The organism is Aliikangiella marina (genome assembly GCF_007004765.1).
Lineage (GTDB): Bacteria > Pseudomonadota > Gammaproteobacteria > Enterobacterales > Kangiellaceae > Aliikangiella > Aliikangiella marina.
Window position 1 is genome coordinate 862,927 of sequence record NZ_VIKR01000001.1, and the last position, 698,733, is coordinate 1,561,659.

Consider the following 698,733-nt stretch of genomic DNA (forward strand, 5'->3'; position numbering starts at 1 on the left):
AACGTTTTTTATCAAAAGTCACAGGAAATGAAATCGCAAGGCAACAGTGTCGCTGCGATAGAACTTTTGGCAAATGCGATTGCCCTTGGGGAAAGTAAAGGGCAGGATGTCAGCGCATGGGTTGATGAAGTTAAAGCCTTGGCTTTGGACGTAAAATAGCAGTTTAAAAAGTTATCGATCGAGTACAGTAGTACAAAGGTTATGTAGTGCTGTATTCTTTGATGCTTTCTTGAGAGTTTAAATAATCAACAGCGTTGGTTTGGTTAAACTCGATTAAATGCTATTGGTAATATGGTTTGTGTTTTATTTCGTTAAGTATCAAAACTACGCATCTCTCGCGAGCATACTTTCAACGCAGTTTATCAGCTTTTTCGTTTTAGCCTGCAAATTGAGTTGCTGACCATTTTTGTTAATCAATTCTTCAATCGCCCAATTAATGTGCTCTAAAACCATATCGTTGGCATCTGGTTTTTTCTTCTCTAGTTGCGAAATAATGTCTGGCGCAAATGGACCATTTCCTATCCCCACTGCAAGATTTCTCAGCCAAGCTTGATAACCAATCCGCCTTATGGGACTGCCTTGCAAATTCGTATTAAAGTCTTCTTCCGTCCAATTCCAGAGTTCCAGCAAACGACTAGCGCCTAAATTTTGCATCGGCAAGAAGGCTGGTTCACTTGAAACAGAGGCATATCGATTCCAGGGGCAAGCCAATTGACAGTCATCGCACCCGTACACACGATTGCCAATTTTACTTCGCAGTTCCAACGGAATTGGACCTTTATTCTCAATCGTTAGATAAGAGATGCATCGAGTAGCATCAACTTTTTTATTGCCAATAATAGCGTCGGTTGGACAGAGTTTAATGCAGGCATTACAACTCCCGCATTTATCTTTAACGGGTTCATCTAAGGCTAACGGGAGGTTGATAAAAATTTCCGCGAGGAAAAACCAAGAGCCAGCGGCTTCGTTAATAATTAAAGAATGCTTTCCCTTCCAGCCAATACCACTCTTTTCAGCGAAAGCTGTTTCGAGCACCGGTGCGCTATCAACAAAAACTCGCGTATCGATATCTTCGATTTGATTAAAATGCGTGCGCAAGGCGTCACACAATCGACTGAGCTTTTTTCTCAGCAGTTTGTGATAGTCTTTGCCCAGTGCATACCGCGATATGTTAGCTAATGAGGTGTCTTTGAGTGGTTTTGTAAATGAAGCGTTGACCGGGAGGTAGTCGTACCTTAAAGAAATAACTCTGCAGGTATTAGGGTGTAGCTGAGGCGGAAATTCTCGCAAGTTTTGATTGCGTTCAAGAAAGCTCATATCACCATGAAAGCCGTCATCGACCCATTGCTTAAAGGCTTCAAAATAACCAGAGGTAGAAATATCACTCACGCGAGCACCCTGAAAACCGACTTTACAGGCTTTTTCGTAAATAAAGGTTTTTATTTGTTTGAGTTGATCCTGAGTAACTGGCATTAAACTAAGTGAATAATTTATTTACGTTGAATTATCGCTCATATTCTCAGTAACCACTAGTTTTCGTCTAAACCGGTTATTTATTGAGCGTTTCAAGGCCTCAACGAAAATATTCTCGCCAGCATCAACATTTCGTAAGGAAATCACTTGAGTCTTGGTGCTCATTCAGTTAGATTAGCGCCATGAAAACACGCGCCATTAGCTCAGCTGGATAGAGCATCAGGCTTCGAACCTGAGGGTCGGGCGTTCGAATCGCTCATGGCGCGCCAAATTAAAAAGGTCACCGAAAGGTGGCCTTTTTTGTTTAGTAAGGCATGAGTGTGAGAAGGCCAATCGTTCGACAAATTTGTCAGGAACAAATTTGAACATCGGAGGGACGACGATGGCCCCGCAGGGGTGAAGCGCAGGAAGCGCGAAATAATCGCTCATGGCGCGCCAAATTAGAAAGGTCACCGAAAGGCGGCCTTTTTTTGTTTATCGATTACACCGAAATAGAAGTATGCTATTTAATAACCTTATTGATCGCTCTGGTGAGGGTTTCGGAATCGAAGGGTTTCATGAGCCAGCCGGTCGCGCCTACTTGGCGGCCTTTTTCTTTCAGTTGCTCATCATCGATAGCCGTGAGTAGGATTATTGGGCGGTATTCATATCCGGGTAGCTCTCTTAACGCAGCGGTTAGTTCTAAGCCGTCTTTGTTGGGCATTTTAACGTCAGAAATAACCAAGTCATAACTGTCTTTTTCAGCCTTATCAATGCCATCAACTCCATCCACCGCTTCACCGACTTGGTGTCCTAGCGCTTGCAATGAAGTACTAATCAACTGTCGCATGCTGTTTGAGTCTTCTACGACTAAAATTCGAGCCATTATTCTTATACCTTAAAATATTTATGCTAGGTCCATTTTATTAAACTAGCCATACATCAGGAAAGATCCCCGTCAAAACCCGACATAAAAATGCCGTCAGGTATTGTGGCTAACTTGAATATAAGAAAACGCTTATATTTAAATTACGCATCGTATATAGTGAAGCATAATCAATATTTGCTACTTTGCCAAAGGTTTATAGTAGCTTTTTAGAATGATAGGTAATATTAAGTCAATGTTGATTGATTATTCGACAATTTCTCGGGAAGCCCTGGAGGGACTCGCTAAAGAGTACGTACTCAGTAAACTTTCTGAGACTGATAGTGAAATTGACCTTGCCACCTGGACTAAGCAAGTGTTGTCGATGATTAAAAGTGGCGAGTTGCTAGTGGAGTACTCTGAGGCGAATGAGTCGGTGTACCTGAAGACGCCAGAAGAGCTGTTGGAATCAAAAGCAAATGATTCATACAATGCATCTGGTCATCAAGATTTTACGTAATTAACCCCTATACTGAACTTAATATAAGTAGAATTTAGTGATGAGGAAAGCAATGAATATCAAAGTCTCTTTTAAACTCTTAGTACTATTACTGGCAACAGCCTTCGTGACAGTCGGCTGTATGACGACTCAAGTAGACTTAGGTGGGATAGAGTTGCGCAATGTTAAGCAGCCCGCTGAAAATCTAATTAGTAGCGGCCAACCAAGTCAGGAAAGTCTCAAAGCATTAAAGGAAAATGGCTTAAAAAACGTCATCAATCTAAGAACTGAAGGCGAGTCAGCTGGGTTTGATGAAAAACAAGTCGCTCAGGAGTTGGGGTTAAATTATTACTCGTTACCGATTAGTGGGCGCAGTGGAATTACTTTTGAGAATGCTAAGAAATTCTCGGATTTAATTTCCAAAGCCGAGGGGCCTACGCTTGCGCATTGCGGAAGCGGTAATCGAGTTGGTGCGCTAATGGCGCTCAATAGTTATTTAAAAAACGGCGATCTTGAGAAAGCGATTGCCGATGGTAAGGCATCAGGTTTGACAAGTCTTGAAGATACCGTAAGACGAACAATCGAAAGCAAGAAAACTGAAGAAGATTAGTCAGAGACAAGATAGCTTGTAAATCGTTTAGGGGAGAGCCTTATGTGACTCACCCCTTTTTTGTAGAGGAGTTAGAGCTGATCTTTATACTGTTTGACTAAATAGTTGGTATAAGCGACATCGCCACTGTAGCGAGCTAAGTGGGTAACATCGCTGAACATCTCCGGCGTGATTTCTGGAATTAGTTGGTGATTTCGAATGGTTATTCCTGTCGCCGCTTCTATTTGTTTAATCGTTGCATCTAATCGAGCTTGTGCCTCTGGAGAGTACTTAATCCATTGATGTCCTCGAGGCAACATGACGACCTCAACCTTGTCGGAGAACTGTTGAAAGTTTTTGACGATTTGAATAAAACTTTCAATCAGGAGAGGTTCGAAATTTAAGCCCTCAATATCAGCAGATGCAATCCGATTCTGTCGATAGTTTTCCTTCATGTTCTCATGCTGAAAGGTTGCATAATATTCCTTGAAAACCTCCAAAGTCCGTGCGGAACGCTCCTCAGGAATCGTTCCACCGCCTTGCCATGGATAGTACCAGTCAGAGTCATCGAAATCAGGATACTCTTTTGCAAAAAGCTCGGTGAGCTCGCGTCCTGCCTCTCGGCGCGCATCAATTAACGCTTTAGGCTCCTCAAGACGTTCTCTTCGCGCTCTTGGAAATAACCCCCGGCCATAATAGCTGGTAATCAATTGAGCTGAAATATGTCGACGCAGGTACTTAATATTGTATAAGAGAGCACCTCTTTCTGGTTCCGCTTTTGCAATCTCCCATAACTCCTCGTCGCTTGCTAGGATAGTAAGATATGAATCGATTGAACCAATCGCACCGGCCCAGCGGGTTTTTGTGGTCTGAAAAGGATTAAACTCAATAATAGCGAGCTTAAGTTGACGATCGTTAGCGATAAACTCATCGGCGATTCGACGAGAAAGGTAATCTTGAAAGAATGGATTCAGTCCGCCAAATCCATAGTTAAAGGATTTAATATTTTTCCCTTCCGCATTCACTAAACGATCAAACTGTCTCGGAGAAAAACCGGCTTGGGTCATCGATGAACCAAACATTAAAACGAGATCCTTTTCTTCCTTAACAATTTTCGGCAAGGCTGCTTTGGATTCAAAGACTCTACCTAAAAAATCACTTGCATTTGCGCCATGCAAGTAAACAATAAAATGTATTAGGCCCATTGCCGCGATAAATAAAGCGAGCAAGCCAAGACATATTTTTGAATATATTTTTCTAGAATTGGAAATAGATGAATTCATCACTTGGCTCCCCAATAAATAATGTTAACGTAATCCCAACAACCATCAGTAACCAGAATAACCACGGCCTTTTCTCAAGTTTTTCGGCACCTTTGATGACGTAAAAATCCATGATATGAGTGAGTAGCGTCCAAACCGTTACTAACGCAAATATTAATAAGGCATTATTTCCCATACTGACATCAGATAAGGTATGCATTTCGACTAAGATATGCCACGCATTATCGATACTAGATGCTCGAAAGAATACCCAACCGATTAATATCAAATAAAAGGTTAACGCCCATTTGAATAACTTAATCCCCTTACTGGTGGACTCATTAAATGATTTGAATGTTGCCAAATTACCAAGGTAATGAGTCGCGGTAATGATCGCTCCATGAAAGGCGCCCCAGGCAACAAAAGTCCATGCTGCGCCATGCCATAGTCCGCCAAGTAACATGGTAATAAAAACGTTGCGTGTTCGGTTGCCCGTGCGGTTGCCGCCGAGAGAAATATAGAGGTAGTCTCTCAACCAGCTGGATAGTGATATATGCCACCGGCGCCAAAAGTCGACTGGGGAAATGGCGAAGTAGGGTACTCGAAAATTAAGTGGAATTTTAAACCCGAGCAACAAAGCGATCCCAATTGCCATGTCGGTGTATCCCGAAAAATCACCATATATTTGGCCAGCAAAAGCGACCACTCCCGTCCACATCTCCAAGGTACTAATAGATTCCTGCGCTTCAAAGGCTTTTTGGGCAGGAATCGCCAAGAGGTCGGCACCAGTTTTTTTAATTAAACCAACGGTAATTAAGAGGATCCCATGTTTAGCAGACTCCCAGGTTGGTAGAGCAATAGCATGCATTTGAGGTAATATTTGTTTGGCGCGAAGGATTGGACCTGCCACTAATTGCGGAAAGAAAGATAATGCAGCAACAAAATGGACGAGGCCTTTGCGAGGTTTCATCTCACCACGATAAACGTCGATGGTGTAACTCAAACTTTGAAAAGTGTAAAAAGAGATACCGACGGGTAAAACCCATGATAAGGTTGGTAAAGAGGCTTGATAGCCAAACACGAGTAAAAACTCTGCTACAGACTCCAAAACAAAATCAGCATATTTAAATAGCCCGAGTATGCCGAGATTGAGACAAAGTGAAATAGAAACCCAAAGCTTCTTTTTGGCTTGGGTAGAAGCGGAATAGATGGCTTGTGCGATAAAATAATCCGCGATACCGCTGCCGACTAATAACGGGATAAACTTGTAGTTCCATGCGCCATAAAAAATCAAGCTTCCTACGATTATTAGGTAAACACGCGGTGTGTTGCGCAAAAATACAAAACCATAGCAAAGTATAAAAATGCTGAAAAATAAAAAGAAAAGGGGCGTATTAAAAATCATGATCGACTCCTTTTCTAACTTGATGTAACCCAAGTAATTGATTCATCGGTATTTCCTTTTTTATTAGATTACTTTTTACAAGGCATAGAAAGCCTAGGGCTATTAGTCATAGGACGAACGAGCCTTAAAAAAAGTTGGCAGTATGATAGTTTTTATTCGGTAGCGTTGTGCTCTAGCAAGAAGTCTTTAACCGCCCGAGTTCGAGCCATATTCAATGGTGAGCGTATTTCAAAGCCATCCCATGCCGAAGTTTTGACTTTTAAATTGACATCAGCGCCGTTTTCCACAAGCCACTTGGTCATCGCTAGCGAGCCACGACGTGTTGCATTAATTAATGGTGTTTCATCACCAGGAACCACAGCGTTGATATCTGCTCCGTTGGCTAATAATAATTTCGCAATATCGAGGTTATCGACCATAGCAGCGGTGATCAATGGGTTACCATCTCCGCGAGATGCTTGGTTTACATCAGCGCCAATGGCTATTAACTCTTCCACCAGAGTGATGTTTTGTTTCTTAACTGCAATGATCAATGCTGTTCCATCACCAACCACTGGTGTATTGATATCAATGCCGTCGGCAACTAATGTACGAATCATATTAATGTCGCCATAGTTTACGGCTGTGATTAAATATTCACTTTGAGCTTCAGTTAACTTAGAGAAAAATTTCGACTCTTTCTCGATAGAGGCCAAATTGATCTTGGGCGCATAGTTCTGTGCAGTAGCGATCGTAGCGGTCGTTAATATTAGACAGCTAGCAGCAATGATCAGTTTCTTCGGTTTTTGCAATAAATCAGAGGAGAGAACCTCTTCGACTCGATGCTGGAGATCTTTCTTTTGGCTAAATAAACCCATAGCGAGTATATCCTTCTGTTGAGTGAGCATGAGCTTTGCGCAGTCGACTAGAGACTGAGCGTACTTTTTACTACTTTTCAGTTGTTTTGCAGCACGAATATCACAAGCGATTTCGCGGTTGAGGTGTATTTTGTGATTAAATTTTCTGACAATTGGGCTCCACCAGAAAATAATAGCGATTATTTCTTGAAGTAAACCAAACCAGATATCGAAGCGCTGGATATGGGCTAATTCATGGAGCACGAGAGGCTCTAATTGTTGATTTGAAAAGTCATTTACCAGTGATTGGGGCACGATTATCACGGGGTTAAATAAACCGGCGGTCATCGGGCTATGTGCTTCCTGGCTTGTTAAAACAGGAATATCAGTTAGTTTTTCAATCGAAATATCTTTAGTAATCTTTGTCGCTCGCGAGAATATCTTACGAGTATTAATTAGTGATCGAGATTTCTGCAAGAAACGCCAAGTCGAGCCTATAAGCCAGAGGCCGAGAAAGCTCAAAAGTATGCTGCTCATATTGAATATAAACTCACCAGGCAGATTCCATTCTGGGGCACTATTAGCAGTATTTTGTTGTTCACTATTTGCAATGCTAATGATGTTGCGAATCTCTATCGTTTCATTAGAAACATCGTTTAAAATCCTTTCGCCGGTTGAGTTTAAATCAGCGACACGAACTAACGGTGACGGTTTACTGGTTTGTGGATCGTTGATCACCAAGCTAAGCGGAAACACAGTGGCAATTAACAGTGCGGTTAGCCAAAGCCAACTTTGCATTTCTGAGCTGATCTTGAACAACTTTACTGTGATAAACAGTAAGCTGAATAGTCCAGCGCCAATCAATACATGGTGTACGGCAACGGTTGAGAGCAATGTAAGTTCAGCTAACATCGTTTTTCATTTAATCCTTAATTCGCCGATGCAATCGTTATTCTTTTGCTGCATCTATCTTGTCCTGCAAAGCCTCGAGATCCTGTAAATCAAGATCGGTTTCTTTGATAAGATGTTGGGCGAGTATTTCGGGAGAACCGCCAAAAAATCGATTCAGTAATGCTTTTAAAGCACCTTGGCGTGCTTCTGATTGAGTGATTTTAGGGGAATAGATAAAAGCTCTTCCTTCCTTGCGAAAGTCAGCATAGCCTTTTTCTGCAATGATTTTACACATGGTCTGAACGGTGGTGTATGCGGTAGCTTTTTCTTGAGACAAGATTTCGGTGATATCTTTGACTGAAGCCTCACCTTTATCCCATAGAATTTGCATAATTTGTTGCTCAGTATCGGTCAGTTGTTGTGATTTCTTTCTAGCCATAGTTAAGATTATTAATTACTAATTAATTAGTTTTAAAGCTTACAGGGCGCCAATAGCAAGATCAACTAATTTATTAGTTTTTAAGTGCATAATTTATTGCTAAATATGTCGGGACGAAATTAATCTTTAATAAAATCATTAAATAACAATAAGATAGAGGGTTTTATTAAATACTACTTTAATTCTTTATGAGGCGGTTTCGCTCAATAAAAACCTGACTAATGCATAAGTTTTGGCTCGTGGCTCGTCATTAAGTTGGCGTTGCAGGTGACTCTTCGCTTTTTAAGGTTTACTCAAAAGCTTTGGCACTGTAGTTTGTCATCTAAATTGAAGTTTATCGTTTTAGAGATAGCTTCGCACTTCGTGCTCAGAACTTAGAATTTAGAACTTAAAAGAGGGCAGCGGAAAACACAATGCATACCATCCTTTGTTTTGGTGACAGTATCACATTTGGAGAAGCCGATAGTGTTCGTGGCGGCTGGTGTGATCGATTAAAACGATATTTTTTTAAGCCCGACAGTCAGGCGTATTTAACAACCAGAGTTTATAATCTGGGAGTCGCGGGTGACACCTCTGACGGTCTAGTAAATCGGTTTGAATCGGAGTTTATGGCTAGAGCCCTGCCAAAACAAAATACGACAGTGATTTTTCAATATGGCATAAACGATATTGTTTTTCATAAAAATAAGAACAGAGTTCCGCCAAAATACTTTCAGAGAAACTTAAGTGGTTGTTTCGAATTCTGCCGAGCTCGCAAAGCTTCAATTGTTGTATTGCCTATTTTATCCTTCGCAAAAGCTGACGACGGCGTTGAAAATTGCCATGGACATGTCAGATATATAGCAGATGTCAAACAATATAATGAATGCCTTAAATCACTGACAAGCGATTACTCTGGTCAATACATTGAATTGAATGATACCCTTGAGCGAGAAATAAAAAGACCGCTCGCCGCTGATGGACTGCATCCGAGTGACGAGGCTCATCAGTTGATTTATGATCAAATTAAAGAGGCGTTATTTGAGAAAAGCGAATAAAATGTTGACTTGGTTTTTGATTTCGTTGCTGATTATTTGTTGTGCAGGCTTTGCGGCTTTTTATCAAGGCGACTTACCTCAAAATTATTTGGAAGAGAAGTACGCAACCCAAGACTCAAAATTTATCAATGTCAGTGGTTTACGAACCCATTATCAAGTGACAGATCAACTTCACGACAAGCCCAATAAGTCGGTTTTACTCTTGTTACATGGAACAGGAGCTTCACTGCATACATGGGACGGTTGGGTTGAACACCTTGCTCAACACTTCGTTATCATCAGGCTCGACTTGCCGGCTTTTGGCCTCACCGGTCCGAACCAACAAAGAGATTATTCAATTGAGTACTATGTCGATTTTGTTGATACGTTTATTCAACAACTTAATATTGAAAAGTTTTCAATTGCTGGTAACTCGCTAGGCGGCGCAATTGCATGGAACTATGCTGCAACTCACCAAGAAAGAATCGAGAAGTTGATTTTACTCAACGCCTCAGGTGTTCCTAAAAATGATGCGCCGATGATATTTTCAATCGCAAGAAACCCAATAGGCGGTTATTTGTTAAGGCATATCTCGTCGAAAGCGTTTATCCGTCAGAATTTAGAGCAAGTGTATTCTGATCACAGCAAAATTTCAGATTCACTGGTGGAACGCTACTGGGAGTTGGGGCTTAGGCAAGGAAATCGACAAGCTTTTGTTGATCGAGCGCAGATGTCTTTTAATTACTCAATAGCGGATACCATTGAAAGACTCTCAAAAATAAAAAGCCCAACCCTAATAATCTGGGGAGAAGATGATAGCTGGATACCGGTAAAGGACGCTAAGTTTTTCGAGAGTAATATCATCAATAGCCAGACAATTGTTTACCCATTGACTGGTCATGTTCCGATGGAGGAAATTCCCGAACAAACAGCAACTGATAGTCTAGCGTTTTTACGCGCTGAATAGTTAGGTATGAAATGGTTTATGTGTGGAAGCAAGTATGTCACTGATTTCAATAGCCGCAGGTATTGTTCATCCATGGCTTTTAGTATATTTTTTACTAGGCAAAACGAAGAATGGTTAGAAACGCGCTGTTAAGCGGCTAGTTTCCCTTTAATCCTCTGATGTAGATACGTATGAACGCGACCCAACACTCTGAATATTCACTAACACTCACGCAAGCCATTCAATGGGGTGAAATGGATAGTTTTAACCATGTCAATAATACCGTCTATTTTAAGTATTTTGAGAACGCGCGAATCGCCTATTTCGACAAAACGGGGATTAACCAATTGATGCAATTGAAAAAGGTGGGGCCAATATTAGGCTCAACCGAATGCAAGTTTTTAGCCCCTTTGACTTACCCGGACACTATCGATATTTGCACTCGGATTACCGCCATAAAAAGTAAACGATTTACGATGCAGTATATGGTTTACAGTCAACAGCTCGAAAAAGCGGTCGCGATAGGCAGTGGGGAGATTATTTATTTTGATTATTTGAATAGCCAAACGGCTGAGATACCCCAAGAGATATTGGAGAATATTAATCATATTGAGTCAAAAAGGTTAGCGCTGTGAACCGTTCTATTCGCTTTCTCAGACGCAAAACAAAGGCTGTATTTGGGGGATGCGAGAAGCGTTTGATCATACTTTTGGTGACCCTTTTATCGACGTGTGTGAGCGCGAATGATTTTGCGATTTGGAGTGAGCTTACGCCATTTGAAGTTGCCACCTTAAACAGCCTCGAAAAAGCCAAGCGAGGTGATCCGGATGCACTACTTGCGCTTTATTTAGTCTCTTCTGGAGACGTACGCAACGAAAAACAATATCGGCAAATATTAAAGCAGATTAATCACTGGGTTAAGGAAATTGATCCGCTTATTGCTCGTGAACCCAACGACTGGCAACAAGGATTTCGTTTACATCATTTGATGCATCAATCGTTTTTTCTCGGCGGAAAGACGGATGACCAAGAAGGTGAAGGCTATGATTTTGAACAAAGTCAATTAAGTGAGGTATTCCGCAGTAAAAAGTATAACTGCGTAAGTGCCTCTTTGCTTTTCACTGTATTAGCTCATAAATTTAATTTCTCTACCCAAGGTGTTTTATTGCCGTCTCATGTTTTCATCGTCCTCGAGCTTAGCGGCGATCGTCAGGTTGAAATCGAGACAACTTCTGCGGAGGGGTACGACTGGGTTCACGATGAGGCGTTTTATGAGCAATCAGCGTCGCAAGCGTGGTTTGTTGAGCGGGGACTCACACCTTCGACCTACGCAGATTATCAGGCGAGGGAAATTATTTCTGCCTACCAGCTAGGCGTACAAAATATGAAGAATCAACATGTTCGCCCAGATAGGATGAACTATGCTGATCGTATGCGTTTAGTCGAGCTAGTGTCGGAACTCGATATTGATGATTTCACTAGCCATAAGGTTAGACTCGGATTTTATTCGAGAGAGTACAGTCGCCTAAAAGATCTGAAAGACTACGACGCGCTCGACAAAATGTACCAGCAAGTTAACCCTTTCCTAGAGCGTTTATCCGAACATCCGGAGCGAGATTTAGAAATTGATAATTTGCTTGCCTGGGTTAAGTCGCAAAGGGTTTATGCTGCTATCATGAACGGAAGAGGTGATATGGGGGCGCAATTAGCATTTCAATATATTGATCAGTTTGATCGCAATATTGAAGACTTTGATAAGGTGGTGAATAATTTATATGTTGCTTTATCAAGGTATATTGACGAGTTAATTGCGAACAAACAATTCACGGAAGCGCGTCAGGTTTTTGCAGGCAGAGAAAATGACTGTTTGCTAGAAGCTGCGTGCGTTAATTCATTTCGACATCTTTATTCTAAATGGGCAAGTATTTATTGGGAATCAAATGACTGGCCTCAAGTCATCAAAATGTATGCGGATTTTCTCAACTATGAATTTTCGGGAAAAGCCGCCGAATTGTTTAAAGAAAACATGCAAAGTGCTTATCTAAACTGGAGTATTGAATTTATCAAAAATGAAGATTGGCTTGGTGCAAGCGAAGTCCTCAAGCAATGCGTATCTGAGTCTCCGTCGGCAGCGCGATGCGAAGCACGTTTAGATAAACTTCAATCCCAACATCAATTGGACGGCTGACCGTCACCCTTTAATTTCGCTTATCGAAAACGACGATTTTTAAAGCTTAAATATATAACCAAAATCGAACTTAGATCCCTTGGTAATAATGACTTATCTTTAATTGTTTTTAGCTCAGAATAAAGCCATTTTAAAGCTAGATAAAGAATCTCACAGGTGAAAATCTGATGTTTTTGAAAGAGCGCGGGAGTGGCCATTTGGTCGAGGTCCTTGAGGTTGAACAACTGATTAACCCTCAATCAAAGCTCATTCTCGGTCGGTACTCGATCGGCGAAGCAGACCAAGATGATGATGAGTTTGATAAAAGTGACTTAATCTTTATGTCGGGTGAGGAATTACCGTCTTGTTGGGTTAATTAAAATTTTTGAAATGCTGTGGGCTGAAGTCCCTTGTTGCACCTTTGATTTTGAAATTCTGAGGAGAGAATTTATGTTTCTTAAGCAAAAGTCGACCGGTAATACTGTAGAAGTCCTATATTTGAGTGAGCTATTCAGCTTGTATGACAAAAAACTTCAAGGCCGATACAAAGCCGGGGATGAAGTTATGGTTGCCGAGAGTTTTGATAAATCCGACTTAATGTTCACTTCTGGCGAAGAGCTCCCTCGGTGTTGGGTGGATCCGGATTATCGACGCAGAGAATGATATAATTAAACACCACTTTCTTCAGCTTCGCTTTTAATCAGAGCCTTGGTTTGCAGTGCAGATCAAGGCTTTTTAATTAGCGAGAGAAAAGGTTATCATCGATTATTCTTCTCAGGATTTATCGTTTTTGGTAAAACATGGTTAAAAGCTTACTTACTAACCTCGTTATTATATATTTGATTGCTTGTCTCGGGTTATATTTGATGCAGCGCTCATTTCTATACTACCCACAGCCCAGTTATCCGCCAAATGGAGCCGATAAACTTACTTTTCAAAACCAGCAACAAAAACTCACTGGGTGGTTAGTTAATCCGGGTAAAGACAAGCTTTTGTTTTATTATGGTGGCAATGCTGAACCGGTTGAAATGAATGCGGAGTTCTTTGAAGCAATGCTTCCAGACTGGAGTGTATTATTAATGCCTTATCGCGGCTACGGCGTTAATCCCGGCTCTCCAACAGAGGAGGGACTCTATTCAGATGCACTATTTATTTACGACCAAATTGCTGATAACTATCAGAAAACGGCTTTAATGGGGCGGAGTTTAGGTTCAGGAGTGGCCACTTATGTGGCATCAAAAAGGGATAATAACGGCACAATTTTGATTACACCTTACGATAGTATTGTCAACGTCGCTAAAGAGCACTATCGATTTTTCCCGGTAAGCTGGCTTGTAAAGGATAAATATGACTCAATTTCAAGAGCGCCGCTCATCAACAAACCTGTGCTTATGTTAATTGCGGCAAACGATAACATCATTGCGCCGAGAAGAAGTGAAGCGCTTGCCGAGGCATTTCCGGCAGATAGACTCCTTAAAAAAGTCATAGTGAATACTGATCACAACAATATCGGGGCGAGCGCAGAGTACATTCAGTCCATTAAATCATTTCTCGATAACATTAAGTAGCCGGCTGTTCAAAAAATGAGCGATTAATAATGTTGTTAATATGTGAAACGAATCTTACAAAATATCTCAATCTATAAAGAGAACGTGGTACAATCTTCGCCCAACAAAAAGTCTACTATAATGAATAGCTTACAAAGGAATTGGGTGACACAGCGGTGATAGTTGTACTAATCAACAAAGACAATCAACAGGACCAAGCTTTTCAACATCTCAAAACACTTTCAGACCAGGTTTTGTTTTTTTATAGCGTTGTCGACGTTCAGCGTTGGTTAGAGCTAAACCCGTCTCCCTCCGGTATAGTCGTTGATTTCTCTACTACAACATTCCAAGACTTCCTTATTCGTTTTTCCTTGCGATATCCGCAGGTGTCGGTGCTAACTTTAAAACCAAGTTTGGAACATAATCTAAGTTTAGAGATCGATAAATTCATCGAAAGACTCTCAAGTCCTCAAGAAAAAGAAGGGATCGGTAAAGTCTTGTTGGTTGATGATTCGCGAACTGTTCAGGTGCAATACCGAAAACTTCTTGAGAGAGATGGTTATCGGGTTGATGTTGCGAGTGATGCCGAAGAAGGCCTAGAAATGGCCCTAAGCAACAAATATGATTTGGCTATTATTGATTATTTTATGCCAGGCGATAACGGTGCCCAGCTTTGCCGCAATCTACAAAAACACGAAACAACCTATGATCTCGTTTGCTCAATTCTTACTTCCCAATATAAACAGTCTGTGGTTGATGAATGCTTAACGGCAGGCGCGCGTGAATGCATGTTTAAAAATGAGTCCAGTGATTTGTTTTTAACTCGAGTTCGAGCCTTGTTGCGCAGTGTTGAACGAAAGCGACAAGTAGAGAAGGAACGAGCTCGTTTAATTGGTTTGTTATATTCTGTCGCAGAGGGAGTTTTTGGTGTTACCGCCGATGGCCGAATTCAGTTTGTGAATCCGGCAACCTTGACTTTACTCGGTCAGTCGATGGAAAACCTATTAGGGTATTTCCCACATGATTGTATTCATCCGATTGATAATATTGGTCGTAAAACCTCATTTGATCACTGCTTCCTGCAACAAGCCTACATGTTAGGCGATGAGTTAAGAGATTGGAGAACACTTTTTCAGCGCAGAGATGGCTCGTTATTTCCAGTTGAGTGCAGTGTTACTTTGCTCGGCGATGCAGAAAATAATCAGGGTTCGGTGGTTGTGTTCCGTGACATTTCTGAGCAATTACGTCTGGAGAAGAATTGGCAGTGGCAACTTGAGCATGATCATATGACCGGGTTGTTGAATAGAAATGCCTTTGAAAACTTGTTAAGTCGAGAGATAGCGAGGGTTCGACGTTCCAAAGATAATTGCGTCTTACTTTTTGTCGATTTAGATAATTTTAAACTCATTAATGATGAGTTAGGTCATGCCGCTGGCGATGAATTATTAGTGCTACTCGCTAAGCGGTTGTCAGAGCGAAGTCGTGATACTGACTATGTCGCGCGTTTAGCCGGAGACGAGTTTGTCGTCTTACTTACTCATGTTACCCTCGAAAACTTACCTGAATTAGCAGAACAATATCGCGAATTACTTCAAGAAACGACTTTAGTGTGGGAAGGTAAGCACCATCGAGTAACAGGGTCGATTGGTGCAACGATTATTGACCAATTTGCAGAGTCTATCGGCGAAGTGATCTCTCAAGCTGATCAAGCCTGTAAACAGGCGAAATTGAAAGGACGCAATCAATGGGATCTTTATAGTCATTCCGCTGAAAATCAGACAGAAGAGGGTAATTGGTATCAAAGGCTTACAAGTGCAATGCAAGAAAAGCAATTTACGCTGCTCCAACAACCCGTGTTTTGCGTTTCTGATGTCGAGAAGCAAGTTGGCGTCAATGGTTTATTAAGGCTCAAGGAGAATGGTTCACTAATATCGCCGGCACTATTTATGTCCAATGCAAGACGCTTTGGCGTGATTACTGATATCGACCGGTTGATGTTAGAAAAGCTGGCAGAATATTGTGCTGAACATGCCGATGAAAATTCAGGTTGGTTTGCTGTATCGCCATCATTGGAATCGATTTCTAACGAAACGTTTCGCCATGATATCGAAAATATTTGGAAAGGTTCTGGGCTAAATAATAATCAGTTAAGGTTTGAACTCGGTGAAGAATTATTGTATCAATTCCCCGAATGGAAAAAGCACTTAACCTACTTACAAGATCAGGGGTTCGGATTTATATTGAGTCACTTTGGTATGAATTCACAATCGATCTTGAGCTTGCCCCAATTGCCGATAAGTGCGGTAAAATTAGATACGTCGTTAACCAGAGAGTTAAACACGAGCATTCCTCGAGCGCATATGATTGATGCGATAGTGAAGATCGCTCGCGAGTCCAAAATTGATGTGATAGCGCCGCATATTGAGAGTGCCGTTGATCTTGAGTTACTCTCAGCAAGAAATGTCGACCAAGTGCAAGGATTTCATTTGGGTAAACCGATTCAATTTTAAATACGGTAATTCTAACCAATAGCAAAGTTAATTCATCAATGACCCAAAATAAATATACATTGGTTTTATTCGCGCTAGCGGTCGGCTCGATTATGAGCGCTTGCGCAACTTCTGAGAAAGAATCGCAAAAAACGCGAGTCAAAACGGAAAGTCAAATAGAAGGGCAGTGGTTTTTAACCAAAGTGGCATTTGATCGCTACAACGCTAAAGATAAAAATGTAAACTGGCAAACCGTGCTCAATACCGCACAGCAAGCATGTGAGCAAGTAGCGCTCAACGCGCCCATCAAGAAACCGAGGTGTCGCACAGTCGCACCGGTAAGGAATTGTCAGCCTTTTGGCCGCACTGTTGGTGGTGATTTTTGCGCGAAGCCGTTTAGCAATAACGCTTGCCCGATAGGAGAGGTTCAAAAGTATCAAGATGAACTCAAGCGAGCTTACAATGACTGTATGGCTGACAAGGGGTGGGAGTTTCAGCCTTATGGCGATGCGCCTCAACCTTTACAACCAATCATTGATACGATTCCCGAATTAGTCGAGTGGCAGCAAAAAGATTGGACAAAGTGGAAGTTAGTCGCAAAATTTGACGCTGAATTAGCGGCAAAACCAGAATATGAAAAAATACCAGTACGAGATCGGTTATTGAAGGTTGTCGAACTTGTTAAAGCACACTTTACTGACTCAAATCAACAGAGACCTTAAGCTAATTCCGTTCACGATTGTCAGTAACCTTGTTAATTCGCTCGATTAATTTCCATTATTCATTAGCGCTATCCAGTTACGCGCTTAACAAGTCGAGCCGTAATGACTAATTTTAGTTGGAGTGATGCGACTTAGCCCGTGATTGTTCAAGCCACCAGTCTTCCATGAGTTTTACGTTAGCGTTATTGGCTTTGTAGAAGAGATCGATAAAATCTCCGATAGCCGGAACGAAACCTAACAAAAAATCAATGACGCTATTACGAATCATTTTATTTCTTAAAGGTTTGGGTATGCCTATTTTGCGACCAAGTCTAATGATTCGATAAGCCACTAGAAACATGATGATATCTCCCGCGACTGGAATTAACCCGACTAAAAAATCAAGGCCAAACTTAATATTAATTATCGGAATACGAATTGCAGAGTCGGCTATATTGGCAAGTTTTTTCGCGCGTATTATTTCTTCAGGGAATTCTATTGCTTGATGAGACATTTTGTTCTTATAAATCGAGTCAACTAACTAATTTTTAGACTATACGATAGAAGGTTGTTGTTTTGAAATAATTTTTTAATTGTAATCATTGTGATAAAAAGCGCATTAAAATTGCTTTAATTCATGGACCGTACTTGCATGACGCGTTGCAAAGAATATCGCAGTTAACGAATTATTGTTAAGCAATCATGTACTAGTCAACAAAGCACCAAAAATCTAAATCGAAGTTGCTAAACGGCGACTATCGGTCAATCAACTAAGCGGAACTATTGGGTTAAGGGCTGTTGTGCCGAAATAGTTTGCCTATTTCAGTCATTCAATCTGGCTCAAGTACAACATTTTCAGTTATTATCGACCAAACGATTACTTTTAAACGCAAAATGAGTAAACTCGATACTAAAATTCCTCCCGTACTAGTCATGATTCTCATCGCCATTTTGATGTTTTTAACTAACCAGTATTTATTTCATAATGAGCTAAATTCTCTCGCAAGTTATGCGCTAGGGAGCTTTTTCTTGCTTTTGTCTGCTGTTACTGGAGTTTTGGCGGTTTATGAATTTTATAAATATCGGACAACGGTTGATCCGACAGATCCCGGAAAAGTGACTCGATTGGTTAAAACGGGAATTTTTACTGTGTCAAGAAACCCAATGTATTTAGCGCTGACTTTGCTTTTGGTATCGTTTGCTTTTTATATTCGAGCGCCGTTGACCATTCCGCTGATATTTTTATTTATTTTTTATATGAATAAATATCAAATTAAGCCTGAGGAGCGAGTTCTTCGGGAAAAGTTTGCGGATGAATTTTCACGCTATCAGCAAAAAGTTCGTCGCTGGATTTAAAGCGCTTTGATTTCTTTGCATAATCCCTTCACTGGTACAATCAGTGACGTTTAGCTGAATGTACTACTTCAAATTAGTTCACTGATTGACTATTATTCGCGCGTCGAAAATGGTCTAATAGCGCCCCAAGCATGCAAATTAAAATGCTTGTATTGCTTTAGTCCCTCAAATCACTAAAAGCAGGCTTGGTAATCTATGGACGCAATTTTAAGTTTTTTTGAATTATTCCTCAAAGGACTTCAAACGCCAACACTCGGCTTCTTGCTCGGCGGAATGCTTATGGCTGCCATGGGAAGTCGCCTCACTATTCCTGACCAAGTCTATAAATTTATTGTATTCGTTCTGTTAATGAAAATTGGCCTTCGCGGTGGCATGGAAATTCGTAATGCAAATCTCGAAGAGCTTCTGCTCCCAGCCTTGTTTGCTGTTCTGACCGGCGTTATTATTGTTTATCTGGGCAAAATTCTTTTAGCGAAACTTCCGGGTATTAATGTTGTCGACGCGATTGCAACAGCCGGACTTTTCGGCGCTGTGTCGGCCTCGACATTTGCAGCAGGTATGTTGCATCTAGATGATATTGGAATGGAATACGAAGCCTGGGTGTCGGCGCTCTATCCGTTTATGGATATTCCTGCGCTCGTTCTAGCGATTGTCTTGGGTCGATTGGCCATTGAGAAAAGCGGTTCAAAAGAGGAGGGCGCCTCTTTAAAGAAAAAACGAAAGCCCGTAAGTATTAATGAAATCGTTAAGGAAAGCTTACAAGGATCTGCACTCTCTGCGTTAATTCTGGGATTGATTCTCGGGTTGTTTACCCAGCCCGAGCCAGTTTACGAGAGTTTCTATTTGCCCTTATTTCGTGGGTTTTTATCAATATTAATGATCATTATGGGGATTGAAGCTTGGCAGCGGTTAAGTGAATTACGCCGTGTTGCTCACTGGTATGCGGTGTATGCGGTGATCGCGCCACTTCTTCACGGAGGAATTGCTTTTGGATTGGGGGCTATTGCTCATCATATGACAGGCTTCAGTCCAGGTGGAGTGGTGTTGCTGGCAATATTAGCTTCTTCTAGTTCTGATATATCTGGGCCACCAACCTTGCGTGCCGGGATTCCGTCAGCAAACCCATCAGCGTATATTGGTTCTTCAACTAGTATCGGAACGCCGATTTGTATCGCAATTGGCATTCCATTGTTCACCGAATTAGCAACGATTGTTTTTTAGCCGCAAACATCAGGAATTATCATTATGAAACATAAAGCCACACTTATTTCTGTTATGACTGAGAAAGTCTTTGAGGAAGAAGTGATCGAAGTGCTGTTGCAGGAAGGCGCTAAAGGTTACACGATTTTTGAGGGTGGAGGCAATGGACCGTTTCATATGCATCAATCAGGTCATATATCGGTCGCAGATGAGTTTAGAATAGTCAAGATTGAGGTTATTGTTCTAGACTCGGAAGTCGCTGATGGGATAGCGACCCGGTTGATGGAAGAATGCTTGACCGATAGACCCGGAATAGTCAGTTTAAGTGAAGTAGATATATTCAGGGCTCAGAAATTTTAAGCGGTTTTCTGTTTAAATTCGCATAGGTCGTAAATGGCACATGACCCGCACCGAGGCTTTCTCGCAACACAAGTGTAGCGACCATGTAAGATCAACCAATGATGAGCATCCATCAAAAATTCTTTAGGGACCAATCTTAACAATCGCTTTTCAACCTCAACGACATCTTTCCCTTTCGCAATACCGGTGCGGTTAGATACGCGAAAAATATGAGTATCGACCGCCATAGCAATCTGTCGAAAAGCAGTATTTAATACAACATTGGCTGTTTTTCGTCCAACGCCGGGTAGCGCTTCCAATTCTTCGCGGGTTTCGGGAACTTGCGAGTCATGTTTTTCCATCAGAATTTTGCAGGTTTTGATAACATTTTCTGCTTTTGAATTAAATAAACCGATGGTTTTTATATACGTTTTAACTCCATCGACACCCAGTGCATAGATTGTTTCTGGGGTATTAGCGACGGGATAGAGTTTTCGAGTAGCCTTATTGACACTCACATCAGTGGCTTGAGCGGAAAGTAATACCGCAATCAAAAGCTCAAATGGCGAGGTATATTCCAGCTCAGTTTCCGGATTTGGATTACCGTCCCTTAAAATTTCGAAAATTTGTTGTCGCTTTTCTTTGTTCATTGGGTATTTTTCTTGTCGTTTAATACTGGCAGGGACAGTTTAAGCATTTCTTCGATTTGATCAACAATTGCTTTGATCACTTTAGGGTCATGCGACTGAATTCTTGGTGTATGAATATGCCCTGTCGGAATATTCGATCCCATCAGATTGCGCAAACGAATGCTTCGATAAGAAATCTCATTCGAAAGGTAGCCACCACCACCGCCCTCGACAGCTATTTCGTTCTCAAGTTCTGCCAAGGTCTTAGGTTTAAACTTTTTAGTTAAAGTCGTCACCTGATGGTTGTCATTAATTTTGTACTTGCCTTTTGCTTGCTTCATTGCGTCAACGGGCAGACTAAATTCGACAAATTCTGGGCCGCTTATGGTTTCGCCTGCTAAAGTCATGAGTACCGGGTTTTCTTTCGAACCGCCAGAATATTGATTTAAGTTACCCGGCGCAGACGCGCTTCGCCTTTTACCTGGAAAGCGCTCTAAATCGAATTCACTGCGTCCCATACTCACCGTTGTGATGAGATTAACGGATTCATTAATGTAAAATGGGGCTAGCGCATTTTCAACAAACCCTCTGTCAAAATCGCCATATCTGACCGGAACCATCAAAGTATTAATTTCTGCAGTAATTCCTTGATATTCGATAATTAATCCATCGAACAATAAAGCAGTGACACCTGACGGATTACTTTGAGAAATATTACGATCGAGTAAAAAAGGATCAAAGCCAGTCAAAAGAATCTTTAAGTGAGTGTTTTCCCTAAAAGCTAAGTCGCTGATGCCTCGACTCGCTCGTTCTAACCGTTGCTGAAGTGCATTTAATTCTTCCGCTGTCGGATTAAACGACGATGAAAGGGTCCGAATGATTTTAGAAAGTTTGAGTCTCTGCCAGTAAATCGAGCGGTCATCATAGTTGTTTTTTTTCTTTATCGCGGCTTTGGCTTGTTGCCATAAAAGTCCACCGTAATAGTCCACTAAGGTTATCGCATCTTGATAAGTTTTAACCTTCGGCCAGGTATTAGCGAAGTATTGACTAATGTCATCAAGCGTTTTAATAACGTCAGGTATCGCTTTTTCGGCAGCTTTAATTCGTTTTTCTTCGACATTAGCAGAGGTCGCCATTACAGTGGAAGCTGAAACGATTGGAGGTGTCGCAATACACAGAGCCATTAAAAGTGTTTTTATATTTAACATGTTTAAAACCAGTTTTGATGAGTTGTTTCGATTTGAAAGCTAATCAGATTAAACCAATACTGCGCGTCTTTCATTGGCATGTATGGGATAGTAATCTTTTGAGAAGCAAAATAAATAACTAGGGTCGCTAAGTCTCGTTTTCTTTGAAGCGGTGATTGATTGATAGTGACTCTTTGCGCTTTAAATAAAGGAAATTCAGTTTTACGAAAACCAATGAACCCACTCTGAAAATAACCATACTTGTGACTAATTTTATAACGATACATTTTCCAACGTTGTCGAATTAAGGGATAAAACAGTAGCGCGGCAACTGGTATCATCAATAACGCATACCAAGTTAGTTGAGATCCAATAATTAGCGATAAAATAACGATTGGAATTAGCGACACTAAAAGGGTTTTTACTTGATAGCGGGAATGTATCCCTTTTTCTTCACCATAGGAACGTTTTTCTTGAAAAATGATATTGGCAAGCTCGGCTGACTCGTCCTTCGTGCGTGTCGGGATAACAAAAAGATTACGGCTAGTATTTTTTTGATTGACCTGACCGGATGCTTGTTTTAATACCATGTTCTCGACTTTGAGCCAGCGACCGATAAAATTAGTTTTGCGTTGAATAGCCTGAATTTTTCGACGTTTAGTCGATTCTTCGTGGGTGCTTAATAGTCCGCCTTTTCGCTTGATCGTTTTATTTGACTCGCTGAGTCGGTAGTTATGAAAACGAAAAATCGATCCCAAAATTGAGAATAAAATCGCCAGCCCGAGTGCGAGGAAAATCGTGATCACGATTAAGATAACACCGCCTTGGGTACCACCACCTAAAGCATTTATTGCCCAGTCTAGATTTTCTTGACCAATCCCTTTTTCCAATAGATCGTCAATTGCACCGGTAAAGGGTGCGATAAACACGAAAAACCAAATCATTCCATTATTAGTCAGTCCGTACTTGACTAAATCACTTGTTGTTGCAGTGGCTAAGAGAAGACTTTTCTGATTCGCTTCAGCAGCATCGCTTTGGATTACTTTGTCGACGTTGACTTTTTTGGTTTCGAGGGCAAGTGCTTTAAGTTCCTCTGCCAGGGTAATCGGAATTCCCGCGAGATTGGCCTCATTTCCACCCGAACCAGCTGTTTCGACTTGCAAGGTTACTAAAGAGAACCATTTAAAGTAAAAGGGTTCTACGATATTAATATTTTGTACTCGGTCAAAATTAATTGTCCGATGTTGCTTTTTAAAAACGCCTTCGTTGATGAGTATTTTGTCTTGATGAGTTTTAAATTTAAAAAACCAAAACTGGAGTAATGAAACGATGAGCAAAAGTGCCAGCAAGCCGCCGCCGAGTAGCAAGCTCATGGTTCCTTTTTCCTCAGAGTTAAAAATAATAACGGCAAGCGGGGCTAAACCTGCGGCGGCATCTTTGAGAAAGTGTCCTATGGTTTTGCCAATAAAGAAAATCACTGAGACAGGCGACAAGTGGTGCCATTGTTGATCGTCGATCGAGTCTTCGGCGAGATTTTGATTATCCATCTTGTTGACTGCCCACCTTATCCATAATTATTGCCCGCATTTTCTCGGCATATGATTTAGGTAAGCCAGAAATACTTAAGTCGGCTAAACTGCCACCTGCGGTGAAAAACTTGATAGTTGCTAGCTCAAATTTTCGCTCAATTGGGCCATGAGTAATATCAATATGTTGAATCCGCTTGAACGATACCCCAGTGCGTTTTTGCCACCAGATCCCTTGCTTGTACAGCACATCTCTGTCTCTGAGAACGTAGCCTTTTGCTTTGGCTGAAAAATACGCAAACAAGGCTGAAAGGATTGCGATCGCAGCGACGATAAGAAAGCTCCAGTAAGGCAATAGCTCTGGTTTGACGAATAGCTTGATAATCGTAAAAGGAACTAAAACGAATAACCAACCGAGTAAAGTTTCTACGCTAGACAGAAAGGCATACTTCGCTTCAAGTGGTTGAAATTCAAGCGATTCAAGCTTCGGAAGCGAATCTAGAGTGACTCGGTTGTTGAAGTATTCTTCCATTGTTATCTCTCTTTTCGAACCTAAGTTGTTTGCAATTGGAAAATGATTCAGACTGCCAATAGTAGCAATACGTTCTCCAACTGCATTAATTCCAAAGAGTTTGCCATAGAATTTAAACAAGATAAACTGGACTGAATGTTATGCATCGTTAATTTTAAGCCTGCATTTCACGGTAAAAGATGGCCAAACCAATTACATTGTAATAAGCTAGAAATGTTTAAGTACAAGCAATTAGCTTGAATTAAATTTAAGCAATCGAATATTTACCAAGCAGGGTGAGTAAAAATTGCTCAACTCTGCGGGGTTTCAAAAGATTTGTTCGAACAATAGTGTTTAACTACGCTATTCCAAAACGAGACCAACCCGACGCTCATTAATACCCAGGAATAAATATGAATATCAATAGTAATTTTGAAGGTGGAAACATCGTTTGTTTAAATTGTGAACAGGCAGATGATATTCAATTAGAAATAAAAAAAGATAATAACAGCGACTTCTTTCAGTGGTTTTATTTCCGTTTAACCGGTGCGCAAGGACAAAGCTGCAAAATGAAAATTGTTAATGCCAAAGATGCAGCCTACGCAGATGGTTGGCCGGATTATCAAGCGGTAGCGTCGTATGATAAAGATTTTTGGTTTCGCGTTCCAACTAAGTATGAGGACGGTGTTGTTCAGATTGATCATCAGCCTGAGTTCAATTCAGTTTATTACGCTTATTTCGCACCATACTCCACCGAGCGAGTGTCTGAACTCGTTGGATGGGCGCTTGATGATCCTAAAGTTCATTTGAAGGTGCTCGGCCAAACACTCGATGGCCAAGACTTAGATCAACTAATTATCGGTGAGCCGAAAGAAGGCAAGAAAAAAATATGGGTTCATGCACGACAACATCCAGGAGAAACCATGGCATCTTGGTGGATGGAAGGATTTATTCATCGGTTATTGGATGATGATGATGCGCTCGCAAGACGATTACTTGAGAAAGCGGTTTTTTATGTTGTACCTAATATGAATCCTGATGGCAGTCGACGGGGTCATTTACGTACAAATGCTTGCGGCGCGAACCTCAATCGCGAATGGTTAGAACCTACAATGGAACGCAGTCCAGAGGTTTATTTGTTAAGAGAACAAATGCAGCAGATAGGGGTAAACTTTTGCCTTGATGTGCATGGCGACGAGGCATTGCCATACAATTTTATTGCTGGCTCTCAAGGGGTACCGTGCTGGAACGAAACCTTAAACGATATAAACGACCGATTTGGTTATGCGATGATGAAGGTTAACCCTGACTTTCAAATGACACATGGATATCCACAGGATGAGCCAGGAAAAGCGGATTTGTCGATGTGTTCTAACTGGGTTTCAGAAGAGTTTAAGTGCGTTGCCATCACGCTAGAAATGCCATTTAAAGATACCGCTGATACGCCGCAACCAGTACAAGGCTGGTCTCCAGAGCGGAGTATTAAATTAGGTGCTTCGTTTGTTGACGCATTATATGAAATTATCGATGATATCTAGTCTCAGTCGTTCACAATGACTTGAATAACAAAAAGCCGCGGACCCGCGGCTTTTTTTTGCCCCAATATTCTATCCTTTGCGTTAAATGTAACAGTTTATTGATTAAGCCAACTTTTTCGCTGTTGGTTTCGTCATAAACCGATAAATCTATAATAATTTTTAGGAACTCTATGTTTATCCGGTTACTTGTTTGCGTGCCTGTTCTTCTGCTGTTGGCGTTAATCAGCCCCATTGGAAGGACGAAAGTTATTTATGACATGCCGAGAGTATCGGAAACGCCGCAGATCGATGGGAAGTTTTCAGCGAACGAGTGGGCCAAAGCAACGCGAGTCGAAGTCGCTTTTAATACAAATCCCGGCGATAGTACGCCTTCGCCCGTAAAAACCATAGCCTACATGATGGAAGACGGTGAAAATATTTATATCGCATTTGACGCACGTGATCCCGATCCTGAGGCGATACTCGCTTACGTTAGAGATAGAGATAGTATTTTTCAAGATGATTTCGTCGGCGTTATTTTAGATACATTTAATGATGAACGAAGAGGGTTTGAGTTTTTTGTGAATCCACTTGGTTCACAAGGTGACTTAACTCTTGACGATACTTTAAACAATGAAGATTCTTCTTGGGATACTGTTTGGGACAGTGCTGGTAGTGTCACTGAGAGTGGTTATGTCGTCGAAATGGCGATTCCTTACAGAGCGTTACGCTTTACACCTGACTTGAGCGAGCAAACCTGGGGCATTCGGTTTCTAAGAATCTATCCTCGAGACTCCCGTATGGTCATAACCGATAATAAAAATGATCGTTCGCTTGATTGTTCGCTTTGCCAAGCCAATAAGGTTAGAGGCATGCCACAATTAAAATCCTCGGGTGCGAACTTTGATGTCACACCGACGGTTACTTACGTTAATAGTGAAGATAGGGAAGTTGATCCCATTGGTCCTTGGAATCAAGTCACAGATGAGTTTGAAGTTGGTTTAGATTTGCGATGGGCAATGTCGGAAGATTGGATCTTAAATGCGACCATCAATCCAGACTTTTCACAAGTTGAAGCTGATGCCGGACAGTTAGATGTTAACACGACATTTTCATTATTTTTTCCCGAGGCTAGGCCATTTTTTTTAGATGGAGCGGAGTACTTTAAAAGTCGAAATCGGTTAGTGCATACGCGGAATATTGCCGATCCCGACATAGGTGTAAAGGTGACCGGTAAAACGAATGGATACTCTGGCGGGGTTATCGTTGCGCAAGATACGAGTACGACATTTTTGGCACCAGGGAGTACGGGTTCAGATATTGCTTTATTACCAGACTTGGCGTCGGATGTTTTTATTGCGCGCGGTCAAATGGATATCGGCAAGAAAAACAACATCGGCGCATTAATCACTCATCGAGCGGGTGGCGACTATGAAAATCAGGTCGCATCAATTGATGGTAAATATTACTTCACCGAAAAAGATATTCTCAACTATCAAGTCATGTATTCCTCATCGGATAATCCAGTTTGTGATGGGGCCGACGATGATTGTCCCGATTTTGATACAGATTCACCTTCCGATAGCGCGTTAAGTTTAAGTTATCGACACAATGAGGAGGATTGGAGTTATCGTGTTTCCTACAATGATTTCGGTAAGGATTTTAGAGCCGACTTAGGATTTATTACTCAGGTGGATTACAAGCGCTGGGTTGTTGGTGGTGACTATGTTTGGCGAGGCGAAGAGGGCAGCAAATGGACTCGTTGGGGTGTTTTTGGCGATATCGACCGCACAGAAGATCAATCCGGATTGTTACTTGAGGAAGAGGCTGAAATCCACATGTTTATCAACGGGCCTAACCAGTTTCGCACAAATTTTGGCGTCGTTGATCGAAATCGGTATTTTGATGGTCGCTACTTTGACGAAAAGCAATTTATGGCGTGGTTTATGATTAAGCCCTGGGCTGATTTCACTTTTGAAAACTTTATGAGAATAGGTGACCAAATTGACTTCACTCACGCACGCATTGGTGAAATAACTTTATTTGAGCCCGGCGTACGATGGCAAATAGGCAAGCACTTTAACATGAATCTTCGTTACACGTCGCAAAAGCTCGATGTAGAGGGGGGAGAGTTATTTAAGGCCGATTTATATGACTTACGCTTTGCTTATCAGTTTAGTGTGAGAAGTCGACTTTCTTTAACACTGCAGTCGATTGAAATTGATCGAAATCTTGCGCTTTATGACGATAATCAAGATAGTGATCCGGATAATGATTTTCTCGCGAAATCTAAGGACTTTGGAACACAGCTAATTTATTCTTACAAAGTGAATCCGCAGTCATTGTTCTACTTTGGGTACTCAGATAACGCGCTTGAAGACGATAATGTTACGTCGTTGCGTAAAACTGATCGTACTGTTTTTGCTAAGTTTAGTTATCTTTGGCAGCATTAGAAGTGCTAAGTGCTAAGTGCTAAGTGCTAAGTACTAGCCATTGAATGCCTAGTTGTTAAAGTTCTGTCAACGCGAGAAGCTAACCGCGTTGTCATTTGCATCTTTTAAACAGCTACGTTATAACAATAAAAAATTTATTGAGTAGGCTGGTCATGCAAGAACTAGAAATTGAAGAATCGCTAAACGTATTTAATGAACCGCTTATCCCCTGTAGTGAAGATCCGGTGACCGGTTTTTTTCGCGATGGCTGTTGTAATACCAGCGCGCAAGATCTTGGCTCTCACACTGTATGCGTGGAAATCACTCAAGAGTTTCTCGAGTTTTCGAGGTTTCGCGGCAATAATTTATCGACCCCGATACCAGAATTCGGATTTCCAGGTCTAAAACCGGGTGACAAGTGGTGTTTATGTGCCGCTCGATGGCTCGAGGCTTATGAAAACGGCATGGCGCCAAGAGTGTTTTTGCAAAGAACTCACAAAAAAGCCCTTGAAATTGTCCCGCTGAAATTAATGAAAGAATTCGCGAGTGATTTAAATTAACGTGCTATTCGGCTAATCGTTCGCATTAACAACTTCATGCGAGAGAATGATTTCACCTTTTTTAATGACCATAAAGCAAGGGTTACCGGCAATTCGATAGCTTAGCTCAGCCGGTGAGCTTACGTCCCACAAAACCATATCGGCTTGTTTACCTGGCTCGATGGAGCCCAGCGTGTCGTCTCGACGCAGTGCTTTTGCTGCGTTTATGGTTACACCTTTTAACGCTTCTAAGGGTGTCATCTTGAACAAGGTTGTTGCCATATTCATCATCAGCAGTAAAGAGAGGCAAGGAGAGCTACCCGGATTAGAGTCAGTCGCGATAGCAATCGGTACTGCGCTTTTTCTGAGAGCCTCGATAGGCGGAAGCTGAGTTTCATTAAGGAAGTAGAAAGCGCCTGGAAGCAAAGTTGCGACTGTTTTAGAACGCTTCAAGTCGTTAATAGTTGATTCGGACAAGAACTCTAGATGATCCACGGACCATGCACCGTATTGACTGGCCATAGCGGAGCCGCCCAAATCCGATAATTGCTCTGCATGCAGTTTTACCGGTAATCCAAGCGACTTCGCCTTAGCGAACACCTTTTCCGTTTGCGCTAAATTAAAGCCGATGTTTTCGCAAAACGCATCAACACAATCAATTAGACCTTGGCGATTTAACTCAGGCATTATAGTGTCACAAACCAGATCGATATATTCATCTGCTCGGCCTTTATATTCTTCAGGAACAGCATGAGCCCCTAAAAAGGTTTTGCTCACTTCAATTGGCGAGAATTGGTCGAGTTCGTGCGCGACTTCTAGCATTTTTTGTTCAGTTTCTAAATCAAGTCCGTAGCCTGATTTAATTTCGATGCAAGTAACGCCTTCTTCGATCAGATAACTTAAGCGTTTGGCTGCAGCTTTAAACAATTCATCTTTACTTGTTTCGCGCGTGGCCTTAACGGTTGACACGATTCCCCCGCCAGCTTTAGCAATTTCTTCGTAACTTGCGCCTTCGAGTCGCATTTCGTATTCATTTGCGCGATTACCACCATAAACAAGATGAGTATGGCAATCAATTAGGCCAGGAGTTAACAAGCGTCCCTGTCCGTCAATCACCGATTCTGTTTCAAGCTCACCAGATTGTCTACTGACCTGTGCTATCACTTTTTGAATTAAACCATCCTTAATACAAATAGCAGCATCTTCGATGAGCCCATAACTGTTCGACTCGGCCATGGTTGCTATTCTGACATTGTGAATAACGAGATCGTAGGTGAGGGACATGACGGTTCCTTTCAATCGACACTTATCTTATTTTAGATTGTGTTTTAGATGTTAATTATCTTGTAATTTGTGATTTGGCGCTTTAAGGTTCGCTGTTATACAACAGTTTGACATTGAGTGGACTAGCGCCGTGAAATTATACGCCGAATCGGTTTTACTTGGAAACCATTGGAACAGTAATAAACTGATTTTAATTAATGATAAAGGAATCATTGAAAGTATCCAAGATGGGACCAAAAGCGAAGCCGACGAGGTTGCGGGGACGGTTATTCCGGGTATGGTGAATTGTCATTCTCACGCCTTCCAACGTGCTTTCGCCGGCTTTTCAGAATACCGAGGCAATCAAGCTGATAGTTTTTGGAGTTGGCGCGACATCATGTATCGATTTGTAGCACAGATGACGCCAGAGGATGCTCATGTCGTTGCTAAGTTTCTTTATCTGGAAATGTTAAAAGCAGGTTATACCTGTGTCGCTGAGTTTCATTATTTACACCACCAAGTTGGCGGTAGGCTGTATGACGACCCGGCAGAAATGTCACTACAAATTGTTAATGCTGCAGAATCGATAGGGATTTCTATCACGCATTTACCGGTCCTGTATACTTATGCTGGATTTGGCTATCAAGCACCATCTCAGGCGCAAAAGCGGTTCATTCATCAAATCGATGAATATTGCCAACTACTCGAGTCGCTAAGCGTTTCACTAAAGAACAAGCCTACAGTTAATTTAGGCATTGCGCCTCATTCTTTGCGCGCAGTCAGTCAAGAGCAGCTTACTCAAATCGTTCCTTTTATTCGCAAACTGAATCCCAAAGCGCCGATTCACATTCATATTGCTGAGCAACTTCAAGAGGTTGAAGATTGCGTAGCTTACTACCAAAAGCGGCCCGTAGAATGGTTGTTGGATCATTGTGAGTTGGATGCAAACTGGTGCTTAATACACGCGACTCATTTGAGCAATCAAGAGACTAAGCGGCTCGCACAAAGTGAAGCGGTGGCTGGAATTTGCCCTACCACGGAAGCGAATCTAGGTGATGGCGTATTTCCCACTCAATCATTTATGGAGCAAGGCGGCAGAATCGCTTTAGGCTCTGATTCCCATATCGCCGTTAATGTCGCTGACGAGATCCGAACACTAGAATATGGACAACGGCTCACAACTCATCAAAGAGCCGTTCTATCTTCAGCAGAATGTCCTTCCGTTGGCCAGAACATTTTTGTCCACAGTGCTCAATCCGGCGCAGATAGTGTCGCGCAAAATGTCGGTGCGTTAGCCGTTGGTAAGCGGGCAGATTTAATCATACTCGACGATAAACATCCCAGTCTATTTGCAAAACATCCAAGGTTTATGCTCGATGCTGCGATTTTTGCTTGTCACTCAATGCCGATAGAGGGAGTGATGGTTGCCGGAAAGTGGGTGATCCAAGACGGTGTTCATCCAGAAGAAAACCAGATTACCAATGATTATCTGCAAGTCATCAAGCGACTAAGCCAATAGGCCACAGATAAATTTCCAAGCAAAAAGACTAACGCTTGGTGATCAAAACCAAGATATTGATCTATGCCAAGGTCTTCGAAGCAATAAAGCATAACAATAAATAATGTTGAGTTGGAATTACCCATCAAGAATGAAAAGTGGAATTATCTTATCGATAATAACCGCCGGTATTCACAAGTGATACTTTATCTCGATCTAAGCGTACTTTGGTCGATTTAATTCGCTATGCAAAAATTTTGTCAAGAAAGGGGAACTTGTCATGCCTCTGAAAGAAACGATTACCGGTTTAGATTCTCGCCTGGTAACTTTAAAATTAGCAGAATTTGGTGAGAACTGTCTACCTGAATCCCCACCGCCCGCGCTATTGATTTTATTTTTAAGGCAGTTTAAAAGTCCATTTATTTACGTCTTGTTGATCGCTGCGATTATCTCATTTGCGCTCGGTAAAAATCTCAATGGAATCTTTATTTTTGCGGTGCTTTTGATTAATGCGATTATCGGTAGTCTGCAAGAATTTTCAGCTGAGAAAGCCGCGAATGCTTTAAAAAAGATGGTCCCTCAGCTGAGCACGGTTATTCGAGATGGCCACACTCAATCTATTGATTCGACGTTAATTGTTCCCGGTGATATTGTTTTATTGGCCTCAGGTGATCGCGTTCCCGCGGATGGTATTTGTATACAAGCACAACAGTTGTTAATTGATGAGTCTTTGTTAACAGGAGAGTCTGCTGAAGTTTCAAAACAAGTGGCAGAAGCGTTTGAAGAGTCGCAGATTACGGATTTTGAAAATAACCAAAAGTGTTTTGCTGGTACTTTAGTGGCTCGTGGGCGAGGGATAATTGTCGTCACTCATACTGGAATAAATACCGAAATTGGAAAGATAGCGAAAGCGGTAAATACCAGCGAATCGGTCAAACCGCCTTTACTCACCCGTATTGAAAAATTTACCTACAATGTGACTATTGCAACGCTTATTGTGGTTGCATTTATTTTCTTAATCGCGATGCTTCGAGGCGACTCGTTAACACAGTTCTTTTTTCTTGGTGTTGCGCTCGCGGTTTCAGCGATCCCAGAAGGGTTACCTGCCGCGATTACTATTGCCTTAGCGATTGGCATGCGCAGAATGGCTAAGGTCAATGTCATTGTAAGAAATTTGATGGCAGTTGAAAGTTTAGGTTCCTGTACTTATATCGCGTCTGATAAAACCGGTACGCTTACGGTGAACGATATGACGGTGAGCCGAGTAATTCTTCCAAATGCCAGAACACTATCGGTGACTGGTGAAGGATTGAATCTTCACGGTGATATTATAGGAGAACAAGGCGAGCAAGACCAACAACAACTCAAACGCTTGTGTATGACGGGGGCATTGGCGAATGAAGCCGAGTTATATCTCGCCGAAGGAAACTTAATTGGTGAAGGGGATCAAGTCGACATCGCTCTACTTGTTTTGCTTAACAAATACGGCATTGAGCACAGAGTACTTCAGCAACGTCACCCCGAAATTATGAAAATACCCTATGAGTCGGAAAATGCTTTTAGTGCATCGCTCAATCGTCTAGATGGTCGGTTTTTATTGTCAGTAAAAGGTAGTTGGGAAACGATAAAGACTCAATGTGATAGTCAAGACGATGAACAATTATTGGCTGAAATTGAACAACAAGTTCTTACTCTCGCGGAAAAAGGTTATCGTGTATTAGCATTTGCAGGCAAAGAGATTCAAACATTACCGCATCAGGTAGAAGATGAGCTGAGTGGACTCGAGTTTATTGGATTGGTCGGCATTATTGACCCATTAAGGCATGAGGTTTTTGATGCAGTGAAAGCCTGCAAATCAGCAAGAATTGAGGTTGCCATGATTACCGGCGATCATCCGGCTACCGCGCTGGAAATTGCGCGTCAAGTTAAGATAGAAGGTAATGGTAATGTGTTAACCGGCGAACAAATACGCGATCTTAAAAGCAATAACCCTCAGGCGTTTGCCAAGGCTGTTAGCGAAACATCGGTTTTTGCGCGCGTTAAACCCTTAGAGAAACAATGCATTGTTGAAGAGTTACAACGGCAAGGCCATTACGTGGCCGTGACTGGTGATGGTGTTAATGACGCGCCCGCTTTAAAAAATTCTCATGTTGGTATTGCAATGGGTAAGCGGGGAACTGATGTTGCGCGGGAAAGTGCTGATTTAATTTTAACGGATGATAACTTCTCATCAATCGTTAATGGTATTCGAGAAGGCCGTGTAGTATACGCAAACATTCGCAAAGTGATATTTTTATTAATTTCAACGGGTGCCGCGGAAATTATCCTGTTCATTTTAAGTTTATTGGCGGGATTACCGTTGCCATTATTTCCGATTCAATTGCTCTGGTTAAATTTGGTGACCAATGGGGTCCAAGATGTTGCGCTGGCTTTTGAGCCTGCGGAAGGAAAAGAGTTAAACAATCCACCCAGAAAACCCAATGAACCGATATTTAACCGATTAATGTTAGAGCGAGTCATTGTTAATGCGATTGTTATGGGAGGAGTGGCTTTTGCTTTGTTTTATTTATGTCTCTCACAAGGTATACAAGAAACCAGTGCGCGAAACATGACTTTACTGTTAATGGTGTTGTTCGAAAATGTACATGCGTTGAATAGTCGTTCTGAATCGCAATCAATTTTTTCAATTCCGTTTTTAAGTAATAAGTTATTATTATTAGGAATATTGATTGCGCAATCGCTTCACATCGGCGCAATGTATTTGGATGGGCTGAGCGGAATTTTGGAAGTGGAGCCAGTTACATTACAACAATGGTTTTATCTTTTATTGACAGCCACAACGCTCATTTTAGTCGATACGGCTTATAAAAAATTTAAACAGCGTTAATTGTAGAGCTGACTAACGTATTGCTCGACACTGCTTTGCCAATCGAAACGCTGAGCTAGTGCATTACGCTTAATCTTCTGCCATTGCGACTTTTTGTTTTTATTCATGTCGAGCGCTAAGCTCAATGTGTCAATGAGTGCTTGAGATTGTGATGCAATATCATCACCTTTAAATGAAAAACCAGACTCTAGATGTTTTACAGTGTCGTGTAACCCACCAATATCATGGACTAGACAGGGCTGACCAAATCGCATGGCGATCATCTGGCTAATACCACAAGGTTCGAAAGAACTTGGCATGATAAAGAGATCGCCAAGCTGATAAAGCTGATCAGAAAGAGGCTGCCAATAACCATTTAAAAAGAGAAAGTTATTGTGGCGACTCATCACTTGGGTTAGTTGAGACTCTAGCTTACCGTCTCCGGAACCTAACAAAATGAAACGGCCATCGAAACGAGTAATTTCTTTAAGCAAACTATCTAACACCCATAAATCGTCTTTTGGTTCTACCAGCAAACTGACTTTTTGTGAAGTGACTCTACCAACGCTGGTTAACAGCGGACCATTATTAGGCAGAGTTTGCCAAAGCTTTATTTTTTCGAATGCTAGACGGTGTGTCTTCGATTTAATCGTATCTGTAGTCTTTGCTTTTAGTTCAACATCTTCAATATTCTCGCGAAGCGTATTTTCAACTTTTTTATAGAAAGTGCTTAAATCTAGCTTAGTTACCGCAGCAGTTGTGTAGTCACAACCATTAATGATTCCTTTGAGTCGATTGTCGATGCTGGCATTTCTTAAGTCATTTTCTAGACCTTCTCCGCCGATAAACCCGATTTCATGATTAGAAGGTTGGAGAATTTCTTTCGCATAAGTTGGAGAGACTACATGAACTTTATCGGATAAATTAATACCCGCTCTTACGGGGTTAAAGCAGTTTTGATAACGCGGATCTTGAATTTTTTCTAGTTGGTAATTGAGCGCAGGAAACCATGAGTTAAGCGAAGAAGGATCTTTTTCGAAAGGCCTTATTCCTTGTAACGCGAGATTGTGGATTGTGTATACGAAGGGTAGTTTTTTTAATCCATGGTACTTTGGTTCAAACTCTCGTAAAATGGCGAGAATTGCTGCGTGCCAATCGTGTAAATGTACAACCGAAAACCTATCTTGCCAATGAGTCACAAGTAGCTCTGCTAAAGCGGCACAAAAAAGCGCGAATTTAGTTGCATCGCTGGCAAATGGTCGTTGGTGACCATCATCAAAATAAATACCCGAGCCATAAAGTGCAAAAACATCGCTTTCGATAACCCAATGATTGACTTTTTGAGTGTTTTTTAAATTGAGCTTGTAAAGATCAATTTTTTCTATTTTGCCAGAAAACTCAATGTCAAAAGATAAGTTGAGAGTCGATGGATTGTCATTGGCGTGAAACCCATAGCTGGGCGTGATGACATCGACACAGTGTCCCTGATTGGCAAGCTCGAGAGGGACATCTCGCACAACATCACCGACGCCTCCAACTTTTCCATTGGGTAAGACGTCATTCTCGGCGGCGATCATCAGTACTTTGTGCAACTTAACTAATCCCAATTAATCTACTCAAACAGTTTGGTTTGCGCATCATAATTGTAGTATGAGATTAAAGCTACTGATTGTTTCTTTTTAGATAATCTGCGATCATTTCTCGAGTGACCAGGACAACGCCTTTATCAGTGACTCTGAAGCCATTTGCGCGGTCCTGTTCATTATTCAAACCAATTTGTAAACCATCGGGGACAACACAACTGCGATCGACGATTGCTTTGATCAAGGTAACATTACGGCCAATTTCAGCACCGGGTAAAATTACGGCTTGATCGATAGTACAGTATGAGTTTACGCGAACTTGGCTGAACAAGAGAGACCGCTTAACCATTGAGCCTGAAACGATAACCCCACCGGCAACGGTTGAGTCAATAGCGCAACCACGGCGATGATCTTCGTCGTGAACGAACTTGGCTGGCGCGTTTTGTTCTTGATAGGTCCAAATCGGCCAAGATTCATCATAGAGATCTAATTGCGGCTCTTTTGCCACCATTTCCATATTGGCTTCCCAAAAAGAGTCGAGCGTGCCCACATCTCGCCAATAAGGCTGGCGATCTTTGTCTGGATCGGTAAATGGATAAGCATATACATTATGCGAATCAATTATCTCAGGAATGATATCATGTCCAAAATCTCGGCTTGAATCGTCACGGTTTGCGTCCTTGCGCAGGGTTTCAAACAAGAATTCGGTATTAAATACATAGTTTCCCATTGAGGCCAAGGTGATCCCTGGTTTGCCAGGGACTTCGCTGGGTGTTTCCGGCTTTTCATCAAATCGACATACCCGATTCTTGTCGTTTACCGTCATCACGCCAAAAGATCCTGCAGCCTCTTCAGTGGGGACTTCAATACAACAAACAGTCATATCTGCGCCGTTCTCCACGTGGCTAGCGAGCAGGGCACCATAGTCCATGCGGTAAACGTGATCACCAGAGAGAATCATTACGTATTTAGGAAGTTCGTGGCGAATAATATCGATATTTTGGAACACCGCATCCGCGGTACCCATATACCACCCATCGCCATACCGTTGGGACGCGGGTAAAATCTCGACAGATTCGCCCAGTTCTTTTTTGAAATGTCCCCAAGCGCGATTAACATGTCTTATCAGTGAGTGAGATTTGTATTGGGTGGCAATCCCGACTCTTCGTATCCCCGAGTTGATACAGTTGGACAAAGGAAAGTCAATGATTCTAAATTTACCGCCAAAAAAGGTTGCAGGCTTAGCTCGCCAGTCGGTCAGTTCATGTAAACGTGAACCTTTGCCACCGGCTAAAATAAGGGCATAAGTGTCGCGAGTTAAAGCACTGATATATCGATTAACGTAACTAGGCATGGCTGCTCCCTTAAGCTAACTAAACTAATTTATTCATCACTGACTTACATTAAAAGTCGTGGGTAAGTTATTGGTGCCGAGAACGTCAAACAGACATTCAGTCCGCTATCATCGGATCTGCGCTCTAATTTGGTGCGCCCATAAAAAGTGCAAAGCACCAGATTGGAGCGCTTAAAGAGCCTAATTGAGACAGATTAAAGGCAAATGACAACATCTGGCTTGTGTTATCTGCATAAAGCGTTCCGAATATAAAAAATTACCGGATGTGATAATAATAAATAGGCTGATCGCTGAAAGTGTTGCTCAAAGTCAGTAGTTAGCAAAGTTTGTCGTGTTTTTAAGAAAATTTGTCGTTATTTGCCTATCTATGCCTGGGATTCTGAGGAAAGCTAAGGTAGCCAGTTTGGAACTTGCCGATCTGAGATCCATAAACTCCAAATTGGCGCTTTTGACCTAAAAAGATATCTTGAAGGCTGTTGTATCAAGTTGTTAAACGAATAGATGGATTCATCAAGCGACAAGAGCAAACTAGCGGGAGAAAGATAAAGCTTCATAAATCAGCAGGTTAAAATCCATTTCGTTGTAAGACCTTCAAAGATTAGTACTTTTCACAAGACAAAGGAAGGATCACAGCATGAAGAAACGCAAAACATTGAAAGTCTTGCTTGCGGGTTTATTGGCTGCACCGATGTGTTTGACTTTGGCTAACGCCGCACCCTCTGATAAAAATAAAAAGATTTTTGACTATTGGACGCCAGAACGGATAAATTCAGCGATTCCAAGAGATATGGTCAAAGACAATCAAGGTTATGGATACATTCGTCGAAAAGACGGCTCACTTATCCCACATGGCCATCAAAGACTGACTCAGATTTCAACCCCGCAACCATCGCCGAAAGCTAAACCAGGTGGAGGCGATAACGAAGGACCATCGATTTCTCAAATCGAGCCCGGTAACGGCGCGACCATAGGGGCAAGTCAGCGATTTGCGGCTAATGTCACTGATGCCAGTGGGGTTAAAACGGTTTCGATTGTTATCAACTTTCCTGACGGTAGCAATCAATCCTTTGCGGCTTCCAACTCAGGCGGCAGTGTCTGGGAGACGACGCTTTCGGGGTTTACCGAAGGTACCGGTTGGAGCTGGCAAGTCGAAGCTAAAGATAACACTAAAGGTAAGGGCAATACGACGACTTCTGCATCCTGGGACTTCACAGTTGATACTGGGGGCGGCGGAGACCCAGGCGGGAATGTGATTACCAATTCTCCCTGGACCGATGGCGGGCTGGTTCAACAAACCGCTGGTCGGCTGCTCTATGAAATGCCAAGTAATAATCGTCGAAAGCGCTGGAATGCCTATGTATGCTCCGGCACAGTGGCGACCGATGGTACTTCGGGGCGCTCGATAATTATCACTGCCGCGCACTGCGTTTATGATGATGCCAGTAAAGCGTTCGCGAGAAATGTGTTGTTTATTCCTAATCAAAATGACACCACAGGAACCGGCACAGATTCCAATTGCAGTAACGATCCCGTTGGTTGCTGGACTCCCTCTTTTGGAGTCGTCGACGTTAATTGGACGACCCGCACATTCCCGGACAATATTCCTTGGGATTATGCCTATTATGTCGTCAGTGATAATGGCGCGCATTCTGGAACCAATGTTGGCTCTGACTCGCTAGATACCGAGGTTGGCTCAATGAATGTCGATTTCAGTAACCCTAATCAAGGTAGCTTTACCCACGCTCTCGGTTACTCTTACAGTGATGATCCCAATTTTATGTACTGTGCTGAAGATATGGGAACTGAAGGGACAGATAACTGGTGGCTTCCTAATTGCGGTTTGTCGGGTGGTTCGTCAGGTGGTCCTTGGGTTCAACCGCTGAGCAATGGCAATGGACCGATCATTTCGGTCAATTCGTGGGGATATACCACTTCACCAGGAATGGCTGGACCGATTTTATCGGGTACAAGTGCGAGTTGTGTCTTTAATGCGGCTCAAGCAACCAGCTTTAACGCGGTTCCAAGTTCGGATGGCGATCAGGGCGTTGCTGTGAACTGCGGAAACTAAGTGTCTGTAGTCGATTCCTTTAAATCAGGATAAAAAAAGAGCGCTCTAAGCGCTCTTTTTAATTGGTAAGGCTTGCTATTTACTTTCAAAGTGTTCTTTGATGTAGCCATTTAATAATCTAATGCCAAAAGAGGTTGACCCCGGGGACGCTTTAACCGGAGTGGTATTATCTCCCCAAGCAACACCAGCGATATCGAAGTGTACCCAAGGTGTCGTGTCTCTGACAAATGTACCCACAAAAGCGGCGCCAGCGCTTGCGCCAGGGGCCTTAGGACCAGAGTTCATGATATCAGCAACATTATTTTTGATGGCTTTAAAGTGATTTTTGTTGAGCGGTAATCTCCAAACTTCATCCCCAGTTAACTTGCCTGCGGCAGAAAACTTCTCGGCAAGGTCGTCATGGCGCGAAAACATTGCTGCGTAGTCTTTCCCCAAAGCGCGACTGGCAGAGCCGGTCAAGGTCGCTAGGTCAACGAGTAGCGATGGGTTGTATTTAGTGTCTGCATAATACATTGCATCAGCGAGTACCAATCGACCTTCCGCATCCGTTGAACGAATTTGAATCGTCTTACCCGACATTGATGTCACGACATCACCAGGACGTTGTGCGCTGCCGCTCGGCATATTTTCAGCAAGCGCTGCAACGCCGACAACATTCACTTTCGCTTTGCGACCGGCTAGTGCGTAAAGTGTTCCCATTGTACTGGCGGCACCTGACATATCGAACTTCATATTCCACATGTTATTGGAACCCTTGATACTAATACCGCCAGTATCAAATGTAATTCCCTTGCCAACAATTGCGATCGGTGCATCGCCTTTGTTACCGCCCATGTACTCAACAATCATCATTCGTGGCGGGCGTTTACTGCCTTGACCCACGCCGTAAATCGCGCCCATGCCCATATCAAGCATGTCATCTTCATCAATCACGCGAATTTTGATATTTTTCATTCCCTTAAAATGTTGTTTCCATTGTGCGACAAAACTTTCCGGATAGATGACATTGGCCGGTTCATTCGACATATTTCTTGTATGCCAAATACCTTTCGCTACCGGCTCAAGCTCTGACTTGTAGCGCTTGGCTGCAGCGGTGGAATCACTATTGATAATCGTCAACGCCGCTTGGTGTTTTTTACGCTTTTCGTCAGTGTAGTATTTATCGAAATAGTAGCTTCCTAAGTTGGCGCCATAGGCTATATGCGCACTAGCGTCGCCTGAGACATCAAACAACATTGCCGGTGCTTGTTTAAATGCTTTGACCGCAGCTTGAACAGCGTTACCGCCGATTTTTTGCCATTCCAAATTAGTTTTATCTTCACCTCTTTTACCGAGACCGACGAGCAAAATTTGGTTATAGCCAGATCCCATGGGAGCGGTGATAGTCGTTGTTTTTTGTGATTGAGCTTCAAATTTTGAGGCTTTAATTGCGTGTTTTAACCCACCGTTAGTCTTATCATCAATGGCTTGTCCATACTGTCCAAGTTCGTTATCTTGATAAATTCCTAGTACCAGATTTCCTTCTGAGGGGACTGAGGTACTGAAGTTGATCCTTGTAATGGCGGTGTCACGATCTTTAGCGTACGACACCAGGCTAGCACTGGCTAAGACGAGACTTAACAGCAGGGTTGACCATCTTTTCATGTTGTTTTCCTATATTAGACGGATTAATGATTCAATAACGGTAACGCAGGTTATCAAATCACCGATCAATGATCGAATTCACCGCATTGAAATAATGTTTCTAAATTTAACAGTGCAACCACCGAGTTAGATCTTTATTAGATATTAATGACTAGCCGCAGGCATTTGGAACAGCATTGGCGTGCACCGACGAAGTAAGTGAGAGAAAAAAGGTCTATTTAGAGGTTAATGGGCGATAAATCGAAAATGTCGTCAGGCTGAACTTAATTGACGACATTTTTGAGGATTTTTTATCGGGTTATTTTTTGCGCTCTGGACACTTTTCACCGGGATTAATCCGAGTGCCGTCAGGACAAAGACGATAACCAATTTTTGCTGCTTTTTCCGGGCATTTTTCACCGGGATTAATTCGAGTGCCATCAGGGCACAAGCGATAACCGGCTCGGTTATTATTTTTAGTTAGCGGCTTATTCAATAGTGGGGATGCCTTATCAAGCGGCTTGGTAATACTGACCGGCTTGTGTTGGCGCTTTCCAGTAGCCATTCCCGAACCTTTTTCACGCTTGACCTGTGCTTTAGTTTGGTTTTGCGGATTTTCAACTTTTGACTTAGTGTCATCGGCGAACGCGGAGAATGATGTTAAGCAAAGGGTCAATGAAACTGCGCTAAGTAACGTTTTAACTTTCATGGTCTTTTCCTCTTAAAATGGTTTGGACACTGATGGGTCGCCCCATCTACCTAGTCGGTTTAAACTTTTTTAAAAGAATTTGGGATTAAGTTGATGAAATATGAAAGCGCCATGATTGATAAAAAGAGGAAAGCATAAAAAAGCCGCCAATAAATGGCGGCTTGCTGACCGTTTAGGTGTTACCCAATGGTTTAAGGTAACGCTTGTCCTTTAATCCAAGGAGCGCCCAATTCTCGCAAGGCCGCTTCGAGGGCAGGAATGCGCTCATTGACGATTTTTTTCAAGCGATCATTTTGTTCACCTAGCGCACGCTTGGCGCGGTCAAGACTTTGGCGGTGAGTTGCTGTCGGTCCATATGTGGAAAATGCCGTTCCAAGCATAGCAACACCGATTAAGTTTTCGACGGTTTTTCGGTTAGATAAATACACTTCGCCACGAGATTGATCGTCGTTAAGTATGTGGTTGATATCCAGTAGTTCCGCGCGGATAGCGTGAAGTTGTTGCTCTAAATCGCCTGGCGCCGACTGTGATTCACTGATGGCTCGGTAGAGCATTTTAACTCTTTCTATCGCTTGGTTAAGGGCATAATGGGTTGCATTTGAGTCGCGTGATACCGCATGCAATTCTAGCCAAAATTCTGCCACTTTTTCTGGAGCAGCACCTTTGAGCGCACCTTGAGTCATTGGTTCAACCATAAAAGATACAGGGCTTTGCAGTTGAGTCACTTCGCCATCAACTTCTTTCTCTAAACTTACACTGTATTCTCCCGGCGCCGCTAACAACCCAAACTGGATATAAGCGTTGCTTTCTTCAGCTTTGGGTTTATCGATAACGTCGGACGGTGGTAGGTCGAGCCCCCAGCTCACTCGATTGATACCGGCTTTGTTGATACCTTCAATTCGTCTAACAACCTTGTTATCACCGTTCCGGACGGTTAGCCATATTTTGGGATCGCGTTGTCTTCGCTCAGTTTCAACGGCCTCCCAACCTGGAAATGGAATTGGCTTTCCTTTTTCTTTTAATGCTTTTTCTGACTTTTGACGAACATCTTTATTGGTTTTGAGTTTATCTTTCAAATAATAAGTAAAAGTTGCGCCAAACGGTGGGTTATCGGCCGCATAATAACTGGCACCTTGATAACCGAGTTTGTCAAAGCGAGATAGCGGACCCTGCTCGATGTACCACCAAGCTTTTCTTGGTTTGAATAGTAGAGAATCTTGTTTGACCGAGTCAGCAGAGATATCGCGTAGTGCTGAATAGTCATCGAGAATATAAAAACTACGACCAAAGCTCGCTAATACTAAGTCATTTTCGCGGCGTTGAATGGCAATATCACGAAACGCAATAGTGGGTAAGCCGCCATTGAGTTCAATCCAGTCTTTACCGCCATCAACCGTAAAAAACACGCCAAATTCTGTTGCTGCAAAGATAAGGTCTTTGTTGATATGGTCTTGAACGAGACGCCATACAAGGTGTTTATCAGGAAGGTTGCTGGCGATCGAGCGCCAACTCTTACCGCGGTTGGTACTTTTTAAAAGGTAAGGCTTGTAATCGCCAAACTTGTGATTATCCAGGGCGATATAGACAGTGTCAGGGTCAAACAAATCAGCGCGAATATCATTAACGAACGCGCTGTCAGGTACCCCTGGTAAGTCTCCGACTTCCATTTTTCGCCAGTTTTTGCCGCCATTTTCGGTAACTTGAATTAATCCATCGTCGGTGCCGGCATAGATTAATCCGGGCTGTTTTGGGGATTCAGCTAACGAAGTGATCGTGCTGTAGTCGGACATAGCCCACATATCCCAAGCAGAATCCCAACCGGGTTGGCCGTCCATTATCGGCTGTTCAATTCGCTCGAGGTTTTTAGTGAGATCGCCCGAGATAGCGGTCCAGCTATCACCCCGATTCTCTGAGCGCCAGACCCGTTGCGAGGCATGATAGATTGTTTTCGGATCGTGAGGACTAACCAAAATTGGTGCATCCCAATTAAAGCGCTCTACCGGATCGCCTGGCGCGGGTTGTGGCTGAATGTAAACTAGCTCACCGGTTTTTCGATCGATACGCATTAAGTTACCTTGCTGCCACTCGCCATACATGATATCTGGGTTACCGGGCTCGGTTGCAGGTTGATGCCCGTCACCGAACAATACCATTTCCCAATCGGCATTGCGGATCCCATTTCGGTTGTCGGTACGAGACGGCCCGCCTTGAGTCCCATTGTCTTGCGTACCACCAAAAACATTGTAAAAGGGTTGTGCATCATCAACAGCAACCTTGTAAAACTGAGTTAAGGGTAAATTGTGGATGTATCGCCAGTTTTTGCCAGAATCGAAGGATTCATAAATGCCACCGTCGGTCCCCATGAGTAAATAGCCTTTGTCATCCGGTAAGAAGGTCAAAGAATGATTATCAGAATGTTTATGTTCCTCTTTCATTTGTTTGAAGGTTTTACCACCGTCGGTCGAGTGAAGCATGCGAACATTCGCTAAAAATATCTCGTCAAAATTGTGCGGGCTGGCGTACAGCTCTTGGTAATAATGGGGACCAGTTCCGCCAGCGACTGCGTCAGACATTTTTTTCCAAGACGCTCCACGATCTTCACTTCGATAAACCGCACCGGTTCGGCGATCAAGTTCGATTGCTGCATAAACCACATCCGGATTAATAGGAGAAATCGCTAACCCAATTTTCCCCATGTCGGATTTTGGTAATCCACTGTTAGTGGATAGTTTTTCAAGATCTTTTTGATTGTGTTTTGCGGGGTTTAACTGAATCCAAGTTTTACCGCCGTCTTCGGTTCTGTGGATTCCTGTTCCGGGTCCGCCATCGACCAACGCAGCCACTGTTCGATGTCTTTGCCAGGTCGCGGCATAGAGTCTATCAGGGTTGCGTGGATCGATTTGAACATCAGTGACGCCAACCCATTTATCATCGCCGAGAACTCGTGACCAAGTTTTGCCACCATCGGTGGTTTTATAGAGCCCGCGTTGGCCACCCTTTGACCAAAGCGGTCCCTGTGAGGCAACCCAAAGGGTGTTTGAGTCTTTTGGGTGAATAATGATCTCAGAGATGTGTTCAGAGTCTTTTAAGCCCATATTTTGCCAGGTTTTACCGGCATCATGGCTGACATAGATGCCATCACCAAAGCTAACATGGCGACCACTCACATTTTCACCCGTGCCAACCCAAATGGTAGACGCGTTGTTCGGATCAATTGTAATGGTTCCGATAGAATAGACAGGTTGGTCGTCGAACAATGGCTCCCAAGTTGTCCCGGCATTGATGGTTTTCCACACGCCACCAGAGCCGACAGCGACATACCAGATGTTACGATTATTGGGGTCAATGTCGATGTCGGCAATTCGACCAGACATGAGTGCTGGCCCAATACTGCGAAATGCTAGTCCATCAAAGGTTTTGCTGGACATGGGACCCTTCTCTTTGGCCTCTGTTTCCGATGAGGAAAACACCGTTACAAAGAGTGAACTAGCCACAATGATGGCCAGCAACCACTTAAAACCATTTGTCATTATCTTCTCCAGGTAATTGGTGATTCAAACTCAACCTAATTGGCAAGGTCGACTGCAATTTAAATCGAAGCAAACTTGTTAGACAGTTGTTAAAAGAAACGAAAACTTGGGATCTTTTATTATTTGTTATTACAGAGTTTTTATAACATATCGCTCTAACGCCTGTCTAAACAAAAAGTGTTTTTATCTAGCTTTTATACGAGCGTTATGGCGGCCGCTTAAGTAAGCAAACCTATCATTTTTCATGCGCCACTTTGATTCACTCATATTTCACTTAAGAAACTGCATACTGGTTATTCATCAAGTTTGAAACAATTTTGAAACAATAGAGTTGTCCATGAGAAATATGAAACTGATTTTGAAGAGAGTCTGCTGGGGCGTTGTTGGTTTAATCGGGATAGGACTCATTTACTATGTTTTGGTCGCGAGAATACCCGAAGATCATTTGAGCCAGGATGAGATTGTTGCTAAGTACCAATACTTCAAGGGCTTCCATGACTTTAAAGTGACGTCGAGAGCTAAGATGATGAGAGAGTTTAGCTTTAAATCTTTCGATGGTGAAAAAGTCTATGGCAAGGTTGTATTTCCAAATACTAACCAAGAATCTTTTCCAGTCCTAGTGGGTATTCATGCGATGGGGCGCAGTTATCCGCGGTGGTTTCAAAGTTCGCTCAAAGGACGCCCGACGGTAACTCATGTTGATAAAATCACGCAAGCGGCTTTGCAAAAAGGTTTCGCGGTTATTGCCATTGATGCCCGTTTTCATGGCAAACGTAAGGTTAAAGAGAAACCATTGCGCTCCATTTGGAACGACTTACATTTTTTTGGTAATAAAAGTGACTATGAGAATATGATCATCAATACCGTTATCGATAACCGATTACTGATTGACTGGATCGTAGAGCAACCTGAATTTAACTCGGAGGAAATACATCTTGCCGGCTACAGTATGGGAGGGCAAGTCAGCTTGATTCTCGCAGCGATAGACGGCCGTGTGGAAGATGTTGTTTCGATAGTGCCGCCATTCATCAGCAATAGCGTTGCGTCGGTGTCGCCGTTAAACTTAGCCAGTTTAATTAATGATAACCGAGTATTAATGATTGTTGGCGCTTACGACGATGTTGCTTCGCCGGAAGAAAACAGGCTCGTTTTTGATAAAATAGCGACGACTCAAAAGCAACTTATTACGTATCAGGCTGATCATATACTACCCGAGGAATATGTGGATCAAGTAGCGAGGTGGTTGTCGCCGTTTTGAGTATCATGATTAGCCACGGTGATCTTTGCGTAATCGGCATTTGACAACTAAACTCAAAGCAAAAGAACGGGTAAGTATAGTTATTGCTATTCTGGTAATCCTACCGTGACCAATGGTGAGTTGTTTAATGAGTCAAATTCGTCAGATCATTTACGTGAGTTCTTCTCTAGCAGAGTTGAATACAGACGCTCTAAATCAGATTTTAAGCGTAGCTCGATCGAATAATGAGAAAAATGACGTTACGGGAGTTTTGTTGTATCACCTGGGAATATTCTTGCAGGTTTTGGAAGGAGCAGAGTCGACGATTGATAAGCTTTTTTCAACGATATCAGCGGATAAACGACACAAACGCGTCATTGTCTTGTCTGACGAACTGATCGAAAGTCGAGATTTCGATAATTGGCGGATGGGCTATATCAACGTGAAAGATAATCCACCGAAGGGATTGGTTGATTTGCTCACTTTTTATAGTAACGAAGAACTTGCACTGATAAAAGATGGTAGGGCAAAATCATTACTGTTGAGTTTTAAAAACACTCACTCAAACTCGATTCTTTAAATGATATAATTTACAAATAAAGCTATTTTTTTTAGGGTTTTTTAAGATTGTTTTACGGTTCGATAAAGCGTTTAGCGCATTACCCACCATTAATGCGTATGACTTCGAATAAAGCAACCAAACTTTCTTTCCGTACCGAGCGCGGGCACGAGTTGTTCATCTTTAACTGCAAAATGCCCATTGATTATTACATGTTTAACTAAGCCTGGATTTCGATTAACCAGCCGTTGTAAATTAAAATTTTCCATTTCTGCCCACGTGACTGACTCTAAGTTTTGATTGAAGCCAGCAGGATCGATAATGACAATATCAGCTCGATTATTTTCTTTAATATAGCCTGCGTCGATGCCTAACCAATCGGCTTGATCACCGGTAACTCTGTGAATGGCGTGCTCTAGTGATATAAATTTTTCTTGTTTATCAATTGACTCTTTAGCCAGTTTCAAAAGCCTCAAAGGTAAATTGTAGAATGCCATATTTCTGATGTGGGCGCCGGCATCACTAAAGGTAATTAGAGAACGTTTGTCTTTTAACATTCTTTTCAAAACGGCGGGGCGATGATTTCCAATTGTTGTATACCAGCGGAGTTTTTTACCATACGCTACGACAAGATCTAAAAACAAGTCGACCACATGAATATTTTTAGCTTCGGCAATCTCACCAAAATTTTTTCCCACTAACGAGCCATCAGGACAGTCTAGAATGATCGCGTCACTGAAGTCTCTCTGCCAAACTCTTGGACTCAATTTGTCTCCATAAAATTGACGAAAATCGCGACGATACTTTTGGTCTTTCAGTAAGTTGTTTCTCTCAACGGCATCTTTTAAATCAAGCGCAAGTTCTCCTGCACCAAATTCTTCGAAAAACACAACATCAATTCCATCAGCATAAACGGTGAAAGGTGTCGGTAAAACTTGCCAACGAAAATCGCCACGAAACCAGTTGGTAATATTGGAAACGAGGCGGGTTAAAAAAGTGAGATAGGCGCTTCCTTTTAAATCCATTTGGCTAATCAAAGTTGTTTTAAGCCGGTTTCTAAACCAACCGATACTTTCCCTAATATACTGGGATATTTGCAAGGGCTCAGCAACATTTGGTGCGCCTTGATGAACTCTTCCATATTTTCTTAGGAGTCTATTGAGTCTTGAAACTTCATGCCATTTAGCATAGGTACTCGGTAAACTTTTTGACCATTCTCTTTCACCGTCAATCTTGTCCCACTTTAAACACATCGTAGAAAGTCCGATAAAGCCTTCATCCAAGGCTTCTTCCAAAAGCGACTCCATTTCTTGCATTTCTACTTCAGACGGTATTTGCTTAATGTCTGTTGCCCGTGATAATCCCATTACGGCCGTTCTTAAGTCACTGTGCCCAAGATAACTAATCAGATTAGGACCTAGCGGCAGTTGATTGACATGATTAACCCAGTCTTTAGGGCGACTCCAAGTTTTGTATTGTTTTAATATGGGCAGAACTTTTTCTCTCGGAACCGTTTCAACACGGGTAAAAATGTCCGATGCATCTTCATAGTCGCTGCAAATCATGCTTAAAGAGCAGCTACCAACGACGACGGTTGTTACACCGTGACGAACTGACTCAGATAAAGAAGGGCTAATTAATAATTCCGCATCATAGTGAGTATGCGAGTCAATAAATCCCGGCGTCGCCCAAAGTCCTTTGGCTTCGATGACTTCTGGGCAATTTGTTTCATCGATTAGTTCATCTGATACTCGTGCGATTTTGCCCGCCTTAATACCAATATTCTTGATCGATGAAGGTTTGTCACTACCATCAAAGTAGCGAGCATTGCGGATGATAATATCAAAATGACTCATATTATATTCTGTTACCACCAATTGATGATTTTTATTTTAGCGTGAGAACTGCGGTATTCTAGCGTCACCATTTCTAGCGTCACTATTTCGGTCGTCACAAAAATGCTCATCGCGCAGCGTATTTATTCGCAAACAAAAAGCGATATAAGTCGATATAAAGTGATTGACTGACTCATTAAAATTCAGTGTAACACAGTCAATAACTTTTAGAGAATCAGCGGGCATGGGGAACAGATACTTCCGTCAACCTAAGCGGAATGAATACTCAAATGGAAGCATCAAATTTTTCGGCTTTTGACACGGCCGTAGCAAAGTTTATTGTTCTCGATAGTTGTCGCCATCGTACCATCAGTAGGATCGCTGCGGTGGTTAAGCCGGCAATCAATCCCATCCAATAACCGTTGGCTTGATAACCCTGTGACTCAGCTAAATAGTAGCCGACAGGGAAGCCAACAAACCAATAAGCAACAGCTGTAATAACCATTGGCATCTTGGTATCTTTCATGCCGCGGAGTGCACCGGCACTTGATACTTGGACGCAATCGGAGAATTGGAATATGGCCGCATAAAACAATAAGCCACTCGCGATTGCAATCACGGCTGAATCTTCAGTGTAAAAGGACACCAAGGTCACCGGAAGCAATATCATGGCACTCGCCGTAAAAGTAGATATTCCTGCAGCGGTTGCGATACCAGTATAGCCTGCGAGTCTCATTCTATTGGGCGCTTGTTTTCCAGCAAAATAACCCACTCGCGCGGTAATGGCTTGAGAAATTCCCAGTGGAATCATAAAAGTCAACGAAGCGATGTTTACCGCAATTTGGTGAGCACCCATGACCTCAGTAGGATAACGACCAATCATTAGTGATACGGCAGCAAAAAGCGTCACTTCAAAACCAAGAGTAATTGCCATCGGAAAACCGAGGTGAAGCACTTCTCTCACTGCGTGCCAACCCGGTAGTTTAAACTGTTTAAAAATTTCAAAAGTTCGGTATTTTGGCGTTAACGCTGAATAAGTCAACAAACCAAGAAACATGATCGTCCAAACAAGTCCTGTTGCATAGCCAAGGCCAACTGCACCCATTTCTGGAACGCCATAACCTCCATACATAAACCAAAAATTAAAAAGAATATTAAACGGAATCGATACCAGCGTCGCTGTCAAAATTGCCGGTGTAGAGAACATTCCCTCGTTACAAAAACGTAGCGCTAAAAACAATAATAAGCCAGGCATTCCCCATACAGTCGCATGTAAATAACGGGTTGCCAAGTCGACTACAGCTGGGTTTACACCGAGTAAATCGAGAATAATTTGTGCATTGAGCAAGATAACTACCGCAAACGGCACCATAACAATTGCAAGCCCTATACTGAGACGAAAGGTCGCGCCTATTTCTTGATCTTTTTTGGCTCCCCTAAGATGCGCAATGATTGGGTTAAAAGCGAGGAATAACCCCATAAAGAAAACTAAAACAGGATGGAGTAGACTGGTTCCGATAGCGATAGCAGCTAAAGCATCGTTACTATAATGACCTGCCATAATAGTATCAATTACTCCCATAGCCATTTGAGCCAGCTGTGAAAACACCGCTGGCAAGGCTATCGGCATCAATTGTTTAAACTCTTTTAAAACCTTGGCTAACATCATTGCTGATTCAACTAAAAGCTTGCATTTGAATGCTTTTTAAAAATGGGAAGCCAATATACGTGAAATGACCATTTTTCTCTAGAAGAAAAGGTTATGATCATGAGCCTCATACATTGCACTGAAACTGAGTGGCAAGACGCTTTGCATGGCCTAATTTATTGTTGATGAAAATTTATTGTTAATGACCACGACGTTTTGGGCTGTTTCTGTTTTAATTGAGCCTTGTTATCACAGTTCGTATTAATAAGCGGGTGGTGCTCGAGTGAATTACTCAGATTACTGTTCGCTTATTTTGAGGTAGTAAAATCGCTTATTGGTTCGATTGTTGTTGGTGGTATAGTTTTTTCGATTAGATGATTGCGGAGTCGCGTTGATGGTTGCCATTAGCGCCCACTGATTTTTTTTGATGGTCAGTTGACTATTAAGTGCAGACGATCGTGTTTCTTGAGTATAGCGCCGCTGTCGATTTTGAGAGCGAGCAGTTAGCATCACATTAACCGTGTCATTGTTAGTCGCTCTGACAGCTAAATAGAATCCACTTGTGAGCTTTTTATTGGTTGTCTTGGGAATGAACTTGCCATAATGAGACACTAATTCATTGTGCTGAAAGGTCTCACCGGTTTCGATAAAACCCTCATAACCTTCCTGCATTTGTAAACGGAAGCTTTTGTCGCGGTTTTGACTAGAGCCTGTTTGGTATCGGGTCACCTTTTTGCCGGAATGGGAGCCGGGCGGTGAAACATTGTTTAACTCCCAATCGTCCAGTCGACGATTGAGTATTTTTAGTTCGACCAGATAATTTTTTAGCGCTTTATCAAGGACAGAAAGCATCTGCTTAATTTTTTCTAGTTCCGTCTCATTGGCCGAAACTAGCAGGGTATTTTGACTTATGCTCACCTGGGTATTTGGCGAGAGATGAGGTTTCATTGCTGCAACCAATTGGGCCGGCGCTTGGTGTTTTGCTTCGTATTGAAAAATAGCCGCGGTTGCGTCGAGATTAACCGTTAAAAAAATAATCAGTAATGTGGTTTCTAGGAGTCTTTTCATCTTACAAATGCAAAGCTCTTAAGTGACTGGCAGGGGAGGACTGTTGCCAGATCTCGTCGAAATACTTTGCTCGTTGTTTAATTAAGGTACTGGGAACTTCATGACATTCACTTTCAAACCGCTCAAAGTTCGAACGATATATAATTGAGCGCCCATCGACTAAATAGAAAGCAAAGTAGTTTTCGTGATAGTCCTTGGGAATTAGTCTGATTTGAACATAACTAGAGAAATTTTGGGCCAGACTCACTAACCGATGGTCAATTCCTTGCAGTTTTCTTTCTTCGGTTATTAATATTTCAACTCGTGCATATCGACTTGAGCGCACGAAACGAGTGAGAACTTGTTCAATATCGCGGTTGCTAAGAACTCGTGGATCGAGGTTCGGTGAATAGATTTGTACCTTTTGTTTGGCGCAGCGAAAAGCGGTTTTAGTTTGCTCGATTAATTCTTTTAAAGTCTTAATTTGGAAATGGGCTGTTGAGTTCTCTAGTTCGAGCGTCTCAAGCTGGTCAGAAGTCCGATTTGAATTAGAACCTGAGCCCGAAATAGAATCAGAGTCGCTATTTTGCTGGGATATATTTTTTTCTTCACTGGTCATAGACAAATTATGCGTTATCTTAATCGAAGAATCCAACCTCAAGGTTACTTTGTCTGAAGATTCGCGTGACTCAGACTGTCTTAGTTATCTCCAAGCGGTCTATAATCCAAGCAAATCCGTAAAACAACTTTATTTTTAATGAGTTAATAGAATGTCGATTTGGAAGAAAACACCTGACTTAGAACAACTGCAAAGAAGAAGAGAGAATACGCTTGTCGAACACCTTGGTATTGATGTCGTTGAAATCGGGGATGACTACCTAATTTGTAGCATGCCGGTCGATAAACGCACCCATCAACCGATGGGAATATTGCACGGTGGCGCGTCGATCGCGTTAGCAGAGACAGTGGGTAGTATTGCGGCGAATCTCGCACTTGACGCCTCGCATTATGCAGTTGGGCTGGAAATTAATGGCAATCATATGAGAAGCATTAGGCAGGGGACAGTGTTTGCAAAAGCAATGCCTGTACATCTTGGAAGAACGACTCAAATTTGGGACATCCGAATCTCTGACGAAAATGGCCATAAAGTCTGCATTTCTCGACTGACAATGGCGGTACTAAAACATCAAGATGGGTAATTAAATAGCAGTAGGTTAACGAGTTAACGACGAACTATGCCCTGAGAGGGGAAGTTACGCGAGACGCTTTACCAGTCGTTGGTGAGGAACGCCTTGCTTCATATAAACCGGTCCATCGACTGAAAATTTCTTCTGAAAGTAAAAATGAGTTAAATCAGTTTCTGCGTTTAGGGTGAGATTATTGATGTGACTTTGCTTAGCGAGGTGAATTAACTCACTTAAAATTTCGCTACCTACGCCATAGCCACGATGGTTTATTGTCACTGCGATTTTACTGACACGACCTGTTGGAGACAATCGTCCGCAGCCAATCGGTTGGTTATCTTGGTCTCGAACCAGAATGTGGAAGCATTTGTGGTCAACATGATCACAAACGATTTCCTTACTAAATCTTTGTTCAATAACAAATACTTTGCGACGAACTTCCATGATTTCGTCTGCAGCATTTAACCAACTCACTTTGTCATAGTGATATTTAATTTTGCCCGACATAGTATCATTTTGCCTTGATTACACTAACTGATTATTGCTAGTGAGTGTTCAAAAAATAACCTATATCTTTTATCCTAGCTAATGTTTCACAAAATGCAACTTCTGATTGATCCATCGATAACCCTTTAAAATCAATCTCTTCACCCGCTGCAAGTGCGGCTACTAGGTCGGTTCTGCGGGTTTTAAATGTAAAGGTTTCACCATCAATGGATAATATCACCTGACTGCCTTGTTGATACCAATTCCTTTTTAATCGCGGATTGAGTTGTAGATGAGAGGGGTTAGCGTTGGAAGTCGACGGCTCAACCTCGTCGAACTCTGGACTACCTAACTTTCCCTGACTTAAGAATTGGCTTAACAAACTGGCTATAAGTTCTTGATTTTCAGAAATATTTCTTAGTTTATTAGATGCCCAATCGATTAACTCTGTTTCGAGCTTTTGGCTAGAATTGGCTTTAACTCGATATCTGTCTGCAAAGAAGTCATCTGTTGATTCTGATTGGAAATGGTCGGCCAATAAGGCCAGCAAATCTTTGGTTTGCGGGGCTCGGTAGCCGATTGAATAACCTATCGATTCTCCGATGGATTCTCCCCAGTGAGGCGTGTCAGGTGGAATATACAGCATATCGCCTGGTTGCATAACAACATCAATCACCGGCGAAAAGTTGCTCAAGTGACGCAAGCCACCGACTATGTCGCACTGATGTTTCGTGTCGCCCAGCGCGCCAACCCGCCAGCGTCGTTCTCCGCTTCCTTGAATTAAAAATACGTCATAGTTATCAAAATGGGGGCCTACACCGCCTTGATCAGTCGCATAACTGACCATCACATCATCAAACCGCCAGTTGGGAATGAATTTGAATTGATCGACAAGTGCTTGTAATTCAGGAAGCCAATGGTCGAGGGTTTGTACCAGCAGTGTCCAATGGGATTCTGGTAAGTTTTGGAAATCTTTGGTTGAAAAAGGGCCGTGAGATAACCGCCAATCACCGTCGATATTGCTGATCACGCGTGACTCTATTTCATCTTCAAGTGAAAGACCGGCGAGTTCCTCTGCGGTTAAATAATTTGGCGTGCGAGAAAATGCTTGCTTAATTAAGCAGGGCGCTTTTTGCCAATGTTTGGCAAGAAACTCGTCAGGATCAAAGTTATGTAACATGAAGTTAGGTAATGAGTCTGATTTACACCGGGTCAAAAGGCATTTTTGACCCGGTGAATCATTTAGATGTTTTTAGCTTGTTGGACCGCGTTGCCAATGTAGTTGGCTGGGGTCATTGCTTTTAGCGCATCTTTCGCTTCTTGTGGTAAATCAAGCCCATCAACGAAAGCTTGCATACCGGCTTGGTCGACACGTTTACCGCGCGTAAGTTCTTTTAATTTCTCATACGGTTTCTCTATGCCATAACGCCGCATCACTGTTTGGATAGGCTCTGCGAGAACTTCCCAGTTTTGATCAAGTTCTTCAGCAAGCGACTGTTCATTGACTTCAAGCTTTGAAATGCCTTTCAACGTTGCTTGATAGGCAATTAATGAGTGAGCAACGCCCATACCCAACGCACGAAGCGCGGTAGAATCTGATAAATCTCGTTGCCAGCGAGATATCGGTAATTTTTGACCGAGATGAGTGAATAGAGCGTTGGCAATGCCCAAATTACCTTCGGAGTTTTCAAAGTCGATAGGATTTACTTTATGGGGCATCGTGGAAGAGCCGATCTCGCCAGCAACGGTTTTCTGTTTGAAGTGACCTAGGGCAATATAACCCCAAATGTCGCGATCAAAATCGATCAAAATGGTATTAAAACGCGTGATAACATCAAAGTATTCAGCAACATAATCATGGGGTTCAATTTGCGTTGTATAGGGGTTCCAGGTGAGTCCCAAGTCTTCGATAAAACCTTGAGCAAATGCCGGCCAGTCTACATCAGGGTATGCTGATATGTGAGCATTATAATTGCCGACCGCGCCGTTGATTTTACCCATAAGCTGAACTCGATCGAATTGTGCCTGTTGACGTTGTAAACGAGCCACAACGTTGGCCATTTCTTTCCCCAATGTGGTCGGCGATGCCGGTTGTCCATGCGTTCGAGACATTAACGGAATCTCAGCATATTGTTGCGCCAAATCAGCTATCGCATTAACAATATCATCTTGATATTTGCAAACAACTATCGCTGCGTCTTTTAACATCAGCGCATAAGATAGGTTATTGATATCTTCGGAGGTACACGCGAAGTGAATGAACTCACTGACTGTGCTGATTTCTGAATTTTCCGCAGTTTTCTCTTTTAAAAAGTATTCTACGGCTTTGACGTCATGGTTAGTGGTGCTTTCGATATCTTTGACACGTTGTGCATCGGCTTCGGAGAAGTTCGCTATGATTTGGTCGAGCATATTATTGGCGGTTTCGCTGAATTGCGGGACTTCGGCAATTTTTTCATGCGCGGCCAGTGCTTGTAACCATCGCACTTCAACGATTACACGGTATTTGATTAAACCGAATTCACTGAAAATTGAGCGCAGTTCAGAGGTTTTGTTGCCGTAGCGGCCATCTGCAGGTGATATTGCGGTTAACGCAGATAATTCCATGATTTCTCCTGTGGCGGAAAGACGATCGAAAATTTGGCGCGTATTTTAACCGAAAACATTCGCGGAGAGTACTACTAACTTAAGCTCGGCCGCTATATTTAGCGCTAATTTGGCAAGGATTATTTTGCCAAGGATTATTTAACTGAGCGAAAACGCCAGCTGCTCGATTGTTGTTGTAGGTGGTCTATAGTTATGGGGTAGTATTCAGAATTAGTTTGATATAGGTCAGCTTTAATGTGCTCAGCAGTTGGAGTTACCATGGCCGTGGTTTGTATTATAAAAAATTTCCTTTAATATGCAGTAAATGCATAGCGACAAACTTGAGCAGGTTTAGTTAATGAAAAACACGATTTTCCCGAGTGCTGATCACTATCAAGTTCCACGGGCACTTTATATCGGTGCTTGGAAAGTGTGGTTCAAACGATTCCACCAGCATCAAGAGTGGCGTGAGAGTCAAATGCCTCTAGAAGCGAGTGATCAAAAACTGAGCCTGTTAATACTAAACGACAAGCGGTTCAGCGTCGAAGTATTGAATCGACTCATCGTTCCCTGGTCCTATCGCGACACTTGCCAACTCGACAAAGCATTCTTTTTAATGAATCCCGATATTGTCAAGCCTATATCAGACGAGGAAGGCAATTTTGTTGCTGCAAGACTTACTGACCAAGCTTTAGATTATTGGGATGCATTGACCTTTCTAGAGCAAGATTTGTTTACCTCTTATGCCGAAGCAAGAATCCAAGCTGATATTGAAACACCGAGTAACGAGCCTGTCGTTATTGATGATGCTGGACTGGAAGTTATAGGAGAAGATATTTATCCACCGACCGTACCCACTAAAGAAGCTTCCGATGAGGATTTTGCCAGAGCTTTGGTCTGTTGGATTGATGAGGATCCCTTTACGCCCATGTATCAGCGCCAGCCGGTAGGCGAAGCGGTTAGTAGCTGGCATGACAGACTTCAATCCTTTTTTTGGCCGAAACCGAGAAACGGTTTAATGCAAGTTTCGCACACTGCCGATGCTTTAATGTATCGTGCGGCTTTGCTCGCTAAGGGAATTGAAGATAATCTCGATTGGTCATCGGAAGATAAGGTGCTGGCGGTTAAAACGGCTAATGAAGTGTTCCTTCAAGCGGGCGTACCTCAGCGTGATGTCACCTGGCAAAACGTCTACGAGGTAATGCAAGCGGCTATCAATGCTGATTCGCATGCCACGGCTAAAATGAATAGTGGTTGGAGTTTGCTCGCTTCATTCGCTTCTCATTGGCTTAATGGTATTAAAGGAAGAACGCCGATGATCTGTTGGAATAGTCGAGTATCGACTTCAATTATTTCACGGCTTGACTTTTTAATGGTTGAAGCGGGGTATCAATCACTGGAAGACCGGTTTGCGCACATCGGAACTATTCCAGGTATGGGCGGCACTCGTCCGCGAGAAATGAGTTTGCTATGGCCTGATGGCTATCGAAGTTGGCAGACGCAAGTTGCCGCTAGCCAATTTGTTAATAAGATGGTTCATTGCTTGAATAATGATAAAAATGAAGATGGTACCTTGAAGTATAAGCCGATGCCGATTCCGTCTGGCGGCAGTGCGCCTTGGTCTATGCAAGGCGTTCAGCTGGTGTTGTTTTCTGACGGGTATTGATACGCGGCGCGAAACTTAAGTCATCATTGCGGACTAACCGTTTTATCACTAAGTTTTGAATGATTATTGAAAGTTAAACATCGAGCAACAAAAAAAGCCCCTTAAACGGGGCTTTTTTAACTAGCTAATCGGCTAACTCGCCGTATCAGTTTTGGCTGATGGTTCTTTTGACCAGCCGCATGAGCGCTCTGCATTTTGCTCATCTAACCAGGTTTTCAATGGCGCGAAGTAATCGATAATTGCGGATGCATCCATATCTCTGGAACCAGTCATCGTTTGCAATGCTTCTTGCCAAGGTCGAGATGAGCCCATTTCTAACATTGCATTTAATTTGGCGCCAACTTCTTTATTACCATAAATTGAACAACGGTGAAGTGGGCCTTCAACTCCTGCCATTTTGCACAGCTCACGATGAAATTGGAATTGCAAAATATGTGCGAGGAAATAACGAGTGTAGGGCACGTTACCCGGTACATGGTACTTTGCACCCGGATCAAAATGAGCTTCGGTTCTTGCTACCGGCGCTTTAACCCCTTGGTATTTTTCGCGAAGCTCCCACCAACCTTGATTGTATTTATCTGCTGGAATTTCGCCATTAAAAACGCCCCAGCGCCACTTATCGACTAATAAACCAAAAGGCAAGAAAGCAACTTTATCGAGGGCCATTTTCATCAAATAGGGTAAGTCGCCAGAAGCCGCGGGTACTTCATCAATTAACCCAATTTCTTTTAAATAACTATCATTAATCGAAAGGGCAACAGTATCACCAATCGCTTCATGGAAACCATCATTTGCACTGCCGCGATACAACATAGGCTGTTTTAGGTTGTAGGCGCGTTGATAGTAGTTGTGACCTAACTCGTGATGAATGACGACAAAATCTTCGGCATTTTTCTTAATGCACATTTTGATACGATAGTCGTCCTTATTGAAGTCCCAAGCGCTCGCGTGGCATTGAACGTCTCTGTCTTGCGGTTTGGTGAATAACGAGCGAGTCCAAAAAGTATCCGGTAATGGTTGAAACCCGAGTGACGAGAAAAAGTTTTCGGCGGTGCGAACCATTTCAATTTCGCTGTAGTTTTTTGCAGCAAGCCTGGCTGTCAAATCAGTCGCAGGAACATCGGACTTCGGTGCCACGTCTTGATAGACGTTGCCCCAAGATTGCGCCCACATATTGCCGAGTAGGTGAGCTGGAATCGGCCCGGCTGGATCAACGATCTCGTCGCCGTACTTTTCATTCAGTTTGGCTCGTACATGACATTGCAAAGAATCATATAGTGGCTTGACCTGACCCCATACCCGGTCCATCTCTACTGCGAAATCATCCGCTTCCATGTCGTATTTAGAGCGCCAAAGTGCTCCCGTATCCGCATAGCCTAATTCTTTTGAACCTTCATTGGCGATTTCTACCATGCGTTGGTAGTCTAAGCGCATCTGTGGGGAAACTTTGCGCCAGTTGACCCATGCGTCCAGTTTTTGTTGAGCGCTCGTATCAGGGCTGGCCAAGGTGTCACTCAGTTGTCCAAGCACATAACACTCGTTCGGGTTTTCTGTGCAGCCTTTTGCATATGCCGCATCCATACCTGCGGAAATTTCGGCGAGCTCTTTAGTTTTAGCGTCGTCTTCAGGTGCTGGAATTGTTAGACCTGCTTTCAAAAACTCAAGTTTGCGTCGTGTATCGTAATCCACCTCAACATCGTTGAATTTTTTAGCACCCATCGCGAGCGCAACGCCTCGTTTGGTTGCTTCCTCACTGACTTTAGCGACCAGTGAGTTAGTGTCACTGGTGACGAAGTTGGCTTGTACCCAGTAGGTTTTTGCTAAATGCTCATAATTTTCTTCAAGAAGCGCTTCAGCTTCAGCGACAAAAGCCTTAGCTTCTGAGGCTGTTGGCGGTTTGGGTTGAGTTGGTTTTTGTTCTTTTTCTGTTTGGGGTTGGCAAGCAGCTAGCGCTCCTGCAACGCACAAACTTAGCGCTACTTTGCGAAAAGAATGACTAATTTTCATAGAGATACCTTAGTGATAATTTATTAATGAACCGCTGTATTTCATTCGAATTGGCTCTCTTTTTAGGCGGAGCCATTAATCAGAATTGAATCGATCGCACCATCGTGAAGGCAAGAGAATATACTTGAAACGCATTACCATCAACCTCTAACCCACATTTTTAGCGAAGGGGAGATGTTATTAAGGTAAGCCGTATGATGAAGGGGCAGAAAAAGCTGGTTTAATAAGGAAATTTTCAATTTGTGGAATCAATCGTGGAAGATTGTGATCTGGGTCTGAATTAGTGGTTAAAAAATGCGCTAATATAATTGCAACAGGATGTTTCTTGATGTAGTCTGACCACCTTGCATAAGGACTGTATACAAGAAAAGCCGCTCAGGGACTCGAGTTTTAGCCGTACAATTTCGGGGTAAAACATTGAAATCTAAAGTCTATTTAATTATTTGTAGTGTAGCCGCAGCATGGATTTCTGGGCAAGTTTTCGCAAAAGACCTTAAAGGGGTCAAAATTGAAGAGGTAGTTAACCTGTCAATCGGCGGAGAAGAGCTCCGTCTCAAAGGAACAGCTGTTAGAAACAGCTCACATCAGTCAGTTTATATTGGCGGACTCTATCTGCAAAACGATGCAGAAAACGTCGAAGATATCTTAGATAACGACGGCGCAAAGCGATTTGTCATATACTGCCAAAATTCGTCGATTAAGCCAGACGCGCTAATCCGCGCATTAAACCTTGGTATCACCGCTAATCACAGCGAAGCAGAACTCGACCAATTGCAACCAATGGTTGAGCAGTTTAACCAGTTATGGCGAACTGAAATTAAAGAAGGTGATAAGGTGTGGATCGATTTTGTACCCGAAACGGGGACTATCGTTTCGATAAACGGTAAAGAGAAAGGTACGATCCCGGGCAAAGCATTTTATGATGCATTTCTTAAGACTTGGTTGGGCGACAAACCCATCAACCCTTCGATGAAAAAACAGCTTCTCGGTAAAGGCTAATTTATCAGGGTAACCGAAAACGTCGAAAAAAGTGATTTACACACAAGAAATCCCGCGAAAGCGGGATTTTTTTTGACGATAAAAAAGAATTAATGACATCGAGATAGACCCTCAGCAGGATGCAAGTTATTATCGGGCAAATTTTGCAGCCTTCTCAAAGTGGCAACTAAGGAAGTTTTAAAATATGTCATCAATTGGTCCCGTTATGCTGGATGTACAAGGGACAGAACTGACCCAAGAAGATATTGAGATATTGAACTCACCAAGTTGTGGCGGGCTGATTTTGTTTGCCCGAAATTTCAAATCTGCGCAACAGGTGTTTGAGTTAACTCGGCATGTTAAGGCGATAAATTCAAATGTAATCATCGCGGTCGATCAAGAAGGTGGACGAGTTCAACGGTTTAAGCATGGATTTAGTGAACTACCGGCGCTTGCGAATTTGGGAGAACTCTATCAACAAGACCCGCAGACTGCTTGTCAACAAGCGAGCTATCAAGGGGAATTAATGGCTTTGGAAGTTCAGTCGGTTGGATGTGATATTAGTTTTGCACCGGTTTTAGATTTAGGCAACAAATTCAGTCGGGTTATCGGTGATCGAGGATTTTCAACAGAGCCTGATGTGGTTATAGCAATCGCAACGGCCTATATAAATGGCATGCAAAACGCCGGAATGGCCGCTACGGCAAAACATTTTCCTGGACATGGTTCTATCGAAGCCGACTCTCATGTTGAAATGCCAATCGATGATCGGCAACTTGACGAAATTATGGCGACCGATTTAAGGCCGTTTGAAGCGTTGAAAGATAATTACTCAGCAATCATGCCGGCACATATCGTTTTCCCAAAGATAGATTCAGAGTCAGCCGGATTTTCGACTTTTTGGATTAAAGAAGTCTTGCGCAAAAGAATCGGTTTTCAAGGCGCTGTCTTCTCAGACGATCTGTCAATGAAGGGTGCGGAAGTGGCGGGTGATTTTATTAATCGAGCTGAGAGAGCGCTCAAGGCGGGTTGCGACATGGTATTGGTTTGTAATGACCGTCAGGCAGTGGTAAGCGTTGTTGACTATTTAGATGCTAACCCAAATGCGCCGGTTGCGAGCCACGAGTCAAGCGAGCGATTAGCAAGCTTATTGATGAAACAACAACCCATTGGCTTAACAGCGCTTAAGCAAACTGAGCGCTGGCAGTTTCTCAACCAAGAATTAATTCAATTTAAACAGAACAGGGCAATATAGTGGACTTATCAAAAATCGAAGTGTGGTTTGACGATAACCTTGGTGATTCGACATTTTATTTTAAAGTTTTTGCAGTGGTATTCATTACGCTGTTATTGAATTTTATCTGGAGCCGAGTTTATAACCGACTTCACCAACAATTACTGAAGACAAAAAACACTTGGGATGATGCTTTAATCGTCTCTTTATCTGGCCCGATGGTACTGCTCATATGGGGAATCGGAGCTTGGGTAGTCGTTAACCATTTATTTGAATACCAGGTACAAGCAACTATTCGTGATATCGGTTTAGTTGTCTTACTCAGTTGGTTTTTAGTACGTTTTATTCGAGAGTCGGAACAAAACTTAATCGAGCACAACAAAAATAAAACCGATGAATCGAGGATTGATCACACAACAATTGAAGCAATCAGTAAACTTCTCAGAGTTTCCGTTTCAATAACGACGACTCTCGTCATCCTGCAAACGATGGGTGTGAGTATCAGTGCCGTGCTAGCATTTGGTGGTATTGGTGGCATAGCCGTTGGTTTTGCAGCAAAAGATTTGTTGGCCAATTTCTTCGGCGGCTTAATGATATATCTCGATCGGCCATTTTCAGTCGGTGACTGGATCCGCTCACCGGACCGCAATATCGAGGGAACGGTTGAGTACATTGGGTGGCGACAAACTCGCATCCGGACTTTCGACAAACGGCCGTTGTACGTACCTAATGCCATCTTTAACAGTATTACTGTCGAGAACCCATCGCGAATGAAGAATCGCCGAATCTATGAGACTATCGGCGTTCGTTATGATGATATTAACAATATGGAAGCGATAGTAGGTGATGTTAAGGAGATGTTGCGAGGGCACCCTGAAATCGATACCAAACAAACACTCATCGTCAATTTTAATGCGTTTTCTGATTCTTCTATCGACTTTTTTGTTTATACCTTTACCAAGACAACGGACTGGATTAAGTTTCATGAAATCAAACAAGACGTGTTACTAAAAATCGCTCAAATTATCGAAACTCATCAGTCTGAAATTGCCTATCCGACTCAACGATTACAAGTAGAACAAATCGAAAGCCAAGCCTAATTATTCAGTCAAACTCGCCCGGTTGAGCCGGGTTGAGAATATTAACTCATTTGACAAGATGACGTTCGGTGAGAATAGTCGCGCAGTCGAGAAGGTAGGAGGCGCTGGACCGTCGGCTCTGAACCGAGGGCTGAGCCATCGTTACTCAATAATTAGATGACGAGATGAAGAAGAAGACCACTTGAGTCCCCTAAGACGGGCTTAGGGGTACAGAATCTTTATAGATTCTCAACGGTAGACGCTTGCGAGAGTCCCGATAGAGTCGATTAACTGAGAAGTTTAAGAGCGGTGAACGACAGAATGAATGACTTTGTCATGCTCAAAGTAAACGGTGAAATCCGCATATCGCCAGCGAGTGATTGGCGGTTCGCCAACTGCGGGCACTGCCTCAATGGGTGTGCCGTAAGTTGTTTCCACCGTATCCATTGACTGACCTGTAGTAGGTTTGCTTACCGCTTGTTGTGATTGTTGGGTAACCGGTACTGGCGCATCTTGCGCAGAAGCAGTGTTGGCAAGTGCCACACCCAGCGTGCAGAAAGCAGCCGCAGCTAATCTCAAGGATTTTGGGCCAAGATGACAAGGGCTGGCGCTGTGCTTGTTCATGATGATTTCTCCTAATTAGAATTCTTATTAATATACTCCGCTAACTTACTGATTTGAAGTCATATTTTATAAAAAATAGAACTAGGTTGCATTTTCATCGGATTCACCGGAGTTTTCTTTGATTTCCCTGAGCTGCTTTGATTGTACTTGAAACACATGTTTGATAATGGCGTCTCGGTGGGCCTCATTAAGTTTCACAAAAATCAAGGCGATTTCGTGTCCTTCTCCTGATTCAGCCGGACGAGAGTCAACCACCCGAGCATAAGCGACGACACCCACACATTCTGGAACCAGAATAATCTCAATTTTCATTAACTGGTCAATTGGATACTTCTCGTCGCAGGTAAAACGGAGTCCTCCGCCACTAATATCAACCTCGGTGAGATGCTCCTCATCAGTGTGTAGCGATTCGACAGCAAACTGAGTTAACAACTCGAGCTTTTTGTTGAGGTTTAACAGGTAGTTGCCGAGTTGAGATTGTTTGTCAGTTAATGACCCCAGATAAGCTTGGTTCTCGTTTTCTAGTCGAGTGAGTTCCTGTAACAAGCGAATTTTAGGCGAACTGGTTTTGGCAACTTCATCAATCGGAGGAACGCTCTCTAGGGAATCGATTGGTTCATGATTGATGACGATCCAGTTTTTAATTCGAAAGTACTCTCGACGTTCGTCTGTTTGTTGGCTCATTAACTCGGTCCGTAATTATTGCTTCATTAATTTATAGCATAAATTCCGCTAAAAACGCATTTATGATTGGCCGGATGCCGTATTGTTCAGCGAATGAGCGAGACAATTCGATGAGCGTAAGAGAATTACTGAAATTAGTCCTTTAGTAAGCGTGACGGGGTTGTTAGAATCTGGTCACTCTCGGCAGTGGGTCAGCTATAACTCAGCTGCAACAGCGCTAATTTACCGGTGACAGCATCAGCTTATTCATCCACAAAAACAATTTATTGAGAAGTATATGAAAAAATCCGTCGCTTTGATGGTAGGACTTAGATACACAGGCGCGAGGAAGAGTAATCACTTTATCTCGTTTATTGCCTTAGTGAGTATGATGGGGATTGCATTAGGAACCATCGTTTTAATTACCGTAATGTCAGTAATGAACGGGTTTCAATCGGAATTGCGCGAGCGCATTCTCGGGATGGTTCCGCATGTCGTTGTCGGCCAAAGGGGCGATGGTGTTGAAAACTGGCGCGAATTAGCCGCGCAAGTGCAAGCTCATCCTGATGTGACAGCGACAGCACCGTTTATTGATGTGCAAGCGATGTTCAAGTCTGCCGGCAATACCCGCTTTGGATTGGTTCAAGGAGTGGTTCCAGAAGAAGAAGCTAAGGTCTCAATCATTGACGAGCATTTTATTGCTGGATCGTTGGATGAGCTGCAACCAAAGGGCTATGGAATAATACTCGGTATTGGGCTAGCACGAAGTTTGGGGGTGACTATAGGTGACAAAGTTAACATTTTGATAGCTGAAGGTGCAACGGTGTCGCCGGCAGGGATAGCGCCTAGAACAAAACGTTTTACAGTTGTCGGCTTATTCGAAGTTAGAGCCGAAGCGGATGGTCTCATGGCTTTAGTCCATATCCAAGACGCTGCGACCCTAACTCGAAAGGGCGATCTAATTTCAGCCTTGAGAATTTCTACCAACGATGTGTTAAATGCTCAATGGACTGCCTATGAGCTTCGTCAATCACTCGGAGATGACTATTTTGTTAGTGACTGGAATTATACGCACGGTACGTTGTTCCAAGCGATCAAAATGGAAAAAAGGATGATGGGGGTTTTACTCACTTTGATCGTTGCCGTCGCTGTTTTTAACATTGTAAGCACGTTGGTGATGGTTGTTACTGATAAGCAGGCCGATATTGCCATTTTGCGAACCCTCGGTGCTAGCCCTGGGACTATTATGCGAATATTCATCGTTCAGGGGAGCTTAAATGGCGTCATTGGAACGGTTATTGGTGTGATTGGCGGAGTGGCTCTGGCTCTCAATTTGCCGGAAGTAGTAGCCTTTCTCGAAAGTCTTTTCGGTTTCAGAGTATTACCCGGTGATGTATATTTCATTAGCTTCCTTCCCTCGGAACTTCAATGGCCAGACGTGTTTTTGATTACTTCGGTTGCGCTTTCTTTGACCGTTTTAGCGACCCTATATCCCGCTTGGAAAGCTTCAAGAACAAGACCTGCGGAGGCATTGCGATATGAGTAACCAATCTGAAAATGTGCTAGTTGCTCGCAATGTGAGTAAAACTTTCGTTGACGGCGCGAATAAGATCGAAGTGCTAAAAAGAGTGGATATCGAAATCGCTAAGGCAGAAATGGTGGCGATTATCGGCGCGTCTGGGTCTGGAAAGAGTACCTTACTGCATGTCTTAGGAGGGCTTGATCAGCCTGACGAAGGTGAAGTCATCATCAAAGGCAAGGACATTCACAAAGCCTCGGTTCGTCAACAGGGCGAAATCAGAAATAAATACTTGGGTTTTGTTTATCAATTCCACCATTTGCTTGCAGAATTTACCGCGCTTGAAAATGTCGCAATGCCATTATTGATCGGTGGTATTCCGCAAAATGATGCCTATGAAAAAGCCGAAGCGATGATAGGAAAAGTTGGGCTCGCCCAACGGTTAACACATCGACCGGCGAAGTTGAGTGGAGGAGAGCGCCAACGAATAGCTATTGCAAGAGCTATGGTGACTAACCCCGCCTGTATTCTCGCCGATGAACCAACTGGCAATTTGGATATGGGGACTGCGCAAGCAATAAACGAGTTAATGTTTGAGTTAAATCAGAGTGAAGAGACTAGCTTTCTGGTCGTTTCGCATGATCTTCGACTAGCGCAAAGTATGCAAAAAACTTACGAAATGACCGATGGTGAGTTATCTTTAGCCAGCACAAAATAACGTGATAAAAATTTATTAAAAAAAATAAAAATAGACTTTGACAATCTGAACAAGCCTCTATAGAATGGCGCGCTCTTGAGGGAGCAGTTACTAAAATCTCCTCAAGAAAGTTCTTAGTCCCCTTCGTCTAGAGGCCTAGGACACCGCCCTTTCACGGCGGTAACAGGGGTTCGAATCCCCTAGGGGACGCCATATTGAAAACCCAGCTTTTTAGCTGGGTTTTTTTATTGTCTGTCATTAATGAAATTATTCTTCGCAAAATCAGCAAGTGTAATATTACGTGTTATTACGTAATTTCTGCATGGAAACTAAACCTTGTTTTCAACAGTTGAATTTATTTCGCACATTCCTGTCACTAAGATTGGCAGTTAGGTAAAAGCTTGTTAGCATCGCAATTACTCAACCGCCCTAATTGAAACACTTAACCTCAAAGAAGCGATATTATGTCTAAGCCAATTGATATGCTCTTAAGTCGTAAGTCTCACAATAAACTCGTCGCACCTGCGCCAATTGACGAGCAGCTTGAAGTGATGTTTCGGGCAGCACTCCGCGCCCCAGACCATGCTTTACTAAAACCTTGGCGATATCGAGTATTTGAAGGCGAAGCGTTACATGAGCTTGCTACTCATATGGTGACCGCTGCTGCCCACGATGACCCAGAAATTAGTGAAGATAAATTAGCTAAGCTAAAAACCAAACCCTTTAGGGCACCCATGGTGATAGTGGCTTCTGTGGTTATCCAAGAGCACCCCAAAGTACCGGAAATCGAGCAAATCTTATCGGGTGGGGCGAGCGTGCAAAATTTGCTAATGGCTGCTCATTTTCAAGGAGTTGGTGCCATGTGGCGAACTGGGAGTTTAGCCTTCAGTCAAAAAATGATGGATTTGTTGGGCTTTGAAGACAAAGAGACTTTAATCGGATTCGTTTATTTAGGGACCGAGGAAGGGGATAAGCGACAAGCGCGTATTTCAGAAATTGAGGAGCATGTAACCCGGATCTGATTGATCCGGGTTTCATGCTCTCGTGCTAAAACTCGGCTGTACCAGCGGCACGCGGGAATGGAATCACATCACGGATGTTTTTCATTCCGGTTGCATAAAGAACCGCACGTTCAAATCCAAGACCAAAGCCTGAGTGTGGCACTGTACCGTAGCGTCGCAAGTCACGGTACCACCAATAGTTTTCCTTTGGCAGTCCCATTTCGTCAATACGCGAATCTAAGATATCCAAGCGCTCTTCACGCTGGCTGCCACCGATGATCTCACCAATGCCCGGCGCTAAAACATCCATAGCCGCAACGGTTTTGCCATCGTCATTCATGCGCATATAGAAAGCTTTGATATCTTTCGGATAGTTCATCAAGACAATCGGCTTGCCAACTTTTTCTTCGGCTAAGTAACGTTCATGCTCAGATTGCAGATCAGTACCCCATTCAACCGGGAACTCAAATTTCTTGCCACTGTTTTGCAGAATCTTAACCGCCTCAGTGTAATCCATGCGCTCGAACTCGCTATTCACAACACCCTCTAATCGTTCTATAACTGTCTTATCGATGCGCTGATTAAAGAAGGCTAGATCGTCGCCACGTTCATCGAGCACCGCTTTGAAAATATATTTGAGCATGTCTTCTGCTAGATCAGCATTTTGTGCCAAATCAGCGAATGCGATTTCTGGTTCTACCATCCAGAATTCAGCTAGATGTCGACTAGTATTTGAGTTCTCTGCTCGGAAAGTCGGTCCAAAGGTATACACCTTACTCATCGCTGAGACATAAGTTTCAACATTCAGCTGACCTGAAACGGTTAAAAACGCTTCTTTGCCGAAAAAGTCTTGTGAATAGTCGACTTCACCTTTGTCAGTCATCGGCATATGGGTTTGATCTAAGGTACTGACACGGAACATTTCTCCTGCACCTTCGCAATCACTGGCAGTAATTAAAGGCGTGTGAATCCAGTAGAATTGACGCTCATGCATAAAACGATGAATGGCTTGTGCGAGACAGTTTTGCACCCGAGTGACTGCGCCAATTGCATTGGTTCTAGGACGCAGGTGGGCGACGGTTCTTAAAAACTCCATCGTGTGGGGTTTTGGCTGAATCGGGTAACTCGCCGGGTCATCTACCAAACCAAGCACTTCAATCGCTGTTGCTTGAACCTCGAACGATTGACCTTTGCCTTGGCTGGCAACCAATTTGCCTTCGACGGCCATTGAGGCGCCAGTAGTCGCCTGTAGAATTTCAGAATTATAATTATCAAGCTCTGCAGGGGCGATTATTTGAATTGGATCAAAGCATGAGCCGTCGTGCAAATTAATGAACGAAAAGCCAGCTTTAGAGTCTTTGCGGGTTCTCACCCAGCCTTTGACGGTGACGGTTGTGTCAGCGTCCACTTTACCTGCAAGTAGGTCGGAAATAGACCAGTGCTTACTCATTGTGTTACTCCATTTTGGTTTTCTTGAGCTGATAATTTTCAGGACGGCAATCTTAACCCTGAATAAGCCTGAACTCCAGCTTAAATCAGCCGAAACAAGCGGAATGAGGGCTTTGCCATACGAATCCCAGTAATCTGGGGGAGTTATATAAGTAAACTTTATATGGAGATGCTGAAAAACAATTTAAAGTCCTGATGATTTTGGCTTAAACTGCGGCCCAAATACCGAGAAATTTAGAGCATCGTTTTGAGTAATAAAACAGACTTTTATCAATCGTTGGACAAGCAATTAGCTGCGTTGTTAACTGGGAATCGCAATGCGATTACTAATCTGAGTCAGTTTAGTGCGTTTTTAAATATGCACCTTGAGGATATTAACTGGGCGGGATTTTATTTAAACCAGCAGGATGAGGAATTATTACTCGGTCCATTCCAGGGAAAAGTTGCCTGTACCAATATTCCCTTCGGTAAAGGTGTCTGTGGAACTTCCGCCAGCGAACGGGCAACCCTTGTGGTTGAAGATGTTGATCAATTTGATGGACATATTGCGTGCGATGCAGCGTCACGTTCAGAGGTCGTTTGTCCGATAGTGGTCGAAGAGCGATTAATAGGTGTACTAGATATTGACAGCCCCAGCCTCAAACGTTTCGATAATGAAGACGCAAAAGGCTTAGAAAAATTAGTAGACACTTTGATTACTGCCACCGATTTCGATTAATAGATAGGTTGGCTAGAAGCCAACCTAAGCCTAGCACCTAGCACTTAGTACTTAATTTATAGCTCTTACTCTGATCTCAACCCCATCGCTTTTTTCAGCGACTCGGGTAAAGCGGGTAATGAAGAACGCGGGATTAAGAAGGTTGATAAATTAAACAGGTCTTTAAAAAAACGGTTATTTTGGGTCGTTTGACGCAGATAATCGTGGCCTGAACTTCCGCCGGTGCCGATTTTTGTTCCGAGCATGCGATGGACCATTACCGTATGTCGATAGCGCCATTGGGTAAACTCTTCGTCAATGTCGATTAATTTTTCCAACAATAGGTACGGCTGTTGAAACGCGGGCTCATCTCGATAAAGGTTGATAAAAATGGCGCCCATCAGGGCTTTTTGACTCATTCTAAATTGCCCATCTTTAGTCAGGTGGTCAAAGGTTTCGTTATCAAACACTGCTTCAAAAGTTTGTTTGGTTTTCTCTAAGTCTTTCTTTTGAAATTCGCGGTCTTTCTCTGATAAATATTCAACACCTTCAATGATCTCGAGATCATGTTGCAGCATTTCCGATACAGCAGTTTTATAGGCTTCAACAAATGAAAAGTTTGCTTGATCGAGGAAGGGCATTCTCTCTAACCATTCCTGAAGCCGGTCAAATAAACTGGGCTGTCCTTCTAAGTTCATCAAATGTTCGCGATCTTGGTCGTTGAGCCGGTTATAGAATGACTTTTTATCAAAGTTAATTCGATACTCCATTTTTAGGCCGAGCAAGATTTCAATCTCTTTAAACTGAATACTTTGAAAGCCACTCGCAGGCACTAAATAATCTCGAAAGTCCAGAAAGTCGAGCGGGGTCATGGTTTCCAATATACCGATCTGTTGGTTGAGGAGCTTTTGGATCTCGTTGATCCGGTTTAACCGCTGAATTATTTTTCCATAATTATTGGCATCAAGATTCGGTTGATGAAAGGCGCTGAGGACAGAATTTAGCTCGTGGAGTATTTGTTTAAACCAAAGCTCATAAGCTTGATGAACGATAATAAACAACATTTCGTCATGCGCTTCATGCGCTTGGTATTGGCCGCTAACAGGGTGTTGACTGTCAAGGAACTTATCGAGTTGTAGGTATTCACCATAGTAACAGGGCGATGTGTTTTTCTGCATAGCGCACATATTGTTCGGATCCTTAGATTGGCAAGATGATGCATTTGTTATACAAACTTCAAATTTGAAGGCATTCTAACACCCTTATAATCCTGCCTCTAGTAGCCAAAAGCAGTTACTTTAGCATTTGCTGATAAACCTTAAGCGGTCATTAAACCGTCAATTATTCAATGAAAAATGAGTACTACTTAAAAAATATAGCAATTATCAATATTGGGGTGTTTCAGCCAGTGAATTGCAGGTTATAATGGTAGTCGTTTATTATGGAAGACGAAATTCTTAATTAGGTTACTTGTTAGTAGATTCCGGTTTTGTGTTTTGCACGTCGGAAATCGTACCATGGAATGTCATTAACGGAATTAGGTAAGCTGGATCTAATCGTTAGCAATAACCTATAAATAAACAATAGTTTAAAAACAAAAGTTAGAATGTAGTTTCGTAGTTGACTGGCTATTGAAGACAGTGACTTGATAGCAGTTTCTATTAAGAACAGAATAACAAGGAAAAGGAATGTACGAATCATATTACAAGCTTTCAGGGAAGCCTTTCCAATTAGCCCCGGACCCATTTTTCTTTTTCGGTAGTAGCACCCATAAACGAGCACTGGCTTATCTAAAATACGGTTTATCCCAAGGAGAAGGATTCATCGTAGTAACCGGTGATGTTGGAACCGGTAAAAGTACCTTGGTTCGTACTTTGTTTGGCTCTTTAGAGGGTAAAGACGATGTGGTTGCCGCTGAATTAGTTAATACTCAGTTGGATTCTACTGAAATTTTAAGAATGGTTGCAGCGACTTTTGGGCTCGCTCACAAAGAGAACGAAAAGTCGTCAATTCTTAAAAATCTCGAAAACTTTTTCATCGCTCGCTGTAAAGAAGGTAAGCGGTGTATGCTGGTTATCGATGAAGCACAAAATTTACCTTTTGATACGATAGAAGAGTTGCGGATGTTGTCAAACCTCTATCATGACGGTAAAACGCTTTTACAAATCTTCTTGTTAGGACAGTCCGAATTCCGAGAGCACTTGCGAGATCCGGCGCTAGAGCAAGTCCGTCAGCGAGTTACGGCCTCTTATCATTTGGCGCATTTAGATGTTGAGGAAACCCAGGCATATATTGAGCATCGATTGAGAAAAGTCGACTGGGATAATCATCCGAGCTTTACAGCTGAATCGTTTCAATTGATTTACGATTACACTGAAGGCGTTCCGCGCCGCATTAACACCACATGCGATAGGTTATTACTTTACGGATTTCTTGAAGAAAAAGAGCGAATTGATGGTGAAATTGTCAAAATCGTTACTGCAGAAATCACCCAGGAAAATGACGCGGGTAAAGAAGCTGCGGCAAAATCAAAAGTGCCATTAAAAGTTGTCGAAACGCAATTGCCTTCAGATGCGTCTGCAATGGATATCCGTATTCATCAATTAGAAAAAGAGATGCAAGAACTAAAAGACAAATTTCGTAAAGAGCGAGAGTTTATGCGGAAAATCGTTCAGATATCGTTAAACTTCGATGATGATTAGCGACGAGTCCGAAATCAAATCAGGCTCAAGTTAACCAAAGCTTCAACAAAAAAGGCGCATTCAATGCGCCTTTTTTCGTTATCCATCTAAGCGTTGTGATCAACGTTGCTCAATTGGCTTAACCGGACGCTCACTTTCGCCAGTGTATAGCTGACGTGGACGACCAATTTTTTGCGTTGGCTCGGCAATCATTTCAGACCATTGCGCGACCCAGCCGACAGTTCTTGCTAGCGCAAAAATAACCGTAAACATATTAGTCGGTATACCGATCGCTTGAAGTATGATACCAGAATAGAAATCAACATTTGGATAGAGCTTCTTTTCGACAAAATAAGGGTCTTCAAGAGCAATTTTCTCAAGCTCCATAGCGACTTTTAAGATAGGGTCATCAGCCTTGCCAGTTGCACTGAGTACTTCATGAGCCGATTCACGCATGACTTTAGCGCGTGGATCAAAGTTTTTATAAACTCGGTGACCGAAGCCCATTAAACGGAATGGGTCGCTCTTGTCTTTCGCTTTTGAGATGAACTCAGGGATACGGCTGACGTCGCCGATTTCGTTGAGCATGCGCAAACAAGCTTCATTGGCACCACCATGTGCTGGTCCCCACAAGGATGCGATACCGGCTGCAATACAAGCGAACGGGTTAGCACCTGATGAACCGGCTAAACGGACGGTTGAAGTCGAACAGTTTTGTTCATGATCAGCATGCAATGTGAAGATACGATCCATCGCTTTAACGAGCACCGGATCTGGCTTGTCATCATGAGAAGGCATGCTAAACATTTGATGAAGGAAGTTTTCAGCGTAAGACATCTCATTTCTAGGATATACAAAAGGATGCCCCATCGAATAGCGATAACACATCGCCGCGATAGTCGGTACTTTCGCGATGAGTCGAGTCGCACTTCTTTCACGATGTTCCGGGTTATTAATATCTAAAGAGTCATGGTAGAACGCTGATAGTGCCCCAACAACACCAACCATAATGGCCATGGGGTGAGCGTCTCGTCTGAACCCACGGAAGAAGGTTGCTAATTGCTCGTGAACCATTGTGTGGTTGTTGATTTTGTCGACAAATTCAGTTTTTTGCGCCGCGTTTGGTAATTCACCGTTTAGTAGAAGGTAAGATACTTCCATGAAGTCACATTGGTCGGCTAGCTGGTCAATTGGGTACCCGCGGTATAAGAGAATACCCTTGCCACCATCGATATAAGTGATCTTTGATTCGCAGGAAGCGGTGGACATAAAACCTGGATCGTAGGTAAATACGCCGCTTTTTACGAGTTGTGTTACGTCGATAACATCGTTGCCTTCACTCGGTGAATACATTGGCAAGTCGAGGTTGTCTCCGCTTGGTAAGGTTAGCTTAGCGGACTTATCCGTCATGTTTTTAGCTCCCGTTTGTTTACAAGTTACCTGCAGTTTGTAACGACTTATACGCAAAAGCCGTCATTAAAGTTCGTTTTGTTTATTTTTATTAGAGCGCGCTACTATAAGGACTGAAAAATTTTTGTCAATTTAAAGTACCTATTGGACACATATAACTGAACATAAATTAGGCATCTATGATTTCGGTCATGTTGGGCCTTAATTCATTTGTAATCAGCCGGTTAGCCTTATATAATTCGCTCCCGGTGGGGTTGGCCTTTCAGCGGCAATTTAGAGCCGAGAGCTTCCTGACGCAGCTGAGTTTATAAAAAGCGCTAAAAAGCTGAGTTATACGCAAATGTCGTACTGATTATGTACCGATAATGCTTGATATTATAAATAAAGTATAACGCGTAGGGAGCAGCCGACTGATAAAGTTTAGCAGAATCTCAAATATCTGCGTAAAATTAAGTCAACACTCTTTCAATTTCAGATAACTGAGAAGAATCGGAATCGTGAACAAAAATAGACCAGTAAATCTTAATCTGGCGGCATTCAGTTTTCCTGTAACTTCGATTTCATCAATCGTACATCGAATTACTGGCGTGCTGCTATTCCTTTCCATTCCATTTTGCCTTTGGGCTCTCGATCAGAGTCTAACGCCAGACGGGTTCGTCAAAGTCAAAGCCGTGCTTTCAGGTGTATTTGCCAAGATAATTTTGTGGGCGATACTCTCGATGTTGGCTTATCACATCATTGCAGGTGTACGTCATTTACTGATGGACGCTGGTATCGGTGAAACCCTTGAGGGCGGACGAGCTGGCGCCTATGCGGTGATCGTTTTAGGTGTAGTCGTAGCAGCTTTAATAGGAGTATGGATATGGTAGCGTCAGCAACGAGTTTAGGCCGAAGCGGTCTTCACGACTGGATCATCCAGCGAGTAACCGCGGTTGTCTTGGCAGGCTATGTTATTTACTTAACTGCGTTTATCGTTTCAGCGGGCGGTTTAACCTTTGCGGTCTGGCAAACACTTTTTGCCCAGCTTTGGTTTAAGATTTTTTCGCTTTTAGCGGTCGCTTCGCTATGTTTTCACGCCTGGATCGGCATGTGGATCGTAACAACAGACTACATTAAGCCAACCGGTATGAGGATGATTGTTCAAGTGTTAATTATTTTAGCCTGTTTCGCGTTCTTAATTTGGGGCGCTCAAATTTTGTGGAGTGTTTAAATGAGCGTACCAGTATATAACTACGATGCAGTAATCGTTGGTGGTGGTGGCGCTGGTATGCGTGCCTCACTTCAATTAGCACAATCGGGTCAAAAAGTGGCCCTGATTTCAAAAGTTTTTCCAACTCGCTCGCACACTGTGTCGGCACAGGGTGGTATTACCGTTGCGTTAGGGAACTCGCACGACGACGATTGGCGCTGGCACATGTACGACACGGTCAAGGGCTCAGATTACATTGGTGATCAGGACGCGATTGAATATATGTGTCAAAACGGTCCCGATGCAATTTTAGAACTTGAGCATATGGGATTACCATTTTCTCGCTTCGATAATGGAAAAATCTATCAACGTCCTTTTGGCGGACAGTCAAAAGAATTTGGTGGCGAACAAGCCGCGCGAACCGCTGCTGCTGCGGACAGAACAGGACACGCGTTATTACATACGCTTTACCAGCAAAACTTAGCTGCCAAGACTCAGTTCTTCAACGAATGGTATGCCTTAGATCTTATCATGAATGATCAAGGCCAGTGTTGCGGTGTCGTCGCAATGTCAATCGAGTCAGGCGAAGTCGCTTTGTTTAAGTCGCGAGTGACTGTTTTTGCGACTGGTGGTGCGGGGCGCATTTACGCGTCAACGACTAACGCATTGATCAACTCAGGCGACGGAGTTGGTATGGGCGTTCGTGCTGGATTACCACTTCAAGATATGGAGATGTGGCAATTCCATCCAACGGGTATTTATGGTGCAGGAACGCTGGTAACTGAGGGTTGCCGAGGTGAGGGTGGATACTTAATCAACAAAGACGGCGAACGTTTCATGGAACGTTACGCACCAAATGCCAAGGATTTGGCTGGTCGAGACGTTGTTGCACGCTCAATGACGAAGGAAATTCTCGAAGGTCGAGGCTGTGGACCAAACGGTGACCACGTCATGTTGAAGCTTGACCACTTAGGAGCAGAAACGCTTAACGCGAAGTTACCTGGGGTTTGTGAGTTGTCTAAAACCTTTGCTCACGTTGACCCGGTTGATGCACCAATTCCAGTGGTACCGACTTGTCACTACATGATGGGCGGACTACCAACCAATAAATATGGACAAGTAATTGGCAAACGTGCGGGACAAGATGAATATATCGTCGATGGCTTGTATGCTGTAGGTGAGATAGCGTGTGTGTCAGTTCATGGGGCAAATCGCCTTGGCGGAAACTCGCTGCTTGACTTGGTTGTCTTTGGTCGCGCCGCTGGAATGCACTTAGAAAAAGCGCTTAAAGAAGGGATGCCGCAAAGCGAATACACTCCAGAAAACGTTGATGAGTCGATGGCTCGCTACAATCGCTGGGAAGCAAGCGAGAAGGGTGAAGACCCGGTTGCGATTAAAGCAGACATGCAACGAATCATGCAGAATTGCTTCGGAGTATTTAGAACCGGTGAGTTAATGGAAAAAGGCATGGTTGAGTTAGACGAAGTCGCTGAACGTTTAAAGAATGCGACTTTGGCTGATAAATCAAAAGCCTTTAACACCGCTCGTGTCGAGTGTTTAGAGCTAGAAAACTTAATGGCGACTGCTCGCGCAACGGCAAAAGCAGCGAATTTCAGAACTGAGAGTCGTGGGGCTCACAGTCGAGAAGATTATCTGGATCGAGATGACCAAAACTGGTTGGTTCATTCACTCTATTATCCTGAAACTGACGAGATGGATAAGCGTGATGTCAACATGACGCCAGAAACGGTTGAAGCTTTCCCGCCAAAAGAAAGAACTTACTAGGGTAGTAAAAGATGAAGATTAAATTTTCGATATATCGATACAATCCTGAAACCGATAAGAAGCCTCGCATGCAAGATTACGATCTTGAAGTAGAGGAAGGTTCAGACATGATGGTTCTCGAGGCTTTAATTAAGCTTAAGGAGCAGGATCCAACCCTGACTTTCCGTCGTAGTTGTCGTGAGGGAGTCTGCGGATCTGATGGCGTAAACATGAATGGTAAAAACGGCCTAGCTTGTATTACACCATTGTCTGCTGTTAAGGGGAGTAAAATCACCATCCGTCCGTTACCTGGTTTACCAGTTATCCGCGACCTAGTGGTCGATATGGCGCAGTTCTATCGTCAATATGAAAAGGTACGTCCTTACTTGATCAATAATGAAGAGCCGCCTGCGCGAGAAAGACTGCAGTCGCCAGAAGATCGAGCGAAATTAGATGGACTTTACGAGTGTATCCTGTGTGCCTGTTGTAGCACGGCTTGTCCTTCATTCTGGTGGAACCCAGACAAATTTGTCGGTCCATCGGGTCTATTGCAAGCCTATCGCTTCTTGATTGATAGCCGAGATACCGAGACCGATTCAAGACTGTCTGATTTAGATGATGCTTACAGTGTGTTCCGCTGCCGCGGAATTATGAACTGTGTTAGTGTTTGTCCGAAAGGACTAAACCCAACACAAGCGATTGGTCATATTCGCTCGATGCTATTGCAAAAGGGTGTTTAGACAGCAAAAATTCAAAAATAGTCTATTATTGAAACATATAAATCGTAACAACAGCTTTTAACGATAAGTTAAGAGCTGTTTTTCGTTGGGGCGACGAAACAGTAATGTTCTTCAGGGAGACTTTTTGGTTATCAATTCGTCTAAACCGCCCGTTGAATGCTAGAAAACCAATGGTTTACATTCTATAATACGCGCGTTTTTTGGCGGGTCTCGACACAACCCCGGCAAAGCTCTATTAACTTTTAAATTAACCTAAGTGGAAAATTAATCATGAATCTACATGAGTATCAGGGTAAGCAATTATTCCGTGAATACGGCTTACCAGTTTCAAACGGAATCGCAGTCGATTCACCCAAAGCTGCATTTGAAGCAGCCGGTCAAATTGGTGGTGATAAATGGGTCGTTAAAGCGCAGGTGCACGCTGGTGGCCGCGGTAAAGCGGGCGGTGTAAAATTAGTCGACACTAAAGAAGAAGTTAAAGAGTTTGCCAAGCAATGGTTGGGTAAAAACTTGGTCACCTACCAAACTGACGAGAATGGCCAGCCAGTTTCTAAAATTTTGGTAGAAGATTGTACTGATATCGACCAAGAATTATATCTCGGTGCGGTCGTTGATCGTTCAACTCGTCGCGTTGTATTTATGGCATCGACGGAAGGTGGTGTTGAAATCGAAAAAGTTGCCGAAGAAACACCTGAAAAAATTCATAAAGCGATCGTTGATCCGCTTGTTGGCGCACAGCCTTACCAAGGGCGTGAGCTTGCATTTAAGATGGGGTTGGAAGGTAAAAACGTTAAGCAATTTACCCATATTTTTATGCAGCTGTCCAAATTGTTCCACGACTTAGATTTAGCGCTTCTTGAAATCAATCCATTGGTAATTACCACTGCTGGTGATTTGCATTGTTTAGATTCAAAAATCAATATTGATGGCAACGCGGTTTATCGCCACGCTCAGTTACGTGACATGCACGATCCGAGTCAAGAAGATGAACGCGAGGCGCATGCTGCATCATTTGACTTAAACTACGTAGCGCTAGATGGCAACATTGGCTGTATGGTGAACGGTGCTGGCCTTGCAATGGGAACCATGGATATTGTTAATCTACATGGCGGCTCTCCTGCTAACTTCCTTGATGTTGGTGGTGGCGCGACTAAAGAGCGTGTTGTCGAAGCATTTAAAATCATTTTGACTGACGATAATGTTAAAGCCGTTCTTGTTAATATCTTCGGCGGAATCGTGCGCTGTGATTTAATCGCAGAAGGTATCATCGGTGCGGTTGAAGAAGTCGGTGTTGAAGTTCCGGTTGTTGTGCGCCTTGAAGGTAACAACGCTGAAAAAGGTCAGCAAGTTTTAGCTGATAGTGGTTTGAATATTATTGCTGCGACTGGTTTAGCAGATGCTGCGCAAAAAGTTGTTGCTGCAGCGGAGGGCAAGTAAATGAGCGTTTTAATCGATAAAAATACAAAAGTTATCTGCCAGGGCTTCACTGGCTCACAAGGTACTTTCCACTCTGAGCAAGCGATCGAGTACGGCACCCAAATGGTGGGAGGCGTTACTCCAGGTAAAGGTGGTCAAACTCACTTAGGTTTACCTGTTTTCAATACTGTTGCTGAAGCGGTTGAAGCGACGGGTGCTGATGCTTCGGTTATTTATGTTCCTGCACCATTTTGTAAGGACTCTATCCTTGAAGCTGCAAACGCTGGAATCAAGTTAATCGTTTGTATCACTGAAGGTATTCCGACACTGGATATGCTTGACGCGAAAGTAAAATGCGATGAGCTAGGTGTGCGTTTAATCGGGCCTAACTGTCCCGGCGTTATCACTCCGGGTGAGTGTAAAATCGGTATCATGCCAGGCCATATCCATTTGCCAGGTAAAGTTGGAATCGTTTCTCGTTCAGGAACCCTGACTTATGAAGCGGTCAAGCAAACGACAGACACTGGTTTTGGTCAATCGACATGTGTTGGTATCGGTGGGGATCCAATTCCCGGAACAAATTTCATCGATGTACTTGAAATGTTCCAAAATGACCCGGCGACAGAAGCAATCGTAATGATTGGTGAAATTGGTGGTACTGCTGAGGAAGAAGCTGCTGCTTACATTAAAGAAAATGTAACCAAGCCGGTTGTTTCATACATCGCAGGGGTAACTGCTCCTCCTGGAAAGCGTATGGGTCATGCGGGTGCGATCATTTCTGGCGGTAAAGGTACTGCAGATGAAAAGTTTGCGGCGCTAGAAGATGCTGGTGTGAAAACTGTTCGTAGTTTGGCTGACATCGGTAGTGCGCTGAAAGAAGTTACTGGTTGGTAAGTTTTTTCAAGATACGAAAAAGCCGGCTTTATGCCGGCTTTTTTATTGCCAACATAAAACCACGTTGTGAAGACGTGGTCATTTCTGGTCGGCTGCGACTATCAACGGCGAGCCTTGATGTAAGTTCGGGATGACAGCTGACGATCAGAAAGCGTAGAATAAGCTAAACGGTTTACTTAATTTTTAAATTTGTAAGAAACAAAAAATGAGCACAGCAAATTTCAAAGTAGAGTCTGTAACTTTAATAGGTACACATGTCGAATTAGTTCCTCTCGAAAAAAAACATCGAACCGAATTGTTAAAAGCAGCAGCTGACGGAGAACTTTGGAACTTGTGGTATACCAGTGTACCGAGTGAGGATTCCGTTGACGATTATATTGAGGCTGCTATCCTACAACGAGAAGCGAAGAGTCAGCTGCCTTTCGTTGTGATAGAAAAATCATCCGGTAGAGTCGTCGGCTGCACTCGTTTTTGCAATATTGATCATACGAATACCCGCTTGGAAATTGGTTATACGTTTTATGCTCAGTCGGTTCAGCGTAGTGCGGTCAATTCAGAAACTAAATTATTGTTATTAACGTATGCCTTCGAATCTTTAGGCTGTATCGCAGTAGAGTTTCGAACGAATTGGTTTAACTATGCGTCGAGAAATGCCATTGCTCGGTTAGGTGCAAAACAAGATGGCGTATTAAGAAACCACGTGATAATGCCTGATGGATCCTATAGAGATACGGTGGTTTTTTCAATTTTAAATACCGAGTGGTCTGGTGTAAAAACAAACTTAAAATTCAAATTAAGTCAGCATGCGAGCTGAAACATTTGTCGATCGATAACGATTTAGTAACACCTATTTAATTCAGCAGAGAAAGTTTCATGAAAGAGCCGGAAGCAAACAATACTCATTCAGATTTAGATGAGTTAAGAAAAGCAATCGATCGGATTGATGAAAAGTTGATTAATTTGTTAACCCAACGTTCAAATTGCGTCGAAAAAATTGCTGAAATCAAGTGTCATTCAAAAGTATCAATATACGATAGTGAAAGAGAAAACAAAATTCTTCAAGCGGTAACTGAAAATAATCCGACTAAATACCAATCAGTCGATATGGCTAATATTTTTCACGCGATCTTAAGGGCAGGGCTTAATCAACAATTGCTCTATCGATCAGAACACATCGATGATTAGCTTGGTGGTATCGGTATTAAATTGAAGAACCATATATTCTTTTAAGTAAGATAGGCGTGACTAAAGTTGTGATCACCGCCATTAAGACGATGGCTGAAAAAACGTTATCGACGACTAAGCTGTCTGCGCCATTATCGAACAATCCAGCGGTGAGGGCGATATCAGCTATAACTAATTCAACTGCGCCTCTAGCACTCATTCCAGCGCCCACTGCTGCAGACTCTTTGTTGTTTAACCCCGCGATCTTAGCAGCGATTCCTGCCCCAAGAAATTTGCCAACAAAGGCCAAAACGATTAGTACTGCTAAAAATAATGGAATGGCGCTCACTGCAGATAAATCTAAGTTAAGGCCGATAGACGCGAAAAAAATAGGTGCCAAGAAACCATAGGTCATTGCAGAGGTCGCATTTTTAACTTCAAAGTAAGCCTTTTCATCAATGGTTTTGCGACCGAAAAATAACCCCGCCATAAACGCACCGACAATAAAATGTAAGTCGAAAAACTCGGCGAGAACCGCAAAAAATAACGCGCCGATCAATAACGCGCTCATCTCAAATTCTTTTTCTTTGAAGTTGCGCATAAATTTACCACCTAACGGAAAGATGATTAGACCGATGAAAGTAGTAATTGCGAAAAAACCAAATATATTTAAGAGCAGATCGGTTAATGAAAAATGGTTGGCAGGATCGATACTAATGAGCGCTGTTAACCAGGTTAGCAGAATGAGACTGAGAACATCGTCGAAGACTGCTGCGGAGACAATCACCTGTCCAGAACGCGAATCGAGTTGATTGAGATCCATCAGAATTCTAACCGAGGCTGGGACAGCGGTTACTGCAAGGGCAGTTCCCAAAAAAATACATTGCGCAAAAAAATGATGAGATTCAGGTAGAAAAACATAGCCTAAACCAACGCCTAGAGCGAATGGAATGACCATTCCGGCGACGGCAACTGAAAAGGCACTTTTTGAATATCGAACCAGGTGGCTGGGTCGCAATTCAAGTCCTGCATAGAGCATAATGAAAAACATCCCGAGGTCGGTTATGGTTTGGAAAACAGGACTTTCATTGAGATGAGTGAATTCAGGATACGATTCTAGGTAGTTAGCAGCAATCGCGCCAAGTGCGATTCCAGCAATCAGTTCACCAACCAGTGCTGGTTGGTCGAGTCTTTCGGCTATTTCTCCAAATGCTCTGGTTGTGACTAGGAGTACTAGCAGGATAAAGAAAAGTTCCACGGATTTTTTATTCTCTTTTTACGTCAGAAGCGCAGTGTAAATTGAGAATAGTCAGATGCAATGTCCGGTGCAAGTCAGTTGTATGTTTGTGATAATTTAAAAGAAACAAACCTGATTTGCATCAAATCAGGCTTGTTTTATGTGGTTATCAGGTAACTGGAAGGGAGCTGAGATTATTTTTCCAAATGCTCAATTTTGTTTTTAACGCCATCCCATTTTTCGGCATCGGGTAGTGGGTCTTTTTTCTCAGTGATGTTTTCCCATTTTTGAGCCAACTCAGCGTTAAGTTCAACAAAATGCTTTTGATCTGCTGGTAGGTCATCTTCTTCAAATATCGCCTCAGCCGGGCATTCAGGTTCGCAAAGTGCGCAATCGATACATTCGTCTGGATCGATAACCAGAAAATTGGGACCCTCATAAAAGCAATCGACTGGACAGACTTCAACGCAGTCGGTGTATTTACACATAATACAATTGTCGGTTACAACAAATGCCATTGATAACTCCTGAAAGTATCTTTCTCTATAAATCGGGCGTATTTTAACGAATTAAATTCATAGGGTGAATCGAATTTGTTGGTTATTTATCAGAATTTTATACGTTTTTAGTCAGTTTATAGAGCAGATCAAGTGCTTGTTTAGGGGTTAGCTCGTCAGTATTAACCGATTCTAAAAGCTTAATGCGCGGGTCGACTGATTTAAATGCGTGATGAAGTTCAGCATTCGTTGTGTCCTCGTTGTCACTGATAGACGCTCTGTGATGTCCACCTTGCTCTAAATGGATTTGATAGTCCTTGGCCGCCTGAATGACGTTTTGCGGCACTCCAGCAAGCTTAGCAACGTGTATCCCATAACTTTTACTGGTTGGCCCAGGATGAATCTGGTGGTCGAGAATCAAATTTTCACCATGCTGAATTGCGCCAAAGTGAAGGTTTCTAATCTGTGGGTTAGCTTGACTGATTTGTGTCAACTCAAAATAGTGGGTTGCAAATAAAGTCAGCGGATTGATTTTATTGGTCAAATGATCAAGTGTTGCCCAAGCTAGTGCCAAGCCATCGTAGGTGCTGGTCCCTCGGCCGATTTCATCTAAAATAACTAGGCTGCGATCGGTCGCATTATTTAATATATTTGCAGTTTCACTCATTTCAACCATAAAAGTTGAACGACCGCCCGATAAATCATCACTGGCTCCAATTCGAGTATAAATCGCGTCTATTAATCCGATATTTGCTTCCGCGGCCGGGACAAAACTTCCACAATGAGCGAGTAGACAAATGATCGCTGTCATTCGCATGTAAGTCGATTTACCGCCCATATTGGGCCCTGTGATGATTAGGCTCTTTTGGTTTGACTCAATGTGAACGTCATTCGCGATAAAAGGATCTTGCTGAAATGCTTCAACAACAGGGTGACGACCTCCAGAAATGGCTAAGCCTTGTTCCTGTAACAACGTCGGTCTGGTGTAGTCGGCGACTAGCGCCATTTCTGCGAAACTTTGCAACACATCGAGTTGAGAAATTTCGCCTGCGGTAAACTGGAGCTCTGGTACCTGTGGTTGTAATTGTTCGATTAGCGCCTGGTAAAGCTGTTTTTCTAGCGCCAGCGCCTTGGCCTGGCTTGATAATACTTTCTCTTCAAGTGTTTTTAATTCGGGCGTGATAAAGCGCTCAGCATTTTTTAGCGTTTGGCGACGAGTGTAAGACACCGGTGCGCTTTCTGATTGCGCTTTTGATATTTCGATATAAAACCCATGGACCTTGTTATAACCAACTTTTAAGGTTGATATTCCGGTTGCTTCGCGTTCTCGTTCTTCCATATCCGCAAGTAAATCGCTTGCGTTATTTGAGAGATATCTGAGCTCATCCAGCTCTTCACTATATCCATCTCGGATCACGTTTCCATCACGCAGTACAACCGGCGGATTATCAAAAATTGCGCGTGCCAATAACTCATGGATATCTTGATGCAGTGGCATCTTTTCCGCCAGCTCAAATAGTAAAGGGGATCCTTGGTTTTTAAGCCAATTTGTTAAGTCTGGCAAAACTGCAAGACTCTCTCTTAAACCCGTCAAATCTCTTGGTCTTGCTGAGTTAAGTGCTATCCGCGTGAGCGTTCGCTGTATATCCCTGACGGGTTTTAGAATTTCACGTAAGGTATCTAAGTCTTGGGTATTCACTAGCTCGGTGACCACGTCTAATCGAGCTTGAATTTCAGCTTGGTTAACCAACGGTGCATGCAGCCAGCTTTTCAACAGACGAGTGCCCATTGCGGTTTTGGTTTTGTTAATCACATTAAATAGTGATTTGTCCGCTTCGCCGAATAGGTTTTCGGTGATTTCCAAATGTTTACGCGAATGCGAGTTTAAGTGCAGGATTTGCCGATTATCAAATGGCTTAAGTCGCGTCAGGTGGGCAAGGAGACTTTGTTGAGTTAATTTTGCGTAGTTCAGTGCTGCACCGGCTGCACAAATTGCGGCGGGCATGTCGTCACAACCATACCCATCGAGGTTTTTAACCTTAAAATGTTTAAGCAAAGCAGTATAATTTTGTTGATAGTCGAACTGCCAGTCTTCCTGAAGTTTTGTGATGTAGTTAAGCTTTGTTAACTTCTCACAAAAATCTCCATCAGCTAAGGTTTCTGCCGGTTTAAGGCGCGATAGTTCGCTAAAAAGCAGCGCTTCACTTGAAAATTGATTGCAATAGAATTGGCCGCCGGCGAGGTCTATCCAGGCGAGCCCATAGTCGTTGTTATTACTTTTAGATTTATGTTGATAGACTGCCGCTAAAAGGTTTTCTGAGTCGGCTTCAAGTAAGCTATCTTCGCTGAGAGTACCAGGAGTGATGACACGCACAACTTTTCGTTCAACCGGACCTTTGCTAGTGGCCGGATCGCCAACTTGCTCACAGATTGCAACGGATTTACCTTGTTTGACCAAACGCGCTAGATAATTATCAACTGCATGGTAAGGGACGCCCGCCATCGGAATTGGGTCGCCATTGCTCTTTCCGCGGTGAGTAAGCGTAATACCGAGCCAATCTGCGGCTTTGTGAGCGTCTTCATAGAAGAGTTCGTAGAAATCTCCCATTCTATAAAACAGCAGGATGTCTGGATGTTGTTCTTTTATTTCCAGATATTGCCTCATCATGGGCGTATGAGTTGTTGTATTCAAAATGTCCCTAAATTTCTTATTCTTCGACTATCATGATCAGAGCTGAAGATTTTACTAGATTTAACCATTAAACCAAATAAAATTGTCACAAACAAAGAAGGCAGCGCGTGATGCAAAAAATAGTTTCTCAACTCTCGGTTAGGTTGATTTTTAAGCAGTTAAAGGTTGCTACTGTAGAATCCTGTACAGGCGGTTTTATTGGTAAAGCTTTAACGGATCAAGCAGGGAGCTCTCAATGGTTTGCGGGCGGATTGATCACCTATACGAATGAAAGCAAAACTCAGCTAGCGGATGTAGCACCTGATTTAATCGAGAAATATGGTGCGGTATCTTTAGAGGTCGCTGATGCTATGGCGCGGGGTGCGCAAAGACACTTTCCTGGTTGTGTTAGTGTTGCTGTGACAGGCGTTGCGGGTCCCGATGGTGGAACCCCGGATAAGCCCGTGGGCACAGTTTGTATTGCGACATGTTTAAACGGTCGGGTCAATGCGAAGAAGTTTCTCTTTGAAGGTAATCGTGAACAAGTCAGAGAATCGACGGTTGATCAAGCCTTAGAAATGGTATTGGCGGACATAGAGAAAAAATAGCCTATAATCATGTGATAGTCGGGTTTAGGCCAAAATGGTGCTAGCCCATAGGGAAGTAGTAATTATTAACAAGAATAAGAGGAAAGGGTGATGCAACAAATTCGTTGGGTTTTATTGGTAGTAAGCGTTATGTTGGTTTCTGGTTGTCAAACCATGCAAGGATCGAATCCTGCTCAGAAGCGACAATCGGTGCAAGATATGCGTGAAGAAGTTTTGACGGAGTTATTTAAATTAAAACCGGACACGCGTGGTCAGCTCCAAGGCTCAAAAGGGTATGCTGTGTTCAGCAATGTGAACGTGAATGTGATTTTTGCGAGCTTTGGCGGTGGCTACGGGGTTGCAAAGAATATGGCGACTGGAAAATACACTTACATGAAAATGGGAGAAGTCGGACTTGGACTTGGCGCTGGCGTAAAAGATTTTAGAGCTGTTTTTGTATTCCACACCAATGAAGCGTATAACCGATTTATCACCAAAGGTTGGGCGTTTGGCGGACAGGCAGATGCTGCAGCCAAAGCAAGTGATAAGGGAGCAGCAGTTGCCGGTGAAGCAATCGTTGATGATGTCACTATCTATCAGCTAACCAAAAGTGGGCTGGCGTTGCAAGCAACCTTAAAAGGTACGAAGTATTGGAAAGATGATGAGCTGAACTAATAAAATTGTCATTCCGTCTGTTTTTCTAAATAAGCAGGCGGAAGCTCTCATTTCCCTCAAAAGCTCTACCCGCAACGTCTCCTTATTCTAGACAGTCACAATTTTATTTCCTCAATTAAGACAGCCACTAATAGGTTTAGTGCCCGCAAAGTTTTGTGTTGTTAACGCATCTGCTATCCGTATTCAGATAATCGAATGGTTGTCATCATGATGTTGCTGAATATCAGTCTTTGACAATCCTAAAGGCGAAATACTACCTGCCACTTTCTCTTCTAGTGTCAGAATTTCATCGATATTAGCTTATTCTAGACAGTCACAATTTTATTGCCTCAATTAAGACAGCCACTAATAGGTTTAGTGCCCGCAAAGTTTTGTGTTGTTAACGCATCTGCTATCCGTATTCAGATAATCGAATGGTTGTCACCATGATGTTGCTGAATATCGGTCTTTGACAATCCTAAAGGCGAAATACTATCTGCCACTTTCTCTTCTAGTGTCAGAATTTCATCGATATTAGCGCATGAATCATTTAGGTGGTTGCGAGATATTTAGGTGGTTGTGAGATACAAAGCTCGAATGTTCGATATCCCTTTAAGCCATTTAAGTTTGAGCCTTTCAGTGTATGCGCGAATCAGGTCAAGTGGCCCAACAGCTCGATAGAAATTACGCTCGTAGTGATTCACTTGATTAAGCCAGCTCGCTTGGTTGATATTCAGTTGTTGCAAAATCGGCAATAACCGAGAGGGGAGATGGGCTTTATTGGGATGGATAATTGTCTTACCGGTCCACTCAACCAGCTCGATATAATCCTTTAGCGGTATGACCATGGTTCTCTCGCGAACTTTGCCGGCGAGTGATTCGAGTGCTTTGTTTAATTTTGCTTCGCTTATCGAGTTTAACCGAGACTGGATACTGGTATAGTCCGAGGTTTCAAGGCTATCCGTTAAACCTGCCCGAACCGGATTGAGGTCGACATAAGCCATACAGGTCAATGCAGCGGCCTCATCGAGTAACGCTTGCGAGGTGAATCGAGACTCCCAAAAATGTCCTTTCACACAGTCTTCTTGATTACTTCGTTTAGCAATCGGCTCATTAATGCATCGCATTAGCCATGATATTGACCCGAGACGGTGTCGATATTCTGCCAATAGCGCTTTATCATCGGCAATTGCCTGTAATCTGAGCGCTCGTTGATGTTTAAGTTGAGGATTATTGAGTTTACCGGGAAAGAGTCGTAGCCAGCGATCAGCAACCTCTAAATCGGTCCATTGGCATGGTCCTAATGGATTTGAATAAACTACTAGGTGATAGTGATTATGCATAACGGCATAGCTATAGACTTCGATGGCGAAAATCTCGGCGAGTTGTACGATTCGTTGTTCAATCCATGCCCGGCGGTGCTCAAAGGAAATCCCTGTCGCTTCATCTACTCCACATAAGAAAGCACGGCGAACACAGCGTGACATCAAGTGGTAATACCCCGCATTTTCCGAGTCAATCTGTTCACTACGTTTAATAGCCATACTCACTACCTTGTTGAACTGAAACCGATTATGAAGGGGATGTAATTGGAAAAACAGGCGAGTTAAACGCACAACGATATAGGAGATTGTCAGAGGATGGCGTGAGTGATTGTCGATATTGTGACTGTCAGTTAGTTAGTGTCAAATAGTTAGTGTCGTGACTGTCTGTTAGTTAGGGTCAGACGAAAAAAAATACCGCCCGAATGGGCGGTATTTAAAAAGATTAAGCTTTTAGTTAAAACTTAATAATCAACCACACTCACTTAAGGTGTAGCAGTAACATTTAGAGTCACACCAGACGCCGCAGAATAACCGCGGATGTCAATGTGCCATGTACCTGCTTGTGGGTTGTTGAAACTACAAGTTTCATTGTTACCATTTCTGTATGGACGACAATCATAGTTAGAAGTGCTTGATTGTGAACCGAAGTTAACATACAAGTCTGCATCACCTGATCCACCAGAGATACTCACAGTAAGGTTTGAGTAACCTGCTGCTAAATCAAGGGTGTAACGTTGCCACGCACGACGTGCAACAGAAATGTTAGAGATGGTTTCGTTGATTGGCTCAAGACCACCACCGCCACCACCACCTGGTGCAGTATAGCTACCAGTTAGGGTAACACCTGAGAAGGTAGAGTAAGCTTTCACGCGAACATAGTAAGTTCCGCCAGATTGAGTACCTGTACAAGTTTCGTTGTTACCATTTCTGTATGGACGACAGTCATAAGTCGAATCAGTCGGTGCTGAACCGAAACGCGTGTATAGGTCTGCATCACCAGAACCACCACTAATAGTGAAGGTAATATCAGTTGCACCTGATGGTACTTCCATGGTGTAAACAATATCGTTACCTTGAGATGCAGCAAGACCAGTTACTGGAACGCCATTCTCCAATGAGTCACCGCCTGGTGGTGGTGGAGGTGGAGGAGGTGTAGAGTCAAATAGGCTGTAAAGTAACAAGTTAGGTGAACCAGAACCTACGCTTGATATTTTGCCAGTAGACGCTGTACTCTCAATTGCATTTTTAACTTGCGCTGGAGAAGCAGAAGGATTTGCAGCTAAGTAAAGCGCAGCAACACCTGCAACGTGTGGCGAAGCCATTGACGTACCACTGATAGTGTTTGTCGCACTGTTACTGGTATACCAAGCCGCAGTGATGCTTGAACCAGGTGCGAAAACGTCAACACAACTTCCGAAATTTGAGAAGGAAGAACGTGAATCAGAGCTAGTTGTAGAACCAACAGTAATCGCGTTGGAGACGCGAGCTGGAGAGTAGTTACAAGCGTTTGCGTTATCGTTACCAGCGGCAACCGCATAGGTAACACCTGCGTTGATAGAAGCATTAACCGCATTATCAAGTGCAGAAGAAGCGCCACCACCTAAACTCATGTTAGCAACAGCAGGAGAGATGTGATTGTTAGTAACCCACTCAACACCGTCGATAACACCCGCGTTAGTACCTGAGCCAGAGCAGCTTAATACTCTTACGCCATGTACTGTTGCGCCTTTCGCTACACCGTAAACGGTACCAGCAACAGTTCCTGCTACGTGAGTACCGTGACCGTTACAATCATTAGGATCGTTGTCGTTGTCTACGGTATCAATACCATTACCCATGCGTCCACTGAACTCGTTGTGAGAGGTGCGAACACCGGTATCGATGATGTAAACGTGAACGTTTGAAGCATCAGTATTGTAAGTGTAAGTTGTGTCTCTTGGTAAATCGCGTTGATCGATTCTGTCGAGACCCCAAGTTGCATTGTTTTGTGTCGCATTAGCAAAAACATATCGGTTAGGTTCAACCAATTTAACAGAAGGGTGGCTAGCCATCTTCTGTGCTTGTTTTTCGCTCATTTTTACCGCAAAGCCTTTAATAGCAGTTTGGTAAACTTTAAATACATCAGATGATGTCGCGCCGTAACTCCGTGCAAGTGATTGAGCAGTGCTGTGAGCGTTAACTTGAGCACCGAGTGCACTGACCGGATGTAGCTGAACGATGTACTCGCCAGGAACCTCCAAACCAGTTACTTGCGTGTCAAACTTTTCAACCGCAAAAGCCATTTGCGGTGTCAGTAAGACTGCACTTAGAGTAATTATTCTTTTAAAGAATTTCATACCTATTTAGCCTCCTAAAACTAGTAGTATTTTTTTGGTATAGATTAAACCTTAACCGACATCTGGCATTGCACCGACAACAATTGGTTAAAGCTGGAAGCAATTGAGACTACAAAGAAAAAACATTCTTCAAATGCTTTGCCTAAAATCTCAGGTTCTAGGTAGAAATAAACTGTCTGTCATTTGCTACGACATTGGGTAAGCGTTATTAGAATCAATTGATCGAAATCAAATTTTATTTTGTTGCTTGTTATAATATGCAAATGTGTGTTGTTAAATTTTCTTTTCAATTTATTAAAACGTAACCGAGAGATTTTTGTCCTATTTATTTAGGCCCTAAAATCCTAATGTACATTTTTTTACATTTCAAAATTATTTCTGCCGCAAATTACGAAAAAAAGATAGAAACAAATATATAACGCGCTATAAAATCGCTTTGCGATATAAGTGTGAATATTCACACTTTTTTCGTGTAAAAATTATCAAACACTTAATATTTGTTTCATGTAAAGCTGGTTAATTCGAATTTAATGTTAACGCGTTAACTAATAAATAACGGGTAGTTTCAATGAAAGGTATCTCTTTTTTCTATAGATAAAAATATTATTAGAGAACTTTTATTTAAAAATAAAAACGCGTGTTTATAAAGGCGGTAACATTAAAATTTGCAAATGGACTTTGTGTAATTAGGCTAAAGTTTTTTCGAGATTAAAATTTTCATTTAAGTTTTACTGTTAATAAAACCAATCTAAATAGATTAGTGCCTAGAAAGTTAAACGCTATCGTTGTGTGATAAAGCTTAATCATTATTTTTATAACATAGAAAAATATCAATAAAGCAGGCAGTTGGAATAGGGTAGTTAAAAAATCGTCCGTAAAAAGCTAAAACAGAAAGCTAAAGCAGAAAGATAAAAAGTGACTCAAAAAAAATGATTAAGTAAAAGCAAAATCCACAAATTTAGCGAAAATAAAAAAGAACGGTGTTCAATATATTCTCACAAGACTATGGGCAAGTTAAGATTTTAAGATAATAAAAAAGGCGCTATTAAAGCGCCTTTATTGCCATTCATTTTTAATTAAAACGAATTATGCTTTTGCTGCTGCGATTCGCTTACGAGCAAGTTCGTCCGCAACAACATTAGTTGTTTTACCTTCGCTCTCAGCATGGCCAAAAATTTCAAGTAGCGTGCCATAGATTTCATCAACTTTGTCTAGTGCTGCTTGCTTATTGTACTCACTACCATCTTTTTCGAATGAAACGTTGATGATTCCACCCGCATTAATGACGTAATCAGGCGTGTAAAGGATACCTTTTTGTTTCAGGATATCTCCGTGGCGATCTTCAGCAAGTTGATTGTTAGCTGCGCCTGCAACGACCGAGCATTTCAGTTGAGGGATAGTCACATCGTTGATGGTTGCACCCAATGCACATGGGGCGTATACGTCAACATCTTGTGAGTAGATTTCATCTTTATCGACTGCTGTTGCACCTAAGTTAGAAACAACGCGATCGATGGATTCTTTATTAATGTCAGTGACGAACAGCTCGGCACCTTCATTTTTAAGATGTTCACAAAGATAATAACCAACGTGACCGAGCCCTTGAACAGCAACTTTGACGCCATCCAAGCTTTCACGACCTAAGCGATGTTTTACCGCTGCTTTCATTCCCTTATAAACGCCATATGCAGTAACCGGAGAAGGATCGCCGCTGCGACCTTCAAGCCCTAAAACATAATCGGTTTTACGGTGTACGATTGCCATATCTGCTGGGTTAATACCAACATCTTCTGCAGTGTAGTATTGACCGTTTAAGTTGTTAACAAAACGTCCAAAGGCTTCGAATAACGCTTCTGACTTCATCGTTTTTGAGTTACCGATGATGACCGATTTACCGCCACCCATACTAAGACCGGCGAGTGCATTTTTGTAGCTCATTCCGCGAGATAAACGTAACGCGTCGATTAAGGCTCCTTCGTCTGAGTTGTATTCCCACATGCGACAGCCGCCAACAGCTGGGCCGAGTGCAGTTGAGTGAACACAGATGATGGCACTTAAACCAGACTCTTGGTCACGACAGAAAACTACCTGTTCGTGATCGTCATAAGCGCGTAAATTAAAAACAGCCATGCTTTTCTCCTAATGAGATTGTACTTTGTGGCGCATCACCTAAAAGTAATACGATGCGCCCCTTGGGTAATTTCAAATTGAAATTGGCTTAAGGGTTAACAAGGCATTAGCCAATGTTAAATGTGATCCCTTGAGCAAGAGTAGGGGTGTCACCCCAGAAAATCGTGTTGGTCTGACGACGCATGTAAGCTTTCCAAGAATCGGAACCCGCTTCGCGGCCACCGCCAGTATCTTTTTCACCACCGAAAGCACCGCCAATTTCAGCGCCAGAAGTGCCGATATTTACGTTGGCAATACCACAGTCGCTTCCAGCATAAGATAAAAACTTCTCAGCGTTACTCAGGTTTTGAGTGAAGATAGCTGATGATAAACCTTGACGAACGCCATTGTTTAACTCGATAGCTTCTTCAATTGTTTTGAAAGTCATAATGTAGAGAATTGGCGCAAAAGTTTCGTTTTGGACGACTTCCCAATTGTTTTCAGCGCGAATAATGGTCGGCTCAACATAATGACCAGGACGATCAATGCGATTGCCACCGAAGAGTATTTCGCCGCCTTGTTGTTTTGCTTTTTCGATTGTTGCTTCAAAGTTAGCAACTGCCGTTTCATCGATGAGTGGGCCCATCAAGTTATTAGTATCTAAAGGGTCACCAATAGTGACTTGCTTATAAGCATCGACAAGGATGTCGGTCACTTTATCTACAATTGACTCATGTACTATCAATCTACGTGTTGTCGTACAGCGTTGCCCCGCGGTCCCTACCGCGCCAAATGCAACAGCAGGAATGGCATGCTCTAAATTCGCTGATTCATCAACAATTAACGCATTGTTACCAGCTAGCTCAAGTAAACATTTGCCCATTCTTTCTGCGACTTTAACACCGACCATTTTGCCAACAACTGACGAACCGGTGAAAGACATCTTTTTAACGCGTTTGTCGGTTACAAATTTTTCAGCTAGTTTATTTTGCTCTGAATCGACAAACATATAGAAGATAGGTTTGTATCCTGACTCTGCTAGTACATCATTACAGATATTTTGTACTGCAACCGCAGTTAAAGGAGTTTTAGGACTTGGTTTCCAAATGGTAACGTTGCCACAAATTGCTGCGATAAAAGCATTCCAAGACCATACCGCAACAGGGAAGTTAAACGCTGAGATAACCCCAACCAAACCCAGTGGTTGCCACTGTTCATACATTCTGTGCTGAGGACGCTCAGAATGCATCATTTTGCCGTAAAGCATTCTCGATTGACCAACCGCAAAATCGGCCATATCGATCATTTCTTGTACCTCGCCGTCACCTTCCGCTTTACTTTTACCCATTTCCAAAGAGACTAGGCTGCCTAGAGCATCTTTCTTTTCGCGTAACGCTTCGCCCATTTTGCGCACAAGCTCGCCGCGGATAGGCGCTGGAATCGCTCGCCATTCGACAAAGGCTTCTTCTGCTTTTGCAACGATGGTGTCGTAATCAGATTCGCTTGCTGCGTAGACTTTGGCGATTTCTTCGCCATTAGCAGGGCTGAAAGAGGTGATAAGTTCGTCTTGTGACTCAGACCATTGGTTTACGCCCCAACAGGCGCCGGCGTTGACCGGTTTAATTCCTAAATCGGCGAGTATATTCATTGGGTTCCTCAAAATGTCGCTCGTGAACATGACTTGGGTCGCGCGGGTAAAGCGCGTTAAACGCCTGACTGAAACTTAATAGGTAAGCATCAGAGGTATTTAACTACCTGATTTTAAAAGTCTTTCAATGGGCTCGATTGGCTCAATAAAACACGTCAAAATCGTCATGCTCAGATATATATCTTTGCAGATGGAAAATGTGGCGCAAAGATACCACTGCTTTTAGGGAATAGCCAGTTTAAATGCGCCGAATTGACTAAAATTAAGCCTGTTTTCGCCGGAGATTACGGCATTTCGCGCTGTTTGAGGACATCTGACCAGTTATCAAAATTCTCGTAGATTGACGTTAGCGTAAACTAACCGGCAAAAATTCAGTAAATTTGCGGTCTGTAGCGGTAAAAAATTAAATAAATTTGGGAGAACTAAAGCCCCAATTTGGGGTCTGATACCCATCACAGTTTTATTAAATCGTGGGGATTTGCCTTGAACAATGGCAATAAATCCCTTAAGTTTATGGCCCTCAAGTTTGCAGCGCTGGGTTTCACTCACCGCTTTGCATGAAGTACTTCATCAACTAAAAAGGCGTAAGATTATGACGCAATCTCAAACTAATTCTGCCACTCCCAACCCAATGACTCCGGAAGAAAGAGAAGCGATGTCGCGGAAGTGGGGGCAGGAAGAAGTTGTTAAGATTCAAAAATTTTGTTTTTCAAACGGAATCGAATTCAAAAGTTTTAAGCAGGATCGTTGTCTGTGTATCCCGCCGGTTATCGGAATTTGGTATGTCACGAGCAAAACTAAGGAAGATTACTGGGTAGTCAGTGGTGAAATGCCGACTGATTTAGCGCCAGCATCCGTTGCCGCCAACGCGCGAGAAGCACTAAGATACTTTTCAATGTCGTGGCACTTAAAAGCAGCCAAAATGGAAGATTCATTGGCAGAGGGAAAAGTACAATTAGGTGATAAAGAAACGCAACAAAAAGCAATTGCTGAGTTAATTACTAAAGCCAATACGCTCGCAACGCTTCACCAAGACGATAAACTTTGGGCTGAGTCCGAACTGAAAATCGCTTAGGATTTTTAAAGGTCTCACAAAAAAAGAGCCTGAGGGCTCTTTTTTTATGTCTTGTATATTTACATTTACATTTTATTTCTTGTGTCGTTATGTGTAATGAAAATTTTTAAGCGGCAATTTTAGAAACTAGTATTCCCACCAGCAAGTTTGCCACCACTCAATAAATTCATTTAAATCGATGTGACCATCATTGTTTTCATCGACATAAGCGAAACCTTTTTCACCTTGTTCTTTGGTGCTATCAGGCGATATCACTTTCAGTAATTTAACAAACTCTTCTTGATCAATTTCACCATTGTTATCTTGATCAAAGAAATCAAAATTTTCTTTAATTTCTGCCAATTGTTTTTCTGGGATGGCTCTTATTTCTGACATTGTGAATCCTTGTTATTAAGCATTTAAAAATTAAACTAGAAATTTACTCGAGAGTAAACTCTTCAATTCGATATTCAACATCTCTTTGATTGAGGTAATCGAGAATAAACTGATAAGCACCGTCCATGGAACCGATTGATTCGGGTGCAAAAACGCCAGCTTCAATTTTATTTTGAGCAACAAAGTTAACCATCGCGGTGGCAGTATAACCGGTTGTTCTCGCCATTGAAGTTGTCTTAGTTGCTTCACTGCCTTTATCAAGTAAGCGATAAACATAGCGACGTTGTTTTCCGTTGCGATCACCTTCAATGGTAATTCGCATGACAGTAAACTCTTCATCGGAACTTTTAAGTTTCCAATTGTCGCGCAAAATACGCGCAGTCACATCAATCGGTCGAAAGGAAACGCCCTCCAGCTCCATTGATTCTTCAGAGAAAAAACCGGATTTTTGGAGCACTTGAATATACTCTGCATGACCAGGGTAGCGAAGCGTTTTTTCTTTCATATTTGGAATATGATCCATGGTATGAATCAAGGTTCGGAGACCATCGGTGTTGAACGCTTCTAAGGTGCCGACGCGTTGAATTTCCATCAATTCGCAATCGGATAGCGGCTCTCTTATAACGAGTTCACCATTTTCGACGTAACGAGCCGGCCTAGTGTATTCTTCGATAACATCAATAGGGGAAAATGGTGCTTTATAATTAAAAGGCCATTCGCGTTTGCTAGGAAGACCGCCGACTAAACATTCGTAATTTTTAATATCGATCTGATTGTCTAAGTGACCGAGAACAACGTTACTCATCCCTGGTGCGACACCACAGTCAACGATTGCAAAACAGTCGTTCTTTTTCGCGAGGTAATCGAGATCAAAACAATTTTCTGGGAAGAAAGAAATATCAACCACACTCGTTCCGGTATGAAGAATCTTTTTGAGTGTTTCAAATCCCATGAAGCCCGGAACGGCGCATACAGCAAGGTCAAACGGTTTTAATAATTCCTCGTAGGAATCATTTTCACTGAGGTCGAATACCTCAGTGTTAATTTTGTCGTTTACTTTCTGTAAATTTTGTAGCGAGCGCTTGTTTTTATCTACCGCTGTGACATCAAATTTATCGGCAAGATCAACAGCCATAGCATGACCGATCATTCCACTACCTAAAACCACAATTTTTGTCATTAAATTCTCCAACGTTCCTGTCGTTATTGCTGGTTTTTAATCGCTTTTTCTAAGACTACATTGAAAGAGGCATCAAGCCCTCTTGCTCGGTTAGTTCCTGGTCTTTCTCGTACGGTCTAATCATGATGATTACACCCATCATCGGATGATCGAAAAAGTGGAGCTCGCCACTTCTCACCCGACGTGATTGTTTGAGTGGGTAATTAAACAGTCTTTCTATATACATTTTTTCAGTTTCTGTCTCAAGAAAATTATCATCTATCTCCCAAGAAAACTGCGATTGAGATAAAGATTGACCACTTGCGTTCACAAATTGGTTATTAGACAAAAGAAAATTATTAATCGAACTTCCCGAGTCAGTTATTGCCGAGCCGTTAACATTCGATGTAGCTGCCGACATGGTAGAAGGGGAGTTTGTATCAGCAGCAGATATCGTTGGAATTTCAAGACCACTCATCAATGGATTGACATCGTTATTGTCAACCGATGAGTTCTGGTTAGCCGGAATCAAATCATTATTATCTGATACGCCGAGAATGCTAAGTCCAGATTGCGGTGTCTCACCGGAAATGATGCCTCCGGTAAGCGGGTTGCTGGCCAGTTGAATTTCTGTCATATCGACTTCTTCTTTATCTGGCATGCGTAAGTATAAATTGGTTTTTATATGTAAAAAGCGACTCAGGTAAACTTTAATATCTCCATCGACTTCTGGTACCCACGGTAGCGCCAGCGGAGTACCTTCAAGCGCTTGTGCTTGCATTAAAAGGTTGCCGCTTTCAAAAACGTCTTTGTTCTTTGCTTCGGTTGAACTATTGTTCGTTGGGTCGTCCAATTGTGTTGCTTGTTGAGACGACGCAGCCCCCGAACTATTTGCTTGAGCAGGCTCGGTGGTTGATTCATTGGTGGCAAATTGGGCATCCCCAAGCGTGTCCGACTGCGATGAGTCATAGCCAGGCTGTTGCGCGCCAATAATGTTTCCGTCTTCATCAAAAATTAATTCGGGCACATCATCATAAGACTGCTCCGCTAAAAGTTTTTTGGCACCATTAAATTCATATTCTTCACTAAAGTCTTTTCCACCTGCGATACGAATATGCGGGGCATCGCGATTACCTAAAACCGGTTGCCGCCATGCGTAATGAACCACGACTCGATATTCAGGATGTCGGTTAAGTGTTCTGGCCTCATTGGTCAGTTGTAGCAGCGACTTGTCGAGTAACTCAAAGGGTTTTTCCTCGATCATTTGACTGCTGTCTGAACCACCTGGATTTTGCGTTATTTCAGCACTTGGTGTCTCTGCAAAACGACCTTGGGCAAAAACGCCAGGCGAAGTTGTTCCTGCTAATGTATCGGCTTGGCTGAGTCCTGGCTGGTTGTTGAGTTGCGCATCGTCAAGTTGCGCCAGCGGATCATTGGATGAATGATCTAAGGCCGAAGCATCTTCTGATGCTACAGGCTCATTGACTAATTGAGCTTTAGGGTCTTCGTTGATCAGATACTCGCCAATTTGAGTCAGTAGGTCGTGTTCGTCAATTAGCTGTGCGGTCGGTTGTAAAAAGTCCACCAAGTTTTCGGGAAACTCAACTTGATAGTCGGTATCCCAAGATTCAGCAAACAAACCGTTTTGATTGGTTGATTTAAATACAATAACCTCAATTTCAAACCATCTTGGTTCGTCCTCTTCGGCAAATACCGTCGCCTCTGGGCAGAGCGCACCCAAAACGCACAAACTTGTACCTAATATCAGTTTCTTCATGAATTCGTTTTCTTAATGGTTAACGTTCCGTTTTACACTTTTGCTCGATATTTAACCGAGTTTGGCCCAATACTCGGCCAAACGGAGCTAAATTGAACCGAACCCGCATACTAACCTTTAGCTGGTCAGAGATTCAATCAAAGAATCAATCTGTTGCCTACGATGCTCTAGATTATTGTTTGGACTCGTTACTTTTAAGGTTGTTCCCTGTAATAATTTGTATTTTGATGGGTTGGTTTGAATAAGATTAATCAGCTTACTGGTGTCAATCGTCGGCGCCTGATTAAACTCCACAGTGATGACAGAATCATTGGCTTCCAGCTTAACAACGCCTAATTTTGATAAGCGCAGTTTCAGTTCGGTGGCACTAAATAGTACTTTGGCAGGCTCGGGTAGTAGCCCAAACCGGTCAATCAACTCAATTTGCAGGTCTTTGAGTGCTTTTTCATCTTTCGCATTAGCAATTCGTTTATAGAGAGACAAACGGATACCGACGTCTGGAACAAAGGTATCTGGGAGCAGGGAAGAGGCGCCCAAGTTAACTTCGGTCTGCTGCGACTGGGTCACTTTGAGGCTGGGCTCTTGTCCCGACTTCAGTGCCTTTACAGCCCCATCGAGCAGTTCCATATACATGCTAAAACCAATTGTCTGCATATGACCACTTTGCTCGTCGCCTAATAACTCGCCTGCGCCGCGGATTTCCAAATCATGCGTCGCGAGAATGAAACCAGCTCCTAAATCTTCAAGGTTTTCAATCGCTTCTAAGCGCTTGCGAGCATCTTTGGTAATCGTTTTAGGGGGCGGCGTCAGTAAATAGGCATAGGCTTGATGGTGCGAGCGTCCAACCCGGCCTCGCAATTGATGCAGTTGCGCCAAGCCCAGTTTATCAGCGCGATCCATAATGATCGTGTTAGCTGTCGGTACATCAATACCCGTCTCGATAATCGTGGTACACACCAGCACATGATATTGCTGGTGATAAAACTGTTTCATCACATCTTCAAGTTCACGTTCGCGCATTTGACCATGCGCGACCGCGACTTTTATTTCAGGCATTAAATCTTGGATCTCGCGGGCTGTACGCTCGATTGAGTCGACTGAATTATGCAGAAAGTAGACTTGACCGCCGCGTCGAATTTCTCGCTGAATCGCTTCTTTAATTAGCGGTGTATTATGCTGTCGGACGAAGGTTTTGATCGCCAAGCGTTTAGCCGGTGGCGTTGCAATAATTGATAAATCTCGCATGCCTGACATAGACATGTTTAAAGTCCGCGGAATAGGTGTTGCGGTTAAAGTTAGAATGTCAACTTTCGCTCGATAAGATTTTAAAACTTCTTTTTGACGCACGCCAAAGCGGTGTTCCTCATCAATCAACAATAAGCCGAGGTTTTTAAAGGTTGGTTTGCCCATTAGCAGACGATGCGTGCCAATCACGATATCAATCTGACCCGAGGCGAGCTGATTTAGGATGGCTTCTTGTTCTTTCTTGGTTTGAAACCGCGATAACACGCCGACATTAACCGGCCATTGTGAGAAGCGATCTTGAAATGAATTAAAGTGCTGCTGGGCGAGCAGTGTGGTTGGCACTAGCATGGCAACCTGCATCCCGCTCTGGATTGCGACAAATGCGGCACGCATAGCGACTTCTGTTTTACCAAAACCGACATCACCACAGACCAAACGATCCATTGGAGTTGAAGCCTTCATATCTTTGATGACGGCGGCAATCGCTTGCTCTTGATCGGGGGTTGCTTCAAACTCAAATTCAGACGCAAATTTCTCATAATCACTCGCACTGATTTTGTGCGATATACCTTTTTCTGCCGCTCTTTGAGCGTAAAGATCAAGCAACTCCGCCGCCGTATCGCGGGCTTTCTCCATTGCTTTAGTCTTAGCTTTACTCCAAGATTCTGCGCCTAATTTGTGCCACGGCGCGGTCTCTGGGTTACTCCCAGAGTATCGATGGATCAGATGCAAAGATTGCACAGGCACATAGAGCTTATCGCCACCTGAGTATTCGAGTGTCAAAAACTCACTGGTCATGCCGCCGGCGTCAATTGACTGCAGGCCCAAATATCGTCCAACACCTTGGTCAACGTGAACCACCGGATCACCGGTTTTCAATTCAGCAAGACTGTGAATCAGCTGGTCCGGGGAAATACCTTTATCTTGACGACGACGTGATTGCAATACTTGGCTGCCAAACATGTCAGCTTCACAAATCACGATGTAATGGGCATCGTCCGTGCTGGAAACGGATTCAACAAACCCTTGTTGCACGGGAGCAATGGTTAAGGCGATCCCTTGATTGAGTGATGAGAACTCCCGCCAGTCGGTAACAATTTCATGAGCAATGTGATGTTTAGCAAAAAGCTCTCGTAAGACTTCTTGGCGACCGGGAGATTCTGCACAAATCAGTGCTTTGCTCGGTTTCTCTAGGGCTGATTGGAGTGCACCAACCGGATTAGTGAGCTTGTGGTCAATGGTCACTTTAGGGCACGGCGCAAAGCCTAACTCAACAGATTGCTTGTTAGTTGGCTTTCGCGCAGTTAGCTGAATATCAGGGTATTGGCTCAAGGCTTGATTTAATTCTTCTGCCCGTAAATACAAACTTTGTGGTTCGACGATCGGTCGCTCTATATCGTAACGGTATTGCTCATAACGGTCGTTGAGCTCTGTCCAGAATTGCTTCACAGGCTCGCTAATATCGCCTTGGTGAATCATCAATAAGTTATCTGAGTCGATAAAGTCGAAAATTGTTGAGAGCTTGTTAAAGAAGATGGGCAAATAGTATTCAATGCCCGCAGGAAAAATGCCATTACTCACATCCCGATAAATATTAGACTCACGAATATTGCTATCAAACGTGCCGCGCCAATTTTGGCGAAAGGTTGCAATTGCACTCTCGTCAGTAGGATATTCTCGCGCTGGAAGTAAATTAATTTCACTGACTTTTTCTGTAGTGAGTTGGTTATCGGGGTCAAAGTAGCGGAGTGACTCGATTTCATCGTCGAACAACTCAATTCGAATGGGCTGTTCGGTCCCCATAGGGTACATATCAATGATTGATCCTCGTACTGCAAACTCCCCATGCTCCATGACATTGGCTGCACTACTGTAACCACTATTGGTGAGGTTAATCCGCAGCGATTCAATATCAATAGTTTGACCAACTTTTAATTGCAAACATTGGGTTTCAATATATTCCCGAGGTGGCAATTTCTGCAGTGCCGATGAAATCGGCATCAACACAATACCGCGCTTGAGTCGCGGTAAACGGTAGAGCGTTTGTAATCTTTCAGAGATGATATCTTGGTGCGGTGAAAAATAATCGTAAGGTAGCGTTTCCCAATCAGGTAAAGTTACAACTGGGATATCATCGATATCGGATGTTCGTTCGCCATATTCGTCAACCGTTTTACCTAAAAAATAACCAATCTCGCGCTTTAAGCTAAAACTACTTGCTGCATCGGGCAATAACACAACAATCAGGCCGCCATATTCCCTTGCTGCTTCAGCGACAGATAGGGCAAATGCGCTGCCATGGACACCGTTAACATAATGGGTGTACCCAGCTCTCAATTTGTTGTTCTCGATTAATTGAAACAGTGAGGTGTGCATAATGCTTTGGTCGATATTTGGCTAAACCGTAAAAGGCCGCGAATTATACCTGAGCAAGGTGACAAAATGTAGCTGGAAACGATTAAAGCACTTTCTGAAAATTAAAATAAGGCTCGACAAAGCTAACGTATCAAGGACCATAATTCGAAGTAAGCACCGAGAGCGAGTACTAGGACAAGTATTAAGAGAAGTCCAAGAGCGAATATTGAGACAAATTGAGGAGTAAGTACTAAGAGGAATCAAAAAGTGACTGGTGACTTCAGATTTCTCAAAACCGCAGTCAAGCAAATTACTAGCTAAAAAATACCGAGAATGTCGGTAAATTAACACATTTTCTTAAAAGTGTGCTCAATGCCTCGAAAGTGACCAAATCCTGCGAGTTTTTTTCAAACGCAAGGGATGATAGTTTAAAATTAGCGTCATTAAGCTATTGATTTATTGAGACAAATCGATCGTAATCGAATAGAAAAACGATTAGATTCAGACTGTCTATTAGTTTCGGTCTACTAGTTTCAGACTGTCTACTAGTTTCAGACCGTCTATTAGTTTTAGACTGTCTATTAGTTTTTCTAGTTTTCAGACTGTCTATTAGTTTTCAGACTGTCTGTTAGTTTCAGACCGTCTATTAGTTTTAGACTGTCTATTAGTTTTTAGACTGTCTACTCGCTTTAGAGTGTCTTTGAGCTTCAGCGAGGTTAATGCAGTGATGCGAGAAGCTAATTGAAATGGACGATGTCGAACCATTGGTTAAAATGTGAGCGGTTGCGCAAACCATTTGTTAGAGTGGAACTAATATTAAATCGCATGTATCTCATATAAAGATATATTGCTCGTAAGTGAGCTGTATTGACAGCTCATTCCTTGAAGATTGTGTTTAAATTCGCGAGAACAGTATTTGAAACTTTTTGGCAAAATACTACTGAACCACATCAATCTGATTTTAGTGATCAGTTTTGTAGTCGTTTTCGCCTGGCATTTGAGTAAAGTTGACAATTTTAGTGAACAACTCAAGCCACAGAGTGTTTATGCTCTGTCTCTAGAAATGAGTTTTGAGTCAGACGGAGATGCCGTTAACATTGAAGCTTATGTTCCGCAAGACAACGAGCGTCAGCAGTTAATTGAAGAATCGGTGGTGACCAACGGTTTAGATTTCCAAGTCGCGACTGATACTACAGGCAAAATCGGTAATTGGAGTGGTGAGGGAATCGATATCGGCTCGGTCTCGCAAGTGCAATACAATGCACTGATTGCCACCCGGGAAGTGAATTATTTAATTGATGACCAATTACGTATTCCCAAAAAATATCCCGAATCTTTATCAAGTTATTTAGCCGAGACGGATGCAATTCAAGTCAATCATCCGGAGATTGAAACCTTGTGGCAATTAATTAAACCACAAGACACGCGACGCGTTGCGCCCGTGGTTAAAGCCATTTATGACTATACCTATAATGAAATAGAGGGCGCACCCTTCAAAGGTTTCACCGACGCATTAACCGCACACCGATTAAAGCAGGCGAGTTGCAATGGCAAAAGTCGTTTATTTGTCGCCTTAGCAAGACTTAACAACATTCCCGCAAGGCTTGTTGGCGGAATCATTTTAAACCAAGGCAGTAAAAAAACTTCGCACCAGTGGCTAGAACTCTATATTAATGGTCATTGGGTGCCGTTTGGTCCAACTAATGGGCATTTTGCGACCTTGCCAGAAAATTATCTTCAGCTCTATCGAACAGACCAATATTTGTTTCGTCATACTGCGGATATCAACTTCGATTATTTATTTAGTATCGACAAAAGATTGGTTGCTTCCAGTCATTTTCAAATTGATATTAATCCGCAACAAACTACTTCAGAAATCAATGTCACGCAATTATTGCTAGTGATGGGATTAGAACCGGAAACCGTGGGATTGTTTTTATTATTTCCGCTCTGCACATTAATGATTACTTTTTTACGCAACATTATCGGGATAAAAACTTTTGGCATTTTTATGCCCATGCTCGTTGCCGCGGCTTGTGTGTTCACTGGATTTATTAAAGGGATAACGGCATTTATTGTCATTTTATTATTTAGTTATTTTTCGCACTTGTTACTGGACAAAAAGCGCTTACTAAAGATTCCTCGTTTAGCAGCTATCATTACTTTAAATACCGTATTCTTTATTGTGGGCTTGAGTATTATTGGAATCACTAATCGACTTGAGTTTGGGATGCTTTCTTTGTTTCCGGTGGTTATTATTAGCTTTATCGCCGAGAAAATTCATAATTTATCGAGTGATGATAATTGGTTTGAATTATTTAAGGTGTCAGTTGGAACCTTGTTATCCATCTGGTTGTGTTACTCGATTCTAAACTCATTTTTACTCGAGGGTGTTTTTGCTTTTTACCCAGAGTTTTACCTGTTAGTTTTGGCAGCATTAATCTACATCGGTCAATGGACAGGTTTACGCCTCACAGAGCTTCATCGATTCAAAGAAATATTACCGGATAAAGACAACCCGGTAATGGGAATAAATGTCCGAAACCGCGACTTAGTATACCGCCTCAATGAAAAAAGTCTGTTGCGATTGGCTGCTGATAAATTGCAAAGTAAACAGGTGTTGATTGCGCATGATGTACCGGTGCCAGACACAATTTTAGCGGTTGATAGTTTGGCCAAGATTGATCAAGTGGATGTTGCTTTAGCAAAGGTTGATAGTTTTGCGTTGAAACCCAATCAAGGATCGCAAGGTAATGGAATTCTTGTCATCGTCAACAGCAAAATAGATGAACAAGGTAATAAAGTTTTTATATCCGCTGGCGGCAAGCAGTATTCGATGCAAGCGATCAAAGATCACTGTTGCGATATTATTGGCGGTACCTATTCTCAATTAGGCGATAGTGATACCGCGTATTTTGAGCCGCTATTAATTCAACATCAGGCATTACAAAAACTCGCACCTTATGGTTTGAGTGATATAAGAGTGATCGTGAGCTTGGATAACCAGGCCGATGATAAAGCTGAGCACAATATTGAGAATAACGCTGAATATGATGCTGATGATTTAGCTAACGGTCATGCTGACCAGCACACTTCAGCGTCAGGCCAATTAGCGGAAAACTCTCATCAAGAACAAAACTTTCATCAACAAAAAAATTCTCATCAACAAAATGACCGGCCAAAACTTAAAGTAGTTAGCGCGATGCTGCGTATGCCGACTAAAGCATCTGATGGAAAAGCTAATCTTCATCAAGGCGCGGTCGGTGTCTCGATCAATATTGCCAGCGGTATTACTGAAACGGCTCGAATTAAAAAAGATAACGTGACTCATCACCCAGATAATCAGGAGTTGCTCGTTGGTGTTCAAATTCCATTTTGGTCACAAATTATCGAAATGTCACTGAAGTGTCCGCAAGCGATTAAACTCGGCTATATGGGGGTTGATATTTGTATCGACGAAAAGTTAGGGCCACTGGTGTTAGAAGTTAACGGTCGCCCAGGAATTGAAATTCAAAATGTCCAGCAAAAGGGGTTCTATCATGAATTTCAACCGGTCTAATTCGGCAGTTAATTCTGATATTCGCTCTAACGCTGGAAATCGTTCCAGCAGTCAGTCGACTCGTCAAACTAAAAGGTTAGCAAACGCCTTACCATTAACGTTTATATTCTCGCTTGTCGGTGTTTTGGTTGTTTACTATCAATTTAACCTCGCCAACTTACAGTCAAGTCCAATGGTGATTGAAGTTGGGGTTGAGTCAAATGAGTCACAGGAGGAGGGGGGAACCAGCGGCGGCTTTCAACCAGTCGCACCAATAGAACGTAGTCCAGAAATAATTAGCATTGCTGATCGGATGGAATCGCAATATGTCAGCGAGTCGATCGATGCGCAGCAAGCATTAACAGCCATCCAAATAAAAACCGCTTATCATTTGGAGAAAACACAATCTGTGCTGGTGTTAATGATTGAAAGCCTTATGATTCGCAAAGATTATGCGAAAGCTCTGGCGTTGTTAGAACTGATCAATGAAGCGGATCGCATTAAACTTAATCAAGATTTTTATTACGCTAAATGTCTATCCAAAGAACGAGAAAAAAGTACCGCCATAACGGCCTATCAAAATATTCTTGCACGCGATCCGAACCATCAACCGGCAACGATTAATTTGGGTTTGTTGTTACAAAGTGAAGATCGCTTAGCAGAAGCTAAAGCGCTGTATCTAGAAGCGATCGAGTACACCGCAGGAAGCCGAAAAGCGAAAGTCTTTGCCGGTTTGGGTGACGTAGAGTTAAAGCAAGGATTTCCAATTGCGGCTATCGATTACTATCAGCGTTCAATTGAATATCGACCAACGTCTGCACTAACTTGGCGAAAATTGGTGCGAGCCAAGGTTGCTGCGAAGCGACCCGCTGCGGAAATAATTACTAGTTTTGAGCGAGCATCGAGTTTAGCACCCAATAACGGGCGGCTTTTCAATGATTACGCCGACTACCTATTTCAACAAATGCAGTTTAAACAAGCCGTCAACATTCTCAGAAAAAGTGTGAGTTTGTCGCGTGAAGCGTTTGAGCAACGCTTGCATTTATTGGCGACCTATTTAGAGTTGAGACGGCCCATCAATGCCAAGAAACAAATTGGTTATTTTAGAAAATATATGTTGTTTGATCACCATAGCGAATGGGCTCAAGCCGCAGAGCAGTATATGGCGAAGAATTACCGCGAAAGTATCGATACATTGCGGGCGACGCTAAAAAAAGGCCGCAACAATAATTTTGCCTATTTTTTGTTAGGACGCGCTTATCGTCAGTTAGGGTTACCTAAAAATGCGGCGGTGTATTTAGAGAAAGTGAGCGAAGATGATTCGTTTTTCAACTTGGCTCAATTTCATTTAGCTCAGGTCTATACCGAAGCAAAAGAGTCGCAAAAGGCGATGCCAGTTCTTAAAGCGTTATTAGCGCGGATCCCAGATAATCACTCAATTGCCTACGAAGTCGCCGATTTGGCGTATGACCAGAGAAACTTCCCGGTAGCCTGGAGTACTATCGATTTAGCGATTGCCGCCGCGCCCCAAGAGAAAAAGTATCGCTTGCTCAAGTCTCGTATCGCATGGCGCACCGACCGCCAAGCAGAATCCATTCAACTGCTGCAAGACTTATTGGCGCAAAACCCGCGGTATAAAAGGGCGCTTTATCGACTGGCCGATTACCAAGAAAAATATGAGCAGCCGAAGGAAGCGCTGGAAACTTTTAATAAATTACTTGAAGTTAGCCGCGAATATAGTGACACTTTGTACCGCGTAGCACGGCTGCAAGTGGCTAATAATCAACCAGAATTGGTGACGCGCCTTCTACAAGAGTATCTTGAAGGTAAAAACAACGATATCCGGGCAAGATTGCTGTATGCGATAAACTTTTGTGATGCCAGTCTGATCAACGATTGTGATAAGCAGCTAGAATTAGTGCTAAAACTCGCGCCTGATAATGAAGAAGCGCTAGAATTAAGACAAAAATACTTCCCTCAACAGGCAACGCAAAGCCAGGAAGAGATTGCTGGGGCGGAGATTTGACTGAAGAGTGGCTATTCTCCGCTCGCTGATTTGCCAGTCATCAAGTTTGGCATCAGTGACGCTCAGCGGAAACCAGCCTGACAGTGATAAAGCTAGCAATAAATTAGCAATAAACCCAATTGGCGATAAAGAGAAGACGCTTTGAAATTAGAAGTTAACATGGATAAACAACAAAAAGTGGAAACGAATAAGCTGATCAAGTTAGCTGGTGCGGTTGCAGTCTCAGCGTCTTTGTTCGCTGCACCGGCTCAAGCTGGCATTAAATTTAACACCAAAGCGATTGCTGGTTTGGACGATAATCCCCATGAATTGTCGGAGCGTCTTGGTAGCGAACAGCAAGAATTCTACCAAGCGGATTTCAGGTTACGAGCCGATTATGACCGTACCCTCTACTTAATCGCGGGTGCTGAGAAGTCCCTGTATGTCAATGATGATCGCGCCGATCAGTTTAAGACTAACCTCGAACTTATGCTGCGTCACGACTTCACGATTTTTGATGAAAAGTTTAAATACCGGATCAATGCCCAGCAAAGGACCAACGATGAAACCTTTGTCAGTCGACGCTCCGGATTAGTAGGCACATTCAGCGGCCAGTCAATTGCCGATCGTTATGACTTTACCACGACGGATTATAGTGCCGAGTTGTCTTATGAAAATGAGCGCGATGCCGAGTTTACCTTGCGCTTCGAGCAGCGCGAGAAAGATTATGAAGACTTTGAAATTACCGGTTTGAGCGATTTAGATTACACTCAAAACCGCTATAGCTTTGAGGTTGAGTTTAATGTCGATGACACTGGGCGGTTCGTGCTGGAAACCGAGTATTTAGAGCGAGAATTTCTTGATCGCCGCGCAAGAGATGTACTGGGAAATGATATTGCCGATACGGATCTGCGTTTTTACTATGCTCAAGTGACCGCTGGGTACCTCTATCGTCCTGATCGCGATACTCGCTGGCGATATACCTTCCACTATCAAGCCAGAACCGATAATGGTGGTGGCTATTATGATTCTGATAATTCCTACCTACAAATCTACACCAAGTATGAAATGGCGACTTATCACACCTTACGTGCTCGTTTGAGAGTCGGGGTGTTCACTTATGATAATCGCACCGATCGAGATGAGCTGACGCTTGAAGACGATAATCGTGAAAGAGCCGGTGGCTCGCTGAAAATCGATTACGAGTGGGTGCTATGGACTTTGTTTGATTCAAACTTAGGGCTTTACTTCGAAGTCGAAGCGCGTAACTTTAATAGTACTGATGACGACTATACCTTCAGAAGACAACGAGCGGCCGTTGGTGTTCGTTGGGAGCTTTAATAAAAATTAAGTGCTAAGAGCTAAGAGCTAAGAGCTAAGGGCTAAGGGCTAAGGGCTAAGGGCTAAGGGCTAAGGGCTAAGGGCTAAGGGCTAAGGGCTAAGCGCTAAGGGCTAAGGGCTAAGGGCTAAGGGCTAAGGGCTAAGGGCTGAGGGTTAAGGGCTAAGGGCTCTACCTTTAAAACAAGGAATGTTTTATGAAGTTTGAAGATATGGATATCTGGCAGCGTGCTGTTGGTTTATCTACGGACATTTATCGGTTTTCTGGAACTATCAAGGATTTTGGGTTTCGCGATCAAATAACTCGAGCTGGTTTATCTATTCCCAGTAATATTGCCGAAAGTTTCGAAAGAGAGTCGATAAAAGAATGCACTCAATTTCTCACGTATGCTAAAGCATCCGGTGGAGAGTTATATACTCAAATTATTATTGGCAAAAACGTTGGATTTTTGGATAATGACACCGCAAAAGCTTGGTTGTCAGAGACAAAAGCAATTACAGCCATTCTAGGCGCAATAATAAAAAAACGAAGACAGTTTAACTAGAATAGCGTGTTAAAACGTTTTAATTAACATCATTACGTAAATTCTTACGCTTCTATTAAAATATTGACCAAGTTATAAGAGTTAGACTTACGGTCCTAGAACTTAGAACCTAGAACCTAGAACTTAGAACTTAAACACGCTTCGCGCATACGCGCCCGTAGCTCATTTGGATAGAGCGGCCCCCTCCTAAGGGGCAGGTAGCAGGTTCGACTCCTGCCGGGCGCGCCAAATTTAGATTTAAACAATGGAACTGAAACAAACCTCGCTTCTCCGTCTTTAGCTGAATTTTGTTAAGATAGACGATAACTGACTAACTAAAAAAGAGATAATTTTCTGTGATTAAAAGTGCTAAATTTTGGATATTTGTCGGTCTGATAATAGTCGTTGCGATAATCGTGAGAACTCAATTTAGGAACTTACCAGAAGAGCCCAGTGTCGTTCTAGACGTGAACAATCATTTTGATATTTACAAAGTTAACTCAAAAAAATTTCATACAACGCTACAGTCGTCTTATTCATATAACGGTGTAAATGGTCGAGAGGTAGGAGTATTGTTTATTCCCGAGTTTAATAATCCAGAAGACATTGTCAAAAGTGATTTTATGACATTGTTTAGTCGTATCAAGCCGGGAAACCACAAGGATGCATATTTCTATACTTCACCTTGCTATCAAATGACTGACTGTAATGCTTCTAAAATAGAAGTGAAGTTTGTCACTGTTAAAGACTATGAATATTACAAAAACAACGGGCTTAGTTTTGACGAGATACCATCGTTTTACGAGCGTACAATCGATATATCAATAAGCTGGCAAGCGTCTGAAAAGAATAATGACACTCTTATTCAAGAACAAACTAAAGAAGTCGATGAACTTAAACTGGCGATTTGGCTGCTAGATAGCGGGAAGCGAGGCCATCTAAGTCAAGCTAAGCGAGCTTTAGATCGAGTGATTTTAAAGGACCCAGACAATAATCAGGCTTATGTTGAGTTAGCGAGGTATCATATGAAGAGCACCGGTGGGGTGCTTGGATTCAAACGAGCCGAAGAACTCTTGAATGCGGTTCTAATCAAGGACGAAAACTTTGCTAATGCACTTGTTTTACGAGGTTATGTTCACACTCATCTCGGTAACATTGAAAAAGCAATGCTTGATTTTAGAAAAGCTGAATCACAAGGCACCGATAATTTGTGGTTAGAAACCAATTGGGGTCAGTTACACGAGATTCAGAAAAATATTGATAAAGCGGAGGAATATTATAACAAAGCTATTCGCGCGGAGAGGAAATCGCCTTTTTCGAATGACAGAGCTAAGTTAGCTGCCTATAGTTATTTAACTGCTATTTATAAAACTCAGGGGCATGTTGAAAAGGTTCGTGAGTTAATGGAGTTTAAAGTCAAACAATTTCCCAAAAACGGGTGTTTTGTTTCGCAACTGGCTAATTTCACACTCGTAGAATATTTAGATATTCAGAAAGTAAAAGCGTTAGCCGAACAAGCGATGAAGTTAAAGTGCGAAGAAGATCCAAGAAGCGCAAAGCGTGTGCTGGCAGACTCCTTAGTAGTTGAATGGTATTTGAGAGAGCGTGAAAATAAGAATGGGGCGAATTTGCTGATTCAAGCGATTGGTTTAGACGCGGAGTGGCCTGCGAGAATTTACCGGTTTGCTTCTAGTAAAAAACTTGAGCCAGTTTTAAAGAAAATTTTAAATGAAAGAGCTGGTATCAATGATACCGATGCTGAGGGATATACGGCCTTAGCTTATGCTGTAATCATGAACAACCATGAAGTTATCCCAGCGTTAATAAAGCATGGTGCAAACCCTAATAAAACAGTTAATAATGGTTTCTCGATCTTTTTGCAGTGTTTGATTTCTAGTGACAAGAATACGATATCGGCAATAATCGACTCTAGTAAAGAGCTTGAAACGGAGTTTATCGGTATTGGTACTGCCGAAGATATTTTAAAAAAGCGAGGATTTGACTCCTTAATTCCAAAACTGAAAAAACAAATATAGTGGAAGGTAGGATAAGGTTGCTTAGCATTAACCTACCTTCGAACTATTCGGTTTTTTCACTGATGACAAGTGATTAACCACCAGGCTAACTCCAAATAAAGTTTTGTTTGTTTAAGCTTAAAACTGGAAACATTAGTTGTCTTTCTAGCGTGTTTTTGAATTAACCCAAAGCGTCAAACCGGTCAGCATTCATCACCTTAACCCAGACCTTCACAAAGTCTTCAACAAACTGTTGTTGATTATCATCTTGTGCATAAAACTCTGCGTAAGCACGTAAAATTGAATTGGAACCAAAGACCAAATCAACTCGAGTCGCGGTAAACTTAACATCGCCAGAATCACGTTCGGTTATGTTGTATGAATTTCTTCCTGTTGGGATCCAGGCGTAATTCATATCAGTTAAGTTAACGAAAAAGTCATTGGTCAAAGCGCCGGGTTTGTCGGTAAAAACACCTTCTTTGGCGTTGGCGAAATTGGTATCTAATACGCGCATGCCACCGAGTAATACGGTCATTTCTGGCGCGGTTAATCCGAGCAGCTGCGCACGATCTAACAACATTTCTTCCGGTTTCACATCATAGTGCTGCTTTTGGAAATTTCTAAAACCATCAGCGAGTGGTTCAAGCACTGCATAGGAATCATTATCCGTTTGCTCTTCACTGGCATCACCACGACCACTTAAAAAGGGCACTTGAATATCTACACCAGCCGCAAGTGCTGCTTGCTCAATTCCGACATTACCCGCAAGCACGATAGTATCAGCAACACTTGCACCAAATTGTTCTGCGAGAGGTTCCAATACAGCAAGCACTTTATTTAAGCGCTCTGGTTCGTTAGCTACCCATTGACGTTGTGCTGATAGTCGAATACGTGCGCCATTTGCACCACCGCGACGATCGGAACCGCGATACGTTCTTGCGCTATCCCATGCCGTTGCGACTAATTCGCTGACACTTAAGCTACTGTCTTTAAAAGCACGGTCTTTAATAGCAGCTTTTAAACCGGCTTCATCATAGTCGCGATTACCTGCGGGGATTGGATCTTGCCAAATAAGATCTTCGGTTGGCGCATCGGGGCCCACATAACCAGAGCGTGGACCGAGATCACGATGCGTTAGTTTAAACCAAGCTTTGGCGAATGTTTCAGAAAAGAAGGCCGGATCTTTAGCAAATTGCTCCGAAATTTTGCGGTATTCGGGATCAACTTTTAACGCCATATCCGCATCAGTCATCATCGGGTTATGACGAATACTGTCATCTTCAACATCAACTGGTTTGCGATCGTCATCAATCGAAACGGGTTTATATTGCCAAGCGCCAGCGGGGCTTTTGGTGAGTTCCCATTCGTGATCAAAAAGCATTTCAAAATAACCGTTATCCCATTGCGTTGGGTTGGTTGTCCAAGCACCTTCAATGCCAGAAGTAACCGTATCGCGACCAATACCGCGATTGGTTTTATTCAGCCAGCCAAAACCTTGGTCTTCAATTTCTGCACCTTCGGGGCTTTCACCTAAGACGCTTGCATCGCCATTACCGTGCGCTTTACCCACAGTATGACCACCAGCAGTTAAGGCAACAGTTTCCAAGTCATTCATGCCCATTCTTTCAAAAGTAGTGCGCATGTCTTGGGCGGTTTTTAACGGATCAGGTTGGCCGTCGACGCCTTCTGGGTTAACGTAAATTAATCCCATCATTACCGCGGCAAGTGGGTTGTCTAATTCGCGCTCGCCGGAATAGCGGCTATTGTCGTTATCGGTGGGTTGTAACCAATCAGTTTCTGCACCCCAATAAGTGTCTTTTTCTGGGTGCCAAATGTCTTCGCGACCAAAAGAAAAGCCATAGGTTTTAAGGCCCATTGATTCATAAGCCATATTACCTGCGAGGATGATTAAATCTGCCCAGCTGATTTTGTTACCGTATTTCTTTTTGATTGGCCAAAGAAGGCGACGGGCTTTGTCGAGGTTGCCATTGTCTGGCCAGGAGTTCAGAGGGGCAAAGCGGATATTGCCGGTATTGGAGCCGCCGCGGCCATCGCCTGTACGATAGGAGCCAGCAGAGTGCCATGCTAAGCGAATCATTAAACCGCCATAGTGACCCCAGTCAGCAGGCCACCAAGATTGACTGTCTGTCATCAAGGCTTTCATGTCTGTTTTTAAGGCTTCAACATCAAGATCTTTGAGGGCTTCTCGGTAGTTATAGTTTGAGTTGAATGGTGTGGTTTTGTTGTCGTGTTGGTGCAAGATATCGAGGTTTAAAGTCTTCGGCCACCAAGCGACATTCGACTGGTCGGAAGCGGTGTTAGCACCATGCATCACGGGGCATTTTGAGGTTTGTTTTTCCATGGTTAGCTCCTAAGGTATTGTTTTCTGTTTAATTCGGTTGTTTGAATGGTTGTGTATAAAATTTAGTCTAATTTAGCATGCCCGTACACTGCGACAAGATAGTGACTTAATCTGGCTTTAAGGCGCGATTTTGATTTTGTTCCAAAGTTCTTTCTACATGCGTATGACGTGGTGTTACGAACGCCAGCAAGGCTTGCTAAAGGCTGTAGTGTTGGTTTAAAGCGCTTAAGGTTGTGCGATAAGTCTTTCCAGTATTCACCACTCATTAACATCAGTCTGTTGAATACAGGCTCAAGAGCAGCTGCAAGTACAGCCAAAGCAAGGCTACCAGTCAAAGCCCAAGTTACGCTAAACGCGACCAGCATCGGGGTGGATGCAAAGAACGTATTCTTTAACGCTTGTGACATGGTTATCTCCTGAGTGCGAATTCTTGTGTTTTAAACATAGAACCAGTCTATCGAAATTAAACAATAATAGAAATTGTCTTTAGAAATGGGTTTGATTGAATGAATATATAAATAGCCAATATTGATAGATTAAAAGAATGATTAAGGAGTGGCCGCCCTAAGCTGGACAATCGCGCTGTACGCTCGACTGACTAATGAGGATTAATAAAACTTGAAGTTAACTTTAAATCTCAAAACGAGTTTGTCGGTTTCTTGAACAATTAATAGTAGGTTGTTATTTTAATTCCCAGGAAAAAGGAATCGATAGTAAAAGGACTAGAGAAACAAAAGGAATTGATAAAGTAAAGGAATAAATAATAATCATAGGTTTAAGGGAAGGCCGTCTTTAACTACCTGCCAAGTTTTTATCCTTGCTTTGAAATTACTTACTTAAATAAATAAGTTTTATCCGCCAGCGAGTGATTCGATGTGAAGTGATGGATGATAAAAAAGTTTTTTACAAACAGTTAAGAGAGGACTTTTATCCCGTATTAAGAGCGCTTGGGTTTAAGGGGAGCGGACAAAATTTTCGCCGGATTAAAGGTGATGTTATTCATGCGATTAATATTCAGAATAATAAATATGGTGGTAGTTGTTGCGTGAATTTAGGACTGCATTTGTCATTTCTTCCCGTGGCGTGGCCTAAAGATCAAATTCCGGATTTAAGTACCATAAAAGAAATTGATTGTGTTTTTAGAACTCGATTAGCGCCTCAAGGAAAAAGTGATTATTGGTGGAAGTTTAAAAGTGGTTTAATTTATCCCAGTGTTGAGAAAAGAGTAGAGCATTTAATTAAGACCTATCGGGAAGAGGGTGAAACCAAGTTTGCGCAATTTGATACTGTTGAGAAAGTTGCCAATATGTTTTCTATTGAGCAGATTGAAAGAGGTGATTATCTCGAAGGCTTTGGTGGATGTGTTCCTGCGCATGGTGCGTTGATAATGGCGAAGGTTAATAAGCATTTGGGTCGGTTAGAGTTGAGTAAAAGTTTAGCTGGTGCTGGTTTGAAGGTTTTGGATGGTGCTGAGGGATTGAGGGATGAGCTTGATGGATTTGTGGGAAAGTAGATTTTCTGTTTTTTTCTGCTTTTATCTTAAAGCAGACAAACATCGAAAGGTCTATTAGACAATTACAAATAAACATAAAATATTTGATTAGGAGGTAGCTATGATAATTGCTTTGGGAGGAGATAATTCAAATGGAGAAAAAGACCCCTTTTGGCTGGTTCCTCCAAATGCTCTAGATGAGCAATTATTTAAAGCAGAGCTTACTCAAGTCAAGATAGAAAATCTCCAAATATTATCATTTCTAACCGCACTTAGTGCAAGCTTTAGAATAAATCATCCTATAGAGCTTATTCATGGAAACGATCCTCCTGATAAGTTTGTTCGAATAGATAAAAGAGAAATTGGAGTGGAGTTAACTGAGGCAGCAATAACAGATGTAAGGAGAGATTTAGCGCAAGCTAGATATTTAGGTAGACTCCTACTAAATAAGTTAAATGAAAATCTTACTGAATACCCACACCTTGATAAGAAAATTGTTAGTCTATCTGTTAATCAAGAGCAACCAGCAGGACAAAGAGAAAAAACTGTAGATGACATTTGTGAATTACTAAAAACGGACCAAGGTTACGTGGGGGAAAATGTTGATTTTTCAAAGGGATTTCCAAAGGTCTATCCAAATAGTAACGGTTTTTACGGTAGTGTTGATCAAATATCAGTGCAAGTTCATCTTAAACAGCAACAACAAGAACCAGGAATACAAGTTTCTTCGTCAACCCAAACAGAAATTAGGTTGAGCCAAATTGATGAGCTTTTAGAAGAACGAGTAAACGAAAAAGATAAAAGCTGCAATGAAATACTGATAATTTCATGTGGGCTACCTGATAAAAAAGGGTATAGTTGTCCTCTTGATACTTTCATGTTTGGTTTAATAGAGGAACATCTATCAAATTTTTGTTTTTCGCCATCTCACTTAAAGCTTATTTGCTTACATAATTTTCAACGAAATAAAGTAGTCGAACTCTACAGAAATAAAGATTTTACCGATTTTTAAGAGCTAATTCAAAGCTAGATAAGCTAGCTGATTACGTTGAAATATAGAACATGGCGTTCAGAACAAGTGAGGCAATGTCCGCTTTTGGCAGTTTAGAGAAAAGTACATTAGACAGTTACATCTAAAGCATTTAGCAACCTTTGGTTGACTGTTCCTGAACCTAACATGACAAATGTTAACAACTCCTTCAATTTAAAGAGAGTAGGACATATCAATTACAGTCACAGTCACAGCTTGCTTGTTACTAAAAGGAGATATCTCGATGGAATTCAAAGCTAGAAAAATTCTCATAGATCCAGCCAAACCATTTAAAAACGACTGCCTATCGCGAAGTGGTGATGTTGAAAACCTGTCTTTACTTCTAAGAAATATTGCATCTCCTATAGTAATCTCTGTTAATGCTCCATGGGGTCATGGAAAAACAACTTTTCTAGAAATGCTGCACGCAGATCTGAAGTTAAGTAATCGTAAGTCAGTTTTTTTTAGTGCGTGGGAAACAGACTTTGCTAGCGATCCACTATTGGCGTTTTTAGGGGAAATTAATCAAGAAATAAATAGCTTAATTACTGGTGATGAAGAAAAAAGTGAGGCATGGGAAACTGCAAAAAAAGCAGGGGGGCACATCCTCAAGAAGGGAATTCCTGCGCTAGTTAAGTTAGTTACGGCGGGCGTAATAGATGCGGAGAAAATGTTAGAAGATGAAGCTGCAAACCTATCAAAATCTTTATCAAAAGACCTAATTGATGAATACTCAAAGAATAAAGATGCCATTTTTGAGTTTAAAGAAAATCTTAAGAAAATACTTGTTACTCAATCTGGGGAATCAGAAAACCTATATATTTTTATAGACGAATTAGATAGATGTAGACCAACATATGCTATTGAGCTTTTAGAGCGAATAAAACACTTACTTGATATAGATGGCTTGGTATTCGTGCTTGCAATGGATAAAGAACAATTGTCACACAGTGTTAAAGCAATATATGGTAATGATTTTGAGTCTAAGGGGTATTTAAAGAGGTTTATCGACATTGAATATGTTCTGCCCAATTCAGAGTTAGATGACTTTATAGATAAGCTCTATAAAACATTTGGTTTCTATCGGTTTTTTGAAAAAAGGAAAAAATATAGAGCTTTTCAATATGATAAAGATCGCTTAAAAAATGTATTTAAGCTAGTAGCTAAGGCTAAAGATTACTCGCTAAGAGAGGTTGAGCAAATTATCGCTCGTATTAATCTAGTTATTCACTCTACAAATGAGAATACATACATATATCCCGCACTCCTAACGTTTTTAGTTACAACCAAGGATTCGAACCCAGACGTATATCTAGACTTCATTAATCCAAGCTCTACGCCAGAAAAAGCCGTTGAGTATTTATACTCTTTAGTACCCAAAAAGGAGCGATTTGAGTCGTTTGAATGCGCTTTGATCGAAGGTTTTTTGATTGCTGCGAAGAGTAATCACTATCAAGCTAATCTAGGGGACTGTTTAGATAGACATAAGCGGAATATAGAAAGTAAAGATTGTGATCCTAAAGTACGAGAATATTCTAATAGGGTGTTAAACATAGCACGACAGCCCGTCGAAATAGGGGGGGATGTTGTGCTGGATAGCCTAGTTTCAAGGATAGAGTTACTGGACAGATTTAAATTCGGCGAAGGCGAAAGCTAACAAAATGTAAGGGAACTAGTCACTCTTTTAACGAAAACTTAAAATTAAATAGAAAACTTGGACGAATGTCCGCTATTGGCCGTGAGCGGAAAGTGAAATGAAAGATATTGATATAATAAAGATGTTACCGACTCTGTATCAGAAATATATAAACACTCGGGGTGATTTCTGATTTTTCTCGAGGTTTAGTTTTAGCAATCAAAACAAAGCTTTTAATTGAGTTACTTAGGTATTAAATTATTTGAACGAGATTATGATAAACTTCGACAGACTATTCATAATAGAATAGCGAAATTTGGAGTAGAATATGCTTCATCAGAATAAGAATGTTATCAAAAACCTGCTCAGACTGGTATTGTCTGTATCAATCGCGGTTGCAGGCGTTAACGCATACAGCTCAACAACAGAGAGATGCGTTAAGAATTCCGACTGTGAATCTGGGGAATGTACATTTGGTAAATGCAAACCTGCGTCTAAGCCCACTTTACCCAAATCCAAAAAATGCATCAGTAACAAAGACTGTCCCTCAGGACGCTGTGTTAATGGTGTCTGCAAACCTGATCCGCTTCGCTGTCATAAAAATTCCGACTGCGCATCTGGCCAATGTGTTTCAGGGCGATGTAAAACCAAAGCTTCGCCAATTACGCCAAAACCAAAACGCTGCGTCAGCAATAAAGACTGTGCCCAAGGACGTTGTGTCAATGGCGTCTGTAAACCCGACCCTCTGCGTTGTCGCAAGGGAAGTGATTGCGCTTCTGGAAAATGCGACCGGGGTCAATGTAAACCCAAAGCCTCGCCAATTGCACCCAAACCGAAACGCTGTATCAGCAATAAAGACTGTGCCCAAGGACGTTGTGTTAATGGCGTCTGTAAACCCGACCCTCTGCGCTGTCGAAAGGGCAGTGATTGTGCCTCTGGAAAATGCGATCGGGGTCAATGTAAACCCAAAGCCTCTCCAGTTACACCGAAGCCGAAACGCTGTACCAGCAATAAAAACTGCGCCCAAGGACGTTGCGTCAACGGCGTCTGTAAACCTGACCCACTGCGCTGTCGTAAGGGCAGTGACTGTGCCTCTGGAAAATGCGATCGGGGTCAATGTAAGCCGAAAGTATAGCTAATTTGCGTACGTTGTAGGTTAACTACGAAATCGTGATTTTCTGGAGTAACGGGTCAGATTGATCTGATTATCAAAGGAGTATAGATAGGCATAAAAACTCAACAGGTGTCTGCTTACGGCCTTTGGCAGATTAATCATTAGTCAATTGTATCTCAAAAAGTTAATATGCCCATTGCTAAACTAAATGACTTTATCCTAAAATAGCGCGTTTTTTGTGCTGACCAGATAATCTAGCTCATGTATAGAGTCTTCAACCTTGTTCTAAGTCTAATCCTTTTTACTTTTTTGTTCGCTTGTGGCGGCGGAGGCGATTCAGCTCAGCCAAATACAGGTTCGGAACAGGTTGATGAAGGTCCACCAATTACCTTGAATTCGGAGCTTGTTAACACTAGTTATTTAGCTTATGAGCGGATCAAGCTCCATGATGGAGCGCTTTACGCTTACATGAATTTCGATAAACGTTTTGATCGATACGATTTTGATTCTGATCAAATCACTACCATTTATGAGTCCAATTATAATTCTGAGGGTTTTCATGATGCCTTGTTTTCGCCTGATCCATTAGCAGATTTCGATTTGTTTTCGTACCTCAATCGAGATTTTGTGTTATTCCAAGATAGGGTATTTAATTTAAATCACCCTAATGGCAGCTTCTCAGATGATTTTGGAATTAACTCCTTCAGTCTACACGACCGTTCTCCTTCAGTCGTTGGTGCATCTCCTTCTGGTGAGCGAGGAAATTTTTCTTCGGTGACTAGTTTTAGAGGCCATGTTTATTGGTTGAGTGATTCAAATAATGTGGATGAGCGGCATTTGTTTCGTGCTCCAAGTCAGTACCTAAAGTCAGGAGAAACGCCTCACCCATCTTTTCCTTTCGAATCATTGGTACCGACTTACAATCTAGGCTTTTCAACCCTTCATAATTTGACTAACGCTATTTTGATTTATGATCGAAGTGAAGGTTGCATTTATACATTTTATGAAGACACATTGAGTATAAACCTTATAAGGTGCGATAAAGAAGAGCTCTCGTTGCACGATATTCATATTGAAGGCGATCGGGTTTTTCTTAACAATTACGCTTCGGGTAATGGAGACAGGGCTCTTTTTCAGCTTGACCTGGCGGACGGATCTAAAAAATATATTAAGGATATTCAGGTTGAAGATGTAGTGACTACGTCTGAAGCGCTTTATTCGTTGAGTTATGCTGATTCCGCCTGGTCTATTGAGAAGTTTGATTTTTCTAGCGAGATATGTTCAACCTTTGTTGCTCTTCAAGAGCATCTCACTGATTCGAACAATAATTATCCGACAAGCTACGAATATTTTGTTCGCCTTTTTGTCGCGCCGGAGTTCAACCAGCTGATCGTTCTTGAGCGGTTTAACCGGCCTGAAGTTGGAGTGATGAAACATGTTTTTTCGTTAGATACCGGTGAATATCAATCATCAAATGACATTTCAAGCTATATATCTGACTTTAATCCAGACAATTTTACTGCTGTTTACAACCAGTATTTATACTTTCCTTATTCCAAGCTTGGTGAAATTTTTGCGCGAAGGGCTATCTTCGATTTGGTAAATGAATCGCAAGTTCAGCCAGATTCAATATATTGGGCACCGTTATCGAGGAATTCAAACTCTACCTATTTTAACTTTACTGAGCGTTCTTTGATACAGACGACCGATGACACCGTTATTAGTGTTGAGCTCGATCATTATCCCGCGCCAGTCGAGCTTCATTATTATCAATCAGAGGATGTAGAGCGCCTTGACTATAGGAGCTTACAAGTTACAGATGACAGTTTTTATTACCTAGAGTACGATGTCACGGCTAATAGCAACCTACAGTTTGATAAAACCAGAATTCAAAGACGTGATCGTGAAACCAATGTGCTTTCTACATTGGTAGAGTTTGATGGACATATCAGAGATCTGGTTAAACATAATGGATATCTTTATTATGTTCTTTCGGAAACTGATTCTCTTAACTACAGCGTACAGCGGTTAGACCTCCTAACCAATGAGATAGAACCTTTAGTTCAGATCACTAACGACATTATACCCGTTTTTGAATATTCTTACTCTACTCAAGATGTCATGTTGTTTTCTCGCGATCGCATAATATTTACAGTTTACATTGGAACTAATTCGCCAAAAAATGTTTATTCCTTTGACTTAGTGACTGGAGAGCTTAAAGCATTAATTGATGGTTTAGTCAGTAATATCACTGATATTGCCACAGATGGTGAATATCTTTACTACACGAACGATTCTTCTTTTAATAGCTCTCGTGTCTTAGCAGTTTCACTTGAGGGTGGAGAACCATTTGTTATTAGAGAAAGACAAGATGATTTTAGTTGTGTGACTCTAGAGTACCGCGAAGCTGATCGCTCTTTGTATGCTGGCTGTGGTCGTCAACTTCTCCGTTTATATCGTTAACAAAATAGATAGGGAGTCAAGTCGTTCTGTTAACAGCGGGCACACTAGGTATTGCCTGTCTATATTTTCTACAAAACGCTCATTACAAGTTATGTAGATAACGCTCGTCACAAGTTCTGTAGTTAAGGATGCCTGCTTTAAAATTGATACATATTGTTAAACATGGTTGACGCTGATCCCGATAGCACAATAACATCGTGAAAATTTAGTGGGGTAGGATACTCTTTTCATGACTGTATATGTGAGAGTCTTTTGCTAGTCATGCTTTGCCGAGAGGTTTTTTAAATTAGGAGTGCAGTGTGCTCAGAGTAATAACAACATTACTCCTATTAAGCATCGTCAATATTGCTGGCGCTGCGGACACTATAGACAGTGTTCTTAAACAGTACGTTCGACCAATTATACCGGCTACAGGATTACAGGATCCATCCAAACCGGGAGAGTATAAATTTAAAACGATGGAGTATGGCCAAAGTAAAACGTTTTCTTTTTCAAAGCCGGATATTCTCACACCAACGATTAGTCTGCCTGACTTTCTAGCGGACTATTCACGCAATCAAAAATACACAGATGACGCCTATCATAAATTTGATAGTTCTAGTTTAGGGCTAGATGCAAAGGTCTGGACGCCTATCGGCAAAGGGCCTTTTCCGCTGGCGTTTTTAGTCCATGGGAATTCAGATCCGGGGTTTGATTATCTCGCGGAGCTTTTAGTCAGCCGAGGATACATTGTTGCACAGATTGACCAAACTTATTTAAACGGTCTCTGGGGCGAAAACGGTGCACGTGGTTGGATTTTGCTAGAGCATTTAAAATTATGGCGAAACTGGAACCGGGAAGTCGATAGTGAGTTTTATCAAAAAGTCGATATGGAACGGATCGCATTGATTGGAATGTCTCGTGGGGGAGAGGCTGTTGCTCTAGCGGCTGCTTTTAATCAATGGCAAAAAATCCCTGGTCTTGATGAACCGACTAATTTCAACTTCTCAATTAAAGCTGTCGCTGCGCTCGCTCCTATGGATGGTCAATACATGCATGCAGGCGGGGCCAATGTTATTAAGAATGTCAATTACATGGTATTGCAAGGTGGGCACGATGCTGATGTTTATCAGTACCTCGGTAGCCGCCAATGGCAAAGAACCCACTTTGATGACGGCAAAGATCATATAAAACTGGCGATCTATATTTACCGAGCTAATCACATCAATTTTAATCAAGACATGTCAGGCGCTTTTAATTTCGGCCAACGGGGAGACTTTGATTTACATCTATTATCGCCTGCTCAACAAGAGCATTTGACTAAGGTTTTTGTCTCAGCTTTTCTTGAAGATTCGCTATTTGAACGTGTTGAACACCGGGCGTTATTACTACATCCATCAACCAGAGAATTCGGTTTGCCTGAAGATATCTATATCAGCCGCTATAAAACGTCAAACTTTGACGTGATAGAAGATTTTGAAAGTGGCTTCGATAAGGTGAGCGTTCCAACGAATAATTCAAATAACCCGCCAAAACCAATGCCGATTGAAGTTGTTGCCGAACGTCTTCGCAATGGTACAAAAACTGCTAATGATGTATTAGATATAAAACTTGAAAAAGGCGTAAAAACCCATGTTCGATTCAAGCTTTCTAAACCAAGCATCGATAAAAAAGTGAAAAGCGGACATTTTAATCTCCAATTTTCACTCGCACGCGCCGACTCAGGTGAAGCAACGATGAACCCATACAACTTGCTGAGCGATGCTAAAATAGCGTTATTGGCGGATTCTACTGTTATTCACAACCAAGCATTGGGCTCTGCTGGTACTGTTAGCCCATTACTACTCTCTGACTACTCTGAACTGGAAAGTGATGACTTTAAGTATCCGGTGACGGAACCAGTATTACAAACTTTTTCCGTACCTATAAAGCTAGAAAACTTTGATGAAAGGGCTATCAATATAGACAAGGATTTAGAGTTGGATTTGATATTTTTACCCAACCAAGATGTGCATATTATTTTGGATGATATCGGTGCTTTCTAATAAGTTGAAAAATTAGGGTCATAAAATCAGGGTCAAAGTTGAATTTAAAATAAAAAGTAAAGGTCGAGAGATTAAAAATGGTTGGATATATTACATTAGGTGTGAGTGATGTTTCTAAGTCTGGAAATTTCTACGAACAGTTATTTGCAATGCTTGGGGCAAAACGCGTATTTGACGAAACATCATGTATTGCATGGGCAAAAGATGAAAACTCCGTCATCTTCACGATACTAACGCCCGAAAATGGCCAGCCAGCTACTGCCGGTAATGGAACAATGATTGCACTTCAAGCAGAGTCAGAATTGCAGGTTGATTCACTTCATAAAAAAGCACTGGATTTGGGCGCTTCAGACGGAGGCGCTCCGGGACTTCGCGCTGGTGGTTATTATTGTGCTTACATTAGAGACTTTGATGGGAATAAAATTAACTTCCACTTCAATCCTAAAAAATAATTAAAGAAAGGCATTTTTGAGTAATTTCTTAATATAAAAATTCGGACCAGAGTCGAGTATTACAATTGGAATTTTGCTAAAAATCGTTTTACTTTAATATTTTTTACGAGATAAATATCCAGTAGTCATCACGAAGTAGTTAGATCTTCAAACTGATTAACTGTTGGAAAATAGATGATTAAATAATCATGTGACCCTATTTAATGACTAATCGTCTTATCATTAGATGTCTTGAAACTATTAAAAAGCCACACCGATTTTTATGCACAAAAATATAATCTTATTGTTTGTACTAATTTTGCTTTCTGGATGTGTGTCTGTTCCAAACCCGGGCGCGTGCGAGGACTTTCAGTCCCACTCATGGGGTTCAGTAAAAAAACCTCGTGGGGCCGAAAATATTGACAGTTATTGGCCTATTGATTTACGAGAACGACGTTATTGGTTTAGAAATACAGATAAAAGTAATAGGTTCGGCGTATGTGTACTTCCACCAGAAGGAAGTGATATATGCGGCTTTGAGGTGTCGAGGATTTTTGAATCTAATGGAGAGGAGCTTACAGAGGTTGACCATAAGATCACTGTTACTAGCTGTGGCAGATCTAAAAGAACGAGGGAGCTTTGAAATAAATCAGGACTGGTACCATACCGGTGCTCGCTTAATGATGATTAGGTCAATTGCTCACCTAACAAGCTCTCAACGGTTAAAAAAACTCTTTTTGTCGAATTTTAACAATAAAAAGAAACCAAATAGCGAAATATAGACAATTTATAAGCTATCTATTCTGATAGGTGTATTATAAAAATAGATAGTTCTTTCTGCTGATAATCAATGCCTATCGATCTTAGCGCTAAGAAAGTGCATCTTTTACTTCAATAAAGACAATAAGTTACGCTAGTTTAATGGTGGTAAATATGAAATTGGCATAGCTAATGCTCTATTACAATTGAGTGTCCGCTAAAGAGAACAATCAAATGAAACCAAACCAGCAAAAAGTACAAGAATACCTAGAGCTTGACGGATGGGAAATCGCGTCAAAAGTTGATCCTCATATTATCGATTGGTGGGCAGACGAAATCTGGAAGCTTACTTCGGTCTGGTCTCCGCATGGTGCTATTGCATACATCACATTTTTGGTCGACCCACAACATGATGGCAATAGACGAAAAGGTGAAGCTGTCTGGGGCGTCGGTTGTAGTAAAAAATTTCCCAAATCTCCGAGCGAAGCACAAAGTTGTGCTTCACTTGCCTTTGGGAAGAGTTTTAAAAAGGGAATAATGGATTTTCAGACAGATATGGAATCTTTAAGAGTCAAGTAGTTGATATAATAAATTCATTCGAGCAAGCTATGAAGTATTCAGCTGAAGATTATAATTTTTTAATTTATGTTTTAAAGAAAAATATCATTTCGTATAAAGAACTGATTGATTGGTCTTATACACAATATACAGACGAGGGAATCGACCCTTTCGTTGAAAAAATAGTACTTTCATCAGATTTAGGCGAGGTTGTAAAACTTATACAAGATTCCTTTTGTGTATATGGAGATATAGACGAAAAAACATTACTGGGTGAAATCAGTCACAAGTATTATCAAGGCGAACTGAATATGAGGAAAGCGGTACAAATTGTATTGTATGATTGGGATATAAAGTTATCAAAAGAAGATGAAAGCAATTTGTATATTGCTGATGACTACTTCGACTGGCATCCAAATCCTGAGAAAATGGCTGCTGAAATTGTGAATGATTTTTTTAATCCTTATCGACCTATATATGAAGCTTTATTGTTAAAATTTAAAGCGTGAAAATAATCCCAATGCTTGAAATGACTTCAGTTAATGGTCGAAATTATAATCCCTATAAAATTAGATATTTATGAAAGAATTAAAACTTAAATTAGAAGAATTAAAAAAAGAAGATAAACATTTCAAAAATTTTGGTTCAAGTTCGCACGAATATCAATTAAATGATACGTTGTCAGAAATTGAGTTCAGGGAAATTGAAAGCAAATACGGATGTGTTTTTCCAGATGAATACCGGGAGTTTATTACGCTTGTTGGAAACGGAGGGGCGGGTCCCTGTTACGGAGTATTTCCGGTCGAAATGGAAGATCACAATCATGGAATATGTTCTTGGTCAGAAGGGACTCTAGTAGGAGATTTGTCGAAAGAATTTCCCTATGAGTCAGATTGGAATTTACCAGATTCATTTTGGAGTAACGAGCCGCAAGACAACTATGAAAGCGAAGAAGAGGAAGATGCGGCTTGGGAAGCATGGGAAGAAAAGTTGAACGAAAAATATTGGTCGGAGGACGTTTTACCGGGTGCTATACCTATTTGCCACGAGGGGTGTGCCAGACGAATATGGCTGGTTGTAACTGGTCCAATGAAAGGAACCATTTGGAGAGATCTCAGGGCTGACTACGCGGGAATTGAATTACTCAGAGACGATGAGGGGAGAAGTCTTAGTTTCAATAGGTGGTACTTGGACTGGCTAAACCAGTCGCTGTCAGAGATTAGAGGTTCGAAGGATTAAAACGTTAAAAATAGGGGGACAGAGTCGAATTTAAAACTGGCAAGGCTAACAATAACTGACTCTGACCCTAATTTCTTATTTGTTTTGGCATTCGAATCTAGGATAAAAGCTTTGCCCAGATCGGACGTGAGATTTGGAGCACAAAAAATATAGCCGATAAAGCGTACTTTTGTTTACGCCAAAAGAATTTTGATTGTCCTTTTAAAAAGGGCTTTGCTAAAAAGGCATTTGCCAAGTTAATCGATTCTTGCGCGTTGACTGCTTTTAACTCACTTAACTCACTACCGCCTAAAAAGCTTCGAGTTTTCTCTTGCTGAATCCAGTCTTGCGCTATCTCATGTGCTTTATCTAAAAGCTTCTCCTCGTTAACTAGCCATTGCGCTAGTCCTATATCCAGTGCTTCAGCGCCAGTTGGCTTCCATCCTTCTTTACCTAACATTCTCTCGGTATTCTGTTGTCCAATTAAACGAGGCAGGTGAACACTTGAACAACCTTCTGGAGTGACACCTAACGCAGCAAACGGAGTTGAAAAGGTTGCATTTTCTGAAGCGATTATACCATCGCACAAGGTCGCTGAAGTCACACTCGCACCAATTGATGGACCATTAACCGCAGCTAAAATGGGTTTGGGAAACTCCAGGAACGATTCAAAAAGCTGCTGATTATAGTCAATAATTAAATCTCTAAGCTTTTTAGGGTGCATAAGTTTCAGCGAGCGACCTAAATTTACACCAGCAGAGTAGTAAGTTCCCTGTCCGGTTAATATGACCACTTTAACCTCGTCGTTTTTACTGGCGACCGCAAGCGCATCCTTAATAGCTTCCATCATCTCGGTTGTCCAACCGTTTAACGTTTTAGGTCGATTCATGATGATAGTCAGCACGCCGTTATCTAGCATTGTGTCAAGCTGCTCAGCTGTTTGATTATTAAGTTTTAGAGTTGTCATCAGTTTTAGGGGCTAGGTTCTTTGCTTTCTCAATCAGGATTTGTACCCAGATTATCTCTGATCCTCGTTTTACTAATCAATAGCAATAATTAACCTAATAATTAAAGACAATAATTAAAGACAGGCACTATTCAGCAATAATTAAAGACAGGCACTATTCAGTGATTTCTTACAATCACCTAAGCATATTTCCCATATATACCAATTAAATTACAGACATTGGCTACTTGCGTCGTAGGTTAACCATGAAATCGTGCCTGTCTATATTGGTTCCTGGTCTAAATTGGTTATGAAAACTTAGGCGAAAGAAGCATCAACATCACTCAGAGATTGACGATTGATAGCCTAAGTGATAGTCGATATAGTGACTGTCTGTATTTATGAGCCAGCAGCAATAATGATTTGAGAAGGGGGGGTGATATGTTGCAAGCAATTCAATCACGAATAAATGGACGGATCGTTTTGGTCCTGTTTGTTCTGACCAATGCAGTTTATCTTACTATGTTGACTTACAGCATCCCTGAGTTGATGAATGGTACTGATGGTTTGCCTATTTTTGACATGTCTCCATCCGGTTATAGTTATCAACAAGCGCTAGCGATTCTGAGTAGTCTCGGTGAAGAGGGTAGAAAATTTTACCTGTCAACGCAGCTCGTTTTAGATTTATTTTATCCCTTGCTGTTTGGGCTTTGTTATTCTTCGTTGCTTCTGTGGTTGATTAAACTCATTGATCTAAAAGGACGAGCGTGGCATGTTCTGTCTGTAGTACCATTTTTGGCCTGCGTTAGCGATTACGCAGAGAATGTTGGTATCTGGTTGATGCTTAGTCGCTACCCGGACTTATCGGAAGAACTAGTCACAATCAGTAGTGCGTTGACGGTGACTAAAAGTACTTTAACAATGGTGTACTTCATGGGGCTATTGGTTGTTCTAATTCTGGTTGCGGTTCATTACTACAAAGTCCGAATGGCCGAGGCGGTAGACTAACAAGGCTATCAAATTGACGTCTTTTTAGTCACTCGACTCTGTGCTTGAGCAGTACAGAAATTAAATCCAGACAGGTACTAAAATCCAGACAGGCACTATTAAGTGATTCAGATTTTGGTGATTGATAACGAAAGTAATTGTCGATAAAGTGACTGTCATTAATTTTTCGTGAGAGTATTCGGTATTCAAATTGATGAAAAGTGAAAATATGACGGTTAGCGAGCGAGAGCAGGTTAAGCTGCTAGCTGAATGCTTATTCGAGATGATTTCTCAAATGGGCTCCGAGTGGGATCAAGCTTATTGTTGGTTCTCAAGCCCTAATCGGGATAGGGGAAGTTCCCAATGCACTTTCAAACATAAAGAAAGTATAGAGTTTATATATTTTGAAGGGGTGAATAAATATTCATCTGCTATGCAAAAGCAGATGTTTGCATTGGTTGACGGAATAGAAGAAAGCAACAATAGTAGGCCTCTCGCGACACTAATAGAGATACAGCGAAGTGGTGATTATAAAATGTTTTTTGATTACGACAATCCTATTGCTCTTGACGTTAGCCCTGTTAAAGTTGGAACTGAAAACTCTTACTTTAGAAATGTGTGAACTTGGAATGCTAATGTTTCTTGGCACGAACCGTGTAGTCGCCGATGCCACCTAAGTCAGCTCGTCTTAAATAACTCCAACCAGGCTCCATATAGCTGATTTATTCACATTAGATGACAGGTCATAGAACAAAGAAACATTATTTATGTATGTATGTATGCTTAAAGCTGGTAGACCTCACAAATGCTAAAACCTGAAATATTAGTCAATACGCCAAGACTTCAGATGCGCGAATTCTGTGCCCAGGATGCTGAGGAAGTGCTCGAGTTTAGTTCGGATGAAAGTATGCTTAAGTTCATTCCAGGAGATCACAAGGTAAAATCTAAAAAAGAAGCCCTGTTCGTGATAGAGAACATATGGCTTAAAGAATACGAGCAGTATGGCTATGCTCGTTATGCATTAATTCATAAAGATGATAATAAAATAATTGGATTCTGTGGATTTAAATATGAACCTGCAAATAATTAAAGACAGGCACTATTAAGTGATTTCTTACAACCACCTTAGCTTATATCTCACATATACCAATTAAACTAGTGATATTAGCTACTGATATTGCAGGTTACTCATGGAATTCTGGATGTCTGTATCGGTTGGTCTGTATCTGTTTGTTTTGCCGAAAAATAGGGGAAGACAAGCATTAATAGTGGTGGAATATTTAAAGGAAACCGCCGCAATAAACCTCCGATAGTACCACCTGTCCTGGGTAGTGCCGGTCACAATGCTGGTTAAAGCAACTAATGCAAGATTGTCCATTAAAAGCAGCCACCGTCAAAAATTCTTAAAAAAAACCAAAATACAACGATTCTTCAAACGCTCATATACACGGTGACCCTATAGGATAACTGAGTCAGCTAGAAAGGATAATCAAAAGGAAGGTTAAACGCGAAGGCGTTTAATCATAATGCAATTAATGAAGATTAGGAGGTCTATATGCTTTCTCAAGAACAATTTATAAATCAATTATTTGAATTAAGAGCTCAGTATCGAACCGACAACGCTTGGGTCGGTAGTTGGGATGAAAGTTGGAATGATGATGAGGTCTTGGCTAAATTCATCCGCTGTGCATTTAATTTGTATGAAGCCACAGCGAGGAACAACTTGAAGCTTACCTTGTTGGGAGGAACTGAAATTCGTTTGGATGACCAGTACATTCGAAACTTCGGAGTCACAGGGGTGAATGGAATACAGGATGAGTCGACTCGGATTCATATCAGAAATGCAAGAGAGAGGTGGCTCAAAAATTATTTATATACAGGCAACAAGCCGCCTAAACCTTACGCCCCAGTCAATGGTACAGGCAGTATTCTGAGCGAAAAAAGCTGGACGCCAATTCTTAATGACGCGTTAATTATCGGCGCTATAACGGGTGGGCAAGATTTTGCTTTGGCGTTAACACCTGAGGAGCAAAATGCATGGAAATTAATGTTTCCGGAAGACCGCGATGATCCAAACACTGCTCGCCCACTTGGTGGAAAAATTAATCATTTGGTCGATCAGTTTGGACAAGGAAAGTCCAAATGGAAACGCTTTTTAAAAACTAGAAAGGACATGTTTATCGATCCCGGGTATCGAAATTTAAGAGTGTTTTCGCGAGAGTTGCTTGGTCTATACTTTGCTGGTTATGAGCCGGTTTTTACCTCTCAACAGCTTGGCTTTAGGCCCTCAAATAAGCCGAACCCTCTGGATTTTAAGATCTATCTCCACAAATTACGAAAGTTAGGTTTCCAAAATAGTGTTGCGAATAGGCGTGTTTTAATGCAAGAGATTTCTAAATTTTTATTTGATGATGCTCAAGCCTTGGGCCAGGATTGGACTGACTAGTGAAGCTAGCAAGTGCAAGGAGCTGACAGCTTTAAAACTGTCAGCTCTTAAATATCATACTTGGCTAAGGTTAAGTGTGTTTAAAATTACCGTAAGCTGAATGGCTCAACTCCACTATATCAATTCAAACAAGTGCCAATGAAATTAATACCCGTTAATGTTTGGCCTAGTAAAGAAGCGGAATCTAAAACAAAAAAGAGATTCGGTTTGCTCACAAAATATTGCGTATAGGACATACTGTCCAAGGAACCTTACAAAAAATATAGTGTCTATCAGCAAAACACAGAAAACAAAGGTAGAACACTAATATGAAAAAATTATTGCTCGTTGTATTTACAGTGGCTATTTCATCTGTTGCATTTTATGCGATTGCAGGCGATAAAAAATATTCAACTATCCAATCATGTACCGACTTGTTGCCAGAAGGGCATAAATTTACCATAACAATCAATGCCTCAGTTGATACGAATGAAAAAGAGCGAAAAATGACGGGCCAACTTAATATTAGTGATGAAGCAAAGTCGAATAATGCGGATTTAGACAGTAAGCTAGGACCCTTTAAAGCGTGTATTGTGAAGATTATTAAATAACCGTTCAATTAATTAACTCAACATTTTACAAAAGACTGATTCAAGCTGTTGTTTGCAATGAATCGATACGCTAGCAGCAAGCGCAAGAGAAAGAACAAGAATAAGAACAAGAATAAAAACAAGAACAAGAACAAGAACAAGAACAAGAACAAGAACAGCCCTTAGCGCTTTATGGACGAGTAGAGATCGGTGAAAAATCCGAGTTGAATCAGTCGATTACCCATCCAAATCGGAATATCAAGCCAAGTCGATGGAACTTGTCGCTTTCATTTTTGAAAAACGCTAAGATAGTCTTATTAAAATAATCATAAAACATTGTTTCTGGGATATTCTGCGCGTGGTAACAAGCTGTAAAAATTGTGGGAATACGCTAGCGGGTAAGTTTTGTAGCCATTGTGGCCAGAAAAACACCGTAGATCGAATCAACTTTAAATATCTTTCACAGCAGTTTACAACGGACGTTCTTCAGTTTGAACGCGGTTTCCTTTACACCATCGCTTCTTTATTTTATCGACCCGGACAGGTTATTAATGATTACATCAATGGGAAAAGAGCGCCTTACACCAAACCTTTTAGCTACCTTGTAGTCATCATTGCTATCTACATTTATTTATCAATTACTTTTGGTTTCGGAACGATCATGCAAGATCTTTTAACCGGTATTCAGAATGGACTAACCAATGAAGAAAGAGAGTCTCCGTCAACCATTGTGTCTGTTTTGAGCTGGTTTAACAGCCACTATATCGCATCGGTTCTGGTTTCGGTTCCCTTTTTTGCATTAGCGACACGATTAGCTTTTTATAAATCAGCGCTTAATCTTTATGAGCATTTCGTGCTCAATCTTTATCTGTCCTGTCAGCGCATGATCATTTACGCCATTTTGGGACCACTTTCACTGTTATGGAAAGGCTTTGAACCCATTCCTGTCGTATTTTCTTTGCTTTATACAATTTTCGCCTATTTTCAAATATTCAATCAGTTTTCATTGAAACGAAGAACGATTTCAATACTCGCGACTTATCTGATTTTTACCACATTAGCGTTATTATTGTTGGTAAGTATTACCGTGCTTCATATTGAATTTTTAGCAAGTGATTGATTCAAGGGTAGGGCTGACCGCTTGCTTGGTAAAAACGGGTAATTTTCTAGCAACATCGTCACGTTAGCGGAGTCAGAGACAAACTTATTCTCATTTTTTGTGATCATTCGACTGGATAATTGAACAACATGCTAGGGTTTCAAGTTTACTTTTCGATAAGAGAGTCATAATGTCTAAAGATAACTATCATGGTCAGCGATGCCTTAATTGCGGATCGCAATTAACCGGACCTTACTGTTCAGAGTGTGGTCAAAAGCATATTGCGGGCAATTTAACTAGCAGATATTTTATTGATGCTTTTTTAGAAGCGATTACCAACACGGATTCTCGGGCATTTCGAACCTTAAAAGACTTGATTTTATATCCAGGCTACGTTGCAAAACGCTATGTCACAGGAAGTCGTCAGTATTATGTAAACCCCTTAAGGCTTTGTTTTCTCATAATTGGTGCTTATTTGGCCATTCTTGCTTTAAATGGATGGATTTCGCCTGTGGTAGATAGTAGCTTGGCGCAACAAAACATGGCTGATAAAGAATCTAGCGTATTTAGTGTTAAATTTTATAAGGTTTGGTATGACTTGTATTCAAACCACCGGCTATTCATTTACTTGGGCGCAATGCCGGTTGCTGCCATTGCGATTCGATATGCGTTTTACCAGTCAGGCTACAACTATATCGCGACATTAACCATGCTACTTTATGCTGGGTCGCTTTATAGTTTGTATGGTATTTTGGTCGTTGTTACATTTCTAATTTTTAATGTTGATTTTTTCTCAATGAGTAGAAAGATGATCGAGATTATTATCGGTTTGATTGTTTATTATCAATCGGTAAAATTATTCTATAGTTTCGGATGGATAAAAAGCCTATTTTCTACTTTGTGGATATTTATTTTGCTGACTGTTGCTGCATATTTGGTCACGTTTGCAGCAAGTGGATTAATTGCCAATTGGCATTAAGGGTATTTTAAACGTTAGGTTATGAAGATGGTGCTGGTTAGAGTAGTTATATTATTAACAATACTATTTGTTTCGTTAAATTGTGGTTTAAAACTAAAAGCTGAGACTCCCTTAGATCTTGATGTTTCAGTCAGAAACACAACGATTTCTGAGCAGGATATATTCTTGTTTCTTGAAGGACATCTTTACCCTCATAAATTTCGAATTTCTGCCCATGTTCCCTTTCAGTACGAACAACTTAAGGGAGATTACACTTATTATGAATTACAAAAATTCACATTTTCCTCAAGAACAAACCAATGGACTAAAATTGACGCTAAAACCTATCATCAGAACGCTTCAATCACGAAAGCGAATAAAAATGTTATAGCGATCGTTAAGCCTGGATTAAATAAAGTGGTATATACCTATAAAGGCGATTATCAACAACCTTACCAATTAACGGCTAAAAAAATCTACAATGCAGAAGGTAAGGTGGTTACCAATGTTGACTATCATTTTGACGCAAACAACCATACTTTGACAATAATTGAAAAAAACAATAAGAATAAGGTGAACAAAAAAATTACTAATCAGTACAACAGTGACAAATTAGTACTCTCGACAGAGGAAGTCTATCCAAAAACCGAAAGAGTTATTAATGTTCAATATGATTACAATGATAAAGGTTTGGTAAGCAAAGTTATTATCGATGCTAACATTGAGGGAGTAGAACCTACGACTCGAAATATTCATTATGTTTTTAATGAAAATGATGATTGGATATCCGCTACAGTATTAACACAGCAAGGACCGAAATCAGTGAATCAGTTTAAAGTAAAAAGGGTACTCAGGTAGCTTTGAATAATTCAAAGTCTTGATTAAAAGATGAGTGTAAGTAACACAGACTAAAAAGCTGGTCACAGTGTCAACTTTCAGCTTAATCCGAGTGACGTCAAAGTAGAAACCGCTGATTTAAACATCATTCATAGAAAAAGGGTAAGTAAACAGCACTAGGTGTACGAGATTCAGTAAGGTATGAGACAGTATTGCCACTTCTATTCTTTGGGTTATTTGATAAGCTAAGCCATAACCAATGCCCGCCACAGTTGATGCGACAACGTAACCAATACCACCAGCAAAATGAACTAAGCCAAATAGCAATGATGCGACAATTAAGGGAATGGTTTTGTGCCACAAAGAATCTTTTTCGAAGAGGTAATACAGTCGCTGTTGGATAAAACCTCTAAAAAAAGTTTCCTCAGCCAAACAGACTGAAATATTTGTAAGGTTAAAAAAAGGACCAGAAACCGATAATCAAATAGATAGGTTAAATTTATCCCAATGAGGTTGAAAGCATAGCCCCCACCCAAGACGAATATAATAGTCGCGGTCGTAACCATTAGCGCACGCGATAATGTGCGGTATCTGAGTCGATTACTAGAAGGAACAACGGCCAAAAAAAAGATTAATCCCCCCAATGTCTTATCAAAATTGAAGTAAGTTGTATAGGTAGTTGATTGACCTTTAACGAATTGCGTATCCACAAGTATTTGGTTCTCGAAGCCAGGGAGAATTCGAAATCCTAATCCTAAAAAAAGCGTACCAGCCAGAATACCGGCGATTATCCGCATAGACTTCGGGCCAGTAGCGTTAATCGCTAACGAAGCAATCAGCATTAGGGCTAAAAATGCGACTCCAGTAAATGAAACAAAACCGAGACCAAATAGAGCGATAAAAGTAGCTATCAGGAAAATAGACCAAATAGGTAATTTTGTACCACCGAATTGATAGTACCCAAAGTATTTTGAGATAGCAGTTAGAACAACCATGACGATTGCGACCAATACTGAAGACTCAATCTCGCTAGAAAATTGCACTCAATGAATTCCTTTTGATTTTTTGATGAGACTAATTGAAATTGTCATGAAAAACAACGTTAAGGTAAGGAGTCCTATTAGTTATTGATCGAGTGCTCGACGTTCAGGAAAGAGAATAAATTGAGCTGCAATATTTAGCTATCGATCGAACCCTTGATTTTGATTATAACTGCTGAATTAAATATACTAACTTCACTATCTGTCATTAAAGCGTGATTTAAAAAAGCGGTTAATATATGACGACATACCTATTGAAAAATAACCAATTACTTAATGGAAAATAGTATGGATAAGAATAATTGTGTAACGTCTTTGATACGCCAAGCAATAGACTTCTCCGGTAACGGAGAATATTCAAAAGCCATTAACTTACTCACACAGGCGATTTTAATTGAACCGGACAATGAACAAGCCTTTTTTGAAAGAGGAATGGCTTATCTTGAATTAAATAATGAGCCTGATGCTTTGGCGGATTTTGATCGCGCGTTACAGATAAACCCGGAATACAGTGGAGCAAGAGATTGGCGCTCTCGAACATTAAGCGCTCTTGGTAAATATGACGCGGCTGCCGACGAGAAGTTGAGAAATTTAAGAAAGAATCCGAACGGAAAATATGGAATGGGGGTGAGCCCTCAATCATGGGCTGATTGTGCAACTGCATTTATTGCGGCTGGAAAACACACTAAAGCTAGGGAATTGTTAGAAGAATATTTTTTAGACTACGTAACAAAAGTAGAATCCTATGCGAATTATGAAACTGCACCGATGAGAATTTTATCTAAGTTGTTAATTCAATCTGGAGCGTTTGAACGCGCTTCTGAATATGCGAAAACAGCGTACCACAGTCAACATCAAGTTCCGGCCGACATATTAGCATACGCACTAGCATTAGAGGCATCTGGAGATATCGATGGCGCGAAAAAACTGTCTGCTGAAGCCATGAAAATTAATGATCAAATGCCAGGAGCAAAGCAGTTATATCAAAGACTGAGCAAATATTAGGTCGAGAGTCAAATATAGGAATGTCCGAGTCAATGTTAATTGTATCTAACGCTTGTACAGTTGCTCACATAAGCACTTTATGACTAAAGTCGCATTTGAAATAAGCGCGCATGTTGTGGCTTGCCGTATCTGTCCCCAAGAGTTTGCAGCAAACGGGTCGCTGATGCTTTATCAGTGGCTTTAAACTCACCAAAGTTCGGATCGAAGATATGATAATCATGATTAAATACGCCACCTGATACATAGGCTGCGATTGCATGTTGACCATTTTGAGTTTGAAAAACGATAGCGTAACAATGTTTCTCGTTGAGACTATTCGCTAAATTACCCCATCCAACTTGTGCCGGCGCTCCGACATTAGTACATCCAAATCGAGAGAGTATCTGCCGGGGAATATTATCACCTCTATGTTCGAGCTCTGGCACTGTGTCTGATACTGCATCGATTAAGGGTTGTCTTTCTTGCCCTAAGCCTTGTTGCCCCATAATTTTGGCAACCATTAACATCTTTTCTAAACCGTCAGTGGCTTCCTTCATTCGGTTGAGCCTTGCATTTGAAACTCGTTGCTCTTTTCCTAATGCGTCAATAAGCGCCGGAGAGTAGAAATTTTGAAATCGCATTGGCGCAGATGTGGTGGGATTACTCCATGTATCTAAAGTATCACTTAATATCAAATGACACCATTTAGCACATAATGTGACGCATAAGCCTTCTAGGCCACCACCAACTAATCCGACAGCTGTACGGTAGTCTTTTTGTACAAATTTTTGAGAACAACTAAAAGTCATGATGATCTCCTTCTCATTCTGCTGACTTAGTTAAATTAAGATAGCATAGCTTGGAACTTATGTGAGTATAATCACTCTTCAATATCTCAATTAGTTAACAGGCGCGCGCCGAAACTATTAAATTCAGTTCAAGCCATCACTAGCGGCCATGCCACTCTCCGTTATTTTCATATCGATTTTAAACAACATTAACACGATAAACAGATTTAATACCGCCGGTATTATTAGCTAGTGAGATATTTGTTCTAATTGGTTATAATCCGTGTCATTCAAAATCTTAGGACAATTACAATATGAGCGAGTTAGGTTCGGACCCAAACACAAATGCAGAAGATGGTTCACCAAAGGCGAGTGGCAACAAAAAGGGTGCAGTATTTAAAGCGTTATTAATTGGATTTGGTGTTGGCGTGATGTTTATTGTAGCTGCGAAACTGGTTAATTTTGCGATTAATGTTTGATTTATACCGGAAGGAATCGGTAAAAATCGATATCGCCCTGGCATGACCAATTAACTGAAATGCAATCTAAATAACCCGTTTATTCTAGAATGACTATTAAATCCTTGTCCAAGTGAAGAGACTGTATAAAAAGGCAATTGATTTAGGTGGTCGTTGTAAAGGCAAGCCGGATCAGCGTGGCCCTCGATTCTCAGCTTATGTAAGAGACCTAGACAATAATAAATTAGTTTTTGCTACGTGAAATGTTTGTGATAAAAAAGGGAGCGTAAGCTCCCTTAGTCATTTTTTAATCCAGCGACCATTTTGGTTAATGTAATTCCCCGGTTTGGTTTTTTCGAAGAATGTTGCCGCGGCAATTTTCGCGACTTGATCGACAGAGATATTTTGCTTTTTGGCTAATGCCTGAAATTTCGCTTTACGTTTAGCATTAGCAGTCGCGACGAGCTCTTTTACATCGTCAGGTACTTGGTTGGTGACAAAACCAATATAACCGGTACTCATTTCACCAATTAATCCTTGAGCTTTGGCACTTGATAAATCTGCTGCAGCAACGGGAAGCGCAAGCATTAAAACTAAAAAGGCTGTAGTTAACTTTGTTAAAATTTTCATAGCGGCTCCTAAAATATTTCGTCGTCTTCAGCCAGGGCATCGATTTCTTTCTCGATTTTGACCCGGATCTCGTGCTTAATGTTCAAGTTAATCTCTAAGGGCTTATCCCCAAGATCTAACCTTACTGTCGGGTTGCAAGCGCTGAGCAAGCTCAGGCATAACAACACACCGATTAGTCGTCGCATCATCTAAATTCTCCTAGTCGTTATGCGCATTGTCTATGGATTCGGCTGAACGCAAACTGAATCTTTCTGTTGGTTTTGTAACTCTTGGACAAAATCTTCACCAAATAATAACAGATAGTACAAGTTCACGTTAGAGGTTGGTTGATAGCCAATGTTTAAAATCTGATCAGCTCTTGCACCCAAATCAGGATTCTTGCCTTCCAAGCGAAATACGATATCGAAACCACAAGGACCGCCGTGATTAATCTTTGCGTTCATTAACTGATAATGAAAATTCTGCAATGTGATATTGGCAAGCTCGCCAATGGTCTCTTGAGTAAGGGCAATTTTTTTCCCTTGTGGCAGATATGCAATTCGTCCTTGCTCGGCGGTTAATTGGCCTTCGCCAAAAGTTAACTGTCCGTTGGTCAAGGTAAACGGGATCGCACCAGACAGTAATCCAGAGATAATGAGCTCGGCCTTGCCAAGATAATCGCTCAGTTTACTTAAATCAATTTTCTCCAATGTTGCGGTACCTTGATTGGTGTCAATAGCTTGCCAACCGTCGCTACCGGCGACAGACAGTTTGCCGCCGAATAGCGCAGTATCCAAGTGGAGGTCTCGCCACTGTATCGATTCGTCCAACCGAATATCAGCTCGCAAACCGGTCAACTCGCCTTGCGGTTGTTGTTTTAATACGAGTTGCGCCGCTTTTAAGTGAGTTGTGATATCACGCCAGTCACCGTGCCATTGCAGCTGCCAGTTTGCCTGATTAAGGCCGTTATCGGCTAAGCGAATTTCTGCTATGTTTGCCTCTAGTTTGCCGTGGACCTGCGGTGCTTGCTCGAAAGAGCCGTCAATTTCAAAATGTCCATTCAAGGCTAATTGGTCTTGGGTTGCATCACCCGTGACACTAAAGCGCTGCCATAAGTGCTTTTGTGCGGGAAATAGGTTAGTTAAAACGCTTTGTGACGCTTTGAGTGAGAAGTTGGGCGTCGCTGTGCCTTGGTAACTTTGATTCACCCAATCGATAGAGCCCGCGGTTTGTATCTTACCTTGGAGCCAATCGCCATTATTGGGTTGCAGCAGTCTAATATCGTTAAATTGACTCTGCCAAGTACCACTGCTTTCATCGCCTTGGTATGTTAGTTGACTATTGTTGAGCTGGATCCGGTTAGTCTCATCGAAACTTAAAGTGCCTTGTTCGATGAATACTTTTGCGCTCGTGAGTACCGGTTTGCTCAAATCACTTTCCGGTGCCAAATTAAATGTAAGGTCGAGGTTGCTATCTTTTAACGGACCTAGATGAACACCTTGTAATTGGAATTTTTGCTCATTCGATGTAACAACTTGATAGCTTTCAAGAGTCTTTGAGAAGATTAAAGCGCCTTGATAGTCTAACGACTTAGTTTGCCAGTTGGTCAAGTTGGGATTGATAGTTAGCATGAGACGCTCAAGGTTCTCATCAAAATAGGTCTCAACATTGGTCAGTTTGGCATCAATATTGGCATTAAATTGATCGTTGAGCTGGCCTTGCAAGGACAAATTAATCCGATCGGCATCGCGTTTGAGTGCTATGTCGAGCAAGATATCTTGGTCAAACTGGGCTGCCTTATTGCGAGCATTAAACAAAAACGCCTGAGGTTTGAGAGGGCTGACCGCTTCCGTAGTGATGATTTCCCCGGTTAAATCGCCGGGGTTTAAATACCAAAGTTGGTCGCGATAACTGAGATTAATGCGACCATTCAACTTGCTTATTTTAAATAAGGGTAACTCTGCCCCCATACTTTGAGGACTCATGCTAATCGCAATCTGTGGCTTTAACTCGTTGAAGTCTTGTAAAGAGAGGTTGGCAATAATCGTTGCAGTAATCTCTCCTTGAGGTTGAGTTAGGGTTAAATTTAAATCGGGTAACAATCGTTTTATTAATGTATCAATTTCTTCGAGTTGGGCTTTTCCTGTTAAGTTAGCTTTGAGTGCTTTTTCAGGGGTGAGAGTTGCCGTTAACTTGCCCGTCATTGATTCGTCACTATCAATCTCAGCAAATAGTTGGTGGTTTGGCTTTTCCATTTCGATACGCCCGCTCAGAGTGACAGGCATGTTAGGAAAGGGGAGTGTGAAGTCGAATTGCTCGATAGTCAGAGTGGGAAGCTTTTCTGGTAAGGAGGCGACTTCTTGACTGTTTAGCGTATGATTGATTTGAGTTTGGCCGTTTTGTGTTTGACTGCTTCGCGCTTTGTTCGGCAGGGGGATTAACCAATCACCAGACACTGATTCCACCTCGATGGCTTTTATCGTTCGGGTTGTCCAATTGATGGTTAGTTGAGCTTGTTTTAAGTTTAACTGTCCGACACTTTGTTTGTTTGCAAGTAAGTCAATGGTAAGTGCGTTAATCGTTACACCCTCTGGGCTAGGGTACCCAATGGACATGTCATTGATGCGCCAGTTAGGCGAACTGACAATGCCATTAATCGCTGCTGGCAACCACCAAGGCAACAATAGATATATCGCTACTAGAACGAGTATGCAGAGAGCGAGAGTGCGAAATAGAATGGACTTAATGGTCATTTCCTTGTGAACTGATTACCAAGCTTAACCAAATGCGATTTTCAAATAGTTTGACCTTGAGTGATAGCAAAGGTTGCATAATTCTAGCTTCGAATCAAGCGGTGCCGATACTTGGTATGAAGCTCGGTGTAAAAACTGGCCAATGTTGATAAACTTTGAAATACTAGTTGAGCAAAACTTCTGAATCAATGTTAACTGGGAAAGGGGACTAAATGAATAAGATAAACATCGGCGAAAAATTTGCGTTGTTTAATGAAGAGTGGACGCCCAAGGTGATAGCCGAGTCAAACGGTCAACTGGTTAAACTCGCCAAAGGAAGCGGTGAACTCGTTTGGCATCACCATGAACACGAGGACGAATTGTTTTTGGTGTTTAAAGGACAGCTTACTTTGCAATTGAGAGACGGCGATATTGTACTCAATCCCGGCGAAATGTATGTGGTACCAAAAGGTGTAGAGCATTGCCCTAAAGCAGCCCGCGATACCCATTTTCTGATGGTCGAGCCTGCATCAACTGCACACACAGGTGATACTGCTAGCGATCAAACAGTGCCTTTTGAAGCGCAGGAGTGGATTTAGTTTTTCATGAAAAAGTCGACTGAGATGCAGTGAGGAACAGAGCGCCTTCAATGAACCAGCTAATAATAAGCCAGCCAATCAAATTATAATTAAATTGTTCTTAGGCAAAACTGACTGCAGATCTAGTCTAAATTCCCAAGTGACAAACGATCGGATTAAGGGCGAATAAACGCTTTAACCGCATCAATAAATACTTTTGAAGCTGGCTCTCGACCAAGCAGTAAATGACCATCACTTTCAAGGCCGACAAACTCCGCATTTGGAATGGTCGCCGCGATGTTTCTCCCGGTATCGACTGGAATTCTTAAATCACCGAGTGAATGAATAACTAAAGTGGGAACTGAGACTTTCGCCAACTGATGCCGTACATCGATATCGCCAAATACTGACAAAAACCTCACGGCATTTTCAGGCGACGTGGTTAGTCGCTGGAACTCATTAAACCAATCTAATTCTTCAGGGTTTGCACTCGGCATAAATGTGGAAGAAAATATTTGGCGATAAGCTGGATTATCCTGACCCCAACCGGTCTCCGTCAGTGTCATTATCGCTTCGCGTTGTTTGATGATGTCTTTCGTTGCACCGATTCGCCAACCTGCCGCATAGCCCCCAAACAAAATCAAATGGCTAACCCGTTGTGGATGGCGAATAGCATACTCGATAGAAACCGAGGCGCCTTGAGAGATACCGAGTAGCGCAAATTTTTCAACGTTGCAGGTATCGACGACTGTTTCTAAGTCAGTGACAAACGAATCAAATGAAATATCATCAACATTCCAATCAGAAAGCCCATTACCTCGTTCATCGTATCGTATAAAGTGATGGTCGAGTGCCAGTTCTCGAAATAGCGGACTCCAAACTGGCGCACTCCAGTCATGCTCCAAATGACTAAACCAGTTTGCCGCTTTAACGATTGGTAAACCTTTACCGATCGTCGCGTAAGCTATTCGAGCGCCGTCTTTCGCCGTACAAAACTGGATTTTTTGTCTTGAGAGTGGCTCTCGGCCAGCAATTGCATCTTCAGTAATATTTTGAGTTGCCTCAGACACATGACCCGATTCTGAATTGGCTTTAACAGAATCATGATGCCAATCGATACCCGCAGCTTGGAAACGTTTGGTAAATTCAAGTTTAAGCGCTTCAGCCTCGCTAGTGCGCCCGACTAATTCCATTTGAGTCAACAACTGATCAGTCGCCTTTCTGCTGAATGGTTTGAGTGCTTCCCATTGCTGGGTAAAGATTAGCCTATCCGTTAGAGCGATGTTGGGATCAGACGACAAGCGGGCGAGTATTTGGCAATGAAGCGTTTCAATATCCTTTCGTTCATTGTAAAGCCATTGTTGAAAAATATCTCGCTCTGGTAAATCAATACCATCGAGAAAAGGCTCCTTTAAATGCTTATTAATACTCAAGAGCTCATTCAAAGAGGTACTTGGATCGTTAACTTGTGCAATCGCGGTTCGAATATCGATTTCAATGTCGCTGGATTGCAGCGTAACGCGCTCTCGGTCGGCGACCAACCGTTCGCTATTCACACTATTGATCAAAGGTCTGATTTTGCTTAAAGACCAACATAGCGCACCTTTTGGATCATCAGGGCCATCCCAGAATATTTCGCAAAGCCGATCGCGGCGGTGCGGTCTAGCCGTGAGTAACAAGTAGGCAAATAAAGCTCGGGTTAGCTTTGATGGAGGCAAGTCTGCAGGTTGACCATCTCTCAGGATAGTCAGTTCACCAAAGGTTTTAATTGAGATATCCATAATACCTTTTTTCTAACGATTGAGGGTTGGCTGTCGCACTGCTCACGGAGCATCATTTTGAAGAATTCAACAAAATAGCTCCAACAATTAGGGTAATACCACGCTCGTTACAACGGTCGTTTCAACGTTGACAAGATAAGATTTAAAGCATCGGTGGGCATTAGTCTTTTATATTGAGCGAAAGTTCCCACTCAAAATGCCACTTTGATTCAATGCAAGTATAAAGTGATCAATGTAAGAAGACCATATTGAAATGGGCAATGCCATCAATCTAAAACGAATAAAGGAGAGTTTCATGTTATCCAAGGAGACTTTTGAAAGACAGCTTCAAAATTTAAGACTCTTTTATAAAAATGATAATAGTTGGGTTTATTGGCTCGACTGGGACAATGACGTTGCTTATAGGAAGCACATTGATTGCGCTTATAAGTTATACACCGTTGTCTCATCAAACCGTTTAAAACTCACGGTACTGGGTGGTACAGAGATCCGCAAAAACAAGGAACTTATTAGTGCGTTTGGTATCACAGCTGCGACGGGTGTCCAGGATGGCATAACATCACTCTATGGCGCATCTGCCGCGATGGACCGATACCAGCAAGTTAACCGACCGAACGATGAAGCTGCGAACCCTGACACAACTTATACTCCGGTTGATGGTGGAAGTATTCTCAGTGAGCGAGAGTGGACACCCATTATGAATGATTCGCTGATCATTGGCGCTGCTGCAGCAAAACAATACCTGGCATTAAGTTTGACTCCGCTGGAACAATTAAAATGGGATCGGATGAACGCACACAAGATTACTAAGTACAAGGTCGCTGCAAGTCAGTTTAAAGGTGGTGAGGAGCCTGTCAAAGAAGCTTGGCGGGAATTTTTTAATGAAAACCACAGCATGTTCTTTGGCGCAAATGGCATTCCTCGAGTATTTACTCGAGAACTACTCGGCTTGATTTCATTTGGATATAAAGCCGAAATTAGCTATCACCAAATAGGCTTTCGGCCGCCAGAAGTTTCTAAAGAGCCTAATTTTGGAACCTATGTTTCAACATTGCGAGATGTTTACTTTGAAGCTAATACACTTACCAGTAGAAAGCTGATAACGGTAAAGTTGTCGAAGTTCTTTTTTGGTTCTCCTGATAAATTAGCCAAGGTTGAAAATCCGCTTGCTAGTTATAAAACCCTTAAGGATGATCCGCTTGCACCTTATCGAACCCTTGGGTGATTGGTCATCAGTGTTTTCAGTTTTAATGAGGCATGACTAGCGAAAACGTTCGATTATTGTTGCCGTTTTCCTTGTAAGACATCAACAATCGGTTTTAACAAATTGGCATATCAAAGACGTGTTGTGTCCGAAGCTTGTCGGTTAAATGAGATTTTTTATTTTACAACCTAACGTTGCATTGATAGTGCTGCCATGCGCTTCAGGTTAAACTTTACGACCACGAGTGCCACGGGCTTCATTTGCGGCCATTTTATCAATAATACATTGCTCCAAATCTATTCCTTGCGACTGAGCTAAGTCGGCCACCCTCAAAACAATATCAGCCAGCTCGCTACCAAATTCAGGGGTTGGTTGGTCGCCACGACACTCATTAACAGCTTCTCCAACCTCTGAAGCAACCAAAGCGAGTGATTCTAGAACACTTTTGTTATGCCATCCCATGCGTTCAACCCAGCCATATTGTTTTTCGCAAAGTGTTTTAATGTTCATTTTCTTAGTTACCTTTGGGGTTGTTAACGTTACTTCAGAATCATAGATTTTATATTACGTTACTAATGATATCTTACGATTGCTGGTGTTATCTTGTAATGACTGACGTTATCTTGTAATGACTGAAATTATCTTGTAATAACTGATGTTATTTTATCGCTTGTGATGTTAGCTTTTAGTTACTGATGTTATTTATATCTTATTCTTTTCGGCTAATTTACTGTGGTAAAATCTGGTATGATTTTCCAAATGAATTATCTTGAGAGTTTAATTATTCAATACCAGCAGCCTGCAATTTATCAGTATCAACACTATCGTTAAATCGCGTTAATAACAACCGTAATTTGGGATGAATATAGCTTTGACAGAAAGGTTTGTCGGGCGACTGATAAAAATAATTCAGATATTCATTTTTATTTAATTTAAATTCATTAAATTGTAAAACCCGGGTGACTAATGGTTGATCAAAACGCGTGGCCAATGATTCAAGAATATGTGTTGCTTGTTGCTGCTGATATTCATCATAAGTATAAACGGCCGAGCGATATCTATTTCGTAGGGAGTGATTTGCGGTACTCGCGTGAGTATACAAATGGATCTCGATTAACGTTGTCAAAGAGATAATTTTTGGATTAAAGTAGACCTCAATCGCTTCCGAAAAGCTAGGCTGAGTTGAGTCCGCTTTGTCTGACTCCAGTATTTTAAAGTTCGAGTTGGCTTCACGGAATTGACTTGATGGTTCGACGCTTAACCGAGGTTTTATCCATCCTTGATTAACTGCAGTGACTCCTAATAGCGACTGGAAGATACCCTCGGTACACCAATGACATTCTCCGCCAAGACCAACAACCAGCGTCATAATTCAAGCCGTTTAACTTTTGCTAGAAGGCAAAATCCAATCTGCTCGTGGAAAATGACAGGTATAGCCGTTCGGAAATTTTTCTAAGTAATCCTGATGTTCTGGTTCCGCTTCCCAAAAGTCGCCCACGGGTTCCAGTTCTGTAACGACTTTTCCGGGCCATAAACCCGACGCATTGACATCATCGATAGTTTGCTGCGCAACCTTTTTCTGCTCATCGGAAACGTAATAGATAGCAGAACGATATGACATGCCGCGATCATTTCCTTGTCGGTTCACGGTGGTCGGATCGTGGATTTGAAAAAAGTACTCGAGTATCTTTCGGTAGTTAGTTATCTCATTGTCAAAAATGATCTCAATACCTTCTGCATGGGTGCCATGATGGCGATAGGTCGCATTAGCAACATCACCCCCAGTGTAACCTACACGAGTGGAATTAACTCCGGGTAGTTTTCGGATCAAATCCTGCATTCCCCAGAAGCAGCCGCCGGCTAATACTGCGCGTTCTTCTGCCATAAATTTAGTCCTCTATTTGGTCAATATATTCGCCGTAACCTTCGCTTTCCATCTTGTCTCGATGGATAAAGCGCAAGGAGGCCGAGTTAATACAATATCGCAATCCACCACGGTCAACAGGACCATCAGTAAACACGTGTCCCAAATGACTGTCACCATGAGCGGAGCGAACTTCGGTGCGAATCATACCGTGAGACGTATCGCGGATTTCGTTAATATTGGTGGGTTGTACCGGCTTAGTGAAGCTCGGCCATCCACAGCCAGATTCGTACTTATCGGAAGAGACAAACAGCGGCTCACCCGACACAATATCAACGTAAATACCCGGTTGCTTATTATCGAGGAGTTCGCCGGTACCGGGCCGTTCTGTGCCATTTTGCTGAGTCACTCGAAATTGTTCAGGAGTTAAAGCGGCTAGCGCTTCTTCCGTTTTTTTGTATTCCATCGTGTCGCTCCTAATCCGTAATAGAAGGGTACTTGTTCTTGATGTAAGTGTTACTTATTCTCTGTCTAAGTTATAGGTATCTATACGAATGGTACCCCAGTATGGTTTATGAAGACCATCGTATTGTCTAAATACAAGACGTCGAAACTATTTGAAATGTTACATAGCGGTATCTCTGTATACAGTTCAAGCTTTGATTAAATCAAATCAAATCAAATCACGGCTTAGCGCTTCCAATACTCGTCGGTTTCATCTGAGTATTCTAGCGCTAATTCGTCTTCATTCTCCCAGTCGTAGGTTTTTTCAATCGGTTTTGGGTCCTGATTGCGAAATAGAATAGCGCTGAACGCACCGCCGACTGCGCCAAAGAAATGAGATTCAAACGAGATTTTCGGATCCCAAGGGAGTATCCCCAGTAACAAACCGCCATACATGAAAACAGCGATAAACATGATCGCAATTGAGACTCTGTCCCGGCGGATAATTGACGCTAAAAAGATAAAATAAAAAAGCCCTGAAACAATACCACTTGCGCCTAAGTGATAATTGGGTCGGCCAAATAACCACACGCCTAATCCGGAAACAACCCAAATAATCAAAAGGGTTTTCCATTTAGATACCGGATAGCCATACACCATTAAAGCCCCCAACAACAGAAGTGGTAAACTATTGGCGATTAAGTGCTCCCAGTCAGCATGCAGCATTGGTGCAAAAATTATCCCAACTAATCCATTAAAGTCCTGCGGGTGGACAGCTAAACTTGATAGTTCTAACCCAAACAGTACTTCAGCCGATTTAATAACCCATAACAAAAGAGTAAAGTAGACAACGTACCAAAGTGATTTTAAATTTCGATGCGGCTCAGTCATCAAAATAATATTGGGTTCGATTCTGAAAACACAAGGTAAATTATGGTGATGTCGCTAGTAATAGCCGCAAGCTAGCCAAAGTCACACCTTTTACTTAAAATAGCTGAAAAATAGGCGTCAAATAATAAGAGGGAAAGTTGTTGTCGGAACCAATCTATCAGGCACCTAATAAGTCAGCGCTCGCACAAATCGCCAAGCCCAAAAGCTTCGTTATTTTTGTTTTGGTCACTTTGTTGGTGGGGCCATTTTTAGGAATGTTGTATTTCGCTAAGCCTGTGAGAGCAGTTTTTTATCTTGTCGTTCATATCGGCGTGTTTTATATCACTTATAGCGGCCTCGGAAGCACTGTACATGATTTCTTTGCGGATGGATTATATCTTTCCCTGTTAGCTATCTGTGTTGGTGATGGTTGGTTAGTTAAAAAGCGTATGGCATTAGCAAAACCATACCCGCTGTACAGCAGGGCGTATGTGCTTTTACCTGCCACCTTTTTTGGTTTGCTCGTGCTTTTTTCAGTGCGGGGGTTGTTTATCGATTTTTATCATTTACCCGCGGCATCCATGATGCCCAACTATATGCCTGGCGACTATGTAATTGTTGATAAAACTAAGTCAGCGCAGACAACTTTTGCAGGGCAGTCGTTAAAAGTAAAGCCCAACCGAGCAATGTATGAAATGGTATGGCGTGGTAATGTGATTGTTTTTTATCGAGAGCAAGCGCCTGATTCACCATTTATTAAAAGAATTATTGGTATTCCGAATGATGTAGTAACCCTAAAGGACAGGGGGTATCTCATCGAAACCTGTATGGAGGCAGACTGCGCACCGGTAGCGGTCAATCATCGAGAGGTAAAGGCGTATCCAATTCCAAGTTCTGAATACAACCCCGTTTCTCGGCAATATATGCAGTATAAAGAGACGTTAGGCGAAAGCGAGTTTGATGTACTCTACTTGCATCCAACTGAAGCCCGTCACCCAATTCAAATCGAACAGAACAGATTTGTTGTCCCAGAAGGGTATATATTTGTTATGGGTGATCATCGCGATAATAGCTTTGATTCCCGCTATTTTGGTTTAGTAAAAATAGAAAATATTATTGGTGAAGTCATTGGCGCGAATTGATCGCCAAAATGCACTTTTAACACGCATCGCAGATTGATAATGATTGTTTGTTTTAGTGTCAAGGATAGTTTTAAAAGTTTCGCTTTTTGTGAACGATGGAGCTATTAAACGGATGGCGATTAGGTTATCGGTTATGAGTTTAAAGTTTTAGGTCACTGTTAAGTTATTTTTGTTTTCACTCAATCTAAAAATCAATTTAAACTCAGGATTAGCTAGCTTGCTTTGCAACTTCAATTTTAGGAAGTTGTTTATTCTGTTTAAATAATTTGCAGTTTACGATAACCGGAGCGAGGAAAAAGCGCTCAATTGTACCTGATATCAAAACAACATCACTACCTCTGATCGCAAGTAGGTGTCGCTTGTAGGATTTGTCAAAGACGGCGTGCGCAGAATCAATCTCTTGTTTCGGAGAGACAATCGTCACCCAAATCTTGTCATCTTTTTCTTCGGAAACTGACATTACTTTGACTTCCCATTTTACGCTTTTACCAATGTAATTGTCTTCGATTGTTTTGCGTTGGCGTTCGGTTAGGTTTTTATCATTCCAGGATTTTAGTAAAAACTCCAAGTCATTGGTGACTAATTTGACAGCCTTAACAGGGACATCCTGTGGCGTAATTGGTGTGAGCTCGATCGTATTTTGCTTTAGTTTGAGGCGCCTTTTTCTTTCTGAAATCAGTTGGGCCCGTTTGTGCTCGCGTTGCTGCAGTTCAAGCACTTCATCCATTAGGACATCGATGTGTTTCTCTAAATTTTCAATATTCATTTGTTGAGGTTGAATATATAACTTGAGCAATAAGCCGATAATGGCCAAAGTGGTTATTGCGCTAATCAGAAAAGCACTAATTATTGGGTATTCTAGGAACATGTTTGTAACGTAGTGAAGTCTTGTACTATTGGAATAATCCAAATACGCTTATATTTTTACGCATTTTGACGAATTATTGTCTGTTGATAAATCTAATACGTCACATAATTGGATGTTTTTCGAACTATGAGCAAATTAAGCTCGAGCGCTATTCTCAAGCAATTCTAAGTTTGTTGCCGCCGGCAGTATTTCATAACGCGTAAGAATATTGCTATTAAGTTTGTGAGCAAAAGGTGATATGGTGCCTGCCATGATTTGTTTTTTGGTTCCAGATTTAACCTATCAGGCTCGATAGGTTAAAAATTTAAACCCAGGTAGATGAATTGGTAATACAAAGATTAAAGCGTGCAAAACGGCGATGGAAAGGCTTGTTATTTTTCGTTGTCTTATTAAGCGCCTTAAATATCTATTACTTATCGACAACACCAACTAATCAGGGCCCTTGGCAAGTTCAGTATGAAAAGCTCGCTAAGGTTGAGTTTGACGACTCAAATAATTTGAGTAAAGCAAACGCGACTATCTATAATTTCAGACGTGCGCGATATGATGAAAAAGGGGGCCCGACAGCAATAGCGTGGACACAACGAGAAGTCAATCTGAATGATCTTAAGAGTGTTTGGTATGGCATTTCTGTATTCTCGTCCCCCGGTTTAGCCCACACCTTTCTCTCATTTGATTTTGGCAATGAAGATCCCGTTGTGATTTCTGTGGAAGCGCGAATGAGACCCGAGCAAAGCTACAGCCCTGTTCAGGGAATACTTGATCAATTTCATTTGATTTATGTTATTGCGGATGAGCGCGACATTATTGGCGTGAGGACCCATAAGCGCGCGGAAGAAGTTTATTTCTTTCCAATCAAAGCCAACAAAGTGCGGCGTCAAAAGATGTTTATCGATATGGTTAATCGAGCGAACAGCCTCAATGAAACCCCCGAGTTTTACAACACCTTTACCTCGAATTGTACTAACAGCATTATGAAAGAAACCCAGATTCCGGCCTGGCAATATTATCTCGATCCAAGAATCGTGTTACCTGCATTTTCCGATGAAATTGCCTATCAATATAAAGTACTTGATCAAAATTATGACTTGGAGTTGCTGAGGGAAGCTGCGCGTATCCCAACCCATCGATTCACTGATGACGACACGGATTTTTATCATAAAATCAGGGAAAATTATTTCCAAGTACTTGAAGGTGTCGCTAAAAAGTCACCATAAACTTAAAAGCACGATAGAATTTATCGAAAAAGAACCGTGCAATGAGTCCATTCGTGCTCCGTTTTCTGGGTTTGAATCTGTACTTTTATCTGGATCAGGATCTGGACCTAGATCCGGATTTGAATTTATCAAACAAGCCCTGACTGTTTCCGTCTTTAAGGCTTACTCGAATAATTGAGCGCGTGTTGTTAGTTGCCTAGCTGATTAAGCGCTAAGTAGCAAGAGGGTGTTTTATCCATAAACGGTTTAGGTTTCTGATGTATTTGCGATTAATACCGTCTTATCCACCCTATTTGACTTTCCTCGGCACACTCGCTGCGCTGATTTAAGATACATTTTGAAACACCTGTTCCCGCCAATAAATTGAAATCCTTTGATACAATCGGGCTAGTTTGGAGCCCTACGAGACAACAACAATGAAGAAAAATTACCCCTTGCAAGCGATATCGTTTTTTTGCGCTAGCCTTTTATTTACGGCAGAGATAGCGGCACAGAAGATTACCGCTAACGACAAACATCTCCTTAATTATAAAGATTTATTCAACATGGAATACGCGGCAAACCCTATGGTAATGCCTGACGGAGAGCATGTTGTTTACGAGCGTCGCAGCATGGATATTATGACGGATCGTATTCGCAGGAATTTATGGATGGTCGCGCTAGATGGCAGCAGTCATATGCCTCTCTTGTCAGATACCAAAAACCATTACAGTCCAATATTTTCTCGTGACGGCGCTAAAATGGCTTATCTGTCGAGTAAAGAGGGTAAGGTACAAATCTATGTAAGAGACGTTGCTAGCGGCAATACTGCCCGGGTGACCGACGTTGCAATGAGTCCGAGTAGTTTGAGCTTTTCCCCAGATGGTAAACAGATTGCTTTTGCGATGTTTACACCTGCTAAGACTCAACCTTTATTCAGTCTTCCGTTTAAGCCTAAGGGAGCTGAATGGGCGGATGATGCGCAATACATTGACAAGACTTTGTTTCAAAGAGATGGTGCAGGTATGAATAAACCGGGAAACTTGCAAGTCTATGTGGTTCCAACTATAGGCGGTACGCCAAGGCAAATTACCTCCAGTGCGCATAATTATGGGGGATCTTTGGCCTGGAGCAAGGATAGTAAACAGATAATTGTTTCCGCTAATACTCGAGAAGATTTTGAATTTGATGTTTTCAATAGCGACTTGCTAGCGGTTGATGTATTGAATGGTAAAGTGACTCAATTGACCAATGCGACCGGCCCAGAAAACTCGCCAAAAATGAGCCCGGATGGAAAACGTATTGCATTTACTGGCTTTGAGGATGATGGAAAGTCATTTCAGAATAGCGAACTGTATGTGATGAATGCCGATGGTAGTAATATCAAGCTGTTAACGCCAAAGCTCGATCGTTCGGTCCAAAATATACGTTGGGCAGACAACAGCAAAGGGATATATTTTAGCTATGACAATGATGGTAAGAAAAATGTCGCCCATGTCAGTTTATCTGGCAAGCTGAGCAACAAGACAAGTCAGCTTGGCGGAATGAGCCTTGGCCGCCCCTATACTTCTGGCCAATTTGATATCACTGACAATGGCAATATAGTTTACACACACTCGAGCGGCGACAGACCAGCGGACTTAGCCGTAGTTGATAAGCGCGGTAGAGTGACGATGTTAACCGACCTTAATGGTGATGTTTTTGACCATAAATCCGTGAATAAGCCTGAACTGCTAACGGTAAAAAGCTCAGTCGACCAACGCGAGTTGCAAGCATGGATTGTTACTCCACCGAATTTTGACCCGAGCAAAAAATACCCAATGATATTAGAAATTCATGGGGGACCTCATACTGCTTACGGGCCTGGGTTTTCATCTGAAGTGCAGCTATTCGCAGCAGCGGGTTATGTCGTCTTATATGGCAATCCTCGAGGCTCAACCTCGCAAGGCAGCGAGTTTGCCAATTTGATAAATAAGAATTATCCCTCTAATGATTATGATGATTTAATGGATATGGTCGATGGGCTGATTTCGAAAGGCTATGTCGACGAAAATAACCTATTCGTCACTGGTGGGTCAGGTGGGGGAGTCTTAACGGCATGGATTATCGGGAAAACTGACCGTTTTAAGGCGGCTGTTGTCGCTAAACCAGTGATTAATTGGATCAGCATGATTGGAACCTCCGATATCTATACCTTTATGACTCGTTATTGGTTTACTGACTTACCATGGAAAGATTACGAACAATATTGGAAACGTTCACCGCTAGCATTGGTTGGCAATGTGGAAACACCGACTATGGTATTAACGGGTGAATTAGATGTGCGAACACCGATGAGTGAAAGTGAGCAGTATTATGGAGCTTTGCGCTTGGAAGGTGTTGAAAGTTCATTGGTACGTATTCAAGGAGCTTATCATGGTATCGCCGCCAAACCTTCTAATTTGGCAAGAAAAATTGGTTACATTTTAGCTTGGTTTGATAAATATAAAGTCGCCGATGAAGCAAAGAAGAACTAGTCGTATTACTTTGACATTGAGTTAAGACTCGTTCAAGCAAGAGTCGCTGAAAGGTCAGGTGTTAGTTATTCACGCTGACCTTTTTTGTATTAGTTGAAACTAATTTTCTTTAACGACTTATTTTAAACTTACAAGGAAAAAAACGGTGTCCTCCAAACCCGACAAGCTAATGAAACACTACAAACTCGTATTACCTGAACATATGAATCACCAGCAATCGCTGTTTGGTGGCAATCTGCTAAGTTGGATTGATGAAGTTGCGTATATGACGGCAAACTTGCAGTTTCCTAATCACCGTTTTGTAACGGTTGCTCTAGATAATGTAGAGTTTAAACATCGTATCGATTGCGGAGAAATCATATGTTTCTGCGCTACGCTAGAAAAACAAGGTTCGACTTCACTAACCTATTTTATTTCTGTGAGTGGAACGCGCAAAAACGCGGAAATGATATTGTTTGAAACGCGCATTACATTTGTGAGTGTTGACGAACAAGGACTTAAAAAATCGATTTGCTAAAAATAAGAATCAGACAGGCACCTTTCAGGCACAAACGTACACAACATTAGGAAAATGTCTTATTAAATTAACGAATTTGTAAGACATATACCCTTGAGTTTGTCAGTTATAGTTGAATAGGTGCCTGTCAAGAAACATTTTCAAGAAAGATTCTCTTGAAAGAACGATAGCCCGTCTTGAAACCAGTTATCTAGCCAATATTAGGTTTGCCATACTCGCTGATAGGTCTTTCGAGTGTCTTACCCGTTAATCCTATGCTATCCTCATTCAGCGCAGAGCGCTTGGGTTTGAATGATTATCAAATTAAAGTAACGCTCAATAGGCGGATAGTAAAACAAACAATAAAAGACTCAATAATAAAAACTGAAGATTAAGAATAAAAAATTAATAATAAAAAATTAAGAGGGTTTCCTATGAACTTTGAACGTTTATTAAAGACTAGCTTATTGCTACATGTCTTAATACTGGTCTTAAGTTATTCTACTCATTTACTGGCGAGCGACCAACAACATCCCGGTATATTTCTGAGACATATTGTCTATTTCCAAGATGTCAATGTGGCACAAAAAGCATTTAAGGATGCCTTAAAAGGTTCGACATTTAAAAAAGTAGAGGAATTTCCAAAGACTGCAGAGTTGCCTATTTATAATCACTATTTAGTAGAGGATGTATCGCAAGATTTTCCTATGCCGAATCCTCGTTATTTATCGTATTTTGGTCGCGGTATGACGGATGAAGAGCGAGAAAAAGTGCAAGGTTTTCAATCGGCAGTTTTGTATGACTTTATGTTCCCCTTGTCAGCCCGCGAAAGCTCGCTCTATGAATTGAGTCAAGCGGCGTTAGCGATTGCAGAAAAACATGGTGGATATATTTGGGATTCAGAAACTCGCGAATTATTCAATATCGCTGAATGGCGTCGTTATCGAATTGATTCTTGGCGTAACAAAATACCTAACGTCAAATTAAATACAGTTATTCATGCTTATCAGGAAGGAGAAAGTTATCGAGCCATCACTTTAGGAATGGCGAAATTCGGTTTCCCTGATCTGGTTATTAACGGATTTGATTGGAATGATAGTCGTTCAATTTCTTCGCTGATTAATTTAACCGCGCAGCAAGTTGTTGAGCAAGGGCTAAACAGTTTTCAATTTGAGCTTGACGTAAATAGCTTAAAAGAATCTAGCTATAAGCTGTCGCTGCTCGACTCTTTATACGAAAACGCTTCTAAATCAGCACCGGTTAACTTAGTCGAATCAAAACCGCATCAGGGTGATCCCGATAACTTTTTATTAGAGTTTGAATTCAATCAATACGAAGGGAAAAATCGATACCAAAAACAATCATCTTTACTTAATAGACTATTTGGCTGGAAAGATGAAGTCACTTATGTCAAACATAACGCGATGATTGAGGCAGCAAGTCAAGCTGCTCGAGAAAAATTACCGGGTTTACAAAAGCGATTTAATGCCGGACTAGAAGTCGGAGAAGGGCTATCGTTAAAAGCTCCCTTTAAAACTACGTCCGGTGGCAATGAATGGATGTGGGTTCAAGTTGTTGCTTGGAAAGGAAACGAAATTAAAGGAATATTAAGAAATATTCCTCGCCAAGTCCCTGAGTTAAAAGAAGGGGATTCTGTGATAATTTTACAACAGGATGTCTTCGATTATATTTTTTATCATAAAGATGGTAGCAGCGAAGGCAATAAAACCGGAGAGCTGATAGAAAAATTTCAGCAGCGTTGATACTGAAAATTGGTTTTTCATGATTAATTAATAGATTAGGGTAATTTAAAGTCGCGAAATAAAGCCTGTTGCAGGCGGAAACACAATTTAGAGTCGCTCATTCAAAGAGCGACTATTAAAAACTAACGAATCACTTCAAAGAGGAACCAACTTGCTTAGTCGTGTGTTTCGTGAAAATGTTGGCCATGTTGATGGTGCCAGTGATCATCATGTTGATACTCAATTCGACCATTCTTAACTCTTTGTTTGTGCCCACATTTTAAACTATGAGCATGTTCATGCTTGCCGTGAACATTAACTAAAGCCTCATGGGTATTACCCGCGTGAGTGTGATGATCGTGTCCATCGTGGTTATAGTCGAAGTGATCGACATGCCATTCGGCGGCATGACCACAACTCGCGTTATGTTGGTGTTGATGATTTTTATGCGATGGATGATCGCCAGCGAAAACGCTGCTACTTGCTAATACGCTACTAGCTAATAACAATGTGGTTAAGGTCGAAGATTTCATAATAGCTCCCTTCTAAGCGGTGAAATGCTTAAACGACTCTGGTCGTTGATAAGTACCATCTTAGATAAGTACCATCTTAGATAAGTACCATCTAGGACAAGCACCATCGTAGACAAGTGTCGTGCTTAATAACTATAGCCTGATTCGCAAATTGTTAAAGCAAAGCCAGCCTGAAAGGCAAATTTCGGGACGGTTTTGTGCGGCCGGTCAACATTTTACCCGGATATGAATTTGTATCAGTTACCGCTTAGAGCTAGATGTCAGACCTCTTTAGCACTTAACTTCTGGTAATTGATAGAACGTGGCTGTACATTAGAGTGCAGCTAACAAAACCAACAATAAACAGGGAACATATATGCTTTGTATAAGAACTTCGATCGTTCTCATTTTAACGTTTTTTATCATTTTCAATTCTGAGCCAATCAAAGCTGCCGACAATATATCCGCCGCAGCAAAAGCATTTGAGGGACTTGAGTTTCGGTCTTTAGGGCCATATCGCGGCGGTCGCTCCGCGTCAGTTGAAGGTTTTGATAACGAACCTGGTACCTATTTAATGGGGGTAACTGGTGGTGGTGTCTGGCGGACCATCGATGATGGTCACAGTTGGCATAATATCTCTGATGGTTATTTTGGTGGTTCTATTGGCGACATTGCGATCGCACCTTCGGATACCAATGTTATCTACGTTGGCGGCGGAGAAAAAACGATACGCGGCAATGTATCCCATGGTGAAGGTGTTTGGAAAACTACCGATAAGGGTAAAACCTGGCTCAATGTCGGATTAACCGATTCAAGGCATGTTCCACAAATACAGGTCCATCCAAAAGATGCTAACCTGGTCTATGTTGCCGCTCTGGGGCATTTATATGGAGCGAATGAACAACGAGGTATTTTTCGCTCGAAAAATGGTGGTCAATCATGGGAAAAAATCCTTTTTGTTAATGATGAAGTGGGCGCAATTGATATAAAGCTGGATCCAACAAATCCAAGAATTATTTATGCATCAACGTGGAGAGTAAAAAGGACTCCTTATAACTTGTCCTCAGGGGGAGAGGGGTCAGGCCTTTGGAAATCTGTTGATGGTGGGGACACCTGGAACAATATATCAACCAATCAAGGACTACCGAGAGAAATATTAGGTATTAGTGGTTTCGCTGTTTCGCCAGTGGTACAAGGCGTCGTTTGGGCAATTATCGAAGCGAAAGACGGCGGTTTATTTCGCTCTGATGACGGCGGTGAAAATTGGCGTAAGGTCAATGAGGAAAATAAACTCAGACAACGTGCTTGGTATTACACAAGAGTTTATGCCGATCCTAAAAATGTCGATACGGTTTATGTGTTAAATGTTCGTTTCCACAAATCAACCGACGGCGGTAAGTCTTTCAAGTCGATTGCAACGCCGCATGGTGATCATCATGACTTGTGGATTGATCCAAAAAATCCGTCTCGTATGGCTGTAGCAGATGATGGCGGTGTTCAAATTTCTAATAATGGCGGCATAAGCTGGACAACTTATTTCAATCAACCGACAGCACAGTTCTATCGGGTGACTACCGATAATCATTTTCCTTATCGAATTTATGCGGCACAACAAGATAATTCCACGGTTCGTTTGAATCATCGCTCCGATGGCGGTGGGATTGATTTGTACGATTGGCAGCCCACAGCCGGCGGAGAAAGCGGGCATATCGCGCCGCACGCTGAAAAGCCAGACATCGTCTACGGTGGTTCGTATATGGGGTATTTAACGCGCTATGATCATCAACGAAAAAACATGCGTTCTATAAACGTCTGGCCAGAATCTTACATGGGGTCCGGTGCTGGCGACGTTAAGTATCGGTTTCAATGGAACTTTCCGATCTTTTTCTCGCCGCATGATTCCAACAAACTTTACACCGCAGGAAACCATTTATTCTTAAGTACTAATGAGGGCCAAAGTTGGGAAATAATTAGTCCTGATTTGACTCGAAATGATCCGGCAACATTAGGTCCTTCAGGAGGACCTATCACAAAAGATAATACTAGCGTTGAGTACTACGGTACGATTTTCGCTGCGCTGGAGTCGTATCATGAACCGGGGGTTTTGTGGACAGGATCAGATGATGGGCTTGTTTATATCTCAAGAGATGCCGGTAAAAACTGGAAAAATATCACGCCACGAAAGCTACCTAAATGGACTCAAATAAATAGTATTGAGATTGATCCATTTAATAAAGGAGGTCTTTTTATTGCTGCAACTCGTTACAAGTCTAATGATTTTCGACCTTATTTATTTCACACCAAAAATTATGGTAAATCCTGGCGTCGAATTGATGATGGGATAAAGCAAGATCATTTTACTCGAGTCATTCGCGCGGATAAAAAACGAAAAGGTTTGTTGTATGCTGGGACTGAAAGCGGCCTTTATATTTCATTTGATAACGGAGAAGAGTGGCAGCCTGTGCAATTAAACCTACCAATCTCTCCGATCACTGATTTAGCGCTCAAGAACGATGATTTAGTCGTTGCGACTCAAGGACGCTCCTTATGGATTATGGATGATCTTAATCCCATTCGTAATTTCGATATAAAAAATCTGCAACAGCCTAGTCTTATTAAACCGAGAGATACTTATCGATTTGATAACTATGAGCCATCAGCACCTGGTCCGCGAGCGGAGAACTTAAAAAATGGTGTAATGGTTAATTTTTATTTGCCCGTTGAGCCTTTGTTAAAATCAACTCATAAAAAAGATAAACAAGGTAAAGAGGCCTTAACTTTAATTTTTAAAGATGCATCTGGTACTGAGTTGAAACGTTTTGCTACCACCGCAAAAGAGAAGCATCAACTAATGACTGCGAAGCAAGGATTTAATCGCTTTTTCTGGAACTTGCGGACTGAACCGCCGAGAAGTTTTAAAGGCATGATGATGTGGGCGAGAAGAATGCAAGGTTATAAAGTTGTTCCGGGGGAGTATCAGGTCACGTTAAAGATGGGTGAGTACGAATCGACACAGGCCTTTACTATCCTCAAAGATCCAAGAACCATTGCAACTGAAGAAGACTTTAATTTGCAGTTGGCTTTTGCAAAAGAAGCGTGGCAATTGTTGGATGATACCCACAAGGCCATCGCTGACATACGTGCTTTGAAGTCGGAAATTAAACGTTTAAAAACTAGTTTAGCATCTGATGATAAGTACAAGCCTCTCATTGAAATGGGGGATAGTATTGTTGAGAAAATCGATAAAATTGAAAATACTTTGTATCAGACTAAAAGCAAAGCACCTCAAGATCCATTGGGCTTTCCCGTCAAGCTAAACGATAAACTTAATAGCGTATTTGGTTTAACTCAATGGGGTGATCGACGACCAACGGATCAAGCTGTTGAAGTTAAAGCGTTGTTGACCGAAAAAATCAATGAGCAATTGGCCGCCTTTGAAGCTGTCAAAGCAGAGGACTTGTCAAACTTTAATCAAAAGGTTCTTGAACTGAAAGTACCGATGTTGATGGTAAAATAATACACTGGGTGTCACCGGAGGATAACAATCATGTTGAGTCGTCGCGAAATCATTAAGCTTTCTATGCTAGCGGGTACGTCATTCAGTTTAACGGCTAGTTTACTTCATGCAGCGAGCACCCAAACATTGATAACGAGAAAAGTCCCTAAAACTGGAGAGAGTTTACCAGTGATCGGGCTTGGCACTTCAGCGACATTTCGACGCATCGCGGGCGGGGAGGATGTCAGTCAGTTGAAAAATGTGATTAAAACGCTATTGGACAATGGGGGAACTGTTTTCGATACTGCACCAAGTTATAGTGAGTCAGAGCGAGTCGCTGGAAAGATTGTCCAAACGATGGGGGCAGCTGACCGAGTTTTTTGGGCAACTAAGTTAAATGTCGTTCCGCGGGGAGAACTCAAGGCAAATCCGGATAAAGCTCGTCAGCAATTAGATAATTCGTTTCAGTACATCGGAAAAAAAACTATCGATTTAGTTCAAGTACATAACTTGAGAGATATCCCTACCCAAATGAGCCTTCTCAAAGCTTACAAAGACGCTGGTCGAATTCGCTATATCGGTACGACGTCAACCAATCACTCTCGGTTCTCGGACTTAGCTACGGTGATGCGAAATGAGCCGATAGATTTTATCGGTGTCAATTACGCGGTGGATGATCGTAAAGCGGCGGAAGAAATTTTTCCTATTGCGTTAGATCGCGGTATTGGTGTATTGGTCTATCTACCGTTTGGCCGGTCGCGATTATGGAAAAGAATTGGTCAACAAAAGGTTCCCGAATGGGCCGTTGAGATTGGCATACAGTCTTGGGGACAGTTCTTTTTAAAATTTGTTGTCGCTCATCCCGCGGTAACCGTAGTCACGCCGGCGACCAGTAAACCAAAACATATGCTTGACAATATCGGCGCGGCCTATGGTGAACTTCCAGACATAGCAATGCAAAAGCGAATGATCGAGTTCATTGATGCCTTGCCATCGACATAGGCGCGTCACTAGTCATTAGTTCTCATATTGAGTCGATTCAAAAGATCGGTAAAGATACTGTGTATCAGCCCTACATTAAGGCTGAGCTAGCCTTGATCCTGCGAAAAAGCCGACTATGCTTGAGGTAGTTGGGGTGACTATTGATTGCGAATAAATACACCGAATATAGGGTAGATGAATTGGAGTAAACATGGATAAGCAAGTCAGTTCTCGAAATACCAGAAATAAAGCGTTACGGATTAATCTGGATGAGAAAAAATATGGCACTATTGCTGAAATTGGCGCCGGACAAGAAGTTGCTCGGAATTTTTTTGTCGCGGGCGCTGCAGCAGGTACAGTTGCAAAAACGATTTCAGCTTATGATATGACATTTTCCAATGCGATTTATGGTGTGCAGAAAGATGGCCGTTATGTGAGCAAACCGCGCGTTCTCGCGATGATCGAACAAGAGTTTGCTTTAGTTTTAGAACGAGTAGGGGACAGTCGACCAAGGGCATCACGATTTTTCACTTATGCAGCAACAGTTGCTGCTAAAAGTTTTAATCGAAATAATGAGTGTCACGCTTGGTGCGCCGTTAGAGTACAAATGTATCCTGGCGCCGAACCGTCTGATATCGTTCTTCATGTACGAATGTTCGATGATAATGCCGAGGCCCAGCAACAAGCGTTAGGGGTTGTCGGGGTAAATCTTATTTATGCGGCTTTCTACTATTTTGAAAGCCCTCGTAAAATTATTGATTCCCTTACCGACGATCTGAAACCCGATAGAATAGAAATAGATTCAATCGAGTTTAAAGGGCCTTATTTTGAAGATCTTGATAACCGCGCAAAAAATATTCATTTGATACGTAGCTGGAAGACTCGCGCGATTATTTTCACACCCGATGGCAATGTCACCATTCCAGCTGATCTATTTTATAAAAAAAATGTATTGACGACTCGCGGCTCTTTCAAGCCTGTGACAAAACTGAATGTTGATATGATCAAGCAAGGCACCAAAAGTTTCTTTAAGATGGAGCATGTTAACAAAGACAATACCGTTTTAATTGCGGAAATTTCCATCAACGATGCACACGGTAATGATGCCAACGTTTCAGAAGAGGATTTGATCGAGCGAGTCAAACTGCTCAATTTGCTCGGTTATAATGTAATGGTATCAGACTATACTCGCTATTTTTCGCTACGAGCTTACTTTCGCCAATTCACTCAGTTAGAAATCGGAATTGTCGTCGGAATGGTCAACCTCAATCAAATTTTTAATGAAAACTTCTACAGCAACTTAGAAGGTGGCATCTTGGAGGGATTTGGTAAATTATTCCCCGATCATACTCGTTTATTTGTGTATCCAGAGTTAAACGAAGCTGGGGAATTAAATGACATTAAGCAAGTGACCGTTCCTAATAATGTTAGACATCTTTATCTCCATTTACTAGAGAATGATTTTATAAAAGGTATTGACAGTAGCGATCCGTCTTTGTTTTCAATTTATTCAAGAGAAATACTAAAGAAACTAAGTGCTGGAAGAGGGGATTGGGAAAAAATGTTACCGGAGGGAGTGGCCGACGAAATTATTAAACAGAAATTATTTGGCTATCGAGGTAAGTAGTTTCTATCGAGCGCTTTCTGCTGCTTAAAAAGCAAGGCCTGCTCGACAAAACTCGGCAGTTATCAATTCTCATTTAAAGCATGAATTCTAATGTTTTACACTACGCCCCTCAAAAAGGACTATTTAACCAACAGATAAGTTATGTTTTCTTGCTTTTGCCGCGCTCAATCGCGATTGATTGCATCGGGATTGGAACATGGATGTTAGCCGCTTTTAGCGCACTATCCACCTCCCACAGGTAGTGGCTTTCGACTCCGTCATTATCATGGAGTTTATTCGCGTTGACCCAAACTATTAGTTCAAATTCTAAACTAAACTCTCCGATACGTTTAAGCCACACATCAGGTTCGTGCTGCTTGTCTTTTTGCGTAAAATTAAGTTTGTAGGCAGCTTCAACTACGATCTCTTTTACACGCGCTTTATCGCAATTTAATGCTGCCCTAAACGGCACATGAATTCTTCTCAAAGGATCGGAAAACGTATAGTTGATAACTTTAAAGTTAACGAACTCGGAATTAGGGACCAAGAGGTCAATATTATCTCGGGTTTTTAACTGGGTCGAGCGAACATTGATCGCTTTGATTCGACCGCGAACACCAGACTCCAGTTCAACTAGATCGCCGACTTTTAATGGTCGCTCAAAAAGTAATATTAATCCTGAAACAAAGTTATTAAATATCGCTTGCAGACCAAAGCCGATACCAACAGAGAGCGCACCAGCAACTAATGCGATTTTAGATGAATCAATGCCGAGTATCGATAAGGCAACAATAATTGCGATGGTTATAATTAAATAATGAATTACCCGGGCAACATTAAATAAGGTTGATTCGCTAATTGCTCTTTTACGGCCAACGCGACTGAGAATCCGTTTAATAATCTTTGAAATAAATATTGCGATTATGATAATAAATAATGCATTGAGAACATTGCCCAAAGTAACAGGATATTCATTGACAGAAAAAAGCGTATAATTAACAACCGCGGCCCAGCCTGTTTGAGCCTCCTCTTTGAAAATTTGCCAATCAAGATTAAACTCTGATGTCCAACCTTTTTCAATGGCTAAAAATTGTCTGTAGGCATTAGCGTAGAATTCAGCTTTTTCTAGCTCCACTTTAAATTCATTTGCGAGCTTCTGATTTGACTCTAAATATTCCCAAACTGGGCGTTGGGTTCGCTCAAAAATCATTTCGTTTGCTGCTTCGCCACTTGCAATGACTCGTTCGCGATAGGCGTAGAATTGTGACATTAGTCGATCATATTCTTGGTTATATTCCTTGAGCTGATTGTGCCAATTTGGGTTTTCTTGTTCCGGTTCTTGACGAATCAGACGACTGATATTGAGCAAGATATCAATCGCTAGTAGCTCCGACCTTATTGACATACTTTTTAATTTTTCTTCATGAAAGGAGAGTTGATAGACGACTTCTTGATCGCCTGTTACCGAAGACCAAGCTTGTCGTTGGAGAGAGTTCATTAGATTCTGGATTCTATCAAGCTGTTCGTTGAGCGCTTTCTGCTGCTCTTGTAATTGACGATCGTAACGATTATTACTAACGAGCTGTGTTGAACTGCTCGTTAAGCGTAAAGCGGTAATCTTTAGCGCGGATTGGATTTCAGCTAATTGAAGATTAGCGACAGTTTGTTTTTCTTGGGAGTAAATCAGGCTAAGCTGCGAGCCATAAATATTAAGAACAATTTCAATTGACTGATTAGAGTAAGCTGTAAAGTTACGGTTTTTTACTGCCAACGCTTGAATATCTTGTTTAATCGCTTCAATTCCTTCTTTCCGTTGTTTAATCTCCGCTTGTAACCGCTTCTCTGTGTCACTAAGGGAGCGATATATGTCGTAATAGGATGCCCACTCTTTGAGGGTATATTCATTATGTTTGTCAATTTTGATCGCTTGATTTTCAAAAAGTACAATTTTGCGGAGTGCTCGAATTAACCCACGGGTCTCACGCACGTGCTCATTGGCCTTGTTCGATAATGGCATTTGACTAATCTGAGCATCATAACTTTGCTCAATTTGGTTTATCCAGAATTGTTTTTGGTCACTGTTCAGTTCGGACCATTGTTTCCACCATTGGTTGTTAATTGTTTCAAAATTAATCACAGCGGAATCAGAAAAATCGCTATTTTGTACTTTGGTTTCACTGGAAGGGAGTAGTTGAGTCAGCGAAGACTTTGGCGTAACGGCGCTAGCTTCAATTAACATGCCAGAGCAAAAGCATAGCCATAGACAAAAAATAGTGGCGATGGGGTTATTGGATTTATGTCTACTGCTCATGTTTTACTTCCGAATTTTTACCTAGTTAATTGAATTTACTCAGGTTTATTATAGCTAATTGATGAGATATTGTGTCAGCACCAGTCCACAGATTGAACGTATTTTTAATTCAAATTGGATATACGCGGATTTTGCTATACTTAAATTGCCCCTAAGTAGGTCGCCAAGGTCACCACTGCGTAGAAAGATATGCCTAAATCCAAAAAAACCAAGAAAGACAGCTCCTTCAGTGATTACTCGCCGGCACTGCAACGACTTTTGGGCCAAATGGAGCCAAAAGTTGTCGAATCATTCAGCCGTAAACAGCTAAAGTCACTCGATAGTGCCACTTCTGATCGCGGATGGCGGGCGCACAGTTTTGATTTTAGGCCAACGGTTGTTATTCCATTTTTACCCTGGAGTTTCTATTTTGTTTTTTTAATGGGACGCAACCAAAGAGCGCTTTCGTCGAACGAAGTGGGGGCTGCTGCAGGAATGTTTGTGCTGATGCTTTCTCTGTTTATACTTATCCTGTTTGGTCTTTTACTCGCAATACTATACATCATTAAATCGGCCTTAGGCATTGATCTATTTCCTGACGATTCTTTAGGATTGTGGGACGCTTTAAAAAGTATTTTTGGAGACTAGTTCGAAAAATCACAAGGAACTACTTAGTGAAAGTCGAAAACATAGCGCTCGTAGATTCGAGCGCTACGCTACCCAACACGTCTAATCAAGTCTGTTTAAGCCGGCTTAATTAAACTGTATCGGGCAGTATTTATTGCTTATTGGCGACAAATTTGAAGATTATCAATGCCTGCCTCGATGAGGTCTCCTGCACCTGCAGCGTCAGCTACTCTAACCCGAAACTGAACAGTATCTCCGGTGTTTGCGGTGAAGCTTTCTTGAGTCCAAACGGCGTTCGAGGTGACATCGCCAATAGAGACAAGCGAAGCATAACTTCCGCCATTGAGTGAAACCTCCAGATTAAAACCGTCGCCCGAATCGTCACCTGCATCCCGTTGTCCATGGAAGTAGTGTAAAGAGACATCAGACGTCGATGAGACGCTGTAAACTGGAGAGGTTGCGGTGCATTCACCGCCATCAACATCATCTCTTCCAGCACTCGAGTTAGGCTGAGTGAATAACGCATTTGAACCATTTTGTGCACCACCGACTTGCGTAGTAACCCCGCCATTGACGACTTCAGTTGGTGAACCAGAAATAAAAGTCCCCGTACTGCACGAACCGCCTGTCGTCCATCCGCCTAAGCCAGACTCGAAGCTTTCTTGAACATCACAGGCTGGTGGAGGAGGAGGGTTTCCATCAGAATAGCTGCCGACTAAGCTTACACCGGAGAAAGTACTATAGGCTTTTACTCGAACGTAATAAGTACCGCCAGTGTCAGTACCAGTGCAGGATTCTGAGTTGCCGTTTCGGTAAGGACGACAGTCATAAGTTGAGTCAGTCGGTGCCGCTCCGAACCGAACATATAAGTCAGCATCACCCGAACCACCACTGATTTGGAAACTAATATCGCTCGCACCAGCGGGCACTTCCATAGTGTAATTCACATCATTACCTTGAGTTGCACTTAAGTTTGTAACTGGGACATTATTTTCAAGCTCGGTAACGGGAGGAGGCGGAGGAGGGGTGCCGCCAGTATCAATCGCGTTCCACAGCGCAGTATTAAAGAAGCTGGTTCCGTTGTTATTGCCACCGCTGCTTGAACACCCTCCATGAGAATGTATACCAACTGCCTCGCCTGTTGCTTCATCGATTATCGGACTTCCAGAGTTTCCGCCAGTGGTGTCTGCGGTGTAGCGCATAGTGGTCCCGGAAGAGCCTGCGTTTGCACCGACATGAGTTTGATTGGTTTGGTTCGTCGAACCTGAGTCTACACCAAAACCGGTGATTCTGATGTTAGCTGGATTTAAATCTTGTTTGATTGAAAAAGAACCCTGAGCTTCGATCGGCTGTAGACCAGTTTGCGCATTGTTAAAGGCGCTAAGAACGCCCCAGTCGTTACCGACACCACCGTTACGGTAGTCAAAACTCGACTGATTAATCGAATATTGGTCTTCCGGTCCGGGGAATTGAACGGTGCCGTCTGGTAAAGAGGCTGGTGGGTTAAATGACAAGGTCGTGTTTCCTGAACCTGCAAGACAGTGACCTGCTGTAAGTATTTGGCCACCATCGATTATCCAAGCGGTACAGCCAATCGGGTCAATTCGCGCGACTCTTGGCTCTGTCGAAGCGATTCGATTATCGACCCCACAAATACTCAACGGACTCGGTTTTTGAGTCTTTTCACCGACGGTGACTTCGCTGACTTTTAATTCGACATTAGTGTCATTAGGATCAACCACTAATTTAATATGAACCGAGCCACCATTGAAGAATGCGGTTTGATAGTTCCATTGAGCAAGCGTTTGCGCGTTAATGATTTGTTTTGCCCCATCTTGTTTCGAGGTTAATTCTAAATAGCTGTTCTGTCCTAATTCAGTACCCTCTAAATTGAGTTTAAGCCAGGGGGCATCAGGAAAAGAAACGGTATGAGTGAGTCGCTTACTCATCAAAGATAGGCTTTTGCCACTGACAACTCCCGACTCAAATGTGTATTGAGTTTTATAAAAAGGAATTGTAGCAGGATTAGCGGCTAGACTATTGGCGTAGCTACCCGCAACAGCAGCGGTGAAAAAGAGTTGTGAAAGTAACCGATTAATTTTTTTGAGTTTCATTATTATTCTCTCGTTGGCCTAATTGAAAAAATGTGGTCACACACGTAGGCAAAGCGCGAGTACCACAACTACACGCAAGCGATTAACTTTCCAAATATGTGAAAGGAACTGTGGGTATGACAAGTATTGTTGTACGTTCAATTAGTACTGCTGAGTATTAAACTCTAACGGCAAATAGAGAATGTAAAGCGAGACAAAACTGCAAGCTGGCTTTATGGTTAACTCACAAATTGAGGCTGTCATTTCAAGTTATCGTTTTAACAACTAAAGCAATAACAAAACCCTCAAGTAGTCGCAGAGATGAGTATATTTTCTAAGGCTAGGTTTTGCTGAAGATGTAACCGTAATGGGTAATATTACATTAAAAATCATCGCTGTTTATCTATTTAAAGTAATAGTGCGAAAAAACTATCAGGGCTTAATAAAAAATGTGCGCGTTAGAATTTATTTGGTCGTGAATTGTGTCTCGAAAATTATTGAGTCGCAAAGCGTTATTTTAAAGTAATGACTAATCTCATTTCGAGTTAATTTCTAGGTTGAATAATTTATTCGTCACTGTTAGTTTTATTTAGGCAATTTGAAGAAAATAAAAATAATCATCAAAATTTTGCATTAATCGTTCAAACTACTAATCCTTGTTGAGAAAGCTTTAAATCTTTGAGTTTTAACAATATGCAATGTAATAAAGGGCTGTTTGCTTTGCGTTTGGTTATTTTAAAATTCTTAATTTGTATTACAGCCAGTAATAAAGTTATTAACTAGTTAACTTTGCTGTTTAATGGCTGACCAAAATTTAACGCATATTAAAATAACCATAAAGGGAAATGTCGTGAAGTTAAAAAACTTTGTTTTATTTATTCTATTTTGGAGCGTATTACCTGCTCAAGCAAGTGATCTCCTTATGGCTAGATTTAACGAGCCAGAAAGTGTATCTGATAAACGGTTAAAGCTAAAATCGCAACTCAGAGCGAACGAAGTCTGTACCCTGCGGGGAACTCCTGATTTAGAAAAACTAACTCTGCAGGCAGAGTGTCTCAGAGTGAGGATTGAGCAACAGAATGGTAGTTCGGCTTTCTGTGAAGCGCCGCCAACGCCCAGCGTGGAATTGTTAGAAGATAGCATTAATTGCTTGAAAGGTGCTTTACAAACTCAACTGCTTAGCAATGCAAAAGCAAGAGAGGAAGCCGGAGTACTATTTGAACCCAAAATAGGCATTGATGACAATAAGCTAACGCCCTCAATAAGCTTTTCAACGATGACAGACTTTAATTATGACTCAAATAAATCGCAATTTTATTTTGAGTTTAAAGCAAATGCACAGGCAGAGGTAGCGGAAGCGGAAGAATTGGCTAATACCATAGTAATAAATGATGCAAATTTGCATTTTGAACTTGGATATATGTTTAAGTATACTGGCAGCAACAACGAATCCATATTTTCTGACTGGACTTTATCGACTTCCTACACCTATGGTCTCGCAACAACCAATGAATTGTCTCAAAATGATACAACGCTTGATGTAGAGTCAGAAATATCTTCATTTCAATTAAAGTTGATGTATAGCTTTAAAGATGTACACATTCTGTATGAGTTAGATGATTATGAGGCACAGGGTGATGTTGATAATTCTGAATTTCTATCGCTAATTGATGGCAAGAAGTCAAAGAAAATAAAAGTCAGTATTCCATTTGAAAGCGAAGCTGATAAACAGAAATACTACTTAACTTTTACACGTTCGAAATTAGATGATACGAGTAAGCCAATCTTTCGGGCAGAGATAAGTACGAGCTTTTGACTAATAATAGTTTTAAAATTTATAAGCGATCATTTGCCAAAATATAGGATGAAAAAAAGGCGACCAAATGAAGTATTTAACTAAACCGTTGCTTATATCTTTGGTATTATCCATAGGTGTAATAGTTTCTGTTTCTAGCTTGAGTCTTTATCTTTTTGAGAGCAATGCGCTCGAAAGAAAAGTGATGGAGTGGAAGGCGAACAGTAGCGATAGTCACAAAATTCTAATAGACGCACTAAAAGATAATCATAAAACATACATTAATAATGTATGGTCGACAATGGGTTTTTTAATGCTCGCCATAGGGTGGGTAGTAACTTCAGACAAAGCAAGAAATTATTGGCAGAACTCTCATTTGGTGAGAAACATTTCACTGTTAGCCGTCTTAACCATTATGATTTTTCATATCACAATTCTTTATGATATCTCTAGGGAGTCGGGGCGATTAATGAGTTTGTTTGGAGAAGAGCATGAGCTTGTTGGCTTATCCTATTATAATGTCAATGCGCGCATGGTTTTAGGTAGTGCTATGGTTAATGGTAGCTTTTTTTTATTATTGTGGGCATTAATTACACTTCAGATACCCAATGCTAAAAGCCTAGAAGATAACCCACCATCATTAATTGAACCGGATATTAGTCAAAATCCATGATTAACTTAATGAGTTAGCAGGTTGAATAGGTAAAGAGCCATTAGAGTTAATCTTTATTCTCGCTGGCTCTGTTCTTTACAAATACAATTATTAATTTTGAACGTTCAAGGGAATATTGATTTTGGAATCACTAAACCACTTAATCTCTAAAGGTTCACCGGCATCTGCAATGGATTCTTCGCTAACATCTTTTCCGGTGCCCATATTAACTTGGGCGCCGCTATTTTTGTTAACGTTTAAAATTAATACTAACCGGCTTCCGACTTCAATCTGCTTGCCGATCATGCGACTATTAATTATCGGGATTTGGGTTTTGACACCCGGTACTAATAATTCACGCTTGCTCATATTTTTGGCATAACTGGCTCGGCTAATGTAACGCGTCAACTGATACGCGCTTCCATCAGGTTTTACTTCATAGAGTTTAAAACCAATATCAACGTCTCTTTTATTAATTGCAATAGAAAAATATCCACTGACTTCACCAGCGAGTTCAGTTACCGACTGAAATGGATCTGTTGTAAACACGAGTCCATTTGGGATATCCAATGTTTGATGGATAAACTGCCATGAGTAGACATTGTGTTGAGTTTCTCGGTCGCTTAAGTCGACTTCCAGTGCAAAATGCTCGAGTTCTTTTGGCATTTCTCTCGTCAATCGTAATTGACCTTGCTGCTTTAAATTGCTTGAAAGGTAAAAACCTACATGTTGATTATTGAGAGCGGCGTAAGATGGTTTGTGCTGCCAAGTATTACTACCGAGTAATTGATAATTAATTTTATCTTTAATCAGCTTTGGTTTTGGCTTTCCATGTAATACATGATCAAACCATTCAAATGTTATTTGCTTAGTATCTTTTTCTAATGCGACTGGATCGAGTTTGTAAGTCCCAACATGGGATCGAGGAATGCCTTGTGCGGTCCCATGTGTATAGGGACCCGTTAATAAATAATGCTCAGCATTTGGGTTATATTGATAATGTCGTTTAAGGAAGTCGATTGCAGAAATTGAAGCCCCGTCAAAGTAACCTGTGATACTTAAAACAGGAATATTGATTTTGGCAAAATCTTCTTCATAAGGCAGCATATCCTGATAGAACTCATCATAGCTTGGGTGCTTGAGTAGCTTTTGAAACCATGGGTTGGGTGTTCCTTCAATTTTGTCGATATCTTTAAATGGTCGACCGCTTTTGAATAGCTTAGTGTATACATCTTGCCAATATTGAGGATTTTCATACACCGAATGATCCATGGTTTTATTATTGGTGACATGAAATGACCACTGATAGTTTGGCGTGATGAAGATGTTATTTTCGACTGGTAATCCTGTAAATGGATGAGCCGCGGCATAAGGCACGATGGTTTTCAAAGCAGGGTGCATATATTTTGCAGCCGCCCACTGGGTAAAACCGAGATAACTCCCACCATACATGGCCACGCGACCGTCACTCCATGGCTGTTTGGTAATCCAGTCGATGACCGAGTGGGCATCTTTTCCATCATGCTCCCATGGGACAATTTCGTCTGGGCTACCGGCTTTCCCTCTTGTATAAGCGATTACACCGGTGTAACCACGCGAAGCCGCGTACATCGCCTCTAGAGTATTCCATTTTTTATCCGCATAAATCGTAAATTGAAACGCTGTGGGATGTTTCTGGTTATCATTTTTCTTACGGACTATGATCGCTGAAATTGTTGCACCGTCAGGTGTATTGATTAAAACGTTGGGTTGAACTTCAAAACGCTTATTCCGTTCGTGTTCAATCAAGCTTACTGTCTGTGGTAATACTTTTGCATACACTTGGTAAAGTTGGTAATTAGATATCAAGTTGAGTGCTTGACGCGGTGAAAGTTTGTCGAGCGTTTGATATTGCGTAAACAACCAAAGTAAGTAGTCTTGCCCTAAAGAAAGAGACCAACCTAGTGGGTTAACCATTTTAAGCAGTTCATCATCGGTTGCATTAGCAAAGGATTCGATGGCTATTTTCGAAAGTTGAGCATCGCAGTCTAATGTCTGACTCATGCAAGCTCGCGCATGGATTGAGTAATGAAACTGATTTAGCGGATATGAACTTTCTTCGATTAGGGTGAGCAACAGAGCCTTTTGACCTAATATCGAGCGCAGACCTAATTTATGGTCAAAAGCAATGTCAGTTAGCTTCATCCCGTCGAGTTGATTTGCGAGAAACCTTAGCTCATTGGCGAATTGATTTGAAGCTAAGAGCTTTACTACATCAGTTTGGTCAGTAATGCTGCTCTTAACGAGAGTCTTTGGTAACTCGAAATTGATGTTTTTGGTCTGCTCAGTATCTGATGCATATATTTCATTAAATGAATTGAGTAACAACACTAAGGTTACTAATATATGAAGCAAAAAATGAGACAGTCTATTGTGTAAATGGATAAATAACACGATCATTCCTTAAATTGGCTGATAGAAAGCCTCAAAGGTTATTTATTCCGTCTTGAGAAGTCGTGAGCCTTAGGTGATTTGTTGTGACTTTTGGTGACTGAAGCAAGAAATAATATATTTATCAATAAGATAGAGTCTAATCTATTTAGGGTTAATGCAGCTAGGCAAAAAGTATGCGCTGGAAGATTGAACAATTTGTTTTCTGTGAAAAGCAACAAAGTTTGCTGAACGAAGGAGGTAGACAGCAACTTGAACCAATGGTTGTCGAGTTATTAGCCTATTTTTGCCGAAATCCCAACAAAACGATTAGCCGAGACCAGCTGATAGAACACGTTTGGGCAGGTAGGATCATTACCGATAATGCCGTGACTAAGGTTATCACTAAGTTAAGGAAATACTTTGATGATGATCCGAAAGCGCCAAGGTTTATCGCTACTTTCCCTAAAAAGGGCTATCGTTTTATCGCTACTGCTTATGAGATCCGAGACGATATAGCAGGCAGTGCTACTGTGCATTCAGGTGTGCAGAACTCATCAATTGAACAAAATATGGGCAATGATCGCCAGCAAACGCAACAGCCGGAGCATAAGCAAAGCGTTTTAGAACGACTCGCCACGCCTCCCGTCATTGTTTTATCTCTGTTTGTGGCAGTTACCGTAATATTCGTGAGCCGTGTTTTATTGGTATCAAATTCGACCAGTAACAACCTACAACCGATCTTCACCCAGGTGAAAGCGGTGACCCGGGACCCAGGGAGAGAGTCTCGACCGCAAATATCACCTGATGGAAAGTACTTAGCTTATGTTGAAGTTCGTGATCGGAAAATGCGACTTTGGATAAAGTCACTGGAAGATGAAACTGCAATTGAAGTCAATCATGGAGAAGCCACTAATGTTTGGGTCGACTCGCTTAGTTGGAACAGTGATGGTAGTCAGTTTGTCTATTTAGTGACGACGCCAGAGAGTTGTCGATATTTTATTCGAGATTTTGATCAACTGTCGCTCGGTGAGCCCGAGTTGATTCATAATTGTCCGGTTGGCAGCTATGGCAAAATTGCATTCACTCACGATGACAATCGCGTTGTTTATTCGGAGGCTTCTAAACGAAGGGCACCCTTTGAACTATTTGAATTAAATTTAAGTTCTAGCAAAAAGCGGCGGGTAAACCAGCCTGAGTTATTCCTGGGTGGCAATAGCCAATTTGATGTACATCCTACGCAAAACCGTTTGCTTATTTCCTCACCGGACGAACAACAGTGGGAAGGTTTTTATTCGCTCGATTTAGAAACTGATGAACTCGAATTGTTGTTTAAGCAAGATGCGTTTATCTGTTGTGGGCGATGGGACCATACCGGAGAAAGAGTAATACTAATGGGGGAGCACCCTGCGACAGAATTAGTCAGCTTTGATTTAAAAGGTAAAGATGCTCAAGTGATTTATAGCGGTAGTGAACAGGTTCGTGTGCCAGAGCGTCATGTCAACGGTCAAGACTATTTATTTCCAATTGTCCAAGTGAATCAAAACGCCTATTTTTATTCCTTTGAAACCCAACAGTCAACGGCTATTGCCAATAGTTCTGTTGATGACAGCTTGGCGGTGTTGGCCCATCATGATGATCAGGTCGCGTATATCAGTTTAAGCTCTGGCGAAGAAGAGATTTGGCTGACTAATTACGAGGGAAGTTGGCGAAAAAAACTCACTAACTTTGAAGCGGGGTTACATTATCTTGAGTTGGGTTGGTCGCATGATGGTAAAAATATTTTTGGACTCACCTTTAATAAAATTCATGTCATCGATACAACCACTGGAAAAAAGAAAGTCTTAAAAATTCCTCAGGTTGAAATTCGTGGGGTTTCTTGGAAAGACAATGAAACAATTTCATACAGCATAAAAACAGTTAATGGCTGGCAGGTTCATTATTATAACCTTGAAACCAATGATGTAGTTGTTAACAACGAAGGATGGCAGTACGTGAGTTACGCGTCAAATCCTGACGATACTTTATGGCTAAATTCTGACAATAAACTACTGGTTGGCTCTGAAAGATTACACATACTCGATAGCGACATCGATTCTAAATATCTAGTTGACGGCCGGCAGTTTAACCTAAAGAAAAGAGAAAAGCTCTGGGCATGGAGTCAATTTAACAAAGGTCGTCATCAGTTAAGTCTTAAAAATGGCCTTGACAATAAAGCCGAATTGCTTTTAATGAGTGATAGCTACCACTTTGATCTCACTAAGAAAGGCGTTGTTTTCCATAGGATGGAAAGTGTTAAATCAGATATTTATCAAACAGCCAGTGATTAAGTGTTTTAATTGAGCATGTTTGAAATGAACGATTTTACTAGGTGTATTTTTTAGGTATTCGCACTTACTGCGATTTGATTTCTTCCTTGAGCTTTTGCTTGATAGAGCATTGTATCGGCAATCTGAATGGCTTGTTCTAATGATTGGTTGGCGGTTATTTTGCTAAGGCCACCACTGATGGTGCAACGAATCGTGGCCTGATCGATTTCCATAGTTGATTGTTCAACAGAAAGGCATAATCGTTCAGCGATAACTCTCGCGCTTTCAATGGGTGTTGCGGGTAGAAGTACCATAAACTCTTCTCCGCCCCAGCGAGATAAAGTGTCAGTTTCGCGTATTGCGCTTTGCATCGTTTTGGCGAGGTGAATTAAGGCGAGGTCACCAATTTGATGTCCATACTCATCATTAATTTTTTTAAAGTAATCGATATCTAAGAGAAGAATACAAAAACTGATATGATAGCGATAAAAGCGTTTCATTTCCTCTTCAAGTTTAGCGTTCATTGCTCGACGATTTAATAATCCTGTTAATTCGTCAGTTGAGGCGACTTGTTTTAATTGCTGCATTATCTTTTCGCGTTCTTGAGTCACACGCTCAATATTTTCGAAGGCGTGCTTTAATTGTCTTCGCTGACTATTTTCTCTGTCCGCCATATAGGCAACAAAAATACAAACAGGTATGTAGCTGATGAGTACCAATGCTTCAAATTCGATTGTACCTGGATGCTGAAAATAGTTAATGCCGATATAAGAAATGCTGAAATAGGTGGCTGAAATGACACAAACGAACAACAATGAAATTTTAAACTTCAAATAACTTAACGAAAACGTAAATGCCATAATGCTTGCAATCAACAGTAAGAACTTTAAATCCGCCATGAAAAAAAGTGTAATCGAAAAGCCAACAAACCAGATAATTAACTGGAAAATTAACATTCGTTTCGCAAATGTAATGGTGATTTCTGGCATTAGGTGAATAGTCACCAAGAAGACAAGATTAATACCGACCAGGGTATAAAAAATGATAAGAAATACGTCTTTGCCGTAGTAGCTTAAATTAAAAAACACACCTGCGAAAGCGATAACCGAAGCGATGGCGTAAGCTAAAATCGCCAATAGCGTATTCTTTAAAACTCTTGCACGTAGTTTGTTGGTGTATCGACTGTATATTGTAGGGCCTCAATCAACGATTGTTTTATAGGTTATTGTCATAAGTTGGTGTAATGAAGTTTAGTCGATATCGCTATAATTTCCAGTGTTCAAGTGCAGGGATTGTTGGTCATTGTATTGAGCGGACAAAGACGATGAAGTCAGCCTTGATGACATAAAGTCATACAAGGCTGACCTGAAATTGTCGGTAATCACCGTTAACGCTGTGATCCAGACCTATTCGCCACCATCAAATACGAAGAAAGTTATCGCGACCGTTTCAGAGTCGACTGTGCCATCATTCACTTTTATTAGCATTTCGTCTTCGCCGGTAAAGAAATCATCGGGTCGGTAAATATAATTTGGGCCGTTACCTTCAATGGTGCCGTTACTGGGCTGTTGCACAATAATATAAGTAAGTGGATCGTCGTCTGGGTCAAAGGCTTCCACCATAAATTCAATCTCAAAGAATTGCTCAACCCCATAATCTGCAGGCACGATTTGCGGTGGACTGTTGACCGCTTCAAGAACGAAGATAGTGACTGTCGCCAACTCAGAATCATCAATGCCATCACTCGCAATAAACGTAAAACTGTCTTCGCCGAAGAATCCTGGATTCGGTGTGTAAATGTAATCCGTGCCATTGCCCTCTAAAAGGCCATTTTGCGCATTGTCGACTATCTGATAAGTGAGGGGATCATTATCGGCATCAGTCGCAAGCAGGGTAATATTCGCGGTAGTTGATTCATCAGTTTCTACTGCCGTGTTTTGCGCCACAGGTGGGTTGTTAGCTGCAGGGTTTACTTGTATCGTGACGGTTGCCTCATTTGACGAATCTTGACCATCATCAACAATAAAACTAAATGAATCACTACCGACAAAGCCTGAGTTAGGGGTGTAAACATAGTTAGGACCATCACCGAGCAGTGTTCCGCTCATTGGCGGCTGAATAATCTGATAGGTTAAAGGATCATTATCGGCATCTTCAGCATTAACTAACACGTCAAACGCTATTGACTCAGTCGTTTCAAGATTAGCATCGAAAGCGACAGGTGGGTTGTTAGCAAAGGGGACAACCATAATCGAAACAGTGGCTATATTTGAGTCTGTTTTTCCATCGTTGGCTTTGAATTGAAAAGTGTCGGTTCCCAAAAATCCTGCATTGGGTGTATAGGTATAATTCGGACCGGTCCCAATGTCACTATTGCCAACCAGTAGTCCATTGTTAGTATCAGAAACGACAATGTAGTCTAATGGATCATTATCGGCGTCGGTCACATTAACCGTAAAAGTGAAGCTGGTTGACTCGGTTGTCTCTAATGAGGTGTTGAATGCGATTGGTGGAGCGTTCTGTTCAGGACTAACCGTTATGGTTACGGTTCCTATATTGGAATCGCTCGTACCATCATTTGCAATAAACTCGATGATTTCTGAGCCGGTAAAATCCGTAAAAGGGGTATAAGTATAAACAGGACCTTGACCGATTAGGTCACCGTTTTCAGGTGGGGTAACTATTACATAACTAAGTACATCATTGTCTGCATCGGTCGCTAAAAATTCGATAGTGATCTCTGTGTTTTCGATGCCTTCAATCGACGAGTTCTCTGCCACGGGTGGGCTATTGGCATCACACTCAGCTGGTCCGCGATAAATAAACGAAATCCAACCTTTGCCATTTAACTTATATTCTGTAAGTTCGATGGTTGCAAATGAGATTGTCTGGTAATTAAACTGGCTGCCTTGGCCTAATTTATTACTCCATATCGGAATCTGTATTGGTCGGTTAAGCAGCACATTTAAATTGCTACGTATCGTTGAACTATTTTTAACCCCAGGTCTACCTTGAACCCAATCGCCAGGAGAAAGTTCAGTGTCACCACTATCATAGGGGTTGATATAAAGATCGCTATTCCCTGGTATTAATAGGCTATCGGCTAACGAGGGGGCATCGTTCTTTCCATCCCAAGTAAGCCAACTATAATTTCCCGTACCAACGCCCACTGCGACCTGAGAAAAAATATCACCATCTAGACTATTCGAGACGAGTTGATTTGAAACGGTGATTGGATACAGCTCGCAACTTGCAGCGAGTAATTTATTCCCGTTCGTTGATATTATGGCAAAAAACAAATAGCAAAAAATAGCAATAAGTTTTGAAGTGATTTTAACTTTCATAATGGACCTCTAATGACTACAAACACTGAAACGACGTTGCTCAATGATTGAGATATCTCAAACTAACTTAGAGATGTCCTTATGTGCGCGAATTCTAATTAATGCTTACGCTGCGTTAAATGTCATATAAACGATATCTAAATAGAACAACTATCGTACCAGTTAGATTAGATGAGCATTTGAAGAAAAAACATATAGTTTTAGAGATGATTTTGTCGATTTGTAGAGTTTCATATTTAGGTCAAACGAAAGTGAATCTTAACCCGGGGTGTACATGACTCGACTAATAGAATATGGTAGTTGCCAATCACGCGATATCTGTATATCTCGTAAGAAGATAATCAAGCCATAAATCTAAGGATAGTAATATGTTAACAAGGACTTGTGCGATCGTACTTTTTTATATGTTGGGAGTTCTAAGTCTCAACACTCAAGCGATGCAACAACAAAAGTTGGGGTTTCTCGATTTAGACCGAGTTCTACTCGAAACTCCAGCTGGAAAAAGAGCAACGAAACAATTTGAAAAAGTCCTCAGGGAACGTCAAGCAGAATTAGATAAAGAACAAAAAAGATTACAACAAAAGATAGCTGACCTTCAAAACCAATCGGCTACGTTGCCGCCTAACATAAAAAAGCAACGAGAGGCTGAGTTACAAAAGCAATATACTGAGCTTCAGGAAACTTACCTCAGACTAGAGCGAGAACTTGCAGAACAAAGAGCGAATCTAATCCGTCAGATACTCAAGCAAGCTGAGCCGATTATTAAGTCGGTTTGCAAAGAACGGGGGATTACCATGTTAGTCGACAAAGCAGGTGTGATATTTGCCGAAGATTTTCATGATATTACTGAAGCGGTGAAAGAACAGATCAGGTAAAAGTTTCTTTCGTTTTACACAACATAAGATAAATACAAGGAGATGCGTATGAGTGTTCCAGTTAGTTCAGAGCGATTAAAGTGGATTAAACGTAAAGTACTAGTCGCTAATGAAGGCGAGTTTATTGTTAAATGTAATGAATTCAAGCAGAGTAAGAGAATATTAGCGGAAGGTGACTCTTGGTTTTCATATCCTTTAGGCGGCGGCGCTTCAAATATTATTTTACAACTCAACAGTCTTTATCGACCAAAAGACGCCACTATTTTAAGAAAGTCCAGTAACGGTGACGAAATTGCACAAATGTTTGCCGGTAACCAAAAGTTAGAAAACATCCAATTACTGCGTGATATCCATTTTGATTACTTTTTAGTGTCTGGCGGCGGCAATGATATTGTCGGTGTGATTGATTTTGAGCTAATCGTCAAAAAGAGTAATAAAGCTGAGCCACAGCCAGCAGATTTTTTTAATCAAGAACTACTTAATTTAAGGCTTGATACGATTATCATGAGCTACAGAAATATGCTCGCTTATGTTAGAAAGTTTTCAAAAAATAAAAAAATTCAAATCATTTCTCATACCTATGCTTATCCGAGGATAAAAAAAGGCGCTAAGGTTTTGGGGTTAATCGAAGTTGGTCCGTGGATAGCACCATTTACGAGTGGCATTATACCTGCGGCTCATCATTTCAAAGCGATCGACTATTTGATTGACCAAATGGCCGAACGGCTTTTAGCATTAGCTGATGCGGAGGATAATTTCCATGTTATCGATACACGGAAATTAGTCAAAGCCAATCAGTGGAACGATGAGATACACCCCACCGATAAAGGTTTTGAGACTATAGGTCAAAAATTTAAAGAAAAAATAGATAGTTTATGATTATTGATGCGCTGTAGTAATTGGCGCATCTAATTAGCGTTGTTACTTAAAAACAACAACGACACCACAAGATTTTAAAAAAAACAATCCAAGGGTAACGCATGTTGACTTTGGTGGTTGAAATGCAGCCAACTTTATAAAAATAAATTGAAGTAGGGGATTAATATGTCGAATGACCATTCAAACAAAACAGTAGTAAGCAATCATTGGCTCAGTGCATTGCCACAATGGGTTATTGCGTTTGCACTTTTCGCCTTAGTGATGTTTATGGGAGTAAGTCTGGTAACTGGAACGCCTTTTAAAGCATTTAGTTGGGAATTTGGTTTTGGTGATGAAACGAGTACTGAAAATTCAGGGGAAATCGAAACCGTAAAATCGAACATAGCTTCTCTTAGCAATAAACTCGCTATTCTAGAAAGCCGTTTTAAAAATATTCCAACCATTGAAACTGGTGAAAGTGTAACTAATAAACTAAAAGATTGGACTCAAGTCACTTTCAATACGCAATTTGATACTGTGCCGAGGGTATTTGTGACCACTAAGTCTGAGTTGATTTATGGTTATCCAGTGGTTTTTGATGTTAACCAGTATGGGTTTAAAATTAGAATAGAAGATGCGATCAGCACTAAGCTAAATACCAAAACTGAAGTGCCATTTGAGTATATGGCAGTTTTACAATAGATTTTTAAAGTCAATCTTGCTGTCACATTTAAAGCGACTATTACATAGTTTCTATTGCGCAACGCTCAATTCGACAACCTCTTTTTTTGCTGCGGCCTGGATTGTAATCAGATATTCCTTATCGTTAACATCGTTTAATGAATCGACATTTGAGTTGAGTTGCGCAAGAATATTAAATTTGTTTTGTAGCAAGTCATAGGCCCATATTTGGCTTTTTTTGTTCACTGAATAGATAACGTCGCCGACGATTAAAAACGACTTTGATTTGCTGGTCTGGTTCGCTAACGCCTCTATTCGTTTTGGTTCTACCGCCCCCGGACGCCAATATTGTCCAAAATAGTCTTTAACAATAACTTCTCCGCTATCGCTTTTTTGAGCCCATAATACGGGGGTGTCACTGAGTTCACGGTAACTATTATTCAGCAAATTATACTCCACCGCCTTTGGCTGGCCATTGATCCGTAATAATAGTAAGGCTGTGTCGTTGCGACTATCCCACTGATAGAGAAAAATAACCGGGTGCATCAGAGAGTAGACTTCTTGACGCGAATCGAGTGTTACTCGATGAAGTATGCCATTCCCATTAACTAAGACACTTTCACCATCGGCTGACCAATCAATCCCATTGATGTAGGTATCCATCGGGAAGTTGGTCAGTTTTTTCGAGTTTGTTCCGTTACTAACCCAAACTTGCTGTTCACCAGAGCGTTCTGACCAAAATGCGATTAAATTACCCCCGGGCTGAAAGAGCGAGTAGTCTTCACCCAAGTTTGTTCGCTCAAAGCTTGAATAATTTTCGATTTCTTGAGGCGTCGTTTGAGTTTCTGATTCTCGTGGTACTTTGACAATATCACTATCATAAGGACCTTTTATCATTAACATCCTTTTACCATTGGGATGAAATTCTGGAAGTGCCATCCGATCACTAAAAGGTAAATCGATTTTTGCCACCTTGCCTTGATACGACAAGCTGAACAACTGTCTCCCGGTGCTAAATACAAGCTGTCGATTAAGTGGATCGAAGTTTGGATAAAGTGGTCGGTATTCCGCGATTTCCTCGGGACGCTGAATGGGGTGACTGGACATCAGTTTACCGCTAGGCTCTACTAATTCAATGTATTGTTTTCCGTCACTATGGAATCTGGACACTGCAAAAATGTCGTCCGATCGAGAATAAACGTAGTCGATGATATTTCCCGCGCCTGGCTTGTAGAGTTCAGCGCTTTGATCGCGCTCAGGGGAGTAACGAATAATCTTCCATTTGTCTGCGTAACTTTGCATAAGTGCAATGTCGCCATCGTTTAACCATATCGGCTTTTTAACATTCGAGTTTTTACAGCTTAAAATTATTTTTGGTTGTTGTGGTGTTGTGAGCGCTTTATGAAAGTTTAAACTAACCAAATCATAACAATCTTTTTGGCTAACTTGTTGGTAAACCGGTTGGTTGTTGGGGGGGGGCACAAGGGCCTGTCGCTAGAAAAACCAGTTGACTGCCGTCAGGGGAAAAGCTGTGTTTTCCATAAGCCCCCCAATTTTCAGTGAGTAATATTTCTTGTTGGCTTTCAATATGTTTAGCCCAGATTTTATTGACGCATTGTTTGTCTAAATAACGGTGAAAAACAATATATTGGCCGTCGGGCGAATAAGTGGCGTCAAACTCCTTGTCATCAGTGGCTGTTAATAGGCTTAATTGGTTAAAGTTCAATTTAGCTACGCCCTCAGAATTTTGATAGTGGTAGCTCAATAGTCCTAAAGCGACAATTGCTGAAAAGATAACAGCAATTGCCAACCTAAAGTGTCTTGATTTAGTTGTATCGAGTGTCTGATAAGGAATACTTTGTTGGTTTCGCGCTTTGGATTGAGCCGACGCAGGCTCGGTAATACGTGTATCGTCGTATGATTGAATGGCCCCATTTTTACTGTCCCAGCGGACGTCACACTCTAAACTGTAGCCTTGTTTGGCATGAGTTTTGATATACACATTGCCGCTATCACCCAGGGCTTTGCGTAATTGGGCGATGCTTTTTTGAAGCGTATTCGGTGAAACGGTCGTATCTTGCCAAACTTTGTCGAGTAACGCATCTTGACTGACGACTTTACCTTGATTTTCTGCTAAGTGAGTCAGTACTGCCAAGGCCTTGGGGGCTAAGGTCTGTGATTGGTCGTTTTGAGTAATTTGGTTGCGGGATAAGTCGATAAAAAATCCACCTATCCAATACTGGACTGACATACTGCCTCTAATTTCTTTTAATGTTTTAGTGCTTTACTGAGTCTAAACGAGTCATTTTTAGTTTGCATCAGTGTTGATTGTAACTAATTATAAGCTTTTGATAAATATACGGTAATTGAACGTCAGTAAGAATTCAGCAAGACGTCAGGTGGACTTCATGCCTTTTGATGATCGGTCGTGTAAATTTTTAGCTTCGATTTATTTTCCTTGTAAACTTCACTAAGAGAGAGTTATGAAATTGCGCGTTACATTAAGTTTATTGCTCGGATTTATTTCAGTGACCCTTCACGCACTCGAACAAAAGCCAGTCAATTATCCGAAGTTTGAAATAGCCAATACCCAAGTTATTCCGATTAAGGACACACATTCAGATCGACAATACGAACTTTATATCAAGCTGCCTAAAGGTTATGCTGATAAGCCGGAAAAGCAGTATCCAGTCATTTATATGACTGATGCGAAATTTCATATGGAGATCTTGTCCTCTGCGACATTTTTTATGTTTGAAGAGGTTATCCTCGTTGGGGTTTCCTGGCAAAAAGATATTGATCCTAGCTTAAAGAAGGAAGTTGGCGAGTATGTAAGCCGATTTCGTGATTATTCGATTAAACCGTCAAACAAAGCTGACAGGCAGGCTAAATACCAATTTGGCGGAGCCAATAAGCACTTAGCGTTTATTCGAAATGACGTTTTTCGATTTGTCGAACACAATTATCGAACTCTCACTGACGAACGGACCTATTTTGGGTTTTCTCTAGGCGGATTATTTGGTACCTATGCGTTGATGACTCAACCCGGTTTGTTTAAGAATTATATTCTTGGTAGCCCGAGTATCTGGGAGTTTGGACCTTATTTATTCTCACTTGAAGCCGAAGAACTTAAAAACCAAAAGTTAGCGTTAAATCTTTATGTGACCTACGGACAACTAGAAGAAGAACTCATCCCTCATATTGATCAATTCTTAAATGATTTAAAAAATAAGAATTACCCCAGCATTGCTTCACTAAACTTCCAAGTGATTGATGCTTCCGGTCACAGCGATTCATTTCCGATAATGGGCGTTAAAAGTATTAAGTGGTTATCGTCACAACAAAATAAAGGGGATAAGCAATGAAAGTTTGCACTTTTTTATTCGTCTTTGCGTTTGCCATCACTAGTCTACCCGTGCATACACAACAGGAATTTCCACTGTTGAAAGGACCGTTGATGGGGCAAAAAACGCCAGGTTTAAAGGCTGAGCCTTTTGCGCCTGGTGTAATTTCAAAAGAGGGCTGGGAGCTGGAAGGTGTTTTCGCGCCAGGTATAAATGAATTTTACTTTACGGTAGATAGGGGGATTTACTCGGGACCCAATAAAACCGGCTTCCGACCCACGGTAATTGGGTTTAAGCAAACCGATCGTGGCTGGGAAAAGTTCACTGAGTTTTTGCGCCGAGGAGAAGTAACGTTTTCGACAGACGGAAATCGAATGTATATGGCGAAAGGCTATCGTGAGCGTGTTGCTGATGGGTGGTCTGAACGAAAGAGTCTAGGGCCTATGTTTGATCGTGATGATTGGGGAATCATGCGCTTATCCGCTTCGTCTAAGGGCACCTATGTATTTGATGATTATAAAAACAAAGACACTATTCGTATTTCAAAGCTAGTAGACGGTAAACGCCAACAGCCAGTCAAAATGGGTGATGTGGTTAATTCGGGCAAAATGACAGCCCACCCTTTTATTGCCGCCGACGAAAGTTACCTAATTTGGGATAGTGAACGTAAAGCGGGTTTTGGTGACTCGGACTTATACATTAGCTTTAAACAAAAGGATGGATCTTGGGGGCAGGCAATTAATATGGGGTCGGCTGTAAACTCACAATATTGGGAAGCTTATGCTAGCGTTACTCCTGATGGTAAATATATTTTATTTAACCGCGGAAGAGATGAGAAAAACCAAAACGTTGATGTCTTTTGGGTAGATGCAAAGATTATTGATACATTGCGAAAAAAGGCTAACCTTGTTAATTTGATGACCGAGTAAAGGGTTTAATAAATAGCAACAGATGACATTGGTTTTTACCGCTTGGTACAGTTTCGACCGTTTAATCTAGTCTAGCGAAGCGACACATTAGCAACACGTTAAATGCTACGTCTCATTTGTCATCGCTAGGCTAAAGCTATTGCGAAAATCTTAATAAAAAACTCGTCTTGTTATCCGGTATCTTTGATGGAGTAAGGTTGTTCTCTTTGGAATGTTTCTTTCGCAGATTCAAGTTTATCGGCTTCCTCGAGTAAGGCGACTTGCATTTTTCGATACATTCGTAAAGAGTAAAAACTAAAAGGAGAGAAAAATAACTTGATAATTACCGGCATAAGTTCAATGGCAATAAAAAAGATTTTAAGTAGCCAGCTAAACATCAATGCCGCTTCACCGATTTCTGGATCTTTGTGGATATTTTTAAGTGCCAAGTAACGTCGTAACATCCCCGTTTTGACTTCATAGAAGAGGCCATCTTTCTCTAGTTTTTCGCGATAAACATCCATTTTTTGCTGCTTTTCTTCAATAGCTCGATTAAGCATAGTTCGAGCGGTTAATAGACTATCTTCAAGTCGTACGATAGTTTCTTTGTTGTGTTCGTAGTTTGCCTCAGTCATTTGAAAGTCATTGATGCTTTTCTGAACCTGATTAAGATCATCTAGCGCAAGGTTAATATCTGGCTCTAATGATTTTAGTTTTTCCTGAGTATTAACTAGGCTAGCTTCGAGTTGTTCAATTTGCTGACTGAGATCCGTATAAGTCGCAACCGCGCGGCGATACTTTGGACCCTCTGTTGGTGGTCGACCATCCTGCCCAGTGCGTTCGAGTAAGGCTTCGTTAAACCAATAGTTATAGTCTTCACGGGCTTTAGCTAAACGATTATTGATATAAGCAATCTCTGTGTAAAGTGCTTGTTGCGAGGTTTGCAATGCTTCGGACTTTTTTTGTTTGACCGCAAGTGTGTTGTTGAGTGTGTCTGCATCGTTTGAGCTTGCTGCCAATTCATAACGATTGTTTTGATCACTCAAACGTTGGATTTCAGTCTGAATATCCTCGACTTTTTTACGGTCGACACTGATACTTGTTTCTAATTCCTGTTCATATTGATCTAATCGAGAAAAATACTCTTGATTTTTTATATTTGACTCTTTCTGAATCTGTTCATCTATTGCATTTGCTTGTAGGCTAATCTCAGCCAATGTTGCCAGGCCCACAGCAATAATTAACGAGTAGATAATTCGTGGAATTAACCCAATGAAACCGCGAAATGAAAGACCTCCCTTAAACGGATTTTTTAAAGCCCAGTCAGAACCAATAATCGCTTGGTCTAGGAAAAACAAGGTAAGCGAAAAAATAACGCCGATAACAACCGCAGTTTTAAACTGCAAGAATAAAGAGACACCATAAGTGAATAACATACAGGTAAACGCAAAGGTAACGATTTGTCGAAACACCATTGCGTAAACTAAGGTGCGGTCATATTTTCCACATTCCCTCAGGACTTCGTAATCAGTTAAGGACAGAAATGAGAAAAGCTTAAAGATTAACCCTTCTTTTTTGATTTTTTTCTCAAAATCATTGTTAACCGCCACGACCGGCTTATTCTCATTTATGGCGTTGTCCGACATTGAGCGTCTCCCTAGAGTTGTTTATCACCAGACCCGTAGCTGAGAGGATTTTTAGCTTATTCATTAAGTCCTTAAAATAGTATGACGATGGAATGTAAATTAAGTTGGTGGTTGTTTGTAAGAAATTATGTTTAACATTTGAGAATGTATTTATCGATTAAAATATGCGCCAAAACTATAGCTTCATAAACAGACTGTAATAACATAAACTAAAAATAGAACTTACAAGCAGCTAAAGAAATAATGGCGTAAGGCAAATAGGTGTTGCTGCCACAAGCTATCTTAAGAATAAATATTCGATGACTGTAAAGGAAGGAGGGGGGTTAAGTGCTAAGTAGGGTGCCTTAGCACTTAAATTTAGGTGTGTCTTATTAGTCAGAGTGGAAAGCAATTGGCGCTTAACGTCTGGTACTAAAGGTTTTGCTATTAAAAATAGGTAAGGAACTAGTAATAGTTACTTTTAATTAGTCGCTTTTCTCTTGATGTTACTCCGCGTTGTGGTACACATTTTGTACGTCGTCTAAGTCATTCAACATCTCTAAAAATCGATCAAACATTTCTTGGTCAGCTTCAGGGATAGCTACTGTGTTTTGTGGCACAAACTGAATTTCATCAACTTCAAACTCTATTCCATCAAAAGCGTCGGTTAGCGTTTGTTTCGCTTTAAAGTACTCGTTTTGCGGTGCAAACACAGTAATTTTATCGTTTTCACATTCGATATCGGTGACATCAACATCAGCCATCATTAATGCATCCAAAGCGGCTTCTTCGTCACTTCCAGGGAAGACGAAAATGGCACTGTGGTCAAACATGTGACTGACACTACCTTGGGTACCGATTTTGGCTTTTGTTTTGGTAAAACATACCCGGACATCGCCAAAAGTTCGATTCGGATTGTCTGTTAAGCAATCTACAATGACCATACAATTCCCTGGCCCAAAGCCCTCGTATCGAGCAACCGAAAAATCTTCGCCGCCGCCGCCCTCGGCCTTTTTAAGAGCCTTATCAATGACATGTGCCGGAACTTGGTTGCGCTTGGCTCGCTCAAGTAATGAGCGAAGTGCTAAGTTACCGTCGGGATCACTGCCGCCAGATTTGGCAGTAACATAGATTTCACGACTGAATTTACTGTAAACCTTAGCATTCGCATCAGAGGTTTTAGCCATTGATTCTTTTCGGTTTTGATAAGCGCGACCCATTGTAGCTTCTCTCTTAGTATTTTCTTAAATCGATTGGTTGCTAGTACGGCGCTAATTTTAACACCAACTCAGCTCAGGTTGGTATCTATAATCTAGACCCTCTTTCAGGCAAACTCATCGTATTGCCAGCTCGTAAGCGTTTATCATTCATAGTGGATACTTTCTGTTCGTTTTTTAATCAAATACAATCGTTGTTTTTATCGCTTAGCGCTTAGTAAGGCTGTCAGTCGTTATAGCCGTTTGATTTCAAAACCCTTAGCAGTCAAAAAAGCTTGTAGTGAGCCTTCGCCGGCTAGATGGCCAGACCCAACAGCAATAAATGTTTTTCCTGAACCTTTCATTATCTTAGCTATTTGTTTAGCCCAATCTTGATTGCGATTAACTAATAGTCGCTCTTTGAGGGTGGGGGTTTTATCCATTTCTTCATTTAATGTTTTCGCCACGGCTTCAACATCACCGCGCTGCCAGTTTTTGATAATTTCGTCGAGCATACTTTGATTTTCAAGTAAATCAGGAATTCCTGCTTCAAACATTGCAACTTCTTCGTTGGCTGACATAGTGCCAAAAAAACGAATTTGTTGTTCGATCGTCTCAAAATATCTGAGCGTTTTGCCAGACTGCTTGGCTTGAGTGTACAAAATACCATCAACACCGGATTCTGGATCATAACCATTAGCAACGAGGTGCTGAACTGAAAGGTTGACCGCAACAAACCAGGGACGCATTGGTTCAAGGCTAGCTAGTGCAGAGGAGGGCATTCCAAGACCTTCGACTGCGACCTTGAGATCCTCGTAGGCCTCTTTGCTAATCAGCGACGATAGCATCACGCCATTTGGGTTTTGAATATACGGAAGCATCACTTTAAACATCTCTTCTTGGGTGATTTCTTCCGTTGGCGCTTCTAGATAAACCGTATCAGCTTGCTCAAATGCATGCTTAATTTTATCGGTTTGCCATAGCGTTTCAGGTTTAAGAATGTGGATTGTTCCAAAAAGCCAAACTTCGCTATTTTCATCTGATATCTTCCATAGTGCAGGTCCTTTCGCAAAACAAACGGTGGAAGAAAAAATAAATGTAAGAAGAATGAGGGATAATGTTTTTTTCATTGACGAGTACTCAAGAATTATTTTCATGGTGTTTTTATCTGACTTTAAATAGCACAATAATCAGTATTAATGATATATCGACCTAATCAATAAGAGAGGGAATCGCTTGTGACCAAATCACATTTGCTAAGATAAGCTGTGGAAATTATCTAAAGCAAGCATAACATTTATGCTGAATAATGGTATCAAAAACTAATCAAAAAAACGAAGCTAAAAAGCAGCTATAAGAAAATAGCTAAATCAAATTCAGCGTAACTAAAGAAAACAAGACTCTCGCTTGGTTTTATGACGAATAATTGCTTAAACTTATCAATTCTATGCTGACTTGGCTGATATCGGCTTAACATTGTCAAAAGTTAAAGTGTCAAGTCGATCGTTTTCCTCACTGCCGGTTAAATTTCGTTCTCGGTGCCATTCAATATTGGATTTAACGATTTCAGCTGGCCGGCCGGCCAAAATAACATTTTCTTGGTCGAATGCTTTATTGACTAGAGAACTGTTAGCAACAACTGATCCGCTTGGGATAACACTGCCTTTTAAAAATACGCAGTGAGAGGCAACCCAAACATGCTCTCCAAAGGTAATGTCCTTTGCATAGTTTATACGTCTGCCGCTGTCTCTTGATATTATTGCATGAGAGTCTCCCGTTCTTACATCAACGTCATAGGAAAACATGCAATCATTACCAATCATGAGTTTAGAGCCTGACTCAGTTGCTGAGAGTAGGACGCCTTCAAAAGTTGAGTGTTCGCCGATAGAAATGAAACAATTGTCATCTTGCATCCAAATTTCTGACGGACCGTTGAATTGACAGTTTTGACTGACAATAACTTGGTTAAAATCGCCAAAAATATTAAATGAGACCTGATTGAATTTTACGCCTTCATGGATGATGATTGTATTATGGTTACCTTGTATATTGAAGACAACGGAGGTTAAATCAGAACCATTGTTTTGTACAAGGTTGTTTTCACCTGCGATATTTTGTTCACCTAAAAGCTTACGTTTTTTCTTCCTGGAAATAAAATAAAACATGATATTCTCTCCTATATTGAAGTGCATTGAGGAGAAGGTGAAGGGTCCATTTTTTCTTCACCAATTTCAGATGCCAGGACAGACTATCTGTAAAATGAATGAGTTTATCAACTTTATATTGCAATAAGAGATTATCAACTTGTTGAATTTTTAGCGTGTTGCTATGGAGAACTGTAGTCGGCAATAACCCAATAAGAAAAACGGTCTTTGTGACGTCGATCACTTCGATAGACTGTAAGTTAAATGCTGATCTGTTCACTCTTTAGTGGCGTAAATATCAATCAAACAATCGAAATGAATAGTAGAAAGCACTGATTGAAAGCACTAACCGAAAGCAACGGTAGAGAAATAAGCTTGCAGATATGCTGCTAAATATTTTAATAACTGAATTAGTAATGGAGAAATGGTTGTGAGTTTTATGGATTGGTATAACACATTGGAAAAGCCAAGCTGGACACCTGATCCGTCATTTATTGGGACGATGTGGTCGATACTCTATCCAATAATAATAGTCTCTTTTGCCTACGTATTTATTCAAGCATTTCGCGGTAAGTTTCCTAAAAAAGTGGCGATTCCTTTTGCGATAAACTTAGTCGCTAACGTAATATTTACGCCTATCCAGTTTGGCTTGCGCAATCTTACCTTGGCATCTATCGATATTCTAGTGATTTGGGGGACAATTGTTTGGATGATTCTAGCGATATGGAAACATAATCGGTACGTTGCTGTTGCTCAAATACCTTATTTGATGTGGGTCTCTGTAGCGACAGTTCTTCAGCTATCGATTAATATCATGAACTTTTAAATAGTCGTTACGCGGTTTGAAATAGAGTACCAGTACTAGCGAAAAAATAACCCGTTAAAGCGGCATAAAAAGAATAAGCAATAAAAGAATAAGCAAAAAAAAGCAGAGACTGATAGTGTCTCTGCTTTTTAAATTTCATTTTGCTGACTACAATTAGAAATTGTAAGTCCAGGTTAATGAAGTGGTTCTGCCAAGCGGCGAGTACATTCTTTGATCATAGTAAGGCCATGCACCCAATCGATTGGTTGGCGCTTCCTCATCAAGAAGGTTGCCTAACATAAAACTTAAGCGATGGTCACCGTGCTCATAGTTAAGCTGATAGTCAACTTTACTATAGGTTCCTAGCGCAAAGTTTTCATCACCGTGTGCTTCTACATAATATGAAGAAAGATAATGAGTGACGTCACCTTTTTTCCAAGTCAGTACCGTCGAGAAACGATTTTTCGGGAACAGGTATTCACCTTCGAAGTCGATGGTTTCACCAAGCGCTGCGTTAACTCGCTCTAATTTGTTTAAATGAGAGACATTAACTTTTAACTCTAAGTTGTCAGTGAACCCAAATCGAGCAGTGAAGTCCATACCTTGTGCAGTTTGACTCTCAAGGTTGAGAAATGGATCAATAACAAAATCAATCGTATCGTCCGGGTTTAAAATAATTAAGTCACCGTAGATAAGTTCATCGTTTTCGTCAACCGCAGTTAATATTGTGTTGACGCCAAGATTGGTGATCATATCTTCGACTTCAATTTGCCAGAAATCAAATGATGCCATTAGTCTTTCGTCAACGTCGAAAACAAAACCAATGTTGAAACTTTCTGATGTCTCTGCATCTAACTCAGCATTCGCTTGTTGAATAAAGGGCACGCTACCGACACTACCTGAAACTTCATCCGTGTAAAGCTCAAATAAGTTAGGCGCACGGAATCCAGTACCATAAGAAGCACGAATTAAAGTCGATTCGCTTGGTTTGTAGCTTAGTGATGCTTTTGGATTAACACTTGAGCCAAAGTCACTGTAGTCGTCATAACGCAACGCTAAGTTAAACTCGACTGTGTCACTTGCCGGAATGATAAATTCTCCGAACAACGCAGTAACTTCTCTATCACCTTCCGCTGCTGAACTTCCTAAACCGACGACATCGCCGTTGATAATTGCAGCATCTGACGTGTCTCGTATAAATTCTTTTCTAAACTCAATACCAGTCGCGAAGAGTACGGCACCGGCTTCAACCTCAGTTAATTCGCCAGAGAGTTTAGCGGCAAGTGCCGTTTGGTAACTTTTACCTTTGTGGTTGAAACTGCTGGTAAGATCGGCAATTTGAGCATTAGTCAAAGGTTGAAATGGATTAACCTGCTCATTCTCGATAGCATCAAAAAAGTTAATTGCGTCATCTCTTAAAATCCAACCATCAGCATATACTTCATCCACATTGGTTAAGCTGTGGCTTAATTTGATATCAAAATCCATCTCATTGATCAGACCTTCAAAACCGACAACAAAATTAGTGTTTTTTGCTTCTGTTTCAATAGATTGTAATCCAATCTCATTAAATCCACGGTAAAACAACATGTTTTCGCCTAATGGATTAAATGGATTAGTCGCTGAGATGAAAAAATCTGAGCCTAAAAAGCCGAATGGTACATCAGAAGTTGTATCGATTTGGCTTAAACTTAAGCCGGTGTAAAGTGAATTTTCACCGAAGTATCGAGACCATTTTAACGACAGAGACATACGTTCATTTTCAGGAATGAGTTGTCTTTGTGCTGCCCAGTCATTGACACAAAAATCGCCTGTGACGCTAACAAAAATATCGGCTGCGTCTTCAACTCGCGCACATTCGCCCGCAGGAGTAGATATCAAGTTACCCATTCCATCCAGAGTGATAAACGTTCCAGGGGAACTAAAGAGGCTGGTTTCAGATAAATTAAGCGAACTCGCTTCGTCAATATCACCACCGAGAAGCGAATCATACTTTTGGAACTCAGCAACAAATACTAAATCATTGTCATTATCTGAGAAGCCACTTAACAGAGAAACGCTGTTGCTTTGGTAATTCGAATCAGTTTGAACAGTATTTACTTTAAGCTCATTGCCAATGAAAGTGCGTTTTGTAATAACATTGACAACACCGGCAATAGCATCAGAACCATATACTGCAGACGCGCCGTCTTTTAAGATTTCAACACTTTCAACCTCTGCAAGAGGAATTGTGTTTAGGTCAACAAAAGCGACGCTGCCGTTTTGCCCGAAAGGATAACTGGCTAAACGACGACCATCAATAAGGACCAACGTACGATCAGAGCGCAATCCTCGGAGGTTATAGCTTGCAGCCCCGGGTGTAAAACCGCTCGTTTGCTGATTATTGAGTGCGCCACCATTGTTTAAGACGGTAGTTTCAAGCAAACCTGATAAAGTTGTTGCTCCAGAGCGATCGATGTCTTCTCTGTTGATGATAGTTAAGGGAGAAGAAGACTCGTTTTCAATTCGCTTAATATGCGAACCAGTAATAATGATCTTTTGGTTATCTTGGCTCGCTTCCGCAGCTAAAACTGACTGGCCGCTTGTTGCGAGACAAACAGATACCGCAAGAGCAATGGGGTTTAACTTACGCATAACTACTCCAAATTCTGTTTGGTGGCTTGAAAAAAGCGCGCAGTTTACGGATTGGTCATTTTTTGTCAATGGTACTATTCACTAAAGGTTGGACCTGTATTTCAAGTATTTCTACCATCGTTCAAAATATGCATCTCAAAACAAGATGTTAGTAGGGTTTTTAATGCCGGTGTCTAAATTTTGACATATGATAAAATATTGAAAAAAAAGCAAAAATATTAAAAATACGCGGAAAAATACATTAGAAAAAACTAATGCATGAACGATTTAAAATGTGCTAGTCATGCTCATTGGTCAGTCGTATTTTACGAATGGCCGTATTTTGAGGGGTAGAGCATTTTAGGGGAATGTAATAGCGACAAAAGTAAGCACAAATGGAAGGTATCGATATGAAGAGTTTGATTAATTGTTATTGGTTCACATTTAGTTGCTTTAAAAAAGTACTATTTATACCGATTTTAGTCTTTGCAGGTGGATGTAATACCATTGATATTAAACACATTAATGACTCAATTTCTCAGGCGCAATTGCCACTTGATGAAAAGACGGTGATTGCCGGTTTGAAGCAAGCTCTAGAAATTGGCACAGCCAATTCAACGGTTAAAACAAGTCGCAAGGATGGCTTTAACCGTAACGCATTGATCAGAATCGAAATCCCACAAGAGCTACAAAAAGTTGCTGATGCACTCAATAGATTGGGGCTAAGCCGATATGTTAACGACTTTGAAGTACAAATGAACCGTGCTGCTGAAAACGCTTCTGGTGCGACCAAAGATGTCTTTATTGAGAGTATTAGTCGGATGTCTCTGCAAGATGCTTGGTCAATTCTTAACGGTCCGGATGATGCCGCTACCCAGTATTTTCGACGAGATGCAGAGCAGCAGCTAAGAGGACGAGTAACGCCAATCGTTGAAAACTCGATGCGAAAAGTCGGGGTATATTCTGATTATCGCAAAGTCATGTCGGCCTATAACGCTATTCCATTTGTCAAAAAGCCGAAGATTAATTTAGAAGCTTATGTTACTCAAAAAACACTAGATGGCCTATTCAAAATGGTAGCAGAGGAAGAAGCAAAGATTCGACGTGACCCCGGCGCAAGAGTAACCAAGTTGTTACAGCGTGTTTTTAACTAATCGCTAGACTAATTTCGTCGAAGTGGTTTTCTCAATGACATTTTTAAGCCGAGTAGCGACAGAATTAGCACGGCAGCGAGGCCGATTACTCCAAGATACTTGTCGAGGGTTTTATTTCCGGTCCATTGTAAATAGTGTATTTTATACATTTGATCGATAAACTCAGTATCTGGGCCGATTTGTCTTAAGGACAATGAGTTCCAATCCAATGTAATTTTTATTTGCTTGTCTGTAGTGACAAGAAAGCGACCATTTTCCAGTGCTTCTATTGACACCGTATTACCGTAACGCTCGCTGTTCATTTGAGTTGCGTCATCGATCAGTTTTTTTATCGCTTGTTTCGTTGGCGACGCCAATCGCTCATAGCTGCTCGGATCGAGCTGTACCCAGCCCATGTCCTCTTTAATTAATAAATGTTTGCCTAATATCGTTTTGATGACTTTGATTTGTTGCCAATTTTTTTGAGGCGTATAGCTAATCGTCGCGACTAGTGGATAAGTTCGGACTGATAGGCTCTCATAGGCCGCCTGATAACCAGGTTTAATAAAGAAAAATAGACCCGTAATCACCCAACCTATAAAAGGCAGGAGCAATGTGATGCCAAGATATTTATGAAGTTTTCTCATCGGCTTTTTGTTTTTCTAAATGATGCGGTATTATCCAGTTAAATTTGGACGAAGTCATTATCAAGTTTTGTGAGTTGGTTTTTAGTGCTTGATAGTTTGATTAGTAGACCGTTATTTAGTGGGTTAAATCTTATATGTCAAAATCAATAAAAACGATACTAGCGCTATTAACCTTGGTTATTGTTACTTTTCTTATCTACTTGCTTTTTTGGCCAACGCCGCTACAACCCCAAGTCTGGCAACCATTAAAAAACGGCGGTTATACCGGGCACTTTCAACACAATCAGCGGTTAGCACTCGCAAAGCCTTTTTCAATCGGTAGTTTCCGTGGTCCTGAAGATATCGCGATCGATAATCAAGGGAATGTTTATCTCTCTAGTGATACTGGCGATATCTTGAGAATCGAAGCGGGAAGCAACCGAGTAGAGAGCTGGATTAGCACGAATGGTCGACCACTTGGAATTGATATTGCATCGGACGGCTCGCTGATTGTAGCGGATGCACATCGAGGTCTTTTATCGATTTCCCCTGAAAGAAATATTAAGTTGCTCAGTCAGTCGGCAGATGGGGTGGTATTTGGCTTTACCGATGACGTTGATATTGCTGAGAATGGTAAGATTTATTTTTCTGATGCGTCAAGTAAATTTAGCGCGAAAAACTTTGGCATTCACGATGCGACAATACTTGATTTATTGGAGCAAGGTGGAGACGGCCGAATTTTAGAATATGATCCAAAAACGGGTAACACTAAGACGTTAATCGATAACCTTTATTTCGCCAATGGTGTCGTCGTTAGTCCAGACCAAAGATTTATATTATTTACCGAAACCAGTCGTTACCGGATATCCAAATTTTGGTTAAAGGGAAAGAGGCGGGGAGAGCTGGAAGTTATATTAGATAATCTACCAGCGTTTCCGGATAATATTTCCGTCGGCGAAGACGGGCGGTTTTGGGTAGCGTTACATGCGCCACGTAATAAGATTGTTGATGCGCTCGCCGGCTCGCCATTTCTAAGAAAATTTGTTTATCGGTTACCAAAATTATTTCAACCCAAACCGATTCTTTATGGGCATCTGATTGCGATCGATGAAGATGGTAACGTTTTATTTGACCTTCAAGATCCGTCCGGAAAAGTTTCTAAGTTAACCAGCGTAATCGAAAAAGATGGCACGCTTTATCTAGGAAATTTACAGCACGAATACTTCCATACGATTCAATGGAAAAAGAGCCTCGATTAGGAGGCTCTTCATCGCTCTAACTAAAACAAAAACTAGCAACTAATCTAAAATTGCATCGACCAACTGTTAAGGGTTCCGCTGTCACCGTTGTAGTGGTCTCTTACGCGTAACGTCCAAACGCCAACAGTGTTGCCTGATAGTTGAACTGAGTAGGTTTCTTTGATGTCTTGGCCACCATCTCGGCCATTTTTCGATTTTAGATTGTAGTAGGTTCCATCAGGTGCATAAAGTCGCAAACTAATATCACCCCGATAGCTATGACTGATGTCGACTGATACCGAAGCTGTTGATTGTGTTGAACTGATTTGCACATCGATATCCCGATACACTGTTGTTCGATCAGGTAGCGCGATTGAGGCTATGTCTTGGTAGTAGGTTGGGGCACTAGTCGGTGCCGTAACCGTAACCAGTTGAGTGACCAAATCAGTCGTACCCTCTGCTGATGTAACCTCTAATGAAACAGAGTAGGTACCGGCGACACTGAACGCATGATTGGTTGTTACGCCATTGGCGATATTACTGTCTCCAAAACTCCAATGATAAGTAGTGATTGAAGAACCGGTTACGCTGCTGGTTGACCCATCAAAATTACAACTTAAATCATTGCATGAATAAGTAAAACTCGCTACTGGTATTGAAGGGGAAGAGCCACCACCCGTGAAGCTTTGGCCACTGTTAATACTGGCTGAAGTATTGGTGGATGGAGCTTGCCACGTAAAATCAGCGTACTTGCTACCGGTTCCAGCGAGTTGTAATGAATAACCAACGGGGGTTGAAGTTGTTTCAGAGACGCCAATATTGACTGAAGTCATACCTGAAGCTGGGCCGTTGGTCGCGGTCAGAGTACCTTCATAGCTAATAAACTGGACAACGTTTCCAGCGTTATCGACTAAAGCGAGACCATCAGGAGAACCATTTTGCATACCCGAGAACGCAAAACTTAAAGTGCCAAAACCGTTAGATTGATTAGGAATTACGCCTGAGAGACTAACGGTTTTGTAGCTAGAACCACCATTACCATTGTATCCGATTACACTCCATCCGGATAAATTAATGCCGGAGCTTCCAGCAATTTCAACAAACTCATTTGTGTCGGTGCTACTGTTATCGTAATGGAATTCGTTGATCCAAGCTTCATTAGCGCCGCTACCGCCGCCTGAATTAGTGACCGCTGAAGCGACTAAGCTAGCAGAAGATTCATTGAAACTGGTATCGATCGCAGTGACATAATAGTCATATGCGGTACTTGCTGGAAGTGACGAGTCAGTGTAACTATTTGTCGTTAAAGCCGCAGAAGTTTGCTTAATAAAGTTATTCGCGCCAGCATTGCTGCGATAGACATGGTAACCGGCGAGATCCGATTCTGAATTGCTGTTCCAACTTAAATTGACCTGAGCGTCACCGCCGTTCGCCGCGAGTCCAGTTGGTGTATTCGGGGCCGTCGTATCGCCGCTACCTCCTCCTAATCCAGAACAGTCATTGGCAAAAACACATGCGACATATTCGGGGTTATCAATAAACGGATTGCGGTTTCCTTGGTAACTATAAACGATGTCGTTTCTTCTTCGCTCCATATCATCGACTGGATCGTCATTATGCCACTGAAGGAGAACCGTTTTTAAACCCATATAAGCGACGGATATGTTTGAACCCGTATTAGATTGCTCAATCAAAGCACGATCATCAGTCAACCTTAAATCAGGTTCACTAAAGCCTGTTATCCCGTGGGTGCCGCCATCATAACGCACAGCCATGTACAATAGTGCTCTTGCAACCTCTCCTCGTCGTCCAGTCCAAGTTTCCCACTTTCCTTGGGTAAAAGACCCTGCAGTCCAGTTTGATTGGTTGGTAGTGCCGCCGCGGTTGTCATTGAATTCGGTGGTTTTTTCAGTACAGCCTGAATCACAATTATCGTAGGGCTTGTTACTCCTGCTTGAGTTGTAACTGCTATCAGAGATAAACAAGTGGTGAGCGTCTGTATAAGCATAGTTACTGCTGCCATCTGACGGAAAACCATAGGATTTTGGCCAGCTGTGTTCACGGTTATAAAAGGAATTGCCGCCGCCTTGTTTTGCGTAAGAAGCATTTTTGTAGATATCGAGAACGTTTGAACTGTTGTTAGGATCTTGGTCGGCTGATTCTAATATATCCCATGTATCTGTCGCAGAAGATGTATAAGGAAAGCGTTGATGGTCGTCGATGATTTGATGGAGGGAGTCGTGCAGAGCTTGAGGGGAGGAGGTGTTTACAGAGTTGTAATAACCAGGAGGGGCTGCAGCTTGGGCTATCGAACATACTCCTACTACTAGCCATATTGAACTAGACCTGACCCAGGTCTTGAAATAGTTAAATTTCATGTGAAGTACCTTTTTAGTTTTGTTGTTGTTTAAGTTACTGAAATCTCAATTAGTGAGTGGCCGAAATTCTTTATTTATTTTTAAGGGTAAAACCATCGGTCACCGCGCGGCTGTGAGTTTGCTCAGTCTATATGACTAAAAAGTGACAAGCCATATCTCCCTAATGCGATAAAGCTGACTGATTAGTTAAGTTAGTTGACCGATTGTTTAATTTTTAATAATTTGAAAGGTGTACAAATAAATAATTTAAAGAGTTAAGGTTTACTTATTGACCATTTGGACAGGATTCATACAAATGGCGCTTTTTTATACAAATTAATGGGGTGGGAATTGATCGGCTAAACGACCTGTAAATTCGCCAAATATTTAAAACGAAATCGATGAAATTTTGTGCATTGCGAAATTTATACTCACAAAATAAATTCTTATAGAAGCGTGGGAAAATTAAGATTAATTGAGATATTTGATTGCAACAACTGTCCAGTAAAACCCTTGTGTGACCGCATTGAATAAGACGCTTTTGGGAATTCACTATCAAGTCAAGTGTTGTTCGAGCAGGGATCTAAATTGTGTTATTGTTCAAACTGATAAAGTGCTCAAGATGGATATCTTTAAAAGTAGATGAATAAGGAAACAAATCACAATTAACTATCTTATAGATGATACGTCTTGATTAAACTGAGAGAATTAAGACGCCAAGACTAATAGCAGATACTGTAAAAGTAGAAACAGCAGAAATAGAAAAAGTAGAAATAGAAACAGTAAATGCCGAAAGGAAAGAGTGGTTTACGGATAATAAAAGCTAAATACTAAGAATTAACCAACTTATAATAAATAATACTCACTAAACGAGGGACGTTTTGCATGGCATATGTATCTTTAAATAAATTAGATATTCAAACGAAGGAAACCGTTATTGGTGCTGCAAATGAGCTACTGTCGGCTTCTGATAAGTTGTTTGATAAAGAACCTTTCTTCTCCAACTTTGATGGGAATGCTCAACTTGCAACATTACCCAATCAGTTTCACCATGCAAATGCAATTTGTTTAGTCAGAGCTGCAGTCATTGCGTATAAGGGTGAAAAGCTTCAGCAATACGAAACCGAACGGTCTCCGGAACAAGCGGACTACCATTTTTATGAAAACCAAAAGACCAACAGTCAAGCTTTTACGGCACTCTATCCTAACGACTTGATTGTTTCGTTCAGAGGCACTCAAACTGATGACTTCAGAGATCAAATCGGTGATATGCTAACTAACATACAAGTCAGTAAGGATAGCTTCGAGAATGGTAAGCAGACCATAGCCCACTATAAAGTCCATAGTGGATTCCAGAAAGCGCTGCTAAGTCTATGGGATGATGAAGGGCTCGGTAATTATATTGTTGACTGTTTACAAAAACATAGCACGATCAAGGTTTGGTTTACCGGGCATAGTTTAGGCGGAGCATTGGCCACGATAGCGAGTGCTCGATTGCTCAATTTAGGAGACGGGGAGCATTTTTATTCTAACCGTATTGGCGGTTTATATACTATCGGTCAACCGAGAGTAGGCGATGCCAATTTTGCAGAAGCATTAAGTAAGGAACTCGGAGAAAATAGAATTACCAGAATGGTAAACAATAATGACATAGTAACCATGATTCCTTTTTGGAAGTTTAGTCACATTCATGGACGACGTTATATTTCTAGTAACGGTGAGTTAAAACATAAATTCACCAATTCGGATATCAGAAATGACCGAATAAAAGGCATACTTATATTTATATTTTGGTATGGTATCAAATATGCCTTGAACCGATTTATAGGGCTTAAAATTAAATCTAAATCAATTATCGCTGACCACGACAAATATGGTTATCTTGCGGCGATACGTAAATCTTTAAACAAGTGAAAAAAGTCAAATAGAGTTTTGTTTTTCGTTTAAGACTATGCGCTAAATTGAATAATTTTTATTAGCGAGAAAGCGAATCTAAAACGAAAATAGCTAGTCTATTACGACTAAGGGTAAGCCCTTTACTACTAACATTAATTGAGGGAACAAGCGTGAAATTATTAATCTCAACAAGACTAACATTTGTATTTCTTATTGCATTATTGTTGATTTCAGGTTGTACAGTTAAGTATGTAGCAGAATACGACGCGGAAATTAAGAATGAAATTATCCAGGTCGCCAAAAAAGTCGATTTGTTTTGGGGGGACTTGTTGGATACCGATGTTGACAAGCGGCAATATGACAAATTTAAAACTAATTACAATGAAATAGAATCTGACATTCGGTCACTGGTGCTGAAAAACGAAATCCGTCCTTTGAATGAAGAGTCAACAGAGCAGGCTAAAATAGCGCTTAAGCTCTGGACTGATGATCGAGAGAAACACAAATCAGATGATGGATTTTCCAATGGTAGAGCGAAACTTCATCAACGCCAATTGAGTCGAGTTTTTGCGGCGATGGCAAAAGGTGAAGCGGTAAAGGATCCATCTAATTAGTTAACCAGTTAAGTGTGTATAATTAGCTAATCGATCCTGTCAAGAAATTGAACGTGAGCAAGGATTGAACAATCTGAATAATAAAAGGAGATTTATATGAGTTTTGATTTAGAAGAATTATTAAAAAGTATGGTCGCCGCCGCGGGCGAAGAGTTAGCGGATATTGGCGAGGATGTCAGTGCAGAATTAAAGCAGGTACTTGACAATGAGAAAGAATCGCTTGAAATGTTGAAGGAGGCTATCGTTAGCGGTGATATTGAGTTATCAGAGTTTGATGAAGAGGTTGAGCGGGAAAAGCTTGTTGTAAAAGCGGAACTTTTGACAATAAAAATCATGGTCGAAGCTGCTGCGGAGCGAGCGATCAATGCAGCCTTCGAAGTGTTCACTGATACAGTGAAAGAGTTGCTAAATTAAATAATACGTTTTTAAAAACTCATAAAGTTTACAAGGAACGGCAAACTATATGAAATTTTAAAAGTTGTAATGAGCATGGTAAATAATGTTCTTTTTCGCGATAAAGGGTTTCATCTACGATTGAGTTTTAGCTATTCTTCGATATCAAATAGACTGTCAGCATCATCCTCATAGGAGAAAGCACCTATAAATTGGGTGTACTCGTCTCTCATTACTCCTGACAGCTTTCCACTGTACTCATACTCGAATAGTAATATTATCCATGTTATCTCTGAGATTTTGTTTTTATTGGCTTTACTAAGCAAGGGCTGTATGAAGGATTTTGAGAAGGAGCACTCGCCGGCCGCACGCTTGACGGTAACTGTACCCGAATGTGAACCGTTTGTTTCCATTAACTCAGGTCTAAAAAATCGCATCAAATAGTTCTTTGACCATTGATTGGTTGCTCGAGTGTTTTTTTTGCTAAATGACTCCTCAAAGTAATCATCTGGAATGTCAGCATAGGGATGATTAGAGACCCATACGGATACCTTTGATTTCTTTGTAAAGTCGAAACCGTTGTCTGATCTTAATTGTTTAGCTGTCATGTTTGGGTTTAATACTCAACTAAAATTATTCTTAAAAGAAGAAATATCAATAGCCACAAAGCTGTTTAATTGTCTTCAGTGGCAAAATACTTGGCTATCCAGTCATAAAGGATTTGCTCGGTTAGCTCCTTAAAAGCCATAACTTCAAAGCTGTCAGCTGGATCTTTATCTCGATAGGCAAATTGATAGCTAAGTATGTCTGGTTGTTCATCACTGAGAAGAATAATGATTCTCCGCTGAGTTTTAAGACAATCTATAGTCATCATATCGGTTGGAAAACCTATATCTCTCATTCCTTGGTGTAAGCCAACTACAGGATTGATGTGTAAATAATCCTTTTGGATACGAGCATGAGCCGCCTCAGCAAAATCAGAAAGGCTTTCTAGTCTTGTCTTACCCAAAATATGTACTCTTTTGTCATCTGAAGATGTTGATTATAGCGGAAGAGTGCCCACTAGTCCCCAAAAAAGAACTATCTCTAAACCGACTCTTACTACTAATAAGCTCAGAAAGTATTTAATATCGTAAATATACCTAAAATTTCGGAGGGTTTTTTCAACAATTTTAAAAAACACGCGCAATCAATTTTTACTCTTGTCTTGTCGTTGAATAGCAGGTTGAAAATGGAACCCATAAAACTAGCTCTTAGAATTAGACAGTCTACTTGTTTAACTAAAATGAGACCGTAGAATTAGACAACCCTAAAATTAGACAGTCTACTTGTTTATCTAGAATGAAATCGCTCAACTGAGACCGTAGAATTAGACAGTCTACTTGTTTATATAGAAGAAGCTCGCAGAACTAGACCGCAGAACTAGACTGTCTATTTTCCTTCAGTCTATTTTCCTTCAAATAAAAGCAGCCGAAAGCACTTCAAGTTGAGGTTAAGAGTCAAATCTTGTCCGTTGAGTCTGTAATTATTAGATGAAATTGATTTAGTAAACCAAAGTTAAGAAGGTAATTTCTGCGAAGCGAAATTGGGTAGCGTTTTTTACTTCTTACGAAATATTAAGAAACGGCATAGTCGATATGATGGCATTAATCGACAGCTGAATATAGATTAAAAGCAGACGATATGCCATGCAAGTACTTCTTTGAAAGTTGCTGAGCTTTTCTTCTAATTAATTCTACAGGTCCGATATAATAAGTGAATTTCGATTCTAATACTTCGACTTGTTTCAGCCAGTGATAAGATTGTAGATTTAACCTTTCTAGGGTAGAAGCCACATGTAGTGGAATTCTTGATTTATTTGGATAAATAATACTTTTTCCAGCCCAATCTACTAGTTCAATGTAACTTTTTAAGGAGGTTGCTAAAGGTCGGCGTTTGATCTGGCCTGATGTGGGATTTATTTGAGTATCGAGATGGCTGTTATCTGACGTTTCTTGCAGCTCATTAAGTCTGGTCTTTATCGATGTGTGATTGGATTGTTCGAGTTTATCCGAAATTTTTGCACGAATCGGATTTAAATCAACGTAAGCCATGCAAGACAAAACCGCTGCTTCGTCTAAAAGTGCTTGTGAAGAGAATCGACCTTCCCAAAATTTTCCAGTACAATTATCTTCTTGGTTGCTTGCCTTAGCAAGAGGTTCATTGAGACGACGCATAAACCAAGACACACTACCAAGCCTTTCTCGATATTTATCTAATAGTTCCGCGCTATTCAATATGGCTTGAATTTTAAAAGCTCGTTGCTCTTTACATTGAGGGCTATCAAGGCGACTTGGAAAAACTTTAAGCCATCGCTCTACAACTTCCTCATCTGACCATGAATAAGGCGCCTTAGGATCGACATACATCACAATATGATAGTGGTTACTCATTACAGCATATGCGTATATATCGACCGCAAAAATTGAACTTAACGTTTTTATTCTTTGCTCTATATACGTTTTTCGATGCTCATAACTTTGTTGGTTTATTGGATCAAAGCCACATAAAAAAGCACGCCTCACACATCGATTCATGCAGTGATAAAAGCCAGGTGATTCTGGGTCGATTAAGTTTTTTCTTGGTATAGCCATCTAGTCATCCTTAACCTCCCTAACTAGCATCTTCTACTATTTTAAATTCATTAACAAGCGATAAATTCGCAATCGCGATAACGACTTTATACTATTTCAGCGTAAGCAAAACGACATAATAAAGTGATTTTAATTTAAATATTTTAGTACTAGACAGTCTAATTCGTTAGTTAGTGAAGGATTGTGACTTTTTATCCAATTTTCCTGACAGTAAATTGAATTCTAGCCCAGCCGGCTTAATGAATTTCAGATTGTGTGTGAGTTATTTTTGAAGATCTTTTTTGTATGGACGAATAGTTAGCTGTTTGGAGTGATTATTTCGTTTTAATTTATGAGTTTATTTTAGATTTGGTAACAAAAACTTGATCTAAACCAAGGTTCTCTTCCCTCATAGTGATATTGTTTTAGAAATTCGAGTTTTTTATGGTTTAAACCAAGCGCACTCGAGGTAGACAATAATAATGGACATATCCTCATTTTTACTTCAATTACTAGCAATTTTATTGAGTGCTAGAATCCTTGGCGAGCTCGCTGCCAGTGTTCAAATTCCATCAGTTATTGGCGAACTAGCGGCCGGGATAGTTATAGGGCCAAGCCTACTTGGGTGGATAGAAGCGGATCAAGTCATACGATTGATGGCTGAAATAGGGGTTATATTATTGTTGTTTCAAGTCGGACTAGAAACCGATATGGGAAAGCTTATCCGTACTGGTGTAAAGTCAACGATAGTTGCTTTCGGCGGTTTTATCGCACCTTTTGCCGCAGGATTTGTCACTTGTTTTTACTTTTTCAATCTAAATCTATTGGTTTCTCTGTTCGTTGGTGGGACTTTGACTGCTACAAGTATTGGAATTACGGTTCGGACTTTATCGGATATTCACAAACAAAACAGCGTTGAAGGACAAATAACGCTTGGGGCAGCAGTTCTCGACGATATTTTAGGGGTAGTGTTACTCGCGCTGCTTTATGAGTTTACTGTAACTGGTGATGTCAGTTGGATTAATACGACTAAAGTATTTTTATTTATTGGCGTTTTTTTCTTGTTAGCGCCTCCTTTAGCCAAGTTAATTTCTCATTTTATTCAATACCTGGATAAACGAATCGATAATCCAGGTCTTATCCCTTCAACGATTATATCGTTAGTATTATTCTTCGCTTGGTTGTCACACGCGGTTGGGGCACCAGAGCTGCTCGGCGGTTTTGCTGCTGGATTAGCGTTGTCAAGACGCTTCTTTTTGCCTTTTGGTCTTGCTATTAAAACAGAGGATGCGTTTTCTCAGCGAATTGATAAACAAATGACGCCTATTATTCATTTGTTCACACCGATATTTTTTGTCACAGTAGGGCTATCATTGGATTTGCGAGCAATCGATTGGTCTTCTCCATTTTTTTGGTGGTTTAGTTTGATTTTGCTCGCCGTAGCGATTGTGAGTAAATTTTTTGGGGCTTTTTTCATCAAGGAACCTTGGGCAAGGAAGGTTGTTGTTGGCATGGCAATGGTCCCAAGAGGTGAAGTGGGGTTAATATTTGCCGGTCTGGGGAGTGCTGCTGGCGTGTTCGATAAGGAGGTCTATACCTCGCTTATTATGGTAATTGCTTATACCACACTACTATCACCGTTCTGGATTAAGCTTTATTATAAACGGTTTAGAGTTCAGCTAGACGAGATTGAAACGCTAGTACCCCGTGAAGATAAGCATAGTCAAAAGATACGAAATCACTGATTCCTGGAAATTATTGAGTTAAACTACGCCTTATTAACAATCCGATAAATACCTAAATAATTTATCATTAATTTGTAAACGTTTTTGATTATGTTTCCGTCAAACTAGTTAAAAATTAAGTTATTCTCCTAGTTTTCATTGAGTTTCATGTTGTTTTCTTTATACGAAGTACTACTTTTAATCGGTATCACTCAGGGCGCTATAACAGCGATATTGCTCTGGAAATCGAAAAACAATCAGTTGAGTAATCGTTTTATTGCGCTCGGCTTAGTCGCTTTTTGTTTGATTTGCGCCAAGCAAGTCTTAATTAATTTGGGAATAACTCAGTCTCAATGGTTTGCATTTATACCGATAGCTTCGGAGCTTTCAGCTGGTCCATTCTTTTATTTCTACGTTATTTCACTCATTAATCCTAAATTTAGGCTGACAGCGGACCAATATTGGCACTTTTTACCGTTTATAATGATTCAACTGTATGTAACCTGGATCTATTTAAACGTTGTCGGAATACCCTCCTATGAAGAGAAAATTACTTTTGCTCGTTCACGACATTACAATACGATAAAGCTAATTGAAGATTGTTTGACTGTGGTATCCATATTTGGTTATGCAACAGTTGGTTATTTTAAATTAGCAGACTACCGAAAAAACGTATCAGATAACTTATCAGACAATAGCGTTAGCACGTTTTCCTGGATATTGAGGATCATACGACTGTCGGTTGCATTGGGTGTGTTCTTATTGGTTAATTTAATTATTGAGCATTTCGCTTACACCCAATATATGAGCTTGCTTTGGAAAGTCTTTATTCTCTGCAATGCTGGTCTCGTTTATTATTTTGGATTTTCAGCGTACGCCAATCGCGACCTTCTTTCTTTCGAAACTGAAAAACTAAGCAAAGTTAACCCAGCAGAGAGGATACCTGACGACGTTGTTCGGCAAATCATTAAGAAAATCGATAGGGCAATTAAAATTGATAAGGTATATCTTAATCCGCAGGTTAGTGCTCAGCAACTGGCAAAGAAAATCGACGTGAGTCAAACTAATTTATCTTATGTTATTAATAGCCACTATCAACAAAGCTTTCGGGATTTGATTAATCTTGCGCGAATCGAAGAGGTAAAGGAAAAACTTACGAATAATAGCCAATCTAAGTATTCGATACTTTCCATTGCATTAGACTCAGGGTTTAATTCGGAAGCGAGCTTTTATCGAGTGTTCAAAAAACAAACGGGGGTTAGTCCGAAGATTTTCATGGAAAATAATCGAGAAAATAGCGTTGAAAGTATTTCAAACTCTAAGGGAGAGCCGAGTAGTGATTTGCTAAAATCGGTTGAGTCTTAACTAAATGCATGATTCAAGTTCAGCTAAACTAAACCAAAGCTCAATGATTTATTCAACAGTGAGTAATAAAAACAACTTACTCAATTACGTCACGTGAAATTGAGTTGACTACCTAGATGCTCTTAGTCGTATCGTCAAAATTAAAATCTGAAATAATTCCAGATGCATTACATCTGTTCTAACATGAATTCACTCTGAAATAATAGGGGCTACGACTTTTAGAGGTTAAGATGTTTAAGCGCTGAAACAACAGGAATTTGAAAAAACTAGATTGCAGTCATTTCTCTTAGAATGCTCCTTTTTAGTCAGCAGTCATCAACTAATGAGTCAATGTGTAAATACGCAAATAATAAAGCTCCAACTAGCTAAATAACTAAAACTTTGTTAGTAAAAAATAGTGTTAAAAGCATTAAGATAAATAAATTTAAAGCATACTAATCAGAAAAATAACGACTCAATCTAACTATTTGATCGAATTTGATCATACAATTAAGTTTTCGGATACTAATCGAAATCGCCAATAACTTATGAACAAAACACTAAAAATATACAATCAATTAAAGAATTACCCTTTAGGCAAAAAACTCTTTTCAATAATCGTTTGTCGAACGGCACCATACTTTGGAACCATTAAACCGTTAATCACCCACCTTGAAGCAAATCATTGTGAGTGTCAGATAAGCAAGCGAAAGCGCGTCCATAACCACATCAATACAGTACATGTAATAGCAATATGTAACGGGCTTGAGATGGCGATGGGCGTAATGGCCGAAGCGACAGTACCTAAACACTTACGCTGGATTCCAAAAGGGATGAGCGTCGAATATACGGCAAAGGCTGGAACTGATATTCGTTGTGTCGCAAAAATGCAACCAGAGGATTGGCAGCCGGGTGAGCAAGAGGTAGTCGTAAAGGCTTATGACATCAACAATGTGGTGGTTGTCGAAGGAATCATTAGGCTCTGGATCAGTGAGAAAAAGAAGTGCTAGTTCTCAAGCTAAACCCAACAAAATTGGCGCGTTAGTAGACTAGCTAGGAATTGAACAACGCCAGATATTGTGCCGCTTGCTTTGTTTTAACTAAAGTTAATATCCGATAATGCTCACATAGCTTGCGTATCTCAGGAAGAAAGCTAAAATTATAGGTGTAAGTGGTATTTTTTAGGTCCTAGCTGTTAAAGATGTCTAAAAGTCTGTTTTCTCAATGCTTATTCTCAGTAGTTTTAATCTTTACTGCGTTAACAAGTGATGCTTCGTCGGTAAAACCGCAATCAAATAAAACCGATTGCCATCTTATTATGGGCGTTTCTAATTGGTTGCCTTATCAAAGCTATGCCAAAGGTCGAGGCGCATTTGGTTTACAGATTAATCTGATCGAAGACATTATGGAGGAGGCCAACTGTCTTCTAACCTACAAACCAATGACGTTTCCTATTGGACTTGAAGCACTCCAAATGGGTGAGATTGATTTTATGATGAATGCCACAGTCAATGAAAGTAGAAAATCCTTTGCCTATTTTTCAGTGCCATATCGCGACGAATTCTTATCGCTCTATTCTACAGACAAATACCTTGAACGTTGCCAAGAAATGTCGCTAAAAGAGTTGATTCGAGATGGCTTTAAATTGAGCGTTCAAGCTGGTTTAGTTTATGGCCCAGAACTTACCGAAATACAGAAAGATCCAGTCTTAAATAAGAAGCTAAGTTACAGTGAGAATAACATTCAACACGTTGACTTAGTTGAATCCCAACAATTAGATGGCGTTATCGACGATCCGGTGGTTGTTGCCTACCGATCGACCATTTATGCGACTGGCGACAAACTGAGTCCTTGCCCGATAGTCATTTCTTCTTCACCGGTCTCTCTAATTTTTAGCAAGAAGACAGTTAGCCAGGAAATCGTGGAGCGCGTTAATAATGCTATCGCCAAAGTAAAAGCGACTAAAGAATATCAAAAACGCTGGATGTTATAGTTGTTGTTAGTGATTTACTGAACAAGGCTTACGCGTAGAGGGCTCCTAAAAGGTTTAATTAGCTTTAGTCTGTTACTTTTTGCTTGGCGACCCAGGTCACATGTTTTTGAACGGCAGTATTTTGCTTCAATTTCTCCAACGTATTGAACTGTTTAGCTAAAGTCATTTCGTCAAAAAGCTTGTGTAGTCCACTGTGACATTTTCGACAGATCCAGATCCCCTGATTTAGCGCATCTCTCGTATGAGTCTTGCGAAAAAATGTTCTTCTATGCATCTTCTTGGGAATTAAATGATGAAAAGTTAGCGAAATTTTTCGCATACAGAGTTGGCAGTTAGTGGGCTTTGAATGGTATTTGCTGTGGTAACCAAGTATCGAGTTATTGTTGTTTGTCATTGTCAGTTAGTGATTGCAAGTCGGTTATCGCTCAAGCGGGAGTCGAGCAACTGTAGTGAAATTTTTACGCACTTTAGCAACGGGTTTAATCTCGAACAAGTCGCCATTAAACCCAGTGAGCTGCCTTGAGATACCAACCGTTTTGGCAATATCAGCATTTGCAATCAAATGCTCTGCTTCACCGTGTGTTGGAATAACTAGTCGCGGTTTTACCCATGAGTACAACTCCTCAAGGTCCTCTTGACTTGGGTGACCGCTGGCATGAATGGGAGCGTCGACATCCTTTTGCATAATAACATTGATGTTTTTGGCTTTAAGCTTGGTGACAAGCGTTTCTACAGCTTCCTCATTACCAGGTATTATGATGGAACTAAAAATCACCGTATCACCAGCATTTAAAGCGATATCTTTGTTTTTATCGTCAGATAACCTGGATAGTGCTGCTTTAGGTTCACCTTGGCTTCCTGTTGCAATAAGCAATACTTCTTTGTCTGGTAGATAAGCTAAATCATAGGGAGTAATTAGCTCAAAGTCGCTAGGCCAAAAGCCCGCTAAGCGCGCGTTAGCGACCATGTTCATTAAGGAGCGTCCAATCAAACCAGCATAACGTCTACATTGTTTGGCGATCTTGATCAGTGTGATTAATCGCGCAATGTTACTACCAAAACAACAAACCACAACCTTACCACTACACTGGTCGATTACGTGCTTTAAGCCCTTATAACAACTGCCTTCAGACACTGTTTTTCCGGGTCTATTGGCATTTGTTGAATCGCAAACCATCGCATCGATACTTTCTCTCGCGAGTTGTTTAAAAGGACTTTCACTGAAAGGTTCTCCAATAACCGGCGTGTTGTCAATCTTCCAGTCTCCCGTATGAAAGACCTTGGCAACTCGAGTGCGGATAACTATGGCATGTGGTTCGGGTAATGAATGAGTAAGTGCCAGCCATTGAACATTAAAAACGCCAATATCGACAAAGTCACCGCTAGCGACTTCTATGATTTTTACTTGATCGGCAATACCTTTTTCGTTGAGTTTGCGCCTTAAACAAATTGCAGTAAAAGGCGTTGTGTAAACAGGGCATTTTAAACGAGGCCATAGATGTGCAACCGCGCCGATATGGTCTTCATGGGCATGGGTAATGATCAGTCCGACGAGCCTTTCCTTCTGGTCGGCTATAAAACCAGGATCGGCGGATACAATGTCGAATAATGTATCAGAATTTTGTTCGGCGTTGCGCTGTTTATAGTTATTTGAAACAGCGGTTAGCGGCTCTTTAAAGCTCGCTCCACAATCGACCATCAACCACTGTTCATCATGTCCATAAAGGTTCATGTTCATTCCAATCTCACCAGTCCCACCTAATGGAAGGAACCAAAACTGATTGTGGGTTGCGAATAACGTGTTAGTGGAAATGACCGAGCACCTATTTATCTAAGGATGATTAAATTATTCTAGATTTTCTCGTATGTTGAAAGCTTAAATTGTTTAAGTCGAGCTTAAGTAAACCATAAATCTAAATAGGGGATTACGTTTGTGATCCCGTGACTCGATAAATACTTTGGTTTAGGCTTTCGCATTTAGACTGTCTAGTTTGTGAGTATGCTTTTAGACTGTCTAGTGTGTGAGCTCGTATGTTGAAAGCTGAAATTGGTTAAGTCGAGCTTAAGTACACCATAAATCTTAATAGGAAATTACAGTTGTGATCCCGTAACTCGATAAATACTTTGGTTTAGGCTTTCGCATCCAGACTGTCTAATTAGTATGCTATTAGACCGTCTAGTTTGTGAGTCAGAATGTTAAGGTTGGAGGTTAAGAAGGTGCTCTAAATATCTGAATTATAGGCATATACAGCTCGTTATGCTGACTTTCTTATTGATTTGTCTTTTTTGAATTCGCTGTTTTAATGTTGCCATTGCTTTTCGCGGTTAGTAGAAACACGGTTAATATCGCTTGGAATAAGACCTATTTTCTGAGTTTGGCGATATGGTCAGATATATCTAGAAAGAAGATTTCTGGCAGATTGTTTAATTGATTAATATTACATATCAGTGATATTTGGCTAAGATCATTGTGTGCTCCTTTGTATTCTCCATGCATCGTCTTACACTAACTCCATGCAGCCTTGAAAGGAAACTTGGCGCAGTCTATGAATTCCTCACATCATTTGCGAATGATGCATATTTTCTTCCAAGCTTGCTTAAGCGGGTCGAGCGCTTCTGATGCGCTTGTCAAATTTACTGTTAATTTTGCGCTACATGCAAAATCAAGCTAAACGACCCTTCTGTTTTCGTTAAAAGCGGAGCTTCAAATGAAAATTCTTACAGTGAAATCTATCTTGGTTGGCTTCTTCGCTCTAGTTTTCCTAATGACTGGTTGCGGTAGTAGCAAAGTAGAAACCACGCGAATCGATTGTGAACTGAACGATATCAAGATTACCCATGACCTAGTCGGCACCGTATCGACTATCGACACGGTCACTGGAACAATCACCATTAAATGCGACGACTCGCCTGTCGAAGGGGTAACTATCTCTGGCAGTGCTGGCTGGTGGAATTTAGTGTCTGTTGGGCCGTCTAATTCAGTTGGCGTTATACGAGTGGATAAACCGGCCGAATCACTCGGACATGATGACATTGGGACCAATAAAACGGTTTCGATTATCGTTAATGCTTACAGCTCTGGCAGTGAGAGTTCACGAGCATTTCCGATTACAATTCCGATTAGTTAAACGTTACTTGTCACGGGTTAATTAACAGTAAAAACAGTTAAGCTTCCCCCAACTTGGGGGACAAATAGCTGTTTAGAACCGATGTCGTAATGAATATCGATTCCTTCAATTGCATCCTGCGATAATGGTAAGGTAGTTCCTTGTGCGTTGATATGCCAAATACGAGAGTCGTCAATCACAGTTACAAAATAACCGCCTTTACCATCGTGCGTTATGCCATCAAAGTCGACAAGGTTTGCAGAAGGTCTTTGGGATTTATCGTTGTCAATTAAAGAGCCATCTTCGAGGGAGAAGCGATTCCAAAATTGACCACCGTGTATTAAGGTTTCCTTATCAACCAATAGCCCGTTTGCTTTCAACAATCGTTTTTGATCATCGATAAACACAACCAGCTTTTCGTCTCGCAATTGGTAAATCTTGCGACTCTGACTACCCGAAACAAAGATGTCACCCTTTTTCGAAATTGCCACATCATTCAAAACCGGTTTCAGGTCACTCTTTGGTGTAGTATACCGATTGATTATCTTTTCAGTTTGCAAGTCAATCTCAATCAGGCTGTCCATGTCCACGGCGTAGAGTTTATCCTGATAAATTGCTAGACCGGTAGGGCTGTTTAGTGCCGAAATCCACTTAAAATCTAAAATTTCTCCTTCGTGACTAACTTTAGAAATAAATCCACTGCCATCTTTTGCGTACTTAACGATATTTGAAACATAGATCGTTTTATCTTTGGGGTAGTAGGTCGCTGACTCTGGTAAAAGAAAAGCATTTTTGATAGTCCAAAGTTGATCTATTTTACTAGTCTCGAATGCATTTACCATGCTGTTCAGCACTGTGTTATTCAGCAGTAAAACTACTGACGTCAAAAGTACTCTTATTGGTCTTAAAAATAAAATCAATTTTGTTCTCTATTCAATAGCTCATAAGACAAATATACTCGAAAAAACAGCTTAAAAGGAGTGCAATTGCAACTCGCTTCAAAGTCGCGCTTGACCCAATCGTTTATTGAGATATTTTAAAACCTATCGTATCGCCTATTCAAATTTTGTTGAATTACATCTGATAACCAACAATAATCAATTAATACTAAAGATGGTACTAGCAAAATTCAAAGGAAGAATACTCATGCAATTGTCAGAAAAACTCTCTCCTCATTTTACATTACGCGAATTGATTCGATCTGATACTGCGGCAAGGAAAGGCATTGACAACTCGCCACCACCTGAACTTGTACCAAAATTAAAGCGCTTATGTGTTGAAGTCCTTGAGCCAATCCGCACACATTATAATGTTCCTTTTAGCCCTAATAGTGGTTATCGAAGTAAAGCGCTTAACGACGCTATCGGCGGTTCTGCGAGGTCTCAACATTGCCTGGCCGAAGCGGTTGATATTGAAGTTATCGGTATTAGCAATTATGAACTTGCCAATTGGATTCGTCGTAATCTAGCTTTTGACCAACTGATTCTCGAGTGTTATCAACCAGGTGATCCAGCTTCCGGTTGGGTACATGTGAGCATAAAAGACAATGATCAAGCGTATCGAGGTAAGGTATTAACTTATTCGGACAAGAAATATCATGACGGATTAATTGCATAAGATTTAGTTTTGCAATCCAAAAATTAAAATATTTTTGTGCTAAGCACCAAAAAACTAGACAACAATAATTTCCAATAGAGGGGCAAGCTTATGTCAAAGAAATATACCTATATCAAACAGGGGCTCAAGGACGATGGGTTTAACCCGAAAGTTTGGTGGTTTGTGTTAGTGGTTGTTTCTCTACTTGGATCATCGCTTTACGTAATTGATAACTTTACTGTGGTCGACGTAAATGCTGAACTTACCTCTGTCGGCGGCGATGTATTTCTAAAGTATTTTTTCATTGTCGTCGCAGTTGAGCGCGCCGCGGCAGTTTTTGTTGGAATCTCTCGTAGCCAAAATACAGTTGATTGGGCGTTACGCATCAAGCGGATCAGTGAAGTTTTAGCGAAAGAAAATCCGAGTAAATCGATTCTGCGCCAAGTATATACCCGAGAGCATCGACTTGTGGCTACGCTTGAACAAGCCGAAATAATCGGGCAAATTACTAGCGTATCAGAAGATGCAGATGAACAAGATTATTTAGGATACTTAACCTCTGCGAAACATGCTTATGAGTTTCAAAAAGGCAGTTTTGATTCAATTACAAAGCTTTATGTCAGCCGAATCGTTTTCTTTGCTGGGATTGTTCTTGCTACGCTAGGACTGAGTGTTTTTGGAGACTTATTTTCGACGATAGTCTTAGAGTCCAAAGTACAAACTTGGTTTTTGCGCGTTTCTGACATTTTAATCACCGGTGGACTACTTGGCGGTGGCAGTGCCGGACTCAATGCAATGGCAACAAAAATGTCAGATTTTCTCAACAAGAATTAACCAAATAAGTCAGTTTTAAGTTGCGAAAAATTAAATTACCTAGATGCAGGCAATGTCTAAATTGCACATTGCCTGACGTAAGGGGTTGCAAGGAGTAGTTATTTTAAGGGTTGATAATTATCAAGTATTTTATTGATATCAGTTTTATCGCCAGTCATTTGCCAGTGTCCTAAGGCAATTGGAATACTACCAACTCGGTTGAGCTCATCCATAAAATCTTTTAATACGAACGGATGACCTTGCTCTTCTTTTACTTTGCTATAATGAGCCATTGTTTTCTCCAACAAATATTTCCCTGTGATATAGCTGGTTCCGTAACCAGGTTGACGAAGATAAAGATGTTGCTCAAAAATAAGCAAGTCCGGTTCGGTTTTCATCCAGCCTCTTGGAGTCCAGTCTGAGTGAATTTTTCCAGCATTTTCCATAGTCATATCATTTGAATGAGCATAAAGTGAACCGAGTCCTCGAGCGGCTCTTTGTGCAAGCATAATCCAAACTAACTCTCTTACTCTTGGTGAATCGTCATACAACCCTGCGTGCATGAAAATTTCTTCAACAGCAGTTGCCGTACCTTCATTACGACTATCAAAAATATTGTAAAGCAGTGGTTCTCTGCGAATCTGACTTTTATTGGGCGACTTTTCCATTCTTGCTAATTCAAACCAATGATAAAAATGGGAGTAGAGCGGTCTTGGGTCATAATGAGATGCGATGTAAAAGAAATGTCGAGTCTTTTTAGGAACAAACTGGCCCATATGTTCTCGTAGTGCAGGCTCGAAGTAATCCGCGACTGTCACAATGTCTTGCTGAGATAAAAAATTCATAAATGACTGGACGCTTTTTTCTGCTAACGCATTATATTCTTCTGGCGACTCCGCGGATTTAAGGGGGGCAAGATTTCGATTTCGATGCTCTTCTAGTTTGAGTGATGACCAGCTGCGATCTAATTCTCGCTGCAATAACCGCACTTCATCTTGCCAGTTTAACGGCACTAGGTGAACATTATTCAGGTACCAGGTATAATGAGCTTTACCAAGTCCCGATGGACCTGTTTTATTTTTGGCTTGGGCTTCAAGCCAAGTCGCAAATTCTTGTGTTGATTGAATAGCTTTATCGATTGCACTACTAAGTGGTTTTGAAGACTGACCATTTAACTCTTTTTTTAGTTTCAGTAATACTTGATGCTGAGTCTTAATATCTCGAATCCCAGCAATCCAAAGCTCTTTTGCGTTGCCCACAAGATTTGTTTTTGCTTGTTCGTTCAATGCCGGAATAACTTTAAGGTCGTCAGTGAGCCTCTTTTGCTCACTTGAACCTAATGGAAATTGATAGGTCCATAACTCAGTTACAGCATGATGGGTAGGTCCCTCATGAGCAGGGACATCACTCTTATAGGTCCAAACCGATTTATAAAAAGCTGGATCTCGCGCCCAAGGTTTTAGTATTTTTTGATTAAACTCATAGCCGTTTAGCTCTGCCCATAGAATCATCCAGTCAACTTGCTGGGCAATAGTTAACGTCGATTGGTCGATTGCTTTAAGCCTTTTTCTCAAAGCTTTAAAGTTTGAAAGTCGCTGTCTAAAAGTTCTTTCTCGATAGTCCGGGGCGCCATTGTAAAGTGGTGGTGACTCAAACTCTCGCCAGTCCCTAAATAGGTTTTCAAGTGCAAGGTACTGTTCGTTAGCGCGCACTTGTATGCTAGAAACTAATAAATTGAACAGTAGTATCGTTAAAAGGCTAAAGGTGACTCGCGCGAACATTTTTAATCCTCTATACAAGGTTGTTTTTTGATTTTTATGTAGTTCTAATGGTAACTTTAACTAGTTGTCTTTTGAAGACGAACCTTCAACTAACATTTCTTCAATTTTATCTTCCCCAAGTGGCTCATGATATTTTACTGAAAGGCTCTTGTCCCACTCTTCGTCAAAGTTCTTTTGTAATCTTAAATTGATTATTAAAGTCACTAACATCGCAATTGCAGCCCCTAAACTAGCAAGCGCCATATCTTTATGTGCATCCCAAATATCGCCTTGCGTTCCCAAATAAGCGGCACCTAAGTCTCCACCGACAATTTCAGCTGCGGCCCATTCGAATAGTTCGAATACCATCGATGATGCCATGGTGAGTTCGAGGGGAAAAAAATACCCCCAAAATCCTTTTGTATCTGCAATTCGATAGTAGAGTTCTCTAATCGGGTATGCCAGGAATAACCCATAAATAAAATGAACAACACGATCATAGTTATTACGCTCCCAACCGAAAAGTTCATCAACGCTAAATCCGAAATAGGTTGAAAAGAATTTATCGTAAGGAACCATTGCATAGGTATAGTGAGCACCAATCTCATGAAGTACTAAGAAAAGAAAAATTAAAGTATAAGATACACGCGAAAATGGAAATCTACGGTAAGTTGTAGCGAGTATTAAGACGGCGACAAAAACAAGTAAATTTTCTAAGAGCCAATCCTGCCTATTGTGAGGCTCGATAGCTAATGCGATAAATAACGCAATAAAAATAACAGATAAAACTGCAAAAAAGCGACTGTGAACCATAATGCATCCCGCAAACAAAAATGGAAATCTAATTAATTGCCTTCAGTGACTATTATCCATGAATTTTTATGCACTGAAATATTTGTACTCTACTGCTTGTTGTAAATTGTTATAAAGTTGTAGTTAAAATTTTTCTTTAGAGTAGAGCAGAGCAGAAAAGCTCAGCTATGCGCCAATATTAGCATAGCTGTAGGTTTAATTGCAGCGAAGTTTAGGTAACCCAAGCGGCATACTATTGAGTTAAATTGACTTAGATTTCATCTTTCGATTTTCATCTACAGAAGGCTTTACGAAAGAAGTTTAATCGTCTAAATTAAGTTCGTGAATGCTATTGATTGCCAAATTAAAACTGCTAAGTTCAGCGGTTGTGGTCGCTATCGTTATTGGCTTACCCGACCAACAGATGACCTCTTTACAGCTTTACCTCCCGTTGCGTTCATCATGCTAAACCCCTCAACCGCTGATATAGAAAATGATGATCCGACTATTAGGCGTTGCATCAACTTCGCTACAAGCTGGGGGGCTTCGGGTCTTGTTGTAGCCAACCTCTACGCCTATAGAACACCAAAGCCAATCGCCTTACTAAAAGCACCGGACCCTGTGGGGCCGCGAAATTCTTTTTGGTTGAGCTACATATTGGATAATTTCAAAACGGTTGTTTGTGGATGGGGGGAACATGCAAAAATACAACAAGTTGACTCTTTTACTGAGATGTCGTGTCGTTCCAGGAGGAAGCTTATGTGCCTAGGAATCAATAAAAGTGGAATGCCTAAGCATCCTCTCTATGTAAAAGCGACTCAAAAACCAAGTCTATGGTTAAACATCAAGAAGGGTTAGAGTGATTTATAATGTAAATAAAAACGCGCAAAAAGAAGCAAAATAGCCAATAATGGTAATAATAATATACATAAAACAGTTTTATTGATATTTTCTATAAAGTATAGTAATTTGTACATTAGAGTACAATAATTTGATTATATGTATATTTATCTATACATAAATGATGTTTTGTTGATTCAAGTAGCTCTTTGACGTGGATTTTATCTAATGAATTATCAAAAAATGACAGATTTTGCGGTTGCAAAAGATTTGGGGAAACGTCTCGAGCAACTCCGACTCGAAAAAAATTTAACCCAGCAATACATGGCAGATCAAATAGGTTTGTCCCGATTGAGTTATCGTAAGTTAGAGTCTGGAGAAGCTAAACTCGTCAATTTTATCGCAGCTCTGCGTGTGTTAGGGAATGTCAGTGCTCTAGATGCTGTCATACCGGAATCTGTTTTTAGCCCAATGGAACTTTTAAAGCTAAAAGGAAAGCCGCGGAAACGGGCTAGTAAACCTAGAAGCAATGAAAAGTCGGCATCGCCCGACGAGCTCGAGTGGTGAAGCAGCTACCTACAAAAAACTTTTTACCAGAAGAACGAGAGTATCTTAAATGGAAAACATAGCAGAAGTTAAACTTTGGGGAGACCAAGTCGGCGCTTTAGCCTATGATCCTTCTTCTGGATTAACTACTTTTGAGTATTCTCCGGTTTGGCGCAAAAAAAGCATTCAAATTTCGCCAATTCACATGCCATTGTCAGCACAAAAATATCAATTTCCAGAGTTATCTTATGAGACTTACAAAGGGTTACCTGCAATATTCGCTGACGCGTTGCCTGATGATTTCGGCAACGCGGTAATAAACGCCTGGTTAGCCCGTCAAGGAAGAGATCCCGCGTCGTTTACATCGGTCGAAAGATTGCTTTATACCGGTTCTCGAGGGATGGGGGCGTTAGAGTTTGCCCCAGCAATAAGAGACCAAAAGAAAGATACGCCGCCTTTGGAAATTGATTCCTTGGTAAATGTGGCTCAACAAGTTCTCGATGAAAGGGCACAAGCTAATCAAAAAATAAACCAATTAGACAGTCAAGAAAACGACTTGAGCGCAATTTTACAAGTCGGCACATCAGCCGGCGGTGCTCGTGCAAAAGCTATTGTCGCTGTTAACGCCGACCGAACAGAAATTCGTTCGGGGCAAGTTGATGCTGGCCAGGGATTTGAGCATTATTTATTAAAACTAGATGGTGTCGAGGAACATAAGACTTCTAGCGAAACATTCGGCGATCCACAAGGATTTGGACGGATGGAATATGCTTATTATCTAATGGCAAAAGATGCCGGCCTCAATATGTCACATTGTGAACTGCTAGTTGAAGGCAAGCGAGCTCACTTTTTAACTAAGCGGTTCGACCGAATAGGTAACAAAAAACTTCACTATGCCTCCTTGTGCGCAATGGATCATGCTGATTATAAGAAGCCTGGAATCTATAGTTATGAGCAACTATTGATGGTCGCTCGTCAATTAAGCTTACCTCGACAGGATGCGGTGGAAATTTTTAGGCGCATGGTATTCAATATTGTTGCAAGAAATCACGACGACCACCCGAAAAACTTCGGTTTCTTGCTGGCTCCGGGCTCCTCACAGTGGCGATTATCACCTGCGTTTGACGTCGCTTTCAGTTACAAACCAGACTCACCTTGGGTCAATAGTCATCAACTCACGTTAAACGCAAAGCGAGATAACTTTAACCGAGACGATTTGATACAGTTTTCTAATTTAATCAATAACTTCCGTGAATCGCCTAAGGTGATTTCTCAGGTCGTTGAAGCTGTAGAAAATTGGCCATTCTATGCAAAAAAAGCCCAGGTCTTTCCCCAGTTAACAGATACAGTAGCTAGTAATCTGAGAGTCGGTAACGGCTTTCATTGGATTTAAAAGAGTCGTCGGATAGCAGTAAGCTCATCCATTTTATTAATCAGACTGTCTAGTAGCTTTATCCAATTAATCAGACTGTCTAATGAAACAGGAGGCAGAGTCGAATCTGAGAATGAGAAGTTACGAATTAGACTGTCTAATAAATTCGGTCTAATAAATTCAGTTTAAGAGATTTAAGGTTATCATGTGCATCTCCTGCTCCATTATTGACCCAGTTCGTAATACTAAGGGTAACTGCTTCTAGCGCTAGTTATACCAAGTCAAATAAACAGGATAGTAAACAACATGCTGAGACTACGAACCTCTTCTCAAGAGACTCACTCTATCGCTGCAGTGATCTTTGACCTGGATGGAACGCTTGTCGAATCCAAGCTGGATTTTCGGGCGATTAAGGATTATTTGGGGTGCCCAGAAGAAGTTGATTTACTGGATTTTGTAGAGCAATTACCGCCTTTGGAGAGGCAATCGGCAATAAACTATATCCAGTCCCAGGAATTAGCGGATGCTGAAGATGCACGCTGGCTACCTTGGGCTGAGAAACTGGTCGAAAATTTAACACTCACAAACCTGCCGCTGGCAATTGTTACTCGAAACTTTTCTCAAGCGGCCGCAATTAAGGTTGAATCAAATCAGATACCCATTAAACGAGTTGTCACTCGAGAGGATGCTCCGCCGAAACCTAATCCGAAAGCACTACTCGATTTAGCCGCCGAATGGTCAATTAACCCTTCAGAAATTCTCTATGTTGGTGATTTTCTCTACGATATACAAGCTGCTAATAATGCCAATATGCACTCTTGCTTGTATTCTCCAGACGAAGAACAAGACTATGCTGAGTTAGCCTCAATCAGCGTCAAATGCTTCAGTGAGTTGTGGCTGCATTTGTCAAATCAAGACAATTCATAGCGCTCTAATTTTAGTGCTCTCTATGTAACAAAATTGGATTCGCAAACTCATTAAGCTTGAGTATTTAAAGCTCCTACCAAATCCTCTGCTATATTTATTGATAGCTAGCAAATTCAAGGAAATTAGGACATGCTTAAATTGTTCAAGTCGATTAGTGGTCGGATCGCATCAGGTTACTTTATCGTTGCCGCATTGGGTGTTGTTTTAACCATCATTTTAATGTCGGTTAATGGCATCGTTGATCGGCAGCTGATGAAAGTCAAAGGCCAGTTATTGCCGCAACTCTCGGCGGTGAGTGAAGCAAGAGTGTCTTTAGAAAGATTACAAATTGCCGCATACGGGAGGTACGCTTTATCGATTGATCAAAATGAGTTTGAACGATTACGAAGGGAAGAATCTCAGCGACTAGACTCCGATTTGAGTACCCTCAATCTCGCCGGGAGTTCGCAACTTATTGTCACGCTTGATAAGTTCTCCAACATTATTAATCAAAGTGATGTCGATTGGGATGGCGCACGAGATAGCTTGGCCGAATTAGCGAGAGAAGCGGCAAAGATTCAAGGCTTGCTTGATAGAAAATCTGAAGATATCAGTCAAACTACCGTCAGGGAGTCGGAAGAAGCAGCCTCCTTATTAAATAGTGCCTCCAATTTTACTATCACCTTTGCGGTTATTTTGGTGGTAACCGCTGTCCTTGCCTATACACTCGTCAAAAGAACAATTGCCGCGCCAGTAGAGGTGTTTGCAGAACGAATTGAAGAAGCGGCCTTGAATAAAAATTTAGCAGTTGAGTTTGATGAGTCTTCCAGCTCTGAAGTAGGCATGGCGGCACGCGCACTGAATAAATTGTTCGCTTCCTTTAAAGCACTCCTCTCCACTACACTAAACGAGGCTCAAGCGCTAACCGCTGCAAGCGAATCGATGAACCAGGTAATGGAGTCCGCCGGGCACACAGTTGTTAAGCAGCAAGATGAAACTCGTTCTTTAACTGCGACCATCGATGAATTTAGTCATGGCATTGAAAACGTTACTGACCAGGCAAAAGATGCTGAATTAGGTGCCGAAGAGGGCGCGAAACAATCTGACGTTGGATATCATGAAGTTCAGAAAACAGTCGATAAAATACAATCCTTAGCAGGCGAAGTTGAAAATGTCGGAAATCTTATTACCAAGCTTGAAACTGAAAGTGCGCATATTAAAAGCCTTGTGGAAGTGATCAGGCAAATTGCGGACCAAACTAATTTGCTCGCATTAAATGCTGCTATTGAAGCGGCGAGAGCTGGGGATTCTGGTCGCGGTTTTGCGGTGGTCGCAGATGAAGTACGGCAGCTTGCCACTCGAACCCAAGAAGCAACTGAAGAAATTAATGGTGTGATCGAAACGTTGTCGCAAAACATGCATGATTCAGCGAATGCGATGGTTGTGACAAGAGAGACTGCCGATACTTCTGTTGAACAAGCGCAAGCAGCGGGCGAGTCGTTAATTCAAATTCAAAACGCGATAACAACCATATTAGAAGCCAATAAAAACATTGCTCGTACTACCGAAGAGCACAAGCAACAAATGGACAGTTTGAGATCCCGAGTGAGTGAAGTGAATGATTTATCGGAGTCGGTTGCGAGTGAGACAGAAAAAGTTACCCATGAAACACAAAACGTTTTCGAAACTGTTCGCACGTTACGCCAAGAAGTCACTCAATACACTGGCGTTTGATTTTCTCAGTGATGATTAGCTAGTGCTAAATGATTTGTCAATACAACCAGCAGCAGAGCTCTCCTTAAGTTTTTGTGACGGATTATTCTTATCGCAAATAGGTTCAAACTCGAATTCGTACTCTTCACCTACAGTGAATAAAACAAAAAACAAAATACTAAAAATAAAGAATGGAAAGAAGGTAATGGGGTAATACACGGTTAATTGATATTTTTTTTTCGCTCTCTGTTTTTTGGATTCGAAAATTGTGTCTGTAGTTCTATCATACGTTGGAAGGGTTTTAATAGCGCTTTGTAATTCGTTTCCGGTTCTAATTGTTCTAACGCGAGAGCGATACTTTCAATTGTTGAAAGGCTATCTTTAAATGAGGAGTGTCTAATCTGGTATTGCGATTCATACGCCGGACGTAAACTGAGTCTCGGCAGGTGCTGTAAAAACGGATTTAGATGCAATATTTTTTTCGATTTGCGCCAAGTAGCATCGATGACGATTAAATGTTTCGTGGCGGGGTCAAGGTGAAGCCCATCGCCACTTGCGTTATCATTAAAAGCCTTGGGCAACCAATCAAGTTCTGGGTAAAGTAAAAGCGTATTACTGTTATTAAGAACTCGCCGAACGTGATCGTTGAGCTTTTCTGCTACTGTGATACGGCAGTTTTCTAGACACAATTGAGCAATTCTACCCGTGTTAAAAGGATGATGTTGTTCACTCGGGTGTTGAATAATGTGAATAGGGATTTTGTTTTTTATGGTTATAAGTGAGTCGCAAAAGCATACATCAATAGGACGTTTACACTGCTCACAATAATTTCTAGACATTTTCAAGTACTTTTTGATAATGTTCTTTCGCCTCGATCGTATTAGCATTGTAACTTAACCTAGTCGGCAGTATAAGTGTAAGGAACTCAATAATGGCTTTAGAATATCACTTTTATGAACCGTCTAAGGGGCATCAACTCAAGCATGATCCATTTAACGCACTGGTTGCGCCTAGACCAATCGGTTGGGTTTCATCGCAAAGTAAAGCAGATGAAATTAATCTGGCTCCCTATAGCTTTTTCAATGCATTTAATTACACGCCACCGATTATTGGCTTCGCCAGCGTGGGTCACAAAGATTCGCTCAAGAATATCGAAGAAACAGGTGAATTTTGTTGGAATCTCGTTACTAAAGCTTTTGCTGAAAAAATGAACCTTACCAGTGCTTCGGTTGAGCATGATGTCGACGAGTTTAAGATCGCGGGGTTAGAAACAACAGCTTGTAACTGTATTAGCGTCCCTAGAGTCGCCGGTATCGCTGTTGCAATGGAGTGCCAGTTGACGCAAATACTGCGTTTAACGACCAAAGAAGGTCACGCGGTTGATACTTGGATGGTTTTCGGTGAAGTAGTCGGCGTCCACATCAATCAGGCTTTTATTAAAAATGGAATTTATGACACCGCGTCTGCTGAGCCAATTTTAAGAGGCGGTGGACCAGCCGATTATTTTCAAATTAATGCGGATATGCGGTTCGAAATGCATAGACCTAAGCTGTGACATGCAAGAATGTCTACTGTCTGTCTAGTTAGAATAAAGATTTCCTGCCTATCGCTTGACTAGGTTGCCTTGGGCCAATATCGGACGAATTAACTTTAATGTTATGCTTCTGGCTGGTTTAAATCCCGATAGACAGTGAGTAACCGATTGAATACCAAGAACTTAACCCGTGCTGATGTTAGTTTTATGGATGCCAAAGACCCTTTGGCAGCTAAGAGAGCTGAATTTTATTTACCGGAAAATACCATTTACTTAGACGGTAACTCACTTGGCCCTATGACACATGCTGCCAAAGACAGAGTTAACGCTGTTATGACGCAGCAATGGGGCGATGATTTAATTACTAGTTGGAACAAACATCAATGGATTGATTTACCTGAAATTGTTGGTGAGAAAATCGCACCAATAATTGGCGCGGGGCCTGGTCAAGTGATTTGCTGTGACAGCGTGTCAATTAATCTCTTTAAGGTGATTTCCGCAGCTTTATCGCTAAACCCGTCTCGTCATAAAGTCTTGTCGCAAAATGATAATTTTCCAACAGACTTGTACATGACGCAGGGATTAGAAAACCTTCTGGGGCGAGAAAAATGCCAACTTGTTACCACTAAAGAAGAAGACATTCTCGATTCTTTAGATGAATCAATCGCCGTCCTGATGCTAACTCAGGTGAACTTCCGAACGGGTCGTATCCATGACATTCAGTCAATCACAGAAAAAGCGCACCAACTCGGAATTTTGGTTATCTGGGACTTAGCGCACAGTGCCGGTGCAATCCCGGTTAAGGTTGACGAGTGGGGCGTTGATTTTGCGGTTGGTTGTGGCTACAAGTATTTTAATGGTGGACCTGGTGCGCCTGCATTTGTTTACGTCGCAGAGAAGCACTTAGCAGCATTGGAGCAACCTTTGAGTGGTTGGATGGGGCATGCGTCGCCGTTTGAGTTCAGCCCAGACTATGAAAAGCCACCAAGTATTAAGCAGTTTTTGTGTGGTACGCCTGGTGTGGTTTCAATGAGCGTTTTGGATGCAAGTTTGGACTTGTTTACAGATATTAATATCGAAATGATTCGAGAGAAATCGCTAGCGCTGACTGATTTATTTATTGAGCTAGTCAACCAAGAAGAAAGCCTCAACCAGTTAGAAATAATTACCCCGCTTGAACATGATGAACGCGGCAGTCAGATTGCTTATTGTCATGACGACGCTTACGCCATTTGCCAGGCATTAATCGCAGAGGGCGTTATCGCCGATTTTCGTGCACCCAATATCCTCCGATTTGGTTTTTCACCTTTGTTCTTGCGGTATGCCGATATCGAAAAAAGTGTCGAGCTGCTAATCGATGTTGTCAGCGAAAAACGCTACGACAGTGAACAGTTTAGATCACGTAAAGCGGTAACCTAAACCGACAAGTTAGATCATTTAGATTCGCGTTGACCCTCAGGCTTTAATTTGCTGAGAACACTTTTTTAGCAAGTTTAAAGCCTTTTTTAATCCCTAAAATTTTTACTGCCGTTAAAAAGCCAGCAATCATTGCCCCAGCGACACCGCAAGATAATATATCTTGTCCGGTAAGCCAAAGGCCTTTTATCTTAGTCTTGGGTTGTAGCCAAGCTTGTTTAAACCTTTGCGGATCATGTTCCAGTCCATAAATTTCGCCTTTATCATAAAAGCAGAAAAATTCAGTCGTCAGTGGCGTAGATACTTCATAATAGTCAATCTGACCTTTTAAATGGGGGAGCTTTTTATAGAGCGCATCCAACATTCTCTCCGCAAACTCATCGCTTAAATTTTCATAACTGTCACCACGCTTACCCCAAGTGGTTTCCTTCCATTGCGCAAATGCTTCATAGCTTGCTGGTGCGACAATTTCAATTGTGGCTCTACCGGGATAGCGCTCTTCAAAAGACGGATCTTTAGCGGAGGGAAAGGAAATATAAACCACCGGTAAAGGCGTTGACGAATCCTTAAAAAACGTTGCTATATTCTTGTCATGTTCTTGATCTAAATAAATCCAAAAATTGGTTCTTGGTAGTTGCAATTCTTCAGCTGTTTTCTTAAGGCCAATAAAAAGCCCCACATTAGCGCAAGAAGGTTTTACCGTTTTCAGTTTATCTTGATAACCCAGTTGATGGGATACAGTTTGTGGTAGCAGTTTATTATAGGTGTTGAACACGCCGGCGCTGCTAATGACTAGCGGCGCTTTAATTTCGTGACTGTCAGCCATCAATACACCCGTTACCTTTTCGCCTTCAACTAAAATCTGTTTGACTTGTGCGTAGGTAAAAACTTCGCCACCGGCTTTTTGAATTTGAGGAATAATGGTTTCCGCCATTTTAGACGCGCCACCGATGGGATAGAAACCACCATTCAAATAGTGTCTAGCGATCAAACTATGGATCAGAAAGCTTCCTTGTTTTGGAGGGACACCACTATCTCCCCATTGGCCGGTTAAAACCGCAATCAACTTTTCGTTCTTGGTAATTGTTCGTAATACCTCATAAGTATTTTGATTGAAGTAACTAGGCGTTAATAGTTTAAACAAAGGAAAGAATATTTTTTGCCAGAAGGGACTCAGTAGTTTGCTGAGAGAAAACCAACGCATACCCTTATTGACATTTCTAATCATGCGCAGATAACGAGATATCGCGGCTTTTTCTTCAGGGAAGTGAGTGACTAAATTCTTCTCAAAAGCTTTTGGTCCAGCGACCAGATCAAACGATTCTTCACCGAGGAATATTCTGTCGTAAGCGTCATCCATTGGCGCCCATTTCAAGTTATTGTTACTGATAAAATCAAACAGCTTTTTAGTGACGGTAGGATAACCAACATCACCAATATAATGGACCCCAACATCCCATTCATAACCTTCTCTGGAATACGCATGAGTAAAACCACCTGCAGTATAGTGTTGCTCAAGCACAATTACCTTCCAACCCTCGGCTGATAAGCTTGCAGCTGTCGTTAGCCCACCGATTCCAGAACCGATAATAATAGCGTCATAATCCTCGCTGATTCGACTGGATCGATAGCGTGTGCCAATGCGAATGGTACTGGGCTTTTTGGCTCTTTTACTCTTTGGTGAGGACTGCTCGGGGTTTACTTTAGCGGGCTTTGCTTCGGTAGAATCGCTCATGATTTATTAGCTTTGGCTTTTGTTGTGAAATCGATGAAGCCAGTATAAGAGAAATACTGTCAGGAGGCCAAACATTGAGTTTAATTAGATTTGACAGTTTTTTTTCGCTGAGTGATGCAAAAATAAAAAAGACAGATGCTCGTCTGGTAGAAAGCGATATCATCGAGAAGGGAAGGAAGTTCTGTTTGCTATCGTTTAAACAAGCATCTGTCTGTAAAATGAAAGATAAATGGCGATATATTAGTGCTAGTGGTTAGCAATTTTCGCTTTGATATTTGCCAAATTAGCCATAACGATTTTGTTATCATCAAGTGAAGCGGCCATTTTCAAATCATCGGAAGCCGCAGTCATGTCACCTTTCAGATAACGCGCTACTCCTCGATTGCTGTAAGCGATTGATTTAAAGTATTTGTAGTTTAAACTGCTTCGGTTTTTGTATTTTTCAATCGCCACAGTGCAGGCACCATCGGCCGATTGATAGTCATTGAGCATAATGTTAGCAGCACAACGCGTTAGGGAACGGTTAAAACTTGATTTAGCCGGGGTATCTCGTTTACTGAGCTTTTTTAATCCGGTTTCGTATTGTCCTTCAATAATTTCCTTGGCCCCAGTGGTATGCTCGACAACCGCTACTTGAAACCCTTTAGTGCTGGCAGCCGCATTACTGATGTTGAATAAGCTTGCGACTATACAAGCACTTAGCAATTTAAGAATAAGCTTCGATTTTGCGGTTAATGTGTTAAATGGTTTCATTGAAAACCTCCTCCAGATAAAAACAAAGGTTGTTGATAGTTCTGATCGTTAAGAGTCAGTTTGGATAAAATGTTTGCTCATTAACGACACTGCAAATTTTGCGTGAATCGAAATTTTTTACAAACGATAAGATTAAATCCGTGAGATGAAAAAATTTAACCTATGTTTTGATAGGTTGCTTTAATCCATTCGCTAATAGTTCTCATCGCATAAACGTTTTTCGAACCTTCGTGCTGAACGAGAAAATATCGATCATTGGTCACTAATGCATCTTTATAGATATTGAATAAAAGCTTTTCTTTAAACCAAGAAGCGCCAATCGGCATCGGGATCAACGCCAACCCCATGCCTTGTTGCGCCGCTCGGGCAATGGCAAACATACTATCAAGCTCGATAATTTGTTTAGGATTAAAGTCATCAATCATGGCTCGATCGGCCCACTGATGCCACGCCCAAGGACGCGCTCGATGAACAATAAGCGGAAGTTGGTTTAACCCGGCGTATCCCTGATCGGCATATTCATCGTATATGGTTTGGTTACAAGCAGGAACATAACTCAGTGAAAATAATTCATCTATTAATCCAGCCGAAGGCAAACTATTAGACAGGACGATCGACAGATCGCTAGTCTTACTACTAGTTTGTGACGGTTTTAAGGTCACCACTTGTAAATCAAAATCTTTGTGCAAATTGGTCCATTCACTGAGTCTAGGAATAAACAGCTCACTGGCGAAAAACTCTGGCATACTGATGGTAATCACCGTATTTTCTTGAGTGCTGGTAAACTCAGAGATCGTCGAGTCAAGTTCGTGCATTATCGGTTGGATTGCCTTATAAAATTGAATGCCTACTTTAGTTAATGCTAAGGCTCGCGTTTGCCGCTCAAACAAAGTCAAACTAAGATGTTCCTCAAGTTGTTTCACTTGATGGCTCACTGCAGAGGGTGTGATGTAAAGTTCTTCAGCGGCTTGTTTAAAACTTAAGCATTTAGCGGCTATGCAAAAAGTTCTCAGTCCACGGATTGATGCTAATCGGCGCATAACAAATTCCTTTAATATTCCTACAACAATTCTGAAATATGAAAATTGCCCGTGGCTCTGCAAATAGGATGCCGACATTTCACCAGTATTCTCAAGAAAGCTAGGCCGGTGGACGCGCGTTTATGCACCAAATCTATCAGCGAAAAAGCTGGGAATTGCTCAATTTGCACCAAGCTGGGCCGATTTCTTTATTTTCAATGAGATGAGATTTTTTTCACAATCGCCCATAGAGTGAACAACTTAATTGCTGCATACGTATGAATTCAGTGGGATAAACTATTTGGCTTGATAAGTATAGTTCTATTCAATTAGACAGTCTGTAATGGAATCACTCAAAGTGCATCTATAAACTATCGAAAAACAACTTGAACCAAATTGGAGCTTATAAATGACACAAGATGTTTATGAACCACCTAAAGTGTGGCAATGGGAACAAGGAAATGGCGGAAAATTCGCGAACATAAACCGTCCGGTTTCAGGTGCAACTCACGATAAGGAGTTGCCGGTCGGTGATCATCCTTTTCAGCTATATTCATTAGCTACGCCAAACGGCGTAAAAGTCACCATTTTGTTTGAAGAATTACTTGAAAAAGGAATCACAGAAGCTGAGTATGACGCTTTTTTAATTGATATCGGTGAGGGCGATCAGTTTAGCTCCGGTTTCGTTGCGGTAAACCCTAACTCTAAAATCCCGGCGCTCATTGACCGGTCAGATGGAAAAGAACAGAGAGTTTTTGAGTCGGGTGCGATACTGCTTTATTTAGCGGAAAAATTTAATGCGTTTATTCCAAAAGACAGTGCCGCAAGAACAGAGTGTTTATCTTGGTTATTCTGGCAAATGGGCAGCGCGCCTTTCCTAGGCGGTGGTTTCGGACATTTTTATTCCTATGCCCCGGAAAAATACGAATACCCCATTAATCGCTTTACGATGGAGGTCAAACGACAGTTAGATGTTCTCGATAAACAGTTAGCAGACAACCGGTACTTGTGTGGTGATGAATACACCATTGCTGACATAGCTATTTGGTCTTGGTATGGCCAGGTGGTATTGAACTTAGTTTATGATGCGGCGGAGTTTCTATCAGCTCACGAGTACAAAAATGTCAACCGTTGGGCAAAAGAAATTGCAGAACGACCTGCTGTTATTCGAGGAAAGCGCGTCAATAAAAGTTGGGGCGATGAGGCAGACCAAGTTAGAGAACGACATAGTGCTGCTGACTTTGAATAAAGGGTCGTTTATACGAAAGCTGTAAAAAGACAGCAAAAGTTTTCGTGTAAATCTTTGGATGCCTGCTAAAATCGAACTCAATAGGACAATACTATTTTAATATGAGCTGAGAGGGAACGAGAATGGCAGGTGATATTCCAGGTGACGAATCATTATGGCCAGTAGCAAAGTTTTACTTCCAGGTAGAATGGGGCGCTGAAGTATTTAGTTGTCAAGAAGTGACGGGGCTGGATATGGAGTCTCAACTTCCAGTATTTCGTCCTGGAGATAGTCTAGAGTTTTCTACAAACAATAGGCTGGACACTCATCTCACTTTGAAGAGAAGTTTCTTAGCTCCTGATAATCAGATTTTCAATATGCTCAACCCGATTGACGCTAATGACATCAAACCAATGCCGTTAGTCATAAGCTTGGTTGATGAGACTGGCGTCCCAGTAATGACATGGACACTGACAAATGCTTGGCCGACCAAAATTGTCAGTGCCGCTTCAGAACCTGAAACTAGTGAAGTGGCGGTTGAGTCAATTGAAATGGTCTATTCAACGCTTTCTCGAGGCAATGATTTATTGGATTAATTTAAGATGGGCAAAAATATTCAACTCACTCATCGAACTGCGACTCAAGAAGATGTTCCAGCACTCATCGCACTGATGCAAGCTTCGATCGAAGTCAACATGAAGCCATTTTTAAGCGAGTCGGAAATTGAAGCTGCTAAAGAAACCATGGGGGTTGATAAAACGCTATTGCAAGATAAAACCTATTTCGTTATCGAAACCAGAGTCGATGGTCAAACAGTAATCATAGGCTGCGGCGGCTGGGGTAAGCGACGCACGCTCTATGGGGGCGATCATACTAAGGGAAGGGATGATTCGCTTAGTGATCCCATCACAGAACCAGCCAGAATTCGAGCCATGTATACTCACCCTGATTGGACTCGCTGTGGCGTTGGGGCTTATTTAATCAACTTAGGAGAATCCGAAGCGCGCAAAGCAGGTTTTAAGTCAATAGAGTTGGGCTCAACATTGGCAGGTGAACCGCTCTATTTAAAGTGCGGATTTGAAGAAGTCAGTCGTGAGGTTCAAATTGGTGAGAATGGCTCGGATAACACCATTATTAAAATGAGAAAGTCGCTTTAATATCAAGCAAAAAACCAAATCACCATCAAGACGATTTATTCGATTTCGGCGCTAAACTCACAATGCCGATCCCAGTAATAATCATTCCTGCAGCAAAAACAAACGCGGTTGAGAGCGTTTCATTGACTAAGAAGACACCGCCTACAGCGGCAATGACCGGTACCGAAAGCTGACTTATTGCTGCAACGGTTATGCTGATACGCTTAACTGTAAAGTACCAAATGGTGTACCCCATACCTGAAGCGAGCGCACCTGAAGCCACCGCTAACCAAAAGCCTTTGCTGGTGAACGAAAGTGACTCAAAGTAAAATAGCATCACTGGCAAGCAAAGCGGAACACCGCGCAAAAAGTTTTCCGCGGTGTCTGATGTCGGCGACTTAGATTTCTTGCCTTGTAGGGTATAAAAAGCCCAGCCAATACCAGCGACAAACATTAACATAAAACCTATTAACGGCGGTGTGCTTGCGCTTGGAAGCATCAACCAAACAAACCCAGCGATTGATAACAATACGCCAAACCATTCTAATAAAGAGAGCCGTTGACCTTTAACGATTTGGAAACCAATCATGCAAAGTTGTACTGTCGCGAAAAGGATTAACGCACCAGTTGCGGTATCTAGTTGTAGATATGCGAAAGAGAAAAAGACGGCATAAACGAATAACATCAATGGCGCCACCCAGGTATTCCAACAAAAATCTGTCAACATGCGCCGCCACTGAATATCCGGGTTGCGACCCTGTAGTTGGACAATCAATGTCAGAGTCACTGCCCCAGAAACAACCCGAATAAGGGTAAAACTGCTTGGATCGATTTCGTTATTACCGAGTGCCAAGCGACATAATACTGAATTTGCTGCGAACGCAACTAACGCGGTTAGACAACTGACAGTGACTAATAATTGATTAGTCCTATTACTATTTGATTCACTCGTTAGGTTTGTCATTTGTTATGAACACTATTATTTATGTTTACGTTTATGTTAATCGTTATTGAAAAATTTTTTGGCAGATTTTATTTGCTTATTTTCTTTTGCGGTAGCTTGTCCTATTATGCCGGTTAACTCAAGTATTGGTTCGCCACAAAGCAACATAAATTAGGAATCGCGCTGATGAAAGATAATTATCGACCTGCTACCAAAATCGTTCATGCAGGTGCAGCAAAGGTCAAACAAGGTGAAGCTTTTAATCAAGGACCCGTGTTTGCAAGCGCATTCCATCTAAGCGGTGATGTTGATCCTAAAGCCTATCAATATGCTCGATTCCATAATCCAACGTGGGAAGCGATAGAAAGTGGCCTTGGTGATTTAGAAGGCGGCAGCGTACTTGTTTTTCCTTCGGGCATGGCTGCAGTTGCCGCTGTATTGACAAGTTTTGTTAAGTCGGGTGACAAGATCCTCGTGCAATCCGACGGTTATTATGCGACTCGAGCATATGCAGAAAATTTTTTGGTGAAGTTTGGCGTAGAAGTTATAGCAGTGCCGACGCTCTCAATACCTGACCAGGATTTCTCTGATTTTAAGCTGGTTTTTGTTGAATCGCCGAGCAATCCGCTACTCGATGTTTTGGATATCAAACGATTGGCTGAGAAAGTTCATGCCGCTGATGGCATTCTTGCAATCGATAACACAACGATGACGCCGATAGGCCAACAACCGCTGCGCCTAGGCGCCGATATTTCAATGTGTTCCGATACCAAAGCATTAAATGGCCATAGTGATGTATTATTCGGCCATGTTGCGACGAAGAACGAATCGATGCTTGAACAAATGCTGCTCTGGCGAAAGCTTTCAGGCAATATTCCTGGCCCAATGGAAACTTGGTTGGTACATCGGGGTATGGCCAGCTTGGATATGCGGCTCCAGAGAATGGTTAATAATGCACAAGTCATCGCAGAGTTTTTGCAGAACCTTTCATCGGTTAAATCGGTGAGATATCCGGGTTTAAAGGAGGATCCTTCTTATGTTATCGCGACAGAGCAAATGCAACATTATGGCTTTATCATTAGCTTTGATTTAGGTGAGAAAACTAACGCTGATCGGTTTTTAAAGAAAGCTAAGCTTATCATCGAAGCAACAAGCTTCGGCGGGATGCATACCATGGCCGAAAGGCGTGCCCGATGGGGGACGGATAATGTTTCTCCCGGTTTAATTCGCTTGAGCGTCGGTTGTGAAGCGGTTGAAGATATTATCGCGGATATAGCACTGGCGCTTGAAGGGTGATTTTTAAGATCAAGGAGCTAGAGGTTTAATGTCCGGTCTGTAGGTATCAGTATTTAATACCAAAGACAATCTTCGTTGATTAAAATGAGTCGGATGGTTAGTCTGTTGGGTATTAACCGTATGAAGACTTAATGATGACCCAAGAATACCAATATAAAAAACGCGAAGTGACCTTAGATAAAGATCGAGAATTTCGACTCGGTGAAGGGCGTATTAGTGGCTACAGTTCGCTAATTTTAGGGGTATTGAGTCTACTCGCGGTTTTAGCCTACTTATTTCCATCCTATTTAACGACCACTGAACTGCGACAAGCTTATGATGCCGAGCAGTTGCAGTCTTTGTTGAAATATGGAATGTATTTTTCGCTGTTCTTTGGCGTCTTGACATTTGTGCTTGGCAAATATCGTCGAATGGGTGCGGCTGGAATATCACTTACTTTAATTGCCTTCGCGCTTGGAGGTTACTCGATTCCGGTTCAGGATGTTGAGCCTCGAGCCCTTTCTCTGGGGGTTGACTGGCTAATACTTGCTTTTTTAGGCTCCGCGTTTGTTTTTATGACACTCGAAAAATTAATGCCAAAATACAAAAATCAAGTGATCCTGAGAAAAGAGTGGGGACTCGATCTATTCTATTTTTGTTTTAATCACTTAGCGATTTCAGCGATTCTTCTCTATGCCAATTACCATGTTAGTCATTTTGAATGGGCATTAAGTCCTGAATTTCAGAACTACATTCAATCAATTCCATTACTTTTACAGGTTGTCATTATCATCTTATGTGCAGACTTTGTGCTTTATTGGGAGCATCGGTTTTTTCACGAAGTAAAGGCTATTTGGCCTATTCATGCAGTTCACCACTCTGTTGAGACCATGGATTGGTTAGCAGGATCTCGTGGTCATTTTTTGCAAGTATTCTCTGAACGAGCAATGGTAATGATTCCACTTTATTTACTGGGTGCTGATAAAGCGGCTTTAGACATCTATGTCACATTCGCTGCACTGCAAGCGGTGCTCATTCATTGCAATACTAAAGTGAAATTTGGTTGGTTAAGGTATATTTTCGTTACACCGCAGTTTCATCACTGGCACCATAGTTCAGAGAAGCCGGCAATTGACACCAATTATTCGGCACATTTAGTCCTTTTTGATTGGCTTTTTGGTACTTATCATATGCCAAACGATCATTGGCCAGCAGATTATGGTACGACTCGTAAGCTTCCAACCAGCTTTATCGGACAGCTTTTTTACCCGCTAACATCTCATATCAGTGATAAAAAGTCGTAATATGGGCAGCTTGGTGTCGATCGGCGGATGATTCATCGTTTTAGGTCATCAATTCCAACCCGCTAATGGGACTAATCTCATCCTTTTTATGCTGCACTGCATAAGTTTAAGCACCAACCTAGAAAATTGGCTTTTTTTTAAGCTACGCCTATACTTAGGTAGGGACGTAGGGTTTAGTCGAACCTGAATTATTGGTATAAATTAAGTAGGTGCATTTGCGATGAAGAGTCGCAGATAGGGAGATTGAAGGATGCCTAGAGTAGCAAGAGCAGCCAGCGCAAAAAATAAAGAGAATGGCGACGGACGAACAAGCATAGACCTAACTGGCGCGGAAAAACAACTCAACGAAATTAGAAGTTTGTTGTTTTCAGAAACTGTTCAGGATTTACGTAAGGAAATGACGCGTAATTTTAGCGAGCATGATAAACGCATTGAAAAACTCTCCGCGCTTCATCAGAAAACCACAGAACAACTCAAACAACAGATTAAAGATCAAGTCAAACGCATTAATGATGCATTAAAGAAGCAAAACAAAGATCTCCTTAATTCAGAATCTCAACTAAAAAACGAACTTGATAATCTCCACGACCAGGTTGAACAAAATCGCGATTGGGTAGCCGCTGAACATGAAAATATTTACGGTGAAATAGCCGAAAAATACGAAGCTTCAATGGCTAAACTAGAGGCAGTAGCGAACGAACTCATTGATAACAAAGTTGAACGACGCAGTTTAGCACAAATGTTTTCGAATATAGCTTCATCACTAGATCCCGAGTTGGCGAAAAATGACAACAATTCTAAATCAAAGCGCAAGTAGCCAACAGACAGACGAATTAAAAAGGCTCAGAGAGCTTGTCCTTGGTGATGAATATCGAGATGCGATTGAACAAGTTGTTGATAAAGGCTTTTCTCGAAACGTCGCCGACGTTGTCAGCGAAGCGATCGAAATACGAAACCAACAAGATGATACGATCGGTCAAGCGCTCGCGCCAGTTGTCGATACCGCACTAAAAAAATCAATTGAAAAAAGTCCTCAAAGCATCGTCAATGTTATCTTTCCCATTATCGGTCCGAGTATTCGAAAAGCGGTTTCATCGGCAATCCTAGATTTACTTTTGTCAATAAACCAGCTTATTGAACGAAGCGTCGGAATACGCTCATTGAAGTGGCGGATTGAAGCTTGGCGGGAGGGAACCCCCTATGCGAAATATATTTTACTTAAAAACATCAAGTACCGTGTTGATCAAGTGTTTCTTATACAAAAAGAAACTGGCATCTTAATGGCTTCAATGAACAACCGCTTCTATCAAGATGCCGACAATGATCTCGTTAGCAGTATGTTGACGGCTATTAATGATTTTGTGATTGATTCATTCAACGCTACCGAAGAGGAAACATTGGAGCGTATTCGATTTGGCGATAGAGTTATTCAAATTAACGTTGGACAAAAAGTCATATTAGCCGTCGCAGTGACAGGACTAGTGAGCCACGAGGTTAAAGAGCGAGCCATTGAAACACTTGAAAGTATTGAGCTCAATCAACAAGACTTAATTGCTGAGTTTGATGGCGATACAGAAACGATGCATGCTGTTTTGCCCGCTTTAGAAAATTGCTTAGTCGAAAAAAAGCATATTCAAGCAGAAAAGAAATCACGCCCTTGGATTGCTTATTCATTAGTATTGGTTGGCGCCCTCTGGCTAACATTGATGGGTTATCAAAGTTGGGTGGTCAATCAAAAAATTGCACGTAGTATTAGCTTCATTAAAAGTCAGCAAGCCGTCGCGCTTCTCGGTCATAAACTTGAGAGTGAACAAGTCACTTTTGATCTATTACAGGACCCTTCGTCAGGCGATCTGAGTGCTCAACTTGAGGCGATTTTCGGCAATGATTATCGGGTTGTTGTCAATGCGACTTACGCTAATCTTGATCAAAATGAGGTCTGGCTCAACTATCTCAATAACCATTATCGATTTACCAATAAACCTCAAATGGATTTAGCTGAAGGTATTCTATTTATACGTGGTGAAATTGACGCCAATGACTTAGCTAAACTTAACCAGGATGATTTAGTCACTAGCAAGTTTACAACCATAGACGTATCGGATGCACGAGTTGTTTCACCTTTGACCGCTGAACAGCTACGAAACATTGAAATCAGCAAACTTAAAAATAAAATTAATGCTGTTCAACTATTCTTTGAAACGTCGAAAACAGCGCTAAACCCGAGTGAGCAGTCAAAACTGCGAGTGTTGGCGGAGGATTTATTGGAATTACAGCGAATGGCTAATGGTGATTTAAGCATTCTAGGTCAAGTTTTAATTCTCGGTTTTGCTGATAGCGCGGGTACGGCTCAAAAAAATCTTAACTTAAGTGAAGATAGGGCAAAATATGTCAGTGATTATTTTGTTGCTCAAGGAATTGATCAAAATTTAATCGTGATTCATCCTATGGGACACGTTGACGTTAAAAATCTCGATGCGAAACAGCAACGAAGAGTAACTGTATCAGTTATCAGCAGTCGGAGTGGGCGCGCTGAAAAAAATATTGAACAAGAAGGTCAGCTCGATAGAAGTAAAGCCAATCAAGAATCGGAACGAAGGTTGTTGAGTAAAGAGAGTGAAGAGGATAGCTCATGATCTCAAGAAAGATCTGTATGTTGGGCTCTTTTGCTGTCGGTAAAACGAGTCTAGTCAAGCGTTTCGTTGAAAGTATTTTTAGTGAAAAGTACAAGACAACAATCGGCGTACAAATTTCTAAGAAAGTGGTCACTTTAACCGCTGCGGACGTTCAGTTATTAATTTGGGACATCGAGGGGGCCGATGACTTTATCAAAATGAAAACACGATATCTTAGTGGTGCAGCTGGCTGTATTTTGGTTGTAGATGGGACTCGACCGAATACCGCAAAGACAGCCAATGAACTCGTTGAACTGATGCAACAAGAACTGGGTGATAAACCATTCGTATTTTTAATTAATAAGCATGATCTTCTTCACGAGTGGAGAATTGATGATGCACAACTCAAATTATGGCAAGCAAATGGGTGGGCGCCTATATTCACCAGTGCGAAGACCGGAGAAAACGTTGAATTAGCTTTTCATCAATTAGCGGAACGGACATTAAAGGAATCGGTAAAACCCACATGAACGGAAGCCAAGAGATATTAAACGCACTCGGCTTTCAAGGGTTTGTTCATTTAGGCGAGGGCAACTTTGAATTGATTAATCAAAGTACGGATTGGTTCGAAACCATCGTTACCCAAGCGATCCACGAAGCCAGTGGGTTAGATGATTCGTCTGCGCAATCAACGAACAATCAAGGTGCCGAAATACCTAGTAGTAGTCAAAGAAACGTTAGGATCGCAAATGGTAAAACTTTTGACGATAATGACCTCGCGCTTAACAAGCCATTTAAACTTGCCGTACTTTTTCCTTTTATTGAAAACTTCCTAATTGACGCGAACCGAATTTGGTTATCAAACACTGAAACGGTGGTCGATTCTGGCGTATGGACTGAACAAGGTGCTGACGGCAATGAGTATCAGCTTGTATTAAAAGCTTTTAGTGTCGCCCGTCAATCAATGCTTTTAATTGAAAATATTTCAGATCAATTTCCCGAGAAGCAAGGTGTCTATCAACGGATGCGTGAACTCGCATTGATTAATGAAAAACTGATCGTTGAACTCAACCGAAGGCAAAGAAGCTTACAAAAAGAAATTCTTAAAACAATTGAACAAAAAGCTAGCATGAGAGAACTTGAAAAAGAGTATCAACACCATGCGGCAGCAGTGATGATTTGTCAAAGTGATGGACATGTGGAAGTCGCTAACAACGCGCTCGTCAATATTTATCGTACCGAGTCCAATGGCGAAAACACCTACCAATCGTTACTTGAACACTGGGTGAATGAAGCGGAGCAAATTTATCCAGAAATTAAGACAAATATTGAAGCGGGTCGATACTGGGAAGGTAATTTTCAAACAACGAGCTTTGATGGTACTAAAAAGGTTATCCAGTTATCTATTTCGCCAGTATGGGGCGAGGACCTAAAAATTAATCATTATGTCTGCATCGCTTACGATCTATCTGACTTTAAAGTTGAAGACGAAGATAGTGATGAAAGTATTGAGTTTGATTTTACAACTAAACTACCCAATAGACGTTATTTTTGGCACAAGTTTGAACAGCGAAAAGCGAGCGCAGATTCTCGTCAAGTCGGCTTTGCTTTGGTGCTGATCGATCTTGATAATTTTAAACAAATTAACGATGAGTTTGGCCATATGTCTGCCGATAAAGTACTGGTTACAATCGGCGGGCGTATTTCTTCGAGTGTTAAGCACGACGATTTCGTCGCACACCTAGGTGGCGACGAATATGCCATTTTATTAGATTACCATGCGAATGAGCTGGATACCTCACTGATTACTGAGCGTTTATTAAGAGTCATCAATGAACCTCTCATGATTGAAGATTCGTTAATAAATATTAATTGTAGTATTGGCATCACTACTTATCGAGGGGAGGAGATAAGTAATAATGAGCTTTTTAAACAAGCCGATCTCGCACTGCATTACGCCAAACAACAAGGCAAAAACTGTGCACAGCGTTATCATAAAAAACTAGAGAAAAGGCCAGAGTCCCTCAAAAAGATACAGCACTTACGTGCCGCGATGATTCAACGTCAATTCGAGCTTTATTACCAACCACAAGTTCCCTGCGATGGTAGTGACAATTATCGCGCAGAAGCTCTCCTAAGATGGAATCATCCCACCAAAGGCTTGCTGTATCCAGGGGAATTTCTCGAGCTTCTCGAAAGCTCAGGTTTAATTGTTAGTTTAGGATATTGGATTATTCATCAAGCTTGTCGACAAATTAAAATTCTTCAGGACGAGGGGCTTTCGATTGTTGTTGCAGTCAACATTTCTGCGAAACAGTTACACCATGCCAGTTTTTATAAGGAACTCAAAAAGGCCATCAAAAAAGCCAACATAGCGCCCAGTTCACTTGAACTCGAAATTACCGAGCATTGCTTCGTCGGCGAAGAACAGTCAGTAATTAAACTACTCCAAAAAATTCGCGAACTCGGTGTGCTGGTTGCTATCGATGATTTTGGGTCGGGCTATTCGTCGCTAAGTTATCTTAAAAAGTTACCTGTCGATGTGCTTAAAATTGACCGTTCCTTTATTACTGAGCTACCAGGAGATACTGAGAGCAAAGCGATAATACAATCGATACTACAGTTGGCAGAAGCCTTAGACTTGAAAGTCGTTGCAGAAGGCGTAGAGACTGAACAACAATTTCGCTTTTTGCTTGACTATCACTGTCACTACATTCAAGGTTATATTTTCTCACCGGCGGTTAAGTTTAATCAATTAGCAGGTTTACTAAAACGACTTAAAGTCACTCAGACTAGAAAGTAACGACGCTTTGGTTTAATCCTAGGTCACATTTGAGTTCAAAATAAATAAGAGTCATATAACAGTAAGTTAAACTGTCAACGCTAAAATGAGATCTGTTACGAGTATATTGTAACGTTGCGTTTGAAGGTAAAAATTGAATGAGTCAGTACCAGACGACTAATAAGCTAAAACCGCTATGATTTGCTATTCAAGTCAAAATCAACCTTACAAAATCTAAATTAAAATTAAAATAAAGTTAAAATCAATATAAATATCAATAGGGCTTAATATGAAACCAATTATTCTAATCTGTATCTCCATATTGATGGTGTCACAGGCACACTCCAGTGAATACTTTCCCAGCAAAAATGACTGGCAAACGAAAAAGCCTGCAGAATTAGGTCTCAACCCGAAGTCAATCGAGCAAGCAATCAAGTTTGCAAAAGACAACGAATACTCAGGAGATAAAGACCTAAGAGTTGCTATTTTAAAGGGGTTTGCCAGAGAGCCATTCCACCAAATCCTAGGACCCACTAAAAAGCGCGGCGGTCCAGCCGGTATGATTGTTAAAAATGGGTATATTGTCGGTCAATGGGGAGATCTCGACCGAGTTGATATGACTTTTAGCGTTACCAAAAGCTATCTTTCAACCGTTGCTGGTCTAGCTGTGGATAAAGGACTGATTAGCAATATCGATGATCAAGTAAGCCACTACGTTTGGAGTGGCGAATATGACGGGAAACACAATAGCCAAATTACCTGGGAGCATTTGCTCAATCAATCTTCGGATTGGTCTGGTGAATTATTTGGTATTAAAGATTGGGCAGATAGACCACCTCAAGAGGGCGGTTTGGATGATTGGAAGTATCGCCAAATTAATAAGCCTGGAACCGTCATGGAATACAATGATGTTCGAGTTAATCTACTTGCTTATTCTTTGTTACATGTTTGGCGCAAACCGCTACCGCAAGTCTTAAAAGAACATTTAATGGATCCGATCGATGCCTCTCCCACGTGGCGCTGGTTTGGTTATAACGATGCTTGGGTAACCGTTGATGGATTAAAAATGAAATCAGTTACAGGCGGCGGGCATTCAGGCGGAGGTGTCTTCGTATCGACCTATGATCAAGCTCGTTTTGGTTTGCTTTTTTTGCGAGAAGGGCGTTGGCAAAGTAAACAAATTATTTCTACTGATTGGGTGAAAGCTGCAATAACACCGTCCGTGCCGAATGAAAGTTATGGATATATGTGGTGGATAAATGGCGGTGAGAGAAAATGGCCGCAAGTGGCTAATAGTGAACTGTATTACGCAGCGGGTTTTGGTGGTAATTTTATCATAAACGATACTAAAAACGACCTTATGATTGTCACTCGGTGGTTAGAGCCCTCTAAAGTGGGTGAACTCGTAAAAATGGTTCAATCAAGCTTGAAGTCACGATAAGGAAACAATTTTCTCGTTGTAATTAATAGTTTATTGAGAAAAATAATGAAAAGTTCAAACAAAGATTATAATCTAGAACGATTTAAAATAGCTCAGGATAAGTGTTACCACAAAGTCAAAGCGGAGCTTTCAACTGAACGTAAGTTAACTCATTGGATGTGGTATATATTTCCCCAAGTTTATGGATTAGGTCAGTCGGCAACAGCTCAGTTTTACTCAATAAAGTCACTCCCTGAAGCGAATGCATATTGGCGAGATCCACTACTTGCTGGCCGACTCAAAGAATGTTGCCAATTGTTGATTGACGCGCGAGAAACTAATATCACAAAGATAATGGGTTCACCTGATGATTTAAAACTTTGCTCAAGTATGACGTTGTTTGATCATGTGATCGATAATAATTCAGTGTTTAAATTAGTTTTAGAAAAATATTACAATGCCTCGGCCGATCCATTAACACTAGAAAAAATAGCATCATGGAACGCCGCATCGGAATAATCAGCGATCCTCATGCGACCTTTGCGCCACTCGAACAAGCGTTGCAAATATTTACGCAACAGTCAGTTGAAACGGTTTATTGTTTAGGTGATGTGGCTGGTTATGGACAAGAGCTCAGGCAAGCTCTCACGCTATTAATGGGATATAATGTTAACTGCATTTTAGGTAATCATGAGGCATGGTTACTAGAGGAAGGGAATGCTCAGCAACTATCTAAAGAAGCGCTTAGTTTTATTCAAACTTGGCCACGTTATCACGAATGTATCATTAATAATGTTGCTCTCCATTTGTCTCATTCAAGTCCTTATGGTGTGTTTGACAAAGGGATTAGGTTACTGAATAAAACGGGGACTCGCGATAACCGTGCGTGTGAGCATTGGCAAATGGAATTAAAGAAAATAAACTTACAAGCAAACGTTTTGCTGGTCGGACATACCCATCAAATTTTTGCTGAGAGACTAAACGATACATTAGTCGTTAATCCAGGAAGTTGTTTGTTTAATCACAGTTGTCTCATTCTCAATCTCCCTTCAATGGATATTGAGTGGATTAATTTATCCAATAAATCACTGATTAAAAATTGGCATTGGGGTCATCAAATTTAAAACCCAAACTGGAAAACACGATCTGTTCAATTTCGCGCTACGTATTCTATTATCAAATACTCAGGCTATAGTCGATTATTATAAGGAAAACTGATTATGTTACGTATGTTAAGCCTCGTTATGCTTCTGTTACTGACTGTGGGTTGTGCGTCTCAATATCCCAATCAAAACCCGTTAGGTAAGGTCTTTCCATCGGTAAGCGGTCAATCCCTTGAAAAACAACTAATCGACATGCCCGCTCATTTCGCCGATCGGCAAGTGTTGATTCTTTTGGGTTATGTTCAAGACTCACAGTTTGATATTGACCGTTGGTTGATAGGTCTGGATATGACACAGACTCAAGTCGATGTATATGAGCTCCCTACGATAGCCGGCATGTTTCCAAGAATGTTTAAAACTCAAATCGATAATGGTATGCGCAAGGGCATACCCAAAGAATTATGGAAGGGCGTTATCACAATTTACGCTGATGGGGACAAGGTACAGCAATTTACCGGCAATACTAATCCGAACAACGCGAGGGTAATGCTCCTCGACGAACAAAGCAAGATAATATACTTTTATGATGAGGGTTTCTCAGTGTCTGCACTAAACAAAGTGAGAGAACTCATAAAATAAACGACAAATTGTTTTACATATAATGGGCGATTGCCGGTGCTGTACGGCTTGCACATTTTAAACCGAGTCCCTATGATGAGGCTTGAAAATAACCTCTTAAAAGCAAAACGGGACTCAGTATGACGACTCAATCACCTTCCATTAAATCTCTCTTCGCTGTGGGTCTGGCGGCGACCTTGAGCTTAGGCGCAAGCTATTCAACTGAAGCAAAGGATAGTAAATCACTCGATGAGATACTTGCAGCACAACCCGAAAAGGTTCAAGCGAGATATACCGCACGAAAACCAAAACAAACGCTAGAGTTTTTTGGTATAAAACCGGGAATGACTGTTGTTGAAGCTCTGCCTGGCGGAGGCTGGTACTCTAAAATTATCATGCCTTATTTAGGCAAAAAGGGCCATCTCATTGGCGCTGATTATTCTGCAGACATGTTTCCATTATTTGGTTTCTTTTCTCAAGAGCGCTTGGACGCTAAGAAGACTTGGGTGCAGTCCTGGACTAAAGAGGCTGAGACATGGCGCAGTGATGACAGCGCAACCGTTGCCGCATTCCAACTTGGAAGCTTACCGAGCGCGATGCAAGAAAAAGCCGATGCGGTATTGTTTATTCGAGCTTTACACAACCTCGCAAGATTTGAGTCAAAAGGCGGTTATTTGACTCAAGCATTAGCGGACACGAAAAACGTTCTTAAAAAAGGGGGTATTGTCGGTATCGTACAGCATATGGCACCTTCTGACGCCAGTGACGAGTGGGCTGATGGTTCAAGAGGTTATTTAAAGAAAGACTTTGTTATCAGCAAAATGGAAGCTGCCGGTTTTGAACTTGTCGCGAGTTCCGATATTAATGAGAATCCAAAGGACAAACCAACAGGCGATGATATTGTTTGGCGACTGCCACCCTCTTTAGTGACCAGCCGTGAAGATGAAACACTAAAGAAAAAATATCAAGAGATTGGTGAATCCAATAGAATGACTTTGTTGTTCAGAAAGAAGTAGTCGCCCACGAGAAGCGCTCTTATTAGCCTCGCGTCTCCTTCAGTTATTAACATAAAATAGGAATTTTAAGCGGCACCTGTGCCGCTTTTTCATGGGGATTAACATGCTCAAATCTTTTATTTTAAACGTTAGTTTGCTTCAGCTTTTCATTCTGTGTCTTTCGCTCAGCCAACCGTCTTCAGCGAGTGATTTTGAACAAGGCAAGGTGATCGATTATTCTCCCAGTATTTTGTCGCAAAGAGACCGAGTGGAGCCAGCAAATCGAATCATTCTTGACCGCTTAAATAACTTATTACCTAAAGTCATGGCTGAAACAGACATCGATCTGTGGCTAGTTATCAACCGAGAATACGAAGAAGACCCATTATTTTATTCTTTAGTACCTCATACCACTTTCGCAGCGCGCCGCACCACCATGCTAGTGTTCAGTAAAGATGAGCAGGGAAACGTTGAACGTTTTACAGTAAGTCGTTATCCGATCACCGGGTTTTATGAGACTCGTTGGGAAGGTGGTTCACTGGACGAGCAATGGAAACGTTTAGGTGAAATTATCGCAGAGATTGATCCCAAGAAAATCGCTATCAATACCAGCGAGCATTGGCCCCTCGCGGACGGGCTCACACATGGTTTATATAGGCTGCTCTATGATGCGTTGGACGAAAAGTATCGCGAACGATTAGTTAGCGCTGAACCACTGGTAATCCGTTGGATGGAAACGCGTACTGCCGCGGAATTGGATATTTATCCGCATGTTGTCAATATCGCCAGGAGTGTCATCGCTGAAGCTTTTTCAAGCAAGGTCATTACGCCCGGTGCGACCACAACAGACGATGTTGCTTGGTATATTCGCGAACGATTTGAATCACTTCAATTGCGTCCTTGGTTTCAACCCTACGTAAATGTGCAGCGCAAAGGGGATAAAATCGACAAGGACTCGCCATTTTTCGGTGCATCAGGCGTGGTGATCAAGCCTGGTGACGTATTACATACTGATGTGGGAATATGTTATTTGAAGATGTGTACCGATACTCAAGAAATGGGGTATGTTCTTCGTTTAGGCGAGTCAGAAGTTCCTCAAGGCTTGGTAAAGGCTTTAGCAGTCGGTAATCAATGGCAAGATAAGTTTACGGATGAGTTTAAAACTGGTCGAACGGGCAATGAGATCCTGGCCAAAACTAAAAAAGCGATGAAAAGAGCTAAAATTTTGGCGAGCACTTATACCCATCCAATCGGATTTGTTGGCCACGCGATTGGCCCTACGATAGGTATGTGGGACAACCAAGGTAATACGCCTGTAAGAGGTGATTGGAAACTATTTCCCAACACAGCTTATGCGATCGAGGGCAATATCAAAACCCAGGTCAAGGAATGGGATAATCAATGGGTTCAGATTAAACTAGAGCAAACAGCTGTTTTTAATGGTAAAAAAGTTATCTATTTAGCTGGCCGACAAACCGAGTGGCATGTTGTGCGTTAACAGTGAGTAGTTTTGTCGACTAACGTGTTTATTCCTAATTTGTTGATTCAATCAATTCTTGAAAGGTCATCTAGCTGAGATACACCGTTAGTAACATGCGGTTAAAAGAGTAAATTTTAGACAAAAAAATAGGGAGCGGGGGGCTCCCTTAAATCTCGGGGTTACGATCACGAGTTGAAAAAGATTTGTTACTGATTAAAAGTCGCTAAAGCCAATATTAAGTTTTAGTGACTAAATCGAGCCCTTGTTCATCACCGTTAATCATCTCTTCGTAAGCACAGTGATAGATAAGTTCGACATCAGCGGCAACGCTACCAATATAGCTTTTTGCCTGAGCAACGTTTTTAAAGATATCACCGATACGTCGAGTTCTATCTTTGGTGGTGCGCTCAAAAAGTAAGTAACCGACGCCTTCTACGGATTCAATTTCATACTTTTTCATTCGCATTTCACTTGTTGCCCGTCGTTGGTTAAATATACGGGCAGGATTTATTTTTGGATCAGTGTTTTAGTATTTAGCAGGAAAATTTTTTATTGAGACCACACACGGGTCGATTATTTAAGAGACGCAAACGATTGAGTTGCAGTAGTTGAATTAAAACGCAACTCAAAATAAGGCATAAGTCTTTGTTTTATATGATTTATAATAGTCTCAAAATCTTTGCAGAAAACGCTGGGGTTGGCAAAACCGTTAGCGTCGGACCAGCGGGTGACCAATGGGCCACTACCACAAATTTTTTTAAATTCACAATCTTGACATTTTTGTACAAGATTTATCGAATTAGAGTAAACGGCTTGCCAGAGAGGATCTTCGGTGACTTGTTGAAGTTGATGCGTTTCAATATGTATTTTACTGATTGGTAGATTCTCAATCATTCGAAGGTCGTCAGTTGCTTCCAAATGGCCATCAGTTAATAGGGTAACGGTGGAAATGAAACCGTATCCTTGAATGCTACTCTTGCCGCCGACGAGTTGACACATCATCCCATCCAATAATCTGATATTAACCCCCAAATCAAGATATTTATCGAGATATTCATCAAATAGCCGGCAATAATAGTCAGCGATAGAGAGCTCCTTGTGACCATAATGTAAGTGTGGGATCAAGACATCAAAGTTATACACTTGCAGCTTATTCACAAATAAGTCGATCTGTTCGACAGGTGAAACTTCAGGGGAAGCGACACTCAGCAAATACACCGGTATACCATGGCGTTTGATGCGTCTTATCTGATTGATAGTTCGTTCAAAAGTACCTCGTCCTTTGTGATCGATACGGTATTGGTCATGGACTAACTGACTACCGTCTAGACTCACGCCCAGTAGAACTTTAAATTGCTTGATACTGGCCAACCATGCTTTATCTAACAACAGGGCGTTGGTTTGCATTGAAAGTTTAAGCTCACAGCCCGTTTCAGCTTGAATAGCAATAAGGCTTTCGCACAATCGATTGAATTTTTCCAACGGATAAAGTGTCGGTTCGCCACCATGAAAAGCGATAGATATTTTGTTTAGCTGATATTCTAGAAGGTGTTGGCGAAGTTTTTCTAGAAATAAGTCAATGTGTTTGTCGCTTATTATTTTGGGGGACTGGAGCACTAAGGGGTCTTCAAACCAGTAACAATAAGTACAGCGAATATTGCATCGACTTGCGAGTTTAATAATGAACTCGTTTACAACTGGGTATTCAATGTGCCCACTTGTACCGTCGAGACCGTTTAGAAAGTGTAAATGACTCACTTAGACTGGGTTAACTAAACTTTAATGGTATTTGCTAAACGATTAAGCAAAAGAGCGAACAATAACAAATTAAAACGGCGTTATTATCTGAGGTGCCACTGTTCGCTTTTTTCGCAGAATCTAGTTGCCTTTCTCGCGATGTTCTTTTTGATCGGGCTGTTCTCGATGTTCTTGCTGATGAGGTTGTTCTCTGTGCTCTTGTTGATCAGGTTGTTCTCGATGGGCTTTCATCAAATCGTCACTTTGCGTGTCGCGCATAGCATCGAGTTTTTTTATTAACTGCGGTGATAATTGTGCTTTTTGTTCCCCTGTTGACGTTGATTGCATCTTAATCTTCCTTTTAATTGTTGGGTCAGATAGATTATTAACCAAAGACCGGTTAAATTTCAATAGTTTAGTTGTTGTGGTTGTTTATTGAACAATCTTGTTTCAGTCTCGCTTCAATAATGATCAAATAGAAAATTTTTCAGCTAAATTAAAGCATTTATGTTTGACGGGGGAACGCGGCTCTGATTCAATAAATCCGCAGCACTTGCCAAACTGGGTCAGTATTGTCGCGAGAGAAAAACTAAGGCAAAGACGTCAGATAGACTTAATGCCAATAAAAAGAAAACCGGTATTCTATTGTGAATAAATATCTCATCAAGAAATCTGTGAAAAAAAGTGAACAGACGCGCACTCGTTAAATCTCAAAACAAGATTAAAACTTGTTTCTTCTCCTGCATTTTCAATTTGTCATTGTTGATTGCCGCGCTGATGATGTTCAGCGTTAATGGTGCTGGTTATGCACAGGATTTTCTTGACCAGATTTGGGCACCAAAATTTAAACTTTACACAGTGGATAATGGGCTTTCCCAATCACAAGCCAAGGTAATCATCCAAGATAGTGAAGAATATATTTGGTTTTTGACCCCAGTCGGCGTTGATCGGTTTAACGGTTATGAGTTTGAAAATATTACTTTCAGTAAAGATTGGGAGCGAAAACCTGATAGCAGTGTCGTTAATATTGTGCTCGATAACGATAATACCGTAATCGCTATTACCGACACAGGACATGTGTACAAATACTCCGAGTCAAAGCACCAATTTGTCGGTTTATTTAAAAGTGACACACAAGCGAAAGTCAATACTGCACTAATAAACGACGCGAATGAAATCTTACTGATGACAGAACAGGGGATTCAGGCGCGTCAACTAGAAACTGGCGCGATACTGGATGAAGGTTTTCAGGCACTGCAGACAATTCGCCAAGTGAACCACGCTCAAATTAATAAAAATATACTCTGGATGGCAACAAGTGAAGGACAGCTATTTTCGTTTCATTTCGCAACGCAGCGGCTTGTGGCGCACCAGCTAAGCCAATTGAACATTCTCCAGGGGGAAAATCACCTTGAACTAACGCCCTATCTTGATGGTGTCATCGCCGCTTCTCGAAATGGCCAGTTTTACGCTTTAAAACATACTCAGATAAGAGCGAATCGCTTACCGGATTTTATCGGGGTCGAAGAACAACCCAAGAAAATCATGAGCATGGTGGTCGATGCCCTCCAGAATTTATGGATCTCAACACGAGGACAGGGTATCTATCGCATCAATCTAAGTAACTATAACGGGCGTCAGTACGCGTTACAGACTAACCGGCAAGGCACAGTGAGCTCTAACAATCTCTACGACATGTTTATCGATAAACAAGGAGGGCTTTGGGTCGGTGCGGCTAACGCTGTCAATTACACGAATGCAGAGCAAGTCAGATTCTATGGTCTCGGTGGTACGAGTGCTTATCATATGCCACTAACCTCTACCTACGTGTCGGCGATACTTGAGGACTCCGACGGCAATTTGTTGGTAGGCTCACATGATTCTGGTTTTAGTGTTTTGTCGGCTATAGATAGTCATCAGAATAACACTAAATCTCTCGCTAAATCGCAACGGGCTAAGTTACCTTATCAATTAGAGAAGTATCCTAAACCTAAGTTTATTACCGGAATTGCTCAAGAAAGTAATGGCAATATTTGGATAGGAACCCGAGAAGAATTTTTTATTATCGATAGCTTAACACGGGCTCGCGTACCAATAGACGCTAAGTGGCAGGAGTATTCGAAAAATGGCGTGAACGCTTTACGTTTTGATGGCCCGCACAAATTAATGGTGACAGGCGATAATCAATTATTATACCAGCATGGCGATGATGAATTAGTGGCGCTAGATATCTTTTCAAATCCACAACCTTTCCAGTATTTCTCTGTCACAGGCCCCTTCGAAGAAAAGTATTGGTTATCCTCGGAGAGTAAAGGATTTGTTTTTGAGTTTGACGTGGCGACTCAAACTATTACTTTGCTAACCCCATTAACTCGCACGAGTGTGCCACCGACGGGCATAACAGCAACTTGGATAGCTTCAGATAATACGCTTTGGCTAGGCACTGATGGGGATGGCGTAATCAGTTTTAATCTGACCACGAAAGAAACAGAATGGTGGGATAAAACCAATGGACTGCCACACAATGATATTTTTGGAATCTTGGGAGATGGCAACGATAATGTTTGGATTATGGGTAATAAAGGTCTTACTCGGTTTGATGCGCTAACGCGCGTAATCCAAAATTATACCGTTTCCGACGGCCTGCAAAGCAATGAGTTTAATCACCAGGCAATGTATCGTAATCAACAAGGTTTGTTATTTTTTGGCGGTATCAATGGAATTACTATCGTCAACGAAAATACATTTAGCCTGAATGCTCACTTACCCAAGACGCATATCGAGGCGGCTTATTTGGTGACCAATAAAGGTCTTCAAAGGTTGACTACCATTGATGGTATCGTTCAAGAATTGGATTTCACCACGGATTCTTTAAGCTTTAAAATCGGTGCTATCGACTTGCTTAACCCAGATCGAAATACATTTAGTTATCGTCTCGTTGGCAAAAGTGATGAATGGATAGAATTAGGTCGAACGAGAGATATCACCTTACTAGAATTACCCCGAGGATCATATCGCCTTGAAGTAAAATCCTGTAATAATGAAGGTGTATGTAATCCGGAACCCGCGACGTTACGTTTTGAAATCCCTGCGGCGCCGTGGTTTAGTGTTTGGGCTTATGTACTTTACAGTCTTGCATTATTATCACTTTTCTTGGTCTTTATAAAAAGACAAAAAGCCAAATTAGAATATGAAAAAATGATGACTCAAAAAGAAAGAGTTGTCGCAGATGAACTACGTGAACTTAACCAATTAAAAGATCAATTTTTATCCAATACTTCGCATGAGCTTAGAACGCCATTGAATGGGATAATTGGTTTAAGTGAAGTGCTGATGATCGAAGCTGAAAATACCGGAAAAAAAGACACTTTGGAGTCACTAGAAGCAATCAATAATTGCGGAAAGCAGTTAAAACTACTCGTAGAGGATTTATTGGACTTCACACAATTACAAAGTGATCGATTGAGACTGCATATGAGCCGAGTTAATTTACTCGACATCGTTGAAGAAATAACATTGTTACTGAAGCCGCAAGCGGAGAGTAAGGGCTTGGAATTATTGGTCCAAATTCCTAACGACGATTGTTTAGTCAAAGCCGATCCTAACCGGATCCGTCAAGTGCTTTATAACCTTATCAGTAATGCAATAAAATTTTCGCATAAAGGGAAGGTTACGGTTGCGGTCAATCAGCAAGACTTTATCGTTACAATAGCTGTGAGTGATGAAGGTATTGGAATTCCTGAGAATATGCATGAGAAAGTCTTCGAGTCCTTTACTCAAGTTGACGGTAGTGATACTCGTGCAGAAGGCGGTGTTGGACTTGGACTTGCGATTAGTAAAAATATAGTGAAGTTACACGGTAGTCAATTAAGTTTATCTTCGCAAGAAGGTGTTGGCTCTGTATTTCAATTTGAACTTTTATGCGCATCTTTAGATGAGGTTGCAAGCGCCGATGTTTTAAATCGTAATAAAAATATAGCAAATGAAAAAATGGCCAATGACACTGAAATTAACACCATTTAAGAGAATTAATTATCCGAGAGTAAAATCAAAATGATTAGTCTTTATACGCACCATGAATTGCGGGTGATTGGTTGTTTAATCGAGAAATCAATTACCACGCCTGATCAATATCCACTTTCACTTAATAGCTTAACCAATGCTTGCAATCAGAAAAGTAATCGCGAGCCAGTTGTATCGATGAGCGAAATTGAAGTTCAGGATGCCGTTGACTCATTGATTGAAAAAAATGTCATTTACCAGCAATTTAGCACATCCTCTCGCGTACCCAAATATCTTCATCGTTTTTGTAATACCGAGTTTGGTGATCTGCAGCTTACCACTCAAGAACTTGGAATCATCTGTGTGTTATTTTTAAGAGGCCCACAGACGCCGGGTGAATTAAGAACACGAACTAATCGGCTATGTGAGTTTACTAACGTTACTGAAACCGAAGCCGTTCTAAATGAGTTAGTATCAAAGCAATATATTATCAAGTTGGCGAAAGAACCTGGTCGCAGAGAGTCAAGATATAAGCACTGTTTTGGATTAATTACTGATAGTGACTTAAACAGCGAAGATGATAGTAATGCGGATGAGGGCAGTGATATGCTGCAAAGCACTACCTCAGCAAAATCTGCAGAGAGCAATCATGAAACTGACAAATTTGCAATGCTTGAGGAACGTGTTTTAATGCTCGAGTTAGAGTTGGAGGAGCTCAAAAAAAGACTATCAATCTAAATACTTAGGCGTGCGTTGATATTATTCAAATTCCCAGACTTAACGCTGTTCAATACAAGAAACGATAAAATGAAATACTTAAAGATAACTAAATTAGTAAGTAAAGTTTTGCTACCGTTTGTCATCGCTTTTAATTTAGGGTGTGGATCTAATCCGCCGGTATTATCGGATTTTCAAGTATATAAGCAATCGATGAACCCCACTGAAGGTCAGCCCAACTATCAAGCGGCAAAAGATGCACTCGAAAAAATTATTTATTCGCCGCGTAGTAATTCGAAAATGCGCGAAAGCGCTACGCGGCTTATGGCACTGAACCTCTATAGTGGCAAGTTTGGTTATTATGGTGAAGCGGAATTTATTTATTGGGCTAACACGCTAGGGAGTAATAAGGGCTCAGACTTACAGTTTCGTATTGATCGGATTAAGAAAGTAAGAGAGGTTTTTCCAAATCAGAAAGAACTAATGAATAATTTATACTTGGAATCAATTGTTCATTGTGCACCGACAGTCAAGATTATTCCGCAATTATTAATCCAGGATAAGAACTTAGCCCTTTACTATTTAAATGGCGTGGAATGTATTTATCCGAAGCTAGTGAGTCAACCTCAACTACGTGAAATTTACTCAAAACATCTTGAATTAGTTGGCGTCCGTGAAACAAAGAATTTAATGACTCGAGGTTTTAATCTTTACGCTCGAAACCCAACGATGAGCCAATTTAACGCTCTAAAAGAAACTGAGCAATCGGCTTTGTTAATGGCAAAAATTCAAGCGTTTACTTATGCAGCAAAAACATCCCAGCCGAAATTTCCGGCGGGTGCATATTATCGTTCTGCTGAGGTAAAAAAAATATTTCAGTTTTTCCAGAGTGACAACGACTCTGACTGGTTTAAAGGCAACGCGTTATTAGAGGAAATATTAAGTGATAATAAATCGAGCGATTTAGAAAAAGCAAAGCTATTTCACTACATCGCCGTATCAGCCTATTTAAAGGATCGATTTGACACCTACAAAACCTATAAAGCCCGGCTAATGGAGTTAAACTACCTCAAACCAGCAGAGAAGCTCTATATGGATAGAATGACGATGCTTTTTATGCACAAACTAAAACGTTTTGTAAAAGGCAATGAGTTTGTTGAAGAGCGTCTAGTCCAGTTGAAATAATCGAAAATATGCAGAATAGAGAAGATGTTGCTTTATTTATTGCATAAGCAAGAAGTTACTTATGGTTGTTTTTTATAGTACCGGTGGATCTTAATATCCTCAAAAGAAATGAGATATTTTTGGTTAAAAATTAGGTAGCTTGCGCGTCTTTGTTTGGCTAATGAGATTAATATCTAATTAGCTTTATCACTCCCAACATAACTGTTTACATGATGCTGTGATGTGTGGCACAGTTTTCCGAGTTGAATGGATTCTTAACTACAAGTAAGTCTGAAAAAGGCAAAACCACTGAAAGGTGGTGACGCAAAGTTACCGGTCTAACGGGCAACCTATGACAGCGGGACTACCAGGTCGAATTACTGTGTGGGTAAAGACGCAACACCGCCTATCTGTATTGAAACCTCGATAGCCTCCCTCTGATAACCAATTTGCTGACCGTTATTCTTAAACAAAATTGTTACTGTTGATTTTAGTAAGCAATTTCAATTGTATGTTAAGTTGGAGTCAATTTATGAACTGTGAGGCGCTTTCAAAGAGCAAAACAACAATACTTTTACACGTTCACAAAGAACTTGTATCAGGTAAACTAATGTTACCTTCATTGCCATCAATTTGTGTCAAGATAAAACAAATTGCTGCGCGCCCAGAATCAGATGCTTCCAGTCTTGGTAAAGCAGCTAGAGTTGACCCTGCTTTTTGTGGGTATTTGTTAAAGGTGTCAAACTCGCCTCAGTATCGCGGTAATGTCAAAGTCACTAATATTAATTTAGCGATTGGTCGGCTTGGTATGGAAAACACCTGTAATCTCGCGCGCCTGTATGCTATTCGTTCATTATTTAAAAGTAAGAAACGCTCGATGCAAGCCTGGTTGCAGAGAAGCTGGGAAATCAGTACTCATACTGCCTCAGTAGCAAGTGTCATTGCAGAAAATATCGATACTGATGTTGATCCTGAACAAGCGCTACTGGCTGGGTTAGTGCAAGACATTGGCTGCCTTTCGCTTATCTCGGAAGCTAGCGACTATCCCGAACTCATCAATGATGACCAAGCAATGGAAGTCCTGTTTGACAGTCATGCGGCGACCTTGGGCGCAGGTATTGTAAAGGAATGGGGACTCGGTGAAGAGTTTATTGAAGTGGTTCGCAATAGAGACAATTGGTCTTATAACGATTCTTCCGAGGTTAATTTAGTCGATATCGTTCAAGTCGCTAAACTGCACACCTACCTTGCTTATAAAAAGGCGCTACAGTTACCGAAGCTAAGTAGTGTACCGTCGTTTCAAAAAGTAATGCTCAACCAGCATACTTCGCCTGAGCAAAGTCTTCAATTTGTTGCAGATGCCAAGCAAAGAATCACATCCATCATTAGAAATCTCGGAGGCTAAAGCGAGCCCCTATAGTCACCGCATGCTTTCTTGCATCGTTTAGAGATGCGAAATCCTGCAAAGGAAAACGCATCTCCACAAGAGGGGGAACTAAAGTTGCCAGTAATCAGATCATACGATTCTCATCAAGTAAGTAACTCATTGGATGGACAACAATCTTAGTAGTAATACTGCAACCTTAGTAGTGGTAACTATCTTCGGTGTTTATTTTAAAACCCGCGGACTCCCAAGCTTGTATACCGCCTGACAGCGAGAAGACGTTATTAAACCCCAATTTTTGTAAAGATTCAGCCGCCAGTGCTGAACGCCCGCCGCTCTTGCAATAGAGGTATATTGGTGTATCCGCGGGATTTTCTTGCATTGCCGGCTTAATTCTTGGGTGGTCAAAGATTGCAAATTCGATTAGCCCTCGCGGCGCGTTAATCGCATGAGCGATGTATCCTTGAGTATATTCATCGGGTTCTCTCACATCGATGACCAGCGATCGGTTGTCAATTGCTTGGCATAAATCTTGGTGATTGCATTCTTTGATAACTGATTTAGCTTGTTTTACAAGTTCAATTGGTGAAAGCATGTCTGTGTCCCTCATTTTGACTGTCAGATATAGCGCATCGTTTATCAAACTTACGCTTTTCCTAGAAACAATAGTTTGTTGAATTGCCTATTAATAGCATAGTTAAAAATAATATATTAGATATTGCTAATATATGGATAATAACCTAAACTAGACGCGAATGAAATAATTTTGCAGATTTTTAACTTAAAGAAGGGCTACCACCTTGTTCGCGAATCGTATCATTGCATTGTCGCTTAACAGACCTCTCATGATTTACTGGGGGCTCGTACTATTTACGCTCTCAATAGGCGCTTTAATCAGCTTAATAAAAGTCGACACTGACCCGGAGAATATGCTCTCTCGTGATGAACCAGCGAGAATTTATCACAATCAAATCAAGCAAGAATTTGCATTAAGTGACCTCATCGTTGTTGGTGCCGTCGCCAAAACTGGTGAGACAATCTTCAATCCACAGTCACTGGCAGATCTTAAAGTGTTGTCCGATGAGATCAAGCAGATCGAAGGGGTTATTGTTAAAGATGTTAACGCCATATCAACCATTGATAACATCGAGCAAGCAGGCGAGGGCGTGATTCGTTTTGAATGGTTAATGGCAAAAGCACCCACGGATGAACAAAGCGCCATAGAGTTACAACAGAAAACTCGACGACTGCCTTTCGTCGTCAATAGTCTCGTATCGGGAGACGAGAAAGCGGCGACAATTTACGTTCCTATTGAAAATAAAGATGAAAGCTACCGAATTAGTCAAGCAATACAGGTCCTCATTGAGCAACTCTCCAATGCAAATGAGTACCATATAACCGGGTTACCAGTGGCAGAAGATACCTTTGGTGTAGAAATGTTTATTCAAATGGGAATTTCAGCACCGGCTGCGGCGGCGGTTATCTACTTACTCATGCTCTATTTTTTTAGAAGTGCAAGTCTAGTCGTTGCTCCCATGATAGTGGCAATGGCGACAGTAATTATCGTGATGGGTGCGATGATTGGTATGGGCTTTACCGTACATATCATGAGCTCGATGATACCGATATTTTTGATGCCTATTGCTGTGGTCGATTCTGTCCATTTAATGTCTGAATTTGCTGATCGCTATAAACCAGGAAGTGATGCAAAAGCCGAAATTAAAAAAGTGACTCAGCACCTGTTTCAGCCCATGTTGTTTACATCGATAACGAGTGCAGCAGGTTTCTTCTCACTCGCATTAACGCCAATACCGCCAGTACAGATTTTTGGCGTCTACGTTGGGTTGGGTATATTGCTCGCTTTTTTGGTCACTATATTGTTTATTCCGGCTTACGTCTCTCGCATGAATGACATCGCGTTACGCAACATGCAGGAAAAACTTCACTCAGCGTCATCAGCGGATCGAAAGCCAAGTATCCTCGCGAGACTTTTACCGATTTGGGGTGGGTTTAGTATTGCGCAAAATAAACTCGTTATTATTGTTGCTTTAGTTGTAACGGCTATTTCAATCGTCGGTATTAGTAAAATTCAAATAAATGACAATCCGGTACGTTGGTTTAAGTCTGACCATCAAATACGAGTTGCAGACCGAGTTCTAAACCATCATTTCGCGGGGACTTATGATGCTCATCTGGTGTTAGAGTTTACCGGAAGGGAAGACTTAATTCGGGGCTTGTATGGCGAGGTGATCTCGATAGTCCAGCAAGCGAAGCTCAATCAAAGCCTATCACCAGAATCAATTAATGCGATTGAAACCATTCTCTCTAAAGGCGCACAATCATTGAGTATTCAAGAGTTGAATCAAGTTGTCGACGATCTACTGTTTGATGAATCAGATAGCGGTATATTAGTGCTCGAGCAAATTCAAAGCGTTGTTGATGAGTCAGAAGCGAATCTGAAACAGTTTACACTGCCAAGAAACTTGGCTTATATTGAAAAGCTACAAAGTTACTTGCTAGAAACGGCGTTAGTCGGAAAATCGAACTCAGTGGTTGATTTAGTAAAAACAGTCAACCGCGAACTACGCAGTGGATCTGACAGCGACTATGCGATCCCTGAAACACAAAATGCTGTCGCACAAACCTTGCTCCAATTTCAATCCTCTCATCGTCCTCAAGACTTATGGCATTTTGTCACCCCAGATTATACCAAGTCTCTTATTTGGTTGCAGATGACCAGTGGCGACAATCAAGACATGAAAGCTGTCATTGAGTCTGTAGAGGGTTTTGTGGCTAATAATCCATTACCTGAAAATATTGAACTGAATTGGGCCGGAAAAGCTTACTTAAATTTGATCTGGCAGGACAAAATGGTCGCAGGTATGTTTGATAGTCTAGTCAGCGCTTTTGCGATTGTTTTTATTATGATGGTTATATTATTTCGGTCGTTGCTGTTTGGTTTACTGGCGATGTTACCTTTATCGATCACAATCATTTTTATGTACGGTATGATTGGTTGGATGGGTAAGTATTATGATATGCCGATTGCTGTTTTATCCGCATTAACGCTCGGGCTCTCTGTTGATTTCGCGATTCATTTTATCGAACGGACTCGAGCTTACTTTAAGGAACACCAAGACTGGCAAACAACGATGAAACTGATGTTCGAAGAACCGGCAAGAGCTATTTCTCGAAATGCATTAGTCATTGCACTTGGATTCACGCCGTTACTCCTTGCTCCGTTAGTGCCTTATATAACCGTGGGTGCATTTTTGGCTGCGATTATGGCGGTTTCCGCATTAGTTACCATCTTGGTACTGCCCGCTAGTTTTACTCTGTTAAAAGGCATTCTTTTTAAGGTAGCCAAATAAAGTTAAACAACGTAAATCAATACAAGAGGATTGAATTACATGAACAAGTTTATGCATGTCACTTTAGCAAAAATGAAAGCATATTTGAAAACCTTCATCGCTTTGATCTTGGTTTCGATAGGCGGGACACTCTCTAATGGCAGTTATGCTTTGGAAGCAGAAAAATCAGCGGGAATCGATGTAAATACCATCGTCGCTAAATCGAGTTTAGCCGCCTACTATGGTGGTAGTGATGGTCGAACTATGGCAAGGATGAAAATATTTGATGCTAATGGTCGGCAACAGGTTCGACAATTTGCAATATTAAGAAAAGATATCGAAGAAGGCGGGCGCCAAAAGTTTCTGGTAATTTTTTCTCGTCCCAATGACGTCAAGGGGACTGTTTTTATGGTTCACAAAAAACCCCAAGGCGAGGATGATCGATGGCTTTATTTACCCGCGCTAGACTTGGTCAAACGTATATCAGCTGGGGATAAAAGAACGAGTTTTGTCGGTGCTCATTACTTTTATGAAGATGTTTCTGGGCGTTCAACCGAAGCAGATAATCATCAATTCATTGAAGAAACTGAATCGCAATATGTTTTGAGTCATACGCCGAAAGATCCTCAAAGCGTCGAATTTGCATCCTATAAAACCTGGATTGATAAACAAAATTTCTTACCCGTTAAAATTGAATATTATGATCAACAAGGTAAGGCCTTTCGTCTTATCGAAGCTCTCGACATTAAGACAGTACAAAACATACCTACGGTATTTAAAGCGAAGGTGACAGACTTGACTGATCAATCGTACACCACTTTAGAGTTTAGAAAAGCCGTTTACGACTTAGGTATTCCAGAGGATGTATTTTCTGAGCGCTCTTTACGTAAGCCGCCAGTCGAGTGGTTAAGAAAGAAAAAATAATAGGTACACGATGAGACACGTATCCTTATTAACTCTCTTTTTCGCCAGCGTTATCGGCAGCTCGCTTTCGGCACGAGCAACTCTAGAAGTTGATTCTTTAGCCACGCTTGAATCTAGCGCGTTATTGACAGAATCAGACCAAACGTTAGACGAAGAATTAGAGGAAGGATGGAGCGATGAATGGGTTGATGAATGGGCGGCCGACTCACCCCATAGCTTTTTACAGCAGATAGCGGTCGGATACGCTACTATCACACAATCAGATGCTATTAATATCAATGATGAAGTTCTCAACGAGTTTAGATATACCTTAGATTATCAATATCAAAATGATGATTATCGTTTTGATCTCGAATTCGACCTATTAGAGGATTGGTTACTCAATGAAACCGAAATTGTGACCCGAGACTTCAATCTATCGACGTCAATTGCATCACAAGTCGATCTAAAAATTGGGCGTCAAGTAATCACATGGGGGACTGGCGACTTATTGTTTTTAAATGATCTATTCGCCAAGGATTGGCAATCATTTTTTTCGGGAAGAGAAGATAAATATCTTAAACCTGCCGTTGATGCAATCAGATTAAGTGTCTATTCTGCAGTCAATTTTGAAGTAGCCTTACTACCAAACTTTACACCGGATAACGTTCCAAATGGTAATCGTTTATCTTTCTTTATTCCGGGTTTTGGTATTACGCAACCATCGCCACCTCTCTATTTTTTAGAGCCTCAAAAACCAGAAGTCGCATTACGATTATTTTCGACTGTGAACTCTTTGGAGTGGGGAGTTTATGCTTATTCAGGTTACTTTAAATCGCCTACTAAGGTTTTACCGGATAACCAGCTCAGCTTTGCTGAGATGACCGCTGTTGGTGCTAGTTTAAGCCTACCTGCGGCTGGTGGAATATTAAACTTTGAGACATCTTATTATCGTAGTGATGAAGATACAAGCGGCGATAATCCATTTATTGGCAATAGTCAGTTTCGATTGCTAGTTGGTTACGACACCGAGCTTGTTCCCAACCTAAAACTAGCAACCCAAGCCTATTTAGAGAGAATACTTGATTATCAAAGCCTAGTTGAAAATGCTTTGATGGGGCAGGTAATACCCGACGAAAATCGAACCATGTTGACCGCTCGGTTCACTTATTTAGCGCTTCAACAAACATTAACTAACTCATTAATGGTTTTTTACTCACCGAGTGATGATGATCACTATCTCAGGTACTCCAGTCGCTATTCCTACAGCGACAGTTTAAAACTGACTTTGGGACTTAATTTAATCGACGGTAAGGAAGACTCAACATTTTTAGCGCAAATGCAAGATAACTCGAATGCATTTGTCAGAATTAACTATTCATTTTAAAGCGAGGAGATTGATTATGGCTTTAGAAAATGCAGTGATGGCTTTTGCCGGATTTATGGTACTCGTGTCTGTCGCGTTAACACTGTGGGTCAACCCACTTTTTTATTGGTTTACGGTTTTCATTGGGGCTAACCTATTACAGAGCGCATTTACGGGTTTCTGCCCAGCCGCAATTATCTTTAAAAAAGTCTTCAAGCTGCAGAGTTTAAAAGATCTTCGCGCTTAATAAGGTAATCGATTGCTCAAGGAGCGAGCTATTTGTTGTCAACTGCTATCTGTCTAACAAAACATAATGTATTAGCCGAGGGTTGAAAGTTACGCGCAGTAAAAGTCGTGTAACACAGAAATGATGTTCTTCGCGACACCCGGTTTGATGGAATAATAGATCGTCTGCGATTCCCTTCGTGTTTCAACCAAATCATCGGCCCGTAACTTGGCTAAATGTTGAGATAGCGCCGATTGGGATAAATCGATAGTTGCATTCAGCTCAGTAACCGATAATTCACCTTCCGACAAAATACACAAAATCATCAATCGATTGACATTTGCAAGCGCCTTCAATTGGCGGGTTGCCTCATCTGCATGTTGACGAAGGTCTTGTGGGTCGCGCTCGCGACAAGATTGTGCTGCTTGATTCATACATCTTATACAGTAATTGATATACCGGTTAATGTAATAAAAAGTTAATTAGCTGTCTAGCAACAAAAGCGATTAAGGATTTAGTCTTGTCTAAAGCGCTAGGTTGAGGCCAATTAAATCGAAATAAAGGTCGGTATGAGTCGCTGTCGTGTTATTTTTAAGATAATTTTTGTTGGATGACGAAAAAAACTAAAAAATGTCTAAAAAAAATTTTTTTGAAGGGAGAGAGTCTAAAGCTTATCCGGAATCATTTTTATTGGTAAATCATATTGATTACCATTGAAATTAAGCCGGAACTAACTGAGGCGCTCCGCTTAGGTTAGGGACATATTTTTGCACGCCAACATGAGAGTCTAATATCTCTTTAGCCGTCTCTACACAACGTCCACAGCAATTTCCAACACCGAGCTGACGAGTGATGTCTTTGAGCTTGGTGTGGCCATTATTTTTAGCTTCGATTATGTCGCTGTCGGTTACAGCATTACAAATACAAACGTACATAACTACCTCAAATCTTGATGAGAGTGATTATAGGAATCATTCTCATTTAAGTCAACACTTTAGTCGGGTTTTTCGTCATTTTTTAATCTATCTTTAACTAAAAATATGCGTATAATCTTTTTCTATTCAACTAGTTAACCAATTTAGGTGGTCTTAAAATGAAAGGTGATAAATCGATAAACGCTGAGCTAAATGGAGTATTGACCTACCTTTTAACCGGGATCAATCAATATTTTCTCCATTCTCGAATGTGTGAGAATTGGGGATTTGAAACGCTTAAAAAGAAAGACTACGACTACTCGATCTATTTAATGAAAGCCGCTGATAAGTTAATGAAGCGGATTCTCTTTTTAGAGGGCTTACCGAATCTTCAGGCACTCGGAAAATTGTACATCGGCGAGGACGTACCACAAATCCTTGATTGTAATATGAAGTTTGAAAATGAAGTCAGGGAATCTCTCGTTTCGGCAATCACAAGCTGCGAAGCGAAAGCTGACTACATCAGTAGAGAGTGCTTAGAATCAATCTTACATGAAGTTGAAGAACAAATTGACTGGCTTGAAGCCCAAATCGATCAAGTTGATAAGATGGGACTTGAAAACTACCTTCAATCTGCATCTTAAATCAGCCTACCAAAGTAGTAAGGACTAAAAAATGAAAGGTAATCAAAAAGTTATCGAACAATTACAGAATTTACTTGAATCAGAGCTTAGCGCATTTGATCAGTATTTCGTTCATGCCCGAATGTATGGCGACTGGGGCTACACAAAGCTCGAAGAGCGAATTTCTCATGAAGCGGAAGAAGAGCGTGAACATGCGCAGTTTTTAATCGACCGAATTTTGTTTTTAGAGGGAATCCCTGATCTCTCTAAAAGGGTTCCATTAAGAATCGGTAAAAATGTGCCTGAGATGATTCAAAACGATTTAGACTACGAGTACGAAGTCGCCGCCAAACTTAAAACAGCGATTGCTGTCTGTGAGTCAGAGAAAGACTACGTTTCTCGCCAGATTTTACTGAAACTTCTGTCAGATACAGAGGAAGATCACATGTATTGGTTGGAGCAACAGTTAGGCTTAATCGACAAAACTGGCCTAGAAAACTACCTTCAGAGCCAAATTTAAGTGTTTTGACTATTCTTTATTTGTCTTCATCTGCCGCGATTTTTTCGCGGCGTTTGACTCTTTCCTGCCATGCGCTAAGCACGTGCAAGCGCCAAAACAAGCGGATTCCAGCGTAACCAAGTAGCGCTGCAACTGTTCCACATATCAAACAGCCCAACAAGAACGGTTCCCAAATTGCTGATAAATTACTGGATAGCCAATCCCAGCTTAGCTCAAACTGAAACTCCGTCGATTCTTCTCTGAGCGTCCATACGCCCACTAGGTACGCAAAGCCAAAAATAAATGGCATAGTCAATGGATTGGTAACCCACACCAATGCCACTGAGATTGCGATGTTAGCCCTGAAAATAACGGCGCCACCTGCTGCTAGTAGCATTTGAAAGGGAACCGGAATAAAGGCACAAAATAATCCGACTAAAAACGCATGACCGACCGAAAAGCGCGTGAGGTGCCAGAGTTGTGGGTCATGGATAAGCTTGCCGAATACCTTGAGGAATCGATTGTCTTTAATCGAATCAGGATCAGGCAAATAGCGTTTGATGATTTTTCTCGCCATGACTTTAACAGCTGATAAACGGTGGGTTTTAAAAGTGGGCCAATTGTAGCGGCACATTCACTGAAATGTAAGTCTTTTAATGTTAGGAAATTATTACGAGACCAACAAATCGCCTGTTTGAAGCGAACCAGCCTGTCTAGATCCAGGTTTTATCTTAGGTGTTAATTAAAAATCAAATCGGTTTTTAGTTCGGTGATCATGACAATCGTTAAATTGTTACTTAAAGGAATTGCAGTTGTTTTTCTATGGAATGGGGTTTCTATTGGGGTGCACGAGTCTCTGGTTTATTGATAGTCAAGGACAGGCGTTGTTATTGCTGAGTGCTAGTTTAGCTACTTTTGTGTTTTGCTATGTAAGACGATTTACTAATCGCTTATTCATTGCATTTTTACTAGGTCTGCTATGGTCGTCCTTAAATATTGTGATTTGGGCTGAGCAAACACAAGCAATAGTTGAACGACCTAAGTCGAGCAAATTAACAGGTTACATTTGCAGTATTCCTGTTTACCAGATTGAATCGTGGCAATTTGATTTTTGTGCAAAAACGATTGACTCGGAACCGCTGAGTCACTTAAGCAGAAACCGGGTAAAAGTCCGTTGGGGAAAGTATGCAGTTGATCCCAGTACAACACCCAAAGCGGGTCAATTTTGGCGTTTTAATGTCAAGTTAAGACCGGTCCACTCAAAACTTAATCCCGCAAGTTTTGATTATGAACGATGGTTAATCAGTAACGGATTTATTGCAACTGCCTCGGTAAAGACAGAAGCAAGTCTAATGGAAGGCACTAGTCTTGCGAGTCGTTTTCATCGATGGCGACAATCTGTTTTTGAGCATTTGGAAGGGGTGCTTCCGCAAAGCCCTCAAAGGCCACTAATGCTCGCTTTGCTGCTGGGCGAAAGAAATGAAATATCACCCAGTCAGTGGCAGTTACTTCAGCAAACCGGGACTTCGCATTTACTCGCTATTTCAGGTCTGCATGTTGGTATCGCGAGCTTATGGAGTTACTGGATAATCAATTTCCTTTGGAAACGTTCAGCAACCTTGTGCCGCATGCTTCCTGCTTATCAAGCAGCACAGATCGCTTCACTGTGCGGAGCGATAATGGTTGTTTTGTTGAGTGGTATGGGTCTGCCTGCGCAACGAGCACTATTGATGTTATTGTTGTTTATTGGCGCACGACAAACGGGAATATATCTTTCGTTATCCAGCACAATTGGACTCGCGTTAATCGGAATTTTAATTTTAGATCCCTTTGCGCCATTAGCAACGAGCTTTTGGTTATCGTTTGGTGCTGTTTTAGTGATTGCGATCGTCGTTAATCGAAGTATCAGTCCTCGCAACAAATTATGGTCGTGGCTATCGGTTAATTGGTACCTCTATTTGGCAATGATTCCGATAGGATTGTTATTTTTTGAGGTTATTAGTTGGGTCGCCTTGATAGCCAATATTTTATTAATTCCGCTCACTAGTTTTGCTACCACGCCATTACTTTATATTGGAGGAATGCTATCAATTTTTAGCGAGCAATTTGCAAAATTCATATTTGTTCTAGCAGACTATCTGTTAATTTTAACCACCTGGGTTCAATCTAAAACTGCACAGTTAAATCCCAAAAGCCTATCCTTCGTTTTTAACTCAGTTGTTCTGATGATTTTTTTTGTTTTGCTGCTCGTTTCAGCATTTCCAAAGAAAAGTTTATCAAAATCACCCCTATTTGCTGGCTTGGTGATCATTTTACTGTATCAGAATAAACCAAGCATCCCCCCGAAGTTTGAAATGTGGGTGTTTGATATCGGTCAAGGTCTAGCCATTTTTGTGAACACCGCCCAGGGAAGCCTGTTGTATGACACTGGATGGGGAAACAGCGCGCATGCAACTGCGCAGTCCAGTGTAATACCTTATTTGAACAAAATGCGGATTAATACAATCAATCGTTTAGTGGTCAGTCACGGAGATGCCGATCACGCCGGTGGGCTGGGCGCGATATTAAACTCGCTAGACACACAAACAATTATTAGCGGCGAACCACTTGATTCGTATTCAAGCGAAAACTGTCATCACAAACGGCCCTGGCAGTGGGGAGACGTTAAATTCAAATTCTTACAACATAACCCGAATAATCAATGGCAAGGCAATAATAGCTCCTGTGTTCTTTCAATCACGGTTAACGGTTTTCGTATCCTGTTGCCAGGGGATATTGAGAAAAGCGCGGAAAACCGTTTAATTGCTCGTGGAATAGAAGCTTACGATGTCGTCATTGCCCCTCATCATGGGAGTAAAACGAGCTCTACTTGGTGGTTTGTTCGACACACATCGCCCAAACATGTCATTTTTTCAACAGGCTACGACAATCAATGGGGATTTCCCAAACAGTCTGTTGTTGAGCGTTATTTGCAAGCGCGTAGTAAGGTTTGGATAACTCATCGAGACGGAGCGATAAAGGTTACTATCGACCAAGCAGGAGGCCTTGAAGTCAGCAGTATGCGAGAAGAACACCCTCATTTTTGGCGATAGCTGGTTAATATCTGCACGATGCTTGAATTTTCTGGATAAAGTGCGCATTTGAAGAGTTCATTTCTTGATTATATCTTCCGCCTAGTTACAATTCTCTTAGCTTAAACCTCAACGGGTAATACAATTAACATAAGGTAGTTTTTCTGTATGATCGCATTATTTAAAGCCGGTGGATGGATAATGTTTCCAATCCTTCTTTGTTCAATCGCAGCCTTAGCAATTTGCGTTGAAAGAGGGTGGAGTTTACGCCGTTCAAGAATTACGCCTAAACACCTAGTGGCACAGGTTTGGACGTGGATAAAAAACAATCAACTTGACAAAAATAGGCTGAAAACACTCAAAAGTAGTTCTCCGCTTGGCGAAATACTCGCTGCCGGCTTAGTCAACCACGTGCATGGCCGAGAGACAATGAAAGAAAGTATTCAAGAAGCGGGCAGGCACGCTATATTAAGTTTAGAAAAGTATCTCAACACACTCGGTACCATTGCGTTGATTACTCCGTTACTCGGACTTCTGGGGACCGTGTTAGGTATGATTGACGTATTTACCGTCATCACGGTCCAAGGAACGGGTGATGCAAACGCGTTAGCGTCTGGTATTTCAGAGGCGTTAATTACTACTGCAACCGGTCTGACGGTAGCGATACCTGCGTTAATGTTCCACCGTCATTTTGAACGACGCGTGGAAGAATTGGTGACAGAGATGGAGCAAGAAGCGCTCAAAATGGTTGAAGTGCTTCATGGTGAAAGAGAAACTTTGAAAAGTTAAGTTTACGTTAAACTTAGCTGAAGGAAACATAAGTGCTCAAAAAAATTAAAAAGAGTGAAATCACAATTAACTTAACACCGCTCATCGATGTGGTGTTTCTGTTATTGATATTTTTTATGGTGACTACGAGTTTTACTCGAGAAACTCAAATAAAACTCGAGTTACCAAAAGCTGATGTCGAGCAGATGGATTCAGATCCTGAAGTCATTGAAATTAGTATTGACAAGGAGGGACGAATGTTTGTGAACGGCAAAGGGTTAGTTAATTCGCAAATTGACACCATTCAAAAAGCAATTCGTCCAATCTATGAACGAAATAAAAATGTGCCAGTAATCATCAGCGCTGATGCAAATGCAGCCTATCAATCGGTTGTTACTGCGATGGATGCAACATCGCAAATGGGTATCACTAATTTTAAAATGGCGACCCAGAGAACCGAGCAATGAGCAAAGAAAAAATTGAACAAGGAACGTTCAAGCGACTAGTCAAATATTTCACGGTCAGTCATTTACGCCTTGTATTAATCATCGCTATCCTCGGTAATATTATTTATGCTGCGATGGACGCTTGGTTTATTGCCTTATTCGAACCTTTAACCGATGAAGGTTTAGTCAATAATAATCTCGATATTATGCGCATGGCGCCATTAGTTATTTTAGGACTATTCACGGTACGAGGATTTGCAGGCATTGTCTCTAATTACTGTATGGCATGGGCCGGACAGAAAGTCGTACAAAAACTCAGAAACCAATTAGTTGATTCTTATTTGTTTTTACCGAGTCGGTTTTATGATGAAACAACCGCAGGAAAACTAATTTCTAAAGTCACTTTTAACACTCAGCAAGTAGCTAATGCTAGCGCTGAAGCCATTACCAAGCTGGTAAGAGAAGGCGCTTCGATAATTTTTGCCATTGTTTATATGTTCTCGACAGACTGGCGATTGGCAAGTATCTACTTTGTCGGCGTACCGATCATTGCTGTGCTCGTTGCGGTTACTAGCAAGCGTTTTAAAAACGTCAGCAAAAACATTCAAGATGCGATGGGAGATGTTACGCAAACCTCTCAAGAGATCGTTGAAGGTTTTCAGGTGATTAAAACCTTTAATGGCGAAGACTATGAGAAAAAAAGATTTTATGCTGTGGTCAACCGCAATCGCCAGCAAAACTTAAAGTTTATGTTGACCAGAGCGATAAGTGTTCCGTTAATTCAGTTAATCGCAGCCATTGCAATGTCACTAGTAGTGTATTACTCGGTGTTTTTATTTGAAGATGGTTCACTCTCGTCGGGCGAATTTGTTGCAATGTTTTTGATGATGGGTTTCGTATTTAAACCTCTTAAAAATATTTCAAACTTAAATAGTGTCATTCAACAAGGCTTAGCAGCCGCTCAAGATATATTCGCGACAATTGATCTTGAAAAAGAAATTGACTCCGGATTAGCAGAGTTAACATCAATGCCAAAGAAAATCGAGTTTAGCCACGTATCTTTTAGTTACGAGTCTTCAGATCGAAAAGTTATTGATGATGTATCTTTTGATGTCAATCAGGGCGAGACTGTTGCGCTGGTGGGTCATTCTGGTTCTGGAAAATCCACCTTAACTAATTTGTTACTGCGGTTTTATTCGCCTGACTCCGGCCAAATTTTATTCGACGGCCAATCCATTGAAAACTTTACGCTAGACTCGCTTCGAAGCAATGTCGCATTGGTGTCACAGCAAGTGACCTTATTCAATACCTCTGTAAAGGACAACATTGCCTATGGCCAAGAAACCATTGATGAAGCACGACTGATTGATGCTGCAGAAAAAGCCCATGCTTCGGAATTTATCGATAAACTATCGAAAGGATTTGATAGTTTAGTCGGGGAGAATGGCTCTAAACTCTCAGGTGGGCAACGACAGAGGTTAGCGATTGCGAGGGCGATTTATAAGAACGCTCCCTTGATCATTATGGATGAAGCTACTTCGGCTTTAGATACTAAGTCTGAGCGTCATATTCAAGCCGCAATGGAAGCGCTGACAAAAGACCGAACAACTTTAGTTATCGCTCATCGTTTATCTACCATAGAAAATGCTGACAAAATTATTGTCATGGATGCAGGCAAAATCGTCGAACAAGGTCAACACCAGGCGCTTCTCGCACTCAATGGGACTTATGCTAAACTTCATTCCACCCAATTTAGCGATGAATAGTGGATGTCAGCAGCGTCATCAATAGAAAAATATTGGTACAGTAACCATTGGTCTAAATGGTTACTATGGCCACTATCGGCTTGTCTATTCTTACTCACGGTTTTAAAACGCCAACTCTATCAACTAGGCATCAAACCATCAAAACGCATGTCGGTACCGGTTATTATTGTTGGTAACATCACAGTCGGAGGTACCGGTAAGACTCCCGCTATCGCTTATTTAAGTCGATTACTAACCAATAACAACTACAAAGTCGGCATCGTTAGCAGAGGATATCGAGCCCAAGCCGCGCATTTTCCTTTCTGGGTTACGGATTCGGATACCGCAGAGACTGTCGGTGATGAAGTCTATATGCTTAAAAAGCAACTCGAGTTGCCGATAGTTATCGGGCCAGATCGCAGCAAAGCGGTCGAATTGCTAATCAAGAAATCCGCTCCCGATATAATTTTGAGCGATGATGGACTTCAACATTATAAGATGGCTCGAGACTTTGAGTTACTTCTTGTCGATGGTGAGCGGGGATTCGGCAATCAACTCTGTCTTCCTTTTGGGCCCTTGAGAGAAACTATCGGTCGATTAAATTCAGTTGACTACATTATTCAAAATGGGGGAGAGCAAGCGCTGTTTCAACTTGAACAATTCCAAGATAAATTTTCTCATATCAAATTAGAAGTGAGCGGATTAATACATTTAAAAACAGGTGAATCAGTTTCTTTGGCCAATATAAAAAACAAATCGGTTAATGCCGTTTGCGGTATCGGTAATCCACAGCGTTTTTTTAATACACTTAACCCGCTTTGCCAACAGCTAAAGCGCTATTCGTTTCAAGATCACCATACCTTTAAGATGCAAGACTTTGCGGAAATGAACGATGATATAATCATTATGACCGAAAAAGATGCCGGTAAATGTCAATCATTCGCAAAAGATAATTGGTATTATCTTACCGTCAGGATGAAGTTGGATGATCTACAAGCATCAAAATTACTTGCATCAATCAAACGGAAAATTAGGAGACAATGATGGACAAAAATCTATTCGATATTTTGGTTTGTCCTTTGTGTAACAGTAAACTCAGTTTAGCGAAAGACGAAAAACAATTAATTTGTAAGTTTGATCGTTTAAGCTTTCCTTTTGACGAAGAGATACCGGTGCTAATTCCCGATAGAGCGACCAGCTTAACTAAAGCGCAGTTGGATGAAATCAATGGCTGACTTTCATGTGATCATTCCTGCGAGGCTTCAATCAACACGCCTAGAAGCCAAAGCGCTTAAACTTATCGGTGACAAACCGATGATTCACCACGTTTGCGAACAGTCTCAACTCAGCGGTGCCAAAACTGTCACTGTGGCTACAGATGATCATACGATTTTAAAATCTGTTGAAAGCGCCGGTTATCAAGCGGTAATGACTCGGGCTGATCATGCATCTGGAAGTGACCGCGTATTTGAAGCTGCAGAAATTATCGGTTTAGCAAATGAAGACAGCATCGTTAATGTTCAAGGCGACGAACCATTTATTCCTCCAAGCAATATTAGACTGGTTGCTTCTTTGCTCGACACTAACGCTAATATGGCGACTCTATGTTGCCCAATAAAAACGGCTGATGAAGCGCTCGACCCAAATGCGGTTAAAGTGATATTTAATACTCAGGGCCAAGCGATTTATTTTTCACGTTCGTTGATTCCTTACAATCGAAATCAACAAGTAGAGAGGGGCAAGCCGTTAGCTAGCAGTTATTATCGTCACATTGGGATCTACGCCTATCGTAAGTCATTTTTAAAGTCATTTATTAATTGGCCACAAAGTAAATTAGAAAAGACGGAATCACTAGAACAACTGCGAGTACTAGAAAACGGTGCCAGCATAGCAATATCACCCTTAACTGAGATGCCACCTCCAGGAGTCGATACACCTGAAGATCTTGAAAAGGCCCGCGTTTATTATGCGTCTTTAACCTCAAATTAATTAAGGAATACAATGAATCACTCAGTATTATTTGTTTGTTTGGGGAATATTTGTCGCTCGCCGACTGCAGAAGGTGTGTTTAGAAAACTCGTTGAAGAAGCTCATCCGGATAATCAACTAATAATCGATTCTGCTGGAACCACGGGCTACCATGCCGGTGAGCATGCTGATAGTCGAGCAATATCTGCTGCTAAGAACAGAGGCTATGATCTTAGTAAGATTTTGTCGAGACAAGTGAGAGAAAGCGATTTTCACGAGTTTGACTTTATTATTGCAATGGATAGGGAAAATTATCGCAACTTGAAACATTTGGCGGTACAGACCGGCAATGAATGTTACATTGATAAAATTAGATTATTTTTAACGTATTCACAACAAGCGGCCTATCAAGAAGTTCCTGATCCTTACTATGGTGGTGCAAAAGGATTTGATTTAGTCATTGATTTAATTGAAGACGCTTCACATGGTTTAATTAAACAATTAAGCGTGAAATAGGTAACTCACTCATGTGCAATCGATCAATCTAATCGGAGTCCAGCAGTAACCACAAATCCTTTAAAAGAATTCAAAAAAAAAGCCTCGTTTAACGAGGCTTTTTTTTTGCTGATTAACTTAACTTTCTTCAGGCGCTGCAGGTTTTGCCATCGGGCTAAAACTTTTATTTTGCGTCTCAGGCTCTGCTACTGCTTGCGTAACCATTATTCCATCTTCAAACTTTGGTGCTTCAAAAGTTTTCTCTAATGCAGGGATCGGTTCGGCTGCAATCGGTTTAGTTGCCGGAGAAAAAGATTTATATTCAACCGGCTTCGCTACGGGTTGAGTGGGTGTATCCGGCTTAGCTTCAGCTTGTATTGAAGGTGTTACTATTTCTTGCTTTTCTTCTTCATTCACTGTGGCTTCTTTTGTATCACTATCCGGTTGAGATTCAGTTTCTACTTCCACTGTAGTGTCTGGTGCTGAATCAGTCGTTTCAACGACATCCGCTTGAGAAGTACTCGTTGAGTCTTGAAGCTCTGATTTATTGTCTTGCACACTCGCTTGTGCAGCTAGTTCTGTATTGACAGCTGATGCATCTACCTGTTCGCTCACGGGAGCGACAGCAGGCTTAGATTGGTCTCGCATAGTATCGGTTTGCTGTTCGCTTACCGGTTGAGATACAGCGACGTTTGCTTCTACTTTTTTCTCAGCAACACTCTCTGGTTTTGATTGAGTTTCTTTGGTTTGTTCGGCTTTTGCTACAGTGCTGTTTACTGCTTCATTTTTATCAATGGCTTGTCTCGCTACAGCAGTATCCGTCAAATTATGACTACTGACCGATTGAGATGACGCTTTAGCGACCGAAGACCGCTCAACAGAAACCGAATCATTTTTCGCTTCGACTGCTTTTTGATTGTTTCGCGGTTTTTGCGATCGTTGCGGTTTCTGATCGGTCGAACTGGAATCGTTAGCTTGCGAATTTTTTATATGTTCGGCGCGGTTTTGTGCCTGAACTTTCTGCCGTTCTTCGCGAGACTTTCGAGCTGGTCGCTCTTTGCGACGATTTTGTTGATCATTCTTCGCCGCATCTTTTTGTCTGTTATCTTGCTGTTTGTTGTCTTGTTGTCTGTTGTCCGGCTGTTTTTTGTCAGTTTGTTGAGCACGGCCTTTTTTCGGCTGACGCTTTTGACGTTTATCATCAGCTTGCTTGCGTTGTTGCGACGGCTTTTTATTATCCGTCTTTTCATTTTTATCGTCGCGCTTTTTACCTTGGTGTTGCTTACGACGATAATTGCGAGAGCGGTTGCGATCGTTTCGACCACCGCGACGTTTTTGATTGCGTCGCCCGCGTTTGTTTTTCTTCTCTTCTTTGCCAAAGAGCGATTGCCATAAACGGGCGAACAATCCAGGTTTCTTTTCTTCCTTCTTAACATGAGTTGGTGCTGAATCAGCGACAACACTTGTTACTGCTGGTTGCTCTGCGGGCTTAGTGGCTTGTACATCGCTGCTAGTCGTCACAAACTCTAGTTGTGGTTGAACTGGAACCTCATAGGTCGATCCTTCCAGCTTTTCGTCGCCACGCATCCGTACGATTTCATAATTTGGCGTATCCATATAGGGATTTGGGATTACGTATATCTGTACTTTTTGGCGTTTCTCGATGGCGTGAATTATTTTGCGCTTCTCGTTCAACAAGAAAGTTGCCACTTCAACTGGCAATTGCGCCTGAACTGAGGTGGTTAATTCTTTTGTCGCTTCTTCTTCTAATAACCTGAGTATCGAGAGTGCCATTGACTCGATACCACGAACGACTCCGGTTCCCGCACAGCGTGGACAGACATGATTGGCTGACTCACTTAAAGAGGGTTTAAGTCTTTGGCGCGACATTTCAAGTAACCCAAAGCGTGAAATCTTACCTACCTGCACTCGTGCGCGGTCTCGCGTAAGGGCTTCTTTAAGGACTGATTCTACTTCGCGCTGGTTTTTAACTGGCGACATATCGATGAAATCGATAACGATTAAGCCGCCCATATCGCGTAGGCGGAGTTGACGAGCAATCTCTTGTGCCGCTTCTTTATTAGTTTGTAGTGCAGTTTCTTCAATATCAGCACCTTTCGTGGCACGTGCCGAGTTAATATCGATGGAAACTAATGCCTCTGTTGGGTCGATGACGATAGAACCACCTGATGGAAGTCTCACTTCTCTTTGGTAAGCGGTTTCTATTTGAGTTTCAATTTGATAGCGATTGAAAAGCGGAATTTCACGATCTTCATTGAGTTTTACACGGTTTTCAAAAGCAGGGCGAATGAAGCGAATGCGATCTTTAACTTTGTCAAAAACTTCGCGTTTATCAACGATGATTTCGCCGATATCAGAGCGTAAGTAATCCCGTAACGCGCGCATGATAACATCGCTTTCTTGATGAATTAGGAATGGAGCAGGGCGCGCATCTGCAGCTTCTTTGATCGCTTTCCAAAGGTTCTGTAGAACATTCATATCCCACTCGAGCTCTTCGGCATTTCTGCCGACACCTGCAGTCCTGACGATGCATCCCATGCCTTTAGGAGTCTGAATATTGCGCATCGCGGCACGCAATTCTTCGCGTTCTTCACCTTCAATTCGGCGTGATATCCCACCGGCACGCGGATTGTTTGGCATCAGAACCAAATAGCATCCTGCGAGACTAATGAAGGTTGTTAGCGCTGCGCCTTTGTTACCTCTTTCTTCCTTGTCGATTTGAACAATAACTTCCTGACCTTCCTTAACGGCATCTTTAATATTGGGGCGACCACGAAAGTTCTTCTCAGCGAAGTATTCTCTAGAAATTTCTTTTAATGGCAGGAATCCATGTCTTTCAGCGCCGTAATCAACAAATGCTGCTTCGAGGCTAGGCTCTACACGGGTTATTTTTCCTTTATAGATGTTGGCCTTTTTTTGTTCTCTGCCAACCAGTTCAATGTCCAAATCAAACAGTCTTTGACCATCAACTAATGCAACACGAACCTCTTCTGGCTGAGTTGCGTTAATTAACATACGTTTCATATAGGTTTATCTCTCACGTTTTTTATTGAGGAGAAAGCAACAACGCGGAGAATTTACGAGAGGGACTGCCGAGATTAAGTTAAAAGTATAGATAGCTTTGTTTATTGTTTTTAATGCAATACTCGTTTCTGAGTCTATTAAATGCTTTTAAATCAATAAGTTAGTTGTGGCGCTTCAGGGACGCAATTGTCGGGTTGTTTCACCAGCCAGAAGGGCCGTACTAAAATCTATCGCTGCAAAATCTGCAGCCCATTGTTTAACTATTGTTCGTCCAGGTCTTATGACCTTCAAAATTCTTTTTGCGTGGCTTTCTGCCTAGTATGCCCATTCATTTTTCGTTGAATTTAACGAGTGTTTTAATTCAACAGCACAAATTGGGCGTTTAATTCACCGTTGTTTGATTGAACTTTACTAAAAGCGTTCTTACTTTCAAACAGCGATTATCATAATCTTGTCTACAGAGCATTAAACTCGCTAGTCTTAGACGTCAGTCTTTGGACTTGGTTATTAATAGTCGCTCTGTAAGAGGTAATCAGGTTCTTCAAGCTTGACTACGTGAATTTTTTAAACAATTCCGTCGCTTATAAGCTGGTTTGTTACCTCATATTTGCAGCGCCAAAAATGCGTCATAAACGACATAAATCAGCTATTCTGCTAGCGGTTGAACTATAGCAGTAATAATCTGTACCTTCAATTTTTAGCTAAAAAAATATTGAAAACTCAGTCAATTAGATGATTTTTGATTATAATTTAACCGTCCCGAGGTTATTTATTAAGCATTTTATAATTTAGCAACAATTAATATTCACCATCTGGTCCAATTGCACGCTATTTTGAATTTCCCTATAATCTGCGCAGGTTTTGCTTATGCGAGTAAAACCAAAGAAACCTACCCGATTTAAAAGCAGGCTTTAGCGTTGCTTTTACCCATCCATTTTCCGGAGCGAACAGTGAACTATACCGATACAGTCAACAGCCTTTCTCCTCATATGATCGAAAAGTTAAAAACAGCGATTGAACTCGGTCGTTGGGAAAACGGTGACAAGCTGACATCTGAACAGGTCGAGTCAGCGATGCAAGCTGTTATGTTGTGGGAAGCGCAAAACGTTGGCAATCAAAATGATGAGCCGTTTGTTGTTGGTAAGGATGGCGAGATGTATACCGGGAAGGGTGAAAGTCATAAAACGGCTCAATCGCCGAAAGTCGATGAGCAGGCAGTTATTATAAAAAATAAGGTTTAATGAATGTTAAAAACAGTTGTTCGCAAGGAGCACAAGAATGACTGGGAAAAGCGCACTGCGTTAATCCCTTCATGTGCCGCTGAATTGGTTGAAAAAGGTTTCCCAATCAGCATCGAGCCCAGTGAAATTAGAGTGTTTTCAGATTCTGACTACGCTGCAGCTGGCGTCCCAACCAACGGTTGTCCGGAAAATGGACAGTTTATTGTTGGTATCAAAGAACCCCCAGTGGATTCAATTCAACCGCAACAAGTTCACTTGGCTTTTTCGCATACTATCAAAGGCCAAGACTATAATATGCGCCTGTTGCAAAAATTCATCGACCAAAAAGCGACTTTGATAGACTATGAACCTATTGTCGATGAAAACGGCGAGCGAACCATTGCGTTTGGACGTTTCGCCGGTATTGCTGGTGCGATTGATAGTTTTATGGTCGCGGGTAAGAAGCTTCAAGCACGCAACCAAGAGACTTGCCTTTCGCAAGTGAAACAAACTTGGCAATATCGCTCAATCGATGAGATCAAAGCCTCATTTGCGCAAATAGATGTTAATCAGGGCAAACCAGTTCAGGTATTAATCGTTGGAACAGGCAAGGTGGGTAAAGGCTCAGAAGAGGTTTGTCAGTGGTTGGGACTCCCAAAAATCGATATCCAAACTTTACTCGACAATAAGCCACCTGCGGGGAGTTGGTACGCTGTCGCTAGCAGTCGCCATATTAACCGTCGCAAAGACGGGCAAGCATTTGATATGCAAGATTTTATTGAAAAAGGGGCTGAAGCTTATGAAAGCGCTTTTGATCAATTACTGGGAAAGTTTGACATTCTGCTACAGACACCTTACTGGACCGAAAAGTATCCTAAGCATTTAGATCGCAACCGCATGCTTGAACATCAAGCCAATCTTCCTATGGTCGTCGGTGATATCAGTTGCGATATTAACGGTTCACTGGAATGCACTACTAAAGCTTCAGATATTGACACTCCCGCATTTACCTATGATGTAGCTAGCGGGACTTCTCATGATGGTATCTCTGCTGAAGGAATCAGCGTGATGAGCATTGATAATTTGCCTTGTGAATTGTCACGCGACGCATCGGAGCATTTCTCAGATGTTCTCCGCGGGTATATGAATAATCTGATGTCAATCGAATTAGACAAGCCTTTCGAAGATTGCGGTTTGATTCCGGAGTTGTCTCGTGCGGTTATTGTGTATAATGGCCAGTTGACGCCTTCTTTTCAGTATTTACAAGCTTATCTTGACGAACATAACCAATAAGTTCTGTCGCTAAAACCATCAGGCACAACTCCTCACGTTTATTGGGGAGTTGAGCCAAGTGTCATTGAAGATTCTTGTCATAGACCGTTCACGACATCAATTAACTAATGCAATTTAGCGCTAAAAAAGTTTAAAATTGCTTTGAGTTGTTTATAAAAAGGAGTGACGGGGTTCACACTTTTTTCTAATGGCGTTATTTTAATCGGTGAGAGATAGTGTTTGATGGTTTTTTAAGCTACCATCATCTCAGGGAAAGATATTAAGAAGTTAATTAATATGAGTTACATAAGTCGTCGTTTTAGTATTGTAATTGTCATTGCTGGTTTGATTTCCATGGTTGCCTGTGGCGGAGGCAGCGGAGGAAGTGAGCAAGTCGATCAGAAAAGCTTCTTGATCTTAAATGTTACCGATGCGCCAGTAGACGATGCGACTGAGGTCGTTGTTGAATTTACTGGGGTCGAAATTAAGCCTGCTGCTGGCGATGCAATCAGTTTTGATTTCAATCAACCTCGACAAATCGATCTATTGGCCCTACAAGGCGATAACTCCGAACCGCTGTTAAACGGTGTTGAAGTTGACTCAGGCCAATACAATTGGATTAGACTGAAAGTTAATGCTCAGCGAAATACCCTAGACTCTTATATCACACTGAATGATGGCAGTACTTTTTCATTGTTTGTGCCAAGCGGCGATCAACGGGGACTACAGCTAAACGGCGGCTTTTTGGTACCATTAGGACAGTCTGTTTCTTTCACAATTGATTTTGATTTACGCAAATCGGTCATCAACCCGCCAGGTCAAAGCAACGACTATTTTCTTAAGCCTACGCTAAAGCTTATCGATAACACTCAAATCAGCACCATTCGTGGCACGGTAGATGCGAGCGTTATAAACGATGCCGCATGTAATGAAGGCGTTGCGGTTTATTTGTTTCAAGGTTTAGATTTCACACCTGATGATGAGGGCAGTGCTAACTCGCCATTTACTAGCAGCCTTGTTAGCCTAGACAATGGTACTTATCGCTTTGTTGTCGGTTTTCTTCCTCCGGGTGATTACACTTTAGCTTTAACCTGCGATGCTGATCTTGATGATCCTGAATCTGATGATGATATTACTTTTATCGCCACTCAAAATATTTCGACACTAGCGAACCAAGCCTATCAGGTAGCCTTCGAATAATTGGAACTGAATAATAGAAACCCCCAGAGATCGCTCTGGGAGTTTGTTTTAGGAAAGTTTTTTCTGTTTGTCATTTCATTTTTCTAGTATCAATTAACTTTCGTTTTACACTGCTTTCTATTGTTGATTGTTTCAGCTAATGAAAGTCTCTTGAATGTCTTCTAAACTCGGGTAATCGATCACTAATATCTTCAATATACCCTGCGATTACATGGACAACTTTTCTCTCTCTTTCTATTTTTCCTTTGATAAGCAATAGACGACTAGCCATTATCGGTTTACGAAATTTTTCTACCGTATTTTTCCAGACAATAATATTCATATTACCGGTTTCATCTTCTAAAGTTAAAAATAAAACACCGGCCGCAGTACCCGGTCTTTGTCGGCAAGTTACGACTCCCGCAACTTTGACAAACTGGCCTTGCTGCATACTCTTAAGTTGGTCTGCTTTTTTACATTTTTCTATCCAATGGTTACTGCGCAGTATCGCAAGCGGGTGTTGGTTGAGGGTTAACCCTAATGTTTGATAATCCGTCATGACATCTTCAACCAGAGTTGGAGGCTGAATTTGATCCTCTAACTCGTTGGATGGTTTGTCTTCAGCATCTAACTGAGTTAATAAGGGTTTGTTTTCTTCAATGGCTAGTGATTGCCACTGCGCTTGGTATCGATGTTCCGCTAGTCTAGGTAACGTATTCGCACGAACCAACGCGTCTCTTTCAGTCGCATTTAGCTTTCCTCTAAAGACAAGATCCTTAATGTTTGAAAACTGACGAACTTTACGTTCTGCGCATAGCCGATTAGCCGCATCTTGATTAAAGCCTTTGACTAAATGCATACCCAAGCGAATAGCTATGGGTTTGTCAGTAGGGTAGTTTTTTATTAATTGAGCATACTGATGGGTTTGTTGCTCAAACTCATCTTTGAAGATCACTAAAGAGTCCCATTGACTGTAATCAACATCCACTGCCAATACAATAATACGGTGACGTTTAGCATCTTGGATAAGTTGTGAAGGACTATAAAACCCCATTGGCTGACTATTCAATAAAGCGCAATAAAATGCTGCAGTATGATGACGTTTTAACCATGAAGAGAAGTAAGCTAGGATAGCAAAGCTTGCTGAGTGCGATTCGGGAAAACCATAGCTTCCAAACCCTTTCATCTGTTCAAAAACACGCTCGGCATATTGCCTTGAATAGCCTCTTGCTAGCATGCCATTAATTAATTTATCTTGAAACTGATAGAGATCACCATTGCGCCCCCAGGACGCCATTGCTCTTCGAAGTTGATCGGCTTGGCCACCACTAAACCCCGCTGCAACCATAGCCAACTTAATGACTTGCTCTTGAAAAATAGGGACACCCAAAGTTCGCTTTAAAACTTGTTTTATTTCTTCATTGGGGTATTCGGTTGGGATTTCACCATTACGACGTTTCAAATAAGGGTGAACCATATTCCCCTGAATAGGGCCGGGTCTAACAATGGCTATTTGAATAACCAAGTCATAAAAGCATTGGGGCTTTAACCTCGGGAGCATACTCATTTGCGCTCGCGATTCAATTTGAAAAACGCCGACAGTATCAGCGTTACATAGCATCTTATATGTTAGCGGATCTTCTTTTGGTATGTTTTGAAGATTTTTTATATCGGAGTAGTTCGCCGTCATCTGCAAACATTTTCTGATCATAGTTAACATGCCTAACCCAAGTACATCAATCTTTAACAAGCCGAGCGCTTCGATATCGTATTTGTCCCACTGAATAACTGTTCTATCTGCCATTGTTGCATTTTCAACGGGGACTAAATGTGACATGGGGCGTTGCGTAATAATAAAACCGCCAACATGCTGGGAGAGATGACGAGGAAACCTTAGTATACTCATAACCAATTCAAAAAAATGGTTTGCGAGTAGGCCATCTCGGGTAAGATTTATTTCGTCAAAGTATTTTTGCAAAGACTGCGGCTTGTCCCACCAGGCAAGTGATTTACTGAGATAATCGACGATAGGTTCATCAATTCCTAAAGCCTTACCGATATCACGAATAGCACTTTTTAGTCGATAGGTAACCACCGTTGCTGCTAAGGCAGCTCTTTCTCTTGAGTATTTTTTATAAATATACTGAATAACTTCTTCGCGACGTTGGTGTTCAAAGTCTACATCAATATCCGGTGGCTCATCACGTTCCTCAGAAATAAACCGTTCAAATAACAAATCACTTTGTGCCGGGTCTACCTCAGTAATAAATAAGCAGTAACAAACCGCGGAATTTGCCGCGGAACCACGTCCTTGGCATAGAATTCCTTTACTTCTTGCAAATTGCACAATATCAAAAACCGTCAGAAAATAATGTTCATATTTAAGCTTATTGATAACGGATAATTCATATTCAATTTGCAGGTTAACTTTTTCTAGTATTCCATTAGGCCAGCGTTTTTTTGCACCATCTTCAACTAACTGACGCAAATAGTCTGAAGGAGATATTTCCTTAGGAAGAATTTCATCGGGATATTCATAACGCAATTCATCAAGTGAAAAGTGGCATAAGTCTGCAACTTTCTGTGTTTCTATCAGCAAGTTTGATGGATAAAGCTTGCTCAAACGATGGAGACTTCTTAGATGTTGCTCGGCATTGGCGATTAGTTTTTTACCCAAGTTTTGTACCGAACAATTATTTCTGATAGCGGTCAAACAGTGTTGTAAGCGTAAGCGTTTTTTATCATGCATTAAGATGGCATTTTGAGCTACCACCGGTAGTTGAAATTGCTTTGCCAATTTAAAACAATGAGTATAATTAAAGTAATCTTCTGCGGTTAATAGTCTTTGATAACCAACCCATAGCCGGTTAGCAAAAATATCCTGTACTGCTTTTAACTGCTTGCATGAAATTTCGAAATTGTTCGTTGGTATCCAAATAGCTAAGCAACGCGAAATATGCAAAGCAAAATCTTTTAACTCAACTTGATAATCACCTTTTTCCGCTCTACGTCTCGCTAAAGTGATTAGTGAAGATAATTCAGCATAAGCTTCCCGACAAGGGCAAAGGAGGATAAGTTGAAGTTTGAAATTTTTGTTCCACGCAATTGTAAATCGAGAGCCTATAATTAAATGGAATAGTTTAGCGATATTAGATTGTTGATTATGTGCTTTAGTGGCGACATGCGCTCTTACTACCCCCGCCAACGAACACTCGTCAGTTATAGCTATCCCTGAGTAGCCTAACTTAATTGCTGTCTCAACAAGCTCTTCAGGATGAGATGCGCCGGTTAAGAAACTAAAATTGGTTGTTGTATTAAGTTCGTAGTATTGCAATGAATTTATCTCTTATCGTTCAATTTGTCTCTTATCGTTCAATTTGTCTGCGTTCTATTGGGCTGCCTGTTTTTTCCTTACAATAAGATAAGTAATATTACCTCACTTATAGAGAAAGAAGTCTGATATGCAACACTTTCGTCGGTAGACGAAGGGCAATATTATTAATTTCTATAATAAAACTTCGCGTTACTGAAGCGCTCAAATATTCACCCGTATATCCCATGTAAAAACCATTGCTGTTTGACTTGATCATAAAAGACCCAATAAATTATTCCATCTTCATGCTCTGCCAAATAATAATCTCGGGCAATTTTTTTCTTCCACCAATAGCTCGTAATTCTTTCTTGAGTAGAGATAATTGTTAACTCACCTTGCCAAATAAGTTTTTGCTGATTGAAATGTATCGGTTTAGGTTTCTCCAATAGCCAGCTGGGGCGGTTATGATTTTCCTCACCGAGTGCATATTGATTCATAGTGGTTTCTTGTTCATTTGATTTACTTTTACTCACATAGCTAGAGTTAGCAATTTCTTTGACTTGGCGATAAGCTAGCTCAGGAACATGTTCAGTTTGTTGCTGTAAGCTATAACAACTATCACTGCCTAATTTGGCGCGAATTTTATTAATAAATCCAGTGTCTTGTTTAAAGTCATAACTTTGTTCAAATAATTGAGCATTAGCCGCATTCAGTTGAGTAAGTTTATTGGCTGTTAGCGTTATCATCTCAATTGGAGCATGCAGTGTGTAACGTTCAAGGTTAAGTTGGGTGAGTTCAATATAGATTTTTTCATTAATTTTGCTATCAGAGACAAGAACATCAAAGCCAATAGTATTTTTTTCTGAGTCGAAAAGTTCCCAGTGAATGACTTGGCAGTTCTTCTGCTGCAAGGTTAGAAAGCGACATAGGTTTTTAATCAAACGTTTAATGGGAAATAACAAACCTTGGCGGTGATGAATTACATCGATAAACTCGAGTTTTTCAAAAAAGTTATCGGGCGGCACAAAGTAATCTTTAGGTTCAGCCAGTTGTGCATAAAGCTTGAGCAAATATTGACTGACAGTTTGGCCAAACCGTTTACGAATCGCCGCTGGTGGGAGTGCTTTTAGTTGAGACAATCGACGAATGCCAACGGAATGAATTTTATCAATCGTTTTATCTGATAAAGCCATTAGCTTTACCGGTAATTCACCAAGTTTTTCTTCAATGCTCTTTTTATCAATTAAATTTTCAGTATAGACCCAGCACTCAAGCGAATAGGCGAGAGGTTTAAATGACAATAATTCTGCACTAGTCGGCGTATGGCCAATCGCGAGCTGAAACATAACCGATTCTTTTTTAAGATCGGACTGAATATTTTTGAGTAAATTGTCGAGTCCTTGATAAAGTTTTAAGCTTCTGGCTATTTCAACTAAAAGTAGTCCCTTTTTATCAATTGCAATGTTTGGTGAATAACCATAAATGAGCATGGCTAAATTGTTCAATAGTTGCCACTCTTGCGGCTTGTTTCTTTCATAGAGTTGAATTTGATCACAAAGGGCATAAGCGCTGGCGATACTTTGTTCATTCTTTATGCCTTGCTGATAAGCCGACTGATTAGCGCACAGAATTCGATTATTTTCGATTACTCCTATAGGGATATCATGATTAGTTTGGCCGTTTAAATTAGCCTCATGATTAGAACCTTTGCAAGATAGATACAAAGTTTCCAGAGGCAATAAGGGTAGACGAATTGATAACCACATTTTGGAACCTAGTGATAAGACGGCAGTGATATTTCGTCATGGCTATTGTCTGACTGAGGGGATTGAATACCGATTTGACTAGTGCCACTGCTGCTCGGTTGATAGCTCGGCCAGTGATTCACTGAAAGGGCATTCCAATATTGACGCTCGGGAAATAGCTTCAAGGTAAGCTCTTGTCCGCTCCAACCTCCCGGTTGCTTGATGATAGAGAGCTTCTGGTGTCGTTGCTCTGATGCCATTAAAATGCGTAATGGTGCTGCAGAGGCTTGTTGATGAAACTGTTGTGAACGAAAAATGAATCCCCAACAATTCCCTGTTTTAGCGGCCAAATTGAGTTTACGGATCGCTTTATTCAGGTTGTTATTCGGTAACCATGTGAGTACCGCTGAGCAGGCGTTTGACGCTAACGCTTGCTGTGCGGCCCAAACCGTATCGACTACCTTTTGAGTTCTCACAACAATGATTCTGTTAAGATCTAGCTGGTGCTTCGCTAGCGCAGGAGGGTAAGGCTCATAGGGCGGATTTATCCAAGTGATGTAACCTGGTTGCCGGTTGAGCTTCGCTAACAATGGACTGAGCAGGCGTATTTCACCAATACCATTTTGACTGAGTAAAAGTTCAGAAACCGCACCTTGGGGCCAGCCGCCTAAATGTAATATTTCATCGAGTTGTTGATAACCAGTACTCAAGGTCCTAGTGCTGCTGGAGTTTGAACCAGCTTGCCAAATAGCCTGATTTTTGAGTAGCTGCGAAACTGCTGTTGAACGGGACATGATTGATAATTAACTCCAAAACTACTTATATAAGTAGCATTAAATTAAGTAGTGATCCAGTGTTTTTTTAAAGGAAAGTGCTAACTAATTGAATTCATTTGAAGTTTATTTTTGAGCACTTTGAAGCATTGGCTTTATCGATTAGTCGTATCACTGGGAGACAAAATTGGCGACTAATAATCAGACAAAAGTGCAACATAAAAACAGCAAAAATCATACAAAACATGAACTTACCTGCTAGGCTTAAAGTATTAAATCACTCACGGTAAGTACAAAATGAAGAAAAATCTCCCAGTAACCGACAAAGAGCAACGGTTGGGAAGCGACGATGAGCTGGTATCATCAACGGATTTGAAAGGCATTACGACCTACGCGAATCAAAAATTTTGTGAAATAGCTCAATTTAGCGAACAAGAATTGGTCGGTAAAAACCATAATGTTGTTCGCCACCCTGACGTACCTCCGGCTGCATTTGCCGATATGTGGAAAAGCCTTAAACAGAAGAAAGCTTGGCGTGGCGTTGTTAAAAACCGTTGTAAAAATGGTGATCACTACTGGGTTGACGCTTTTGTTATGCCAGTTTTTGAAGACGGTCAGGTGTGCTCTTATGAATCAGTAAGAGTCAAACCATCAGCGGGTCAAAAGCGTCGTGCTCAAAAACTCTATGATCATATTAATCATGGAAAAAGCGGGTTACCTCAAAAGTCTTTTCTTAACCTTTCACTGAATCAAAAAAGTATATTGGCGATTATATTAGCCTTATTGCCTGTAACAATAACAGCGGTTAATGAATCGACAATGATAGAGTCTTTGCTCGCTGTCGCGGTTGGCTTAATTGTCGGAATTGTGGGGATAATTTGGGCAAATTCGGGAATGAAAATTGTCTTAGATAAGGCCAGCAGCATTGTCGACAACCCACTTATTGAATACATGTATACCGGGGGATATAGCGAGTCACACAAGATAATGACTGCATTTGGCATGCAGGATACTTTGAATCATACGTTACTCGGCCGAATCAAAGAAGCAAGTGACAAAGTCGGTGGTAAAGTTGCTGCAAATTATCAGTCAGTAGAAGCGGTCCATAAGCAGATTAATGAGCAGCAGTTTGAACTCGAACAAATAGCATCTGCTATGACCGAAATGCACGCTGCAATTCAGGAAATAGCCAATAATACTGCCGAAGCTTCAGCCACAGCTGAAGAAGGTAACCAGGCGATACTTAAAGGTAAGAATTCAGCAAAAGCAGCGGTTAACGATACCAATCAATTAGTTTCAGATATTGACAAAGTCAGCAATGCGCTAGGAAGCCTCAAGGGCGCAGTAGATGGCATTAGTAATATGGTACAAGTCATTAATGACATTGCTGAACAAACGAATATGCTGGCACTTAATGCCGCAATAGAAGCGGCTAGGGCGGGTGATCAAGGGAGAGGTTTTGCCGTTGTTGCTGACGAAGTAAGAACATTAGCGAGTCGCACACAGTCTTCTACTGAAGAAATTCAAGCGCAAATTGAGCAGTTACAAGAGAGTTCAAATAAAGCTATTTCGGCTATGTCCATGGGAAGAGAAAAAGCCCAAGAAAACCTAGAAAACACAACTGATTTAGAGGCAGCTTTAAACGAAGTTATTGCTGCGGTAGGAAGAATACAGGAATCGAATTCTGCAACAGCAACGGCCGTTGATCAGCAAAGTGCAACAACCGATGAAATGAGCCGAAACGTAACAGCAATCAATGACAAAGCTTCTGAAACAATGGAGATAGCTAACGATTTGAGAGAGCAAGGAAATCAGCTATCTAACTTTGCTAATAACTTAATGGATCTCGTGACTCGGTTTAAATTAATCTAATGAGTTTCATTCTCAAAATTCGTATAACTTGATGAAAAATAAAGAAATGATTTTGTTAGTTTTTAGCTTAACCAAGCTATTCACTAGTTATTCATAAACTATCCACAGAATATCCACAAAACCTAGAAATTTATCACCTTTTTATGCTAACTGATTGAAAGCTGATACAAGTCAAATTAAGGGATTTTTTAAGATTGAACTGGTTGTTTTTTGAGCATATACTCGATTCATCCTCAGGGGATTAGAGACCAAAAAAATGACCATTCTAAAAAAAAGTGTATTGTTCTTGTGCAACGGAAACTCAGCTCGATCATTAATGGCTGAGGCTATTCTAAAAAAACAAGCAGGAAATTATTTTGATGTGTTTAGTGCGGGCAGCAAGCCAAATGATGTTGACCCTATTGCCATGAATGTTATCAAAAGGCACAACATGTCAACCGAGGGGTTATATTCAAAGCATATGAAAGAATTCAAAGCCCACGAGTTCGATTTCGTTATTTCTTTATGCAACAAAGCCAAGAAAAAGGGTGAAAAGAAGAATTATGGGTTTATGCAGGAAGTCATTGAGTGGAATTTTGAAGATCCCAAAACCAGGCAGACGGTCAATCCTTATGAAACGACTTTTAAAGAGCTCAACGAGAGAATTAAAATGTTTGTGTTAGTTCAAACCAAAGACATGAAAATAGCGGTTTAAATCTTACCTGAACACTTAATAAATCAATCAAAAAAGGATGGCTAAGCCATCCTTTTTTTTGTAAGGCTATAATGAATCTAAGGCCTTAAATGAGCTTAAGTCCTAAAATAAGCCTAGATAAAAGCCGCTATTTCTTGGGCTTCATAAATTTAAAAGTAAACCTATCGGTATTACCACTCACACTGCGACGGCCAACTTCGTAGCGCAACTCATCATCTGCACGATAATGCAAATCACTATACTCAACAAAAACAAAACCTGCTTCTTGAATTTCTTTAATCGCTAACACTGGATCAAAACGTCGACGATTTTCGGCATTAAGTGGCTCCATATGGCGCATAGTATGATCAACAACCGCATAGATGCCGCCTGGTTTTAAAGCTTTGAATACTGCTTCATTCATCGCCCGTCGGCCTTCTTCGGCAAAATTATGGTAATTACGGAAAGTAAAGACCATGTCAAAGTCTTTCTCGGAAAGGGTAAATGAATCCATTACATAAAAGCGGCTACCTTCTGGGCGACGAATATTAGTATTGGTTTCTAAAACATTAAACTTCATATCCTTTTGACCGGTGAGCCTCTCCTTGACTCGATTGGTTCCTATGGCGACATGGAAGTCACCTTTTTCAGCCAGAGTAGGTGCAAGTAATTTGGTATACCAGCCACCGCCCGGTAACAGTTCAAGTACTTTCATATCATCATTTAAGCCGAAGAACTTAAGTGTCTGAACTGGCCTGCGGTTTCGGTCGCGTTCGGTTTCAGCTTCGGTACGAATATCAGCTTTCATCGCCGCTCGAACTTTCTCCTCAGTCGCTTCTGACATCTTATGATCATTGGCGAAGACTGAAGTAGAAACGAAAAGACTGGCTAAGCTAAGGGTTAAGATTTTATTCATGAGGTCCTCAATTTTTCATTTTGAACGAGATTATAATGAGACTTATACATTTACGCTTGTGCAATACATTTAGATTACGTTGAGTAGATTACCGTTTTCACATTACAAAATTAAATCAGCGTATTTGAGTTCGGATTTAATCAATAACAGATATTCCTGGCAAAGCCCGCAAATTAATTTGATTTAATTAAAATAAGCTCTTGTTGTGGCGGAATTAAGTACTCAGCACCATCTTCTGTAATTACGGCCATTTCTTCTACCGATATAGTTTTTAGGGTACCGTCTGGTCTTTTCCACGCATGAAAGCCATCAAACGCAAACACCATACCGGTTTGTAACTTTCGTTTTGACGCGGGGCGGACTTCGGCGGCTTGACTACCTCCTAAATTGGGGCCGGTATCATGTGCCACGTAGCCAACAGGGTGACCAGTACTCCACATAACATATTCACTGCCGGCTTGTTTCATCAATTTACGCTGCGCTGCATCAACGTCAATTCCTCGTACGCCGGGTTGCATCGCCTTAAATGCCGCTGAACTGCCATTACGAGCACTGGTCCAGTAATATTGAATGTCCTCTGGCGCTTTTGTTTGGTTAGGGTGTAAAACATAAGCGAATCTTTGAATGTCGCTGACCCACTTATCATAGAGTTTAATTCCAAAATCAATTTGAATAACATCCCCTGAATTAATGATTTTGTTAGTCGCATGAGAGTGACCTCGGTCGGGACCAGAATTTACGTTTGGATTTTGATCAGGCGCCCACGCATCAGTTACGCCGTATTCAGCCATTTTGTCTTTCAAAAATTTTGCAATATCGGCATCTGTGGATTGTCCCGGGATTACTTGTTGGTATGCTTCAATCTGCCATTGTGCAGTTAATTTAGCTGCAAGCCGCATGATCTCAACTTCTTCCGGTAGTTTAATTGCTAACCATTGATAAATCAGTTCTTCCGATGAAACGAGTTTTGACGCAAGCGCTTCACCTAAAGCCGTTGTTAGTGTTTGCCGTTGGCTGTGACTAAGACCATCCGCTTGCGCATTATTAAAAGAAGAGTTGATCGCGATATTCTTGAAACCCTGCTGCTTAACAAAATCTGCCATCAAGGTTATTGCCGAGTCACCACGTGGAACTGAAACCACCTTATCATGGATTTTTAGATCAGCTAGTGCCGTTGCTTCTCCTACCGGCGAAAAAACCACTGAATGAAAGCCGTTTGCATCACGATAAAACAGATAAGCAGCGGTTGAGCCTGCGTTTTCGCCGCCAATATGTTCTGCGATAGGATCATTATTGTTTTCTCTACAGAGCGTCAACCAAGCGTCAATATTCGCTCGTTGCATCGCTAATGGTAGAAGTTGAGCAATTCGTTTTTTCCTGATTTCTGGCCAAGGATTTTGACTTAGTTTCGCTTTCAGTTTAGCGTTTGTAGGTTGGTGAATAGGCTGACTAGCATCAGCGCTATCTTCGACTTTCTTTTGAGCTGATGATGGATTACAGGCAACTAAAAATAATCCGGTAACTAGCAAACTGGTAAGACGTAAAAACATGTCGCTTTCCTTATTATTGTTTTTTCATTGGCTTTCAATCTTTATAATTCGATGGCAATTTAACCAATTGAAATATTGTCGTGTCTTATTCTTCGTGTTCTATTACACTTACTGATTATTCTTCAGAGAGATAAATGTGTATTGCATCGACATATAGGAATTGCAACGAATTACAGACGGCCAATATCTTAGCAGTACTTCAGGTTCAGTTGCAATCTTACGCTAGCGATAATGTCACTTAGCAATTTTTCGAGGCAAGTATTAAAAACGAACTGATTGAGGGCTAACCAAAGGAGATACAAGTTGGAACATGAAAATGAGGGCTTCACACCATCAAAAAAATTAAATTTTATTATTGGCATTTGTGCAATTTTAATTTCTTTAGCATCATTCTATGCAACTTACTTGCAAGCAAAATCAGCAGAGCAGCAAGTTAAAGCGATGACTTATCCTTTAATTCAAACGGTAACTAACAATTATGATCTTGAGAAGCAAGAGTCGGCAATAAGTTTAGTTTTGATCAATAGCGGAGTCGGTCCTGCGATTATTAAAAATGTGATTTATCAGTACGAGGGACAAGAATACAACACCGTTTTTGATTATTTAAAAGCATGCTGTAATGAAGAATACCAGAATTTTAAGTCTGCCCAATCATCTGATTCAGCAACAGTTCGAGCGCAAATAATTACTTCCAGGGATAGAGAAATAATTCTGGCTGCTAATGACTCAACTCAAACACTTTACTTACTAAAACATGAAACCAACAAAGAATTGTGGAATAAATTAAATAGCGAAAGAAGAAAATTAAATATGAGCGTATGTTATTGTTCGCTTTTAGAGAATTGTTATCAATCTATAAGTGTCGGCATGACACAAGAGGTAAAGTCTTGTTCACATTAAACCTTCCAGGGTAACAAAATGAGTCACATTCAGTTAAACAATAAATTATTGTTAGTTATGTGGCTTTTTTTTCTTAACGCAGAAGATAACCATTATTTTCATTAGACTCGTCCTCAAATGAGTTCTATGAATAAAGTATATCTTAAATAATAGTCTAAACTAATTATCAAAGCCATGATTCACTCGGCACCTCCGCAAATATTTGAGTCGTTATGTACAAATATGTATTTATATTTTCCTTAGTTATTGCGCCAGCATATTCCTTGGCACAAGAAACTTTGCAGGTTAGATTTATTCCTCCTTCAACTCCGGGTGATCCTGCCCATAGCTATTATATAAAGGTAATCGACGCTGTTTTGTCAGCAACAGAAACAACTGATGGGCCTTACCAACTTAAAGCGAATGACATTTATTTAGTCCAATCAAGAGCAATAGCGGAACTCAGTAAAAATCGTAAAATCGATGTTTATTGGACAATGACTTCAAAACAAAGAGAGTCTTTATTAAGGCCCATTAAGATACCTTTACTAAAAGGTTATCTAGGCTATCGAGTTTTTTTAATCCGCGCTGAAGATAAAGAGAAGTTTGCCAAGATTACAACAATAGAAGAACTTTCAAAGTTGGTTGCCGGTCGGGGACATGATTGGCCAGACCGAAAAATACTTGAATTTAATGGTCTTAATGTTCTACCAGTGTCAACTTATGATGCACTATTTACTATGTTAGAGAAAAAGCGGATTGATTATTTTCCGCGTGGTATCAATGAAGCTTGGCAAGAACTTGAAATTCACAGCGAGAAAAATTTTGTTGTTGATGAAAATATTCTATTTCGATATCCAGCGCCAGTATACTTTTTTGTTCATCCGGACAATGAGAGACTAGCCGCTCGAATACAGCGAGGTTTAGATATTATTATTAATAACGGTCAATTTGATGATCTGCTTAAACTTTACCCCGAGAGTCAGGAAGTTTTACAAAAAGCCAATATCGAAAATCGACGAATATTTGAATTAAAGACGCCTTAATTGGCTATTCACCTCGACGTTATTAGTGGCTGACTTGAAATTAATAATCATTGAGTTTTAGCGTAACAAACATACCACGGTTACTGATTAGGCTTTCGCTGATCTTTTATTAGACTTGATCCCATTAAGATGTCGTTTAATAAAGAATATGATGCATTTTGACAGATTTTTACAGTTCTCAGATTTATTTAAAGGTATGATTTATACTTATTTTTAGTCTATTGACTATCATAAAATCGACACTGGGCAGGTTAAACTAAATGAATAAGCATACTTTACTCGCGGCGATAACGCTGGTTTCATTGACGGGATGTGATTCAGGTTCTAATCGACAACAACCGGAATTAAGTGAGTTCTTAATAGCATCTAATAAAACCGTTTGTACTGGATTAGCACAGCGAAGCTGCTTACAAGTTAATATTGATGGTGGTACACAGGTTAACAACGTATTTGAGTCAATTGAGGGATTTGATTTTGAGTGGGGGGTTACGTCACGAATTCAGGTCGAGGTTAGTAACCTAGATAATCCTCCTCAGGATGCCTCTAGCGTGTCTTACGAGCTTTATTCAATCGACTCTCAAATTCAAGATCCCATCGGAACCGAATACCAATACCAGAATGTAGAGGTTTTTACTCAAACGATCAGCCTGGAAGAGGGGCAATATCGTTTTCTTGGCGATGATATCGACTGTCAACCAATTGACTGTGACACTATTATTCAAATGGCTGATATGGGCGCAATTATTAATTTAACCTTTACCTTTAATGGAGATGGCCAAATAGAGCTAACCGATTGGAATTAAAATTATCCCAGTATCGGGCTTTCATCATTGTTTTGATCATTGCTCTAATCACCGCTCAATCATTGAGGGTGTTAATTGTGCATAAGTCATATATCAATATTTGAGATTTTCGACTAGACTCATCTTAGAAGGTTTTGTCGGAGAAAACCTAGTTTTGGAAATTAATCTTGGTACTAGAGTTAAGATACTGCTATTGGTTATGGCATTACTTATGCCATGGTTTAATGAATCTTATGCATTCCAAGAAAGGGCCAGCTTTAGCGTCGGTTATATTCACTTTCCACCGCTAATTATCGTCGATGAGCCTGACAAGGGGCCGGAACAAGTCAAAGGCTTGTTGAGCGAATTGATGATAAAATCAGTATCTGAGTGTAATTTTGACGTCAATTTCAGTTATTTATCACTTAACCGGTTCTATGCCGCTGTCGCAAAGGGCGATAAATCACAAGTACAAATAATCCCAAAGGGAATTAAACAATTAGACGGGTTACTAATCTATAGCGATTTTCCAGTTGCAGTCACTGCCTTAAATATGTACTGGAACAAATCTCACGCCACCCAAAAGACTTACAATCTAAAGGACTTGTCCGACCAGACCGTCGTGGTGATCAGCGGATATCAATACGCGGGGCTGATACAAAAACTGCGAGAATACCCAAAGCTCGAAATTATCTCGGTTGATAACGTTAAAGCAGCAAAAACGTTGCTCCTTAAAGGCCGAGCTAAATTTGCGCTTATCTATCAAAGCATGTTTGAACAAGAAAAAGCGTTTAAAAACAGCTTTGCCTTTACCAATTTATCGACGATAGAATATTTCATTTCTGCTCATAAAGATTTAGCCAACAAGGAAGAAATTCTTGCCTGTTTAGCGGATGTCCATCAACGAATACTGAACAATAAAACGGTTAAAAAAACAAAAAGTTCGCACCCAATTAATCGATAGTAATCGATAAAAAGGTTAGAATGATCAAACCTTTTTACCATCGATATCAATCTTAAAACCGAATACCTCAATGACAAACTTTGCGTTATTAGAAAAGCTTGGATGGCAACCGTTTTATCAGCAACAACTATCGCTCGATGAATGGGAGAATGCCATTCCTGCGCGAGTCGTCGATCAACACAAGTCTATCTTAGCGGTGACAACCGAAACGGAGTCATTAACAATCAATATTCTGCCTAGCATGCCTAATTTTGTGGTTGGCGATTGGTTGCTGTTGAATAACGAAAATCAATTTCTCCGCCTGTTAGATAGAAAAACTTGCTTTAAGCGGAAAGCGGCCGGTACTCAAATCAAGGAACAACTGATCTCAGCCAATATCGATACTGCGTTTATTGTATGCTCCCTCAATGATGATTTTAATTTAAATCGCTTAGAACGCTATCTATCGCTTGTAAATGAAGCTGAAGTTGAACCGATTATTTTATTGAGTAAAAGCGATTTGGTCGACGATATTGAAACTTATACTCGCCAGATTTTAGGATTGGATTCTCATTTAATCGTCGCGCCAGTTAACTGCTTAGATTCGGCGAGCACAGAGCAATTGGCTCCATGGCTTAAACCAGGCAGTACCATTGTCGTATTAGGATCTTCAGGCGTGGGCAAATCAACTTTAATCAATACGCTTTTAGGGGAGTCAAAACAAAGTACAGCGAGTATCCGTCAAGATGATAGTAAGGGGCGCCATACAACAACAAGTCGTTCGCTGTTGCCACTGCAGTCAGGCGCGCTAATTCTTGATACTCCTGGTATGCGAGAAATCCAACTAACCGATTGTAAAGAGGGCATTGCTGCGACATTTTCTGATATCGAACAACTCGCGAATGACTGTCGTTATAAAGATTGCCAGCACCAGTCCGAACCAGGGTGCGCTGTTAATCAAGCAGTTTTAAACGGCAAATTGGAACAACGGCGGTTAGATAATTATTTAAAGCTACTGAAAGAAGATGCGATCAATTCTGCCAGTCTTGCGGAAAAACGGGCGCAAGATAAAGCTTTGGGTAAGTTTTATAAACGCAGTTTAAGCGAGTCTTATAAGTTTAAGGGACGAGATTCCAATAACTAACTATTCGAGATTCACGAGTTATTAAGCCCTTGATCATTTTGCACTCAGTTAGATTAATCCTTATTGCATTCTCATCAGTGGTGAATAAAAACTAACGCGTTATCGATCTCTTCTTCTAAATTGTCTAACGCTTCAATCGTTTCATCAATCGTTTTACCCAACCAAGACTCAATTGATTTTGGCACTGCACTACGTTCTCTCGAATCAGCATTAAGCCGGTGAAAGATTTGGCTGCCACAAAAAATCGCTTTGGCAATATCACTATCATTGCCACTGGCGATTGATTCTGCCGATAAAGCGTGATGATTTTTAATGGCTTCAACTAACCTAGGTGGTAACTGCCATTCCTCCGCTAACATGGCACCAAGTTCACTATGGTCGATTCCAAATAACTCTTGTTCAACCATGTGATCGGCTTTATCCATGAGCTTGGCTGTTTCTAAAACTTTTGCGTAGTTTTCTGGGTAGAAATGGGCAAAAACAATTTTGCCAATGTTATGGAGCAATCCAGCGACAAAGTAATCAGCACTTTCAAATTTGGAGATGCCTTTTTGTTCAGCTAGGAGTTTGGCAGCAACACCGACAGAAAGCGATTGCAACCAAAAGGCATCCATATCTAAACCGGCTGAATTAGTCTTTGGTAATGATCCTGAGGTTGCAATGCTGATAGCTAAATTCTTAATCACATCAATACCAACATATACAACAGCATGCTGAACTGAAGTCACTTCACGCACCAGCCCGAAAAGCGGCGAGTTGACGAGTTTTAAAACTCGCACCGTCATTACCATGTCTCTCTCGACAACCGCTACCAGCTCTTTGGCTGCAACGTCACTCTTGGCTGTCAATTCAAGTATTTTGCTCACGCTTTCGGGGAAGGCGGGTAACTTGTCAATGAGCTGCGCGAGTTCTGTATGATCAATTAACATGACGATATTCTTCAGTAACTTAACTCTTTCAAGCTTAGCATAGGCTCATTTTAATGCTGACTTTTAGTTAACCGTTACTCGCTTGGTGCTCGAAGGCGACTTAGGCGGTTTTCTGCGGAGAAAGAGGATTATTGGCTGAAGTTTGACTGAAGGAATGCAGCGTCGTGACATCAACATACAAAGAACTCATCTTAATAAAACCGATTTTCATCCTTTGGTTGTATATTTATTAACCAAAAACAAAGAAATCCGTAATATTTACCGCTCTCGCGTGCTCTTCGCTTTGAGACAAAACCTATTTTTATATACACTGTGGACGGTTTTTAATATCTCAAGGATTTGTTTTGTCTAATAATTCATCATCAAGTATGGCTGCCACCGCAAGAACGGGCTGGTTTAATCGCTTTTTAGCGACCGTTGAATGGCTTGGAAATCTATTACCGCATCCAGTCACCTTATTTGCAATGTTTGCATTAGGGATTATTTTTCTCAGCGGAATCCTCGGATATTTTGAAGTAAGCGTCGCGGACCCGAGACCTGAAGGGAGTTCAGGCAGGGCGGCTGACGGGATGATCAAAGTAGTTTCGCTGCTTACCGCTGAAGGATTACAAAAAATAGTCACTGGTTTAGTAACCAACTTCACCGGCTTTGCGCCATTAGGAACAGTGTTAGTGGCCATGCTTGGGGTTGCGGTAGCTGAGCATTCCGGCATGTTATCAGTTGCCATGCGTTCGCTCGTTATGAATGCTTCTAAAAGAATGGTAACGGTCACTGTGGTGTTTGCAGGGATTGTTTCCAATACCGCATCAGAGCTGGGTTACGTTGTCTTAATTCCGCTTGCAGCAATGATATTCCACTCGTTGGGCCGTCATCCGATCGCTGGTTTAGCGGCGGCTTTCGCTGGTGTTTCAGGTGGATATAGCGCCAACTTATTATTAGGTACGGTTGATCCATTGCTCTCCGGGATTACCGAAGCTGCAGCTCACTTGCTTGATCCAAGCTACACGGTAGGACCAGAGGTTAACTGGTATTTTATGTTCGTTAGTACTTTTGTTATCGCTGCCACTGGCGCTTTGGTGACTGAGAAAATCGTTGAACCACGTCTGGGAGAATATGATAACTCAGAAGCATCTATCGACCTTGGTGAGCAAAAAATGGACAAGCCAACGGCGCAAGAAATGAAAGCTTTAAAAGCCGCCGGGATCGCATTTTTAGTGCTCGTTGGGATCCTTGCGTTAACCATCGTTCCTGAAAATGGCGTATTACGTCATCCAGAAACCGGTAAAGTTGCAGGTTCTCCATTTTTAAAGGGTATTGTTGTATTTATCTTCATCACTTTTGCGATTCCAGGATTTGTATTTGGTAAAGTCGCTGGGACGATGAAAAATGACCGTGATGTAATCGATGCAATGGCTAAAAGTATTTCAAGTCTGGGTCTTTACATCACACTGGTATTTTTTGCCGCGCAATTTGTAGCTTTTTTCAAGTGGACCAATTTAGGGACTGTATTAGCCGTAAAAGGTGCAGCCTTGTTACAAGCGTTGGGGCTCGACGGTCCAGAAGTATTCGTTTTATTTATCATTATGTGTGCAATGATTAACTTGAGCCTAGGCAGCGCGTCAGCGCAATGGGCGGTTACTGCACCTATTTTTGTACCAATGTTAATGCTGATCGGGTTTGCCCCAGAGGCAATTCAAGCGGCATATCGTATCGGTGACTCCGTGTCGAACTTGATCACGCCGATGATGAGTTATTTTGGCCTGATACTCGCTATGGCAGCTCGATACCAGAAAAACTTGGGGATGGGGACTTTGATAGCCACCATGCTACCGTATTCAATGATTTTCTTTGTCGTATGGACGACGCTGTTCTATATTTGGGTCTTCTTGCTGGGCTTACCAGTAGGACCAGGGTCAGCGACATACTATACGCCTTAAGGGTTAAAATTTAATAGGGGCCAATAAATTTTGGACTTCCAGCCTATTAATCGCAAAGCGAAAATCAAAGCAGGTAATTAAGCCTGCTTTGTTTTTTAGTACAAATAAAAATTCGTAAGCGTAAAATTTCTAAATCATAAAACTTCGAACTCAATTTGCCTATGAAATTAACCAAATCGCTAACGACTGTGTCACTTAGTCTGTTTTTTATCGGTTGCTTTGAGACGACTTCAGTAAAAGGGGTATTTCTAAACAAAACCCAGAATTTACGAATAGATAATCTATAGATCCTTTATAAAACAAGCAGTTACACTTATTTTTATTTCTCAAAAATCCTTTGGTTTACATTAAATAAAACAAAAAAAGTGTAACCGGTCTAGATAAGTTCATTTATCTATTTAAGACTATCTCTCTTGACTTGGTGACCTGTAAACACAGTAACTATGTTTTTAATATCTTCGGGTCATGCATTTTTTCAAAATCAAATGCTCGCGAATCACGCAATTTATTCTCGGAAAAATCAAATACACCATGAAGTAATATATGTTCCCAAGTAACTGGTGATGAGAGTTTTATTTTGTTAATCAATGCTTCTTTCTCAGCCTTTGATCGAGCATTCATAACTTTCTGTGTAAGGTACATGTAATTCCAACAAACAATTGCGTTTTTAATGACACGTTTGCAACTTTCTACTGCTTCCTGATCTTCTTTTTCAACTTGAGCATATTCTGAGCGTCCAATTGCAAGGGCTCGGTCCAATTTATTTCCACTTTCTCCTTTATTCAGTTGTTTGTGTACTGCACTTCGTAACTCAGGATCATCAATGTAGCGCAGTATGTAGTGAGATTTAGGAATGCGACCAAACTCTTTAATAGCTTTATAAAGTGGATTATTATTAACAGAGTAAGAGTTTAGTCGTTTAAAAATTTGAGATGCAGTAGCCTCACCGAGCTTAATTGAAACACACAGCCTAAGAATGTCATCCCAATAAGGTTCAATACGATCTAAACGGATTTGTTTCCTGGGTAGAATAGGGTAATTTTTCGAAGTGTATGCTTTTTTCCCCTTTAAGGAGTAGATGTTTTGCCTGTGAATATTCTTGATCCGAGGCGCGAAAGAAATATCCAATAAATGAGAGATCCCAAAAACCATTTCAGTATAGCCATGTGTATCAGTCGAATGCATATCGGATTTAACAACGTCATTCTTCATAACACCATCAATCATATAATGGGCCTCGCGTTCTGCGCCACTAATTACATTCGAGTGATAAAAAAGATGTCGCGTATCAACAAAGTTGTATGCTGCTAATACCGGATCTTTACCACCGTATTTAAATGAATAGTTAGAATTAAAAGAATCTTTTGAAACAGTCCATTTCTGCCCGTCACTCGATGTTTGTAGGCCAAAATCTCCAATGTAAAGCCCAGCAAGTGGCATGGATTTTACATACTCAAGAATTTTATCGCTTGCTAAGCGTGAGTTTTCAACCGACATGTAGTTGTTAATCGTTGTGACTAAAGCTGAGTTATTCACGGATCGAGACAGTTTAGTAAATTGTTCTGGACTAAAATGTAAACCTAAACCTACGGTCGAAGCGATAAAAACATTGTCATCAGGTCTTTCTTTTAGGTACTCATCGTTATGATGCTGAAACTCGTCCAAAAAGCCCGTTGCTTGATGCACAGTGTTCAGTACTTCTGAAATGGTGACGTAAGAGTTTTTGGGAAATAATTCAATATCAACAGAGTCAAGCAATGACTCTTCTTGGTAAGTATTTCTTTGTGATGTTAGTCTGTATTCACCAAAACCTTTGGTTGTTACATAATCGTTCGAGTTTTCTAATATATGCTCATTCGTTTCTTGATATTGTTGGTGGAGTTCTAATCCTAATTCTTTAATAAGCGCTTTAAAGTCAATGTATTTTAGCATACCAGCTTGCTTTAATAACGCGCGCTTGTTTTTCTCCCAAACATTGAGTGAAATGAGATATTCATCAAGACAACGATATCGATAAGAATGTTCTAAAAATAGAGAATCGCCTTTTAAAGAGTCGCTGATATGTTTAAACAAAGCGACCTTATAAAGCTTTGATTTAAACTCATCGTCTGTATCGACATACTTCCGTTCTTCTTTGGATAAAAAGCGAATAGGGTAGCGATGATCGACTTTACCTTGATATTTCTTAAATCTGTTAATAGCTGACAGTAGCGGTTTATTGACTGATTGTTCGCTAAACTTGAGTCGTTTTACTATGTCATTGCATCTACGCTGAAGTTTTAATGAACCATCTTCCAAGTAGTAATACAAAAGTCCTTCGCCACTCAAGCGATCCAAATCACTTTTAACTTCTTCCATCGAATTTATGATTTGTTCGCTATTTAGACTTTTGGGAGTCAGCAGTTTCAACGCTTTAGCCACTTTTATTGCATCATCTAAGCTTTCATCCATTAATACGCCTTTGGCTTTTTCGATCGCCGCAAACATATCGCCTGATTGCTCTAGTAATGTTTTGGTTTTCTTTGACTGCTCGTTCCTTATCTTGTAGTAGTGCTCTTTGGCCTGTCGTTCGGCAATGTTATAAGCAGAAGTCACTGATGCGTTAAGAGTATCCACTAAAATGTCGTGCAACCGATAGAACTGATGAACGACAAATGTGATCAAGTGTAAGTAGCGATTTGGATCTTTTTTTCGTTGTATCTGAAAAATCTGACTCTTGTTAACTGATGTTGCATAGTGTCGTATTCCCTCACCATTCAGATCAAGTTTTTCGACAATTGGTGCCGAAATTAAAAATAAATCATAAAGTACGTCAAATCCCGCTATGTTTTTACTAATTTTGTTAGGCTTTAGCGATTGAGTGAACTTTTTTAATAGAGTCAAACGATATCTGATAGCCTGAGAGTCCTTAGGAAGATCATTATCAAAAAGTTGGTCAAGAATGGCTTTGTCGTATGATGTCAGTTCATTCTCTACGATTGAGAGAAGTTTCGCCTTATGATTTTTGTAGCACTTATCAATAAGAGACTTTAACAAATTGTATGAGGGAATTTCGATTTTTTCTCGTCTTAGCTCTGATGCCAGGTGACAAAAGCAATCTCTAAAATTCTTTTTGACTCTAGCGTATCGATTGATGATTTCTGTCGCTTTTGTGGTTGAATCTGGCGTGTTAAATGATTTGAAACCCATAAATTCGAGAATAATCGCTCGATGGTTGTTGCGAGTGTCGCGATGATATTCCTGCCAATTAAGTGTCTTCTGAATATCAAAGCGGCGAGCTAAATATTTTAAATCCTTAGCTTCGGCATCTTCAAAAAACTGATAGGTGACTTTAAAATAAGAATAAGCTAATGCGCAGAAAACTTTATTGGCGGCTCCTCGTACTTTTGACAGTACTTGCTCTTCAAATGCTGTGTCAATGTAAAGGTAGCGTTGGCGTTGAGGGGCATTAAATTTCGGTGGGGCATCATGAGATTGCTGACTAAGATATGGTTTTCGAGCCATAATCTTTCCTTCCTTTGGATTGTTGTTTATTTTTTGTTCATGTTACTTCCTGTAGTTGTAAATTACAATCGAGACAACTGATTCTCAAATTCCGCTTACCCCACACCAATATTTGACAGGATTTGCAACAGTATTTTACGCGGCCTGACTTTTGCGCAGGTTTAGTTGTAAAAGTAGATTGAAATTCAGAACTTTGTTCAGAATGATTCAAAACCTCGCCATTTATCTCATGACCAGATGGTACATCTTCAAAACTAAAACTTATTATCTCATTATCTGAACGGTGCTTTAGCTCAGCCGTTGCCAACTTTTTTTTCGGTTGGCAATTTTTATTTAACTCGATTGGCTCGTCTTCTGGTGAGAAAGCTAAAATGGGGACTTCTTGCCTAAAGGTTGGGTAACGATCCACCCATGGTATTTTAAATCCTTTATTAATCAATTTTTGGCAAGTTTTAAGAAATGGACCGTCAACCAAAATGTAATCCATCATATTTTCACCGGTTTCACTTCCACCAGGTTTACTGGTAGAAGAGGGCATTAAGCCAATGCTTTTCATCTTTCTTGCCCATTCAGCATTATGATAGCCACGTCGTCCGGGCTTACCGAAATGTGCTTGCCAAATATGAACCATTTCGTGACATAGTGTCTGGCAAATTTCTATTAAGGGATATTGTGCAAAGTATTCAGGATTTACCGCGAGTTCATCAACAAACTCTCGCTTGGCATTAACCCAGCGAGCAATTGAAGCGTATCCCATCACGCGACGTTGACGATGATAAGTGATGATAACTTTCGGTAGTTTGCCTGAAAATAGGGCTTGATTGAAGAAATCATACGCTTGTAGAATAGACTCGTAAGAGTCCTGAGTCGGCGTTTTCGTTTTCTTCATTTTCTTGTCCTTAAATTAAATTTTGGATTGTACAATCCAAAAAACAACCCTCAGTAAAAACACTAATCCCTTAATAAACAACAGGTTATTGCGAATAGTTGAAGTTGTTTATTAGTTCAAATTTAACGATTTTAAGTTTCCATACAATAAACCAATTTCTTCTTTTCTTAAAGACCGTAGTACTGTGTTTCTGAGAATAATTCATACACTAAACCAAATTATGAGCATTTCCGAGTTCGACTAGCTCATGGAAGTTCATTAATTACGTTAGATGTGTTGGATGATGTGGTCGCGATTATTAGACGCGTATTTAAGGTGGGTAATCACCGAAGGTTTTAGAAAGGAGAGTTATAGCTTTCAACCACTTTTTCTCTGAAGTCACCAGTAAAGTCTAATTTCGGTTCAATCTGCTGGTGGTAAGAGTCAAGATTGAGAGAATTACCTAAGAATGTATCTTCCATCTCAAATTCTGGTGGGGGGATCAATAGGTTGGAAGGAGAAGAGAGCTCCTGAATTTGATCTGATTCAACAAAATGCTCGCTGTCGTCAGATGGCCATAACTGTTCTTTTAACACGATGTTTGACTCGGGGACTTCTTGTTCCAAACGATGAGCGAACTTGCTCAAGTTCGCTTCGGCAAATGTATAAAGCCAAGCTTCTTGGTTTTGCGTATGATTACGGCGTAGAATTCGTCCAAGTACTTGTCGGAAATACAGCTCTGTTTTAACCCGACTTAAATGACAGCAAACTTGAAGTCTTGGAATATCAGTGCCTTCGCTGATCATACCGATACTAATAATCCATTTAACGTCATTAGATTTAAATGCTTCTATCGTTTTAGGCGCATCGGGACTTCGGTAAGTCACTAATTCTGCTGTTTCTCCAATCAACGACATTTGTTGCTGAATTAACTCGGCGTGGGCGATAGACGAAGCCACTACAAGTCCAGCAGCATTAACATTTTCGCATCGAATTCGGTTCAGCGTTTGATTTGCACGTTTTAATATTTGTTTTAGAGCAGATGGGGTATGTAGAATTGACTGATAGTTACAATCGGTCTCGTTTAATACTTCCTGTAAACTTCCATACCTTGATGTTTGCGAATCAGCGTCAGTAATACGGATCTCGTTGTTATCCATTAAAACTAATGTCGGTTGCCGGCAAACTTTATCTTCGATAGCTTTTCTGACGCCATATACATAGTCACATTCTAGTGTGAAATCGGGTTCAATATAACGTCCTAGCACGATAGGCGTTTGATTAGAACGCCAGGGCGTTCCTGAAAGTGATAACGTAAAAGCGGCTGAATCTCGTATTTTGGTAATGATTTCGGCTCCCCAACTGTTAGCGTTTTCTAGTGAATTTCCCGCGCAATGGTGAATTTCGTCAAAAACGACGAACACCCGAAAGTTAGCAAACAATTGCCAAAAACTGTCGCCGAAAAAAGCCATATTTTGATACGTCACAGATCGTCCAACCGCTCCCATCAAGCCGTCGAACTGAACACCTAAATATTGAGAAAATGTAGACTCAAGTGACAAACAAACAGTTTTAGAAGGTGAAAAACATAAGATAAAATCAATATCATTCCTTTCTCTTAATTGCTTTGCGACCTCCGCAGCCATAATCGATTTGCCTGCTCCTGGGGTCGCTAAGCAAAAGAAATGTTGATTTTTTGTATGATAATGATGTAGTGCACGTGTTGCACACTCTGATTGCCAGTGTCGTAGTTTCATATTGCCTTATTATTATTTTGAAAGATGGGATATGACTGTTTTTATCGCTTTAATTTGGCCTAGCAATTTAGAACTTTGATCACGAGCGTGGTGATATTGTGCCTCTAGTAACGTCTTTAATTCGGGATTCATCGTATAGAGTCGCTTATATTCTTCAGACTCCGCGATACTTGAGAGTAAATCTACTTGATATTGTCTCAATAGTTCTTCAAATGAACGGGGTTGTATGCCTTGACTAATCTTTGTACCAACTTTTTTTGGAAGGGACCGTTGGTGTGAAGGCGTTGTCGGTTTAAATTCTGCTTGCCTGAACTTGCTGGTAATTTCGTAAGTTGAGTGTTGAGGATTACTTTTGGGTCGCTTCAATAACACACCCGAGCCTACTAGCCTCAACAATTGACGATAAATAGCTTTACGTGCGATGTCCGGAGAAACCGCGATGGGTAGCCTCGCAAGGTAGCTATTTCTTAGCTGTACTACGGTGAGCGCCTTGTTTGCGTGTTCTTTTAGCACTTCATAAAGGTATTGATCAATCGTAATTCGAACAGCAGACATTAATAAAAGCCATATGAAGATGCATTAAAACGTCCCAAATATTCATATTTCATCTGTTTCAACTATAAAACCTCAAAAATACGGATTATAGTCCGTGGCTTTATATACCGCAACTTTAGATAGTTCTTGTCTTTATAAAGGGACAAGAAATGAAAGATATTGCAATTAATTTTGGTAAGAAAGTACGGGCTAGAAGAAAATCTCTTGGGATATCACAAGATAAACTAGCTCTAAAGGCAAACATCGATCGAAGTTATGCTGGCAGAGTTGAAAGGGGGGAGGTTAATATTACACTAGAAAAAGCTTACGCTTTAGCCGAAATTCTTGACTGCAACATTCGGGAGCTTCTTCCATAGCATACTTTCCAGCTCTATAAGTCCAGCCGACTGAATTGTATTCTCTGGGTGCAAGAGGATAAGTCATGCAAACTTGGTGTTTAACACTAGTTATGGGTATAGCCACCTATTAATCAAGTTAAGAATCTTTCGTAAGCTGTTTCAATATTCCACAATCCACAGCTTTGTTGTTTTCAGAACAAGCTTGTCTCAAACTAATCAGTTGTGCTCGTAGTTGCCTAAACTCGGCAATTTTGAATTCTACCCGTTCTAGGTGTCTTTCAATCAACCGGTTTACATCATCGCACTCTTGATTTGGCTCAGATTTAATACTCAATAATTTACGTATTTCATCCAGCGTTAAATCCAAGTCCTTACAACGCTTTATAAATTTAAGTTGTTCGAATATTTTTATGTCATACAGCCTAAAGTTACCCTCACTTCGGCTAGGTATCGGTAACAATTTTAGTTTTTCATAGTAACGGATAGTTTGTATAGAACACCCTGAGCGACGGGCTAATTCACCAATTTTCATACTTTATGATAAATCATCTTGACTCTATAGTTACTATAGAGTTTAAACTTGCTCTAGTATTTGATCAAGAGACTAATCATGAGTGATAACTACAGCGGAAGCTGTCAAAGTTGTAGTGGCAATGAAATTGGTGAACAACCATCGAGTGAGGGTTTTTTTGACAAACCCTATAGCAGTTTATTTAAGGTACCTAAGATGGACTGCCCTTCGGAAGAGCGGATAATTCGTTTGGCATTAGATTCAGTTGAGCCCGAAGTTGGACTCTCTTTTGATATTCCAAGCCGTGAACTCAGAGTCTTTCACGACGTTAATTTAGATGAAATCGAACAAAAATTAACCGCACTCGGATTTGGTGCAACCTTACAATCCACCAAAGAAAGCTGCCCTAAAGAAATTGAGAGCGCCCGAGATTTAGAAAGAATAAACCAGTCAAAGGAATCAGCAACACTCAAATGGTTACTGGTTATTAATGCTTTCATGTTTTTTACAGAGCTAAGCGTTGGCTGGATAGCACAATCAACGGGACTCATTGCAGATTCATTGGATATGTTTGCCGATGCTGCTGTTTACGGACTCGCTCTATACGCCGTTGGCCACAGTATTAAAATGAAGTTGAAAGCAGCGCAACTGTCAGGATGGTTACAGGTTATTCTCGCACTTGGGGCGCTAAGTGAAGTCGTTCGACGTTTTACTTATGGCAGCGAGCCCATTTCTGAACTGATGATGGCATTTGGCTTAGTAGCATTGCTTGCAAATAGCGCATGCTTAATGTTAATTCATAAACAGAAAGATTCGGGTGTTCATATGAAAGCAAGTTGGATTTTCTCTGCGAATGATGTCATTGCTAATTTAGGAGTAATCTTGGCGGGTATGCTTGTGATGTTGACTGGTTCTCGTTTTCCCGACTTAGTAATTGGTTTAATAATTGGGATTGTAGTACTCTACGGGGCAGGGCGCATATTAAGGCTCAAAGCCTGAAAATGGTTGGGACGACGTACCTAATTTTTACTATAATTGGTGAGCTAGCGAATGTCGCTAGAAGTAGCAATTCAATCAGGAATTAAATTAAGACATGATAAAACGGCTGTTATTAATAGTGATGATAGCACTGATTGCCTTGCAATCGGTGAATGCCTCTATTGATACACACCAGTTACATCAGACTGGTCAAGAGCATCTGTCTTTTGAACATGACCACGAAATTGGTTCAATAGCATTATCCGATGACGATTTGAAATCTCCAGAAAACTTTGAGAACTCCCCCTTCGACTGTCATCATTGTTGTCACTGTCATGGAACTTCAAACTTATATTTAGCAGGATTAGCTTCAGAAACCATTTTGTCTTTTCGAAGTGACTTGATATTTGAATACCAGCTAAATCTACCCTCAATCTTTCTATTCCCAGCCCTAAGACCCCCCATCCTTTAGATGTAAGTTCGATTAATTTAATCAATTTAATTTAGGAATAAATAGTACTTATATATTAGAGGATATCTAAATGTTTAGATGTTTAATTAAACGAATCCCGATGGGAGGCGTTTATCTGCTCGTATTTTGCACGAGCTTGTCAGCTGCACCAAAAAACGACTCTTGGCGTGTGTGGCTTCAAAATCAAATTGAAAATCATCCGCAGGTTGTAGCCGCAAAAGAAAAAATGGAGTCGTCGCTTTCCTGGGCTAACAACCAAGAACTGCCTTTGTACAATCCAGAACTTGAAACTGAGTATGAGCGTGAAGGCGATTCGAATAATTTCAAAATAGGCATTACTCAAACCATTGATTGGTGGGATAAGTCGAGTATTCGCAAGAAACAGGCTTCCATTAATCGCCAAACAGCTCATTTTGAGTTTAAAGCTATTTTGCAACGAAGAACTGCGGAAACTATTTCCGCTCTTATTGAATGGGACTCTGCAAAGCAACATGCAAAGCTAGCAAAAGAGCAAGAAGATCGTTTAAGCGCTTTACTTAAAGTCATAACTCAGCGCCAAGAAGCTGGTGACTTGGGCCAGTTAGATGCTGAACTGACCTATCTGGAATTATCGCAACAGCTTAACGAAACTGCAGAAACTCATGTCCAGTTTAAGATAGCAGAAGCAAGAGTTCGTGAATTATTGCCAGATTGGTCTGTCGAGATGTCCCAGGTCCCTAAATCATTTTGGCGATTTGACGCGAATAATTCTTTCAGCCAATCAATTGACCAAATCCCAAATGTTGCCGCAGCTCGAACTGCTTGGGAATCATTACGGCAAGAAGCTGAAGTTGCAAAGCTCGATGCCAAAAACGAACCTACTTTTGGTTTGAACGCAGGTCAAAATGGAGATGATGATGTTGTCGGTATTTCGTTTTCGATGCCACTTAATATAAGGAATGATTTTAGTGCTCAAGTTAAAGCGATCAACCAGCAAGTACTATCGGCTGAATCGCAATTTCTAGCAGCAAGGCGATCGCAACAATTTTCCATCGAAGCCGCGCAATCAACGCTAAACGAATACAAGAAGCATTATAAACGCTGGCAAGGTTTGATGAAGGGCCGCATAGAAAGTAGCGCAAAACTTCTCGAACAACAATGGCGCAGTAGTGATGTCAGCACATCAGAATATCTTTTGTCACTCCAGCAAAGAGCTGATGGCATCGTTTCGGGTATTGAATTACAAAAAAAATACCGAAAAGCCTACATAGACTGGCTTTTAAACACCGGCCAGGTGCTAACTGCGCTAAAGCAAGCTAATTAACGATTAAGAGATTTTTAAAATGAAAAAGATAACCTTTATTTTTCTGACATTGCTTGCTATTCAAGCGAGCAATGTCCCCGCAAGTGAAACACAAGAAGACGAGCAGGTTCATTCTTCACACAAAGACGATGGTAAGGAACATAAACATGGCGAAGATTCTCATGAAAAAGACGAACATAAACATAATGAAGATTCTCATGGTGAAGAAGAACATGAGGCAAAAGAAACTTCATTAACCAGCGAGCAAATTCAATTAGCAGGAATTAAAATCTCAACATTAGTTCCTAAATCTTTAAATTACCAAGTTTATGCGCCAGGAGAAATCAAGGCTAATGGCTATACTAGCTATCTGGTATCGCCACGAGTAGATTCTGTTGTATTAAAGAGGCACGCATCCCTAGGCGATCATATCGCTGTTGGGCAACCTTTGGTTACTTTATTTAGTGAATCTGTTGCAGAAGCTCAGGCTCAATACCAGATTGCAAATGGAGAATGGCTGCGCGTTAAGCGGCTTGGTAGAAAAGCAGTTGGAGACAAGCGATTTTTATCTGCCCAATCTGAAAACAGTGCAGCGCTTGCTCGATTAAAAGCTTATGGTTTGTCATCAAACGCAATTGAGCAATTACAAAAATCTAAAAATGTTTTTGGTGAATATACGCTAAGCGCAGATGTCAATGGCGTCGTTTTAACTGATGATTTTCATCAAGGGCAGCGAGTAAATGCAGGTGAAGCGCTCATGATTGTTGCTGACGAGAAAGAGTTATGGGTCGAAGCCAGACTGCCTGCGAATTCAAAGCTGGCGCTACCGAAGGGCACTATTGCTGTCGTTCAAACTTCAGCTGATCGTTTTGAAGCGACTGTTTCTCAAGAAGCTCATACCATAGAACCTACAACCCGAACTCGCATCGTTCGCCTCACCATTCAAAACAACGCACATCGATTACACTCTGGATTATTTGTGAATGTATTTTTTAAATTTAAAACAGATTCTGAGGTTATTGCCGTACCAGAAACCGCTTTAATGAGAAATAGTGACGGAGACTGGGTTGTTTTTATTGAAAAATCGCCCGGCCAATTTGAACCGCATGAAATCACTCTGGGACGTCCACTTGGAAAACTTCGCGAAGTTTTTGGTGTTGATGCTAGAACAAAAGTAGTGACGGAAGGTGCTTTTTTTGTTGCCTCGCAATTAGCCAAAGGCGGCTTTGATCCGCATAACCATTAATCGAGGGATAATCATATGTTTAATCGTATTGTAGATTGGGCTGTGACAAACCGTTTGTTGGTTGTGATCGCTTTAATGACCTTAATGGTATCGGCCTATTTTATCATTCCAAAACTCAATCTTGACGCCTTCCCTGACGTGACCAATGTCCAGGTATCTGTCAATACTGAAGCACCAGGTTTAGCAGCAGAAGAAGTCGAACAACTCATTACGTATCCGGTAGAGGCAGTTATGTACGCCTTACCGGATGTGGAAGAAGTTCGTTCTATTTCAAAAACGGGTTTGTCTGGTGTTACTGTTGTTTTTAATGAAGGCACAGATATTTATTTTGCAAGACAGTTGGTTTTTGAACGACTTCAAACCGCGAAAGAATTGATCCCAGATGGTGTCGGAACTCCTGAAATGGGACCTAACACTTCTGGCCTGGGCCAAGTGTTTCAATATCTATTAATTGCCGATCCAGGATCGGGATATGACGCGATGACACTCAGGAGCCTCAATGATTGGGTCATCAAATTATTGCTTATCCCTGCTGGTGGTGTCACTGATGTTTTATCGTTTGGCGGTGAGGTTCGACAATATCAGGTCAATCTCGACCCATCTAAATTACTTGCTTTCGAACTTTCTCAACAGGATGTCATGGAAGCACTGGAAAAAAACAATGAAAATGTTGGCGGCTGGTACATGAATCGCGGTCAAGAACAGCTTGTTATCCGTGGCACAGGTTGGTTATCACATGGCGAACAGGGACTGAATGAAATAGGTCAAGTTCCTTTAAAAACCTTGAACGGCACTACGGTTACTGTTGATGATGTCGCAACGGTAGTCCTTGGAAACGAAATTCGTCAAGGTGCGGTAACCATGACCCGACGTAATAAGGATGGTTCAGTTGAGAACATGGGGGAAGTTGTTTCTGGGATTGTTCTAAAAAGGATGGGCGCTAATACTAAAGAGACCATTGATAGCATTAATGCTCGAGCTGAACGAATAAATCAAGCGTTACCCAAAGGTGTAAAGTTTGAAGCCTTTTATGATCAAGCTGATTTAATAACACAAGCTGTCGATACTGTTGTGAATGCACTATCACTCGCATTTGTGTTAATTGTCGTTATCTTAGCGCTGTTTCTAATGAATATTCGTGCAACGCTGCTGGTGCTTATTTCTATTCCTATCTCGGTCGGGATCGCTTTGATGGTGATGTCCTGGTTTGGATTGTCTGCAAATTTGATGTCGCTTGGTGGCATTGCAGTTGCAATTGGCATGCTGGTTGACGGCTCTGTAGTGATGGTTGAAAACATGTTCAAACATTTGACGCATCCAGACTCATTACACGATGAAACCTCGCTGGCAAGTTCAAATAAAACGCTAAGCCCCCAAGGCTCAGCGGCGGGAAAAAGTGGAATCTCCTTGCGACTGCAGGAGGCTGGAAGAGAAGTTGCGAGACCAATATTTTTTGCTACTGCGATCATTCTTGTTGTCTTTATGCCGATGTTTACGTTTGAAGGGGTTGAAGCAAAACTTTTTCAACCAATGGCCGTGAGCATTATGCTAGCTATGATGGCAGCAGTTATGGTTGCTTTAATCATTGTTCCTGCACTAGCAACTTATCTTTTCAGACACAATTTAATACAACAAGAAAGTTTCGTTCTGAAACCCATCGATCATTTGTATCGGAAAACGCTTCAATGGGCCATTAAGAATACAAAAACAGTCATCGCATCGGCGGTGGTGCTTGTGGTCGCTGCAGCATTAATGATCCCACGATTAGGTACGGAGTTTGTTCCGGAATTAGAAGAAGGAACGATTAACTTGCGTGTCACCCTTGCTCCATCGTCTAGTTTGGATACCGCGCTAGAAGTGGCCCCAAAATTGGAATCCATTATTATGACCTTTCCAGAGGTTAACTACGCGTTATCGCGAATAGGTCGTGCAGAGATTGGCGGCGATCCGGAACCTGTCAATAATATTGAAATCTATATTGGTTTGAAACCGATATCTGAATGGACCAGCGCTAGCGATCGATACGAACTTCAGTCGCTTATGGAATTAAAACTAGAGCAGCATCCTGGGCTCGTATTTAATTTTTCTCAGCCAATTGCAACTCGCGTTGACGAACTCTTATCGGGTGTCAAAGCACAATTGGCAATTAAGTTGTTTGGCCCCGATTTAACTGTATTGGCAGAAAAGGGCCAGGAAATCGAAACTTTGATTAAATCGGTCAACGGGGCACGTGATGTTGCTATGGAGCAAATCGAAGGTGAATCTCAACTTGTCGTCAAACCTAACCGCCGAGCGCTTTCTCGATATGGTTTATCAGTTTCCGACGTAATGGGGCTGGTAAAAGATGGTTTAGGTGGAAATAGTGCGGGACAGATTATTAATGGTAATGAACGTTACGATATATACGTCCGACTCGATGCTCAATTTCGACAAGATCGAGAAATCATTTCGGAGTTAAGACTAAGGTCACCGTCGGGAGCATGGGTAAGGCTGGGAGATGTTGCAGAGGTGTCTATTGAATCCGGTCCGCCGCAAGTTCGTCGTGATGATGTTCAACGCCGAGTGGTAATTCAAGCGAACGTTCAAGGCAGAGACATGGGCAGCGTAGTAACTGACATCCAGTCTACAATAACAAAAAATGTATCCCTGCCTACAGGTTACTCAGTTGAAATTGGTGGACAATTTGAAAACCAACAGCGTGCCCAAAAGCGGCTCTCGTTAGTTGTTCCGATTTCGCTAGGACTAATTGCCTTGTTGCTCTACTTTGCATTTAATTCTGTCGGTCAGGCATTACTGATTTTGATTAACGTCCCACTCGCAATTATTGGCGGAGTTTTTTCCTTGTGGGCAACAGGACAATATCTATCGGTACCTAGTTCAGTGGGTTTTATCACGCTATTTGGCGTCGCTGTCCTTAATGGAGTCGTCATGGTCGAAAAGATTAATCAGCGCATCAATGATGGTCTTACCGTGAAAAATGCTGTTTTTAATGGTGCTGTTTCGAGGCTAAGGCCAGTTTTAATGACAGCGATTACCTCAACACTAGGACTCATTCCAATGTTGCTGTCTACTGGTGTTGGAGCCGAGATTCAAAAGCCCTTGGCGAGTGTTATTGTGGGTGGACTGGTAACTGCGACGTTTTTAACGCTTTATGTACTACCGGTCTTATTTTCCTGGTTTTCGAAAGGAAAATTATCTAAAGCGTATTAAATCTCAAAGCATCGAAGCGCTCTAGCTTCGATGCTGATTAAACTAATACAAGAAGACTTTAGTTGAAAGGAATTGAAGATGCATTCTCATGATAACAATAGTAGCAATCGAATTGGTTGGGCATTCTTTCTTAATTTAGGTTTTACCATTATTGAGTTTATCGGTGGCCTTCTGACTAACAGCACTGCAATAATGGCCGATGCTATACATGATTTAGGCGATAGTATATCCATCGGGATGTCTTGGTTGCTAAGTAAGCTTGCTGAAAAAGATCCCGACTCAACATTTACGTATGGTTATTTTCGTTTTTCTTTACTTGGTGCATTAATTAATGGGTTGGTGTTGATTTTAGGCTCTGCCTGGATCATGTTTGAGGCGATCCCTAGATTAAGTGAACCAGTTATGCCCAATGTTGAAGGGATGTTGGGACTAGCTATTTTCGGTGTTGTCGTTAATGGTTATGCAGCATACAAATTAAGCTCTGGAAAATCTTTAAATGAAAGAATATTAAACTGGCACCTCATAGAAGATGTACTTGGTTGGGTCGCAGTTCTTTTACTGTCAGTCATTCTCATGTTTATTGACGCACCAATTTTAGATCCGATCTTATCAATTCTATTTACATTGTTTATCTTATTTAATGTAGCCAAGAACTTAACAATTACTATTAAAACTTTTCTACAAGCGACACCCGATACGCATTTGTTGCAGGAAGTAAAATTAAAGTTAGAAGGATTGGAAAGTGTTCAAAGCGTCCATCATTTACATTTCTGGTCATTAGATGGCGAGAAACACGTTTTAACAGGTCATGTTGTGCTTGTTAAAACAGTCACCTTGGATTCATTACTCGGTCTGAAGAGAGAAATAAAAAAACGGTTGGAAACATACCAGTTCAAACATACAACTATAGAACTGGAATTTTCCGATGAGCATTGTAGGGATGAAGATAACAACTAATTACCTATTGGACGCGATTCCTTCGGACCGAATTCTATTTACATTTAAATTCATTAAGTGCCGTAACACATAACGAAATAGTATTTTTTTTACTCCAGATAAGTTACTTCCATATTTCGCATAAAAATCATCAGGTTGAGCATACACACCAAAATCATCAGCAATACCTTCACTTTGTATGTAGGTATCTTCACCTGTCCAATCGATTTCAGGCTCACTTAAGCATTTAGTCGAAATACCATATCCTGAGAATTGATTACATTGATTAGAAAAGTTACGTTGAACTTGTTTTAAATAGGGTTTATCAATGATGTAACCTTCCAAGTTGACCCAACGATCATTATGATAAATTTCTACCCAGCTGTGGATTATACGTTCAGGAGCAAAGAAAAATAGATAGTTTGGAATTGCGCCGCGTTGCAATTCATTATAAATAGTAAATCCATGGAATCTGGTTGGTATTCCAACTGCGCGCAGAAGAGCTATTAATAGAGTTCCTTTAGTGTTGCATTGCCCATATCCATCACTTAAAACTTGGCTTGCAGATAAACGGTCATCTGCATTATAGCCAAATAAGATCTCGTCTCTTACAAAATTGTATATTGCCCCAATAGCGTCAAATCGGTCCAAATCTCCCCACTTTCTTTGTTTAATCAAGTCTTGAACTTTCGGATCGCCAAAGTCCAACATAGGAGTTTCGATTAAAAAATCGCTATTTAGTTCTGCCATGGATATGTCTCTCTATTGAATATGATTAAAGAATATTCAAATAAATGATGGATAACTTGAATAAACTGGCTAACTTTGTAGTTTCAGCAACAATACGATTTGTTAACCGTTATCCATGACTAATTTCAGAGTTTTGTTTCTTTACGAAAGCAAATAATGAAATACCAGCCAGTAATATAAGTGGATGAATTACCATTCCGTGGAATATGGAAATATCAGCAATCATTCCATGAATTAGGGTAGCTAATATAGTCACCAAAGCAATAACAATTAAAATGAGAGTGATAAGTTTCTGTTTCATAGGCTATTCCTGCTAAATAATAGCAATTAGAATAACTCTTCCATCATTTTGATAATTGAATAAACTGGCTAACTTATTCAAAAAAGGGAAAGTGCCTGCCTTATAGACATCCCAAAGTTTTTTCGAAACGTTCTACTCAGATGTGCACTATCTGAAAAGCCTGCCAAATAAGCAGCTTCGGTAGCAGACTTATTGTTTACTAATGCCTGAATTGCACACATCATCCTACGCCATAGTAGATAAGGTCTCCATGAAATCCCCATTTCTTCACTAAATAAATGAAGAAAGCGACTTTCTGAGAGAGCTAGTTGTTTAGCCACTTCAGAAGCTCTCCAACTTGAAGGCTTAATACAATCCCCCTTTAAACATTGGTTGAGTTCAGTGAGTAATTGTTGAATACGCTTATCTTTTACTTTATTTTCGTTTAGAACCAAAAATTGTTGAGTTAAACCTAACTCACTAAACAATGGTTCTAAATAATCATTTATCTCTTCTGTTTCTTTTGATAATTCATTAATAGTGAAATTGGATATAGGAAATGATTTGTACAATTCTCCCGCAAGCTTGGCAGATAACTCCGCCCCCAAGTTACTATTTGGTTCAATAAGCAACACCCAGCCTTCTGACATCTCGAGTTGATGTTCAACCATGGAGTTTACTAGAGTTGTTCCTGCTATAGCTTTATTATTTAATTTACAATCTAAATCTTCTTTGCACCATATTACTTGTATGGAATGATGGCTATGAGAAGCGGCATCGATGCTTGAACCATAAATAGCAACAACCCCTGGATTAATCCAAATGGCAGGTTTAATCATAATATTCGACCATTAACGAAAACCAGTGTTTAAAAGTCGTCATGTAAAGTGAGATATGAATACATTTATTCTTTACCTGGTGTATACCGAGTTTTGTCATAAGTATACGATGAATAGTTTCCCCAAAACAAAACGAGAAATTATATCCGCAGCTTTAACATCATAAATCTATCTAACAATTAAAGGTGAAGGAAATAGATCCTTTTAAAACCAATAATCACTAAGATTTTGATATGGTTCAATACTAATCTATAGGCTCTATAATAAATAGCTTCAACTTCATTACATAACTCTGCAGGAAATTACATTGCTCGAATTAATAATCCTCGCTATCGCTTTAAGCCTGGACGCTTTCGCAGTATCTATAGGGCTGGGAGCGCGTCATCAAATTAACCCGCAGATACTAGCGATAAAATCCGGAGTTTACTTTGGTGTTTTTCAAGGGGGCATGCCGGTTATTGGTTATTTGGGCGGTCAAGGTACCTTGGCTTGGGTCGAGACTTATGCGCCCTGGGTGGCCGCCGGATTACTCTTTCTTATCGGAATGAAAATGATTTATGAGTCATATTCGGAAGGTATCGAGCAGGATATATCCCAAGTAACACCACGAGTCATGCTAATACTAGCCATTGCAACCAGTATTGATGCTATGGCAGCAGGATTCGCGCTAGCACTGCTCGGGATTAGCCTTACCATTGCATGCATATTAATTGGTTTAACTACTTTTGCATTTAGTTATGTCGGAGTTTTCATTGGTGTTAAAAGCGGTACCTATCTAGAAAGTAAAGCTGAAATTATAGGTGGAGTTATCTTGATAATGATTGGTGTTAAGCTCCTAATTTGGTAGAGCCACTAACAAATTTATTCTTCGATACGCCGATTCTCCCACTCATCAATATTTCGAATAAATCCCGGGCAATGGTGCTCATAAGAGTTTTTCCCAGTGAAGATAGTCCATAAATGAGGAATTGCCCTCATTTCACATCCAGGAGTTTTGTTAATGGCGGAAAGAACAAATGATATTCCAAGATGGCCGAATACGTAGGTCATCCAAAACATTAAAAAGGCTGTTAATACTTTGCCAAACATTGGCCCGCCAGATAGCCACTCATATATGAAAATCGCGAGTGTAGTGGTAAAAACAAAAACTTGAGCCCAATAATTGTTTTTCAGAGTAAATCCAAGATTTAACACTGGGCGGAGTAAATAGAATCCGAGGAAGATGGTACAAATAGCAACAGGATTAACCGGCCAGCCTCGTTCAATCATTCCGGGAATATCGTCAACAATTTGCCTGACTAAATCGAGGCAAATCACGCCTAGAGCGAGTCGGACAATACGCCCGATTATTCGTGGCGGCTCAATACTGCCATGTTCTTGATACGAATCGTTTACCGTGTCCATCATCAATCACCTCTTTTAGCACCAATCGACAAGAGGCAACTTTAGTTAAGAACCACTACAACAAGCGTTACCTTCTTGAATCGGTGGACATTTCACTGTTCCATATGAGCAATAAACACAACAGTCACCTTTCAACGGACTGAGTAGTGTTTTGCAAGATTCACATTCGTAATACCACTGACAGGCATTAGTCGGCATTTCTTCTTTTTTTTGAAACCCACATTCTGGACAAGTGATTGTGGAATGTAATTCTATGTTGCTCATTAAGTTATCCAAATATTTGATTTAAAACTGTATCGACGTTATTTCAGCTATCGGTCAGTTTTGCGGGAAAACCCGCATTAGTAACTGCTGTAGCCAAATCCGATGATTTTAATTTTTCATCATCAAATGTCACTTTAACTGTTTTATCTTTCATTGAAACTTTTACTTTATCAACCCCTTCAAGGTCATATAGTGCGGCTCGAACGACTACCGGACAAGTCGCGCAATCCATATGATCGACTTTAAGTGTCACTTCTTTGATTGCTGCCATCGTCGAAAACGAGGTTAAAGTAAAAGTTAATACAAAGAAGTATTTGCTTAATAATTTCATCTTATTCAGCTCCGTAAAGATAGTTAACTATGTAAGGAAAAATCGTAGCAATTAAAATCATCACTGCTGCCAGCCAAAAACATCTCTTAACCAATTTTTTAGGCAGCGGCTGACTACACAATTGATCTTCCTTACACTCTTTTTTAGGTTTAATGAAAATAAAGTAATAGCTTAATGCGAGGAGCGAGAAAGCGACTGCTGTAAACCAAGTGTGATAAGCAGCCATTGCCGTTAGGTTAGCAATCCAGGCACCTGAAATTCCAACCCAGATAAAAATTAAAGGTAAAACACAACAGGCAGATGCAGCTATTCCACCGGCGATAGCTCCGCTCACTGCCGTCCATCGCTTTTGATTTGGGGTCATTATTTATCACCCGATAGATTTGGAGCGCGTAATACTACCGAAAATAGTATGTAACTAATTGTTTTAATTAGATTTAACATTCACTAACTACCTAAATGTGAAATAGTCATACCTTTAATGCTAATATCTGTAGTAACTACAGATGCAAGTTTTGTTGAAATTTACTATGACGAGTAGCTTAAAAACCATCGGTCGTGTATCTAAGCAGACTGGTGTGAACATCGAAACCATTCGCTATTACGAAAAGATAGGTCTTGTTGATGCACCTTTAAGAAGCGAGGGTGGAAACAGGTTGTTCGATGGAGAAAATATTCGGCGACTCAATTTTATTAAGCGTTCACGCGAATTAGGCTTTAGTCTTGAAGAAATTCGTGCTTTATTGCAATTATCATCGAGTAATTCTAAAGACTGTCGAGCAGCCCAAAAAATCGCTAACGCTCATTTAGAAATAGTAAGGAGTAAAATAAGCGATCTACAACAGCTTGCCGAAGTTCTAGACAATCTTTCCGCAAAATGTGACCCGTCAGCGCCCGATGAATGTCCAATATTGCATTCATTAAACGAACATAACTAAGCGCTAGTCGAATAAGTGGTAAACATTTTAGGTGCGTAAAAAAGACTTATGCACCTTTTCCATCCTAACAACACAATCTAGACTATCGAAACCGCATTCAGCGGGCCAGTGCATCTAAAAAAATTAACTTTTAACTTAGCTGCGCCGCAGACTTCAAGTAGATCGAGGAAGACATTCATTTGAGTATTTTTAATGCTCTACATAAGCTCTATAAACTGGCTCTTTTGTATACTGTTGTCAATATATCTTAGTGCAGACTTTGGATCTTGCCATCCAACGTATTCCATCAGCGCTTTTAGGCTCCATCCATTTTCTGAGGCCCAAGACGCAAAACCTCTTCTTAATGAATGACTAGAGTATTGTTCAGGCATGGAAATTGATGCTTTCTTAAACAGAGAACGAAGCAAAGGAACAATACTATTGGGATTAAGTGCTTTATCACTGACTTGTCCCCAGCGATTAATCGCTCGAAACACTGGGCCTGCTTCTATTTTCGCTAGCCCTATCCAGTCTTGGTAAGCTTTGACAGGGCATAAATGTTTCAGCGCAGGCGCATAATAGGCACGTCCTACTGATTGTTTATCTCCCTTAGAGCGGGGGAGATACAGTTCTAATCCATTGTTTGGCGCCACGTTTATAAATTCAGTATTCAGCCGACATAACTCATCACTACGAAATCCTCGCCAAAACCCTAGTAAAACAAGCGCCTTATCGCGATAGCTTACCAATGAGAGGGGGTTGTCTGCGATTTCTTGTTCCAAATAATCAACAATTTGCGATAACGGCTCGAGTTGTAACGGCTTAGCTTGTTTAGGATTAACAGGGTGTAGCTCTCTGATCCCTTTTAAAACCTTTTTAACCAAGGAGGACTTAGTTGGATCAGGAAAGCCTTGATCGATATGCCATCGGGCAAGAGCAGCGGCTCGTTGCTTTAACGTAGTAAAGGCTAAAGTTTCAGCATGATCAGCTAAGTATTCAGCAATATTATTAGCCGTTGCCGGCAGGAAACCACCCCAGGTAACTTCATAGTGTTCGATCGCGCTTTGATAACTACGGCGCGTATTGTCACGCGTTGCTGCCTGGATGTACTGGTTGATTTTTGATGATTGACTCAATTTTGCCGTCCGGAGTAATAAGCGCTTATCGTACTGATTTACGTCCAATTATAACGATAAACCTCATTAACATGCGATAATTCTAGATTATCACATATTAATATCGTTTGATTTTGACGAAGTTTAAACACTGATATAGTATGTATATACATATTACGTATTACAGTATGAAATAATCTAGGAAAGCGACAATGGCACGTGCCGGTATCACAAAGTATTCAGTTGAAAAAGCTCGTAATTTATTGATTTCAAAGGGAGTTAACCCATCGATTGACGCAATTCGCGTAGAGCTGGGAAATACTGGATCTAAAACCACTATTTCTCGATACCTAAAAGAGTTAGAGGCGGATGAAAGCGTTCAACTAGAAGACGAGGCATTACTGAGTGAAGGAATTAAAGACATTATTGCAAAGCTGGCAAGTAAGTTACACCAGGAAGCGAAAGAAGTAATAGCTAAGTCCGAATCTAGACTTCAAGAGACAATCAAGAGTTTAGAAACAAAAAATAGGGCATTGATTGTTCAGTTAGATGAACAAAAAGCACAGCTCGAAAAAAGTTTGTTTGAGAGTGAACAGATATCCGAGTCTAACCAGTCCCTGAAATCTGATATAGAAACGTTGCGAACTCGTCTTATTGAATCAAACAGTCACAATAAAGAATTAGAAAGTATTCTCAAGGAAAAAGAAGAGCAGATCGACACTCTCAAGGAAAGCCACAAACACACCCGAGAAAGTTTAGAACATTACCGAGTGTCGGTAAAAGAACAACGTGAGCAGGGAGTTAGGCAGCACGAACAGCAACTTCAGCAATTACATGGTGAAATACGCCAGTTAAACCAAACATTAATCGTTAAACAAACGGATATTACTAGTCTCAATAAAGATAGTAGTCGGCTAGTTACAGAGCTCAAAGCTACTCAAAAAGAAAAACATAAGCTTGAAGACGCGACTAAAGTAATTACTCAAAAGTATGACAAGTTAGAACACGATCTATTCCAGGCTAAGTCGGCCGTTGAACGCCTAACAAACGAGAAAGAACGAAATACTAAGGAGATAACAGAATTAGTGCAGTACAACGACGCCCTAGCGAAAAGACTGCATGAATATGAGCTAATTAATGTCAAACTTGAAACAGAGCTGAGTATTCAAAAAGACTTTCTTAATCGGCAGGAGAGAAGTGGATAGAGTAAAGGAGTCTTTTTTGCATTTCTTGAAAAGGATTTGCTGTTTATGCCTACTTCTATAGCTTAGATATTTACTAATGAGATAAATAGGTTAATAGTCCAAATTTATAATATTGTGGATCGCTGTACATACAGGTACTATTTAACGTAATTAAAACAATAATTTAAGGAAGCTTCTTAAAATGGATTTAAAATCGCTAATTTTCCATAAAATCGTCACTGTTCAATACGATCCAAAAGTTTCAATTGACGCTCGCGAAGAGACAATCCCGCTTCCAGACCCTAAAGCTGATAAGCTAGTGAGTGAAATCATTAAGAGTTACCGTGAAGAAAGTCATCTAGCTTATGCTGGATTTTCTGAAAATGAGTGGTTTCCTACAAAATTATTAGAATACGAGAATGACAATATTGATTTTTACAAATTATCGGTAGATGGCCTAAAAAAACTAAGCGGATTAATGCGCCATACCCCAGCCTCTACTGGAGGTTACCTAACCTTCGCGCATTACAAAATTGATGGTAACAACTTTTTTATGATCATCTTGATCAAAGACAAAGAGGGGATTGGAATTACTAACAACTTAGAATTAGAAGATGTTCATAGTCTTGACTTAGACAAATTACACTTTGCCGCAAGAATCAACGTAGACCGATGGTTAGCTACAAAAGATGACAAGACAATCAGACACATTTCATTTCTCAAAGGTAAAGGTAGAAATGATGAAGTTGTTGGCTATTTTAAGTTATTCCTTGGAATTGATGAAGAAGGGTACATAGACCCTGCGCGCCACACTAATGAACTTGTAAATTCGATCAAGAATTACTGTAGTAAATTTGATAATGAAGAAGAGGCAATTAATGTAAGAAGACGAGCTCATGATTATACTCAATCACAGCTAGAAAAGGGCAAGGCAATAACACTTGCAGAAATCTCAAACTTACTTAACCCAGAAGATCCCAATGAGTTTATTAAATACATAGCAGACAATGAAATAGAAATACCAGGTGAATTTAAGCCTACAGAAAGAAATTTAAAGAAATTGGTTAAATATCGAATTAAAGGAGAGAATAGCGATTACACCTTGTCATTTGAACAAAGCGCAATAGAAGATCACAAAATATGGCTCACCGAAGATGATTGTATAATGATAAGTGATGTCCCAGCCTGGGTTAAAAAGGAAATTCCTCGAAGGTAGCAGAAATGGACGAGCTCGAATTTTCTCAACAACTATTACAGTTTTCAAAAGAGTTTAACTTTTTGCCGAAAAATTGGAAGTTGGTTGCAAATGTTAAATCTGATGAAAGACTTCGAAGTAAGCTAATATCACTCGATAACTATGATTCGTTCGAACTTGAGATAAAGGTCAATGAACAATATGTAAGTATTGAGAATTTTGAACTTGGCATTCAATTGGATATTGCCATTGCTCCACCTCGGAATAATAGCGTTTTTTTTGCAAACGACTTAAATGATCTAATTGAACATACAAGCTTAATAAATCCACCCAAAAATATTGTACTCATTAATGAAGGGTATGTTAGCTGGTTGAACGATAGTAAACCAAGTACCAAAGTTGAGGCCTTCTTTACCGCCCAGCGATTAATTCAAGATTTAATTGCAATCGAAGTCTTAGAGCTTGATCGTAAAGATGAACTTGTACTAACTTCATCTGGAAGCAAATTATCATTAGCTAAGAATTTGAGTGAAACTGTCTTTGTTCAAAATGCCAATGAAATCATTTTAGGTTCCTCTAATATTATTAAGATATTCAAGGATAAGTTACATGAAAATGACAAAAAACGTGTATTGCGAGCAGTTCTAAAAAATAGTCTTACAGGCTGTGACAAAGAGAAGCGTTTATCACATTTTTTCGCACACTGCTCAGAAATAGCTACTGTTTTTTCAAATAACTATGAGCTATTTGTATCAGAGTTTTCTTTTGATAATGAACTTGAGAAACTGATGGAGCAGAAAAGAAATTATAGTGCGAAGCTAAACTCATTGTTAGCCAGTATACAAGGGAAAATTCTCGCCATTCCACTCTCACTTATACTTGCTTTTGGGCAAATGAAATCAAAGCCAGAAGATAGTCCTTTACTAGTTAATACTGGAATATGGATAGCGGCAATAATCTTCTCAATAATTATGTTTTTTCTTTTAAGAAGTCACAATACAGCCCTAGAAGCGATAAGTAAGGAAATCTTAACCAAATCTAAAAGGTTCAAGGTTGAGTTAGCAAATTTGTATAGTGAAGTTCAGTCTGTTTTTGAAAGCTTAGCGAAACAGAGTAAGATTAACTTTATCATGATTCGATTTTTAACCGCTCTAATATTTATCGGTATTCTCTCAACCACAATTACGTACGCATATATCACACCTGAAATTAATGAAATCTTTGCGTCTTTAAAAACAAAAATCGTATCGTTTGTACTGTTCTTAGTATCCTCTTAATAAAAGGAGTTAAGTTTTGACTAGCATAACAGAAGGTATAGTAATCGGCGGGGCAGGTGGTGCAATCGCCGGGTTAACGGTCTACTTGATACAATATTTACATTGCAAAGTAAACGAGCACACAGAATCAAAAAGAATCTATGAATGGTTATCAAAGAATACTCTCGATCAGGATGGTAAGAGATATAGAACAAGTAGGGCGATTGCGAGCTGGACGAACCTTACAATTGATCGAGTTCGTTTCTTATGCAGTAAACATTCGAAAATATATCTCTCTACAGGTGAGCGAGAAGATCTATGGAGTATTTACGAACTTACTAGATCCTAGCTAATTGCTTGGACAAGATTCAACTAAACTATGAGTATATGGGATAGAGAATGTCTGAATACAAACTATCATCTGAGATCATAAAATTATCTGAAGCAGAGCTTTGGGACACAGCAAAACTTGAATGGAAACTTGAAGAAGTATATGAGTCAGAAACTCCGGACACTTGCCTATGTGGACATTTTCCAATAATTGAAATATGTGTATTATCAAATAAGTTTAATGGAAATACTGCCATAGTTGGAAACTGTTGTGTTAAAAAATTTTTGGGATTGCCATCAGATAAAATATTCCAAGCGATAAAACGTGTAAGAAAAGACAATGAAAAATCGCTTAACTCTGAAGCTATTAGTTATGCATTTGATAAAGGATGGTTGAATGATTGGGAAAAAAAATTCTATATCAATATTATGAGAAAGAGAAACCTAACCAGTAAACAAAAAATCAAAAAGATTCAGATTAATACTTTAATAAAAGAAAGGATGAAAAGAAGAGGTTAGCACTCGACTAAAGAGCCTAATATGAATAATAAAATACCGAACTCAGTAATAGGTGCAGTGTCTTCAGTTATTGCGGCTCACTATTATAGTCATTCAAAACTAAATACTTTATTTATGGAATCAGGTGCGCCGGGAGAACCTCCCGAAGGTAATTGTGAAACTAAGTGCAGTAATTGGTTAAAACGATGCAATGAAGATCCTTTGATAAATGCGTTTGAAGTATTGGGACATGTTATTCAAGGTTTTATGGACCAAGAAGAAACATCCGCACTTTTCGGGAGCAGAGACAATGACTTTACAGAGAAAGGAAAGGCTCGTATTAAAAATGCTTTGGCCAAGAATCAGTTATCCTATAAGACAAATGGTTTTATTGTTCTCGCTGGCTCTAATCCGACAACTAAAACTCTTAAGGATTACTTAAGAACTGGGGACTTTTCTTCTATCGAGAAAGAGTTTGAGCGTGCGTTAAAAAATATAGATACGGATCCACACGCATCTATTACAGCGGCAAGTTCAATTATTGAATCTGTTTGCAAGACTTACATCGAAACTTTTGGCTTAGAAATGCCCAACAAGAAAAATATTCTACCGCTTTGGAAGACAGTGCAAAAACACCTGGGCTTAAATATTGATCGTAACTTAGGAGAAGACGAGCAAAAGATTCTTTCTGGGTTATCTTCAATTGTAGACGGAATAGGCGCATTTCGAACTCATATCGGTTCAGCTCACGGGCGTGGTATTAAACCTCCAAGAATTACTGTCGCTGAGGCGCGTTTAGCGGTAAACGCATCTCATACTTTGACAATTTTTATTATGGAACGATGGCACACAAGAATATCTTAATGCTTTAGTTAACTGAACCAAAAAGTGCAGAAACCGTATTTCGGCTTAATCACTTTAATCAATAATCGCTATGTCCGATACTGTTTAGTATTGGACATAGTGTATAATGCTGATATATACTAGGTTCATGTTTTATTAATAGAATCAATCAGATGGCGACTCCTAAGCCGACACCACTATATCCAACATATAAAGAGCTGAAAGAGATTTCGCTATCGGATTATCCGCAGCTTAATAGTGTCTTTACTGATAATCCAGACTGGTGTGCTGTTCATTGGCAATGGGGAAAATCATTTTTAGAATACACCGGCCGAAATAAATCAGAACACACTTATGTGCGCTTTAGAAATGAAATCGAGCGCTTCCTATTGTGGGCTTTTTTTATCAAGCAAGTTCCTGTTGACGATTTCCGAAAAGCCGACATTTTGGAATATGTAGATTTTTGCTGGAAACCACCGATAAGTTGGATTGGTAATTCAAACCTTGACCGATTTGTATTGGAAAACGGCTACTTTCATTCTAATAAGCAATGGCGCCCATATAAAATCCAAGCACCAAAGAGCCAGCAAAATAAAGATATAGATAAGAAAAAGTACAGACCATCCCAGCAAACATTAACTTCAACATTTACAGCGATAATCGCTTTTTACAAATACTTAATGAACGAGGAGCTTTCCTATGGTAATCCGGCTCAAATTGCAAAGAAGGATTGCCGTCATTTCATAACTGACGCTCAAGTTAAAGAAGCTAAACGTCTAACTGAAATACAATGGCAGTTTTTACTTGATACTGCTGTAGAAATGGCTGACGCGAACCCCATTTATGAACGAAACCTTTTTGTTATAGCTTCGCTTAAGACTCTTTTCCTAAGAATATCAGAACTATCTGAGCGTAAGAACTGGTCACCAGTTATGGGGCACTTTTGGCAAGATGAGAACGAAAATTGGTGGCTTAAAATTTTTGGTAAAGGAAGAAAGCTTAGAGATACAACCGTACCACTTGATTTCATCCCTTTTTTAGAACGTTATCGTTTGTCACGATGTTTATCTCGTCTACCTTCAACTAGCGAAAACAATGTTTTAGTTGAAAAGATCCGTGGGCAAGGTGGTATGAGCTCTAGGCATTTAAGGCGTCTTGTTCAAGATATTTTTGATAATGCTTATCGAAAAATGAAAGAAGCTGACGGAGAGCAAAAAGCACTTAAACTAAAAGAAGCATCGACTCATTGGCTTAGACATACGGGAGCCAGCATGGAAGTTGAAAGAGGTAGAGCACTAAAGGACCTTTCCGAGGATTTGGGGCATGCAAGCATGGCTACGACAGACACGGTATACGTACAAACCGAGAATAAGAAAAGAGCAGAAAGTGGTAAGAATCGTAAAGTTAACTAAAAGATAATTTATTTAGGTACACCTTTTGCGCCGGCATTACGCAAGAAATGTTTCTCTTTATCAGTTAATGGTTTTGAATGCGGTTCTTGCTCAAATAGTCCGGCCTCTAAACAACTAAATAGAAATTCTATAGATTCTAAATTTTCATTTGGCGAGTAGAGTATTTGGTGGGCTGTTTTACCCAAAAGTTTATCGATCGGATGATTAAACCAACGATTTGCTGCTAGTCCTTCCTTTTCGAAAAACTCGCACAAGATTTCTTTTTTAGTAGGAATATTCATTGGGTTAGGGCTATTACAGGAAAGAGGTTATTGGACTTTAGGACCTACCATAGTTTGCTCCAGAACAAATATAATCAGCTGAATCAAGTTTACAGTAAAAACTCTCAAAATGCTCAATGCTTTTCATCGACAGAACCGATTTCACCCCTAGAATGCAAATGATTATCAAGTGCTATTCGTAAAATCAAGGTTTTGTTTAGAATTACCCAGTAAACCATGAGCCTTTTATTAAACATCATTGAAACATTTGCGATCATCAGTTTCGCATTAATGGCCGGGCTATACTTCATTTTTTCAAATACAATTATGAAAGCCTTGTCGCAAATGCCCACTGAACAAGGTGCTCAGGCGATGACGAAAATTAACGACGTTATCATCAATCCGCTTTTTTTCACTTTTTTCTTTGGTTCCGCTTTAAGTGCCATCTATTTAATCATTGAACCAATGTTATATGAATTTAATGGGTTAAAGCTAAGTGCGGGGCTTTTGTTTCTAGTGGGTTCTTTTATTTCTACCGTCGTATTTAATGTGCCACTCAATGAAAAGCTTAAAGCCGCGGTCATGAGTCCTGGAGACATTAGTCAGGTATGGTCTGAATATTTAAACCAGTGGACTAAATGGAATCATTCCAGAGCAATTTTCTCATTCGTCGCTGCTGTATTAACACTTTTAAGCTAAGCATGATGCTCGCAAATATAACGTGGCATTCAACTAGGCGCCTTCATCAAAAGAAGGCGTCTTGTGAATTTAAATAACTCATAAGCTTCAAGATAGTCGTAATCTAGAAGCATTTACTTGTAACGTGGCTGATCTGTTTTAACAGTTTTACGAGTCGTAAATGAGTGAACTTAAGCATCTGCTTCAGAAACACCTAATAATTTAATGCTAACGAAATTTATTTCAAAAAGACTTTATAAGTGTACACCAAGCGCAGATTGATACGAGTCGATCACTTCAAGATAATTTGTTCTTTCAAGTGCAGATGGGTTGATCGCATTTTTACATGATAAACTGCCTTTCATCTGTTCAATCGAATCGTATTCATTTTCGTCCAACCACTCATTCAGCTCTCTAATTAATCGTCCTAAATAGTAGGGACCATGTTGTAATAAAGCGCTACATAAATGGGTAACATCTGCGCCGGCAAGTAGCGCCTTAATAATATCTTCAGTCGTATGGAGCCCGCCGGTAGCCGCAATATCGATATCGACCTGACCTCGGGTAAAAGCGATCCAGCGAATACGTAAGAGACTTTCTGCAGAGGTTGACAAACTGATAGCGGGCTCAATTTTAAGCGACTCGAGGTTGATGTCAGGTACATAAAATCGATTAAACATCGAAACACCCATGGCACCGAACGTTTTAAGTCGACAGATAAAGTTGACTGGTGCACTGTGCTGCGAAGATAGCTTCACGGTAATTGGTAATAAAACCTGTTCTTTTAAATTTGTTAATATCTTGAAGTATCTTTCTTCTACTTCTGATGCGGTTTCTTCTTTACTCGCAGCAATATGATAGACGTTTAGTTCTAGTGCATTTGCCCCGGCTTGCTCGAGCGCTTTGCCGTATTCAATCCAACCATCAATCGAGGTACCGTTTAAACTTGCGATTATCGGAATATCCAGAGCGGATTTTAATTGTTGTAAACATTCTAGATAGTTATCGCGAGCATCCGGTATGGCTTCCGACATTGGTAGAAACGAGCTTGCCTCTTGAAAACCGGTATTTTGTTGTTCAACAAAACGATGGAGTTGTTCATGTTGGTGTTTAATTTCTTCTTCAAATAACGAGTGCATGACTAACCCTGAAGCACCCGCATCTTCAAGTTGTTTTGCTATATCAATGTCACGAGACATTGGCGAAGAAGAGGGTACAAAGGGATTAGCCAGTTCCAAGCCAAGATATTGAGTCGCAAGTTTATTGGTCATTTTTGTCTCCGGATTCACTCTTTTGAGAAGAAACATTCTCTTTATGTTCAGTCCAAGGAATATTGGCTAATTGATGATAATGCTCGTATTTGAGTAAAGCATCTGCTTCGGCTTCATTGAGTAACTGTTTTGCTCTTTCTGGTTCGGAGTGCCATAGCATGCTAAACCGAGTCTCACCTTGAGCAAATGCTTTAAAGGGGATCGACGGTGCTTTGCTATCGAGGTGTAAAGGATTTTCTAAGTTTTCAATTTTCCTCGGATCATAGCGAAGTAAAGACCAGTGACCTGAGTTGACTGCTTTTTGCTGTTGGAGATGATTGTTTGACAGGTCGACGCCGTGTGCAATGCAAGGTGAATAAGCAATAATAATCGAGGTCCCAGGATAGGATTCCGCTTCGATAAATGCACGGAGCGTTTGCATATCTTTAGCGCCATAGGCGACCTGCGCGACGTACACATTTTCATAACTCATAGCAAGCTTAGCAAGATCTTTTTTACGCGCGGGTTTTCCAGCCGCTGAAAATTTTGCTACTGCGCCTTTAGGCGTCGCTTTAGATGTTTGACCACCTGTATTGGAATAAACTTCAGTATCTAAAACCAATATATTAACGTTTCGACCCGAAGCTAATACATGATCTAATCCACCATAACCAATATCATATGCCCAACCATCTCCACCAACAATCCAAACACTCTTATGAACTAAATTGTCTGCAATACTAGCAAGATGTCGCGCTGCTTTGCTGTCGAGCTTTTCAAGAGCTGCTTGAAGGATCGCGATGCGCTCTCGTTGCTCAAAGATTTCTGCCTCAGTTGTTTGTGTGGCATTATTGATAGTATCGACCAAGTTCTCATCGAGATCTTTTCTCAGTTTAAATAATAATTCTTTCGCAAACTGCTGTTGTGAATCAATCGCAATCCGCATACCAAGGCCAAACTCGGCATTGTCCTCAAACAAAGAGTTGTTCCAAGCAGGTCCTCGACCTTCGACGTTTTTAGCCCAAGGCGTCGTAGGGAGGTTTCCTCCATAAATGGAAGAACAGCCAGTTGCATTAGCCACTAGCATACGGTCACCAAACAGCTGACTGGCCAATCTTAAGTAACTTGTTTCACCACAGCCAACACATGCTCCAGAAAATTCAAAGAGAGGTTCCATTAACATTGCGCCTTTCATTGTTGTCGGCTTAATCTGAGTTCGGTCATACTCAGGCAAACCAATGAAATACGACCAATTAATCGCTTCTTGTTTTACCGTAAGCTTTTTATCCTGCATATTAAGCGCTTTGCGATTGGCTTGTTTTTTGTCTCTGATTGGACAGATTTCGACACACAATCCACAACCGGTACAATCAAGCGGAGAGACTTGATAACTGATGTGGATATTGTCGGGATAATCTTTTCCTTTGATTTGAATATGTTTAAAAGATTCCGGTGCGCGTGTTAAATACTTTTTGTCAACGGCCTTACTGCGAATAACGCTATGTGGGCAAACGAAAACACACTTACCACAGTGAGTGCATAAATCAGTTTCCCAAACCGGCATTTCTAAGGCAATATCACGCTTTTCGTAGGCGGCTGTACCAAGAGGGAAGCTGCCATCATCCGGTAATAAGCTAACTGGAATTCTGTCACCGCGACCTGCAATGATTTCCTTTGTCACTTTTTCAACGAAATTCGATGCAGTTTTAGAGTCTGGACTATGAGCTTGTTGCTTGGTACATTTAGTTGACGAATTGACTTCTACTTTAACAAGATTTTCTAATGCATTATCTATCGCAGTGAGGTTTGCTTTGAGAATCATCTTGCTCTTACGCCCATAGGTTTTAGCGACCGCATCCTTGATTGCCTGTAACGCCACGCTGCGTTCCATCACATTTGAAATCGCAAAAAAACAGACTTGCATAATGGTGTTGATGCGTTTATTAAGGCCTGCTCGCTTTGCGATTTTATAGGCGTCGATAACGTAGAGCTGAATTGATTTTTCGAGAATTACTTCTTGGGTTTCGCTAGGTAAAGTATCCCATACTTTATCCGACGCCATATCAGAATTAATAAGAAAAGTAGCGCCCGGTTTCACTTTATCAAGCATTGGAAACTTTGATAAGAAAGTCGATTGATGACAAGCAATAAAATCCGCTTGACCATCTTCTATCAAATAAGCTGAGCGGATAGGTTGAGGTCCAAATCTCAAGTGAGAAACAGTAACGGCACCTGATTTTTTTGAATCATAAACAAAATACCCTTGTACATAGTTATCGCTCAATTCACCGATAATCTTTATCGAATTTTTATTCGCGCTAACGGTGCCATCCGATCCTAAACCATAAAAAATCGCTTGGTAGTTTTGCTTTGACTGTTCAGTACGATAAGCTTCGTCCCAATCTAAACTGAGATGAGAAACATCGTCATGAATACCAATAGTAAACTCTTGCTTAGGTTGCTTTTGGTTGAGTTCGTCAAACAGTGACTTAACCATCGCTGGGGTAAATTCCTTTGATGATAAACCATACCGGCCACCGATTATTTTTGGCATAGTGTTGAATTGAGGTTGGTTACTTTCATCACTCGAAGCTAAAGCTTGTGCAATAGTGGTAACCACATCCTTATAGAGCGGTTCACCATCGCCACCTGGTTCTTTGGTTCGGTCGAGAACCGCTATCGCTTGAATACTATCCGGTATAAGCTTTATCAATGCTTCGGCAGAGAAGGGGCGAAAAACTCTCACTTTTATCACGGCAACTTTTTCACCTTTAGCGGTGAGGTCGTCAACAGTTTCCTGAAGCGTCTCACATGCCGAGCCCATTGCGATAACAATTCGCTCAGCTTGCTCATCACCATAATACTCAAAAAGCTTATATTGTCTGCCGGTCAGTTTAGCAAACTCATTCATAACCGTTTGCGTAATGGTCGGAAATTGTTGGTAATAGCGATTGACCGTTTCTCGTGCTTGAAAGAACACATCAGGGTTTTGACTGGTACCTCGAATAACTGGCGTATTCGGATTGAGAGCCCGCTTTCTAAAGTCATCTAATAGGTTCTCTGGCAGTAATTGATGAATGACCGAATCCGGTATTGCTTCGATTTTTGAAATTTCATGAGAGGTCCTAAAGCCATCAAAGAAATGCAAAATCGGAATTCGACTACGTAAACTGGCCACCTGACTAATCAATGCTAAGTCTTGGACCTCCTGAACGGAGTTAGCACTAATCATAGCAAAACCCGTGGTTCGTGCTGCCATAACATCACTGTGATCACAAAATATTGATAAAGCATGGGTCGCGACTGAACGAGCCGCAATATGGAATACGGTTGGCGTCAACTCTCCGGCAATCTTGAACATATTAGGGAGCATGAGCAACAATCCCTGAGACGCGGTGAAAGTGGTTGTGAATGAACCTGTTTGTAACGCACCGTGAACGGCGCCTGCTGCACCGGCCTCGCTTTGCATTTCTATAACTGTGGGAACGGTGCCAAAGAGATTGCTTTTTCCTTGAGCACTCCAACTATCAGATAGTTCGCCCATTGGAGAGGCTGGCGTAATCGGATAGATCGCAATGACTTCATTGACTGCATAAGCCATTGAAGCTGCGGCCTCGTTGCCATCCACTAATACTGATTTACTGTTGTTCATTCTCAATAGTACCGGCGCTAAGGATTACCATAGCCAAAGTTTACCGGTAGCTTGTTGAGATATTGTGGAGCTAGATCAATAAAAGATGACTCTTATGCCGGTTTTTAACGAGTTCTTATTGTTACAAAACCGTTCTCGTTTTTATTAAGTGTGATACTTAGAGCCTCAGGTCGAAAATAAATATGGTATTAATGAATCATTTTATTTCAGGATTTAAAAGCGCTTTTTTAATGGTCACTTATTCCCATCGTGCTGACGCTTCATCAATTTCAAATCCAATGTTTTTACCGTCACTATTCAGATGGGTGACTTTCAAAAGCGATCCGTCGGGATTGAATTCGACTAAACCCATGCCAGAAGCATTGACTAAGCGTTCACCTCGACTCGAGGGGATTGGCTTGTGCGGAATAACTCTAAGTGATCGTCGTTTGGTAAACCAATTTAATGGTGATTTAGGTGAAAACAACCAACGGTTCAATCGATCGAGTATATCCAAGAGCTTCTTTGGAAATTCGTTCTTAATGCCACTACTGGTAATCTGCCATATATTTGATGACTGTTTGCTACCACGACATTCGATGTGATACACAAACGAGTAGTGAACATCACCGGATAAGATGACAAAATTTTTGGGGGTCTTAGAACTACGAAACATATTAATTAATGTGTTAGCAGTTCCAGGATGCGCCATCCAGTTTTCTGAATCAACCACTAAAGGTTTACCAAACCAGGTAAATATTCCTTGAATAACCTCGATGAGTTTTACCCCAAAAATCGGAGCAGGGGAGACAAGTATTACAGCCTCTTTATGCAGGAGTTTTTGCTGTAATTCGCTCAGCATTTCCCAATCCATTAAGCCTGACGGTTTGTTGAAATTGCGTTCAGATCGCCAGCGGTGCGTCCGTGTGTCGAGCACAAGGATCAGTGGTGATGTATTCCACTGATAATGCCAGTTAGGGAATTTTAATAAATCGTCAATGAGGGCTTCATGGGGAGTATCACCGGGAGATTTTAATACTTGTTGAACCTCCTCGATGAGTTTCTTATCGAAGTTTTCTGGTGCGTTTGCCCAGCCTTGACATAAAAAATAACCAATTAGCGCATTACCAATGATTCTTTTTGAAAAAGGGTGGTTGTAGGCTGCTCGTTCCCAAGCTGCGTTTAAATTCCAGTCATCCGTTATTTCATGATCATCAAAAATCATCGCGCAGGGCAGATGCGCCATGAGTCTACGGACTCGTTTTAAACCCGCTCGAAAAGCAATTAATCTTTCTTTTTCTGGGTTAAATGCCGTTTCGTCATAATTCTGCGGCAGATTAATATCGAGTAATTCCCAACAGCTAGGTGACCAAACTAGCAAGTACATCGCTAAGACTTCTGCCAGTGAAACTAGGTGATTCTGTGCTGAAATCGAAGTAAATACCGGTTTTCTTGCACCTTTAAAAATTGCCTTTACCGCCCTTTCATCATCATTTAAAACCGGGAGAACGGTCTCTCTTTGGTTATAATGTGGCGAAAATTTATGTAACTCAGACGAATCGAAGACTTTAGCGCTCATAAACGATTCTGAAGGAAAGTCGAGTTTTTCGATTAGCTCATGGATGGCAACTAGCATTGGCGTTGAGACATCGTCCGTATAGATCTGGTCACCACTCATAATCAAAGCAGAAGGCCAGCCATTAGGGTCATTCTCGGATAACCACTGATCCGCCCTAACCAAGCCATCTTCACTAGGATGATGTGGCTTACGACAAGATCCGTGCATAATCCTTTTGACGTTCGATGGTAAGAGAAAACCTGGCAGCTTCCTGCCTTCATAGACTAATTCCGGTGCCCAGTCTTTCCAAGTCAGTTTATCTCCTGAGTCGTTGGTAACAAGAACCAAGTCGTACCCAATCCATTGATTGCAGGGTAGAGGTTCACTAAGCTCAATCGTTATTAGATTAATAAAGAGCGAATCAGCAGATTGTAATGATTGATGACCTTTTATCATTTGCTCATTAGGTATTGTTATCGCTGATTCAGATTCTGGATAAAGTGATAACTCGGCAGAAATAGACTTGGAAGACGCAAGCCAAAAAGTCACCTGATTTGGGGTGGTCTTGCGTAGAATAGGTCCACTAAGGACCAAAGGCAGTTGACTCATTATTGTTTAGGGAAGCCTAGGTTATGTAAATAGTCTGTGTGGGATATTACCGTTAATTTATATTAATTATCAATTTAACATAATATACATTATGCGCACATTGATACGTTGGAGAGAAGAATAGCAAGGTAAACAATCACATTAAGAAAAGCAGCTATCTTATTGAAATTGTTAACTTAATGTAAATATTTGCAAATCGTGCTTGTGCCTTTATTATTTTTAGCTTTCAATTTATTCCGATTATTTGGTTACATTATACCTGTTCAATTTGTACAGCAACTCTAACAAGTTATTTTTAGAGTTAATTAAATTATTTGAATGAATGTATTAGGCGTATCACAATTTTATTAAAGGCTGATGAGAGCATTTGAACTGTTGGACTCGCTGCTATAGCATCGCGTAGATTAGCACGTCAGCAATGTATATTATGATTATCTAATATATGGTTGTTTAAATAACGCTCCTTAATTTTTCTATTACTACCAATATAGGACTCTTAGCTTTGCATGTGTTTAGTATGCCTATGCATAACACGTGAAAAAGAAAGTCTGCTAATTGAGTACTTAAGTCTAACTAGATGCTACGCGATGTAACAGCGAGAAATAGGGAGCGGATACCTGTTAAATAAGAACGCCATTCATTTTATTAACATTTCCTGAGAGGCTGAATTGAAGCCTAATTATCCGTTAAAATGTCATCATTACGTATTACTAAAATCACCATTTTTTAGGCTTTTACCTAAAATCTGGTGAGGAAAGCTCTTATAAACTACTTTGAATTGAGGTTAGAAAAAGCTAAAACGTTAGACCCAGGCGATCCGTTGTCTATGACTCAAAAAGGGGAGCACTACTCCCCTATTCTACTCAAGTATACTAAGCGATTAGCTTTTATGTTGAATAGTTAGGTGGTAATTTAACGATGCTGCTGGTATTGGTGTTTTTTGAAAACGATCTTAATCTGCAAATAAATTATGACTTTACTCAATGATATAAGTATAAACGCAATCATTGATAGTTCGAAAATAAGCTTTAAATTTTCGTCCTGCGCAAAGTTGAGGATGTAAGTCTTGCAATAGAACTAATTCCAGAAAACTGTCCTCTATTGAAAAATAGCAAACTTCAGCGGCAGAAAAGTCAAAAAAGTCCCCTACTGTTGAATATAAAGCCTTGAATAAACTTTCTTTCGCTGAGAAAGCTAAAGTAAATGCCTTTGGAAAATTAAGGTTGGCTTTACGTAAAGTAACTTCTTCTTTGGGACTGATTATAGTGCTTTTTATTTCCTCGACCATATTTGATTCAATCAAATTTTCAATATCTATTCCAATATATTTTAACTCGCTTTCTAAGCCTGCTAAGCATATCGCGGTATCATTATTATGAGTTATTGAGCCAATAAAACCATCGGGCCAAATAGGGTTTCGTTGTTTTCCAATTCCTACATGAGTTGAGGTTGAGTTTAAGTGTCTCAACACTTTTTGAGCCATCAAACGTCCTGCTAAAAACTCTGCCTTTCTTTTTTTAACGGAACTTAATATAGACTCAGGAATAGATTCATGTAACAACGTAAAGAGTTCATCAGAAAAATCTTCGATAGAATATTCACAAAGAAATGTTACCAATTTCCCTGAATAAAATGACGTTTCCTTTTTTAGGAATTCAGTTTTAGTATCTAAAACGGGTTTATTCATTTGTTTTTATAGAGTGTCTACCAGAGACTTGATAAAATTTTTTATAAGAAGTCATTTAGCGTGTTAAAAAGCGCACTTATTAATCAGTCTCACTGTTTACAGTCAGTCCGCTTAAAGCTGATGGCCATTTAAGCTAATAATATGCTCATGGTCAAGTTTTTTAAGGTAAAGCCTGGCATCCAATTACAGCAACTTAATACCATCGTCTAAACTACCCTTCCAACCATAGAAACCGTATTTAGAAAGCAATGTGCTATGATTAAAGGCCACAAATTTCTACCAAATAGAACATAGCCTAGCCCCATAGCAAGCCCAATAAGACCAACAGTAATAGAACGTTCCGAAAAGTCATTAGAGTGTCTATAACCGAATATTATTGCTTGAAATAATACGGCAAGAATAGTCGCAAAAACTGTACTTGAAAATATTTTTTCAAACCAAACAATCAAAAAACCACGATCTAACATTTCCTCTAACGCTGACTGTATCCAAACGAATGGAATAATAGTAAAAAATAGCAACCAATTACCGTATAGATCACCGAATTTAGAAACCGCTGCTTCATTAGAGTTGTCTTCTTGCACTTCAAGCCCTAGAAGTCCTTGGAAGGCTTTAAAAGCTATTATAAAAGCAATTGAGGCAATAGGAATTAAAATAGTTGCCAAGGCGGCCATCTTATAATTTTTCGGTCGACACAAGCCTAAATCTTTCCAAGTGACACCTCGAACTTTCATCCGCCAAGTCGCAACTACTAATGTAATAGTCGACCAAAACAAACCATTCGCTAAAAAATGTAATTCAGCAAAGTAAATTTCCCTTATCGAAAACATCACCGCAATATAGATAAGAATATCAAATAGAAACCGAGAGGGACTATCTGAGTTAAAGTTAACTGTTCGGTTCGGTTTTGCTTTTAGCAAGTTCATTACTAGTCCCATGAATAAAGTTATTTTACTTTTTTAAAGTTATATTTCTGATTAAATTATCAAATGTTTTTTCGGTTAAGTTCCAGAGCTGTGTATCAATCCTTTGATCAGCCATCATACTTGTTTCCCATAGATGCCTAATGCGTATGCAAAGATTCGTTAACTGCAGATCATCATCGCTTAACGTTCGAACAGCTTGATATCCCCCTATAAATGGCAGCCACCACTCTTTTTGCCTTCGATTCGCAATTGCAAATCTCTTTAGCACAGCTAAGTCATAAGCCCGTGGCCCAAAACCACAAAGATCAAAATCGAAAAATGTTAAGGCATTATCGCAATTGTGAGTATTAGCAAAATGTAAATCTCCATGGCAAAAACCAAAATCGATATTTTCGCCGATTAGTTGATCAAAACTATTAATTAGAACTTGAGCTTGCCGCTTAAAATACTGCCATTTATCGCTAAATTTTGAATATATGGGTTCTAGTCGATTAACAGACTGTTTAATTAAATAGCCTGAATCGATCAACTGCCTTGAGTAGCTGGAGCTAAAGCCTAAAGAAGCTTGATGAAGCTGCGCCACTGCACTGCCAAACTGGTAACAGACATTAGAATCATCTAGGTCTAAGGATTCTCCTTCTGCATTTTCTGTAATTATCACATATCTCTCGCCTTCTGGCGCTGAAACAAGGTTTACAAGTTCTCCATTATTATTTCTTAACGGCGCAGCGACTTTGATATTATTTTCTTGTAAGTACTTTAGCGCGTCTAACTCAAACTTCACTTCTTCTAAGGAACGTAGATTTGCACGATAAACACGCAAATAAAATAAAGTCTCACTAGAAAAAACCTGATAGGTATCACTAAACCCTCTACAATAGAATTGACAACTTAAGGGCTCCGACAATGAGTATTGAGAGACAATTGAGTCCAATAATTTCTCTGCACTTAAAGTAGAGTAAATCGCGGGTATCTCAACAGTATCGCTAGTCATGTTTTATCCTTTATTATGAAATATGTTTTAAGATTTCATTTCTGCTGTAGATATACTATTTGCCATGCCTACAAGTACCTTACGAGCGCCTTCAAAAGGGTCTCTACCATGAGCAAAAAGCATATTATCCAAAAGCAATAAGTCGCCATCTTCCCATTGAAAGCGAAATGCATGCTCCCGATATACTTGAGAAATAATCTGAATATATTCTTCAGGTATCTCGCTGTCATCAGCAAAAAATACATTTTTAGGCAGGTTTTTATATCCTATTGAATCAACAAGCTGCTGCCTTTCAGCTAAAGGATAAGTAGAAAAATGAAATAAATGTGCTTGGTTAAACCACGTTTTTTCTCCAGTCTTCGGATGAAAAAATGCAGGCCTTTGCGTATTTACCGTTCTTAAATTGTCATTTCCAGTCCATTCAAATTGTAAATTATGATGGCGGCAAAAACTCTCTACTTCTTTTCTTTTATTAGTTTGAAAGACATCCTTCCACGGTAGATCGATGTCGATAAAATTGCGAACATATTTAAGATTCTTGGCTTCAAACTCTTCTCGAATTTCATTAGGGATCGCCTGGTAGATTAGTCTGCTATCAACAATTGGGGTCGCCCCTCCGTTTTTAGCTGCTTTGGCGCAATAAAAAGCAATATTCATTGGCCAACTCGTAAAGTATGAACTTTCGTTGTGGAGCGAGATATAGTTATCACTATGATATTCTGTAGAACTATAAATATGCCCCCTTAAATTGGTTCTAGGAGAGGTTCTATAAAGATAATCCAATAGTGAATCTTCAAAAATAGTGGAAAGCAGCTTTTCAAGCTTTTTCATTCCTTGTATAGGTGCTCCTCTTACTAAGACTACACCATACTCCTCCAAACTCTTGCGAATATCACCGATGTTGCTCGCAAACCATTCAGACGTATCATCTAGATTCTGTGGTGCTAAAAATGATATGTTTTGTTCGAAACTTGGTAAATATTCTTTTTGTGCGCTTTTCACTGACCAATCCTATTCTTTAGTAATTAAATATTTAAAACTCAAACTCTTCTATTAGTTCAGTTCTGTTTACCGGTTCGATACTTGGAATGATATTATTTGACCTTTTTTGAGCATCGACTATTCCAGCAAGTTCCGCAATGGTTGGTGAGTCAAACAATGACTTTAAGGCTATTTCAACTGACAAAGATTCTCTAATAGTATTAACCACTTTGGTAGCAACTAGAGAATGACCGCCCAATTCAAAAAAATTATCATGAACACAAATTTCATCAATCCCCAGCTTTTCTTGCCAGATCGCCGCGAGCTGTTTTTCAGTCCCATTTCTCGGCACAACTTTTGTTGTATTTTGATTTAAGGCATGCTCCACCAATTTCTTTCTATCGATACTTCCATCCGGATTAATAGGAAACCCCTCAACAACATAAACACTTTGTGGTAACACATGTGCTTTTCGTTGTTGTTTCACATATTTAATCAGAATAGCGCGAGCGTTTTCTTTGACTCCAGCGGCTAACATTTTATTTAACTTTACAAACAAACTGTTTTTCGCTGCTGCTCGAACATCCATATCATTTATAATTAATGCCTCTTCAACATCAGGATGTTTAGTTAGAGTATCTTGTAAACACAGGTTATTTACTTTTCTTTCATATTGTCTTACTGGGTCATCCTTATCCGAAAATTTCAATACACCCTGCGTAGACCATCTCGCTATCACTCCTGCGCAATATAGAGTGATTTCTCCTATACCTTCCAACTTGGCAATTACAAACCTTGGATTTTTTCGTTTTTTTCTTATTTGTTCCTGACAAGACTGGTCTACCACTTCCATAAATACCATACCACAAACACCAGCCGGGACTAATTCCAAAGATTCGTCTAACAAAAAAATCCGAGGGTTTGATTTTCTTAGCAATTGCCTTATATCCAATGGTATACGGTTAGCTAAAAGTTCACTGTTGTTTCTAGAATACTGGTTTAAAATCACATCTTTTTGGGCACTGCTCATAATTGGGATTTGATTAATTTTTAAAGATGATAGCCGGGGTTGCACACAGACAGACTCAAGAAGTGTTAAAAAACCAATGGCAAAGTTTTCGATACTGTCTCTATTAAAAAGATCGCTGTTATAGTTCCACTTAATCATTAGCTCTGAAAGTGTTTCCTGAACTTGTACTTCTAAATCAAACCGAACAAATTTCTTAAGTACTCTTATTTCTTGGCGACTATTTACAGAAATTTCACCTTTTTCCTCCATAATCAAATTATTCTCTCTATCATTATAATTATCTTGTGCGGTAAAAATAATTTGAAATATAGGACTATAGTTAGAGCTTCTTGAAGGCGATAGAGTTTCTACCAATAAATCAAATGGCATTTGATGATTGCTAAATCCATCAATTATCGTCCTTTTATTATTATCAAGTAATTCATCAAAACTAAGATCGCTTTTGCATTGCGTTCTGATAGCTAGCGAATTAGCAAACAATCCAATCATCGATTGTAATTGTTCATTATCGCGTCCAGAAATCGGAGTACCTATGACGATATCTTCGACTAGGCTATAACGAGACATCAGTAAAGCAAAAACGGTTTGCATAAAGATAAACTTAGTAACTTTCTTATTCTTAGCTATATCTTGGAGCTTTTGAGCCAACTCAGCAGGGATTTCTTGGTAATGAGTAGCGCCATTATGACTACTATGTGATGTCCGGCTGTTATCAAGTGGTAAACTATGAACTAATGGGGCCCCCTGTAACTGTAAGCGCCAATAACTCGTCAAATTCGTTAATTTTTCTTTTTGAAGATCTTTACGTTGCCAAGCCGCAAAGTCAGCGTATTGTAGGTTATCATTAGCTATTTTTATTCTGTGCTTTTTCGTCCTCGCTTTATAAAACCTTAGAATCTCCTTTTTAAGAAGGACATTTGACCATCCGTCCGTAGCTATGTGGTGAATAGTACCTATTATTAGAAAACTGTTCCGATCTAACATTAATAGTTTTACTTTCAACATAACATCGTTCTTTAAGTCGAAAGGACTTTCGATCTCACTACAGATGATTTGTTCCGCTTGAGCAATGCGTTCTTCTACGGGAAGCATAGAAATATCGACTGTACTAAAAGGTATATCGTATTCAGATTGTATAATCTGTATAGGGCCGTCTTTTCCCTCCCGATATATGGTTCTTAAAATACTATGTCGTGCAATCAAGTCACTAACCGCACCTTTAAGTGCAGGTATATCTAAATCTCCTTCTACCACATGACGTAATGAAACATTATATTGCTTACTGCCTTTATTTAATTGATCAATAAACCATAATCTTTGCTGAGCAAATGAAAGAGGTATCTCATCACCTCTAGATAACGGTACTATTTCTGTTGCTTCACTACACACCTTTTGAATTTCGATATGCTTTGTTAATGACTCAACTGATGAATATTCAAAAAGCATTTTTAGCGGCAAGTCGATTTCTAATACTTGCTGCAATAAACTGACTAAACGTGTGGCCAGTATCGAGTGGCCACCCAGCTCGAAGAAATCATCATCAACACTTAAATCTTCTATTTTTAGTATCTTTAACCAGCAATCATATACTTTTTTCTCAAGTTCGCTTCTTGGCTGAATTACATCTTTTTGTATCAATTCGCTAATATTAGGTATTGGCAGTCTCTTTTTGGCTATTTTGCGGTTAGCTGTAATAGGAAATTCGTCAAGACAGACAAAATACTCAGGAACGAGGAAATCGGGTAACTTTTTCTTAAGTTCCAAACGACAGAGACTTTTTATCTCCGCGTCAGTTGTTTTATGTTTAGAATCGACCCTAGATTTAGTAACATAAGCAACAAGCTGTAACTCAGGCGAATTGACTTGCTTAGCCATTACTACCGCTTCTGAAATGCCCTTGATCTTTTTTAAATGACTCTCAACTTCTCCTAATTCTATACGATACCCTCTAATCTTAACTTGTTGATCTATCCGACCTAAAAACTCGATATTTCCGCAAGGTGAAAATCTTGCTAAATCGCCAGTTTTATATAAACGTTTACCATCATTTGAGTAAGGGTTCGGACGAAATTTATCTGCTGTTAAACTCGCGCGATTCAAATAACCTCTCGCCTGCCCCACACCAGCAATACATAGCTCTCCTGGTGCCCCCTGAGCTGTTAAATGCTCGTACTCGTCTAAAATATATGCTTGAGTGTTGGCCATCGGCCGCCCAATAGATATGCCCTGTTTCGTAGAGGGTAAAGAATTGGTGACTTCTACAATAGTGCTGCCCACAACTGTTTCAGTCGGTCCATAATGATGAAAATAACGACTATTTGGAAAAAACGATTTTAAATTATTGAGTTTAGCTTGAGTCAATAATTCTCCACCAATAACAAAAGTATGATTGACCGAACTCAAACAGTTGCAATCAACTAAGCTTGCTAGCCCCGTAATGTGAGATGGTGTAATTTTTACTAAGAGATTATTCTTGGTTGTTAATAAATACCTCCAAAACTCTTCAAGATCATTACTTTCGGAAAACAGTTCAACAAAACCACCAGTAAACAAAGGAAAATATAGATTAGTAACGGTAGCGTCAAAACTTAAAACTGATACTACGATAGAGCCATCGAGATTATCTGGATAATAATTATTGATGCCATAGTAGCAATAATCCACAACACCACGATGCGCTACTAAAACGCCTTTAGGCATCCCTGTAGAGCCCGAAGTATAGATAACGTAAGCAAGTTCTTTTGCTGATATTAATAAGTTTGGATTTACCTCGCTATAACTCGCTAGTAAGTCTTCGGTATGCTCTTCGTCCAAAACGAGCATAGATGTAGCGAGCGCAGCAACCTTTGATTTTGTTTGGCTTTCGGCGATAACTATTTCTGTTCCACTATCTTCAATTAAATATTGCAACCTATTAGATGGGTAGCTATGTTCTAACGGTAAATACGCCGAGCCAGCTTTCAAAATTGCAAGCACACTCACTAGCATATTGGTTGACCGTTGCATACAAATCCCAACTAAAGACTGATTTGAGTAGCCTTTTTCAACAAGTAATCGCGCTAATCTATTAGCCTTATGATTGAGTTGCAAATAGGTTAAAGACTGCTTTGAATCTTTAACGGCAATATTACTTGGTGTTAATTCTACTTGATTCTCAAACATTTGATGAAGTAGCCAATCTGGTGCTTTTGGGGCATTTGTTTGACTTAAAGATTGAGTTATGTTTTGTTGTTGGTGAAAATCTAACAAGGGAATTTCCCAAACATTAATATTGTCAAATGGTTCCTTATGTTCATGACTAAAAATTGAGTTAATGATATTGTTATAACACTTACTTAAAGTTTGCATACTCTTTCTTGCAAACAAATCTCTATCGAATATCCAATTTAAAGCGAACGCACCGTTGCTTTCATAGACGTGGAGATGTATGTCAAATCGTGTTGCTACTTGTTTTTCGCTTTTAGCACTATCAAACTTTGAGGCTATGCCTAAATGAGATTTAGGCACTAAGCCTTTTTGACCTTGATATGCGAACATAATTTGAAAAATAGGATTGTGATTAATACTTCTCTTAGGAGACAAATGTTCTACTAGAACATCAAATGGAAGATTTTGGTATTGATATGCGTCTAAAATAACCTTTTTATTATGCTTAATGAGACCACTAAAAGAAAAATGTCGATCAATGTGACTTCGAATGACGAGATTGTTAACAAAAAAACCCATAACTCCTTCGAGTTGATGACTATTACGGCCGGAAATAGGCGTACCTATAATAATATCTGTATCATTACTATACCGTGCTAGCAATATGGTCAACACAGTGTGAAAGAACATATTTTCCGTAATATTGTTTTCTTTACAATAACTTTTTACATCGGCAGAACATTGGGCATTAATGGTTGACTCCAACCGAACACCTCGAAAGCTTTGTTTCTGCGGACGCTGATAATCTAATGGTAAATTATGAATGTTAGGAACACCTTGTAACTGAGATTTCCAATAAGATAGTTGTTGTTGTAGAAACTCACCGCTCAAATACTCATGTTGCCAGCGTGCGTAATCGAAATAGCTAACTTCTAATGAATTTAATGAAGGGGCTTTATTGCGCTTTAAGTCTTGGTAAATTTTAAGAAAATCAGATTTAAATATATTGTTAGACCAAGCATCACTGATGATGTGATGCATAAAATAGACAACTAACGTAATATCTTGAGCGACATTGATACAACACACATGAAAAAGCGGACCTTCACTTAGGTTAAATGGTTTTTCAAGGTTATTCTTTACAAATGTCTCGATATAATCTTGCTTTTTATATTGCTTTAAGTGGGTGATGTCCTTGTAGTCAATCGGCAGTTTAAAATCTTTCACTTGCGATTGCCAGATACCGCTTGAGTCTTCAAAAAAATGTGATTTTAGAACTTCGTGTCGATTTACTAAACTATGTAAGGTTTGCTCGATTAGGTCAGTATTTAATTTATCCTCAATGATTAGTTGCTCAACCATGTTATATTGGCTACTACCTTCACCTAATTGGTCAAGAAACCAAAGTCTTTGTTGCGCATATGATAATGGTAACTTTCCCGAACGTTTTGCTGATTTTATTGGCGGTAGGCTATGTTCGACCTGCTTTTCGTTCGATTGATGCAAATAGGCAATTATTTCATCCTTAAACTCAATTATTTGCGATTTTAACGCTTGACTAAGGCCTTTCTTTTTCGCTTTATAGGCCAATCTACCGTCTTTTAGATAAAAGGTTACACCTGCTTGATGAGCTTCTAAAATTATGTCTTGTGCTTGCATTACAACACTACCTCATCAAGTTCTTCATCGTCCTCTTCAGCATTTATCGAATTAAGTCGCTTATTATTAAGAATGGCTATGGAAATTTCATTTGCAAGTTCTTCCACCGTAGGAACTTCGAAAATGGTCCGAAGTGGTAAATCAACATTCAATTCTTTTCTTATGCTAGTTAGCAATCTCGTAGCCAATAGGGAGTGTCCGCCTACGGCGAAAAAATCGTCTTTAATACCGACTTTCTCGAGCCCCAATAACTGTTGCCAAATATCACACAATTGCTGCTCAAGATTTGACCTAGGCTTGCAATAAGTTACTCTGTTCAAATCGTTATCATCAGGTAAAGGTAATGCATAGTTATCGAGTTTACCGTTTCGAGTTAACGGAATATTTTCTAAGGTAATATATAATTGAGGAATCATATAATTAGGCAGTTTTTGTTTTAACTCTATGTCTAATTCACTAGCCAAAATTTGTCCGAGACTAGGTAACTGCGGATAATTCATTAAATGCTCTATCAAGTAACTATTGCGTGCTTTAATCTCTGGTCTTTCATCTTTGTAAAAATAGACATCTAAGCAAGCGAGATCTTTTTGAGACCATGTTGCTACACATTGATAATGATAACGGCTTGCTAATGAAATGATATTATTGAGATTGACTGAGTTTTTAAGATTAACGTCTTTATCCGGTTCCTCGTTGGGATGAACTAATTTATTTGCGGACCACTCAGGCAAACCTTCACTGATAGCTAAGTTAGATTGAACCCTAACATTCGGTACCTCTGATAATCCAAACTGTTGGTATTTTTTCGATTTAAGTAGGGCTTCCATGCTTGCCTTACTGCCATACTTAAACCAAGGTAACTCGGTGGCAGGCGTATTTATTGTATTAAGTTGTTCACGTGTGATAACGACATCATAACGATAATTAGACATCTCATTATTATATCGAGAATTTTTTACTAGTATATCCGTTTGAGCAACCGACGATTTTAATGAACTTAATTGCCCGAAGTAGCTAGGACTTATTAAGAGCTCAGGTTCTTGTTGCATACGCCGATGTATGTCATTACTAAATTGGCTCACACGAACGGGCTGTACCAATTGACTTTTCTCTATTGCAACCAAATGCGACTTATGAAGATCTAGATTCCGAATATCGCCAAGAAATAGTTTACCGCCAGGTTTTAAGCATTTTAAAGCGGCATCTAGAAACTGTTCAAAATAGAGTTGATTTGGAAAGTACTGTGCAACGGAATTGATAACAATTGTATCAAAAGACTCGTCTTTATAGTTAAGTATACCTAACGCGTCTGCTTGCTCCAGCTTAACATGCTCCCACTGCCTGCGAACTAACTCACTCTTAATAGAACCTAGTGCGACACTCGATATATCTGTAGCGTGAATGCTTTGACAGTGTTCGGCATATTGAAACAACAACAACCCTCCACCAACACCAACTTCAAGTAACTTTTTTGGCTTTAAGGATATAATCCGTTCAACAACTTCATCACGCCAAGTCTGCATTTCTTTTAACGGAATAGGCTTTCCTGTATAGCTGGAATTCCAACCAAAAAAGTTATCTTCTACGAAACTGTCTCGATTCGCCTTATTCCCATATTTATCGTCATATATTTCCGTCCATTGATTGACATGCTCTGCATTGTGCTTTTCAGACGCTGATAACAAATAAGATTTTGATGGACACACATAGGCTACCAACCGATTAGTGTCATTATTGTCTATTAAATTGACAATACTACTTTTAATCGATTTACTTCTATTTATTGCTGACTCAATTTCTTCTAACTCAATCCTAAACCCTCTGAATTTAATTTGTTTATCCCTACGACAAACAAATTCTAATTGACCGCCACTTAAATACCTAACCAAATCTCCAGTTCGATACAATCGTTCTCCAGGCGTTTTGCTAAATTTATTTGGAATAAAAGATTTGGCCGTTAAAATTGGGTGGTTTATATACCCGTTAGCTAAACCATCGCCAGATATATAAAGCTCACCTACCTGTCCTAAAGGTAGTAGATTTAATTCATTGTCTAAAACATAAAATTGACAATTATTAATCGGCGCACCAATTGAAAGGTTATTTTGACAACCATAAGCTGCCATTTTATCTTTTGAGAATAAATAAATGCTACTACCGATTGTCGCTTCACTAGGACCATACTGATTGATAATCTCAGCGTTGGGCAATATCTTTGTGACTTTGTTAACAGTTTCTTTAGTCAGCTGTTCTCCACCGACTAGTAGTAAATGTTTTGAGCGTTTATTGATTGAATATTCAGAAGTATCAATTGCTTTTATATGGGAAGGCGTTAACTTAAATAAATAGTTATCGCTATCATCCATTAAGTAATCGGTCAATATTTCTAGCATTGAGTTAGAGTCCGCAATAATTTCTATTTCTAGCCCGCTAATTAAGGGTAGAAATACAGCACTTGCTGTAGCGTCAAAAACTAGATTCGAACTCAAAATTGCGCCACTAAGGTGATTGTTTAACCTAGGTTTTAATGAACTTAAATAGTTACTTAAATTTTTATGCGTTACAACGACACCTTTTGGCTTTCCTGTCGTACCTGAGGTATAGATTAAATAAGCTATATCTAACAATGAAATTGATTTACCATGTTTTAAAGGGAGACTGTCTAGTTGAGTATCAATGAGCTCAGAAACGATTTCGTCATTAAGATCGATATGTCTAACTTCAATATTTTCGGCTAAGTCATTCACTCCTATAACAAAACTAGCATTGCTATCCTTGACGATAAATGAATTTCTTTCTTGAGGATGGCTTGAATCTAATGGAACATAACACGCGCCAGACTTCAAGATACCAAGAATAGAAACTATCAGTTCGATAGAGCGACTAAGATTTAGCGCTACAACAGTTCCCAACCCTATTCCTTGAGCCATAAAGTAGCGTGCATATTGATTTGATAATCTATCTAATTTATCAAAACTTAGTTCTCTCCCATTGAAAGACAATGCAACTTGATTAGGCGATTTTGATACTTGTTCAGAGATAAGGTCTAATACTGATTTTTCTGTTTTAGATCTACCTTTACTATTATCAAGCTGCCACTTAACCTGTTCATCACTTACAAAATTTAGTTGGTGATAATTTTGCCTTAAGTCTGATTTTTGATACTTCTCAAGAATGTCACTTAAAACTGTCTCATAACAGGCCGAGAGTCGCTTAATCGAATTGTCGTCAAGAATAGAATGATTGTATAACCAGCGAAACTCCAACCCCTCTGATAGCTCGTTTGCATGAAGTGCTAAGTCGTACCTTACGCTAGTTGCAACAGCTTGAGTATCATTATCGTCAAACAACTCGATACGTTGAGCACTTTCAGAAAACTCGCCTTTTTCATTGTTCTGCATTGCAAAGACAATTTGATATATTGGATTAAAATTCAAATTTCTCTCAGGCCTAATCTTCTCAACTAACATCTCAAAAGGGACATCTTGGTTCTCAAATGCTTCTAAAATTACAGACTTGTTCACCTCGAAAATCTCCAAAAGAGACTGTTCTTTTTTAAATCGAGTACGTATTACCAAGGAATTAACAAAAAAACCAATTAATCCTTCTATGTCTCGATGATTTCGACCGGCAATTGGAGAACCTATAACTACGTCAGTTCTCCCACTATATTGGGCAATCACCAAGGCATAGATTGTTTGTAAAAACATGAATAAAGTAAGACCTTTTTCATGGCAAAGTTTTTTTATGGCCTCCAGCTGGATGTTACTTACTCTACTGATCCAAACTCTACCGTGATGCGTTTTATGGTTTGGTCTAGGTCGGTCTAAAGGAAAGTTATGCTGTGCTGGAATTCCGTCTAGTTGTTGATTCCAATAACTTAATTGAGAATCGAGTAAATCGCTACTTAACCAATCTCTCTGCCACATTGAATAGTCCGCATAGGAGTATTTTAACGCTGAAAGCGGATTAGGAAGGTCTTGTCGATATGCATCATATAGCGCATGAAGTTCATTTTCGAATATGCCTCTTGACCAACCATCAGCAGCGATATGGTGCAAAGTATATAAGACTAGATGCAGTTCATCATTTAATTTAAGAACTCGGACTCTAACCATCAAATCACTACTTAAATCAAATGCTGTACTGGCCTCTTGACTAGCATGATGTTTTATTTGATTTAATTGTGAATCTTTATCAATATGACTTATATCATAATATTCTAGTGGCAATTCAAAGTCGTGTTTAACTACCTGAATGGTTGAATCTCGACGTCCTTCATAGTTTGTACATAAAATATTATGTCGGTATATGATGTCATTCAGTGCTTTCTTAAAGGCCTCAAGTTTAAATTCTGCTTTGAAGTAAGCATAGCCTTGCATATTATATTCTAAGCTACCTTCTCCAAGCTTATCTAAGAACCACAATCTCTGTTGAGAATATGATAGTAAAACAGCCTTCTTAGCATCAAAGTGACGCATGGGAGGCATAATGACCCTACACTCAGAATTTTGAATTAGGGACGAAATTGCATGAATGGTTGAGCTAGCAAAAAGTTCACGAAGACTAATTTCTACTTTAAACTCATCTCTAATATAACTTATTAGCCGTGTTGCAAGTAATGAATGTCCGCCAAGATTAAAGAAATTAGCTTGAACACTTATCTCTTCAGGCGCAATATTTAATAAGCCAGACCAGGCTTTTACAAGTTTTTCCTCTATACTATTTACTGGTGCGACATAATCTTTCTCACCAAAATCTATGGCTTTAGGTTTAGGTAACTTTTTCTTATCGATTTTTCCACTGGTAGTCAATGGAACCTCTTCCAATTGAATAATAGCGCTTGGTATCATATATTCTGGCAACTGGCGTGCTAAATATTTTTGTATCGAAATCGAAAAATCATCGTCCGCGATTTTATTTTTAGACGGTACGACATATGCTATAAGCTGATGCTCATAATCTGATGTCTTTTGTAATAAAACCACACTCGATTTAACTAATTGATGCTTTTCAATGATTGACTTTATTTCAGTCAGCTCGATCCTTAAGCCACGTAATTTTACTTGATCATCATTTCTGCCAATATACTCAACCGAGCCATCAGCCTTCCATCTCGCTAAATCTCCAGTTTTATATAAACGCTTATGCCCTTCTACTGCGAACGGGTTGCTTATAAATTTTTCTTGCGTCAATCCTTCGTTATTAACGTAGCCTCGTGCGAGACCTACGCCACTAATAAACAACTCGCCCACTGCACCAGGGGGGAGCATATTTAAGTCGCTATCTAAAATATACAGCTTAATATTTTGGATAGGTTTACCAATAGGAATACTTTTACTAATTGTCTCAAATTTACACTCAAAAGCACTAACATCAACTGCAGCTTCTGTAGGTCCGTACAAGTTATGAAGTTCTGCATTGTTCAAGTTAAAATGCGTCTTAGTCAAGTCAGGCGGTAGCTCTTCACCACTACAAAAAACCTTTTTCAAGCTATGGCAACCTCTCCACAATTTCTCTGAGAGTATTTCGCGGAACATCGAGGGTACAAAGTGTATATGAGTAACACAGCGTGTTTGAATTAATTTAGATATGTATTCGGGATCTTTATGGCTGTCATGCGGTGCAATTTCCATTCTAGCACCCTGGAAAATTGGCCAAGTTAATTCCCACATTGAAACATCAAAGTTAAAGGGTGTTTTTTGTAGAACGATATCATTTGATACTAATTGATAACGCTCTTGCATCCAGTTAATTCTATTTACTATTGCTTTGTGTTCTACCATGACTCCTTTTGGTTCGCCGGTCGAACCAGAAGTATAAATGATATAGGCTAGATCTTCCGCCATCACAGTCTCCAGACTTATCCTGCTTATCCCTTTCTCTTTAAAGCTAATTTTGTCAACAAGTATAGTTTTTTGGATGAATTGATCATTTGCATACTTAGAATGAGCCAGAATATGTTCGACTTTCGCATCGCTTAATATATAATCAATCCGATTGTTAGGAAGATTCGGATCGATTGGCAAATAAACTCCCCCAGCTTTCATCACTGCATACATCGCAATAACTAAATCAATACTGCGATCAAGCATAACGGCGACAACCGACTCTCGTTTTATGCCGAGATTTACCAGTCGCTTTGCTAAGTATTCGGTTCTTCGATTCAATTCATAATAACTTATTTGTTCGCAAAGGCATGACAGAGCAATGCTTTCTGGGTTAAGTGCAGAACAGTTACTAAACGACTCATGTAAACAAGCAGCACCTGAAAGCTCTTTGTTTGTCGAATTCCATTGACTTACAATTAATTTTTCTTCTGCTGTAGTTACTTTCTTTATTCGACTTATAGGTGTGACATGAATCTTGTCTTCTTCAGCAAGATCAACTATCTGAGTTATTAGCTCATCAAAGTGTAAAACCAAGTTGGAACAAGATTCAGTATCAAATATCTGACTATCAAAAACCCAATCTAATCTAATACCATCTTTAGAATTAATGACATGTAGCTCAATATCTAACTGAGAATTAGTTTCTTCAAGTTTTATCGACTCAGCATTGTTTTCAGACAGCGAGCGTTGGCTAGATAGCGAAACATTATCGCTATTCTGCATACTAAACTGTATCTGATATAATGGATTATAGTTGGTATTTCTTTTTGGATTTAACTCTTCAACTAGTCTTTCATATGGGAGATCACTGTTATCAAATGCGTCTAAAATTATATTTTTATTATTTGTTAATAAGTCGATAAAAGTAAAGTTGTTTAATTTTTCGGGCAATTGACAACGCAAAACAACAAGATTAATAAAAAAGCCAATAATTTCTTGGAGTTTGTCATGGTTTCTTGCGCTCGTCGGAGTGCCTATCATGATATCTCTATCTCCGCTAAAGCGGTTTACGAGCAAGCAAAACAGGCTATACATGAGCATATACATCGTCACGTTATGCTTTTCGCATAACCTTGAGAGTTTAGCAACTGTATTCGAAGGTAAAGTTAAAGTGCATCCAAGTCCGTGATAGCTGAGTTTTAACGGTCTGCTTTGGTCAAGTGGAATCGCATGCGTCTCGGGAGCATCAGCAAGCTGATGCTTCCAGTAATCTAATTGTGCATTAAATTTTCTATTGCTAAAAAAATCCCTTTGCACCTTAGAAAAATCTTTATAATGAACTGCACTATTGCCCAACGGACTTATACTGCCTTGCTTAAAACCTATTCTAAGTTCTGTTTCTAGGATTTCTTTTGAACGAGCATCAGACGCGATATGATGGATATTATAAATTATTAAGCTCTTATCGCCAGAGGTTCTTATAAGATAAAATCGCACCATTAGATCATGACTTAAATCAAATATTCTTTGACGCTCATTTGCCACGTGCTTTTTAACTTCTAAGTCAATTTCACTTTGCTTCAGGTTACTATAATCGTAATAACTATAGTTTACATTAAAATCCTTTCTTACTACTTGGCGTGGTACGCCATCAACTTGAATAATGTTAGTTCTTAAAACCTGATGTTTATTAATTAACTGCTTTATAATTTTACTAAACTCGACTTCGCTTATAGTGTCATCTATATAAAAGGTACTTATTGAATTAAACTGATTACTTTTTGAATCCAATTCATCAATAAACCATAACCTTTGCTGAGCATATGACAGCGGATAATTTTCTTGTTCAGCTTGTGGTTCCAATTGACTATACCACTGGCTTGCATACCCGCTTGACGCTTCTAAATGCTCAATAATACGCAACTTATTTTGTTTCAACTGCTCCAGAATATCTTTAGAGACTTTATCTTTTATTGAAGAGATTTTTAATTTTCCATCAACGACCGACAAACGAATGCCAGCCTGAGCACATTGGCCTAGTAGTGATGCTATACTCATAGAACAAACTCCTCGACTGGCTCTATGTCTACGTCATTTTCTTGAAATATGAATGAGTCAATAATATTGGATAATTCATCGACAGTGGGATACTCAAAAATTGATTTCAGAGGTATGTCAACCAAGAATGACTCGTAAATTTCGTTAACAAGCTTAGTAGCCAGTAAAGAGTGACCTCCTAGCGAAAAGAAATTGTCTTTAATCCCGACTCGCTCTAGGCCTAAAACCTTCTGCCATAACTCTGCTAATTTTACTTGAGTTTCCGAAATTGGAGCGACATATTCTTCTAACTGTAGATCTTCTTGCTCAGGCACTGGTAGATTTTTCTTATCTATTTTCCCACTATTTGTTACAGGAAAATCATCCATAAAAACAAAAACATTAGGAATCATATACTCTGGAAGATATACCGCAAGTTGTTGCCGAGCCTCTTTAATATACTTACCTTTTAACTGCCTAAGCTCCAATTCATCAACTGCACTAAATGCTCTGTCTATTTTCAGGTAAGCTACTAAGTATAGATTTCCGCTATTTGACTCGCTAAGGTTCAAACAACTCATAACAACGCCATTTAGCCTATCTAGGTATGCTTCTACTTCATTACTATCAATTCTGAAACCATGAAACTTAATTTGTTCATCTAACCTTCCAATAAACTCAAGATTTCCATCATTTAACCACCTAGCATAATCTCCCGTTAAATAAAGTCTTCGATTAGAGCCATCTGTAAACTGATTTTCAATAAAACGCTTATTATTAAGTTCAGGATTATTAACATAACCGTCTGACAAACTTTCACCACCGATCGCTATTTCACCTATTCCTCCTGGTATCTGCAATTGATAATTAGAATTCAGAATATAGACTTCGGTATTATCCGTAGGTTTGCCAATTGATATAGTTGTCGTGTCAGAGTCAAGCGGAAGCTCTATATGACTAATCGTCGATCCTACAACCGCTTCTGTTGGTCCATAGTGATTAAAAAACGAAGAGTTTGGAAAGCTTTTGGCTAAAACCGTGATCAAATCAGTTCTTAATGACTCACCACCAATTACAAAAGCGTGCTGTTGCTCGTGAATTTGAGTGTTTTGAACAATGCTTGACAAATGCGTTGGTGTTACTCGAACAAGATAATTTTTAGACGCATCAGTTAACAACTTTGAAGCACTCACTAAGTCGCTAATATTACTACTAAGTCGCACAAAATCACCTTTTAGTAAAGGTAAAAACATGCCGGGAACTGACATATCAACATGATAACTAGTCAACAACAATGAACCACTTAGATGTTCTTGATAGTAGCTTTCGGACGCGAAATTTAAATACGCCATTACTGCAGCATGTGATACCTTCACTCCTTTTGGAGCTCCCGTAGTACCCGAAGTGTATATCACATATGCGAGTCGAGCCTCGTTATTATCTAACTCGAAGATATCGTTACTATCTTCAATGTTTCTAAGGAATATATTTCGATAAGATTCATCTAAAGGAATTGCTTTAACTTTATCAAGCGTTAAAAATGAAATTAGTTCTTGATTACTAAGCAAAACATTGACGCAGCTATCTTTAAGAATCCAATTGATTCGATTCTCAGGTAACTTAGTATCAATAGGTAAATAAGCGGCTCCTAACTTCAAAATTGCGAGCATGCCAATAAACATTTCAATAGAATTCTCAAAATAAAGAGCAACAGTTTCACCGCTAGATACGCCTTTTTGTAATAAGTATCTCGCTAACTGATTAGATTGTTTATTTAATTCAGCATAACTCAGCGTATCACAGTCACTTACAATTGCTGGTAAATCCGGCGTTTTAGTTGTCTGTAACTCAAAGAGCTCATGTAATTTTTTGCTATCCTGTATAGTGGCCTTTTTTCCTTTTCGATTTAATAGCAGTTTCCTTTGACGTCGACTCAAATCATTAATTTGACTAATATTTAGACTTTTATCACTGTCTATCTTAGATTCAAGCGTTAATAGATCTATGATGGACTCTACTAAACAATGATAGCTTTCAGCCAGTTCCACAATCGTTTCGGGTTTGAATAGCGCTTTGTTAAAATTCCACATTATATTGAAACTATCTCCAAAATCATTAACATGAACTTGAAGGTCTGTGCGTATCGTGGAATTAGAAAGCTCAGTAGACGGTTTCTTATCGGTGTCAACTAACCCTATCGCCGCTAGCGGGTCTATGTCTACCGAATTATTTTCATGTACTGCAAACATAATTTGGAATAGAGGGTTGTGACTTAAGTTTCTATTCGGACTGAGCTGTTCAACCAACATTTCAAAAGGAATGTTTTGATTTTCAAATGCATTTATGATATTTCCTTTATTTACTTTAAGTAAGTCAATAAAGCTTGGGTCACCAGCAAAGTTTGTACGAATAATTATAGTGTTAATAAACAAACCAACTACTTCTTCGAGTGATGTATGACTTCTTCCACTTGTTGCTATACCAACAGCGATATCTTCCTGATTGGAATACTTAGATAAGAGTAACGCGAATATAGTTTGCATAAAAATAAACAGAGTCACATCTTGCTCGCGACACACTGAACGAATCTTATGAATTAGATTACCGTCGAGCTTAGCGCTAACGCAACCGCCTGAAAATTGTTGCTGTATGGGTCTCGGAAAATCCAGAGGTAAACTATGTACTGTAGGCAAGTTGTCAAGCTGATTTAGCCAATAATCCAGCTGAGTTTGCAGCTCAATTCCGTTTAACCATTGGCCATGCCAGGCTGCGTAATCAACGTATTGAATTTCAAGAGTTTTATTTAAAACTTTTTTTGCATTTTTTATATTCTCATAATGATCGATTAGGTCTCTTTTTATGATTTGCTGTGAGATCCCATCACTAGCAATGTGATGAGTTATCACTTGCACAATTTGCCAAGATTCATCAGTTGTGTATACGGTAACTCGTAACAAGTGTTCACTCGACAAAGTAAATGGAACGTTAATCTGAGTTTCTAGGTCTTTATCAAGTTTTTCTAAAATTGTTGTTTTATTAAGACCTCCCAAATTAACAACTTTTAGACTGACATTTATTTCTGGGTCAATTACCGCGAGTGGCTCTCCTGAGTTTGAGATATATCTTGTTCGAAGCACCTCATGCTTCGCCCCTAAAAGTTTTATGCCTTCTTCAAACGCACTCTGATTAAATTTGCCTTTTAAAACAATTCTTTCTGGAATATTGTAATGAGCGCTCCCTTCACTTAGCCTATCTAAAAACCAAAGGCGTTTTTGAGCAAAAGATAAAGCTAATGGGCCACTCCTATCTATTTGAACTATTGGTGGGCAATACCTATCAGTAGATTGTTCTTTTATAGCTATAACAAGCTTCTCAATTGTCGGCGCGTTAAAAAGCTCAGATAACTGGAGTTCAACATTATAATGATTTCTAATTTTACTAATTAGTCGTGTCGCTAGTATCGAGTGCCCTCCAACATTAAAAAAGTTGTCAAAAATGCCAAAATTATTATGACTTAAAAGTTCTGACCATATTTCATAGAGTATTTCTTCTTCGGGATTACGGGGCGTACTCGATTGGTCGATTTTGTCGATAGTTACTATTTTAACCAGTTTTTTATAATCAACTTTGCCGTGCGAAGTTAATGGGATACTTTTTACAAAATAGTATTGAGACGGTAGCATATAATTAGGTATTTTTTGACTTAATGCTTTACCAATGATTCTCGAAAATTCGAGATTAGAATAAGAGTTAGAAGAATAAACAGTCCCGCCTATTTCTTGCCCATTAAGCTGAATAAATGCTTGTAAAACTGGCTCTTTAGAATCACTTAAGCAAACTCTTGCGTCTTCAACATATTCTAATGTTGTTAAGTTAGACTCTATGTCGCTTATCTCTAATCTATACCCTCTTAGTTTGATTTGCGAATCCATTCGCTTCAAGAATTCTAATAACTCATTATTTAGCCGCTTAACTAAGTCTCCACTCTGATACATTCTAGAACCAGGAATTTGGGTAAACGGGTCAGGACGGAATTTCTCAGCCGTTAAGCGAGGATTATCTAAATAACCGAGTGAAACGCCGCTACCAGAAATGTAGAGTTCACCAACTAAACCTTCATCCTGAATATTATCGTTTTCATCCAGAACATATAGATTAGTATTTTTGATTGGCAAACCTATCGGTAAAGTCGGCCTTTTTAACGCCTCAATCTCATTCAAGTTGATAGAAAAGGTACTACAACCTACTGTGGCTTCCGTTGGACCGTATTCATTGACTAAACAAGCATTTGGAAAATAGTTTAAAAACTCTTTGCTAACTTTTAGCGACAGCGATTCGCCGCCTACAACAAACACATGCTTAGCTGCAATATCATCAGCAATCCTTCCACTCGCAATTAATAGCTTTAGATGTGCCGGTGTAATTTTAAATAAATAATTTTCATCCTCATCCATTATAAAATCGAGTAGGTGTTCAACAAGGTCATCATTTAACGGCAATAACTCAACCCTAACTCCATGCAAAATTGGAACTAACAAAGAACATATAGTTGCATCAAAGGTAATCGGACTACTAACCACTGCTGCATTGATATTCTGTTTGAGATAGCTTCTTCCATGAGCAATATAATTTGAAAGGTTCTCGTGGGAAACAACGACACCTTTAGGTTGCCCCGTTGAACCAGAAGTATAAATAATATAGGCTGGCAACTTTTCGAAGTTAATAGTTTCGCTTACTGAAAAGTTAGTCGTTGAGAGCTCACTTAATTCTTTTTGAATATTTGGTTCATCAATCGATACTTTAGCTTTATGTTTAACCATTGAACGATACTGATGATTTAAAATCACCATTTCCGCGCTGCAATCATTTAAAATTGAATCAATTCGACCTATCGAAAAGCCAATATCCAAAGGTACAAATGAGGCCCCAACTTTTGATAGAGCCAATATGCTAACTAACAATTCACTAGAATTGTTAACCAATAGCGCAACTCTTGAATAGACTCCAATACCTTTTTGGTCCAACCAATGCGCCATTTGGTTTACTTTATTATTTAACTGCTTAAATGTCATTTCACCGCTATTACCAACTAGTGCAGTGACATTTGGTATTTCTGAAGCTTTATTCTCAAATAGCTTATGCATCAAAGCAATCGACTTATCGGCTAGCGCAGTATTTTTCTCTATTATTTTTTTTGGTCTTCTGGATTTCTTGTTGGATAAAGATATTTCACTAACTTTTACATTAGATAGTGAATTATTACTTGTTCCATCAATCAATAATAACGCTTGTATTAGCTGGTTAAAGTAACTCGACATTTTTGAAATTGTTGATAGATCAAACAACGAATTATTAAACATCCAATTTAGATACACGTAATTATCGTCATAAATCACTTGAACTTCTAAGTCAACTCTAGTGGTAATTGATTTGCTATCGGGAGTTTCACTCTTACTGCTTAAATATGTATCAACTACTTGCTCTAGACTGTCTTTTTTCTGAACAGAAAATACGATTTGAAATATAGGACTATAACTTAAATCTCTTTGCGGGCTAAGTTCATCGACAACCATTTCAAATGGGAGATATTGATTAGCAAAACCATCTAAAATCATTTGTTTGTTATTCTGCAACAAGTCAGAAACGCTTAAATCATCTGAAAGGTTATTTCTCAATGCGACAGAATTAATAAAAAAACCAATAAGATCTTCTAATTGACTATGGTGCCTGCCTGAGACCGGTGTGCCAATAACAACATCTTTCTCCGCACTATATTTACTAATAAGAATCGCTAATACCGTTTGCAAAAACATGAAAACCGTAACACCTTCGTTTTGACACAAACGCAATATTTGATGAGTGGTTTTTTGTTCGAGCAAGCTCTCAAATACGTTGCCTTTGAAGCTCTGAACATTAGGCCTAGATTTGTCGAGCGGTATGCCGTGTAACTGAGGAATTCCACTAAGCTGTTTCTGCCAATACTGTAGCTGCTTTGACAACCTTGGACCTTGCAACCACTCACGTTGCCATTGTGCATAATCGAGATACTGTATAGTTAAGGGCATTAACGAGTTTTCTAGTCCTTGACTAAATAATGCATAAAGCTGCTCTAATTCACTGCGAAAAATCTCTAAAGACCAGCCATCGCTTGCAATATGATGGATCGTATAAAGTACTAAATTCTCTTCTTCGGTAATTTTGACTAGAGAAACACGCAGAGGTAAATCATTGCTTAAATCAAAGGGAATAATCGCTTCATTAGCGATAATCTCTTCTAATTTGTTGTCTCTCAATTGGATTTCATAGTGCGACAGGTCAATTAAGGATAGCGGTAATTGAAAATCATCTTGTACTGATTGAAAGGCTTCGCCATCCTTTTCGCAATAGCAACTTTTAAGTATTTGATGGCGATTAATTAACCCCTCTAGTGCTTTCTTAAATGCCGTTGTATTGACTCTTTGGTTAATATAATAATGGCCAGGAATGTTGAATTGGATACTCCCTCCACCAAGCTTGTCAACAAACCAAATGCCCTGCTGAGCGTATGATAACCTTACATGATGCTTTTTAGGATAAACCCTAAGCCTAGGTGTATTTTGATTTTCTTCGTCAGCTTCAACACCAACTTCTGATAAGTAGTTAATAATCTCTTGTTTATTGCTTTTGACCAATTCCTTAATTTCGGGCGTAACTCTTCCAACCTCAGCCCTGTATTTTAATTGACCATTTTCGAGATATACAAATATCTCATTGTCGACCAATGTATTGATCACGTCTACAGCAGTCATTAAAAGACTCCTTCCTCTAATTGATTTTGATTGGCAAGATTATTGTCACTTTCTTCTTGTTTCTGTTTTAGTTGCAATTTATTTTGTTCAAGCTCAATAATTGTTGCTATCTTCTTTATTGTTGGGTTTTGGAATATGTTCTGCACTGAAAGTTCCAAACCAAAAAGCTCTCTAAGCTGACTGATAAGACGTGTCGTCAGCAAAGAATGTCCACCCAAAGAAAAGAAGTCCGCAGTAATGCTTACCTGAGACTCCTCAAGCTTTAGTAGTTTTGACCAGACTTTTAATATTTCTCGTTCAAGCTCATTTTTTGGCCTTTCAAAGATATAACTTTTATTCGCAGTAATATCAGGTTGAGGTAGGTTTTTTAGATCGATTTTTCCATTATGATTAACGGGCAAACGTTCTAGCAATACAAAATAAGCCGGGATCATGTATTGAGGTAATTTATGAGAGAGATAGTCGTTAAGAACATCTTGAATCTTGTCATTACTAAACTCCGCATATTCACTGCTTGTTATATAACTGATAATCACATTTTCATTAAGGTTTGACTTGCGACACACTGTTACACACTGTTCAATCGAATTATGGCATAGAAGGTTATAAGTAATTTCTGACAATTCAACTCTAAATCCTCTTACCTTAATCTGATTATCGATCCGTCCAATAAAATCGAGCTTTCCATCTCCCCCAAGTCTAACTAAGTCGCCAGTCGCATACATTCTTTCACCAGCTTTCTGCGAGTAAGGGCAAGGTAGAAATTTTGAAGAAGTTAGAGCACTTTTTTCGTAGTAGCCTCTTGCTAATTGATATCCACTTAAATACAACTGCCCGATCACGCCAATAGGTAGCGGATTTAAATTTTCGTCAAGCACATAAGCAGACAAGCTTTCAATTGTTTCTCCTATAGACAAGCTTCCCTTAGAGTCATTTAATTCGACTGCTCGATAAACACTACTCCAGACGCTGGCTTCCGTAGGTCCGTATTCGTTAAAAAAGTCTGCTTCGGGAAACAGTTTTTTACTTTTTGCTGGTAAATTCTTATCACAAGTGTCGCCAGCGACAATAAGCCTTTTGGCTTTTAAGTTTTTATGAGTGTGCTTGTTAATTAAAAGTAATTCTTCGAGTAAATTAGGCAGCAATAATGACTCAACAACGAAGTTACTGCGCATATACTCAGTTAACTTATCAAGTCTTAACTTAGTATCTTGAGTTACCGTCAGTAATGTCCCCCCCGTGGTTAGGGTCCAAAATAAACCGGCAATCGAGCTGTCGAATGCAAAGGATGATAGAAGTAAGAATCGATCAGCGTTCTTATAATAATCTATTCGAGTCAATGTGGACTCAACAATACTCCTATGTTCTATTGTTACTCCCTTTGGCTTTCCTGTACTACCTGAGGTGTAGATCGCGTAGGCTAACTGGCCATTTGATTGCTTTGAATTACTATCAGCCAGACAAGCTTTGTTAATGTTACCCAAACTCCTAAATTTCTCATTTAGACTGTGCAAGTTCAAGCAAACTATCTCGGCACTTAGAGATTCCTGACATTCTTTGACACTTTCTTCAGCTAACAACAAGCGAACATTAGAGTCTTTGATAATAGCCCTAACTCTGTCAATGGGGTAAGTAGGGTCCAGTGGAAGATAGGCCGCGCCAGCTTTCAACACTCCTAATATTGCAACTACTGCACTGATAGAACACTCATAGCGAACGCCAATTAGTTCTTCATTTCTTACTTTTAATCGACTCAAGTACTTCGCGACAAAATTTGCTCTCGCGTTAAGCTCTTGATAGCTTAACTGTAGATTATAATTTTGACAGATCGCAATAGCATCAGGAGTCTTACGAGCTTGATTCTCTACTAATTCGTGTAAGAGATAAGACTTACTGATATTCTTAGCTCTGGACTTTGTCAAGTTTAGTATTGCAACTTTGTTCTTTTCGTCTAGTAAGGAAAAGTCCCTAATCGGTTTAGACAGCTGATCACATTCATGCAAGTTTAATATTTCGTCAATTAATTCATTAAAATATTTAGACAAGCTTATTACGAAATAATCCTCAAACAAAGACTCGTTAATTATCCATGATATATTTATAGAATCAATTAACTCCCTTACGACCAACTCTAGATCTGTTCGTATCGTTATATTGGATAATGCTTGTTTTTTAAACTCAGTGTTTTTCTCGCTAGATATGTCGTTACCCACATCATTTTCTTTAAAAAAACCATGATAACTAAACATAATTTGAAATACGGCATTGTAACTCAAATCTCGTTGCGGACTAATTTCATCGACTAGCTTCTCAAAAGGTAAATGCTGGTAAGAAAATGCTTCTAAAATCATTTTCTTATTATTATCTAAAAACTCGGCAAAACTACTATCATTTGAAAGCCGGCTCCTTAACACAACTGAGTTGACAAAATAACCAATAAGCGGTTCCAGGTCTTTATGAAACCTTCCTGATACAGGTGTGCCTATAACTACGTCGGACTCATTACTAAATTTACTTATTAGTAATGCGAAAACTGATTGAAAGAATATAAATAATGTAATACCTTTCTGATTACATAAACTCTTGACTCTTGATAATGTTCGAGAATCTAGCCTACTATTTAGCAGCTTTCCTTGATACGTCTGCACGCTTGGCCTTTCAAAATCCAACGGCAAGCTGTGAACAGAAGGAAGCCCTTTAAGTTTAAGACGCCAATAATCTAATTGTTTGTCTAATATATCGCCCTGTAGCCAATTTTTTTGCCACATAGCGTAGTCTGAATACTGTAGATGTAAGGGCTCTAACTCATCATCTTTACTTGTAATATTAATTAAATATAAAGCCTTTAATTCGTTATGGAATATCTCTAGAGACCAACCATCGCATGCGATATGGTGAATTGTATAAACAACTGCAAAACGAGCAGATGAAATCTTAACCGCCATAACTCGAATAGGTATTTCTTTTGTTAAATCAAATTTTTTACTCGCTTCGTCATCTATCAGTGAATCAATATGTTTTGGAATATTTTCTAGATTCGAATAATCTAATACAGCTAGCGGTACATTTTGTTTTTTAACGACAGTCTGATATGGCTCGCCTTCTATTTCTGAAAAAATACTTTTAAGCACTCTATGTCTATCAATAATCTGTGATAACGTTGCTTGAAAAGCATCAACGTTTAGTTCTTTTTCAATATAAATATGCCCCGGCATATTGTACTGACTACTACCATTACCTAAGCGATCGATAAACCAAATGCGTTGCTGTGCATATGAAAGCTTTGTATTATTCCTTTTAGTTACAGGTATAGTGACAGGCAAACTGCTAGATGTTTTACTATCGTCTATGGCTTTGGCTATCCCAGCTATAGTAGGATTTTCAAAAATCTCCGACAAAGACAACTCTATCTGAAGTTCTTTACTTACCAGATTATTTAATTGAGTCGCATTAAGAGAATGACCTCCGATATTGAAAAAATTATCATTAACACAGATTGACTCTTTATTAAGTAAGTCACACCATATTTTATGAATGATTTGTTCCAGACGATTTCGAGGAGAAACCTTATCAACAGAAAAATCCAGCTGTTTAATAACTGGTAACGCCTTAATATCTGGTTTTTGGTCATTATTACTTTTGATTGCTTCACAGAAAACAAATTGATTCGGCAGATAGCTAAGCTCAGATTTATTCAATAAATGTTTTAGCAAAGCACGCCTTAATTTTAATCTATCGCTAGAGTTAGCTTTGCCTACTATATATGCGACCAATAATGAGTTATACCTACCAGCTTTGTGAACATAAACAAAAGAATCTTGAATATCACCGTATTCCTGTAAACGAGCATTAATTAGTTCACATTGCTGTTGAATAGAATATCGACTTACAACCTTATCATTTTTTAATAACTTAATTACGCCGCCTACATTCCGAGCATAAATCCCTGTCTTCAAGAGCGTCTTTTGTAAATCACCTTCTACTCCATCAATAACAACGGCTTTACCTATAGTATTAAACTCGTTATTCCCTGATGCTTCAATATACAGTTCACCGGCAGCACACACTGGCTGCAACTGTAAACTGCGACTCAGTATATAATATTTTACTTGCTTATGAGCATCAAAACATTTTTCCGAAGTGGTTCCTAAAACATCACCTATAAATTGATTGGAAATCGAACTTTGAGTTAAACTTTCCCTCTGTGCACCATTAAGCACCGGCAGCTCCGCCAATTTCAGCTGACTTAAACTTTTAACGTTCTTTCCACTTACAACAAAATTGATTATACAAAGGAACGAGTCGGCCAAGCTTTTAATGTATTCGCTTTCAAACGAGCGTTCATTATAAACCCATTCGACTTGAGTCTTATTAGACTTGACCGTAACATGCAAACTCAAATCAAACTCAGAAAAGGTTGTGGTTACTCTTTCTAAACTTTTTAATTCATCGCTTAGCTGTAACTGTTTATCAGCATTAAAGATTTGTTCGTCGAGATTCTCTTGTACCGCAAACATAATCTGAAAGAAAGGATGCGAGTTTAGTCTCCTATCGGGCGCTAGCTCTTGAACTAGTTTATCGAAGGGCAAATCTTGGTTATCAAAAGCTTCTAAAATAGTTTTCGTGTTGACATTCATTAGCTCCAGAAAACTCGAATTTAAATCTATCTCCGAGCGCAAAACTAAGGAATTAACGAAAACCCCCATAAGATCTTGAGTACCCTCCCTATGTCTACCACTTACTGGAGTCCCTACGAGTAGATCTGTTTCATTGGTATAACGAGCAAGCAAAACGACCAAAACAGTATGTAAAAAGATAAATACCGTAACACCTTTAGCCTCGCAAAAATTCTTCAACTCTTTACTGACTTCCCCACTAACACAATTTCTATAAACTAAACAGCGGTTAACTTCTTGAGTTGCCGTATGTTCCATTATAGAAAGAGAATGATATAAAGGTGCATTAGAGAGCTGGCACCTCCAATAGTCGAGCTGTTGAACTGCCGAGTCTGAATCGACAAACTTTCTTTGCCATTCTGCATAGTCTACATACTGATTGATACTTGTTGCAGTAGACAAATCGCTCACCTCGTCAAAACCATAGAAACGCCTAAAATCACGGTAAAAGATACCTAGCGAATAGCCATCACTGGCAATATGATGAAACGTATAATGAAATATAAAATGATTCTTATTTAGTTGAATAAGTAAAAAACGTACAGGAAACTCTACCTTCAAGTCGAATGCTTTTGTTCTTTCTTTGTTTAACAAGCTTGATATTCGACACCAGTCTATTTCATCAGTTTTGGAGTTAAGACGTTCAATCGTCAGTGGAATCTCAATATTGCTAAATACCTTTTGATACGGGACTCCTTCTAACTCAACGTATTTAGTTCTAAGGACTTCATGTTTTGTAAACAGTTTTCTTAAAACATCTTCAAGTTCCATCAAATCAACTTTTGACCTAATTTCTTGAAACCCCGGTATATTTAACTCATTTTTAGTTTTCGATAGTTTATGTGCCAACCAGAATCGATGTTGCGTAAATGACAAGGGAAATATATCGATATCCTTTTCTCGATTAATAGGCACGACTTTTGTTATTCTAGTTTTAGATAGTTCATATTCCCTTAAGTATTCTATGATTTCAGACTTGTTGTTTTTAATAAGCTCCCTTTGGTCAGTCTCAAGTGCACCCATAGTACATTTAAACTTTAAGTTAACTCCGTCTAAAAACAAGAACACACCGTTTTTTGATAAGAGCTTTAGTATTTCATGAACTTGCATGCTATATAACCCCCTCCTCGACACACTCTTTATTATCGTTTTTAAAGGAGCTTAATAGTTCTTCCGCATTTCTTAGCTCCAACTGAGCGATTATAAACTCTGACAACTCTTGAATCGTTGGTTTACTAAAGAATAGCCTTATTGAGACATCAACCTTAAAGATTGATTCTATTTTAGAAGTCATATTTGAAACCATCAGCGAGTTCCCGCCTAAACTGAAAAAATTCGAAGTAACACTGATATTTTTCATATTAAAATATTCTTGCCATATCTCTTGCATCTTGATTTCAACTTCATTAGTCGGTGCTTTATATTTCTTTAATTCATTGCTTTTAACACTTGACTTTAGCTTCACTAAATCAATATAGCCATTTGGAAAAGAAGGAATGTTTTTTACTAAGAACCATTTTGTTGGTAAAAACATTAGATGGTCCGCATTTCTTATAGCGTGACTGATTAGCTTCGTCTGCTCGTCTTTATTTAAATCACAGCTATCATCATTAACAAAGTAACATTCAGAAGCAACTTGAGAGCTTACCAAGCTCGAAGTGATAAACAAGTCCGTAATGAAACGAACCTCTCGTAGAAGAAAGGATTTCAATGCCTTCACATGAAACTGTATCTGAGCGCGCAATACTGATTGATTTTGGTTTGCAAAGGTCAAGTCACCGTTTCCGCAGACCTTTGCGATAACTCCAGTGCGAAGATATTTGCTTTTATGACTCTCAGTCAAAAAACACTTAATAACTTCTCCAATATCATCCCGCTCGCTATAGCAAATTTCACCGATACCACCAAAAGGGACTATTTGATTATTCGCTCCGAGCACCATCGCTTTATCGAGTCCACTTGGCCGGCTTATTAATTGTTGATGATTTGCGTTATTTGTAAGTGCGAATTTGCCAACAGTTGAGCTTACAATACGTTCTTTTTCTTTTTCTCCGAAGATCGCTAAATGTGAAGCTTTAATATTAGCCAGCTTATTTTTCTGATCAGCCTTAATGACACTATTAATCAAATAAATATAACTCTTTTGAAGCCTCAGAATACTGTCTGCGTTAAATATGTCTTTACAGTATATCCAATCGATATTTAATCTAGAACCTTCCTCTTTTGCGTGAACTTCTAAATCAAATCGAGCGGTTATCTCATCATTTGGCAGATAGCCATCTACATTATCACTTAAATTAAGACCATCAAAATAAACGTCTCGCTCGATGTTATTTTGTACCACAAACATTATTTGGAATAATGGGTTAGAATTTAAATTACGATTTACACCGAGTTCGTCAACAAGCATATCAAAGGGTACATTTTGGTTTGTGTAAGCATCAATAATCGTTTTTTTATTCTTTTCCAAGATATCTTCAAAATTCGAATCTAAATCAAGCTGATTCCTAATAACTAAAGTATTAACAAATAACCCTACTATCGAATTGCTATCTCCATGCTCTCGACCGGCGATAGGCGTACCAACCATAATGTCCCGTTCATTTGAATAGCGAGAGATCAATACTGCCAAAATAGTTTCTAAAAACATAAACAGTGTGATTTTTCTCTGCTCACAAAAATCTTTAACTGCCTTCGATAATCCACTATCAAGTTCACTATGTAAGTAATTACCTAAATACGAAGCATCCGCTACTCGCTTCTTATCCAAGGCCAATCCATGTTCGATCGGGCAATCCGCTAATTGCGCTCTCCAATATTTAATTTGCTCTCGAACTTTGTCTTTTAATAGAAACTTTTCTTGCCATGCTACGAAATCTGAGTATTGCAGGCAGCTACCATCTTCTGATGTTTTAATATCTGTCAAGAATTCATTGTAGTAAGCTGCTAACTGTTGCTTAATTAAATTATCTGACCATCCATCACTTGCAATATGATGTGTAAGATATTGCAATAGATAAACATCACTTTCTAACTTAATAAGTAGAGCTTTAATCATTAGTTCATTTGATAAGTCAAATTTTTCTCGAGCATGTTCCTGAACCCGACTTTCAAGCACTTGTTGCTTTTGACCAGTTTCCAGACTGCTCAGGTCGACAAATGGAATCTCAACCTGGAAGTCATTTAGCATGACCTGATAAGGGTTACCTTCACGCTCGAGATATACAGTCCTAAGAATCTTGTTGCGAGCGACCAAATTATTGAATGCATAAAGCAAAGCGTCTTGCTGTACTTCTCCTTTAAACAGTAGCCGCGTAGGCATATTGTATTCAATACGCGAGTTGCTGAATTTATGCAAAAACCACATTCTTTTTTGCTCTACAGATAAAGCCGCATAGTCACTTGGAGCTGTTTTAATAATTTTCTCTTGTTGAGTAGTCTTTTCTAAGCTGGACTCGATTTTGTTAACGACAGATGATAAAAAAGGATCTTCGAATAACACTTTTAACGGTATATCAACTTCAAACTCGTTTCTTATTGAACTTATCAGCTGAGTCGCGACTAAAGAATGTCCACCAAGTGCAAAGAAGTTTGCATTTAAACTTAATCTTTCGATTGGATAATTGAGGTGTTTTGACCACAAGGCAACCATCTTCTTTTCATTTTCACTATTAGGTGGTAAATAGCCTGTTTCTGAATAACTGCTTAGTTCGGCTATCGGCAATGCGTCTTTATTGACTTTACCATTAGCTGTCACGGGTAAGTTATCAATGTTGATGAATGCATCTGGTATCATATATTGTGGGATATGAGCATGCAGATACTTTCTTAATCTAGTCGCATAATCAAACTCTTGACCGTCATTTAACACTACGTAGGCTATTAGGCTTTTTTCGCCGATATTAGAGTCTGAAACGATAACTACCGATTCTACTACGTCAGAATGAGAATTAATCTTAGCTTCAATCTCACCTAGCTCTATCCTATAACCTCGAATTTTAACTTGCTCATCAGCCCTACCCACAAACTCCAGATTACCATCAGACAATCTTCGAGCGAGGTCTCCGGTTTTATATAATCTCTCCGTTTTCACGTAGGGATTATGAATAAATCTTTCTTTTGTTAATTCTGGTTGATTGAGATAGCAGCGTGCAAGCCCCTCACCAGCAACATATATCTCGGCGACAACGCCATCAGGAACCAAGCTTAAATTTTTATCTAGTAAGTATATCCTTAGATGCGGCAACTGTTTTCCAATTGCACTATTAGAACGAGTGTTGACATCGCTTTTTTGCAAATCCTTGTAGGTAACATGTACGGTCGTCTCTGTTATTCCATACATATTAACTAACGAAGGTTTCTTATCGCCATGACGTTTAAACCATGGCACTAGCTTTTGAGTATCCAGGGCTTCTCCACCAAATATGATTTTTCGTAAGGATAACTTACTTTTTTTAATAGCATCCACCTCTATAATACGATGGAATACACTTGGTGTTTGATTGAGTATGGTAATATTGCGAGAAGCCAATAAATCATAAAACAATTCAGGGTTTTGAGCGCTATCTTTAGAGATAATATGAACCGTTCCACCGTGAAATAATGCCCCCCAAATCTCCCAAACAGAAAAATCAAAGGCAATAGAGTGAAATAATGTCCATTGATCATCTTCGGAAAATTTAAACATTGAGCGTGTTGATTCAAATAACGCTATAACATTACGGTGTTCAATTAAAACCCCTTTTGGATTACCTGTAGAACCTGAAGTATAAATAACGTAAGCCAGATCACCTGACTCTAAGCCAATACTGCTTCTTAAGATATTTTTGCAAGAAAACTCAGCGTCAAAAACTTCGCCAGCTGATCTAGACATTAGTTCATCAACATAAACTGGTTCTAAGTCTTCAGTATCTTCAAACTTAGGTAAACTCGATTGAGTCAACATTAATTTCACTTTTGAATCTATTAATATATAACTAACTCGTTTTTCGGGATAACTAGTATCTATAGGGAGGTACGCGGCACCAGCTTTGAGGATAGCTAAAACTGAGATCATCATCTCTATAGAGCGTTCAAGGTAAATACCAACTAATTCACCGGGCTTCAAATTTTTTGCTAAGATAAAATGAGCCAACCTATTGGCACGTTCGTTTAACTCGTTATATGTTAGTATTTCGTTGTCTAAAACTAGCGCTACGGAGTCTGGTCTTTTCAACACTTGTTGTTCAAACAACTCATGAATACATAAATCGCTAGTTTCTTGCAGGTAAGGTGGATTAAAAACGTTTAATTGTTGATCGATATCTCGTTGATCAAGCAATTGAAGTTCTTCAATTCTTTTTTCAGGCTGAGCTAAAATCTCTTTAACTAAATTTTGACAGTGAGTAAACATACGAGCTATAGTGCTCGCCTTAAACAAATCCTTATTAAAAACCACCACAAAGTGGTATCCGCCGAGCTTTTCCTGCACTAAAAAATTTATATCGTATTTCCCATAACCAAGATTTGTCTCTTCCAACGTTATGGTCAAGTCCGTATTCTGGTGAGTGCTAAAGTAATCACCTATGCTTTCGTAGTGAAACAAGACATCAAATAATGCTGTTCGGCTCATATCAACTGAGGGAGAAAGCTTTTTGACAAGAAGATCAAACGGAATGTCCTGGTAACACTTGGCTTCCAACACAGTTCTTTCAATGTCTTTTAATATATCTACAAATTTTTTATCTGCTTTTATAAAATCTCTAGTTACAAGCAAATTAGAGAAAGGTCCGACTAAGCCAGGATTGACTTCATACTCCTGCAGTCCATTTATACCTACTACGATTTCTTCATGTTGTGCGTAACGGAATAGCAATACTTTAAATACAGCAAGAAAGAAGTCAAACTTATTGGATTTTTTTCGCATCAAGAACTCGTCGAGCATGAGATTCAAGTTGTCGTTTATATATCCAGTAAAGCGTCCTTCAATATATTCGTGTACAGCTTTTCTTTCAAAGTCAAGGGGTACCTCTAATTTTTTCAGACTATTGGTAAGCTTCGAGCGCCAATAAGCAAAGTGCTTTTGATACAGCTTCTTTTTCTCAAAAACCTGCTTTTGCTGAATAGCAAGTTTTTGGTAACTCTCTTCGAGTCCCACTTCAACATCAAGCGAAGAATCACTTTCATAGACCGAAACAAGCTTTCGTGCAAGTGTCGCAACTGAAGTTCGGTCTGCTAACATATGATGTATAACTAGCAGCAAATAACTTGTTTTGTTGTCCAGTCTGAATAAATTTGCACGATAGAGTGGCCCGCCATTAATCTCAAAACTCTGTTTTGATAAATTAACTAAATATTCAAGGTCTACCTTATGCGAACTCAGTGCCAATTGGTCTAATACAATCTTGTCATGTGGAACAGTATTTATAATTGGTTTATCTAACCCTTCATGTATTCTTGTGCTAAATATATCGTGACTCTCCAGCAGGGATTTAAATGCTCGCCGAAGCTTTTTAGTATCTAGTTCACCATTTAGTTTAAGAATCAATGGTATGTTATGATAGTTTGGCCCACCTTTATATAAGACGTCTCTTTCGAAACTATCAATAAACCATAATCTTTCTTGATGATAAGATAGCTCTGGACTATCAACTTGAAATCCCTGAGACTGCCACTGACAGCGAAGATCAGTTGCTTTATCAAGCATAAGTTCATTTAAAGTGACACCAGGATTAATTAGAATATTTTCAATTAGTTGTACATATTGATCTGCAATATTAGCTATCGTTGTTTTTTCGAATAAATAATGATTATAGACAAACTCTAAAACAACTTCATTGTCTCCTGGCATTACGTAAAGATCCAAATCGCTTCTCAGTGAATACTTGGTCTGTTCTGAATCTTTTAATTGATGCCAACTGGAACCTTGAGTATTTATATTCGACTGCTGATTTGCTACATGAACTATCATCAACTGAAATAATGCGTTACTCCCAGGTTTTCGTTCTGGGTTGATTTTTTCTACAAGCATCTCAAATGGTATATATTGATGAGCATAAGCTTCAACGATAGTCTCTCGATTTTTTGCTAAGACACTATCAAAACTATCTTCTTGATTAATATCGCTCCTGAGCACTAAAGAATTTACGAAGAAGCCTATCATTTTTTCTAAATCTTTATGAGGTCTACCGGCAATTGCTAACCCCATAACAACATCACTTTTACCGGTATATTTAGCCAGTAATGTTGCGTACACAGTTTGCAAAAAGATAAACGGTGTTACAGAATATTTTTTACAAACGATGTCAATCTTGTCATTTAATGACGCTTTAATTTTTGTGGTAATTAAGCGACCAAAAAAGCTTTGCTTTTTCGGTCTTTCATTATCAAATGGTATACTGAAGTCAGTTGGCGCCGATTTTAATTGTTTTTTCCAATACTCTACTTGTGACGATAACACATCTCCTTTAAGCCATTCTCTTTGCCACACAGCATAATCTGCATAATGGACGTCTAATGCGCCTAACTTGCATTCAGTGTTATTAACATATGCGTTATAAAATAACTCTAGTTCTCTATTAAAGATAGCCATAGACCAATCGTCATGAGCAATATGATGTAACGTATATAAAACAACATGTTCTTTAATACCTAACTTTACTACGACTACCCTAATCATTAAGTCCGTTTCAAAGTCAAAAGGCGTGTTTTCTTCGTTTTTAGCGAGACTCTCAATTTTGATCTTTTTTATTTTGTCGTCTAATTTCGAATGATCGTAAATGCTAATTGGTGTATCAAAGTCTTTAACCACTTTTTGATAGGGAGCTCCGTTTTCTTCATAAATTTTAGTACGCAGTACTCTATGCCTAATTATTAAACTTCTGATAGCACTTTCAAATGCAGCCAAATCAAAGTCTCCTACTACTTTAAATTTGCCCGGCACATTGTATTGAGTTTTCGTTTCTTCAACTTGATGGATGAACCAAAGTCGCTGTTGAGCAAAAGAAAGGGGGATTCTAATATTTTTCTTATGCGGTAATAATTGCGGTAACAATGCTCCTTTTTCGCTTGAACTTATCACTTCACATAAACTCACTATAGTTGGAGCTTCAAATAGACTTCTAATCGGCAATTCTATTTCAAACGCTTCTCTAATTAGGCTTACAAGCCTAGTTGCTAACAGCGAATGGCCACCTAGCGCAAAGAAATTATCGTACACACCAACTTTTTCAATACCAAGAGAGCTCTGCCAGATCTCGCATAGCTTTTTTTCCATTTTGTTTTTGGGCGCAACATATTTATGTTTAGTTAGAGTAGACTCTGGTGGATATGGCAACAAATTAGTGCTTGTTAAATTGCGTTCACTATTATTTGACTCAGGCATGGCTATATATAAGTCAGGTAAATCAGATGCCGGATATACTTGCTTTAAGTAACTATCCATTTCATTTGATAATTCATTTTCAAGACGACTTATCTGTGGAAAATTCGCATTACATAACTTAGCTATACCAGCTGGTAGCTTAAGCCCATCAATAGATTGAAGACTGAAAACTAAGTCAATAAACTCTACTCCTAGTTCAGAGTATATCGCCACAGCATTATAATTATGCTTTTCAGCGTATTGAAACAATTTTTCTATATCTTCGTTTTCGGTATTTTTTTCCTTGCTCAAATGCCCAGGCGAGGAGCTTGGAAGCACGTCAATTTGATCGCCTCGATCGAGCTGTTCTTTCAAGTTTATATTTTCGTCAACCCTTGGGTTAACAACGCCCTTAACTATAAACGTATTATATTCGTTTGCAGAAATGATGTTCTCAATCTGTTTCCTAGACAGGTTAGAAAAGCTTTTAATATTATTTGATTGGTTGTCACTTAGAATTTCTGGCCTAATCGAGATTATTGCATCATACCGAAAACGTATCATCTCATTGTCACCACTCCCTCTTTTTAAGAAAATTGACACATTGTCGACATCGTGGTGGCGTAATTTTAATTCTGAAAAATAACTTGGCGATACAAGCAGCTCTTGTTCTTGTTGAACTCGCCACTTCACCCGTCTATTAAAATCTCTGAGAGATATTTTTTGCTTTAACTGGCTTCTTTCTATCTCAATTACATGCTCAGTATGTAAGTCTAAATTCCTTACATCGCCGATAAATATTTTACCACCAGGCATCACATATTTAATCAACTTTTCTATTAGCATCTCGAGATAATGTAGACTAGGCAAATAGGGAACAACCGAATTTATAACAATAGTGTCAAACTGATTATGCTCGAATTCGACACTCAAAGCGTCACCATGGTGTAAATTAACGTGACCCCATGATTTCTTATCAAGTTCCTCTTGAATTTCTTCTAGTGCTACTTTGGAAATATCGATAGCATCAACAGAGTCACAAAAAGCTGCATAGCGGTAAAGAAGTAATCCAGTACCGCAGCCGACTTCAAGTAAAGAGATAGGTTTTAGTGAAGCAATTGTTGTAACCGTATTATCTATCCACTCTTTCATTTGATTATCTGGAATTGCTTTACCGGTATAACTACTGTTCCAACCACTTATATTTAGGGTTGCCTCTAACTCTCGGTCCTTTTTAGAATAAGTATCGTCGTAAAAGTTTGTCCAGTGTTGCAAGTGTTCTTTTATGGCCTGAGTAGAAATCCTTTCAATATATTGAGTGGTAGGTTGAATGTGAGCTATCAAATATTTATTATTCTTACCATAGTTAGTAAGACTCACACTTTGTATGTCCTTATGAGAAGACATAAAACGCTTGATATAGCTCAACCTTGCCTCTGAGTTCTTAGAAACAATTTGAGTAACTTCATCTATGCCAACGCCAGTTTCAGTGTTGCCTAAATCAACTGCTGGCAAAGGAATCACTACATGTGGTAGCGGTCTAAGTTCTGATTGTCCCTTACAATAACTTAATATGTTCTTGCTAAACTTAGCCAACTGTTGGTTTTCTAAAACTGGAGAACCCTTAATTTCTAAATAACATTCTAGACGATTAACTTCGTCGGAGTTGACATGCAGTATGCCGACATTCTTAACAGGTGAATAAGACTTAATCATTTTAGCAATTTGCAGATTTCTTGAATGTATCTTTGCAATTCGTAACTGTTCACTATGAGCAATGATTATTCGTCCGTTAGCATCCCATTGAGCAATACATTTTGCATCCCAAATATAGCTATACAAGTCATTAGAAAATGGATTTCTACAATGACTGACCCCTAGATTTTTAAATTCTTGAATGATACTGTTGTTTTTAACATTAACTTCAAAGTAAAGATCACCAAACCCTCCATACGGCGCTAAATTAAGATTACTATCAAGAATATGCGCCTTTAAATCCAATGATTTACTTTGTTCATAAAGTGAGCTTGAAATTCGCTTTAAGACTTTATCTAAATATTGTTCGCCCTCAATTAGGCTGTAGTTAACTGAGTTATTTTGCAACAGATATTTTTTGTCTGAGTCTGTTAACATATCCAGTAAGCTTACAGATTTTTGTTCGCTTGCCGGCTTCCTTACATCTAAAGCGATGTTTTTCAAGAGTATAGAAAAGCTTCCAATAAGCTTGCTGATAGTTTTTTGATTGAATAAATTGGTACTGTATATCCAATGTATTTCCAAGTTACTTTTGTCGTGGCAAACGTGCAACTCTAAATCAAATCTAGTGCTTAAGTTTTTTAAAACCGAAAAGTTACTATCATATTCTTGCTGATACCTATTTCTTACATCATATTTGTGGCCATCAAGTTCAAGTGGTACACGTTTATTGTTTTGAACTGCAAAGACTATTTGCATTAGCGGGTTGTAGGCAAGATCACGCTGAGGCTTTAACTCTTCGACCAACATATCAAACGGAATACTTTGATTGTTAAAGGCATCGACAATCATTTTTTTATTTTCGCGCAACAACTCGCTAAATGTAGATTTTTCAGTGATTTTATTTCGCAAAACAAGCGAGTTAACAAAAAAGCCAATTAAACCTTCAAGCTCTTGTAATTCACGGCCTGCAACTGGAGAACCAATAACAATATCAGACTGGTTGCTATACCTCGCTATTAACAAGGCAAACGCAGTCTCTAAAAACATGAACAAAGTTACATTATAATTCTTGCATAATGCTTCAATATCTTGAAACAACCGCTGATCTATATGTTGTATTTCTAAACAAGCATCAAACATTTGTCTTTCTGGTCGTTTTTTATCGAGAGGTAGTAAATGAAAATCAGGTATACCTAGTAATTTTTGTTTCCAGAAATTGAGTTTCTCCTCTGCCACTCTACTGTCTAGTTGTTTTTTTTGCCAAAAGGCGAAGTCACAATACTGTATGGTCAACGGTTTTAATGGGATTTCTTGGTTGTTTTTGAGTGCTTTATAAATGATGCTTAGTTCTTGGTTTATAACATCAACCGACCATGCGTCACAAATAATATGGTGAATTCCATAAACAATTAAAAAATCGTCTTCACTAAAACTTAGTAGTTTAACTCTTAACAACAACTCATTAGATAAATCAAACGCTGTAAATATTTCTTTGTGAATTACATGTTGAGTCAGCTTTTGTTGACTGCTAAATGATTGTTTAGAGAGATCAATGTATTCAAATGGTGTTTTGAAATGCTCTAGTGTAGATTGATAAGGAATCCCTTTCTCAGATTTAAATATCGTTCTAAGAATTTCGTGTCTTTGTATAAGCTTAAAGATAGCTAACTCAAACAGCTTTATGTCAAGAGGACCATTGTGTATGTACAATTCGGTCATGTTGTATTGCACACTTCCCTGCTCTACTTGATCAATAAACCATAGCCTTTGCTGAGAATAAGACAAAGGAAGATTACTTGTTAAATGTGCCGGCTTAATCACAGTTCGGCTGTTAGTACTTTCACTTTTTTCTAAAAATGAGCTTAAAGATTCGATATCTGGATAATTAAATATTGACTTTAGATTCAACTCATATCCTAAAACCTCTCTTATTCGATTTACTAGTTGCATTGCAAGCAAAGAATGACCACCAATTGTAAAGTAGTCGTCTTTAATGCTAATTTTGTTTCTAGGAATTTCTAATAATTTTGACCATATAATAACCAGGCCTTTTTGTAGCTCATTTTTAGGTTCAATAAATTCTCGATGTTGAATATCAATATCTAAATTTAAGCTTAGCGAGTTTTTATCAACTTTCCCATTTGCGGTCTTTGGCAATTGTGTTAAAACAACAAATCGAGAGGGTAACATATAGTTTGGCAACTTCTGGACAATATACTGTTTGATATCTTTGACGAGCTCACTCTTAGATTTCTTATCTGTGAGCACGACAAACGCAATCAAAGAATTATCTTGTTTAATCTTACGGACGCAAACCGCAACATCAGAAACTAGGTCATGTGAATTAATTACGGATTCAATTTCGCCAAGTTCTATCCGAAACCCTCTAACCTTAACTTGCTCATCCCCTCTACCTAAAAACTCTAGTTCACCATTTTCCATATATCGAACATAGTCACCGGTACGATAGAGTCGACGTGAAGTTTCTGCAGAGAATGGATTGGTAACAAACTTTTCTGACGTAAGTTGCGACTTTTTCCAATAGCCTCTCGCCAAACCAATACCGCCAATATACAACTCCCCTGCTACTTTATCCGCCACTAATTGTTGTTTACTATCCAGCACATAAAATTCAGTATTACCAATTGGACGGCCGATTCTTACCGCCTCGCCTGCTTGCATTTGATTTACCGCTGACCAAACGCAAGTTTCTGTTGGGCCATACATGTTCCAACAATCTGCACCACTCGCTAGTATTTGTTCCTTCAACTGATAACTGAGTGCTTCACCACCACACAAAGCTTTAAACGCACCTTGAGGTTTCCATGTGCAATCTATCAACATTCGCCAAGTCGCTGGCGTTGCTTGCATCATATCTACCTGATAGCGACTGATACTACTCGCTATGGCCTCACCAGAAACTACCGTTTCATCGCTCGCCAAAATAAGACGAGCCCCTGAAATCAACGGTAAATACAACTCTAAAGTGTGAATATCAAAAGATATTGATGTTACCGCTAACAAACAATTGTTTTCATCGATACCCGGTCGACTGACCATTGCGTTCAAAAAATTAGTCAAACTTCGGTGGGTTAACATTACGCCTTTGGGATGACCAGTAGAGCCTGAAGTATAGATCACATAGGCTAACGCTTCCGCTGAACAATCTGAATAACAAGGGTTAGTGACAGGGTAATCATAAAATAATTGAGTCTCTCCTAAAAAGATTACTTGCTGCTGTGTAAATGGGAGTGTTTTGCTGAGCTGTTTTTGTGTCAAAATTAAGCTTATACCCGAGTCTTCGAGCATATATGTTAAGCGGGTTGTTGGGTAAGTCGGATCTAAAGGAACATATGCCGCGCCTGCCTTTAAAATTGCCAACAAACCGAGCATCATATCAATATTGCGTTCTACGCATAATCCGACTAATTGTCCCGCCTGAACGCCCTGTGATCGCAGGTAGTGAGCTAATTGATTAGCGATTTGATTAAGCTTTTGATAGGTTAGTTGATGCCCTTCAAACACTAAGGCGACGGAGTCGGGTGTCTGTTTGACTTGCGCCTCAAACAACTCATGGAAACCAACGCTGTCTATTTCTGGAATGCGAGTTGAGTTGCGGCTCATTAACTGTTGCTTATCGCTCACGGTTAGATATTGGGCTTCCATTAAACTTTGCTGTGGTTCATTGCAAAGGCTTTGCAACAAGTTAATATAATGAATTAGAAATTGATGTATCGTAGAGTCGTCATAGAGGTCACTATTGTACTCCACTACGCCATACAAACCGTCAGTGGCTGGCTCTAAGAAAAATGATAAATCATAGAGAGAAACCGTGTGCGCTAAAGGTCCTTCCAACTCAGCTTGCAAAGCATTCACATCCAATTGCTCGAGCGATAAGTTAGTTAGCGAACTTCCTTGCAAAGCAAACAATACTTGAAACAACGGGGAGTAACTTAAACTTCGCTCTGGATTGAGTGCCTCGACTAACAGCTCAAATGGCATATCTTGATGTTCATAGGCTCGCAAAGCCATAGTCTTTGTCGTTGCTAGAAATTCACTAAAGGTTGGATTGTCACTTAGGTCACTTCGCATCACAAGCGTGTTAGCAAACACACCGACCAAATCCTCACATTCTGGTTGCCGGCGATTAGCAATAGGTGTGCCGATTGCGATATCGTTCTGCCCCGCATAACGACCAAGCAACAATGAAAATGCCGCTAACAAAGTCATAAAAGGCGTAACTTGCTGGTCCCGACTTAAAACTTCCACGCTTTGAAGTAATTCTGCGGACAAATGAAAAGGTTGGGTGCGCCCTTTAAAAGTTTGCTCAACAGGTCTCACTCGATCAGTGGGTAAGGTTGATAAAGGCGCTAAGTCGGCAAGTTGTTGGCGCCAGTAATTGAGGTGTGGCGTTAATTTCTCTTTGCTTAGGTATTCTCTTTGCCATTGTGCATAATCAGCATATTGAAAACTGAGTGGCTTGAGCGGATTAGTTTGATTATTTTTAAACGCTGAATACAATGTCGATAATTCTTTCAACAGTACCGCCTGTGACCAACCATCGGCGATGCTATGATGAAGTGTGATAATTAACACATGGCTATCGGTCCAGGCTTCTGCAAGTAAACGAAATCGACAAAGTTGCTCTTGAGTTAAATTAAAAGGATAGTTGCGCTCTTGGTTGCATATCTTGGCCAACTCAGCTGGGGAGTCAAGTGTCTCACGAGTGAGATCAAAAGTATTGTTCGAAACGACTTGGAATACTTCATCCTCAATTGGCTTGAACAACGTTCTTAGTGCATCGTGCCTTTCGACTATATGCTTTATCGCTCTGGAAAGCGCTGTGACATCAAGTTCTCCGTTTAGGCGAAACGCCATAAATAGGTTGTATATTCCGCTGGTACCGGCATATTGACTCAAAAACCACTGTCTTTGTTGTGCATAAGACAACTTTAAATTGGCATTCTTTGATTTTTTTATGAGTCGTGTTGTGACACGCTTATTCGAATTCTCGATTAATTTTGCTTGCTCTGCTAGAACTTGCTGTTGGAATAAATTCGATAACGGAATGTCTAAGTTGAATTGTTGCTTTATAAGCGACGACAACTGAAGGGTTAAAAGCGAATGGCCGCCGAGCATAAAGAAACTATCATTGGCGCCAACTGATTTGATTGCAAGTAATTGTTGCCAAATCTTAGCGAGAGTCTTTTCAGTATCCGTTCTAGGCTCAATATAATTAACTGCAGCTAACTCAATTGACGGCAGTTTAGAATAATTAACTTTACCCGTAGAAGTTAGTGGAATGCTTTCAACGATCTGAATCTTAGTCGGCACCATATAATCAGGTAAACTTTTTAAGCAAAAATCTTGAACTTTCTTTTGCCAATCAATATCATTAATTTTGATTTGGCTATTATCTAGTACAACATACGCAACTAACTGTTCCTCTTGATTAGAAGCCTTCGCACTTATCACTACACTATTGGATACAGCTTTTAATTGATTAATACTACTTTCTATTTCAGACGGCTCAATTCTAAACCCTCTAATATTTAATTGCTTGTCAGTTCGTCCTATAAACTCTAATTGACCATTCTCTAAGAGGCGCACCCTATCCCCTGTCTTATAAAGTGGGTCAATCGCATTTTTATCAAAAGGATTTTTAATGTAAGCCTCAGAATTTAATGTTTGATCTACATATCCAATCGCCACTCCAACTCCACCGACTAACAATTCACCTGGACTTCCTTGAGGCACCATTTGCATATTTTTATCGACTAAATACAGCTCAAAGTTTTTAATTGGTTTACCTATTGGGATAAGTTCGTCGTTGATAAAAGCGTTTAGCTTTACTGTCGTAGCAACATGCGTCTCAGTTGGGCCATAATGGTTCCAAAGGTTACATTTTGGGTTTCGCTTTAACAGGAGTTTAAGCGAAGGCGTAACTTTTACAGCCTCGCCAGCTAAAAATATTTCTTTTAGTGTTCCAAATTTATCGAAAGATTTAAGATGATTGTTAGTTATAAATGTAAATACTGATGGTGGTATAAATAACCTTTCGATCGATTGCTTTTTAACAAGGTCTCCAAAGTTAAGTAAGTTTTCCTTATCTCGTTGAGAAATTAGAATTAAAGAACCACCAGTAAACCATGCCGTTGCTAGTTCCTGAATAGATACATCAAAAGAGACTGACGTAAACTGCAGGGTTCTTAATGGCCTAATGATTCCATCTAGCTCTGAACAAGAGCTAACTAAGTTGCTAATCGTGTTGTGATGTTGTTTTACCCCTTTTGGGTTTCCGGTTGAACCAGACGTATATATTACATAGGCTAAATGTTTTTCAAAATTATCTTCTGCAACATCGACTTGTGAGCTTTCAATCGTCCACTGCTCACAGTTGTTAGTTAAAACTTTCTGTATAGAATGAATCTTGGATTGGTAACTAGCTAACTGCGGAATAGTTTGTTCTTCAGCGAAGATCACATCGACCTTACTATCGCCTAAGATAAAATCTATTCTTTCTATGGGGTAGCTAAGATCTATCGGTAGATATGCGCAATCAGCCTTTAAAATCCCTAAAATAGCTGCGATTAATTCAAAGGAACGCGTCGCACAAATTCCGATAATTGTTCCTTTGCTAACCTTAGCCTTGCGCAGATATTGAGCAATTTTCTCAGCTAATAAGTTTAATTGTCCATAACTAATGTGATGATTGTTTATTTGTAACGCAACTAGATTGTTGTGCTTCCTCGCAGTTTCCTCAAATATTTGATGAATTCTTTTAAAACTCTCTGGTTTTCTTCGATTTTGCCTGTTGCTTAACGTGTAGCTAATATCATTTTCGGAAATAAACCTTACTTGACTTACTTTCGATGCGGGAGCTTTAATTAAGTTAATTAATAGATTTTGGTAGTTTTCTAAAACATTCTTAGCAGTTGAATAGCTAAACAAATCTTTATTATACTCTATCGATACTCTTAAACCATTGACACCTGGCTCTATGAGAATAGTTAAGTCGTATCTAGCCCCCGTGTCATTACTAAAAGTTAAGTTTTCCTTATTGATTGGATCAAGACCGATCTCCCCTAGCTGACGTTGAAAAAGGTTTGCATTCTCCATTACAAATAAAATTTGAAAAAGAGGCGAATGCGATAAGCTACGCTGAGGATTTACTGACTCCACTAACATTTCAAATGGAATATCTTGATATTCTAACGCTTCTAAAATGTTAGCTTTCGTTGATTCCAAAAGCTCGACAAATGACTCTTCATCATCTATTGAGCTTCTAATAGCTAGTGTATTAACAAAAAAGCCTATTAAACCTTCAAGGTCTGGCAAGGTTCTATTGGCTACAGGTGTTCCCACTACGATATCTTGCTCGCCGGAATATCTATATAGTAGTAGATTAAATGCAGCGAACAACGTCATAAATAGCGTCGCGCCCTGCTCTCTGCTTAAATCATTAAGCCTTTCATGAAGATCTTTATTAAGTTCAAGTGAAATAGTATCGCCCTTGTAACTCTGCTTCGCTGGTCGTACTTTTTCAGTCGGTATTGAGCAAATATGAGGCGAGTCCTTTAGCTTTCCCTTCCAATAGTTAAGTTGTTCTTGAAGTTTTGCGGGAGTTATAAATTGATTTTGCCAAATAGCGTAGTCGCTATATTGTATCGGTAATTCCTTGAGGCCAATGTCTGTTCTAGTGAGAATTGCCTGATAAATATAGGAAAGTTCGTTAAAAAATATTTCTAGTGACCACCCATCAGAAATACTATGATGCATATTGATCAATAGTATTTTTTGGTTAGTCTCACTCACTTTAACTAAAGTAATTCGACACAAGGGTCCTTGCGTTAGTGAAAAACAGAAGTCTTTTTCTTGTTTTTGTAGCTTGCGTAGTTGACTTGTATTTTTTAGCTGTACGATCTTTAGACTTTCGCTATTTTCAGTTACTTCTTGAAAAACATTGCCATTGTTCTCGAAAAAACGGGTTCTGAAGACAGAATGTCTTTGAAAGATCAATTGAATGGTTTTATTTAAAGCTTCTTCATTAAGCTCACCACTAATTTGATAAGCCAAATTAATATTGTAAACATTACTCGAACCAATCAGTTTGCTTAAGAACCATAAACGCTTCTGCGGGTATGAGAGTGGTATATTCTGAATTTGATTTAGCTTTATTATTTTAGCTTGATTTAAAGATCTATCTGATTTTAGTGTACGAATATAACCTACTAGGTTAGAAAAAACTGAATAATTAAAGATTTCCCTTACCGATAGCTTAACGCCGAAGGCTTTAGATATACGCGTAGATAGCTGAGTAGCCAGTAAAGAATTACCTCCGCTATCAAAAAAGTCATCGTTTCGACTCACTTTATTGACAGGTAACGTAGAAACCCAAAGCGTCGCTAATAATTCCTCCGCTTGACCAATTGGTGGCGCAATTTGCCTTTGATTAACGGAGAATTCTAATTTGGGTAGTCTTTTTCGGTCAACTTTACCATTAGCAGTTAGTGGAAATTCTTCTACAACCATAAAAGATGAAGGCTGCATATAATTGGGTAGTATGTTTTTAATATGCTTTTTAACTTTTAAAGTAATGAGATCAGCTAATTTAAATAAATTTGGATAGTTGGTAAGTCGACTAGCATTGTATTTTTCTTTAGCAATTATTGGGTGAGACTTTCCTGTGTAAAAGTGCATATCAAGCAAACCGTCACTTGATTGAGACCAAGTCATTTGAGACTGGTAACCTAGCTCAGAGGCTAGTTTAGTGATTAAATGTAATTCGTCGCTTGGTTGACATTCATACTTAGTATCAGAAATAATTGTTTGTATATTAGTATCCGACTGATTGTGTTTTAGCGAGTAGTTTAACTGTTTAAGCAGTCTAAATTCATTCGATATTCTTGTATTAATTAAGCCCGAGACTGCGAAACGCTCATAACCTTTCGAAAACAACTTTTTTAGCGCTGGAATTGATTTGTACTCGTGCCATATAAGGTCGCTTTTATTGCTAGCTTCTGCATTCGATGGTTTTGTACGGATAATCACATCATAGCGATATCGAGTCATTTCATTATTACTTTTGCCTTGCTTTGCCAAAATACTAATCGATTCAACTAATTCATTACTTTTGCATAGTTGATGAAAATAACTCGGGCTAATGAGTAACTCTTTTTCATGAGACTTTCGAGATTGAATGTTTCTCACAAACTGTTTAACGCTCGAATTCGTGTTTATTCGGAGCTCTATCGCGGCTAGATGTGACTCAAATAAGTCTAAGTTTCTCACATCACCAATAAATAAATTGCCGCCCGGACAAAGCTGCTTGATACAACTTTCAATTGTTTCATTTAAATAAGCTTGGCTTGGAAAGTATTGACTGACTGAGTTAATAACAATGGTATCAAATTTATCTTGCGAGATAACTTCATGGGCTGGCTTGTGCTCAAGAACAACGTGGCTCCAGTCGCGCTGCTCTATTTTAAGTCTAAGAGACTCTAAGGCATTTTTTGAGATGTCGGTAGCATATATGCGACTACAAAATTGCGCATATTTAAATAATAACAAACCAGTACCACAACCTATTTCTAATAAGTTCTTCGGTTTTAATGCCAAAATGTTTTTTGTGGTTTGTTCCAACCATTCTAACATTTCGTTGGTTGATATTTGCTTATTTGTATAGCTGCTTACCCAACTAGCAAAATCAAGTTCTTCGGACACTTTTGCCTCGCTATTTTGATAAGTCTCATCAAAGGCACGGGTCCATTCGCTAATAAATCGTTGATTTTCTTTTGCGGCGTTATCTTCTAATACGCTGTTGGTCGGTTTGAGATACGCTGTAATGATTTTGTTACTATCGATTGTTGCAACGTCGACGATTGAATTCGCTACCATATGATGAGTGTTAATAGCAGATTCAATATCCCCTAGTTCAATTCGAAATCCTCGAATTTTTACTTGTTCATCTCGTCGACCTAAAAACTCTAGTTTAGCTGCGTCGATAAAACGCACGTAATCGCCAGTGCGATACAAGCGAGCTAACGGATTGTTTGAAAAAGGATTATTAATAAATTTTTGGTTGGTCAGATCGTCATTTTTCCAGTACCCTTGCGCTAATCCAAGTCCACCAATATACAACTCTCCGGTAACTTTATTGGCCACCAATCTCTGATTCTCATCTAACACATAAAACTTAGTGTTATCAATTGGCCCGCCGATTAATACTGCTTCTCCGGCTTTCATTTGATTGACAGAAGACCAAACGCAAGTTTCCGTTGGGCCATACATATTCCAACAATCAGCGCCACAAGTGAGGATGCCTTCTTTCAATGCATAACTTAGTGGTTCACCGCCACAGAGGGCTTTAAATTTCTTTTTAACTTTCCAATCACTAGCCAACAGCATACTCCAAGTGGTTGGAGTTGCCTGCATAATATCCACTTGGTAGCGATTTATCCTATTCAATAACGCTTCACCAGATAATACGGTATCATTGTCACAAAGGACTAATTTAGCACCTGTCATTAAAGGTAAGTAGAGTTCTAAAGTATGGATATCAAATGATATGGATGTAACGGCTAATAAAGTGTTTGTGGCATTAACTCCCGGTCTGAAAGCCATTGAGTTTAAAAAATTGGTCAAACTTCGATGATTAATCATTACCCCTTTAGGTTTCCCCGTCGAGCCAGAGGTATATATCACATAGGCTAAATTATCTGTGGACTGATTAGGGAGATAAAGATTATCGCTTGGGTAGTCAATTAACCTAGACCAATGCTCTAAATAAACTGTTTTTTGTGTACTTAGCGGTAACCCCTCAGCTATGTTTTTATGCGTCAAAAGAAGACTTAACTGGGAGTCTTCAAGCATATGTTTAAGCCGCTCTTTGGGGTAACTCGGATCTAAAGGTACATACGCACAACCAGCTTTTAATATTGCTAATAGACCAATTAACAGATCAACATTGCGCTCAACACAAAGTCCTACTAATTGATTATTCGTTATGCCTTCTAATTGTAAATGGTGTGCAAGCTGATTCGCGCGACTGTTAAGGTGTTGATAGGTTAATTGTTGCTCCTCGAAGACTAATGCAATCGCCTCAGGTGTACGCGCAACTTGTTTTTCAAACAATGCATGGAATCCAGCGGTTTCTATTTCTGCCACATGCGTCTGATTAGTCACCAAAAGCTGTTGCTTGTCACTTACTGAAAGATAGTCGATTGTTAATAGGTTTTGCTCCGGGGAACTCACTACGCATTCTAGTAAATTTTGATAGTGTTCGAGGAATTGATAAATAGTTGTGTCATCATAAAGACCACAGTTGTATTGGATAATCCCTTTAAGGCCATTGGTCGAGGGCTCAATAAATAACGCTAAGTCGTACAACGATACAGTTTCAGTTTCAGTTTCATTTAGGGTTACATCGGAGGGAAGCGTTTCAACATCTAATTGCTCGAGCGATAAGTTGGTTAGCGAACTTCCTTGCAAAGCAAACAATACTTGAAACAACGGGGAGTAACTTAAACTTCGCTCTGGATTGAGTGCCTCGACTAACAGCTCAAATGGCATATCTTGATGTTCATAGGCTCGCAAAGCCATAGTCTTTGTCGTTGCTAGAAATTCACTAAAGGTTGGATTGTCACTTAGGTCACTTCGCATCACAAGCGTGTTAGCAAACACACCGACCAAATCCTCACATTCTGGTTGCCGGCGATTAGCAATAGGTGTGCCGATTGCGATATCGTTCTGCCCCGCATAACGACCAAGCAACAATGAAAATGCCGCTAACAAAGTCATAAAAGGCGTAACTTGCTGGTCCCGACTTAAAACTTCCACGCTTTGAAGTAATTCTGCGGACAAATGAAAAGGTTGGGTGCGCCCTTTAAAAGTTTGCTCAACAGGTCTCACTCGATCAGTGGGTAAGGTTGATAAAGGCGCTAAGTCGGCAAGTTGTTGGCGCCAGTAATTGAGGTGTGGCGTTAATTTCTCTTTGCTTAGGTATTCTCTTTGCCATTGTGCATAATCAGCATATTGAAAACTGAGTGGCTTGAGCGGATTAGTTTGATTATTTTTAAACGCTGAATACAATGTCGATAATTCTTTCAACAGTACCGCCTGTGACCAACCATCGGCGATGCTATGATGAAGTGTGATAATTAACACATGGCTATCGGTCCAGGCTTCTGCAAGTAAACGAAATCGACAAAGTTGCTCTTGAGTTAAATTAAAAGGATAGTTGCGCTCTTGGTTGCATATCTTGGCCAACTCAGCTGGGGAGTCAAGTGTCTCACGAGTGAGATCAAAAGTATTGTTCGAAACGACTTGGAATACTTCATCCTCAATTGGCTTGAACAACGTTCTTAGTGCATCGTGCCTTTCGACTATATGCTTTATCGCTCTGGAAAGCGCTGTGACATCAAGTTCTCCGTTTAGGCGAAACGCCATAAATAGGTTGTATATTCCGCTGGTACCGGCATATTGACTCAAAAACCACTGTCTTTGTTGTGAGAAAGATGTTGGTTTTTCAGCTTCTTGGACTGTGGAAATGGCTAATTTGGTATAACGAAAATTTTTGTCTTCGGCCAAGTATTCCGTTATTTGTTGCTTATATTGTTGAAATAGATGCTTTAGTTCGCCAGTTAAGTGACCGTTTAAATCCTCAATTTGTAATTCATCATTCGCTATAAATACATCTATCTCATTATCATAAAATAATTTTAGAACTTCTAATGGGCGCACAAACAAACCTCTAAACTTATACTAAAAGACGAAGTGTAAATATTTCAAATTAAGATGAATAAGGTAGATAAATTCGAAGAAAAACTTAGTGAGTAATTGTGACTACTTAATATACTTTTTGTCGTGATTCATTATTATTTTCTTGCGTTTAAATCGCGCTAAAACAATTTAGTTATCGAATATTAGCTAGCCGAATCGTGCGCTTAGTATTTAAGTTCCATTATCTCTGAGGCTATAATTTGTTTTTAGTCGTTTATTACTTATCAATTCCAAGTCCATTACACAAAATCGCCAGCGTTGCGCTTATTTTTTATCCTTCTAAATCGCTTTTAGAGATTGCTATAAGTGTAAAACTGATGTAATGGCGCACTCATCAATACTCCACAATACTAATCCATTTCAGAATAAAAACAAACAGTATTTTTCATAAAAGCGTAACATTGAGCTTAAAAATATATTTTATAAAGTTCAAATTCATTTTTGATGATTAAATCAACTATGCAAAGATAACGCATCTATTTCGCATAATAACCATTGTCCAAATTCAGAGATAAATTTAGTTAATGTTAGCTTATCCGTAACAGGCACGATAGCTGATTCAAGAGCAAACCTCATTTGTGGTTCGTAAGTAGGATAATACTTGCTAAAACTCTTGTAACACGGATACAAATCTCTTGAAAACGAATTCTCACGTTCAGCAACGAGTAAAAATCCAGTTCGTATAATTTTTTTCATTATCCAACTACAAAGATATTCTATATCTTCTTTTTTAGATATCTCTTGCAATGTTGATAAACACTTGGAGACTATTTTTTTAAAATTGAATAAATCATTAGTTAAGTAGCTGCCAGGTTTAAAATTACCAATAGAATTAGCGACATTTTCGCCATGTATGCAAGCAGTTTGTAACTTAATCATAAACTGGAGTGAGTAACGTTTTTGAGGATCAAAGACGCTATCATATGAAAGCACGCCCATTTCCACGCCAGTATGAAAACCAGATTGTTCTGTCATTTCAGATTGAAATTGGCTAAACCAGTCGGTATTTACATGAGTCACTCCAGCCTTAATTATTGCGAAAGTGTCTATATCAGAATTTCTTTCTACTGCCGTTCCTTTTGCAACGGAGCCACGAACATAAATGCTATGAATATCATTAGCAATGTTAGCTAAATAAGCTTCCTTAGTCAGGTTAACTACTTCAAGCCAGGGCGAAGTGATTAAACTTATGTCACAAGGATTAATAAAAAAGCCTTCACTATCAACTTCAAATAATTCACCAATTGGTTTAATAACGGACATACTTATCCTTACAAAAATTATATTATTTTAGCCCTTGCATGATCTCATGCGTGAGAAACAGTTTAAAAATATTGCCGAAAAAACACTTTCAAAAGATCGGAGTTAAGAAAATGCTTTTCAGCCCTGCTTTTAAAGTAGCACTTTCAAATTGTAAAGCGCTCATGAGTATTTATATTTTTATTTGGCTTTTGTTTTGAATTACAAAAGATGTTTTACTCGCTATTAATTGAGCATGATAATTTAACATAAATTAGAGATTTTTCATAAAAAAGTTGAACTAAGTTATAGACAAAACAGTCTGTAGAGCTAACAATAAGGCCACTCTTTTACTGAGGTCAAATTGTGACTACATCGACGGCTCTAATTTTAATAATAATAGCTTTGATTACCTACTTATTTATTAAACCAAATCCAAGAAAGCAAAAGCTAAAAATCTATTTTAAATATGCAGTTAGTTTTTCCTTTTTCATTACTGGATGGATTATTGGAAAATTATCTGTAGCTCTCAAACACATGGGATTTTTACGGAATAAAGCTGAAAACCAAGAAGAAAGTAATTAGTACTTCTATGCAAGTGCAGGCTCTTTCGCTTCAGCCTTTGGCGCATAATCTTCAGATTCATTGACAATACCGTTGTCAAACTTAATTACGCGATCAGCTGAACGTATTGTTTGTGGACGATGCGCAACAAAAATACGTGTCATTTTCATATTTTTTAATGAATTAATAACTTCATTTTCTGTCTCAGTATCGAGAGCTGACGTAGCTTCATCTAAAATTAATACGCTAGGATTTCGATAAAGCGCTCGTGCGATAACGATGCGCTGCTTTTGACCACCAGATAGCGAAGCCCCCATGTCACCTATTAAGGAGTGATAATCCATGGACATTGACATGATGTCTTCGTGAATTCCGGCTTTTTTCGCACACTCTTTCACCAACTCTATATCTGGATCAACGGCAAAAAATGAAATATTTTGGAGTATTGTTCCAGCGAGTAAAGTTTCACTTTGCATCACACAACCTACCGTAGAACGATAATTTTGCAAACCAATCTTTTTTATATTTTGACCATCGACAAACACCTCACCAGAAGTGGGTGTTAATAACCCAAGTATAATCTTTACTAATGTACTCTTTCCGCAACCCGACGTTCCAGCAATCGCAACTGATTCACCATTTTTTATTTTTAGACTCACATTATTCAAGACAAACTTTTCATCGTCAGCATATCTAAAGCATACATTTTTTAGCTCGATATCTCCATCAATAGAGTAATCATTGTCAAGTACTCCCCTATTTTGCTCTTGCTCACTTAATGCGATATCTGCGAGGCGCTCTAAATCTAGCGACATCATTTTATAAGTAATAATACCTTCAATTAATTTGACAGCTTTTTCTCTAAATTGAGTTTTATAGGATAAAAAGGCAAAAATCATCCCCACACTCAATTCTCCAGAAATAACCAATTTAGCCGCAAAATAAACAATTACTATTTGCTCAACGCCAGTAAGTAGCTTCTCAGATAGAATAAATAAGACTTTCAGCCTTTCAGATTGCATACCATGATTACAGGCTTCTACGTTCAAGTTACTATATTGATTAAGTCGCTCGTTCTCTTGATTGTACAATTTTACAGTTTGCATTCCTCGCACAGATTCAATCAAGTTTGTATTTTGTTTTGCTTTAGCAACTATCAATTTTCGCTTGTTATTCTTATATGGTCCGTAATATATTAGGCGAAATAGAAAATATATTACTGTGACTGACACTACTATATTAGCAAGCATCGGGCTGTAGAAATACATGACGGCTAACAACCCAATAATCATAATCCCGTCAACCAGACTCTCGATTATTGTAGTGGTTAAAACCTGCCTTATTGTATTTAAGGATGATATTCGAGACATTACATCGCCAATATGCCTAGTTTCAAAGTAACGCAATGGCAGCTTAAACAAATGCTGAATAACATTCGCATTAAGTTGCAAAGTTAATTGGTTTCCCATAACTGCCACAGTTAAAGTACGAATACCAAAATTAACTATTTCTAGCAGTAATAATAACGAAAATCCGATTGCTAAAATTGTCAATAGGTCTAGATCTCTTGCAACTAGCACGTCATCTATCACAAATTGCATGTAAAAAGGCATCGCTATTGCAATCATTTGCAAAGTAATTGAGAGCAGGAATATTTTTATTAAGGTTGATTTTAGTCCGACTATTTTTGACCAAAAGCTAGACAACTTAACTTCTGGTGGCTTATCGGTCTTTTGAAAGTTAACCGATGGCGTGAGCTCTAAAGCAACACCATTTAAATGTGCAGCAACTTCTTCAAATGAATATTCACAAGCACCTATCGCCGGATCATGGACATGTACAACTTTATTTTTAATTTTGTTTAATACAACGAAGTGGTTCTCACCCCAGCTTAAAATACAAGGTGTTTGTAAGCGGTTTAGTTTTTCAATCGATACTTTTATAACTCTTGAAGAAAAGCCCATATTTTCTGCTAAATTCATTAAACATTTAATGGTAGTACCGCGACTAGATAGAGAATATTCGCTTCGCACCTGGCTTAAATCTACATTATTACCGTGATAATTGGCCAACATTGTCATACAAGCTAATGCAGTTTCTGATTCAGAAGCTTGCAGAACTATAGATAGTTTTTTTCTGTTCGTGAACTTTAGAACATCTAAATCAAATATCATAATTTACCTTTCAAACTAAATATCGGTTCTAAAATCCATTGCCAAATATTTCTGGAATCTAGGGTTACTGAAGCTTCTAAAGTCATGCCTACATGCAATGGTACATCCTTACCTGCAGCTCTTACGGTTTGTGAATCTAAATTAACAATCGCTTTATATACGGGATTACTTACAACAACACCTTGCTGTAATTCTGCTGGATGAGAAATCACGCTTGAAACCTCGGCAATAAATCCTTTCTGCAGCCCATAATGTTGATAAGGAAAGGCACTATATCGCATATAAACAACTTGTTCTGACTTTACAAAACCAATAGCATGCGAAGGTATATGAAGCTCTGCCTGAAATTTAGAATTATCGGGTAGTATTGTTTGAAGTGCTTGTCCGGGTTGTACAATTTGCCCAAGCTTGGTTAAATTTGTAGCGACTATGCCATCTACGGGCGAAACAATTGTGTAATCGCGTCTCGCGAGAACGTCGACAATTCGTTGGTTGAGCGAACTGATTGACTCCTGGAGTTCATTTTCTTGAATCTTTGACTGAATGGGATGTTCTTTTATCTGGCTATTCAAGCGAGCTATCTGATTTTCGATATTCGAAACCTGTAGAGCCATCTCTTCTTGCCTAAGGCTAATCCCCAAATTCTTTTCGTAAGACTGGTTATAGGTTTGCTCAGACACCAAATTCTGTTGTTTAAGCTGATTTAGCCCCGTTAACATTTCTTGTGAGATTCTAGCATTATCAGTTAACAATTGATTTTGTCGGATAAGTGACTTTAACTCGATTTTTTTTCCAGCTAAGTCCTTATTGAGCGATTCGAGTCGTAATTTATTTAATTCTTGAAAATTAACTAGTTTGCTCTGGAGAATTTCTTTCGAGCGTCTAAGTTCTGCTAAAATGCTGGCATCGTGGTCTTGGTTTTGTAAATTTCGTCTTTTAGTCGATATTAAGTAAAGAACATCACCTTTTTTTATTTTATCCCCAGCTTTAAAAAATTGTTTTTCTATCGTTCCGCCGGCTTTAGCTTTGACTCTAGCTATGCCCATACTTGAAATAATTACTCCATTTACCTTAGACTTTTTCGCGTACTCACCATTTAATAAATAAATCAAAGAAACAACAACAATAAGAACAATAAAACTGGTAATCCAAGTATTAATCGGCGTCTGAAACAAGACTACTTCGCCCAATAGCCTTGGAGACTTGGTTCGTTTCATGGTAAATGGTTGCGACATACTTTTTACTTTTAACCTTTTTAGTGGCAACTAAGTGCTAATTGATGAAGATTTAGCTCGATTAGCTTATCGATACTTACCCTAGCTCACACTTTAAACGCATAATTCGTTCGAATAAAAACTTACTATGTCATAAATTTAGTGGAGATTTAGCTTCATTGGCTTTAGTATTTTTAGCGCTTGTTCTGATTGCTCACGATATCCAAAAAATTGTTCTCTAGAATCTATCTAGAACGCTTAAGTCGCGCAGGCTGCAAGCATGTATCGCTACTGAAAAGAATCAAGACAAGTTACTGTAACCTTTTTTAAGCGTATACACAACCCAACGCGATCAAAAATATTTAAGGAGATAATCTATATTAATCAGATGGTTAGCGTGTTCTTTTTGTCAGTTACCAGGTTAAATAATAATGTCAATAAAGTTAACCGATCTTATATCTCTTTTCGAGAACATCAACATGCAAAAACTTCTCACACATGAGATCCTGTTTGACTATGCGGTTTGAGCGGCGCCTACTTTAATGTTATTTTGAGTTAGAAATCGACTATTGAAGATTTTAGATAGATACTTAACGCCGTTATCACAAAGCAATGTCACTATAATATGCTCTGATGTTAGCGAATTCGCTATTTCAACAGCAGCATGCACGTTTAAACCGCTACTTCCGCCAACTAATAATCCATTGGTATTGGCTAATTTATAACACATGTTAATAGCTTCTTGATCGTTAACTTTTACAACGTCATCTATGACATTGAAGTTTAGGCAAGGAGTCGGCTTAGATTTACCTGCGCCCTCTATGATAAACGGTTTCATCGCTCCAACAGCAAAGTCATTATCATTCTCTTTAAAAGATTTGTAGTAATAATCATGCATGTTTGAGCCATCAGGATCTGCGAGAATAACTCTAATTTCAGCGTTTTGTTCTTTTAAGTATCTGCCAGTTCCGGATATGCACCCAAAAGTAGATCCCGTCATTACAAAATGACTAACCTTTCCTTGAGTCTCTTGCCAAATTTCTGGTCCAAGCGTCTTATAATAAGCTTCTGGGTTTGCTGGATTTGAATACTGATTAATATCAAAATAGCCGTGTTTTATAGCCAGCTCACTCGCTTTTGCCATGTAATCTGTATCCGGCATTATCATCAGCTCAGCGCCGTAGGCTTTTATATGGTTTTGTTTTTCTTCGCTGCATTTGGCTGATGTTACTACGATCACTTTAATTCCTAGCATTGACCCGATCATTGCCACACTACATCCTGTATTTCCACTTGAAGCACATACAAGTGTATCGCCGGATTTTAGCTGACCATTATTAATCGCCGTATGAATCATATGTGATGCTATTCGATCTTTAAGACTCATTCCGGGATTTGCGTACTCGCATTTAGCGAGTAACTTAGCTCCGTCAGGCTTCACTAAGTTTGAGATATTAATTAAAGGAGTTTTACCAATCGTTTGGCAATATAAATTAGAGTCAATGGCCATAAAAGCAGGTTCCTCGCTTATGAACAAATTTTACGGGCGAAATACAAACATCCAATTTTAGAAAAGAATTAATATTGTTCTTGTATAAGAAATTTAATCACAACAAGGTGTGGTTTGTATTTAGTCTTAAGCCCGTAAATTAGTTTATTTAATATATAATAGTCGCTACCCGCTTTCAAGAATTACTCCAAATTTCAACTCGTAATTAGAAGATTTCAGACATACTAGGTCATAGCGACTAAAACTTTTCGTTCACCTTTAAATGGTGACCTTCCATGAGCAGTTAACACATTATCAATCAACAGCAAATCACCAACTTGCCACTCAAAATAAACCGTATGTTTTTTAAATATTCGCCTAATCTCATTTAACATATCTAAAGGTATTTCTGATCCATCTCCAAAATAGGCATAGGTAGGATATTTGCTTTTATCACCATTGGTTAGCATCTCAAGTGTAGATGATACTTGGTCAGGTAAATTAGAAACATGAAATTGGTCTGCTTGATTAAACCAAACCGGTTGCTTTGTGACGGGATGATTAATTACTCCAGCGGCTGTTTGCTTTAGCGCGACTCCACCGTTTTCATGCCATTCATAGTGAATTTTTTTATCGACACACGCTTTTTCAAACGCTTTTTGATCTTCGCATTCGAATGTTTCTTTCCAAGACGGCCCTATGCCATGACCACTATGCAAATAGCGAGTATAAAGGACACCCTTACTAGAAAACTCTTCAACAATTGATGGATGCAAATCTGCTAAAACTTTTCTAGAATCCGCAATCAAAGTATGACCCGATGATTGAGGTGCGGTAACACAACAAAAATAAAGTCGATCTGGCCAGCTATTTGAGTAAGAAAGTTCGTTATGCATAGAAATTTCATATTCAGCAGGAAATTCCGTCGATGTATAAACGGACTGTTTTAGCTTGGTCCGTGGTGAGTTACCGTCAATATAGTTTAACTTGTTGAATGGTAATGATTCTATATATTCATTAAACTTTTCGGTTGAATCAATATTAAATCCTTTAAATAATACAGCTCCAAACTCATATAACAGTTTTTCAAATTCTTGTTGGTTATTCTTTTGCCAGTTAAACAACGCTGAAGGCTCTCTAGTTGGCTCAGCTGACAAAACAACTAATCCATCTATCAGTTTTTTAGATAATTTTTTCATTTATTAACTCGTTGCTCGGACCGTAGACATAATTTATAAATTAGATTAAACACTCGATAGCTTTTCGCTCAACAATAAAGTTAATAGCAGCCTCTGCAAGTATTTGGGTTGGGTTGATTACATCGAAGTCTAAGTCGTTATTATTCAATACTAAAGGGATCTCTGTACAACCAAAAATCGAAGGAAGTTTCCAATAATTGATTATTTCTAAAATGGTTTGTTTTGCAGAGGTTATTTTAGAATCGATTTTAATATTATAGATTGCTTCCATTAACTTTACTTTTTGAAGCTCAGTGGGCAGAATTAATTTTAGATTATTATTCAAGGCATATTTTTCATACAGACCAGCCTGGTAAGTCGCCGCTGTGCCTAACAGCAAAACACCATCTTGATAATTTACACTGTTAGTAGCATAGTCGATAGTTTTTTCAACCATGTTAATAACTGGAACCTGAATAGCGTTTTGAATTTCGTTTAAATACATATGCGATCCATTACACGGAATAACAATCACATCAGCTCCTGCAGATTCCAGCGCTATCGCTGTTTGTTGTAGATACGTAATTAATTTCACATTTGAGCGGAATAACGTTTGGCTTCTATCAGGTATTTTAGGGTTGCTAAAAATTAAAGTGGAAATATGATCTTGTTCTTTTTCAATTTTAGTTTGCGACAATATTGATTCATACAAGTCAATCGTTGCCCTTGGTCCCATACCGCCCAAGATACCAATAACTTTATGTTGATTGAGAAACAAAAGCTTAAATCTCCAAATAACTCATTTAAAACTCTAGCTTAAATTTTCTTTAGAAATGAATTTAAGTTCCAACTGTTGTTATAGCCCCAAAAATCACAATAGTGGCTGTCAACGAGATAGTTGTAATTTAAAGCGAACTTTTCTAACATTTCATGTTTCCATTCTGACAAAGTATCCTCAATTACGAGGTAGTCTCCACTGGTTAGGTAACCATCGATCACATGAAGCAACTCGCTAGAATTCTCATGAGAGTCTTCAATCGCCAATATAGGATGCTTTAACTGCTCAAAGAATGTTTTGTTTTTTTCAGCATATTCGATTATTTTATGGTTATCCAAATGATGAAAGAATATATTTTCACTATTAGGTAGGTTTACTCGATCATCGTTAATATCAAATGTGTGAATATCACAGTCGATTGAAAATGATTTGAGTAAATCACTCATCCACAGTGCTGATCCGCCTTCAAAAGTTCCAAACTCTAAAATTGTTTTGGGCTTTATATCCTGTAACATTTGTTGATAGATTGACAGACTCATAGGATCTTTCATTAAAGTAAGTCCTTTCCACTTTAAATAGTTCCACTTCGTATGTTTGACTTTAGCCAAATAGTCAGGCATGAAATCACTATAAAAATTATGTATAGTGCTCAAATATTCTCTGTCAGAAAAGTTTACATATCGATTTTCTAATTCTTCCACAATTATACCTCTGTATGAAATATCTGCTAATCTAAAACTTACAAAAAATAGCGTTTGGTGAACAGGTACAGTTTCTACCAAACATATCAGTGTAGTTAGTATCAACCATTAGCGAGCAGTCAGTAAGGCTTTCAAGCCCTTCTGCGACTTGTTTAACCTCCTTCGGAAATATCATATCCTCAATAATCAAATAATCGCCTACGGCTAGTTGCGGATACAAATGATTTAATACAACAGGAATGTGTTGATGGCTATCATCGACCACTAACCATGGATGAGGCAACTCTTGCAGTTTTGACTGAGGGAGTAATTGCTCAATATCAATCACGTCTCCTGGGATGAATGTAATGGCCTTATTGTCAAACAGTTCTTGATCTACGGCAGCTTCATTTATATCGATTGTATAAACTTCACAATCTAACTGAAATGTCTCGCATGTATCATAAAAAAACAGTGTACTGCCCCCAAGCCCGGTCCCTAACTCAATAATGGTTTTTGGCTGTAGTTCTTGAATTAACTGCTGATATATCCCAATATCATAACAAGTTTTCCCTAAAGCGACGTTCTTCCATTTTAAACCTTTACGATACCCTTGCGAAAGGAAAAAGTTATATAGGGTAAGATCATTATCCATTTCCTCACTCAGACGTTGCTCAAAAGAGATAAATCTATCGCTTAGTACATCGTGCATAACTTCTAAAATTCTGTCTTCGGTAAAACCGAAGGCAGCTTGCATTACCTCAAGTGTTCTTTCCGGCTTTTTGAATAACCGAGAAAAACAGTGCGTCCTACCATCTATCCCTGAATAATGAAAATACTTTTTACATTCTAATGCTAAATGAGCGATTTCGTTCAAATCGATTTCTTGGTTCATTTTTATTATCCCGCAACATTAGCACCGCAAAACTATGCGGTTTGTTTAAACATTAACAAGTCACTAAACAAAACCTTTCGTTAATTGGTTAATAAACTTGCATTCATAACTCCTGCCATTCCTACTAACACTCTCCTACTGCCACTATAAGGTTGCCTTCCATGTGAGAACAACATATTATCAAGCAGCATTAAGTCTCCTTCATGCCAATCAAACGTTATCATATTCTGCTCATAAGCCTTTCTAATAATATTTAACATATCAGCATCAATCTCATCACCATTACCGAAGTAAACATTTCTTGGCAAGTTATCTTTTTCAAATGTGTCTAATAAGCTTTTTTCGTTATCTTCACCTAAACTAGAGACGTGAAATAAGTGGGCCTGATTAAACCATACTTTCTCCATCGTTTTGGGGTGGTTATAAGCAGCCCCAGCTAATTGACTAGTACGTAAATCATTGTCACCTCGCCATTCAAAATTTATGGCATTATTACTACAAAATTCTTCTACTTCTTTTCGGTCATTCGTTTGAAAGACTTCTTGCCAAGGTAAATCGATATCTCCATAGTTCCTAACATATAACAATTTTTTACGCTCAAACTCTTCCCGAATCTCGGCAGGTATAGCTTGATAAACCTTTCTGCTGTCAGCAATGGGTGTAGCGCCACCTACTTCTGCAGGTTTAACACAATAAAAAGCAATTTGCATCGCCCATTCATTTGAATAGGCATTTTCATTATGTAAACCGATCGTTTCTTCCGGGTGATATTCAGAAGAAGTATAGATTCTACCTCGCATTTTAGTTCGCGGCGTTGAGCGATAATTATATTCTAGAAGCTTATCATCAAATAAAGTCGTCAATACTCGCTCTAGCTTTTTGCTACCTTGAATAGGTAGCTTCCTAATAACGACAGCGCCATAGCTGTTTAATAATGTTTTTATTGACTCAGTATTGCTTTGCAGCCATGTATTTAGTTCACCCGCAGCAACATCAACCGGAAGTAAAATACTTTCACCTCCTAGTTTTTCTAATTTTTTCACAGTATTATCTATTGTGTTTTGCATCATATTACTCACCAATTTAAAATGTTGTAGTTCTTTATAATTACAATGCTTGATCAATACGCTTAATTGACAAAAAATCTAGCGATTCATTTTTCAAACACATTCATTGATCTGTATGGCAATCCGCTCAGCTGATTCTTTTTCTAAAATACTAAAATGATCTCCATCCACTTCATTGTAATAGATTTGCCCACTCGTATAGTTTCCCCAATGCTCTCTTAGTTCAAAGTTTGTTTTTCCTGCTTTAAATACTACCGTCGAGGCATTAATTTTTTTGCTTGGTTGAAAACAAATATTCCTTTGACAATTAATAAGCTTTGCAATATTACCTTTTAATCCGGATTGGACTGGTAATAAACGTTCGTTATCATTATCCCGCTTATCTAATGAAGCACTTCCATCAATAACCACCAGGGTGATCTTTCTAGTTGAGTCAGACTCTAATTGACGAGCCATTTGATAAGCAACCGCAGCCCCCATTGAGTGACCAATAAGTAATAGTTCAGCATTACTTGGAAGATTGCTTAACTTACTTATATTATAGCTTGCAATCTCCTCAATACTCGTATGCGGCTCTTCATCATCATAGAGCCCTAACGCATCAAGTCCTACAGGAACGATTTTAGAATCAAGATGCTTGACAATGTCATGGAATATATGACTGCTGCCGCCTAAACCCGGAACAAGCACTGCAAGCTTATTGCTAGCTTTTAATTCAAGTGACGGCTTAACTTGATTATCACACTCAAGCATTTTCTGTTCTATCAGCACCGCTTGGCTTTCTATAGTTTGCCTTTGAAACAACTCATTAATTGAAACAACTAAAGAAAATACTTCTTTGATAGTCGAAGAAAGCTTCACCGTAAGTAAGGAATGACCACCTAACTCAAAGAAATTGTCTGTGGTACCTATTTGACTTTTATTAAACAACCTCCTCCAGATTTCTGAAAGAGTCGCTTCTGTCAAGGAGCGGGAAAACTGACGTTCACTCTTATCATCGCTAACACAAGAAATTTCTGGTAAATTTTTGTAATCAATCTTGCCATGAATTGTCATCGGCAACTCACTCAATATTACGTAGTTAGTAGGTATCATATAACTTGGCATTCGAGACTCTAATGCTCTTTTTATTTGACTTAGGGCTTGGTATGATTTGCCACTACTAGTTTTGAGTACAATATAAGCTGTTAAGGATTTTTGTTTTTGAGTATTATCTTGACATAATACCGCACAGCAAGCGACTTCCTCGCATTTCGAAATTTGTGATTCGACCTCAGAGATTTCTATTCTGAAGCCTCGAATTTTAACTTGGTTGTCAAGCCGCCCAAGATATTCTAAATTACCATCATCAAGATACCTGACAAGATCCCCTGTACAGTATAGTCTTTCGCCTTTTCTAAAAGGGGAATTTATAAACTTTTCTGCTGTCAGTCGTGGTTGATTTAAGTACCCCCTAGCGATTGATTCTCCGCCAATGTATAAAACCCCCACACTTCCGAATGGTACTAATCTGAAATTATTATCTAGAATATATAAGCGTTTGCCTGCAAAGGCTTTACCAATTGATATTTTTTTATCGCTCGCTATCTTCGCTAAAGTTGAGGTTATAGTGGCTTCTGTTGGCCCATATGCATTGTATAGAATTGTCTTTCCGTTATTCACTTTCAACCATTGAGTAACAATGGAACTCTGCAGCTGCTCTCCACCGACTACTAATTCTTCGATAGTTGTATTTTGCCAAAAGCCTTGTGCTTCATTATTATTTGTTAACTCTGCCAGATATCCAGGTGACAAATCGGTAAGGGTTATATTTCTAGTATTACAGTAATGATAAAATTTACTTGCACTCCATAAATCGGAATCTCTCATATGCAAGCAACTGCCACTAATCAATGAAGCAAATGTCTGCTCAAAAAAAGTATCGAAACCAAATGATGAAAACTGTAATACTTGCGACTTATCATTAAGTTCAAACTCTTGCCTGACAAAGCCGATATGACTTTCAATTGCACGATTCTCAATCATGACACCTTTAGGTTTGCCAGTTGATCCAGAGGTGTAAATCACATAAGCCAAGTCACTTTGGTTCTTTTTCTGATAGCTGCTTTCTAAAAATCGACCATCAAAATAATTTAGGATACTTTTGTTAGATAAGTCATCGACGAGTATCTTTTTCAACCCCTCAAAACGTTTAATTTTATTCGATAATTCACTTTGAGTGATCATTAAAGAGCAGCGCGAATCCTGTAAAATATCATGTAGCCTTTGTTCAGGATAACTATCGTCAATAGGTAGAAATGCATGGCCACTTTTCATAACAGCTAAGGTAGAGACTATTGTTTCAAGTGAGCGTTTAAGCTGAATAGCGACGACTTCATTGTTTTTGGTGGTTAATTTCTGAATAAGAGCAGCTCGATGAGAAGACAGCCTCTCTAGTGCCGAATAAGACAAATGCTGTGGTATTTTATGGTCCTCTATAACTATTGCAATACGATCAGCTACTTGTGTACTTTTTTGCCTAATCTGCTCAATGAGATCGACTTGTGTCGATGAGCTCTTTATACTTTTCCCAAAATCTTCGGTTAAATTTTCGACTTCTGCTTTTGAAAGCATTGGTATCTGACTCAGCTTGGCGCTGGGTGAATCTACAACACCTTGCAAGACTTGAATCAAATGTTTAGTGATAGTTTTAATTCGAGAACTAGTAAAGATCGCCTTATCAAACTCAGTAGCTATTAGTCCACCAGAACGATTTAAACTAACATCGATAGAAATATCAAATTTCGATACTACGTTTTCTACTACTTCAGGTTGTCTATTACGATAAGAAATCGTGGAAGATGACAAATTAGTTTCGATTGCATTCATTGTTAGCATAATTTGAAACAATGGAGAATGCTTAGCACTGCGCGGCAACTTAGCTAAATCTACTAACTTTTCGAAAGGTACATCTTGATTTTCTTGGGCTTCGAGATTAATCCTTTTTACGTGCTTTATTAAATCAAAAAACGTGTCAAAAGCAGTACTTGTTCTAAGCACTAGCGTATTAACAAAAAAGCCAATCAAAGGTTCCAGTTCGACTTGAAGTCGATTCGCCATTACCGTTCCAATTAAAATATCTTGACTATTGCTATGCCTCGATAAAACAATCGTTAACGCTGAATGAATCAGCATAAATGGAGTGACTTCTAAATTTTGAGCTAAATCGATAATCTGATGTGATAAAGTCTTTGGTATGCTTATATTGACGATAGAGCCATTATGCTGTTTTACCGAAGGTCTCTCAAAATCCAATGGTATTGAATGAACCGAGGGCGTATTTTTGAGGTGTTCTTTCCAATAATTGTATTGTTCATCTAATAAGTTATCTTGCAACCATTCCTTTTGCCAAACAGAATAGTCCGCGTACTGGATCGCTAATGCTTGTTGCTTTATGGGTTTGCCGCGAACAATCGACTGATAGTTTTCCTTGAACTCCTTCAAAAAGATATCTAATGACCAACCATCAGCAGCTATGTGATGCATAGTTATTAATAATAGCCCTTGATAGTTATCATTATCTTTACCGAGATTTAAGTAGCTTGCGCGTATCATTAAATCTTTATCTAGTCGAAAAGGAATTATCTGTTCGTCTTTAGTGCTTTTCCTTAGTTCTCTCAATCGATTTTGCTTGCTTAACTTGCTTAGATTTTTGTTAGAAATCTTAAATTTAAAATTCCGCTTTACCTGCTGTAAAGGCCCTCGACTTGCTTCTTTATAAGTGGTTCTTAATATTTGGTGTTTTTGAATAATTGCAATAATCGCTTTTTCTGCACTCTTCACACAAAATTTATCTTTGACTGGTAAACTAAACGGCATGTTATATTCATAACTACCCCCCTCCATTCTATCGATAAACCACATTCTTTCTTGTGCAAATGACAATGGATAACTAGAACCCTGAGAAGTCACAGAATGAATTTGTTGTCTAATACCTGAGTCATCACATTGCTCAAGCAAATTTGCTATACCCTCTATTGTCGGGAAGTCAAAAATTGCATTTATTTTTATTTCTCGATTAAATTTTTGACGCAGCTCCGATGTTAATCTTACAACTAGTAGAGAATGCCCGCCCAATTCAAAAAAGTTACTATTAATACCAATATTATTACTATCCAAGCTTAATAAGCTTGCCCATATTTCGATCAAATCTTTCTGAATTTTTGTTTTTGGCGCTTTAATTACCTGTTCCGTAAAAGAAAGCTCAGGTATTGGCAAAGCTTTTTTATCGATTTTACCATTTGGTGTTAAAGGAAATTTATCTATTATCATAAATGAAGATGGCATCATGTATTCGGGTAAATTCTCAGCTACTAACTGATGACATCCACTGATTATTTCTTGTTCTAATTTTTCTGCTCGCCCAGATTCATTAGCAATGATATATGCAATAATTGAATCTCCTTGACTCGCGATCTTAACAGCTCTTACAATAACATCCTTCACCATATAGCATTGTCTTAATTGATGCTCAATCTCTTCAAGCTCAATTCTAAATCCGCGTACTTTAACTTGTTGATCAAGCCTTCCTAAATATTCAAGATCATTGAGTGAATTAGCTCCTGGTAAATATCTTACTAAATCACCAGTTTTATAGAGTCGCCCTCCTGGATGGTCACTAAAGTTAGCCGGGATAAACTTTTCTGCAGTAATACTCGGTCTATTATGATAACCTCTAGCAAGACCATGTCCACCGATATAGAGCTCTCCAGGCGTACCAAGCGGCGCTAAACTACCCAATTGATCTAATACAAATAATTGAGTGTTAGCTAACGGGCGACCAATATTGTCAGAGCCATTTAATTGTCTTAACGTAAAGGTCGAGTATGTTGTCGTTTCAGAGGGCCCATATAAATCATACACCTTAGAAATCGAGGTTTCTTGATACAATCGATCGACTAACTGTGTCTGCAGCGGTTCGCCAGCTAAATTAATTACCTCGATATTTGGTGGTATTTGTTGGCTATCGAGGAGTGCTGCCGCAGCTGACGGTACCGTATTGATTAGTGTTGTTTGATATTTTGTATTGTGCTCAGAAAAGCTTAGAATAGAATCTGTGAGTATACATTGATCACCTGAGGTCAGGGGTAGAAAAATTTCAAACGCCGATAAGTCAAAGCAAATTGATGTGCTGGCTAACAAGCTCTTACGTTCTGAGTGATTAAAATTCGAGCGTCCCCAACTGAGCAATGACATTAAACTATTATGCTTGACTGAGACGCCTTTAGGTTTACCAGTACTGCCAGACGTATAGACTAAATAGAAAATGTTTTGTGAATTAAAATGGTTAAAAGACCTATTCTGGAAGTCCTTTGATACCATTGAATTGACAAATGGTATTGCTTTAATATCGACTAAAGCAGTATTTTTATACTGGTGACTATTGTTGATTTCACTCAGCTTTAAGTCTTTACTAACGGCCAAATCAGTGACAATCATCTGTAAATTGCTATCTACAATAATGTCATGCAGCCTATTGATTGGGTACTTTGGATCTAGGGGAACGTAGGCATTGCCCGTCTTCAAAATAGCTAGCATGCTAATAACCATTTCAACAGAACGATCTAAACAAATGCCAACGAAACCATTCACCACGAATTTTGGATGATTCAACAAGGTAGTCGCTAGAGCATTTGCGCGTTTATTCAGTTCGAAATAGCTTAATTGTTGATCTTTATAAACAAGTGCAATTTTATCAGGATTATCATCTACTCTCAGTTCAAATAGTTGTTGAACTAATAGCTCTTCATTGTATAAATGCTTAGTATTATTGAGGTCTTGAGTTAACAGTTTGACCTCTCCGTCAGATAACATCGCCAAAGAATTTAATGAAGCTAAGGGCTTGCGAATAATTTCAAGCAATAATTGTTTAAAATGATTATGAAGAGTCTCGATAAACTGTCGATCAAAATATTCTTTATTGTACTCCCAGCTAAGCTCCCCTCCGTTTCGACTAAAATCAACATTAACAGACAACTCATATTTTGCATAGGTGTCAGGCTTAAAACTTATCTTGCTATTTTGTTCTACGGTAGAGGTTCGCTTGAAACTCGCAGTTGTATTCATACTCAACATTACCTGGAACAATGGCGAGTATTTTGAGCTTCGATTTACATTGCACCGATCGACTAAATATTCAAAAGGCACATCTTGATTGACTTGGCCCTCTAAATTAATCGTTTTAATATGATTTAAGAAATCTTGAACTTTATCATGTCGTGTACTACTCCTTAAGACCAACATATTGACAAAATAACCTATTAGCGGCTGAGTTTCAGCTTGAGTTCTATTTGCTGTTGGTGTTCCGATGACAATATCAGAAGTGTTACTGTGCCTAGCCAAGGTTAACGCCAGTGCCGCGTGAGCTAGCATAAATGTAGTTAATCCATGTTCCTGACTAAAATTGATTACCGTCTCACAAAAAGTTGAAGAAAGAGATTGACTTATTAGCTCTCCACTTACTTCCTGCATGGCTCTACGAATTTTTTTCATCGGTAAACTATGCACTTCAGGAGCCCCGTCAAGCTGTCTTTCCCAGTATTTTAATTGTTCGTTTAGGACATCTCCTGTTAACCATTGTTTTTGCCATACAGCATAGTCTATATATTGAATGTTAAGTGGGCTTAAAGGACTCTCTGTTCCATTCACAATAGATTGGTAAAGCGTATTAAATTCTTCTTCAAGTATATTTAGTGACCAACCATCTGCAGCAATATGATGTAGTATGAAAACAAGCATTCCTCTCCTTGCGCAGTTGGATTCTAGTAAATTAATATAGATTGCTCTTATTGGGATCTCTTTATCGAGTTTAAAAGGCCGATTACCTTCATTGGTCAATATGTGCGCTAAAGACTTTGTTTTTGCGTGACTATTTAATTGAGCTAGGTTTATCTTGTTTAATTGGAATGAAAAGTCTTCTTGGACTTTTTGAAGAGGCCCATTTTTGTCTTCAATAAAAATAGTACGGAGTGTCTCATGTTTTTGTATTATGCGAATTATTGCTTTTTCAGCATATTCAGAATCAAAATCTCCATCGATATATTTGCTATAAGGTATGTTGTATTCAGGACTTTCACCTTGCAGCTTATTAATAAACCATAATCGTTCTTGCGCAAACGATAGTGGCATCCCGTTTTTCTTTCTTGCGACCTTGGTAACTTTAGTCCTCAACTTATCCGCCGATTTATCATCAATATGTTTTGCTAAATCGTTGAGTTTAGGATGATTAAAGATACTCGAAACAAGAATTTCCTTTTTAAGTTCTTCTCTAATCGCTGCAACCAACTGAACTGCGAGTAAGGAGTGTCCTCCTAGAATAAAAAAGTCGTCATAAACACCAATCGTTTTTTGTTTCCGGTTTAATAAACTACTCCAGATACCACATAAAGCTTTTTCAGTCGATGAATTAGGCGCTACATAATTATCATTGACTAGCACCTCCTTAGGTTTCGGTAGTGCTTGAAGATCTATTTTTCCATTAAGATTGACTGGAAAGTCATCGATTGCAACTAGATTTTGAGGAACCATGTAGTCTGGCAGAACGTTCCTAAGCCGTTCTTTGATCTTCTTAATGCTTTCATTTTTATTGCCTTTGTATTTGTCTGCTAAAACGACATACCCGATTAATAATCTCTCGTTTTGTTGACTGACCGACACTATAACGATCGCTGACGAAACATCTTCACAATTAGCTAATTGAGCTTCAATTTCTCCTAGCTCAATCCTAAAACCACGAATTTTAACTTGTTTATCAACTCGCCCCACAAAATCGATATTCCCATCTTCCAAGTACCTAACTAAATCACCAGTTTTGTATAGCGCTTCGTTGTAAGCGGGTTTGAATGTATTGTGATTAAAATGCAAATCCGATAACTGAGGTCTACCTAGATAGCCTTTTGCGACTCTCAGCCCACCAAGGTAAAGTTCGCCAATACTACCCAAAGGAGCAAGTGTTTTATCTTTGGCTAAAATATAAGCTGTTCCTGTTATTAGTGGTTTACCGATTGGAACACTTTTTTTATCGTCGAGATACGATTTAGAAAGTTTTAATGACGTGCTAAACGTTGTAGCCTCAGTTGGACCATAGACATGAATAAGCTGAACAGTATTTCTAGTATCTAAAAAATGATTCACGGCTGTATAATTTGATTGTTCCCCTCCAAACAATAAGTACTTAAGTTTTTTTAGTGGCGCATCAGGAGAATAGGATAAATGATTAAACATCGCAGTAGTTATGAACAATGTTGTAACATTTTGCTTAGTTAATTGAATATTAAGCGTCTTTGGCTCTAATAAGACATTTTTGGGTACAATATAGCTTTTAGCGCCATGACATAAGCATGACCAAATTTCGAATGTGGCAGCGTCGAAAGATAGATTTGCTGCCTGACCGACAACATGCTCGGAAGTTATCTTCAAATAGTTTGATTCATTGACCAAACCTGAGACATTACCATGACTTACCATTACACCTTTTGGTTTACCTGTACTCCCAGAAGTATATATGACGTAACAGAGCGTATCACAGTTTAACCCTTTAACTTCAGATAAATTGTTGTAGGAAAAGTCCGCTAATTGGCCGAGTATCGATTCAACATCTAGTTTAAGAACACTATCGCCAGCATCATCAAATCGATTATCAGTAGCTAACAATACTTTAGGTGAGGCGTCAGCAACTATTTGACTAATACGCGCAGGAGGCAATGAAGAGTCTATTGGTATATAGGCAGCTCCAACTTTTAATATCGCGAGCATAGAAATATATAGCTTGACGCCAGAGTCCATACAAACAGCGACCTTATCACCAACTTGCAATGCATTGTTTTGCTGCAAATATCTCGCTAATTGATTGGCCTGGCTATTTATCTGACCATAACTAAAATGACATGGCATACCTTTTTCATTTTCAAATGTTAATGCAACTGACTCCCCCGCCTTTCTGCAACTATGCTCAACCTGTTGATGAACGAGCTGAAAAGGTAACGTCTTCTGATATTTTTGATTTAATCCTAAGCTAAGATGTCTTAGTTCAGAATTAGTTAGCATATTTAGGTCATTTAAGTTTGGAGATTTACTCTCCGTAATGCTATTCAAAAGACAGATAAAGTGCTGGTGAAGTACTTTTATACGCGAATTTTTAAATAGCGAGGTATCATACTCCCAAGCAATAAATCCTCCTCTTTCGGTTACTTCCACGTCTAGAGTTAAATCAAACTTGGTTGTTATGCCTTCTCTTATATTTAATTCGCTCGAATTATCAGAAAATTTGCCGAAATCGACTTTATTGTTGGTATTCATACTCAGCATAATCTGTACCAAAGGTGAATAACTGGCACTTCTTGACAAAGACAGACTCTCTACAATACATTCGAAAGGTGCATCTTGATTAGCTTGCGCTTCAAGGTTTACTGTTTTAACGTGAGCCAAGAGCTCATTAAATTTTTCGAAATCGGTATTTACTCTTAGCGGTAGTGTATTGATAAAAAAGCCAACTAATGGTTCTAGATCGGCCTGCAGTCGATTTGCTGTAACGGTACCGATAACTTGGTCATTATTTCCGCTATGCCGAGACAACAATATGCAAAAAGCACTATGAATTAGCATGAATGGTGTGACTTCATGGTGCCTTGCTATTTGTATGATTTTTTTGCATAAATCAGATGAAATATTTCCGCTAAGGACCGCCCCCTGGTTTTGTCTAATTTCTGGCCTTTCAAAGTCCAGTGGTAATTGATGTATAGGCGGAATATCATCGAGTTGTTTTTGCCAATATTTTAGTTGTTTTTTTAGAAGTCCGCTCTTTAGGTTTTTTCTTTGCCAAAATGCATAATCTGAATATTGAATATCAAGCGGTTTTAGGGGAGTTTCAACACCTCTTTTGAGAGCACTGTATATTTGATTGAATTCTCTGGCAAGAATATCCATTGACCAACCGTCCGCTGCTATGTGATGTATAACCAGCACCACGATACCGGGTGACTTGTGAGGTTGATCTGTTAAATGAAAATAAGTCCCTCGAATCATTAAGTCACGCGAAAGATCGAACGTTTTATCTTGTACTTCCTTAATTAATTGACTCGTCTTTTTTTCTTTCTCAATATTGTCTGGACCACGAAGGTCGACATAATTCAATTTAAAATTCGCTTTCTCTTGTATATGTGGATAAGGGCCATCATTTCCTTTTTTAATTACAGTGCGCAATACCTCATGCCTTTGTACAATTATATTAAATGCTTTTTCGGCTAGTTTGATGTCAAATCCAGCCTTAATTGGCATGGTTATTGGAATGTTATATTGCGAACTGCTAGATTCTAATTGGTCAATAAACCAGAGTCTTTCTTGTGCATGCGACAAAACCAGTTTGTTAGTATTTCTGTTGACCGGCTGTATCCGCTCCATGTTTTTAATACTTGCAACAGAAACATGGTTAGAATTAATCAAATAATCAATTAGTGCGTCTTTATTCGAGCGAATAACATCCACTAAATCAGGACTTATACTATTTTTAACCGCACGGGTTTTTAGCTTACCATCTTCAACATAAAGATAGATATTGGATTCAGCAAGCTTATTGATTATTTCAAGCATACTACCACTCTATTTCTTCTATATCGTCGCTTGAGCCAGATGCTAGGCCTGATAAGATTTCTGATTGTTTCTTAATACTATCGATTAATAACGACAACGCATGTACCTCTGAGTTTTCAAAAACAGATTTAATGGTGATTTCCTGACCTAATTGTTTTCTCACTTCACCAACAAGCCTGACAACCAATAAGGAATGTCCTCCCAACTCAAAGAAATTATCGTTGACGCTAATTTCGTTCGATTCAATCCCTAGCAAATCTCCCCAGATAGTAACTAACGCCTTCTCAGTTTCACTCTCAGCTGCCTTATAAGTACTATCCTCTTTCGGTAACTCTGTCTCTATTAATGCTTTCCTATCAACTTTTCCAGTTATCGTTAAAGGAAACTCGTCGACAATCGAATAGTTGCTCGGCAGCATATACTCCGGTAAAGATTGAGACAATTGGGACTTAACATTTTCAATTAAGTCAGTGTGTGACTCAATCATTTCTTTATCGAGATGGATAAAAGCACGTAGCCTAATATTGCCTTTGTCATCTCGATGAGATAATACTATCGCCATTTCGACATCCGTACACTGTGCGATATGAAACTCGATCTCGTCTAATTCGACTCTATGTCCACGAATTTTTAATTGCGAATCCAGCCGACCAACAAATTCTATATTGCCGTCTTCTAACCATCTTACTTTATCACCAGTTTTGTAAAGCTTTGAGCCTTGGCCACTACTAAAAGGGTTATCTATAAAACTCAATTTAGTTTGTCGACTATCATTTAAATAGCCTAAACTCACACTTTCTCCACTAATATAAAGCTCACCTTCAACGGATATAGGACACGGCTGAAGTTCAGCATTTAACACATAACACTTCGCTGACCGTAAGGGCTTTCCGATCGGAACTTTCTTATCGGAATTAAAGTTTGTTGCATCGAAAGCGCTCGCTATTACCGTAGTTTCAGTTGGGCCATAGGTATTAATAATCCGAGTCTTATTTGAGATAAATAGTCGCCATTTTTGTAACATCTTTGCAGACATTGCTTCACCACCAATGATTACTTGGCGTAAACAAGGCGCAATTGCTGTACTACTATCTAACGCATAACATAATTCATGCCAGTACGCAGTTGGTATTGAAATGGTAGAAATATCATACTTGTTAAGTTGTTGCCAAAATTTTGTGGTCGACTGCAGATCGGCTTCGTCTTTTAAAATTAATGCCCCACCACTTAACAAGCTAACGAACATCTCTTCAACAAAAATATCGAATGAAAAAGATGAAAACTGGAGAAAACGCTCATCTTCAGTGATATTATATACATCCTTAATCGATTCATAATAAGCGAGCAAATTTGAATGTGAAATTTGCACGCCTTTAGGAGTCCCCGTCGAGCCAGATGTGAACATTGTGTATACAACTTGTTCTTTGGGTGGTAAAAAGTCATCGGCGTTCAAATTATCGACAGATATACTTTCCGATGCTAGTTCACTTATATTGATCATTGTGACATGGCTGTTTAAACCGCTCATTTTCTCTCCATCGAAAACTAAAAACGCTAGTTTGGACTTATCACTAATAAATTGTAATCGATTGGCGGGACTCTTAGGGTCTATTGGCAAATAAGCTGCACCAAGTTTAATAATAGCTAGAACGCTCGCGACTAGTTCAAAACTGCTAGACATCTTAACAGCAACGACTGTTCGAGGCTTAACGCCTAACCGACGTAACTCATGAGCAATGTGATTCGCTTTACGATTTAGTTGAGAATATGTTACATGCTGATTCTTAAAGCTAACGGCCAACTTATCCGGGTGCCTTGCTACATTTTGTTCGAATAATTCATGAACATATAATGGTTGCTTAGTATCAGTCAGTTCATGCTCTGACTGCATACTAAATTGGTATTCGGCTTCACTGAGTAACGGCAATTCTAGCAAAGAACTTTCTGGGGACTCGACGATAGACTCGATCAGTCGGTTGAAATTTGCGGCTAATCTTTGAATGCTAGAATGTTCAAACAAGTCAGTATTATAGTTCCATACTAAAAACATTTTATTTGTCATTTGAGTTACACTTAAAGTTAATTCAAACTTAGCGTAGTTAAATTCACTATTTAATGGAATCCATTTTGTTTTTTTGGATATATCGCTTTTATTGTTTTCATTATTCTGCAGTATCAACATGATTTGAAAAACAGGTTGGTAGCTCAACGAAGACTCAACGTCTAGCTCTTTTACCAACTGCTCAAACGGTACTTGTTGATTAGCATATGCATCCAGTGCAACGGACTTACTCTGCTCTAATAACTCTTTGAAGTTATCGACTTTAGCTATATTGCTTCTAAGTACCAACGTATTGAGGAAAAAGCCAATTAATGGTGCGACATCTGGTTGCTCTCTATTAGCTATCGGTGTACCAATAACGATATCATCCTCATTACTATAACGACTCAGCAAAAGTGAGAACGCTGCATGCAGCCCCATAAAAAGCGTTGCGTTATTTTGTAAACATAATTGATTAAATTTATGATAGGTATCGTCAGATATATGACTGGCGTGATGAGCACCATTATGAGTATAGTTTTCAGGTCTCGGATTATCGAGCGGTAACTTGTGTACAGAAGGTATCCCTTTCAGTTTTTGTGTCCAGTGTTTAAGCTGATTCTCGAGTACTTCGCCTTTTAACCATTGTCGTTGCCAATGTGCATAGTCAGAATACTGAATAACCAGTGGTGGCAATGGACTTTCTTGGCCGCTTTCAAACGCTTTATATAATGCGCTAAATTCCTTTGCCAAAACCCCACCAGACCAACCATCCGAAGCAATATGATGCATCGTCCTTAACAACACATGTTCATTATCTGCAACCTTTATAACCTGCCATCGCATCATATAGTCTTTTTCAAGGTCAAATGGGCGTCTAGTTTCCTGATGCGAAATCTCTTTAATTTTTAACTCTTTTTCCTCTTTATTTAGCTCAGATAAATCGATAACCGGTGGATTGACAGGTTTAAACTCATTAATAACCTGATAGGGTTCATCATCTTTGCATACAAATGTGGTTCTAAGGCTTTCGTGACGCTCTATTATTGCATTGTGTGCCTTGTCGATCGCGTTGAGATCGATATAGCCTTTAAGAAATGACGTCGAAGGCATATTATAGTGGACGCTACCACCTTCCAATTGGTCTAAAAACCATAGGCGCACTTGTGAAAACGTTGAAGGTGCTAATTGCCGGTTTGATCTAATATTAAGTTCTTCAAAAACGTCGAATATATCTTGTTTAAAACTCGCTAGCCTTTGCTTTATTTCATCGTTTAACGCTTCGCTATTGCCTTGTACTTTTAATTTACCATTTTCGAGATTGACGAAAATGTGCAATTCTTTCATTTCTAACAAAAATTCAATGACGTTCATAATTCAAACTCTTCCATTTCAAAGGCCTTATCTTGATGAAATACATTTACTCTCTGCTCAGTTTGTGTAACTCCAGCAGCGATTAATTGGTCAATTTTTTCAGCAATTAAGCGTATTGTTTTCAGGTGAAAAATGTCTTTTAGTAGGAGTTCGACAGCAAAAACCATGCTAATTTTTGAAGCCAACCGGGTCGCTAAAAGTGAATGCCCACCAATTTTAAAGAAATCTGCATCTATACTAACTTCTGACTCTGCATTAAATAGTTCTTGCCAGATCTTACTAATCTGCTTCTGCGTATCAGACTCCGCGGGTATATGAATTGCAGAATCCACAAATTTAACTTTCGGTAAAGCGTTAAAATTTGCTTTTCCGTTAGCTGTCAAAGGGATTTCATCTATGTATGAATAGGCTGAGGGTATCATGTATTCCGGTAATACTGATGACAGTGATTTATTCAAAAGTTCATCGGCTTGTTCCGGAGAGACATGATTCTCTAATACTATGTGAGCGACGATTCGATTGTCATTATTAGTATCCTGTTGAGTAGAGACAAGGGACGACTTTACCATTTTAGAATTTAATAGCGCACTATCGATCTCGCTTAGCTCAATGCGAAACCCCCTAATTTTGACTTGAGTATCTTTACGCCCTAAAAACTCTAAATTTCCGTCGGGTAACCAACGTGCTATGTCTCCAGTCTTGTACAATCGATTCTGAAATTTAGCAGAAGATTTATCTTCGCAAAAAGGATTGTTAATAAACAATTTTGAATTTAATTCGTCTTGATTTAAATATCCTCTCGCAACACCCACCCCACCTATCAGCAATTCTCCAGGCACACTGACTGGCACCAATTGTAAGTTTTTATTGACTACATAGCTCTCGGTGTTGGCAATAGGCTTACCGATTGGAACTTTAGTAATATTTCTTGGCAAATCTTTGCATTGAAACTGGTGTGAGGCGACACAGGTTTCAGTCGGTCCATATTCATTAATTAACTTATCTTTTAATAATGTGTACAAACTAGGAGGAGTTTCTTCACCGCCCGATACTATTCTTTTTAGTGACTTAATATTTTCAAGCTCTAGGTGAGTCAGCAAACTAGCGGGTGCATCAATATGCGTTGCCTGGCTATTCAATAAACTTTTTTGCAGTCTAACTAACGATTGCTTCTCACCTTCTGAAACAATATGTAATTTATGTCCAGTAAGCAATGCAAGAAAAATTTGCTCTACCGACGTATCGAATACATAGTTCGCAATCCAAAATACCACTTCACCCGGCTTTATTTGATAAAATTCTTCATTATGCTTAATTAAGTTAATAACAGAGTGCTGCTCTATCATTACGCCTTTAGGGTTGCCTGTAGTGCCAGAAGTGTAGATAACGTAAGCGAGGTCATTGGCCTTCGACTTAGTTTTTAACGGGGCCTTTGAATGAAAATCGCTAACCGCTTTATCATTTAGGTTAATTACGAATGACGGCGCTTTAAGCGTTGAAGCTAAAGAGTTAACTTTCTCGAAATATTGGCTTTCCGTTAATATTAACGGCGTTTGAATATCATTTAATATAAACCGAGTGCGTACGTCTGGATACTCTGGCGAAATAGGAACATACGCGGCACCGATTTTTAGCACTGCAAGTATAGCAACAACAGTTTCAACATGCCTATCTAAGTATATCCCAATGAATGTATCCGTTTGTCGATTTTTATTTTCGGTATTTAACTTATTATTTAAATAGTTGGCAAGCTGACTTGATTTATTATCTAGTTGTAAATAAGACATTCCATTTACGCCACATTGCAAAGCTATAGCATCAGGCGTCTCATCAACTTGTTTTTCGAAAGCCTCAATTAAGCTATTATGCACAGAATAATCTCGTTGCTCACCTCGCGAAAAATCGAGAACGCGTTGCGCCTCTTTGAGACTCAACAAGTTGATCTCTCTAATGTATTGCTGCGGATTGTTGACTAAAGATTCTAGTATCAACTGGAACATCTGAACTATACGCTTAACACTGCTTAAACGAAAAACTGAAGTCGAGTAACTGGAATATGTCTTGATTCTTTCATTGTCATCAACAAACGTGAAATTTAAATCAAATTTAGCTGAAGATCGATTTTTTATCGCTAGCGTTGTATTTCGTAAAAGGTTTTGTTGTGAATCGCGGCTATTCTCGGATACTGTTTGCAGATCGAAGATCACGTCAAATATAGCATTTCGTGAAGGATCTCGCTCAATATCTAGCAATTCCACCAGCTGCTCAAAAGGTAACTCTTGATGGATCTTTGCTTGCATTACCGTTTGATGAACCTGTCGGATTAGTTGACTGATAGTCTCATTTGAATCTACGCTCACTCTAAGTGCTAACGTATTGGTTAATAGCCCAACCAAGTTTTGTGTTTGCGGATGCTGACGATTATCAGTCGGTGTCCCAACGATAATATCTTCTTGTCCCGACATGGTCGCAAGAGTGATATAAAATGCACTTAGCAACACGCTATACACGGTCGTTTCATGTAAGCGCGCTTGTTGCCTAATTTGGGCTGTCAACTCCTCATCTAATTCAAACTGATAATCTTCACCTAAGTAACTTAACTCCTTTGGTCGAGGATAGTCGGTCGGTAACTCTAAGGTTTCAAAGCCAGACAGTTGTGATTGCCAATAATCTTCTAAATGCTTTAATGTCTCACCACGCAAGCTTTGTTTCTGCCAAATACTATAATCAATATAATTAATTTCTAAATCAGGCAAAGCTGGATCACGATCCTCACAAAAAGCTCGATACACACTCGAAAGCTCTTGCATCAACAAATCTAATGACCAACCGTCTACCGCGATGTGATGCCATACCATCAATAAGTAATGTTTATCTTCTACAACATATAGATTAACACGCAGACTTATCTCACGACTGAGATCAAAAGGACGCTCAATTTCCGAGCTGACTTGTGTGAGCAATTCATTTTCATCACGACATTGTGCCTTGTTTAAGTTAAAACTTTGTTCAATGACTTGCTGATAACTGTCTCCTTCTGGTGAAGTGAAATAGACAGTTCTTAATATCGGGTGCCGCTGGATTAAATAATCAATAGTTCGAGTAAGAACATCCAGTCGAACATCCGTACTTAACTCAAAAAGATTTGGAATATGATAAGCACTAGTCCCCTGCTCATATTGTTCAATAAATAATAGTCGCTCTTGAGCGAAAGAAACTGGCGAACGAGCGTGCTTATGTAATTGACTAGCTGACGGTATATTTTCAAATGCATTATCTTTTAAATGCTCAGTGATACCAGCAATTGTCTTATAGGTGAACAGTAACGACAAAGGAATATCGATATTGAGTTCTTTGCGAGTAATTGCAGTCAGTCGCATCGCAATGATAGAGTTTCCACCGATAGCAAAATAGTTATCATTGATACCGACCTGAGTAACGCCTAATAAGTTTTGCCAAATTTCACAAAGTTTTGTTTCAAGTTGATTGCGAGGTGCAACATAATTATTTTGTTCGACTAAAACGGGAGCTGGCAATGCTCGCTGGTCAAGCTTACCATTGATGGTGAGGGGGATTTTGTCTAAATAGGTTAGTGTGCTTGGCAACATATAATCAGGTAAGAAAGTCCGTAGCTCATCTTTGAGCGTGTCTATCGATAAACACTCTTCCCCTACTGCAACTACATATGCGGCTAAAAATTCATTTTCATGATGCTCACAAGCAACAACTACACATTGCTTAATACCACTTAAGTTATTTATTGCACTTTCAATCTCACCTAACTCAATACGATAGCCGCGAATTTTCACTTGACCATCATTACGACCTAAAAACTCTAGGTTTCCATCTGCGAGCCAACGTACAACGTCCCCGGTTTTATATAAACGAGTATATCCTCGTGCCTTATCAGCTTCACTTGCATAAGGGTTCTCTATAAATTTTTCCTGGGTAAGTTGTGCTTGATTTAAGTAACCTCGTGCAACCCCCGCTCCCCCGATATAGAGTTCGCCAGGAGCGCCAATGGGTAATAGTTTTAAGTTGTCTGACAAAACATAAACTTGAGTATTAGCGATTGGTTTACCAATACAGTTCAATAACGGGTGTTGGCTATAATCAAAGCTTTCGATTGATGTAACGGTTGTTTCTGTAGGCCCGTATTCGTTAACCAGCAAATCGCCCCAGATCGCTTTGAGAACACCTATACCGCTTTCTCCGCCTGCGAGGACTCGGCGTAAAGAAGTCGCAGCCTTAATTTCCCCGAGCACGCTCAGATAACTGGGTGTTGCATGCAGATGAGTAATTTGATGAGCAACAATCTTATCGCGTATTTGCTCAGCATCGAGTATTTCTGCTCGTGTCGCTATATGCAATTCAGCACCATTTAGTAAAGCTAAAAACGCTTGTTCTATTGATGCATCAAAAATATAATCCGCTAACCACAACACACGCTCCTGTTGCTCGAACTTCATCTTTTCTGACTGACTAAAGATTAAGTTGATTATCGAAGCATGCTCTACCATCACCCCCTTCGGATTACCGGTGGTTCCAGAGGTGTAAATAACACTCGCCAAATCACTACTTTTAGCAGGAGTGAAGTTTTCTATTGCTTGATTTCGATGTTGACGAACCTCATCCAAATATAATACGGCGGGTTGAATAGCTAGTGGCTGGATGAATTGGTTTAACTTAACCCGGTGGCATTCTTGACTAATAACTAAAGCCGATTGTGTGTCAGTTAAAACGAATTGAGTTCGTTTTACTGGGAATTCTGGTGATATCGGAACATAAGCTGCACCAACCTTTAAAACCGCTAACATCGCAACAATGGTCTCGACACTTCGATCTAAATATAGTGCAATTAGTGTGTCAGCTTTTATCGACTGTTTATTATGGTGAATTCTTTGCTGGATAACACTTGCTAATTCGATAACTTTAAACTGGAGCTCTTCATAGGTTAAACTTTGCGCATTATCCAAAACAGCCGGAGCTTGCGGTGTCTCCCTGACTTGGCGTTCAAATACCTGAGTCAGTGTAAGCTCACTTTCAAATGCTCGATAGGTTTGATTCCAGTCGATTAATTGTTTGTACTGCTCATCTTGTGTAACAAATTTACAACTTTTAATTTTATTACTAGAATTAATCATTGTCGAATTAACGACATTCTGAAAAATACTAGCAAAACATTTAGTACTTGAAATCGAATAATAATCCACGGCAGCGTTCAACCGGCATTCGAATTTATTTGAGCTTTCATAAATAAATAAGCTCAACGGAACTTTTGCAGGAGTATATAAATTAAACTTACCGATTAAATCATTACTTTTAAATGGTTCATTCGACAAATCGCTCGGTGATTGCAAGCTAAACATTACATCAACAAAGGGAACTCTTGAAGGATCACGTTGAATATCTAACAGATCCACCAGCCGCTCAAATGATAACTCTTGATGGATCTTTGCTTGCATTACCGTTTGATGAACCTGTCGGATTAGTTGACTGATAGTCTCATTTGAATCTACGCTCACTCTAAGTGCTAGCGTATTGGCTAATAGCCCAACCAAGTTTTGTGTTTGCGGATGCTGACGATTATCAGTCGGTGTCCCAACGATAATATCTTCTTGTCCCGACATGGTCGCAAGAGTGATATAAAATGCACTTAGCAACACGCTATACACGGTCGTTTCATGTAAGCGCGCTTGTTGCCTAATTTGGGCTGTCAACTCCTCATCTAATTCAAACTGATAATCTTCACCTAAGTAACTTAACTCCTTTGGTCGAGGATAGTCGGTCGGTAACTCTAAGGTTTCAAAGCCAGACAGTTGTGATTGCCAATAATCTTCTAAATGCTTTAATGTCTCACCACGCAAGCTTTGTTTCTGCCAAATACTATAATCAATATAATTAATTTCTAAATCAGGCAAAGCTGGATCACGATCCTCACAAAAAGCTCGATACACACTCGAAAGCTCTTGCATCAACAAATCTAATGACCAACCGTCTACCGCGATGTGATGCCATACCATCAATAAGTAATGTTTATCTTCTACAACATATAGATTAACACGCAGACTTATCTCACGACTGAGATCAAAAGGACGCTCAATTTCCGAGCTGACTTGTGTGAGCAATTCATTTTCATCACGACATTGTGCCTTGTTTAAGTTAAAACTTTGTTCAATGACTTGCTGATAACTGTCTCCTTCTGGTGAAGTGAAATAGACAGTTCTTAATATCGGGTGCCGCTGGATTAAATAATCAATAGTTCGAGTAAGAACATCCAGTCGAACATCCGTACTTAACTCAAAAAGATTTGGAATATGATAAGCACTAGTCCCCTGCTCATATTGTTCAATAAATAATAGTCGCTCTTGAGCGAAAGAAACTGGCGAACGAGCGTGCTTATGTAATTGACTAGCTGACGGTATATTTTCAAATGCATTATCTTTTAAATGCTCAGTGATACCAGCAATTGTCTTATAGGTGAACAGTAACGACAAAGGAATATCGATATTGAGTTCTTTGCGAGTAATTGCAGTCAGTCGCATCGCAATGATAGAGTTTCCACCGATAGCAAAATAGTTATCATTGATACCGACCTGAGTAACGCCTAATAAGTTTTGCCAAATTTCACAAAGTTTTGTTTCAAGTTGATTGCGAGGTGCAACATAATTATTTTGTTCGACTAAAACGGGAGCTGGCAATGCTCGCTGGTCAAGCTTACCATTGATGGTGAGGGGGATTTTGTCTAAATAGGTTAGTGTGCTTGGCAACATATAATCAGGTAAGAAAGTCCGTAGCTCATCTTTGAGCGTGTCTATCGATAAACACTCTTCCCCTACTGCAACTACATATGCGGCTAAAAATTCATTTTCATGATGCTCACAAGCAACAACTACACATTGCTTAATACCACTTAAGTTATTTATTGCACTTTCAATCTCACCTAACTCAATACGATAGCCGCGAATTTTCACTTGACCATCATTACGACCTAAAAACTCTAGGTTTCCATCTGCGAGCCAACGTACAACGTCCCCGGTTTTATATAAACGAGTATATCCTCGTGCCTTATCAGCTTCACTTGCATAAGGGTTCTCTATAAATTTTTCCTGGGTAAGTTGTGCTTGATTTAAGTAACCTCGTGCAACCCCCGCTCCCCCGATATAGAGTTCGCCAGGAGCGCCAATGGGTAATAGTTTTAAGTTGTCTGACAAAACATAAACTTGAGTATTAGCGATTGGTTTACCAATACAGTTCAATAACGGGTGTTGGCTATAATCAAAGCTTTCGATTGATGTAACGGTTGTTTCTGTAGGCCCGTATTCGTTAACCAGCAAATCGCCCCAGATCGCTTTGAGAACACCTATACCGCTTTCTCCGCCTGCGAGGACTCGGCGTAAAGAAGTCGCAGCCTTAATTTCCCCGAGCACGCTCAGATAACTGGGTGTTGCATGCAGATGAGTAATTTGATGAGCAACAATCTTATCGCGTATTTGCTCAGCATCGAGTATTTCTGCTCGTGTCGCTATATGCAATTCAGCACCATTTAGTAAAGCTAAAAACGCTTGTTCTATTGATGCATCAAAAATATAATCCGCTAACCACAACACACGCTCCTGTTGCTCGAACTTCATCTTTTCTGACTGACTAAAGATTAAGTTGATTATCGAAGCATGCTCTACCATCACCCCCTTCGGATTACCGGTGGTTCCAGAGGTGTAAATAACACTCGCCAAATCACTACTTTTAGCAGGAGTGAAGTTTTCTATTGCTTGATTTCGATGTTGACGAACCTCATCCAAATATAATACGGCGGGTTGAATAGCTAGTGGCTGGATGAATTGGTTTAACTTAACCCGGTGGCATTCTTGACTAATAACTAAAGCCGATTGTGTGTCAGTTAAAACGAATTGAGTTCGTTTTACTGGGAATTCTGGTGATATCGGAACATAAGCTGCACCAACCTTTAAAACCGCTAACATCGCAACAATGGTCTCGACACTTCGATCTAAATATAGTGCAATTAGTGTGTCAGCTTTTATCGACTGTTTATTATGGTGAATTCTTTGCTGGATAACACTTGCTAATTCGATAACTTTAAACTGGAGCTCTTCATAGGTTAAACTTTGCGCATTATCCAAAACAGCCGGAGCTTGCGGTGTCTCCCTGACTTGGCGTTCAAATACCTGAGTCAGTGTAAGCTCACTTTCAAATGCTCGATAGGTTTGATTCCAGTCGATTAACTGTTTGTACTTTTCGTCCTGTGATACGAAATCAATTTCTTCGACTAACAGTCGTTCTGAACCGATGATGTTGTTGACCACGAGCTGATATAACTCAGGAATTTTATTATGTTGGTAACGCTTTGATAATTGTTGATCGATATCAAAACTTATATAAAAGCTTTGCTGTCGTTCGACAACCTCAATACTGACTGTTGAATTTTTATACAACGAAGAGTTCGGCACATCAGTATTTGGTTCTAGACACTTTGGGCTTGCTCGATAGCTAAAACTCGCCGAAATCAACGAATCGTAGTTTTGCTTCACTTTCTTATTTAATTCTGACTTCAAGTCACTTACATCTAATACTTGAGTATCGATAATACTTTGTTCGAAGCAATGAACTTGAGTCACAATATCAATTAAAGGTCGAGAAAAATCGATATCCATGGGCCAGGGAATTAAATCGTTTTCGATTTTTGGGTTGAAATTAGTATTAACATCTGAAACCGATGCTTTATCAATCCCAATCGAAAGCTTTTGCTGCCCAGTAATGGCCGCTAAAACAATATAGTAAGCCGATAAAAATACACTAAACTTACTAGTTCGAGTTCCCGTAACGAAGGCCTCGAGATTGGAGTCTGTCGAACCGGTAATTACAACCTTTGATGAAACTAATTCTCGTTTTTTTATAAACTCTTGTTTATCAATCAACAAATCCACAGGCTCAACGTCGGCCAGTTGGCTTAAGTAATCTTGAAATAAGTTCGAATTTTTTAAATTCACAGATCAAACTCTTCTATATCTTGTCCAGCGGAGTCTTTATCGATAGTATCCAAACGTTCAATCCTTCTAAGATCATCTATTTTTCCGGATTGCAGGCCGTCAATATAGCTTGCTAGTTTAAAAATGGTCTGATGTTCGAAAATACTCGCCAGCTCAATTGTTAAATCTAATTCAGCTTTTATTTGACCTACAACAATTATCGCAAGCAATGAGTGCCCACCAATATCAAAAAACGAGTCATTTATCCCAATTTTCTCAGCGGAGATTTTTAAGACTGCTGACCATATGCCTAACAATTGCTTTTCTGTTTCAGTACTTGGTGAATCTTCAGGTTTAGAGTTAGCATGGTTAACAACCTCCAACTCCATTAATCGTTTGCGATTTACCTTACCATTTGCGAGTAGTGGCATTTCATTTATATTGACTATGTACGACGGAAGCATGTAGTCGGGCAATAAATTCTGTAAATAATTTTTTAAATCGGATATCAGCCTCACTGCTTGTTCATTAGAGTCCTTGCTCGCCTCATGATTTTCTTCTAACGACTTAGTAAATATGATGTAGGCGACTATTTGACTTCCTGCAGAGTCATCTTCAATAACTAATAGCTCACTTTCTCTTACCAAGTCAGATTTCATAATTACATTTTTTATTTCTTCTAACTCGACTCTATTTCCGCGAATTTTAACTTGATGGTCTGCCCTTCCTAAAAACTCCAATACATTATTATCGCGCTTCCTAGCCAAATCACCTGTACGATACAAGCGTGTTTTACTTTTAGATACATCTATATTAATAAAACTATTATTAGTTAACGATTCATTGTTTAAGTATCCGGCCGCCAACCCAATACCGCTTATAAATATTTCTCCAACAGCACCATCAGGCACGGGATGATAGTTTTTATCGAGTAAAAACACCTTCATACCGTCAATGGGCTTACCTATAAAAACGTTATTGTGTTTCACCTCATGCTCTTCAAAGCGGTGAAATGTGGTTGTCATAGTACACTCAGTTGGGCCATATTGGTTTACCAACTCAATCTTAGGGTTAAAACTTTGTTTTGCCTTAAGGCATAAGTCAGATGTTAGGTTTTCTCCGCTGATTAAAATCAACCTTAATTTATCTATCGGATTTTTAACGCCATTTAAGTAGGTCAAACTTTTTAAAAACGATGGAACTATACTAAAAATTGCAGTTATTGATAATTTTGTAAGTTTATTAATTAAAAGATTAGCATCTTTATGTTCCTTATCAGCGACCAATATGGTTTGAGCGCCATTTACGACAGGTCCGATTAGATCTCTAACGCTTGCATCAAATGGTAAAGACGCTAATTGAAGAATTCGGTCATGCGTTTTAATTTCAAAGTTATTAGATAAGTAAGATAGATAATTCACGACACTTGATATTTTAGTCATCACTCCTTTAGGTTTGCCAGTGGAACCACTGGTATAGACGACATAAGCCAGTCTTTCAGGATTCAAACTTATCGCTTTTTTAAGATCCCATTCTTCACTTAAATATTTGAATTCATCGCTATCTATAAACGATAAAGAAAGCTCATTGTGGTAAATAAACTGTTCTTTTAAATTTTCGTGGGTTATTAAGAAAGCAATATCGCTCTCTAAAATTAATTGTTCTTTTCTCTTTTGTGGTAGCTTCGTATCAAATGCTACATAAGCGGCACCAATCCTCCAAATTGCAAATATCAATGCTAAGTTATCGATAGAACGTTCTACGCAAATCCCAATAATTTGGTCTTCTTTAACACCTCGCTCGTGAAGATACTGAGCAATAACATTGCTTCTTCGCTGTAATCCGAAAAAGCTTAACTGTTGATTATCGAGAGAAACAGCAATAGCATTTGGTCGCTTACTAACTTGAGCATCGAATAAATCAACAATTGTGTTCACCTTACTTGCATTATTTAAGTGGTTAGAGCCCAAATCATTGTCTTCAAACTCCAGCAACTTTTCTGATAAAGGTAAATTTGTCACATCAATTTCTGTTTGCTCAGCATCACATAAGCATTTCAATATATCCTTAAGCAAGATTTCAAAGCTCAGCATTAAAGATTTTACAGTAGTCTCTTCGAAGATGCTGTCGTCATATACCCAGGTTAAAGCAATCTTGTCGGCCCTCTCATCAACATATAGTGCCAATTCATATTTAATACTAATTCGCTCTTGATTTGAGATACCTCTAGATTCACCAACACTGGATAAATCTTTTTCTTTAAGTTCAAAACTAACCGTTTCATTATTCTGAACAACAAAAGATATTTGTATAAGAGGATTAATGCTCAAGTCTCGGTCCGGATTTAATTCATCAACCAACATTTCAAAAGGAATATATTGATGCGCATAGGCATCTAATATCATTTCCTTGTTGTTTTTGAGTATCTGTTTAAAATCGTTAGTCTTATCTAATTCAGTACGTAATACTAATGTATTGATAAAGAAACCAATCATGTCCTCTGTATCTTTATGAGTTCTTCCTGACATTGGGGTGCCCATAACGATGTCATTTGAATCACTCCAACGACTTAAAACTACTGCGAAGACTGTTTGTAAAAACATAAAAAGCGTTACTTGATTTTCCTGACAAGCTTGATAGATGCTTTTAGTAGTCTCTTGATCTAGCAAGGAATGTTTTCTCCTCCCTAAAAAGCTCTGTTGCACCGGTCTAGGATAATCGAGCGGAATCTGATGAGTAAACGGCAAGTCTGCTAACTGATTGCGCCAGTATTTTAACTGCGTCTCAAGTTGTTCGTCCTTTAGCCAATTGCGTTGCCACACAGCGTAATCAGCATACTGTATCTTTAGCTCCGGTAGCGGGTTCACTTCGCCACTCGCAAACGCATCATATAACTGTGCAAACTCTTTATTAAAGATTCCCAGTGACCAACCATCGCTTGCGATGTGGTGCATAGTGTATAAAACCAAATGACTATCTAACGTCAAATTAAGCACTTGCATTCGAATCATAACGTCTCTAGTCAGATCAAATGGTGTATTTGCTTGTAACTCATTAAGTTCACTAATTCGTCTTGATTTTTCCGAGTTACTTAAGTCAGACAAATCATAATGTTTAAATGGCAGTTGAAAATCATTATTTATGACCTGAAACGTGTCATCTCCGATAACCTTCAAGTTTGTTCGAAGTACCTCATGTCTTTCGAGCAAAGTTCTAAACGCTCTTTCGAATGCCATTAAATTTAACTCTCCTTGCAAGAAGAATTGGCCAGGCATATTATATTGAACGGAGTCATTTCCTAACTGCGATATAAACCACAACCGCTGTTGAGCATAGGATAACGGTAAGTTCTGGTTAGAGTCTCTAGGCTTAATTGGTGGCAAAACATTTAATGTAGGCTTATCTTCAATTTTACTAATGTAACTGATTATTTCCTGTTTATTGACCTTAATTAGTTCTTTTAACTCATCAGTAAACTTTCCTTTTTCGGCCTTATATTTTAGTTGGCCGTTTTCTAGACTTAAAACAACACCTTGTTGGATAGCATGAGAGAGAATATCTTTGGCTGATATCATAGTGTACCTTCTTCAATATCTATATTAGCGCTATTGAGGGCTTCAACGTTCTTTTCTATTTGACTACTCGATTGCTCAAGAAAAATTCTCTTAGCTATCAATTCAATAGTAGGATCCTCAAAAAGTGCGCGTAGCGGGAACTCAATTTTATATTTCGCTCTGATTTTATTAATTAATTTAGTCGCAAGTAACGAATTCCCGCCGGCATCAAAGAAATTTTCATCAACACCTATCAGGTTGATATTTAGGACTTCCGACCAAATCTTAACCAACTCCTTCTCTAGATCGCTGGAAGCACCTTTATATCGATTAGAATTTTCAAAATCACTTAATTTAGTAATTTCATTGACGTCAAGATCGCCATTGTCTAATCGAGGTATCGCGTCTATTTGGCATATATTTCTCGGCAGTGGGTTTAGCGAAATATCATTACGCAGGCTCTCTTGAATTTGATTATTAAATCGACCTTTGTTTACGCTATCACCCAATTCTTCTTTATTCTTAGTACAAAAATAAAGATCATACGTTGAGGTCTTGTTATTGATATTGATTGCAATAGTTTCTTCTATATCCAAACAACTATCAGATAAATAGCGAGTTACCCGTTTACAATCGTGTGATACATTCTTAGTAACACTAGGCGACCCCACTTCGATAAGATTTTTATCTATTTTCCGAGCGAGCATAGATGTTTTAAATAATACTGAACCAGGTATATCGGCACTCGCATTTGGTCTATATATTGATGCGGCTCTAGCACTGCTAATGTTCAAGCAAAAAGCATCTTGCGAGTCTTCAATATATAACTCTCCATAAGTTCCCTCAGGCACACTACATCCATTTCTATCTAAAATATATGCATCATTTTCTGACACTGAATATCGTTTCGAAGAAGGAAGCTTATTTCTTTTGATGCCATCTATACTTCTTAGGATTTCGTTTTTCGAAGCAATTAACGGCTCATCTACCACAACTAGCTGGCTATTGCCTGCATCACTTTCTAAAGCGTGTTTTTGTTTTGGATTAAAAACCACATCATGAACAGAATTCCAATCACCTTCAATCATAGTAGCTGGCCGGTTCATTTTAAAGCATATACATTTCCCGGACATTAATGCCGCAAACATACTACCTAGGTCGAATTCGACACTAGGAGACGACATTTTTTCTATCTGATTCACATCTATTTGACTGAAGCTGTCTACTAGACGCTTCATTTGCTTGGCCAGCGATTTATAGTTCGTAATATGACCTAAACTTGTAGAAAAGCTTTCTTCATTGTAGGTTATTATTGCGGAGGCTTTTGCATAATTATTGTAATTGTGGTTATCAATAACTTGGACCTCATTCGACTGGCTAAATGCTTTTTGTATATCTATTAGTTTGATGAAGTCATGCTTACAAAATGACTCTTCAACAAAACGCTGAGTTTTCGAATCTGTAATCAACAGGGATATTTGACTTGTTTCAAAGATATAAGCTTTTTTGGAACTAGGATACTCTGGTTTGATTGATACCACACATGCACCACACTTTATCACGGCTAATGCAGAGATTAAGAAATCCATCCTCGTATTGACTAAAACACCTACTTTTGATTCTACCTTCACACCATAGCTTTTTAGTAGATTAGCGAGAGAATCAACCCTATTTGCTAATTGCGAGAATGTAGCCTGACTGCTAGCTTCTCTAATAGCAATCTCGTGCGGTTTAAGCTTAGCTATCTCGGCAAGTTGATCGAGTGACTCATTCAAATAGCTTACGTTACCCGATTTATCGCTTAGGACCTCTTCATTAGGCTTAAATTCCGACGATGGTTCCAACATGTAGCTCGTTGCCGGTTTAGCGCAATGATTGTTATTAAGTAAGGAATTCACGATTTCACCGACAAAGTGGGTGAAACGCTGCGCCATTGTCACTATTGATTGTCTTTTAAAAAGTGACTTGTTGTATCCCCAGCACAACCCTAAGGTATCGGTTTTAGGTGTAACCGTAAACTCTAAATCAAAGCGAACGCTGCTGTTACCCGCATAGACCGGTGTTAGTTGCTGGTTACTTTTTCGACTTTGCAGTACCTGATCAATTTTCCCTAGCTCAATATTTTGAACCGAAAAATAGAGCTGCGTAAGCGGTGACAAAGCAAGATTTCTCTCTGGCTGCAATGCATCGACAAGCATTTCAAAAGGAACATCTTGATTATTCAAGGCATCTAAGACGCTAACTTTGTTCCTGGCTAACAAAGAGTCAAATGTTTCTGAATCAGATATTTTGGTTCTAATTAATAATGTATTGATAAAGAAACCTATCAAAGGCTCCAGCTCAAAATAATCCCTTCCTGCGACAGGAACTCCGACGACAATATCATTACTAAAACTATAGCGACTAAGAAAGAGTGCATACACTGTTTGCAAAAAGATAAACAGAGTTACATCTTTTTGTTTACATAGTTCGTCGATATCCTTCGCTATTTTCTTGTCTAAAACATGATAAATAAGTTCTCCGGCATGAGTTTGCTGTTGCGGCCGGTTGAAATCAAGCGGGAGGTTATGCTGTTTCGGAATACCGCTAAGATTATGTTTCCAATAAGAAAGTTGTTTCTTTAGTTTTTCACCCTGCAAGCATTGTTTTTGCCATATTGAATAATCTGCATATTGTATATCCAGAGGGACAAAAGGCGACGGTTTATTCTGCAAGAAGGCTTGATAATTTTCGTATAGCTCATCTTGGAATATCTTTTTAGACCAGCCATCACTCGCTATATGGTGCATCGTGTACAAGATTACAACTTCCTCGTCAGATAGTTGCAATACTCTAGCCCGAACCATTACATCTTGGCGCAAATTAAACGGAGTCATTTCCTCCTGCGCTATGTATTGATGAATTTGATGAGTTCTTTCGTCCTTGCTATAACTCGATAAGTTATGAAAAGATAGTGGGGATTCGAATTTTTCATTAATGACTTGTATCGTCCCGTCGTCACTCTCTTCAAAAGTTGTTCTTAAAACCTCATGCCTGTTAATTATTGCATCAAGTGCCCTTTGAAAAATTTCGAGACGAAACTGCCCTTTAATATTAAACCTACCTTTAATATTGTATTGACTGCTACCTTCGCCTAATTGATCAATAAACCATAACCGCTGCTGCGCGTATGATAACGGGAGTTTTTGCTGTCGCGAAACTTTTATGAGCTGCGATTTACCGGTTTCTTTGGTTGCATTCTCTATAACCAAACATAAACTTTCGATTGTTGCGTTGTCAAATAAGTCCTTTATCGAAACTTCAGCATTAAACGCTTCTCTAATTTGACTAATCAACCTAGTCGCTAACAGTGAATGCCCACCAATTTTAAAGAAATTTTCATCTACCCCTACCCTATTGACATCTAATAAATTTTGCCATATGACACACATACGCTTTTGCAGTGAATTTGTTGGTAAACGAACGGATTTTTTTCTCTTAACATCTTCATAAGAAGGAAGCATAGAGTAGTCAACCTTCCCATTATTCTCTAACCTTATACTTTCAACAAAAACGATGAAATCCGGCAACTTAACAAGACTCTCTAGGTTACGAAGAGAGTCAAGTATAATTGAATTAGCGTCTTTACCATCTAAGGTGCTCACTTGTTCAACTACTTCACAAAAGCAAATGTAAGCAAAATCATTATTTCCTGACCACCTAATTGCTGAATTCTTTACCTGATCTAAAGAAGCTAAGCATCTCATCAACTCAACTTCTAACTGATCACGGTCGAGGTTTGGTATAGTTTTAGCTTCTAATCCTAAAACCTCGATATGATTAACATCAGTATATCTTGCCAAGTAAGGTGTTTTATAAAACAAATTCGATTTGGAATCAGTGTCTGGAAGATCGCAATCCACTGCCACGCACTGGCGCTTAAAATTCTCTATTAATAATGAATCGTCGAGTAACAAATTGCCTATGGCGCCCATAGCTTGAGGTCTGCAATCTTTATTGACCACTATGCCATTAAAACCATTGTCTCCTAATGTAAATTTTTTATTTTTTATATCTGCAGGCTTAAGTCGTTTTGTTTTAGCCTCTCCTGCTTGCCACTTACCATCGTAAATACTCTTTAGAATTGCAGTATATTGGGAAAGATTTATACTATTCAGTACCAAACTTGCTGGATTGTCGAGTATGTTTTTCGTTTTAAGCATGTGACTTAAATACTCATGACTCATCGGAATAAATCGAGGTAAACCTTCTGGTTCTTCACTGATAAGAGTTAGTGCTACATCTGAGCCAGGACTATTCGCCTTTTCGCTAGTATTAATAGGTTTTAAATCAGAAGACACTGATCCGTCATCATTAAGTTCTATCGCCTTAATATCAGTCGCTAAAAGTTCTATTAGTTCAGAACCTAAACGACCTTGTGAAATGACTAATTGACTATTACTTAACTCTAGTAAACTAGCAGCTTTAAACTTCGAATATCTGTGATCTATTAATAGTATCGTTAGTCCGGACCTTAGCACTGCCAATGTGCTAATTACCTTTGCAATTGGCTCATGACACAATATAGCAACCGGTCTATGCTGATTTGGATTAAAATTCACTAAATGTGCACATAGCGCTGCGGCGAAATAGTCTATTTGCTTAATGCTGATAGATTTCCTTTTATGGCTAAGGAAAACTTCTTGTGGCTTTTCTCTAACTAATAATTCGAAACGTTCATATAGCTTAATTTTTTTATTATTAGAAGCTTGCATCTCAGTAATCGAACGCCTCTTGTCCCACAACCCACTCGCTTCTGGCAATAGAATGTCTTTTATCAATAACGACTCATCTAGATCTAGACTCTCTATTTCGTGAGCAATTTTCGTGAACACAAAGCTAAAATATTCAGATAATCGACTAACATTTCCTTTATTAAAAAGAGACGTATTAAAAGACCAATTTAAGTCAATTCCTTCGTCAAACTCTTTAGCCCTTAGTTCTAAATCAAACCGAGTTGTACAGTTTTTAAACTCTATTTCCTGTCTATTAGAACTCTTTGATCGCACTTTATACGAATCATCATTCTCATATTCTAAATCTAACACACCCGTTTCATTATTCTGCACAGAAAACATAATCTGAAATAGTGGGTTATAACTCAGACTTCTACTAGGCTTTAACTCTTCAACAAGTGATTCAAAAGCAATATGCTGATTAGAATAAGCATCCAGAATTGTATTTTTATTAAGTTCCAAAAACTCGAAAAAGTTATCGTCACCATAAATATTAGATTTCAATACTAAAGTGTTAACAAAAAAACCAATTAACCCTTCTAAATCTTTATGCAGCCTACCCGCAACAGGAGTTCCCATAACAATTCTAGAACAGCCGCTATACTTAGAAAGTAAGATTGCAAATACACTTTGCAAAAAGATAAATAGCGTAATATTTTTATCTTCACAGAAAGCTTTAACAATTTTGACAGCCTTACCATCTAGTCGAGTCATAAACCTCATACCATTAAATGACTGCTCAGAAGGACGCTCTTTATCCAACGGTAATTTATGAACATCTGGGATATCAGATAATTGCTGACGCCAATAGTTTAACTGATCTTCTAACAGCTCATCCGTTAACCATTCTCGCTGCCAAACTGAGTAATCAGCATATTGTCGCTTCAGTGGTAAAAGTGTACTTTCTTTACCATTCGTCAAACTTGCATAAATATCACTTAGCTCATTTTGGAAAATCGCCATTGACCAACCATCACTAGCAATATGATGTAACGTATACAGTATTAAGTGCATATCATCGGCTATCTTTAGCACTTTAACTCTTAACACCATATCATTTGCTAAATCAAAAGGCGTTTTAGCTTCATCTTGGATTAGCTTAAATACTTTATTTTGCCTTTCATCGTCTAAAAATTGAGAACAGTCGATTAGCGAAATTGGTAATTCGTAACTATTTTGAATAAACTGAAACGGAGTGCCTTCATAATCTTTAATTACTGTTCTTAATATTTCATGTCTATCAATTAATTGAGCTAAAGCTTCTTTGAATATATCTAAGTCAAATTTGCCGCTTAGCAGATATCGACCGGGCATATTGTATTGGAGACTTCCACCAAGTTTATCTATAAACCAAAGCCTTTGTTGAGCGAATGAAAGCGGTATTCTGCTCGTCCGATCACAGACTTCAATTTTCGGTAACACAAAGTTATCTTTCTCGAGGTTAAGCTTTTCCGATAAGCCTGCTATTGTAGGGTATTCAAATAAGGTTCTTAATTGGACTTCACGTTGTAGCTCTTCTCTAATCAAGCTAATTAACCGAGTAGCCAAAAGAGAATGCCCACCTAGCGTAAAGAAATTATCATTAATCCCCACAGCCGTAACACCCAAGATTTTTGCCCACAGTGTGCACAGCTTTTCCTCAAGCCTATTTCTTGGGGCTTGATATTCGAGCTGCTCAACCGAATCCTGTCCCGGATTAGGTAGGTCTGCTTTAGCAATCTTACCACTAGGAGTTAACGGCAACTTATCAAGGTATACAAAAAAGGAAGGCACCATGAAATCTGGTAATTTAGACGCTAAATACCGCTTTATGTTAGATACTTGGTGATTTTTTTGGTTTGGAGGATTATTGGATACAAGATAAGCGACTAAAACCTCCTGCTCTAATTCAGTTTCCTTCACAACCACAACAGAATTGTTAATGTCATCTAATTGATTGAGTAAGTATTCAATTTCTCCAAGCTCAATTCTAAAACCTCTCAACTTAACTTGGTCGTCCACTCGACTCAAGAATTCAATATCTCCTTGATTTGTCCATCTAACCAAGTCCCCCGTCTTGTACATTTTAGGAGAAAAATCACGTCCAAATGGATTGTCGATAAATTTTTCATTAGTTACTTCAGGCATATTCAAATAGCCATCCGCTAGACCTTCTCCAGATATATAAAGTTCGCCAGGCACACCAATAGGCTGTAGGTTTTGATACTTATCTAAGACGTAAAAGTTTACATTACTCAGCGGTGACCCTATTGGAACCGAATGATAGTTCTTAGTCTCTTCCTCGTGACCTGATATTTGATAAATACAACTGCCAACCGTCGCTTCAGTTGGTCCGTATTCATTAATGAAAATGCTATTAGGTAGAATTTCATTCACCCATGGTAAAACCGTTGAACAAGTCAATTTCTCTCCCGCCACGACGATTACATGATTAGCGGAAGAGTTAGTTGAAAGGAATCCAATATCTGATACAGCTTTAAGGTGGGTTGGCGTTATCTTAAACAGCAATCGTTCTTCATCATCGATTAGATAGTCTGCTAAACTTTCAATCAGGTTCTCATCTTCTGGAATAATTTCTACATACTTGCCAACACATAATGGAAGGTATAAAGATTGTACTGTTGCATCAAAAGCGAGCGGTGAACTAACAATAGAGCCGGATAATTGTTCTATAAAAAACGGTTCTTTAATCGCAAATAGGAAGTTAACAACACTTCGGTGATTAACTACGACTCCCTTAGGTTTACCCGTTGAACCCGATGTGTAAATCACGTAAGCAGGTTGATGGCTATTCAAATTTATAACATCTCTCGATATATTCTCTGCGCTTAAACCTTTTAACTGGTCGAGCGTATTGCTATCATCCAAACAAATCGTAAAATAGTCCTCAAATATAGTCTTTACGAACTTATGTTTAGTAATAATACAAGCGGCATTGCAGTTTTCTAACATGTACTCAATTCGATCGCGCGGATATGTTGAATCGATCGGCACATAAGCGGCTCCTGATTTTAATACGGCCAGTAAGGCAATCATTGCCTCAACTGAGCGATCGATAAATATTACAACCTTTGCACCGTGACTAACACCTGATTGTAGAAGCAAATTTGCTAGCTGATTAGCTTGGTGGTTAAACTCCTCATAGGTTAGCTCTTGCTCTTCACAGATTACCGCAATATTATTTGGGGACTTTATTACTTGCTCTTCAATCAATTCGTGAATGCACGATTTAAGTGGATAATCTGCTTTATTGTTATTCCAGTTTAATAATTGTATATTTTTTTCTTGCTTGGTAATGAATTCTACTTCGTGGACACGACAAGATTCACCACCAGATTCTAAAGATTCCACAATCTTTTCAAGAAGACATTCATAGTTTTTCACCATCCTTAGTATTGATTCATCTTCAAAAAGAGAGTCTCGATATGACCACCTAACACTCAAACCATCAGCTGAATCCTTGACATGAATAGCAAGGTCAAATCGAACGCCAATTTCATTTATGACTTTGATTGGTTCTTTTTTATCGTTTGCTTTCACTTTCGACTGAGCACTTACAACGCTTTCAGTTTGCACATCAAATAGAATTTGAAACAACGCATTGTAAGTAATATTGCGTTCATCAAGCACCTCATCAACTAACATTTCAAATGGAATATGCTGATGTGCATAGGCATCTAATATCATTTGTTTGTTTTTAGAGAGCAATTCTAAAAAGTTGGGTTCACCACTTAAATCCGTTCTTAATACTAAGGTATTTACAAAAAAACCGATTAAATTTTCAATGTCTTTATGGATCCTACCCGACACCGGGGTACCCATAACAATATCACTTTGATTACTATAGCGCGAAAGCAAAACACTAAACGCGGTTTGCAAAAACATAAACAAGGTTACCCCTTGCGCCTTAGTATGTTTCTTAATTTTATCAACCAAGTTTGGGTTGATAGTTTGCTTAAAACCTCGGCCCGAATTGGTTTGTTTATTTGGTCTTTTTTTATCTAACGGTAAACTATGAACTGTAGGCAATTCATTCAAATTGCTTTTCCAAAATTCCAGTTGTGATTCTAAGACCGCTCCACTTAACCACTTCTTTTGCCAAGCTGCGTAGTCTACATATTGATAGGCAATTGCTTGCAATGGGGATTGTTTTTTCTCATTAAACGCATCATACAGAATGCTAAGCTCTCTCTTGAAAATGTCAATTGACCAAGCATCACCAGCTATATGATGAATAGTATAAAAAATCGAGTGAAGGGATTGGCTGAGCTTAGCAACCTTAACTCGGATCATTAAATCGCTGTCTAATTGAAAAGGTTGGTTGGCTTCTTGCGAAGAAATCTCATTTAATTTTATATTAATATCGTCAGATTTAAATCTAGACAAATCGAAATATTGGTAGGGGATCTCATATTGCTCTAAAATCTTCTGTACAGGCTGCCCATCTACCGATAAATAAGTTGTTCTAAGTATTTCATGGCGTTTAATTAAATATTCTAAAGCATTGTAAAACGCACTCTGATTAAAATCCTTCTCAATTGTAAATCGGCCGCGCATGTTATATTCAGTACTTCCCTCACCAAGCTGGTCGACAAACCAAAGTCTTTGTTGCGCATATGAGAGCGGCAATTGTCCCTTTCTCTCTACTTTCTCTAGGTTAGGCAAAACAAACTCGCCCTGCAAACTAGTGATTACCTCTGCAAGGGTTGCAACTGTGGGAGCTTCAAATAGCATTCGTATCTGAATTTCCGCTGCAAATTGTTGACGAATAGCGCTGATTAAACGAGTTGCTAGTAAAGAATGTCCGCCCAAAGAAAAGAAATTATCATGAATACCCACCTTTGAAATATTTAAGATATTTTGCCAAATTTCACATAAACTCTGCTCAACTTCATTAGAGGGAGGTACATATTTTTCTTTTTGAATATCTGTCTCATTAGGTAGTGGCAGTACTTTCTTATTAACTTTACCGTTAATAGTCAGTGGTAGCTTTTCGAGAACAACAAAAAACGAGGGTAACATATAAGAAGGGAGCTTTTCTAATAGATGATTAGCCACACTTTTAGAGAGCCCACTTCCTATTTTATCAAGTCTTGGATAATTTATGAGATAGCTTTCTTTATATTCAGATCGGGCAAGGACTTCAGGTAGTGAATCCCGACTAATAATTACATCAAGCTTATCTTTAGCTGATTGTGACCAAGTTACCGCAATCTTATACCCTTTATCTTCGGCTAGCCTAAATTGTGACTCTAACCAATCGATTTTTTCTTGCGTAGTTAGACTTAACTTCCCTGCTGATGCTTGTGGATGAATCAGACGGCTTGACTGCCAATTCTTTAAGCCCAGACATAATGCAAAATCTTCATCCAATCTTGGATTAGGAATGCCACTGATTGCGGCAACATGATCATCTAGATTACAGATTAACGCCTCAAAATCCGACCTTGACGTAAAATTTTGCCATTCAACTTGCTGCCTGGAATCCTGATTGGCGTCCTTACTTTTCTTGGTAATAACCACTTCATAACGATAACGATTCATCTCGTTATCACCAACGCCGCGTTTCACCATAATATCTACTTGGGCGATGGTGTTAAATCGAGCTTTTAGGTTACCAAAGTAACTTGGACTTACAAGTAATTCCTGTTCCTGTTGGATTCGTCTCTGTACACGATTAGAAAAAACACTAAGTGTTGTACTTTGAGTAAGTCTACTTTGCTCTACCGCACATACGTGCGATGTGAATAAATCTAAGTTACGAATATCTCCAAGCAGAAGCTTGCCACCTTCACATAACACACTTAGCGCATTATTTAAAACGGTCTCAAAATAAAGACGATTAGGAAAATACTGCGCAACAGAATTGATTACAATACAATCAAATTGTCGGTTGTGAAATGACTCCGATATACTTAGGGCATCCCCCTGTATTAACTCGATATGCTTCCAATCTTTCGCGGAAATACCTTTACTCACGTTAGCTAATGCTTCTTTTGAAATATCAACTGCAGTTACGGATTCACATGAACTAGCATAACGAAACAACAGCAACCCGGTACCACACCCAATCTCTAATAGGTTACGAGGACGCAGTGATTGAATAACGCTAATGGTAGCATCAAGCCATTCGTCCATTTGCTCTATTTCTATGGCCTGCATGGTGTAACTACTATCCCACCCGGAATAATTTGCTTCTATGACGGGTACATCATCTTCATTGTAGGTATCATTAAATACTTCAGTCCATTGATTTACATTATCTTTGATAGTTTCTTTTGACGTCTTTTCTAAATATTCATTCGAAGGACATAGATAGGCAATTAACTGCTGATTGGAATCTCCGTCACCACTGGCTATAACGGCATTACTGGAAATGTCTGTGTGTTCAGAAATTGAGCATTCGATATCACCTAGCTCGATCCTAAACCCACGAACTTTAACCTGTTCATCGACTCTTTTGACAAACTCCAATTGCCCATTATGACACCGTTTCACTAAATCACCTGTTTTATATAGGCGACTTCCTTTTCTCTTTGCATATGGGTTGGGTATAAACTTTCTTGCCGTTAAACTCGCTTGATTAATATATCCATTACTTACACCGTCACCACCTATATAAAGTTCACCGACAACACCATCCGGCTGAGGCTGTAAGTGCGCATTAAGAACATAAAGTTGCGTATTATTAATAGGGTTTCCTATGGATACTGAGTTTTGCTCTCGCAATAACGGCTTACTAAAAGCTTGTTTTTCACAAGTATGTATACAACAACCGACGGTAGTTTCAGTCGGTCCATACTCATTGATTATTGAACACAATGGAAATTTATCAAACCATTGAGAAGCGGTTTCTGTTGTGAGTTGTTCACCTCCAACTACAAAAACATGTTCAGACTTAACATTTGTCTCTAATAAATCATTGCTAAGTACGGCTTTTAAATGAGAGGGGGTAAGTTTGAATAACAGATCATCAGAGTCATCTACAATACAATCAATCAATGAATCAATCGACGCACTATCATCATCAAGTAACTCGATATACTTACCATAGCATAGCGGTATAAATAGTGAACACACGGTAGCATCAAAAACTAGCGCGGTAGTTACTACGGCTCCCACAATGTTTTCCGTAAGATAACTCTTACCATGTTGTATATAATTAATTACATTTCTGTGATTGACCATTACGCCTTTCGGTGTTCCGGTGGAGCCAGAAGTGTAAATAATATAAGCAAGTAAATTACTAGAGCTGCGATCCGCAAAAGCTAGTTCGTGTGAAAATTTAGTAAGCTCGCTGCGAGAATGATGATCGTCTAATGCCAAATAATTGATATTCAAATCAGTAAAAAGTGCTAAAGTCGCATTATTTCCAATAACTATATTTGCACCACTATCTTTTAATACAAATTTGATTCTTGACTTAGGGGTTTGAGGGTCAATAGGTACGTAAGCGGCTCCGGCCTTGAGTATAGCGAATATCGCGACCACCATATCGATTGAGCGATGTATACAAAGTCCAATGACATCTGATTGTTTCACTCCATGAACAACTAGATAATTAGCTAATCGATTAGCCTCTTGATTTAATGTTTTAAAAGTAATTTCGTTATCATTGTCAATAACAGCGATTGAATTTGGATTTTTACTTGCTTGCAATTCAATAAGCTGATGTAAGGCGATTGATCTATCATAGTCTGCATCAGTATCATTCCAATGATAAAGCGTATTTAATTCTTTTGATTTTGACAAAAGCGATAGTTCGTGAATTCCTGCATGCTTCGTCTTTATCCGACTACAATCTCTAAAGACATTTTCAATTAAAGTACAAAAGCTATTTGATAAATTTTCTATACTACACGAGTCAAATAGCTTTAAATTGTATACCCAGCGTAATGAAATCCCCGCATCTGACTCATTAACATGCAACTCAAGATCAAATCGTGTTTTAGCGAAATGAGAATTTGAAGGCGATCCCTTTTTAAGCGTTCCTTTGCCCTCTGCAACGACTTCCCCAGACTGCCAACTCCCCCTCTCATTGTTTTGTACAACAAATAGAATCTGAAATATTGGGTTGTAACTTAGATCTCTTTCAGGTCGTATATTTTCGACCAACATCTCAAAAGGTATGTGCTGATTTGTAAAAGCATCAAGGATTGTCTCTTTGTTTTTAGCTAAAAAAGACATAAAAGATAGATTATCTTTCAAATTACTTCGAAGCACTAATGAATTAACAAAAAATCCGATAAGGCCCTCAACATCATTATGAGTTCTACCTGAAATTGGCGTCCCAATAACGACATCTTTTTCATTACTAAATCGAGCTACTATTATTGCGAAGATGGTTTGTAAAAAAATATACAATGTAATGTCATGTTTTTTACAAAAATCTATAATCTGTTTTGACAGACTTCTTTCGATATCTTGACTAAATCTACTAGCGTCATAAGTCTGTTGAAGAGGTCGGGGTTTATCAAGCGGCAGTCTATGTAAATTGGGAATGCCACTTAACTGTTCAAGCCAATATTTTTTTTGCTCTTGTAATACGCTACCCTCTAACCATTGCTTTTGCCATAAAGCATAATCAGCATATTGAATTCTTAGTGGTTCAAGGGGGTTTGGTTTGCCATCACGATAAGCCTGATATAAGCTCGACAACTCATTCTGCAAAATTCGCATCGACCAACCATCGCTCGCAATATGATGTTGTGTGTAAAGAACAATAAAATGTTTAGGCCCCACTTTAATTAATTGGACTCTAAGCATCAAATCCTTACTCAGATCAAATGGTGTAGTCGCTTCCAATTCAATTAAACGATTTATTTCTTTACTTTTTGATTCATCACTTAATTTTTCTAGATCATGAAATTTAAATGGCAATACATACTCGCAGACGATAACCTGCCTGGGTTCACCATTTAGTTCACTAAAATGAGTTCTCAGAACTTCATGCCGTTCAATGAGTTCATTGAGGGCTTTTTCAAATGCAGGCACATTAATTGATTCAAATATTTGAAAACGACCGGGGATATTATATTGGACACTGCTTCCGCCCAACTTATCTAAAAACCACAACCTTTGTTGCGCATAAGACAGCCACGGAACATACTTCGCGCCCTCTCCTTCCGCTTCAATATCAAAAAATTTTGGATTTTCGCTAAGAAAGTCAATAAGAGCTTGTTTGTTAACTTTAATTTTTTCGCGTAAAGATTCAGAAAGTCTACCTTTTTCCCCTTTAGCGATTAACTTACCATTTGAGAGAAATAACTTTATGCCAGTACTTTTTGCATCTAACAATATGTTCTCTACATTCAAAATACGTGCTCCTACAACTTAAGCCGTTTGGTCGGATTTTTAATCTTTTAACTCGTCCCAAACCGACCAATAGACTTGTTCCTTAACTATTGGATAATTGTTTATAGCCAATCAATCGTAAAGTGTTAAAACAGACTTATTCGCCAGAGTATTTAAAGTAACATCAACTAATATTTGCAACTCAAGCACGATTTAGAGGCATTAAAATCGGATAACCTTTTTAATTCTATTTAAGCTATATCGTTCTTTAATGGAACGGCTTTAATTAATTACTGCATTTAAGCGCCAAGCTTACCTCGATGCATCTGACTGGCAACGAGGTGACTAAACTGCGCCGATCAACCAATTCATCTCACGCGTGAGTTATTATTGATTTCTCACTTCGGCATTATCTGGATAACTCGTAATTCCCACAGATTGAGAATCTCCAACAATAACTCACTCGTTAACTCGATTCTTAACTGATCCGCTAAATGGGCGATGGAATAACGATTATCTGCCGCAAGAATCTCGAATAATTCATTTGATATTGTATGTGTCTGTTTCGCAAAAAAGCCTGAAGATGCAAATTCTATCGATTTAAAGGTTTCAAAACCCTGATTAGTTTGTTTAAAGCCTTTTGAGAGCTTGTAACTTTCCCTCAGTCTTATTTGAAAATTGGCGATATTATTCGTTAATTCAGGTTTTCTCTCAATAACATAGTCACCCACTATTAATATATCCAGGTCTGTTGTTAAATAACTTGCTATCGCATCCTCAACAGAGTCAACTATTGGCTCTACATTATTATTAAATGAAGTATTTAGCAATATTGGAACGCCACTCAACTCATTAAACTTGGAAATTAATTCCCAATATCTTGAATTTGAATTCTTGTTTACTGTTTGGATTCTTGCCGTACCGTCGACATGGGTGATTGCCCCTAGCTTTTCCTTATATTCTTCCTTAACAGAAACAATTAAATTCATAAATTGCAAGCTGTTCGAAAATTGTTCTATCTCGAAATATTCCTGTGAATATTCTTCTAATACCGATGGAGCAAAAGGTCTATAACCTTCCCGCTTCTTAACCATCTTATTGATCTTATCCCGATTTGAAGCCGGTCTAGGGTCTGCTAATATACTACGACTTCCCAGCGCACGCGGTCCAAACTCCGAGCGACCTTGAACCCAAGCAATAATTGAACCATCGGCTATTAATTGAGCAGCATGCTCAGTGACAGGTGAAACTTTTTTATAACTTATTAGAGATGACCAATCTTTTAATTTATCTTCAATTACCTCATTGGAAGGTATTTCGGTTCCATAAAATAGATGCTCTAAACGCTTAGTTTGAAACTGTTTCGATTTTAAGTTGTGGGCGTATAAAGCTGCTCCTAATGCTCCACCGGCGTCATGTGCGGCAGGTTGCACAAAAATTTCATCAAACATTTTGCTCGAAACTATTTTGCCATTAGCGGTACAATTATGAGCCACCCCACCAGCAAGGCAAAGGTACTTCATTCCGCTCGACTGCTGATAGTTCTCGACAATATGCAGTATTAGTTTTTCTAACGTTGCTTGTAAGCTTGCTGCAAAATCTTTGTGTGCTTGAGTAAATTCCTCTCCCTTTCTTCTAGGACTAGAAAATTCTGGTAGCGAATAAAGCTGCTGCCACATCGCGACCCCAGGATTATGATGAACGTCATAATCACCTTGATCTTTTAAACGGTAGAGCTGCTGAAACTCTTTAGCAAACCGATTAGGGTCTCCATATGGAGCTAACCCCATAACTTTATACTCATCAAATCGATTATATCCGACTAGTCTAATTGAACGGATGTAGAAATGACCTAAAGACTTTTTAGCTGGAATCTCAGCTAGCGTGTTGAACTCGGAATTTTTATGAACACCAACCAGCCCAGACAACATTTTGCCATCACCACTTGGACCGTTCCCATCGAGAACGACAACCAAACTTTCATCAAAACCAGAAAGTGGAGTAGCACTCCAGACATGCGCTAAGTGGTGACTACAAAAGACTATTTTATCCTTAACGTCTTGAGCGAAAAATTGCATAAACTCGCTCGCAGCAAACTCATGAGCGCTAGCAACTTTTGTCTTAGCGTCTTCTAATACTCCTAAAGATGCCATTGAATGTGCGTCATATTCGGAATAATTTAAAGCAATATAATCTACATCAGATAGACAAATGTTGGCTTGCTGTAAGCAGAATTCGATCGCTCTTCGAGGGAAAAAGTTGCAGTGTTTAACGCGACTTAGCCTTTCTTCCTCGATTGCGGCAATAATTTCGCCATCCTTTAACAACACAGCAGCAGAATCATGATTACTGAACCCATCTCGATTAAATCGAGTTTCTATTCCTGCCCCTGTTTGAAGGCCTAAAATATACATGTAAGAAGTTTCTCCTTAAAGCTTGAGCTATGAAAAGCTTCATAACACGTTAAGAAATAACGCGCGCACTAATCCTGACAGCTCGCTGCTGACTTTGTAAATTTATAACACTAGAGGTTACAAAGTTGAGACAATACTCAACCTACTCAAAGTATGGTTACTTTTGATATTAGCTTGTAATTATTGCTTTTTTAAATCAATACCAGAGAGCTGTTACGCAGTAACATCACCATCATACTTGCATGTTAATCTAAAGTAAATTCCAATGTTAATCGCCAAAAAAAATATCTCCAATAAAGATACCTGCCGTAAATGTTTTACTTTCAGCAATTAATATTACTCAAAACTCTACTTCCTCGAAATCTTTACCGCCCTCTTGGTGACGCTCTACCTTTTTAATGGTTGGTACCACTGACTGCTCATTACTTGCATTAATCTTTGAGCATAATTCTGCAATGGTAGGTGATTCAAATAATAACTTTATCTCCAGTTCGACTTGTAACTCTTTTCTAATGTGACTAATAACCCGAGTTGCTATCAATGAATTCCCCCCAAGTTCAAAAAAGTTGTCGTTGATTCCAACTTGTTTTGCATTTAAGGCGCCTTTCCAAATATCGCAAAGTAGCTCTTCTTGCTGATTTCGAGGCTTGACATATATGCTAGATTCATTATTGATCGGAAGATGTATCTCTAAATCATTACTATTGATGCTACCGTCTTCATGATAATTAAAATGGTCAACCTTCATAATATGAGTTGGAATGGGAACCAGCTCTGATTGATTTTTAGCTACAGCATAAATACGATTATTTAAGTTTTTATTACCACTTTCTCGTTCATTTTGATTTAGTTTTAAGTAACAGGCGTAATGGATTCTATTTTGACTTTGAATCGCTTTAATGAAAACGTCATCCGTTAACTGACTTTGTTTGAGCAATTGTTCTAATTTGTCAAAAGAATAAACCCTAGCCTTCTCACTCGAACTAATTATCTCAATTAAGCGATTGGGTAATACTCTAGCTAAAAAGCCACTGTTATATAATCTTTGACCAGACGACTGTGCAAACTGATTGGGGATAAAACACTCAGCGGTTAGACTAGCATTCTTTGCGTAACCTAATGATATATCTGAAAACGAAATAAATAAGTTTCCTATACCACCTTCCGGTACAGCACTTAAGTCTGCATTTAAAATGTAACACGGTAAATTAGTATGATTTTTGACGACCAATACATCTTTGTGTTGTTTGCCATCCAATAGAAATTGCTCAGCCTGTATATCTTTAATAACTGATAAATGACTCGCAAAAAGACAACGGTTAATGAATGATTTAAATAAATCGCCACTATTGATACTGGTATTACCGATAGAGTTAACATTATTTACTACGGAGCTAGTAGACTCTGAAAAATCAATTACTTCATTGCGAGCTAGCATTACTAAATAATCAAATATTTGTACACTCGCTTGCGATTCTTTCGATAAGTCCTGAATACCTGGAAGCCTCTCATTAAATGACAATAGAGAATTCACGGATTCAATTAAAACGCTATGTGATATATCATAGTCATCACGACGACTACCAGACTCACTAGTTTGGTTGATTATCAACGCTCTAGTACTTGGTTTGATGAAATCTTTATTCAAGTTTGCGGACGAATATTTAGATGATATCTCGAATTCTATAAAATTAAAATCTTGAGAGAAGTATCTCGCCAGTCGACTAGGCAGATCTCTATTTGATTCTTGTAAACCGAATAAAAGAGTTTTTACGTTATACTTTTCTATTAAGTGATAAATTTTTAATCTAGGTAGTTCTTCTGGTAAATAAATAACACTTGCGCCAGTCTTTAATACTGCTAGAAGACTAATCAAAAACTCATTTGATGGTTTTATAAACAACGCAACAACTTGGCTTCCATCGACATTTTTCTCTTTTAATTTTCTTGCTAGCTGATTTGCCCGGCCGTTTAACGACTCTAAAGTCATACCGCCGTTGTTATCTTGTGCGACTAACTGTTCTGGATTGCTCTGTGCTTGTTTTTCGATGAGCTCCATTAAGTTGTTAGCCTTTGTACCAGGCGAATTATTACAATCAGATTTTAAGTATCGAATACCATTATGATCACTTAGATTTATTCGATTTACATAGGTTTCCGGTAAATGCAAATCACTAACTGGCTTATTGACATCTTCAATAGCACCCTTTAATAGCCCAACATATCTAAGTAGCATTTTTTCAATAGTTGACTCCTCATACAACGACTTATTGTAATTTATTGTACAAAGAGTACCTTTTAGATCCTCAGATATCACTAAGCCGATGTCAGTATTTGAGTAAACAATATTAGAGAGTAAACTATTGTAGTCATTGGACTGAGTTTTAAGCGTTTCAGCTTTTGCGTTACTTGTATTTCTGAGACGTACTTGAGTCTCAACCGCGAAAGAAACTTGATGCAACGGTGCATAACTTAATCCACAAATAGGGTTGATTAACTCAAGTAACTTTGACAGTGGCAAATCTTGATGATTTTTGCTTGCCAATACAGATTGAGCGGTACTATTTAAAAACTGTTCAAATGTATCTTCTGAATCGACATTTACTAAAATCAATTGGTTATTAAAGTAATCACTCTCAGTGCCATTAGTCTGCTTGGTGTTATATGTTCCCAACAGTATTTTCTGAGAATTTGTATAACGACTCAATAACAAAGAAAAACTCGCTAATAAAAGCACACTATAATCGACACCCTGACGCCTGCTGAGCGACTGTAACCTCACAGACAACTTTCGCCCGATTTGAACTGAAAACTTGGCTTCTTGAAAGCACTGAATATCTTTACGTGCATAGTCAGTTGGCAATAATAAACTTGGAATACCACTGGTAAATTGTTCTTGCCAGTACTTTTGAGACTGGAGATCTACCACACTATTCTTATGAGTTGTTAACTGGTTTTCTTCAAGTAAAGTCAAATAATTCTTGGTACCTGGAAAAGACTTGTTGAAAGTAGGTTTATCCAATATACCTTGTAACAAACAATCGGCAATGCTATTCAATAAATTTTGATAACTATTTGCAAAATTAAAGATTGACTCTTGTTCAAATAGACTTGTATTGTAGCCCCAACTTACCGACAAACCATCTTGTTGTTCATGCACGTTGATTTCTAAATCAAACTTTATATTGGATACTTCCTTTATATTTCCAGCTTTATCAATATTTGATGCAAAATCGTTAGATTCTTGAAAATTCAAATAGCCTTTCTGAGTATTTTGCACTGCGAACAAAATTTGTACTAAAGGGTTAAAGCTTAAACTGCGCTTTGGTTGTAACTCGTCGACTAGCATTTCAAAAGGAATATACTGGTGTCCATATGCATCCAAAATAGTCTCTTTATTTTGTTTTAACAAATCGCAAATTGACGTATCTGATGATATTTTTGTTCTAATCACTAAAGTATTTATAAAAAAACCTATAAGGGATTCTAGGTCAGAATGATTCCTACCAGCAATCGGCGTTCCAATAACGATATCAGACTGATTGCTAAAACGACTTACTAAAACTGCCAATGCGGTTTGTAACACCATAAATAAGGTTACTTCATGCTTTTCGCAAACCCGTTGAATTTTTTGGCTGAGCGTTCTATTGATAAATTGACGATATATTCTACCTGAATAGGTTTGTTGGTTTGGTCTCCGATAATCAAGCGGTAATCCATGTGTAACGGGCAACAATTTTAATTGATTACGCCAATAGTTTAAGCCTTTTCGTAGCAATTCACCTTCAAGCCATTGCTTTTGCCACATTGCAAAATCAGCATACTGTATTTTTAATGGCTTTAATGGGTTCGGTTCGTCACTTGCAAACGCGGCGTACAATTGACTAATTTCATTACGAAAAACTCCTACTGACCAGCCATCTGATGCGATATGATGCATGGTATATAAAATTAGATGCGACTCGTCCGCAATCTTGACAACTTTCACCCTAATCATTATGTCTTTAGATAGATCGAAAGGCGTGTTAGTCTCTTCATCAATAATATCTGAAAGTTTTTGGCTTAATTGTTGACTGCTAGTTAATGATATATCGATAAAGCTAAACGGTAGATCAAATTTATCTTGAATGACTTGCTTCGGTGTATGTTCATATTCGACAAAGCAAGTTCTTAATACCTGATGTCGTTCAAGGACACATTTAAAAGCTTTCTTTAATGCTTTTAAGTTAAACTCTCCTTTAACTAGATACCGCGCAGGCATATTGTATTGAACACTGTTTTGATTAAATTGATCTATCACCCAGAGCCTTTGTTGCGCATAGGACAAAGGTAATGGGTTACTCTTATCCACAACATCTATGTCGGGTAAAACAATCTCTGTTGACTGAGCCTCAATTAGTTTAGAGAAATCTCCGATCGTTGGGGACTCAAAAAGTGCTCTTAAAGGTATTTCTGTTCTGAAAGCTTCCCTTACAAGACTAATCAAGCGAGTCGCTAGAAGTGAGTGGCCGCCTAATGCGAAGAAGTTATCCGTTATACCGACTTGCTTTAAGTCGAGCAACTCGGCCCATATCTTACAAAGCTTTTCTTGAATATTATTAGTTGGAGGCTGATAGACACTTTTTTCTCTATCACTATCTTCGGGTGTTGGTAGCGATTTTTTATCGATTTTACCGCTTACCGTTAAAGGCATCTCTTCGAGACAGATAAACACAGACGGAACCATATACTCAGGTAGTTTTGAGTTAAGTGATTTGCGCACCTTCGTTGCTATTTCGGTAGCAATCGCTGGTAATTGAGGGCAATTAACTAATGTAAGCTTGTTATAATCCGCGTGAGCCCTTAACTCGGGTAATTCTGACTGACTAAAAATAATATCGAGTTTATCCAAACTTTCTTGAGACCATGTTATTTCGCAACGGTATCCTTGGTTTTCAGCGAAATTCAAGGCTTTCTCTAATTCTATGATCTGATTAACACTCTCCGAGCTTAATAGTCCTTTATTTTGTTGAGGGATAATGACTCTATCTTTACTCCACCCTTTAATTTGACTGGATAGCTCAACATCCTCTAAAACACGATAGTTAGGAACAGCAAAGACTCCAAAAGTATCATCTTTTGCTAGCTCTAACTCTCTTCTGAGCTCAGTAATACCATTGAATTCAATCCATTTAAATTCATCAACATTGTCGTGTTCCACTGGTCTATTCGACCATTTTTCAGACTTAGTTATCACGACATCATAGCGATACCTCAACATTTCGTTATCGCCTACACCGCGCTTGACTAATATATCAACCTTATCGATAGATTGAATAGACTCTTTAAGATTAGCGAAGTAGCTTGGGCTAATTAATAGTTCGGGTTCTTTTATTTTTCTTCGCTGTATTCTAGAAGAAAAAGTCCCTGCTGAAATGCTCTGATTAATTCGACTCCTTTCTATCGCACATAGATGTGATTCAAACAAATCGAGATTTCTGACATCACCAATAAATATTTTTCCTCCAGGCTCGACACAGTTGATAGCATTTAGAAGCACTTCATCTAAGTATTTTTGGTTCGGAAAATATTGCGAGACTGAGTTAATAACAATTGTATCTATTGCAGTATTATCTAGATGATCAAAATGAAGCGCGTCTCCTAGCTCAAGAGCCACATTATTCCAGTTTCTTTTTGTTAATTCGTTTTTAATTCCATCAAGCGCCACTTTAGAAATGTCAGTAGCATAAACTTGGTTGCAAGACTCGGCATAACGGTACAAAAACAGCCCCTGCCCACAACCTATTTCAAATAGATTCTTAGGGGATAGCTTTAAGATCCTAGAAAGTGTTTCTTCAACCCACTGCTCCATCTGTTGTTGTTGAATTGGTTGGCCGGTATAACTACTATTCCAGCCAAAGAAGTTAAGATTTACATCTTCGATATGATTTGTATCGTCTCCGTATTTATCATCATTAACAGAAGTCCATTGCTCAACATGCTGCTTGTTATACTCTAAAGCAGCATCATCTAGATATCTTTGCGTCGGGACTAAATACGCAATAAGTGAGCTCTCTTCTTCACTAGCATTCGCTATGACTACCGAATCTCTAACAAGATCCATAGATTCAATCACCGTTTGAATTTCGGTCAACTCAATTCTGTAGCCCCTGATTTTTATTTGATCATCAACTCTGCCAACAAACTCCAATCCATAGTTTTCAACCCAGCGAACAAGGTCTCCGGTTTTATATAATCTGATACTATCGCGGTGGTTAATTTTGTATTCGATAAATTTACTCTTGGTCAACTGAGGCTGATTTAAGTACTCTCTAGCTAAGCCCTTACCACCTATATATAATTCACCGACAACTCCAAAAGGCGCCAAATTTTTATTCTTATCAAATACATAGAAGCTGACATTATCTAGCGGAAATCCGATTGGAATACTTTGACCACTAGAAAAGCTTTGTATATCATTTATTTCGAAAATGCAGCTACCTACGGTACCTTCGGTAGGACCATATTCGTTGATAAACTTTGCATTCGGTAGTAACTCAAACCAAGGCAATAGATTATTCCTGGTTAAGGTTTCTCCAGCTACAACTATAACGTGTTTAGATAATGGGTTTCGAACAATGGATGCTTGATTGACTAACGCTTTTAAATGCGTTGGTGTTATTTTAAACAAATAAGCTTCTTCATCATCTACAAGATATTCAGCAAGATTAGCAATTAATTGGTCATCATCAGGTAAGAGTTCTACCGACCTTCCATCGATTAAAGGTAAGTAAAGTGATTGAATAGTTGCATCAAACGTCAAGGAGGAGCTTACTATAGAGCCTACTACGTCATTAATGAGAAACTTATCTTTTACGCTTAATAAGAAATTGCTTAAACTTGCATGGTTTATCATTACACCTTTAGGTTGACCAGTTGTACCTGAAGTGTAGATCACATAAGCTAAACTATTTGATGTTATTTGCGTAGAATCACGAGAAGGGTTTTTATCATCAAACTCACTTTTTAACTCTTCAAGCAGCTTTTGCTCAAGAACTATTACACTTCTATCGCCATAAGCTTTTATATCAGAATACTGAGGCTCGGTGATAACCAATCTAGCACCACTATCATTTAATATATACTTCATCCTATCAGTCGGCAAATTCGGCTCTAACGGAACATAACCAGCTCCAGCTTTTAAAACTCCCATTAGTGCTATCATTGACTCAACGGAACGTTTAATATTGATAGCAACTATACTATCTCTACCTATTCCTCGAAATATTAAGTAACTCGCTAATCGGTTAGATAATTGGTTAAATTCTCTGTAAGACAAGGTACTATCTTCAAAAATGATCGCCTGATTGTTTGGCGTTCTCTCTACCTGCGCTTCAAACATTTCATGAAAACAAGTGTCTAAACAATGATCTTTTTGTGTATCATTGATGCTATTTTCCAGTAAATCTAACTCTTCATTAGTCAGTAAATTAAGTTGGCAAATAGGCAACTTCTTCTCTTCACTATCCATGAGCGAAGATATAATTGACTCTAGCAAAACACGAAAGCTATTAGCCATTCGCTTAATGCTAGATTCCTTGAATAAATAATTTCTATACGACCATCTAATACTCAAATCATCGCTGTTTTCTGTCACATGCAGAGCTAAGTCGAAACGAATACGCACATCGCGTTCATTAAACAAACTAGCTTTTTCGCTATCATTAATATTAGCAAGGTCTTCTTGCTTTTCTGTTTCTGTATTTTGAACAACAAATAATATCTGAAACAACGAGTTATAACTGAGATCCCTTTCTGGTCTAATTTCTTCAACCAGCATTTCAAACGGTACATGCTGATGTTCAAAGGCGTCAAATATTGTCGTTTTATTTTTAGTAAGTAATTCAGCAAAATCTAGATCATCATTAACTTCGGTTCGAACAACGATAGAGTTTACGAAAAAACCGATAAGAGAATCTAAGTCAGAGTGAGTGCGCCCAGCAATCGGCGAACCGATGACTACATCCTTCTGATTACTGTATCGGCTAACTAACACGGCAAAGGCGGTTTCTAGTAGAATAAATAGCGAAACGCCATGCTGCTCACATAAGTTATAAATATTTTTAGTTAATTCTTTATTAATAATTTGCGTAAAAGCTCTACCCTCGTATTTTTGAGTTGACGGCCGAGGTTTATCAAGTGGCAAATCATGAACCGCAGGAATTCCCGCAAGCTGCTCCTTCCAATAATCAATTTGTTTTTTGAGTAATTCGCCAGATAGCCACTGGCGTTGCCAAACCGCATAATCAGCATACTGAACTCTTAGTGGAGCAAGTTGAGACTGCGCATCAAGCACGCCGCTTTCGTAAAGGCTATTGAGTTCATCTTTAAATATTTTAATCGACCAGCCATCACCTGCGATATGGTGAATAGTATAGTGTATCAAGTGTTTACTGTCTTCGAGTTTGATTACACACAACCTAACCATTAAATCGTTCTTGAGATCAAAAGGTTTTTCTGCCTCTTGTTTTAACCTTTCTGAAACAATAGAACGCTTGCTCTCGTTTCTCTCTCCACTAAGATCTATAAACTTAAGTGGCAATTCAAATTGTGTCGCTATGACTTGATAAACATCATCTTTATCTTCAATGTATTGTGTTCTTAATATTTCGTGTCGCCAGATAAGTGTTTCTAACGCGGCGCTAAATGCCTGCCTGTTCAAATTACCACTATACAAGTAATAACCGGGCATATTATATTCTGTACTGCCCTCACCGAGCTTGTCTATAAACCATAATCGTTGCTGCGCATAAGATAAGGGCAGTTTATTGTCTCTATTCACCTTCTCGACTGGAGGAAGAACCTCTTTATTAGTGGTGCTTTTTACGATTTCGGATAGTTCTTTGACTGTAGGATACTCAAACAATGTCCGTATCGGCATTTCAATATTAAACTCACGTCTAATTGCGCTCACAAGCCTTGTTGCTAAAAGCGAATGTCCTCCAAGCTTGAAGAAATTATCATTTGTGCCTACTTTATTCACTTTGAGCGTATTCTGCCATAAGTCACAAAGCTTGGATTCTATTTCACTATCGGGCGCTTGGTATGTAGAAGCATCACTTAAACTATCAAGAGGACTTGGTAGCGATTTTTTATCTAATTTGCCATTTACAGTCAACGGTATACTTTCGATAGCGATTACAGCTGACGGCAACATGTACTTAGGCAAATAGGCTTGAGCAGTTTTTAATATGTGATCGGTCAGCTCTCTTGTAGAACTATTCTCCAATTGTTCTCGATATTTAGTTTTCAATACAACATATACAATTATACGACGGTCGTTCTCACTACTTTCATGAACAATCGCTACTGAGGAACTAACTGCATTGTGATTACAAATAACCTTTTCTATTTCTCCCAGTTCTATCCTAAAACCGCGAATCTTGATCTGATGATCCTTACGTCCTAAATATTGAACGTTACCATCTGATAGAAAACGCCCTAAGTCACCCGTTTTATATAATCTTTCCTTTTCTTTAAAAGGATTAGGGACGAAATGTGCTTTGTTTAACTGTTCACTATTAATATAGCCGCGGGCAACCCCTGAACCACCAACATATATTTCGCCTTGAAGCCCTTTTGGTAATAGATTCATTTGTTCGCTCAGAATATACAATTCTAAGTGAGGTAACTTTTTACCAATCGTGCTATAAGTCAAACCTGCGGCTTCTTCTTTCTTTATCGGGTGGAAGGTTACATGGACAGTTGTTTCAGTAATTCCATACATGTTAACTAACCTGGGAGAGTCTTCTGGATGCCGTTCAAACCAACTTTTTAGTATCGAAAAGTCTAACGCTTCACCACCGAAGATTATATTTTTAAGTGATAGCGACTTTTGTAATTTATTATCGACACTAATGACCTCTTTAAACATGGAGGGTGTTTGATTTAAGATCGTAACTTTTTCTTGTAAAAGAAGCTCATAAAAATCCTCCGGAGATTGTGCTGTTTGTTGAGGAATAATTATCAATTTTGCTGAATTAGTTAAACAACCCCAAAGCTCCCATACGGAAAAATCAAATGCAAACGAGTGAAATAAAGTCCAAATGTCAGATTGTTTTAAGTCAAAGACTCCCTGGCACGAGCTTAGTAAATTCGTAATATTCGCATGTTCTATTAGAACACCTTTTGGATTACCAGTGGAACCTGAAGTATATATGACGTATGCCAAGCTGCTTAATATATCCTTAGACTTCAACTTAACATTGTCTTGTGATTGGCCTTCAAACAATAAATCATTTCCTAATTTATCTTCCCCCCCTTCTATGCAGAGATAATTTATATTGACATTGATAGTATCCAGATAATCATCAAGTTGTTTGAAAAACGACTTTTCAGTTAATATGTTATCAATACGAGAATCGTTAACAATAAATTGAGTCCTATTTTTCGGAATTGCGGGATCGATAGGAACATAAGCAGCACCAGCCTTAACGATAGCGAGTATACCGATAACCATTTCTATCGAACGATTAACATATAATCCAACTTTATCATCTTGGCAAATACCTGATGCGACAAGGTAATGCGCTATTTTATTGGCGCGAACGTTGAGTTCACGGTAAGTAAGACATTGTGTGCCTAAAACGAGCGCAACGCTATCAGGGTTTTTAACTACGTTTTCCTCGAATTTTTGGTAGACCGTTTTCTGGACACTTTTTTCTGGGTCAGCTTTATTCCAATCTCTTAATTGCTGTTGCCTATCTTGCTCGTCTAGTAAATCCATAGACAAAATATTAATATGACTATTGGTCAAAACCTGTTTTATCAGATTTTGGAAATGTCTAAAGGTCTGACTAACTGTTTCACTTTTATAAAAATCTTTATTGTATACAACTGAGATAGCGTAATTATCATTTTGTTTTTTTATTAGTACATTAAGGTCATATTTACCAAATCCAAGGTTAGTATCTATATGTTCGAAATTAGTTAACTCGTTTATCGACTCTACTTCACTGTCTACTTCATATTGAAATAAAACGTCGAACAGCACAGTTCGACTCATATCTACTTCTAATTGCAACTTTTGCGTTAATAAATCGAACGGAATATCAGAATAACGGACAGATTCATTGAAGGTTTGATGAACTTTTTTAACAATAGAGTGGAAATCATCGTCGTTATTGAATACATCCCGAATCGGAACATAGTTCTGAAACATTCCTAGCGCTGAACTATCGTTAATTCTTTGCCTTTTATCGATGACGGCTCCAACAACAACTTCATTATGTTGGGTATATTTGAACAATAAGGCTTTGAAGGCTGCGAGAAAGAATACTTCTTCAGTGATATTAAGTTCTTTGCTCAGGTGTTTGACGGCTTCGCAACAACTCGAATCAAATTCAGAGTGATACCTCCCCTCAATGTATTCATGTACGTGTTTACGTGGATAGTCTTGAGGTAACTCTAGCGCTTTAACATTACTCCCTAATTTAGATCTCCAGTATGCTATGTGAGGTAAATATACCTTTGGATCCTTAGACCAACTAGATTCTCGACAAGTTAAATTATCGATTAATCTGTTAGCTTTGAGCGCAGTTTTACTTTTTCCGTTTAGTTTGTCTATGTAGCATTCGCGGATTAACTTTGACAGTAGCTTTATACTAGGCCGATCTACTAGCATATGGTGTATAGTCATTAAAAATATATTTTTATCAGCTCCATATCGTATTAGTTGAAGACTAACCAACCGCGAGCTTGTAAAATCAAAGCATTGTTTAGATTTGTTAATCGCATACTCTATCGCTTGATATTTAGTCATATCTTGAGTAATAACGCTCTCATGATACAGCTTTAGACTGTCTTTTTCCGCATCACTAATAAATAATCCAGAATCCTTTTCACTGTATACTCTTTGAGTTAGAGCAAAACTATCTAATACTTCATTTACACTTCTTTCAAGGATATTAGCGTTGCAATCACCCTCAATATGCAGCAATAGCGGTATATTATGATAAGAAGGTCCCCCCTCATATACGACTCCCCGCTCAAAGCTTTCTATAAACCAAAGTCTTTGTTGATGGAAAGAAAGCCCAAGGTCTTCAGTAACATCTGCAGCAACACTTTCGGCGTTTAAAATCAATGCTTGGTCAGGTTTGTCAAAATTTAGATCAGACAATACTTTTAACGGATTAGACAAAACTTCATCTAGTATATTGACGAATTGAGTCGATAGTAGCTCGATCGTTTCTGGTTTAAAGATCACATCTGAATATTTGAATGTTAGATTTATACCTGAATTATTATAGTTAACATACAAATCTATATCGGTTCTTAATACTGTATTGTCTAAATCATCGTTACTTATCAATATTCCCGGAGCGGGTTCATTTTCGCTAGACTTTGTATTCTGTCGCTTAGCGTGATCATTAGGAAAGACCAGCATAAATTGATAAATAGGATTGTAGGCTAAATCTCTTTCTGGACATAACTCTTCGACTAACATTTCGAAAGGCACGTCCTGGTTTTCAAATGCTTCCAAAACAGTGCTTTTCGACTTTTTTAATAAATCCAAAAAACTGTCCGTTTGATTAACCTCTGTTTTTAGCACCAGAGAGTTAACAAACATACCGATAAGCTCTTCTAAATCCTTATGCACACGCCCAGATATAGGCGTCCCCATTAAAATACTTTTATTTTGACTATAGTGGCCTAATACTAATGCATATACAGCGTGTACTAGCATAAACAACGTAACGTCATGCTGTTGACAAAATTTGTAAACTAATTTATTTAAGTCCCCACTAATATTTTTAGTCAGTTTCCTACCAGTAAAACTCTGTTTTTCTGGTCTTGGATAATCTAAAGGTATGGAGTGAGTTTTCGGTATCCTTTGTAAATTCCCCTTCCAATAATCCAATTGTGTCTTGATTTCATTGTCATTAAGTAAAGATTTTTGCCAAATAGCATAATCAGCATATTGTAGTTTTAGAGGCAACTTAGATATCGAGTCATTCTGTTTATAACAATAATAAAACTCCATCAGTTCTTTTTCGAATATACTTCTTGACCAACCATCGCTTGCAATGTGATGCATGGTGTATGTAATCAAGCTTCGTTCATCTGGTAAGCTAATAACGGTGATCTTAATCATTAGATCGTTGCTAAGATCAAACTTTAACTTAGCTCTACTTTCAATGAACTGAAATAGCTCTAACTTTATTTGACTTGGCGTTGATTGAGAAAAGTCTAGATAATCGATGACCGGGTCGGTAATTGTGTTGATAACCTGGCAAGCTCCACCATTATTATCGACAATAGTTGTCCTTAGAACTTCGTGCCTATCTAGCAACATTGAAAATGCTTTAGCTAGTGAACTCATACAAATACTTTCATTAGCGAGAATCTTGCCGGTAACGTTGTAATGTGAACTTCCTTCACCAAGCTGGTCAATAAACCAAAGTCTTTGTTGAGCATAGGATAGTGGGATATCTCCAGATTTGGTTCGCACTGGAATTGGCATTGCCGAAGTTTTACCATGAGTTTCAATGAATTGACATAATTCAACTAATTTACTGTTTTCGAATATCGCTCGTAACGGAATTTCGACACCTAAATCACTTCGAATAAGATTTACCAGTTTCGTCGCTAATAAAGAATGACCGCCGACCATAAAGAAGTCGTCTTCAATTCCCACTTGTTGTAGTTCTAGAACAGTTTGCCAGGCTTCGCACATCTTTGACTCTAAGTCAGAACTCGGAGCTACATAATGGGTTTTTACAAGATCAGATTCGCTAGGTTCCGGCAGCCTTTTACGATCGAGCTTGCCAGTTTTTGTTAACGGCAACTCTTCGACAAATATAAATATTTGAGGAACCATATATTCGGGAATAGTGCCAGATAGTTGTTCCTTGATACTCTTTACTAGTGACTCTTTCTTTCTTATGAGTTCAGCCTCTTCTTCAGCGGCTAGCAAATTACTATCGGCTAAACACACGTATGCAACTAGCCTACTATCGTTAGATTCTGTTTTAAAAACAGATACGGCGGACTTACTTATCGCCTGTTGTGCATTTAAATAATTCTCAATATCGCCAAGCTCGATCCTTAGTCCTCTCAATTTAACTTGATCGTCAGTTCGTCCAAAATACTCGAGCACAGGCTTCTCATTGTTATTGAATTGCACCCACCTGACAAGATCGCCCGTTTTATATAAAATTCTCGAATTTGACTCTTTGATAGGGTTAGTTATAAATTTTGAACGAGTCAAAGCAGTATCATTCAAATAACCATCTGACAAATCATTACCGCCTATATATAGTTCTCCAACTATACCAGGCGCGCAAAGTTGTAGCTGCTTATCGAGCACAAACGAAGGTTTGTTACTCATAGGTGTGCCTATTGGGCTATAAATGCTCGATATATTTTCTGATATCGCTAACTGATTCAGTGTTGCACCGACTACAGCTTCAGTTGGACCATAATGGTTAAATAAAGCGGCTTTTGGAAATAAACCGCGCAGCTTATTGACTAAAGAATTGGCAAGCGCCTCCCCTCCTATTACAAAGCTATGATTAGTAAGACTAATTTCGCTTTCTTGTTCTTCTTTATACTCATTAATCAATAAGCTCAAGTGACTAGGAGTAAGTCTTATTAACTGGGGTGCTTTTAATTCAGTTAACTTTCTCTTTAATTCGCCTATTTCATCCCCAACTGTCATCAATTGAACTGTTCCACCTGTCATAAGCGGTAAAAACAACGACGGTAAAGTCAAGTCGAAATTATAAGCGGTTAATACTAAAGCCCCACCTATACCCGTACTATAATATTGATTTAATGCTTCGACACAATACCCGAATAACGCCTTGTGTTTTACGACCACTCCTTTAGGTACTCCCGTTGACCCAGATGTGTATATTACATAGGCAATATCTTGAGGACTTATTTGGACGTTAATATCAATATCAGAAAATGATTCTAAAATGCCCGCAACGTACTTGCTATCTACGGGTACTGCTTTCACTCTTTCAAAAGAGATCTCTTCCATCAATTCGTTTTGCGTTAAGACCAAGGGGCAATTACAGTCTTGGAGAATCGTGTTGATCCGCTGTTGCGGCATATGGGGATCGATTGGTACAAAAGCATGTCCGGCTTTTAATATTGCTAAGATAGCAGTCATCATTTCAGATGACCGCTCCATACATATGGCGATTTTACTATTAGATGCTAACTTTTGATTTTTAATAAGAACAGCTAGTCTATTTACAGCTTGGTTAAGTTTTTTATAGCTTTGCTGATCGGTTAGTGTAGATACTGCAACGTGTTCAGGAGCAACCTTAGCAAAATGCTCAAAGCATTTTATAACGTCGTCGCCCTTAAATTGAAATCTATTTTCTAACGGTATATCTCTAATAAATACATCGGCTTCATTTTTAGAAATTAGGGCTAAATCGCTGATTCTCTTTGAACCATTTTCAAAAATATCTGAAAGAATATTATTTAAATATTGATTAAACCTCTCGACGGTATTGTCATTAAATATATCCGTCGCATAACGCCAGGTTATACTGATGGTATCTTTTAATTCTTGTACGCTAATATAAAGGTCATGCTTAATATTATGCACGATCTCTTTCTCGACACTATCTTGATTCTTGTAATATCGACTTTTTTGCCTTGCATCAACTGATTTGACGTTAGACAGTTTTAACGATGACTGCTGATTATTCTGAATATCCAATTTGATTTGATATAGTGGACTATAACTTGCGCTTCTTTGCGGGTTAAGCTTTTCCACCAATACTTCAAAAGGTATGTGCTGTTGACTAAAGGCATCTAAGATCGTTTTCTTGTTGTTTGTCAAAAACTCTTCAAATGTTAGTTCATTATTGACATTTGAACGAATAACTAAGTCATTAATGAAGAATCCCACTAGATTTTCTAAGCTCTTTTGATTACGACCACTACTTGCAGTACCGATTACGATATCATTTTCACCACTATAACGACTAAACAACACAACTAATGCTGATTGAATAAACATAAAAATGGTCGTTCCATGTCGATTATTAAAATCTCGTATTTTTCTAGTTACTTTGTCGTCAAAAATGTATCTTTTGGTTTTTCCCTTGTAAGTTGGTTTAGGCGGTCTGGGGTTATCCAAAGGAATACTATGTACATGAGGTAACCCTTGGAGATGATTTTGCCAGTACTCTATCCCTTGTTGGATTACCTTTGCGCTCAGATAGTCACGTTGCCATTTTGAATAGTCAGCGTACTGAATCGTTAACTCAGGAAGTTTATAATCTCTATTGCTTATTATGGCATTATAGAGCTCGCTGACTTCACGCTGAATGATTCCTCTTGACCAGCCATCACTAACGATATGGTGCATGACATAAAACACAATGTATTTCTCGTGTGCTATTTTTATGACCTTAAATTCGATTAACAAATCATTGGCCAGATCAAATCTTCTTTGTGCACATGTCTTAACAACATCTTCGATTTTAGACGAGCTATTAACACCTTCATGTTTTGATAAGTCAATGAAGCTAAACGGAGTAGTAAATTTTTCGTTGATTATTTGACAAGGCTCGTTGTTTTTAACCTGAAAGTTGGTACGAAGAACTTCATGACGTGCAATAAGAGTATTTAACGATGACTCTAACGCAGACAGATCAAGTTCGCCATTAATTAAAAATTGTCCCGTTAGGTTATACTGGCTTTTATGATTTTCTAACTGGTCTATAAACCATAATCTTTGTTGAGAAAAAGACAAGGGAATAGGCAAACTTCGATCTATTGGTTTAATGTCGGATAGCACTTGCGATTGACCTTGTCTTTCCTCATTAACCAAGTAATCAATTATTTGATCTTTATGGTTTAAAATGCTTTGTTTGAGTGATTCTGACAACGCACCCATTTTCGCTTTGTATGCCAGTTTTCCATTCTTAAGGTAAAAGTACACACCTTGAGCCATTGCTGTTTTCAAAACGTCACGCACACTCATTCCAAAACTACCTCTTCTGCATCATCTGTACCAGATAAATCTTGTTTATTTTTTAGCATTGCTTGGTCAAGCAAGCAATCGTCAATACAAGTAGAAAAACTCTCTACGCTCGGGTTTTCGAATAACGCACGCAACGAAATTTCCACTTGAAACTCTTCTCTAACCAGACTAATCAATCTTGTTGCCAATAAGGAGTGTCCACCAAGATCAAAAAAGTTATCTAACACTCCTACTTGATTTAATCCTAAAAGTGACTGCCACATCTGACACATGCTAATTTCAGTTTTACTCGTCGGTTCCTTGAACTTCCGATGATTGAGTGAATTTACATCAACATCAGGTAAGGCTGAGATATCTATTTTTCCATTGAGAGTTAAAGGCATCTCCTTGATGACCATATAACTACTTGGTACCATATACTCAGGTAGCTTATTCCTGAGTATATTTTTTAACCTCTCCGCTAATTCATTACCTCCGACTAAAGCGACGTCGTTGTTAAGAGTCGATGTGTTTTGAACATCTTGGACTACTATGTAAGCAATTAAACTTACGCCAATATCCTTTCTTTGCCGAGCAACCACTACTGCATTTTTAATTAATGAAGTTTCTTCTAAATGTTTCTGTATTTCGTCTAGCTCTATTCGATAGCCCCTAATTTTTACTTGATGATCGACTCTACCAACAAAGGTAATATTACCGGCGTAATTTTCTGTATCACTTAAATATTTCACCAAATCTCCGGTACGGTATAATCGCTCACCCGGAACTAAGCTAAAAGGGTTAGGTAAAAACTTCTCCGCAGTCAAACTAGGCCTTCGTAGATATCCTCTAGCGATTCCTTCACCACCAATGTATAACTCACCAGTACCGCCTATAGGCATTATTTGTTGATGTTGATTTAACACGTAAAGATCGGTGCATCCCAAACTTTGACCAATTGGAATGGTATTTAAATGAGGGGTCTTATCGATATCTGATATATTGAAGGTTGTACTACCAACTGTAGTTTCAGTCGGCCCGTATTCGTTAATTAATAATGAATTTGGTAATAGATCTTTTATACCCTCAAATATAAGGTTACTAGCTAGTGCTTCCCCGGCAATGACTAGTACATGTTTTGAGGTTACATTCTTTTGAATAAAGCCCTTACTAATTACAGCCTCTATATGGGACGGGGTGATTTTAAATAAGTATGATGACTCATCGTCAGACAAACAATCACTTAATTGCTCTATAGCAATGATACCATCATCTAAAATCTCAGCATATAAACCGAAGCACAATGGCACTAACAAAGAACCAACCGTAGCGTCAAAAACTAGTGTTGAGCTTACAATCGCACCTGAGATTTCAGTGTTAATGAAGTTATCTCCAGCAGCTGAGAGAAATTCCGAGAGATTTCTGTGAGTTGTAACGACTCCTTTGGGAACTCCTGTTGAGCCGGAAGTATATATTACATAAGCAACATTGCTTTCATGTAGGTTGCTTTTTGATCGGTCGATGTTTTTTATATCATAATTTGCTAGCGTTTTTATGAAAGCATCGTTATCGATACATAACTTGTTCTCAACTAAATTCAGTTGATTACCTGCTATCGACTCTTGTGTCAGAACAAGCTTACAATCGCTGTCTTGCAAGATAAAACTCAACCGCTCTTCCGGAGAATTTGGGTCCAATGGAACGTACCCAGCACCAGCCTTATTGATTGCAAGTAACGCAATTAGCATATCGATCGATCGTTCTAGACAAATGCCTATTAGTTGATCTGTCTTTATTCCTCTTGAAAGTAACATGTTTGCTAATTGATTGGCTTTCTTATTCAGCTCATGATAGGTAACTTCATCACTGTCTTTAATGACAGCGATTGAGTCCGGGCTTTTAATCACATGAGCTTCAAACCATTCAAACCAAAGATGTCCTGGATATCGATATGCACTACTCTTATTCCATTTATCTAGTAAAGCTGACTTTTCGAATCGAGACAAGAATTCAATCTGTTGAATAGGTTGGTTCCTGGCTATACTTTGTTGTAGGATTACCTCTAATAACTCCGAGAAACTAGTTGTCATTCGTTCAATAGTAGCATCAATAAACAAAGACTCATCAAAAAACCACTCTAGGACTAGCGAATTTCCTACTTGAAACACATCCAACTTTAAATCAAATCTAATTGAAAGTTCTACATCAACAAACTCACCGAAAATTCGCTTTCGCATGGTATCGACTTCTGTAACTCCACTTGTTAGCTCATTTTCATTATTTTGTACCCCGAACAAAATTTGAACGAGTGAGTTATGTCTTAAATTACGTTGAGGGCTGAGTTCTTCTACCAACCGATCAAATGGTAGATCTTGATTCGCGAACGCCTCAAGAATCATAGATTTATTTAAATCTATTAGCGATTCAAATGTTTCATTCTTAGAAAGATCTGTTCGTAATACTAATATATTTAAAAACAATCCGATTACGTTTTCCAGCTCAGGTTGATTTCGACCTGCTACTGCTGTACCCATCACAATATCTGAGCTATCGCTATAACGGCCAATTAATAAAGCAAATAGCGTTTGCATGAACATAAAAAGAGTAACTTCCTTTTGATCACAATACTGTGATATTTGTTCGTTGATTTCTTTACTCAAAATTTGACGAAACAATCGGCCTCGGTAGTTTTGTATTGGCGGCCGAGGACGATCAAGAGGCAAACCATGTACTACCGGGATTTCTTTCAGTTTTTCCTTCCAGTAACCTAGCTGGGCTTCATAAAACGAATCCGGTACTGAATTAATCTGCCAATTTGCATAGTCAGCATACTGAACCTCTAAACTAGGAAGCTTGATCTCATTTTGACTTTGATGATTGCTATAAATTGATGTGAAGTCTTTTTGTAAAATATCGCTAGACCAGCCATCTGCTGCAATATGATGTAGAACGTAAAAAACTAAATAGTCATTGACACTTGACTTAATCGCAATAAATCTAATCGGTAACTCATGGGTTAAATCGAATTTTTTGTTAACCACCCCAGTTGAAATATCATTAATTCTGTTTTTTTGCTCTGTCGATGCCATTTCTGAAATATCATAGTAAAAGACCGGCAAGCTGTATGCTTCAAATAACTCCTGATAGATTCCATCGCTATGTTGGATATACTTCGTTCTAAGTATTTCGTGACGTAACAAAAGTGTTTTTATCGTTTTTTCAAAATACTCTCTGTCAAATTCTGAATCTAATTTAAGCTTCCCTTTCATGTTGTATTGTGAACTACCGCCTCCTAACTGATCTACAAACCAAAGTCTCCGCTGAGAAAACGAAAGTGGTATTTTTTTATTTCTATCCACTTTCTCTATTTCAGGAAGTTTATAAACTTGAGAGTAATTTTCTAACAACAAAGCTAATTCAGCTATTGTAGGACTTTCAAAGATGGCTCTTAAAGGTAATTGACAATTAAATTCAGCTTTTATTTTGTTGAGAAGTCTCACGGCGATTAACGAATGACCTCCTAAAGCAAAAAAACTATCATTTATGCCTACTTTTTCTTTTCTTAATAATTCCTGCCAAATCTCACATAACCGAGTCTCTGTCTCATTTGTAGGGTCAACAAAAGCAGATCTTATTAGATTTCCCTCATTAACATTTGGAAGACTTTCAAAATTAATCTTACCATTCACTGTCAAAGGTAAACTCTCTAAATATACATAATACTTAGGCGTCATATATTGTGATAATTGAGTAGCGAGAAACGAATTTAGCACCCTTGAAAATTTAGCGTTGTCTTTAAGCACAATAGTCGAATAAATATTTTCTACTACTATATAAGCGACCAACTGGTTGTTAGCGGAACTTTGTTTGCTTTTAATGACAATACAATCTCGCACATACTCTGACTCACGAAGACTGTTTTCAATTTCGCTTAAGTCAACTCTAATACCATTTAGTTTGACTTGATTATCAACTCTTGAGAGGAACTCAAGATTGCCATCTTTACGCCAACGTACGAGATCACCTGTTTTGTACATTTTATTAGGGCTGTTTTCTAAGAATGGATTATTTAAAAACCTTTGCTTGGTTTCCTGCGGATTATTGAAGTAGCCGCGAGACAGTCCTCTACCACCAACATATAATTCCCCAGTGGTCCCTAATGGACACAGCTTGCGGCTAGTATTTAATACATAAAGATGTGCGTCTGCAATTGATTGACCAATTGGACAGTAAATAGAATCAATACTATCCAGGTTATTGTCAACTCGATATAGACTACATGCTACAGTTGTTTCTGCTGGTCCATATTGATTGAATATTTTTGCATTTGGAAAGGTTTTTTTGAGTTGACGAGCAGTATGTGTTGGGAATGCTTCTCCACCGATCACAAAACTATAGGCAGATTTAAATGTTTTGTTTTCCAGCAACGGAATGATAGCTGCAAGGTGGCTTGGGGTTAATCTGATTACCTGAGACTCATCTACCCGATTGCAGTTATTATTTAGAGTATTAGCTAGTTGCTCAATCTCCAAACCTTGGTCGAACAAACGTATAGTGCCTCCATATAGTAACGGAAGAAATATGCTTGGTATCGTTAAGTCAAATGCATAAGAAGTCGCTAAAAATGTTCCTTGCCGTGTTTTAGTATAGTAGTGCTGATGTATTGCGTTCAAGAAGGAACTCAACGCCTGATGTTCAACCATAACCCCTTTGGGTTCACCACTACTACCCGAAGTGTAAATTATGTAGGCTAAATCGTTAATGCTTGACTCAACATCGGTTAGATTATCACCGCTTTCTTGCTTAACGCTATATTCAACTTCAGCAGAATCAACATTAATAATAGGTAGTTTTTCCCCATTAATAATGCGGCCTAGCCTGTTAAATTGTGCTGAATGTGTTAAAACACAATTAAATTTCTGACTTTCTAATAATTTTTTTGCTCGCTTATCTTGATAATCGGGATCAATTGGAAGATAACTTGCCCCTGATTTAAGAATTGCTAACATTGAAATAATCATTTCAATAGAGCGGTTAAAAAACAAAGGAATGATCGAATCCTTAGTCGCTCCTACTTTTACTAGATATCTTGCTAACTTATTTGACCTAATATTTAACTCATAAAAGCTCAAGTACCTTGACTGATGATGAAGCGCAATCTCGTCAGATCTATTTGTTACAGACTCCTCGAATATTCTGTGAATACACATTGGTTCGACATTAGTCAAATAGTTACTTTTCGATATTTCTAAAACCGACTTTTTCTGCTTTTCACCGAGCAGATTGATATCCCTTATCACTTGCTTTGGCTGTTTACAAGTTTCTAGGACTAAATTTTTAAACATATCCGAATAGTTATGGATCGTTTCAAAATCAAAGATTGCTGTATCATAACGCCACAAGATTTCTAAACCTTTATCGTTTTTTTGGACATCTACATATATATCATGCTTAACAAAATGCTCTAGCTGCTCACTAATTTCATGAAACCCTTCTAAATCTTTGCTAAAACTGGAAGTCTCCTCTTCTTTCTCCTTGCTGCTTACATCGAGCTTAATTTGGAACAAAGGGTTATAATTGAGATTTCTATTCGGATTGACTTCCTCTACGAGCATATCAAAAGGTATATACTGAAAAGTAAATGCATCTAAAATCGTCCTTTTACAACGATTTAAATGCTCTAAGAAACTTTCTTTATTATTAATCGAATGTTTAATTACAATATCATTAATGAAGAAACCGACCACGTTATTTAGCGCTTTGACTTCTCTCCCAGAAATCGAACTACCTATTGCTACAGTCGAGCCTTCTGAACATTGCAAAATTAACTGTGACAACACAGCATGTAAAAACATAAATAAGGTTACTTCCTGCTCTTGACAGAAGCTTTCTATGAGTGCAGCTTGCTCACTTTCTATAACGCTACGTACATAGCGACCTTTATATTGACGATTTTTCGGTCGAATTCTATCTAAATTTAGATTATGGGTTTGCGGCAATTCATTTAACTGTGCTTTCCAGTAGGCTAAACCGTCTTTTATCTGATGAGAATTTAACCATTCACGCTGCCAGACGGCATAGTCACTATATTTTAGGTCTTTTTCTTCGCCGTAAGTATTACTAGTTAGCTCAGGTTTTTGATAACTTTCAATTATTGATTGCTTAATCAATTTTAAGGACCAAGCATCACATGCAATATGATGCAATGTATAAAGCAATAGATATCTATTCTCCGATAGCTTTACTAAACTCGTTCTAAATTGTAAGTCAGTTTCAAGATTAAATGGCTTGTTCTTGTCTTTTATATAAAGCCTTTTAACTTCATTAACTTTCTGGAGCGTCTCTAATCCAGAATAATCATATTTTTTTATATTGAGATTAACTTTAGGTAGCAATAGTTGTATAGGGCTTCCGTCTCGATAGGAATAAACGGTTTTTAGAATATCATGATGTTCGACAACAGTATTCAAGGCTTTAGTTAACCGTTTTAAACAAATATTCTCTTCAAACAATATTCCTTCTGTAATGTTATACTGGACACTGCCCAACTCTAGCTGGTCAATAAACCACAGTCTTTGTTGCGAGTAGGATAACGGCACACCTTTAAGCTTATCTTCTCTACTTATTCTTTTTATATTTACAGATTTAGAGTTTAAGGTTTCACTTGATTTTATTATATCAGATAGTTCTGCTACAGTAGGACTTTCGAAAATTTGTCTTATCGTTACTGAAAGTTTAAATTTGTGGTTTATCTCGCCAACGAGTTTAGCGGCTAAGAGCGAATGTCCTCCTAACTTGAAAAAGTTATCCTCAATGCTTATTCTTTCTTGCTCTAGCAACTCTTGCCAAATACTACATAATTCTCTTTGATGTTCGTTTGTTGGCGCAATATAAATATTAGTTGTGGTTTCAAATTTCGGTAGCTTCTTCCGGTCAAGCTTACCATTAGTTGTCAGTTCAAAATTGTCTACGAATTGATAGTACTGAGGTATTAAATAATCTGGTAAGTAGTCTCGTAAATCGGTTTTAATTTTAGCTATAATTGATTGTTCACCATTTCTTTCTTTTTCTCTAGATGGATTATCTAGTTGAATATAAGCTACTAGCTGAGCGATATTATGTTCGTTTAGAAAAGTCGTGACTACACAGTTTTTTACAGCCTCTGAATTACTGACTGCTCGCTCAATTTCGTTAAGCTCGACTCGCGCTCCGTGTATTTTAACCTGCTCGTCTATACGACCAATGTACTCTAAACTGATTGGTATTCCATTATCGTTTATAATATATCTAGCCAAATCACCACTACGATATAGCCTATCACCAATTTCGGAAAATACATTTGGAATAAATTTCTTCGCAGTTGCAGCTGGCTGTCCTAAATAACCTCGTGCTACACTGTTACCACTTATAACAACTTCCCCAGGAAACCCCAAAGGAACAAGCTTTTGTTCTGGATCACATAGAAATAGTTCAACATTCTCAATACTACTTCCGATTGATACCGCGCTTCGACTTTCATTAGTTTGAGTATTCTTAGTAATTACATTGGTACTTACTCCTACGCAGGTCTCTGTGGGTCCATACTCATTAATAAATATGCTATTAGGCAGAACTTCTTGTTTCCACTTGGTTAATAGCCTGGTATTGAACTGTTCTCCACCTACTATAAAATAGTGTCTCTGTTTGCCAGCTTTAGGTTCTGCATTAATTCTAATAGTTTTCAAATGAGTTGGCGTAAGTTTAAACAATAGATTCTGTTGGTCATTAAAAATAGCAGCGGTTAACTCTTCGAGTTCGTTTTCTTCAGAAGTTAATTTCACAAACTTACCGCAGAACAGTGGTGCTAGGAGACTCGTGATAGTCGCGTCAAAACTGACCGAGCTAGCTACGCAAGAACCATCAATTGATTGATTAAAGTATTCGTCCTTACAATGTGAAATGTAGTTAAGCAAAGCTTTTCGTGTGACTTGGACCCCTTTTGCTTGACCAGACGATCCGGAAGTAAACATGACATAAGCTAAAAATTCGGGATGAATTTTATCTGACACTAGCTTGATTTTTTCTAGTTCTAGCGGTTTGTTTCTACGCTTTATCGAGTCCAGCGGTAATGTAGGTATTGGAAAATCAACGAGTTCTTTGGAGCTTATAGTCTGAGTGAAAACATATTGGCTATTTGAACACTGCAGGATTTCAGAAATTTTTGCTTTTGGTAGTTTAGGATCAATTGGTACATATGCAGCGCCTAATTTTAAAATCGCGAACACAGCCGCAATTAAATCGCTTCCTCTTTCAACACATACTGCAACCGGTTGCTCATAATTTATATTAAGCACAGCTAAATAGCTAGCGATTTCTAGTACTCTTTGATTTAATCCTCCATAGGTAATTTGGACACTATTCATTTCGATCGCTAGTTTATTTGGCGATTCGCTTGCAACTTGGTCAAAATAACAGAAAAAATCATTCACTCTTTCATTTGTTTTATTTGGCAGACCAATTTTACTGTTTAAGGTCTTATATTCTTTGAAGAGTAAGCGTCTTTTTTGCTCCGACATTAAATCAAATTGATAAAGCTTTAGATGTGGATTTGCTATTACGCTATCAATCAACACTTCATAGCAGTGAGCTAAATTTGTAATGGTAGCGTCAGAAAACAAGTTGCCGTCATAAACCCATGATAAAACAATACTGCTATTTACCTCTTTAACGTTCAAATAGAGTTCATCTTTAACATTGTTAAAGACTTGGGATTTACTCCCGATTGACAATATCTCTTCAAAACTCTTATTAGATTGATTCTTATCAAAAGATAAATGGTTAATTTTACTATTCTTGACTTTACTTTCAAACGAAAACTGGACTTGAACAAGTGGATTATGAGTTAATGTTCTCTGAGGATTCAGCTCTTCAACTAGCATATCAAATGGAATATCTTGGTTATTAAACGCTTGAAGAACTATTTCTTTTGATTCGTTTAAACATTGAGTGAATGAGACATTTAAATCTAATTGGTTTCGCAAAACTAGGGTGTTGACAAAAAAGCCAATTAGATCCTCAAGTTTTGAATGATTTCTACCAGACACCGGTGTCCCAACAACTACATCACTTTCAAGGCTCACTCGAGATAATAATAAGCTGAAAACCGTATAGAAAAACATAAATTGAGTAACTTGATGTCGATTACAAAACTTATTTATACCGAGTGTATTTTTAGAATCAATCGCCTTATGAAATACCATTCCTTTGGTAGGAGCATTAACTTTACGCTCACGATCTATAGGAAGACTGTGTAATTGTGGGATATTCTTTAGCGCGCATTTCCAATAATTAAGTTGACGACTTAAACTCTTTGCCTCAAAACATCGATGCTGCCACATGCTGTAATCTGCATATTGAATTGGAAGGGGCATCAAGGGGCTCGCTAAACCAGCAATAAATGCTGAATAAAGTTCATTAAATTCATTTTCTAAAATTTTAATTGACCATCCATCACAAGCGATATGATGAACGACATAAACAACTATATTTTCATTTTCGCTTAGTTTCACATTGCTTACTTTAATCAGCAGATCCGATTCTAATTGGAATTCTACAAGCGACATTTTTTGATAATAGGATTTAAAACTATGTAATTTTTCTTTATCTTTTAGCCCGCTAAAATCTTGGCATTCTATTGTTATATCTGGCTTTTTATTGATTTTTTGATATACATTTTTACCCGAACTGACGTAATTAGTCCTCAAGACTTCATGTCGTTGCACAATAGTATTCAAGACGTTTCGAAAAATAGCTTTGTTAAACTCATCGACGAGCGGGAAGTAGCCTGCTACGTTATATTCGGTCTTAAAGCTATCTAATTGGTCAATAAACCAAAGTCGACGCTGCGCATAAGATAACTCAATTTTTTTGCTTCTATCCTGGGGTTCAATATCAGGGAGATTATTCAAGTCTCTTTTTTGCGTAAGCGAATTCGCAAAATCAGCTAAAACAGGATTTTCAAATACGTTTTTGAGAGGTACTTCTATTTGATGTTTGGTTCTTATCGCACTAACAAGTCGTGTTGCCAATAAAGAGTGTCCGCCTAGGTCGAAAAAATTATCGTTAATTCCGATTTGCTCTACGTCCAATAAATCTGACCAAATTTGACTTAGGCTCGACTCGAAATTATTTCTAGGCTTAATGTAATAGTTTTTTGATATACCATATTCGCTGTGTAAAGGTAGGGCTTCAACATCGAGTTTTCCGTTTGTAGTTAATGGTAATTTATCCATTATAACAAAGCCAGCAGGAATCATATAACTCGGCAGTGATTGTTGGAGCTGTGTTTTATATTTATCAATTAATTCTTTCTCTGAATGCTCATCTGAAACTTTACTTACCACATAAGCGATAATTTGAGCTTTACTAGAATGAGGATTAAATATTTTTACGGCAGCATCAACAACATTATGTAAATTTAAAAGACAACTCTCTATTTCGCTTAATTCAATTCTAAAACCTCGGATTTTTATTTGGTGATCGATACGACCATAAAACTCAAGCAAGCCTTGAGAATTAAACCTTACTAAATCACCCGTCTTGTATAACCGACTCCCCTTTTCTGAAGTAAATGGATTGGGTATAAAACGTTCGGCCGTTAAAACAGGCTTTTTGTAATACCCTGTTGCAACCCCTTTACCGGCAATATATAACTCTCCGATACAGCCTATACTTTGACGAACATATGATTGATTGAGTACATATAGTTGCGTGTCCCCTAATTTTTCACCAATTGGAACTATGTTTGTTTTTATAGTACGGTATTTCGATTCGTCCAAAGGATAAATTGTCGCGCCAACCGTGGTTTCAGTCGGTCCGTATTCATTGATAAATAGAGAACTTGGTAAGAATTCGGAATGCCAGAGCTGAATGGTTTCCTTTGATAACGCTTCTCCAGCTACTACAATAACGTGATGAGCATTTTCATTTTTTTTGATATACCCCTTAGACATCATCGCTTCAAGATGAGACGGTGTTAACTTAAATAAATAGTTATTTTCGTCATCGCATAAACAATCTGCCAAATGATCAAGAACCAAATCTTCTTCTGGAAGCAATTCAACAAACTTACCACAAATTAAGGGGACTAATAACGATCCTATCGTTGCATCAAAAACAAGTGGCGAACTAACGATAGCTCCATCTATGTGTGGCAACATAAATTCAGAAACTGCCGTTTTCAAAAATTCGACCAAACTTTGGTGATTGACGGCAACACCTTTTGGTTTACCAGTAGAACCAGACGTATAGATGATATAAGCAATTTGATGATGAGAGTAAAAAGAATACTCTTTGATCAGATTATTCTTTGATAATTCTAAAAATCGAGCAGTTAATTTCTTTTCATCAACACAAATGGTTGGTATTTGATTTTGGTCAAATTTTATTTTTTGCGACTTAGTGGTTAAAAGGAATTTGGCATTACTATCTTTTAGCATATACGCCAAACGTTCTCGAGGGTAAACTGGATCCAAAGGTAAATAGATTGCGCCGACCTTTAAAATCGCTAGTAAACTAATTAGCATTTCAGTAGAACGTTGAATATTTAAACCAACAACAACCCCTGGGTTAACTCCAACCTCTTCTAGGTAATGCGCTAACTGATTTGCTCTTTCATTGATAGTTTGGTAGGTAAATTCCTGATTATCATAGATTACAGCGATAGCATCAGGTTTGTCATTCACCTGTTCCTCGAATAACTGATGAAAGCAATCTGTTAATTCGCATGATTCGGATGACCTATTCCAATCATTTAATAATGCTAACTCCTCATTACTAATTATATTTAGTTCACCGACCTTTAACACTGAAACAGTTTCATTTTGATAACTTTCTGTGATGCTTTCTAATAGTACTTTGAACGTATTTGCAAAACGTCGAACGCTGTCTTCAGCAAAGAGAGCAATATTGAATAGCCAAGTAAAGGAAAATGCTTCCGAATTTTCATAAACATCTAGCTTGAGATCAAACCTAGTACTCATTTTTCCGCTGAGTCTACTATCATCGGACTGAGAGGTATCTTGTTGTTGCATTGACTCTAATTGAGAGCCTTCATTATTCTGAACACCAAATAGTATTTGTACAATGGGATTGAAACTCAGGTCACGCTCTGGATTGAGTTCCTCCACAATCATATCAAATGGGACCATTTGGTTTTCGAAGGCGTTTAACACATTTACTTTATTGGTTTGCAATAACTCTTGAAATGTTGGATTAGTGGTTAAATCGGTACGCATCACTAAAATATTGAGAAAAAGGCCAATCATTTCCTCTAAATTGCGGTGTTCTCGACCTGCTACCGCGGCTCCAAAAACAATATCGGATTCATTACTAATTCTGCTCAATAAAACTGCGAAAGCGGTTTGTAAAAACATGAATAAAGTAACGTCCTGCTGTTTACAAATTTGTCTAATGCGACTGATGAGATCCTTGGGTAGCTGCTGAGTAAAAAACTGACCGTCAAATGTCTTTCTGTTGGGTCTTATATAATCTAATGGCAAATTGTGTTTGATAGGTATATCTAACAAGTACGACTTCCAGAATTCCAAACTAGATTTTAGGTTATCACCTGCAAGCCAGTCTTTTTGCCACGCAGAATAGTCTGCATATTGAAATTCAAGTGGCGCCAATGGCGATTCCAAACCTTTAGCAAAAGCGCGATAAAGGATATTAAACTCATTTTTAAAGATTGAGACTGACCAGCCATCGCCCGCAATGTGGTGTAACGTGTAAAAAGCGACAAAATTTTTATTAGGAATCTTCACAAGATTCATTCGAATCATTAATTCTTTTTCTAAATCGAATGGTATTTTTTCATCCGATTGCATAATGTTTTGCAATCTAGAATTAAGTTCATGTTGTTCTAAATTGGCTATGTCGTATTCTTTAATTACTGGTTCATATTGCTTAACAATATGCTGTCTAGGTTTACCCTCTTCTTCCTTAAAACAAGTTCGTAACACATGATGTCTCTCTAACATCGCATGATAAGCTTTAGCAAAAGCGGCCTTATCAAACGGAGCTTCAAAGAAAAGCACTCCCTGAGTATTATACTGTGTGTTTCCCTTTTGAAGTTTGTCTTCAAACCAAAGACGGTGTTGGGCGTAAGACAGTGGGATATCAGAATCATTGCTGTTAACTTTTACTAACTCGATAGGTTTCAACACCGGTTTTGAGTCACGATTATCAATATTTAATAGGTATGACTTTATGGCTTCCTTGTTTTTTTGAACGCGTTTTTTATCTAGGTCTGAGAAATTGCCTTTCTTCGATCGATATTTTAAATCGTCCCCTTCTACATATAAAAATATCCCATCTTTTATAAGTTTTCGAACGAGCGTAATAATTTCTCTGGTTTCCATTAAAGATACCTATTAAACAATCGTTAAGAGATTGCGCTTTTATTTGTATTTTAGGCCCATACCGTCAAAAGTAACATAACCGGCTGTAGTTACAGACTTGTTTCAATTGAGTTTTTCTTTTGGTCAAAAATATACCGATTTAATGAAGTAGGTATATATAAATAAACTAAACTTCTACTAATCGAGTTAACTAAATTACTGCTTTAATTTGATCTCACATGTGAGATCAATAGATTAATCCTTACAAGAAGTGTTAACTTCTACTTTAAATTAAAACCTCAATTACGTTTTCAAGCCATTTGTCTGTGACTCGAGGAACATTTTCAGGGTTATAGGTTTAAAGATATTAAACCGCTACTATAACTTGTACTTTGTTCAATCATTACTGGACGATAGCCCAATAATACTCTATCTCTCTTAAATCCCCGATTGGACAGTTCGCCCAAGAAAGACTTGAGTATTATTAATTGGCCTACACTTTATCTCATAAGGAGAACTTAAGATTAACTTTCAGCCTTTTTCTTCATAAAGCGTCGAAAAATACCATCTGCACCTGTTTTTAAAGCAATAGAGACACCTATTCCTAGGATAAAACCAGTATCATACCAAGCGCCATTATTATACACGGCATATATAGCGGTATTCTCTGAGAATAAAGAAGTAATCCAAGCAACAGGAAGTATTATGCCGTGCCACAAACCGTACCAAAAACCAACTGGTTTAAATTCCGCGATATTAGCGAGTGAAACACTCTCTGCACATCCAGAAATAAATAATAAAATAGCTAAAAAAAACAATATTCTCATTTTTGCCCCTTAGTAGTATAAAAATCACCCAGAATTTCGTGCTGTTGAGAGATATTTTGAGAGTACCAGCTCTATAATACAGCAAAAAATCTCTTATACAATAACACCTTCGCAGTTAAAATGTCCCTTCGTCGATTTCGTCTTCATTGCCTTCAAGGCTCGTTTTTGACTGTAATAATTTAATGCTATCAAGCTCAATCATTATATAGTCACTTAGCTCCCTGACTGTTTGATGTTCGAAAAATACTTTTAACGGTATATCAATCTGGTATTCCTGTCTTATCATGTTTGACAATCTTAAGGCTTGCAAAGAATGACCTCCGATATCCCAAAAATTATCCGCCACTCCTACTTCTTCTAGGTTGAGTAACTTCTGCCACAAACCACACAGAAATGCTTCTATTTCGTTTTCTGGAGCAACATAATTACTTTGCCTTTGTGAAAAATCAACACTCGGTAACGCCTCATATTTAACTTTCCCATTTACGCTCAATGGGATGTCGTTTATCACCAAAAACGCAGAAGGTACCATATATATTGGTAACTCAGCCTGTACCAATTTTCTCAGTTGATTGTGAATTTTATGGCTATAATCTGTAGCGTCTTCGGTATTTAATGTCGATTCAACAACATATGCAATTAGTACCTGATCACCCGAAGGTTCTACTTGAGCAACAACTACCACATCTTTCACTAATTTATGAGATTTAATTACAGCTTCTATCTCTGATAATTCTATTCGATAGCCTCTAACTTTAATCTGGCTATCAATACGGCCTAAAAATTCGATTTTATTTTTCTCAATGATACGAACCAAGTCTCCACTTTTGTATAGTCTTTCTCCATTAACTGCTGAAAATCGATTGGGAATAAACTTTAATGCCGTAGTGGCCCCTTGCTTTAAATAACCTCTGGATAAGCCCATTCCTCCTATTAACAATTCTCCGGGGGTACCAGTTGGTTGAATTTCATATTGATTGTCAACGATATAAAATTCAGTATTTTGTATTGGATACCCAATAGGTAAAGTGCTGGCTTCTAGATTTACAACAGAATTTTTATCGATGTTAAATATTGAGCTTCCTACGACTGTCTCAGTTGGTCCATATTCATTAACAAATTTTGCATTCGGTAAAAATCTGCTGCGCCAAGAGTCAATTAACTCTGAAGTCAACGCCTCACCACCAATCACTAAACAGTGTTCTAATGTACATTTAATCTCACTGTTAATTGTGTGCTTTAATGCCTCTAAGTGAGCAGGAGTCAATTTAAATACTAATGGCGATTGGCTATCAAACATTAAGCTTGCCAGTGACTTAAAGCGGTCTTCATGGCTCGCAGTTAAAAATACTGTCTTTCCTAACGTTAGGGGAGTTATAAGACTTGTAACCGTTGCATCAAAATTAAAAGATGTGCTCACTACTCCTCCGTTACAATTATCAAAGTAATTTCGTCGAGCATGATGCAAATAATTATTAAGACCTTGATGTACAATTTGGACAGCTTTAGGTTTTCCACTAGTTCCTGAAGTATAAATTTCGTAAGCTAATAATTTCCTTTTTATCTGCGAAGGGACTAAATTTAAATTTTCTTGTGAGAATTGAGAGAACAATTTATCTTGTATCGCTAAATCTACAGGAACAGTTCTCAAGGTACTTAAAAGAGGAAGTTCTTCTAGAAGGTGTCTCTCACACAACACCATCTTGCACTCACTAGTTTCTATCATATATTGAAGCCGATCTTCAGGGTATTCAGGATCTAATGCGATATAACACCCACCCGCCTTGGCTATTGCGAGCAAAGAGACTACCATTTCAATTGATCTTTCGGTACAGATCCCTACTTTATCCTCATAGCTCACTCCTTTACTAACTAAAAAGTTAGCCAGTTTATTTGTGCGACTATTTAACTCAGCATAAGTAATATTTATACCATTGCAAGTTATCGCAATTTGATTTGCGTTTTTTTCGGCGTTTTGTTCAAACAACTCATAAAAACAATCTTGTATATTTTCTTGGCATTGGGTTGAGTTATTGACAACAAGCAGTTGATTTAGCTCCTCCTCCCCTAACAATCGCTCTTTACTAAAAACACAATCGGTATAACTAACAATTTGTTCAACTATATTGTTGATGTAGTTTTTAAAACGTTCTCTGGCTGCTTGATTAAATACCTTGGAGTCTGCATGGATTGAAAGACTAAATGTTTGCGTCTTTTCATTTTTGTTAACATATACGTCCATTAAATAATTCGTCGACTGAAACGCCGAAACTTTCTCAGGTATAGGACTATTACCGGGCTTATTTCTACTAGTTGCTCCTTGATCTTTTTCATAATATACATGCCAATTGGTATAAGTGAATAAAGCTGCAGAAAAATCAAGACCTGTTGCTCGTTGAATCTCAGCAATCGGATAGTGCCGAAACTCATGCTGGCTCCTTAACTTTTTATCAACAATTTCTATTATTTCCTTCCAAGAACGGTTTTCGTAATTGATAGACAATGGTAATGCATTTAGGAACACCCCTATCATTTTATCGCCACCTTTAATTTCGGGACGACCTTGAGAAATAATCGGCGCTGCAATTTCATCACTACCATTTAATAATCCTAAGAAAGTCAAATAAACAGTACTCCAAATACTTTTCTCCTGTACCCCTAAGCCCTTAGCTAAGCCACAAATTTTTTGACTTGTTTGGTCGCTAATATGGCACGCGATTCTTTCATTAGTTGCACGCTTCAACCCTGTCCACCAAGGTATCTCAGCTGTAGCCAAGTCCTTACACCAAAACTCTTTATGTGCTTCTGACTTAATTGCTTTTTGTTCTTTAGCAATAAATAAGTTATATGAAGGTAACTTCTCGTATTCTATAAACTTACCTTTTTGTAAAAGATAACGGTAAGTTTTTAGCACTTCATTAGTAAAGCTCTCTAGACTCCAACCATCCCATAAAGCATGGTGCACAAATAACCCAAACAAAAACTCACCATTAGGTAACAAAAAAACTGTTGCTCGCCAGAGCCCTTTGGTAACATCAATGCCTATTTCGCGCTGTTGAGCCATCCATTGCTCAATTGTCGGTGACAACTCCGAATCTTTCAAAGTACTTAAATCAACAACGTCAAGTTCAGGAGCTTTATCTTTTAATATTAACTGTATTGGTCTATCGAGACTTAAACAGTATACGCTTTTCATATTTGAGTATTTATTCGCTAAGAACTGCAATGTCTTTCTAAAAAGATTTATATTCCAACATTCTTTAAAGTGATAAAGTTGTATATTCTCATATAAATTTAGACCACGAGACCTTAACGAATGTAATACCATACCCTCCTGCATCATCGACAGCGGATACGCATCATCTATAGCATGAAAATCATAGGCTTCCTTAAGCTGATTTAATTCTTTTTGAGTTAACAGCTCATACTTTTCTACGGCTTTAAAATAAACGGTTTCTTTTTCGAGACCACTTTCTATGAATTGAGCCAGCTCTCGAATAGTGGGGTATTTAAATAGATGTTTCGCCGCAAACTTAACTCCACACTCTTCCGCTGCTGAAATTAATCCAATAGCACGAATTGAATCACCGCCCACAGAAAAATAGTTACAATCAATGCCTAACTCTTGCAAATCAAGTTTGTCTTTCCAAAGCTCGATTAGTTTTGATTCTAATTCAGTACTAGGATTCACAAGCTTAGGGCCTACAACAGGCTTTGAAGCAAAAGTCCTCAATAATTCTATAGTGTTTAGCAACCCTGATCTTAAATATGGAAATTGCTTACTAATAAAGACTTTCTTGGGTAGTGGGGATATATTCTTTCCACACCTAATCTTGTCTCGGAGTCTTTTAACTTTATTCTCATTCGATAGTACTTTATGTTTATCTTCTAAATAGAGTTCTAATCCATAACGGTCATTTAATGACTCAACGACAAAACAATTATGAGTTATCTGAACATGATGCTGAACGACTTCTGTTAATCGCGTCGATCGCTCCCCGGAGAGCAACCGTGCTGTTCCCAAGTCATCTTTTACAGGCTCTAGTTCAGAAAATGTACCGATATCTTCTAAATAAATTTCTTTATTTCCTGCGAATCTTGTCGAGCGATTAAGCTTCTGGCCAAAGCTTAACAATGGAATTGAGCCCAATTGAACGTCAGGCGTTTCTACTAACTGTTCTAATAAATACAAGTAACTATTGACTAATCCTTGAACTGTGTCTTTTTTAAACAATCGCTTATCAAAATCCAACTTTCCTACAATATCATGCTCTCTTTCGAGTAACATAAGCGAGAGTTCGTGTCGAGCAACGACATTACTGTCCGTTGCTAAGAATGTTTGCTCAGAATTTTCAGGATAAGCAACTAGTTTAATATCAGATTCATTTTCATTGGCTGCAGGTATATTTTGCAATGCAAACATAACTTGATAAATCGGTGAATATTCACTAGAACGCTCTCCCGCGACTTGATCAACTATTTTATCAAATGGTAGTTCCTGGTGAGCAAAGCACTCGAGTGTTGTGTTCCTAATTTGTTTAACAAATTTGGTGAAGCTGAGATTAGGATATAATTGTCCTCTAATAGGCAGGCTATTTACAAACAAGCCTATCAACGACTCTAATTCACTTCTAATTCTCCCCGCTAATGGCGTTCCAATCGCGAAATCATTGCAATTAGAAAATTTACTCAGCGTGACAAAATAAACTGATATCAGTAACATGAAGTTAGTTATATTATGCTCAGCTGTAAAGTCCTTAATTTTTTTAAGAAGCTTACCACCTATCGAAACTTTTACTGTTCCGCCTTGAAAGCTTTCGCCTAAAGCCCTGGACTCCTCTATAGGCAGCGTCAAGCAAGGTGGCATACCGTATAATTTTCGTGACCAATAAACAAGTAACTCCTGTAGCCAATCACCTTGCAGTCTAGCTTTTTGCCATACAGCATAATCAGTGTACTGTAGCTCAGTATATTCAATCGGTTCTTGAGTAGCACTTAGTATAGACTGATACCTTTTTAGAATATTATTAATTAGTATTCCTATTGACCAGCCGTCTGAAATACTGTGATGCATAGTAATAAACAAATAGTATTCTTTATTTTTCGGCTCAACTTTTCGCACCAACTTGACACGACACAAAGGCTCCTTAAATAAGTCAAACCGATAGTTTTTTTCATGAAAATATAAGCGCTCAAGCTGTTCTGTTGAAGTTACATTCTCTATCGTTATACCAGGAACTTCGTGCAGCAAGTGAATTAGTTCGCCGCCGACTTGTTGAAAACATGATCGTAAAATATGATGCTGATCAAATAATTCGCTCAAACTATTGATTAAAGCTTTTTCTGAAACACTTCCTTCCACCTTTAATGCCACAGGTATATTATAGGCGTTTTTCATTCCCATATACTCAGTCAAAAAGAGCATTCGTTGTTGTGCAAATGAAAGAACCTTTGGCAGTTCACTACGAGCTGGAACAACCTTATCGGTTAAATATTTATCTTTATCACTTGACAGCAAACCTTCAATATAAGTCGCCTGCTCTACCAGTAGTTGCTTATCAAAGATTTCTGCAATAGAAATTTCCACATTAAATACATCTCTAATTCGAGAGATTAGTTGCGTAACTAATAAGGAATGACCACCTAAGTCAAAAAAGTTATCCAATTTCCCGAGTTCTTCAGAATTTAAAAGCTGGCGCCAAATGTTAGCGAGAATGTGTTCAACCTCTGACTCCAGAGCCACTTTAACAACGTTTGACTGACTGGGAATATAGGATGGTAACTCTGACTTATTGAGTTTTCCATTTTTTGATACCGGTAGGTGGGTTATGCCGATAAATCCGCTTGGCATCATATAATCAGGCAAATTGGAACGAACCTGAAGAATCAATTCGTCCACCAAACTTTGTTCCAGTTGGATCTCTAAACCGGTTGAACCGACATTTTCTAACTGTTTAGCGGCAGGAACTACATAAGCTATTAAATATTTTTGCTCTGAAGAAAGTTCTAGCAAGTTAACAGTAGCAGTTTTCACTCGATTACTTTTAACTAGTACCCGAGTGATTTCTTCTAACTCGATTCTATATCCCCTGATTTTAACTTGGTGATCAATTCTGCCGAGATATTCAATATTTCCATCCGCTAATAAGCGCACTAAGTCACCAGTTTTATATAGTCTTTGCTGGTTGTCATCTATATGATTAGGAATAAATTTTTCTGCTGTTAAGCCTGGTTGATTAACATAACCTTGAGCCAACCCGACACCGCCGATTAATAATTCACCACTACAACCGGATGGGATCAGTTGAAGGTTTTTATCGACGACATAGAGTTTTATATTATGGATTGGTTTACCAATCGGCACACAGGATAAATTGTTATCGAGGCTACAATGCCAAGCAGAGACATCAATTGCTGCTTCCGTAGGGCCGTATAGATTAGCGAGTTTAGCACTAGTGTTTAGACCAATGAATTTTTCAACCAAATTCTTACTTAAGGCCTCACCACTGCATATGACTTGCCTTAATGACCTAACGCTTTCATAGGTTGCTTGTTCTAAATAGACCTGTAGCATTGAGGGCACAAAATGTATTATTGAGATATGCTTCTCCGCTACAATTTTATTTAAGTATGTTGGATCTTTATGCCCAGCAGGTTTGGCGATCACTAAACATCCACCGTAACTTAGAGTCCATAAAAACTCCCAAACTGAAACATCAAAACTAAAAGGCGTCTTCTGAAGCACTCTATCGCATGTCGTCATTTGATACTGAGTTTGCATCCAGCTCAACCTATTAATTAAAGCTTCACTAGTATTCATTACTCCTTTTGGCTTTCCAGTGCTGCCAGATGTGTAAATGACATAGTTACAAGTTAGCGGGCTTAACGCTAACACTGGGTCAATAGAATCGCTAGCGCTATATTGTTTAAAATCAGCAAGGTTTATGACTTTCGGCTCTCTTTCGTCAATTTTTTTGAATTTTGAAATCGATTCTTGGTTGGATAAAACTACCTCCACGTTACTTTCAACAATCATATGGCGTAATCGTTTGCTTGGTAGCTCGGGTTCTAATGGTACATAGCTCGCCCCTGCTTTTAGCGTTGCGAGTATCGCTAAAACCATTTCAATACTTCTTTCGCAATAAATACCGACCCTTGAAGAACAGCTAATTTTTTGGTTAATTAGCTGATGAGCCAATAGGTTACTCATGTTATTTAAAGCCCTGTAACTAATCTGTTGCTCATCATAAGCAATGGCGATTGAGTCCGGGTGCAACTTTACCCTCTCTTGAAAAAGTTCATAAACGTGGGTAGTTTGCCCAAGAGGGTATTCAGTATTATTCCACTCTTTCAGTTGCTGCTGCTTTTCGGCCTCTGACAAGAAATCTAAGTTCAAAACGGGTGTTTCTAAGTTACAAACAACTTGCTCAGCTAATTTATATAGATGAGTAACCATCCGCGATATGGTTGAAGGTTCAAAGAGGTCAGTGTTAAATTCAAAATCTCCACTAAAACCAGCGTCACTCTCTTGCAGTCTGAGAGTAAGGTCAAAACGGGACATTTGACTACTGCCGGCGTCGACTCTATCATCCTCACAAAAAACCGGTAACAGTTGAATATCAGTTGCTTCGGCAGCAGGCTTTGGGACGTTTTGAAGAGTAAAAGCGACCTGAAACAATGGAGAATGACTCAGACTGCGCTGAGGACTTAACTCTTCAACCAGTTTTTCGAAAGGTATATCTTGGTGCTCAAAACTTTCTAATACGACATTCCTAGTTTTTTCGATAAGCTCAGCAAAACCGTCACCATCTTCTATTCGAACCCTCATCACTAACGTATTCACGAAAAAACCAATGAGATTTTCTACATCCTTATTCGCTCGATTGGTTACCGGAGAGCCGATAGCCAAGTCAGCTTGCCCGCTATAGCGATAAAGTAATGTTGCAAATAAACTCAGCAAAGTAACGTAGGGGGTGGTATTGTATTCTAGACTTAAGCCAACCAACTTCTCACTTAGCGTCTTACCGAAATTTACCTCACATATCGCTCCATTAAAAGTTTGCTTATTGGGCCTGGGTTTATCAAAAGGTAAACTCAACGAAGAAGGTAAGTCTTTCAGCTGATTTCGCCAAAATCTCAATTGCTTCGTTAAATAATCACCCGCAATATATTGATTTTGCCATTCTGCGTAATCTGAATATTGAATCTCTAGCGGTGGAAGTGCATGCTCCGGACCACTACTGAGTGATAGATAGTTATCCATTAACTCTTTAAAGAAAATTGACATTGACCAGGCGTCTGTAATGCTGTGGTGCATAGTCAGCATCACAATAAAATCGTGACATGGAGGTCCTTTTTCTGCGTTATTTTGACGTAGCACTTTTACGCGTGCCAGCTCATCATGTTGCATGTCAAAAGGAAAGTTCTTCTCGGACAGCCATATTTCGCGTAACTCATTGACATCACTAACTTCTTTAACTTTTAAATCTTCGTTGACTTGGTTTACTACTTGGTACGCGACACCATCTTCTTCTATAAATTTGGTTCTTAGTGATTCTTGGCGTTTAAAAACCATAAGAATTGATCGAATTAGTAATTTTTCTTCAATTTCGCCTCTCAACCTTAGCGCTATAGAAACATTGTAGACTGAATTTGCGCCCATAAGTCGACTCAGAAACCATAGCCGCTGCTGTGCGAAAGACAAGCTACTTTTAAATTTTTTATCTTTATGGTTTCGAGGCATAATCTTTGACTTAAAATATTCAGCCCTCTCTGATGCCTCAATTGAACTTAAAAACTCAACAAGATCAGTCTTATGCGCTCTTAGCTTCGCCTTAAAAGCGTCAGACATTTGACCTGTTTTCGCTGTAAACTTTAATTTATCATTTTCAACGTAAAGGTGAATCCCTTTATCTAGCGCCTCACTGAGTATGTCTGAAATTTTCATTATATTTCTCCTTCCTCAACATCATCGGCATATTCATTGATTTTACTTTTGTTTTGTTTAATTTGTGTCTTTATTGTATTTTTAATCGTATTCCCGTTGATTTCAGCCTCTAAAATGCTAGCTTGCAATGCTAGTGTCTGATTCTCAAACATCTTTTGGAGCGAAATATCCAAATCGAACTCATGACGAATTCGAACTCTTAACTGCGTCAGCAATAGTGAGTGCCCCCCTAACTTAAAAAAGTTATCTAAGCGAGTCACTTCACCTAGTTCTAAAACTTCACACCACAGCGAAGCGAGACGTTTTTCCACTTCAGTTTTTAACTCAACCGCTGGCTTGCGAGCCAACAACGCAGTTAACTCTAGCAATTTTTTCTTATTAATTTTTCCATTTTGCAAAAGCGGAAATTGATTTACCTGATAAATTATTGAAGGCACTGTTGATTCAGGTAGGTATTTTCTTAATTCGCTTTGAATCGCCAATTCTAGAGACTCGTCTAAAAAACGAACGATCGTTTTTTCTTGCTCCACCGAAGCAGAATCGCCCTCGCTAATTACGTATGCACAAATTTCAACCCTTCGATTATTTCTTTCATCAAGCAGAACTACTGCGTCTTTTATTGCTTCTTGCAAACATAATAAGGATGCAATTTCAGCGAGTTCAACTCTTGCTCCTAAAATTTTAACTTGCTCATCCTTTCGACCGATGAATTCAATATCACCCTTGCAATTCAACCTAACCAAATCACCTGTTTTATAGAGGATGTCAGGCTCTGTCACATAAGGATTTTGAATAAAACTATTCCTCGTCAGCTCGGTTTTATTATAATATCCTAGAGTTACTCCTTCACCACCAATATAAAGCTCGCCTACCCCACCTTTAGGTAACAATTTTAAATAATCATCTAAAATATAAAAGCTCACATTCCTTATTGGTCGACCACAGGGAACAAGTAACCCCTCATCATCTATATTATCAACTTCATAATAAGCAGAGGTCATTGTACATTCCGTTGGACCGAAATTATTTATTATTCGTACCCTATCGCCGAAACTATTTCGAGCCAGTCGGCAATCTGAGTAGCGTAATACCTCTCCAGTAGACATGATCAACTTAAGACTAAATGAAGTATATACCTCTGGTAGTTCAACCTGATTAACAACTCGTAAAAACGACGGTACAATACTTAGTAAGTGAGTAATTTTTTGTCTAGCAAGCGTTTGCTTGACATAAAAGGCATCTTTAGCGTCACTATCATCGAGCAGTACTAGTTTCCCACCATTCACTAAGGTACCAAATATCTCCCGAAATGCGGCGTCAAACCCCTGTGCGGTTAGCTGCAAACATGATGAAGTTGTCGATATGTCACAAACTTCATTCATATAACTTAAATAATTGAGTATATTTGAGTGAGAAGTCATCACACCTTTGGGATTACCCGTTGAGCCGGATGTGTAAGTTATATACGCTATTGAATTTTCATTAAACAAGCGAGGCTCATTACGCTCTTCTGTTTGTAAATTAGTACTTAATAATGAAGCTAGTTCCTTCTTGGTATTCTCATTGTCAATTTCAATATATGGTTTAGAGCAGTTTGCCCCAAACATGAAGCCTTGTTCTGTTACTAAAATATCCAGGTCATTAACGAGCATTTTGATTCTTTCTTTTGGGGTATCAATATTAATCGACACACATGTTGCGCCACACTTAAGAATACCTAAAATGACAGCGAGCAAATCGATACTTCGTCTAACGCAAACGCCAACCAAACTACCCACCGAAACTGCATTTGAAACCAGCATTCTAGCGACTTGGTTAGATGATTGATTTAACGAACAGTAAGAGACCGAAATACCATTGAAGTAAGCCGCAATTGCGTGAGGGTTAAGCTTTGCTTGCATTTCAAAAGGCTCATAAATGAAGCTGTTCTTATTTTTGTTTTCAGCATCTAATCTACTGCTCTCTAGAAGCTGATTAGTTTCTGCATTCGTTAATGCAGAAATCTGAGCTATTTCCCTATCCGGATTATCGAGAACGTTAACTATCAATTCGTTAAAATTTCTAGCAAGCCTTTCTATAGTTTCTGCTTTAAATAGATCAGTTTTAAATATCCAGTCATATACAACGCCATCCATGCTTTCTTTTACAGAGAGTTCCAGGTCAAATTTTGTTGTTTTAATTGAGTCTATCAACGAATCAATTTTAACTTGAGGCAAATCCAGTTGTGTCTCAGTTGCGTTTTGTAAAACAAGCATAATCTGAAACAACGGATTCTCGTTACCCTCTCTTTCAGGGTTGATGCGTTCAACTAACAAGTCAAAAGGCACCTGCTGATTGTCAAATGCTTCGATAATATTTTGCTTATTCTCTTGCAAAGCTGAAATAAACGTTTGACTAGGGTCAATTTTCATTCGTAAAACCAGGTTATTTAAAAATAAACCTACGACATTTTCTAACTCAGTGTTTTCTCTATTGGCAATTGGCGTACCAATAACCACGTCGCTTTCCCCACTATATCTGCTAATCATGACACTTAAACAAGTGTGTAAAAACATAAATAATGTTATGCCTTGCTGAACACAAAACGCTTGCAGTCGTGTCGAATTCGATTTGGACATAACATGTCTAAATACTTTGCCCGCGTAACTTTCTTTGCTTGGTCTTGGATTGTCAAATATGAGTCCGTGACGTTGAGGCAATCCTTCGAGTCTTTTATGCCAATATGATAACTGTGCTTTAAATTCTTCTGTATCAACAAGACCTCTCTGCCAGTGAGCATAATCAGCGTATTGCGCACTCAACATAGACAATGATGTGTAAAGCCCGCTTGCAAGTTCTCGATATAGAAGGTTAATTTCACGAAACAACACACCTAAAGACCAACCATCGGCAACACTATGGTGCAATGTTAACAGTACCGCAACGTTCGAAGGTGTATCTCCCTGGTTGCTATTTATATCTTCCAACAAACGAATTCTGGCTAGCGGATCGCTCGACAAATCGAAACGATGTAGTTGCTCGCTTTTGCAGATCGATTTCAATGACTTCGAAAAATTTATCGTTTCTATCTTTAATGGGAAATATTTATCAATTAATTGATAAGGCGTATCGTGGTCGCTGACAAATCGAGTTCTTAGTGATTCATGTCGATAAACAAGGTGATTTAAAACCCTTAATAATAAATTTACATCGATATCACCGGTTAATTTTAGCGCTATTGGCATATTGTATATTGAGCTTGGCCCGGTCACTTCGTTAATAAACCATAATCTCTGTTGCGAAAACGATAACTCCAGTCTACGTCCTCTACCAACAGGCACAACCTCAGTGTTAGAGCGACATTTTTCATCTTTTATGCTAGCTTCTACGAATTTCACTAATTCATCAAAGCGAGAATTTTGAAATAGATCTTTTAACTTTACTGTTATTGAATATTTTTCGTTAAGCCTAGCAATAACTTTTGTGGCCAATAGTGAATTACCGCCTAGTCTAAAAAAACTTTCTTGAAAGTTAAAATTAGAGATACCTAAAACCTCTGACCATACCTTAAACAACGCGTTTTCAGTTATTGTACGCGGGACATCTGGCTTAACTTCATCACTCCTAACCTCTCTTTTTAATTTATCTAGATCGTATAAGCCATAACTATTTAATGGTAAATTGCCTAGCCGGAAACATGAATGAGGAAGTCTATTTAGTCGCTCAGCCTTCTTTACATGTTGACTTACTTTTTTAAACACATCCGAACTCACCATTTCCCGGCCAATACTTTTATCTGATGATTCTATAAAGCAGGTCAGCTTTTTACTCAATCGAGAATCATCTATTTCAGCCATCAAACTATCACAGACAAAGTCAAGACTATTTAAGCATTCTTCCTCATAAGCAAAGCAACCGGCTAGATTAGATATGTTTTCTTCTTCATCCAATATCACAATGCTTTTATCTGCATTAACTTTCGCTTTAATTTTTGTATTTATAATCCGTCGACCTTGTTGGCATGAAAATGGATTGGGAAGAAAGTAAGAGGCTTGCTCTACAGCACTGACACCGACTTGCTCACTCGATTCTTGCTCTGCTATAAAGATGTCGCCACATTGATCGACGTCTGTAGGTTCGAGTTGATCATCTAACACCAGCAGGTTTTCACTAAGATATAACCTGTTGGCTTCATCAGTATTTATCATTTCATCAATATAAAGTGAAGTAGACTCACTATTAGATGAGCTAGACCCATTATCTGTCTCGGCTAATACATTCAGTAAATCTCTTATTAGCCTAAGATCTTCGGAACTAATATTTTTTAATATTAAATAATCATCAATTGAGTCAATACTTTTCGCTAAGGTAGATAATTGTGCGTAATTCAAAGTGCAATACTTCAACCTGGACTCGTTGTTATGCCAACTTAAACATAAAGCAGCGCTATTCTGTGCTGGATTATTGTGATCAAACTTAATTCGCGCCGAGCATTTCTTAAAATTTGGTAGTACCAATCTTTCTACTATTGATGATCGACTTTGTTGATCAGTAATTATTAGTTCAAGCTTTAACTCTTGAGCATTATTAGCAATATAAAGATCAGGTGCTTCAGAATCTAGTATCACACAACAACCACCTAATTTGAGAACTGCTATTGATGTTAAAATACGGTTAACCTGGCCACGGCAAAGAATTCCTATTTTAGGATTAGTAGATAACTCTCTAGAAAGCGCTTCACCTACTATTTGGTCAGACATCCAATCTATATCTTGGCTTGTCAGAGTTTTTTCTTCAATATTGTATGTAACACTTGAACTATGGTTAGCAACTATATTTTTGAGTAATTTACTGGGTGAGCGCATATAGGCGCTAATGTCTTTCGACCGATATATTTCCGTTAATTGCTCTCTCTGTTGACCTATCACTAGGTTACTAGCATATATATTCCCCTGCGGATCATTAACGAACGCTGTTATAAGTTGTGTGAAATTGCTTAATAGACGCTTTATTGTGGTTTCTTTGAATAAATCGGTGGTAAACTCCATATCACCAACTATAAGACCATTACTCTCCCTCAGAGAGAATGACAGATCATACCTTGATACTTGGTTGTACTCCTTAAAATCGAATAATCCGCTCTCAGTCAATGATAAAAGCTGCACACCACTGAGTCCATTGTTATCTATCGGTGAATTTTGAAAGGCAAACATCACTTGAAATAGTGGCGAAATATTCCCTTCCCTATCCGACAACAAACTATCAACCAGCACCTCAAAAGGCAGTTCTTGGTTAGCATACGCATCGAGTGTTATTTCTCTTGCTGACTTAACGGTTTCCAGAAAGCTATGATTGTTTTCAAGTTTGAAACGCATGACCAGCATATTTACAAAAAATCCGATTAATGCTTCCAGTTGACTATGGGTACGGTTAGCCACAGGGCTACCTATAACAATATCTTTTTTGTTCGTATATCGACTAAGCAAGATCGAGAATACTGTTATGAAAAACATATATAAAGTAACACCATGGCCATGGCAAAAACTTTTGACTTTAGAAGTAACACTTCGCCCCAAACTAAATTCCACACTACTTCCTTTGTAACTGGGTTTACTAGGGCGCGAGAAGTCCGTTGGTAGATTTGAATTTAAAGGAAGATCGCTTAACTGACGTTTCCAGTAGCCAAGTTGGTTTTTCATACTTCCATTCAATAGCATATCACGTTGCCATTCACTATAATCTACATATTGAATTGGCAGTGTCGGCGCTTTGTAAAGACTATCCTTAAGCTTCTCGCTATAATTTGATTTAAACTCTTCAATTAATACACCAATTGACCATCCGTCAGAAATAATGTGATGCATAGTAACCGAGATGATATAATTGGCTTTACCATCCTCTTTGCATTTAACAATCTTCACTCGACACAAATCGTCTTCGTAGAGGTTAAATTTAAACTCTCTCTCTGCTTCAAATAAACTCTTGACTCTATTCAAATCACTTTCATCTTCGATAATAAGATCAAAATTTGATTCGCTAATAAGCTGCACCAGCTCACCGTCTAGATTTTTAAATCGACTCCTTAAAACCTCATGACGTTCAATAATATCTTGCAGACTGTCCAGCAAAACATTTTCATTGACCTTTCCAGTCATTACAAATGCAACAAATATATTATATATATTGTTCGCACCTATATATTCGTTAGCTAACCACATTCTTTGTTGTGCAAAGGAGGTAGTTAAAGCCTTATCTCGTTCGGCTTTTTCTATCGGATTGACTCGGTGAGAACAACTACCCTTTTTATGATCGACGAACAATGCTAACTTTTTTAGTGTTTTTTGAACAAAAACCTCTTTTAATGTTAAATTTAATGAGAAAATATGATTAATTCTATTTAACAGTTGGGTTGCGGATATAGAATTCCCCCCAATTTGAAAAAAGTCATCTTGCGGCGATATATTTTTTATACCTAAGGTATCCGACCATACACCTGCAACAATTTCTTCCGTAGGCGACATTCTTTTAGCGCCCTTTCCCCTTTCTTTTTTATCCAGACCTATTAATTTAACAAAGTTGATTTCGCCATTATTCTTTGTTGGCAAAGTCTCACTAAAAAGGATTCTCGTTGGCAGCGGCGTCAACGACTGGCATCGCTTAAGTCGCTCACGAATATTTGACTGTAGCGAGTTACAAGAATCACTAGCAACTTTCGTTTCTACAAAACATTGTACAAAAGATATTGGAGAGTTACAGTCCCTTTGCAAATATATATGTTTTAAATTTACTGCCTGATCAACCTGTTCATTCAGCACATCACTTACCACTGGGGCGATGCAGCTAAAATCGGAATAAATCTTCTTTGTGTCGATTTTTTTTTGGGGATAGTTACTTTTATTTTTATTAAGAACCAAGACTTCTTGACCGTCTACACTCAAGGATATTAATCGACTATCAACAGCCTTATTGCCATCATTGTTTAAACGTAAAAAGAACCCCCTATTCAGTATCGCCGTGAAACCATGACACATATTGTCTACAATTTGCTTATCTTGGTTAATTACAACTTTTAAAGGAGACACCTTATGTTCCTTTAAGTTACTTGAAAGGCGGAGTTTTGTCGCGAGCCATTCTAGTTCTTTTGGATAATTAGACGCTAAAGATTCACCAATCTGGGTCGAAAAAGTATGTTTTAACATCCACTCTAGATACGCATGTGTTACGCCGACCATTTCAAACTGACCACTATCATTTGATAGTAACTCAACAACTGCACTATTCCTTACATCAAAATTGGACTCGTGTTTCTGATAGTGGTCTATAGTAAATAAACATAAAGCGCTACTGCTATCCACATTGTAAACTTTAAGTAAATCGCCATCATTTATGTAAACACTTTTCGCAATATTCCGTTCGGTTATTATTATGTTAGCATTTGACAACTGTAACGCAGCTCTAATTTTCAAGGCCGGCCAAGCAGGATCAATCCTAAGAAAGCAAATCTGGCGCTCCATCAGCATCGAAGCAATTCGGCTTTGCTCGTTCTCATCTTTTACAATCAATGCAACCAATACAAAACTTTCGTTTAAAGCATCGGTGACACCGTTCCATTTTGGCTCAGATTTATCTGATAGAATTTTTTCTAACCAAGTTTCAAATATAGTTGTATCGGTTCCATATGCAATCCTTGTAGATATTTCTTTTGCGATTGTTTTAATAGACTTATTATCCAAATTCGAGTCACGCATATTATTTGTGGATTTGCCGTTAGCAAAACAATTCAAATCGCCAATACTCTGCTCATGACTCTTGGACATTGAGACAACTATTTGTTTGAACACCTCTACTAATCGGCATATCATGCTATCGCTATAAATTGCGGACTTGAAATTAAACTTGAAATCTATCGTTTTAGATACATATATAACTAATGTTAAAGGAAATTCTGTTCCTTCTTTACTATAACAATTGGTCACCCTTAATGAAGAACCATCTACTCCAAGAGCATCACCTAATGAAGAATTAATAGGATAATTCTCAAATACTAGTAAACTATTGAACAATGATTGGTTCTCTCTCAAACCAAGCGCTTTGCTTATTTCTACTAAAGATAAAAAGCTAAACTCTAAACTTTCTTGTTGTCGAGCACTTATCTCTTTTAGCCACTCCGATATTTTTTGGCTTTTGTCGATTTTTACTCTAACAGGAATGGTATTAATGAACAGACCAATCATGTTTTCTATACCATCAACAGGTACATTACGGCCAGATACAGTCTGACCAAATACAACATCATTTTCGTTAGAAAACAAGTAGTTTACGTAAGACCAGGCAGCTTGAAAATATGTATTTATAGTTACATTTAAATCCTTAACAACACGTTTAACCGCAGCTGACTGATGTGAATTCAAATTCAAGACAACTTCTTTTGAAGATACGGAACTCGACTCCATCTCCAAAAGGCTATTTTGGCATTCTTCATGTATCTTTACCCCATCTAACTCTCGACACCAAAAATCTCTCGCCGATTTGTAATCTTGATCAGTTAGCCATTTAATAAAAGCTTTATAAGGCACTCGCTCTGTGAGCTCAAACTCTCGATGCTTTTCTAAAGAAAAATATATTCTAAACAAATCACCTAATACACTTGAAATACTCCAACCATCGAGCAAGCAGTGATGATGAGACCAAATCAAGCATGTCTCATCTTGTGACATTTTGATTAAATACAAACGCATCAAAGAGCCAGCGTTTAAGTCATACGGCTTTGTCTTATCTGTTTGTAATAGCGACTCCTTCTTTTCGCGTTGTTCTTCGCTTGAAAACCTTTGCCAATCAAGCTCGTACCACTTTAAATCACAACGGCTTAATACAATCTGAACCCAATCTTCGGATTGATAATTAGCAAAAGCCGTCCTAAATATTTCGTTACTTTGTACTAGTTTACTCCAAGCATTTTTAAGATGTTTCGTATGTAAAGTACCTTTAAGTTCAAACACTAGCTGAGTCGTATAGGAATGTTTTTTATTATCTAACAAACTAAGATAAATCAATCCTTTTTGCATGTCTGTTGTAGGGTAAACGTCTTGAAATTCAGGGTATGCATTAATCCAAGAATCCAATTTTAGGTATTCTGGCTTTACTAACTCAAAATCGCTTGGTGTAACACTACTATTAGTTTTGCAATGAGAAATTATAAATCTTATATTTTCTCTAAAGTCGTTAATAAACTCGTTTATATCTTTAGTTGAGAACTTATTAGTACTAATATCGATATTACAAGTGAGTAGTTCATCTTTTATCCAAGCATTGAGCCCTATCGGATATTTTCGCCGAATACTACCTCCAACATCAGAACCTGTATCATATGGTAAGGACTCAAATAGACCTTGATTATTTTTTTGTTGGTTAAACTGACCGAAATAGTTAAAGAGTAATAGCGCTGGATTATTATTGTCTAATTCTGTGACCATCGGGTCATTTAATAAATAGCGAAGAACACCAAAACCTAATCCTTGATTGGGTGTATGCTGGCGAGCTTCTTTTGCACAGATAATAGCTTTTGCAATCTGCCTAGACTTATAATCATTATTCAAACTAAGCGTTACGCTCTCTGCGTCCAATTTCAGTGGATATACTGAAGTGAACCAACCTACAGTCTCACTTAGATCGCATCCTCTAAACAAATCGTCTTCTCTTCCATGTCCCTCTACATCAACTCTAAAACTTGGGCACCCTATTAGCTTAACTACAGAGGCATAAACACTCGCTAAAATGAGGTCTTGAATTTTAGTATTGTAGGCGTAATTTGAGTCACCGAGTAACGCCTTAGTTTCTTCACTATTGAATTGGAGAGACATGTGAGATGAATCTGAGTATTTATCAAATTCTTTTAAATTTAAGCGAGGCAAAGCTAAGTTTTTTAACACCCCATACCAGAACCGCTTTTCTCTCAGCACCGACTGCACGAACTTTTCCGTCGTTAGCATCTTTGACCAGAGTAAGTAACTCGAAGTCTTTTCTGGTAGTACAATATCGCTTCCAGCTGAAAACTGACTAAATGCCAAGAGTAAATCTTCGTAAAGCACCCTCCAACTTACACCGTCAACAATTAAATGATGGAAGATTAATAAAAGTGCACTATTCTCGTTGCTGTTCGATTTAAAAAAGACTAATTTGAAAGGTGAATCCCCAATTAACTTAAAGTTAGTTTTAAAATAGCTTCCATAGGACTTGATCTGATTTTTTAGTTCGATATCACTAAAATCATCTATTTTTATTTCTTCAACACAGCTACCCACTGCAATCTGGCTTGCATCTATAAATTCGGCTCGATACTCATTGTTAAAATCGAATTTTAAGCGTAATACATCATGCCGTTTTATAAGTTGACTCAAGAATTCCACAAGAAACTTACGGTTTAGGCCATTCGGGACGCTTAACAGTTGACTTTGAAAAAAATGAGAAGGTTCCGTTAATTGCGCTTTAAAAAACCATTTCTGAACAGGTAGCAAGGGAAGTGAACCGATAGCAGAATCTCTTGTTACTTCTTGATTATCTAGACCGACTATTTCGGAAAGTGATTTTATCGTGGGTCTTTTAAATATATCTTTAACAGAAATGGTAATCCCGGCGGACTTTGCCTTGGAAACAACTTGTATAGAACTAATTGAATCACCACCGATTGCAAAAAAGTTGTCTTTTATACCAATTTTTTCCTTAGCTAATACATTTTTCCAAATATCGCATAATTTTATTTCAACCTCATTTGAAGGCGCAAGATATTTCGCTGTCTCGGCAGCTTCATCGGGCTTAGGTAGTAATCTTTTAGCGACTTTTCCATTGGCCGATAAGGGAATACTATCTATGATAGTAAAATATGATGGAATCATATAAGAAGGCAGTTTTTCACTTAGATATGATTTTAAATCACTAATTATTTCCGGGTAGTTTGATTCTGCTTCGCTCTTTTGGTTCTGTAGCTTAAAGCCATTAGATAGCTCCAGATAAGCAGCCAAATATTTTCTGTCAGGGATATCCTCCCTGGCTAAAACCACTACTCCGGTAACCTCTTTTCGCTCCATTAGAAGCTGCTCGATTTCACCAAGTTCAATTCTAAACCCTCTAATCTTGATCTGGTCATCTAACCGGCCCAAATACTCTATCCGTCCATCGCAAAGATAACGTACTAGATCGCCCGTTTTATATAACCGAGCACCTTCGACTTTGGAATAAGGGTTAGGGATAAATTTGTCAGCTGTTAAGGCAGCTTTTCCATAATATCCGCGTGACAGTCCTTCTCCAGCGATAACCAGCTCACCACAAGCCCCCCTTGGTAATAGTTGATTGTGCTTATCTACTATGTAAAGCTGCGTATTTTGAATGGGTCTACCTATGGGGTTGGTGGTTGACTCCTTATCAATTTTACAACGCCAAAAGCTAACATCGATCGCAGCCTCAGTCGGCCCATATAAATTATCGAGGTTAATAAAACTTTGTGAGTTTAAAAAATTGTCACTAACCTCTTTTGGCAGTGCTTCGCCACTACACACGACTTGCCTTAAACTTAAACACTTGGTCCAATTATGGTCTGACAAAAACGCTTTCAGCATAGATGGTACAAAGTGGAGCATGCTAATATATTGCTTTCTGATTTCCTCAATCAAATATGCTGGATCTTTATGCCCTCCAGGCTGCGCGATTACCAAGCTCGCTCCAGTTACAAGTGGCCAAAAAAATTCCCAAACCGATACATCAAAACTGTAAGGCGTCTTTTGAAGGATCTTATCGCCGCTAACTAGTTGATATTGTTTTTGCATCCAATCTATTCTATTTACCAGCGCAGAATTGATATTACCAACCCCTTTAGGTCGCCCTGTACTACCTGAGGTGTAAATCATATACACTAAATTTTCTGGATGTGTTGGTTTTAGCGTTTTTAGATAGTGCGAATGGGTAGACAACATTCCTTCTTCTTCACTATATAACTTTAACTTACTTATTTCTTCCCAAAGAAGAATTTGTAATTTGCTTTCGCCGATTTTACTTTTGAATGTATTATTAGTAATAACGAGCTCTATTGCCGAGTCATTCACTATGTAGTTGATTCGTGATTGAGGGTATTCAGGGTCAACGGGGACATAACATGCTCCCGCTTTAGTAATGGCCAAGATGCTAATAACCATATCAAGAGAACGTTCAAGACAAATGCCTACCCTATCTTCAACCCCAACGCCTTGTTCAACTAAAATACAGGCTAGATTTCGAGCAGCGTTATTAAGTTCTTTGTATGAAAGCATTTCATTTTTATTAATCAAGGCAATCGAGTCTGGCGTTTTAAGCACTTGCTCATTAAAAAGGTCGACAATCGACTCGCCTTTAGGGAATTTATGTGTGGTATCATTCCAGTCGATTAATTGCTGTTCAGTTTCTAATGGCGTTAAAAAATTGTATTCAGATATCTTTAAATGAGGAGATCTGACGACAATATCGAGCAAATTCTGGTAATGCGTTAACATTAAATTAATTGACTTAGCAGTAAATAAGTCTGTGCTATATTCAATACCACCAACCATGCCATCTTCGGTTTCTTGAATACTGAGAGTAAGATCAAAACGGGAAACACCATCTTGATTTCCCGTTTCAAATTCAAAAGGCTCTAGTTCTAAAGGCGCTCTACCTGTCGTCGACGAAGCGTTCGCTTGTAATACAAACATGACCTGAAAAAGCGGTGAATAACTTGTGCTTCTCTCGGGCTGTATTTCTTCAACAATTCGCTCAAATGGAAAATCCTGAAAATTGTATGCATTTAAGGTAGTGTCTTTTACTTGTTGTAAAAACTCATGAAAACTTAAATTTTGATTTAAATTCCCACGAACCACTAGTGTATTAGCAAAAAAACCAATTAAATTTTCGACCTCGGGTAATGTCCTATTTGCGACCGGAGTTCCGACCGCAATATCTTCTTGTCCTGAATAACGAGACAGCAAAATAAAAAAAGTCGATAGCAGTGTCATGTAAAGCGTGACACCTTGTGTTTTACAAAATGCCTCAAGTTCATTTTTTATTTTTTTTGAAAACTTTATCGACTGAGTACTACCTTTAAAGCTTTGTTCTTCCGGTCGAGGAAAGTCAGTAGGCAGAGTTAATAATGACGGCAGGTCCGCTAATTGTTTTTTCCAATAATTTAGGTATTTTTCTAAAGTTTCGCCTTTTAGATGTTTTCTTTGCCAATAAGCATAGTCCGAAAATTGGTATTCGGGCAGTTTTAGTTTATCTACACCCCCCTTCGTAGCAGCAGAATAAAGCTGATTTAATTCTTTAATCAATACATCTGATGACCAACCATCAAAGATGGCATGATGACAGTTTAAGATTAATATTAGACTCGAAGATTCAGGTTCATCGTCATTTTCTATAAGCCTTAGGAGTTTTATCCTACAAAGATCATCGTGCTCTAAATCAAATAGATAATTGCGTTCAACTCGAATTACATCAAGCAACTGTCCTGTATCGCACTCTTCAACCCTTATTGTTGGCAGCTTGCTTTGTATACTTTGGTACGCAGTATTGTCTTTCACTACAATTCGCGTTCTTAATATTTCATGACGTTCAACAAGCTTTTGTAACGTCATTACCAATACATTTGAATCAACCGTTTTACTGAGCCGATAGATAAGCGGTATGTTATACACGGAGTTCGGGCCAGCAAATTGACTATGAAACCATAAGCGCTGCTGAGTAAATGACAAAGGAATGCTAAGTTTTTCTGTTTCATTTAAACGGCGTATAGTGAGTGTTTTCTTCTTAGAAGTTAAGAACTCGATCAATTCTTTTTTATTACTACGTAACGCTGCCTCTAACTCTGAGGAGAGAGAACTGCTATTACTTTTGACTCGTAATTTTTCACCATGAACAGTTATCTTAACACCCTGTTCCTTGCACATTGTCAATATGTCTGAAATTGTCAAAATTCTAGCACTCCAGTCTCATCACTTTCATTATTGTAACTATCATCAGATTCATCCAGCTCTTGTTGATAGTCAATAATGATAGAAATTTGCTTTACTGACGGATTGTCAAACAGCATTTTTATAGGTATATCAATATAATAATCAGTTTTTATACGCGCTATAAACTGCATCGCTTTCAATGAATTACCTCCTAACTCAAAGAAATTCTCGTCTCGGCCTATATCTTTTACTTTTAAAATTTCTGTCCACAAGCCTGCAATGGCTACCTCTGTTTCAGTCTGCGGCGCTTCACTTTTCGGCCTGGTATTGAGTTCAAGTTTAGGTAGCGCCTTTCTATCGAGCTTTCCATTTGAGGTAGTTGGAATACAATCTATAAACATCATAAGCTTAACGACCATATATTCTGGTAGTTCACGATTCATTAATTCCGTCAATTCTTCTTTGAGAGTTTCGCTCGATACTGTTTGTGATTGGGACTTATTTAGACTGGTAACTAAATAAGCGACAAGCTGAGTGCTATTCGTGTTTTGTTTTTCAGCAATTACGACAGCCTGCGAAACTTGATCATGCTGTAAAATGACGTTTTCAATTTCACCTAGTTCAATTCTGAAGCCTCTAATTTTGACTTGGTGGTCAATACGGCCCAAGAATTCAATATTCCCATCAGATAGATGACGGGCTAAGTCCCCTGTACGATACAGACGACTGCCGGGTCGACGAGAAAAAGGGTTTGCAGTAAATGATTCCGCGGAAAGTAGTGGTTGATTGATATAACCTCTCGCTAATCCATCACCAGCGATCACTAATTCACCAACACTTCCAATTGGCATCAGATCTAAATCAGGATTTACGATAAACAATTGGGTATTTTGAATTGGCTTACCAATTGGAACTAAGTTATTTTCGGTGTCTTTTTGACAATGCCAATAGGAAACATCAATCGAAGCTTCAGTAGGACCATATAAATTATGTAGTTGAGTATTTGATGAATAATTAAAGAATCTATTTTGCAGCTCAATACTAAGAGCCTCACCACTACAGAACACTTGCTTTACCTTTTCACATCCGACCCAACTAGTTGTTTGAATAAATGTATCAAGCATTGAGGGTACAAAATGTAAAATACTAATACTATATTTATCGATGATGTCTGCCAAATACATTGGCTCTCTATGTCCGCCGGGCTTTGCTATCACTAAACAAGCTCCATTAACAAGCGGCCAAAAGAACTCCCAGACTGATACATCGAAACTAAATGGTGTTTTTTGTAACACTCTATCATTAACATCGAGTTGATATTGGTTCTGCATCCAATCGATACGATTGACTAAGGATTGATTCTCAATTGCGACTCCTTTTGGCTTTCCAGTGCTCCCCGATGTGTAAATAGCATAAACTAAGTTATTAGTTTTACTTTGGCTATTTTCAGATTTAACAAAACTAAAATCGCAGTGAATTAAGTCATCTATAGCAAGCGCATCTTCCCAGGAAATTGTGTTTTCAGCTATGGAACCTTCTTCCATATTTTGTGAGACAGTTAAAATCAAATTTATATTACTATCTTGGATGATGTAATTAAGTCGTGTTTCTGGAAGCTCTGGATCAAGAGGAACATAGAACGCGCCGGCTCTAATTATTGCCAGTATACCAACAACCATCTCAATCGATCTTTCTAGATACAAACCAACAGCAGACTCATTGGAGACTCCTAGTTCAGATAATCTTAATGCAAGTTTTTCGACTTTGACTAGTAACTCACCGTAGCTGATATATTCGTTGTCAAATGCCAGAGCGATTGAGTGTTTGTGACTTCTTGCTCGTCTATGAAACTGTTGATAAATAGTCTGCTCTATTGGATAAGCATAATCAGTTGAATTCCAATCAGTCAGCAATGTTCTTTTTTCTTCTTGGCGAAGATAAGGTAACTCATAAATATAATTAAGGCTTGCATCCGCAAATCCAGTTAGAATTACTTCGAAGGTCTTTGCTAGTCTGTCTATATCATTGGAATCATAATTCGATGATGAATAACCAAATTTTAACTCTAAGCGGCTTCCAGCCTGAACAATAAGTGTGAGGTCATATTCATATATCTCATCACTACCTGAACCTTTTACTGAAAACCCCAAGTTTTGCTTTTGATTTGATAAATTCGAACTAGCTAATTCTTTTTCTATGGGATAGTTTTCAAAAACAATTAGGGTGTCAAACAAGCTACCTACGGTTTTTGACCCAGATTGTTCTTGAATCTCACTGAGCGAAAGAAAACTATATGTCTCTCTTTGAATCTGCGCATTATGCAAAAATGTCAACCAATTTGCTATCAAGTCGCTTTGATTGATTTTTATTCTTATCGGTAAAGTATTGATGAATAGCCCTACGATCTTATCAACACCCTCTATATCAACATTTCTACCAGAAACTGTTTGACCGAACACCAAGTCGCTTTTATTACTATAACGGTACAGCAAGTAAGACCAAGCCGCTTGGATTAGCGTATTTAAGGTCACACCATAGTTTTTAGCTACATTTGTTAGATCTAAAGTTAGAGCTTCTGTTACCTTTACTGTTTTATCGCGGTATGTTGTTACTTTATTGAGATTTTTACTTTTATTAAGCGCCAAAAAGCTTGAAGATGTTATACCAGCTAATTGTTCATGCCAAAACTCCGTAGCTACTCTCTTTGGCTTGTTTTCTATCCACTCAACATACCTTTTAAAACTTACTCTCTGTTTAGGCTCAACATTTTCACCACGCCTTATCGCGATGTAGTTATTAAAAATGTCTTTTAGTACAATTGGAAAGCTCCAACCATCGAGTAGACTATGGTGGTGTGTCCAAAGCCAGCGATACTTATCGTCACTCAACTTAATTAAACTCATACGCATTAGAGGTGCACTATCAAATTTAAACCCCTTTGATTTATCACTTATACGTAGCTCTTCAAACAGCGCCACTTGCTCAGGTTTTGGCTTATCCCGCCAATCAAGACGTTCCCAAGCAAGCTCTACATCACTCAAAACCATTTGCAATGGCTGCTCTTGGTCCAAGGCAATAAAAGCGGTCCGAAAGATATCGTATTTTGACAGGATAATTCGCCATGCTTTCTCGAAAGACTTAGCGCAGAAATCACCATCAAAATCTAAACATACTTGAGTCGAATAGGCTCTATTATCATTTTCCAAAAGACTTTGCAGAACCATACCCAATTGCATTCCTGTGGCTGGATAAAGATCTTCAAGGTGCGGATACTGTTTTTGACACTGATCTAACGATATTTGATCAATTTTTGCTAGTGGAAAATCACTTGGCGTCAAGGTGTTTGCTACTGGAGCCAGGCAATGATTGATTATCTCACTCAATGTTTCACTAAAACGACTCGTTATCCTATCTATTTGGCTCTGACTAAAGTTGTTTGAGCTGTAATTAAACGTAAATCGTAATTGTCCCTCACTAACTAATCCATGAATATTAAGCAAATAACCGAATGGGAAGTTAATATCTACATCAGCGCCAGAACTTTCACCGGTTGGCTTAAAAAAGTTATCATCTTTTAACTGTTGATCAAACTGACCTAAATAGTTAAATACGATTGGAGAGCGATTAATACTCGATAACTTATCAATAACTTTGTCTTTAGACAAATAACGCAGCACACCAAAACTCAGTCCCTTATCTGGAACCGCTCTCAACTGTTCTTTAATCGACTTAATTACTTCCCCGACATGCTGGCAATTTACGTTTTTTAGGTTTAAGTTCACTGTATACAAACTGGTAAACCAACCAACTGTTTCGCTTAAATCAACCCCCTCAAATAATGCCTCCTCTCGACCATGCCCCTCTAAGTCTATTTGCACATTGTTTTCACCACTAAACTCTCTATACGCTAAAAACAATGCACATAGTAAGAGCTCTTGTACGTGTGTTCGATAAGCGCGAGAACTAAGACTTAGTAAATTTTCAGTCTCTCTCTCTGACAAACTTATAACGACTTGATTAGTTTGAGGGAGGTTATAATTATAATTTTCTTGGTCATTATTTTCAGGGTCAATTGAGCCTGCGACTAACTGTTGACGCCAATATCCAATGTGGTCTTTTATATCAGTAGCATTAGCATACTCGTGAATTTTATTCGACCAGTCCTGATAACTGGTAGTTTTTTCGCCAAGTTCAATCGTTTTAGATTCAAGCCATTGTCGATAGGCCATCTCTAAATCACTTAATATAATTCTCCAACTCACTCCATCTACAACTAAATGATGAATAACGATTAATAGTCGACTCTTCTCTGGGCGTTTAGCTTCCAAATAAACGATACGAATTAAAGCCCCCTGTTGAAGATTGAAACTAGATTTCACATTAAAACCGATTCTTTCGAGTTCTCTAGTTTCATCACTTTCTTGGTACTCGATTACTGAAATAGTATTTCTAACAAGATCCTCAATATCTTCTTCATATCTACCTATCCAACCAGTCTCCAGTTTCTCATAGCTAAGCCTTAAGGCGTCATGCCTAGAAAATAATGCTTTAACAAAACTTGGTAAAAAATCGCTAGAAAACTGGTTAGGTACAGACAAGACTTGCGACTGATGAAAATGGGAGGCTTTTTTGGCTTCTTTTCTAAAAAACCACTCTTGTATCGGAATTAAATTGGCCCTACCTACTGATGGTACTTGTTCAATGTAATGATCGTCGGAATGCGCAATGTTAGCTAGCCCAGAAATAGTAGGAAACTTAAATAAATCCCCCATACTAAACCTTAGCCCGGCGGCCTTCGCTCTAGCGACTAACTGAATCGATAATATAGAATCTCCACCTATCATAAAGAAGTTATCATCAACACTTATACTATCTATTCCTAAAATATCACGCCAAATATCGTAAATTAGACTTTCTTTATTTGTCGATGGTAAAAGGACATTATCCGAATGTCGTTTTTGTCGCAAGTTAAGTACTGACTTTACATCTAATTGATTCTTACTCGTCAGAGGGATTGAATCTAATGAAAATGACTCGCTAGGCAAGGATAATAATTCAGATTTTCGTCGTAGTTTGGCATTAAGGTACTTTAATATTTCAATATCACCGGAACCTTGAGCGCTTTTTTTAGGTTTCTCAAAAAATAGACAAGATGTTTTAACTGATTTTGATACCGCTACCGGTACCAGGTACGCCTTAGATATGGCAATATCTTTTAAATCTAATAGATGGACACCAGAATCGACAGAATAAGGTCTTTTATAAAGACTTAAATTTTTATCTTCTAAAAGCTGGAGTCTACTATCTGATAAGTATCGCGCTTTGTAATGTGTTGGATAAAAATTGAATGCGCAATCGCGATTATTTGCTGCGGATAAGCTTATGGCCACTTGTTCGTCGAATAGCGGCTTTTCTCCCCTAACATCTAGGCTACTTGATAAATATAGATCGCCAGTAATTCCAATCGGTACAATTTGATTATACTGATCAAGCACTACCAAATCTCTACTCATTTCCTGAACATCGGTCGCTAAATTCATTTTTGAGCAAGCCGCTTTAACATCAGACAGCACCTTACTAACCTGAATATTTTCTTTACCATTTAACAAAGCATTCAGTACGCCTAATAGTGCAAGAGTTGTATCTCCAGGGTAAGCATTAACTACCTCAACTAAAAACTCGAATCCTTTGAAATTTAACTGTAATAGGTTCAACAGTTTATTTTGCGCGACTAAACAAGAAGATAGTTTCCCATTATTTTCCGTTGTACATAGAGCTATAGCAAAGTCGCTTGGCTTAACTTCCACTTGAGGAATATCACAAGATATAATTTCTTGATTATCTGGGTATCTAGAGCCGGAACCTTCTTCCGAGGCATGATATAACCTTGATATTGACGTGTGCCTTAATAGCTTGTCGGCATATGATTGAGACTCACTACTAGACGGAACTAATAAAGATGTCACATTATGAAGTTCGACAAGGTGAGCAGCCCTAAGTATTGGCTGGCTTAAATCAATGCTTACCAAGGTCGCACCCGCTTTAAATACTGCAAGCATTGCAACTACTGACTCTATTGACGGTTGGGTAACGACTCCCAATCGAGAATTACCGGATATGCCCTGTGCAATCAAATAATTTGCTAAAAGATTTGACTGCTTTTCAAGTTCAATGTAACTAACTTTATTATTAAGTTCACTTGTCAAACAAGACTTGTCTGCTTTTTTAGCAACGACATTTCTAAACGCTTCTGCAACCGAATTGAAATTAAGTTTCGATACTTTTGATTTGTTATTGGCATTCCATGGTAGCGAATTATCAGTAACATTATAGTAAGGTATCTCCAACACGCTTTTAACTTCATTCTTTAGAAATGAATCTAATATAGTATCGAAGTGAGATAATACCTGTACTGCAGCATCAGGGTGCACTTTAGATTTATCAAAACTTAATGCTACCTTAATCTGTTCGCCGGGAATAACGACTAATGTAAGCGCATAATCGGTCCCTTCTTCGCTATGAATGTTCGTCAAATCAAAACCTAACTCCTCGTTGATAGGCGAATCATTTGTGTTTAACTCATCACCTAGTGGATAGTTTTCAAATACAATTAAGCTTTGGAAAAGTGGTGTTTTACTTGAGATTCGACTTAATTTTTGGATTTCGCTTAGCGGAAGATAACTATATGTTTCACGGCTAGTTTGACTTTGATTTAGGTTTCTTAACCAATCGCTGATTGTAGGACTCTCTGAAAAATCAACTACTACAGGCAATGTATTGATAAACAACCCAATGATACTTTCTACGTTGTCTAAATCGATAGAACGACCAGAAACTATTTGCCCAAATACTACGTTTTCGTCACCGCTGTATCTGTGTAATAAATAAGCCCAAGATGCTTGAAACAATGTGTTTAACGTAATCTCGTGCTGCTTTGCTAACTCCTTCAAGTTAGCTGTGCGTTGCTTGTCAAATATTATTCGTTCTTTGTGTAATCCTTTGGTACCTGGTTCAACTTCAAGCTGATTAACTTGCAAGTTGGTCGGCTTGGTGATTTTTCTTAACTCATTGCGCCAGAAATCTTTCGCGATATCACTATCTTGATCGATTAACCATTTAATATAATTACGATACTTAGTAACTGGAGGAAGTGAAACAGCGGTATTAGATCTTAGTTTCCGATAGACTTCGAAAAGCTCTTTTAATACTAAAGCTACACTCCATCCATCTAATAGACTGTGATGATGGGTCCATAACCAACGATAGTGACTATTTGATAACTTAAATAGGCTCATTTTCATAAGTGGAGCGCTGTTATATTCAAAACCGTTAGCTTTTTCCTTTTCTGATAAATCCCTTACAAACTGTGTTTGTTTAGATGCATCTAAAGCACTAATATCATTGATGTTCCAGTCTAATTTTACTGCGCTTAAAACTACTTGTAGCGCTTGTCTGTTTTCACCATTGAGTAGCGCGGTCCTAAAAATAGCATGGCGATCAACTAATTTTTCCCATGATGTTTTAAACACATCGGGTTGAAAACCACCCTTAAAATCTATTGATATTTGAGAAACATAAGCTTTATTTTCTTCATCCATTAGACTATGAAACATTAGCCCCATTTGCATACCCGTCGCTGGATATAGATCTTCCATGTTTGGATAGTCTAACTGCAATCGCTCAAGTCTTTTTGAACTGATTTTAGCTAGACTAAAGTCACTAGGCGTGAAACATTGGTTATCGATGGTTAAACAATGATTAATAATTTCTTCTAGTGAATTGTTATAAAGCTTAATTAGCTGCTGAATACTCGTCTCTTGAAATTGCTGCAAATAGTAATCTATTGCAAAGTACAATTGTTCATCACGAACCGAGCAGGTGAACGTCAACATATGATCTTGGCAACGCGAGCGACTGACATCCGGGCCATGTTCCTCGTCAGATAAAGAAAACTCGCTTTCTTTATCATCAAATTTTTTAAACTTTCCAAGATAGTTGAAAACTAAGTCAGCATCTAAAGCTGATAACTTTTCGTGATATTTTCCATTTGACAGGTAACGAAGTAAGCCATAATCAAATCCTTTGTTAGGAACATTACGGAGCTTTTCTTTTACAGTTTTAATAATATGCGAGATTTTCCTGTCGCTATCGTTTACACTTGATTTGAATGATACAGGATACATAGAAGTAAACCAGCCAACAGTTTCACTTAAATCGACGCCTTCAACCACTTCTTCTTCGCGGCCATGGGATTCTAGGTTGATGCGCAACGAATCCTTACCACTCCACAATTGATATGCCATAAACAAAGCGGCTAATAATAATTCTTGAGGCTGGGTATTATAGGCTTTACTGCAAACGGTCAATAAGTTATTTGTTTGCTTTGCATTTAACCTTCCTAACTTTCGCTTTACTGTCCCAAAACTTGGTAAATTGTCAGGTTGATTATCCGCTTGTATTAAATCAATTTTAAGCGCCGCTTCTTTTAGCCAATATTCCCTGCTAATAATAGGCTTACTGTCATTCGCGTATAAATTCACCAATTTAATCCATTCTTGATAGCTGGTGGTTTTTTCACCAAGCTTCACTCTTCGAGTTTGCTTCCAAGATCTATAGCTTTGTAAAAAATCCTCCATTAAAATACGCCAACTTACACCATCGCCAATAAGATGATGCATGATAATTAATACCCTATCTTTGACAGGCGAATTCATTTTAAAGTGAACGACTTTAAAGAGTGGCCCATCCATGAGATCAATATTTTCCTTAATCTGATTACACTTAGTAACAAACTCCTTTTCTAGGTCTGATGAACCGATATCAGTTAGGTCTACTTTAATTAAACTTTGAGCGATCAAGTCGTCAGTTAGGATCTTAAACTCTCCATGCCAGCCTGTTTTTTTCTTCTTATAAACAAGCCTTAAAGCATCATGACGTTCATAAACCGCTTTTAGAAATTTTTGTAAAAATTCAGAATTAAAATCATGAGGTACTTTTAATAATCGAGATAGTAAAAAATAATTAGATTCTTGACTTTTATTTTCAAAGAACCAATGATGCATCGGCAGTAAATCAACTTTACCTTTTGAAGATCTACTAGGATTTCTATTTTGTTCAAGCACCTGGCAATGCTTAGCTAAAAGCTTTATCGTAGGAAATTCAAAAACCTGACGGACATTGATTAATAGTCCTTCCAGCTTGGCTTTAGACACAATTTGTATAGAAATTATTGAGTCTCCACCTATTGCAAAAAAGTTTTCATTAACTCCTACTTGATCAACACCTAAAACTGACTGCCAAACTCGACATAGCTTATGCTCAACTTCAGTACACGGTGCTTCAAAATCGCTTAACTTTTCCCTTATATTAGGAATTGGTAAACGTTCTCTTGCCACCTTGCCGTTAATACTGAGTGGAAGTTTATCTAATACAACAATTTCGCTTGGAATCATATAGGTAGGTAAACAGCGTTTAGCGGCGTTTTCGAGTTCATCCTTGATCTCTTCCTGTCTTGACAGTTTATTTTGTTGCAGCACTACATAGGCTATTAAACGCTTGCCGACTCTGTTGTCTTCATGAACAATTACTACAGCACTTGTTACATCCGCTTGCTTTAACAACAAGCTCTCAATCTCCCCTAATTCGACTCGAAAACCTCTCAACTTAACTTGGAAATCCTTTCGCCCAATATATTCGATATTGCCATCATGATGAAATCTAGCTAAATCCCCGGTCTTATAGATGCGCTCACCTGCAACCTTACTAAATGGATTAGGTATAAACTTCTCAGCGGTTAAAGCAAATTTATTCAGGTAACCCCTAGAAAGACCAACACCACCAATAACCAGCTCACCGATACAGCCGATTGGTAACGGGCGAACTGATTCATCAACTATATAAAGGCTAATATTGTTTATCGCTTTCCCTATCGGTGTTGAAGAAAGCTTTGATTTTGCTTGGCAACGCCAATGGCTGACATCAATGGCGGCCTCTGTTGGGCCGTAAAGATTATCAAGGTAGCTATTTTCGCTTATCTCGAGAAATCGATTCTGCAATTCTGTTCCTAGCGCTTCACCACTACAAATCACTTGGCGTACACTTTGACAACCTTGCCAATTTGTAGCAAGAAGAAATGCATTTAACATCGGCGGAACAAAGTGTAATACACTAATTTTTTCGTGATTAATCAGTTTTGATAGATAATGTGGGTCTTTATGCCCATCAGGCTTGGCTAACACTAATGTGGAGCCACTGATTAACGGCCAGAAAAACTCCCATACTGAAACATCAAAACTATATGGTGTTTTCTGTAAAACTCTATCTTTCCCAGTTAAGCGATACTTTTCCTGCATCCATTCAAGTCGATTAACTAATGCTTTATGCGAAATTGTTACACCTTTCGGTTCACCAGTACTCCCAGAGGTATAGATTGTGTAAATTAACCCGTCAGTTAAATTATCATCTAATAAACTGCTCACTGGTAAATTGCAATAAGGATTGCGGTCGTCTAAATTTAGTAGTTCTAACTCGCTGTTATTCAAGTTTAAACTATTATCCTGGGCGGTTATATCTAATAATGATTGCGCTAGAGCCCCATGACTGACAATCAACTTTGCTCGACTATTTTTGAGAATAAAGCTTAGTCTGTCTGCAGGCGTTTCGGTATCTATCGGCAAGTAATAACCGCCAGCTTTAACGATAGCGGCCATCGCAATGACCATATCCAAAGATCTTTCTAAGAATAAAGCTACGCATACCTCATTTTTGATTCCTTTCGAACTTAATAGATGTGCAAGCTGATTACTTCGCCGATTAAACTCTAAATAACTTAAGTGATGATTCGCAAATACTAACCCTATGCTATCTGTGTTTTTCTCAGCTTGCTTAACTAGTAAGTTGGAGATTTTTATTTTATCTTGAAAGTCCTTTCCAGTCAGGTTCCACTTGTTGAGCGTTTTAACTTCTTCTTCAGAGATTAAACCTAGCTCATTTATTCTGGTCGGTGCACTTGAAGTTAGTTTTTTTACAACATTCTCGACTAAAACCTCGAAGTTTCGTAACATACGTTTTATCGTACTTAACTTAAATAACCCCTTGTTATACACCCACCTTATTATTATTTCTGGCTCAGAATCATTTAGATTTAGCTCTAAGTCGAATCTGACACTATTGACTTGATATTTTTGTAATTTTTTTATCAGCTCATCGTCCGCATTATTTTCGCTTTGCAAATTGAGCTGATTTCGCTCATTATTTTGTCCTGCAAATAATATTTGAAAAATCGGATTATGGCTGAGGTTACGCTCAGGCTGAACTTCATCCACTAGCATTTCAAACGGAATATGTTGGTAAGTAAATGCATCCAGTATTGTTGATTTGTTTCTATCCAAAAGCTCAAGAAAAGTGGGATTACCACTCAAATCGGTCCTAAGAACAACAGAATTGACGAAAAAGCCAATTAAACCTTCGATATCTTTATGGTATCTACCGGCTAATGGCGTTCCCATAATGACATCAGTTGAATTACTGTACTTTCCTACAAACAACGAGAAAATTGTTTGCATTAGCATAAAAGAGGTAACTTGATGCTCATCACATAGCATTCTAATGACTCGAGAAACCTCACTACTGAAGGACTGAGTGATTGAATTTCCAGCATACATTTGAGTACTAGGGCGGTTATAATCCAGCGGTATGTTATGTACTACAGGCACACTATCGAGCTGTTTTTTCCAGTAGGATAATTGCTTGCTTAATATGTCATTTTTTAACCATTGTCGTTGCCACACAGCATAGTCGACATATTGCACATTTAGCTCAGCTAGCTGACACGATTCACCATTCGCAAATGCTCGATAAAACTCGCTCAATTCTTTATGAAGAATACTCATTGACCATCCATCACTCGCAATATGATGCATAGTGTAGAGTATCAAATGTTCGCGCGTGTTTAGTTTTAATATTTTTACTCTTAATTTTAACGCTGACTCTAAGCAAAATTTGGTCGTAGCCTCAGCTCTAATATGACGTTTTGTCTCTTTTTCTTTTAGTGAACTATCTAAATCACTTAAATCTATAAACGTCAAAGGAACATCAAACTTGTTTACAACTTGCTGATAAGCCTTTCCGTCATGTTTAATATAATTTGTACGTATTACTTGATGGCGCTCTATTATACATTTTAATGCTTGCTTAAACGCTGCTTTATTAAACTCTTCAGTTAACAAAAACCAACCCGCAGCATTGTACTCACTACTTCCCTCCCCTAACTGATCTAAAAACCATAAACGCTGTTGTGAATAAGATAATGGTATTTTTTCAACACCATTTAACTTTTTAACAGGCGGCAATATAAATGAATCTTTTTTACTTTTAATAGCATCACTAAGACCAGCTATCGTTGGGAATTCGAACAAGACTCTAACTTGTAACTCGCACTGAAACTCCTCTCTAATCAGGCTTATTAACCTCGTAGCCATTAAAGAATGCCCACCTAATGAGAAGAAATTATCAAATATGCCGATTTTTTCCTTGCATAGTACTAACTCCCACAATCGACATATTTTTTGCTCGATTGGGTTTCTTGGTTCTTTGTATCCCTCTCTATTCAGAGCACTAACATCTGGAATAGGAAGTAGACTCTTATCGCCTGTCTTAAGAAAATATTCAGGCATTTCATCTAAAACGATAAATTGCTGGGGTAAAAGCCGACTTACATAAAACTGAGCCATATATTGTCTTAATTCGCGACTAAAATCTCGATTGACGACTGGCAAACCAGGGTAGTTAATCAGTCTCGACTGGGAGTAATCTCCTCGAGCGCGAACTTCAGGTAATTCAGTGCGACTAAAGATAAAGTCCAGCTTAGCTCTATTGCTTTGTGACCAAGTAATTTCTGAATGGTAACCATTATCTTTGGCAACAGCGCAAAGACCAAATATCTGACGACTTAGCTCCTTAGAATGCTTATTAAGCTCTCCTAATGCGTCAGACGGAGCGACAATCTTAATATCGTTTTCTTTACTTAAACTATCAACAAGGTTTACTAGGTCGGTTACCCTTGGATTTGGAATGCCGGAAACCCCAAACGATTCAAACGTCCCTTCTAGCAACAAAGACTTAACTTGACTCACTGAGTCATATTCAAGCCAATTTAAATTACATTTTTCTACCTCTTGATTACTCGAGCTTTCGACTGAAATGATGACGTCATAACGAAAACGCATCATTTCATTATCGCCAAAACCTTTTTTCGCTAAAATATTAACTCTTTTTATTCGTTTGAATTTAGATTTTAATCGCTCAAAATAAGTCGGACTTATTAGTAACTCTTGCTCTTGATGTAAACGCCAATTTACTCTTCTAGCAAACTCACGTTTAGACAAATCCTTAGTAAGGTGGCAACGCTCAATTTCCGCTACATGCTCGCTGTGCAAATCTAAATTACGTATATCGCCGATAAATATCTGCGCATTTGGCATAGCGCAAGAAAGCAAGTTTTCCAGCACTTTCTCAAAATACTGTTTACTCGGTAAATACGGTACGACTGAATTAATAACGATGGTATCAAATTGATCCGTCGCCCAGTTTTGGACGCTTAAAGCATCTCCGTGCTCTAATTCTACATGAGACCATCCACGCTCCTTAAGCTCGTTTTTCACATTAGCTAACGCACTAGCAGAAATGTCTGTTGCCTTTACATATTCACAGTCATTAGCATATCTAAATAACAACAACCCGGTTCCGCAACCAATCTCTAGCAAGCGCTTAGGTTTGAATCCTTGAATTCGCTTACAAGCTAAATCAACCCACTCTTCCATATCGTTGACCGGAATCGGTTTTTCCGTATAGCTACTATTCCAGCCACTAATATTTAAGTCGACAGTAATATTTCTTTCAGATTTATCATAGGTATCGTTGTAAAACGTAGACCAATGTTCTAATTGCTCATTTATATACTTTTCAGATAAGCTATCAATATAATCCTCAGATAGACTTACATGCGCTATTTGCAAATCATTTTTTTCACCATAATAACCAATTGACACAGCACCAACTGAGCCGTGAGTCAATAAGGTTGATTCCAATTCATACGCATTAATACTATTATGGTTATCAAAATATTTATTTTCTCCCTCTAAAGCAGCAGGTAAGAAAGGTACTATTTGATTTGGAAGATAGCTAAGCGTCTCCTTGTTTTTAAGCGCTTTTAATAACTCGGATTCTAATTGTGAAAACTTATATAAGTAATCCTTACTACTCTCTTCTAATGCGATATAGGCTTTGAGCTGCGGACATTGCAGTTGTTTCTTAGACACCACTACTTTAGCGCTGGCAAGCTGGTCACAATTAGACAGAAGATTTTGTAATCGAACTTTATCAGACTCAATTTGGTATAATTTAACTTGAAAATTTGATCGCGCAAATTCAAAATCATGGTTACCTTGTTTACGCACAAAATCTCCAGTTTTATAAACATAAAGATTTTCTTCGTCACTCGAAGAAACGCAAATTAACTGTTGAGTCTCAAAAAGCCTTTCGTGTTTCTCAATCAAAGAGTCTTTGATACCAAGTAGACATAACTCGCCAATCATGCCATCGGCAACAGGCTGCATGTGTTGATCTATAACATCGATAAATATTTCACTGTTTTGTGTATTATTAATAAGGTTATTGTCAACTAATTTTGCTAGTAGCTTGTTAATTGATGAGTTTTTAGGAAAACCCTGCGTATTTGAGAATAACTCAATAGGCGCAGGTGTGCTTTTGGCGTTTTTGATGAAATTCAGCTTGAAAACCGACTTTTGCGAATCGGGCTCCTTGCTCATTTCTAGAGCGATATCCTCTAATAATACCTCAAAACTAGATGCAAACTTTTGTATACTAGCCAGGTTAAATATCGAACGATTAAAAACCCAACTGAATGACAACTTATCTCCCATTTCAAAAATATGCAGTTCTAAATCAAATCGCGTTCGCATTCTTTTTGTAAAGGGTAAAATTTGTCGGCTTTGAATTTCACCTATTTCACTGAGATTGTTTTGTTGTGTTTCTAAATCTAAAAGTCCAAGCTCATTATTTTGACCAGCAATAACAATCTGAAAAAGTGGGTTATGACCAGTATTTCTCTCAGGCTGGAGCTCTTCAACGAGCATCTCAAATGGAATATGCTGATGGGTATATGCTTCAAGCATATCTAATTTATTTTGCGTCAACAGCTCTACAAAAGTAACGCCTTCAGTCAACTTTGTTCTTAACACTAAAGTGTTAACAAAAAATCCAATTAAATCCTCAATATCGGTATGAATCCTTCCAGCGATTGGCGCTCCCATAACAACATCGGCTTGATTACTTAAACGCCCTACCAATATAGAAAATGCTGTTTGTAAGAACATAAACTTGGTAACACTATTTAATTCACAGTGTTTTGTGATATTAGTAGTCAAGCCTTCGCTTAGTCTTTGATGAAATATTTCACCGTCAAATGACTGGTGCTTCGGCCTTTCTTTGTCCAGTGGTAAGTTATGTACTACTGGCAAATCAGTTAAGCGTTGTTTCCAAAACTCTAACTGCTGCTGTAGGGTTTCGCCCGACAGCCACTTTCTCTGCCACATAGCATAATCGGCATATTGTGTTTTAATGGGTTTAAGTGAAGGAATGTGATTATCTTTGTAACAACGGTAAAGCGCCATTAATTCGTTTTGGACTATACCTCGGGACCAACCGTCACTAACGATATGATGCATGGTGTATAAAATTAATGAAGATTTCTCAGAAAGCTTTAGTAGTTTTACTCGCAACATTACATCAAGACTTAAATCAAATGGAGTGTCGACCTCATACTGCATATATTTTTCTACTTCAACAGTTCGCTCACCTTCACTTAAGCTAGTTAAATCATGATATTCAAAAGGAACCTCAAAATCTTTTAAAATAACTTGTAGAGCTCTTCCCTTTGTTGAACGAAAGCATGTTCTTAAAGCTTCATGCCGATTAACAATTTCTTTAACCGCCTTTTTTAAGGCGTGTTTTTCAACCGACTCATTCAACAAGAAATGACTAGGCACATTATACTGGACACTACCCTCGCCAAATTGATCGATAAACCATAGCCTTTGTTGCGCGTAGGATAAGAGTAACGGCTTGTCTCGACTCGCTTTTTTAATCGAAGGTAGTACGAAAGAGCTTTTTGTAGCAGTTAATAGTCCCGCTAACTCTGCAATCGTCGGGCTTTGAAATAATTGATTTAAGGTAACTTCATTATTAAATTCCTGGCGAATCAAACTTATCATTCTCATCGCAAGCAAGGACTGACCACCTAGAGAAAAAAAGTTATCATTTATACTTATTTTCTTATGCTTTAAAACTTCACACCATATTTCGCTTATTTTAGTTTCAAGCATATTTCGTGGCGCAACAAAATTACTATTAGTTAAACCATCTTGTGAAGGCAATGGCAAATCAGCTAAATTGAGCTTTCCATTTGGCATCAGCGGCCACTGTGATAACTCAACATAATAATTAGGTACCTGATAAGAAGGTAAATTTAAACTTAGATGGCGCTTTAACGCTTCATTTATGACACCTTTATCTTTTCTATCACCTAAATCAGCATTTTCGTTGAGGATGAAATAAGCAATCAGTGCCAAGCTCTCTGAATTGACCTTTTTTGCTAACACGTGACAATCAGCGATACTTGGGTGTTTTTGTAGCTGATAGCTAATTTCACCTAATTCAATTCTAAATCCATTTACCTTGACTTGTTGATCTATTCTTCCGAGAAAAATTAACTCGCTATTGGCGTTCCATTTTACCAAGTCACCCGTCTTATACATTCTTCTTCCCGCTTTAGCGCAAAACGGGTCTGGTAGAAATTTTTCAGCACTTAAAGAAGGACGACGAAGATAACCTCTAGCAACCCCTAAACCGGAAATATATAACTCACCAACAGCCTGAGGTGGCACTAAGTTCAAGTTATCATCTAGTACATAAAGTTCGGTGTTCTGTATAGGTTGTCCTATTGGAAGAGAGTCACCAGTCATAGTATTTAGGCGTTGACCCGTTGGAACCCTAAAGTCACTAGAGCCTACCACGGTTTCCGTAGGGCCATAATGATGAATAAACACTGCCATAGGAAGTAGATTATTACTCCACTCTTTTATTAACTTCAACGAAGCCGACTCGCCACCAAACACGATTATATGGCGTGTTTTGACTCCATTTTGTGTCCTAAATAGGTCTTTAAGTGCGCGAAGGTGTGAAGGAGTAAATTTAAACAACAGCGGGGCGCTACTTAAAAATATTTTGTCATATAAATCATGTAATAAATTATCTCCTTCTCTTAATATTTCAACTTGCTTGCCGACTAATAACGGAGGGAGCAAAGAAGTGACAGTTGCGTCAAAACTAAGAGTGTTACTAACAACTGAACCTAAAACGTCTTGCTGAAGGTAGTTTTTGATAGAATGCTGGAGGTAATTTATCAATCCAATCTGATTTATCAACGTGCCTTTGGGTCTACCGGTAGAACCCGAAGTATAAATCACATACGCTAAACTATTCGCATTACACTCGCTATTTGTGTCTAAGTTCGAGTTTAGATGCTTTGTTAACTTGAGCCGAATTAATTTATTATCAACTGCGACTAATTCGCCGGAAAAACTGGCTTGAATCGATTGAGCTAACTTTTCATTCGTAATAATATGCTCTACGCGACTATCATCAAGCATGAACTCTACCCTACTATCAGGATAGCTTGGGTCGATTGGTAAATACGCGCCGCCAGTCTTTAATATCGCAAAAACACTTATTAATGTTTCTAAAGATCGTTCTAAATAAATACCGACAATTTTGTCAGCGGCTACACCATTTTCCCTCAAATATCTAGCCAATTGATTGGCCTTTTGATTAAGCGCGCGATAAGATAAGTATTCGCAATCACACGCGACAGCAATTGAATCTGGCGACAACTCGACCTGACGTTCAAACTCGACATGCAAACTATCGCAGTTTCTCGCATTTAAATTAGTCTTATGTTCGCTATCAGTGAGTTTAATCTGAAGGCTTTCCGAAATTGGGGATATTGCATCTAAGCTTTCATTAGGCGAGCCAAGCAATATTTTCACTAATCTTTTTAGAAGCGTATTAAAATAATCAAGAACGTTTCGTGAGCCTATTTCAGATACCGCTTTAGATTCAATATAAAACCTCCCAGCTTGATTAGTTATTGCTAAGACAAAAGGCAAACTACTTTTCATATCCCATTGAGCTACTTCTACGCCTAAGCGCAGTTTTTCCTCCTCACCCGAATACTGCTCTTTTGAGTGTCGATAATTAATAAGACTGCTGTACAAAGGAATGCTATCTTTAAGATTACTACAACCATGTGCGAGACCAGCCGAGGCCTGTTCCATTGTCATTAGCTCTTTTAGACTCGAGTCGATTTCATAAACTATTTCGGCAACAGTTTTATTAACCAGGTTTACACGTATAGGTAACGTATTGATCAATAGACCCTGAAGGCTATCGATGCCTCTAAAATCTTGTAATCTTCCCGAAAGAACAGTGCCAAACACAACATCGCGCTTAGTTGAACTACTTGCCACAAATAAGGCCCAAGCCAAATGAAATATAGTCGCTGGACTAATTTGAAAGCGCTTGGCAATTTCAAGAATATCCGTTGAACAATCTTTTTCTAGTAGTTGCCTTGTTACCTCAGTAGTTGCTTGATCAGTATATGCAATGCTAAAAGGTAATGATGGCTCATTAACATCACCAAGCATTCGAGTAAAATAATTCTCAATGTCAATATTGATGTTTTTTAGTGTATGGTTCACAAAATCAATATAACTTGGATTGTATATATCTATTTGCGGCTTACCGCTTATGATTATCGCTATTGCCTCGTTGAGTTTGTCGAGACTTACTTGATCTGTAATTAGGTGATGAATTCTTAGGTCGAGGAAACATTCGTTCTCATCAGGTAATGTGATTTGCTCGAGTCTAATTAAAGGAGCGGTTGAAATATCTATCGGAATAACTTTATCAAACTGGCGATTTAACGGTTGCGAATCATCATTATTTAATTTTTCTTTAGCTTTTATCAGGCTGAGCTTAGCCACACGATTAATTACTTGAATAGGCTTAGAGAGCCCATCAAAATGGAATGAACTTCTAAGCGCCTCAAATTTATCTACGCATAACTGAAGTGCGTTTACATAATCTTCAAGTTCACTCAAATCCTTAAACTTAAGTAGTAACTTTAAAACGTAGCTATCTAACTCGGAATTATTCAGATAATTAAAGAGTAACCCTTCCTGCATAGGCAATATTGGTAAGATAGCCTCAACCTCATTGTCTTTACCAGTAACCTGCTCGTAAATGGTATTTACTTCTTCAGTAGATAGTTCTAGGCATTCATGGCATCTATTCTTTTCGTTGCTCCCTTTCTTCTCGAGCTCATTAGCTATTGTCGCTGGCCTGTGATCCGCTGTAACAATTTGATTATCAGCATTGTCCGTTATTTTTTGAGCCAACGATCTTATATTGAGGCATTCCACAACCCACTTAATGCCGCACTCAATGCCTCTGCTAGTTAATCGATTAACAACTTCTGCAAATAGCAAGGAGTGACCACCCAGCGCATAAAAGCTATCGGTTACACTTATCTTTTCTTCATCAATAAGTAAAATATCGCTCCAAATACTGAGAATAGTTTTTTCTATCTTCGTTTTTGCAGGAACAACGTCTTTCATAGAGGAGAATTCGCGCTCTGAGAGTGCCTTCTTATCGATCTTTTTGTTAGCCGTCATTGGTAACTTATCTAAGTTAACAATTTCATTCGGAATCATATATTCCGGAAGTGACTTAACGAGTATAGTTTTTATAAAACGACTATCTTCGTTAACGGATTCAACAGGCTTCTTACTAACCCAATAAGCAACTAAAATATCTTCATTTCGCTTGTTGCTTTGTTTTATAACAACACAAGTATCGACTATATCGATAGCGTTAATTGTTGCTTCTATTTCTCCTAGTTCAATGCGATAACCTCGAACCTTAACTTGATCGTCTTCCCGTCCAATATACTCGAACTCGCCATTTGGAAGCCTTCTCGCTAAATCACCTGTACGATAAAGTCTATGACTCCCCCCTAAAATATGGGGGAGCATGACAAATTTATCAGCCGTTAAGGAAGGAGCATTTCGATAACCAAGCGCTACACCATTACCACCGATATATAGTTCACCAATGACATAATTCGGTAAGATATATTGTTGAGAGTCTAAAATATAAAACTGAGTATTGTTAATCGGCATTCCGATATTAACATTATCTTGAGACTTCAATCTTTTGACCGATGACCAAACACATGTTTCAGTGGGCCCATACATATTCCATAATTGAAAGTTTGATCTTGATACAAATCTTTGCGTTAGTTCGCGAGAAATTGCCTCACCACCACATAAAGCGAGAAATGAATAGTTAAGCTCTGGGAAGTCTTTGAGCAGAATTTGCCAGGTTGAAGGGGTAGCCTGAATAGCGTTAATGTAATGCTGACTTATTAAACGATAAATTTCTTTTGGTGAACGAACACTTTGTCTATCGGCTAAAACTACTTTTTCACCGCAAATCAATGGTAAGAAAAACTCTAATGTATGGATATCAAATGAAATCGAAGTAATTGCCAGTAGGTTACATCCTTTTGCCAAACCAGGTTTATGTTCCATTGATAACAAAAAGTTAGTTAAACTGTGATGCTCAATCTCTACGCCTTTCGGCTTTCCAGTTGAACCAGAAGTGTAAATCACATAGGCTAGATTACCTTTATGATTACTATTTTCTGTCAGAATCTTACTAGATGATTGGTTTAGCTTTGAGAGTAGGATAGAATTAAAGACTATTGTCTTTTCATGATTAAAATTTAGTCTGTCATGACTATTGTTGTCGCAGACTAAAAAATTAACATTCGCATCTACTAGTATGTATTCTATTCTCTCTTCCGGAAAACTAGGATCTAAAGGCACATAAGCCGCACCAGCCTTCATAATTCCTAAAATAGTAATCAGCATTTCTGCTGATCGATCCATATATACTGCAACTGTGTTTCCGGCTTTTACCCCAAACTTGTTTAAGTAATTAGCCAAAGAATTAGTAAGTTGATCTAAGCAACGATAGGATATATGAGCATTCTTGTATACAAGCCCTATTGCGTCTGGCTTTAGATTAGCATGCGGCTTGATCAATTCATAAAAGCGAGATTCATACTCTTTTGCTTGATATTTTAGGTCATTATCTAGCTTTAATTCTCTTATTTGTTCTTTATTAAGTAATGAGATCTCAGCAATTGGTTGGTCTGGCGACTCCATCGCTCCATCGAGAATATTAATAAAACTAAGTGTTAGCTGGGAAATGAGGTCTTCTGAGTACAAATCGTTTCGATAAACTATCTTGCCGCGTAAAGTATCGCCTTCAGGTTGCAATACAAGCTCTAGATCGAATTGGCTTTCTTTTATATCTAAGTCAATAATCGAAAATTTAGAGTTCAAAAAATTATTCGAGTGTATTTTTATATTTTGATATGAGAATAAAACTTGTACTAAAGGCGAATGCAGCGAATTGGGTGCGCACTTGATCTCTTCGACCAGACTTGAAAGCGGTATACTATAATCCTTTAATACACTGCTACAGTTACTCATTGATTCTTCTAACATTGATATAAATGATGCTTTAAGATCAAGCTTTGTTCTTATCGGTACAACGTTTATAAAATAACTAATGATATTCCTAAATTTAGTTAAATCCCTGTTTAAATTAGGAACACCAATCAAGAGATCCAATTGATTTGAGTACTTTGAAATAAGGACATTAAAAGCTAAGAACAATACTGAGAATGGTGTAGATTTGTTCTTGCTAGCAAACCTACTAATTTTTTCACTTAATGGCAAAGGAACGTTAAAAAAGTGCGAACAAACCTCGTATTCTCTTTGGTAAACTTGACTTTGCGACTTTGGTAAATTGACGATTTGGTTTGAGCCGCTTAAATACCCCTTCCAAAAATCAGTAACTTCGATATCGACTGGCCCGCTACTCTTTTGGCTATCAAAATATACTTTATATTGATTACTAGTGCTAATCTTCGTTAATGGATTGTGTTTTTTTAAACTTTGATATATATCGTTAAGCTCTTCAAAAATAACTTTTATACTCCATCCATCACACACAATATGGTGGATCGTTAAAAATAAAACGCCGCTTTCTGAGGAGCTTTTAACTAACTTTATTCGTATTGGGGGCTGATTAAATAAATCAAATGCTTGGTAAGATTCCGCTCTCCCGATTTCACAGATCGCAGTCTCTCGTTGTGCTTCGGTTACATGAGATAAGTCATAGAGTTCAAAATCTAAGGTAGAAACATCAGGTAAATATAAATCGGTAGAATTCTCTTTAAACCGGCATTTTAGTAGTGGATGCCGCTCACAGAGCACTTCCATCGTATTACTAATTAATTCTAAATCAAACTCATCGTTTAAATAGATTTGCATCGGTATATTGTGAGCAAGCCGACCTTTCTCAAGTTGCTCAACAACAAGCATCGCCTTTTGATTTTGAGATAGCGGGTATACCTTAGCTTGTTTTAAATCTACTTCGTTAAGACTTCCAATGGTTTTGCGATAATTAGTTAAACAAAATGCTTTTTTTTTATCGTTATTACCAGTCGACAAGCTCTTATCGCAACCCTCAGAAAATTCTTTTGTATTTAAGAAATAATCTGCGATAGACTTTATGCTATTAAAATTTAAAAGAAAATCTGGAGTTAGCTTCGTCTTAAAGGCTTGTTCAAGCTCACATTGCAACTCTAATAATTCCATTGAATCTAACTCTAACTCATCTAGACTAGCTTCCATATTGAGAGAGCCAATTTCACGCGGACTAATTATTTCATTGATACAATTTCTAATAACCTTAAGCGTTTGTTCTGCGGCATCACAAGCGTATGCATCTGGTAAATCATCAATCTTACAAGCTCGTTGGTTAACGATCTTTTCAAAATATTCAATAATAGTTTCAAATGAATTGTTACTTATTAAAAAGTCAGCAGATAATTTTGTGTTAAATTTTTCTTCAAAAGCGCACTGAAGCTCTAATAACTCCATAGAATCTAAACTTAGATCGCTCAGCAAGGTTTCCCTAGTGAACAGTGACCCTTTTACCACTGGAATCAGTTTTGTCACTGTTGAAAATACAGTTTCTTCGATTTCGACTTCTTTGAACTCTTCTTTTAAGGACGCTTCATAGTCATTATGATTTACGCTAGCCTTTTGTGATTCTGTTTGAGTTGAAAAATACTCAATAACCTTACCCAACGTATCGTTTACAAATAGAAAATCAGAATCTAGTTTAGTAGAAAACTCACGCTCTATAGCAAACTGAACTTCTACCAACTCCATGGAATCTAATCCAGAACAGGAAAAATTTGTTCCCGAGCACACTTCATCCAGCTGTTCGCCGTTTAAGACTTTCTCTAGTATGGAAACTAATTTAGTCCGAGTATCAGTTATTTGCTCAGATTCCGCTCCTGAAGAGTCAGGCGAACCATTATCGTTGAATGAAGAGTGAATTCTTTTGATATAGTGGCTAATTTGATCGACAGTATCATATTCAAGTAAAAAATCAGGCTTAAGTTTAATCGAAAATGACTTCTCGATAATGCATTGAACCTCTAGTAACTCCATAGAGTCAATTCCAATATCATTGATCGATTGACCTTGAGCTAAACTACGACATTTTTTGGGGTTAATCACATGAGCGATTTCACGTAATAACACCGCTACAATACCATCTTCTGTTTGGTTGAATAATGAAAGTTCTGAATCCTCATTGTTACTTACCGATAATTGCGTATCTACAGGGACCGAGTCAATCTCTTCGATATTTTTTTTATCTTTTTTTGCAACCAAAATCGCTTGACTAGCTTCTTTGGGATTCTTAATAAACGGTAATGTATAGGCCTTAAAACCAACATATTCTGAATCTAAAAACGCCTTTTCCCATCTAGATACATCGAGTAAGCATGAACCTGGTAAACGATTTTCTGGATCTTCAAATAACCACCACCCATGTAATAGTCCACCAGTGTACAGTAATAAATCTTTCATCCTGGTGTATTCGTTTATAGCGATGATACCATCAGGATTAAGTAATTCTTTTACCTGAGAAAGCGTATATTTTATATATTTTGTATCATGCAATACATTAGAAGCATAAATAATGTCATATGATTTTGAGTTCTCTAAGGAGAGGTTTTCAACATCAAGGACATCAAATTTAATATTTGGATATTTATCCGAAAACTTTTGTTTTCCATATCTTACAAATGAACTAGAGATATCCGTATATGTAAATTCAATAAAATCAAAGTATTCTGACAAAGACTCTAAAACATTTGTTGTCGCGCCTCCAGTACCTGCACCCACCTCTAAAATTTTAATCTTAGAACCCGCTGCTTTATTAACCTTGAGTAGCGCATATTGTCTTATCACCTCGGCTAGTACCGAATTAAAATAATCTGAAACTTTATCACCTTTAAATATCGCTTCAAAAGACTCCATTGATGCATTCGGAAAAATAGCTTGATTAGCTGTCATCTTACCTTGCAAGACGTTTTTGAAGTTCCCTAGTCCGAGCTCCATTAAATTTAAAAATGAAACATAAAACGGAAACTGTTCTGTATACCTTTTACTAAAAACTGGAAAATCTTTGGTGATATCTAACAAAAGCTGAGAACAATTTTTATCGATAATCGAAAACTCTCTTAAATTCTCATCAACCTTTACAACCCCTATCCTTCCTAGCAAGTTTACGAGCTCATTAAATAATCTATAATACTTTGGTAAGACATTAAATTTTATTAGTAACTTATCAATGGAATATTTTCGTGAATAATCAAGCTCTAAACCCATTTGAGCGAGCACTGTCAACAACCAGCGTCCCCCAAAAGACTCTAATTCTCTCTCTGCAAGAAGCGTATCATCTTCAGGGCCTATTGAATAAGTCGAGATAAACTTATCAATATATTTCTCAACGGGAAGATCATCACTTTTAGTTTTATAGGTATATACAGCCAAACTAGCGTGCTTCAAATTATCCAATTTACCCCTTCCGCCCAAAACATTATGCGCAGAGACAAAATCGAGAAAATCATTTAATTCCTCAAGGGAGACTCCGCTTTGTGTTTTAACAGATTCAACATATAACTTTCCATCAATTGAAATCAAACTAGCTATCGCACAAAGCTTATCCTTAATAACGAGGCCGTACTGAAAAGAGGAACTCTGTTTTATTCTTGAAGTTAACTGAGTTTCTGGTAAGACACCATCTAGGCAGAAGCAACTATCCATATCTCTTATTAAATCTACATCCTTTAAAACTAAATGCCTAATTTGATAGTCTTTCTTTTGAAAATAATTTAAGGTAATTCGGCTAAATGGCAAAAATTTAGGATATTTATTACTGTATTCAAGATTTGGAAATAATCCAACTTCAGACGCACTAATTAAAAAGGCAGTTGCATCAGTTAAGTATTGCCTAGAAAAACCATGATACGCATCAAAATAAAGATTCTCGCTTCTATCAATGAACTGATTTGTGACGGTTGCAGGCAAACTATGTACTTCTAGTAAAACTAGTCCATGCTTTGAATCTAAGTCAGCCCACTTCTTCAAATGTTCGACTAAGCTTTGCATTACCTTTTTCACCGGTATCAAATCACCAGCGTGATCAACGCAAATCGATTGATAGGTATTATCTAGTCTCTGATGCTCTTGGTTAACATTAATAGTTTCATTAAACGGACGATCATGATCTAAAAAAGAACGAACATGTAAGATATTCTCTGGATCAGTTATACCTTTATCAATAAGGTCGACAATCATTTGCTGAGGATCACCGATATCACCGCGCAAAGTCATATGATCTATTGAGTTTAAGGTTTTTGACGTTTCTAACAGCGCTTTTTCGTTATAATCAATACCAATTAAAATCACTGGAAATTTATCTAACGCTTCACCACGTAACGTTTTTTCCTTAATTGTTAAATATATTTTTTTTAAAAGGTCGCCGTTTCCACACCCCATATCGGCAACGTACTTAGGTTGCTCTGAATAGTCTCGATTATCAAAGATTGATATTACAAGTGATTCAATTTCCTTAAAGTACTTTTCGTGTTGAAAGCCGCTCCCTTGTACATTTAACGTTCGGTCAATATGAAGTTCATGGCCTGCTTCATCTCTCTCGAAAACTTGAGAATGCTTGCCTGAAAGTAGACTAGGTATATTTTGAATCATTGGTTTATAGGATGCTACAGTAGCGGCGATATAAATCCTATCAAATATAAACTTACCAACATTAGTAACTTCATAATAGTCTTTTTGTTTATTCACCCAAGCTTTACTAATGAAATACTCTATAATTTCCTTTTTAAAAATTGAAGATGCAATGTCAAGCTTAAGTTCTAGCGATTGTTCGTCAACCTTCTGATACGTCAGTAAACTATGTTTCTTGAGAGCTAATAATAAAGATATAATCAATATACCATCTAGCATATCTGCTATTAATTCATTGTCTAGCTGCCATCTATTCGAAGAGCGCTCTAACCACGTTGTTAAACCCGCATCACTGTTACTATTTACATAGTCTTCCATCGGAAAATCTAACAGCATTAAAATTTCGTTAGGTATTAAATGTCTTTGTTTAGCGTTTTCTAACAAGCGATATTCATTAGCATCGTTTTGTTCAATCCAACCGAGCGACTCTAATGATCGTAGGGCGATTTTCAAATGGCCGCTATTTGCCTTGAGAGTCTTAACAAGTTTATCAAAGTTACAATATTCATCTGCTGTAAGACAATCAAACACCCCTAGCTCTTGAGCAGCAAGAACCGTTGGTATGATTACATAACCGTGTTTGTATCGATTGATAATTTCTAACATCTGAATAACGCCTATATTAACACTCGAGATCTTTCATTAACTTTTATGGATTTATTTAAGCAAAAAATTCATGCTTTTTTTTGGTACATATCCATTAGAGTTCGATTGTTTTTCGCCCGTACATCTTTTCTGCGAGGATATTTATTTGACTGCATTGTTCGATCATCTTATTCGATTCAAGCAATTGTTTAGAGTCTTCTTCATACTCTAATCCCATAAAATACTTGAACCATGGCTCCATTCCCAAAGCATAAATACATACTTGTTTGGGTTTTATCATTTCAACTACACCATATGCTTGGGTACAATCTGAACCATCTAAACGTCGAGTATCTTTTATCGCCTTGGGTACCATTTTTGAATGAAGCGCCCCATATAACCAGGTATAAGGGGCTCCTACGCACTCCATGCCAATCGCGTATACATCTAATCCACTCAGTAAGTCACACATATGACGATATAAATTAACATCGGGGTTTGCTGAATCAGCCCCAAAGAATAATTTTTTACCGTCAACTTCAATTAGCCAGGCAGCTTTACTTCTAACGTTTAAATCACCGTGTTCACCAAGAAAAGGAATTGCAGTAATCTTACCATTAGGGATATTTATTTGATCGAGGTCTTCGACTTCGATCACATTAAAATTTAAATGTTTTAAAAGTAATTTGATTGAAGGGTCTGCAAGGCTACCCCCGTTATTTTTTGGAACAATTACCTGTGATGTTTTGTATCTTAATTGCAACAAACTCTCAATACACACATGATCTTGGTGATTATGCGTCAAACAAATAAAATCTATTTTAGGCGGTATTTCACTATAGCTAATAGTATCTGCTTCGTACTCTTTACCGCGACTTGCTATAACAGGATCAATCAAAATAGAAACGTCTTTAGTTTCTACAAGAAAGCCTGCATGCCCGGTATACTGGAGTCTAACTCCACTTTCAACTGGTTTGTGTGGAAACTGAGTCTTGTTTTCTGTAAAAAGTTCATTGTAATCTAAGCCACCAGCAAGTTCGTTCGTAGAAAACAGTTCTTTTATTCTTTTTTCACTAATTGGAATTTCTCGACTCTTAAATATCTCGTCAACTATTTTCGAATTAAAATCAGCCTCTATCCGCAAATGATTATCATCTGGCAGTCTTGGAGTACTTAAAACAAATGGTCTCTCTTCTACTTTTGAAAGCATGCCAAATGATAGAGCTTGTAGATCTTTTTTGTAATATTTACTTTGATATAACAAAGCTTCAATGAGACGATACGAGGGTCTGTGCTGTAAGTCCATTACTAACTCTACATAGCCACTTAACGCCTGAGGAACCTTTTTGTAAAAAGGCTCAACCGTTTGTCCACTAGTATGAGATTCTAGCATCTCATCAAGAGCATTTATTGCAGAAGATAGTTCAACTAAATCACTGCACTTGGTGTCAATATCATTAATTAAATTCTGTATGTCTTCTAGCTGTTCTTCGCTACAATGTAAGAAATCACCGCCAGTCACTACTGATTCCTTTGCAGCACTAATATGCAATTCATAGTTATTCACAAAAGAATTCATAATTCTCTTATGCGTATTCACCATATATCTAGCTGCAGTAACCGGTGGAAGTAGGTATGACCACGCATACCAGTTATTAAATAATGGTTCAAAATAAACATCTTCTTTAAGATAGAACAATCTATCGGTCATCTTCGGCTTCCTTCTTAATTCTATTCGCCAGATAAATTAGGCTCGTTTACATAATCGCTAAGTTCAATATCACTTTAAGATAGAACGGTTAAATGCTCTCGTATACTTTCAACAGGATTACTATGGCCATATCTTTGATCTGCGTTTGTTGTTGTTCCAATATTGATCGCGACAACTTGGCCAAGCTTATTTATTATCGGCGCTCCGCTACAACCAATTGGTATTCCTTCTTTTTGGTTGTATCGAAAAATTAAACTCTTATCACTTTTTTCCACGACTACTGCTTGTCTGGTATTTTGGTATTCCGGCATATTAGCAACTAGCCAAACAGACTCACCAACTTCGGGTGAAGATTCAGCTAAGCAAGCTGCTTTTACCTGAACGTCTTCAGAAATATGGAATGCGCTAATATCCTTAAAAGAAATAGGTTCCAATTCTCCTATTCTGGCATTTTTTAGTGCAATCATTTGATTACTCACGCCCAACTCATGAAACATCCATCTTTCTTTCATTACATCATAAAGTACCGTTGAATCGATTACTGACGGTAGTTCGGCTCCTGTATAAGCTAGATTGTTACTAGAAGCATCAATCTCGTGCGCTTTTAATACCTCGTCTAAAACATGTAATGCAGTCAGTACTAATGTGTGTTGGTTATGGTTGACGACAAATCCATATCCGCCAAAGGCAGAATTAAATCCACTCTTAAACTCCAAACGAACTAAGAAATTATCGAACAACTCGGGTGTGACAAGCTGATTAACAGGAGTTTCTTGCCACTGTTGCAAATTTATATTTCTTTCTCCATGATAGGCTTTAAAATCATTTCCTCTCAATTTAACTTGATCAGAGGTATGACACGCCTCACTTATCTTTCCTTGCTTATATAGTGCATAACACCTTTGACATAAATCAATATTGGGACCTGCGGGACAGGTTTGACATTGATAACGTGTACCCACTATTGGGCTTACTTTACAGTTAAAGCAATGTTGCCAGAAATGTATTTCTTGCTGCATATTCACATTCAATTAACCCACTAAAATCATCAAACCCAAAACACATGAACGAAACTGTTGGTACTACGTCAATTATAAAACGATTGGTTAATCGGCCTTACTCAATAATTTATTATTCTCTAGGCTTTGAGGCGGCAGTAACACGTTATGTCCTAATTCGACACCATCATCTGATTGACTTCGACATTCGACTATAGAGTTTCTCAAAGGCTCTATCGTCATATCTGAGTGGTAAATCATTCCACCACCTGCCGATAGACCGAAGCCTTTATTATATTGCCCACTCGACGCTAGTAGTTTCTTAAGACTATTCCAATTGCTTTCTTTTTCACTGACTTCAACAAAATAAGGAAGTAACTTTAAGCCTTCAATAAGAGTTCCGTCACAATTCGCAATTCCTAAACCTAGCTGAATAGCACCGGCGGATATTCCAATGAGTACAGCGCCCGAGTAGTACTTCTCAATTACGGTTTTAGCCATACCGGTCTTTTCAAGAATCTCTGAGGCGACCTTAATATCTCCACCCGCTAGCAATATGAGATCTGCTGACTCAAGGAATTCTTGTTCTTCTTTAGAATATTGACTCGTAATCATTCTGCTTTCGTGAAGATCAATATTATCCATTGCAGCTTTAAACAATTCAAAAAACTCAGGTTTATCACCGTTAGCCGCACCAATGTATGCGGCTTTGGTGATAGAAGCTTTTTTAGTATCTAGATTTTCGCGAATAGATTCGATAAATCGATTTTCAGCTATATTCCAAAACAACAGCTGACTATCCGCGAGAAGATACAAAGATTTTCTGTGTTCAGACATTACTACTCTTCTAATGCAAATTCTTTATCACGAGTATTTTTAGTAACTCTACGGTTATGACTATATTTGTCTTCACCAGCAACTAATACCGTACCATATTTATCTAACGATAATACTGTTCCGTATTCGTCAACCGTGTCAGTTTCTGGATAAACTTTTACACAGGTCGGGACATATCTCGCGGTAAAACCGAGACGAGTTTTATTCTTGCTTGAATTAGGAAAAGATGAATGCATCAATGTAGACCAAAATATAACAAATTGACCGGCTTTCATCTCAATTGAAACAGCTTTTGATTCATCAGGAACAAAATCTGGGTCTTTTTGTAGGTTTCTATAATCATATCCAAAGAAACCACGTTTCATACCATCTTTTTCAAGTTTGTTTACTTGGTCTGGCTGATATTTCATTTCCTTTGACTCATCGTATACCATTTCTTCTTGAGTACCTGGTATAAAACGCAAACAACCATTTTCTTCAGTTGCATCAGTTACGGCAGTCCATACCGTGACCGCCCCGCCAAACTCAGAACTTGGCCATTCTATTTGAGGGGCACCTGACGCATGAGCAAACGTATCTGCCTGATGCCAATCAGTACCCTCATCTCCCGGATACTTTGGAAATAACTCTGAACGCCAACAAATAATATCTGGACCTAATATTCCTTCTAACTTGTCCAAAATCTGACGTTTCATAATATGCTGACTAAAGAAATTAATATCTAAATGGCGATCGTAGCCAGCCAGAAGACTTGCGTGATCAACGTCGTAAACGGCGTATTCTCTGTCAAACATTTCAGCTCTAAGCTTTTTATACTCTTCTCGAATTTCTTCGGCATCATAAAGATCAAAAGGTCCTAAATATCCATCCCTTCTAAATTGTGCGATCTGTTCATCGCTTAAGCTAAACTTTTTCTTAGTCATAAGTTAATTCCTTAAGGTTTTAAATGAATGATTCTTACAGGCTTTCTTACTAAGCATCTAACGCTTCAGTCGAAGCGTTTGTTTCTGCTTTAGAATAAAGCTCTACCCACTCTGCAATTGTTGGAGCGGCCATTAATTTTGCCGTTTCTACGGTGCGATTAATTTGTTTTTCTACAACAATTTGAAGTTCGACAACAGTTAATGAAGATACTCCTAAGTCAAAAAAGTCTTCATTTAACTCAATATTCTTCATTAGCTCTTTTTCTCTAAACGAATTTAGGATTAAACTCTCAATTTCTTTTGTTTCCATTTTTAACTTCCTATTTTAATTAAGTTGTGCTCATTAATTTTTTATCAACTTTACCATTATTATTGATCGGTAAACTTTCACTAAAGATAAAACTGTCCGGTATCATGTAGTCAGGTAGTATCTTCGCCAACATTGACTTAATTGACTTTGGCGAGAGTTCATGTTCTTCCTTTACTTGAATATAGGCGACTAATATTTGATCACCTGATTCATATTTTTTGGTGGTAACGATCGCGTCAACCACTTCCTTGACTTTAACAATAGCTGATTTGACTTCCTCTAACGACACTCTATAACCACGTATTTTTACTTGATTATCTTTACGACCATGAAACAATATTTCACCATTTTCATTTCTCGCTACTAAATCTCCGGTTCGATAGATAAGCCCAGTATCTATCTTATCGTTATAAAAGAAATTTTGATTATTGCTATCATTTAGATAACCTAAAGCGACACCAGAACCGCTGGTATAGAGTTCACCTAAGCGACCATCTTTTACTGGATTAAAATTCTCATCTAAAATAAAGACATTGGTTCCCGTAATAGCTTTACCAATCGGTACATTCGTGTCAGGCAAGTTATTTTTGGTCATCTTATGGCAGCAAGTAAAAGTAGTATTTTCAGTTGGACCATATCCATTTATCATCGTAATATCTGGGAACTGGTTGATCACTTTTCTAATGTATTTAGCACTTAACACATCTCCACCAGCTAACAAAACTCTTAGCGGCCTTAAAACGTCAATAAACTTATCTGCAACTAAGTGGAATAAAGCCGCAGTTAACCATAAGATAGTGACATTATTATTTACTAGATCTTGTTTTAGCCGATTAGGATCTAAACCTTTTCCGGAATATAAAGCGACACACGCACCATTTAATAGTGCCCCCCAAAATTCAAAGGTTGATGCATCAAAATTAGCTGGTGCAAATTGCAAAATACAATCTGTTTCAGCAACACTAATGTAGTTAGTTTCCTTGACTAATCGAATTACTGCTCTATGTGGAACCTCGACGCCTTTGGGGTCCCCGGTTGAGCCGGAAGTAAACATAACGTAAGCTCGAGAATCAGGCTCACCGTTAATACTTTGAAATTCGGAAAGTTCTTGCTCAAAGAGCCCTTTTTCTTCAAACAATATTATTGGTAATGTCGAAAGAGAGCTAACTTGACTCGTTTTATTTGCTATCAGTAATTTAACTTTGGCTATATCTAAATACTTTTCAATTCTGTGTATCGGAAGTTGGCTATCAATTGGTAGATAGGCTGCCCCACATTTTAAAATTGCTATGATCGAAACGACAAATTCGATAGTGTGTGACATTTCTAGCGCTACAATATCGCTAACACCGACATTTTTCGCTTTTAGATGGCTCGCTAAATTATTTGCCCTCGCATTAAGCACTGAGTAAGTAATACTTTCACCGGAATATTTAACTGCAATATTGTCAGGATTTGTTATTGCATACTGTTCAAATAATTTATGTATGTTGCTTGGTTGTGTTTTACGCGAAAATGGGTTGTTGTTCATAGAGATAATTCCAAATAGTAATCATAGTGCTTGAATCTTCACGCAATAGACCGTAATGGTCGGCTTCCGGATCAATGTATATTTCCGAATTTGAAATTAAATCAGCAATTTTTTGCGAACTAGTAACATTTGCTTGTACGTCCCTCTCACCGGTTAAAATGAGCGTATGATGGCTAACATATTCAGCAAGATGTTCAAAATCACTCGATTTATAAGATAAATAATTTGCTGCATGTCTTCTCAAAAATTCTTTTTTTGTAAAAGGAAGATCAATTCCATCGGGGCGATTTGAGGAATCTTCAAACCGATCACCTTTTATCTTCTCGAAAACCAAGTTTAAATGTTCTTCGTCTTTAGCGGCAAGGGACAATAAACTATCGATTTCTGAGGCGAATTGAGTGGTACAGGCTGAATCATGCAGCATAGTATATTCACCATGAGCAAGAATTAAGTTATTGATTATATTTGGATATCTATTTGCAGCGGCTAAGGCAATGCCGGCTCCAGAACAATAGCCAACCATTATAAAGCTTTTAGCACCACTTTTATCTAATACATCTTTTAAATCTCTAACATGGTTCTCCAGAACAAACTCATTCTCAGTAATATTTCGCTCTGAATCTTCTAGAATAGAACGCGTTTCCCAAACAATAGAATTGTAGTGAGGCTGGAAAAACTCACAAAAATGCCGGGCCATCTCAAGCTTTAGACCAAACGGGATGATTAGTGCAATCCAAGGCTTCCCCGGTCGGCTTGATTTAGTTATGGCATAATTTATATCTATACCGTCAAAACTTTGCAGGGTTTTCTTTTCCATAGTTTCCTCTTTAATTTCGATATAAGCGTGCTTAAAATGCAGTTATTTTTAATTAACTTTAAGCGCTCAGATTGTGCTGGTTATTTTAATTAGGCGAATTCTGGCACTTGAGTCTTTTGTGTGCCCATTAACGCATTTAGTTCTTTGCTGATAAATGAAAGCAATTTTTGTTCATCGGTATGAACAAAGAAGTGCCCTCCATTAAACCTCTTACTTGAAAACGAATTTTGAGTATGAACTCCCCAGGCTGCCAAATCTGCATCACCGATATTTTCTTCCTCGTCCCCTGCTAATGCATGTATTTGGCAATCAAGGACCGAAGCTTCTTTGAATTGATAACTTTCAAGCAACTTGAAATCACCTCTTAGTTGCGGCATAAAAACGCTACGCAAATCTTTGTCCCTCAAGACATTACCTAAATTGTCTCCATAAGTTAGCAATAGTTCATTCACAAACTCATCTTCGGGTAACTCGCCAATAGGCTTATTCGGATAATACAATTGAGGTGCGGGCATCCCCGACGGTATATATAACAATGGCAACATTAAGTTACTTTGCTGTAAAACTCTTAGCCATTCAAAGCTAACCATAGCACCTAAACTGTGTCCAAATACAACATAAGGTTTAGTAAGAAAAGCTTTTAACTCGTCGCAAAGCTTTTCGGTCAATTCAGGAAACTCTGTGATGTATTTTTCATTAAAACGCTTTTCTCTACCAGGTAACTGTACTGCGCACAATTCGACATTTGCTGGAAGTAATCTAGGCCAATCACGATAGGCCGAAGCACTACCTCCGCCATAGTGAAAGCAGATAAGTCTCATTGTTGCGCTAGGGTTTGGCTTATGAATCACCATCCAAGGCGTTTCATTCTCCCCTCGAGTCACCATTAATAATCCCTGTTTTATGCTTCTTTATGAAGTCGCATCTGCGACGTTTTTGTCGTCAGAAGCTGCTTTCTCTTGCTCTATTTTTTCCATGTGTTTGCGTAAACTAAGCGGGCGCATGTCGGTCCAAACCTTGTCAATATACTCTAGGCACTCTGCTTTTGTTCCAGACATCCCCTCGTTATGCCAACCTAGCGCATTTTCTCTATCAGCTAACCAGATCGAATATTGCTCTTCATGATTTATTACTACATTGTAAGTTCGTGTATCTTCTTCTTGATCAAACATAAATTTTACCTTTGTTTGTGTCTAAGCTGCGAGTTTCCAATCCTGAAAATACGATTTAATCACGCATACTCATTTCGTTTTGTATCAAGCAGTCGCTTCTTCTTCGACGGGTACTAATTTCCCTGTTCCTTGTAATGTGCTTAGATCGATATCCGCGACTAATTGCACTGGTACATAATCGAGCACGAGATTACCCACCAAATGAACAACACCTTTTGCATTTTCAAAATCTGCGTCGTCTAGTTTACTTTGCTGCATATCCAATTGGCTGCCGAGCTCAGTACCGCCCTGTGTTTCAGTGAATTTCAATAGTACAAATTCGCGCTCAATCTGTTCTTTCAATTCTTGTGCTGAATCACTTCTTTCAGCGACTATTTTATGTTGGCCTTGTGAAAGCTTTTTGACTAATTCGTTCATTTATTTTCCTAGTGTTAAATGGTTAAAATGTTAAATTACAAATTAAGTGTTTATTCAAAATGGTTAACAAAGCTTTGATTGTTACACGTCTTAATAAATTTCCGGCAAGACGCTTCTTTAACCACACATGTGCCTACTTGAGCAAATAATGCGATTGTTTTACTGCGAATATTAACCTTTACGAGGCTGAAATTATGTAAGTTATTAAACGAACTAAGGCTTTGCTACTGTAACCTACCAATACGTTTCTAATTCCGTTAAGCAGTTTTATGATTCAAAATCGTCGATACCAACGCCTGCTTATCGCTTTTTTGTAATACGGTTATTGATTGAGCTTCACTTGCAATATGCAATGAATGACAGCTAATACGGTCGCTTCAGTTAATTTTAATGACTTTAATTGTGTCTTAGGTTAACCGCTCCAATTGACTAAATCAACAGAAAATTAAAACCAATTCACAGGTAATTTATTTAACCTTTACCTGTGAGCAGTAACGCACCTAAACGAAATAATGATCTCATGCATGAGACGACTTCATCTTGAGTGAGCTATTCTCGAACAACTATCACTGCTATGATGTTTATTAGATTTTTTATTTACGAAAAACAATCAATCTCTGTTAAACTTCAAAACTAGTCTCTTGTCAAACTCTATAGCCCTGGGGCAATACCACACTAGAGGCAACACATATCAGGGGCAATAAAACAAGAGAGGCAATACAACGATTAAGACAATACAACAAGTAAGACAATACGACAAGAACTGTTCTTTCCGCCATATTACTTCTTATAGATTATAGAATTCAATAGACTGTGAAAGGGTAAATACTAAATTGTATATCAAACGTTATCAATGTGATTACTAATGTCATATCTCAAATTATTAATCTAACGTGTTACTAGGATTATTTTTATGTCAAAAGACCAATGGTTGCTTAGGCCTAATAGAAGCTCCCCTTTAAACCAAGATATTAAGTTACTCTGTTTCCCTTACGCAGGAGGCAGTGCTGCGACTTATTTAGATTGGCACAACTGGTTACCTCAAAACGTAGACTTAGTTGCTATTCAACCACCTGGTAGAGCTTCTCGTATTTTTGAACCGGGTTATAAAAATATGCATGACTTAGTCGACAGTTTAATCGAGGCTCTATACAAAGAACTTAGTTCTCCCTATATTTTATTTGGCCACAGCCTAGGCAGTCGCATCGCATTTGAACTCATGAACAGGTGTTTAGCACAAAATTTGCCCCTGCCCCACCGTTTCATTGCGTCAGGAAGTCGAGGTCCTCATCTATCACCAAGAATAACCTCAATTTATCGATTGCCAGATGCTCAATTTATAGAAAAGTTGAAAAGCATAAATGGCACTCCGAAAGAAATTTTGGAAAATTCAGAGTTAATGGAACTTTGCCTCCCTATGTTACGCTCGGACTTCGAACTCGCTGATAAATATAAATATTCAGGAGACTGTGTCTTTGACTGTCCAGTGAGTATTTTTGGAGGTAAAAGTGATTCGGAAATTAGCGTTGACGAACTTAAAACTTGGCAAAAGTTTTTCTCTAAAGATATCACTATAGAGTTATTCGCAGGCGATCATTTTTTTATTGACTCTTGCAAAACTTCTGTAATTAGTAAAGTTAACGAAATAATTAAATTTGAATTAACAAATTTACAAGTTGTTTCCTGATTTAAAACTGCCTTATTAAAAATAGCCCTCAGTGACTGAGGGCTATTTTGTGTCTTCTAAATACTCGATAACCGTCGTTAAAACATTCGACACAGACAAATGGTCATCCCAATCTATGTTTTTCCAATCAATGCCAGTTTTTAGCTCCATAATATTGGAAGTTAACAGTTTTTTAACCGTACTCGAAGATTTAATAGGCCGCACCTTGAAGGGTTTTGTTTTAGCTGGCGCTTGTTGACTATTAGACAGTCTGAGCTCTATTTCTTGATTTATTTTTTTTCTATCAGTTATATTCAGCGTCGTTTTATCTTGACTAATTTTATATTCGTTTTCAGCATCTAAAACAATTTTTTTTGTTTTAACAAACGAGTTAGATAAACCTGATTCATACGCTTCTAAAATACAGGGATAGCGTGTTAAGACGTTGTAATTATCAAACGCTCCCATCGAAATGCCGAGATTAGTTGCTGTTTCTTTAATCGTTAAACGCTTTAAACCAACTCGAACTCGCGCGGTGTTAAGTGTATTAATTTCACTCATTGCATTTAGAAATGCAGCCAGTTTTCCATATTGCGGTAAATCTTCTCGACTCGCGTTCTCCTGAAACTGTTTGACTTTGGCTAATAATGGTTTGTTGTTGTACAGCTTGAATTGAGCTGCAGAACCATAACCGTTAGCATATACTAATGCGAAGAAACGTCTATGGCCGGTTAAGACTTTGTATTTACCATCTTCAAGTGGATAAACGGTAGGCGCTTGTATTAGTTCAGAAATAGCTATGTTATTACCTAGTTCAATAATTGACTCAATTGTTTGATTCGCTTTTTTCCATTCTTTACTACCGTATTTCAAGCAATTTATTATACAAGACTTTCCTATAATAACTTTATCTTCAGCTAGATAAGTATCCACTAGTTGCTTTTTGGTAATTTTACGAGTTACGAATAAGTTGGCATGTTCGTCTTCGATTAACACCGCAGGCAAAAACCTGGCATTTTCTTCATCAGGAACTATTGAACTGAGAAAAATTGACTTATATTTAAACGACTCTAAATCTATTTTCTTATCTTTGTTGTTTAAATTACTGACTAATAATTGTTCGTACTTAACACCGTTCATTCGAATATTCTGACCCCCGAAACTTAACCTAGACAAACGCTAGTATAACACATCCGACCATCTATTGGTTAATTTATACCCGTATTGCAACATAGTGGTGCATAACTATTAACCATAAGCGTGTCAAAATGCTCACATATTAACCAAAAACAGAGTTTTTTAAGTTAGTTTTCTATCCGACTAGCATATTTTTATAACTATGTTATTAATTATAGCGTAATTAGTTGACTTCGATATCGTTAATTAAACATGCGTTAGATTCTTCGGGTATAAATCCAATCGAACTATTTAAAATTCTCCTTTTTACTCATATTGAATATATTCTTATTCCCTACTTTAAATCTATACTCGTCTGAAACTAGCTAAAGAAAATTTCTTTTCAGTCACATAATAGGCTACAACCCTAAATTGACTTGTCGCTATACTTGTTCATTACTTATCCTTCACAACTGTTTTACGAATCTACTATTGTAATTTTCGGGTAACCAATGTTTGTTATGGTTCTTTTACCAATGTTTGTTGTAGGACCTTTAAATGAGTCTTAGGACTAAACCTTAAATCCCAATTTTAATACGACCTTTAAATAGCTCGCGTTAAGAATATTTTAATCACGAACGATAGCAGAAATCTGGAAGTTACTTGTGAAAGTTATTAATCAAATTTAGACAGGTAAATGGACTAACTACATAACGACGTACAAGGATTAATTAGTCGACCTACGCAATAATTGATGATTGTTAAGGTTGTTTAATTTTCAAACATCCAATCTCTAATAGTATATCTTCTCAGAAATTTAAAAGGTTTAATTTAGTTTTTATCTCATTTTGAGTGTTGCCGACTTAACTAATTCAGTGATATTTTTTTAGCTTAATGGACTTGATGAATTAGAAGAAACTTATGAATAATAATGATACTAAACTGGACGAGTTAGAAAATATTGAACTGATTAAGTGGGCGTTCAAGAGAGGATATCAGTTAGGTGCTTCAGACGCTGGGCAAGGTGTTTTTATAGAGTTTTCAGAAACATTAAACTATTTTATAAAAGAACTCGATCAATCAATAGAAGTACAATCAAAGTTAAAGTACGTCGCTAATTAATAACACAAATCTACTTTAGTTTTCGATTAACCCCCTATTTAATTCGTTGCAATGCAAATAGCTTGATCAGTAAGAGCAAGAGCCAAAATAAAATTAAAAAGTAAAAAGCGGCAGTTAAAAAATACCTCCTTAACTGATTTAGCACCAATAAAAATTCGACACGAGAGTGTGATTAATGCGCGTCCCCCAGTTGCTTAAGTACGAATATCTTTAGTAAAAATATATTTAGCGTATTTATCAATTTCAGATATCTCATCAATGTTATCTCTATAATCTCTTGATGAACGACAAGCCAACCTTTTTTTGACACCGGTAACAAACAATTAAAGAAAATAATCTTTAGGCGTACATAGCGAGTAGTTCTCTCGTCTCGAGGGGGTTCCAATTATTAACACCATGGGCCCAAGCTCGATTGTTAAATATTAAAAAATCACCCGGCTGCATTTTATAGATAACATGGGTATCAAACAATTTTGCTGTCGAGGCTAAGTCACCACTATCAGTGTCAGCAGGCGCCCAATCAGAATCCCGTTCAATATGCATCATACTTTGATATTGATCACTACCTTTAGCATCAATTGAAAAACAAGAAGAGCCATTATCAGTTTGAGTGTGTATCAATGATAATTGACTCAATAAATCAAATTGTAATCGATGAAATGCATGATCATGAACGGTAACATTATCCCATAAGGTATAAATCTGCTCGTTACTCACTTTTGAGTACTGCTTTTGTAATGGTGCTAATCGAGTAACCACCTTGCCTTGAGCAGTCTCACTTAATGTGCGTAGTACTTTATCGCAAGACTCGATAACATCCTTGGCATCAAGATGACCTTGCTGTAGTTTGCGAATTGCTGCCGCGTCAAGATCTTTACCCAATATCGCCTTCTCTTTCGCCTTCACATGGCTAAAATCTGCTCGTTGATCAATTCGACTGAGCACGTTTTCACCACCATGTTGAGCGTTCTTTCGACAATAGAGACCAAACAATTCAATGGGAGAAGTACTATCGCCCTCACAATGAGGTTGAATGTATTGATAGTCTTCTCGCTCATTCACAGTAACGGCAACATCATCAACACCACAACGATCTTCCATCATATCTACGACAAATTGCATTTGAAGTAAGTATGATTCGGTTAGCTGATAATGTTCTGCTAAGTCGCTAAATATTTTACTAGCATCTTGCAGTGAAATAGATCTTGCTAATGCAATATTATTATTTGCTAGTTCAGATATTAGACCCGAATCTTGTTGCGGCGCATTACCGTCTAATGGAATGATATACGGACAGCTATGTGCTTCTTTGCTAGCATTGAAGACTGGAACACCATAATGTTCAACTTGCTCGTTTGTAATGTGCCGACTTACATGGTCAGTTTTCATGATAATTACCTTTTACTTTAGGCTTTAAACAGTTTCAATTGACGATTTTTTGGTTTAGCCGTACGCGAGACTGCTGAGGGACCAACAAAATGCTAGTTCAGTCACGAGAGTCTTACTTCGCCCAGCGTCATGAGAAAATTTAATCGATGACAAGAGCTAATACTTCTTAACTCGCTAAGTAATTCAAGCTCAAACCGTCTTTTTGCGAACATTGTGCCCGTTGATTAATCAGTGGCTATATCTCTCTAACTTTTTTGGCAAATAAAATCGATTCCCAGAACCTTTTGCAGATTTCTGGATTCAATTACATTGTTCAAGGGACAACAAGGCCGCTTGTGATCAAATTCTTCTTATATTTATAACTTTTATGGTATATACCGACCTTGCTCTCATTACTCGTCAAGTGTTAGTCGCATACTAATGAGAACTGTCAAGCTTTAACGTTTTGTTTCAGCGCTTACGTCATCGACGTTTTATCGGTGTTACTTAGAATAATGTAATACAAAAGCGCTAATTTCAAGTAGTTAAAAGTTTGATTTTTCAACTGGGTAAATTTGCTTTCGCACTTTTTATTTTCTTATAGCAGATCTAATCTGCAGTATCCCTATACTATCTAATTTCGCGAAACGAAACAAACGAGCACTCGCTTGCCACCGTTAATTTAACGCTCTTAATTGCTTTCAAGAGCCTATTCAAGCAGCTAGAAGGGATCAGTACTCATCAATTAAACCACCAAAAATAGGCAAGTCGTTAATTATATAAATAATTATTTGCGCTTCAGAAACAATGACTGGACTACACTGCCCGACCAACTTTAATTTATTGGCTTCATATTACTAGATTAAAATCCAACTTAACAGCCAACTTGAGCCAATTTTTTCTCGCAAAAGTTTACGTCATCATTCTATCAAATGTGAGCAACCTAAGCCGATACGAATAAGAAATATGTAGCTGACTCTTTCACTCAAATGTCCGTTTTTCGTATTAAGACGTGACCAGCTTCACTAGCAATTTTGATAGTTTACTTTGCTGTCGCTTGTTTAATCGACTATTCGAGCTGTTGCTAACCATAAACACATTTTCTACCATCTCACCAACGGTAGTCAGCTTAGCGGAAAATATTTTTATCTTCATTTCTCTAAAACATTGGCAAATAATCGTCATGAAGTTTGGGTTATCTAACGCGGTTATTGAGACTAATGTTCGATCTGTTTTGGTTGTTTCTAAATACTCAACTTGAACCTTGTTTTCAAAATTTTTGATATATTTAGGTGAAGCTAGTTTTACAGACTTTTGCCTGTTTAATACTTGTTGCTGTAGCTTGTCTTCAACATCTTGTTTGCGGGAAATAGTCTCTATTGGATTACCGTTGTAATCTAGGACCTTTATCAATTCTAAAATATAATCATTCTTACAACGAATTAACTGGGCATCTTTGACGTCAACCTTTAGCTGATTTAACGCGCTAAATAGATCGGAGAATAAACTTTCTCTATCAGGTAAATAAGCGAAAATACAACTACAACCATCGACCGGTGCTTCTGATATTGAGATAAAGCCTAACGTATCGGTTGATAAAAGGGCTTTTTGACTAAAATACACTATTTCATCTATCTCAGTATTACTGAAGAACGTAAGCGGTAGATTTCTCCATAGGTCGATAACTAAGTCGTGATTTAAGTCAAAGCGCTTTTCAAGTTCAGCTAAGGACTCTTTTTTACGCTCTTTAATTTTTTCTCGTATGGTAAAAACGTTTTCGAGCCCTTGTAACAACGCTTTTTTCGATTCAATGTAAAGCCGCTCCAACAAACTCGCTTTCCAGCCGGTCCATAGATTAGGATTAGTCGCATTAATATCGGCAATTGTCAGACAATACAAGGCATCTAGTCTAGACTGAGTACCTATTTTTTTTGCGAAATTTTTTACTACTTCGGGATCAGAAATATCTTGTTGTTGTGAAGTAATCGACATTAAAAGGTGATTCTCAACTAACCAAGTTACCAACTCGATATCTGAGCGTTTAAGCCCATGAAATTGACAAAATTGTTTCGCATCTACTGCGCCAAGCTCGCTATGATCGCCTCCCCGCCCTTTGCCGATGTCATGAAATAGTGCAGCTAACAATAGCACTGGACGCTGACGAATCAATTTTGAGAACAAGGGTTGATAAGTAGCAAAGTGTACTGACTTTGATTTCGATGTTAACTCAACGACATTCAAAATCGTTTGGAAGATATGTTCATCAACGGTATATGCATGAAATAAATCGAATTGCATTTGACCAACAATATTTCGCCACTGGGTTAAATAGGCTGCAAGTATACCGTGATGGTGCATTAGTTTAATCGAGTTACTAATATCATTTGTTTCAGCAAGAATACTCAAAAATTCTGTACGACATTCCTCGAAATCTTGCAGATCACCGAGCAAGCGGCGGCGTGCTTGTCTCATTAAACGAATTGTTTGTGGGGTTATGCCTCTAATCTTGCTACCAGACTGTGCGACGATACGAAACATTGACAATATTTCTTTACGATGAACAAAAACATCGTACGCTCTAACATTGATTAAATCATCACGAATTTCAAAGTTTTGATTAACGACCTCTACTTTTTTCAGTCCGGTAGAGTATAAATCAAACTGGATAAATGCCATAAGCATTTGATTGATTTCTTTGATACGTTTAGTTGCACGAAAAACTTGTCGCATCATTTTTTCAATAGCAAGATTCCCAGTATCGCCAAATCCTAAAAGTGAAGCTATGTCGGCTTGATACTCTAATAACAGCCTGTTTTCATCGCGACCCGCGATCTTATGAAGCGCCCAACGAACGCGCCAAATAAAATTCTGTGCCTCGATAAGTTCATTAAACTCATCGGTATTGAAGTATTTGCTACGTCTTATGTCAGCAAAATCTGAAGTTCCCATCTCTTTCTGGAGAATCCAAAAAACAGTTTGGACATCTCTTAGACCACCAGGTCCTTCTTTGATATTTGGTTCCAACTTAAACGCTTGATTATCAAGCTTTAGATGACGTTCTTTCTGCTCTAATAACTTTTCAGTGAAGAAACGTTCGCCATTCCATGGTTTATTACTATAGAGCATTTCTTTCACGACACGAGCGTGTTGCGGTGTTCCAGTTATAGTCCTTATCTCAAGTAAATTAGTCGCTATAGAAATATCATTTTTGCACATCTGCTTATTTTTTGAGAGCGACCTGACAGATTGACCAACCGTTAACCCTAAATCCCAAAGTTGAGTCATAAAGACTTGTAGACTCTCCTCTTCTTTCGAACTTAACGAGCTCTCGTAAAGCACACATATATCAATATCAGAATGTGGATGTAGTGTTTTCCGACCATACCCTCCAACTGCATTAAGAGAAAGGTTTTGGTTTGCACAACCTGCAGCATTCCATAATTCAGTCACCACTCCATCGATAAAAGTTGCACGATTTTCTAATAGGCTTTCAATCGGTGTTGTACTAAAGTTTATACTTAATTGCTCATCGAACACGTTAATTTGATTTTGGAAGCGTTTAATCATCTCAATACTTGTCATAGAATAAACTCTCCACTAAGCGGGCTTTAAGCTATCCAAAATGCATACAACCCAAGACTGGTAACAATCATTAGTAGAACATTTAATGGCGCGCCCACTTTAGCAAAGTCAGTGAACCGATAGAGCCCGGTACCATAAATCATGGTATTAGTCTGATAGCCTATGGGAGATAAAAAACTGGTAGAGGCAGCAAACATTACTGCAAGAACCATTGGAAAAATATCAATCCCAAGACTTTCTCCAAGGGCAATTGCAACCGGAACGAGGATCACGACGGATGCATTGTTACTCACCATTTCTGTTAGCAAAGTGGTGACCGCATAAAGCGCCATTAATACCCAGATAGGATGCCAACCAGACGCAAATACGGCAAGTAAACCACCAAGCCATTCTGCCCCACCCGATTTTGTCATTGCGATCCCTAAAGGAATAACACCGGCCAGTAAGAAAATCACATCCCATGAAACGCCTGAATAAATATCATGCTTGTTAATACAACCACTTAATACCATTGCTATTATTCCAATCAGCGCGGTCACTACAATCGGCAGTGGTGTTAGTGCTGCGCTGAGCACTACTGCCGTGACAATACTACCCGCCCAAATCATCTTCTGGTTATCAAAACTATCTTCATGCTCTTCAAGTAAAATAACATCGGTCTGTCGGCGTAATTTTGCTAAAGATGTATTGGAACACTGTAGTAGCACCACTTCACCAACATGGAGTTTTTCATCACCAAGATAACGCTCAGTAACTTGCTCTGTTTCAAGGCCAATAAGACGAGCTTGATCCCGCTTCCAGAATCCTGCTTCACGTACTTTACGACCACTAAAACGTTGCCGATCCCGAACCAAAGCCCTGACTAACTGGCCATCGCTTCGTGCTTTACGCAATTGTCCGGTATCAAATAAAACATCAACATCATTACTTTTAATCAAGTCGACAACCTGCCGCATCTGAGCACGAACTTGAATAATGTCTAATCGTTTTATCGGCTTCACTTGTGCTTGTTTGATATGGCTCGTGTTCTCTCGAACGAGTTTAACAATTTCGACATGAGCACGACTGGCAAAATCAGATTCTTCTAAGGTCTTACCGATCAACTCGCTATCATCAGGTATACGAAGTTCTACAACAAATTGTCTCGCATCCTCATCATGAAGCTTAATTCGATCTTTTTTGGGCAATAGCCAACGACCAACCGTCAGAAAATATACGAGACCGACACCTAAGACAATTAAACCTAAGTGCGTAAATTCAAACATATCAATTTCGCGGCCAAATTCGGGACGATCCTTGAGAATAGCCGAGGCTAAAATATTGGTCGAAGTACCAATCAAGGTTAAAGTACCGCCGAGCATGCCAAAGAAGCTTACCGGGATCAGCAAGCGCGAGGCGTGCATTTTAAGTCGTTTACACATATCAAGAACAAGCGGTATTGCAACTGCAACCGCAGCAGTATTATTAATGAAACCTGAAATAAGACCAACCAATAACGCAACGACTAGCATCATACGTAGCTCTGAAGTGCCAACAAGCGGAAAAAGTTTTTTACCTAAAAGATTAACTAATCCCGACCGTTGAATACCGGCAGACAAAATAAACATTGCCAGTACGGTTACCGTCGCAGTGCTCGATAACCCGCTCAATCCCTCGCTAACGGTCGGAAAAGCCGCTCTTAAATCAATTCCCCTCTCAATTAACCAGGGTGAGTGCCCCACTAACGGGATAACCATCAGAGTGATTAGGATCAATAATGCCGTGACATCTAAGGGTAATTTCTCAGAAGCAAACAGATAGAGTGCAAGCGCGATAACTGCGAAAACGATAGCGATTTCTACGGTCAATTGATATTTCCTTATCGTTGTTTTTTCGTTCTAGTAAAAACATTATGGCATAGATTACACCAAATCTTCGTTTTAAATTCGCTCGTTACTTGATAATAAGTCTGACTTAACAGCATTCTAATTTTATTTGACTTCGCTATTGAGAAACGTTTTTTAGTTGAGTGCTCAACATTGCTGCAATAAGACTTAACATTGCAAAAGTCGCTAACACTGCCGTGATAGAATAATGAGCGATCACCCCGCTAACGGCCCCAATAAAAAGCAATAAAATACCAATGAGCGTGTTACTCACAGTAACGTATGCAGTCCGTTTATCGTCTTCAGCCATATCAATTATATAGGTCTTACGCGCCTGACGAACGCCCTCGTGCATCACGGACAGAGAGAAGAAAAAAGCGAGGTACCCATATAAGCTAGCTGAATCTAGACCGTGTACCAGCATTCCTACAAGAAAGATTAGCATGTTGATGATGGCAATTAGTGTAATTAAGCCCTTGCTATTCCGGTCCGCCAATCGACCCCAGATGGCGCCACTAACAAAGCTAGCTGCGCCACTTAAAATGATTAAACTTCCTAAGTTCGACAAGGTTCCGCTGGTCTCTTGTTGAATTAATAGCACAAAGTAAGGTACACCCAAACCCGAGGTGATCATTAATCCTCTGACTATAACAAAACGAACAAAATCTTTGTTTTTACATGCGACAACGAGATTATCGACTGCGAGGCTTAAGCCATTAACCGACCCAGAAGTCGCTCCCGGATATTCTTTGACAAATCCCCAGGTTAGTGCACACAAGGTGAAACTAACAATCGCAATAATTAATAGTTCACTAACCCCATTTTTATCCTCATAATAGAAGAGTAACATACCGCCTAAAACAATACTGAACAGGCCAGAAATCGTAGCTGCTTTACCAGTAAGTAAGCCTCGTTTTTTTTTGGGAATCGTTTTACCTATAACATCTTTACTCGCAATTGAAGCGATCGCACGTGCAAGACTAAAAAATAGCGTGAGCACTACGATCGCGATCCCCGCTAACATATCAGTCAAATACAATCCAACCAGCAACAGTCCGGCGATCATAACCGATTGTAACAGTGCACCGACAACTAGATAATTTTTACGGATCGGTTTTTGACGAATAAAAGCACCTAAAATTAACTGCGGGAGCATCGAGCCAGCTTCTCTAATCGGCACGAGCAAGGAAATAAGAAAGATCGGTGCGCCAGTTGCCGTCATTAACCAAGGCAAAACAATTTTTGCACTCGCTAAAGTATCAGCTATTTTACTCAACACAAGCGATACAATAACAAATAGCGCATTACCAGGGACGACCTTACACGCTTTATCGCTTATCTCTAGGCATGCCCTGCCCTCGTATTCATCGTCGATAAATTTATGGAGTGTATTTATATATTTATTGTGCATCAGTCTTTAGATTTTCCCCATTCACGCATCATTCGACAGCTTCTCTTGTGCTTAGTTTTATTTGCCTATTAGTATCATCTTTCGACATCAATGCGACAACAAAACCGGTAGATTAAATCGATTCAGTAGCTCTTTAGTCTGACTGCTAAAAAAAAGTTCCCTCAACTGCGAATGCCCATACGCGCCGAGAACAAGCATATCAACTCCGCCTTTTTTTACGGCATGTTTTACCTGTTCTATCGTTTTCTTATCTTTACCACTGCTCGGTTTTATTCGTTCAGACTCAATATTGTGCCTTGCGAGATAGTCAGTTAGTTCGTTGATTAATTCTTCTCTTGATATTGTCGATGAGTGCCGTTTTTGAACATTGATTAATGAAACTTTATCAGCTTTGCTAAACAAAGGGATTGAATCACTCACCGCACGCGAACACTCAGGTGTCCCATTCCATACAACTAATGGGTTTCGCGCTTGAAATTGTGTGTTCATCTCAGCTGGAATCACCAGTACAGGGCAACCCGCTTGAGTCGCGATATTGTTTGGTAATGGCGTTATGGTTGAAAAGGCGTTTTCTTCTTCAAAATCTGCATTAATCATCAGCAAATCATGACAACGACTTAGCTCAGCAAGAATCTTACTTGTTTTGCCTTCGTAAAAATTCAAGTCATAATTTTGACCAAAGCGTTGTTGATAGGTATCCAGTTTTTGCCGTATTTCCTTCAGTCTCAAGTGTAAAGTCTTAGCGATGTCTGCGCCAATTGAATGTGCCGGTTCGAACGCGTTGAGCGGCGTAGCAACGACAGCTTCTGTATCATGACGATAAACGCACACTGCTGTTAAAGCAGCGTCTAAAAAACGCGCTAAAGAAAACGCCGTCTCCATAACGCTGTCGCATTGACGGCTATAATCGATGTTTACTAAAATACTTTTAATACCCATTTTCTACCTTATTTTTTATCTGTTCACCTAGATGTTGGCTGGCTTAAAAACTCGAGTCAAAATTTTAATTTTGCCTTAAGAGACTTTCTCTGAACGATTTAGACCGTTTTTGCATACTCAGAGTTGAACCAGCGACTGAATAACGATTTAACATTCGAATTGTCTCTTAGAGACTTGCTTTAATATTGCTCAGTTTTTCTTTGAGAACTTCCGTTTTTTGCAGATAATCAATGGACTCATCTGGCGAATCGACGATGACGTGATAACTGTCTAGATGCTCATCAAGTTCTCTAATCGACTTTTTAAGGCGCTTGAATAACTCAATATCAACCTGATCGATCCGCGCTAACGCTTGCTTTGCTTGCAGCATCATATCAGGCAGAGTATCCAATATCGTGCGTTCCACGGGTTCCTGTTCAAGTTTCTGTTTTAACGATGCTCTTTCAGCGAGCCAAGCTTCAAGTCGCTTTATTTCAAACTCAGAAAGGCATGCGGCCGCGTGGGGTGGAATTTGCTGCTGGTTTTCATCAAACGAAGTGATCTCAACTGAGTGAGTGGACTCACCGTCAGCAGCAAGTTGGGTGCGAATACATTTTATTTGATTATCTTCAGTGACAAATCTCATTGTTCCCTCTTCTATCAGTTAGTAAGTTAATTATAAAAAAGATCGACCATTGTTATGGTTCTGCAAGGACAACGAGCAATTACTATACCAATTGCGATATTGTAGAAATGATTAGGGTTAGGGAGATGCAATGTTACTTAAGCCTGGTTGAAATGAACAACGCTGGCGCAAATCAACCACAAAGGTCGTTTTAAGTCCGAATTATTTTAATCCATATTTTTGCACTCGATAGCGCAAAGTTTGACGAGTGGTACCCAGCAGTTTAGCAGCTTCAGTAACATTAAAATTTGTTCGTTCTAGGATGGTTTTTATCACTCGCGCTTCAATTGATTCGAGTGAAAGTGAGCCATCAAGCGGAATCTGCAACACATTTTCAGCGGAAACCGCTGGGCTTGAATCGATAGAGTTGCTGAGACTGCTGCTGAGCTGCAACCATTCTACCGGTAATAAAGAATCTGAGGATAGTAAAACACATCGCTCTAATACATTTCTGAGTTCTCTAACGTTACCAGGCCACTCGTGTTGAAGCAGTTTCTCCCAAATATCATCGCTGATATTTTCAACATGTTTGTTCGCTTTAGTATTAAACTCAGCAATAAAGTGTGGCACTAACTCAAGTAGATCTTCTTTACGAACACGTAATGCCGGTAAATTAAGAATAAATACACTGAGTCTATGATAGAGATCGTCACGAAATTCATTAGCAATAACCGCTTGTTCCAGATCAACACCCGTTGCAGCGATAATTTGAACATCTACAGCCAGTTCTTTTTCGCTCCCTAAACGCCGTATTTTTTGTTCTTCAATTGCCTTGAGTAACTTGGCTTGCAATTCAATATCTAAATCGCCAATCTCATCTAAAAATAGCGTCCCGCCATCCGCTTGTTCAAATAAACCCTTTTGGCGTGATTGAGCACCAGTAAACGCGCCCGCCTCATGCCCGAATAATTGTGACTCTAACAAATCCTTTGGTAATGCAGCACAGTTTAATTCAATGAATGGCCCATCTTTTCTCAAGCCTGTCGTATGAACAATTTTTGCAACAAGACCTTTGCCAGTACCCGTTTCACCGCGAATAACCATTGCACTAACCGGTACGTTCTTGAGTTTCGTTATCATTTTTTTTACGCGTTTGACCGGTTTGCTGTTTCCCAAATAGGCATCGACACTATAGCGTTTATTATTCGCTTGGGAATAAGCGTTGAGTCGACGACGAGTTAGTGATGACCGAAAGGCTCGATTAATACTTTTCTCAAATCGTTTGGATTCCTCTTGTCGGTTTAACCGCTCGAAAGCTAGGTCATCTAAAATTTCATCGATACTGTCTTCGGTTTTCTCAGTGATAAAAAGCCACTCACAGTCAATGGTCGAAAGCGCTAAAGCTCCAATATCATTGATTGCTCTGGTATCAACTAATTCAACGGCACAAAGGATTACATGCGGGTCAAGTTCATCGTTAACTAGCAGTGTTTTTGCTTGAGAGAAGCTACTGGCTACTTCAAGCTGCCATTGTTCTTTATTCATTGCGGAGACAAGCGACTGGCTGATTGTGTCTGGGTTATCAATGATGAGTAAGCGTTTTGACAAAGTATTAAAACTCCCGTAAATAAAAGTTTAAGTACGCAATAGGTCGCACTTTAGCTCACTAACTTCAAGGTTTAAGCGCAAAACAAAATGCCTAATTTGGTTGATTTAAGCAAAATCGTGTTTGATATGCACCAGTTCAGGGTTAATTTTCTCATATTTCGCGATTCAAAGCCTGATATTCCGGGTTGGCATCATATCTGCTTCTCCATTAATGACATTCACAATCCTAAGGAGAAAAAATGAGTACGCGTTTAACTACAGTATTGAACACTCAATCAGATGAATCAACTGTAAACAACGGCGTAGTAAGAGGCGACAGAAAAGCGCTGTCGATTAAACTGTCTGAAGCGCTTGCTGACAGCTACATGCTCAACATTAAGACACAAATTGTTCACTGGAATATTTCGGGCCCCCTATTCCATGCAGTGCATCAATTAACGGAAGAGCAGTATCAGGATATCAACGAGGCGATCGATATTATTGCTGAGCGGATCCGCGCAATCGGATTCTTAGCGCCAGCAACCCTGGGTCAACTGAGACACTACTCTTCGATCAAGGATGCCGAAGATGACTTAGGCGCAATTGATATGGTGAAAGATTTAGTCGAAGCAAACGAGTTGATTAGTAAAAACTTACGATTTGCTGTCGAAGCTGCCGAGATTGCGAAAGATGTTAGCACTGCAGATTTATTGACTAGCCGTATTGGACAACACGAAAAATTCGCTTGGATGCTACGTTCGTTAATTTCTTAGCACGCTTCAATGGAATTAGATCGCGGCTAGCACGTTGCAGCCGCGCCCCTATAATGATTAAGACGAAATTGCTTTCTAGAAGGTAACCATATGACAATAACGAACACGGTATTCAACCAACCAATTGACGAATCTGCAGTCGATAATGGTGTGATGCGCTACGACAGGAAATTGCTCTCAAAGCTACTCACAAAAGCCTTGGCCGACACTTACTCACTGCATGACAAAACCAGAATTGTAAACTGGAATATTACCGGGCCACTATTTTACTCGGTACATACATTGACGAAGGCGCAATACCAAGAGCTTTTTATTGCAATCGATGCCTTAGCGGAAAGAGTGAGAGCCATCGGTTTTCTTGGTCCACGAAATGTTACTCAATTACACAATCAATCGAGGCTAAGTGATATTGGCGGCGATATGAAAGCGTTAGAAATGATATGGTCTCTCGTTAATGCCAATGAAATTTGCTGTCGAAGCCTACGCGCAGCGGCTCAGGAAGCAATTCGCTTAAACGATGTCGTGACCGCCGATTTCCTTTCGCGTCGAGTCGAAGTACACGAGAAAAACGCCTGGATGTTGCGTTCTCTCATAGAATAGTTACCCACTCGCACTCGACATTGTGGCGACGTTCTAAACTGCGCTTTAATTGTTAACCTGGCTTCTACTATTAAAGGCGTTACTATTACAGGCGTCTCGACTACGCAACGTTACAAAGGTTAATCTTAGCGTTTTCGTTGCATTTAACTGGTTAGCACATATTCTTTTTCTGGATCCACTAACAAACGGCCGATCATTGCTTCACGGCCTAACAACATTAAATAGGTCATGTTGGACCGATCGGTTAAATTCAATTCGATCGGCCATTCTTGATCTTTCAGCACGAACTTAGTGTCAATGACATAGCGTGTCTCGCTCTTGTCATTGGCCATTTTAATTCGTCGTTTTGACTTTACTTTTGCTTCTCGACGAACCACTCTATCAACATCATGATAGTCCGGGTGAATATCAAAACGAACCCATCTCGCACCATCTTTTTCGAACTCTTCGATATTATCGACATGTAAAGCGGAAGTTTTTGCCCCCGTATCAACACGCATATGTAAATTGCTGATTTCAAGATCAGGGAGTGAACAAAACTCTAACGCACCCACTATCATTTTATCATTCATACTTTGCTCGACTCTTATTCATAATAAAGCTTAATCTGGTACCAAGTTATCTTGAAGAATCTCAATATTATCGACAACTTCATCAGGCTTTTTAAAATAAGCAATGTGATACATTGCCTCACCTTCATGGGTGAGCGGAATATTCTGTTTACCGATAACAATCCCTGAAACACTTGAGATCACTTTATCGATGACCTCACCAAAGGGATCTTTGATATTGGCTAATACATGGCCTTTTTCAACAAAATCACCGACTTCCTTTTTGTGGCTGACAATGCCGCTGTTGCCGGCTCTCATCCAGGTTGAATCTCTAGCAACAAAAGGCTCCACGTTAGCTTTTTTAGAACGCAGCTTTCTTAACATGCCTAGTTCGACCATGACGTTGATGATTCCACGGTATCCTGCCCTTATGCTTAACTCGTCAAACCGTAACGCTTCACCGGCTTCATAAAGTAATATTTTTACGCCTAACTCATGGGCAGACTCGCGCAAGGATCCATCTCTAAGATTAGAATTAAGTAACACAGGAACGCCGAAAGCTTTAGCAAGCGATAAGGTTTCCGGATCTTCAAGATCGGCGCGAACTTGCGGTAAATTCGTTCGATGGATTGCGCCAGTATGAAGGTCAATCCCGTACTGACATTTAGAGACAACTTCTTTCATTAATAAGTTTGCCATGCGACTCGCTAACGACCCTTTTTTAGAGCCTGGGAAACATCGATTTAAATCCCGCCGGTCAGGCAAATACCGACTTTGATTTAATACGCCATAGGGGTTTACCAGCGGCACTGCAATTAACGTCCCTTTTAAGTTGGCGATTCTTTTTGAGTTAATCAGTCGGCTAATAATTTCAATACCATTTAGCTCATCTCCATGGATTGCAGCGCTCACAAAAAGGTTAGGCCCATCTCGCTTACCCCGTTTGACAAAGACGGGCAAGTAAAGACTGATATCCGTGTAGAGGGTTCCAATCGGGATCTCTATTTTTTTACTTTCACCTTTAGCAATTTTTTCGCCGCCGATGATTAATTCGGATACCACTAGCCTTTACCTCTGGTTCGTGTGCGATTAGGCCTTGCATTCTTTTCAATAAATTCGAAAATCATCCCTGCGACGTCTTTTTTGGTCGCGGTCTCAATTCCCTCTAAACCGGGTGAAGAATTGACTTCCATTACGACTGGACCATCATTCGACTGCAAAATATCGACACCACAAACATTGAGCCCCATTACTTTTGCTGCCTGGACCGCTGTCGCCCTCTCTTCTTTGCTGAGCTTAATCAGGGTTGCACTGCCACCTCGATGCAAATTTGATCGAAATTCCCCTTCAGCACCTTGGCGTTTCATGGCGGCCACTACTCTCCCGCCAACCACAAAACAGCGGATATCTGCACCGCCCGCTTCTTTGATAAATTCCTGGACCAATATATTCACATTGAGGCCCATAAAAGCTTCAATCACACTCTCTGCCGCTTTCGCTGTTTCACCTAAGACCACGCCTATTCCTTGAGTACCCTCCAAAAGCTTAATAACAACAGGTGCACCTCCAACATTTTTAATCAAATCTTTGATATTATCAGGCCGGTGAGCAAAACCGGTTCTCGGCAAGCCGACGCCTTTACGTGACATTAGCTGGAGCGACCGAAGCTTGTCTCTTGAGCGGCTAATTGCGACTGATTCGTTAACACAAAAAGTCCCCATCATTTCAAACTGTCTGACAATAGCCGTACCGTAAAAGGTTACGGACGCGCCAATTCGTGGAATAACTGCATCATATTTTGGGAGCTCCACACCATGATAGCGCATGGCAGGCCGACTCCGAGTAATATCCATATAGCAATGCAGCGTATTGATAATATCAACTTCATGGCCTCTTGCTATGCCCGCTTCTTTGAGTCGTCTTGTGGAATAGAGCTTCGGGTTTCTAGATAGAATTGCGACTTTCATCAATCATCTCGTTTATTTGGGAATTAACTCAAATGGTCGACTAGATTTTATTAAAAATCAAGCGTTTATATGATTTATTAGAATTATCGAATCTCGTTGCAAGAAGCTGTCAGTCTGAGCGAATAATCTAACCACTTAACTAAGCGCCAAATTTAAGCAGCTAAAACGTTTGAAAAGTAACAATGAACGACCAACGGGAGCTAAGCCACTTTGCATTGATATCAATTGATCAGATAACGATCAAGGACGAGCGTTAAGAAGCCTACGTTGTTTCATGGTTGTTTCAAGGTTGTTTGCGGTCTGTTTGAACGTTATTTCCAACCAATTTGCTTTACCTGGTGACAAAGCAATAACGCTTACACATTAGGTGTCTGCGACTCGTTTTTGCGCCCCACCAGGCTTAGCTAAAGCCGATTCAATAATCATTACTTTTCAACAACTATATATAAACGTCGTCATCCTCTAACACTAGGCTATCATCCAAGTCATCGAACTCCTCAGTTGCCGCTTCTTTTTGAGATTTTTCTCTATCAACTACCCACACTTGAGAGCGTTTGGGGAATGTACTGTATTTTAGCCAAGTCTTTTCATCAAAGCTCGAAGCTTCCACTTCTCCGCGCAACACTTTGATGACGCGCATGTCGTCTTCGTTCAAATCGGTTAATAACCCTTCTTCAAGGGCTTTAAAGTATGCCCCCATAGACTCCAAACTTTCAGATTCCGATACGGTAAAGCAGCCAGACTTAGAAAAACCATACGGAAATCGCTCGTCATCATAAAATCGTCTAGAAAGAAAATCTTCTCTTGTGCCCATTTGATACCTCTATAATGATTACAAATTAGTGCAGTTTTGAAACGCCTTTGTTTCCATAATCCGAACTCGCTATTAAATACACCGAGGTACAGAGAAAATAAAATAAAAAATTTTATATCTTTCCATAAAAATTTTTTTAATAATAATCGCACTTCCTTCTAGGTTGTTTAGTTGCCAATAACTCACTAGAATTTCAAAGGGTTAGGTGCGATTTCAACAATTTCAACGAATCTAATACATGGATACAGAACTGTTAAAGACCTTTCTTGAGGTCAAAAATACGCGACATTTCGGAAGAGCCGCGGAAAACCTTTATCTCACGCAAGCTGCAGTGAGTGCACGTATTAAACAGCTGGAATCGACTCTTGGTGTTACTCTGTTTACGCGGTATCGTAATAACCTTCAACTCACACCCGCGGGTGAGCGACTAATCGACCACGCAGAATCGATGCTGAATGCTTGGGAACGCGCTCGTGCCGCTGTTTCACTCAAAAAGAAACAGCAGTTTGTTTTATCTTTTGGCGGAACAAGCGGTCTATGGGATTTGATTCTACAAGATGCACTCAATGAAACTCACCGCAAGTTTCCGAATCTCGCATTAAGAGCTGAATCGCATGGTCAAGACGTTTTAATTCGTCGTTTAGTCGAGCGAACGTTAGATATCGCTTTAGTTTATGAACCTGCCAAAATAACCGATTTAGTCTCCAAACCGATTGCCCAAGCTGAATTAGTTTTAGTGTCGACCAATCAATTGCAGCAGTTAGAGTCCGCACTCAATACCAATTATGTCGCAGTTGATTGGGGTACAGCATTTGAAATCAACTTTTCTCAGGTATTCCAAGACTTAGCCCCTCCAATTATGAACACAACCCTTGCCAGGATTGCGCTGGAGTTTATTATGGACCACGGCGGCAGTGCCTATTTACCGCAGAGAATGGTCGCGGATTTACTGGGTAAGTCTTTGTTTCAAATCCAAGAAGCCCCCACATTTAATCGCCCAATTTTCGCGTGTTACCACCATGAAAACCGAAACACAGACACAATTGAAGAAGTCCTCAAGCTAGTCAGCGACATCGCTGAAACTGACTAAAGCCAGATTAAGTTAGAATCAATAATTTTTGTGATCAATATTAAAAACATTTGTTGGTTTCTTTCGCCGAGTCGAGTTAATTTAGCGCTCGGTTTTAATCCACTGGAGATCACAATGAAAACCATCTTCACACTGTTTGCTTTGGTAATTGCTTTAAATGTAACCGCTACTGGCTCAGGACAACCTGCACCGAAAGAAGTACTCGACGAGTACATTGAGACTTGCAAAGAGTATGCACTTGAGGACGGTGTAACTGCCGAACGTTTAGAGGTGTACATGCTCGAATGTGTCAACGAAGACCTTGAAGCAAACGATTATCAACGTATCGATAAAATCGACGACTAAATACCCTCGCTTTCTGCAAGCCGAAATTGTCAATTTTGGTTTGCAGTTTTTTCATGGCTAGATGTATTCATCTATTGAAAAGCTAGTCGCTGGTGCGTAATTGCAAACAAATAATTATTGACCGAAAATAAGCGATGTTATTCAAGCCCTAATTATCTTGCTTAATTAGGGCTATCAAAGCGACTTTATCTGGCCCTAACTTTGAGCCTCAATGTTACAGCGTTAGTTTGACCGAAATCGGGCAATGGTCGCTCAGTTTTGAACTAATTTCTTTGGTATACTCTGGCTCAAAGACTAACTGTTCAAACGAGTCTTCCACATACTTTGCTCTGGCATTAACGTCCATCACTATATGGTCAATATAATCTTTATAATAACCGCCCCAACACGCTGACTCTTTTTCTAATGTTGGCGACCAAAGTGCTTCGTTACCTTCATCATCGATTGCTTGCCATAACCCAGCATCTTCAGGTTGCTTGTTGGCGATATCCTTAACAAATCGTCGGTTGAAATCGCCTAACACCATGAACGGGATCCCCTCCGATGCCCGAGCATCGATCCAAGATTCTAGCGGCTCTATTTGTTTCCCCAAGATATCACACGCAATTTTGCGTCTTTCTTGTCTATCATCCTCCGCAGGCATTGCGGCAATGCTCTTACTGTCTAGTGGTAAATCAAAACATCCCGACTTTAAATGAACGGCGAGTAATCTTAATTGCTTATCACCTTTTGTCATTATGATATCCATCCCATGACGCACTCTGCCGACATCAAGCGCTTTGTATTCAATGGATTTAACGTCATAGCCGGCCGACTTTCTGACCGCGACGCCGACTCGCTGTACCCAATCTTTCGTCGAAAAGTAATAATCGTACTCGTCGCCAAACACTTTCTTGGCATAATCAGCGCCATCGACCTCCTGCAAGGCGATAACATCGGCATTAAGTTGCTTTGCATACCTTGCTAACTCTTTATAGTCCGCTTCATTTCTGATATTTCGTTCATGCGAGCCAAGCCATTCAATATTCCATGCAGTGACTTTCAGTGTGTCGGCATGCGCAGAGAATGGAAATACCAATGCTAGTAATATTAAAAGTGTTTTTTTCACGTTAATCTCAATAACAATTGTTTAGAAAATGTGACACAACGGTACTGTATTAATGGATTAACTTCAATTGATATTATGTGACCATAGGTTAGACAAATGTTACCTTCGTTTGGTCTGAGTGGATGGTAATATAGTCTGGATAGTCAGTCGGAAAGCAGCTAAAACAGTTCACAGTCGGAATTGGTTGCGGCGTCGGTCTTAGTAAAATCATCCGAATTAAAAAATGTCACCCTATCGCGTCCATCGTCTTTGCTTTTGTAAAGTGCTTTATCAGCATGCTCAACGAGTGTCATATGAAAAACGTTCCTCTCCATTTTAACTACGCCAATGCTAACGCTGATTTTCCCAACCTGCGCGATATTGATATTACGCACGGCATTCATAGAGCGGTGTAAAATGCTGCTCGCTTCATCTGAATCGGCCGCACTAAAGATGAGCGTGAACTCTTCCCCTCCATATCGAAATAACATGTCATTCTCACGGAGCGATGCGCGTATGGTTTGTGCAATTCGCATCAATACTTCATCCCCCATTAAATGACCATGCTGATCGTTTATCTTTTTAAAATGATCGATGTCTACCATTGCGAGCCACAACGCATTGTCAGAAGCCTCTTGACGTTTTTCATTGTCGAACTTTTCTGGCGTTGGTAAAACTGAGTCGTGGATCTTTTTTATGACCTCATCAAAGGCTTTTCTGTTGGATAATCCAGTTAGCTCATCAGTTTGAGATTCTAATAACAGCTGCTTAAAATTACGATAAATTCGCAACATTCCCATAATTTGTTGTGAATTAGATTTTGAGACCCCAAAGGAGTTGGACTCAATCGTAATGTATTGAGCGACTTTTCGGGTGTGGGATAATAAAAATAACGTCAACGCATGATTATCCAAATTAACCGTATAATAATCGGTTGGCATACTATCTAAGAGTTCACAGGCTGATAACAGTTCTTTGCTTGCTTTAACTTTGCTGGTGATGGTGCCGTGTTTTAATGACGAGTAATCCACCTGCTTAAGAATAATGTTTTGATTGTCTAATGCGAGGAGACTCACTTGGATTGGGTTTACGATAGCGTAGATGCTTTTTAACAAACTCAGTTCCAGAAGATCGACGTCGCGAAGCGAGGTAAATCCGGCAATTTGACTCACTAAATCCGTGTTTTCTCCGAGGTCACCCATAAATCAACTATCTTCACTACATTTTCCTTGAGTATAGTCCCAAATGAGCAAAAAAAGTAACGCACTACCCTAAGCGTTTGAACCGATTAAGCTAACTAGCGCTTCATGAGAAAAAGTACCGCTCACATCGTTGTTGTTGAAACCACGTTTGAAAGCTTTACTTAAAATCTTTACTTGGGACCTTTACTTGAACGTTTGATTAAGAACGAAACCCATTTTTGCGCAACAGAATGTTATCGGATTATCGTTTAAAATATTTTAAACCGTCAAAATTAAAATAACGCTTTTATTTAACAGGGTAATTATTTTTTCAGTTTTATGACAAAAAAACGGAATTATTTAAGCAAACACTGTTATTAAATATAATTTGGTAATATTACCGCTTTTTTGGCGGAATATTCGCAAAAATGGTCGTTTTTGACCTTTTTTATTCTCCTCAAATTGATATATTCGGAACGTGCTGTAGAGGCTGGTCAAATTGTTTACAAACGAAATGGCTTTTCAAAACTAAAAAATAACACTCACAGCATCCATTAATAAACAATCATAAAGTTGGGAGTACGCATGAAATATCCGATCAAAAAGGTTGCTTCCGCAGTTACTGCGGGCATCTTGGGGGTAACGCTCACGGCGGGCGTTAGTGCCGCAGGTTTAAATGAAATTTCATTAAAACCAGTTGCCATTGATTCCGTCGAACAAGCCCCGGTTCGCTACATCGTCAAATATAAGAAAACAGAATCTAATACGATGATGAAAGCATCTGGCAAGCCAGGCTTCAATGCTATCACCGCAAAAAGCCAATTAAAGGCACGCGGAATTAAAGTCAAAAAAGAAATTTCTGACCAGTATGCAATTGCTGCGATGTTAACCAAAGCCGACATCAAAGCTTTACGCAAAAATCCAATGGTGGAAAGTTTAGAAATTGATGCGCCACGTAAATTTATGGCTCTCTACAATGACGATGCTGGCGATCCAAATACTACGCAGTTGACGCCATACGCAATCTATCAGTCGCAAGCTAACCAGTTAACTTTACAACCTGGTCAAAAAGTTTGTGTTATCGACTCAGGTATCGCTGGCTCTAACGGTGAGACTGGCGGATTAAACAACGACTTTGTATGGTCCAACATTACTGGTACTAACGATTCTGGTACTGGAAACTGGAACGCTGACGGTGGTCCTCACGGTACTCACGTTGCAGGGACCGTTGGTGCTGCAGATAATGGTTTTGGTGTTATTGGTATGGCGCCTGGCGTGCCAATGCACATCATTAAAGTATTTAATGCCGCTGGTTGGGGTTATTCTTCTGACTTAGCACAAGCAGCAAGCGACTGTGCGAACGCTGGCGCAAACATCATCACCATGAGTCTTGGTGGTGGAGCTGCAAATAGCACGGAAAGAAATGCATTTGATAACTTCACCGCAAATGGTGGTCTCGTTTTAGCTGCTGCAGGTAATGATGGAAACACCACCCGTTCTTACCCGGCTGGTTACGATTCAGTTATGATGATCGGTGCAAATGACGCCGATAACAACATCGCAGATTTCTCGCAACATCCCTCTTGTAACACAGCAAAAACAAACTGTGTTGAAGCAACTGCTGGTGGTGTGAATACCCTTTCAACTTACCCTTCAGGCGGAGCTACCGTTGCAGGCTTAACTGCTGATGGTAGTGGTTACGCAGCAGCCGCGATGGAAAACACAGGTAATGCTTCTGGCTCTACTTACTTTATGGGTACTGCGGAGACAACTGACGCGGGTGCTAATGGCAAAATTTGTATGATAGATCGCGGTAACGTTTCTTTCTTCGACAAAGTTAAAAACTGTGAAGACAGTGGTGGTATCGGTGCGGTAATCATCAATAACGTTGCGGGTATTTTACAAGGTACGTTAGGTACTTCAAATACAACTTCAATACCTGCACTAGGCGCAGACCTTGCTGACCGTTCTGCGCTTATCGGCGCATCAAGTGCGTCTATTTCTGTTGGGCCCGGTGATTACGGTTTAATGAGTGGTACGTCGATGGCAACACCAGGTGTTGCTGGTGTCGCGGCGCTAGTTTGGTCTAATCATCCTTCTTGTACCGGTACGGAAATTCGTAATGTACTTAAACTGACCGCTGAAGATGCTGGTGCAACAGGACATGACGTTTACTTTGGTAACGGTATTGTAAAAGCTAAAGCGGCAAGCGACTATATCACAGCTAATGGATGCGACGGTTCTGGCGGTGGTAACCAAAATGAATTACCAACGGCATCGTTTACGAGTTCATGTAATGATCTTTCGTGTTCATTCAACGGTTCAGGTAGTTCAGATACCGATGGCTCAATCGCTGCTTACTCTTGGACATTTGGTGACGGTGGTACAGCCACTGGCGCAAGCCCTTCTCACAATTACTCAGCTGCAGGGACTTACACCGTTCAGCTTACAGTCACTGATAATGATGGCGGTACAAACTCGACATCACAGACTGTCACTGTGACTGAGCCTCCGGTAACCGATAATGTACTGACAAATGGCGTTGCCAAAACCGGACTCTCGGCTGCACGTGGCGATACCGTCAGTTTCACTATGGAAGTTCCAGCTGGTGCCACTGATTTATCATTTGTCACTACTGGCGGTTCTGGTGATGCTGACTTATACGTAAGATACGGCGCAGCGCCGACGACTTCTAGCTATGACTGTCGACCTTACAGAAGCGGCAACGAAGAAACTTGTAGCTTTGCAACGCCTCAAGCCGGAACTTACTATGTGATGGTTCGAGCTTACAGCGCGTTCTCAGGCGTTTCATTAACCGGTTCTTTCACTGAAGATACTGGCGGTGGCGGTGGTGCTACTGGCGGAAGTGCTTCACTGGATAATCTGTCAGGTTCACGTGGTAACTGGGATCACTATACCCTAGACATTCCAGCGGGCATGAGTACGTTCACTGTTGTAATCGCTGGTGGTAGCGGTGATGCTGACTTGTTTGTTCGTTACGGCGCACAACCCACTTCAAGTTCTTATGATTGCCGTCCATACAGAAACGGTAACTCAGAGACGTGTACTTTCAACAACCCTGCGGCAGGTACTTGGCATATTAGTTTAAATGCTTATCGTACATATAGCGGTGTTGGATTGGATGCGACTTGGAATCCATAGAAAGCAAAATAAAACAATAAAGATTTATTGATACTTTGATACCGGTAAGTTGTCTTACCGGTATTTTTTTGTCTTAATTAAACGTCAAACTCTTAATGTCTTTCATCTCCAGTCAGCAACTTGAAACGCGCTTTAATCAATATTTTATGCTTGCCGTCGGGTCTAGATATCCGGCAAGGAAAAGCACCAGGCTATCAAAGTCATTAGCGATGATTAACGGGGCCTCATTGATTCCTAGTGGCAATTTTTTCTAAAGTAAGTTCGATTACGCTATCTTTACCTGCAAGCCAATCCTCAAAAGATTGTTCAGCAAAAATATCGGGGGTTATTCCTGCATCAGGTTGTGTATGTTCTGGATAGTAGGCAATCAGTGGAATGTCGACCTCAATGTCTGAGTTTGGTAAACGAAAAAAGAACATTTGTCCGCCATTGGTTCCCTTTAAGTTACCACCATTTGTTTCGCCGATAAGGGTTGCAAAACCATTGTTTTTCATTTCCTTCGCCATCGTTGAAGTTGCCGAATTGTTTGCACCATCAATTAATAAATAAACGTTACCGCTAAAAGTTATGTCTGCCGGTTGGATCTGATAGCGCCGGACGTTATTGATTACGTACTCTCCTTTTCCATTAGATTGCGCCCATTCTCGAATATCATAAACGGCATCATTCCATGTGCCCAAGAAGGGTTTGTGTTTCTTAGCCACTTGTTGATACACCGTTTTTTCCGCATACTTAGTAATACTAATTGTCGACTCGGTTAAATGGGTTAATATTTTATCGACGACGTCTCCCATTCCCCCACCATTTCCTCTGATATCAATAATAAGGTTTTTTGCTTTGTTATTCTCTAATTGTTGAAAGCCGTTATCCAGGAATTTTTTCCAATCCAACTTCATGTTATAAGTCGCAAAACTATGAAATTTAAAATACCCCGTTTCCGAATTAAGCATTTTAAATTGCCAACGTTCACCGCTAGTTTTTTTGTTTAATGGATTAATTTTTTGGAGTCTATTTTTTCTTTCTATGGCCGATACTGTAAACAGTTTTTCAGAAACAATTTTATTACGCTCGCGGCTTCTGTAGGATAATTGATATTGACTATTCTGCGGTGGATACAATAAAGGCAAAAGGATATCGAACCATTGCTTGGTGCTAAACCCATCCATATCGAGTCGATGATAGCGCTTTGCAAAATTGCTACCGTCAGAAGCGACATAAGGAATCATTGACTGATATATCTTAGTCATAGAATGACCATTTATTGCGACTATCTCATCACCATTTTTCGCTTCGCTGTGTGAGGACAGGTTTTGATCGATAAAAAAGCGTTCACCAATTCGTTTAATTAAGATCGGTAGTTTGTCGTTACCATCGATAAGTAGATCTTTAACTGATTGAGATTGGTTAAAGGGGTTTGTAAACGTATGTCCACATTGAATCTCTGCAGCTAGCTTGCTAATCACTAAGAATGCTTGAGCGGTTGTACCCCCAGAATTAAACTGTTGTCTGGCAATTTCTAGCTTTTTATCAAATTCTTCTTCTGTTTGATAACGATACAACCCGGGATGATAAGCCTTCATTAATTCGCCAAATAACTGCAAGTCTTGACTAAACGCATGAGAACTAATCTTCTGGTTTACAGCATCACTAGCATTAGCGGTCGACACAAAAACAATGACGCCTAGTAGCAAAATAGTCGCGTATCGCATCAGTGAGTCCCTTAGTTTGGTGTTAAGTTCTAGTATAAAAACCTTTGATTCCGAATTTTTTCTTTAATATCAGTATCAGCGTTTATTAACCGCTGATTCTCAGCTTCAAGCTATTTCTGCCGAACACGTCTCTTCATTTAAATGACATTTGTAACAGTGGTAATGAGTATTTATCAGGCTAATCGAAAACCGGCAAACACCAAGTCGAAATTTTCAAGACGCTATTGTTGGCGAGCAACTCTATTATTAATACGTGTAATTTCGCAAGCTGGTTTATATTTAATTAGAGCTTCTGCATTGAAAGTATTGAGCCAGCTATCAATCATCAATTGCTCTTCAGTTGACAAGCTGCGGTAATACGCAAGTGGTCGTTGTAACATCCACTGAGTATAGGTGGGACAGATACGTTGTGACTGCGTTTCGCCTATTTGAAAATCGATTTTACCAATTGCTCGCGGTATCGATTTCTCAGGATTCTCCTTTAGCCATTCGCAAAGCCGTTTGGAAGACTCTTCAAAAAATGGCCATGCGTCTTGGAATAAAAGATTAAATATTGGGTTCAGCGTTTCGGGTACTTGATCCTTTACAAGCCAACCTTTAATTTCATTAGCGTCAGATAAACACCACATTCGATCAATCCAATCGACTAAATGAGGTGACTCCTTGGTTAATATTTTTTTCGGGTACGGGTCATGAAATAGATGGGCTCTAAAAGGACCGATAAAACTAAAGTCCGCAATGGAAGGCCGGTCACCGAGTAAAAAATCGTATTGCTCAAAATGAATATCGAGCGCTTTGATAAGCTGAACAAATTGATTCTCGATAGCGAGCTTGGTGGTTTCATTAATCCCTAATAGCGGTACGAAACCAGCGAAACGTTTGCCGACTTTTTTACCGATATATCGTTGCAAAAACGCTGGCAACCATGGAATTGCGGTCTTACCGAATGCTTCAGCAACAAAGTTTAAATTCTCATCGGGAAAGCTCCACCGGTAGTGCATCGCGGGTAAAAGTAGCCATTCGTCACCGAATAATTCCAATAGCAAAGCCGCTAATTTTTGTTTTGGGCTAGTTGGATAAACGCTTCGTTCGGGATGTGTTTTTTCTATAGTATCGATGATGTGAGTCGAGTCTTGTAAGAATGCACCTTCCGGTGTTTTGACAACAGGAATAAAATTAACGCCGGTCTTCGGTTTAATGACTTTTCGATAGGTCCAAATAGTCGCGTATTGATCAGCAAACGCGATTTGCTTATAACGCAAATACGACTTTACTTTCGCCGTATAATACGAAGCCGGACTCCCATATAACGTATAAGGCATGATAACAACAAATTGATAAGCGTTAATTTATCGTAGCAGCAATTTCATCTAAGTACGACATGACTTCGTTACTCGCTTGTTCCATTGCCTTAAAATGGCGCATCGCTTGCTCTTTTTCATTAGCCTTGTAGAAATTTAATGCTTCAATCCCATTACGGTGCACCGCCTTATGAGGTTCATTTAACTTTTTAAAAGCACTCAGATTAGAATACTTTTGTTTGCCAGTATCATGATACCATTTACCAAATCGGCACATAGTATGGTCAGCAAAACTATCGACTGACTTATCTAATATTCCAAAGGCAACAGCATAGACTTCGCCTTTCCAAACGATATGATCAAGCTTAATTGCTTGTATAAAACTAGTCGCAGAAGCAGCTTCAATCGTGTGTTTCATGGTATTACAACAAGCGATAATCGAGCTGTAATCTGCATTTAATTTTGTAATACCCTGCGCGAGCTCCTCATTACTTCCTCTGATGACCGAAACAGAGTCAACAGACTCATTGGTTGTCTTGATTATTTTATTTACTAACTCAGCAACTTCACTTGCTGAAGAATTAGTACTATTGGCTAATGAACGAACTTCGTCAGCGACGACACTGAATCCCCTGCCAGCATCACCAGCTCTTGCCGCTTCTATCGCAGCATTTAAAGCTAGCAAATTGGTTTGGTCAGAGATTTGCGAGATGGTGGCAACGAACGTATTAATGTTACTCGCCATGTCATTCAAACCGGAAATATTTTCGTTCATATCTTCCATGTTACCGGTTAAGCTCTGCATGCCATCGACAATCGTTGACAGTGCTGCAGAAGATACATCGAATAATTGATTGATTTGTTGGATAGACTGACTTTCGTTCTCAAAATGATTAAAGGACTCGAGGACATTCTCACGAACACCTTCAACTTGTAAAATGCAGTCAATTGAGCAAGCTAATAGGCCGTGTTCAAATTTATGAATATCAGCGTTGTCGTCCTCCACTTGTTCCTTCAAATCGCTATTTTCCAATTGTAACTGCTCGAGAGCCTCAGATAACCCTTGGTTCTCTGCTTTCAATTGGTTGTACTTTTCTTCAAGTGCCAAATACTTGGATTTTGATAAAAACATCGCTGGTTAACCTTTCTGTTATTTTTCTATTCATGCTGACGTGCTTATTCAAATAACCGGTATTGAACTGAATTTTTAATAAGCGCTTGTAATGAGGTTAGTTGAGCAACTGCTTTTTGTCGAATTAGCCAATAATAAAAATAGTGCAGGATCAAAGTAACATTTTCGACACAATCTACTCTGAAAAGCAATCTGATAATTATCAACGACGTATATTCAAGAAATGAGATGCAGAGATACTCACGTTTCCGCCTATTTTTGGATTTAATCAACTTGAGCTAAAAGGTCTATCCCTTTGAAAATAAAAGAAAACCTCAGCAAATTAATTGGTAATACACCACTACTAAAAATTCAGTCACTATCGGCATTGACCGGCTCCGATATTTATTTGAAATGTGAGTATTTAAATCCTGGAGGTTCCATTAAGGACCGAGCCGCCTTGCAAATGGTTTTAGACGCAATCGAGCGGGGTGACTTGAAGCCAGGCATGACAATTGTGGAAGGAACGGCGGGAAATACCGGTATTGGGCTAGCAGTGGTTGCAAAATCGCTAGGATTTAACATGCTTACCGTTATGCCGAAAGGTCAAACGCCCGAAAAAGAGCGAATGATTGCACTTCATGGTGCCGAGCTCAAACTGGTTGATCCTTGCCCTTTCTCAAACCCAAATCATTTCTACCATACAGCTCGAAGGTTAGCCGAAGAAAACGAAAATTTTTGGTGGGCCAATCAATTTGAAAACCTGAGTAATTCGCGCGCCCATTATCTCAACACCGGACCTGAAATTTGGCAACAAACGGATGGCCAGATCAATGTCTTAGTTTCAGTTTGCGGAACCGGCGGAACCCTCGGTGGGACTTCGAAATATCTCAAGGAACAAAACCCTGATATTGAAACTTGGCTAGTCGATCCTGATGGGTCCGGTATTTATGCTTATCTTAAACATGGTGAATACCAGGCTCAAGGTAGCTCATTTACTGAAGGGATCGGCATAATGCGTTCTGTTGCTAATTTTAGAGAAGCCAAAATAGACAAAGCTGTTAATTTACCTGACCAGGACCTGGTCACCATTTCACGTTATGTGAGAGACCATGATGGCATCGTTCTCGGCAGCAGTGCAGCTCTCAACGTCGCAGGAGCCCTCAAAGCAGCCGCCCACTCTGATAAAAAGCGGCTAATAGTGACCTTTGCTTGTGATATCGGTGAACGCTCGTTTTCGAAACTTTACAACAGTGAGTTTCTGGCGCAAAAAGAGATTAACGAAAACAAAGAATCAATTGAATCGCTTTACGCACGTTATCAAAGCGACGAAAACGCAGTAATTTCACTTTAACGCCAAAGCCATTAACAACGAGCCCTTGGATCGTACCACAGCATCGGAAGACCACTAATATTTATTAAAATATATTTAAAATGACAATTGCATTTATTATGATAAATGTAAAATCGATTCACACAGGTATTAGTGATGGCGCTCCCCCATTCGAGGTTTCATGCTCGACTAGGAACCTTTCGTCAACTCGAGATATTCGTCAAGTTTGCTGAAACAGGCAGCATCAGCCAAACAGCGCACGATCTGCATCTTGCACAGCCATCGGTCTCAATTCAATTAAAGAAGTTGGCCGAAAATCTGGATATTCCACTGATAGAGCAAGTTGGAAGAAAGCTCTACTTGACGGCCGCTGGACAAGAACTCTATCAAAGCTCCAAGGAAATTTTTGATACAGTTGGTCGTCTTGAGAGTCGTCTGGCGAGCCTGTCAGGCCTGCAAGCCGGATTACTGAAACTTTCTGTTGTAACCACTTCTAAGTACTTTTTCCCCCATTTACTGGGTCCATTTTGCGAGACTTACCCCAACATTGAGGTTTCATTTAATATTGGAAACCGCAACTCGATGATTGGCCGGCTTCGTGAAAATAAGGACGACTTTTATGTGTTTAGTCACCCTCCTGAAGATATGGACTTGGAAACCTTTGAGTTCGTCAAGAATCCGCTCGTTGTCGTCGCGCCGGCAGGACATCGTTTAGCCGGGAAAAAGGATATTTCTTTTGCTGAGCTCAAAGATGATCCGTTTATTATGCGAGAGCCTGGATCGGGAACACGGTTTGCGTTGGAGCGCTATCTCATGGAGACCGGCCATACCATTAATGAAAAAATGACGATTGAAAGTAATGAAGCGATTAAACACTCTGTGATGTCAAACCTTGGAATAGCGGTTTTGTCAGTCCATACCCTCTCCTTAACAACCTCTGATGACTTTATCATCCTCGATGTTCAGGACTTCCCGCTTCAGCATCAGTGGTACCTAGTTTATCTAAAAAGCAAACAACTCTCTGATGTCGCCAGTACGTTTATTCAATTTTTGCAAGCAGAAGGTGGCGAACTTGTCGCGGATCTGCTTTCGAGTTCTATCGCGAAAGGTTATCTGGATAAATAATTGCATTGGATAAACAGCATTCGATTTACCAGCTAAGATTCAATTTTCCAGCCAAGTGGTCGCGAAGCCTTGAGGAGCGATGGTTTAGATACGCTTTAATATAGATTTTTATAAATACTAAAGCTAAACAATATATATTATTGTCTATGCAACTTATTTGTCACAATAGCGCCGTGACACGTTCGTATAACGGAGCTAACTCATTGAAAAATAAAATCCAGTTTATCTATAGCCAATTCACTGCCCTTGTAATGGTTGCTATTGGATTTATTACCGCTGAACATAATCCAGGTAGCTGGATGTTGTTCGCTTTGGGTGGTGCAATTTCAATATTAGCCTTCTCACAAATCAAGTCTCGCAAGAAAAGCGACGTAATGGCGATAAAAAACGCGAAAACACAGGCTAGCCAGTAGTTAGATAAGGCTTTTTAATGCAAATTGATGTCATTGTTCTATTTTTCCTGTTAGGTTTCGTCGCAAAACTTATCGGGTCTAACCTCCGCTTCCCTGATGGCTTTCATCACTCGATTAGTATTTTTCTCATGCTGGCGATTGGGATTAAGGGCGGCATTGCGCTTTCTGAAAACTTTTCCACGAGTATTTTAATCCAGGCAGGATTGTTCACGCTACTTGGCCTAGCGCTTCCGTTCATGGCTTACCCTGTGCTCAAACTCGTTGGCGGATTTGAGAAAAAAGATTCTGCGGCAATCGCTGCGCATTTTGGCTCGGTGAGTATTGGAACTTATGCTGTCGCAGTTGCACTGCTCGAATCGCAGAATGTTGCCTATGAAGCTTATTTTCCGCTGTTTGTGGTATTGCTCGAATTTCCAGCGATGTTTATCGCTGTATTCTTGGCCAAAGAGGCAGGTGGGAAGTTACAGCTTGGTGAGTTAAGCCAGCAAATTCTTAAGAATGAGAGTATCGTCTTGCTGTTTGGCGGTTTGCTGATCGGTTTTGTCGCCCAGGCTCAAGCAGTCAAACTCATGCCGTTGTTTAACGATATGTTTTATGGCGTGCTGGCACTGTTTCTCTTGGCGATGGGAATTGATGCCGCAGATAAAGTAAAGCTGCTCAAACAAAATAGCGTTTTCCTTATAGCCTTTGGCACATTAACTCCTGTGATTAATGGTTTGGTCGGCGGTGTCTTTGGTTATCTTCTGGGCTTTTCAGTCGGCGGTATCTTTTTAACCATCGTGCTGAGCGCCAGTGCATCGTATATCGCCGTTCCTATTGCGATGAGGACATTATTACCTGACGCAAATCATTCTTTTGGTATGACAACTTCCCTCGGCATTACATTTCCATTTAACATTCTAGCTGGTATGCCTGTATACTGGCTGTTTGCTCACTGGCTTAGTAAAATAGCCTAATCTAAAAGCTTCTAATTCAATAAGGAACCTAAATGAACAATGCTCCCGTTGTCAGCATTATCATGGGATCACGCTCTGATTGGCCGACCATGAAAAAAGCGGCTGAAATGCTTGAGGCCCTTGAAATCAGCTATGAGACGCAAGTTGTTTCTGCCCATCGTACACCAGATAGATTGTCTGAATTTGCAAAATCCGCTGACGATCGCGGTATAAAAGTCATCATTGCTGGCGCCGGTGGCGCTGCTCATCTGCCCGGTATGTGTGCTGCAATGACCCATATTCCTGTGGTTGCCGTTCCGGTAAAGAGTTCAGCATTAAGTGGCTTAGATAGTTTATTATCGATTGTCCAAATGCCTAAAGGTGTTGCGGTAGCAACCCAAGCTATTGGAGAAGCCGGTGGCGCAAATGCTGGCTTGATGGCGGCTCAAATGCTATCAATTTCAGATGAGTTACTCTGCGAGAGAATTAAACGTTGGCGTAAGGACCAAACCGACAGCGTACCGGTGGAGGTTGAATAATGCATGTTGTTATTCTTGGCTGCGGGCAACTCTCTCGGTTAATGGCTAGAGAAGGCAAAAAGCTAGGTGTTGATTTCACTTTTGTCGCAATGGGCGACGAGTCTACTGACTGTGTTAATGGGCTTGGTAAGATTGTGCAGTGGCAAGATTCGATGTCTGCAGAGGCATTATTAGCCGAGACAGGAACTCCCGATGCGCTCACCGTTGAACGAGAAAGCATTGATGTTAAGTTGCTGATAGAATTACAAAAACTATGCAATGTTTGCCCGCCTCCAGAAGCGGTTGCAGCCTGCCAGCACAGACTGAAAGAAAAAATGGCACTGACATCGCTCGATATCCCTGCAACACCTTGGCACCCCATATCGGATGAAGCTTCTCTTCATAAAGCCGCTGAGATGTTTGGTTACCCCTTAATCGTGAAATCTTTTGAAGATGGCTATGACGGCAAAAACCAATGGCATCTTCAATCTGCGGATGAACTCGCCGAGCTCGTAAAAACCGAGAAGCCAGAAAACTGGCTCGCAGAACCCAAGATTAATTTCACTCACGAAGTCTCGTTGATTGGCGCAAGATCGGTTTCCGGCGAAGTGAAGTTTTACCCTATCACTGAGAACCACCATGAAGGTGGGATCCTGAAACGCTCTATCGCCCCTTACGAATTGCTCGATTCTACCAAAATTGACGAAATGCAAGCCAACATGAAGCGGCTTATGGAGTCATGGCAATATGTCGGTGTACTAGCAATCGAAATGTTCGTTACAAAGGACGGTTTTACGGTTAATGAAATGGCGCCAAGAGTTCACAACAGTGGACATTGGACGCAAAACAATACGATTACTAGTCAATTTGAAAATCACATTAGAGCGATTCTCGATATGGAGTTAGGCGACACTGAAGTGAACGATTATAGCGGGATGGTCAATATTCTCGGCATGGGAACTCAACAGCCTAAGGTCGATCATGTCGAAGGCGAAGTATTTTTATACGACAAGACGCCGCGCAATGGTCGAAAACTCGGACACGTCAATTTAAGTGATTCGGATAGAGAAAGTCTCGCCCAAAGAATGAGTGCGATTGAGTCACAAATCTATTCCAACTAGTTGCAACAATGAATACCGATAAAGATAAGCCCATTCAATCTTCCGTCTCAATTTTTCAAAAGCCGAGTGGGCCTATTGTAGTAAGCGCTGAGCAAATTGACGTTCAGAAAAATGACGGTGCTAAGCAACAGTTCTTTGGCAAATTGTCACTATGCGGATGCGGCAGGAGCAATAACCTGCCGCTGTGTGACGGTAGCCATAAAAACATCGCGTCTTAAAACTCGGTATACCAGTGTTGTTCCCCTTTCTTGAAGCGCTGAAGGTTGAATTACATACTAGCGACTAATTACCGCTGAAATTTAAGTCGTTTTATTTAAGTCGCTTTATTTGAGCCGCTCAATTTCAGCCTTTAGTGCCTTTATTTTCTTTGTCATTGCTAGCTTGTATTGACGGTAGTCGGATTTAAGTTCTTCATACTCCGCTGATAAATTCGCGAGCTCTGCGCTTCCTTGTTTTCTTAAACGCCGAAGCTGATCGACTTCTTGTTTTAAGTCATCGTTAGCCTTTAAGGCAAAATTCAATTCGGTCTCAAAATCATCCGTCATAGATTGTAAGGCTTGTTGAGACTTTTGCCATTCTTCCTGGCGTTCACGGAAACTCGTTTCGGCTTCACTCAAAGCAGTATTCCACAGAGACTCAAAAGTTGGGATTAGCTTTTCGGGCATCTTGTCAGATAGTAGGTTTTTAGAGCGCTTGTGATTATTTGCCCGCCAAGATTTTAGATGTCTTGATATGGTGGTGTTGCTTCCCGTACCCAAATATTCGCGCACGAGTGCAACAGTCGGACTCTTTCCGTCAAGCAGTAGTCTTGCTGCTGCATCCGAAACATCTTCTAAGGTTACACCGATCCTTGCCATGTGATAACTATCCTTTGTAAATTGTCTCGACTGTTATTGTTTAGCTGTCGAGCCCGTTTCCTTTAGTTGCCAGTTAATCGTCTCTGGTAAACGTTTAACAATGAGCCGTTGCCTCGAAAAACCTTCTCAGCAGTTTTGAAATTGTAACAATGTTTAGGTTTTACCAGTAAATCGCAGCATTTGGTTTTTTAACGTAATATTACGTAATTTAAAATAATACATTTTACTTTAACCAAAAATATCGTTTCCCTAAAAATTGTTTGGTTTACTCTCAATGACTGTCTCTCGATCATAGATCATCGAGATGAGAATTTACAAGGATTTCAACCACTTTTCATTGAATATGAAACTAAAATGTAAAGGGGTTCAGTTTAGATAAATTACCGGACTAAAAACTGAGCGGTTATAACCTGCAATTCGATCACCGATGAAATTAAACATTAATTATTGACGGCCATCAAAATATTCTGCGCTATTTACCGATACCATAAGCAAAAATGATTTATTGGAGTTATTATGTTCGAAGCATTTAAATCGTGGCTCAAACAATCAAATCAGCCACAAAAGCTATTCGATCACCGAGACGAAGAAGAAATCCATGTCGCATTAGCCCATCTGCTCTACCACATCATTAGCATCGACAAGATGGAAAGTTCTCGTGAGAAGGAAACCTTTTGCGAAATTATGCGCGAGGAATTCGAACTTAATGATGAGCAGATTGGCCAACTTTATCATTACGTTGAGTCGCTAAATTCTGATTTTCATAATGACCTACAGACCATTAATGCTCACTTGGTCAAAAACCCTCATTTAAAAATGGCATTCATGCAAAAACTTATTCATATGATGAGTCTAGATGGTGTCAGTAATGCCGAGCTAGATGTGTTTTACGATGCGATGAGAGTGGTTTTCCCTGAATTAGAACCAAAGTCGGCTATTTGAGTCCCCAATTTAACTCCACATAGCATCCCTTTAAATCAATTTATAGCCACAAATCGAGGGGGCCATCTTTAATCATTGAGCGTAAAATATCGCTTCGGGTGATTATACCTGATACGCCCCCTTCGCTCGAAGTGATCGGCATAGCGCCAATACGTTGCTTAAACATCACATTACAAATTTCTTTTATTAATGTTTTCTTACTTGCGGTTAACACGTGATTAGTCATTATGGTTGCTACTGGCTGGCTCAGTTGAGTCGTTGTTAAACTAAATTGATGGTCACTAAATAAGTTAAGAATATCTCTGTCGGCGACAATTCCAACCAACTGCTTGCGCTCATTAACTACTGTAAAATGTCGATAACGAAACCGTCTAAAACTAGCCCAAACTTCCCTCAGGCTCATTGTTTCTCGCAGTGAAACCACTTTTGGAGTCATCAGCTGCTCGGCTAGATAAATTCTTTTTTGCCCGTCCTTGTCACTGTACGGGTTTTGGTGTGCAGATATTATTCTGCTATCTGCTGCTGAGCTTATAGCTGAGCGATTGGCACTCGGTTCTTCCGCTTCTATATTTTCCTGAGTTGTTGCGCGCTCGTGTTCTTTTTGAGCGTTGTTACTGGTAACGCTTTTGTTGTCCGAGCTATCAGCATTTTGACGAGAGTTTCGATCGCGATTAGGTCTATGAACTCTCGCGGATTTTGATAGCTCCTCCAATGGTACTGCTTTATCCAGTTGGTATATTCGCTTTTCTGAGATGGGCACCCCCATACCAACGTTGTAGATCCAAAAACTCATCTAATCATCTCGCAAGTAACACAACCAATACACTAACGCCACAAAAACGCTACCACCAACCACATTCCCCAGAGTAACCCAGGTTAGGTTAGCCAATAAATCAAAAAGTGTAATCTGAATTTCGGATTGCATCATTGCTAAAGGGATAAAGTACATATTGGCAACAGAGTGTTCAAAGCCTAAAGCGACGAATGCTGAGATTGGAAATATTATCGCCAGAATTTTCCCGGCGACCCTCCTTGCAGAAAAACATAACCAAACGGCTAAACAGACCAGCGCGTTACACAATATTCCCCTGACAAAAGCTTGCAACGGCTCTAACGACGTTTTTGCCAAGGCAATATTTATTGCGGTTTGGCCAACTGCGCCCTGATTGCTGGCTAAAATACCGGACAAATCAACCAACAACGCGGTCATTGCTGCGCCGATAAAATTCCCCACATAAACGATTAGCCAATTTCTGAGTAACTGTTGAGTGGTTACTTTCTTATCAGCCCAAGCAATAACTATTAAGTTGTTGCCAGTGAACAATTCTGCACCTGCAACAACAACTAAAATCAGACCAAGACTAAATGTAACGCCCCCGAGTAGTTTAGTCGGTCCATAACCAAACTCGCTGCCGGTAATAGTTTGAGTATAAAACATCGCACCAAATGCAATGAATGCACCCGCTAAGATCCCAAGGGTGATTAATTTGAGAAACGCGCTATTAGCTTTGGTGACTCCGACAGTTTCGGCTATTTTGGCTATTTGGTCGGGTTTATAAGCATCACTCGATTCCATAATCGGTTTTCCTTCTCAATATGCGCGTTTTAGAGCGGGTTATAAAACTAACGATGTGAGTTTCTTTTGCAGTGTTGTTTAATCTAACAATATCGTGTTGTAACCGTGTCCTATTGTAACGGTAACCAATTAGCTGAAATATTGACCAAAAACAAAAAAAGAGGCTTAACGCCTCTTTTAGGTTATTCAAAAGTGTTTTCCTTGAATATTAATTCGCTTTTTTAGTGACCTCCGCGAGCTTGCCACCGCTCTTTAATGCGATAAAATCCACGAGTATATTAGCCGTTTCAACGAGCTTGCTGTCATCGGTTTCTGTCAACTCGGTGTTTTCATCAATCTGAAGAATCGGCTTCTTGCCCGTAGCAATACGACGCTCGTTTTCACGGTCTAGCTGTTTCTGCTTGTCTTTTTTAAGATTCGCTTTACGTTCCGCGAGATTAAGACTGACCGACTTTTCAGCACGTTGCTTGTTGAGTTCCTCAATATCCTTAATTAAGTAGCCGAACTCTCGATCGGTTTTGATTCTTTCAGAATGCTTTTCTTTTAAGACAGGAATAAATTCACCCAAGTTATCAACCGGCTTGAAGTTAACCGGCGCAATAACATCCCAAGGTAGCGCAGAATCATAGCTATTCTCACCGAAATCTTCTCTTGAAAATGGGTCCGGGAAGCTGATATCCGGTATCACACCTTTCATTTGAGTGCTTTCACCCGTGATGCGGTAAAACTTGTTGATGGTAATCTTTATCGCACCATACACATTACTCTCAGAACGGAACCAGTCATTGAGATCAAGAATCCGCTGCACAGTTCCTTTGCCGAAAGTCTGCTCACCGATAATTAATCCTCTACCGTAATCTTGGATCGCTCCAGCAAATATTTCTGAGGCTGAAGCACTTGAGCCATTTACTAAAACCGCTAGCGGACCGTCCCATGCGGTTCCTCGTTGGTCATCTGACAATATCTCAAGATTACCACGACTGCTGCGATCTTGAACCACTGGACCGGTATCAATAAACAGACCCGTTAACGAAGTCGCCTCTTCTAGCGCGCCACCGCCATTGCGTCTTAAATCAATAATCAAGCCATCGAGCGATTTATCTTGTTGCATTTCCTCGATTAAATTTCTGACATCGCGAGTCGTGCTTCTGTAATCTTTTTGTCCTTCGCTTCGTGCTCTGAAATCAAGATAAAACTTTGGTAGATCGATGACACCAACGCGGAATTGTTTTCCACCAGAGTCGATATCGATAACCTCTGATTTAGCCGCTTGATCTTCAAGCTTCACTTTCTCTCGGACAATTTCGACAATCTTGGTTTTACCTTTGACACTGTTGTTCGCAGGTTCTATTTTTAAGCGAACAATGCTACCGGCGTCGCCCCGGATAAGGTCGACAACATCGTCCAATCGCCAGCCAACGACATCAACCATTGGTTCACTACCTTGGCCTACCGCGATCACTTTGTCATCGACATTGACCGAGCCAGACTTGTCTGCCGGCCCGCCGGTAACGATGCGGTTGATCTTAGTGTAAACATCATCAGACTGAAGAACCGCACCGATACCTTCGAGCGATAGCTTCATATCGATGCTGAAATTCTCTGCGTTTCGAGGCGATAAATAAGAGGTGTGAGGATCAACGGTATTTGCGTAGGCATTCATAAAGTAGCTGAAGACATCTTCGCTGTTGATTTGCGCGACTCTGCGCATTGCTGCTTTGTAACGTTTTTCTAAAATTTCTTTAGCTTCATCCAATGTCTTATCAGCGAGTACTAAGTTGAGTGCATCGCTTTTGACCTTCTTACGCCAAAACTCGTCTAATTCCGCCGAGGACACTGCCCAATTACTCTCTTCTCGGTCATATTGATAGATTTCTTTAGTTGTGAAATCCATCTCGCCTTTCAGTTGAGATAAGGCAAAATTGTTGCGCTCGGTCCAACGTTTTTGAAAAACACTATAGATATGGAAGGAAGGCTTCAACCAACCCGTTAAAATCGAGTTATCCATATTATAGCGATACTGCTGAAACTCTTTGATATCTTCGGCCAAGAAATAGGATTTGTTGCCATCGAGCATCTCGATAAATTCATCAAGTATTTCCACTGACTGCTCATTGTCTAAACGTGGTTTGGCGTAATGATAGTCATTGATAAACTTTGCAATATAACGGCTGGCTTGATGGTGGGTAGGACTCGGCGATAAATCCAACATTCTCGGTGCTTCAACGCTCGCTACGTCGACAGAGTCGGTATTAGCAAAGGCGATTAGCGTACTGGACAGGCTTAGGGCGAAAACACTAGAGGTGACAAGCGATTTAATTGAAGGCATTAATACAGGTTCCTTACACTCTCAAAACAAGCAGATAAGACTACTTTCGGATACAGGCTAACGAAATAAACGTTCTACTTACCAGAATAAGACCACAAGCGGCTGCCAAAGTTTATATTATTTAGGCTGACAGCGAGCACGCAAGTTAGACGCAAACCCAAGCGGCTTTCGCTTATAAGACTCAGTCAGGAAATCCTTTTGACCGTTTACTTATTAAATAAATAACCTCTATCGCACAAAAACTCAAGTTAAACCCTTAGAATAATTGTGTGCATTGTAAAATTATGTGTAATTCGTTGTGTTTTATGAGGATTTTTATAATAAAGCCGCATATGAATGCGGCTTTATTGACGCGAAAAGAATTTCGATAGGAGGAGCAAGAATTAGCTGAACGCTTGGATTCCTGTTTGCGCACGGCCCAAAATCAGAGCATGAATGTCATGAGTGCCTTCATAAGTATTCACAGCCTCCAAATTAATCATATGCCTGATGACATGGAACTCGTCACTAATACCATTCCCACCATGCATATCGCGAGCCGTACGAGCGATTTCGAGCGCTTTACCACACGAGTTGCGTTTGACTAGCGAAATCATCTCTGGCTTGAACTGCTTGGCATCGATTAACTGACCCACTCTCAGTGCCCCTTGTAAGCCTAAAGTAATTTCTGTTTGCATGTCAGCTAATTTCTTTTGATAGAGCTGGTTAGCCGCAAGTGGTCGACCAAATTGACTGCGGTTTAGGCCGTATTCTCTGGCAGCGTGCCAACAGAATTCTGCAGCCCCCATAGCTCCCCAAGCGATGCCGTATCGTGCCATGTTCAAACAACCGAAAGGGCCACCAAGTCCGCGAATGTCAGGAAACATATTTTCTTCTGGAACAAAGACTTCATCCATGACAATTTCACCAGTAATCGATGCTCTCAAGGAGAATTTACCCTCGATCTTTGGTGCACTCAGCCCCTGCATGCCTTTCTCGAGCACAAACCCACAAATTCTATCTTCTTCATTCTTTGCCCAAACAACAAACACATCTGCCACGGGTGAATTGGTTATCCACATCTTGCTGCCTGAAATCGAATAGCCTCCATCAACTTTTTTGGCGCGTGTTTTCATTGATGCGGGGTCAGATCCGCTGTCAGGCTCGGTCAAACCAAAACACCCTATCCACTCACCGGTCGCCAGTTTCGGAAGATATTTTTCTTTTTGGGCTTCAGAACCATAAGCGTTTATGGGATGCATAACCAAACTTGACTGAACACTCAACGCGGACCGATAACCACTATCGACTCGTTCCACCTCTCGAGCGACCAGACCATAAGCGACGTAACTGACACCGGCACAACCATATCCTTGAATGGTTGAGCCTAATAAACCTAATTCACCCATTTCACGCATGATATTGACATCAAACTCTTCGTCTCGGTGAGCTTTTTGCACGCGAGTTTGAAGTTTTTCTTGGCAATAATTGCGTGCCATGTCGCGAATCATTCGCTCGTCTTCTGTCAATTGCTCATCAAGTAAAAATAAGTCGTCCCAAATTTCCAGTGTCATAATTTTCGCCGTATTATCGTTGAAGGGTAAAAAACTGGGCCTAGTCTAGCCAAAATCTCAAACGGTATCTAGTTGTAATATTGAGCAATATCAACTATACCTAAAAATAAATAAGCTTATAATATAAGCGACTGATTTATAATTACTATTTCGCCGCCACTCGGTGGTCTTATGAGTTAACATTAGGTTAAATATCGAAGTAACATGTCGCTAAAAAGCCGTATTGAAAAATGGTTAAATCAAGAAACGCCGCCGGCGAGATTTCCGATCTGTGATTTTGAAAAGCTCAGCTACGCCGTGCGCCCAGGCGACGTTGTTTTAGTCGAGGGCAGAACGCGGGTTTCAGATGTTATCCGAATCATTACCCAAAGCCGCTGGACCCACTCGGCGCTATACATCGGTAGATTGCACGACATTCAAAGCCAAGAGTTTCGTGATAAATTAACCACACACTTTAATGCCGAGCCTAATCAACAATTACTTATTGAGGGGATACTTGGTAAAGGAATGATTGTCACTCCATTAGAAGATTATCAAAAAGACAATTTAAGAATTTGCCGACCTTCGACTTTATCGGCTGCAGATGCACAGAATGTGGTAAATTACGCTATCGGCAAGTTGGGTGTCGGTTACAACATCCGTCAGTTATTTGATCTCGCCAGGTTCATATTTCCTTGGAGAATATTGCCGCGGAAGTGGCGCTCTAGCCTATTTACACGCAACCCAGATGTCGTCACCAAAACGGTTTGCTCTTCGCTAATCGCAGAAGCGTTTTATTCTGTGCAATACCCAATTTTACCGCTGTTTCGCCAAGTCGGAAAATTGGGCATTGAGTTAATTCCTAGGAATACACGCTTGTATACCCCTGCAGACTTTGATTACTCGCCATATTTCGATATCAAGAAGTTCCCTTTTATGGGGCAGTCAAGTCACAGTCCCTACCGAGACTTGCCGTGGAATAAGGATGGCGTCGTTGGGCATGGTGATAAAGATTTTGACTTGTACCATAATTAAGCCGCCGATTATTAGCCCTTTCTTTTCAAGTAGTTACTCTAGACCCCAGATGTTCTCTAATTTATAACTAAAAAGCGTCAAAAGTATCTTTTAGAGTCCAAACTGTTCTCAAAATAATTTCTAAAAACTGGCAATTCAAAGTGTTTGGACTAAGTTTATATATAGCAAGAGCGTTGTTTAATTTTTATTCAATTGTGAAGAATCTTAGCTTCTTCTTCTACTTCCCCTACCCCAGGTTATCTGCGAAAGAGCCTGGGATTTTTTTATTTAGCGACAAAAAAATCCCGGCAAAAACCGGGCAATACGCGATGTAACTTTTTATATTTAGTGAAAGCGCACCGATACGAATTATTCGGACTTTGGTACATTCACCGATAAGATGTCACAGTTAACCGTATCAAGAATCTTTTCTGCAGTACTGCCGACCAAGCCAGAATGATAAACAGTCCCCAAGACCAAAAGATCGATATTAAATTCATCGACGAGGTCCGGCAGCAACTGTTCTGGATAACCTTCGACTAAATGGAGTTGCGCTTTCTCAAAATTAAATGGATTAACCACAGCATCGAACTGATCTTGTAATCCCTGCTTTAATTCATTGACATAATCGGTGTAGTTATTTTCGCCCATTGTAAAATCAGACGGCCCCATACCAACTCCCATTCCCATGCCAATATCGCTCCATAATTGATACTCAATTGGCGAGTAACAATGACAGACTCGGTTTTGTCCACCGAGCTTGGCAGCCAGTGTCTGTCCGGTCTTAATGATTTGCGCATCCAGTGTTTCTGGCTTTTGGTGGTCGTGAGATGGGTCAATGCCACACATAATGTTTTTGTATTCTTGTTTATTGCGCGACTTGGCTAATATTAGCGGCACAGGGCAAGACTTCATCAATTGCCAATCGTTAGGTGTAAATAATACTTTATTAATTGTAGGATGGTGATGGGTTGATTTTATAACGAGATCAGCTTCAATCGCTGTTGCTTGTTCTATCACCGCTTCATACAGCGGTTTGTGCCAAACAACATTAACGGTCCGTTTGATGCTTGCGTCATCAGTATCAGATAGAAAGCTCTCTACCCAGCGTCTTTGGGAGTTGATATATCCTTGCTTGGCAGCCTCTAACTCATCCGAGTTAAAAAATAGATTGGTTAATAAACCGCGATTGTAGACCACTAAAAGCAGTTCGACACTCGCATCGTAGACTTTAGATAAATAGAGCGCTTTTTCTAGCGCTGGTTGGTCTTCTCGGTTTGGATCCATCACAACCAAGATTTTATTGATTGATTCCATCGCGTATACCTCGTCTTTTTTAATTAATATCAATTAACAAATATCGACTAAGGTGCTCAATAATCGTCTCGATTAACCTCTGGGCACAATTTTAGTATATGCGTTACAAACACAAACACATTGACGTAAAACAAATAAATTAATGAATATTTGAGATATTTAACGGCTTACTTAAGGAATAACTGAGCAAAATTATCCGTTGTTTGTTGGGCAATTGTTTGTAAGCTTACGTCTCGAATTTCGGCAATACATTTGGCCACATCAAGTACGTGTCGAGGCGAATTCGGTTTGCCTCTAAAAGGTACTGGTGTGAGATAAGGACTATCAGTCTCAACTAATATTTTATCCGAAGGCAAGACCTTAGCAACTTCCCTTAATTCTGCAGCATTGCGGAAAGTTACGATTCCCGAAAACGAAATATAAAAACCCATCTCAATTGCGGCTAAAGCCATCTCAAGAGACTCTGTAAAACAATGTAAGACGCCGCCGACTTTATCTGCTTGGTTGTCAGCTAGAATTTTAAGTGTGTCTTCGCGAGCATCACGGGTGTGAATAATCAGTGGCTTTTGTGACTCAACCGCTGCAATAACATGAGTTTCAAATAAAGCGAGTTGCTCTTCTTTGCTCTCTTGCGCGTAGTAATAGTCTAAACCGGTTTCTCCTATTGCGACGATTTTTTCGTGTTGCGCTTGTTCGACCAAATAAGTTTTGTCAACTTGTTGCCCTTTTGTGTAGAGTGGATGAATACCGACCGAAGCGTATACGTCCTCGTGTTGACTCGCAATATTTAACACATCGGCTTGATTATCGACATTAATTGCCACGCAAAGAAACTGATTAACGCCCACTTCTCTCGCTGCCTGAAGCGCAGCATCGAGTGAACCATCAAAAGGAGATAAATCTAATCGGTCTAAATGACAATGTGAATCGACAAGCATGTTAATTTGTTCAAAAAGGCGTATTTATAGAGAGGCAGATTCTAGCGAAAAACCAACAGCGATCGCTAGGGTGAGTTAATTTAATTTAGCTATAAAGGGATAATCAAAATTGTTGACAGCCTGATAGCGTGTCATATCACCTACATTGTATGAGTGATCCGATCAGACTCTAGCGCACCAGCCAAGTGCGTTTCGATTTTGTTACGAGTGACACCCTTGTCTTGTTGACTAAACTGAACGCCTATACCTCTTGCTTTGTTTCCTTGGGCTCCTTTCGGCGTAATCCAAATAATTTTACCGGCAACCGGCAAGCGATCTTTTTCGTCCATTAAGGTCAACAACATGAACACTTCGTCACCGATATTGCATTGCTTGTTGGTCGGAATAAATAAACCACCATTTTGCACAAAAGGCATATAGGCGGCATAAAGCGCGCCTTTGTCTTTTATCGTCAGTTGCATGATTCCGTGTTTCGGTGATCCGGGTGTAGACATATCTTTTCTCTCGATTAAAAAATCGTTGCTAACATAAAACCTCGATTAAAACAGCAATGCTAGCGCAATTATTAGTCTCAAATTACTTGAGTCTTTTGTATTAAACCAACGAAGAATACCCTATCTGGCTTTTTCTGCGAAGATAAATTACTTGAAGTAACTGATTTAACTATTTGAATAATGGACTAATTTTTTGCCAAATTCAAACCATTGTATCAATATTACTTCGATTTGTAGACGCGTTTGCAGGTTGCTTCCCGCTTGTTGAGCTCTTTTTAGCTCTAACAGCTTAGCATATATTTGAAAAATTAACCGATGGGGAATTCTTTGGTATCTGTCTTGGTGCAGTTTGAGCGCTTGACACTTCTCGACATGATAAAAATAATTAGTCACTTCATCGATTATCGAGTCGCCAGTACTATCCACTTGGTCCAAAAATTCTACCGGAGTCAATTGGTTTAACAGCACCCTGTCAAGCTTATCAAAGAATGACTTTACCAGTGAGGCGCCTTCTTCGTTAAGGTATTCCAATGCGGCTAGCGGCGCCCAGTAACTCGTATCGAGTGCATCTTTTACTTCAATTTCAGGCGCATCTACTTGGCTCTGTAGCCAAGGTATCAAAGTTTCTCCGGTTAATTCAGGCTTGATCAATTGGCAACGGCTTCTAATGGTTGCCGGAATACTCGCTTGGTTATTCGCCAGTAACACTAAAATCGTGTCTTTACCCGGTTCCTCTAAGGTTTTTAGTAGTGCATTAAATGAGGCCGTTGTCATCGCTTCGACCGAATGAACTAAAGCAATACGGAAACCGCCAAGCTGAGCGGTATCCCTGAGATTAGCAGTTAACTCTCGAACTTGTTCTATGCCAATTGACTTCTTCTGTTTGCCTTTTGCGTCGACTAATTTATCAACTCCATAAAAGTCTGGGTGAGTGCCTGCATCAAACAATTGGCAGGATTTACACTCGCCACAACTACCGGATAAGTCTGCTACTTGAGAACACAACAAAGATTTGGCAAACCCGAAAGCAAAAGCGGCTTTACCACTCTTTGGTGGTGATTGAATCATTAAAGCATGCGGCATACGCTCATTGAGCAATGCTTGAGAGAGATTCTCGTTAATGTTGTCAAACCAAGGATATTCAGTCAGCATAAAGGCACTAGTCGCGGCATTTTAATCTCAGATAATTTAGCGTTGTTCCACTTGAGCAACTTGATAACTAGCAAAACTCGCGCAGGGCAAGCCTCAACGACGCTTGAACCGTCGCTATATCTGGCGCAGCATCTATCACTTTAATTCTATCCGAATATTTCCGAGCCCGTTGAAGATACGCTGCTCTTATCTTTTCATAAAAGTCCAGTTTTTCAGTTTCGAAGCGGTCGGGTTTACCTCTTTTTCGAGTTCTTGCCATCCCCTCTTCAACCGACATATCCAATAGTATAGTCATGTCCGGTTCAAACCCCGCGAGCGTCCATTGTTCGATTTCAGCAATCCGGTCCACACTAATTCCTCTACCACCGCCTTGATAAGCGAAAGTGGCGTCTGTGAACCGATCGCATAATACCCAGTCTCCATTGTCGAGCGCGGGCTTAATCAGAGTATTCACATGCTGGCTGCGAGCGGCAAACATCATCAGTAGTTCTGCATCTGGGTCGACCTGTTCTTGGCGATTCGACAAAAGGATGTTTCGCAAATCCTCGGCCAGTGGCGTACCGCCTGGCTCTCGGGTTACAACCACTCGATGACCTTGAGACTCGATATATTCTCTAACAAAATTAAGACTAGTGGTTTTTCCAACACCTTCGCTACCCTCGAGCGAAATGAATTTACCGCGTTGTTTTGACATAGTTATTATTCTTCATGAGTTTAAGGGATATTTTACGCTATCGCTTCTGTCTCTGTCGAGAATAGAGAATAAGCGAGCATTTTTTCAGTTACTTGCGCAGTTGATACTTTCTGACCGCACGGTTGTGCTCTTCCAGCGTATCACTGAAGTAGTGACCGCCGTTCCCCGTGGCAACGAAATAGAGTGCAGAGCCATCTGCTGGATTGAGTGCGGCATGGATTGCCGCTCTGCCAGGCATTGCGATAGGTGTAGGCGGTAAGCCTTTGATGACATAGGTATTGTAAGGCGTAGGTGTTCGCAAGTCTTTGAAAGTAATGTCGCCATTGAAGTCAGGGCCAATGCCATAAATGATTGTCGGATCGGTCTGAAGTCTCATCCGTTTTTCAAGTCGGCGAATAAAAACACCAGCAATCATATCTCTTTCCGATGGAATGCCCGTTTCCTTTTCAACAATAGAAGCCATAATTAACGCTTCATAAGGATTTTTGTAAGGTAACCCGACAGCGCGATTTTGCCACTCTTGCTCGAGTACTTCTCGCATTTTCTGATTGGCTCGCTTCAAGAGCTCTAGCGCACTCGTCCCTTTAGAAAAGTAGTAAGTGTCTGGATAAAACCACCCTTCAATATTTGACCAATCCAAATTGAGCTGTTTTATTTGTTCCGCGCTATCCTCTGCTAGGTCAAAGATTAAGTTAGGCTCTTCTTTCAACAAGTCAATTAGCTGCCACTTGTTAGTGCCTTCAACGATAGTAAAGGCATATTGAATAACTTTACCTTCCTTGAGTTTGGTTAACAATGTTCGTGGCGTTTCACCATTTTCTATCTGGTATTCACCCACCTTAACTTGCTTAAATTCGGGATTTAAATAAGCAAAAAGCTTCAGATAAAATTCACTCGTGATGACGTCCTGTTGGTACCATTGACTTGCGAGTTTGTTAAGGCCATTACCTTTTTCGACAACTAACGCTTGGTTTTTATCCGGCCAGTTTATCGGTGTATCGACAAATCGTTCGAACGACAAACTTTGCCAATAAAATACGATAAAGCCGATAAAAATCAAACCACCTAAAATAAATCGAATTGAAAATATTCCTTGAAGCTGCATACCGATAACTAACGAGTAAAGTCTAGCTGTGATTGTAAATGGCGAGCTAAATTGGCATCAAGCTTTTTGTCTTCAATCTGGCTGATTGGCCAAATACCCAACAGACTATTACACACAAATGCGGCTTGGCTATTCAGTAAGTCAGATTGAGATACTCGAGTCACCGCAAACTGAACGTCTTGTTTTTTCATCGACTCGATGATTCTGGCTCGGGTAATTCCTTCAATTCCAGCGAGGTCGAGTTCAGGTGTTTTCCAGATATTGTTAATCAAACAAAATAAATTACTTCGACTGCCACAAACAACTTGCTCATCAATACACATTATCGATTCACTATTTTCTTGAAGACATTCGTTTGCTGCCAAGACATTATCAAGCCGGTTTAAGTGTTTTATCCCTGCGAGGCGCGGATTGACTGATACGGGCGTATCAGCGAAAAAAGCCATGCAATCTTGCTTTAATGGTGACGTCCAAGGCGTGACGACTAATTTAACGCTAATTTGTGTCTGCTTTGAGACCGCGTAACCTCTTTCAGCTTGAGAGCGTGTTACAGACAAACGGAGAATTCCCTTATCGATCGTCTTTAACGATTCTTTGAGCGTGTTTTTTATTTGTTCGAGGTCAAAATTTTCAAAAAGTAGCGAGCGAGCCCCTGACTCTAGACGGTCGAAATGATACTCACTGTTCAATAGCTGATGGTTTTCAATGACCCCGGTGGTAAAAAAGCCATCGCCAAACAGTGAGTCTCGTGCCCACTGCGTGTTGATTGGTCGATTTTCTGACTGATGATGAGAATGACGAAAGTCTATTAGTTCGAAAAACAAAGCCAATCTTTAACCGTTAAATTCAGAAAATAGCAAAGAACCATTCGTACCACCAAAGCCAAATGAATTACACAGTGCGTTTTCTATTTTGGCCTCTTGCGCCGTGTGCGGAACATAATTAAGGTCGCACTCGTCATCTGGATTATCAAGGTTAATGGTGGGCGGTGCGACTTGGTCGCGTAACGCTAATATCGTAAATATGGCTTCGACACTTCCGGCCGCGCCGAGCAAATGGCCTGTCATCGATTTTGTGGAACTGACGCGAATGTCTTTGGCAAATTGACCAAATAAATTTTTAACGGCTCGAGTTTCGGCGATATCTCCGGTCGGTGTAGAAGTGCCATGAGCATTCAAATAGTGTATTGATTCCAAGTTTTTACCGGCATCATTGACAGCATTTTGCATTGCTAATGCGGCACCCGCGCCATCCTCTGGTGGCGATGTCATATGATAAGCATCACCACTCATCCCAAAACCGGTTAATTCCGCATAGATCTTAGCGCCGCGCGCCTGAGCACTTTCTAGAGACTCTAAAACCACAACACCCGCACCGTCGCCAAGCACGAAACCATCCCTGTCTTTGTCCCAAGGGCGACTTGCTGCAGTCGGATCATCATTTCGAGTCGACAGTGCTTTTGCAGAATTAAAACCCGAAATAACCAGCGGGGTCGTTGCCATTTCCGAGCCACCGGCTATCATCGCATCGGCATCGCCATAAGCGATCATTCGTGCGGCATGACCGATATTGTGCACTCCCGTCGTACAAGCGGTGACGATGGAAATATTAGGCCCCCGTAACCCGTACATGATGGATAACTGACCAGCGACCATGTTAATAATCGAACCCGGTATTAAGAAAGGTGAGACTCTGCGTGGTCCTCGATTGAGTAATGCCTGATGGTTTGCTTCAATTGTTTCCATTCCGCCCAAACCAGACGCAATACAAACGCCAATTCGATGGGAATTTTCTTCGGTAACTTCGATACCTGAGTCGTTAATGGCTTCGACTGAGGCAGCAATGCCATATTGGATAAACGCATCGAATTTTCGAGCTTCTTTTTTCGGCATCACCGACTCAACATCGAATCCTTTAACACTGGCTGAAAATTTAGTGGTCAGGGCTTCAGTATCAAAAGCATCTATCGGAGCTACACCACTCTTACCTGCCAAGATAGCAGCCCAAGACGCTTCCACTGAATTGCCGACTGGCGATAGCATTCCAAGCCCAGTTACAACGACCCTATTTTTCATTATTCAATTCCTAGAAATTAACAACAGATATCGACTCAATAGTCCAAAAATATGCGGTTTAGTTCAAGATTAACGAGATCTTAACAATAAAAAAAGCTGCGATAGTGGAACTATCGCAGCTTTTTTTTGAATACTTGCAATCAGTAACCTGATTACGCGCCTTCTACGTTCGCTTTAATGTAATCAACTGCAGCTTGTACAGTGTTGATTTTTTCAGCTTCGTCATCAGGAATTTCAGTATCGAATTCTTCTTCTAATAGCATGACCAACTCAACTGTATCTAGTGAGTCTGCTCCAAGATCGTCAACAAAAGATGCTTCTAGTGTAACTGTGTCTTCAGAAACGCCTAACTGCTCGACAACGATCTTCTTAACGCGGTCTTCAATAGTGCTCATGGTGTTTTTTTTCCTCTAAAAATTAATCCAGCAAACGCTGAGGCGTGTAGTTTATTGATTTTAAGGAAATTTGCAAGTGACAAGCTATTGTTTTCCCATGGTCTGACCACAAAGTAGCCAGTAAAATCTAACCCTCGTACGCCCACTATTCGGCGAAGCCATATTAAACACAAAAATGATTAAAAAATAAAGAACTTATCCTTGTAAATAACCGCTGGTTATCGGCTACCAGCGATTAATTTTTACCCCATATACATTCCGCCGTTAACGTGAATCGTCTCGCCAGTGATATAATTTGCGCCTTGTGACGCCAGAAAATTAACGGTTTCTGCAATATCTTCAGGGCTGCCAAGTCTAGCAAGTGGAATCTCTTTAAAAAGTGCTTCTTTTTGAGTGTCATCGAGGGCATCTGTCATATCCGTCGCAATAAATCCCGGCGCAACCACATTCACAGTAATTCCTCGAGTACCGACTTCTTTTGCAAGCGATTTACTAAATCCAATGACCGCAGCCTTGGCCGCTGAATAATTGGTTTGGCCAGGATTTCCCGTCGTTCCAACAACGGAGCCAATGTTAATGATTCTTCCCCACTTGGCTTTCATCATCCCCCTCAAACACGCTTTGGAGAGCCTGAAAATAGAGGTTAAATTGGTTTGTAAGATGCTATCCCATTCATCGTCTTTCATTCTCATCAATAAGTTATCGCGAGTGATACCGGCGTTGTTTACTAAAACTTCGGGGGTCTTGCCATAGGTCTCTTTTAAAGCCGCTAACAACTCATCAATAGACTCGGCACTGGAGACGTTAACCACAAAGCCCTGCCCTTCAATTCCAATTTCTTTGAAAGCTTCTGTAATTCCCTGTGCACCGGCATCAGAAGTTGCGGTTCCCGCAACAATAAACCCTGATTTGCCGAGCGACGCGGCGATCGCTTTTCCAATACCCCTAGATGCTCCAGTTACCAATGCTAACTTAGCGTCACTCATTTTGTTCTCCAAAAGTCTAATCTTAACTTAAAGTAAATAATGTAATATGTTTTATAACTTATTGATTAAATGTATCTTTCTTTGATAATTGCTGTGCAGTTAAGCTGCGATCAATTCTTCTCGCCAAGCCACTTAAAACATTACCTGGACCGCATTCCATTAATTGGTTTATACCTTGATTGGCCAAGTAGATAACCGATTCTGTCCAACGCACAGGACAATACAACTGACGAATTAATGCGTCTTTAATATCGTCTGCTGACTCACACACCGCGACATCAACGTTATTAACGACTGGAATCAAGGGCGTAGCAATTTCAATATTGGCTAACGAGTCTGCAAGCTTCTCCGCCGCAGGCTTCATCAATGAGCAATGCGAAGGAACGCTCACCGGCAAAGGTAGTGCCCGTTTTGCCCCTTTATCTTTGCAGGCCACCATTGCTCGCTCAACGGCTTCAGCGTTGCCCGCAATAACGACTTGTCCGGGAGAATTGAAGTTCACCGGAGAAACCACTTCTGAACCGGCGGCTTCTTGACAGGCCTCAGCTATCAGCTCATCGGCCAAGCCAATGATCGCCGCCATTTTCCCGGTTCCAGCCGGTACGGCTTGCTGCATAAAATGGCCGCGTTGCTCCACTAGTTTAACACCGTCAGAAAAATTTAATGCGCCTGCCGCGACTAACGCTGAATACTCACCCAAGCTGTGTCCGGCTAACAACAACGGCTTTGCATGACCCTGCTGTTCCCAGAGGCGCCATAGTGCTGTACTTGCGGTTAGTAATGCGGGTTGGGTACGTTGAGTTTCATTCAATGATTCCGCTGGACCTTCGGCGACTAACTTCCACATATCATAGCCAAGCGCATCTGAGGCTTCTTGAAAGGTATCGGTTACTATTGATTCTTCTACAAAATCAGCCATCATTGCTACTGATTGCGAGCCTTGTCCCGGGAAAACAAACGCAGTTTTAATATCAGACATTCGAAAATCCTAACTATTTATTATGCTTTTAAAAAGTTGGCAGGCATTATAGGCCTTTTTATTGAATAAACCACTCCGAGCAGATAGATATTTTATTAATATTTTAGAACAAGAAACTAATGGTCGAGCGTCGCTGCAGCTTGTTCAAGCTTTTCTCGAATTTTATGAGGTAATTTTTGTTTCGACTGAACGATTGCTTCTTCGATTGCACAGAATGTTGCGAATACGTTCGCCGCACCGTGACTTTTTATTACGATACCTCTGAGGCCGACCAGGCAGGCGCCGTTGTATTTTTCCGGGTTGACTTCGTGTTTAAAAGTTCTGATGACGGGTTTTGCGAGAAGCCCAGTAAACCGAGTCCACCAATTGCGTTCAAATGCAGCCTTAATCTTATGACTTAAATATCGCGTTAGTCCTTCTGAGGCTTTTAAAACGTTGTTGCCGGTAAAGCCGTCAGTCACAATAACTTGGTATTCGCCGCTAAAAATCTGGTTACCCTCAACAAAGCCCGCGTAATCAATCGATTCAAGGGAGTTGATCATTTCCGCTGCGCGTTGAAGCTTTTCAGAGCCTTTATTTTCTTCTTCTCCCACATTGAGCAAAGCCACTTTCGGTGACGGATTGTCATCTAAACATTTTACTAACTCGTTGCCCATTATGGCGAACTGAGTAAGGCGCCTTTCATCGCAGGACACGTTCGCCCCTAGATCAAGCAAAAATACATGCTCATTAATTAATGTCGGAATTGCCGAAATAATCGCTGGCCGGTCGATTCCCGGAAGCATTTTAAGGACAAACCGAGAAATCGCCATGAGCGCGCCGGTATTCCCTGCACTGACGCAGGCATGCGCTTGCCCATCTCTTACTGCCTCCAGTGCTAGTCGCATAGAGGAGTTTTTCTTGTTTTTGAGTGCGATAATCGGGTTATCATCCATCGTAACATCGTCGCTCGATGCAAAAACCCTGATTCGATCGTGTTTATTAAATCGGTGAAGTTTAAGATAGGAATTAATCGTCGCTTCATCACCAAATAGTTGGAATGCAACGTTGGGGTAGGCTTTAAGCGCCTTTTTTACTGCAGGAATTGTAACTGAGGGGCCGAAATCGCCCCCCATACAATCAATCGCTATGATTATCTCAGTCAAGCTTTGCGACAAACGCGACTGGGATTAAAGGATTTTGCGACCGCGATAGTAACCGTCTTCTGTCATGTGATGACGACGGTGAAGTTCACCGGTAGTTTCGTCTTCTGACAATGAAGAAGTGTTGTCTACTAGCGCATCGTGCGAGCGTCTCATATCACGCTTTGAACGAGTCTTTTTGTTCTGTTGTACAGCCATGGTATTACTCCTAAACTTAAGTTTTCTTTAAATTCTCTAAAACCGAAAATGGGTTATCTGCTTTTTCAGCAGCGGCGATTTTTGCTTCATCAAGCTCGCCAAAACTCATCTTCTGTTCAATCTCGTTTAACGGCTTATTGGCCACCAGTGGCACAGCTAAAATAAGCTCGTCTTCTATCACTTGTTTTATGTCGAGATAACCCTCTTCGACTAAAACAGGTTCGTATTCTTCTTCAACTTCGGCAAACTGACTTTCCGCCACAACCGCACAATAAGTCGTCTCGTGGTCAACTTGGTAGTCAATTGGCTCAAAGCTTGTCTGACATTCCAGCGTTAATTGCGCGCTGATCTTTGCCACTATCAAACAACGCTTACGGTGGTCATAAAGCCCTTCCAGCTTTACATTGACTTCACCGGTTTCACTCAGCAACATCTCAGATAATCGCTTAAACTCTGAAACTGGCCATTTAAAGCTTAGTTCGCCTTCTTTATTGGCTAACTTAAACGGCTGTATACTGCTAATTTGCTGGGATTCTCGCATAGGCGCGCGATTCTACCCAAAAGAACTAAAAAACGCAAAATAATTCTTGAAAATATCAATGAAAACGGTGATTTAACAAAAGAATCGTCTATTTCTCTGTTTTTATATGACAAAACGCCGGAAACTCATATGCCACTTTAAACAAACGCTGTATTACATTAATAGGCTTATGCATCCTATCTCGCTGTTATAAAGAAACGGCCAACAAGCGACTAGTCGTCTTCGTCCAGAACGTCTTCTAATATGACCAGTGGTTCTAGCTCTGGACCAACTAGCTCATCATCCCAGTTAGTACCAACTAAAATTTCATCTTCGTGCATACCATGCAACCAGTCATCCAAAAACTCCTCTAACGGAATAGGCCTGGGGACATAGTCGGCCCAGTCTCCCGTACAGAGAAGTTTTGCTAAATGCTCGTTGGACCAGAAAGGGATCGCTTCACGCCCGTCAAAGTCATTTGAATCACACACGGCCCAACCTTCTTCGTTGGCTAATCCCCAAACTATCTCTGTACCACATATTTCGTCTAGAAACTCATCATAGAGTTCTTTGACACTCACGCCGAGCTCTTGCGACATAAATTTTTTCCAGCTTTAATCGAGGCATAGATTATAACCCATTCTGAATGACTTCCAACTCTTAAAAAGTATTCTGCCCCAATAAACCTGGGGAACACGATCTTAGAAATCTTGGCTACAATCGTCTTAGCGCTTGAAGAAATCAGAGTGAGCAAAATTATTTTGCCGAATAGTCCACTCGTCTAAAGGTTGCTACAATCCCTGCTACCTATCTTCCGGATTATTAACTCATGCGCTCAAGCGGACAACAAATAGAAACTCGTTCTCAAATTAATTGGAAAGTTCTCCGTCAACTTTGGCCCTATCTCACCGAATTCAAAGGTAGAATCGCTATCGCTTTAATCTTTCTGGTATTGGCTAAAGTGTCTACGATTATTATGCCATTTATTTTAAAGATGATAGTCGACGGCCTCTCGGGGGAAGCATCCGTTAATGCCCCGGCCTTTTCAGATACTATTCCTATCTGGGCGCTGACACCGATTGCTTTAGTATTTGCTTATGGTCTTTTTCGTTTTAGTACCGTTGTGTTTGGGGAGTTAAGAGATACTGTATTTAGCCGAGTGACTGAGAGGACTATACGTCGAACGGGACTAAAAGTCTTTAAGCATTTGCATGCATTAGATGTCGATTTTCATTTGGAACGTCGGACTGGCGGGCTTGCTCGTGATATCGACCGAGGGACTAATGGTATTAGTTTTATCATGCGCTTTATGGTTTTCAATATCATACCAACACTCATCGAAATATCTTTGGTTGTCGGTATTTTACTGACTAGCTATGGTGCCGCTTTTGGTGTAGTGACAGCGGGCTCAATTGTCTTATATATTGCATTTTCAGTGGTGGTTACTAACTGGCGAAATAAATATGTACGCGCCGCTAACGAAGCCGATTCTACAAGTAATACTCGAGCGATTGATAGCTTATTAAATTACGAAACCGTGAAGTATTTTACCAATGAAGATTTTGAAGCACAAAAATATGACAGGGATTTAGCTCAATGGGAACAAGCGAAACAAAAAAATCGCTTAAGTCTGTTTGTTTTGAATGCAGGTCAGGCATTAATCATTAGTGCAGCAATCACTGCACTCCTCTACTTGGCGGTTACCGAAGTAACTCAAGGTAACATCACTGTCGGCGATTTTGTTTTAATCAATGCATTTATGATGCAATTATTTATGCCGTTAAATTTCTTGGGGTTCGTTTATCGAGAGATTAGAGTGGCGTTAGTTAATATTGAGAAAATGTTCGACCTTCTGGTTAGAGAACCTTTAGTGGTAGATGCACCAAATGCTGGCCCACTGATCAGTGCCGATGCCGAAATTTCATTTGAAAATGTGGCTTTTCAGTACGCCGCCAACCGACAAATCCTAAAAGAGATTAGTTTTACTATAAAACCAAGGCAGATGGTCGCGGTTGTTGGTAGCAGTGGTGCTGGAAAATCAACTATCGTTAAATTATTACTCCGTTTTTATGATCCGACAAGCGGCAAAATAACAATCGGTAATCAAAACCTCACCGAGATTGCTCAACAATCTCTGCGTGCTCAAATCGGTATCGTTCCACAGGATACGGTTTTATTTAATGATTCAATTCTCGAAAATGTTCGTTACGGTAACCCTGAGGCATCTGACGAAGACGTATTATTGGCAATTCAAATGGCTCATCTCGATGAGTTTATTAAAACGTTACCCGAAGGAACTAGCACCTTAGTGGGTGAGCGAGGATTAAAATTATCTGGTGGAGAAAAACAGCGGGTAGCGATCGCCAGAGCATTACTCAAACGACCGCCGATTATGATTTTTGATGAAGCAACTTCGTCGTTAGACAGTAAGTCAGAGCGGGCAATTTTAAGTGCTATTGAAGAAATAGCGAGTCATTATACCAGTCTTGTAATCGCTCACCGTTTATCCACTGTGATTAATGCGGATAAGATTATCGTCCTTGATGCAGGCCTGGTTGTGGAGTCAGGATCGCATGAAGAGTTACTTGCGCGCCAAGGCCTTTATGCTGAGTTGTGGCAAGCCCAACAGAAAAACCAAATCGCCAATGATAGCAATCGAGAAATTGATACAGAGACAAACAAAACATGATGAGAAGTTCTTGTGAAGAAAATACTATTGTTCTTGCTTCTGGTTCGAAATACCGGGCAAACCTCCTAAACCGATTAGGTTTGCCTTTCAAACAGCAAGCGGCGGATATTGACGAATCACCGTTGATGAATGAGCATCCCTTGAGTTTAGTCGAGAGGCTTAGTGTTGAAAAAGCACTGAGCATCGCCAAACAAATGCCCAACGCCTGGGTGATCGGCTCAGACCAAATCGCCCTATTTCAAGAATCAATTATTGGTAAACCAGGGGGGTTTGCAGAAGCTAAAAAACAACTCCAACTTTTTTCTGGAAACTGCGTGAAGTTTATGACCGGTCTATGTCTTTACCAGCACAGTACTCAAACTCGGCGCTATGAACTAGCTAGTGTTGAAGTTCATTTCAAAGACTTATCAGACCTGCTAATCGAAAACTATTTAAAAACTGATTCGCCCTACGATTGCGCTGGCAGTTTCAAAGTCGAGTCTTTGGGCGTATGTCTGTTTGACAAAGTTGTCAGCGATGACCCGACGGCGTTAGAAGGCCTTCCATTAATTTCCCTTTGTAAAATGTTCGAGCAAGTGGGTATTAAATTGTTTGGTTAAAGCCGTTTAATTAAAGTCGTTTGGTTAAGCTCGCTTGATTTACGTTATTTGCCTGACGTTGCTAATAGTTTGAGCTTCACTGCTGTGAGCGTCTCGAAAAGTTTTTAATTTGTACGCAGGAAATACCAATTAACAACAATGAAATGCCAGCAACTTGCCTTGCGTTCAATGAGTCACCCAATATCGGGATTGAAATAAGTGCAGTAAAAACAAGGCCAGTGCTAGCCAAAATGCTGGCCTCAAATGCTTTGAGATGGCGCATAACGAGATTAAACACATTCATAACTAACGCCATGGCGACAATACCATTGGCCGCAATAATCAACCAATCAAATAGTTTGATGTTGAGTACACTTTGAAAGTCTTGAGAACCGTATAAGACTATCGGCAAGCCGCCGGATATTACCGCAAAGCAAGAGACTAAATTATGCGATACGCTTTGGGGGTATTTGATGTGCAATAACCGCATTAAAATATTTGTCATGGCCAAAAAGAAAACCGCGAATACGATCAACAAAATACCGGTTAATTGTTCGCCACTTGGAAAAATATCAAAGTAAACTTGTATCCCAACAATGGCTACTATTGCGCCAATGAATTGAATAGCGGTCGGTTTTTCTTTAAGAATAATCGCGCTTAAAAACATTGTCATGATACCGACAAAATTGATGAGGTAGGCATGAGTTGTCACCGACATCATATCTAGCGCAAAAATAAATAGCGTTCTAACCAAAGTGAAGTTGCAAACACCCATCGCTAATATAATAAGCCAAGCGCGCAACGGAACTTCTTGCGGTAATTTTTCGCGTTGAATCACGAAGGTGTATAGGCTAATCGCGACGATCGCAAAAAACATTTGCAACCAAATAAAGTCAAAAGCATCAACAGATTTCAAGCTGTGTTTTGCTAATACGGTAACCAAGGCAACTAGCAGCATTGTTGCAATCAGTTGAATACTTGCCTTGAGTCGTTCGGACATTAACTATGCCTAGTTTCTAACCAAGGCTTGAGCTCAACAACGTTTTCAAAAATCGCTATTGGTGAGAGTGGATCAAGTTCGTGGTGTTGATTAGCACCCGATGTAACGCCAATCGCATCGACACCTGCATTTTTGGCCATATGCAGATCGTGAACAGAGTCGCCGACCACTAAGGTTTGTAATGGTTTAAAACCCGCACCTTCCATTAAACGTTGGACCATTTCGGGATGCGGCTTACCTGCTGCTTCATCGGCACAGATACTAGAATGGAAATAATTTAACAAGTCAACCTCTCGCAACACCCGTTCGAGACCAACACGAGACTTTCCGGTCGCGACGGCGATAAGGATATCGTGTGATTTTAACCACTCCAAAGACTCGATTACGCCCTCAAATAATGGGGTCGGTGTATTATCACCCTCGACATACTGGAAACGATATTCCTCTAGCAACGCTGCTCTTTCCTCCTCATCTGCTTGAGGGAATAACCGGTCCATACAGGCTTGCATACTCAATCCAATAATTCCTTTAACATCTGATTCACTCGGAATAGTCAAACCGATATTTTTAGCCGACTTACGCATCGCATTCACTATTCTATCGGTTGAATCCATGATGGTTCCATCCCAGTCAAAAATAACGAATGAATATGGGTTGTGTAGTTTCATAACAGTTAATCGATTAACATGGCATATTGCTGGTCTTATTGCTTGGAAAGCCGATTAATTGATTGCTCAAATAATGCTGGCAACGGTGCTTCATAAGTTTTGGGTTCTTCTTCATCAGGTGTACTGAAGGTTAACTTTTGTGCATGCAATAAAAAAGTTTTAAGGTTCAGTCGCTGTAAGACTTCACTGTCAGCGTCCAAATCGCTGTATTTTTCGTCACCAATTAGTGGGCATCCAGCGAATTGCGCGTGGACGCGTATTTGATGCGTGCGTCCAGTTTTCGGTAACGCTTTGATCAAGCTGAAATCCCCCTTCTCGGTATCGAATCGCTTTAAACACTTGAAGTGCGTTTCCGAGGGTTTACCTTCTTCTGACACTCTAACAATCCTCTCACCAGATTTCAGTTTGTTTTTATAGAGCGGTTCGATAATGCGGTTATTGGCGTTGTCCCAATCTCCAGAGACGAGAGCCAAATACTCTTTTCTCATCGTTTTATAACGCAATTGATCTTGAAAATGGATTAAGTAACTGCGTCGTTTGGCTATTAACAAACAGCCTGAAGTATCCCTGTCCAATCGATGGACTAACTCTAAAAATTTTTCCCTGGGTCTGAGCGCTCGCAACGCTTCGATGATACCAAAAGAAAGACCACTACCTCCGTGTACCGCGATACCTGAGGGTTTATTGAGTAATAGAAACTGTTTAGTCTCGTAGATAATATTCGACTCGAGGCTTTTAACCCGGTCAAATTTTGACAAGTCGAGTTGCTGTTCTTTTTCAGCAACCCGAATTGGCGGGATCCTAACCTTATCGCCATAACCGAGTTTATATTCTGCTTTGACTCGCTTCTTATTGACCCGCACCTCGCCTTTACGCAATATTCGATAAACTCTGCTTTTGGGAACACCCTTCAGAAAAGTAAAAAGAAAGTTATCTATTCGCTGCCCTTGATGATCCTGGTCGATATCACAGAATTGCACTTTGTCGAAATTTGTCACAGCAAGATGGTCATATAGTCAAACAATTGGGGCTCGATTATAGCAGAGTCGCTATAAAGAGATGAGTTTAAAAGATAATTTGTGATACGAAAAACACGAAAAAATGGAGAGTTAACTTTGTTTACGCGGAACTTGCAAAGTACTCATTGAGATGTGAATCTATTTTTTCGTTCAACCAATGGGAAACGCTCTGACCATTTTTGCGCGCCGCTTTTATGACTTTATTTTGCTTTTCAGTTGATAAACACACCGTAAAATTGCCTACAAAGGGAACCGGTTTAACACCGGCCATTTGCTGTTGCATAACCAAATATTCATCAATAACTTGGTGAAAATCGTCATGAATCTCAGCTGCACTGGTCCCACTGAACTCCAAAAGATCAACCGAATTAACCACTTCACCCACTAATTTATTACTCGCGGCATCATAGTCTATCTGACCTATAAAGCCTTTATAAATCAACATCCTGCCTTCCTTACTTAAAAAGCAATTTAACACTGCTTGCTATAAATATAGCACTGTGGGTTTGCTTCAGCAGACTTATTTAGCAACGATTTCTTATTAGACGATTGAGGCTTATTAAAATGTTAAATATAAACCCAAAATCTTCACTTAATAGCGATAAATCGTCAAATTTTCGCCGCCAATTCGGCTCCTTGGCGTATTGCTCTTTTTGCATCCAATTCCGCAGCAATATTCGCTCCACCAATCAAATGGACTGATTGAGACTGAGACTCAAGTTGGTCATAGAGCTCCCTCAAAGGATTTTGACCGGCACAGACGATGATGTTATCGACTGCTAATATCTGCTCCTTGCCATCAGCGGTAATGTGCAAGCCTTGGTCGTCGATTTTACGATAAACCACGTTATTTAACGAAACAACACGCTTGTTTTTGAGACTTGACCGATGTATCCATCCAGTTGTTTTGCCTAGCCCCGCGCCAACTTTTGAAGCTTTTCTCTGTAACAAATAAACTTCTCTTGGGGATGGATGAATTTTTGCTTCTTCGAGCAGTCCGCCAGGGCGTTGGTAACTAAGGTCCACTTTCCATTCGTTCGCCCACATTTCAGGATTCAGCGTTAACGATTCTCCTTCATGAGTTAAATATTCAGCCACATCAAAACCGATACCACCGGCACCAATGATCGCGACTTTTTGACCCACTGGCTTTTTATGTTTGAGAACGTCAATGTAACTCATCACTTTTGGATGCTCTATGCCCTCAATGGGCGGCTTTCTCGGAGAAATACCGGTAGCGATGACAATTTCATCAAACTGTTTTTGAGTAAAGGATTGTTCATCAATGGACGTATTTAACTGCAGCTCCACGCCAGTATCTTTAATTCGCTCGCCAAAATAGCGAATGGTTTCAAAAAACTCTTCTTTACCAGGAATTTGATTCGCAATATTGAGCTGTCCGCCTATCTTGTCACTCGCATCAAATAAAGTTACTTGGTGGCCCCGTTGCGCCGCGTAGGTGGCGAACGACATTCCTGCCGGACCGGCGCCAACTACTGCGAGTTTTTTCGCTTGTTGAGTGGGTTCAAAATTGAGCTCTAACTCATAGCAGGCACGAGGATTAACCATACAGGTTACTCGTTGATGCTCAAAAATGTGGTCTAAACAAGCCTGATTACACGCAATGCAAGTATTGATTTTATTTGACTGGTTTTTTGCAGCCTTATTCATAAACTCGGCATCGGCTAGAAAGGGTCTCGCCATTGAGACCATATCACTTTTGCCACTTTCAAGTATTTCTTCGGCCACTTCTGGCGTATTGATGCGGTTGGTCGTGACCAAAGGAATGTTAATGTGCGGTTTTATTTTTTCTGTTACCCAGGCAAAATTAGCTCGCGGAACAGATGTCGCGATGGTCGGAACCCGGGCCTCATGCCATCCAATTCCGGTATTAATAATTGAAGCACCAGCCTTTTCAATTGCCTTGCCGAGCTCTACGACTTCATCCCAAGTACTGCCCTCATCAACTAAATCGAGCATTGAAAGTCGGTAAATAATAATGAAATTATTATCGGTTGCCTCTCTTACTGCTTTGACAACTTCGATCGGGAAACGAATTCTGTTTGCAAAGCTACCGCCCCACTCATCAGTCCTTTTATTGGTCTTACTGACGATAAACTGATTGATGAGATAGCCTTCACTCCCCATGATTTCGACCCCATCGTATCCTGCTTGTTGCGCTTTTTTCGCACAGTTGGCAAAGTCTCGAATGGTTTTGTGTATTCCGCGTTTGCTGAGCGCTCGCGGTTTAAATGGATTAATTGGCGCTTTGATTGCTGACGGCGCGACACTCAACGGGTGGTATGCATATCGCCCAGTGTGCAGTATTTGGAGTGCGATTTTTCCGCCTACCGAGTGGACGGCCTCAGTAACTTGGCGATGCTTTCCGACATGCCAAAAATGACTCAGTTGACTGCCAAATGGCGCAACTCTTCCAGCAAAATTAGGTGCAATACCGCCTGTCACAATCAATCCACAGCCCCCCTCGGCTCGCTCTTTATAAAACTGTGCAAGCTTTTTGAATCCCCCGCGCATTTCCTCCAAACCGGTATGCATGGACCCCATAATGACCCGGTTGGGCAAAATATGGTTATGGATTTTGAGCGGTTCAAACAGTTTTGGGAAAGGGTTGTTATTAGCTTGAGGAGTCGTCATATCAGTCTTTAATATTGTTATTCAAATGGTTAGTGAGCCTTTATAACAGATTAGACCAGTTGAGTGAATCCAAAATTATTGCCTTAGACAAAATTGTTAACACTTTATTGGCCAGATAAAATCTATATATTTCAGTAACATACATAATGTTTAAGGTTGTGCTACTTGAAATTGGTGATTTGCACTAACACTTAATAATAGCTTAGTTTATGATAAGTGGCTTGTGCGCTAAGTGCTTAAATTAATTGAACTATCTCTTGGTAATTATCTTTTTAAATAGATTTTACTCTCATTCGAATTAAATTAAAGGAAGACTATGTCAAAGCTATTTAAGAATCTATGGTACGGGTTAGATCTCTCTCGCAAGATAATCCTGAACCTAGTGTTTTTTCTGATATTGTTTTTTATCATCTCCGCCATTATTAGCTCAGATGACAAACCGACCGTCGAGAAAGGTGTAGCACTTGTTCTCCAACCTAACGGTAACATCGTTGAACAGCTCACTTATCGAGACCCTTTCGAAGCGGCGATGCAAGAAGCGACCGGACAGGAAGACCCTCCAGAAACTTTGATATATGACTTAATCGAAGCCATTGAAAACGCGAAAGATGACAACCGAATTACCGCACTTGTGATCTCAACCAAATATATGTGGGGCAGCGGCGTAACTAAACTGCAAGATTTGGCCGTGGCAATCGAAGACTTTAAAACCAGTGGCAAAAAAGTCATTGCATTTGATGACAATTTTTCACAAGCCCAATACTTCTTGGCGAGCCAAGCTGACGAAGTGATTATGAATCCACAAGGTGGCGTTTTCTTAACCGGTTTTGCGCGAGTTGGAACCTACTTTAAATCGCTGTTAGACAACTTAGAAGTCAGCATGAACGTATTCAAAGTGGGTACCTATAAATCGGCAGTTGAACCCTACATTAGAGACAACATGTCGGAAGAAGCTAAAGAAGCCAACCGCGCATGGATGGGTGACTTATGGACTGATTTTGTCGCCGATGTTGCTAGCCGACGTGAAATGACCAGCGACGACATTCTTGCTTACATCAATAGTTATAAAGAATCGATGAGTGAATACAAAGGAGATGCCGCAAAACTGGCACTCGATAAGGGCCTCGTCGATGGATTAATGACGCGCATTGAGTTCCGCGACAAGATGATCGAGTTAGTTGGTCAAGATGAAAAGCACAAGAGTTACAAACAAATCAGCCACAAGAATTACTTGCGCGCGATTAAAGGTCCGATGGATTACGTAAACCCTCGAAGTGATAAGGTAGCGGTAATTGTCGCTAAAGGTGCAATCATGGACGGTGAGGTGAAAGAAGGTAACATCGGTGGCGATACTGTTGCTCGCAAAATCCGCAAAACGAGAAATAATGACAAAGTTAAAGCAATTGTTCTCCGCGTCGACAGTGGTGGTGGTAGTGCATTTGCCTCCGAAATAATTCGTGAAGAGCTGGTAAAAGCCCAAGAACAAGGCATCAAAGTGGTCGTTTCCATGGGTGATGTCGCGGCTTCTGGCGGTTACTGGATCTCTGCGACTGCTGATGAAATTTGGGCCCACCCGACGACAATTACCGGCTCAATCGGTATCTTTGGAATGCTACCAACATTTGAAAAACCAATGAATAAGTATGGCATTTTTAGAGACGGTGTTGGCACAACAAAATATGCGAATCCAGTTGATACTGGCCAAGCGCTGAGCCCTGACGTTGCAGAAATCATCCAAACTAGTATCGATTCGGGATATGAAAAATTCTTGGCACTGGTTGCTAAAGGACGAAACATGACTCGTGACGAAGTCGACAAAATCGCCCAAGGCCGCGTTTGGTCAGGAAAACAAGCGCACGAGTTCGGCTTGGTGGACAAGTTAGGAACCCTTAACGATGCTGTAAAATCAGCTGCTGAATTAGCCGGAATCGAAAAGTATGATACTTGGTTTGTGAAACGGGAACTGAGCGAAAAAGAACAACTGATGAAACAATTGTTTGGCAGCGCCAATATGCAACAAGAGTTTACTGAAACCGTTAATCAACCACAAAAACCAACGATCAAAACTCAACTGTTGAATGAGTTTTCGGCTGTACTCGGTGAATTGGACAAATGGAACGATCCAAATCACGCTTACGCAAAATGTTTTTGTAGCATTAACTAGTTAATCGCTTAAAGCAAAAAAATAAAAGCGGCGTCTATTGCAGGCGCCGCTTTTTTTGTGGCTCAGATTCGATTATCCTTAGGCCTGAAAGTTATAACAACAATTTCGATTGAATCAGGTCTATGAATCACAAAAAAGTTTACGTGGCATACACTGGCGGTACTATCGGAATGAAACCGAGCGAAAAGGGTTTTATTCCTGAATCTGGATACTTTGCCGACTTAATATCTTCCTTACCCGAGTTTGAATCTCCGGAAATGCCCCAGGTAGTGATTAACGAATACGATGACTTAATCGATTCTTCGAATATTACCCCAGAACATTGGTTTCAGATTTCACAAGACATTGCATCGCGATTTGATGACTATGATGGTTTTGTTGTGCTTCATGGCACAGACACCATGGCTTACACGGCGTCCGCTCTCTCTTTTATGTTAGAAGACCTTTCCAAGCCAGTAATCGTGACCGGTTCACAAATTCCATGGTCACAAATGCGTACTGACGCCAGAGATAATTTTATTACCTCACTTTTGTTAGCAGGAAACTATGACATACCGGAAGTCGGCCTGTATTTCCACAATCGATTATATCGAGGTAATCGCGCAAGGAAGTTAGATGCGAGTGGTTTTCATGCGTTTGAATCGCCTAATTTTCCTGCCATTGCGGAAGTGGGTACAAAAATAAAACTCAAACAACACTTGTTGTTAAGAGAGCCCGCTGAAACACTTAAAATAAGAAAAATCGCGACACCTCAAGTGATCATTCTTTCCTTGTTTCCCGGTTTTCCTGCTGAGCTGCTGGATTACGTCTTATCATCATCCGTAAAAGGTCTGGTGCTAATGACTTATGGCATGGGTAACGCGCCGTGTAATGACAAAGCGATGTTGAAGTCTCTCGAAAAAGCCTCTAATCGTGGTGTAGTGATAGTTAATTGCACTCAGTGCTCAAAAGGTAGTGTCGATATGAGCGGTTACGAAACAGGACAAGCACTTCTTGATGTAGGCGTTATTAGTGGTTTTGATATGACGCCTGAAGCGACTTTAACCAAACTAAGTTACTTACTCAGTAGTGAATTGACAGTGGATGAAATAAAGCAACAAATGCACACTAATCTTAGAGGCGAGTTAACGCGATCATAATATTTGATTCGCATCGATAATTATCACAACTCACGAACGAATTTTTTTAAAGCGACAATAAACAAATGCCTGTTCAGTATCGAACGGTGTTTGATGGCTCTCGGTTTTGGTTTCCAGCAACTCAAAGCTGGGACCAAAGGTTTTTACAAGCCCTTCAACATCGTATCGAACGACCGGGAGTCCACTACATTTTTCAGGCCCGTCCAACGAAAAAGTAGCGACGATAAATTCACCGTTCTTTTTTAAGCTCGAGTGAAGATTTCTAATATACGCTTGACGCTGCTCGCGCTCTGTTAAAAAGTGAAATACAGCGCGATCATGCCACAAGGCGTATTTTTCTATATCAAGGTCTATTTGAGTGATATCGCCTACCAACCATTCAAAAGTATTCACATCACGATGTAGCGATTTCAACTGAGCCTTGGCTTTTGCCAAGGCTGCACGAGAAATATCGAGAACGGTTACGTTATAAAAACCTAGTGCTACCAGTTCACTAATCAACCGTGTCGCTCCACTCCCCACATCAATAATATTGGCTTCCTTGGGTAGACGCGCATGCTCAATTAACTCAAGTGAGACCTTTGGGTTCTGTTGAAACCAACTCACTTGATTAACTGGCTTATTTTGGTAAACGTTCTCCCAATGAGACTGGTTCATGATATCTTTAGTGTGACTATAACGTTATTTGATTAGTTATATGCTTTGTCGGTTAGCCAGCGAAAGCGCTAACGTCGATGAATCGAGATATTCTAGCTCGCCGCCGATTGGAACGCCTTGCGCCAGTCGACTGACCGACACTTGTTTATCCTTAACGCCCTGCACTATTGTTGAAATGAAATGTGCGGTCGCTTCCCCTTCAACGGTCGCAGAAGTCGCAACGATTATCTCTTGGCAATCAGTTTGTTCAACCAGCGTCTTTAATTGGTTTAACCCTATTTCGTCAGGACCAATGCCATCGAGTGGTGACAAGTTCCCCATTAAAACGAAGTATTTACCGGTGTAGCTTCCGGTACTCTCGATCGCGGCAACATCTGCTGGGGATTCGACTACACACAATGTTTGCTCGTTACGTTTTTCATTCCGACAAATCTCACACAAGCTCGCCTCTGTATAATCACGACATCGTTCGCAATTGCCAATTTCATCCATCGCACTTTTTAAATCGTTTGCTAAACGCAACGCGCCCTCTCGATCCTTATCGAGAAGATGATACGCCATTCGTTGGGCAGACTTACGGCCTACACCAGGCAGGCATTGGAGCGAGAATACAAGCTTATTGAGCAAAGACTTTTCTTGAGACATTGATCATTCAACTACGGCGTGAAAAACTTTCTAACGGTAATGTTCATCAAAACGGCATTTTAAAGCCAGGAGGTAAAGGAATGCCCGCAGTAACGCCAGCCATTTTGTCTTTGGATTCTTCTTCAACTTTTCTAACCGCATCGTTAACGGCTGCAGCAATTAAGTCCTCAAGAATTTCTTTGTCTTCTGAGAGGAGCTCATCATTTAACTCAACTCGTTTGACATCATGTCTGCCTGTCATCGTGACTTTGACCATTCCAGCGCCGGACTGACCCATGACTTCCATATTAGCCACTTCTTCTTGCGCCTTTTGCATTTTTTCCTGCATTTCTTGGGCTTGTTTCATCAAGCCACCTAAACCTTTCATAATTACCTCATGGTTATTTCTTTAGTTGGATAGATTCTCGCGGCAATGTCGCCGAGAGCTTTTCCATTAAAAACTTAATTTGCGGATCGTTTTGCAATTCACTATTCGCTTCATCAATTGCAAGCTCGTGCAATCGAGCGAGTCGCTCTCGTGGAGTTTCGCTTGTTTGCTCAACAAACTCATAACTGAGTGGTAAGTGATCTTGTTTAAAATAACTTTTCAGCGCACTTAAAATATTGTCTTGTGCGCTGGGCGTTAGCAAACTTTCAATTCTAGAAAGTGGATTTATAATCAATTTACCGTTTTGATAGTTGGCTGTGGCATTAGAAAGTACTTGCAATCCATGACCCGTTAAATTTAATCCTGCGACAACATGAAACCATTCGTTCTCGGTGACGTCCTCAAAGGCAATTGTCTTAACCGTCTCTGATTGCTGACTTTGCGACTCAATGCTCGCTAATCTATCTGCTGGTTCAATAGGCTGTTGCGCTTGCCGTTCATTCTTGACTTCGTTATCAACAACCATGGTTAACTTAGCTGGCTGCTTAATAATTTGTTTAATCTGTTCCGCTTTAGATAGATGAGCCGTAACGTCATTCTCTTGGCTTTTTACATTTTCATCCGCTGACAACTGCGGATGCTCGTCGTAAGCGAGTGCAACATTGGATTGACTTTTGGAGGCGATGTTAAGTGAAGCAACCGGTTGCGATTCAACCGGATTCATCGCCGAATGAGTGAGATTGTTTGCACCACTCTCGACATTAACGGATTGATTTTTGCTCGGGCTAGGTCCAGGGTCGGTATCTATTTGAGTCGCTTCAGGCGCTTTATTTTCTGGGCTTTTGTTTCCGCTACCAGGTGGCTTGGTGGCTGGCTTGAAAGCCATAATTCTTAACATGGCCATCTCGAAACCTTGACGAGGGTGCGGTGCGTAAACAAGATCTCTTTTAGCTTGCAGTGATAATTGGTAATAAAGCTGCAGATCTGCCGCATTGATCTGATTTGACCAGGAGAGGACCTTGGGATCATCGCTAGACTGAGTCGCTTGAGAAACTGCAATTTGATGTAACAAGGATAACCAGTCGCCAATGAGTTCATTGAAATCTGGAGAAAATTGAGCAATGTTTTCAATCACTTCAATGAGGCGCTTAGCATCCCCGCTTTCAATGGCTTCGAGTAACTGAAAGCTGTAATCACGATCCAATGTGCCCAGCATATCAAGCACGACCTGAGCTTTAATATTATCGCCACAGTAAGCAATCGCCTGGTCTAATAAGCTGAGTGCATCTCGCATACTTCCATCGGCACCTTTGGCGATCGCTGGTAATGCTTCCATTTCGAACGGAATATTTTCGGCTTCCAAGATGTGTGATAAATGACTGATTATCTCGGGCTCTTCCATTCTTCGAAGATGAAACTGAAGACAACGAGATAACACGGTTACCGGCATCTTTTGCGGGTCAGTGGTCGCTAGTAAGAAAATAACATGCGGTGGTGGCTCTTCCAGGGTTTTAAGTAAAGCATTAAAACTATGACCACTCAACATATGCACCTCGTCTATTAGGTAAACCTTATAGCGGCCACGAGTGGGTCGATATTGAACGTTGTCGAGTAATTCTCGCGTATCCTCAACTTTTGTTTTAGATGCCGCATCAATCTCCAGTAGGTCAACAAAATTGCCCTGATTTATTTCGACGCAACTCGCACACTCTCCGCAAGGCGTCGAAGTAATTCCCGTTTCACAATTTAGACTTTTCGATAAAATCCGAGCAATTGTCGTCTTACCGACACCTCTTGTACCGGTAAACAGATAAGCATGGTGTAACCGTTGACTTTCAAGTGCGTTGATTAAAGCTTGAGCAGTTTGTTGTTGACCGACTAATTCACTGAAATCTTTTGGGCGCCATTTACGGGCAAGCACCTGATAACTCATAAAAAAGGACTCTTTGGTATCGTTATTTTCGCTGATTATTATAATCGATGAATGCGGGCAGTCACAGGTTTATTTGAGGCTTAGGGAAACAGAGCTGGTCTGGGCGTATTCAGCTTTAACGATAATTGGCCGCAAGGTATCAAATGCTCGAGACAACACTGGTACTAGACAACACTGTTACCAGACAACACTGGTCCGAGACAATACAGGCCCAAGCTATTCTGGTCCCAAGCTATGACTGAAGAATTATGGAGGCGATCCTACCAGCCACATCCCGGCACACGAGTCAATTGCTACCGTTGCTTCCTTCCGGACCTGGCGGAGTTCACAACCTATCGTTGCGGGAGGACCAATAGGACCACCATAATGAGCGGCGTATTGTATACACCTTTAAGTCTTTAAGCCAGCTGTTTAATCGTAAACTTCGCTCTCACCAAGAACCTCTTAGGACCGAGCTGGGCGTTGCCAACTTGTAGCTTCAAAACTGGCGGTGAGAGAGGGATTCGAACCCTCGATAGGTGTTAACCTATACACGCTTTCCAGGCGTGCTCCTTCAGCCACTCGGACACCTCACCGTGTCTATCTTTTGTACTGTCACTATAGGCCAGGGCCTAGTAACAATAAGGCGCGTAGATTATACAATATCCTTTTAAATGGCAATGCTTTATAAAAGATAATTTTCGGTCTATCATGGCTAAGTTGAATTCATTGTTCGACCGAATGTTTATAACAATAAAACCTTACCGAGGTTAACTAAATAGGAAGATGAATGGATATTAAATTACTACTTAGGTTGATGGCTGAAAAAAATGCCTCCGATCTGTTTTTTAGTACCGGCGCACCACCACATATGAAAATCGAAGGTGTATCAACACCGATGGGCCAAGGGCCAATGCCACCTGGCGCGATTAAGGACATCGCCTATGAACTAATGGATGAGAGCCAAATAGCTGAATTTGAATCTGAGTGGGAGCAAAACTTTGCGATTTCGGTTGACGATATTGGCAGGTTTAGGGTCAATGTCTTTATGCAACGCGGTGAAGTCGGCATGGTCATGCGCCATATTAAGAGCAATATCCCTAATTTTGAAGAATTAAACTTGCCCGCGGCAGTGTCTAAGTTAGTTATGGAAAGGACCGGTTTAGTGTTGGTGTGTGGGCCGACGGGAAGCGGTAAATCAACGACCCTAGCAGCAATGATTGATTTCCGAAATCGACGCGACACGAGTCATATCTTAACTATTGAAGACCCGATTGAGTTCTTGCATGAGCATAAGCTCTGTATTATCGATCAACGCGAAATCGGCGTAGACACCAAGAGCTATCACAATGGCTTAAAAAATGCGATGCGCGAAGCGCCTGATGTAATTCTTATCGGCGAAATTCGAGACGAAGAAGCGATGCAGTATGCGTTGAGTTACGCACAAACTGGGCACCTTTGCCTGGCGACTATCCATGGTAATAATGCGAAACAAGTTCTCGAACGGATCCGCAATATGATTCCAAGTGAGCAGCGAGATTCGGTAATGAAGGAACTCTCTTCGGTGTTGAAGGGGATCATATCGCAACGGCTGGTTATGAGTCAGCAAGGTAAACGGGTAGCCGCCCTTGAGATACTAATGAAGGCTCCCGATATTCAAGAAATTGTTCAAAAAGGCACGCTGGATGAGCTTAAAAAGGCAATAGAGAAGCACCATATGGATGGCATGATGTCTTTTGACCAATCATTGTTCAAACTCTATAAAGATGGCGTGATCAGTCGCGAAGACGCACTGAAATTCGCCGAATCCAGGACCGATTTAAATTTACAAATGCGCTTGTCTGAAAGCGGTGGCAAAACCGCTGCAGGAACTGAGCAGTCTAAAAAGAAGCCTAGCGGTCCAAACTTTTCTACTAAGCTCTAAACCTTACACTTATTAATAATCCTAAGTGATACGCTCCCCTGTTCTCAGGGGAGACACCGGCTAATTGATTGCCAATAGATGTGATTGCCTAAAGATGTGACCGCCTTTAATTGCAGCTGTCCTTAAATCAGACTGCTTTAAAAGTTATCGACTTAAAAATCTATCGACTTTGAAAGTTAACCATTCTCGTTAATGGTTTAAGTGCTTTTTCAATTAGCTCAGGCTCGACGATTATTTCGTTATCTTGCTTATCAAAAACTTCGGAAAGCAATATCAAATCGTTCATTTTCATCCATGGACAATGGGCGCAAGAACGGCAAGTGGCGCCCTCACCTGCAGTTGGCGCAATGATTAACTCTTTTTCCGGTGCAGCTTGTTGCATCTTGTGGAAGATCCCTTTGTCAGTGGCAACGATTACTTGCTGATTTTCCACGGTTTGCGCTGCTTTAATTAATTGTGATGTCGAGCCAACATGATCCGCGAGGGCAATGACCGCTTCTGGAGATTCTGGATGTACCAAGACAGCCGCTTCAGGATAAAGTTTTATCGCCTTTTCTAACGCTTGATATTTGAACTCATCATGAACGATACAATGACCTTGCCACAACACCATATCTGCCCCAGTTTGCTTTTGAATGTAACCCCCAAGGTGTCGATCGGGTGCCCATAATATCTTTTCACCTTGTGCGTCCAGGTGTTTGACAACATCGACCGCAATACTACTGGTAATCACCCAGTCCGCGAGCGCTTTTACTTCTGCTGAGGTATTGGCGTAAACAACAACAGTTCGGTCTGGGTGTTGCTCAATGAACGATTTAAACTCATCAGCCGGGCAACCTAAATCTAATGAACAAGTTGCTTCCAAAGTGGGCATGATCACTTTTTTTTCCGGACTCAACATTTTAGAGGTTTCACCCATGAATTTTACGCCAGCAACCACCAGTGTGCTTGCTTCATGGGCCGCACCGAACTTCGCCATTTCTAACGAGTCACCAACAAAACCGCCCGTTTCTTCTGCTAATTTTTGAATAGCCGGATCGGTATAATAATGGGCGATTAATACTGCATTGTGCGCCTTGAGCGCATCTTTACACTTTTGGTTGTAAAATTCTGCTTCTGAGGAGTCGAGCTCACGAGGCGGTTTAGGAAGTGGAAAATCCTGAATTGGGCTAGCTAACATATTAATTTAATGAAAATTTCTGGTCCGAGTATTATATCAGTCCTCGGTTAATCAAGCATAGAACTATTGGTTTAACCCGATAGTTGCGGACTATGAGAGTTGAGCAAACCATAGCGGCATGGCTGGTACGAGAATCATTTAATCGACTGAACTCACTAGACCCACTATCTATAACCTTAAAAGAACATCTATCTCCTTGCGCAAAAATAAAAAAAAGCCCTCATTACGAGGGCTTTTCTGGAGATCCTTTGGCTTTTGGTGCCTGCAGGAGATTGGCTGATTAAGACAATTTGTTTCAGAGTGGGGTCACACAAAATACCCTTTGCTCACCTCTTCTCGCGCTTCTCGCCACCCACCGAGCCAATGCTCTTTGGCTTCTAAACTGGAGAATGGACAGGATTCTGGAGATTTACCGTTTACACCCGCTGTGTATCCCTTTTGATGAGCTCTTTCGACTCGGTCACGCTTTTGTCTTTTCATATAGTGTCTTACCTCTAGAGAAAGGTTTAAGGTTGAAACCAGTGATTTATTAGGTCGCGAACAAATTCCTTCGTTATTATGTTTGTCCTCTCAAAACCTTAGAAGTTTCACTAATTTACTGCAAATAAAATTTCGCTATTAAAACCACCAGAATCATTTCGAAAAAATGTTAAAGTTAAAGCTTATTCTAGGCTTTGTTGTTAGCTTATTGATTTTTATAACAATATCAAAATAGTAACAGAGTTCATTCAATCCAATTTTTGTGCGGTTGTCTTCGATTTTTTTGGACTGGTCGGTCGAGTTTCACTTAGAACTGTTAGTTAGAGCACATTAGCTTTTCAGCGTAAAATGCGGTGATTTTTGCATTGACGACTATACTATCAAGCAATTTACATTGACATGATAGGCTTATGCTGTACCATTCGCGCCCTTTAACCCCCTCCTTTACTGAAGAACTTAGCCGTGTTTGATTTATTTAGACGCTCACAATATAGCGTTAAAAATGACGTATTGTCCGGTCTCACAGTTGCTCTTGCCCTCGTCCCTGAAGCAGTTGCATTTGCCTTCGTTGCCAAAGTCGATCCAATGGTTGGTCTCTATGCAGCCTTTATGGTCGGGTTAATCACCTCAGTACTCGGAGGTCGGCCGGGTATGATATCTGGCGCAACTGGCGCTATGGCAGTTGTAATGGTCGCGCTGGTTGTTGAACATGGTGTTGAATATTTGTTTGCGGCGGTTGTTCTGACTGGCGTTATCCAAATACTAGCCGGTGTTTTCAAGCTTGGTATGTTTATCAGAATGGTTCCTTATCCGGTTATGCTGGGTTTCGTTAATGGCTTGGCGATCGTCATTTTCCTTGCGCAACTCGGCCAATTTGAAGTTAAAAGCGCCGCTGGGGCTAAAGAGTGGATGTCCGGCCCAATGCTTTATTGGATGCTAGCAATGGTTGCGCTGACCATGGCAATCATCCATTTTCTGCCCAAATTCACTAAAGCAATCCCAGCGTCATTAGTGGCTATTTTGACGGTAACGGCCATCGTTATTTTCTTGGATATTCCAATCCCTTCAGTCATTGACTACGTGCGCAGCGAATCAAATGATATGTCGGCAACGTTAGCCGGAGGGCTACCAACTTTTTCAATCCCTGAAGTGCCGTTCACGTGGGAAACATTTAAGATTATTCTTCCATACTCACTTATTTTGGCCGCCGTTGGACTGATCGAATCCTTACTCACAATGTCTTTAATAGACGAAATCACGGAAACTAGAGGACAAGGAAATCGTGAATGTATCGGCCAAGGTTCGGCCAATTTTGTCAATGGCTTTTTCGGAGCGATGGGCGGATGTGCGATGATTGGACAAAGCATGATCAATATTAACTCTGGCGGTCGAGGGAGATTATCTGGAATTACCGCAGCCATCGCACTCTTATTGTTTATTCTTGTCGGCTCAAGCTGGATTGAAAGCATTCCACTGGCTGCACTCGTCGGGGTAATGTTTATGGTTGTACTCGGCACTTTTGAATGGGCTAGTATTCGTATGGTCAATAAAGTGCCAAAATCTGATGCATTCATCATCGTATTAGTTTCCGCGATCACCGTAATTGCGGATTTGGCGATCGCAGTAATTGTTGGTGTTATCGTATCCGCGCTGGTTTTTGCGTGGAAACAAGCGAAAAAGATCTATGCCACAAAAACAATCGATGAAAATGGATCGAAAGTCTATAAAGTACATGGTCCGCTGTTTTTTGGCTCGATACGCAATTTTCAGGATATTTTCGAACCTAAAGATGATCCACAAGATGTCATTGTTGATTTTCTTGACGCAAGGGCTTACGACCACTCAGCAATCGAAGCATTGGATGCGCTCGCAGAGCGATATCAAAGACGAGGCAAAACCCTTCATTACCGCCATTTAAGCCCTGAGTGTAAACTCCTTCTCGATAAAGCGGGCGATTTAGTGGAGGTTAATCTCATTGAAGATCCGGATTACCACGTTGCGGACAGTAAATTAGCCTAGATTAGGCCACGCAAAACACTTTGCCGGTCAGCCAAAACCCGATGAGAGCGCTGGAATATTCAACTTTACGGAGTTAAAAAGTGGTTTGAGGGGTAAGCAGTTATGAGTCGTAGCGAGACGTGCGGCTCAAGATCAATGATTTATGATTGACGAATAATGACAAAAGGAAGCATTACTGCCTATAATCTCGCCCCTTGTTTGCGGCTTTTGTGAATACCAATCATCTAATTGACCATCGATTCTCACAAATATAATAAAAGACCCGGATCCTATGGCTTTAAAAATCAATCACTTTATCAAACATCCAACTGATCTCGGTGGCTTAATTCTCGTTGGTTTTGCTTGGCTCCTCGCAAAGCTTCCCTTAACGGTCCAACTACAATTCGCCAATCTACTGGGCAAACTCTTTTATCGCTGTTTACCTAAAAGGCGGAAAATCGCCGCAACCAATCTAGCACTTTGTTTTCCGGATAAAACAGCGGAAGAGCGGCAATCGATTCTTGAGGAAAACTTCCGTCAGTCTGCTCTCGCCATGATTGAAGTCGCCGCATGTTGGTTCTCTGACCTTAGCTCGCGAAAAAAATATAGTAGCCTCATCGGTAAAGAACACTTAGACGCTGCGCAAGCTGAGGGAAATGGTGTGATTCTACTCATTTTTCATTTTACGAGTATGGAACTTGGCGGTTGTTTACTTGGATCGCACGTTGAGTTCAATGCGATGTACAAACCAACAAGAAATCGTCTCGTCGAACAAACAATGTGTAAAGGTCGACTTCGGCATATTAAAGGATTAATTACTCAAGATGATGCAAAATCGGCAATCAAAGCGCTGAGAAATAATGAAATCGTTTGGTATTCTACTGATCAAAACTATGGCAATGATAGTCGCCACAAAAACTCTGTTTTTGTGCCTTTTTTTGATATTCCTGCGCGTACTATCACCGGGTTAAGCCGTTTCGCAAAGATTTCCGGTGCTAAAGTAGTTCCCCTCACCCATCGCCGGACTCATGAAGGTAAAGGCATTGAACTCGAACTCTATCCAGCACTCGATAATTTCCCCAGTGACTCCCCAACTGAAGATGCAGCGAAAGTTAATCGGTTTTTAGAGCGATTTCTTAAGAAAGAACCAGCGAATTATTTGTGGGTGCACAAACGCTTTCGCTCGAGGCCCCCAGGTGCTCCGTCGATCTATTAGGACAGAAAATAGATAATTTACGATACTTTCACCAATTCCTCTGCCTATCGGCTATATAAACTATTAGCTGAAATGATTTAACGGATGACGATGTAAAAAAAGCTTCTTATAATCAATAGTGATTAATCTATTGGAATGTTTTTATCGAAAGGTGTCGACGCTCTGATGAAAAAAATAATACTTAAATCTGTCGCGGTGTTTATGGCCGTCGTGGTGGGCGCTGGATTGCTGTACCACAATGAGTTATACCGATTGTACAAAGTCGTATACTTATTCGAGGAATCCAACATCGTCGATAACTTTCAAAATATGACGGAGTTTTTTCCTTATTCTACCATCGATAAGGGCAATGCGAAGCACCAATTTGAGATCTCTCCAAAACCATTGATCAAATCAGTGAAATTCCAAGGCGAAGATTTTGACATTGAAACCCTCCTACAGTCGACTAATACTACCGGATTTATTGTCATTAAAGATGAAAAAATCATCCATGAATATTATGCATTAGGCAACACTATAGACGGTTTAAATATTTCTTGGTCGCTTAACAAATCCTTTGTATCAGCCTTGATCGGCATTGCACTCGAAGAAGGCTTAATTGCAAGTGTTGAAGATCCAATAACCCTGTATGTCGAACAATTAAAAGGTAGCGGATACGACGGTGTTTCGATTAAAAATATTTTGCAAATGAGTTCAGGTGTTGTTTTTAATGAAGATTACGTCGATTTTAATTCTGACATTAACCGTATGGGCAGAGTCATCGCACTTGGTTCCTCGATTAATGAATTTGCTGCGACGCTACAGGCAGGTAAACCCGCCGGTCAGTACCACCATTATGTCAGCATGGATACCCAAGTTTTAGGAATCCTCTTGAAACAAGTTACCGGTAAAACCCCTTCAGAATATCTTGAAGAAAAAATATGGAGCAAGCTTGGTATGCGCTCAAATGCTCGTTGGTTGATTGATGATATGGGCATGGAACTGGTATTTGGAACGCTCAATGCCACCTTAAGAGACTATGCCCGATTTGGTCAGTTATATCTCAACCAAGGCAATTGGCAAGGACAACAAATCATCCCTGAAAACTGGGTTAAAGACTCTATAACCCCAGATGCTGCCCACTTAATGCCTGGTGATAATGAAAAGTCGTCGAGTCGCTTCGGGTATGGTTATCAATGGTGGTTACCGCCCGAACATGAGGGTGATTTCTTAGGCCGCGGTGTTTATGGACAGTACATATATGTCAACCCTGAAAAAAACGTTGTTATAGCAAGAACGGCTGCAAATCCGCACTGGCGCGCTGGTGATAAAACCAGCCAGGTCATGGTTAAAATGTTTCAAGAAATCGCTAGGAGCTTATAGCCTATATGAAACAGACTTTAAGCTATTTTATCGTTCGACCTAAATACTGGTTTGGGTTAATTGGGTTTGCTATTTCTTGGTTAATCGCAAGACTTCCCAGAGCGATGCAAAGAGGCATAGCTCGCGCGCTTGGGTTTGTTATGCTAAAAGTATCTGGTCGACATAAAAAAATCGTTGATAGAAATTTAACACTTTGTTTTCCAGAGAAAACCGCCGAAGAACGCGAAACAATCATCAAAGAAAACGCTTATCTAACAGGTTATGGCGTTGTCGAAACCTCAGCGTGCTGGTTCTCTGACCTTTCCAGTTATTTAAAAGATACCAAGGTCCATGGGATTGACAACTTACACGCTGCTTTGGATAAAGGAAAAGGCGTAATTTTACTGAGTTTTCACACCACTGGACTCGAAATTGGTGCCCAGCTCCTCAGCCATCAAGAGCGAATCTCCGGCATGTACAAACCGGATAAAAATCCACTCATCGAATATATGATGACCAAGGGACGTTTGCGTCATGTGAATCAATTAGTTCAGCAACAAGATGTTCGGTCTATGCTTAAGGTATTAAAGAATAATGGCATCGTGTGGTATGCCGCAGACCAAGATTATGGCCCTAAGCGTTCTGCCGTTTTTGCACCGTTTTTTGGAATTCCAGCAGCCTGTATTACAGCAACAACCAAGTTTGCCAAAATGACCGGGGCTGCGGTAATACCCTTTACCCAAACACGAACGAATAAAGCACGAAATTATGAGCTTACCGTATATCCTGCACTGAAAAACTTTCCAGGGGAAAGCGAACTCGCTGATGCTACCCGGATTAATCAAATTTTAGAAGATATATTGCGCGCAAACCCAGCTGATTATTTTTGGGTTCACAAACGCTTTAAGACGCGACCCAACAATGAAGAAAGCCTCTATTAAACAATTTCGCTTAAAAACAATCTGACCAGCATTGCTTTTCACTTTCACAAAATCACAATGGTTTGTGTTAAGACTTAAACCTGCTTGTTAACCTGTGTATTGACCATAAGTTTTAGACTATGTCTGGCATTTTGTTTTGCTCAGTTTGTTTTGCTCAGTTTGTTTCGGTCAGGTTGTTTCGAATTTTTTTAGGTAAGCTCGCGACGATTAGGTCATAAGAGTTGTCAATCATCCGCATTACTTCGCCATCGGGTACATCGCCTTCCATTATGACTGTATTCCAGTGCACTTTATTCATATGATAGCCCGGTATGACGTTCTCAAATACATCTCTTAACGCTAGTGCTTCATCAGGATCACATTTTAAATTGATACTTAATGGATTATTGGCTTCGGCAATAATGCCGAACATTTTATTACCAACTTTATAAACCCTGACTTCAGGCCCGAAAGGATAGCTGGCAGACGCACCCAGTTTATTTTGGAAGTAATCGCAAAGCTGACGGTGGTCCATATAATGTTCTTAACCCAAAGCTATAGCGACATTAATCGGGATTGACTTCAGTGACCATAATAGCGACTCTTTGGCCTACGGGAACATTGATATTGGGAAAAACCACCGACTCTCGCTCAAACGCAACCCGATAATTATAGTCGAAGTCTTCCGCAATTAAATACCCTTGCGGGTAAGCAGTAAAATTCTCGACATCATCAGGAACGTAGAACTTAAACTCGTCACTATTTTTCATAATCTCGGCAACAACTTTATATTCAATCAGGCTATCTGCATTGTGTTCTACAATCGAAGAACTTTGAACGAGATCGTCGAGCGTTTGAATTGCCGCTGAGAAATCCTCTGGGTTATTTTCGCCAAAAGGCTTTACCTTCCCAAGCTCTAATGTGTAAGCCTCAGCGTTAAATTTCTGTACTGAAAACGCAGAAAAAGTTGTCGACGGTTTGTTGTGTTGTAAAACGGCTTCGATACCTAACGCCAACAGTAACCTTTTGGATTGTGGAGAAATTGCAGATTGATGATAGGGTCTAATCGCAAAAGTTTTGTGGAAAGATGGCTTTATCGCGGTATGTAAGTCAAGATGAATTTTCGTCAGTTGGCTGTTTTCTTCAAAAAATCTTGAAACTAATTCTTCAAGCTTTTTCGCCCGTTCAATCTCATATTTAGAATCTTCGTTTAATTCATAATTAGCATATGCACCGGCGAATAAACGATTCATATTTAATGATACAAAGCGTTGTGAAGTTTGCATTGATTCCGGATTACCAAGAATATATAAAAGCTCACAATGAGGTTCGATTGCACCAGTAACGATTCGACTAATTTGATTCGAAATAATTTCAATCGGCGCCGTCTCATTACCATGAACGCCACATGAGAGCACTAATGCGGTCCCTTTCGCTTTAGCGGGTCGAACTTGCAACACACCACTATCAAGCATGCGCAGCGCTACTTGGTTTGGTAGCTCAACCCAGTTTTCAAATTCTGGATTGTGCGGCTTTTTCGAAAGCTCGATAAATCCACTGTTGACTTCAAGAAAACTTAACACTACATCACCTATTGCTAAATCAGCCTAATGTTCAAAACATTTACCCTTCAATTATCGAGGGCGACTGATTAAAATTTGATTACACTCGCTTGATCATTTTATGACTATCTTTCATCGAACGATGCGAGTGATGAATTACTTAATATCAACTAACAACGCTGGATCCAAACGAGTCTGAAACCAATTGAGTCGCCAATCTAAATGGGGGCCAGTTGCCCGTCCTGTTGCACCGATAGTTGCCACTCTCTGGCCTTGTTTAACGGTCTCGCCCACCTTAACATCAATCGAATTTAAATGGATATAAGTAGAACTTATACCTCGCCCGTGATCGATTATCAGGGTTCCACCAGAAAAAAACATGTCTTTGTGCGCTAACGTCACGACGCCGCTAGCGGCAGCAACAACCGGCGTACCTGTCGCATTCGCAACGTCTAAACCATAATGCGGCCTTCTTGGTTCGCCATTTAGAATTCTTTGACTGCCGTAGACGCCGGAGATACGCCCTTCTGCCGGCATTACAAACGGCTCTCTAAAATGATTGAGTTTAGAAACTAGGTTTCTTGCGGCTCTAACTTGTTTTGATTCCTCAGCAATGCGTTTAAGGACTGCAGGCGCTCTTGGTGTCACTTTACTCGGCGGGAGACCATCAACTCGTTCGATTTTCCACTCACGTTGGGCAATCGCGATTGGAAACTTTTCGATTTGTTGCTCAGAAGTAACGGTGAGCTCTATTTTAGAAGGAGCCTCTCTGCCTACACCAAATACAAAATAACCTTGCTCATCGACTTCAATTGGCGTGGCGCCGAGTGACAGATCACCTTCACCTATGAGCTTACCAATTATCATGCTACCTTGTTGCGGATTAGGAGTAACAATTTCAATGCTTTGCGCCCAAGCCTTAGTTGTTAACAGGCTGATGGCCAAGGCCAGTATTACTCTTTGTAGCATAATTTTTGAGACCTCAATTAAGTGTTTGTGTTTAGCCAGATGATTTAAGCCAATTTTGGGTTGTAAACGCATCGACCTTGTTGTGAAAATACAATAAGGCCAGCGGCTTGATCACATGCTTTTAGTTTATCCCTGTGCGACTCTTTCGGCAATAAAATTCAATGCCTGATCAATTCTTGCCAGAGTTCTTTCGCGACCTATCCACTCTAGGGTTATGTCCAGACTTGGTGACATTCCTGCGCCAGTCACTGCGACGCGAAGCGGCATACCAACTTTCCCCATACCGACTTCTAATTCTTCAGCAGTTTGATTAATCGCATCATGAATCGCTTCGGGTTTCCATTCATCAAGAGAAGAAAGCTTTTCCTTAACTCGCCGCAATGGCTCTTCAGCGACACCGCGCAAGTGCTTTTTAGCAGCCTTTTCTTCGAAACTATCAAAATCACAGTAATACGGGCGAACAGCGTTCGCGAGTTCGGTCAAAGTTTGTGCTCTTTCAGCAAACTCCGGTATCAATCGTGAAATATCAGGGCCGTTAGTCAGATCAATGCCTAGAGTATCAAGATGCCATTGTAAGTGAGGCAAAACCTCATCGACCGGTAATGATTTGATATATTGCTGATTCAACCAATTCAGTTTTTGGGTATTAAACGCCGATGCCGCTTTATTGATATTGTTCACATCAAACAGTTCAATCATTTCCGCCACGCTAAAGACTTCCTGGTCACCATGCGACCAGCCCAATCTAACCAAATAATTAAGCACGGCTTGTGGTAAATAGCCATCATCACGATATTGCATTACACTCACTGCCCCATGACGTTTTGACAGTTTTTTACCATCATCGCCTAGGATCATCGGCACATGCCCATATTCAGGAATGGACGCACCGAGGGCATCAAAAATATTAATTTGTCTCGGCGTATTATTAATATGATCATCGCCGCGAATAACTTGGGTAATGCCCATGTCCATGTCATCGACGACCACGGTAAAGTTATAAGTTGGAGAACCGTCGGTCCGGGCTATGATCAAGTCATCTAATTCGCTATTGGCAATAGTAATCTCACCTTTGACGACATCCTTAAAGGTCACGGCACCCTCTTGAGGATTTTTAAAGCGAATGACATGATCTTGAGTCAAGTCGACATCGTCTTTAGCTAAATTTCTACAGCGACCATCGTATCGAGGCTTCTGTTTATTCGCCATCTGCTCTTCACGCATGGTATCAAGACGCTCTTTGCTGCAAAAACACGGATACGCCTTACCCTCATCAACTAACTGCGCAATAACCGCTTTATAGCGGTCAAAGCGTTTTGTTTGATAGAAAGGTCCTTCATCCCAGTCAAGCTCAAGCCATTTCATGCCATCAAGAATAGCCTCTACAGCTTCAGGCGTTGAGCGCTCGAGATCCGTATCTTCGATTCGCAGTACGAACTTTCCATTATTAGCTTTGGCATGCAGCCAGGAATATAAAGCAGTTCTGGCGCCACCAACATGTAAATAACCTGTCGGAGATGGCGCAAAACGAGTTTTAACTGTCATTGGGAATCACTTAAAAATAGGGGTTAGATTTGAGGCGTAAGTTTACCAAATTGCACACTTAAAAAAATAATTAATTTAATTGTTGACGTGTAATTCTTTTGTCACTAGAATGCGCCCCAGATTCGACGACGAGTCAACTGACATGGGCGCTTAGCTCAGTTGGGAGAGCATCGCCCTTACAAGGCGAGGGTCGCTGGTTCGAGCCCAGCAGCGCCCACCATGTCACATTTTTTTCTCTCACATTAGCCGTTCTGGCACCGACCTCAATACTCTGATTAAACCGCTAAAATTAATACGTTTATTAATCGACGACAAACAATGCGTTAACTGTCTATGAGCATACAAATTGACTATCAGTTGTTGAGCAATTCAGTCACCAAACATGCAAAACTCAATGGCCAAAAATATTTTGTCTTATCTTGAGTCCCGCTCATATCAAATGCTTATAGAAAAAGGCTTGAAAGCCACAACAAAACACTTCTCCTAGTAACCTGGACACAGTAAAATACCCTGCTCTTCAATAACTTGATTTATCAACTTGAAAACTAGCTATGAGTGACTTGATTCGACAACTTAAAGACATTATCGGCGATAATTACGTCTTAACAGACAAATCTGATCTGGACAACTATGGCCAAGATTGGAGTCGACTCTATCAACCTGACCCGATAGTTGCGGTTCGACCTGGTTCAAACCAAGAAGTCGCAGAGATTGTTAAACTGTGTCAAGCAAACAAAGTATCAATCGTCCCATCAGGTGGGCGAACAGGACTTAGCGGCGGCGCGGTCGCGACAAATCAAGAATTGGTCTTGTCATTAGACCGACTAAATCAGATAGCCAATTTTAACCCAGTCGATCGCACAGTCGAGTGCGGGGCAGGCGTAATCACACAACAGCTGCAAGACTTTGCCAGTGAAAATGGTCTCTTCTACCCCGTTGATTTTGCCTCTGCAGGTTCAAGCCAGATCGGCGGTAACATCGCTACCAATGCCGGTGGAATTAAGGTACTCAAATATGGGCTCACACGTGACTGGGTTGCAGGATTAACAGTCGTGACTAGCGAAGGAGAAATCCTTGAGCTTAATCATGCACTCGTAAAAAATGCGACCGGCTATGATTTACGCCACTTAATGATCGGCAGTGAAGGTACGCTAGGTATCATAACCCAGGCGACAATGCGTTTAGCTAACCCGCCGCAAGAACCCACTGTGATGCTACTCGCTGTTAGCGACCTACCCAGCGTGTCTCATTTGTTGGAGCATTTTCAGAGCAATATTGATTTAATGGCATTCGAATTCTTTTCGCAACAAGCGCTCGAAAAAGTCATGGCACACCGAGAATTAAAAACGCCATTTGCAGACAGCGCTGAATTTTATGTATTGGTTGAATTTGAATGTCCGGGTGAAGCCGAAATGGAAAAAGCGTTTGCGGCGTTTGAATCGGCTGCTGAAAATGGTTGGTTAGTAGACGGGATTATTAGTCAAAGCAATCAGCAAGCGGAGGAATTATGGCAATATCGTGAAGGAATTTCCGAATCAATTGCGCATTATCCGCCCTATAAAAATGACATCGCAGTAAAACCATCGCTTGTTGGTGAATTCTTGCAACAAGTTGACTCGTTTGTAACGACAAACTACCCTGCTTTTGAAAACATCTGGTTTGGACACATCGGTGACGGCAACCTTCACCTGAATATTCTCAAGCCGGAAAACATGGACGTAGAAACATTTAAAGAGACTTGCGCCAAGGCAAACCCTGAAATTTTTTCGATTTTAAAAGGATTTAATGGAAGTATTTCAGCCGAGCACGGTGTCGGATTGCTGAAAAAAGATTATCTAAACTACTCGCGAAGCGATACTGAAATAGCCTTGATGAAGGCAGTTAAAAAAGTTTTTGATCCAAACAACATTTTAAACCCAGGTAAGCTTCTCTAATGCTGGCACTAATTGCGTGTATTTTCGCGCTCTTTGTCGGGCCGCTAGTTTATCAAACTTTCGGGCCACTGCGTCGTACTGACAAAATTGTATCGGGGATCGTCTTAGTAGTGGTTGTCGGTACGATCTTATTTGAGATCATCCCGCAGAGTTACCAAGCAATCAGTGTTTTTGCGGTGTTGTTGTGCTTAATTGGCTTTGTCGGTCCAACGGTTGTCGAAAAATCGTTTCGCAAAGCCGCTGATACTACTCACAAGTTGACCATCTTATTAGGAATCATCGGTCTGCTTTTGCATGCCTTTATTGATGGGATGGCTATCCAAGCGTCAGAGACACCTGAGCTTAATAGTCTTGCGATCGCCATAATTCTTCACCGACTTCCAATTGGTTTAACAATATGGTGGCTTTTAAAGCCATTACTTGGAGAGCGTTATGCGCTTGTTACCCTCATTTTAATGGGACTCACCACTTTTCTCGGCTATCTATCGAGTCAAGCACTGGATATGATACATAACAGCATGGCGCTTGCTGCCACGCAGGCCTTTATCGCGGGTTCGCTGCTCCATGTAGTCATTCATAAACCACATTCTGATGGCTGCATGCACACCTCTCCCGAACATGACCACCATCATCAACCAACCGGTAATGTTAATCAGTCGAAGCAAGGCGTAATCAAGAATCAATGGGAACTCATTGGTTTTGCACTAGGCGGATTGCTTTTCGCTATGATGTACTTTTATCATCATTGATATTTCGCTCTCGATCGATTTCGACCGCTAACCTCTTAGCCTTCGCGGATTGCTGATTAAGCACGCTTGCCATATCATTAGCAATAACATTTTTACTTCAATAATATTGGCATGATGTCTGCTTATTTGAAGCTTTACCCTAATGGATTATGCAATGTCGTTTCGTCAACTTAGTTTAATTTTTATTACCGCATTGTTATCAAGCATTATGCTCCTTCAATGGTGGTCAATAACCTCGTTTAGCCAAGATATTTCTAAGAAGGTTGGTGAGTCAGCCTTTGAAGTCAGTCGAACGACCGCTAAAACTTTAATCTTTGAACAGCCTAAGGTTGAAGTCGTTTCATATTCCATCGGCAACCAAGTCGTTGAACTCGATACAGCGGTGATGCGTCAGGCGGTATCAAGCATCAAACAAGATGTTTTCATTCAGCTCATTGATGAACAAAAGGATGATCATTTAATACTCACCGCTGATCAGCAGCAATGGCAAATACCTATACCTAGAACGGGTATAGACGAATCATTAGAGAAGTTTTCACAAAAGGTGTTGTATTCGACGCTAAGTTTTTTAGTCCTCGGCATAGTTTTATCTTTTTTCTTCACATCAAAACTGGCGATGCCACTAAAATCACTGCAAGTCGCAGCTCACCAAATCGGCGAAGGTGAATTTGGTACTCAAATAAAAGATGAATCCCGTTGGAACAGTAAAGAAATCACCCTGACACTCAATTCCTTTAATCAAATGTCGAAAAAGATCGTAGAACTTCAACAACAAAACGAGACGTTAAAAAACAGAGAACACTTGTATGAAATAACCGAAATTTCAAAAGGACTTGCGCACACCATTCGCAATCCATTAAACACACTCAACCTCGCGATAGACGAACTCTCTGAATCGCAGCAAGAAGACAAAAAACATGAGTTCACCGTAATCGCTAAAAACCAAATTAAACGCATCGATGGTTGGGTTAAATCACTGATGGATTTGATGACAAGCAAAGACGAGCTGCTTACCCAGGTTTGTCCTTTAAACATCGTTCAGTCTGTTGTTGATGACTTCAAACTGGCTGACACTAAAGGACTAACATTTGAAATCATCGATAACAACACGCAAGGGCAGATTAAAGGCGTAGAGAGTGAATTAAAAGGATTAATTCATAGCCTCATTGCTAACGCGGTTGAAGCTTCTCCTAACAAAGAAACAATTCAACTAACTTTAAGTCAGTCGAATGATAGCTATGAACTTCAAGTAAGAGATCATGGCAGTGGATTTTCTGAAAAAATTCTTAGTAACCTTTTCACACCACACAACACCAATAAAACATACGGTGCGGGCATGGGCTTATATTTGGCACATAGAATTAGTAAATATAAATATCAAGGCGACCTCACCGTAGCGAATCAAAAACCACAAGGAAGCTTAGTAACATTAACTTTCCAGGATAGAGGATAAACACTTGAATAACAGTAGTATAAACCTATTGCTAGTTGAAGATGAAGCAGAACAAAGACTGTTAATTCGAACCGCTTTAGAGTCGGTAGGCTATCAAGTTGACGATGTTGATTCAGCTGAAGCAGCGCAAAAACAACTCGCTCAAAATAACTACAACATCATCGTTTCTGACTGGAAATTACCAGGTTTATCCGGCGAAGATTTACTTGAATATGTTAAACAACACTCGCCACAGAGTGGTTTTATTTTGATCACCGCGCATAGCGATGCTTCACATGCGATAGGAATAATTCGTGCGGGAGCGGATGACTACCTCGCCAAGCCATTTGAAAAGCAAAGTTTACTCTTTGCAATCAATAAACTGCTGTACACGCAATCGATTGAAGCTGAAAATAATCTACTAAAGAACGAGACAAAACATCGCCAGAAGCTCTTGGAAATGATCGGCCATTCGGCAGCGATGAATAAGCTATATCAGCGTATAGAAAAAGCGGCTCCAACGTCGGCCACTGTAATGATTACTGGAGAAAGTGGAACCGGTAAAGAACTCGCCGCGAGAGCTATTCATCAGCTGTCTAACAGAAAAGATGGTGTATTTCTCCCCGTCAATTGCGCAGCTATCCCGGAGAGTCTTGCCGAAGCAGAATTATTTGGCGCAGAAAAAGGTGCGTATACGGGTTCTAGTAAAACAAGAATAGGAAAATTTGAAGCTGCTAATCATGGTACAATTTTTCTCGATGAAATTGGCGAGTTACCATTAATCCTACAAAGTAAACTACTCCGCTTTTTGCAGGAAGGAACAATTACTAGAGTTGGCTCTAACGACGAGATCAAATTAAATGTTCGAGTGGTCACGGCAACCAATCGCGATCTCGAAGAAGAGGTGGCGAAGCAAGCTTTTCGTGAAGATCTTTACTATCGACTCAATGTAATTCCGGTAACTATCCCACCACTAAGACATCGACAAGATGATTTAGTCCCGCTCATCAATCACTTTATTGAACTGTTTTCTCAACAACACAATGTAACGCCTAAAAAACTTTCCGCGGCAGCTTTCAAAGCCCTATTGGCCTATGCTTGGCCAGGGAATGTTAGGCAACTTAGAAATGTTATCGAAAGATTAGTGTTACTCTCAATGGATACTGTGATTCAGCTGCAAGATGTTGAAGACTTAGAACTAAATTCACCTAAAGATATCGATACGTTTTCCCTGCCTGCAAACGGTATCGATTGGGAAAGTCATGAGAAAGATTGTTTGTTACAAGCGTTAAGTCATTGTAATAATAACCGGACACAAGCAGCTAAACTTTTAAACCTCGGATATAAAGCCTTTCTCTACCGCTTGGAGAAACATGGAATTAAATAATTGCCGAAATCAGTACCCATTTCCCCATATGAGGAAATTACCTGTGATGCGGCAGGCTAAATTACCCGATATACAAGGATTCACCAATTAAAAATGTGGCACGATAATTGATAACTTTATATTGAAACCGTTAATCAATATATTTCAATCATATTTTAGGAGCTTTTCAATGATGAAAAAATTAAAAGACACCCTCTTTGCATTTGCAGTTGGTACCTTTGCAATGTCGAGTTTGGTTATCAGCGCATCCGATCAAGAACCAAAGATGGTGATGATTCAAGTGAATAAATCAAACGACGAAAATGCAGTAGTCGACTTAGAAATCGACGGTAACGTCGAAGCGTTTGATTTACCGGAATTGCAAGTTGGAGAGTCTAAATCTATCACGACTCAATCCGGGAATAATGTTTTGGTCACCAAGACGGAAGAAGGTTTAACCGTTGATGTCGATGGCAAGACGATTAAACTCCCCTCCTTTAGCGGTAATCTTGGTGCTAGAATTCATGGCTCATCGGCAATCCATCAAATCCACAAAGATACTGTGCAAATTTCTGGCGTTAAGTTAGATGAGACTCAAAAACAAATTATCAAAGACGCTTTTAAAGCTGCCGGTATTGAGAAAGAACTCTCATTTAATGAACATAGTATCCAATTGGTCAACGTTACTGATGGCTTTCAATTTGTGACTGGTGACAAAGAATTTGAATGGCATTCAAATGGCGATTCGAATATAGAAGTGATTGTAGAAGGCGATGGAAGCGAAAACGTTGAAAAAATCATAAAAAAGCATATTAAAGTTAAGAAAAAAGAAGACTAGTCAGTGCTTTTATAGTTAGCAATACAAAGCCCGAGATTCTCGGGCTTTTTTTTTATATTTTTATTGGATGCTTAACTTTATTTCTCTTCGACTTTATTGGTTCCTTTAGCCGAAGCTCCAGGACGTCTAGTATCGGCGAAGCCCATAAATACACCACCCTGAAACTCAATTGAATGTGAGCTTCCCCAAGGTCTTCTGAACTGGACATTATGCCCCATCTCTTGCAGTAACTTTGCGCTATCTTTTGGAAAGCCTTTTTCGACCGAGAGTCTATCAGGATACCACTGGTGATGAATTCGCGGTTGAATAGTCGCTTCGGCAATATTCATATCAAAAACCATTCGATTAATTAAAAAGTTAAAAACAATCGATATAATTCGGCTACCCCCAGGACTACCAGTCGCCAGCCAAGGCTCATCGTTTTTCAAAACAACAACCGGCGTCATCGAGCTCAAAGGTCTTTTCTCTGGCGCTATAGCATTAGCGTCCCCGCCTAAGAGCCCATAACCATTTGGCGTACCAGGCTTAGCAGAGAAGTCATCCATTTCGTTATTTAACAGCATACCGACTGACGGAATACTTTTACCATTTCCAAAACTAAAATTTAAGGTATAGGTGTTGGAAACGATGTTGCCATCTTTGTCCATTACCGAGAAATGCGTAGTTTGTGGGCTTTCCGTATCAAGATATTGACCGGGCTTAATCGTATCGGTCGGAATCACCTTATCGAGCGAGATTTGTTTTGCAATTGAATCCGCATACTTTGGGTCGATGAGTTTTTTAACGGGTACTTTAACAAAATCCGGATCGCCTAAATACTCGCTTCTATCTGCATAGGCATGCTTCATCGCTTCAGTTTTGATATGCGTTGTGAAGGCACTATTCGGTCCCGCCTTATCAATCGGAAAATTTTGCATTATATTAAGCAATTGAATTAAATGTACTCCACCTGAACTCGGTGGAGGCATTGAGAATACTTCGTAATCACCGTATTGCGTTGAGACTGGCTCTCGCCACACGGCGCGATAACTGTTTAGATCATCCAACGTTATCAGACCATTGTTCGCTTTAAAGTAATCAGCAATACGTCGCGCAGTAATGCCTTCATAAAAATCGCGTCCCTTAGTTTCTGCAATAAGTTTTAACGTTTCGGCTAAACGCGGTTGTTGAAACTCATCACCAATCTTCCAGTTACTGCCATCAGCTTTGGTAAAAATTGCCTTACTGGCAGGATCGCGCGATAGATATTTTTTTCGAGCATTAAAGGATTGCGACATCGCTAAAGTCATTTGAGTTGATTGTGCTAGTTTAATGGCGGGCTCAACTAACTTGGCGAAAGGTAACTTCCCATATTTGTTATGTGCCTCAACCATACCCGCGACAGTACCGGGAACACCGGTGGAGAATATCGAGTAACGAGCTTTGCGATTATCAACATTGAGTGACTCGTCAAGAAACAAGTCTCTGTAGGCCGCCTTAGGTGCCTTTTCACGATAATCTAATGCCGACACTTCCTTTTTTTGATTATCGTAAATCATCATAAATCCACCACCGCCGATATTTCCCGCTCTCGGCAGTGTTACCGCTAAAGCAAAAGAAACAGCAATTGCAGCATCTACGGCATTACCCCCTTGCTCCAAAATTTTAACACCAACTTCCGTCGCTCTTGATTCTTGTGATACAACCATCCCTGCGGTAGCCACCTCAGGAAACATGACAGAGTTAAACTCCAAAAGCGGAAGTTCCTGAGCGTCAGTAGACGAATTTATCAATAGCCCCAATGATAGAAAGCTTGAAGTAAAAAGTTTTACAAGACGGATTTTAATCATAAATTAACTCGATTGATTTTAAACAAAGTGGCCGGTAAGCCAATTTCCCTCGATAACTAACACTAGGTCTGAATTTGCCTTTAAATTCTTAAACTCTTCTAAACGTCGATTGACATCTATTCTCAATACGCCTGACTTATCACGAGGATTTTGTTTTTTATGAAATGCGATCAGCAACTCACTGAGCGTCACTAGCAAATCTGCCTCATCTAAAATCTGCGGTAGTAGATCTAAATATGATAGGCCGATATTACTACCCACTGTTATGTCGTTAGCGACAACATATTTACTATGTACAATCCGGTTCCGGGCCTGGATCAGCCTAGTTGCTAAACTCTTATCTTTATAACTATTTGCTAAGATTAGAAACGCATCATCAGCGACCGAACAGAAATAAGTATCGGATGAAAATTGTCTTTTCAACTCCGTCGCAATCTGATTGGTGACTTCTGCTGCAGCGACATTACCAAATTTTCGTTTAATTTCATTTAAATCCGAAATATGGATCATAGCGAGTAAACTAAACTCTTTCTCTTCTTCTTTGAAACGTTTTTCAGCTAATAGATGTTTGATATTTTGAAAGCGATAGAAACCACTGACAGAATCTCTGAATTGGTAGCTATCAACCACTTGAGACGCTTCATTAAGCTTATCTGTGATTAAGGTGAGTTCATTTGCTTTTGCTTCAAGTTCGTATTTTAATTCTTCATTTTGCTTTTTAACTTCTTTCAGTCGAACACTTTCTATTTTTACCCGGTTTTCGGCCTTGGCAACTCTAGCTCGATAACTACGATTAAAGATATAGGCCAATAGTAATAGTAAACTAACGGAAATGCCCGAAGAAAAATAGAAAATATCTTCACTTTCCCATAAGCTAGAGGTCACGATCAGATCGATTCGCAAGTTATTTTTTGACCAAGGTTCATTCCCAATTCGAGACTGAATATCGATGATATATTTACCTTCGTTTAAACCGGCGAGAATAAAAGTCCTATCTTTATCTAAAAACACCCAGTCTTCGTCGAGTCCTAACAGCCGATAACGATAAGACTGGGTACCAAGCTTTCGATAAAATAAATCGGTCACTGATATTTTGAGTGTCGATTCTACTTTCTGCTTTTCAATAAGCGGCGTGCTTGTTTGATTGAGTGGATAAACATCTAATTGGCGATCACCAATTTTAACTTCACTGAGTAATAGCTTTCGCTTGGCCGGCTCATCAAGAAGAAGTCGGCTATCAACAACAGTGACACCATTAATCGAACCAAAGTAAAGCAGGCCATCACCATCTGCAAAATAGGCAGCAGTGTTAAATTCATCACTCGACAAGCCATCGCGGCGACGGAAAGACTGCATACTCTCTGCTTGCCCGGAAAATCTTACTAACCCTAAGTTTGTCGACAACCAAAGCTGTTTAAAGTTATCTTCAAGAATCCCATAAATAGTATTATTGGGTAATCCTTGCTCTTTGGTGATTCTCTCAAAATAGACTTCATCATCATCGGTTCGATTGACTTTATTTAATCCGTTGGCAGTACCAACCCACAAAATGCCTCGGCTATCTTCAAATAGCACTTGCACATCATCGTGAGAAAGTGACTGCTCATTACCTTTATGGTATTCAAAATGTCGCCAATCTTCTGTTTGTTTTGAATACCTCAACAAACCGCTGACGCCGCCAAACCACATATTTCCGTCACGAGTTTCAATGATGGTGCTAATTCGACTACTTCTATCGCGAAAACTATAAGGAACCTCTTGTTGGATATTGAGCAAACTGACTGTAATGACACTCTCCTCTACCAAATACTCTTCCACTTGGAAAAGTCCGTCACGGGTTGCGAGCCAAATGACGCCAGAATGGTCTTCATAGATCTGAAAAACAAAAGGGATAAACTCCACGGTCTCCCCTTGCAGTTTCACTTCGGCTTTTAAAAATTTTTGCGAATTAAGATCGATAACAAAGATACCTTCAAAAGTACCGACCCATAGTCGATTATTGATATCTACCATCAACGAATAAGGATATTCGAAACTATCGCTAACCGCGCTCGCTTCAGTGAAAAACGGTCGCGAGACTTCGCCCGTCATCAAATCGAGCTTAACAACGCCACCAGGATAAGTTGCTAACCAAAGATTTTCATCTTTGTCTTTCACAATACTATGAACAGTATTGGATGAGCCAAATTGAGCGACATTAGACTCAGACAGTAGCGACTTAAACCCTGATTGCTGCGGATCTAAAATATTAACACCGGCCGCGTAGGTACCAATCCAAATGAGGCCATCCCGATCGACATAGACCGACATGATATCATTTGCCGTTAAGCCTTCCCTCTCCGAAGCCGAGTAGTTATATCGTTGGAACCGATCTTCAGAATACCAATAAACGTTAAGGCCATCTGCAGTGCCGATCCAAAGGTTATTCTGCTCATCAAAATCCATCCACTGAATCCAATTAGACGACAAGGTGTCGGGATCGTCTTGCACTGAACGAAATCTCTCTAACGTTTTATCAACTAAATCATATCTGATGAGACCGTTATTAGTGCCGATCCAAAGGCTTCCTCTTTTAAATATAATGCGGCGAACTCTTTTATCAGCCAGCCAAAATCCCAGCTCTCCATCACAAAGCGAAACAATTTGCCCCGGCTCTTCGCTGACTTCAAAAATGCACGACTCAGTCGCCACCCAAAGACGATTCTCAAAACTTTCAATGGCGACAATTTCTTCGTCAATTACTTGGCCAGCTTCGTCAGTAAACGGGCCCACTTGCTGAGTTTGTGTATTTAATAAATACAAGCCATTCTCAGAGCCGATAAATAGATTTCCAGATTGCGGAATGCCAAATGAGAGAATTGCGGTTTGAAGGTCGCCTTGGGGATCTTCTATTCGGGTAAATTTTTGAGTCGTCTTGTCAAAGAAACTCACACCATTTTGGGTACCTACCCACAGCCCCTTACCTGGCGCTTCAATAATCTGATGGATATAACTGTCGTGGATTGAATCTGGATTATTATGTTCTTGTTGAAATACGCGAAAATCATAGCCATCAAAACGATTTAACCCATCCTCAGTGGCAATCCAAATATAACCGTCTTGGTCTTGGATAATTCTAGTGACAACGCTTTGCGAGAGACCTTCCTCTAGCGATAAAGATTGCACTCTAAACGCTTCTTGAAAACGGTGGTCATAAATGTTGGCAAACACAAAGCGAGTTTGCGTCAATATCAATACACTAACACTGATAGCCAACAATCTAAGTAACATTAGGTCCCTAATCGATTTGTGATATTTAGCTGAGTTAATTAATTTTTATCGAGTGAACTTTATCTTGCTAAATAACTCTGGTTTAAATCCTTTAATATCTTTATAAAATTCCTCAAGCTTTTTCGCATCTTCGTCAAGGTCCCCACAAGGTTGAATTAATGGACCAAAGCCGATGTGTTTTTTCTCTGCATCTAAAAAGGCGAGCTGAATCGGTACTTTCGCCTTCACCGCAATATAATAAAAGCCTGACTTCCAGTGGTCCTTATAACTGCGAGTACCCTCCGGCGCTAATGCAAATATGAACTCATCACTGGTTTCAAAAATTTCTACGATTGCGTCAACAAGATTTTTCGAACTGTTTCGGTTTACCGGTCGACCACCAATTTTTCTTAAAAACCATCCAACTGGACCGACAAAAATCGTATGTTTACCAATGAAATTAACCTGTAGCTTTAATGACCACTTTAGCGTAAGAAAAATAAAGAAATCCCAATTAGAAGTATGTGGTGCTGCGATGATTACATACTTCTTGAGATTCGGTTGTTCGCCAATAACAGTCCATCCGCGCCATTTTAGGATCTTACTACAAATCCATGATAGCACTAGTGGCCTCCGACATTATGAAGCTCCATAAAGGTCTCATCATTCGACTCTTTGTCATCATCAATGATTTCTACTTTTTTAGAGTTTTTAGCTAAATCATTTCTTTTGCTATCAAGCGCATTCAAATAGCTCTCATCAATATCACCTGTTACATAATTACCGTCAAAAACCGACGTATCAAAGCGCTTAATCTTTGGATTCCCTTCTCGACAAGTCTCTACTAAATCCTCTAAATCTTGATAAATTAGGCCATCTGCACCGATCAGTTTTTCCACTTCTTTATCACTGCGTCCGTGAGCAATTAATTCCGTTGCCGACGGCATATCAATCCCATAAACATTAGGATAACGAACGGCGGGTGCTGCGGAAGCAAAGTAAACCTTACTCGCCCCGGCCTCTCGAGCCATCTCAACAATTTGCTTACTGGTCGTTCCGCGGACAATTGAATCATCAACTAAGAGTACATTTTTGTCCTTGAACTCTAAATCAATAGCATTGAGTTTCTGCTTGACCGATTTTTTACGCATCTGTTGCCCCGGCATAATAAACGTACGCCCGATGTATCGGTTTTTAACAAAACCATGGCGCATTTTAAGATTGAGCTTGCTGGCTAATTCCATCGCGCTAGTGGTCGAAGTATCGGGGATTGGGATAACAACATCAATATCATGATCCGGCCATTCACGTAAAATTTTGTCGGCTAACTTTTCACCCATTCTCAAACGCGCTCGATAGACGGAGATGTCATCAATAAATGAATCCGGTCTCGCTAAATACACATGTTCAAAAATACATGGCGCTGACTCTAATACCGGCGTGCATTGACGAGTATGGAGGTTCCCCTCGGGATCAATATAGATTGCTTCACCCGGATTGACGTCTCGAACAAGCTCAAATTCCAAAGCGTCCAATGCAACACTCTCGGATGCAAACATATACTCCGCTTTACCATTGACTTCTTTTTTACCAAAAACAACGGGTCTAATCCCATAAGGATCTCGAAAACAAACCATGCCATGATCATTGATCAAAGCAACCGCGGCATAAGCACCGCGTACACGTTTGTATACTTGCTCGATTGCCGTAAAAACGTCTTTCTCGGTTAGCTTGTCCTCTGCAACTAACTGCAGTTCATGGGCAAACACATTGAGGAGAATTTCAGAATCTGAACTGGTATTAATATGCCTTCTGTCAGTTTGATATAACTCTTGCTTGAGCTCGTCTTGGTTAGTTAAGTTACCATTGTGCGCCAATACGATACCGTAGGGAGAATTTACATACAGGGGCTGAGCTTCAGCTGAACTCGCGCAGCCGGCAGTTGGATACCTTACGTGAGCGACCCCAATATTTCCTTGTAAGCGTTGCATGTGCCGAGTATGAAACACATCTTTGACAAGCCCATTAGCTTTGCGAAGGAACATCTTTCCCTCATCCAAAGTCACGATACCAGCAGCGTCCTGTCCGCGGTGTTGTAAAACAGTTAGCGCATCATACAACCCTTGATTGACTGGGGAATTTGAGTAGATGCCGACGATACCACACATAATCTATAAACCTTCTAAAAGAGTCAGGAATTGTTACCGATTGATAAGCTTGAATTAACTTCTGGAATAGAGTCTTTGAGATGATCGTAGAACCACTTGCCGATAATTTCAACATGAGGGATTAATTGTGACTGGCGCCACCAATTATCTTGTTCTACTGGTGTAAAAGTCCGCAATGTAATGATCGCCAAAGCTACCACTAATACACCTCTTAGGGCACCAAATGCCATACCCATAATTCTATCCATACCGCTTAAACCTGCTTTTTCAACCAGCCGGCCAATGACATAGTTGATTAGGCCAGAAACAGTTAGCGTTAAAAGAAAAAGAGTCGCCCAAGCGACACCAAACCTAAGACTGGGTGTTTCGATATAATCGACCAATAGAGTCGAAAAGTCTGCATAAAACCCTTTAGCGACGAAAAATGCCAGAATCCATCCTGCGAGCGACAACGCTTCCCTAACAAAACCTCGTAACAAGCTAATACCAGCGGATATTCCAATAACAATCAGAATAGCCCAGTCGATCCACTGCATATGGTCTATTTTCTTTATTGAATAGTTGGGGCGATTCTAACAAATTAATTGCAGCTACAACAGAAAAGTTATTGCCTTTAGGGATATATTCTTGGTGCTATGGGTAAAACCAATTAAAGACTCGGCTTACCCCTATGTATTAGCGACCTTTGCACGAGAGATCGCGAGATATTACAAGCGTTTAGTGCTTAATTGGATCGTAGGCAATAAGCATCGCCTTGCTTTGAGAAAGTGACGATATTGTCGCCAATTGCGCAGCGGCAGCCGACTTTTCAATGTATGGCCCCACATAAATCCGGTAAATAGCTCTGCCCTGTGCGGTTTTACCATCTCGGCGGTAAGCTTTATGCCCCGCATCCTTGAGTTTTTTGACAAGCTTCTTGGCATTGTCGAGGTTTGAAAAGCTTGCCACTTTAACCACCCAAGCTGCATCCTTGAAGTTTTTCCCAATCGTTTCCGCAGGCACTTGTGCAACATCAGTTTGCACTTGAGCGGATTTATTTTGAGCTTCAACTGGCTCGTTAGATAAAGAACTCGCTTGGTCTATGCCTTGATTCGTTGAGCGATTATTTTGAGTTGGTTCCGGTTCATCAGCTGAGCCTATAGTAGCGTCTGTCACCCTTTTTTTGCGGTTTTCTGCAGCAATTTGATCGAGCTTGCCAATGACTTCGCGATTTTTTTGAGTATCTTCTTCACTAATACGGTGTTCGACCAACTCAATCGGCTTAGGCGGTATTTCTGACTGAAACGGTTGTGACTCGGTTTTCTCTTTGAGAATGGCCGGCAAGAAGATAACGGCAAGGCCGATCAGTACAACCGCACCAACTATTCTTTGTTTAAGACTGTTTTCCACCGCTTAATTTTCAACCTACTGCTTGTGTTTCATATATTGAATCATGTTCCCAACAGTAATAAAAGAGCCAAATACTAAAATCATTTGTTCTTTACCATGAGAATTTGTAACTGATTCAAAAGCGTCGCTGACTGACTCATGGACAAATGCTTTTTGACTGTTAGACAACCTGTCATAGACAGACAGCAATTCACTCGCTGTTGCCGCTCTGGGTATTTCGAGATCGACGAAATGCCATTCTGATATTGCCGAAGCGAGATTATTAAACACCTCCGCTATGGCTTTGTCTCTCATCATTCCACAAATGGCGACTATGCCGGTGGATCGGGTTTGCGCTTTTAGAGTGGTTAGCTGACTAGCCAGGTTGGTTGCCGCTTGCGGATTATGAGCGACATCAACCACCACTGTTGGCTCTTCACAAACAACCTGGCATCGACCATTGATTACAACGCGCGGCAACACCTCCGAAACATCGACCCTAGTATTAAAGGCTAAATCAAACGCTTCTTTGCCAAGGAGAATATTTTGCGCAAGTAATTGATATGGGTTACGAGTGGTGTCATTAATAGCCGCTGACTCGACTTGAGTCGGTTGCGATATTAATCGGAAGTGAGATGTTTGATAGCTTGGCAATTGTTGCAACAATTCCAAACTGGCTTTATCACCAACTAATGTAGTCTTATTTGCCCGACTGATTCCCGCTTTTTCTCCGGCAATTTCAATAAGCGTCTCGCCGAGCCAATCAGTATGGTCCAAACCAATCGTGGTAATAACTGAAACCTCTGGTTCTACGATATTCACCGCATCTAAACGACCACCAAGCCCGACCTCTAGAACAGCTAAATCAGGCGATAAATTTCGGTTGATGACTAACGCTGCTAAAGTCGTAAACTCAAAAAATGTGAGAGCTGTATCATGACGTGCGTCTTCAATCGCTTCAAAAGCTGCCACAAGTTGCTCATCGGTAACTGGCTTGCCATTTATACGAATTCTCTCATTAAACTCAACCAGATGCGGAGAAGTATAAGTCAAGACACTTTTATGCTGAATCAACGCGATAGCCTCCAAAACAGCAACACAACTCCCTTTACCGTTGGTGCCTCCAACAAGTATTACTTTTCCATTATTCTCAAACAAATTCAATCGTTCGGCGACTTTCTTGATTCGCGCCAGTCCCAGTTCAATTTCCTCTGGATGGAAACTTTCAATGTGAGTAAGCCATTGGTTTAAATTTTTGCGATTCATAATCTTCGAAAATATTGATTGAAAAACACGGAATGATTTAATGAGACTGATGGATTAAAAAAGCACTCCGAAGAGTGCTTTTGAGGTTTCTTGTGATAATCAATTAGTCGAGTATCACTTTATTAGTCACAGGAATGGTCACTTGAGAAGCTGACTTCTTAAAGTCTTCAATCTCATGGAAATTGAGGTAACGATAGATATCCTTGGCCATGGTATCCAAATCTTTCGCGTAACTCATGTACTCTTCAACAGTCGGCAGCTTTCCGAGTATCGATGAGACTGCAGCAAGTTCAGCAGACGCTAAATATACATCAGCACCATTACCTAAACGATTTGGGAAGTTTCTCGTTGAAGTCGAAACGACTGTCGAATTAGCTGCGACTCGCGCTTGGTTACCCATACAGAGTGAACAGCCTGGCATTTCAGTTCTTGCTCCGGCGGTTGCAAAAATGTTGTAAAAGCCTTCCTGCATTAGCTGATGCTCGTCCATCTTAGTTGGCGGAGCAATCCACAAACGCGTTGGGATACTAGAAGTCTTCTCGAGTAATTTACCTGCAGCGCGGTAGTGACCAATATTAGTCATACAGCTGCCGATAAAGACTTCATCAATTTTGTCACCAGCAACTGCTGAAAGTGGCTTAATATCATCAGGATCATTAGGACACGCTAGAAGTGGTTCTTTGATATCATTCAAATCAATTTCGATCACTGCTGCATATTCTGCATCCCCGTCGGCTTCCATTAATTCAGGGTTAGCTAGCCAGTTTTCCATTTTCTCAATACGTCGACCAATCGTGCGCGCATCACCATAACCTTCACTGATCATCCATTTAAGCATGGTGATGTTTGAATTTAAGTACTCAATGATTGGTTCTTTGTCCAGCTTGATAGTACACCCTGCTGCCGAACGTTCTGCTGAAGCGTCTGACAATTCAAAAGCTTGCTCTACTTTCAATTGAGGCAACCCTTCGATCTCGAGGATACGTCCGGAGAAAATATTCTTTTTGCCCTCTTTGGCGACAGTGAGCAAACCTTCTTGAATGGCTGCATATGGAATCGCGTTAACTAAATCGCGTAGGGTCACGCCAGGCTGCATTTCACCAGAAAAACGGACTAATACAGACTCAGGCATATCAAGAGGCATGACCCCTGTAGCGGCAGCAAAGGCCACCAACCCAGAGCCCGCAGGGAACGAAATCCCGAGTGGGAATCGCGTGTGGGAGTCACCGCCGGTACCAACCGTATCGGGCAGCAACATACGATTCAACCAACTGTGAATTATCCCATCACCAGGGCGCAAGCTGACACCACCACGAGACATAATAAAATCGGGTAGCGTATGCTGAGTATCGATATCAATCGGTTTTGGATAAGCTGCGGTGTGGCAAAATGATTGCATGGTTAAATCAGCAGAGAATCCTAAGCACGCTAGGTCTTTTAATTCATCGCGGGTCATTGGTCCGGTAGTATCTTGCGAACCGACCGTTGTCATTGTGGGTTCACAGTATTGTCCTGGGCGAACACCTTCAACGCCGCAGGCTTTACCAACCATTTTTTGTGCCAAAGTGAAGCCCTTGCCAGTATTAACGACTTCCGCAGGCAGGCGGAAAAAGTCGGCAGCGTCTAGCCCTAAAAATTCCCGAGCTTTCGCCGTTAGACCACGACCGATAATCAGTGGAATTCGTCCGCCGGCTTGCACTTCATCTAATAAAACTTCAGTTTTTAATTGGAATTCAGCAACAACCTCTCCGTCTTTCTCAATTTTTCCGGCATAAGGATAGAGATCGATGACATCACCCATCTCTAGTTTAGAGACGTCAACTTCTACCGGCAATGCACCGGCATCTTCCATTGTATTAAAGAATATCGGGGCAATTTTACCGCCGAGGCAAAAGCCACCCGCACGCTTGTTAGGGATGAATGGAATATCATCACCCATGTGCCATAGAACCGAGTTTGTAGCTGATTTTCTCGATGATCCCGTTCCAACCACGTCACCCACATAAGCTACCGGATGGCCCTTCTTTTTAAGTTCTTCAATGACTTCGAGCGGATTACCGTCTAATCCTTCTCGAGGATTTTTTAACATCGCCAATGCGTGTAGCGGAATGTCTGGTCTTGACCATGCATCTTGGGCTGGCGACAAATCATCAGTATTGGTCTCGCCCGGTACCATGAAAACGGTCAAAGTGATTTTTTCTTCAAGCGGCTTTCTTGCTTTAAACCATTCAGCGTCGGCCCAACTTTGAATAACGCTTTTAGCATGCTCGTTGCCAGCTTTCGCTTTATCGGCCACATCGTGAAACGCATCAAACATGAGTAGCGTGTGCTTTAACTCGTTTGCAGCCGTCGCCGCTAACTCTTCATCATCAAGCAATTCAACCAAGGTGGAGATATTGTATCCACCTAACATAGTGCCCAAGAGATCAACCGCTTTTTGTTTATCGACAATCGGTGAACTGGCTTCGCCTTTGGCTACTGCGGTTAAAAACCCTGCTTTTACATACGCAGCTTCGTCAACACCTGCTGGAATTCTGTTGGTTAATAAGTCGAGTAAGAACTCCTCTTCTCCCGCTGGAGGGTTTTTCAACAGTTCGACCAGAGACGCTGTTTGCTCTGGTGATAGTGGCTTAGGGACAATTCCCTGCTCGGCTCTTTCTTGGACGTGATTACGGTATTCTTGTAACACTCTTGGATTCCTCATGATGTTGATATCTCGCGTTTTCAAGAGGATTAAAGTACTTCTCCTCTTAAGCAAGCGCTAAGCCTGCGAAAACTTCAGATAAAGACTAGTTCAGACGGCGCGAATTATACAGATTTTTAGCCTATTAATAAATCGTAAAAACGTAGAAATGCAATAAAAATAACCGCTTATATACGCTTCGTTTATAGCAGATATACTCAAAACATTGAGCGCCAAATTGACCAACTGAGATAAATGTATTGGCTATCTGCGTTGATTGGAGCACTTTGTTTTAATAATACGCTTCAACATTCGCCACCACCAACAAAATCTGCTGACAACCCAAACGCTTATTTACAAATTAGGCCTAGCCAGGAGATATCGGAGGATGTATGTTATCGTGCAATTATTAAAACAATAATGTATCGATTAAGGGAGAAACTGAAACTTATGAAACTCAAACTCTTATTAACCGCTAGTCTGGTCTCAGGACTACTCGTAGCCTGTGACCAATCAACTGAAAAGGCGGCAGAAGTAGCCAAAAAAGCCCCTAAAGCCGAAGCTGCGCAAAAGGTTGAATCTGCAGCCGCAATGAAATCCGATAATACGCTTTTAAGCGAATGGACTGGCCCATTTCAGGGAGTCCCTGCTTTCGATAAGGTAAAGCTTGAAGATCTCAAACCTGCGTTGGAAAAAGGAATGGCGTTGAATATGGCCGAAATTGAAGCTATCGCCAACAACCCCGAACCACCAACTTTCGAGAATACCATTGTAGAGATGGAAAAAGCCGGCGATGTCCTCGGTCGTATTTTTACTTACTGGGGTATCTGGAGTTCCAATATGTCGTCGCCTGAATTCAGAGAAATCCAGAGAGAAATGGCACCAAAATTGTCGGCTTATTTCTCTAAGATCAACCAAAATGAAAAGCTCTTCGCTCGCGTTAAAGCCGTTTACGAAGACGAAACCACTAAAACCCTCCGTCCCGATCAACAACGGCTAGTATTATTAACCTACAATGGTTTTGCTAGAAACGGCGCTACCTTGGATGCCGATGGCAAGAAACGCTACGCTGAAATCAATCAACGTCTTGCTGAATTACACACAAAATTTGCCAATAATGTACTCGCAGATGAAGAAGGTTATGTGACTTATTTAACCAAAGATCAGCTCGGCGGGCTATCGGAGTCGATTATTTCCGCAGCCGCTGCTGCAGCCAAAGAACGCGGCAAGGAAGGACAATATGCGATAACCAACACTCGCTCCTCCATGGACCCATTCTTGACTTACTCGACGGAAAGAGAACTCCGTAAGAAAGTTTGGGAAACCTATTACAACCGAGGTGACAACGGTGATGAACATGATAACAACGCGTTAATTGCAGAAATCCTCCAACTAAGACATGAACGGGTTAACTTGTTAGGTTATCCAAATTACGCCTCATGGCGATTAGAAGACCGCATGGCGAAAAAGCCTGAAAATGCCATTAAGCTTATGGAAACTGTCTGGCCTGCCGCTATTGCAAGAGTCAAAGAAGAAGTCGCTGATATGCAGGCGCTTGCGGACGCCGAAGGTGCTGATATTAAAATAGCACCTTGGGACTACCGTTTCTATGCAGAGAAAGTTCGAAAAGCGAAATATGCATTGGATTCAGGCGAAGTAAAACAGTACCTTCAGCTGGATAAATTAAGAGACGCAATGTTTTATGTTGCCGGTCGACTTTTTAACTTTGACTTTAAAGAAGTTACTGATGGAAGCGTACCAGTTTTTCACCCTGACGTTCGCGTTTGGGAAGTCACCGACAAAACCAGCGGCGAGAACATTGGCCTTTGGTATTTAGACCCGTTTGCACGCAAAGGCAAACGCTCTGGTGCTTGGGCAACGAGTTACCGCTCTCACTCAACATTTGATGGTAAAGAAAACGTGTTATCGTCAAACAATTCAAACTTTATCAAAGGCGAACCAGGCAAACCGGTGCTTATTTCATGGGACGACGCTCAAACCTACTTCCATGAATTCGGCCATGCGCTTCACTCGCTTTCGTCTAAAGTCGCTTACCCAACACTCAATGGCGGCGTTCGAGACTACACTGAGTTCCAATCTCAACTCCTGGAAAGATGGCTCTCGACCGACGAAGTTATCAATAAATTCTTAGTCCATCATGAAACCGGTAAACCGATGCCAAAAGAACTCGTCGCAAAAATCAAAAAAGCGGCGACATTCAACCAAGGTTTTAAAACCACTGAATACTTAGCGTCGGCTTTGATTGACATGAAATTACACACCACCGATCCAACAGGCATCGACGCAGACAAGTTTGAAAGAGAAAACTTAACGGCGCTAAATATGCCAGAGGAATTAGTTATGCGTCATAGAACCCCTCACTTTGGACACATTTTTAGTGGCGAAGGATACTCTGCTGGCTACTATGGTTACATGTGGGCAGATGTGTTGACCTCTGATGCGGCTGAAGCTTTTGCTGAGGCACCGGGTGGTTTTTACGACAAAGAAGTGGCAGCCAAACTGGTAGAACACTTGTTTAGCGTCAGAAATGCAGTTGATCCTGCTGATGCTTACCGCGCCTTCCGCGGAAGAGATGCCGTAGTCGAAGCCTTGATGCGAGATCGAGGTTTTCCGATCACCAAATAAACCAGGTTGAGTTCTGAAGTAAAGCCCGCACAATGCGGGCTTTTTTATTTTCGAGCAACATACCCGACCTCTTGAAATCTGCTTTTCAATCGTGCTTTGGCGGGGTAACATGCGCATAATTTTTTATTAACCCTTTTCTTATGAGGGGCTCTTAACCATTTAAGGATTAAGCAAATTATGGTCATAAAACCAAAAATTAGAGGTTTCATTTGTACAAATGCCCATCCAGTCGGTTGTGCCGAAAGTGTTAAACGCCAAATCGCCTACGTTAAATCCCAAGCCGAATTGAGCGACCGCCCTAAAAATGTATTAGTCATCGGTTGTTCGACTGGCTATGGGATGGCTTCTCGAATTACTGCAGCATTTGGCGCTGGCGCAAAAACGCTCGGGGTTTGCTTTGAAAAAGAGCCGACTGAGCGAAAAACTGGAACCGCAGGCTGGTACAACACAGCAGCCTTTCATCAAGAAGCGGAAAAAGCAGGTTTGTATTACAAAACCCTTAACGGAGATGCTTTTTCTCATGATATGAAAAAGCAGGTTATTGAAGCAATTAAATCTGACTTAGGCTCAGTCGACCTCGTTATTTACAGCTTAGCTTCGCCGAGAAGAAATGATCCAGACACCGGTGAAGCTTACGTTTCTTCGTTGAAGCCAGTAGGTGAAACTTACACTACCAAGACTTTTGATACCAATAAAGAGATCGTTCATGAAGTCACCCTTGAACCCGCTAATCAAGATGAAATTGATAACACGGTTAAAGTCATGGGTGGCGAAGATTGGGAGCTATGGATTAAAGCGCTTACAGAAGCTAACGTTCTAAGCGATAACTGCACCACAACGGCCTACACTTATATTGGTAAAGAACTCACTTGGCCGATTTATGGTCACGCGACTATCGGAAAAGCAAAAGAAGATCTTGACCGCGCATCATCAGCAATCAATAGCCAATACCAAAACGTTAAGGCATATGTTACCTCGCTTAAAGCAGTTGTTACTCAAGCAAGCTCTGCAATCCCAGTTATGCCACTCTACATCTCTTTGATGTATCAAGTGATGAAAGATGAGCATTGTCACGAAGGGGTTATCGAACAAATATATGGCCTGTTTAATACACTGCTACTTAAAGAAGCGCCTCCCGTAGACGAAGTGAATCGATTGAGAATGGATACTGTAGAGACCAATGATGAGATTCAAGACAAAATAAAAGCAATTTGGCCACAAGTCACTACCGAAAACTTCCCTGAGCTTGGCGATTACGCTGGTTACCACCAAGATTTTCTCCATCTGTTTGGATTTGGTTTTGAAAATGTCGATTACGAAGCAGATGTTAGCCCGCTGGCAGCATGGTAACGAATAGTAGACCAATAACCAGCAAAGTCTAAAGGCTGCTTCCGCAGCCTTTTTTTGTATAAGAAAAATCTAACGGCCTATTCGTTGTTATATCGGAAAATTTTAAAAGCCTCTGATTTTGCGATCAAACGTTCCTAAAACTCTATCCAGACGACACCAAGACAAGTGCTTAATTTGATACAATATTAATAACTTAGAGAGGAATGTGTATTGCCACTTTCAATATCTCAAACAAGTATCGTTAATTCTGGCGCGCAGCCGCTCGGCTCGAGTTCGTTTCAAATAAATGGCAACATAACGCCTGTTTCGACGGCTAGTAGTCTTCGGACGAGCCGTAACCTCACTAATTCAGCATCGGTTATTTCTGTTTCTGAAGAAGGCAGAATCGAGAGCCCATTCGTCTCAATCTCCGAGCAGGCCGCTAATCTCAGCAACCAAAATCAACCGCTTCCCGCCAGTGAAACGATTGATCAGTTGCCCGGTCAAATACGTAATTTAAATCAACAGCAACAACAAATTCGAGTGCGCCAAGAGGACCTAGCGCAACAGGAACGATCCATTGAGCAAGAAATTAACTTATTACAGCGCAAGGAATTAGAAATCAATCGCAAACGCTTTGAACTGCAGCGCCAAAGTAGCATTGGCTCAATTATTAATTTACAGATCTAGTGAGTGACACTGGTGACTGTTCTTTCAATGATGTATCTGAAACATCAAGGAGTATAAAATGGCTTTACCACCGATTACGAGTTCCAATATAAGCTTTAACAATCAACAATCGGTTGAGAGAACTCAAGATGAAAGACCCCAACAGCAATCTAACCAGTTAGAAGAAATCCAATCTCAAGCGGTTGAAGCCGCAGACAGAGGCACAACTGCGGAGCCCGTTGCCGCAGCAAATCAGGCTGACGCGCTCGAAAATGATGCAAGATTGGCGCAATCCAGAGCCAATGAACAAAACACAATCGAACAACAAGACCAAAACAGTGCAGACAGCAACCTTGGTAGCCAGCTTGACATAACGGTTTAATGCATAGTTTTAATGCATAGGTGAAATAAATCGATATCTGCTTTGGATAATCTCGCTCAAGGATGAGCGGCAACACTTTCAACTACTTAGGTTAAAACTGGTTAACACCCCTACACCTTGGTTTCTCAGCAAGCGAAAACAAAGTCTCTATCCCTTAGTTGATGTTTTATTTCAACTAATTTAGTGCTCTAGTAACTTTAACTAACCAACGTTTAATTCACGATGGAAAACTGAGATAATCCATACTGATTAATCTATCCGTGTTTTTTACTAAACAGAGGCTTCTATTTTACTGACGTTTTTAGATTAACCATGAAATTGGTTAAACTCGCCTTATGACCACCCATCGCCAGTAAACAATATTCATTACGATTTTAAAAAGGACTTTAAAATGCAACTAATTTCTCGAACCTCTTACTGTTTGAGGAAAAAACTATTACAAACTCTAACTAAATTCTTACCGCTCTCAGCTTGTTTAATTGTTTTAAACTTGCCTTTTCTTCAAGCGAGAGAAATTAGCTTGACCAATCGCAAACAGGATAACCACCCGATTAAGGTTGTTAAAAAAGTTAACCATACGCTGAAACTCACAGTCAATGCTGGTCGTATTGGTATTGCAGATAACTTAGCAAAAGCAGATGTTTTAGGTATGGAGTTACAATATAATTCTTTTGAGATTAAAGGGTTTGAACTACTTCCGGCCATTGGCTTTTATGAAACCCAAGGAGGCGCACAATATTCTTATTTAAGTTTTCAGCACGATTTTTGGTTGGGTAATCAGTTTGTGCTCACCCCAAGTTTAGGGCTCGGGTATTTCAGAGATAGTCACGATATTCAGCTCGGGAATAAACTAGAATTTATTTCCAGCTTACAAATCGCCTACGAATTGCCACACAAATTCCGAATCGGTTTAAAGCTTTCACATATTTCTAATGGAGGAATTTCAAACATTAACCCTGGTACAGAATCGTTGACGCTTGCTTTTACGATTCCAATTCTTGATTAGTTTTTACGTGATTAGCATATCATTGTGTGTATTTGCTGTTCGATTTGATTAATTTCGACAAACATATTGAGATCTGACGCCGCATCTTTGGCCGTTTCAAAAGGCCCAATAAATTGACACTCGCGTGTTCGATAGAAATAAAAACCATCTCTGATGATTAAACGCTCTTTACGTTCAAATGGTTCAAGATAGATAGGCTCCCCTGCTCTTCTTACATAAGACATCCTTTTCTCCTTTCAGACCGCGTCGACACGTTCTTGGTCTGAGTTGAAATGTTCATTGCAGAAATTTAAACCGCTCGAATAAAGCCATCAGCTATTTATTTAAATAGTGTATTGACACAGCCGCTTCTCTTTTATTTTTCAAAGATCAGATTTAATTTAGCTTTTTGGCCTGAAGACTATTACTTTAGTCTACACCCAGACTAAAAAAAAATATTGAGGAATAAACGGTTATTTGTGTGAGAAATGTCTCAAGTTTTAACGATTACTAACACTTGAGCGGTTGTTTATGGCTGAAACTATCGTGTTATGGCAGAAACGACCTTATTACAGTTAAATCTACCTTGGCGGTAATTGTTTAATAGAATGTAAGTGCGAATTAAATTCTCGCTTAAAATTAAAATTGATACTTTAGACGCACAATTAAAATGTCTTGCACTTAGACCAAAGCGTCAAAAACGCTTGATTGAACCGCTCAATTAATCGCGAATCGTTTGACACTACGATATTTTCGTCATTGTATTCACTGGCGCTTCTCGTCCAGTTGTAACTGCCATTGAGTAACGTTTGATTGTCAAATATTGCGAATTTGTGATGCATGTGATTTTCGGTTTGATCGAGTCTAACTTCAATACCTTTCTTAGCCATCAACTCGATATCACTTCCTAAGTCCTGAGACTTGTCGTTATCACTGCATATTCTTACATTAACTCCGGCTTTGTGCGCCTTAACCAGAGCCTTGCTAATTTTGTCGTTAGAAATCGTAAAAACACAAACTTTAATTTCAAATTGAGCCTGGTTGATTAGTTGAATTATTTTTCTCTCACAATCTTTTCCTGGGCTAAAGTAAGCAGATTGTTTTATTTCACCGCTCGACTGTTGCACTTGATCAATTGATTTAACAACGCCCTTCAACCACTTTAACGCTAGCTTCGCTGATACCTCTTCATTGCGAATACTTTCGCTGACCACTTCAAACGCGTAGTTTCTTGCATAGCTTAACTTCTCGTGATCGTGCTTGATTGAAGTAAAACTCACAACAAGCGCATACTTCTCAGCAGTAGAGAGACGAAAGTCTTGATACGAAGCGGCTAATTCCGATTTAATTTGTTCGAATTCCATAATAATCCACACATTTCATTTAGCTAAAGCGGTCTAATTCAACGTTTCCAGTGGTAAAAAACATTACCACAAAAAAAGGAGCCGAAGCTCCTTTTAGTCATAGGTTAATTGTTTATTTGGTCAGCAAACGATTAAGTCGCTGAGTAAATGCAGCGGGGTCATCGAGATGACCGCTGTCCGCCAAAACAGCTTGATCAAACAACACGGAAACCCAATCCGCAAAATCTTCATCAGCCATGTCGCTTTCTAATTGCTTGACCAATTGATGCTCAATGTTAATCTCAAATATTGGCTTTGACTCAGGCACAAATTGCCCCGCAGCTTTCATCATTCGAGCCATTTGAATGCTCATGCCGCCGTCACTAGCAACAACACACGCTGGCGATTCGTCAAGACGGGCAGATATTTTTACTTCACTCACTTTATCGGCCAATTGAGTTTTTATTTTCTCAATCAAATCAGACTTTTCTTCTGTCGCCTTCTCAACCGCTTTTTTATCTTCTTCAGACTCTAACCCACCGAGATCGAGTTCTCCGTGAGTAACAGCTTGAAGTTTCTTGCCGTCAAACTCAGTCAAGTGACCCATTGCCCACTCATCGACTCGGTCCGTCATCAACAAGACTTCAACACCTTTTTTACGGTAAATCTCAAGATGTGGGCTACTCTTTGCCGTCGCATAATTATCTGCAACGATGTAGTAAATCTTATCTTGCTCAGGCTTCATTCGCTCAATATAGTCTTTTAACGAAACACTTTGTTCGTCGCTATCTTGATTAGTTGAAGCAAACCGCATCAAACCGGCAACCTTTTCGCGATTGCTATGATCCTCTGCTAAACCTTCTTTTAACACCGAGCCAAACTCATTCCAAAATTCTTGGTAATCTTCTTTTTGACTCTTAGCGAGCTTCTCCAACATGCTTAATACCCGTTTGACACAGGCGTTTCTGAGCGATGTTGTCGCGGCGCTATCTTGTAAAATCTCACGCGACACGTTAAGCGGCAAGTCATTAGAGTCAAGCACACCGCGGACCATTCTTAAGTAAACCGGTAAGAACTGTTCAGCATCATCCATAATAAAAACGCGTTGAACATAAAGCTTAACACCACGAGGTTTATCGCGATTCCATAAATCGAACGGCGCTTTTTTAGGTAAGTAAAGTAAGCTTGTGTATTCTTGTTTGCCCTCGACTTTATTATGAGCCCAAGTCAACGGCTCACCATAGTCATGCGAGATATGCTTATAAAACTCTTTGTACTCTTCTTCGTTTATCTCTGATTTAGCACGAGTCCACAAAGCTGTTGCTTTATTGACCGCTTCAAACTCAGGAACGACCACTTCATCTTCTTCTTTATCCTCGCCCTCAGGCGCTGCCATATCCACTTTTTCCATCTCAACAGGGAGCGAAATATGATCAGAGTATTTACCGATAATTGATCGTAAACGCCACGGCTCAAGGAACTCTTTCTCATCATCTTTTAAATGTAAAATGATCTCAGTTCCACGATCTGATTTCTCAATCGATTCTATAGAGAACTCACCCTCCCCTCTAGAGACCCAGCTAACCGCATCTTCAGGTTTAGCGCCAGCGTGACGACTTCTTACTTCAACTTCATCAGCAACAATAAATGCCGAGTAGAAACCAACACCAAATTGGCCAATTAAGTTACTGTCTGCTTGCTGCTCCTTGGTCATTGCTTTAAGGAACTCTGAAGTACCAGAACGAGCGATGGTACCGAGATTATTCATAACATCATCTCTGGTCATACCAATTCCATTGTCAGCAATTGTTAAAGTACCTGCTTCTTTGTCGGTAGTAATGCGGATTTTCAGGTCACTATCGTTTCCGAAGTAATCATCATGACTGAGCGCTTCGAAGCGAAGTTTGTCTGCAGCATCGGCAGCGTTTGAAATCAGCTCGCGCAGGAAAATTTCCTTATTGCTGTAAAGCGAGTGGATCATTAAGTTGAGTAGCTGCTTAACTTCTGTTTGAAAACTGTGGGTTTCTTTATTGATTGTTTCAGACATTTAACAGTTCCTTTACATAATTTAAGTTAAAATAAGGTTTAAAATCGTTATGGCCCTTCTATTGGGTTACATAATATTAATTTCAAGGTTAAAATCCGGAATTTTTAAAACTACTAGTTAAAATAAAACCAATTAATAACAGCATCCCAATACCCTGTTTAAAAGATAACCATGCCAGAATCGTCGAGACACTCGATTTTGGATTAAGCTGGAGCAAGTTTTGATTCGTCGTACCAAAATCGTTACCACCCTCGGTCCTTCTACGGATAACGAGGCGTCCTTGGCTGAGCTGTTTAAAGCCGGCGCAAACGTTGTAAGAATGAACTTTTCCCATGGAGACGCAGCTGATCATATCAAGCGCGCAACAATGGTACGAAAAGTAGCCAACGAGTTAAATCTCAATATTGCGATTTTAGGTGATCTGCAAGGCCCTAAAATTAGAATAGCGAAGTTCGCTAGTGGAAAAATAACCCTATCAGAAGGTGATGTATTTATTCTCGATGCTGATCTCGATCGAGAGGCAGGCGCCCAACATCAGGTTGGCATCGACTATAAGCAATTGCCTCGTGACTGTTCGGTAGGCGATATTTTGTTGCTCGATGATGGTCGTTTAGAGCTAAAAATCACTGCAATTAAGGAAAATAAGGTCGTCACTCACGTCGTCATTGGCGGCGAACTTTCAAATAATAAAGGAATTAATTTGAAGGGAGGTGGCCTTTCGGCGCACGCGCTAACTGAAAAAGACAAGCAAGATATCAAAACCGCAGCTGATATCGGCGTTGATTACTTAGCAGTCTCTTTTCCTCGTTCAGGTGATGATATTCGCTACGCTGCGAAATTGGCTAGAGAAGCCGGTTGTGAGGCAGGAATTGTCGCTAAAATTGAAAGAGCTGAAACGGTTGCCAGCGACGAAGTTCTCGATGAGATTATTAAAGCTTCTGCGGCAGTCATGGTCGCCAGAGGAGATTTAGGCGTCGAAATTGGTGATGCTGAGTTAATCGGTGTACAGAAGAAGATTATTCAAAGAGCCCGCTCGTTAGATCGCGCAGTAATCACCGCAACCCAAATGATGGAATCGATGATCACCAATGCGATTCCAACTCGTGCGGAAGTGTTCGACGTAGCCAATGCGGTTTTAGATGGCACGGATGCGGTAATGCTGTCGGCAGAAACAGCTATGGGGGAGCATCCGATTCGCGTTGTTGAAGCAATGTCGCGAGTCTGCTTGGGTGCGGAGAAGCAGAAATCGACTCAGGTGTCAGGTCATCGCTTGGATATTGAATGGACTGAAATAGACGAATCGATCGCCATGGCAACCATGTTCGTCGCCAATCACTTACCTGATATCAAGGCCATCGTTTGCTTAACTGAGTCTGGCTCTACGCCACTTTTGATGTCGAGAATACGCAGTGGTATCCCAATTTTTGCACTCACTCGGCTCGAGTCAACCAAACGAAAAATGGCTCTATATCGAGGTGTTGAAGCGATTAGCTTTGATCCAACCGTTCTTGCTCGGCACGATGTCAATCGTCTGGCTGCCGACGAGCTCGTCAAACGAGGCGTTGTCAAAGAAGGCGAGTTAATTGTCCTGACAAAAGGCGACCACATGGGTATTTTAGGCGGCACGAACGCGCTCAAAATACTTAAAGTCGGTGAGATAGTTTAATTCCTAAAAACTATTTCATTTTACGGTTCACTAACGGGTCTAAAGCACTTATACTCAAACTAGACCCGTTAATTTGAGTCGCCTTTATAATAAGGAAAAAAATGCAAAATCATTTGGTTATCTCTGCGATAGCACCAAATCGTCCTGGCATCGCAAACGAAATCACATCCCTTGTCACGAAATGTGGCTGTAACATATTAGAAAGCAAAATGAAGTCTATGGGAGACACGTTTAGCTTAATCCTCATGGCCGCAGGCGAGTGGAACTCAATCGCAAAACTAGAGCACACACTGCCAAGCAAAGCATCAAGCATGCAAATGACGACCATGATGCAACGAACAGAAATCCAACAGCCTAAACCAGAACTCCCCTATCGCGTAAAAATATTTTCTTTAGACAATCCTGGAATAACCCAAGAAATTACTCACTTTTTCACCGATAATGGGATTAATATTCAGGAGATGAGTTGCAATACTTACCCAGCGCAACATACAGGCGCTATGGTTGGAGCAACCAAGCTAACCGTCAGTATTCCGACCAGCCTACAGGTCTCCAAAATTCGAGAAAAATTTCGGTTATTCTGCGACAAAACTAATTTAGATGGAGAGATGAAGCCTATCGGGCAAGACTAATACCGCTTTAAAAAACACTACTCAACTTTAACCATAAGGACAAAGCGTTTATATGAAAATTGGTGATAAATTACCCAATATTAAACTTGAAGCAACCGGCGAACAATCAATCAATTTAGCAAAAATAAAAGGCCAGAAAGTCGTCGTTTATTTTTACCCCAAAGATAGTACCCCAGGATGCACCACTGAAGGACAAAATTTTAGAGATCTTTTTAGCGAATTTGAAAGTCATAATTGCATCATATTTGGCGTTTCCCGAGATTCGATTAAATCCCACGAACGATTTAAAGAGAAGCAAGCATTTCCATTTGACCTGTTATCTGATCCAGATGAAGCCCTGTGTAAAGCTTTCGATGTTATTAAACTTAAGAAAATGTACGGAAAAGAATACCTCGGAGTCGAGAGAAGTACCTTCTTGTTTGACGAAAAAGGAAAGCTTGCTCATGAATGGCGCAAAGTCCGAGTAAAAGGCCATGTCGATGAGGTCCTTGAAGCTGTGTCTCAGCTCTAGTCCTCTCCAACATAGAATACGAACGACGATTTGATTCGTTAATTTAGGTCAACATCTGCTAATAAGGAAATATCTATGCCAAGACTAAAGTTTTCTGGTTCACGTTTATTTGTACTTGATACAAACGTATTGATGCATGACCCCACTTCGATTTTCCGGTTCGCTGAACATAATGTTTACATCCCCATGGTTGTATTGGAAGAACTCGACGGCGGTAAGAAAGGCTTATCCGAGGTCGCTCGTAATGTAAGACAAGTCAGTCGCTATTTCAATGAACTCATGGAGTCGGCTACCGAGGAAGAAATCAAACGTGGACTACCCTTAGGCAACTCTCCCTATCTTCCCAAAGAAGAGAGAACCGATGGGCGGTTGTTTTTTCAAACTACTGACTTGGCTACCGATACTCTCCCTCCAGGAATGATGACCAGTAAAGTCGACAATACCATTGTTAACATTGCGTTGGCGCTCCAACAAGACAACCAAGAAAAACTCGTCACGCTGGTATCAAAAGACATCAATTTACGAATCAAAAGCAGAATCCTCGGGGTCCACTCGGAAGACTATTTTAATGATCAAGTCCTCGACGACATCGAAACACTTTACACGGGCCAGAGTGAATTACCCGCTGATTTTTGGGAATCCCATGATAAGGAAATGAAATCATGGAAAGAAGAAGGTCGAACTTTTTACCAAGTCGGTGGACCTTTGGTCAAAAGCTGGGTCGCCAATCAATTTATCCATTTGCAAGATGGGTCAAACTTCACGGCGATCGTCCGCAAAGTAGAAGATGAGCAAGCGACGATCGAGTTATGCACTGATCACACTTCGCCATCACACGATATTTGGGGTATCACAGCAAGAAACATTGAACAGAGTTTTGCTTTAAACCTTCTGATGGATCCAGAAATCGACTTTGTCACCCTGCAAGGCCCCGCAGGCACCGGTAAGACTTTATTGGCGCTAGCCGCCGCGTTAGAACAAACCATCGAATTAAAACGCTACAACGAAATTATTGTTACCCGTGTCACTGTTCCGGTTGGTGAAGATATTGGTTTTTTGCCCGGAACTGAAGAAGAAAAAATGAACCCTTGGATGGGCGCGTTTACTGATAATCTCGAGGTGTTATCCCCCTCACAATCAAACGATGATTGGGGACGACAAGCAACTCAAGATATTCTTCAAAAATGGCTAAAAATTCGCTCTCTCAACTTCATGCGAGGGAGAACATTTATCAACAAGTTTGTCATCATCGACGAAGCGCAAAACTTAACGCCCAAACAAATGAAAACCCTTATTACTCGCGCTGGTCCGGGAACTAAAATGATTTGCCTCGGTAATGTTGCGCAGATCGACACCCCTTACTTAACTGAAGCGAGCTCAGGCTTAACCTATGTTGTCGATAGATTTAAAAACTGGGCATTTGGTGGGCATATCAAACTTCATAGAGGAGAAAGATCGAGGCTCGCTGATTTCGCTTCCGATAATTTATAAAGTTGATATTCGAATACTCAAACAATCAATGCTTTATAAAACCTGTTTTTGAATAATCAGCAACATAAAAATAAACTAATTAATAATATATCAGTTAATAAAAAAGGTAGCTTAGCTACCTTTTTTTATTTCCAGCGACTTTCATGCTGCTTGCCTAGGGTTAAGTGGCTGAGGGTTCGGGATCGGACTTGGCTTCGTCGAGCGCTTCGATCACAGCTACAACTAAGGTCGCCAGTGGAATGGCAAAAAATACGCCCCAAAACCCCCAAATACCGCCAAAAAATAAAATTGCGGCAATGATTGCTACTGGATGCAAGTTGTTAGCTTCCGAAAAGAGTAATGGAACTAATACATTGCCGTCTAATATCTGGATGACAAAATAAGCGACTAATAAGTAGGCGAAGGTTTCATTCGGCCCCCACTGAATCAAAGCAACTAACGCCACAGGAATTGTTACCAAGGTGGCTCCGATGTAGGGAATTAACACTGAAAAACCGACGAGTACCCCCAGCAATAACGCGTAGTTAAGGTCAAAAATCATAAAGGTGACATAACTAACCGTGCCAACAATAAATATTTCGAATACTTTTCCGCGAGCATAAGCGCCAATTTGATCATCTACTTCCGCCCAAACTCGATTTGCTAACCCTCTCTCACTCGGCAACCAACGCAATGCCCAGGCGAGAATGAGCTTCTTGTCCTTCATTAAGAAAAACACTAACAAAGGCACCAGAATCATATAAATCATCACAGTTACGATGTTCTTAAAAGATTCCAATGAAAATGAGACCAAATCATTACCGATACTGCCGAAGCCGCCGCCCAGTTGTTGTATCGTATTCTCAATTCTTTCTCTCGTGATGAATTCCGGATATTTCTCGGGTAAAGTCATCAGCATCGCTTTAATTTCAGCGGCCATACTCGGCAAATCGCTAAACAAGGTTTCTAATTGTTTTCCTGCAAGCGGGATAATGCCAATTACTATGGTTAAGCTGATAGTACAAAAACCTAAAAAGACTAATATCACTGAAGGGAGTCGCGGAAAATTTGCCCTTTCCAACGCAGAAACTCCCCATTCCAAAATATAGGCAATCACGATAGCAACCAGTAACGGCATAACAATCGGTCCGACTAGCCATATACCGAGAAAAATAAATAATAAAATTACCGCTAGAATCACGGCTTGTGGATTAGAAAAATTGCGTCTGAACCAACGCACAAAAAGTTTGGTCATTATTTATCCCTTAAGCCTTTTTAGTCACCCAGTAATGAAACTCATTTTTTACTTGCTTGATTCTTAATTCATGTTCGGTCATATCAATGAACGACTTGAAGTCTCTCTGCGAAGTGGGATCGGTACATCTCACGAAAACAACCTCACCGACTGAAGCTTGGTTGAGTGCTTGTTTCATTTTAAGCAGTGGCAAAGGACACTTCATTTGCGTCGCATCGACGAGATAATCGGCTGAAATATCTGAATTTTCCGATAAAGGCATGTTTTCTGCACTTTTCATAAGTGATAGACTAAAACCAGTTGTTTCGGGAACTTATGATACCTGTCATGTTCTTATAAGCAACTATATTATTTCAGTCTGTATTAATTAGAGAGTTGTTTTGACTAAGTTCATCGTTGCTTTATTAGCCGGTTTGTATGGATTTTGTTCAGCAGTTACTGCTGCAGAATTACCTGATATTGGAAGCAGCTCATCACAGGTATTCAGTCTTGTCGATGAGCAAGCACTCGGTGATGATTACATGCGCCAATTAAGAGCAATTGCGCCTATAGTCAATGATGCAGAAATCAATGACTATATTCAGCACCTCGGTTTCAAACTCGTCGAAAACAACCCAAACGCCCAAGACAGACAATTTTCTTTTTTTGTTATTCGGGAGCGAACCATTAACGCGTTTGCGCTTCCCGGTGGCTACATCGGCATTCATACCGGGTTGATCACAAAAAGTCAGACGGAGAGCGAACTTGCATCAGTATTAAGCCATGAGGTCGCTCACGTCACTCAACGACACCTAGCAAGACGGCTTGAATTACAAAACCAACTGACCATTCCGACGTTGGCGGCATTTGCTGCAGCAATATTGATTGCTAGTCAGGCCAGAAATTCAGAAACAGGGATCGGTGCAATGGCCAGCGCGCAAGGTTTAGCGCAACAAGCTTTAATTAATCACACTCGCTCTAATGAAGCTGAAGCGGATAGGATCGGAATTTCAACCCTATATCGCGCAGGATTTGACCCTCAAGGCGCGATTTCGTTTTTTGAAAAAATGCAAGAAAACACTCGTTACAACTCTAACGCATTTGAGTTCTTAAGAACTCATCCTTTGTCTCGTTCAAGAATTACCGACGCCCGTTTGAGAGCGAACGAGTACCCTACTCGGCGCATTAGGGATCCCTTGAAGTATCATTTGATCAAAGAAAAAGTTAACGCCATTACCACTAAAGTCTCTCCAGTCACTGTAGAGCGACAAGAGAGATTGTTTAAGGACGGCAAAATATCGACACCGGCTCAGCTATATGGGTATGCTATATTTATGATGAGAGCGAAAAAATTTGAGGTTGCCGAGAAGATTCTTAACAACCTTCGTTTCTCTGACGCCAAGCAGTCGAGTTATGCCATCGCTCTTGCGCAATTAAATATCGAAAGAAAAATGCCCTCAAAATCGGTACCCGTAATTGAAAAAATGCTTTTGCAATCGCCAGGGAATCAAGCGCTCGTTGAAACTTTGGCCGAGCTTTACCTCGCCAACAATCAGTTTGAGGAAGCTCGAGAGCTTTTACTCAGTAACGTCCATATGACAGAGTACGCGCCCTATCTGTTAAAGCTGTTGGCCGAAGCACAAGAAGGCTCGGGGCGACGCTCGGAAGTTTACGAAACAGAGGGAAACTTTTTGTTAGCGATGGGTGACTTGGGGGGCGCTCGATTACAGTTTGAACAAGCCTTAAATGTGCACACTGATGACCCTTATGCGCGTTCGCGAATTAATTCTCAAATCAACAGAATAAGAGAATACTTAAGGCAAAGATCGCTCAGAAATTAGCAGTCAATTAGGCGAAAAAATCAATCCCAACTAATTGATCAATCTCTTCTCGTCGTAACAGGTCTTGGTTTAATTGATACTGATTAACGGGAGAAGCTGTTGGGGTGCTCTGTTCGGGCCGGACTAATCTTAGATCCTCCTCAATATCGCTCAAATTTCGAGTATTGGTAATCGCTGGAATTAGCCTTACATCTCGATTTCGCTGAACGTTGGATTCTTCCGGCTGGCGCTGAGCTATTTCATTATCGCGACGAACCGGCTGATTATTTCGCGAGATAGTTTCGAAATTGCTACTTGCTATACTTATTGGAGGGATCTGAGGCATGCTTTTATCAATCGCTTCCAGTGAATTCTTTGGATTTGTTCATACTCGCTTATCCTTGTTGCCTACTTTCCTTGTGACCTGCATTCCCGTAAACACTTGTCGCATTGTTTTAATGAGTCGATTTACAAGAACAGGACTGGCATGCCTTTCCGGCACTTAAGTATAGTGTAATTTTTGGTCAATTAACTAGTTTTCGCTTTTTTCTCAGCCACTTTATTCCGCAAATAACTCGGTTGTAAGTCAGCAGGACTCAGTAAATTGCCTTTTTTAAACGCGATTTTTGCCCAACTCAACCCCGTTTCTGCTCTAGGAAACTGCGCCTCGATTAGCTGCTCATAATTGATACCATTGTTTTTGAAATCCGTCTCATAGGCAGCCCAGCCGGAGCCCGCAAGGCTAAAGATTCTCTTGCAGGTATCTTGTTCGTCTTCACCAGTTTCGGTTTGTTTGCCCCGATTGAAAGCTGCCGCAACTGATTTCGCGGTAATATAACGAGGTGAAATTACAACTTCTGATTCTAAGTTTTCAGCATGACCACTCTCATCTCGCCTAAAAGGCGCGAAATAGACTTCCCCCATCCTGGCATCAATGGCCGCTAAACAAAAGTCTCCCGAATTTACTTTAAAAGCTTGTTGAGCTAAACAATACAACCCTGACACAGCGATAGTCGGCAGTTGAGCACCATAAGCGAGTCCTTGAGCGACTGATACGCCGATGCGTATTCCGGTAAACGCGCCAGGTCCTACATTGCATGCGATTGCATCGAGTTGGTTAAGCGACAAATCAGAATCGGCTAGTAATGACTCGACCATCGGCAGAAGTAAGGCAGCATGCTGTCTCGGTGCCACTCGATACTCTTGGGTGATTTCAGTACCATTTAATAGGGCTACAGAACACGCCTCGGTTGCAGCATCTATGCAAAGAATTTTACTCATGGAGCGTCATATTGATGAATTTGCGGGGATTATATCAGCCAAAAACGCTTCCACCAATCTAAGCTCTCGAGTTCGCCGCATATCGGGCAAACTATTAACAAAAATTTCGCCATACTGTTTGCCGACTAAGCGAGGGTCGCAGATGACAACGACTCCTTTATCATTGACGCTTCTGATCAGTCGGCCGCAACCTTGTTTTAACGATAGCACCGCTTCGGGTATTTGTAATTCGAAAAATGGGTTGCCTCCTTGAGATTTACATTCCGCCATTTTCGCGTTGAGTATTGGATCATCCGGTGGAGCAAAAGGCAATTTGTCGATAACGACGAGCACCAGCGCATCACCACTAACATCAACACCTTCCCAAAAGCTGCCGGTTGCAAGTAAAACCGAATTCGGTGTTTCGATAAACCGCTTGAGTAACTCTGCTTTACTCGCTTCACCCTGCACTAAACACTCAAATTGATTCACCGCTTTTAACAATTCGGCGCCATTTTTAAGCGCTCTGTGACTGGTGAAAAGCACAAAAGCTCGACCTTGGACCATTTGTAAAAGGGGCAAAATCGACTCTATCACCCTGTCGGTATGTTGAGGCGAGCGTGCTGATGGTAAACCCCGAGGAACATATAATAGGGATTGATTAGGGTAATCAAAAGAGGATGGTAAATTGAGGGTTTTAACCTCTCCCCAGCCCAAAGCATCGATGTAATGTTTAAAACTCTCATCCACACTGAGCGTCGCCGAAGTCATTATCCAACTCGATTGAGCGTACCTTTGTCTGCTTTGGGTAAACAAATTCGCGACATTGAGCGGTGTGGTATTGAGCCTAAAGCCACTTTTCATGGTCTCAAACCAATTGATTCTCGCCCCTGCAAACAGCCCGCCCTCCTCATCACTCTTTGCATTAACTTGGTGATTGTTGTCATCCGTTTGACTTGATGACTTAAACCGGTTTAATGTGTGGCGAATTGCCATGAGCCGCTCGAAGCAAGATTCTAACACTTTTGTTCTTGTAGAGTTAACTTTAACAACTTCATATAGTTTATTGATTTTTATAACTAATTCGTTAAATTCCTTCTCAACCAAGTGGTTCGGATTCCAATCTTCTCGGGAGTCAAATTCAGGTAGCGCGAGACGAAATTCTTTCACTTGTTTTGCCAGTCTTTGGGCGTCCAACATGAGATCTTTCACATCAGTCACTTGAGTCCGATATTCAAGTTCAAGCTCTCGGCAAAGCTCGTTCAATTGGCGACTGGATACCGCTTCGCCATAAAATTGGTAGGCGGTCTTAGCGAGATGATGTGCTTCATCAATTACAAACACATCGGTATCAGGGAGTAACTCTCCAAATCCATCCTCTTTGAGTACCAGATCGGCTAACAACAAATGATGGTTGACCACTAATACTTGTGCTTTTCGCGCTCTTTCTCTCGCACCGGCTAAGAAACATTTATCAAAAAATGGACAGTCTTGCCCCAAACAGTTGTCTGAGGTGCTGGTCACAAAAGGGATTACCGGCGAATCTTCTGGTAATGGCGACAACTCTCCCAAATCACCTGAGGTGGTTTTCTCACGCCACAAATTGACTAAACCTAAGTGCTTCACAGCTCTCGGATCGGGTAAGCGACCAGACGCTAAGGTCGATTCCAGTCGATATTCACAGAGATAGTTATTGCGGCCTTTTAGAAGCGCCACCTGAGGCGAAATTTCAAGTATTTTGAGTAAAGCGGGCAAGTCTCTCTTAAACAACTGATCTTGGAGGTTTTTAGTGCCCGTTGAGATTACGACTTGTTTTTCAGACAAAAGCGCCGGTAACAGATAGGCGAACGTTTTGCCAACCCCGGTCCCCGCTTCTACCAGCAAGTTTTCACCATTAACTATTGCATCATGCACGGCTTGCGCCATAGCTTGTTGCTCTTCTCGCGGTTTAAACTTTGGATTATGTTTGGCAAAAGGTCCTGACTCGCCCAAATAATAGCGAATATCAATATTTGATTCGCTCAAGAGTCATGCTTCCAAACTAATTCGCCGATCGCTTTATACTTCGCCACCGTCATCGACCCTCTTTTGTCTTTTGGTGAGTTCGCCAATTCAGATTCAATTTTTTGGCGATTAATACGATAAATTTCTACCGGCTGATAATCAGCATCATAAATAACCATTAACAGAGAGTCCCAGTCGACATCGAGACTAACTTGACCGAGCTTTTGGCGAGCTTTACCACCTTTAAATATGACCCGCCCTTTGATTAAATACCGGTGTGACTCAGTTGCTTCATCAACTGCATCAAATGGGTATTCTTTAGGCGTTTTTAATAGCTTAAGTTTTTCAATGGCATCAAATCGTGCAAGCTCTGCAGTCACCGGTAAAGCATGCCCGGTGGCTTCGCGGTATTCAGCAGCAACAATTCTGGTTTGTTCCATTAAAACAGAAACATCGAATGTATCACTCGACGCTGTTCCGATATCGATTTTTTCCGTTTTGTGCGCGCTGTCGGTCAATTTTTGTCTCAACTTTTTCCGATTAGATTCAAAAGCATGATGCCATGATAGCTAGCGATAATACGCGCTGATTATAACTGGCTGAGCGATGGTTTAATAGGCTATCGTTCGCGCATTATTTAAACTTTAAAATCGATTTTGGTGTTTAGTTTTTGCTTACCGTCGTTATCGTAAGTCGCTGCGTCAAGAACAGGTTCTTCGCTTTTGGGCGCAGCGCGCTTTTTCGCTTCCTTCTTCGCCGCATTTTTTTCACGAGATTGAGTGAACACCTGCGGTTCATCACTTGTTTTGGTCACTTTTTTCGTCTTATTGGTTTTCAACTTGGTTGACCTATTTTTAACCACAGTGACAACTTTATCTAACGGGATATTGTTTTGCATCGCTCATTCACTTTCTACAATTCATTCTACTGGTTTGGACTTGTAGTTTATTTTGCTCTCAGTTTTTTTACACCGGTTGTCCTTAAAGTTGACTCATTCAGTGCAGGAACGTAAATCCATCGAAGCTTTATCAATCTTTTAAGCTTGTTGTGTAATCCCACTCCCTCCACTTAAGTTTACATAAGTCATTGAAAAATCGCTACCTATTGGTTAATCTGAGCGAAATATTGGGGAGTTGCTATACTCTATTCAGCAATATACCTAACGGCAAGATTCAGCAATATACCTAACGGCAAGGGAAACGCTTCGAGTTGGTAGTAATAAGCGAAAATACCTTAAAGTTATCCTTAACGACTTAGTTCAATAATTATAAGGAACAAACTTTGATGGACATCGATGATAACGACTTAAAAAAAATCAAGTCCTCCGGAAAAAAGCTCAAATATTTACCCACTGAAATTTGTTTACTGCCAATCAGTGAGCGTCCGTTTTTTCCGCCACAAACACTGCCAATCTTAATGAACGAAGATAGCTGGCGCGATACCATTGAGTACATTAACGACCAACACAACAATATTACCGGCTTGGTCCTCGTAAAGAATCCGCTACCAGAAAATGCGAAACCCGAAGAATTTTTTAATGTTGGAACCCTCGTTAAGGTTCATCATCCCGTTTTATCCTCAGGAAAGGTCCAGTTTATTGCCGAAGGATTGCAACGCTTTCGCATCAAAAAATGGGTCCGCCGAGCGCCGCCATTTATCGTTGAAGTCGAATATCCGAATGAGCCTAAATACTCGGAATCGGACGAGCTCAAAGCCTATGCAGTTGCCATAATCAACACCCTGAAAGAGCTGGTTCCGCTCAATCCACTCTATAGCGAAGAGTTAAAATTTTTCTTGAATCGGTTTGATCCTAATGAGCCGTCACAACTCAGCGACTTCGCAGCCAGTGTCACAACCGCAACTCGAGATGCGCTTCAAGAAGTGCTCGAAACAGTTCATTTGAAGCGTCGCATGGAAAAAGTACTGGTGCTAATCAAGCGGGAGCTCGAGGTAGCACAACTGCAAAAAGATATTCACGACCAAGTCGAAGAAACCTTGAGTGAACATCAAAGACGTTTCTTCCTTCGCGAACAATTAAAAGCCATTCAAAAAGAATTGGGGATTGCTAAAGACGATAAAACGGCTGATATGGAGCGGTTTGAAAAAAATATTTCTGATAAGACGCTGCCACCCGCAGCAAAAAAGAAATTTCAAGAAGAACTCGATAAGTTGGCCATTCTAGAGTCTGGGTCACCGGAGTACGCCGTTACCCGTAACTATCTCGAAGTATTCTCCAAGCTTCCTTGGGGAATATACACAGAAGATAATTTGAAGCTCCGCTCGGCGAAGTCGGCACTGGATAAAGAGCATGCAGGACTTAAAGACGTTAAACAACGAATCATCGAGTTTTTAGCGGTCGCGGCTTTAAAGAATGAGTTATCTGGTTCGATTATTCTACTCGTTGGGCCACCAGGCGTTGGAAAAACATCCATCGGTCGTTCGATTGCGAACGCTTTAAAAAGAGAGTTCTTTCGATTTTCCGTCGGTGGCATGCGGGATGAAGCCGAAATTAAAGGCCACCGCAGAACATACATTGGTGCAATGCCTGGGAAAATTATTCAAGCACTCAATGAAACAGGTTCATCAAATCCGGTAATCATGTTGGATGAGATTGATAAAATTGGTTCTAGTTACCAAGGCGACCCCTCTTCTGCTCTCCTTGAAGTGTTAGATCCAGAACAAAATAATCAGTTCCTTGACCATTACTTGGACGCACGCTGTGACTTGTCTAAAGTACTTTTCATTTGTACCGCCAACCAACTCGATACGATTCCTCGGCCACTCCTCGATCGCATGGAAATCATTCGCTTAAGCGGCTACATCTTAGAAGAAAAAGTTCAAATCGCGCAAAAACATTTGTGGCCTAAGTTACTTAAAAACGCCAACCTAACGTCAAGCAAAATTAAGCTCTCTGACAGTACCCTTAAAGTTCTTATTGATGGTTATGCAAGAGAGGCCGGTGTCCGAAATCTGGAGAAACTGTTAGCGAAAATTATCAGGAAATGTGCAGTAAGCATTGTTACTGGAAAAATCAAATCGATTACTATCACTCGCAAAAATCTGATTGAGTTTTTAGGTACCCCTCTATTCACTAAAGATTCAAAACTGCAAGGTGTTGGAATAGTGACTGGTCTTGCATGGACGTCATTAGGCGGCGCGACACTATCGATAGAAGCAGCCAAAGTACATGGTTCCTCTCGCGGATTCAAACTTACCGGACAGCTCGGAAACGTCATGAAAGAGTCTGCGGATATTGCCTATAGTTACATTGCTTCTCACTTAAGCAGATATGGCGCCAAAGAAGACAGTTTTGATAAACAATACGTTCATTTGCACGTACCTGAAGGCGCAACACCTAAGGATGGTCCCAGTGCAGGCATAACAATGGCGAGTGCCCTTTTATCATTAGCACTCAACAAAAAAGTAAAAGCCAAGTTTGCAATGACGGGTGAGCTTACCCTTAGCGGTGCAGTTCTCGCGGTTGGTGGGATTAGAGAAAAGGTCATTGCCGCAAAGCGGGAAGGCATTAACAATCTCATTCTACCGAAAGAGGTTGAGGGACGTTACGACAAGCTCCCTAAACACATAAAAGACGGGATTAAGGTTAATTTTGTCAGCCAATTTGATGAAGTCTTCAAGCTACTGTTTTGATGCAACCAAAACCAGGAAGTCACCGCTTGATATGGGTAAAATAAATAGCGAAAACACTGTAAACGACCTTAGTCTAAAACCAGAAAACTGAAAAGGCGGCGCCATGTATTTAATACGACTAGTTTATACCAGCTCAGTATCTGAGCAGTTCTCGCAAGGTGATATTGAAAACATTCTCGACGTGGCAAGGAAAAACAATAATAAGTTAAATGTGACCGGCATGCTTTGTTTTAATAGCCGCTTGTTCTTACAGTGCTTGGAAGGATCGAGAGAAAATGTCAATAAAGTGTATCACACCATTCTCAACGACCCGCGTCATGAAAAGATCGAGATTCTTGAATACCAGGAAATCAGTGAGAGAGAGTTTGATACTTGGTCAATGGGTTATGTGCCAGAATCAAGTTTAACTAAACCATTGAATTTGCGTTTTTCCGGCTCTCCTCATTTCAGTCCTTATGAGATGTCTGGCGATAGCGCACACCGATTATTGCTCGCCTTAAGGGATACGGTTCCAAATATTTAAATGAAAAATAATAAAAAAGGGCCTTTTTGGCCCCTTTAATTTGAGTGCTTTACAGACTTAGCTTAAAACTCATGAAAGCCCTTCGAGTATGGCGTTTTTGATATCGTCTAAACTACCGACACCATCAACCGTTACATATTTCGGCGCACCTTCACCGCCTTGATTCGCCCAGCTAGAGTAATATTCCACCAGCGGCTGTGTTTGTTCATGGTAAACAGCTAATCGATCTTTAACCGTTGCTTCCGAGTCGTCTGGCCTCTGCACGAGATCTTCGCCGGTTTCGTCATCCTTACCCTCAACCTTCGGTGGGTTATATTTGATATGGTAAGTACGACCAGAACCCGGATGAACCCTTCGACCACTTAATCGCTGGATAATTTCTGAATCCGCGACATCAATTTCAACCACAAAGTCGACGTCAATGTTGTTCTCTTTCATTGCATCCGCTTGCGGAATCGTGCGCGGGAAACCATCGAGTAAGTAACCATTGGCACAATCTGACTCTGCTACTCTTTCTTTGACTAATCCGATAATAATGTCGTCAGAGACCAGCTTTCCTGCGTCCATAACCGCTTTAGCTTGTAAACCGAGTGGCGTACCAGCCTTAACGGCAGCTCTGAGCATGTCCCCGGTGGATATTTGAGGAATGTTGTATTTATCTTTAATAAACTGGGCTTGAGTTCCTTTTCCTGCACCAGGTGCACCCAGAAGGATAATTCGCATTATTATCTCCAACTTTTGGTTATGAGTGTAATCTGGGTGTCATTATAGACAGCTCATCAGCAGGTTGGAACCCAAATTTAATATTTGTTTTATCTTCTACCAACAGGCTTCTAAGCACCGTTAGTGGGGGGTTCTCGCAGCAAATCCGGTAAATGGCCTACTTCAAAAATGCTTAATAACTTTCTGTTATTGACAGCGAAACTGAAAAATGAGACCTTACGCATCCTTTTCCGAACCAGAGAGCAAGCCAATGAAGCAGTCAAATCTACTGAACACCGCGGCCCAAGTCGATGTGCTCTCAATTGTTGTTTCACGCGAATTTTTATAAGCAAACTATCGCTTTTGCCAAGACACTTGGCTATCAACTCGCAATGACAATTTCTGGGTCAAGTTGAAGCAACTCGACCTGCCTAAGTATTTTAATCTTGCTAAGTAGTTTTGGTTTAGATTTTAGACCTGAGTATTTACGCAGATATTTAATTACAAGTCGGAAAATATTATGTGTACACAAAAAACACAACAATCACCTAATTTTATTCAATTATTTAAGCTCGCATTAAAAGGCGATAACCAAAGAGACTTTACCAAAGGTTCAATCGGGCAAGCAGCATTTCTTTTGGCGGTACCGATGGTATTGGAAATGGTAATGGAGTCGATATTCGCGGTAACTGATATCTTTTTTGTGTCAGGCCTCGGCGCTAATGCGGTCGCTGTAGTTGGCTTGACTGAAGCCGTCATTACTTTGCTGTATGCCATTGCCATCGGCGTTAGTATGGCGGTAACAGCCTTGGTCGCCCGCCGAATAGGCGAACATGATATAGAAGGAGCGCAAAAAGTGTCATCGCAGACACTGCTCCTTGGTATGGTGATCGCGCTAGTGATTGGTACGCTTGGCGTTAGCTATTCACGCGAAATACTCCAATTAATGGGTGCAGATCCAGCCGTTGTTGATATGGGGCAAGGCTACACCAGCGTTATGCTAGGTGGCTCAATTACCATTCTTTACCTCTTTTTGATTAATGCAATCTTTAGAGGGGCTGGAGATGCAACCATTGCAATGCGGTCGCTTTGGCTGGCCAACGGGATTAATATCGTACTGGATCCATTATTGATCTATGGTATTGGACCATTTCCAGAAATGGGAGTTACTGGCGCTGCAGTTGCCACAAATATTGGGCGTGGTGTAGGCGTTCTCTATCAACTTTATCACCTGTTTGGACTGTCTTCGCGCATTCAGCTTAACTTATCGCAACTTAAACTCGATATAAGCTTATGTCTCAACTTGGTTCAGGTTTCTATTGGTGGGGTATTTCAGTTCATTATTGCGACCGCGAGCTGGATTGCGCTGGTTAGAATCATATCCACCTACGGGAGCGCAGCGGTTGCCGGTTACACCATAGCGATTCGAGTGATTATATTCACCATTTTACCGGCTTGGGGACTCAGTAATGCCGTGGCTACTTTGGTCGGTCAAAACCTCGGCGCGGGAAACCCAGAAAGAGCCGAACGTTCCGTTTGGGCCGTTGCCAAATACAATGTCTACTTCTTAGTCTCGGTAGCGATCGTTTTCATTGCGTTTGCCCACTCTGTTATCGGCATATTTAGCGATGATCCGGTTGTTATTCAATATGGCGTTGATTGCTTACGGCTTATTAGCTATGGCTACGGATTTTTCGCGATAGGCATGATCTTGGTGCAAGCGTTCAATGGTGCGGGCGATACTTTTACCCCAACCAAGATAAATTTCCTCTGCTATTGGATGGTTCAAATACCTATGGCCTATTTTCTTGCAAAAAGTCTTGGTTTTGGTCCAACAGGCGTATTTATCGCCGTTACAGTTGCTGAGAGTTTACTGGCGGTAGTCGGTTACATCGTCTTTAAACGAGGCGATTGGAAACTGAAGACTGTTTAAATCTAACTGAGATCGTTTAAATGCGTCCGGTCGCTGATTTAAACGGTTTTAGGACACTTAGCCAAACTCACCGGCCAGGCTTTCTATTTTACGGCGACGAGTCCTACTTGCCTCTGGCAAGTCGGACTCGTCCCTCAACATCCCTTTCTTCAGCCGATTTTTAATCGCCAGTTGATAGATAAAAAAGAAGGCTAAATTCCTTTTGTGACAGATTCTAGCCCTAGCTTGTATATCCTTGTTTTTAGGCTATATTTACACTAATTATTTGCTAATTGATGATTAAAAAATAGCTTTTTAAAAGGGGCCAAATAAAGTGCGATGGGCTTTACTCGCAGTTTTTAAGGTTTTCGCAATTTTTATAAGCACTAAACTCTCCGCTCAAGAAACTCAAAAAATGACGGAGTTATTAGACTTATCTTTAGCGGACTTGCTTAAAGTACAGGTTTCTACGGCGTCTAAATCGACTCAATCGATTTCTGATGCTCCTTCAATTATTAATGTCATCACTGAAGCAGAAATTACGGACTTAGGTCTCGATACACTGTCAGATGCGTTAAGCCTGATTCCTGGTATTTCTCCCATTCAGCAACTAAAGTCCGATAGAGTTTTAGTCGTCCGGGGACTCGCTTTAAAGGATGGCGTATTGATTCTTATCGATGGCGTTCCCGTTAACGACGCCTTTGATGGGGGCTTTGATTTTTACCAGCGTCCTTTAGACGATATCAAAAAGATAGAAGTTGTCAGAGGTCCAGGTTCTGCCCTCTATGGCAGCTACGCAGTGTCGGGCGTTATCCAGTTGTTCACCAAGCAATACGAGTCCGATTCTCTCAGTGCCCAACTAAGTGGGGGATCATTTGCTGAAAAGTCTTTAAACGTTAACTATTCGCAGCAATTGTCACTAAGCGAAGCAAAAGGACATGTAACCGCAAGCTTTAATTATTTCGACAACGAAGGCGATGATCTTTTCATTGCGCAAGATTTAATATTTAGTCCAGAGCTAGGGACCTTTTTACCGCCATTGGCAAACCCAACCTTGACGCCGACATTTAGGCAGGAAACGACAGAAAAATTTAACGGGCACTTCAATGTCAACATCGAGAATTTTCGTTTAGGTTTTGTGCGCAGCCAAATTATTACCAACCCTCTGGTTAGCCACCTCGGCATTGTCACAGCGGAAAACGCTACTATCAAAGATTCAGTTCAAGATAGCATTATGCTTCAATATGAGTCCAAGCTACTCAAGAAGGTAAGTTTAACTTCTAAACTATTTTATGTACTTAACAAAAGTAAACTATTTGGGCAAAGTCAACCACCACAATATCGCGGTGACGAAGATCAAGATGGACTCAACGAAAATTTTCCTTCAGGCATCATCGAGAACTTTTTTCATCAAACGCATTCGACAGGATTAAGTTTTGATTTAGAATGGAATGCCAGTGATGACCATCAATTATTATTTGGCTTAGAATTTGAGGACACTCATCTTGACGATGTTGAAAAGGTAGCTAACGTTTCGCTAGCGGGTAGAGGTCCAACAGAAATCTTTCCAGCACAAGACATGACATTCGAGTTTATGCCCGAAGGCGTGAAGCGAGACTCAAAATCGATTTACGTTCAAGATAGATGGAACCTATCAGATAAAACCACGGTGACAACAGGTCTACGCTATGGTGATTATAGTGATTTTGGTGATACGACTAATCCTCGGCTAGCAGTCGTACACCAATTCAATTCTAAAATTTATACTAAATTTCTCTATGGCGAGGCATTCAAAGCACCGGCATTCTCGCAGCTATTTGACGCTACTCCGACGCTAAGCGCGAACCGAGTGCGTGGTAATAGCTCTCTCCTACCCACGGAAATAAAAACGCTTGAGTGGCAAATCGGATATAACTTTTCAGAAAGCCTGATTTCAACCGCGACGTTATATCGCAATGAAACAGAAAACGAGATATTCTTTAACTCAACGCCAGGCATTCAGCAATGGCAAAACTCTGGCGAGAGAGAGTCTCAAGGAATAGAACTTGAATTGCAAGGTAAATTCCTTAGCTTTGATTATGCGACAGTCAATTACTCTTATCAGGATACCACTGGCGTCGACCAAGGTGCAGGCGCCAATATCCATTCACCACATCGATTCAACTTTTTTGCGAATCAAAAGCTTAACAACCACTTAAAACTGGGCGTAACTTTAGCGCACTACGCTTCTCCAACACGAGAGCGAAATGACAATCGTGAAAGATTAAAAGCTAAAACTTTGGTCGGTTTAAATTTACAGTATCAAAATAATTCAAATTCTAATTGGCAATTTGAGTTATCAGTTAAAAACCTGCTAGACGAAGACGGCAGAGATGAAATTGAGAGTTCTATCGGACTTCTCGACGACATACCTATTGAAGGCAGAAAGTTTCAATTCACCTTGAAATATGATTTAAGGTGAGGAGTTTTATATGAAAATCCCATTTATCCCATCAATCTTATTTTCAGTTTTACTCATATTCTCTATCGGATGCAAAGACACGACCTTTGAAATCACTAATGAAGGTTCCAGCAATAGTGGCGCGACGCAAATCGCCGACATCACAGGAAAAGTCACCGATGATATGGGTAATCCGCTTGCGGGTGTGCAGATAGTTACCTTACCGTTCAACCGTGAAATTGTCGTCAATGATATTGGTCGCAAAATCATTTCTGATACAGTAACAGACTCACAAGGTGACTATCTTATTCCCGATCTGCCACAAGGAACATATAAACTTTTATTTTTAGCGAGTGGGTTTATCAAAGTCAGTCTTACGATTGGTTCTGTCGATTTTGTACCAGAAAACTTAGTTGATGGCGTTATAGTCAAAGGCGCTGTATTACCTAACTACCCGCTTCAGAATGATGGCGATATTCCTGAAGTGGCTCTGTTTGATCCTGAAGATAAAAAACGTATGACAGAATTATTGACTTCGCATGGTATTCGCTATAACTCAATCGTGGGTAAAGTTTCACAATTAGACGCTGCCAATCATAATCTTTTAATTGTGGGATTGGACGCAACTGTGTTTGACCAAATCGAGGAGCTTATCGATAACGTTAATATCCTCGACCGTTTTTTAGAAGATGGTGGCTCTATTTACTTTGGACAAATCAATGACTTTAGTTTTGAGGCAACTCCCGTGCCTTTTCTCACTGGTGACCAACAATTTGCATTGCATACGGAAGACGCACCATTTAATGATTTTACTTCTGGTTCTATCGTCGACCAATCACATCCTCTGGTAACTGATGTCACCTTTGAAAATTGGCAATATATTGAAGCTGGTCAGCAAGCAGTAAAGGAAAGCGTAGTTTTTGATGCCGCCCTCAAAAGTTCGATTGAAAATAGCCCTAACTGGAATATTATCGTCACAGCACCAGCAGAGGATTTCACCAGTGGTGCGGGTACTGTCCTTGCCGGTTCCGATGTCATCATCGCCGAATACACTGATCCAAGAAGCGGTTCTAAGATAGTATTGAATCAAGCTGCTTTTTACCAAGCGACGTTTGGCGACACCACTGATGTGAATGGCACTAAACTCTCTAACAATGTTATAAACTACATCAAACAGCTCAATATGCCTTAATCTCCGAGTTGTTAACGATGATAAAGATCGACTAAGGTTCACCAATTAATCAATGTTTATCGATTAGCGTCAATTCAGTCAGCGTTCAGTTACGAGGACTTATAACTATAGCCATCGTCAATCAACACTCGTAACTGCCATGCTTCGAGCTTTTTTTGTTGTAATCACACTCTGTCTCTTTCAGTCGTCGCTGCACGCACAAGAGCCATACAATGCGCTAACGGTCGACCACCCTATTCCTTCCTTTGGCGAGTACAGCTTTCCTAATGACCAAAAAATTCAGCCGGCAAAAAGTGATTTTCATATTGAAAACGTCATCACTATGAGTAACCCTGAAGGTGAACGATGGGCCGCGGTGACCTTGACTAACCAATCAGCGGGGCAGAGAATCTTCAAACCCAACCAGTTGCTCGCCCTATTTGCCGACGGCCAAAGACTATTTCCGATGAGTCAGGAGCATACTTTTGATGCTCGCGAGCGTGTCACCTTGACCTTATATTTTGGCGAAAACAACTTCCCAATTTTGTCGATTTATACACGTCGATAGACACATTACAGAAACCTTACCTTTTCTTTTCGGACACTTCCAAGGTTGCAACAAAACTAGACCAAACCTATACCTCAGGCTATGTTTTCTCAAAAAACTAGACTGTCAAGCGATCGAAAAATAACCCCTTCAGAATATAGTTGTTTAAATTCAATAAGATAAAGGACTATTTTGAAGTAGTTTTTAACTCAAGCTTAATGGTCGTACCATTTAAAAATCACGCTCGCGCAAGTTTACGTTAACGTAAAGGTAATCTATAATTTCCCCCTATGAGCGACACTAATCAAACATATTCGATCAGCGACTTGGCCCGAGAATTTGAAATTACCCCTCGGTCGATTCGTCACTACGAAGATCAAAAACTTATAACGCCCAAGCGAAACGGCTCCCAACGAATCTACAGCAAAGGCGATCGTGTTCGCCTGCAACTTATATTGCGCGGTAAACGAATAGGCTTCTCTTTATCCGAAATCCGCGAAATTATAGACATGTACGACCCTACCGCCGGTGATGAAAAACAAACCGAGCATCTTCTCCGCAAAATAGCGGAACGACGCGTCGCGCTCCATCAACAGCAGCAAGATATCGAAACTATGCTGACTGAACTTGACCAATTGGAACAAAAACTTAATCAAAATATTGAGGCATAAAATGTATTCAGGTTTGAATTTTAACCTCGGCGACACCGCCGATATGATTCGTGAATCGGTACGAGCGTTTGCTGAAAAGGAAATCGCTCCGATAGCAGCAAAAGTCGATGAGGAAAACGAGTTTCCAAATGATTTGTGGCCAAAACTTGGTGAAATGGGGCTCCTAGGCCTTACTGTTGAAGAGGAATATGGTGGCTCAGGGTTAGGTTACTTGGAGCACGTTGTTGCTATGGAAGAAATTAGTCGCTGTTCAGCGAGCATTGGCTTAAGTTACGGTGCGCATTCTAACCTTTGCCTCAACCAATTAAGAAAAAATGGCAGTGAAGAACAAAAACGTCAATACCTCCCCAAATTATGCTCAGGTGAGCACATCGGCGCTTTGGCCATGAGTGAACCTGGCGCCGGCTCGGATGTAGTGAGTATGCGTTTAAAAGCCGAAGACAAAGGCGATCATTTCTTGCTCAATGGCAACAAAATGTGGATTACTAACGGTCCGGATGCTGACGTGTTAATCGTCTACGCCAAAACAGACCTCAATGCCGGCTCTAAAGGCATTACTGCTTTTATCATTGAGAAAGGTTTTGAAGGTTTTTCCACAGCGCAAAAACTCGATAAATTAGGCATGCGTGGGTCAAATACCTGCGAGCTTGTGTTCACAGACTGTAAAGTTCCCAAGCAAAACATCTTAGGTGATCTTAACCGCGGGGTTGCGGTTTTGATGTCGGGATTAGATTTTGAACGCGTTGTTCTTTCTGGCGGCTCAACAGGTATCATGCAGGCTTGCATGGACGTCGTTTTACCCTACATTCATGAGAGAAAACAGTTTGGTAAAGCCATCGGCGAATTCCAGCTGATGCAAGGCAAGATCGCAGATATGTATACCACGATGAATGCAACTAAAGCCTATGTTTACGCAGTCGCTCAAGCCTGTGATAGAGGCGAAACGACGCGAAAAGATGCTGCCGGGGTGATTCTCTATGCGGCGGAAAAAGCCACCCAGATGGCGCTTGATGCTATTCAATGTTTGGGTGGAAACGGATACATCAATGAGTACCCGACAGGTCGTTTGCTGCGCGATGCGAAACTCTATGAAATTGGTGCTGGAACGTCTGAAGTAAGACGCATGTTGATTGGTCGAGAACTGTTCAACGAAACGGCCTAAGTTATTTCAGGTTGTTTGCAGCATTAGCGGGCTGACCTAATAGCACTAAAGTCCGTTATTAAAAGCAACCTGGTTAGTTTAAGTTTATATCACTGCCATAATCTGAGTATCAAAAGGCAGTATAATTAAATTCAATAGATTAAATCCCAGTGAGGAGCTAATAATGTCACAAGATCCAATTGTAATCGTCGGTATGGCCCGAACCCCAATGGGTGGCTTTATGGGAGATTTATCGGCAATGAAAACAACTGACCTTGGCGCAGCAGCGATTAAGGCGGCAGTTGAGAAAGCTGGCGTTTCCAACGAAGACGTACAAGAAGTCATAATGGGTTGTGTTTTACCCGCGGCACTTGGTCAAGCGCCGGCTAGACAGGCAGCACTCGCGGCAGACCTCCCTCTTTCAACCGGTTGTACCACGATAAATAAAGTTTGTGGCTCAGGTATGAAAACAGTCATGCTCGCGCATGACTTGATTACTGCGGGGACCAATGATGTGATGGTTGCGGGTGGTATGGAAAGTATGAGTAATGCGCCTCACATGCTTCCCAATGCACGTTCAGGCTACCGTTTTGGACATGTAAAAGCGCTCGATCACATGGCTTTTGACGGATTAGAAGATGCTTACGAAGGTATTGCGATGGGTAACTACGCGGAAGATTGTGCGGAACGATATCAGTTTACTCGTGAGCAACAAGATGAATATGCGATTACCTCACTTGCTCGCGCAAAAGCAGCGATCGAAAACGGCTCTTTCGATGAAGAAGTTGTGCCGGTCACGATCAAAACTCGTAAGGGAGAGGTAACGATAGAGCATGACGAGCAACCGCTTAAAGGTCGTCCTGAAAAAATACCTTCGCTGAGACCAGCGTTCAAGAAAGACGGAACAGTAACCGCTGCTAACGCAAGTTCGATCTCTGACGGTGCAGCCGCAATGGTTTTAATGCGCCAATCAGAAGCCGAAAAACGCGGCCTAACACCACTGGCGAAAATAGTGGGTCATGCAACTCACGCGCGAAAGCCAGCTGAATTTACGATTGCACCGGTTACCGCAATCCAGTCACTTCTCGATAAAATTAACTGGTCAGTCGACGATGTTGATCTCTTTGAAATCAATGAAGCTTTCGCTGTCGTGACGATGGCGGCCATTAAGGACCTTGGACTCGACCATGAGAAAGTTAATGTTCATGGTGGTGCGTGTGCTTTAGGCCACCCAATTGGTACTAGTGGTACGCGAATTCTGGTGACCTTAATCGCCGCATTGAAAAAATATGGTAAGTCGAAAGGCGTTGCTGGTATCTGTATTGGCGGTGGTGAAGCTACGGCAATGGCAATTGAGCTTGTTTAATCAGTCTATTAAAGTCGCCGAGTCACTCGGCGGCACTTTTAAAATATAGTGTTTTTAAAATATAGTTTTAGAGAATGACCCAATGTTATTAACCGAAGAACAAACGATGATTCAAGACGCTGCGCGTCAATACGTTCAAGAGAAAATCGCCCCCTTCTCTGCTGACTGGGATCGTAATAAAACATTCCCTGCGGAGGCACTGAAAGGACTCGGCGAGTTAGGGTTTTACGGAATGTTAGTACCGGAACAATATAATGGTTGTGACATCGGCTATGTCGCAGCAGCACTGGTACTGGAAGAAATCGCCGCAGGTGACGCTGCCTGTTCGACAATTGTTAGTGTCACCAACTCGGTTGGCTGCATGCCGATTTTGAACTTTGGAAATGAGGCACAAAAAGAAAAATTTTTAAAACCGCTTGCCGCTGGAGAACATCTCGGTGCTTTTTGTTTGACAGAACCTCATGCAGGATCAGATGCTTCTGATTTGAGAACAAAGGCGGTCAAGCAAGGTGACAAATATATTCTCAACGGTGTTAAACAATTTATCACATCGGGTAAAAATGCCGATACTGCAATTGTTTTTGCTGTGACTGATCCTAGCGCAGGTAAAAAAGGTATCTCAGCATTCGTGGTACCGACCAGCACCCCGGGGTATCAAGTTGCCAATGTTGAGCATAAACTCGGCCAACACGCCTCTGACACAGCACAAATCATTTTTGAAGATTGCGAAGTGCCTGCTGAAAATTTACTGGGTGAGGAAGGTCAAGGCTACAAAATTGCCCTTTCTGGCCTCGAAGGTGGCCGGATCGGTATCGCGGCCCAGTGTGTTGGAATCGCACGAGCGGCCCTTGATGCGGCAAAAGTCTATGCGCAAGAGAGAACGGCATTTGGAAAACATCTCCATCAACACCAAGCGATTGGTTTCATGATTGCAGATATGGCCACTCAACTTGAAGCTGCAAGGCAATTGGTGCTAAGTGCTGCGCAATTGAAAGACGCGGGTAAACCTTGTTTAAAAGAAGCGTCAATGGCTAAGTTATACGCTTCACAGACAGTTGAAAAAGTGTGTTCCGATGCTATCCAAGTATTTGGTGGTTATGGATACCTCAATGACTTTCCGGTGGAACGCTACTATCGGGATCAACGAGTCTGTCAGATTTACGAAGGAACCAATGAGGTTCAAAAACTCGTTATTAGCCGCTCAGTGATTAGCGAACAGTAAAACTCACTGAGTAATTTAATGCTTTCAATTTAAATGGACATTTAAATGCCAACAATAAAAAGCCAACTCAATCCCAAGAGCCAAGAGTTTATCGCCAACTCTGAAAAAATGCAGGCTCTTGTCGATGATCTACGCGACAAAATGCAAGCCATTGCGCAGGGCGGCGGTAAGGAAAGGCAAGACAAACATCTCAGTCGAGGGAAGCTATTGCCAAGAGAAAGAGTGAGACAATTGCTTGATGTTGGCTCGCCGTTTTTAGAGCTTTCGCAGTTTGCTGCCTATGATATGTATGACAATCAGGTACCGGCCGCAGGCATCATTACAGGAATCGGTCGAGTCAATGGACAAGAGTGTGTCATCGTTGCAAACGATGCGACGGTTAAAGGCGGCACCTACTTTCCCGAGACAGTCAAAAAACACTTAAGAGCGCAAGAGATTGCAGAGCAAAACCACCTACCCTGTATTTATTTAGTTGATTCTGGCGGTGCTAACTTGCCACAGCAAGACCAAGTGTTTCCCGACAAAGAACACTTTGGAAGAATTTTCTTTAACCAAGCGAACATGTCTTCCAAAGGGATTGCCCAAATAGCTGTTGTCATGGGGAGCTGCACCGCTGGCGGCGCCTATGTTCCCGCGATGGCTGATGAAAGTATCATCGTTAAAGAACAAGGAACCATATTTTTAGGTGGGCCACCATTAGTAAAAGCGGCAACCGGCGAGGAAGTCACCGCTGAAGATTTAGGTGGTGCAGATGTCCATTGTAAAACCTCGGGCGTAACCGATCATTATGCAGTCAACGACCAGCACGCACTCGGCTTAGCGCGCAATGTGATTGCCCATTTAAATAAACAAAAATTCGCGCCGTGGAATATTCAAAAACCTATTGAACCGCTTTATCCCAAAGAAGACATCTATGGCGTTATTCCAACCGACAGTCGAAAGCCATTCGATATTCGTGAGATTATTGCTCGAGTGGTCGACGCGAGTGAATTTGATGAATTTAAACCACTTTACGGTAATACCCTCATTTGTGGATTTGCAAAAATTTGGGGCTACCCGGTTGGGATCGTTGCCAACAATGGTATTTTATTTTCAGAGTCAGCCTTAAAAGGCGCGCACTTTATTGAGCTATGTTGCCAGCGAAATATTCCATTGGTGTTTTTACAAAATATCACAGGGTTTATGGTGGGTAGAAAATATGAAAACTCAGGCATCGCCAAAAATGGAGCTAAGATGGTAACGGCAGTGGCTTGTGCCAAAGTACCCAAATTTACGGTTATCGTTGGCGGAAGCTTTGGGGCTGGTAACTACGGAATGTGCGGACGCGCTTACAGCCCAAGATTTTTATGGATGTGGCCGAACGCGAGAATATCAGTTATGGGCGGCGAACAAGCTGCTAATGTACTCGCCCAAGTTAAACTAGATAACTTTGAGCGCAAAGGCGTTGAGTGGTCAGAAGAAGATCAAGAAAAATTCAAAGCGCCGATTCAAGCGCAATACGAATCTCAAGGTCACCCCTACTATGCAAGCGCGAGACTTTGGGATGACGGCATTATTGACCCCGCCGATACCCGGCAAGTTTTAGGTCTCGGACTTTCTGCGACTTTAAACGCACCGCCAGAAGAAACCAAGTTTGGCGTTTTCCGTATGTAATTCAATCGCTTGAAGGAAAAAGTAATGTCTGAAAACTCAATTGTCTTAGAAAGATCGGCGAACGGCCTGGTCAGTCTCACTCTTAATCGTCCAGACGTTCATAATGCATTTGATGATAAATTAATTGCCGACCTCACTCGTGTGATTCAGCGATTAGACGAAGATCCCAAAGTGAGGGTTTTAGCCTTAAAAGCTGAGGGAAAAAGCTTTTCTGCTGGTGCAGATCTCAATTGGATGAAGCGCATGGCCAATTACAGCTGGGAGCAAAATTACCAAGACTCTCTGCAATTGGCTGGTTTGATGCAAGCGTTACATGACTTTAGCAAAACCACCGTTGCCATAGTACAAGGTGCCGCCTATGGTGGCGGTGTTGGCCTGGTGGCTTGTTGTGATATCGCACTTGCGAGCGAGCGAGCAATCTTCTGTTTGTCAGAGGTTAAACTTGGGTTAATCCCTGCGGTGATTAGCCCTTACGTTGTTAAAGCCATCGGCGAAAGAAATGCAAAACGATACTTTGCTACCGCGGAAAGCTTTAACGCGAGCGAAGCGAAACATATCGGCCTCGTCCACAAAGTCATTAGAGTGGAATCGTTCGATGCTGAGGTAAATGATTACCTCCAGAAAATGCTGTCGAATGGCCCCAATGCAATGTACCAAGCAAAGCGGCTTGTTGAGTTCGTTTACAATAAACCAATAAACGAGGAACTCATCAGGGAAACGGCGCAGAGGATCGCCGATACCAGGGCTTCCAAAGAAGGTAAAGAAGGTGTTTCTGCATTTCTCGAAAAGCGCCCTGCGCAATGGCTTGATGCTCAATCTGAAAAAGAATAAAACTAGGAACTCTGATGACAAACATTTCAATCAGTAAGTTACTCATCGCAAACCGCGGTGAGATTGCATGCCGAATTATTCGAACCGCGCAGAGAATGGGCATCGAATGTGTCGCGGTATACTCGGATGCAGATAAAAACGCCCAGCATGTCAAACTCGCCGATGAGGCTTGGTACATTGGCCCATCACCCGCTCAAGAAAGTTATCTTCGCAGTGATAAAATTCTCCAAGTCGCAAAACAATCCGGCGCCAATGCGGTTCACCCTGGCTACGGCTTTCTATCGGAGAATGCGGAGTTCGCTGCCACTTGTCAGCAAAATAATATTATTTTCGTCGGTCCCCCGGTAGGCGCAATCGAAGCTATGGGGTCAAAAAGTGAAGCTAAGCGCATTATGCATGAGGCAGAAGTTCCACTAGTCTCGGGTTACCACGGCGATGAACAATCCGAATCCCTGCTACAAGCTGAAGCGGATAAAATTGGTTATCCTCTGCTCATTAAAGCAACCGCTGGTGGCGGTGGGAAAGGCATGCGGGTGGTAGAGAGTTCGGCGGAATTTATTGACGCACTCAACTCATGTAAGCGAGAAGCTAAGTCGTCTTTTGGTGATGACAAAGTATTAATTGAAAAATATTTGACTAAGCCACGTCATGTTGAAATCCAAGTTTTCGCCGACAGCTTAGGTAATGCTGTACATTTATTCGAACGTGATTGTAGCGTCCAACGCCGACATCAAAAAGTAATTGAAGAAGCGCCCGCACCAGGTCTAACTGAAGAAACTCGCGAACAAATGGGTCAAGTGGCGATAAAAGCAGCCAAAGCGATCGGATATCAAGGCGCAGGCACTGTTGAATTTTTATACGACGAAGACGGCTCGTTTTATTTTATGGAAATGAATACCCGACTTCAGGTAGAACATCCGGTAACAGAGATGATCACTGGGCTTGATCTCGTCGAATGGCAAATCGTTGTCGCAAATGGCAATCCCCTGCCCAAGCAGCAAGCTCAACTTTCAATTAATGGCCATGCCTTCGAAGCTCGGATCTATGCAGAAGATCCCAATAATGACTTCTTACCGGCAACGGGTTTAATCAGTTACATGGGCACACCGTCAACTAACCAGCATGTTCGTGTTGATTCTGGCATAATTTCTGGCGATCAGGTGAGTGTTTATTACGATCCTATGATTGCGAAATTAATTGTGTGGGATACCGATAGAAACGCCGCCTTAGCGAGACTGAGAGGTGCACTTGCAGACTTTCATGTTGCTGGATTGACAACAAACATCGAATTTCTTCACCAACTTGCGAGTAACGATTCTTTTATCGGCGCAGATTTGGACACTCATTTTCTTGACAAGCATGGCGAAGAATTAATTCTTGGGCAACAACCTGCGGATGATGCGATTTTAGCTGCAGCGTCACTCAAGGTAATGCTCGATCAATCAGGCAATCAGCAACAACTCCATTCAGTCGATCCGTTTTCTCCCTGGAGCGATAAGAGTGGATGGCGTCTAAATGAAGACAATTATCACCAAATCGATTTAGTGTACGGCTCGGGACACTACGAAATTACCGCGCATTTTAGAGATGACGGCTTTTTGTTTGAGATTAACAATCAAGAAATTTTTACCAAAGGCTACATCAGTGATAATAAACTTTTTCTTGAACTCGACGGCCACAAATCGACCGTCAGTTTCGCCCAAGAAAAAAATCATCTAGTGTTATTTAGAAATGCTTCAAGCTGGAGTTTCGAAGTAAAAGACTCTAGCCAAGTCGACTTAGGTCAAGAGACATCTGCAAACCTCACTGCCCCAATGCCTGGTACCGTTATTCAAGTTTTAGTTGCTGATGGAGATTCGGTAGAAGAAGGTCAAGCTTTAATCGTAATGGAAGCGATGAAAATGGAGCACACGATTAAAGCGCACAAAGATACAACCATCAAAGAAGTCCTATTTAATGTCGGCGATTTGGTTGACGAAGGTGCCGAGTTGATTAGTTTTGAGGAAGAATAATGTCTCACTTGGATCACGTTAAAATTATCGAAGTTGGAGTTAGAGATGGTCTTCAAAATGAGAAAACACCCGTTCCGACAGATGTAAAATTAGCGCTTATCAATCGTTTAATTGATGCTGGTTTGAATGCTATTGAAGCGACTAGTTTTGTGTCACCTAAATGGGTACCACAAATGGCGGATCACCGAGAGATTGTTGAAGCATTGCCACAATCTAGCACTGTCAAGTTTCCGGTATTAACACCTAACTTGAAAGGCTTTGATAACGCCATTGCTGCCGGAGCGAAGGAAGTCGCAGTGTTTGCTGCTGCGTCAGAATCGTTTTCTCAAAAAAATATCAATTGTTCGATTGAAGAAAGTATTGACCGCTTTACGCCCATTTTTGAAAAAGCCCAGTCACTTGGTATTCGCGTGCGGGGCTATGTATCGTGTGTTTTAGGTTGCCCCTATGAAGGTGACGTTTCGATCCAGAAAGTTGTCGATGTGGCCGATAGGTTGTACCAAAGTGGTAGTTACGAAATTTCTCTGGGTGATACTATAGGCGTCGGTACACCAGCAAGAACAATTGAGCTCATAAAAGGTGTCCAACAGGTCGCCCCAATAAATAATGTTGCGGTTCATTTCCACGACACCTATGGTCAAGCGCTCGCAAATATTTATGCGGCATTAGAAACCGGTGTAAGAAGTATCGATGCGTCGGTTGCGGGGTTAGGCGGATGTCCCTACGCGAAAGGTGCTTCAGGAAACGTCGCGACCGAGGATGTTGTTTACATGCTTAATGGACTCGGACTAAGTTCTGGGGTGGACTTAGACAAGTTAGTTGATGCAGGCGATTTTATTAGTCAATTTTTAAAACGCGACAACAACTCCAAGGTCGCTAAAGCGATACTGGCAAAACGCCACTAAACAACAAGAGCAAAAAACAATAAGTGCAAAATATTTTTGAACAACCTAATAAATTGAAAGGAGTACACGATGGCCGGCTTTGATAAAGTCGTAAATAGTTACGATGAAGCCATGGCGGGATTAGAAGATGGAATGACCGTCATCGCTGGAGGATTTGGACTTTGTGGGATACCCGAAGGTTTAATTGCCGAAATCAAAAAGAAAGGGACCAAGGAACTGACCTTTGTTTCAAATAATTGCGGCGTCGATGATTTTGGTTTGGGCTTGCTGCTGCAGGACAAACAAATTAAAAAGATGATTTCATCTTATGTCGGAGAGAATGCTGAGTTCGAACGACAATTTCTTTCCGGCGAGCTAGAAGTTGAATTAACACCACAAGGTACTCTCGCCGAGAAAATGCGTGCCGGTGGCGCCGGTATCCCCGCTTTTTATACTGCAACGGGGTTTGGTACTCCAGTGGCAGAAGGTAAAGATGTGAGAGAATTTAATGGCCGAAATTATATTTTAGAAGAGTCTATCACCGGTGACTTTGCCATCATTCGCGCATGGAAAGCAGATAAAATTGGTAACCTCGTTTATCGCGATACCGCGATGAATTTTAACCCAATGGCAGCAACCGCTGGGAAAGTTACCGTTGTAGAAGTGGAAGAAATTGTCGAGGTTGGTGAGATACCACCGACTGAAATTCATACGCCGGGTATTTATGTTAATCGAATTATACAAGGCTCGTTTGAAAAGCGAATCGAACGTCTGACATTGGCAAAAGAAGAGTCTTAAGGGAGGCGCAAATGGCATTATCTAGAGAACAAATTGCAATGCGCGTCGCGCAAGAGTTACAAGATGGTTATTATGTAAACCTTGGGATAGGTATACCCACCCTAGTTGCAAATTATGTCCCTGAAGGTATGCAAGTCATGCTTCAGTCTGAAAATGGTCTTTTAGGTATGGGACCGTACCCGACTGAGGACGAAGTTGATGCTGACATGATCAATGCAGGAAAGGAAACGGTAACGGCGATCACTGGCGCGTCAATTTTTTCATCCGCGGAAAGCTTCGCGATGATTCGCGGTGGACACGTCGATTTAACGGTGCTTGGTGCATTTGAAGTTGATCAACTTGGCAACATCGCTTCTTACATGATCCCTGGAAAGTTGGTTAAAGGCATGGGCGGCGCGATGGATCTTGTTGCCGGCGCGCAAAATATCGTCGTCACAATGACACACGCCGATAAGCGAGGAAACTCTAAACTACTCGAAAAATGTACACTACCTCTGACCGGTGTCGACTGTATCAAAAAAGTGGTAACCGACCTGGCAGTTATGGAAATAAAAGATGGCGCTTTTTACCTTTTAGAAAGAGCGCCGGGCGTGTCAGTCGAAGAAATTCAGCAAAAGACAGCCGGTAAGCTCATTGTTAATGGTGAGATACCCGAAATGCAGTTCGATTGATTTAAAATATCATACTAAACAAATATCATTTCGATAATGAATAAGAGGTACACGATCCGTGTATCTCTTTTTTTTTAATGCTATGCTGTAGGTATGCTGCCATACTTAAACGCTGACACTCCTTTTCCAAATGTTGACGATGCTCTTGTCGAGCCTAATGGCTTACTTGCTGCCGGCGCCGACTTATCATCGGAACGGCTTATGCGAGCCTATCAAAAAGGAATTTTCCCCTGGTATTCTCCCGGAGAGCCTATTCTTTGGTGGTCTCCCGATCCACGTGCGGTTTTCTTCGTGGATAATTTTAAGATCAGGAAAAGCGTCAAAAAGGCACTTAAAAACAATGATTTAACAGTCACCCTCAATAAAGACTTTAAACAAGTGATACAGGAGTGTGCAGCTCCTCGCAGCGATGATAATGGAACCTGGATAACCAATGAGATGTTGCTCGCCTACGCGTCTTTGCACCATCACGGACACGCCCATTCTGTTGAAGTTTGGCAAGATGGAAAACTAGTTGGTGGAATCTATGGCGTGGCTACTGGCTCAATCTTTTGCGGCGAATCGATGTTTAGTCGGATTTCAGAAGGGTCAAAAATTGCGCTGACGTGCTTAATTTATTACCTCAAAGCGCACGGCTTTAAACTTATTGATTGCCAAATTGAGAACCCTCATTTAAATAAGTTGGGTTCAACGCTTATCTCTCGTGATGTCTATCTCGAACTGTTAAGCAATGGTCAGTCTTTTAATCCCAGTAAGATAATGTGGGAGCCAAAAACTTTGAATTGGAAAAAACTATTGGGACTCTGTGATGTCTAGTCAATTTAAGCCGATACCACTCAGCTTTTTTATTACACCACCCCATAACTGTCCTTACTTAAAGGATCAACAATCCAAAACCATTTTCCTATCTCCAGAAGTACAGACCAATACCATTATCTATTCCGCGCTTCTAGAGAAAGGCTTCAGGCGCAGTGGCGAACACATTTACCGGCCGCAATGTGAAAATTGTAATGCTTGTATTTCTGTGAGAATTCCTACTGACCAATTTAAGATGACTCGCAGCCAGAAACGGGTCTATAAAAAGCTCAGTCATTTTACGACCAAAACAGAGCCGGCTCATTTTAACCAGCAACACTTCCAGCTATTTGATAAGTATATATCGACTCGTCACAGAGATGGAGATATGTATCCTACTTCAACCCATCAGTATCAAGATTTTCTGCTATGCGACTGGCTTGAATGTAATTACCTAAACTTTTGGGATATCAGTACTCAAAAACTGGTTGCCACTTGTGTTTACGACGTGGTGAGTGATGGCTTATCCGCTGTATACACTTACTTTGATCCAGACTATGAAAAGTTTAGTCTTGGAAAGTTGGCGATACTCAAGTTGATTGATATCGCTGCCAAGCGTAACTTACCTTATGTCTATTTGGGCTATTGGATTAAAGAGAGCCAAAAAATGTCTTATAAAGGTGATTATCGACCGCTCGAATGTTTCGTCAATGATAAATGGATTACGCTCAATTAAAGTTAACTCACAGCCTATTTGACAACTCTTGTGAAAATCTTTGTTATTCGAAAATTTTACTTAATACCGTCTGTTAATTTCACTATTGACTCAATTCCCAATCTTCTCAAAAAGCCTTTGATTATTGGTTGATTTTCAGGCATCATTACGCGCGTTTTTAACCTCATTAATAAATTTGAAGAGCGAATGGCAAAAGAAGACGTAATAGAACTTGAAGGGACCGTACTAGAAACCTTACCAAATACGATGTTTCGTGTTGAACTAGAAAATGGTCACGTTGTAACGGCCCATATTTCTGGCAAAATGCGCAAAAACTACATCAGAATACTCACTGGTGATAAGGTGACTGTCGAAATGACTCCTTACGACCTCTCTAAAGGAAGAATCACCTTCCGCGCTCGATAAACGCTCCAATCAGGCATTGTACTTTTGGTTCGGCGCAAAAGCTTGGCCGTCAGATTAATACCATCAGATTCGTGTCATTGATTCGAAATACCGATAAAAAAGCAGGCTTCACGCCTGCTTTTTACTTTCTATCCACTACTATGCTTCTTGTTATTGCTTAATAGCGAGCTCTTGCTTTTTCTTAATTGAAAAAGTGAGTTTTTCCTTCTTCTCATCATAGCCAACAGTAACCTGACCACCATTCGCTAAACGTCCAAACAACAACTCATCAGCCAGTTCTTTCTTAATTTTCTCGCGTATCACCCGCGCCATCGGTCTAGCCCCCATAGTCTCATCGAATCCTTGCTTGGCTAACCACTGACGAGCATCTTGCGTCACTTCTAAAGATACGCCTTTATTATCAAGCTGGCTTTGCAACTCGACAATAAACTTATCGACAACCGAACAAATAACTTCCATATCGAGAGGGTTAAACCAAACGATAGCGTCTAAGCGGTTTCGAAACTCTGGCGAAAATACCCGATTAATAACTTCTAGGTTGTCCTTATCTTTTGACTGCAAGTTAAAGCCGATTCCTGGCTTCTCGAGCTCTGCGGCACCGGCATTAGTTGTCATAATAAGAATCACGTTTCTGAAATCAGCTTTTCTCCCGTTGTTGTCGGTTAACGTACCGTGGTCCATGACCTGGAGTAGCAAGTTATAGACATCAGTGTGGGCTTTTTCAATTTCATCTAACAGAACCACCGCATAAGGATGCTTTGTAACAGCTTCTGTAAGCAGTCCACCTTGATCATAACCAACATAACCTGGAGGGGCACCAATCAATCGAGATACGGTATGTGCTTCCATATACTCAGACATGTCGAATCGAATAAATTCGATCCCCATAATTTTTGCCAACTGTTTAGTGACCTCAGTTTTACCAACCCCGGTTGGTCCAGCCAGTAGAAAGCTTCCGATCGGTTTATCTTCGATGCCAAGGCCTGAGCGCGAGAGTTTGATGGCATCAGCCAAGGTGACTATCGCTTGATCTTGTCCGAAAACAACCATTTTTAAATTGCGTTCTAGATTCTTCAACGACTCTTTATCGGATGTAGAAACCGTCTTGGCTGGTATTTTCGCCATTTTAGCAATGATCGATTCGATGTCTTTTACGGAAATTTTCTTTTCGCGTGTTTCTGGATCTTGCATTTGTCGGTTCGCACCAGCTTCATCGATAACGTCAATAGCCTTGTCTGGCAGCTGACGATCGTTTATGTATCTTGCCGCAAGTTCTGCTGCTGAATGAAGCGCCGCGTCAGAGTATGAGACTTCATGGTGTTGTTCATATCGAGAACGTAATCCTTTTAAAATATCAACAGTGTCAGCGACGCTCGGCTCCTCGATATCCACTTTCTGAAAGCGTCTGGTTAATGCTCGGTCTTTCTCGAAAATTCCTCGATACTCTTGAAAAGTAGTAGAGCCCATACACTTCAATTCACCGTTAGCAAGCATTGGCTTTATCAGGTTTGAGGCATCCATCACCCCACCCGAAGCGGAACCCGCACCGATAATGGTGTGGATCTCATCAATAAATAACACTGAATGCTCTTTCGCTTTTAATTCTGCAAGCACCGCTTTCAAACGCTTCTCAAAGTCACCACGATACTTTGTACCAGCAAGCAACGCACCAAGATCGAGTGAGAATATCTGACAATCCTGAATTACTTCAGGTACTTCACCGTCAACTATACGCTTGGCTAAGCCTTCTGCAATCGCGGTCTTGCCAACGCCGGCTTCACCAACGAACAAAGGATTATTCTTGCGACGGCGGGAGAGTATTTGGACCGTTCGTTCGAGTTCTAGATCACGACCTATTAGTGGGTCGATTTTACCATCGAGCGCTTGCTGGTTGAGGTGCACTGTGTAAGATTCCAAGGCAGTCGGTTGCTTGTTCTGACTCTCCTTCTCGCTTCCATCAAACTCAATGCTCTCTTCTTCTTGCTCTTCATTAGGAATTTTAGAGATTCCATGTGAGATATAATTCACAATATCAAGCCGAGAGATATCTTGCTGTTGTAATAAGTAAACAGCTTGGCTCTCTTGCTCACTGAAAATCGCAACTAAAATATTGGCACCTGTCACCTCTTTTTTACCAGAAGATTGCACATGGAAAACAGCCCTTTGCAACACGCGCTGGAAGCCTAGCGTTGGCTGAGTTTCCACTTCGCCCACATCCGCGGGCAAAATATGGCTGGTTTCCTCAATGAAATTAACGAGTTGCCTATGAAGTTTTTCTACATCAGCACCGCAAGCTCGCAATACACTGACGGAATTGGCGTTATCGAGAAGCGCAAGTAACAAATGCTCTACGGTCATGTATTCATGACGTTTTTCGCGAGCATCGGTAAATGCCAGGTTTAAGGTAAGTTCTAAATCTTTACTCAACATCTTAAGTACACCTTATTTCATTTAAAACCAACTTCCAGGATTATCGAGTGACAACAAATAATGCTCCCGCCTCATTCCGCTTCCATAGTGCTCATCAGTGGATGATCGTTTGCTCTCGCATAGTCATTCACTAGTGCCACTTTGGTTTCGGCAACATCACTGGTAAATATTCCCGCAGTGCCTTGTCCTTCATAATGGATTTGTAACATGACTCTGGTCGCTTTTTCTGTGTCCATATGGAAGAAGCGTTTGAGCACGTTTACAACAAAATCCATCGGGGTATAGTCATCATTGAGGATTAATACTTTGTACATTCGCGGCTTTTTCGTTTCAGGCTGCGATTCCTCAACAACGAGTCCATGATCTTCCTCACGAATATTTTCGTTGCTCATAATTTAATTCTAGTCAATCAATTTAAAAATGCAGTATTTTCTGAAGGTTTAATTTCGGAGCGTGCAAACGAGATTATTAATGTCCTCTATCCACACACTAGTGTCAAAAGCTTTCATCTTTAGTCTAAACTTTTTAGCAATATGAATGTTAAACAACCATAAATACGACGATAAAAGGTAGCTCTATTCTATAAAAAGTAAATGGGGCACCACTAGCTATTTTTCAATATAAATTTGCCACTAATGACCAATTTATTCATCTCGATTCGTGATGAAGCCGGCGATACACTTGACATAAAACTTGAATTATGCGATTCATTGATGCGCTTTCATAAAAGCTGTTGACGAATACACAAGAAATATTGGGGTAACGCGTAAAATAAAGCTGTAAGCGCGTTATCTTGATGGTTATTCACATATGAAGGGAAAACGAGGAGTAAATGATGGCAACAGGTACAGTCAAGTGGTTCAATAATGCAAAGGGATATGGTTTCATTCGTCCAGATAGCGGCGGAGATGACATTTTTGCCCACTATTCGACCATAGAAATGGATGGCTACAAAAGCCTAAAAGCTGGCCAGGAAGTGGCTTTCGACACCTGCGAAGGCCCAAAAGGTTTGCATGCTTTGGATATCACCCCAGTCGGTGGTGAAATCGTACAAAGCCAAACTGACGAATAATTTCGGGTCCACTGATAGGTGGGCTAATCCAATTTAATCTCTCGCTGCAATGAGTTGCCACTAAGGCAGCTCGTCTGAAAGAAGATTCAGAGTTATTTCTGCGATAAGCAGCAGCGTACAAAATCGACTCAAAAAACCGGCTAATTCATCCAAAAAAATGGCGATATTCGACAATATCGCCATTTATTCGATAAAAATCTAAATAGATTGCTTCTTATACACTAGCGAGTATTTTATTGAAAGTCTCACTAGGGCGCATCGCCTTTGCAGCCAAATCATCATTAGGTAAATAATACCCGCCGATATCCATTGATACTCCTTGTGCACCATTGAGTTCATTGACGATAGACGCTTCGTTTTCACTCATCGACTCAGCAACCTTTTTAAAACGTTCTTGCAAGTTGCTATCCTCGGTTTGCTTAGCAAGTTCCTCGGCCCAATACATGGCGAGATAAAAGTGACTACCTCGGTTATCTAACTCATTGACTTTGCGTGATGGTGACTTGTTATTATCCAAGAAAGTTCCCGTTGCGCGATCTAGCGTATCCGCTAGCACTTTCGCTTGACTATTGTTAGTCGAATTACTCAAGTGCTCCAAAGACGCCGCCAATGCTAAAAACTCTCCCAAAGAATCCCACCGTAAATGATTTTCTTTTTCAAATTGCTGAACATGCTTAGGCGCAGAACCACCAGCACCGGTCTCAAACAACCCACCACCATTCATTAAGGGGACAATTGACAGCATCTTAGCGCTGGTACCTAGTTCTAAAATAGGAAATAAATCGGTTAAATAGTCTCGCAATACATTACCAGTAACCGAAATAGTATCTTCGCCAGCTTTCATTCGTTTTAAAGAAAATAAAGTCGCTTCAACAGGCGCCATAATATGGATTTCCAAACCATCTGTGTCGTGCTGTGGTAGATATTTATTGACCTTTTGAATCAACTGCGCATCGTGCGCCCGTTTTTCATTGAGCCAAAATACCGCAGGCATTCCACTTAACCGAGAACGATTTACTGCTAACTTAACCCAGTCTTGAATCGGCGCATCCTTAACTTGGCACATTCTGAAAATGTCGCCCGCTTCAACCGTTTGTTCAATCACAACTTCGCCCGCTTGGTTAATCACTTTAACCGTACCTGCTTCGGCAATTTCAAAGGTTTTATCGTGCGACCCGTACTCTTCGGCTTTTTGCGCCATCAATCCGACGTTTGGAACGGTTCCCATGGTTGTTGGATCGAACGCTCCGTGCTCCTTACAAAAGTCAATTGTCGCTTGGTAAACGCCTGAGTAACAACGATCCGGAATGACCGCTTTAGTATCTTGTTGTTTACCTTCAGCATTCCACATTTGACCCGAGCCTCGAATCATAGCAGGCATTGATGCATCAACGATTACATCTGATGGGACATGTAAGTTAGTAATTCCACGGTCTGAGTCAACCATAGCTAAACCGGGTCGACTTTGATACAAGGCTTCAATGTCGGCTTTAATTTCAGCTTGCTTGTCTGCCGATAAACTACCCATTTTGGCATACAAATCACCGATACCATTGTTGACATCTACGCCTAGCTCTTGAATCACATCAGCATGCTTTTGCAAAACATCGGAATAAAACACCGAAACAACATGGCCAAAAATAATTGGGTCAGAGACTTTCATCATCGTGGCTTTCATATGCAATGAGAAAAGGACATTATTCGCCTTAGCGTCTTCAATCTCTTTAGCGATAAAGTCTCTCAATGCTTTGGCACTCATCACTGACGCGTCAACAATCTCACCAGCCAAAACGGGTGTAGAAGCTTTTAACGTTTGACTACCGTTGGCGGTTTCTAACTCAATACGCAAGTCATCAGCATTTTCAATCGTGATTGATTTTTCGCTGCCGAAGAAATCACCCGACTCCATACTCGCAACATGCGATAATGAATTAGCATCCCATGCCCCCATTGAGTGAGGATTCTTTTTTGCATAATTTTTAACCGAACCTGGTGCCCTTCTATCTGAATTTCCTTCGCGCAGTACTGGGTTAACGGCACTCCCCTTAATCTTATCGTAACGAGCTTTTATTTCTTTTTCTTCGTCAGAACTGGGTTCTTCAGGATAATTGGGTAACGCAAAACCTTTGTCTTGTAATTCTTTAATTGTCGCTTGCAATTGTGGTATCGACGCGCTGATGTTCGGAAGCTTAATAATGTTCGCTTCAGGTGTTTTGGCCAATTCACCCAGCTCTGCCAGTGCATCTGAAATTTTTTGGTCGTCTTTTAGGTAGTCTGGAAAGTTAGCGATTACGCGTCCAGACAAAGAGATATCTCGGGTTTCAACTTCAACACCTGCCGCGTCGGTGAACGCTTTGACAATTGGCAGCAGAGAGTAAGTTGCTAGGGCTGGTGCTTCATCGGTTTTGGTATAGATGATTTTTGAGGTTGTCATTGGAGTTCCTAATAAAAAGCTCTGTGAATTGATTCTTTAAGAGTTTAATCGGCAATTAGTGCATTTTCGGCCCAAAATAGCCAAACTGACGCATTTCAGCGGCCGCATTATACGCTAATTATTGGCATTTATTCTAGCGCATTGTCGTGTATTCGAATCATTATTGGTCTAAAGTCGAATAGGTTTTCAGCAAAGCTCGCACTTGCTACTAAACTCCCTTAGTTTAGATTAAAATGGCGTCAAACTCTCAAGCATCCTCAATTATGCGAAAGCCCAACTCAAGCTCCAAAACGCGACTTTCAACCAACCGTAATTCTTCTCAAAAAGGTAAATCAGGCAAAAGCTTGTCTAAACCAGACACCGCACCGGTTTTGGTCCTCCTCAATAAGCCATTCAACACGTTATGTCAGTTTACGGGCGAAGATGGTGATTCTACTTTGGCGGATTACGTAAAAATTAAATCTGTTTATCCTGCAGGTCGGTTAGACAAAGACTCAGAAGGGCTTTTACTACTCACCAATGATGGTAATTTCCAACACAAAATCAGTCACCCGAAATTTAAAATGCCGAAGACTTACTGGGTCCAAGTAGAAGGAGTACCTGACGACGAGGCTATTGGAAGATTGCGCCAAGGTGTTGTGCTGAAAGACGGTAAGACCAAACGAGCCAATGTCCAAATCCTCGAGAGTGCCGCTGTTGAAAGCCGAATTTGGGAGAGAACACCGCCGATTCGTCAGCGACAATCGATACCGACAACTTGGATAGAACTAATTATTAGAGAAGGTAAAAACCGTCAAGTTCGCAGGATGACCGCAGCAGTTGGTCACCCAACGCTGCGATTGATTAGAGTTTCGATAGGCCCGTGGAAATTAGCCAATTTATTACCGGGAGAGTATCAGGTTGAGCCGCTCGGTTAAACCATCAGCCAGCGGCAAAATTGCTCGAAGACGCGTTAGTTACTCTTCGGCCAAATACTTTGGAAGTAAAATTCCGGAAATAAAAACTCGAAAATAAACATCACGCTTGTTTACGACGTCTAGTTAACGCCATTACTAACCCAATGAATAGTAACCAATAATGTACTAATCCCCCTCCTCCAGATGAGCTACTCGGCGGTTGCGACTGCGGTGGAGGTGTTGCGGGTGATGAAACGGTTAGGGTCTCACTAGTGACCGCGAGGGCGCCACTATTGTCAGTGACAGTAAGGGTCACCTCTTTCTCACCTTCGCTAGCGAACACATAGCTTGAGGTTACACCTTCAGCGACATTCCCGTCTCCGAAATCCCACTGGTAACTCTCAATGCTCCCGTCCGGGTCGAGACTGGCCGAGGCATCAAACTGACAACTTAAATCAGCACAATTTGCGGTGAAACTGGCACTAGGCGAGGCATTTTCACCCACGCTAATCATGCCCGCTGAAACTGCTCCGGCCTGACCTTGCGAGTTGATAGCTCTCACGTAAACCAGATGTTGGCCTGGTGGCAAGGTGTCTGTATTGATCGTCGCTTGCGCGGTTTGAGTTGTGGGCGCAGAAGCGTTTGGGTTGTCAAAAATAACTTCACGAGTTGCTGTTTCCTGCCAAACTGGGATTCCCAGCGAATACTCGATGCGGTCAACATTGCGCTCGCCACCACTGAGAGCTGTGCGAGTCGCAGAAGCGGTCACTGACAACTCAACCTGTGTACCAGCGGTTATCGAAACGGATTGATTGGAACCGTTTAAAGTTAACCGAGAAATGTCAGGACCAAAAGGTATCTGGTATGGAGCACCGACAATTTTTGCCGCATACGAGAGCGCATTGAGATTAGTGTTTTTAACCGAGAAATTATAAGTCGTGCAACTCTGGAAAAACTCAGTTCCTAGCTCAAAAGTAATCGCAGGAATACCTAACTCACCATAACTTACATTATCGCTAGTGCCGTCTGTTGGATATAAGCCAACACTCTGCATTGGAGCGTAGTTATTGAACCAAGCGAGTTTGTGTCCCATTTCAACGAAAGCGGCATCATTGGGGGAAGCTCCCTGTTTGTGCCCATAAGGCCAGAGGACTAACTGGCTATAGCTATGAACATCAATATGCATACCTTGAGTATCTTCTGGAGCAGCATCATCATCATTAGGTCCGCGTCTGTCAGGGAATATACTCCGAATATAGTTGGAAACCGCTTGCGTTTCTGGCTCTGACTCTGGGCTACTTCCGCGATAGGTACTATCACAGGCAACCCCGCTCGAACCATTCGTCGTTGAGTTCCAGGTTTGTGCGAAATTTCTGTTGAGGTCGACGCCAACATTACCACCAGGGCAGTGGTTTTGATTAGTATTTTTGCGCTGTAAAATTTGGCCTTCGGCTATCTTTCGGCCATCAGGATTCATATGAAATAAGATGTGTACTTCGTGTTGATCGACAATCCATTGCGAATCAGGATTTGTCGCGTAATCCTCTAGTAACAATTTAGCAAAATCCAACGTCAACGCCGCAGGCGTATATTCGCGTGCATGCATGGCGCTATGAATAAATAGTATTGGCTTGTCTTTAACAATTGCTTGATTCGTTATTTTCAATACCATCAAGTCGTAACCCGAACCCGAATTAATTTTTGACCAGGAATCCCCAATATCTATCCATTCTGCCAGTTGTGGGTATTCTTGCTCTAACCTGGTCGCCTCCGCATAGGTTTCTTCCACCGTTAAATAACACTCATAGCCAGGGATTCCGTCAACACCGAACATCGATAGCGAACTCGCCTTGCTGCCCCCAGCTTCACGTTTTAAAGATTTAAGCTGCGCAAACTTCGCATTAACGTCTTCTAGCCATTTATCTGCCGAAGAAATTTTGAGATCGAATTCACTCAGTTTTCTTAAATCTTGATCGTTTAACTCCAGAATCAAGTAACCTTTATCGATGTGGCTTTCAAGAACAGCGTGGTGAAATGAAATGGCAACTTTACGAGCAAGCTGTTTATTATCTGTAGCGACTTTAAATGCTTTGAGCTGGGCAATATCGCTATGCGCTTGAATAGACAATACGGATAATGTTGCTATCACTAAGAAAATTATTTTTATCAATTTCATCTCTATCGACTTGTTGAGTTTTTTCTTCATTGTAACCAGAGTCAAATAGCTAACAAGGTAAATATTACGCTTTCATGGCACTTTCAATATTTTTATAGGGTAAACTTAAGCAGGTTTCTTGAATAACATTATCAACTATCTTCTCCTCTTGAGATACATATTGATAAATCGCTTGCCGAAATTTAGGATTACCTATCCAATGATTCGAATAAGTCTTTACCGGATAAAAGCCTCTAGCAACTTTGTGATCGCCCTGCGCGCCCGCATCAAACTTGTCTATCAGATGCTTTATCGCAAATTCGATTCCTTGATAATAACAAAGCTCAAAATGCAGAAACTCAAACTCTTTGACACATCCCCAATAACGACCATACAAATTTTTAGCATCATAAAAGAAAAGAGATGCGGCAATCATCTCATTATTTTGAAACGCAGCTATCAACATTACATTAAGTTCGTTTGACTGGCTCAAGCTTGTAAAAAAATCTTCCGTCAAATAGCCGCCATGCCCACTCCGTTTCATGTAGGTCAGTTGATACATGAAGTAAAAACGCCGCCAGATATCCTCGGTTAACTGGTCTTTTTTGAGTACTTTAACTTGCAAATTATTCTCGGCAATACATCGCCTTTCGCGTTTAATATTTTTGCGCTTTTTAATTTTACATTTCGCCAAAAAATCATTGAAATCTGCATATCCATCATTAAGCCAATGATACTGAACACCACTTCTACTGAACATATTGTGCGACGCCATTACTCTGCTTAGCGTTTGCGTAGGAAATAGCATATGAAAAGAACTAATCGATTGATTGCGATAAATAGAAATCAAATGTTCATTTAGCGAGCGAATAAATACTTCCAAGTCAACAGAACTATCAATACCAATCCTTGGTCCGCTAGCTGGCGTAAATGGAATAGCTGTAATCAGTTTAGGATAGTATTCAAAACCCGCCGAATGAAAGGCATTCGCCCACTGAAAGTCAAATACGTATTCGCCATAACTGTGGGTTTTCAAATAACCAGGCATTACCGCTAGAAATTGTCCCTGGTTAATAAGGGCACAGTGGTTTACCTGCCAGCCAGTCTGCTGGCCTACTGACTTACTCGATTCCAACGCGAGAAGATAGTCGTATTGTAAAAACGGGTAATCCGTGGCTATTAATCGCTGCCAATCTTCTTTCGGTATTTGTATTATTTGGTCGAAAAACCGTAATTCATTTGTCATTACTGCTCATTCATCATTTAGTATCGTTCTATCAATCAAACACAAATGGACAACCACCATATTCATTTAATTTTTCGTTCCAGCGAATAACATCATTGGCTCTTCTCCAACGCTCATGAAAAAACTCCATTAGACAAGGCCCCTGCTCTAACTCCACCATAAAGGTATCACGTTCTTTTACTTGACTGTACTCCGGATAGTCACTTCCTTGTCCCCAAGTAAGCCCTCCTTTTTGCTTAGCATATTCTTGCCAGAAGGACTCTACTGTCAGCCATGAATCTGCGGTTTCACTCCAAATAATCATATTCTGATTTTTGTCAGTACTGACATCTGCGTGTTCCGGCTTTTTGGCAAAGCCCGTCACAGAATATGACAAGAATAAGACGAATAACAATAAACGCATTTTAGGATACTCCTTTCTAATTGGTTTGATAATAGACGCACTTGTCTAACTTTCATTACATAAAAATGCTCACCTAAAACGCAAAAGAGGGACGGAATAAACTCCAAACGGCGGAAATATTGAAGGTTTAGTATTAATGTCTGGTAGTGATAGAGGGATGATAGGTCGATGGGTATTACTATGAAGAATAGCGTCAGTATTGGGTTGCCTTTGTTCTCTCAGAACCTAGTGGCTTAAAATAAAGTAGCCCGAGTCGCGAGCCATTTGCTTAACCTCGCGACGGGCTGCTGCTCTTTGAGCAGAGTTTGATTGTTGATGAGCGCCACCTCTTCTCATTAGCGGGTTTAACGCTAGTGGATTACGCGGTGCCCGCATAACTGCGGTCTCCCGGCTATTACGCTTTTTGCTTTTACGCTTTTTACTTTTAGCCATGTATCCTCCTTAGGCTACTTTCAAATGCCACCACATTGGCGACTTTATTTTCTTATAGCGACGTTTTGCCCTCTTATCTTGTATTACAAAGCTGGGTCCTTCTGAAGTTTGCGAAAAACAGAACTTTTTCGGTAGTTCTGTGTATAGACTTTTTGGCGGGCGCGAGCTTCTCAAATTTTTCAAAACTGCACCTGTTTCATAGTCATGATAATACACGTCTTTTATACCCAACTCGTCAGCAATAAATTGAATGCTATAACCTAGCACTACCTCACTCCAACATTTACCATAGGTCGCTAAAAATTGGTTCGTATAGCGAAGCGTCTTCTCTGTCTCATAATACGCCCCACCATATCGATATTGTTCGTTTCCGTTTTTCTGGGCACAAACAGCGACTCGATGATGATAGGATGCGATTCGTATCCAATCAGTTTGTATTTCTTCAATAAGTGCTTTGCCGCTTTCTAAATCGAAATCGATCCTTGACCAAGCGATTGAGCTTTTTTGCTGGTGGATTGGGTGTCCCCAACGTTTAAACAATTCGGTATCAAGACCAATATTTCTTACCATTTGATCGTGCTCATTGGTTAAGTTAAATTGCAAAACCAAGTTAACACCGGGGCGACTGGTTTGGCTCCAATTGTAACTATCGCAATGCCCCCAGTGAGCAAGGGTTACGACAAACGTTTTGTATGAGTCTGCGATAAAAGATTCGAGTCGCTCATGCGTCAACACACCATCACCACAATGGCGAATAATGCTTTTTACTCGCGGTTTATTCAGCAGTTTTGCCAAGCAATGCTGTCTAATCTGAGAAATCGCCAAGTGTTGCTTTTCGCCGATTAATTTAGATAGCATGTAAACAGCATATTGTTCTTCAAAATAAAAAAATAACCGTCTATCCTCATCGAGACATGCTAGAACCTCTTCTAAAGTTTTCAAGTCCATAAGCTTTTTTCCTTAAATTTTTAATCAGTTTTATTCGTTCAGTTTTGAAACCGGGTCTGGTTTTCATGGTTTTCTCCTTGATGCAACAGCATCGATTCAATTAACGTTAGCTAACCTTTAACACACAATACTTGTTTGAGTTGATGGACAACTTCTACGAGATCAACCTGATTTTCCATAACCTGATCAATTCTCTTATACGCCTCTGGTATTTCATCGATAACACCATTATCTTTGCGACACTCAATGCCTTTGGTTTGTCGCTCTAAATCAATTCGCTTGAAAGCTTTTCTAGCAGCCATTCGGCTCATCTTCCGTCCTGCACCATGAGCGCAAGAACAAAATGATTGAGGCTCTCCTTTACCAGAAACTATGTAGGAGCGGTCTCCCATACTACCTGGAATAATGCCCAACTCGCCTAGCCGGGCACTTATCGCACCTTTGCGAGTGATGTAAACATTCTCACCAAAGTGATGCGCTTTTTCGACATAGTTGTGATGGCAATTAATCGCTTCTTTAGTCAGCATAAAACTCGGTAAGAATGGCTTTATTGCTGCTACAAGTAATTTCATCATCTCCTGACGATTTATCAAGGCGTAATCTTGCGCCCAGGAAACCGCATTGATGTAGTCTTCAAAATTGATATTACCTTCTTTAAAATAAGCGAGATCTCTGTCCGGCAAATTATGCATATGGCCTTGCATATCTTTTTTCGCTTTTTGAATAAAATAGCGCCCGATCGCATTGCCAATACCACGACTTCCTGAATGTAACATCAACCAAACATCCTGATTTTCATCAATACAAACTTCAATAAAATGATTACCACTTCCTAAAGTACCCAGTTGTTGCAGCCAAGTCTGACGCGGTTTTTTCAGCATTTTTAGTAAAGTCGGGTGTGCTTCGAATAAACTATCCATCCCAACCTGAAGTGGCTTGGCTGCATTAGCACGTGCAGATATCAATTTATGAGCGCCCGCCCCGACAGGAATAGCTCTCTCAATTGCTGACCTCATTGGTTTTAAATTATCAGGTAACTGATATGCTTTTAGCGATAGTCTTACCGCATTCATTCCGCAACCAATATCAACACCGACAGCCGCAGGGATTATCGCTTGTTTGGTTGGAATGACCGAACCAACAGTCGCTCCTATCCCTACATGGACATCAGGCATCGCCGCGATATGCGAATGGATAAACGGTAACTGCGCTAAGTTTTTTAGTTGAGTTAGCGCTTTACTATCAACTTCATCCGTGTAAATTTTAACCGGCTTTAATCCGTTTGTTTGATTCTTATTTAATTCTATTTTTATAGGCACAACTCAGCCCTCACTGTGTTTACAAAAACACAAATTAATTCAAAGTTATCCTTTCGAGATGAGCGTGTTCGATCAGACCTGATTGGTAAAAGAAAAAATTCTGATCAAAAAAGCCCTGCTAGAATTCTAGTCAGGGCTTTTTAGATTTCCTGACTCGAAAGGCATTTTACCTTCCGAGTAGCGAAGCATTTGGAAGGTTATTTTTTATTATCCTGTTTAAAACATATTGGCATTCCAACTACTCCTCATTGATCTTTGGTTAACTATAATAGTCGACTAATTAATTTCACGTACATTTCACATTGAACATGTCAATTAATTAGTTTTTTGAATTAGAACTTTGGCGACAAACAATTCTTACCGCCTAAATTTTGCGCAATCATACGCCTGTAAAATCTTTTGTCAACGTTTTTAATAAAATAATTGAGTATTGAAGTCGTTTAATTTTGAAATATAATAAAAACCTTAAGCGCTCTGCATATTGCAAAATTTGGCATGAATAACTTTGCAATAAACAGATAAGAAACGAATAACTTTGGAATAAAAAAATTTACAATGAATAAAAGTATCGTCACAAACTTAGTGGCTTTTAGCCTTATTCCGCTTGGCTATTTTTTAAATCAGCCAATTATATTAACAATAGGATTATTCTCTTTTAGTGGCGCACTTACCAACTGGCTAGCCGTTCACATGCTATTTGAAAAAGTACCAGGACTTTACGGATCAGGTGTAATCCCTGCACGTTTCGAAGAATTCAAAACTGCCATCAAAACAATGATGATGGAACAGTTTTTTAGTGATGAGAATATTGATAAATTTCTGAGTCATGAAGCGGGTGTTAAACCAGATTTACATTTAAAACCAGTGATTGAAAAAGTCGACCTATCACCTGCTTTCGACCGATTAGTCTCAGTCATCATGCAATCGTCATTTGGTGGAATGTTGGGCATGTTCGGTGGTCAAGAGGCTTTATTGCCCCTCAAGGAGCCGTTTATTACTAATATGAAGGCTTCCTTATTTGACTTAACAGGGACGGAAGAATTTGCGGATTTACTCAAAGAAGAAATCGAGCAGCCAGAAGTATTGTCAGATATCAAACAAAAAATATCCGCAATTATCGACAAACGGCTCAATGAACTTACCCCACAACTCGTTAAAGAAATTGTACAAAATATGATCAAAGAACACCTAGGTTGGCTGGTAATCTGGGGTGGCATTTTTGGTGGTTTGATCGGTTTATTGTCCTCGATCATGTTTAGGTGATGTTTTTGCGGGTTTCGATTGCAGATCCAACACGCTGAGGTATTATTATTCCGATAATTTATTCGAGGGAGATAACTTATGTCAGCAACCAACGCGATTGCTTTGTTATATGGCCCATCTGAGGTCTGGAAAAAAATAAGTGATAAACAACAAAGTGTTACGGAAATCTACCTTAAGTTCTTGATTTTCTTCGCTGCAATTCCACCAGCATCAGCTTTTGTCGGCGCGACTTATGTCGGCTGGACTGTAGGAGATAACACCTACAAACTGACTACAGAAAGTGCACTCTATCTTTCAATAAGTGCTTATTTTGCGATACTTGTCGCAGTTGCCGTTATTGCGGCATTTATCCACTGGATGGCGAAAACCTATGGAACCGAGCCGCGCTATCGTCGTTGCTTGAAACTCACAGCGTATAGCCTTACTCCGATGTTTTTAGCCGGTGTTTTGGGCAGTTGGCCTATCCTTTGGTTAGATATGTTAATAACGCTCGTTGCGATTGGTATGTCTGTTAATCTGCTCTACAAAGGCGTGCCCACTGTGATGGGAATTAATCAAGAAAAAGGCTTTCTATTTGCCAGTTCAATTTTGACCGTTTGTATGGTCAGCTTTGTTGGAATGCTCGCAATCACTATCGTTTTCTGGGGTTCTGGCGTTTCACCGATATTTACCTCTTAAAAATTAAGAACCACTCGAGAAGTAGCAATCGATGGACGTCATTTACTGGTTGATTCCCCTTTCAATCGCTATTTTAATGGCCGCGATTGCTATTTTCTTTTGGGCAGTTCGTTCTGGTCAATTTCAGGACCTTGACTCTCCGGCTGTTGATATTCTGTTCGAGGATGATCAAGATAGCATTCCGCAGCCAAGTAAAGACAAAACGAAACATAAAGCGACCAAAATCAAATAATCAGTTTATAACCCTGACAATATTCACCGCGACATATCGACGCACCCGACAATCGAAAGGATGCGTAACTTGCGCTCAAATGATACTCTGACACCTTTTAGCGATACCCTATATTTATGTTTCGACACTTAACTATCTTAATCAGCGTTAGCTTAATTCTAGTGATGCCTGGAAGAACGCTCGCAGCGAGTAAAATTGTGCTGGCTAACTCTTTTTCAGCCCTCGCGATGAATGGCAAAACTATCGAGCCTACCGCTCAAATGAGTAAAACTGTGTCGCTCAACTCCGGTCTCAATCGATTAGTTGTCGAATTTGAAGGCACCTTTAAAAGCGAAGATAGTAACGCCATCGAAGTCGTTAAATCATTACCATTTCTTATCGAGATTTACCTAGAGAAAGACCAAACTTACCAACAGAGACTTCTACAACCATTCGGCAGTGAAGCGGCTCAGCAATTTGCGAAAGTCCCAAAATTTAGTTTCGTGAACATGGCAACCAATCAGCAACAAAACTTTCAATTAAATGCGCTATCAAGTAAAAATCAAGAATACCTTAAAGCAGAGTCTCGATTACCGACTCGCAAGACATTAATCATCAGCGCTGATACCGCAAAATCAGCAGTAAAACAGGCTCCAGCTCCCCACTTGTCGACCGTCTCAGAAAAACTTGATTATTGGTGGGAAAAAGCGAGTGAAGCTGAACGTGAAGCATTCCTCAAACGAATTGAAGAGTAATTTAACAGAAGTTACCAACATCGATTTGAGCAAAAAAACGAGTAAACAACATCCTTACTCTGATATTAAGGATTGGTGTTAACGCCGATTATTAAACGAAATATAACGAGAGAAATATGAGTTACGAATCAACCACCCTCGTTGGTGCTTTCATACTCGGATTAATGGGCGCAAGCCACTGTGTTGGAATGTGTGGCGGTATCATTGGAAGTTTGTCGATGGCCACTAAAGACTCTGCTAAAAAATGGATAAACATTTCATTATATCAATTTGGCCGAATAGCCAGTTATACACTATTTGGTCTTATTGCCGGTTGGATAGGCTCTCAAGCCGATGGTATGACGCCGATACCAATATTAAAAACGCTCTCTGGGATACTACTCATTCTGATGGGGCTCTACGTTAGCCGAATTTGGATGGGCCTTACCTACTTAGAAAAAATCGGTAAGCTGCTTTGGGATAAAATAAGCCCTTTAAGCAAACGTTTGCTACCAGTTCAATCTCCCGGACAAGCCATTTTGTTGGGTAGTTTGTGGGGGTGGTTACCATGCGGACTCGTCTACACTGCCCTCGGTTTCGCGCTTGCCGCTTCAGACCCTCTCTATAGTAGTATGTTCATGCTTAACTTTGGGATTGGTACCCTGCCCGCCACTCTCTTGGCTGGCGCTGCAAGTTTAACTTTGAAACAATGGTTAAATAAGGCCCCCATCAGAACAATAAGTGCACTAGTTTTTATTGGCCTTGGTGTCTGGACTCTCTATACGTTGTATTTTGGCGCAGATATGGGACATCATCACCACCATTAAAAAGCGGGCAATTTGCCCGCCGTTTTATCCCGCTTGTTCGCCTTTTGATAGCTTAATTCGTTAAGCAACCCAACCTATAGTTGATAAGTCAGCATAAACCACATCTTGTCTCGTGACGCATAACTTGCATTATCACTACTAAAATCCGCCAATTTAAATAGACCAGCCCAATGCTTATTGAACTTTTTAGTCACAACCAGATCAAACTCCGAGCCCAAATCGACTCCGCCTTCATCGGTTGAAAAATCATGGTAAAACAACTTTATATCAGCACCAGCTAGCTTGAATCCTCCCTTGATATAGAAATCTTCAATGCCAGCCGTAGGCGTCCCCAAAAAGACATCCGCCCAGCCCTGGAACTTATGCAAAGTAGCGAGTGAGGTCGTGAATCCTTGGCCGCCAGTTTGGTCGCCCCCCAGCACTTCAATTCCGGCTCCTACGCTAAAATTACCGGTGTTGTAATTGCCATCAATGTGGTAATAGTTAGCTTTATAATCATTCGGGTTATCACCCGCATCAGATTGCGACGCATATTCGAAAATGTAACCGAAATCACCAGCTTTACCCTGATAACGAATACCAAAGGTGTTGTTAGACAACCCAACTGCGTCTTCGTTGTCGATGGCAAAATAATAACCGGAGAACTTGCCTTTACCAATCTTGTAGTCGACGTTAACAAGGTGAGTATTATGTTGATGATCGCCAGCAGGGACGGATTCTCCAAAAATTCGATTCACGTTGTAAACATACGCATAACTGTACTTGAACTCTCCGGCACCAGAATTGACCGTGAAACTATCGTAAGTTTGCTCATTTTGTCGCCAACCGACGCCACCGACAAACCGTTGATTGCCAATGAGTATTCTTTGCCGTCCCAACGCGAACTTAGCCGAATCGCCCGAATATCGAATATAAGCTTGGTTCACCTCGGTGCCTTCCGGATCCGCAACAACGGGAAACTGACCGCGTGTCGGCGAGGTTCCTTGACCAGAATTGAAATCATCCATACCGATTTCTGTGACATCATCAAATTCAATCACGCTGTCTAATTTGGGCCGCCACTTGGTTTTTATCGTAGCGCGAGTTCTTAGCGTGGACGCTTCGGCGTCCTCAGCGATACCGTCTTGGCTCACCAGTTCAACCCGATACCTAAAACTTAAATCGATCTCAGACTCGATTGCTTCGCTCGCAATCCCATCTAGAGGAAGCATTAGAAGCGAACTAGTCATAAGCGCGATTGGCATTTTAAATTTGAGTTCACGAACCATCGAATATCTCCAAATCGTATACAATAAAGTAGAATTTCTATGCTTAATATAGACCAATAACTATTAATGTGACTTGAAGAATTTCCAGGTTAACAACGTAAATAGACAATAAATAGACAACACCCAGCAAATCGCCTAGTAAAATGCTCGGTATCAGCACCTACTCGCTCGCAAGCAGTCGCTCCCCATGCTGGACATAAAATCTTGCAGTTTGTCTCGCTGTTTGTATTGCGGTAACATGAAAATCTGTTAATTTAGGTGTAATTAACAACTCCGAGCTTTGTCTAACTAAGTTCATGATCAGTGTATAAGTTTTCATACGCGATTAAGAATAAGTTGATTTAGCCGCAGTTCACACTGCCAGGGTTAGCCGAGAAATTTGCTAGCCTCCCGTATTTGGAAAGGAGCATTATTTGAACGAGTCATTAGTCGATCCATACGGTCGACGGTTCCCTTATCTCAGATTATCGCTAACCGATGTCTGCAATTTCTCATGCCAATATTGTTTACCCGATGGCTATCAGTGCGGCGAGAAGAAACAGTTTTTGACTGAAACTGAAATCAAAAACCTGATCAGTGCATTTGCAGAACTGGGTACTTATAAGGTTAGACTGACTGGGGGCGAACCAACTATTCGTAAAGATTTTGATGATATTCTTTCGACTGTCAGCAGAATACCGGGCGTTGAGCAGGTGGCAATGACCACCAATGGATATCGCTTAAAGCAAAATATCACCAAATGGGTTAACCTGGGTTTGACTCATTTAAATGTCAGTGTTGATAGTCTCGATGCGAACTTATTCCATTCGCTCACAGGACATAACCGTCTCAAAGAGATAATACAAGGCATTGACCTGGCTCTAGAATCACCCCTTAAGCAGATTAAACTAAACGCAGTACTGCTTAAAAATGTAAACTCACATCAAATCGACCAATACACAGACTTATTAAAAACAAAATCAATATCGATGCGTTTTATTGAGTTGATGCAAACTGGTGATAATCACGATTACTTTCAGCGGTATCACGTTTCATCACAAGTCATCAAGAATCACCTTTTTTCGCGCGGCTGGACTGAAAAAATCCGTGATAAAGCCGCGGGACCAGCAGTTGAATATTTCCATCCTGAATACCAGGGAAGCTTCGGAATTATTGCTCCCTACTCAAAAGACTTTTGTGACTCTTGCAATCGATTGCGTGTATCAGCGGTTGGTGATTTCCATTTATGCTTGTTTGGTGAGGAAGGATATAGTATTCGCCATTTACTGCAATCTTCTGCACAGAAGCAAGAGTTAAAAGACGCACTCCGCTATCATCTCGACTTCAAAAAGAAAAGTCATTTCTTGCATGATGGTAATCCCGGGGCCACACCTAATTTAGCTTCAGTGGGCGGCTAAAAACTTCGGCTGAGGGAAAAAGTGAATAACAATTCTAATCATTACACTGATCACTTTATGATTGGCTTTGAACAAGCCCGCGAGCTCATTTTTGACACTGTCTCCGAAAACGCTTACGAGGTTATTTCCCTCGCCGATTCATCTGGTAGAGTACTAGCGAAGCCAATCCAAGCAAATGAGTCATTACCACCATTCAACAATACCGCGATGGACGGTTACGCAGTGGTTGCTTCTGATCTCAAAGAGGCTTCACCTGAGCACCCCGTTGACCTCAAACTAGCGGGAATTACCGCTGCAGGAGAATTACCTAGTAACGTAGATGATACTCAGGGAACGGCCTGGAAAATAATGACCGGCGCGCCAGTTCCACGTGGTTACGATTCAATTATTCCTGTCGAAAGAACGCAGTTAAAAAACAATATCGTGAGTTGTTATCTAGCCCCTAAAAAAGGCGATCATATTCGCAAGATAGGTGAAGATTTTTTAGCGGGAGAAACCATTGGCGAACTTGGCGAGATTATTAATAGCAATTCGATAATGGCCTATTCGGCACAGGGTATCGATAAGGTTACCGTCTTCGCTCGCCCCTCTATCGCGGTATTTGCAACGGGCAAAGAGCTGGTTGACGACCCTAAAGCGAAGTTAAAACCAGGTCAAATCAGAAACTCTAACAAGCCGTTCATTTTAAACTGGTTAGCGAAATATCCCGTTGAACTGATAGATGCTGGGACAAATTTAGACGATGCGGAACAATTCGAAAACGATCTCAAGCAATGTTTACATAACCAAGTAAACATCATCATAAGCAGTGGAGCCGTATCGATGGGTGATTTTGATTTTATCCCTCAAACAATTCAAAAATTAGGGGGAGAAATAATCTTTCACAAATCAAAAATAAAACCTGGCAAACCGATACTTTTTGCAAAATTTAGCAATGGCAGCTTTTACTTTGGTCTACCCGGGAATCCTATTTCATCCATAATTGGTGTTCGCTTTTTCGTATCAACAGCATTACGCAAGATGTTGGGACTCACAATGGAGTACGCTGCTTTAGCGTCGGTCAACAACGTGTATTCTAAAAAAGCAGGATTAAAAAATATCCTCAAAAGCCACTTAAAAATAACCTCAGAAGGTCAACTAACCATTCAAATTCTCGATGGTCAAGAATCATTTAAGATTAAGCCACTGCTTAGATCAAATAGCTGGGCAATCGTTGACGAATCGATTGAGCAGCTGAATAAAAATGATAAAGTAGAGTTTTACCCAAACCACATGAACTGGGAATAAACAATAAAAGGAATTTAACAGTGAAACTACGCATTGAAAGAGATTCAATCAAGTTTAAAGTATCGAAAGAACAAGCCAATCAATTACTCGCTGACGAGGTATTGTTAGACGCGGTGCCTTTGACCAGTCTTCTCAAATTAACTTACTCAGTCGAAGTTACCGAACATTTATCTAAGTTTGAATATAGTGAAATCGATCACTGCCTCTCGCTCAGAATAAACCGCGATATTCTCCAAAAAGAACTCACAGAAGGACCAACTAAAAAAGGCATTTTAATCGAGCACGATATTAATGACTCAAAATACATCAGTGTCGGATTACAAGTCGATTTAAAAACGTCATAACCAGAAAATTCAGCCAAATTGGTATTTATATTCGCTAAACTCGAGAAGATAAATTAGAACTGAGAGGTTTGACTTAATCCTACAACTCAATAGTTGCAAAACGGGAAATCGAAGTTGACACTTTCAAATAACATTGCATTCAGTACTTAACACCCCGTCTAACCTCCTCTAGAGAAAAACTTTCTCAAAGCTTTAGTCAACTAAGATTAAAAGGCAAGGTTTGCCTTATAAGTGACTGCCTTTTAAGTGACTGCCTTATAAGTGACAGTCACTATATCGACAATCACTCACGCTATCAATCTTCAATCTCTGAGTTGTCTCGGTGTTGTTCTCGCCTTCTTTTATGAGCTTCCTTTCTTGATAATGTGAATTCATTGATTAAGGAGCACGAATGGCCATCAAGCGCAGTGACCTGATTGATTCTGAAAATATTACTGACAGTCACTATATCGACAATCACTCACGCTATCAATCTTCAATCTCTGAGTTGTCTCGGTGTTGTTCTCGCCTTCTTTTATGAGGTTCTTTTCCTGATAATGTGAATTCATTGATTAAGGAGCACGAATGGCCATCAAGCGCAGTGACCTGATTGATTCTGAAAACGCTGGTTACTATCACCTGATATCCCGTTGTGTTCGACGGGCTTTCTTATGTGGTGTGGATGATGAGACCGGGGTATCTTATGAACATCGCCGTGCTTGGA

At 40.1% G+C, this 698,733-nt stretch carries 477 protein-coding genes, 5 tRNA genes, 1 other RNA gene and 2 riboswitches (1 of these 485 only partly in view); of the genes, 242 read left to right on the forward strand and 241 right to left on the reverse strand.

Annotated elements, in window-relative coordinates; genetic code table 11:
• Positions 1-159, forward strand: partial view of a hypothetical protein gene (locus FLL45_RS03820; protein WP_142888448.1) — the final stretch only. Its footprint begins 1,758 nt before the window's first position; only the last 159 of its 1,917 coding nucleotides appear in the window; its start codon lies beyond the left edge, outside the window; it ends in the stop codon at positions 157-159.
• Positions 160-324: 165 nt separating this feature from the next.
• Here the strand turns inward: FLL45_RS03820 and queG are convergent, their stop codons facing one another.
• Both queG and FLL45_RS22710 read right to left on the reverse strand, forming a co-directional pair.
• Positions 325-1,473: a tRNA epoxyqueuosine(34) reductase QueG gene (queG, locus tag FLL45_RS03825; RefSeq protein ID WP_142888449.1), complete on the reverse strand. Its 1,149-nt coding sequence runs from the start codon at positions 1,471-1,473 to the stop codon at positions 325-327.
• A gap of 21 nt (positions 1,474-1,494) precedes the next feature.
• Positions 1,495-1,638, reverse strand: coding sequence for a hypothetical protein (locus tag FLL45_RS22710; RefSeq protein ID WP_185964312.1), 144 nt, complete (start codon positions 1,636-1,638; stop codon positions 1,495-1,497).
• Positions 1,639-1,665: 27 nt separating this feature from the next.
• On the opposite strand from FLL45_RS22710, the gene FLL45_RS03830 reads away from it, so the two are divergent.
• Positions 1,666-1,742, forward strand: a tRNA-Arg gene (locus tag FLL45_RS03830).
• Positions 1,743-1,975: 233 nt separating this feature from the next.
• Here the strand turns inward: FLL45_RS03830 and FLL45_RS03835 are convergent.
• Positions 1,976-2,338, reverse strand: coding sequence for a response regulator (locus FLL45_RS03835; RefSeq protein ID WP_142888450.1), 363 nt, complete (start codon positions 2,336-2,338; stop codon positions 1,976-1,978).
• 235 nt (positions 2,339-2,573) lie between these two features.
• Between FLL45_RS03835 and FLL45_RS03840 the strand changes: the two genes are divergently transcribed.
• A complete protein-coding gene (locus FLL45_RS03840) occupies positions 2,574-2,837 on the forward strand; it encodes a YheU family protein (protein WP_185964313.1) in 264 nt (87 codons plus the stop codon).
• Between the two features lie 52 nt (positions 2,838-2,889).
• Positions 2,890-3,426 (forward strand): protein tyrosine phosphatase family protein, encoded by a 537-nt coding sequence (locus FLL45_RS03845; RefSeq protein ID WP_185964314.1) that lies wholly within the window; start codon positions 2,890-2,892, stop codon positions 3,424-3,426.
• A 71-nt stretch (positions 3,427-3,497) separates the two neighbouring features.
• On the opposite strand, the gene FLL45_RS03850 is transcribed toward FLL45_RS03845, so the two are convergent.
• From FLL45_RS03850 to FLL45_RS03865, 4 genes are all read right to left on the reverse strand, one after another.
• On the reverse strand, positions 3,498-4,688 hold the full coding sequence (locus FLL45_RS03850) for a hypothetical protein (RefSeq protein WP_142888453.1): 1,191 nt from the start codon (positions 4,686-4,688) through the stop codon (positions 3,498-3,500).
• Positions 4,663-6,072: an MBOAT family O-acyltransferase gene (locus FLL45_RS03855; protein WP_142888454.1), complete on the reverse strand. Its 1,410-nt coding sequence runs from the start codon at positions 6,070-6,072 to the stop codon at positions 4,663-4,665. Before FLL45_RS03855 ends, FLL45_RS03850 begins: the two co-directional genes overlap by 26 nt.
• 152 nt (positions 6,073-6,224) lie before the next feature.
• Positions 6,225-7,820 (reverse strand): M56 family metallopeptidase, encoded by a 1,596-nt coding sequence (locus FLL45_RS03860; RefSeq protein WP_142888455.1) that lies wholly within the window; start codon positions 7,818-7,820, stop codon positions 6,225-6,227.
• 37 nt (positions 7,821-7,857) lie between these two features.
• Positions 7,858-8,238 carry a BlaI/MecI/CopY family transcriptional regulator gene (locus FLL45_RS03865; RefSeq protein ID WP_142888456.1) on the reverse strand — a complete coding sequence of 127 codons (381 nt, stop codon included), beginning with the start codon at positions 8,236-8,238 and terminating at the stop codon, positions 7,858-7,860.
• A gap of 413 nt (positions 8,239-8,651) precedes the next feature.
• Here FLL45_RS03865 and FLL45_RS03870 point away from each other — a divergent pair, with 413 nt between their 5' ends.
• From FLL45_RS03870 to FLL45_RS03910, 9 genes are all read left to right on the forward strand, one after another.
• Positions 8,652-9,275 carry an SGNH/GDSL hydrolase family protein gene (locus FLL45_RS03870; RefSeq protein ID WP_142888457.1) on the forward strand — a complete coding sequence of 208 codons (624 nt, stop codon included), beginning with the start codon at positions 8,652-8,654 and terminating at the stop codon, positions 9,273-9,275.
• 1 nt (position 9,276) lies between these two features.
• Complete coding sequence (locus FLL45_RS03875) at positions 9,277-10,221, forward strand: alpha/beta fold hydrolase (protein ID WP_185964315.1); 945 nt, start codon at positions 9,277-9,279, stop codon at positions 10,219-10,221.
• Between the two features lie 170 nt (positions 10,222-10,391).
• Complete coding sequence (locus FLL45_RS03880) at positions 10,392-10,835, forward strand: acyl-CoA thioesterase (RefSeq protein WP_142888459.1); 444 nt, start codon at positions 10,392-10,394, stop codon at positions 10,833-10,835.
• Positions 10,832-12,388, forward strand: coding sequence for a transglutaminase family protein (locus FLL45_RS03885; protein ID WP_142888460.1), 1,557 nt, complete (start codon positions 10,832-10,834; stop codon positions 12,386-12,388). Before FLL45_RS03880 ends, FLL45_RS03885 begins: the two co-directional genes overlap by 4 nt.
• A 167-nt stretch (positions 12,389-12,555) precedes the next feature.
• Positions 12,556-12,747 (forward strand): acetyltransferase, encoded by a 192-nt coding sequence (locus FLL45_RS03890; RefSeq protein ID WP_142888461.1) that lies wholly within the window; start codon positions 12,556-12,558, stop codon positions 12,745-12,747.
• 70 nt (positions 12,748-12,817) lie between these two features.
• Entirely contained in the window at positions 12,818-13,030 is a 213-nt protein-coding gene (locus FLL45_RS03895) for an acetyltransferase (protein ID WP_142888462.1), read from the forward strand.
• A 203-nt stretch (positions 13,031-13,233) separates the two neighbouring features.
• Entirely contained in the window at positions 13,234-13,935 is a 702-nt protein-coding gene (locus tag FLL45_RS03900) for an alpha/beta hydrolase (RefSeq protein ID WP_210247103.1), read from the forward strand.
• Between the two features lie 155 nt (positions 13,936-14,090).
• Positions 14,091-16,424, forward strand: a complete 2,334-nt coding sequence (locus FLL45_RS03905) for a two-component system response regulator (protein ID WP_185964316.1) — start codon at positions 14,091-14,093, stop codon at positions 16,422-16,424.
• 38 nt (positions 16,425-16,462) lie between these two features.
• Positions 16,463-17,125, forward strand: coding sequence for a hypothetical protein (locus FLL45_RS03910; protein ID WP_142888465.1), 663 nt, complete (start codon positions 16,463-16,465; stop codon positions 17,123-17,125).
• Positions 17,126-17,237: 112 nt separating this feature from the next.
• Here the strand turns inward: FLL45_RS03910 and FLL45_RS03915 are convergent, their stop codons facing one another.
• Positions 17,238-17,618: a DUF4112 domain-containing protein gene (locus FLL45_RS03915; protein WP_142888466.1), complete on the reverse strand. Its 381-nt coding sequence runs from the start codon at positions 17,616-17,618 to the stop codon at positions 17,238-17,240.
• A gap of 299 nt (positions 17,619-17,917) precedes the next feature.
• Here FLL45_RS03915 and FLL45_RS03920 point away from each other — a divergent pair, with 299 nt between their 5' ends.
• The 3 genes from FLL45_RS03920 to FLL45_RS03930 all read left to right on the forward strand — a co-directional run bounded on the left by FLL45_RS03920 (position 17,918) and on the right by FLL45_RS03930 (position 20,020).
• A complete protein-coding gene (locus FLL45_RS03920; protein WP_142888467.1) occupies positions 17,918-18,460 on the forward strand; it encodes a methyltransferase family protein in 543 nt (180 codons plus the stop codon).
• Between the two features lie 195 nt (positions 18,461-18,655).
• Positions 18,656-19,681 carry a sodium-dependent bicarbonate transport family permease gene (locus FLL45_RS03925; RefSeq protein WP_142888468.1) on the forward strand — a complete coding sequence of 342 codons (1,026 nt, stop codon included), beginning with the start codon at positions 18,656-18,658 and terminating at the stop codon, positions 19,679-19,681.
• Between the two features lie 24 nt (positions 19,682-19,705).
• Complete coding sequence (locus FLL45_RS03930; RefSeq protein ID WP_142888469.1) at positions 19,706-20,020, forward strand: P-II family nitrogen regulator; 315 nt, start codon at positions 19,706-19,708, stop codon at positions 20,018-20,020.
• On the opposite strand, the gene nth is transcribed toward FLL45_RS03930, so the two are convergent.
• The 4 genes from nth to FLL45_RS03950 are packed head-to-tail and all read right to left on the reverse strand — an operon-like array spanning position 20,017 to position 23,873.
• Complete coding sequence (gene nth, locus FLL45_RS03935; protein WP_142888470.1) at positions 20,017-20,649, reverse strand: endonuclease III; 633 nt, start codon at positions 20,647-20,649, stop codon at positions 20,017-20,019. The two genes, FLL45_RS03930 and nth, sit on opposite strands and share 4 nt — an antisense overlap.
• On the reverse strand, positions 20,646-21,836 hold the full coding sequence (locus tag FLL45_RS03940; protein WP_210247104.1) for a hypothetical protein: 1,191 nt from the start codon (positions 21,834-21,836) through the stop codon (positions 20,646-20,648). The genes nth and FLL45_RS03940 overlap by 4 nt, the downstream gene beginning before the upstream one ends.
• Positions 21,837-21,838: 2 nt before the next feature.
• Positions 21,839-23,362, reverse strand: coding sequence for a PH domain-containing protein (locus FLL45_RS03945; RefSeq protein ID WP_142888471.1), 1,524 nt, complete (start codon positions 23,360-23,362; stop codon positions 21,839-21,841).
• A complete protein-coding gene (locus tag FLL45_RS03950) occupies positions 23,355-23,873 on the reverse strand; it encodes a PH domain-containing protein (RefSeq protein WP_142888472.1) in 519 nt (172 codons plus the stop codon). The genes FLL45_RS03945 and FLL45_RS03950 overlap by 8 nt, the downstream gene beginning before the upstream one ends.
• Before the next feature lie 392 nt (positions 23,874-24,265).
• Here FLL45_RS03950 and FLL45_RS03955 point away from each other — a divergent pair, with 392 nt between their 5' ends.
• The 3 genes from FLL45_RS03955 to FLL45_RS03965 all read left to right on the forward strand — a co-directional run bounded on the left by FLL45_RS03955 (position 24,266) and on the right by FLL45_RS03965 (position 28,361).
• Positions 24,266-25,390 (forward strand): M14 family metallopeptidase, encoded by a 1,125-nt coding sequence (locus FLL45_RS03955; protein WP_142888473.1) that lies wholly within the window; start codon positions 24,266-24,268, stop codon positions 25,388-25,390.
• A 170-nt stretch (positions 25,391-25,560) separates the two neighbouring features.
• Positions 25,561-27,822: a carbohydrate binding family 9 domain-containing protein gene (locus FLL45_RS03960; RefSeq protein WP_142888474.1), complete on the forward strand. Its 2,262-nt coding sequence runs from the start codon at positions 25,561-25,563 to the stop codon at positions 27,820-27,822.
• A 152-nt stretch (positions 27,823-27,974) separates the two neighbouring features.
• Positions 27,975-28,361: a DUF2237 family protein gene (locus tag FLL45_RS03965; RefSeq protein WP_142888475.1), complete on the forward strand. Its 387-nt coding sequence runs from the start codon at positions 27,975-27,977 to the stop codon at positions 28,359-28,361.
• Positions 28,362-28,373: 12 nt separating this feature from the next.
• Here the strand turns inward: FLL45_RS03965 and hutI are convergent, their stop codons facing one another.
• Positions 28,374-29,624 (reverse strand): imidazolonepropionase, encoded by a 1,251-nt coding sequence (hutI, locus tag FLL45_RS03970; RefSeq protein WP_142888476.1) that lies wholly within the window; start codon positions 29,622-29,624, stop codon positions 28,374-28,376.
• A 130-nt stretch (positions 29,625-29,754) separates the two neighbouring features.
• On the opposite strand from hutI, the gene FLL45_RS03975 reads away from it, so the two are divergent.
• Complete coding sequence (locus tag FLL45_RS03975; protein WP_142888477.1) at positions 29,755-31,122, forward strand: formimidoylglutamate deiminase; 1,368 nt, start codon at positions 29,755-29,757, stop codon at positions 31,120-31,122.
• A 259-nt stretch (positions 31,123-31,381) separates the two neighbouring features.
• Positions 31,382-33,988, forward strand: coding sequence for a cation-translocating P-type ATPase (locus FLL45_RS03980; RefSeq protein ID WP_142888478.1), 2,607 nt, complete (start codon positions 31,382-31,384; stop codon positions 33,986-33,988).
• On the opposite strand, the gene FLL45_RS03985 is transcribed toward FLL45_RS03980, so the two are convergent.
• Positions 33,985-35,574: a glycogen synthase gene (locus tag FLL45_RS03985; protein WP_210247105.1), complete on the reverse strand. Its 1,590-nt coding sequence runs from the start codon at positions 35,572-35,574 to the stop codon at positions 33,985-33,987. The two genes, FLL45_RS03980 and FLL45_RS03985, sit on opposite strands and share 4 nt — an antisense overlap.
• A gap of 55 nt (positions 35,575-35,629) precedes the next feature.
• Positions 35,630-36,904 carry a glucose-1-phosphate adenylyltransferase gene (gene glgC / locus FLL45_RS03990; RefSeq protein ID WP_142888479.1) on the reverse strand — a complete coding sequence of 425 codons (1,275 nt, stop codon included), beginning with the start codon at positions 36,902-36,904 and terminating at the stop codon, positions 35,630-35,632.
• 634 nt (positions 36,905-37,538) lie between these two features.
• Between glgC and FLL45_RS03995 the strand changes: the two genes are divergently transcribed.
• Positions 37,539-38,972, forward strand: coding sequence for an Ig-like domain-containing protein (locus FLL45_RS03995; RefSeq protein ID WP_142888480.1), 1,434 nt, complete (start codon positions 37,539-37,541; stop codon positions 38,970-38,972).
• 75 nt (positions 38,973-39,047) lie between these two features.
• Here FLL45_RS03995 and FLL45_RS04000 read toward each other — a convergent pair whose 3' ends face one another.
• The 3 genes from FLL45_RS04000 to FLL45_RS04010 all read right to left on the reverse strand — a co-directional run bounded on the left by FLL45_RS04000 (position 39,048) and on the right by FLL45_RS04010 (position 44,834).
• Positions 39,048-40,616: a leucyl aminopeptidase gene (locus tag FLL45_RS04000; protein WP_142888481.1), complete on the reverse strand. Its 1,569-nt coding sequence runs from the start codon at positions 40,614-40,616 to the stop codon at positions 39,048-39,050.
• 298 nt (positions 40,617-40,914) lie between these two features.
• On the reverse strand, positions 40,915-41,304 hold the full coding sequence (locus FLL45_RS04005) for a type VI secretion system tube protein Hcp (RefSeq protein WP_142888482.1): 390 nt from the start codon (positions 41,302-41,304) through the stop codon (positions 40,915-40,917).
• A gap of 191 nt (positions 41,305-41,495) precedes the next feature.
• Positions 41,496-44,834, reverse strand: a complete 3,339-nt coding sequence (locus tag FLL45_RS04010) for a VPS10 domain-containing protein (protein ID WP_142888483.1) — start codon at positions 44,832-44,834, stop codon at positions 41,496-41,498.
• A 337-nt stretch (positions 44,835-45,171) separates the two neighbouring features.
• Here FLL45_RS04010 and FLL45_RS04015 point away from each other — a divergent pair, with 337 nt between their 5' ends.
• On the forward strand, positions 45,172-46,092 hold the full coding sequence (locus FLL45_RS04015) for an alpha/beta hydrolase (protein WP_142888484.1): 921 nt from the start codon (positions 45,172-45,174) through the stop codon (positions 46,090-46,092).
• Between the two features lie 127 nt (positions 46,093-46,219).
• Positions 46,220-46,651: a BLUF domain-containing protein gene (locus tag FLL45_RS04020; protein WP_185964317.1), complete on the forward strand. Its 432-nt coding sequence runs from the start codon at positions 46,220-46,222 to the stop codon at positions 46,649-46,651.
• 89 nt (positions 46,652-46,740) lie between these two features.
• On the opposite strand, the gene FLL45_RS04025 is transcribed toward FLL45_RS04020, so the two are convergent.
• The 4 genes from FLL45_RS04025 to FLL45_RS04040 all read right to left on the reverse strand — a co-directional run bounded on the left by FLL45_RS04025 (position 46,741) and on the right by FLL45_RS04040 (position 51,779).
• Positions 46,741-48,486: an N-acyl-D-amino-acid deacylase family protein gene (locus tag FLL45_RS04025; protein WP_142888486.1), complete on the reverse strand. Its 1,746-nt coding sequence runs from the start codon at positions 48,484-48,486 to the stop codon at positions 46,741-46,743.
• Positions 48,487-48,751: 265 nt separating this feature from the next.
• Positions 48,752-50,134: an MATE family efflux transporter gene (locus FLL45_RS04030; RefSeq protein WP_142888487.1), complete on the reverse strand. Its 1,383-nt coding sequence runs from the start codon at positions 50,132-50,134 to the stop codon at positions 48,752-48,754.
• Positions 50,135-50,410: 276 nt separating this feature from the next.
• A complete protein-coding gene (locus tag FLL45_RS04035; RefSeq protein ID WP_142888488.1) occupies positions 50,411-51,181 on the reverse strand; it encodes a hypothetical protein in 771 nt (256 codons plus the stop codon).
• A 1-nt stretch (position 51,182) separates the two neighbouring features.
• Positions 51,183-51,779 (reverse strand): DUF7931 domain-containing protein, encoded by a 597-nt coding sequence (locus FLL45_RS04040; RefSeq protein ID WP_142888489.1) that lies wholly within the window; start codon positions 51,777-51,779, stop codon positions 51,183-51,185.
• A 151-nt stretch (positions 51,780-51,930) separates the two neighbouring features.
• Here FLL45_RS04040 and FLL45_RS04045 point away from each other — a divergent pair, with 151 nt between their 5' ends.
• Positions 51,931-52,359 carry a hotdog fold thioesterase gene (locus FLL45_RS04045; RefSeq protein ID WP_142888490.1) on the forward strand — a complete coding sequence of 143 codons (429 nt, stop codon included), beginning with the start codon at positions 51,931-51,933 and terminating at the stop codon, positions 52,357-52,359.
• A gap of 54 nt (positions 52,360-52,413) precedes the next feature.
• Here the strand turns inward: FLL45_RS04045 and FLL45_RS04050 are convergent, their stop codons facing one another.
• From FLL45_RS04050 to purB, 3 genes are all read right to left on the reverse strand, one after another.
• Positions 52,414-52,851, reverse strand: coding sequence for a GNAT family N-acetyltransferase (locus FLL45_RS04050; RefSeq protein WP_142888491.1), 438 nt, complete (start codon positions 52,849-52,851; stop codon positions 52,414-52,416).
• Positions 52,852-52,888: 37 nt separating this feature from the next.
• On the reverse strand, positions 52,889-54,010 hold the full coding sequence (locus tag FLL45_RS04055) for a cupin domain-containing protein (RefSeq protein ID WP_142888492.1): 1,122 nt from the start codon (positions 54,008-54,010) through the stop codon (positions 52,889-52,891).
• Between the two features lie 62 nt (positions 54,011-54,072).
• Positions 54,073-55,437, reverse strand: coding sequence for an adenylosuccinate lyase (purB, locus tag FLL45_RS04060; RefSeq protein ID WP_142888493.1), 1,365 nt, complete (start codon positions 55,435-55,437; stop codon positions 54,073-54,075).
• 337 nt (positions 55,438-55,774) lie between these two features.
• Here purB and FLL45_RS04065 point away from each other — a divergent pair, with 337 nt between their 5' ends.
• Complete coding sequence (locus FLL45_RS04065; RefSeq protein ID WP_142888494.1) at positions 55,775-57,082, forward strand: hypothetical protein; 1,308 nt, start codon at positions 55,775-55,777, stop codon at positions 57,080-57,082.
• 132 nt (positions 57,083-57,214) lie between these two features.
• Here the strand turns inward: FLL45_RS04065 and FLL45_RS04070 are convergent, their stop codons facing one another.
• Complete coding sequence (locus FLL45_RS04070) at positions 57,215-59,089, reverse strand: M2 family metallopeptidase (RefSeq protein WP_142888495.1); 1,875 nt, start codon at positions 59,087-59,089, stop codon at positions 57,215-57,217.
• Between the two features lie 417 nt (positions 59,090-59,506).
• Here FLL45_RS04070 and FLL45_RS04075 point away from each other — a divergent pair, with 417 nt between their 5' ends.
• The 3 genes from FLL45_RS04075 (at position 59,507) to FLL45_RS04085 (ending at position 62,401) form a co-directional block, all read left to right on the forward strand.
• Positions 59,507-60,088 carry a chalcone isomerase family protein gene (locus FLL45_RS04075; protein ID WP_185964318.1) on the forward strand — a complete coding sequence of 194 codons (582 nt, stop codon included), beginning with the start codon at positions 59,507-59,509 and terminating at the stop codon, positions 60,086-60,088.
• 184 nt (positions 60,089-60,272) lie between these two features.
• A complete protein-coding gene (nagZ, locus tag FLL45_RS04080; protein ID WP_142888497.1) occupies positions 60,273-61,322 on the forward strand; it encodes a beta-N-acetylhexosaminidase in 1,050 nt (349 codons plus the stop codon).
• Positions 61,322-62,401 carry a mechanosensitive ion channel family protein gene (locus FLL45_RS04085; protein WP_246075755.1) on the forward strand — a complete coding sequence of 360 codons (1,080 nt, stop codon included), beginning with the start codon at positions 61,322-61,324 and terminating at the stop codon, positions 62,399-62,401. The genes nagZ and FLL45_RS04085 overlap by 1 nt, the downstream gene beginning before the upstream one ends.
• Positions 62,402-62,680: 279 nt before the next feature.
• Here FLL45_RS04085 and FLL45_RS04090 read toward each other — a convergent pair whose 3' ends face one another.
• The gene (locus FLL45_RS04090) at positions 62,681-63,004 is read right to left on the reverse strand and encodes a hypothetical protein (protein ID WP_142888499.1); all 324 of its coding nucleotides are present in this window, start codon (positions 63,002-63,004) and stop codon (positions 62,681-62,683) included.
• An 81-nt stretch (positions 63,005-63,085) separates the two neighbouring features.
• Positions 63,086-63,688 (reverse strand): PilZ domain-containing protein, encoded by a 603-nt coding sequence (locus FLL45_RS04095; RefSeq protein WP_142888500.1) that lies wholly within the window; start codon positions 63,686-63,688, stop codon positions 63,086-63,088.
• 277 nt (positions 63,689-63,965) lie between these two features.
• Here FLL45_RS04095 and FLL45_RS04100 point away from each other — a divergent pair, with 277 nt between their 5' ends.
• The 4 genes from FLL45_RS04100 (at position 63,966) to FLL45_RS04115 (ending at position 66,905) form a co-directional block, all read left to right on the forward strand.
• A complete protein-coding gene (locus FLL45_RS04100; RefSeq protein ID WP_142888501.1) occupies positions 63,966-65,213 on the forward strand; it encodes a lipoprotein-releasing ABC transporter permease subunit in 1,248 nt (415 codons plus the stop codon).
• A complete protein-coding gene (lolD, locus tag FLL45_RS04105; protein ID WP_142888502.1) occupies positions 65,206-65,904 on the forward strand; it encodes a lipoprotein-releasing ABC transporter ATP-binding protein LolD in 699 nt (232 codons plus the stop codon). The genes FLL45_RS04100 and lolD overlap by 8 nt, the downstream gene beginning before the upstream one ends.
• A 116-nt stretch (positions 65,905-66,020) precedes the next feature.
• Positions 66,021-66,096 (forward strand) — tRNA-Glu (locus FLL45_RS04110).
• A 251-nt stretch (positions 66,097-66,347) separates the two neighbouring features.
• Complete coding sequence (locus FLL45_RS04115) at positions 66,348-66,905, forward strand: nitroreductase family protein (RefSeq protein ID WP_246075757.1); 558 nt, start codon at positions 66,348-66,350, stop codon at positions 66,903-66,905.
• A gap of 25 nt (positions 66,906-66,930) precedes the next feature.
• On the opposite strand, the gene asnS is transcribed toward FLL45_RS04115, so the two are convergent.
• A complete protein-coding gene (asnS, locus tag FLL45_RS04120; RefSeq protein WP_142888503.1) occupies positions 66,931-68,334 on the reverse strand; it encodes an asparagine--tRNA ligase in 1,404 nt (467 codons plus the stop codon).
• 246 nt (positions 68,335-68,580) lie between these two features.
• On the opposite strand from asnS, the gene FLL45_RS04125 reads away from it, so the two are divergent.
• Positions 68,581-69,051 (forward strand): GAF domain-containing protein, encoded by a 471-nt coding sequence (locus FLL45_RS04125; RefSeq protein ID WP_185964319.1) that lies wholly within the window; start codon positions 68,581-68,583, stop codon positions 69,049-69,051.
• Between the two features lie 65 nt (positions 69,052-69,116).
• Here the strand turns inward: FLL45_RS04125 and FLL45_RS04130 are convergent, their stop codons facing one another.
• On the reverse strand, positions 69,117-70,208 hold the full coding sequence (locus FLL45_RS04130; RefSeq protein ID WP_142888504.1) for a tryptophan 2,3-dioxygenase family protein: 1,092 nt from the start codon (positions 70,206-70,208) through the stop codon (positions 69,117-69,119).
• A 510-nt stretch (positions 70,209-70,718) separates the two neighbouring features.
• On the opposite strand from FLL45_RS04130, the gene FLL45_RS04135 reads away from it, so the two are divergent.
• Positions 70,719-71,732 carry an XrtA/PEP-CTERM system-associated ATPase gene (locus FLL45_RS04135; protein ID WP_142888505.1) on the forward strand — a complete coding sequence of 338 codons (1,014 nt, stop codon included), beginning with the start codon at positions 70,719-70,721 and terminating at the stop codon, positions 71,730-71,732.
• 99 nt (positions 71,733-71,831) lie between these two features.
• Here the strand turns inward: FLL45_RS04135 and gltA are convergent, their stop codons facing one another.
• Positions 71,832-73,121, reverse strand: coding sequence for a citrate synthase (gene gltA, locus FLL45_RS04140; RefSeq protein WP_142888506.1), 1,290 nt, complete (start codon positions 73,119-73,121; stop codon positions 71,832-71,834).
• A gap of 497 nt (positions 73,122-73,618) precedes the next feature.
• Between gltA and sdhC the strand changes: the two genes are divergently transcribed.
• The 8 genes from sdhC to FLL45_RS04180 all read left to right on the forward strand — a co-directional run bounded on the left by sdhC (position 73,619) and on the right by FLL45_RS04180 (position 80,309).
• Positions 73,619-73,990 (forward strand): succinate dehydrogenase, cytochrome b556 subunit, encoded by a 372-nt coding sequence (gene sdhC, locus FLL45_RS04145; protein WP_142888507.1) that lies wholly within the window; start codon positions 73,619-73,621, stop codon positions 73,988-73,990.
• Positions 73,984-74,331 (forward strand): succinate dehydrogenase, hydrophobic membrane anchor protein, encoded by a 348-nt coding sequence (sdhD, locus tag FLL45_RS04150; RefSeq protein ID WP_142888508.1) that lies wholly within the window; start codon positions 73,984-73,986, stop codon positions 74,329-74,331. The genes sdhC and sdhD overlap by 7 nt, the downstream gene beginning before the upstream one ends.
• Positions 74,332-76,095 (forward strand): succinate dehydrogenase flavoprotein subunit, encoded by a 1,764-nt coding sequence (gene sdhA, locus FLL45_RS04155; protein ID WP_142888509.1) that lies wholly within the window; start codon positions 74,332-74,334, stop codon positions 76,093-76,095.
• A gap of 17 nt (positions 76,096-76,112) precedes the next feature.
• Positions 76,113-76,814, forward strand: a complete 702-nt coding sequence (locus FLL45_RS04160) for a succinate dehydrogenase iron-sulfur subunit (RefSeq protein ID WP_281282190.1) — start codon at positions 76,113-76,115, stop codon at positions 76,812-76,814.
• 270 nt (positions 76,815-77,084) lie between these two features.
• Positions 77,085-78,251 (forward strand): ADP-forming succinate--CoA ligase subunit beta, encoded by a 1,167-nt coding sequence (gene sucC, locus FLL45_RS04165; RefSeq protein ID WP_142888511.1) that lies wholly within the window; start codon positions 77,085-77,087, stop codon positions 78,249-78,251.
• Complete coding sequence (gene sucD / locus FLL45_RS04170) at positions 78,252-79,124, forward strand: succinate--CoA ligase subunit alpha (protein WP_142888512.1); 873 nt, start codon at positions 78,252-78,254, stop codon at positions 79,122-79,124. It begins immediately after the preceding gene.
• Positions 79,125-79,329: 205 nt separating this feature from the next.
• Positions 79,330-79,938, forward strand: a complete 609-nt coding sequence (locus FLL45_RS04175) for a GNAT family N-acetyltransferase (RefSeq protein WP_142888513.1) — start codon at positions 79,330-79,332, stop codon at positions 79,936-79,938.
• Positions 79,939-79,997: 59 nt separating this feature from the next.
• The gene (locus FLL45_RS04180) at positions 79,998-80,309 is read left to right on the forward strand and encodes a chorismate mutase (RefSeq protein WP_142888514.1); all 312 of its coding nucleotides are present in this window, start codon (positions 79,998-80,000) and stop codon (positions 80,307-80,309) included.
• Positions 80,310-80,325: 16 nt separating this feature from the next.
• Here the strand turns inward: FLL45_RS04180 and FLL45_RS04185 are convergent, their stop codons facing one another.
• The 3 genes from FLL45_RS04185 to mutS form a co-directional block, all read right to left on the reverse strand.
• Positions 80,326-81,546 (reverse strand): cation:proton antiporter, encoded by a 1,221-nt coding sequence (locus tag FLL45_RS04185; RefSeq protein ID WP_142888515.1) that lies wholly within the window; start codon positions 81,544-81,546, stop codon positions 80,326-80,328.
• A gap of 173 nt (positions 81,547-81,719) precedes the next feature.
• Entirely contained in the window at positions 81,720-82,043 is a 324-nt protein-coding gene (fdxA, locus tag FLL45_RS04190; RefSeq protein ID WP_142888516.1) for a ferredoxin FdxA, read from the reverse strand.
• A 97-nt stretch (positions 82,044-82,140) separates the two neighbouring features.
• Complete coding sequence (mutS, locus tag FLL45_RS04195; RefSeq protein WP_342778724.1) at positions 82,141-84,714, reverse strand: DNA mismatch repair protein MutS; 2,574 nt, start codon at positions 84,712-84,714, stop codon at positions 82,141-82,143.
• A gap of 110 nt (positions 84,715-84,824) precedes the next feature.
• Between mutS and FLL45_RS04200 the strand changes: the two genes are divergently transcribed.
• Complete coding sequence (locus tag FLL45_RS04200; RefSeq protein ID WP_142888517.1) at positions 84,825-85,301, forward strand: CinA family protein; 477 nt, start codon at positions 84,825-84,827, stop codon at positions 85,299-85,301.
• A 90-nt stretch (positions 85,302-85,391) separates the two neighbouring features.
• On the forward strand, positions 85,392-85,955 hold the full coding sequence (locus tag FLL45_RS04205; RefSeq protein WP_142888518.1) for a lipid-binding SYLF domain-containing protein: 564 nt from the start codon (positions 85,392-85,394) through the stop codon (positions 85,953-85,955).
• 548 nt (positions 85,956-86,503) lie between these two features.
• Here the strand turns inward: FLL45_RS04205 and FLL45_RS04210 are convergent.
• The 4 genes from FLL45_RS04210 to amaB form a co-directional block, all read right to left on the reverse strand.
• The gene (locus tag FLL45_RS04210; RefSeq protein ID WP_142888519.1) at positions 86,504-87,478 is read right to left on the reverse strand and encodes a transposase; all 975 of its coding nucleotides are present in this window, start codon (positions 87,476-87,478) and stop codon (positions 86,504-86,506) included.
• A gap of 263 nt (positions 87,479-87,741) precedes the next feature.
• Complete coding sequence (locus FLL45_RS04215) at positions 87,742-89,595, reverse strand: S8 family peptidase (protein WP_142888520.1); 1,854 nt, start codon at positions 89,593-89,595, stop codon at positions 87,742-87,744.
• A 1,086-nt stretch (positions 89,596-90,681) separates the two neighbouring features.
• On the reverse strand, positions 90,682-91,725 hold the full coding sequence (locus FLL45_RS04220) for a Leu/Phe/Val dehydrogenase (protein ID WP_142888521.1): 1,044 nt from the start codon (positions 91,723-91,725) through the stop codon (positions 90,682-90,684).
• Between the two features lie 106 nt (positions 91,726-91,831).
• Positions 91,832-93,352 (reverse strand): L-piperidine-6-carboxylate dehydrogenase, encoded by a 1,521-nt coding sequence (amaB, locus tag FLL45_RS04225; protein WP_142888522.1) that lies wholly within the window; start codon positions 93,350-93,352, stop codon positions 91,832-91,834.
• Positions 93,353-93,842: 490 nt separating this feature from the next.
• On the opposite strand from amaB, the gene FLL45_RS04230 reads away from it, so the two are divergent.
• The gene (locus tag FLL45_RS04230; RefSeq protein ID WP_142888523.1) at positions 93,843-94,427 is read left to right on the forward strand and encodes a DUF4826 family protein; all 585 of its coding nucleotides are present in this window, start codon (positions 93,843-93,845) and stop codon (positions 94,425-94,427) included.
• A 126-nt stretch (positions 94,428-94,553) separates the two neighbouring features.
• On the opposite strand, the gene FLL45_RS04235 is transcribed toward FLL45_RS04230, so the two are convergent.
• The 4 genes from FLL45_RS04235 to mfd all read right to left on the reverse strand — a co-directional run bounded on the left by FLL45_RS04235 (position 94,554) and on the right by mfd (position 101,359).
• Positions 94,554-94,802 carry an EF-hand domain-containing protein gene (locus FLL45_RS04235; RefSeq protein WP_185964320.1) on the reverse strand — a complete coding sequence of 83 codons (249 nt, stop codon included), beginning with the start codon at positions 94,800-94,802 and terminating at the stop codon, positions 94,554-94,556.
• Positions 94,803-94,845: 43 nt separating this feature from the next.
• On the reverse strand, positions 94,846-95,982 hold the full coding sequence (locus tag FLL45_RS04240) for a saccharopine dehydrogenase family protein (RefSeq protein ID WP_142888524.1): 1,137 nt from the start codon (positions 95,980-95,982) through the stop codon (positions 94,846-94,848).
• 55 nt (positions 95,983-96,037) lie between these two features.
• Positions 96,038-97,738: a CsiV family protein gene (locus FLL45_RS04245; RefSeq protein ID WP_142888525.1), complete on the reverse strand. Its 1,701-nt coding sequence runs from the start codon at positions 97,736-97,738 to the stop codon at positions 96,038-96,040.
• A gap of 117 nt (positions 97,739-97,855) precedes the next feature.
• The gene (gene mfd, locus FLL45_RS04250) at positions 97,856-101,359 is read right to left on the reverse strand and encodes a transcription-repair coupling factor (protein ID WP_142888526.1); all 3,504 of its coding nucleotides are present in this window, start codon (positions 101,357-101,359) and stop codon (positions 97,856-97,858) included.
• 895 nt (positions 101,360-102,254) lie between these two features.
• Between mfd and FLL45_RS04255 the strand changes: the two genes are divergently transcribed.
• The 6 genes from FLL45_RS04255 to FLL45_RS04280 all read left to right on the forward strand — a co-directional run bounded on the left by FLL45_RS04255 (position 102,255) and on the right by FLL45_RS04280 (position 110,779).
• A complete protein-coding gene (locus tag FLL45_RS04255; protein WP_142888527.1) occupies positions 102,255-104,897 on the forward strand; it encodes a sugar-transfer associated ATP-grasp domain-containing protein in 2,643 nt (880 codons plus the stop codon).
• The gene (locus FLL45_RS04260) at positions 104,878-106,902 is read left to right on the forward strand and encodes a tetratricopeptide repeat protein (protein ID WP_185964321.1); all 2,025 of its coding nucleotides are present in this window, start codon (positions 104,878-104,880) and stop codon (positions 106,900-106,902) included. The genes FLL45_RS04255 and FLL45_RS04260 overlap by 20 nt, the downstream gene beginning before the upstream one ends.
• 159 nt (positions 106,903-107,061) lie before the next feature.
• A complete protein-coding gene (locus FLL45_RS04265) occupies positions 107,062-108,222 on the forward strand; it encodes a hypothetical protein (RefSeq protein WP_142888529.1) in 1,161 nt (386 codons plus the stop codon).
• A gap of 194 nt (positions 108,223-108,416) precedes the next feature.
• Entirely contained in the window at positions 108,417-108,764 is a 348-nt protein-coding gene (locus FLL45_RS04270) for a four helix bundle protein (protein ID WP_142888530.1), read from the forward strand.
• Positions 108,765-108,915: 151 nt separating this feature from the next.
• A tRNA-Arg gene (locus FLL45_RS04275) sits at positions 108,916-108,992 on the forward strand.
• A 107-nt stretch (positions 108,993-109,099) separates the two neighbouring features.
• On the forward strand, positions 109,100-110,779 hold the full coding sequence (locus FLL45_RS04280; RefSeq protein ID WP_142888531.1) for a tetratricopeptide repeat protein: 1,680 nt from the start codon (positions 109,100-109,102) through the stop codon (positions 110,777-110,779).
• A gap of 160 nt (positions 110,780-110,939) precedes the next feature.
• Here FLL45_RS04280 and katG read toward each other — a convergent pair whose 3' ends face one another.
• Both katG and FLL45_RS04290 read right to left on the reverse strand, forming a co-directional pair.
• A complete protein-coding gene (gene katG, locus FLL45_RS04285) occupies positions 110,940-113,120 on the reverse strand; it encodes a catalase/peroxidase HPI (RefSeq protein WP_142888532.1) in 2,181 nt (726 codons plus the stop codon).
• Between the two features lie 62 nt (positions 113,121-113,182).
• A complete protein-coding gene (locus FLL45_RS04290; protein WP_142888533.1) occupies positions 113,183-113,527 on the reverse strand; it encodes a DUF2061 domain-containing protein in 345 nt (114 codons plus the stop codon).
• A 476-nt stretch (positions 113,528-114,003) separates the two neighbouring features.
• Here FLL45_RS04290 and FLL45_RS04295 point away from each other — a divergent pair, with 476 nt between their 5' ends.
• The 3 genes from FLL45_RS04295 (at position 114,004) to FLL45_RS04305 (ending at position 117,299) form a co-directional block, all read left to right on the forward strand.
• Complete coding sequence (locus tag FLL45_RS04295) at positions 114,004-114,633, forward strand: DUF4304 domain-containing protein (protein WP_142888534.1); 630 nt, start codon at positions 114,004-114,006, stop codon at positions 114,631-114,633.
• Positions 114,634-114,733: 100 nt separating this feature from the next.
• Positions 114,734-115,624: a hypothetical protein gene (locus tag FLL45_RS04300; RefSeq protein ID WP_142888535.1), complete on the forward strand. Its 891-nt coding sequence runs from the start codon at positions 114,734-114,736 to the stop codon at positions 115,622-115,624.
• 262 nt (positions 115,625-115,886) lie between these two features.
• On the forward strand, positions 115,887-117,299 hold the full coding sequence (locus tag FLL45_RS04305; RefSeq protein ID WP_142888536.1) for a KAP family P-loop NTPase fold protein: 1,413 nt from the start codon (positions 115,887-115,889) through the stop codon (positions 117,297-117,299).
• A 315-nt stretch (positions 117,300-117,614) separates the two neighbouring features.
• Here FLL45_RS04305 and FLL45_RS04310 read toward each other — a convergent pair whose 3' ends face one another.
• Positions 117,615-117,854, reverse strand: a complete 240-nt coding sequence (locus FLL45_RS04310) for a hypothetical protein (RefSeq protein ID WP_142888537.1) — start codon at positions 117,852-117,854, stop codon at positions 117,615-117,617.
• A gap of 146 nt (positions 117,855-118,000) precedes the next feature.
• Here FLL45_RS04310 and FLL45_RS04315 point away from each other — a divergent pair, with 146 nt between their 5' ends.
• The 7 genes from FLL45_RS04315 (at position 118,001) to FLL45_RS04345 (ending at position 125,866) form a co-directional block, all read left to right on the forward strand.
• Positions 118,001-118,417, forward strand: a complete 417-nt coding sequence (locus FLL45_RS04315) for a hypothetical protein (protein WP_142888538.1) — start codon at positions 118,001-118,003, stop codon at positions 118,415-118,417.
• A 236-nt stretch (positions 118,418-118,653) separates the two neighbouring features.
• Positions 118,654-120,855 carry a hypothetical protein gene (locus tag FLL45_RS04320; RefSeq protein ID WP_142888539.1) on the forward strand — a complete coding sequence of 734 codons (2,202 nt, stop codon included), beginning with the start codon at positions 118,654-118,656 and terminating at the stop codon, positions 120,853-120,855.
• A 299-nt stretch (positions 120,856-121,154) separates the two neighbouring features.
• Complete coding sequence (locus FLL45_RS22715; RefSeq protein ID WP_185964322.1) at positions 121,155-122,879, forward strand: alpha/beta hydrolase; 1,725 nt, start codon at positions 121,155-121,157, stop codon at positions 122,877-122,879.
• Positions 122,880-122,956: 77 nt separating this feature from the next.
• Positions 122,957-123,331: a VOC family protein gene (locus FLL45_RS04330; RefSeq protein WP_142888540.1), complete on the forward strand. Its 375-nt coding sequence runs from the start codon at positions 122,957-122,959 to the stop codon at positions 123,329-123,331.
• Between the two features lie 972 nt (positions 123,332-124,303).
• Positions 124,304-124,648 (forward strand): hypothetical protein, encoded by a 345-nt coding sequence (locus FLL45_RS04335; RefSeq protein ID WP_142888541.1) that lies wholly within the window; start codon positions 124,304-124,306, stop codon positions 124,646-124,648.
• A gap of 29 nt (positions 124,649-124,677) precedes the next feature.
• The gene (locus FLL45_RS04340) at positions 124,678-125,136 is read left to right on the forward strand and encodes a hypothetical protein (RefSeq protein WP_142888542.1); all 459 of its coding nucleotides are present in this window, start codon (positions 124,678-124,680) and stop codon (positions 125,134-125,136) included.
• 70 nt (positions 125,137-125,206) lie between these two features.
• Positions 125,207-125,866 carry an SMI1/KNR4 family protein gene (locus FLL45_RS04345; RefSeq protein ID WP_142888543.1) on the forward strand — a complete coding sequence of 220 codons (660 nt, stop codon included), beginning with the start codon at positions 125,207-125,209 and terminating at the stop codon, positions 125,864-125,866.
• 97 nt (positions 125,867-125,963) lie between these two features.
• Here the strand turns inward: FLL45_RS04345 and FLL45_RS04350 are convergent, their stop codons facing one another.
• Positions 125,964-126,764: an enoyl-CoA hydratase/isomerase family protein gene (locus FLL45_RS04350; protein WP_210247106.1), complete on the reverse strand. Its 801-nt coding sequence runs from the start codon at positions 126,762-126,764 to the stop codon at positions 125,964-125,966.
• Positions 126,765-127,232: 468 nt separating this feature from the next.
• On the opposite strand from FLL45_RS04350, the gene FLL45_RS04355 reads away from it, so the two are divergent.
• The 8 genes from FLL45_RS04355 (at position 127,233) to FLL45_RS04390 (ending at position 133,708) form a co-directional block, all read left to right on the forward strand.
• Positions 127,233-127,799, forward strand: coding sequence for a hypothetical protein (locus FLL45_RS04355; RefSeq protein WP_142888545.1), 567 nt, complete (start codon positions 127,233-127,235; stop codon positions 127,797-127,799).
• A gap of 193 nt (positions 127,800-127,992) precedes the next feature.
• The gene (locus FLL45_RS04360; RefSeq protein ID WP_185964323.1) at positions 127,993-128,400 is read left to right on the forward strand and encodes a hypothetical protein; all 408 of its coding nucleotides are present in this window, start codon (positions 127,993-127,995) and stop codon (positions 128,398-128,400) included.
• A gap of 183 nt (positions 128,401-128,583) precedes the next feature.
• Entirely contained in the window at positions 128,584-128,868 is a 285-nt protein-coding gene (locus FLL45_RS04365) for a GNAT family N-acetyltransferase (protein WP_142888547.1), read from the forward strand.
• Positions 128,869-129,333: 465 nt separating this feature from the next.
• On the forward strand, positions 129,334-130,224 hold the full coding sequence (locus tag FLL45_RS04370) for a hypothetical protein (protein ID WP_142888548.1): 891 nt from the start codon (positions 129,334-129,336) through the stop codon (positions 130,222-130,224).
• 308 nt (positions 130,225-130,532) lie between these two features.
• Positions 130,533-130,814, forward strand: coding sequence for a hypothetical protein (locus FLL45_RS04375; protein WP_142888549.1), 282 nt, complete (start codon positions 130,533-130,535; stop codon positions 130,812-130,814).
• A gap of 337 nt (positions 130,815-131,151) precedes the next feature.
• Entirely contained in the window at positions 131,152-131,913 is a 762-nt protein-coding gene (locus FLL45_RS04380; RefSeq protein ID WP_185964324.1) for a DUF3667 domain-containing protein, read from the forward strand.
• Positions 131,914-132,082: 169 nt separating this feature from the next.
• Entirely contained in the window at positions 132,083-132,871 is a 789-nt protein-coding gene (locus tag FLL45_RS04385; protein ID WP_142888551.1) for a DUF3667 domain-containing protein, read from the forward strand.
• Between the two features lie 27 nt (positions 132,872-132,898).
• Positions 132,899-133,708, forward strand: coding sequence for a hypothetical protein (locus FLL45_RS04390; RefSeq protein WP_142888552.1), 810 nt, complete (start codon positions 132,899-132,901; stop codon positions 133,706-133,708).
• 117 nt (positions 133,709-133,825) lie between these two features.
• Here FLL45_RS04390 and FLL45_RS04395 read toward each other — a convergent pair whose 3' ends face one another.
• A complete protein-coding gene (locus FLL45_RS04395; protein WP_185964325.1) occupies positions 133,826-134,119 on the reverse strand; it encodes a CPBP family intramembrane glutamic endopeptidase in 294 nt (97 codons plus the stop codon).
• Positions 134,026-134,730 carry an NAD(P)(+) transhydrogenase (Re/Si-specific) subunit beta gene (locus FLL45_RS04400; protein ID WP_142888554.1) on the reverse strand — a complete coding sequence of 235 codons (705 nt, stop codon included), beginning with the start codon at positions 134,728-134,730 and terminating at the stop codon, positions 134,026-134,028. The genes FLL45_RS04395 and FLL45_RS04400 overlap by 94 nt, the downstream gene beginning before the upstream one ends.
• A gap of 285 nt (positions 134,731-135,015) precedes the next feature.
• Here FLL45_RS04400 and FLL45_RS04405 point away from each other — a divergent pair, with 285 nt between their 5' ends.
• Positions 135,016-135,732 (forward strand): tetratricopeptide repeat protein, encoded by a 717-nt coding sequence (locus tag FLL45_RS04405; protein ID WP_185964326.1) that lies wholly within the window; start codon positions 135,016-135,018, stop codon positions 135,730-135,732.
• 83 nt (positions 135,733-135,815) lie between these two features.
• Here the strand turns inward: FLL45_RS04405 and FLL45_RS04410 are convergent, their stop codons facing one another.
• Positions 135,816-136,520, reverse strand: a complete 705-nt coding sequence (locus tag FLL45_RS04410; RefSeq protein ID WP_142888556.1) for a YopT-type cysteine protease domain-containing protein — start codon at positions 136,518-136,520, stop codon at positions 135,816-135,818.
• Positions 136,521-136,813: 293 nt separating this feature from the next.
• Here FLL45_RS04410 and FLL45_RS22720 point away from each other — a divergent pair, with 293 nt between their 5' ends.
• The gene (locus FLL45_RS22720) at positions 136,814-136,978 is read left to right on the forward strand and encodes a hypothetical protein (RefSeq protein ID WP_185964327.1); all 165 of its coding nucleotides are present in this window, start codon (positions 136,814-136,816) and stop codon (positions 136,976-136,978) included.
• A gap of 279 nt (positions 136,979-137,257) precedes the next feature.
• On the opposite strand, the gene FLL45_RS04420 is transcribed toward FLL45_RS22720, so the two are convergent.
• The 3 genes from FLL45_RS04420 to FLL45_RS04430 are packed head-to-tail and all read right to left on the reverse strand — an operon-like array spanning position 137,258 to position 140,319.
• On the reverse strand, positions 137,258-137,587 hold the full coding sequence (locus tag FLL45_RS04420; protein WP_142888557.1) for a YdbL family probable chaperone protein: 330 nt from the start codon (positions 137,585-137,587) through the stop codon (positions 137,258-137,260).
• Between the two features lie 8 nt (positions 137,588-137,595).
• On the reverse strand, positions 137,596-137,775 hold the full coding sequence (locus tag FLL45_RS04425) for a YnbE family lipoprotein (RefSeq protein WP_142888558.1): 180 nt from the start codon (positions 137,773-137,775) through the stop codon (positions 137,596-137,598).
• 30 nt (positions 137,776-137,805) lie between these two features.
• A complete protein-coding gene (locus FLL45_RS04430) occupies positions 137,806-140,319 on the reverse strand; it encodes an intermembrane phospholipid transport protein YdbH family protein (protein WP_142888559.1) in 2,514 nt (837 codons plus the stop codon).
• A 212-nt stretch (positions 140,320-140,531) separates the two neighbouring features.
• Here FLL45_RS04430 and FLL45_RS04435 point away from each other — a divergent pair, with 212 nt between their 5' ends.
• Entirely contained in the window at positions 140,532-140,897 is a 366-nt protein-coding gene (locus tag FLL45_RS04435) for a cupin domain-containing protein (RefSeq protein WP_142888560.1), read from the forward strand.
• A 155-nt stretch (positions 140,898-141,052) separates the two neighbouring features.
• On the opposite strand, the gene FLL45_RS04440 is transcribed toward FLL45_RS04435, so the two are convergent.
• Positions 141,053-142,657, reverse strand: a complete 1,605-nt coding sequence (locus FLL45_RS04440) for a bifunctional AfsR/SARP family transcriptional regulator/alpha/beta hydrolase (protein ID WP_142888561.1) — start codon at positions 142,655-142,657, stop codon at positions 141,053-141,055.
• Between the two features lie 295 nt (positions 142,658-142,952).
• Here FLL45_RS04440 and FLL45_RS04445 point away from each other — a divergent pair, with 295 nt between their 5' ends.
• Positions 142,953-143,882 carry a hypothetical protein gene (locus tag FLL45_RS04445; RefSeq protein ID WP_142888562.1) on the forward strand — a complete coding sequence of 310 codons (930 nt, stop codon included), beginning with the start codon at positions 142,953-142,955 and terminating at the stop codon, positions 143,880-143,882.
• A gap of 204 nt (positions 143,883-144,086) precedes the next feature.
• On the opposite strand, the gene FLL45_RS04450 is transcribed toward FLL45_RS04445, so the two are convergent.
• The 5 genes from FLL45_RS04450 to FLL45_RS04470 form a co-directional block, all read right to left on the reverse strand.
• Positions 144,087-144,371: a nucleoside triphosphate pyrophosphohydrolase family protein gene (locus FLL45_RS04450; RefSeq protein ID WP_142888563.1), complete on the reverse strand. Its 285-nt coding sequence runs from the start codon at positions 144,369-144,371 to the stop codon at positions 144,087-144,089.
• 271 nt (positions 144,372-144,642) lie between these two features.
• Positions 144,643-145,230, reverse strand: coding sequence for a peptide-methionine (S)-S-oxide reductase (locus FLL45_RS04455; protein ID WP_142888564.1), 588 nt, complete (start codon positions 145,228-145,230; stop codon positions 144,643-144,645).
• A gap of 12 nt (positions 145,231-145,242) precedes the next feature.
• A complete protein-coding gene (gene msrA, locus FLL45_RS04460; RefSeq protein WP_142888565.1) occupies positions 145,243-145,746 on the reverse strand; it encodes a peptide-methionine (S)-S-oxide reductase MsrA in 504 nt (167 codons plus the stop codon).
• Between the two features lie 4 nt (positions 145,747-145,750).
• Positions 145,751-146,191, reverse strand: a complete 441-nt coding sequence (msrB, locus tag FLL45_RS04465) for a peptide-methionine (R)-S-oxide reductase MsrB (RefSeq protein ID WP_142888566.1) — start codon at positions 146,189-146,191, stop codon at positions 145,751-145,753.
• Between the two features lie 224 nt (positions 146,192-146,415).
• Positions 146,416-147,060, reverse strand: coding sequence for a rhomboid family intramembrane serine protease (locus tag FLL45_RS04470; protein WP_142888567.1), 645 nt, complete (start codon positions 147,058-147,060; stop codon positions 146,416-146,418).
• A 140-nt stretch (positions 147,061-147,200) separates the two neighbouring features.
• On the opposite strand from FLL45_RS04470, the gene lepB reads away from it, so the two are divergent.
• Positions 147,201-148,181, forward strand: a complete 981-nt coding sequence (gene lepB / locus FLL45_RS04475) for a signal peptidase I (RefSeq protein ID WP_142888568.1) — start codon at positions 147,201-147,203, stop codon at positions 148,179-148,181.
• 208 nt (positions 148,182-148,389) lie between these two features.
• On the opposite strand, the gene FLL45_RS04480 is transcribed toward lepB, so the two are convergent.
• On the reverse strand, positions 148,390-149,049 hold the full coding sequence (locus FLL45_RS04480) for a hypothetical protein (RefSeq protein ID WP_142888569.1): 660 nt from the start codon (positions 149,047-149,049) through the stop codon (positions 148,390-148,392).
• Between the two features lie 323 nt (positions 149,050-149,372).
• Here FLL45_RS04480 and FLL45_RS04485 point away from each other — a divergent pair, with 323 nt between their 5' ends.
• From FLL45_RS04485 to FLL45_RS04500, 4 genes are all read left to right on the forward strand, one after another.
• Positions 149,373-150,266, forward strand: a complete 894-nt coding sequence (locus FLL45_RS04485; protein ID WP_142888570.1) for a lipoprotein N-acyltransferase Lnb domain-containing protein — start codon at positions 149,373-149,375, stop codon at positions 150,264-150,266.
• Between the two features lie 416 nt (positions 150,267-150,682).
• Entirely contained in the window at positions 150,683-152,761 is a 2,079-nt protein-coding gene (locus FLL45_RS04490) for a S9 family peptidase (RefSeq protein ID WP_142888571.1), read from the forward strand.
• Positions 152,762-152,906: 145 nt separating this feature from the next.
• Complete coding sequence (locus tag FLL45_RS04495; RefSeq protein WP_210247107.1) at positions 152,907-153,278, forward strand: acyl-CoA thioesterase; 372 nt, start codon at positions 152,907-152,909, stop codon at positions 153,276-153,278.
• A gap of 413 nt (positions 153,279-153,691) precedes the next feature.
• Positions 153,692-155,020: a DUF2314 domain-containing protein gene (locus FLL45_RS04500; RefSeq protein WP_142888572.1), complete on the forward strand. Its 1,329-nt coding sequence runs from the start codon at positions 153,692-153,694 to the stop codon at positions 155,018-155,020.
• 155 nt (positions 155,021-155,175) lie between these two features.
• Here the strand turns inward: FLL45_RS04500 and FLL45_RS04505 are convergent, their stop codons facing one another.
• A complete protein-coding gene (locus FLL45_RS04505) occupies positions 155,176-155,532 on the reverse strand; it encodes a hypothetical protein (protein WP_142888573.1) in 357 nt (118 codons plus the stop codon).
• Positions 155,533-155,887: 355 nt separating this feature from the next.
• Between FLL45_RS04505 and FLL45_RS04510 the strand changes: the two genes are divergently transcribed.
• The 3 genes from FLL45_RS04510 to FLL45_RS04520 all read left to right on the forward strand — a co-directional run bounded on the left by FLL45_RS04510 (position 155,888) and on the right by FLL45_RS04520 (position 161,615).
• The gene (locus FLL45_RS04510) at positions 155,888-159,028 is read left to right on the forward strand and encodes a WD40/YVTN/BNR-like repeat-containing protein (RefSeq protein ID WP_142888574.1); all 3,141 of its coding nucleotides are present in this window, start codon (positions 155,888-155,890) and stop codon (positions 159,026-159,028) included.
• A gap of 30 nt (positions 159,029-159,058) precedes the next feature.
• Entirely contained in the window at positions 159,059-160,009 is a 951-nt protein-coding gene (locus FLL45_RS04515; protein WP_142888575.1) for an aldo/keto reductase, read from the forward strand.
• Positions 160,010-160,199: 190 nt separating this feature from the next.
• Positions 160,200-161,615, forward strand: a complete 1,416-nt coding sequence (locus FLL45_RS04520; protein ID WP_142888576.1) for a TonB-dependent receptor — start codon at positions 160,200-160,202, stop codon at positions 161,613-161,615.
• Positions 161,616-161,754: 139 nt separating this feature from the next.
• On the opposite strand, the gene FLL45_RS04525 is transcribed toward FLL45_RS04520, so the two are convergent.
• A complete protein-coding gene (locus FLL45_RS04525; protein ID WP_142888577.1) occupies positions 161,755-163,905 on the reverse strand; it encodes a mechanosensitive ion channel domain-containing protein in 2,151 nt (716 codons plus the stop codon).
• Positions 163,906-164,094: 189 nt separating this feature from the next.
• On the opposite strand from FLL45_RS04525, the gene FLL45_RS04530 reads away from it, so the two are divergent.
• Entirely contained in the window at positions 164,095-164,532 is a 438-nt protein-coding gene (locus FLL45_RS04530; RefSeq protein ID WP_142940792.1) for a hypothetical protein, read from the forward strand.
• A gap of 137 nt (positions 164,533-164,669) precedes the next feature.
• On the opposite strand, the gene FLL45_RS23080 is transcribed toward FLL45_RS04530, so the two are convergent.
• Positions 164,670-166,625 carry a pre-peptidase C-terminal domain-containing protein gene (locus FLL45_RS23080; RefSeq protein WP_281282185.1) on the reverse strand — a complete coding sequence of 652 codons (1,956 nt, stop codon included), beginning with the start codon at positions 166,623-166,625 and terminating at the stop codon, positions 164,670-164,672.
• Positions 166,626-167,454: 829 nt separating this feature from the next.
• Between FLL45_RS23080 and FLL45_RS04540 the strand changes: the two genes are divergently transcribed.
• Entirely contained in the window at positions 167,455-168,420 is a 966-nt protein-coding gene (locus tag FLL45_RS04540) for a hypothetical protein (RefSeq protein WP_142940793.1), read from the forward strand.
• Between the two features lie 67 nt (positions 168,421-168,487).
• Positions 168,488-169,072, forward strand: a complete 585-nt coding sequence (locus FLL45_RS04545; protein WP_142940794.1) for a hypothetical protein — start codon at positions 168,488-168,490, stop codon at positions 169,070-169,072.
• Positions 169,073-169,162: 90 nt separating this feature from the next.
• On the opposite strand, the gene FLL45_RS04550 is transcribed toward FLL45_RS04545, so the two are convergent.
• Positions 169,163-171,484 carry a CocE/NonD family hydrolase gene (locus FLL45_RS04550; RefSeq protein ID WP_185964328.1) on the reverse strand — a complete coding sequence of 774 codons (2,322 nt, stop codon included), beginning with the start codon at positions 171,482-171,484 and terminating at the stop codon, positions 169,163-169,165.
• 173 nt (positions 171,485-171,657) lie between these two features.
• On the opposite strand from FLL45_RS04550, the gene FLL45_RS04555 reads away from it, so the two are divergent.
• Positions 171,658-173,790 carry a winged helix-turn-helix domain-containing protein gene (locus FLL45_RS04555; protein ID WP_142940796.1) on the forward strand — a complete coding sequence of 711 codons (2,133 nt, stop codon included), beginning with the start codon at positions 171,658-171,660 and terminating at the stop codon, positions 173,788-173,790.
• A 50-nt stretch (positions 173,791-173,840) separates the two neighbouring features.
• On the opposite strand, the gene FLL45_RS04560 is transcribed toward FLL45_RS04555, so the two are convergent.
• A complete protein-coding gene (locus tag FLL45_RS04560; RefSeq protein ID WP_142940797.1) occupies positions 173,841-174,905 on the reverse strand; it encodes a GGDEF domain-containing protein in 1,065 nt (354 codons plus the stop codon).
• Positions 174,906-175,175: 270 nt separating this feature from the next.
• On the reverse strand, positions 175,176-177,113 hold the full coding sequence (locus tag FLL45_RS04565) for an Ig-like domain-containing protein (RefSeq protein WP_142940798.1): 1,938 nt from the start codon (positions 177,111-177,113) through the stop codon (positions 175,176-175,178).
• A gap of 368 nt (positions 177,114-177,481) precedes the next feature.
• Here FLL45_RS04565 and FLL45_RS04570 point away from each other — a divergent pair, with 368 nt between their 5' ends.
• The 3 genes from FLL45_RS04570 to FLL45_RS04580 all read left to right on the forward strand — a co-directional run bounded on the left by FLL45_RS04570 (position 177,482) and on the right by FLL45_RS04580 (position 179,548).
• Positions 177,482-177,988, forward strand: coding sequence for an OmpH/Skp family outer membrane protein (locus FLL45_RS04570; protein WP_142940799.1), 507 nt, complete (start codon positions 177,482-177,484; stop codon positions 177,986-177,988).
• Positions 177,989-178,036: 48 nt separating this feature from the next.
• Complete coding sequence (locus FLL45_RS04575) at positions 178,037-178,867, forward strand: SGNH/GDSL hydrolase family protein (protein ID WP_185964329.1); 831 nt, start codon at positions 178,037-178,039, stop codon at positions 178,865-178,867.
• Positions 178,868-179,032: 165 nt separating this feature from the next.
• On the forward strand, positions 179,033-179,548 hold the full coding sequence (locus FLL45_RS04580; protein WP_142940801.1) for an H-type lectin domain-containing protein: 516 nt from the start codon (positions 179,033-179,035) through the stop codon (positions 179,546-179,548).
• Between the two features lie 51 nt (positions 179,549-179,599).
• Here FLL45_RS04580 and FLL45_RS22890 read toward each other — a convergent pair whose 3' ends face one another.
• On the reverse strand, positions 179,600-180,949 hold the full coding sequence (locus FLL45_RS22890) for a TolB-like translocation protein (protein ID WP_210247108.1): 1,350 nt from the start codon (positions 180,947-180,949) through the stop codon (positions 179,600-179,602).
• A gap of 19 nt (positions 180,950-180,968) precedes the next feature.
• Positions 180,969-181,778: a winged helix-turn-helix domain-containing protein gene (locus FLL45_RS22895; protein ID WP_210247109.1), complete on the reverse strand. Its 810-nt coding sequence runs from the start codon at positions 181,776-181,778 to the stop codon at positions 180,969-180,971.
• A 232-nt stretch (positions 181,779-182,010) separates the two neighbouring features.
• On the opposite strand from FLL45_RS22895, the gene FLL45_RS04590 reads away from it, so the two are divergent.
• Positions 182,011-182,892 carry an alpha/beta hydrolase gene (locus FLL45_RS04590; protein WP_142940802.1) on the forward strand — a complete coding sequence of 294 codons (882 nt, stop codon included), beginning with the start codon at positions 182,011-182,013 and terminating at the stop codon, positions 182,890-182,892.
• Entirely contained in the window at positions 182,889-183,800 is a 912-nt protein-coding gene (locus FLL45_RS04595; RefSeq protein WP_142940803.1) for a TolB-like translocation protein, read from the forward strand. Before FLL45_RS04590 ends, FLL45_RS04595 begins: the two co-directional genes overlap by 4 nt.
• 170 nt (positions 183,801-183,970) lie before the next feature.
• Here FLL45_RS04595 and FLL45_RS04600 read toward each other — a convergent pair whose 3' ends face one another.
• From FLL45_RS04600 to FLL45_RS04615, 4 genes are all read right to left on the reverse strand, one after another.
• Complete coding sequence (locus tag FLL45_RS04600) at positions 183,971-185,425, reverse strand: DUF4407 domain-containing protein (RefSeq protein ID WP_142940804.1); 1,455 nt, start codon at positions 185,423-185,425, stop codon at positions 183,971-183,973.
• Positions 185,426-185,910: 485 nt separating this feature from the next.
• On the reverse strand, positions 185,911-186,624 hold the full coding sequence (locus FLL45_RS04605) for a YebC/PmpR family DNA-binding transcriptional regulator (protein ID WP_142940805.1): 714 nt from the start codon (positions 186,622-186,624) through the stop codon (positions 185,911-185,913).
• 230 nt (positions 186,625-186,854) lie between these two features.
• Positions 186,855-187,730, reverse strand: a complete 876-nt coding sequence (locus tag FLL45_RS04610) for a TraB/GumN family protein (RefSeq protein ID WP_185964330.1) — start codon at positions 187,728-187,730, stop codon at positions 186,855-186,857.
• Positions 187,731-188,045: 315 nt separating this feature from the next.
• Positions 188,046-188,765, reverse strand: coding sequence for an LbetaH domain-containing protein (locus FLL45_RS04615; RefSeq protein WP_142940807.1), 720 nt, complete (start codon positions 188,763-188,765; stop codon positions 188,046-188,048).
• Between the two features lie 418 nt (positions 188,766-189,183).
• Here FLL45_RS04615 and FLL45_RS04620 point away from each other — a divergent pair, with 418 nt between their 5' ends.
• Positions 189,184-189,570 (forward strand): TspO/MBR family protein, encoded by a 387-nt coding sequence (locus FLL45_RS04620; protein ID WP_210247110.1) that lies wholly within the window; start codon positions 189,184-189,186, stop codon positions 189,568-189,570.
• A gap of 153 nt (positions 189,571-189,723) precedes the next feature.
• On the opposite strand, the gene FLL45_RS04625 is transcribed toward FLL45_RS04620, so the two are convergent.
• Positions 189,724-192,183 (reverse strand): TonB-dependent receptor plug domain-containing protein, encoded by a 2,460-nt coding sequence (locus FLL45_RS04625; RefSeq protein WP_142940809.1) that lies wholly within the window; start codon positions 192,181-192,183, stop codon positions 189,724-189,726.
• 389 nt (positions 192,184-192,572) lie between these two features.
• On the opposite strand from FLL45_RS04625, the gene FLL45_RS04630 reads away from it, so the two are divergent.
• The gene (locus tag FLL45_RS04630; RefSeq protein WP_142940810.1) at positions 192,573-193,316 is read left to right on the forward strand and encodes a DUF4197 domain-containing protein; all 744 of its coding nucleotides are present in this window, start codon (positions 192,573-192,575) and stop codon (positions 193,314-193,316) included.
• Between the two features lie 8 nt (positions 193,317-193,324).
• Here FLL45_RS04630 and FLL45_RS04635 read toward each other — a convergent pair whose 3' ends face one another.
• Entirely contained in the window at positions 193,325-193,942 is a 618-nt protein-coding gene (locus FLL45_RS04635; protein WP_142940811.1) for a hypothetical protein, read from the reverse strand.
• 134 nt (positions 193,943-194,076) lie between these two features.
• Between FLL45_RS04635 and FLL45_RS04640 the strand changes: the two genes are divergently transcribed.
• Positions 194,077-195,180, forward strand: a complete 1,104-nt coding sequence (locus FLL45_RS04640) for an SMP-30/gluconolactonase/LRE family protein (protein ID WP_142940812.1) — start codon at positions 194,077-194,079, stop codon at positions 195,178-195,180.
• A 44-nt stretch (positions 195,181-195,224) separates the two neighbouring features.
• Here the strand turns inward: FLL45_RS04640 and FLL45_RS04645 are convergent, their stop codons facing one another.
• Positions 195,225-197,537, reverse strand: coding sequence for an endonuclease (locus FLL45_RS04645; RefSeq protein WP_142940813.1), 2,313 nt, complete (start codon positions 197,535-197,537; stop codon positions 195,225-195,227).
• Between the two features lie 864 nt (positions 197,538-198,401).
• On the opposite strand from FLL45_RS04645, the gene FLL45_RS04650 reads away from it, so the two are divergent.
• The 3 genes from FLL45_RS04650 (at position 198,402) to FLL45_RS04660 (ending at position 200,440) form a co-directional block, all read left to right on the forward strand.
• Positions 198,402-199,430 carry a lipase family protein gene (locus tag FLL45_RS04650; protein WP_142940814.1) on the forward strand — a complete coding sequence of 343 codons (1,029 nt, stop codon included), beginning with the start codon at positions 198,402-198,404 and terminating at the stop codon, positions 199,428-199,430.
• A gap of 152 nt (positions 199,431-199,582) precedes the next feature.
• On the forward strand, positions 199,583-200,026 hold the full coding sequence (locus FLL45_RS04655) for a hypothetical protein (RefSeq protein ID WP_142940815.1): 444 nt from the start codon (positions 199,583-199,585) through the stop codon (positions 200,024-200,026).
• Between the two features lie 96 nt (positions 200,027-200,122).
• Entirely contained in the window at positions 200,123-200,440 is a 318-nt protein-coding gene (locus FLL45_RS04660; RefSeq protein ID WP_142940816.1) for a hypothetical protein, read from the forward strand.
• 131 nt (positions 200,441-200,571) lie between these two features.
• Here the strand turns inward: FLL45_RS04660 and FLL45_RS04665 are convergent, their stop codons facing one another.
• From FLL45_RS04665 to FLL45_RS04675, 3 genes are all read right to left on the reverse strand, one after another.
• Positions 200,572-201,027 carry an immunity 22 family protein gene (locus FLL45_RS04665; protein WP_142940817.1) on the reverse strand — a complete coding sequence of 152 codons (456 nt, stop codon included), beginning with the start codon at positions 201,025-201,027 and terminating at the stop codon, positions 200,572-200,574.
• Positions 201,028-201,092: 65 nt separating this feature from the next.
• Complete coding sequence (locus tag FLL45_RS04670) at positions 201,093-201,428, reverse strand: hypothetical protein (RefSeq protein ID WP_142940818.1); 336 nt, start codon at positions 201,426-201,428, stop codon at positions 201,093-201,095.
• A 637-nt stretch (positions 201,429-202,065) separates the two neighbouring features.
• Positions 202,066-203,052: a transposase gene (locus FLL45_RS04675; RefSeq protein WP_142940819.1), complete on the reverse strand. Its 987-nt coding sequence runs from the start codon at positions 203,050-203,052 to the stop codon at positions 202,066-202,068.
• 461 nt (positions 203,053-203,513) lie between these two features.
• Between FLL45_RS04675 and FLL45_RS04680 the strand changes: the two genes are divergently transcribed.
• From FLL45_RS04680 to FLL45_RS04695, 4 genes are all read left to right on the forward strand, one after another.
• On the forward strand, positions 203,514-204,776 hold the full coding sequence (locus tag FLL45_RS04680; protein ID WP_142940820.1) for a cation:proton antiporter: 1,263 nt from the start codon (positions 203,514-203,516) through the stop codon (positions 204,774-204,776).
• A gap of 147 nt (positions 204,777-204,923) precedes the next feature.
• Positions 204,924-206,120: a helix-turn-helix domain-containing protein gene (locus FLL45_RS04685; protein ID WP_142940821.1), complete on the forward strand. Its 1,197-nt coding sequence runs from the start codon at positions 204,924-204,926 to the stop codon at positions 206,118-206,120.
• Positions 206,121-206,647: 527 nt separating this feature from the next.
• Entirely contained in the window at positions 206,648-207,109 is a 462-nt protein-coding gene (locus FLL45_RS04690) for a hotdog fold domain-containing protein (RefSeq protein ID WP_142940822.1), read from the forward strand.
• 191 nt (positions 207,110-207,300) lie between these two features.
• Positions 207,301-208,092, forward strand: a complete 792-nt coding sequence (locus tag FLL45_RS04695) for a substrate-binding periplasmic protein (RefSeq protein WP_142940823.1) — start codon at positions 207,301-207,303, stop codon at positions 208,090-208,092.
• A 64-nt stretch (positions 208,093-208,156) separates the two neighbouring features.
• Here the strand turns inward: FLL45_RS04695 and FLL45_RS22970 are convergent, their stop codons facing one another.
• Positions 208,157-208,486 carry an HNH endonuclease gene (locus FLL45_RS22970; RefSeq protein WP_142940824.1) on the reverse strand — a complete coding sequence of 110 codons (330 nt, stop codon included), beginning with the start codon at positions 208,484-208,486 and terminating at the stop codon, positions 208,157-208,159.
• A 24-nt stretch (positions 208,487-208,510) separates the two neighbouring features.
• Positions 208,511-209,830, reverse strand: a complete 1,320-nt coding sequence (locus FLL45_RS04705) for a ribonuclease J (RefSeq protein ID WP_142940825.1) — start codon at positions 209,828-209,830, stop codon at positions 208,511-208,513.
• Positions 209,831-210,800: 970 nt separating this feature from the next.
• Here FLL45_RS04705 and FLL45_RS04710 point away from each other — a divergent pair.
• On the forward strand, positions 210,801-211,220 hold the full coding sequence (locus FLL45_RS04710; RefSeq protein WP_142940826.1) for a hypothetical protein: 420 nt from the start codon (positions 210,801-210,803) through the stop codon (positions 211,218-211,220).
• Between the two features lie 17 nt (positions 211,221-211,237).
• Here FLL45_RS04710 and FLL45_RS04715 read toward each other — a convergent pair whose 3' ends face one another.
• Complete coding sequence (locus tag FLL45_RS04715) at positions 211,238-212,041, reverse strand: SMP-30/gluconolactonase/LRE family protein (RefSeq protein ID WP_142940827.1); 804 nt, start codon at positions 212,039-212,041, stop codon at positions 211,238-211,240.
• Positions 212,042-212,345: 304 nt separating this feature from the next.
• Between FLL45_RS04715 and FLL45_RS04720 the strand changes: the two genes are divergently transcribed.
• Entirely contained in the window at positions 212,346-212,816 is a 471-nt protein-coding gene (locus FLL45_RS04720) for a D-Ala-D-Ala carboxypeptidase family metallohydrolase (RefSeq protein WP_185964331.1), read from the forward strand.
• A 90-nt stretch (positions 212,817-212,906) separates the two neighbouring features.
• Positions 212,907-213,629: a hypothetical protein gene (locus FLL45_RS04725; protein ID WP_142940829.1), complete on the forward strand. Its 723-nt coding sequence runs from the start codon at positions 212,907-212,909 to the stop codon at positions 213,627-213,629.
• A gap of 98 nt (positions 213,630-213,727) precedes the next feature.
• On the opposite strand, the gene FLL45_RS04730 is transcribed toward FLL45_RS04725, so the two are convergent.
• A complete protein-coding gene (locus FLL45_RS04730) occupies positions 213,728-215,389 on the reverse strand; it encodes a hypothetical protein (protein ID WP_142940830.1) in 1,662 nt (553 codons plus the stop codon).
• Between the two features lie 60 nt (positions 215,390-215,449).
• Positions 215,450-216,181 (reverse strand): DUF2238 domain-containing protein, encoded by a 732-nt coding sequence (locus FLL45_RS04735; RefSeq protein ID WP_185964332.1) that lies wholly within the window; start codon positions 216,179-216,181, stop codon positions 215,450-215,452.
• A gap of 321 nt (positions 216,182-216,502) precedes the next feature.
• Here FLL45_RS04735 and FLL45_RS04740 point away from each other — a divergent pair, with 321 nt between their 5' ends.
• From FLL45_RS04740 to FLL45_RS04760, 5 genes are all read left to right on the forward strand, one after another.
• Positions 216,503-217,018, forward strand: coding sequence for a DUF1643 domain-containing protein (locus tag FLL45_RS04740; protein WP_210247111.1), 516 nt, complete (start codon positions 216,503-216,505; stop codon positions 217,016-217,018).
• A 210-nt stretch (positions 217,019-217,228) separates the two neighbouring features.
• Entirely contained in the window at positions 217,229-217,567 is a 339-nt protein-coding gene (locus FLL45_RS04745) for a helix-turn-helix transcriptional regulator (protein ID WP_142940831.1), read from the forward strand.
• A 49-nt stretch (positions 217,568-217,616) separates the two neighbouring features.
• Positions 217,617-218,939, forward strand: a complete 1,323-nt coding sequence (locus FLL45_RS04750) for a type II toxin-antitoxin system HipA family toxin (RefSeq protein WP_142940832.1) — start codon at positions 217,617-217,619, stop codon at positions 218,937-218,939.
• A gap of 285 nt (positions 218,940-219,224) precedes the next feature.
• Positions 219,225-219,845, forward strand: coding sequence for an HAD family hydrolase (locus FLL45_RS04755; RefSeq protein WP_142940833.1), 621 nt, complete (start codon positions 219,225-219,227; stop codon positions 219,843-219,845).
• A 129-nt stretch (positions 219,846-219,974) separates the two neighbouring features.
• Positions 219,975-221,558: a methyl-accepting chemotaxis protein gene (locus FLL45_RS04760; RefSeq protein ID WP_142940834.1), complete on the forward strand. Its 1,584-nt coding sequence runs from the start codon at positions 219,975-219,977 to the stop codon at positions 221,556-221,558.
• A gap of 200 nt (positions 221,559-221,758) precedes the next feature.
• On the opposite strand, the gene FLL45_RS04765 is transcribed toward FLL45_RS04760, so the two are convergent.
• On the reverse strand, positions 221,759-222,376 hold the full coding sequence (locus FLL45_RS04765) for a tRNA-uridine aminocarboxypropyltransferase (protein WP_142940835.1): 618 nt from the start codon (positions 222,374-222,376) through the stop codon (positions 221,759-221,761).
• Positions 222,377-222,468: 92 nt separating this feature from the next.
• Here FLL45_RS04765 and FLL45_RS04770 point away from each other — a divergent pair, with 92 nt between their 5' ends.
• Both FLL45_RS04770 and kynU read left to right on the forward strand, forming a co-directional pair.
• On the forward strand, positions 222,469-223,092 hold the full coding sequence (locus FLL45_RS04770) for a flavin reductase family protein (RefSeq protein WP_142940836.1): 624 nt from the start codon (positions 222,469-222,471) through the stop codon (positions 223,090-223,092).
• Positions 223,093-223,239: 147 nt separating this feature from the next.
• Positions 223,240-224,490, forward strand: a complete 1,251-nt coding sequence (kynU, locus tag FLL45_RS04775) for a kynureninase (RefSeq protein WP_246075759.1) — start codon at positions 223,240-223,242, stop codon at positions 224,488-224,490.
• A gap of 43 nt (positions 224,491-224,533) precedes the next feature.
• On the opposite strand, the gene FLL45_RS04780 is transcribed toward kynU, so the two are convergent.
• The gene (locus FLL45_RS04780; RefSeq protein ID WP_142940837.1) at positions 224,534-226,222 is read right to left on the reverse strand and encodes a phytoene desaturase family protein; all 1,689 of its coding nucleotides are present in this window, start codon (positions 226,220-226,222) and stop codon (positions 224,534-224,536) included.
• A 74-nt stretch (positions 226,223-226,296) separates the two neighbouring features.
• On the opposite strand from FLL45_RS04780, the gene FLL45_RS22725 reads away from it, so the two are divergent.
• Positions 226,297-226,479 (forward strand): hypothetical protein, encoded by a 183-nt coding sequence (locus FLL45_RS22725; RefSeq protein ID WP_185964333.1) that lies wholly within the window; start codon positions 226,297-226,299, stop codon positions 226,477-226,479.
• Here FLL45_RS22725 and FLL45_RS04785 read toward each other — a convergent pair.
• Positions 226,469-226,975, reverse strand: a complete 507-nt coding sequence (locus FLL45_RS04785) for a tetratricopeptide repeat protein (RefSeq protein WP_142940838.1) — start codon at positions 226,973-226,975, stop codon at positions 226,469-226,471. The genes FLL45_RS22725 and FLL45_RS04785 overlap by 11 nt on opposite strands.
• A 155-nt stretch (positions 226,976-227,130) precedes the next feature.
• Positions 227,131-228,015 carry a LysR family transcriptional regulator gene (locus FLL45_RS04790; RefSeq protein ID WP_142940839.1) on the reverse strand — a complete coding sequence of 295 codons (885 nt, stop codon included), beginning with the start codon at positions 228,013-228,015 and terminating at the stop codon, positions 227,131-227,133.
• 388 nt (positions 228,016-228,403) lie between these two features.
• Here FLL45_RS04790 and yghU point away from each other — a divergent pair, with 388 nt between their 5' ends.
• The 3 genes from yghU (at position 228,404) to FLL45_RS04805 (ending at position 230,379) form a co-directional block, all read left to right on the forward strand.
• Positions 228,404-229,243, forward strand: a complete 840-nt coding sequence (gene yghU / locus FLL45_RS04795; RefSeq protein ID WP_142940840.1) for a glutathione-dependent disulfide-bond oxidoreductase — start codon at positions 228,404-228,406, stop codon at positions 229,241-229,243.
• A gap of 122 nt (positions 229,244-229,365) precedes the next feature.
• Positions 229,366-229,818: a phage tail protein gene (locus tag FLL45_RS04800; protein WP_142940841.1), complete on the forward strand. Its 453-nt coding sequence runs from the start codon at positions 229,366-229,368 to the stop codon at positions 229,816-229,818.
• 6 nt (positions 229,819-229,824) lie between these two features.
• On the forward strand, positions 229,825-230,379 hold the full coding sequence (locus FLL45_RS04805; RefSeq protein WP_142940842.1) for a GNAT family N-acetyltransferase: 555 nt from the start codon (positions 229,825-229,827) through the stop codon (positions 230,377-230,379).
• Between the two features lie 25 nt (positions 230,380-230,404).
• Here FLL45_RS04805 and FLL45_RS04810 read toward each other — a convergent pair whose 3' ends face one another.
• The gene (locus tag FLL45_RS04810; RefSeq protein WP_142940843.1) at positions 230,405-231,322 is read right to left on the reverse strand and encodes a DMT family transporter; all 918 of its coding nucleotides are present in this window, start codon (positions 231,320-231,322) and stop codon (positions 230,405-230,407) included.
• A 165-nt stretch (positions 231,323-231,487) separates the two neighbouring features.
• Here FLL45_RS04810 and FLL45_RS04815 point away from each other — a divergent pair, with 165 nt between their 5' ends.
• The 12 genes from FLL45_RS04815 to FLL45_RS04870 all read left to right on the forward strand — a co-directional run bounded on the left by FLL45_RS04815 (position 231,488) and on the right by FLL45_RS04870 (position 244,911).
• The gene (locus FLL45_RS04815; protein WP_142940844.1) at positions 231,488-232,597 is read left to right on the forward strand and encodes a cystathionine gamma-lyase; all 1,110 of its coding nucleotides are present in this window, start codon (positions 231,488-231,490) and stop codon (positions 232,595-232,597) included.
• Positions 232,598-232,728: 131 nt separating this feature from the next.
• Positions 232,729-233,880, forward strand: coding sequence for a sterol desaturase family protein (locus FLL45_RS04820; protein ID WP_142940845.1), 1,152 nt, complete (start codon positions 232,729-232,731; stop codon positions 233,878-233,880).
• Positions 233,881-234,130: 250 nt separating this feature from the next.
• A complete protein-coding gene (locus FLL45_RS04825; RefSeq protein ID WP_142940846.1) occupies positions 234,131-234,697 on the forward strand; it encodes a magnesium transporter CorA family protein in 567 nt (188 codons plus the stop codon).
• Positions 234,666-236,516 carry an OmpA family protein gene (locus FLL45_RS04830; RefSeq protein ID WP_142940847.1) on the forward strand — a complete coding sequence of 617 codons (1,851 nt, stop codon included), beginning with the start codon at positions 234,666-234,668 and terminating at the stop codon, positions 236,514-236,516. Before FLL45_RS04825 ends, FLL45_RS04830 begins: the two co-directional genes overlap by 32 nt.
• Positions 236,513-237,025, forward strand: a complete 513-nt coding sequence (locus tag FLL45_RS04835) for a Rab family GTPase (RefSeq protein WP_142940848.1) — start codon at positions 236,513-236,515, stop codon at positions 237,023-237,025. Before FLL45_RS04830 ends, FLL45_RS04835 begins: the two co-directional genes overlap by 4 nt.
• Entirely contained in the window at positions 237,022-239,298 is a 2,277-nt protein-coding gene (locus tag FLL45_RS04840) for a putative bifunctional diguanylate cyclase/phosphodiesterase (protein ID WP_142940849.1), read from the forward strand. Before FLL45_RS04835 ends, FLL45_RS04840 begins: the two co-directional genes overlap by 4 nt.
• 268 nt (positions 239,299-239,566) lie before the next feature.
• On the forward strand, positions 239,567-240,718 hold the full coding sequence (locus FLL45_RS04845; protein WP_142940850.1) for a serine hydrolase domain-containing protein: 1,152 nt from the start codon (positions 239,567-239,569) through the stop codon (positions 240,716-240,718).
• Positions 240,719-240,763: 45 nt separating this feature from the next.
• A complete protein-coding gene (locus FLL45_RS04850) occupies positions 240,764-241,216 on the forward strand; it encodes a DUF1810 domain-containing protein (RefSeq protein WP_142940851.1) in 453 nt (150 codons plus the stop codon).
• Positions 241,195-241,821 carry a metallophosphoesterase family protein gene (locus FLL45_RS04855; RefSeq protein ID WP_142940852.1) on the forward strand — a complete coding sequence of 209 codons (627 nt, stop codon included), beginning with the start codon at positions 241,195-241,197 and terminating at the stop codon, positions 241,819-241,821. The genes FLL45_RS04850 and FLL45_RS04855 overlap by 22 nt, the downstream gene beginning before the upstream one ends.
• A 96-nt stretch (positions 241,822-241,917) precedes the next feature.
• Entirely contained in the window at positions 241,918-242,439 is a 522-nt protein-coding gene (locus FLL45_RS04860) for a hypothetical protein (RefSeq protein WP_142940853.1), read from the forward strand.
• Positions 242,440-242,558: 119 nt separating this feature from the next.
• Complete coding sequence (locus tag FLL45_RS04865; protein ID WP_142940854.1) at positions 242,559-243,434, forward strand: class I SAM-dependent methyltransferase; 876 nt, start codon at positions 242,559-242,561, stop codon at positions 243,432-243,434.
• 103 nt (positions 243,435-243,537) lie between these two features.
• Entirely contained in the window at positions 243,538-244,911 is a 1,374-nt protein-coding gene (locus tag FLL45_RS04870; protein WP_142940855.1) for a M24 family metallopeptidase, read from the forward strand.
• A 217-nt stretch (positions 244,912-245,128) separates the two neighbouring features.
• Here FLL45_RS04870 and FLL45_RS04875 read toward each other — a convergent pair whose 3' ends face one another.
• The 3 genes from FLL45_RS04875 to FLL45_RS04885 form a co-directional block, all read right to left on the reverse strand.
• A complete protein-coding gene (locus FLL45_RS04875; RefSeq protein ID WP_142940856.1) occupies positions 245,129-245,353 on the reverse strand; it encodes a hypothetical protein in 225 nt (74 codons plus the stop codon).
• Positions 245,354-245,466: 113 nt separating this feature from the next.
• A complete protein-coding gene (locus FLL45_RS04880; protein WP_142940857.1) occupies positions 245,467-246,651 on the reverse strand; it encodes a radical SAM protein in 1,185 nt (394 codons plus the stop codon).
• A 120-nt stretch (positions 246,652-246,771) separates the two neighbouring features.
• On the reverse strand, positions 246,772-246,978 hold the full coding sequence (locus FLL45_RS04885) for a hypothetical protein (protein ID WP_142940858.1): 207 nt from the start codon (positions 246,976-246,978) through the stop codon (positions 246,772-246,774).
• Positions 246,979-247,314: 336 nt separating this feature from the next.
• On the opposite strand from FLL45_RS04885, the gene FLL45_RS04890 reads away from it, so the two are divergent.
• The 4 genes from FLL45_RS04890 to FLL45_RS04905 all read left to right on the forward strand — a co-directional run bounded on the left by FLL45_RS04890 (position 247,315) and on the right by FLL45_RS04905 (position 253,918).
• Positions 247,315-250,653: a sensor histidine kinase gene (locus tag FLL45_RS04890; protein ID WP_142940859.1), complete on the forward strand. Its 3,339-nt coding sequence runs from the start codon at positions 247,315-247,317 to the stop codon at positions 250,651-250,653.
• A gap of 30 nt (positions 250,654-250,683) precedes the next feature.
• A complete protein-coding gene (locus tag FLL45_RS04895) occupies positions 250,684-251,370 on the forward strand; it encodes a YceH family protein (RefSeq protein ID WP_142940860.1) in 687 nt (228 codons plus the stop codon).
• Between the two features lie 69 nt (positions 251,371-251,439).
• The gene (locus FLL45_RS04900) at positions 251,440-252,534 is read left to right on the forward strand and encodes a hypothetical protein (protein WP_142940861.1); all 1,095 of its coding nucleotides are present in this window, start codon (positions 251,440-251,442) and stop codon (positions 252,532-252,534) included.
• A 268-nt stretch (positions 252,535-252,802) separates the two neighbouring features.
• A riboswitch (cyclic di-GMP riboswitch) is annotated at positions 252,803-252,885 on the forward strand.
• A 238-nt stretch (positions 252,886-253,123) separates the two neighbouring features.
• Positions 253,124-253,918, forward strand: a complete 795-nt coding sequence (locus FLL45_RS04905) for an HDOD domain-containing protein (RefSeq protein ID WP_185964334.1) — start codon at positions 253,124-253,126, stop codon at positions 253,916-253,918.
• A gap of 178 nt (positions 253,919-254,096) precedes the next feature.
• Here FLL45_RS04905 and FLL45_RS04910 read toward each other — a convergent pair whose 3' ends face one another.
• Positions 254,097-254,492 carry a rhodanese-like domain-containing protein gene (locus tag FLL45_RS04910; RefSeq protein WP_142940863.1) on the reverse strand — a complete coding sequence of 132 codons (396 nt, stop codon included), beginning with the start codon at positions 254,490-254,492 and terminating at the stop codon, positions 254,097-254,099.
• A gap of 250 nt (positions 254,493-254,742) precedes the next feature.
• Between FLL45_RS04910 and FLL45_RS04915 the strand changes: the two genes are divergently transcribed.
• The 4 genes from FLL45_RS04915 to FLL45_RS04930 are packed head-to-tail and all read left to right on the forward strand — an operon-like array spanning position 254,743 to position 259,763.
• The gene (locus FLL45_RS04915; protein WP_142941160.1) at positions 254,743-257,268 is read left to right on the forward strand and encodes an efflux RND transporter permease subunit; all 2,526 of its coding nucleotides are present in this window, start codon (positions 254,743-254,745) and stop codon (positions 257,266-257,268) included.
• A gap of 39 nt (positions 257,269-257,307) precedes the next feature.
• On the forward strand, positions 257,308-258,171 hold the full coding sequence (locus tag FLL45_RS04920) for an outer membrane lipoprotein-sorting protein (protein ID WP_246075761.1): 864 nt from the start codon (positions 257,308-257,310) through the stop codon (positions 258,169-258,171).
• Positions 258,172-258,181: 10 nt separating this feature from the next.
• Positions 258,182-259,537 (forward strand): hypothetical protein, encoded by a 1,356-nt coding sequence (locus FLL45_RS04925; RefSeq protein WP_142940864.1) that lies wholly within the window; start codon positions 258,182-258,184, stop codon positions 259,535-259,537.
• A gap of 16 nt (positions 259,538-259,553) precedes the next feature.
• A complete protein-coding gene (locus tag FLL45_RS04930) occupies positions 259,554-259,763 on the forward strand; it encodes a YgaP family membrane protein (protein WP_142940865.1) in 210 nt (69 codons plus the stop codon).
• Positions 259,764-259,852: 89 nt separating this feature from the next.
• Here FLL45_RS04930 and FLL45_RS04935 read toward each other — a convergent pair whose 3' ends face one another.
• Together FLL45_RS04935 and FLL45_RS04940 are read right to left on the reverse strand one after the other, a co-directional pair.
• Positions 259,853-260,176, reverse strand: a complete 324-nt coding sequence (locus FLL45_RS04935; protein WP_142940866.1) for an ArsR/SmtB family transcription factor — start codon at positions 260,174-260,176, stop codon at positions 259,853-259,855.
• A 285-nt stretch (positions 260,177-260,461) separates the two neighbouring features.
• The gene (locus FLL45_RS04940) at positions 260,462-260,677 is read right to left on the reverse strand and encodes a bacterioferritin-associated ferredoxin (RefSeq protein ID WP_142940867.1); all 216 of its coding nucleotides are present in this window, start codon (positions 260,675-260,677) and stop codon (positions 260,462-260,464) included.
• Positions 260,678-260,835: 158 nt separating this feature from the next.
• Here FLL45_RS04940 and bfr (FLL45_RS04945) point away from each other — a divergent pair, with 158 nt between their 5' ends.
• Both bfr (FLL45_RS04945) and bfr (FLL45_RS04950) read left to right on the forward strand, forming a co-directional pair.
• Entirely contained in the window at positions 260,836-261,300 is a 465-nt protein-coding gene (gene bfr, locus FLL45_RS04945; RefSeq protein ID WP_142940868.1) for a bacterioferritin, read from the forward strand.
• 31 nt (positions 261,301-261,331) lie between these two features.
• Positions 261,332-261,799 carry a bacterioferritin gene (bfr, locus tag FLL45_RS04950; protein ID WP_142940869.1) on the forward strand — a complete coding sequence of 156 codons (468 nt, stop codon included), beginning with the start codon at positions 261,332-261,334 and terminating at the stop codon, positions 261,797-261,799.
• 16 nt (positions 261,800-261,815) lie between these two features.
• Here the strand turns inward: bfr (FLL45_RS04950) and FLL45_RS04955 are convergent, their stop codons facing one another.
• Positions 261,816-262,355 (reverse strand): DUF2062 domain-containing protein, encoded by a 540-nt coding sequence (locus FLL45_RS04955; protein WP_142940870.1) that lies wholly within the window; start codon positions 262,353-262,355, stop codon positions 261,816-261,818.
• Positions 262,356-262,590: 235 nt separating this feature from the next.
• On the opposite strand from FLL45_RS04955, the gene FLL45_RS04960 reads away from it, so the two are divergent.
• The 8 genes from FLL45_RS04960 (at position 262,591) to FLL45_RS04995 (ending at position 270,292) form a co-directional block, all read left to right on the forward strand.
• Complete coding sequence (locus tag FLL45_RS04960; RefSeq protein WP_142940871.1) at positions 262,591-264,870, forward strand: DNA internalization-related competence protein ComEC/Rec2; 2,280 nt, start codon at positions 262,591-262,593, stop codon at positions 264,868-264,870.
• A 147-nt stretch (positions 264,871-265,017) separates the two neighbouring features.
• Entirely contained in the window at positions 265,018-265,638 is a 621-nt protein-coding gene (locus FLL45_RS04965) for a MotA/TolQ/ExbB proton channel family protein (RefSeq protein ID WP_142940872.1), read from the forward strand.
• Positions 265,639-265,670: 32 nt separating this feature from the next.
• Positions 265,671-266,084, forward strand: a complete 414-nt coding sequence (locus FLL45_RS04970; RefSeq protein ID WP_142940873.1) for an ExbD/TolR family protein — start codon at positions 265,671-265,673, stop codon at positions 266,082-266,084.
• The gene (gene msbA / locus FLL45_RS04975; protein WP_142940874.1) at positions 266,081-267,829 is read left to right on the forward strand and encodes a lipid A export permease/ATP-binding protein MsbA; all 1,749 of its coding nucleotides are present in this window, start codon (positions 266,081-266,083) and stop codon (positions 267,827-267,829) included. Before FLL45_RS04970 ends, msbA begins: the two co-directional genes overlap by 4 nt.
• A 3-nt stretch (positions 267,830-267,832) precedes the next feature.
• Positions 267,833-268,852, forward strand: a complete 1,020-nt coding sequence (gene lpxK / locus FLL45_RS04980) for a tetraacyldisaccharide 4'-kinase (RefSeq protein WP_142940875.1) — start codon at positions 267,833-267,835, stop codon at positions 268,850-268,852.
• Positions 268,852-269,043, forward strand: a complete 192-nt coding sequence (locus tag FLL45_RS04985; protein WP_142941162.1) for a Trm112 family protein — start codon at positions 268,852-268,854, stop codon at positions 269,041-269,043. The genes lpxK and FLL45_RS04985 overlap by 1 nt, the downstream gene beginning before the upstream one ends.
• On the forward strand, positions 269,036-269,797 hold the full coding sequence (kdsB, locus tag FLL45_RS04990; protein ID WP_142940876.1) for a 3-deoxy-manno-octulosonate cytidylyltransferase: 762 nt from the start codon (positions 269,036-269,038) through the stop codon (positions 269,795-269,797). Before FLL45_RS04985 ends, kdsB begins: the two co-directional genes overlap by 8 nt.
• Before the next feature lie 12 nt (positions 269,798-269,809).
• Positions 269,810-270,292, forward strand: coding sequence for a low molecular weight protein-tyrosine-phosphatase (locus tag FLL45_RS04995; RefSeq protein WP_142940877.1), 483 nt, complete (start codon positions 269,810-269,812; stop codon positions 270,290-270,292).
• Positions 270,293-270,409: 117 nt separating this feature from the next.
• On the opposite strand, the gene rne is transcribed toward FLL45_RS04995, so the two are convergent.
• On the reverse strand, positions 270,410-273,316 hold the full coding sequence (rne, locus tag FLL45_RS05000) for a ribonuclease E (protein ID WP_210247112.1): 2,907 nt from the start codon (positions 273,314-273,316) through the stop codon (positions 270,410-270,412).
• A gap of 950 nt (positions 273,317-274,266) precedes the next feature.
• On the opposite strand from rne, the gene FLL45_RS05005 reads away from it, so the two are divergent.
• The 3 genes from FLL45_RS05005 (at position 274,267) to FLL45_RS05015 (ending at position 277,008) form a co-directional block, all read left to right on the forward strand.
• Positions 274,267-274,557 carry a DUF1315 family protein gene (locus FLL45_RS05005; protein ID WP_142940878.1) on the forward strand — a complete coding sequence of 97 codons (291 nt, stop codon included), beginning with the start codon at positions 274,267-274,269 and terminating at the stop codon, positions 274,555-274,557.
• A gap of 3 nt (positions 274,558-274,560) precedes the next feature.
• Positions 274,561-275,829 (forward strand): Rossmann-fold NAD(P)-binding domain-containing protein, encoded by a 1,269-nt coding sequence (locus FLL45_RS05010; RefSeq protein ID WP_142940879.1) that lies wholly within the window; start codon positions 274,561-274,563, stop codon positions 275,827-275,829.
• A 276-nt stretch (positions 275,830-276,105) separates the two neighbouring features.
• Positions 276,106-277,008, forward strand: a complete 903-nt coding sequence (locus tag FLL45_RS05015; protein ID WP_142940880.1) for a DUF4382 domain-containing protein — start codon at positions 276,106-276,108, stop codon at positions 277,006-277,008.
• 136 nt (positions 277,009-277,144) lie between these two features.
• Here the strand turns inward: FLL45_RS05015 and FLL45_RS05020 are convergent, their stop codons facing one another.
• From FLL45_RS05020 to imuA, 3 genes are all read right to left on the reverse strand, one after another.
• Positions 277,145-280,321 carry an error-prone DNA polymerase gene (locus FLL45_RS05020; RefSeq protein ID WP_142940881.1) on the reverse strand — a complete coding sequence of 1,059 codons (3,177 nt, stop codon included), beginning with the start codon at positions 280,319-280,321 and terminating at the stop codon, positions 277,145-277,147.
• 209 nt (positions 280,322-280,530) lie between these two features.
• Positions 280,531-282,066 (reverse strand): Y-family DNA polymerase, encoded by a 1,536-nt coding sequence (locus tag FLL45_RS05025; protein ID WP_142940882.1) that lies wholly within the window; start codon positions 282,064-282,066, stop codon positions 280,531-280,533.
• 8 nt (positions 282,067-282,074) lie between these two features.
• A complete protein-coding gene (imuA, locus tag FLL45_RS05030) occupies positions 282,075-282,839 on the reverse strand; it encodes a translesion DNA synthesis-associated protein ImuA (protein WP_142940883.1) in 765 nt (254 codons plus the stop codon).
• A 276-nt stretch (positions 282,840-283,115) separates the two neighbouring features.
• Here imuA and FLL45_RS05035 point away from each other — a divergent pair, with 276 nt between their 5' ends.
• Together FLL45_RS05035 and FLL45_RS05040 are read left to right on the forward strand one after the other, a co-directional pair.
• On the forward strand, positions 283,116-284,690 hold the full coding sequence (locus tag FLL45_RS05035; RefSeq protein WP_142940884.1) for a methyl-accepting chemotaxis protein: 1,575 nt from the start codon (positions 283,116-283,118) through the stop codon (positions 284,688-284,690).
• A gap of 256 nt (positions 284,691-284,946) precedes the next feature.
• Positions 284,947-285,384, forward strand: a complete 438-nt coding sequence (locus FLL45_RS05040; RefSeq protein WP_142940885.1) for an arsenate reductase/protein-tyrosine-phosphatase family protein — start codon at positions 284,947-284,949, stop codon at positions 285,382-285,384.
• Positions 285,385-285,511: 127 nt separating this feature from the next.
• Here FLL45_RS05040 and FLL45_RS05045 read toward each other — a convergent pair whose 3' ends face one another.
• Together FLL45_RS05045 and FLL45_RS05050 are read right to left on the reverse strand one after the other, a co-directional pair.
• Positions 285,512-286,279 carry a class I SAM-dependent methyltransferase gene (locus FLL45_RS05045; RefSeq protein WP_142940886.1) on the reverse strand — a complete coding sequence of 256 codons (768 nt, stop codon included), beginning with the start codon at positions 286,277-286,279 and terminating at the stop codon, positions 285,512-285,514.
• A 173-nt stretch (positions 286,280-286,452) separates the two neighbouring features.
• On the reverse strand, positions 286,453-287,829 hold the full coding sequence (locus FLL45_RS05050) for a M24 family metallopeptidase (protein WP_142940887.1): 1,377 nt from the start codon (positions 287,827-287,829) through the stop codon (positions 286,453-286,455).
• 303 nt (positions 287,830-288,132) lie between these two features.
• Here FLL45_RS05050 and FLL45_RS05055 point away from each other — a divergent pair, with 303 nt between their 5' ends.
• From FLL45_RS05055 to rsgA, 5 genes are all read left to right on the forward strand, one after another.
• Positions 288,133-288,729, forward strand: coding sequence for a hypothetical protein (locus tag FLL45_RS05055; protein WP_142940888.1), 597 nt, complete (start codon positions 288,133-288,135; stop codon positions 288,727-288,729).
• A 212-nt stretch (positions 288,730-288,941) separates the two neighbouring features.
• On the forward strand, positions 288,942-289,754 hold the full coding sequence (locus FLL45_RS05060) for a type 2 periplasmic-binding domain-containing protein (RefSeq protein ID WP_142940889.1): 813 nt from the start codon (positions 288,942-288,944) through the stop codon (positions 289,752-289,754).
• 260 nt (positions 289,755-290,014) lie between these two features.
• Positions 290,015-290,557, forward strand: a complete 543-nt coding sequence (locus FLL45_RS05065) for a DUF4377 domain-containing protein (protein WP_142940890.1) — start codon at positions 290,015-290,017, stop codon at positions 290,555-290,557.
• 154 nt (positions 290,558-290,711) lie between these two features.
• The gene (locus FLL45_RS05070) at positions 290,712-291,500 is read left to right on the forward strand and encodes a type 2 periplasmic-binding domain-containing protein (RefSeq protein WP_185964336.1); all 789 of its coding nucleotides are present in this window, start codon (positions 290,712-290,714) and stop codon (positions 291,498-291,500) included.
• Positions 291,501-291,570: 70 nt separating this feature from the next.
• Entirely contained in the window at positions 291,571-292,623 is a 1,053-nt protein-coding gene (gene rsgA / locus FLL45_RS05075; RefSeq protein ID WP_142940892.1) for a ribosome small subunit-dependent GTPase A, read from the forward strand.
• A 74-nt stretch (positions 292,624-292,697) separates the two neighbouring features.
• On the opposite strand, the gene FLL45_RS05080 is transcribed toward rsgA, so the two are convergent.
• The gene (locus FLL45_RS05080) at positions 292,698-293,552 is read right to left on the reverse strand and encodes an HDOD domain-containing protein (RefSeq protein WP_142940893.1); all 855 of its coding nucleotides are present in this window, start codon (positions 293,550-293,552) and stop codon (positions 292,698-292,700) included.
• A gap of 368 nt (positions 293,553-293,920) precedes the next feature.
• Between FLL45_RS05080 and FLL45_RS05085 the strand changes: the two genes are divergently transcribed.
• On the forward strand, positions 293,921-295,489 hold the full coding sequence (locus FLL45_RS05085) for an AbgT family transporter (RefSeq protein ID WP_142941164.1): 1,569 nt from the start codon (positions 293,921-293,923) through the stop codon (positions 295,487-295,489).
• Positions 295,490-295,930: 441 nt separating this feature from the next.
• On the opposite strand, the gene FLL45_RS05090 is transcribed toward FLL45_RS05085, so the two are convergent.
• From FLL45_RS05090 to FLL45_RS05105, 4 genes are all read right to left on the reverse strand, one after another.
• On the reverse strand, positions 295,931-298,993 hold the full coding sequence (locus tag FLL45_RS05090) for a Tn3 family transposase (protein WP_142940894.1): 3,063 nt from the start codon (positions 298,991-298,993) through the stop codon (positions 295,931-295,933).
• 37 nt (positions 298,994-299,030) lie between these two features.
• On the reverse strand, positions 299,031-299,882 hold the full coding sequence (locus FLL45_RS05095; RefSeq protein WP_142940895.1) for a SprT-like domain-containing protein: 852 nt from the start codon (positions 299,880-299,882) through the stop codon (positions 299,031-299,033).
• A gap of 335 nt (positions 299,883-300,217) precedes the next feature.
• Entirely contained in the window at positions 300,218-301,618 is a 1,401-nt protein-coding gene (locus FLL45_RS05100; protein ID WP_142940896.1) for a DEAD/DEAH box helicase, read from the reverse strand.
• A 12-nt stretch (positions 301,619-301,630) separates the two neighbouring features.
• Positions 301,631-302,173: a response regulator gene (locus FLL45_RS05105; RefSeq protein WP_142940897.1), complete on the reverse strand. Its 543-nt coding sequence runs from the start codon at positions 302,171-302,173 to the stop codon at positions 301,631-301,633.
• A 149-nt stretch (positions 302,174-302,322) separates the two neighbouring features.
• On the opposite strand from FLL45_RS05105, the gene FLL45_RS05110 reads away from it, so the two are divergent.
• A complete protein-coding gene (locus FLL45_RS05110) occupies positions 302,323-302,529 on the forward strand; it encodes a helix-turn-helix domain-containing protein (protein ID WP_142940898.1) in 207 nt (68 codons plus the stop codon).
• Between the two features lie 118 nt (positions 302,530-302,647).
• Here FLL45_RS05110 and cadR read toward each other — a convergent pair whose 3' ends face one another.
• Positions 302,648-303,043: a Cd(II)/Pb(II)-responsive transcriptional regulator gene (gene cadR / locus FLL45_RS05115; RefSeq protein WP_142940899.1), complete on the reverse strand. Its 396-nt coding sequence runs from the start codon at positions 303,041-303,043 to the stop codon at positions 302,648-302,650.
• Between the two features lie 78 nt (positions 303,044-303,121).
• Between cadR and FLL45_RS05120 the strand changes: the two genes are divergently transcribed.
• The 6 genes from FLL45_RS05120 to FLL45_RS05145 all read left to right on the forward strand — a co-directional run bounded on the left by FLL45_RS05120 (position 303,122) and on the right by FLL45_RS05145 (position 311,167).
• Positions 303,122-304,021, forward strand: a complete 900-nt coding sequence (locus tag FLL45_RS05120) for a cation efflux transmembrane domain-containing protein (protein WP_142940900.1) — start codon at positions 303,122-303,124, stop codon at positions 304,019-304,021.
• A gap of 94 nt (positions 304,022-304,115) precedes the next feature.
• A complete protein-coding gene (locus FLL45_RS05125) occupies positions 304,116-304,472 on the forward strand; it encodes a hypothetical protein (protein WP_142940901.1) in 357 nt (118 codons plus the stop codon).
• Between the two features lie 70 nt (positions 304,473-304,542).
• The gene (locus tag FLL45_RS05130; RefSeq protein ID WP_142940902.1) at positions 304,543-305,775 is read left to right on the forward strand and encodes a TolC family protein; all 1,233 of its coding nucleotides are present in this window, start codon (positions 304,543-304,545) and stop codon (positions 305,773-305,775) included.
• A gap of 19 nt (positions 305,776-305,794) precedes the next feature.
• A complete protein-coding gene (locus FLL45_RS05135; RefSeq protein ID WP_142940903.1) occupies positions 305,795-307,000 on the forward strand; it encodes an efflux RND transporter periplasmic adaptor subunit in 1,206 nt (401 codons plus the stop codon).
• A 15-nt stretch (positions 307,001-307,015) separates the two neighbouring features.
• Entirely contained in the window at positions 307,016-310,210 is a 3,195-nt protein-coding gene (locus tag FLL45_RS05140; RefSeq protein WP_142940904.1) for an efflux RND transporter permease subunit, read from the forward strand.
• 78 nt (positions 310,211-310,288) lie between these two features.
• Entirely contained in the window at positions 310,289-311,167 is an 879-nt protein-coding gene (locus tag FLL45_RS05145) for a cation diffusion facilitator family transporter (protein ID WP_185964337.1), read from the forward strand.
• Here the strand turns inward: FLL45_RS05145 and FLL45_RS05150 are convergent, their stop codons facing one another.
• The 3 genes from FLL45_RS05150 to FLL45_RS05160 form a co-directional block, all read right to left on the reverse strand.
• Complete coding sequence (locus FLL45_RS05150) at positions 311,168-311,896, reverse strand: transglutaminase-like domain-containing protein (RefSeq protein ID WP_142940906.1); 729 nt, start codon at positions 311,894-311,896, stop codon at positions 311,168-311,170. It abuts the gene before it with no gap.
• A gap of 109 nt (positions 311,897-312,005) precedes the next feature.
• Positions 312,006-312,197: a hypothetical protein gene (locus FLL45_RS05155; RefSeq protein ID WP_142940907.1), complete on the reverse strand. Its 192-nt coding sequence runs from the start codon at positions 312,195-312,197 to the stop codon at positions 312,006-312,008.
• 77 nt (positions 312,198-312,274) lie between these two features.
• Positions 312,275-313,015, reverse strand: coding sequence for a helix-turn-helix transcriptional regulator (locus FLL45_RS05160; protein WP_210247113.1), 741 nt, complete (start codon positions 313,013-313,015; stop codon positions 312,275-312,277).
• 307 nt (positions 313,016-313,322) lie between these two features.
• On the opposite strand from FLL45_RS05160, the gene FLL45_RS05165 reads away from it, so the two are divergent.
• The gene (locus FLL45_RS05165) at positions 313,323-313,862 is read left to right on the forward strand and encodes a manganese efflux pump MntP (RefSeq protein ID WP_142940908.1); all 540 of its coding nucleotides are present in this window, start codon (positions 313,323-313,325) and stop codon (positions 313,860-313,862) included.
• A 14-nt stretch (positions 313,863-313,876) separates the two neighbouring features.
• Here the strand turns inward: FLL45_RS05165 and FLL45_RS05170 are convergent, their stop codons facing one another.
• The 4 genes from FLL45_RS05170 to FLL45_RS05185 are packed head-to-tail and all read right to left on the reverse strand — an operon-like array spanning position 313,877 to position 315,378.
• Complete coding sequence (locus FLL45_RS05170) at positions 313,877-314,422, reverse strand: hypothetical protein (RefSeq protein WP_142940909.1); 546 nt, start codon at positions 314,420-314,422, stop codon at positions 313,877-313,879.
• A 42-nt stretch (positions 314,423-314,464) separates the two neighbouring features.
• The gene (locus FLL45_RS05175) at positions 314,465-314,683 is read right to left on the reverse strand and encodes a GDCCVxC domain-containing (seleno)protein (protein WP_142940910.1); all 219 of its coding nucleotides are present in this window, start codon (positions 314,681-314,683) and stop codon (positions 314,465-314,467) included.
• A 43-nt stretch (positions 314,684-314,726) separates the two neighbouring features.
• Positions 314,727-315,014, reverse strand: coding sequence for a cation transporter (locus FLL45_RS05180; protein WP_142940911.1), 288 nt, complete (start codon positions 315,012-315,014; stop codon positions 314,727-314,729).
• A gap of 1 nt (position 315,015) precedes the next feature.
• Complete coding sequence (locus FLL45_RS05185) at positions 315,016-315,378, reverse strand: mercuric transporter MerT family protein (RefSeq protein WP_142940912.1); 363 nt, start codon at positions 315,376-315,378, stop codon at positions 315,016-315,018.
• Between the two features lie 166 nt (positions 315,379-315,544).
• Between FLL45_RS05185 and FLL45_RS05190 the strand changes: the two genes are divergently transcribed.
• Positions 315,545-315,952: a MerR family transcriptional regulator gene (locus tag FLL45_RS05190; protein WP_185964338.1), complete on the forward strand. Its 408-nt coding sequence runs from the start codon at positions 315,545-315,547 to the stop codon at positions 315,950-315,952.
• A 197-nt stretch (positions 315,953-316,149) separates the two neighbouring features.
• On the opposite strand, the gene FLL45_RS05195 is transcribed toward FLL45_RS05190, so the two are convergent.
• Positions 316,150-317,067: a site-specific integrase gene (locus tag FLL45_RS05195; protein ID WP_210247114.1), complete on the reverse strand. Its 918-nt coding sequence runs from the start codon at positions 317,065-317,067 to the stop codon at positions 316,150-316,152.
• A gap of 191 nt (positions 317,068-317,258) precedes the next feature.
• Here FLL45_RS05195 and FLL45_RS05200 point away from each other — a divergent pair, with 191 nt between their 5' ends.
• From FLL45_RS05200 to FLL45_RS05225, 6 genes are all read left to right on the forward strand, one after another.
• Complete coding sequence (locus tag FLL45_RS05200) at positions 317,259-318,251, forward strand: DNA-binding protein (RefSeq protein WP_142940914.1); 993 nt, start codon at positions 317,259-317,261, stop codon at positions 318,249-318,251.
• A gap of 181 nt (positions 318,252-318,432) precedes the next feature.
• Positions 318,433-319,446, forward strand: a complete 1,014-nt coding sequence (locus FLL45_RS05205; RefSeq protein WP_142940915.1) for a nucleoid-associated protein — start codon at positions 318,433-318,435, stop codon at positions 319,444-319,446.
• Positions 319,447-319,451: 5 nt separating this feature from the next.
• Positions 319,452-320,702: a hypothetical protein gene (locus tag FLL45_RS05210; protein ID WP_142940916.1), complete on the forward strand. Its 1,251-nt coding sequence runs from the start codon at positions 319,452-319,454 to the stop codon at positions 320,700-320,702.
• 378 nt (positions 320,703-321,080) lie between these two features.
• Positions 321,081-321,530, forward strand: coding sequence for a hypothetical protein (locus FLL45_RS05215; protein WP_142940917.1), 450 nt, complete (start codon positions 321,081-321,083; stop codon positions 321,528-321,530).
• A gap of 21 nt (positions 321,531-321,551) precedes the next feature.
• Positions 321,552-322,373 carry an abortive infection family protein gene (locus FLL45_RS05220; protein WP_142940918.1) on the forward strand — a complete coding sequence of 274 codons (822 nt, stop codon included), beginning with the start codon at positions 321,552-321,554 and terminating at the stop codon, positions 322,371-322,373.
• A 152-nt stretch (positions 322,374-322,525) separates the two neighbouring features.
• Entirely contained in the window at positions 322,526-323,764 is a 1,239-nt protein-coding gene (locus FLL45_RS05225) for a tyrosine-type recombinase/integrase (RefSeq protein WP_142940919.1), read from the forward strand.
• 8 nt (positions 323,765-323,772) lie between these two features.
• Here FLL45_RS05225 and FLL45_RS05230 read toward each other — a convergent pair whose 3' ends face one another.
• A complete protein-coding gene (locus FLL45_RS05230) occupies positions 323,773-324,045 on the reverse strand; it encodes a hypothetical protein (protein ID WP_142940920.1) in 273 nt (90 codons plus the stop codon).
• Positions 324,046-324,261: 216 nt separating this feature from the next.
• Here FLL45_RS05230 and FLL45_RS05235 point away from each other — a divergent pair, with 216 nt between their 5' ends.
• Entirely contained in the window at positions 324,262-324,723 is a 462-nt protein-coding gene (locus FLL45_RS05235; RefSeq protein WP_142940921.1) for an anthrone oxygenase family protein, read from the forward strand.
• A gap of 233 nt (positions 324,724-324,956) precedes the next feature.
• Here the strand turns inward: FLL45_RS05235 and FLL45_RS05240 are convergent, their stop codons facing one another.
• The 43 genes from FLL45_RS05240 to FLL45_RS05450 all read right to left on the reverse strand — a co-directional run bounded on the left by FLL45_RS05240 (position 324,957) and on the right by FLL45_RS05450 (position 528,406).
• On the reverse strand, positions 324,957-325,973 hold the full coding sequence (locus FLL45_RS05240; protein WP_142940922.1) for a dihydroorotate dehydrogenase-like protein: 1,017 nt from the start codon (positions 325,971-325,973) through the stop codon (positions 324,957-324,959).
• On the reverse strand, positions 325,963-329,604 hold the full coding sequence (gene nifJ, locus FLL45_RS05245) for a pyruvate:ferredoxin (flavodoxin) oxidoreductase (RefSeq protein WP_142940923.1): 3,642 nt from the start codon (positions 329,602-329,604) through the stop codon (positions 325,963-325,965). The genes FLL45_RS05240 and nifJ overlap by 11 nt, the downstream gene beginning before the upstream one ends.
• 238 nt (positions 329,605-329,842) lie before the next feature.
• Complete coding sequence (locus FLL45_RS05250; protein ID WP_142940924.1) at positions 329,843-331,750, reverse strand: alkaline phosphatase D family protein; 1,908 nt, start codon at positions 331,748-331,750, stop codon at positions 329,843-329,845.
• A gap of 976 nt (positions 331,751-332,726) precedes the next feature.
• On the reverse strand, positions 332,727-333,437 hold the full coding sequence (locus FLL45_RS05255) for a 4'-phosphopantetheinyl transferase family protein (RefSeq protein ID WP_142940925.1): 711 nt from the start codon (positions 333,435-333,437) through the stop codon (positions 332,727-332,729).
• 206 nt (positions 333,438-333,643) lie between these two features.
• A complete protein-coding gene (locus FLL45_RS05260) occupies positions 333,644-334,363 on the reverse strand; it encodes a CPBP family intramembrane glutamic endopeptidase (RefSeq protein ID WP_142940926.1) in 720 nt (239 codons plus the stop codon).
• A gap of 25 nt (positions 334,364-334,388) precedes the next feature.
• The gene (locus tag FLL45_RS05265) at positions 334,389-335,357 is read right to left on the reverse strand and encodes a phosphotransferase enzyme family protein (protein ID WP_142940927.1); all 969 of its coding nucleotides are present in this window, start codon (positions 335,355-335,357) and stop codon (positions 334,389-334,391) included.
• 27 nt (positions 335,358-335,384) lie between these two features.
• Complete coding sequence (locus FLL45_RS05270; RefSeq protein WP_142940928.1) at positions 335,385-336,359, reverse strand: TauD/TfdA family dioxygenase; 975 nt, start codon at positions 336,357-336,359, stop codon at positions 335,385-335,387.
• A gap of 31 nt (positions 336,360-336,390) precedes the next feature.
• A complete protein-coding gene (locus FLL45_RS05275) occupies positions 336,391-342,174 on the reverse strand; it encodes a non-ribosomal peptide synthetase (RefSeq protein ID WP_142940929.1) in 5,784 nt (1,927 codons plus the stop codon).
• Positions 342,174-350,063, reverse strand: coding sequence for a non-ribosomal peptide synthetase (locus tag FLL45_RS05280; RefSeq protein ID WP_142940930.1), 7,890 nt, complete (start codon positions 350,061-350,063; stop codon positions 342,174-342,176). Before FLL45_RS05280 ends, FLL45_RS05275 begins: the two co-directional genes overlap by 1 nt.
• Positions 350,060-356,830 (reverse strand): non-ribosomal peptide synthetase, encoded by a 6,771-nt coding sequence (locus FLL45_RS05285; RefSeq protein ID WP_142940931.1) that lies wholly within the window; start codon positions 356,828-356,830, stop codon positions 350,060-350,062. Before FLL45_RS05285 ends, FLL45_RS05280 begins: the two co-directional genes overlap by 4 nt.
• Positions 356,830-362,616, reverse strand: coding sequence for a non-ribosomal peptide synthetase (locus FLL45_RS05290; protein ID WP_142940932.1), 5,787 nt, complete (start codon positions 362,614-362,616; stop codon positions 356,830-356,832). The genes FLL45_RS05285 and FLL45_RS05290 overlap by 1 nt, the downstream gene beginning before the upstream one ends.
• Before the next feature lies 1 nt (position 362,617).
• Positions 362,618-384,286 carry a non-ribosomal peptide synthase/polyketide synthase gene (locus tag FLL45_RS05295; protein ID WP_185964339.1) on the reverse strand — a complete coding sequence of 7,223 codons (21,669 nt, stop codon included), beginning with the start codon at positions 384,284-384,286 and terminating at the stop codon, positions 362,618-362,620.
• Between the two features lie 492 nt (positions 384,287-384,778).
• Entirely contained in the window at positions 384,779-385,588 is an 810-nt protein-coding gene (locus tag FLL45_RS05300) for a nucleotidyltransferase family protein (RefSeq protein WP_142940934.1), read from the reverse strand.
• 566 nt (positions 385,589-386,154) lie between these two features.
• On the reverse strand, positions 386,155-388,302 hold the full coding sequence (locus FLL45_RS05305) for a peptidase domain-containing ABC transporter (RefSeq protein ID WP_142940935.1): 2,148 nt from the start codon (positions 388,300-388,302) through the stop codon (positions 386,155-386,157).
• A complete protein-coding gene (locus FLL45_RS05310; protein WP_142940936.1) occupies positions 388,299-389,537 on the reverse strand; it encodes a beta-barrel domain-containing protein in 1,239 nt (412 codons plus the stop codon). Before FLL45_RS05310 ends, FLL45_RS05305 begins: the two co-directional genes overlap by 4 nt.
• A gap of 493 nt (positions 389,538-390,030) precedes the next feature.
• A complete protein-coding gene (locus FLL45_RS05315) occupies positions 390,031-391,026 on the reverse strand; it encodes a PLP-dependent cysteine synthase family protein (RefSeq protein WP_142940937.1) in 996 nt (331 codons plus the stop codon).
• Positions 391,027-391,250: 224 nt separating this feature from the next.
• Positions 391,251-392,204, reverse strand: a complete 954-nt coding sequence (locus FLL45_RS05320; RefSeq protein ID WP_142940938.1) for a TauD/TfdA family dioxygenase — start codon at positions 392,202-392,204, stop codon at positions 391,251-391,253.
• 40 nt (positions 392,205-392,244) lie between these two features.
• Positions 392,245-392,961, reverse strand: a complete 717-nt coding sequence (locus FLL45_RS05325) for an aspartate/glutamate racemase family protein (protein WP_142940939.1) — start codon at positions 392,959-392,961, stop codon at positions 392,245-392,247.
• Positions 392,962-392,999: 38 nt separating this feature from the next.
• Positions 393,000-393,581 carry a CmcI family methyltransferase gene (locus FLL45_RS05330; RefSeq protein ID WP_281282191.1) on the reverse strand — a complete coding sequence of 194 codons (582 nt, stop codon included), beginning with the start codon at positions 393,579-393,581 and terminating at the stop codon, positions 393,000-393,002.
• 112 nt (positions 393,582-393,693) lie between these two features.
• Positions 393,694-394,536, reverse strand: a complete 843-nt coding sequence (locus FLL45_RS05335) for a CmcI family methyltransferase (protein ID WP_142940941.1) — start codon at positions 394,534-394,536, stop codon at positions 393,694-393,696.
• An 80-nt stretch (positions 394,537-394,616) separates the two neighbouring features.
• Positions 394,617-395,606: a TauD/TfdA family dioxygenase gene (locus FLL45_RS05340; protein ID WP_210247115.1), complete on the reverse strand. Its 990-nt coding sequence runs from the start codon at positions 395,604-395,606 to the stop codon at positions 394,617-394,619.
• Between the two features lie 90 nt (positions 395,607-395,696).
• Positions 395,697-406,229: a non-ribosomal peptide synthetase gene (locus FLL45_RS05345; protein ID WP_142940942.1), complete on the reverse strand. Its 10,533-nt coding sequence runs from the start codon at positions 406,227-406,229 to the stop codon at positions 395,697-395,699.
• A 1-nt stretch (position 406,230) separates the two neighbouring features.
• Complete coding sequence (locus tag FLL45_RS05350) at positions 406,231-409,644, reverse strand: non-ribosomal peptide synthetase (protein WP_142940943.1); 3,414 nt, start codon at positions 409,642-409,644, stop codon at positions 406,231-406,233.
• Positions 409,641-418,652 carry a non-ribosomal peptide synthetase gene (locus tag FLL45_RS05355; RefSeq protein WP_142940944.1) on the reverse strand — a complete coding sequence of 3,004 codons (9,012 nt, stop codon included), beginning with the start codon at positions 418,650-418,652 and terminating at the stop codon, positions 409,641-409,643. The genes FLL45_RS05350 and FLL45_RS05355 overlap by 4 nt, the downstream gene beginning before the upstream one ends.
• The gene (locus tag FLL45_RS05360; protein WP_142940945.1) at positions 418,649-422,206 is read right to left on the reverse strand and encodes a non-ribosomal peptide synthetase; all 3,558 of its coding nucleotides are present in this window, start codon (positions 422,204-422,206) and stop codon (positions 418,649-418,651) included. Before FLL45_RS05360 ends, FLL45_RS05355 begins: the two co-directional genes overlap by 4 nt.
• A complete protein-coding gene (locus tag FLL45_RS05365) occupies positions 422,203-436,257 on the reverse strand; it encodes a non-ribosomal peptide synthetase (RefSeq protein ID WP_142940946.1) in 14,055 nt (4,684 codons plus the stop codon). Before FLL45_RS05365 ends, FLL45_RS05360 begins: the two co-directional genes overlap by 4 nt.
• A 395-nt stretch (positions 436,258-436,652) precedes the next feature.
• Positions 436,653-438,668, reverse strand: coding sequence for a carbamoyltransferase family protein (locus FLL45_RS05370; protein WP_142940947.1), 2,016 nt, complete (start codon positions 438,666-438,668; stop codon positions 436,653-436,655).
• A 340-nt stretch (positions 438,669-439,008) separates the two neighbouring features.
• Positions 439,009-455,658: a non-ribosomal peptide synthetase gene (locus FLL45_RS05375; RefSeq protein WP_142940948.1), complete on the reverse strand. Its 16,650-nt coding sequence runs from the start codon at positions 455,656-455,658 to the stop codon at positions 439,009-439,011.
• A complete protein-coding gene (locus FLL45_RS05380; protein ID WP_142940949.1) occupies positions 455,655-469,037 on the reverse strand; it encodes a non-ribosomal peptide synthetase in 13,383 nt (4,460 codons plus the stop codon). Before FLL45_RS05380 ends, FLL45_RS05375 begins: the two co-directional genes overlap by 4 nt.
• A gap of 503 nt (positions 469,038-469,540) precedes the next feature.
• Entirely contained in the window at positions 469,541-469,843 is a 303-nt protein-coding gene (locus tag FLL45_RS05385; protein WP_142940950.1) for a hypothetical protein, read from the reverse strand.
• Positions 469,844-469,958: 115 nt separating this feature from the next.
• The gene (locus FLL45_RS05390; RefSeq protein WP_142940951.1) at positions 469,959-478,790 is read right to left on the reverse strand and encodes a non-ribosomal peptide synthetase; all 8,832 of its coding nucleotides are present in this window, start codon (positions 478,788-478,790) and stop codon (positions 469,959-469,961) included.
• Positions 478,790-492,739, reverse strand: a complete 13,950-nt coding sequence (locus tag FLL45_RS05395; protein WP_142940952.1) for a non-ribosomal peptide synthetase — start codon at positions 492,737-492,739, stop codon at positions 478,790-478,792. The genes FLL45_RS05390 and FLL45_RS05395 overlap by 1 nt, the downstream gene beginning before the upstream one ends.
• On the reverse strand, positions 492,736-519,711 hold the full coding sequence (locus FLL45_RS05400) for a non-ribosomal peptide synthase/polyketide synthase (protein WP_142940953.1): 26,976 nt from the start codon (positions 519,709-519,711) through the stop codon (positions 492,736-492,738). Before FLL45_RS05400 ends, FLL45_RS05395 begins: the two co-directional genes overlap by 4 nt.
• A 94-nt stretch (positions 519,712-519,805) precedes the next feature.
• A complete protein-coding gene (locus tag FLL45_RS05405) occupies positions 519,806-521,401 on the reverse strand; it encodes an MBL fold metallo-hydrolase (RefSeq protein ID WP_142940954.1) in 1,596 nt (531 codons plus the stop codon).
• 74 nt (positions 521,402-521,475) lie between these two features.
• On the reverse strand, positions 521,476-522,420 hold the full coding sequence (locus tag FLL45_RS05410; protein ID WP_142940955.1) for a ZZ-type zinc finger protein: 945 nt from the start codon (positions 522,418-522,420) through the stop codon (positions 521,476-521,478).
• A gap of 87 nt (positions 522,421-522,507) precedes the next feature.
• Positions 522,508-523,236, reverse strand: coding sequence for a Type 1 glutamine amidotransferase-like domain-containing protein (locus FLL45_RS05415; protein WP_142940956.1), 729 nt, complete (start codon positions 523,234-523,236; stop codon positions 522,508-522,510).
• A 2-nt stretch (positions 523,237-523,238) separates the two neighbouring features.
• Positions 523,239-524,159, reverse strand: a complete 921-nt coding sequence (locus FLL45_RS05420; protein WP_142940957.1) for a chlorinating enzyme — start codon at positions 524,157-524,159, stop codon at positions 523,239-523,241.
• 49 nt (positions 524,160-524,208) lie between these two features.
• A complete protein-coding gene (locus FLL45_RS05425; protein WP_210247116.1) occupies positions 524,209-524,469 on the reverse strand; it encodes an acyl carrier protein in 261 nt (86 codons plus the stop codon).
• A gap of 19 nt (positions 524,470-524,488) precedes the next feature.
• Positions 524,489-526,000, reverse strand: coding sequence for an amino acid adenylation domain-containing protein (locus tag FLL45_RS05430; protein WP_142940958.1), 1,512 nt, complete (start codon positions 525,998-526,000; stop codon positions 524,489-524,491).
• Positions 525,975-526,817, reverse strand: coding sequence for an alpha/beta fold hydrolase (locus tag FLL45_RS05435; RefSeq protein WP_142940959.1), 843 nt, complete (start codon positions 526,815-526,817; stop codon positions 525,975-525,977). The genes FLL45_RS05430 and FLL45_RS05435 overlap by 26 nt, the downstream gene beginning before the upstream one ends.
• 89 nt (positions 526,818-526,906) lie before the next feature.
• A complete protein-coding gene (locus tag FLL45_RS05440; RefSeq protein WP_142940960.1) occupies positions 526,907-527,704 on the reverse strand; it encodes a thioesterase II family protein in 798 nt (265 codons plus the stop codon).
• 24 nt (positions 527,705-527,728) lie between these two features.
• Positions 527,729-527,989 carry an MbtH family protein gene (locus FLL45_RS05445; RefSeq protein WP_142940961.1) on the reverse strand — a complete coding sequence of 87 codons (261 nt, stop codon included), beginning with the start codon at positions 527,987-527,989 and terminating at the stop codon, positions 527,729-527,731.
• Positions 527,990-528,073: 84 nt separating this feature from the next.
• Entirely contained in the window at positions 528,074-528,406 is a 333-nt protein-coding gene (locus FLL45_RS05450) for an MbtH domain protein (protein WP_142940962.1), read from the reverse strand.
• 913 nt (positions 528,407-529,319) lie between these two features.
• On the opposite strand from FLL45_RS05450, the gene FLL45_RS05455 reads away from it, so the two are divergent.
• Positions 529,320-530,093 (forward strand): thioesterase II family protein, encoded by a 774-nt coding sequence (locus FLL45_RS05455; RefSeq protein WP_142940963.1) that lies wholly within the window; start codon positions 529,320-529,322, stop codon positions 530,091-530,093.
• 42 nt (positions 530,094-530,135) lie between these two features.
• Here the strand turns inward: FLL45_RS05455 and FLL45_RS05460 are convergent, their stop codons facing one another.
• Positions 530,136-531,212 (reverse strand): ParB N-terminal domain-containing protein, encoded by a 1,077-nt coding sequence (locus FLL45_RS05460; protein WP_142940964.1) that lies wholly within the window; start codon positions 531,210-531,212, stop codon positions 530,136-530,138.
• A gap of 897 nt (positions 531,213-532,109) precedes the next feature.
• On the opposite strand from FLL45_RS05460, the gene FLL45_RS05465 reads away from it, so the two are divergent.
• Positions 532,110-532,310: a hypothetical protein gene (locus FLL45_RS05465; protein WP_142940965.1), complete on the forward strand. Its 201-nt coding sequence runs from the start codon at positions 532,110-532,112 to the stop codon at positions 532,308-532,310.
• A 339-nt stretch (positions 532,311-532,649) separates the two neighbouring features.
• Here the strand turns inward: FLL45_RS05465 and FLL45_RS05470 are convergent, their stop codons facing one another.
• From FLL45_RS05470 to FLL45_RS05500, 7 genes are all read right to left on the reverse strand, one after another.
• The gene (locus FLL45_RS05470; RefSeq protein WP_142940966.1) at positions 532,650-533,699 is read right to left on the reverse strand and encodes a TauD/TfdA family dioxygenase; all 1,050 of its coding nucleotides are present in this window, start codon (positions 533,697-533,699) and stop codon (positions 532,650-532,652) included.
• Between the two features lie 984 nt (positions 533,700-534,683).
• Complete coding sequence (gene glnD, locus FLL45_RS05475; protein WP_142940967.1) at positions 534,684-537,260, reverse strand: [protein-PII] uridylyltransferase; 2,577 nt, start codon at positions 537,258-537,260, stop codon at positions 534,684-534,686.
• A gap of 26 nt (positions 537,261-537,286) precedes the next feature.
• Entirely contained in the window at positions 537,287-539,107 is a 1,821-nt protein-coding gene (locus tag FLL45_RS05480) for an SLC13 family permease (protein ID WP_142940968.1), read from the reverse strand.
• Between the two features lie 136 nt (positions 539,108-539,243).
• Positions 539,244-540,536, reverse strand: a complete 1,293-nt coding sequence (locus tag FLL45_RS05485; RefSeq protein ID WP_142940969.1) for an MFS transporter — start codon at positions 540,534-540,536, stop codon at positions 539,244-539,246.
• Positions 540,537-540,623: 87 nt separating this feature from the next.
• Positions 540,624-541,475 carry a universal stress protein gene (locus FLL45_RS05490; protein WP_142940970.1) on the reverse strand — a complete coding sequence of 284 codons (852 nt, stop codon included), beginning with the start codon at positions 541,473-541,475 and terminating at the stop codon, positions 540,624-540,626.
• A gap of 166 nt (positions 541,476-541,641) precedes the next feature.
• Positions 541,642-542,100, reverse strand: coding sequence for a hypothetical protein (locus tag FLL45_RS05495; protein ID WP_142940971.1), 459 nt, complete (start codon positions 542,098-542,100; stop codon positions 541,642-541,644).
• A gap of 201 nt (positions 542,101-542,301) precedes the next feature.
• The gene (locus FLL45_RS05500; RefSeq protein WP_142940972.1) at positions 542,302-543,687 is read right to left on the reverse strand and encodes a sigma-54 interaction domain-containing protein; all 1,386 of its coding nucleotides are present in this window, start codon (positions 543,685-543,687) and stop codon (positions 542,302-542,304) included.
• A 239-nt stretch (positions 543,688-543,926) separates the two neighbouring features.
• Between FLL45_RS05500 and FLL45_RS05505 the strand changes: the two genes are divergently transcribed.
• Both FLL45_RS05505 and FLL45_RS05510 read left to right on the forward strand, forming a co-directional pair.
• Complete coding sequence (locus FLL45_RS05505; protein WP_142940973.1) at positions 543,927-544,439, forward strand: Dps family protein; 513 nt, start codon at positions 543,927-543,929, stop codon at positions 544,437-544,439.
• 90 nt (positions 544,440-544,529) lie between these two features.
• Positions 544,530-545,039 (forward strand): Dps family protein, encoded by a 510-nt coding sequence (locus tag FLL45_RS05510; RefSeq protein WP_142940974.1) that lies wholly within the window; start codon positions 544,530-544,532, stop codon positions 545,037-545,039.
• Between the two features lie 143 nt (positions 545,040-545,182).
• Here FLL45_RS05510 and FLL45_RS05515 read toward each other — a convergent pair whose 3' ends face one another.
• The 4 genes from FLL45_RS05515 to maoP form a co-directional block, all read right to left on the reverse strand.
• The gene (locus FLL45_RS05515) at positions 545,183-545,611 is read right to left on the reverse strand and encodes an ATP-dependent zinc protease family protein (protein ID WP_142940975.1); all 429 of its coding nucleotides are present in this window, start codon (positions 545,609-545,611) and stop codon (positions 545,183-545,185) included.
• Positions 545,612-545,641: 30 nt separating this feature from the next.
• Positions 545,642-546,652 carry a succinylglutamate desuccinylase/aspartoacylase family protein gene (locus tag FLL45_RS05520; protein WP_142940976.1) on the reverse strand — a complete coding sequence of 337 codons (1,011 nt, stop codon included), beginning with the start codon at positions 546,650-546,652 and terminating at the stop codon, positions 545,642-545,644.
• Positions 546,652-547,557 (reverse strand): 30S ribosomal protein S6--L-glutamate ligase, encoded by a 906-nt coding sequence (gene rimK, locus FLL45_RS05525; protein ID WP_142940977.1) that lies wholly within the window; start codon positions 547,555-547,557, stop codon positions 546,652-546,654. The genes FLL45_RS05520 and rimK overlap by 1 nt, the downstream gene beginning before the upstream one ends.
• 439 nt (positions 547,558-547,996) lie before the next feature.
• A complete protein-coding gene (gene maoP, locus FLL45_RS05530; RefSeq protein ID WP_142940978.1) occupies positions 547,997-548,371 on the reverse strand; it encodes a DUF413 domain-containing protein in 375 nt (124 codons plus the stop codon).
• Positions 548,372-548,609: 238 nt separating this feature from the next.
• Here maoP and FLL45_RS05535 point away from each other — a divergent pair, with 238 nt between their 5' ends.
• Both FLL45_RS05535 and FLL45_RS05540 read left to right on the forward strand, forming a co-directional pair.
• On the forward strand, positions 548,610-549,461 hold the full coding sequence (locus tag FLL45_RS05535; RefSeq protein ID WP_142940979.1) for a LysR family transcriptional regulator: 852 nt from the start codon (positions 548,610-548,612) through the stop codon (positions 549,459-549,461).
• Between the two features lie 114 nt (positions 549,462-549,575).
• Positions 549,576-549,806 (forward strand): hypothetical protein, encoded by a 231-nt coding sequence (locus FLL45_RS05540; protein WP_142940980.1) that lies wholly within the window; start codon positions 549,576-549,578, stop codon positions 549,804-549,806.
• Positions 549,807-550,020: 214 nt separating this feature from the next.
• Here the strand turns inward: FLL45_RS05540 and FLL45_RS05545 are convergent, their stop codons facing one another.
• Both FLL45_RS05545 and FLL45_RS05550 read right to left on the reverse strand, forming a co-directional pair.
• Positions 550,021-550,914, reverse strand: coding sequence for an endonuclease/exonuclease/phosphatase family protein (locus tag FLL45_RS05545; RefSeq protein ID WP_210247117.1), 894 nt, complete (start codon positions 550,912-550,914; stop codon positions 550,021-550,023).
• A gap of 158 nt (positions 550,915-551,072) precedes the next feature.
• The gene (locus FLL45_RS05550) at positions 551,073-552,095 is read right to left on the reverse strand and encodes a GGDEF domain-containing protein (RefSeq protein ID WP_142940982.1); all 1,023 of its coding nucleotides are present in this window, start codon (positions 552,093-552,095) and stop codon (positions 551,073-551,075) included.
• Between the two features lie 564 nt (positions 552,096-552,659).
• Here FLL45_RS05550 and FLL45_RS23085 point away from each other — a divergent pair.
• Entirely contained in the window at positions 552,660-555,236 is a 2,577-nt protein-coding gene (locus FLL45_RS23085; protein WP_185964342.1) for a pre-peptidase C-terminal domain-containing protein, read from the forward strand.
• A gap of 224 nt (positions 555,237-555,460) precedes the next feature.
• Here the strand turns inward: FLL45_RS23085 and FLL45_RS05565 are convergent, their stop codons facing one another.
• The 3 genes from FLL45_RS05565 to FLL45_RS23160 form a co-directional block, all read right to left on the reverse strand.
• A complete protein-coding gene (locus tag FLL45_RS05565) occupies positions 555,461-556,945 on the reverse strand; it encodes a S41 family peptidase (RefSeq protein ID WP_142940983.1) in 1,485 nt (494 codons plus the stop codon).
• A gap of 221 nt (positions 556,946-557,166) precedes the next feature.
• A complete protein-coding gene (locus FLL45_RS05570) occupies positions 557,167-558,267 on the reverse strand; it encodes a glutathione S-transferase family protein (RefSeq protein ID WP_142940984.1) in 1,101 nt (366 codons plus the stop codon).
• 22 nt (positions 558,268-558,289) lie between these two features.
• Positions 558,290-559,378: a methyl-accepting chemotaxis protein gene (locus FLL45_RS23160; RefSeq protein ID WP_142940985.1), complete on the reverse strand. Its 1,089-nt coding sequence runs from the start codon at positions 559,376-559,378 to the stop codon at positions 558,290-558,292.
• A gap of 295 nt (positions 559,379-559,673) precedes the next feature.
• On the opposite strand from FLL45_RS23160, the gene FLL45_RS05580 reads away from it, so the two are divergent.
• The 7 genes from FLL45_RS05580 (at position 559,674) to FLL45_RS05610 (ending at position 565,020) form a co-directional block, all read left to right on the forward strand.
• Positions 559,674-560,711 (forward strand): cysteine synthase A, encoded by a 1,038-nt coding sequence (locus FLL45_RS05580; protein ID WP_142940986.1) that lies wholly within the window; start codon positions 559,674-559,676, stop codon positions 560,709-560,711.
• 135 nt (positions 560,712-560,846) lie between these two features.
• Positions 560,847-561,815 carry a LysR family transcriptional regulator gene (locus tag FLL45_RS05585; RefSeq protein ID WP_142940987.1) on the forward strand — a complete coding sequence of 323 codons (969 nt, stop codon included), beginning with the start codon at positions 560,847-560,849 and terminating at the stop codon, positions 561,813-561,815.
• 203 nt (positions 561,816-562,018) lie between these two features.
• On the forward strand, positions 562,019-562,228 hold the full coding sequence (locus FLL45_RS05590; RefSeq protein ID WP_142940988.1) for a hypothetical protein: 210 nt from the start codon (positions 562,019-562,021) through the stop codon (positions 562,226-562,228).
• Between the two features lie 17 nt (positions 562,229-562,245).
• Positions 562,246-563,184: a sodium-dependent bicarbonate transport family permease gene (locus tag FLL45_RS05595; RefSeq protein WP_142940989.1), complete on the forward strand. Its 939-nt coding sequence runs from the start codon at positions 562,246-562,248 to the stop codon at positions 563,182-563,184.
• 32 nt (positions 563,185-563,216) lie between these two features.
• On the forward strand, positions 563,217-563,702 hold the full coding sequence (purE, locus tag FLL45_RS05600) for a 5-(carboxyamino)imidazole ribonucleotide mutase (RefSeq protein WP_142940990.1): 486 nt from the start codon (positions 563,217-563,219) through the stop codon (positions 563,700-563,702).
• On the forward strand, positions 563,702-564,802 hold the full coding sequence (locus FLL45_RS05605) for a 5-(carboxyamino)imidazole ribonucleotide synthase (protein WP_142940991.1): 1,101 nt from the start codon (positions 563,702-563,704) through the stop codon (positions 564,800-564,802). The genes purE and FLL45_RS05605 overlap by 1 nt, the downstream gene beginning before the upstream one ends.
• 8 nt (positions 564,803-564,810) lie before the next feature.
• Entirely contained in the window at positions 564,811-565,020 is a 210-nt protein-coding gene (locus tag FLL45_RS05610) for a CDGSH iron-sulfur domain-containing protein (RefSeq protein ID WP_142940992.1), read from the forward strand.
• 105 nt (positions 565,021-565,125) lie between these two features.
• Here the strand turns inward: FLL45_RS05610 and FLL45_RS05615 are convergent, their stop codons facing one another.
• Complete coding sequence (locus tag FLL45_RS05615) at positions 565,126-565,659, reverse strand: DNA-binding protein (protein WP_142940993.1); 534 nt, start codon at positions 565,657-565,659, stop codon at positions 565,126-565,128.
• 516 nt (positions 565,660-566,175) lie between these two features.
• On the opposite strand from FLL45_RS05615, the gene FLL45_RS05620 reads away from it, so the two are divergent.
• Complete coding sequence (locus FLL45_RS05620) at positions 566,176-566,601, forward strand: TerB family tellurite resistance protein (protein ID WP_142940994.1); 426 nt, start codon at positions 566,176-566,178, stop codon at positions 566,599-566,601.
• Positions 566,602-566,641: 40 nt separating this feature from the next.
• On the opposite strand, the gene FLL45_RS05625 is transcribed toward FLL45_RS05620, so the two are convergent.
• From FLL45_RS05625 to FLL45_RS05640, 4 genes are all read right to left on the reverse strand, one after another.
• Positions 566,642-567,394 carry a CBS domain-containing protein gene (locus FLL45_RS05625; RefSeq protein ID WP_142940995.1) on the reverse strand — a complete coding sequence of 251 codons (753 nt, stop codon included), beginning with the start codon at positions 567,392-567,394 and terminating at the stop codon, positions 566,642-566,644.
• Positions 567,395-568,177: a formate/nitrite transporter family protein gene (locus FLL45_RS05630; protein WP_142940996.1), complete on the reverse strand. Its 783-nt coding sequence runs from the start codon at positions 568,175-568,177 to the stop codon at positions 567,395-567,397.
• Between the two features lie 208 nt (positions 568,178-568,385).
• On the reverse strand, positions 568,386-570,506 hold the full coding sequence (locus tag FLL45_RS05635; RefSeq protein WP_142940997.1) for a carboxy terminal-processing peptidase: 2,121 nt from the start codon (positions 570,504-570,506) through the stop codon (positions 568,386-568,388).
• A gap of 383 nt (positions 570,507-570,889) precedes the next feature.
• A complete protein-coding gene (locus FLL45_RS05640) occupies positions 570,890-572,059 on the reverse strand; it encodes an acyl-CoA dehydrogenase (protein ID WP_142940998.1) in 1,170 nt (389 codons plus the stop codon).
• A gap of 204 nt (positions 572,060-572,263) precedes the next feature.
• Here FLL45_RS05640 and FLL45_RS05645 point away from each other — a divergent pair, with 204 nt between their 5' ends.
• Positions 572,264-573,073: a YiiX/YebB-like N1pC/P60 family cysteine hydrolase gene (locus FLL45_RS05645; protein WP_142940999.1), complete on the forward strand. Its 810-nt coding sequence runs from the start codon at positions 572,264-572,266 to the stop codon at positions 573,071-573,073.
• Between the two features lie 348 nt (positions 573,074-573,421).
• Here the strand turns inward: FLL45_RS05645 and FLL45_RS05650 are convergent, their stop codons facing one another.
• The 15 genes from FLL45_RS05650 to FLL45_RS05720 all read right to left on the reverse strand — a co-directional run bounded on the left by FLL45_RS05650 (position 573,422) and on the right by FLL45_RS05720 (position 585,646).
• Positions 573,422-574,369, reverse strand: a complete 948-nt coding sequence (locus tag FLL45_RS05650) for a universal stress protein (RefSeq protein WP_142941000.1) — start codon at positions 574,367-574,369, stop codon at positions 573,422-573,424.
• A 167-nt stretch (positions 574,370-574,536) separates the two neighbouring features.
• Complete coding sequence (locus FLL45_RS05655) at positions 574,537-575,307, reverse strand: TatD family hydrolase (protein WP_142941001.1); 771 nt, start codon at positions 575,305-575,307, stop codon at positions 574,537-574,539.
• A gap of 140 nt (positions 575,308-575,447) precedes the next feature.
• Complete coding sequence (locus FLL45_RS05660; protein WP_142941002.1) at positions 575,448-575,801, reverse strand: PilZ domain-containing protein; 354 nt, start codon at positions 575,799-575,801, stop codon at positions 575,448-575,450.
• Positions 575,802-575,966: 165 nt separating this feature from the next.
• Positions 575,967-576,953 (reverse strand): hypothetical protein, encoded by a 987-nt coding sequence (locus tag FLL45_RS05665; RefSeq protein WP_142941003.1) that lies wholly within the window; start codon positions 576,951-576,953, stop codon positions 575,967-575,969.
• 67 nt (positions 576,954-577,020) lie between these two features.
• On the reverse strand, positions 577,021-577,647 hold the full coding sequence (gene tmk / locus FLL45_RS05670; RefSeq protein ID WP_142941004.1) for a dTMP kinase: 627 nt from the start codon (positions 577,645-577,647) through the stop codon (positions 577,021-577,023).
• A gap of 88 nt (positions 577,648-577,735) precedes the next feature.
• Positions 577,736-578,752, reverse strand: a complete 1,017-nt coding sequence (gene mltG / locus FLL45_RS05675) for an endolytic transglycosylase MltG (RefSeq protein WP_142941005.1) — start codon at positions 578,750-578,752, stop codon at positions 577,736-577,738.
• Positions 578,753-578,760: 8 nt separating this feature from the next.
• The gene (gene pabC, locus FLL45_RS05680) at positions 578,761-579,576 is read right to left on the reverse strand and encodes an aminodeoxychorismate lyase (RefSeq protein WP_185964343.1); all 816 of its coding nucleotides are present in this window, start codon (positions 579,574-579,576) and stop codon (positions 578,761-578,763) included.
• A 9-nt stretch (positions 579,577-579,585) separates the two neighbouring features.
• On the reverse strand, positions 579,586-580,830 hold the full coding sequence (fabF, locus tag FLL45_RS05685; RefSeq protein WP_142941007.1) for a beta-ketoacyl-ACP synthase II: 1,245 nt from the start codon (positions 580,828-580,830) through the stop codon (positions 579,586-579,588).
• Positions 580,831-580,979: 149 nt separating this feature from the next.
• Positions 580,980-581,222, reverse strand: coding sequence for an acyl carrier protein (gene acpP / locus FLL45_RS05690; protein WP_142941008.1), 243 nt, complete (start codon positions 581,220-581,222; stop codon positions 580,980-580,982).
• A gap of 242 nt (positions 581,223-581,464) precedes the next feature.
• Positions 581,465-582,208, reverse strand: coding sequence for a 3-oxoacyl-ACP reductase FabG (gene fabG / locus FLL45_RS05695; RefSeq protein ID WP_142941009.1), 744 nt, complete (start codon positions 582,206-582,208; stop codon positions 581,465-581,467).
• Between the two features lie 58 nt (positions 582,209-582,266).
• Positions 582,267-583,187, reverse strand: a complete 921-nt coding sequence (fabD, locus tag FLL45_RS05700; RefSeq protein WP_142941010.1) for an ACP S-malonyltransferase — start codon at positions 583,185-583,187, stop codon at positions 582,267-582,269.
• 116 nt (positions 583,188-583,303) lie between these two features.
• Positions 583,304-584,332 (reverse strand): phosphate acyltransferase PlsX, encoded by a 1,029-nt coding sequence (gene plsX, locus FLL45_RS05705; RefSeq protein WP_210247118.1) that lies wholly within the window; start codon positions 584,330-584,332, stop codon positions 583,304-583,306.
• Positions 584,333-584,356: 24 nt separating this feature from the next.
• Entirely contained in the window at positions 584,357-584,527 is a 171-nt protein-coding gene (rpmF, locus tag FLL45_RS05710) for a 50S ribosomal protein L32 (protein ID WP_142941011.1), read from the reverse strand.
• Between the two features lie 16 nt (positions 584,528-584,543).
• Entirely contained in the window at positions 584,544-585,068 is a 525-nt protein-coding gene (locus FLL45_RS05715; RefSeq protein WP_142941012.1) for a YceD family protein, read from the reverse strand.
• 212 nt (positions 585,069-585,280) lie between these two features.
• Positions 585,281-585,646, reverse strand: a complete 366-nt coding sequence (locus tag FLL45_RS05720; RefSeq protein ID WP_142941013.1) for a DUF2750 domain-containing protein — start codon at positions 585,644-585,646, stop codon at positions 585,281-585,283.
• A gap of 230 nt (positions 585,647-585,876) precedes the next feature.
• Between FLL45_RS05720 and FLL45_RS05725 the strand changes: the two genes are divergently transcribed.
• Both FLL45_RS05725 and FLL45_RS05730 read left to right on the forward strand, forming a co-directional pair.
• On the forward strand, positions 585,877-587,736 hold the full coding sequence (locus tag FLL45_RS05725) for an ABCB family ABC transporter ATP-binding protein/permease (protein ID WP_142941014.1): 1,860 nt from the start codon (positions 585,877-585,879) through the stop codon (positions 587,734-587,736).
• Positions 587,733-588,335 (forward strand): Maf family protein, encoded by a 603-nt coding sequence (locus FLL45_RS05730; RefSeq protein WP_142941015.1) that lies wholly within the window; start codon positions 587,733-587,735, stop codon positions 588,333-588,335. The genes FLL45_RS05725 and FLL45_RS05730 overlap by 4 nt, the downstream gene beginning before the upstream one ends.
• A 76-nt stretch (positions 588,336-588,411) precedes the next feature.
• On the opposite strand, the gene FLL45_RS05735 is transcribed toward FLL45_RS05730, so the two are convergent.
• The 5 genes from FLL45_RS05735 to FLL45_RS05755 form a co-directional block, all read right to left on the reverse strand.
• Positions 588,412-589,314 carry a DMT family transporter gene (locus FLL45_RS05735; RefSeq protein WP_142941016.1) on the reverse strand — a complete coding sequence of 301 codons (903 nt, stop codon included), beginning with the start codon at positions 589,312-589,314 and terminating at the stop codon, positions 588,412-588,414.
• On the reverse strand, positions 589,314-589,982 hold the full coding sequence (locus FLL45_RS05740; RefSeq protein WP_142941017.1) for an HAD family hydrolase: 669 nt from the start codon (positions 589,980-589,982) through the stop codon (positions 589,314-589,316). The genes FLL45_RS05735 and FLL45_RS05740 overlap by 1 nt, the downstream gene beginning before the upstream one ends.
• 35 nt (positions 589,983-590,017) lie before the next feature.
• Entirely contained in the window at positions 590,018-590,980 is a 963-nt protein-coding gene (gene rluC / locus FLL45_RS05745) for a 23S rRNA pseudouridine(955/2504/2580) synthase RluC (RefSeq protein ID WP_142941018.1), read from the reverse strand.
• Positions 590,981-591,101: 121 nt separating this feature from the next.
• A complete protein-coding gene (locus FLL45_RS05750) occupies positions 591,102-591,446 on the reverse strand; it encodes a hypothetical protein (RefSeq protein WP_142941019.1) in 345 nt (114 codons plus the stop codon).
• Between the two features lie 164 nt (positions 591,447-591,610).
• On the reverse strand, positions 591,611-593,656 hold the full coding sequence (locus FLL45_RS05755) for an NADPH-dependent 2,4-dienoyl-CoA reductase (protein WP_142941020.1): 2,046 nt from the start codon (positions 593,654-593,656) through the stop codon (positions 591,611-591,613).
• Between the two features lie 316 nt (positions 593,657-593,972).
• Here FLL45_RS05755 and sppA point away from each other — a divergent pair, with 316 nt between their 5' ends.
• Both sppA and ansA read left to right on the forward strand, forming a co-directional pair.
• Positions 593,973-595,820 carry a signal peptide peptidase SppA gene (sppA, locus tag FLL45_RS05760; RefSeq protein WP_142941021.1) on the forward strand — a complete coding sequence of 616 codons (1,848 nt, stop codon included), beginning with the start codon at positions 593,973-593,975 and terminating at the stop codon, positions 595,818-595,820.
• 122 nt (positions 595,821-595,942) lie between these two features.
• Entirely contained in the window at positions 595,943-596,959 is a 1,017-nt protein-coding gene (gene ansA, locus FLL45_RS05765; RefSeq protein ID WP_142941022.1) for an asparaginase, read from the forward strand.
• Between the two features lie 30 nt (positions 596,960-596,989).
• Here ansA and FLL45_RS05770 read toward each other — a convergent pair whose 3' ends face one another.
• The 6 genes from FLL45_RS05770 to FLL45_RS05795 form a co-directional block, all read right to left on the reverse strand.
• On the reverse strand, positions 596,990-597,616 hold the full coding sequence (locus FLL45_RS05770; RefSeq protein WP_210247119.1) for a class I SAM-dependent methyltransferase: 627 nt from the start codon (positions 597,614-597,616) through the stop codon (positions 596,990-596,992).
• A 36-nt stretch (positions 597,617-597,652) separates the two neighbouring features.
• Complete coding sequence (recR, locus tag FLL45_RS05775; RefSeq protein ID WP_142941024.1) at positions 597,653-598,261, reverse strand: recombination mediator RecR; 609 nt, start codon at positions 598,259-598,261, stop codon at positions 597,653-597,655.
• A gap of 46 nt (positions 598,262-598,307) precedes the next feature.
• The gene (locus FLL45_RS05780; protein WP_246075764.1) at positions 598,308-598,628 is read right to left on the reverse strand and encodes a YbaB/EbfC family nucleoid-associated protein; all 321 of its coding nucleotides are present in this window, start codon (positions 598,626-598,628) and stop codon (positions 598,308-598,310) included.
• Positions 598,629-598,641: 13 nt separating this feature from the next.
• On the reverse strand, positions 598,642-600,561 hold the full coding sequence (gene dnaX, locus FLL45_RS05785; RefSeq protein WP_142941026.1) for a DNA polymerase III subunit gamma/tau: 1,920 nt from the start codon (positions 600,559-600,561) through the stop codon (positions 598,642-598,644).
• A 258-nt stretch (positions 600,562-600,819) separates the two neighbouring features.
• Positions 600,820-600,916, reverse strand: an RNA gene (gene ffs, locus FLL45_RS05790) — signal recognition particle sRNA small type.
• Positions 600,917-601,046: 130 nt separating this feature from the next.
• A tRNA-Ser gene (locus tag FLL45_RS05795) sits at positions 601,047-601,136 on the reverse strand.
• Between the two features lie 194 nt (positions 601,137-601,330).
• Between FLL45_RS05795 and FLL45_RS05800 the strand changes: the two genes are divergently transcribed.
• Positions 601,331-602,464: a PilT/PilU family type 4a pilus ATPase gene (locus FLL45_RS05800; RefSeq protein ID WP_142941027.1), complete on the forward strand. Its 1,134-nt coding sequence runs from the start codon at positions 601,331-601,333 to the stop codon at positions 602,462-602,464.
• Positions 602,465-602,624: 160 nt separating this feature from the next.
• Here the strand turns inward: FLL45_RS05800 and nadA are convergent, their stop codons facing one another.
• The gene (gene nadA, locus FLL45_RS05805) at positions 602,625-603,644 is read right to left on the reverse strand and encodes a quinolinate synthase NadA (RefSeq protein ID WP_142941028.1); all 1,020 of its coding nucleotides are present in this window, start codon (positions 603,642-603,644) and stop codon (positions 602,625-602,627) included.
• Between the two features lie 306 nt (positions 603,645-603,950).
• Positions 603,951-604,124, reverse strand: coding sequence for a ribosome modulation factor (rmf, locus tag FLL45_RS05810; protein WP_142941029.1), 174 nt, complete (start codon positions 604,122-604,124; stop codon positions 603,951-603,953).
• A gap of 462 nt (positions 604,125-604,586) precedes the next feature.
• Here rmf and FLL45_RS05815 point away from each other — a divergent pair, with 462 nt between their 5' ends.
• The 4 genes from FLL45_RS05815 to lpxL all read left to right on the forward strand — a co-directional run bounded on the left by FLL45_RS05815 (position 604,587) and on the right by lpxL (position 609,620).
• Entirely contained in the window at positions 604,587-606,143 is a 1,557-nt protein-coding gene (locus FLL45_RS05815) for a SulP family inorganic anion transporter (protein WP_142941030.1), read from the forward strand.
• Positions 606,144-606,414: 271 nt separating this feature from the next.
• Complete coding sequence (locus FLL45_RS05820) at positions 606,415-607,338, forward strand: lysophospholipid acyltransferase family protein (RefSeq protein WP_142941031.1); 924 nt, start codon at positions 606,415-606,417, stop codon at positions 607,336-607,338.
• 165 nt (positions 607,339-607,503) lie between these two features.
• Entirely contained in the window at positions 607,504-608,700 is a 1,197-nt protein-coding gene (locus FLL45_RS05825) for a serine hydrolase domain-containing protein (RefSeq protein WP_185964344.1), read from the forward strand.
• Positions 608,701-608,705: 5 nt separating this feature from the next.
• Complete coding sequence (gene lpxL / locus FLL45_RS05830) at positions 608,706-609,620, forward strand: LpxL/LpxP family Kdo(2)-lipid IV(A) lauroyl/palmitoleoyl acyltransferase (protein WP_142941033.1); 915 nt, start codon at positions 608,706-608,708, stop codon at positions 609,618-609,620.
• A 154-nt stretch (positions 609,621-609,774) separates the two neighbouring features.
• Here the strand turns inward: lpxL and FLL45_RS05835 are convergent, their stop codons facing one another.
• The 4 genes from FLL45_RS05835 to gltX all read right to left on the reverse strand — a co-directional run bounded on the left by FLL45_RS05835 (position 609,775) and on the right by gltX (position 613,675).
• Positions 609,775-610,134, reverse strand: coding sequence for an MmcQ/YjbR family DNA-binding protein (locus tag FLL45_RS05835; RefSeq protein ID WP_142941034.1), 360 nt, complete (start codon positions 610,132-610,134; stop codon positions 609,775-609,777).
• A gap of 31 nt (positions 610,135-610,165) precedes the next feature.
• Positions 610,166-611,182 carry a succinylglutamate desuccinylase gene (gene astE / locus FLL45_RS05840; RefSeq protein WP_185964345.1) on the reverse strand — a complete coding sequence of 339 codons (1,017 nt, stop codon included), beginning with the start codon at positions 611,180-611,182 and terminating at the stop codon, positions 610,166-610,168.
• Between the two features lie 135 nt (positions 611,183-611,317).
• Complete coding sequence (locus tag FLL45_RS05845; protein WP_142941036.1) at positions 611,318-612,130, reverse strand: M23 family metallopeptidase; 813 nt, start codon at positions 612,128-612,130, stop codon at positions 611,318-611,320.
• 126 nt (positions 612,131-612,256) lie between these two features.
• Positions 612,257-613,675, reverse strand: a complete 1,419-nt coding sequence (gltX, locus tag FLL45_RS05850) for a glutamate--tRNA ligase (protein WP_142941037.1) — start codon at positions 613,673-613,675, stop codon at positions 612,257-612,259.
• Positions 613,676-613,819: 144 nt separating this feature from the next.
• On the opposite strand from gltX, the gene FLL45_RS05855 reads away from it, so the two are divergent.
• The 6 genes from FLL45_RS05855 to FLL45_RS05880 all read left to right on the forward strand — a co-directional run bounded on the left by FLL45_RS05855 (position 613,820) and on the right by FLL45_RS05880 (position 619,994).
• Positions 613,820-613,895, forward strand: a tRNA-Val gene (locus FLL45_RS05855).
• A gap of 331 nt (positions 613,896-614,226) precedes the next feature.
• A complete protein-coding gene (locus FLL45_RS05860; protein ID WP_142941038.1) occupies positions 614,227-615,609 on the forward strand; it encodes an FAD-binding oxidoreductase in 1,383 nt (460 codons plus the stop codon).
• Positions 615,609-616,358: a ZIP family transporter gene (locus tag FLL45_RS05865; protein WP_142941039.1), complete on the forward strand. Its 750-nt coding sequence runs from the start codon at positions 615,609-615,611 to the stop codon at positions 616,356-616,358. The genes FLL45_RS05860 and FLL45_RS05865 overlap by 1 nt, the downstream gene beginning before the upstream one ends.
• 154 nt (positions 616,359-616,512) lie before the next feature.
• Positions 616,513-617,811 carry a sensor histidine kinase gene (locus FLL45_RS05870; RefSeq protein ID WP_185964346.1) on the forward strand — a complete coding sequence of 433 codons (1,299 nt, stop codon included), beginning with the start codon at positions 616,513-616,515 and terminating at the stop codon, positions 617,809-617,811.
• A 4-nt stretch (positions 617,812-617,815) separates the two neighbouring features.
• On the forward strand, positions 617,816-619,177 hold the full coding sequence (locus tag FLL45_RS05875) for a sigma-54-dependent transcriptional regulator (RefSeq protein WP_142941041.1): 1,362 nt from the start codon (positions 617,816-617,818) through the stop codon (positions 619,175-619,177).
• A 169-nt stretch (positions 619,178-619,346) separates the two neighbouring features.
• The gene (locus tag FLL45_RS05880) at positions 619,347-619,994 is read left to right on the forward strand and encodes a hypothetical protein (protein WP_142941042.1); all 648 of its coding nucleotides are present in this window, start codon (positions 619,347-619,349) and stop codon (positions 619,992-619,994) included.
• Between the two features lie 77 nt (positions 619,995-620,071).
• On the opposite strand, the gene ggt is transcribed toward FLL45_RS05880, so the two are convergent.
• From ggt to acnB, 8 genes are all read right to left on the reverse strand, one after another.
• Positions 620,072-621,823, reverse strand: coding sequence for a gamma-glutamyltransferase (gene ggt, locus FLL45_RS05885; protein WP_142941043.1), 1,752 nt, complete (start codon positions 621,821-621,823; stop codon positions 620,072-620,074).
• Positions 621,824-621,841: 18 nt separating this feature from the next.
• The gene (locus FLL45_RS05890; RefSeq protein ID WP_142941044.1) at positions 621,842-625,093 is read right to left on the reverse strand and encodes a ligand-binding sensor domain-containing protein; all 3,252 of its coding nucleotides are present in this window, start codon (positions 625,091-625,093) and stop codon (positions 621,842-621,844) included.
• Between the two features lie 45 nt (positions 625,094-625,138).
• Positions 625,139-625,696, reverse strand: coding sequence for a lysophospholipid acyltransferase family protein (locus FLL45_RS05895; RefSeq protein WP_246075765.1), 558 nt, complete (start codon positions 625,694-625,696; stop codon positions 625,139-625,141).
• A complete protein-coding gene (purF, locus tag FLL45_RS05900; RefSeq protein ID WP_142941045.1) occupies positions 625,696-627,240 on the reverse strand; it encodes an amidophosphoribosyltransferase in 1,545 nt (514 codons plus the stop codon). Before purF ends, FLL45_RS05895 begins: the two co-directional genes overlap by 1 nt.
• Before the next feature lie 23 nt (positions 627,241-627,263).
• Positions 627,264-627,776, reverse strand: a complete 513-nt coding sequence (locus FLL45_RS05905; protein ID WP_142941046.1) for a CvpA family protein — start codon at positions 627,774-627,776, stop codon at positions 627,264-627,266.
• Between the two features lie 181 nt (positions 627,777-627,957).
• The gene (locus tag FLL45_RS05910) at positions 627,958-628,629 is read right to left on the reverse strand and encodes an SPOR domain-containing protein (RefSeq protein WP_142941047.1); all 672 of its coding nucleotides are present in this window, start codon (positions 628,627-628,629) and stop codon (positions 627,958-627,960) included.
• A 15-nt stretch (positions 628,630-628,644) separates the two neighbouring features.
• Positions 628,645-629,874, reverse strand: a complete 1,230-nt coding sequence (locus tag FLL45_RS05915) for a bifunctional folylpolyglutamate synthase/dihydrofolate synthase (RefSeq protein ID WP_142941048.1) — start codon at positions 629,872-629,874, stop codon at positions 628,645-628,647.
• A 103-nt stretch (positions 629,875-629,977) separates the two neighbouring features.
• Positions 629,978-632,563 (reverse strand): bifunctional aconitate hydratase 2/2-methylisocitrate dehydratase, encoded by a 2,586-nt coding sequence (gene acnB, locus FLL45_RS05920; RefSeq protein WP_142941049.1) that lies wholly within the window; start codon positions 632,561-632,563, stop codon positions 629,978-629,980.
• Positions 632,564-633,007: 444 nt separating this feature from the next.
• Between acnB and FLL45_RS05925 the strand changes: the two genes are divergently transcribed.
• The 5 genes from FLL45_RS05925 to FLL45_RS05945 all read left to right on the forward strand — a co-directional run bounded on the left by FLL45_RS05925 (position 633,008) and on the right by FLL45_RS05945 (position 638,589).
• Positions 633,008-635,203: a M3 family metallopeptidase gene (locus FLL45_RS05925; protein WP_142941050.1), complete on the forward strand. Its 2,196-nt coding sequence runs from the start codon at positions 633,008-633,010 to the stop codon at positions 635,201-635,203.
• 177 nt (positions 635,204-635,380) lie between these two features.
• Positions 635,381-636,553 carry an enoyl-ACP reductase FabV gene (gene fabV, locus FLL45_RS05930; RefSeq protein WP_142941051.1) on the forward strand — a complete coding sequence of 391 codons (1,173 nt, stop codon included), beginning with the start codon at positions 635,381-635,383 and terminating at the stop codon, positions 636,551-636,553.
• A 210-nt stretch (positions 636,554-636,763) separates the two neighbouring features.
• Positions 636,764-637,222: a hypothetical protein gene (locus FLL45_RS05935; RefSeq protein WP_142941052.1), complete on the forward strand. Its 459-nt coding sequence runs from the start codon at positions 636,764-636,766 to the stop codon at positions 637,220-637,222.
• Positions 637,223-637,280: 58 nt separating this feature from the next.
• The gene (locus FLL45_RS05940; protein WP_142941053.1) at positions 637,281-637,583 is read left to right on the forward strand and encodes a hypothetical protein; all 303 of its coding nucleotides are present in this window, start codon (positions 637,281-637,283) and stop codon (positions 637,581-637,583) included.
• Between the two features lie 391 nt (positions 637,584-637,974).
• Positions 637,975-638,589, forward strand: a complete 615-nt coding sequence (locus FLL45_RS05945; protein WP_142941054.1) for an acyloxyacyl hydrolase — start codon at positions 637,975-637,977, stop codon at positions 638,587-638,589.
• 11 nt (positions 638,590-638,600) lie between these two features.
• Here the strand turns inward: FLL45_RS05945 and FLL45_RS05950 are convergent, their stop codons facing one another.
• The 3 genes from FLL45_RS05950 to htpG form a co-directional block, all read right to left on the reverse strand.
• The gene (locus tag FLL45_RS05950) at positions 638,601-638,813 is read right to left on the reverse strand and encodes a DUF6316 family protein (protein ID WP_142941055.1); all 213 of its coding nucleotides are present in this window, start codon (positions 638,811-638,813) and stop codon (positions 638,601-638,603) included.
• 420 nt (positions 638,814-639,233) lie between these two features.
• On the reverse strand, positions 639,234-639,932 hold the full coding sequence (locus tag FLL45_RS05955) for a phospholipase D-like domain-containing protein (RefSeq protein WP_142941056.1): 699 nt from the start codon (positions 639,930-639,932) through the stop codon (positions 639,234-639,236).
• Between the two features lie 112 nt (positions 639,933-640,044).
• Positions 640,045-641,958 (reverse strand): molecular chaperone HtpG, encoded by a 1,914-nt coding sequence (gene htpG, locus FLL45_RS05960; RefSeq protein ID WP_142941057.1) that lies wholly within the window; start codon positions 641,956-641,958, stop codon positions 640,045-640,047.
• 220 nt (positions 641,959-642,178) lie between these two features.
• Between htpG and pyk the strand changes: the two genes are divergently transcribed.
• From pyk to FLL45_RS05980, 4 genes are all read left to right on the forward strand, one after another.
• On the forward strand, positions 642,179-643,624 hold the full coding sequence (gene pyk / locus FLL45_RS05965) for a pyruvate kinase (protein ID WP_142941058.1): 1,446 nt from the start codon (positions 642,179-642,181) through the stop codon (positions 643,622-643,624).
• A 101-nt stretch (positions 643,625-643,725) separates the two neighbouring features.
• Positions 643,726-644,256 carry a glycine cleavage system transcriptional repressor gene (locus FLL45_RS05970; protein ID WP_142941059.1) on the forward strand — a complete coding sequence of 177 codons (531 nt, stop codon included), beginning with the start codon at positions 643,726-643,728 and terminating at the stop codon, positions 644,254-644,256.
• A 52-nt stretch (positions 644,257-644,308) separates the two neighbouring features.
• Complete coding sequence (locus tag FLL45_RS05975) at positions 644,309-644,767, forward strand: peroxiredoxin (RefSeq protein WP_142941060.1); 459 nt, start codon at positions 644,309-644,311, stop codon at positions 644,765-644,767.
• A 75-nt stretch (positions 644,768-644,842) separates the two neighbouring features.
• Entirely contained in the window at positions 644,843-646,258 is a 1,416-nt protein-coding gene (locus FLL45_RS05980) for a PhoH family protein (protein WP_142941061.1), read from the forward strand.
• Between the two features lie 160 nt (positions 646,259-646,418).
• Here FLL45_RS05980 and FLL45_RS05985 read toward each other — a convergent pair whose 3' ends face one another.
• Both FLL45_RS05985 and FLL45_RS05990 read right to left on the reverse strand, forming a co-directional pair.
• Entirely contained in the window at positions 646,419-647,492 is a 1,074-nt protein-coding gene (locus FLL45_RS05985; RefSeq protein WP_142941062.1) for an AI-2E family transporter, read from the reverse strand.
• A 10-nt stretch (positions 647,493-647,502) separates the two neighbouring features.
• Positions 647,503-647,772: a sulfurtransferase TusA family protein gene (locus FLL45_RS05990; RefSeq protein ID WP_142941063.1), complete on the reverse strand. Its 270-nt coding sequence runs from the start codon at positions 647,770-647,772 to the stop codon at positions 647,503-647,505.
• 100 nt (positions 647,773-647,872) lie between these two features.
• On the opposite strand from FLL45_RS05990, the gene FLL45_RS05995 reads away from it, so the two are divergent.
• Positions 647,873-649,312 (forward strand): M48 family metalloprotease, encoded by a 1,440-nt coding sequence (locus tag FLL45_RS05995; RefSeq protein WP_142941064.1) that lies wholly within the window; start codon positions 647,873-647,875, stop codon positions 649,310-649,312.
• 7 nt (positions 649,313-649,319) lie between these two features.
• Here FLL45_RS05995 and FLL45_RS06000 read toward each other — a convergent pair whose 3' ends face one another.
• The 5 genes from FLL45_RS06000 to FLL45_RS06020 form a co-directional block, all read right to left on the reverse strand.
• Entirely contained in the window at positions 649,320-649,637 is a 318-nt protein-coding gene (locus tag FLL45_RS06000) for a hypothetical protein (RefSeq protein ID WP_142941065.1), read from the reverse strand.
• 182 nt (positions 649,638-649,819) lie between these two features.
• Complete coding sequence (gene tsaB, locus FLL45_RS06005) at positions 649,820-650,572, reverse strand: tRNA (adenosine(37)-N6)-threonylcarbamoyltransferase complex dimerization subunit type 1 TsaB (RefSeq protein ID WP_142941066.1); 753 nt, start codon at positions 650,570-650,572, stop codon at positions 649,820-649,822.
• A gap of 6 nt (positions 650,573-650,578) precedes the next feature.
• Complete coding sequence (yoaA, locus tag FLL45_RS06010) at positions 650,579-652,576, reverse strand: DNA repair helicase YoaA (RefSeq protein ID WP_142941067.1); 1,998 nt, start codon at positions 652,574-652,576, stop codon at positions 650,579-650,581.
• Entirely contained in the window at positions 652,573-653,085 is a 513-nt protein-coding gene (locus FLL45_RS06015; RefSeq protein ID WP_142941068.1) for a hypothetical protein, read from the reverse strand. Before FLL45_RS06015 ends, yoaA begins: the two co-directional genes overlap by 4 nt.
• Before the next feature lie 107 nt (positions 653,086-653,192).
• The gene (locus FLL45_RS06020; protein WP_142941069.1) at positions 653,193-653,453 is read right to left on the reverse strand and encodes a hypothetical protein; all 261 of its coding nucleotides are present in this window, start codon (positions 653,451-653,453) and stop codon (positions 653,193-653,195) included.
• Between the two features lie 386 nt (positions 653,454-653,839).
• On the opposite strand from FLL45_RS06020, the gene lon reads away from it, so the two are divergent.
• Both lon and FLL45_RS06030 read left to right on the forward strand, forming a co-directional pair.
• Positions 653,840-656,206 carry an endopeptidase La gene (lon, locus tag FLL45_RS06025; RefSeq protein ID WP_142941070.1) on the forward strand — a complete coding sequence of 789 codons (2,367 nt, stop codon included), beginning with the start codon at positions 653,840-653,842 and terminating at the stop codon, positions 656,204-656,206.
• A gap of 103 nt (positions 656,207-656,309) precedes the next feature.
• Complete coding sequence (locus tag FLL45_RS06030) at positions 656,310-656,729, forward strand: BLUF domain-containing protein (protein WP_142941071.1); 420 nt, start codon at positions 656,310-656,312, stop codon at positions 656,727-656,729.
• Between the two features lie 69 nt (positions 656,730-656,798).
• Here the strand turns inward: FLL45_RS06030 and adk are convergent, their stop codons facing one another.
• Positions 656,799-657,452, reverse strand: a complete 654-nt coding sequence (gene adk / locus FLL45_RS06035; protein ID WP_142941072.1) for an adenylate kinase — start codon at positions 657,450-657,452, stop codon at positions 656,799-656,801.
• 499 nt (positions 657,453-657,951) lie between these two features.
• On the opposite strand from adk, the gene FLL45_RS06040 reads away from it, so the two are divergent.
• The 17 genes from FLL45_RS06040 to infA all read left to right on the forward strand — a co-directional run bounded on the left by FLL45_RS06040 (position 657,952) and on the right by infA (position 676,686).
• Entirely contained in the window at positions 657,952-659,364 is a 1,413-nt protein-coding gene (locus FLL45_RS06040) for an MATE family efflux transporter (RefSeq protein ID WP_142941073.1), read from the forward strand.
• A gap of 394 nt (positions 659,365-659,758) precedes the next feature.
• Positions 659,759-661,804, forward strand: coding sequence for a TonB-dependent receptor plug domain-containing protein (locus FLL45_RS06045; RefSeq protein ID WP_142941074.1), 2,046 nt, complete (start codon positions 659,759-659,761; stop codon positions 661,802-661,804).
• Positions 661,805-661,814: 10 nt separating this feature from the next.
• Entirely contained in the window at positions 661,815-662,975 is a 1,161-nt protein-coding gene (locus tag FLL45_RS06050; RefSeq protein ID WP_142941075.1) for a carboxypeptidase-like regulatory domain-containing protein, read from the forward strand.
• Positions 662,976-663,114: 139 nt separating this feature from the next.
• Positions 663,115-663,522 (forward strand): hypothetical protein, encoded by a 408-nt coding sequence (locus tag FLL45_RS06055; protein ID WP_142941076.1) that lies wholly within the window; start codon positions 663,115-663,117, stop codon positions 663,520-663,522.
• A gap of 269 nt (positions 663,523-663,791) precedes the next feature.
• The gene (locus FLL45_RS06060; RefSeq protein ID WP_142941077.1) at positions 663,792-664,172 is read left to right on the forward strand and encodes a MerR family transcriptional regulator; all 381 of its coding nucleotides are present in this window, start codon (positions 663,792-663,794) and stop codon (positions 664,170-664,172) included.
• A 1-nt stretch (position 664,173) separates the two neighbouring features.
• The gene (locus FLL45_RS06065) at positions 664,174-665,334 is read left to right on the forward strand and encodes an isovaleryl-CoA dehydrogenase (RefSeq protein ID WP_142941078.1); all 1,161 of its coding nucleotides are present in this window, start codon (positions 664,174-664,176) and stop codon (positions 665,332-665,334) included.
• Positions 665,335-665,497: 163 nt separating this feature from the next.
• On the forward strand, positions 665,498-666,679 hold the full coding sequence (locus FLL45_RS06070; protein WP_142941079.1) for an acetyl-CoA C-acyltransferase: 1,182 nt from the start codon (positions 665,498-665,500) through the stop codon (positions 666,677-666,679).
• An 82-nt stretch (positions 666,680-666,761) separates the two neighbouring features.
• Entirely contained in the window at positions 666,762-667,901 is a 1,140-nt protein-coding gene (locus tag FLL45_RS06075) for an acyl-CoA dehydrogenase family protein (protein WP_142941080.1), read from the forward strand.
• 45 nt (positions 667,902-667,946) lie between these two features.
• On the forward strand, positions 667,947-669,554 hold the full coding sequence (locus tag FLL45_RS06080) for a carboxyl transferase domain-containing protein (protein WP_142941081.1): 1,608 nt from the start codon (positions 667,947-667,949) through the stop codon (positions 669,552-669,554).
• Between the two features lie 24 nt (positions 669,555-669,578).
• Positions 669,579-670,385 (forward strand): enoyl-CoA hydratase/isomerase family protein, encoded by an 807-nt coding sequence (locus FLL45_RS06085; protein ID WP_142941082.1) that lies wholly within the window; start codon positions 669,579-669,581, stop codon positions 670,383-670,385.
• A 14-nt stretch (positions 670,386-670,399) separates the two neighbouring features.
• A complete protein-coding gene (locus FLL45_RS06090; protein ID WP_142941083.1) occupies positions 670,400-672,397 on the forward strand; it encodes an acetyl/propionyl/methylcrotonyl-CoA carboxylase subunit alpha in 1,998 nt (665 codons plus the stop codon).
• Positions 672,397-673,302: a hydroxymethylglutaryl-CoA lyase gene (locus tag FLL45_RS06095; protein ID WP_142941084.1), complete on the forward strand. Its 906-nt coding sequence runs from the start codon at positions 672,397-672,399 to the stop codon at positions 673,300-673,302. Before FLL45_RS06090 ends, FLL45_RS06095 begins: the two co-directional genes overlap by 1 nt.
• 69 nt (positions 673,303-673,371) lie before the next feature.
• The gene (locus FLL45_RS06100; RefSeq protein WP_142941085.1) at positions 673,372-674,079 is read left to right on the forward strand and encodes a CoA transferase subunit A; all 708 of its coding nucleotides are present in this window, start codon (positions 673,372-673,374) and stop codon (positions 674,077-674,079) included.
• Between the two features lie 11 nt (positions 674,080-674,090).
• The gene (locus FLL45_RS06105; RefSeq protein ID WP_142941086.1) at positions 674,091-674,750 is read left to right on the forward strand and encodes a CoA transferase subunit B; all 660 of its coding nucleotides are present in this window, start codon (positions 674,091-674,093) and stop codon (positions 674,748-674,750) included.
• Positions 674,751-674,843: 93 nt separating this feature from the next.
• Positions 674,844-675,566, forward strand: a complete 723-nt coding sequence (gene aat / locus FLL45_RS06110) for a leucyl/phenylalanyl-tRNA--protein transferase (RefSeq protein WP_142941087.1) — start codon at positions 674,844-674,846, stop codon at positions 675,564-675,566.
• Positions 675,559-676,281: an arginyltransferase gene (locus FLL45_RS06115; protein ID WP_142941088.1), complete on the forward strand. Its 723-nt coding sequence runs from the start codon at positions 675,559-675,561 to the stop codon at positions 676,279-676,281. The genes aat and FLL45_RS06115 overlap by 8 nt, the downstream gene beginning before the upstream one ends.
• Positions 676,282-676,467: 186 nt before the next feature.
• Complete coding sequence (gene infA, locus FLL45_RS06120) at positions 676,468-676,686, forward strand: translation initiation factor IF-1 (protein ID WP_142941089.1); 219 nt, start codon at positions 676,468-676,470, stop codon at positions 676,684-676,686.
• Positions 676,687-676,836: 150 nt separating this feature from the next.
• Here infA and clpA read toward each other — a convergent pair whose 3' ends face one another.
• Together clpA and clpS are read right to left on the reverse strand one after the other, a co-directional pair.
• A complete protein-coding gene (gene clpA, locus FLL45_RS06125; protein ID WP_142941090.1) occupies positions 676,837-679,116 on the reverse strand; it encodes an ATP-dependent Clp protease ATP-binding subunit ClpA in 2,280 nt (759 codons plus the stop codon).
• A gap of 71 nt (positions 679,117-679,187) precedes the next feature.
• Positions 679,188-679,508, reverse strand: coding sequence for an ATP-dependent Clp protease adapter ClpS (clpS, locus tag FLL45_RS06130; RefSeq protein WP_142941091.1), 321 nt, complete (start codon positions 679,506-679,508; stop codon positions 679,188-679,190).
• A gap of 443 nt (positions 679,509-679,951) precedes the next feature.
• On the opposite strand from clpS, the gene cspD reads away from it, so the two are divergent.
• Positions 679,952-680,188 carry a cold shock domain-containing protein CspD gene (gene cspD / locus FLL45_RS06135; RefSeq protein WP_142941171.1) on the forward strand — a complete coding sequence of 79 codons (237 nt, stop codon included), beginning with the start codon at positions 679,952-679,954 and terminating at the stop codon, positions 680,186-680,188.
• Between the two features lie 214 nt (positions 680,189-680,402).
• On the opposite strand, the gene FLL45_RS06140 is transcribed toward cspD, so the two are convergent.
• Positions 680,403-682,622, reverse strand: a complete 2,220-nt coding sequence (locus tag FLL45_RS06140) for an NADP-dependent isocitrate dehydrogenase (RefSeq protein WP_142941092.1) — start codon at positions 682,620-682,622, stop codon at positions 680,403-680,405.
• A gap of 344 nt (positions 682,623-682,966) precedes the next feature.
• On the opposite strand from FLL45_RS06140, the gene FLL45_RS06145 reads away from it, so the two are divergent.
• Entirely contained in the window at positions 682,967-683,539 is a 573-nt protein-coding gene (locus FLL45_RS06145) for a pseudouridine synthase (RefSeq protein WP_342778729.1), read from the forward strand.
• A 100-nt stretch (positions 683,540-683,639) separates the two neighbouring features.
• Here the strand turns inward: FLL45_RS06145 and FLL45_RS06150 are convergent, their stop codons facing one another.
• The 6 genes from FLL45_RS06150 to FLL45_RS06175 all read right to left on the reverse strand — a co-directional run bounded on the left by FLL45_RS06150 (position 683,640) and on the right by FLL45_RS06175 (position 690,021).
• The gene (locus tag FLL45_RS06150) at positions 683,640-685,688 is read right to left on the reverse strand and encodes a M14 family zinc carboxypeptidase (RefSeq protein WP_185964347.1); all 2,049 of its coding nucleotides are present in this window, start codon (positions 685,686-685,688) and stop codon (positions 683,640-683,642) included.
• Between the two features lie 70 nt (positions 685,689-685,758).
• Positions 685,759-686,919 (reverse strand): GNAT family N-acetyltransferase, encoded by a 1,161-nt coding sequence (locus FLL45_RS06155; protein ID WP_142941095.1) that lies wholly within the window; start codon positions 686,917-686,919, stop codon positions 685,759-685,761.
• A gap of 31 nt (positions 686,920-686,950) precedes the next feature.
• Positions 686,951-687,322, reverse strand: coding sequence for a hypothetical protein (locus FLL45_RS06160; protein ID WP_142941096.1), 372 nt, complete (start codon positions 687,320-687,322; stop codon positions 686,951-686,953).
• A 225-nt stretch (positions 687,323-687,547) separates the two neighbouring features.
• Positions 687,548-687,754, reverse strand: a complete 207-nt coding sequence (locus tag FLL45_RS06165) for a hypothetical protein (protein ID WP_142941097.1) — start codon at positions 687,752-687,754, stop codon at positions 687,548-687,550.
• Positions 687,755-687,763: 9 nt separating this feature from the next.
• Positions 687,764-688,702 carry a hypothetical protein gene (locus tag FLL45_RS06170; RefSeq protein WP_142941098.1) on the reverse strand — a complete coding sequence of 313 codons (939 nt, stop codon included), beginning with the start codon at positions 688,700-688,702 and terminating at the stop codon, positions 687,764-687,766.
• 110 nt (positions 688,703-688,812) lie between these two features.
• On the reverse strand, positions 688,813-690,021 hold the full coding sequence (locus FLL45_RS06175) for an RtcB family protein (RefSeq protein ID WP_142941099.1): 1,209 nt from the start codon (positions 690,019-690,021) through the stop codon (positions 688,813-688,815).
• Positions 690,022-690,576: 555 nt separating this feature from the next.
• Between FLL45_RS06175 and FLL45_RS06180 the strand changes: the two genes are divergently transcribed.
• From FLL45_RS06180 to FLL45_RS06200, 5 genes are all read left to right on the forward strand, one after another.
• Complete coding sequence (locus FLL45_RS06180) at positions 690,577-691,284, forward strand: DUF445 domain-containing protein (RefSeq protein WP_142941100.1); 708 nt, start codon at positions 690,577-690,579, stop codon at positions 691,282-691,284.
• A gap of 78 nt (positions 691,285-691,362) precedes the next feature.
• Positions 691,363-691,962, forward strand: coding sequence for a Yip1 family protein (locus FLL45_RS06185; RefSeq protein ID WP_142941101.1), 600 nt, complete (start codon positions 691,363-691,365; stop codon positions 691,960-691,962).
• Positions 691,963-691,993: 31 nt separating this feature from the next.
• Positions 691,994-692,194, forward strand: a complete 201-nt coding sequence (ccoS, locus tag FLL45_RS06190) for a cbb3-type cytochrome oxidase assembly protein CcoS (RefSeq protein WP_142941102.1) — start codon at positions 691,994-691,996, stop codon at positions 692,192-692,194.
• Between the two features lie 116 nt (positions 692,195-692,310).
• Positions 692,311-692,928: a DUF2057 family protein gene (locus FLL45_RS06195; RefSeq protein WP_142941103.1), complete on the forward strand. Its 618-nt coding sequence runs from the start codon at positions 692,311-692,313 to the stop codon at positions 692,926-692,928.
• A gap of 116 nt (positions 692,929-693,044) precedes the next feature.
• Entirely contained in the window at positions 693,045-693,734 is a 690-nt protein-coding gene (locus FLL45_RS06200; protein ID WP_142941104.1) for a sulfite exporter TauE/SafE family protein, read from the forward strand.
• A gap of 74 nt (positions 693,735-693,808) precedes the next feature.
• Here the strand turns inward: FLL45_RS06200 and FLL45_RS06205 are convergent, their stop codons facing one another.
• A complete protein-coding gene (locus FLL45_RS06205; protein ID WP_142941105.1) occupies positions 693,809-695,002 on the reverse strand; it encodes an alginate export family protein in 1,194 nt (397 codons plus the stop codon).
• A gap of 259 nt (positions 695,003-695,261) precedes the next feature.
• Positions 695,262-695,425, forward strand: a riboswitch (molybdenum cofactor riboswitch).
• On the opposite strand from FLL45_RS06205, the gene moaA reads away from it, so the two are divergent.
• From moaA to FLL45_RS06220, 3 genes are all read left to right on the forward strand, one after another.
• Positions 695,416-696,399: a GTP 3',8-cyclase MoaA gene (moaA, locus tag FLL45_RS06210; protein ID WP_142941106.1), complete on the forward strand. Its 984-nt coding sequence runs from the start codon at positions 695,416-695,418 to the stop codon at positions 696,397-696,399. Its footprint overlaps the riboswitch before it by 10 nt.
• Positions 696,400-696,420: 21 nt before the next feature.
• The gene (locus FLL45_RS06215; RefSeq protein WP_142941107.1) at positions 696,421-697,686 is read left to right on the forward strand and encodes a molybdopterin molybdotransferase MoeA; all 1,266 of its coding nucleotides are present in this window, start codon (positions 696,421-696,423) and stop codon (positions 697,684-697,686) included.
• Positions 697,687-697,706: 20 nt separating this feature from the next.
• A complete protein-coding gene (locus tag FLL45_RS06220; RefSeq protein WP_142941108.1) occupies positions 697,707-698,030 on the forward strand; it encodes a DUF7009 family protein in 324 nt (107 codons plus the stop codon).
• Positions 698,031-698,733 lie beyond the last annotated feature (703 nt).

What these genes read in the sequence shown, in the direction of transcription:
- queG (WP_142888449.1), bottom strand. Translation starts at nt 1,473, where the DNA reads ATGCCAGTTACTCAGGATCAACTCAAACAAATAAAAACCTTTATTTAC.
- FLL45_RS22710 (WP_185964312.1), bottom strand. Translation starts at nt 1,638, where the DNA reads ATGAGCACCAAGACTCAAGTGATTTCCTTACGAAATGTTGATGCTGGC.
- FLL45_RS03835 (WP_142888450.1), bottom strand. Translation starts at nt 2,338, where the DNA reads ATGGCTCGAATTTTAGTCGTAGAAGACTCAAACAGCATGCGACAGTTG.
- FLL45_RS03840 (WP_185964313.1), top strand. Translation starts at nt 2,574, where the DNA reads ATGTTGATTGATTATTCGACAATTTCTCGGGAAGCCCTGGAGGGACTC.
- FLL45_RS03845 (WP_185964314.1), top strand. Translation starts at nt 2,890, where the DNA reads ATGAATATCAAAGTCTCTTTTAAACTCTTAGTACTATTACTGGCAACA.
- FLL45_RS03850 (WP_142888453.1), bottom strand. Translation starts at nt 4,688, where the DNA reads ATGAATTCATCTATTTCCAATTCTAGAAAAATATATTCAAAAATATGT.
- FLL45_RS03855 (WP_142888454.1), bottom strand. Translation starts at nt 6,072, where the DNA reads ATGATTTTTAATACGCCCCTTTTCTTTTTATTTTTCAGCATTTTTATA.
- FLL45_RS03860 (WP_142888455.1), bottom strand. Translation starts at nt 7,820, where the DNA reads ATGTTAGCTGAACTTACATTGCTCTCAACCGTTGCCGTACACCATGTA.
- FLL45_RS03865 (WP_142888456.1), bottom strand. Translation starts at nt 8,238, where the DNA reads ATGGCTAGAAAGAAATCACAACAACTGACCGATACTGAGCAACAAATT.
- FLL45_RS03870 (WP_142888457.1), top strand. Translation starts at nt 8,652, where the DNA reads ATGCATACCATCCTTTGTTTTGGTGACAGTATCACATTTGGAGAAGCC.
- FLL45_RS03875 (WP_185964315.1), top strand. Translation starts at nt 9,277, where the DNA reads ATGTTGACTTGGTTTTTGATTTCGTTGCTGATTATTTGTTGTGCAGGC.
- FLL45_RS03880 (WP_142888459.1), top strand. Translation starts at nt 10,392, where the DNA reads ATGAACGCGACCCAACACTCTGAATATTCACTAACACTCACGCAAGCC.
- FLL45_RS03890 (WP_142888461.1), top strand. Translation starts at nt 12,556, where the DNA reads ATGTTTTTGAAAGAGCGCGGGAGTGGCCATTTGGTCGAGGTCCTTGAG.
- FLL45_RS03895 (WP_142888462.1), top strand. Translation starts at nt 12,818, where the DNA reads ATGTTTCTTAAGCAAAAGTCGACCGGTAATACTGTAGAAGTCCTATAT.
- FLL45_RS03900 (WP_210247103.1), top strand. Translation starts at nt 13,234, where the DNA reads ATGCAGCGCTCATTTCTATACTACCCACAGCCCAGTTATCCGCCAAAT.
- FLL45_RS03910 (WP_142888465.1), top strand. Translation starts at nt 16,463, where the DNA reads ATGACCCAAAATAAATATACATTGGTTTTATTCGCGCTAGCGGTCGGC.
- FLL45_RS03915 (WP_142888466.1), bottom strand. Translation starts at nt 17,618, where the DNA reads ATGTCTCATCAAGCAATAGAATTCCCTGAAGAAATAATACGCGCGAAA.
- FLL45_RS03925 (WP_142888468.1), top strand. Translation starts at nt 18,656, where the DNA reads ATGGACGCAATTTTAAGTTTTTTTGAATTATTCCTCAAAGGACTTCAA.
- FLL45_RS03930 (WP_142888469.1), top strand. Translation starts at nt 19,706, where the DNA reads ATGAAACATAAAGCCACACTTATTTCTGTTATGACTGAGAAAGTCTTT.
- nth (WP_142888470.1), bottom strand. Translation starts at nt 20,649, where the DNA reads ATGAACAAAGAAAAGCGACAACAAATTTTCGAAATTTTAAGGGACGGT.
- FLL45_RS03940 (WP_210247104.1), bottom strand. Translation starts at nt 21,836, where the DNA reads ATGTTAAATATAAAAACACTTTTAATGGCTCTGTGTATTGCGACACCT.
- FLL45_RS03945 (WP_142888471.1), bottom strand. Translation starts at nt 23,362, where the DNA reads ATGGATAATCAAAATCTCGCCGAAGACTCGATCGACGATCAACAATGG.
- FLL45_RS03950 (WP_142888472.1), bottom strand. Translation starts at nt 23,873, where the DNA reads ATGGAAGAATACTTCAACAACCGAGTCACTCTAGATTCGCTTCCGAAG.
- FLL45_RS03955 (WP_142888473.1), top strand. Translation starts at nt 24,266, where the DNA reads ATGAATATCAATAGTAATTTTGAAGGTGGAAACATCGTTTGTTTAAAT.
- FLL45_RS03960 (WP_142888474.1), top strand. Translation starts at nt 25,561, where the DNA reads ATGTTTATCCGGTTACTTGTTTGCGTGCCTGTTCTTCTGCTGTTGGCG.
- FLL45_RS03965 (WP_142888475.1), top strand. Translation starts at nt 27,975, where the DNA reads ATGCAAGAACTAGAAATTGAAGAATCGCTAAACGTATTTAATGAACCG.
- hutI (WP_142888476.1), bottom strand. Translation starts at nt 29,624, where the DNA reads ATGTCCCTCACCTACGATCTCGTTATTCACAATGTCAGAATAGCAACC.
- FLL45_RS03980 (WP_142888478.1), top strand. Translation starts at nt 31,382, where the DNA reads ATGCCTCTGAAAGAAACGATTACCGGTTTAGATTCTCGCCTGGTAACT.
- glgC (WP_142888479.1), bottom strand. Translation starts at nt 36,904, where the DNA reads ATGCCTAGTTACGTTAATCGATATATCAGTGCTTTAACTCGCGACACT.
- FLL45_RS03995 (WP_142888480.1), top strand. Translation starts at nt 37,539, where the DNA reads ATGAAGAAACGCAAAACATTGAAAGTCTTGCTTGCGGGTTTATTGGCT.
- FLL45_RS04000 (WP_142888481.1), bottom strand. Translation starts at nt 40,616, where the DNA reads ATGAAAAGATGGTCAACCCTGCTGTTAAGTCTCGTCTTAGCCAGTGCT.
- FLL45_RS04005 (WP_142888482.1), bottom strand. Translation starts at nt 41,304, where the DNA reads ATGAAAGTTAAAACGTTACTTAGCGCAGTTTCATTGACCCTTTGCTTA.
- FLL45_RS04010 (WP_142888483.1), bottom strand. Translation starts at nt 44,834, where the DNA reads ATGACAAATGGTTTTAAGTGGTTGCTGGCCATCATTGTGGCTAGTTCA.
- FLL45_RS04015 (WP_142888484.1), top strand. Translation starts at nt 45,172, where the DNA reads ATGAGAAATATGAAACTGATTTTGAAGAGAGTCTGCTGGGGCGTTGTT.
- FLL45_RS04020 (WP_185964317.1), top strand. Translation starts at nt 46,220, where the DNA reads ATGAGTCAAATTCGTCAGATCATTTACGTGAGTTCTTCTCTAGCAGAG.
- FLL45_RS04025 (WP_142888486.1), bottom strand. Translation starts at nt 48,486, where the DNA reads ATGAGTCATTTTGATATTATCATCCGCAATGCTCGCTACTTTGATGGT.
- FLL45_RS04030 (WP_142888487.1), bottom strand. Translation starts at nt 50,134, where the DNA reads ATGATGTTAGCCAAGGTTTTAAAAGAGTTTAAACAATTGATGCCGATA.
- FLL45_RS04035 (WP_142888488.1), bottom strand. Translation starts at nt 51,181, where the DNA reads ATGAAAAGACTCCTAGAAACCACATTACTGATTATTTTTTTAACGGTT.
- FLL45_RS04040 (WP_142888489.1), bottom strand. Translation starts at nt 51,779, where the DNA reads ATGACCAGTGAAGAAAAAAATATATCCCAGCAAAATAGCGACTCTGAT.
- FLL45_RS04045 (WP_142888490.1), top strand. Translation starts at nt 51,931, where the DNA reads ATGTCGATTTGGAAGAAAACACCTGACTTAGAACAACTGCAAAGAAGA.
- FLL45_RS04050 (WP_142888491.1), bottom strand. Translation starts at nt 52,851, where the DNA reads ATGTCGGGCAAAATTAAATATCACTATGACAAAGTGAGTTGGTTAAAT.
- FLL45_RS04055 (WP_142888492.1), bottom strand. Translation starts at nt 54,010, where the DNA reads ATGTTACATAACTTTGATCCTGACGAGTTTCTTGCCAAACATTGGCAA.
- purB (WP_142888493.1), bottom strand. Translation starts at nt 55,437, where the DNA reads ATGGAATTATCTGCGTTAACCGCAATATCACCTGCAGATGGCCGCTAC.
- FLL45_RS04065 (WP_142888494.1), top strand. Translation starts at nt 55,775, where the DNA reads ATGAAAAACACGATTTTCCCGAGTGCTGATCACTATCAAGTTCCACGG.
- FLL45_RS04070 (WP_142888495.1), bottom strand. Translation starts at nt 59,089, where the DNA reads ATGAAAATTAGTCATTCTTTTCGCAAAGTAGCGCTAAGTTTGTGCGTT.
- nagZ (WP_142888497.1), top strand. Translation starts at nt 60,273, where the DNA reads ATGTCATCAATTGGTCCCGTTATGCTGGATGTACAAGGGACAGAACTG.
- FLL45_RS04090 (WP_142888499.1), bottom strand. Translation starts at nt 63,004, where the DNA reads ATGAACAAGCACAGCGCCAGCCCTTGTCATCTTGGCCCAAAATCCTTG.
- FLL45_RS04095 (WP_142888500.1), bottom strand. Translation starts at nt 63,688, where the DNA reads ATGAGCCAACAAACAGACGAACGTCGAGAGTACTTTCGAATTAAAAAC.
- FLL45_RS04100 (WP_142888501.1), top strand. Translation starts at nt 63,966, where the DNA reads ATGAAAAAATCCGTCGCTTTGATGGTAGGACTTAGATACACAGGCGCG.
- lolD (WP_142888502.1), top strand. Translation starts at nt 65,206, where the DNA reads ATGAGTAACCAATCTGAAAATGTGCTAGTTGCTCGCAATGTGAGTAAA.
- FLL45_RS04115 (WP_246075757.1), top strand. Translation starts at nt 66,348, where the DNA reads ATGTCTAAGCCAATTGATATGCTCTTAAGTCGTAAGTCTCACAATAAA.
- asnS (WP_142888503.1), bottom strand. Translation starts at nt 68,334, where the DNA reads ATGAGTAAGCACTGGTCTATTTCCGACCTACTTGCAGGTAAAGTGGAC.
- FLL45_RS04130 (WP_142888504.1), bottom strand. Translation starts at nt 70,208, where the DNA reads ATGCAGAAAAACACATCGCCCTGTTACTATGGTGAATACCTACAACTC.
- FLL45_RS04135 (WP_142888505.1), top strand. Translation starts at nt 70,719, where the DNA reads ATGTACGAATCATATTACAAGCTTTCAGGGAAGCCTTTCCAATTAGCC.
- gltA (WP_142888506.1), bottom strand. Translation starts at nt 73,121, where the DNA reads ATGACGGATAAGTCCGCTAAGCTAACCTTACCAAGCGGAGACAACCTC.
- sdhD (WP_142888508.1), top strand. Translation starts at nt 73,984, where the DNA reads ATGGTAGCGTCAGCAACGAGTTTAGGCCGAAGCGGTCTTCACGACTGG.
- sdhA (WP_142888509.1), top strand. Translation starts at nt 74,332, where the DNA reads ATGAGCGTACCAGTATATAACTACGATGCAGTAATCGTTGGTGGTGGT.
- sucC (WP_142888511.1), top strand. Translation starts at nt 77,085, where the DNA reads ATGAATCTACATGAGTATCAGGGTAAGCAATTATTCCGTGAATACGGC.
- sucD (WP_142888512.1), top strand. Translation starts at nt 78,252, where the DNA reads ATGAGCGTTTTAATCGATAAAAATACAAAAGTTATCTGCCAGGGCTTC.
- FLL45_RS04175 (WP_142888513.1), top strand. Translation starts at nt 79,330, where the DNA reads ATGAGCACAGCAAATTTCAAAGTAGAGTCTGTAACTTTAATAGGTACA.
- FLL45_RS04180 (WP_142888514.1), top strand. Translation starts at nt 79,998, where the DNA reads ATGAAAGAGCCGGAAGCAAACAATACTCATTCAGATTTAGATGAGTTA.
- fdxA (WP_142888516.1), bottom strand. Translation starts at nt 82,043, where the DNA reads ATGGCATTTGTTGTAACCGACAATTGTATTATGTGTAAATACACCGAC.
- FLL45_RS04200 (WP_142888517.1), top strand. Translation starts at nt 84,825, where the DNA reads ATGCAAAAAATAGTTTCTCAACTCTCGGTTAGGTTGATTTTTAAGCAG.
- FLL45_RS04205 (WP_142888518.1), top strand. Translation starts at nt 85,392, where the DNA reads ATGCAACAAATTCGTTGGGTTTTATTGGTAGTAAGCGTTATGTTGGTT.
- FLL45_RS04210 (WP_142888519.1), bottom strand. Translation starts at nt 87,478, where the DNA reads ATGGCTATTAAACGTAGTGAACAGATTGACTCGGAAAATGCGGGGTAT.
- FLL45_RS04215 (WP_142888520.1), bottom strand. Translation starts at nt 89,595, where the DNA reads ATGAAATTCTTTAAAAGAATAATTACTCTAAGTGCAGTCTTACTGACA.
- FLL45_RS04220 (WP_142888521.1), bottom strand. Translation starts at nt 91,725, where the DNA reads ATGGCTGTTTTTAATTTACGCGCTTATGACGATCACGAACAGGTAGTT.
- amaB (WP_142888522.1), bottom strand. Translation starts at nt 93,352, where the DNA reads ATGAATATACTCGCCGATTTAGGAATTAAACCGGTCAACGCCGGCGCC.
- FLL45_RS04230 (WP_142888523.1), top strand. Translation starts at nt 93,843, where the DNA reads ATGGCAATAAATCCCTTAAGTTTATGGCCCTCAAGTTTGCAGCGCTGG.
- FLL45_RS04235 (WP_185964320.1), bottom strand. Translation starts at nt 94,802, where the DNA reads ATGTCAGAAATAAGAGCCATCCCAGAAAAACAATTGGCAGAAATTAAA.
- FLL45_RS04240 (WP_142888524.1), bottom strand. Translation starts at nt 95,982, where the DNA reads ATGACAAAAATTGTGGTTTTAGGTAGTGGAATGATCGGTCATGCTATG.
- FLL45_RS04245 (WP_142888525.1), bottom strand. Translation starts at nt 97,738, where the DNA reads ATGAAGAAACTGATATTAGGTACAAGTTTGTGCGTTTTGGGTGCGCTC.
- mfd (WP_142888526.1), bottom strand. Translation starts at nt 101,359, where the DNA reads ATGCACACCTCACTGTTTCAATTAATCGAGAACAACAAATTGAGAGCT.
- FLL45_RS04260 (WP_185964321.1), top strand. Translation starts at nt 104,878, where the DNA reads ATGAATTTCAACCGGTCTAATTCGGCAGTTAATTCTGATATTCGCTCT.
- FLL45_RS04265 (WP_142888529.1), top strand. Translation starts at nt 107,062, where the DNA reads ATGGATAAACAACAAAAAGTGGAAACGAATAAGCTGATCAAGTTAGCT.
- FLL45_RS04270 (WP_142888530.1), top strand. Translation starts at nt 108,417, where the DNA reads ATGAAGTTTGAAGATATGGATATCTGGCAGCGTGCTGTTGGTTTATCT.
- katG (WP_142888532.1), bottom strand. Translation starts at nt 113,120, where the DNA reads ATGGAAAAACAAACCTCAAAATGCCCCGTGATGCATGGTGCTAACACC.
- FLL45_RS04290 (WP_142888533.1), bottom strand. Translation starts at nt 113,527, where the DNA reads ATGTCACAAGCGTTAAAGAATACGTTCTTTGCATCCACCCCGATGCTG.
- FLL45_RS04295 (WP_142888534.1), top strand. Translation starts at nt 114,004, where the DNA reads ATGGATGATAAAAAAGTTTTTTACAAACAGTTAAGAGAGGACTTTTAT.
- FLL45_RS04300 (WP_142888535.1), top strand. Translation starts at nt 114,734, where the DNA reads ATGATAATTGCTTTGGGAGGAGATAATTCAAATGGAGAAAAAGACCCC.
- FLL45_RS04305 (WP_142888536.1), top strand. Translation starts at nt 115,887, where the DNA reads ATGGAATTCAAAGCTAGAAAAATTCTCATAGATCCAGCCAAACCATTT.
- FLL45_RS04315 (WP_142888538.1), top strand. Translation starts at nt 118,001, where the DNA reads ATGGCGTCTGTAAACCCGACCCTCTGCGTTGTCGCAAGGGAAGTGATT.
- FLL45_RS04320 (WP_142888539.1), top strand. Translation starts at nt 118,654, where the DNA reads ATGTATAGAGTCTTCAACCTTGTTCTAAGTCTAATCCTTTTTACTTTT.
- FLL45_RS04330 (WP_142888540.1), top strand. Translation starts at nt 122,957, where the DNA reads ATGGTTGGATATATTACATTAGGTGTGAGTGATGTTTCTAAGTCTGGA.
- FLL45_RS04335 (WP_142888541.1), top strand. Translation starts at nt 124,304, where the DNA reads ATGAAACCAAACCAGCAAAAAGTACAAGAATACCTAGAGCTTGACGGA.
- FLL45_RS04340 (WP_142888542.1), top strand. Translation starts at nt 124,678, where the DNA reads ATGAAGTATTCAGCTGAAGATTATAATTTTTTAATTTATGTTTTAAAG.
- FLL45_RS04345 (WP_142888543.1), top strand. Translation starts at nt 125,207, where the DNA reads ATGAAAGAATTAAAACTTAAATTAGAAGAATTAAAAAAAGAAGATAAA.
- FLL45_RS04350 (WP_210247106.1), bottom strand. Translation starts at nt 126,764, where the DNA reads ATGCTAGATAACGGCGTGCTGACTATCATCATGAATCGACCTAAAACG.
- FLL45_RS04355 (WP_142888545.1), top strand. Translation starts at nt 127,233, where the DNA reads ATGTTGCAAGCAATTCAATCACGAATAAATGGACGGATCGTTTTGGTC.
- FLL45_RS04360 (WP_185964323.1), top strand. Translation starts at nt 127,993, where the DNA reads ATGAAAAGTGAAAATATGACGGTTAGCGAGCGAGAGCAGGTTAAGCTG.
- FLL45_RS04365 (WP_142888547.1), top strand. Translation starts at nt 128,584, where the DNA reads ATGCTAAAACCTGAAATATTAGTCAATACGCCAAGACTTCAGATGCGC.
- FLL45_RS04370 (WP_142888548.1), top strand. Translation starts at nt 129,334, where the DNA reads ATGCTTTCTCAAGAACAATTTATAAATCAATTATTTGAATTAAGAGCT.
- FLL45_RS04375 (WP_142888549.1), top strand. Translation starts at nt 130,533, where the DNA reads ATGAAAAAATTATTGCTCGTTGTATTTACAGTGGCTATTTCATCTGTT.
- FLL45_RS04385 (WP_142888551.1), top strand. Translation starts at nt 132,083, where the DNA reads ATGTCTAAAGATAACTATCATGGTCAGCGATGCCTTAATTGCGGATCG.
- FLL45_RS04390 (WP_142888552.1), top strand. Translation starts at nt 132,899, where the DNA reads ATGGTGCTGGTTAGAGTAGTTATATTATTAACAATACTATTTGTTTCG.
- FLL45_RS04405 (WP_185964326.1), top strand. Translation starts at nt 135,016, where the DNA reads ATGGATAAGAATAATTGTGTAACGTCTTTGATACGCCAAGCAATAGAC.
- FLL45_RS04410 (WP_142888556.1), bottom strand. Translation starts at nt 136,520, where the DNA reads ATGACTTTTAGTTGTTCTCAAAAATTTGTACAAAAAGACTACCGTACA.
- FLL45_RS22720 (WP_185964327.1), top strand. Translation starts at nt 136,814, where the DNA reads ATGAGCGAGTTAGGTTCGGACCCAAACACAAATGCAGAAGATGGTTCA.
- FLL45_RS04420 (WP_142888557.1), bottom strand. Translation starts at nt 137,587, where the DNA reads ATGAAAATTTTAACAAAGTTAACTACAGCCTTTTTAGTTTTAATGCTT.
- FLL45_RS04425 (WP_142888558.1), bottom strand. Translation starts at nt 137,775, where the DNA reads ATGATGCGACGACTAATCGGTGTGTTGTTATGCCTGAGCTTGCTCAGC.
- FLL45_RS04430 (WP_142888559.1), bottom strand. Translation starts at nt 140,319, where the DNA reads ATGACCATTAAGTCCATTCTATTTCGCACTCTCGCTCTCTGCATACTC.
- FLL45_RS04435 (WP_142888560.1), top strand. Translation starts at nt 140,532, where the DNA reads ATGAATAAGATAAACATCGGCGAAAAATTTGCGTTGTTTAATGAAGAG.
- FLL45_RS04440 (WP_142888561.1), bottom strand. Translation starts at nt 142,657, where the DNA reads ATGGATATCTCAATTAAAACCTTTGGTGAACTGACTATCCTGAGAGAT.
- FLL45_RS04445 (WP_142888562.1), top strand. Translation starts at nt 142,953, where the DNA reads ATGTTATCCAAGGAGACTTTTGAAAGACAGCTTCAAAATTTAAGACTC.
- FLL45_RS04450 (WP_142888563.1), bottom strand. Translation starts at nt 144,371, where the DNA reads ATGAACATTAAAACACTTTGCGAAAAACAATATGGCTGGGTTGAACGC.
- FLL45_RS04455 (WP_142888564.1), bottom strand. Translation starts at nt 145,230, where the DNA reads ATGACGCTGGTTGTTGGTCTTGGCGGAGAATGTCATTGGTGTACCGAG.
- msrA (WP_142888565.1), bottom strand. Translation starts at nt 145,746, where the DNA reads ATGGCAGAAGAACGCGCAGTATTAGCCGGCGGCTGCTTCTGGGGAATG.
- msrB (WP_142888566.1), bottom strand. Translation starts at nt 146,191, where the DNA reads ATGGAATACAAAAAAACGGAAGAAGCGCTAGCCGCTTTAACTCCTGAA.
- FLL45_RS04470 (WP_142888567.1), bottom strand. Translation starts at nt 147,060, where the DNA reads ATGACTGAGCCGCATCGAAATTTAAAATCACTTTGGTACGTTGTCTAC.
- FLL45_RS04480 (WP_142888569.1), bottom strand. Translation starts at nt 149,049, where the DNA reads ATGTTCCTAGAATACCCAATAATTAGTGCTTTTCTGATTAGCGCAATA.
- FLL45_RS04490 (WP_142888571.1), top strand. Translation starts at nt 150,683, where the DNA reads ATGAAGAAAAATTACCCCTTGCAAGCGATATCGTTTTTTTGCGCTAGC.
- FLL45_RS04500 (WP_142888572.1), top strand. Translation starts at nt 153,692, where the DNA reads ATGAACTTTGAACGTTTATTAAAGACTAGCTTATTGCTACATGTCTTA.
- FLL45_RS04505 (WP_142888573.1), bottom strand. Translation starts at nt 155,532, where the DNA reads ATGAAATCTTCGACCTTAACCACATTGTTATTAGCTAGTAGCGTATTA.
- FLL45_RS04510 (WP_142888574.1), top strand. Translation starts at nt 155,888, where the DNA reads ATGCTTTGTATAAGAACTTCGATCGTTCTCATTTTAACGTTTTTTATC.
- FLL45_RS04515 (WP_142888575.1), top strand. Translation starts at nt 159,059, where the DNA reads ATGTTGAGTCGTCGCGAAATCATTAAGCTTTCTATGCTAGCGGGTACG.
- FLL45_RS04520 (WP_142888576.1), top strand. Translation starts at nt 160,200, where the DNA reads ATGGATAAGCAAGTCAGTTCTCGAAATACCAGAAATAAAGCGTTACGG.
- FLL45_RS04525 (WP_142888577.1), bottom strand. Translation starts at nt 163,905, where the DNA reads ATGAGCAGTAGACATAAATCCAATAACCCCATCGCCACTATTTTTTGT.
- FLL45_RS04530 (WP_142940792.1), top strand. Translation starts at nt 164,095, where the DNA reads ATGCCTAAATCCAAAAAAACCAAGAAAGACAGCTCCTTCAGTGATTAC.
- FLL45_RS23080 (WP_281282185.1), bottom strand. Translation starts at nt 166,625, where the DNA reads ATGAAACTCAAAAAAATTAATCGGTTACTTTCACAACTCTTTTTCACC.
- FLL45_RS04545 (WP_142940794.1), top strand. Translation starts at nt 168,488, where the DNA reads ATGAAGTATTTAACTAAACCGTTGCTTATATCTTTGGTATTATCCATA.
- FLL45_RS04555 (WP_142940796.1), top strand. Translation starts at nt 171,658, where the DNA reads ATGCGCTGGAAGATTGAACAATTTGTTTTCTGTGAAAAGCAACAAAGT.
- FLL45_RS04565 (WP_142940798.1), bottom strand. Translation starts at nt 177,113, where the DNA reads ATGAAAGTTAAAATCACTTCAAAACTTATTGCTATTTTTTGCTATTTG.
- FLL45_RS04570 (WP_142940799.1), top strand. Translation starts at nt 177,482, where the DNA reads ATGTTAACAAGGACTTGTGCGATCGTACTTTTTTATATGTTGGGAGTT.
- FLL45_RS04575 (WP_185964329.1), top strand. Translation starts at nt 178,037, where the DNA reads ATGAGTGTTCCAGTTAGTTCAGAGCGATTAAAGTGGATTAAACGTAAA.
- FLL45_RS04580 (WP_142940801.1), top strand. Translation starts at nt 179,033, where the DNA reads ATGTCGAATGACCATTCAAACAAAACAGTAGTAAGCAATCATTGGCTC.
- FLL45_RS22895 (WP_210247109.1), bottom strand. Translation starts at nt 181,778, where the DNA reads ATGTCAGTCCAGTATTGGATAGGTGGATTTTTTATCGACTTATCCCGC.
- FLL45_RS04590 (WP_142940802.1), top strand. Translation starts at nt 182,011, where the DNA reads ATGAAATTGCGCGTTACATTAAGTTTATTGCTCGGATTTATTTCAGTG.
- FLL45_RS04595 (WP_142940803.1), top strand. Translation starts at nt 182,889, where the DNA reads ATGAAAGTTTGCACTTTTTTATTCGTCTTTGCGTTTGCCATCACTAGT.
- FLL45_RS04600 (WP_142940804.1), bottom strand. Translation starts at nt 185,425, where the DNA reads ATGTCGGACAACGCCATAAATGAGAATAAGCCGGTCGTGGCGGTTAAC.
- FLL45_RS04605 (WP_142940805.1), bottom strand. Translation starts at nt 186,624, where the DNA reads ATGGGTCGCGCTTATCAAAACCGAAAAGAATCAATGGCTAAAACCTCT.
- FLL45_RS04610 (WP_185964330.1), bottom strand. Translation starts at nt 187,730, where the DNA reads ATGAAAAAAACATTATCCCTCATTCTTCTTACATTTATTTTTTCTTCC.
- FLL45_RS04615 (WP_142940807.1), bottom strand. Translation starts at nt 188,765, where the DNA reads ATGTTTTATTTTATTTCCAGGAAGAAAAAACGTAAGCTTTTAGGTGAA.
- FLL45_RS04620 (WP_210247110.1), top strand. Translation starts at nt 189,184, where the DNA reads ATGGATTGGTATAACACATTGGAAAAGCCAAGCTGGACACCTGATCCG.
- FLL45_RS04625 (WP_142940809.1), bottom strand. Translation starts at nt 192,183, where the DNA reads ATGCGTAAGTTAAACCCCATTGCTCTTGCGGTATCTGTTTGTCTCGCA.
- FLL45_RS04630 (WP_142940810.1), top strand. Translation starts at nt 192,573, where the DNA reads ATGAAGAGTTTGATTAATTGTTATTGGTTCACATTTAGTTGCTTTAAA.
- FLL45_RS04635 (WP_142940811.1), bottom strand. Translation starts at nt 193,942, where the DNA reads ATGAGAAAACTTCATAAATATCTTGGCATCACATTGCTCCTGCCTTTT.
- FLL45_RS04640 (WP_142940812.1), top strand. Translation starts at nt 194,077, where the DNA reads ATGTCAAAATCAATAAAAACGATACTAGCGCTATTAACCTTGGTTATT.
- FLL45_RS04645 (WP_142940813.1), bottom strand. Translation starts at nt 197,537, where the DNA reads ATGAAATTTAACTATTTCAAGACCTGGGTCAGGTCTAGTTCAATATGG.
- FLL45_RS04650 (WP_142940814.1), top strand. Translation starts at nt 198,402, where the DNA reads ATGGCATATGTATCTTTAAATAAATTAGATATTCAAACGAAGGAAACC.
- FLL45_RS04660 (WP_142940816.1), top strand. Translation starts at nt 200,123, where the DNA reads ATGAGTTTTGATTTAGAAGAATTATTAAAAAGTATGGTCGCCGCCGCG.
- FLL45_RS04665 (WP_142940817.1), bottom strand. Translation starts at nt 201,027, where the DNA reads ATGACAGCTAAACAATTAAGATCAGACAACGGTTTCGACTTTACAAAG.
- FLL45_RS04675 (WP_142940819.1), bottom strand. Translation starts at nt 203,052, where the DNA reads ATGGCTATACCAAGAAAAAACTTAATCGACCCAGAATCACCTGGCTTT.
- FLL45_RS04680 (WP_142940820.1), top strand. Translation starts at nt 203,514, where the DNA reads ATGGACATATCCTCATTTTTACTTCAATTACTAGCAATTTTATTGAGT.
- FLL45_RS04685 (WP_142940821.1), top strand. Translation starts at nt 204,924, where the DNA reads ATGTTGTTTTCTTTATACGAAGTACTACTTTTAATCGGTATCACTCAG.
- FLL45_RS04690 (WP_142940822.1), top strand. Translation starts at nt 206,648, where the DNA reads ATGAACAAAACACTAAAAATATACAATCAATTAAAGAATTACCCTTTA.
- FLL45_RS04695 (WP_142940823.1), top strand. Translation starts at nt 207,301, where the DNA reads ATGTCTAAAAGTCTGTTTTCTCAATGCTTATTCTCAGTAGTTTTAATC.
- FLL45_RS22970 (WP_142940824.1), bottom strand. Translation starts at nt 208,486, where the DNA reads ATGACAAACAACAATAACTCGATACTTGGTTACCACAGCAAATACCAT.
- FLL45_RS04705 (WP_142940825.1), bottom strand. Translation starts at nt 209,830, where the DNA reads ATGAACATGAACCTTTATGGACATGATGAACAGTGGTTGATGGTCGAT.
- FLL45_RS04710 (WP_142940826.1), top strand. Translation starts at nt 210,801, where the DNA reads ATGAAAATTCTTACAGTGAAATCTATCTTGGTTGGCTTCTTCGCTCTA.
- FLL45_RS04715 (WP_142940827.1), bottom strand. Translation starts at nt 212,041, where the DNA reads ATGGTAAATGCATTCGAGACTAGTAAAATAGATCAACTTTGGACTATC.
- FLL45_RS04720 (WP_185964331.1), top strand. Translation starts at nt 212,346, where the DNA reads ATGCAATTGTCAGAAAAACTCTCTCCTCATTTTACATTACGCGAATTG.
- FLL45_RS04725 (WP_142940829.1), top strand. Translation starts at nt 212,907, where the DNA reads ATGTCAAAGAAATATACCTATATCAAACAGGGGCTCAAGGACGATGGG.
- FLL45_RS04730 (WP_142940830.1), bottom strand. Translation starts at nt 215,389, where the DNA reads ATGTTCGCGCGAGTCACCTTTAGCCTTTTAACGATACTACTGTTCAAT.
- FLL45_RS04735 (WP_185964332.1), bottom strand. Translation starts at nt 216,181, where the DNA reads ATGGTTCACAGTCGCTTTTTTGCAGTTTTATCTGTTATTTTTATTGCG.
- FLL45_RS04745 (WP_142940831.1), top strand. Translation starts at nt 217,229, where the DNA reads ATGAATTATCAAAAAATGACAGATTTTGCGGTTGCAAAAGATTTGGGG.
- FLL45_RS04750 (WP_142940832.1), top strand. Translation starts at nt 217,617, where the DNA reads ATGGAAAACATAGCAGAAGTTAAACTTTGGGGAGACCAAGTCGGCGCT.
- FLL45_RS04755 (WP_142940833.1), top strand. Translation starts at nt 219,225, where the DNA reads ATGCTGAGACTACGAACCTCTTCTCAAGAGACTCACTCTATCGCTGCA.
- FLL45_RS04760 (WP_142940834.1), top strand. Translation starts at nt 219,975, where the DNA reads ATGCTTAAATTGTTCAAGTCGATTAGTGGTCGGATCGCATCAGGTTAC.
- FLL45_RS04765 (WP_142940835.1), bottom strand. Translation starts at nt 222,376, where the DNA reads ATGTCTAGAAATTATTGTGAGCAGTGTAAACGTCCTATTGATGTATGC.
- FLL45_RS04770 (WP_142940836.1), top strand. Translation starts at nt 222,469, where the DNA reads ATGGCTTTAGAATATCACTTTTATGAACCGTCTAAGGGGCATCAACTC.
- FLL45_RS04780 (WP_142940837.1), bottom strand. Translation starts at nt 226,222, where the DNA reads ATGAGCGATTCTACCGAAGCAAAGCCCGCTAAAGTAAACCCCGAGCAG.
- FLL45_RS04785 (WP_142940838.1), bottom strand. Translation starts at nt 226,975, where the DNA reads ATGAAACCATTTAACACATTAACCGCAAAATCGAAGCTTATTCTTAAA.
- FLL45_RS04790 (WP_142940839.1), bottom strand. Translation starts at nt 228,015, where the DNA reads ATGCGCCGATTAGCATCAATCCGTGGACTGAGAACTTTTTGCATAGCC.
- yghU (WP_142940840.1), top strand. Translation starts at nt 228,404, where the DNA reads ATGACACAAGATGTTTATGAACCACCTAAAGTGTGGCAATGGGAACAA.
- FLL45_RS04800 (WP_142940841.1), top strand. Translation starts at nt 229,366, where the DNA reads ATGGCAGGTGATATTCCAGGTGACGAATCATTATGGCCAGTAGCAAAG.
- FLL45_RS04805 (WP_142940842.1), top strand. Translation starts at nt 229,825, where the DNA reads ATGGGCAAAAATATTCAACTCACTCATCGAACTGCGACTCAAGAAGAT.
- FLL45_RS04810 (WP_142940843.1), bottom strand. Translation starts at nt 231,322, where the DNA reads ATGACAAACCTAACGAGTGAATCAAATAGTAATAGGACTAATCAATTA.
- FLL45_RS04815 (WP_142940844.1), top strand. Translation starts at nt 231,488, where the DNA reads ATGAAAGATAATTATCGACCTGCTACCAAAATCGTTCATGCAGGTGCA.
- FLL45_RS04820 (WP_142940845.1), top strand. Translation starts at nt 232,729, where the DNA reads ATGATGACCCAAGAATACCAATATAAAAAACGCGAAGTGACCTTAGAT.
- FLL45_RS04825 (WP_142940846.1), top strand. Translation starts at nt 234,131, where the DNA reads ATGCCTAGAGTAGCAAGAGCAGCCAGCGCAAAAAATAAAGAGAATGGC.
- FLL45_RS04830 (WP_142940847.1), top strand. Translation starts at nt 234,666, where the DNA reads ATGACAACAATTCTAAATCAAAGCGCAAGTAGCCAACAGACAGACGAA.
- FLL45_RS04835 (WP_142940848.1), top strand. Translation starts at nt 236,513, where the DNA reads ATGATCTCAAGAAAGATCTGTATGTTGGGCTCTTTTGCTGTCGGTAAA.
- FLL45_RS04840 (WP_142940849.1), top strand. Translation starts at nt 237,022, where the DNA reads ATGAACGGAAGCCAAGAGATATTAAACGCACTCGGCTTTCAAGGGTTT.
- FLL45_RS04845 (WP_142940850.1), top strand. Translation starts at nt 239,567, where the DNA reads ATGAAACCAATTATTCTAATCTGTATCTCCATATTGATGGTGTCACAG.
- FLL45_RS04850 (WP_142940851.1), top strand. Translation starts at nt 240,764, where the DNA reads ATGAAAAGTTCAAACAAAGATTATAATCTAGAACGATTTAAAATAGCT.
- FLL45_RS04855 (WP_142940852.1), top strand. Translation starts at nt 241,195, where the DNA reads ATGGAACGCCGCATCGGAATAATCAGCGATCCTCATGCGACCTTTGCG.
- FLL45_RS04860 (WP_142940853.1), top strand. Translation starts at nt 241,918, where the DNA reads ATGTTACGTATGTTAAGCCTCGTTATGCTTCTGTTACTGACTGTGGGT.
- FLL45_RS04865 (WP_142940854.1), top strand. Translation starts at nt 242,559, where the DNA reads ATGACGACTCAATCACCTTCCATTAAATCTCTCTTCGCTGTGGGTCTG.
- FLL45_RS04870 (WP_142940855.1), top strand. Translation starts at nt 243,538, where the DNA reads ATGCTCAAATCTTTTATTTTAAACGTTAGTTTGCTTCAGCTTTTCATT.
- FLL45_RS04875 (WP_142940856.1), bottom strand. Translation starts at nt 245,353, where the DNA reads ATGAAAAAGTATGAAATTGAATCCGTAGAAGGCGTCGGTTACTTACTT.
- FLL45_RS04885 (WP_142940858.1), bottom strand. Translation starts at nt 246,978, where the DNA reads ATGCAATCAACGTCAACAGGGGAACAAAAAGCACAATTATCACCGCAG.
- FLL45_RS04895 (WP_142940860.1), top strand. Translation starts at nt 250,684, where the DNA reads ATGATTAGTCTTTATACGCACCATGAATTGCGGGTGATTGGTTGTTTA.
- FLL45_RS04900 (WP_142940861.1), top strand. Translation starts at nt 251,440, where the DNA reads ATGAAATACTTAAAGATAACTAAATTAGTAAGTAAAGTTTTGCTACCG.
- FLL45_RS04905 (WP_185964334.1), top strand. Translation starts at nt 253,124, where the DNA reads ATGTTACCTTCATTGCCATCAATTTGTGTCAAGATAAAACAAATTGCT.
- FLL45_RS04910 (WP_142940863.1), bottom strand. Translation starts at nt 254,492, where the DNA reads ATGCTTTCACCAATTGAACTTGTAAAACAAGCTAAATCAGTTATCAAA.
- FLL45_RS04915 (WP_142941160.1), top strand. Translation starts at nt 254,743, where the DNA reads ATGATTTACTGGGGGCTCGTACTATTTACGCTCTCAATAGGCGCTTTA.
- FLL45_RS04920 (WP_246075761.1), top strand. Translation starts at nt 257,308, where the DNA reads ATGAACAAGTTTATGCATGTCACTTTAGCAAAAATGAAAGCATATTTG.
- FLL45_RS04925 (WP_142940864.1), top strand. Translation starts at nt 258,182, where the DNA reads ATGAGACACGTATCCTTATTAACTCTCTTTTTCGCCAGCGTTATCGGC.
- FLL45_RS04930 (WP_142940865.1), top strand. Translation starts at nt 259,554, where the DNA reads ATGGCTTTAGAAAATGCAGTGATGGCTTTTGCCGGATTTATGGTACTC.
- FLL45_RS04935 (WP_142940866.1), bottom strand. Translation starts at nt 260,176, where the DNA reads ATGAATCAAGCAGCACAATCTTGTCGCGAGCGCGACCCACAAGACCTT.
- FLL45_RS04940 (WP_142940867.1), bottom strand. Translation starts at nt 260,677, where the DNA reads ATGTACGTTTGTATTTGTAATGCTGTAACCGACAGCGACATAATCGAA.
- bfr (WP_142940868.1), top strand. Translation starts at nt 260,836, where the DNA reads ATGAAAGGTGATAAATCGATAAACGCTGAGCTAAATGGAGTATTGACC.
- bfr (WP_142940869.1), top strand. Translation starts at nt 261,332, where the DNA reads ATGAAAGGTAATCAAAAAGTTATCGAACAATTACAGAATTTACTTGAA.
- FLL45_RS04955 (WP_142940870.1), bottom strand. Translation starts at nt 262,355, where the DNA reads ATGGCGAGAAAAATCATCAAACGCTATTTGCCTGATCCTGATTCGATT.
- FLL45_RS04965 (WP_142940872.1), top strand. Translation starts at nt 265,018, where the DNA reads ATGATCGCATTATTTAAAGCCGGTGGATGGATAATGTTTCCAATCCTT.
- msbA (WP_142940874.1), top strand. Translation starts at nt 266,081, where the DNA reads ATGAGCAAAGAAAAAATTGAACAAGGAACGTTCAAGCGACTAGTCAAA.
- lpxK (WP_142940875.1), top strand. Translation starts at nt 267,833, where the DNA reads ATGTCAGCAGCGTCATCAATAGAAAAATATTGGTACAGTAACCATTGG.
- FLL45_RS04985 (WP_142941162.1), top strand. Translation starts at nt 268,852, where the DNA reads ATGGACAAAAATCTATTCGATATTTTGGTTTGTCCTTTGTGTAACAGT.
- kdsB (WP_142940876.1), top strand. Translation starts at nt 269,036, where the DNA reads ATGGCTGACTTTCATGTGATCATTCCTGCGAGGCTTCAATCAACACGC.
- FLL45_RS04995 (WP_142940877.1), top strand. Translation starts at nt 269,810, where the DNA reads ATGAATCACTCAGTATTATTTGTTTGTTTGGGGAATATTTGTCGCTCG.
- rne (WP_210247112.1), bottom strand. Translation starts at nt 273,316, where the DNA reads ATGAAACGTATGTTAATTAACGCAACTCAGCCAGAAGAGGTTCGTGTT.
- FLL45_RS05010 (WP_142940879.1), top strand. Translation starts at nt 274,561, where the DNA reads ATGTTAAAAACAGTTGTTCGCAAGGAGCACAAGAATGACTGGGAAAAG.
- FLL45_RS05015 (WP_142940880.1), top strand. Translation starts at nt 276,106, where the DNA reads ATGAGTTACATAAGTCGTCGTTTTAGTATTGTAATTGTCATTGCTGGT.
- FLL45_RS05025 (WP_142940882.1), bottom strand. Translation starts at nt 282,066, where the DNA reads ATGTGGTTATCAATTCGTCTACCCTTATTGCCTCTGGAAACTTTGTAT.
- imuA (WP_142940883.1), bottom strand. Translation starts at nt 282,839, where the DNA reads ATGTCCCGTTCAACAGCAGTTTCGCAGCTACTCAAAAATCAGGCTATT.
- FLL45_RS05035 (WP_142940884.1), top strand. Translation starts at nt 283,116, where the DNA reads ATGAAGAAAAATCTCCCAGTAACCGACAAAGAGCAACGGTTGGGAAGC.
- FLL45_RS05040 (WP_142940885.1), top strand. Translation starts at nt 284,947, where the DNA reads ATGACCATTCTAAAAAAAAGTGTATTGTTCTTGTGCAACGGAAACTCA.
- FLL45_RS05045 (WP_142940886.1), bottom strand. Translation starts at nt 286,279, where the DNA reads ATGAATAAAATCTTAACCCTTAGCTTAGCCAGTCTTTTCGTTTCTACT.
- FLL45_RS05050 (WP_142940887.1), bottom strand. Translation starts at nt 287,829, where the DNA reads ATGTTTTTACGTCTTACCAGTTTGCTAGTTACCGGATTATTTTTAGTT.
- FLL45_RS05060 (WP_142940889.1), top strand. Translation starts at nt 288,942, where the DNA reads ATGTACAAATATGTATTTATATTTTCCTTAGTTATTGCGCCAGCATAT.
- FLL45_RS05065 (WP_142940890.1), top strand. Translation starts at nt 290,015, where the DNA reads ATGAATAAGCATACTTTACTCGCGGCGATAACGCTGGTTTCATTGACG.
- rsgA (WP_142940892.1), top strand. Translation starts at nt 291,571, where the DNA reads ATGACAAACTTTGCGTTATTAGAAAAGCTTGGATGGCAACCGTTTTAT.
- FLL45_RS05080 (WP_142940893.1), bottom strand. Translation starts at nt 293,552, where the DNA reads ATGTTAATTGATCATACAGAACTCGCGCAGCTCATTGACAAGTTACCC.
- FLL45_RS05085 (WP_142941164.1), top strand. Translation starts at nt 293,921, where the DNA reads ATGGCTGCCACCGCAAGAACGGGCTGGTTTAATCGCTTTTTAGCGACC.
- FLL45_RS05090 (WP_142940894.1), bottom strand. Translation starts at nt 298,993, where the DNA reads ATGGCTCGAAAACCATATCTTAGTCAGCAATCTCATGATGCCCCACCG.
- FLL45_RS05095 (WP_142940895.1), bottom strand. Translation starts at nt 299,882, where the DNA reads ATGAAGAAAACGAAAACGCCGACTCAGGACTCTTACGAGTCTATTCTA.
- FLL45_RS05100 (WP_142940896.1), bottom strand. Translation starts at nt 301,618, where the DNA reads ATGAAACTACGACACTGGCAATCAGAGTGTGCAACACGTGCACTACAT.
- FLL45_RS05105 (WP_142940897.1), bottom strand. Translation starts at nt 302,173, where the DNA reads ATGTCTGCTGTTCGAATTACGATTGATCAATACCTTTATGAAGTGCTA.
- FLL45_RS05110 (WP_142940898.1), top strand. Translation starts at nt 302,323, where the DNA reads ATGAAAGATATTGCAATTAATTTTGGTAAGAAAGTACGGGCTAGAAGA.
- cadR (WP_142940899.1), bottom strand. Translation starts at nt 303,043, where the DNA reads ATGAAAATTGGTGAATTAGCCCGTCGCTCAGGGTGTTCTATACAAACT.
- FLL45_RS05120 (WP_142940900.1), top strand. Translation starts at nt 303,122, where the DNA reads ATGAGTGATAACTACAGCGGAAGCTGTCAAAGTTGTAGTGGCAATGAA.
- FLL45_RS05125 (WP_142940901.1), top strand. Translation starts at nt 304,116, where the DNA reads ATGATAAAACGGCTGTTATTAATAGTGATGATAGCACTGATTGCCTTG.
- FLL45_RS05130 (WP_142940902.1), top strand. Translation starts at nt 304,543, where the DNA reads ATGTTTAGATGTTTAATTAAACGAATCCCGATGGGAGGCGTTTATCTG.
- FLL45_RS05135 (WP_142940903.1), top strand. Translation starts at nt 305,795, where the DNA reads ATGAAAAAGATAACCTTTATTTTTCTGACATTGCTTGCTATTCAAGCG.
- FLL45_RS05140 (WP_142940904.1), top strand. Translation starts at nt 307,016, where the DNA reads ATGTTTAATCGTATTGTAGATTGGGCTGTGACAAACCGTTTGTTGGTT.
- FLL45_RS05145 (WP_185964337.1), top strand. Translation starts at nt 310,289, where the DNA reads ATGCATTCTCATGATAACAATAGTAGCAATCGAATTGGTTGGGCATTC.
- FLL45_RS05150 (WP_142940906.1), bottom strand. Translation starts at nt 311,896, where the DNA reads ATGGCAGAACTAAATAGCGATTTTTTAATCGAAACTCCTATGTTGGAC.
- FLL45_RS05155 (WP_142940907.1), bottom strand. Translation starts at nt 312,197, where the DNA reads ATGAAACAGAAACTTATCACTCTCATTTTAATTGTTATTGCTTTGGTG.
- FLL45_RS05160 (WP_210247113.1), bottom strand. Translation starts at nt 313,015, where the DNA reads ATGATTAAACCTGCCATTTGGATTAATCCAGGGGTTGTTGCTATTTAT.
- FLL45_RS05170 (WP_142940909.1), bottom strand. Translation starts at nt 314,422, where the DNA reads ATGATGGACACGGTAAACGATTCGTATCAAGAACATGGCAGTATTGAG.
- FLL45_RS05175 (WP_142940910.1), bottom strand. Translation starts at nt 314,683, where the DNA reads ATGAGCAACATAGAATTACATTCCACAATCACTTGTCCAGAATGTGGG.
- FLL45_RS05180 (WP_142940911.1), bottom strand. Translation starts at nt 315,014, where the DNA reads ATGAAATTATTAAGCAAATACTTCTTTGTATTAACTTTTACTTTAACC.
- FLL45_RS05185 (WP_142940912.1), bottom strand. Translation starts at nt 315,378, where the DNA reads ATGACCCCAAATCAAAAGCGATGGACGGCAGTGAGCGGAGCTATCGCC.
- FLL45_RS05190 (WP_185964338.1), top strand. Translation starts at nt 315,545, where the DNA reads ATGACGAGTAGCTTAAAAACCATCGGTCGTGTATCTAAGCAGACTGGT.
- FLL45_RS05200 (WP_142940914.1), top strand. Translation starts at nt 317,259, where the DNA reads ATGGCACGTGCCGGTATCACAAAGTATTCAGTTGAAAAAGCTCGTAAT.
- FLL45_RS05205 (WP_142940915.1), top strand. Translation starts at nt 318,433, where the DNA reads ATGGATTTAAAATCGCTAATTTTCCATAAAATCGTCACTGTTCAATAC.
- FLL45_RS05210 (WP_142940916.1), top strand. Translation starts at nt 319,452, where the DNA reads ATGGACGAGCTCGAATTTTCTCAACAACTATTACAGTTTTCAAAAGAG.
- FLL45_RS05215 (WP_142940917.1), top strand. Translation starts at nt 321,081, where the DNA reads ATGTCTGAATACAAACTATCATCTGAGATCATAAAATTATCTGAAGCA.
- FLL45_RS05220 (WP_142940918.1), top strand. Translation starts at nt 321,552, where the DNA reads ATGAATAATAAAATACCGAACTCAGTAATAGGTGCAGTGTCTTCAGTT.
- FLL45_RS05225 (WP_142940919.1), top strand. Translation starts at nt 322,526, where the DNA reads ATGGCGACTCCTAAGCCGACACCACTATATCCAACATATAAAGAGCTG.
- FLL45_RS05230 (WP_142940920.1), bottom strand. Translation starts at nt 324,045, where the DNA reads ATGAATATTCCTACTAAAAAAGAAATCTTGTGCGAGTTTTTCGAAAAG.
- FLL45_RS05235 (WP_142940921.1), top strand. Translation starts at nt 324,262, where the DNA reads ATGAGCCTTTTATTAAACATCATTGAAACATTTGCGATCATCAGTTTC.
- FLL45_RS05240 (WP_142940922.1), bottom strand. Translation starts at nt 325,973, where the DNA reads ATGACCAATAAACTTGCGACTCAATATCTTGGCTTGGAACTGGCTAAT.
- nifJ (WP_142940923.1), bottom strand. Translation starts at nt 329,604, where the DNA reads ATGAACAACAGTAAATCAGTATTAGTGGATGGCAACGAGGCCGCAGCT.
- FLL45_RS05250 (WP_142940924.1), bottom strand. Translation starts at nt 331,750, where the DNA reads ATGAGTCAACTGCCTTTGGTCCTTAGTGGACCTATTCTACGCAAGACC.
- FLL45_RS05255 (WP_142940925.1), bottom strand. Translation starts at nt 333,437, where the DNA reads ATGAATAAACCCGTTTTAGATACTAAAACTGAATTCCTAAAAAAGGAA.
- FLL45_RS05260 (WP_142940926.1), bottom strand. Translation starts at nt 334,363, where the DNA reads ATGAACTTGCTAAAAGCAAAACCGAACCGAACAGTTAACTTTAACTCA.
- FLL45_RS05265 (WP_142940927.1), bottom strand. Translation starts at nt 335,357, where the DNA reads ATGACTAGCGATACTGTTGAGATACCCGCGATTTACTCTACTTTAAGT.
- FLL45_RS05275 (WP_142940929.1), bottom strand. Translation starts at nt 342,174, where the DNA reads ATGCAAGCACAAGACATAATTTTAGAAGCTCATCAAGCAGGTGTAACC.
- FLL45_RS05280 (WP_142940930.1), bottom strand. Translation starts at nt 350,063, where the DNA reads ATGAGTATAGCATCACTACTAGGCCAATGTGCTCAGGCTGGCATTCGT.
- FLL45_RS05285 (WP_142940931.1), bottom strand. Translation starts at nt 356,830, where the DNA reads ATGACTGCTGTAGACGTGATCAATACATTGGTCGACAATGAGATATTT.
- FLL45_RS05290 (WP_142940932.1), bottom strand. Translation starts at nt 362,616, where the DNA reads ATGCAAGTTCATGAAATACTAAAGCTCTTATCAAAAAACGGTGTGTTC.
- FLL45_RS05300 (WP_142940934.1), bottom strand. Translation starts at nt 385,588, where the DNA reads ATGTCCGTTATTAAACCAATTGGTGAATTATTTGAAGTTGATAGTGAA.
- FLL45_RS05305 (WP_142940935.1), bottom strand. Translation starts at nt 388,302, where the DNA reads ATGATATTTGATTTAGATGTTCTAAAGTTCACGAACAGAAAAAAACTA.
- FLL45_RS05310 (WP_142940936.1), bottom strand. Translation starts at nt 389,537, where the DNA reads ATGTCGCAACCATTTACCATGAAACGAACCAAGTCTCCAAGGCTATTG.
- FLL45_RS05315 (WP_142940937.1), bottom strand. Translation starts at nt 391,026, where the DNA reads ATGGCCATTGACTCTAATTTATATTGCCAAACGATTGGTAAAACTCCT.
- FLL45_RS05320 (WP_142940938.1), bottom strand. Translation starts at nt 392,204, where the DNA reads ATGAAAAAATTATCTAAAAAACTGATAGATGGATTAGTTGTTTTGTCA.
- FLL45_RS05330 (WP_281282191.1), bottom strand. Translation starts at nt 393,581, where the DNA reads ATGCCTGACTATTTGGCTAAAGTCAAACATACGAAGTGGAACTATTTA.
- FLL45_RS05335 (WP_142940941.1), bottom strand. Translation starts at nt 394,536, where the DNA reads ATGAACCAAGAAATCGATTTGAACGAAATCGCTCATTTAGCATTAGAA.
- FLL45_RS05340 (WP_210247115.1), bottom strand. Translation starts at nt 395,606, where the DNA reads ATGATGCAAAACACAATAGATAATACTGTGAAAAAATTAGAAAAACTA.
- FLL45_RS05345 (WP_142940942.1), bottom strand. Translation starts at nt 406,229, where the DNA reads ATGCTTGAAATAATCAATAAGCTTGCTGAATCCAATATCTATCTTTAT.
- FLL45_RS05350 (WP_142940943.1), bottom strand. Translation starts at nt 409,644, where the DNA reads ATGAACGTCATTGAATTTTTGTTAGAAATGAAAGAATTGCACATTTTC.
- FLL45_RS05360 (WP_142940945.1), bottom strand. Translation starts at nt 422,206, where the DNA reads ATGATATCAGCCAAAGATATTCTCTCTCATGCTATCCAACAAGGTGTT.
- FLL45_RS05370 (WP_142940947.1), bottom strand. Translation starts at nt 438,668, where the DNA reads ATGTATATTTTAGGCCTTCAAACAGGGGCAGGAATAGAAACTCGATTT.
- FLL45_RS05375 (WP_142940948.1), bottom strand. Translation starts at nt 455,658, where the DNA reads ATGAGTGTGCGTGACGTTTTGAAAACAGCAATGGCTCAAGGTGTGTAC.
- FLL45_RS05380 (WP_142940949.1), bottom strand. Translation starts at nt 469,037, where the DNA reads ATGGAAACCAGAGAAATTATTACGCTCGTTCGAAAACTTATAAAAGAT.
- FLL45_RS05385 (WP_142940950.1), bottom strand. Translation starts at nt 469,843, where the DNA reads ATGAGAATATTGTTTTTTTTAGCTATTTTATTATTTATTTCTGGATGT.
- FLL45_RS05390 (WP_142940951.1), bottom strand. Translation starts at nt 478,790, where the DNA reads ATGAAAATTTCAGACATACTCAGTGAGGCGCTAGATAAAGGGATTCAC.
- FLL45_RS05400 (WP_142940953.1), bottom strand. Translation starts at nt 519,711, where the DNA reads ATGTTAGAAATTATCAATCGATACAAACACGGTTATGTAATCATACCA.
- FLL45_RS05405 (WP_142940954.1), bottom strand. Translation starts at nt 521,401, where the DNA reads ATGACCGATAGATTGTTCTATCTTAAAGAAGATGTTTATTTTGAACCA.
- FLL45_RS05410 (WP_142940955.1), bottom strand. Translation starts at nt 522,420, where the DNA reads ATGCAGCAAGAAATACATTTCTGGCAACATTGCTTTAACTGTAAAGTA.
- FLL45_RS05415 (WP_142940956.1), bottom strand. Translation starts at nt 523,236, where the DNA reads ATGTCTGAACACAGAAAATCTTTGTATCTTCTCGCGGATAGTCAGCTG.
- FLL45_RS05420 (WP_142940957.1), bottom strand. Translation starts at nt 524,159, where the DNA reads ATGACTAAGAAAAAGTTTAGCTTAAGCGATGAACAGATCGCACAATTT.
- FLL45_RS05425 (WP_210247116.1), bottom strand. Translation starts at nt 524,469, where the DNA reads ATGGAAACAAAAGAAATTGAGAGTTTAATCCTAAATTCGTTTAGAGAA.
- FLL45_RS05430 (WP_142940958.1), bottom strand. Translation starts at nt 526,000, where the DNA reads ATGAACAACAACCCATTTTCGCGTAAAACACAACCAAGCAACATACAT.
- FLL45_RS05435 (WP_142940959.1), bottom strand. Translation starts at nt 526,817, where the DNA reads ATGGAAAAGAAAACCCTGCAAAGTTTTGACGGTATAGATATAAATTAT.
- FLL45_RS05440 (WP_142940960.1), bottom strand. Translation starts at nt 527,704, where the DNA reads ATGGTGACTCGAGGGGAGAATGAAACGCCTTGGATGGTGATTCATAAG.
- FLL45_RS05445 (WP_142940961.1), bottom strand. Translation starts at nt 527,989, where the DNA reads ATGTTTGATCAAGAAGAAGATACACGAACTTACAATGTAGTAATAAAT.
- FLL45_RS05450 (WP_142940962.1), bottom strand. Translation starts at nt 528,406, where the DNA reads ATGAACGAATTAGTCAAAAAGCTTTCACAAGGCCAACATAAAATAGTC.
- FLL45_RS05455 (WP_142940963.1), top strand. Translation starts at nt 529,320, where the DNA reads ATGTCAAAAGACCAATGGTTGCTTAGGCCTAATAGAAGCTCCCCTTTA.
- FLL45_RS05460 (WP_142940964.1), bottom strand. Translation starts at nt 531,212, where the DNA reads ATGAACGGTGTTAAGTACGAACAATTATTAGTCAGTAATTTAAACAAC.
- FLL45_RS05465 (WP_142940965.1), top strand. Translation starts at nt 532,110, where the DNA reads ATGAATAATAATGATACTAAACTGGACGAGTTAGAAAATATTGAACTG.
- FLL45_RS05470 (WP_142940966.1), bottom strand. Translation starts at nt 533,699, where the DNA reads ATGAAAACTGACCATGTAAGTCGGCACATTACAAACGAGCAAGTTGAA.
- glnD (WP_142940967.1), bottom strand. Translation starts at nt 537,260, where the DNA reads ATGACAAGTATTGAGATGATTAAACGCTTCCAAAATCAAATTAACGTG.
- FLL45_RS05485 (WP_142940969.1), bottom strand. Translation starts at nt 540,536, where the DNA reads ATGCACAATAAATATATAAATACACTCCATAAATTTATCGACGATGAA.
- FLL45_RS05490 (WP_142940970.1), bottom strand. Translation starts at nt 541,475, where the DNA reads ATGGGTATTAAAAGTATTTTAGTAAACATCGATTATAGCCGTCAATGC.
- FLL45_RS05495 (WP_142940971.1), bottom strand. Translation starts at nt 542,100, where the DNA reads ATGAGATTTGTCACTGAAGATAATCAAATAAAATGTATTCGCACCCAA.
- FLL45_RS05505 (WP_142940973.1), top strand. Translation starts at nt 543,927, where the DNA reads ATGAGTACGCGTTTAACTACAGTATTGAACACTCAATCAGATGAATCA.
- FLL45_RS05510 (WP_142940974.1), top strand. Translation starts at nt 544,530, where the DNA reads ATGACAATAACGAACACGGTATTCAACCAACCAATTGACGAATCTGCA.
- FLL45_RS05515 (WP_142940975.1), bottom strand. Translation starts at nt 545,611, where the DNA reads ATGAATGATAAAATGATAGTGGGTGCGTTAGAGTTTTGTTCACTCCCT.
- rimK (WP_142940977.1), bottom strand. Translation starts at nt 547,557, where the DNA reads ATGAAAGTCGCAATTCTATCTAGAAACCCGAAGCTCTATTCCACAAGA.
- maoP (WP_142940978.1), bottom strand. Translation starts at nt 548,371, where the DNA reads ATGGGCACAAGAGAAGATTTTCTTTCTAGACGATTTTATGATGACGAG.
- FLL45_RS05535 (WP_142940979.1), top strand. Translation starts at nt 548,610, where the DNA reads ATGGATACAGAACTGTTAAAGACCTTTCTTGAGGTCAAAAATACGCGA.
- FLL45_RS05540 (WP_142940980.1), top strand. Translation starts at nt 549,576, where the DNA reads ATGAAAACCATCTTCACACTGTTTGCTTTGGTAATTGCTTTAAATGTA.
- FLL45_RS05550 (WP_142940982.1), bottom strand. Translation starts at nt 552,095, where the DNA reads ATGGGTGACCTCGGAGAAAACACGGATTTAGTGAGTCAAATTGCCGGA.
- FLL45_RS23085 (WP_185964342.1), top strand. Translation starts at nt 552,660, where the DNA reads ATGAAATATCCGATCAAAAAGGTTGCTTCCGCAGTTACTGCGGGCATC.
- FLL45_RS05565 (WP_142940983.1), bottom strand. Translation starts at nt 556,945, where the DNA reads ATGCGATACGCGACTATTTTGCTACTAGGCGTCATTGTTTTTGTGTCG.
- FLL45_RS05570 (WP_142940984.1), bottom strand. Translation starts at nt 558,267, where the DNA reads ATGCCTTATACGTTATATGGGAGTCCGGCTTCGTATTATACGGCGAAA.
- FLL45_RS23160 (WP_142940985.1), bottom strand. Translation starts at nt 559,378, where the DNA reads ATGTTTTTATCAAAATCCAAGTATTTGGCACTTGAAGAAAAGTACAAC.
- FLL45_RS05585 (WP_142940987.1), top strand. Translation starts at nt 560,847, where the DNA reads ATGGCGCTCCCCCATTCGAGGTTTCATGCTCGACTAGGAACCTTTCGT.
- FLL45_RS05595 (WP_142940989.1), top strand. Translation starts at nt 562,246, where the DNA reads ATGCAAATTGATGTCATTGTTCTATTTTTCCTGTTAGGTTTCGTCGCA.
- purE (WP_142940990.1), top strand. Translation starts at nt 563,217, where the DNA reads ATGAACAATGCTCCCGTTGTCAGCATTATCATGGGATCACGCTCTGAT.
- FLL45_RS05605 (WP_142940991.1), top strand. Translation starts at nt 563,702, where the DNA reads ATGCATGTTGTTATTCTTGGCTGCGGGCAACTCTCTCGGTTAATGGCT.
- FLL45_RS05610 (WP_142940992.1), top strand. Translation starts at nt 564,811, where the DNA reads ATGAATACCGATAAAGATAAGCCCATTCAATCTTCCGTCTCAATTTTT.
- FLL45_RS05615 (WP_142940993.1), bottom strand. Translation starts at nt 565,659, where the DNA reads ATGGCAAGGATCGGTGTAACCTTAGAAGATGTTTCGGATGCAGCAGCA.
- FLL45_RS05620 (WP_142940994.1), top strand. Translation starts at nt 566,176, where the DNA reads ATGTTCGAAGCATTTAAATCGTGGCTCAAACAATCAAATCAGCCACAA.
- FLL45_RS05625 (WP_142940995.1), bottom strand. Translation starts at nt 567,394, where the DNA reads ATGAGTTTTTGGATCTACAACGTTGGTATGGGGGTGCCCATCTCAGAA.
- FLL45_RS05630 (WP_142940996.1), bottom strand. Translation starts at nt 568,177, where the DNA reads ATGGAATCGAGTGATGCTTATAAACCCGACCAAATAGCCAAAATAGCC.
- FLL45_RS05635 (WP_142940997.1), bottom strand. Translation starts at nt 570,506, where the DNA reads ATGCCTTCAATTAAATCGCTTGTCACCTCTAGTGTTTTCGCCCTAAGC.
- FLL45_RS05640 (WP_142940998.1), bottom strand. Translation starts at nt 572,059, where the DNA reads ATGACACTGGAAATTTGGGACGACTTATTTTTACTTGATGAGCAATTG.
- FLL45_RS05645 (WP_142940999.1), top strand. Translation starts at nt 572,264, where the DNA reads ATGTCGCTAAAAAGCCGTATTGAAAAATGGTTAAATCAAGAAACGCCG.
- FLL45_RS05650 (WP_142941000.1), bottom strand. Translation starts at nt 574,369, where the DNA reads ATGGAATCAATCAATAAAATCTTGGTTGTGATGGATCCAAACCGAGAA.
- FLL45_RS05655 (WP_142941001.1), bottom strand. Translation starts at nt 575,307, where the DNA reads ATGCTTGTCGATTCACATTGTCATTTAGACCGATTAGATTTATCTCCT.
- FLL45_RS05660 (WP_142941002.1), bottom strand. Translation starts at nt 575,801, where the DNA reads ATGTCTACACCCGGATCACCGAAACACGGAATCATGCAACTGACGATA.
- FLL45_RS05665 (WP_142941003.1), bottom strand. Translation starts at nt 576,953, where the DNA reads ATGCTGACTGAATATCCTTGGTTTGACAACATTAACGAGAATCTCTCT.
- tmk (WP_142941004.1), bottom strand. Translation starts at nt 577,647, where the DNA reads ATGTCAAAACAACGCGGTAAATTCATTTCGCTCGAGGGTAGCGAAGGT.
- mltG (WP_142941005.1), bottom strand. Translation starts at nt 578,752, where the DNA reads ATGCAGCTTCAAGGAATATTTTCAATTCGATTTATTTTAGGTGGTTTG.
- acpP (WP_142941008.1), bottom strand. Translation starts at nt 581,222, where the DNA reads ATGAGCACTATTGAAGACCGCGTTAAGAAGATCGTTGTCGAGCAGTTA.
- fabG (WP_142941009.1), bottom strand. Translation starts at nt 582,208, where the DNA reads ATGAGTGACGCTAAGTTAGCATTGGTAACTGGAGCATCTAGGGGTATT.
- fabD (WP_142941010.1), bottom strand. Translation starts at nt 583,187, where the DNA reads ATGTCTGATATTAAAACTGCGTTTGTTTTCCCGGGACAAGGCTCGCAA.
- rpmF (WP_142941011.1), bottom strand. Translation starts at nt 584,527, where the DNA reads ATGGCTGTACAACAGAACAAAAAGACTCGTTCAAAGCGTGATATGAGA.
- FLL45_RS05715 (WP_142941012.1), bottom strand. Translation starts at nt 585,068, where the DNA reads ATGCGAGAATCCCAGCAAATTAGCAGTATACAGCCGTTTAAGTTAGCC.
- FLL45_RS05720 (WP_142941013.1), bottom strand. Translation starts at nt 585,646, where the DNA reads ATGTCGCAAGAGCTCGGCGTGAGTGTCAAAGAACTCTATGATGAGTTT.
- FLL45_RS05725 (WP_142941014.1), top strand. Translation starts at nt 585,877, where the DNA reads ATGCGCTCAAGCGGACAACAAATAGAAACTCGTTCTCAAATTAATTGG.
- FLL45_RS05730 (WP_142941015.1), top strand. Translation starts at nt 587,733, where the DNA reads ATGATGAGAAGTTCTTGTGAAGAAAATACTATTGTTCTTGCTTCTGGT.
- FLL45_RS05735 (WP_142941016.1), bottom strand. Translation starts at nt 589,314, where the DNA reads ATGTCCGAACGACTCAAGGCAAGTATTCAACTGATTGCAACAATGCTG.
- FLL45_RS05740 (WP_142941017.1), bottom strand. Translation starts at nt 589,982, where the DNA reads ATGAAACTACACAACCCATATTCATTCGTTATTTTTGACTGGGATGGA.
- FLL45_RS05750 (WP_142941019.1), bottom strand. Translation starts at nt 591,446, where the DNA reads ATGTTGATTTATAAAGGCTTTATAGGTCAGATAGACTATGATGCCGCG.
- FLL45_RS05755 (WP_142941020.1), bottom strand. Translation starts at nt 593,656, where the DNA reads ATGACGACTCCTCAAGCTAATAACAACCCTTTCCCAAAACTGTTTGAA.
- sppA (WP_142941021.1), top strand. Translation starts at nt 593,973, where the DNA reads ATGTCAAAGCTATTTAAGAATCTATGGTACGGGTTAGATCTCTCTCGC.
- ansA (WP_142941022.1), top strand. Translation starts at nt 595,943, where the DNA reads ATGAATCACAAAAAAGTTTACGTGGCATACACTGGCGGTACTATCGGA.
- FLL45_RS05770 (WP_210247119.1), bottom strand. Translation starts at nt 597,616, where the DNA reads ATGAACCAGTCTCATTGGGAGAACGTTTACCAAAATAAGCCAGTTAAT.
- recR (WP_142941024.1), bottom strand. Translation starts at nt 598,261, where the DNA reads ATGTCTCAAGAAAAGTCTTTGCTCAATAAGCTTGTATTCTCGCTCCAA.
- FLL45_RS05780 (WP_246075764.1), bottom strand. Translation starts at nt 598,628, where the DNA reads ATGAAAGGTTTAGGTGGCTTGATGAAACAAGCCCAAGAAATGCAGGAA.
- dnaX (WP_142941026.1), bottom strand. Translation starts at nt 600,561, where the DNA reads ATGAGTTATCAGGTGCTTGCCCGTAAATGGCGCCCAAAAGATTTCAGT.
- FLL45_RS05800 (WP_142941027.1), top strand. Translation starts at nt 601,331, where the DNA reads ATGGATATTAAATTACTACTTAGGTTGATGGCTGAAAAAAATGCCTCC.
- nadA (WP_142941028.1), bottom strand. Translation starts at nt 603,644, where the DNA reads ATGTTAGCTAGCCCAATTCAGGATTTTCCACTTCCTAAACCGCCTCGT.
- rmf (WP_142941029.1), bottom strand. Translation starts at nt 604,124, where the DNA reads ATGAAAAGACAAAAGCGTGACCGAGTCGAAAGAGCTCATCAAAAGGGA.
- FLL45_RS05820 (WP_142941031.1), top strand. Translation starts at nt 606,415, where the DNA reads ATGGCTTTAAAAATCAATCACTTTATCAAACATCCAACTGATCTCGGT.
- FLL45_RS05825 (WP_185964344.1), top strand. Translation starts at nt 607,504, where the DNA reads ATGAAAAAAATAATACTTAAATCTGTCGCGGTGTTTATGGCCGTCGTG.
- lpxL (WP_142941033.1), top strand. Translation starts at nt 608,706, where the DNA reads ATGAAACAGACTTTAAGCTATTTTATCGTTCGACCTAAATACTGGTTT.
- FLL45_RS05835 (WP_142941034.1), bottom strand. Translation starts at nt 610,134, where the DNA reads ATGGACCACCGTCAGCTTTGCGATTACTTCCAAAATAAACTGGGTGCG.
- FLL45_RS05845 (WP_142941036.1), bottom strand. Translation starts at nt 612,130, where the DNA reads ATGCTACAAAGAGTAATACTGGCCTTGGCCATCAGCCTGTTAACAACT.
- gltX (WP_142941037.1), bottom strand. Translation starts at nt 613,675, where the DNA reads ATGACAGTTAAAACTCGTTTTGCGCCATCTCCGACAGGTTATTTACAT.
- FLL45_RS05860 (WP_142941038.1), top strand. Translation starts at nt 614,227, where the DNA reads ATGAGTGACTTGATTCGACAACTTAAAGACATTATCGGCGATAATTAC.
- FLL45_RS05865 (WP_142941039.1), top strand. Translation starts at nt 615,609, where the DNA reads ATGCTGGCACTAATTGCGTGTATTTTCGCGCTCTTTGTCGGGCCGCTA.
- FLL45_RS05870 (WP_185964346.1), top strand. Translation starts at nt 616,513, where the DNA reads ATGTCGTTTCGTCAACTTAGTTTAATTTTTATTACCGCATTGTTATCA.
- FLL45_RS05880 (WP_142941042.1), top strand. Translation starts at nt 619,347, where the DNA reads ATGATGAAAAAATTAAAAGACACCCTCTTTGCATTTGCAGTTGGTACC.
- ggt (WP_142941043.1), bottom strand. Translation starts at nt 621,823, where the DNA reads ATGATTAAAATCCGTCTTGTAAAACTTTTTACTTCAAGCTTTCTATCA.
- FLL45_RS05890 (WP_142941044.1), bottom strand. Translation starts at nt 625,093, where the DNA reads ATGTTACTTAGATTGTTGGCTATCAGTGTTAGTGTATTGATATTGACG.
- purF (WP_142941045.1), bottom strand. Translation starts at nt 627,240, where the DNA reads ATGTGTGGTATCGTCGGCATCTACTCAAATTCCCCAGTCAATCAAGGG.
- FLL45_RS05905 (WP_142941046.1), bottom strand. Translation starts at nt 627,776, where the DNA reads ATGCAGTGGATCGACTGGGCTATTCTGATTGTTATTGGAATATCCGCT.
- FLL45_RS05915 (WP_142941048.1), bottom strand. Translation starts at nt 629,874, where the DNA reads ATGAATCGCAAAAATTTAAACCAATGGCTTACTCACATTGAAAGTTTC.
- FLL45_RS05925 (WP_142941050.1), top strand. Translation starts at nt 633,008, where the DNA reads ATGAAACTCAAACTCTTATTAACCGCTAGTCTGGTCTCAGGACTACTC.
- fabV (WP_142941051.1), top strand. Translation starts at nt 635,381, where the DNA reads ATGGTCATAAAACCAAAAATTAGAGGTTTCATTTGTACAAATGCCCAT.
- FLL45_RS05940 (WP_142941053.1), top strand. Translation starts at nt 637,281, where the DNA reads ATGGCTTTACCACCGATTACGAGTTCCAATATAAGCTTTAACAATCAA.
- FLL45_RS05945 (WP_142941054.1), top strand. Translation starts at nt 637,975, where the DNA reads ATGCAACTAATTTCTCGAACCTCTTACTGTTTGAGGAAAAAACTATTA.
- FLL45_RS05950 (WP_142941055.1), bottom strand. Translation starts at nt 638,813, where the DNA reads ATGTCTTATGTAAGAAGAGCAGGGGAGCCTATCTATCTTGAACCATTT.
- FLL45_RS05955 (WP_142941056.1), bottom strand. Translation starts at nt 639,932, where the DNA reads ATGGAATTCGAACAAATTAAATCGGAATTAGCCGCTTCGTATCAAGAC.
- htpG (WP_142941057.1), bottom strand. Translation starts at nt 641,958, where the DNA reads ATGTCTGAAACAATCAATAAAGAAACCCACAGTTTTCAAACAGAAGTT.
- FLL45_RS05970 (WP_142941059.1), top strand. Translation starts at nt 643,726, where the DNA reads ATGCAAAATCATTTGGTTATCTCTGCGATAGCACCAAATCGTCCTGGC.
- FLL45_RS05975 (WP_142941060.1), top strand. Translation starts at nt 644,309, where the DNA reads ATGAAAATTGGTGATAAATTACCCAATATTAAACTTGAAGCAACCGGC.
- FLL45_RS05980 (WP_142941061.1), top strand. Translation starts at nt 644,843, where the DNA reads ATGCCAAGACTAAAGTTTTCTGGTTCACGTTTATTTGTACTTGATACA.
- FLL45_RS05985 (WP_142941062.1), bottom strand. Translation starts at nt 647,492, where the DNA reads ATGACCAAACTTTTTGTGCGTTGGTTCAGACGCAATTTTTCTAATCCA.
- FLL45_RS05990 (WP_142941063.1), bottom strand. Translation starts at nt 647,772, where the DNA reads ATGAAAAGTGCAGAAAACATGCCTTTATCGGAAAATTCAGATATTTCA.
- FLL45_RS06000 (WP_142941065.1), bottom strand. Translation starts at nt 649,637, where the DNA reads ATGCCTCAGATCCCTCCAATAAGTATAGCAAGTAGCAATTTCGAAACT.
- tsaB (WP_142941066.1), bottom strand. Translation starts at nt 650,572, where the DNA reads ATGAGTAAAATTCTTTGCATAGATGCTGCAACCGAGGCGTGTTCTGTA.
- FLL45_RS06020 (WP_142941069.1), bottom strand. Translation starts at nt 653,453, where the DNA reads ATGCAAAACAATATCCCGTTAGATAAAGTTGTCACTGTGGTTAAAAAT.
- lon (WP_142941070.1), top strand. Translation starts at nt 653,840, where the DNA reads ATGGACATCGATGATAACGACTTAAAAAAAATCAAGTCCTCCGGAAAA.
- FLL45_RS06030 (WP_142941071.1), top strand. Translation starts at nt 656,310, where the DNA reads ATGTATTTAATACGACTAGTTTATACCAGCTCAGTATCTGAGCAGTTC.
- adk (WP_142941072.1), bottom strand. Translation starts at nt 657,452, where the DNA reads ATGCGAATTATCCTTCTGGGTGCACCTGGTGCAGGAAAAGGAACTCAA.
- FLL45_RS06040 (WP_142941073.1), top strand. Translation starts at nt 657,952, where the DNA reads ATGTGTACACAAAAAACACAACAATCACCTAATTTTATTCAATTATTT.
- FLL45_RS06045 (WP_142941074.1), top strand. Translation starts at nt 659,759, where the DNA reads ATGACGGAGTTATTAGACTTATCTTTAGCGGACTTGCTTAAAGTACAG.
- FLL45_RS06050 (WP_142941075.1), top strand. Translation starts at nt 661,815, where the DNA reads ATGAAAATCCCATTTATCCCATCAATCTTATTTTCAGTTTTACTCATA.
- FLL45_RS06055 (WP_142941076.1), top strand. Translation starts at nt 663,115, where the DNA reads ATGCTTCGAGCTTTTTTTGTTGTAATCACACTCTGTCTCTTTCAGTCG.
- FLL45_RS06060 (WP_142941077.1), top strand. Translation starts at nt 663,792, where the DNA reads ATGAGCGACACTAATCAAACATATTCGATCAGCGACTTGGCCCGAGAA.
- FLL45_RS06065 (WP_142941078.1), top strand. Translation starts at nt 664,174, where the DNA reads ATGTATTCAGGTTTGAATTTTAACCTCGGCGACACCGCCGATATGATT.
- FLL45_RS06070 (WP_142941079.1), top strand. Translation starts at nt 665,498, where the DNA reads ATGTCACAAGATCCAATTGTAATCGTCGGTATGGCCCGAACCCCAATG.
- FLL45_RS06075 (WP_142941080.1), top strand. Translation starts at nt 666,762, where the DNA reads ATGTTATTAACCGAAGAACAAACGATGATTCAAGACGCTGCGCGTCAA.
- FLL45_RS06080 (WP_142941081.1), top strand. Translation starts at nt 667,947, where the DNA reads ATGCCAACAATAAAAAGCCAACTCAATCCCAAGAGCCAAGAGTTTATC.
- FLL45_RS06085 (WP_142941082.1), top strand. Translation starts at nt 669,579, where the DNA reads ATGTCTGAAAACTCAATTGTCTTAGAAAGATCGGCGAACGGCCTGGTC.
- FLL45_RS06090 (WP_142941083.1), top strand. Translation starts at nt 670,400, where the DNA reads ATGACAAACATTTCAATCAGTAAGTTACTCATCGCAAACCGCGGTGAG.
- FLL45_RS06095 (WP_142941084.1), top strand. Translation starts at nt 672,397, where the DNA reads ATGTCTCACTTGGATCACGTTAAAATTATCGAAGTTGGAGTTAGAGAT.
- FLL45_RS06100 (WP_142941085.1), top strand. Translation starts at nt 673,372, where the DNA reads ATGGCCGGCTTTGATAAAGTCGTAAATAGTTACGATGAAGCCATGGCG.
- FLL45_RS06105 (WP_142941086.1), top strand. Translation starts at nt 674,091, where the DNA reads ATGGCATTATCTAGAGAACAAATTGCAATGCGCGTCGCGCAAGAGTTA.
- aat (WP_142941087.1), top strand. Translation starts at nt 674,844, where the DNA reads ATGCTGCCATACTTAAACGCTGACACTCCTTTTCCAAATGTTGACGAT.
- FLL45_RS06115 (WP_142941088.1), top strand. Translation starts at nt 675,559, where the DNA reads ATGTCTAGTCAATTTAAGCCGATACCACTCAGCTTTTTTATTACACCA.
- infA (WP_142941089.1), top strand. Translation starts at nt 676,468, where the DNA reads ATGGCAAAAGAAGACGTAATAGAACTTGAAGGGACCGTACTAGAAACC.
- clpA (WP_142941090.1), bottom strand. Translation starts at nt 679,116, where the DNA reads ATGTTGAGTAAAGATTTAGAACTTACCTTAAACCTGGCATTTACCGAT.
- clpS (WP_142941091.1), bottom strand. Translation starts at nt 679,508, where the DNA reads ATGAGCAACGAAAATATTCGTGAGGAAGATCATGGACTCGTTGTTGAG.
- cspD (WP_142941171.1), top strand. Translation starts at nt 679,952, where the DNA reads ATGGCAACAGGTACAGTCAAGTGGTTCAATAATGCAAAGGGATATGGT.
- FLL45_RS06140 (WP_142941092.1), bottom strand. Translation starts at nt 682,622, where the DNA reads ATGACAACCTCAAAAATCATCTATACCAAAACCGATGAAGCACCAGCC.
- FLL45_RS06155 (WP_142941095.1), bottom strand. Translation starts at nt 686,919, where the DNA reads ATGACAAATGAATTACGGTTTTTCGACCAAATAATACAAATACCGAAA.
- FLL45_RS06160 (WP_142941096.1), bottom strand. Translation starts at nt 687,322, where the DNA reads ATGCGTTTATTGTTATTCGTCTTATTCTTGTCATATTCTGTGACGGGC.
- FLL45_RS06165 (WP_142941097.1), bottom strand. Translation starts at nt 687,754, where the DNA reads ATGGCTAAAAGTAAAAAGCGTAAAAGCAAAAAGCGTAATAGCCGGGAG.
- FLL45_RS06170 (WP_142941098.1), bottom strand. Translation starts at nt 688,702, where the DNA reads ATGGACTTGAAAACTTTAGAAGAGGTTCTAGCATGTCTCGATGAGGAT.
- FLL45_RS06180 (WP_142941100.1), top strand. Translation starts at nt 690,577, where the DNA reads ATGAATAAAAGTATCGTCACAAACTTAGTGGCTTTTAGCCTTATTCCG.
- FLL45_RS06185 (WP_142941101.1), top strand. Translation starts at nt 691,363, where the DNA reads ATGTCAGCAACCAACGCGATTGCTTTGTTATATGGCCCATCTGAGGTC.
- ccoS (WP_142941102.1), top strand. Translation starts at nt 691,994, where the DNA reads ATGGACGTCATTTACTGGTTGATTCCCCTTTCAATCGCTATTTTAATG.
- FLL45_RS06195 (WP_142941103.1), top strand. Translation starts at nt 692,311, where the DNA reads ATGTTTCGACACTTAACTATCTTAATCAGCGTTAGCTTAATTCTAGTG.
- FLL45_RS06200 (WP_142941104.1), top strand. Translation starts at nt 693,045, where the DNA reads ATGAGTTACGAATCAACCACCCTCGTTGGTGCTTTCATACTCGGATTA.
- FLL45_RS06205 (WP_142941105.1), bottom strand. Translation starts at nt 695,002, where the DNA reads ATGGTTCGTGAACTCAAATTTAAAATGCCAATCGCGCTTATGACTAGT.